Raw genomic sequence first — 902663 nt, forward strand, 5'->3', positions numbered from 1 at the left:
GGGCATCGGCTTCATCATCTGAACGCCCTGCGCCTCGTCCTCCAGCCCCTTGTCGATCTTCAGGAACGGCACCACTCCCCGGTCATTCCACAAAAGATCGGCAACCGGCGTGCCATTGATCGTATCGTTCATCGTCCGCTCGAACAGGATCGCACCGATCACCTTGTCGCGGGTGAAATCACGCGCCAGGATGATCCGCGCCCGCATGTCGTGCATCGCCTGAAACATCTCCGCCTCGCCGGAATAATCCGACGGCTCGACGCCATAAAGGCTGAGCGCCTTGGGAGTGGATCCGCCCGACTGATCCAGCGCGGCGATAAACCCTTCACCCGTTTCCATCTGAGTGCGCTGCGCGTCCGAATTGGCCATTGGTGGCTCTCCCTGCTGGTGATTCCGCTGTCGTTGCCGTGTCTAGATCATAAGGCACGTCATTGGTACATGTTAGCGGCGAACAATGCGCAGCCAGATGCCCCTGTCGGAGCGCACGGTCAGATGTGCCACCGGAACCGGATCCCGGCCCGCGACCCGCTCCACCCGGAAATCGCGCAGCAACCGCGATAGCAGCAGCGGCCCTTCGATCATCGCGAACCCCGCACCGGGACAGACCCGTGCCCCCGCGCTGAAGGGAACAAAGGCGTTGCGCGCGCAGGCCTGGCCGTTTTCGGTCTGCCAGCGCCCCGGATCGAAGGCGTCAGGATCGTCCCAAAGGCGCTCGTGCCTGTGAAGATGCCACGGGCTCAGCACGACCTGCGCGCCGGGCCGCACATCGCGGTCGCGAAACCGCTCGGGGCAGGTCGTCTCGCGCACCATCATCGGCACCGGCGGATAGAGCCGGAGCGTTTCGCGAAACACGTCCCGCGACAGCCGCAGTTTCGACATCACCGCAAAGTCGCAGGACTCCAGCACCTGCGCCTCCGCCGCCAGTCGGTCTTGCCACGCGGGATAGAGCGCCATGAGGTACAACGCCCAAGCCAGCGCAGAGGCGCTGGTCTCATGCCCCGCAAGAAAGAAGATTGCGACCTGATCGATCATCTCCCGGGTCGAAAAACGGTCGCCGGTGATCGGATCGGCGGTGGTCATGATCTTGGTGGCCAGGTCGTCGGGCGCGGTTCCCGCCTCGATCCGGGCCATGCGCATTTCGGTCAGTTGCCCGATCAGCGCCCTGATCCGCGCCGCGCTGGCGCGCGTGTCGCGGCGATGCAGTCGTGGCATCCAGCGCGGCAGCGGCAACAGTGCCGCGAGATTCAGAATGGGCTGGCTGCGCTGATAGGTCTTGAATTCATCAAACACGGCGCGGGCCACGTCATCCTCGATCGGGATGGAAAAAAGCGTCCGGAAAATCACGTCTGCGGCGGCATGGCTGGTCTCCGCCTCGATCTCCACCTCCTGCCCCGTCAACGCCTCAAGCCGGTCCGACGCCGCCTCCGCCGCCTCCCACATGGCGGGAAAGGTCTCGCGCAGGCGCCCGCCTTCGAAGGCGGGGTCGATGATGCGGCGCTGGCGCTTCCAGGTGTCGCCATTGGTCAGAAAGACGGAATTGCCCAGAAGCGGGCGCAGCCCTTCGCCCACGCGGGCTGATTTGGGAAAATCGTCGGGCCGGTCCCTGAGGACCGTCGCCACCAGGTCGGGTTGGTTCATCACGTAGCTGCGGAAGAACGGCGTGCGGAATTCGGCCATCCACGCCCGGTAAAGCCGCGCCGGCTGCGCCGACAAGATGTCCTGACGAAAAAGCCGCGCATAGCGCCAGAGCGATACGCGATCCGGGCGGCTGGGGGGTTTGGGCGGCCGCGTCATGCGGCGCGGCGGCGAGAGGTGTATTTCGACACTGCCGCCTCTATGCGCGATTGCGACGGCGCGCGCCCGGCATAGCGCGCGGCCAATGTCCTTGGCCCGGCGGTGATCTGGAAATAATCGTAGTCGCGCGGCGCGTCAAAGGCGCAGAGGTACTGGAAATGCAGCCGAAAGAACCGCCACCGCAACGCCTTCCAGCGCGCCGGGCTCAGGCTTTGGGTGAAGGCGGCGGAAAACACCAGCGGCCAGCGTTTGTTCGCCGGCGCCACGCCCGACACCGCCACCGGATCACACAGCGCAAAGGCGCAGCCATCGCCCGGAGCGGTGACATCGACCCAGGTCAGCGCGTCGCAGCCGGCCAGAAAATGCAGATCCTCGCGCAGCCTGTCGGCCGCGGGCAGAAACGACACCATCGGCACAACCTGCCCCAGCGACAAGAAGCCAAGCGCAGGCGAATCCGCAGGCATGCCACCGCCCCGGATCAGATCGGCCAGCACCGACACTCCCAGATGCGCGCCCGACGAATGACCGACGACCAGCACCTCGTCGACATCGCTGCCAAGCGCCGTTTCGATCGCATGCCGAAAGTCGATCATGCGCGCTTCGAGCGCGGGCGGGTTGGCCCCCTGCGTCGCGGCGGAGAACGCGTAATCATGCATCAGGTAATAGGCAAAGACCTTGTTGTCGCGCGCCTTGAACCAGCGCAGCAGCGCCACCGCACCGGCCCCGCCCGCCAGGAGACCGGCGCCAAGCCCCAGGCCCCAAAGCTGCGGCGCGCCCTGCGCCACCGCCCAAAGCGACAGCCGCACACAGGCCCACAGCACCAAGAGCGCAAGCCCCAGTTGCGCCAGCAGCATTCCCACGGGATAAAGCGCCGCGATCACCGGCCCCTTACGCAATCGCATCAGCCGCCAGAGCGCGCCCGACGCGATATAGACCCAAGCCGTACGCACCAGTTGCACATAGGTGGCGGGGATCGAGGTGCTCATGCTGTCGAGCACGATGTCGGACCAGACCAGCACGTCGACCTCGGCCCGGACATCATGGCCGTCCACCCGCGCTTCGACCTGCCAGCCATAGGTCTGACCGCCCGCGCGCGGCTTCAGCGCGATATCATAGCCCGAAATCCTTGCCTGCGCCGTACCCTCCTTGCGATACAGTTCGCGGTAGCGGCGCGGATGGATCGGGTCATAGCCGGGGATATAGAACACCCTGCGGCGCGTGACGGGGAATGAAGGATCGCTGTGCATGCTCTGCCCGGTAAGGTTCGGCCAAAGCTTAGCCGCGTTTTTCGGCAAGAGTAAGGCGTTTAACCCAAGGTGGCGAGCGCGGGGAACGTCTCGAGCAGCCACCACGACAGGGTGGTGAACGCGCCGGTCAACAACGCGAGGCCCACGATCACCAACAGCCCGCCCATGATCCGTTCGATCAGCGCCATATGCGGCTTGACGCGGTTCATCACCCCCATCGCGCGCGTGATGAACATCGCCGCCAGCAAAAAGGGAACGCCGAGCCCCGCCGCATAGATCCCCAATAGCAGCGTGCCGCGCGTCACGCTTGCCTCGGACGCGGCAAGTGACAGGATCGCACCCAGTTGCGGGCCGATGCACGGTGTCCAGCCAAAGGCGAAGGCCAGCCCGAGCACATAGGCGCCAAAGCTCGATCCGCCCTTGTCTCCCGCATCCATCCGCGCCTCCTGGTCAAGGAAAGGGATACGGAACACGCCAAGGAAATGCAGGCCGAAGACGATGACCACGAGGCCGGAAATGCGGCTCAGAAGAACCTGGTTCTGCAGGAAAAACGCCCCGAACGCCGACGCGGTGAAGCCAAGGAACAGGAACACCGTCGAAAGCCCCAGCACGAAGAACAGGGCGGCGATGGTGGCGCGGCGCCGGGCGGCGGCGACATCGGACATATCGCTGATCGACACGCCGCTCATGTAGGCCAGGTAGGGCGGCACGATGGGCAGCACGCAGGGCGACAGAAAGCTGATGAACCCCGCGACCAGCGCAACGATCATGGCCGGCAGCAGGCTGGCGTCGATGATGTCAATTCCGAACATGTCCCTGCACATAGGCCATCGCGCGGACCGCGTCACGCGCCCTATGGTCACAACCTTGTGGACAGGCTGAAATATCGCGCCTATCTGGTGGGACATGACCGATACACCCAATCATCTCGACGCCACCGGGCTGCTGTGCCCCCTGCCCGTGCTCAAGGCCCGCAAGCGGTTGCAGGCGCTGGCCACGGGCGATGCGCTGACCGTGCTGGCCGACGATCCGGCGGCCATCGTCGATGTGCCGCATTTCTGCGCCGAGGCGGGGCATGCGCTGATCTCCAGCGATCTTGACGGACCTTTGCAGACCTACGTGATCCGCAAGGGCGGCTGACCGGTTTGCGCCCGAGCATCCTGATCTGAAACGAAAAAGGCAGGCCCGAAAGCCTGCCTTTTGTCGTCAATAGGGCAATCTTGCCAGTCAGCCGCCCAACGACCACCAGCCCTTGCGCTTGGACTTCGACTTGACGGGTTTTTCCTCTGCGACCGGTTCCGGCTCGGGTGCCGTTTCGGGCTCCGGTGCGGTGTCGGCAACAGGCTGCGGTTCGGGGGCCGTTTCGGGCTCCGGCTCGGTGTCGGCAACAGGCTGCGGCTCGGTGTCGGCAACAGGCTGCGGCTCGGGGGCCACTTCGGGCGTAGGTGCGGCTTCCGGTTCCGCTGGCGCAGGTGTGTCCTCCTCCGCCTTCGGTTTCGCCCGGCTTGCACGGACCCGCTTGGGCTTGGGCGCTTCCGCCTCTGCCTCGGCTTGCTGAGCCTGAGCGGCGGGCGCGTCTTCCGCTGCCGTCTTGGCGTCCTCGGATTGCACCGCTTCGGCCTCTGACTCCGCCTTGGGCTTGCTGCGCGAGCGGCTGCGCGTCTTTCGCTTGGGCTTTTCCTCGGTCTCGGCCTCTGCCTCGCCCTGCGGTGCCTTGGCGGTCTCGGTGGTGCTCACGGCGTCGCTCTCGCCCGACGTGTCCTGATCGCCCGAGGTCTCTTCCCCGCCGTTCTGATCCTCGCCAGCGCCAGACTTGCCGCGGCCGCGCCGACGCCGACGCCGACGGCGCTTGGGCTTGCCCTCGCCATCGTCGTCATCCTGTCCGGCATCCTTGCCCCGGTCGCCGCCGCGGTCGCTGCGGGCCGAACGGTCGGTCTCCTCCGTCCCCTGCGGTTCCGGCGCCTCGTCGGCCTCGGTGTCCTCGTCGGCCTCGTCCTCATCGACCTGATCCATCAGCGACGTATCGACCGATACCACGTGGGCCGACGCGACCGGCACGGTGCGTGTTGCGGTCTTGAACTTTTCAAGGCTGAAATCCGGGCTGACCAGCGTCGGATCGCCTTCGATCCGCACCGACAGGCCGTACCGGCCTTCGATCTGCGCGATATGTTCGCGTTTCTGGTTCATCAGGAAGTTCGAAATGCCCACCGGCGCGCGCACCAGAACCTCGCGCGAGCGTTTGCGGGTGCCTTCTTCCTCGATCTGGCGCAAGATCGACAGCGCGAGGTTGTCGTCGCTGCGGATCAGGCCGGTGCCGTGGCATGCCTGACAGGGCTGGGTGGTGGCCTCGATCATGCCGGGGCGCAGACGCTGGCGCGACATCTCCATCAGGCCGAAACCCGAAATGCGGCCCACCTGGATGCGCGCGCGATCGGTCTTGAGCTTGTCCTTCATCATCTTTTCGACGGCGGCGTTGTTCTTGCGCTCATCCATGTCGATGAAGTCGATGACGATCAGGCCCGCGAGGTCGCGCAGACGCAGCTGACGCGCCACTTCGGCGGCTGCCTCGAGGTTGGTCTTGGTCGCGGTCTGCTCGATCGAGCCTTCCTTGGTCGCGCGGCCCGAGTTCACGTCGATCGCCACGAGCGCCTCGGTCACGCCGATCACGATATAGCCGCCCGAGGGCAGCTGGACGGTCGGGTTGAACATGCCAGCCAGATACGATTCCACCTGATAGCGCGCGAAGAGCGGCAGGCTTTCGTTGTAGAACTTCACGTTCTTGGCGTGGGACGGCATGATCATCTTCATGAAGTCCTTGGCGATGCGGTAGCCGCGCTCGCCCTCCACGAACACCTCGTCGATGTCGCGGTTGTAAAGATCGCGGATCGACCGTTTGATCAGGTCGCCTTCCTCGTAGATCTTCGCGGGGGCGATCGACTTCAGCGTCAGTTCGCGGATCTGTTCCCACAAACGTTGCAGGTATTCGTAATCGCGCTTGATCTCGGCCTTGGTGCGCTTGGCGCCGGCAGTCCGCACGATCAGGCCCGCGCCTTTCGGCACCTCGATCTCGTTTGCGATCTCTTTCAGCTTCTTGCGGTCCACGGCGTTGGTGATCTTGCGGCTGATGCCGCCACCGCGCGCGGTATTGGGCATCAGAACGCAGTAACGGCCTGCGAGGCTGAGATAGGTGGTCAGGGCCGCACCCTTGTTGCCGCGCTCTTCCTTGACGACCTGCACCAGCAGGATCTGGCGGACCTTGACGACTTCCTGGATCTTGTAGCGCTTGGGCCGTGGCTTGCGCGCGGGGCGGATGTCTTCGACGTCGTCGTCGTCGGCCACGGATTCGATGCTGTCGTCCTTGGACGCGGCGTCGGATTTGCGCGGGCGGTCATCGTCGATGTCATCGTCGGCGTGACCGGCGTCGATGTCGTCCTCCGGCTCTTCGACCGGCGTTTCGGCGACCCGCTCCATCGGCGAGGAGCCTTCCTCGTCATCGCTCAGATCGACGGTTTCCATTCCGGAAATCTGGTCTTCCTCGATCTCGGCAGAGGTTTGCGCGTCATCGCTGACGGTGTCCTCGGCCCGCGCCTTGGTCCGGCTGCGCGACCGCGAACGGCCGGAGCGTTTGGGTTTCTCGTCTTCCTCGTCCTTGGCGCGCTGCGCCTCGGCATAGGCGCGCTCTTCCTCCATCAGGGCCTGACGGTCGGCGACGGGGATCTGGTAGTAATCGGGGTGAATTTCCGAAAACGCAAGGAACCCATGGCGGTTTCCGCCATAGTCCACAAAGGCCGCCTGAAGCGACGGCTCCACCCGCGTGACCTTGGCCAGATAGATGTTGCCAGCTAGCTGGCGTTTGTTCTCGGATTCAAAATCGAACTCCTCGACCTTGTTTCCGTCCACGACCACGACACGCGTTTCTTCCGCGTGGGTGGCATCGATAAGCATTTTCTTAGGCATGAATCCATTTTGCACAGCCGCGAAAGCGCCCGCCCCGGTGGGGCCTCGCCTTGCGGGATATGTCTTGTCAGGGCGATAGGTGACACGGCGCGCGCAGGGCCCGGCGGGCCGTCTGCTGATCTGCTTGTCGCAACTGCGCGTGTCATCGCGGTTCTTCTCCGATACGGGGCGCGCACCAATGGGGCGGCAGCGTATCCATTTCAGTACTGTGTGAGGCCGGGCTGTCGGCCCTGCGCCACATCAGCGGTTCTTTGGCCGTTTCCGGCCCAATCGGTCTGTTCGCGTCCTGGGACAATGTCGCCCTGTGGGACACGAACAGCGAAACTCGTAAAGGGAGGCACCAGATGCGGTTTGGCGTCAGACCCCTATCCGCCCTAGATAATGCCATGAGCGTGTAAAACACAATGCCAATCTTGCCTTATCGCACGATCCATGGCGCGCAGGCGCGGGCGCACTCACGGAGTGCGGGCTGCTGCCTGCTTGACAATGCCGCGCCGCACGGGGTCATTTGGGCGCACCCTTTCAGGGAACCGCCCGCCTGCGCCGCGATGATCGCCGGCGCGCACTCCGACACCAGACCCGTCCCAAAGGATTATCCATGCATCCGACCCTGCGTTCCGTCCCTGCATTCGCCGCAGCCGTCCTTGTCCTGTCGGCCTGCGCCGAACTGGCGACAACAGATCCGGTCGAACGCGCCCGGATCCGATCAGAGCGCAGTTGCGTCGCCGCCGTCGAACAGCACACCGGGGTCAAGGGCGCAGCCATCAACACGACCCTGCCGGTGGTCGAACTGAACCGCTATATCGTCGATACGCCTGCCACCGAAAAGCCGTGGCTCTGCGCCACCAACGACGAAGGCAGCGCGATCGAGATCATCGAGATCCGCGGCTGACCCCGGCGGCAACTGGCCGGATCAAAGGTAATCCGACCGCTGCAAACCGTATTTCGCCATCTTTTCGTTCAACGTGCGGCGCGGCAGGCACAGCTCGTCCATCACGCTGGCGATGGACCCCTTGTGGCGGCGCATGGTGTTGTCGATCAGCATCCGCTCGAACGCCTCGACATATTCCTTGAGAGGCTTGCCTTCGGTCGTCATCACCGGCTGCATGTCCTCATGGTCGGACATCAGCAGCGACGCGATGGTCCCCGACCCGCGCCGCGACTGCAGCACCGCGCGTTCGGCCACGTTGATCAACTGGCGCACGTTGCCGGGCCAGGGCGCCTGCAGCAGTTGCGCCGCTTCCTGGGCACTGACCTGCGGCGCCTCGCAGCCATATTCATCGGCAAACTGCTCTGACAGCCGGGTGAACAGCGTCAGGATATCCTCGCCGCGCTGGCGCAGGGGCGGCACGGTGATGCGCAGGGCGGCCAGCCGATAGAACAGATCCGAGCGCAGCGCGTCCTCCGACGTGCGGCCCGCCTCCTGCAGATTGGAAATCGCCACGATGCGCGTCTCGGCGGGCGTGCCCTGTTCGTTGATCGCACTCAGCAACCGCGCCTGCAGCGTTTCGCTCAGCGCCTCGATGTCCTCCAGCACGAGCGTGCCGCCGCGGGCCTCCTCGATGGCGGGCAGTTGCGCATCCTCGGGCATCATCGGACCGAACAGCCGCTTGGTCAGCGCGTCTTCCTCGAAGGCGCCACAACTGACCAGCACGAATTTCTTGCCCGCACGGCTGCCCACCGCGTGCAGCGCATGCGCCACCAGCGTCTTGCCGGTGCCCGTCTCTCCGTCGATCAACACATGACCGTCGGCCTGACCCAGGTCGAGGATGTCCTCGCGCAGCCGTTCCATCACCGGGCTTTGCCCGATCAGCTTTTTCATCAGTTGGCCGCCATCGGACAATTCCCGGCGCAGCGCCCGGTTGTCCATCACCAGCCGCCGCGCGCCGGTGGCTTTCTTCGCAAGCTCGCTCATCCGGTCGGGGTTGAAGGGCTTTTCCAGGAAATCGAACGCGCCCACGCGCATCGCCTCCACCGCCATGGGCACATCGCCGTGACCGGTGATCATGATCACCGGCAGCGCGCTGTCGTTGCCCATCAGCTTTTTCAGGAACTGCATCCCGTCCATGCCGGGCATCTTGATGTCGGAAATGACGATACCCGGATAGTCGGGCCCCAGAACCTTGAGCGCGTCTTCCGCGCTCGAGAAGGTCTCGGTGTCATATCCCGACAGCGCCAGCCATTGGCTGATCGATTGCCGCATATCCTGTTCGTCGTCCACGATCGCGATTTTCATGGCCTGTGTCATGGCTTACTCCGCCGCCTGTGTGGTTTGGTCGCCCTCTAGAATGGGCAGTTGCATTTCAAAGACCGCGCCGCCGGTCTGGCCGTTGCGCGCCGTCAGGCGCCCCCCGAGGTCGTTCACGATCCCCGACGAGATGGCAAGCCCCAGCCCGACGCCGTCGCCCGGCTGCTTGGTGGTGTAGAAGGGTTCGAAAAGCGCATCCAGATCCTCGATCCCGGGGCCGTTGTCGCGCACCGTCAGGGTGGCCGTCTCGCCCGCCGACAGGATGATATCCACCTTCGGGCTTCTTTCTGATTTGGTGGCGTCGAGCGCATTGCGCAAGAGGTTCACCATCACCTGTTCGATCCGCATCCGGTCACCCATCACCCGCACCGGATCGTCGGGCAGAATCCGCGTGATCTGCACCTGCCGCTGGCGCAGCTGCGGCTCCATCATCGACAGGCTCGATGCCAGCGCTTCGCCCATATCCACAGGAGAAAGCACCTCCTGGCCCTTGCGGGCATAGGACTTCAGCTGCCGGGTGATCGCGCCCATCCGCTCGATCAGATCGTCGATGCGCCCGAACGACGACAGCGCCTCCTCCTGGCGGTTGCGCCGCAGCAACAGCCGCGCACCCGCAAGATAGGTTTTCATCGCCGCCAGCGGTTGATTGAGCTCGTGGCTGACCGCCGCCGACATCTCTCCCAAGGCGGCCAGTTTGCTTGACTGCTCCAGCGTCTGCTCGGCGACGGCAAGCGTCTCCTGCACGCGCTTGCGCTCGGCGATTTCCCGCTGCAGGGCCACGTTCAATGCGCGAAGCTCTGCCGACTCGCGCTGAAACAGCGCCATGCGCAACGCGGTACGACGGCTCAGCGCGTAAAAGCTCAGCGCCAGCAGGATCGCAAACCCCATGATCTCCAGCGCCAGGACGCCGTTCACACGCTCGCGTACGCTCTCGTAGGTCGTGAACGACGCCATCCGCCAGCCGCGAAACGGAATTCGCGTTTCCAGCCGCATCACCGCTTCGCCCTGCAGGTAGGCATCGGGCGGCAACGCGGTCCAGTCGGCGGTGGCCTGGATGGCCCGCTGGATGGCGCTTTGCGGGGTCTGCTGGTCCAGCGCCTGCGCCTCCGTGCGCCCGCGCCAGCGCGGCTCGGTCGTCAGGATGATGGCGCCGGTGCTGTCGGTCACGATCACCGCGTCCGAAATCCCCGCCCAGGCGCGCTCGAACTTCTGCAAATCGACCTCGACCGCGATCACGCCCAGCACATCCGAACCCGCCTGCACCCGCCGCGAGTAGAAAAAACCGAAACCGCCGCTTTCACGTTCCATCACGGTAAAGACGGTTGCGTTGGACCGAATCGCATCGACGAAATACGCATCCGACCGATGCGACGCGCCCAGCCGGTTGCGATCCGTGGCCGCCACCGTGCGCCCGTCGATATCCAACAGCATCAGCGACGCCGCCCCGATCTCCTCGACAAATGAAATCAGCCGCCGCGTCGAGGCGGTGTAATCCGCCGAATTCAACGCACCGATCAGCGACGCATCCCGCGCCAAAAGCTGCGGCACGATGGCGTTTTGACGCAATTCCGACAACAGGTTCCCGCTATAGAGCGCCAACCGCAGTTCGGCCCGGTTTCGCGTGCTTTCGGTAAAGCGGTCCGTCAGCAGTCGGTTCGTGGTCCAGATCGTCGCCACGGCCAGCACAAGCAAGGCAAGCAGGGCGATACGCACGCGCCAGCTTATCGTCAGGGGCTGACGCTGAGGTTGGGTCGATTGCTGGTCCATCGCTGCAATCTACGCAGGTCGCGGCCCGCGCTCAAGTCATGCCGACGCGAGCATGCCCGACAATGCGCGGAAGAGCGCCTGCCCGTCGGTGCCGCCATGGCCGGGGTCCGCCGCCCGCTCCGGATGCGGCATCATCCCCAGGACCCGGCGGTTCTCGGACAGGATCCCCGCGATGTCGGCGCGCGCGCCGTTGGGGTTCCGGGTATAGGTGAACGCGATGCGGTCCTCGCCCCGCAGACGCGCGATCGTGTCGTCGTCTGCAAAATAATTCCCATCGTGATGCGCGATCGGAATATGGATCACCTGGCCCTCGGCGTAGCCTTGGGTATAGGCCGAATCCGAGGTCTCGACCCTCAGGCCGACCGTCTTGCAGATGTACTTCAGCCCGGCATTGCGCAACAGCGCGCCCGGCAGCAGCCCGGTTTCGGTCAGAACCTGAAAGCCGTTGCAGATCCCCAGGGCATAGCCGCCGCGCCCCGCATGATCCGCCACCGACCGGCAGATCGGCGACTGCGCCGCGATCGCCCCGCACCGCAGGTAATCCCCATAGGAAAAGCCACCGGGAATGCCAACGATATCAACCCCCTCCGGCAGGGTGCTTTCCTTGTGCCAGACCATCGAGACCTTCATGCCGGCCGCTTGGAACGCGACCGCCAGATCGCGGTCGCAGTTCGATCCGGGGAACACCACCACGGCGGCATGCATCAGGCTGTCTCCCTTGACTGCATCTCGATGCTGTAGGATTCGATCACCGTGTTGGCGAGCAGTTTTTCACACATGGCCTTGACCTCCGCCTCGCCGGTGCCGTCCGCAAGGTCCAGTTCGATCACCTTGCCCTGGCGCACGCCGTTCACACCGTCGAACCCCATGGCGCCCAGAGCGTGCCGCACGGCCTCGCCCTGCGGGTCCAGAACGCCCGCCTTCAACATCACATGCACCCGTGCCTTCATCGCACATCCCCTGCTTCTTTAGGTCTCAAATACTCAAAATCCGACGCCAGGGATCAGTTGATCAGCGTGGGTTTGGTGATCGGCGTCGACGTTTTGGGCATGACGCCCAGCCGCCGGGCCACTTCGGTATAGGCGTCCGTGAGCGAGCCCAGATCGCGGCGGAACACGTCCTTGTCCAGCTTCTGACCCGTCTCGATATCCCACAGCCGGCAACTGTCGGGGCTGATCTCGTCCGCGATGATCAGCCGCTGGAAATCGCCGTCATAGACGCGACCGACCTCGATCTTGAAGTCCACAAGCCGGATGCCGACGGCCATCATCACCCCAGACAGGAAATCGTTCACCCGCAGCGCAAGGCTCAGGATGTCGTCCATGTCCTGCTGGCTGGCCCACCCGAAGGCGGCGATATGCTCCTCGGTGACAAGCGGATCGCCCAGCTTGTCGTCCTTGTAGCAGTATTCGACGATGGGGCGCGGCAATTGCATGCCTTCCTCGATCCCAAGCCGTTTGGCCATCGATCCGGCGGCATAGTTGCGCACGATCACTTCCAGCGGAATGATCTCGACCTGGCGCACCAGTTGCTCGCGCATGTTCAGACGCTTGATGAAATGCGTCGGCACGCCGATCTGATTCAGACCGGTCATAAAGAACTCCGACAACCGGTTGTTCAGAACGCCCTTGCCTTCGATCACGGCCTTCTTCTCGGCGTTGAAGGCGGTGGCATCGTCCTTGAAATACTGCACGATCGTGCCCGGTTCGGGGCCTTCATACAGAATTTTCGCCTTGCCTTCGTAGATTTTCTTGCGCCGGGCCATGGGCGTCCTTTCCGTATGGGGCCGCAGGATCGTCCCGCCCCTTTGGCGCGTACATAGTGCAAGCCATGAAATGCTGCAAGCAAGGCTGGCACTTGTGTTGTCCGCGTCGCGGTCTCATATTCCAGCTATCGCATTGTCCCAAGCCCGGAGACCGACCATGACCACATTCGACGACCGCGAAAACGCCTTTGAATCGAAATTCGCGCATGACAACGAAATGCAGTTCAAGGCCGAGGCGCGCCGCAACAAGCTGCTTGGGCTCTGGGCGGCAGAACTGATGGGCAAGACCGGCGAAGACGCCGATGCCTATGCCCGCGAGGTCATCAAGGCCGATTTCGAAGAGGCCGGCGACGAGGATGTGTACCGCAAGGTGGCGGCGGACCTTGGCGATAAGGTCGACGAGAAAACCCTGCGTACGACCATGATCAACCTGATGGCAGAGGCCAAGGCCCAGCTGATGACGGAAATCGACTGACCGACGACGCCGCATTCCGGACCCGTCGCCCCTTGCGGCGGGTCCGCTGTCGTTTCGCGCGCTTGGGCCAAGCGGCGCCTCAGGCCGGCGGGATCAGGACGATCTTGCCGACATGCCGTTTCGCCTGAAAATCACGCTGCGCCTCGACGATCCGGTCCAGCGGATAGGTCCGGTCCAGAAGCGGCCTGATCTCGTCCGTCTCGATATAGGACACGAGGCTTGGAAAGACCGGCGCGTCCCAGCCGGTGCAGCCGATCAGCGTCAGATCCTTGAGGTACATGGTCCGCAGGTCCAGCGTCACCAAGGGCCCCGCGATCGCGCCCGAGGACACGTATGTCCCCCTGCGCCGAAGCACGTCCAGCCGCGCGCCGAACCCCGCCCCGCCGACAGTGTCGATCACCACATCGATGCTCTCCTGCCCCAGCGCGGCGACCGGATCGGCGTCGCGGTCGATCAGGTGATCGGCGCCGATGGACCTTACGACATCGTGCTTTGCAGGGCTCGCGACCGCGATCACCTGCGCCCCGCGCCGCTTGACCAGTTGCACGGCCGCAGACCCCACGCCACCCGACGCGCCGGCGATCAGAACCCGGTTCCCTGCCGCGATCCCGGCGCGCTGGATCATGTTTTCCGCCGTACCATAGGCGCAGGGAATGGTCGCAAGCTCCGCATCGCTCCAGTCACAGGTGACGGCAAAGGCCTCGGTCGCGGGCACGGTGCAGAACTGCGCAAAGGCACCGTCGAAATCCGACCCAAGCCACAGCGTGTCGGGCGCGTCGAAACCGTGGGGGCGCATGCACGCCCGCACCAGCACCCGCGATCCGATCCGCGCGGCATCGACGCCCTGCCCCACCGCCACGATTTCACCGCAGCAATCCGTGCCCTGGATCAAGGGAAAGGGCGTGGCGGCGTTCCATCCGCCATCTTCGCGCAGGTCCGCCCCCGCGTCTGCGGCGCCTTGCGTGCCGGTCGTCACCGAGGCTGAATACCACCCCAGACGCGTGTTGATTTCGGTGTTGTTCACCCCCGCCGCCAGAACCCGCAGCAAGACCTCTCCCGCCGCGGGGCGCGGCACGGGCACCCGGTCGATGCGCAGCGTGTCATAGCCGCCGGTGCCGGTTGTCACCACCGCCATCATCGTGGCGGCCTCTGGATCGGGTGGCGGCATGGTCTGGCTCTCCTGTCGTGGTGCAGGCGCAGCTTGGCGGTTTTGCCCGCCGACACAAGCAGGGAGTCGCGCGCGCCGCCTCCTTGGCGCGCTGTCTTTCAGGGCCCGCCGCGTCGATTTCCTCCCGCCGCTCTTAACCTTTGGCTCATGCCGATGGCGTATGGCAGCAGTCCAAGGTCGGGAGCGCAGCCAATGGATCACCGCCAACCATCCGATTTGCGCGCGGTCCTTCCGGCGCGCCAGGGGCTGCGGCTGGCAATCGCCATCGGGATCCTCGCCCTGTGTCTCTGGGCGGTATCGCGGCGCATCGGGTCGCTCGATCCGGCGGCCCTCGGCGCGGGGCTGGCGAGCTTCGCACCGCGCGACTGGGCGCTGGCGGCCGGGCTGGCCACGATCAGCTTCTGGGCGGTCGGGCGCTACGATGCGGTGGCCCATCGGCACCTGCGCACGGGCGTCTGCGGCCCGCAGGCCCAGGTGTCGGGCACGGTGGCGATCGCGCTCTCGCAAACCCTGGGGCTGGGGATCGTGACCGGTGCGCTGGCCCGCTGGCGGATGCTGCCGGGGCTCGGCGCGCCACGGGCCGTGATGCTGTCCACCTTCGTGGCGGTGTCCTTTCTCGCGGGATGGCTGGTGGTCACGGCCGTGACTTGCCTTGTCCTGCCCGCGCCGCGCTGGACGCTGTTGCCCGCGCTTGCGGTGATCGCGACGCTGCCGGTCCTGCTCTGGGCGGTGCTGGCGATGCCAGGCACGCGACGGCCCATGCGCCTGCCGACCCTGCGGGCGAGCGGCGCCATCGTTTTCTGGACGGCGGTCGATACGCTGGCGGCTGCGGGCGTTCTATACGTGCTGTTGCCCGCCGGGGCGGCGCCGTCTTTCGCAGTGCTCTATCCGGTTTTTCTGCTGGCGCTCGGCGCGGCGTTGATCAGCGGTGCACCGGGCGGTGTCGGCCCGTTCGAATTGGTACTGCTGGCGCTCTTGCCATCGGGCGATGCGCTTGGCCTCCTGACCGGAGTGGTCGGGTTTCGCCTGGTCTATTTCGCTGCGCCCGCCTGTCTGGCGCTGCTGGCGCTGCTGCGGCCCTGCCGCATGCCCCCGCCCGTGCCATTTGCCCGGCCACCGCGCGACCTGACAGCGGCGGCGCGCGCCGAAGCGGGTGTGATCCGCCAGAACGGCGGCCGGGTGCTGGATTGCGGCGCCTCCGCCATCGCCGTCTGGCCCACGCGCCAGACCCTGACCGCGCTGTTCGACCCGCTGGAGGGGCCCCTCGCCACCGCCCTGCCGCATCTGGTGAAGGCGGCGGCGGATGACAACCGGATCGCCTGCCTCTACAAGACGTCGGGCCGCGGCGCGGTGGCGGCCCGCCGCGCGGGCTGGACGGTCGTGCATCTTGCCGATGAGGCCGTCGTGACCCCGGCGACATTCGACCCCGGCACGCCCGCCCGCCGCACCCTGCGCCGCAAGCTGCGCGCGGCAAAGGGCGCGGGCGTCGCCACGCGCACGGCCGCCGACCTGCCATTGGCCGCGATGGCCGATGTCGATGCGAGATGGCGCGCGACGCGGGGTCCGGCACGGGCGGGCACCATGGGCCGGTTCGATCCCGGGTATGTCGCGCGACAGCACGTCGTTCTGGCCTGGCATCACGGGCGGCTGTGCGGGTTCGCCAGCTTTCACACCAGCCGGCAGGAATGGTGTCTTGACCTGATGCGCACCCGCGCCGACGCGCCCGACGGCACGATGCACGCGATCATCCACCACGCCATCGGCGACGCGCGCGCGGCACGCATCCCGCGGCTTTCGCTGGCTGCTGTCCCCGCCTGCGCCGATCCGCACAGTGCCCTGCACCGCTGGGCCGCGCGCCAAGTGGTGGCCCGCGCGGGCGGGCCGGGTCTGCGCCAGTTCAAATCGGCCTTCGGTCCCGACTGGCGGCCGCGCTATGTCGCCGCCCCCGGCGGGCTGTCGCTGGCGATTGCGCTGGCGGATATTGCCCGCCATGTCACCTGCCCGGCCCCGATGGTCACATCGCGGCCTGTCGCGCCCCCTCATAATCAAGATGAAGATTATGAAATTGCCACGCGGCACGCGTCGTGACATCACCATGCGACCGAGACCCCGAGCGGAGCACATCCCATGTCCAACCCCCTGACCGATCTTCTGGCCGCGCGCGGCTATCTGCTGGCCGATGGCGCCACGGGCACCAACCTGTTCAACATGGGGTTGATGTCGGGCGATGCGCCCGAGATGTGGAACACCGAAGAGCCGAAAAACATCATCGCGCTGTACAAGGGCGCGGTCGATGCGGGCAGCGACCTGTTCCTGACCAACTCCTTCGGGGCCAACGCCTCGCGGCTGAAGCTGCACGGCGCGGAAAGGCGCGCGCATGAGCTGAGCCGCGTTTCAGCGGAACTGGCGCGCGAGGTTGCCGACACCGCCGGGCGCAAGGTCATCGTCGCAGGCTCGGTCGGACCAACCGGCGAGATCATGGAGCCGGTGGGCACGCTGTCGCATGCGCTGGCCGTCGAGATGTTTCACGAGACCGCGGATGGCCTCAAGGCGGGCGGCGTCGATGTCGGCTGGCTGGAGACGATCTCCGCCCCCGAGGAATACCGCGCCGCCGCCGAGGGTTTCGCGCTGGCGGGGCTGGAGTGGTGCGGCACCATGAGCTTTGACACCGCCGGGCGGACCATGATGGGCGTGACCAGCGCCGACATGGTCAAGATGGTCGAGGATCTGGACACCCCGCCGATGGCCTTTGGCGCCAACTGCGGCACAGGCGCGTCGGATGTGTTGCGCACCGTACTGGGCTTCGTGGCGCAAAGCGCCGAGACCGGCACCCACCGGCCCATCATCGCCAAGGGCAACGCAGGCATCCCGAAATATCACGACGGCCACATCCACTATGACGGCACGCCCGAACTGATGGCAGATTATGCCGTGATGGCACGGGCCTGCGGCGCCAGCATCATCGGTGGCTGCTGCGGCACGATGCCCGAGCATCTGCGCCATATGCGCGACGCGCTTGACACCAGAACGATGGAGAGCGCGCCCAGCCTGGAGGAGATCGTAGCGGCGCTCGGGGCCTTCACCTCGGAAGGTGACGGCACCGGCGACGACACCCCCGCCCCCCGCCGCACATCGCGCCGCCGCCGCGCCGGCGCCTAGAACAGCGAAAGCTGCGCCGCGTCCCGGCCCGGCGGCGCGAACAGGTCGCAGCGCATCGGCGGCGCGGCGGTCTTCAGGCCCAACCGTCTGACCGCCAGATCGAACCGCTGCGCGATGACGTCGGCATAGGGCCCCTCGCCGCGCATCCGTCTGTGCCAGGTCGCGTCATAGTCCTTGCCGCCGTGCATTTCGCGCAAGCGCGCCATGATCCGCCCGGCCCGGTCGGGGAAATGCCGCGCCAGCCAGTCCCGCACCAGCGGCGATACCTCGCGCGGCAGGCGCAGCATGATCCAGCCGGCATGCTCCGCCCCGGCCCCGGCCCCTGCCGCCAGAATCGCCTCGAGCTCCGGATCGGTCAGCGCGGGGATGAGCGGCGAGGCCATCACGCGCACCGGTATACCCGCCTGCGTCAACCGCGCGATCATCGCCAGCCGCCGCCGGGGTGACGGCGCGCGCGGCTCCATCAGCCGAGACAGCCGCATGTCGAGCGTCGTGACCGAAATTCCAACCCGCACAAGGCCCCGCCGCGCCATGTCCGACAGAATATCCAGATCCCGCTCGATCAACGCGCCCTTGGTGACGATGGCGACCGGATGACCTGCTTCCGACAGAACCCCGAGAAGGGCGCGCATGATCCGGTGCTCCTTCTCGATCGGCTGATAGGGGTCGGTGTTGGTGCCGATCGCGATCGGCGCCACACTGTACCGCCGCGCCGCCAGTTCCCGGCGCAACACCGCTGGGGCATCGGGCCGCGCGACAAGCCGCGTTTCGAAATCCAGCCCCGGCGACAGCCCCAGATAGGCATGACTGGGCCGCGCGAAACAATAGATGCAGCCATGCTCGCACCCCCGGTAGGGATTGATCGAGCGGTCAAACGGCAGGTCCGGCGACCGGTTGTAGGTGATCACGCGGCGCGGCACCTCGACGCTGGTCCGGGTGCGCAAAACCGGCAGCGGATCGTCTTGTGCCGCCCATCCATCGTCCACCGCTTCGCATTGATGCGCCTCGAAGCGGCCCGCGTGATTGCTGGCGGCGGCACGCCCTTTCAGGCTGTGATGACGGTCGGGGCGATCCATGCCGAAACTCTAGAACAAATAACGAACATCCGCAAGAAACCTTGCTGAAATGCCCGCAAAACCTTGTGGCCCGCATCATGAAAAGGGTAGTTTTCGCCAGACCACGTCGCGCATCACGCGGCCTGTGTCGTATTTCGGAAAGTCCGGGTGCGACAATCTGACAAAAGAGTGCAAACGCAAGTCCCCTTGCGGCCCGCGTCAACAAAGGAATTCCCATGTCTGAAGAAGACGACATCATTCTGGCGGAACTGGACGACGAAGAGCTTGTCCAACAGATGTTCGACGACCTCTACGACGGTCTCAAGGAAGAGATCGAAGAGGCCGTCACGATCCTGCTGGATCGCGGCTGGGCGCCCTACGACATCCTGACAAAGGCCCTTGTGGGCGGCATGACGATCGTCGGCGCCGATTTCCGCGATGGCATCCTGTTCGTGCCCGAAGTGCTGCTGGCCGCCAACGCGATGAAGGGCGGCATGGCCATCCTCAAGCCGCTGCTGGCAGAAACCGGCGCGCCGCGCGTCGGCAAGATGGTGATCGGCACCGTCAAGGGCGACATCCACGACATCGGCAAGAACCTCGTATCGATGATGATGGAAGGCGCGGGCTTCGAGGTCGTCGACCTGGGGATCAACAACCCGGTGGAAAACTACCTCAACGCGCTGGAAACCGAAGGGCCTGACATCCTTGGCATGTCCGCGCTGCTGACCACCACGATGCCCTACATGAAGGTCGTGATCGACACGATGGTCGAACAGGGGATCCGCGACGACTATATCGTGCTGGTGGGCGGTGCGCCCCTGAACGAAGAATTCAGCCGGGCCATCGGCGCGGACGCCTATTGCCGCGACGCCGCTGTTGCGGTCGAAACCGCCAAGGACTGGGTCGGACGCAAGCACAACAGCCAGAAATCCGCCTGACCCGGCTGCCCGGCACAGATTGCGCGGCCTGCCTCTCGACCCAGGCGGGCCGTTTTACGCGGGAGATCCAGGATGCCCCGACCGACCGACAGCCAACTGACCGAAGACGGGCTGCCTCTGGCGCGCACGGGTGGACAGGTGCTGCTCATCGCCTGCGGGGCGCTGGCACGGGAAATCCTCGATCTCAAACGGCTCAACGGCTGGACCCATCTTGACCTGACCTGCCTGCCGGCCAAGCTGCACCTTTACCCTGAAAAAATCACCCGGGCCGTGCGCGACACCGTCGCCCGGCACCGCGACGCCTACGACACGATCTTTGTCGTCTATGCGGATTGCGGCACCGGCGGCCTTTTGCAGGCCGCCTGCGCCGAGATGGGCGTCGACATGGTCGAAGGCCCACATTGCTACAGCTTTTTCGAAGGTAATCAAGAGTTTGAACGCCATAGTGAAAGTGAAATCACGACCTTCTACCTGACCGATTTTCTCGTGCGGCAGTTCGATGCCTTCATCGTCAAACCGATGGGCCTCGACCGTCATCCGGGCCTGCGCGACATGTATTTCGGCAATTACGAAAAGCTGGTCTACCAGGCACAGACCGACGATCCCGAGCTGACCAAAAAGGCCCGCGCCTGTGCCGAACGGCTCGGGCTGAGCTTCGAGCGGCGCTTCACCGGCTACGGCGACCTCGCGGGAACACTCGCCCGCCTCTAACGGCCTGCGAACTTCTCTTGTTCGGAAATATCCCCGCCGGAGGCCCCCAAAGGCCGGAGGCCTTTGGCAATATCGTGTGGCGCGGAACGCGCCGCGATCAGGTCACGCGCGCCAGGTCACGCCGGGGCCGAGGCCGCGACCGACCGGACCCGTTCGATCATTGCGCGCAGCCCGTTGGACCGTTGCGCCGACAAATGATCGTTCAGCCCAAGCCGCCCCATTTCCGTGCGCGCGTCGATCCGCGCGACGTCCCCCACCGACACGCCGTTGTAAAGCTTGCGCAGCACCGCGATCAGGCCGTTGACGATCATCGCATCGCTTTCGCCGTCGAAATGCAGCACGCCGCCGTCGGTCTTGACGTGCAGCCAGACCTGGCTCGCGCAGCCGTCCACCTTGGTCGCCGGCACCTTCAGCGCAGGCTCCAACGGCGCCATCGCCTTGCCTTCCTCGATGACAAAGCGATAACGGTCTTCCCACTCGTCCAGGAACTCGAAATCCTCGACCAGTTCTTCGAATGCGGGCGTTGCCATGGTCTCTCCTGTGTCGCGTCCTGACAGAGGTATGATCTGACCTGCCAAAGGTCCACCCCCGCCTTGGCGCTTTTCAAGCCTGCGCGAATGCGGTAGGTCAGTCTGACACAAAACAGCGACGGCAGGCCCCATGCGCAAGACCCTAACCGCTCTCATGCTCTCCACTCTGGTCGTGTCAGGCTGCGGCGCGATCCGTGACAGCCGCGCCAATCCTTTCAACTGGTTCGGGCGCGGCGAACCCACCGCGACGGCGCCGGTCAACGCCACTGCCGCCAACCCGCTGATCCCGCAACGCTCCGGGCTGTTTGCCTCGGCGCGGAACCGGGCGGCGATCTACACCGGGCAGCCCATTGACACCGTCACCGACCTGACCATCGAACGCATCCCCGGCGGAGCGATCATCCGCGCGACGGGTGTGCCCGCCAGGCAGGGCGTTTCCTCGGTCAGGCTGACGCCAGCCACGGCGGAGGATGTGCCCGTCAACGGCGTTCTCACCTATCGCTTGGACGCTGTCCCCGCGCCCGGCCCGCAACCGGTCGGCAGCGTCGCCTCGCGGCAGGTCGTGGTGGCGCGCAAGGTCACGGATCAGGATTTGCGCGGCGTGCGCAGCATCCGGGTCGAAGCCGCGCGCAACGCGCTCGAGTCGCGCCGCTGACGCAAAGATCGCATCAAGGTCGAACCACAAGGCCTTGATCTGGAAACGCTTTCGGAAAGCGGTCAATCCAGATCGACAATCCTCACGTCCGAGCCTTTGGCGGCCAAGGCAATCTTGCCCTCGCAAAGCCGTTCCGCATCGGCGCCGAACACCTCGCGCCGCCATCCGCTGAGTGCGGGCACATCGCGCAGACCTGCGGCAATCCCGTCAAGGTCGGCGGCCGGCGCGATCAGCTTGGCCGCGACGCCTGCGCTTTCGGTCTTGGCCTTCAGCAGAACCCGCAACAGGTCTGCCAGCGCCGGGTTCACCTGCAGCTTCTCGCGGGATCGGTCGGGCTGCGGCAGATCCTCGGGCGGGCACGCGCTTCCGGCTTTCACCGCCTTGAGGATCCCGTCGGCAATATCGCCGCGGCGCGCCTCGCGCAACAGCAACCGCGACCGGCCGAGTTCTTCGATCGTCTTGGGTTTGTTCGATGCCAGTTCGACCAGCGCGTCATCCTTGTAGACCCGGTTGCGCGGAATGTTCCGCGCCTGCGCATAGTCCTCACGAAAGGCGGCCAGTTCCCGCACGATGGCGAGGAACTTGGGCGAATTGGTCCGCGTCTTGACCCGCTTCCACGCCTCGCGCGGCGGTGTGACATAGGTCTCGGGGCTGGTCAGCACCTTCAGTTCTTCATGCACCCAGCGGCTGCGCCCGGTCTCCTCCAGCTTGGCTGCCAGGAATTCGTAGATCCGTCGCAGATGGGTCACATCGGCCAGCGCATAGGTTTTCTGCGCATCCGTCAACGGGCGGCGCGACCAATCGGTAAACCGCGACGTCTTGTCGAGCGCCTCCTTGGCGATCTTTCGCACCAGCGTCTCGTATCCCACCTGTTCGCCAAAGCCGCAGACCATCGCGGCGACCTGGGTGTCGAACAGGGGTTCGGGAAACACCTGCGCATCGACATAGAAGATCTCGAGATCCTGCCGCGCGGCGTGGAACACCTTGACCACCGATGTGTCGCGAAACAGATCGTAGAGCGGCTCCAACGACAGCCCCTCGGCCAGCGGGTCGACCAGGACGCCGGTGCTGTCATCCGGGCCGGGCATGGCCAACTGCACAAGGCAGAGTTGCGAATAATACGTCCGCTCGCGCAGAAATTCGGTGTCTACGGTGACATAATCATGTTCGGCCGCCGCGGTACAAAAGGCGGCCAGATCTTCGGTGGATGTGATGATTTTCATTCAGGAAACTTCACTGTGTCAGGGTCTTGCGTGCGACGCGTCCGGTCGTGGTACACGAGGCCGTGCAGTTTGACCAGATCGCACACTCATTCCGAGAGACAGACAGGCGTGTGATCCCCGGCCGCAAAGCGGCGCAGGACCGCGGGATACAGTTGATGCTCAAGCTTGAGCACCCGCGCGGCCAGCGTCTCGGGCGTGTCGCAAGGTGCAATCCGCAGGCTGGCCTGCCCCAGGATCGGCCCGTCGTCCAGCGCCGCGGTCACCTCGTGCACGGTGCAGCCATGCATCTCGTCGCCGGCCTCCAGCGCGCGGGCATGGGTGTGCAGCCCCCTGTACTTGGGCAGGAGCGAGGGGTGGATGTTCAGCATCCGGCCCTTCCACGGCGCCACGAATTCGCCGGTCAGCTTGCGCATGAATCCGGCCAGGCAGATGATGTCGGGCGCGTGTTCGGCCATCGCCCCCGTGATCGCCGCCTCGAAAGCGTGGCGGTCGCCGTGAAACGGCTGATGGCGGATCACCTCGGTCGGCACGCCGCGCGCCTCGGCCAGGTCAAGCCCGCCGGCGGTCGGATCATTGGACAGCACCAGACAGGGCCGCGCCGGGTGATCGCCCGTCATGCTGTCCAGAAGCCTGGCCATGTTTGACCCGCCGCCCGAGATGAAGATGGCGACGCGCTTGGTCACAGCAGGCGGCCCGTATAGGCCATGCCCGGCGTGTCGGTGACAGCACCCAGGCGCACCACGGTTTCGCCTTCGGCGCGCAACAGCTCCGTCAGGGCGTCGGCGCGCGCGGCGTCGACGCTCAGGATCATGCCGATGCCGCAGTTGAAGGTCTTGAGCATTTCCGCCTCGGCCATGTCGCCGGTCGCGGCCATCCACCTGAACACACCCGGCAGATCCCATGTTCCCAGATCGATCTCGGCGCCCGTGCCCTCGGGCAGCACACGCGGCAGGTTTTCCGTCAGCCCGCCGCCGGTGATATGCGCGAGCGCGTGAACGCCCCCCGCCCGCACCGCCGCCAGCGCCGGTTTGACATAAAGCCGCGTGGGCGTCAGCAGCACCTCGCCCAGGGCGCCTTCGGTCCAGGGGCAGTCGGCCTCCCAGCCCAGGCCCGACATCTCGACCAGCTTGCGCACCAGGCTGTAGCCGTTGGAGTGAACCCCGTCGCTGGCCAGACCCAGAAGCACATCGCCGGGGGCCACGCCGGCGGGCAGGTCCTGCCCCCGCTCCATCGCGCCCACGGCAAAACCGGCAAGGTCGAAATCGCCCGCCGGGTACATGCCGGGCATTTCAGCCGTCTCACCGCCGATCAGCGCGCAGCCCGACCCCTCGCAGCCCGACGCGATGCCTTCGATGATGCGCGCGGCGACATCGGTCTCGAGCTTGCCCGTGGCGAAATAATCAAGGAAAAACAGCGGCTCGGCCCCTTGGCAGACCAGGTCGTTGACGCACATCGCCACCAGGTCGATGCCCACCCGGTCGACGTGGCCCGTGTCGATGGCGATGCGCAGCTTGGTGCCGACGCCATCCGTCGCGGCCACGAGGATCGGGTCTTTGTATCCTGCCCCCTTGAGGTCAAAGAGGGCGCCAAAGCCGCCCAGACCCGACATCACGCCGGGGCGGTTGGTGCGCTTGGCCGCGGGTTTGATCCGGTCCACCAGCGCGTTGCCCGCGTCGATATCCACACCGGCATCGGCATATGTGATCCCGTTTTCGCCCTTGGTCATGATCCGGCCCCTTTGCGCCCCGTCTGTCGTTGCTCGCGCAGTTAGAGCATTGCAGGCATCCTTGCAACGGCAACCCTTGACGAAAGCCCCCGCCGCGCATACCCAAAGCGACATGGCGGGCCTGTAGCTCAATTGGTTAGAGCAGAGCGCTCATAACGCTTTGGTTGCAGGTTCGAGTCCTGCCGGGCCTACCATTCATTCCCCTGTCACCGCCAGCCGCCGATCGCGGCGATCAAGCGACCGCGCGCAGGGTGCTGCGGCGCAGGGTCAGAGTGAAGCTGCTGCCTTTGCCGACCTGGCTTTCGGCGGACAGGCTTCCCGACTGCGCCATCGCCAGTTCGCGCGAAATCGCAAGCCCGAGCCCGGTGCCACCGGACCGCCGCGTGGCGGTTGAATCGACTTGGTAGAACGGATCGAAGACGCCGCCGATCACATCCTCGGGGATGCCGACGCCGGTGTCGGTCACGGTAAACACCACCTGGTCCTGCGATGGCGCGACGCTCAAGGCTACGCTGCCGCTGTCGGTGAACTTGACCGCGTTGCTGACCAGATTGAGCAGGATCTGGCGGGCGCGGACCGGGTCGGCCAGCACCGCGAGGGTCGGGGAGACGTCGTCGATCTGCACCTCCAGCCCCTTCTGACCGGCCAGAACCCGCGCCTGCTCCGCCACCGGCTCCAGAATCGAGCTTACGTCGCACGCCGAACAGTCGACGGAAAGATGCCCCGCCTCGATCTTGGCGAAATCCAGCATATCGTTGATCAGGTGCAGCAGATGGCTGCCCGACCGTTCCATCCGGGCGATGATCTCGGTCAGTTGGCGATACATGTCATCGACCCGCGCGGCGATGTCGCCCTGTGTGGTTTCGGGATCCTCCAGCGCCGCTTTCAGCGCCTTGGAGGTTTCCAGCAGACGCGCGTTCGACACCAGCCGCGCCACCCCCAGGATGACGGTCAACGGCGTGCGCAATTCATGGCTCAGCACGCCCATGAAATCGGTCTTGGCCTTGCTGGCCGCTTCGGCCGCGGTGCGCGCGCGGGTCAGTTCGGAGATGTCGACCCGCAGGCCGACGTAACTGCCGTCGCGCATCCGGCGGTCCGACACCTTGATGACACGCCCGTTCAACAGGTGCTGTTCGATGTCGATCGCTTCGGAGTCGCGGCGGGCGGCCGCCCGCTCGGCCGGTGTGATGGCCTGCGCCCCGTTCGTGCCGTCTATGAATTCACGTTTCATGCCATGGCTGACAATATCCTCGAAGCGGGTTCCGGGCTTCACCAGATCGGCACTGAAATCATAGATTTCGCGGTACTTGGCGTTGCAGGCGACCAGCCTGTCGTCTGCGTCGAACATCACGAAACCGTCGTCCAGCGCATCGATCCCGTTCGACAGCCGCCGCTGCGCCAGCTTGCGCGCCTCCGACAGCCACAAGACATAGGACAAGAGCCCCATCAGCAACGCCGCAACCGCCGCCATGATCAGCCGTTCGCGCGTCTGCGTCGGCGACGCGGCGGGCCAACCGCCGTCCGTCGTGGTCAGCAATTGCCAATTGCCGAAGGGAAAGTTGAAGTCCAACCGCACGGGATCGTTCTGCGTCAGCGCGGGCGATCCGAAAAACACCCGGTGCTGCCCGGCCTGCGACGCTTCGCGGATCAGGATGTCATAGCCGTCTTCGATGTCGTTCAATCCGACCCTGTCGATGAATCCCTCGTAATCAATGACGATGGAGACCACCCCCCACGGCACCGGCGCACGCGAGACCGTGGAATTCGACGGCCGGTAAACCGCCTCGCGGACGATGATGCCGCGGCCGCCCTGCACCAGGTTGACGGGCGCGGCTATGGCGCTGACCCCGGTTCGCATGACCTGTTCCACCAGCGGCAGTTGTTCGGGGCTGTCGCGGTAATCAAACCCCAGGACATTCGCATTTCCCGCACGCGGATACACCAGCGAAACCTTCAGGTCCTCGGCCGCCGCGATATTGATCACCAGGTCGTCACGCCCCCGAATCTGCGAGGCGGCGATGGCGAATTGGGACTGGGTCATATCCGGATTTTGCCCGATGATGGCGGCCAGTTCGCGCACCATCAAAAGCTTGTCGAAGATCTCGGCCTCGAAATCCTCGCGCAGATCCATCATGGCCATCGTCGTGTCGGATTTCATCCGCTGAAGATAGGTGACATAGGACAACCGATCGAGACGGTAAGCCACAAGCGCCATCGAGGCGACCGCCAGAGCGAAGGTCAGCCACAACCACGTTGAGCCGGCCATCGACTTCAGTTGCGTCATCGGGGGCATTTTGCTGAACATCGGGTGCGCTTTCGTCTTGCGGCTCGGTCGGACCACTCGGGGTCCGGCATGTCATTGCTGTAAACGGCGGCAAGAGAACGTGCGTCGCCTGCACACCTGCACCCTGCCCGCTTCTCACACGTTCAGCTTGCAGGGTCGGCCTGCGCAGTCAACAAAACATTGTATCGCGCCGCCCAAGGTGCACCAATTCAGCAACGCTTCCCTAGCGGAAACACGATTTCCACGTGCTTTTGTCACGAAAAAGGCACAAAAAAAACGTGCAATCAGCGCGCGATCACGATGTCCGCGCGCAAACCGCCCAGGCGTTCGGAATCGCCCAGCCGCAGCACCCCGCCGTGCGCCCGCGCGATGTCCGTCGCAATGGCGAGGCCCAGCCCGACGCTGCCCCCCTTGTCTTGGTTGCGCGCCGCATCCAGCCGGGTAAAGGGACGCGTCGCCTCGGCGCGGCGATCCTGCGGAATGCCGGGGCCGTCGTCCTCGACCCGGATGCGCAGGGTCTTGTCGGTCAGCAACAAGGAGACTTCGGCACGCGCGCCATATCGCACCGCGTTGCTGATCAGGTTGTCGATCGCGCGGCGGATCGCCTGTTCGCGCAGCGTCACGGTGCCCGCGCCTTCACCCTCGATCGGCAGCAGCGTCACGTCGCGGCCCGCCCGCTGCGCCTCCTCGACGACGCGGCTGACCAAATCCCGCGGGTCGACTGGCTCCGGCTCCCCTTCCGAGGCCCCCTTGGCGAAATCCAGAAAGGCATCGAGCATGCCCTGCATGTCATCGACATCCCGTTCCAGCGGTGCGCGTTCGTCATCCTCCAGCATCGACAGGCTCAGACGCATCCGCGTCAGCGGCGTGCGCAGGTCATGGCTGACCCCCGAGAGCATCAGAGTGCGCTGTTCGATCTGCCGCTCGATCCGGTTGCGCATATCGACAAAGGCGCTGCCGGCGGCGCGCACTTCGGTCGCACCGGCGGGCGTATAGGGCACGTGACGCCCGCGGCCGAATGCCTCCGCCGCGCGGGCCAGACGTTTGATCGGGCGCAACTGGTTGCGCAGGTACAAGAATGCGATCACCGTCACCAGACCGCCGAAAAACACCATGTTCACGATCAGCTGGTGCGGATTGGACGCCGAAATGCGGCGCCGGTCAAAGCCGATGCGCGCCGGCCCGTGCTCTGTCTGGACGTACAGATCGACGCGCCCGCCGTCAGACAGGTCGATCCGCGCGATCTCCGGAATGAGCCGGGGCAGATCATCGAAGATCACTAGACCCGAAAAATCGTACCAGCGGCGCAGGTTCTCCGGCGGGATGTCCGCCGCCATGATCGGCTGAAACGCGACATCCAGCACATCGAGTTTCGCCGCAACCGCGTTGGACATCGCGGTGGCACCGGCGGCCGCGTTCGCCGTGTCCAGGACCAGCCGCACCTCGCGCGCGACGGTCTGCGTCATCTGCAGCGTGACATCGGTGAAATGCCGCTGCGTGAACAGAACGGTCACGACCAGTTGCACCACGACCACCGGCAGCAGCAGGATCAACGCGGCCCGCCCATAGAGACCGCGCGGCAGATAGTGTTTGAGCCACTCAAAGAACATGGCTAAACCCTAGCGACCGTGCGCCCCATGTAAAAGACGCGAAAGACACAGACCGCCATGCCGATGACACCGCCAGACGATTTTGCCCCCGACGTGGGCGTCGCCCAGACGCTCGAGCCGGGGTTGCGCAGGCTCGTGGCCCCCAACCCGTCGCCCATGACCTATCGTGGCACCAATACCTATCTGGTGGGCACGCGTGGTATCGCGGTGGTCGATCCCGGCCCCGACGATCCGGTCCATCTGAATGCGATCCTCGCGGCGCTGACCCCCGGCCAGGAGATCACGCACATCATCGTGACGCACACCCATGTCGATCATTCCCCGCTGGCGCATCCGCTGGCCCTGCGCTGCGGTGCCCCGGTCCTGGCCTTCGGCAACGCCACCGCGGGCCGGTCCGCCGTGATGCAGTCGCTCGCCGACGAAGGACTGGTGGGCGGCGGCGAAGGCATCGACCAAGGGTTCGAGCCGCACGAGACGCTGCCCGACGGCGCGGTGGTGAACGGCGACGATTGGCGACTGGAGGCGATCCACACCCCCGGTCACATCGGCAATCACCTGTGCCTGGCTTGGGGCGACGCCTGCCTGACCGCGGATCACGTCATGGGATGGGCCAGTTCGCTGGTATCGCCGCCCGACGGGGACCTGACGGATTTCATGACCTCCTGCGCCCGGCTGCAACGCCGCGACTGGCGGGTATTCTACCCCGGCCACGGCGCGGCCATCGAGGCCCCGGCCGCCCGTCTGGACTGGCTCGTGCAACATCGCTTGACCCGCGAGGCGGCCATTCTCGACGCGCTGACCCAAGGCCCCGCCGACGCCGCGACGCTGGCGCGCAAGATCTACACCGATACCCCGTCCGCCTTGCTGGGCGCGGCGACCCGCAACGTCCTTGCGCATCTGGTTGATCTGGCAGGAAAATCCCGAGTGGCGCCCAAGGGCCGCCTAAGCGCCGCGGCCGAATTTCACCGGGCATGAGAACAGCGGTCAGAAATTCGGGATTTTCCGTCAAAACCCTCTGGACCTCCCAAAACGCCACTGCTATATCGCCCGAACCGTTCCGGCGTAGCTCAGCGGTAGAGCAGTTGACTGTTAATCAATTGGTCGTAGGTTCGATCCCTACCGCCGGAGCCATAATATCCCAACAAGATCAGAGACATAAAGGCCGCTCTGACGAGCGGCCTTTGTCGTTTTTCGAAGCTCTGCAACAACTCTACAACAATCGCCGCTTTGCAATGAAAACGGGCAGCACCAAAGCACCGCCCGAATTGGATCACAGATCAGGTGAAGCCCACCACCGCCCTTCCATGAAGATGTAAGTCCGACCGTAGAGAGTAAGTCGAACATGACAGTTGCGGTCGAGACCACGGCTGATTGTGCGCAGCCGTTCGCGAACACTCTGGCTCATGCTGCCGCCTCCTCTGAGAACGCTGCAAGCGAATGGATCGGGAAACGCGCGATTGCAGAGCCGTCCATCTGCACAAGTAGGTTGCCCGCGTTAGCGCAGTTGTAGCCAAACAGGATGGCATCCACCATGGCATCCTGCTCGTCGATGGCCGCGATTCCCTGAATAAGATCAGGGTCGCCGACGACTTCTGCTGCTCTCCTTAACTGCGGCACGACAGATGGATCGTGATAGCCGCAGTCTCGCAGGCCGATGCAGGTGTCAATCAGATCATCCGCGGCCCGTACTTCGGCCAAACGTGCCAGATGGCACTCATGCTCAGCGAGTGACCCGAAGTAGTCGTAATCATCATCTGCGTTGAGCATCTCAGTCACGCCGGGACTTGCGGCATGAGCAATAAGGTAGTCGAGATCACACCGGGCGACGTTGAACCGGTTAGCGGCGGCTTCGATCAGGGTTCTAATGGGCATTTGGTAGTCCTTTCGGATGGATTGGGTTACGCCTTGTTGGCACGTCCTTTGTCACCGAAAGCGAGTTCCGTGGAAAAACAGCCAGTTCAAACTGAGTGTTTCGAGGAGGTCTTTCTCGACTACCTGCGCCTGCGCTTCGAGTGTGAGCCGCTGCCTCACTACGTCATGGCGGCGATGCACGTCTGCGACGAGAAAGGCCGGGACTATCCTGAGTTCGTGCGCGGATTCATGTATTGGTTCGCGGATAAGTTCTTGTTCGACACCGAAGGCACCTTTCCAGCTCAAAGCCACAACGCTGATCCTGCCGATGCCCGTTGGCGCCGATACAGTGATTGCCATACACTGTTGGAAGGTTTCTATGCGAACGATCTGGCGGGGCCGCTAGAGGCTCAGGAGGAACGCTGGGAGCTTATTGAGCGCGTGGCTAAACTACGATCTGAGCCGCGCGAAGACCCGACTGGCAAGGCTGGACGAAGACGGAATAAGACGACCAAGACTGATGAGGAAGTGTTCGCGGAGTTAGAAGAATGGTTCGCCGTTCGCGACTACACATTGAAACGGCAGCACAAGAAGCTGACAGTCCATCACCTATATATGTCGGGCACGTTTCCGGTCGCCCTTGTCCGTTCAGGCGACGGGTATAAGGTCAAGTGCATTCAGGTTGATCACCCAGACGCGATCCGACTGCCTGAGGGCAAGAGGCTGCGGTAGGTGCTAGGGTGCGACAAATTAGGCCTAAACAGCAGCCGCGCCCGCCTTCAACGAAAGCTCGATGAGGTAGACCTTTGTGTCGTGCGCGTCTCTTGCTGCCTTGAGCTTATCGTCAATCTTTGTAGCAACGATAATGCCATGAGTCGGTTTTCCAGATTTGGCTAAATTCTTGCGGACCCAGCCCATGTATCGAGAGCACTGTCCATAGACACGGTCAGCACTCCGTCCTTTTTTAAGTTCTATTACATAGTACTCGCCGGTAGCATTGCTCTTTGCCAGCAAGTCAATGGGCCCTACCGTTGTCGAGTACTGCCGCCCAACAAGTTTCAATTTCACTCCGATTTGCTTTTCTATTAGGCTGAGATCATGCTCAAGGTGATCTTCAATCGTCTTTTCTGCAACAACCATATCCTTAAAGCTCTTGAGTTCTTTCGGAGAAGTCTCCGTCTTCTTCTTCAAGCGAATTGCCGCTTCTATGTCACCTTTGTCTAGATAGTAGTCTAGAGCGACATCACTGGTCGCCATTGAGCCTGGAGCGCCATAAAAGGCGATCCAATCCTTTTGGTCGGCAAAGTGAATAAACTCGCCATCCTTATTGTAGCGATTCAACAGTTTCCGAGTGTCGATAAGCTTACCTCGAACAAGACTTAAATTTCCAGCCGCATCAATTTCAAAATTCTCAGAAAGGCTATAGAACTTAAGGGCGTACGAGGCATTCAGACGAATTGTATTCAGTATTGAGTCCCGCCGCATCCCCGCCAACTTATACTTGCTACATTGGCTAATGAGTTCTGCTTTGACTTCGCTGTCGAGGTCCCTGTAGCGGTGAATAGAGTCTATTACCCTATCAATTTCGTCGTATCGCTTTGCTCTAGATACGAACAGTACGTACTCGTCCCTCGAAATGTATTGGCCATCAACCGTTCGCAGAACCTCTAACAGGAAGGGGACAGGATGAAGGCTCATCCCATTATGGTCTTTCGCGCGCACAGTGGGATTCGTGAACTGGAATCTACTAACCTGATCCGATAGTACACCATCCGGATCAGTTCCATCCAAAAACTCGTTTCCTACGTCTGTAATTTCAACAAACTCATCGTTTTCCACCCAAGCAAGGCCGAGCATCACAAAAACCTGCTTAAGCATCCGCGCAAGCGGTGCTCCACCCTCGCTCCACTTCGCTTTAGCGCCAGATATCCCTCTGGTAACGAGCTCGTTAATGTAGTCCTCTTGGCAATCTCTCCATTCTCGAGTGTGTCCTTCGAAACCTCTGAGCACCAAAAGCCTGTCCCGCAGCGCTTCTGGTGTCACTGCTAGGCCTTTCGGAATATACCAATAAGACAGATCAGAGCCGTATGCGTTTACGAACTTCTTCCATTCTCTCGGAAGAGAGACTTTCTTTTTTGCCACGGAAACACCTGCAACATCATCGCGCTACAGGAAGGTTAACTGATCCTCATCGCCGCTGGCAACACTTCGTCCATAGGTCTGACGCTTGTGTTTCTTTTCAGCATCCTTGCCAGCCGAGCCAGCTTCAGCAGCCGCAAGTTCAATCAACTCATCTTTGCTAGGATACTTAGGTCTTCCAACCAACATCAATGGCTGATACGGCGCAGTCCGCTCAATTCGACGCTGTGCGAACTCGATGTACTCGCGGTTCAGGTCGATGCCAATGTACTGACGTCCCATTGCCTTTGCCGCTACGCAGGTCGTTCCAAGGCCCACAAACGGATCAAGTACAGTTTCGCCCTGAAATGCTTCGTACGCGCCGTAAGTGTAAAGCATTAGCAGACGTGCAGGGAGTTTGATTGGGAATGGGGCTGGGTGACCTGACTCCCGCTTGACATCTTCAGGATACATGAACCAAACCTGCTGCGTAAGGTCCAACCACTCTGTTCTCGACAGTCTGTTCGCCTCTTTAAGTTCTGGGTCGAACTTCGGTGGCTTCCCTCCCTTCACATAAACGTTAATAAACTCAATCGTGTTGTTCTCGAGAATGTTCCCCGGGTACGGATAGCTACCAAACATCATTTTCGATGTTTGTTTTTGCCAAACAAACAAACTGAAACGCTCGAAGCTGGTCTCCGACAATATCAAGTGTTCGAGGTCGAAAGCTATGTTCTTGATATGACGAGTGTGCTGACTGATGACATTCTTCGGGATGGGCATTATTGGTGTGTTAATGCACATTTTCCCATTGGGCCTCAAAACACGATAGCACTGCTTCCAAACGCGCATCATGTCGTTGAGGTAATCTTCGTATGTCCCCCACGGTGCGCGCCCATGCGCGTACTCCACAGCGTCCCAGTAAGGAGGCGAGGTGACGACAAGATCAACGCTATCATCAGGCAATCTTTCGATCACCTCGGCAGCATCGCCAACGATCAAGCGGTTCGCGGTGGTGCTGCTGTCGAGCATTTGCCTGCCTTCGTAGAATCTTACTGCTGAGTTCCCACCATAGTGGAGTCTACACAGGCTAAACGCAAGATGTAGCTGCCGAAAGGGTGCTCTACCAGTAGCCTTTGAGCGGGGCCTCCCCGATGTGAGCGCAGATACTGCGATGATCCGACAGCCACAGGGCGAGCGAAGCGGACACGGCGAGGTCTGCGTGGCCGAACTTCGTGCCGCCTTCGATCCGCACGCGCCCGGTCGATCCCACGTCAGCCTCGAAGCTCTCAAGCTCTTGGCGCATGAGGTCGCGGGCCTCGAAGTTGCCGATGGACAGGTCGCCCGTGTGGATGGCCGAGTTCAGTGCCGACAGGAGCCGGGTGCGGCCCACGTTGTTGAAGGTGCGCCCGCGCTCCTTCGTTTCCGTCTCGTTGTCACCGGCCACCATCTGAACGCGGGTGTGCTGGACCGACTTCGTATCGAGCAGATCGCAGAACGCACGGCCCACCCCGGAGGAATCCACGACAAGGTAGGCGCGGCTTGCGATTGCCGGGTCCATCATCAGGTTCCGGGTCACGATGGCGAGGTCTGCATAGGACATGGCGGGCAGATGATCCGCCCGCACGATCTCGCGGCGGCGCTTGGTCAGTTCCTGTCGCCCGTTGTCGTCATAGAACGGCACCCGCTCGTCGAGCAGTATCGAATAGGCGTTGCGGTCCTGAGCCTGTGCAATATCGAGGCCCACGAGGAAGCGGCGATAGCCCTTGACGATCTCGACCGCCGGGTCCGCGTTTGGCAGGATCAAGTCCTCGCCCTTTTCAACCAAGCCCTGCATAGAGGTCTCCTAATCTGAGTTGGGGTGTGTCGGTGAACGCGGCAGCAATTGCTGCCGAGTCGAAGAACTGTTGCCCCCGACCCATCCAGTTGAGGCCGTGCTCCACGCCGAACTCGAACTTCGACAGGACCTTTCGCTGACTCGCGACCAACTTCGCCATGCGCGGCAGATCGAGGGAGCAGGCGCGGATGCGTTCGACTTCGGGATACATCTCCCAGTCGCTCCACATCTCATAGGCCTTGCCCGATTTGCCGCCCGGTGTGGTGATCAAGATCGTCTTCGCGTTGTCCTCGGCAATCGAAAGCGTTGAGCCGAAAACATCATCCGGGATGAACGCAGCCTCGTCATAGATCAGCAGGCCATTTTTGACGCCGTAGCCACGGGCCTGTTCACCGTTTTGACCCGCCGGAACGCAGACCACTGACGAGCCGTTTTTCAGGTGCAATTCGGTCATGGTGCGCCGCTTGGCTTCGATAGGCAGCCCCATCTTTTCCCAAGTGAACGCGATCTTGGCGAACAGCAGTTGGGACTGCGGCAGCGTCTTTGAAAGGATGATCACCTGATGGTCAGGCTTGGACAGTTCCTGGCCTGCCATGACGCCCACGGTTGTCGATTTGCCGATCCGCCGCGACGCCAGCACAATGATGATGTCCGACGCGGAATTCATCAGCTTGCGCTGCCAATCGTCGGGCGGACCTGCGACGACCCGCTCAAGAAGCAGCTCCGGCTTTATCCGCTCGTTGAGCGTGCGGAGGAAAAGGCCAAGGTCATTCGACATTGAGCGGAATCCGCCGGTCTGTCACGGCCTGCCGAAAGGTCTCGAATGCCTCCGGGTGGGCGTGAAACACGACCCACAGAACGTCCATCAGCTTTTGAACGTCGGGATGCTCGTTCAGGCCTAGAACGATTGTCGTCTTGTCGCGCAGGTTGGAATAGACCTTGAGCAGGTTCTCATAGGATTTGTTCTGATCCCGGAGCAACTGCATCATCGGGGCCAGAACGTCGAAAAGGTTGTCGCCACCTTCTGCCACCATGCCGTTGAGGGTGCGATACAGGCGCTTCTGCTCCTTGAGAATGCCCTCAATCCCGCCTTCGATCTTGCCTTGGGCGCTGTTCACTTCCTGATCGAGCGAGGTGGCATCCAGCTTGTTCGCCTCGACGAGAACGATCTTTTCGACCTCTGCCGTGATGAACCGCTTGCGGAACCGCGTCAGGCTTTCAAGATCGACGCAGCACCTTTGCGCAATCTCCTTGAATTGGCGGCGGCGCAGCACACAGTCGAGAACAACCTCAACCACGTCCGACCGGGCGCGGATCGTGGAGCGGCGACCGTTGCCCGATTCCACGGGCAACGCGTCCTTGATGCGATCATAGTTGATGGTCATGCCGCGGCCGGCCAGCCCGACAGGGTGCGCCCCGCAAGATCGACCATATGCGGAGCCATCTGGCCAATGACGCGCCGCGCATCTGCTGCATATAGCGGATGGTCGCCAACGTCGCGGATGAAGTTGGGTTCTTCCGCGCAGAACAGGCAATCGAGAATGGCGTTCCGCGCGAGGGTCACATCGAACTCCTTCACGGTGCGATAGATGCCCGACAGGAACTCGCGGGCGGTCGCGTCTGCGGCCTTGTCGAGATCAGTCATCGGACACGATCTCCAAGGTGGTTCCCGTCTTCTCGGCCTGCGCCTTTGCGCGGCGATAGAGGGCTGCGTCACGGGCCTGCACGCGGGTCAGCCGGATCGGTTCCGGGTTGAGGGCATCCTTGATCGACGCCGGGTCGCCTTTGCGCTCGAGCAGAGTTTTGAATTGACCGGCTTCGGCCTGCTCCTTCGCTGCCACCTCGGCTGCTGCCCGCTTCTGATCCTTGATCTCGTCGAGCATCTTCTCGGCATTGGTTTTCAGACCGCCGATCTGGTCTTCGATCTGCTTCGAGACCTGTTCGGTCAGGGCTTCGAGCAGCTTGGGTGTCGCCTTCGCGATGAATTGCTCCATCAGCTTGTCATTGTTGTCCTCAGACATGTGTGCACTCCTTCACGTTCGCACAAAAAGAAAGGCAGACCCGGAAGCCCGCCTTTCTCCTGAACGTGAAGATCTGCGCGACGCCCGGTCTGCACGATCACAATAAGTGCCTGCTATTGCTCAATAAAGATCAGTATCAGGTGCTATGGGAGAAAGACCTAAAGTAGGTCAAGCAGCCGCCAGAACGTAGGTGTGGTTTTCGCCGTTTCTGACGATCTCGCCCTTGTTGATTGCGTTGGCGAGAACCTTGCGGATTGCACCATCGCCGAATTCACCATCGGTGGCGTGGATCAAATCTCGGAACTGGCGCGGCTCCGATAGCAGAGGCAAGACGGCTGAACGGATTGTGGAATAACTCGCTTTTACCCGGCGAGGGCGCGCTATCTGTTTGTCAGCCTGCCGCTTGATCCTTCGCTCCTGAGCCTTTGCGGGTGCCGACTGCTCCGCTGCCCACAACGCACGGGCCGCGTCGATGCCCCCGAAGGTACTGCGATGATCTGCACCGACGATCTCGCGCCCAGCCAGCACACGCAGAATATTCGACCGCAGGTCGTCTGCATTAAGGCCAGCGGCGTCGCAAAGATTGCGACGGGACTCCGCCCACGCCCCGCCTTCCCGTGTCAGGAAGTATAGCGCCTCGCGCCGTGCAAACTGGGCCTCGTCCTGTTCGGACGCCGGGATGACCTTACCAAACAGATCGAGGACCGTCCGGGCTATCACAGCCCGGTAGAGAGCCTGCGCGCCGTCAGGCCGCGAGGCGTGAAGGCCATAGTCCGTGTCTATCAGCATCAGACATCCCGCGTGCCGATGATGGAGGATATGTCGCCCCCGTCCTCGTCGATCATGTCCTTTTCATCTTCCCACGAGCGATCCGCGCGCACGATCTCGCCCTTTTGCAGGTTCTCGTGCAGCGAGGCACGGCTGATCACACCGGACAGATAGAGCTTCATCTGCTGTTCGATCATCTTCGGCTCCATCGCGCTTTCGATGAAGTCGCGGGACAATGACACCGACGCTCCGTCAGGATCATCGCCAACCCATTTAGCCGCGAGGCGCAGAAGGCGGTTCAGGCCAGCCTCGACGGACACGACGACACCGTGCAGTAGCGCAAGCTCTGACCGCGTGCGCTGCGTCGCTGTGCCAAGCGTTTCATTGCGGTTGACGGTCGAAGACAGCATCCGCGCGCCAAGCGAGATCATCGTTTCGGATTTCTCCTCCATGATCTCCTTCATCGCGGCCACGCCTGCGCCCGTGAACTCAAGCATCCCCACTTCCGTGCCTTCGGGCAGTGTCCAGACAGCCCCAGCACCGATCTGTGTCGGCACCTTGTCCGCCGGGATGGACCCGGCCACCCAAGGCGTCGGGCTGGCCGTCAGGAAGATGGCGTGTTCCCGGTCGGCGCTGTTCTTGAAGTGCGAGATCGCGACCTTGCAGAGCGACAAGAACGGCGGGCTGACATGCTCCGGGCGTAGGCCTTCATGGCTGACCATCAGGAACGGGATATAGTCCAGCGGCTTGCCGTTGATCGTCGGGATATGGTTCTCGCCCACATCAACGCGGGTCTTGTGCTGATCCCGAATGAAGCGGCGGAACTGATAGACGCCCGCCTCAAGGATCAATTCATAGGTAACATCTGAATCCTCCCACTGCTCGTCCGAGGCCAGATGCACGCGGGTCAGCACCTTCCGCCCGTCAACAAAGCCCGTGGAGAAGTCTTCGATGGTTTCGGCTTGGAAGGTCGAGATATGCGGCACGGCGTTCGCGCTTGCGCCGTCAGCCGGAAAGTCGAGCAGGATGCCGAAACGGCCCATCGTCGCGACCTCGCGCACCATATCCTCGACGAGCACCTGCATCGGCGCGTTCTCGTAGGTCGCGTTTAAACGCATCGGTTCGAGGCGCGGCGGCAGCTTCACCACGGGGTCTTTGCGCAGCGCCAGCCCGACTAAGGCGCGGAGTGTCATTTCCGGTGCGCCGTAGAAGCAGGCCCGGTCGAGATAGTGGGTGTAGTTCTGAGCCGACATGCCCTCAGGCTTCGGGACATACAGTTGCCCCTGATCCTTCACGGCGTCTTCGCCGTCGAGGCAGTCGCGGATAAGGTGATAATGCGCTTGCAGCCGGTCCCAGTGCTTGCTCATGCCGCGGCCTCAAGCACGAGGGCAAGCAGGTGCCGATAAGGCAGTTCGAAACGACCGGTGCCTGCATGGATGCGAAGACCGTCGCGGCTCCGGTCGATCATGACGGCATCGACCATCACGTCGCGCTGTTCCGGGTTGAGCAGCAGTTCGCGGAGGCCGGATTGCAGCGCTGGTTTTGAAATCGGGATCGAGAAGGCAGTCGAAGATGAGTTGGAGGTCTGGGCGAGCGTGCAGGCCTCGTCACCGTCTGCGGTGAAAGTGATTTGCATGGGTTGATGCTTTCATTGTGGGTGAACGGCCATCCGAAAGGAACGTCGCGCGAAAGATGGCCGTTCAGGAGAGCCAAGCCGCGCAGATCAAATGTGGACGGACGCCGCCGGGGCGCTCAACTCGTGTTTAAGGTGTTGCTGGGGTGCTTTGGTGGTTAAATCAGGTGTAGAGTAGCTGCCAACGCCCGTGCGTTGGCAGTCAAGTGATCCCAGAAAGAGCATCCATGAAAACTAAGGCATTCCAGAGATTTACGCAGAGGATTGGATACTATGATAGCGACATCGAATTGTGCGACTTACTGGTAAAGGCATACAGAACAAAACCAAACTCAGACGACAACATCGCTGTCGATTTGGGCGCTACAGATGTCTCTCACCCTGTACTAGCCGCTCGGCCAAATACGCGTGCATCTCGGAACACCACAGGCAATCATCTCCGAAGCACGGTCGCCGCTGCCTATATCAAAGACCTCTATGAAGATTTTTCTGAATACATCTCTGAGGTGATGGCAAAGGCAGCAGTGAAGGGCATCAATCCCAATCAGTTTGTTGGCGATGTGAAACTCGAGATTCAGGTCAGGGATATTCTGGCCGCTGGTAGTTGGGACAATGTCGTAAGCACAATTTCGGCCGGGATTTTCCGCAAGCTCGAAAACGAGAGGAACACTCGTGAGCTAATCAGGAAAGCCAGTGTTCGCCTTGGCTTGAACGTCGACAACGCGCTGCTGAATGCAGCGATGCCTTATCTTGATGCTCGGCACATCCTCGTCCATCGCGATGGCAAAACTGATCAGAAGTACCGAGACACATATGCTACGGTTCGCTTGCGATCAGAAAAAATCGTGACTGATTTGGCGTTTGCAAAAGATGCGAAAGTCGCGGTCAAAGGTCTCGCTGCGGATATTGACACAAAGATCATCGCGGCTGATCTAGTTCGGCAGCAAGACCTGAGCGGGAACGCCGCTGAATAATCGAACGATATTTTCATTCGGGCGGTCGCAGATTTTTGCTCAGATGTTTCCGAGTGTGGGGCCGGGTTTCCACGTCAGCAGCAGGGGGTTCCAATAGGTGCCGGTGTGTATCTGCGACTTGGTCGCAACTGGATGTTGCAGTGTTGTTGCAGAGCCTGCCCAACCGCTTGATGCGCCACGGCAATTCACTGGTGGATTTGATCGGTGATCAATTGGTCAGGCGCAAAGTATGTCAGCATTGTTGACGTTCCACGGATAGACCGCTCCGAGTGACAGTCGCGGGATCGCACCGGGCGCTGCGCCACGCGGCACCAGTAAGCGACAGCTTCTCTACTATAGTACTACATAAGAGAACATGTCGCTTACTCTGCTCAAACCGCTTCCCACCACACCGCGCCAAGCTCGGCCATGCACTGATCCACATCCGCGTCGGCCGCTATCGCGCACAGATACGGCTTCGGCTGTGCAGCCTTATCCTTCATGCGATACTTATGCGTTGCCGTAACGCGCTTCGCGACCTCCCGCGTGTTGCGCCCGCCGACACCGAATACGCGATCCACCTCGTTTGCGCTCAACAATGTCACATCGCCTGCGCGGCGCATGACCTCCTCAGCAGACACACATTCGTCCACCTCAATGTCGAGCCGCATGGAGTGCATAACGAATACCCGGCCCATCTTCTCACGGCGCACAGACCGCATCCGCCCGACAGCCTGCATCAGGCTATCAACGGCGACGTTCTTCAACACTGCATCGACACGCGGATCGTCATGGCGCAACCGATACCCAGCGACACCGCCCCCAAGCTCCCAGTTCTCGGTGCGATACCAACCCATCTTCTTCACGGCGTCCTCGTCCGCGTGGTGCCGTCGCGCAATCGCTTCAAGTTCATGTGGCCGAGGGGCATTCCGTCCGAGAACAACCAAGTTATCGACGTCCACACCATGCAGGCGCTTGCCATCCGGGAAGTCCCAGACATCCTTGCCCTCGACAGCACCGTGATGCGCGAAGGTAACGCGCTTGAACCGATGCTCGCGCTCGATGGCCTCACGGTGATCCTTCTTTGTGACGACGACCGTGTAACCTGGCTGGGCGCGAAGCCAATCTGCTAGCCTTTGCCGTGCCTTCTTGACGCGCGCCTCCTCGGCTTTGAACTTCGGGTCTGTCTTCGGCAGATCATTGATCAATTGGGACCGCTTGCCGATAGCATCCGTGACCTGCACCACCCGGGTATTCAATTTAGGTGCTTCGACCTCGAATACCTCGATCTCAGGCCAGTGCGCCCGCAAGGCTACCTCATTCGGCGTTGCGTCAAACAGCAGCACAGTGTCAGCCTTCTTGAGCAGGCGCGCTTCTTGCCGCCACGCCACATCAACCCACCAGCGTGTGAACTCCTCGCCGTTGTCATCTTTCTTGGTTTCAGAAAAGACATGCAGATGGTTCTCGCCGCCCTCTAGCCGGGCACTCATCGCTCGCCAGATCGACACACAGCCAGCCCGATACGACCCGAGATCACAATTCGCGATGATCTGCTCATCCGACATGTCAGGCTCTACATGTGGCGACGGCTTTGCCTCATACTCGAGTTCGAGGGCTTCTTGGACCTCCTCGAAGGTCAGCGTTTGGGTATCCTCCAAAAGATCGCTATGTGCCTTCCGGGACAGTTCGCCCAGACGACCGGGACGCGGAGCAAGTAGCTCCTCAAGGGGAACGATCTTGTTCCCGGCAAGGTGCTCGACACAGCCCTCGTCGATGATCACAACATCGGCGTCCGAAGCGATCCGCGACAGGTGCGAGATCATCGCGACCGGCGCAACCCAGTTGTGCCGCCAGAAGTTCATGACCTGATCCGCGTAGGCGCAGGAAGCAAAGCGTGGGCACCTTTTTACATCCTCGGCCTCGTCCAGTGTCGGGAAGCCGCAGATGTGCTTGTGAACGGAAACACCAGCCCGGAATGCCGCGTTCACGGCATCAAGCCGGGAGCACATGTTCTCGGCAGACCGCCCGCGCCACGATGCCCAAGGCCTCTCGAGCCAGCGATCTTCGATTTCTTCAAACTGTTCGACCTGATTGAAGGCATCATATAGCCGCTTTTCACGCGCATCCTCCAGCCGCGATACAATCTCGGCACACCGTTCGTGGTTGGGAGCGAGGATCAAGGCTTTCACATCCCGCGATGTGACAAGTTCGACGATCTCATGGGTCTTGCCGACGCCAAGTGTAACCTTGTTCAGGAATACACCTTCCCGGTCGATCTGATCCCGCACAGCACGGCTCAGCGCCTCAGAGGCCGCGGTCAGCGTTGTTTCAGGTTCACGGTAGGCAGGTTCACCGTAGACTAAGGTTTCGCCCGCACGCATGTCGCGGTACATCCGCCGTGCTTCGCCCAAGGCGGGATCAGTCATGCCATCCGGGCGCTTGATCACCTTTCGCATCCGACGCCATGTTGCGGATGGAGCTTCGAGGCGGGTCAGTTCTTCATGCAGTGCGGCAATGGCTTCATCTTCGGTCCTGCCAGATCTTTTGCACGACAGAATGAAGTTCCAACATTCCTCCGACACGCCGCCTTCTCCCGCGTGAATAGGAGCCGTGTTCATCTTGTAGATGCTGTGTTTGCCCCGGCTGAATTGCCGCTTGAGCTCGACAAGCCCCTCGGTTGAGCGAACGACCCCTGACAAGTCGATGACCATGCCTTCGCCCTTGAACTCGAAGACGCGGACAGGGAACGGATCACTTTCAATTTCAGGCGGTGCCGCGAAGAGCACCCGGCCAGCTTGGAATATTCCGGCGTCCAGCCACGACACATCCTGCTTCTTGTGCAGCGCCGCAACTTCCTTGGCCTCACAGGAAGGCGTGATGCCAACCCAAACGTGGGCGCGGAAGTCGCCCGTGAACCCAGCACGCGATGAGAGCGCCACCACTATGTAAAGCTGATCGACTTCCTCGGACCCGAACATTTGGCAAAGCTGCGTTCGAATGGTGCCCTCTGGATCGGATCGCAAGGACTCGTCAGAATAGCCATCGACATATGGCATCCCGTCAATGTCGAGGACCATCAGATCGGTTGGTGGAAGACGAAAATCGGTGCGCCGAAGTCGAGTGACGTTCTGACTGTCTGATGCGCCGCCAAGAACAATGCACTCGTGAGGCTGAATTTCATCATATAGCGCAGCGACGCTATCAATCGTCACGTCGCGGGTCGTCCCATACCAATGCGTCGGCCATTCTATTGGCGAGACTTCGGAGCCATCAGGCAAACACTTCTTTACCTCCGTGCCATCTGGCCGAAGGACTTTCCGAATACTCGGCTTTGAAATTCCATAAACGCGCGAAATCCGCATCTGCTATATCCTCAATGCAGACGCTACTACCTTGTTTTTCAGTCGGATTCCACCAAAGCGTGTCTTATAAGCGAGTTGTTGATGCGATGGGTTCGCTTGCTTTGATGGCAATGACTGAGGGACGAGGTGTAGCGGCTTCGTCCCTCTTTTTCAGTTCACGCGGTGAGAACGCGCCCATGCGAGAACGTCCTCCCGATCATACAGGATTGTCCGGCTGGAAATATGCAGGAACGGCGGGCCGCTTTCGGCACCTGCGTTGCGCTCCTTCCGCCAGAGGTAAAGCACCTCCTCGGAGCGGTTCAGGTATTCCGCACACTGCGTAGGCGTCATGAGATCAGGCAGCTTCTGCTTGACCTGCAAGCCGCGCAGTTCGTCGCGCAGCGCACGGATTTCTCGTGTGAGTTCGTCCATCGACAGGTTCCTTCACGTTCAGATTAGACGCAGGCCTGTTGATGTGCTGGCGGATGCCTTCATACGATCCGCCACCAGCCCCTGATGGATCGAATATGGTCACGCCGGTTTGTTCAGCCGCACAGCGACACCGACGCGCCCTGACATTAGCGCCTGCCTCCGATCTGGACAACATTCGAAGAAGGTACTGACCCGCATTCCACCTCAATCTGTTTTGCGATGGCGTTCGCGTCAGCGTGGCTCATGGAGCCTTGATCATAGATGTCCTGCACGCCCTTCTCCACATCGCCGCGCAACTGGTCGATGATGTAGGATGGCAGGCGCAGGCGACGGGCGGCAGTCGTGAACAAACGGCGGGTATCGTGCGGCGTCATGCGGACGCCTCCACCTTTCAACTGCTGCGGGTGGTAAATGTGCTTCGCGGTGTCGTGCTGTGGGAAGACCCATTGGCTGTGCCGAGGCAACGCCCGCAGAGCTTCGACAACGCGGTCAGCGATGGGGAATGCCCCTTCTGTCCCGTTTTTCAATTCAGCGACGCGGAGACGGGCGCTGTCGAGGTCAATGTCCTCCCAGCGGAGTTCGGTTACGTTCTTCGCGCGGAGGCCTGTGAACAGCATTACCTCCCAAGCTATGCCAATGATCAGGTTGTGGGCCTTCTTGGCTTCGATCAGATCGAGCGCGGGCCAAGCCTCGTCCACGTCGAATTTCACCTTGTTGTTCCGCGCCCGGTATTTCACCTTCTTGAGTGCATCGGCCACGTTCGGGATACGGCGGACAACCGACGCCCGTTTAAACGCCGTGCCGATGATCTGGCGCAGGTGCTGCTGTGTCGAGGTCGGTTTGCCGTTTGCGTCCACAAAGGGCGCAAGGGCGCGTTCGAGATCGGGCAGCGTCAGTTCGTCGATGGGCCGGTCGAATAGCTTGGCAAGGTGACGGTCGATTTGCTCCCGGTAGTAGGTCTTCGTCTGCTCAGATGCGTCTGACTGTTCGATGTGGGATTCCATCGCGTCGCGCAGTGTGTGAATGCCTGTTGAGCGGTCATCTGTTCGGGCTGTGATCGCCTCCATCTTTTCCTTCGCCACATCGCGGGCGGCGAAGACGGTGGGCAGGTCGGGCCATGCGCCCAGCGTGACGGAGCGCACTTTGCCGTCGATGCGCTTCGATAGCACCCACGTCTTCTTGGTGGCTCCGACAGCGAGGCGGATGCCGCGCGCGTCGGGATCGGGTTTCACCGATGGGTCGGAATACATGATGGTGTTGCCCGGTGCGTGCTTGATCTTCGCAATGGCGGGCCGTGTGGTCAGGTTGTGGTTAGGCATCTCTGCAACATCCTCTGCAACATTCAATGAGGACATGTTCGGTTCTCTACCGGTGGTTGCACAACTTGTTTTTCGTTGCAGAACAGTGCTTTACCTTATTTTACTGATCAAATACGGCGAATCACACTTGGCGAGTCGTTCCCTGTTAATCAATTGGTCGTAGGTTCGATCCCTACCGCCGGAGCCAATTCCCCAATACCATTGTGAAATCACTGTATTTCCGCCGTCCGGCGTCGATGCTCGCCGACGAGCTGCACATCTGGGTGCAACTGGCAGTGCGCAGAAACCCTTTTCCACGGCCCGGAGCGCACCTCCCGCCCCCATCTCGAACACCGCGCCGGCTTCTACTGGCGGCGCAGACTGCCGTTTCGGACCCAGCCGTAACTTATTAACAACAATGTTTTCCGCTTCTGATCGCTCCGGACCATGTCATTGCGAGACGCGAAGACCATGCCGCAACCCGCCCGAATTCGACCCGCGGCATTGTCGCGGCGCGGGAAGGTGTTCGGGGCCTGTCTGCGACGGTGGAGCACATCACCGAAAGACCCGGAAACCGCCGGCCTTGGGCGACCAGCGTCCCAACGATCGCGCGCCATGCTGCAAATCAGGTCATAGGGCGCGCTCGTCCTTGGACGAGCCCATCACGATGTATGAGGTGATCGCGTTCACGTGGGATTGGGTGCCGAGGATCTCGGTGTGGAACCGCTTGTAACCGGCCAGATCGGCGCTCTCGACACGCAGCATGTATTCGAAGGCTCCGGCGATGTTGTGACATTCGACCACCTCAGGTGCGATCGCCATCGCGCGCTCGAATCCTTCCTGCGCGGCCTTGGTATGAGACGAAAGCCCCACCATGACATAAGCCGCAAGACCACGGCCCATGCGCTCGGGGTCGGTGACGACCCGGTAGCCGCGGATCACGCCGACCCGTTCCAACTCCTGAACCCGGCGCAGGCAGGCCGAGGGCGAGAGGTGGACCCGTTCGGCGAGGGCGACATTGCTGATCCGGCCCTCACGGCCCAGCACTCGCAATATATTCTGGTCAATCGGGTCTATCTTGGTCATTCGTTGCTAATTTTGAGATGTAACATCAATATCAGGCGGCAAATTGCGGTCCCGGCACCGTAACGTTGCGATGGGACATTCGAAAAGGCAAGCCTCATGAGTTTCGCTGTCCTGACTGCTCTTTTGGGCTTTGCGTTCGCCGCCACCGTCACGCCTGGCCCGAACAACATCATGCTGATGACATCCGGCGCGAATTTTGGCTTCCGCCGGACGATGCCGCACATGCTTGGCATCGTCGGGGGCATGTCGCTAATGACCCTTCTTGTCGGTGCGGGCCTCGTCGCGTTGTTCGACGCTGTTCCGGCCCTGAACATCGTCCTCAAGGTCGTGTCAGTGGGCTACCTGCTCTGGCTGGCGGGGAAGATCGCCATGGCAGGCCCGGTCGAGGGCAGCGACAAGGACAGCCGGCCAATGACCGCCTTGCAGGCTGCCGCATTCCAGTGGGTGAACCCCAAAGCCTGGGCCATGTGCCTGTCTGCGGTCACGCTTTACGCCCCCGACCGGTCGCTTTTCTCCGTGGCGATGGTCGCCGGCGCCTTCGCCCTCGTCAGCTTTCCGGCCATTTCGGTCTGGGCCTGGCTTGGGACAGTGGTCCGGCAATGGCTGTCGAACGCGACCCGGCTCAGGGCCTTCAACATCACGATGGCAGCCTTGCTTGTGGCCTCGCTCTATCCTGTTGTGGGGATCGACGGGTAAGCGCGGGCTCGTCCCTCGGCTGCCCAGATCGCGCCGCGACGTATCATTTCGGTGACCTGCGGCACCTTGAGATCTGACAGTTCATGCCCGATCGAGCAGTAGAAAACGCGCCCCTTGTCCCATCTCCGGGTCCACGTGACCGGAATAACCGTGCCTTCGATCCACCACAGGTGATCGCCGGAAAAGGTCGTGGTCGCCAGCACGTTGTTCGACGGGTCCGTCAGCATGTAATATTGCTCGGAGGTGATCCGAAAGCTGCCGATGCCTTCGACCAGGGGATGGTCGGGCCGGCAGATCGTCACGTCGTAATCGATGTAGTCCTCGCGCGGCTGAAGGTTGTCCGGCCAGCCCGGCGGGTGCGCGACGAACTGCCCGCCAATCAGGAAATGATAGGTCGGGCGATCGCGAAAGGCATCGCCCATATGGCCGTGCCACCCCGCCAGCCCGCAACCATCGCCCACCAGCCTAAGCAGCCCGTCTTCCTGCGGTTTGGTCATGTTGCCGAATTCCTCGCGGTGTCCTGACCGCGCCGAAGACCAGATGGGGGTGATCAGATCGACATCCGCCAATCGCTCGGGCCGCTCAAGCGGGGCGAGTGTTTCGTAGATGTCCACATGAAACCCGTTGGCGCGCAAAAGCGCCGCGTACCAATCGGCGAAGGCGGCGGGCGCGTGCCCGTCCCAGCCACCGACGAACAGGGCCGCTTTCATGGTGTTTCCCGTCGCATGAAATCCAGAATGGCGGCCATGTCGCGGGATCCGTACCCCGCCGCTTCGGCCTGCGTCAGCTTGCTGCGCGTGACCTGCGACTGTGGCATCGCAACGCCCAGACGACCGGCAAGCGCGGCGGTGACATCCATATCCTTGCGGGCCAGGGCCACGGTGAACGTCACGTCATGCGCCGCCTCGTCGAGGTAGAGTGGGCGGCGGTATTTCAACATGGGTGCTGCGGCTGCGCTGTTTTCGATGACATCGAAGGCAACGTCGGGCGCGATGCCAGCCGCTTCTGCCAGTGTCATCGCCTCGGCAAGTGTCTGGTTCAAACCATGGATCATCGCGTTCACCACGAGCTTCATCACAGCGCCGGCACCCGTCGTTCCCAGACAGACGGTCGTCCGGCCCATGGCGTCCAGCAGCGGTCGGACCGGAGCGGACGCGGGCTCGGTGCAGCCCGCCAGGATCAGCAGCTTCGCATCGGCGGCGGCCTGCGTCGCGCCCGAGACGGGTGCGTCGATGACCGCGACGCCCTCCGGTGCGGCCCGCGCCAAGTCGGCGATGTGATCCGGCGACATCGTGCCCATCTCAAGAAATATCCGCGCGGCAGGGGCCGCAAACAGGCCCTGCGGCCCCAGGTGCACGTCCTCGGAAGAGCGATCATCCGACAGCATCGTGATGACGACATCCACGCCCGCGGCCAAGTCCGCCGGCGTATCGGCCACGGCGCAGCCGGTCTGTTCGGCCAAGACCCGAGATATGCCGGGCGTGCGGTTCCAGACCGTCAGGTCGTGGCCCGCACCGGCCAGGTTGATCGCCATGCGTTGACCCATTCGGCCCAAACCGGCAAATCCGACCTTCATGTCAGGCCACCTTGTCGCCGTCGATTCCGGATATCGCCTGGATCAGGCTGTCTTCGGTCACTTCGTCCGAGGTGAATTCCCGCATGACGCGGCCCGAATACATGGCGACGATCCGGTCGGAGACGTGCAGCACTTCGGGCATTTCAGAGCTGATGACGATCACGGCATAGCCCTGCGCCGCCAGATCGCGGATCAGGTTGTGGATCTCGGATTTGGAGCCCACGTCGATGCCGCGGGTGGGTTCGTCCACGATCAGCACTTCGGGGCGCATAGACAGCCATTTGCCGATCACGATCTTTTGCTGGTTTCCCCCCGACAGGTTGCCGACGGTCTGCCGCCAGCCGGGTGTGCGAATGTCGAGCTTGTCGCGATACTGGTCGAATATCGCCACCTCGGCCCCCTCGCTGACCAGCGGGCCGGTCCTCAGGTCGTCGATCTGCGGCAGCGTCATGTTATCGCGGCAGTTCATGCCCAGCACCAGGCCCTGCCCCTTGCGGTCTTCGGGCACCAGCGAAATGCCAAGACGGATGGCCTCCATGGGCGAGGAAATCCGCACCTCCTCTCCGTTCAGTAGGATCTGACCGGCGGAGGGATCGCGCAGGCCAAAGAGCGTCTCGGCGATCTCGGTGCGGCCCGCGCCCACCAGGCCGTAGAACCCCAGGACTTCGCCCTGACGCACCGAAAAGCTGACATCGCGGAACAGGTCGCCGCACGACAGGCCCCTCGCCTCCAGCGCGACGGGTCCCATGTCGTGATGACTGACGTTGCGGCTGAGGTCGAGCGCGCGACCGATCATGAGTTGCGTGACCTCGTCCTCATCGGTCTGCGCCGTGATCAGCGTGCCGCGATATGACCCGTCGCGCAGCACGCTGATGCGGTCGGTCATCTTGAAGATCTCTTCCATGCGGTGCGAGATATAGATGATCCCGACGCCGCGCGCCTTGAGATCGGCGATCACGTCGAACAGAACCACCTTTTCCGCATCCGTGAGCGATGCCGTCGGCTCGTCAAAGATGACCGCCCGCGGATCCACCGTCAGGGCGCGCCCGATCTCGACCATCTGCTGGTTCGCGATCGACAGGTCCCCGACCCGCGTCTTGGCATCGAACCCGACATTGAGCGTCTTGAGAATGGCATTGGTATCGGCATAGAGCTTTGCCCAATCCACAAGGCCGAAGGATTTCAACGGCAACTCGCCCAGAAAGATGTTCTCGGCCACCGACAATTCGTCCGCCAGGCTAAGTTCCTGGTGGATGAACACCACTCCCTTGGCCTTGGCGTGCTGGGGCGAGGTCATTTGCGTCGGTTCCTCATCAATGAAGATCTGGCCCTCGTCGGGGGTGTGGATTCCACCCAGAACCTTCATCAGCGTCGATTTTCCAGCGCCGTTTTCCCCCATCAGGGCATGCACTTCGCCGGGCAGGACGGAAAAGGACACACCGTCGAGCGCCCGGACACCGGGGAATGTCTTGACGATGCCTTCCAGGCGCAGAACAGGTGTGGGATCGGTCATATCTTCAACTCCTCTTTGCCCTTGCGGTTCAACTGGCGGTCAAGGAACAGAACCGCGATCAGGATCAGGCCGATGACGAGGTTCACGGTTTCGGTATCCGCCCCGATGTGGCCCAGGCCCTTGCGCAACAACTGAATGGCGATCACGCCGCCCAGGGTCGAGATGATGGAGCCGTATCCCCCGCTCAGCTTGGTGCCGCCCAGAACCACGGCCGTGATCGCCCAAAGCTCGTAGAGCATGCCGTCGTTGGGGTTCACCGATCCGCTTTCGGAATAGAACACCACCGCCGACAAAGCGGCAAGGAACCCGATCAGGATGAAATTCCACAGGAAATGCGGGCCGACCCGGATGCCCGCGTTGACCGCCGCCTCGCGGTTGTTGCCGATGCCGTAGGCGTTGCGGCCATGGACCGTCTTGGTCATCAAAAGCCAGATCAGAAGCGTGACCACCAGCAAGAACCACGTGGCCGTGTGCAACGACAGGACCTGCGCCTCGGCGAAATCCACCAGCGTCCAGTTCAGATTGCTGGTGGGTTGTTCGCCATTGTACATGAACACCAGCCCGCGATAGCCCAACATCGACCCCAGCGTCACGATGAAGGCATCGACGCCCGTCTTCCAGACGATCAGCCCGTTGATCGCCCCCAGAACGCACCCCGTCAGCAGCGCCAGCAGCCAGCTGACCGGGATCACCCAATCCCCCAGCCCCGCGAATACCGGCCAGGTCATGCTGTCGAGCAGCACGATGGCCGACAAGGCAAAGGTCGCACCGACGCTCAGGTCGATATTGCCGTTGATCATGATCACGGTCATGCCCACGGCGATGATCCCGATGGGGGCCGATTGCTTGAGTAACAACAGCATGTTGTCAAAATCCATGAACGCCTTGTCCGATACGGACAGGAATTCGCCGGCGACCGAGAAGAAGACAAGCTCGGCTGCGATGAAGGCCCAGATCGCGCCTTGCTTGAACAGGTCCTTGCGGGTTTGGGATGTCATGTCTTGGCGCTCCTTAAGCGATCGGGGACCACAGGCGTCCACGCTTGGCCGCGATGTCGAGCCAGACGGCAAGGATGATGATCACCCATGTCACGACGTATTGGACGTAGAATTCGAGCCCGACCAGCAGCAGACCGTTCTGGATGAACCCCAGGATCAGCACGCCGATCACGGTCTTGAACACCGTGCCCGACCCGCCTAGCAGGGACGCACCGCCGAGGATCACCGCCGCCAGCACCTCAAGCTCGAGCCCCTGCCCGACGGTGTTCTGGCTGCCCATGCTGCGGCTGGCCTGCATCAGACCGGCGGTGGCCACGCAAAAGGCCGACAGCACATAGGTCATGAAAACGACCCGCGCCCGCGGGATGCCCGAAAACGTCGCCGCCGTGCCGTTGCCGCCCACCGCGTAGACCTTGCGACCAAATGGCGTCTTTGACAAAAGCACGCTCAGCACGACCGCCAGAAGCGCAAAGATCAGGATCGGCATGGGAATGCCCAGCGCCGAGCTTTGCCCGAAGATCGCGAACCAGGTGCCTTCCTTGTCGGCGATATCCATGTTCTTGCCGCCCGACCAGGTCAGCGTGAGGCCATGTATCGCCGACAGCATGCCAAGCGTCACGATCAGAGAATTGAGCTTGAGATACCCCACCAGGAACCCGATGAACGCGCCAAGCGCGAGCGTCATGGCGAACATCAGCGGGATCGCCAGCGCGGGCCCGACCTTGTCATGCAGATCGAGAACCACGATCGTGGAGAAGGACATCATCGACCCGACCGAGAGATCCAGGTTGCCGCCGATCACGACAAAGGTCACACCCAGCGCCATCACGCCCAGAATGGCCGAGGATCGGATTACGCCGAAGACATTGTCGACCGCGATGAACCGCTGGTTCGCCATCGCGAACCCGACCATGAATACCACGAAGGCGATCAGGATGCCCTGGCGTGCCAGGACCCCGCCGATCTTCTGCCTGCTCAATGCCGTCATAACTTCCTCCCCCGTGCGTCGGCGCGGCCCTTGGGCATCACACCAGCGTCATTCCCCCGTCGATCATCACGATCTGCCCGGTCATGTAATCACTGTCCTTCGACGCAAGGAACGTCGTCGTGCCGGTGATGTCCGCCGGCTTCGCCACGCGCCCGCGCAGGATCTCGGCTGAAAACTCCTCCATCGCCTGCCCCGGGCGCTCCGCCGCGCCGATGCTCATCAGGTCCTGGTCGACCTGCTCCCACATTTCGGTATCGACGACACCCGGCGCAAATCCGGTGACCGTGATGTTGTGCTGCGCCAGGTCACGCGCGCCCGACTGGGTCAGCGACACGACGGCCCATTTGCTTGCGCAATACGGGGCGACGTTGCCGAACCCCTGCCGGCTGGCGATGGATGCGGTGTTGACGATCTTGCCGCCATCGCCTTGGGCGATCATCTGGCGCGCGGCTTCCTGCATACCGATCATGCAACCCAAGCCATTGATACCCATTATGAAATTCCAGTTGTCCTCGGTCACGTCGAGAAAATTCATCGGTTTGTTGACACCGGCATTGTTGAACTTGACGTCCAACCGCCCGAAGGTGTCGACCGTGTGGGCGATCATGGCGCGGACCTGCGCGCGGTCCGTCACGTCGACCGCGGCATGCGTCACCTGTCCGCCACCGGACCTTGCGTGCTCTTGCGCGGCATCGGCCACCCCGGCCACCTTGTCGGCGTTGATATCCGCGAAACACACGTTCGCGCCCTCGTGCAAAAGCGCCTCGCCTATGGCGCGCCCGATCCCTTGCGCGCCACCGGTCACGATGCACGAACGTCCTGCGACTCGGCCCATCACGATCACCCTGAGTTTGTCATGTCTGTGTCAAATGCGCGGGGCAGCGCGGTTTGCGCCACGCGTGCCCCGCGCATCCCGGGAGGTGGATCAGAACACCGGCTTGGTGAACTCACCCATGTTGTCCTGGGTAATCTTCGGCGTGTCGAAGTAGTTGAGGAACGGCAGGTCAACGCCGTTCAGCGTGTCGATCGCGGTCTTCAGCGCGGCCTCGGCATCATCGACCGGGGACTGATAGATCGACCCCCAGTAATCGCCCGCCGCCATCGCCTCGTAGCCGACCGCAAAGTTCGTGGCGCCCACGAAGATGATACCGTCGCGGCCCGCCGCCTTGGCCGCGTTCAGCGCGCCGACGCCCATGTTGTCGTCGCCCGCATAGACACCGTCGATGTCGTCGTACTTGACGAGGAAGGCTTCCATCACCTGCTGCGATTTCTCGCGGTTCCAGTCGCCGGGCTGGGTTTCGACAAGCGTCACGTCGGGGCAGACTTCGGGCAGGCGATCCTCGAAGCCCTTGGCGCGCTCGATCGCGGTGGTGTAGCCGGGCTGACCGGAGATCTGGACCACGCGGGCCTCGCTCTCGATGCCCATGTCCTTGAACTTGTCGCACATGATCTCGGCAGAGCGCGACCCTTGGGTGATGTTGTCCGGCCCCGAGAAGGAGGCGACGAATTCAAACCCCTGCTCGGCGATGTTCGAATTGGTGACGATCACCGGAATGTCGGCCTGCGCGGCCTTGCGCACCGCGGGGATCACCGCCTCGCCGTTGGTCGGCCAGATGATAATCGCGTCGACTTCCTGCTGGATCAGGTCTTCCATCTGCGCAATCTGCCGGGCCACGTCACCGCCTGCGTCCAGCACGACCACCTCGACATTCGGGTTTGCCTCGGCGGCGGCGATAAAGGCCTGCTCATAGGTCGTCTGGTAGCTGTCAACGCCCACGTTGTTTTGCGTGATGCCGATGGTCATGGTTTCGGCGGCGGCGGCGGTGCCCAGCATGGCGGTCGTACAGGCAAGCGCGCATTTCATCGTAAATTTCATTGTTGGTTCCTCCCAAGGTTTTCTGTCGCGATTGCGGCACGTCTCCCAGCGCAGGGCTTACCGGACGCAATCCTCCCCCTATGCAGCGCGATTTCGGGCTTCGACAAACTCCCCAATTTAATCCATTTTGGATAATATTTTACCCATTTTGGATATTTTTGGCATACTGGCCGGATATCATAATGAACAAAATCAACGAGGACCCGTCATGAGCGATCCACGGCGACAGCACGACAATTCCAAACGAAGCGGTAACATGCAACTCCACGCTGCCAAAGATATTCAGAATGGACAGGGGTCCCGGCAAACCGCCGCGGATCCGGCAGCACATTCGTCCAGCCCCGAGCTTGAGGGCGTCGTGCGCTTTCTCCAGGAAATCATGGCCGAGATCGACACCGCATTGGATCCGTCCACGCCAAACCCGCATCTCAACATGGTGCTGCACCTGTTGCGCTGCCATCTGGAGGGGCGCTCCGTTTCGCCGTCGTCCATCGTGTCGGCCTCCGGTGTGCCCTATGCCACCGCGACCCGCAAGCTCGCGGACATCCAGGCCGCGGGGCTGGTCGAACAGCGGCCGCGCACCAAGACCGGCAAGACCTATTCCCTGCACCCCAGCCAGAAGCTCATGGACGGTTTCCACCAGATGGCGGACCGCATCGACCGGATCGCGCGCACGACCTTCGCGGGGGCCGACCTGGCGCGGGACGACGCCGATTATTACTTCGGGGGCACCTACCAGCCGGGTCAGGCGATGATCCCCCCGCCGACCGCCCTGCCCCAACCGCTCAAGCTGGCCGGCGGCCTGCGTATCCTCGTGCACGCCGATCCGACCTTCATGATCATGGATTCGCTGAAACGCCAGTTCGAACAGATGGTCGGGACCGACATCCACCAACGCGCCTTTTCCATCGACCGCCTGCACGAGGAGGCGCTTCGCAATGCCGCGCGCAGCAAGAGCCGGTACGACCTGATTGCGGTCGACCTGCCGTGGATCGGGGAATTCGTCGAACGGGGCGTGATCCAGCCGCTGCCCGATGTAATGGACCTGGACCGCCTCGACCCGGCCGACTTTCACACGGCGGGCTGGCGCGCGGCGCATTGGGGCGGCACCCCCTACGGCGTGCCCAGCCAGACGACGCCCGAGTTGATGTTCTACCGCAAGGACTGGTTCAAGGATGCCGGGCTCGAGCCGCCGACGACGACCGCGGCGGTGATCGACGCGGCACGCCATTTCCACGACCCGCAAAAGGGGCGCTACGGTGTGGCCTGGAACGCGGCGCGCGGCACGGCGCTGGGGCATACCTTCATCATGACCTGCGCGGCCTTCGGTCAACCGGTCATAGACATTCCCGAAATCGCCGGCGGTTTCGACGCCGATCACCTGCAGGGCACGTTCCGGGCCACCATCGACACGGACCGGGCGCTTGCCGCGGCGGACTATCTGATGCAGCTGCTGGAATTCTCGCCGCCCGACATCCTGTCGATGTCCTGGTACGAACGGGTAAGGCCCTATGCCGCCGGCCATGTGGCGATGGCCTATGGCTACACTCTTCTGGCCCCCTATTTCGAGCTTGATCCAAGCTGTTCCGCCCACGGCAACACCGGCTATCTGCCGCATCCACACGGGCCGCAGGGCGTGCCGATCGCACCAGTGGGCGGCTACGCCTTCTGCATTCCCAAGAACCTGAGCGAAAACCGGCTGCACGACGCGACCGAAGCGCTCATCGCCTTCACATCGCCCGCCGCGCAAAAGCTCTATGCGCAGAACGGCAGCCGGACCGCGCCGCGCTATTCCGTCGGATCCGATCCGGAGGTGCGGCGCCTGTCCAATATCTTCGAGACGGTCGACCAGATGTCATGGCGCGATGAGCTGCAATTCTGGCCCCGTCCGCCGATCCCGCAGATCTCGGACCTGATCGCGATCTGCGGTTTCGAACTTCACGACATGCTGCGCGGTCTCGTCACCCCGCGCGACGCCTTGGCCCGGGCGCAGGCCCGCGCCGACGAACTCTTACGACAACCGGTCACTTAAGGAGGAAACCATGGACCCCAATCGCCTCAAGGGTAAAAACATTCTGATCACCGGCGCCGCGCGCGGGATGGGCCAGGCCAACGCCGAGAGCTTTGCGGCCCAGGGGGCGAACGTGTGCCTTGGCGATCTGGATCTCGACGAGGCGCAGAAGGCCGCCGACGCGATCAACGCGAATGGCCAGGGCAAGGCGATCGCGGTCAAGATGGACGTGACCAGCCGCGCCGACAACGCCGCCGCCGTCGCCGCCACGGCAGATGCCTTCGGGTCGATCAATGTCGGCCTGTTCAACGCCGGCCTGAACAAGCCCCGGTTCTTCATGGATATCGACGAAGACAACTGGGACATGATCATGAACGTCAACACCAAGGCGATGTGGCTGGGGATGCAGGAGACGGCCCGCCAGATGATCGCCCAGGGCCCGATGGAGGATCACCCCTACAAGCTGATCAACGTCGGGAGCATCGCATCGCGCAAGCCGCTGGTGGACGTGACCGTCTATTGCACTTCGAAATACGGCTGCCTCGCGCTGACCCATTGCGGGGCCGTGGGACTGGCCGAGCACAACATCACCGTCAACGGATACGCGCCCGGCGTCGTCGTGACCCCCTTGTGGGAACAGCTCGACAAGGATCTCGTCGATATCGGCTTCAAGGACCGCGAAGGCCAGGCTTACGACGACATCGTGCGCGACGAGCTCAAGATCAAGCGCGTGTCCTACCCCAAGGACATCGTCGGCACGGCCTCGTTCCTGGCCAGCGACGACAGCGACTACATGACCGGCCAGATGATCCACATCGATGGCGGCTGGTGCATCCAGTAACGCCACCCCCACTCAACCCTTTGCAACAATCGTCGGCTGCGGCCGTCGGAGGAGACCCATATGTCACGCGCCCTAATGCCCAACCTGCTGACCCCGCAGGACCTTGAACCCGACTGGCGCTGGGAAGGCCGCCTGCCCGCCTGGGGCCATACCTCGGTGGATTTCGAACGCCGGATCGACCATGACCGGCTGCGCCGCTACCGGCTTGCCCGCACGCGTCAGGCGCTTCAGGCCTCCAACGCGGGCACGCTGCTGCTGTTTGACGTGAACAACATCCGCTACGTCAGCGCCACCAAGATCGGCGAATGGGAACGCGACAAGATGTGCCGCTTTTGCCTGCTGACCGGCGACGATGCGCCCTATGTCTGGGACTTCGGCTCCGCCGCCATGCACCACAAGAAATTCAGCGACTGGCTTGTGCCCGACCACTGCCGCGCCGGCGTGGTGGGGATGCGCGGCACGATCCCGCCCGAATTCGGCCTGATGCAGAAATACGCCAAGGAAATCGCGGGCCTCATCCGCGACGCGGGCATGGGCGACATGCCGGTGGGCCTCGACTACGCCGAAACCTCGATGTTCCACGCGCTCAAGGCCGAGGGGCTCAATGTGGTCGATGGCCAGCAGATCATGCTGGCGGCGCGCGAGATCAAGAACTGGGACGAGATCCAGCTTCTGACGCAAGCCGCCTCGATGGTCGATGGCGTCTATCACATGATCTACGAAGAGCTGAAGCCGGGCGTGCGCGAGAACGACATCGTGGCACTCAGCAACAAGATGCTCTACGAGATGGGCAGCGACGACGTCGAGGCGATCAACGCCATTTCCGGCGAGCGTTGCAATCCGCATCCGCACAACTTCACCGACCGGTATTTCCGGCCCGGCGACCAGGCGTTCTTCGATATTCTCCAGTCGTACCAGGGCTATCGCACCTGCTATTACCGGACCTTCAACATCGGTCGCGCCACGCCCGCGCAGAACGACGCCTACGTCAAGGCACGCGAATGGATCGACGCGTCGATTTCCATGATCAAACCCGGCGTCAGCACCGACAAGGTGGCCGCAGTCTGGCCCAAGGCGGAGGAGTTCGGTTTCCCGGACGAGGATTCGGCCTTTGGCCTGCAATTCGGGCATGGGTTGGGGCTTGCGCTGCATGAGCGGCCCATCATCAGCCGCGCGGTCAGCCTTGATCACCCGATGGAGATCCAGACGGGGATGGTCTTTGCGCTGGAAACCTACTGCCCCGCGGCCGACGGCTATTCCGCTGCGCGGATCGAGGAGGAGGTCGTCGTCACCGACACCGGCTGCGAGGTCATCTCGCTGTTCCCGGCCGAAGACCTGCCCATCGCCAACCGTTACTGACCTCTCGCACCCGGACCCGGCAAGGGTCCGGGCCGCATTTGCCAAGGACACGCGCCATGAGCCCCGCCAAGACGAAAACCAAGACCAACAACGAAGACTACCTGCGCATGTACCGCCAGATGGTCCGCATCCGCACCTTCGAGGACAACGCCAACCAGCTTTACCTCTCGGCCAAGATGCCCGGCCTCACCCACATGTATTCCGGCGAAGAGGCCGTCGCCGTGGGGATATGCGAAGCGCTGACCGACGATGACCGCATCACCTCGACCCATCGCGGCCACGGCCATTGCGTCGCCAAGGGCGCGGATTTCAAACAGATGTTCTGCGAGTTGCTGGGCAAGGAGGAAGGCTATTGCCGGGGCAAGGGCGGATCGATGCACATCGCCGACCAAAGCCACGGCAACCTTGGCGCGAATGCCATCGTCGGCGGCTCCATGGGAATCGCCACCGGCTCGGCCCTGCGCGCCAAGATGCTGGGCCACGACGACGTGACCGTATGTTTTTTCGGCGACGGGGCGACGGCGCAGGGGCTTTTGTACGAAGTGATGAACATGGCCGCCCTGTGGCACCTGCCCGTCATCTATGCCTGCGAAAACAACGGCTATTCCGAATACACCCGGACCGAGGAGATCGCCGCCGGGTCGATCACCGCCCGTGCCGAGGCCTTCGGGATCGAGGCGCACAAGGTCGATGGCCAGGACGTGCTGGCGGTCAACGACCTGACCCAGAAACTGGTCGCGCGCTGCCGCAAGGGCGAGGGTCCGTTCTTCATCGAACTCGAAACTTACCGCTATCACGGGCACCACGTGGGCGACATCAACCGCGAATACTACCGGTCCAAGGACGAAGAGAAGGATTGGAAGGAAAACCGCGATCCGATCGTGCGGTTCCGGTCCTGGCTGGTCGATCAGGGCATCACGACCGAGGACGAGATCGAGGCGATGAACGCCGAGGTCGCCCAGGATGCTGCCGATGCCGTCGCCTACGCCGAGGCCGCCGCCTACCCCGATGTGTCCGAAGTGGACATGCACGTCTACGCGGACTGAGGAGAGACCGCCATGAGAGAGATCACGCTATCCCAAGCCGTCAACGAAGCGCTTGCCGAGGAAATGCGGCGCGACCCGACCACCTTCGTCATCGGCGAGGACGTGGCCGAGGCGGGCACCCCCTTCAAGGTGCTGTCCGGTCTGGTCGAGGAATTCGGAACCGAGCGCGTCATCGACACCCCCATCGCCGAGCCGGGCTTCATGGGAATGGCGGTGGGTGCCGCAATGACCGGGGCGCGCCCCATCGTCGATCTGATGTTCGGTGATTTCATCTTTCTGATCATGGACCAGCTGTGCAACCAGGCGGCCAAGACCCACTATATGTCGGGCGGCAAGCTGAACGTGCCGCTGGTGTTGCGCACCAATCTCGGGGCCACCCGCCGCTCCGCCGCGCAGCACAGCCAGTCGTTGCAGGCGCTGGTGGCGCATATTCCGGGGCTCAAGGTCGCGATGCCGTCCTCGGCCTACGAGGCCAAGGGCCTGATGAAGACGGCAATCCGCGACAACAACCCCGTGGTCATCTTCGAAGACAAGCTGATGTATCAGGACAAGGCCCCGGTGCCAGAGGAGGAATATCTGATCCCCTTCGGCGTGGCGAACGTCAAACGCGAAGGCACCGACATCACGCTGATCGCCACCTCGTCCATGGTGCAGGTCGCGGAAAAGGCCGCCGAAATCCTGGCCGGTGAGGGCATCAGCGCCGAAGTGATCGACCCGCGCACGATCGTCCCGCTGGACGAGAAGACCTTGCTGGACAGTGTGCGCAAGACCAGCCGCGCCATCGTCATCGACGAAGGCCACCAAAGCTATGGCGTCACCGCCGAAATCGCCAGCCGCCTGAACGAAAAGGCATTCTACCACCTCGACGCGCCGGTGCTGCGCATGGGGGCGATGGACGTGCCGGTGCCGTTTTCGCCCGCGCTCGAAGATGTCACCGTTCCGACACCCGACACGGTTGCGGCCAATGCCCGCAAGCTCTGCGCCGGGGAGATGATCCATGCCGCATGACGTGACCATGCCCCAGCTTGGCATGGCCCAGGACGCCGGCAAGATCGTGTCGTGGTTCAAGTCGGCGGGCGATTCCGTTGCCAAGGGCGACGCCCTTTTCGAGGTCGAGACCGACAAAGCGACGATGGAGGTGGAAGCACAGGCCGACGGCTTCCTGACCAACATCGCGGCGGCCGAGGGCGAGGACGTCCCCGTGGGCGCGGTGATCGCCCGCATATCCGACAGTGCGCAGGACGACGCGCCAGCGCCCGAACGCGCCGCGCCCGCTCCGGCAGCCGCGGCCGATGACGCCTTGCCCGAGGGAACCGCCGTCACCATGCCGCAACTGGGCATGGCGCAGGACACCGGCCTGCTGGTCACGTGGCTGAAAACGCCCGGCGATGCCGTCGCGCGGGGCGATCTGCTGTTCGAGGTGGAAACCGACAAATCCACGATGGAAGTCGAGGCCGACGCCGATGGCTACCTCGCCGCCACCCTCGCCCATGCGGGCGAAGACGTGCCGGTGGGCCAGGCGGTCGCCATCATCAGCAAGGACAAACCCCAAGCGCCCGTTGCGCGCGGTATCGCGGATGGACAGGCGGGCACGGCATCCCCGCCGAGCGCACCGTCGCGCAGCGCACCCGCGCCAAAACCCGCCAAAGCGGTAAGCGACCGCGCCCCCAAGGCGACCACCGCGGCCACTCCCCCCCGCGCGCAGGGGCGCATCCTCGCCTCGCCCAAGGCGCGCCGCATCGCACTGGCCGAAGGGCTCGACCTTGCGCGGCTGGCCGCGGCGGGGCACGCGCAACCCTTTCATGTCGCGGATCTGGACGCGCTGCGCGCCCTGCCCGCCGACACGCCGCCCCAAGCGCAGACGGTCGCCGCCGCACAACGCTTCGTCGCCGAGGTCGCGGAGGATGGCCTGCCCGCCTTTGCGGCATGGGCGGCCAAGGCGCATGACCTGTCCGACGCGGATGCGATCCTCGCGGCACTCGCGGGCGGCAGCCTGCCGGGCGGGCAAAGCTCTGTCATCGCCATCACGCGCCACGGCGTCAGCCGCACCTACGACGTTCCCGCGGGCCGCGCGCTGTCGCAGGTGGTGCCCGGCGACGCGGACCCCGACCTGATCCTGCGCGATCTGCGTGGCACGGCGGTGCAAACCGTCCAGGCCGGGGCGGGCGCGGTGCCCACCCTGACCCTCGCGCCCCGTGGGGCCGGAGTGTCGATCACGCTCGAATGCAGCGCCGCCCAGATGGATGCCGATGCTGCGATCGCGCTTCTTTCCAACTTCGCAGGCCGGGTGGAGCACCCGCTCCGCCACCTGCTCTGACCAATCGAGGACCGACATGGAATTCACTGATCTCTACATCAACGGCGGCTGGCACAAGGGCACGGATCGCTTTGACGTGATCAACCCCGCCACCGAGGAGGTGCTCGCCTCCGTCGCCTCCGCAGGTATCGCCGATGCCGACGCGGCCCTCGACGCGGCGCAGACCGCGATGGCCGACTGGGCCGCGCGCACCCCCCGCGAACGCTCCGAGGTCTTGCGCAAGGCGTGGGAACTGATGACCGCGCGGCTCGATCACTTTGCGCGGCTGATCACGCTGGAGAACGGCAAGGCCCGCGCCGACGCCATGGGCGAAGCGGGATATGCGGCCGAATTCTTTCGCTGGTTCGCCGAAGAGGCGGTACGCGCCGACGGCATGATCACCCATGCTCCCGCCTCTGGCGCGCGCATCATGGTGCAGCACAAGCCCGCCGGGCTGGCGGTGCTGGTCACCCCCTGGAACTACCCCGCCGCCATGGGCACACGCAAGATCGCCCCGGCGCTGGCCGCCGGTTGCGGCGTTATCATCAAGCCCGCATCGGAAACGCCGCTGACCATGCTGGCCCTGATGCCCTTGCTGGAAGAGGCCGGCGTGCCGGCGGGGCTGGTCAACGTGCTGCCGTCCAGGCAGACGGGCGCGCTGGTCGATCACATGCTGCACGACCCGCGGGTCCGCGTCGTCAGCTTCACCGGCTCCACCGGGGTGGGGCGCAAGCTGCTCAAATCCGCCGCCGACCAAGTGCTGAAACCGGCGATGGAGCTGGGTGGCAACGCCCCGGTCGTGGTGCTGGACGACGCCGACATGGACACCGCCATCGAAGGCACCATGCTGGCCAAGATGCGCAACCTGGGCGAGGCATGTACCGCCGCCAACCGGATATATGTCCACGAGGACATCGCGCCCGAATTCACCCGGCGGCTGGCCGACCGGATGTCGGCGCTCAAGGTGGGCGACGGCACGGACGCCAGCGTCGATGTGGGGCCGCTGGTCAATGCCGATACCCGCGACAAGGTGGCGGCCTTCGTGGCCGACGCCGTGGCCAAGGGCGCCAAGGTGGAATGCGGCGGCACGACGCCCGGAGGCGTGGGGTATTACTATCCTCCGACGGTGCTGTCGAACGTGCCCGCCGATGCCGATTGCGTCCATGACGAGATTTTCGGCCCCGTCGCGGCGATCCAGACCTTTCGGGACCTCGACGACGCGATCGCGCGCGCCAATGACACCGAATACGGCCTTGTGGCCTATGTCTTTTCCGGCGATTTCAAACGCGCCTTGCAGGTCTGCGAACGGCTGGATTACGGGATGGTCGGGCTGAACCGCGGGCTGGTCAGCGACCCCGCCGCCCCCTTCGGCGGCACCAAGCAGTCGGGCCTTGGCCGCGAGGGCGGCCACGAGGGCATGCTGGAGTTCATGGAAACACAATACATCTCGGCAAGCTGGTAAGGGAGGCGCATATGTCGGACATCATCGCCAGCCCATCGACCCGCCGCATGGCACGCGAGCGCGGAGTGGACATAGCCGCCCTCGCGCAGCGGCTTGGCCGTCAAACCATCGCCGCCGAGGATATCGACGGCAGTGCGGCGCCCGCGGCGGGCGACACGTCGCTGTGGGATGTGGATCATGCGCAATATGGCCCCGTGACGACGGAACCGATGAGCCGTTTCGCGCAGGTCGCGGCGCGCAATCTGGCCGCGGCGCAGGCGTTGATCCCCGCCGTGACCCACCACGACAGCGCGGATGTGAGCGCGATGGAGGCGTTGCGCAAGGCGTGGCGCCCCGAGGCGGAGGCGCGCGGTATCAAGCTGACCGCGCTGGCGTTTCACGTGGCCGCGCTGGCGCGCGCGCTGCATGAATTTCCCCGCTTCAATGCCTCGCTGACACCGGATGGCGACATGCTCGTCCTCAAGGATTTTGTCCATATCGGCATCGCGGTCGACACGCCGCATGGCTTGATGGTGCCCGTCATCCGCGACGCCGACCGCAAGGGGCTGTGGCAGATCGCTTCGGAGATCATAGACCTGGCGGCCCGCGCGAATGCCCGCAAGATCGGCCCTGACGACATGGGCGGCGCCTCGATGACGATCACCAGCCTCGGCGGGATCGGCGGCCGCGCATTTACCCCGATCGTCAATCCGCCCGAGGTTGCTATTCTCGGCATCACCCGCACCCGCGTCGAAACCTTCTGGGACGGCGACACGCCGCGCCCGGTGCCGATGGTTCCGCTCGATCTGTCCTATGATCACCGCGTGATCAACGGCGCCGATGCCGCGCGTTTCATGGCGCATTACTGCGGCTTGATCGCGGATCCGCGCAACATGCTGATCTGACAGGGGCCGGGGCATGCGCGACAAAACGGATCTTTTGGTCATCGGCGCCGGGCCCGGCGGCTATGCCTGCGCCTTTCGGGCCGCCGACCTTGGCCGCGACGTGACGGTGGTCGATGCACGCGAGACCCTTGGCGGCGTCTGCCTGAACGAAGGCTGCATCCCCTCCAAAGCCCTGCTTCATGCCGCCGAGACCCTTCGTGACGCGGCCCATATGGGCGCGTGGGGGATCACCTTTGGCGCACCCAAGATCGACCTCGACGCGCTGCGCGCCAGAAAGAACGACATCGTCAGTCAACTCACCGGCGGGCTGGGCGGCATCGCCAAACGGCGCAAGGTTCGCCGGGTCCAGGGCACGGCGCGCTTCAGCGGTGCCAACACGGTCGAGATCGACGGAACCGAAATGCGGTTCGACCAGGCCGTGATCGCCGTCGGCTCCGCCCCGATCCGGCTGGCCGGCTGGCCGGAGGATGCGCGCATCTGGGACAGCACCGCAGCGCTGGAGCTGCGCGAGGTGCCGGACACGCTCGCCATCGTGGGGGGCGGCATCATCGGGCTGGAAATGGCGACGATCTATTCCGCGCTCGGGTCGCAGGTCACGGTCGTCGAGCTTGCCGGGCAGATCGCACCCGGCGCTGACGCGCAGGCGGTCGCCATCCTGCACGCCGCCCTGACCGCGCAGGGTGTCACCGTTCACACGGCGACCCGGGTCGACGCGGTCGCGGCCACGGCATCCGGGCTGACCCTGACCTGCTCGGGCCATTTCAAAGGGCGCATCACGGCCGATGCGGTCATTCAATCGGTCGGGCGGCGCGCCAATGGCGACCGCATCAATGCGCAGGCCGCGGGCCTGACCGTGACGGATCGCGGCACCATCGAGGCCGACGCGACGGGCCGTACCCGCCTGCCCCACATCTTTGCGATCGGCGACGTGACGGGCAACCCGATGCTGGCCCACCGCGCCACCCACCAGGGCCATATCGCCGCCGAGGTCGCCACGGGTCACACCGCGGCCCTCGGGACAACGCTTGTTCCTTCGGTCGCCTATACCAGCCCGGAACTGGCCTGGGTCGGACTGACCGAGGCGCAGGCCAAGGCCGATGGACATCCCGCTAAGGCGACCTCGTTTCCCTGGGCCGCCAGTGGCCGCAACCTTGCCTCGGGCGGCGGCGACGGGATGACCAAGTTGATCTATCACCCGCAGACGCACCGCCTGTTGGGCGGCACGATCGTCGGGCGCAACGCGGGCGAATTGCTGGCGGAAATCACGTTGGCCATCGAGATGGGGGCGACGCTCGACGATATCGGCCTGACGGTCCACGCGCATCCGACCCTCTCGGAAACGGTTGCCTTCGCCGCGGAGAAGGCGCTTGGCACCTTGACGGACCTGTGAGCGTGTTGTCGGGACAGACCGCGCTGGTCACAGGCGCCTCTCGCGGCATCGGGCGCGCCATCGCGGAGGCGCTTGATGCGGCGGGCGCGGATGTCATCGGGGTCGGTCGCAGCATCGAGCCCGCCGATCTGCCTGACGGTGCGACCGCCTGTCAGTGCGATCTGGCGGATCGCGATCAGCTCTTTGCGCTTGTCGATACCTTGCGGGACAGGCGCATCGACATTCTGATCAACAATGCCGGCATCATTCGCCGCACACCGATTGCCGCGCACGCAACTGCCGACTGGGACGCGGTGATGGCCGTGAACCTCGATGCCCCTTTCCTGCTGTCGCGGGCACTGGGAACGGCAATGCTAAAGCGCGGCGCGGGCAAGATCGTCAACCTTGCCTCCGTCCTCAGCTTTCAGGGTGGGCTGTTCGTTCCCGGCTACGCCGCCTCCAAGGCTGCAATCGCCAACATGACGCGGTCCTTCGCCAATGAATGGGCGGCTTCGGGCGTCAACGTGAACGCGGTCGCACCGGGCTATGTCGCGACCGAAAACACCGCGCAGATCCAGAACGACCCGGAACGGCAGGATGCGATCCTCTCGCGGGTGCCACTGGGCCGCTGGCTGCAACCCGAAGAGATCGCGGCGCCCGTCGTCTTTCTGGCAAGCCCGGCGGCCTCCGCCATCCACGGGGCCGTTCTTCGCGTCGATGGCGGTTGGACCGGGCGCTGAAGGGTCGGCAAGAGGTCTGCATCGTTTCTGATCTGGGCGGATCCACGCGGGCCGCGCGGGCGTTCGACAGACGACCGCCCAGCGCGTCGTTCGCCGCCGTCCGCGTTTGCCTGCCGCCGGTGGTGCCCGCACGGCCAATCGGGCACGCGGGCACCGTCGCCAGGCAGTTCGCGGCGATGCCCCTTACAGCTTCAGCCCCTTGTAGGGCGTCGAAAGCGCGTCGGAAAACCCCTTGAACACGGCGCGGACTGTATCCTTCCAAAAGGATATCGATGTGAAGATCTGTGACATTTCGGGGGCTCCGTTGTGGCTAGGTGAATACAAGCTCTCGCTTGAAGGGCGAGGAAAGGCACCACGCTGCGATGATGCGGCGCGGTGAGTGTCAGGTAACGATTTTTCTTGGATTTCACAGTTCGAGAACGACGCTTTCCGTCGTTTTGACGGCATACCGCCCTGCGGAGTTATCCCGTTGATTGAATGTGGCAATGTGCGGGTGTGCATCTCTGCCGGTCTGACCCGGACGACCGGTCAAGAATGCGGCCGCCGCACACAGCCACACGGGCCTTGACGTTGATTGGGACGGTTCGCGCGGCACGCCGGATATCGCAGCGCTTGCGGTCGTCGGGGCGTCGGCGCGTTCAGCCGAACGCGCTCATGTAGCGGATCACGATCGGGGCCAGCACCAGCGCGATCAGCGACGGCAACATCAGCGCCGCGAGCACGGCCGACATCTGCACCGGCAGCTTGTTGGCCTTCTCCTGCGCCTTCATTTCCCGCGCGACGCGCATTTCCTCGGCATAGACGGTCAGCGCGTCCGACATCGAGGTGCCAAAGCGCGAGGATTGCATGACCACGTTCACGAAGGAGGTCATCTCGTCTATGGCGGTGCGCCGCGCCATCCGCATCAGCGCGCGGTCGCGGTCGCGCCCGGCCTGGATCTCGCTCAGCAACACGATCATCTCCTCGGCGAGTTCGGGCGCCGCGCTCTGAATTTCAATCGCCACCTTCAGCAGCGCCTGGTCAAAGCCCATGCCGGCCTCGACACCGACCTGCAGAAGGTCGAGCATGTTTGGAAAGGCTTCCTCGATGGCGAGCTTGCGTTTCGCGATCCGCGACTTCAGCCAATAGGCGGGCGCGAAGAATCCGATCCCGGTCAGCACGGCGATATGCTGGGCGATCTGCGGCGCGGAAAGCCCGCCGAGGTAACTGGCGAGGACCTCGGGCGCGTGCGGCGTGCGCGCGAACAAGAGCCCGCCGCACAAGAGCAGCGGCAGGCCCAGCCCGAAGCCAAGGCGGATGATGTAGTATTTCGCAACCGCGTTGTGCCCCAGAAAACCCGCCCGGGCGAGCGCATTGGCCACCTGTCGGCGCTCATCCTCGTTCTGCGGGATCAACGCCGCGGCCAGCCCGCCGGGCGCCGGGCTGTCGCTCTCGACGCTGATCGACGTGACGGACACGCCCCGGCGGCGCGGCTCCATGCGCCGTGCGGCGATGGATTTCTCGGTAAAGGGCTTGAGGGCGCCAAACACCGCCAACAGCGTGCCGATGCCGATCGCGATGATCAGGGCGACCTCGCTCGACAGGGCCGACACGATCGTGTTCACCAGGGACAGGTTCATCGCAGGCTCCTCAGATCCGGAAGTTTACTAGGCGGAACAGGACGATGGCATTCAGGGCGACAGCGGCCCCGATGCAATACATCACCGGCCAGAAATGCGGGTAATCCATGACCTCGCCGTAATAGGTCGGCGTCATGATCGTCATCATCGCGGCGATCGCCAGCGGCAGGGCAGACAGGATATAGGCGGTCAGCCTGCCTTCGGAGGAGATCGCCTTGACCTTGCGGCGCAGCGCCATGCGGGCGCGGATAACCCGCGACAGCGTCGTCAGAACACGCGCCAGATCGCCGCCCGTCCCGGCCTGCATGTTGATCGCGATGGACAGATACTGCACGTCCTCCTCCTCGATCCGGCTGGCCATCTGTCGCATTGCCTCGGTCAGGTCCTCGCCATAGGCGACCTGATCGACCACAAGGCCGAATTCGGTACCCGCCGGGTCGGGCATTTCGTCCGCGACGCTTTGCAAGGTGGTGTTCAGCGGATGCCCGACCCGCAGGCCGCGCGCCATCAGATCCAGCGCATCCGGCAATTGCCGGACCAGACGCGCCATGCGTTTCCTGTAGAGCGTACCAAGACCCACCAGCGGCACGATCAGGAAGAAGACCGCCGCGACGGCAAAGGCTAGCAAGGGCCGCGTCACCTGCGCCCCGGCCGCCGCCGAAATCACGAAGCCCGCGCCGCAGGCGGCGAGGAACAGCTCGGGTGGAATGATGAAGCCCGCCTTGCGCAATGCAAGCGGAAGATCCCCGACAAAGGGCAGATTGCCCATCCACCCCTTCCTCCGCGCCGGTTTCAACAGCGCGAGGATCTCTTCTCCGGATTTGCCCTGCGCGCGCATGTTGATCCGGCGGTTGACCGCCTCGATCCTGTTTTCGTCGCGCGCAAAGAACTGGCGCAGACCTTCGAAAGCCATCAACGCGCCCAGAAACACCACCGCGTACAGCGCAAACCGCCACGATCCCAGTTCCAGTTCAAGGTAACGGCCAAGGTCGGAATCGAAGAGTTGCGCGTTGATCGCGTCGCCGATGGCGTCGAAGACGCGGAACATCACTTGCCCCCTTTGACGAATTGGATGGACGACATATCGACGCCCGCGGCGATCAACGCCTCGGCGGACCTGGGCCGGATGCCTGTGGGCATGAATTCCCCAAGGATGCGTCCGTTTTCGTCCTTGCCTTGGCGCTTGTAGATGAAGATTTCCTGCATCGTGATCACGCCCCCCTCGATCCCGGTGATTTCGGACACCGACATGATGCGGCGGCTGCCATCGGACAGGCGCGACAGTTGCACCACGAAATGCACCGCGGACGCGATGGTGGCGCGGATCGCGGCATGCGGCAGGTCGAGGCCGCCCATCTGAACCATCTGCTCCACCCGCGACAGCGCATCGCGTGGCGAATTCGCGTGCACCGTGGTCATCGATCCGTCGTGCCCGGTGTTCATCGCCTGCAACATGTCAAACGCTTCCGATCCGCGCACCTCGCCCACGATGATCCGGTCGGGGCGCATCCGCAGTGCGTTGCGCACCAGGTCGCGCTGGTGCACGGCGCCGGTTCCGTTTGGGCTCGCGGGGCGGGTTTCCATGCGCAGCACGTGGTCTTGCTGAAGCTGCAGCTCGGCGGCGTCCTCGATGGTGACGATGCGTTCGCGCGGGCTGATATAGGACGACAGCGCGTTCAGCATGGTGGTCTTGCCCGACCCGGTGCCACCGGAAATGAGGATATTCAGCCGGGCATCGACCAGCCCCTTGAGCAAGGTCGCGGCAGACTGGTTGAGCGCACCGCGATCGACAAGGGACGCCATCGTCAGCGGCACCTTTGAGAATTTGCGGATCGACAAGGACGGCCCATCCACCGCGCAGGGCCGCACCAGGGCGTTCACCCGGCTGCCGTCTTCGAGCCGCGCATCCACCCAAGGCTGGCTTTCGTCGATCCGGCGACCGATCCGGGTGACGATCTTGTCGATGATCCGCAACAGATGCCGCTCGTCGCGAAACCGGGTCTCGGCCTTCTCAAGAATGCCTTCGCGTTCGACATAGACCTTGTCATGGCCGTTCACGAGTATGTCGTTGATCGTCGGGTCGGCCAGCAGCGGCTCCAGCGGCCCCAGCCCGAGCACTTCGTGCATCAACTCGCCGACCAGCGTCTTGAGGTCCTCGCTGCGCAGCGCGCGGCCCTCTTCGCGCAGTCCCATCATCACCTGCTTGCCGATCTCGCCGCGCAGGGTCTCGTCCTCGATCTTGTCCAGAACCGCGAGGTTCAGCGAATCCAGCAGACGATTGTGCATCCGCGCCTTGAACTCGATGCGTTCGCTTTGCAGCGCCTGTTCTGCCGCGCGCTGGTCGGGCGTGTCTGCGCGGATGTCCGTGTTGTCCGCCACGAGCTTGATCACCTCGCTTGGCTCAGAGGGTTTGCCGGGGCGGCTTGCGAATTCCCGAAACATAGTTGGAACCTTTCCGTGTTCGTGCCGTTGCGCCGGCATTGCGGCCTGCGCATGAGGAGAGTGACGTTTGCTCAGTGATGCGCCTGGCGCGGTGCCAGGGTCGTCGCGGTGGCGCGGCCGATGCCGCGGATCGCCCGTGCGATCCGGGATCGCGGTGCCACCTCGCCCAGCGGCTTGCCCCGGTCGAGCGCCTCGCGCGCGGCTTTGGGGTCGTCGGGAATCCAGTGGCTGAAGGGCAGCTGCAGCAACTCCGTCGCCGCCCTGTGATGCGACGCCGCGACAAGCGGCTTCTTCTCGTGCGAGGCGACCATTTCGATGCTCAGGCCGGGATGCTCCAGCAGATAGAAATCGATCAGCTTGCGCGCCGCGCGCACCGAAGGCACGGTGACGTCGGTGGCCAGAAGCAGCTTGTCGGCGCGCGACAACACCGGCTCTATCCATTCCACCAGCGCGCGCGGCAGATCGACCACCACGTAGTCATGGGTCTTTCGAAGTTCGTCCAGAACCGCGCCGATCTGCTTGCTGGTCAGCGCATTCAGCGGGCCAAAGCGCGAGGGTGCGGTCAGCACCGACAGCCCGCCGGAGGTCTTCACGATCGCCTGTTCGATAAAGGCCGCGTCGGGGACAGTGCCCTCCATCGCCATCCGCCACATCGCGTCGGATTCCTCGACGTCCACCAGCGCCGCGATGGATCCGAACTGAAAATCAAGATCGACCAGCGCGACATCGTTGGTGACCTTCCGTTTCAGCAGGCCGCGGTCGCCCTGCAGCACATCCGCAAGGTTGACGGCGAGAGTGGAGGACCCGACCCCGCCGCGCGCCTGCGCCACGGCGATCACCTTGCCCAGCGTCGCCTGACCGGCCCAGACCGCCGGCAGCTTGGCCGACTGGCGCAGGCGCCAGCTTTCGATCTGGGGAATGATCTCGTCTGTCAGCGAGTCGCGCGGCAGCACGTCGTCGACCCCCGCCCGGCTGATCTGGCGCGCCTTGAACAGCGGCAGGTCCTGCCCCGCCAGCGCGATCAGCATGGATCCCGCGGCGCGCGCATCGCACATCTCGCGCGCAGCCGACAGCGACGCGGGATCGTCCTGATCCCAATCGAACAGGATGATGTCGTGATGAGACGCCAGCCGGGCCGCCGATCCGTTCAGGCCCACGACGCTGCTGCGTTCAGAGGTGACGCTGTAATCGGCCTGCGGCAGCGCGCTGCCCAGTGCCGTGTGAAAGCTTTCGTCTTTCGAGATCAAAAGCAGTGAGGTCAGCTTGGCACTCATGTGTTGGTACTCCTAGTTCGGAAGGCCCGCCGCCAGGTCTTCACCCGGCAGCGAAACGCTCATTGCAGGAAGGGCAATACTGTTGGGCGACGTCGTGGCGAGTGTGTCGTCATTCGCCGCCATCGCCGCCAGACCGCCCAGTGGTGTGGCGAACTGAAACGCCAGATCGACAAGTTCGGCCGTGACCATCGGGCTGTACGGGCCACCCAGAAACCCGATGCGTTCATCGAAGGAATAGCGCAGCCGCACATTGGCCGCGGTGGCCCCCGGCGGCATCAGCGGCGCGATCCGGTCCCAGATCTCCGCGCCGGCGGCGGTGGCGGTGTCGAGCAGGCAGCTCTGTTCGCCCGCGTCGGCACAGACGCCCCCGGTACGGCACAGCGTGCCGAATTTCGGCGCGACCTCGCCCGGGTTGGTGGACGACACTGAGATGACGGTCGGCACACCCGCACAGACAGGCGGACGCACCGCGGCGGTGCGCGCCGCGATCGCGGTGGCCTTCTGGGCCATCGCCTCGATCCAGAACAGGCGGCCGTAATCCAGCAGCCCGAAGATCAGCAAAAGCAACAGCGGCATCACCATCGCCATCTCGAGCAGGGTCGCCCCTTGCGTGTCATGCGCGAAACGCGCCAGCCTGTCCACGCGGCGGGTCATCGTCCGAACACCCTGCTTTGATCGAACACTTCGGTATCGAGCGGCCCCAGCGCGGTTCCGAACAGTCCTGTGACCCCGCCCCAGAGATAGTCGATCCTGATCTGCGCCCGCACTTCGACAACGGCCGCCGGATCCACCCGGTATCCAGTCAGGCAGCGGTAGGAGGGCACGACATCGACAATGGTCGCGCCGGTTGGAAAGATCGAATTCCCCGTGATGCTTTGCGTGACGATATCCGTCACCAGCGTATCGAAGCCCGCGACGCTGCCGCCCGGGCACAGATCGTCGGGCGCGATGCGCGCGACCATGCGGGCGGCATCGCGCACGCCGGCGGCGGCCGATTGATAGGTCCACGCGATGCGTCCACCGTCGATCACCACCGCAAAGATCAACAGCAGCACCGGCGCGACCATTCCGAATTCCGCCAACGCGGCGCCATCGCCCCCCCGGACGAAGCGCCGCGCCAGGTCAAGGCCGCGCCGGATCATCGCACCAGCTCCACGACATCGTGAAACAGGCCGCCCAGCGTCGAGCCTCCCGCTCCGGAACCGCCGGCGCTGCCGATCACCTCGACCCACAGGTCAAAGACCGGGGGCGAGCTGGTGGAGTTGCCGACCGGGCTCAGAAGAAAGATCTTGAAGAATTCCTTGACCGGAACGTTGGTGGCCGCGCCGTTGATCGGGTTCGCCGAGCAATCGATACCGGCCGCGATAAAGACGCGGCGGTCGGGGTCGGCCACGGTGGTCGAGGCGCATTGGCGGCGTCCGGTTTCGGATTTGCCGGCCAGGATCGGGGTGGCCGATCCTGCCCCGCCCGCAAGCGCGATTTCGCGCAGGTAGAGGGCGTAGCGGGTGCGCGCCGTGGTGTCGGGATCGGTCCCGTCGTGGTTCATCGCGACATAGGCGGCGCGCCCGGCGGTCCAGTTGCCGTCGCCCACGCGCCCGCCACCGAGGCTGCACCCGCTGGAAAAACAGTCGTCGGGGGGAAAGGGCATGGTATCTGGCGATGCCACCGCGTTCTGGCCAAGGCACAGATTGCCTCCGCCGCCGTTGCCGCCGTTGCCTCCGCCGCCGCCACCGCCCGGGTTCAGCCCGGCAACGACATGCGGCCCCGGGCCGTATTCGGGCTGGTTGCGCTTGCCGTTCATGATACCCGAGAAGATGTCGAACCGCGTGTTGAAGATCGCGTTCTCGATCCCGACCTTCTGCCCCGGTTCGATATCGACGCCGCGTTGCGCAAAGCATTGGCTGATGTTGCCCGCCGCCGCGATCAGGCAGGCATCGAGGTTCACGCCGTTCAGCCCGCCGCAGGGACCATTCGGATCGACCTTGAGCTTGGACGGATCGAGAAAGCCGAAGTCGCCGGGCCCCCAGGCCGCGCCCGCCCCGCCAGAGCGCAGCAGGATCGTGTCGCCCGCGTTGGCGTCGGCGGTGTAGTTGCTGCTGGGCAGGCAGAACATCAGCGGGGTGATGTCGCAGGCATATTGCGTGAAGCCGGCGATCGCGACCGCCCCCACCTGTTCGTTCGGCAATGCCGAGCCCAGCAGCCGCGACATCGCGCGCGCGAAGGGCAAAAAGACGGTGCGCGGTGTCGCCGTCACCTCGACGAGGCCCGCATCCGCGGGGATCGTGGTGACGAACCCGGACACGTCGGCGGTGTCGTCATTCGGCAGACCGTCGAGAAACCGCAGCGAATAATCGGTGGAGGCACCAAGATCCTGTCCGCCGTCGGCAAAGGTCTGGCGGTCGCGGATCATCGCCGCCGCCGCAGCCGTGGCCCGGGTGATCGCATCGTCCGCGCCGTCAAGCTCTCCGGCCGAGGCCAGCGCCACGTGATCGGCGTAAGATTGCAGATCGCCCTGGGTGGCGGCCAGCCGGCCCAGATCGAAGGTGATCGCGGCCATCGCGAAAATGATCGCAAGACAGATCGAGACAAAAACCAGGATCCCGCCCTGCTCTTGCGTCTTGAACCGTTTGATCATCCCGCACATTTCATTGCTCCTGTCCCTGCGGCGCGCTCAGCGAACCTGGACTTCCTCTACACTGGTTGCCGCGCGCCGGACCCGGATCACCGGGCGCGGCGTGTCATCGGGCACGGGCGAGCGTTCGACCATGATGTCGGTCAGGCGCACGGCGGCCAATGGCTTGTCCTCCAGGGTGTCGAGCGAGCGCAGCGACAGGCTGAGCTTGCCGGCCTGTTGCGCCAGCGCCAGTTTCTGTCCCTGCTCGGGCGTCACCTCGACCGTCACGGTGCGCGCAATGCCAGGTTGGTCGACCTGTTCGTCCGAGGTCTGATCGACACCGACGATACGAATATTTTGCAGCACGGTGACCGCGCTGAGGTTTTCGCCGCGACCCTGTGTCAGCAGCACATCCACGAAATCGCCCGGTGTCACGAAGCCGCCAACGCCGCTTCCCGCATCCACGTTGATCGCCATGGCGCGGTTGTTTTCGCCCAGCGTTTGAACGATGGTCACCTTCTCGCCATATCCCGACACTTTCGACACAAGCAAAAGCTCGCCCTGCGCCAGCGCCCGCTTGGCCCGGCGCGGCTCTCCTCCGGCGCGCGGCAGCAGGGTCTCGAATTCCGTGAAGACCCCCTTGGGGACCGACTCCGACGGCCATCTGATCGACGTCAGCATGTGACTTTCGATGGCCGATCCAAAGGGAATGTCCTCGGCCGCGGCGACGACTTCGACGATTCCCGACGTGGTCGCGTCTGAGGTGGTCTCAAGCTGTGTGCGCGCGATGAACACGGCGCCACCCGCCACACCAAGGCCGACCAACGTCATCAAAAGGGATCCTACTCGCATCGTCCATCCTTCCGTGAAATCCCCCAAAGGATCGCCCCGCACCATCGCGGCCGGTCCTTTGGAGGGGTATGACGCCGCGCCGGCGATGCGGCATGGCGTGGTGTCCTGGCTCTGTGCGCGTGAGGCATGGCACGGCCATGTCCCTGCGCGGCACGCCGGGCGCGTTTTAGCGCGTGGCCGCTGTGTTGGCGTCCGTGAAGTTGGTGTTCGTGGTGCCCGCGAGGCCGGTCAGAAGCGCACCGCCCACGGTGATCGCCACGAAAAGGGCGATGCCGTATTCGACCAGCGTCGCGCCGCTTTCGGATTTGCGGAAGTGAATGAAAAATTTCCGGATAACCTTGGTCATGTGTTTGTCTCCATACGTTTGGGATCAAGTGTGAGACCACTCGTCAAACCTGAGCGGTGTTGCCGCCGAAAGGACCCCCCTCCGACGTCATCCACGATAAGGAAGAGGTCAGCAGCGCGCGTCACCTCAAACGCCCGAGAACTCGCCCAGGGCTTGATCTGGCCGGCATTATTTATCGCATTAAGAGAATTTTAACGGATTTTCAGGAAGTGTAATTTGTCGGTTTCAACCGCGTTCAGACCCGATTCGGCGCCGCATCCTGTCCCGGCACTGGCCCCGTACTCCGCGATCCCGCGGGTCAGGGCATGATCTGCCCCGCCCGGCCGCGCGCTGTCGCGGGCGGGGCACACAACAAGCGCGCACTTGGCCCGACCGGCGCGCCAATCCTGTCTGTTCCGATCAAGGGGCCAGAGAATCTTGCCTGTGATTCTGTGGATAACTTTGCGTCGAATCGCCTGGTTCCAGCGAATCTTCGCCTACCCTGTGCGGGAATTTCGCGCCCAAAACGACGAGATTTACCCCCTGAGGTTGTCTTATTCGGCGGTCTGACACATTTTTGACGTTTTTCGCTTTGAGCATCATGTTTTTCCGATAGCATCCTAAGTCCAAATACTTTTTCGACTTTCAATTGTTTCCGAGGCGACCCCGAGCAGTAAACAATCCGCAACTTAAGCGAGAATTCGATTTGTCGGGGGGCAAAAAATGAAATTGAGTGAAAAAAGCGTTTCCGGACGCTGTGTTACCGATGTGGATATGATTGCCGCGATTGCGCGATGGTGTGAGTGTCTTCAGGGTCTGAACGATCTGTCATCTGCTTTGAAATTGATTTCCGAAGGCCTCGGAGCCGAAGCCGCGGCACTCTCCCGGGTCTTGCGCGAGGATACCGGATCCTCGAAATCCATCCTGTTCGACAGGCCCGGCCTGCGCAGCGCGCAAAGCCCGCTGGAGCGATCCTATGGCGGGGCGTTGCTGGGCGAGTTTCTGACATCGGCAAAGATCGGTTCGATCTGGTTCAAGACACAGGTCGATGCGGAGATCGACGTGGCGCTGGCCGAATTTCACCGTCGGCGCAACCTTCGCGAGATGGTCGTGATTCCGCTCGAGGCGCAGGACAGAACGGTGGATGTTCTGGAACTGCATTTCGAACATGACATGACGCCCAGCCAGGTCGATATCGTGACGATGCTGGCCGCGACGCTGACGGGCACCTGGAAGAACAGGTCGCTGGGGCTGATGGCCGGTGCTGTGGTGCTGCACCGGGCACGGGCGGCGCATGCCACGCTCGACGCCCCCATTCTCAGCCACCAGAATCCCGCGGGCCTCAGCCGGGCGGAGTATCGCGTCTGCGTGTTGATGAGCCGTGGACTGTCGGTCAAAAGCGTGCGCCGCGAGCTGTCGATCAGTCCTTCGACCCTGCGCACACACCTGCGGCACATCTACCTCAAGACCAGCCTGTCGGGCCAGACCGAACTTGCGCATCACCTTTTGACAAAGCGTCCTGTCGTGTCCATCGACGCGCAGTTGCGCAGCGCCTGAACCACGCATCCCCGGCGCGCCGCGTCCGGATTGCTGTACCATGGTCGCGCATGCGATTTCAGGCCCCTGATGATGCTTGGCGCGCCTCGCATCACCCTGTGGTGCACGGTGTGGTGCGATACCCGCCGACCGCGCCGCCTTCTCGCCGCTTCAGGGCAGCGGCCCTTGACTGCCCGTCGTGCGGGCGGCGACACTTTATTAAATCACTCTTGTTTACGAATTGACCCGGCATCCGGAATCAACCAGTTTGACCGGATGGGTGCCAATGGCTTTCAGGGAACGATGCAACAGGCGTTTGACGGGCAAAAGCCCGCAACGGTCCGCGATGCAACCGAGCGGTCGGCGCGCCGGGGGCTTGCCCCGTGGGTTGGTCCGGCCCACCCCGGTCCAGCGGAATGTATCCTGAAAGGCCCTGCCAGATGATCCTGTGCTGCGGAGAAGCGCTTATCGACATGATCCCGACGCCGACCGTATCGGGGCGCGACGGGTTTGTTCCCCACGCAGGCGGGGCGGTGTTCAACACCGCCGTGGCGCTTGGGCGGCTTGGGGTGCGAACCGGGATGCTGACCGGCCTGTCCAGCGATATGTTCGGGCGACAGTTGGCGGATGCCCTGAAGGCCAGCCATGTGGACACATCGCATGTCATCACCTCGGATCGCCCGACCACCCTGGCCTTCGTGCGCCTTCAGGACGGGCATGCGACGTATTCCTTCTATGATGAAAACACCGCCGGGCGGATGCTGACCCCCGATGATCTGCCCGAGCTCTCGGCGCAGGTCTCCTCCTTGTATTTCGGCGGGATCAGCCTGGCCTGTGAACCGGGTGCACGGACCTATGCGACCCTGCTCGCGCGTGAGGCCAAGGACCGCGCGGTCATGCTGGACCCGAACATTCGCCCCCGCTTCATTCAGGACGCCGCAGGCTACCGCGCCCGGCTGGACCGGATGATGGCGCTGGCCGACATCGTCAAGGTCTCGGACGAAGACCTGCATTGGATCGTGCCCGCGCCGCTGTCCTTGAACGAGAAGGTCGCAGTCGTGCTGGACAAGGGGCCGGGCGTGGTCATCGTGACCTGCGGCGGCGATGGGGCCACCGGGTTCATGGCGGATGGCACCGAAGTGACCGTTCCGGCGACACGGGTTGAAATCGTCGATACCGTCGGCGCGGGCGACACGTTCAATGCCGGTGTTCTGGCCAAGCTTCACGATCTGGGCGCGTTGCGGAAAACAAAGCTCGGGACGTTGCCGGCGGAGGCCCTGAATCAGGCGCTCGCGCATGGCGCGCGGGTCGCGGCGGTGACCGTTTCGCGGGCCGGCGCCAACCCGCCCTGGGCAGACGAGCTTTGACATGACGATCGGACCCTGCGACTGATGTCGCATGCGTCCTCACCGCCGCCGAGGCCGCCTGCGGCGGGCCCGATCCACGCTGCACGATGCGGGGAAACCACCGCAGCGCCCAAGGTTTCGGCACGTCACCGGATATGAAGGTCACGATGCGCCGCGATCGACATCTGCCCTTGACGTTCTGGTGACCGCGCTCTTATTTTACATAAAGCTTCCGCGCGTCGCGTTCAAAAGTATCAGGTGCAAATTATGGGTCAGCCAAAAATTCGCAACATGGAAGAATTCGCAGCGATCAGCGGCATTTCCCGACCGACGGTCTCCAAGTACTTCAACGATCCGGACAGCGTGCGTTCTTCGACGCGCAAAAAGATCGAAACGGCGCTGAAGAAGCACGATTACCAGCCGAACGTGTTCGCGATGAACCAGAACCGGCGCAAGACCAAGAACATCGGTATCGTCGTGCCGAACCTCGCCGACCCCTTCTTTGCAGAGATCGCCAGACGGGTGGAACTGGCCTGCATCGAAGCCGGATACAGCCCCATCCTGCTCAGCTCCCACGGCAGCCCGGCGATGGAACGCGACAACCTCAATTCGCTCAGGGCGCTGAAACCCGCCGGAGTTCTGCTGGCCCCCTTCGGGCGCATGTCGGACACCGACGCGATCAAGGCATTCGATGCCGATTTTCCACTCGTGCTCTTTGATGCCAACATGGCCGGCATCGGTCAGGCCTTCGTTGGAACGAACAACTTTCAAAGCATCGATCTGATGGTCGAATACCTGTGCCGCAGCGGAGAACCACCCTGTTTTTTTGAAATGAAATTCCCCTCCAACCCGAATGCCAACAAACGCAGGCAAGCCTATCTCGAAAGCATGGCACGGCACAGACAGACGCCCCGCATCTTTCAGGCCGATGGCGAAGGGTGGAACTTCGAGGAGATCGGCAGCACCGAAGGCGGGCGGCTTCTGGCTGAAAACGCCTTTGGCACCAATACCGTCCTGTGCAGCAACGACCGGCTGGCCATAGGCATGTTGTCGGCGGCCTATGGCCTTGACCTGCGCGTCGGCCACGGTGCGGAGTGTCACCTTCGCATCGCGGGGCATGACGACCACCCCTTTTCGCGGTTCACCTGCCCGCCCCTGACCACGATCGCGCAGGATTATGACGGCATCGCGAATCGCGCGGTCAGCGGGTTGTTCCGGATGCTCGAGGCCGAAGAACGTCTGCCCAGCCGCGAAGAGACCCTTTTCGAAGGGCGCCTGATCATGCGGGACTCGGCCTAAGCGATTGATCTGCATGACTCGGGCCCAATTAATTTACGCGCGTTAATTTTTATTTGACTTCGCGTCATCACGACACCTACAGTTCCTTATCATCCAGCGAGGAGGACCATTCAGGATGTCATTCAGAAAAGCATCATTCGCAGCAACCGCCATGACCCTTGTCACAGCAGGCGGCGCGCTTGCCGAGACGTTGACCATCGCCACCGTGAACAATGGCGACATGATCCGCATGCAGGGATTGACCCAGGACTTCACCGACCGGACGGGCCATACCGTCGAATGGGTCACTCTGGAGGAAAACGTCCTGCGCCAGCGCGTGACGACGGATATCGCCGCCAAGGGCGGCTCTTTCGACATCATGACCATCGGCATGTACGAAACACCGATCTGGGCCGCGAACGGGTGGCTCGTGCCGCTCGACGATCTGTCCGCGGAGTATGACGCGGACGACATCCTGCCCGCGATGGCCAACGGCCTGAGCCATGAAGGCACGCTTTATGCGGCGCCGTTCTATGGCGAAAGCTCCATGCTCATGTACCGCACCGACCTGATGGAGAAGGCCGGTCTGGAAATGCCCAAGGCACCGACGTGGCAATTCGTCAAGGAAGCGGCCGCGGCGATGACGGACCGCGATAACGACATCAACGGCATCTGCCTGCGCGGCAAGGCCGGTTGGGGCGAAGGCGGCGCCTTCATCACGGCGATGTCCAACTCCTTCGGCGCGCGCTGGTTCGACGAAGACTGGAACGCCCAGTTCGATACGCAGGCATGGGCCGACACCCTGAACTTCTATGTCGATATGATGACCGAATCCGGCCCCGCCGGGTATGCGACGAACGGGTTCAACGAAAACCTGTCGCTGTTCCAGCAGGGCAAGTGCGGCATGTGGATCGATGCGACCGTCGCGGCATCCTTCGTGACCAACCCCAACGAATCGACGGTCGCCGACAAGGTCGGTTTCGCGCTCGCGCCCGACAACGGGCTCGGCAAGCGGTCAAACTGGCTCTGGGCCTGGGCGCTGGCCATTCCGGCAGGCACGCAAAAGGAGGCCGCGGCGAAGGAGTTCATCGAATGGGCGACCTCGAAAAGCTACATCGAACTGGTCGCCGCGAAAGAAGGCTGGGCCAACGTGCCTCCGGGCACGCGCACGTCGCTTTATGAAAACCCCGAGTACCAGTCTGTGCCCTTCGCGCAGATGACGCTGGATTCGATCCTGTCGGCGGACCCGAAGAACCCGACCGTCGATCCGGTTCCCTACGTCGGTATCCAGTTCGCGGCGATCCCCGAGTTCGCAGGCATCGCGACCGAAGTGAGCCAGGAATTCTCGGCGGTCTATGCCGGTCAGCAGACCGTGGAAGAGGCGCTGGCCAAGGCGCAGGCCCTGACCAACGACGCGATGGAGGCCGCCGGCTACCGCTAGGCGCCGCTTTGGGCCCGGGGGCGCGTCATGCGTGTTATCTCCCGGGCTCCCTTGCCCACCCGCTGTCACGGCTTCGCGCGACACGGCCGCTTGGCGATCAAATGAGGAGGTATGCCCGATGGCAACCAGACAATCCCGCTCAGCGGCGCGCCTCATGATGGCGCCGGCGGTCATCTTGCTCCTCGGGTGGATGCTTGTGCCGCTGATCATGACCCTGCTGTTTTCGTTCAAGAAATACCTGCCGCTGCGCGGTGGCGACCTGGGGTGGGTCGGGTTCGACAACTACATTCGGTTCGTGAGTTCAAGCGCCTTCTGGCCGTCGATCTACGCCACGCTGGTGGTCGTGGGCGGTGTTCTGATCATCACCGTCGGCTTCGGCATCCTGCTGGCGATCCTCCTGAACCAACCGATGTGGGGTCAGGGGATCGTCAGGATCCTGGTGATCGCCCCCTTCTTCGTCATGCCGACCGTATCGGCGCTGGTATGGAAGAACATGTTCATGGATCCCGTGAACGGTTTGCTCGCCCATCTGTGGAAATTCTTCGGCGCCACCCCGATCGAATGGCTCAGCCAGGCGTCGCTTCAATCCATCGTGATGATCGTGTCATGGCAGTGGCTGCCCTTTGCAACGCTGATCCTGCTGACCGCGATCCAGTCCCTGGACAGCGAACAGCTGGAAGCTGCCGAAATGGATGGCGCCCCACCCCTCAAGCGCTTTGGCTATATCACCCTGCCGCATCTGGGCCGTGCGATCACCGTCGTGGTGCTGATCCAGACCATTTTCCTGCTGTCGGTCTTCGCCGAGATCTTCGTGACCACGGGCGGCGCATTCGGAACCAGGACGCTGACTTACCTGATCTATCAGCGGGTCCTCGAAAGCCAGAACGTCGGCCTTGGATCGGCCGGTGGCGTCTATGCAATCATTCTTGCCAATATCGTCGCCATCTTCCTGATGCGCGCGGTCGGCAAGAACCTGGACGCGTAAGGAGAACGCCATGGCCCGCGCCGTCACCCGGAACCGCAAGATCGTCAACACCGCCCTGGCCTGGGGCATCGGGCTACTGATCTTCTTTCCCATCCTCTGGACGATCCTGACCAGCTTCAAGACCGAGGCGCAGGCGATCTCGGATCCGCCGGTCTTTCTCGCCTTCGACTGGACGCTGGAGAACTACGGCATCGTGCTGGAGCGCTCGAACTACATGCGGTTCTTGTGGAACTCGGTGATCATCGCCGGCGGCTCCACGGTTCTGGGCATCATCGTCGCGGTGCCTGCCGCCTGGTCCATGGCCTTCGTGCCGTCCAGGCGCACCAAGGACATCCTGCTCTGGATGCTCTCGACCAAGATGCTTCCGGCGGTGGGCGTGCTCTACCCGATCTATCTGATCTTCATCAGGCTGGGCATCCTCGATTCGCGCACGGGGCTGGTCATCGTGTTGATGCTGATGAACCTTCCGATCATCGTCTGGATGCTTTACACTTATTTCCGCGAAATTCCCGGCGAGATCCTCGAGGCCGCGCGCATGGATGGCGCATCGTTGAAGAACGAGATCGTCCACGTCCTCATGCCGATGGCGGTGCCCGGCATCGCCTCTACGCTGCTGCTGAACTTCATCCTCGCCTGGAACGAAGCCTTCTGGACGCTCAATCTGACGGCGGCCAATGCCGCCCCGCTGACCGCCTTCATTGCCAGCTACTCAAGCCCGGAGGGGCTGTTCTTCGCCAAGCTCAGCGCCGCCTCGACGATGGCCATCGCGCCGATCCTCATTCTCGGCTGGTTCAGCCAGAAACAACTTGTCAGCGGCCTGACCTTCGGCGCCGTCAAATAGGAAAGATCAGACCCATGGGACACATCAGACTCAACCAGGTCTCCAAGAGCTTCGGCGATGTCCAGGTCATTCCCCCCCTCGACCTCACCATCGAAGACGGCGAATTCACGGTGTTCGTCGGGCCATCGGGCTGCGGGAAATCGACGCTGCTGCGCCTGATCGCCGGGCTGGAGGACATCACGTCGGGCCATATCGACATCGACGGTGCGGACGCGACCAACGTGCCCCCCGCGAAACGCGGCCTTGCCATGGTGTTCCAAAGCTATGCTCTTTATCCGCATATGTCGGTGCGCAAGAACATCGCGTTTCCGATGAAGATGGCCGGGCTGCCGGAGGCGGAGCAGACCCGCCGGATCGACAACGCGGCCAGCGCGCTCAACCTGACCGACTATCTGGATCGCCGTCCGGGCCAGTTGTCGGGCGGACAGCGTCAGCGGGTCGCGATCGGCCGCGCGATCGTGCGCGAACCGGCGGCCTTTCTGTTCGACGAACCGCTGTCCAACCTTGATGCGGCTCTGCGGGTCGGCATGCGCCTGGAAATCAGCGAACTGCACAAACGCCTCAAGACCACGATGGTCTACGTGACCCACGACCAGGTCGAAGCCATGACGATGGCCGACAGGATCGTCGTGCTCAGGGCGGGCATGATCGAGCAGGTAGGCTCGCCGCTGGAGTTGTATCACACCCCGCGCAACGCCTTCGTCGCCGGCTTCATCGGCTCGCCCAAGATGAACCTGATCGAGGGGCCCGAAGCGCAAAAACACGGCGCCGCCATCATTGGCATCCGCCCCGAACACACCGACGTCAGCAAGACCGAAGGACTGTGGAAAGGGGTCGTCGGCGTGGCCGAACATCTTGGATCGGACACGTTCATCCATGTCCATGACACCGGCCTTGCCGATACGTTCACCGTCCGGATCACCGGCGACATCCAGGTCAGACACGGCGACACGATCCACCTGTCGCCGCAGATGGACAAGCTGCACAGGTTCGATGCCCGGGGCCTGAGGATCGACTGATGCGGCTGGCGGGCAAATCGGCCATGATCACCGGGGCCGCGCGCGGCATCGGGCGCGCCTTCGCCGAGGCCTACATCAAGCAGGGCGCGAGGGTGGCGATTGCCGACATCGATATCGACGGCGCGCGCGACGCCGCCGCCGCCCTGGGCCCGAACGCCGTCGCGATTGCGCTCGATGTCACCGATCAGGCCAGCATCGACAGCGCGGTCGCCGAAACCCTGGCCCAGTTGGGCCAGATCGACATTCTGATCAACAACGCCGCGCTGTTCACCGCCGCACCGATCGTCGGGATCGAGCGTGCCGATTACCGGCGCGTCTTCGATGTCAACGTGGGCGGCACGCTGTTCACGATGCAGGCCGTTGCCCGTCACATGATCGAGCGCGGGCAAGGCGGAAAGATCATCAACATGGCAAGTCAGGCCGGGCGGCGCGGCGAGCCGCTGGTCGCGGTCTACTGCGCGACAAAGGCGGCGGTCATCAGCCTGACCCAGTCGGCCGGGCTGGACCTGATCAAGCACGGGATCAACGTCAATGCAATCTCTCCGGGGGTGGTGGACGGCGCGCATTGGGACGGGGTCGATGCGTTCTTTGTCAGATACGAGAACAAGGCCCCCGGACAAAAGAAACAAGAAGTCGGAAACGCGGTGCCCTACGGGCGCATGGGCACGGCGCAGGATCTGACCGGCATGGCCGTTTTCCTGGCCAGCCATGACGCCGATTATGTCGTCGCGCAGACCTACAACGTGGACGGTGGACAATGGATGAGCTGACGGCCCTATCGGATGCGACCCTCGACAGGCTCACGGTCGAACGACCGCGCTATGACCGGCAGGCGCTGACACCCGGTATCGTGCATATCGGCGTCGGCAATTTCCACCGCGCCCATCAGGCCTGGTATCTGCACCGGCTCATGCAATCGGGCGAAGCGCTCGACTGGGCGATCGTCGGTGCCGGTGTGCGCCCCTTTGATGCCGCGATGCGCGAAAAGCTGCTGGCGCAAGACTGCCTGACCACGCTGATCCAGCTCGATCCGGCGCAGGTGTCGGCCGAGGTGATCGGCCCCATGATCGACTACCTGCCGATCGAAGATGGGAATGCGCCCCTGATCGCGGCGATGGCCGATCCGGCCATAAGGATCGTGACCATGACCATCACCGAAAGCGGCTATTTCATCGACCCCGTCGACAAGGGCTTCGACGCGGGCCATCCCGACATTCTTCACGATGCCGAACATCCCCGGACGCCCCGCACGGTGTTTGGCGCGATGGTCGCGGCGCTGCGTCTGCGCCGTGACGCCGGACATGGCCCCTTTACCGGCATGAGCTGCGACAACCTGCAGGGAAACGGTGCGATCCTGCGGCAGGCGGTGGTTTCTCTGGCACGCATGACAGATCCCGATCTGGCCGGATGGATCGACGCCAACGCGACATTCCCCAATTCCATGGTGGATTGCATCGCACCCGCGACCGGCCCAAGGGAGCTGGCCCTCGCCGAGGCATTCGGCATCAAGGATGCAGCGGTCGTCACCCACGAAGCCTACCGCCAATGGGTCATCGAAGACGCGTTTTGCGCAGGCCGCCCGAAGTGGGACAAGGTCGGAGCGGTCTTTTCGGATGACGTGCACGCCTATGAAACGATGAAAATCCGCATCCTCAACGCCGGTCATCAGGTCCTGTCCAATGTCGGCGAGGTACTTGGCCGGCACACCATCGCCGACTGCATGGCCGATCCGCTGATTTCGGCCCTCTTTTCCAAGGTCCAGACCGAAGAAATCGCACCCGCCGTCGCCCCGGTGCCGGGCATGACACCCATGGAATATGTCTCACTGATCGAACGGCGGTTCTCGAACCCGCGGATCGTGGACACGACCCGCCGCGTGGCCTTCGATGGCTCGGCGCGCCACACCGGTTTCGTGCTGCCCATCGTCAGGGACCGGCTTGCGGCGGGCGGGCCGGTCGAGGGGCTTGCCCTGGTCGAGGCGCTCTGGGCGCGCATGTGCGAAGGCACGCGCGAAGACGGCACGGACATCGCGGCCAACGATCCCCTTTGGGAGGATCTGACGGCGGTCGCGCGGACCGCGAAGACGACCCCGGCCGCGTGGCTCGGGCAGCGCCGCATTTACGGCGATCTGGCCGAGGCGCAACCCTTTGCAGATGCGTTTTGTCGCTGGCTCGCCCTGATCTGGGAACAGGGCTGCGCGGCGGCCCTGACCACCTATGCGGGCCCGTCGCGCCAAACCGGTCGGACCTGACAGGGACCCGCCCGGGCCGCTCCCCCCATGCCGGTGCGCCCGCCCGCTGTCGCCATTCACTCCGGGTTCGGGGCCTGGCGGGGGCTGCCCGCCGCGATGTTGGCAAAACTGCAACTATCGCGCGATATGCTGCACCGCAGTGCTTCAATCCGTGCGATCTGTGGTACGCTTTTCTTAATATCTCCGCAAAACCCGTCACCTCGACGCTCGAAATGAGAGATTTTTTGATGAAGGCACTTCGACGCAGGCGCGCCCTTTGGGTGGGCGCTGGTATGGTATTTGTTTCCGGCTGCGCAGTCGGCCCCGAGTTTTCAGCCCCCGACATATCCTTGCCGCAGCAGTTTTCGACCAAGACCGCGCAGGCCCAACCGGCGATGGAAGGCTGGTGGCGCAGGTTCCAGGACCCGGCGCTGGACCAGCTCGTGGACCGGGCGCTGCGCGACAACCTGACCCTGGCGCAGGCGCAGGCCCGCGTCGCCGCGGCACAGGCGCAGGCGACTGCGGTGGATCCCTACCTTGATGTGACCGGTCGCGTTGCGGCCCAAACCTCCGACGGGGTCAACAGCGCCGGGTCGTCCTCGCAATCCGTTCTGGGCACGCTCAGCTTTACCGGCGCCCGCGCGCGCCGGATCGAGAGCGCCAATGCGGCGCTGTCGGCCGCGCGCAACGACGCGGACGCCGCGCGGCTGACGGTCCTGTCGAATGTCATCATCGCGGTGATCGACCTGCGCTTTATCAGCGCCAGCCTTGCGCTGCGCCAGCAGGATCAGGCCCGCCAGCAGCGCAGCCTGCGCGATATCCAGGTACTGCGCGACAATGGTGCGGCCACGGTGACCGAAGTCACCCAGGCCGAGGCGCTGATTGCCGAGACGCAGATCGACATCGCCAACCAGACGGGCGAACTGGCGCGGCAGGCGAACCGCGTGTCGACCTTGCTGGGTCTGCCTGCCGGATTGGGGGCTGTGCGCCCGTCCACCGGCGCGCGCCAACCGCTGCCGCAGGGCGGTGCGCCGCAGGGCATTCCCGCAGATCTGATCCGCAACCGTCCCGATATCCGGGCCGCCGAAGACCGTTACCGCGCCGCGGTCGCGGACATCGGTGTCGCCGAAGCCGCCCGCTATCCGTCGTTGTCGCTTACCGGGTCGATCACCGCGCGCAGCGGCGCAACGGATGCCCCCGCCGGAATTCTGGGCGCGGCGATCAACATTCCGGTGTTCGATCAGGGCGCGCGCCGTGCCGAAGTCAACCGCCGCGAGGCCGTGGCCTTCGGGGCGCTGCTGGACTGGCGGGCGCGGGTCCTGCTGGCGGTGGAGGACGTTGAAACCGCGCTGGCGACGCTCGATGCGTCGTCCCGTGCGCTGCGGGCCGCGAACCGTCTGACCAGTCTGCGGCAGACCGCGCTCGATCAATCCCGCGACCTGCTTGGCAACCAGGCCATCACCATCAGCGACTTTCTGGATCGCGAAGTCGCGCTGTCACAGGCGCGGGCGGCCCGGGCAAGGGCGCGGCGCGATCTGGCGGTCAACTACGTGCTGTTGCAGATCGCCCAGGGCGCCCAGCGCCCCGCGGCTGCCGGCACCGCACCAAGCTGATCGCGGTGCTCCGCCGCAAGGCGGATCACACCATCCGGATCACAAGACCCGACGACATCGCGAAAAAAGGCCCCGCATCCCATGGGATGTCGGGGCCCGCACGCGATACCAGAACTATCTCCGGTAACACTTTGATTTCGAACCAAAACCGCTGGGCGAGCACACATAGGTTCCGCGACCCGTCGACACCACTTGCAACCGCTCCGATACGGGGCGTTTCACGCGCGGATTGGGTTTCGGCACGACGGTTACCACCGATTTCGTCGTCGTGTTGGAGGCCGCGGCCCCCTGAACGCTGATCGCAACAAGGCCAACACTGGCCGCAATAGTCAACATGGTACCGAGACGGCCGAAAGGCCGTTTAATGAATGAGAGCACTGCTAAGCTCCTGCCTGTTGAAAGCGGGTCTTCGTTAGTGAAAACCCTTGTGCCGTATGGGCGGATAGTATGGCCAAAGCCTTAACAGTCAACCTGAGGGCAGGTGCAATACCGGTCGCTGTGGCGCGAATGCGTCTGTTGCCCGCAAGCCAAGCCCAGGCCCGCGGGTACACAGAGTTTTGATTTCCTGTCCGTTTTTCTGGATCGTCCACGGCCACAAGCGCGCAGGCGGTTTCCCGCCTGCACGCTTGTTCCTCGTCAATAAACCGGCGCGCCGCAATGGCGAATCCGCGGTCAGTTGCTCAGGACATCCTCCTGGCGGCTGCGCCAGTTGGGTTTGCCGTAGCCATCGGGCCAGGGATAGACCTCGGTCTGGCTGAAATAGACCACGGCTTCGAGTTCGGGAAATTTCTCGGCGGTCTCGGCGCTGCGCACCTCGCTTTCCCACATCCCGACATATCCCGGATCGCCGGCGAACCCCAGTTCGGCCACCATGATCGGCTTGTCGTATTCCAGCGCACGCTCGTAGCGCGGGCCAAGAATGTCGGCAAAGGTCTGCTGCTGTCCCAGGATGTCCTCCTCCCACGATTGCAGGCCAAAGACCGACAGCCCGACCACATCGACGTAGTCATCGCCGGGGTAATAGTCGTCCATGTTCTCATAGCCCAGCGGCGACCACATGAACTTGGCCTCTGGGGCTTCTTCGCGGCAGATGTCGGTCATGCGGTGATAGGCGTCGATATAGGTCTGCGGCTGCCATCCGGCCCAGATGAACTGCCCGCTGGAATCGTCCATCTCCTGCGCCCATCGGATCGTCATGTCGCTGTCAAGCTGGCCCAGCGCGTTGCACACCGTGCGCATCGTCTGATCGTATCCGCCCGACGCGATCCCCTCCTGCAACACCCTTGGAGAGTTGCGCTCGTCGCGGGTCCAGGTCCATGGCTCGATCGTCACCAGCAGCGTGCGGTCACGCTCCTTGGCATAGGTGTCGGCCTCTTGCAGGCTGGGCAGAAACACGTCCTCCCATGGCAGGAACAGATGCTCGATCTGGATCGCCGTCGTATCGGAATAGTCGCCATACGGGTCATAGACGCCATAGGGCACGGGCCCCGTCGGAACCGATTGCGCAACCGCCGCCGTGGCAACAAGGCACGCGGCCCCGGCCAGGGCGACGGGCCGGCGGAATTTGGGTCTGGTAAATATATCTGTCATTGTTCTAATCCCTCTGAGACTGACGGACGGCTGCGATGATCTTGCGCCAATCCGATGAGAATGTTGACTTGACCGTGCCGGGCGGTCCCTGCCCCGCCCCCGAGACCATGTACCGGGTCTCCACCATCTGCGTGGGTCCGGTGGTCGTGGCCAGCGCGATAAAGCCGTCCGCGCCACGTTCCATCATCGACGTCACGATCAGCCCCCCCAGCAGCATTACGCAGGCGATCTGGCCGCGCGCGCTGGCCTGCGCCCCCCGGAGTGGAATACCATTTTCGCGCAGGTGATTCATGACGATGATCAACAACAGGCTGGTGTAGATCGCCGCGTTGACGCAGGCAAAGATATAAAAACCCGCCGCCTCGCCCGGGTCATCGACCAACAGCACCGGCAGCACCGCCCCCAGCGCCAGACCCAGATACGGCAGCAGAACGCTCCAGGGCAGCGGATCGGCGGCCCGCCGTCCCTTGGGCGTCACGCGGAAATCCACGAACCGCCCGGTGATCCGGTCCCGCAGCGCCATCACGCAGCCCCAGAGCACCCAAGGCCATTGCGCCGCCGCGAAAAACGCCTTTTCCCATCCCAGCACCTTGGCGTCGCGCGGACGAAACAACCCGTCCGCGCGGATCATGTAGGCCAGCACGACCAGCGTGATCAGCGCGGGCAGCACATGACCCAGAAAGCCAAGGTAGCTGACATCGGCAAACCGCGTGTCAAAGGCAAGCGCCACGATGGGCAGCGCGTACATCAACGCCATGAACAGCGCGAACAGCGGATACCACAACTGCGAAAACACGAACTGGAACTTCTGCCGCGCGGGCAAGGCCGCGAAATAGCGCGGCGTATATTGCAGCAAGAGCGTCAGCAGGCTGCGCGACCACTGAAATTCCTGCGTCACCATGTCGGTGATGCTGGCCGGCCCGTCGCCGCGCGCGATCGCGTCGATGGCATGAACCCCGCGCCAGCCCCCCGCATTGAGGATCATCGACGTCGAATGATCCTCCGCCAGTTCCGGCCCCAGCCCGCCGACCGCCTTCAACGCCCGGGTGCGGACCGCGTAATGCGATCCGATGCACATCGGCGCCCAGCCATTGGAATACCCCGCCTGCAAGACGCCGTGGAACATTGCCTCGGCGTGCAGGCGGGTGCGTGCGGCCCAGCTTTGATGCGCGTTGCGCGAACAGATGCTGGGCGCGCTGACGTAGCCCACGGACGGATCGGCAAAGGGCCGCAGAATTTCACGCAGGTATCCCGGCTGCGGAACGTGATCGGCGTCAAGTTGCGAAACGATGTCATAGCGGTCATAGCCGTAGTGATCGTAGAAATAGGCCAGGTTGCCCTCCTTGCAGCGGGTGCGGCGGGGCCAGACAGGGCGGTGATAGGCCTCGATGCCCTGCCGGGTCGAAATCCGCACGCCGTGCCCGGCGCACCAGGCGCGGGTGAAATCGTCCGGCGCCTCGTCCGCCAGCCAGGTGTCATGCGGCACATCCTGCGCCAGCATCGCCTGCAGCGTTTCGCGCAGGATCGAAAACGGCTCTCCGGGAGTTTTCGTGACCACCATCGCAACCCGGCACGGCCCGAGGTCGTCAAGGCTGGCGGCGGGCTGGCGCGCGCGCAGGAACATCGCGATGAAATACGCCTGCAGGAAGAAGATCCAGACCAGGCAAGCGGTAACCAGCGCGAACCGCCCCCAGCCGATCACGTGGCCCGGCTGCAGCCACCACGCCCAGAACCATATCGCCAGCGCCCCCCACAGCCCCACAAGCAGGGCATAGCGCAATCGCATCGCCCCCTGGAGCATGGGCCGCAGGTAGCCCGCCGGCGCGGTGTCACGAACTGTGCGCATGGGCGCGCTCCAATCCGAAACTTCGGGCCGCGTCGCCCACGATCGTCGCCAGATCGGAGCGCCGCGGTGCAAACCCCAGGATCGCCCGCGCCAGCCCGGCATCGGCCACCAGAACGGGCGGATCGCCCCGGCGGCGCGGCATCATGCGCGTGGGCACCGGGCGACCGGTCGCGCGGGACACGGCCCTGAGGACTTCGAGGTTGGAATATCCCTGCCCGCTTCCAAGGTTGACCGCCAGCGGCGCGCCGCCCTGATCGAGATACGACAGCGCCTGCAGATGACCTTGGGCCAGATCGCTGACGTGGATGTAATCGCGGATGCAGGTGCCGTCGGGCGTGTCGTAGTCATTGCCGAATATCTGCATCTCGCCGCGCTGTCCGGCGGCGGTCATCAGCGCCAGCGGGATCAGGTGGGTCTCCGGGGTGTGGCGCTCGCGAAGCTGGCCGTCGGGGTCGGCGCCGGCCACGTTGAAATAGCGCAGCATCGCAAAGCCGAAGCCGTATTGACCGGCCATGTCGGTCAGGATGTCTTCGCACATCAGCTTGCTGCGGCCATAGGGGTTGATGGGCCGTTGCACGCTGTCTTCGGTCACGGGGCACTGGTCGGGGATGCCGTAGGTGGCGCAGCTGCTGGAAAAGATCACTTGCCGCACGCCCGTCATCCCGCAGGCCCGCAACAGCGCGATCATGCCGCCGACGTTGTTGTCATAGTACTTGCCCGGGTCGGTGACGCTTTCGCCGACATAGGCCGAGGCCGCGAAATGCAGCACCGTGGTGATCTGATGCGCGCGCAGGGTCCGCGCGACCGCGGTTCCATCGCGCAGATCGACCTGCGCCAGCGGTCCCCAAGAGACATTCTGCCGCGTGCCGGTGGACAGGTTGTCGAGCGTCAAGGGCACATGCCCGCGCGCCGACAGCGCCTTGCAGACGTGGCTGCCGATATATCCGGCCCCACCCGTGACGCAGATGCGCGGCACGCCCACGGTGATCGCGGTGCGGGTCATTGCGCCGCGGTCAGCGCCGCGCGCTGGCCAACAAGGTCGGCAAAATACGGAATCGTGCGCGACAGCCCCTGCTCGAGCGTGATGCGCGGCTGCCATCGCAGCAGGGTCATGGCACGGGTGATATCCGGCTTGCGCTGCCTGGGATCATCGACCGGCATGACGCAATGCACGATCCGCGACCGCGATCCGGTCTGCCGCAGCACCTGCCGGGCCAATTCGCTCACGGTGAATTCGCACGGATTTCCGATGTTCACCGGCGATGCCACGAGGTCAGGCGCGGCCATCAGCGCCATCAAGCCCGTAATCATGTCGCTGACATAGCAAAACGACCGCGTCTGCCGACCGTGCCCATAGATCGTGATGTCCTCGCCGCGCAGCGCCTGCACGATGAAATTCGATACCACGCGCCCGTCCGTGGGGCTCATCTGCGGGCCGTAGGTGTTGAAGATACGCGCGATCCGCGTGTCGACGCCGTGGCATTGCGAATAGTCGTGACACAGCGTTTCCGCCGCGCGCTTGCCCTCGTCGTAGCATGATCGTGGCCCGACGGTGTTGACGTTGCCATGATAGTTTTCGGCCTGCGGGCTGATGGCCGGATCGCCATAGACCTCGGAGGTCGAGGATTGCAGGAACCGCGCACGATGCGCCCGCGCCAGATCCAGCAGCGCCATCACCCCCAGCACCGACGTCTTGAAGGTGTGGATCGGGTCGCGCTGGTACTTGGGCGGCGATGCGGCGCAGGCCATGTTGTAGATCTGGTCGAGCCGCGGCATCTCGGGCAGCGGATCCAGGATGTCGCCCTGGATAAAGGCGAACTTTGGATGGCTTTGCAGTCCGGCGATGTTGTCGAGCGATCCGGTCAGCAGATTGTCGAGGCAAATCACTTCATCTCCCTGGCGCAGCAACGCGGCACACAGGGTCGATCCTAAAAATCCCGCCCCACCGGCAACCAGAATACGCTGCGGCATCGGCTTGTTGAAATTCTGCACAGGATATGGCGCGAGAAATTCTCGCCCAGATACATAAGTCCCCATTGCGCACCCCCCCAGGTGCGATCGGAACAATCAGGTTAGGTCTCGCTGCTGCTCGTTTCGACGCGCCAGCTTTGGCTGGTCGTATTACCCTCCAGCGGATGGCTCTTTATTGTTCTTACCCCCACACCAATCGTTACGATCGAAAGTTTCTAAAACAACACCACTCAGGATAAAAAGGCCGCACCACACTGTGAAGCTAGACATAGGATTAGGAAATGCCGGAAAACCCTTGTGGAATTCGGCGGTTTCTACACTGGATAATCGAACTTCCGGATCAGTCCCCAGATATCGAGGTTGATTTTCTGCAACTCGCTGATGGCGTCCTCCACGTCGCCGGCGGCGGCATCGTTCAATTCGTTGACCTGCCCCATGCGCAGGGTTTCCTTGCGGTCGGCGATGCGCATCAGCACGGTGCGCGGATTGCCGCCCTCGGCATCGAAGGCATAGATGCAGTGATTGTAGCGATTGCGCAGCGCCGACAGCTTCTGCATCCGGCCTGTGACACCCAGGATCGCATCGCGCTGCGCCGTCGGCGTCGTCTCCAGCTTGGACAACCGGTTTACCAGATCGATGCGCGCCCGCGTCGTGTTGAGCGTCAGGAAAATGACCACGGCGGGATCCTTGTCGATCCTGCACAGCCCCGCGATCAGATGAATGAGCAGGCTTTCGGTATTGGTCCATGAATAATTGAGCTTGCCGATCAGCAGCAGGAACGCTTCGAAATCGACCTGTCCATCGGGCCGGGTCATGGCCCCTTGTCGCCCGACTGCTGCATCATGGCGGAGTAGCGCAGCGCAGCCTCGGTGCGGTTGTGAACCCCCAGTTTGGTGATCAGGTGATGGATATGCAGCTTGACCGTGTGAACAGACAGGTTGAGATCCTCTGCGATGATCTTGTTCTGCTTGCCCTCGGCCACCAGCGTCAGAACCTCGCGTTCGCGCGCTGTCAGATCGACATCGCTCATGCCCGACGGATCGGCAGAGACCGCGGCCGGCATGTTATCCGCGTGCGCGATGAGCGACGCGCTCAGCAACTCGTAGGGCAAGAACCCATCCCCCGAGAGTACCAGCCGAAACACCGACAACCAGCGGTCGAACTGAATGTTCATCGGCAAAAAGCGCAGATCCGCAATGCTGTCCGCGTTGTCGGCCTGGCCCAGCAATTTGCGCGCAAGGCACAGGTTGCGATAGGCCAGCGCGACGGTGAAGGGCCCGTGCTTTTCACGGTAGCGGCCAATCGCGCCGTGCAACTCCTCGATCTTGGTCTCGTCGATGATGACCGCCAGCGGAGTTTCCGGCGCGAACAGGTTCGGCGCCTCGACCTCCTTGAAGGACGACATGCGCAGGAAACTGATTTCCGGAAACTCCGCGTGCAGAATACGCACCAGGGTCTCGGGAAAACTCAAGGTGCTGCCGACCAGAAATACAGTCGCACGACCACTGCCATCGGTTGTATTGTTGCCTCGCACAATGAAATCTTTCTTTAAACTGTTGTCCCATCCTTCCCCGGTAATTGGGGCGTATTCACAGGGCTTAGCCGGTGTGTAGGTTAGAAATTTATTGAAAGTCGTATTTGACAAAACGCAATGTGCACTTCGAACCATTAACATCTTACCATAAACCGATCGGTGAAAAAACTATCCGAACGATTGGTCACAACTTAATCCTTTGGCTAGCCATGCGACGAAGAATTCTTGAACAATATCAGAAAAGCGGCTCGAAACCAATCCTTTACGAAGATACGTTCGTGGTCCGGCCGCGATAGCCCCGGACGGTGCGCGTTGGGATCCGACCTGACCACAGGTCTAGATTCTGACGCGGTGCCACCCTGACCGCATTAACCCTTGCGACTAGTGGTTGTACTTTTTCGGCCACAATTCAGCGCCTTGAGCATAGCCCTCCACTACGCCCTTCTTCCATCTATTCCCGCAGGACGTGTTGGTGAGAAGATCATCAAGCCGCGTCATTTTCGCGTGGCCTGCGACGGACCGCCCGCATTTGGGCACCGGGGGATTTGAAGGCGAACCAGACGTGCTTTGGCATGTGGTTTCGCGTCTCGCATTCCCAGGATGTCGCAGCGCAAAGCAACGATCCTGGGGGGGATTCATTACGAAAAGCGCAAGCATCCCGACGGATTCGCCCGATCAGAGATATTCGTGACGGCGCATCAAGACAATCACACGACAACCAACCAGCGCCCGGCGCATGATCGCTTTTGAAATGAGTGGCGATCCGGCAGGCGCATGACCGGAGGAAGACACATGGGACAAAATCGCAACTGGCAGATGTGGGACTGGAACAAGGACCACCAGGACCAGGAACAGGACCAGCACCAGCTTCAGGCCCAGGCCGAGCTGCAAGCCCAGCTACAGGCCCAAGGACAGGGCCAGCTTCAGGGTCAGCACCAGAAATCCGAAAATGAAAACGACAATCATAACGGAAACGGTAACGGCAACCTGAACGGCAACGGCAACCTGAACGGGAACGGAAACCTGAACGGGAATGGCAATGGCAACCTGAACGGCAACGCCAACGGCAACGGTAACCTGAACGGCAACGCCAATGGCAATGCCAACGGGAACGCCAACGGCAACGCCAACGGCAACCTGAACGCCAACTACAATGCCAACAAGTCCGACGTCGACGTGGATGTGAAGGTGAAGCTCGATCTTGATGGGTACGAACCCAGCGACGACGATTTCGCCGATGTGGACCTGAGCCACTCGATCACCGGTGACATCATCATGGCCAAGGGGAACATCGACTATGACCCCGGCAATGACTTGAACTTGGAAAACATCCTCAACAACAGCCTGAATGGTCCCGGCAACGATGTCGGCACCGTGAACGCGATGTCCAACAACCTGCAGGACAACGACGAACTGCATCACGCGACCGTCGGCGGCAACCTGCAGCAAAAGAACATCTCGCACGGTGGCACGGCCAAGGCCGAAGAAGGCATTGACGCCGACGCCGATGGCGGCCACGGCGGCGATAACGCGGATGCCAACGGCGGGTTCTCGCTGGGTGCCGTGTCGGTCGGCGGCTTTGCGGCCGCAGCCGGTGGCGAAAGCGGCGACATCAAGGACGTCGAGGCCAAAGGCGACGACGGCGGCGACGGTGGCCACAGCGCGGCGCTTGGCTTTGGCCTTGCGGGCAGCAAAACCGAAGCCGAGAACAAGGCAGAGGGCGGCAATTCCGGTCCTGCCGGATCGGCGGCGGGTGCCCTTGGCGTAGGCCTGGCCGGATCGAAAGCTGAATCCGAAGGCGGCGACGGCGGCGACAACAACACCGGCGGGAACGGCGGAAACGGCAACGCGGGGGCACTCGGCCTCGGACTTGCCGGATCGAATGCCGAATCCGAAGGTGGCGACGGCGGCGAAAACGCGGATGGCGGGGCCGGTGGCTCTGGTGACGCGGGCGCAATCGGCGTCGGTCTTGGTCTGCTGGGTCTTGGCCTTGCAGGCGCTGACGGCGACGGCGGCGACGGCGGCGACGCGGATGCCGACGGCGGCAACGGCGACGAAGCGGACGCCGGCGCACTTGGCGCGGGCTTTGCCGGTGCCCAAGGCGGCGGTGGCAACGGCGGCGGCGTCGATGGCCAAGGTGGCAACGGCGACGAAGCGGATTCCGCAGCGCTTGGCGCAGGCCTTGGCAGCGCACAGTCCGGTGACGCAGAAAGCGAAACCGAGCTTGATGCGATGCAGGGCGCCATGGCGGGCTCGCAGACCGGCGGCTACGGTCTGGGCAGCTCCGAAGGCGGTGCCGGCGGCGCGGGCGGCTCGGCCTATGCCTACGGCGGCGAGACCGGCAATGCCTTTGGCGGTCATGCCTGGGGTGGCAATGCCATGTCGAACGGTCGTTCAACCGCCGACGGCGGCAACGCGATCAACGGCGACGGCGGCCACGGCAATGCCGGCATGTGGGGCTCCAACAACGGTGACGACGGCTTTGTCACCGGCGAAAGCTTCGCATCGGCAGCCTCTGCCATCGACACCACGGCCTTCAACCAAAGCATCGTGATGGGTGCCAACGTGCTGGGCAACACCGTCGACATGAACGTCGTGGGCGGGTCGATGACCTCGACCTACATCGGCGACGACAGCGAAGGCGTCTAAGGCGCAGACCTTTCGGGCTCCGGCATCGCGCCGGGGCCCGATCATTTGTTACATGATTTTTCCAACACCGAATTTCCAAAAACAAAAAGACCGCCCTGAGGCCAGAGCGCAACCGTTCCATTGGGAAAGAGAGTTGCTATGATTATGGATAAAGTGACCGAGTTCGTCGCGCATTTCATCGGCGTCCTGCACATCGCATCCGAGGAAGAGCGCCTGCGCGACGCCTTTGAGAAATTCAAGGCCCTGCGCGCGATGGATCCCGAGGCGGGCGCGCTGCTCAATGTCACCGTTGTCGTCTCGAGCCCCTATGCGTTGGAGGGGTTCACACCCGGCATAGACTACGAGCCGCCGGCCCCCCTCCCCGCCGAGGGCGTCGCCGTCGCCTACTATCCCTTTCCGCTCATGGTCGATCTGCCATTCTTCTCGTTTTCGGACCCGCTGGACCAGCCGATGAACGTGCCGGTCAAGTTTCAGATCGGCCCCGGCGCTCCGGACCCGGTTCTGACGCTCGACGTGCCAAGCTCGGCCATCACGGTCACCTACCAGACCGCGTCGCTGTCGGATAACGACATCCTGCGCCTGGGCGACAGCGTCGAATTCATCTCCTCCGATGTCCTTCTTGCCACGCTGAACCAGTGGGCCTTGATCGCCGACGTGATCAACGGCCCGGGCATTGGCGTTTTCACGCTGCAGGACGGCGGGGCGCACGGCTATGCACTGGCCTTGATGCAAGAGGCCGCCGCCACCGACGGCAGCAGCCTGAGCGGGGTCAGCGTGTCGGTGGCGCATGGCACCGACGTGATCGGCCATCATGAAAACGGCGAAAGCGTCGATGCGCCTGTCGCGTTGGACGATGTGATGCCCATGCACCTACGTCCCGAAGACCCGGCCGAAGACGGCGACCAGACTGCCGAACAGGCGTTTCTGCCCAAGGATCCGAGCCTGGAGTTCTACAACGTCGATCCCGGCCATAACGTCGTCAGCGGTGGCAACACCGCCGTGAACGAGGCCTTCGTGACCACCGCCTGGCTGGACGCCCCGGTGATTGCCGTCATGGGCGACGCGATCAGCCTCGACATCATCGTGCAGACCAATGTTCTGATCGAACACGACAGCCTGTCGGGCACCGGATCGGCGGCGGTTGCATTGGGCAACGGCACGTCATCGGCCTATAACTCGGCAAGCTTCCTCTACGCCTCATCCAGGCCGGACGCCGCCCAGGACACCGCCGGCGCGGACGACGCGGAGACACAGGGCGCGATGGACACCCAAAGCGACGGCGCGACCGACCTTGACCCTGAAACCGGCCTGCCAAGCTCTTGGGTGGTGGCGCGGCTCGAGGCGGATCTGACGCTGGTGAACTGGGTTCACCAATACACCTTCGCAACAGATACCGATCAGGCCGAAGTCGTCTTTTCGGGGTGGGAGACCTTCATCGGCCTTGGCGAAAACCTGATCGTGAACGCGGCCAGCCTGCTGGAAATCGGCTATGGCTACGACCTGATCATCGTCGGGGGCCACATGATTTCGGTCAACATGATCACCCAGACGAACGTGCTGCTCGACAGCGACATGGTAACCTACGACGGAGCCTGGCCGGTCTACACCTCGGGCGCGGACAACCTGCTCTACAACAGCGCCACGATCAGTTCGGTCGGTTTGGACCAGCACGGCGCAATGACCGGCAATTTCGCCGCCGCCGGAGAGGAACTGGCCAACGGTGCGACCACGATCAGCCGGGATGCCGCGCAGGATCCGATTTTCGAGGGCACCAGCCTGCTCAAGGTGCTCTACATCGACGGCGATTTCACGACGCTCAACCTGGTCGAGCAAACCAATATTTTCGGTGACGACGATCAGGTGCACATGGCGCTGAAGGACTTCCAGAATGTGACCGGCGGTGATGTCACGCTGACCACGGGGTCAAACGCTTTGATCAACACCGCCTCGATCAGCGATTTTGGCGTCGATTCCAACATTCTCGTGGCGGGCGAGGTTTACGAGGACGCCCTGCTCTACCAGGCGGAGCTGATCGACACGGATGCCAATCCGTTGGGCGTCGGCGTGTCCGACCTTGTCAACGAAGCGGTCGTTTATCTGGCCGACAACATGCTGGTGGATGAAACCCCCGACAGCGAAATCGCGGCCCCCGTCATCGAGGACGGGTCAACATCGCCGGACGTCATGCAGACGATGCTGGCCTGATAGTTTTACGAAATTGACCGGAGAGCAGATGTGAAAGATTACCAGAACGAGTATGGTCCCGCGACGGCTGGTCAGGACGACGGGGCAGGCACTGCTTCCGATCCGATGCTGCTGACCCCGGACATGAAGCGCAAAGTGAAAAAGGCGACCGCTATAGCGCCGGACGGGGCCGGATCGGACGCGAGCCCCGCGACCGAACCGGACGGGTCCGACCCGGTTTTCGTCAGCCTGCGGGCCAACCCCGGCGCCCAGGCGGACACGGTCGACGCAGGCGCCAAGCCCGAAGCAGGCCCCAAGTCCGACGCAGGCGCCAAGCCCGACACCGCCCGCAAGGACGATTCCGTTCGCAAAGCGCGCCGCACGCCGCAAAGCCCGACCGGCAGCCCCCTTGGCGGGGAGCAGATCGAGGGCGAAACCGGCCCCATTCGCGCCAAGACGCCGCCCACCTCGACGGGCGGCGGCGGCGGTAAATCCACCGGCGGCGGCGGCGGAGGGGGCAGTGGTGGTGGCGGTGCCACGCCCAAGTTTCACGAAAGGCTGGGCCCCGATCAATTCGCCATCAATCTGCGTCATGGCAAGCAGGCGGTGCGCCGCAACCTCGGCTTTGTCATGGTGCTGACCTGCGCCACAAACCTACTGATACTTGCGATCCCGGTGTATCTCTTCCAGATTTCCGACCGGGTGCTGACCAGCCGGTCGATCGACACGCTGATCATGCTGACAGTGGTGATCGCCGGCGCGGTGATCCTGCAGGCGGTCTTTGACGCCGTGCGCCGCTTTGTGCTGATGCGCACCGCGGTCGAGGTGGCGGTGCGCCTTGGCGCTCCGGTGCTAAGTGCCGCCGCGCTGGCCTCCCTGCACGGCAACGGGCGCGAATACCAGACCCTGGGCGACTTGCAGCAGTTGCGCGGTTTCCTGACCTCGGGCACGCTGCTGTCGTTCCTCGACGTGCCCTTCGCGCCGCTGTTCATCCTCGCCATTTTCCTTGTGCACCCGCACCTGGGGCTGATCGTCGTGGTCACGGCGCTGACACTGCTGGTGATCGCGCTGGTCAACCAGAAGATCACCGCCCGCCCCTTTGCCGAGGCGAATTTCGCGCAGAGCAAGGCGAACATGCACCTCGATTCCATGTCCCGCAACAGCCAGATCATCAATGCGCTGGCGATGGTCCCCGAAGCGGTGGCCATCTGGGGCCGCGACACCGCCGACAGCCTCAAGGCGCAGGTGATCGCACAGGACAGAAATATCATCTCTGCCGCCATTTCACGTGGCGTACGTCTTTTGACCCAGATCGGCATGTTGGGCTGGGGGGCCTATCTTGCCATCGACGGTCAGATCACCGGCGGGATGGTGATCGCCTCCTCGATCATCGCGGGCCGCGCGCTTGCACCGATCGAAGGGGCGATCGAAGGTTGGAACGGGTTCCTGCTGTCGCGTTCGGCATACGGGCGGATCACTCAGCTGATGAACCACACCAAGCAGAAGTTCGAAAAACTGCGCCTGCCCCGCCCCGAAGGCCGGCTTGATGTCGAACGGCTTTTGTTTGTGCCGCAAGGTACCAAGCAGGTGATCCTCAACGGCCTCAGCTTCAGCCTCAACCCCGGTGAATCGCTGGCGGTGATCGGCAATTCGGGCGCGGGCAAGACCACGCTGGGCAAGATGCTGGTGGGGTCGGTCCTGCCCACGTCGGGCAACGTGCGGCTGGACCTGATGGATTTGCGCAACTGGGACGAACGCCAGCTTGGCGAAAACATCGGCTACCTGCCCCAGGACGTGCAGCTCTTTCCCGGATCCATCAAGAACAACATCGGCCGGATGCGCGCAGGCGCCACCGACGAGGATATCCACCGCGCCGCGGTCCTGGCCGACGTGCACCAGATGATCGCCTCCCTGCCCCAGGGTTATGAGACGATGGTCGCCTCGGACGGCTCGCCCTTGTCGGGCGGCCAGAAACAGCGCATCGCGCTGGCGCGCGCCTTTTTCGGCAACCCGCGCCTGCTGGTGCTGGACGAGCCGAACTCGAACCTCGACACCGCGGGCGACCGGGCGCTGGCCAATGCCATCAAACACGCCAAGGAAAGCGGCATCACGGTCGTGGTCATCACCCAAAAACCGTCTTTGCTGGGCGTTGTAGACAAGATCCTGCTGCTCGCGGACGGCAACGTCGCGCTCTTTGGCCACCGCCAGCAAGTGCTCCAGCAGCTGGCGCAGCGCAGCACGAACACAGCGAACGAGCAAAAGAACATCGGCCCGGGCGGCCCGGCCAAAGGAGGTTTGAGCAATGGCTAACCTGCCCGTTCCGACGACGGTTCCGGCCGAATGGTATGCCGATGTGCCACGTTCGGTGACACGCCACGTGACATTCGGGCTGGTGCTGATCCTGGTGGCGTTCGGCGGCTTCGGGCTCTGGGCGTTCAAGGCGCCGCTGGCGGCTGCCGTGATCACGCCGGGCAGCTTCGTGGCGACCGGCAAGAACAAGGTCGTCCAACACCTGGAGGGCGGGATCATCAAGGAGATCCTCGTCTCCGAAGGCGACAAGGTCAGCGCCGGTCAGCCGATCGTGCTGCTCGACGAGACCTCCGCCATGGCCAACGAGCGCGAGTTGTTCCTGCGGCAGGTCCGGCTCGAGGCGATAGAGGCGCGGCTGCTGGCGCAGTACGAACGCAAGCCCCGCCCCGACTTTCCGCGCCACCTTCTGGATCTGCGGTCGGACTTCGAGGTCGCGGCGATCCTGGATGGCCAGACGGTCGCCTTCAATTCCGACCGCCAGGGGCTGGAGAATGACACCGCCCTGATCTTGCAAAACATCGAGGCGCTCAAGGTGCGGTCCATCGGATACGACCGGCAGTTGAGCGCGGTCCAGATGCAAAACGAAATCCTCAAGGAGGACATGGCAAGCAAGCAGACCCTGCTGGACAAAGGGCTGGTGCGCCGCACCGAGGTCAACGCCCTGCGCCGCGCACTGGCCGAGACCGAAGGCCAGATGGGCCGGATCGACGCGGAAATGCGCGAAATCGAAGAGATCAGCAAGAAATACACCGCCCAGATCGAACAGACCAACAGCGAATACCGCAACGCCGCGCTGGACGAATTGCAGGTCGTTCAGGCGGAACTTGACGGGATTCGAGAACAGATGCGCAAGGCCCACAACATCCTGCAACGGGTCGAGGTTCTGGCGCCGGTGTCGGGAACGGTGGTGCGATTGTACTACCACACCTCGGGCGGCGTGATCGAAAGCGGCAAGGCCATCGCCGAGATCCTGCCCGCCGACGAGCCGCTTATCATCGAGGTGCAGGTGCCGCGCAACGAGATCGACAGCGTGCAGCAGGGCCTGCCCGCGACCGTGCGCCTGATCGCGCTGAACCAGCGCACCACGCCCGTTTTGCAGGGCCAGGTCTTTTATGTCTCCGCCGATGCCATCGTGGACAGTTCCCAGGACCGACCGCAGGAGATCTACATCGCCCGCATATCGGTCGCCCCGGACGAGATGGGCCGCGTGCGCGGTTTCTCACCGACCCCCGGCATGCCGGTCGAGATCATGATCCAGACCGAGGAGCGGACCTTTTTCCAGTATCTCACCAAGCCAATCACGGACAGCATGACAAGAGCCTTCCGAGAACAATGATCCACTCTTATTTTTCCGTTCATTATCAGCCTTCTGGTAGGCATTTTTCACTCACTGCATCAAGACCGGTCACACCGCCGCGGCAATGATCGAAACCACGATGATCGTTGCGCGGCGGCGTGGTGCGGCTATACCGTCCGGCTATGGCGCCGCGTCCCCACCCATCGTATATCGTCCTGACCTCGGATGCGCTCGAGGCGTGGATATATCCGCGCGGCGCGACCCTCGCGGCGCTGTACTGGCATGATCTGCCGCACAGCGTGGTCCTTGGCTTTGCCGATCCCGCGCGGCTTGCCCGCCATGCCATCTATGCCGGCGCCATCGTCGGGCCCGTCGCCAACCGGGTGGCGGGTGGAAAAGTGCGGATTGACGGTCGCACCTGGCAGATGGACCGCAATGAAGGGCGCAATACCCTGCATTCGGCCCGGACGGGCCTGCACGCCCGCGACTGGACCGTCACCCGGCAGTCGCGCGATGCCGTCACGCTCGAGATCGCGCTGGCCCACGGTGAAGGCGGCCTGCCGGGCGCGCGCAGGATCGAAGCCCGCTATGCGCTGGGGCCGCACGGCACGCTCGATCTGCGGATCGACGCGCAAACCGACCGCCCCACCGTGATGGCGCCCGCGCATCACCCCTATTGGGCGCTGGACGGCGCGCCGACCGTCGCGGATCACAGGCTCGAGGTTTTCGCCGACACCTGGCTGCCCACCGATGCCGCGATGCTGCCCACCGGCCGGATCGCCCCGGTGGCCGGCAGCAACTATGATTTCCGCGCGCCACGGCCAGTTCCCACCGATCGCGTTCTTGACGCGAACCTGTGCCTGTTCACCGCCCGGCGCACCCCCGCGCGCCCGGCAGCAACCCTGGTCGGCGGCACCGGTCTGAGGCTGCGGATCGACACCACCGAACCGGGCCTGCAGGTCTATAACGGTGCCGGGTTGCCGCCTGCGGCGGAGACCCTGCTCAGCGGTCAACGCCTTGGCCCGTTTGCCGCAATAGCGCTGGAGCCGCAGCATTGGCCCGACGCGTCACATCACGCGGGCTTTCCCTGCATCGCGCTGACCCCGGACGCGCCCTATCACCAACACACGCTCTACCGTCTGTCGCGTTAGACGGCGGCGGCCTGTCACGGATATGTCACGATCCCGCCCCGCTGTCGGCATCATGGCCTGCCACGCTCTGACCCGAGGCCCCCGAGCGGCCCCGATGTGAACAGGAGCGCTAAAATGCCCAACGACCCATCGCCCGAACCGTCGAAAGAGGCGCCCATGCCTCAATCGAACGCCCAACAGCCCGCCCGCTCCGCACCGGAGGCCGAGCGACCGACGCCCAGGATCACGGATTACGCCAGTCTCTGATCCCGAAAACGGAACCATCGGCCGTCCTTCGACGTTTGCATCATGATCGCAAACAACACCGAAGGGCCTGCCCCACATGGACTTGATCCGCATCATCGTCGCCATCATCCTGCCGCCCCTCGGCGTCTTCCTTCAGGTCGGGCTGGGCAAGCATTTCTGGCTCAATATCCTGCTGACCCTTCTGGGATACATCCCCGGCATCGTGCATGCCGTCTGGATCATCGCGAAAACAGGGCCGCAGAACGTTGCACGATAAGCTGGAGCATCTGACCACGCTCGCGCACCGGATGGACCGCGCCTTTCGCGTGCCCATCCTCGGGATGCGCGTCGGATGGGACAGCGTGCTGGGTGTCATTCCGGGCGTCGGCGATGTCGTCACCCTGATCCCGGCCGGCTACATCATCCTGCAAGCCCGCCAGATGGGCGCCCCGCCCAAGCTGTTGGCGCGAATGGTTGCAAACGTCGGCATAGATACCGCGATCGGCCTTGTTCCCTTCGTGGGCGACGTGTTCGACATCGCGTGGAAGGCCAACTCCCGCAATGTCCTCCTCCTGCACCGGCACCTGGCGCAGACGGTGCCCGAAGGCGCATAGGCGAACGCGACGCCTGGCGCGCAGGGCAACTACGCCGATGGAAAAAGGGCCGAACGCTTGCGCGCCGGCCCTTTCCTGCATGTCGACCGTCGGAACGGGGGTCTTAGCCGACCAGCTCCAGTCCGGAGAAGAAATACGCGATCTCGACCGCTGCGGTTTCCGGCGCGTCCGAGCCGTGGACCGAGTTTTCACCGACGGATTCGGCAAATTCGGCACGGATCGTGCCCGGCGCGGCATCGGCGGGGTTCGTCGCGCCCATCACTTCGCGATTCTTGGCAATGGCACCTTCGCCTTCCAGAACCTGCACGACGACCGGCTCGGACGCCATGAATTCGCACAGCTCGTCATAGAACGGGCGCTCTGCGTGCACGGCATAAAACACGCCGGCCTGCTGCTTGGTCATGTGAATGCGCTTTTGCGCCACGATGCGCAGGCCGGCGTCCTCGAACTTGGCATTGATCTTGCCAGTCAGGTTGCGGCGGGTCGCGTCGGGTTTGATGATCGAGAATGTACGCTCGAGGGCCATGGGGGTCGCTCCTGTTGAATGAACTCCGGGGGAATACCCGGGGCTTGAATTTCGCCGCCCCGATAACACGGGGTTTGCAGTATGAAAAGGCGCGATTGACACCGGCATTGGGCTGGTTCACACCGCGCCCATGTTGCGCATTTCAGATATCAGCTATTCCGTCGAGGGCCGCCCCCTGTTCGAAGGGGCCAGCGCCGTCATTCCCGATGGCCACAAGGTCGGGCTTGTGGGGCGCAACGGCGCCGGCAAGACGACGCTGTTCAAGATCATCCGCGGCGAGCTGGGCCTCGACGGCGGTCAGATCTCGCTGCCCAGCCGTGCCCGCATCGGCGGCGTGGCCCAGGAGGTTCCGTCGTCTTCCACCTCGCTGATCGATACAGTGCTTGAGGCCGACACCGAGCGCGCGGCGCTGCTGCGCGAGGCCGAAACCGCGTCCGACCCGAACCGCATCGCCGAAGTGCAGACCCGGCTTGCCGATATCGACGCCTGGTCGGCAGAGGCGCGCGCGGCCAGCATCCTCAAGGGCCTGGGCTTCGACGCCGAAGAGCAGCTCATGCCCTGCTCGGATTTCTCGGGCGGCTGGCGGATGCGCGTGGCCCTCGCCGCGGTCCTGTTCGCTCAGCCCGATCTGCTGCTTCTCGACGAGCCCACGAACTACCTCGACCTCGAAGGGGCGCTCTGGCTCGAAGCCTATCTGGCGAAATACCCTCACACGGTCATCATCATCAGCCACGACCGCGGACTGCTCAACCGGGCCGTGGGGGCGATCCTGCACCTCGAGGACCGCAAGCTGACCTTCTATCAGGGCCCCTATGACCAATTCGCCCGCCAACGCGCCGAACAGCGTGCCGTGCAGGCCGCCATGGCCAAGAAACAGCAGGCCCGCCGCGACCACATGCAAAGCTTCGTCGATCGCTTCAAGGCCAAGGCAAGCAAGGCCAAGCAGGCGCAGTCGCGCCTCAAGATGATCGAGAAGATGGACATGATCGCCAGCCCCGAACAGGTGGCCAAGCGCGTCTTCACCTTCCCCGAACCCGACGAGCTGTCGCCTCCCATCATCAGCATCGAGGGCGGCTCGGTTGGTTACACCGACGAGCCCGTGTTGTCGCGCCTGAACCTGCGCATCGATCAGGACGACCGCATCGCCCTGCTCGGCAAGAACGGCCAGGGCAAATCGACCCTGTCGAAACTGCTCAGCAACCGGCTGGTTCTGATGAACGGCAAATCGGTACAGTCCAACAAGCTGCGCGTCGGCTTCTTCGCGCAGCACCAGGTGGACGAGCTTCATATCGACGAAACGCCCCTGCAACACATGATCACCGCCCGTCCCGGCGTGATGCAGTCGAAACTGCGCGCACAACTCGCCGGCTTCGGCCTTGGTCCCGACCAGGCCGAAACCGAGGTGGGGCGCCTGTCGGGCGGTCAAAAGGCGCGGCTGTCGCTGCTGCTGGCCACGCTCGACGCGCCGCACCTGCTCATCCTCGACGAGCCGACAAACCACCTCGACATCGAATCCCGCGAGGCGCTTGTCGAGGCGCTGACGCAATATTCCGGCGCCGTGATCCTCGTCAGTCACGACATGCACCTGCTGTCGATGGTGGCCGACCGGCTGTGGCTGGTCTCGGATGGAACGGTCAAGCCCTTCGACGACGACCTCGAAGCCTATCGCAAGATGCTGCTCACCCCCGACAAGCCGCAAGGCAAGAACAGCCGCAAACAGCCCGCCGAAGCCCCCAGGCCCAAACGCGCCAGCCGCGACGAGGTGCTTGGCCTGCGCTCGGAGGCGCGCAAGGCCGAAGCCCGCGTCGAAAAGCTCAACGAGATGCGCGACAAGCTGGCGAAAAAGCTGGCCGATCCCGCCCTCTACGAGGATAGCAAGGTGGGCGAGCTCACGGTCTGGAACAAGAAATACGCCGAAGTGATGGAGGCGCTGGACCGCGCCGAGACCCTCTGGATGACCGCATTGCAGAAACTCGAAACCGCCGAAGCCTGACACCGCGCCCTGCTTCTTTTGTTCCATAAATATCCCGGGGTTTGGGGCAGCGCCCCAATCCGGCCTCTCCCCCCTGAACGGACAGTCGCCCCATGCCCATCGACACCGCCTTCCTGATCACCTCCTTCGTCACGATGTTCGTGATCATCGATCCCATCGGCCTCGCCCCCTTGTTCGTGGCCATGACCACCGGCATGTCGGACGCCGCGCGCCGCCGGATCGCACTGCGTGCCTGCCTCGTGGGCAGCTGTCTCCTGTTGGTCTTTGCACTCTTCGGCGAGGCGGTTCTCGGCTTCGTTGGCATTTCCATGCCCGCCTTCCGCGTCGCGGGCGGCATCTTGCTGTTCATCACGGCACTCGACATGCTGTTCGAACGCCGCACCAAGCGCCGCGAGGACCAGTCTGAAGAAGATCATTCCAACGACCCCTCGGTGTTCCCGCTGGCCATCCCCCTGATCGCCGGGCCCGGCGCCATCGCCTCCGTCATCCTGTTGACCGGCCAGCGCCCCGGCGCCGAAGGGCTGATCGCGGTGCTGGGCGTCACGGCGGCGGTGCTGGTCATCGTGCTGGGGTTTTTCCTGGTCAGCGGTCCGATCGAACGCGCACTTGGCAAGATCGGCGTCACCGTGGTCACCCGGCTCTTGGGGATGCTGCTGGCGGCCTTGTCCGTGCAATTCGTGCTCGACGGGCTCAGGGCCTTCGGGTTTGCACCGGCCGCGGGCTGACTTTACCGCCGGCCACCCCTATATCTGTCGGGCGCGGACAAGGGCACAGGCATGAACAGCTACGACACCGGCCATCTGATTTACCTGATCCTGCTGGGGCTCATGGTGCTGGGCGCCTATCTGGCGCACAACCGGCTGTCGGTGAACCGCATGCTGCAACAGGCCACCGTCTGGGCGCTGATCTTTTTCGGCGTGGTGGCCGCCATCGGGCTTTGGGATGACATCAGCCGCACCGCGATCCCGCGCCAGGTCAATGTCGCCGGAGAGAACCGCATCATCGTCCCTCGCAGCCCGGATGGGCACTATTACCTGATGGCACAGGTTAACGGCGCACCCCTGCGCTTCGTGGTCGATACCGGAGCCAGCGACATGGTGCTGACCCGGCGCGACGCGCAGGCCGCCGGTCTCGCGCCCGAGACGCTCAACTTCATGGGCCGCGCAATGACCGCGAATGGCGAGGTCCGCACCGCCCCGGTACGGCTGGACAACATCACGCTGGGGTCCGTCACGGACAGCAACGTGCCTGCCACGGTCAACGGCGGCGAAATGACCAATTCGCTGCTGGGGATGAGCTATCTGCAACGCTGGGGCCGGATCGAGATCACGCAGGGCGAACTGATCCTGACACGTTGAGGCATCGCATCAACTACAGACTGCAAAATACTGATTTATAACAGCAAACCAAGATACGGCGCCCGCAGGCTTCAGGTCTCCGACTTCTTCTCCCAGCGGCCGCTGTCCTCGGACCAGTATTGCGCCGGCATGCGCGCATCCTTCATTGCCTTCCACTGGCGGCGCGCAACGTCCAGCGCTTCTGCGTCGTTGCCATCGAACAGGACGCAGACCCGCTCCAGGTCCGCGACCTCGGATGGCTCTACCGGTGCGCCATCCACCGCCATCAGGCAGGAGGCCCCGTTCGGCGCCTCCCGGCCCGTGGTCAGCAGCACCGGCTGCAACGCGTCGTGCGGCCCACCGGCCAGCCCGTGCGGCACAAACGCGTCCTCCGCCCCCAGCCACAACCGCTCATCCAGCCAGGTCATACGGCCCGCGTCGGTGCCGCGCACCGCAACGCGCCATCCCGCCCCCCGCGCCTTGCCCAGGAGCATGGCCAGCGTCTCTTCCATCGGGCGCTGGGTCAGGTGGTAGAACATCGCGGTGCCCATGCGTCCGCTCAGCCTTCGTAGCGATCGGCGATCAGCCGGTTGAGCGCCATCACCCCCCAGCCCGTCGCGCCCTTGGGCGCCAGCGGGCTTTCGGATTTGAGCGACGCGACCCCCGCGATGTCGAGGTGTACCCAAGGCGTGCCGTCCTTGACGAAGCGGTGCAGGAACTGCGCCGCCGTGATCGACCCCGCGGGCCGCCCGCCGATGTTCTTCATGTCCGCGATGGGCGATTTCAACATATCGTCATAGGCCTTGCCCAGCGGCATCCGCCACGCGCCCTCGCCCTCGTCCCTGGCCGCCTTGAGGAAATTGTCGCACAACGTGTCGTTGTTCGAAAACACGCCGGCGTTCTCATGGCCCAGACCGATGATGATAGCGCCCGTCAGGGTCGCGAGGTCGATCATCGCCGCGGGTTCGAACCGGTCCTGCGCGTACCACATCACATCGCACAGCACGAGCCGGCCTTCGGCGTCGGTATTGAGGATCTCGACCGTGTCGCCCTTCATCGAGCGGACGACATCGCCGGGCCGGATCGCAGTGCCCGAGGGCATGTTCTCGACCAGCCCCACAAGGCCCACGACATTGGCGCGGGCCTTGCGCCGCGCCAGCGCGCTCATCACGCCCGCGACGGTGCCGGCGCCGCCCATGTCCATCGTCATGTCTTCCATGCCGGTCGATGGCTTGAGGCTGATGCCGCCGGTGTCGAACACCACGCCCTTGCCGACCAGCGCCACCGGCGCGTCGCCCTTGGCGCCGCCGTTCCACTGCATGACGACCACCTTGGACGGGCTGGCCGATCCTTGACCCACGGCCAGCAGCGTGCGCATGCCCAGGGCCTCCAGCTGGTCCTCGTCCAGCACCTCGACGCTCAGGCCCAGATCCTCCATCGCCTTGAGGCGGTTGGCAAATTCGGTGGTGGTCAGCACATTCGCGGGCTCGTTGACCAGATCGCGGGTCAGGAACACGCCGGCGGCCACGGCCAGCAGGTCGCGGGCTTCGGTCTCGACCGCGTCGGGCTTGGCGCACATCACCTGCACAGAGCCCTTTGGCGGCTTGGCGTCGGTCTTGTGATCGGTGAACCGATAGTCGCGCAGCACCGCGCCTTGCACGATGTCGGCGCCGCGTTTTGCATTGCCGATGGCAAGCAGCAGGTCGTCGCGCCCGCGCAGCTTGCCAAGGGCCGCGCCGCCGCGCCGCGCCTCTTGCACGCTTGCGCCCTTGGGCAGGCGCAGAATGTCGATCGCGCGCGCGGCCATGCCGCCCGGATAGGCCAGCGTCATCACCTGCCCCGGTTTCAGATCGCCAAAGGCGTCGCTGTCCACCGTGCGTTTCACCGCACCGCGCGTCAGCCGGTCCAGCCGGCGCACGACCTTGCCCAGCGCGGCGTCGGGATCGACCAGAACCGCGATGCGGCCCGCGTGATCGGCAAGCGTATCGATGTCGGTCTCACCAAAGGAGACATCTGTGGGATGGGTCATGCGGGAACCTTTCGGAGTAAGAACTGCGTTGCACACAGACCTAGCTTGGGATCACCGCAATGGCCAGATAGCAGTTTTCCTGCCCCGCGCTTTGGTCTAGGATCGCCGGCAAAACAAACCGTCAGGCACCAAGGGGAACGCAGTGACCAAATTCGACAGGTATCTGCTGTCGCAGCTTCTGGTTCTGTTCGGCTTTTTCGCGCTGGTGCTGGTGTCGCTGTTCTGGATCAACCGCGCCGTGCTGCTGTTCGACCGTCTGATCGGCGACGGGCAATCGGCACTGGTGTTCCTGGAATTCACCGCCCTCGGCCTGCCCAAGCTGATCACCACGGTCCTTCCCATCGCGACCTTCGCCGCCAGCGTCTATGTCATCAACCGGCTGGGCAACGAAAGCGAACTGACGGTGATGCAGGCAACCGGAACGGGGCCCTGGCGGCTGGCGCGGCCGGTTCTGGCGTTCGGGCTGATCGTCGCGGCGATGCTGTCGGTGCTGACGCATGTGCTGGATCCGCTGGCGCAACGGCAGCTGAGCGAGCGCGAAGCCGAGATTTCGCAAAACCTGTCCGCGCGACTGCTGAGCGAGGGCGCGTTCTTGCACCCTGCCGACGGCGTGACGTTCTACACCCGCGAGATCAGCAAGGACGGCGTCCTGCGCGATGTCTTCCTGTCGGACCGACGCGACCCGGCGCAGGGCGTGATCTATACCGCGGCCGAGGCCTATCTGGTGCGCACCGGCGCGGGCACGACACTGATCATGGTCGATGGTCTGGCGCAGCGCCTGACAACCGTCGACGCGCGGCTTGCCACCGCGAAATTTCGCGATTTCTCGTTCGACATATCGGCCTTGGTGCGCCGCGACGCGGGCCCCGCGATGTCGGTAGGTCATCTGACGACGCCCGAAATGATGATCCCGTGGGATACTCTGGCGCGCCGCACCCAACAAAGCCGGGGCGATATCGCCGAGGAATTTCACGCCCGCTTCGCGCAGCCGATCTTTACGGTCGTCGCGGCGATGATCGGTTTTTCGACCTTGATCATCGGCAGTTTCTCCCGCTTCGGGGTCTGGCGCGAGGTCGTGATCGCCTTCGGGCTGCTGATCGCCATCGACGGTCTGCGCAGCGGTCTTGTGGGGGTCGTGCGCGCCGACGCGGCGATGTGGCCGCTCTTGTATCTGCCCGGCGCGATCGGCGCGGTGCTGATCTGCGCCATGCTGGCGCATGCCGCCAACCCGGCCTGGTTCCGCCGCCGCCCGCAGGTGGCTGTCGCATGATCCTGCATCTTTACTTCGCGCGCCGATTTGCCATGAGCTTTCTGGCGCTGACAGGGGTGCTGTTCGCGCTGGTTGTGCTCGTCAACCTCGTCGAGGAAACCCGCCGCGCGGGCGGGCTGGACATCAGCCTGGGCCAGATCATGGGGCTGACGCTGCTCAATGCGCCGGCCACGATCAACCTCATCCTTCCGCTGATCATGATCCTCGCCACGGTCGCCCTCTTCGTCAGCCTCGCGCGCTCGTCCGAACTGGTGGTGACGCGCGCGGCCGGGCGCTCGGCGATCCGCGCGCTGATCGCTCCGGTGGTGGTCGCGCTGATCATCGGCGGGCTTGCGGTCACGATGCTCAACCCCATCGTGGCGGCCACGTCCAAGCGGTATCTGCAACTCTCCGAAGGTTACAGGACGGGCGGTGCGGCGGCGCTGTCGATCTCGCGCGAGGGGCTGTGGCTGCGGCAGGGGGGCGCGCAGGGGCAGACGGTGATCCGCGCGTTGCGCGCCAATGCCGATGCCTCCGTGCTGTTCGACGTGACCTTTCTGACCTATGCACCGGGCGGCGGGCCGGTGCGCCGGATCCAGGCCGACAGCGCCGCATTGCAGAACGGCGAATGGCAGTTGCGGCGGGCCAAGTCCTGGCCCCTGTCCCAGGGGCTGAATTCCGAAGCCAACGCCGTGCTGCACGACCGGCTGTCGATCCCGTCGACGCTGACGCTCGAACGGATCCGCGAAACCTTCGGCAGTCCCGACGCGGTGTCGATCTGGGACTTGCCGCAGTTCATCACCCAGCTTGAACAAGCCGGCTTTTCCGCGCGGCGGCACAAGGTCTGGCTGCAATCGGAACTGGCCCGCCCGCTGTTTCTGATGGCGATGGTTCTTGTTGCGAGCGCCTTTACCATGCGCCATACCCGGTTCGGCGGGACCGGCGTTGCGGTTCTGACGGCGGTTCTTTTGGGGTTCGGATTGTATTTCATTCGCAGCTTTGCACAGATCCTTGGCGAAAACGGCCAGATCCCCATCGCGCTCGCCGCCTGGGCACCGCCGGTGGCCTCGATCCTGTTGGCGATGGGCCTCCTGCTGCACGCAGAGGATGGGTAGCCCGTGATGCTGCGCACCGTGATCATCTGCCTGAGCCTGTGCCTCGGCACCCCCGGCGTCGGGCAGGCGCAGGTGCAGGCCCGCGACACCGCACCGCCCGCCGTTCTGGTGGCCGACGACCTGTATATCACATCCGACCGCGTTCTGGTGGCCAGCGGCAACGTCGAGGCGTTCCAGGGCACGACCCGGATCAGCGCCCGCGCCATCCGCTACGATCAGCGGACCGGCAAGCTGATCATCGACGGCCCGATCACGCTGCGCGATGGCGACGAGGTCGTGATCCTCGCCTCGGCCGCCGAACTCGATCCAGGCCTGCAATCGGGGCTGCTGCGCGGTGCGCGGCTGGTCCTGAACCGGCAGTTGCAACTGGCCGCGGTGCAGATCAACCGCGTCGAGGGGCGCTACAGCCAGCTCTACAAGACCGCAGTGACCTCCTGCCGGGTCTGCGACGATGGCCGACCGCCGCTGTGGCAGATCCGCGCCAAGCGCGTGGTTCACGACCAGGAGGCGCGCCAGCTTTACTTCGATCAGGCGCAGTTCCGCATCGGGCGGGTGCCGGTGTTCTATATTCCGCGCCTGCGCCTGCCCGATCCGACGCTCAAGCGCGCCACAGGGGTGCTGATCCCGTCGCTGCGCACCACCTCGCAACTGGGCACCGGTCTCAAGCTGCCGTATTTCATCAAGCTGGGCGATCACCGCGACCTGACGCTCACGCCCTATCTGTCGGGCAAGACCCGGACGCTGGAATTTCGCTATCGGCAGGCCTTTGTCCGTGGCGATATCCGGATCCTGGGCGCCGTCACCCGCGACGACCTGCGCCCCGACGGGGTGCGCGGCTATGTCTTTGCCGAAGGGCGGTTCGACCTGCCGCGCGATTTCAAGCTGACGTTCGATCTGGAAACCGTCAGCGACGATGCGTATCTGACCACCTACAGCTATTCCGAAAAGGACCGGCTCGACAGCGAACTGCGGCTCAGCCGGACGCGCCGCGACGAATACATGCGCGCCAGCCTGATCAACTACACCTCCCTGCGGCCCGACGAGGTCAACGCCGAACAGCCGACGATCATCGCCGATGGCGTGTACGAGGCGCGCTATTTCCCGGCGCGCATCGGAGGCGAACTGCGGCTGGCCGTGCTGGCACACAGCCACTACCGCTATTCCGATGCCGATATCGCGGGCCGCGATGTCAACCGCATGAACGTGGAACTGGATTGGCTGCGCGCGATGACCCTTCCGGGCGGTCTGCGGGCCGAGGCGACGCTGGGCGGTTCGTTCGATCTTTTCAACGTCTCGCAAGACAGCAGCTTTCCCGAAACCCACACGCAGGTGTCGCCGGACTCGGCCGTCGCGCTGCGTTATCCGCTGGTGCGACACGGGGCGGACGGCGTCAGCCAGATGATCGAACCGGTCGTGCAACTGGGCTGGACCGACAACGGCCGCGCCGACATTCCCAACGAGGAAAGCACCCGCGTCGAATTCGACGAGGGCAACCTGCTGAGCCTCTCGCGCTTTCCGCGGCCCGATCGCCGCGAGCGCGGCGCGGTCGTGGCCTACGGCGTGAACTGGTCGCGCTTTGACCCGACCGGATGGGACGCGCACCTGACCATCGGACAGGTGTTCCGCCGCAGCGCCGACACCAGCTTCACCACCACGTCGGGCCTGTCGGGCACCACGTCGGACGTGCTTGTCGCCGGCCAGGTCAAGACCGGCAACGGCTGGGCGCTGACCGCGCGCACCACCTTCAACGAGGGGTTCGACTTTTCCAAGGCCGAGGTGCGCGGCGGCTGGATCGGACCGCGCGCGCAGGTGTCGGGAAGCTACCTTTGGCTGACCGAGGATCTGGCCGAGGACCGCGCGAAGTCGATATCCGAAATCACCCTCGACGGCGCCTTCAAGGTCAACCGTTTCTGGACCGCGCGGGCGGACTGGCGGTTCGACCTTGCCGACAACCGGGCCGCGACGGCGGGGATCGGCCTTGAATATGTGAATGAATGCGTGACGGTCGATCTTTCGGTGGACCGGCGCTATACCTCCTCGACAAGTGTTGAGCCCTCGACCAATCTGGGCTTTACCATCGGGTTGCGTGGCTTCTCTGCGCGCAACGGAACAGAAAGTTACACAAGATCATGCGGGAAATGACCACGATGAACAGCATAGGATGGATCAGGGGGCTGGCCATGGCCGCCAGCGTGGCGATCGCGGCGGTGCAGGCACACCCCCTTGCCGCGCAGTCGCTGTTCGATCCGGTGGTCAAGGTCAATGACGACGTGATCACCGAATACGAACTGCAACAGCGCGAGCGGTTTCTGAAACTGCTCAACGCTCCGGGTGCCAACCGCGCCGCCGCCCGCGAAGCCCTGATCGAGGATCGCCTGCGGGCCCAGGCGACCGAGGCCGCAGGGCTGGAGCTGACGGCGGAAGGGATCGAGGCGGGCATGACGGAATTCGCCGCCCGCGCGAACCTATCCAAGGAGGAGTTCATCCGCGCATTGGCCCAGGGCGGCGTCTCCGAGGAAAGTTTTCGCGATTTCGTAAGCGTCGGCACGGCATGGCGTGAACTCATCCGCGCGCGCTATGGCAACCGCGTGCAGATCTCCGAAGCCGAGATCGACCGCGCGCTGGCCGCCACCTCGGGCGCTAGCGGCATCCGGGTTCTGGTGTCTGAAATCATCATCCCCGCCCCGCCGCCACGCGCCGCCGAAGCGCAGGCGATCGCGGAACGGATCGCTGCCACCACCAGCGAAGCCCAGTTTTCCGCCTTCGCCCGCGAATACTCCGCCACCGCCTCGCGCGACCGTGGCGGCCGGCTGGATTGGCAACAGCTGACCAACCTGCCCCCGGTTCTGCGCCCGCTCTTGCTTGAACTGGCGCCGGGCGAAGTCACGCAGCCGATTTCGATCCCCAACGCGGTTGCCCTGTTCCAGCTGCGCGGAATCGAGGAAACCAGCGCCCCGACGGCGGAGTATGCCGCGATCGAATATGCGACGCTGGCCATCGCCGGCGGCCGCAGCGCCGCCGCCCTGTCGCAGGCCGCATCGGTCGCGGCGCGCGTCGATGTCTGCGATGATCTCTACGGCGTGGCGAAAGGCCAGCCGCCCGAGGTGTTGACCCGCACCAGTCAGGCCCCGGGCGACATTCCGCAGGACATCGCGATGGAGCTGTCCAAACTGGACGCAGGCGAGATTTCAACCGTCCTGACGCGCGGCGCGGGCGAGACCCTACTGCTGGTGATGCTCTGCGGGCGCACCGCCGCCATCAACCAGGAGGCCAGCCGCGAGGACATCGCCGGCAACCTGCGCCAAAGCCGCCTTGCGGCCTTTGCCGACAGCCTGATCGCGCAGTTGCGCGCGGACGCCCGTATCGTCGATCAATGAGCCGACGGATCGCGCCCATCGCCATCAGTTGCGGCGAACCCGCGGGCATCGGACCAGAGGTTGCAGCCGGCGCATGGGCGGCGCTTGAGGGTGCCGTGCCGCTGTTCTGGATCGGCGATCCGCGCGTCCTGCCTTCGACCCTACCGGTCGAAGTGATCACCGACCCATCCGCCGCGGCGGATGTCGTGCACCGCGCCCTGCCGGTTCTGGCGCTGCCCTTTGCCGGTGCGCCGCGACCGGGCCTGCCCGATCCGCGCACCGCGAAAGGCGTCATCGACGCCATCGCGCGGGGGGTTGACCTGGTGCGCAGCGGCGCCGCGTCGGCGCTCTGTACCGCGCCGATCCACAAGAAGGCGCTGATCGACGGTGCGGGTTTTGCCTATCCCGGCCATACCGAATACCTCTCCGCCCTCGCGGGGGGCGCGCGGGCGGTGATGATGCTGGCCTCCGACCAGTTGCGCGTGGTGCCCGCGACGATCCACATCCCGCTTCAGGACGTGCCGCAGGCGCTAACGCCGACCGTCCTGCGCGAAACGATAGAGATCACCGCGCGCGGACTGCGCGACCAATTCGCGATCAAAGCCCCACGCATCGCGGTCGCCGGCCTGAACCCCCACGCTGGCGAAGGCGGCAAGATGGGCCGGCAGGAGGTGGAATGGATCGCGCCGCTGGTGGCGGAGCTGGCGGCCACGGGAATGGACATCGTCGGGCCGCTGCCGGCCGACACGATGTTTCACGCCGCCGCCCGCGCCCGCTATGACGCGGCGATCGCCATGTACCACGATCAGGCGCTGATCCCGATCAAGACGCTGGATTTCGACCGCGGCGTGAACGTGACGCTCGGCCTGCCCTTCATTCGCACCTCGCCCGATCATGGAACCGCTTTCGATATCGCGGGCAAGGGCATCGCCAACCCCAGCAGCATGATCGAAGCCATCCGCCTGGCCGCCCGCATGGCCGGGATGCGCTGAGCCTGTGCTTCTCTTGTTCGGAAATATCCCCGCCGGAGGCAAGACTCTCTTGCGGCGCACCCTTGATTGTCTTGCCTCCGGCGGAGGTATCTGGAGCCGAAAGAAACCATGAGCGTCATCGACGATCTGCCCCCCCTGCGCGCCGTGATCCAGTCGCACGACCTGAGCGCGCGCAAGTCGCTGGGGCAGAATTTCCTGCTGGATCTGAACCTGACCGCCAAGATCGCGCGGCAGGCGGGCGATCTATCGGACTGCGACGTGCTGGAAATCGGGCCCGGTCCCGGCGGGCTCACGCGCGGCTTGCTGGCCGAAGGCGCGCGGCACGTGCTGGCCATCGAAAAGGACCGCCGCTGCCTGCCTGCCCTTGCCGAGATCGCGGCGGCCTACCCGGGACGGTTGACTGTCATCGAAGGCGACGCGCTGGAGATCGATCCGCTCGCGCATCTGACCCCGCCGATCCGCGTGGCGGCCAACCTGCCCTACAACGTCGGCACCGAATTGCTGGTGCGCTGGCTGACACCGCCGGATTGGCCGCCCTTCTGGCAAAGCCTGACCCTGATGTTCCAGCGCGAGGTCGCGGAGCGGATCGTGGCCGGACCGGGCTCCAAGGCCTACGGCAGGCTTGCGATCCTTGCGCAGTGGCGCAGCGACGCGCGGATCGCGATGCAGTTGCCGCCCGAAGCCTTTACCCCGCCGCCCAAGGTGTCGAGCAGTGTCGTTCATCTGACCGCGCTGGCCAGGCCCCGGTTCGACGCGGATGCCGCCGTGCTCAGCCGCGTCGTGGCCGCCGCCTTCAACCAGCGCCGCAAGATGTTGCGCGCCGCCCTCAAGGGGGTGGCCCCCGATATCGAGGACCGCCTGCGTGCCGCGGGCATCGCCCCGACGGAACGGGCCGAGCAGGTATCACTTGAGGGATTTTGCGCTTTGGCACGGGCGGTGGCGGCGCCCTGACAGACCAAGGGCCCCGCGCTGGCGGGGCCCTTGATCACATCACACTGGTGACGCCGGTCGGCGCCGGTCTATTCCGCGGCCTTTGGTGTATCGCCACCGTCGCCACCACTTCCATCCGCCGAGGACGTCTCGGGGCTGGGGCGCGGTTTACGCCGTGGTGCGCGGGGCTTTTTCGGTTTGCTTTCAGGCGTTTCAACCAGGTTGCTGTCGCCGTCCATCGTGTCCTGCTGGTGCTTGACGTCGGGTTGGTCGCCGCTTCCGCGGGGCTGCTGATCGCCGCCATCGCCCCGGCGGCTCTTGCGCTCGCCCTTGGGTTTGTCGCCGGCGCTTTGATCGCCGCCGCCATTGCCGCCATGATGGACCTGGGCGGCCTCGCGTTCCTGGCGCTCGGCGCGCTCGCGGTCACGCTCGGCCTGACGCTCGCGGTTCTGGCGTTCCTGCTCTTCCCGGCGGCTGTCGATCTCGCGCTGCGCCTCGCTCAGCATACGGGTGTAATGCTCTGCGTGCTGCTGGAAATTCTCGGCCGCCACGCGGTCATTGCTCAACTGGGCATCGCGCGCCAGCTGATTGTATTTTTCGATGATCTGCTGCGGGGTGCCGCGCACCTTGCCCTCGGGGCCGGAGCTGTCGAAGACGCGGTTGACGACATTGCCACCGCTTTGCTGAGGTCTGTTGCGGCTGCCCTTTGAACGGGACCGGGATCTCGATGATTTCATGAAAACTGATCAGCCTTGTGCTGTTGGATCGTAACACCGGATGCGCTTTTCGAGCGCTGAACAGGACCGGATTTGCGACATGTTGGGCTTGACGCCGCGCGGGACCACCCCGAGGGATCCACCGCTGCAACATCTTTGAATAAACACGCTCGGACATGCAGGGCAAGGGGAAATCCGGTCATATCCCCAGATTCTTTGTGGTTTTCACACCAAATACATTGAATTAGGCGGGTTTACGCGCGGATACGACACGATCCTGACCGCCAAGGTCCGGCAGGATCGTGACCTCCGCCCACCCATGGGCGATGAAAATATCGCGCACCTCGACACCCTGCCGGTATCCGGTTTCGACCAGAACGCGGCCCCGCGGGGTCAGATACCCCTGCGCCAGCCCGGCAATGATCCGGTAGGCGCTTGTCCCGTCGCCCTCGTCCGTCAGCGCCATGCGCGGCTCGTGGTCGCGCAATTCGGGCTGCACGTCGTTCATCTCTTCGGCCGACAGGTACGGCGGGTTCGACACGATCAGGTCGAACCGCCCGTCCACGTGCGCAAACCAGTCGGACGCGCGGATATCGGCGCGCTGATCGACCCGGTGCAGCACCGCGTTGGCGCTGGCCTGCAGACAGGCGGCCTCGCTCAGGTCGATGCCAAGCCCGGTGGCGTCGCCCCGCTCGGCCAGCAGCGTCACCAGCAGGCACCCCGATCCGGTGCCCAGGTCCAGCACACGGTCGAACGGTTCGGCCAGCGCGGCTTCGATCAGCGCTTCGGTCTCGGGGCGCGGATCGAGCACGTCGGCGCTGACCTTGAACCGCCTGCCGTAGAACGCACGCTCGCCGATCAGATGCGACACCGGCACACGCACCGCACGCAGCGCGATCAACCGCTCGTAGCGTTCGGCGATGTCGGGGGCGATGTCCTCGGGCGCAATCAGGGTCACGCGCGCGGCATCGACCTGGGCCGCATGCGCCAGCAGCACACGGGCGTCGCGCGCCGGGTCCGGCACGCCCGCCGCGCGCAGCCGGGCGGTGGCCGCGACCATCGCCTGCGCCGCCGTCACTGCCCCATCTCCGCCATCTGGCGCGCCTGCGCGTCGGCGGTCAGCGCGTCGATGATCTCGTCCAGGTCGCCGGCCATCACCGCCTCCAGCCGGTACAGCGTCAGGTTGATGCGATGGTCGGTCAGCCGCCCCTGGGGAAAGTTGTAGGTGCGGATCCGCTCCGACCGGTCGCCGCTGCCCACCTGCGCCAGACGGTCGGCGGAGCGTTCGCTGTCCATCCGGCTGCGCTCCATGTCGTACAGCCGCGCCTTGAGCACCTGCATCGCCTTGTCGCGATTACGGTGCTGCGACTTCTCGGAGCTGGTGACGACGATACCGGTCGGGATATGGGTGATGCGCACCGCGGAATCGGTGGTGTTGACGTGCTGGCCACCTGCCCCGCTGGATCGCATCGTGTCGATCCGCAGATCATTCGCATCGATCTTGATATCCACGTCCTCGGCCTCGGGCAGCACCGCCACCGTCGCCGCCGAGGTGTGAATCCGACCGCCGCTTTCGGTGCTTGGCACGCGCTGCACCCGGTGCACGCCGCTCTCGTATTTCAGCCGGGCAAAGACGTTCTGCCCCTTGATATGCGCCACGACCTCCTTGATCCCGCCCAGTTCGGTTTCCTGCAACTCGATGATGTCGATGGTCCAGCCGCGCGCCTCGGCGTAGCGCTGGTACATCCGCAACAGATCGCCCGCGAAAAGCGCCGCCTCGTCGCCGCCGGTGCCGGGTCGAATCTCGAGCATCGCAGGCCGCGCATCGGCGGCGTCGCGCGGCAGCAGCGCGCGTTGCAGCGCCGCCTCGGCGCGGGGCAGTTCGGCGCGCAGGCGCGGCAATTCGTCCTCGGCCAGTTCCGCCATATCCGGATCGCCCAGCATTTCTTTCGCGTCTGCGATGTCGCGCTGCAGCTGGCGATAGGTCTGGATCTGCTCGACCACGGGGCGCAGGTCGGAATACTCCTTGCCCAACGCCGCGATGTCGGCCTTGGGGTCGCCCGCGGACATGGCCGCCTCCAGGTACTGGAAGCGTTGCAGGATCTGTTCAAGTCGGTCGGTCGGGATCATGGGCACCCTTTCGGGCATTGAAAGGTTTTGGTCAAGGTCGGGACACGTGGTATCATACAAGCATGTTACGCATCGTTCTTCTTGTGTTTTGCGCGGCCTGCCCCGCGATGGCGGATGTCACCACGCCCAGCGGCAAGACCATCGACTGTTATTGCACCGACCGCACGGGCGGACGTGTCGAATTGGGCGAAACGATCTGCCTGCAGGTCGACGGCCGGATGTTCATGGCGCAATGCCAGATGTCGCTCAATGTGCCGATGTGGCGCGAGGTGCAGCAAGGGTGCCTGTCGTCACGGCTGCGCGGCCTTGACCAGCCGCTCCAGTCGCGCGGCGTTGACGCCCATATCTGACCGCCCGAAGCGCAGGCGCGCGTATAATTTGACCGTATCGCCCTGCTGCTCCACGGTCGTATAATCGGGAAACCCCATCAGCCTTGAGCGGGTGACATAGGTCACGCGCCCTTCGGCGACGCTGCCGGCGAGCACCTGCGTGCGCGGCAGGTCGGTGGCGGCCTCGTTCACCCGTGTCAGCGTATCGGGCCTCGCATCGATGACGCGGATCGCGCCCCCCTCGAAAGTCTTGCTTTCGCGCGCCTCGATCGGCCGGTGCCAGCGGTCGACGTCGCTGGGCGCCAGACGGATATAGGTCAAAATCGCCACGACAGCGGCCAGAAGAATCCATGCTATCATAGCCTTACGCTCCATCGTTCAAGTGATCAAAGCCGCACCGCCCCATCAGCGGTACGCCACGCCGGGCAGGACGCACAGCAGTTCGTAAAGGATATTCGCTCCGGTCAGCGCGGTGTTGCCGCTGGTGTCGTAAGGGGGCGAGACCTCCACCAGGTCGCAGCCGACGATGTTTAGCCCCTTGAGGGCGCGGATCAGTTCGAGCGCCTGCGGCGTGGTCAGCCCGCCGATTTCGGGCGTGCCGGTGCCGGGTGCATAGGCCGGATCCAGGCTGTCGATGTCGTAGGTGACATAGACCGGCATCTCTGTCCCGATGTCACGGCGAATTTCCGCGCCAAGCGCCGCAAGGCTGCGGCCCCAAAGCTCATGCGCCGGAAACTGCTGAAAGCCCCAATCCTGCGCCTCGGTGAAGTCGGTCGCGGCATATCCGGTGCCCCGCAGGCCGACCTGGTATGTTTTCGAAGGGTTTATCAGCCCTTCCTCATGCGCGCGGCGGAATACGGTGCCGTGAGTTTCACGCATCCCGAACATCTCGTCGTTGACATCCGCATGGGCATCGACATGCACCAGCGCCACGGGGCCATGCCGCGCGTGGATCGCCCGCAGGATCGGCAGGGTGATGGAATGATCCCCCCCCATGGCGACCGGCACCACGTTATGCTTGAGGATGGTGCCGTAGCTTTCGGCGACGATGCGCAGACTGTCGGACAACGAGAATGTGTTGATCGCCAGATCGCCGATATCGGCCACTTGCAGGCTGTCGAACGGGGCGGCCCCCGTGGCAAGGTTGTAGGGCCGGATCATCGCGCTTTCGGCGCGGATCTGCTTGGGGCCGAAACGGGTGCCCGACCGCCACGACGTGCCGATGTCCATCGGCACGCCAAGCACCGCGACGTCTAGCCCGACCAGATCGCTCGCCGATGGCAGCCGCATGAAGGTATTGGGCCCGGAGAACCGCGCAAGGTCGTTGCCGCTGACGGGCTGGTTCTTGTCGGTCATGCCGTGCCCCCGCGCATGCGTGCGCCCAGCAGGCAAAGGATTTCGGTCGCCACATGCGCGCCCGCGATCGCCGTGACCCCGGTGGTGTCGAAGGGGGGCGACACTTCGACCACGTCGCCGCCCCGGATGTTGATCCCCGCCAAGCCGCGCAGCATCGCGGCACACTGCGCCGAGGTCAGCCCGCCCCAGACCGGAGTTCCGGTGCCGGGGGCATAGGCCGGGTCGAGCGCGTCGATATCGAAGGTCAGGTAGGTTGGCGCGTCGCCCAGAACCGATTTTATTTTCTCGACCGTGGCCTGCGCGCCGTCGGCATGCACCTCTGCCGCGTCGATCACGGTCACGCCCAGCGTGTCGGGGTTGGTGGTGCGGATCCCCACCTGCACCGACCGCGCGGGATCGACGATCCCCGATTTCACCGCCTTGTAGAACATCGTCCCATGGTCGATCCGCGACAGGTCGTCGTCCTGCCAGGTATCTGAATGAGCATCGAACTGTAACAGACTGATGGGCCCGTATTTTTCGGCATAAGCCTTGAGGATCGGAAAGCTGATGTAGTGATCGCCGCCCAGCGTGACGCTGGCCGCGCCCGCCTGCAGGATGCCACGGATATGCGCGGTCAGCGCATCGGGGAATTGCGCCACATGGCCATAGTCGAACGCCAGGTCGCCATAGTCGATGATGGCGCGTTCGCTCAGCACGTCAAAGGGCCAGCCATAGGGCGGATCGAACGCTTGCAGGGCGCTGGCCTCGCGGATGGCACGCGGGCCCAGGCGGGTGCCCGGCCGGTTCGTCACCGCCTGGTCGAACGGCACCCCAGTCACCGCGATATCGACGCCCGTCAGATCCTTGGTATAGCGCCGCCGCAGAAAGGACGTGGCACCGCCAAAGGCGTTCTCAAAGCTGGGGCCTTTCGGATCCTCGCGGGTAAAGGCCTGATCGACCTGGTGTTTGGCGTCTTCCAAGGCCATGGATCACGCTCCATCGACGGGCTGTGCCCGCTCCACCAGACGCGCGAAGAACGACGCGCCCATGGGCGCGATGTCGTCGTTGAAATTGTACAAGGGGTGATGCACGCCAGCCCCGTCACCCTGCCCCAGCATCAGATAGGCACCCGGTCGCGCCTCCAGCATATAGGAGAAATCCTCGGCCCCCATTACGGGTTCAAAGGCTGCATCGACCTGTGCCGCGCCGGCGATTTCGGATGCGACCTCGGCCGCGAAGCCGGCCTTGGCCGCGTCGTTGACCGTGGGCGGATAGCCGTATTCGAACTCGAGCTCGGCGCGCAGGCCAAAGCTTGCGGCATGACCCGACACGATCTCTTCCATGCGGCGCACGACCATCGCCTGCACCTCTTTGTCAAAGGTCCGCACGGTGCCGTTGATATAGGCGGTTTCCGGGATCACGTTGTCGGTGGTGCCGGTGTGGATCTGCGTCACCGACACCACCAGCGATCCGGCGGTGTCGTGGTTACGGCTCGAAATGCTTTGCAGCGCCTGCACGATGGCACAGGAGGCGACCACCGGATCGACGCAGTCATGCGGGCGCGCGGCATGACCTCCCTTGCCCGTGACGCGGATGTGAAAGGTGTCGGCGGCGGCCATGATCGGCCCCGGATTGGTAAAGAAGTGGCCCAGCGCCTTGCCCGGCGCATTGTGGATGGCATAGACCTCGGAAATGTCGAACCGGTCCATCACGCCTTCGCGGACCATGACCTCGCCGCCGCCGCCGTCTTCTTCGGCGGGTTGAAAGATCAGCGCGACGCGGCCCTTGAAATTGCGCGTCTCGGCCAGGTATTTCGCCGCCCCCAGCAACATCGCGGTGTGCCCGTCATGGCCGCAGGCGTGCATCTTGCCAGGATGCGTCGACGCATACTCCACCCCGGTTTCCTCGCTGATGGGCAACGCGTCCATATCCGCCCGCAGGCCCATCGTGGGCCCGTTTCCCTGCCCGTTGATGATGGCCACGACGCCGGTTCTGGCGATGCCCTCGTGCAGTTCGTCCACACCGAATTCGCGCAGGCGCTCGGCCACGAACGCGGCGGTCAGGTGACATTCCAGCCCCAGTTCGGGAATAGTATGCAGATGCCGCCGCCACGCCGTCATGTCGGCACTGTAATCTGCAATCCGGTTTACCACGGGCATGGGGTGGACTCCTTGAAGAATTGTTTGTTGGGTGCATGTGACACGACAGATAGGCGCGCTGCAATGGCTGACGATTCAATCCCGGAAAAGCCCGACAACCTGGTCCATGACCCGGACGGCGGCATCGACCGCCTGCTTGAGATCATGCGCCGCCTGCGCGATCCCGACAGCGGCTGCCCGTGGGATATCGAGCAGGATTTCGACAGCATAGCCCCCTACACGATCGAGGAAGCCTACGAGGTGGCCGACGCCATCGCGCGCCGTGACTGGGCCGAGCTTGAGGGCGAGTTGGGCGATCTGCTGTTGCAGACCGTCTATCACGCGGCGATGGGCCAGGAGGCGGGGCATTTCACCTTTCAGTCGGTGGTGCGCGCCATATCCGACAAGATGGTGGCGCGGCATCCGCATGTCTTCGGCGATGAGCCGCGCGACAAATCCGCCGACCAGCAGACCCGCGACTGGGAAAGGATGAAGGCGGCGGAACGGGCCGGCAAGGCCCAGCGCGGTACGCTCGATGGCGTGGCCATCGGCCTTCCGGCCCTGCTGCGCGCCGTCAAGCTGCAAAACCGTGCCGCGCGCGTCGGGTTCGACTGGCCCGAAACGGTGCAGGTGCTCGACAAGATCCGCGAAGAGGCGGCCGAACTGGTGGAGGCGCGCGCGCACCTGAGCGAGGCGGAGGTGGAGGAGGAATTCGGCGATCTGATGTTCGTCATGGCCAATCTGGGCCGGCATCTGGGCGTCGATCCCGAAGCCGCCCTGCGCGCCGCCAACGCCAAGTTCACTCGCCGCTTCGAAGGCATCGAGGCGCGGCTGGCCGACCGCGGCAAGACGCCCAAGGACAGCGATCTGGCGGAAATGGATGCCCTGTGGAACGCGGTGAAAATATCAGAACGATCAACCGGTTAGACCCGGTCCTTCATCCCCTCCGGCACCAGAACATAGCGCGGATCCTTGTTGATCGGAGCGGAATCCACCACCGTTTTGCGCCCCTGCGACACCACCGCCGCACGCAAGATGTCGGCACATTCGCCAAAGCCTTCCGCGACCTCCACCGGCCTTGCCCGCGACAGGATCTCGATTTCCTTGTTGCGGATCATGTCGGGCTTGGACCAGTTGATCCAGAACCGTCCCGGCACCTTTTGCGGGTCGTCCGCCGCGTCGTTGGCGGCCTTGGCGTCGCGCACGATATCCTGCCGCGCGGCCATCCGTTCGGTATAGTCGGGGGTCACGTAGTGCAGGTGGAACAACAGGATCTCGGGGTCGATCTCGAACCGGCCGCGGATCAACCCATGCCCACCGATGGTGTATTTCACCTCTGACCGGGCGATGCAGGGTTTGGTGTATTTCGGACTGACGAGCGCATGGCGATGGCGCGCCAGCACGGGCAAGGTCATGTCGGCGTCGTCATGTTCGGTCGGGATCAGGTTCAGCCCGACAGGCGACAGCGCGTCACCTTCGGACAGCTTTGCCTCGAGATGCGCCAACAGCCCAGATTTTTCGCCGCAATAGACCAGGAACTCATCGACGTCCGTACAGATCACCCGATCGTGGAACGCCAGCAGCCCATTGGTGATCTGGCCCAGCAGCGTCCAGCGGCGGCGCGTCAGATCAACGGTCACCTCGTCGCGCGGCACGTGGATCAGATTGCAGCCCTGCGCGATCCGGTCCACTTCGGGATCGCCGCCGTGGTTGATCACATATAGGCTGCGTTTGGGGACGATGCGGCTGTTGTGGGCGACCCATTTCTCGAGCAGCCAGTAATCCCGCCAGACCATCGTCAGAAATGCCAGCTTCATGATCCCTGCCCGCCCTGCGTGGCGCGGCGCGTCCGGTCGGGCATCTTACGACCGTTCAAAAAGGCTGTTGTTGTCGAAACTGCCCACCGCGGTATAGCCACGCTCTTCCAGCATCTCCAGCAGCGGCATGGACCATGTTCCGTCATGGGCCACCTCGAAATAGATCATCCGCGGCCACAGCGCCTCGTCACCCTCAAGCAGCGGGCAGATCACCCGATCCTCAAGCCCTTCGACATCGACCTTGAGGAAATCGACAGTCTTGATACGGGCCTGTTTCAGGCAATCGGCCAGCGGGCGCACCGCCACGTCGATTGCCGTATCTGCATTGCCATCGGTGTATTCCAGATCAACCCGGCCCTGCCCCAGATTGCCGTTGCGCGGGAAATGCAGCCGCGTGCTGGCCTCCTCCGCCCCCACGGCACAGTCAAATACGCGCACGCCGGTCAGCTTGTTGAGCTTGACGTTCACCGCCAGCCGGTCGCGCATCACCGGGTTCGGTTCGAACGCGATGGCGCGGGCCTTTTTGCCTGCCCGCTGCATGATCGGCAAAAAGAACGCTCCGGCGTTTGCCCCGACATCGACGATCACCGCATCCTGCCCCGCCAGCACCCCCGCGATGTGCAGCGTCGCGGCATGTTCGGGCGGCAACCCGGTTTCCCAGATCTTGAATTCGGTGAAATTGTCACGCGGGTGAACGATGAATTCGCATCCCATCGATGTGATCCGCGTCGGCGGCAGCGTATCGCGCAATATCTTGCGCACCCAGGGTTTCTGAAACCTGCTCCAGATTTCGCGGACCTTGGCATCCAGCGCAGAACCGGTATCTGCCTCGATGTCGGTCTGAAGTGTCATAATGTGCCACCCTGTCATGGTCGCCCGCCACCCTGCGCAAGGCGCGTGATCGGGGTCGGGGCAAATTATTCCGTGCGTGCCGGCGGTCGGTTCTGCGCCAATTCCTGCCGGTGCGCCACATGCTCTGCCGTTGATGCCATTGGCAAATCCGGCTAAGCGATTTATGCCCCAACCTTGCAATCCATGCAAGCGCGTTCGCCGAAAGGGCCGATTGACCATGACCCCTCGCAAGATCATCATCGACACGGACCCCGGCCAGGACGACGCCGTTGCCATCCTGCTGGCGCTGGCCAGCCCCGAGGACATCGACGTTCTGGGGCTGACGGCGGTGGCGGGCAATGTGCCGCTGGAGCTGACGGCAAGGAACGCGCGGATCGTGTGCGAACTGGCGCGCAAGACCGATGTCCCGGTGCACGCGGGCTGCGACCGGCCGCTCGGGCGTGATCTGGTCACGGCAGAGCATGTGCATGGCAAGTCGGGCCTCGATGGGCCCGACCTCCCCGATCCGCAGATGCCGCTGGCCGAAGGGCATAGCGTCGATTTCATCATCGACACCCTTCGCACCCACGAGGCCGGCACGGTGACACTGTGCCCGCTTGGGCCGCTGACCAATATCGCCACCGCCCTGCAAAAGGCGCCCGACATCGCCGGGCGCATTCAGGAGATCGTCTTGATGGGCGGTGCCTATTTCGAGGTGGGCAACATCACGCCAACCGCCGAATTCAACATTTACGTCGATCCGGAAGCCGCTGATATCGTGTTCAAATCCGGCGTTCACATCGTTGTCATGCCACTGGATGTGACGCATAAGGCGCTGGTCACCAAGGCCCGCAACGACGCGTTTCGCGCCATCGGAACGCCCGTGGGAGTAGCGGTCGCGCAGATGACGGACTTCTTCGAACGCTTCGACAAGGAAAAATACGGCTCGGCGGGCGCGCCCCTGCATGATCCCTGCGTGACGGCCTACCTGATCCGGCCAGACCTCTTTACCGGGCGCCATGTCAACGTCGAGATCGAGACGGCCTCGCCGCTGACGATGGGTATGACAGTTGCCGATTGGTGGGGCGTGACCGACCGGGCGCCCAACGCGCTGTTTGTCGGCGATCTCGATGCGGAAGGGTTCTTTGCCCTGCTGACGGATCGGCTGGCCCGGCTATGAGTGCCGCTCTGACCCTGGCCGCGCCCGATCACCTCGACCGGCTCGACGCTCTGGTCGCGGCCTTTCACGCCGAGGCCGGTATCGCCCTGCCGGCGGAGCAGCGCCGCGCCGGGCTTGCGCCGCTGCTCGACGGCATCCCGCATGGCGCCGCCTACCTGATCGGTCCGCCGCGCGCGCCCATCGGCTATGTCATCGTGACCTTCGGCTGGTCGGTGGAGTTTGGCGGCATGGACGGGTTCATCGACGAGATCTTCGTGCGGCCCGGCGTGCGCGGGCGCGGCATCGCGTCAGAGGCGCTGCTGTCCCTGCCGCGCGCCTTGGCCGCCGCGGGCATCAAGGCCCTGCATCTGGAGGTCGCGCGCGACAACGCGACAGCGCAACGGCTGTATGCCCGCGCGGGGTTCAGACCCCGCGAGAACGCGTTCCTGATGACCCGCAAGTTCTGATCACAGCGACCGGACAACGACGATCATCGCCAGCGAATAAAGCATGATGCCCCCGCCGATCAGCCAGATGGCATAGTTCTTGCCGACGCTGGCCTTGGCCATTTCCTTGGCCTGGTAAATCAGGTCGGGCCAAGTGTAGCTGACGAAATCACCCTGTGTGAACACCGCCTTTATCCGGCCTTCGTCATCGACCACCGGCAGGCGGCGGAACCGCTCGTTCGACATGATGCGCAGCCAATCGACCACGTCGTCGGTCTCTCGCGCCAGGCGCGGCTCGCGAGTCATCACATCGGCCAGCTTGGTGGTGCCGGGGTCCAGGTCGCCGTTGACGACCTTGCGCATCACGTCCCGTTCGGTCATCACGCCGATCACCTTGCGATCGTCGTCGATCACGATCACCGATCCGAAATTCTTCTCGCTCATCGCGGCGACCGCCTCTTTCACGGTGGCGGTTTCGGGAAAGGTCAGCGGCTTTGGCTTGCTGTTGAATTCAGGGCGATCGCGCAGTTGCATTCCGACATGGGTGCTTGCGGCCATGATGTGGCTCTCCTTCGTTTCAAATTCGTCTTCTCCACAGCTAGGGCGAATTCGCAAAGGACAAGTGGACTGGCATCGGCGCTGCCCCTTGCCTATATCTGCGTCATGGATATGACATCGCTCTTCGACAACAGCTACGCCCGCCTGCCCGGCGCCTTTTTCACCCGCCAGCAACCGACACCGGTCGCCGCGCCCCGACTGGTCGCCTACAACGAGGATCTGGGCCGGCTTCTGGGCCTGCCCAAGATGTCGGATACCGACCGCGCGGTGCTGTTTTCGGGCAATGAAACCCCGCTTGGCGCAGAACCGCTGGCACAGCTTTACGCCGGGCATCAGTTCGGCAACTGGAACCCGCAACTGGGCGATGGCCGCGCGATCCTGCTGGGCGAGGTGCTGGGCACCGACGGGCAACGCCGTGACATTCAGTTGAAGGGCTCCGGCCCCACGCCCTACAGCCGGATGGGCGACGGTCGCGCGTGGCTGGGGCCGGTCCTGCGCGAATACGTGGTCTCCGAGGCGATGCACGCCCTCGGCATTCCCACCACCCGCGCCCTGGCCGCGACCCTGACGGGCGAGGATATCTTTCGCGAGGGCCGCCTCCCCGGTGCGGTGCTGACACGCGTCGCCGCAAGCCACCTGCGCGTGGGCACCTTCCAGGTCTTTGCCCACCGCGGAGAGACAGATCACCTCAAGGCGCTGACCGACTATGCGATTGCGCGCCACTACCCCGATGCGGTCGGGCCGATGGGTCTCTTGCGGGCCGTCTGCGCGGCGCAGGCGCGCCTGATCGCGCGGTGGATGGCCGCGGGCTTTATCCACGGGGTGATGAATACCGACAACTGCGCCATATCGGGCGAGACGATCGACTATGGTCCCTGCGCCTTCATGGACAGCTACGACGCGAACCGCGTGTACAGCTCGATCGACGCGCAAGGGCGGTATGCCTATGGCAACCAGCCGCGCATCGCGGTCTGGAACATGGCGCAATTCGCCACCGCCCTCATTCAGCAGATGGACGAAACCGACGCCGCGATCGCCGAGGCGACCGAAATCGTCCACGCCATGCCCGCCCAGATCGAAACGGCATGGCGCGCCGCCTTCGGGGCCAAGATCGGCCTGGCCGACGCCCGCGCCGACGATGACGCATTGATCGAACGGCTGCTGGCGCTGATGCAGGCGGATGCTGCCGATTTCACCAATACCTTCGATGCGCTGGCGCGCGGCGATGCGCGCGATCAGATCATCGATCGCGCCGCCTTCGAAGCCTGGCACGCGGACTGGCAGTCGCGCACAGCGACCGAGAAAGACCCCCGTGCCGTCATGCAGGCCGCCAATCCGCGCATCATTCCGCGCAACCACCGGATGGAAGAGATGATCGCCGCCGCCGTCGCCGGTGATTTCGCCCCCTTCCACCGCCTGAACGCGGCGCTGGCGCAGCCCTTTGACACCGATGACACCGACCTGATGCGCCCGCCCACACGGGATCAGGAGGTGCCGGCGACCTTCTGCGGCACCTGAGGCTTCTTCGGGTCGAAAATACTCAAATCCGAACCGCCGCCACCCGCGGGCGGCGGTTGATCAGGTAGATGCCGGCCGCCACGAGCCCCAGCGCGCCCCAGACACGAAAGCCGACATCCTCGCCCAACACCGCCCAGCCCAGAATCACCGCAAAGACAGGCGACAGGAAGCTGAAGGAGGCGACCGACGACGCCGGATAGATCGACATCAGCCAGAACCACGCGAGAAACCCAAGACTTGCCACCAGCACGATCTGGAACAGCATCCCGGCGACATGGATCGGCTGAACATCGCGGATGAAGTCGCCGAAAAACAGCGAGGCCAGCAACAACAGCGGCGCCGAGATCAGCACCTGGAACATGAGCTGCTGCGCCGGGGGGACCTCGCTCAGCGGTGTGATCTTGACGCAGAGCGCGATCCCCGCCCAGCACAGCGCCGCCACCAGCGCCAGAAGATCGCCCAACAGCCCCGCACCGACATCAACGCGCCCCAAAAGCGCCAGCGCCACGCCGCCCATGGCCAAAAGCAGCCCCACGGCGCGCACCGGCGTCAGCGCTTCGCCCGGGATCAGGACGGCGCTGGCGATCGCCAGCCAGACCGGCATGGAATAGAGGATCACCGACGCGCGGCTGACGGTGGTCAAGTCAAGCGCCGAGAACAGGCACATGAATTCAAGCGCAAAGAGACCGCCCGAGATCAAGCCCGGCAGCATCGCCCGGCGCGGCACCTGAAAGCCGATCCCGCGCAGGCGCATCCAGAGCAACAGAACGGCAACCGCCCCCAGGGATCGAAGCCCCGCCGCGAAGACCGGCGCAAAGCCGCCATTGGTGACCTTGATGACGACCTGGTTGAACCCCAGGTGCAGGGCGAAAACGACCAGCGCCACGGCGCCGAAGGTGTCGATATGGGATTTGCGTTGCATGCCGCCCAAGAAGCGGGCTGGCACGGCGTTTGTCAATTGCGCATTGCCGAAGGCGCGCCCGCGCCGCGGTCGTTGCCCCGCAAGAGTTTCATGCCTCCGGCGGCGGTATTTTCATCCATTTGGAATGGTCAGGCGCGCGGCGTGAGGAGGAAGGCCAGCGCGAGAAGGATCGCCGCCCCCAGAAGCGGCAGCGCCCAGAGCGCCATGGCCTCGGGCGTGAACCAGTTCTGTGGCACGCCCGCGCGCAGGATGCCGATGGGCGGCAGGGCCACGAGGACCGCCACCGCCGCATAGAGCACATTTTGGAGACCGCGGATCACGCGGCGCGTTGCCCGCCGCCACCGCCGCCGCCGGGCTTGCGACGCCGGCGAGGTCGCTGGCCCGCGGGCTTGCCGCCGGCCGGTGCGCCGGCATTGACGCCGCCGCCCTGTCCGCCACCGCCCCGGTTGCCGCCGCGACCGCGGCCGCGGCCCTTGGGCTTGGCGGGTTCGTCCATCGCTTCCCACGGACGGCCGGAGCCCACGGGGATCGCCACACCCATGGTTTTCTGGATCGCCTTCAGTTCGCCCATCTCGTCGGGGGCGCAGAACGCGATCGCGGCGCCGTCCTTGCCGGCGCGTGCCGTGCGCCCGATGCGGTGGACGTAATTGTCGGGCACATTGGGCAGGTCATAGTTGTAGACATGCTTGACATCCGGAATGTCGAGCCCGCGCGCCGCCACATCGGTGGCCACCAGGACGCGGATCTCACCGGATTTGAAGGCGGCGATGGCGCGGTCGCGCTGGCCCTGGCTTTTGTTGCCGTGGATCGACCCCGCGGCATAGCCTGCCTTGACCAGCGTCTTCATCAGCTTTTCCGAACCGTGTTTCGTCCGGCCAAAGACCAGGGCCAGTTCATCGCGGTGCTTGTCCAGCATCTCGATCAACAGGTTCGGCTTTTCGGATTTGGCGATGAAATGCACCTCTTGCGTGACCTTGTCGGCGGCCTTGCCGGGGGGCGAGACCTCGACCCGGATCGGGCTGCGCAGGAAACTTTGGGCCAGTTCGTTCATCAGCTTGGGCATGGTGGCCGAAAACAGCATTGTCTGGCGATCCTCGGGGATCACCTTGGCGATCTTGCGCAGATCGTGGATGAAGCCCATGTCGAGCATCTGATCCGCCTCGTCGAGCACGAGAAAGGTCGCATCCTCGAGCCGCACGGCGCGGCGGTCCATCAGGTCGAGCAGGCGGCCCGGGGTCGCCACCAGAAGGTCCACGCCCCGCTCGAGCCGCTTGATCTGGGTGTTGATCGACTGGCCGCCCACGACCATCGCCACCTTGAGCGGCGTGTTTTCGCAAAAGCTTCGCAGGTTCTGCGAGATCTGGTTGGCCAATTCGCGCGTCGGCGCCAGCACCAGACCGCGCACCGATTTGGGCGCCGGGCGCCCCGGCATGTCGAGCATCTGGGCCACGAGCGGCACGCCGAAGGCAGCCGTCTTGCCGGTGCCGGTCTGCGCCAGCCCCATCACGTCGCGCCCGTTCAGGGCATGGGGAATCGCCTGTCTCTGGATCGGGGTCGGGTCCTTGAGGCCCATGGATTGAAGCCGCTCCACCAGTTTAGGAGGAAGCTCCATCATATCGAAATCGCTCATAATTCTCTTTCCGGCCATCAGCGCATGCAGCGCCGGGCCATAGCATCGTGCCGCGCCCCTCTTTGCCGGGCGCCGCTTGGGACACGCGAGGTCAGATCGCAGCCTCGACCAAATGCCAAAGACTGTCTGTCGCGCTTGGCCCCACGCGTGATTTTGGGAACATCGGCGGGCCTAGGGGTCAGCACGGAGCGGGTCCACCGGACCCGGGTCGCTGAAACTGCTCACGCGGCAGAAGGCATCGCTTGACCCCCATGTGGGCCAAGCGGCGCCATAAGTCAACCGGTGACGCCACTGGCGGGGTTGCCCCACCCCGTCAAAGGTCGCTACACCATGAGACCACCCCAACGGCGAAATGCCCCCGATGCCGAAAAGCGCAGACATGACCAAACCCATCATTGCCCGCTGCGAGGCCAAGGGCCTGCGCATGACAGGTCAGCGTCGCACCATCGCGCAGGTCCTGCAGGACAGCGACGACCATCCGGACGTCGAAGAACTCTATGCCCGCGCCAGCGCCATCGACGCCGGCATTTCCATCGCGACCGTGTACCGCACCGTCAAACTGTTCGAAGAGGCGGGGATTCTGGACAAGCTGGAATTCGGCGACGGCCGCGCCCGCTACGAGGACGCCGAGCGCGACCACCACGACCATCTGATCGACATGCAGTCGGGCGAGGTGATCGAATTCGTCGATGCCGAGATCGAAGCGCTGCAGGACCGCATCGCGCGCAAACTGGGCTACGAACTGCGCGGCCACCGGCTTGAGCTCTATGGCGTTCCGCTGAAAAAAACCGACTGATTTCAAATTCCAAGGAGCCTGACTGTGGCTGAACGTGACCGCCCCCTGCTTGCCGTGCTGATCGACGCCGACAACGTCCCCGCGAAATTCGCCTCCGCGATCCTGCGCGAGGTCGCCACCATCGGCGAGCCGGCGCTGCGCCGGGTCTATGGCGACTGGTCGAGCGGGCGGCTCAAGAACTGGTCGGATCAGATCCTGGGGCTTGGGCTGGTCGCGCACCAGGAAACCGCCAATACCCAGGGCAAGAACGCCTCCGACATCGGGCTGGTGATCGACGCGATGGACATTTTGCATGGCGGACGGTTCGACGGCTTTGTCCTGGTGTCGTCGGACAGCGACTTTACCGCGCTGGCCAACCGCCTGCGCGAAGACGGCCTGCTGGTCGTGGGCATCGGCGAGAAGAAGGCGCCAGAGGCGTTGCGCAATGTCTGCAACCGCTTCATATTCATCGAAAACCTGTTGGAAGAGGTTCGCGGCACTGCGCAGAAAGCCGACACCGAGACGTTGAACGACGCCTTTCAACTGATTGCGAACGCAATGGAAAAGATCGATCAGGAAGGTGACTGGTTCGACCTTGGCCCCATCGGCAAGACGATTCTGTCGCTGCATCCCGATTTCGACACCCGCAGCTATGGCCACAGCAAGCTGAGCGCACTGGTCAAGGCGATTCCGCGGCTCGAGACCAAGCGCGAAGGGGCGCAGCTGATGGTCCGGCGGCGCGACTGACGCACCGGCGGCCGCCCCGGACCAGACAGGCCATCCCGGCCCTGTCCGGCGGGTCGCGGCGGCCCCTGACACGGACGCATGGCAGCCATGCAGGCGCGCGGCACGGAAAAGCCCCCGCGCCAGATTGACCTTGGTCCGCAATTCTGTGACCTCTGCCGCAGACGCAGGATTGGCCTGCCCCAAATTTCAAAAGGCATCGTCATGGATAACCTGCGCGGCGCGCTCATCATGGTGTTGGCGATGCTCGGCTTCGCCATCGAGGACATGTTCATAAAGCTACTGGCCGATGCGCTGCCGGTGGGGCAGATCATCGGGCTTCTGGGGCTGGGCGGTGCGATCATCTTTGCCGCGATCCTGGTGATGCAACGCCAGCCGCTTTTCACCCGCGCGATGCTGTCAGGGCCGGTCTTGCTGCGCAGCCTGGGCGAACTGGTGGGCACGCTGGGCTTTGTCACCGCGATCGCGCTCACCCCGATCTCCTCCGCCTCGGCGATCTTGCAGGCGACACCGCTGATGGTGACGCTCGGGGCGGCTGTGTTCCTGCGCGAGCCCGTGGGCTGGCGGCGGTGGTCGGCGATCCTGGTGGGGTTTTGCGGTGTGCTGCTGATCATCCGGCCCGGCATGGAAGGCTTCGACTGGTTGTCGCTGTTCGCCGTGCAGGGGGTTGTCGGGCTTGCGATCCGCGACCTGGCGACACGGCGCGTGCCCAGCGCCACCACGTCGATGCAACTGAGCTTTCTCGCGTTCCTGACGCTGGTGCCCGCCGCCGCGATCCTGCTGGCGATCACCGGCACGCCGCTGGTGTCCGCGACGCTGCCGCAGTGGGGGCTGATGACGGGGGCATTGGTGATCGGGGTCATCGCCTATTACGGCATCGTCGCCGCGATGCGCGTGGGCGAGGTCAGCTTTGTCACCCCGTTCCGCTACAGCCGCATGATCTTTGCGCTGGTGGTGGGCGTCGTCGTCTTTGGCGAACGGCCAGACGCCTGGGTGCTTATCGGGTCGGCGATCATCGTGGCGTCCGGCATCTATACCGTCTGGCGTGAGCGCAAACAGCGCCCCTCCGGCGCGCGCAAGCCTTCCCCTTCTGCCGCAGCCCGGCTATGACCGGGGCAAATCTGATTTCAGGAGCCTTTCATGAGCACCATCATCGACATCCACGCCCGCGAAATCCTTGACAGCCGGGGCAATCCCACGGTCGAGGTCGACGTCATCCTGGAAGACGGCACAATGGGCCGCGCGGCGGTGCCGTCCGGGGCCTCCACCGGGGCCTACGAGGCGGTCGAGCGCCGCGACGGCGACAAGAGCCGCTACATGGGCAAGGGCGTGCGCGACGCCTGCGCGGCCGTCAACGGCGAGATCGCCGAGACGTTGGTGGGGTTCGACGCCACCGAACAGGTCGAGATCGACGAGGCGATGATCGAGCTTGACGGCACCGACAACAAATCCCGCCTTGGCGCCAATGCCATTCTCGGCGTGTCGCTCGCCACGGCCAAGGCGGCGGCGGATTTCTGCACGCAGCCCCTGTTCCGCTATGTCGGCGGCACATCGGCACGGGTGCTGCCGGTGCCGATGATGAACATCATCAACGGCGGCGAACATGCCGACAACCCGATCGACATCCAGGAATTCATGATCATGCCGGTGGCCGCCGACAACATTGCCGAGGCGGTGCGCATGGGGGCCGAGGTGTTCCACACCCTCAAGACAGAGCTGTCGGCGGCGGGCCTTGCCACCGGCGTCGGTGACGAAGGCGGTTTTGCGCCCAACATCAGCTCCACCCGTGATGCGCTTGATTTCATTTTGAAATCCATTGAAAAGGCCGGTTACACTCCGGGCGAGGAAATTCATCTTGCCCTTGATTGCGCAGCCACGGAATACTTCAAGGATGGCCAGTATGTTCTGTCTGGCGAAGGGAAAACCCTGTCGCCCGACGAAAACGCCGACTACCTTGCCGCACTGGTAAGGGATTACCCCATCATCTCGATCGAGGATGGCATGTCGGAGGATGACTGGGAGGGCTGGCGCGCCCTGACCGAGGCGCTCGGCGACAAGGTGCAACTGGTGGGTGACGATCTGTTCGTGACCAATCCCGCGCGCCTGGCGGATGGCATCGCGCGCGGCTGCGCCAATTCGATGCTGGTCAAGGTGAACCAGATCGGAACGCTGACCGAAACCCTGCAGGCGGTCGATATGGCGCATCGCGCGGGTTACACCAACGTGATGTCGCACCGCTCGGGCGAGACGGAGGACGCCACGATTGCCGATCTCGCCGTCGCCACCAACTGCGGCCAGATCAAGACCGGCAGCCTTGCGCGCTCGGACCGGCTGGCCAAGTACAACCAGCTGATCCGCATCGAGGAAGCGCTTGGCGAAAGCGCGCGCTTCGCGGGCCGGTCGATCCTGAAATGATCCGCCGGGCGCAGGGGGCCGCGACGCCGACTTGCGCCCGTGCGGCACCGCGCCCGGCACCGGATCGTCGATGACACGGCCCGCCCCGCCCGCATTTCGCGTCCGTGCGCCCGCGACCCGCGCCGACATGGAGGCGGTCCGCAGCTTGTGCTGGGAATACCGCGACTTTCTGCTTGGTTTTGATGCGGATGTGGCGCGCATGACGCACAGATTCTATCCCGAACCGCTGTATCGCGACCTGATGGCGCGGCTGGAGCAGGAACATGCCCGCCCTTGGGGTGCGATCCTGTCGATCGAAGCGGCGGGCCGCATCGGCGGGTGCGGCATGATCAAACCGGTCTTTCCCGGCAAAGCCGAGATCAAGCGGGTGTTCCTCCGTCCCGCCTTGCGCGGCTCCGGCGCGGGGCGCGCTTTGTGCCGCGCGCTGATCGACCGGGCGCGCGCGGATGGCTACACGACGATCTACCTCGATACCGCGCGCGCATTCACACCCGCGCGGCGGCTGTATGAACGCCTCGGCTTCACCGAACGCGGCCCCTATGCGCAGGTCCCGCCCGAAACCCTGCCCCTGCTGAGCTTTTACGAACTGACGCTTTGAAACCGCGCCGGGCGGTAGGGCGCGATCAGCGCCGTCTGCGCGTTGCTCGGCGCCCGGTCCATCACTTCGGAGGCGGATATCTCGGCCACCAGCGGGGCCAGTGTCGCGCCGGAATGCATCGTGGAGACAAAAAGCCCCGCCGGACCGCAACCGCCCACCACCGGCAGACCGTCGCCCGGCACCGGGCGCAGGGCCAGCGTCACCTCGGCCCAACCCGGCTCCGGCAGGCCCAAAAGCGATCTGATCCGCGCCATCGCCCGGTCCGCCAGCACGTCGGGGCTGTCGGTCACCTGCTCGGCGGTATCGCCCTGATGCGCCGCCGCCGTGGGCGCGATGATCCGCCCGGCGTCGTCCTGCCGCAGCTCCTGCGCGGGGCTGACCAGAACATGCCGGATTTTGGTCGCCACCGGACGGCTCCTCAACAAGAGACCGGGGCGACGCAGCATCGGCAGGGCCACGCCGACGGTGTCCAGCAAGGCGGTCGTGCCGGTGCCGCCCGCGATCACCACCCGGTCCGCGGCGATCCGGCCCTGTGCCATCATGACACCGCGCACCGCGCCCTGCGCTTCGATCAGACCCGTCACCGCGACCCCTGTGATCAACCGCGCGCCCCGGTCCGCGGCGGCGGCCAGCGCATCGCGGGTCAGGTGCCCCAGATCGACGACGCCCTCGCCGCCAAAGACCAACGCCTGATCCGGCGGCTGCGCCACGGCCGGCTCCATCCGCGCGAATTCCGCCCGGCCGATCTGCCGCGCGTCATATCCAAGCTCCAGCAGGCTGCGCAGTTGCGCGTCCTGCGCCGCGCCCTGCACCTCCCAGCACAGGCACCCCGGCCAGCGGATCGCATCGGTGCCCAGATCGGCCTGCGCGCGCCTATGGGCGGCCATCGCGGCATGGCGCAGACGAAAATGGTCGGCGTCGGCGTGGAAACTGGCATTGATCCAGCCGAAGGATGCGCCCGAAGCGGCCCCGGCGGGCAGGCCCGCATCGATCAGCGTCACGCGCGCGCCCGCGCAGGCCAGCCGCCACGCGATCAACGCGCCGATCACCCCCGCGCCCACGATCACCGCTTTCATACCGCTCTCCTTGCGTGTCTGGTGGCGGGCAGATTACCCTGCCCGCATGACACCACAAGAGATCATTGCCCAACTGAACCTGGCCCCGCATCCCGAGGGCGGCCATTACCGCCAGACCTGGGCGGGCAACGGACCGGGACGGCCCTCTGGCACCTGCATCTATTTCTTGCTGCAGGCAGGCGAGGCGAGCCATTGGCACCGGGTCGATGCCACGGAAATATGGCTGTATCATGCGGGCGCGCCGCTGGTCCTGTCGCTGAGCGCGACGGAGGCCGGCCCCGCCACCGATCATCTGCTGAGCCCGGATCTGAGCGCCGGCGCACCGCAATTGATCGTGCCGCGGGACCACTGGCAGATGGCGCGCAGCACCGGTGATTTCACGTTGGTCAGCTGCACCGTCAGCCCCGGCTTTCAGTTCGAGGGCTTCACCCTCGCGCCGCCCGGTTTCGACATCCCGCGCTAACGTCTAGGCAAGGCTGTGCGCGGGGTCCGGTCGGCTGATCGTCCCGCCCGCGACGGCGGCGCGCACGCCCGTGGTGCCGGGGCAGGACGTCGGCAATCCGCGCGCCACCCGTACCGCCAGATAGGCAAAGGCCTGCGCCTCCAGCATATCGCCGTCGAGGCCGACGTCCTCCACCGGGGCAACGGGACAATCCAGAGACACTTCGAGCATGCGCATCAGCACCGGGTTGTGCCGCCCGCCGCCGGTGACCAGAACGCGGGCCGGCGGGCGCGGGCAATGCTGCAGCCCCTCGGCCACACCGGCGGCGCACATCGCCGTCAGGGTCGCAGCGGCATCGGCATCCGAAAGCTCGCCCACCAGCGCGACCATTTCCGAAAAATCATTACGGTCCAATGATTTGGGAGGTATTCTTGCAAAATACGGTTCCGCCAGGAACAGCTCGAGCGCGCCCTGCTCCACCCGCCCCTGCGCGGCGATCCTGCCACCCTCGTCCCACGGCTGCCCCAATCGCGCCTGCATCAGATCATTGAGCGGTGCATTGGCGGGGCCGGTGTCGAAGGCCAGCAGCGCGCCATCCTCCTGCGGTGCGGCGCGCGCGGGATCCACCCAGGTCAGGTTGCCCACCCCGCCGAGGTTCAGGAAGGCCACCGGCGTTTCGGCGCCGATGTAGCGCGCGCAGGCGAAATGGAAGAACGGCGCCAGCGGCGCCCCCTCGCCCCCCAGTTCGACATCCGCGCTGCGGAAATCCCACACGACCGGCACGCCCAGATGCCGCGCCAGCGCCGCGCCGTCGCCCACTTGCAGCGTTCCGCGCGTGCGCGGCGCATGGGCCAGCGTCTGACCGTGAAACCCCACCAGGTCGATCCCCGAAAACCGCGCCAAGAGGTCGCGGTGCGCGGCATCGACAACCTGCGTCGCGGCCTCCACCTCCGGCCCGGCCCATTTGCCCAGGGCGGCCGCCAGCGTCGCGCGCTCGGCCGCCGTGTAGCGCCGGTAATCGCTGGCGCCAAAGCTGTAAATCTCGTGTCCGTCGGTGGTGATCACCGCCCCGTCCACCCCATCGAGCGACGTGCCGCTCATCGCGCCCAGGGCGCTCACGGGACCGGTTTTCGCGCCTGCCTTGCCACTAGCCCTATTCATGGCCTTTTCCTTTGCCTGTTCGACGCCTATAGATTGCCCCGCATTCAAACCCGAGGGCAAGCACCATGACCTACCATCCCAAATCGGATTTCATCTCTGTGATGATGGAGCGCGGCTTTATCGCCGATTGCACCGATTATCAGGGGCTGGACGATGCGCTTCTGGCGGGTGCGCAGCCCGGCTACATCGGCTTTGACGCGACCGCGAAATCGCTGCATGTCGGATCGCTGATCCAGATCATGATGCTGCGCTGGCTGCAAAAGACCGGGCACAAGCCGATCACCCTGATGGGCGGCGGCACGACCAAGGTGGGCGACCCCAGCTTTCGGGCCGATGAACGCCCGCTGCTGACGCCTGCGGCGATCGACGACAACATCGCGGGCATCCGCCAGGTGTTCAGCGCCTACCTTGAGTATGGCGACGCGCCCACCGACGCGCTGATGATCAACAACGCCGAATGGCTCGACGACCTCAACTACCTCGATTTCCTGCGCGACATCGGGCGGCATTTCTCGATCAACCGGATGCTGAGCTTTGACTCGGTCAAGTCGCGGCTGGACCGTGAACAATCGCTGTCGTTCCTCGAATTCAACTACATGATCCTGCAAGCCTATGATTTTCTTGAGCTGAACCGCCGGTATGGCTGCATCCTGCAGATGGGCGGATCGGATCAATGGGGCAATATCGTCAACGGTGTGGACCTGACCCGCCGCGTGTTGGGCAGGGACGTCTACGGCCTCACTTCGCCGCTGCTCACGACCAGCGACGGCAAGAAGATGGGCAAATCGCAATCCGGCGCTGTCTGGCTGAACGCCGAGATGCTCAGCCCCTATGAATTCTGGCAATTCTGGCGCAACACCACGGATGCCGACGTTGGCCGGTTTCTCAAGCTCTATACCGAACTGCCGGTTGACGAATGCGACCGCCTGGGCGCGCTGGAGGGGTCGGAAATCAACGAGGGCAAGATCCGGCTGGCGGATGAGGTGACGACCCTGCTGCATGGCGCCGAGGCCGCGGCATCCGCGCAAGCCACCGCGCGCGAGGTGTTCGAGAAGGGTGGCGTCGGGGGCGACCTGCCCACGCTGACGTTGAGCGCCGAAGAGCTTGGCGATGGCATTTCCATCGTGCAGCTGATCGTGAAATCGGGCCTTGCGGGATCGGGCAAGGAGGCCAAGCGCCTGATTGCCGAGCATGGCGCGCGCATGGACGACGCGCCGCTGACCGACGCGGGCCTGATGATCGACGCGGCCGCGCTGTCCTCGCCCATCAAGCTGAGCGCGGGCAAGAAGCGGCACGCGCTGGTGCAACTGGGATAAGGCGCCGAAATCGCCCTGCTGGCGGCCACTGCGCAGCGGGACGGGGCCGACATCGGTATTCGGGGCCGAAGGAAACACGCGGGCACATCGTTTCCTTCGGCCCTGAACGCCTGGTTGCAATCGTTGCAGGTCAGCGGTTGGCCCGCAGGTCGCGCACCACCCCAAAGCTGCGTCTTGCCCGCCCGCCGCGGGCGTGATCAAATGAACACCTGTTCATAAACGGGAGGATCACCCATGCAGCTTAGCACAACAGCCACCATCGTCACCGGCGGCGCATCCGGCCTTGGCGAGGCGACGGCCCGCCATTTCGCCGCCCAGGGCGCGCAGGTCACTCTGCTGGACCGAGACGCGGATCGCGGCGAGGCCGTGGCACAGGACATCGGCGGGCATTTCGTGTCCACCGATGTGACGGACGAGGCGTCGGTGCAGGCCGCGATCGACACCGCGCTGGACAGGATGGGCAAGATCACCGCCGCGGTGAATTGCGCGGGGATCGCCTATGCGATCAAGACGATGGGGCGCGACGGGCCGCACCCGCTGGACGCATTTCAGCGCACCATCGACGTGAACCTCGTGGGCAGCTTCAATGTCGCCCGCCTGGCCGCTGTCGCCATTGCGAAAAACGAGCCCGAGGCCGACGGCGCGCGGGGCGTGATCGTCAACACCGCCTCCGTCGCAGCCTTCGACGGGCAAAAGGGTCAGGCCGCCTATGCCGCGTCCAAGGGCGGTGTGGTCGGCATGACACTGCCGATGGCGCGCGATCTGGCGTCCTCGGGCATCCGCGTGATGACCATTGCGCCCGGCATCTTCATGACGCCGATGCTGGCAGGACTTGGCGAAGAGGTGCAGGCGCAACTGGCCGCCGATGTCCCCTGTCCGCCACGTCTTGGCGACCCATCGGAATACGCGCGGCTGGCGGGCTTCATCGTCGAGGCGGGGTATCTGAACGGCGAGGTGATCCGCATCGACGGCGCCCTGCGCATGCGCTGATCCGGCCTGCCGGGCGGCGGCCCGCGCCGCCGTCCGGCGCGCCGCCTTGTCTCAGGCGCTCGCCTTTTCCTCCAGCAGCAGCCACTCTTCCTCGGCCTCCTGCAGCTTTTCGTTGCGCGCCACCAGCGCATCGGTCGCCTTCTGGAACTTGACCGGGTTGGCGGTGAAAAGCTCCGGATCGCTCATCAATTCCTCAAGCTTGGCAATCTCCGCCTCAAGCCGCGCGATCTCGTCCGGCAAGACCTCGAGCCGATGTTTCTCGGTAAAGCTCAACCCCGTCCTGGGGGCCGATTTCGGCTTGTCCTTCGGGTCGGACCCCTTTGATTTCACTACGCTTTGCGCAAAATCATCCTGTCCGCGCTGCCGAATGTAATCGCTCCATCCACCGGCATAGACGGTGGCATGGCCGTCGCCTTCCATCGCGATGGTCGTGGCCGCCACGCGGTCCAGGAAATCGCGGTCGTGGCTGACCAGCAGCACGGTGCCGTCGTAGTTGCCCAGCAGTTCCTGCATCAGGTCCAGCGTTTCAACATCCAGATCGTTGGTGGGTTCGTCCAGCACCAGCAGGTTGCTTTCACGCGCCATGATCTTGGCCAGCAACAGCCGCGCCTTCTCGCCTCCCGACAGCGCCCGGACCGGCGCGCGCGCCTGGGCCTCGTCGAACAGAAATTCCTTGAGATAGCCCACGACGTGCTTGGGCGCGCCGCGCACCATCACCTGATCGGCCTTGCCTGATACGCGCATGTCCGGATCGCCCGTCAGGCTGTCCCACAACGACATCTCCGGGTCCAGTTGCGCGCGCGCCTGATCGAACAGCGCCAGTTCCAGGTTCGTGCCCAGCTTGATCGTGCCGGTATCCGGCGTTTCCTTGCCGATCAGCATATTGAGCAGGGTCGTCTTGCCCACTCCGTTCGGCCCCACCAATGCGATCCGGTCCCCCCGCTGCACGGTCAACGAAAATGGGCGCAGGATGACCTTGTCGCCGTAAGCCTTTGTGACTCCGTCAACTTCCACAACCTTGCGGCCCGATTTGCGCCCGGCGTCCAGCGCCATCGCCGCGGTTCCCTGGCGGGAAATCTGCGAGGCGCGTTCGGCCCGCAGATCCTGCAGCGCGCGGACCCGCCCCTGGTTGCGTTTGCGCCGTGCGGAGATCCCCTCGACAGCCCAGCGCGCCTCGGCCTTGATCTTGCGATTGAGCTTGTGGCGCTGCATGTCCTCTTCGTCCCAGACCGCATCGCGCCACTCCTCGAAATCGGCAAAGCCTTTTTCCTGCCGCCGCACCTGCCCGCGATCCACCCAGAGCGTGGCACGCGTCAGCGCCCGCAGAAACGCGCGGTCGTGGCTGATGATGATGAACCCCTTGCGGCTCTGCTTGAGCTCCGCCTCGAGCCAGGCGATCGCCTCGATATCGAGGTGGTTGGTGGGCTCGTCCAGAAGCATGAGGTCAGGCTCGCCCGCCATCAGCCGCGCCAGCGCCGCACGCCGCCGTTCGCCGCCGCTGGCCGTGGCCACGGGGCGCGCGGGATCGAACTTCAGGCCCTCGCCCGCGCGCTCGACCTTGTACATCTCGGAGGCCTCGAGCCCGTGCGAGGCGAAATCGCCCAGCGTTTCGAACCCGGCCAGATCCGGGTCCTGCTCCATGTAGCCGACCGACACGCCCGGCCCCGGTATCACTTCGCCGCTGTCGGGCTCAACCAGCCCGGCCATCACCTTCATCAGGGTGGATTTGCCTGATCCGTTGCGCCCCACGAGCGCCACGCGGTCGCCGGGTTGCGCCACGAGGTCGAGCCCGGAAAACACCGGATCCCCCCCGAAGGTCAGAGAGATGTCATTGAGTTGCAAAAGAGGAATACGTGCCATTCCTGCCAGCTATGCCGGGCCATGGCCCGCGTCAACGCCCCAGGCTTGATATGTTCGAAAATATCGCCGCCGCAGTCTCCGACCCCGGTCAGGCCAGCGCCCTGAGCAGGCGTTTGCGCGCCGCCGGGATCGCCGCGATCTCCACCCCGGTGAAGACGTGCAGCGTTCGCATCGCGCGATCCACGACCGCGTGATCGCTGACCCAGCCGCCCATCGCCAGGTAGCTTCGCAACAGCGGCGGCATCTGCATCATCGCAAGTTTGGGCGCGTGCGGCGGATGCGTCTCTTCGCAATAGCGCACCACCTCGGCAGCGGCGATGCCCGGCGCCCAGCGGTCCGGGGCCCTGTGGCGCGCCGCCAGCGCCGCAAAGGCCGCACGATAGGGCGCAGGGTCGATGCCCGAAAAGCTGGAGCAGCCAAACAGCAGCGTCACACCCCCGGCATCGACGAGCCGCGTGATCGCCGCCCAGGCCGCGCGCAGGATATCGGGGCTGCGGCCTTCGGGCGCGACGCAAAAGCGCCCCAGCTCGATCATCGGACCGTCGAAGTGCCGCAAGGCGGAGAGGTCGTAGAATTGCGCGGCATAGCTCTGCGCCAGGTCGGCCCCGGTCAGCGACAACACCCTGCAACAGCCCGCCACGCCGCCGCTGCGCATGTCCTCGATCAGCAGATGGTCGCACCGTGCATCGAACCGGTCCACATCCGCCGACGGCGCCAGGCCGAAGCACCGCGCCCGCAACGCCTGGGCCGCGGCGATATCCGTCTCTGTCCGGGTAAGACGCGCGATGAAACGCGGCGAGCCGTCCAGATGCCCGACGCCATCCTGCCGCGTCCGCGGCGCCACATCGTCAGGCGGATCGAGTACGCTCATGCCCCGTTCCGGCGGCCCGCATCACCCGCCAAGCCCCGCAGGGCTGAACCGGCCAATGTTGCCCAGCAACTGGCGCACGAAGGTCTTGTCGGTCACGCCCGAACTGGTGACACGGCGCGCCAGCGGCACGACCCGCCCCTGTTCCAGACCAAAGCTTTCGACGTTCTGAACGACGCCCGCGGCGTCAAAACTGATCGCCACGACTTCGCGCTCGACCACCTTCGGTTCAAGAATGGCGAACTGCCGCACGCGGCTGCGCACATAGTAATAGCTGCTGTCGTCCAACAGCCCGCCGGACGCGGGCGGCCCCAGCGCATCCTCGACGCTGGCGCGCGTATCGACACCCAGCGCCAATTGATCAAGGTCGTCCCTGGGCGGGACATAGCCGTGAGTGCGGTAACTGGGTGAACAGGCCCCGAGGCCCAGCAGAACGGCGGCGACCAGCCCGAACCGGGCCGCAGATCTGACGTTGATCGTGATACGCATCTTTCGCGTCCCTCTTGCCCTTGGGGTTCATGGCTTTTATCTCGCTTACACCAAGGACAGGCCCCGGTTCAAGAAACGAAAGCAATAGATCATGTCTCGCAACGCCCCATCGCCCACAGCATATCGCGTGGCGGACCTTTCACAAAACACCAAAACCGAATTCGCGCTGCGCCCCGGCGCGGGTGACCTGGAGCGTATCGCCGCCGAATTGGACCTTCTGGGTCTGCGCAAGCTGTCGTTTTCCGGTCATCTGCGCGGCGAGGGGCGCACCGACTGGCGGCTGGATGCCACGCTGGGCGCGACCGTGATACAGCCCTGCGGTATCACGCTTCAGCCCGTCACGACCCGCATCGACGTGCCCGTGACACGGCTTTTCCAGGCCGACTATACCGAAATCGACGCGCCCGAGGCGGAAATGCCCGACGATGACACGACAGAGCCGCTGACCGCGTGGATCGACCCCGCCGAGATCATGGTGGAGGCGCTGGTGCTGGCGCTGCCGCTCTATCCGCGCAGTCCGGGCGCCGAACTGGGCGAGGCCGTCTATACCGCCCCGGGCGCCGCGCCCATGCGCGACGAGGACGCGCGACCCTTTGCGGGGCTGGCCGGCCTCAAGGACCAGTTGCGCGATCCCGACGGCAACGACGGCGACACCGGCGACGCCTGACGCGACCCGCGCGCGGGCGGTGTACGGGCGGGCGGGAACAGCGGCAGACGCGGCTTGGCCGCACGCTGGTTTTCGATGCAGCCGCCGGGTGGCAAAGGCGTCGCAAGACGGTTAAGACGGTGCCCGATGACGGCGCCCAAGAATCGACTTGCGCCGCGCGGCAATCGCAGTATTTTGCCGCCCTCGCTGCAATTAAGGTTGGACTTCGTTCAGGCCACGGCCTAAATGCACGTCACGCCACGCTACGACGATATGAAACACGGCCCCGCGCAGGACAGATGCAGCGCATGCATCGCGCCCGGCCCCGAATGACAAAAGGCCCAAGACATGGCTGTTCAGCAGAATAAAGTTTCCAAATCGCGCCGCAACAACCGCCGCGCGCACGATTCGCTGGTTGCTGCAAACCCCAACGAATGCTCCAACTGCGGTGAACTGAAGCGCCCGCACCACATCTGTGCCTCCTGCGGTCACTATGACGACAAGGAAGTCGTCGCCCTGACCGAAGAGATCGATCTGGAAGACGACGCGGCCTGAAGTCCTGTCTGACCGCTTGGGACAGACATATTTGAGGACAGTCGCACCATGACGGCACAGACCGATCACACGACAGGCACACCCGGACGCACCATTTTGTCGGTTGACGCGATGGGCGGCGATCAGGGTCCTGCCGTGGTTGTGGCCGGCTGCGACCTCTCGGCGCGCAAGAACCCCGACATCCGGTTCATCCTGCACGGCCCCAAGGCCGAGCTTGAGGCCCTTGTGGCGCGCCGCAAGACGTTGCAGGGCCGCTGCGAGATCCGCGATGCCACCGGCGTGGTGACGATGGATGACAAGCCAAGCCACGTGGTGCGCAACGGCAAGGACACCTCGATGTGGTCCGCCATCGAAAGCGTGCGCAACGGCGAAGCCACCGTGGCCGTGTCCTGCGGCAATACGGGCGCGTTGATGGCGCTGTCGATGATCCGCCTGCGCAAGCTGCCGGGCGTGAACAGGCCGGCGATTGCCGTGCTTTACCCCTCGATCAACCCGCAGGGCTTCAACGTGATGCTGGATGTCGGCGCGGACGTGCGTGCCGACGCCGACGATCTGGTCCGCTTTGCGCTGATGGGCATGTCCTACGCCCGCAACGCCATCGACCTGCCCCGCCCGCGTGTCGGCCTGCTGAATGTCGGGACCGAGGAGCACAAAGGCCGGACCGAGCTGAAAGAGGCCTACGACCTGATTCGCGATCAACAGGATGCGGCGGGCTTTGAATTCGTCGGTTTTGTCGAAGGCGGCGATATTTCGGGCGACCGTGCCGATGTGATCGTGACCGACGGGTTCACCGGCAACGTCGCGATCAAGACCGGCGAAGGCACGGCCAGCCTGGTGGGCACGCGGCTGCGCGAAGCGTTCAGGTTTTCGCCCCTGTCCCGGCTGGCGTCCGTGCTGGCCTACCCGTCGCTGCGCCGCCTGAGCAAGAGGGTGGACCCGCGCCGCGTGAATGGCGGCGTGTTCCTGGGCCTCAACGGCACCGTCGTCAAATCGCACGGCTCCGCCGACGCCACCGGCGTATCGGCCGCGATCAAACTGGCCGCGCGATTGAGCGAAATTCAATTCACCGACAAGCTGGCCGCCCGCGTGGCCGCCGTCGCCCCGACAGAAGGACCGACCGAATGACCCTGCGTGCTGTTGTCAAAGGGGTCGGTCACTACCTGCCGGAACGCGTCGTTCCGAATTCGGAGTTCGAAAAGACGCTCGACACCACCGACGAATGGATCCGCTCGCGATCCGGGATCGAGCGCCGTCACTTCGCAGGCGAACACGAAACCACGGCAAGCATGGCGACCGCCGCCGCCACCGCCGCCCTGGAACAGGCCGGTGTGGCGGTGGACGATGTCGATGCGATCATCCTGGCCACGTCGACCGCCGATTTCACCTTTCCCTCGGCCGCGACGATGGTTCAGGCGCAGCTTGGCATGACGCGTGGCTTTGCGTTTGACGTGCAGGCCGTCTGCGCGGGCTTCATCTATGCGCTGTCCAACGCCAACGCGCTGATTCTGTCCGGACAGGCGCGCCGCGTTCTGGTGATCGGCGCGGAAACCTTCAGCCGCATCATGGACTGGACCGACCGATCGACCTGCGTGCTGTTCGGGGATGGCGCCGGCGCCGTCCTGCTCGAGGCCGAGCAGGGCGAAGGCACGCCGCAGGACCGTGGGGTCCTGTCGGTCGATCTGCACTCGGACGGGCGGCACCGCGACTTGCTGTATGTCGATGGTGGCGCCAGCACGGGCACCACGGGATACCTGCGGATGCAAGGCAACCAGGTGTTCCGCCATGCCGTCGAAAAGCTTGCCAGCACCGCCACCACCGCGATGGAACAGGCCGGCGTGAGCGCCGGTGACGTCGATTGGATCGTGCCGCACCAGGCCAATATCCGCATCATCCAGGGCACCGCGAAAAAGATGAACATCCCGATGGATCGTGTCGTGGTGACGGTTCAGGATCACGGCAATACCTCGGCGGCGTCGATCCCTCTGGCCCTGTCGGTCGGGGTCGCGCGCGGCCAGATCAAGCCCGGCGACCTGATCGTGACCGAAGCGATCGGCGGCGGCCTGGCCTGGGGTGCGGTCGTGCTGCGCTGGTAGCTGGCGAAAACCCACGCAAACAGCGCCCCACAAGTCATTGAGATTGACTCGGAAATTGCTAAACCCCTATGGTTCTTGAAAACATAGGGGATGGTCATGGCGGATAAGACGTTGACACGCATGGATCTGAGCGAAGCCGTGTTTCGCGAGGTCGGTCTGTCGCGCAACGAGAGCGCGCAACTCGTGGAGTCGGTGCTCGAGCATATGTCGGATGCGCTGGTGAATGGCGAGCAGGTCAAGATTTCATCCTTCGGAACGTTTTCGGTGCGCGACAAATCGGCCCGCGTGGGCCGCAATCCCAAGACCGGCGAAGAGGTTCCGATCAATCCGCGCCGGGTTCTCACGTTCCGGCCCTCGCACCTGATGAAGGACCGCGTGGCAAGCGGGAACAAGTCCTGATCTGATGCCCAAAAGCCCCGACGCCTTTCGGACCATTTCAGAAGTCGCTGACTGGCTGGGCGTGCAGGCGCATGTGCTGCGCTTTTGGGAAAGCAAGTTCACCCAGATCAAACCGATCAAGCGCGCCGGCGGGCGACGCTACTATCGCCCGTCGGATATGCTGCTGCTGGGCGGGATCAAGAAGCTGCTGCACGACGACGGCCTGACCATCAAGGGCGTGCAGAAACTCTTGCGCGAACACGGCATGAGCCACGTGGCCGACCTGTCGCAACCGCTCGACGATCACACGCTTGCCGATCTTGACGGCACCCTCGCGCCCGTGGCGGCGGCGCCGTCGCCCGTCGCGCTGCCTGACGCCGCGCCGGAAAAAGGCGTTGTCCTGCCATTCGACGCGCCCCCAACGGCGGACGCGGATGCGCAGGAGGCACGGACCGCCGACACCGGGGCAGAGACGCCGGCGAGCGCCGAGGAGCCGCGCGAAGACGCGCCCGCGGCCCAAGGCACCCTGCCCGCTTTCTTGCGCGAGCCGCTGACCGAACCCCAGCCAGAGCCGAGTGACAACCTGCAGCCCGCAGAGCCGCAGGAGACCGCCGGCGCGCCCGAACCGGAGGACAAGGCGCAGCCGGACGCGGTGGCGCAACCGCCAGACAGCCCGGCGGCAGAGCAGCAGGCCGAGGCCGAACCCGAAGCCGCGTCGGAACCGCGGGGCACCGCGCAACCGGAGCCAGAGCCAGAGCCAGAGCCGGAGCCCCAAACCGCAGAGCCGCCCCAGGATGCTGCGCCCGCGCCGCGCGGGCCCGCGCGCATCACGGTGCCGCCCGTTCCGGACGAGGCCGACATCGTGGTCTCGCCGGGCGCGCTCAGCTCGGTTGTGCGGATCAAGGCGCTCAGCTCGGATCAGGCGCGCGACCTGCGTCCGCTGGCGATGCAACTGACAGCGCTGCGGGATCGCATGACCCGTCCGCGCAAAGATGCCCGCAAAGACTGAAAAGGTGGCAATTCCCCCTTGCCCCTGCCCGCAGATCGGGTATGACACCCCTCATGTCGGGCTATGGCGCAGCCTGGTAGCGCGTCCGTCTGGGGGACGGAAGGTCGCAGGTTCGAGTCCTGCTAGCCCGACCACTATCCGACATGCACAAATCGCCCGCACCGCAAGGTTGCGGGCGATTGTGCTTGAGAAAGGCATACCATGACCGGCGTCATTCCAAATCAGCAGATCGCCCGCATGGTCGAAACCGGCCAGATTGCCGCCACGCCGGCCGTCACCCCCGCGCAGGTGCAACCCGCGAGCCTCGATCTGCGGCTGGGCCATACGGCCTACCGGGTGCGCGCCTCGTTCCTGGCGGGTCACGGCGCAAAGGTCGCCGATCGCCTGACCGAATTCGAAATGCACCGCGTGGACCTGAGCCAGGGGGCCGTGTTGGAAAAGGGCTGCGTCTATGTCGTGCCCCTGATGGAGCATCTGGACCTGCCCGGCGACGTGCAGGCGGTCGCAAACGCCAAATCCTCGACCGGCCGGCTGGACCTGCTGACGCGCACGATCACCGATGGCGGAACCGAATTCGATCGTGTCGCCGCCGGATATTCCGGCCCGCTCTATGCCGAAATCTGCCCGCGGTCGTTTTCGGTTCTGGTGCGGCCCGGCATGCGGTTGAACCAGATCCGGTTCAGCCGGGGGCACGCGGTGCTGGACGACGCGGCCCTGACCGCGCTGCACGCGCAGACGCCGCTGGTCGACGGGCCGGCGGTGATCGACGACGGTCTTGGCTTTTCGGTCGATCTGCGCCTGCCCGATACGACGCTGGTGGGTTACCGCGCCAAACCGCATACCGGGGTGATCGACCTCGACAACCTCGATCACTACGACCCCGCCGAATACTGGGAGCAGGTGCACACCCGGACCGGCCAGATCATCCTCGATCCCGGTGCCTTCTACATTCTCGTCAGCCGCGAGGCGGTGACGATCCCCCCCCAATACGCCGCCGAAATGGCGCCCTATCTGGCGATGGTCGGTGAATTCCGGGTGCATTACGCCGGGTTCTTCGATCCCGGATTCGGCCATGACGCGGCCGGCGGTGCCGGATCGCGCGGCGTACTGGAAGTGCGCTGCCACGAGGCGCCCTTCGTGTTGGAGCATGGACAGGTCGTGGGCCGCCTGGTCTATGAACGCATGGCCGATGTGCCCACCCAACTGTATGGAGCGGGCATCGCATCGAACTATCAGGGACAGGGCCTGAAGCTGTCAAAGCACTTCAAGGTCCCTGTCTAAGATACTGATTTCAATATTTACCCGCGCATGCTGCGGCGCATGACCTTGGCCGCCTGCCTGGTCTGCCGGGCCATCTTGCGGGCCTGCTTTTGCTGGCGCATCTGTTCGGCTGTCGGTGCCGGGGCATCCGCCTCCACCGGGGTGCCATCGTCATCGGTCAGCTGCGGGGCCTGACGTTTGCGCCCCAGGCTGGACGCCTTGTTGATGCCCGCGTTGACGCCCTTGTTGACCAGCTTGCGGGTCAATTGACGGATAATCATGTTGATAATCTTGTTCATAGTTCGATGCCTTTTGCATGTGCTGTGGCTTTTCGCCTTATATCACGGGGATTGAGGCGATTTTGTGGACAATCGCGGCTCAATCCTCAAAAAGCTCGCTTTGCCCTTCGTCGGATTCGTCCTCGGGCGCATCCTCGACCAGCCGCGGCATGGATCCGGGCGGCGGACGGTTCTCCAAAAGCCCCGCCGATCGCAGTTCCTTCAGCCCCGGCAGATCGCGTGCGCTTTCCAACCCGAAATGGTCCAGAAACCCTTGCGTCACGACAAAGGTCACCGGCCGACCGGGTGTCATCTTGCGGCGGCCAAACCGGATCCACTCCATCTCGAGCAACTGGTCCACGGTCCCGCGCGACACGGCAACGCCGCGGATTTCCTCGATCTCGGCGCGGGTGACGGGCTGGTGATAGGCAATGATCGCCAGCGTTTCGATCGCGGCCCGGCTCAGCTTGCGTGTCTCGACGGTTTCGCGGTGCATCAGGAACCCCAGGTCAGGCGCGGTGCGCAGCGCCCATGCATCGCCCACCTTCATCACCTGTACGCCGCGCCCGTCGTAGCGGCGCCGCAGATGCGCCAGCGCCTCGCCGGGATCGCAGCCATGCGGCAGCCGCGCTTCCAGTTCGCGCAGGGTTATCGGCTCGGCGGTGGCGAAGAGGATCGCCTCGATCATGCGTTCCTGTTCCGCCATGGGGGGCGCATCGAACAGGCTTTCCGTCTGTGGATCGATGGGGTCAGTCACGCTTTTGATCCCTCTTGCGCAATTCGATGGGGGCGAAATTCTCGGCCTGCCGGATCTCCAGCCGGCCTTCCTTGACCAGTTCCAGAGAGGCCGCGAAGGTCGATGCCGTCGCCGAGCGCCGCCGCACCGGGTCGCCGCTCCAGCCCTCGGGAAGGTAGGTCGATATGTCGGTCCAGCCGCCCGAATAGCCGATCAGCCCGCGCATCCGCTCCAGCGCCTGTTCCATCGTGAACACCGCGTCGCGATCCATCACGAAAGGGCGGAAATCGTCGCGCGTGCGGATCCGGGCATAGCCTTGCATCAGATCCAGCAGCGTCGCGGAATAGCGCAGCCGGCGGACGCGCGTGACCTCGTGGGTCTGACCGCGGGCAAAGAAATCGCGCCCCAGCCGGTCGCGCCCCATCAGCCGGGCCGCGGCATCGCGCATCGCCTGCAACCGCTCGAGCTGAAATGCCAGATGCGCGGCCAGCTCCTCGCCCGAGGGGCCGTCCTCGGTCGGATCGGGCGGCAGCAACAGCCGCGACTTCAGGAACGCCAGCCAGGCCGCCATCACAAGGTAATCCGCCGCCAGTTCCAGCCTGAGCGCCTTGGCGCGTTCGACAAAGGCGAGGTATTGCCGCGCCAGCGCCAGCACCGAGATCTTGCGCAGGTCCACCTTTTGCGTCCGGCTGAGCGTCAGCAACAGGTCCAGCGGCCCCTCGAACCCATCCACATCGACGATCAGCGCCTCGGCGGCGAGGCGGTCCGCGACGGTCTGACTGTCTTCCTGAAACAAGTTGTCAGCCATGCCCCTGCCCGATATCGCCGCCCCCGCTCAGGAGCCCGCCAAGCTTGGCCTCCAGTGCGGAAATGTCAATATCGTCGGGCGCGCGGCGATGGTTGAGGGCCCGCAGCGCGCGGGTTTGCGCCGCATAGCTCATCTCGCCAGCCGCCTCCGCCACGCTGCGCCGCGCCTCCAGCGTGCCGTTGCAATGCAGGACCACGTCGCAGCCCGCCGCCAGCGCATCGCGGGTCAGCTCCGACACCGACCCGCTCAATGCCTTCATCGAGATGTCATCGGTCATGATCAGATTGTCAAAGCCGATATCCTCGCGGATCACCCGCATCATCGCGGGCGACAGGGTCGCGGGCCGGTCATCGATGGCGTCATAGACCAGATGCGCGGTCATTCCCATCGGCAGGTCGTTCAGCGCCTTGAAAGGGGCGAAATCACGGGTGTCCAGCTCTGTGCGGGGGGCGGACACATGCGGCAGGTCGAAATGGCTGTCCATCGTGGCGCGGCCATGCCCGGGAATATGCTTGAGCACCGGCAGCACGCCGCCCGCCAGCATCCCGTCGGCAACCGCGCGCCCCAGCGCCGCCACCGCCGCGGGATCGGTGCCGTAGCAGCGGTTCGTCAGAAAGGGGTGCGTGTCGGCACCGGCCACATCGACCATCGGCGCGCAATTGCTGTCGATGCCAAGGTCGTGCAATTCATGCGCGATCAGACGGTAGCGGATATACATCGCCTCGACCGCGTGATCGCCGCTGCGCGCGACCTGTTCCATCGGCGGCAGCCATTCGCGCCAGATCGGCCCGCGCAGGCGCTGCACGCGCCCGCCTTCCTGATCGATTGTGATCGGCGCGTCGCGGCCAACGCAGTCGCGGAATTCGGCACAAAGGCCGCGCACCTGATCGGGGGTGTCGATGTTGCGCGCAAACAGGATGAACCCAAAGGGATTGGCATCGCGGAAAAACGCCTTTTCCTCCGGCGAAAGCCGCAATCCGTCGGCATCCAGGATGGTTGCGCCGAACCTCACCGCGTGACCAGCGGGATGCAGTCGGCGTTTTCCGCGACCAGCGCCGAACAGAACCGCCGCGCATCGCTCAGGTCGTCGAACCCCATCGCGCGCAGGCGAAAGAAAACCCGCCCGCCCGAATTGGCCCGCTGCACGATGCGCGCCTTGCCTTCGAAATAGGGGCCGAACCGGGCATTGATCTTGTCCCATTGCTCGCGCGCCACCTCGGGGCTGTCATAGGCCCCCAACTGCACCAGACGGGTGCCCGCCGCGACGCTGGCGGGGTCGACCTCTGTCACGGGCGCCGCGGCGGAGGACAGGGGCAATGACGCCTTGACCACGACGGCGGGCGCATCGGCGGGCCGCAGGCGCGGGCGCTTGGACTGGCGCACACCCGGCGCATCCAGCGCGGCGATGACGCTGCCCTCTTCGGGCGCGGGGTCCAGTGGCTGCGCGGTGGGCCCGGATGGGCCGGCGGACGTGTCATCGCCCGTGTCGATCGGGGCCACACCTGCCGTCAATTCCGCCACCAGCGCCTCGATCGATGCCGCCTGCGGGGTGGCCGTTGCGGTTTCAGAGCCTGCCGGGTCTGGCGCCTCAACCGCCTGCGCGGCAGGGACAAGCGCGTCGGGCTGTTGCACGGGCGCCACCGAAACCGGCTGATCCTCCTCTGTCAGGTCAAGCGCACGGGGCGCCAGCACGAGACGATCGGCAGGTTTCTCGGCCATCCCGTCGGCGGCCACCGCGTTCACGGCCAGCCCCTGATGGCGCGCCAGTTGCCCGCCGGGATCATCGGGGCGGACCCGCATGTCGCCTGCCGCCGCACGCACCACGGGGATGCCGCTGACGTCGCGCACCAGCAGCTTGTATCCCCATATGCCGATCCCGGCGATCAATCCGATCGAGATCACGGCCCCGGCCACGTTGGTGAGCGTTGTCAGCCCGTTACGTGGCGCAGTTGAAGCGCCCTGTGGGTCTTGTTGAGTCTGGTACGACTCCCAATTCCGGGAGAATTGCACATCTGCCATCTCTGCCTCGCTGCCCGTTGGTGGTACATTGCCACCGGGGTCTGTCCGTCACTTTGCCTGTGCAGCGCGGTGCGATTTCTATCGCATTTCCTGCGCCGGTGTGACCCCGAGAATACCAAGACCCGCCGCGATTACAACGGCAACGGCCCGCGCAAGGGCGATTTTCGCCTGACTGGCCGCGACATCGTCTTCCTGCAGGAACCGCAAGCCCGGCACGTCGTTGCCCTTGTTCCAAAGCCCGTGGAAATCGCCGGCCAGTTCATACAGGTAAAACGCCACGCGATGTGGCTCGTTGCTGCGGGCCGCCGTCTCGACCAGGCGCGGCCATTCGGCCAGCTTGCGGGCCATCGCGATCTCGGCCTCGTGGTCCAGCAGCGCCAGATCCGCCCCGGTCAGCGTCGCATCGTCCACCGCGATGCCCGCCTCGGCGGCCTTGCGCATCACAGAGGCGACGCGCGCATGGGCGTATTGCACGTAGAACACCGGGTTTTCGCGGCTCTGCTCGAGCACCTTGTCGAAATCGAAATCCAGCATCGCGTCGTTCTTGCGCGTGAGCATCACGAAGCGGGTCACATCGGGACCCACCTGGTCCACGACATCGCGCAGGGTGACAAAGGTGCCCGCGCGTTTGGACATCTTGAACGGCTCGCCGTTCTTGAACAGCTTCACAAGCTGGGTGAGCTTGATGTCCAGCGGCACGCGGCCATCCGACAACGCGCTGACCGCCGCCTTCATGCGTTTGACGTATCCGCCGTGATCCGCGCCGAACACGTCGATCAGCATGTCGAATCCGCGCTGCACCTTGTCATAGTGATAGGCGATGTCGGGGGCGAAATAGGTCCATGAGCCATCCGATTTCATCACCGGGCGGTCCACGTCGTCGCCATGCGCGGTGGATTTGAACAGCGTCTGCTGGCGCGGCTCCCAGTCCTCGGGGGTCTTGCCCTTGGGCGGCTCCAGCACGCCTTCGTAGATCAGCCCCTTGGATTTCAGATCCTCCAGCGCCGCCTCGATCTTGCCGGTGCCGTAAAGCGATTTCTCGGAATAGAACACATCCATCTCGACGCCCAGCGCCTTGAGGTCGGCGCGGATCAGATCCATCATCGCCTCGGTGGCGAAATCGCGCACTTCCGCCAGCCAGACGCCCTCGTCCTCATCGACATAGCGCTCGCCCACGGCGCGCATCAGCGCCTCTCCGACCTCGATCAGGTAATCGCCGGGATAGGTGCCGTCGGGAAAGGCCACGACCTGTCCGTGCGCCTCGAGATAGCGCAGGTACACAGACCGGGCCAGCACATCGACCTGCGCGCCACCATCGTTGATGTAGTATTCGCGTGTCACCTCGTAGCCCGCGAAATCCAGCAGGCTGGCCAGGGCGTCGCCAAAGACCGCGCCGCGCGTGTGGCCCACATGCAGCGGCCCGGTCGGGTTGGCGGACACGTATTCGACGTTCACACGCCGCCCCTGCCCCAGCGTGCCGCGCCCGAAATCGGTGCCTTCGGACAGGACGGCCCCGACGACGCCCTGCCACAGGGCATCCGACAGGCGCAGGTTCAAGAAACCCGGTCCGGCCACGTCCACGGCGGTGATCCGGTCATCCTGCGCCAGCGCCCCCGCCAGCGCCTCGGCGATGTCGCGCGGCTTGCGGCCCGCGGGCTTGGCCAGCACCATCGCGGCATTGGTCGCCATGTCGCCATGCGCGGGATCGCGCGGCGGCTCCACCGTGACATTGTCAAAGTTCAGCCCGCCGGGCAGGTCGCCCGCCTGCGTCATCGCAGTCAGAGTGTCGATCACTAGCGCACGGATATCGGCAAAAAGGTTCATGTCTGGTCCTGTCTGGGTCTGGCGCGGTTTAGCATCTTGCCCGCCTACGTCAATTGCCCGCGACCGACAGCTTGCCGTCGCACAGCCGTGCATGTTCCTGCAAGGCAAACCTGTCGGTCATGCCCGCGATGTAATCCAGCACCATCCGCGCAAGCTCGGTCTCGCCCGCGATCTCCTCGACCTCCTTGCGCCACTGCTTGGGCAGTTGGTCGGGATGGGCCATGAAATAGGGAAACAGCTCCTCGATCGCCTGTGTCACCTCGGCGCGCATCCGCACCACGCTGGGCGCGCGGTACATGCGATCGAAGAGAAACTGCCGGATTACCGTCAGATCCTGGAACACCCGGTCGGAAAACCGGATCACGGTGCGCCCTGCCATGCGGATGTCGTTCACCGATTTCGGGTCCAGTTCGGCGAGCCGCTGCTGGGCAAAGACGATGACGTCCTCGACCAGCACCCCGAAAAAGCGGCGCAAGGCCTCGTGCCGGCGGCGGTAGTAGTTCAGGCCGGGGTATTTCCGGTCCACCGCGCCGAAGCAATCCTTGAGGATCGGCAGCTCCGCCAGTTCATCGGTCGAGAAAAGCTCGGCCCGCAGACCGTCATGCAGGTCGTGATGGTTATAGGCCACGTCATCGGCGATCGCCGCCACCTGCGCTTCGCCGCTGGCGTAGGTGTGCAATTCCAGATCGTGGCGCGCGTTGTAGTCCGCCAGCGCCCAGGGCAATTCGCCCGTGACCGGACCATTGTGCTTGGCCAGCCCCTCCAGCGTGTCCCAGGTTAGGTTCAGACCGTCGAATTCGGCGTAGTGCCGCTCCAGGTGGGTGACGATGCGAATGGCCTGCGCGTTGTGATCGAACCCGCCATAGGGCGCCATCAGCACATGCAGCGCGTCTTCTCCGGTGTGGCCAAAGGGCGGATGGCCCAGATCATGCGCCAGCGCCACCGCCTCGGTCAGTTCGGCATTCAGGCCCAGCGCGCCGGCGATGGTGCGCGCCACCTGCGCCACCTCGATCGAATGGGTCAGCCGTGTGCGGTAATAATCGCCTTCGTGTTCGATGAACACCTGCGTCTTGTGCTTCAGCCGCCGAAAGGCCGATGCATGGATGATCCGGTCGCGGTCGCGCTGATAGCATGACCGAAACGTACTTTCCTCCTCCGGCACGAGCCGTCCCCGGGCGCGCGCAGGATCGGAGGCATAGGGTGCCGTCATATCTGGCTGGTCCTTGTGGCCTGTCCTGGGACTTTCTATATTGAAGCGGAGAGCCAATTGAAACCGTCACCCGGAGCACAGCGATGCAATTGCCGCCCAAAGTCACCTTACGTGCCTTCAACCGTCTTGCCGAAATCGGCGCCGCGGGCGAGGGAAAAGCCCTGCGCGTCGCGGTGGAAGGCGGCGGATGTTCGGGGTTTCAGTATGAAATCGCGCTCGACGATCCCCGCGACGACGATCTGGTGCTGGAAGGCGAAGGCCAGAAGGTCGTCGTCGATGCCGTGTCGCTGCCTTTCCTGCAGAACGCCACGATCGACTTCACCGAGGAACTGATCGGCGCGCGTTTCGTGATCGAGAACCCCAACGCCACAAGCGCCTGTGGCTGCGGCACATCCTTTTCGATGTAACCCGCACCTTGCCCCCGCCTCTCAGGTGCGCGATAGCTGGCGCGCATCAAAGCGGAGGGCCCGGACATGAAAATCGCCACCTTCAACATCAACGGCATCAAGGCCCGCGCCGCCGCCCTGCCCAACTGGCTGGACGAGGCGCAGCCCGATGTCGTGCTCTTGCAGGAGATCAAGTCGGTCGATGACGCCTTTCCGCGCGATCTGTTCGAGGACCGCGGCTATAACGTGGAAACCCACGGGCAGAAATCCTTCAACGGCGTGGCGATCCTGTCGAAACTCCCGCTCGAGGACGTGACCCGCGGCCTGCCCGGCGACGACGATGACGACCAGGCCCGCTATATCGAGGCGACGGTGGTGGGCGATCACGCGGCGCTGCGCCTGTGCGGGCTGTACCTGCCCAACGGCAACCCGGCGCCGGGGCCGAAATACGATTACAAACTGGCCTGGATGGAGCGCCTGCGCGCGCGCGCCGCGGCGTTGCTGGCCGAAGAGACACCCTTTGTGATGGCGGGCGATTACAACATCATTCCGCAGGCCGAAGACGCCGCGACCCCCGATGCCTGGCGCGACGATGCGCTGTTCATGCTGCCCAGCCGCGAGGCGTTCCGCAAGATCGTGAACCTTGGCCTGACCGACGCCTTTCGCGCGCGTCAGCAAGGGCCGGGCCACTACAGTTTCTGGGACTACCAGGCAGGCGCCTGGAACCGCAACAACGGTATCCGCATCGACCACCTGCTGCTGAGCCCGGCAGCCGCCGACATGCTGACCGATTGCCAGATCGACCGCGAGATACGCGGCCGCGACAAGCCGTCCGACCACGTCCCAGTCTGGGTGGACCTGGCGGTCTGACCCCTAAAGGACGGTATAGACCGCCTCGTTGCGCACCTGCCATCCACCCGACGTGCCCATCATCGGGTTCGCCTTGATGTTCTTCGACACGCCAAGGCTGCTCTTGGACACAAAGTAATGATCCACCTCGCTTGAGGTCGCGACGCAAAACAGCAGGGTCGATCCGTCCACGCCGGGATAGCTCGTCAGCTTGCCGGTCGTATCGTAGTCCGCCACAAGCTCGTTCCCGCTCGCGCTCATCAAGGCCGCGTAGGCCTCTCGTTGCGAGGTGTCTGTATTGGTGTCCACGTGACCGGCCGTCAGGGCGCCATCCTTCTTGAACAGCGTCATGACGCAGCCGGTGAATTCGCCGCTGATGGCTTCCTGCCCGCCAAGCGTCACCTGATTGATCATGCCGGACCGATACGGCAGGATCCGCACCTTTTTCATCGTGCCCAAGTCCTGCCGCGTCGCGGCGTCGAAAAATTCGATCACCATCGACCCGCCGACCGGCAGCACGCGGTAGCACCCGTCAAACGCGGGCCGGCCGGAATTCACCAGTTCCGCTAGCCCCATCATCTTGGCGCCCTTGCTAAGATATTTTTTCAACATTTCAGACCCAATCCCTCTTGTTCAAATAATCCGGAGCCGCCCGGCAGCGCCGTTACTATGCGTGGCGCGGGCCAATGGGGCAAGGATCGCGTGACCTGGCAGGCAAGCGGGCCTTGCACCGACGGCCCGAACGGGCGGCCATGCGCGCCGCGCCGTCCCGAACAGGGGGCAAAAGAGGCGCCGCACTGCGTTCCCCGGCGGCGAGGCACCCCATGCGCGGTTCGCGCCGGGGGCTGCCTCCTGCCCCTCCTATCTTTTGTGGCTTGTTTACAACAGATTAGCGATACTTATTTGGCCACCGGAGCGTGAAACAATCGCCTCATTTCCGCCTAGATTGCTCACTATCTGAACGTTAACGGACAAGAGCAACACGTCCGGCAGGCAGAAAAGGAAGCCCCCCATGCGAACATACCCGGTCCCCTTCAACGAAGACGCGCGCGTGATGGCGGTTCAACAGGTCCCCGGGTTGACGCGCGACAACGACGTTCTGTTCGATACCATCTGCACCGCTGCCGCGACGCTGCTCGACTGCCCGATCGCACATATCAGCGTGGTCGAGGAAAACACCCAATGGTACAAATCGGTCGTCGGGATCGACTTGGGCGAAATGCCCAAGAACAACTCGTTCTGCACGCATACGATCATGGCGGGCACGCCCATGGTCGTCCCCGACCTGAGCAAGGATCCGAAATTCATGGAACACCCGATGGTTGCCGAAGGCGGACCGCAGGCGCGTTTCTATGCCGGCGTGCCGCTGATCCTGTCCTCCGGGTTCCGGTTCGGCAGCCTGTGCGTGCTGGATCTGGCCCCGCACGACATGCCATCTGCCAAGGACCTCGCCACGCTCGAGGAGCTGGGCCGCACCGTTGTCGCCGCCCTTGAAAAAGCGCCTGCCAAGCCCGCAAGCGCGGTGGATGCATCGTGTCAGGATACGTTCCTCACGCTGGTGGGCCATGAGTTGCGCACGCCGCTGACCATCGTGCACGGGGCGCTCAGGCTGCTGGATGCGCGGCTTCAGGATCCGCTCGACAAGAAGCTGGCCAGCAGTTCCGCCAAGGCAAGCGAACACCTGTCCAAGCTGATCGCCTCGATCCTGAAATTCAGCGATACGCGCACCGGCGAGTTGAAGCTCAACGAAGACGCCACCGACCTTGGCGCGCTGATCGCCGATCTGCATCTCGATCACACCGCCGCCCTCACAGAGGCCGGAAAAACCCTGACCGCACCGGTTTGCACCGTGCCCCAGCAGCTTGTCCTCGACCGCGAGCACATCAAGATCTGCATCACCTCGCTGCTGCTGAACGCGGTGCTTCACGGCGGGCAGACCATCGACATCGCCTTAACCTACGACAAGGACGGCAACGTCGAGATCGCGATCTCGGACGATGGCAACCTGGAAGACAGCGTTGAACTGGCAGAGCTTTACAAGCCCTTTACCGTCGGCGGCGACCTGTCGAAACGCGGCACGAGCGGCGGGCTTGGTCTGGGTCTGCCGTTGACGCGCAGGCTGATCGAGCTTCATGGCGGCGAATTCGAGGTCATAACCGGCCGCGCGCGCACGACCGCGCTGATGCGCTTGCCGAAATGGCGGCTCGTGAACTGACAGGCGCTCACGCCTCCAATTCGGCATCCCAGTACAAGAAATCCATCCAGCTTTCGTGCAGGTGCCCCGGCGGGAACTTGCGGCCCATGTTGCGCAACTCCTCCGCCCCCGGCTGGCGCGGCGGCTTGCGCAGGTTCATCCCCGTGCGGTGCAGCGGCTTGGCCCCCTTGCGCAGGTTGCACGGGCTGCAGGCCGCAACCACGTTCTGCCAGCTTGTCACCCCGCCACTGGCGCGCGGCACCACATGGTCGAACGTCAGATCGCCCCGGCTGCCGCAATACTGACAGCGGAATTCGTCCCTCAGAAATAAATTAAAGCGCGTGAAGGCCACGCGCTTTTGAGGTTTTACATAGTCTTTGAGGACAACGACCGACGGGATCCTGATCTCGGTACTGGGCGACCTGACGACCTCGTCGTATTCCGCGACGATGTCCACCCGGTCGAGCCACTTGGCCTTGACCGCCTCCTGCCAGGGCCACAGCGACAGCGGATAATAGGACAAGGGCCGGTAATCCGCGTTGAGCACCAGCGCGGGCCTGTGCCGCAAGCTGCCGGGGTTGCGTGTGAAATCCGTTCTGAAATCGCCGTCCATGTCTGCGGTCACCCTCTGCCCACCCGAGCCGAACATGCCCCCGAGGCCCACCATCTGGACCGGTCAGGGATGATTGGACTATATCTCGTGGTTTCGCTCTGGCAAGCCTTTGCGCACGACGACTTGTCGCAGGGTATATAAGCACATGATGCAGCGATCGAAAGACAGCCAACCTGTCCGCAACGCGCGGTCGCGCCCGGTCTTAGCTGCCGACCCGGGGCAGACCCATCTCGGCCTGCTTGCGGCGATAGAGGCGCATGACCCTGTTGCCCTCCACGATCTGGCTTTGGTCAAGCCGATACCAGCGTTCGTCCTTGGGATCGAATTGCCAGATCTGCCCGTTCTCCGCGCGGGCGTGTTGCCAGCACGTCTTGACGGGCGTCGTCACGGCGCCCTCCGCGCCGGGTGACATCCAATCCGCCCAAAAACACAGCGATGCATCGTCGGTGACGTACCACACGCCATCCGCGAGCCCCTCGTCCGTGGCGGCCACCACGTTTCCGTGCAATCCCCAATAGGCCCCACCCCGGCCCCAGGTCCAGGTGTTGCCACGATAGATGTCGCGGATCGTTTCGGGGTTCACGGACCGTTTCAGACGGATTTCCCTGTCGGCCCAGCCCGCTGCGGGACAGACCGACAGGGCCAGAACAAAGGCTGTCGTCAGGCGCAGGGCGGCCATGCTTTTTCCAAGGTACATCTATAAATCCTCCGGTATGACACTGCCGAAATTCTACACGAACCACGGGCTACGTCATGCTAATCAAAGGATAATCAACCCCAGGTGGCGGCCAGGCTACAGCCCCAACTTGTCGCGCATGAACGCCAGAGCGACCGACAGGCCATCGGGGGCGATCCCGTGACCGGTGCCTTTCATGATATGCGCGAACACATCCTGCCAGCCCGCCTCCTGCAGGGCCTGGGCGGCCTGCGGCAGGGACTGTGGCGGCACCACGTCGTCGGCATCGCCGTGCACCAGCAGCACCGGCGGGCGCACGACCGCGTCGTCGGCCAGCGTTTCGGGCGACAACAGGCGGCCCGAAAACGCCACCACGCCCGCCACGGCATCCTCGCGCCGGGGCGCGACGTGCAGCGCCATCATCGTTCCCTGTGAAAAGCCGAACAGCACAACCTGTTCGGGCAGCACGTCCTCGTCCACCATCAGTGCATCGAGAAACGCGTTCAGGTCGTCGGCGGCCTGCATCAACCCGCGCTCGGCCTCCTCCTCGGAGGAATTGTCGATCCACGGGATCGGGAACCACTGGAACCCGAAGGGCGCGCCGGCGCAGGCCTCGGGCGCGTCGGGGGCCACGAACAGGGTGTCGGGCAAATGTTCGCTCAAGGGATCGGCCAACCCCAGAAGGTCGGCCCCGTTGGCCCCGTAGCCATGCAGGAAGACGACGACCGACCGTGTCTCGCCCGATTCAGCCTCGCGCCGTTCGGCGTTCAAAACCCGTGTCATAAGATACCTTCCCTGTTCTTGGTCACGCGGTAGTACGAAAAGAGCGCCCGCGCCGCAACCGACCGCCACGGCGACCAGTCTTCGGCCATCGCGCGCAGCGCGCCTTCGCCGGGGCGCGCGGGCAGATCGAAGAGCACGCGCGCGGCCTCTCGCAGGGCCAGATCGCCGGGCGCAAAGACATCCGCGCGCCCAAGCGCGAACATGGCATAGACCTCGGCCGTCCAGACACCGATGCCGGGCACCTTGGTCAGCGTGGCGACAACCTCGCCGTCGGGGGCGTGACGCAGTGCCGGATAGTCGATCCCCGCCGCGGCCAGCGCATGCGCGTAGCGCGCCTTGGACCGGCTGAGGCCAAGAGCGCGCAGGTCGTCGGTGCCGGCGGCCGCGACGGCCTGCGGCGTGGTCATGCCCGCGCCCTCGATCCGGGTCCAGATCGCGGCGGCGGCGGCGGTGCTGACCTGCTGGCTGACGATCTTGGCCAGCAGCGCCGCAAAGCCGTCGGGCCCACGCCGCAGCGGCCAGGGCCCGGTGGCTTGCAGTGCATGGGCAAAGCGGGGCTCGTGCCGGACCAGCCAGGCGGTGCCTTCGCGCAGGTCGGCTTCGGTTTCGATAATCCGGCCCGGGGTCATTCGGTGGCCCAGGCGATGGCATCGCGGGCCGTCGCGAAACAGGGCGCCCCCCGCGGCGGGGCGGGCCGTTGGATCATCAGCACATCGATGCCCAGCGCGCGCGCCGCGTCCACCTTGGCCCGGCTGGCCGCGCCGCCGACGTTGCGACAGATCAGCGTGTCGATCCGCAGTTCGCGAAACAGCGCCTCTTCGTCGGCCTGCACGAAGGGCGGCGTGCCCGCGACATAGCGCATGAAGGCGTAGGGCGGCGCATCGCCCCCCGGATCGACGCGGCGCAGGAATACCACCGCACCGGCGAAATCGGCGTATTGTGCAACCGATCCGCGCCCGGTGTTGGAAAAGACGCGCGCGCCCGCGGGCACCCTGCGGGCGGCCTCGGCCACATCGTCCGCGGCTGTCCACTGGTCGTCCGCCCCGGGCTGCCAGGCCGGGCGCAGCACGCGGGCATAGGGAATGCCGTGATCCGCACAGACCTGCGCCGCACGACCGCTCAGCGCCGCGTCAAATGCGTGGCTTGCGTCGATGACGCGTGTGATCCCCTGCCCCTTGAGAAACGCGAGGACAGCAGCTTCATCGCCGAAATCGCCGGGATAATCGGGCACCCGCAACGGGCTCATGCCGCGCTCGGGTTCGGGCAGGGTCGCGACCACGTCGAGCCCCTTGGCCGACAGGCTTTCCGAGATTTCATGCGCTTCGCGCGCACCCGCCATGACAAGAAGTCTGTGTTTCACATTCATCATCGCGACCTTAATGCGCATCGTCCGGTGCGCAAGGGCGCGATCGCCGGGATCAAAAAATGTGTGGATACAATCATGGGTCTTGCCCCTGCGCGCGCCGCGCCTTACCCCCACGTCATGGACATGCATGACGATAGCCGCGCCAAGCGCAACGTAATGGTTCTGGTACTGGCGCAGGCCATTCTGGGATCGCAGATGCCGATGATTTTCGTCATCGGAGGGCTGGCGGGGCAATCGCTGGCCACCAACGTCTGCTTCGCCACGCTGCCGATTTCGCTGATCGTCCTGGGGTCGATGCTGTCGGCGACGCCGATCTCGGCGATCATGCAGCGCTATGGCCGTCGCACCGGGTTCCTGGTGGGCACGATGGGTGGCGCGCTTGGCGGCGCGATCGGGGCCTACGGGCTTTACCTCGCGTCCTTTCCGATGTTCCTCGCGGGGAGCTTCCTGACCGGCATCTACATGTCGGCGCAAGGCTTCTACCGCTTTGCCGCCGCCGATACCGCGTCGGAAGACTACCGCCCCAAGGCGATTTCCTATGTCATGGCCGGCGGGCTGGTGTCGGCCATCATCGGCCCGCAGGTCGTCAAGCTGACCAGCGACGCCTACGTGGTACCCTTCCTTGGCACCTATCTCGCGGTGATCGGCGTCAACCTGATCGGGTCGCTGCTGTTTTTCTTCATCGACATTCCGAAACCGCCGGTGCCCGCCCATGACGCGCCCCGCGGCCGCACCCGGTGGGAGCTTTTGACCACCCCGCGCATCGCCGTCGCGGTGATCTGCGGCATGGTCTCCTACGCGCTGATGAACCTCGTGATGACATCGACGCCGCTGGCCGTGGTCGGCTGCGGCTATGACAAGGCGAACGCGGCGGACGTGGTCACCGGGCACGTGCTGGCGATGTTCGCGCCGTCGTTCTTTACCGGGCACCTGATCGCGCGCTTTGGAGTGGAGCGGATCATGGGGCTGGGGCTGCTGATCCTCGCGGGCGCGGGCGCGGTGGCGCTCAGCGGTGTCGATCTGGGGCATTTCTTCGTGGCGCTGATCCTGCTGGGGCTGGGCTGGAATTTCGGCTTCATCGGCGCGACGACGATGCTGGCGGGTGCGCATGCTCCGCACGAGCGGGGCCGGATGCAGGGTTTGAACGATTTGCTGGTGTTCGGCGGGGTCACGCTGGCCTCGCTCGCCTCGGGCGGGTTGATGAACTGCTCTGGCGGCAGCGCGCAGGCGGGTTGGGCCGCGGTCAATATCGCGATGGTGCCCTTCCTCGTTCTGGCGGGGGGCGCGTTGATCTGGCTGGTCTTGCGCCCGCGCGGCATCCAGGAGGCCTGACCCGCCGCGATCCCTCGACCCGATTCAGGTCGCAAGTCCGCTTCGGGCCAAGCCTACCACCGACCCGTCAGCGCCGACCACGCAAGGCCGGGGCCACCCGCGGAGGGCTGCGGCAGGGCGCCCGACGCCACGCGGCGCGGATCGGCGATCGCGGCCCTGAGCACGGCATCCGCATGACCGACAGCCAGCAGCGCGGGCCGGGCGGACCTGGACACGGCAGCACGGTTGCCCCGCGCACGGGTCAGACGGTCCAGCGCGGCGCGCGCCAGCGATCTCACGCCCTCGGTTGTGCCATCGACCAGCGGAACGCGGCCGCGCGCCTCAAGCTCGGGAACGGCCAGAAGCCAGTTCGCCACGCCCGCACCATAGCCCGCGTCGCGCACCACGCGTTCTTCGGCGGGGCCCAACGCGCCGGCCGCGACCCACATCAGGCCGCCTGCGGTCTCGTCGATGTAGCGGTCGAAATGGGCCTGGTCCTCGAAGGCATCTTTGTAGATATCCCAACGCCTTGCCGCCACCAGCGTATCCAGCACCTGAGCTTGCGCGCCGGTGATCGCGCGGGCCAGCGGGGTCGCAACCTCGTGGCGGCGCACCGGGCCACCGGCCGTGATTTCCTCGCAGACATCGCGCCACCATTGCAGGCGCATCTCGGCGATCATCGGCTCCTGCGTGACCCAGGGCGCGCGCGCCGCCTCGATGTTGAAGGCATAGAGCGGAAACAGCACCGCACGCGCGGCGACGGGCGCGGCCATGACACTGCGGAACCGGGGCGGATCCGCCTTTTCGACCATGGCCGCACAAGCGATCAGATCGTCGTCGAACTGCATCAGGCGGACGCTCCGTCGCGCACCAGTTTCCAGCGGATCGCGTCGAGCAGCGCCTCGAACGACGCATCCACGATATTGGCGCTGACGCCGACGGTGGACCAGCGGCGCCCCTCGCCGTCTTCTGAATCGATGATGACGCGCGTCACGGCCTCGGTCCCGCCCTGCGTGATGCGGACCTTGAAATCGACCAGCCGCATGTCGTCGATCACCGCCTGATAGCGGCCCAGATCCTTGGCCAGAGCCTTGCTCAGCGCGTTGACGGGGCCACGATCACTGCCGGTCTCGTCCATGCTCTCGCTTACCGACAGCTTCTTCTCGCCATCGACCTTCACCACCACGACGGCCTCGGACAGGCTGACCATCCTGTTGTATTTGTTCTTGCGCCGCTCGACGGTCACGCGGTAGCGCTTCACCTCGAAAAACGTCGGCAACTGCCCCAGCGCCTCGCGCGCCAAAAGCTCGAAGCTGGCCTGCGCGGTGTCATAGGCGTAGCCTTCGGCCTCGCGCGCCTTGATCCGTTCAAGGATCACGCCCAGCGTCGGGTCCTTGGGATCGACGGTCAGGCCCGCGCGCTCCAACCGCTCGCGCAGGTTCGACTGCCCCGCCTGGTTGGACATCGGGATGATCCGCGCGTTGCCCACCGACGCAGGGTCGATATGCTCGTAGGTGGTGGGGTCCTTGGCGATGGCGCTGGCGTGCAGCCCGGCCTTGTGCGCAAAGGCCGACGCCCCGACAAAGGCTGCCTGTTTCATCGGCACCCGGTTCAGGATCTCGTCCAGCATCCTGCTGATCCGGGTCAGGCCGCGCAGGGCGTCGCGGCTGATCCCAGTGGTGAGCGTGCCGGCATAGGGCTCTTTCAGCAGCAGGATCGGGATCAGCGCGGTCAGGTTGGCGTTGCCGCACCGCTCGCCCAGACCGTTGAGCGTGCCCTGCACCTGACGCGCGCCGGCATCGACGGCGGCCAGCGTGCAGGCCACAGCGTTTTCGGTGTCGTTGTGGGTGTGGATGCCGATGCGGTCGCCGGGGATGCCCGCCGCGATGACCTCGGCCGTGATCCGCCCCACTTCGGCGGGCATGGTGCCGCCGTTGGTGTCGCACAGCACGATCCAGCGCGCGCCCGCCGCATAGGCGGCCTTGACCGCCTCAAGCGCGTAGTCCGGGTTGGCGCGGTAACCGTCAAAGAAGTGCTCGGCGTCGAACAGGGCCTCGCGCCCCTGGGCCACGACATGCGCGACGGAACGGGCGATGTTGTCGGTATTCTCTGCCAGCCCGATGCCAAGGGCGGTCGCGACGTGGAAATCATGCGTCTTGCCCACCAGGCAGACGGCCCGCGTGCCCGCGTTCAGCACCGCCGCCAGAACGTCGTCGTTCTCCGCCGACAGTCCGGCGCGTTTCGTCATGCCAAAGGCGGTGATCGTGGCGCGGGTGTCAGGCGCGGCATCGAAGAACGCGCTGTCGGTCGGGTTGGCGCCGGGCCAGCCGCCTTCGATATAGTCGACGCCCAGCGCGTCGAGCGCAGTGGCGATGGCCTGTTTCTCGGCGGTGGAGAACTGCACGCCCTGCGTCTGCTGCCCGTCGCGCAGCGTGGTGTCATAAAGGTACAGGCGGTCAGTCACGGGCGGCCCTCCGCAACGCGGGTTGATCCGACGATGACTGCGACACCGCGCGGCACGGACCCAAGGCCCGGACTTGCCCCGGACAGTCCCGACCGATCTCGTGGGTGCTGCCCTGTGTGCGATGAGGGGCGATCATTTCAGGGCGTCCAGTTTTTCAAGATCGACAGCATCTCCCAATTGCCAGGTTGAGCCGTCTTTCGTATCGACAATCAAAATTCCGGCCTTTGAAAAGACATCACGGATCCTGTCCGCCTCTGCGAAATCCTTTTTCCTCTTCGCTTCGGCCCTCCGCTCCGCCCATGCATCGATCTTACTGGCGACAATCGGATCAATACCAATTGCCAGCGAGCCACTGTTTACCGTTCTCGACAAGGCCCAGTCCGGAATACTTTCGCCCATCAGCCCAAGAAACTTGAGGCCGCTTCGAAGCGCATTGGTCTCTGCTTTCGATGCGAAGCCATGCAGCTCGGTTAAGACACCAGAAGTGTTAAGGTCTTCCGACAAAAGAGCAATAATGCTGTCAGGTAGCTGCGTATCTGAAGCATGTTCAGCAATTTCATACCACTTGCGCAGCGTGCGCTCCGCCTCCGCCCGCTTTCGTTCGGTCCAATCCATCGGTTTGCGGTAATGCGTCGACAGCATCACAAAGCGGATCACCTCGCCCGGCACGCCCTGGTCCAGAAGATCGCGCACGGTAAAGAAGTTGCCCAGCGACTTCGACATCTTCTTGCCCTCGACCTGCAACATCTCGTTGTGCATCCAGACGTTGGCAAACCCCGCGCCCGGATGCGCACAGCAGCTTTGCGCGATCTCGTTTTCGTGGTGTGGAAACATCAGGTCGTTGCCGCCGCCGTGAATGTCGAATTCCGCGCCCAAGAGCTCATGGGCCATGGCCGAACATTCGATATGCCAGCCGGGCCGCCCCCGTCCCCAAGGGCTGTCCCAACCGGGCGTATCCGCGTCCGATGGCTTCCACAGCACGAAATCCATCGGGTTGCGCTTGTAGGGCGCGACCTCGACCCGCGCGCCCGCGATCATGTCGTCGATGGACCGGCCCGACAGCCTGCCGTAATCGGCATAACTCTCGACCGCAAAGAGCACATGGCCCTCGGCCTCGTAGGCGTGGCCCTTTGCGATCAGATCCTCGATCATCGCCACCATCTGCGGGATATACTGCGTCGCGCGCGGCATGTGCGTGGGCTCAAGCGCGCCGACGGCGGCCATATCGTCCAGAAACCACTGCGTCGTCTCGGCGGTGATGTCGGCAATGTCACGCCCGCTGGCGGCGGCGCGCGCGTTGATCTTGTCGTCCACATCCGTGAAGTTGCGCACATAGGTCACGTGATCCGCCCCGTAGGTCTGCCGCAGCAGGCGGTAGAGCACATCGAACACGATCACGGGCCGGGCGTTGCCCAGATGCGCCCGGTCATAGACCGTGGGCCCGCAGACATACATGCGCACGTTTCCCGGATCGATCGGCGCGAACGCCTCCTTCCGGCGGGTGCGGGTGTTGTACAGCGTGATCTGGGGCGTCGTCATGGATAGGCGTCCTCGCGCGAAGGGTCTGGCGCGGGCATAGCAATCTCAGGTCAGAATGGAAACGACGCAAAGGACCGGCCCGCTGGGGTGGATCAGCAGGGAATGCAGCAGCAAATGAGGGGCGTGTACGTCATGGCCGCGACTTTGCCCTCAGCCGCGGGCCGAGGTCAAGCATGATTGACGAATCGCGGCCGCTCTGCGCCCCTGCGCGCCTGACCCGGAAAGGAGACCGCGCCATGCATCTGTCCAAACGTATCACGACCCTGACCGGTGGCGGATCGGACGGCTGGGATGTGTTCAACCGCGCCCGCGCGATGATCGCTGCGGGCACGGCCGTGACCGAGCTGACAATCGGCGAACACGACATCCGCACCGCCGCGCCGATTCTGCAGGACATGCACGCCAGCGCCATGGGCGGTCACACCGGCTATGCCTCGGTTCCGGGCACCGCCGCGTTGCGCGACACGGTGGCCCGGCGGATCGCGGCGCGGACCGGCGTGCCCACGACACGCGACAACGTGATGATCACACCGGGCGGACAGGCGGCGCTGTTCGCGGCCCACGCCGCCGTCTGCGATCCGGGCGATACCGCGCTCTACCTCGATCCGTATTATGCCACCTATCCCGGCACGATCCGGGGGGTCAGCGCGCTGCCCCGCGCGGTGCGGACCCGGGCCGAGGATGCCTTTCAGCCCCGCGCCGGCGATATCGCGGAACACGCACCCGGCGCGCGGTCGCTGCTGATCAATTCACCCAACAATCCCACCGGTGTCGTCTATTCGCGCGCCACGCTGGAGGGAATCGCGCGGGTCTGCGCCGATCACGACCTCTGGCTGATCTCGGACGAGGTCTATGACACCCAAGTCTGGGAGGGCGAACACATCAGCCCGCGCGCCCTGCCCGGCATGGCCGAGCGGACGCTGGTGGTCGGATCCATGTCGAAAAGCCACGCCATGACCGGGTCGCGCTGCGGCTGGATCGTCGGTCCGGCGGAGGTCGTCGCGCACCTGATCAATCTTGCGACCCATACCACCTACGGCGTGCCCGGTTTCATCCAGGATGCCAGCCGCGACGCGCTTGCGCGCGGTCCCGCCTTCGAAGAGGAGATCGCCGCGCCCTTCCGGCGCCGTCGCGCGCTGGCGCGCAGGCTGCTGGCGGGGCAGAACGCCGTGCGGCTCGTGCCCGCACAGGGGGCGATGTATTTGATGCTGGATATCCGCGCGACCGGGCTGAGCGGCGATGGGTTCGCCAATGCCTTGCTCGATGCGCACCACATTGCCGTTATGCCGGGAGAAAGCTTTGGCCAGGCGGCGGCGGGCCATATCCGTGTTGCCATGACCATCGAGGATACCGCGTTCCAGTCGGCCCTGCGGACGGTCATCGAATTCGCCCAGAGACACGCCAAAGCGGCCTGACCCGCTGACCGGCTGACCGGCTGACCGGCGCAGATGATGCATCGCATGAAAAAGGGCGCGGATTTCTCCGCGCCCTTTGAATTTTGCGTAACGTGACGTCTTAGAAGCGGAAAGACGCGCGCACGGTGAAGGTGTCTGCATCGGCGTCGAAGCCGGCGTTGTCACCCAGGTCGCTGAATTCGTGGTGCAGGTATTCGCCGGTCATCACGAACTGGTCGGTCAACTGGTAAGAATAGCCCAGACCGAGGAAGGCGCCCGTGTCGTCACCGACGGTGGTATTGACGCGTGCGGCACCTGCCGTCGCATAGACCATCGAGCGGCCAAGGTCGTAGCCGGCCTTCAGCTTGAGGCGGGTCACATCATCCACGGTCTGACCGATGGGCGCGCCGCCGGCTTCCAGATCGACGTCCAGCTTGTCGTAGTCGAGTTCGCCGCCAACAACCCACTGACCGAAGTCGTAGTTGTAACCAAGGTGCAGACCGTATGTGCCGTTGTCACCCTCGACGCCGTCCAGGGCGTCATCGCCGCTGACGTCCGCATAGCCAAGCTGCAGACCGCCGTAAAAGCCGCCCCACTCGCCGCCGACGTTCTGCACCACGACGGGTGCCGGGGGCGGTGCGTCCACGATTGGCTCGGCCAATGTGCCCGCGAATGCCGGGACCGACGTTGTTGCTGCGACTGCAGCGGCTGCTGCGTATGTCCATGTCTTTTTCATGTTTTAATCCTCAAAGTTAGCAGTTTGCGCGGGGAATGCCGCACGTGCATAATTGCCTAACTACTCTCGGTGGCATTTGGTTCAATTGATATTCGTCATCCGAGGCGTCAATAAGCCAAACTCTGCCGACCTGCGGCGGAATCGCGCTGACATAATTCCATAAACTCCCGCCACATGGCTACCATTTGCCGCGATCGGCCAGTCGATCGGCAAAATGCCGCTGACTGTTGCAATAGCGCAGCGTTCTTTCAAAAGCGACATCGGTCGCAAACAGGCAAGACAGGCCTCCGGCGACGGGACAGCGTGGAAAAAACGCATGGGACCGTTTATGCAGGCTGTTTCGTCCAAGATCGCATTGGTGACCCGCACCATCGGGGCGGACAGGGGGCGTGCGGCCCGTGGCAGGCCGCAATCGCGCAAGTCAGAATTTTGCCTTTTGCCCTAGCCATTCATCGACGGACCCACATCATGACAGACCAGACCAAGATCCGCAGCGGTGGCCGCGCCGCGCGCCGTGCCGCCCGGGCCGCCCCCCTGCCCGATCACATGCGCCCCGTGCGGGCCGGATTGACCGGGGGCGCCTACAGACCGCTGACCGCCGACGGAATGGACAGGATCCACGCCGCGGTGCTGGACGCGCTGGAACAGATCGGGCTTGCCGACGCGCCGCCCTCCGGCGTGGCCTACCTGACGGGGGCCGGCGCGAGCCTTGGCACCGACGGTCGCCTGCGCTTTCCCCGCACCCTGATCGAGGACACGATCGCGCGCGCCAACCGGTCCATCACCCTGATGGGCCGCGATCCGGCGCATGACATGGAATTGTCGGGCGCACGCGTGCATTACGGCACCGCCGGGGCCGCCGTGCATCTGGTCGAGGTCGATGGCCGCACCTACCGCGAATGCGGGGTGCAGGACCTGCACGATGCGGCCCGCATCGCCGATACGCTCGACAACATCCACTTTCTGCAGCGTCCGATGGTCTGCCGCGATATTTCCGACAACCTCGAGATGGACCTGAACACGATCTACGCCTGCTGTTCGGGCACCACCAAACACGTCGGTGTTTCCTTTACCGATCCGTCCTATGTGGCGCAGGCGGCCGAGATGCTGCACATGATCGCGGGCGGAGAGGACAAATGGCGCGCGCGGCCCTTCATCAGCAATTCCAACTGCTTTGTCGTGCCGCCGATGAAATTCGCCACCGAATCCTGCCTGGTGATGGAGGAATGCATCCGCCACGGCATCCCGGTGCTCTTGTTGTCGGCGGGCATGGCCGGGGCCACCGCGCCCTCCACCGTGGCGGGCGCGATCGTGCAGGCGCTGGCCGAATGCCTGGCGGGGCTGGTCTATGTCAACGCGGTGCAACCCGGCCATCCTGCGATCTTCGGAACATGGCCCTTCGGACTGGACCTGCGGTCGGGGGCGATGACCGGCGGATCCGGCGAACAGGCGTTGCTGACCGCGGGCTGCGCGCAGATGCACAAGTATTACGACCTGCCGGGCGGCGCCGCCGCCGGCATAGCCGATTCCAAGCTGCCCGACATGCAGGCCGGATGGGAGCAGATGTGCTCGAACGTGACGGCCGGGCTCTCGGGGCTCAATATGGTCTACGAAGCCGCGGGCATGCATGCATCCCTGCTGGGCTTTTGCCACGAATCCCTCATCCTCGGCGACGACCTGATCGGCCAGGCGCTGCGCTGCGTGCGCGGGATCGAGGTGACGGAGGAGACGCTGGCGCTCGATCAGATGCGCGCGGTCTGCATGGGCGGTCCGGGGCACTATCTGGGCACCGAACAGACGCTGGGCCGGATGGAGACGGATCACGTCTATCCCCGGCTGGGCGACCGCACGTCGCCCAAGGAATGGAGCGAACTGGGCAAACCCGACCTTCTGGCCAAGGCGACTGCCCGCAAGGCAGAGATCCTGAGCCGGCGCAGCGCGGCGGCCTTCGATCCTGCGTTGGACAAGGCGCTGCGCGAGCGCTTCGTCATCCATCTGCCGCGATAGGCGTGCTGCGCAAAATGGTGCCCGACGCTTGGGCGACGCCGGGCACCATCCTGCGCGCCCCGGCGCGCCAGCCTCGTTCGGAGCGGGCTGACGCGTGGCCGGGGCGGCTTGTGGGTCTGCCTTAGCCTTCGGTCGGCGTGGGCATCGTGCCTGCGTCCTGCGCGGCGGCGATCTCTTCCTCGTCCAGCGCGCCGTCGGCGTTCAGATCCATGCTCGAAAAGCTCTCGGGCGTGACCTCGGGATAGGTGGCCTGCACCTCGTCGATGGTCAGCACGCCGTCGCCATTGGTATCCATCTCGGCGGCCCCTTCGCCCATGGCAAAGGCGGTTGTGGCGGCGGCACTGAGAAGAAGGGCGAATGTTGTCAGCTTGGTCATGTGGTTTTCCTTGTTCAGGTTGGTGATACGGAGCCGGGATTTGCCCCGGCCCTCACACAGACAGATGCATCGGGAGCGGTTTGCGTCCCTGCGCGGGGCCCGGAAGGGTCGGACCCGCCAAACCCCGCCGATTGCCGCCAGTGGCATGGGCAACGGCCCGCCCAAAAAGCCCCGGATCAGCCAATAGGCGGAAAAGCCCCGTCTTTTTCAGCCCGCCGCTTTGGCGCAGGATCAGGGCCACCAGCCATGAGGAGCCTGCACCGATGCACCTGTGTCCCGACATTCCCGACCCGCTGCTGCGCCTGATCCCGCGGATCCGGGCCCGTGCCGCCCGCCTGACGTCTTCATCCGCCGACGCCGACGATCTGGCGCAGGATGCTTTGATCAAACTGTGGCAGATCACCCGCCGCGGCCAGCGGATCGAGGCGCTGGACCGCTATGCGATGACCGTTCTGCACAACCTTGCCCGGCAGCGCTGGCGGCAGGCCCGCCAGATGGAGGAACTGGGCGAGGATGACGCAACCTGCGCGCCCGATGCCCCCGTGCGCATGGCCTGCGCCGACCTGGCCGCCGCCATCGACCGGCTGCCGCGCGATCAAGCGCGCCTGATGCATTGCGTCGCCGCCGGAGAAACCAGCCCCGCCGCCCTGGCCCGCGCCACCGGGGTGCCGCCCGGAACGGTCATGTCGCGCTTGTCGCGCGCCCGCACCGCCCTGCGCGCCGATCTGGGGCTGGGCCGGGGCGCACCGGTGTCGGATCTGTTCTGAGGGGAGCGGGGCACGCGGCAGGCCGCGCCGTCGCGACCCGTCTGCGTTCGACCGAAAAGATGAAAATGGTCGGAGCGAGAGGATTCGAACCTCCGACCCCCTGTACCCAAAACAGGTGCGCTACCAGGCTGCGCCACGCTCCGACTTGCGCCTCTTTAGACGGCGCATTGCGGATTGAAAAGCCCTAACAGGGCCAGGCGGCCAGCCTATCCGAAAAAGCCGGGTGCCGAAGCTGCGTGCCTGCGGTGATGCCCATGCGCCTGGCCAGTCCGCCGTTGATCTCGAGCACCGCGATCAGATCGGGCCCGCCCACGATCGGGGTCTCGTCGAGCGGTGTAGCCATGTGATGTATCCGCTGTACCGTGCCCGTGGCATCGATGAACAGCATATCGAGAGGGATGAGCGTATTGCGCATCCAGAACGACAACAGTTGCGGACGCGGGTAGACAAACAGCATGCCTGCCGATGTCGGCAATACGCTGCGATGCATCAGACCGCGCGCCCGTTCGGCATCGTCATCGGCGATCTCCACCGAGAAGCGTGCCTGCCCCCAGTCGCCGCGCAGATATACCGTCTCCTCGCGGCACGCCTGCCCGGCGGCCAGCGCAGCACCGCCCATGGCCGCTAACACCAGGCCCAGCAGCATCCGAAGGATCATTCCGCGTCTTCCTTGTGCAAGGCCGCTTCCCAGGCAAACACCTCGGCAGCCATCTTGCCACGCTTGCCATCGACGACCCGCAGCGCCAGCGCCTCGCCCGGTTGCAGATCGGACAGCCCGGACCGGCGCAGCACCTCGACATGCAAGAACACGTCGGCCGACCGCCCGAACACGTTGGCAAACCCGAAACCCTTGCCCTTGTCGAACCATTTCACGCGCGCGGGCTCGAGCGGGGCACTGGCCACCACAGAAGCGTCCATCGTCGCGAAATCCTCAAGCGCGGCGCCCTGCGGCGTCTCGGGCGGGCGGATCGACAAGACCTCGGTCGCCTGCACACCGCGATCCGTCGTCTGCACGGCCAGATCAATATGCGCGCCATCCGCGACCGAACTCTGCCCGTAATTGCGCAACACATTGACATGCAGCAGAATGTCGGGGCCGCCGACGTCCGCGACGACGAAACCAAAACCCTTGACCGGATCGAACCATTTCACGATCCCGGACACACGAGATGTTATGTTATCGGCTTCGGTCACGCCTCGCCTTTCCGTTCTGATGGTGAATTTGCAGCAGTCAATTTGCTTATCATATCACATAATTGGATTGATGAGCAGTTTATCGTTGAAAAATGGGCGCTTGTGACAAGAAATTCAACTTGACGTTACCAAAAAACAGACGTTCGACCTCACGGATTCAGTCGTGTCACGCTCCAGTCCGACCCTGGTGCCTCGCGCCGCCAGACGAACCTGTCGTGCAACCGATAGGCTCCGTCCGCCCAGAATTCGATCTCGACCGGCACAATCCGGTAGCCGCCCCAGAACGGCGGGCGCTTGGGGTTTGCGCCGTGGGTCGCGGTGACCTTGGCCACCTCGGCCATCAGCGCGGCGCGACTGCGCAACGGGCGCGACTGCCGCGATGCCCAGGCGCCCAGCCTGCTTTTCAGCGACCGCGAGGCGAAATAGGCATCGGCTTCGGCCCCGTCCTCCCGGTCGACGAGACCGCGAACGCGCAGTTGGCGGCGCAGCGATTTCCAGTGCATCACGAAGGCCGCCTTGCCGGCGCTGTCCAATTCCGCCGCCTTGGCGCTTTCGTAATTGGTATAGAAGACAAAGGCATCGTCCTCGATCCCCTTGAGCAACACCATCCGCGCATTGGGCAGGCCGCTTGCATCCACCGTCGACAGCGCGATCGCGTTGGGATCGTTGATCTCGGTCCGTTCCGCTTCGCACAGCCAGCGGCGCGCGATCTCGAACGGGTCATCGCCTGCGAAATGGTCTGTCCTGTCGGTCATCGGTTCTGCCCCATGCTGCCGGTTTCGTCGCTACTCCAACCGCGCGCGCGCCACAAGCCAAACCTCGGGACGGCATTGCGGGGCATTTGGTCGCGCGGGGCGGCGGGCGAGTGGCGCGCGCGTCATGCGCGGCATGAGTGTTCACGGCGCTCGTCTCTTGATGGGCTGCGCGCAATCGCCTAAAGGTCACGCTTGACGACAAAAAACAATTAGACCGTCACAACGCGCGAGGGACACGGATGGGAAACGATCTACTGGCTGGAAAACGCGGCCTGATCATGGGCTTGGCCAATGACAAATCCATCGCCTGGGGAATTGCGCGCGCCTGCGCCGACGCCGGCGCGGAACTGGCGTTCTCCTATCAGGGCGACGCGCTGAAAAAGCGCGTGGACCCATTGGCCGCGCACCTGGGCAGCACGCTGGTCCTGCCCTGTGACGTGGGCGACGAGGCGTCGATGGACGCGCTCTTCGCCAGCCTCAAGGACGCCTGGGGCAGCCTGGATTTCATCGTCCACGCCATTGGCTTTTCGGACAAGAACGAACTGCGCGGCCGCTACGTCGATACCAGCCGCGCCAATTTCACCATGTCGATGGACATTTCGGTCTATTCCTTCACCGCCGTGGTCCAGCGTGCCGAGAAGATGATGAACCCCGGCGGATCGTGCCTGACGCTGACCTATTACGGCGCGGAAAAGGTGATGCCGCACTATAACGTGATGGGCGTCGCCAAGGCCGCGCTGGAGGCGAGCGTGAAATACCTGGCGGAAGACCTGGGCAAGGACGGTATCCGCGTCAACGCGATCAGCGCCGGCCCGATCAAGACGCTTGCGGCCTCCGGCATCGGCGATTTCCGCTACATCATGAAGTGGAACGAGTATAATTCGCCCCTGCGCCGCAATGTGACCACCGAAGACGTTGGCAAGGCCGCCCTGTTCCTGCTCAGCGATCTGGGCTCCGGCACGACCGGCGAGAACCTGCATGTCGATGCGGGCTATCACGTGGTCGGCATGAAGGCGGTCGATGCACCCGACATGAGCAAGGACTGAGCCCGGGCATGCCGCGCCGCGAAAGGTCAGAGCCCGCATGACGCAAGAGCATCTCATGGCCTTCAACCTCGTCCTGATGGCCGCCATCGCAAGTCCGGGGGCCGCCTTGCTGGTCGCGGTGCGCACGACGGTCGCCTCGGGGCGCGCGGCGGGCATGGCCACGGGGGCCGGTCTGGCGCTCATGGCCTCCGGCTGGACACTGGCGGCGCTTTTGGGGCTCGACGCCGTGTTCGCGCTTTTCCCATGGCTCTACGGTGCGCTCAAGACCGGCGGCGCGCTCTATCTCCTCTATCTCGCGCTGCGCCTGTGGCGCGGCGCGCGCAGCCCGCTGGGCGAGGCGCCGACGCCACGCGGGCGCGCCTTTCTGCGCGGGCTGCTGGTGAACCTCGGCAATCCCAAATCCATGCTCTTTGCCGCCGCGGTGATCGTGGTGGTCTTTCCCCGGGGCCTGGGCGCCGGCGAAATTGCGTTCATCACCGCCAACCACCTGGTACTTGAACTGGCCTTCTACACACTGTTCGCCACCGCGCTGTCCAGCGCCCCGGCGCGGGCGCGCTACCTTCGCGCGAAACCCTTCATCGACCGGATCGCCGCCCTGCTGCTGGCAGGTCTCGGTCTGAAACTGCTGCTGCAAAGGACACTGCCATGACTGCGACGCCCCCGGCCAAAGACCCTTCCCGCCTGCCCCATGAAAAAGGCTTTCACATCAGCTGGGATCAGATCCACCGCGACAGCCGCGCGCTGGCCTGGCGGCTGGACGGGCATGGGCCCGACGATGGCGCATGGCGCGCGGTGGTCGCCATCACGCGGGGCGGCATGGCGCCCGCGATGATCGTCGCGCGTGAACTCGACATCCGCACCGTCGACACGATCTCGATCAAATCCTACGACCACCAGGAACAATCCGAAGCGAAGGTCCTCAAGGCGCCGGATCCTGAATTGATGGGCGATGGCACCGGCATCCTGATCGTCGACGATCTGGTGGACAGCGGCAAGACCCTCGAAGTGGTGCGCATGCTGTATCCATCGGCGCATTTCGCCACGGTCTACGCCAAGCCCAAGGGCCGCCCGCAAGTCGATACCTTCATCACCGAAGTGAGCCAGGACACCTGGATCTTCTTTCCGTGGGACATGGCCCTGCAATACGTGGAACCGTATCGCGGCCGCGATTGACCTCGCGCCGCAAGAACTTTCCAGCCTCCGGCGGGGATATTTAGGAACAAGAGAAGGGATAAGCCCCCTGCTTCTTTTGTTCTTAAATATCCCCGCCGGAGGCTCCCGCCCTTTCCGCCGCGCCCACAGACGAGGTTTCGACATGCCCCCACCCCGCACCGCCGCCACCTTTGCCCCGCCCGTGATGGAGGCGCGCCGCTGGCTCGACGGGGTCAGCTTTGCGCCCGAGCGTCCGCTGATCAACGTGAGCCAGGCCGCGCCGGTCGACCCGCCGCCGCATGCGCTGCGGCAGGTGATGGCCGAGGTGGCGCTGACCCGCGATGACGCGCATCTCTACGGCCCCGTGCTGGGCCTGCCGGAGCTGCGCGCGGAACTGGCCGACCAGTGGAGCGACGGCTATGGCGGCGCCATCAGGCCGGATCAGGTGGGTATCACATCGGGCTGCAATCAGGCCTTTGCCGCCGCGATTGCCACGCTGTGCGCAGAGGGTGACGAGGTCATCGTTCCGACCCCGTGGTACTTCAACCACAAGATGTGGCTGGACATGTCGGGCGTGTCCGCCGTGCCGCTGACCACCGGCGCCGACATGCGCCCGGACGCCGATCAGGCCGCGGCGCTGATCACGCCGCGCACGCGGGCGATCGCGCTGGTCTCGCCCAACAACCCGGCGGGGGTGGAGTATCCGCCCGCGTTGCTGCGCGCCTTTATGGAACTGGCCCGCAGCCGCGGCATCGCGCTGATCCTGGATGAGACATACCGAGATTTCCACGCGCAATCGGGTGCGCCGCACGACCTGTTCACCGATCCGCAATGGCACGACACGCTGATCCACCTGTATTCGTTTTCCAAGGCCTATCGCCTGACCGGCCACCGCGTCGGCGCCATTGTCTGCGCTCAGGACCGCCTGGCCGAGGTGGAGAAATTCCTCGATACCGTTGCGATCTGCCCGGCCCAGCTGGGCCAACACGCGGCGCTTTGGGGGATGCGCAACCTCAAGCAGTGGCTGGCCGGCGAACGTGACGAGATCCTGTCGCGCCGCGCCGCGATCGAAGCGGGGTTTCCCGATCTGGCGGAGCGAGGCTGGCGCCTGCTGGGCGTCGGCGCCTATTTCGCCTATCTGGCGCATCCCTTCTCGCTCAGCTCGGCTGATCTGGCCCCGCGGCTGGTGCGCGAGGCGGGCGTTCTCTGCCTGCCGGGCACGATGTTCTGCCCCCCTGACGATCCCAGCGGGCGCGGTCAGCTGCGCATCGCCTTTGCCAACCTCGACCGGGATGGCATCGGCACGCTCTTTGAACGGCTGAAGGGCTTTGCCGGGTAATCCCGGCGCCCCCCTTGCCCCAGTGCCGTCCGCCGCGTAGAGAAGTGCGCAACTGAACCACAGACAGCGCGCGCGCAGAGGGTAGAATGGCCAAAGGCTCAAGCATTTCGAAAACCGCAGTCTGGATCCTGATGGGCCTGCTGATCCTGGGTCTGGGCGGCTTTGGCGCCACCAACCTGAGCGGGACGATCCGCACCATCGGCACGGTCGGTGAGATGCCCGTTTCGGTGGATCGCTACGCCACGCAATTGCAGCAGGAAATCCGCGCCTACGAGGCACAGACCGGCAGCCCGGTCACTTTTGCCGAAGCTCAAAGGCTGGGCATCGACCGCGCCGTTCTGCAGCGGCTGGTGCGCATCCGCGCGCTGGATCACGAGGCCGCCGAACTGGGCCTTTCGATCGGCGACGCATCGCTGCGCGACCGCATTCTCGACATTCCGGCCTTTCAGGGTGTCGATGGCAGTTTCGACCGCGAGGGCTACCGCTTTGCGCTGGAGCAGGCCGGTGTGTCGGAGGCCCAATTCGAGACGCAGCTGCGCGAAGAGGCGGCGCGCACCCTGTTGCAGGGCGCAATCGTCAGCGGCGTGAAGATGCCTGGGACCTACGCCGACACCATCGTCGATTTCGTCGGCGAGGCCCGCAGCATGACGCTGGCGACGCTGGGCGAAGAGGCCCTCGAGCAACCCGTGCCGACACCGACGGACGCTCAGGTCCAGGCGTATTACGACGCCAACATCGACGCCTTCACCCTGCCCGAGACCAAGGTGCTGACCTATGCCATGCTCAGCCCGGACATGCTGGTCGATGAGGTCGAGGTGGATGAAACCGCGCTGCGCGAGGCCTATGACGCCCGCGCCGATACCTTCAACCAGCCCGAGCGCCGCCTTGTCGAGCGTCTTGTCTATCTGGATCAAGCCGCCGCCGACCGCGCGGCCGCCGCGCTGGAGGTCGAAGGCACCACCTTCGAGCAGCTTGTCGAGGAGCGCGGGCTGGAGCTTGGCGATATCGATCTGGGCGACGTGAGCAGGCTTGAACTGGATGCCGCCGGCGAAGCGGTGTTCGCCGCCGAGGTGGGCGACGTGGTGGGCCCCCTGCCAAGCGCGCTCGGGCCGGCGCTGTTTCGTGTGAACGGCATCCTGCCGGCGCAGTCCGTCCCCTTCGAGGAGGCGCGCGAGGCGTTGCGGCCCGAGCTGGCCACCGACCGGGCGCAACGGCTGATCGAAGCGCAGGTGCAGACCCTTGACGATCTGCTGGCCGGCGGCGCCACGCTGGAAGAGCTTGCCGCCGAAAGCGACATGACCCTCGGCACCCTCGACTGGACGGTCGACACCACAGAGGGCATCGCCGCTTATGACGGGTTCCGCGATGCCGCAGATGCGGTCACCGTGACCGATTTCCCGCAGATCATGCAGTTGGACGACGGCAGCATCTTTGCCATCCGCCTGAACGAGGTGCTGCCACCGCGCCCCGAGCCGCTGGACCGGGCGCGCGCGGCGGTCGTGGCCGCATGGCAGGCCGAAGAGACGCGCAAACTCGCCCGCGCGCAGGCCGAGGCCCTTGTGCCGCAACTGCGCGAGGGGGCGGATTTCGCGGCACTCGGCCTTGAGCCGCGCACGGAGGCCGGCGTGACGCGCGGTGGTTTTGTCGAAGGCACGCCGCCCGATTTCCTGGACCAGGTGTTCGAGATGAGCCCCGGCGAGGTGCGCGCGATCGACAGCGACGGGGCCGTGATCCTCGTGCGGCTCGATGCCGTGGCCCCTGCATCGGACAACCCGCAGGCACAGGCCCTGGCGCGGCAACTGGGCACCCAGGTCGATCAGGCGCTGGCGCAAAGCCTGTTTGACATCTACGCCGCCGACGTGACCCGCCGCGCCGGGCCGCAGATCGACCAACGGTCGGTCAACGCCGTGCACGTCAACTTTCCCTGAGCGGCAAAGATGGCCCTGACCCCCGCCTTTGACGATTTCGCCGCCGCCTATGACGCGGGCGAGAACCAGATCGTCTATACCCGCCTGGCCGCCGATCTGGACACGCCGGTGTCGCTGATGCTCAAGCTCACGGGCGCGGCGGAGAACGCCTTTGTGCTGGAATCAGTCACCGGCGGCGAGGTGCGCGGGCGCTACTCCATCATCGGGATGAAGCCCGACCTGATCTGGCGCTGCCGGGGCGAGACCAGCGCGATCAACCGCGCCGCGCGCTATGACGCCGATGCCTTCGAGCCGCAGCAAGGCAACCCGCTCGACACCCTGCGCGCGCTGATCGCCGAAAGCCGCATCGCCCTGCCCGAGGACATGCCGCAAGCGGCGGCCGGGCTGTTCGGGTATCTGGGCTATGACATGATCCGGCTGGTCGAACACCTGCCCGATGTGAACCCCGACCCGCTGGGCCTGCCCGATGCGGTGATGTTGCGCCCTTCGGTGATCGCCGTTCTCGATGGCGTCAAGGGCGAGGTCACGGTCGTGTCGCCGGCATGGGTCAGCGATGGACAGACGGCGCGCGCCGCCTACGCACAGGCGGCCGAGCGGGTGATGGACGCGGTGCGCGACCTCGAACGCGCGATGCCCACGCAGGCCCGCGACCTGGGAGAGGCGGCCCCCGCCCCGGAGCCGGTCAGCAACTTTGCCAAGGCAGATTACCTTGCCGCCGTGGAAACCGCGCGCGATTACATCAAGGCGGGCGATATCTTTCAGGTGGTGCCGTCGCAGCGCTGGACGCAGGCGTTCACGCAGCCGCCCTTTGCGCTTTATCGCAGCCTGCGGCGCACCAACCCCTCGCCCTTCATGTTCTATTTCAACTTCGGCGGATTTCAGGTGGTGGGCGCCAGCCCCGAAATCCTGGTGCGCGTCTTTGGCGGCGAGGTCACGATCCGCCCGATCGCCGGCACCCGCCCGCGCGGCGCCACGCCCGAGGAAGACCGCGCGCTGGAGGCCGATCTGCTGGCCGACGAAAAGGAACTGGCCGAACACCTGATGCTGCTGGACCTGGGCCGCAACGACGTGGGCCGGGTGGCAAAGATCGGCACCGTGCGCCCGACCGAGGAATTCATCGTCGAGCGCTACTCCCACGTCATGCACATCGTCAGCAACGTGGTGGGCGAATTGCGCGAGGGCTGCGATGCGCTCGATGCGTTCTTTGCCGGGATGCCCGCGGGCACCGTGTCGGGCGCGCCCAAGGTCCGCGCGATGCAGATCATCGACGAACTGGAACCCGAAAAGCGCGGCGTCTATGGCGGCGGCGTGGGATATTTCAGCGCGGGCGGCGACATGGATATGTGCATCGCGCTGCGCACCGCCGTGGTGCAGGATCAAAAGCTGTATATCCAGGCCGGCGGCGGCGTGGTCTATGACAGCGACCCGGAGGCGGAATACATGGAAACCGTGCATAAATCCGGCGCGATCCGGCGCGCGGCCTCGGATGCGGCACGCTTTGGCAGCCAGGGCAACGGCTGAGCATGCCGCACCGCGCGCCATTCGACATCGCCCAACGCCAGTTCGCGCCCGGAACCAGCGGCACCGCGCACCTGCCGGTGTCGATCCTGCCCGATCACACGCCGGTCAACCTGTCGGTCGAAGTGCACCACGGGCGCCGCGACGGCCCCACGATGTTCGTCAGCGCCGCCGTCCACGGCGACGAGGTGATCGGGGTGGAAATCGTGCGCCGCCTGCTGCGCGCGCCGCAACTGGCGTCATTGCGCGGCACGCTGCTGGTGGTGCCGGTGGTCAACAGCTTCGGCTTTCTGTCGCGCTCGCGCTACCTGCCGGACCGGCGCGACCTGAACCGCTGCTTTCCGGGGCACCTGTCGGGCAGCCTTGGCGCGCGGCTGGCGCATATCTTTCTGCATGACGTCGTGCTGCGCTGCGATTTCGGCATCGACCTGCATTCGGCGGCGATCCACCGCACCAACCTGCCCCAGATCCGGGTGTCGCCGCGCGATACCACGACGCACCGGATGGCCACCGCCTTTGGTGCGCCCGTCATCCTGACGTCGCCGCTGCGCGACGGATCGTTGCGCGCCGAGGCGGCCGAACGCGGCACGCCCGTGGTGCTGTACGAGGCGGGCGAAGGGCTGCGCTTTGACGAAATGGCGGTGCGCGCGGGGCTGGCCGGCATCCTGCGGGTCATGCACGCCCAGGGGATGCTGCCCGCCAAGGGCATCGCGCCCGCGCGCATGCAGCCCTATATCTGCAAATCCTCCACCTGGTTGCGCGCACCGGCCGGCGGCTTGCTGCGCACCTTTCGCGGCGAAGGCGAGACGGTCGAGGCGGGCGATCTGCTGGCCACCGTGTCCGACCCCTTCGGCAAGGTCGAAACCGATCTGCTGGCCCCCGCCGCCGGGCTTTTGATCGGTCGCGCGATCCTGCCCGTGGTGAACGAGGGCGACGCGGTCTTTCACCTTGCACGGATCAGCCCCAAGGTGTCGGAGGACACCGTGGAAAATCTGGCCAACCAGCTAGAGACCGATCCGCTGTTCGACGAGGACGAGATCATTTAGGTCAGACATCCGCGCCTAGTTCCACACAGGATGTGCACTATATCGCCCAGTGATGCGGGAAATTGCGCGCCTCGCCGCGCATGATCGCGAAAACTCTTGCCCTGCCGCGTCTTGGGCGATGTATTCGAACTATCGCATACAACTATATGACGCCTCAGGCGCTGATCGCCCGACGCGAGGACTTGAGGGTGGAGGTGACACGCAGATGGACACCCAAACGCTGACCGAAACGCTTGAGATCACCGATATCGCGCAGTGGCGCGGCTGGCTGCTTGCACATCACGCCAGCCCTGACGGCATCTGGGTGATCACCTACAGGAAACGGGCTGGCGGGACGCATGTGTCGCGCGGTGCGGTGCTGGACGAGGCGCTGTGCTTTGGCTGGATTGATGGACCCCGGCGCGGCATGGATGACGGCCGACGCACCATGCAGTTGCTGTCGCCGCGCCGGATCGAACATTGGGCGCAATCCTACAAGGACAGGATATCGCGGCTGACCAGGGAGGGCCGGATGCATGCGGCCGGCCTCGCGCGCGTCGCCGCGGCCAAACGCGACGGATCCTGGAGCTTCATGGATGACGTCGAGGCGCTCATGGTGCCCGGTGACCTGGTCGCGGCACTGGCCCAACGCCCCGAGGCGACAGGCCGTTTCGGATCCTTTTCGCCCGGGTCGGTGCGCAAGGTGCTGCGCTGGATAAAGTTGGCGGACACGCCCGAGGCCCGCGCAAAGCGGATCGCGCAGACCGCCGAACTGGTCGCGCACACCCAGGGCCCGCCGCAGATGTAGCGCGGTGTTCGACGCCGTTCCGGGGCTTGCGCCCGCCCCCGATCGGCCAGTCGCGCCGCTGGCGTTATCGCCCTGTCAGAACCGCCGACACAGGCGCAAGCGCCACCTGCTCGGCCCGGTCCTGCAACCCCCACAACAGCAGCGCCGAAATCGTATCGGGCCGGACCCGCCCCAGCATGATCACGCCGCCATCCTGACTGGCGCGAAACGCCGCCTGATCGAGAAAACGGCGGATGACCGTGGGCGTCTGGCCCTTGGAATCGAAATCGCGGAACACGACGGCAGACGGCACGCCCGCCTTCGCGGCCAGCTTTTGCACCGTGTTCAGACCTTCGTTCTGCGTGACAAAGCCATGCCCCGTCTCGGACAGGATCGCAGTGACCTGATTGGCAGCCTCGCGGGTGGTCTGCAGCCCGGTGTCGACGCCTTCGATCACCGCCACCGCTTCGGGCACCGCGTTGAGGGCGACGGCAAGCGACACTTCGGCGTCCGTGGCGGTGGCGCCCTGCGGCAGATCGACGAGGGCCAGCACTTCGAAGCCTTCCGCGCGGTAGTCCGCCATGCGCCGTGCGGCATCCGGCAGGCTGGTATCGATGGCAAAGCTGATCGGGTAGGGAAAGCTGCGCAGCGCCGCAACGCCGACTGACCCGCCGGAAAGATCCTGCCCGCTGTCGATCAGCACGATCGCCATCAGCGGCTTGCCCTCCGGGTTCTCGAACGGAGCCGCAAAGCGCGAGATCGGCCGCATGTCGCCGGTGGCCTCGACCGGAGCCGCGTCATCGGTCGCGTCATTGGCGTCGGTGTCCGCCGGGCCTGAGGCTGTCCCGAGGTTGGGCAACCGGTTGACGGTCACGCCCTGGCCCAGATTGTCCAGCGCCCCGGCAGGGGAGCCGATGGCGGGGCCGGTCGTGGCGGGTGCCTCCGGGGCGGCCATCGCGGTCTCGTTCGGCTGCGCGTCCGGCTCTTGCGGCGTCGCTGGCTCTGGCTGAGCGGGGGCGGCCGTGTCCAGGTCGGGCCCCGGCTCCGGGGTGTCCGCGGCAGCGGGCGGTGCGGGCTGCCGCGCATCGGCGACGGGCGTGTCGGCATCGGGCGCAGGCAGGTCGCCCACGCGGCCCGACGCATCCTGATCGGGGTCCGGCGCGACAAAGGCTTCGGTCTCGACCGGGGCGGGCGCGGGCGGCTGCGCCGGATCGGTCGAGATCGACAGGTCCGTCTCGGCGCCCGGGACCTGCGGGGCCATCGCCTGTGGATTGGGCAGCACCGGCGACAGGTCTTCGACCGATACCCCGCTTTGCTCGGTCATCTCACCGGGCGCGGCCAACTGCTCTGCGCCGCCGGTTTCCGGCAGGGCCGCCGGATCGGTCGCCGCCGGGTCCATCGTGGTGATGGTGTCGGGGCTTGGTGCGGGGGCGGTGGACGCATCGGGCGATACGGGCCGTGCCGCATCGGGCACGCGCGGCGCCGTCTTGACCTGGGCGCCGACCTCTGGCACCGCGTCGGCGCGTGGCGCGGTATCCCCGACGCTGGGTGGAACCGGCGGCGGCGCGACGACAGAAGCGACCCCCACCGCAACGAGGCAGATCGCGCTGCCCCAGATAAATCCGCTTAATACGCCTTTTGCCACGGTTCGTGCCACCCTTTGCCTCTGCGCTTCGGGGATGGCGCGCTGCCCTCCGGCCGCGTCCCCCCTGCCTGCCCCAATTGCGCCGATTTCAACCTGTTTACGCAGTATATCGGCTTCAATTTTGCCATCTCCGGCCCCTTGACGATAGGCGCCAAGCCTGAACATGGTGCCGCCTGTATACCGTGCGATGGCCCCGCGTCTCCACCCCTATTGCAAAGTTTTGACCATGCTGCTGCTGATCGACAACTATGACAGTTTCACCTACAACCTCATGCACTATCTGGGGGAGTTGGGGGCCGATGTCGTGATCCGCCGCAATGACGCGCTGAGCGTGGCCGAGGCGATGGCGATGCGGCCCGAGGCGATCCTGCTGTCGCCGGGGCCCTGCGACCCGGATCAGGCGGGAATCTGCCTTGCGCTGACCGCCGCCGCGGCAGAGGCGCGGCTGCCGCTTTTGGGCGTGTGCCTTGGCCATCAGACCATCGGACAGGCCTTTGGCGGCAAGGTGGTGCGCGCGCCCGACATCGTGCACGGCAAGCTGGGCCAGATGCATCACGGCTGCACCGGCGTCTTTGCCGGGCTGCCCTCGCCCTTCGGCGCCACGCGCTATCACTCGCTGATCGTGGAGCGTGCCACCCTGCCCGATGCGCTGCGGATCACGGCGGAGCTTGAGGATGGCACGATCATGGGCCTGCAACACCGCGACCTGCCGATCCACGGGGTGCAGTTTCACCCCGAATCCATCCGCTCCGAGCATGGCCACCAGATGCTGAAAAGCTTTCTCGACACTGTGGAGGTGCCCGCATGACCGATCCGATGAAAGCCCTGATCGACGCCGCCGCCAACGGCCCCCTGAGCCGGGATCAGGCATCGCAGGCCTTTACCCTTCTGATGGAAGGCGAAGCGACCCCCAGCCAGATCGGCGGATTCCTGATGGCGCTGCGCACGCGGGGCGAGACGGTGGACGAATACGCCGCCGCCGCCGCGGTGATGCGCGCCAAGTGCAACGCCGTGCGCGCGCCCGAAGGGGCGATGGACATCGTCGGCACCGGCGGCGACGGCAAGGGGACGCTCAACATCTCGACCGCGACGGCCTTCGTGGTGGCGGGCGCGGGCGTGGTGGTGGCCAAGCACGGCAACCGCAACCTCAGTTCCAAATCCGGCGCGGCAGATGCGCTGACGCAGATGGGGCTGAACGTGATGGTCGGCGCAGCCGTGGTCGAACAGGCGCTGGCCGAGGCCGGCATCGGCTTCATGATGGCGCCGATGCACCACCCCGCGATCGCCCATGTCATGCCCACCCGCTCCGAGTTGGGCACCCGCACCATCTTCAACATTCTCGGGCCGCTGACCAACCCTGCGGGCGTCAAGCGCCAGTTGACCGGTGCGTTTTCGCGCGATCTGATCCGCCCGATGGCCGAAACGCTGGGCCGGCTGGGGTCGGACAAGGCCTGGCTGGTGCACGGGTCGGATGGCACAGACGAGCTGACGATCACCGGCGTCAGCTGGGTTTCGGCCCTCGACCCCGACGGCGCGGTGCGCGATTTCGAACTTCATCCCGAGGACGCGGGCCTGCCGTTGCATGCCTTCGACGACATCCTCGGCGGCACGCCCGAAGAGAACGCACAGGCGTTTCACGCGCTGCTCGACGGCGTGGCGTCGGCGTACCGCGATGCGGTGCTGCTCAACTCCGCGGCGGCACTGGTCGTGGCCGATGCCGCGACCGATTTGAAACAGGGCGTCGAGATGGCCGCGGCCAGCCTCGACAGCGGCGCGGCGCGCGCCAAGCTGACCGCCGTTGCCCGGATCACGAAGGACGCAAAATGACCGATACGATCCTCGACAAGATCAAGACCTACAAGCTGGAGGAAGTCGCCGCCGACAAGGCCGCCAAGCCGCTGGAAGCGGTTGAGGCCGAGGCCGGAGCCGCCCCGCCCGTGCGCGCCTTTGCCGAAAGCCTGCACAAGGCGTCGATCAGCGGCTATGGCCTGATCGCGGAGATCAAGAAAGCCAGCCCGTCCAAAGGGTTGATCCGGGCCGATTTCGACCCCGCCACGCTTGCCCAGGCCTATGCCGAGGGCGGCGCCACCTGCCTGTCGGTGCTGACCGACACGCCCAGCTTCCAGGGCGCCAAGGACTACCTTGTGGCGGCGCGCGCGGCCTGCGACCTGCCGGTGCTGCGCAAGGATTTCATGTACGACCCCTACCAGGTGATCGAGGCGCGCGGCCTTGGCGCCGATTGCATTCTGATCATCATGGCCTCGGTCAGCGATGCGCAGGCGGCAGAGCTGGAGGATGCGGCGACGCAGTGGGGCATGGACACGCTGATCGAAGTGCATGACGCGGCCGAGCTGGAGCGCGCGGCCATGCTGAAAAGCCGCCTTGTGGGCATCAACAACCGCAACCTAAAGACCTTCGAGACAACGCTCGATACCACCCGCACCCTGTCCAAGCGGGTGCCCGAGGACCGTCTGATCGTCAGCGAGAGCGGCCTGGCCACGCCGAAGAACCTGTCGGATATGGCGATGTACGGCGCGCGGATTTTCCTGATCGGCGAGGCGCTGATGCGGCACGAGGACGTGGCGCTGGCCACCCGGAACCTGCTGGCCGACCCGGTACAGCCAGGGGGGATGTAGCCGATGCCGCTGACGCATTTCGACGACAAGGGCGGCGCGCATATGGTGGACGTGGGCGACAAGGCCGTCACCGCGCGTGTCGCCGTCGCGGCCAGCTACATCAAGATGAAGCGTGAAACCTTTGATATCATTACCGAAGGCCGTGCCAAGAAAGGGGATGTCCTGGCCGTGGCGCAGCTTGCCGGGATCATGGCTGCCAAGCGCACGGCGGACCTTATTCCGTTGTGTCATCCCTTGCCCATCACCAAGGTCGCGGTCGAACTGACCCCCGACCCCGACCTGCCCGGCATCCGCATCGAGGCGACGGTCAAGACCACCGGCCAGACCGGTGTCGAGATGGAGGCGCTGACCGCCGCCAGCACCGCCGCGCTGACGGTCTATGACATGGCCAAGGCCGTCGACAAGGGAATGGAGATCGGCGGCGTGCACGTGGTGCTCAAGGATGGCGGCAAATCCGGCCGTTACGAGGCCTCATGAGCAAGGCGTCCGACGCTCCCGCCGGGTCCGGTTATTTCGAAAGGACCGGACCGGGAAATTCGAGTTTTCCGGGCATCCGACCGCGCGGTCCGCGCCCGTGATCACCGTGGACGACGCCCTTGCGGAGCTTTTCGCCCTGGTCGCCCCGCTCGCGTCCGAAGAGGTGCCCCTGCGCGCCGCAGTGGGCCGCGTTCTGGCGCGCCAGGTGACCGCGCGGCGCACCCAGCCGGCGTTCGATGCCTCCTCGATGGATGGCTACGCCGTGCGAGCGGCCGAGGTCGAGCCCGACGCCATGTTCAAGATCATCGGCGAAGCCGCTGCGGGCCATGCATTTTCCGGGCGCGTGGGGCCGGGCCAGGCAGTGCGCATCTTTACCGGCGCGCCGGTGCCCGAAGGCGCCGATTTCGTTGTCATTCAAGAAGATACGACACGGCGTGGATCCTTGATCACGCTGGGCCACGACATCGGCGCCAAGGACAACATCCGCCGCGCGGGCAGCGATTTTTCCCAAGGCGATCCTATGTCCGCGCCGCGCCGCCTGTCCCCCTCCGACATTGCCCTCCTGGCGGCAATGAACCACGCGACGGTACCGGTCGCGCGTCGGCCCACGGTCGCGATCCTTGCCACCGGCGACGAGCTTGTGATGCCCGGAGAGACACCGGGGCCCGATCAGATCGTTGCCTCGAACACCTTCGGGCTGGCGGCACAGCTCGAGCTGTTGGGCGCGCAGCCACGGCTCTTGCCGATCGCGCGCGACACCGAGAGCGCTCTCGCCGGCGCCCTGCGCATGGCCGCCTCTGCCGATCTGATCCTGACGATTGGCGGCGCATCGGTGGGCGATCACGATCTGGTGGGGCCCGTCGCCGCATCCCTGGGGATGGGCCAGGCGTTCTACAAGGTCGCGATGCGCCCCGGCAAACCGCTGATGGCCGGGCGATTGCTGAATGTCCCGATGATCGGCCTGCCGGGCAACCCGGTGTCCGCGATGGTTTGCGGCACGGTGTTCGTGGCACCGGTGGTGCGCGTGATGCTGGGCCTGCCCGCGGCCCCCGCCGCGCGCCTTTCGGCGCCGCTCGCCGTTGACCTTCCGGCGAACGGTCCGCGCGAACATTACATGCGCGCGGTGCTGGACACGGACGGCCTGCGCGTTGCCGCCAGCCAAGACAGCGCGCTGCTTGCCACGTTGGCGCAATCGAACGCGCTTTTGGTGCGCCCGCCGAACGACCCGGCCCGCGCGGCGGGCGAGATCGTCGACTATATCCCGATCTGATCGTCGCTCCGCATTCCCCTGCCCTGCTGTCGCGCGCGGCGGTTGACACAAAACGGGAACATGACTAGAACAAATGCAAACCTGAACAATGGCCGATGCGGCGGGGGATGCGGATGCTGACGAAAAAGCAATTGGATTTGTTGGAGTTCATCCACAAGCGGGTGCAGCGCGATGGCGTCCCGCCAAGCTTTGACGAAATGAAAGAAGCGCTCGACCTGCGGTCGAAATCCGGCATCCACCGGCTGATCACGGCGCTTGAGGAACGCGGCTTCATCCGCCGTCTCGCCCACCGGGCCCGCGCCATCGAAATTCTGAAACTGCCCGAAAGCCTTGGCGGCGCGGCGCAGCCGGGGTTCGCGCCCCGCGTCATCGAAGGTGACCGGCCCGACCGCCCGGCGCCCTCTGATGCGCGGCAGGTGTCGCTCGCCTATGCGACCGAACTGCCTGTCATGGGCAGGATCGCCGCCGGCGTCCCGATAGAGGCGATCAGCCAGCAGTCTCATACCGTCGCCGTGCCGGGCCAGATGCTGTCGGGGTCGGGTGAACACTATGCGCTGGAGGTCAAGGGCGATTCCATGATCGAGGCCGGGATCAACGATGGCGATGTCGTCGTGATTCGCGAAACCTCGGTGGCCAACAACGGCGACATCGTCGTGGCCCTGATCGACGATCAGGAAGCGACGCTGAAACGCTACATGAAACGCGGCAACAGCATTGCGCTGGAGGCCGCGAACCCGGCCTACGAACCGCGAATTTTTACCGAAGACAAGGTGCGCATCCAGGGTCGGCTGGTCGGCTTGATCCGCAGCTACTGATCCCGTCCGCCGGGCCTGAATTGCGGATCAGTTCGGCCAGGCGGTCCAGATCCTGTTTCCCGTCACCTCGCGCGCGGTGCGCAATGCCAGCTTTCCGTCATTCACGTAGATCGCGACGGACCCGGTGCGGCGCAGGGCGTCGGGGTCCAGCACGCGGCAAGCGCTGTCCGCGGGCGCAAAGGCGACACTGGCCACCACGATCTGACCCGCGGTGCATCCGGCATGCGCCGCGACCCCCCGCTTGCCCACCAGGTGCACCACCTGCCCCGGCCCGATCCGGCCGGTCCAGCGGGCGGCGGCCGCATCCTGCGGCGTTGGATCGCCATCGTTCTCGAGCCAGTTGCGCGCGACGAATCCCGCGCCTTTGGGCTTGCTGATCGCGCGGCCGGCGGGCGTCATCACCCCGACCAGCGATCCGTTGTCCGCAATCAGCCCGAGAGGCCGTTCGGACTTTGCCCACAGCGCGAATGCAAGTGCCATCGCGGCGATTCCGCCCCAGCGCGCGCGGCCCTGCCACAGCAGCAGCCACAAGAACCCCAGCGCCAGAAGCGGCAGCACCCCGGCGCCGGGTCCGGGCACATGGGTCCGCGCCCCCTCGAGCCCCGCGACCCAGTCCGATACGCCCAGGATCCAACGCAGCCCCAGCCCCATGATCCAAAGCCCCATCGCTTCGGCCCCGAAAGGCGCCAGGCAAAGGGCAAGCACCGCCGCCGGCACCACCAGCGCGCCCATCAGCGGGACGCTCGCCAGATTGGCCAGCAGACCGTATTGCGCCACGGCATTGAAATGCGCGGCCCCGATGGGCGCCGTCGCCAGCCCGGCCACCGCCGAGGAAATCACCACCGCGACCGCCGGCTGGATCCAGCGCGGGCCCAGCTTCAGGTCCCGGTCGCGCAGCCATCCGAACACCGCGACAAGTGCGGTGGTGGCGGCGAACGACATCTGGAACCCCGGCCCCATCAACGCCTCGGGGCGCAGCACCAGCACGATCGTGGCGGCGATGGCCACCGCCCGAAGGCTGATGGCGCGGCGGTTGACCATGATCGCCAGCAGCGCCACCGCGACCATGACATAGGCCCGTTCGGTTGCCACGTTCCCGCCCGACAGCGCAAGGTATCCCGTTGCCGCGAGCAGCGCCACGCCCGCCGCGATCTTGCGCGTGGGCCAGCGCAGCGCGACATAGGGCACCGCGGCCAGAACCAAACGCAACAGCGCAAAGACGAACCCGCTGAGCAAGCCCATGTGCAGGCCGGATATCGCCAGAAGATGCGCAAGGTTGCTGGCCCGCAGATCGTCCAGCGTCGCCTGGCTGATCGCGCTGCGATCCCCGGTCGTGACCGCTGCCGCGACGCCGCCTATGTCGCCCGGCAGTACCGCGCGGATCCGCGCAGAGGCCGCCATGCGGATCCGGAACAGGGCGAGACCGGCGTGTCCCTCGGCTGCGGGCGCGATGCCCAACAGCGGCACGCGGGTGTATCCCACCGCGCCCAGTCGTGCAAACCACGCATGGCGCTGGAAATCGAAGCCGCCCGGCTCGACCGGGCCGCTGGGCGGCGACAGATGCCCGGTTGTCATCACCCGCAGGCCCGGTTCGGACGGGATGCCGACGCCAGTCGCCGCCGCGTGCAGCGACACCCGCACCCGCACGGGCGTGCGCGACGGCGGCACCCGGTTCAGCACGACCTGATCCAGCGTCAGCCGCAACGCGTCCGAGGCGCTGCGGTCCATCGCCACGATCCGCCCTTCGATCGGGCCGTAATACCGCCAGCCCAGCACGGGACCGGCCACGTCATGCGCCCTGATCCCGGCCAGGCCGACCCCCAGCGCCACGAGCACCAGCGCAAGCCCGATGGGGCCAAACGCTTCTCCGCCCCGATGCCACAGCACGAGCGACACGACACCTATGGCGCCGAGGGCGATGTAATGCACGCCCGTCGGTTCGAACCGCACAGAGAAATATAATCCGATCCCGATCGCCAGGCAGACCGGCACCCAGCCGATCAGATGCCCGCGCTGGGCCAGCAATATCGCATGGGTCCGCGCCAGGCCGCGCATGCTTGCCCCCGTTCCCCGCACTGGATAGACAGACGCAAACCCTAGCCGCCATATGGTTACTGAAAGGTAAACGCCTCCTATGTCCTCCCCTGTCGTCACCCGTTTTGCCCCATCGCCCACGGGCTTTCTGCACATTGGCGGGGCGCGCACGGCGCTGTTCAACTGGCTGTATGCCCGTGGCCGCGGGGGCAGGTTCCTGCTGAGGATCGAGGACACCGATCGCGCCAGATCGACCCCGGAGGCGACGGCCGCGATCCTGCGAGGGATGGAATGGCTGGGCCTTGAACACGATGGCGAGATCGTCAGCCAGTATGAAAACGCCCCCCGTCACGCCGACGTGGCCCGCGATCTGCTGGCACGGGGCAAGGCGTATAAATGTTTTGCCAGCCAGGAGGAAATCGCCGCCTTTCGCGAAACGGCCAAGGCCGAGGGGCGCAGCACGTTGTACCGCAGCCCGTGGCGCGACGCCGACCCCGCCAGCCACCCCGACGCGCCCTTCGCGATCCGCATCAAGGCGCCGCTGGAGGGGACGACGGTAATTCGCGACCGCGTGCAGGGCGACGTGACGATCGGCAACGATCAACTCGACGACATGATCCTGCTGCGATCCGATGGCAGCCCCGTCTACATGCTGGCGGTTGTCGTGGATGATCATGACATGGGCATCACCCACGTGATCCGGGGCGATGACCACCTCAACAACACCGCACGCCAGATGATGGTCTATCAGGCGATGGGCTGGGACATTCCGGTCTGGGCACATATTCCGCTGATCCACGGTCCGGATGGCAAGAAACTGAGCAAGCGGCATGGCGCGCTGGGGGCGCAGGAATATCAGGCGATGGGCTATCCTGCGGCGGGGATGCGCAACTATCTTGCCCGGCTGGGGTGGAGCCACGGTGACGATGAGTTCTTTACCGATGCACAGGCGCTGGACTGGTTCGATCTGGACGGCATCGGCAAGAGCCCCGCACGCTTCGACCTCAAGAAGCTGGAAAACCTGAGCGGTCAGCATATCGCGGTGGCGCAGGATGCTGCGCTGCGGCGCGAGATCGAGGCTTATCTGGCCGCTGCGCAACTTCCCGCCCTGACGCCAAGTCAGGCCGACGGGCTTGAGCGGGCGATGTATTGCGTCAAGGATCGCGCTAAGACATTTCCGGAACTGCTTGAAAAAGCTGAATTTGTCTTGACGTCGCGACCGATCGTGCCGGATGACAAGGCCGCCAAGCACCTGGATACGGTATCCCGCGGTATGCTGAGAGAATTGACGCCGCAGTTGCAAACTGATAGCTGGGATCGAGACAGCCTTGAAGATATCTTGAACCGTTTTGCCGAAGCGCAAGGCACCAAGTTCGGCAAGCTGGCAGGCCCCTTGCGGGCCGCCCTGTCGGGTCGGGCGGTGACGCCTTCGGTTTTCGACATGATGCTGGTCCTTGGCCGCGAAGAAACGCTGGCGCGGCTGAACGATGCCGCAGCCGGCTGATCCGACGGTAACCGGGCGGTAAGCATGGCGCCTGTATCACGACGCGGTCGCGCAGGGTTTGCGCCACCGCATTGGCGAGCCTTCTCGCCCCATAATTCCGGCGGGTGCACCGCCCAAAACAAGCTGCGGGCAATCCCGCATCGGACGAACAGGAAGGGACACGAATGGCCAAGTCGACCAAATCCGCGACGCTCACGATTGACGGAAACAGCTACGAACTGCCGATTTACTCGCCCACGGCGGGACCGGATGTGCTGGATATCCGCAAACTCTATGCCCAGGCGGGGGTGTTCACCTATGACCCCGGCTTTACCTCGACCGCAAGTTGCGACAGCACGATCACCTTCATCGATGGCGACAAGGGCGAGCTTTTGCATCGCGGCTATCCCATCGACCAACTGGCGAGCAAATCGCATTATCTCGAGGTCTGCTACGTGTTGCTCTACGGTGAGCTTCCCTCGCCGGCGGAGCTTGAGGATTTCGAGAACCGTGTGACCAACCACACGATGATCCACGAGCAGATGATCAACTTCTTCCGCGGCTTCCGGCGCGACGCGCATCCGATGGCCGTCATGGTCGGCGTGGTGGGCGCGATGTCGGCGTTTTATCACGACAGCACCGACATCAACGATCCCTGGCAGCGCGAAGTGGCGTCGATCCGCCTGATCGCCAAGATGCCGACGATTGCGGCGATGGCCTACAAGTACACGGTCGGGCAACCCTTCGTGTATCCGCGCAACGATCTTGATTACGCGTCCAACTTCCTGCGCATGTGCTTTGCCGTCCCGGCAGAGGACTACGTGGTGAACCCGATCCTGAGCCGCGCGATGGACCGGATCTTTACCCTGCACGCCGACCACGAGCAGAACGCCTCCACCTCGACGGTGCGTCTGGCGTCCTCCTCCGGCGCGAACCCCTTTGCCTGCGTTGCCGCCGGTATCGCCTGCCTGTGGGGGCCCGCGCATGGTGGTGCGAACCAGGCCTGCCTCGAGATGCTCAAGGAAATCGGCACGCCCGACCGCATTCCCGAATTCATCGCCCGCGCCAAGGACAAGAACGACCCCTTCCGCCTGATGGGCTTTGGGCATCGCGTCTACAAGAATTTCGACCCGCGCGCGACCGTGATGAAGGAAAGCGCGGACGAGGTGCTGGACCTGTTGGGCGTGGACAACAATCCGATCCTTCAGGTCGCCAAGGAGCTGGAGAAGCAGGCACTCGAAGATCCGTATTTCGCGGAGAAGAAGCTGTTTCCCAACGTGGATTTCTATTCCGGCATCATTCTCGAGGCGATGGGCTTTCCGACGTCGATGTTCACGCCGATCTTTGCGGTGGCCCGCACTGTCGGCTGGATTTCCCAGTGGAAGGAGCAGATCAGCGATCCGCAGCTCAAGATCGGTCGCCCGCGCCAACTGTACCTGGGTGCGACGACTCGCGACTACGTCGATATCGAAAACCGCTGAACGCGTTTCCAATGACGCCCTACCGCCGTCCCTTGTCTTTGCAGGGGGCGGCGGTCTGCTTTTGGGGCGTGGGCTGCGACAGCGTCAACAGTCGCGCGGCGGGATGACGCAAGACCGCGAATCAACCACCCCTGCGTGCGTCGCCGACATGCGCCGCCAGCATGATCAATCGCCGCCAGGGTGGCATACTGTTGGCGGCACTGTTGCCGAAGCCCCTTGGGAATAATGTCACGATTGTGTCATTGTTTCAGGTGGGTGGACAATGACCCCTGACAGCTTGACCGATGTCGCAAACTGCCGCTAACCTCTACCTTAAGGGGTATTTTTGTATCCGGTGTAGTTTTCAGTGACGATGTTCGTACCCTCCTTTGATCAGTGCCGTGCCCGGCGCATGCATCAAAGCGCGTAAATCTGACTGTCCGCTTGCGCCGTGCAACCAATACCGTCTGACATGACAGAAGGCGCCGCTATGACCACCGCATCCAGTTGCCCCCATGAATGGGATCGTGCGACCCTGATGATGCCACTGGGCGCGCCGCGCGAACCGGGGCCACAGGGGGCGCTTATTCCCGATGTCGCGGACAAGTCGGATCAGATCGCCGTGGTGTACAACAAGGGCGAAACACCGCCCCGGATCACCATCACCAACGTGTCACGCACGGTGCAGGCCGTGATGGCCGATGGTGTCGCCGTGGCGGTGGTGGCGCGGGCCGATGGCCCGGCGCTGTCGGTAGAGGATATCCTGCTGGTGGAGCGGACGGACGGCAAGGCCAGCAAGCGGCGCTGACGCCCGCCGCTGTCGCTCAGCGCCCTTCGAACTTGGCCGGGCGCTTTTCCATGAAGGCGATGACGCCTTCCTTGAAATCCCGCGATTTGCCGCATTTGCCCTGCTCATGCGCCTCCAGCGCAAGCTGATCCTCGAACGTATTGGTCCAGGAACCGCGGATCGCCGACTTGACCGACCCATAAGCGGCAGTCGGCCCAGACGCCAGATGCGCCGCACGGGCTTTCCAATGCGCGTCGAACCCCTCGTCGGCGACGGCCTCCCAGATCATGCCCCAGTCGTCGGCCTGCTGCGCGCTGATCTTATCCGCAAAGAGCGCGGCCCCCATCGCCTTGGCCATGCCCATCTGGCGCGGCAGCACATAGGTGCCGCCCGCGTCCGGGATCAGGCCGATGCGTGTGAACGCCTGCAGGAAATACGCGCTTTGCGTCGCAATCACCACGTCCGCCGCGAGCGCCAGATTGGCACCGGCCCCGGCCGCGGCACCGTTGACCGCGGCGATGGTGGGCACCGGACAGTCGACGATGGCACGCAGCATGGGCGCATATTCGTCGCGCAGCGTCCGTTCCAGATCGAGGCTGGCCGCCCCGGCCCGGTCGCCCAGGTCCTGACCGGAGCAGAACGCACGCCCCGCACCGGTCAGCACGACGACGCGCGCCGTCTTGCCCGCCTCGGTGACCGCATAGGTGATCTCGGCGCGCATCTGCGATGTCAGCGCGTTCATGACATCAGGCCGGTTCAGCGTGATCAACGCGACCCCGTCTTCCAGGGTGTAGGTCAGCGTCTGATATTCCATGGCAGGCGTCCTTTGCGGCTATTGCTGCCCCAAGACATATCAAACCCTCCTGCCACGAAAAGCGAAACCGGGCGTCAGTCCTTGAGAATTTCGCTCAGACGGGCCTGTTCGTCTTCGGTCAGACCGGCCTCCTGCGATGCCGCTGCGCGGCTGCGGCCCCGGATGTAGACAAGTCCGACCCCGGCCGCGATCAGCAGCATGATCGGTCCCGCCGCCCACAGGATCCAGTTCGAACCCGTCGCTGTCGGGCGCAGCAGCACGTATTCGCCATAGCGCGCGACGATGAAATCAATCACCTCGGCATCGCTGTCGCCCGCAAGCAGACGGTCGCGCACCAGAATCCGCAGATCGCGCGCCAGCGCGGCGTTGCTCTCGTCGATGCTTTCGTTGCGGCACACAAGGCAGCGCAGGCCCTTGGACAGTTCGCGCGCGCGCTCCTCCAACACCGGGTTTTGCAGCACTTCGTCCGGCTGGACCGCCCAGACCGGCGCGGCCAGCAGCATCGCGATAAAGATCAGCCGTTTCATTCCGCGGCCACCGGCTGTGCCTTGGGTTTGCGGGCGCCTGCCGCGACGCGGAACCGCCGGTCCGACAGGCTCAGCAGGCCGCCCAGCGCCATCAGCGCGCAGCCGATCCAGATCCAGTTGGTCAGCGGCTTGATGTAGGTCCGGATCGCCCAGCCGCCATTGTCCTGCGGATCGCCGATCACGACATAGACATCGCGCGCCAGGTCATAGTCGATCGCCGCCTCGGTGGTGGGCATCTGCGCCACCGGGTAGATCCGCTTTTCGGGCCGCAGTTGCGCAATCTCGCGTCCTGCCCGCTCCAGCGTGACGAACCCTGTCGTCGACAAATAATTCGGCCCCTCGGCGCGGCGCACGTCATCCAGCGTGAGGGTATAGCCCCCGACCTCGAAGGGCGCGTCAAGCTGCGCCACGCGAATGTCCTCCACGCTCCACGCTGTCAGGCCCGCAATCCCCATCATGGTGATCCCAAGCCCCCCATGCGCCAGCAGCTTGCCCCAGTCGGCGCGCGGCAGGCGCATCAGGCGGCCCAGACGGTTGCCGCCCCGGCCGGTGCGCTGCGCGATATCGATCAGCGCCCCCATCACGATCCAGGCGGCCAGGAACATCCCCACCGGGCCGACCAACCCGCGCCCCGTCTGCATCGCGAAAACCAGCCCGCCGATCGCCAGCGCCAGCACGAAGACATAGCGCAGCGGCCAGATCGCCCGCGCCAGCGACGCGCGTTTCCACGGCATCGCCGACCCGACGGGCAGGATCAGGCCCAGCGCCACCATGAACGGCGTGAAGGCGAGGTCGAAGAACGGCGGTCCGACGCTGAGCTTGCGATCAAAGAACATCTCAGCCACCAGCGGCCACATCGTGCCAACGAAAACCACGAAACACGACACCGCCAACAGCAGGTTGTTCACGACCAGCGCGCTTTCACGGCTGACGAGGCCAAAGATGCCCTTGGCCTCCATCACATGGGCCCGCGCGGCAAAAAGCATCAGCGCTCCGCCGGTGAAGACGCCCAGGATCATCAGGATGAACACACCCCGTTCGGGATCGTTGGCAAAGGCGTGAACGCTGGTCAGCAACCCCGAGCGCACGATGAACGTGCCGATGAGCGAGAACCCGAACGCCAGGATCGCCAGCAGGATGGTCCAGCTTTTCAGCGCCTCGCGCTTTTCCACGACGATGGCGGAATGAAGCAGCGCCGCGGCGAGAAGCCAGGGCATGAAGCTCGCGTTTTCCACCGGGTCCCAGAACCAAAAGCCGCCCCAGCCAAGCTCGTAATAGGCCCACCACGACCCCAGCGCGATCCCGATGGTCAGAAAAACCCAGGCCGCCAAGGTCCAGGGGCGCACCCAGCGTGCCCAGGCCGCGTCGATCCGCCCTTCGATGAGCGCGGCGACGGCAAAGCTGAACGACATGCTCAGCCCGACGTAGCCGAGATACAAGAACGGCGGGTGAAACGCCAATCCCGGGTCCTGCAGCAGCGGATTCAGATCCTGCCCGTCGAAGGGCGGCACCGCCAGCCGTACGAACGGGTTGGAGGTGAAGAGGATGAAGGCCAGGAACGCCACCGCGATCGCCGACTGCACCGACAGCACCCGCGCCCGCAGCCCCGGCGGAAGGCTTCCTCCGAACCAGGCGGCGGTGGCCCCGAACAGCGTCACGATCAGCACCCAAAGCAGCATCGATCCTTCGTGATTGCCCCATGTGCCGCTGATCTTGTAGAGCATCGGCTTGGCGGAATGGCTGTTGTCCACCACGATCTTGAGGCTGAAATCGGAGGTGATGAAAGCATGCATCAAAGCGCCGAAGGAAAAGGCCACCAGCAGGAATTGCGCGGTCGCCGCGGGCTCGGCCAGGGCCATCCATCCGGGCCGCCGCAGATGCGCCCCGATCAAGGGAACGACGGCCTGCACGATGGCGACCATGAAGGCAAGAATGAGGGCGAAGTGACCGAGCTCTGTAATCATGGCGCAAATATACGCAGTCTGCCCCCAGAGACCAATCCCAATTGCGCGAGGCCTAGCCGTTCATAGTGTCGCGGTTCTCGACAAGGCGCCAATGGTCCAGCGCCGCATTTTCACCGGGCGTGGCGGCGGACAGCGAAAGCCGCGCATCGGGGCCGGTATCGGCGACGCCCGGCGTGCCCGCCCGCAGATGGCGCAGCATCGCGACCGTGTCCGCCACCTGCGGCACCCGCGACATCGTCTCGACCATACCGCGTTGAAAGGCTTGGGTTTTGACCTGATGCCGCGCGCCGAAATAGAACGAGACGATCACCCCCAATAGCCACCACAGCGGTTCCGGCACCAGCGCCACACCTTGCATCCGGGCGGCAAACCACAGCGGATCCACCATCGCCGCCACAAACAGGCCCAGCGTCCCCAGCGCCAGCGCCGGTCGCGGCACGCGATTGACGCCGTCCATGAAGCGATCGAACGCCCCTGCCCGCTGCTTGGTGAACTCCGCGCCGAACTGCGTCAGCGTCTGCAGGTGCACCTCGTGGCCGCGCGCGGCCCCGGCTTCACTGTTTTCGCGAAACACCTCCACGGTGTCGCGGACCATGTTGCGCCCGGGTCCGAAGAGCACATTCATCACTCCCTCGATCACACCCATTGTGCCACCCGCCGTTCAAATTCGGCCTGTGTCATGTGATAGCGCGGTGCGATGAAGGCTTCGGCGCGTTTGATCCAGCCGCCCTTGCCGCCTGCCCGGTTGCGCGCGTATTTGCGGCTGGCCGGCCTGCGGTCTGCGAGGCGGAAATAGTAATTCCGCCGGGCGATGCCATAAGCGTCCACCAGATGTCCGGGGGCGGCGTGAAATGCCGCATGCGCGGCGGCAATGCTTTGCGGTCCCAGCGCGCCATCCACGGCGACACTGTGGCCCATATCGCCCAGCAACCGTTGCAGAATACGCACCGCGTTGGCGCCTGCGTTCACGTACATATCGAACACGCTGGCCTGCAAAGGCTGCGGCAGCTCCGCGATCAGCGGCTTCTCGAAATAGTGCCGCTCAAAAATCTCGACGGCCTGTGCGCGGGTCAGGGCGCGCACATCGTCCGCATCCACCACCCCGTCATGGTCCAGGTCGAGCCCAAGCCGGCGCATCGTGTGGATTGTGACGCCAAAGTTGGTCGCCCCGCCGGGATCGTCCGGGTCATTCACGAAGCCGCCCTCGCGGGTCACGATTTCATTCGCGATTTGTCTGACTGTCTGCATCTGCCGCATCCTTTTGCACCCGGACCTCGGGGCAAAAACTGGTCACAGCAGGGTTAACGCCGTCTCACCTGATCGTACGCCGATCAACCTTCGGGGGCCTGGTACACGCCCTGTGCCTTGAGCGCGTCGACGACTTCCTTTGGCATGTAGGTTTCGTCATGTTTGGCAAGTATTTCAGTTGCTTCAAAGACACCGTTGATGTAGCGCCCCGTGCCGACCATGCCCTGGTTCTCTTCAAACAGATCGGGCAGCAGACCGCTGTAGACGACGGGCACGGTGGCCCCGCCATCGGTCACCGAAAAGCGGATCGTCTCTCCCTGGCCGCGCTGCAGGCTGCCTTCGGCCACCAGTCCGCCGATGCGGAACACCTCTGTCGGGCCCGGCGGTTCGGCCATCACCTGGCTTGGCGCGCGGAAAAAGTTGATGCCGTCGCGCATCGCGTAGCCAATCAGCGCCGTGGACAGGGCAAGCGCCACGACAGCCACTGCAATCACCTGGATACGACGCTGTTTTTTCAGGCTTTTCATATCGGCCTCACGGGAAAAGCGGGGCCATCATAAGGCCCTCGGTCTCTTCGATATCTAGCATCAGGTTGGCATTTTGCAACGCTTGGCCCGACGATCCCTTGGTCAGGTTGTCAAGCGCGGCAATCACGATCGCGCGGCCTTCGATCCGGTCGGCGACCACACCGATATGGCAGAAATTCGATCCCCGGATATGCCGCGTGCTGGGCGCCTCGCCCATCGGCAGCACTTCGATGAACGGCTCATCCGCATAGGCCGCCACAAGCGTATCGTGGATCGCACCGGCGGCCCCTTTGACATATGTCGTGGCCAGGATACCGCGGTTCGCCGGGATCAGATGCGGCGTGAACTGAACCCGCACGGGCTGCCCGGCAAGGGCCGAGAACTCCTGGTCGAATTCGCCCAGGTGCCGATGCGCGCCGCCGACCGAATAGGCGTGATACCCCTCCGACAGCTCCGCATGCAGCAGATTTTCCTTGAGCGACCGGCCCGCACCCGACACCGCGCATTTCAGGTCGAGGATGATCTCGTCCAGGTCGATCACGCCTGCGGAAATCAGCGGGCGCAGCACATATTGCCCGGTCGCCGCGTTGCAGCCCGTGCCCGCCACCAGCCGAGCGGCGCGGATCTCTTCGCGGTAGAATTCGGTCAGGCCGTAGACCGCCTCGGCCTGCTGCTCCAACGCGGCATGGGGGTTGCCGTACCATTTTTCGTATTCCGCCGGATCGCGCAGCCGGAAATCCGCCGACAGATCGACAATCTTCAGGTCGCGTGGCAGGGCCGCGATGACCTCCTGGCTGGTCTTGTGCGGCAACGCGCAGAAACACAGGTCGATCCGGGAAAAATCGATCTCGTCCACGGTGACAAGCGGCGGCAGGTCAAGATGGCGCAGATGCGGAAAGGCCTGTGCAATGGTTTGCCCGGCTTTCGAATTGGCGCCCAGGGCCTCGATCCGCATCGAGGAGTGACCGGAAATGAGGCGGATAAGCTCCGCCCCGGTGTAGCCGCTGGCGCCGAGGATTGCGATGGAATGGGTCATGTCGGACCTCTGTCATTGGGTGTGGGATGGGTAATGCGGTGCGGCTCAGGCCGCTGTAAAGGAGATCGGTCGTCGCAGAAATTGCGTCGCGCGGTCGCTGACCCGCCTCGGATCGCCCGTGGTCAGGAAGGCGCGCGCACCGGTGCCGATCATGTCGGGATGGCGGACCAGGTAATCGGCCAGGCTTTCGGCCACCAGATTGGCCTGACTGAACACCTGAACATGCGCGCCAAGCGCGTCCTGAAAGGTCTCTTGCATCAACGGATAGTGCGTACAGCCAAGGATCGCGGCCTGCGGCTGCGGCATCTTGCGCCTGAGAGCATCCACATGGCTGCGCACCAGCGCTTCGGCGAGGATCATGTCGCCGTCCTCGATCGCGTCGACCACACCGCCGCAGGCCTGCGCCTCCACGTCGACACCGATCGCGCGGAACGCCAGTTCGCGCTGAAACGCGCGGCTGGCGACGGTCGCGGGTGTCGCAAACAGCGCCACGTGCTTGAGCATCACTTCGCGCGGCGCCGAATTATCGCCCCAGTGCCGCTCTGTCAGGGCTTCGATCAGCGGCACGAACACGCCCAGCACCCGCTTGCCCGGCGGGATCCAGCTTTCCTGCATCCGGCGCAGGGCCGCGGCTGAGGCGGTGTTGCACGCAAGGATCACAAGATCGCAGCCCGCATCGAAGAGCCGTTGCACCGCCGAGCATGTCAGTTCGAAAATATCGTCCGCGGTCCGCACGCCATAGGGCGCATGGGCGCTGTCGGCGAGATAGACGAACTCCACCTCCGGCAGCCGCGTCTCCACCGCACTCAGAACGGTCAACCCGCCCAAACCACTGTCAAAAATGCCGACCGCCATCTTGCCCTCATGCAGCCCCGACAGGGGCAGACCCGGCGGCCTGCGCGTCACGCGCGACGCCGCTCCTCGAACTCATAGCCCAGATCAAATGTTTTCACGAGGCCTGGCGACAGCTCATACGTGGCTTTGCGCAGGAAATCCATCATCGCTTTGGACTGGCCCGCCAGCGGATCCAGAACATCACGGCCGATCGGGTCGCCCACGACCACGCGCACCGGCGTATCCACCCGCTGGCGGAATTCCTTGATCAAAAGCCCCATGCGCAGGGTCTGGTGCATGTGGCTGGCGATCTGGAACAGGCGGCTGGTGTGCCCGTCGAAGTACAGCGGCACCACGGGGGCATCGGACTTGGCGATCATGCGCGCAGTGAAGCCGCGCCACCCAGGATCCATCGGCTTGGCGAAGGGGCTGGCCCCCGTGCTGACCGTGCCGCCGGGAAAGATGCCGATCGCCCCGCCGTCGCCCAGATACCGCAGCGACAGCCGCCGCGTGTCGATATTCCGCGCCAAGGCCGCTTTGTCCGCGCCGAAATCAATCGGCAGAATCACGTCGTCCAGATCCTGCGCCTTGCGAAACACATGGTTGGCGAGAATTTTGAAATCGCCACGGGTCTGACGCAGGATATGGCCCATCATCAGACCGTCGAGAATGCCATAGGGGTGATTTGCGATCACGATCACCGGGCCGTCGCGCGGGATATTGGCAAGCGACCCGCCGATCACATCCAGCGTCAGACCGTAACGCTCGGTCATCACCTCGAAGAAATCGCGCCCCTGCGCCACGTCCGCCTCGTAGCCCTGCGCGCGCTTGATCAGCCGCAGCCGCCCCGTGGTGTTCTCCATCAGGCGGATCATCGCCCGCCCGCCCCGGGTCTGGGCGGAATAGGCATAGCTGATGTCGCGGGCGGCATTGCGGGTAAGCCGGTGCATGGGTCTGCTCCTTTCAGGCGATCGCGACCTGACTATCCTTGGCACAGACCCATGCACAGCGATGTTAACACAGGTATGACAGTTTATTCCGCAGCCCTTGCAACCGCGCCACCCCCCGCATTGATCACCGCAAGCAGCTCTTCGCGCCGCTTGGCGGCTTTTTGTTCGTTCGCCATCTTCACTGGACCGAAGCCCTTGATCTGCATCGGCAATTCGGCCAGCGCGGCGATCGCGTCGCGCGTCGCGTCGGTCAGCTTGGGCAGAACGGCGGCCATGTCGGCCTCGTATTGCCGGATCAGCGAACGCTCCATTTTCCGCTCGGCGGTATAGCCGAACACGTCCAGCGGCGTGCCGCGCAGCCGCTTCAGGCCCGCCAGAACGCGCATGGGCCGCTCCAGCCAGGGGCCGAATTCACGCTTCATCGGGCGCCCGTCGGGCCCCTCTTTCGACAGCATCGGCGGGGCGAGGTGAAAGCTCATCCTGAACTCGCCCTCGAACTCGGCGCGCGCCTTGTCACGGCTCGACAGCAACAAGCGGGCCACCTCGTATTCGTCCTTGTAGGACAGCAGCTTGTGATACCCGTTGGCCGCGGCCGCCTTGACGCGCGTGTCGTCGATCTTGGCAAGAAAGGCCTCGTACCGACGCGCCAACCGCTTGCCCTGGTATTCGGTCAGATGCGCCGCGCGGTAGGCGATCTTGTCGTCCAGCGATTTCGGCAGTTCGATCACCTTGGGGGACAGAACGGCCTGCGCATCCTTCGGATACAGCACCGCCCAGCGCCCGATCTCAAAGGCCCGCAGGTTGCGATCCACCGCCGCACCGTTCAGACGAATGGCCTCTTCGATCGCCGCAAGGCTCAGCGGGATAAGCCCGCGCTGCCATGCGCCGCCGAGGATCATCATGTTGGAGAAAATCGAATCCCCCAAAACCGCCTTGGCCAGGTCGGACGCATCGAACAAATCGACCCGGTCCTTCAGCCGCGCCTCGAGCGCCAGGGCCAGCCGGTCGTAGGGCAGTTGAAATTCGGTGTCGCGGGTGAAATCGCCGGTAATGATCTGATGGCTGTTGACCACCGCACCGGTTTTGCCCCGCCGCGTAAGGCCAAGGGTCTTGGCCCCGGCGCTGACCACCAGATCCCCGCCGATCAACGCGTCGGCCTCGCCGGTGGCGACACGGATTGCACTGATATCGGCGGGCTTTTCGGCCAGACGGCAGTGGATGTGCACCGCGCCGCCCTTTTGGGCCAGGCCCGCCATTTCCATCATGCCCGCGCCCTTGCCGTCAATCTGCGCGGCCTGTGCCATCACCGCGCCGATGGTCACGACGCCGGTGCCGCCCACGCCGGTGATCACGACGTTCCACGTGCCATCGATGGCCGGCAGATCGGGTTGCGGCAGGTCCGGAATCTCGACCTTGGTGGTCGGGTCCTTGCGGATCTTCGCGCCCTCCAACGTCACGAACGACGGGCAGAAACCCTTGACGCAGGAAAAATCCTTGTTGCACGACGACTGGTCGATGGCGCGCTTGCGGCCCAGTTCGGTTTCCACCGGGACGATGGACACGCAATTCGACTGTACGCCGCAATCGCCGCAACCCTCGCAGATGTCGGTGTTGATGAACACGCGCTTGTCCGGGTCGGGAAACAGCCCGCGCTTGCGGCGGCGGCGCTTTTCGGCGGCGCAGGTCTGGACATAGACGATGGCGCTGACGCCCGGTGTCTCCGCGAATTTCCGCTGCACCTCGTCCAGGTGGGCGCGTTCCTTGACCTCGACCCCGGAAAAGGCGTTCAGGTCCACGTCTTCTTTCTCGTCATAGACCACGGCGATATGCGGCACGCCCATCGCCTGCAACTCGCGCACGATCCGCGGCGCATCGAGATCGCCCTCGTTGTGCTGACCGCCGGTCATCGCAACCGCATCGTTGTAGAGGATCTTGTAGGTGATATTGGTCTTGGCGGCCAAGGCGGCGCGGATCGCCTGCACGCCCGAATGGTTATAGGTGCCGTCGCCGATATTCTGGAAAACATGGCTGCGCTTGGAAAACGGCGCCTCGCCGATCCAGTTGGCCCCCTCGCCGCCCATATGGGTAAAGCCGGTTGTCTCGCGGTCCATCCACTGCACCATGTAGTGGCATCCGATGCCCGCATAGGCGCGGGAGCCGTCGGGCACCTTGGTCGATGTGTTGTGCGGGCAACCCGAACAGAAATACGGCAGCCGTGCCGCGATGTCCTCGGCGTTGTCGTTGCGCCGCGCATCCTGCAGCATCGTCAGCCCCGCCTTGATTCCGTCGGTCTCGCGGCCCTCTTCGATCAGGATGCCTCCCAGTTTTTCTGCGATCATGATGGGGTCGAGCGCGCCGCGCGTCGGGAAAAGCTCCTCGCCGTGCTCCAGCCCCGCACCGCCGCCCTTGTACCAGCCATAGACCCGGCGGTGCTGGTCGGAAAACAGCGCCTCCTTGATCTGCACTTCGATCAGCTTGCGCTTTTCCTCGACAACCACGATCAGGTCCAGCCCTTCGGCCCAGTCGTGAAACCCGTGCATGTCCAGCGGAAAGGTCTGGCCGATCTTGTAGGTCGTGATTCCAAGCCGCTCGGCCTCGGCCTCATTGATGTTGAGAAGGCTCAGCGCATGCACCAGATCGAGCCAGTTCTTGCCCGCCGCGACAAACCCGATCTTGGCGCCACGCTTGCCCCAGACGCGCTTGTCCATCTTGTTGGCGTGGCTGAAGGCTTCGGCCGCAAAGCGTTTGTAGTCGATCATCCGCGCTTCCTGCGCGTGGGGCGTGTCGATCAGGCGGATGTTCAGCCCGCCCTCCGGGAAATCGAACTCCGGCGTCACGAACGACAGCCGATGCGGATCGCCCGACACCACGCTGGTCGCCTCGACCGTGTCCTTCATCGTCTTGAGGCCGACCCATAGCCCCGAGAACCGGCTGAGCGCATAGCCGTAAAGCCCGTAGTCCAGGATTTCCTGCACGCCTGCGGGGCTGACCACGGGCATGTAGGCATCGACCATCGCCCATTCCGACTGGTGCAGCACGGTCGAGGATTCGCCGGTGTGGTCGTCGCCCATCGCCATCAGCACGCCGCCGTTGGTCGACGATCCGGCCATGTTGGCATGGCGCATCACGTCGCCCGAGCGGTCGACGCCGGGGCCCTTGCCATACCACAGGCCGAACACGCCGTCGTATTTCCCCTCGCCGCGCAATTCCGCCTGCTGGCTGCCCCAAAGGGCCGTTGCGGCAAGATCCTCGTTCAATCCCGGTTGAAACGTCACATCCTGCGCCGCGAGGAATTTCGCCGCCCGCTCCATCTGCAGATCGACCGCCCCCAGGGGGCTGCCGCGATAGCCGGTCACCAGACCCGCGGTATTCAACCCGGCGGCGCGGTCGCGCTCCTTTTGCATCAGCATCAGACGCACCAGCGCCTGCGTGCCGTTCAGCAAGACGGTGTCTTTTTCCAGGTCGAACCGATCGTTCAGTGAAATCTTTTGCGTGCTCATCTCTCGCCTCCCCAGCGGTCGCGTACAGTATCGCATACTTCACGCATAGATATAGGTCACAAAAGCTGACCTGTATAGGGATAATTTCGCGCCACCCCTTCGGTGCGGTGCTCAAGACCCCTATATTTCGGGCGCAGATATCGGTAACACACACGTCACACAGGCCAAGAGACGCATAATGGATTGGGACAAGCTCAGGATTTTCCACGCAGTTGCCGACGCCGGCAGCCTGACCCATGCGGGCGACAAGCTGAACCTGTCGCAATCCGCGGTCAGCCGCCAGGTGCGCGGGCTTGAGGAAGCGCTGAACGCCACGCTGTTTCACCGTCACGCGCGCGGGCTGATCCTGACCGAACAGGGCGAGCTTCTGTTCGACGCCACCACGGCCATGTCCAAGCGGCTCGACACCGCCTCGGCACGGATCCGCGACAGCGAGGAGGAAGTGTTCGGCGAATTGCGCGTGACCACGACCACGGGCTTTGGAACGTTGTGGCTGGCGCCGCGCCTGCCCAAGCTCTACGAGCAATATCCGGACCTCAAGGTCGATCTGATGCTCGAGGAACGCGTGCTGGACCTGCCCATGCGCGAGGCGGATGTCGCCATCCGCATGAAGGAACCCAGCCAAGCCGATCTGATCCGCAAGAAACTGATGACGGTGCGCATGTGTCTCTACGCAACGCCCGACTACCTGGCCGGCAGCGGCACGCCGCAAGAGCTTGAGGACCTGCGCGACCACCGCCTGATTTGCCAGAACACAGGCAGCGATCAGGTCGGCGCCGGGATGAGCCTGGTGCAGCACCTGATGACCTACGAGGTGCGGTCGCTTTTGACGGTCAACAATTATTTCGGCGTCCTGCAGGGGGTTCTGCACGACCTGGGGATCGGCGTTCTGCCCGACTATGTGCAACAGGAATTTCCCGATCTGGTGCAGGTCCTGCCTGAAACCGAATCCGCCGATGTGCCGGTGTTCCTGGCCTATCCGGCAGAATTGCGCCATTCCAAACGCATCGCGGCCTTCCGCGATTTCGTGCAGGAAGAGATCGTTATGTACCGCAAGCAATTGCGCGCCAAGCAAAACCCCTGACCGGTCCGTCGCCGGACGCCCGCAAGCCATGCAGAAAATGCATAGCGGACATGCTGGCGAAGGTTCAGAAACTGCCTTGATCCACGGCACGACGCCACCTATTTCACCTATCGAAGGCGCAGGTCACCTCGGGTGGCGCGCCTTCAACCTCCCTGTTGGACTTGGCCGGGCCTTTGCGCCCGGTCTTTTTTTGCCCGCACCCCGTCACGCGAAGAGCGAGGCCAGGGCGCGCCCTTGCCTGGGTCGGGTCCAAATTGCCGAAAGTTCGGAACCAGCAGCGCAACCGGTCCGTTAAGTTCCCAGATCCCTGACGGGAGAAAGGTACAAGACATGACAGGTTTGAATTTCCTCAAGACCAGCGCCATCGTCGCGCTGATGGCCACCCCCGCCGCCGCAAGCGACAGCGCGACCGACGTGGTCGGCAACTCGCCCAGCGTGACGGAAGGCGGCAACATGAATGTTGCGGCGTCTGACCGTGGCTACACATACGACACCAATTCGCCGCAGATCACCGACGGCCGGGCCGAGGCGGACGACACCATGATCAACATGTCCCGCGACAAGTTCATGATGCTGACCAACGCCAAGGGCGATCCGGTCGTGCTGGCCGACGGCACGACTGTCGGCACCGTGCAATCGGTCGGCATCGACGCCGAGGGCAACAGTGAGATCGTCGTCGCCCTGTCCGACACCACAAAGATCGGCGCGGACGAACTGGTCGTGACCGCCACGCCGGACAACATCAACTTCCGCGATGGGTCGATGTATCTGATGGTCACCGAAGATTCGCTTTACAACCGCACGCGCTCCGACCTGGTGCGCAGCGGCAAGGGACGCACATCGGTATACCTCGACTGAAGATTGCGTTTTTGCCCGGCGCCGTCTGGCCCCGGGCAAAACCATGCGGCGGGTCGCGTTTCCTTACCTCGGGCGCGGCCCGTTTGCATGTCTGGCCCTGCGCATCGCACCGCTTTGCCCCTTTCAGTCGCATCCGGCATGTTCTACATAACCCCCATCATTCGCCAGGGGGGACAATCGGTCCATGCAAGAGCCAGCCATCACACCGGATCTGATCGCCAGCCACGGGCTCAGCGATGCCGAGTACCAGCGCATTCTCGAGATCGTCGGCCGCACGCCCACCTTCACCGAGCTGGGTATCTTTTCGGCCATGTGGAACGAGCATTGTTCCTACAAATCCTCGAAAAAGTGGCTGCGCACCCTGCCCACCGACGGGCCACAGGTGATCTGCGGCCCGGGCGAGAACGCGGGCGTCGTCGACATCGGCGACGGGCAGGCCGTCGTGTTCAAGATGGAAAGCCACAACCACCCGTCCTACATCGAGCCCTACCAAGGCGCGGCCACGGGCGTGGGCGGCATCCTGCGGGACGTCTTCACCATGGGCGCACGCCCCATCGCGGCGATGAATTCGCTTAGCTTCGGCGATCCGTCGCATCCCAAGACACGACGGCTGGTAAATGGCGTCGTCGAGGGGATCGGCGGTTACGGCAACTGCTTTGGCGTGCCCACGGTCGGCGGCGAAGTGCGGTTCGATCCCGCCTACAACGGCAACTGCCTCGTGAACGCCTTTGCCGCCGGTCTGGCGGACGCGGACAAGATCTTCTACTCTGCCGCCTCGGGCGTCGGAATGCCGGTCGTCTACCTCGGGGCCAAGACCGGCCGCGACGGCGTCGGCGGCGCCACGATGGCCAGCGCCGAATTCGACGACACGATCGAAGAAAAACGCCCCACAGTGCAGGTCGGCGACCCCTTCACCGAAAAGCGGCTGATGGAGGCCACGCTGGAGCTTATGCGCACCGGGGCCGTCATCTCCATCCAGGACATGGGAGCCGCCGGCCTGACCTGTTCGGCGGTGGAAATGGGGGACAAGGGCAATCTTGGCGTTCGGCTCGACCTCGAAAACGTTCCCGTACGCGAAGAGAACATGACCGCCTACGAGATGATGCTGTCGGAAAGCCAGGAACGCATGCTGATGGTGCTGCGCCCCGAACTGGAGGCCGAAGCCAAGGCGGTGTTCGACAAATGGGACCTTGATTTCGCCATCGTCGGCGAAACCATCGCCGAAGATCGGTTCCTGATCGTCCACAACGGCGAGATCAAGGCGGATCTGCCGCTCAAGACCCTGGCCGGGACGGCCCCCGAATACGACCGCCCCTGGACCGAAACGCCGCCCGCAAAGCCGTTGGTCGCCGTAGACGACGTGAACCCCGTCGACGGGTTGCGCGCGCTGATTTCCAGCCCGAACTACGCGGGCAAGCAATGGGTGTACGAACAATACGACACCATGGTGATGGGCGACACCGCGCGCACGCCCGGCCTTGGCGCGGGCATCGTGCGCGTGCATGGCACCGACAAGGCGCTGGCCTTCACGTCAGACGTGACACCGCGCTACGTCAAGGCGAACCCGATCGAGGGCGGCAAGCAGGCCGTGGCCGAAGCCTATCGCAACCTGTGTGCCGTGGGCGCGCGACCGCTGGCCACCACCGACAACCTCAACTTCGGCAACCCCGAAAAGCCCGAGATCATGGGCCAGTTCGTCGGCGCGATCCAGGGCATCGGTATGGCCGTGTCGGTGCTGGACATGCCGATCGTGTCCGGCAACGTATCGCTGTATAACGAAACCGACGGTACGGCGATCCTGCCGACGCCGACCATCGGCGCGGTCGGCCTGCTGGATGACGTCGCACAGATCATCGGCTGTGACGTGCGCGATGGCCATGTGGCGCTGGTGCTGGGCGACACCAAGGGGCACCTTGGCCAATCCGCCCTGCTGGCGCTGGTCCATGGCCGGGCAGAGGGTGACGCGCCTCCCGTCGATCTGGCCGCCGAACTGGCGCATGGCGAATTCGTCCGCGCCAACCGCGATCTGATCCGGGCATGTACGGACCTCAGCGATGGCGGCCTGGCGTTGGCGGCTTTCGAGATGGCAGAGCGCGCGGGCGTCGGCATTCAGATCGACACCGACCTCACGCCGGACCTGTTCGGCGAGGACCAGGCGCGCTACCTGATCGCCTGCAACTTCGACCAGGCCGAGGCGCTGATGAGTGCCGCCTCGAAGGCGGGCGTGCCGTTGACATATGTCGGCAAATTCGGCGGCGACGCAGTGCGCTTTGGCGCCTTCGACGCGCCGCTGGCGGATCTGGCGGCGGTCTATCGCGGCAGTTTCGCCGCCGCCGTCGCCTGAGAACAGGGTCCCCGCGGCACTGCGGGGATCAACCTGTCATGCTGCGCAGCAAGCGGTCTTTCTCGCCCTGGTCGTCGCGCTTTGAAATCACCCGCGCCAGATCTTCGAGCGAGGCGATGGAATGGCCGGCGCGGAAACTGTCCACATGCGGCAGCATCGCGGCGATGCCCCGCGCCTTGGGGGCGAAGCCATCCCAGCGCAACAGCGGGTTGAGCCAGATCAGCCGCCGCGACGACAGGTGCAGCCGCTCCATCTGATGCGCCAGTTCATCGGGTGCATCCCGGTCCAGACCGTCGGTGATCAGCAAGACGACCGCGCCCTGCCCCATGACGCGCCGCGACCAGTCGCGGTTGAAGGTGGCAAGGCACGATCCGATTCGCGTGCCGCCTTCCCAATCCTGCGCCTCCGCCCCGGCGGCGGCCAGCGCCGCATCCACGTCGCGCTGCGCCAGGTGGCGGGTGATGTTCGTCAGCCGGGTGCCGAAGGTAAAGGCGTGAACCTTGGCCCAGCCCGCGCCCTTGGCATTGCTGACCGCATGCAGGAAATGCAGCACCACGCGGGAATACTGGCTCATCGATCCGGAGATGTCGCACAGCACCACCAGGTTGGGCCAGCGCGGGCGCGCCTGCTTGAGCTTGATCTGGTGCATCTCGCCGCCCTGCCGCATCGCCGCGCGCAGGGTGCGCGCCGTATCGACCCGGTGGCCCGCGTGGCTGGCCACCGTGCGGCGCGAGGCGATCGGCTCCACCGGAAGGCGCATCCGCGCGAGCATCCGCTTGGCGGCCGCCATCTCCGCCGTGCTCATCTGTTCGAAATCGAGGCTGCGCAGACGCTCCTCGCCCGACATCGTCAGACTGGCATCCACGACGATCTCGGTCTCCTCCTCGCGGGGCTCCGGCTCTTCGACCTGCGGCGGCGCCTCCGCCCCGTCGAGCAGCGCCTCGGCCGCGCGTTTCTGGCCCGCCTCCGCCGCGCGTTCCTCCTGAACGCCGCGCACCGCCGGCAGCATCGCGGCCATCATATGTTCGAGATAGCGGGGATCGCGCCAATAGAGGCGAAAGATCTGCCCAAAGACCTGCCGGTGTTCGGGCCGGTTCACGAAACAGGCATGCAACGTCCAGTAGAAATCGCGCTTGTCGGTAAAACCGGCCGCCTGCACCGCGCGGATGGCGTCGATCACCCGCCCCGGCCCGATGGGCAGGCCCGCACGGCGCAGCGCCCGCGCGAAATGCGTGATGTTCCCCGCAAGCTTGGGGTTTTCGGGCAGATCCAGAGGAGCGTATTCTACCACCTGTCGCACCCTGGGGGTTTTGCACCCCCAGACCCCCGCAGGATATTTCCGAACACAAGAAGCATCAGGCCGCGTCCAGCGTCGCGCGCGCCTGATCGAGGATGCGCTTGGCCTCGGTGCCATGCAGGCGGGCGATGTCGTCCTGGTATTTCAGGATCGCGCCCAGCGTATCGGCGATGACCTCGGGCGAGAGGGTGATCACATCGAGCGCGAGCAGGCATTTGGCCCAGTCGATCGTCTCGGCCACACCGGGTTTCTTGAACAGATCCTCGGTGCGCAGATGCTGGACGAAGGCCACGACCTCGCGGCTCAGCGCTTCTGCCGCCTGTGGCGCGCGCGCGGTCAGGATCTCCATCTCGCGGTCGAAATCCGGGTAATCCACCCAGTGATAGAGGCAGCGGCGCTTGAGCGCGTCGTGCACCTCGCGGGTGCGGTTGGAGGTGACGATGACGATGGGCGGCTCGGGCGCCTTGATCGTGCCAAGCTCGGGGATGGTGACCTGGAAATCGCTGAGCGCCTCGAGCAGGAAGGCCTCGAACGGCTCGTCCGTGCGGTCCAGCTCGTCGATCAACAGCACGGGCGCGCCATGTTCGTCGGGGCGCATGGCCTGCAGCAAGGGCCGCTCTATCAGGTACTTGTCGCTGAAAAGCTCGTCCTGCAGGGCATCGCGGCTGGCGTCGCCCGCCGCTTCGGCGGTGCGGATGGCGACCATCTGCGCCGGAAAGTTCCATTCGTAGACGGCCGTGGAGGCATCCAGCCCCTCGTAGCATTGCAACCGGATCAGCCGCCGGCCCAGTCCCGCCGCCAGCGCCTTGGCGATCTCGGTCTTGCCGACGCCGGCCTCGCCTTCCAAAAACAGCGGACGGCCCAGCCTGAGCGCCAGAAACACCACCGTGCCCAGCGCCCGCCCACAGATATAGCCCTGATCGCCAAGCATCTTTTGCACGGCGTCGATGTTCGAGATATCGGTCATACGGCAGCTTTCCCCCTGCGGTCAAAGGTGCATCCCTGACGGGGCGCGTCAAGGGCGCACCGCCCGGGATACGACCTTTGGCCTATCCGCCGCGCGTCGCCACCCGGTCCGCGGCGAGATTGACGCGATTCGCCAAAACTGCCATGGTCCGGTGCAGATAAAAGAGGTCGTGGGGCATCGGTGGCACTCAAGGCTCGTAGGCGGGATTGAACAATGAAGCAGCATGCCAACTGCGCAGACGGGCGACGCGGGCAATGCGCATAACCGCCGTGACATGTGTCAAGAACGAAGGGCCTTTCCTGCTTGAATGGATCGCGTTTCATCGCCTGATCGGCGTCACGGATTTCCTTTTCTATTCAAACGATTGCACCGATGGCACGGACCGCCTGCTGGACAACCTGGCGGCGCTTGGCATCGTGCGGCACCTGCCCAACCCGGCCGAGGGGCGCAATTACCAGATGGAGGCGCTGAAAGACGCGCGCCGCCACAGCGTGGTGCTGGACGCGGACTGGGTCTGGATCGCGGATGTGGACGAATTCCTCAATATCCACGTGGGCGATCACACAATTCCCGCCCTGATCGACGCCTGTGGCGATCCGCAGGCGATCAGCGTGAATTTCCAGTTCTTTGCCAATGACGATGTCGAGCTGTTCGAGGACCGCCCCGTGATCGAGCAGTTCACCCGCAGTCACAATCCCGACCTGTGGTGCGGCGAGGCGGCGATCGAGGTCAAATCGCTAGTGCGGCAGGATTTTCCGCTGAAGTACTATGGCGCGCATCGCCCATTCTTTCGCGCGAAACTGCCGCCGCGCAAACGCCCAAGCTGGACCGACGCGTCAGGGCGCGCGGTGCCGCACCGGTTTCTGGTGGCGGCGAACCCGCGCCGCATCCGCCGCTTTCCCGCGGCAGGGGCACGCGATCATGCCACCCTCAATCACTATGCCCTGCGCAGTCTGGACAGCTACCTGGTCAAGAACGACCGGGGCGACGTGAACCGCGAAAACCGCGATTTCGACGACACCTACTGGCGCGAACGTAATGATCCCGCGTGGCAGGACACCAGCATTTCACGCTATCTGCCCGCCTTGAGACCACAGATCGAGGCATTGAAGGACCTTGACGGCATCGGCGGCCTGCACGCGGAATGCGTGCGCCTGCACCGTGCCAAATGCGCCGAGTTGTCAGCGCGGGCCGAGTATGTCGCGATGCGCGACCAGCTGCGCGCGGCCCCCAAGCTGCCGCCGCAGGAAGAGGCGATGCTGCGCGCGTTGGGAATAGCGCCGTGAGCCGGTTGCGCGTCGTGAACCTTGGCCTGCCGAAAACCGGCACGACGACACTGGCACGGGCGCTCAAGATGGCCGGACTGCGGGTGGCCGATCACCGCATCCGCCCCCGGCAGATCGACGATGCCGCGCTGCACAACCGGTTCGTGGCCGACCTGGTTTATCGCGGCTATTTCGAGACCGGCGATCCCGGCGCGCGCCTGCCCGGCTTTGACGCCATCACCGAACTCAGCCTGCTGCGCGAGGGCCGGTCGATGTGGCCGCAGATGGATTTCGCCCTGATCGACGCGATCCGCAGACATCATCCGGGGGTCAAGCTGCTGGGATCGCGCCGCGACAGCTGGGAGGTCTCGCAAAGCATGCTGGCCTGGTCCGATCTCGGGGTCGCCCGCCTGCCCGCCAGCGACATTCCCGGCCTGCCCGCCGGGTTCGGCGAAACCAGCAAGGAGCGGATGGCCTGGATCGACGGGCACTACGCGCATCTGGCGCGGATCTTTGCCGGGGATCCCGATTACCTTGAATACGACGTGTCGGATCCGGGCGCGCGCGACGCCATCGCGGCGCATACCGGGATCGACCTGCCGTGGTGGGGCCGTGCGAACACAAACCGCGAGGCGGTATAGATGCGCATCGATTTGCACATCGGGCTGGACCATGCGGGCGCGGACCGCCTGCAATCGGTGCTGGCCGAGAAGCGTGACCAGTTGATCGGCAAGGGCGTTCTGTATGCCCGCAGCCCCGGCAACAAGAACCACACCCGGCTGTTCATGTCGGTGACGGATGTCGATCACGTCGATCCGCTGCGGTTCAATCGCGGGTATATCACCGCCGACAAACAACAGGTCCTGCGCGACACGGTCCTGGCCGATCTGACGCGCGAAGTCGCGCAGCATCGCCCCGACGTTTTGATCCTGTCGTGTGCCCAACTGGCAACGTCGCTCTGGCGGGTCTCCGAACTGGAGCGGTTGCGCGATCTTCTGGCACCATTGAGCAGCGATATCCGCATCATCGCCCACCTGGACGAGCCCGCCGCCCTGCTGATCCGCCATTATGCCGAGCAGATCAACGAAGGCCGCGGCGAGCCCCTGGACCGCGAAGTGGCACTGTGCGCGCAAGACGACTGGTGGGCGGCGGCGGTGGCCGGCATGCCCCGGATCGACCCGCCCGCCGGGGTTTTCGAGGAAAACCAGGGCGCGCCCTTCTGGCTGGATTACCCAGGGCTCGCGGCGCATTGGGAAAGCGTCTTCGGGGAGGGGCGCGTTCACCTGCGCGGCTATGACGCCGACTTTTTCGGCAGCGCCGAGGTGACCGGTGAAATCCGCGCGGCCTTCGACATCGGGGACACGATCGGCAAGGCCAGTCCGGCCCCCGCTCCGCCACCTGCCTCCGCCGCCGCCCTCGCGCGCGGACGCCGGCTCAACGCGCTGATCCTCAAGGTGCTTGCCAATGGGCAACGCATTCTCCCCCGCCAGATCTGGCGTAGTTTCATCAATGAAATCAAGATCGAAGGTGACGCGATTGACGCCGCTTCCCTGTCGGTGATCTCCGAAAGGTTCGCGGCCCCGAACGCCGCTCTGGCCGCACGACATCCCGGCCTCGCAGCCGCCACGTTCACGGTTCCGCGTGCCGGGGGTGTCTGGGCCGAAGCGGATCCGAAATTCGGGTTCCGCGCCTCGCAGTATCTGTTGGGCTTCATGTGGCGCATCAACCAGGCCACGGCGGAAGAGATGAAAACCAAGTCGCAGGACCTTTCGCAACTGGAGGGCGCGATCCCCGGCGCGCGCCCCGACACACCGCCCAAAGCGGCGGTAACAAACGGCCTGAGCGAAGCCGCCCGCGCAATCATGCCGCCGCTGGCGGTCCAGAATTTCGAGAAACTGCGCAACTCCTCCTTTGCGCCGCACAACAAACTGGGCGCGGTGGACGAAGAACAGCTTGCCGCCGCCTACACACCCGCCGCCCCGCGCAGCCTCGCGGATGGCTCCACCGGCAACGTGATTGTCGGCTGCATGAAGAACGAAGCGCCCTATATCGTCGAATGGATCGCCTATCACCGGGCCATCGGGGTCGACAGCTTCCTGATCTACACCAACGGCTGCGAGGACGGCACGTCGGAACTGCTTGACCGGCTGCAGGAGATGGGGGTGCTGCAACATCGCAACAACGACGGCTGGAAAGGAAATTCCCCCCAGCAATACGCGCTGAACCAGTCGCTGAAGGAACCGGTGATCAAGAACGCCGACTGGATCATCCATATCGACGTGGATGAGTTCATGAACATTCGCACCGGCAACGGCACGCTGGACGATTTCTTTGCCGCCTGCCCCGATGCCACCAATGTCGCGATGACCTGGCGGTTGTTCGGGCACAACGGCGTGACCGACCTGAAGGACGATCTGGTGATCGACCAGTTTGACGCCTGCGCCCCGAAATACTGCCCCAAGCCGCACACGGTCTGGGGCTTCAAGACCATGTTCAAGAACATCGGCGCCTACGAAAAGATCAGCTGTCACCGACCCAACAAGCTGGACGAAGCCTTGCGGGACCGGGTCAAATGGGTCAACGGATCGGGCCAGGACATGACCCGCGAAGCCGCCGAGAAAGGCTGGCGAAGTTCGAAAAAATCCATCGGCTACGATCTGTTGCAGCTCAATCATTATGCCCTGCGTTCGGCCGAGAGTTTTCTGATCAAGCGGCAACGGGGCCGGGCGCTGCATGTCGACCGGTCCATCGGGATCAATTACTGGATCCGCATGGATTGGTCCGATTTCCGCGACATCACGATCAAGCGCAACATCCCGCGCGTGCGCGCCGAGTACGACCGGCTGATGCGCGACGAGACGCTACGCCAGTGGCACGACACCGGCTTGGCATGGCACAAGGCCAAAGCGCTGGAGTTGCACGCCAATCCCGAATTTAAGGACCTCTACGATCAGGCCCTCAAGGTCAAACTGACCGAGACCGAGCGCGTCGCCTATGCGCTGGCGCTCGACATGGAAAGCTGACCGATGCCCTGCACACTCCTCCCTTCGCTCAGGCCAAACCGTTGAAGTTCCTCGCCGTTCTTTGCGTCCGCAACGAGGCCGCCTTTCTGCTGGATTGGCTCGCGCACCACCGGGCGGTGGGGTTCGACCACGTGCTGGTCTATTCCAACGACTGCGACGACGGCACCGACGCCATGCTCGACCGGCTGGCCGAGATGGGGCACGTCACACACATCCGCAACGATGGCCCCTATGCCAAGGGCGGGATCCAGTTCACCGCGTTGAAACGCGCGGGCACATTGGACGTCGTCCGGCAGGCCGAGTGGCTCTTGCCCTTGGACGTGGATGAATTCGTCAATATCCACGTGGGCGACCACACCCTGGCCGCGCTGCTGAATGCGCTGCCGCAGGCGACGGCGATCACCCTGACATGGCGGCTGTTCGGCAATGCGGGCCAGGTCCGCTATCAGGACGCACCCGTCACGCGGACGTTCACCCGCTGTGCGCCCGCCGTAATGTACTGGCCCTGGCGCGCCTCGATGTTCAAGACGCTCTACCGCAATGATGGCACTTATGGGCAGATGGGCGTGCACCGTCCGCGCAAACCCGATGACGCCCGCCTGAAGGACGCGAAATGGTTCGACGGCGAGGGCCGCACGCTGGACCGCCAATTCAAACGCCGCCGCATTTTCTCCAACTTCGGGCAGTCGAATACCGCGCTTGTGCAACTCAACCACTACCCGCTGGGCGCGATGGAAAGCTATGTGCTCAAGGCCGACCGGGGCCGCGCGGTGCACTCCGACGATCTGCTGGGGCTGGATTATTGGGTCGAACGGAATTTCAATACCGACGAGGACACGTCGGTGCAATCACTCGCGCCCGCCGCGGACGCGATCGCGCAAGAGCTGAAATCCGACCCCGAACTGGCCCGCCTGCACGCCGCCGCCGTGGCCTGGCGGCACGCGCGCTTCGACGCGCTGATGCGGCACGAACCCTATCGCGCGCTGTTTGGCCGGCTGTTGATGGCCGCACCCTCCCGGCCGGTTCCGCGCAAGGCCGCGCATTTCATGGCCGCCCATGCAACGGCGGCCCGCGACGGCCCGCGCGATTCGTGATGGCCGTGCCCCGCGCCGGGCGACAAATATTCGCGCAGCTTTTTGCTTATTTCTGCCGCAATACCTAAGTACCTCATGGTGCAATACCGCCCGCTCGAGGTGGTGAGGGACGCGAGGACGCAGGCCATGCAGGACACGACAGAGGATCTCGACATATCCCTCGCGGATCTGTCCAAGGACGATTGGCAGCGCGCCATCGCCCGGGTCGCTGACGATCTTGGCGCCTTTCAGCCGCTCGGCGACGCCCATTTCGCCACCTTCATCGACGACGACACCACGCTTCTTGTCACCTTCGAGACAGTGCAGGGCATCCGCAGCCTTTCGAAAATGGCACAGCCCTTCGGCTGGGACCTGGTCAAGGCAAACGGCTGGTCGCATCTTTGCGTGATCAGCGATGGCGACACGTGGTTTCGCGATCCCGCCGTCGTGGGTTATTTCGACCGCCTGGTGGACGATGGGTTTTTCGACGAGTTCGAGCGCGTCGTATTCTACGGCGCGGGCCCGTGCGGCTATGCCGCCGCGGCCTTTTCGGTGGCGGCACCGGGGGCCACCGTCGTCGCCATCCAGCCGCAAGCCACGCTCGACCCCTGCATCGCCGAATGGGATGACCGGTTCATCGGCATGCGCCGCACCGATTTCACGTCGCGGTACGGCTACGCCCCCGACATGCTGGACGCCGCCGACGACGCCTTCGTGCTATACGATCCGTCGCAGACGCTCGACGCGATGCACGCAGCGCTCTTTACCCGGCCCAATGTGACCAAACTGCGGCTGCGCCACCTTGGCGGAACGATCCAGACCGACCTGATGGACATGGACATCCTGTTCGACCTGATCAGCGAGGCCGGCGACGGCACGCTGGACGCACAGGGCTTTGCCCGGCTCTATCGCGCGCGCCGCACCTATCCGCCCTACCTGCGCAGCGTCATGGCGGTATTGGACCGTCAGGGCCGCGCCGCCCTTCTTGAGGCGCTCTGCGTCAACGTCACCACCCGGATGAATGCGCCGCGCTTTGCCCGCAGGCTCAAGTCCCTTCTGGCGGCAAAAAGCTAGCGCCGGACGGCGCACCGTGCTAGCCCGGCGGCCATGACACAGACCCTCACGCTCCGCCGTCCCGACGACTGGCACCTGCACCTGCGCGACGGCGCGATGCTGCGCGCCGTGCTGCCCCAGTCCGCCGCCCATTTCGGCCGCGCGATCATCATGCCCAACCTCGTGCCGCCGGTCGTGACCGGCGCACAGGCCGCCGCCTACCGCGACCGGATCCTTGCCGCCCTGCCCGAAGGGTCCGAATTCACCCCCCTGATGACCCTCTACCTAACGGAGGACACCGACGCGGAGGACGTCGCCGCGGCGCATGCGTCTGGCCTCGTGCACGCGGTCAAGCTGTACCCCGCCGGCGCGACCACCAACTCCGCCAGCGGCGTGGCCGATTTCGACCGCGTCCGCCCGGTGCTGGACCGGATGGCCCGGATCGGCCTGCCGCTCTGTGTCCACGGCGAGGTCACCGATCCGGATATCGACATCTTCGACCGCGAGGCGGTGTTCATCGACCGCGTCCTCGACCCGATCCGCCGCGCGACACCGGGACTGCGCGTGGTGATGGAGCATATCACCACCCGCGACGCGGTGGACTATGCGCGCGCCCAAGGCCCCGACCTGGGCGCCACGATCACCACGCACCACCTTGTCATCAACCGCAATCATATCCTCGCCGGCGGAATCCGCCCGCATTACTACTGCCTGCCGGTTGCCAAACGCGAGGAACACCGCCTGGCGCTGCGCGCGGCGGCGACCGGCGGCGAGCCACGGTTTTTCCTCGGCACGGATTCCGCGCCGCACACGGATGCGGGCAAATTGCAGGCCTGCGGATGCGCGGGCTGCTTCACCGCGCCCAACACGCTGTCGATCCTCGCGCAGGTCTTCGAACAGGACGGCGCGCTGGACCGTCTCGAAGGCTTCGCCTCGCTCAACGGTCCCGCCTTTTATGGCCTGCCGCCCAATGACGCCACGATCACCCTGCACCGCGAGGCCCCGGACTACCCCGCCCGGATCACCACCCCCGATGGCCCCGTGACGGTCTTCGACCCGGGCTTCGATCTGGAATGGCGGGTCGCGTGATCTTCCAAATGGATGAAAATACCGCCGCCGGAGGCATGAAATCCCTTCCGGTGCTCCATAGACTTGATGCCTCCGGCGGAGGTATTTATCGCCAGACGAAACCAAGGATGCGCCCATGATCCCGACCAGCTACCCCGATGCGAATGAAATGGCCCGCCTGACCGCGCGCATGCTGCTCGAAATCAAGGCCGTTCATTTCAACGCGGCAGAGCCCTTTACGCTGGCCTCCGGCCTCCCCAGCCCGACGTATATCGATTGCCGCAAGCTGATCAGCTATCCGCGGATCCGCGCCACCTTGATGGATTTCCTGACCGTCACCGTCATGCGCAACGTCGGCTTCGAGGCCTTTGACAATATCGCCGGCGGCGAGACGGCGGGCATTCCCTTTGCGGCGCTGGTGGCCGAGCGCATGGCGCTGCCCATGACCTACGTGCGCAAAAAACCCAAGGGCTATGGCCGCAATGCCCGGATCGAAGGGGAAATGTCCGAGGGTCAGCGGGTGCTGCTGGTCGAGGATCTGACGACCGACGGCGGCTCCAAGCTGAGTTTCGTCGATGCGATCCGCGATACCGGTGCGACCTGCGCGCATACCGCCGTGATCTTTTACTACGGCATCTTTCCGGAAACGGAAAAGACCCTCGGAACCCATGGCGTCAACCTGCATGCGCTTTGCACCTGGTGGGATGTTCTGGCCGAAGCCAAGGTCGAGGGCGCGTTTGACGAGGCCACGTTGACCGAGGTCGAGACCTTTCTGAACAATCCGCGCAAGTGGCAGCAGGCGCGAAAAAAATAAACTGTGCAAAACCTGCGGATGATCTGTGGGTAAGATCGGCACAGAATCGCAAAGCGATACTACAGTTTGCGGTGCGCCGGATTTCTGCTACAAGATGGGCGATAAATCCGGCGCGGCGAACTTGTCCACATCCTTTTGCATGGGCTTGTCCACAGAGATTTCCAGATAGGGAAACCGGGCGATACTGGGTAGGACGTCGTTGACCGGCATCAGATCGGTCCGGATCGCCCCCACCCGGGGCCGCGCACCGCAAAGAGCAGTCAGTCACAGGCAGGAACAGTCATGAACGAGATCACGACATTCAATCCGACCGGCGTCGATGTGCAGTCGCCCGAGACGATGCCGCATTCGATCGAGGCCGAGCAGCAGCTTCTGGGCGCGATCCTGACCAACAACGATATCTACGACCGGGTGGCCAGCATCATCGGCCCCAAGCATTTCTACGACCCCGTGCACGCCCGCATCTACGAAATCGCCGCCGCGCGCATCGCCAAGAACAACCTCGCCAGCCCCGTGACGCTCAAGGCGTTCATGGAAGATGACGACGGTCTCAAGGAATTGGGCGGTCCTGCCTATCTGGCGCGTCTTGCCGGCGCCGCGATCAGCGCCTTTGCCGTGCGCGATTACGCGCAGATGATCTATGATCTGGCGGTGCGCCGGGATCTGATCCTGCTGGGGCGCGATATTTCGGCCAAGGCGGCGCAGGTCAACGTCGCCTCCGAACCGCGCGAGCAGATCGTCGAGGCCGAACAGCAGCTCTACAAGCTTGCCGAGCAGGGTCAGGTCGAAAGCGGGTTCCAAAGCTTTCTCAAGGCGGTCACCGACGCGGTCAACGTGGCCAACGCGGCCTACCAGCGCGATGGCGGGCTGGCGGGTGTCTCGACCGGGCTGATCGACCTGGACAAGAAACTGGGTGGCCTGCACCGCTCCGACCTTCTGATCCTGGCGGGCCGCCCGTCGATGGGCAAGACATCGCTTGCCACCAACATCGCCTTCAACGTCGCCAAGGCCTACAAGCGCGGGCAGTTGCACGACGGGACAGAGGGCGCGATCGACGGCGGTGTCGTGGGGTTCTATTCCCTTGAAATGAGCGCCGAGCAGCTGGCCGCCCGGATCTTGTCGGAAGCGGCCGAAGTGCCGAGCGAACAGATTCGGCGCGGCGACATGACCGAGGGGGAATTTCGCCGCTTCGTCGATGCCGCCAAGGCGCTTGAGGCCTGCCCGCTCTACATCGACGACACGCCTGCCCTGCCGATCAGCCAACTGGCCGCGCGCGCACGGCGGCTCAAGCGGACGCATGGCCTGGACGTGCTGATCGTGGACTACCTGCAGCTTGTGCGCGGCACGGGCAAATCGGAAAACCGCGTGAACGAGATTTCCGAGATCACGATGGGTCTCAAGGCGATCGCCAAGGAGCTGGACATTCCCGTGATCGCGTTGTCGCAGCTGAGCCGCCAGGTCGAGAACCGCGAAGACAAGCGCCCGCAGTTGAGCGATCTGCGCGAATCCGGTTCGATCGAGCAGGACGCCGACGTGGTGATGTTCGTGTTCCGCGAGGAATACTACAAGGAACGCGAAAAACCCGGCGATCACGAGCTGGAAAAGATGGCCGCCTGGCAAGAAGAGATGGAGCGCCTGCACGGTCGCGCCGAAGTGGTGATCGGCAAGCAGCGTCACGGCCCCATCGGATCGGTGGATCTGAGCTTCGAAGGCCGCTTTACCCGCTTTGGCAACCTTGCCAAGACCTGGCAGGGCAATGGCGATCAGGAATTTTGATCAGTAAATGTGATTGGACAGCCACGGCGTTTTCTGGCGCATTGAACACATGCGCCTGTTCTGTCTCATTTTTCTGTGGCTTGGGTGGCCCGCCGCATTGATCGCGCAACCGGTCGAAGTGGACGTAGAGCTTTTTCTGGCGGTCGATGTGTCACGGTCGATGTCACCGTCCGAGCTGGAAATCCAGCGGCGCGGCTATGCCGAGGCGCTGACGGATCCGGATGTGATTGCCGCCATTCGCGGCGGGCTTTTGGGCCGGGTGGCGCTGACCTATGTCGAATGGGCCGGCGATGTGTCGCAGCGGGTCGTGGTGCCCTGGACCCTGATCGAAACTGCCGCCGATGCCGCCACCGTGGCCGAAGCGATCACCGCGCATTTCGACGACGGGTTGCGGCGCACGTCGATTTCCGGAGCGTTGATGTATGCGCTGCACGATTTCGACGGCAACGGCTTCGAGGGATTGCGGCGGGTGGTCGATGTCTCGGGCGACGGTCCCAACAACCAGGGCCGCCCGGTGACGCGCGCGCGCGACGCGGTGCTGGCCGAGGGCATTGTGATCAATGGTCTGCCGCTGATGACCCAGGACGCGTTGAGCCAGCGCTGGGGTATTCCGGATCTGGATGTCTATTACCTGCGCTGCGTGATCGGAGGACCGGGGTCGTTCGTCATTCCGGTCTATGATTGGGATCAGTTCGCCGGCGCGATCACGCGCAAGCTGATCCTCGAGATCGCACAGCGCCCGACACGGCTATGGCAGGCACAGATGCAGGCGTTGCCGCCCTACGATTGCCTTGTCGGGGAAAAGATCTGGCAACAGAACCGCTACTATTTCGACACCCCGTGATCCGGCGCCGACCGGTCGCCGCGCACTTCCCGGGCGGGACAACGCCCCTGATACCCTCTTGACCTTGTGGCGCATCCTGTCACAACCGCGCGCATGGCCACCGCGACCCTCACAATCGACCTGTCCGCCATTGCCGCCAACTGGCGTGCGCTTGATGCCATGACGGAGGTGGAAACCGCCGCCGTGGTCAAGGCCGATGCCTACGGGCTGGGTGCGGCACGGGTGGCGCAGACGCTTGCGGACGCGGGCGCGCGGCAATTCTTCGTCGCCATCGCCGAGGAAGGCGCCGCCGTGCGCGCGGCGCTTGGGCCCGGTGTTCCGATCTACGTGTTCTCGGGTCATATGGCGGGCGATACCGCCTTGATCCGGCAGGCCGATCTGACACCGTTGATCAATTCCGTGGACCAGATGCTGCGCCATGTCGAAGCGCTGCCCGGCCATCCCTTTGGCCTGCAGCTTGACAGCGGAATGAACCGGCTTGGCATGGAACCGGCCGAGTGGTCCGCGCTGCGCGACATCGCACTGGCGCAGCGGCCCGTGCTGATCCTGTCGCATCTGGCCTGCTCGGACGAGCCTGGCGACCCGATGAACGCGCTGCAGCTTGCGACCTTTGCAGAGATGACGCAGGGCATCGATGTGCCGTTGTCGCTGGCGGCCACCGGGGGGATGTTGCTGGGGCCGGAATATCATTTCGATCTGACCCGCCCCGGTATCGGGCTCTATGGCGGCCTGCCCTTTGCCGATGCCACGCCCGTGGTCACGCTGGACGCGCCGGTGGTCCAGGTTCGCGATGTCGCGGTCGGCGAAAGCGTTGGCTATGCCGCCAGTTGGGTGGCCAGTCGCCCCTCTCGAATTGCAACGATTTCCGCGGGTTACGCTGACGGATTGATCCGTGCCATGGGTGCCGCGGCGCGATTTTACGACCATGGGCAGGCCGTGCCCGTCGTGGGCCGGGTGTCGATGGATTTGATCGGGGTGGATATCACCGATCTGCCTGCCGCGCCCAAATCGCTCCAGATTCTGGGGCGCGATCAGGGCATCGACAATCTGGCGCAGGCCGCAGGCACCATCGGCTACGAGATCCTGACGTCGATGGGGCACCGGTATCACCGGGTCTATACCGGATGACCGCGCTGGCGACACTCGGGCGTGCCGTTCTGGGAGTGCTGGCCGCGATCGGGCGCGTCGCCATCTTTGCGCTGCGGACCATCACGTTTTTCGTCCGTCCGCCGTTCTACATTCGCGAATTCTCTCACGCCTTGCTGCACATCGGCTGGCTGTCGCTGCCGGTTGTCGGGCTGACCGCCATCTTTACCGGTGCCGCGCTCGCCCTGCAGATCTATGCCGGTGGCGCGCGCTTCAACGCCGAAGCCGTGGTGCCGCAGATCGTCGCCATCGGAATGGTGCGCGAATTGGGGCCGGTGCTGGTCGGTCTGATGATCGCGGCGCGGGTCACCTCCTCGATCGCGGCGGAAATCGCCACGATGAAGGTCACCGAACAGATCGACGCCCTGATCACGCTGTCCACCCATCCGATGAAATACCTGACCGTGCCGCGGGTTCTGGCCGCGCTGATCGCCGTGCCGTTCCTTGTGGGCGTGGGCGATGTCATCGGAATCTTCGGCGGCTATGCCGTCGCCACCGGGACGCTGGGCTTCAACGCGGCCGCCTATATCAAGAACACGGTCGATTTTCTTGAGCCGCTCGACGTCGTCTCGTCGCTGACCAAGGGTGCGGTGTTCGGCTTTTTCGCCGCCCTGATGGGGTGCTATTACGGCATGACCTCCGGGCGCGGTGCGATGGGCGTCGGCGCCGCGACCAAGGGTTCGGTCGAAGCGGCGGCAGTTTTGATCCTCGCGGCGAACTTCGTTCTGACGGGGGTGTTTTTCTCGCTATGATCCGCATGGAAGGCGTCAGAAAATCCTTTGGGTCCAACCACGTGTTGCGCGGTCTTGACCTTGATGTGCCCAAGGGCACGTCGATGGTGATCATCGGTGGGTCGGGAACGGGCAAATCCGTCGCGCTGAAATGCATCCTCGGGCTGGTCACGCCGGATGCGGGCCGTATCCTGGTCGATGGCCAGGACGCCGCCGCCGGCGACCACGACGCGTTCCTGGCGCGCTTTGGCATGCTGTTTCAGGGCGGCGCCCTCTTTGACAGCCTGCCGGTCTGGCAGAATGTCGCCTTTCGCCTGCTGCGCGGATCGCTGAAACGCCCCCGCGAAGAGGCCCGCGCCATCGCCGTCGAAAAACTGCGGCGCGTCGGACTCAAGGCAGATGTGGCCGACCGTCTGCCCGCGGAACTGTCGGGCGGCATGCAAAAACGTGTAGGCCTTGCACGGGCCATCGCGGCAGAGCCCGAGATCATCTTTTTCGACGAACCGACCACCGGGCTCGACCCGATCATGTCCGGCGTGATCAATGACCTCATCCGCGAGATCGTGGTCGAAATGGGCGCGACCGCGATCACCATCACCCACGACATGACCAGCGTGCGCGCCATCGCCGATACCGTGGCGATGTTGCATGACGGGGTGATCCAGTGGACCGGTCCGGTCAGCCAGATGGACGGGTCCGGCGATCCTTATCTGGATCAGTTCATCCACGGCCGCGCAGAAGGCCCGATCGAGGCGGTCCGGTGACACCGGCGCAGCGGATTTTGCGAAAATTCCGGTCCGATTCTTCCGAACAAACCGGGTTGGCGCGGTCATGAAGTACCTCAATCTCGTCCTGTTGGCGCTCTATCCCGTCGCATGGGCCGCGCCGCTGTTGCGGGCGGGTCTGCTGCCGCTGTTTTCGCTGTCGGAAATCTCGATCCTCACAGGGCTGCAGGCGTTGTGGAAGACAGATATCGCCCTGGCGCTTGTCGTCACCGTCTTTGCGCTCTTTGCACCTTACGCGAAAACCATTGGGCTGGCGCTCGTTCACTTCGATCTGATGTCGCGCAGGACCCTTCCGGCGCTTCAGGCGCTGGGAAAGTTGGCGATGGCCGATGTCTTTCTGGTTGCGCTTTACGTGGTGGTCGCCAAGGGCATCGGCATTGGCCGGGTCGAGGTCGCCTGGGGGCTTTACCTTTTTACCGCGCTGGTTCTCACCTCGCTCTGGATCGGGTGGCGCAGCGGAATCGAGGACAGTCACCCGGTGTAAAGCGGGATTGACAGCAAAACCGAAACGACCGACCAAGATATTATGTTGTGTTTTAATGCTTTTTTGAGAAATTCGCGAATACGGCGGAACTTTGACGTGAAAATTTGAGTTAATCGGCGTAAACTTGCCGATGTGGTTAGTCCCGGGGGGAACTGTCAATGACCCAGATTTACGCCATAGGGCGACTTGTCCAATATCTGATGCAACGGCTGGCCTTGACGGTGTTCGCGCTGTCGGCTGCAACGTTTCTGGCGGCCTCGGTGATGGCGGGACTGGGCCAGTGGCCCTGGATCGATCTTGACCTCTACCTTGGCGGCGCGCGCATCGAAAACGCAGGCATGTTGGCCCAGACGGGGCTGACCGTGCTCGCTGTATCGCTTTGCTTTTTCCTGCCCTCCAACCGGCGTATTCTGCAGCTTGAGAATTCTCACCGATCCTTCAGCATCGGGATGCAGGACGTCGCGCGCGCCTATGCCGCCGTGCATGCGGCCGACCGGACCAGGCATTTTCAGCTCAGTTCCGAATTCGACGCGGTGCGCGAACGGCTCGCGTATCTGCGCGATCATCCCGACCTGTCCAATCTCGAGCCGCAATTGCTGGAGATCGCGGCCCAGATGAGCCACATATCGCGCGAGCTGGCCGAGGTCTATTCCGACGACAAGATCGCCCGCGCGCGGAGCTTTTTGCAGCAGCGCCAGCAGGAGGTCGAGCAATTCAACGGTCGGCTGGACCGTGCGAAGGGTATCACCACCGAACTCAAACACTGGCTCCACGAAGTCGAGCTCGAGGAAAGCGTGGCCGCCGCGCAACTGAATCGCCTGCGCGAGGAATTGCGCGAAATCCTGCCCGAGGCCGGCATCGAAACCATTGTCCGCAGCGACGATACGGTGGTCGAATTGCCCCCCAAGGCCGCCGAATAGCGGCGCAGGACGACCGGATCATTCCAGCGCCGGAGATAGGGGGGTCCGGGCAAGTTCAAGGCGCGTCGGCGTTTCCCTTTGACGGCGCGCGGCGCCTGGGTCAAAAGAGCCGCATGGCAAAATCTCCGTCTTTTTCCTGCGCCTCCTGCGGGGCCGTCTATACCAAGTGGTCCGGTCGCTGCGAGGCCTGCGGCGAATGGAACACCATCCAGCAGGATGCAGGCATCTCGCAGGGGCCCGCGAAATCGCTGGGCGGCAAACGCGGGGCGACCGTTCAACTGACGGACCTGGCGGCACAAGAAGCGCCGCCGCCGCGCACCACCTCCGGCATCACCGAACTCGACCGCGTCCTGGGCGGCGGGCTGGTGCCCTCCTCCGCGATTCTGGTGGGCGGCGATCCGGGCATCGGAAAATCGACCCTGCTGTTGCAGGCAGCAGCGCAATTCGCCCGCTCGGGTCTGAAAACCATCTACGTGACCGGCGAGGAAGCCAGCGCGCAGGTGCGGATGCGCGCACAGCGCCTGGATCTGGCCGATGCGCCCGTCAAACTGGCCGCCGAGACGAACCTGCGCGACATCCTGACCACGCTGGAGGCGGAGAGACCGCAACTTGCCATCATCGATTCAATCCAGACGATGTGGGCCGACAACGTCGAAAGCGCGCCGGGGTCGGTCAGCCAGGTGCGCGCCGCCGCCCACGAGCTGACCAGTTTCGCCAAGCGCAAAGGCGTGTCCGTCATCCTGGTGGGTCACGTAACGAAGGACGGCCAGATCGCCGGGCCGCGCGTGGTCGAGCACATGGTCGATACAGTGCTGTATTTCGAAGGCGAACGCGGCCACCAGTTCCGCATCCTGCGCAGCGTCAAGAACCGCTTTGGCGCCGCCGACGAGATCGGCGTCTTCGAGATGACGGGAGCCGGTCTGGCCGAGGTCACCAACCCATCCGCCCTGTTTCTGAGCGAGCGCGGGCAGCCCAGCCCCGGATCGGTCGTGTTCGCCGGGGTCGAAGGCACCCGCCCGGTGCTGGTTGAATTGCAGGCGCTGGTCGCCCCCTCGCCCCACAGCCAACCCCGGCGGACCGTGGTGGGATGGGATGGCGGACGGCTGGCGATGATCCTTGCGGTTCTCGAGGCGCGCTGCGGCATCCCCTTCACCGGGCTCGACGTTTATCTGAACGTCGCCGGCGGCATGAAAATCTCGGAGCCAGCCGCCGATCTGGCCGTCGCCGCCGCCTTGCTCAGCGCCCGCGAGGACGCGGCCCTGCCGGCCGATACGGTGGTTTTTGGCGAAATCAGCCTGTCCGGCGCGCTGAGACCCGCCAACCAGACCGAAAACAGGTTGAAAGAAGCGCAAAAACTTGGTTTCACAAACGCTATCGCTCCGGCGGGTGGCAAATCCGTGGGCGTATCGGGTATCAGCCTCAAGACCATGGCCGATCTGACCGGATTCGTGGGCGAGGTATTTGGCGCAGGCTAGCGCCACGAACAAAGGGCAGGATGACCATGGAAGGTTTTACCATTATTGACGGCGTCGTGGCCGTGGTCATCGTGCTGTCGGCGCTTCTGGCCTACGGTCGCGGACTGGTGCGCGAACTGATGGCGATCGTCGGCTGGATCGCCGCTGCCGTCTTGGCGTTCCTGTTCGCGCCGCAGGTCGAACCGCTGGTCCGCGAACTTCCCGTTGTGGGCGAATTCCTCGCCGATAGCTGCGAATTGTCGATCATCGGGGCCTTTGCGCTGGTCTTTGCGGGGGCGCTGATCGTCGTCTCGCTGTTCACGCCGCTGTTTTCCTCTTTGGTCCAACGGTCGGTTCTGGGCGGCGTGGATCAGGGAATTGGCTTTGTCTTCGGTGTGTTGCGCGGCATTCTTCTGGTTGCGATCGCCTTCTTCGTCTATGACACGGTGATCACCGGCCAATCCTTTACGATGGTTGACGAAAGCCGGTCGGCACAGGTGTTCGGACAGTTCACCGACAGGATCGAAAACAGCGAACCGGAGCAGGCACTGGGCTGGATCACGAACCGCTACGAAACGCTCGTCGGAAATTGTGGCGCATAAGCGCTGCCGCGCCTGACCCGAAGTTCGAAAATTAACCCGGTCTTAAGACTGCCCGCGCTACGCCTGACGGACCAGTCAGGGGTATTTCGATGCATGATCAGATGACAGAGCTACTCAACCATGTCGCCGCGCCGGTGTTCGTGCTGGACGTGACTGCGGATGGCACGCCGGTCTACAGCGTGTTCAACGACTACGCGATGAAAACCGCCGCGATGACGGCCGAGACCATCTTGGGGCGTACGGCCAAGGAAATCTACGGCGGGCGTTTCGGTGAAATGGCTTACCAACGCCATCTTGAGGTGATCGCGAGCGGCAAGACATCGACCTACGAGCTGGAACTTCCCCTGCGCGGTATCCCGTGCTGGGTGCGCACCACCCTCAAACCGGTGACCGACGCTCAAGGCCGGGTCGTTCAACTGATCGGCACCAGCATCGATATCACCGCGGAACAACAGGCCCGCGAGATGCAGGCCAGTTTCCGCACCATCACCGGTGAGATGGAGCAGTTCGTCTCATTGGCGGCCCACGACCTGCGAGCGCCGATGCGCAATGTAAAGTTCCTCGCCGAGATGCTGCGCGAGGATTTCCTTGACCAGGGCGACGGCAAAGTGGAACTGATCGACCTTCTCGAAGATGTCGCAACAAAGTCCGCCGTGTTGATTTCCGACGTTCTGTCGCATGCGCAGTCCGACACATCCTCCGCCGCCGAAGTCGTGCCGTTTGACTTCGGTGCATTGTGCCAAAGCATCTCGAACGTGCTGGACCCGCGCAATCACCACCGGATCACGTGGTTTTCGGCGCTGATGCAGGGCGAAAAAACCGCTTTCCAGATCGTTCTTCGCAACCTGGTCGAGAATGCGATCAAACATGCCCGTCACAACAACCTTCAGCTTGAGATCGCGTTGGTGCACCACACCGCCGACATGATCGAAATCGAGGTCCGCGACGACGGCAAGGGGTTTGACAATCCCGCGCTGGCCTTTCTCGGCTCGGGGCAATTGCGCAGCGAAAGCGGCTATGGCTTGTTTGGTGTCCGGCGCCTGATCGCGGCGCGTGGCGGAACGATCTCGGTCAAGAATGGCGTGAACCGGAGCGGATCGATCGTGCGGTTTTCGCTGCCCGGAACGCTGGTGCGTGTCATTCCCGCGCCCGTGACTGCGCAACCCCTGCCGGTTTCGCTGCGATAGATCGCGATCATCAAAGGCAATGTCCACAAGGAGAAATGCGACAATTTCGGATAGGTCCGTGACACTGGCCGCATCAGCGCCTACATATGGCCCAGTCCCAAAACTCGGATTCGGAGCCCCCCGTTGTCCACCTTGATGCCCCCCGCCCATCCCTTTGACGATGACAAACTGCGCGAGGAATGCGGTGTTTTCGGCGTGATCGGCGTCGCCGATGCCTCGAACTTCGTGGCACTCGGGCTCCATGCCCTGCAACATCGCGGACAGGAGGCGGGCGGAATCGTCAGCTATGACGCCGACGCCGGTTTCCAATCCGCCCGACGATTCGGCTATGTCCGCGACAACTTTACCTCGCAAAAGATCATGGAAACCCTGCCCGGTCCCTTGGCCATCGGGCATGTGCGCTATTCGACCTCGGGCACAAAGGGGCCGACCGCGATCCGCGATGTGCAGCCCTTCTTTGGTGAATTCGCGATGGGCGGCGCCGCGATCGCGCACAACGGCAACATCACCAATGCCAACGCCCTGCGCCGCGAACTGATCGAACGCGGGTCGATCTTTCAGTCGTCGTCGGACAGCGAATGCATCATCCACCTGATGGCCCGCAGCCTGCAACGCAACATCCCCGAACGCATGGAAGACGCGCTGCGCCGGGTCGAAGGCGCATTTTCGGTCGTTGCCATGACCCGCACCAAACTCATCGGTGTGCGCGACCCCCTGGGCGTGCGCCCGCTGGTTCTGGGCCGGGTCGGCGACGGATGGGCGCTCAGCTCGGAAACCTGCGCGTTGGATATCATCGGCGCGGAATTCGTGCGCGAAATCGCCCCCGGAGAAATGGTCGTGATCACCGACAAGGGGGTCGAATCACACTTCCCCTTCCGCCGCGTGGCGCCGCGCTTTTGCATCTTCGAGCATGTGTATTTCTCGCGCCCCGATAGCATTCTGGGCGGTCGGTCCGTCTATGAAACCCGCGAGGCGATCGGCCGCGAACTGGCCAAGGAAGCGCCGGTGGAGGCCGATCTGGTCTGTCCCGTGCCCGACAGCGGCACGCCCGCGGCGATCGGCTTCAGCCTGCAATCGGGCATTCCTTACGCGATGGGCATCATCCGCAACCAATACATGGGCCGCACCTTCATCGAGCCTACAGAGCAGATCCGCAACATGGGTGTGCGGCTCAAGCTCAACGTGAACCGTGCCCTGATCAAGGGAAAGCGCGTCATTCTTGTCGATGACAGCGTGGTGCGCGGCACCACCAGCCGCAAGATCAAGGAGATGATCCTTGATGCCGGCGCGGCGGAGGTGCATTTCCGCATTGCGTCGCCGCCCACCGCTTGGCCGTGTTTTTACGGCGTGGACACGCCCCAGCGCGAAAAGCTGCTGGCCGCCACCATGTCCGAAGACGAAATGCGCGATCATCTGGGCGTTGATTCGCTCAAGTTCATCTCGCTTGACGGGCTTTACCGCGCCGTCGGCGAGGCGAAAGGCCGCAACCCGGACCAGCCGCAATATTGCGATGCCTGTTTCTCCGGCGAATACCCCGTCAAACCCGCCGATCAGATCGACGCCGGGTTTGAAATGAAGCCGGCAGCGGAATAACGCCCGCCGCTTTGGGGCACATCGGCAGATCGCCGCTGCTGTCCGGGCGGGGATTTGCCGGGTGACGGGCTGCGCGCGCGACAGTCCGGTTTCAGCCGGCTGCGCGCTCTGTTAGCTACTGCGGCACTGAACCATAACAAAGATGCCGCGCCCTGATCTGGGCCCGCATCGGGATACAAGACATGACATCGCTTACCTTGGCGAAGCCGACCTCCGCCAACGTTGCCAATTTGGCCACGCAATCTGTCTCGCTGGACCGAACCGCCCTTTTGGGCATCTTCGGACAGAACGGAAATCTGCACGCTTTATTGCGCGTCAACGCCCGGCAGATCCTGCGTGTGTCGGTCGGCGACCGGTTCGGCAACACAACCGTGACGGCCATCGGCGAGGACGCGATCGCTTTGCGCAAGGGCAGCCGCGATACGGTCCTGCGCATGCCGCAAAGCTAGGCGCGGGCCCCGCGCACCACATTCGCTTGACGCCGCGGTCCGCCGGGTGCACACCCTGCGCCATGACAAAAACCGCCCTTATCACCGGTGCCTCGCGCGGCCTTGGCGCCGCCCTCGCCGAAGCGCTTGCACCCACGCATCACATCATCGCGGTGGCGCGCACCACAGGTGCCCTCGAAGAGCTCGACGACCGGATCAAGGCGCGGGGCGGCAGCGCGACGCTTGCGCCCATGGACATCACGACCGAAGCGGCGATGGCAACGCTGTGCCGTGGGATCTATGACCGCTGGGGGCAACTGGACCTTTGGGTGCATGCCGCCATACACGCCGCGCCGCTGGCCCCCGCCGATCATATCGATGGCCGCGATTTCGCGAAATCGCTGGCCTGCAACCTGGCCGCGACGGCAACGCTCATCCCGTTTGTCGCCCCCTTGCTGGGTGCGGCGGGCCAGGCGGTGTTTTTCGACGATCCGCGCGCGGGCGACAAATTCTTCGGCAGCTACGGTGCAACCAAATCGGCACAGATCGCACTGGCCCGGAGCTGGCAGGCCGAAACGCAAAAGACCGGTCCGCGCGTTCATATCGTCACGCCCGACCCGATGCCGACCGCCACGCGCGCCCGGTTTTTCCCCGGCGAAGACCGCGCCGCGCTGTCGTCGGTGACGGCACAGGCGGATGTCATCGTGGCACAGCTTGGTCTGACCCCCGACTGAGACCATCATGACGCAGCGCGACGCCCGCGCCGCAACCTGCGCCATTCCCGCCTTGCCGCGCGTCCGACCCTCGCCTATCAAGGCGAAAAGGGGCCAATCATGCGTATTCTCATCACAAATGACGACGGTATCAACGCACCCGGGCTGAAGGTTCTGCATGCGATCGCGACCGAACTGGCCGGACCCTCGGGCGAGGTGTGGACAGTGGCGCCCGCGTTCGAACAATCCGGCGTTGCCCACTGCATCAGCTATACGCATCCGATGATGATCTCGGAACTGGCGCCGCGCCAGTTCGCCGCCGAAGGGTCGCCCGCCGACTGCGTTCTGGCAGGCCTGCACGACGTGTTGAACGACGACGCGCCGGACCTGGTGCTATCGGGCGTCAACCGGGGCAACAACTCGGCTGAGAACTCGCTGTACTCCGGCACCCTCGGCGGCGCGATGGAAGCCGCCCTGCAAGGCATTCCCGCGATTGCCCTGTCACAATATTATGGCCCCGACAACGCGCTGTCGGACAATCCGTTCGAGGCGGCGGCCCGTCACGGCGTCGATGTGATCCGCCGCATACTCAAACATACGCCCGCTGAAAACGGTGGCTACCGCCTGTTTTTCAACGTGAATTTCCCGCCTGTCAGCGCAGCGAGGGTCAAGGGCATCCGCGTCGCACCGCAGGGGCTGCGCCCCGGTCTCGGCTTTTCGACAGAGCCGCACAATGCGCCTTCGGGGCGGCGGTTCCTGTGGATCAAGGGCGGCGACCAGCACCGCCAGACGGCCCCCGGATCAGACGCGGCGGTCAACCTCGATGGCTACGTGTCGGTGACGCCGATGCGCGCCGACCTGACGGCACATGACATCATCGGCGACCTTGGCGGCATCGATTCATGAACGCCGATGCGGAACGCAAGATGCAATTCCTGTTTGCTCTGCGCTCCAAGGGCGTGACGGATGCCCGCGTGCTCTCCGCGATGGAGGAGATCGACCGCGGGCCGTTCATTCGCGGCCTGTTTGCCGGGCGCGCCTACGAAGACATGCCCCTGCCCATCGCGTGCGGCCAGACGATCAGCCAGCCCTCGGTAGTGGGTCTGATGACGCAGGCGTTGCAGATCAGCGCGCGCGACAAGGTGCTGGAGGTCGGCACCGGGTCGGGATACCAGGCCGCGATCCTCAGCAAGCTGGCGCGCAGGGTTTACACCGTTGACCGCCACGCCCGGCTGGTGCGCGAAGCCCGTGATATCTTCGATGCGTTGAACCTGACGAATATCACCGCCATCACCGGCGACGGCAGCTTTGGCCTGCCCGATCAGGCGCCGTTCGACCGGATCCTGGTGACGGCCGCCGCCGAAGACCCGCCCGGCCCCCTCTTGGCCCAACTCAAGATCGGCGGTATCATGGTGGTGCCGGTCGGTCAGTCGGACGCCGTGCAAAGCCTTATTCGCGTGCGAAAGCATGAAACCGGGCTTGAATATGACGAAATGCGCCCGGTGCGCTTTGTCCCTCTTGTTGAAGGATTGGGCAAGGACGCGTAAAGACAGGTATCGCACAAAGCCCCGGATCACATGGGGCGCAGGATCGAGGACAAGCAGATGAACCATGAGACACATCCCCATGGATCCGCGCATGCGCAGACGCGGCGGCGCGGCACCCTGCCATGGGCCGGCGGCGCGCTGATGCTGCTGGGGGCCTGCGGTCAGCCGCTCGATGTCGATCTGCGCGGGCTGAACGGCGGGTTTTCGACCGCCCAGGCATCGCAGGTGCGCACCGCGGAGCGCCCCGCCCCCGACAGCCGCGGGGTCATCACCTATCCCAATTACCAGGTCGCCGTGGCGCGGCAGGATGACACGGTGAACACGATCGCCGCGCGCGTCGGCACGGATGCGGCGGCGCTTGCACGCTATAACGGGATCCAGTCGAATGCCCCCCTGCGCAAGGGCGAAGTGCTGGCCCTGCCCACCCGTGTCGCCAGCGCGACCGCGCCGGTGCCCGCATCTGCCGCCAATTCCGGCGGCGTCGATATATCGACACTGGCCGGCAATGCGATCAACCGGTCCCCGGCAAGCCCGACGGTCCAGACCGCCGCCCTGCCCCCGGCGTCGGCCGCACCCGCCGCCGCGCCCCAGGCCCCCGCGCCAAACGCCCCCGCCGCGGCGGAACCGATCCGCCACCGGGTCGAGCGGGGCGAAACCGCCTATACCATTTCGCGGCTCTATCAGGTTCCCGTCAAATCGCTTGCCGAATGGAATGGGCTGGGCCCGGAATTCTCGATCCGCGAGGGGCAGTATCTCTTGATCCCCGTGGCGCGCCAGGCGGCCCCGCGCAGCAGCGCCGCACCCTCCGCGGTGGTGACCGCGCCCGGCGTCGGATCGCCCACACCGACGCCCCCCAGCGCCACGAAACCCCTGCCCAAGAACGAACCGCCCGCGCCCGTTGCCGCGCCCAAACCCGCCGCGCCCGTCGCCGACGTGGGCGCCGCCACCACATCGAGCGCAAGCAGCGCGCGTATGGTCTATCCGGTGACGGGCAGCATCGTACGCGAATACGCCAAGGGCAAGAACGAGGGTATCAACATCCAATCCGCCCCGGGCACGCCGGTCAAGGCCGCCGATGCGGGCACCGTCGCGGCCATCACCCAAAGCGCGGACGGTGTGCCAATCGTCGTGGTGCGCCACGACGCCAGCCTGCTGACCGTCTATGCCAACGTCACGGACGTCTCGGTGAAAAAGGGCGATCGCGTGCAACGTGGTCAGGCGTTGGCAAAACTGCGCGGCGGGTCCGATTCCTATGTGCATTTCGAGGTGCGCAATGGCTTTGACAGCGTCGATCCCGTTCCCTACCTCAAGTAGGGTTTAGGGTTTCGGGGCAAACGCCGCGCTCGATTGCGGCCTCAGCGGGTCGAAATACCTACAATTCGCCGCGAATTTGCCTCAAACCCAAGCCTTTCGCCAAAACTCCGCCTAGTTGCCAAAATAGAAACAGTCCAAATGTATCTTGAACGATTGGACGGGCCATGGCGGTCTACTACGGCTACACCAACGCGATCTTCGGAACGCAGACGACGGATGCCAACGGCAACCCGATCGATTACAATTTCGCGCCCGGCAGCACCTGGCAGTACACCGGCACCGACACCTATTTCGTCGTCGAGGAAAACGACGGCGCGACGGTCTTCAACGGCGACGCCACCAACGAACAGGTCTCGCCAAACGAACGCTTCGGCGGGGCCTGGGAACAGACTGCGGATATCGACGGCACCCAGCGTCAGCTGATCTGGGACTACACCTTTACCGTCACCGATGGCACGACGACATGGCGCGTCGGCGTCATCGACGTCGACCTGAACAACGACAACGACCTTCAGGACGCGGGCGAAGATGGATATTTCCTGATCTTCCCGGATGGAATGCCCCCCGCAAACACGGTTCTGACCACCAGCGGCATCGTCGACAACGGCGATTTCACCCCGCATACGACGATGGGCGCCACCGTGGTGTGCTTTGCCGCGGGTACGATGATCGTCACACCCTACGGTCCGCGCGCCGTGGAGACGCTCGATGCCGGCGATCTGGTGCTGACGCGGGATGGCGGCGCGCAACCGCTGCGCTGGTCCGGGGCCACGCGTGTGCCCGCGATCGGCGATCTGGCCCCCATCGTCATCACCAAGGGCAGCTTTGGCAACGACGTCGATCTGGTGGTTTCGCCGCAGCATGCCGTCTTGCTGGACGACTGGCGCGCCGAGCTGTTGTTCGGACAAGCCGAAGTGCTGGTGCGGGCCGTCGATCTGCTGGGCCATGACGGCGTGTATCGCCGCCCCGGCGGCTTCGTCACCTACTGCCATATCCTGCTGGATGCGCATCACGTGGTCGAGGCCGCTGGCATTTGGTCCGAAAGCCTGTATCCGGGCGACATGACGCTGCAGACCGTGAACACCGACGCGCGGGATGCAATCCTGCGGATCGTGCCGGATCTTGGCGCATATGGACCCAAGGCGGCCCCCTGCCTGCGCGGCTTCGAAGCGTCGGCCCTGCGCGCGGCCTAAACGCCCAGTGCTACGCCCTTGCGCCCGGCCAGATCGGTGAAATACTGCCATGCGACACGACCGGACCGCGACCCGCGCGTCGCCTGCCATTCGATCGCCTCGGCCCGAAGGGATCGATCATCGATCGCGATCCCGTAAGCATCGCAATAGCCGCGAATCATGGCCAGGTACTGATCCTGATCGCAGGCGTGAAAACCAAGCCACAGCCCGAAGCGGTCCGACAGCGATACCTTTTCCTCGACCGCCTCGCTGGGGTTGATCGCCGAACCGCGCTCGTTCTCGATCATGTCGCGCGGCATCAAATGGCGACGGTTCGACGTGGCATAAAGCACCACGTTCTCCGGACGCCCCTCGATCCCGCCATCCAGGACCGCCTTCAGGCTTTTGTAATGCGCGTCGTCGTGGCCAAAGCTCAGATCGTCGCAAAACAGGATGAAGCGGTAAGGCGCACCCCGCAGCAGGTTCAGCAGACGCCCCACCGAGGGCAGATCATCGCGCTGCAACTCGACGATGCGCAGACTGTCATGCACTGCATGAACCGCGCCGTGCACCGCCTTGACAAGACTTGATTTTCCCATGCCCCGCGCGCCCCAGAGCAGCGCATTGTTGGCGGGCAGCCCGGCGGCGAACTGGCGCGTGTTGGCCAGCAGCGTCTCGCGCGACCGGTCCACTCCCACCAGCAGGTCCAGGGCGACCCGCGACACCGATGTGACCGGCTCCAGCCGGTCCGGGCCGACGTGCCACACGAATGCGGGCGCGGCGCTGAACTCCGGCGCACCCAGCGGCGCGGGGGCCATCCGCTCCAACGCGGCGGCGATACGGTCCATCGGATCGTCGATCACAGATCTTCGTCCTCGTCCCAAAGCCCCTCGGCACGCAGCTTGGCCTCACGCTGGCCCTCGACCCGGCGCACGAGGAAAATCGACACCTCGTACAGCCCGTAGACCACCACGAACAGAATCACCTGCGTGATGACGTCCGGCGGCGTGACCAGCGCAGCCAGCACCAGGATCGCCACGACCGCGTATTTGCGCACGTTGCCCAGGCCTTCGGAGCTGACCAGCCCGGCCTTGCCCATCAGGGTCAGAAGCACCGGCAACTGAAAACACATCCCGAAGGCCACGATGAACTTGATCGTCAGGTTCAGATACTCTTGCGCCGACCCCTGAAAGACCACGCTCAGCCCCGACGGCACGCCCGGATCGGCAGGCAACGCCTGCCCGTCGTTGCCGAATTGCTGAAACCCCAGAAAGAAGTCATAGGCCAGCGGCGTGACGACATAGAAGGCAAAGCTCGCGCCAAGCAGAAACATCAGCGGAGAGCTGATCAGGAACGGCAGGAACGCCCCCTTTTCGTTCTTGTAGAGCCCGGGCGCCACGAACCGCCACATCTGGTGGGCGATCACCGGAAACGACAGCATCAGACCACCCAGCAACGACACCTTGATCGCGACAAAGAAGCCTTCCTGCGGGCTGATGAAGATCAGATCGCAATCCTGCCCCCGCTCGCTGAGCACCTGACACAGCGGCGCGGTGAGAAAGTTGAAGATCGGCGTGGCGACGGTAAAGCAGATGATCATGCCGATCAGAAAGGCGATCACCGATCGGATCAGCCGGGTGCGCAACTCCGCAAGATGCTCGATCAGCGGCGCTGCACTGTCGTCAAGCTCGTCAGACTGGCTCATGTGTCACTCTTCTTGGCCGCTTTGGGCTTTGCTGCTTTGGCCGGGGCCGCCTTTTTCGGTGCCGCGGGCTTTTTTTTCGCGACAGTTTTGGGTGCGGGCTTGGGAGCTGCCGGTGCCTTGTCCGGCTCGGGCGCGGTGTCGCGCCGCAACGAGGCTTCGGCCTCGTCCGCCTTGGCCAACGCTTCCTGGGCCTCGCGGGCCTTGCGATCTGCCGCCGCCCGCGCGGTCGAGGCCTGGATCTTCTTGGCCTGCTCGGCGCGTTCCGCCTTGAGCTTGCCGGTGGCACTGTCGGGATCGATGTCCGTCAGGCTCGAGGCCGCGGATTTCACCCCGTCCATCGCGCTTCCGATCGGGTTGGTCGCGGTCTTCAAAGACTTGTTCAGCCCCGAGGCCACGTCACGCATCCCGCTTTCGTCCGCCGCGTCGTTCATCGCGCGGCTGAATTCGCGCGCCATGCCCTTGGCCTTGCCCACGAACTGCCCCAGCGTGCGGAACAGCACGGGCAGATCCTTGGGGCCCACCACGATCAGCGCCACGATCCCGATGAGCAATAGCTCGGTCCAGCCCAGATCGAACATGGTGGATTACACCCGGTCTTTGTCGGTCTTGAGGTCGGTCTTTGGGTTCGTGCCCATATCCGTCCCCTCCGGCGGGGTCACGTCGCGCGCATCGACGGATTTCGCGTCCTGCTCTTCCTGACCTTCGCTGATGCCCTTCTTGAACGACGTGATGCCCTTGCCGACCTCGCCCATCAGGCTCGAGATCTTGCCGCGCCCGAAAAGGACAAGCACGACAACCGCGATCAGCAGAAGGCCGGGAAGGCCGATATTGTTCAACATGATGAAACTCCTGGAATTGCGTCTGAGGGGCCGGCGCGCGGCGCGGCCAATGATCCAAGGGTGTGATATGCCGTGCCGCGCCGATGCTAAAGCCCCGACAGGCCCGGATTGCAGGGCGCAGCCCGTTTTTTGCCTCGGGCGAGCAGCAGCTCTCACACAACTGACATGTTTTTGTCAGTTTCTCTGGACCGGACCGGCCGACGCATGGCATAGATCGCCAATGTCTCGCTCCGACCGCCTTCTCATGCTGATCGATGCGCTGCGCGACGGCGCGCTGCACCGCGCGGGCGATCTTGCCGCCCGTCTCGGGGTGTCGCAGCGAACGCTGTATCGCGACATCGACCGGTTGGTGGCCGCTGGCGTGCCGGTCACGGGCACGCGCGGGCTGGGCTACCGCCTCTCCGACGCGATCAGCCTGCCACCGCTCACACTGACCCTCGCCGAGGTCGAAGCCCTGCAACTGGGAATCGCCATCGTGTCCGAAGCAACCGACGACGCCCTGAAATCAGCCGCCCTCGGGTTGGCCGACAAAATCGACGCGGCGCTGCCGGACCGCACCGTGCCACAGGGCGCGGCCTGGGCCCCGGCCCTGTCGCCTTTTGCCAACTCGGCCCGCGGGATTTCCCATATGCCAACGCTCCGCGCCGCCATCCGCGCCCGGCAAAAACTGCGCGTCGTTCACACCGACGCGCAGGGCCGCGTCACGACCCAGACCCTCCGCCCCCTGAGGCTCGAACACTGGGGCCGCATCTGGACGTTGACCGCATGGTCGGACACCCAGCAGGGCTTCGTCATCCTGCGCACCGATCTGATCGATACCGCCGACGCCCTGCCCGAGTTGTTCGTCGACGAACCGGGCAAGACACTGGCCGATGCGCCCGCCTAATCCTTCTCTTGTTCTGAAATATCCCCGCCGGAGGCATCGACCTCTTTCGGGTGCCAGCCCGTCAGCCGCCAGCCCGTCTGCGGCGGCAAGAACGCCTCGACGCTGGCCTGCGCGATCACGATGGTGTCGCCACCGGGGTTTTCCACGTTCAACCCGCCCTTGACGCCGCGCACCTGCGCACGTCCGCGCGGCAGCCCCGCGCGCAACGCCTCAAGATCCAGCGCATCCGGATCCTGCACGCCCACCGTCACGGCCACGCGCATCGCGTCATGCGGTAATTCCAGCGCGCCAAACAGCGGCAGCGACGAATGGCGCAGCGCATCCTCGATCGCGCGGGCGGCGGCCTTGGTGTAATCCATGCCGTGCAGGTCGTTGCCCATGCCCATCTCGATGATCACACGTTGCTCAGCCATCTGTCCGCTCCGCGTCGCGTTCCATGTCAAAGGCCACCGACAGCGCCGCGTTGCACATGATCGTGGGCGCGCCGTCGCCGTCGGGCCGCGCGACATCCAGCCCGCCATGATGCACCCGAATGTCCGGCGTGCCATAGGGAAAGACCGCGCGCACCGCGTCGACATCGACCTGGTCGGGCGCCTGCACGCCCAGATCGACGGTGATGCGCATCGCGGACTTGTCGAATCCGAACAGCTCCGCAAGGTTGATCGAATTATGCCACAGCGCATCGCGCACCGCGCGCACCGCCGCCTGCGTATAGTCGCCGCGCCGCAGCGATGTTCCCATTCCGAATTCCGTCAGCAATCGCATGGTGCTACACCTCGTTCTTCACGTTTCAGTGCGGGTCCTTGGCGGTAAACACAAAACACTTGTCGCGCCGGATGGTCAGCCACATCACCGTTCCCGATTTGGGCAGGAACACGTTGGGCACGGTCACCTTCAACGTCGATCCGTCATAGTCCATGACGAACTCCACAAGGCTTTCGTTGCCCATGAAGCGCGCCCGCTGCACCACGCCGCGCGCCGCCGTGCCATCGCTGGCGGTCGGTTTGGGCCCCGCGCCGGCCCGGTCGAAATCGATCCGGACATGCTGTGGGCGAAACACGATATCGACCTGCGTGCCATCGGGCACGCCGGGCGCCAGGAACCGGCCAAAAGGGGTCTGCGCCAGCGCGCCGGTCACGGTGGCGCGCAGCACGTTGGCGTCGGAAAAGAACGCCACCGCCGCGCGGTCCACGGGGCGGGTATAGACGTTGTAGGGCGCACCCTGTTGCACGATCTTGCCGTCGCGCATCAGCGCGATCTCATCGGCCATGCGCATCGCCTCGTCGGGCTCGTGGGTGACCAGCAGAACAGCGGTATCCTCGTCCTTGAGGATATTGAGCGTCTCGTCGCGGATGCCGTCGCGCAAGCGGTTGTCAAGGCCCGAGAACGGCTCGTCCATCAGCATGATCCGCGGCCGCGGGGCCAATGCGCGCGCCAGCGCCACGCGCTGCTGTTCGCCCCCCGACAACTGGTGCGGATAGCCATCGATGAACCGCAACAGGTCCACCCGCTCCAGCAGTTCGGTGACGCGCGCGCGTTTGTCCGCACGGCTCATGCCCTTGAGGCCGAAGGCAACGTTGTCGGCGACGCTCAGATGCGGAAACAACGCAAAGTCCTGGAACATGAGCCCGATTTCGCGCCGCTCCGGCGGGATGCGGAACACGGTGTCGCAAATCAGCCTGCCATCGACCCAGATCTCGCCGCTGTCCTGCATTTCGACGCCCGCGATCATGCGCAGGGTCGTGGACTTGCCGCAGCCCGACGGCCCCAGCAGGCAGGTCACCTGCCCCGGCATGATGCGCAGGCTGACGTCATCGACCACCGCACGCCCGTTGAAGCTGCGGCGCAGATGCTTGATCTCAAGGCGCGGCGTCTGGTCTTGCACGCGGGCGGCCCCCTCTTGCGGTATCCGATTAATTCACTCGGGAAACGGGCTATCAGCCCTTCCGCGCGCCCGCAAGCACCGCCGCGAAGCCAAGCCCCAGCACCACCAGGCAGATCGCCAGCAATTGCTCGTACTTGTGCCCCTCCGGCAGGATCGCGGCGACACTGGCCCAGCCGCGCGCGAAATAGGCGAAGGCCCCGACCATCGCCGCACCGAAGGCGCACAGATAGGCCCACAGCGCCACGCGCCGTCCCATCACCAGCCCCACGATCAGGACGGGAGTGAGAAACATCGACGCCGTCCCCGACACCGCCACCGCGTCAAAGAGCGTGGCATTGCCCCACAGGGTCAGCAACGTCCCCAGCCCCATGAACGCCACCATCACCATCCGCCCGCCCGCCAACGACCGCGTGGCAAGGCCCAGTTCCTCGACCACCAGCCGCGCCGAGGACGCCAGCGCCGAATCCAGCGTGCTGAGTGCCGACACCAGCAGCGACACCATCAGCGCCACGAAGACCCAGGTCGGGAACATCACGGCCCATGTGCCGATCAGTTCACCTTCGTAGGTGGCGCCCATCAGGCTGGCGTGAATGCCGAAAAAGCCGAAGGCGACGATACACAGCGTCGAGATCCAGAAGGCATGCAGGAACGACCGGCGCGTGGTGTCGGCATCGGCCAGAAACCCGCGGTCCATCATCACCGGGTCATGCGCGGGATAGGAAAACACCTGGAGAAACGCGACCACCAGGAGCACCCAGCCATTGTAGGCCCCCGACACCCCCGGCGCGGTGATCACAGCCCCCAGAGAAAACCCGGGGCTGGCCACCAGCGCGACAAAGGCGATTGCGAAAACCACCAGAAACACCAACATCTGCACCACGTCCGTGCGCAGCGCGGCACTCAGCCCGCCCCATGCGGAATAGCCCAGCCCCAGCAGGGCCACGACCACGATTGCCGTCGTGCCGCTGCCTGCCAGCACGGCGTTAAAGATCAGCCCCACCACCAGAAGGTTGGCGAAGACCTCCGACAAGAGCCGCAGCGCGATCACCAGGTTGTAGCATCCCGTCCCGACCCCGCCAAAGCGCGCACCGAGCCAATCCTGCACTGACATCGCTCCGCCTTGGCGCAGGCGACCGACGATGAAACCGCCGGTCAGGAACGACCCGTAATAGGCCGCGTAGGCCAATGTGCCCGCGATACCGTAGTAATAGCCCAGGATCGCCGCGTTCATCAGCGATCGGGCGAAAATCCACGTCGTCACCTGGCTCAGGACCAGCATCCACAGGCCCGGCGCGCGCCCGGCCAAGCCGCGCCCGCCAAAGAAACCATCGATCGTCGCGCGGCGCGGGGCGGCCAGCAGACTGGCCAGGATGATGGCGCCGAAAAGGCCGATCAGGATCGTTGGGGTCATGCGCAATGGGTCCTTTGGCTGTGGCCGATGTCGCGGGACGCTACCCGCCCCTCTTCGCCCCCGCCATATCCAATGCGCATGTCTTACGACAATGTGATGCGCGCTAGCGGTGCGGCGCGGTGTCCGCAGCCTGCACATCGAAGGTGGCTGTCGCCCGGTCCGCGCCGTTGACCTGCAGCGTCAGGCAATGCGGACCGGGGTGCAGGCGGACCGGGGTGCAGGCGGAACGTGGTCGCATCGCCGCGCATCCGGTGGCGTTTGGTCACGATCAGGGGGGCGCCGGGCCCCGCACTGCCTTGCCGCAGCTTGAACACCTTTTGCACCGGCCCCTTGCCGGGCCGGTGAAAGCCGATGCGGTAATCCACCAGAACCGGGGTCCGGTCGGGCGCGTCGATCCGGACCTCGAAGTCCAGCATCTCGCCGATCACGACCCGAGGCGTGCGCAGCGCAAGCGTCACCGCGAGCTTTGCGTCGCGGCGAAAGCCCAGATACGCCAGCGCCGCCCGGTCGCCTCGCCGGATCAGCGTGCGAAGCGCATGGCGTTCGATCCAGCCCAGCTCGTCCGCGTCCTGCACCGCCCGCTCGCGCCACTGCGCAAGCCGTGCCAGAACAAGATCAGGCCGGGTTTTCGAAATATCGTTCAGATGGTTGGCGACCGACCGTGTGACCGCGCGCGACCGATCGGCATGCAGCCTGTCCAGCAGCGGCAGCGTCTGCCCGGGCGCAAGATCAAGCGCCGCGGCCCATGGCAACCGCGGACGCGTGCCTTCGCTGACCAGGCGGCGGACGTGATAGTTGTCATCCTCGGCCCAGCAGGCCAGCCGGGCGAAACTCTGCCGGGGACAGTGTTGCAGGAACGGCCGGATATAAAATTCCATCGAAAAGCGCTTGGTCGCGGCATGGATCAGGTCGAGCGCGCGCGCGCAATGGCCGTCCAATCCGTAGCGCACCGCCAGAACGCCGGGAACCGCGTGAATGAACTGTCCGAAATCGTCATCCGTGCGCGCAGGGTCGAGCATGGGTGGCATCGCCGCCTCAAGCTGATCGGCCATCGTGGGGAAATCGCGCGCCAGATAAGGCTCAAGACAGTCGGCAAGCCAATCGATGCACGCCAGCAAGGACCGTTCGTCCAGCCCCGCCAATGCCCTGCGCTGAAACGCCGCCGCGTCGAACCTGGGCAGGACGGCGGCATATTCCCCTGCCAACTGCGCCACGCTTTGTGCGTTGAACAGCCGGGTCTTGAGCGAATACCCCCCTGCCACGGCCTAGATCGTCATATTCGTGGCCCCACCGTCGAGCAGAAGGTTCTGCCCGACGATGAACCCCGCATGGACAGAGCACAGGAACGCGCAGGCGGCGCCGAATTCTTCGCGCGTGCCATACCGCCCGGCAGGGATCGTGGCCGCACGGTCGGCGCGGGCCTGCTCCAGCGTGATGCCCTTGGCCTTGACCACCCCGCCATCCAACGCATCGGCGCGGTCGGTCGCGTGAATTCCGGGCAGCAGGTTGTTGATCGTGACCCCCTTGCCCGCCACCTGGCGGCTGGTGCCCGCGACATAGCCGGTCAGCCCGGCGCGCGCCGAATTGCTGAGCCCCAGAACCCCGATCGGGGCCTTGACCGATTGCGAGGTGATGTTGACCACACGGCCCCAGCCGCGGTCCATCATCCCCGGCACCAGCGCCTTGATCAGCGCGATCGGCGTCAGCATGTTTGCATCCAGCGCCTTGATGAAATCCTCGCGCTCCCAATCGTGCCACATTCCGGGCGGCGGGCCGCCGGCGTTGTTGACCAGAATATCGACCGCGCCCGCGGCCTCCAGCACCAATTGCCGCCCCTCGGGCGTTGTGATGTCGGCGGCGACGGTCGTGACCTCGACGCCATGCGCGTCGCGAATGGCCTGTGCCGAAGCGTCCAGCGCCTCTGCTCCGCGGGCATTCATCACCAGATCGACACCCGCCGCCGCCAATGCCTCCGCACAGCCAAGGCCCAGCCCCTTGGATGAGGCGCACAGCAGCGCCCGTTTTCCCTTGATCCCCAGATCCATCGCCACGTCTCCCTTTATGCGTCGTGCCAAGGCTTAGCATCCGGCGCGATGGATTTGCCAGCAAAACACCCGATGATTGACCGCAAATCGCCACAGTCTTACCGTAAATTACCAGTGTTCGTTCTCTCGTTTCCAAGGTCAGGCCACCAGCATGTCACATCCCCGTTCCCATCGACCGGCACCCGCGCAAAGCGTGCCGGTCTATTCCGCGGCAGACGTGACGGCGCTTTTCGGCGCGAACATGGGCGATCCGCTCGGCTTCGCATCGGAGTTGGTTCTTGACGACATCTACACGCTCGCGCCCGGCGCCTCCCCCAGGCGCCTGTCGATCCAGGCCCGCAGCGACGGCGCGTTCAACGTGGCTCCGGACACCGAAACCGGGCATCCGGGCGCCATCGTGCATCTGGATTGCGCGATTACGCTGATGCCCACCGATGGACAGGTGTCCGATGCGCTGGTGCTGGTCGAAGTCGATGCGCAGGGTGATGTGCTGCAGGTCTATCTGCTGCCGCTCGTGCCGCTCTACCCGCGCATCGAATACCGGCTTGTGGGCATCGATACCGAGGGCGCGCGGCGCACCTTCGGGCAGGTCGCCTGCGTCTCGTTTACCCGCGGCACGCACATCACGCTGGGCTCGGGCGAACAGCGCCGGATCGAGGATCTGACACCGGGGGACCGGATCCTGACCCGTGACGACGGCGTTCAGCACCTGCGCTGGATCGGTCAGTCGACCGTGCGCGCGGTGGGCGAATTTGCCCCGATCCGCATCCGCGCGGGCACGCTCAACAATGACCGCGACCTGATCGTCAGCCCCGACCACCGCCTGTTCATCTATCAACGGCAGGACCGCCTTGGCGCGGGCCGGTCCGAACTGCTGGTCAAGGCGCGGCATCTGGTGAACGGCTCTTCCGTCACCGTGCAGGACGGCGGCTTCGTCGACTATTTCCAGCTTTTGTTCGACGGGCACCAGATGATCTATGCCGAAGGCATCGCCGCGGAATCCATGCTGATCGACACGCGCACGAAATCCGTTCTGCCCGACACCATGTCGCGGGCGCTTGGCGATGTGATTCCCGGTCACTCGGATCTGCCGCATGCGGGGCTGGACGTGCAAAAACGTCTGCTGGACCGGCCCGACGCCGCCGAACTGCTGCGCCGGGCCTCGTCGCGCTAGCGCCGGATCAGTAAAAGAACTCCTCGCGCACGATCTTGCCGTCGCGGACGTGGTACACGCCGACTTCTTTCATGTCGAACGCCCTGCCGCTGGCTTTTTCGGTGCCCTGCGCCTCGAAGATGATGGCGAACCGGTCGTCGCCGTGCAGCATCGGGTCGCTGACGCTGCTGCCCGTGACCTCCATCGCGCTGTCCCACCAATCGTGTTTGCCCTTGATGGCTTCCAATCCCTTGGTCTCGCGGCCCTGACCCTGCATGTCCTGCGCCTCGACCGATACGGCGTCCGGCGCATAAAGATGGTCCAGGTTTTCCTTGGCGCGGCCTTCGCGGCACCCTTCGACCAACGCGTCTGCGATCTGTTTGATATCCATCAACATTCCCTCATAGGTTGTTCACCCTCTGTTCCATCCTACCCCAAACCCGCGAGTCGCAAAAGCCGCAGCCTGGCGCGGCTTGCGCCCGAAGGTCTGCGTGGATATATGCCAAACATGCTAGACACCGCCCCAAACCGCCCCGCATTGCCCCCCGAGATTGCCCGTCGCAGGACCTTTGCGATCATCAGTCACCCGGACGCGGGCAAGACCACGCTGACGGAAAAATTCCTCCTGTTCGGGGGCGCCATCCAGATGGCCGGACAGGTGCGCGCCAAGGGCGAGGCACGGCGCACGCGGTCGGATTTCATGGCGATGGAAAAGGATCGCGGCATTTCGGTCTCGGCCTCGGCAATGTCGTTCGATTACAAGACGTTCCGCTTCAACCTGGTGGACACGCCCGGCCACTCCGACTTTTCCGAAGACACCTACCGCACGCTGACGGCGGTGGATGCCGCGGTGATGGTGATCGACGGCGCCAAGGGCGTGGAAAGCCAGACCCAAAAACTGTTCGAGGTCTGCCGGATGCGCGACCTGCCGATCCTGACCTTTTGCAACAAGATGGACCGCGAAAGCCGCGACGTGTTCGAGATCATCGACGAAATCCAGCAGAACCTGGCCATCGACGTGACACCGGCCAGCTGGCCCATCGGCGTGGGCCGCGATTTCGTCGGCTGCTACGACATCCTGCGCGACCGGCTGGAGCTGATGGACCGCGCGGACCGCAACAAGGTGGCGGCCTCGATCGAGATCGACGGCCTCGACGATCCCAAGCTGGCCGAGCACGTGCCCGCAGCCCTGCTCGACAAGCTGCGCGAAGACCTCGAAATGGTGCGCGAACTCATGCCGCCCCTCGACGCCGCGCTGATGGCCGAAGGATCGTTGACGCCGATCTGGTTCGGCTCGGCCATCAACTCGTTCGGGGTCAAGGAGCTGATGGAAGGCATCGCCAAATTCGGGCCCGAGCCACAGATTCAATCGGCCGAGCCGCGCCAGATTCTGCCCGAGGAAACAAAGGTGTCCGGCTTTGTCTTCAAGGTGCAGGCCAACATGGACCCCAAGCACCGCGACCGGGTCGCCTTTGTCCGCCTCGCCTCGGGCCATTTTCAGCGCGGCATGAAGCTGACGCATGTGCGGTCGAAAAAACCCATGAGCATCACCAACCCGGTGATGTTCCTCGCCTCCGACCGCGAACTGGCCGAGGAAGCCTGGGCCGGCGACATCATCGGCATTCCCAACCACGGACAATTGCGCATCGGCGACACCCTGACCGAAGGCGAGGCGATTCGCGTGACCGGCATCCCGTCCTTTGCGCCGGAATTGCTGCAAGGGGTGCGGGCGGGCGATCCGATGAAATCCAAGCACCTTGAAAAGGCGCTGATGCAATTCGCCGAGGAAGGCGCGGCCAAGGTGTTCAAGCCCTCCATCGGGTCGGGCTTTGTCGTGGGCGTCGTGGGGCAGTTGCAGTTCGAGGTTCTGGCGTCGCGTATCGAATTGGAATACGGCCTGCCCGTGCGGTTCGAGGCGTCGCAGTTCACCTCTGCCCGCTGGGTGAACGGCGACCGGCAAGCCGTTGACAGATTTATGAATTCCAACAAGCAACACATCGCGCACGATCATGACGGCGACATCGTTTACCTGACGCGCCTGCAATGGGATATCGACCGGGTGGACCGCGATTATCCCGAGATCCGCCTGACCGCGACCAAGGAAATGATGGTGTGATCCGCTGGGGGCTGAGCGCCACCATCCTCGCGCCCGCCGAGGAGATCCTGCGTTTTGCCGCCTACCACATCGACGCCGGGGCACACCGGCTCTACATCTTTCTCGACGACGCCAATCCGCAGGCCTACGCCGCGCTGAAAGCACACCCCAAGGTCCGCGTCACCACCTGCGACGCGGCGTGGTGGGCCAAACGCGGCGGGCGCCCCGCCAAGCATCAGGTGCGCCAAAGCGTCAACGCCACCCATGCCTACAACCGCAAGGCCGAGGTCGACTGGCTCATTCACATGGATGCGGACGAATTCCTCGTCTCCGACACCCCGGTCGATGCCATCCTGGACGATCTGCCGGCGGAGGTGCGCACCGCCCGTACGCGCCCGATCGAAGCGCTGGCGGGCGACGGCACCGTGTTCAAGGGGTTCATCCCGAATACGCCCGCGCGCGACGACATCGTTCAGGCGCTCTATCCGGTCTACGGCGCCTATCTCAAGGGCGGGTTTCTGAGCCATGTCGCGGGAAAACTGTTCGTGCGCACCGGGATGGAGGATATCAGCATCCGGATCCACAATGCCTTTCAAGGCGAGGCGATGAACCCCGGCCAGGTCGAACTGCCGCGGATCGACCTGGCCCACATGCACGCCAGATCCTGGCCCGACTGGATCGCATCCTACCGCTACCGCTTGCGGCAGGGCTCCTACCGGGCCGAACTGGCCCCGGCGCGGGCGCGCGAAACGGGGGGGCGCACGCTTCATGAGCTGTTCCGGGGCATCGAGGCCGAAGCCGGCGAGACGGGGCTTCGCGCATTCTACGACGAGGTCTGCGCCGATACGCCGCAGTTGCGCGACCGGCTGTCCCACCGGGGATTGTTGCGACAGGTCGTGCTGGATTTGGATGCAAAACGGGCACGCCACTTTCCCGCCGCAACCGCCTGATACCACATCCGTTTGACGCTGCCTGTGCACTTTGCTATGGGGGCGCATCATGTCGCGGTCCCTGGGACCGCCGCTTGGGCCATGCGGGCCGACATGGACTGCTGCCGCGGGCCAACAAGCGTCCGCTATAATCGGACACACATGACCAAATTCTCTGAACTGAACCTGAATCCCAAGGTACTCAAGGCGATCGAAGAAGCCGGGTACGAAACGCCCACCCCCATTCAGGCCGGGGCCATTCCCCCCGCCCTCGAGGGGCGCGACGTGCTGGGCATCGCCCAGACCGGCACGGGCAAGACCGCCAGCTTCGTGCTGCCGATGATCACCGCCCTGGCCAGGGGCCGCGCCCGCGCCCGGATGCCACGCAGCCTTGTGCTGTGCCCTACGCGGGAGCTGGCCGCACAGGTGGCCGAAAACTTCGACACCTACACCAAGCACCTCAAGCTGACCAAGGCGCTGCTCATCGGCGGTGTGTCGTTCAAGGAACAGGACAAGCTGATCGACAAGGGCGTCGATGTCCTGATCGCGACGCCCGGCCGTCTGATCGACCATTTCGAACGCGGCAAGCTGATCTTGTCGGACGTGAAGATCATGGTGGTCGACGAAGCGGACCGGATGCTCGACATGGGGTTCATCCCCGATATCGAGCGTATCTTCCAGATGACGCCCTTCACCCGCCAGACGCTGTTCTTTTCGGCCACCATGGCGCCGGAAATCGAACGGATCACCAACACGTTCCTAAGCGCGCCCGCGCGTATCGAGGTCGCCCGTCAGGCCACTACGGGCGAGAACATCAAGCAGGGCGTGGTGATGTTCAAAGCCTCGCGCAAGGACCGCGAAGCGACCGAAAAGCGAAAGCTGCTGCGTGCGCTGATCGACCGCGAAGGCGACAAATGCACCAACGCGATCATTTTCTGCAACCGCAAGATGGACGTGGATACCGTTGCCAAGTCGCTCAAGAAATACGGCTACGACGCGGCCCCCATCCACGGCGATCTTGACCAGAGTCAGCGGACAAGAACGCTGGACGGCTTCCGCGATGGCACCCTTCGGTTCTTGGTGGCCTCCGACGTGGCCGCGCGCGGGCTCGATGTGCCCAGCGTCAGCCACGTGTTCAACTTCGACGTGCCCAGCCACGCCGAGGATTACGTGCACCGCATCGGCCGCACCGGACGCGCCGGGCGCGATGGCACCGCGATCATGATCTGTGTGCCGCGCGACGAACGCAACCTTGCGGATGTCGAACACCTGGTGCAGCGCGAAATCCCACGGCTCGACAGCCCGCTGGGCGGTGATGCCACCCCGGCGGATGCGCAACAGGCCGACGCCCCCAAGGCAGCGCCCGCGCGCGACGAGGGCGAAAAGCCCAAGCGCAGCCGGTCGCGGAGCCGCAAGAAGGACGACGCGCCCAAGCCGCAGGAACAAGCGGCAGATGCCCCCAAGCCCAACGCGCCCGAAGTTGCTGAGGCCGCCAAGCCCGACGCACGCCCGGAGCCCGAGCATCAGGCGGGTCGCCCCCCCAAGCCCGATCAGCCCAAGCCCAACCAGCCCAAGCCCAACCAGCCCAAGAACGACCAGCCCAAGGACGACCGCCAGGAAGCCGACGCGCAGGACACGCAAAAGCAATCCTCGGGCCGCAATGACAGGGGCGGACGCGGCGGCAGGGACCGCAGCCGCAATGATCGCGGCAACGCCTCCGAACGGGGCGGCAACAAGGTCGTGGGCCTTGGCGATCACACGCCAACCTTCATCGAGTTGAGCTTCAAGGATCGCAGCGACAGCTGATCTCCGCTTCGACGTGAACACATCCAACGCCCCGGTGCATCCGCCGGGGCGTTTTTCGTATCGGCGGACGCCCACCGATGGCCAAAGACATACGCGCGCTCCCCTGTGAATCACGCTAGATCAGCAGCATGATTTCACCACAATCCGCGAGTCGCCCCATGATGTTTCAATCGTCCCTGCAAGCCGCAGCGCGCTGCGCCATCTGCAGTGTCGGCCTGACCATCGCCACCACCGCCGATGCCGCGCAGTGCCGCGCCGCGGTCAACGGCGGCGACGTGGTGATCGAGGCGGATAATTTCGCCACCTTCGCGGAAGATGTGAAGACCCGCGAAAAGCTGCTGAACTGGCCCACCCGTACCTGGAACCGTGCCTGGGGCGCGCCGGAGCCTTGCGACAGCGGCGTGCTGTTCGATTATCTGGCCACAACCGTCCCCGACGCGGACATCGACGGCTATTGCCTGACCCGGAGTGACGAAAACGGCTATTTCCTCATCCCCGGCGACCGGAATTTCCAGGGCCTGTGCAAAAAGACATTCTGCGAACGGGTCAACACCACCAAGCAGGAAGGACGTGACGTGGCCGCCTCCATCGCGGGGTCTGTCGCGGCAAACGCCCGCGAAGCCGGGATCAGCGCGATCAGGCACGGATCCGGTGCCATGATCCTGTCGGGCAGCGCGTCCTCGGTCACCGCCAGCCTTGGCACGGCCGGCAGCACAGCATTGGCCGCGTTGTCGACGCCCGCGGTTCTGGCCGCCGCGGGGGTCAGCGTGGTCGCCGTCGGCGGTGCGGTCTATGTGTGCCGCGGCGGCGCGGCAGATGGCACGGCGGTGCAGCCGGCGCCCGTGGCGCCCGATGCGACCCAGAGCCCGGCCCCCGACGACGAATAGCGGGGCGCGGCCCGACCCGACGGCCACCGCAACCGCGATTTCGCGCGGCGGATCAGCACCTGCCGATCCGCCGCGCAAGAAGCCTCGTCAGCTCAGCCGGCTGACGACGATCGTCGCTTCGGGCTTCTTGCCGATCTCGTCCTGCGCCGATTGGCGCACGGTCCGCTTCAAGCCGTCGTTGAGCTTGTCATCGTCCTGCAGCGTGGCGGGCTTGGCCCGGCCAAGCCACTGGCTCAGATCGGCCTCCAGCACATCGACCAGCGGCGCCTTGCTGCGGCCCTGCTCGGGCAGGCCCATCACCTCGCACCACGGATCGCCCAGCGGTTCGTCGTTCTCGTCGAGGATCACGGTGACGACGACATGCCCGTTCAGCGCCATGCGGATCCGGTCGCGCACCACGCCATCCAGCGCGCCGATCTGCACCGATCCGTCGATATAGGTGCGGCCCGTCTCGACGTATTCGGCAACCTTTGGGGTGTTGCCGCTGAGGTCGATCATCATGCCGTTGACCGCCAGAACGCCCTTGATGCCCTTGCCATCGGCGATCTTGACGTGTTCGCGCAGGTGGCGGTGCTCGCCGTGCATCGGGATCAGGATCTGCGGTTTGACGATGTCATGCAGCGTTTCCAGGTCGGGGCGGTTGGCGTGGCCCGAGACGTGGTAATCGCCATTGCTGTCATCGACCACGTCCACACCCATTTCGGAAAACGCGTTGATGATGCGGATCACTCCGCGCTCGTTGCCCGGGATGGTCTTGGACGAGAACAAGAACGTATCGCCCTCCTTCATCTCCATGCCCTGATACTTGCCACGCGCCAGTTGCGCGCTGGCCGCGCGCCGCTCGCCCTGGCTGCCGGTCACCAGCAGCATCAGGTTTTCGCGCGGGATCGCGCGCGCGTTCTCGGGGCTGACCGTTGTCGGAAAATCGCGCAGCACGCCCGTTTCCACCGACGCCTCGACCATGCGGCGCATCGCGCGGCCCAGCAGGACGATGGACCGCCCCGACCGCGCGCCCGCATCCGCCAGCGTCTTGACGCGCGCCACGTTGGACGCGAACGTGGTGGCCACGACCATTCCGGTGGCCTCGCTCACCAGCTTTTCGATAGCGGGGCCCACGGTCGCCTCTGACCGGCCGGCATGCGGCGAAAACACGTTCGTGCTGTCGCAGATCAGCGCCTTAACGCCGTCCTTGCACACCTCGGTCCACAGCGCTGGGTCGAATGCCTCGCCGACGACGGGCGTGACATCGAGCTTGAAGTCGCCCGAATGGATCACCCGGCCCTCCGGACTGTCGATGACCAAAGCGCTGCTTTCGGGAATGGAATGCGAGATCGGCAGGAAACCCACGGTGAACGGCCCCGCCGTCACCTGCTCGGGCCAGGCCGAAACGGTCGTGATCGCATCTTCGGGATGGCCGTATTCGTCCATCTTGCGCCGCGCGATATTGGACGTGAACGACCGCGCATAGATCGGCGCCTTGAGCTGGTCGTAGGTGTGCGCGACGGCGCCCACGTGGTCCTCGTGCGCGTGCGTGACGAACACCGCCTCGATCTGGTTGCGGCGTTCCTTCAGCCAGGTGATGTCGGGCAGGATCAGGTCCACGCCGGGGCTGCTGTCCATATCGGGAAAGGCCACGCCCAGATCGACGACGATCAGCCGTTCCTTGCCGGGTTTTCCGTAGCCGTAAACATAGGCGTTCATGCCAATTTCGCCCGCCCCACCGAGGGGCAGGTAGATCAATCTTTCGCTGCTCATATTATTAAGCGTTGTCCTTGTTGTATTTGTGAATCACGGTCAGGCCGTGCATTGTCAGATCATCCTGGTAGGCGTCGAATAACGCCTCGGTTTGCTGGAACAGGGGGGCCAGGCCACCCGTGGAAATCACCCGCATTTCGCGGTCCCGTTCCGCCTTGATCCGAGCACATATCTCACGAACGAGGCCGACATAACCCCAAAAGACGCCCGATTGCATGCATGCGACGGTATTGGTGCCGATCACATGCTGTGGCTTGGTGATGTCGATATGCGGCAAGGCGGCGGCGGCCTGGTGCAGCGCCTCGAGGCTCAGGTTGACGCCCGGCGCGATCACGCCGCCGACATAGGCCCCATCGGTATCCACCACGTCAAAGGTGGTGGCGGTGCCGAAATCGACCATGATCAGGTCACCGCCGAACAGGTCGAATCCCGCCACGGTGTTGACCAGCCGGTCCGGCCCCACCGCAGTGCCCTGATCGACCCGCACCTCCACGGGCAGCAGGCACTCGGGCTTGCCCACCACCAGGGGACGGGTGTTGAAATACCGGTCCGCCAGCACCCGCAGGTTCCACACCACGCGCGGCACGGTGGAACTGACGATGACGTCGGTGATGTCGGCCTCGATCTTCTTGAGCTTCATCAGGGTGCTCAGCCAGACGTAATACTGGTCCGCCGTGCGCTGCCATTCCGTCGAGGTGCGCCAGGTCGCGATGAAACGCGCCCCGTCCCAGATCGAAAAGACGGTGTTGGTATTGCCGCAGTCGATGGCCAAAAGCATGAATCACGCCCCCATGAGGATCAGAAAAACACATCCGCCGCCGCAATCGCGCGCCGGCCGTCAGAGGTATCAAGGATCAGATTGCCGGTCTCGTCCACATCGACAAACGTGCCGACGTCTTCGCGCGTGCCGGTGCGCGCCGTGATGACCTCGCCCAGCCGGGCGGCATGCGCCAGCCATTCTGCCCGGATCGCGGAAAAACCGTAGGTTGTGAACTGCTGCTCAAGCACGGCGTACTCGGACGCCAGCACATCCAGAAACGCCTCGGGCGTGATCACGACCCCGGTTTCCGACGACAGCGACACGGGCCGCAGCGCGCCGGGTTCGACCGCGTCCGCCCCTGGGGCGGCCACCAGGTTGACGCCGATGCCGATGGCCAGATGGCTGATCCCGCGCCCCTGCCCCACGCTTTCCAGCAGGATCCCGGCGATCTTGCCACCGCGCAGCAAGACATCGTTGGGCCATTTCAGGGCAAACGCATCCTCGCGCCCGGTCACCGCCACGAACGCCCGGTAGAGCGCGAGCGAGGCCACGAACGACCGCACGGCCGCCACGCCGGGCGGCTCGGACGGGTGCAACACCAGCGTCGCCGCGAAATTGCCCGGCGGCATTGCCCACGGTCGCCCGCGCCGCCCGCGGGCCGCTGTCTGTTCAAGCGCGAGGATCCACTCGGGACCGGTCAGTTCCGGCGCGATCCGGGCTGCCTCGCTCAGCGTCGACGAGACCGATGGCAGCACGCGTCGGCCGTATCCATCGGGCCACGCGCTCATGGCGTTTCTTGGTCAGACATGCTTTGGCCGACGGCCCCGGCGCCGATCCCGGACTGCCCCGCGTCAGTTGACAAGCGTCGCCGCCGCGGCCGCCGCGGCGCCCTCGACCCCGAACATGTTGACGATGCCCAGAACCATCACCACCGCACTGGCCATCAGAAAGCCCCACAGGATGCCGGGTTTGCCCCTGTCCAGTGCCTCGCCGCTGTCATCGCCGAAATACATGTAGAACACGATCCGCAGGTAGTAGAATGCGCCGATCACCGATGCCACCACGCCGGCCACCGCCAGCCAGGCCAGCCCGCCTTCGTAGGCGGCGCGCAGCACGTAGAATTTGCCGAAGAACCCCAGCATCGGCGGCACGCCCGCAAGGCTGAACAACAGAACCAGCATCGCCAGCGCCCGCCCCGGTTCGCGTTTGGCGAACATGTTGAGCGACGCGATATCCGTCACCGGCTGGCCGTCTTTCTGCATCGTCAGGATAAAGGCGAATGTGCCGACGTTCATGGTGACGTAGATCGCCATGTAGACCAGCATCGCCTGCACGCCCAACACGGTGCCGGCGGCCAGACCCATCAGCGCATAGCCCATGTGCGCGATTGACGAAAACGCCATCAGCCGCTTGATGTTTGTCTGCCCGATCGCCGCGACCGCACCGAGAAACATGGACAGCAGCGACAGCAGCGCGATGATCTGGCTCCAGTCGCTGACGGCATTGCCGAAGGCGTCATGCAGCACCCGCGCGAACAGCCCCATCGCCGCCACCTTGGGTGTCGTGGCGAAAAACGCGGTCACCGGCGTGGGCGAGCCCTCGTAGACATCGGGCGTCCACATGTGGAACGGCACCGCCGACACCTTGAACGCCATGCCCGAGATCAGGAACACAAGACCAAAGAGCAGCCCCAGCGACACCTCGCCGCCCTGCGCGGTCTGGATGATGCCCGAAAACAGCGTGGTGCCGGAATAGCCATAGACCAGCGACGCGCCATAAAGCAGCAGGCCCGAGCTGAGCGCGCCGAGCACGAAATACTTCAGGCCCGCCTCGGTTGATTTCACGCTGTCGCGGCGCAGCGACGCAACCACGTAAAGCGCCAGCGATTGCAGTTCCAGCCCCATGTAGAGCGACATCAGATCGCCCGCCGAGACCATCATCATCATGCCCACGGCGCTGAGCGCCACCAGCGGCGGGTATTCGAACCGCAGCAGGTCGCGGTGCTTCATGTAGCCCTCGCTCATCACCAGAACGGCAGCCGCCGACAGCAGGATCGTGACCTTGGCAAAGCGCGCAAAGCCGTCTTCGATGAACAGCCCGCCAAAGCCGGTCTGCGCCCCCGCGCCCCAAAGACCGATCCAGCCCGCCAGAACCGCCATCAGCCCTGCGGTCAGCCAAAGCAGAAGGCTCGCCGCCCCGTCCTTGATGGTATAGACCGCGCCCACCAGCATCAGCATGGCAAAGACGGCCAGCACGATCTCCGGCAGGATGAGTATCAGATCTGCGGAAAGCATCACGCGCCCCTTTAATTTGCGGCCATCTGCGACGCGGCATCCGCCGCGGCGAGCGCCGTATCGTAATTATCAACAAGTGCGGCCACCGACGGCCCGATCACGTCCAGCACCAGCGCCGGATAGACGCCCAACAGGATCGTCATCGCCACCAGCGGCGCAAAGATCCACCGCTCGCGCGCGGTCATGTCAGTGATGCTGCGCAGGCTTTCCTTGATCAGGTCGCCCATCACCACCCGGCGATAGAGCCACAGCGCATAGCCCGCCGAAAAGATCACCCCGGTCGTGGCCACCGCCGCCACCCAGGTATTGACCTGGAACACGCCCATCAGCGTCAGGAATTCGCCCACGAACCCGGATGTCCCCGGAAGGCCCACGTTCGCCATCGTGAACAGCATGAACACCAGCGCATAGGCGGGCATCCGGTTCACCAGCCCGCCGTAGGCGTCGATCTCGCGGGTGTGCATCCGATCATAGATCACACCGACGCACAGGAACAGGGCGCCGGAGATGAAGCCGTGGCTGATCATCTGGAATATCGCGCCGTCCACGCCCTGCTGGTTGGCGGCGAAGATCCCCATCGTGACAAAGCCCATATGCGCCACGGAACTGTAGGCGATCAGCTTTTTCATGTCCTCCTGCACCAGTGCGACAAGGCTGGTATAGACGATCGCGATCGCGCTCATCCACAAGACCAGCGGCGTCAGCACCTCTGCCCCGACCGGGAACATCGGCAACGAGAACCGCAAGAACCCGTAACCGCCCATTTTCAGCAGGATCGCGGCCAGAACGACCGACCCGGCGGTCGGCGCCTGCACGTGCGCGTCAGGCAGCCAGGTATGCACCGGCCACATCGGCATCTTGACCGCAAAGCTGGCAAAGAACGCCAGGAACAGCAGCGTCTGCAAACCGCCCACGATCTGCACGCCCAGGATGCTGAACGTCTCGAAGGCGAATTCGTGGGTCAGCAGGGTCTCGATGTCGGTGGTGCCCGCATCGGCGAACATGCCCACCATCGCCACCAGCATCAGAACCGACCCAAGGAAGGTATAGAGAAAGAACTTGAAGCTCGCGTAGATGCGGTTGGCCCCGCCCCAGATCCCGATGATCAGGAACATCGGGATCAGCCCTGCCTCGAAGAACAGGTAGAACAGCACCAGATCCAGCGCCATGAACACGCCCAGCATCAGCGTTTCAAGCATCAGAAAGGCGATCATGTATTCCTTGACGCGCGTCTCGACGTTCCACGAGGCGGCGATGACCAGCGGCATCATGAAGGTCGTGAGCATGACGAACAGCACCGAAATGCCATCGACGCCCATCTTGTACTTGAGCCCGATCAGCCATTCGGCCTCCTCGACCATCTGGAAACCGGTGTCATTCGCGTCGAACCCGGCGAGGATGAACAGCGACACCAGGAAGGTGGCCGCTGTCGCGATCAGCGCAAGCCAGCGCGCGTTGCGTCTGGCCGCCTCGTCGTCGCCGCGCAGGAACACCGCCAGGATGGCCGCCGCCAGCGCCGGGATGAAGGTGACGATTGAAAGCAGATTGTCCATCAGTTCGCCCCTCCGGTCATCGTCATCCATGTGACCAGAACCGCGATCCCGATCACCATCGCGAAGGCATAGGTGAAGATGTAGCCGGACTGCGCCCGCCCCGCGAGCCGGGTGAAGAACGGGATGATCCCCATTGCCACACCGTTGAGCGACCCATCGATGACGTTGCCGTCGCCGCGTTTCCACAACAGACGCCCCAGGCCCTTTGCCGACTGCACGAAGACGACGTCATAAAGCTCGTCGAAATACCATTTGTTCTTGAGAAAGAGATACAGCGGCCGCTGGCTCTCCGCCAGGCGCCCCGGCAGGCTGGGGTTCAGGATATAGAACCATACCGCCATTCCAAGACCGGCCAGCATCGCGATGAACGGGCTGAGTTTGACCCAGGTGGGCACGGCGTGGGCATCATCCAGCACGGTGTTGTCCGGCCCCATGTAGATCGCGCCCTCGCCCGGTGCGCCGGTGAACACGTAGTGATGCTCGCCCGCGCCACCGTGGTCGCCGGTGGCGGCACCGTGGTCTTCCTCCGCGCCTTCGGCATGGGTGTCGCCCGCTGCCGCGGCCTCGGCGTAGGGGATGCCGTAGAACTCCGCCACCTCGTCGGCGTGGCCGAAGAAACTGCCGTACCAGACCATGCCGGCCAGAACCGCGCCCGCGCTCAGCACACCGAGCGGCACCAGCATCGTCATCGGGCTTTCGTGCGCGTGGTCATGCGTGTGCTTGTCGCCGCGCGGCGCACCGAAGAACGTCAGGAACATCAGTCGCCAGCTGTAGAAGCTGGTCATCGCCGCCGCCACGACCAGCAGCCAGAAGGCATAGCCGGTTCCGCCCGCAAAGGCGCTTTCGATGATCGCGTCCTTGCTGAGAAAGCCGGCAAAACCGATATGGGTCAGCGGGATACCCACCCCGGTGATGGCCAGCGTGCCGATCAGCATGCCGTAGAAGGTATAGGGGATCTTTTTGCGCAACCCGCCATAGTTGGTCATGTCCTGCTCGTGGTGCATCGCATGGATCACCGACCCCGCCCCAAGGAACAACAGCGCCTTGAAGAAGGCGTGCGTCAGCAAATGGAACATCGCCGCCGAATACATCCCCACGCCCGCCGCCACGAACATGTAGCCAAGCTGGCTGCAGGTCGAATAGGCGATCACCCGCTTGATGTCGGTCTGCACCAGGCCCACGGTCGCGGCGAAAAACGCGGTGGTGGCGCCCAGGAAGGTCACGAACATCATCGCCTCGGGCGCGAATTCCATCAGCGGCGACATGCGGCACACCAGGAACACGCCCGCCGTCACCATCGTGGCCGCGTGGATCAGCGCGGACACCGGCGTCGGGCCTTCCATGGCGTCGGGCAGCCACGTGTGCAGGAACAGCTGCGCCGATTTGCCCATCGCCCCGATGAACAGCAGAACCGCGATCAGGTTGGCGGCGTTCCATTCGCCCCACAGAAACGTCAGCTGCGTCTCGGCGATGTCGGGTGCCGCCGCAAAGACATCGTCAAAACGAATGCTGTCGGTCAGGAAGAACAGCCCGAAGATCCCCAGCGCAAAACCGAAATCGCCGACGCGGTTGACGACGAAGGCCTTGATCGCGGCTGCATTGGCGCTCGGCTTGCGGTAGTAAAAGCCGATCAGCAGGTACGATGCCACGCCGACCCCTTCCCAGCCAAAGAACATCTGCACCAGGTTGTCGGCGGTCACCAGCATCAGCATCGCGAAGGTGAAGAACGACAGGTAGGCGAAAAAGCGCGGTTTGTAGGTTTCGCCCTCTTTCCACTGCGGATCGTGGTCCATGTAGCCAAAGGAATAGAGGTGAACGAGGCTCGACACCGTTGTGATCACGATCAGCATGATCGCCGTCAGGCGGTCCATGCGGATGGCCCAGTCGGTCGACAGTGTGCCGCTTTCGATCCAGCGCAGGATCTGGATCTGCTCAGTCACGCCATCGAAGCTGAGGAAGACGATCCAGGACAACAGCGCGGACAGGAACAATAGGCCGGTCGCGATCCACATGGCCGCAACCTCGCCCATGACCTTCCAGCCGAAACCGCACAGGATCGCGCCCACCAGCGGGGCAAAGAGGATGATGGTTTCCATGATCTCAGCCCTTCATCACGTTGACGTCTTCGACCGCGATGGTGCCGCGGTTGCGGAAGAAGCACACCAGGATCGCAAGGCCGATTGCCGCTTCGGCGGCGGCCACGGTCAGCACGAACAGCGTGAACACCTGCCCCACCAGATCGCCCAGGAAACTGGAGAACGCCACGAGGTTGATATTCACCGCAAGCAGCATCAATTCGATGCTCATCAGCAGGATGATCACGTTCTTCCGGTTCAGAAAGAGCCCGAAGATGCCGATGACAAAAAGCGTCGCCGCCACTGTCAGGTAATGTTCAAGTCCGATCATAATGTCCCATACTTTCCGTCCCGTAGCCGTTTTCTGTGACAGAAAACGGACCGGATTTTTTTGAAGATTCCGCGCCTACAACCCCTGCCCGGATTTCACGTCTTTCAACTGCATCGCCTTTTTGGGGTCGCGCATCATCTGCGCCACCACGTCCTGCCGCTTGACGTCGCCGCGGTGGCGCAGCGTCAGAACGATCGCACCGACCATCGCCACCAGCAGGATCAGCCCCGCCAGCTGGAACAGCAGGAAATACTGATCATAGAGGATCAGGCCAAGCGCTTCGGTGTTGTGCCGGTCCAGCGGCATCGGCTGCGCGCGCAGACCTTCGGCCGCGCCGTTCGCCTCCCAGGCGCCGAAGGCCATCACGAACTGCATCAGGATGACCAGACCGATCAGCAGCGCCAGCGGCATATACTTCGCCATCTCGGCCTTCAATTCGGCGAAATCGACATCCAGCATCATCACGACGAACAAGAACAACACCGCCACCGCGCCCACGTAGACGATGATCAGAAGCATCGCCACGAATTCGGCGCCCAGCAGCACGAACAAGCCGGCCGCACTCAGAAACGCGAGGATCAGCCAGAGCACGGAATGCACCGGGTTGCGGCTGACGACGGTGAACAGGCCGCCCGAGATCACGCTGACCGCAAAGAGGTAGAAGGCAAAAACACTCATGTCTCGGGGTCCTCATGTTCGTCCAGCACCTGCTGGGCCAGTTCCAGCGCGCGGGTCATCGCGGGGATGCCGGCGAACACCGACATCTGGCCGATCGTCTCGACGATGTGCTGCTTGGTGCCGCCCGCCTCCAGGACGTGGCGCACGGTCTGGCGCAGGGCCACGTCGTTTTGCGCGCCCTGCATCGTCAGCCCCGCCAGCGTCAGCAAAAGCCGCGTCCGCGCGTCCAGCCCGCCTTCGTTCAGCGTATTGCCGAACATCATTTCCATCATGTCCTTGGGCATCGTGCCCATCATCTTCTCAAAGCCCTTGGGCGTGAACGCCTCCATTGCTGGAAAGGCCTTCGCCATGTCCTGGGCCTGCTGCATCATCACTTCAAAGGGGGATTTTGCATCGCTCATCGGTAGGGCGCGTCCATTTCGAGATTGCGCGCAATCTCGGCTTCCCAGCGATCGCCGTTTTCAAGCAGCTTGTCCTTGTCGTAATACAGCTCTTCGCGCGTCTCGGTCGAGAACTCGAAATTCGGGCCTTCGACGATGGCATCCACCGGGCAGGCTTCCTGACAGAAACCGCAATAGATGCATTTGGTCATGTCGATGTCGTAGCGCGTCGTCCGGCGGCTGCCGTCATCCCGCGGTTCGGCATCGATGGTGATCGCCTGCGCGGGGCAGATGGCCTCGCACAGCTTGCACGCGATGCAGCGTTCCTCGCCGTTGGGATACCGGCGCAGGGCGTGTTCCCCCCGGAACCGGGGGGACAGCGGACCCTTTTCATGCGGATAGTTCAACGTCGCCTTGGGCGCGAAGAAATACTTCAGCCCCAGCTTCATGCCGACCCAGAAATCCTGCAACAACCAGTATTTCGCGGCGCGGGTATAGTCGATGTTTGCCATGTCAGCCTCCCATGCCCCAGCGGGCGTATGCCCCCCAGAACCAGTCGAATTTCGCCGCGAAGGCCACGAAGACCACCCAGACAAGGCTGAACGGCAGGAACACCTTCCAGCCCAGGCGCATCAGTTGATCGTAGCGGTAGCGCGGGGTGATGGCCTTGACCATCGCGAAAAGGAAGAAAAAGAACGCCATCTTGCCCACCATCCACAGCACGCCATCGGGCAGGCCGGGAATGGGCGACAGCCAGCCACCGAAGAACAGCAGCGAGGTCAGCGCGCACATCAGGAAGATGGCGATGTATTCGCCCGCCATGAACAGCAGGAAGGGCGTCGAGGAATATTCCACCTGGTATCCCGCGACCAATTCCGATTCCGCTTCCGGAAGGTCGAAGGGCGGGCGGTTGGTTTCGGCAAGGCACGAGATGAAGAACAGGAACACCATCGGGAAATGCGGCAGCCAGTACCACGAGAAGAACCCGTAGGAGCCGTTCTGCGCCGCGACGATGCCGGAAAAGTTCATCGACCCGGTCGAGATGATGACCCCGATGATGATCAGACCCAGCGACACTTCGTAGGAGATCATCTGCGCCGCCGACCGCAGCGACCCGAGGAACGGGTACTTGGAGTTCGACGCCCAGCCGCCCATGATCACGCCATACACCTCGAGCGAGGAGATCGCGAGGACGAACAGGATCGCCACGTTGATATCGGACAGCACCCAACCGTCGTTGAACGGGATCACCGCCCAGGCCAGCATCGCCAGAACGAAGGACGTCAGCGGCGCCAGCAGAAACACGGTGCGGTCGGCGCCCGCAGGGATCACGACCTCCTTGACGACGTATTTCAACGCATCCGCCACCGTCTGCAGCAGACCGAAGGCGCCCACGACGTTGGGCCCGCGCCGCATCTGCACCGCCGCCCAGACCTTGCGGTCGCCATAGACCAGAAACAGCAGCGAGATCATGACAAAGCCGACGACCGCAAGCACCTGCGCCAGGATCAGTACGGCGATGCCGCCAGGGGTGGTAAAGAAATCAGCCATAGGTCCTCACACCGTCGGTATTCCAGTTTCCGCGCAGTCCGCAGCCACGACTTCGGCGTCGAGCGTGCGCGATCCGCGCGGCAGGGTTGGCGAGATGGTGTAAACAGCATCTGCGGACCAGACGCCACCCTCTTCGCTTACATTTGTGCGCAGGTGACGCGCGAATCCGTAGCCCCGGATCAGCGTATATTGCGCCGCGGCACATTCCGCATACCGCTCCACGTCCACCGCCGATTGCGCCTTGGTCATCGACACGTTGAACTGCACCAGATCGCCGTCGAGAAGCTGCGTCTCGACGCCCCTGTAGTCGGGAATGAAATCCTCGGCCGTGGGCACGCCGGGCCCGCAGGCCGCCAGCACCAGGGGCGATATCAGCACCGCGCGTTTCATTCCGCGGCCAATGCCTCGCTGCGGCGGGCCTTGGCGTTGGCCGACAGTTCCGCCATCAACTGGCTGGCGCGCGCGATCGGATTGGTCAGGTAGAAATCCGTGATCGCCGGCCGGAACGACGCCGTGCCAAGCTGGCCTTGCTCCAGCGGTTGCAACGCGTTCTCGGGCACCTCGTCCACCTGCCCAAGATGCGGCACCTTCTTGATCAGCGCGCGGCGCAGTTGCGCAATGCTGTCATAGGGCAGTTGCGCATCCGCCTCGGCGCTCAGAGCGCGCAGGATGGCCCAGTTTTCCTTGGCCTCGCCGGGGGCAAAGCTGGCGCGCAGGGCCAACTGCGGACGGCCTTCGGTGTTGACGAAAAGCCCCGGCTCCTCGGTATAGGCCGCGCCGGGCAGGATGATGTCGGCACGGTGCGCGCCCCGGTCGCCGTGGCTGCCCTGGTAGATCACAAAAGGGCCGTCGGCGATGTCGATCTCGTCCGCGCCGAGGTTGTAGATCACGTCGGCCTTGGCCACCGCATCGACGCCGCCATCGTTGACCGCGCCGATATCCATGGCGCCCACGCGGCCCGCCGCGGTGTGCAGCACCAGCATCCGGCCCGTCAGCGCCTGCGCCGCGGCCAGCACGGCCGCGCCATCCGCCTCGCGCAGGGCGCCCTGCCCGACGACCACGATGGCATCGTCGGACGGCTTGAGCCCCGACAACGCCGCGCGGTCGGTGCCGGCGTGGGTGTAGTCATAGGTCAGATCGCAGGCCGCGCCCACCAGCGTCACATTGGCGCCCCGGGTCCATGCCTTGCGGATCCGCGCATTCAGGACCGGCGCCTCGATCGCCGGATTGGTCCCGATCAGGATCACCTCCCGCGCGGTGTCCAGGTCCTCGATGGCGACGGTGCCGACATAGCCGCTGCGGTTGCCCGCGGGCAGCTTGGCCCCGTCCGTGCGGCATTCGACGACCCCGCCGCGCCCCTCGATCAACTGCTTCAACGCATAGGCGGCCTCGACCGGGGCAAGGTCGCCGATCAGCCCGCTGACCGACTTGCCTTCCATCGCCTTGGCAGCAGCCTGCAGCGCCTCGGGCCAGCTTGCTTTGCGCAGCTTGCCGTTTTCACGAATATAGGGCGTATCGAGCCGCTGGCGGCGCAGACCGTCCCAGACAAAGCGTGTCTTGTCGGAAATCCACTCCTCGTTCACGCCGTCATGGTTGCGTGGCAGAAACCGCATGACTTCGCGGCCCTTCGTATCGACCCGGATGTTGGAACCAAGCGCATCCATCACGTCGATGCTCTCGGTCTTGGTCAACTCCCAGGGCCGCGCGGTAAAGGCGTAGGGTTTCGACACCAGCGCCCCCACCGGGCACAGGTCGATGATGTTGCCCTGCAGATTGCTGTCCAGCGTCTCGCCCAGGTAGCTGGTGATCTCGGCATCCTCGCCCCGGCCGGTCTGACCCATCTGGCTGATGCCCGCCACCTCGGTGGTAAAGCGCACGCAGCGGGTGCACGAAATGCAGCGCGTCATATGCGTCTCGACCAGGGGGCCGAGATCAAGGTCCTCGGTCGCGCGCTTTGGCTCGCGGTAGCGGCTGAAATCGACACCGTAGGCCATCGCCTGATCCTGCAGGTCGCATTCGCCGCCCTGGTCGCAGATCGGGCAATCCAGCGGGTGGTTGATCAACAGGAACTCCATCACCCCCTCGCGCGCCTTCTTGACCATCGGCGAGTTGGTTTTCACCACCGGCGGCTGGCCTTCGGGACCGGGACGCAGATCGCGGACCTGCATCGCACAGCTTGCGGCGGGCTTGGGCGGGCCGCCGACGACCTCGACCAGACACATCCGGCAGTTGCCCGCGATTGACAGCCGCTCGTGATAGCAAAAGCGTGGAATTTCCACGCCCGCCTCTTCACAGGCCTGAATGAGCGTCATCGCGCCCTCGACCTCAACTTCCTTGCCGTCGATAATGATCTTGCGAATATCGCTCATGTCTCTCACTTCGCCTTGAGTAACGCGCCGATCTGGCTCGATTTCTGAATTTCCGCGCGCCCGAGCGCGCACATGCCTTGCGGGTCGCCGCGACTGACCCCGTTGGCCTTGAAATAGGCCGCGCCACGCGCCTTCATGCGCGCCTTTTCCGCATCCGAATCCAGATGCGCCTCTATCTCCGCGTCCGTGTATCCCATCGCTTTGGCCTTGGCTTCAAGCGATTGGGCAAAACGCCACGCCGTGAACATCCGGGCCGAGATATCGGGGCAGGTCTTGCGGATCTCGTTGGCCACCGCCACCGCGAACAACCCGTTGTCCACCTGCGGCACATCGCGCAACGGCGGTTTGGCCGCCGCAAGCGCGGGCAGCGTCGCGCAGGCCAGGATGGCGGCGGCGTGTTGTAGCTTACGCATGATCAGTCTCCCATGATATGTCACACGCGCAGGGGACCCCCCGCGCCTGTCACACAGATGGGGACGGAGAGTGCAGTTATCCAATAACACAACCTGCCCGTCCGACGACCGCGCGCGATATGTCGCCGCGCCCCTCACTGCGGGCAGGCGCCCTGCAGCGTCAGCGTGTCGTCGCGCACGACCAGTCGGCTGGCCTCGGCATCGGGGCTGATGACCCATGCAATGTCGGAACTGCCGTATTCGGTGACGCAATAGCTGACCGCCTCATAGCGGGCGGCCTCGCGCGCGCCCTGTAAAGACGCCGACACGGGCCGCGCCGTCACCTGAAACACATGCCGCTGGCCATCCACCTTGGTCAGCTTGGTGCGGTAATATTGCCCGTCGAACGCGATGCGGTCATCGCGCGACGTGCATCCGGTCACGGTCAGCGCCGCGAGGGCCGCCATCAGGATCATCTTCATACTCTCAACTCCGCACCCTCAGACCCGCAGACACCGTCCCGCCAGCCTGTCACGATCTTCAAATGCGACCACCCAAAGGCGTGATCGCTGTCCCCGTTGGCCTTCAGATGCTCCAGCCGTGCCAGCCCCTCGTCCAGGGTCGGCTGATGACCGGCGGGCACCCACCACATCACGAAATGCATCCCGCCCAGAACCTCGAACCACTCCTGCCGGCGGGCATAGAACTGCTTGTGGACCGTGCCCCACACGAAGGTATCCAGGGCCGCGGCGCTGTCCCAGACGGTCAGATTGCTGACATACTGCGGATCGCCGTCGATCTTGGCCTCGGTGTTGCCGGTTCCGGGCTCACCCGAGCCTTCCATCATCCACACGAAACCGGGCATCCGCTTGCCCAGTCCGTTGATCCGGTCGAGGTTGGCCATGAAATCGGCCACGCGCGGATCGTCCGTCGGCGCGACAAGCCGCCCGACGTTCAGTTCCGCCAGATGATGCCCCCGCGGCTGCATCACAACACCGCCGCGATGGCCATCACCACCAGGCCGAGCACGCAGAGCATGCCCACCGACCAGATGGCCGAGCGCAGAGACTGAATCGTCGTTCCGATATGCACGAAGGCCACCGCGATCCGGGACACGATGAACACCGACGCCAACAAATTGACCCAGGTCGGCGAGGCCCCCGCCAGAATCGCAGCCAGCGTCGCGGCGACAAAGGGCCCCGACGTTTCCACCGCGTTCATGAACGCGCGCTCGCTGCGATACCACTGATCGGCATAGTCGCGCTTGGGCTTGCCGCAGTCGCAGCGTTTCTCGGCCGTGCGCCCGCGCGTCGACAGCCCGGACAGCACCGAAACGATCAGCGCCCAAAGGGCGAGCGAGGCGATCGCGTGGCCATACTCTGCGAAAGGTTCCATCCGATTACTCCGCCGCCATCGTCGTTTGACGCGGCCCGCGCTTGTGCTTGATGCGGTCCTCGATCTCGTCGCGGAAATGCCGGATCAGGCCCTGGATGGGCCAGGCCGCCGCATCGCCCAGCGCGCAGATCGTGTGGCCCTCGACCTGCTTGGTCACGTCCAGAAGCATGTCGATCTCTTCGGGCTCCGCCTCGCCGGTGACCAGGCGGTCCATCACCCGCATCATCCAGCCGGTGCCTTCGCGGCAGGGCGTGCATTGCCCGCAGCTCTCGTGCTTGTAGAATTTCGACAGCCGCCAGATCGCCTTGATGACGTCGGTTGAATTGTCCATCACGATCACCGCAGCCGTGCCCAGACCCGACCGCTGCTCGCGCAGGTAGTCGAAATCCATGATCGCGTCCTTCATCTGCTTGCCGGGGATCATCGGCACCGAACTGCCGCCCGGGATGACCGCCTTGAGGTTGTCCCAGCCGCCCCGGATACCGCCGCAATGCTTCTCGATCAGCTCCTCGAAGGGGATGCTCATCGCTTCCTCGACGACGCAGGGGTTGTTGACGTGCCCCGAGATCGCGAACAGCTTGGTGCCGGCGTTATTGGCGCGTCCGAAGCCCGCGAACCATTCCGGGCCGCGGCGCAGGATGGTGGGCACCACGGCGATGGATTCGACATTGTTGACGGTGGTCGGGCAACCATAAAGCCCCGCCCCCGCCGGGAAGGGCGGCTTCATGCGCGGCATCCCCTTCTTGCCCTCGAGGCTTTCCAGCAGCGCGGTTTCCTCGCCACAGATGTACGCGCCCGCGCCATGCACGAGATACAGATCGAAATCCCAGCCCGACTTGCAGGCGTTCTTGCCCAGAAGCCCGGCGTCATAGGCCTCGTCGATCGCGTTTTGCAGGGCTTCTTTTTCGCGGATGTATTCGCCGCGGATGTAGATGTAGCACGCATGCGCCTGCATCGCGAAGCTGGCGATCAGGCACCCTTCGATCAGCGTATGCGGATCGTGGCGCATGATCTCGCGGTCCTTGCAGGTGCCGGGCTCGCTCTCGTCGGCGTTGACCACCAGATAGCTCGGACGCCCGTCGCTTTCCTTGGGCATGAACGACCACTTGAGACCGGTGGGAAAGCCCGCACCGCCGCGCCCGCGCAGGCCCGAGGTCTTCATCTGGTCGATGATCCAGTCGCGCCCCTTCTTGATGATGCCCGCGGTGCCATCCCAATGGCCGCGCGCCTGCGCACCGCGCAGGCTGCGGTCGTGCATCCCGTAGATGTTGGTAAAGATCCGGTCTTTGTCAGCAAGCATCGCTACTACCTTTGTTCTGCTGCGCGCCCCTGTCTCCGGGGCTGCGCGTTATGTCTTTGACCGCAGCGCCTTGCGCGCCCGCCGTATCTGAAACGACACCACGAGCGCCCAGAAGAGCGCGGCGAGCGCCGCGAAGTCGAACAGCAGCGCATAGCGCCCCGGCAATCCCAGTTGGGGTGCTACGACCTGCAGGACCAACCACAGGATCATCGTGCCCGCGATCACCAGGCTGACCATGCGGCTGCGGGCCGCCAGTTGCCTGTCCTGTTCTTCATCGGTCATGGGCTGCCGCTCTCCTCAGCTTTTCTTCTTGCGCTTGGAAACCTCGGTCTCCCCGCCCTTGGCGAGCGTTTTCGCCTGCGCGATCCAGCCATCGCGTTCGATGCGCCCCTTGAACCGAAGCTGTTCATCGACCCAGGCGATTTCCTTTTTGCGCCAGCTTGCCACCTGGTCGTAATGATAGACACCAAGCGCGTTCAGGGTCTGCTCGATCTTGGGCCCGACACCGCTGATCCGCTTGAGGTCGTCGGCACCGCCGGCGCGCGGCGCCTCCAGCATTTCCGGCTTGCCATCCGCCGCGACGGGCGCGCGCGCGGGGGTGTCGGCCTGGGCCGCAGGCTTGGCCGGCTCTTGCGTCGCCGCCGCGGGTTTGGCCGCACCCTGTCCTTCGTATTTCCAGCTGCCCTTGCGCGCGGCAAGATCCTCTTGCCCCTTCAGCGGCGCAGAGGGCTTGATTGCCGAGGTCCGCGCCGAAACCGGGCTGGATGCCGGGGCGTCGACCGCAGCGGGCTTGGCGGCGGCGGGCTTGGCCGCGGCGGGCTTGGTGTCTTCGCCCAGTATGGGCGTCTCAAGCTTGACTTCGTTGGGTCCGGGCAAGGGCTTGCACAGGATCAGGCTGACCACCAGACCTGACGCCACGGCGACGACGATGCCCCCGAATGCCCCCTGCATGAAGCTCCAGTCGCCCAGAACCCACAGCAGGACCGCCGTCAGAACCCCGACGGCCGCAGCCACCATCCAGCAGCCCAAAGCGCAGCCGATCATTCCCTGATTGTTATTCATCGTTTTCCCTCTCCCGGTAATCTATGAACCTGTGTCGTATGAATACCGTCTTTTTTCGCCAATTGGGAAAATTATGTCGTCCGGTCATTTGCCAGTGACCCGGCCTGATCGACCCAGTTGTCACGGCTGACCCGGCCCTTGAATCCTTCGAGATTGTCATCGACCCATGCGACCTCGGCCTCGGTCCATTTCGCGATCTGGTCGAAGTGATAGAACCCCATGTTGTTGAGCATCATCTCCAGCTTGGGCCCCACGCCCTTGATCAGCTTGAGATCGTCGGCCCCCGCCTTGCGCGGCGTCTTCATCGTGCGGGGCTTCTTGCCTTGCGGCGCTGCGGCTTCGGCCGCTTTCGCAGGGGCGTTGTGCGGCGGTACCGCCTTGTTGGTCGCTTCCGCGTTGGATTTCGTCGCCTCGTTCTGCGCGCGCCGGCCCGTGCCCTCGCCCGGTGTCACGGCCTTGCCCGGTTTGATGTCGGCATTGGCGGGTTTGCCTTGCCACGGCGTGACCAGCGGCACCTCGGTCCCGTCGATCCGCTTGACCGTGTCACCGATGTCCACCGCCAGTTGAACGCTGGCGTTATACTGCGTGCGCCCGCTTTCATGCTCGGTCAGGCTGGTCAGCCCGGCCAGCGGCTCGGACGCATAGCGCCCGTTCTGCGGGCCCGGCACCGGCACGTTGCCTGCCGACAGTTCGTCGATGATCTCGGCCATGCGGCCGGTCGTGAGGTCCTCGTAGTAATCCTTGCCGATCTGGGCCATCGGCGCGTTGGAACACGACCCGAGACACTCGACCTCCTCCCACGAAAACTTGCCATCCGCGCTCAGCTCGTGCGGCTTGGGCGCAATCTTGTCGCGGCAGACCTGCACCAGGTCCTCTGCCCCGCAGATCATGCAGGACGTCGTGCCGCAGACCTGGATATGTGCAACGCTGCCAACCGGTTGCAGTTGGAACATGAAGTAGAACGTCGCCACCTCGAGCGCCCGGATATAGCTCAGCCCCAGCATTTCGGCGACATGCTCTATCGCGGGCCGCGTCAGCCAGCCTTCCTGCTCCTGCGCGCGCCACAGGATCGGAATGATGGCGCTTGCCTGGCGCCCCTCGGGATACTTGGTCATCTGCGCCTCGGCCCATTTCTGGTTGTCGGGCGTAAAGGCAAAGCTTTCGGGTTGGTCGTGGTGCAAACGGCGCAGCATCAGGTCAGACTTTCGCTCGAGTGGCCGGCGGCGGAACCTCCGGCGGGAGTTTTCTTGGCAAGGTGAAAGGCAGGGCGCGGCATCAGCGGTCGATCTCTCCGAACACGACGTCGAGCGTACCGATGATGGCCGCCACATCCGCAAGCTGGTGTCCCCGGCTCATGTGGTCGATCGCCTGCAGATGCAGAAAACCGGGTGCCCTCAGCTTGGCGCGGTAGGGTTTGTTGGTGCCGTCCGCCACGAGGTAGACGCCGAATTCGCCCTTGGGCGCCTCGACGGCGCAATACACTTCCCCCTCCGGGACGTGGAACCCTTCCGTATACAACTTGAAGTGGTGGATGAGCGCTTCCATCGAGGTCTTCATGTCCGACCGGCTGGGCGGAGTGATCTTGCCGCGGGCCAGCACGTCGCCCTTGCCCTCGGGCTCGCGCAGCTTGGCGACCGCCTGCAAAATGATCGAAACGGACTGGCGCATCTCCTCCATCCGGACAAGGTAGCGGTCAAAACAATCGCCGTTCTTGCCGACGGGGATCTGGAATTCGAATTCGTCGTAGCATTCATAGGGCTGCGCGCGCCGCAGATCCCAGGCAAAGCCCGATCCCCGCACCATCACACCCGAAAATCCGTAATTGAGGATATCTTCCTCGGTCACGACGCCAATGTCGGCATTGCGCTGCTTGAAGATGCGGTTTTCGGTCAGCAACCCGTCGATGTCGGCCATCACCTTGGGAAATTCCTGCGCCCAGGTCTCGATGTCGTCGATCAGATCGTCCGAAATGTCCTGGTGCACACCGCCGGGCCGGAAATACGCCGCGTGCAGACGCGCGCCGCAGGCACGCTCGTAGAACACCATCAGCTTTTCGCGTTCCTCGAAGCCCCAGAGCGGCGGGGTCAGCGCACCGACATCCATCGCTTGCGTGGTGACGTTCAGCAGATGCGACAGGATCCGCCCGATCTCGGAATACAGGACCCGGATCAGCGAGGCGCGGCGCGGCACTTCGACCCCGGTCAGCTTTTCGATCGCCAGACACCAGGCATGTTCCTGGTTCATCGGGGCGACGTAATCAAGCCGGTCGAAATACGGCAGGTTCTGCAGATACGTCCGGCTTTCCATCAGCTTTTCGGTGCCCCGGTGCAGCAGTCCGATATGCGGGTCGCACCGCTCCACGATTTCGCCGTCCAGTTCAAGCACAAGACGCAGAACACCATGCGCGGCAGGGTGCTGCGGGCCGAAGTTGATGTTGAAGTTGCGGATCTTCTGCTCGCCCGTCAGGGCATCTTCGAAGCCTTTTGTGCCGTCCATCATGTCAGCGTCGCTCCAACTCTTGCAATTTGAGGCTCATCCACCAGATCAGCGCCAGCGCGCCCAGGGGGATGGCAGCCGCGAGGGCCCAGTATTTGTTGATGCCGAAATGCGGCAACAGCTTCAGCATCGGGATGACGGTCAGAACCGAAATCAGCAGCCAAAACGCCGTACCCATCACTTCGCCTCCGGCTTTTTCTCGTCGCCGGGCAAGATGTAATCGGCCCCTTCCCAAGGCGACATGAAATCGAACTGGCGATACTCCTGCACCAGCGACACCGGCTCGTAGACCACGCGCTTTTGCGCCTCGTCATAGCGGACTTCGGTATAGCCGGTGGTCGGGAAATCCTTGCGCAGCGGATGGCCGCGAAAGCCATAGTCGGTCAGGATGCGCCGCAGGTCCGGGTGGCCGGTGAACAGGATGCCGAACATGTCGAAGACCTCGCGCTCGAACCAGTCGGCAGAGGGGTGCACATCGACGATCGAAGGCAGCATTTCGTCCTCGCGGACCGACACGCGCAGGCGGATCCGGTGGTTCTGAAACATCGACAGCAGATGATAGACCACGTCGAACCGCTTGGCCCGCCCCGGATAATCGACCGCGGTGATATCCACCAGCGTGGAAAACCGGCAGGTCGGATCGGTGCGCAGGAAATCGACGAAGCCCTTGATGTTGCTGGGCGCCACATCGACGTTCAATTCGCCATGCGCGATGTCCCACCCCAGCACGCAATCGGCGCGCTTGGCCTCGACATAGTCGCCAACTTCTTTCAGTGCATCAGACATGGGCGCTCCTTAGCGGACAATGGTGCCGGTGCGGCGGATTTTGCGTTGCAACTGCAGGATGCCATACAACAGGGCCTCTGCCGTGGGCGGGCAGCCGGGCACATAGACATCCACCGGAACGATCCGGTCGCAGCCGCGCACCACAGAATAGCTGTAGTGGTAATAGCCCCCGCCATTGGCGCAGGACCCCATGGAAATCACGTAACGCGGCTCGGGCATCTGGTCGTAGACCTTGCGCAGCGCCGGCGCCATCTTGTTGGTCAGCGTGCCGGCGACGATCATCAGGTCCGACTGGCGCGGGCTGGCGCGCGGCGCGGTGCCGAACCGTTCCATGTCATAGCGCGGCATGGCGGTATGCATCATCTCGACGGCGCAACAGGCCAGGCCGAAGGTCATCCAGTGCAGGGAGCCGGTGCGCGCCCAGTTGATGATATCCTCGGTCGAGGTCAGCAGGAATCCCTTGTCCTGCAACTCGCGGTTCAGATCCTGCGTTGCGACCTCGCGGTCGGCGCCCGCAACGGCGGCGCCAGCGGCGGCTACTGCCATTCCAGTGCTCCCTTCTTCCATTCATAGGCAAACCCGGCCGTCAGAACGGCCAGAAACACCATCATCGACCAAAAACCCGCCATGCTCACGTCCTTGAAGGCCACGGCCCAGGGAAAGAGAAAGGCGATTTCCAGGTCGAAGATGATGAACAGGATCGAGACGAGGTAGAACCGCACGTCGAATTTCATCCGCGCGTCATCGAAGGCGTTGAACCCGCATTCGTAGGCGGACACTTTTTCCGGGTCGGGGTTGCGCACCGCCAGGACCGCGGCGGCCAGCATCAGAACCAGGCCCAGACCGATGGCCACGGCCAGAAAAACTAGGATGGGAAGGTATTCCCGCAGCATCTCGTCCACAAGGAGGCTCCTTTGAGTCTGCGGGGCGGCAGCGCCCCGGCAGCCAACCTGCTCGGTTGACTAGAGTTGGGTTTACTCTTGCGACCGGGCAGGGTCAACCGACGCGGTCGCTGAAAGGCATGGCAGAATCGACGCATGCCGCATCGGAACGCACGCACCCGCCGCAAGGGCGCCGCGGGTCAGTCGCCGCTCCAATCCAGTCTTTTCAGGCGCTGGCTGAGCGCACTGCCGGCGGGTTCGATGGCCTCGATGATCTCGGTGCGAAACCTGTTGGTGTCGGGCGACCATTTCATCATGTACCGCCCGCTTTGCCGCAGCACCATGTCCGGTCCATCGCCGAAGAACGACCATGTCGCCTCGACCCGGTAGCGACCGTGGCCGCTGGCATCGACGCGGCTGACCTCGAAGGTCACGTCGCGTGAATGTGTTTCGATGCAGACCTCGTAGATCGCGTTGAAATAGTCGATCATCTGCCGATCGGTTTCAGGCAGCAGGATTGTCCCGTCGACATAAATGGCAAGCGGTCGCGCGTAGTGGGTCAGCAGCGTCGAAATATCCCGTGCCAGGATCGCATCGCGCTTGCTTTCGAAATGCGCTTGCAAAGATTGCGCCAGAAGCTGCGGCTTTTGGGCCGTTCCCGACGCAAAATTCAACCCTTGGCGTTTCAATGCAAGATCCTTCCCTCAATAATTGAATGCATATCAAAGAAAAGAAAATCGAGCCAGACCTATCAGATCGTCGTTCAGTGGCGCGTGTCTTGACACGGACCGGACCGATAAAGATGCCGGTCAGGCGGGTCTTACCGCGTGTTCCACCGCGGCTTGCGCTTGTCGAAAAACGCGCCGATGCCCTCTGCGGCTTCCTCTGTCTCCCACCGGGCGGACAGGGCGGCGATGGTGCGGGCGATCACCGCATCGTCGATCACCGGCCCCAGATCGCGCGCCAGCGCCTTGGCCGCCGCGACCGCCCCCGGCGCACAGGCCAGATAGGGGGTGACTTCGGCTTCGATGGCCGCATCCAGATCGCCGGGCGGCACATTGCGCGCCAACAGGCCCAGGTCCACCGCCTCGACCGCATCGAAAAGCCGCGCGGACATGAACACGCGCCGCGCGCGCCCCTCGCCCATGCGCGCAAGGACATATGGCCCGATGGTGGCCGGGATGATCCCCAGCCGCGTCTCGGTGAAGCCCATTTTGAGCGTTTCGACCCCGATCGCCACGTCGCAGACCGACGCCAGGCCGACGCCGCCACCAAAAGCGTTGCCCTGCAGCTTGCCGATCAGCGGCTTGGGCAAGGTGTTGAGCGCGCCCAGCATCGTCGCAAGCTTGCCCGCCTCGCGCCCGCGCGTCGCCGCGTCCATCTCGCGCTGCGCCTGCATCCATGCCAGATCGCCACCGGCGCAGAACGATGCGCCCGCCCCGGTCAGAACCACGACACGCACCGCGTCATCAGCGCCCAGATCGGTCGCCGCCTGCGTCAGGTCGGCCAGCATCTGTGCCGACATCGCGTTGTGCTTGTCGGGCCGGTTCAGCATCAGCGTCGCGACACCGCGCGCATCGGTTGTCACGTCAAGTGTGTCGTACATCCTTGTCCCCAATCGAATTTTTCGAAAAATTCGGTCCGGAAAGCTCGAATTTTCCGGTCACCATTGCATCAGGCGCGCATCGCACGGGCCATCTTCGCGGCCTCGCGAACGACCTCGAGGTCCAGCCCGGTCTCGTAGCCCAGCGCGGCCAGATGCTCGGCCACGGCCTCGGTCGCGACATTGCCCGCCGCTCCGGGGGCGAAAGGGCAGCCGCCCAGGCCCCCGACGGCGGCGTCGAACACCCGCACTCCCATGCTCAGCGACGCGTCGATGTTCGCCATCGCCCGCCCCTTGGTGTCGTGGTAGTGCCCGGCCAGACGGCCGACCGGCACGACGTCGCGCACCTTGAGCAGCATCCGCGCGATGGTGTCGGGCGTGCCCGCGCCGATGGTATCGCCCAGGCTCACCTCGTAGCAGCCCATCGAAAACAGCCTGTCCGCAACCTCTGCCACCGCCGCGGGCGGCACCGGCCCGTCATAGGGGCACTCCACCACGCACGACACGTAGCCGCGCACCGGCAGATCGATATGCCGCGCCTCTTCGATGATCGGCGCAAAGCGTTCGAAGCTCTCGGCGATGGTGGCGTTGATATTGGCCTTGGAAAACCCTTCGGAAGCCGAGGCGAACACCGCGATCTCGTCCGCGCCGGCGGCGCGCGCATCCTCGAAGCCCCGCATGTTCGGGGTCAGCGCCGCATACCGCACGCCGGGCGCACGCGCGATCCCCGCCAGCACCTCGGCCGATCCGGCCATCTGCGGCACCCACTTGGGGCTGACAAAGCTCGCCACCTCGATCCGCGAGAACCCCGCCCGGCTCAGACAATCGACCAGCGCGACCTTCTCGGCCACGGGAATCTCGCGCGCCTCGTTCTGCAACCCGTCGCGCGGGCCGACTTCGAAAATCTCCACTGGTCCCAAACTCATATCGGTCTCCTCCGGGGCTGCTCCCGTTCACACCCGAACCCCTCCACCAGAGCGGTCCCACGACGGCGCCGACCTTCGAGCCTTTCGGTCCGCGCCAAACTAATCCCCACACTCTCCCCGGCTTCAGGTCGTCAAATCAATCAAAATTCGATCGACACCGTCATTCCATCGGCCAGGGCGGATAGAATTCACGGTCGTAGATCCCCGTTCCAGGCTCCGGCAGCGATGGCGCAAAGCTGTCGCGCCCGGTGATCCGCGCGTACCAGTCCGCAACCGCCGGATGCCGGTCCAGCGTTACGAAATGCCGCGCCATATAGACCGCCTGCCCGACCGAGATGTCGGCGGCGGTGAACCCGCTGGTAAGCAGGTAATCGCGGTTCTCCACCGGTGTGCTCAGCCGCGCCTCGATCGCGTCATAGCATTTGCCAACCCGCGCGGCCTCAAGCTTCATCACGATGGGGCTGCGCATTGCGTCCTCGCGCAGGGCGACGTGCTGCTGGGTCAAGGCGGCGGTGTGCTGGCTCAGCGTTTCGGCAAAATGCACCCACACCAACCAGGCCATGCGATCGGGCGTGCCGGGCATCCGGCCCAGACGCTCGGGGCTGAACCGCTCGCAGAGATATTCGGTGATCGCCCCGGTCTCGAACATCCGCTCGCCCTCGATCTCCAGTGCGGGCACGCGTCCGGCCGGCGACAGCGACAGGTATTCGGGATCGCGCAGCGACCGGTCAAAGGCATGGACGCGCACCCGGAACTCGATCTCAAGCTCGTTGAGCAGCCACAGCGTGCGCATCGACCGGGTTTGCGGACAGTGGTGCAGGGTGATCATTGCGCCGCCTCCGCCGCGTCGGCCCCGGCGGGCTCCAGCCGGACCAGCGCGGCGCCTGCCTCCACCTGATCGCCCGGCGCGGCAAGAATCTCGGCCACCACGCCGTCCCGCGCGGCCAGCAGCGCATGTTCCATCTTCATCGCCTCCAGCACGGCCAGCCTGTCGCCCGCCTTGACCGCCTGCCCCGCTTGCGTGTGCACCGATTTGACCAGGCCCGGCATCGGCGCCTCGATCAGGTTGCCATCGCCCGACGCGCCGCCCGCACGGTCCAGCGGGTCGATCACGTCGAAGACAAGGCCATAGGCATCGAACACCGTGATCACCAACCCCGCTACGGCCACCGGCGGCGCCGCCTGCCCGTCCAGGTGCCACACTTCGCCGACACGGTGCGCGACAACGGTGTCTTCGCCGATCTGCCAATGCTGGCGATCTGGCCCCTCGACCATCACATGGGCGACCACCTCCTCGCCCTGCCACAGCATCGCGACCTGCCGCCTGAGCGGCTGCCACAGCGTGAAACCGGTCTCGGCCTGCGCATCACACAGACCCAGCGCCGCCATGCCGGCCGCCGCCACATGCCGCGGCCCGGCCACGGGCGCCACCGTCAGCGCATCGATATCGCGCGCGATCAGGCCGGTATCGACCTCGCCGCGCCCGAACCCGTCATGCCCCGCCAGCGCCCCCAGAAACCCAAGGTTGGTCACGGTTCCGGCCACCTGCGTTCCCGCCAGTGCCGAACGCAGCCGCGACAAGGCCACCGCGCGATTGGGGCCATGCACGATCAGTTTGGCGATCATCGGATCATAGAACGGGCTGATCGTATCTCCCGCCCGCACCCCGCTGTCGGCACGCGCGCCGCGCGCAAACGTCAGATGGGTCAGCGTACCGGTCGCCGGCAGGAAGCCCTTGGGCACATCCTCGGCATACAGCCGCGCCTCAAAGGCATGACCGGTGATCTTCAAGTCGTCCTGCCCGGCGGGCAACGGCTCCCCGGACGCGACCCGCAGTTGCCATTCCACGAGGTCGACGCCCGTGATCAACTCAGTCACCGGATGTTCGACCTGCAGCCGCGTGTTCATCTCCATGAAAAAGAACCCGTCCGGGCGCAGCCCGCCGGAGCCGTCCACGATGAATTCCACCGTGCCCGCACCGGCATAGCCGATCGCCTCCGCCGCGCGCACCGCCGCCTGACCCATCGCCTCGCGCATCCGTGGTGTCATCCCCGGCGCGGGCGCCTCCTCGATCACCTTTTGATGGCGGCGCTGCAACGAACAGTCACGCTCGAACAGATGGACCGCGCGGGTGCGGTCGCCGAACACCTGCACCTCGATGTGGCGCGGCTGGGTGACGAATTTCTCGACCAGCACATCGGCGTTGCCAAACGCCTTGCGCGCCTCGGACCGTGCGCTTTCCAGGGCGTCGGAAAAATCGCGCGAATGCTCGACCAGCCGCATCCCCTTGCCGCCGCCGCCCGCAACGGCCTTGATCATCACCGGGTAACCGATCTTGTCCGCCTCGTCCGCCAGACGGGCGTCGTCCTGGTCTGCGCCATGATAGCCCGGCACAACCGGCACACCCGCCTCGACCATCAGCGCCTTGGCCGCGTCCTTGAGGCCCATCGCCCGAATGGCCCTGGCCGAGGGCCCGATGAACGTCAGCCCCGCCGCCTCCACCGCCTCCACGAAGGCGGGGTTTTCGGACAGGAAGCCGTAGCCGGGATGAACCGCCTGCGCGCCGGTATCCAGCGCGGCCTGAATGATGGCGTCGCCCCTGAGGTAGCTGTCCGCCGGGAGCGAGCCGCCGACGTGCACCGCAAGATCGGCCATCGCCACGTGTTTCGCGCCCGCATCGGCGTCGGAATAGACCGCCACACAGCGCACCCCCAGTGCCTGCGCCGTTTCCATGACCCGGCAGGCGATCTCGCCCCGGTTGGCAATCAGGATCGTATCAAACATCGCTCACGCCCTTTTCTGTCGTCGTCATCATAACTTCTTTTGGCCCGAAATGCCTCGGGGGTGCGGGGGCCGGCCGCCGCCCCCGACACGCGTCATCGTCACATCCGGAACACGCCAAAGCGCGTCTCCTCGATCGGCGCACACAGGCTGGCCGACAGCGACAGGCTCAGCACGTCGCGGCTCTGGCGCGGGTCGATGACCCCGTCATCCCAAAGCCGCGCACTGGCATAAAGCGGATGCGACTGTTCCTCGAACATATCGATCGTGGGTTGCTTGAAGGCGGCTTCCTCCTGCGCCGACCACGTCTCGCCCGCGCGCTCGATCGCGTCGCGTTTCACCGTGGCTAGAACCCCCGCCGCCTGCGGGCCGCCCATCACGCTGATCCGGCTATTTGGCCAGGTCCACATGAAGCGCGGGCTATAAGCCCTTCCGGCCATGCCATAATTTCCGGCACCGAACGATCCGCCGACCAGCATGGTAATCTTGGGCACATTGGTGCTGGCCACTGCCGTCACCATCTTGGCGCCGTGGCGGGCAATCCCCTCGTTCTCGTATTTGCGCCCGACCATGAAGCCGGTGATGTTTTGCAGGAACACCAGCGGTATCGCGCGCTGGCTGCACAGTTCGACGAAATGCGCGCCCTTTTGCGCGGCTTCGGAAAACAACACGCCATTGTTGGCCACGATCCCCACGGGGCAGCCTTTGACATGGGCGAAACCGGTCACCAGCGTCTCGCCGAAGCGCGGCTTGAACTCGTCAAAGCGCGACCCGTCCACCAGTCGCATGATGACCTCGCGGATGTCATAGGGCGTGCGCAGATCGGCGGGAACGACACCCAGGATCTCGGCCGGGTCATAGGCTGGTTCCTCGGGGGTTTCCCACTGTACCGTCGCGGGCTTGGCACGGTTCAGCGATCCCACCGCGCGCCGCGCGAGCGCCAGCGCATGGGCGTCGTCCTCGGCCAGGTAATCCGCCACGCCCGACAACCGCGTGTGCACATCGCCGCCGCCCAGGTCCTCGGCGCTCACGACCTCGCCGGTCGCCGCCTTGACCAGCGGCGGCCCGGCCAAAAAGATCGTCCCCTGATCGCGCACGATGATGGTCACGTCCGACATCGCGGGCACATAGGCCCCGCCGGCGGTGCACGACCCCATGACGACCGCAATCTGCGGAATGCCGAGGCTGCTCATCCGGGCCTGGTTATAGAAGATGCGGCCAAAGTGGTCGCGATCGGGAAAGACCTCGTCCTGATTGGGCAGGTTCGCGCCGCCGCTGTCGACCAGGTAGATGCAGGGCAGACGGTTTTCCTGCGCGATCTCCTGCGCACGCAGATGCTTCTTGACCGTCATCGGGTAATAGGTGCCGCCCTTCACCGTGGCGTCGTTGCAGATCACCATGACTTCGAGGCCCTGCACCCGTCCGATGCCCGCGATCACGCCGGCACAGGGCGCGGCGCCGCCGTAAAGCCCATGCGCCGCCGTCGCGCCGATTTCAAGAAAGGGCGCACCAGGATCCAGCAGGTTGGCCACCCGGTCCCGCGGCAGCATCTTGCCCCGGCTCTCATGGCGGGCACGCGATTTCTCTCCGCCGCCTGCCGCGGCCTGCTCGGCCGCCGCGCGGACCGTGCCCAACGCATCGAGATGCGCCGCGTGGTTGGCCTTGAACGCGTCCGAAGACGGCAGCGCCTGCGATGTCAGTTTCATAGGCTGTCCTTCACTTTTCTGTCTTGCGCCCCGGTCGTTTCCGCTTCGGCCCGCGCGCGCAGATCCTTGCGGATCACTTTGCCTGTCACGGTCATGGGCAATTCGGTCACGAAATCGATTTCCCTTGGATAAGAATAGCTTGCAAGGCGATCTTTCACCCAGTCCCGAAGCGCGGCCGCAGGTACGTCCTGCCCCTGCTTCAGAACCACGTAGGCCTTGACGATCTGCCCGCGCAGCGCGTCGGGCTTGCCCACCACACCCACGGTAGCCACGCCTGGATGCGTCAGCAGGCAATCCTCGATCTCCGCCGGGCCGATGCGATACCCGGCCGAACTGATGACGTCGTCCTCGCGCCCCACGAAACGCAGGAAATCGCCTTGCCAAATGCCCCGGTCACCGGTCAGCATCCAGTCGTCGCGGAACTTCTCCGCCGTGGCGGCGGGGCGGTTCCAGTAGCCCAGCATCATCGCCGCCGACCCGCGCCGCACGGCGATGTCACCCTCCGCGCGCGTGATCTGACCGGCGCCGTCCAGCACCGCGACCTCGTGCCCCGGCACCGGCTTGCCGATGCAGCCGGGGGTCGCGGTAAACGCGGCGGCGCAACTGCTGACCGTCATGTTGCATTCGGTCTGGCCGTAGAATTCGTTGATCTGCAGCCCAAACGCCTGCCGCCCCCAGGTCAGCATCTCGGCCCCCAACGGTTCGCCCCCGCTGGCGACCGAGCGCAGGCCCGGAATTGCCTGATCCTCGGCTTTGAGCATCCGCAGCGCGGTGGGCGGGAAAAAGACGTTGCGCACGCCGGCCTGTTCGATGATCTGCGCCGCGCCCTGCGCGGTGAACTTGGGCATCCGCGCGGCGACCACCGGCACACCCATCGCCAGCCCCGGCATCGCAACGTCGAACAGCCCCCCGATCCAGGCCCAGTCGGCAGGCGTCCAGAGGCAATCGCCGGGCCGGCCCAGGTGATCGTGGCTCAGGCTCACGCCCGGCAAGTGACCGGTCAGGATACGGTGCCCATGCAGCGCCCCCTTGGGCGCGCCCGTCGTGCCGGAGGTATAGATCAGCACGGCGGGATCGTCCGGCGCCGTGTCGGCGAAACCGACGGGATCGCCCGGCACGCCCGCGGTCTCGGCCAGCCACGGCTCGGCCAGATCGCCCACCAACTCGGCGCCCTGGGCGTCCGTCAGGACAAGATCGCAGCCCGCGTCGCCCAGCCGAGACGCCAGCGCGTCGTGCTTGAAGAGTTTGAACAAAGGCACTGAAATCGCGCCGATTTTCCAGATTGCAAGATGGGCCGCGGCGCACCACGGCGACTGGCTGAGCAGAACCCCAACCCTGTCGCCCGCGCGCACGCGCCCAAGCAGCGCGCGTGCCAGAGCGTCGGCCATGTCCGCCAGCGCACCAAAGCTCACGTCACGCCGCGCCGCGCCCGTCAGGTCGATGATCGCCAGCGCCGCGCGCGGATGATCCAGCACCTGCGCCGCCATGTTGAGCCGCGCCGGCATGTCCCAGCGGCCCGCGCGATCCAGCCCCGGCAAGGTCATGACCCGACGCTGTTCTGTGTCAAAGCGGTGGAACGCGCGTCAATACTCATGTGCTGGGCTCCGTCCCCTGTGCAATCAATTGGCCGTCATGTCCGACCTTATAGCGCGAAATGCGTGCGGCAGTGCCACAATTCACGACCAGCCAGACGTCGGGCTCATCGCCCGGCACCGCCACGCAATCGGTACGCGCACCGCCGGTTTCCCGAACATAGCGGCCGACGACGGCCTCGATCACATCGCTTTCGTCCAGCCGCGCGTGTTGCAGCCCGAAATAAAGCCCGGCCCCGGCGGCCAGCACGACAAGGCACAGCACAAGGGTCAGAACGGACCGCGGCATAGCTCAGCTCATCGCTTCCATCATCTCGCGGCCCACCAGCATCCGCCGGATTTCCGACGTGCCTGCGCCGATCTCCATCAGCTTGGCATCCCTGAACAGCCGGCTGACGGGGCTGTCGGCCAAAAATCCCGCGCCACCCATCGCCTGCACGGCCTGATGCGCCTGTTTCATCGCCTCTTCGGAGGCGTAAAGACAGCATGCCGCAGCGTCCTGCCGGGTCACGGTGCCCCGGTCACAGGCCTTGGCGACCTCGTAGACATAGGCGCGGGCGGAATTCATCGCCGTGTACATATCCGCGATCTTGCCCTGCATCAGCTGGAAATTCCCGATCGGCTGGCCGAATTGGCGGCGCTCCGCCAGGTAGGGCATGATTTCATCGAGGCACGCCGCCATGATCCCGGTGCCGATCCCCGCCAGAACGACACGCTCGTAATCGAGCCCGGACATCAGAACGCGCACGCCCTTGCCCTCTTCGCCCAGAATGTTCTCGAACGGCACCTCGACGTCTTCAAAGATCAGCTCGGCCGTATTCGACCCGCGCATCCCGAGCTTGTCGAAATGCGGGCTGGTGGAAAAACCGGTCATCGATTTTTCGATGATGAAGGCGGTCAGACCGCGCGATCCGGCCTCGGGGTCGGTTTTGGCATAGACCACCAGCGTGGTGGCGTCGGGGCCATTGGTGATCCAGTACTTGTTCCCGTTGAGCCTGAAATGATCGTTGCGCTTCTCCGCGCGCAGCTTCATCGACACGACGTCCGATCCCGCCCCCGCCTCCGACATCGCCAGCGCGCCGACATGCTCGCCCGAAATCAGCCCGGGCAGATATTTCATCTTTTGGGCGTCGGTGCCGTTCAGCTTGATCTGGTTGACGCACAGGTTGGAATGGGCGCCGTAGGACAACGACACCGATGCACTGGCGCGGGCGATCTCCTCGACTGCGACGGTATGGGCAAGATACGACATGCCCGCGCCGCCGAATTCCTCCGGAACGGTGATGCCCAGCAGGCCAAGTTTGCCCATCTCAGGCCACAGCGCGGGCGGAAACTCGTTCGAGCGGTCGATCTCTGCGGCCATCGGCTTGACGCGCTCCTGCGCCCAGCGGTGCACCATCTCGCGCAGGGAATTCACGTCCTCGCCGAGATCGAAAGTCATGGTGGCGTTGAACATGCGCGGCCTCCCCTCCACAGATTATTGAACACTTGTTCATATCCTAGCGACCGGTCCGAAACCGGTCAAGCACGATAAACGGTCAGGCGTCGGTTTACGGCGCGGGAACGAAGCGGCGGTCCGCGCGTTTGTGTGCTGACACAAACACGAAACAGCGATCAGGAGCCTGCGCATGTCGGATACATTGAAAGACACATTCTGGAGCAGGATAGACGCGGTGCGCGCCGGCATGCTGGAAAGCAACGGCGCCCCCGCCCGGCCGATGGCGCATTATGCCGACAAGGACGCCAAGGCGCTGTGGTTCATCACCGCCAGGCAGACCGACATCGCCAATGCTGCGCGCGCGGGCGCGCCCGCGACCTATGTGATCGCCAGCACCGACGCGCAGCTGTACGGCACGCTGCGTGGCACACTGCATCACGTCCCCGACCAGACCAAGCTGGATGCGCTCTGGGGTCCGATGGCCGAGGCGTGGTTTGACGGCGGCAAGGATGATCCGGATGTCTTTCTGGCGCGCATGGATCTGGCCGAGGCAGAGCTCTGGGCGACCGATGGCGCGGCCAAATTCCTGTATGAGACGGCAAAGGCAAACCTGACCGAAACCACGCCGGATGTCGGCGACCACGGCAAGGTGACATTTTGACCGTTCGGTCGGCCTGCATCGTCCTCGCCGCCACCATCGCGACGGCAGCCCCGTCCCCGGCGGCGCGCGCTGAACAGGTGGGCGAAATCGGCGTGGACTGGGCCGGCAACGACATCGTGATCGAAGCGGTGCGCGACCCGGAGGTGCAGGGCGTGACCTGCCACATCGCCTATTTCGACCGCAGCCTGATCGACCGTCTGGCCAATGGCAATTGGTTCGAGGATCCGTCCAACTCTTCCATTGCCTGTCGCCAGACCGGGCCGATCACGATCGGTGATATCGACCGCAGCGAAGACGGCGAGGACGTGTTTCGCACTTCCCGGTCGATCATCCTCAAGACCCTTCGGATCAAGCGGATCTTCGACGAGCCGAACCAGACGTTGATTTATGTCGCGCATGCACGCGAACTGACACAGGGATCGGCGAAGGTTTCAATGTCAACCGTGCCGCTTTACGCGCCCGTGCCCGCCGCCGACTGAGCCTGCCACACCGCGCCGACCTCGGCGCGGATGATGCGGGCGATCAGCGCGCAGTCCTCGATCGAAAACGTCAGCGGCACGCGCATGTCCACGATCCCCGCCAGGATGCGGTCAGTGGCGGGCATCGCGGGCGTGTCCACATAGCGCCAACTGTCATAGCGGCTGGTGAAGCCCACCGGCTCCGACGCGCCGAACCACTTCAGCTCGACCCCCCGCGCGGCGCAGCGCGCCACGACCTGCCGCACGGCCGCATCCGCCCAGTCAAGAAGCAGGAACTGAAAGGACGATCCGACGATCCGCTCCTGCTCGGGCCGGTCGATCAGGGTCAGGCCGGGAACGCCCGTCAACCCGTCGCACAGGGCGCCGTGCCGGTCGTTCCAGCGGGTGCATTGCGTCTCCAGATCGCGCAACTGCGGGCGCAGGATGGCGGCGCGCAGGTTGTCCATTCGCCCCGAGATGTTGGGCGTCTCGTATTTGACCCGCTCGAACGCCGCAGGCGGCGGGCTGGCGAGGTGACGGTCATAAAGCATGTAGGACCCCGACAGCATGATCGCCCGCGCGGCGATATCCGGATCGCTTGCGATCAGCAACCCGCCCTCGCCTGAATTCACGTGCTTGTAGGTCTGGCAGGAAAAGCAGCCCACCGCACCATATGTGCCCGACGCGCGGCCCGCCCAGGCCGCGCCCATCGTGTGCGCGCAATCCTCGATCACGGTGACCCCGGCGGCGTCGCACATCGCCATCAGCCGCTCCATGTCGCAGATGTGCCCGCGCATGTGACTGAGCAGCAGGACCCGCGCCAGCGGCAACTTGGCCGCCAGATCGTCGAGATCGATGGTCAGGCCCTCGGTGACGCCGACGAACACCGGCACCGCCCCCACCGCCGCGATGGCGCCCGGCACCGGGGCCAGCGTAAAGGCGTTGGACAGAACCGGATCGCCATGCCCCACGCCCACCGCCCGAAGCGCGGTCGCCATCGCATATCCCCCCGAGGCCACGGCCAGGCAGTAGGGGACCCCCATCAGGGCCGCGAACTCCTGCTCCAGCAGGGCGGTTTCGCTGATCTCGCCCGGTGCGGTGTTGTAGCGGTGCAACCTGCCGTGCCGCAAAACCGCCAGCGCGGCGTCGATGCCCGCCTGCGGAATCTGTTCTTGCTGGGTGAAACTGCCGGTAAAGCGCTCTGTCATGCCTTATGTTGTGCGGCGCGCCGTGGCACGGGTCAAGATGGCGCGCGCGCCATGCGTCACCTTATCCCAAAAGCCGATCGATGATCGCCGGAAGATCGGCGTACCGCTCCAGCAGGGCCTCGGGTTCGAGCGCGGCCATATCGCCGCCGCCGGGGCCGAATGTCACCAGCACGCAAGGCACCCCGGCCGCACGCGCGGTCTTGCGGTCGGTATCGGTATCACCGATCAGCGCGCAGCGCGCCGGATCGCCACCCGCGCGGCGCGCCGCCTCATAAAGATGCTCGGGGTCGGGCTTGCGCACCGCGAGCGTATCGGCCCCCACCATCGACCCGAAGGCGTCGCGCACCCCCAGCGAGGTCAGCAGCCTCTGGGCCAGCCCCTCGGGCTTGTTGGTGGCGATGCCAACGCCGTAGCCACCCGATTTCAGTTGCTCCACCGCGTCCATCGCGCCGGGGTACATCACCGTGTGAGTGTGGATATCGGCGGCATATGCCTCGAGCAGAATGGGATAGTACCGGTCGATCGTCGCGGTGTCGCTGGCGCGGCCGAGCCGGTCCATGCCGAGGGTCAGCATCGCCCGCCCGCCGCGCAGCGCGGTGCCCGCATCCGTTTTCGCATCCAGCACGTCACCCGCGCCCATGTCGCGAAAGCATGTATTCGCCGCCGCGATCAGATCGCCGCTGGTGTCGGCCAGCGTGCCGTCCAGATCGAAAATCACCGTTTTGCCGCGCATCCCTCGCCCCCGCCCTCGGCGGACCTCCGCCGTCTGTTGTTGCAAGCCGCAACCTTGTTTGATCCCCGGCCGCCTTGCGCCCCGGTGCCAACCGGATAAACAGGGCGCGAACAGAACACAAAGAGTTATTCCATGGACATTGCATTGGTCGTTCTTGCCGCGGGCAAGGGCACCCGGATGAATTCGGACCGCCCCAAGGTGCTGCACGAGGTGGCGCAGGCCCCGATGCTGGTGCATGCGCTGCGCGCCGGTGCGGCGCTGGACCCGGTGCGCACGGTCGTCGTCGCCGGGCACGAGGCGGACCGGGTCCGGGCCGCCGCGCTGGCCTTTGACGACACCATCGCGGTGGTCGAACAGCCCGAGCAGCTGGGCACGGCACATGCCGTCAGCCAGGCCCGCCCCGCGCTCGAAGACTTTGCCGGGCGCGTGATCGTGCTCTATGGCGATACGCCCTTCATTGCGCCCGACACCCTGCGCGACCTGGCGCAGGCCGCGGCGGATGTCGTGGTCCTGGGGTTCAATGCCGCCGATCCCGGTCGCTATGGCCGCCTTGTCATGCAGGGTGACACGCTCGAGCGGATCGTGGAATTCAAGGACGCGACCGACGCCGAGCGCGAGATCGGCCTGTGCAATTCCGGCGTGATCGCCTGCGATGCGGCGCTTTTGTTCGATCTGATCGACGCGGTGGGCAACGACAACGCGGCGGGCGAATATTACCTGACCGACATCGTGGCGCTGGCCCGGGCCCGGGGTCTGACGGCCACGACCGTCACCTGCGACGAGGCGGAAACGCTGGGCATCAATTCGCGCGCCCAACTGGCCCAGGCCGACGCCGCGTTCCAGGATCGCGCCCGCGCGGCGGCGATGGAGGATGGCGTGACGCTGCATGCGCCCGGCACCGTCTATTTCGCCTTTGACACGGTGATCGGCCGCGACAGCGTGATCGAACCCAATGTCGTCTTCGGCCCCGGCGTGACGGTGGAATCAGGCGCACGCATCCGCTCGTTTTCGCACCTCGAGGGGTGCCACGTGGCCCGCGGCGGGGTGATCGGCCCCTATGCCCGCCTGCGCCCGGGCGCTGAGTTGTCCGAAAATGTGCGCATCGGCAACTTTGTCGAGATCAAGAACGCGCAGGTCGGCGAGGGCACCAAGATCAACCACCTCAGCTATATCGGCGATGCGACCATCGGCGCGGCCAGCAACATCGGCGCGGGCACGGTCACGTGCAACTACGATGGCGTGCTGAAACACCACACCCACATCGGCGCGCGTACCTTTATCGGGTCCAATACGATGCTGGTGGCGCCCGTGCATATCGGCGACGGGGCGATGACAGGATCGGGATCGGTCATCACCTCCGATGTCGAGCCGGACGCGCTGGCGCTGTCGCGCAGTCCGCAGGTTGAAAAACCCGGCATGGCGCGCAAACTGATGGCAATACTCAAGGCCAAGAAGGCCCAACAGACCAGAGGCAGTTGACATGTGTGGAATTGTGGGAGTTTTGGGCAATCACGAAGCGGCGCCCATCCTGGTGGAGGCGCTCAAGCGTCTGGAATATCGCGGCTATGACAGCGCGGGCATCGCGACTGTCAATCATGGCACGCTGGACCGGCGCCGGGCCGTCGGCAAGCTGGTCAACCTCAGCGATCTGCTGGTGCACGAGCCGCTGCGCGGCAAATCGGGTATCGGGCACACCCGCTGGGCCACGCACGGCGCGCCCACCGTGTCCAACGCGCATCCGCACCAGGCCGGACCCGTCGCCGTGGTGCACAACGGCATCATCGAAAACTTCCGCGACCTGCGCGCCGAACTGGCCCAGCATGGCGTGTCCTTCACCACCCAGACCGACACCGAAACCGTCGCCTTGCTGACCCAGTACCACATGGAGCAGGGCAACGACCCGGTCACGGCCGCGAACCTGACGCTGGACCGCCTGCAGGGCGCCTTTGCGCTGGCGTTTCTGTTTTCGGGGCATGACGATCTGATGATCGCCGCGCGCAAGGGGTCGCCGCTGGCCATCGGGCATGGCAACGGCGAGATGTTCGTCGGCTCCGATGCGATCGCGCTGGCGCCGCTGACGGACCGGATCACCTATCTTGAGGAAGGCGACCGCGCGGTCCTGACCCGCACCTCGCTCGAGATCCGCGACGCCAATGGAGCGCTGGCCAACCGCGCCATCCGAACCATCCAGATCGACAGCACCCGCATCGACAAGGCCGGGCACAAACATTTCATGGCCAAGGAAATCGCCGAGCAGCCCGGCGTGATCAGTCAGGCCCTCGATCATTACCTCAGCGCCGACGGGCAGGTCGAACTGCCTGAACCGGGCATCGATTTCACGCAGATCGACCGGCTGACGATGGTGGCCTGCGGAACGGCCTATTACGCCTGTCTCACCGCGAAATACTGGTTCGAGCAGATCGCGCGCCTGCCCGTGGATGTCGATGTCGCCTCGGAATTCCGCTACCGCGAGCCGCCCGTTTCCGACCGCACGGCGGCGCTGTTCGTCAGCCAGTCCGGCGAGACCGCCGATACGCTCGCCGCGCTGCGCTACTGCGAGGGGAAGGCCAGCCGCATCCTGTCGGTGATCAATGTCACCGAATCCTCCATCGCGCGCGAAAGCGACCTGGCCTTGCCGATCTACGCCGGCGTCGAGGTCGGCGTGGCTTCGACCAAGGCGTTCACCTGCCAGTTGAGCGTACTGTTCCTGCTGGTGCTGAAAGCGGCCAGCGACCGTGGCGTGATCGACGCCGACACGATGGCCGACCACGTGTCGGCGCTGCGCGGATTGCCCTCTGCGATGGGGGCCGCGATTGAAATGAACGACACCATGCGCCGCGCCGCCCTCAGACTGGCCGAGGCCCGCGACGTGCTGTTCCTGGGGCGTGGCGTGATGTACCCCATCGCGCTGGAAGGCGCGCTGAAGCTCAAGGAAATCAGCTATATCCACGCCGAGGGATATGCGTCGGGCGAGTTGAAGCACGGCCCCATCGCCCTGGTGGACAAGACCGTGCCGGTGGTGGTGATGGCCCCGCGCGACGCGCTGTTCGACAAGACGGTCAGCAACATGCAGGAGGTCATGGCCCGCAAGGGAAAGGTGATCCTGATCTCGGACCGTGACGGGCTCGACGAAGCGAGCGAGGGGGTCTTCGCCTCGATCGAAATGCCGCGCGTCAGCGATGCGGTCGCGCCGATCCTCTATGCGATCCCGGCGCAAATGCTGGCGTATCACACAGCCGTCGCCAAGGGCACGGACGTGGACCAGCCGCGCAACCTTGCCAAGTCGGTGACGGTCGAATGACAACGGATTCCGACACCACCCCCGCCGAAACCGATGCGTCCGTCGTCGATCCACTTGCCGGGCATGGCGCCGCGCAGCCCTACATCGACCAGCTGATCGCACTGTCCAACCCCGAAAAGGCCGCGCAGATGCGCGCCTATCACAAGGTGGACCGGCCCTATCTGGGGCTTTCCAACCCGGAGGTGAACGATCTGGTCAAGACATGGCGCACAGCACGCGACCTGCCGGATCGGGTGGCGCTGGCGCGCGCGCTTTGGACCAGCGATATTTTCGAGGCGCGGCTGGCCGCGGCCAAGCTGCTGACGCAGGCCCGGATCGCCGGCGACGCCGAGGTCTGGGACCTGATCGTGTCGTGGGTGCCCGATTTCGACAGCTGGGCCATCGCCGACCACGCCTGCATGGCCGGGCAAAAGCGGCTGGTCGCCGATCCGTCGCGGTTGGACCAGGTCGAAGGCTGGACCACGTCCGACCATATGTGGACCCGGCGCGCGGCGCTGGTCATCACCCTGCCCTGGACCAAGCAGAACCACCCCAAGGCGGACGAATCGGCGATCCGCGAGCGCGTTCTGGGCTGGGCCGCGCAATACGTGCCCGATCGCGCCTGGTTCATTCAGAAAGCCGTCGCATGGTGGCTGCGCGACCTGAGCAAGCATGACGCGGACCGGGTGCGCGCGTTTCTGGCCGAACATGGCGCGGCGATGAAACCCTTTGCCGCCAAGGAGGCGGCCAAGTACCTGAAATAAATCGCGTGCCTTAGCCGGTCACGCTGACTTCGACCGGGGTCAGCGCGCCCAGTTGCGCCCCGATCAACCGCAAGGCGGGCAAGGACATGCGGCTGCCCGCCGTGGGGGGCCCTGGAATCGGAATGAGCGTCACGGCGGCGGATTTGCCCGTCGCCGGGTTGGTCACACGGCCCGGCGTCTCGGTCGTGACAAGCGGCGTCTTGAGCCAAAACCCCGGTTCCGTTGGCGACCCGAGCGACGCGATGGTCGTGCCCAGCACACGCGCGCCGTCGGGCCTGACCGCTGCCGCCTCCGCGCGCTGTGCGGCGGTCGTGGTGTCGAACTGCTCTGGCGTGGTGGCGCCGGGGGGCGGCGGCGCGGGCCGCCGGGTCTGTGCGGGCGCCGCGTCGGTCGCGGGCCCGGGCGCGGGCCGCGTGGCAAGATCGCCGCAGCCGCCAAGGACCGCGACCACGATGAAGGCTGTGCACATTCTGGTCATGGTTGCAGTCTAAACCATACCTCATGCACTCGGGCAATCGCACTTCTCCCCTTGTCGCCGCGTCGGCGCACCTTTACCTATCAAGGTATGAAAACACCTTTGATCGACCCTTTCGCACGCGCCATCACCTACCTGCGCGTGTCCGTCACCGACCGGTGCGATTTCCGCTGCGTCTATTGCATGTCGGAAAACATGACCTTTCTGCCCAAAAAAGAGCTTCTGACGCTGGAGGAGCTGGACCGCCTGTGCTCCACCTTCGTGGGGCTGGGCGTGGAAAAGCTGCGCATCACCGGGGGCGAGCCGCTCGTGCGCAAGGGAATCATGCAGTTTTTCCAGAACATGTCGCGCCATCTGGACGCGGGCACGCTCAAGGAACTGACTCTGACCACCAACGGCAGCCAGCTCGAGCGCTATGCCGCCGATCTGTATTCCGCGGGCGTGCGCCGGGTCAACGTGTCGCTGGACACGTTGGACGAGGGCAAATTCGCCGACATCACGCGCTGGGGCCGCCTGCCCCAGGTGCTGCGCGGGATCGACGCAGCCCAGGCTGCGGGCCTGCGGGTCAAGATCAACGCCGTGGCGCTCAAGGGTTTCAACGAGGACGAATTGCCCGCGATCACCGCATGGTGCGCCAGCCGCGATATCGACCTGACGTGGATCGAGGTGATGCCGATGGGCGACATCGGCAACGAGGACCGGCTGGGCCAGTACTGGTCCCTGAAGGACGTGCGCGCCAAATATGCCGAGCATTACACCGTTACCGATCTGGCCGAGCGCACGGGCGGGCCCGCCCGCTATGTCCGGCTGGAGGAGACGGGCCAGAAGATCGGCTTCATCACGCCGCTGAGCCATAATTTCTGCGAAAGCTGCAACCGCGTCCGCGTGACGTGCACCGGCGAAATCTACCTCTGCCTGGGGCAGGAGGACAACGCAGACCTGCGCGCCCCGCTGCGCGCCCACCCGGATGACGATCGCCCGCTCGAAGACGCCATTCGCGCCGCGATCGACCTCAAGCCCAAGGGCCATGATTTCGACTATTCCCGCCAAACCCTGGATGGGCAGATGCCGCGCCACATGAGCCACACCGGCGGCTGAGCGGGTCGGGCATGGGCGCGCCATTCCTCTACCGGGCCTATGTCGCGGCCACCACCGCGCTGGTCCCTTTGGCGGCCTATCTGGAGACGACCAAGCTGCGCCGCGCCGGCCTGCCCGCGCACCGCGCGCATGAAAAGCTGGGCCATGCCACCGAGGACCGCCGCGGCACGGGGCCGCTCGTGTGGTTCCACGCCGCCTCCGTGGGGGAAAGCCTGTCGGTCCTGGCGCTGATTTCGCGGATGGGCGTGGCGCTGCCGCAGGCGCGGTTTCTGATCACCTCGGGCACCGCGACCTCGGCGCAGCTGATCGCGGCGCGGATGCCACCCAACTGCGTGCACCAGTTTGCGCCGCTCGATGCCGCGGGGCCGGTCACGCGATTTCTCGATCACTGGCGCCCCGATGCCGCGGTGTTCGTCGAAAGCGAGCTTTGGCCGCAGATGCTGGTGCGCACCCGCGCGCGCGGCGCGCATCTGGCACTGGTCAACGCGCGGCTCTCCGCGAAATCGCGGGCGGCCTGGGCCAAGCGCCCCAGGACGGCCGCCTATGTCCTCGGGGTCTTCGACCTGATCCTGACGCAAAACGATGCGATGGCGCAGGCGATGGTCGATCTGAATGCCCCTGCCGACCGGGTGGCGCGTGGCTTCAACCTCAAGTCATTGTCGGACCCCCTGCCCGTTGATCCCGACGCGGTGGCCAAGTCGCGCAAGACCCTGGGCCACCGCCCGGTCTGGGTCGCGTCGTCCACTCATCCGGGCGAGGAGAAGGACGTGCTGGAAGCGCACAGGAGCCTGCTTGGCACCCATCCCGATCTATGCCTGATCCTTGCCCCCAGGCACCCCGAGCGCGGCGACGAGGTCGAAGCGCTGATTGCGCAGAGCGGCCTGAGTCATACCCGCCGCAGCACGGGCGGCGCGCCCACGCAAGCGGTGTACCTTGCCGATACGCTGGGCGAACTGGGCCTTTGGTACGCGCTGGCGCCCTTCGTGTTCCTGGGCGGATCGCTGCGGCCCATCGGCGGGCACAACCCGTTCGAGGTCACGCAATCGGGCGCTGCGGTACTGTCGGGCACGCATGTGACGAATTTCGCGGAAACCTTTGCCGCGATGGAAGAGGCCGGGGCGGCGCGGATGGTCGCCGACGGGCCCGACCTGGCGCGATTGGCTACGGCCTGGCTGACCGACGATGCCGCGCTGGCCCGCGCCCGTCGCGCCGCGCGGGATTTCACCCGCGCCCGGACCGGCCAGTTGGATGGCATCGCCGCACGTCTGATCAAGGCGCTGGATCTGGAGCAGGCCGCATGACCGCCCGGACGCCTGGTGGAATCGAGGTCATCGCACCGAATTTCAAACGTCGCCTGTCGGGCGTCACCGCCACGGTGGTGCGCCTTGTGCCGTTGCAGGCGCGCGAGATCGGCATCGTGGCCACCGGCCCGGTGATCCCGCCGCATGTGCCGCAAATTCCGTTGTCGCACCTGCTGACCCTGCCGCGGCGGGGCCCCGCCCCCGGCGGCTGGCGGGTCTGGCACGCGCGCCGCAACGTCGAGATGATCGGCGGGCTGGCGCTGCGCTATCTGCTGGGCAAACGGCTGAAACTGCTCTTCACCTCCGCTTCGCAGCGCGCGCAGACCGGTCTGACGCGCTGGCTGATCCGGCGCATGGACGCGGTTGTGGCCACCTCGGACAAGACGGCGGCCTATCTTGAGGTGCCCGCCCGCGTGATCATGCACGGCATCGATACCGAAGGGTTCTCGCCCAGCCCCGATCGGGCGGGCCTGCGCGACGCGCTGGGGCTGCCCGCGCAGGGGGCGATCCTGGGCTGCTACGGGCGGCTGCGCCCGTCGAAGGGCACCGATCTCTATGTCGAGGCGATGATCGAGGTGCTGCGCGCCCATCCGCAGGCGACGGCCCTTGTCATGGGGCGCGCGGTCGAAAAATTCCAGGATTTCGAGGCGGAGCTGCGCAAGACCGTGGCGCAGGCCGGGATGCAGGACCGCATCCGCTTTTTGCCCGAGGTGCCGACGCAGGACATGGCGGATTGGTACAGGGTGCTGGACCTTTACGTGGCGCCGCAACGCTGGGAGGGCTTCGGCCTGACCCCGATCGAGGCGATGGCCTGCGGCGTGCCGGTGATCGCCACCCGCGTCGGCGCGTTCGATGCGCTGGTATCCGACGGCGAGACGGGGCGTCTGGTCGATCCGGGCGATGCGGCGGCCCTGGCCGGGGCAACGGCAGAGGCGCTGGCTGATCCCGCGAGGCTGTCGGCGTGGTCGGCCGCCGCACGTCGTCGCGCGACGGACAGCTTTTCGATCGAAGGGGAAGCGGCGGCGCTGGTGACGCTCTACCGCGAGCTTCTGGCGTGAAAGATCCGGGCGGGGACCTGTCCCGCCCGGATCCAAACATCACGCCGCCGGCATACGTTGTTCGACGATTTCGGCCCACCAGCTGCATCCCGCCGGGATCGCATCGTCGTTGAAGTTGTACATCGGGTGATGCACCATCGCCGTGTCGCCGTTGCCCACCAGGATATAGGCGCCGGGGCGTTCCTCGAGCATGAAGGCGAAGTCTTCTCCGCCCATCACCAGGGGCGCCTCGTCGCACTGACCGGTCACGCTGGTCGCCACCTTGGCGGCGAATTCCGTCTGCTCGTCATGGTTGACCATCACAGGATAGTTGCGGTGATACACCAGCTTGATCCTGGCGCCAAAGGTCGCCGCAATACCGTCACAGATCTCGTTCAGGCGCTTTTCCGCCAGATCGCGCATCTCGGCGGACATGGTGCGCACGGTGCCCATCAGCGACACGCGCTGCGGGATGACGTTGAAGGCCTTGGACGAGGTCTCGAACGAGGTGATCGACACCACGATCTGCTCCACCGGATCGGCGTTCCGACTGGCGATGGTCTGGGCCGCCAGAACAAGCTGGCTGGCGACCACGGTGCTGTCGATGGTCTCATGCGGCTTTGCGGCATGCCCGCCAAGGCCTTCGACCTCGATTTCCAGCAGGTCGGTGGCGGCAAAGAACGCGCCGGGACGGATGGCAAAGCTGCCCGTGGGGCGGCCCGGCCAGTTGTGCATGCCGTACACCTCCTGGATGCCCCAGCGCTCCATCATGCCGTCGTTGCACATCTCGCGGCCACCACCGCCGCCCTCTTCGGCGGGTTGAAAGATCACCACAACGGTGCCGTCGAAATTGCGCGTCTCGGCCAGGTATTTCGCCGCGCCCAGCAGCATTGCGGTATGCCCGTCATGGCCGCAGGCATGCATCGCGCCATCGGTTTTCGATGCGTATTCCACCCCGGTCTGCTCGTGAATCGGCAGCGCATCCATATCCGCGCGCAGGCCGATCACCTTGCCCGACGCGTCGGACTTGCCCTTGATCACCCCCACGACGCCGGTGCGTCCGATGCCCTCGACCACCTCTTCGCAGCCGAATTCCCGCAGCTTGTCGGCCACCATCGCCGATGTGCGGTGCGTCTCGAACAGGATTTCGGGGTTTTCATGGATGTCGCGGCGCCATGCGGTGATTTCGTCGTGCAGTTCGGCAAATCGATTTTTGACGGGCATTTCAGTCTCCTTCGTGGGTCATTCCGGGCCATTCAGGCCACGGGCATGCGGCTCTCTACCATCTCGGCGAACCAACTGCACCCCGCCGGGATGGATGCGTCGTCAAATACGTACTCCGGATGGTGCACGGTGGGCCCGTCGCCGTTGCCCAGCATGATATAGGCGCCGGGCCGCGCGTTGAGCATGAAGGCGAAATCCTCGGCCGCCATGATGGGGGGCGTATCGGTGATGACGCTGCCCGCCACGCGTGCGGCGGCCGCGGCGGCGTAGTCGGTATGCTCGGCGTGATTGACGGTCACCGGATAACCAAGCTGATAATCGATCCGCGCCGTGCAGCCATGCGCCTGCGCGGTGGCGGTGACGATCTCCTCCAGCCGCGTCCGGACAAAGCTGCGCACCTCGGGGTCGAGGGTGCGCACGGTGCCGCGCATCCGGCACGTCTGCGGAATGACGTTATGCGCCTCGGTGTCCGAATGCAGCGCACAGACCGACACCACAACGTTCTTGAGCGGATCGACCCAGCGGCTGGCGATGGATTGCAGCCCGATCAGCACATGCGCGGCGGCAAGGTTGGGATCCACGGCCTCGTGCGGGGCGGCGGCGTGACCGCCCTTGCCTGTCACCGTGATCTCGAACTCGTCCGCGCTGGCCAGCAGGGCGCCGGGGCGGATCGCGAATTCCCCCGGTGTCAGCCCGGGCATGTTGTGCATGCCGTAAACCTCCTGCACGCCCCAGCGGTCCATCACGCCTTCCTGGACCATCACGCGGCCGCCGCCGCCGCCCTCTTCGGCGGGTTGGAACAGCAGCACGACGGTGCCGTCGAAATTGCGCGTCTCCGCCAGGTACTGCGCCGCGCCCAGCAGGATGGCGGTGTGCCCGTCATGGCCGCAGGCGTGCATCTTGCCCGGATGGACGGAGGCATAGTCGAGCCCGGTCGCCTCGGCGATGGGCAGCGCGTCCATATCCGCGCGCAGGCCGATCACACGGCCCTTGGTGTCGGTCCGGCCCTTGATGACGGCGACGATCCCCGTTTCGGCCACGCCGGTGGTGATCTCGTCCACGCCGAACTCCGCCAGCCGCTCGGCGACAAAGGCGGCGGTCTGCGGCAGGTCGAACTGCAATTCGGGAATGGTGTGAAGGTGATGCCGCCATGCGGTGATCTGGGCGTGGGTTTCGGCAAAGCGGTTCTTGACGGGCATGAGAATCTCCTTGGGATACGGGATCAGACGGATGGACCGATCCGCATGGGGCTGCCATCGGCAAAACGCGACAGGCGGAACCGCGTCAGATCATGGCCCACATCGCCGCCCGTGGCCAGCGCCGCCAGCACCCGCCCCATGCCGGGGCCAATGCCGAACCCGTGGCCGCTCATTCCGGTGCCGACCGTCAGGCCCGGCAGATCGGCGACGCGGTCAACCACCGGCACCACGTCGGGCATGGTGTCGATCATCCCCGCCCATGCGGATTTCAGCCGCACCTCGCCCAACTGCGGGAACAGCGCCGCGAACTCCCGCACCAGCGCGCGCAGCTTGGCGGCGTTGGGTTTCGGGTCGAGCACGCGCATCGCCTCGAAGGGGCTTGGTGCGTCGGCGGACCACCGGCGCGGGGTGGACCACGCGTCGGGAAACCCCTTGGGGGCAAACGGCAGAAACCGGGTGCCAAGGGGGTCGGCCCGCATCTGGGCCAGGAATTTCGGCAAGGAACGAAACGCATCGGGGCCGACAAACAATTCGTGAAATCCCCCGGCCGCCAGCGAATAGCCGCCATCGGTGCGGGGGCGAAAGGCGATGCGGTGATCCGTGGCGCCACCGGGATAGACCACCGGCAAGGGATCGGTCGCCGCCACCGTGGCGCGCACCGACAGTTGCGGCAGCGCGACGCCGTGATTGCGCAGGAACAGCGCCGACCACGCGCCACCCGCCAGCACCACCTCGGGCGCCGCGATCCGGCCCGCTTCGGTGATCACGCCCGCAACGCGGCCCGCATGCAAGTCAAGACAGCGCACCGCGCAGTGCTCGACGATCTGCACGCCCTCGCGCGCGGCGATCCCCGCCAGCGCCGGCACCGCGACCCATGGCTCGGCCCGCATGTCCGAGGCGGTATAGAGCGCACCCTTGTAGCGGCGCGCCATTCCGGGGATCAGATCGGCGGTCTGCGCGGGGCTCAGGATCCGGCTGTCCACCTCGTTGGCGCGCGCATGAGGCAGCCATGCCTCGTAGCCCGCCAGATCCTTGTCGGTGTCCGCAAGATAGGTGACGCCCCCCTGCGTGAGACCGATATCGACGTTGGTCGCACCCGCCAGATCGCGCCACAGGCGGTTCGCCTCGGCCATGATGGGCAATTCGTCGGGGTCGCGACCCTGCTGGCGGATCCAGCCCCAGTTGCGGCTGGATTGTTCACCCGCGATGCGGCCCTTTTCCAGCAGCACGACCCGGTGCCCTGCCCGCGCCGCGTAGATGGCGGTGCAGACGCCGATCACCCCGCCGCCGATGACCACGAGATCGGCCGCGCGCCGTGGCGGCCCCGGATAGGTCACCGGGCCGGCGGCGGAAATCGGAAACTGCGTCATCGCCGGCGCAGGCGTCGTGCGGGGGCGCGGCGGGCCGGCATCAGCCCTGCAACCGCTCGATCAGCCGCCGCATGAAGGCGTGCCCCGCCTCGAATTCGGACTTGTCGATATACTCGTTCGGCTGATGCGCCTGCTCGATGCTGCCCGGGCCGCAGATCACGGCGGAATAGCCCGCCTCCTGGAACTGACCCGCCTCGGTGCCGTAGCTGACCACGTGGCCCGCGTTGTCGCCCGTCAGCATCCTGACCATTGTTTCCGCCTCGCCCTCCGCCTCGGGTTTGAGGCCCGGCACGTCGAAGCGGCGCGTGACCTCGATCGAGGTCTCGGGCACCACGGCTTGCATCAGCGCCTCGATCTCGGCCGCCTTTGCACGATAGGCGGCTTCCCACTGCGCCTTGTCCTCGCCGGGCACGACCCGGAAATCCATCGCAAAGCGGCAATCCTTGGCGGTGATGTTATGCGCTGTGCCGCCGTCGATCATGCCGACGTGGCAGGTGGTGAAGGGCGGGACGAACATCGCGGCCGTGTCGCTGGGCGTGGCGGCCATGTTGGCGGCGTTCATGTCGTTGGCCCAGTCGATCAGCTTGGCGCCATACATGATCGCGTTGACGCCGGTATGCAAAAGCGAGGAATGGACCTCGAAGCCCTTGATATGCGTGTTGAACCCGGTGCCGCCCTTGTGCCCCGTCACCGCCTTCATCAGCGACGGCTCGCCCACGATGACCATCGAGCCCTTGGGCAAGACGGGCTGCATCGCCTCGATCATCGGCGGCGCCCCGGTGCAGCCGACCTCCTCGTCGAAACTCAGCGCGATCTGCAAGGGGCGCCTGATCCCTGCGTGATGCGCCTCGACCAGTGCCCAGATCGCCAGCGCGTCGAACCCCTTCATGTCGCAGGTGCCGCGCCCGAAATACCTGCCGTCGCGCTCGACCACCTCGAAAGGGTCGGTATCCCATGGCTGGCCATCGACCGGCACCACATCCGTGTGCCCAGACAGCACCACGGCCCCTTTCTCCCACGGGCCGACGTGGGCAAACAGTGCATGTTTGGGCTGCTCGGGGTCGATGTAGCGGTGGCTTTCGATGCCGTGGCCCGCCAGATAATCCGCCACCCAGTCGATCAACGGGATGTTGGTATCGCGGCTAACAGTGGGAAAGCCGACCAGCTTGGTCATAAGCTCCAGCGGCGTCATGCGGTCGGTCATAATCTGTATCCTCCTGATACGGTCAGCACTTCGCCGGTCACACAGGCGGACTGTTCGCCCGCCAGATAGCGCACTGCGGCGGCAATGTCATCGGGGGTCGCAAGACGCCCCAGCGCGGTCAGATCGACAAAGGCCTGCGTCAGCGCCGCATCGCGGGGGTCTTCGGGTCTGTTGACCGCACCGGGGGCCACGGCATTCACGCGGATGCCGCGCGGGCCTAGCTCCTTGGCCATGGCGCGGGTCCACAGGTCGAGCGCGGCCTTGCTGGCCCCGTACATCGCCGCCCCCTTGGGCGGCAGAACGGCGTTGACCGACGAGATGCACACGATCGCGGCCCCTGCGCCCAGATACGGCAGGGCAGCGGACAAAAGGCCGTGCGGCGCGATCACGTTCACGTCGAAAATCGCACGATACGCATCCTGGTCGAAGGCATCGACCGGCGATGGCTCCAGCACGCCCGCGTTGTTCACGATCACATCCAGTCTTCCGAACCGGTCGATCACCGCGGCCATGACCGCTGCCGGGCTGGCCGGATCGCGCAGATCGGCGCGGATGGCCAGGGCACCGTCCGGCAGCCCCTCGGGCGCGCTGTCGAAACAGGTGATCGCGACGGCGTGGTCGCGCGCGAGGTCGGCCGCAATGGCCCGCCCGATCCCGCGCGCGCCGCCGGTGATCAGGGCAACCCTGCGCGATGCGGTCGGTGTCATCGGGCCCTTAATATCCGCTGTCGGTTTCGAGCACGAAATGACCCGGCTCGACCTCGGCATAGCGCGACGGTTCGGCCGCGTAGGTCGTCGGATGGATGGGCGACGGAATCGGTTTGAAGTTGAGGTCCTTCTCGTCCTTGCGCTTGCGCGGATCGGCGATCGGCACCGCCTTCATCAGGGCCTGCGTATAGGGATGCTGCGGGTTTTCGAACACCCGGCGGCGCGGGCCAAGCTCCACGATGCGCCCCAGGTACATCACCCCGACATGGTGGCTGACCCGTTCGACAACGGCCATGTCGTGACTGATGAACAGATAGGATATGCCCAGTTCGGCCTGCAGTTCCATCATCAGGTTCAGCACCTGCGCCTGCACCGACACATCAAGCGCGCTCACCGCCTCGTCGGCGATGATCAGCTTGGGGTTCAGCGCCAGCGCGCGGGCAATGGCGACGCGTTGCCGCTGCCCGCCGGACAGTTCGTGCGGATAGCGGCGCATGAAGCTGCGCGGCAACTCGACACGGTCGAACAGCATCTTGACCCGGTCGATCACGTCGCCGCCCTTGAGCGTGGCGAAATTGTGGATCGGCTCGGCCACCTGGTCGGACAGCTGCATCTGCGGGTTAAGCGACGCAAACGGATCCTGGAAGATCATCTGCATGTCGAGCCGCGCCGTCCGCAAAGCCTTGGTATCCAGCGCCATGATGTCGGTATCGCCCAGCATCACATGGCCCGAATTCGGCTCGACCAGCCGCAGGATCGACCGTCCGGCGGTGGATTTGCCGCAACCCGATTCCCCGACAAGGCTCAGCGTCTGACCCTTGTTGATGGTGAACGACACGTCCTCGACCGCGTGCACGTTGGCGACGGTGCGGCGGAAAAAGCCCCCCTTCACCGGGAACCGCGTGGTCAGGTTCTCCACCCTCAACAGCACCTCGTCGGTGCCCGCGATGGGCTTGATCTCGTCGCCCGCCGTTCCCAGCAGCTTCATCGGCTCGGGCAGGTCCTTGCCGGTCATCTCGCCCAGTTTCGGCACGGCCGCCAGCAGCGCCTTGGTATAGGGGTGCTGGGGGGCCTCGAAAATCTGCTCGACGGGGCCTTCCTCGACCTTGTTGCCGCGGAACATCACGACCACGCGGTCGGCCATCTGCGCCACCACCGCCATGTCATGCGTGATGAACATCACCGCCGTGCCCGTTTCACGCTTGAGCCGGTCGATCAGCGCGAGGATTTCCGCCTGGATCGTCACGTCGAGCGCGGTCGTGGGTTCGTCCGCGATCAAAAGACGCGGCGAGCAGGCCAGCGCAATGGCGATGACCACACGCTGCCGCATCCCGCCCGACAATTCGTGCGGGTATTGCCGCAGGCGGCGCTCAGGCTCCGGAATGCGCACCTCGCGCAACAGCTCCAGCGCGCGCGCCTCGGCCTGCGACTTGCTCATGTTCTTGTGCAGCCGCAGGCCTTCGGTCAACTGCCGGCCCACCGTGAACACCGGGTTCAGCGCGGTCATCGGCTCCTGAAAGATCATCCCGATCTCGTTGCCGCGAATGCCGCGCATCTTGTCCTGATCGGTTTCGGCCAGATCGATCCGATCGCCGTTGCGGCGGTCGAACAGCAGCTTGCCGCCCGCGATCTCTCCGCCGCCGAATTCCACCAGCCGCATAAGCGACAGCGACGACACCGATTTGCCCGACCCCGATTCTCCCACGACACAGACCGTCTCGCCCGCCGCGATCTCGAACGACACGTCCTCGACGCCGACCACGGGCCCATCCTTGGTCTGAAACTCGACCCTCAGCCCCTGGATCTGCGCAATGGGTTCGGCGGTGTGCTGATCGAGCATGAGATGTCCTATCCGGTGGGCTTGGGCGGTGCGATGCGCGACGCTAAGGCCAAGTCTTGGGCACTGTCAAACCCCGCGGACGGTTTCCCGAGGGCAAGCGATCACAAGGGTTGCAATTTTTGGAAAAACTGCTTCGATATGCGGCATGCGTCTTGGGGGCGGGCCAAATTACGTCGATTTTTCGATGTGTTATGTGGCAAAGTTCCAGTTCCCCCAATACGTTAACAAACAGTGCCCGACCGTAAATGCGGCACGTCACGTGACATTCAGATGTCCAACATGGAGTATGACATGAAACTCAAGACCCTACTGATGGGGGCGATCGCGACAACCGCACTCGTCCCCGCCGCCTTTGCCGCCGGGCACGAAGGCGAGCGTGGCCGCGACGGCCAGGTCAATATCATTTATTGGCAGGCGCCTTCGATCCTGAACCCGTACCTGTCGGGCGGTACAAAGGACATCGAATCCGCATCGCTGGTGATCGAACCGCTGGGCCGCTACGACGAAAACGGCGCGCTGGTGCCCTATCTGGCCGCTGAAATCCCCACCGTCGAAAACGGCGGCGTGAGCGAAGACCTGACATCGATCACCTGGAAGCTGAAAGAGGGCCTCGTGTGGTCCGACGGCACGCCGGTCACATCGGCGGACGTGAAATTCACCGCCGACTACTGCATGCACCCTGAAGGCGGCTGTGCGCAGGGCGCGAAATTCGATGGCGTTACCAACGTCGAGGCGATTGACGATCTGACCATCAAGGTCACGTTCAGCCAGCCTCAGCCGAACCCCTACGGCCCCTTCATGGGCGGCCAGTCGCCCATCATCCAGGCCGCGCAGTTCGCCGATTGCCTTGGTGCCAAGGCGCCCGAGTGCACCGAGGCCAACTTCAACCCCATCGGCACCGGTCCCTTCGTGGTCACGGATTTCCGTCCCAACGACGTGATCCAGATGGAAGCCAACCCCAACTTCCGCGAAGAGGGCAAGCCGGCCTTCGCCTCGCTCACCTTCAAAGGTGGCGGCGATGCGACGGCGGCGGGCCGCGCGGTGATGGAGACAGGCGAATTCGACTACGCCTGGAACATGCAGCTTGCGCCCGACGTTCTTGCCAAGATGGCCGAGGGCGGCAAAGGCACGCCGATCGCGGCCTTCGGTACGCTGGTCGAGCGGATTGAAATGAACCTGACGAACCCGTCGCCCGACCTGCCGCCGGAAACCCGCGCCACCGTGGCGGAGCCGCACCCGATCCTGTCGGACGAGCGTGTCCGCCGTGCGCTGTCGATGGCCATCGACCGTGAACTGCTGGTCGAAGTGGGCTATGGTCAGGCCGGTCGCCCGACCTGTAACCTCGTTCCCGCGCCCGCGCTCTACGCCTCCGACAACACGGAGTGCCTGACGCAGGATCTGGACGGCGCCCGCGCGCTGCTGGACGAGGCCGGCTGGACCGACAGCGATGGCGACGGTGTGCGCGACAAGGACGGCATGAAGCTGTCGCTGCTCTACCAGACATCGACCAACGCCGTACGCCAGGACTTCCAGGCCCTGATCAAGGATTGGTGGAGCCAGATCGGCGTCGAAACCGAGCTGCGCAACCTCGATGCGTCGGTGTTCTTCGGGGGTGACCCCGGATCGCCCGACACGTTCCAGAAGTTCTATGCGGACGTGGAAATGTACGCCAACAACTTCGACGGCACCGATCCGCAGGCCTATCTGTCGGCCTATCGCTGCGGCAACGAGCCCAAGCCCTCGAGCCAGTGGCAGGGTGAGAACATCAACCGCTTCTGCGACCCCGAGTACGACGCGCTGCTGGACGAACTGGCCCGCACCGGTGAACTCGACAAGCGCGGCGAGATCGCCAAGAAGCTCAACGACATGCTGACCAAGGACAGCATGACGATCGTTCCGCTGGTCGACCGTGGCCGCGTGTCGGCGGCCTCCAACACGCTGGGCGGCGTGATCCTGAACACCTGGGATTCCGAGCTTTGGAACGTGGCGGACTGGTATCGCATCAAGGAATAAGGGACCGACCCCGGGGGGCCGCGTGTTGCCACGCGGTCCCCTGCCTTCTTCCATGGGCAAGGCGCATCGGTTCTTCGCGGTGCCTTGCCTGACCTGTTTTCCCAAGACTGACGTACAAAGGCGTAGTAGATGCTGACCTTCACGATACGACGACTGGTCCTGTCGATCCCGACGCTTTTGTTCATCAGCCTGGTCATTTTCATGCTGCTGCAACTGGCCCCCGGCGACCCGATGGCGCAGGTGCCGCTGACCGTTCCGCCCGAAGTGAAACAGAAGATGCGCGAGGCGCTTGGCCTGGGGGCACCGGTGCATGTCCAGTACTGGAAATGGCTGGTGCAGTTCTTCTGGATCGAACCGCAGGTGCTGATCGACCACTGGTTCGGCACCGCCCTGTCCGAAGGCAAGCTGCGCGTCATCAGCTGGCAGACCCGCAGCCCGGTGATGGACATCGTGATGCAGCGGATGCCGCAGACGCTGTGGGTCGTGGGAATGTCCTATGTCGTCGGCATCCTGATCGCCCTGCCGATCGGCATCTATTCGGCCTACCGGCAATATTCAGTCTTTGACCAGGTCGGCACCTTCGTGTCGATGATCGGCTTTTCGGTGCCGCCGTTTTTTTCAGGCGTCGTGGTCATCGTCCTGTTTTCGGTGCAGCTTGGCTGGTTCCCGTCGATCTACGACACCACCCATGTCGTTACCGACTGGGACAGCTTCGTGATCCAGTTCAAGCAGATGATCATGCCCGTGATGGTGCTGGCGTTGCAGACCACGGCCCAGATCAGCCGCTTCATGCGCGCCTCGATGCTCGACAACCTCAACCAGGATTACGTGCGCACCGCCCGCGCCAAGGGCCTGCGCGAAAGCGCGGTGGTGCTGGTGCATGTTTTGCGCAATTCGATGATCCCGGTGATCACGGTCATCGCCTTGGGCATTCCGGGGATCTTCGGCGGCGCGATCATCACCGAGACACTCTTCAAGGTGAACGGCATCGGCCAGCTTTTGTTGACCGCGCTCTTTGCCAACGACCTGCCGATGGTCATGACCCTGACCTTCATCTTCGCCATCCTGATCGTGCTGTTCAACCTGATCGCGGATGTGCTTTACGGCGTGCTTGACCCAAGGATCCGCTATGACTGATCAATCCGTAAACGCCGCCGCCACCGAGATGGAGCTCTACGGCGCGCTCAAGGACAAGGAACCGCCCAAGGAGCCGCGCAGCCAGTGGCGCGACGTCTGGGACCAGTTCAAGAAGCACAAGGGCGCGCTGATCGGCGGGGGGTTCTTGCTGTTCATCACGCTGTTCGTGCTGGTCGGGCCCTACATCTGGCAGATCGACCCGAAAAAGCTCGATATCCGCAACAAGGATCTGCGCCCGATCTACACCTTGCTGTGGGATGGCGACGCGCGCACCCTGTGGTCGCGTCCCTTTGGCACCGACAACCTGGGCCGCGACATCATGGCGACGCTGATCGCCGGCGGCCGCGCGTCAATGGCCGTGGGCTGGATGGCGATGGTCCTGTCGCTGGTCATCGGAACGGCCGTCGGCGTGTTCGCGGGCTATTTCAAGCGGCTGGACGGCATCCTGATGCGTCTGACGGACCTGTTCCTGTCGCTGCCCATCCTGCCGCTGCTGCTGGTCGCGGTCACGCTCTTTCGCCAACCGCTGCGCGCGGCACTGGGCCCCGAGGGCGGCATGTTCATCCTGATCGTCGGTGTCATCGGCCTGACCTCGTGGATGCCCACCGCGCGGATCGTGCGGGGCGAGATCCTGGCGCTCAAGGAACGCGAATTCATCCTCGCCGCCCGCTCCATCGGCACCACGTCCTCGGCGATCATTCGACGGCACCTGTTGCCCAACGTGGTGTCGCCCATCATGGTCTCGGCGACGCTGGGCCTCGCCGTGGCGATCATCACCGAAAGCGCGCTGTCGTTCCTGGGCGTCGGTTTCCCGTCGGACTTTCCCACCTGGGGCAAGCTTCTGTCGGACGCGGTGCCGCGCATGACCGAGTTTCCCGAACGCGTGATGCTGCCCGGCATCCTGATCTCGCTGACGGTTCTGAGCGTGAACTACCTGGGCGACGGTCTGCGCGACGCGCTGGATCCGCGTATTCGCGGACGCTGAAACCCCGCCTGCCCGCCGTGCGCGCCCGACACCGGGGCGCGGCGGGCGCGCATCGCGCTATTCGACCGAAGCGCGCAGTCGCCGGATCATCCACCACACCAGCAAGACCACAGGCAGGGTGACAAGCGCTGTCAGCATCCCTTTGCTGACCCCCACCGCGTCGGTCAGCGGATAGAGCAGATACCCCGCCAGCGACACCGCGTAATAGCTGATCGCCACCACCGACAGCCCTTCGACCGTGCGCTGCAGACGCAGTTGCAGGTCAGAGCGCTTGTCCATGCTCTCCAGCAGCGCCTGGTTCTGCGCCGAGCGTTCCACATCGACCCGCGTGCGCAACAGGTTCGAGGCGCGGATCGACCGGTTGGACATCGCGGCCAGCCGACCTTCGGCGGATTTGACGGTGCGCATCGCCGGCTCGTAGCGGCGCATCATGAATTCGCCAAAGCTTTGCCGGCCTTGGAAACGCGCCTCGCGCAGGGCCTCGATCCGCTGGTTCACGATCGCCTCGTAGGCGCCCGTCGCGCCAAAACGGAACGACGACTTGGCCGACAGCGTCTCAAGCTCCGCCGAGATCGTCAGCAAATCGTGCAGGGTCCGTTCCGCAGGGGCGCTTTCGTCGGTCATGGCGCTCATCAGACCGGTAAGCCGCGTATCGAGCGTGTTCAGCTTGGGCTGCAGGGATCGCACACGCGCAAAGCCGAGCATCGACATGCTTTTGTAGGTCTCGATCTCGCACAGGCGTTGAACGATGCGCCCGGTTCGCCGGGCGCCGGTGCCGGGGCTGACAAACACCGCAAAACGCATGTGCCCCGAGGTATCGATGCGGAAATCGCCCGCCACGATGGCGTGATCGTCCAGAACGCAGGACACCGCGAGGCTCTCCGAGACGAACCAGTCCTCCAACCGCTCCGTCACCTCGGCGTCGGCAGCGGGACGTTCGACCACCTGCATCACCACCGATGTGATCCGCTGACCCGGCGCATCGTCAAGCCACTCGGAGGGAAAGATGTCGAACACCGAGGGGTCGAACACACGTTCCCCGTTTGCGGTTGAAAACGCCGTATAGGTCACGAATTCAGTGTGTTGTTCCCATTTCAGCCAATGCTTGCCGATCTGCCCGTACCAATGCGTCGCCCCCGGCTGCGGATGCGATGCGCCATGCCGGTCCAACAACCGCGTCAGATGCGCCAGGTCGACGCTCCGGTCGCGGCTGACGGCATCGTTGGGTTGCTTGAACGCCAGATACGCGGCGGCACAGGGCGCCGTCATCGACGGAAAAGGGCGCGCATGCAGTTCGTTTGCCAGTTTGTACCGCAGGGGATGATCGGTGATGGGCGACATTCTCAAGCTCCGTTGTTGCAGTCAGACTTAGCCGGCTGCGCCCGCAAGTCAACAAATTTAACATTCTTTATCAATGCGTTATGTGAATGCAATGGTATACCGCGCCGATCGTGCCGCAGAATCCGGCCCTGAAAGGCCGCGCGCCGCCACACCGGCGCAGGGCCGCGGTGCGATGGCGGGCTGGGCGATGGGGGTCGGCGCGCTATATCGTGCGCGTGGCCATGGCAGGCCGCTGACCCCACGCAAAGGCGGACCAATGGCTGACAAGACATCCCAAGACCTGACCACCGGCCCGGTGTGGCGCGCGCTGGCCACCATGTCCGCCCCGATGAGCTTTGGCATCTTCGCGGTACTCAGTGTCGGTCTGGCCGATGCCTATTTTCTCGGTCAGGTGGGCGGCGCGGCGCTGGCGGCGGTCGGCTTCATCTATCCGGTCACGACCGCGGTCACCTCGCTGTCCATCGGGCTGAGCGCCGGGGCGAATGCCGCCCTCAGCCAGGGCGTGGGCCGCGGCGACAGCGACGACGACACCCGGCGGCTGGGACTTCATGCCATCGGCCTCGGCCTGATCCTGTCGGGCCTCGTGGCGCTGGGTGTCTGGGCGGTCTATCCCCTTTTGTTCGGCGCGATGGGGGCCAGCGGCAACGTGATGCCGCAGATCGCCGGGTACATCCCGGTCTGGGCGGTCAGCTTTCCGTTTCTGGTGGTGATGATGATCACCAATTCGGTATTTCGCAGCCATGGCGACAGCCTGACGGCGGCCTGGATCATGGTGCTGGCGGCGGTGGTGAACGTCGGTCTCGATCCGCTGCTGATCTTTGGACTGTGGGGCCTGCCCGAAATGGGCACCCAAGGGGCCGCCACGGCCACCCTGATCGGGCGCGTGATCGCCGTGGTGCTGGCGCTGTTCATCGCGTGGCGGCGCGGTTTGCTGGGGGTCTGCGGCAACGTGCTTGACGGCGCGCTGGCCTCGGCGCGCAAGATCCTGAGCGTCGGCCTGCCGGCGTCCTTTTCCAACGCGATCAACCCGGCCGGCATGGCACTGGTCACGGCAGCTGTGGCGACGGTGGGCGAAACGGCGGTAGCCGGGTTCGGCGCGGCCACGCGGGTGCAGTCGATGGCGCTGGTGCCGCTGCTGGCGCTGTCCGCGGGGATCGGCCCGGTGGTGGGCCAGAACTGGGGCGCCGAGGCCCGGAGCCGGGCGCAGGACGCCACGCAACTGGCGTTCTGGATCTGCCTGGGCTACGGCGCGCTGGTCGCGCTGGTGCTGGGTGTCTTTGCCGGACCCATCGCCGGGCTGCTGGCCTCGGGCCCCGAGGATGCCGCCTTTGCCGCGACCTACCTGCGCTGGGTCGGGGCGACGCTGTTCGGCTACGGAATCATCGTGGTGGCCAACGCGGCGATGAACGCGCGCGACAAGGCGCTGTGGTCCATGTCGCTGAGCCTGGGGCGGATCTTCGTGATCTACCTGCCGCTGGCCTGGATCGGGGCGCTGACGCTGGGCTATCCTGGCATCATCGCCGCCGCGGTGCTGGCCAATGTGCTGGCCGCCTGGGGCGGAGTGGTGGCCGCCAAGGCGACAGGGCTGGTGCGACTGGAAATCGCGCTGGTGGACGGACCGCGAAAGCTGGTCCAGCCAGAGTGATTGAGCCACCGGGTCAGCGCGTGCCCGCAAAGCGGGACGCCTGAGCGTCGATCGGCGCAGGACCGTCCCCGCGCTAGGCGTCTCTGGCCGCCTGATCCTGCAACACGGTCAGGATTTGCAATGCCCGGTCGTGCATCTTTGTCGGCACGAACAGGTGGTCGTGGTGAAATGCCGCGACCATGTTGCAGGGAATGGCGTTATCCCCCAGCGCCGTTGACACCGCCGACGTGAGCCCGACCCCATCCAGCGAGGAATACACGTTGAGCGTGATGCAGCGCATCGGCTGATCGACGCTCAAGCTGGCTCCCCGGGCTGTCTCGACCGGAATGATCAACGACATCCCTTCGTCTTCCTTGAAGAATGAAATCGCCTCGGAGGACAGTGACGCGGCAAGAGCGGGGTCAGCGACGGTCACAAAAACAAATTCGCCCGACCGCACCGTCGGCGTCATCCCGGAGACCATCTCCTGCGCCGTTCGAGAGATTTCAGGCATTCGCATGATCCGCTTTTGTGTGACGCCCAAGCATCGCAGCGTTTCCGGGTGCCCGCAACGCCCAGCACGGTCGCTGCGGTCGCAAAACTCCCCCGGCCACCCGCGCACGAAAAAGCCCCGCACGGGTGGTGTGGGGCTTTTCCATATCTGCCTGTCGGGCCGCTTAGTCGATCAGCGGCAGCAGCTTGTTCAGGCTGTCCTTGGCATCGCCATAGAACATGCGCGTGTTCTCCTTGAAGAACAGCGGGTTCTCGATACCCGAATACCCCGTGCCCTGACCCCGCTTGGAGACGAACACCGTCTTGGCCTTCCAGCATTCCAGCACCGGCATCCCGGCGATGGGGCTGTTGGGGTCGTCCTGTGCGGCGGGGTTCACGATGTCGTTCGACCCGATCACGATGGCGACGTCCGTGTTGGGGAAGTCCTCGTTGATCTCGTCCATCTCCAGCACGATGTCATAGGGCACCTTGGCCTCGGCCAGCAGCACGTTCATGTGGCCCGGCAGACGCCCCGCCACGGGGTGAATGGCAAAGCGCACGTTCTTGCCCTTGGCGCGCAACTTCTTGACCAGTTCGCTGACCGCCTGCTGCGCCTGTGCCACCGCCATGCCGTAGCCGGGGATGATGATGACGCTGTCGGCCTCGTTGAGGGCCTGGGCAACGCCGTCGGCCTCGATCGCGACCTGCTCGCCCTCGACCTCCATCTGCGGGCCCGAGGTGCCGCCAAAGCCGCCAAGGATCACGCTGACGAACTTGCGGTTCATCGCCTTGCACATGATGTAGCTCAGGATCGCACCGGAGGAGCCCACGAGCGCGCCCGTGACGATCAGCAGATCGTTGCCCAGCGTGAAGCCGATGGCCGCCGCCGCCCAGCCCGAGTAGCTGTTGAGCATTGACACCACGACCGGCATGTCCGCGCCGCCGATGCCCATGATCAGGTGCCAGCCGATAAAGCCCGCGATCAGCGTGACCAGCACCATCGTCCAGATGCCCGCCCCGTTGAAATACAGCAGGCCAAGCAGGATCGACGCCGCCAGCGCGGTCGCGTTCAGCATGTGGCCGCCCGGCAGCTTGCTGGGCTTGCCGTCGACCTTGCCCGCCAGTTTGCCGAAGGCGATGACCGATCCGGTAAAGGTCACCGCACCGATGAAGATGCCCAGGAACACCTCGACCTTGAGGATCGCGATTTCCACCGCATCCTTTTTCCAGAGCTGTTCGCCGAACCCCGTCAGGTCCGCATCGGCGATGTTCACGCCGCTGTCGCGCAGCGCCACGACCGAACTGAGCATCATGTCGGCATTCAGCCCGATAAAGACCGCTGCCAGACCGACGAAGCTGTGCAGCGCCGCCACAAGCTGCGGCATTTCGGTCATCTGGACCTTGCCCGCCACGTAGTAGCCCGCGAACCCGCCCGCCGCGATGGCGATCAGGATCAGCAGCACGTTGCTGACACCGGGGCCAAAGACGGTGGCAAAGACCGCCACCCCCATGCCCACGATGCCGTACCAGACCGCGCGCTTGGCGCTTTCCTGGTTGTTCAGCCCGCCAAGGCTGAGGATGAAGAGAACCGACGCCGCGATGTAGGCGGCAGACGTCAAACCAATCGAAAACATCAAGACGTCTCCCTTACGACTTCTGGAACATGGCGAGCATCCGCCGCGTCACGAGAAAGCCCCCCACGATATTGATGGAGGCAATCAGCACCGAGATGAAGGCGAGCAGAACCACCAGCAGGTTGCCTGAGCCGACCTGTAGCAGTGCGCCGAGAATCACGATGCCGGAGATGGCGTTGGTCACGGCCATCAGCGGCGTGTGCAGGCTGTGCGCCACGCCCCAGATCACCTGGAAGCCCACGAAACACGCCAGCGCGAAGACGATGAAGTGCTGCATGAAGCTGGCGGGTGCAAAGGCCCCGATCAGTAGCATCACCGCACCGCCGATGGCAAGCAATGTGACCTGGCTCTTGGTCTGTGCCTTGAAGGCGGCCACTTCGGCGGCGCGCTTTTCCTGCGGGCTCAGTTCCTTGGCCTTTTCCTTTTTGGGGGCCGCCGCGATCGCGGCCACCTTGGGCGGCGGCGGCGGGAATGTCACCTCGTGGTCATGGGTGATCGTCGCGCCGCGGATCACGTCGTCTTCCATGTCGTGATCGATCTTACCGTCCTTGCCGGGCGTCAGATCGGTCAGCATGTGACGGATGTTGGTTGCATAAAGCGTGGAGGCCTGCGTCGCCATCCGGCTGGGGAAATCGGTGTAGCCGATGATCGTCACGCCGTTCTCGGTCACGACCTTCTCGTCCATCCTGGTCAGCTTGCAGTTGCCGCCCTTCTCCGCCGCCAGATCGACGATGACCGATCCCGCCTTCATCGACGCGACCATATCCTCGGTCCAAAGCTCGGGCGCTTCGCGGTTGGGGATCAGCGCGGTGGTGATCACCACGTCCATGTCAGGCGCCAGTTCGCGGAACTTGGCCAGTTGCGCCTCGCGGAATTCCGGCGAGGACACGGAGGCATAGCCGCCCGATGCCGACCCGTCCTGCTGCTCTTCCTCAAAGTCGAGGAACACGAACTCGGCGCCCATGCTCTCGACCTGCTCGGCCACTTCGGGGCGCACGTCAAAGGCATAGGTGATCGCGCCGAGGCTGGTGGCCGTGCCGATCGCGGCAAGCCCCGCAACACCCGCGCCCACGACCAGAACCTTGGCCGGGGGCACCTTGCCCGCCGCCGTGATCTGACCGGTAAAGAAGCGGCCGAAGTTGTTGGCGGCCTCGACCACCGCGCGGTAACCCGCGATATTGGCCATCGACGACAGCGCGTCCATCTTCTGGGCACGCGATATGCGCGGCACCATGTCCATCGCGACGACGGTCGCGCCCTTCTTGGCGGCGGCCTCCATCAGATCGGTGTTGCCGGCGGGATTGAACATCGAAATCAGGGTCTGACCCTCGCGCAGGCGCTTGACCTCGGTGTCGCTGGGGGCGCGCACCTTGGTCACGACGTCGGCGGCCTTCCAGAGCGCGGCGGCCGTCTTGGCGATTTCGACACCGGCCTCCTTGTAATCCTCGTCGGAAAAGCCGGCATCCGCTCCGGCGCCCGTCTCGATGATGCACTCATGCCCGAGTTTTTGCAGCATCCGGGCGCTGTCGGGCGTCATCGCAACGCGACGCTCGCCCTCGATTGTTTCTTTTGGTGTCCCGATCTTCACGTCGATCCCCCCAGTTATGGTCAATATGGGCGCTAGATGGTGCGCGGTGCAGGACTGTCCACTACCCGCTGAGGGGGTCGGACACAAGCACCACGACCCCTTCGCCACGCAATTTCTGGAAAGGTTCAAGGCCCGGATGCGCAGTTTTTGTGCGATTTGGAAAGAACTGTGGCCGACATGCCGCGCTGCAGATCTTTGTGTGCATGGATGCGCAAATCACCAGGCGCCTTGAGGTCGCGTCGGACCGAACAGCGCGTTGACCGGCGCGGCGCCGATGATCCGGGCGCCGACCCGTCCCGCCTGCCCGGTCACGCCACCGAACCGGCCCGCGCCGCCACGGCAGCGCTTGCGCCTGCCGCCGTGCCGCCTAAGCTGCCGCCAGCAAACAGGGAGAGACGGACATGACACTGACAGGAAAACACGCGCTGGTCACCGGCGGCGGCACCGGTATCGGGCTCGCCATCGCACGCGATCTGGCGGCCAAGGGGGCGCAGGTCACCATCACCGGCCGTCGCCAAGAAGTGCTGGACGCGGTCGCGGGCGACGGACTCTTCGGCTTGGCGATGGACGTGCGCGACGAGGACGACGTCGTATCCAAGATCGCCGCGGCGGTCGAGGCGCGCGGCCCGATCCAGATCTGCGTCGCAAACGCCGGCATCGCCGAAGGCAAATCCCTGCTCAAGACCGACATGGCGTTCTGGCGCAACATGATGGCCACGAACCTCGACGGCGCCTTTCTGACAATCCGGGAATCGCTCAAGTCGATGTGCGAAACGGACTGGGGTCGGGTCATCGCGGTGTCCTCGATGGCGGGCATCCGCGGGCTGCCGGGGGCCGCGTGCTATACCGCCTCGAAACACGGGCTGGTCGGCCTGATCCGCGCGCTGAGCGAGGATTACATCGCCAAGCCCTACACCTTCAACGCGCTCTGCCCCGCCTATGTCGACACCCCCATCGTGACGCGCAACACCGTCTCGATCTCGCAGCGCGCCGGGCTGTCCGAGGACAAGGCCCGCGACGTGATGGTCAACGCCAACCGCCACAAGCGCCTGATCACACCCGAAGAGGTCGCGGCGGCGGCAAGCTGGCTGGTCTCGCCCGGATCGGAGAGCGTGAACGGTCAGACCATAGAAATCGCCGGCGGCCAGATGTAGCGAGCGATCCGGGGGGGGGGGCGGCGACCAGCGGCGGGTCGCCCCCATCCTCCCCCCCGCGCCCCGGCCCGCAGAGTCATCAGTCGATCCCGCCGACGCTGGCGGCCGTTGCGGCATTTACCATCCGTTAACCAAGGCGCGGCTAGGCTGGCCACCATGTCCGATGTCATTCCCCCCAAGGCCCGCGGCGCGGCGCATTTCTTCACCGTCCGCCTCAGGGACCCCTCCAGCGATCTTCTGGTGCGCGAGGTCGCCCGCCTGCGGCAAGCCACGCGCATGACCCGCGCGCGCTATCCCTTCGACATCGACGCGATCGTCGTTCTTCCGGGCACCGTGCACACGCTGTGGTCCGTGCCCGCCGACGACAATGACATTTCGCACCGCTGGACCCTGCTGAAATCGCTGTTCTCGCGCGGTCTGCGCGGCGCGGCGAATCGCACGCCCGCCCAGGCGCTGCGCGGCGACAAGGCGATCTGGCAGCGCCGCATCTGGCACCACGTGATCCGCGACAGCGACGATCTTGAACGACACCGCAGGATGATCCACGCAGCCCCGGTTCAGGCCGGATTGGTCGCGCGCCCGCAGGACTGGCTGTTCACCTCCCTGCACCGCGACCTAGCCCTCCGGCACCGGGAGGACACCCCTGCCGCGCCACCGCCGTTCAGCCGGATGCGCAATAAGACGGTCGCATCGCGCCCTGCGGCCACGTCACCCGCGCAGTGACCCTCAGACGACCGCCGCCGGCACCGCGCCCTGCCCCTTGGCCCAGGCCCGGACGGCATCCCCGAACGCGGTGAACAACGGGCGCGAAACCGGGTCGTTGGCCGCATCCCATTCCGGATGCCACTGCACCGCCAGGGTGAACCCCGGCGCATCCTTGACGTAAATCGCCTCCGGCGTGCCATCCGGAGCATGCCCGTCCACCACGACGCCGGCGCCCGGCGTCTTGATGCCCTGACCGTGCAGGGTGTTGGTCAATACCTCCGGCGCGCCCATCAGCCGGTGAAACACCCCGCCGTCGCAAAACCGGACCGTGTGGCGCAACTCGAACTTCTCCTCCAGTGTGCCGTCGGGCGGCATACGGTGGTTCATACGCCCCGGCAAATCGCGGATTTCGGGATAAAGCGTCCCGCCCATGGCCACGTTCACCTCCTGAAAGCCCCGGCAGATGCCCAGGATCGGCTGCCCCCGCGCCACACAGGCACGGATCAGCGGCAGCGCGATGGCATCACGGTCGCGATCGAACGCGCCATGCGCCTCCGTCTCGGCCTCGCCGTATTCCGCCGGATGAACGTTGGGCCGCCCGCCGGTGAACAAAAACCCGTCGCAGCGCGCCAACAGATCCTCGACCGAGACATATCGCGGATCGGTGGGGATCAGCAGCGGCAGACACTGCGCGACCTGCGCCACCGCCTCCGAATTCATCGTCCCACCCGTATGGACAGGATACTGATCGTTCATCAGATAGCGGTTGCCGATGATTCCAACAATGGGACGTGCCATGACAGGGGGGCCTTCAGTTGTGCGTTCGCGCCACTATACAGAGGCCGAAAACCGGTGAACAGCCTCTTGCCGCACAGCACCCCCTGCACCCGCGCCCACCTCCGGCGCGCGGCGCTGGCCTCAGATCTCGCCCTGAAGCCCTGCCGCCTCGATCCCCGCCACTGCCGCCAGCACATCGTTGTCGGACGTGTCGCCGGTCACGCCGACCGCGCCGATCACCGCGCCCTTCTTGTCGCGCAGCAGCACACCGCCCGGCACCGGCACGACCTGCCCGCCATAGACACCGTTGACCGCCGCCATGAAATAGGCCTGCGCCTCGGCCCGCGCCATCTGCGCCGTGCCCGCCATTCCCAGCATGACCGCGCCATAGGCCTTGCCCTGCGCGATCGCAAAGCGCCCCGGCGCCGCGCCGTCCTCCCGCTCGAAGGCCTGCACATGGCCGCCCGCGTCCAAAACAACCACCGACAGCGGCTTCAGCTCCAGCTCGCGGCCCTTCTCCAGCGCCTTGCGAATGATCGTGCGTGCTTTTCTCAACGATATGGTCATCTTGGTCGTCCCCTTGCTTCTTTGGGTCTAAAATACTCTAGGGGGAGTGTGAGGGGGCAGACGGCCCCCTCACCCCCGCAACCGGCGCTCAGCCCGCCGCCTTCAGTTCCAGCCGACGCGCATGCAGCACCGGTTCGGTATAGCCCGACGGCTGTTCGCGTCCCTTGAACACCAGATCGCAGGCCGCCTTGAACGCGATCCCGTCGTATCCCGGCGCCATCGCGCGATAGGCGGCATCGCCCGCATTCTGCCGGTCCACGACCTCCGCCATTTTTTTCATCGCGTCCATCACGCGGTCCTCGCTCACCACGCCGTGGTGCAGCCAGTTCGCCAGGGCCTGCGCCGAGATCCGGCAGGTCGCGCGGTCTTCCATCAGGCCGACGTCGTGGATATCGGGCACCTTGGAACAGCCCACACCCTGATCGACCCAGCGCACCACGTAGCCAAGGATGCCCTGCGCGTTGTTCTCGATCTCCTGCACGATCTGGTCGTCGCTCAGGTTCTGCCCCGCCATCACCGGAATGGTCAGCAGGTCGTCCAGCGTGCCGCGCGCGCCGCCGGCCTTGATGTCCGCCTGACGCGCAAGCACGTCGACCTGGTGATAGTGCATCGCATGCAATGTGGCCGCCGTGGGCGACGGCACCCATGCGCAGTTGGCGCCCGCCTTGGGGTGGCCGATCTTCTGCTCCAGCATGTCGGCCATCCGGTCGGGCATCGCCCACATCCCCTTGCCGATCTGCGCGCGGCCCTGCAACCCGCAGGCAAGGCCGATATCGACATTCCGGTCCTCGTAGGCGGCGATCCAGGGCGTCGATTTCATCTCGCCCTTGGGCACCATCGGCCCAGCCTCCATCGAGGTGTGGATCTCGTCGCCGGTACGGTCCAGAAAGCCGGTGTTGATAAAGGCCACCCGCGATTTCGCCGCGCGGATACATTCCTTGAGATTGACCGAAGTGCGCCGCTCCTCATCCATGATACCCAGCTTCACGCTGTTGACCGGCAGCCGCAGCACGGTCTCAACGCGGGTAAAGATCTCGTCGGCAAAGGCCACTTCCTCGGGGCCGTGCATCTTGGGCTTGACCACATAGACCGATCCGGCAACGGAATTGCGCATCCCGCCTTCCTTGCGCAGGTCGTGCATCGCGATCAGCGTGGTGATCATCGCATCCATCAGGCCTTCGCCCACCTCCTGGCCGTCGCGGTCGCGCACGGCGGGATTGGTCATCAGGTGGCCGACGTTGCGGATCAGCATCAGCGCGCGGCCCTTGACGCTGACCTCGCCGCCCTGCGGCGCGGTATAGCGGCGATCGGGGTGCATGGTGCGCGTCATGCTCTGGCCGCCCTTCTCAAAAGTCTCGCTCAGGTCGCCGCGCATCAGGCCCAGCCAGTTCGAATAGGCCACCACCTTGTCCTCGGCATCCACCGCGGCGACGCTGTCCTCGCAATCCATGATCGTCGACAGCGCCGATTCCAGCCAGACATCGGCGACATGCGCCGGATCGTTCTGCCCGATGGGATGCGTGTCATCCACACGAATCTCGACATGCAGGCCATTGTTGCGCAACAGGATCTTGCTGGGCGCCTCGGGCGGTCCCTCGTAGCCCACGAACTGTTCCGGATCGGCGAGGGAAATGCCGTGATGCACGTCCGGCGTGCTGCCCGAGGGGCGATCGCTTTGCGATTTGCGGGTCGCATCCGCGGCACGCCAGTCCTCGGAATTCAGGATGATCCCCTCAAGCCCCTGTTCGGTCACGCGGTAGCCCACAAGCTGGGCATGGCTGCCCGACACCAGCGGCGCCGCCTCGTCGAGGAACGCCTTGGCGCGGGCCACGACCCGCGCGCCGCGGTCGCTGTCATAGCCCTTGCCCCCAGGCAGATCGCCCAGCGCGTCGGTGCCGTAGAACGCATCGTAAAGCGACCCCCAGCGCGCGTTGGCGGCATTCAGGGCAAAGCGCGCATTGGTGATCGGCACGACAAGTTGCGGACCCGGCACTTGCGCGATCTCAGGATCGACATGGGTTGTCGTGATCTCGAAATCGGGGCCTTCCTCGACCAGATAGCCGATTTCGCGCAGGAACGCCGTGTAGGCCTGCGCGTCATGCGGTTGGCCGCGGTGGTCGATATGCCACTGGTCGATCTTGGACTGGATGTCCTCCCGCTTGGCCAGAAGCGCGCGGTTGCGCGGGCCGAACCCATGCACCAGGTCCGAAAACCCCGACCAGAAGCGATCCGCCTCGACGCCGGTGCCCGGCAGGGCATGGTCCTCGATGAAGCTGGCAAGCTGCGGGTCCACCTCCAGGTCGCTTCGTTTCACAAAATCGGTCATGGCTGGCCGTCTCCCTCTGGTCCGGTCTGAATGTTGCGGGCAGATGTAGGACGTTTGTTTCCGATAGGCAACAAATTTTGGTAAGAAGATATTACCAATCCGTACATCAGGACGATTTAGGCCGCGCACGGCGGCACCGGTCAGAGCAATAGCGCACCTCGTCCCAGACCTTTTCCCACTTCTTGCGCCAGGTGAACGGGCGGCCGCAAGTGGCGCAGAGTTTGCTGGGCAAGTCGGATTTCCGGGTCATGCGCGGCATCAGAAATCGAACCCCTGCTGGCGCGGATCCGCCGTGCCGGAGGACGGCGCGGCGCGTTTGCGCTGCTTCTGTGCGCGGTCGTCGACGAAATGGCCCGCGCTGTCCTTGCGGCTGGCGTGCGCGTGCACGATGCGTCCGGCTTCGCTGCGAAACCCCGGTGCCTTGCGCAGCGCCCAGACCCTGTCACGCGCCGCGCGGGCCGCGTCGGCGACATCCACGATCGGCTCCGGATAGGACCGGCCCAGCAGCCTGCCGGCGCCGTCCCACCGCCAAGGCCGGTGAAGATGTCGGTCCGGCACCTCGGCCAGTTCGGGCAGCCAGCGCCGGGTGAACGCGCCGTCGGGGTCCTGGTCCTGCCCCTGTTTGACTGGATTGTAGATGCGCGGTGTGTTGATGCCGGTGGTGCCCGCCTGCATCTGCATCTGCGGCCAGTGGATACCGGGGTCGTAATCGGTGAACAGCCGCGCCAGATGCGGCCCGGTGCTGCGCCAGTCCAGCCACAGGTGATAGGACGCGACCGACACCAGCATCGCGCGCATCCTGAAATTCAGCCACCCGGTGCCGCGCAGCGACCGCATGCAGGCGTCCAGAAACGGCAGACCCGTCTCGCCCCTCTCCCATGCCGCCAGCCGCGCGGCATCGGGCACGCGCGGGCGCATCTCTTCATAGGCAGAGTGCAGGCACTGCGTCTCGATCCGCGGCGCGTCCTCCAGCTTTTGCGTGAAATGATCCCGCCACGCTAGGCGCGCCTCGAAGCTCTTGATCGATCCGCTCCAGCCCGACCGCGTGCCTTTGACCTGTGCCGCGCGGGCGCGGGCCGCCTGCGCCGCCTCGCGCACGGACAGCGTGCCAAGGGCCAGATGCGGCGACAGGCGCGAACAGGCATCCCACCCGGTCAGCGGCGACGACATGGCGCGGCGGTAGTCGCGTCCCCGCACGGACAGGAAACTGCTCAGGCAGGCTTCGGCGGCGCGCCGCCCGCCGGACTGGCGCTGCGGACACGGGTCAGGGGCACAGAGATCGGGAATGTCGTCCGAGCGCAGCGGTGCCGCCGCCTCGATCCGGATCGGTTGGGTTTGGGGCTGCGCGACAAAGGCATTGCGCCGCGCCGCCCAACCGTCGCGCCCGTTCAGCCGGCGCACCACGCCGGACTGGGCGAATTCCTCCCATGCTACGCCATTCGCCCGCGCCCACAGGGCGACGCGGCGGTCACGCGCATAGGACCATCCGTTGCCGGTTTCCTCGTGGCTGACCATGCGCCGCGCGCCGGTTTCCTGTCGCAGGCGCTCCAGCACCTCGACCGCATCGCCGACGCGCAGGCAAAGCGTTGCGCCCAATTGGTGCAGGTGTTGGCGCAGATCGCCCAGGCTCTCGCGCAGAAACGCGAAATGACGGCCGGAGCTGTCGCTCTGCCGCCACGCGTCGGGCTCGATGATATAGACCGGACAAACCGCCCCCTGCCGCGCCGCGGATGCAAGCGCAGGATGATCGCTTACCCGCAAATCCCGTTTGAACCAGACCAGTGTCGTCATGGATCACAAGGATAGGCCGCGCGGCGCGCGCGGCCAGCGCAATCACTCCGTCGCGGTGGTCGCGGCGGGGGCGTCCGCGCCATTGGCGTTCGTCACCGCATCGGCGTCGTCTTCGTCGGCATTGCCCAGCACATAGGCGATCAGGGCGACAATCATAATGCCACCAAACACGACGGCGGCACCGACACCCAGAAGCGACGGCGCGTGGCGGGATTTCTGTTTCTCGATATTGGTGTTCGGGGCTGACATGAGCATCTCCTTGTCGTCGTCATTTTGTCGTCGTCATCGCGTGATCCGCCTGCCCTGCGGGCAAGCGTCGCGACCCGCTTGCGGGTTGGCTGTCGTGGGCTTAACGTCCGCGACGATCCATCGGTTCCATCAGACAGCGAGAAGTCATGCCATGCGCGACGCGACCCCCCAGACGATCCACCTGAGCGATTACACCCCGTTCGGGTTCGATGTGACCTCGGTCGATCTGACATTCGACCTTGCACCTCGCGCGACGCGGGTGCGCAGCAAGATCACGTTCGCCCCCCGCGCGGGCGCCGCCGACACGCGGTTCTTTCTGCACGGCGAAAACCTCAAGCTGATCGGCGCCAGCATCGACGGCACGCCCGTCACCCCGCAGGTCACGCCCGAGGGGCTGACCTGCGACGTGCCCGACCGGCCCTTTGTCTGGGAGGCCGAGGTCGAGATCGATCCGCAGGGCAATACCGCGCTCGAGGGGCTTTACATGTCCAACGGCATGTATTGCACGCAATGCGAGGCCGAGGGCTTTCGCAAGATCACCTACTACCCCGACCGCCCCGACGTGATGAGCGTGTTCACCGTGCGGATCAACGGCCCGCATCCCGTGCTGCTGAGCAACGGCAACCCCGTGACGCGCACCCAAGGCTCCGCTGAATGGCACGATCCCTGGCCGAAACCCGCGTATCTCTTTGCGCTGGTGGCGGGCGAACTGGTCAATCATCCCGGCCGGTTCACCACGAAATCGGGCCGCGACGTCGAGCTGAACCTCTGGGTCCGGCCCGGCGACGAGGGCAAATGCGCCTTTGGCATGCAGGCGCTCAAGGACAGCATGACATGGGACGAGCAGGTCTATGGCCGGGAATACGATCTCGATGTGTTCAACATTGTCGCGGTCGATGATTTCAACATGGGGGCGATGGAGAACAAAGGCCTCAACATCTTCAACTCCTCCGCCGTGCTGGCCAGCCCCGAAACCTCGACCGACACGAACTTCGAACGGATCGAGGCGATCATCGCGCATGAATATTTCCACAACTGGACCGGCAACCGCATCACCTGCCGCGACTGGTTCCAGTTGTGCCTCAAGGAGGGGCTGACAGTCTACCGCGACAGCCAGTTCACCTCCGACATGCGCTCGGCGCCGGTCAAGCGGATCGGCGATGTCATCGACCTGCGCGCGCGGCAATTCCCCGAGGATCAGGGCCCGCTGGCGCATCCCGTCCGGCCCGAAAGCTTTCAGGAGATCAACAACTTCTATACCGCCACCGTGTACGAGAAAGGCGCGGAGGTCATCGGAATGCTGCGCACCCTGGTCGGGCCGGAGGCCTATTCGAAGGCGCTCGATCTCTATTTCGAGCGGCACGACGGGCAGGCCTGCACGATCGAGGATTGGCTCAGGGTCTTCGAGGACACCACGGGCCGCGATCTGGCGCAGTTCAAGCGGTGGTACAGCCAGGCGGGCACACCGCATGTGAAAGTGACCGAGCACTGGGACGACGCGGGCACCTATACACTGACCTTTGCGCAATCCACGCCACCCAGCGCCGCCAGCCCCGACCCGCAGCCGCTTGTCATTCCCATCGCCGTGGGCCTGCTGTCGCCCAACGGCGACGAAGTCCGCGCGACACAGGTGCTGGAGGTGACGCAGGCCAGGCAGACATTCACCTTCGAAGGGCTGGCATCAAGGCCCGTGCCGTCGCTGCTGCGCGGATTTTCCGCGCCCATCGTGCTGGAGCGTGACGTACCGCCCGGCCAGACGGCGTTCCTGCTGGCGCATGACACCGACCCCGTCACCCGATGGGAGGCCGGGCGCACATTGGCGCGCGACAGCCTGCTGGCGATGATCCGCGATGGCGTCCGACCGGATGCCGATTACCTTGACGGTCTGCGCAGGCTGGTCGCGGACGACACGCTGGACCCCGCGTACCGCGCCCTGATGCTGGGCCTGCCCAGCCAGTCCGACCTGGCCGCCCGCCTGTCGGAGGCCGGAACGACCCCCGACCCGGACGCGATCTATGCCGCGAGCGAGGCGATGCGCGACGCGCAGGCAGAGCACCTGTCGGATCTGCTTGCGGGGCTTTACGCCGATCACCAGGTCGATGGCCCTTATGCGCCCGATGCCCATCAGGCGGGCAAGCGATCGCTGGCGGGCGCCGCCCTGTCGCTGCTGACCCGGACCGACGGCGGCACGCAGGCGATGGCGCAATTCGCGGCCGCCGACAACATGACGCAGCAACTTTCGGCCCTGGCCAACCTCATTCGTGCGGGGAAAGGCAAGACCGCGCTCGACGCGTTCGAAACGCAGTGGCACGCCGACAGGCTGGTGATGGACAAGTGGTTCGGCCTTCAGGTCATCGAGGCCAAGCCGGAAGACGCCGTCGCCACCGCCGCCCGCCTGACCGAACACCCCGATTTCAACTGGAAGAACCCCAATCGCTTCCGGTCGGTGCTGGGCGCGCTGACGCAGCACCACGCGGGGTTTCACGCGGCCGACGGATCGGGCTACAGCCTGCTGGCGGACTGGTTGATCAAGCTCGATCCGGTCAATCCGCAGACCACGGCGCGCATGTGTTCGGCGTTCCAGACCTGGCGGCGCTATGACGCGGACCGCCAAGACGGAATCCGCGCCGAGCTGGACCGAATTCTGGCCACGCCCGAGCTGTCGCGCGACACCACCGAAATGCTCAGCCGCATCCGGGGGGTCTGACCGGTGCGCCCCGTTGTGTTGATCACCGGCGCATCGGCGGGCATCGGCGCGGCCTGTGCGCGGCTGGCGGCGGCGCGCGGCCATGACATCGCGTTGAACTACCGGCAGGACGCTCAGGGCGCGCAAGACGTGGCACAGGCGGCGCACTCCTGTGGCGCGCGCGTGCTGCTCTGCCCCGCCGATGTGGCCGATCCGCAGGCGATCGCGGCGATGTTTTCCCAGATCGACGCGGAGTTCGGCCGCATCGATGCGCTGATCAACAACGCGGGCATCGTGGACCAGCCGACCACGGTGGCCGAGATGACCCACGCCCGCCTGCGCCGGATGTTCGACGTCAACGTGATCGGCGCGATGCTGGTGGCCAAGGAGACCGTAGCCCGCATGCTGGCGCAGGGCGACGGCGGCGCCATCGTCAACATCTCTTCGGTCGCGGCGCGGCTGGGGTCGGCCAACGAATACGTCGATTACGCCGCCAGCAAGGCCGCCATCGACACCTTTACCAAGGGCCTGTCGGACGAGGTGGCGGCCAGCGGCATCCGCGTCACGTCGCTGCGCCCCGGCCTGATCGACACCGGCATCCACGCCAAGGGCGGCACCCCCGGTCGCGCGCAGCGGCTTGCGCCCAACATTCCCATGAAACGCCCAGGCACGGCGGACGAAATCGCGCAGGCAGCGCTTTGGCTGCTGTCGCAGGACGCAAGCTATGTCACCGGCGGGGTGCTGGATGTCTCGGGCGGGCGCTGAGCCGTTTCGGTATCGCAGCCGGGGCCGCAACCGAACCACGGCCATTGCGGTCGCGGCCTACTACGGTGTCCTCGTGCTGGCCATCGTGGCGGTCGAGGCCTCCGTGATCCTGATGGCGGTGCTGGCGCTTTTCGCCCTGCCCGCAACGATCGATCTGTGGCGCGATCCGCGCGCGGGGCTCGATCTCGACGACGAGGGCCTGCGCTGGTTCAGCGGCACGCGCCACGCCGAGGTGGCCTGGGGCGAGGTCGGTCACGTCCGCCTCGATACCCGGCTGGATTTCTCTGTCCGCGCCAGCGTCGTGCTGGCCGATGGCGGGCGCAAGATCCGCCTGCCTTACGAATCGACACCGCCGCACAAGGCCCTTGAGGCCGCGTTGCTGGCGCGCGGCATCGCGGTGCAGCGGCACCACTTTTCACTGATCGGATGACGCCGTGCGTTCCGCCGTGACGGGCCGCAACCGCGGCCGGGTCGCGTCCAGCGGCGCGCAGTAGGGTTGCCGTCGCAACCATCCCGCCATGTCGCCGCGCTTGGCCGCGCTGCGCATCGGGCCCCAGTCTGCGGAAACGCCGCGCCACCGGCTGTCGCGGGCATGCACCACACCGTCGCGCGGCACCGTGGTGGCCATGATCCGCACCGCGCAACTCAGGTTCGCGGCCCCGTTTTTCAACGACTCGCCATCGCCCACGTTGCATTTGTATCCGCGCGCCGTGGCCGGCAGAATCTGAAGCAGCCCGTACCAGCGCCCTCCACCGCCCACCGCCCACGGTTTGTAGGTGCTTTCGTGCTTGGCCAGCGCCGACATGAAGCCGACCCAGAACGCCCGGCGCCCCGCCTCGTCCGCGTCGGGATAGCGCGGACACCACGTGGCGATATCGGCGGGCACCATATCCGTGAGCGGCTTGCCATGCGCCTTGAGCGCCGACAGGGCCGCACGGTTCCATAGAACGTGCCCGCGCATGTGACGCCAGCGCGTGCGCGGCACGTTTCCGTCGCGCGCCGGCGGGCGCAGGGTAACCCCCTGCACCGACGACAGCATGGCGGGCGGCTGGGCCTGGGCCAGGGCGGGCCGCTCTGCCAGCGCGGGCGGCGCGCCAAGCATCAGCATCAAGAGGGCGATGGTCCGTAACATGGCACACAGTATGTGGCGGGCGCCGCGCCCCTGACAAGCGCGCAAAACCGCCGATGGGCGGCATTGCGCGCATCCCGCGCAACAATCCCGCCATCCCGCGCCGCACCGTCCCGCGGTGGGCAACAAAATCAAGGCAGACAGGTGTTTGCGGCCCTGTCAGCCCCTTTCGCGTCGGCGAAAAAGCCCGAGAACTCCCCGCCCGCGCCATCATTCGGCCCGAAAGCGCCGACAGGATGTGACAACAACAAAAACACTCGGGACCCCGTAATGATCCTTTCGCTTTCCAAGGCGCTCGCCAGCCGCTTATCGCCCCTGACACCCCGGATCTTGCGGGGGCGCACACCGCGCTGGCCTCTGGCCGTGGATCCGTCCGATTCGGGCACCGGGTCCTTGCTGCGGCCCCGGTTTCGCGCGTCCGGTCGCGGGTCCGCGGTCGCGCCGGAAAAGGCACTGTCGATCCCCTGCCCCGACATCACCGCCGAAGACGAGCATCGCGACCGCAACCAGATGAAGGGCCAGTTTCTGGCCCGCCAGGAACGCTGGGACGAATTGGCCATCGCCATCGAGGCCGCCGATCAGGACCGTGCCGCCACCCCCGGCGGGATGCCGGTCGCCGATCTGCTGGCCTATGGCGCGCGCGCCGATGTGGTGATGGCGGTCGAACACGCGTTGCTGGATGGCACGCCGGCGCGCGATGCGCCGTTGATGGCAGGGATCGAGGCGCTGGAATCGATCCTGATCGAGCATGAGGACAGCTATCCCATCGCGGTGATCGTGGCGCTTGCGCATATGGATCTGGGATGGGCCTGGCGTGGCAACGGCTGGGACGCCGATGTTCCCCGGCGCAACCGCGCGGCCTTTGACGCGCATTTCGAACGCGCGACAGATATCCTCGACCGGTTTTGCGGCGTCGAAAGCAATTCGCCCCTGCTGGCGGCGGCCCGCTGCATGTTGCTGGGCGGGGCGGCGAACGCCCATGACCGCGTGGCCGACGATTACGAAGACCTGATCGACCTGAACCCGCTCAACCCCGGGCCGATGCGCGCGATGGGCAACTACCTGCTGCCGCGCTGGTTCGGCAGCTATGACCAGCTCGAGCTGGAGGCCCGCCGCACGGCGGCCCGCACGCAGGACGTGTGGGGCGCGGGTGGCTATACCTGGGTGATGTTCGATGCCATTTCCGGCGATGATACCGCCTGCGCCCGTCTGGACCTGCCGTTCTTCATCGAAGGGTTGCACGATATCCTGGCGCGCGCGCCGCACCAGCATACGGTCAACCTGCTGGCGGCCTATTGCGCCAAGACCATCGGCATCGCGCCGTCGACGCATGACGCGGCCGGCCACGTCCGCAGCAGCATCGCCAACTGCGCCGACTGGATCATCCGCTCGCACCTCAAGGAATTGCACCCGATGATCTGGGCCCATGCCGCGCAGGGCTTCGACAACACGCTGCGGGTACGCTCGCCCCGCGCCTTTGCCGCCTCGGGACAGGAGGACGCCTTGCGGATCATCGCGGGACTGTTTCGTCGTGAGATCGCGGCAGGCCACAAGATCGTGTTCACCAACACCGGCCCCGTGACACAGCCCGGATAAGTGCCCTGCCGCGCCCGGTCTTGCGCCGGCGCAGGCGCTCTCAGCCCGGGGCGTTGATCCGGCGCGCGGCAGAGGCCAGCAGCGCGCGCGAATAGATCCGGTGTGGCGCAAGAAGCAGGGCCAGCACGCGCGATCTTTGCGGACTGCGCGCCAAAGCGGTGGGCGTGCCGATACCCGCCCCCGGCGGCACCACCGCCGACCCGAACCAAAGCTGCGTCGCGCCGTCCCGCGGCACCACCATGAACCACGACCGCGTCCGCCCCGAAAGATCGCACAGCAAAAGCTGGTCGGCGGTGCGCGCCTCCATCCACCAGACGGCGAAACTGTCGGCGTCGCCCGCCCCAAGCGCATGCGCCTGCCGGTCGGTGGACCGCCGCGCCAGAAGCACGCGCAGCACGCCCCGCTCCAGCCGGAACAGGGGGGTCGTGTAAAAGGCGGCGACGAACCGCGCCAGGCTGATATCGCCCCGGACCCGGCACATGAAAGCATCGGTATAGCAGCCCGGCCTTTGCACATAGCGTGCCAGCAGGGCGGTGTGCGGAACCTCCTTGGCCTCGATCCCCATCATTGCGCCGGTCCTTTTTGCTGACTGCTGCGCCCGTGCCGCCATCCTACACCATTTCGCGCGAAACCCGAATGCGGGCGATGCGCACGCCAAGCGGGGCCTTGCAGCACTTGACGCCCTGAATTATGACCGGATTGACGCGCGACCAACCCGCCGAGAGCCCAAGGGATACCCATGCTTGATCTGACCTACGACACACCGAAACCCCGCGTTATCGCAGGGGCGCAGCACGACTGGGAACTGGTCATCGGGATGGAGGTCCACGCGCAGGTCACCTCCAAGGCCAAGCTGTTCTCCGGCGCCTCCACCAAATTCGGAGCCGAGCCCAACTCCAACGTGTCCTTCGTCGATGCGGCGATGCCCGGCATGCTGCCCACGATCAACGAATACTGCGTCGAACAGGCGGTCCGCACCGGGCTGGGCCTCAAGGCGCATATCCACCTGGAAAGCGCGTTCGACCGCAAGAACTATTTTTATCCCGATCTGCCGCAGGGCTATCAGATCAGTCAGCTTTACCACCCGATCGTGGGCGAGGGCGAAGTGCTGGTGGAGTTGGGCGACGGCACCGCGCGCACCGTCCGTATCGAACGGATCCACCTTGAGCAGGACGCGGGCAAGTCGATCCACGACATGGACCCGACGATGTCCTTCGTGGACCTGAACCGCACGGGCGTGGCGCTGATGGAAATCGTCAGCCGCCCCGACATCCGCGGCCCCGAGGAAGCGGCGGCCTACCTGACCAAGCTGCGCCAGATCCTGCGCTACCTGGGCACCTGCGATGGCAACATGCAGTCGGGGTCGATGCGCGCGGATGTGAACGTGTCGATCTGCCGCCCCGGCCAGTACGAGAAATACCAGGCGACGCAGGATTTCAGCCATCTGGGCACCCGTTGCGAGATCAAGAACATGAACTCCATGCGGTTCATCCAGCAGGCGATCGAGGTCGAGGCCAAGCGCCAGATCGCCATCGTGGAGGGCGGTGGCAAGGTGGTGCAGGAAACCCGGCTGTTCGATCCGGACCGCGGCGAAACCCGGTCCATGCGCTCCAAGGAAGAGGCGCATGATTACCGCTACTTCCCCGACCCCGACCTGCTGCCGCTGGTGCTCGAGCAAGAATGGGTCGATCACATCGGCGCCACCCTGCCCGAATTGCCCGACGCCAAGAAGGCGCGGTTCATCGGCGATTTCGGCCTGAGCGATTACGACGCATCGGTGCTGACCGCCGACCTGGATTCGGCCGGGTACTTCGAGGCCGTGGCCCAGGGCCGCGACGGCAAGATCGCCGCGAACTGGGTCATCAACGAATTGTTCGGCCGCCTGAAAAAGGACGACAAGACGATCACCGACAGCCCCGTCAGCCCCGCGCAACTGGGCGGTGTGATCGACCTGATCGCCAGCGACGCGATTTCCGGCAAGATCGCCAAGGATGTGTTCGAGATCGTCTATTCCGAAGGCGGCGACCCCGCGCAGATCGTCGAAGAGCGCGGCATGAAACAGGTCACCGACACCGGCGCCATCGAAGCGGCGGTGGACGAGATCATCGCCGCCAACCCCGCGCAGGTCGAAAAGGCCCGCGAGAACCCCAAGCTGGCAGGCTGGTTCGTGGGTCAGGTGATGAAGGCCACGGGCGGCAAGGCCAACCCCAAGGCCGTGAACGAACTGGTCGCGAAAAAGCTGAACGGCTAGGCCGCCGGGCCCGGGCCGTTCAGTCGGGATAGTCGAAGTCCACGCGCATCGTTATCGTCTCGCGAAAGCTGTTCTTGATAGGGCAGCTTTCGGCGGCTCTTTGCAGTTTCCTGCGCTGAAGATCGGTCAGCCCGGGCGGCATCCGGACCCGCACCGTGATGGCGCGATAGGCGATACGGGGCGGCGGCGCGCTGTCAACCACGACCGATACCGTCACGTCTCGCAGATCGACGCCTTCGCGCGCCGCCGTGGGGCCCATCGCAATCAGCATGCAGCCCGCCAGCGCCGCCTGGAGCAGGTCGCCGGGCGACAGTTCCTCTCCCTTGCCGGTATAGGGGCAATCCATCGCGACGGACCTGTTCTTGGCCGGGTCCGTGGCCGTGCAATGCTGGTCGCCGTCATAGGTGATCGTGAGCGTTCCCATCGCCGTCTCCTGTCTTGCCCTGTGCCGGGGCCCGCACCACCACACATCGCTGGCTGGCGGTTGCGCGGGCCGTGGTCACTGATCTGTACCAGCCCGCCGCGCGCGGCACACCCCGGTGCCCTGCGAAATCGAAACAACCGGCAATCGGTCCGCACACAATCGCTTTGCGCTTGGCCGCGTCGCTCGGTAGCCTGCCGCAAATGCCGCCACGCAAAGGGACCACATGACCCAGCCTGCCCCCTTCCGATCCTCGGTGATGCACGTCAAGCCGGAATGGATCGATTTCAACGGCCATCTGAACATGGCCTATTACAACGTGCTGTTCGATCACTGCGCGGACGAGATCTATGCCGATCTGGGCTTTGGCCCCGACTACCAGAAAACCGGCTGCACCACCTACACGGCGGAATTTCACCTGTGCTATGTGCGCGAATTGCACGAAGGCGACGCGGTGACCGTGACGCTGCACCTGCTGGATCACGACGAAAAGCGGTTTCACACCTTTCAGGAAATCTGGCACGAGGACGGCTGGCTGGCCGCCACGGGCGAAGCGATGGCGCTGCACATCGACCAGTCGGGCCCGCGCGTCGCCCCCATGCCCGCCGAAATCAAGGCCCGGCTGGAGGCGCTTCAGGCCGCGCACGACGCCCTGCCCCGGCCCGATCGCGCAGGCCGCAAGATCGGCATCACCCGCCGCTGACTGACCGGGCGGCAACCGTCCGGACCACACCGAGAGCGGCGCGGAATACTCTGCGGATCGCGCCACCTTCCCCCTTGGCCTTGGTCCGGCACGTTGCTAAACAGCAGGCTCTTCCCAGCCAGAGGACAGCCCATGCCCCGCTATGAATACCGTGTCGTGCCCGCCCCCAATCGCGGTGTCAAAGCCCGTGGCGTCAAAGGTGCAGAAGCGCGTTTTTCTTATGCTTTGCAAGAGCTTATGAATCAGATGGGGCACAACGGATGGGAATATCAGCGTGCCGAAACCCTGCCCAGCATCGAGCGGTCGGGCCTGACCTCGACCACCACGGAATGGCGCAATGTGCTGGTTTTCCGCCGCGCGATCACCACCGATCTGGACGCATTTCAGCCCGAATTGCTGCCCGCCCCGAACAGCAGGCCAGAGCCGGCGATCGCCGACGGCCCGCCCGCACAGGTCAGCGCTGACGCGGCGCAGAGCGAGGCCGAAACGCCGGAAGCGGATGAGCCTGTCGGCGACATCGCGAAAGAGGCGGCCATGACAGCCACGCCGACGCCCGAGGAGGCCGACGCGAAAGCGCCTTCTGACGGTGCGGCGGACACCGGGGACGACGACGACGGCGAGGGCCAGCACCCCGGCGCGCGGGATGCGTCACGGTCGGTCGGCGCGACGCAAATGCTGCGCGACAACGGGGTGGAAGACATCAGCGATGTCTCGGGGATGACGAATTCGCTGCGCCGTCTTGTCGCAACCCGTAAACCCAAGCCGCCGAGCTCCTGATCGAAACCCTGCCGCCCGCCCCGCCCGCACCGCGTGATCTATGCGTCGATATCCAGCGCCAGCGCATGGATGCGGCCGATCAGGTCCGGACCAAGCGCCGCATGCACGGCGCGGTGACGGGCCAGACGGGTCATGCCCTTGAACGCCGCAGCGCGGATCGCCACATTGAAATGGCTCTCCCCGCCCTCCTGAAACCCCGCGTGGCCCCGATGGCTTTCGCTGTCGTCCACCACCTCAAGGTGGGTCGGCGCAAAGGCCGCGCGCAAATGCTCCTCGATCTCCCGAGTGACGGATCCCTGCATCGCCGTTCCTTGTGTGACTGACATTTTTTTACCGCGCCCCCTTCAATCTTTGTGCAGGCAGTCTAAACTCAACCGCCCGAGTCGAATAGGTTACTAACACATGCCAAAACCAGATCCCTTCGGATTCGACATGTCCGTGTCGTCCTCGAAAAAGAAAAACCCCCGCGGTCGCCGTGGCATGTCAGGCGCGTCCGAGACATCGACCCGCGTATGCGATCACGAGGGCTGCGAAGAGGCGGGCAAGTACCGCGCACCCAAGGCGCCCGACGTGCTGGACGACTACTTCTGGTTCTGCCAGCAGCACGTCCGGGAATATAACCTCAAGTGGAACTTCTTCGATGGCACCACCGAGGCGGAACTGAACGCGCAGATGTCCAAGGACAAGGTCTGGGAACGCACGACCAAGCCGCTGGGCGATCCGGAGGCGCGCGCATGGGCCCGCCTGGGCATCGAGGACCCGCATCAGGTGCTGGGCGCCAATTCGACGCAGAACCCCGGACGCGGGCCGCAGGCCGGTCGCCGCCTGCCGCCGACCGAGCGCCGCGCGATCGAGATCCTCGACGCCAAGGACACCTGGTCCAAGCCCGAGGTGCGCAAGGCCTACAAGGCGCTGATCAAGGTGCTGCACCCCGACATGAACGGCGGCGACCGCAGCCAGGAAGAGCAGCTGCAAGAGGTCGTCTGGGCCTGGGACCAGATCAAGGGCAGCCGCAACTTCCGCGACTGACGCGCCGCGGCGATCCGGGCTTTTGCCCTTTCCCTTGCAGCCCGCCACGATATGTTGCACCACGAGCAGCAACCGCAGACATCTCTGCTACACGACCGCTAACACGAAGGGTAGAACCGCAATGGCCGACGGCGCACTGGATATCGACACGAAACCCACCGAAGAGATTTCCGTTCGCGACGTCTTTGGCATCGACACCGATATGGTCGTCAAAGGCTTTGCCGAGCGCACCGAACGCGTGCCTGAACGCGACAGCACCTACAAGTTCGACCCCGACACCACGCTGGCCATCCTCGCGGGGTTCACCCACAATCGCCGCGTCATGATCCAGGGCTATCACGGCACCGGCAAGTCGACCCACATCGAACAGGTCGCCAGCATGCTCAACTGGCCCACCGTGCGCGTGAACCTCGACAGTCACATCAGCCGGATCGACCTGATCGGCAAGGACGCGATCAAGCTCAAGGACGGCAAGCAGGTCACCGATTTCCAGGAGGGAATCCTGCCTTGGGCCCTGCGCAATCCGACCGCGATCGTGTTCGATGAATACGACGCCGGCCGCGCCGACGTGATGTTCGTCATCCAGCGGGTGCTGGAAACGGACGGCAAGCTGACACTGCTGGACCAGAACAAGGTGCTGACGCCGCACCCCTATTTCCGCATCTTCGCCACCGCCAACACCGTGGGCCTGGGCGACACGACCGGCCTTTACCACGGCACCCAGCAGATCAACCAGGGCCAGATGGACCGCTGGTCGCTGGTGGCGACGCTGAACTACCTCAGCATCGATGCGGAAACCGCGATCGTGCTGTCGAAGAACCCGCATTACAATACCGACAAGGGCCGCAAGACCGTCAAGCAGATGGTGACGGTGGCGGACCTCACGCGCACCGCCTTCATGAACGGCGATCTGTCCACGGTCATGTCGCCGCGCACCGTGATCGCATGGGCCCAGAACGCCGAGATTTTCCGCAATGTGGGCTATGCCTTCCGGCTGTCGTTCCTCAACAAATGCGACGAGCTTGAGCGTCAGACCGTGGCGGAGTTCTACCAGCGTCTCTTTGACGAAGAGTTGCCCGAAAGCGCCGCCAGCCTGAGCCTGGGGTAATCCCGAAGATGGCGGGGGGCATATCATGCATATTGGCCTGATCGGCGGCATCGGCCCTGCGGCGACCATCGTCTATTACCAACGGCTGACACGCGCGATGCGACAGCGTGGGGCGCGGCTTGACCTGACGATCGTGCAGGCCGATATCGACGATCTGATCCGCACCAACCTTGCCGATCTGCGCGATGAACAGGCCCGGACCTATGCCGGGTTGATCGACCGGCTCAGGGCCGCGGGGGCCGAGTGCGCCGCGATCACGTCGCTGGGCGGACATTTCTGTTTCGCCGAAACGCAGGCGATGGCATCGCTGCCGCTTGTCAGCGCGGTCGACCCGCTGGACGCGTATTTCGCGCGAAAGGGTTTCGGAACGGTCGGATTGCTGGGAACGGACGTGGTCATGCGCACCAAGCTGTACGGGCAGTTGCACAAGACCGGCGCGGTCAGCCCGGACGGAAACCTGGAGCAGGTCGGCGACGCCTATCGCGACCTTGCGTTGCGCGGCACCGCCACCGCCGAGGATCGCGCATTGTTCTTTGCCGCCGGGCAGGAGATGATGGAGCGGCAGGGCGCGGATGCCATCGTGCTGGCCGGCACCGACCTGAACCTCGCCTTTGACGGGCAGGACCCGGGGTATCCGGTGATCGACGCGCTGGACGCACATGTGGCACTGCTGGCCGATCTCGCTTCGGGCGAGGGCGATCTGCCGACCGCGACGAAGGAATGGACCAGATGACCAAGCAATCCGACAACCCCGCCGATCCGTTCAAGAAGGCATTGGCCGAGGCGACCAAGGTCATGGCGCATGACCGCGATCTGACGGTCAGCTATTCGGTCGATCCGTCGGGCGTGTCGGGCGATGCGATGCGCCTGCCGCAGGTCAGCCGCCGCATGACCCGCGACGAGGTGCTGCTGGCGCGCGGCACGGCGGATGCGCTGGCGTTGCACCGCCGCTATCACAACGGCCAGACCCACGCGCGCTATCAGCCGCAGGGCGAGATGGCGCGCGATCTGTACGAGGCGATGGAAACCGCGCGCTGCGAGGCGATGGGCGCGCGCGACATGCCCGGCACCGCGGGCAACATCGACGCCAAGATCGCCCATGACGCGATGCGCAAGGGGTATGATCAGGTCAAGCAGCCCGCCGACGTGCCGCTGGCCACCGCCGCGGGCTACCTCATCCGGCATCTGGCCACGGGGCGCCCCCTGCCCAGCGGGGCCAACAACGTGATGGAGCTGTGGCGCGGCTTCATCGAGGACCAGGCCGGCGAGACGCTGGACAACCTCGATGCCACGCTGAGCGATCAATCCGCCTTTGCCAGGTTCGCGCGCAAGATCATCAGCGATCTGGGCTATGGCGATCAGTTGGGCGACGACCCTGACCAGATCGACGAGGATCAGGAGGACGAAGCCGAAGAGACATCGGACGAGGAGCAGGAGCCCGACAGCACCGGTCAGGATGATCAGGACGACGAGGACGCCGAAGCCAGCCCCGAGCAGAGCCAGGAAGATCAGGACGATGCCGCCCAGGCGCAAGTCAGCATGGACGACATGGCCGATCAGGAGATGGGCGAGGAGGCCGAAATGCCCGAGGGCGAGGCCCCGCTCGAGCCGCCCGCCCCGCAGCCTGCGTCGGATGCCGACCCCAACTACCTGGTCTACCTGGGCACCCACGACGAGGAGATCGGCGCCGAGGAACTGGCCGAGCCGATCGAGCTCGAGCGCCTGCGCGCCTACCTGGACCAGCAGCTTGAACCGCTCAAGGGCGCGGTCAGCCGTCTGGCCAACAAGCTGCAGCGCCGCCTTCAGGCGCAGCAGAACCGCAGCTGGGAATTCGACCTCGAGGAAGGCATGCTGGACGCGGGGCGCCTTGCGCGGGTCGTGGCCAACCCCACGACGCCGCTCAGCTTCAAGGTCGAAAAGGACACCGAGTTTCGCGACACGGTCGTGACGCTCCTGCTCGACAACTCCGGTTCGATGCGCGGGCGGCCGATTTCCATCGCCGCCATCTGCGCCGACGTTCTGGCCCGGACGCTGGAGCGGTGCAACGTCAAGGTCGAGATCCTTGGCTTTACCACCCGCGCCTGGAAGGGCGGACAGGCCCGCGAGGCCTGGTTGAACGATGGCCGCCCACAGCAGCCCGGTCGCCTGAACGACCTGCGCCATATCATCTATAAATCCGCCGACGCGCCCTGGCGGCGGACGCACCGCAACCTTGGCCTGATGATGAAGGAAGGGCTGCTGAAGGAGAACATCGACGGCGAGGCGCTGGAATGGGCGCACCGCCGGATGCTGGGCCGTCACGAGGCGCGCAAGATCCTGATGGTGATTTCGGACGGCGCGCCGGTCGATGACAGCACCCTGTCGGTGAACCCCGCGAATTACCTAGAAAAACACCTGCGCGACGTGATCGCGATGGTCGAAAGACGCCGCGCGGTGGAGCTGCTGGCGATCGGCATCGGGCATGACGTGACCCGCTACTACGATCGCGCCGTCACGATCACCGACGTGGACCAGTTGGCGGGGGCGATGACCGAACAGCTCGCGGCGCTGTTCGACAGCGATCCACGGGCGCGGGCGCGCGTGATGGGCATCAAAAAGGCCGGTTAGACCGGCCTTGCCTTCGGCGAGAGTATTTTTGACCCAAAGAAGACGAGAGCGAGGAGAGACGGTTGTTCCAGTCATTCGAGGTATCCGCGCGGCCCGAGCAGGGACCGCCCCGGTTGAAGGCGCTGCGTACGGAGATGGCGGGCGAAGGGCTGGACGGTTTTCTTGTACCGCGCGCCGATGCGCATCAGGGCGAATACGTGGCCCCGCATGACGAACGGCTGGCCTGGCTGACCGGGTTCACCGGGTCGGCGGGATTTTGCGCCGCGCTGCGCGATGTGGCGGGGGTCTTTATCGATGGCCGTTACCGCACGCAGGTCAAGGCGCAGGTGGCCTCCGACTTCACGCCGGTGCCCTGGCCCGAGGTCTCGCTGGGCCAGTGGCTCAAGGAGCAGTTGCCGGAGGGCGGGACCGTCGGGTTCGACCCGTGGCTGCATGTTCCCGGCCAGATCGAAGAGCTGGAAAAGACGCTCGATGGCTCGGGTGTTTCGCTCAGGGCGAGCGATAATCTGGTGGACCGCATCTGGGCCGATCAGCCCGCGCCGCCAAGGGCGCCCGCCAAGGCACACCCCATCGAGTTCGCGGGAGAAAGCCACGCCGACAAGCGTGCAAGACTGGGGCAGGCCCTGCGCGACAAGGGCGAGGTCGCGGCGGTGATCACCCTGCCGGATTCGCTGTGCTGGCTGTTGAACATCCGCGGCTCGGACATTCCGCGCAATCCCATCGCGCAGGGCTTTGCCGTGCTGCATGGCAGCGCCGTCGTCGATCTGTTCATGGACCCCGCCAAGCTGGAGGGGCTGGAGGAGCACCTGGGCGACAAGGTCTCCATACGCCCGCCCGACACGCTGCTGGCCTATCTGCAGGCGCAGCCCGGTCCGGTCCGGCTCGAGAAATCATCGGTTCCGGTGATCGTGGCCGAGGCCGTGGGCGACAAGGTCGTCTGGGGCGACGACCCCTGCGCGCTGCCCAAGGCCTGCAAGAACGCCGCCGAGATCGAAGGCGCGGCACAGGCGCATCTGCGCGACGGGGCGGCGGTGGTCGAACTGCTGGCCTGGCTGGATGCGCAGGCGCCCGGCACGGTGACCGAAACGCAGGTTGTCAGCCGATTAGAGGCGCAGCGGCGCACCGACAACGCGTTGCAGGACATCAGTTTCGAAACCATCGCGGGCACCGGCCCCAATGGCGCGATCATGCACTACCGCGTGACCGAGAACACCGACAGCGTGTTGGAGAGCGGCCACCTGATCGTCATCGACAGCGGCGGGCAGTACCTTGACGGCACCACCGACATCACCCGCACCGTGCCCATCGGCCCCCCGCCGCAGGAGGCGTGCGAGGCGTTCACCCGCGTCCTTCTGGGGATGATCGCGATGAGCCGCCTGCGCTGGCCCCGCGGCCTGGCCGGGCGCGACATCGAAGCGGTGGGACGCTTGCCGCTGTGGCTGGCGGGCCAGGATTTCGATCACGGGCTGGGGCATGGCGTCGGCGCATACCTGAGCGTGCACGAAGGGCCGCAACGGCTGAGCAAGACCAGCCATGTGCCGTTTCAACCCGGGATGATCCTGTCCAACGAGCCGGGGTATTACCGCGAAGGCGCGTTCGGCATCCGTCTGGAAAACCTGCTGGTGGTGCAGGACGCGCCCGATCTGCCCGGTGGCGACCACCACCGCAAGATGCTGGACTGGCGCACCTTGACCTTTGCGCCGATCGACCGGCGGCTTGTAGTGGTGGACATGCTGGATCGGCCCAGCCGCGACTGGTTGAATACCTACCACGGTCAGGTTGCGGAAAAGATCGGCCCCCGGCTATCGCCCGAGGCAAAAACATGGTTGGATGCGGCCACCGCACCGATCTGACCCCCGTGCCCGTCACGATACTGTCAAGGCGCGCGCAACGACCTATATCACCGACCACAAGGGGGAGAGATCGAATGGCCGACCATATCAAGATCCGCAAGGCAGACGGCACGTGGAGCGTGCGCGCCGGCGGGGCCGTGCTGGGCGAAAGCAGTGCGGCGCTGGAGCTGATCGAGGGCGATTACCCCCCCGTCATCTATTTCCCGCGCGGCGACATCGCGATGGCGTTTCTGGACAGGACCGACAAGACCAGCCATTGCCCGCACAAGGGCGATGCGAGCTATTTCTCGGTCGTGACCAAAAGCAAGACGCTGCAGGATGTCGTGTGGAGCTATGAGACCCCCAACGAGGCGGTGGCGCGGATCAAGGACCACCTGGCCTTTTACACGAACGGCGAAGTAACGGTTGAGCAGATCTGATCGCGCCTTCCGCCGGCCCGCAAGTGCCGTTCAGGAATGTTCTTCGGCGGCGGTGGCGGCCAGCGCGCGGTTATAGGCCTTGAGCGCATCGACGTGAAACAGCGCCCCCACAAGGACCGGGGGCGCGCCGTCCTGCCCCTCGCGCACGACCGGGACGAAGGATAACATGGTCTTGTCGAACACCGGCAGCGCGGCTTCGAGTGTGGCGTTGGCATCGATATAAACACCGGAGTCGACCAATTCGGCGCAGGTCTCTGCATTGCCCTCGCGCAGATCGCCCGCCCGGCGCATCACCGCCGACACGCGGAACATCGCCAACAGATACGCCTGCGGCCCGGCGGCAAGGTGGATACCCCGGCGTTCGAGTTGCGTCAGGAAAAAGCTGCGGTCCACCAGGCGCGACGCCAGCGCGGTGGACATCGACACCGCCACCATCACCGCAAGGCCGGTCTGCCAGTCGCCCGTCAGTTCGAACACGATCAGGGTCGTCGAAATCGGGGCGCCCAGCACCGCCGCCGCCACCGCCCCCATTCCCGCCAGCGCATACAGCGTGACGGATCCCGACACGTCCGGAAAAATCCCGGTGGCGATCAGGCCAAAGGCAAGCCCCGTCAGCGCACCCACCATCAGCGAGGGCGAGAATATGCCGCCCCCCATGCGCCCGGCCATCGTGATGGCCACGGCCACACATTTGAGCACCGCGAACACGATCGCCTCGTTCAGCGCCAGTTGCCCGGTCAGGGCGAGCGACGTCGTCTCGTAGCCGACGCCGATGATATGCGGATACCAGATCGCCATCCCGCCCAGAAGCGCGCCCGCACAGGCCGGACGCAGCCAGCGCGGCAGATGTATCCTGGTCTGGACGCGGGTGCCCACATCGTCGGCCCAGAAGATCGCCCGCATCAACAGGACCGAGACCAGCCCGGCCATGAGCCCGAGCAACAGGAAGGCGGGCAATTCCTGGTAGAACTGGACATCGCCCGTGGTGGGCAGGACAAATTCGGTAACGCCGCCGAATTCAAGCCGGTTGATCACCGTGCCGGCCACGCTCGCGATCACGATGGGCGCAAAGGCATGGACCGCGAAATGGCGCAGCACGACCTCCAGCGCGAAAAGCGCCCCCGCGATCGGCGCATTGAAACTGGCGGACACAGCCGCGGCCACGGCACAGCCGAGCAGGTCACGCCCGGTGATGCCATCGGCGTGGATGCGGCGGCTGACCCAGGTGGCGATGACGCCTGCCATGTGAACCACCGGTCCTTCGCGACCCGACGACCCGCCGCTGCTGAGCGTGATCAGCGACGCCAGCGCCGACGCGAGCCCCGCGCGCGTCTCGACCTGCCCATCGCGCATGGCGGCGCCCTGGATCACATCCGCCACGCCGCGCGCCCGCCCGTCGCGGGTAAAGACATGCAAGATCAGCCCGACCGCCAGCCCCCCGGCAATGGGAATGAGCAGGATCAGATACCACGGCAGCGACGACGCGAAGCTGTGCAGGAACTGCACGTCATCTGTGCCGTAAAGCGCCGCTTGCAGGGCGTTGATGCCCTTGCGGAAAAACAGCGCCGCGAATCCGGCGCCGATGCCGATGGCCAGGGCGATGAACCAGAACTGCACCTGGCTGGGCCCGCGATGCCGCAGGATATGCAGCCCGTCCCGACAGGAGGTCAGGGCAAGCGTCATCTGCTGGGACAGGAAGGAGCGGCGGGGCTCTGTCATTGGTTACGCATTCTCTGTGTGCCCCTTGTCTAGGGCAAGGTGCGAGCGGATAAAACCCCGTTTGCGCCGTGGCTTAGCGCCGATCAACCGGCCAAGAGCGCCCGCGCGGCGCCCCGTGCCTCGTCGGTGATGGTATCGCCCGCCAGCATACGCGCGATTTCATCCACCCGGTCGCTGCTGGGCAGCGGCACCACGGTCGAGGTCGTCATCCCGTCGGTCACGCGTTTCTCGACCCGCCAGTGATGCGCGCCAAGGGCGGCCACCTGCGGCGAATGGGTCACGACCAGCACCTGGCCGCCCTGTGCGATCGCGGCCAGGCGGCGCCCCACGGCGTCCGCCGTCGCGCCGCCGACGCCTCGGTCGATCTCGTCGAAAATCATGGTCAGACCCACCTGCCCGCGCGTGAGGCACACCTTGAGCGCCAGAAGAAAGCGGCTCAGCTCGCCCCCGCTGGCGATCTTGTTCAGCGGCCCGGCCGGCGCACCGGGATTGGTGGCCACGGAAAAGGCCACCGTGTCGCGGCCTTCGGGGCCGGGCGTTTCGGGCGTGATCTGGGTCTCGAACACTGCCCGGTCCATTTTCAGCGGCGCAAGCTCCGCAGTGACCGCCGTATCGAGGCGTCGTGCGGCCTCCTTCCGGGCTTCCGTGAGGGCGGTGGCGGCCGCGTCATAGGCAGCTTCGGCCTCGGCCACGGAACGTTTCAGTTCGGCCAGATCGGCATCGCCCGCATCCAGTGCCGCCAGCTTGGCGCGCAGGTCATCCGCAAATCCCGAGAGATCATCCGGGGCGACGTCATGCTTGCGCGCCAACCCGCGAATGGCAAACAGGCGCTCTTCGGTCTCCTCAAGCTCGGCGGGGTTGAACGACAGCGCGTCGATGGCGCTCACGATCCCCTCCATCGCATCGTCAAGTTCCACCATCGCGCGGCCCAGGGCGGCCATCGGCGCCTCGAGCCGCCCATCGGCGCGGTCCGCAGCGGCATCGAGCCAGCGCATCGCGTTCGTCATGCTGGCCTCTGCCCCGTCGTGGCCCAGCCCTTCGTAGGCGCGCACCACGTCGCCGCGGATTTTTTCGGCGCCCTGCATGTGGCGGCGCTGCTGGTCCAACTCTGCATCCTCGCCCGACCTGGGGGCCAGCGCGTCCAATTCCGCCACCGCGTGACGCAAGTAATCTTCCTCGGCGCGGATGGCCTCCATCGCCTGTTGCGCGGCATCATGCGCCTTTCGGGCGTGGCCCATCGCGGACCATGCCGCGCGGGCCGCGGCGCGGGCATCGTCCAGCCCGGCGAAGTCGTCCAGAATGGTGCGGTGGCCGCGTGGGTTCAGCAGGCCGTGATCGTCATGCTGACCATGCAGTTCCACCAGCGTTTCCGACAGGCTGCGCAGCATTTCACCCGAACAGCGGCGGTCGTTGACCCAGGCCGTCTTGCGCCCGTCGGATGTGTTCACCCGCCGCAGGATCAACTCGTCACTGACCGGCAGCCCCGCTTCCTCGAGCACCGCGCGCGCGGGATGACCCTCGGGTATGTCGAACCACGCCGTGACCTCGCCCTGCGCTGCGCCTTGCCGCACGAGATCGGCGCGCCCCCGCCATCCCAGCACGAAACCCAGCGAATCCAGCAAGATCGACTTGCCCGCGCCGGTCTCTCCGGTCAGCACGTTCAGCCCCGGCTGAAACCCAAGTTCCAGCCGGTCGATGATCAGCATGTCCGATATTTCAAGACCGCGCAGCATCTGGATTATTCCGTCGGGTGGGGGCGTGCGGGCACGGCTAGAGCCATTGCCCCTTGATCGTCTGGCGATAGATCTGCTGCAACCATCCGTCGCCCGCCGCCTCGAGCTTGAGGCCCTGACCGGTCAGCAGTTTGTAGCTGTCCTCGTACCAGTCGCTCGAGCGGTAGTTGTAGCCCAGGATGGCGCCGGCGGTCTGCGCCTCGTTGACCAGCCCAAGCGACAGATACGCCTCGACCAGACGGTGCAGCGCCTCGGCGGTGTGGCTGGTGGTCTGGAAATCCTCCACCACGACGCGGAAACGGTTGATCGCGGCAGTGTAATGATCGCGGCGCAGGTAGTAGCGCCCGATTTCCATTTCCTTGCCCGCCAGATGATCAAAGGCCAGATCGAACTTGAGGATCGCCGCGCGCGCGTATTCGCTGTCGGGATACCGTTCGATCACTTCGCGCAGGCTTTGCAACGCCTGGAACGTCAGGCCCTGGTCACGGCCCACTTCGTCGATCTGATCGTAATAGCTCAGCGCCAGCAGGTATTGGGCATAAGCCGCATCGTCATCGTCGGGATAGAAATCGATGAAGCGTTGCGCGGCGGACCGGCTGTTGGGGTAATCCTGATCCTGATGATAGGCAAAGGCCTGCATGATCAGCGCGCGCTTGGCCCAGTCGGAATAGGGATAGAGCCGCTCGATCTCCGCGAAATAGAACGCCGCTTCGGACGGGCGCTTGCGGTTCAGTTCGAACTCCCCACGCTCGAAAATCTGCTCGGCGGTGTAGGTTTCAAGCGGAATTTCCTGCGGATTGAAGAAACTGCCATCGGTTCGACCGGCATCGCTGCCACATGCCGCCAGCGTCGCTGCAAAAAGCACCGCACCGATCACCCGTGTTCGGGACCCGCCGCCTGTCATGCCTTGCTACCCTCGTCTTACCTGATCAGGGCCCGTTCGGGCCGCTATTGCATTGGTCCTAGCACAGAATTTTCCGGTGCAAAACGCCCATTGCGACTTTCGCGAGGTCCAAGATCGGGAAAATCACCGCAACCCCGGACCGGAAAAATGCGAATGTGCCGGCGGATCGGCTCCCCCCGCCGGGTTGGCGCGCGGTCCGGCGCGGTTCAGGCGACCTGCGGAATTTCGTCCCAGACAAGGCCGGCACCGGGCAGACGCGCCGTCATGTCGCGGTCGCAGATCACCATGCGCACCGCGCCCGGCGTCGCGAAAAGCTTGCGCAGCAGCGTGTTGGTCATCGAATGACCCGCGCGCACACCGGTGTAATGGCCGATCAGCGGGCCACCCGCCAGCGCCAGGTCGCCCAGCGCATCCAGCATCTTGTGGCGGACCGGTTCGTCCGCATGGCGCAGACCACCGGGGCTGAGCACGCGGTCGCCGTCAAACACCACCGCGTTTTCCCCCGGATTGCCGCCCAGCGCCAGGCCATTTGCCTGCATCGCGTCCACATCCGCCTGACGGCAGAAGGTGCGGCTGTCACACAATTCGCGGGCGAAGCTGCCGTTGTTCATCACCAGCGACCGTTGCTGGTGGCCGATTGCGGCATCGGTGAAATCGATCTCGAAGTCGATCCGAAGCGTGTCGGCGGGGGCCAGCGTGGCACTGGCCGCCCCATCGGTCACGGTAACGGTCTGCAGCACCTGGAATGCCCGGACAGGCGCGTTCAGCTGACGCAATCCGCGCTGCATGATGCCGCGCACAAAGGGCGCCGCCGATCCGTCCAGGATGGGCACTTCGGGTCCGTCGATTTCGACCAGCGCATTGTGCACGCCGCACCCCGCAAGCGCCGCCATCAAATGCTCCACCGTCGATACGGTAAGGCCCGAGGCGTTTTCGATCTTGGTGCACAGCGGCGAGCGGTTGACCACATCCCAGCGCGCCGGAATCAGCCTGTCGCCCACGGCGACGTCGGTGCGCGAGAACCAGATGCCATGCTCCGCCATCGCCGGACGCAGGGTCAGCGTGGCAGGCTGGCCTGAATGCAGACCAGTGCCGGTGAACCGGATCGGTGATTTCAAGGTTGTCTGCACGAGAGCCTCCATAGGGCAACTGTGAACATTCGTTCTTGTGCAGCGAGAGTTAGGGTGCCGCCCCAAAAGCCTCAACTCAATCTTTGCAACGGACTGAAACACAACCGTTACAATTGGGCGCGAACCCGCCCAGGAGCATGTAACTCCCTGTTTTTCATAAAAAAAGGGCCGCCCTTGGGCGACCCTTTTCGATGCATTCGTGAACCGGTCAGTTCGCTTGACGGCGCAGGAAGGCCGGGATTTCGATGCGTTCCTGCTCGGGATCCGCCTCTTCCTGGGGCTGGCGCACCGGCGCTGCGGCGCGGGCCTGAACCGGTGGCTGCTGGCGTGCGGGCTGTTGCTGGGGGCGCTGTTCGGCAGCGCCGCCATCGGAATGGCCGGTCATGCGGTTGATCAGCGAATTGATGCCAAAGCGAGGGCGCTCGCCCGCCGCCGGGGCTTGCGCCTGCTGCGGCATACGCGCGCCGGGGGCTGCAGGCGGTGCCTTCTGGGCCGCGGCGCGCAGACGGGCCATCGCCTCGGGCGACGGTGTGCCGGGGGTCGGGGCACGCGGCGCGACAAAGCTTTCGGCCTCGGCCTCGATCTCGTTGCGCCGCGGCTCGAACGTATCGCGGCGCGGCTGATAGGCCGGCGGCGGCAGATCGTCCGTCTCTTCCTCCATCACCTCGTCCGCAAAGATATCCTCGGCCATGTCCCGGGCCGCGGCCTCGTGCACGTCGATCTCCTCGTCGAACAGGGTCGGCTCATCGCCTTGACGGGTGCGCGCGGCGTCGGCGGCGACCGGTTCAGGCTGCGGCGCGGGTTCGACCGCGGGCTCTTCGACCTGCACGCTCTGCTTGAGCGGCGCGGACATGGAACGGCGCGGCACGGGCATTTCGGTGTTCACGTCCATCGCGTCGATGCCGGTGGCGACAACACTGACGCGCATCATGCCTTCCATCGCGGTATCCAGCGTGGAACCGACGATGATGTTCGCCTCGGGGTCCACTTCCTCGCGGATGCGGTTGGCGGCTTCGTCCAGTTCGAACAGCGTCAGGTCGTGGCTGCCGGTGATGTTGATCAGCACGCCCTTGGCGCCGCGCAGCGAAATTTCGTCGAGCAGCGGGTTGGCGATGGCCTTCTCGGCGGCCTGGATCGCGCGGTCTTCGCCCTCGGCCTCTCCGGTGCCCATCATCGCCTTGCCCATCTCGTCCATCACCGCGCGCACGTCGGCAAAGTCGAGGTTGATCAGGCCGGGGCGCACCATCAGGTCGGTCACGCCCTTGACGCCCTGATAGAGCACGTCGTCGGCCATGCTGAAAGCTTCGGTGAAGGTGGTCTTTTCATTGGCCAGGCGGAACAGGTTCTGGTTGGGAATGATGATCAGCGTATCGACGACCTTTTGCAGCGCCTCGACGCCATCCTCGGCCTGGCGCATCCGCTTGGCGCCCTCGAACTGGAACGGCTTGGTCACGACGCCGACGGTCAGCACGCCCAATTCGCGCGCGGCCTGTGCGATGATCGGGGCCGCGCCCGTGCCCGTGCCGCCGCCCATGCCGGCGGTGATAAAGCACATGTGCGCGCCGGCCAGATGATCGACGATCTGTTCGATCGACTCTTCGGCGGCGGCAGCCCCGACAGAGGCGCGCGCCCCCGCGCCCAGACCTTCGGTCACCTTGATGCCAAGCTGCACCTTGTTTTCGGCCTTGGCCTGCTGAAGCGCCTGCGCGTCGGTGTTGGCGACGACAAAGTCCACACCGTCGAGCTGCTTTTCGATCATGTTGTTGACGGCATTCCCACCTGCTCCGCCGACACCGAACACGGTGATACGAGGTTTCAGATCGTCCTGTCCGGGCATCGAGAGGTTAAGGGTCATGTCAGTGTCCGCCTGTTCTGCTTGGCCGCGTTCGCGGGTGATTTTTTGCCTGTGTCGCGCCAATCCTACCGATCCAGCGCCTCAACGTCACCTAAAAAACGTAAATTCGCCCCAAAATATGGGCAATTTCTCGCTGATTCTCGCTGCATTTCGGGCTCTGCACCCGATATTGCGATCACCAGTTGTCACGGAACCATTTAACCGCCCGTTTCAGTGACCGCGACGGATACCTGTCCGCCGGGATATCGAAGTCCCACCACTCGTCCTGCGGGTGCGCCGCAAAGAGCGAGAGGCCGACCGCGCTGGCAAATCCGGGGCCTGTCGCCGCCTGCGGCAAGCCGTGAACCCGAAGCGGGCGGCCCAGCCGGACCTGCTGGCCCAGGATCTTGCTTGCCAGCCCGTCGAGACCGGGGATCTGGCTGCCGCCGCCCGTCAGAACGATCTGCTGGCTGGGCAGGTGGTCGAACCCGGCCGCATCCAGACGCGCGCGGACCTCTTCCAGGATTTCCTCGACCCTGGGGCGCATGATCCCGATCAGCTCGGCACGGCTGGCGGTGCGGCGGTCATGTTCGAAATCGCCGGTATCGCCGCCGATCTCGATCATCTCGCGGTCATCCATGCCGGTGGCGTGCACCCCGCCGTAAAAGGTCTTTATCCGCTCGGCGTTGGCCATCGGCACCTGCAACCCCATCGAGATATCGGAGGTGACGTGATCTCCGCCCATGCGCACCGCATCGCCGTAGATCATGTGCTTCTTGATGAAGATCGACACACCGGTCGATCCGCCGCCCATGTCGATGCAGGCGGCCCCCAGTTCCTGTTCGTCCTCGACCAGTGCGGCAATGCCCGACACATAGGCCGACGACGCGACCCCCGCGAGTTCGAGATCGCAGCGTTTGATGCAATGCGCCAGATGCTGGATCGCGTCGGCATCGACCGTCAGCATGTGCATGTCCACCGACAGCGTATTTCCCAGCTGCCCACGCGGATCGCTGAGCCCCGAGCGATGGTCGAGCGCGAAATTCACCGGCTGTGCATGCAGAACCTCGCGCCCTTCGCCGTAGTCTGGCACGTCGCAATGCGACAACACCCGCGCGACATCCTGTTCGCTGACCACCCGGCCCTCAAGCTCGACCTGAGCATCGAGACCGTAGCTGCGCGGCTCGGCGCCTGAAAAACACGCGATCACGTGATCGACGCGGATGCCCGCCATCTTTTGCGCCGCCTGAAGCGCGGTGCGGATGGCGCGTTCGGTTTCCTGCATGGCGCAGATTTCGCCAAAGCGGACACCGCGCGACCGGGTCGTGGCCGCACCGATGACGCGAAAGCCGGACTGCCCCGCAAGCGATCCGATCTCGCCTTCCTCGCTCAGCGGGCCAGTGCCGTCAAACCGCAGCACGAGGCAGGCGATCTTGGAACTGCCCACGTCCAGAATGGCCACGACGCCACGTTGCATCGCCAGCTTTCGCATGTTTCGCATACTGCGCTGGCCGTCATAAAGATCGCTCATATCACTGTCCCGACATCTGCCTGATGTGCCACCATTCGCGGGTGGCCTCTTTTTTCATTTGCACGGTGGGCCGCCGGCCCAGCCGCATGTCCACGCGCGCCACATCGCGCGACAGCACGTCCTGCGCGGTCTCGAGCGCGATCACCCGCTCCAGCGCCTGAAGCGCGCCCGTCTCGGGCAGCAAGATGCGCTGCTCGCGGTCAAGAACGACATCCCATCGCCGCTCGCCCATGCGCACGATACCGCGCAGCCGCCCCCCCAGCGGCGCCGCCGCCCGGTACAGATCGAGCGCTTCCTTGATGTGGTCCTGCGCCCCCGGCCCCGCGATCAGCGGCAGATCGGGGCGCGCGTCGCGCCGCTCCAGCGTGGCGACCTGCATGCCCGACACATCCACCGTGGTCAGCCCGTCGCGGTTGCGCCAGATCGCGACGGGCGTGCGTGGCGTCACGTCGATCTGCAAGACGCCACCGGGGCGGATGCGCACGCTGACCGCCTTGACGGGGTCCAGTTCGACGATCGCCTGGCGGACCTGCTCCACGTCGACATCGAACGAACTGGTGGGAAAGCTGATCGGCACAATCTCGCGGATTTCGCGCGACACGCGCGGGCTGGCGCCGTCGATCGCCATCAGCTTGACCATGAACTCCGGCCGGCTCTCAAAGCTTTCGCGGGCTTCGGCCACGGCGGTCTGGATCGCCAAGCGGCGGGCGTCATTGCCCAGCCAGATCGCCCCGGCGGCAAAGGTCAGCGCAAAGGGAACCCCGACCCGCAGACCGAAGCGGAACGCGGGCGTCAGCATCAGCCGCTGCATCCGCCAGGCCCAGCGCGACGGCGCGGGATCGGCACGCGACAGTCGCGGGCGGCGGGCGACAAGGCGCTTCAGCGGTTGCATGAGGCATCCTCCACCATCCAGGCACAGAGATCGGGAAACGAGATGCCGCAGGCTTCGGCCTGTTCGGGCGACAGCGAGGTCGCCGTCATGCCGGGCTGGGTATTGGTCTCGAGCAGGATCAGCCCCTCGGCGCCGCGCGCCTCGTCCCAGCGAAAGTCGGTCCGGCTGACACCCCGACACCCCAGCGCGCGATGCGCCCTGAGTGCGTAGTCAAGGCACAGATCGAAGATGTCGGACGGGATATCGGCGGGCACCACGTGGGTCGATCCGCCGGGCGTATACTTGGCGTCGTAGTCGTACCAGCCGGTCGTGATGATGTCGGTCACGGTCAGCGCCCGGTCGTCCATCACGGTCGTGGTCAGCTCGCGCCCCGGCGCGAAGGCCTCGACCATCACGGTGTCGGGCATCGTCTTGGCCAGTTGCGGCGGCGTGTTGGCGCCCTCCTCGACGATGTAGATCCCCACCGAGGAGCCTTCGTTGTTGGGCTTGACGACATAGGGTGGCGGCAGGATATGGCCCGCCATCGCGGCCTCGCGGCTGACGATGCGGCTTTCGACCACCGGCAGACCCGCGGCCCGGAAAAGGTCCTTGCTGCGCTGCTTGTCCATCGCCAGTGCCGAGGACAGGACCCCGGAATGGCTGTAGGGCAGCCGCATCCATTCCAGCAGTCCCTGCACGCAGCCGTCCTCGCCCCAGCGGCCATGCAGGCAATTCAGAACGGCGTCGGGCCCAAGATCGGTCAGCACCGCACAAAGATCGGGGCCGGCGTCGACCTCGATCACGTTGTAATCCCGTTCCCGCAAGGCGGCGGCGCAGGCGCGCCCAGTCGACAGCGACACTTCGCGCTCTGCCGAAGGCCCGCCCATCAATACCGCCACTTTCGGGGGTGTCCTGCTCGACTGACCCACCAGAGTGCCTCTTGTACCGGGCCTTTTTCGGCCCTTGTTTTTTGTTTGGTTTGCCGATTTCCGGCTTATGTTTCTGCGGTCGGTTCGCCGATCCGCATAATTTCCCATTCTAGCGTGATACCACTGGAATCGTAAACCTTTTTTCGCACTTCTTCGCCCAAACCTTCAAGATCGGCGGCGGTGGCGCCGCCGGTGTTGACCAGAAAGTTGGAATGCTTGGGGCTCATCTGGGCGCCACCACGGGTTGCACCGCGCAGACCGGCCTCGTCGATCACCTTCCACGCCTTCAGGTCATGCACATCATCCGCCGCCCCGGTGCTGGAAAACCCCGCCGGGTTGCGAAAGGTCGATCCGGCGCTGCGGTCGCGCGTGGGCTGGGTGGCGTCACGCTTGGCCAGTTGCTCCTCCATCCGCGCATGAAGCGCCTGCGGATCACCCGGCGGCCCTTCAAACGTCACCTGCGTCAACACCCAGCCCTCGGGCAAGTCACTGTGGCGATAGCCGAAGTTCAGATCTTCGGCGGTCAGCGTCACGATCTGCCCGTTGCGGGTGACCGCCTGCGCGCTGACGAAGACATCGGCCGTGTAGCGCCCGTAGCACCCCGCGTTCATCCGCACCGCGCCGCCGATGCTGCCGGGAATGGTGCGCAGGAATGCAAGATCCACCCCCGCATCCGCCGCGCGTCGCGCCACATGCGCGTCCAGCGCCGCGACACCCGCGGTGACCCGCGTGCCGTCGATGGCGATTTCGTTGAATCCGCGCCCCATGCGGATCACCACCGCGCGCACGCCGCCATCGCGCACGATCAGGTTCGACCCCACACCCATCGGGAACACCGGCACCGCCGGATCGAGCGCGGCGAGAAAGCTGCTCAGGTCATCGCGATCGGCAGGCTGGAACAGGTAATCGGCGGGCCCGCCCACGCGCAGCCAGGTCAGATCGCTCAAGGATCGCTGCGGCGTGATCCGGCCACGCACAGGGGGAAGAACAAGATCGGTCATGGGCGGCTCTGTAACCGGGTGCGGCGGCGGGCGCCAGTCGTGTGCGTGGCGATCATTCCACCCGACCGGCGCGAAACTGCTGAACCATGCGCCCGATCAGCCACCCCGACGCAAAGGCGCAGACCGCATAAAGACAAGCGGCAAGCTGTGCGATGACAAAGGACGGATTGACCGGAGACGCCCCGAGCCCGACCATCAGCCACACGGTGTTGGCCGTCAGACCGGCCAACAGCGCGATGACGAATCCGCGCACCGAGGCGGCGTAGCCGCAGACCCCCACCACCAGCATCCAAAGCGCCAGAACGGCGATCAGCACGGTTGCCATGTCATCCCCCCAATGTCCGTCGGCGCAGCCACCGGGCCAGGTAGATCACCGGCCAGCGCAGCACAGACATGCCCCCCGCCAGCACCAGCAAACCAAGCCAGGGACCGTGTTGCCAAGTGACAAGCCCGATCATCGGAATTCCGATGGCGATCAGCACATAGGCATTGCGCCAGTGATGGTCCCGGCTGGGCGTCATGGCCAGCACGTTGGCGGTCACGGCCCAAAGGCAGACAAGGATCAGCGACAGGCTCATTTCGGCAGCTCGGGGTGCTGGCCCCGCGCCCGCGCCCAGAAATAGCGCAGCGGATTGCGGAACATCGACACGAAGGCGGCCAGCGCCAGCAGTCCGGGAATCCAGCCGACCTGAGCCCCGATGAAGTAGATCAGCACCGGCGCCGCCACCAAGAGAGCCACACCGGGCACATATTGATGACGCATCGGCAGCATCGCCACCCCGGCGGATGCCAGAACCCACAGAACGGAGGCCCAGAGCAGCATCATGCCCGCCGCTCCGCGCGGCCCTTGGCCGGTTGCGCGATCACGCGGCCGCCCCCTTGAGCGCCTCGAGCTTTTCAGGCAACGCATTTGCCCACGCGCTGATCGTGCCGGCGCCGAGACAGACCACCATATCGCCCGGCCGCGCCTGTTCGCGCACCAGCCGGATCAGATCGTCTTCGGAGGTGACGGCGCGCGCATGACGGTGGCCGTGACGAATGAGCCCCGCCACCAAATCGTCGCGGCTTGCGCCCGGAATGGGGTCTTCGCCCGCGGCATAGATATCCGCGATTCCCACCACGTCGGCATCGTTGAAACAGGCGCAGAAATCGTCGAACAAGGTCGACAGACGGCTGTAGCGGTGCGGCTGGTGCACCGCGATCACCCGGCCCTCCGTCGCCTGCCGCGCAGCCTTGAGCACGGCGGTGATCTCGACCGGGTGGTGGCCGTAGTCATCGATGATCGTGACGCCATCGACTTCGCCCACGCGGGTGAACCGGCGGTTCACGCCGCCGAAACCGGCGAGCGCGGCGCGGATTTCCTCGCGCTTCATGCCCAGGTGCCGCGCCACGGCCACTGCCGACAGCGCGTTGGAGACATTGTGATCCCCCGGCATCGGCAGGCTGCAGCCTTCGATCACCGTGCCCTCGGCCTGCAGCGCCACATCGAAATGCGCCACGCCGGCCTTGTAATGCAAATTGACCGCCCGCACATCCGCCTGCGCGTTGAAGCCATAGGTCATCACGCGGCGATCGGTGATCTTGCCGACAAGGCTTTGCACCTCGGGGTGGTCGGTGCAGCAGACCGCCAGCCCGTAAAAGGGGATGTTGCTGACGAAGTCCATGAAGCCTTGCCGCAACCGGTCGAAATCGCCCCAATGCTCCATATGCTCGGGGTCGATGTTGGTCACGATGGCGATGGTCGCGGGAAGCCGGTTGAAGGTGCCGTCGCTCTCGTCGGCCTCCACCACCATCCATTCGCCTTCGCCAACCCGCGCGTTCGATCCGTAGGCATGGATGATCCCGCCGTTCACCACCGTGGGATCGTAATCACCATGATCCAGAAGCGCCGCGACCATCGTCGTCGTCGTGGTCTTGCCATGCGTGCCCGCCACCGCGATGTTGGACTTGAGCCGCATCAGTTCGGCCAGCATCTCGGCGCGGCGCACGATGGGCAGCCCGCGCAACCGCGCGGCGTCCAGTTCGGGATTTCCGGGTTTGATCGCGCTCGAGATCACCACGACCTCGGCGTCCTCGATGTTTTCGGCCCGCTGGCCTTCGAAGATATGCGCGCCCAATTCGACCAGGCGGTCGGTGATCTTGGAGGTCTTGAGATCGGACCCCTGCACCGTGTAGCCGTGGTTCAAAAGCACTTCGGCGATGCCGGACATGCCGATCCCGCCAATGCCCACAAAGTGAATGGGCCCCACGTCGCCCGGCAGTTTCGTCGCTGCGTTCATTCGATCTGACCTTTCTGCGCGAGGTATTCAACCATCTCGACCAGGGTGTCGGTGGCATCCGGCGTGCCGACGCCAAGCGCCGCGTTGGCCATTTGCAGCGCACCGTCCGGATTGTCCAGCACATTGACGATCTGCTCGGCCAGCGCCTCGGGCGTCAGGTGCCGTTCCGGGATCAGGATAGCGCCGCCCGCATCGACCAGCGCGCGCGCATTGGCCGTCTGGTGATCGCCCGTGGCGGCGGCAAAGGGTATCAGGATCGATGGCCGCCCGATGATCGTGAGGTCCGCGATGGTCGACGCGCCCGCGCGGCTGATGACAAGCTGCGCCTCGGTCATGCGGCGCGGTATATCGTGAAAGAACGGCTGCACATCCGCATCGATGCCCAGTTGGGCGTAATACTCGGTGACGCGCGCGTGGTCTTCGTCGCGCGCCTGATGGCTGACGCGGATATTGCGCAGCATCGCCATCGGCAACGCGCCGATCGCCGGCGGCACCACATCGCTCAAGACGCGCGCGCCCTGGCTGCCGCCCATCACCAGAATCTCCATCGGGTAATCGCCCGGCACGATATAGCCCGCGCGCGCCCGGTCCAGCACCGCAGCGCGCACCGGGTTGCCGACGTGATGCCCATCGACGCCATCGGGCAGGTTGGTGGGCCATGTCCCGCAGGCCACCAGATCGACGCGCCTGGCAAAGACGGAATTCACCCGCCCCAGAACACCGTTTTGTTCATGGATCATCCGCGGACGGCGCAGACCGTAGGCCGCCGCCATCGCCGGGATCGTCGGATAGCCGCCAAAGCCCACGACCACGTCAGGCATGTCGCGCCACATGCGCCAAATCGCGCCCAAAATGCCCACGCCGATCTTGAAGGGGGCGGTCAGCTTGGCCAGCGTCCCGCCGCGCGCGGTCGTGGCGCTGCCGACCTGTTCGATTTCCGTCGAATGCGGAAAGCCGCCGGTGTACCGCGCGCCGCGCACGTCGGTGGACAGCTTGACGCGCCAGCCACGCCTGAGCATCGCTTCCGCCAGCGCCTGGGCGGGGAACATATGCCCCCCCGTGCCGCCCGCGGCGATGACGAGAAGCGGCGCGTCGGTCATCGGCTGCGGCCCCGCGACAGCAGATCGCTGATCTCGCCCTGCGGGCGTGTGCGGGTAAAGGCCAGCAACATGCCCACGGCGATGCCGCTGGCGATGACCGAACTGCCGCCATAGCTGACGAACGGCAGGGTCATGCCCTTGGCGGGCAGCAAACGCACCGCCACGCCCATGTTGATCATCGCCTGCACCCCGAACATGCAGGCAAGGCCCGTGCCCGCCAGCCGGATGAACGGATCGCGTTCGCGCACCAGCCGCACCAGCGACCGCACCACCACGCCAGTATAAAGCGCGATGATCACCAGCACCAGGATCAGGCCGTATTCCTCTGCCGCCACGGCGATGATGAAATCGGTATGCGCATCGGGCAGCGACCATTTCACCTGCCCCTCGCCCACGCCGACACCGAACAGCCCGCCCTCGCGGATCGCGTTGGTGGCATAGCCAAGCTGCGTCGTCGGGTCCACGTCAGGCGACAGAAAACCGTCGATCCGTCGCGCGAAATGCTCCGAGTTGGAATAGGCGAAACTGCCCGCCAGCACCACGCAGGCCGCCATGCCCACCAGCAGCAGCATCGGCGCACCGGCCACGAAATACATCACGCCCCAGCCAAACAGCACCAGGCAGGCCTGTCCGAAATCGGGCTGCATCGCCAGCATCAGCACGATGGCGATGCACAGCGCAAAGGACCACAACCGCCCCGGCGGTCCATTCAGCTCGAGCGAGGCCGCCATCATCCATGCCGCCGCGACCACGAATCCGGGCTTGAGGAACTCCGACGGCTGGATGCTGGCAAAGCCAAGGCTGTACCAGCGCATCGCCCCCTTGCCGAAATCGGTCCCGAAAAACGGCAAGAACACCAGCGCCACGAACGACACCAGGAACCCCAGCACCGCCAGCCGCCGCACCACCGTGGGCGACATCATCGACGTCAACAGCATCGCGATCAGCGCCAGGCCACCGAAAAACGCCTGCCTCTGGACATAGTGAAACGGCTCGAACCCGTTTTTGGCGGCCAAGGGCGGCGACGCCGCAAGCCCCAGCAAAAGCCCGACGGCAAACAGCATCAGAACACACGACATCGCCCATTTGTCGATCGTGCGCCACCATTTCGGCAGGATCGGCTCGCCATCACGAACCGGAACTGCGCCATAGACCATCTCTGTCATGGGGTACTCGCTTTACACTGCCTCGCTTGCGCCCCTTTTCGGGGTCTCAGGTGGCACAGTAACCCGGAATTTCCGATCACGCTACCCTTCTTGGGCGCGCCGGGCCTTGTCATTTGGGCGAAATCACGCCACTTCGCGCCCATGCACTTCGACACCGTGATCATAGGCGCAGGCGCCGCCGGCATGATGTGCGCGGCCCATGCCGGCGGTCGCGTGCTGCTGGTCGATCATGCCCGCGCTCCGGGCGAGAAAATCCGCATCTCGGGCGGCGGGCGGTGCAACTTCACCAACCTGCATTGCGATCCCCGGGCATTCCTGTCGCAGAACCCGCATTTCGCGAAATCCGCGCTGGCCCGTTACACCCAGTGGGATTTCATCGATCTGGTGAACCGCAGCGGCATCGCATGGCACGAAAAAACGCTCGGTCAACTGTTTTGCGACCACTCCGCCAAGGACATCGTCGCGATGCTGCGCCGGCTGATGCAGGACGCGGGCGTGGATCTGCATTTGCAAACCAGTGTGACGCAGTTTGCAAAATTGCCGCAGGGCTTCGCACTCACCCTCTCGCGCGACGGCAAGGAAACCGACGTTACCGCCCGCAACGCCGTATTGGCCACCGGCGGCAAGTCCATCCCCAAGATGGGCGCCACCGGCTACGCTTATGACATCGCGGCGAAATTCGACATCCCCGTGACCGACACACGCCCCGCGCTGGTGCCCTTCACCTTCGCCGAAGGCCGCTTTGCCCCCCTCGCCGGCGTCGCGGCCCCCGCCCGCGTCACCGCCAACGCCACCAGCTTCAAAGAGGCACTCCTCTTCACCCATCGCGGCCTCTCGGGGCCTGCGGTCCTGCAGGCCTCTTCCTACTGGCGCGAAGGCCAGCCGGTGACCGTCGATCTGTCACCCGACGCCGACCTTTTCGACACCCTGCGCCTCCGCCGCCAGCAGCGGGGCAGGCGCAACCTCACGACCGAACTCTCCACCCTGCTTCCCGCCCGCCTCGTCGAACATCTGGCCACGTCGATGGACCTGTCGGGAAATCTTGGCGATCGCTCCGATGCAAGCCTTCGACAGCTCGCCGAAGCCCTGCAAGGCTGGCAACTGCACCCCTCCGGCACCGAAGGCTACCGCACCGCAGAGGTCACGCTGGGCGGTATCGACACCGATGCGCTCAACTCCGCCACCATGGCGGTCAAATCCGTGCCGGGCCTCTACATCATCGGTGAAGCGGTCGACGTCACCGGCTGGCTCGGCGGCTACAACTTCCAGTGGGCGTGGTCCTCCGGCATGGCCGCGGCGCGCGCGCTCTCGGCCTGACGCCCTCCTGCCCTTCCAAATGGCGCGAAATACCGCGGGGGTTCGGGGGCAGTGCCCCCGCCTCGGCGCGGCCATCAAAGATGGCGCGCCACCTCCGCCACGAAATCATCGCCACGCTGCTCGAAATTGTCGTATTGGTCGAAACTTGCCGCCGCCGGCGCCAGCAGCACCACATCGCCGGGCTCCGCGTCCTCGACCGCGCGCGCCACCGCCACCGCCATCGTGCCGCAGACCTCCGCCTCGACCTCCAACTGCAGGGCGAACCCCGCCGCCTCACGTCCGATGACATAGGCCTTGCGCACGCTGGCGGACAGATCGCCCAGGCCCGCCAGGCCACCGTCCTTCTCCAGCCCTCCGCAAATCCAGCGGATGTTGCGGAACGCGGCAAGCGCCTTGGCCGCGCTGTCCACGTTGGTGGCCTTGCTGTCGTTGACAAACCGCACGCCGCGCGCCTCGCCCACGGTCTGGCTGCGGTGCGGCAGACCCGCAAAGCTGTGGAACGCCGCCTCGATCCCTTTCGGCGCCAGACCCAGGCCACGGCACGCGGCATAGGCGGCACAGGCATTCTGGTGATTGTGCGCCCCCGGCAACCCCTCGATGCCGCGCAGGTCGATGGACCCGACCTGGCGCCCCTTGCGATACTCCGACAAGAACCCCTTGCGCGCAAAGACCTGCCAGCCCGGTCCGGTCAGCTTGCGGGTGACGGACACACGGATCACGCGGTCGTCGCCGCGCCCCTCCGCCATCTGCCCGGCCAGAAACCGCCCCTCCGCCTCGTCCACTCCGATCACCGCCCGGTCGGGCCCGCCTTCGGCGAACAGCCGCCGCTTGGCCGCGAAATAGCCGCCCATGCCGGCGTGCCGATCCAGGTGATCGGGGCTCAGGTTGGTGAACACCGCCACATCGGGTGTCAGGCTGCGCGCCAGCTCCGTCTGGTAGCTCGACAACTCGAGCACCACCACCTCGCCGTCCTGCGGCGGCTCGATGTCCAGCACCCCGCGCCCGATGTTGCCCGCAAGCTGGCTGGGCCGTCCCGCCGAAGTCAGGACATGATGGATCAACGCCGAGGTCGTGGATTTCCCGTTCGATCCGGTCACCGCGATCACCCGTGGCGGCGTGTCGAACGCGGCCCAGTCGCCGGTAGCGAAAGACTGGAAAAACAGGCCGATGTCGTTGTCCACCGGCACACCCGCCTCCAACGCGGCGGCAACGACCGTATTGGGCGCCGGATAAAGATGCGGGATCCCCGGGCTGACCACCAGGCGGGCGATCTCGTCGAAATCCTCGATCCGGCTCAGCGGACGGCAGGCTAAACCCTCCGCCTCGGCCCGCGCCCGCGCCGCCGGGTTGTCGTCCCAGCACAGCGGTGTCGCACCGCCCGCCGCCAGCGCCCGCGCCGCGCTCAGACCCGAACGCCCGAGCCCCAGAACCGCCACAACCGCCCCCGCAAGGCCCTGAACTGGTATCATGCCATCGTTCCTGTTATCCGCACCACGTTTCGGGCATCCTGCCCCTGCTCCACAAACCACCGCGGCGCAGCAGACGCAAGAGAGGCGCCCATGACAGACCTGCAATCCATCCTGACCCGGCTCAGCGACGACATGCATTCGGATGGCGACTGGGGCGACGTTGCGGCCTATATCCCGGAACTCGCAGGGGTGGACCCCGCGCAGTTCGGCATTGCCGCCGTCCTCGCCGATGGCACCACCTTCACCGCAGGCGATACCGATGTGCCGTTCTCGGCGCAAAGCATCACCAAGGTGTTCACGCTGGCAATCGCCCTCGGTCGCTCCGGCGATCAGTTGTGGACCCGCGTGGGCCGCGAACCCTCGGGCCGGGCCTTCAACTCCATCGTCCAGCTCGAGCAGGAACAGGGCCGCCCCCGCAACCCTTTCATCAACGCCGGCGCCATCGCGGTCACCGACGAAATCCTCGCCGGGCGCGCGCCCCGCGACACGCTGGCCGAAATCGTGCAGTTCATCCGCGCCGCCGCCGATGATCGCGACATTCACATCAACGACGCCGTGGCGCGCTCCGAATTCGCGCATGGCCACCGCAACTTCGCGCTGGCGCATTTCATGGCCTCCTGCGGCAATCTGAAAAACACGCCCGAACGGACGCTTGGCACCTATTTCCACCACTGCGCGATTGAAATGAGCGTACTGCAACTGGCCCGCGCCGGCCTCTTCCTCGTCGAGGCCGCCGAGGCGCCGCGGCTCATCTCCGCCGGACGGATGCGCCGCCTCAACGCGCTGATGATGACCTGCGGGCACTACGACGGCTCGGGCGATTTCGCCTACCGCGTGGGCCTGCCCGCCAAATCGGGCGTCGGCGGCGGCATCCTCGCGATCGTGCCCGGCCGGGCCAGCGTGGCGGTCTGGTCGCCGGGCCTCAACCGCTACGGCAACTCCCTCAAGGGCACCGAGGCCATGGCCCGCCTTGCCCGCGAAATGGACTGGTCGGTGTTCTGACCGCGTCCCGCCCTTCTTTGGGTCGGAAATACTCCGGGGGTATGGGGGCTGGCCCCCATGCACGCCCGCCGCAGGCGCAGGCCCGGCCTCAGCGCACCTTCAGCGTCGCCAGCCCGATCATCGCCAGGATCAGCGAGATGATCCAGAACCGGATCACGATGGTCGGCTCCGCCCAGCCCTTCTTCTCGTAATGGTGATGAATGGGCGCCATCAGGAACACGCGCTTGCCGGTGCGCTTGAAATACAACACCTGGATGATCACGCTCAGCGCCTCGACCACGAACAATCCGCCCACGATCGCCAGCACCAGTTCGTGCTTGGTGGATACCGCGATCGCCCCCAGGGCCCCGCCCAGCGCCAGCGACCCGGTATCGCCCATGAACACCGCCGCCGGTGGCGCGTTGTACCACAAAAAGCCCAGCCCCCCGCCGAACAGCCCGGCGGAAAAGATCAGGATCTCGCCGGTGCCCGGCACGTAGTGCACATCCAGATACTCGGTGAAATCGACGCGGCCCACCGCATAGGCGATCACCCCCAGCGTTCCGGCGGCGATCATCACCGGCATGATCGCCAACCCGTCGAGCCCGTCGGTCAGGTTCACGGCGTTGGCCGATCCCACGATCACGATGATGGAAAACGGAATGAACAGATACCCCAGGTTGATCAGGGTGTCCTTGAACACCGGCAGCGCCAACTGGTTCTGCAAGGCCTCGGGATGCGCCTGCGCCGCCAGGTAGGCCGCCACACCGGCGATCAGAAACCCCAGCAAAAGCCGCAGCTTGCCCGGCACCCCGGCCGAGGATTGCTTGCTGACCTTGGCGTAGTCGTCGGCAAACCCGATGGCGGCAAAGGATACGGTGACGAACAGCACGATCCACACGAACGCATTGTCCAGCCGCGCCCAGAGCAGCGTCGACGTCAGCAACGCCCCCACGATCAGCAGCCCGCCCATCGTCGGCGTGCCCGCCTTGGCGAAATGCCCCTCCGGGCCGTCGCCGCGAATGGGCTGACCCTTGCCCTGGCGGCGGCGCAGCACCGAGATCAGCGGCTTGCCGAAGATGAACCCGAACACGAGCGCCGTCAGAAAAGCCCCCCCCGCGCGAAAGGTGATGTAGCGAAACAGATTAAAGACGTCGCCGCCATCCGACAGAAGGGTCAACCAGTAAAGCATGTCGTGCAGTCCTTATGTCAGCGCGTCCGGATCGGTCGCGTCCGCGGCGGGATGGCCCATTTTGCGGATCGCGTCAACGATCCGTGCAAGACCCATCGACAATGACCCCTTGGCCAGCACCACGTCGCCACTGTCAAGCTTGTGGCGCAGGCCCTCGGCCATCTCGGCAGAGGTTTCGGTCCAGCTGCCGCGCTGGTGCTCGGGCAGGATATCGAACAGCGCCCGCATCAGCGGCCCGATGCAATGCACCACGTCCAGGGTTTTCGTCGCCTCCAGATGCGCCAGACCCGCATGCAGGGCCACCGCGTCCGGTCCCAGTTCCTTCATGTCACCCAGAAACGCGATGCGCCGGCCCTTGGACACGCGCCCGATGTCATGGGTGACCGCACTGCCCGCCAGCACCTCCAGCGCGGCGGCCATCGAGGTGGGATTGGCGTTATAGCTGTCGTCGATCAGCTCCAGCGTCAGATGCGTCTCGACGGGATCCAGCAGGATCGTCTCGCGCACGCCCCTGCCGGCATAGGGCGTCCAGCGGCCAAGGCTCGCGGCGGCCAGCGCCAGATCGGCGCCCAGCGCCTGCGCGGCGGCCAGCGCCCCCAGGCCGTTGAGGGCGAAATGCCGCCCCGGCGTGCCGATCTTGTAGAGCAGCGGCGCGCCCTGCGCCTCGGCCTGCACCACGGTCGTATCGCCCTGAACATCCGCCTTCAGCAGCTTGAAATCGAAACCATATTCTCCGAACCCGATATCGCGCACCCTGCAATCGATGGCCTTGGCCGCCAGGATCGCCGCGGTTTCGACATCGTTATTGAGCACGGCAATCCCGCCCGGCTCCAAACCCTCGATGATCGACGCCTTTTCGACGGCGATCTGGGCCACGTTCTCGAAGGCTTCGAGATGCGCGGCCGCCACCGTGGTGACCAGCACCACATTCGGCCGCGCCAGACGTGCCAGCGGCGCGATTTCGCCGGGGTGGTTCATGCCGATCTCGATCACCGCGAATTCGGTATCCGCGGGCATCCGCGCCAGTGTCAGCGGAACGCCCCAGTGGTTGTTGTAGCTGGCCACGGAGGCATGCGCCCGCCCCTGATCCGACAGGATCGAAAGCAGCATTTCCTTGGTCGAGGTCTTGCCGACGCTGCCCGTCACGGCCACCACGCGCGCATCCGTCCTGCGGCGCCCCGCGCGGCCCAGATCCCGAAGCCCTTCGAGCACGTCATCGACGATCAGCAACGGCGCGTCCGCGGCCACGCCCTCGGGCACATGGGTCACCATCGCGGCCCCCGCCCCGGAGTTCAGCGCCCGCGCGACGAAATCATGCCCGTCGCGGGCCGCCGTCAGGGCAACGAAAAGATCGCCCGGCTGCAGGGTCCGCGTATCGATCGACACCCCGTCGCAGGACCAGTTTCCCTGCGCGCGGCCGCCGGTGGCTTTCGCGGCCTCCTCGCTCGTCCAAAGGCTCATGCCAGTCTCCCGTCCAGGGCCGCGACCGCAACGCTCGCCTGCTCCACATCGTCAAAGGGCAGAACGTCGTCGCCCACGGTCTGGCCGGTCTCGTGCCCCTTGCCCGCGATCAGCAGCGCATCCCCCGGCCCCAGCGCGTCGATACCGCGCAGGATCGCTTCGGCGCGGTCGCCCACTTCGAAAGCCCCCGGCGCCCCTTGCAGAACGGCGGCGCGGATCGCTGCGGGGTCTTCGGAACGGGGGTTGTCGTCGGTCACGATGACGAGGTCGGCGTGATCCGCGGCCGCCTGTCCCATCAGCGGGCGCTTGGCCCGGTCGCGATCGCCGCCCGCGCCCACGATCGCCACCAGGCGACCCATCACATGCGGGCGCATCGCGGCCAGCGCGGTCGCGATGGCGTCGGGCGTATGGGCGTAATCGACGAACACCGCCGCGCCGTTGTCGCGGGTTGCGGCCAGTTGCATCCGGCCCCGCACAGTTTTCAGATGCACCAATGTCTCGAACACGCGCGCGGGCTCACCGCCGCAGGCGATCACCAGGCCCGCCGCCAGCATCACGTTATCTGCCTGAAACCCACCGATCAGGTTGAGCCGCGTCTGGTAAGTCTTGCCGCGATAGGAAAACCGCACGTCCTGCCCGGTCGCATCCATGCGCTGCGCATCGAGATGCAGATCGCCGCCATCGCGCCCAACGGTCAGCACCGCACAGCCGCGCGCCTTGGCAATCGCGGCCATGTCGATGCCGCGCGGATCGTCGATATTGATCACCGCCACGCCGTCTTCGGGCAGGACCCGCGCGAACAGCCCCGCCTTGGCGTCGAAATAGGCGTCGAAACTGGCGTGGTAATCCAGATGGTCCTGCGTGAAATTGGTAAACCCCGCCGCGGTCAGCGTCACGCCATCCAGCCGCCGCTGGTCAAGCCCGTGGCTTGACGCCTCCATCGCGGCGTGGGTGATGCCTTCGGCAAAGGCCGCGGCCAGCGTACGGTGCAGGGTAATGGGCTCGGGCGTGGTATGCGCGAGCGGCGCGGTCCATGCCCCCTCGACCCCGGTGGTGCCGAGATTGACCGCCGGCAGGTCCATTTCCATCCAGATCTGGCGCACGAAGGTGCTGACCGAGGTCTTGCCGTTGGTGCCGGTGACGGCGACCATGGTCGCGGGCTGCGCGCCGAACCAGATCGCCGCCGTCCGCGCCAGCGCCTCGCGCGGGGCGTCGGTCACGACCAGCGCCGCATCTGACGCCGCGAGCGCCGCCGCCGCGATGCGCGCGCCGGCCGGATCGGTCAGAATCGCCGCGGCCCCCATCTCGAGTGCGTATTGGATGAACGTCGCGCCATGCACCCGGCTGCCGGGCATGGCCGCGAACAGAAATCCGTTGCGGATCTGGCGGTTGTCCACGGCGATGCCGGTAATCCGGGGATTGGCCCCGGACCGCGCCGTGAGCCCGAGGGAGGATAGAGAAACGGCGCGCTCGCCCATAAACCTGTGCCTTTGCGGCTTAGTTGCTGGTGAGCGTTATACCTGACAGATCGACCGGTTCAACGGTTGGTCGCAATCCAAGAAGCGGTGCGACGCGACGGATCATTTCGGCGGCCACCGGAACGGCCGTCCAGCCCGCCGTGCGGCGCGGCTTGTCGCCCGAGGTCTCGACCGGTTCGTCCAGCGTCACGATCAGCACATAGCGCGGGTCGTTAGCCGGGAACATCGCGGCAAAGGTCGCGATCACCTTGTCGGTGTAATAGCCCCCCTGTGGACGCGGCTTGTCTGCGGTTCCGGTCTTGCCGCCCACGGCATAGCCTTCGACCTCGCCAAAGCTGGCGGTGCCGCTGGTCACGACCTTGCGCAGCATCGCCCGCGCATCGCGTGCGGCCTCCTCCGACATCACGCGCGGGCCCATCCTCGGGCCCCTTTGCTTGAGGATCGTCGGTTCGACCTTGCGGCCGCCGTTGGCGATGGCCGAATACCCGGCCGCCAGGTGCATCGCGCTGCTCGACATGCCGTGCCCGTAGGAAATCGTCACGCTGCTCAGGTCGGTCCAGCGCGACGGCAGCAAGGGTTTTCCACCCGAGGCCTCGACGATCTCGAAGGGGGTCGCCTCGAAAAAGCCGAGGCTTTCGAGAAATGCCTTCTGCCGTTCGGCGCCGATCTGCAGCGCCAGCCGACCGGTGCCGCGGTTGGAGCTGTGCACGATCACATCCGCCACGCTGATCGTGCCATAGTTCTTGCCGCGGAATTCACCGATGGAATGGCCGCCGACGCGCATCGGTCCGGCGGTTTCGATCATCGTCTCGGCGTTGACCAGCCCCAGGTCGATCGCCTGCGCCGCCGTGAAGATCTTGAAGGTCGAGCCAAGCTCGTACACGCCCTGCACCGACCGGTTGAACAGTGGGCTGTCCGAGGCATCGCCCTTGGTCGCCGGGCGCGGCCGGTCGTTGGGATCAAAGCTGGGCAGGGACACGACGCTGACCACCTCGCCGGTATAGACATCCATCAGGATCGAGGTCGCGCCCTTGGCGTTCATCAGCTTCATGCCGCCGTACAGCACCCGCTCGGAGGCGGCCTGCACCGTCAGGTCAAGCGACAGCTCGAGCGGGGTATTGCCGTTGGCGGGATCGCGCAGGTAATCGTCGAAATACTTCTCGACACCCGCCACGCCGATCACTTCCGCCGCGCTGACCCCTTCCTTGCCATAGCTCGCGCCGCCCAGAACATGCGCCGCCAGCGTGCCGTTGGGGTATAGGCGCATGTCGCGCGGGCCGAACAGCAGGCCGGGATCGCCGATTTCATGCACCGCCTGCATCTGCTCGGGGCTGATCTTGCGCTTGATCCACAGGAACTTGCGTTTGCCGGTGAACCGCTTGAGCAGCGCCGCTTCGTCAAGATCGGTGAATATCCGCGCCAGTTCGCGCGCGGAATGCGCCGGGTCGATCATCGCGGGGGGCTGCGCATAAAGCGCGTGGGTCTCGAAATTCGTGGCCAGCAGACTGCCGTGGCGGTCCACGATATCGGCGCGGCTGGCGCTGATGATGGACCCGGGCGCCTCGGCGCGCGGCTCCGACGGCTCCGACGTGGCCAAAAGGCCCATGCGGCCGCCCACCACCGCAAAGGCACAAAGGAAAAACACCCCCAGCACCAAAAGCCGCCCCTCGGCGCGCTGGCGCGACTGGTCGCGCATCTGTTCGTGCCGGATGCGGATGTTTTCACGCTCGATCGCTTCCGGGTTCTCGCCGCGCGACCGGGCATCGAGGATGCGCGCCAAGGGGCGCAGGGGCGTGCGGATCATGGCTGATCCCCCGTGGCGGCGGTCATGTTGGACACATCGACCGGGTTCGTGATCGGCAGCAGCGGATCGGGCGGATAGGCGACCTCGTCCACGCGGCCGAACTGATCGGGGTGCAGCGGCAAAAGCCCAAGACGGTCGAAGTTCAACTCGGCCAGATCGCGCAGCCTGTCGGGCCGGTTCAGATACGCCCACTCGGCCCGCAGCACCGCCAGCCGCGCATGCGAGGCGCGGATCGTGCGGCGCAGTTCCTGCGTGTCCGACAGCGCCTTTTGCGTGGCATAGTTTTCGCGGTAGGCCCAGAAGGCCAGCCCGATGACCGACAGCGTTGTCAGGATGAACAGGATTGTCCGCATTCAGAAGTCTCCCTTGACCATCGGCATTCCGAGGCTTTTCGCATCCACGGCGCCCGCTGGCGCATCCGTCCGGATGCCGACCCGCAACTTGGCCGACCGCGCGCGCGGGTTCTCCGCCAGTTCCTGCGCATCCGGGCCGATAGCCTTGCGGGATTTCAGCGTGAAGCGGGGCGCGTCCTCCTCGATCTGGGGGGCAAAGCGGTTGGCCTTTCCGCCAGCGTTCGACCGCGCGGTCAGGAACCGCTTGACCATCCGGTCCTCGACCGAATGAAAGGTCACGACCGCAAGCTTGCCGCCCGGTTTGAGCGCCCGTTCAGCCGCCATGAGCCCGCGGAACAATTCGCCGTATTCATCGTTCACCGCAATCCTGAGCGCCTGGAAGCTGCGCGTGGCGGGGTGCGACTGTCCGGGTTTCTGACGCGGCAGGCACCCCTCGACCAGATGCGCCAGTTGCAGCGTGGTGGTGATCGGCGCCTCGCTGCGGGCGCGCACGATGGCCTTCGCGATCCTGCGGCTGGCGCGTTCCTCGCCGTACTGGAACAGGATATTGGCGATCACCTCTTCCTCGGCCGTGTTCACGATGTCGGCGGCCGACGGGCCCTCCTGGCTCATCCGCATGTCCAGCGGGCCGTCCCGCATGAACGAAAACCCGCGCTCCGCCTGGTCGAGCTGCATCGAGGACACGCCCAGATCCAGCACGACGCCATCCAGATCGGTGGCGTAATCGTCCATCTTTGAAAACACGCCCTGCTGCATCACGATCCGGTCGCCGTATCGGTCGGACCACGATCTGGCCATTTCAAAGGCCACCGGGTCACGGTCCACCGCGATCACGCGCGCGGCGCCGGCCTCCAGCAATCCGCGGGTATAGCCGCCCGCGCCGAACGTGCCGTCCAGCCATGTTCCCGTGACCGGTGCCACCGCCGCCAGAAGCGGGCGCAGCAGGACAGGAACATGAGGGGCGGAGGACGCGGAGGAAGGAGCCGCCATATCGTCAGGCCCCCGGCGCGCCATCCAGGAATTCCAGCGGATCGAAATTCTCCGGAAGGTCGTCCAGCCAGTCTTCGGTGCGGGCCAGTTCCTCGGCCTCGTAAGTCTCGGGCTTCCATATCTGGAAGGTATCGCCGGCGGCAATGAAGAACGCCTCGCCGTCGAGCTCGATCTTGTTGCGCAGCTTGGCGGGCAGCACCAGGCGGCCCGTGTCATCGATCGAGGTCGGAAAGCTTTGACCGTGAAACAGCCGTTGCAGCATCTTGCGCTGCATCGATCCGCGCGGCAGCGCGTCGATCTTGGCATCGACCTCCTCAATGGCCTCCATCGTGTAACATTCGAGGAAATTCCGGCGGTGATCGCCATAGACGATGACCAGTTCCGGCGGGTTGCCCGGGGTCCAGTTGGGGTCGGCGGCCTCGATCACACGGCGAAAGAAGGCCGGGATGGACACCCGCCCCTTGCTGTCGACCTTATGTTGGCCTTCGCCTCTGAACCTACGGCTCACTTTGTCGTACCCTGCCTGCGCTGTCGCGCCCCTTGAAATGGAAACGGCGGGTTGATCTGCTGCCACTGATCAACCCGCCGCCTGTGTCCCGCGTTGCGGGGAAGTCCGACTGCGCGCGCCACCTGGGGGGATGTCTGCTCGCCCGCGCGCCGGATCTCTTGGTCGTTGGAAAACGAGGTGCCTGTATGAAACCTGCTAGAGTTTTTTTGTCTTGCTTGGGGTCGTTTGGTGCCCCGTCTCGCTCTCTTCCGATGAACAATGAATGACATGGGAATTCATGGGAGGCAACGATTTTCTACGGCTCCAATCCCGGAATACAGTTTTGCACAGTCGAAAAAATCGCCCTGCCAGACCAGGTCTTGGGGCGTTTTTAGCCTAATTAGTTCAATATTGAACTTTGCACACTATATATGGTGAGTCTAAGCGCTGACCACTCTGTCCCATAAATTCCCGAGTTTTTTCACACACAGACTTATCCACAAGCAATGTTTTTGCTTTGTTCCACATTGGCGCAACACGGACAAACAAGAAATGCGCAGATTCACCGCGTTTTTCCAGGAATTGATTCGGAATGAACGGAAATCCGCCGAAATCCGCCGGGACGCCAGGCCGCCGGGTGGGATGAAATCCCATGCCGGCCATAAATGCCCATCCCGGACCATGAAAGCCGCCGGTCCGATGGCACGATGCACCGGACCGTCAGCGGATCAGGCCATGCCGCCCTTGATCAGACCCTGCGCCAGCCGCGCATAGGCGTCGGCCATCGCCCCCTCGCCCGCGGCCACGGGCGTGCCGCTGTCTCCCGCCAACCTGGTCTCCAGGTCGATGGGCAGCGTCCCCAGCAAGGGCACGCCGAGCGCCTCCGCCTCACGGGCGACGCCGCCATGACCGAAGATCTGGTGTTCCGACCCGCAGGTCGGACAGACGAAGAGGCTCATGTTCTCGATCAGGCCCAGAACCGGGGTCTTCAGCGTTCCGAACATGTTGATCGCCTTGCGCGCATCGATCAGCGCCACATCCTGCGGCGTGCTGACGACAATCGCGCCGGTCAGTTCGGTCTTGGTACACAGCGTAAGCTGCACGTCGCCGGTGCCGGGCGGCAGATCCACCAGCAGCACGTCAAGCTCGCCCCATTCCACCTGGCCCATCATCTGCTGCAAGGCCCCCATCAACATCGGCCCGCGCCATACGACCGCCTTGCCCTCTTCGACCATGAACCCGATAGACATCAGCGTGACGCCGTGGGCGTGCAGCGGGATGATGCGCTTGCCGTCGGGCGACGCGGGGCGTTTGTTCACGCCCATCATGCGCGGTTGGCTGGGACCGTATATATCGGCATCCAACAGCCCTACCTTGCGCCCCGCACGCGCCAGCGCCACCGCGAGGTTCGAGCTGACGGTGGATTTGCCCACTCCACCCTTGCCCGACCCGATCGCAATGATGCGCTTGACGCCCGAAGGTTTGGTCGGCCCCTCCTGCGGCTTGGGGTGGCCGCCGATCTTGAGGCTGGGCGCCGCGGGTTTCGCCGCGGGGCCATGCGCCGTCAGCGCGACAGCGGCGGAAACGACCCCCGGCAGGTCGCGCACCAGCTTTTCGGCGGCATCGCGGATGGGCCCCATCTGGCGGGCCACCTCCGGGCTCGGCGCTTCGATGACAAAACGCACCACGCCCTCCTCGACGCTCAGCGCGCGAATCAAATCATGCGCGATCAGGCTGCGCCCATCGGGAAGCTGGATCCGCGCGAGGGCGGCTTCGATTTCGGCTTTCGTTACGGACATGCTCAATTTCTCCTCATCTGCGCCCGTTGAAATGGCAGCTTTGCAGCAAAGCACAAGTCGATCGGCGGAATTGCCTAAGCCATTAGCAGACCGCACAAATTTACGCTACGTCCCCTATGCAAATGCTGCATGGCAGCATTGTTTAGGTATCCATTGTGCAGGTGCAGCATTGGCTTAAGTATGGTCCACAAGCAACGCAGATACAGCAAGCGAGACGCCACATGGCTTATTACAACGAAACAACTTCCGCAGGTTCCACCCTGGTCGAGCGCGCCCTCGGGTATGCCGCGCACCTTTTGGAAACCGCCGCGACACGGCACGCGCAACGCCGCGTGTACAACCAGACACTGACCGAACTGGGGGCATTGTCCAACCGCGATCTGGCCGATCTTGGCCTGCATCGCTCGGAACTGCCCCGCGTGGCATGGGACGCGTCGCAAGACGCGACCCGCAGCTAAGGTCCAACCGGATCAGGCACGTCTCTCCTCCTCCCTGACGTGTCTGTAAAGCGGCGGCGGCATCTTCCTCCTCCCTGATGTCGCCGCTCTCAACCATCCGCATCCTTCGGGATGCACGTCGATACGCGGCAAGGGTCCTCCTCCTCCCTGACCCTTGACGCGGAAGATGCGGCGGCTCCCATCCTCCCGGGAGCCGCCGTTTTTTCTTGCCATCGGGCGATTTGCCCTGGGCGGCGCTGCCCGTGTGGCGCACGTCTTGCGGTCAGGGGCCGGTGCACCCTGCCGCGCGCACCATCAATGCAACCGAAGCCGCCGACCTGCCGCACCGCCGCGCCTGAATGGCGGCGTCTGGGGCTGGGCCGCCTGGCGCAGAAAGCCCACAAAGGCCCTGGCCGCGGGTTCCAGCGTCATATCCTGCGGCACCCGGTCCAGCGCGTCGCGCGCCGCCGGATGCGGGCAACCGTCGAGCGAAAAAACCCACTCCAAAAATCCTTGCCGCGCCGCCTGATCGGCCTGCGCGCCCGTCGCATCCAGAGCCTGCAACCCGGCGAGAATCTGCGAAAAAACCATGTTCTTGTCTCCGACCACCGCCCGTGGCCCTTGGGACGGGCGCAGCATCGGGGGCCGTCGCGGCCAGGGATGGCCCGCATGCGTCCCCGACCGCCACCCGCGATCAACGTCAATCCAAGGCTGGTTTCCGGGCTCGGGGTTAAACGGGCGGGCCGTGAGGGCCCAAGGTCCGGCACCTTCCCAAGACGCTTGCGCGCCTCAGTGGTCCTGCCGATCCACCCACCCTTACCGTTGCGGGGGCAGCGCCGGGGTCTCACCGGCTTCCCAATTCTCCCGACCCCGTTACAGGGCAAGGCACCTCGGATCCCGACGCTACGCCGCGCGGAGTGAGTCTCGCAAGACCTGATTTGGCGGCGCGTCCCGGTCGGGCCCGCAGGTGGCCTGCCACCGGCAGGGCACCTCATCATGGTGCGCGCGCGCCAGCGCGCTCCGCGGGATCACGGACACTTAAAAGGGAATGTCGTCGCAGCCGGTGATGAACTTGGCCACCACCTTCTTCACCCCGGCCTTCTCGAACGCGATCTCAAGCTTGTCGCCCTCGATCCCCGTCACTTCGCCATAGCCGAATTTCTGGTGGAACACCCGCTCACCCATGGTGAAACTCGACAGCGCGTTCATGTCGATCACGGTGTTGCGGGTCTCGCGCGGCTGGCTCATCGGCCGCTCGGCGCTGCGTGACTGCAGGCGTCGCCAGCCGGGCGAGTTGTAGACATTCGCTTCGGCCGCCGCATCGTGCAGCCTTGACGCCGGCATCGCCGCGGCCCCGTATCCGCCGCCATAAAGCCCCGGCGGCGTCAGCACCTCGACGTGCTCATCCGGCAGTTCGTCGATGAACCGCGACGGCATGGAGGATTGCCATTGCCCGAACACCCGTCGATTGGCGGCAAAGGAGATGGTGCAGACCTCTTCGGCCCGCGTGATGCCGACATAGGCCAGCCGCCGCTCCTCCTCCAGCCCCTTCAGCCCGCTTTCGTCCATCGACCGCTGCGAGGGGAACAACCCATCTTCCCATCCGGGCAGAAACACCACCGGAAATTCCAGCCCCTTGGCGGCGTGCAGGGTCATGACAGAGATTTTCTCTCCCCCGTCGTCGGTTTCGTTGTCCATGATCAGGCTGACGTGTTCCAGAAACCCCTGCAGGTTCTCGAACTGCTCCAGCGCCTTGACCAGTTCCTTGAGGTTTTCCAACCGGCCCGGCGCCTCGGGGGTCTTGTCGTTCTGCCAGAACCCGGTGTAGCCGCTTTCGTCGAGGATGATCTCGGCCAATTCCATGTGGGATACATCCGCGTCGCCTGCCATGCGGCCCCAGCGGGCGATCCCCTCCATCAGCCGGGCCAGTTCCGCCCCGCCCTTGCCGCCGATCGCCTTGGTCTCGACCACCAGCCGCGCGCCCTCGACAAGGCTGAGACCGTTGTCGCGGGCATGGCGCTGGATCGTCTGCTGCGCCTTGTCGCCAAGGCCGCGTTTGGGCGTGTTGACGATCCGCTCGAAGGCCAGATCGTCGTCAGGCGACGTGACGACGCGGAAATAGGCCATGGCGTCGCGGATCTCCATCCGCTCGTAGAAGCGTGGCCCGCCGATCACCCGGTACGGCAGCCCGATGGTCAGGAACCGGTCCTCGAAGGCGCGCATCTGGTGGCTGGCGCGCACCAGGATCGCCATGTCGTCCAGACCGAACCTGTCCATCCCGCGCGTGCCGCGCTGCGCCGCCTCGATCTCCTCGCCGATCCAGCGCGCCTCCTCCTCGCCGTCCCAATGGCCGATCAGGCGAACCTTCTCGCCCTCCTGCGCCTCGGTCCAGAGCGTCTTGCCCAGCCGGCCTTCATTGCCTTCGATCACACCCGAGGCCGCAGCCAGAATATGCGGGGTGGACCGGTAGTTCTGTTCCAACCGGACCACATGCGCGCCGGGAAAGTCCTTTTCGAACCGCAGGATATTGCCCACCTCGGCCCCGCGCCAGCCATAGATCGACTGGTCGTCGTCACCGACGCAGCAGATGTTCTTGTGCGCCCCCGCCAGCAGCCGCAGCCACAGGTACTGCGCCACGTTCGTGTCCTGGTATTCGTCCACAAGGATGTATTTGAACCAGCGCTGGTATTGCTCCAGCACATCGGGGTGGGCCTGAAAGATCGTGACCATATGCAGCAGCAGATCGCCGAAATCGGTGGCGTTCAGCTCGCGCAGGCGGGTCTGGTACTGCGCATAGATTTCGGTGCCGCGGTGGTTGTAGGCCCCTGCATCCGCGGCTGGCACCTTCTCGGGCGTCAACGCGCGGTTCTTCCAGCCGTCGATGATGCCAAGCAGCATCCGCGCGGGCCAGCGCTTGTCGTCGATGCCCTCGGTCGCGACCAGTTGCTTGAGCAGTCGCAACTGATCGTCGGTGTCCAGGATGGTGAAGTTCGATTTCAGCCCCGCCAATTCCGCGTGCCGCCGCAAAAGCTTGACGCAGATGGCGTGGAAGGTGCCCAGCCAAGGCATCCCTTCGATCGGCTGGCCCAGCATCTGGCCTACGCGGTTCTTCATCTCGCGCGCGGCCTTGTTGGTAAAGGTCACGGCAAGGATTTCATTGGGCCGTGCACGCCCGGTGTTCATCAGGTGCACGATCCGCGCGGTCAGGGCGCGCGTCTTGCCCGTGCCCGCCCCCGCCAGCATCAGCACGGGCCCGTCCATCTGCTCTACCGCGGCACGTTGTGCGGGGTTCAACCCGTCCAGATAGGGCTGCGGCCGCGCGGCCATCGCGCGCGCCGACAGCGATGCGCCGTCAAAGGCGTCCATTTCATCGAAACTGCTCATGGCGAACAACCTAGCGCCAGATGACCGATAGATAAAGGTTCGTTCACACTTCGTTCCGCAGGTTTTTGCGCCACCTCTGGACAATCGCGCGGCGGCGGCGGCAAATGGCGCATATGGACCTGCACAACACCTATCCCGCGTTGTCCGATCTGCGCCGCCGCGCGCAGCGGCGACTCCCGAAATTCGTCTGGGAATACCTGGATTCGGCCACCGGGACCGAAGCCACCAAACATCACAACCGCCGCAGGCTGGACCGTGTCGGGCTGATGCCCTCGGTGCTGCACGGCGAATTCGAACCCGACCTGGGCGTCGATGTCCTGGGCGCGCGCCTGCCCTTGCCGTTCGGCATCGCACCGGTCGGCATGTCGGGCCTGATCTGGCCCGATGCCGAAGGCCACCTGGCACGGGCGGCGGCGCGCGCCGGAATTCCTTATGGGCTGTCCACCGTCGCAAGCCAGTCACCCGAGGATCTGGCCCCGCACCTGGGCGCGCATGGCTGGTTTCAGATGTATCCGCCCCGCGACCCCGACATCCGCGCCGACATGCTGGCGCGCGCGCGCGGCGCCGGGTTCGGCACGCTGATCCTGACGCTGGATGTCCCCGTGGCATCGCGCCGCGAACGCCAGACCCGGTCGGGCCTGACACAGCCGCCGCGCCTGACCCCCCGCCTGCTGGCGCAGGTGGCCCTGCGTCCCGCCTGGGCCTTGGGGATGGCGCAGCGGGGCATGCCCCGGATGCGGATGCTGGAGAAATACAGCACCGCGACGGCGACAACCCTGTCGTCCACCGCGCATGTCGGATACCTGCTGCGCACGACGCTGGATTGGGACTATGTCCATCGCCTGCGCGAGGCCTGGGACGGGCCGTTCATCGTCAAGGGCGTGCTTCGCCCCGAGGATGCGGCCCCCCTGGCGGCGGCGGGGATCGATGCGATCTGGGTGTCGAACCACGCCGGCCGCCAGTTCGACGCGGCCCCCGCCAGCATCGACGCGCTGCCGGGCATCCGCGCCGCGACGGATCTGCCGCTGATTTTCGACAGCGGGATCGAAGGCGGGCTGGATATCCTGCGCGCCTTTGCCCTTGGTGCGGACTTCGTGATGCTGGGCCGCGCCTTTCATTTCGCGCTGGCCGCCCTGGGCCCGCGCGGAATAGACCACCTGATCGACATTCTGGCCAAGGATCTGATCGCCAACATGGGGCAACTGGGCGCGCGCGACCTGCGCAGTCTGCCTGCGGCCTTTGCCCTGCCGTGACTGCCGCCACAGATATCCGCTTGCAAATGCCGCGCCGCAGCACTTTGATGGCGCACAGATCGGGCCGCTACCCAGTTCTACGAGTTTACCCCTTTGGGTTTTCTTCCTAAACAGGCCCGACGCCCGCAACCTGACAGAGGCCAAGCATGACCGAGTTCCGCAAGATACTGATCGCCAACCGGGGCGAAATCGCCATTCGCATCATGCGCGCCGCGAACGAGATGGGCAAGAAGACCGTCGCCATCTATGCCGAAGAGGACAAGCTGGGCCTGCACCGTTTCAAGGCAGACGAGGCCTACCGCATCGGCGAGGGGCTGGGCCCGGTGGCCGCGTATCTGAGCATCGACGAAATCATTCGCGTGGCCAAGGCCAGCGGCTCCGACGCGGTGCACCCCGGCTATGGCCTGCTGTCGGAAAACCCCGACCTGGTGGACGCCTGCGAACAAAACGGCATCACCTTCATCGGTCCGCGCGCAGAGACGATGCGCAAGCTGGGCGACAAGGCCAGCGCGCGACGCGTCGCGATCGAGTCGGGCGTGCCGGTAATCCCCGCGACCGAGGTGCTGGGCACCGACATGGACGCCATTCGCAAGGAAGCGGCTGCGGTCGGCTATCCCCTGATGCTCAAGGCGTCCTGGGGCGGCGGCGGGCGTGGCATGCGCCCGATCCTCAGCGAGGATGAACTGGAGGAAAAGGTTCTCGAAGGCCGCCGCGAAGCCGAGGCCGCCTTTGGCAACGGCGAGGGCTATCTGGAAAAGATGATCCAGCGCGCCCGCCATGTCGAAGTGCAGATCCTTGGCGATACCCATGGCAACATCTACCACCTCTATGAGCGTGACTGCTCGGTGCAGCGCCGCAACCAGAAGGTGGTGGAGCGCGCGCCCGCACCCTACCTCTCGGAGGCGCAGCGCGCCGAGTTGTGCGAGCTGGGCCGCAAGATCTGCGCCCATGTGAATTACGAATGCGCGGGCACGGTCGAATTCCTGATGGATATGGACGACGAGCAGTTCTACTTCATCGAGGTGAACCCCCGCGTGCAGGTCGAACACACCGTCACCGAGGAAGTGACCGGCATCGACATCGTGCGCGCGCAGATCCTGATCGCCGAGGGCAAGACCATTGCCGAGGCGACCGGCAAGGCGCGCCAGGAGGATATCACCCTCACCGGGCACGCATTGCAGACGCGGATCACCACCGAGGATCCGCAGAACAACTTCATTCCCGATTATGGCCGCATCACCGCCTATCGTTCGGCCACGGGCATGGGTATCCGGCTGGATGGCGGAACGGCCTATGCGGGGGGCGTGATCACGCGCTATTACGACAGCCTGCTGACCAAGGTGACGGCCAAGGCGCCGACGCCCGAAATGGCGATTGCCCGGATGGACCGGGCGTTGCGCGAATTCCGCATCCGCGGCGTCAGCACCAACATCGCCTTCGTCGAAAACCTGCTCAAGCATCCGACGTTTCTCAACAACGAATACACCACCAGGTTCATCGACGAGACGCCCGAGCTGTTTCAGTTCAAGCAGCGGCGCGACCGTGGCACCAAGGTGCTGACCTATATCGCGGACATCACCGTCAACGGCCACCCCGAGACCAAGACCCACCCCCGCCCGGCGGCCCATGTGCGCGACCCCAGGCCGCCGCGGCTGCGGGCCGAGCCGACGATGGGCACCCGCAACCTGCTGGAACAGAAGGGCCCGCAGGCCGTCGCCGACTGGATGGGGCAGCAGCGGCAACTTCTGGTGACCGATACCACCATGCGCGACGGGCACCAAAGCCTGCTGGCCACGCGGATGCGCAGCCACGACATGATCAAGGTGGCGCCGGCCTATTCCGCCAACCTGCCGCAGCTTTTCTCGGTCGAATGCTGGGGCGGAGCGACCTTCGACGTGGCCTATCGCTTCTTGCAGGAATGCCCCTGGCAGCGGCTGCGCGACCTGCGCGCGGCCATGCCCAACGTGATGACCCAGATGCTGCTGCGCGGATCGAACGGGGTTGGCTATACCAATTACCCCGACAACGTGGTGCAGGAATTCGTGCGTGTCGCGGCGGGCACCGGCGTCGACGTGTTCCGCGTGTTCGACAGCCTCAACTGGGTGGAGAACATGCGCGTCGCGATGGATGCGGTGATCGACAGCGGCAAGATCTGCGAAGGGGCGGTCTGCTATACCGGCGACATCCTCGATCCCGACCGCGCCAAGTACGACCTGAAATACTATGTCAAGATGGGCAAGGACCTGCGCGATGCGGGTGCGCATATTCTCGGCCTCAAGGACATGGCGGGCCTGTTGAAGCCCGCGGCCGCGCGGCAACTGATCCGCGCGCTCAAGACCGAAGTCGGCCTGCCCATCCATTTCCACACCCACGACACCGCCGGGGTGGCCTGCGCGACGATCCTCGCCGCATCCGAAGCGGGCGTGGACGCGGTCGATTGCGCGATGGACGCCTTCAGCGGCAACACCAGCCAGGCAACCTTCGGGTCGGTGGTCGAAGCGCTGCGCCACACCGACCGGGACACCGGCTTCGACATCGGCGCGGTGCGCGACATCTCGAACTACTGGGAAGAGGTGCGCGGCCATTACGCCGCCTTCGAAAGCGGCATGCAGGCGCCCTCCTCCGAGGTCTACCTGCACGAGATGCCCGGCGGGCAGTTCACCAACCTCAAGGCGCAGGCCGCGTCGCTGGGCCTGGCGGACCGCTGGCCCGAGGTGGCGCACACCTATGCGGATGTGAACCAGATGTTCGGCGATATCGTCAAGGTCACGCCCAGCTCGAAGGTGGTGGGCGACATGGCGCTGATGATGGTGAGCCAGGGCCTGACCCGGGCCGAGGTCGAGGACCCCGGGACCGAAGTGTCCTTTCCCGACAGCGTGATCGACATGATGCGCGGCAACCTGGGCCAGCCCCCCGGCGGGTTCCCCGACGGCATCGTGAAAAAGGTGCTGAAGGACGAGGCCCCCAATACCGAACGCCCCGGCAAGCACCTGCCCCCCGCCGATCTTGAGGCGCTGCGCGCCGAAGCCAGCGCGGCGATGGACGGCAAGCCCGTCGATGACGAGGACCTGTCGGGATACCTGATGTATCCCAAGGTGTTCCTCGACTACATGGGCCGCCATCGCACCTATGGCCCGGTGCGCGTGCTGCCCACCAAGACATTCTTTTACGGTATGGAACCGGGCGAGGAAATCAGCGCCGAGATCGACCCCGGCAAGACGCTCGAAATCCGCCTGCAGGCCGTGGGCGAGACCAACGAGGACGGCGAGGTCAAGGTGTTCTTTGAACTGAACGGCCAGCCGCGCGTGATCCGGGTGAGCAACCGCCTTGTCAAATCCACGACCGTTCAGCGCCCCAAGGCCGAAGCTGGCAACCCCGACCATATCGGCGCACCGATGCCCGGCGTCGTGGCCAGCGTCGCCGCCAAGGAAGGGGCGCGGGTCAAGGCCGGCGACCTGCTGCTGACGATCGAGGCCATGAAGATGGAAACCGGCATCCACGCAGAGCGCGATGCCGTGGTCAAGGCCATGCATGTCCAACCCGGCAGCCAGATCGACGCCAAGGACCTGCTGGTCGAATTGGAGTGATCCATTCCCCGCGCCGTAGAAGGCGCGGGGAAAGGACCGTGTGGTTCAGTCCTGAACTTCGGCGGTTTCCGACAGGCCCAGAAGATCGTTGAGTTCCGCCAGAGCCTCGGGCGACAGGTCGGACGCGCCCGGCAATGCATCAAAGCTGGACTGCGTGATGTCCTCGGCCTCGGACACTTTGTCAGCGGCGAGCGCGGCGGTCGCCTCTGCTTCGGTCACGTCCTCTTCGGCTTCGGAGACCCGCGTCCCGGCCAGCGTGACGTCCTCCTCGGCCGCGCGCTGCGCCTCCTTGGCTTCGGCCAATTCGGCCTCCGTCGCCGTGGAGGATGCCTCGACCTCGGCCAGGGTCGCCTCGGCCTTGTCCAGCATGTCCTGCGCTTCGCTGAGCGCTGCGATCGCTGCGGTTTCCTCCGCGATCGCCTCTTCGACGCCAAGCAGCGCGCCTGCCAATGCGTCCTCGGCCTCGACCTCGGCGATCGTCGCCTCGCGGTAGGTATTGAGCATCCCCGGCATGCTGTTCGGGGCGGCGTTCTGCAGTCCGTTCAGGCTTGCGTGGGCCGCGTTCAGACCCTTGAGCTCGGACGCGATGGCGCCCCGGCTCGAGCGCGCGTTCGGCCGGGCAGAGACGCGCGCGGCCTGAACGCTCGGGCCTTTGGCGCCCTTCGCCTTGCCCTTGGTGCCGGGCGTGGCATTTGCACTGCGTTCCTTGCCTGCGGATTTCCCGGCCCCCGAGCCATGGCTGGCCGCGTCGCGGCCCTTGCCCTGACCAAGCGACTTGCCGCCACCCGATGACCCGCCCCAGGCCGATCCGCCGGCGTTGCCGTTCGCGCCGCCATTTCCATTGCCGCCGCCGTTTCCGTTGCCGCCGCCGTTTCCACCACCGTTGCCGCCGCCGTTTCCATTGCCGCCGCCGTTTCCACCACCATTGCCGCCGCCATTGCCGCCACCATTGCCGCCGCCATTGCCCTTGGCAAAGGCCGGCTCAGCGACGAATGTCGCCGTCACGACGCCCAAGGCCCCCGAAAGCGCCAGAACCAGGCCGAAGGCGCCTAAACAAGTCTTTCGTCTCATGCCAATTCTCTTTCTTTCTCGTTGTCCAAATGCCTGTCGGCGATCACGCCACACTGCCGTCACCAAAGGCGATCTGTATATAGTACCGCGTCTTTATGGCGATTCTGCGCCAAAACACGCCGAATGCGCGATCTGGAGCCGCCACCCGGATCCGCGCCTTGGTCCGCCCCCGGAACCATCTTCGCCAATCCGATTTTTTTTGCCGGTTTGCCTGATTTTCCTCTTGCAGGTGCCCGCATGTCTGGGTATTTCCGCCTCACACGAAGGAAGCGGGCGTAGCTCAGGGGTAGAGCATAACCTTGCCAAGGTTAGGGTCGGGCGTTCGAATCGCCTCGCCCGCTCCAACGTGGACCGCACCCCACGGTCGAACATAAAAGGCCGCCTTAGGGCGGCCTTTTGTTCTTTCATTTATTATTTTTTTCCAGTGACTTGGCGGGCGATCTTGACGCCTATCGCAGGGCCGTGCCCTGGGCCTTCGACGCGGCGCGGGTCAGCAGCACGCGGCGCAGGAACGCGGCGATGAAGATCGCCGTCAGGACCAGCACGATGGTCGGCGCAGGCGCGCTGTCGATGAAAAAGCTGAGGTAGGCACCGGTCACCATCGCGCCCAGACAGACCCCAACCGACACCACCAGCATCCAGCCGAAACTGCGCACGGTCAGAAAGGCGACCGCACCCGGCGTCACCAAAAGCGCCACCGCAAGGATCAGCCCCACCGACGACAACGTGGCCACGATGGTCAGCGACAGTATCGTCAACAGCCCGTAATGCAGCACAGCGACCGGCAGACCGCTGGCCTGCGCCTGTGCCGGATCAAAGGCATGCAACAGGAAATCCCGCCATTTCAGCAGCAAGACCGCCGTCGTGAGCAGCGCGATGCCCCCCGCGGTCAGCAGGTCCTGCGCGCCGATGCCCAGCATGTTGCCGAACAGGATATGATCCAGATGCGCATCGCTCGGGAAGGCGGTGAACAGGATCAGCCCCACGGCGAACATGCCCGAGAAAACGACCCCCATCACCGTGTCTTCCTTGACCCTGCTGTTGGCGGCCAGATAGCCGGTCATCAGCGCGCAGGTCATGCCCGCGACAAAGGCCCCGAGGATCAGCGGCAGGTTCAGCAGATAGGCCAGAACGACACCCGGCAGGATCGCATGGCTGACCGCATCGCCCATCAGCGCCCAGCCCTTGAGCACCAGAAAACACGACAGCAACGCCGTGGGCGGCGCCACGATCAGCGCGATCAGGAACGCATTTTGCATGAATGGAAACTGGAACGGCAGCAGCAGCGTCTCGATGCTCATGGCATGGCCTTTCCGGGGACGGGTGCGCGCAGGGCCTGCGCCGCGCGGCGGCGCGCGGCCAGCAGCCCATGCTTGGGCGCCAGCACAAAGGCCACCAGGAAGATCAGCGTTTGCAGGGTCACGATGATCCCACCCGTCGCACCATCAAGGAAATAGCTGGCGTAGGCGCCGGTAAAACTGGTGATGGATCCGATCAGCACCGACACGACCAGCAACCGGTCGAACCGGTCGCACAGCAGATAGGCCGTGGCCCCCGGCGTCACCACCATCGCGATGACCAGGAACGCCCCCACCGTCTGCATCGCCGCCACGACCGAGGCCGACAGCAGCACGAAGAACATCGCCTTGAGCAGATCGGGCCGCAACCCGATGGAGCGCGCGTGGTTTTCATCGAAGAAGGTGACCAGAAGATCCTTCCACTTGGCCAGCAGCACCGCCAGCGACACGAAGCCGATGATCGCCAGTTGCAGCGTATCCTGCGGCGTGATGGCAAGGATGTTGCCCATCGTGATGGTCTGCACGCTGATCGCCATCGGACTGAGCGACACCATGAACAGGCCCAGCCCGAAGAAGGATGTGAAGATGATCCCGATGATGACGTCGATCTTGAGACCGGAGCGCCCCGACAGGAACAGCATCGCCCCCGCCGCCAGCCCGCCCGCGATGAAGGCGCCCAGGGCAAAGGGCAGGCCCAGCAGGTAGGCCCCTGCGACACCCGGCACGACCGAATGGCTGAGCGCATCACCGATCAGCGACCAGCCCTTGAGCATCAGGTACGCCGACAGGAAGGCGCAGACACCTCCCACCAGCGCCGAGACCCACATCGCGTTGGTCATGTAGCCATACCCGAAGGGTTCCAGCAGAAGGTCCATCAGCCCTTGTCCTCGTCCCCGGAGGCGCGTTCGCCGTAGTGCACGAAGGGGCGTTCGTCGTCGGTGATGATCCGGATTTCGCGCGGGTCGTCGTCGTCATGCAGGTCCGCCCCGCCCAGGGTGAAGTGCCGCAGCACGCCGCCGAACGCGGTTTCGAGGTTTTCGCGGGTGAACACCTCGTCCGTCGGGCCGAAGGCCGTGACCGTGCCCTTGACCAGGATCGTGCGGTCGCAGAATTCCGGCACCGATCCAAGGTTGTGGGTCGAGACCAGCATCACCCGCCCCTCGTCGCGCAGGGCCCGCAACAGCGCGACGATCTGTTCCTCGGTCTTGACGTCGACGCCGGTGAACGGCTCGTCGAGCAGGATCACCTGCCCCTCCTGCGCCAGGGCGCGGGCCAGGAACACGCGCTTGCGCTGGCCGCCGGACAGTTCGCCGATCTGGCGGTGGCGGTAGGCGGACATGCCGACCCGCTCCAGCGCTTCGCTGACCTTCTTGCGGTCGGTGTCAGAGGGGCGGCGCAGGAAGCCCATGTGTCCGTAGCGCCCCATCATCACCACGTCCTCGACCAGCACGGGAAAGGCCCAGTCGACTTCCTCCGCCTGCGGCACATAGGCCACCAGGTTTTCGCGCAGGGCATCCTTGACGCTGCGGCCAAGCACCGCGATATCGCCCCGGGCCATCGGCACGAAGCCCATGATCGCCTTGAACAAGGTGGATTTGCCGGCGCCATTCACGCCCACGAGCGCCGTCACCGTGCCGCGCGGGATCTCGAAGCTGGCGTCGCGCAGCGCGGTATGGCCATTGCGGTAGGTCACCGTGACATCGCGCGCACGGATGCCGGCGCCAGCGGTGTCCTGCGCCGGCCCCGCCCCCGGCCCCGGCTTGAGTTTCATCGCCTTGTCCAGCACAAGTGTCCGTCCTTTCATGCCCGCGCGCCCGTCCTTGGGCCTCGCGTGGATCAGTTTGTAGCGCCCGTCAGGCCGTTTGCGACGGTTTCGGTCGTCACGCGCAGCAGATCCAGATACGTCGGCACCGGACCGTCGTGTTCGCTCAGGCTATCGACGTAGAGCACGCCGCCATAGGCCGCGCCGGTTTCACGCGCGACCTGCCGGGCGGGTGCGGTGTTGACGGTGCTTTCGCAAAAGACCACGGGAATGTCATTGGCCCGCACCCCGTCGATGACCGCGCGCACCTGCTGCGGCGTGCCGACCTGATCGGCGTTCATGGGCCAAAGATACAACTCTTTCATGCCGAAATCCCGCGCGAAATAGCTGAACGCCCCTTCGCAGGTCGCAAGCCACCGATCCTGCGGCGGGATCGTCTCGATCCGGGCGCGCAGGGGGGCGATGGTGTCGCGCACCTGAGCCTTGTAGCGTTCGGCGTTGGCGGCATAGGTCGCGGCGTTGTCGGGGTCGTGCTGCGACAGGGCGTCGCGGATATTGTCGATATAGATCATCGCGGCGTCCACGCCCATCCAGGCATGCGGATTCGCCTTGCCCTCATAGCTGCCCTCGGTGATCGAGATCGGCTCGATCCCGTCCGACAAGGTCGCCGACGGCACATCGCCGAGATTGCTGAGGAACTGTTCGAACCACAGTTCGAGGTTCAGACCGTTCCACAGGATAAGGTCCGCACCGCTGGCGCGCACGATGTCGCCCGGCGTTGGCGAATACCCGTGGATTTCGGCGCCCGGCCGGGTCACCGACACGACCTCGGCGGCGTCGCCCGCCACGTTCTGCGCCATATCGGCCAGCACGGTAAAGGTCGTCACCACCTTGAGCTTGTCACCCGCCGCAGCGACGGGCCCCGATAGCGAGGCAAGAACGCCGGCCGCCAGAATGGCCAGCCGAAAAGCATGGGAACGCAGCATGATGGAAATCTCCTTGGGGTCAGGCGTGGCAATCGGCCCGCGTCGTCCGGGCCGCATGCCTTAATTGCGAACCATTCGCAAGAAGTCAAGAAGAATGAGAATAATTCGCAAGTCGGAGGCGCAGCCATTCCTCCGGCGCAGGGCCGATCGCCATCGGGTCCGGTGATTATTGCGCCGCCATCCGCAAGCTGGCCAGCAGGTGATGGAACTTCTCGCCCTGAACGGCAACATGCAGCCGCAGGGCCGTCGCCGCCTGCTCAGGCTCCGCCGCCCGCAAGGCGACGACGATCGCCTCATGCTCGGCCATCGATTGCACCATGCGGCCCCGAAGGCGGAGCTGCAAACGGCGGTAGGGCTTGAGCCGCCGGTGCAGGCGCAGCGCCTCGTGCTCAAGAAAGCTGTTGCCGGATTGCGCGTAGATCGTGTTGTGGAACCGCTCGTTCTCGCGGTAATAGCCGTCCGCGTCATCCGCCGCGATCGCAGCCTGGCAGCGCGCGTTCGCTTCCTCCAGCACGGCCAGGGCGTCTTCGGAAATGCGCGACGCGGCCAGACGTCCGCAGACGCCTTCGATTTCGGCCATCGTCTCGAACATCTCCATCAATTCGACGGGACCGGGCTGGCGGACAAAGACCCCTCGCCGGGGCAGTTGCTCGGCCAGGCCCGAAGACACAAGCCGTTGCAAAGCCTCGCGAATCGGGGTGCGCGACACGCCGAACATCTTGGCCAGCCGAATTTCGTCCAGCCGGTCGCCATCGGTGAAATCACCGGCGAAAACCCGTTCTTCCAGGGCGTCGGCGATCATGTCTGCGCGACGTGTTTCCATGCCAAACCCTTAGCTATTCAGGCGTTTGTGCGCAAGATGCAATTTATTGTATACAATCTGGTTGACACAGGTTGCCCCAGCGGAAACACTGACCCTCAGGCCCGGATTCGTCTTAACCGGGCACAATGGGAGGATACCATGAAGACCAATCTGCTTTCCGCCGCGGCTGCCGCGGCCCTGCTGGTTCTGGGCACGGCCGCCAGCGCCACCGAATTGCGCCTGTCGCATCAGTGGTCCAACAACGACGTGCGCCACAAGGTCGCCCAGATCGTCGCGGACGAAGCCGCAGCGGCGAATGTCGATCTCGAGATCAAGATCTTCGGCGGCAAGTCGCTGTTCAAGCCGCGCGAGCAGTACAACCCGCTCAGCCGCGGACAGCTTGACATGACCGTCCTGCCGCTCAGCTATGCCGGTGGCCAGCAGCCCGCCTACAACCTGACGCTGATGCCCGGCCTGGTGAAGAACCACGATCATGCGGCGCGTCTGGTCAAGTCGCCCTTTATGGCCGAACTGGAAAAGAAGATGGCCGAAGACGACGTGATGGTGCTGGTGCATGGCTACCTCGCGGGCGGATTTGCCGGCAAGGACGGCTGCATCACCTCGATCGACGACATGCCCGGCAAGCAGACCCGCGCCGCCGGCAAGGCGTTCGAGCAGATGTTGGCAGGCGCCGGCGCGTCGATCGCCTCGATGGCCAGCTCCGAAATCTACAACGCCATGCAGACAGGCGTTCTGGACGCGGCCAACACCTCGTCCTCGTCTTTCGTCAGCTACCGCATCTACGAGCAGGTCGCCTGCTACACGCCTCCGGGCGATTTCGCACTTTGGTTCATGTATCAGCCGCTTCTGGTGAACAAGAGCACCTTTGAAGCCCTGACACCCGAGCAGCAGGCCGCCCTGCGCGCAGGTGCCGAAAAGGCGCAGGCCTTCTATCTGGAAGAGGCCAAGAAGGAAGACGCCGAAAGCCGCCGCGTCTTTTCCGAAGCCGGCGTCGAGATCGACGACATGACCGCCGAGGAATTCGAAGCCTGGCGCGAATTGGCGGCCAGGACCTCCTACAAGGCGTTCGTCGAAGAGACGCCGGACGGTCAGATGCTGCTGGACCTGGCGCTCGCCGTCGAGTGATCCGGCCCCTGGGGTGGCGCCGTCCCGGCGCTGCCCCTGCCCCTGTTCTTCCCCTACCCAAAGGACCACGCCATGTCTGGTCAGACCACGGTCGCCGTGGCCCCCGTCGGGAACAACCCGTTCCTGCGCGCGGTGGCCGCACTATCCACACTTGCCGGCTGGTGCTCTGCCGCGATGATCGTCATTGCCGTGGGCATCACCTGCCAGATGATCTTCATCCGCTTCGTCCTCAACGGCTCGACCGTGTGGCAGACCGAGGCGGTGATCTACCTGATGATCGCGGCCACGCTTGTGGGCCTGCCCTATGTGCAGCGGTTGCGCGGGCATGTGAACGTCGATCTCATTCCGCTGGCACTGCCGATGGGCGCGCGTCGCGCACTGGCGATCCTGACGCTGACGGTGTCGTCGGCCATTGTCGCGATGATGCTGTGGTACGGCTATGAATACTGGCATTTCGCGTGGGATCGCGGCTGGCGGTCCGATACCGTCTGGGGCGTGCGGCTTTGGATACCCTACCTCGCGCTGCCTGTTGGGTTTGGCCTGCTGCTGTTGCAACTGCTGGCCGATCTGTTGGCCGTCATCCTGAAAATCGACCGCCCCTTCGGTCTGGAGGAGCACTGAATGGATCCGCTGCTGTTGGGCGCTTTGGTCGCCATCTTTACCATCCTGGTCCTGTTTTCCGGCGTGTCCGTCGCCATCGGCCTGTTGATCGTCTCGGCCGGATTCCTCATGGTCTTCGATGGGATGCGCTCGCTCGAACTCATGCCCGAAATCTTCTTCGGCAAGCTCGACAATTTCGCACTTCTGTCAATCCCGATGTTCATCATCATGGGCTCTTCCATCGCCTCGACCCGCGCCAGCGCGGATCTTTACGAGGCGCTGGAGCGCTGGCTCACGCGCGTGCCGGGCGGGCTTGTCATCTCCAACCTCGGGGCCTGCGCGCTGTTTGCCGCGATGTCCGGTTCCAGCCCGGCGACCTGTGCCGCCATCGGCAAGATGGGCATCCCCGAAATGCGCAAGCGCGGCTATCCCGACGGCGTCGCCGCGGGTTCCATCGCGGCGGGCGGCACACTGGGCATCCTGATCCCGCCCTCGGTCACGATGATCGTCTATGGCATCGCGACCGAAACTTCGATCGGGCGGCTTTTCCTGGCCGGCGTCATTCCCGGTCTGATGCTGGTCGGCCTGTTCATGGCCTGGTCGATGTATTCGACCTGGCGGTCGGGCAACCTCGCCGTGATCAGCGCGCGCACCTACAGCTGGACCGAAAAATTCGAGGTCCTGCCCCGCGTATTGCCGTTCCTCGCCATCATCGTCGGGGTGCTTTACGCGCTCTACGGCGGGATCGCCACGCCGTCGGAAACGGCGGCCATCGGCGCGCTGCTGTGCCTGCTGATCGCGATGATCATCTACAAGTTGTGGAACCCGCGCGACCTTTGGGTGGTCCTGCGCGACAGCACGCGGGAATCGGTGATGATCCTGTTCATCATCGCCGCCGCCGGTGTGTTCTCCTACATGCTCAGCAGCCTGTTCATCACGCAGGCGATCGCCGAATGGATCGGCACGCTGGATGTGAACCGCTGGGTGCTGATGGCCTGTGTGAACGTGTTCCTGCTGATCGCCGGGTTCTTCCTGCCACCCGTGGCGGTGATCCTGATGGCGGCGCCGATCCTGCTGCCGATCATCACCACCGCGGGCTTCGATCCGATCTGGTTCGCCGTGGTGCTGACGATCAACATGGAAATCGGCCTGATCTCACCGCCCGTGGGCCTTAACCTCTACGTAATCAACGGCATCGCGCCCGACATCTCGCTCAAGACCATCCTCTACGGCTCATTGCCCTTCGTGGCCTGCATGGTGCTTGCCATCGTGCTATTGTGCCTCTTCCCGGGGCTCGCGACGTGGTTGCCTGACGCAGTGATGGGACCCGGGTTTTGAGCTTTCTCGCCGATCTTCTCTCAACCGTCTTTGAACGACGCTATCGCGGGGCGCGCGAACCCGATGCCAAGGGCCGCAGCATCAAGGAGCTTTGCCACGATCTGCTGGGCAGTTCGGGCGAAGTGTCGGGCACCATTCTGGCGCGGCTGATCCTGGATCAATACGCCGGGATGGACGACGCCGCCAAGATCGAGTTCTTCACCTTTCTGGTGCGCGATCTCGGGATCGACCCGCCACGCATCCGCGACGCGCTGGACGGCTTCGAGGCGGTGCCCGACAAGGCCAGTTACCGCAGGTTCCTCGCGGTGGCCGAACCCGCGCGACAGGAACTGGCGCGGCGGCTCAACCAGGTGCCGGGCGCGACCGGGCGGCTGGTGGGCATGCGGCGCGATCTGCTCAGGCTGGCGCGCGATCATCCCGATTTCGCCGTGGTCGATCTGGATTTCCGGCATCTCTTCTCCTCGTGGTTCAATCGCGGCTTTCTGGTGCTGCGCCCGATCAACTGGGACAGCCCCGCGGGTATTCTGGAAAAGATCATCGCCTACGAGGCGGTGCACGCCATCGACAGCTGGGACGACCTGCGCCGTCGTCTCGCCCCCGAGGACCGCCGCTGCTTTGCGTTCTTTCACCCCTCCATGCCGAACGAGCCGCTGATTTTCGTCGAGGTGGCGCTGACACGCGGAATTCCCGGATCGGTGCAGGGGTTGCTGGCCGACGCGCGCGAGGTGATCGCGGCGCGCGACGCCGATACCGCCGTGTTCTACTCGATTTCGAACTGCCAGGCGGGGCTTGCCGGCATTTCCTTCGGCAACTCGCTGATCAAGCAGGTGGTCGCCGATCTCAGCCGCGAACTGCCGAAGCTGTCGACCTTTGTCACCCTGTCGCCGATCCCCGGCCTTGCCCGCTGGACCGGCGAGGATGGCGCGACGCTGGCCGCGATGAAGCCCGATCTGTTGCGCCAACTGGCCGCGCATTACCTGCTGGAGGCCAAGCGCCCCGATGGCACGCCATTCGATCCGGTGGCGCGATTCCATCTGGGCAACGGTGCCCTGGTGCACGCCGTGCACGCCGATGCCGACGTGTCGCCCAACGGGATCGCACAATCGGGGGGGGCGATGGTCAATTACCTTTACGACACCGCCCTGATTTCGCAAAACCACGAAGGATTCGCCGCAGCGCACAGCATCGCCGCCTCGCCCGAGGTGACGGCGCTTGCCTCTGCCGCGAAACCGAAACCCGCCTGAAAAGGAGCCGCGCGATGGCCAACCCGCTTTATGACACCCTGTTTGGACGCCACGCGGGCCAGGACACCCCCTTCCTGCACCTGCCCGATGGCACCACGCTGAGCCATGATGCCTTTTTGCAGACCGCCGCGCGTTATGCCCATACCCTGACCGACCTGGGGCTTGTCCCCGGCGACCGGCTGGCGGTGCAAATCGAAAAATCGCCCGAAGCGCTGGCGGTCTATGCCGCCTGCGCGCAGACCGGCGTGGTCTTCCTGCCGCTCAATACCGCCTATACCGCCGACGAAGTCGCCTATTTCGTCGACAACAGCGGCGCCAAGCTGCTGCTCTGCGACCCGTCCAGGCAACAGGCGCTCGTGCCCATCGCCAAATCCTGCGCGGCGCGGCTGGAAACGCTCGACAGCGATGGCGCTGGCACGTTCGCGGGGCTGGCGACGGACCACCCGACGCAATTCGACACATCGGATCGCGGCGCCGACGATCTGGCGGCCTTCCTGTACACCTCGGGCACCACGGGCCGGTCCAAGGGCGCGATGCTGAGCCAGGCCAACCTGCTGTCCAACGCCGAGACCCTGACCGATTACTGGCGGTTCACGGCCGATGACGTGTTGCTGCACGCGCTGCCGATCTTTCACACGCACGGGCTGTTCGTGGCCACCAACGTCACGCTGATGGCCGGAGGATCGATGATCTTTCTGCCGAAATTCGATCTGGACGAGATGATCGCGCAGATGCCCCGCGCCACCGCCATGATGGGTGTGCCCACCTTCTACACGCGGCTTCTGGGCGACGACCGCTTTGACAGCGGCCTGACACAGCACATGCGGCTGTTCATCTCGGGCTCGGCGCCTCTGCTGGCCGAGACGCATGTCGAATTCGAGGCCCGGACCGGCCACCGCATTCTCGAGCGCTACGGGATGACGGAAACCAACATGAACACATCCAACCCCTATGACGGCGAACGGCGCGCGGGCACCGTGGGCTTTGCCCTGCCCGGCGTCGAGCTGAAGATCACCGACCCCGCCACCGGCGACAGCCTGCCGCAGGGCGAGATCGGCCAGATCGAAGTGCGCGGCCCCAACGTGTTCCAGGGCTATTGGCAAATGCCCGAAAAGACGGCCGAGGAACTGCGCGAGGACGGGTTTTTCATCACCGGCGACCTGGGTCAGATCGACGCCGACGGGTACGTCAGCATCGTCGGCCGCAACAAGGATCTGATCATTTCGGGCGGATACAATATCTACCCCAAGGAAATCGAGCTTCTGCTCGATGAGCAGCCCGGTGTGCAGGAATCGGCCGTCATCGGCGTGCCGCATCCGGATTTCGGGGAAACCGTGGTCGGCGTTCTGGTGCCGCAGTCCGGCAAGACGCCCGACCTTGACGCAATCGCCCGCGACATCGGCACCTCGCTGGCGCGCTTCAAGCAGCCACGCAAGCTGGTGGTCGTGCCGGAACTGCCGCGCAATACGATGGGCAAGGTGCAAAAGAACCTGCTGCGCGACGACTACGGCGACCTGTTCACCGCATGAGCAGGGGTCAGTTGATCGGAAACTGCACGAGGCACTGCGCCGCGTAGCGCTCGAAATCCGCGAACGTCTGTTCCAGATCGCGGCGGTCGCGCACGATCTTGAGGGCCGCTTTCTTCTGCGGCCACGTCCCGCTGACGTGCCGTTCGAGGATCAGCACGGTGATGGCCAGCATGATCTCCTTGTCCACCGGGCGCATCCGGCCCGCCGCCTCCAGCGCCGAGGCGGTATAGGCCAGCGTGTTGGCGCAGCGCAGCGCCGCCGCCTCGGACCCGGTATAGGTCCGCGCCTCCAGCGCCGCGGCGGGGCCGGCCCCTGCCCCCAGCGCACAGGCCAGCGCAAGGGCGAGCCGTCTCAAAAGACCTTGAACGTCATGGTGGTAAGCGATCGCTCTATCCCCTTGATGTCGAGCAGATGATCGTTGATGTATTTGCCGACATCCGCCTCCTTTGGAATATAGAGCTTCATCAGCAGGTCATAATCTCCGCTGGTGGAATAAAGCTCCGAATGTATCTCGCGCAAGGCGATCTCCTCGGCCACCTCGTAGGTGGTGCCGGGGCGGCAGCGGATCTGGATGAAGACGCAGGTGCTCATGGGGAAGTCCTTGAAAAGGCGCGTGTGTGTCCGGACCCAAGCTGGCATATCCGGCACCGGGGCCGCAATCCCTGATCGCAGACGCTTGGCGCGGGCCGCATGACTGCTATAAGGGCGCGAAAGACACCAAGGGGCCGCGCATGCGACAGCACACAATCACCCGCACCACCGCCGAGACCGACATCACCGTGACCGTCGATCTCGATGGCACCGGCGCCTATGACAACCAGACCGGCGTGGGGTTCTTCGATCACATGCTCGACCAGCTTGCGCGCCACTCGCTGATCGACATGACCGTGCGCGCCAAGGGCGACCTGCACATTGACGACCACCACACGGTCGAGGACGTGGGCATCGCGCTGGGTCAGGCGCTGAGCGGGGCGCTGGGCGACAAGCGCGGCATCCGCCGCTATGGCGCGTGCCTGCTGCCGATGGACGATGCGCTGGTGCGCGCGGCGCTGGACCTCTCCGCCCGGCCCTTCTTGGTGTGGAACGTGACCCTGCCGACACCCAGGATCGGCACCTTTGACACCGAATTGGTGCGCGAATTCTTCCAGGCGCTCAGCACCCATGGCGGCATCACCCTTCATGTCGACATGCTGCACGGGCTCAACAGCCATCACATCGCCGAGGCGGCGTTCAAATCCGTGGCCCGCGCCCTGCGCGACGCGGTAGAGGTCGATCCGCGCAAGGCGGCTGACATCCCCTCGACCAAGGGCGCGCTGTAAGCCATGCTGACGGCGATCATCGACTACGAGAGCGGCAACCTGCATTCGGCGCACAAGGCGTTCGAGCGGATGGCGCGCGAGGGCGACGCGGGCAAAGTCGTGGTGACGTCGGACGCCGATGTGGTGGCGCGCGCCGACCGGATCGTGCTGCCCGGCGACGGCGCCTTTCCTGCCTGCATGCGTGCGTTGAAGGGCCGGTCCGGCCTTTATTCGGCGATGGTCGAAGCCGTGGAGGACCGCGGCCGCCCGTTTCTCGGCATCTGCGTCGGTATGCAGCTCATGGCGACGTGGGGCCGCGAATACGACGACACCCCCGGCCTTGACTGGATCGGTGGCGAGGTGACGCGCATCACGCCCGCCGATCCCGCGCTGAAGGTGCCGCACATGGGCTGGAACGACCTGGTGATCGACCACCCGCACCCGGTGTTCGACGGCATCGCGACCGGCGATCACACCTATTTCGTTCATTCCTACCACATGGCGGTCGCGGACCCCGCGCAACGCCTTGCGCATGTGGACTACGCGGGCGATGTCACGGCTGTCGTGGGGCGCGGCACGATGCTGGGGTTTCAGTTCCACCCCGAGAAAAGCCAGACCACCGGCCTGCGGCTGATCGCCAACTTCCTGGCCTGGAGCCCCTGAACCGGTCATCTGATCCGGGTCCAGATCTGCCCTTGGCAGACCCCCGCCTTGCACGCCCGCACCGCCAGGCGGTCGCCGGCCAATGTCATGCTGGCAAGCGCCATCACGTTCAGCAGCGGCACATGCACCGTGCCGTTGCCATAGCGGCCGCCGCCCAGTGTCTCCAAATTCCAAAAAAGGTCGCGCCCGATGTTGCGGGTGCGCACCTCGCGGCCCTGACGGTCGAACGCGGCCTTGACCGTGCCGCAGAATTTGGCGGCGCAGGACCGGATCTCGATATGCGAGGTCAGTTTCTTGCGGTCCGGCTCGGTCTGCCAAAGCCCTTCCAGCGGATCGCGGGCCTCGGCCCGGTCCGCGCAGGCGATGACCAGCATCAGCGATACGACGATGGCGATAAGGATCTTGGTGACGACCTGCGACATTGCGATGCTCCGGCGGTGCGGCGAACCCTACGCTACCCCGACCGGCGCGGTCCGCCTTGCGGCACATCAAGACCTGGACGCCGAAACACGAAAAAGGGCAGGCTGCGATTGCACCCTGCCCGTCCGGTCGCGAAACCCTCGGCTTCGGTTTACTTGAGCCGCGTCCAGGTCTGCTTGGAGCAGATCAACCCGCCCGCGACACAGCCAGACAGTTTCACGCTGTCGCCCGCAAGGGCCATCTTGCCGATGTAGATCTTGTCATTGGACGGGCGCCAGACCTTGCCCTTGTAGTTGCCACCGCCGGAATTCGCCATGTCGATGACCAATGTCTTGCCGATGTTGGGCGACTGGTATTCGCCGCTGGCGTTGAAGGTCTTGGCGATCTTGCCGCAGTAATTCGGCCCGCAGGGTGCAATGACGACATGCGCAAAGGCACCATCGTCCGCTTCGGTCTTCCAGGTGCCTTCCAGCGGATCGGCCAGCGCGGCCCCCGCACAGGCAACGGCCAGCGCCGTCAATGCGATCAGTTTTTTCATCTTTGTCCTCCCGTTACCCGCGCACCATGACGGTGCCGCCACGATTCTCGCAAGATTGACCTTGGGTCGCACGCCATGCGAACGCTGCGTTGCAAATCGCCCCACCGCAGGGCAAAAGGCCAGTCAGGCAACGGCAAAGGCAGACCTCAGATGATCCTCTTCCCCGCGATCGACCTCAAGGACGGACAGGCCGTGCGCCTCGTCCACGGCGACATGGAACGCTCGACGGTCTTCAATGACGATCCGGCCGCGCAGGCCATGGAGTTCGTGAGCGCGGGCTGCGAGTGGCTGCACCTTGTCGATCTGAACGGCGCCTTCGCGGGCCAGCCCGTCAACGCCGCCCCGGTCGAGGCGATCCTCAAGGCCTGCAAGGTGCCCGCGCAACTGGGTGGCGGCATCCGCGACATGGCCACGATCGAAGCCTGGCTCGACAAGGGGCTGGCGCGGGTGATCCTCGGCACCGTCGCGGTCGAAGACCCCGGACTGGTGCGCGACGCCGCCCGCGCGTTCCCCGGCCAGGTCGCGGTGGGCATCGATGCGCGCGGCGGCAAGGTCGCCACCAAGGGCTGGGCGACGGAAACGGACGTGAACGCGACCGACCTTGCGAAATCCTTCGAAGACGCGGGCGTCGCGGCGATCATCTATACCGACATCAACCGCGACGGCGCCATGGGCGGCCCCAACATCGAGGCGACCGACGCGCTTGCCCGCGCCGTGTCGATCCCGGTCATCGCCTCCGGCGGGGTCTCGTCGCTGGACGATCTTCTGGCGCTGAAGCGCACCGGGGTCATCTCTGGCGCCATATCGGGCCGCGCGCTCTATGACGGGGCCATCGACCTTGAAACCGCCCTTGCCGCCCTGCGGTCGTGACGCCTCTTTTTCCGTGATGCCCTCGAAGGGGGAGCTTTCCGGGCCGCCGCCCCCCCCTCACTGCAACCCTTGCCGCCCTGCGCCGTGACCGCTAAACCACCCCCATGCTCAAGACCCGCATCATTCCCTGTCTCGATGTCGCCGACGGCCGCGTGGTCAAGGGCGTCAATTTCGTCGGCCTGCGCGACGCGGGCGATCCGGTGGATGCCGCGATCGCCTATGACGCCGCCGGTGCGGACGAATTGTGCTTTCTCGACATCCACGCCACGCATGAAAATCGCGGCACGATGTTCGACGTGGTGTCGCGCACGGCCGAGCATTGCTACATTCCCTTGACCGTCGGCGGTGGCGTGCGCAGCCCCGCGGACGTGCGCGCCCTGCTGCTCGCGGGCGCGGACAAGGTCAGCTTCAACTCCGCCGCGGTGGCCGACCCCGACGTGGTCGCGCGCTCTGCCGATCAATTCGGCAGCCAGTGCATCGTCGTGGCCATCGACGCGAAAACCGTCCGCCCGGGAAAATGGGAAATCTTCACGCATGGCGGTCGCAAACCCACCGGTATCGATGCCGTCGACTTCGCCCGCACCGTCACCGCGAAAGGCGCGGGCGAAATCCTTCTCACCTCGATGGATCGCGACGGCACGCGCGCGGGCTTCAACCTGCCCCTGACCCGCGCCATCGCGGATGCGGTAAATGTGCCCGTCATCGCCTCGGGGGGCGTCGGCACCCTCGATCACCTCGTCGAAGGCGTGCTCCAAGGCCACGCCTCCGCGGTGCTCGCCGCCTCGATCTTTCACTTCGGCGACTATTCCATCGCGCAGGCCAAGCGCCACATGGCCGAGGCCGGCATCCCGATGAGGCTGGCATGACCCTCGAGGATCTCTTCGCCATCATTCAGACCCGAAAGGCTGCCGACCCGCACAGCAGCTGGACCGCACAATTGCTGGCCAAGGGCCCCGAGAAATGCGCCGAGAAATTCGGCGAGGAAGCCATCGAGGCGATCATCGAAGCGGTCAAGGGCGACCGTGCCGCCTTGACCTCGGAGGCCGCGGACGTGCTCTATCACCTGCTGGTGATGCTGGCGGCCCGCGACGTCGATTTCGCCGACGTCCTGACCGAACTCGAGCGCCGGCAATCGCAATCCGGCCTCGCGGAAAAAGCGAACCGCCCCTAGCTTCTGTTGGCCCGAAATACCTTCGGGGGAATGGCGCATCGCGCCGTGGGGGTGGCAGACAGCCCCCCATGCCCGGTCGGGAAACGCCCGCGACCCGACTAAAGCTTGCTGGAAATGATCCCGGTCGCAAAACCGCCCATCCGCAATTCGCCGAACAGGCGCTGGTATTCGATCTTGGGGCACCGGTTCTGGATCACCGTCACCCCCCGCGCCTCCGCCTTGGCCGCGGCGGCCGGATGTTCCACGCCGATCTGCATCCAGATCGTCTGCAGGTCCGGGAAAGCGTCCAGCGCTTCGTCCACGATGGGCGGCACCGCCTCGGAGCGGCGAAAGATGTCGACCATGTCGACCGGTCCCTCTATCTCGCGCAGGCTGGCGCGCACGGTCTGCCCGAACAGGATCTCTCCTGCGTGCCCGGGGTTCACCGGCACCACCTCGAACCCCTTGAGGGACAGGTAGCGCGCCACGTAATAACTGGGCCGCACAGAGTTCATCGACACGCCCACCACGGCCACGCGGCGCGTTCGTGTCAGAATCGATTTCAGCAGGTCATCGGAATATGTCATGCCGACGACCCTAGACGGTTCGGACGGCAAAAAAAAGCGCCCCGGCAGCCAGTGCTTGGGGCGCATAGGTACGGAACGAGGGACAGTGAAGAGCATCAGGCGTTCCGTGCCTGCGCTCCTTTCGAAGATGGGTATTTCAACCCGATCCGAAAAGACCTTGTCGCGAAACTGTGAACAGCAGGTGAATTCTTCGCAAGACCGCCCGTTTAATCGAAAATATCCTCGACCGCGTCGAACGCCTCCTCCACCAGGTAGGCCAGGAACCCTTTGCGTTTCTTTTTTGGACGGCGCCACCCGCGCCGCAGGGCCAGTTTGGCCTCGCCGCCCAAGGGGAACCGCTTTTGCACGGGCGCGGGTCTGGACCGGTCCGGCGCGGGCCCGGAGCGGCACTGCGGCCTGGCGTCTGGCTGCACTGGAAGCGCCTTGAGATCGCGCAACGGCGCGCCGCACCGCGAGCAGGCCAGTTCGTGCCGGGTCTCGCCGCGCAGCACCAGCGCGGCGCGGGTGCCGCAATAACAGCAGGTCGCGATCTTCGTGGGAGTGCCCAAGCGTCCCTCCTATCCGTGGTCCTTGCTGGCATATAGGGCAATCGCAGCGGCGTTTGAGACGTTGAGCGACCCGAAAGCGCCGTCTGCGTCAATCCGCACCAGCGCATCGACGGTCGCCTTCGTCTTGTCGCGCAGACCCGGCCCCTCGGCACCCAGCACCAACGCGACTGCGCGGTCGCGCTTGCCGGCCACGGCCGCCTCGACGGTCTGCTCGGCTTCCCCGTCCAGACCGAGCACGAGGTATCCCATGCCCTGCAGCGCCTTGATCGTATCGCTGAGGTTGCGCACCCGCAGATAGGGCTGACGCTCCAGCGCGCCGCTCGCCGTCTTGGCCAAGGCACCTGTTTCCGGGGCGGAATGATGGCGTGTGCCGATCACCGCAGAGGCGCCCAGCACCTCGGCGGAGCGCAGAATCGCGCCCACGTTGTGCGGATCGGTCACCCGGTCCAGCAAGATCACGCGCGGCGCCGCGGGTCCGATGCACACGTCCTCCAGCCGCCCCCAGCTCAGCGGCTTGACCTCGAGCGCCGCGCCCTGGTGAACCGATCCGGGATCGAGCGGCGCGTTGAACTTGCGCGGATCCACGATTTCGGGCTCGATCGCGGCCTGCGCGATCGCATCTTCCAGCTTGTTGTGGGCATTCAGCGTGACGATAAGCTTTAATTTTTCGCGCGCGGGGTTCATCAGCGCGTCGCGCACCGCGTGCAGACCGAACAGCCACAGCGTCTCGCGCGCCTCTGCCTTCCTGTCCTGCTCTTTCGCCACGACCCACTTGGGCTTTTTCATCTCGCGCACCCCATGATTTTGGCGCAAAAAAGGTCGAGTTTTCGCCTTGACGCCTATCTGCCCCGCTTGTAATCACGCCTTCACGTTCAGCGCAATGCGCAGGGCACGTTCAGCGCACTGCGCAGGACAAAGTGGGCGACAGGCCGCAAGGTGTGGCAGGGGACTGTAACTCCCTCGCGGAGACGCACGCCTGGTTCGATTCCAGGGTCGCCCACCACTTTCCCCACCCGCCGATCCCCTGGTTCGCCGCCCGCGCAGTGGTCAAATCGCTTTAGTCGGCGCGCGCTTGCGCCTATAGTCCGGCCAAACCCCGAAGGGCGCAGGCAAGAGCATGGAACAACAGGCGAAATCCCCCCGGCAGTTCAATGTCGTTGTGGTCGGCCAACATGGGCGGTTGGCCTACGAGGCACTGATCTTCGCCGCCTCGCTCCGCCACCACAGCCGCGGCTTCACAGGCCGGCTCTTGATCGCCGAACCGCAGCCCGGCCCTCTCTGGCCACGCGATCCGCGCATCGGCAGCCCTGAGCTGCGCGCCGAACTCGAGGCCCTGGGCGCCGAGATCGTTCCCTTCGAGAGCCGACATTTCGGCAAGCAATATCCCTACGGCAACAAGATCGAGATGCTGACCGCCCTGCCGCGCGACGAGCCGTTCGTCTTTTTCGACACCGACACGCTGATCACCGGCGATCTGGGCAGCGTGCCGTTCGATTTCGACCGGCCCAGCGCGTCCCTGCGCCGCGAAGGCACCTGGCCCGTGCCCGAGCTGTACGGGCCCGGTTATACCGGGCTCTGGAAATCGCTTTATGACAAGTTCGGCCTCGATTTCGAGAGCTCTCTGGACCTGAGCCAGCCCGACGAATTCTGGCAGCGATACCTGTATTTCAACGCAGGCTTTTTCTACTACCGTTGCCCGCATGCGTTTGGTGAGAAATTCCTCGATTACGCCCGGGCCATCCGTGACGATCCCCCGGTCGCGCTTTGCGCGCAGGAATTGGACCCTTGGCTCGACCAGGCTGCGCTGCCTTTGGTGATCCATGCGCTCGGCGGCGGCAGGGACACGCTGCCGCAGGGGCTTCTGGACGGCAGCGTCAGTTGCCACTACCGCATGTTTCCGATGCTCTATGCCCGCGAGGCCGATCATGTGGTCAGAACCCTCGAGACCGTGACGGCCCCCAACCGGATCAAGAAGATCCTCAAGGAATACAACCCGATCAAGCGGATGGTCTATCAGGGCCGCGGCGCCAAGGTCCGCGCGCTTTTCGATCGCGACCACCTGCCGCGGCGCGAACAGGTCATCCGCAACCGCATCAAATCCAACGGCTTCTGGATGCGGTGAGCGCGCCGCCGCCCTTGTGTGGCGCAGGCGCGTAGCCTAACGATTGACCCAAGCCATCACTTCAAGGAGACGCCCAAATGACCGACGGCCCCACTTACGGTTTCGACACGCTGCAAATTCACGCGGGCGCCAAGCCTGATCCCGCGACCGGCGCACGCCAGACGCCGATCTACCAGACCACGGCCTATGTGTTCCGCGATGCCGACCACGCCGCGGCGCTGTTCAACCTGCAGGAAGTGGGCTTTATCTATTCGCGGCTGACCAACCCCACGGTCGCCGTGCTGCAAGAACGCATCGCGACGCTCGAAGGCGGCGTGGGCGCGGTGTGCTGCTCGTCGGGGCATGCGGCCCAGATCATGGCACTGTTTCCGCTGATGCAGCCCGGTATGAACATCGTCGCCTCCACCCGCCTGTACGGCGGCACGGTCACGCAGTTCACCCACACGATCAAGCGGTTCGGCTGGTCCTGCACCTTTGTCGATTTCGACGATCTGGATGCGGTGAAGGCCGCGATCGACGACAACACCCGCGCGGTGTTCTGCGAGGCGATCGCCAATCCCGGCGGCTATATCACCGATCTCGATGCGATCTCGAAAATCTCGGACGCGGCGGGCATTCCGCTGATCGTCGACAACACGTCGGCCACGCCCTACCTGTGCCGCCCGATCGAGCATGGCGCGACGCTGGTGGTCCATTCGACGACCAAGTACCTGACCGGCAATGGCACCGTCACGGGTGGCGCGATCGTGGATTCGGGCAAGTTCGACTGGTCCGCGAACGACAAGTTCCCCTCGCTCAGCCAGCCTGAACCGGCCTATCACGGCCTCAAGTTCCACGAGACCTTCGGCCCGCTGGCCTTTACCTTTCACGGCATCGCCATCGGTCTGCGCGATCTGGGGATGACGATGAACCCGCAGGCCGCGCATTACACGCTGATGGGCACCGAAACCCTGTCGCTGCGCATGGACCGCCACGTCGAGAACGCCGAGAAGATCGCCACCTGGCTGGAAAAAGACGAGCGCGTCGACTACGTGACCTACGCCGGCCTGAAGTCCTCTCCCTACAACAAACGCATGGACAAAATCTGCCCGCGCGGCGCCGGCGGGCTGTTCACCTTCGCGGTCAAGGGCGGCTATGACGCCTGCGTCAAGCTGGTGAACGCGCTGGAAATCTTCAGCCATGTGGCGAACCTGGGCGATACGCGGTCGCTGATCATCCACTCCGCCTCGACCACGCACCGACAGTTGACGGCAGAGCAGCAAGAAGCCGCCGGAGCGGGCGCGGGCGTGGTCCGTGTCTCCATCGGGACCGAGGACGCCGACGATCTGATCGCCGATCTGGATCAGGCCCTGGCCAAGGCCACCAGCTAAGCCACCGGCCAAGGCCGCGCGCGCATGGCGGATATGTCCGCCGGGCGCGCGCCCATGCCGTCCGCCTAGTCCGCGATGGCGAAAACCATCGACACCTGCGCGTCAATGCTCAGCTCGCCCGGCGCCACCGGCACATCGCCCATCGACCGCGACGCCGCCGACATTTCCATCATCACCGGGCCACGCCCCTGACCCTGCTGCGAAATCGATTGCACCGGGCCCAGCGTCACGCCCGCGGCCTGCGCCAACTGCGCGGCGCGCGCCATCGCGTCCCTGACGGCGGCGGCGCGGGCCTCGGCCTCGACCGGGTCTGGCGCTTGAAGACCGAACTGCAAGCCGTTGAAAGTATTCGCGCCATCCTGCACCACCATATCCAGGATCCCGCCCAGGCCGGTCAGGTCGCGGACCCGTACGGTGACGCCGTTGCGCGCAACAAAGCCCGCGATCCTGGGTGGCGCATCGCTGCTGGATACGCGGTTTTCCCACAAGGGCTGCAACGACAGGCCACTGGTCTGCATGTCGCGCGCCGCGATGCCCGCCCCGGTCAGCCGGTCGATCACCGCGCGCACCGCCGCCGACGTCAGCGCCATCGCCGCATCTGCCTGGGCCGCCTCATGCGTCACCCCAAGGCTGATCGTGGCCATATCCGGCACCGCTTCGATCCTGCCCTCGCCGGTGACGGTAATGACCCGCGTCTCCTGCGCCCAGGCCGTTCCGGCCAAACAGGCCCAGATCACAATCGCCCCTATCGTCTTGCGCATGGCGCATCCTTTCCACGTTTCTCGATCTCTCGCATCGTCCCGTGCCACCTGAGCCCGCGACGCAAAAAAGGGCAAGCCAAGGCTTGGGCTTTCGCTTTCCCTCGGCAAACTCCTGCTCTATTCTCGGGCTATCCGCACGGTGCGCTTTCACCGTGTCCGCCCCACTGGTAAAGGCGAGGAATGAAGCCAGAATTCGCGCTGTCCCTGTCGTTCGATCATATCCGCCTGCTGCACCGCGCCGCCGGGGGATGGCGCGCGGTGGGCACCGTCGAGGCCGGCAGCGACGCCATGTCCGGCGAACTGGAGGTGCTGCGCAAGACCGCCGCATCGCTTGAGCCCGGCGGCGTGCGGTCCAAACTGCTGATCCCCGATGCGCAGATCAAGTACCTGACGCTCGACACCGCCGGGATGGACGACGCCGCGCGCCGCGATGCCGCCCGGCTGGCGCTGGACGGAGCGACGCCCTATGCGGTCAGGGACCTGGTGTTCGACATCAGCCCCGACGGTGCGCGCACCCATGTCGCGGCCGTCGCGCGCGATACCCTGGACGAGGCCGAGGCCTTTGCCAGCGCGCACCGGTTTGGCCCTGTAAGCTTTGTCGCGGCACCGCAGGACGACGGTTTCCTGGGCGAGCCGTTCTTTGGCCCGACCAAGGCCGCCGCATCGCTGCTGGCCAAGGGCGAAACGGTCGAACCGGACGGAGTTGCCGTGGTCGAAATCGGCGCCGTCGACATCCCCGAGGGCCCCGTCGCGATGGACGCCGCCGCGCCGGACCCGCAAGAGGTGCCCGAGCCTGCCCCGCAGGAGACGCCGCCACCCGCGCCCGAACCCACGCCCGAACCCGAACCCGTTCCGGTGCCGCAGCCCGGCCCCGATACCGACCCCGCGCCCAAGCCCGATACGATTCCCCCGCCTGCGCCGGAAACACCGCCGGAACCGGAAACCGAGCCGGGGCCGGAGCCCGAAGTCGTGCCTCCCGCGCCGGCGCCGACACCCGAGGAAATTCCGCCCGCCACGCCCAACGAAACACCGCCGCCGGTGCCGCAGGAAACTCCGCCCTCCGAACCGGAAGAGACGCCCCCATCGATGCCCGATGAAGCGCCGCCGTTGCCGCCCACCGAAATCCCGATGCCGCCGCCGGGCGGTGGGGGGCAACCCACCGCATCGCAGGCGGCGCCGGGCAGCAACGCACCGCAGATCGCCACAGGCTTTGCCAGCCGCCGCGGTGCGTCCGCCGGCCCGTCGCTGGGCGGCGCAAACCGGTCCGATCCGGACAGCGCGCCCGAGCCAAAGCCCATAGCACCGCCCACCAAGCCGATCGCCGCCGCGGAGCCATCCGAACGGCTTGGCTTTCTGAGCCGCCGCAAGCCCGGACCGACGCCACCGGCACGCGGCACGGTGTCAAAACCGGTCGCGGCGGCCCCACGGGCGGTCAAGCCCGCCACCGCGACCCCCACGGCCCCTACCGAAGAAGCGCAGCGCATGACCGTTTTCGGCGCACGCAAATCGCAGGAAGTCGGCGGCAAGCCACGCTATCTGGGCCTGATCCTGACGGCTGCCTTGCTGGTGTTTCTGGCCGGGGTCGCGGCCTGGGCTTCGGTGTTTCTGGACGAGGGGATCGCGCGGCTGTTCGGCACGGAGCGCGCCACCGTCACGACCCAGGACACCGCGCCCCCCGCCCCGCAAAGCTTTGCCGAAGCCGCGGAGATGGACGACGCGAGCGAGACAGATGCCGCCGCGTCGGACGACGCGGAGTACAGCGCCGAACCGGAAGAGACCGCGTCGCTCGATCCCGGCCTGACCGACGAGGATACCGCCGTTCTGGATGCGCTGCGCGCCGTGCCCGACGCGCCCGCACCCCAGCCCGAAGCGCCGGATGCGGCATTGGCGACCGATCCGATGGACGAGAACGCGCTACAGGCGCAATACGCGGTCACCGGCATCTGGCCGATGGCCCCGCAGGTGCCGGATGCGCCCGCGCAGATGTCGTTGGACGATCTGTACCTGACCAGCATCGACCCGATCAGCCCGGCGCAGGATGCAGTCGCCCTGCCCGATGTGCGCACCCAAGGCACCGACGACGCCCCGGCCAGCATCAGCTCGCCCTCGCCTGCCGGCACGCAATTCACGCTGCGGCCGGACGGGCTGGTCGTTGCCAGTGCCGCGGGCGCGCTGTCGCCCGATGGCTACACCGTTTTCGCCGGTCCGCCGCCCCGTGTGCCGCCGCCCACGCCCACCCGGTTCGAAACCTCGCCCGAGCAGGCCGTGATCGACAGCGCGATGACCTCGGCCCTGGCGCAATTGCGCCCCCGGACACGGCCGGATGAGTTGATGGAAAACAACGAACGCGCCACGCTTGACGGGCTGACGCGCAGTGAACTGGCGGGCCTGCGGCCCCGCCTGCGCCCCGAGACCGCCAAGCAGGCGACCGAGGACGCAGACGACGCCCCCACAGCGGCCGCGACGGCCACTTCGCGCCTGCCCAACAGCCGCCCCGGTAATTTTTCCCAGATCGTGCAGAGCGCCACCCAGCAGCCCGCCGCCAGCGCATCGGCGGCATCGACCGCGACAGTGGCCAGCGTTGCGCCGCGCACGGTCACGCCGTCCATCCCCTCCAGCGCCTCGGTGGCGCGCGAGGCGACGTTGAAAAATGCGTTGAACCTGCGCCGCATCAACCTGATCGGGGTCTACGGCAAACCCTCTGCCCGGCGCGCGTTGGTGCGGCTGTCGAACGGCCGCTATCAGAAGCTGGAGGTCGGCGACCGGATCGACGGGGGCCGCGTGTCAGCCATCGGCGACAGCGAGTTGCGCTATCAAAAAGGTGGCCGCAACGTTGTTCTAACCATGCCAAACGGCTAGACGGCAAGGATCAACTGCGCCGCGCAAGCGATTGTTTCACAATGGTTTCTCTCGAAGGCTGATGCCCGTCGAACAGGTTTCCGCACCTTTCGGTGATCCGAACGCACGAGCGGTCGAAATCTGCCGACCGCCCGCGCGGACCCCTTGGCAAGACCGTCTTACGACGCCTTCAATTCGCCGCTGTCGATCTGCTCCTGCTCGATGCTCTCGAACAGTGCCTTGAAGTTCCCCTCGCCAAAGCCGTCGTCGCCCTTGCGCTGGATGAACTCGAAAAAGATCGGCCCGATCACCGTCTTCGAAAAGATCTGCAACAGGATCTTGGTTTCGCCGCCGTCCACGACGCCTTCGCCGTCGATCAGGATGCCATGCTTCTTCATCCGCTCGATCGGCTCCTCGTGGCCCGCGACGCGCGTCTTGCTCAGGTCGTAATAGGTTTCGGGCGGCGCGGGCATGAAGCGGATCCCGCGCTTTGCGATCTCGTCCGTGGCGTCGTAGATGTCGCGCGCGCCCACGGCGATATGCTGAATCCCCTCGCCCTTGTATTTCTTGAGATAGGACACGATCTGCCCGGTCTCGCCCCGGTCCTCGTTGATCGGGATGCGGATGCGCCCGCAGGGCGAGGTCAGCGCGCGGCTGTGCAGCCCGGTAAACTTGCCTTCGATGTCAAAGAACCGGATTTCACGGAAATTGAACAGGTCGCCGTAGAACTTGAACCATGTGTCCATGTTGCCCCGGTGCACATTGTGCGTGAGGTGATCGAGGTAGTAAAAGCCCACGCCCTCCGGCTTGGATTGCGCCACCCAATCGTATTCCTCGTTATAGGGCGAGGTGTCATAGTACTGATCGACAAAATACAGGAGCGAACCGCCGATACCGACAATCGCGGGCACGTCCAGCACCTTTCCGTCGCCCTCGTAGGGTTCGGCCCCCTTGGCCACGGCATGATCGAAGGCCTTTTGCGCATCGACCACGCGCCACCCCATCGACGGCGCGCAGGGGCCGTGTTCCGCGACAAAGCGGGCGGCAAAACTGTCGGGGTCATGGTTCAGGACATAGGTGATGTCGCCCTGCTGCCACAGTTCGATCTTTTGCGTTTTGTGACGCGCGACGCGCGCATAGCCCATGCGGGTGAACAGGTCGCGCAATTCCTGCGGCTCTGGCGACGCGAATTCGACGAACTCGAAGCCATCCGTGCCTGCGGGGTTGTCCTTGGTAATGACTGATTTCGGTGCATCGTGCGGGAAAGGGCCCATGATGTGCCTCCTTTGAGCGTGAAACAGCCGAATAAACCGGCTTTGAGCGCATATTAGGCGCTTTGCCATGCGCAATTTGCGCGAACTTGCGCCACCTCACCCGGTATTTCGCGAGAAAGCCGCACATCCAGCGATAAATGTGTTAAAATCGCGCATCATTCCCGAAGCATGCAGGAGGCTTGTCACATCATGCTCGATCAGATCGACACGCGGCTGCTGGCGGCCCTGCAAAAGAACGCCCACCTGACGGCGCAGGATCTTGGCGAGCTGCTGCATCTCTCCCCAAGTCAGGCCGGACGACGGCGCCAGCGGCTTGAAACGGCCGGGTTCATCGAAGGCTATACCGCCCGGCTCAATCCTGCGCAGCTTGGGCTGAATGTGCAGGGGTTCGTGCAGGTTCATCTGGGCACCCATGGGCCGGATCATTCACGCAGTTTCGCGCGGCTTCTGGATACGCGCCCCGAGATAACGAGCGCATGGACAATGACCGGCGATGCGGATTATCTGTTGCGGGTCTATTGCGCCGACCTGCCCGCATTGAATTCCCTCATTCACGAGGTTCTGCTTCCGCATCCGGCGGTGGCGCGGGTGCACAGCCAGATCGTGATGGACCAGTTGAAGCGCGATGGACCGTTGCCGACGTAGCCCCGTTTCGAGTTCCGCATACCCGCCGACCCCGTCGCCGCCAGACCATTTCGACTGCTGACATTTCAATCACAAGGATCCCCTTTCATGGAAGGATTTCTATTCCAAGCGTCCATCTACCTTGCCGCCGCGGTCATCGCGGTGCCCATCGCCGCGCGCCTTGGACTGGGGTCGGTGCTGGGGTATTTGGCGGCCGGTATCCTGATCGGCCCGGTATTCGGGCTTGTCGGGTCGTCCGAGACGCAGGATTTGCAGCATTTCGCGGAATTTGGCGTCGTTATGATGCTGTTTCTCATCGGGCTCGAGCTTGAACCCCGCGCGCTTTGGAACATGCGCCATCGCCTGATCGGGCTAGGTGGATTGCAGGTGGTGCTGAGCACGCTGGCGCTGATGGCGGTTGCCATCGGCTATGGCCAGCCGTGGGGAATCGCACTTGCCATCGGTCTCACGCTGTCGCTCAGTTCGACCGCGATCGTCCTGCAGACCCTGTCGGAAAAGGGGCTGATGCAGACCAACGGCGGACGGTCGGCATTTTCGGTGTTGCTGACGCAGGATATCGCGGTGATCCCGATCCTGGCGTTTCTGCCGCTTCTCGCAGCCACCCTACCCTCCACGATCGCGGACGACGGATCGATCCAGCGTGGCGGCGAGGCAACACATGGCGCCGAACACAGCCTGTCCCTGGTCGAAGGATTGCCCGGCTGGGGCGTGACCCTCGTCACCATCGGGGCCGTGGCCGCCGTGATCCTCGCCGGTATTTTCCTGACCCGTCCGGTGTTTCGCTATATCCACGCCGCGCGCCTGCGCGAGATGTACACGGCGCTGGCGCTGCTGATCGTCGTGGGCATTTCCTTTCTGATGATGCTGGTCGGCCTGTCCCCCGCACTTGGCGCATTCCTCGCGGGCGTGGTTCTGGCCAACAGCGAATTCCGCCACGAACTTGAAACCGACCTCGAACCCTTCAAGGGGCTCTTGTTGGGTCTGTTTTTCATCACGGTGGGCGCCGGGATCAACTTTCGCCTGCTCTTTGCCGAGGCCCCGGCCATCGTGTCGATGGCGTTTTTGGTCATCGTCATCAAAGGGCTGATCCTTTGGGTTCTGGGCCGGGCATTCCGGCTCAAGGGGCTGGATCAATGGCTGTTCGCGCTTGGCCTCGCCCAAGCCGGCGAATTCGGCTTTGTGCTGGTGTCGTTCTCGACCCAACAGGGTGTCATTCCCGGCGACATCGGCGAAACGCTTTTGCTGGTCATCGCCATGTCGATGCTGATCACGCCGCTGTTGTTCATCGTCTATGACCTGCTGACCCGCCGTCAAAAGGTGGCGCCCGAACGGCCCATCGATGACGAGATCGAAGCACAGGGGCCGATCATCATCGCGGGCATCGGGCGCTTTGGCCAGATCGTCAACCGGCTGGTGCAGGCCAACGGCTTCAACACCGTCGTGCTGGACCATGACATGGAAACCATCGCCGTGATGCGGCGGTTCGGCTTCAAGGGGTTTCTGGGCGACCCCACACGGCCCGACATCCTGCGGGCGGCGGGGCTTGCCGATGCGCGCGTGCTGGTCGTGGCGCTGGACGACCCAGAGGCCGCGATCAAACTGGTGAAATACGCCCGCCGCGAACGCCCTGACCTGCATATCGTGGCGCGCGCGCATGACAGGACGCATGTGTACCGCCTTTATCAGGCGGGCGCCAACGACATCGTGCGCGAAATGTTCGACAGCAGCCTGCGGGCAGGCCGGTACGTGCTGGAAAACATGGGGCTCTCCGAATACGAGGCCGCCGAGGCAGAGCGCATTTTCTACAGCCATGACCGCAAATCGGTGCGGCAGTTGGCAGAACTTTGGAACCCCGACATCCCCGCGAGCCAGAACGCCGCCTATGTCGAACGCGCCAAGGAGCTGCAAAAGGAGCTGGAAACAGCGTTCCTGAGCCGGGACGACAGCAAGAAACGCGCCTGACGCCCGCCCCTTGAGGTGATTGGCCCACCGTCGGCGGTGCGGTCACCTTCCATGGTCCTCGACCCGGTTCGCGCGCGCCTGTCAGGCATGAAAAAACCGCGCGTCCAGTCACGGGAGCGCGGTTTTTTGCTAGGTACGTTGCGCGTGGATCACGCGGCGACGCGGCTTTCCAGCACATCGCCGACCTGCTTGGCGGCGGCCAGTTCGTCACCGCCACCCACTGCGGCGACTTCGCGTGTCAAACGCTCCAGCGCCGCCTCGTAGAGTTGACGCTCGGAATAGCTTTGCTCGCGCTGGTCATCGGTGCGGTGCAGGTCGCGCACGACCTCCGCGATCGCGATCAGGTCACCGGAGTTGATCTTCTGTTCATATTCCTGCGCCCGGCGCGACCACATCGCACGCTTGACCTTGGCCTTGCCCTTGAGGGTCTTCATCGCATGCGTGATGACATCCGGCGTGCTGAGCGCACGCATTCCGATTTCCGTCGCCTTGTGCGTCGGAACCCGCAATGTCATCTTGTCCTTCTCGAACGAGATCACGAACAGCTCAAGCGAGATACCTGCCACTTCCTGTTGCTCGATCGACAAGATTTGGCCCACGCCATGCGCCGGATAGACGACGAACTCGTTCGGGCGGAAGTCGAGCTTTTTTGATTTGGTCATTCGGTTTTCCTTGCGTTCAAACCCACCAAACCCGGTACTTTCGAACAAACGGAATCTCTACGGCGCGATGACGCGCACGTCCAACCATGTCTGTTCAGGAAGTCTGACCTGATTGTAACAGCACAACCAGGTGGGGGGCAGATCCATCATTGATTTATGTCATGACATTATCACAAAAATGGGTCTAGAGAAAGCGCGCACAAGTGCCGCACCCACAAATAACCCCTGAAATCATGGTCGATAGGCCCGAAAACGCCGGTTTTTCGGGTTCCAAAGTCATGCAATGGGTGATTCGGCCTAGCCGCCCTCACCCGGCGCTTCAGAGAAATACTTCTCCAGCTTGCCGGTTTCGCCATCACGCGCCTCTGCATCGGGCAGCGGATCCTTCTTGGTGATGATGACGGGCCACATCTCGGAATACTTGCGATTGAATTCCACCCATTTTTCCATGTCCGGTTCGGTATCCGGGCGGATCGCGTCGGCGGGGCATTCCGGTTCGCACACGCCGCAGTCGATGCATTCGTCGGGGTGGATGACCAGCATGTTCTCGCCTTCGTAAAAGCAATCCACCGGGCACACTTCGACGCAGTCGGTGTATTTGCAGGCGATGCAGGCGTCGTTCACGATATAGGTCATTGGGTCAACTTCTTGAGCACTGGTTGACCGTTAGCTAGATCAGCACCCGCCATCATTCAAGGTGGCGCGCCTTAGAAAGATCAAGGGTGCGACGATCGCGCTTTGTCGGGCGCCCTTTTCCCTCGTACGCCGGATTTTCGGGTGGTTTGTCCTCGGCCTTGGGCGCGGGCGTCGTGAGGTCGGTATAGAGCGTCTGCGCCTCGCTTGCGGGGCCGCGCCGTTGGCCTATCGCCTCGACCCGGATCACGCGGATCACCCGCCCCTGGGCAAAGGTCAGCACGTCGCCCGCGGCAACGGCCGTGGCGCGCTTTTGCACGCGGTCGCCGTTGACGCGGATATCACCGGCCACCACGCGCGCCGCGGCCAGTGACCGTGTCTTGAAAAACCGCGCGTGCCACAACCACTTGTCGAGCCGCAGCTTGGCCGCAGGGTCCCCCACCGCGCTACTTATTGTCCTTGAGCCCCATCAGGGCCGCGGCGAACGGGTTGTCGGGGTCGATCTTTTTCTCGGGCTTGGGCGGCCGGGCCGAGAATTTCTGCCCGCCCGGTTCACGGTCCTTGCCGCGTGCGGCGCCCTTCTTGCCCTTGGGGCCCCCTCCCTTGCCCTTGCCAGGGGCGCGGTCGCCGGTGCCGCGACGGTTGCCCTGCTGGCCGCCGCGCGCGGGCCGCGCCCAGGTAAAGGTAAAGAAGGTCTCCATCTCGGCGCCGGCCACGGCCGCGTCGGGCGCCGTCCCCACCGGGACCTCTTCGGCGACCTGATCGGGGATATGATCGGACACGGAGTGCGCTTCTGCGGGCGCTTCGGCCACCGGGGCCACACCGTCATCGACGATGTTCGCCACGGGCTCGCTCACGTCCGCCGGGGCGGGGGCTTCGGGCGTCTCTATGATGCCGCCTTCGGGGGCCTCCTGCGCCACGTCCATCACGGGTGTGTCCGGGCTGTCGTCCGGCGCTGTGTCGGCGGCGGCGGCCTCGTTTGTTTCTGGGACGGTTGTATCGGCGCTCGGCGCCAAGGCCGCATCACCCGCCTTGGGCACCACGGCATCGACGGGTTTGACCTTGGTGCGCTCGCCCTGCTCGGCCTTGTAACCAAGACCCTGCATGAGATCGGCGAACTGCTCAAGCGTCATGCCGGTGATCGACAGCATGTCGGCCTTGGCCTCGAAACCGCCGCGCGAATCTTCGGCCCGCAGCATGTCAGCGAGCCGTTCCAGCATATCGATGCGAATGGCGCGCTGACCGGCGATCCGGTAGCCCGACATCGTATCGGCCCCCTCCGGCGCGCCCGCGTCGGTCGGGATCGTCACCAGACCGGGCGGCGGCGCCTCGGGAAACTCGCCCAGTCCCTTGCCCAGCGACCACAGAACGAGCCGCAAGCGCGTCGGCGCGGGTTTCAGCAGCAAGGGCATGAAGATGGTGAACTGACCGAACCGGATACCGTGCTTGCGCAGCGCGCCGCGCGCATCCTGATCCAGCGCCTTGACCTCGTCGGCGACCTGCGCCCGCGGCAGGATGCCGAAATTCTCGACCATGCGGAAGGCAAAGCCGCGCGCCAGCCCGGTCAGCGCCTCGTCCCGGCTCAGCATCATCAGCGGCTCGAACAGCGCCGCAATCTTGCGGTCGATGAAATGCTGCAACCGGCGCTGCACCTTCTGCGCGATCTCCGGGCCCGCGACATCGTCGACGAACACCTCGACCTGCGGCTTCAGCGGGTCCGCTCCGGCCACCAGCTTGCCCACGGCGGACTTGCCCCAGATCAGACCACCCTGTTCGGTAAAGTCGATCTCGGTGTCCGGCGCGTTGTAAAAGCGATCCGCGCGCAGGTGGAACTGCGGCTGCAAAGCCTGGAGCGCCGCCGACTTTATCGTCTTGGCCTCGGCCCCCGCCGCCCCGCCGGACACGTTCTTGTCCTGACTGAAGCGGAACCCCTCCAGCTTGCCTACATATTCGCCTTCAACGGTCACTTCACCGGTCTCTGATACATCCGCCACCATGGCTTCCTTCTGGCCTAGCCGGCGCAAAAGCACGGATGTGCGCCGGTCTACAAATCTCTGGGTCAGACGCTCGTGCAGCGCATCCGACAGTCTGTCTTCTACAGAACGCGCGGCACCGCGCCAATGGCTTTCGTCATCGGTCCAGCCTTTGCGCTGCGCCACGTAGGTCCACGTCCGAATGAACGCCAACCGTTTGGATAACGCATCAATGTCGCCATCGGTTCGATCTATGCGCTTGATTTGTCGCGCCAGCCAATCGTTGGGGATCTGGCCGCGCTGGTGCAGGTCGTTGAAGATCACCTCCAGCAGGCTGGCGTGCTCAGCATGGCTGATACCGCGAAAATCGGGAATGCGGCAGACATCCCACAGCAGCCGGACCGAGGGGCCGTCGGTGGCGCGCGCCGCGACCTCCGCCACCTGGCTCAGCGCCTTGAGCGCGCCCAGATCGTCGGCTTCGCGCGCCCGCACCAGCATCTCGTGGTCGGGGGCGGCCTCCAGCGTGCTGATAAGGCGGTCCACCGATCCGAACTGCAATGCGTGATTGCGCCAGTTCAGCTTGCGCTGCGGCGTGAACTGATGGTCCATGATCGCACGGGCCACCCCGTCGTCCAGGGGCGCCGCTTCGCCCGTCACGCCGAAGGTGCCGCTTTTCATGCCGCGCCCGGCGCGCCCGGCGATCTGCGCCAGCTCGTTGGGCGCCAGGGGGCGCATGCGCCGCCCGTCGAATTTGGACAGCGCCGAGAACGCGACATGATCGACGTCAAGGTTCAGCCCCATGCCGATGGCATCCGTGGCGACGAGGTAATCCACCTCGCCATTTTGGTACATGTCCACCTGCGCGTTGCGCGTGCGTGGGCTCAGCGCGCCCATGACCACGGCGGCACCGCCCTTCTGGCGACGGATCAGCTCGGCAATCGCATATACATTTTCAACTGAAAATCCGACTATTGCACTGCGCGGCCGCATGCGGCTTATCTTTTTCGCGCCAATATACGTCAATTCCGACATTCTTTCCCGGCGCAGGAACTGCACTCCGGGCACCAGTTCGGCAATGGCCCCTCGCATCGTGTCGGCGCCCAGAAACAGCGTCTCGTGCAGTCCGCGCGCGCGCAACAGGCGGTCGGTGAACACGTGACCGCGTTCGGGATCGGCGCAGAGCTGGATCTCGTCCACGGCCAGAAAATCGCATCCCATGCCCTCGGGCATCGCCTCCACGGTGCAGACCCAGTATTGCGTGCGCGGCGGCACGATCCGCTCCTCGCCGGTGACCAGCGCCACGACGGACGGGCCGCGCGCCGCCACGATGCGGTCGTAGACCTCGCGCGCCAGCAACCGAAGCGGCAGGCCGATGACCCCGGTGCGATGCGCCAGCATCCGCTCGATCGCATATGTGGTCTTGCCCGTGTTGGTCGGGCCCAGAACGGCCACGACCCGTGATGCATCTGCCACCGCTTGCCCCTACTTTCCGCGCGCTTTTACAGCGTGCGCCCGATGCCGCTGCGCTTGAGCTGCTCCAGCGCGCTTTTCGCGTTCTCGTGATGTGGATGCAAGGCCAGAACCGCACGAAAGGCCTGCGCCGCGCGGGACAGATCGTCGAACTCCTGGAACATCACGCCAAGCCCGAAGATGGCGTTGAAATTATCCGGGTTAAGCGCGAGCGCGCGTTGCAGATCGTCCAGCGCCGGACCATAGAGGCCCGAACGGAAGTAGGCCGTGGCGCGCATGTGCCAGCCTTCGGCGAAATCCGGCGCATGATCGGTGAGCGCGGTAAAATGCTCGATCGCGGCCTGCGTGTCGTCCTTGGCCAGCGCGTCGCGCCCACGCTTGAGCAGCAGATCCATCGCCGGCGATCCCGATTTGGACCACTCGTTCGACAATTGCCGCTCGATCCCCGCGGCTTCCGCCTCGGGCGCCGTTTTGAGCTTCTCCAGCAACACCTGCGGGCTGTCTTGGGCCGCGACGGGCAGGGAAAACGTGACTATCGCGGCAAATGCCGTAACGATAAGTTTGAGATTGAAGAGTTTGATGCCCATAACAGGTTTCAATGTAACAGGGTGCGGCGGCAATTCCAGATGCTGACGCGCCATTCTTGTAAAAAGGGCATGACCATGAGCGATATTGTGAACGAAGCTGTCGTGGTGCTGAACGAAAAACTGGCAAGCGCAGATTTCGACGGCACCGCGAAATTCGACATCGAAGGCGAGGGCGCGGTGATGATGGACGCGGCGGGCGCACGCGCAGCCGACGAGGCCGCCGATGTCACCCTCTCGGCTGACGCGGAGACCTTCAAGTCGATCCTCGACGGCGACACCAACCCGACAAGCGCCTTCATGACCGGCAAGCTCAAGATCGATGGCGACATGGGAATGGCCATGAAACTGGCTGCCGTGCTCGCCTGATGGAGCTGGCCCAGGCCCCGTTTTTCACCGATGTGCAGCCCGGCCCCGAAGGCGGTGCCGCACATTGGATGGACACCTCGGATGGCAAGCGCATCCGCGTGGGGCACTGGGCCGCGCCGAACGCCAAGGGAACGGTTCTGCTGTTTCCCGGGCGCACCGAATACATCGAGAAATATGGCCTGACCGCCGCCGAACTGGGCCGTCGCGGGCTGGCCACCATGGCGATCGACTGGCGCGGGCAGGGTCTGGCGGACCGTTTGTTGAACGATGTGCGCGTGGGCCATGTCGACGTCTTTTCCGACTACCAGAAGGACGTCGCCGCCATGGTGCGCGCCGCGCGTGGTCTTGGCCTGCCGCGCCCTTTCTACCTGTTGGCGCATTCCATGGGCGGCTGCATCGGCCTGCGCGCCGTGATGGAAGGGCTGAACGTGCAGGCGGCGGCCTTTACCGGCCCGATGTGGGGCATCCGCATCGCCAGGCACATGTTGCCGGCCGCGCATATTCTGGGGCGGATCATGCCGCTGATCGGGCGGGGCCACCTGCTGCCGCCGGGCACCAAGCTGGACCCCTACGTTCTGGCCGATCCCTTCGACGGCAACATGCTGACCACCCATCAGCCGATGTTCGAGATGATGCGAGAGCAGTTGCTGGCGCATCCCGACCTGTCATTGGGCGGTCCCAGCATCATCTGGCTGCGCGAGGCGCTGGCGGAAACCGCGCATCTGGCCGGTCGCCCATCGCCCAACCTGCCCTGCCTGGCGTTTCTGGGCAGCAACGAACGCATCGTCCATATCCCCCGCATTCATCAGCGGATGGCGACCTGGAAACAGGGCCGGCTCGAGATCGTTTCGGGCGGCGAACACGAGGTGCTGATGGAAGGGCCGGAGATCACGACCCCCATCTATGACGCCATCGCAACGCTTTTTCTGGGTACGGCGGACCGCTGACCCCTGTTCCCGCGATGCGCAGCGCCTAGGTTAAGCGGCATGAGCGATGGCCCCATACTGACATTCACCGACCGTGGCATTTACTGTGCCGCCGGCGATTTCCACATTGATCCGTGGCGCCCGGTGGCACGCGCGCTGATCACGCACGGCCATGCCGATCACGCGCGGTCCGGGCACGAAAGCTACCTTGCCACCCACGCCGCCCTGCCCGTGATGCGCCACCGCCTTGGCGATATCAACGCCGAGGGCATCGCCTATGGCGAGGCGCGCCAGATCGGCGGCGCGCGGGTGTCGTTCCATCCCGCGGGCCACGTGCCGGGGTCGGCGCAGATCCGGGTCGAGGTCGGCGGCGAGGTCTGGGTCGCTTCGGGCGACTACAAGGTTGAAAACGATGGCCTGTCAGAGCCGTTCGCGCCAATAGCCTGCCACCATTTCATCACCGAAAGCACCTTTGGGCTGCCGGTGTTCCGCTGGCGGCCGCAGGCCGATGTGGCCCGCGACCTGAACGCGTGGTGGGCAGGATGTGCCGCGTCGGGAAAAACCGCTTTTCTGGGGGCCTATGCCCTGGGCAAGGCGCAGCGGTTGATGACGATGCTGGACCCGGCCATCGGACCCATTCTGACCCATGGCGCGGTCGAGGCGACAAACCGCGTGCTGCGCACCCAGGGCATCCCCCTGCCCGACACCGTCGCCGCCACGGCGGTCATCCGGCCCAAGGACTTTCCCGGAGCACTGGTGCTCACGCCCCCTTCGGCCCTGGGCAGCAAATGGGCGCGCAGGTTCGGGGCGCAGGAAAGCGCCTTTGCCAGCGGCTGGATGGCGCTGCGCGGGGTCCGCAGGCGACGCGCGGGCGACCGTGGGTTTGTCATATCGGATCATGCCGACTGGACCGGACTGCTGTCCGCGATCAAGGACACCGGCGCGGAAAACATATATGTCACGCATGGTTACACGGATATCTTCGCGCGATACCTGACCGAACAGGGATTGAACGCGCAGGTGGTCCCGACCCAGTTCGAGGGCGAGATGGCGGACCGCGAGGACGCGGAATGAACCGTTTCGCCGATCTCTTCACCGCCATCGACCAGTCGACCAAGACCACGGTCAAGGTCGCCGCCCTCGCCGCATATTTCAAAGAGGCGCCCGAAGAGGACCGCATCTGGACCATTGCGCTTTTTTCGGGCCGCAGGCCCAAGCGCGCCGTCACGACCACCCGCCTGCGCGAATGGGCGGCCGAGGCGGCGGGCATCCCCTTGTGGCTGTTCGAGGAAAGCTATCCGATTGTCGGCGACCTGGCCGAAACCATCGCGCTGGTCCTGCCGCCCGGCACACGCGCCAACGACAAGCCGCTGCACCATTGGATCGCCGAGTTGCGGGCCCTTGGGCCGCTGGACGACGCCGCGCGAAAGGACTTCGTGCTCGGGGCCTGGGCGCAGCTTGGCGGCACCCAGCGGTTTGTGTTCAACAAGCTGATCACCGGCGGGTTCCGGGTCGGCGTCAGCCAGAAGCTGATGACCCGCGCGCTGGCCCGCGCCACGGACCGCGACGAGGCGGAACTGGCGCATCGGCTGATGGGCAACTGGCACCCCGACGACACCACTTGGCACGCGCTGATCGAGGCCGACGACGCCAGCGCCGACGCCTCGCGGCCCTATCCGTTTTACCTGGCCCATGCGCTGGATGACGGGCCGGAGCCGCTTGGCCCCCCGTCGGATTGGCGCGCGGAATGGAAGTGGGACGGGATTCGCGGCCAGTTGATCCTGCGCGGGGGCGCTCATTTCGTCTGGTCGCGCGGCGAAGAGTTGATGACCGACCGCTTTCCCGAACTGGCCCGCGCGGTGGATTTCCTGCCGGACGGCACGGTGCTGGACGGCGAATTGCTGGTCTGGCGCGCGGGCGATGACGATCCGCAAAGCTTTAACGCGCTGCAAAAGCGGATCGGGCGCAAGACGGTGCCGAAGAAGCTGCTCGCGGATGCGCCGGTGGTGCTGCATGCCTACGACCTGCTGGAATGGCGCGGCGAGGACATGCGCGCCACACCCTTTTCGGACCGTCGCGCGCTGCTCGAGCACGCCTGCGCCGACCTGCCGCCGGACGCGCCCCTGCGATTGTCGCCGCAACTGGATTTCGCAGATTGGGACGCGCTGGCGCAACACCGCGCCGATGCCCGCGACGTGCAGGCCGAAGGCGTCATGCTCAAACGCGCCGCGAGCCCCTATCTGTCAGGCCGCAAAAAGGGCGACTGGTGGAAGTGGAAGCTGGACCCGCTGACCATCGACGCGGTGATGATCTATGCGCAGGCCGGGCATGGACGGCGGGCCAACCTGTTTACCGATTTCACCTTTGCGGTCTGGAACGGCCCCGACCTGGTGCCCTTTACAAAAGCCTATTCAGGGCTGACGGACGATGAATTCCGCCAGATCACCGCCTGGGTGCGCAAGAATACGCTGCAACGCTTTGGCCCGGTGCGACAGGTGACGCCGCATCATGTGTTCGAGATCGCCTTCGAGGGCATTCAGGCCAGTCCGCGTCACAAGTCCGGCGTCGCGTTGCGGTTTCCGCGCATGTCGCGCTGGCGGCAGGACAAACCGCTGGCCGAGGCGAACACGCTCGACGATCTGAACGATATGTTGCGGATTTACGGCTGATTCGGGGGCAGTCCTTGCTTGTTACCCATCCCTTGGCACCCTACCTATGTCGCGACACCGACACCAAAGAGGTACACAGATGATCCAGCTTCCCTTCCCCGTCCAAGACGCGAACCCCGGCAGCGGGGACAGCCCCTTTGGCGATCTGCCGAAATGGAACCTCGATGATCTCTACACCGGAGAGGACGCGCCGGAACTCAAGCGCGATCTGGACTGGCTTGAGCAGGCCTGCTCAAGCTTTGCCGAGGATTACGAGGGCAAGCTCAAGGATCTGGACGCGGCGGGGTTTCTTGATTGCGTGCTGCGCAACGAGAAGATCAACCAGGTCGCCGGGCGGATCATGTCCTTTGCCGGGCTGCGTTATTACCAGCAGACCACGGATGCCGGCCGCACGAAATTCATGTCCGACACCCAGGAAAAGATCACCAACTTCACCACGCCGCTGGTGTTCTTCACGCTGGAAATCAACCGCCTGGACGATGACCACCTCGAGACGCTCTATGCGCAGAACGCCGATCTGGCGCGCTACAAGCCGGTGTTCGACCGGATCCGCGCGATGAAGCCCTACCAGCTTTCCGATGAGATGGAGAAATTCCTGCACGATCTGGGCGTGGTCGGCGATGCGTGGGAGCGGCTCTTTGACGAAACGATCGCTGGACTGGAATTCGAGGTCGAAGGCGAGACGCTCAATATCGAAGGCACGCTGAATCTGCTGACCGATCCCGACCGCGCCAGGCGCGAGGCCGGCGCGCGCGAGCTTGCCGCCGTGTTCACCGGCAATGTCCGCACCTTTGCCCGCGTTCACAACACGCAGGCCAAGGAAAAGGAAATCGTCGATCGCTGGCGCGGGATGGAAACGCCGCAGACGGGCCGCCACCTCAGCAACCAGGTCGAGCCCGAAGTCGTCGAGGCCCTTCGCAACGCGGTGGTGGCCGCCTATCCAAAGCTCAGCCACCGGTATTACGAGCTTAAGCGCAAATGGCTTGGCCTTGACGTGATGCAGGTCTGGGACCGCAACGCGCCGCTGCCGATGGAAGATCCCAAATCGGTGCATTGGGGGCAGGCCGAAAAGCTGGTGATGGACGCCTATTCGGCCTTTGATCCCCGCATGGGCGAGATTGCCGCGCCGTTTTTCACCAAGGGCTGGATCGACGCGGGCGTGAAGCCGGGCAAGGCGCCGGGGGCTTTCGCGCATCCCACCGTGACAAACGTGCATCCTTATGTGATGCTCAATTACCTCGGCAAACCGCGCGACGTGATGACGCTGGCGCATGAACTGGGCCACGGCGTGCATCAGGTGCTGGCCGCGGGTCAGGGCGAAATGCTGTCCTCCACCCCGCTGACACTGGCCGAAACCGCCAGCGTGTTCGGCGAAATGCTGACCTTTCGCAAGATGCTGGATCAGGCCGGGTCAACGACCGAACGCAAGGTGCTGCTGGCCGGCAAGGTCGAGGACATGATCAATACCGTCGTGCGCCAGATCGCCTTTTACGATTTCGAATGCAAGCTGCACGACGCCCGGCGCGGCGGCGAATTGACGCCCGACGACATCAATGCCCTGTGGATGAGCGTTCAGGCCGAAAGCCTGGGGCCGGCCTTTGAATACATGGAGGGCTACGAGACCTTCTGGGCCTATATCCCGCATTTCGTGCATTCGCCCTTCTACGTCTATGCCTATGCCTTCGGCGATGGCTTGGTGAACGCACTTTATGCCGTCTATGCCGAAGGCGACGAGGGGTTCGAGGACAAGTATTTCGACATGCTCAAGGCCGGCGGGTCCAAGCACCACAAGGAACTTCTGGCGCCCTTCGGGCTCGATGCCTCCGATCCCGCGTTCTGGGACAAGGGCCTGTCGATGATCTCGGGCATGATCGACGAATTGGAAGCGATGGAGGAGTGACCCCGATCGCCCTCCCCTGATGGAGCGCCACGGATGACCGGCCCCCCCGACCAGCAGCACAAGTCGAGGACGTTTCGACAGCACACGCGCCGTTTTCTGGCATGGGTCCGGTCGCACGTGCCGCCCGGCGCTCGGCTTGTGCTGGGCATCGTGTTGATCCTGATGGGGCTGGTGGGGTTTCTGCCGGTGGTCGGGTTCTGGATGATCCCGCTGGGCGTGGCCGTGGCGGCGCTGGATGTCAAACCGCTGCTGCGCCGCTGGCGGAAATCACGCCATCACGACTAGGTTCGGCACGGGCCTGACCGGGATGACCGGACGGTCGCGCGCCCGGCGCCGCATCACTCAGTTTTCCTGCGCCGCACCGCCCCGCGCCACGCGCGCCAGGAACCGTTGGGTCAGATCGGGGTCCGTCGTGCTGAGGCACTGCTGCGCGAAATACCAGTGGATGAACTTGTCATAGGCCCGCCTGCGCGGCGGCGCCGCCAGCAGACGGCGCAGGTCATGCGCGCTGCGGGCGACATCCGCAATATGGTGAAAATCGGATTGCCCGCACAGGATGACGGGCTTTCGGTGCAGATAGGCCTCGATCCCGACGGCGGAATTGATCGTGACCACGCGCGCCGCCACGGATAACAGGTCGTGAATGTTGCAAAGTGAGACCGACAGGTTTGCATATTTCCTTTGCAGGCCCTCGAGCCGCCCCCCGGTATCAGGGTCCAGATCGCGGGGATGTGGTTTTACGACGACCGGCAAGACGCTGTTTTGCAATATGTTTTCCAACATATCCCAACGGTCCAGATAGCAGGTCTCGCCGACGGTGCGGTGGGCCTCGCTTTGCAGGAAAACCGCGATGCAGTTCTCCGGCAGCGCGGCCCGGTCGGAGGGCTGGGCATAGCGCGACGCACGCGCGCCCACCAGACGCTGGCGCAGCTTGCGGAAAAACGGCCGCGCCTGATCCGCGTCGATCTGCGAAGGGTCAAAGCGCGCCGCGCCGATCGAGGAAAACGCCCGGATGCCCAGCGGGTCCATGTTCCAGAAGGGATAGATATAGGCGATGCCGCAGTTCAGAACACGCGGATGCGCCATGCGCCCATGATTGACGATGTGAAACGCATCATCCGCCGCGACCTGCGCCGCAAGGGCCGCCCGGTCCAGTGGCACAAGCCGAAGCGGATGCCCCGCCGCCGACACCCCGGTCGTCAGGTGGTCATAGAACGGCAGCAGGCCGCTGCCCGCCGGGCCCAGCCATGACGCCGGTAGGTGAAAGACGATCTCGCGCAGTGTGCCCCGCCCCAAAGAAAAAGCCCCGCCCGTGGGGCACGGGGCGAGGCTAGAGATTTTTGCGCAGTGGCGAAAGGGATCAGGCGGTCGCCATCATGCCTTTTTCCTTTGCCAGATCGCGCATCTTCTTTTGCAGCTTCTCAAAGGCGCGCACTTCGATCTGGCGGATGCGTTCGCGGCTGACGTCGTATTCGCCACTCAGATCCTCCAACGTGACGGATTTTTCCGACAGGCGGCGCTGCGTCAGGATGTCCTTTTCCCGTTCGTTGAGCACACCCAACGCTTCGCTTAGCAATTCGCGTCGCATTTCAAGCTCGTTGCGCTCCTCGTAGTCGGTTGCCTGATCGGCGTCTTCGTCCTCAAGCCAGTCCTGCCATTGCATCGTGCCTTCGCCTTCGGACCCGACCGTGGCGTTCAGCGACGCATCCCCGCCCGACATACGCCGGTTCATCGAGATCACCTCTGCCTCTGTCACACCCAGATCGGTCGCGATCCGCTTGACGTTTTCGGGGCGCAGATCGCCTTCTTCCAGCGCGCCGATCTTGTTCTTGGCTTTGCGCAGGTTGAAAAACAGCTTTTTCTGGCCCGACGTGGTGCCCAATTTGACAAGGCTCCACGAGCGCAGGATATATTCCTGGATGCTGGCACGGATCCACCACATCGCGTAGGTGGCGAGGCGGAAGCCTTTTTCAGGATCGAAGCGTTTGACCGCCTGCATCAGGCCGACGTTCGCCTCCGAAATCACCTCGGCCTGCGGCAGACCGTAGCCGCGATAGCCCATGGCGATCTTCGCGGCCAGCCGCAAATGCGACGTGACCATACGATGCGCGGCCTCGGTATCTTGTTCCTCGACCCAGCGCTTGGCCAGCATATATTCCTCTTCCGGTTCCAGCAGGGGAAACTTGCGAATCTCCTGCATGTACCGATTCAGACCGCCTTCCGGCGTCGGGGCCGGCAGATTTGCATAGTTTGCCATTGGTGGGCCTCCTGATGTTTAAGGGCTTAACATACCATGTAGGGACTAAACCGATCGGTTCAAGTGCTGGTACGCGCCAATCGTTAAGGAAATACTGACACATCGGACCGCCTTTCGCAGCCCATTGTCACACCCCTCACAGGCTTGTGCGATCACGTCACCGCAACGCGCAACGCATCCAGAAGATCCGCCATATCCCTCGGCAACGGCGCTTCAAAGCGCACCGGGTCGCCCGTGACGGGGTGATCGAAGCCCAGAACGGCGGCATGCAACGCCTGGCGGGGGAAGGCGCGTACGGCCTCGGCCGACACTTCCGGCAATGCCTTGGCGGCCAGCTTGCGTTTGCCGCCATAGACCGGATCGCCCACCAGCCCGTGCCCCGCGTGGGCCATATGCACCCGGATCTGGTGCGTGCGCCCTGTCTCAAGCCAGCATTCCATCAGCGCCAGCACGGCGGGTGTGCCGAACCGTTCGATGGTGCGGGCCCGCGTGATCGCATGGCGCCCACCCTGGAACAGCACCGCCTGGCGCTGCCGGTCGGTCTTGTGCCGGGCGAGGTGAGTCGTCAGCTTGAGGATATTGCCCGGCTCGAAACTTGTCCCCCGGATGCCGCGCAGGCGCGGGTCGTTGGCATCCGGCACGCCATAGACCAGCGCCTGGTAGTATCGCTCGACGCTGTGCGCCTCGAACTGGCTGGCCAGCCCGTGGTGCGCCGCATCCGATTTCGCCACCACCAGCAGGCCCGAGGTGTCCTTGTCGATGCGGTGCACGATGCCGGGGCGTTTCATGCCGCCCACGCCCGACAGGTCGTCGCCGCAATGCGCCAGCAAGGCGTTGACCAGCGTGCCGTCGGGCGTGCCCGGCGCGGGATGCACGACCATGCCCGCAGGTTTGTTGACCACGATCAGGTCAAGATCCTCGAACACCACCTCAAGCGGTATGTCCTGCGGCAGGATATGGCTGTCCTGCGCCTCTTCGACCGTCACGTCGATCCGCGCCCCGGGCTCGACCCGCGCCTTTGCGTCTTGCACGACCACACCGTCCACAGCGACAGCGCCGTCGGCAATGAGGCGGCCCAGCCGCGTCCGCGACAATGCCGCGCTCTCTGGCACATCGCGGGCAAGCGCCTTATCAAGGCGTGGCGGCGGTGCGTCGGCAATTTCGAATGTGATACGGCGGTGAGACATGCAAGATCCTATTGAACCGGCCAACCTGCGGTTTTTGCGGCGTTTGGTGACGGTGTTGACAGCCACAATGATTGGCGGACTTCTAGTCATCATCGCACTGATTGTCATCCGCTTCTCTGACAGGGCGCCGCAACTGCCCCAAAGCATCGCCCTGCCCGACGGCGCCACGCCCGCGGCCTTTACCCAAGGGGCAGACTGGTACGCGGTGGTGACGACCGGCGACACGATCCTGATCTATGACCGCGCCACGGGCCGTTTGCGGCAAAGCATCGCCATCGAGTGATGGACGCCCGCGACGGACACCGCCGTGATGGACGCCCGCGACGGACACCATGCACCCGCCTGATCGGGCGCGATGCCCATAACGCCAATCCGCCAAAGGAGGGGTGGTACCACCTCCCCGGCTTGAACGGGGGACCTCCTGATCCACAATCAGGCGCTCTAACCAACTGAGCTAAGGCGGCACTGGAGCGGATTTAGCGCGCAGGATTTCGGATTGCAAGGGGCCAATCCCGCCAATCCATCGCACAAACCGCTATGGTTTCGATGATATTACCATCCTTTCGCATATTCGTCAGCCGTGATCGGGTGGTTGATCGGGCCTGCGCCGGCCCTTTACAGGCGAACGGTCCATTCCTGTTCGATCAAATCCTGTCCAAAGGAGGTCACCGCCGTTTCACGGTCCAGCGACCAGCCCGCGGCCTTGTAAAGCGCTCCCGCGGCCTCGTGGCTCCGGTGTGTCCAAAGCTGCATGTCGGTGTACCCGCGGTCCCGCGCGAACCCCATGCAGGTGGCCAGCATCCGTTTGCCCAGTCCCTTGCCCCGCGCCTCGGGGACCAGCAGGAACAGGCGCAGCTTGGCGGTCGAGGGCGTCAGCGCCACGCAAAAGATCGAGCCCAGCCGTGTCGCGCCCTGTTGTGCGATCCAGCCGGTTTCGCGGCTGGGGTCGTGTGCGGCGATGTAATCGTCCAGGATCGTCGCCACCAGCGGCCCGAACGTGCCGTCGAATCCTTCGTCGCTGGCGTAAAGCCGGCCGTGTTGATCGACCAGCCAATCGCGATCGGCGGGGGTGAAACTGCGCAGTGTGATCTCGGCCATGGGCGCATCACAACACCAACCCGGCTTGCCTTTCAAGGGCGCGCGCGCTAATCGCGGTCACACCACTGAGGAGACCGGACATGGGTATCGACACCGAACGCGACATCGAAGCCAACCTGCAGATCGGACCCACCGACAAGGGCATGGTCCGGATTTTCGTCGAAGCCGACGGCATGGAGATCCCGATGGATTTCACCCCCGACGAGGCACGCGAGATCGCCGAGGAAATCATGGCCGCCGCAGGCGCCGCAAGTGGCGGGCGCGGCAAGCGGCGCTAAACTTCAGCCCCAGTGATCCAGCATGTCGGGATCGCGCAGCATCTGCAGCCTGCGCGCGGCCTGCGTGGCGAATTTCTGCACCATGACCTTGCGCCGCGCAGGTGCAAGACGGGTCTCGGGGCCCATGCGCAATATCTCGGCGTCATAGGCATCGGCCATGATCAACCCGGTGTCATCGGGCAAAAGCTCGGTCGGGAAGCGATCGTCGACGGCCCAGAAGAACCTGTCGCACCACTCAAGATAGCCCTGCCATTTCTGGTCTGTCTGGAAATCCGCCCGGCTTGACTTGCACTCCACCACCCAGATTTCGCCCTTGGGGCCCAGCCCCATCACATCGACCCGCAGACCGCGCGCGGGCACCAGCTCCTCCACGCTGACAAAGCCGTGGGCGGCCAGGTGGCGCGCCACGCCGCGCGCCAAAAGCTGGCCGGGTTGCATCGGTCGAAGGTCATCATGCGCCATGCCGCAAATTATGAACATTTCATGAACACTGTGCAAGCCCTCCAGGTCACATTGGTATTTCGCCCCGCGCGGCCCTATCTTGGAAAGCGGGCATGCATGGGGACAGCAACATGGCGGACACATCCAACCTGACCGAGGCCGAAGCGCGCGGCGTGCGGTATGCGCGCGAGCTTGAGGGCCATCTTGGCTGGCTCGATACCTTCTCCGGTACGGCGCTCGGGGTGCTGGCCACGGCCTCGGGCATCTACACCTACCTTGGCGTGTCGTCGCTGCTGGATGACAACGGCGCGATGTCCGCCTTTGCGGCCATTGCCTATTCGGTGGCGGTTTCCGTCGGCATCTTTGTCTTCTGGTCCTACATGCTGCGGCTGTTTCCCGCGGTGCGCGGGGCGCGGGCGCGGATCGGGCTGCTGGGCGCGATGGGCCTGGGCTCGCTCGCGATCATCGCAATGTCGAGTTGGCTCAACGCGGCGGCCCTGGCCGGGTCGGCGGCGGTCGAACAGCACCTGGCCGAAACCGTGCAGGACTACCAGGGATCGCTGGAACGCGCGCACGAAATCGCTTTGTCGGCACAGGGGCTTGAACGCGATGTCGCCCGCGTGCGCCAAAGCTTCGAGGATCTGAGCGAGCAGGAGGCCACCGGCAACCTGTCGGGACTGGCCGGGCGCGGCGCCGTGTTCAAGGTGCTGCGTCAAAAGGCGTCCGAACTGGCCGGGCTGGAGGCGCAGATCGCCACCCAGACCCCGCTGGTGGACGGCGCCTTTGTCGAGGGCAACGCGGCCCTGAGCCGGATGCGCGCGCTGACAGTCGAGCCGGGCCCGGTCGAGGCGCGGTCGGTCGAGTTTTCCGAACAGGCCGTGCGGCTGGCCGGGATCATCACGCAGTTGCGTCAACTGTCGGTCGCGGCACTGGTCGAACGCGCGGCACAGGATCTGTCGGCCTCGGTCGTGCTGCCCGAACTTGATGGCCGCAGCGAGGCCACGCGCGGCGATCAGGCAGCCACCATCACATCGGTTCTGGAGGTGCTGGCGCAGCGCGCCACCACGCTGGAGCGCGCGGCACAGGCGGTGGCGGCCATGACCCCGCCTGCCGACACGACCTATACGCCGATCAGCGCGGCGGATGCCGTGATCCTGTATGCCCGGAATTTCGTGCCGTCCTGGGCCGGGGCCATCGCGATCGACCTGCTGCCCGCGGTGCTGGTGTTCATCCTCGCCATCACCCAGGGCGCCATCCGCACCGGCCGCGAAGGCGCGGCCGTCGAAGACACCCTGACCATCGCGGAACTGCGCGCGGCCTTGCAGGCCATGCGCGAGATGGAAGCGACCATGACGGCCGCGCCACCTGCCGCAGCGCGCAAGACCGACCCCGAAGACACGCCGCAGGTCACCGCATTCAAGGCCCCCTGATGGTGGTGAAAGCGCGAAAACCGCGGTCTCCGATGACCATCCGCCGCGCGCTGAACGGCGTGCTGATCTTTCAGCTTGGACTGGGCGGGCTGTTGGTTCTAGGCGATATGCAAGGGATGCGCCTGCCGCGCTTTGGCCCTGATGCGCCATCGCTGACCGACCCCGTGCGCCCCGGCGACCAGACCCGCCGTTACCGCCCCGACCGCGAACGCCCCGGCGGGCGGCCCATGCCCGCCACGCCGCTGCCCGATCGCCTGACGCTTGGCCCGCTGAGCCAGGACGGCACCATCAGGGTGCAGGGCACCATCGCGCCCGGTGACGCGCCCCGCATCGGCACCCAGCTGGAGCGCATGGACCCGGCGCCGAAAACACTGGTGCTGAACTCGCCCGGCGGGTCGGTGCAGGATGCGCTGGCCCTGGGGCGTGCGGTCCGCGCCGCAGGCTACGCCACGGCGATGGATCCCGGCGACATCTGCTATTCCGCCTGCCCCTACCTGTTGGCCGGCGGCACGGCGCGCGACATTCCGGATGACGCGTCCGTCGGGGTGCATCAGCACTATTTCGGCGAAAGCACGATCCTGCCCGCCTTTGTCGCCGTCGAAGACATCCAACGCGGTCAGGGCGACGTCATGGGCTATCTGGACGAGATGGGCATCGACCCGCTGGTCATGCGACATGCGCTGACCACACCGCCCGACGAGATCTACCTGCTGCTGCCGGAAGAGTTGGTCCGCTACGGGTTTTCGCCGATGCCGACGCAATAGCGATTGCCCCCTTGTCGCGGGGGCATGGCGGGCCTAGATACGATACTGACGGTTCTGCCCCTCTCGTGACTGGTTACATTCCAGTGGCCTTAAGCAATTCCGAGGGAGCTGGCTCTGCATGGATCCTGGTTCATGTACCTGGCGCCCACCTGTACATACAGGTCCTCGGGAATATACAACTAAAACGGTTGTGGTGGTTCCGTCGCTTTCCCAAGCATCTCGAATGACGAAACAGCGGCGCTGACGCGCTGGCCCATGGCCTGCACGGCGGCGCACAAAAAAAGAGCCGCAACAGTGCGGCCCTCGGTCACATCAGGTCAGTCCATGTGACCCGACAATTCATCTTTGTCAGCTTGCCCTTGTGCAAGGCGCCGATTTTCGCGTCAACGGCGGTGCACCGGCATCCGGCGCTGCGGCTCTGCCTTGACGGGGATGGGCAGATACTCTTCACGCGGGGCCGAAAGGCCGGACAGCGCGGTGCGAATGAAGCGTGCGATGAAATCAAGCATGAGGTGTCTCCTTCTCGGCTATAAGATGGCGACGAAAACCGCAAAGTCCACCCCTACCCAAGCATGATGTGGCGCTTTGCCGCTTATTGGTCGGCGCATCGCGACCGATCCTCCGAAAATAGGGAAATTGGGCCCGCCCTGTGAACACACCGTAGCCCTTTCGCTTCAACAGGCTATCGGATGCAGCGCCCGGACGGCAGCGCCCGGCACGCGAAACGCGGTCAGACGGAAAAAACTATCGACATTTTTAGCTTTCGGATACGCAGTCGGCTCAAAACGCGTCCGGACGCGCCTCTCGCGCCATGTGATCCAGAACCGCGTTGACGAATTTCGACTCCTTGCCCTCGGGGAAAAAGGCGCGGGCGACATCGACATATTCGCTGATCACGACCTTGGGCGGGGTGCCCGTATCGCGCAATTCGGCGCCTGCGGCCCGGAACAGCGCGCGCAAGGTCGGATCGATGCGCCCCAGCGGCCATTTCGCCACCAACGCCCGGTCGGTCTGCTGGTCGATGCTGGCCTGATAATTCACCGCCGTCTCGATCACGGTGGTGAAATGCGTGATGTCGCCATCCAGCATTTCATCGCCGTCGTAGGTTTCGCCGAACCTGTGGTTCAGAAATTCCATTCGAACGGAATCGACCGTCAGCGACGAATGTTCCATCTGAAACAGCGCCTGCACGGCATAGAGCCTCGAGGCCGATTTCATCTTGCGGCGCTGGTTGCCCGACAGGTTGCTGTGAAGCTCGCTCATGCGTGGTTGGATCCGTCTGTGTCACCGGCCATCAGCGTGTCCTGCCCCTTCGGCTTGAACCCGATGCCCTTGGATTGCTGCGCCCACTTACGGGCGAGCGCGACCAGATGCAAGGCCGCCGCCGCGGCACCGCCGCCCTTGTTCTGGTCGTCCGGATCGGCGCGGACCTCGGCCTGCGCACGCGTCTCGACGGTCAGGATGCCGTTGCCGATGCACAGCCCCTGCAGCCCCAGCAGTTGCAGCGCACGGCTGCTGTCGTTGCACACTGTCTCGTAATGTGTCGTCTCGCCCCGGATCACGCAGCCCAGCGCCACGTAACCGTCGAAATTGCTGCGCCGGTCGGAAATTCCGATCGCCGTGGGGATCTCCAGCGCGCCGGGCATCTCGACCAGGTCCCAGGTGGCGCCCGCCGCCTCGATCTCGGCCTTGGCGCCGTTGATCAGGTTGTCGGCGATATCGCGGTAATAGGGCGACACCACGATCAGGATCTTCACCGGCTTGTCGAAACTGGGGCGCGGCAGGATGTAATGCTGTTCGGCTGTGGCCATGGGATCAGTCCTTGGTGATGGGCCGGGTGCCCACGATTTCGAGGTGGTAGGCGTCAAGGCCCACGTATTTCGTCTGCGGGCTGTCGGTCAGCAGCACCAGCTTGTGCAGGCCCAGCGTCGACATAATCTGCGCGCCCACGCCTGTCCGCTTGATGGTGCGCGGCGCGTCGTCCTCGTCGCCGTCCAGCCGCAGCTTGGGGTGCGGCTCGCGAAACAGCAGCACGGCGCCGCGGCCTTCCTCGGCGATGATCCGCATCGCGCGCGGCAATTCGTCGGCCGGGCTGGGGCCAAGGCCCAGAACATCCTCCAATGCATTGAGCGCATGGGTCCGCACCAGCACCGGCTCCGGCGTGGTGATGTCGCCCTTGCTCAGAACGACGTGATCGGTGCCGGTGATCTCGTCTGCAAAGACGCGCATGTGCCATTCGCCGCCATAGGCCGAAGTCACCAGGCGGCTGTCGCGCTCTCGCAGCAGGTTGTCGTGCTTGTGGCGGTAGGCGATCAGGTCGCTGATCGTCCCGATCTTGAGCCCGTGTTCGCGGCCGAATTCCACCAGGTCAGGCAGCCGCGCCATCGTGCCGTCGTCCCTCATGATCTCGCAGATCACGGCCGAGGGGTGCAACCCCGCCAGCCGGCTGATATCCACCGACGCCTCGGTATGGCCCGCGCGCACCAAAACGCCACCATTGCGCGCGCGCAGCGGGAAAACATGGCCGGGCGTGGCGATGTCGGCGGCGCCCGCCTGTTCGCTGATCGCCACGGCAACGGTCAGCGCGCGGTCGGCGGCTGAAATCCCGGTGCTCACGCCCTCGCGCGCCTCGATGCTGACGGTGAACGCGGTCTCGTGGCGCGACGAATTGTTCACGGCCATCATCGGCAGGCCCAGCGTTTCGATCCGCTCGGCGGTCATCGGCAGACAGATCAGACCCCGCCCATGGGTGGCCATGAAATTGATCGCCTGCGCGTCGGCAAACTGCGCCGGGATCACCAGATCGCCCTCGTTCTCGCGGTCCTCGTGATCCACCAGGATATACATGCGGCCCTGCCGCGCCTCTTCGATGATGTCCTCGATGGGGGCAATCGCCGCGCGCAGATCGGCCTCCACAGGTCCGGGGGTCTCGAATTTCATCGCTCACGCCTTTTCAAAACACTTTGCCCGCACATAGCCCAGCGTCGCGCGCTTTGCCAGTGCGCCACGCCCCTGCATCAGCGCAGGTCTGGCGTCGTCCGGCTGAACAGACCTCGAACCGCGCGTCTTGCCCGCAGGGCAAGGCGGGCGCACCCGGCTGCCCCCTTCGGGCAGACGGGGACATGTCGTGGCGCGGCACGCGCCTCCGTCAGGTCACCCGGCCTCGGCCAATCGCGCCACATACCGTGCCAGCGTGTCGATCTCGAGGTTCACGGCATCGCCCACCGCGACGTCGCCCCAGGTGGTCACGGTCTTGGTGTGCGGAATGAAATTGATGCCGAACTCTGCGCCATCGACCTCGTTCACGGTCAGCGACGTGCCGTTCAGCGCAACCGATCCCTTGGGTGCGATGAACCGCGCGAGAGCCGCGGGCGCGCGCAGGCGCACGCGCGTGCTGTCGCCCTCCTCCGTCAGCGACACGACCTCGGCCACGCCATCGACATGTCCCGACACGATGTGCCCGCCCAATTCGTCGCCCACCTTCAGCGCCCGTTCAAGGTTGACCCGCCTGCCCACGCGCCACCCGCTCAGGTTGGTCTTGCTCACGGTCTCGGCGCTGATCTGCACGTCATACCAATCCGGCCCAAGATCGACGACCGTCAGGCACACGCCGTCCGATGCGATCGACGCGCCCATGTCGATGCGCGCCGTGTCGTATCCGGTCTGGATGCGCGCGCGCAGATCGCCCGCCTGCTCAAGCGCGACGATGGTCCCGACGTCGGTGATGATCCCTGTGAACATGGTACGGCCCCTTATACGATCTGCCTTTCACGTAGCGATGCCACCGGCCCAAGGCAAGGGGACGGGCCTTGTCGCATTGCCACGCCCCTGCCATAGTTTTGCCCGGATCAGGCGCCAAATTGGGTGAGTTCATTAATGACGTTCAGAGTACCCATGCCCAACCTAGATCCCCGCACGCGCACCTTCCTGTTTCTACAGGGGCCGCACGGACCTTTCTTCCACAAATTGGGAAAGATGCTGCGCCTCGCGGGCGCGCAGGTCTGGCGCGTGGGGTTCAATGCGGGCGACCGGGCCTTCTGGTTCCATCCGTCCAGCTATATCCCCTATCGCGGCGCGGCCGCCGAGTGGCCTGACCGCTTCGACGCGCTGGTGGACGAAAAGAACGTCACCGATATCGTGCTGTACGGCGACACGCGCCCGGTTCACGCCGAAGCGGTGGCGCGCGCCCGCGCCCGCGGCCTGACCGTGCATGTCTTCGAGGAAGGCTACATGCGGCCCTACTGGATCACCTACGAACGCGGCGGCACCAACGGCAATTCGCGCCTGATGACCATGAGCATCGCGCGGATGCAAAAGGCGCTGGCCCAATCGGACATGGAGGCCCCCCTGCCCCCCGGCCACTGGGGCGACATGCGCCAGCATGTGTTCTACGGCGCGCTTTATCATTGGTTCGTCATGTTCCGAAACGGTCACTACCGCAACTTTCAACCCCACCGCGCGGTAAGCGTGGCCAAGGAATTCCGCCTCTACCTCAAGCGGCTGATGCTGATGCCCTTTCACGGCATCGACCGGCGCGTCGCCACTTTCCGCATCCGGCACGGCGGCTTTCCCTACCACCTGGCGCTGCTGCAACTCGAACACGACAGCTCGTTTCAGCAACACTCCCCCTTCAACACGATGACCGATTTTCTGGCCCTGGTGATCAAGGGCTTTGCCGACGGCGCCCATGCGCATCACCACCTGGTGTTCAAGGCGCATCCGCTGGAGGATGGCCGCGTGCCGCTGCGCCGCGAAATCCGCCGCCTGGCGCACGACCTGGGTGTTTCAGACCGGGTGCACTATGTCCGCGGCGGCAAGCTGGCAAGTCTTCTCAACGACGCGCGCAGCGCCGTCACGGTCAATTCCACCGCCGGCCAGCAGGTGCTGTGGCGCGGCATACCGCTCAAGGTCTTTGGCCGCGCGGTCTATGCCAAGCCCGACTTCGTGTCCGATCAGGCCCTGCCGGATTTCTTTCAGGGCGCCACCCGCCCCGACAACCGCGCCTACAAAGACTACCGCCGCTATCTGCTGGAAACCAGCCAGTTGCCCGGTGGCTATTATTCCGCACGCGGACGGCGGCAGCTGCTGCGCCAGGTCGTGGACATGATGCTGTCGAGCGAAGACCCCTATGACGCGCTGCGTTCGGGCACCGCGGCACCACGGCAACAGTTGCGTCTGGTGACCTGACGGCCACCACCCCTAGCGGTAGCTTTTTGAATTCGATTCCGGTAGTTTAGAAAAAATACGTCGAAGCAATCGGCGATTTCGAGGCAGAACAAGAACAGGTCGAGGAGACCGAGCAGTGACAATCTCCGGTTTTCGGTGGGCACGCCCCATCGCAATGTTGGCGGCCGTGGCCGTCGTGGCGTCCTGCGGCTTGCCGCAGGTCGGCCCGAACAAGCGCCAGATCTATGCGGGATCGGTCCAGAAACAGGGCGATGCTTTCATCGTCGAGGTCAATGACCGCGTGACACGCACCACCGCAGTGGTGCCCGCGCTTGGATTTTCCGAAGCCTTCAAGAACGCGGCCACACTGGGGTCCGACACGATCCGCCCCGGCGACGTGCTGGGCCTGACCGTCTGGGAAAACGTCGATGACGGCCTCTTGGCGGGCGAGGCGCAGAACTCCACCATCCTCGAGGAAGTGCAGGTCGACGGCGCGGGCTTCATATTCGTTCCCTACGCCGGCCGCATCCGCGCGGCGGGCAACACCCCCGAAGCGATCCGCCGGATCATCACCGCCAAGCTTGAAGAACAGACCCCCGACCCGCAGGTGCAGGTGCGGCGCGTGGCGGGTGACGGTGCAACCGTGTCGCTGATCGGTTCGATCGGCGGCCAGGGCGTCTATCCCATCGAACGCCCCACCCGGACGCTGGCCACCATGCTGGCGCAGGCCGGCGGCGTCACCATCGAGCCCGAGATCGCGCAGGTCACCGTGACCCGCGCCGGCGAAAGCAGCACCATCTGGTTCCAGGATCTCTACGATCATCCCGAACTGGATATCGCCCTGCGCGCGGGCGACCGGATCCTGGTCGAGGAGGATACCCGATCCTTCACCTCGCTCGGGGCCACGGGCAGCCAGTCGCGCGTGCCCTTCGAAAGCCAGAACCTGTCGGCGCTCGAAGCGATCGCGCAGGTGGGCGGGCTGGTGTCCACCTCGTCCGACCCGACAGGCGTGTTCATCTTTCGCAACGAGGTCGCCGAGATCGCCAACGCAGTTCTGGGCCGCGACGACCTGCAGGGCGCGCAGCGTCTGATCTATGTGATGAACCTCACCAAACCCAACGGCATGTTTCAGGCCCGCGATTTCGTGATCCGCGACGGCGACACGCTTTATGTGACAGAGGCGCCGTTCACCCAGTGGAACAAGACGATTTCCGCCCTGACCGGGTCGCTGACCCCCGTCGGCACACTGTCGAGCATAGCCGGCGGCTGACCTTTGGCCACAGACCCCAAGCATCCCTCCGCCGCCGGACGCGAAAGCGCCCGGCGGCTTGTGGTTTACAACGGCGGTTTCCTGACCCAGCGCCGCGTGCGCCGGATCCTTGCCCTGGCGGGGTATTCGGTGGCGCTGGGGTGGCCGCGCGCGGATGACCTGGTGGGCGTCTGGGGCCACAGCCCCACGGCGCATCGCGGCGAACGCGCGGCCGCGCGCCGGGGCGCGCCATTGGTGCGGATCGAGGACGCGCTGCTTCGGTCGCTTCGCCCCGGGCGGGCGCGCGGCGAACCGCCGCTTGGCCTGCTGATCGATCACAAGGGAATGCATTTCGATCCCGCGAAACCGTCCGATCTGGAAGACCTGCTGGCCACGCATCCGCTTGATGATACGGCGCTTTTGAACCGCGCGCGGGGCGCAATGGCGCGCATGGCCGAGGCGCATCTGACGAAATATACCGCCTTTGACCCCGGCGCGCCGACACCCGCACCGGGATATGTGCTGATCATCGACCAGACCCGCGGCGATGCCTCGGTCACCGCCTGCGGCGCGGATCGCAACCGGTTTCTGGAAATGCTGTTCGTCGCACAGGACGAACACCCCGGCGCACCGATCGTCATCAAGGCCCACCCCGAAACCGCGCAGGGCCTGCGCGCGGGGTATTACACGGATGACGACGCGGGCGGCCGCATCACCCTGCTGACCGATCCGGTCAGCCCCTGGGCGCTGTTCGAGGGCGCGATCGGGGTCTATACCGTGTCCTCGCAACTGGGCTTCGAAGCGATTTTCGCCGGCCACCGCCCGCGCGTCTTTGGCCAGCCCTTTTACGCGGGCTGGGGGCTGACACGCGATGAATTCCCGGTGCAACGTCGCCAGCGTCACCTGACCCGCGCGCAGCTTTTCGCCGCCGCGATGATCCTCTATCCGACGTGGTACGATCCCTGCCGCGACCGGCTGTGCGAGCTTGAGGACGCGATCGAGGCACTCGCCGCACAGACCCGCGCGTGGCGCGAGGATCACCGCGGCTGGGTCGGGTCGGAGATGCGGCTTTGGAAACGCGGCAGCCTGCAAAAGGTCTTTGGCCATGACCGCGCGATGGTCTTCGAGAACGACCCGGCCCGCGCCCGCAAGACCGGCAGGCCCTGGATGGTCTGGGCCAGCAAGGCGGCGGTGGGCCACCACGATGCCTGGCGGCTTGAGGACGGGTTCCTGCGCTCGCGCGGGCTTGGCGCCGACCTGATCCCGCCCCTGTCGCTGGTGCTGGACGATCTGGGGATCTACTACGATCCCGCGCGGCCCAGCCGGTTGGAACGCTGGATCGCCACGCGTGCGCACCTGCGCCCCGATCAGGCGACCCGGGCGCGGGCGTTGATCGCATCGCTGACCAAAGCGGGGCTGAGCAAGTACAACCTGGGCGGCACACTGCCCGATCTGCCGAAAGGACACCGGATCCTGGTGCCGGGACAGGTCGAGAACGACGCGTCGATCCTGAGCGGGACGCGGCAGGTACGCAGCAATCTGGACCTACTGCGCGCCGTGCGGGCCGCGCACCCCGATGCCGTGGTGATCTACAAACCGCACCCCGATGTCGAAGCGGGTCTGCGCCCCGGCGCGGTGGAGGCGGAGGGACTGGCCGATGTGGTCGCGACACGCGCCGATCCCGTGGCCCTGCTGGCGGCGGTCGATGCCGTCTGGACAATGACCTCTCTTCTGGGCTTCGAGGCCTTGCTGCGCGGCGTTCGCGTCACCACGCTGGGCGCGCCGTTCTACGCCGGTTGGGGCCTCACGGACGATCGGGGCGAGGTGCCCGAACGGCGCCGCGCGCAGCCCACGCTGGAGGGATTGGTGCACGCCACGCTGATCGACTACCCACGCTATTTCGACCCGGTGAGCGGCCTGCCCTGCCCGGTCGAAGTCGTGGTCGAACGGCTGGCGCAGGGGCGGCTGCCGCATCCGGGGTGGGCCAACAGGTTGCTGGCCAAGGCGCAGGGCGCGCTGGCCAGCCGGGCGCATCTGTGGCGCTAGCGCCGCGCCAATCCGATGCCTTGCCTTGCCTTCGGCGAGGATATTTTCGAACAAAAGAAAAGGAAGCAGCGTCAGCGGGTCGGGCGCGCCCAGATATGGAGCATATCGCCACCCACGGCCTGGGTGCTGCGCAGGGTGTAGCGCGGCGCCTGCGACAGCCGGCTGAGGCCCATCGCTCCGATCGCCGGCAGACCTTCGGCACCGATGACCACACCGGCGGTAAAGCCGACCAGCCGGTCCACCAGATCGGCCTCGATCAAGGACGCCGCCAGGGCGCTGCCGCCTTCGCAGAAGATGCGGGTCAGGCCATGATCGCCCAGTTGGCGCAGCACATCCGCCGGATCGAGTTGACCGCCGCGCGTCCCGCAGGCCAGCAACGTGGCGCCCAGATCGGCCCAGGTCCGCACCAGCGCGGGATCGGCATCGCTGCCGTGGCACAGGATCAGCGGCGGATCGCCCGCCGTGCGCGCCAGCCCGCCCATCAACGGCAGATCCAGACGGCGGCTGACCACGACGCGGGCGGGTTGATGCGCAACGCCCAGATCGCGCACGGTCAGCGAAGGGTCATCTTTGCGCGCCGTACCGCCGCCCACCATCACCGCGTCGTGGCGATAGCGCATCGCGTGCACCGCGCGCCGCGCCGCCGCGCCCGTGATCCACTGACTTTCGCCGGTGCCGGTGGCGATGCGCCCGTCAAAGCTGCCGGCGAGCTTCAGGGTGACCAGGGGCCGGCCCAAATCGATCCGCATCAAGAAGCCCGCGTGATCGTCCTCGGCCTCGCGTTGCATCAGGCCGGTCTGCACCTCGATGCCCGCAGCGCGCAGCATGGCGATCCCCTGTCCGGCCACCCGCGGATCCAGATCGTCGGCGGCGACGATGACGCGCGCCACGCCCGCATCGATCAGCGCCTGCGCGCAGGGCGGGGTCTGGCCGTGATGCGCGCAAGGCTCAAGCGTGACGTAGACATCCGCGCCGCGCGCCCGCGCGCCCGCCTGCGTCAAAGCCTGGGTTTCACCGTGGGGGCGCCCGCCCGGCTGGGTCCAGCCGCGCCCGATGATCCGGCCCCCCGCCACGATGACGCAGCCCACCGCCGGATTGGGCCAGGTCAACCCCTGCCCGCGCCGCCCCAAGGACAGCGCCAGCGCCATGTAGCGCGGATCGGCGATCACTCTTCGGACGGCATGTCGGGCCGCAGCTCGCTTACGAATTTGTCAAAGTCATCCGCCGCCTGGAAGTTCTTGTAAACGCTGGCAAACCGCACATAGGCCACGGTGTCGATCCGGGCCAGTGCCTCCATCACGATCTCGCCGATCTGTTTCGAGGGGATATCGGTTTCGCCCATGCTTTCCAGCCGGCGCACGATCCCCGAAATCATCTGGTCGATGCGCTCGGGATCGATGGGGCGTTTTTGCATGGAAATGCGGATCGACCGCTCGAGCTTGTCGCGATCGAAATCCTCGCGCTTGCCAGAGCTTTTGATGACCACCAGATCGCGCAATTGTACCCGTTCGTAGGTTGTGAACCGCCCGCCGCAGGCCGGACAAAAACGGCGTCTGCGGATCGAAACGTGATCCTCCGCCGGTCGGCTGTCTTTTACCTGAGTGTCAATATTTCCGCAAAACGGGCAGCGCATCGGCCGTCCCCCTTCAATGTATTTCCGCCTCATTGTGGGATCACTGCCCCACTTATCCACACTTATAGGCGACCAACTACAGTTTGGGTAGAGGGGAAATGCCGCGCCACATCTTGTGTATGGACCCAAAGCCGGTCGGCATGCGTTGGGTCCCGACACCGATTTGATCCACGAAAGGACACAGCATGGCCAAGACACTTTTCATCACCGGCGCCTCCAGCGGGATTGGCGCGGCGACGGCGCGCGCGGCGGTCAGGGACGGCTGGAACGTCGGCCTGTTCGCCCGCAGCGAGGACAAGCTGAGCGCGCTTGCCGACGAGTTGGGCAAACAGGCGATGGTGCTGACGGGCGACGCCACCAGCGAAGCGGATCAGGATGCGGCGATGACCAAGCTGGTGAGCCATTTCGGCACGCTTGACGCGGCCTTTGCCAATGCCGGGCGCGGCACCTCGCAGGGCGGCACCGGAGGCGGCGACCCGGAGGATTGGAAGGCGATGGTGGACCTCAACATCATGGGCGCGCTCTATACCGCGCATGCAGCCATTCCGCACCTGAAAAAGACCAGGGGGCAGTTCGTCGTCACCGGCTCCGCCGCCGGACGGGGCCACATAAAGGGCTCAATCTATGGGGCGACCAAATGGTTCATCCATGGATGGGCCGGCAACCTGTCAGAGGAGATGCGCGACTGGGGCGGGCGGTGCATGGTCGTCGCACCCGGAATGGTCAACACCGCGTTCTTCGACGAGGAAAAGCCCGACAAGCTTCAGCCCGAGGACGTGGCCGATGCGGTGATGCATGCACTGAACGCGCCCGCGCACGCGTCGATCCGTGAAATCTTCCTCATGCCGAACAGCTGAGGAAAGCGGCCGCGATCCGGCGCGTGTGCGGCGCGCGCCGGTGCTCGACCAGATAGATCCCCTGCCACATACCCAAGTGCATCTTTCCCGACGCCACCGGGATAGACAGGCTGACCGGCATCATCGCCGCCTTGATATGCGCGGGCATGTCGTCCGGCCCCTCGGAGCGGTGGCGCAGGAATCGCATCTGCGGGTCGTCGGCATCCGGTACGAGCCTTTCGAAAAACGCGCGAAGATCCCGTTGAACATCGGGGTCCGCGTTTTCCTGTATCAGCAGCGACGCCGAGGTGTGACGCACCATGAGGGTAACCACCCCGTCATCTTGTCCGTGCAGCCATTGCGCGACAGTCCCCGTCACCTCGTAGAGTGCAGGGCCGTCGGTCTGAATGGTGAACTCCGTCAGCATCACGACCAGACTGGCGCGGCCCCGCGTGCCGCGCAAGCCCTACTTTGTCGACCGGGTAAAGGCATCGCGACAGTAGCGACGCGCCTGGTACGACTTGAACATCAGTCCGGGCTGATCGACCTCGACGGTGCGCAGGGACGGCTCGGGCGGCAAGCCGTCGTTCGACAGCGTGAACAACACGCCCAGCTTTCCCGGCGCGGTCTGACTGGGGCCCAAGGGCCGCTTTATGTAGATCGGCAGCAGCTCCGACCGGTTCGCGCGCGCCTCGTTGAAGCTGGCGGCTGCGCACCAGAATTCGTGCGGCCCCATGCCGATCTGCTTGACCACCTCGAAATCGGTGGCGTTGACCGGGTTGATGACAAGAGACAACTCCTCGCTGCGCGTATCGGCGAGGACGGGCGTCGAAAGCAACGCAATCAGGCAAGATGAGATCAGGGTTTTCATGTTACATGCTCCTCCTGACGGAAGAGATAGCGCACCAGCAAAGCTTGAACGCACCCTGAGACAATTCGTCACCGATTGCTCAACCTGGAATCCGCGCAAAAGCTGTAAGCGTGATCCACCGACAGGTTGGACCCCGGGCGCCGGGTGGAGCTGCCGGTGATCGTGACGGGCACCGGATCAAGCCCTGTCGGATCGAGCGTAAAGACAGCCCCCTTGCGCCCCGGCACCGTCTGGCTTGGACCGCGCGCCCGCTTGACGTAGACGCGGGCAGTGCCACGGGCGCCAAGCACGTCGCGGGCATAATCCGCCGCGGCACACCACATGCCGCGCGCGCCATATCCGCCGCCTTCGATCACTTCGAAGCTGCCGCCCGGCAAAGGATTGACCGTGACCCGGTTTTCGGCGCGGTAGCCCTGCGCGGCCAATGGCGCAGCCAGCCCCACGCCCGCCAGCACGAGGCCGAAGATGAGTGCGTTATGATGTGTCCGTGGCATGGGATCCTCCTGTCTTTGCCTGAGGGGCGCTAGAACCGATCTCCGAATGGGCCTTCTCTAAGTTCGAGGATGTAGTCGTCGCAAAAGATATGAGCATGGTTGACCGACAGGTTTTCGCCGACCCGGCGCACCGACACGGACAAGGACCGCGGCGTGGCCTGCAACTGCGCATCCGGGCGCAGGGTGAACACCACGCCTTTGCGGCCCGGAACGGTCACCGAAGGGCCGCGTGCGCGCTGCACGTAGATGCGACCATCGGCGGACCGCAAACCGTTGCGGCGCACATAGTTGGCCGCCGCGCACCAGATGCCGCGCGCGCCCTCGCCACGGGCCTCGATGACTTCGAAAGTGGTGCGGTCGATCGGCACGACCAACAGCCGGTTGATCGCCTCATACGCCTGGGCCTGGGCCATCGCCGGCCACAGGACAAGTGCCAGAATTGCAATCGCAGGTTTCATCGACGAGCTCCTGACCCAAAGGTGCCATACCCGGGTAGCCGCAAACTGACCTACGTCAAAATCACGCTTGCGTCACCGCTCCGCTTGGCCGGCGGCAGGTGGCAGCGTGCCAAGGCCGGGATCACGCGCGCGCGCCACGGGCAACGCCCAGAGCTTGCGCCCCAGCAGCCGGGTCGAAATCGCCAGACGCCGAAGCTTGCACCGGAGCCAACCGAGCCGCGACACATATCCCGGCTTTTCCGCGCCCGACACAAAGGACGCCGCAAGCGATGCGATTTCGGTCTGTGCGCCGGGCAGATGCATCGCCTGAACCGCACAGGCCGGAACCAATTGATGCCGTGAAACCCCCGGCACCAGGTTCGTCGCCGCATCGGCTGGCGGCAGAACCGACTGTGTGGACCGCAATAGCGCCCGCGCCGCCGAGGGCCATACAACATAGGCGGCCGCGCCCCCCCGATCGTTGTAAAGCCGCACGAGGTCGGATCGGGACCCGGCCACCATCCGCGACGCGCGACCCAGCAGCTTGGGCTTGCGAAACGTCTCGAGATTGACAAAGCAGCAGCCGGTCATCGCATCCAGCCCCGCCAGCACCGAGGTTGTTTCATCCGTCAGGACCGCATCGTCTTCGAGGATGAGATGAGGGCTGTCGGTGTCTACGACATGTTGCCACGCCTTGCGGTGGCTTTCGGTCAGCGCCAATTCGACATCGCGCATCGGACGCGCCCAGGCATGGCGCAAGCGATCAAGATCGTGATTGACCATGTCGCCCGGCGTTACCGCGTCAAGGAACACGTGGTTGAGCCCAAGCCGCGCCATCTGCGCGGCCTGGAACCCGCGCCGGTGGTGCGGCCCGGCCAGGGTAATGATCAGGGTGCCAATCATCACGCTGCGGCGCAGCAGTCCTTATTGGTCGAGAAAGCTGCGCAGCTTGCGTGAGCGGCTGGGATGCTTGAGCTTCCTGAGCGCCTTGGCCTCGATCTGGCGAATACGTTCGCGCGTCACGCTGAACTGCTGGCCCACTTCTTCAAGGGTGTGGTCGGTGTTCATGCCGATGCCGAAGCGCATGCGCAGCACGCGTTCCTCGCGCGGCGTCAGGCTGGCCAGAACCCGCGTCGTGGTTTCCTTGAGGTTTTCCTGAATCGCACTGTCCAGGGGCAGAACGGCGTTCTTGTCCTCGATAAAATCGCCAAGCTGGCTGTCTTCCTCGTCGCCGATGGGCGTTTCGAGGCTGATCGGCTCTTTGGCGATCTTCATCACCTTGCGGACTTTCTCGAGCGGCATCTGAAGCTTTTCGGCCAACTCTTCCGGCGTCGGCTCGCGGCCGATCTCGTGCAGCATCTGTCGGCCCGTGCGCACAAGCTTGTTGATCGTCTCGATCATGTGCACCGGGATACGGATCGTGCGCGCCTGATCGGCGATGCTGCGGGTGATCGCCTGGCGAATCCACCATGTCGCATAGGTCGAGAACTTGTAGCCCCGGCGATATTCGAACTTGTCCACCGCCTTCATCAGGCCGATGTTGCCTTCCTGAATGAGATCAAGGAATTGCAGGCCGCGGTTGGTGTATTTCTTGGCGATCGAAATGACCAGGCGCAGGTTCGCCTCGACCATTTCCTTCTTGGCCGAACGCGCCTCTTTCTCGCCCTTCTGGACTTGCTGCACGATGCGGCGGAACTCGGAAATATCAAGACCGACATACTGGCCGACCTGCGCCATGTCCGCGCGCAGTTCCTCGACCTTGTCGGACGAGCGTTCGATGAACATCTGCCAGCCGCGGCCGGATTTCTCGGCCATCCGCTCCATCCAGTTGGGGTCAAGCTCGTAGCCGCGATATTCGTCGACGAATTCCTTGCGGTTGATCCGCGCCTGGTCGGCCAGCTTCACCATCGCGCTGTCGATCTGCATGATGCGGCGGTTGATGCCGTACAACTGGTCGATCAGCGCCTCGATGCGGTTGTTGTGCAGGTGCAGTTCGTTGACCAGCAGCACGATTTCGGACCGCAGCTTCTGATACAACGCCTCGTCGGCGTCGGAAAACGATCCGTCCTCGTTCAGGGTGGCCGAAATGCGGCTGTCCTGCATCTCGCTCAGCTTGACGTAGTCGTCGGCGATGATGTCGAGCGCCTCGAGCACCTGCGGCTTGAGCGCAGCCTCCATCGCGGCGAGCGACATGTTGGCCTGCTCGTCCTCGTCGTCGTCGTCGTCCTTGGCGATCGGGTTGCCATCGGCGTCAAGCTCGGGGCTGTCGTCCTCTTCCTTCTTGGCGCTGCCGGCCTCGCCGGCGACCACCGGTTCATCGACCCCGCCCTCTTCGTCAAGCTGGTTGCCGAAGGTCGCCTCCAGGTCGATCACATCGCGCAGCAGGATGTCTTCGCTGAGAAGTTCGTCGCGCCAGATGGTGATCGCCTGAAACGTGAGCGGGCTTTCGCAAAGCCCGGCGATCATCGTGTTGCGTCCCGCTTCGATCCGCTTGGCGATCGCGATCTCGCCCTCGCGGCTCAGCAACTCGACGCTGCCCATCTCGCGCAGGTACATCCGCACCGGGTCATCGGTCCGGTCCAGCTTCTCGGAGGTGCCGCTCGACAGGGTGATGTCGCGCGCGCCCTCGGTCGTGGTCAGGTCGGTGGAGCCCTTGGCGTCTTCCTCTTCGGCCTCTTCGTCCTCGATGACGTTGATGCCCATTTCCGACAGCATCGACATCACGTCCTCGATCTGCTCCGAACTCACCTGGTCGGGGGGCAGAACGGTGTTCAGCTGATCGTATGTGATGTAGCCCTTTTCACGCGCCTCGCCGATCATCTTCTTGACGGCGGCCTGGCTCATATCAAGCGAATGGCCTGTCTCCTGATCGTCGGTCTTGGCGTCTTCGTTGGTATCCTTGGCGGCCATAGGATGCTCCTTCGGGGCTGTCGAACGAATCACTCAGGTGATTCGCTAAAGTAAATCATGCGGTGTCACGGGTGATTCGGAAACCCGGTCATCCTGTTTTTTCTCTAGGTATCTCGTTCAGATAGGGTTAACCACCCGGTTTGGAATACCTGATCGTCTGCAACAAGGCGTCCAATGCGCTCCGCTCATCGCGGCTGATTCGCGCACCGTTGTCACCCAACTCGTACTCGACGGTATCTTCCTGTCCGCTGCGGCGCGCCCGGTCGGCGGCGCGCGCGGCTTCGGACAGCCGCCATGTCACCCCCTCGTCCGCCGTTCCGCTCAGATCTTCGGTGGCATCCGCGATCTCTGCACTCAGGCCGCGGGCCGCGTCGAGCTTGGCCAGTTCCTCGGCCACCGTCATGCGGGCCATGTCCGCGTCGCCGGGATGGCGGATGCAGGGGATGATTGCCACATGGTTGGACGACAGCAGGTTTTCAAGGACCTGCGGGCCCATCGCCTCGTCCATCCTGTCGCGCAGGGTGTCGGGCGTGGTGCCGATCTGGCGCAGCAGCAGATCGCGCATGTCCGCATGGTCGGGATTCGCGCAGGTCATTGTCTCCAGACCGCCCTCGAACTCCTCGATGATCTGCGGGCAGGTGATCAGCGCCGCAAGGATCACGGCTTCGCGCAGGTGTTCTGTTGCGATGTCGTTCTGCGCCACCGCAAGGGCGGATGATTTCGCCGTCGGCGTCGCAGGTGCGGGTGGCGCGGACCAGCGCCCTCCCGCCGCGCCTTGGGCACGGGGCGTGAAGGGCCGTTTGGTGCTGGCCGGCCGAAACAACTGCCAGCGCAGGTCCTTGATTTCCTGCCCGTAATGGCTGCGGATCGACGGGTCGCGGATCAGCATGATCTTGTCGCGCAATGCCTTGTCGAGCGCGGCCTTGCGCTCCGGGCTGTCGAACACCCGGCCCTGGGTTTCGCGCTGCCACAACAGCCGCACCATCGGCATCGCGTCATCCAGCAGCTTTTGCAGCGCGGGCGCGCCGGACGCGCGCAGCAGATCGTCGGGGTCCTGTCCCTGCGGCATTAGCGCAAAGCGCAGGCTTTGCCCCGCCTCGAGCTGCGGCAGCGCCAGATCGATCAACCGCATCGCCGCGCGCAGACCGGCGGTATCGCCATCCAGCGCGATAATCGGCTCGGGCGCGATGCGCCACAGCATCTGCAACTGGTGCTCGGTGATGGCGGTGCCAAGGGGGGCCACGGCGGCCGTGAACCCCGCCTGCACCAGCGCGATCACGTCCATGTAGCCTTCGGCGACGATCAGCGGCTGGCCCTTTCCGGCGGCGGTGCGCGCGTCGCGCATGTTGTAAAGGCTGCGCCCCTTGTCGAACAACTCCGTCTCGGGGGAGTTCAGATACTTGGCATTGTCGTTCGGATCCATCGCGCGACCGCCAAAGGCGATGGCGCGGCCGCGCGCATCGCGGATCGGATACATGATCCGACCCCGGAAGGTGTCATAGGGTTTGCCGCCCTTGGACGACGGTTTGGCCAGCCCCGCGCCAAGGATCAGATCGTCGGCCACGTTCTTGGATTTCAGGTGATCCCACAGCCCCTGCCATGCATCGGCCGCAAAGCCGATTTCCCAATGCTCCAGCGCCGCCGCATCCAATCCGCGCCGGTCGAGGTAATCGCGGGCCGCCGCCGCGGCCCCTGTCCGAAGCTGCAGCCGAAAGAACTGCACGGCCAGTTCCATCACCTCGGCCAATTGCGTCCGGCGGTCCGCCTTTTCCTGCGCGCGCGGGTCCTGCCTGGGGACCGGCATTCCGGCCTCGCGGGCCAGGATTTCCACAGCTTCCATGAAGCTCACGTTTTCGGTTTCGCGCACGAAGGAAATCGCGTCGCCCTTGGCGTGGCAGCCGAAGCAGTAGTAGAATCCCTTGCGGTCATCGACATGAAAGCTGGCGGATTTTTCCTGGTGAAAGGGGCATGGCGCCCACATGTCGCCCTTGCCCTGATTGGATTTGCGCATGTCCCACATGACCTTGCGCCCGATCACCTGGCTCAGGCTGGACCGGGTGCGCAATTCGTCGAGGAATCCAGGTGGAAGGCTCATGCGTTACTTTATCCGTCTGGGGCGTGTCAGAGTCCAGTGGTCCGATTGCGCGGCTGCGCCGCCAGGCACGTCCCGGCAAGATGGCGCCGCCATATTCTGGGCCGTTGCCTCCGGCTGAGGTATTTCGGCCAAAAGAAAGCGACGGGATTCGGGTTACCGCGCGAGGCAGAGCTCTTTCCAGGCGGCGGCAAGATCCTGCTTGATCACATCACGACGGCGCATGTCATAGATCCAGGGCGTGACCAGCGGAATTGCCGCATTGTAGCTTTCGGGCCAGGTCGCGCCCGCGGCGCGCACGCTGTCGCCCACATCGCGTTCCTTGACCCGGTCGATCCGGGCCTGCCGCACCGCCTCGACGACCTGCGCCTGATAGGTGCAGTCCAGGTCCTTGTCCGATTGGGCAAAACCCGGTGCCGCAAGAAGGGCGCAGACCGTGATGAGGGCGATACGGGTCATGTTGCGTGTGTCCTTTCCAACCGGGCGTTCGCGCGGACCCTATCGCCGCGCGGCCACGGCTTCCAGCGCCGTTTTGAGATCATGGACCAATGTGCCCGCCATCGACCGGAACACCAGGATCAGGAACCGGTCCGGCCCGAGCCGCGTGATCGATGCAGTCATGTGGCCAATCAGGGTGCGCGCCGTATGCCCCACGGCGAAATGCGCCGCACGCAGATCGATGGGCACCAGTCGCGCCAGGACCTGTTCGGCGTCGTCACCCGCCAGGTCGACCGCGGCCCAGGCATCGGACTGGTCGGTCAGCGCCGCGTGCTCGGCCAATCCCGGTGCGGGCGCGGGTCCGGCAAGCAAAGCCATGTCGCGACCGAACCAGATCAGACGCGCCGCGCCCTTGACCGACATGCGGTTGGGTGCGGGCCAGTCCAGACCATGCGCCGACACGAGCGCACGGCCCAGCGCCTCTGCGCCCCCCCTGTAGGGCGCGACCGAGGTCAAGCGCCCCGGATCCGCCTCAACAAGCGTCACCGCGCCGATCTCGAGCGGCAGCAGCCCGTCGCAGGGGGTCTTTCCGGTCAACTCAGCCACGCGTTCTGCCTCCTTCCGGGTCCACGAACACCGGCGCGCAAATCTCGATCTCGGCTTCGATCCCGCGCATCCGGTCCACCATCCGCATCACCTCGCCATGGCGCGCGCGGCCCCGTTTCACGAAGCCCAGCCCGATGAAATGTCCAAGGGTCGGCGAAAACGCGACCGAGGTGACATAGCCTTGGTCGTTGACGCGCGTGGCCTCGGCGCCCTGTTCGAAAACATGCGCACCGGCGGTCAGTTGCCTGACGGCGCCCACGGGCCGGAAGCCCACCAATTGCTCGCGCTCCTCGTCCAACAGCCCCTCGCGAGCCGCCATGACCTTGCCGATGCAATCCTTGCCCGCCGATATCATGCGCGCGAAACCGATGTCGAAGGCGGTCGTGCGCCCGTGGATTTCGGCATGGGTGATATGCCCCTTCTCGATACGCAGCACATTGAGCGCCTCCATACCGTAGGCGCCGCCGCCCAGAGCCTGCGCCCGCGCGACCAACAGCTTGAACAGGCTTTCGCCATAGCGCGACGGCACCGCGACCTCATAGGCATGCTCGCCCGAGAAGGAGATACGGAACAATCGCCCCGCCACGCCCGCGACCGTCACCGGGCCGCAGGCCATGAACGGAAACGTCCCGTCGTCGATCGGCGCATCCAGCAATCCGTTCAGCAGCTCGCGGGAATTCGGCCCGGCCACGGCAAATTGCGCCCAGTGTTCGGTGACGGAGGTAAACCGCAAGTCAAGCTTTGGCGCGACACACTGGCTTACGAAGTCCAGATGCCGCATCACGTTGCCCGCCGCCGCGGTGGTCGTGGTCATCACATAGTGGTGCGGGCCCAGCCGCGCGGTGGTGCCATCGTCCATCACATGCCCGTCCTCTCGCAGCATCAGGCCGTAACGGACCCGTCCCTCGGCCAAGCTTGAGAACGTGTTGCAATAGACCAGGTCCAGAAACGCGCCGGCATCCGCGCCCTGGATGTCGATCTTGCCCAGCGTGGAGACGTCGCAGACGCCCACGGCGTCGCGCACCATGCCGACCTCGCGGTCGCACGACTGCCGCCATGTCGTCTCGCCCGCGCGTGGGAAATAGCTGGGGCGATACCACAAGCCCGCCTCGATCATCGGCGCGCCCTCGGCGACGCTTGTCGCGTGACTCGTCGTCAGGCGGCGTGGCGCGAACCCCATCCCCTGTGCACCGGCCCCCATCGCGGCGATGCTGACGGGGCTGTAGGGCGGACGGAAGGTCGTCGTCCCGGTCTGCGCGATCCCCTGCCCGGTTGCATCGGCCAGCACCGCGAGGGCCGCCATATTGGAATTCTTGCCCTGATCGGTGGCCATGCCCTGCGTGGTATAGCGCTTCATATGCTCGACAGAGCGGAAGTTTTCGACCGCCGCCTGCTTGACGTCCTTCACGGTCACGTCGTTCTGGAAATCCAGCCAGGCGCGCCCCTTGCCGGGCACGGCCCACAGCGGTTGGAGCCGATAGGCCGTGTCGTCAGCATCCGGCACGCCGCCACCTCGCCGGGGACGCAGACCAAGCGCCTTCAGCGCGGTCCTGGCGGCGTCCGCCCCGTCTTTCAGGCAGCCCGCCGTGCTGAAAACGCCGTTGCAGGCCCCAGCGGCCGTCATGCCGGGAACAGCGCCCGGCGTCGGCACAAAGCTCTGGATTTCGTCCGACCAGGTCGGGCGCCGGTTCAGGTGACAGGTTAGATGGACGGTGGGGTTCCAGCCGCCCGACATGGCAAGGCAATCCGCCTCGACCTGGAATTCGCGGCCGGCGCGCCGCACGGTGATCCGCCTGAGACCCTGGCGCCCGCTGCTGCCGCAGACATGCGCGCCCGCGTAGGTCTTGTAATCGCCGCTTTGCGCCACGTCCTCCCGGCTGTCGATCAGGGCCGCGACCTCGACGCCCGCTTCGATCAGATCCTGCGCGGTGCGATGGGCATCGTCGTTGTTGCCAAAGACCGCCACGCGCGCGCCCGGGCTGACGCCCCATCGGTTGAGGTAGGCGCGCACCGCCCCGGCGGTCATGATGCCGGGACGATCGTTGTCCCTGAAGGCCACGGGCCGCTCCAGCGCGCCGGCGGCCAGAACCGACTGCCGGGCGACGATGCGCCAGAAACACTCCAGCACCGCGCCGCCGCCCCGTCGCCCCGTATGATGATTGACCCGCTCCAGTGCGCCAAAGGTGCCCTGGTCATAGGCACCGGTAACCGTGGTGCGCGGCATCAGCCGCACATTGGGCAGTCCGGCCAGTTCCGCGACGGCCTCCGCGGCCCAATCCGGCCCGGCTTGCCCGTCCACGCGGTAGGTTTCGGCATTGAGCCGTCCGCCCATCAGGCTGTCCTCGTCGGCCAATATCACGTCCGCCCCCGCCCGCGCCGCCGTCAACGCCGCCATCAGACCCGCGGGCCCCGCACCGATCACCAGCAGATCGCAAAAGGCAAAGGCCTTCTCGTAGGCATCCGGATTGTGCCGCCCGCTCAGGCCACCCAACCCGGCCGCGCGGCGAATGACCGGCTCATAGACGCGCTCCCAAAAGGCGCGTGGCCACATGAACGTCTTGTAGTAAAAGCCGGCTCCCAGAAACGGCCAGGCGAAATCGTTGACCTCCATCGCATCCAGCCGCAGCGACGGCCAGGCATTCTGGCTGCGCACCGCAAGGCCGCGATAAATCTCCTGCACCGTGGCGCGCACATTGGGATCCTGTGCCGCGCCCTGACCGACCGTGACCAGGGCGTTTGGCTCTTCGCTGCCCGCGGTCAGCACACCGCGCGGACGATGGTACTTGAACGACCGCCCCATCAGACGCACGCCGTTGGCCAGCAGGGCAGAGGCGACGGTATCGCCCGCGAAGCCGGTATAATACCTGTCGTTGAACCGGAACGACACGGCGCGATCGCGGTCGATCAATCCCTTGCCATCGACCCTCACGCGCCCGCCTCCCCGACCGACATCGCCAGCTCGACGCCGAACACCTCATGGCTGACGGTATCGCGCAACACGACGATCCACGCCCCGCAACCCGCTTCGTGCTGCCACAGATCGCGTGTCCGCCCCGCCGGGTTGTCGCGCAGATGCACGTAGCCGTCCCAGGTCTCGGCCCCCGCGCCCCCATCGGGCCGGTCCAAGGCAACGGCATCGCCCTGGTAATAGAACTCGCGGCGATCGCGGTCGCCACAGATCGGACAGGTCAGCCTCATGCCACGCCCCCCGGCTTCTTTGGGTCAAAAATACTCCTGCCGGAGGCATCCATCATTCCGCCCCCCTCAATGCAGGTTGTGCTGAGAGCCGGTGCCCTCTTCATCCATGAGACCGCGGCCCGTGCGGAACCGATCCAGCCGGAACTTCGCAGCCGGCGCGTGGTGCTGCCCCGTCGCCATCAGATGCGCAAGGCTGAACCCCGAGCCAGGCACGGCCTTGAACCCGCCGTAGCACCAGCCGCAATCGATGAACAAACCCCCCGTATCGGTCTTGTCGATGATCGGGCTGCCGTCGGGGGTCATGTCCATGATCCCGCCCCAACTGCGCAAGACCTTGGCCTTGCCGATCATCGGCATCAGCGTCATGCCCGCCTCCATCACGTGCTCCGCCATCGGCAGGTTGCCGCGCTGCGCATAGGACGCATAGAAATCCAGATCGCCGCCGAACACCAATCCGCCCTTGTCGGATTGCGACATATAGAAATGCCCCATGCCGAAACTGACCACATGGTCGATACAGGGCTTCAACCCCTCCGTGACAAAGGCCTGCAGCACGTGGCTCTCGATCGGCAGACGCATGCCCGCCATCGCCGCAACCTGCCCCGACCGGCCGGCCACGACGATGCCCACCTTCCGCGCCCGGATTGCCCCGCGCGTGGTCTGCACGCCGCGCACGGCGCCGTTCTCGATGTCGATGCCGGTCACTTCGCAGTTCTGCAACAGGTCGACGCCCCGGCGGTCGGCCCCGCGCGCATAGCCCCAGGCGACGGCATCGTGCCGCGCGGTGCCGCCGCGCGGATGCAGCAGACCGCCGTAAACCGGAAAGCGGATGTTGTCGAAATCCAGATAGGGCAGATGCCTGGCCACGCCCGCACGGTCCAGCAGCACGGCATCGTCGCCCTGCACCGCCATGGCATTGCCGCGCCGCACAAAGGCGTCGCGCTGCCCGTCGCTGTGAAACAGGTTGATCAACCCGCGCTGGCTGTGCATCACGTTGTAGTTCAGATCCTCCTCCAACCCCTCCCATAGCTTGAGGGAATGCGAGTAGAACTCCGAATTGCCCTGCAGGAAATAATTGGCGCGCACGATCGTGGTGTTGCGGCCGACGTTGCCGCCCCCGATATATCCCTTTTCGAGCACCGCGATATTCGTCATTCCGTGGGTCTTGGCCAGGTAATAGGCCGTCGACAGACCGTGACCGCCCCCGCCGATGATGACCGCGTCATACTCGGCCTTGGGCTCGGGGTCGCGCCAATGGGGTTGCCAGCCTTTGTTGCCGGTCAATCCCTCGCGCAAGACGCGCAGCCCCGAAAACCGCATGATCCACCCCCGTCCACGACACGACCGAACGCTAGCCGCACCTGTCCGTGGTATCAATCCTGCGCACCGTGGTTTGGCCCGAAACCGTCGCACGAGCGTCGTTTTTGCGGATACCGCGGTGCATTGCAGTGCCTCGCCAGCCGCCCTGGCCGGAATCTTCGGGAATTCCAGGCCGTTATCCGGGTAGGAAACGCGCCCCCACGGCGTGGTGAAGTGTTTACTCAACCATCCTGAAATAGCTGGCGCGAAAGGCGTTCTCCATGCCGTTGTACTGGCAGAACCCCATGTTCATGTTGCTCGTACCGTCGATCCGGCCGTTGGAGACGAAGGACGCCCCCTGGATGCCGTCGGCATTGGCCGCAAACTCGATGTCGCCCAGCGCCAGAATCTGACCGCCAAAGACATTCAGGCTTGCCGCCGCGTTGAACCCGCCCAGTGTCAGCAGCGTGGCCCCACCACCCGTGGCGCAATTGTCATCGCGCCCGATGCTCAGCCCCGACGGCGAATTCAGCGATGTCGCGCTCGTGCTCGTGGTCGCGACGATCACATCCTCCAACTGCACGCCACTGGAGAATTTCACCTCGCAGTTGGTGACGAACACCATGTCTTCATACAGTCCCGCCTCCAACGTCAGCTTTCCACCGGCGTTGCACAGATAGGTATTGACCTGCCCGATGACGAAATGCAGCGGCGTCACCTTGCCGGCGGTGATCGGCTCCGCCCCCAGGCCCGACAGCGAATGGATCGCATTTCCATAAAGGAACTTCGGCAGATAGAGCGGGTCGCCGGTCCGCAGCCCCTCGATGATCAGCGGCAGCTTGTTGAGAATACGCAGCCGGTATTCGCCCATCCGCAACGCAGTGGCGAGGCCCTCGTTCTTCTCGAACCCCGACTTGGGAATGTCCAGATCGTCGAGGTTGGGCATCGACACCACGGTGCCCGGCTCGAAATAGTTGTTCGAATTCAGGCTCACGTAGTTGTTCGAGTGCAGGCAGAAACCGTCGGTAAAAGCGTTGTTGCTCTGAATGTCGACGACATCCTCGGCGACGAACCCTTCGGTGAAACAGGGGGGATAATAGGTCGAATAGACCGACGCGCTGACGACATCGAAACTGTCCACGCCGATGATGTTGAGCAGCAGATTGCGCGAGGCATTGCCCCGCGTCTCGTTCATCGCCACCTTGACCTCGACCGCGCTGCGCGAATTGGCGTCGGCGACAAAACTGTCGGTCAGGAAACTCCAGGTGCCGAACTGGATATCCTCCGCCCTGAGGCTGCCGGCGTACTGCCGCGGGGCCGTCATCGTCGTGGCCACCCGCAGCGCCTCGTCCACGGCCTCGCTTTCGCTCTTGGTTTCGCGGGCGTAGAGGGCGGAATGCGCGGCCGTATCTGCGATGATCTGCAGCTGTGTTCGGTCCGACATGACCTTGTTGAAATCGATGGCCAGCCCGCCCAGCACGATAAAGATCAGGCAGAAGAACAACATCAGGATGGTCGCCGACCCCTCCTCCGACTGGCGAAAGGCAGTGCTGCGGCGGGGGGCGGATGTTTGGGCGTGCATGATCAGAACTCGATGATGTGTTGCGCCGTGACATTCACATCCACACCCTCGAACGCGCTGGTGAAAAAGCTCAGCGGCATGAGATCGGACGCGGCGATGCTGACGTTGGAGAGAATGGTGCCGCCCTGCAGCACCGACGTCACCGTGAGTTGCGCCTTGAGATACGCCAGGTTGGCACGGATGTAATCCTCGGTCTCGGTGGTGGTGTCGTGCCGGCCCAGCGAAAATGCGCGGTTCGCGTCCTGCACCACCCGCAGCATGTGCGATTCACTGGCGAACACGATCGACACGTTCGTGATCACGGCCAAAATCAACGCAAAGATCGGCATCCAGATCACCGCCTCGATGGAATAACTGCCGTCCTCGCACCGCCAGAAGCGCGCCATGCGGCGCGACACCTTGCGAGACCGCAGGCCGGATCGAGTGTTTACAGGTGTCATGGCAACCTCCTTGAGAGCGGGACGTCCCGCAACCTTAGGCAGCATTTCGGGCGATCAAATGGCGCTGAAGGTGTTGGATCGCGATATTTCCCAAAAGTTTTCATCGCCTGAGACTCAAATCAAACAGGCCCAAAAAACAGAGGCAATAAATTGTTTTTACAGGGTTTTCTTGAAGTGCGGCAACAAGGTGCCGCCGGGTCAGATGACAGGGCCGGAGAAAATACCCCGAAATGGTACGAAACTCCGCCCTTTTTTGCCGTGATCTCGGCACCTGCTTGGAGACTCAAAAGGGCGCGGCGTCCTTGCGGCACCGCGCCCTGCGCATGATTCTCCTGTGTCGGCTGTCAGAGGCCCTTGGCTCTGTAGGAGGCCGCGACCTTTGCGATGGCCACCAGATAGGCCGCGGTGCGCAGATCATCGACATCGTCGCGGCTGTGCCAGACGTCGGCCATCGACTGGTAGGCGATGCGCATCGTGTCATCGAGACCCGAGCGCACCAACTCAAGCTCGTCCGCGCCGCGCAGATACTTTTCCTTGAAATCGGGCTTCAGCTCCCAGTCGAGCCCCTTGTCGCGGCTCAGTCGCTCCAGTTCGTTGATCAACAGCTGGTGGCGCGATTCCTCCTGCCGCCGCTGCATCCGGCCAAAGCGGATATGGCTCAGGTTTTTCACCCATTCGAAATAGCTGACGGTGACACCGCCTGCGTTGGCATACATGTCGGGAATGATGACCGTGCCCTTTTCGCGCAACACCTCGTCCGCGCCCGCCGTCACCGGCCCGTTCGCCGCCTCGATGATCAGGGGCGCCTTGATGCGGTTTGCATTGCCCAGGTTGATCACGCCCTCAAGCGCCGCGGGGATCAGGATGTCGCAGGGCTCCTCCATCACCTTGGCGCCGTCGGGAACGTGGTGGCGGTCGGAATAGCCCGCGATGCCGCCGTGCTTGGTGATCCAGGCGCGGATCTTCTCCACGTTGAGCCCATCCTCGCTGTAGAGCGCGCCATCGTGTTCGACGATTCCGACGATCCGGCAGCCGTCTTCCTCGCTCAGGAACTTGGCGGCATGATAACCGACGTTGCCCAGACCCTGGACAATGACCGTCTTGCCGTCCAGATCGCCCTCCATCCCGGCTTTCTTGACGCCCTCCCGGTCGCGAAAGAACGCGCGCAGGGCAAATTGCACGCCCCGGCCCGTGGCCTCGACCCGGCCCGCGATACCGCCCGCGTTCAGCGGCTTGCCGGTGACACAGGCGCGGCTGTTGATGTCGGTGGTGTTCATCCGCGCGTATTGGTCCGCCATCCAGGCCATTTCGCGTTCGCTTGTGCCCATGTCGGGCGCCGGCACGTTCTGGCTGGGATTGATCAGGTCGCGCTTGATCAGCTCGTAGGCGAACCGCCGGGTGATCAGCTCGAGTTCGTGTTCGTCGTATTCGCGCGGGTCGATGCACAGCCCCCCCTTGGATCCGCCAAAGGGCGCCTCCACCAGCGCGCATTTGTACGTCATCAGCGCCGCCAGCGCCTCGACCTCGTTCTGGTTCACGCCCAGCGAATAGCGGATGCCGCCCTTGACCGGCTCCATGTGTTCGGAATGAACGCTGCGATAACCGGTAAATGTGTGGATCTTGCCGCGCAGGCGCACACCGAACCGCACCGTATAGGTGGCATTGCAGACACGGATCTTCTCCTCGAGCCCGGGCGACAAGTCCATCAGCCCAACCGCGCGGTTGAACATCATGTCGACGCTGTCTCTGAAACTGGGTTCGTGAGGATTGCTCATGCTCTGTCTCCTTCTGGGGCGGTCCGACTCGGCCGCCCGCGTTCCTGTGTGGCCGCAGCCTATGACCAATGGGTAAAGAAGTGCGAATTTTTTGTGCAAATTGTGAACGCCTTGGGATGACGCGCCTTTTCCGCGTTTTTCGAATCGTTCGCGCTCGATTGGTGCCGCTTTGGAAACACTCGGCATTAACCATGCGAATTGATGCCAAGCCCCCCGGAAACACTCCTGTTTTCGCCTGTAACACGCCTCATTTAAGCCACGTTCCAATGGGAAAACGGCAAGGACGCAAACCGCGCCAAGAGACATGGGAAATCTGCTTTTCCCCTGTTGGAAAGGTTAAGACCGATGACACATTTTCTGGACCGCCTGCGGGCTGGCATCCGACCCGACGCGACACTTCGCACCGCCGCCCGCCAATTTTCACGGGACGAGGACGGGGTCGCCACGATTTTCGCGATCTTCATGCTGATGATGATGCTCCTGGTGGGCGGCCTCGGGGTCGACCTCATGCGCAACGAGATGGAGCGCGTGCGCCTGCAAAACACGGTGGACCGCGCCGTTCTCGCCGCCGCCGACCTGGATCAGACCCTCGACCCCAAGGCGGTGGTCGAAGACTACTTCGCCAAGGTCGGGATGAGCAATTACCTGACCAGCGTGCAGGTCAGCGAGGGGCTCAACTTTCGCAAGGTCACCGCGACCGCGAAAACCATGACGCCGACGCAGTTCATGAGCATGGTCGGCGTTGACGAACTGCCCGTTCCCGCCATCAGCGCCGCGGAAGAGCGTGTGCCCAAGGTGGAGATCTCGCTCGTGCTCGATATCTCGGGCTCGATGAAAGACAACTCCAAACTGCTCAACATGCAGAATGCCTCCAAAGCGTTCCTTGACGAGGTTCTGACCCCCTCGACCAAGAACAACATCTCCGTGTCGCTCGTGCCCTACTCCGAACAGGTGAACGTGGGACCGGATATCTTTGACGCGCTGTGGGTCGATACGCGCCACCAGTTCTCGCATTGCATCGATTTCCCGGACGGGCATTTCGTACAGACCCAGATGACGCCGGGGTTTCCCTGGGACCAGACCCAGCACTTCCAGTGGAACTACTACTCCATCGAGTCGGGCAATCAGCTCAACACCATGTATGACACGGTCTGCCCGCGAAACGCCTTTGAACGCGTGATCCCGATCAGCCAGAACAAGACCCAGCTCAAGGCGCAGATCGACCAGCTTCAGCCGCGCTCGGGCACCGCGATCTACGCGGGCATGAAATGGGCCACGGCGCTTCTGGATCCCAGCTTTCGGGAGGTGACCAACGAACTGGTCGGCAAAGCCAAGATGGAAGGCGTGTTCGGCAACCGGCCCGTCAATTACAGCGATGACCAGACCCTGAAGACGATCGTGCTGATGACCGACGGCCAGAACAGCGACTCGTCGCGCATTTCCAACTGGGCCTACAACACCGAAAGCGAATACGCGCACTGGGCCAAGTACAACTTCAGCTACTACCTCTACCACTACGTCAACAGCAAGGACCGCCACAAATACCACTACCAGGCCTACACAGCCGAAAAGGGCGATACCCTGCTCGACAAGATCTGCGACGCCGCCAAAACCGAAGGCATCGTGATCTGGAGCGTCGGCTTTGAGACGACGGATCACGGGGCCAACACGCTGCGCAGCTGCGCGACCTCGCCCAGTCACTTCTTCCGGGTATCGGGCACCGAACTCACGACGACGTTCAAGGCGATCGCCCGCCAGATCAACCAATTGAGGCTGACACAATGAAACGCATTCTGACTCCGCTTCTGCGGCGGTTCCGAAAGGACGAGGACGGCCAGATGCTGGTTGAATTCGCCCTCCTGATCCCGCTGATCTTCACGCTCTTCATGACGTCGATCGAGATGAGCATCTATGCGATGAACCAGATGTTCCTGGATCGCGGTCTCGACATGGCGGTGCGAAACGTACGGTTGAACACGGCCAACCCGCCGCAGCACGACGACCTCAAGAACCTGATCTGCAAATACTCGGGCTTCCTGGAGGATTGTCAGACCACGCTGCGGCTGGAAATGCGTCCGGTCGATCCGCGCAACTTCACCAACCTGCCCAACCAGGCCGACTGCGTGGATGTGTCCGAGCCCGTGATGCCCGAGCGGGCCTATTTCACCGGTCAGGACCACCAGCTGATGCTGCTGCGCGCCTGCGTCAAGTTCGACCCCGTCTTTCCGACCAGCGGACTGGGCTATTCGATGAGCAAGGACGGCGCCGGCCAGTCGCAGATGATCGCCGTCGCCGCCTTCGTACAGGAGCCGCAATAATGGACCGTCTTGCATATATCCGCGCCCGTCTGTCGGGATTTTCCCGCCGCGAGGATGGCAGCATCGCCATCGAAGCGGTGATCATCCTGCCGCTGCTGTTCTGGGCCTTCCTGTCGATGTTCTCTATCTTCGACGCCTTTCGGCAATACAGCGTCAACCAGAAGGTGGCCTATACCATCGGCGACCTGATGTCGCGCCAGACCGATCCGATCGATATCAAGTTCCTCGAAGGTGCGCAGGACATGTTCGACTACATGACCTATACCGGCGGCGCGTCGTCGCTGCGGCTGTCGGTTCTGGCGTGGAACGAGGCGGACAACGTGTTCACAACCGACTGGTCCAAGGCCCAGGGCACCAAAGGGCCGCTGACGGACGCGGATGTGGCCGGCTGGGCCGACCGCCTGCCGGTGATGCCCGACAACGAACGCATCGTGGTCGTGGAAACCTGGAAAGACTACACCGCGCCCTTCGCCACCGGGCTTGAGAAGAAGACCATCGAGAATTTCATCTTCACCCGCCCGCGATACGCGCCGCAAGTGCTTTGGGAAGACACGCCGGAGCCGACCAGCGGCGTCTAATCGTCGCGCTGCGCCATCATCGCGGCCAGCACTTCCGACATGAACTTGGTCTGCGATCCGGGCGTCATGCCGCCCACGCCGATCCGGCGCCCCATGCGCCACCACAGCCCCGGCCGCCAGACGCGCGTGCCGGGGCTGCGCGTTTTCAGCAAGAAACCGTTGGATGGCTTGAAAGCGAAAAAGCCGCGATCCATGCTTTCTATATCCGCGACGCGGGCCAGGATTTCGCCCGAGCTGTCGCGCAGTTCCGTTTCGGTCAGCTCGATCACATGCGCCGTTCCGCGCCGCATGGCATCGGCCATCCAGATGGCCGCGCCACCCAGCGCAAGCAAGAACACCTGCCAGCCCAGATCGGGCGGGGTGGCCAGCGCCACGTAGATCACCATGCCGCCCAGCACCGCCAGCGACGTGATCCCCAGCAATCGCCGCCCCATCGATGCACCCACGGTTGCCAGAACCTCGCTGTCGCTGTCGATCTTCATGCTCCGGCTCCTCCGCATCTGGCCCGCAGGCCTCCTACCGCGAGCCGTGGCCCCCTCACAAGAGGCAATGCCGGGCCGCCGCCGCCGCTCATCGGTTCGGCACGACCTCCGCCCCCGGCGCTTCGGGTTCGTCATCGACCATCACGGCCGGAAATCCCGGTGCCGTGACATCCAGCCCCGTCGCCTGTTCCAGTCGCTTGATGATGTTGGGCGACAACTCGCGCGGCCCGAACCGTGCGATCCCGTCATTGAAGATCGAAATCAGCAAGGGGTTCAGTTCCAGCGGCACACCGGCGCGGTCGGCCACGGCCTGGAACAGGCCGATGTCCTTGGCCACCAGATCCATCGTGAACGAAATGTCGCGGCTGCCGTTCAGGATGACCTGGCTTTCGGTTTCATGCACGAAGGACGTGCCGCTGCTGATCTTCATCGCCTCATAGGCAACGCCCAGATCCATTCCCGCCCCCTTGGCCACGCACAGCGCCTCGGCGCAGCTGACCAGATTTGCGGTGGCCAGAAAGTTGGTCAGCACCTTGAGGATCGACGCCGAGCCAAGATCGCCGGTGTGCAGCACCCGCCGCCCCATGATCGTCAACAGCGGCAGAATACGCTCGAAGGTGGTGCGGTCGCAGCCCGCGAAGATGCTGATGTTGCCGGTGTCCGCCCGATGACAGCCGCCCGACACCGGACAATCGACAGCGGCAGCGCCCGCCGCCTGCACCAGTGCGCCGATGCGCTTCACCTCCGCCTCGTCGGTGGTCGACATTTCCATCCAGATCTTGCCTGGCCCCATCTGCGGCAGCATCTTCTCGAGCACGCTGGCGCTGGCCGCAGGGCTGGGCAGGCAGGTGATCACCGCATCGCAGGCCTGCATCATCTGTGCCGGGCTGATCCCGTCCTGCGCCCCGTCCGCCATCTTGGCCGCGACCAGATCGGCATCCAGATCATGTACCATCAACGCGATTTCGTTGCGCAAAAGCGACCCCGACAGCTTGCCGCCCACATTGCCCAACCCGATAAACCCGACCTTCATACCATTCGCCCTTTCGTGATATCCGGCCCCAGCCTTTGCCCCCGGTCCGGGGTCCGTCGCGCCTGTTTGCGACCCTTTGCGATTGACCGACGCGGGGGGACGGGCAAGGCTGGCCGCATGACCGCATCGCGCCACAGCAAACCTACCGACCCTGCCGCCGGCTTCGACGTGACCGACGAGTTTGAGCGGTTCTCGCAGCGCAACGACATTTTCAGCCGCGCCTTTTGGGACGTTACGGTGCGCACGGCACAAACCGATGCGTTCTTTGCCTCATACCGGATGGAGGCGGCACCGCGCCGCGGCGAGGGATTCACCCAGCGCGATTTCGCCCTGCGCAACGCATCCTGGCTGATGTCCGACATCATCACCGACCGTCACGCGGCTCAGGGCCGGCGCGAGGGCTTCCAGGCCGCGATCAGCGATGACACCCCCGTGGCGCCCCGGCAGATCACGGTGGACGACCCCGCCGCGATGCGCGCGGAAATCAAGCGCGTCGCGGCGTTTTTCGGCGCCGACCTGTGCGGCGTGACGCAGGTGGACGAACGTTGGCATTATGCCGACCGCGTCGATACCCGCGACTTGAGCGCCGCGCCGAACGACCTTCCGCCGGGCATGACGTCGGTGATCGTGATGGGACATGAAATGGACCGCGGGCTGGTGGACACCTATCCATCAGCGCTCGCGGGGGCGGCGACAGGGCGCGAATACAGCCATGAGGCGGCGGTCGTCATGCAACTGGCCGCCTACATCCGCAACCTGGGCTACCGCGCCACCGCCTCGATGAACGACACCGCGCTGGTGATCCCCTACGCGGTGCAGGCGGGGCTGGGCGAATACGCGCGAAACCAGTTGGTGATTACCCCCGAATTCGGGCCACGGCTGCGGTTCTCCAAGGTGTTCACCGATCTGCCGCTGGCCCATGATTCCCCCCGCCCCCGCGGCGTGCGCGCGTTTTGCGACATTTGCACCAAATGCGCCGACGCCTGCCCGGTCAAGGCCCTGCCTCACGGCCCGCCAGCGGTCAGCGCCGGCGCGCCGTCGGCCCTCAAGGGTGTGCGAAAATGGACATCGGATGCGCAAAAATGCTTTGGCTTCTGGGCCAAGCTCAGCTCCGATTGCGCCATCTGCATGCGGGTTTGCCCCTTCAACAGGGACTTTTCACGCCGGATTCACCGGATCTGGCTCAGACTTGCGCTGTCGCGGTTCCGGTGGCTTGCCCTGCACCTGGATGCAGGACGCGGAAAACGCACCAAGCCCGGCAAATGGTGGGCGCGGCGGATTTGATCTGCGCGAACGCCGGACTACCTCCATCCAACACGATTTCTTAACCGGAGGTTGATACAGATGACCCAGACCCGACGCCAGTTCATGGCCCTTTCCGCCGCTGCCGCAGGCACGGTGACGTTCCTGCCCTATGCTGCGCGTGCCGCGGCCCACGCCAGCGACGTGTTCGCCACGCCCGCGGGCGACATCACCGTGCACCCGGTAAGCCACGCATCCTTCGTGATGGAAACCCCCATCGGCGTGATCTACTCCGACCCGGTCGGCGATCCGGCGTCCTATGCCGATTTCCCGGCGCCGGATCTGATCCTGGTGACGCACGAGCACGGCGATCACTACAATGCCGAAACGCTGACGGCGATTGCCGGCGACACGACGCCGATCATCACCAATCCCGCCGTCTTCGACATGATGCCCGACGCGCTCAAGGCCAAATCCACCCCGATGGCCAACGGCGACCAGGGCGAGGTATTGGGCCTGACGATCGACGCGATCGCCGCCTACAACCTGACCGAAGAGCGCAAGAACTTCCACCCGATGGGCCGCGACAACGGGTATGTCCTGAGCTTTGACGGCTTCCGGGTCTACATCTCGGGCGACACCGAGGACGTGCCGGAAATGCGCGCGCTCGAGAACATCGACCTGGCGTTCGTGTGCATGAACCTGCCCTTCACGATGGATGCCGAAGCGGCGGCATCGGCGGTGGCGGAATTCGCGCCGACCTTCGTCTATCCCTATCATTACCGTGGTCGCGATGGCGGCACGCAGGATCCGGCGGAATTCGCCAAGATGGTCGGCGACGCGGTCGAGGTGAAAATGGGCAACTGGTACGCCTGACGCTCGATGACCTGTCCGGCTGCGCGCGCTTCATCGCCGCGCAGCCGGAATATCAAAAAATTCCGGCCTGCGTTCTGCGTCAGAAACTGGCCAACCTGCGCAAGGATGCACAACGGCGGTTCGCGCCCTCCCATTGCGCTTGCGCCGCGTCCCTCTATCTGTTGATCACACGCAGTTAAGGAGGCTTGCCCATGTCCCTAAGACCCACCCTCGAGACCCGCCGCGCCGTCCCAACGATGGAAGGCGCCGGGGTCAAGCTTCACCGCGCATTCGGCTTTCAGGACCCAAGTGAACTGGACCCGTTCCTGCTGTTCGACGACTTTCGCAATGAACGCCCCGAAGATTTCATCAAAGGGTTTCCGTGGCACCCGCACCGCGGCATCGAGACGATCACCTACGTCCTGTCGGGCACCGTCGATCACGGCGATTCGCTGGGGAACACCGGCACCCTGGGCGCGGGCGACGTGCAGTGGATGACCGCGGGATCGGGCATTTTGCATCAGGAAATGCCGCACGGAAACGCGCAGGGGCAGATGCATGGTTTTCAGCTTTGGGGGAACCTGCCCAGCAGTCAAAAGATGACCGCACCGCGCTATCAGGATGTCACGGCCAAGGATATTCCGGTCGTCACCGACGACGATGGCACGGTGGTCAAGGTCATCACCGGCCAATTCTGGGGCAAGACCGGCCCGGTCGACGGCATCGCCGCCGATCCGCAGTACCTGGACGTCTTCGTGCCCGCGGGGCGCAAGAAGACATTCAAGATCGACACCTACCGCCGCGCCTTTGCCTATGTGTTCGAAGGCGCCGGCGCCTTTGCGGATGCATCCAGCCCCTCGGGTGTCTTGCTGGAAAAGGAAGTCGCGGGACAAGAGCTCAACATCCGCGACATGTCGGGCGACCGCACGCTGGTGCGCTTTGGCACCGGCGACGAGGTGACCGTGCAGGCCGGACCGGAGGGTGTGCGCTTTCTGCTCATCTCGGGCGCGCCCATCGACGAGCCGGTGGCCTGGCACGGGCCCATCGTGATGAACACCCGCGCCGAGCTGATGCAGGCCATGCAGGACCTCAACAACGGCACCTTCATCAAGCCCACGCACTGAGGTTGAACCCTCCGGTCGGGCGGGCCGCTCAGCCCGCCTGACCGCCGCCGACCGCCCGGACGACCATATCGAGGTACTGCGCCTGCACCTGCGCGAGGGTTAGCCGCCCGCCGGTGCGGAACCACGTGTTGACACCGGTCAGCATCGCAATGACAGCAAGGGTCGCGATCTTGGTGTCCGCCACGTCGAACGCGCCCGCCGCGACGCCGTCACACAGGATTGCCTCCAGCTTGTCCTCATAGCGCCGCCGCAAGGCTTCGATCTGCGTGAAGTTGTTCGGCGTCAGGTTGCGCAGTTCCATGTAGGCGATGAACACGGCATCCGGCCGTTCGTGATGAAACCCGATGTGAAAGCGCACGAAATGGGCCAGCCGCGCACGCGGGTCGTCCTTAGGGTCATCGACCCAGGCCTCCAGCAGATCGCACATATGCGCCGCCATCAGATCGAACAGCAGACTTTGCTTGTCGGGCGTGTAGTTGTACAGCGCCCCCGCCTGCACACCGACATCCGCCGCGATCTGGCGCATCGAGACAGCCGCATAGCCATGCCGCGCAAACAATCGCAGCGCCGCGTCGCGGACCTTGGGGCCGGTGATATCCGAATGTGAACCTGCTGTGCGCGCCATGGTTACAAGGTGAACTGAACGCTCGTTCAAAACAATCCCTCACTTGCGCCTTTTTACGCAGTGGGGCATGACTGGCCCAGCGACCGGAGCCGTCATCATGCGCGCCTTGCCCCTTCTTATTGTATTTGCCGCCTGTGCGGCCTGTACCCAGTTCCCGGAACTGGACAGGACCGTCTCGCCCGACGCCGAGGCTGCGGATTACCCCGCGCTGGTGCCGATCGAGCCGCTTCTTGCGCAGGCCGACGCCGCCCAGATCGATGCCCCCGCCACGACCCAGGCGCTGAGCGCGCGGGTTGCGGGGCTGCGCGCGCGGGCCGCGGCCCTGCGCGGCGCGGTGGTCGGCGATGCCGATCGCGCACGTCTTGGGTCCGCCGTGCAATAAGCACACTCTGCCGCGTTGCACCGGGGCGCCGAACCCGCTACATCGCGGCCAATCGAAGGAGCCGCGCCACAGCGGCTCTTTTCCCTAGGTAACAAGGATCATCGTCATGTCGCAGCCGCTTCGTCTTGGTATCGCAGGTCTGGGCACGGTCGGTGTCGGCGTGGTCAAGATCGTGCGCAAGCACGCGGCCTTGCTGCACGCGCGCACCGGGCGCGACGTGGTGATCTCCGCCGTCAGCGCCCGCAGCCGAGACAAGGATCGGGGCGTGTCGCTCAAGTCCTATGCCTGGGAGGACGACCCTGTGGCCTTGGCGACGCGCGACGATGTCGATGTGTTCGTGGAACTTATCGGCGGCGAAGACGGCCCCGCCCGGGACGCGGTCGCGGCGGCATTGGCCGCAGGCAAGGACGTGGTCACCGCCAACAAGGCCATGCTGGCCCTTCACGGTCAGGAGCTGGCCCTGGCCGCCGAAGCCGCGGACCGCACGATCAAGTTCGAAGCGGCGGTGGCGGGCGGTATTCCGGTCATCAAGACGCTGATGGAGGCGCTCGCCGGAAACGAGATCACGCGCGTGATGGGCGTGATGAACGGGTCGTGCAACTACATGCTGACCCGTATGGAAAGCGCGGGCCTGACCTATGACCAGGTCTTTGCCGAAGCCGACGGGCTTGGATATCTCGAAGCCGATCCCGCGCTCGACGTGGGCGGCATCGACGCCGCGCACAAGCTGGCGATCCTGTCCTCCATCGCCTTCGGCACCAAGGTGGATTTCGCCGGAATCGAACTGGAAGGGATCGAACGGGTCAGCATCGAGGACATCCATGCCGCCGCCGACATGGGATACAAGATCAAGTTGCTGGGCGTGGCGCAGATCACCGGGCGCGGTCTCGAGCAGCGCATGCAGCCCTGCCTGGTGCCCGATACCTCGCCGCTGGGCCAGCTTGAGGGCGGCACCAACATGGTGGTGATCGAAGGCGACAGCATCGGTCAGGTGGTGTTGCGCGGTCCGGGCGCCGGCGAAGGTCCGACCGCCAGCGCGGTGATGTCGGATGTGCTGGACCTGGCGCGCGGCGGCGCGCGCGGCCCCGTCTTTGGCCAGCCGGCAAAGGATCTGCGCACCAGCACGCCCGCGACCTCGCAACTGCCCGCGCCCTATTACCTGCGGATGTCGCTTGACGACAAACCCGGCGCACTGGCGAAAATCGCCAAGGTGCTGGGCGAGGCCGGCGTCAGCATCGACCGGATGCGGCAGTACGGCCACCGCGAAACCGTGGCCCCGGTCCTGATCGTGACGCACAAGACAACGCCCGCTGCCCTGGGTCAGGCGCTGTCCGCCATGGCCGAAAGCGGCGTGATGGCCACCAGCCCCGTCGCCCTGCGCATCGAGGAAGTGTAACGCCGTGCCGCACCATCGGCCCGCGCCCTGTGCGGCGCGGCGCCAGCCCGGCCTTGTGCGGCGCGCGGCGCACCGCTACACCCGGACAACCGAATGAAAGCCCTGCCAAAAGGACGACCTCCATGCCCTCTTCCGCCCAATTCCAAGACCGTATGCTGTCGCTGGGCCTTGCCCGCGTGTCGGAGGCCGCGGCGCTGGCCTCGGCCCGGCTGATCGGTCACGGCGACGAAAAAGCCGCCGATCAGGCGGCGGTCAACGCCATGCGCGAACAGCTGAACCTGCTGGACATCGCCGGTGTGGTGGTCATCGGCGAGGGCGAGCGCGACGAGGCGCCGATGCTGTATATCGGCGAGGAAGTAGGCACCGGCAACGGCCCCGGCGTCGATATCGCCCTTGATCCGCTTGAGGGCACGACACTTACCGCCAAGGACATGCCCAACGCGCTGACGGTCATCGCGATGGGGCCGCGCGGATCCATGTTGCACGCGCCGGATGTCTATATGGACAAGCTTGCCATCGGTCCCGGCTTTGCCAGGGACGTGGTCACGCTGGATATGAGCCACGCCGAGCGCGTCGAGGCGCTGGCCCGCGCCAAGGGGTGCGAGACCTCCGACATCACTGTCTGCATCCTCGAACGCCCGCGACATGACGAAATGATCGCCGCCGTTCGCAGCACCGGCGCCGCGATCCGGCTGATCACCGATGGCGATGTCGCGGGGGTCATGCACTGTGCCGATCCGATGACCGGGATCGACATGTACATGGGTGCGGGCGGTGCACCCGAGGGCGTGCTGGCCGCCGCCGCGCTGAAATGCATGGGCGGCCAGATGTACGGCCGCCTGCTGTTTCGCAACGATGACGAACGCGGCCGCGCCAGCAAGGCCGGGATCACCGATTTCGACCGCATCTATTCGCGCGACGAGATGGTGACGCAGGACGTGATCTTTGCCGCCACCGGCGTCACCGGCGGCAACATCCTGCCAGGTGTGCGGCGCGAGGTCGGCTGGATGACCACCGAGACGCTGATCATGCGGTCCAAGACCGGATCGGTGCGGCGGATCAATTACCGCACGCCCGTCGAAAAGACCTGAGAGCCGCCCCTGTGGCAGGCGTCGGACCCGCGTACGGGAAATTTTGGCAGGTTGAGGCAGGGGTGTGGTGATGTCGTTTCTGGGCGTTGAGGCATCCCTGACCGGGCGGCGCTGGATCGGTCCGGATATCGAGGTCGCGCGCGCGGCGGAGGCCTTGGCGCAGCAGTCGCAATTGCCTGCCGCCGTGTGCCAGGTGCTGGCACGGCGCGGTGTGGCGGCAGAGGATGCGGAGGCGTTTCTGGCGCCCTCCCTGCGCGACCTGTTGCCCGACCCGCGATCCCTGCGCGACATGGAAAAGGCGGCGACCCGGTTTCTGACCGCCGTGACCCGGCGCCAGAAGATCGCGGTCTTTGCCGATTACGACGTGGATGGCGGCAGTTCGGCGGCGTTGTTGCTGGTGTGGCTGCGCCACATGGGACACCGCGCGACCTTGTACATTCCCGACCGGATCGACGAGGGCTATGGCCCCAACGACGCGGCGATGGCGGCGCTGGCGCGCGATCACGACCTGATCGTCTGCGTCGATTGCGGTACGCTGTCGCACGGCCCCGTGGCAGCGGCGGTGGGCGCGGACGTGATCGTCCTGGACCACCACCTGGGGGCGGAAACCCTGCCGCCCGCGCTGGCCGTGGTGAATCCCAACCGCCAGGACGAGGATGGCGCGCTGGCGCATTTATGCGCGGCGGGGGTGGTTTTTCTGATGCTGGTCGAAGTCGGCAGGCAACTGCGCGAGACCGGCGCCAAGGGACCCGACCTCATGGCGTTGCTGGATCTCGTGGCGCTGGCCACGGTCGCGGATGTCGCGCCGCTGGTCGGTGTGAACCGCGCCTTTGTGCGGCAGGGCCTGCGCGTGATGGCGCGCCGCGACCGGCCCGGATTGGCCGCGCTGGCGGATGTGGCGCGGATGGACACCGCCCCCGCCGCCTATCACCTGGGCTTTCTGCTGGGTCCGCGCGTCAATGCGGGCGGGCGTATCGGCGCGGCGGATCTGGGCGCGCGCCTGCTGGCCTGCGACAGCCCGCACGAGGCCGCCGCGCTGGCCGAGCGTCTGGATCACCTCAATACCGAACGGCGCGAGATCGAGGCCGCAGTGCGCGCCGCCGCGATGGAGCAGGCCGAAGCCCGTGGCTTTGACGCGCCACTGGTCTGGGCCGCCGGCGCGGGCTGGCACCCCGGTGTCGTCGGCATCGTCGCCTCGCGGCTCAAGGAAGCGTCCAATCGCCCGGCCATCGTGATCGGGCTGGAGGACGGCATCGGCAAGGGATCGGGCCGGTCCATCTCCGGCATCGACCTGGGCGCCCCGATCCAGCGGCTGGCCGCCGAAGGTCTGCTGCAAAAAGGCGGTGGTCACAAGATGGCCGCCGGGCTGACGGTGGCCGAGGACAAGCTGGAGGCGGCGATGGAACGGCTGGCTGAGTTGCTGGCCCGGCAAGGGGCGCATCTGACCGGCGCCGCCGACCTGCGGCTGGACGGCACGCTGATGCCGGGTGCCGCCACGGTCGACCTGACCGAAATGGTCGAACAGGCCGGTCCCTTTGGGGCAGGCGCCCCTGCCCCGCGCTATGGCTTTGCCGACATGCGCATCAAGTTCGCCAAGCGCGTCGGCGACAGCCACCTCAAGCTGAGCTTCGACGACGGGATGGGCACGGCGATGGAAGCGATCTGCTTTGGCGCCTACGACGGCCCGCTTGGCCCGACGCTCGAGGCGCACGGCGGCGCGCGGTTCCACCTTGCCGGGCGCCTCGACATCAACAGCTTTCGCGGCCGGCAGACCGTGCAACTGCGGCTTGAGGATGCGGCGCGCGCCTGACTCATTGCCGTGCGGATATTTCTGCCAATGCCCTGAAATTTCCGCTTGCGCCGCTGGCCGGGATTGCCTAATCACCCCTCACGACAAGAGTGGCCCGTTCGTCTATCGGTTAGGACGCCAGGTTTTCAACCTGGAAAGAGGGGTTCGATTCCCCTACGGGCTGCCACTTCTCCCCACAAAATACTGATATCTCTCTGCTTTCCATTTGGAAGTGTCCCATGATTTGCAGGCCGTGGGACACTTAGCTCTCAATCTTGCGTCGCACGACGGGCAGCCGCTTGTTTTGCCAGCCCAGCTCGGCGGAATTTTTTAGTGTAGATTTCAGCAGTTCTCACATCGCTATGTGACAAGACTGACATCACCTCGTAAACTGACCCACCTTGCTCAGCGATCTCTTCTGCGCGGGCTTTCCGGATGCCGTGCTGCGATCGTGTCGCCTTGATGGCATTCTTACCGTTGTCATCAACTTCAGCAGCGCAGAGCCCCGCTGCGATGATCCACTTCCTGACGCGATTGTCGAGGCTGCCGGACGAAGCAAACTGCTTCCCGTGTTCAGTGAGAAGGTAAGCAGGGGCATCTTCAGGAAGGCCCGCAAGCTCCATCATGAGTTCAACGCTCATTGGAACTTCCACTGGCTGGGATCCCTTTTTGCTTGGTTGCCAAGAAAGCACCTGATGGTCGCCGCGGAAGACCTCGTGCTCGGGGCCAAGAAGGTGGGTATCGCCGATCCGACCAGCAGTATCGTTGGCCAGAAGGAACCATCTGCGCGCCATGGTTCCAGGACCGTGGAAGGCGAGGAATTTTGCCTTGTCTTCTTTGCTCCATGGAACAGCTCCCCCTTTCGATACATGAGGGTTGGACACTTGGAATACCGGGCTGTCCACCGGAAATCCGCACTCCTCCCCCCAACGGTAGGCTGCACGGAGAGCCTTCAGACAAGTCGCCGCTGCTCCGGTTTTCGATCCAAATGAATTCCTGATATGAGCGAATGCGGTTTTTGGCATTGAGGCTTTGACACCACCCATACGAGCTTTGCCATTCGGCGTCCGACAATCACATGCCTGCCTTAATCCACGCTCGCGGCTCTCCAGCGTTTTCTTGCTGAGGTTTCCCGCCTGCACCTGCACTTTCATCCAGTCTACATACTGCTCACGCAACTCATCCAATGATCCTTTATTCGGCGTATCTGAAAGACTTTTGATCAGCTTTTGATCAAAGCGAGCCGCCTCGTAATGCGCGTGGAAATCAGGATGGGATGGACCAACTGGGATCGTGATTTTCTTTTCTCTCTTGCCTTCAACCCGAACGCGCCAACGCAACTTTCCCGCTGGCGTCTCCTCCTTGCACAAACCGGGAAAATCAAATCCGACCTTCATGCCACTTCCTCCCAGCACAGCGCATCATTGTTGGCAGCGGAGAGACCTACCGTCGGATCCTTACCTTCCGGAGCAAAAGCAATATCCACGCGAATTCCTCCATTCGGTTCGACGTGGATTGCCGCCGGAGTGAGGCCGGCAGCGCGGATTGCTTGGATAAGGTTGCCGACGGAAGCTTTTGTCAGTTTTGGTGCGGGCATTCTGTTTGCCTCTTTCATGCTTTCTTCGCGATTTCGCGAGCGGTTGCGTTGCTTGCGAACAGCCTCAGGCCCTCGCAAACAGAAATTCGGCTCACATGGAGAAAAAAGAATTCACGGGTTTGATCCCCCCGGCAGCGAGAAATGGGAACAAGTCCATCATCTCCCGCCGGAGGGTTTATGTCCACGTTATCATGTCGTTACGGGAATGAATCGAAAGTCAGAGATGGCAAGCTATTTCTTCAACTCTCGGGCAAGCTCCTCAGCATTCTGAAGTTTCACAACGTCAGAGAGGCGATCTGCGAGGTTTTTGAATGACGATCGCAGCCAAATCAGAGCATCTCCCTGTTCAGTCGTCGCGGATTCCTCATGGCCGCCAGACATGTCGCACTCGTCGTGAACGAACCATGTCTGGGTCTCGCCCAGGATAGCTGGTTCGAGACTACTGGCGAGGTCCCGCAATGTTGCGATCCAATCTCGTGAGAAGTTCTCCGCTGAGAGCTCGCCACGACGGAGGTTGCTGAGGTGTTCGAACTGTTCTTCGTTCAGCACCCCCGCTCGCTCCGCATTGGCAAATGCGGCTACGACACCTTCAGCTGCCGTTAATGCGTTAACGATCCCGCGCGTGATCGGCTCAGAGTTCTTCCGTGAGTCAGTCATGAACGGCTCCCTCACGCTCAACCTCGAAATTGAAGCAACCATCGGCTTTCGGTCTTGAAAGCGAGTTGGTGAGAGAGTTCCGCAGCAGCTTAATCTCATTGATGTGGATCGAAACGGTCTCGCAGACGCTGAGATGATAGCCCCCCAAAAGTTCCAGCGATGCGAGAGCCCTACAAAGGGCGCGGCGGGCTATCCCGCCTGAGAGGGGCAGCTCCTCAGGCAGTTTCTGGGCTGTCCGCAGCTCCCTGCGCCCACACAGCAGAAATACTACATTCTGGAGGGCTTCTTGATGGACTTCTGCAAAGCGGTGCAGTCCGGTGGTCGTCTTTGGAATATCGAACATGATGTTCTCCATTCGGTGCCCACGGCGGTATGCCATGGGTTACAAGATCGGCGTCCTCTCCCTTCTCAGTTGCCGTAGGCGAAGCCATCAGGCTTCCAATCGGATTCCGGTCGATGTGGGCTTGGTTTCCCGCTGCCTTCGCCAAAAGGGCGGCGAGAAACCCAGCCTGCATCGCGCCATCCAAGAATGAACTTTCCACATCATCACTGGGCCTCTTCACGTCTTGTGGTCCAACCTGCATGCCGCTTATCCGAGAGCCTTCTATGATCTTGTCGCTGGCCACAGCTTGCTTGCCTGACGCTCCTCCCCTTTTCCCCGTCCCGGCTTCTTCGCCTTTTTGTTCGCGATCTGGGCACAGAGGTGGGGTATCAGACCCAGTCCTCCGCTCTTCCTCGGGACCTCGGATCTGGCTACGCCCCTGTAGTGGACACGGACCTGTCCACGGGCGACGCGACCCCATATTATCAAGCAAGCCGGCCTTTTTTTGCGCGTAATACTTGCTTCTGCTAATGCTGAGAGCGCGCCAAGGTTCAGTCCGTGTAGCGTTGTTCTTACTGAGAAACTCTTCCCTGGAAACGGCACCTTTTTCGGCGCGTCTCTGCCTTTCTCGCGCGGCATTGCGGCGCTTCTTTTCCTCTTCAGGCATGATCTGCTTCAGATTGAGATCACGAGCCATTTCTGCTGGAACATCAAGTTTCTCTGCGATGGTCGCCCCTGAGTAGTAGTATCTTCCTTCGCTTCCGGGAGCGCCCGCAGAAGCTGGATGTTTTGTCTTCTCGATGGCCTGATGTGCGACCGCGGTCACTTCAGAAGGCTCAAGCCCTGGGGTGGCGATGCTTGCCATCGCCTCCACTTCCCTCTCGATGTTGCCGACGTCATGCAGGTGGGTCAAGCAGGTGGCGTAAAGATGCAGCCATGTGTTTCGGGAGCCTTCTTGGATGCGGCCGCCATGGGCGATCCTGACCGTCTCGAGGTCTTCCAAGATGAGCTTGAAGCGTCGCGATTGCGTCAATCCCTCTGGCACTTTTTGCGGCGCCGTTTTTAGGCCCCTTCTGGTTCTCTTCCTCTGCTCAAACAGAGTCCGGCGCGGCTTCCCGACAGAACTGAAGATCTGATCCGCAAGCCAATCAAAACTGTGGCGAAGGCCGGTCCCGCCACTTACACGGACCTCCTTTCCCACCTTTTCATTGATGGTTCCGGGGATGCGGAACACACGCGAGCTATCTTTGCAGCTTTTATCCACTCCGAACGACGCCGAGATCTCGATAAGTGCTTTCATGGCAGCCTGCCATCGTGGCCGCGCCGCGACTGGTATTTCTCGGATTAGCCAGATAGCCGCGAGACCACGACCTGACTGAGAAATAATCGAAGGCTGCGGAACATTTGAGCTCAGAAGCTTTGCAGCATATGCCGCCTGCACTTCATCAGGAGTTTTCCCCCGCCATTGCGGCGAGTTGAAGTAGTCCAGATCGACGTAGAGAGCGTTGAACGCGGCGAGGAACTTGCCTCGGCGTCCAAACCAAAATCTGTTGAGCGTCAGGTAGCTGGTCTGATCGAGGAACGAGGGCATATGTGCCAAAAGTGTTTCGCGTTCGAGCGATCGGGTTTCGACACGATCATTGTCGAATTTGATGAAGACTGCTGCGCGCCCGCGGCCTCCTTTTGGATGTAGAAAATCGCAATATTCCTCAGCAGTTAGGCTTGAGATATTGTCGGCCGGGACGAATTCATCGAGGGATACATGTTGCATCCCGAGGAATTACGCCCGGCAGGCAGTTTGAGAAAAAAATGCATGGAAAAATCTTAGGCTGTTAAGGCCCCGCATGTCTCGATGAGGTCGACTATCTTCAGACCTGACCTTCGAACCTACCGACTTTCAAGCTTACCGACCGACTTTCGTCGAACAAACTTACGAACTTACTGACATTCGAACTAACCTACCGAACTTACCGACCTCAGAAAAAAGTTGGTGAGTTTGTTTTCGGCTTTCCGATTTTGGACCCAGTTCCCTCCTGCATTCGACAAACACAGGAGAGAAACGATGCGCAAACCCATTCATACCGACCAAGAGATTATCCAGGCGGGCGAGAGCCTCATGTCGAAGTTTGACCGGGAGGTGTCGGCAACCGATATCCATAAAGCTCTTGGCGGCAAAGGGAAGTATTCCCGCATCCGTGCCCTCTGGGACGCCCACAAGGAGAGCCGAGAGGAAGAGCAGGAGGCTGACATCCCCTTGCCCGAGGAATGTCAGGACCGGATCGCCGAGGCGGCGTCGTCACTTCAAGCTTCGATGGAAAGTCTCGTCCGGAGCTTGATCGTCCGAATGACAGAACAGAACGTCCGACAGTCCGCGTTGCGGGAGCGTGACTTTGCACTTCTGGAGGCTGAGCACGCCAAACACGTGCAAATTCTGGAGGAAGAAATCACCTACCTGACAGATTGCCTCGATGAGATCGAAGCACAGAGCGATGATGAGACGCCCATCAACGAGACCGCTGACCCCGAACCCTCCGCACCTTCACTTCCAGCACCGGCCTCGGCTGCGGTGGCCCAGGCGGCGCCTCGTAAGTCTCCAAATCGACCGGTGAAGAAAACTCGTCCGGCGGCTCGGAAGGCAGTTCGTTCTTCGCCTGCAAAGCCCAAGAAATCGCCTGGGCAAGCTCAGACCCCGTCTTGAGGCTGTCGAACTGGGTCGCATTACCCAGGACTTCCCCTGCATCCTCTGCCGATTGGGAGCTCTGAAGCCGATGCCGTTCAGCATCGGCTTCTTTCTTGCGCGCGGCTTCGCGATCGCGCGCAATCGCTTCGGCCTCCCGTCGGGATTTTTCGCGCTCCAATGCCCGCAAGACCATCCAGGATTGCCATGTGAATTCATTGAACGCTCTGACCGCTTGGCGGCGCTTACCTGCCCTGCTGGTGTCTTCACCCTGTGCTTGCAGCCGGCGCGACCGGGCGGCTCTGCGCGGCCCCAGATGGTCTTGGGCGATGAGCCCCTCCGGCGCATCCCCCTCCCGCGTCATGGTCTTGTAGGAACGCAGATCGACCTTCGCATTCGATCCGACGCGCTTCAGAGCGGCGTTGGTTCTTTTCTCCCACTCCTGCCTCAATCGCATGATTTCGTGGGGGCCCGCTTTTCGATCATCAAGTATTCGAGTTTTTGCACCGAAGTTACCATGGATCGGGCACACCTCCCTGGTGGTCATTAGGATGTGCGCGTGGAAATTGCGGTTGGTAAGATCAGGATCATAGAGAGCCTCGAGATATTTCTCGCGAGGCATATCGAGCTTCCCGGTCTGGTGAAGACGTTCTTCGACGCGATCAAGAAAACGCGGCGCATGAATATCGGCTTGCACTGCGACGCCATATTCATCTCGCAGCCAGAGACCGAACCCCCGAACAAGTCTTATCTGCTCGGCCAGCGGTAGCTCGGCCGGCAGGCTGGGACGTAGTTCCCTAATGACCCGCGCGTTGCTGCGGGTCTCCACCTGCTCTGCACGGTTCCAGAGAGCCTCTGCATCGCCCTTCCAGTTGATGAGTTCGTGGGACAGGAGACCACCAGTTCTGCCCGCTCGGAACCGCATGCCGACCCGATCGTCACGGTAGGATGCGCGGGCGCAATAGGCAGCGGATTTGACGGCGTTTCGGCCGTCGGCTCTGGAATGGATCACGACCTCAAGTCGGCTGGCAGGATGTATCATGACAGGAATATCAGGCCTGGGCCCGAGATCCGCTCCTTCAGCCCCGCCGGCGAGGCGCGCAGGCAAACTTCAGTTTGCGTAACTGCGCGCTTGCCTGCGGCAGGCGGGAACGACAGTCTCCGCCGAATTTATTGGAGCGGACCGTCGACGCAAGGTCCATTTCCTTGTCAGACAGATCAAGGAGAACATCCCATGAAGGATTTGGATGCACAAATTCAACAGGTGCAAGCCAGGCTGAAAGACCTAAGAGCAATTGCACGGAAACACGAGCGTCGGAACGAAACGAGGCGCAAGATCATTTACGGAGCAGCGATCTTGCATTTGCTTGACGATGTGAGCGGCGAGAAGGCGGAGAAGCTGCAGCATTTGCTGGATGAAAGGATCCGGCGCGAAAGCGATCGCAAATTTCTTGGATTGCTTACCGCTGCCACGCGGCCCGAAAGCGACGACTGAGGCCAATTCAGTTCAGGACATAGGAGCTTTAATCGTTTGGCCAAGTTCCACCCGCCACAGATGCCCTCACGCGCACCTTGCGCCGTAAGAGCGCCCCTTCTGGAACGGGCGCGGGTCATCTTGCCTCCCCACTTGGCCGAATTTAATTGAGCTCTGAGCAGGGTCGAAGTCGGCCCCGCTCGGTATTTTTATCTTACCTATCGACATGGGTTGATGGCAGACAAATCGAACAAAATCAGGGAAGGAAAAGGAAAGTTTGCCAATCCTGAGATCGGCAAACTTGCGGGGTATATATCCCACGATATGAAACGGCTCCTCGTTAAGGGGGCTTTTCTTACTCGTCGTCATCGGATGAAAGAACTCGGTCGTCCGCGAACCCGAGAGCGCCTCGGTAAAGGTAGCGGTCCATGACGGCCAATCGGTATCTCATAGCGATGCCGTCATTTGGGGATTGGGAAAACCGGTCGAACTCGAGAAGCTCGTATTCGGCGTTGGAAATTTCCTCCTCTGCGACCCGCCTATTCTCGGCACGACGTTCTTCGAAATCGACAAACTCACGCCGGACAAGTATGTCTGCCTTCTTACCTTCGACCGCCCTCTCGAACAGCATGAAATAGATGCTGATCATGCCGACGGAACGGAGCAACCCATCACTCGCGGTGAAGGTTCTCGACATGCAGTCCAACACGTTCTCGACCTCGGATTTGAGATGTTCGACGTCCTTCCGCTCCGAGCGAGCATGTGTCTCGAAGAACTTGTCAATATAGGCTTTCTTCGTGTCCGCTACGGTCTCACGACTGGCTATCAGCAACATCTTGGCGATGATGTCGTAATGTCGGTATCTGGAATTTCCGAACGGCACCCGGTCGGTGAAGAAGCGGTGCCGGGATATCTCACGGACAAGCTGCGGCAGAGGTCCGGGTTTAGCATTCCTCTTCTCGGCAGCATTAAGCGGCATTGCCTCGTTCAATCGTGAAAATAGATCCTCTATCAACTCGATGTCGTCAGTATCGATCGTGACGACAGTCAAATTGAAAGAGTCAAAATCCTGCTTGATTTCCGGGTGCTCGGCGCCGAGTTCCCGGTAAGTCATGTCACTGATGTCGACACCGTCGTCACCGATGTATCGAAACCCGGAATCGAGGGGGAACCTATTTTCGATAAAATCGAACATGGCTTCCGCACGCTGCTTCCCATCGATCATGGCGTAATCATAGGAGTTATCGCCTTCGACCAGTGGGGTGGGAAACTTGTGTAGATATAGCTTGGGGACATCGAACCCGTTGATCATCGTGTCGATCAAGAGTTGCCGCTTTTCCCTGGTCCAGATGTCACCCTGGCGTTGGTAGTCGGGATCCATTTTGATCCGCTCTTTCATCCGATACAGATACCAGGCTGATGATTTTTGCAGGCTTCCGATTTCGAAACGGCTCATTGCAAGAGCTCCTTAGTATGTAGAGCAAGTGTCTCAAGATCTGGGAACAGCATGAACTCGTTGAAACCGAGCAGTTTCAGTTCTTCCCGAAGATCGGCCTTGTTTCCCGCTGGGATCTTGAGCCGCCACACTTGATTTTTTGTCCCAAACTCTTCGATCGGTATACGATCGGAAGAGATGATTGTGAAAGTGCCCGATTGCGCGATCATCCTGGCGGAGTTCCGAGGACCTATCGCAGCAACTGGAGGGACAACTGCGCCACGCCCAGATAGCCTGTCAGGTCGATAGTTGTCCAATACCTCATCCACTCCGAACGCGAGGACATCGCGATCGTTTACCCGCCGATGCCCAACCTGCGCATTCAAATCAATAGGATCAAGACACCACACCGCTCCATCTTTTTCTTCGCTACATTCCGCGAGAGCGAAATACAGCGCGACCAAAGGGCTCTCCGTCCAATCGAGAAGTCTGGTCAGCCCACGGTGATGTTGCATCAGGAAGATCCATTCCCATTCGTCTTGGGGAAGACGAGATAGGAAAGCACCGGCGTTTTGCTTGAACCTCTTTATTGCCGGCAGCTCCTGATTGAGGAGTCCTTCCGGGGCGTTTTCCGTCGGACGTGCGATATTTGGCAGCAATTGCCAGTCCTCGCACTTCTGCCCCCGAAACCAGACCACACCGTCGCGCGTGGTGTCCCGCAAGGCGGCGATATATTCACCTACTGATCGAATCGATCGATCCTGATATCTCATAATGTCCCTCGGTTCGTTGCCGGATTCGTCAGTCAGCACTTCCGGTTGTGCATACTTTCCTCTCAGCACGCAATGGAGGAGAATACACTGACGCACAGGCCGCCCCATCGTTTCGACGAAGACTAGAACGAGAACGGTCAAGCGAACCTGGAGGCCTTCCCCTTTGCTTCACACAAGCGCCGGCAAGAGGAGCAAGGGTAAGACACAGATTGCCACCGGTGAATACAGTGTCCGTGCCCACCCTGGGAAGATTGCCTATTGCAGAGTTACGCTAAATCTCTCGAGGAACGAGCCAGACAAACAGGGGAGCGGGCCTTAGCCAGAGATTTCCTTCGGCGTTTTCATTGCACAGATCGTGCAATCACTATCCACCTCCCCTACCTTCTCACCATGACAAACAGGACACGCCCAATAACACGATCCGAACTGATGTCCCGGATCCGCAGCAAAGACACAAAGCCTGAGCTCGTCATCAGGCGCGGTCTTCACGCTCGCGGGCTCCGCTTTCGACTACATCGCCGAGACCTGCCGGGGACGCCGGACCTGGTGCTCCGGCGGTCTGGCGTCGTCGTCGAAGTGCGTGGATGCTTCTGGCACGGGCATGAGAACTGTGCTCGCCAACCGAAATCACGTCAAGAGTTCTGGGGCCCGAAGCTCGCCCGGAACCGCGAGCGTGACGCCCAGAACCTGCAGTCTCTGCACGACCTGGGATGGCGCGTTGTCATAGTCTGGGAGTGCACTATGGTCGGCTGCGGCCGATGGGATCGCGAAGAGCTTCTTGGCGAAGTCGAGACTTTTATTCATTCCACGGAGCGATTTCGCGAGATCGCCGGCCACTAAATTTCAGCGTGTTGTCTATGTGTTTGCTGGTTCTTCCGGAAAGAGGTTCGGAGAAGTGTAGTCAGTCCGCCGGATGCCTACAAGCCGCACTAATTATAGGGGTGGGCAGTTACGCTTTCACACAGATGTTGTCAATCTGTTCTTGATAGTCGACTTGGAGTTTGGTCTAAGTCGGAAAAAATCCCTGCAGGAGGACGGCATGTTGGGAGACCAGCCTATCAAGCCCAAAACATGGAAATCGGTGGAGCTCTTTGCAGGCGCGGGCGGCCTTGGCATTGGCCTGGCCGACGCAGGATTCATCCCACAGATGGTCGTGGAATATAATCGTTGGTGCTGCGACACACTTCGCGCCAACCACCGGATTCTCGACAAGGACGAGAGCGACGAGGACGAGCAACGCCCTTGGCGTGTCGTTGAGGGCGATGTCCGGAAGGTCGGGTTCAGGGACTTTGAGGGTAAGATCGACCTGATCAGCGGTGGGCCGCCATGCCAGCCGTTTTCTCTTGGCGGAAGGCATCGTGCATACGACGACGCCCGGGACATGTTTCCCCAGGCGGTGCGTGCAATTAGGGAAGCCCGGCCTCGAGCTTTCATTTTTGAGAATGTGAAGGGCCTGACTCGAGCTTCATTCCTCCCGTATTTCGAATACGTGAAGCTGCAAATGGAACACCCCGAAATGACCGCTCGTGACGGCGAAGCATGGGAAGATCATCTCAAGCGCCTCGAGCAGCACCACACATCGACCAACCGGCCGGATCTGCACTACCAGGTAGTCACAAAGCTCCTCAACTCAGCTAACTACGGCGTGCCCCAACGGAGGGAACGTGTCTTATTCGTCGGCTTCCGCGACGACGTTGATGCTCGATGGTCATTCAACAAAGGCGAGTTCACCCAAGATGCCCTCGTTTGGGACCAGCTCTACGGCGACTATTGGGATCGCCATTCCATCGCGAAGAAGTGGCGGAAACTGGAAGGTCGTGCACTCCAGATGTCAAAGCGGCTCTCGAAGGAGGATAAGCCCGTGGGATTGCCGTGGCGCACGACGCGGGACGCGATCGGAGATCTTCCGGACCCCGAGAAATCTCATCGCTCGAACTCGGTCGCAGATCACCGTTTTCAGCCCAATGCCCGGACATATCCCGGCCATACTGGCAGCTATCTCGATGAGCCGAGTAAGACCCTCAAGGCTGGTGTCCACGGCGTTCCTGGCGGCGAGAACATGCTGCGTCGAGCCGATGGATCCGTGAGGTATTTCACGGTGCGAGAAGCGGCCCGCCTTCAGACGTTCCCGGACGGATACAAATTTCATGGCGCCTGGACCGAGTGCATGCGTCAGCTCGGGAATGCTGTGCCGGCCGAACTGGCGCGGGTGGTGGGTGAGAGCGTCGCAGAACGCTTGGCCGAACCTGAGGCTGCATAGTGGCACGCAGACCGGAACTCCTAACGGCGCACGAAACCACTGCCCAGCTGGACCAATTTGCCCATGTGATACGCAGTGCGGAGATGACCGGCCCCTCGAGAAAAGGCGTGCTCAACGCCATCGCAGGTATGAAGGAGAGGCTCGAGCAACTTGAACAGGATGTCGATCCTGTGCGACTGCCAGACGCGTTCTTCGACCCGGCTGAGCCGAGACTGATTGGCCATTTCGTGGCCTTGGCTCTTATTTCCCAAGACCGTGTTCGGCTGGACGCGATCCAGCCTTTTTACGGAGCGGGTGTCTACGCGATCTACTATACAGGCCCAGAGAATATCTACGGTCCAATCTCCGGCACGGAGACCCCCATATACGTTGGCAAAGCGGATCCTCCAGTTGGCGCCACCTCGGTTGTCCAACAGGAGACGAAGCTTTACGTGCGGCTGAACGAGCACCGGAGAAACATCGACAAGGTGGCTGGCATTGACCTCGCCGATTTCGAATGCCGTGCCTTGGCGGTGCAGAGCGGCTATCAGGCGGCGGCCGAGAGCCATCTTATCAACTTGTTCTGGCCAATCTGGAACAACGAGACGAAGATCCTGTTTGGCCTCGGAAAGCACGGTGACAGCGCTAAAACGCGGTCGAACAACAAATCACCATGGGACACGATCCACCCAGGTCGCACGTGGGCTGAAGGTAATCCAGAAGCGAAGTCTGCAGAGGATATCTTAGCCGATGTTGCGAGGCACTTCGGACGGACCAGGATATTCGGGACAAACGAGGACGTATTCGCGGCGTTCGCGGAGGGCATCCGTCGGGCCGATCGGATCGACGCCTCTGATGAAGACGAGCCAGATGCGGAGCCGCCTGAAGTGGAATAGAATTTTTCCATAGCAGCCACTTCAATAGCCATCCGAGGCACGAACGTCTATTTGCCTGCGGTCGCGGCGTTCGACAGGATCGTCATGCTTGAGACGTGGCCGGCCGCGCGAACGCTTGACGATATGGCCGGCAACGGACCACTGCGCTGAAACGATTTACCTAATTCTTCGTTGGAACGGGCCTCCCGTGGTCCACCTCCATCATAATCCGTTGATTTCTATAGCTCCTATCGGCGACTTACGTGGTCCACAATGATCTTTATTTTATTGAGGTTCCGTCGGTTTCTGGGATTCCCCTACGGGCTGCCACTTATCCTTGCAAGTTATTGATGTTGAGCCAGCAATCCAGAAGGCTGGATTTCTATAAACTCTCTAATGCAAGCGCATAGGCTGCCCGAAAGCCCCGTGAACGCTCACGAAGACGTGACCGCATGTCGCACCCTTCTGTGTTCGCTGTCCAGTCGAACGACTTGGGTTCGGCCCGAAAACGCTTCCCAACCGTGCCGTCGAAATGCTTAGATCACTGTGGCTAGAAGTGCGGGTAGTATTCAATGTTCGGGTTCCTGAAAAAGAAGACAGAGAACCCGTTGCGAGAAATACTCAACGGCGGCAACGCTGACTACGCGAACTTCGTCAAAGAACTCTTTGATGGTTTGGACAACGCGACCAAAGCGCATGTGCTTGTTGCGTATCAAAACCTAATTCCGATTGTCGGCGCAATGCACAACGTCGCAAAGCAGCAGGGTTCGGCGTTCTCGATAGATGACTTCATCATTGAATGCGCTGAAAAGCAGGCTGCCGCTAAAGATGAGATCAACACGCGTCGGTTCGCTTGGTTCATGTGGGCGGCGATGGTTTATCGACTTGTCACAATGTCCAGTAGAGACGTCGGTTTGAGGGACACGCTTGCCGAAGTTTGGTGCGACATTGCAAGGTGCGCGCCTTTCCTTAAAGCATTGCTGCCCGACAACAAAGCATTGCTGCCCGACAACGTGGTCTGGAAGCCCGATGAAAAGGTTTGGTTTGACCTGATGATAAATGACCCAAAGCCGGGAATGGTTGCTTGGGCTATCAACCACGGCGGGCCGAAAGTGATTTGGAAGTCTAGTGCTATCAAAAAGCTTGCCGACGAATTTGGGCTTTTCTACTTTGAAGGCGCTGAGACAATGGGGCCAGTTTCGTATATCCCGCCGCGTCCTGCGCCTGACGAATGAAAAAAACCCCGGCTGCGTCGTTGGGCGCGAACCGTGGCCAGTTGCCCTTGGCACTTAAGGGAACTTGCGTCAGGCGGTGACGGCGTAAGTGCTGCGGCAAACTTCAAGGGTGCGGGCACGATCCGACGCGGTGACGGTGTAGAGCGGCACGGCAAGCAAGGCGGTTTCGGACAGGTCTACGGCCAAGCCTTCGGCGGCTAGGGCTGCGTTGATCGTGGTGGCCGGGCTGGCAATGCCCACAGCCAAGCCCCCCGGCACGTCCCATCGGCTTTCCGGCACATGGTGCAGGACGTGGTGCAGCCGTTCGGAGACCGCTGGCAGAGCTTCACAGGACCAGCCTAGGCGCTGACCTTATGTGACGACGGGCAGAGGTGGGCCGCCTCTTGCCTCACAGATCGCCCATGGCGTTCGGTAAAGATGTTTTCGGGGTATCGACCCCGTCCATCCATCGCAATGCGCACACCGGCGTCGGGCATCGTGGCGATCCTGGATGCGCCGGTAAACCGGCTGCCTTGAGCCGTGTCGATGATTTCAGGCGCGCCATGTGTGGCGAGCGCATCGTTCAGCGCCCCGACGCAGACGCCCGCATGCTTCTTATTTGACAGCCGCAAGCTGGGCACCTTACGCGGTGCGCAATCGATGATTGCCATCCGAGAACACTTCCGCCATCTCGTCGATAGCCTGCCCATTCCACGACCTGATCTGGTGCGGGTGAAGCCGGTGCAACGCCGCGACCTCCGGCACGGTCGTGTCGCCGCGCGATGCGTCCAATGCTTCGTTGGCCCTAGACTGATGTGCAGAGGTCCGGCGCATTGCCACATTCGCATCCCGCCAAAGGTTTGGGATACACCTGGGCAGGCTGTCCGTTCTTCTGGGGTCACGTCGCGCGCTTGTGGCACCACTCCACCTCAAGCAAAGGCGGGTGCCTGGTTTTGCCACAGGGCTTGGGCGGCGATGGTGCGAACACTTCGCCCCACAGTTCATTTTGTTCCGAGCAGCCGTGACTTTTCCAAAGTCGCTGCGACGGCTGGGGACCTTGATCTTGGAGGCTGTCCGCAAATCGTGCCGGTCCGCTGACAAATCATTGGCTGCGATTGCACCAATCTGACTTTCGCAATCGACCCGACATCGCATATTGATGCCGAATTTCGTGTCGGCTTAGAATAATCTTGTTGGAATGACCAAATTGGCGCAAGGAGACACCAAGCATGATTGCCTACGTCACAGTCGGTGCCGATGACATCGCGCGCGCAAAACGGTTCTATTCCGCGTTCCTGCCAGCACTTGGTTACGACCTTGACGAGGGGCCCGCGGGACTGAGTTACGCATTGCCCGTAAAATCCGGTCAGTCTCCGGTTCTGCCCGACTTCTACGTCAAACCGCCCTTCGATGGGCGCCCCGCGTCGGCTGGCAACGGATCCATGGTCGCATTCGAGGCGCGCACGCAAAAGCAGGTTCGTGGCCTTCACGCCGCCGCGCTCTCGGCAGGCGGTTCCGACGAGGGCCAGCCGGGCTTTCGTGCCTCCTACGGACCTCAATTCTATGTTGGGTATCTTCTCGATCCTCAAGGCAACAAGATCGCACTTTTCTCTAGCGATCCGAACGAACCGGGACGAGACGGATAGCGCGGGCGGCAATAGCCATGCGCCGCATCGCGATAAATCGGTGCACAGGGCCCGCCGCAGATTTGCAGCGCCGCGGCACGCGGCGCGCAAGTTCACCTTCTGGATAAGATGGCGGCCCCTGGCGACGCGCGTGGCGGCATGGCCCGGTTCGGCAGATCGACGAAGGGCCGGACCCGCGCGCGCACTCCATTGCGGGTCTCCCTTCGATCGGCCACATCGGCTTCAGGCCAGCCTGGATACGGTCGCCGGATCCGGGAATGGCGCGACGCGGACGTCGGCGGCATCGCGCAACTCGGGGCGAAAGAACGTCTGGCGCGCGCGGCCTGCATGTTTGGAGGCATAAAGCGCGATATCCGCATCGGCGAGAATCTGGTCCGCGTCCGGTTCCTCATAGGTGTGCGACAGCACCGTGCCGATGCTTCCCGCGATGACGCAGGTCTGATCCCGATACGCGATCGGCTGTTGCAGGCGGTCGATGATGCGGCGGCCAATGCGCTCCACCGTCGCCCGGTCTTGGATTGCTTCCAGCAAGATCACGAATTCATCCCCCCCCACCCGCGCGACGGTATCGTGTCCGCGTGTTTCCTCGACCATGATCCGCGCCACGGTTTGCAGCACGTGATCCCCCGCCGCGTGGCCCAAGGTGTCATTCACCGCCTTGAAGAAATCCAGATCGATCTGCATGAGAGCGAATTGCGCGCGCGATGCGATCAGCCCTGACAACACGTGATTCACCGCGCGCCGGTTCTTGACCCCGGTCAGCGTGTCGGTGAACGCCTGCTCTTCTGCCGCCACCCTGGCGATCTGCAGCCTTTTGTTCAGGTTGCGCGACGCCTCCATCGCGGCGGATTTCGCTTCGACCAGATACAGCATTTCGATGGTCAGATCCGTGGCGGCGAAATCCGCGGCACTCAAGGCATAATCGCGCACACCGTCGAGAATGGAGATCCCGAAGGACAGGTTCACGATGGTCTGCGCCCTGCCGGGGCCGGGCACCAGCACCCCCTTGAGTTCGGTCTGCGGGGAATCACGAAAGTTCACGTGCAACTTTGCGCCAGCGACGGCGCAAAGCTCGGCCACCGATCCGATGGCGCGGGGGCGCTTAACCGCGAAGATGTCCAGAAACCCGCGATCGACCAGCGCCTGCTCAGGCCTCAATTTCCTGAGGGTCGGCCCGACGTGCACAACCCGCCCGGCGTCCGACAGGACCAGATGCATCGGGCACAGAACGTCCAGCATGTCGAAAGAAGTGGGCTCCATCATCCTGCACGCACTCCCAGGCTGAATTCACGGCCCTCGGCGAACTCCGCTTCCAACAGCGATACCGCCAGTTTTTCGACGCCCGCGTCATGGCCGATGAATTCCAGAAACACCAGCGCGCCATAGTCATCCGCCATCGCCCGCAAAACCCCCATCATCACACTGCCGTAGCCCGGCACCGTATCGAAGCACGTGACCGTGAACTGGTTCGCGCTCTGCTCGTGCACTTCGGTGCGGGGCAGGTGCAAATCGGACACCGCCAGCCGCGCACGATCGGGCAAATCGTCAAGCGATTGAAGAAACTCCTCGTAACTGTCACCGCTGAAGCGCATCAATCGCCGCAGGGCTTCGGTCTTCGGATGTGACACTAGGTAGGCGCCGATGTCCTCCAGCACTTCCTTGGCGGGGCGTGACAAGACCTCGGCGACGGCGGTGACCGTCTTGATCGTGATGGCGTCATCATAGCTCAGCATCGCTTCGAAATGGCTGTCCTCAAGCCTGGCGCGCCGAACGACCTCAAGCCATTTCTCCTCGCCGTAGCTGTCACAAACGAAACCCTCGACCGCGCGGTTTACCAACCCATGCATACCTGTTCACTCCCAAACCCCCGGTGGGAACCATGCACCCGCAGCAGTTAATAATGTCTCAATGACCGCCGGAAATCCCTGCCGCGCGGCGGGTCAGAAATCGGTCGGCGCGCCACCTTGCGCCTTGCGGCGGGCCACGAAATCGGCCAGCTCCTCGCGGATCGCCGGGTCCATCGGCGGCTCCTCGAATTGGGCGACGATATCCTTGAACATCAGATGCGCCCGCTCCGGCGTCCAAAGACCGCCCGCAACCGCCCATCCCTCGTAGTTCTTCCAGTCCGACAGGAACGGTTGGTAGAACGCGGTGGTATAGCGGTCCTGCGTGTGCTCGATGCCAAAGAAGTGGCCCGAGTTGCCCACCGACCTGATCGCATCCAGCGCGATTTCGTCGGGACCCGTGGCCGTTATGACCGGATCCATGTAGCGTTGGATCTGTTGCAGGACTTCGCAATCCATGATGAACTTCTCGGGGCTCGCGATCAATCCGCCCTCAAGCCATCCGGCCGCGTGATACACCATGTTCGTGCCCGACTGCACAGCCGCCCAAAGGCTGTTTGACGTCTCCCACATCGCCTGACCGTCCGGCACGTTCGCCGCACAGACGCCAGACGACCGCAACGGCAGCTTGTAATGGCGCGCCAGCTGCCCGGTCATCTGCGTGGCGCGCATGTATTCGGGCGTGCCGAACGCAGGCGCGCCCGATTTCATGTCGACATTCGACGTGAAGGTTCCGATGGCACAGGGGCAGCCCGGATTGATGATCTGCGCCAGGACCACCGCACAGAGGGCTTCCGCCAGCGACTGCGCCACCGCGCCCGCCATCGTCACCGGCGCCATCGCCCCCGCCAGCGTGAACGGCGTCACCACCAGCCCCTGCCCCCGCCGCGCCAGCCGCATCCAGCCGTCCAGCATCGGAATGTCGTGTTTCAACGGCGAGGTGGAGTTGATGTTGGTGTACATGCGCGGCGTCGCCTCGAATTCCTCGTGGCTCAGACCGCCCGCGATGCGCACCATCTCCATCACGTCCTCGACGCGCTCCTTTCCAAGGCTGTAGGCGTGCATCACCTTGTCGGTCAGCGTCAGCTTGTCATACAGCACGTCCAGATGCCGCACCGAGGCATGCACATCCACCGGCTCCACCGGATAGCCGCCCGCGAAATGGATACAGTTGAAATACTGCGTGAGCTTGAGAAGGTCGCGGCACATATCGCGGGTGCCGGGAACCTTGGTGCCCAGGTTCATGTCCCAGTAATTCGGGGGCGACGACACGTTGCCGAACACCAGGTTCTTGCCGCCGATGGTGATCTTGCGCTCCGGGTTGCGCGGCGTCAGCGTGAAGGTCTCGGGCGCATGAGCGATCCACTCCATCACGAAGTCGCGGCCCATGCGGACGTTGGTGCCGTTCACCGTGCACCCCGCGCGGCGCAGGATCCCGGCGGCCTCGGCGTTCAGGAACTCGATGCCGATCTCTTCCAGAATCCGCATCGCGCCATCATGGATGGCCTCCACGCCTTCGGGGGTCAAAGGCTCGGTCGGGCGGTCGATGTTGACCGGCGGGTTCCACGGCATCTGCTCGATCACTGACGTGCCGCGCCGGATCTGTGCACCCGCCCGCCCGCCGCTGCGTGATTTGCGTCTCGCACTCTGTGTCATCGCCGGTCCCTCCGTCTGCGGGGATGTACCCCGCCACCAGAAGGCCTCAGCCCCGCGTGCGCAGCCGTCCCGTTCGCGACCGGAAATGTCGTTTTCTCCATCAGTCGTTCATCGTGACGGGCCAAGCCGGCAGCGGCCTGGCCGTCGGGCGGATCAGCCCTGCGCGGCCAGCCAGTCGGGCAGATGACCGATGTCGTCCAGCACCGCATCGGCCAGCGGCGCCAGATCGGCGCGCGTGGCCAGTCCGGTCAGCACGGCCACAGGGGTCATCCCCGCGGCGCGCCCGGCCACCAGATCGTGACGGCTGTCGCCAACCATGACCACATCGCGCGCGGCCAGCCCCGTGGCGGCGGCAAAGGCATGCATCTGGCCCGGCTGCGGTTTGCCGCCGTGGCCGCTGTCGAACCCGGCAATGAAGTCGAACAGATCGGTGATGCCCGCGGAGTTCAGATGCGCCCGCGCGGGCGCCTCGGCGTCGTTCGTCGCAACCCCGAGCCGCAGCCCGCGCGCGCGCAGCCCCTCGAGAAACGGGCGCAGCGGGACCGTCTCGGCCTGCGGTGCGGCCTCCGCCTCGGCGTTCAGCACATCCAGAAGCGCCTCGTATCCCAGTCCGGGCAGATGCGGCAGCAAGGCTTCGGCGACCTCTCCGGCGGTCCCTGCGATCACGATGCTGTCATGCGAAAACCGTTGCGCGGCCAGGTCAAAGCCGATCTGCGCGCCGATCTGTTGCGCGCGGGCGCGATCCTGCCCCGTAATCCGCAGCAGGAATGCCCCGGCCCAGGCCTCCCAGGTGGCGGCGAAATCGAACAATGTGCCGTCCTTGTCGAACAACACACCCCGGTAGCGGCTCATGTCCAGTTCACCTGCGCGCCGCCCGGCAAGGCCTGCCGCGCCTCCATCAGACGCTCGTAGGGCAAGGCATGGGCGTCGCAGAACGCCATCACCCATGCGTCATCCATCATCAGGAAATCCAGCACCGCCCCCAGGAACACCGGATCCGACGCGCTGGCCCGAAGGTCGGCCTCGGAAGCGCCCGAAGCTCCCAGAAAGACCGGCAACAGGTCATCATTGGCCGCCAGCCAGGCCAAAGCCTGCAAGGCGACGGTCTCGGCGTGATCTTGCGTATAGCTCATGCGCCCTCGATTTTAAGAAAGATCGAAACCCTTTGTTAACCAATCGGGCGCAATTGTCGATGACCGACCGAACGTGCGGGTCGGCGGATCAATGTTGGAAAGGATAAGGACACGTGCAAGGCAAGATCCTTATCGTGGATGCGATATCCACCAACCGAATCATCCTCAAGGTCAAGCTGGCGGCCTCCTATTGCGACATCCTGCAGGCAGCCAGCCTGTCCGATGCGCTTGCGGCCGCCCGAACCCACGCCCCCGACCTGATCATCTGCGCCATGACCCTGCCCGACGGCGATGCCGCCAGCTTCTGCACCGCGCTGCGCAGCGATGCCGCGACCCGCGCGATCCCGGTTCTGGCGCTGGGACGCACCTCAACTCCGAAGGCGCGGCTTGCCCTGCTCGAAGCGGGCGGTCAGGACGTCATGATGCATCCATTCGACGACGCGCTGCTGCTGGCGCGCGTGCGCAGCCTGATCCGGGCGTTCGGCGCGGTGGCCGAATGGCAAATGCGCGATGACACGTCACACGCGCTCGGCTTTGCCGACAACAAGACGGATTTCGTGCCCTCCGGTCATACCGCGCTCATCTGCTCCGACGCGGCGCGCGCCCAGGTCTGGCAGGCGCGCCTCAAGCCGTTGCTGGGGTCGTCGCTGCGTCACGCACCGCCCGAATTGGCGCTGCGTGATCTGGCGCCCGCACAGACGCCGGATGTCTTTGTGCTCTGCATCGGCACCCACGAGAGCGACAGCGCCACGGTCCTGCATCTGCTGGCCGCGATCCGCGCCAACGCCGGCACCCGCCACGCCGGGATCCTCGTGGTTCAGTCGGGGGGCAATCCGCGGCTGGGCGCCGATGCGCTCGATCTCGGTGCCGACGATCTGATGACCACCGGCTTCAACGCCGCCGAACTCGCGTTGCGCGTGACCGCCCTGATGGGGCGCAAGCGGATCGCGGATCGGTTGCGCGCCACGCTGCGCACCGGGTTGCAGGCGGCGGTCTGCGACCCGCTGACCGGGCTGCACAATCGCCGCTATGCCATGCCGCACCTCACACGGATGGCCGAACACGCCGTCGGGACCGGCCGGTCCTTTGCTGTCATGCTGGCGGACATGGATCATTTCAAACGGATCAATGACGACTTCGGCCATGCCTCGGGCGATGCCGTCCTGATCGAAGCCGCGCACCGCCTGCGCAGCAGTCTCCGGTCGGTGGACCTTCTGGCCCGCATCGGCGGAGAGGAGTTTCTGATCGTGATGCCCGCCACACCGCTTGCAGATGCCCGCCGCGCGGCCCTGCGGCTGTGTCAGGCCATATCCGACAGGCCCTTCGACGTGCCCGGCAGCGCGACGCCCATTCCCGTCACCATCAGCATCGGCCTTGCCCTAGGCGGCACCGCCACGAGCGGTGCGGCAAACGCCGAGGCGCTGCTGGATGCCGCTGACAAGGCGCTCTACGGTGCAAAGATGCAGGGACGCAATCAGGTCACACTCAGCCGACCGGCGGCGTGACGTGGCATGACATCGCGCGGCCGGATGCCGCCGCGAAGGTGGGTCATCTGGTTGGTCGCATTGACAGTCGCGTGACCCCGCGCCACGCAGATCGCACCCGCGCGGCAGGGTCAAGTCACCGCAACGCGCCGGGCGCGATACCTGCCGCGGCACGCGCGATCCGGACAAATCCAGGCGGCGCAGGCGACCCCAGCGACAGGCGCTGCGACCGGGCCGGTCAATTCCTTCTCTCCAGCGCGCCAAAGCCGATCCGCGCGCCATGATCGCCGCCACGGGCCAGCGCGGCCCCCGCGCCCATGCCCATCGCGGCACGATGACGGCGGCCAGGACATCGAAATGTGTCATACGGCTCGCTCCTGCTGTGATGTCATTCGCCGCCGACTCGTCATAGGGGCGCAAAGATCATCAAATGGCGCACACCGGCGGTTCCGTCGAAAAAACGCAGGGCCGAATAAACCTGCCAGGCCAGACCCCTGCGACCGCGCAACGCGACATCCCGCCGCAAGGACATTGCGTCACCTTTCTATTGGGGTCAAAACGGCCCATCTAGAGACATCGCGCAAACACAAGGCCATCTCATGTTCGACAGCTCACGGTCCGATAGCCAGCACCACGCCGACACGCCCCCAGACGAGCGGACGCGCAGCACCAAGCGCGCCTTGTGGCTGGGATGGCGGCGCAAGTGCCCGAACTGCGGCAGCGGCCCGCTGCTGAAAAGCTACCTCAAGGTCCATGACACCTGTGCCGTCTGCCGGCAGGAACTGTGGCACCACCGCGCCGATGACGGCCCCGCCTACCTGACAATCCTGCTGGTCGGTCACCTGATGGCGCCGTTGTTGCATTTCACCTTCGTGACATGGCGGCCCGAACCTTTGACGCTGTTCACGATCTTTGCGGTTGGATGTGTCGGCTTGTCGCTTTACCTTCTGCCAAGACTGAAGGGGGCCATCGTCGGTCTCCAGTGGGCGCGGCAGATGGGAGGCTTTGGCACCCCCGACTGACGCCGCGCCCGTCCCAGACAGCGCGAAAGGCCGCAGGCTATGACCAGACCGACCGAGGTAGACAAAAGCGCCGTGCGCAATGCCGCGACCGTCATCGTGCTGCGTGACCGCTATGACACCCCCCGCATCCTGATGGGTCAGCGCGGCGCAAAGGCGGCGTTCATGCCCAACAAGTTCGTCTTTCCCGGCGGCGCGGTCGATGCGGGCGATGCGCAGGTTCCGCTGGCCGCCCCCCTCAGCGATCTGTGCGCGACGCGGCTGACCGAAGATGCCGATCCGGCCTTGGCCCATGCCATCGCCGTCGCCGCCATTCGCGAGCTCTGGGAGGAAACGGGCCTTGTTCTTGGCACGCCCGGCGCATGGACCGGCGACGTTCCGGCCGATTGGACCACCTTCGCCGGCACCGATCACCTGCCCAACGCCGCCCCCCTGCAATTCGTCTTTCGCGCGCTGACCCCACCGGGCCGCCCACGCCGCTTCGACGCTCGGTTTTTCCTTGTCGACGCCGACGATCTGTCCAGCGACCCCGATGATTTCTCCGCGGCCTCGGACGAGTTGTCGCATCTGCAATGGGTCGCGCTCAGCGATGCGCGCTCCTTTGACATGCCCTTCATCACCGAGGTGGTGATGAGCGAGGTCCAGGCCCGCGCGCGCGACACCGCTCCGCCCGACAGCGTGCCCTATTTCAAGAACAATGACGAAGAAAGCCTGTTCAAGCGCCTGCGCGGCCGGCCGATGGGCGGCTGAGCCGTCAGATCACCAGCACGAGCATGATGATCGACGCGCCGATGAACGCCATGCCCGCCCATTCGCGCCACGCGATCCGTTCGCGGAAAAACAGTGTGCTGGCCATCACGCTCAGGATCAGTTCGGCCTGCCCGACGGCTTTGACGTAGGCCGCGTTTTGCAGCGTGAAGGCGGTAAACCAGCACATCGACCCGCCCATCGACATCAGCCCGATTTAGGCCGCCACACGCCGCGCGCGCCACACCGCCCGCAACTGCCCCGCTTCGCGCAGCCGCAGCCACAGCGCCATGCACAGCATCTGCATCGACGTCACGGCGGCCAGCGTGACACCGGCGCGCAACAGCGGATCCTGCGACGCGATTTCCAGCGAGGCACCGCGGTAGCACACGCCTGAAATCGCGAACAACACGCCCGAGCCAAGCCCAAGCGCTACCGCCCGGTTGCCCATCTGTCGCCAATGCCAACGCACCTCGCCCGGTGGCGCGGACAACAGCAGCACCCCCATCAGGCCCAGCGCCACCGCGCCGAACCCCAACAGCGTCACACCCTCGCCCAGCACGATCCAGCCCACCAGCACGGTCTGCATCACTTCGGTTTTCTTCAGCGTGATCCCCACCGCGAAATTTCGGCTTTTGAACAGCAGCACGACACAGACTGTGGCCAGGATCTGCGCCAGCCCGCCCATCGCGCCAAAACCCCAGAACGCAGTGCTCAGGCCCGGCAGCGGCGTGCCCGATTGCGCCAGGTAGATCGCCAACAGAACCACCACCAGGGGCGCGGAATAGAAAAACCGCGAAAACGTGGCCCCCGCCGCCGACAGCGTGACCGCCGCCAGATGCTTTTGCAGCATGAAGCGCAGCGTCTGGAACGTGGCGGCGGCCAGCGTGACGAGGATCCACAGATCTGGAAGGGCGGTGTTCATACCCCCCGTGATGGTCCAGTTTTACCGACGCGGCCAGAGCGGATGCGCCACCGGGTCCTTGGTCCGCCAGAAGTGTGTCGCAAAAACCTGCGCGTAGGACCGGTAAAGATAGCCATCGTTGCGCCGCAGGTAATGCGACCGGCGCGCGCGGTACAGCGCGGGCAAACGATACCAGGCGACCTTTGGGTGCATGTGATGCACCACGTGCAGGTTGTTGTTCAGAAACAGGAACGCCAGCGGCCCGCGATCTTCGACGATGACCGTGCGGCCGCGCGCCTGCGCATGGGCGCGGTGTTCCAGAAAGGTGCGGATGCGCAAAATCGACAGCGCGGCATAGATCGCCGCCGCATAGGCCCAAAGCGGCATTGCCGCCTGCCAGACAACGGCCAGCACCCCGACCACGCCCGGCAGGTGCCACAGCCACCCGCGCAGCACCGCGCGGTCGCCCCGGCGACCGGCGGTGATGTCATCCGACACGAACCGCCATTGCGACAGGACCGGCCCCAGCACCATACGCCCCGCCAGCGTGTTGTTGGCCTGCAGGATCACGCGTCGCCAATGCGGCAATCGGGCCCAGACATCCGGGTCGAGGTAATTGCTTTCGGGATCGTCATAGGGGTCGGTCAGCGCCGCATCGCGGTGATGCGCCAGATGCAGATCGCGAAACCGCAGGTACGGAACGACCAGTCCCGGCTGCACGATCCCCAGCGCGGTGTTCGCCCGCCGCGATCGAAATGGATGGTCATGCAAAATCTCGTGGCTGAGCGACGCATGCAGGACCAGGGCCACGGCGACCACGGCAATTCCCAACGGCAGCGACACCGCGCTGAACCACTCAAGCCCCGCGGCCCAGAGCACACCGTTGCCGACAAATAGCGCCAGAGTGGGAATTTCCCAACTCGCCGGCAGCGCAAGCGGCACCCGGCGGCGGACAGGCAGTGGCGCCGACGGATCGGGCAGCAGGGTCATGGCGGTAGGTACTTCTTTTTTAATGATTTTCCCGAGGATAGGCCAAAATCTGTCCTGCCGGCAGTATGTGAATTGTTAACACACCCATCAAACTGTGATATTTATAAACATATGGTGGATAAATTGAACAAACTTGCGCGAGCTCAGGCTTTCCGGATTCGTCTTGCCCGCGCCATGCAGGATGCCGGAACCAACCAGAGCGCGCTGGCGCGTCGCATCGGTGCGGACCGCTCGACCGTGTCCCAGGCCCTGACCGGCGATGGCGCGCGGCTTCCGGGGGCGCATGTGGTCGGTGCCTGTGCCGCCGCCCTCGGGGTGTCGTCCGATTGGCTTCTGGGGCTGTCGGACCGGCCGGAAAACGCCGCCGACCTGATGTCTGCCAGCCTGTCGATGAGCCAGGCACCGCGCGCGCTGATCGACGAACGGATCTTTGCCTGGCACCAGGAGGCCGCGGGCTACAAGATCCGCCACGTGCCCGCCGCCCTGCCCGACATGCTCAAGACGCAAGCGGTGCTGGAGTGGGAATACGGGCCGCACCTTGGCCGGACCACGACGCAGGCGATCAATTCATCGCGCGACCGGCTCGACTGGATGCGCCGCGCGCAGTCGGACTATGAAATCGCCATGCCGCTCTACGAAGTGCAGAGTTTCGCCGCCGGGACCAGCTACTACGCGGGCCTGTCCGGCGCGGTGCGGCGCGCGCAGATCGACCACCTGATCGGCCTCACCCGGCAGCTTTATCCCCGCCTGCGGATCTATCTCTTCGATGCGCGTCGGCTGTATTCCGCGCCGGTCACGATCTTTGGTCCGCTGCTGGCGGTGTTCTTTACCGGCGGGCATTACATGGCCTTTCGCGACCGTGACCGGATCGAGACCTTTACCGACGACTTCGATCTACTGATCCGCGAGGCGCAGATCACCGCCCGGCAATTTCCCGATCACCTGGAAGAATTACGCCACCTGACGGCCTGACCGCTCATGGCCTTGGATCGGGATTTTCCGTGTGCCCATCCACCGCGATCACCTGCCCCGACACACGCCGCGCGGCGTCAGAGCCCAGAAACACCGCCATGTCCGCCACGTCGCGCGCCTCGACAAAGCTGCGCATGGACGTACCCGCGGCATACCCCCGATAGACCTGATCGCGCGTCATGCTCTTGGCCGCCGCTTCGCGCGCCAGCACGCCTTCCATGCGCGGCCCCTCGACCGCGCCGGGACAGATCGCGTTGGCGCGGATCCCGAAGGGCCCCAGTTCCATCGCCAGCGTTTTCATCAACCCGATCACCGCCCACTTCGCCGCCGCATAGGGCGCGCGATTGGGATAGCCATGGATCCCGGCGGTCGATGACGTGAGGATCATCGCCCCGCGCCCCGCCGCCTTCATGAGGGGGGTGGCGTGCTTGGCCGCCAGGAATGCTCCTTCGAGGTTCACGGACACGCAGGCGCGCCAGTCGTCCAGCGCCACGTCCTCCACCCGCGCGGTCGGCCCCGCGACGCCCGCGTTGGCACACAGCACGTCGATCCCGCCCATCGCCGCGATCACCCGGGCCGTCGCATCCTCGTCGGTGGCGCTGGCGGCGTGGCATGTCCAACCCGCCGGGCAGTCCGCCAGCGCCGCGTCGTCCACATCCGTCACCCAGACCTCGAAACCCGCCGCATCGAACGCCCCGCCCATCGCCCGCCCGATGCCCGAGGCCCCGGCGGTGATCAGAACCCGGCTCATCGCGGCGCACCGATGGCGCGCCCCAACCCCTCGGGCCGGGGCAGCGCCGCGTGGCCTTGGGCAAAGCGCGTCAGCGCCGCCTCGATCCCGTCACTCGGCGCGCAGGGCTTGCGGGTTTCAAGACTGACATGCAAAAGGAAATGCTCTCCCGTCGCCAAAAGCCGGTCGCCCGCACGCATCTCGTGGAACAGATGCATCTTCTTGCCCGCCCCTTCGATCACCTGCGTCGCGATGTCGATCACCGTGCCGGCGTGCACCTCGTCGAGATGCCGGATATGGGTCTCGGCGGTGAAATAGCTGCCACCCGAGGCGATGTAGTCGGCATCGCAGCCGATGATCTGCATGAAACGGTCGGTTGCATCCGCAAAGGCCTGCAAATACCGCGATTCCGTCATGTGGCCGTTGTAGTCGGTCCAATCCAGCGGCACGGTGCGATGCGCGGTCGGCACTGGCGCATCCGCCGGGAAATCCGCCGCGACAGCGCCGTGCACCGACCCGGCGCGGATCTGGCGCTCGTGCGCATTCAGCAGCGCGCCCGCGCCCCAATCCTGCGCCTTGAGGCCCCGCATCATCGTGACCAGGTTGCCGTCGCGCGCCCGCTCGAGTTCGCGAATGCTCAGGTGACCCGACTGCGCGTCAGACTGCCCCGCGATCAGGTCCACCAGATCGTCGTTGAACTCCGGCACATCCATCAGCTTGGTCCACGGCCATTGCAGCGCGGGGCCGAACTGCGCCATGAAATGCTTCATGCCCGCCTCGCCGCCCGCCACGCGGTAGGTCTCGAACAGCCCCATCTGCGCCCAGCGGATGCCAAAGCCGTAGCGGATCGCGTTGTCGATCTCCTCGGTGGTGGCGATGCCGTCCTTGACCAGCCACAGCGCCTCGCGCCACACCGCCTCGAGAAACCGATCCGCCACATGCGCGTCGATCTCTTTTTTCAGGTGCAGCGGATACATCCCGAGCGAGGTCAGCGCCGCCTGGGCGGCCTTGATCCGGTCCGCGTCGTTCGCGGGCGTGCTGACCAGTTCGACCAGTGGCAGCAGATACACCGGGTTGAACGGATGCGCGACCATGATCTGGCCGGGCGCCGCTGCGCCCTGCTGCAATTCGCTGGGCTTGAAGCCAGAGGTCGAGGACCCGATCACCGCACCCGGATCGCAGGCGGCCTGAACCTCGGCAAAGGTGGCGTGCTTGATATCCAGCCGCTCCGGTACGCTTTCCTGGATCCACTCCGCGCCGGCTACGGCCTGCGCGATTTCGGGGTGAAAGCTGATCGTGCCCTCATCGGGCAACGCGACGTCCAAAAGCCCCGGCAGGGACCGGCGCGCGTTGGCCATGACCTCGCCGATCTTGCGCTTGGCCTCGGGGTCAGGATCGAACACCCGAACATTCCATCCGTTCAGGGCAAAGCGCGCGGCCCAACCGCCCCCGATCACGCCGCCGCCGATCACTGCTGCCGTTCTGGTCATTGCGGTCTCCTGTTCAGTCGCCGGGTGTCCCAGCCGTAGAAATCCAATATCTCGGTCGCCGCTGCGAGGCGGTCTTCGCGGGGAAAACCGCTCCGGTCCAGCACCGCGCCCCGGCTGCCCGATGCGGTGCCGATGGCGGCGGTGCGCTGACCCTCGTCCAGCCACATGACCACCAGTTTGGCGGGTTCCGGCGGATCGATCTGGTCCATCACGCCGCTGGCCGCCACCCGGTACATCCGCCTCGGGCCGTTGCCGGTCTCCGTCATAACGCCGGTCGCCGGGTCATAGGCATAGCGGCGGATCGTCTCTTCGGGCGCGCCGAACTGTGCGATCACCTCCCAGTCTCCGGCAAAGCGGACAGGGTCGAACCGCGACGTGCTGCCGATGGCCGAGGTCGGATTGCGGAACGGGATCGGACCCGCCGGTTCAGGCGGCGTCGCCGCGCAGCCCGCCAGTGCCATAGATGCCCCGATCACGGCGCCGATGCGAAGCCGCCGTGACACCGGCGCAGTCCTGTCGCCGGGCCTCACGCCTTCGGCGCCCGTTTGACCAGCCCCAGCTTCTCGCGCACCTCGGCCGGGCCGATGACCCGCGCGCCCATGTTCTCGATGATGCTGCCCGCGCGTTCGACCAACTGCCAGTTTTCGGCCAGCACCCCCTTGTCGAGCCACAGGTTGTCTTCCAGACCGACGCGCACGTGCCCCCCCGCCAGGACCGACGCCGCGACATAGGCCATCTGGTTGCGGCCCAGTCCGAAGGCGGAAAAGGTCCAGTCGTCGGGCACGTTGTTGACCATCGCCATGAAGGTATTCAGATCGTCCGGCGCGCCCCACGGCACCCCCATGCACAGTTGCACCAGCGCGGGAGCCTCGAGCACGCCATCCTTAACCAATTGTTTCGCATACCATAAATGACCGGTGTCAAAGGCCTCTATCTCGGGCTTGACGCCAAGCTGGGTCATCATGCGGCCCATCGCCTGCAACATGCCGGGCGTGTTGGTCATCACGTAATCGGCCTCGGCAAAATTCATCGTGCCGCAATCGAGCGTACAGATCTCGGGCAGGCATTCGGCCACGTGCTGCACCCGCTCCGCCGCGCCGATCATGTCGGTCCCCGCGTCCTGCAGCGGCAGCGGGCGCTCCGTCGGGCCAAAGATCATGTCGCCGCCCATGCCGGCCGTGAGGTTCAGCACCACATCGACCTCCGCCTCGCGGATCCGTTCCGTCACCTCGCGGTAATAGGCGAGATTTCGGCTCGGCGCGCCGGTCTCTGGGTCGCGAACATGGCAGTGCACCACCGCCGCCCCTGCCTTGGCCGCGGCAATCGCGGACATCGCGATCTGTTCGGGGCTGCGCGGGACATGGTGGCTGCGGTCCTGCGTACCGCCCGATCCGGTCACGGCACAGGTGATGAAAACGTCGCGGTTCATGGTCAATGGCATCTGTGGCCCTCCGATCGGATGAATTGGCCGCAGTCTGCCGCAGATGGACAGGCGTCACTTTATGCAATACGAAAATGACTTTATGAAATCCGTAGAAATCACGCGCACCACCGTTCTGGTTCTCGATGCCTGTAACACGCTGAGTTTCGCCGCCGCCGTGGACCCGATGCGTGCGGCCAACCGGCAGGCGGGGCGGATGCTTTTCGACTGGCGCTTTGCCACGCCCGACGACCGGCCCGTGCGTTTGACCAGCGGGCTCGAAGTGCCTGCCGCCCCCCTCAACCGGGTAGAGCGGTGCGACCTTCTGCTGATCGTGGCGGGTTTCGATCTGGACCGGCAATCGACGCCTGCGCTCAACGCCAGCCTGCGGCGGCTGGCCGGATCACGGACCACGGTGGCCGGCATCGACGGCGGCCCGTGGGTGATGGCGCGCGCCGGGTTGCTGGACGGGCACGGCGCCACCACCCATTGGGAGGATCTGGATCGCTTTGCGCAATGTTTTCCCCAGGTTGACCTGGTCAATGCGCGCTATCACGTCTCGGGCGACCGGATCACCAGCGGTGGCGCCGCGCCCGCGATCGAAATGATGCTGCACCTCATCGGCGCGCGGCACGGGGCGGCGCTCGCGGCAAAGATTGCGGGCAGTTTCATCTACGATGCCACCGCCGCCGCCACCCGGCCGCAAACCCGCCGGGGCGCCGGCCCGCGCCATTCGCCCCTGACGGCGCGCGCGCAGGCGATCATGGAACGCGCGCTGGACGATCCGAAACCGATTGCCGCGATCGCCCGCGACCTCGGTCAAAGCCCGCGGGCGCTGCAACTGCTGTTCCGCGCGCGGCTTGGCACGACGCCGCAGGGGCATTACCTGTCGCTCCGCCTGGCCGAGGCGCAGCGGCTGGTCACGCAGACCGACAGGCCCCTGCAAGAGGTCGCACTGGCCACGGGCTTTGCATCGCAATCCAGTTTCGCCCGCGCCTACCGTCACGCCTTTGGCGGATCCGCCCGGCAGGCGCGCCGCGGTCAGTAAGGCATGGGATGCGCACGGTGCGCGGTGTCGATCTCGGCCATGACCTCTTCCGAGAGGGTCACATCGACCGCCCCCAGAGCCACCTCAAGTTGGTCCATCGTGGTCGATCCGAAGATCACCGAGGTCATGAAGAGCCGCGTCAGGCACCACGCCAGCGCCATCTGCGACGGGTCGAGCCCATGCCGCCGCGCGATGTCGAGATAGGCATCGACCGCCGCAAAGGCGCGGTCGGTCTTGCGCCCGCCCAGATCGCCGTTGAGCGACATGCGCGAGCCATCCGGGATCGCGCCACCCTGGTACTTGCCCGTCAGCAGGCCCGCCGCCAGCGGCGAAAACGACAAAAGCCCGACATCCTCGTTCACGCAGGTTTCGGCGAGATCGGTATCGGCCATCCGGCACATCAGCGAATACTCGTTCTGGATCGACGCGACGCGCGGCCCGCCCGCCCGCGCGGCGGCCTCGACCCACTGGGTCGTGCCCCAGGCGCTTTCGTTGGACAGACCGAAGGCCCGGATCGTGCCCCGCTCCACCTCGCGCTGCAGCGCGCCCAGCGCGTCCTCCATGTGGGCAATCGTGTCGGCCCGGTTCTGGCCGGAGGGATCGAATGTCCAGTTCTTGCGAAACATGTAGCTGCCGCGATTGGGCCAGTGAAACTGATACAGATCGATGTAATCTGTCTTGAGCCGCCGCAGCGACCCTTCGATCGCCTCCGGGATCGTCTGTGACGTGATCGGCGCACCGTCGCGGACCGCCGCCAGCCCTTCACCCGAATGTTTGGTCGCCAGCACGACATCGCCGCGCCGGCCGTCCCGTTCGAACCACAGGCCGATGATCCGCTCTGTCCGACCGATGGTTTCTGCGCTGACCGGGTTCACCGGGTACATTTCTGCGGTATCGATAAAATTGATGCCCGCCATCAGCGCGCGGTCGATCTGGTCGTGGCCCTCCTCGGCGGTGTTCTGCGTGCCCCAGGTCATCGACCCCAGACACAGTTCGGACACCTCGATACCGGTACGGCCCAGCGGGTTCATCTTCATGGTGTTTTCCTTTGGCAATTCGCGCGCCACCCTAGTGCGCCCACCGCCTGTGGCAAGCGGGTTTCCCGAGCAGACCACGATTCCAGACTTGAGAACATTTGCGGAACATCGTAGAATTTTCACATGACGATCCCTGCCTCCCTCCTCACCCGCAGGCCCGCGCGGCAAGGCCCTGCCGTCTCGCTCCTGCCGGATGAGGCAGAGCTGTCGCTGGTCCTGTCGCGCGTCCACGAAGCCTGCGGGCCCGCGCGCCGCACGCTTGCGCTGTGGCTCGCGGCGCGGACCACGGGGCCGGTGATCTGGATCGCGCCGGAGTGGGGCCCCGACCGGCTGCATGCCGACGGGGTGATGCGGCTCATCGATCCTGCACGCCTGATCTTCGTGCACCCCAAACGCCCCGAGGACCTGTTGTGGAGCATGGAGGAGGTGCTGCGCGCGGGCGCCGTGGCACTGGCGGTGGCCGACCTGCCGGGCCTGCCCGGCCTGACGCCGGTGCGGCGCATGCACCTGGCCGCCGAAACCGGCACGCAGGAAGGCCAGCACGCGCCACTGGGTCTGTTGCTGACCCCCGGCACGGGCGGCGCGCAGGGGGTCGAGACACGTTGGCACCTGGCCGGGGCGCATCAGGGCAAGGCGCCCGGCTGGCGGCTGGAGCGGCTGCGCGCCCGCACCGCCCCGCGCAAAAGCTGGACGCTGGCGCAGGGCGGCGCGCAAGGGCAATTGCACATCGCGCAGGCGTGACACCTGTTGCCGCGCCGTTTTCGCGCTATATTGGCAGGAACACCCGGAAAGATCCGCCCATGCGCGCCCTCATGCCTCGTCGTGCGTTCCTGCTCTGCGCACTGGCAGCGGCCAGCCCCGTGCAGGCCGCGCCGCGCGATTACGTTCTCTCGCCGCAAGCCTCGCAGATATCGTTTGTCTTCACGCTCAACGGCAGTCCGCAAGTCGGAACCGCGCCGGTCGCCAGCGCCGATCTGCGCGTCGACCCCGCCAACCTTGCCGCCTCCACCGCCGATGTGCGGGCCGACATCAGCCGCGCGAGAACCGGCCTGGTCTTTGCCACGCAGGCGCTCAAGAGCCGCGACGTGCTGGATGCGGCCAGATACCCGATCGTGCGCTTCGTCTCGACCAGCATCCAACTGGGCCGCAAGGGGCGTATTTCCGGCGGAGCGACCATCACCGGCCGACTGACCCTGCGCGGCGTCACCCGGCCCCTGCGCCTGAACGCGACGCTGACGCGCCCGGCAGGCACCGCGCCGGACGATCTGTCAATACTCAACATCCACCTCACCGGCGCGCTCAGCCGCAGCGCCTATGGGGCCAGCGGCTTTGCCGATCTGGTGGCCGACCGCGTCGATCTGGACATTCGCGCCCAGATCCGCGCGCGGGGCTGAATCAGAAGGCTGAAAAGCGACGCGATTTGTCGATTAACCGCTTGGTCCGCACACCAATTCCGGACAGAGTGGCCGGGATATGCGCCTGCTCATTTCCTTTGCCGCCTTGTTCTTGTCTGCGATCCTGTTGCAGCTGTCCTCGGGCGGCGTGGGGCCACTGGATGCCTTGTCAGGCCTTGTCCTCGATTTCTCGCGGCAAGAGATCGGGATGTTGGGTTCGGCGCATTTCCTGGGTTTTTTCATCGGTTGCTGGTGGGCGCCGCGCCTGATGGGCAGCGTCGGCCACAGCCGCGCATTCGCCACCTTCACCGCCGCCGGATCGATCGGGCTTATGTCGCACATGCTGGTGGTCGACCCCTACGCCTGGGCGCTGATGCGCGTGGGCTCGGGCCTGTGCGTGGCGGGGTGCTACACGGTGATCGAGGCCTGGCTGCAAGCCAAGGTCACGAACAAGACGCGCGGTCGCACGATGGGCGTCTACCGGGTGGTAGACATGAGCGGATCGCTGGCGGCGCAGATGATCATCAGCGTGCTCGCCCCGGCGTCCTACGTCTCTTACAATCTGCTGGCCATCATATGCTGCGCGGCGCTTTTGCCGCTGACGCTGACCACGGTCCAGCAACCCGAAACCCCCGCATCGCCACGCCTGCGGCCCCGTCTTGCCGTCGATCGCTCGCCTCTTGCCGCCGCCGGCGTGGTCGTCGCCGCCCTGTCGAGCGCGTCATTTCGCATGGTCGGTCCGGTCTATGGGCAGGAGGTCGGCCTGAGCACGGACCAGATCGCCTGGTTCCTGTCGGCCTTCGTGCTGGGCGGCGCGCTGGCGCAATACCCGGTGGGGTGGCTGGCGGACAAGTTCGACCGGCGCTGGGTTCTGATCTGGCTCTCGGTGGCGGCTATCGCATCCAGCGGCGTCACGATTTCCGCCTCGGGCCTTGGCACGGAGGGCATCATGCTGTCGGCCGGGCTGTTCGGCCTGACGACCTTTCCGATCTACTCGGTCGCCGCCGCGCACGCCCATGATTTCGCCAGCGCGGACGAACGGGTCGAGTTGTCGGCGGCACTGATGTTCTTTTTCGCCGTGGGCGCCATCGCGGCCCCTTTCATCGCCTCGGTGCTGATCGAAAATTTCGGGCCCGGCGCGCTGTTCACGATGATTGGTGCGGGGCATGCGGTGCTGGTGGTCTTTGGCCTGACACGCATGCGCGCGCGCCCCACCCCGCGCGAACGGACCCGCTATATCTACGCCCCGCGCACCAGCTTCCTGATCGGGCGGCTCACGCAACGCATCCGCAACCGCAGCGACGACTGAACGGCTGGCCCCCGGCCCGCGCCCCTGCTAAAGCAGCGAGACCCGCAGACCAAAGGCCACAGCATGACCCGTCATTTGATCACCTCCGCCATTCCCTACATCAACGGGATCAAACACCTCGGCAACCTTATAGGCAGCCAGCTGCCCGCCGATCTGTATGCCCGCTATCAGCGCGCGCGCGGCAACGAGGTGCTGTTTTTGTGCGCCACCGACGAACATGGCACGCCGGCGGAACTGGCGGCGGCCAGGGCCGGCAAGCCGGTCGCGCAATACTGCGCCGAGATGCATGCCGTACAGGCCGAGATCGCGCGCGGCTTCAGGCTCTCCTTTGACCATTTCGGGCGGTCGTCCAGCCCCCAGAACCACGCGCTGACCCAGCATTTCGCGGGCAAGCTGGCGGAAAACGGGCTGATCGCGGAAGTCACCGAAAGCCAGGTCTATTCCAAGGCCGACGGCCGGTTTCTTCCCGATCGCTATATCGAGGGCACCTGCCCCAACTGCGGCTATGATCGCGCGCGCGGCGACCAGTGCGAAAACTGCACCAAGCAGCTTGATCCAACCGACCTGATCGACCCGCGCAGCGCGATTTCCGGCTCCACCGACCTTGAAGTGCGCGAAACCAAGCACCTGTATCTGCGCCAATCCAAGCTGAAGGACGAACTGGACGCCTGGATCGACAGCAAGACCGACTGGCCGGTGCTGACCACGTCCATCGCCAAGAAATGGCTGCATGACGGCGAAGGCCTGCGCGACCGCGGCATCACCCGCGATCTGGATTGGGGCATTCCGGTCCGGAAAGGCACCGAGGAGTGGCCCGGCATGGAGGGCAAGGTGTTCTATGTCTGGTTCGACGCGCCCATCGAATACATCGCCTGCGCCGCCGAATGGGCAGAGGCCGGGGGCCTGCCGGAGGCCGACTGGCAACGTTGGTGGCGCACCGACAAGGGCGCGGATGACGTGCGTTACACGCAATTCATGGGCAAGGACAACGTGCCCTTTCACACGCTCAGCTTTCCGGCCACGATCATCGGCTCGGGCGAGCCGTGGAAGCTGGTCGATCACTTGAAGTCGTTCAACTACCTCAACTACGACGGCGGCCAGTTCTCGACCTCACAGGGGCGCGGTATCTTCATGGATCAGGCGCTCGACATCCTGCCGCCGGATTATTGGCGCTGGTGGCTGCTAAGCCACGCCCCCGAAAGTTCGGACGCCGAATTCACCTGGGAGAATTTCCAGGCGTCGGTGAACAAGGACCTCGCGGATGTGCTGGGCAATTTCGTCAGCCGGATCACGAAATTCTGCCGGTCCAAGTTTGGCGAAACCGTGCCCGACGGCGGAACGTTCGGCCCCGAGGAAGAGGCGCTCATCGCCGATCTGACAACCCGCACCGCCCGCTATGCCGAGATGATGGAGGCGATGGAGGTCCGCAAGTCGGCGCAGGAACTGCGCGCGATCTGGGCGGCCGGCAACGAATACCTGCAGACGGTCGCACCGTGGTCCACGTTCAAGACCGATCCGCAGGCCGCCGCCGCGCAGACCCGGCTTGCCCTGAACCTCGTGCGATTTTACGCGGTTCTCTCCGCGCCATTCGTGCCGGATGCCGCCGCGGCAATGCTGGCGGGGATGAAATCGGAAGACGCAAGCTGGCCCGATGATGTGCCCGCAGCGCTCGCGGCGCTGCCGCCCGGCCATGGTTTCGAGGTCCCCGAGGTTCTCTTTGCCAAGATCACGGATGAAAACCGCGAAGCCTGGGCCGAACGGTTTTCCGGCCATCGCGACTGATCCGCGACGCCCGCAGGCAGCGCCGAGGCCGCGCGCCCCATGAGCGCGGGCACTGTGTCTCCGGGCCCTTGCGACCGTGGCGGCACCGCCTAGAACTCCTCCCATCCGGCGTCGATGTCGGACGCGGGCTCTTCTTTGCGTGCCGCGTTGCCATGCGCAACCGGCACGGCGGCGGCAGTGCGCCTGGGCGCGGGGGCAGCCGACCGTATCGGTGTGACCGTGCCGCGTCCGTGCGTGCCGTCGGAGGGATCAAGTCTGAACCGCGCCACAGCCGCGGCAAGCGCATCCGCCTCGGCGGTCAATGCGTGGCTCGCGGCGGTCGTTTCCTCGAACATCGCGGCGTTTTGCTGGGTCACGTGATCCAGTTCGTTCACCGCCGTATTGATCTCGTTCAGGCCGCCGGATTGTTCGCGCGCCGATGTCGCGATCCCCGAAACCCGCTTCGAAATTTCCGACACCGAGGTCACGATGGACGCCAGCGCGGCACCGGTGCGATCGACAAGGTCGACACCCTGCTGGACCTGATCGCCCGAGCTCGAGATCAGCGCGTTGATCTCACGCGCGGCGTCGGAGGAACGTTGCGCCAGCGCACGCACTTCCGTAGCCACGACCGCAAATCCGCGTCCGGCTTCGCCTGCGCGGGCCGCCTCCACCCCCGCGTTGAGCGCCAGCAAGTTGGTTTGAAACGCGATATCGTCGATGACCGAAGTGATCTTTGAGATTTCCTGCGACGAGCTTTTGATACCGTCCATCGCCTCGATGGCGCGGCGCGCCACGTCGCCGCCCTGTTCCGCGTTCTGTTGCGCCTCCGCGGACATCTTGCTCGCGTCGTCGGCCCCCTCGGCGGCAGACCGGACCGACGTCGTCAACTCGTCCAGCGCCGCCGCGGTCTCCTCCAGCGTCGCGGCCTGCTTTTCGGTGCGGCGCGACAGATCGTCTGCCGCACTGGTGATCTCGCTCGTCTCGTTGCGGATCGAATCGGCGTTTTGCATCACGGTCCCCACCGCATCGCGCAGCGACATCACGGCGGCGTTGAAATCCTGTCGCAGCTTTTCGTACTCCGGCGGGAACTGCGCCATGATATCGGTGGTCAGATCTCCTTCAGACAGGTTGGTCAGGGCCACGCCCAGGGCCGATACAACCTGCTTTTGTTCATCCGCGACGCGCGCCTGATCCTTTTCGGCCTTGCGGATCGCCTCTTCATTGGCCGTGACGTCGGTGCCGAGGAAAATACACCGTTCCGCACGCCCCTCTGCCGTCACCACCGAGGTGAAGCTGCCTTCCACCGTCAGCGGCCCAGGCCCCTCGTCGCGCAACATTTCGAACCGGCCATGCAACGGCGTTCCAGACAGCACTGCGGCCTGCAGTGAGTGCGCCGTCTTCTGGCCGCTGCGATCGGCCGAGATGACAGCGCCAAAAGCGCGCGTCAGGAGCAATTGCCGCGACGCGCCAATCAATTTGATCACATTGTCATTGGCATCACACAGCTGACCATTTGTATCGAATTCGACGCGCAGTTGATTGGCGTCGATGGTATCCAGCAACGCCGCATTGCGCTGCGCCTCGGTGCGGTCGCTCCATTCGATGACGGCGCCCATCATCTGCCCGGTCTCGTCCAGCGCCGCGTTCATCTTGATCCGAAGCCGCGCGTCGCCCACCGGCAGGTTGACAGTCAGCGGCAGCGCCGCCTCGCCCTCCGATTTCACGCGCGCAAGCGCCGCGTTCAGACCGCCGATCGCATCCAGGCTCGCACCGACCAGACGCTGCGGCGACACCCCCTGCCACTGCTGCGACAAGTCCGGCATCAGACTGTCCAGCAATTCCTCGCAAGCCGGGTTGACGAAAATGACGGAGAATCTTTCATCGACCATCATCATCGGCGCCGTTGATCCGCCGAAAGCGGCGCTTTTGAACGCACTCTCGCGCGCGGCATCCTTGGCGGTCGACAACGCGTCGCGAAACATCGACAACCGCTTGGCGATACGGCCGATCTCATCCTTGCGACCGACATAAGGCACTTCGACGCCATAGTTTTCCTGCGACACTTCGCTCATGACCGCTTCAAGCCGCAACAACGGGTTGGACATGTAGCGCCGCAAGAAGGTCGCAGCGATCACCAGGGCCGCCATCATGACACCGAACCCCATGAGAAGCGTGTTCATCCGGTTCGCCCTGAGTTGCGCCATCTGGAAATCCGGGCTCCAGCTGCTGACCACGACACCGGCAAGGGCCTTGTCGGCGCCGAAAAAGGCGGGCATCGCAACGGTCAGACCATCGGAGGATACGGCGCCTGCGCCACTGGCAAGCGCTTGGCGCGCCAGATCTTCGGAGGCAGCCGTATCGAATGCGTCCTGTGCGGTGGAGTAGAGAACCTCGCCCGCGCTGTTGAACACAAGCGCGCCCGCCGCATCGGGGGCCGCGGCGTCGATCACGCCGTCCACGACTTCGGTCAGCGCGGCCACGTTCGAGAACTTGATCGCACCGCCCAGTTGCATGGCAAGCAATTCCGACACTTCGCTGGCGCGCTTGCCCAGTGCATCATGTGTCATCTGGCTCTTGGCGTTGGTTTCAAGCGCCTCGATCGTGGCCACGACAACCAGGACACAGGCCGCCACGACAAACGTGCACTTGAAAAAAAGACTGTTGAACGGATTTGCCCGTGTCTTGAGCTTTGCAGTCAGCGTCATGCCGGTTCCCCTTGCGCATATGTTCGCATCGGGGACGCATCGCACCCGTCCCCTCATCTGGTACACCTCTACAGCACGATGTCTTACGGTCGCCTTAATGACCTCTCATGCCCTGTCGCGGTGACTGGCCTGTCGGTCCTGGCGGCGGCAAAAGCAATCGGCCCACCACGAACGCGCCACAGCGCCACCCCTGACCGGGTAAGAATTCTCTTATTCAGATCAAATTGATGCGGTGAGGACGAAGGGACGAAGCCGAGATCAAAACGGCCTTGAGCAGCCAACGTCGGCAGGTCAATGGGAAATGGTGCGGGCGGTGGGACTCGAACCCACACGGGGCTACGCCCCAACAGATTTTAAGTCTGGTATGTCTACCATTCCATCACGCCCGCATCCGGCGCCGGCTTCTGGCCCCAGGGTTCCGGGTTTCAGCCCGGCCTGGACACCATCGCCTTGTCACGATGCCTTGTGTCGTATGCAGATACCGACAGCGTGACAAGGGCTTCGAGCGTTTTCTTCCCGGCCAGCGATGCGGCTCCGCGAAGGCGCGCAGGACCGCATCGGACGGGCACGGCGGCCGATAGCCGGCTCAGAGCTCCTCGCCGACCGGCGCAAGCGGACCGCCATCGGCCAGCAGGAACCGTTCGGACAGCCACGGATTGTTGGCAAGCGCTTCGAGCAATTGGGTTCGCGCCTCGGGAATGCGGCCCAGTTGCATCAACGTCAGCGCCCGGCCCGATTGGGCCGCGACATGGGTGGGAGACAACCCAAGGGCGATATCCAGATCCACAAGCGCCTTGTCGTAATCCTCGCGCAGGTAGTGGATATAGGCGCGCTGGTTGAAGCCCTCGGCATAATCGGGGCAGTACTCGGCCAGCCGGTCGAAATCCTCGTACGCGCCGACGAAATCATAGCTATCGCGCCGGCGCATCCCCCGGTCCAGCACCTCCTGCGCGGCCTCGTCAGGGGCGCGCAGCCAGACGCGCCACATGCGATCAGAGACCTCGCGGCCAGCCCGGTCATTCGGCGCGCGGCGGGCAAGATCGAACAGGTCAGTCAGCTCACTGGCATGATCCGCGGGCGGTGGGCACCCGTCGGCATGTGCCACGGACCCGAAAGACCCGGCGGCGACAAGCGAAACGGCAAGTGAAAGGAGAATACGTTTCATGTGGTCGATGATGGCGCGGCCATTCCTTTGGTCAAGCGTTATCTGCCAGCATCGTTTCCTTCACCGCTTCCATCGCGACATAGGTCGATGTTCCCGCGACATTGGGCAGAGCCGAGATCGTTTCCCCCAGGAACCGCCGATAGATCGCCATGTCGCGCGTGCGCACCTTGAGCAGGTAATCGAAATTTCCTGCAATCATGTGCGCCTGTTCGATTTCGGGGATCTTGATCACGGCGGCGTTGAAGGCCCGTAATGCCGCCTCTCGCGTGTCGCTGAGCCGCACCTCGACGAATGCGACATGATCGAGGCCCAGCAGGATCGGATCCAGAAGCGCCCGGTAGCCGATGATCACGCCGCTGTCTTCCAGCCGGCGCAGACGCGCTTGTGTGGGCGATTTGGACAAACCGATCCGTTTGGCCAGATCGGTGATGCTGATGCGCCCGTCCTCAGCCAGAACAGTCAGGATCGAGCGGTCGAATCGGTCGAGGTCCAATTGGTCGTTTTGCGTGTTTTTCTCTGAATTATGCGTCATTTCGCCCGTCTAACCGGCTATCTTCAGGTATCATGCCCGGCGCATAGGCGTTAGACTAGGACAAATTGAATTCGGAGGGCCCTATGCCACGAGATACGACACAATCCATCCGCCATCAGATCGATGCCCACACCTATGACGACCCGCGGGACGTTCTGGCATCTTTGATCGCGGACGCCGATATCAGCTCGATCGACCGGGCGCAGATCTCGACCAATGCGACCCAGCTTGTCCGCGACATCCGCGGCAGTTCCTCGCCGGGCATGATGGAAGTCTTCCTTGCGGAATACGGTCTTTCGACCGACGAAGGCGTGGCCTTGATGTGCCTGGCCGAGGCGCTGCTGCGGGTGCCGGACGCGGAAACCATCGACGCGCTGATCGAGGACAAGATCGCCCCTTCGGACTGGGGCCGCCACATGGGCCACTCGACATCGAGCCTGGTGAACGCGTCAACATGGGCGCTGATGCTGACGGGCCGGGTTCTCGACGATCACCAGCCGGGTCCGGTGCGCCATCTGCGCGCTGCGATCAAGCGCCTGGGCGAGCCTGTCATCCGCACCGCTGTCAGCCGCGCAATGAAGGAGATGGGCCGCCAGTTCGTTCTGGGCGAGACCATCAACAGCGCGATGGACCGCGCACAAAAGCGTGAAAAGCAGGGGTATACCTATTCCTACGACATGCTGGGCGAAGCCGCCCGCACCGAAGCGGACGCCAAGCGCTATCACCTGAGCTACAGCCGCGCGATCTCCGCGATCGCCAACGCCTGCACCTCCGATGACATCCGTATGAACCCCGGCATCTCGGTCAAGCTGTCGGCCCTGCATCCCCGCTACGAGATCGCACAGGAAGACGCCGTACTGCGCGACCTGGTGCCGCGCGTGCGGGCCCTGGCGCTGCTGGCGAAATCGGCGAACATGGGCCTGAACATCGATGCCGAGGAAGCCGACCGCCTTGGGATTTCGATGGAGGTGATCGACCGCGTCATGGGCGAACCGGCGCTGGCCGGCTGGGACGGCTTCGGCGTCGTGGTGCAAGCCTACGGCCTGCGGGCCGCGACGGTGCTCGACAAGCTTTACGAGATGGCCGAGCGCCACGACCGCAAGATCATGGTGCGCCTGGTGAAAGGCGCCTATTGGGACACCGAGATCAAGCGCGCGCAGGTCGAGGGCATCGACGGCTTCCCGCTGTTCACGCAAAAGGCCGTGACGGACGTGTCCTACATCTGTTGCGCGCAGCGCCTGCTGCGCATGACCGACCGGATCTATCCGCAGTTCGCGACCCACAACGCGCATACGGTCGCCGCGATCCTGCATCTGGCCGATGATCCCGAAAAGTACGAATTCCAGCGCCTGCACGGCATGGGGGAAACCCTGCACACGCTGGTGATGGACCAGAACAACACGCGCTGCCGCATCTATGCGCCCGTTGGCGCACACCGCGACCTGCTGGCCTATCTGGTGCGCCGTCTTCTGGAAAACGGCGCCAATTCCAGCTTCGTGAACCAGATCGTCGATGAAAACGTTCCGCCGGAAGTGGTCGCCGCCGATCCCTTCGACACCATCGACATCCCCGCGACCCACATCCCGCGCGGGCCGGAACTGTTCATGCCCGTGCGCCCCAATTCACGCGGCTTCGACCTGACGCACAGCCAGACGCTCGACGACATCGACGCGGTACGCGACCCGTGGAAAACCCACACCTGGAAAGCCGGCGCGCTGCTGGCGGGCAAGGCCGACGCCTCTGGCAAGGAGAGCAAGGTCATCAACCCCGCCAATCCCTCGGACAGCCCCGGAACGGTCGTCAACGCCACTCCGGCCGACGTGGATACCGCGTTGAAACTGGCGCGCCCGTGGTCCGACCCGCTGGAGGATCGCCGCGCCGTGCTCAACCGCGCCGCCGACCTGCTCGAGGAAAACTATGGCGAGATTTTCGCCATGTTGACGCGTGAGGCCGGCAAGGGCTTGCCCGACGGTGTGGCCGAATTGCGTGAAGCTGTTGATTTTCTGCGTTATTATTCGGTTCAATCCACCGACACGCCGCCCGCGGGCATCTTTACATGCATCTCGCCGTGGAACTTCCCACTGGCCATCTTCTGCGGTCAGATCAGTGCGGCCCTGGCCGCTGGCAACGCCGTGCTGGCGAAACCCGCTGAACAGACGCCGCTGATCGCGCATCTGGCGGTCAAGCTGATGCACGAAGCAGGCGTGCCCAAGGAAGCGCTGCAACTGCTGCCGGGCGGCGGTGACGTCGGTGCGGCGCTGACCTCGGATGTGCGGATCAACGGTGTGGCCTTCACCGGCTCCACCCAGACGGCACAGCGCATCCGCAAGGCGATGAGCGAGCATTGCGCGCCCGGCACCCCGCTGATTGCGGAGACCGGCGGACTGAACGCCATGATCGTGGACAGCACCGCCCTGCCCGAACAGGCCGTTCAGGCGATCATCGAAAGCGCCTTCCAATCCGCGGGTCAGCGGTGCTCGGCGCTGCGTTGCCTCTACGTTCAGGAGGACATCGCCAAGGATTTCACCGAAATGCTGATCGGGGCGATGAAATGCCTCAACATGGGTGATCCCTGGAACCTGTCGACCGATGTCGGCCCGGTCATCGACGAGGCCGCGCGCAAGACGATCGCCGATCACGTCCGCATCGCCCGCGAGGAGGGCCGCGTTCTGGCGGAACTCGCGTGTCCCTCGAACGGCACCTACGTCGCCCCCACCGTGATCAAGGTCGCGGGCATCGGCGATCTGGACCGCGAAATCTTTGGCCCGGTGCTGCATCTCGCGACGTTCAAGGCCGACAAGCTCGATAAGGTCATCGACGACATCAATGCCACCGGGTACGGGCTGACCTTTGGCTTGCAGACACGCATCGACGACCGCGTGCAGCACGTGTCGGAACGGATCGCGGCGGGCAACATCTATATCAACCGCAACCAAATCGGCGCGATTGTCGGCAGCCAACCCTTTGGCGGCGAAGGGCTTTCAGGCACCGGCCCCAAGGCGGGCGGCCCGAACTACCTGCCCCGCTTCTCCGAGCCCGATGTACAGACCAGCAGCCAAAGCTGGGACAGCGCGCAGACCACCCTGCCGCCCTTGCCGGACCAGGGCGAGCATATGCCCCTCAGCGCGCAAAGCCTTCCGGGGCCGACGGGCGAATCGAACCGGCTCAGCACCCTGCCGCGTCATGCGCTGTTGTGCATGGGTCCGGGTGCCGACACGGCCGCGGCCCAGGCCCGTGCCGTCACGGCACTGGGCGGTGTCGCGGTCGAGGCCACGGGCATGATCGATCCCGCGGCCCTGATCGAGGGACCGGGCTATGGCGGCGTGATGTGGTGGGGCGACGAAGACACCGGTCGCGCCATAGAACAGGCGCTGGCCGCGCGCAGCGGGCCGATCATTCCGCTGATCCCGGGTTTGCCAGACGCAGCCCGCGTCCGCGCGGAACGCCACGTCTGCGTCGATACCACCGCCTCGGGCGGCAATGCCGAGCTTTTGGGCACCGCCACCTGACCGCGATCCGATCCCGGATCCGACAGTGCAACCTCGGGACCCCGCCGCCACGTGCCGCGGGGTCCCTTGACCCCACCCGAGATTGGCTTCAGCGTAACAGCATGTTTCCAATTCGCGACCATAATCCGTCGGGCCGCACGCCCTTTGTCACCTACGCGCTGATTGCCGCGAACGTCGGCCTGTTTCTAAGCCAGCTAGGGCTGATGCACGATGCGCGTGCGCTCAACGGTCTCTACATCGACTGGGCGCTGATCCCCGCGCGGATCAGCAGCGGGGATGGCTTTTACACGCTTCTCACTTCGATGTTCCTGCATGGCGGGCTGATGCACCTTGCCGGCAACATGCTGTTCTTATGGATATTCGGCGACAACGTCGAAGACGAGATGGGCCATTTGCCGTTTCTGGGGTTCTATCTCGGCGCGGGCCTTATCGGCGGTGTCCTGCACTATGTGTCCGCCCCGATGTCGGGCGTGCCGACAATTGGCGCCTCGGGCGCGATCGCGGGCGTGATGGGGGGCTACCTTCTGCTGTTTCCGCGCGCCAGGGTCGATATCCTGTTCATCTTCATCGTCTTTTTCCGCATCTTCCCGATCCCCGCCTGGATCATGCTGGCGGTCTGGTTCGGCATGCAGTTCATCGGCGGCATCGGTGCGGATCCCAGCATGGGCGGCGTCGCCTACTGGGCCCATGCGGGCGGTTTTCTCGCCGGGCTGGTGCTGACGGTGCCCGTCTGGCTGCGCCGCGGCGGCCCTGCGTTCTGGCGCCGCACGCACGGCCATCCGCCTCACCCCGAAACGCGCTATCCGCTACAGGCCAGCCGCATCCCAAAGATCCCGCGCAGATGACGGCGCGGTCGCATGACACGGGCGAAACCCGCCGCGCCTCGTGCCATTGCGGCACCGTCGTGCTCGAGGCCTACCTGCCGCAGGGCCTCGGGTCCGCGCAACGCTGCAACTGCTCGTTCTGTCGCCGCCGGGGCGCGGCCGCCGTCACCGCGCGCACCGACCGGGTCAGGGTGATCCAGGGCGCCGGGGCCTTGACACTCTACACCTGGGGTACGCACACCGCGCAGCACTACTTCTGCCGGATCTGCGGCATCTACACCCATCACCGACGCCGCAAGGACCCCGCCGAAACCGGCATCAACCTGGGCTGCATCGATAACGTCCTTCCGCAGGACCTCGAGCCGATTCCCACCGCCGACGGGCGCACCAACCCCTTGGCCTGAGCGCCGCCCGTCTTCTTCTTTTGTTCATAAATATCCCCGCCGGAGGCATCCCCCCGGCCACGGGCGCTAGCCCCGGATCACCTTGGCGAAAGGCGTGTAGATCGCCTCGTTGGCACAGACGACCGTGCCGCTTTCGACGATGTCCGCCTGCGGATCGATCGCCTCAGCCAGACCGCCGGCTTCGCGCACGATGATGATACCGGCCGCCAGATCCCAAGGGTTCAGACGCCGTTCCCAGAACCCGTCGTACCGCCCCGCCGCGACATAGGCCATGTCCAGCGCCGCCGACCCCCAGCGCCGCACACCGGCGCAGCCGGGCAGCAGCCGGCCCAGATCCTTGAGCGTGTCGGGCAGATCGGCGCGCCCGCCAAAGGGCAGACCGGTGGCGAAAATGCTTTCGATCATCTTGTGGCGGCCCGATACACGCAGACGGCTTTCGTTCATCCACGCACCGGCGCCCTTCTCGGCAAAGAACATCTCGTCCTTGGCGGGGTCAAAGACCACCCCCGCCACCATCTGGCCCTTGTGCTCAAGGCCGATCGAGATCGCCCAATGCGGCAGACCGTGCAGAAAATTCGTGGTGCCGTCCAACGGGTCCACGATCCAGCGGCGGGTGGGGTCTTCGCCTTCCGCGCCGCCGCCTTCCTCGGCCAGCCAGCCATAGGTCGGGCGGGCGCCGCGGAGCTCCTCTTTCAGGATCTTTTCGGCGTTGATATCGGCGCGGCTGACGAAATCTCCGGCGCCCTTCATCGACACCTGAAGGTTCTCGACCTCGCGGAAGTCCTTGACCAGCGACCGGCCCGCCTTGCGCGCCGCCTTGATCATGATGTTAAGATTTGCACTGCCAATCATAGTTCCGGGCTCCCGATGGATCAGGCCGGGTCATACGCGGCCCGTCGCGCCTTGCCAAGGGGGTGCGGCAAAGGCCCCTTGCCAGCCCCGCCGCAACCCGTCACCGTGACGCGAACCCGACTGAAAGGAACCCGACCCCATGTCCGACGAAATGAGCCGTATCGTTCTGGCCAGCCGCCCCGACGGCGCGCCCACCCCTGACAATTTCCGCCTCGAGACCGCGCCGGTCCCGACCCCGGGCGACGGCGAGGTGATGGTGCGTGTGCATTACATGTCGCTCGATCCCTATATGCGCGGCCGCATGGACGACGCGAAATCCTATGCCGCATCCGTGCCCGTCGGCGGGCTGATGGAAGGCGGATCGGTGGGCGAGGTCATCGCCTCGAACAGCCCCGCCTTCACGCCCGGCGACATCGCGTTCGGGCCCTTCGGCTGGGCCACGCACGGCGTTGCCCCGGCCAAGCAATGTCGCAAGGTCGACCCGGATCAGGCCCCGATCACCACCTCGCTGGGCGCGCTCGGCATGCCCGGTTTCACCGGCTGGTTCGCCCTGCACGAACATGGCCGCCCCAAAGAGGGCGAAACGCTGGTGGTCGCCGCGGCGACCGGGCCGGTCGGATCGATGGTGGGCCAGATCGCCAAGGCGCGCGGCCTGCGCGCAGTTGGCATCGCGGGCGGGGCGGACAAATGCGCGCTGGCCACCGATCACTTCGGTTTCGACGTCTGCATCGACCACCGCGCCCACGCCACCGCCAAGGACCTGCGCGCCGCGCTGCGGGAGGCCTGTCCCGATGGTATCGACATCTATTTCGAGAATGTCGGCGGCAAGGTGCTCGACGCGGTTCTGCCGCTGATGAACGCGCACGGGCGCATCCCGCTTTGCGGCATGATCGCCTGGTACAATGCCGGCGGCCTTGGCAACGACGCCGCCGAGGAAGGGCTGAGCGCGCCGCGACTGTGGCGGACCATCCTGGTCAGTCACCTGAGCGTGAACGGCTTCATCATCTCGAACCACTGGGACCGCTTTCCCGAATTCATCAGCGAAGTCGGGCCGCTTGTGGGCAACGGCACGATCAAGGTGCAAGAGGACATCACCGAAGGGCTGGAAAACGCGCCGCAGGCCTTTATCGACATGCTCACGGGCGGCAACACCGGCAAGGCGATGGTCAAGGTGGTCTGACGACGCGCCTGCCCGCGCCTGCCCGAATGAGCGGAAATGTGATACACTTCTTCCCATCGCCTGGGAGGGAGTGTCATGTGGAACCTCGATCACTTCGTGGCCGATTGCCGTGCCACCATCGGAAAACCCGATCAGCAAAGGCGCATCGGCGCGCTGATGGACGAAGCCCTGCACGATCCGGGCGCCGTCGCCCGCGCCTTCGGCCCACCGGAGGGGCCCGGCATCACCCCGGTCTATGTCTCGGATGACCTGACCATTCTCAACGTGGTGTGGAAACCGTCGATGACGGTGCAGCCGCACAACCACGAGATGTGGGCCACGATAGGTATCTACGACGGCCGCGAGGACAACATATTCTGGCGCCGGATCAAGGACGATCCGCACCACCGGGTCGAAGCCGCAGGCGCGCGCAACCTGGGCACCGGGGACTGGACGCCGCTGGGCCGCGACATTATTCATTCGGTGACCAACCCGATTGCGCGCCTCACCGGCGCCCTGCATATCTACGGCGGCAATTTCTTCGAAGCTGACCGCAGCGAATGGGATCCCGGCACGTTGCACGAACACGCGCTGGACATCGCGCGGATCAAGGCGATGTTCAGCGACACCTGAGACGCCGGCGTCAGACGGCCTGCAACTTGCGCGCCTCCTCGCCCGCAAGGCCAAGCAGTTTTTGCATGAAGGGTTTGCCCAGATCGTCGCTGCGCACCGCCGCGTAGAGGCGGCGTTTCAGGCCCTTTGCCGTCAAGGGCCGCGTGACATAGTCGGAACTGTATTTCACCTCGCGCACGACCCAGTCCGGCAGGACCGACACGCCCCTGTTGCTGGCCACCAGCAGCAGGATCACCGCCGTCAGTTCCACCTGCCGGATCGCCGCCGGTTCGACCTTGGCGGGGATCAAAAGCTGGCTGAACACATCGAGCCGCGATCGCTCGACCGGATAGGTGATCAGCGTCTCGCCGCGAAAATCATTCGCCTCGACAAAGGACTTTTGCGCCAGCGGGTGCAGGCTGGATGCGACGAACACCGGCGCATAGTCAAAGAGTTCCACGAACTCCACGCCCGGCAGGTCCTCCGGGTCCGAGGACACCACCAGATCGACCTCCTCCTTCAGCAGAGCGGGCAACGCGTCAAAGGCGAGGCCGGGGCGAATGTCCACATCCACGTCGGGCCAGGTCTTGCGAAATTGCTCAAGAACCGGGAACAGCCATTCGAAACAGGCGTGACATTCGATGGCGATGTGCATCCGCCCCGTGCTGCCCGCGCGCAGGCCGGTGAATTCCTCTTGCAGGGCCTCTATCTGCGGAAGCACCTGCTGTGCCAGCTTCAGCAACCGCATCCCAGCGGGCGACAACTTCAACGGCTTGGAGCGGCGCACGAACAACTCCACGCCCGCCTGATCCTCCAACCCCTTGACCTGATGGCTCAGGGCGGATTGCGTGATGTGCATCTGTTCGGCGGCCCGCGCCAGCCCGCCGGCCTCGTGGATGGCCTGTATCGTGCGCAGATGCCGGAACTCGATGTGCATATGAGGCACTCCTCATGTTCAAGATGAAAGTTATGAATTTGTCTCACTTTGATATTCGTGTCACAAGAGACAAAATCAAGAGGATCATCCCATGACCACGCCCGCTGTTTCCTTCGAAGTCTTTCCGCCGCAGTCGATCAACGCCTCCTTCAAGCTGTGGGAGACGGCACAGGCGCTGGCGCCGCTGGCGCCGCGGTTCTTTTCGGTGACATACGGCGCGGGCGGCAGCACGCGAGACCTCACGCATGACGCGGCCTATACGCTGCACCAGTCGTCGGGCCTTCCGGTCGCGGCGCATCTGACCTGCGTCGGCGCCTCGCGGGCCGAGACGCTGGCCACCGCGCAACGCTTTGCCAAGGCTGGCGTGACCGACATCGTGGCCTTGCGCGGTGACCCAGCCAAGGGCGCCGACAGCTTTCAACCCCATCCCGACGGGTTTGCCAATTCCTGCGACCTGATCGAGGCATTGGCGCGCACCGGGCAATTCACGCTGCGTGTCGGCGCCTATCCCGACAAGCACCCCGAGGCGGCAACCCAGGCGGACAACATCGACTGGCTCAAGCGCAAGATCGATGCCGGCGCGGACGAGGCGATCACCCAGTTTTTCTTCGAGGCGGAAACATTCCTGCGGTTCCGGGACGCCTGTGCCGATGCGGGCATCTCCGCCCCGATCACCCCCGGCATCCTGCCGATCACCAACTGGACAAGCGCCCGCAAATTCGCGGTGAAATGCGGCACCGACGTTCCGCTCTGGCTGGACCAGGCGTTCGACGCGGCCATCCGCGACGATCGCCACGATCTTCTGGCGCGGGCGCTTTGTGCCGAATTGTGCTCCGATCTGGTGGATGAAGGCGTGGAGAACCTGCACTTCTACACACTCAACCGCCCCGACCTCACGCGCGAGATCTGCCATGCTCTTGGCGTGACGCCGCAGACCGCGCGGATCCAGAACGTTGCGTAAGGCTTGAACAGACGGCGCCCCGCGCCCTAGCGTCTGCGGACAGACCCATTTCCGGAGACGCGCCCATGCCCATCGCCCAATCCCCCGCCGATCTGCTGACCCAGGCTGATGTCCTGTCGATGTCGGGATTGGAATTCATGCAAGGTATCCTGGCGGGTCACCACCCCGGTCCGCCCATCGGTCAAACGATGGGTTACACCCTGCACGCCGTGTCGGACGGGCGCGCCGTGTTTCGCGGCACGCCGGAATTCAACGTGACCAACCCGATGGGCACCGTGCACGGCGGCTGGTACGGTACGCTTCTCGATAGCGCGATGGCTTGCGCGGTGATGACCAAGGTGCCGCGCGGGTCGGTCTATACGACCTTGGAATTCAAGATAAACATCGTACGCGCCATTCCATTGGGCATGACCATCGACTGCATCGGCGAGGTGGATCATTCCGGTCGTTCGACCGGTGTGGCGCATGGCGAAATCCGGGGTGTCGAGGATGGCAAGCTTTATGCCACCGGCTCCACCACCTGTATCATCATGAAAATCGCCTGAACGCGTCAGACCGGGCGGCGCAGGCGCAGAAAGGGGTGCGATTGCGGCATCGCGTTCGCGCGCTCGGCAACGCTGTCGTGCATCCGTTCGGACGGGTCGGCCCCGACCACGCGGGCGCGGCGGGTGATGAAGGTCTTGCCATACCCCCGGAAGGTGCCCAGCGACGGCGCCAAGGCATCCTGCGGGAAACGCGCCGCCCAGCCATAAGGCAAAGGCAGCCCACAGCCTTCGGCCTGCCGCAAAAGCCAGACCAGAGGAATATTCGCCAGCGGGCGCGCCACGTCGTAGCCGCCCAGTTGCCCCCCAACGTCCCCATGCGTGCCGGGAAACCACACCTGCTCCAGCCGGCCCGGCCAATCCTCATCGGTTGTCCAGAGCACCGGACCATAGGCGACGCGGTTCTCGTTCAACGCCAGCGCCTGGAACCCATTGCGCACCGACGGCCCGAGTGCGTGATTGTGAAACGCGTGATGCGGCACGCTGAGCCGCCAGAGCACCGGCGCGTTCAGGCCAAGCGATTTCACGGTGTCCCAGACGCCGATCATCTCGATCGCGACGGTCTCGTGGCAATGGTGGCGGCGGAACGCGGTGGCGCTGTCGGTCGTCGCGTTCATCTCGTAATGGCGATAGACTTGGCGCACGTTGCGTTCGGTCGCGTGTTCCGCGCGCAGCAATCCCGCACGGTCGATCACACCGGCCAGCGACCGCACCGCATAGGCGCCGCGCGAATAGCCCATCATGTAGATCTTGTCGCCGGGCCGGTAGCGCGAGGCAAGATAGCCGTAAGCGCGGCGGATCTGGCGGTTGATGCCGCGCCCGATGATCACATCGCGCGCCGATCGCCAGTCGCGCCATTGCAGGCCCGGCTCGTAATAGATCGATAGCGCGCTGCCCATTTCCTGGCACAGGCGATAGGCGATGCCGGCGTTGGTCTCTTGCCCCGGTTCCAGCGTCGACATCGTCCCGTCGAGAATGATCACATGCGTCACGGCCCCCCGTCTGGGGCCAAAGTCGGTGGACGGGCGGCGCCACAGTTTCCCGCGCAGCCACCCGATCAAACCCTTATTCCGCCGCGATTGCGTCATCCTTCAAAAGTTCCCAAACCTTGTGCGGTGTGAACGGCATGTCGGCCTGCCGCACGCCGCGATCCCATACTGCGTCCTGAACCGCGTTGGCCACGGCTGCCAGCGCTCCCACCGTGCCTGCCTCGCCACAGCCCTTCATGCCCATCAGATTGGCGGTGGAGGGCACGGGCTCGGACGTGAACCCGATATAGGGAACGTCCTCCGCGCGCGGCAAGGCGTAGTCCATGAACGATGCCGTGAGCAGTTGGCCATCCTCGTCGTAGACCACGTGTTCGGTGATTGCCTGGCCGATCCCCTGCACCACCCCGCCGTGTACCTGACCTTCGGCCAACATCGGATTGATGAGATTGCCGAAATCATCGACCACGACATATCGGTCCACTGTCACGACACCGGTTTCCGGGTCGATCACGACCTCTGACACATGGCATCCGTTGGGAAAGCTGCGCCCGGGCAGCGTGGCGCGTTCCTCGTGCACCAGAAGATCGTCGCGGCCCTTCTCACGGGCCAGCTCGGCCACCTCCAGCATGGTGGGTGTCATGTTGGACCCGTCCGCGCGGAACCGCTCGTCGTCGAACGTGATCTCGGACGCGGGCACGCCCATTTCGTCCGACAGAAAATCGGTGAACGCCTGCGTCATCGCGGCCACGGTGGCCAACGTGGCCGTGCTTTGCGTGGTGACAGACCGCGACCCCCCGGTGCCGCCGCCCTTGGCGATCAGATCGCTGTCGCCCTGAATCACATGGATCATATCCGCGGGAATCCCGGTCTGATCGCTCAGGAACTGGGCATAGACGGTCTCATGCCCTTGCCCGTTCGACTGTGTGCCCACATAGATCGCCACGCTGCCGTCCTCGTTGAAAGTTACTTTTGCGCCCTCGGAAGGATCGCCCAAAATACTTTCGATATAGTAACACAGCCCACGGCCCCGCAGCAGACCGCGTTTCGCGTCGGCCGCACGGCGCGCGTCGAAGCCCGCGATGTCCGCCTCTGCCGCGGCCCGGTCCAGCACCCGCGCGAATTCGCCGACGTCATAGGTTTCGCCCGTGGCGGCCTTGTACGGGAACTGGTCGGGCGCGATGAAGTTGATCCGCCGCAACTCCAGCGGATCGACGCCAAGCTCACGCGCGGCCCGGTCCATCACCCGCTCCAGCACATAGATCGCCTCGGGACGGCCCGCGCCGCGGTAGGCGTCCACCTGAACGGTGTTGGTGTAATACCCTTCGACCTGCAACCACGTCGTCTGGATGTCGTACACGCCCGTCAGCACCCGGCTGAACAATTGCGTCTGGATCATCTGGCCAAAGGTGCCGTTATATGCGCCAAGATTGCACTTGGTGTTCACCCGGTAGGCCGTGATCTTGTTGTTTTCGTCAAAGGCCAGCTCGGCCAGGCTGGTCAGGTCGCGCCCGCCATTGTCGGTCAGCATCGCCTCGCCCCGCTCGGACATCCAACGCACTGGGCGGCCCAATGCGCGGGCCGCTTGTGCCACGCTGAAATATTCGGGATAGGCAAACCCCTTCATCCCGAACCCGCCGCCCACGTCGGGGTTGGTGACCCGCACCTTGTCGCGCTCCAGGTGCAGCGCCGCCGAAAGCTGGTCCTTGTGCGCCCAGACGCCCTGCCCGCCCAGCGACACATGCAAGCGCGTGCCGTCCCATTCCGCGAAACAGCCTCTCGGCTCCATCGAATTGACGATGACGCGATTGTCGCCCACGTCGAGCGATACGGTACGGGCCGCTGATCTGAACGCGGCCTCCGTCGCCTCGCGGTCGCCCATGCCCCAATCGAATGCGCAGTTGTCCGGCACGTCGTCATGCACCGGTGCGCCGCCGGGGGCGATGTCCATCTTGGCGGGCAGATCATCGTAATCGAGTTCGATCAGCTCGGCCGCGTCACGCGCCTGATCCAGCGTTTCGGCGACCACCAGCGCCACCGCCTCGCCGACATAGCGCAGCTTGTCCTTGGCCAGCATCGGACGAAACGGCTTGGCCGCGTCCGACCCGTCCAGTTTTTTCACCGTCACGGAATGCATGTCGATCGTCATGCCCGCATCTTCGAGGTCCTGCGCCGTCAGCACCAGGTGCACCCCTTGAGCGGCGCGCGCGCCCGATACGTCCAGCCCGGTGATCGTCGCGTGGGCCACGGGCGAACGGAAATAAAAGGCGCGCAATGCTCCGTCGGGGGTAATGTCATCCACGTACCGACCATGCCCGGTCAGGAAACGCACATCCTCAACGCGTTTCACCGGCTGGCTTTTTCCGAATTTGTCCATACTGAAGGCCCCTCGTTCATGAAAGATCGTGTTTCAACCGGACAGTAACGGCGCGCGCGAGGTTGTCCAGACTGCACGCCCTTCGCACCGGGAGTCACGATGTCACATTTCGGCAAGCCACCCGTTGCGGCGGCTCAATCGCCGAGGGATTTGTTCGGATTTACGCCATTTTTACCGCTGCGGCCTAAGGCATTCACACCGAGGTCTGATATCGTCTGGAGGAAAATGTGGACTTCATTCGCACCTTTATAGTTTTTGATGGCAGGTCTGCGCCGCTGGCCGATGGCATCGCACCCAACCTGCCTGTGCTTTATATCAACGTCTTCGCCGACCTTCTGATCGCGGTCAGCCTGTTCGCGGTGCCCGCGATCACGCTCGTGTTCCTGCGCCGCCGCAAGATCGACGCGCTCTATACGCCCTTGCTGCTGCTGGTGGTGTTCATCTTTGCCAGCGGCGTGATCCACCTGATGAGCGTCGCCGCGGTGTTCCTGCCCATATATGGCCTTCAGGGGGTGATGAAGCTGATCACCGGTGTCATTTCCTTCGTCACGGTGATCGCACTTTGGAAAATGCTGCCACAGGCGCTGAAAATCCCGTCGCCCGCCTCGCTGCTCGCAGCGCTTGCGGAGAAAGAGGCCGAAATCGCCGATCGCAAGACGGCCGAAGCGACGTTGCGCACACGCAACATGCAACTGGACGGAAAGATCGCCGAGGTCGTGGCGGCGAACGAGGAATTGCGCGAATTTTCCTATGCCGCCTCTCATGACATGAAATCACCGGCCAATACGCTGTGCCTCTGGCTGGAAGATTTCCAGACCGAATACAGCGATGATTTGCCGCCGCATGCCCATGAATCGCTTCGCGACGCCGCAGAGATCATAGCCCGGATGCGCACCCTCGTCGAAGATATCCTGAGCTATTCAAGGGTGGTCAACCGCCAGACCGACGGCCCCGCGACGGTGGATTGCAACGCCATCGTCGCCACCACGGTTCACGATCTCGGGCCGGCGCTCGCCAAGGCGGGCACGCAGTTGGACGTGTCCCGGATGCCCACCTTCGAAGGGTATCCACCGCTTGTGTCGATCCTGATCCATAACCTGCTGTCCAACGCGATCAAATTCCGCGCCCCGGACCGCCCCAACCGAATCACCATCTCCGGCGAAACAACATCGGGCGACGCGCCGGCCTTCGTGCTTCGGGTGCGTGACAACGGCATCGGCATCGACCCGGCGCATGGCCAGCGGATCTTTCGCCTGTTCCGCCGGCTCCACAACGCCGAAACCTACGACGGCACCGGCCTGGGCCTCGCGCTTTGCCGCCGGGTCGCGGTGATCCATGGCGGCACGATCACCGTCCAGTCGCAAGAAAACGAAGGCGCCGAATTCATCGTCACGTTCCCGCAGGAGACCGAACATGTCACTCAAGCCGCTTGAAACCGTCCTGCTGGTGGATGACAGCACACTCGACAACAAACTGCACGCGCGGGTCATCAACCGCACGGGTCTTGCCAAGACGGTGCTGACCTTTTCCATGGCCGAAGACGCCTTGGCATATCTGCGTGAACCCGGCGCGATCCCGGTGGATCTGATCCTGCTCGACATCAACATGCCGCGCATGGACGGGTTCGAGATGCTCGAGGCGACGGTCCGCGAATTCGGCGATGCGTTCGACCCCTCCGTCGTGGTCATGTTGACCACCTCGCTCGACCCGCGCGATCAGGAGCGCGCCAGGTCATTCTCCGCCATCAAGGACTATTTCCAAAAGCCGCTGACAACCGACCGGTTCACCGAATTGGTCGAGGCCCTCAACGGGTGATCGCACCGCCTGTGCGCCCCAGCGCCGGGCGCAGCGGCGGCAGTTTTCGGTCCCTGTGTCTTTCCCTTGGCGCCAACCTCGGCTAGATCACCGTCCAAGACCAAACCGATAGGACGGATCGCATGGCGCTGGACAAGACATTTGATGCAAAACAGGCCGAAACCCGGCTTTATGCCGCGTGGGAAAAGGCCGGAGCCTTCAAGGCCGGCGCCAATGCGTCGCGCGACGAGACATACTGCATCATGCTGCCTCCGCCAAACGTGACGGGCACCCTGCACATGGGCCATGCGTTCAACCACACCCTGATGGACATCCTGATCCGCTGGCACCGGATGCGCGGGTTCGACACGCTGTGGCAGCCCGGTCTCGACCACGCGGGCATCGCCACGCAGATGGTCGTTGAACGGCAACTGGCCAAGGAAGGCCTGCCTGGCCGCCGCGAGATGGGGCGCGAGGCCTTTATCGCCAAGGTCTGGGAATGGAAGGAAAAGTCCGGTGGCACGATCATCGAGCAGGACAAGCGCCTCGGCGCGTCGATGGACTGGTCGCGCGAAGCCTTCACCATGGACCCCAATTTCCACGAGGCGGTGATCAAGGTCTTCGTGGACATGTACGGCAAAGGCCTGATCTATCGCGGTAAGCGGCTGGTCAACTGGGATCCGCATTTCGAGACGGCGATCTCGGACCTCGAAGTCGAGAACGTCGAAGTCGACGGCCACATGTGGCACTTCAAATATCCCCTCGCAGGCGGCGAAACCTACACCTACGTTGAAAAGGACGAGGACGGAAACGTGGTGCTCGAGGAGCAGCGCGACTATATCTCCATCGCCACAACGCGCCCCGAAACCATGTTGGGCGACGGCGCGGTCGCGGTGCACCCCACGGATGAACGCTACGCGCCAATCATCGGAAAGCTTTGTGAAATTCCCGTCGGCCCCAAGGAACAGCGGCGCCTGATCCCGATCATCACCGACGACTACCCCGACAAGGATTTCGGATCGGGCGCCGTCAAGATCACCGGCGCGCATGACTTCAACGACTACGGCGTCGCGCAGCGCAACGATATCCCGCTTTATGCGCTGATGGATACCAAGGCCGCGATGCGCACGGACGGCCTGCCCTACGACGAGGCGGCGGCCCGTGCCCAGGCGATCGCCCGCGGTGACGACCCCGCGCCCAGGGACGCCACCGAAATCAACCTCGTGCCTGACGCATACCGCGGCCTTGACCGGTTCGAGGCACGCGCCCGCGTCGTCGAGGACATCACCGCCGAAGGTCTGGCCGTGATGGTGCCCGCGACCGACCCGCGGCTTGGCAAACCCGCCACACCCACGGCCCCCGAGGAAGGCGGCGAGGCGCGCGACGCGACGCTCGTGCCGCTGGTCGAGCCGAAAAAGATCATGCAGCCTTTTGGCGATCGCTCCAAGGTGGTGATCGAACCGATGCTGACGGATCAATGGTTCGTGGCAACCGACAAGATCGTCCAGCCCGCCATCGACGCTGTGCGCTCGGGCGAGGTCACGATCCTGCCCGAGCAGGATCGCAAGGTGTATTTCAACTGGCTCGAGAACATCGAGCCGTGGTGCATCTCGCGCCAACTCTGGTGGGGGCACCAGATCCCGGTGTGGTTCGACGAGGACGGACGGGAGTATTGCGCCGCCAGCGAAGCCGAGGCGCAGGCGATGGCGCCGGGCAAGACATTGACCCGAGATCCCGATGTACTCGACACGTGGTTCTCCTCCGGCCTCTGGCCCATCGGCACGCTGGGCTGGCCGAACCAGACGCCGGAACTGGAAAAATACTTTCCCACGAATGTCCTGATCACCGGCTTCGACATCATCTTCTTCTGGGTCGCCCGGATGATGATGATGCAATACGCCGTCGTGGGCCAACGCCCCTTCGACACCGTCTATGTCCACGCGCTGGTGCGCGACGAAAGCGGCAAGAAGATGTCGAAATCCTTGGGCAACGTGCTTGATCCCATCGACTTGATTGACGAATACGGTGCCGATGCGGTGCGCTTCACCCTGACGGCAATGGCCGCCATGGGTCGGGATCTGAAACTCTCGACCCAGCGCATCGCCGGTTATCGCAACTTCGGCACAAAGCTGTGGAACGCCTGCCGCTTCGCCGAAATGAACGGCGTCTTCGACAGCGGCACACCCGCCACCCTGCCCCGACCGCGGGCCGCGGTGAACAAGTGGATTATCGGCGAAACCGCCCGTGTCCGCGAAGACGTCGATCAGGCTTTGGAAAACTTCCGCTTCAACGATGCCGCAGGCGCGCTTTATGCCTTTGTCTGGGGCAAGGTCTGCGACTGGTATGTCGAACTTTCCAAACCCCTTCTGCAGGACGAAGCCAACGCCGACCTGGCCCCCGAAACCCGCGAGACGATGGCCTGGGTGCTCGATCAATGCCTGATCCTGCTGCATCCGATCATGCCCTACATCTCTGAAGAGCTTTGGGGCACGACCGCCACCCGCGAAACGATGCTGGTCCATGCGGATTGGCCCAACTACACGACGGGCGACCTGCTGGACAAGGACGCCGACGCCGAACTCAACTGGGTCATTTCCCTGATCGAAGCGGTCCGATCCGCGCGCGCGCAGATGCATGTGCCCGCAGGTCTTCACATCCCGATGATCGTGACCGAGCTTGACAGCGCGGGCCAGGCCGCCTGGGATCGCAACGAAGCCATGATCAAACGCCTTGCGCGCATCGACAGCCTGTCGCGGGCCGATGCCTTCCCCAAAGGCACCGTATCCATTGCGGTGCCCGGCGGTAACTTTGGACTGCCGCTGGCCGATATCATCGATATCGCAGAGGAAAAGGCACGGCTGCAAAAGACGATGGACAAACTCGGAAAGGAATTGGGCGGCCTGCGCGGCCGCCTGAACAACCCCAAGTTCGCGGCCTCCGCCCCCGCGGACGTCGTGGCGGAAACCCGCGCCAATCTGGCCCTGCGAGAGGAAGAGGAAACCAAGTTGCGGGACGCCCTCGCAAGACTGGCCGAACTGGGCTGATCGCCTGGTTCCAAATGGATCGAAATACCGCCGCCGGAGGCATCAAATCTCTTTGTCGCGACCGAAGAGATTCTAGCCTCCGGCGGCGGTATTTTTAACCATTTGGAAACCAAGAAGATGTTTCATCACAACTGCGGGCACAGGCTGCGGAGCCGATGGCCCGTCCATTTGGAAGGCCCTGCGCGTGTAAGTGCGCAGGGCTGACCAGTCTCGCGAACATCTGAAACCCGCACCAATCCGATGCGCGCATCGCGCATCTGCATCGTGTGGCGCGGAACGCGCCTCCTTTATGGTCCTTGCGACCCTACTTGAACACCGGCGCGCGTTTTCCGAACTCGGCGGCGATGACCTCCATCTGATGGGGTCGGCCCATCAAAGCGGCCTGTTCGCGCGACTCGCCCAGCAGTACCTCGTTTTCGCTATCAGTCTCGGCCAGGGCGATCAGGCGTTTGGCGGCGCGGATCGCACTAGGGCTCTTCAGTGCGATCACGCCCGCCAGTTCCATCGCCGCGGCCAGCGGATCGTCCGACACTTCCGTCACAAGCCCCCAGCGTTCGGCGCGGTCGGCGTCGATCGGGGTCGCCGTATAGGTCAGCTTGCGCAACACATCGGACCGCACCAGCCGGGGCAGCAGAACCATGCCCCCCATGTCGGGAACGATGCCCCACTTCATCTCCATCACGGCAAAACGTGCATCTGGCGCGGCGATCCGGATATCGGCACCCAGCGCAAGCTGCATCCCCGCCCCATAGACCACACCGTGCACCGCCGCGATCACCGGCACCGGACAGCGGGCCCAGATCATCGCGACCTCCTGCCATTGGTTCGTCGTTCCATCGCCATGCGTCCGCGGCATCAACAGGTCGACCGGATCCTTGCCGATCATCGCACTCAGGCCGGACACGTCGATGCCGGCGCAGAACGCCTTGCCTTCGCCCGAAAGCACGACAACGCGCGCGTCCGAGGCGGCAACTTCCTCGCCCGCCGCGATGATGGCGTCGATCATTTCCTGATCGACGGCATTCATCTTGTCGGGCCGGGTCATGCAGACGTGGGCGATATGGTCGGCATAGGTCACTGTAACGCGGGGCATTTGCGGTCTCCTCTGTGCCGTCTCATCACACACCAGCGCCCCCCACAAATCCAGCAGGACGTTGGGGCACGAAGGCGCGCGCACCCTTCGGCCCTTGCCCTTTGTGCCTGCTTGGCCTTATCTGCGGGACATGACCGATCCTCGCCTGACACGGCTTGCCCGTTCACTTCCCGCCTCTGTCCCCTTTGTCGGGCCGGAAACACAGGAACGCGCACGCGGCGGCCCCTTTGCCGCGCGGCTGGGCGCGAACGAAAGCGTCTTCGGCCCCTCGCCACATGCGGTCGCGGCGATGGCACAGGCGCAGCAGTGGATGTACGGCGATCCCGAAAACCACGATCTGCGCATGGCTTTGGCCGCGCATCACGGCGTCACGCCGGACAACATCATCGTGGGCGAAGGGATCGACGGTCTGCTGGGGTATCTGGCGCGGCTCTTCGTGGCAGAGGGCGATCCGGTCGTGACCTCGGACGGGGCCTATCCGACGTTCAATTACCATGTCGCGGGCTATGGCGGGGTGCTGCACAAAGTGCCCTACCGCGACGACGCCGAAGACCCCGCAGCGCTGTTCGCCAAGGCCGCGGAGGTGGATGCGAAGCTGGTGTACCTGGCCAACCCCGACAACCCGATGGGCAGCGCGCACAGGGGCGCCGACATTGTCGCGGCGCTGGCGGATCTGCCCCGGGGCACGCTGCTGATCCTCGACGAGGCCTATGTCGACTGCGCCCCCGACGGCACCGCCGCCCCGGTAGCGGCAGACGACCCGCGCGTCATCCGGATGCGGACGTTCTCCAAAGTTTACGGCCTTGCAGGGGCGCGCGTCGGGTATGCCATCGGCGTGCCCGATCTGATCACGGCCTTTCACAAGGTGCGCAATCACTTCGGCATGAACCGCGCCGCGCAGGCGGGCGCGCTGGCCGCGTTGGCCGATCAGGACTGGCTGGCGCATGTGAAGACGCAGATCGCCCTGTCTCGCGACCGGATCGCCCGGATCGCCCGCGATCACGGTCTGACGCCGCTGCCATCCGCGACCAATTTCGTGGCGATCGATTGCGGGCGTGATGCGGGCTTTGCCAAGGCGGTTCTGGACGGGCTTGTCGCGCGCGGCATCTTTGTGCGCATGCCCTTCGCCGCGCCGCAAAACCGCTGCATCCGCGTCAGCTGCGGCACGGCGCAGGATCTGGATGCCTTTGCCGCGGCCTTGCCCGGCGCGTTGCGGGATGCAGAAAAAAGCTGACGCGGACGCCATTGCCGCCTAGACTGCTGCGCATCAGCCCAGCCCCAGAGCCCGCGATGGACAACCGACCGACAGGACGCGCCCCCAACTACACCACCGCCTGCGTGGTGATGTTCGGTGTCAACCTCAGTTGGATCCTGATCCTCGTCTGGGCGCAGTACGGCCTGTCCGCCGTGGTGTTGCTGGGCCTTGGGCTGCATTACGCCATCGACTGGCTGGAGGTGCAACGACGCGCCCATGCGATCCGGTCGATTCAGCGGGGCAATCGCGGACAGCGGGGCCGCGGCTAGCGCCCCGAGATCACCGCGGCCGCGGCCTCGAGCGCGCCCGACCCGATCCTGACGTCCAGCCCGCGCAGACCGGCTTCGATCCCGCCGAGCATCCCCATGACCATATGCCCGTTGACGTGCCCCATATGACCCAGCCGGAAATACCCGTGCCAGGCCGGATCGCCCGGCGCCGCCATGCCAAGCCCGATACCCAGCGTCAGGCCGAGGTTGCCTTGCACCCAGTCGCGCAGCGCGGTGGCCTGCGGCGCCTCGAGCCGGAGCGACGTCACCGCATGGCTGCGGTGCGCGCGGTCCGCGATGTTCAGCGCGAGGCTGCCCCCCTCCTGCCCCCACGCCTCGCAGGCGGCCCAGATCGCGCGGGCCAGAACCTGGTGGCGGGCCCAGACGGCCTCGATCCCTTCGGCATGGATCATGTCGAGCGCACAGCGCAGGCCGTAGACGTGATGCGTGGGCGCGGTGCCGCACCAGTACTGATAGAATTCCTCCGGGTTGGCGCGCGGCGCCCAATCCCAATACCGGCTGACGCGCGGCATCGCGGCGCGCAGGCGCGCGGCCTTGTCGTTGAAGAACACGAAACTCATGCCAGGCGGCACCATGAGCCCCTTCTGACAGCCCGCGACCATCACGTCGACGCCCCAGGCGTCCATTTCGAATACATCGCAGCCAAGCGAGGCAATGCAATCGGCCATCAGCAACGCAGGATGTCCGACCGCGTCAAGGACGTCGCGCAAGCCTTTGATATCGTTTCGAACAGAGCTTGAGGTATCCACATGGACCGCCAGCAACGCCTTGATCCGGTGGCCGGTGTCCGCGCGCAGGGTCTGCGCGATTCGGTCAAGGTCCATCGGGCTGCTCTTGCCGAAGTCGATCACGTCGACCTCGGCGCCCAGGTCGGTCGCCATCTCGCCCCAGCCAATGCCGAAACGGCCCGTGGCGGGCACAAGGACCCGGTCGCCGGGGCCGATGACATTGGCCAGTGCGGCCTCCCACGCGGCGTGGCCGTTGCCGATGTAGATCGCGACGTGACGGTCGGTGCGCGCCACGCGGCGCAGATCGGCCATGATCCCCGGCATCATGTCGGGCAATTCACCCGCATAGATGTTGGGCGCAGCCCGGTGCATCGCGTTCAGGACCGCCTCGGGCATGACCGACGGCCCGGGAATGGCAAGATAGGATCGCCCGTGCGACAGGTTGGGGGATTGCGGCATAGCTTCTGTCCTTTTTACGGTTGGCCAGACAGTAGCCGCACCGCGCCCGGCGTCAATCATTCGCGTGATGCTTGCCCCGGACGCGCAGGGCCAGTACACCGGGTCCTTGACCGTCCCTGTCGCGGGGCGCGCCCTGATCAAAGGCAAGACCTGCATGAGCGATAGCAGCTATTCATCCGGCCATCTGTTTCGATGGGTCTGGACGAACTACCTCAGACAGCACACCGGCACGATGGCGATCGCGCTGTTGTTCATGGTGCTGGAAGGGTCGATGCTGGGTGCGCTGGCCTATCTGATGCAGCCGATGTTCGACCAGGTCTTTGTCGAGGGGCAGGCCGACATGCTCTGGATCGTCGGGATCGTCCTGATCGGCATCTTCCTGGTGCGGGCGGTGTCGGGCGTGGCGCAAAAGGTGCTGCTGACGCGCGTGGCGCAAAAGACCGCGGCGCATCTGCGCACCGATCTGCTGGACCACATGATGAAGCAGGATGGCGGCTTTCACCAATCGCATCCGCCCGGCTATCTGATCCAGCGGGTGCAATCGGATGTCGCGGCCGTGGGCGACGTTTGGCGCGCGGTCATCACCGGTGCGGGGCGCGATGCCATCGGGCTGGTGGTGCTGATGGGCGTGGCGATCAATGTCGATCCGCTGTGGGCGCTGCTGGCCTGCGTCGGCATTCCGCTGCTGGTGCTGCCCGCTGCCGTGGCGCAACGCTTCGTTCGCGACCGGGCGCGGGAATCGCGCGATCTGGGCGCCACTCTGTCCACCCGTCTTGACGAAGTGTTCCACGGCATAGTCCAGATCAAGCTGAACGCGCTGGAGGCCTACCAGTCGCGCCAGTACCGCGACCTGACCAAGCGTTTCGTCAACACCGAGGTGCGCACCGCCTTTGGCGGCGCCGCGATCCCGGCGATGGTCGACATCATGTCGGGTGTCGGCTTCATGGCCGTGATCCTCTATGGCGGATCCGAGATCATCGCCGGCGAAAAGACCATCGGCCAGTTCATGTCGTTCTTTACCGCGATGGGCTTCGCCTTTGACCCGCTGCGTCGGCTCGGCGCGATGAGCGGTCTGTGGCAGGTCGCGGCGTCGTCCATCGAACGCCTGAAGGAGCTGATGGACGCGCCACTGCTGCTGAAATCCCCTGACAACCCGATTGCGGCACCCGCCGAGACGCCCGATATCGCGCTCAGCAACGTGTCGTTGTCTTATGGCGATGCCCAGGTGCTGACCGATCTTTCGCTGACCGCCGCGGCGGGCCAGACGACCGCCCTGGTCGGCGCATCCGGTGCGGGAAAATCGACGATCTTCAACCTGCTGACGCGGCTGGTCGATCCCAACAGCGGAGAGGTCACGATCGGCGGCATCAAGACCACGGCGATGGCGATGGAAGACCTGCGCCAGATGTTTTCGGTGGTCACCCAAGAGGCGCTGCTGTTCGATGAGACCCTGCGGGAGAACATCGTGCTGGGCCGCACGGATGTGAGCGATGCGCGCCTGCGCGAGGTGATGGAGGCCGCGCATGTCGCGGACTTCGTCGATAACCTGCCCGAAGGGCTGGAGACGCGGGTCGGCCCGCGCGGGTCGGCGCTTTCGGGGGGACAACGACAGCGCGTGGTGATCGCGCGCGCGCTTCTGCGCGACACGCCGATCCTGCTGCTGGACGAGGCGACGAGCGCGCTCGACGCGCAGTCCGAACAGGTGGTGCAGGACGCGCTGGACCGTTTGGCGACGGGTCGGACGACAATCGTGATCGCGCACCGTCTGTCCACCATTCGCGGCGCCGACAAGATCGTGGTGATGGACCGCGGCCGCGCGATGGACGAAGGCACCCACGAGGAGCTTCTGGAGCGCGGCGGCATCTACGCCGATCTCTACCGGCTGCAGTTCCAGGACGGCAAGACCGTGTCGGACACGCGCCCGATGGGCCCCAAGGGCCGCGCCCTTCTGGCGAACACACCCAGCGAGCCGAACCTGTTCCAGCGGCTTGGTCAGGCGCTTTTCGGCTAGGTCAGGCCAAGCGCGTCCGGCGGACCCGGGGCGCTGCCCCGGACCCCGAGGTATTTCCCGCCAAAAGAAACCGAAAAGCGGGCGCGTTCAGCGGTGGTAGCTGCGCGACAGGTCCTCGGGCGAGGTACCGGCGGCGTAGCGCAGCAGCGTCCAGAGGTTGCGCGCCCCCCGGCGCAGCCAGCCTTGGCGTCGGTATTTCGCGGCGGAGGTCTGTGCGATTGCATCGATGCCCGTCAAGTGCCCCCTGAGGGCGCGAGCCATCGCCACATCCTCCATCAGGGGCTGATCGCGGTATCCGCCGACGTCACGGTAGAGCCGCGTCGGCACCAACAGGCCCTGATCGCCATAAGGCAGGCCGAGCCGCGCCCGCAGGTTGGCCCACCCCGCGACGATACGCCCCGCCGTGCCGCCCTGAAGGAACATCAGCCGGAACCATCCGGCGCGGCTGGTCGCAAGATGCGCGATGACCGGGCCGACCCAGCCGGGCGCGAGGACAGTATCGGCATGCAGCACAAGCAGCCAGTCGCCCTTGGCTGCCTTGCAGCCGCGCCGCAACTGGCCACCGCGCGAGGGCGCGCCGGTGATCACCTCGGCGCCCCAGGCGCGGGCGATCTCGACGGTGCTGTCGCTCGACCCGCCATCGGTGACGATCAATTCGCGCAAAAGCCCCGCCTCCAGCCCCGGCATCAGCGCCTGCAGGCAGGCGCCGAGATGCGCCTCGGCATCGAGCGTGGGCAGTATGACGGTGATCGGAGCGCGCATGCGGGTCCTCTTTCGGTTGGCAGCACCGGGTCTATATGACATTCAATCCTGACAAAAGGAGTCTCCGATGACCAAACGCCGCATTCTGCGTCTGACCGGCGCCGACACCACCGATTTTCTGCAGGGCCTGATCACCAACGACATCCGCCGCCTCGATCAGGGGCTGGTCTATGCCGCGATGCTGACGCCGCAGGGCAAGTACCTGGCGGATTTCTTCCTGCTGCGCGATGCGAATGGCGTCTTGCTGGATGTGGCCGAGGATCAGGCGGACATGCTGGTGCAACGCCTGTCGATGTACAAACTGCGCGCCGATGTGGCGATCGGGGGTACGGACCTGCATCTGCACCGGGGTCTGGGCGATACGCCTGCCGACGGCCATGCCGATCCGCGTCATCCCGCGATGGGCTGGCGCGCGTATCGCGACACGGCACCCGCGGCGGACAGCATCGACTGGACCGCGCGGCGGGTCGAATATCTGATCCCGCAGGCCGGTGCCGAGCTGACACCCGACAGCTTTATCCTCGAAATGGGGTTCGAACGGCTGGGCGGGGTCGATTTCCGCAAGGGCTGCTATGTCGGGCAGGAAGTGACCGCGCGCATGAAGCACAAGACGGAGTTGCGCAAGGGACTGGCGCAGGTGCGGGTCGAGGGCCCGGCCGAGCCCGGCGCGGATATCCTCGCAGAGGGCAAACCGGCGGGTACGCTGCTGAGCCGCTCGGGCGACCGGGCGCTGGCCTATCTGCGGTTCGACCGGGCCTCGGGGCCGATGCGGGCGGGCGATGCGACAGTGATCTGGGACCCTGCGGAGGCCAACGGTTAATCGCCAGACCACCAGTCGGAAATCTCACCGACGGTCACGGCTTGCGCAAGCCCGATGCCCACAAGCCGGGTGTCGCGCGCGCCCTCGAGCGGCTTGACGCTGACAGCCGCGCCAACCACGTGGACCTCCCAGGATGCAGTGTCGTCGCGTCCCACGAACCCCTTGAGGCGAAACAGCCCGGCGGGCCGCGCACCAAGCTTGGCGGTCAGACCCATGCGCTCGAACCGATCCTGCCCCGAAACCTGCCAGGCGACATATGCGGGATGCACCGGCCCGTCCGTCCGGGGCGCTGAACGCGGCGGACGACTGCCCAGAAGCACCGGGGCGAGCATGTCCAGATCGCGCAGATCGACCACCTCCGTCCCGCTCAGGGCGGCGAGCCGCAGGCGCAGCGCCGGATCGTCGCGAGCGGTCTTGGACAGGCACACCAGATCGGCGGCACGCACCTGCCCCTGAACCTGCGGGCCGATGCGGTCGTCACGCGCCAGTGCGTCATAGCCGTGGGCATCGACGACGGTCACGATACCGCCATAGGCCAGATCCGGTTCCGCCTGCGCAACCTGCGCGATGCGTGCGGGGTCGGCGATGCCCGAGGCTTCGATGATCAGGTGGTCGGGGCGCCGATCCCGGTCCAGAACATCGCCAACCGCCTGAAACAGATCCGCGCCCATGGTGCAGCACACGCAGCCATTGGTCAGTGTCAGGGTGTCCTCCCCCGCTTCGGACAGGAGGGCCGCGTCGATATTGATCGCGCCGAAATCATTGACCATGACCAGCAGGCGCAGACCGTGATCTTCGGCCAGCAACCGGTTGATCAACGTGGTTTTGCCCGCGCCCAGGTAGCCGGAAATCACCGTCAGCGGCAGCCGCACCGTCACAGCAGATGCACCTGCCCGCCCGACACGGTGCCCAGCACCGGCACGTCCTTGAGCGCCATCGGGTCGACCGCCAGCGGATCGTCACCCAGCACCGCGAAATCCGCGATTTTGCCGGTTTCGATGCTGCCGATCTCGGAATCGAGCTTGAGGGTATAGGCCGCCCCCATCGTGATGGCGAACAGCGCCTCCTGGACGTCGATGCATTGCGCGGCGCCCAAGGTCCGCCCGGTCATCGTCTGACGATTGACGGCACACCATGCGGTGAACAGCGGCCCAAGCGGCGTCACGGGGGCATCGGAATGGATCGCGATATGCACGCCCGCGTCGATTGCGGTGCGGCAGGCATCCATCCGCTCCGCCCGGTCGTCACCGATGGTCAGCGCGGCGTGCTGGTCTCCGAAGTACCAGATATGATTTGCGAAAATATTCGTGCATACGCCCATGTCTGCCGCGCGGGCGTACAGGTCTCGGCCCATCATCTGACAGTGTTGCAGCACATGGCGGCGCCCGGTCCAGGGATGCGCGCGCAACGCCGTCTCGATTGCATCCAGCGATACCTCTGCCGCCTCGTCGCCGTTGACGTGGATATGCATCTGCACGCCGCGTCTCTGCATCTCCAGCGCCAGTGCGTGAATTTCATCCGGGCTCGTGTTCCAGATGCCGTTGGGCTGCCCGCCGACATAGCCGGGCCATTTGACCCGCGCGGTCCACCCCTGGATCGATCCGTCGGTCATGAGTTTGACCGCGCCGAGCCGCAGCTTGTCGGTCGATTGCGCCGCCAGCCGCAGCGCCCGGTCGGCCAGCGCCACCGGGTCGCCCGCCGCCGCCAGCGCGGGCACGATCCGCAGCGCAAAGCCATCAGCGCCGGTCACACGCAGCATCGTCGCCAGATCCTCGTCCTCCATCTCCGAATACAGGTCGGTGATCGTGGTCACGCCACAGCGTTTGGCCACATCGGCGTAGGTTGTGATCGACGCCTCCTGTTGCGACAATCCGCGGAAATCGATGCCAAGGCGTCGCATCACCGGGAACATCGCCGCCATTTCCTGCAATTCGCCGGTTGGCTGGCCATCGGGCCCTTTGACCACCCCTTCCGCAGTGGTGTCCTCGTCGTATCCCGCCAGCGCCAGCGCCGCGGAATTCACGCACATCAGGTGAAAGTTGGAAAATATGATCGCGATGGGGCGCGTCGGGCTGATCTGGTCCAAATGCGCGCGGCTCAACCGGTCGGAGTTGAGGAAGATCGGGTCGAAGCCCCAGCCCACCAGCGCCTCATCCTCAGCCAATGTGGCGGCATAGCTGCGCAAACCGCCAATCACGGCGTCAAGGTCGCGCAATCCCGGCCAAAGGGTCCCGGCGGGGTCGATCCGGTCGTGAAACCCGGCATAGGCATAGCGCCACATCGCGCCGGCCATCATATGCGCGTGCCCTTCGACGAAACCGGGGCACAGCACCGCATCCGCCAGCCGGTCGTCATGGCGCACCGGCCCCCATGCATCAGCACATTGCGCGTCCCCCACGGCCAAGATCTTGCCCTCGCGCACCGCGACATGCGTCGCGCTGGGTCGGTTCAGATCCATCGTGATGATCTTTCTGGCCGCAAAAACTGTGATGTCCGACATGATCCGCTCCCTGTGACTGGCATAGGGGTAACGCAGCTTGGTCCATCGGCAAAACAGAATTAGGCGCGTGCAAGTGCCGGAGGCATCGGCGACGCCGATGGGCGCCATGCCCATGCGTCACGCTGTGTCGATCCGCACGTTTGCGCCACCTGGCCCAGAGCGGGCCTGTCCTGTCCGGGGGCGGCAAACCGATCGCCGGGTCGTCTGGCCCCGTTCAGAGCGGAGGCCCGTCCGACCGCGCAATGGCCGGACAGCGCGAGCGCTCAGGCGCGCTCGGCGTATTCCATCGTTTCGGTATTGACGACGATGTCCTCGTCCTGCCCCACGAAGGGCGGGACCATGACCTTGATCCCATTGTCCAGAATAGCGGGTTTGAACGAATTGGCGGCGGTCTGGCCTTTGACCACTGGCTCTGTTTCGACGATCTTGCAGGTGACCTTTTGCGGCAGGGATGCGTTCAGCGCCTCGTCCTCGTGATATTCGACCACGATCATCATGCCGTCTTGCAGAAACGGGCGGCGCTCGCCCAGAAGCTCGGAGGGCAACTGCACCTGGTCGTATGTTTCCGTGTCCATCAGAACCAGCATGCCGTTGTCTTCATAAAGGAACTGCTGATCCTTTTGTTCAAGCCGGACTTTCTCCACCTTGTCGGCACTGCGAAACCGCTCGTTCAGCTTGGATCCGTTGCGCAGATTGCGCAGCTCGACCTGCGCAAAAGCGCCGCCTTTTCCCGGCTTTACGTGATCGACCTTGACCGCCGCCCAAAGCCCGCCGTTGTGTTCCAGCACGTTTCCGGGGCGAATTTCGTTTCCGTTGATTTTAGGCATGTGTCAAAACCATGGCAAAAGGTTGATGAAGATAAGGCGCACCCTATATCTTGGTGTATGACGCCTGACAAGACTACGATATCTCGTGTTGCACCCGCAGCGAGCCATGCACTGAGTGCATGGGCGTCATGCGGAATATGGGTATCCGAATCGATACAGATCAGTCATAAGGAACCCCACGCCGAAAACACAAGAGCAAGAATAATCGAAAGGACGACGAGATGAAAGATTTCGTTGACGGCACCGCCTTTAACAACGAGCAAGGCAACCGTGCACGTAAACTTTTCGCAGCCGTTGTACTGGCTGCGTTGGACGACGCAATTGCGGACGACAAGAAATATGGCAACGGTCCGGAGCAGATCGCCCGTTGGGCACGGTCGCGCGACGGTCGCGAAGTGCTGAGCTGCGCGGGCATCGACCCCAACGAACGGGTCGTATCCGGGCTGATGGATTTTGTCGGCAAGGGTGTACGCACCTCTGTCGCGTTGTCGCGCGAAGAAAGCGAGCGCCGCAATGCTGCACAGCAGGCCGAAGCCGCCTGATAACCAGTTGAAATGTTAAGCGAAAAACGCGCCCCAGCGGGGCGCGTTTTCTCGTTTTTCGGGGCACTTGTTGACGCTGGGGCAAGTTAGTCGGCATCGCGACAGATTTGCGATCGCTGCGGCGGCAAACGGTTGTTCGGTGCGCACCAGCTTTCAAACACATACGCCAAACGGCGATACCGCACGGCCCTGCCTGCAAGAAACAAGCGGGCGGCAGCAGAGTTGCAAGCCCCGATTTCCATGCACCTCGCCGAACCGTACGCCGCTTGGTTCAAGCGTCTTGTTCCAAAATGACAAAGGGTGTCACGGGACCGGACCGGCGCCGAACTTCGCGTGGCGCATTTGCAACAAAAGGGCAGCTTCGGCGTATCCTGCGGCCTGCCCGACAACACATTCGCGCCACCGCGAAAGACCCGACCACCCTATGCGTCACCGCGGTGCAAAGATACGCCGCCCGCACACCGTGCACAGCTATTCTGGCCATCGACCATTTGCGGCCCAGGGCAGTACGCAATGCGCCGGGATCAATCGAGCTCTTGCGCCGCCAGCGCGCGATGGATTTCGCGGCGCACGAGTTTGCGCACATTTCGGGTGATCCGCTCGCCCAGCGCGCCCTGAAGTTCGGAGCGCACGATTTCACCCACCAGATCGCGCAGCGCCTCTTCGTCGATCAACTGCTCATCCGCGGCCAGGCCGCTGTCCAACGCTTCGGCTTGCTGCGGCGGCGGTGTGTCCGTTGTCGCGTCGTCCCGAGCCGCATCCTGCGCCGCAGTGGGAACCGCGCGGCGCACGGGTGCGCCTTTGGCGTCGAACTCAAGGTGGTCTTCCCAATCCAGGGTCGGCGCGTCGGTGCCGGAATAGTCATCCGTGCCGGTGTCGTCCGGCTCCCATTCGCCGGGTATCCGGCCGATCGCCGTTTCCAGCGCGGCGATCTTCGCGCTCAGCGTGGCGGCGGCGTCGCTCTGCCTGTCGTCCCCCTCGGCGCTCAAAGCTTGCGATCCATCGGTGTCACCGTCATCGTCGCTGGCGTCATGCGCAGCGTCGGCGCTCCCCTCGTCCGGTGCGGGATCGCTTGCGGCTTCGGCGGCCTGCGAATGCCCACCGGCATCGAGCGCCGCGCTTTCCGCTGGTCCGGGGTTTTGGTGCCCGTCGTCGTTCAGAGCGTCCCGATCATGGTCCGGAACCGTCCAATCGGGGTCGTCTGACCCAGCAAGGGCGCCCTCCGACCGATCGTCCGGCCACGCTTCATCATCGTCCTGCTTGGCTGTTACGGCGTCGACACGCATCTCGTGCACGGTGGCTGAGGGTTGTTCCCAGCTATCATCGTCGTCATCGAAATCGGTGGCGGTAAAGGGCGCCGCGCCCTCGTCGTGTCGCTCAGCAGCCTCTTGCGCGGACTCCGCGGGCGGCTGCTCTTCGACGGGCGGCACATCCTCGGCCACGCGCAACGCCGGCGTCAGGACCAAACGGTCGCTGACAGCCTTTGTCGTTTCCTGGCGCGCAGGGCGTTTATCTTCGGATACCAATCGACGGATCGAAGACAAGACATCTTCCACCTCGGCGTTTGTTACGGGATCTGACATTTTTTAATTACCACTCTGGCCTCGGCGAACAGTCTAGCGCGAGGGAGGGATTCTCACAATGGCTGCGTAAAATTGTCAGTCCTTTTGAAGCGCCCGCAACACACGGTCCAGCTTCTGACCCTGCTTGGACCGCCCGGTCGGTGCGCTCTTGACGATGTTGTAATAGGCCGCCGGATCGTATTGCTGCACACCCAGCGCAAGGTTCTGTGTGGTCAGCAAGCCCATCGAGGACAGGATGGAATAGGCCGCGACATAAAGATCGGCCTGCGCGGAAATGCGCGCCGCTTCGGCATCCAGCAGTTCCTGTTCGGCATCCAGCACATCCAGCGTGGTGCGCGCGCCCAGCGTCGCTTCCTCGCGGATGCCCCGAAAAGCGATGCGCGCGGCGCGGATACGTTCGTCACTGGCCGACAGGCTGGCGCGCACTGCGTCCAGTTGCGCAAATGAATTTCCGACGTTCTGTTCGATCGTGTTGCGCACCAGGTAAAGGTTGGCGCGCTGTGCATCGCGCTGTGCCATCTGGCGGCGCACGCCCGACGACAACGCGCCGCCCTGATAGATCGGCCCCGACACTTCCAGCCCGATGGTGCCGCTGCGGGTATAGGCGTCCGAGTTGAAACTTTCCGTCACGCCAAGCGAACCGGTCGCACGCAGCACCGGCTTGGTCTGCGCCTTGGCACGCAGGATGGCCAGTTCGGAGGCCGCAACCTGATGCTGCGCCGCGCGCAGGTCGGGATGGGTGCGAACGGCCAGCGCCTTGGCGGTGTTCACGTTGCGCTCCACCCGCGGCAGCGACGGCGGCGGAACCAGACGACCGGGGCGGCGGCCGACGACGTTCTTGTATTCTTCCTGGGCCTGCAACAGGTTGCCGCGCGCGGTGGCCAGACCGCTGCGCGCTTCGGCTTGACGGGCTTCGGCCAGCGCCACGTCGGTTCGCGTCACCTCGCCCACCTCGAACCGGTCGCGCGCGGCGCGCAGCTCTTCGGTCAGAAGTCGCAGGTTGTTCTGCCGCAGGGCCACGAATTCGCTTGCGCTGCGCACCGACATGAAGGCCGACACCGCGCGCAACAGAACCTGCTGCTCAATGCTGATCAAGGTCTGGCGCGTCGCCAGAACGCTTTCCTTGGCCACGCCGATCCCGAGAGAGGCCGCGCCGCTGTCCCACAGCAAAAGTTGCGCCAGAAGACCCGCCGACACCGAGGTGTTGCCGATGCTGCGCTTTGCTCCGAAGGTGTTGGACCCCAGCGAGTTGCCAAAGGTCCGGGTCACGTCGCCCGACCAGCTCAGAATGGGGCGCAGGGCGGACACGGCGGTCGCCACATCCTCATCCGCAGCCCGCAGCAACGCGCGATTCTGATCCAGAAGCCCGCTGGTGGTGTAGGCGCCCACCAGCGCATCGGCCAGCGTTTCGGCGCCTGACTTGTGCGGCGTGCCCGCGATCAGACCCGCGACCGCCACGACCGCCACCAGTTTCCATCCCGTCTTGAGCCCTGCGATCATTGCCGTGTCCCCCTGCTGTGCCGGCTTGCATGCCCAAGGGCCGCGGACCGGTGATAAAATCCTAAAGCTGAAATGCCTTCTGTTTTTCAAAACCCTTCAACACCGGCGCCCCCGCGTTGAACGAAAACCGCCACGACACGTGGCCATCATCCTTGTAACCGATGCGTACGGCACCAAGCGCGCCTTCCATGAACAGGCAGGCCATGCGCCCCCCGTCCTTGAGCTGGTCAATCAGGGCATCGGGCACCTGCTGAACGCCGCCTTCGACGATTATCACGTCATAGGGGCCATGCTGGTCGGCACCCTCGGTCAGCGGGCCGACATGCACCACGACATTGTCGATCCCCGCCCCCGTCAACGCCTCCTGCGCCTCCTTGGCCATCGCCTCGTCGTCCTCGACGGCGACCACGGCCTCGGCCATGTGAGCGATCACCGCGGAAGAATAGCCCATCGCCGCCCCGACATCGAGAACCAGTTCGCTGTTTGTGATCGCCAGTGCATCCAGCATCTTGGACAGCGTGCGCGGCTCCAGCAACACGCGCCCGCCCCCCAGATCGAGGTTTTCGCCCATGTAGGCCGCCTCGCGCTTGGCCGCGGGCACAAAGTCCTCTCGCGGAACGGAAAGCATCGCGTCGATGATCGGGAACTTGGTCACATCCGACGGGCGGACCTGCGTATCGACCATCATGGTCCGGCGGGCGGCGAAGTCTGTCATGGGCTAAACTCGTTCGTTCAGGGTCTGTCGCGCCTGCTGTGCCATATCTTGGCGCGCGCAGCAACGGCAAGGGCGGGCCGCGTCAGGGTAAGTCTACCCGCAGGTGCAAAACTGCACAAGATCAAGCGAAGGCAAGTTTTTTTCGCCAGATTGCCGCGCGCGGCGATCCGCACAGCTTGCGATGGGCTGTCAGGCTGCGCGCGGAAGGACGCTGGCAGCGCGCGCCAGGGCGGTTATCCGGTCCCAGTCGCCGGTCTTGACAAGGTCGTCTGGGGCCACCCAGCTGCCGCCCGCGCAGGCCACGTTGGGCAACGACAGATAGCTCCCGGCATTGTCGGGGTTCACTCCGCCCGTGGGGCAAAACCGGATCTGCGGCAGGGGCGCGGCGAGCGATTTCAGCGCCGGCGCCCCGCCAGAGGCTTCGGCAGGGAAGAACTTGAGCATGTCGTACCCCCGCGCCAGCAGGCGCATCGCCTCGGTGGCGGTGGCGGCGCCCGGCAGCATCGGCAAACCGGCAGCTTCGGCCGCGTCCAGCAGCGCATCGGTCGACCCCGGCGACACGCCGAAGCGCGCACCCGCCGCCATCGCGCGGCTCACATCCTGCGGCGTGATCAACGTTCCCGCCCCGACGATGCCGCCTTCGACCTGCGCCATCTCGGCGATCGCCTCAAGCGCGGCGGGCGTGCGCAGCGTCACCTCGAGCACCGGCAAGCCGCCTTTGATCAGTGCCTCCGCCAAGGGGCGGGCATGGGCCACGTCATGCACGACCAGCACGGGGATGATGGGCGCGCGGGCGCATATCTCGCGCGTCTCGGCGCTGCGTTTTTTTATCGGCATCGTAAATTCCTTTTGAAACAGTGCTCTACAGGCTGCTGGCCCCGGTTTCCGCCGACCCCACCCGCGCGCGGAAAGTGGCGAACAACTCGCGGCCCAATCCGGCTTCGTTCCCGCTCAGATCGGCCTCGACCACGGGGCGGTCCAACACGCCTTGGGTCACGATCTGCAACACGCCCTGCGTGGCATCGACCCGCAGCACGTCGCCATCGGCCACCTTTGCGATCGGGCCGCCATCGACAGCTTCAGGGCAGACGTGGATCGCCGACAGGACCTTGCCCGACGCGCCGGACATGCGCCCATCGGTCACCAGCGCCACCTTGTGACCGCGCGCCTGCAGGTTCGCCAGCACTGGCGTCAGGCTGTGCAATTCGGGCATACCGTTGGCCTTGGGCCCCTGGAACCGCACCACGACCACCGTATCCTGGTTCAGCTCGCCCGCGTGATAGGCGGCCTTCACCGCCTCCTGATCATGAAAGACGCGCGCGGGCGCTTCGACCACGTGGTGTTCCGGCTTCACGGCCGAGATTTTCGTGACCGCCGTGCCCAGCGATCCGGTCAGCCGCTTGAGCCCCCCGGTCGGCTGGAACGGATCGCTCGCGGGGCGCAGGATCTTGTCGTTGAGCGTTTCGCCCGACCCGTTCTCCCAGGTCAGCGCACCGTCTTTGAGCTTGGGCTCCTGCGTATAGCGCTCCAGCCCCTGCCCGGCGATGGTGGTCACGTCGGGATGCAGCAGCCCGGCGCCCAGCAATTCACCGATCATATAGCCCAGCCCCCCCGCCGCATGGAAATGGTTCACATCCGCCAGACCGTTGGGATAGACCCGCGCCAGCAGCGGCGTGACCTCTGCCAGATCGGAAAAGTCGTGCCAATCCAACACGATCCCCCCGGCCCGCGCCATCGCCACCAGATGGATGAGCAGGTTCGTGGAGCCGCCGGTGGCATGCAGTCCGACGATCCCGTTGGCAAAGGCACGCTCGTCCAGCACATCGCAGACGGGGGTGTAATTGTTGCCCAGATGGCTCAGCGACAGCGCCCGCTGCGCCCCTTCGCGGGTCAGCGCCTCGCGCAGGGGCGTGTTGGGATTGACGAAGCTCGACCCCGGCAGGTGCAGGCCCATGAATTCCATCAGCATCTGGTTGGTGTTGGCCGTGCCGTAAAAGGTGCAGGTGCCGGGCCCGTGATAGGCGGCCATCTCGGCCTTCATCAGCGCATCGCGCCCCACCTCGCCGGCGGCGAACTGCTGGCGCACCTTCGCCTTTTCGTCGTTGGACAGACCGCTGGTCATCGGCCCCGCAGGCAGGAACACCGCCGGGATGTGGCCGAATGCCTGCGCCGCGATCACCAGCCCCGGAACGATCTTGTCGCAGACGCCGAGGAAAACCACCGCGTCGAACGTGTTGTGCGACAGAGCAACGGCAGACGCCATCGCGATCACGTCGCGCGAAAACAGGCTTAGCTCCATGCCCGCTGTGCCCTGGGTGACACCGTCGCACATCGCGGGCACGCCGCCTGCGACCTGCGCCGTGCCGCCGACCGCGCGCGCCGCATCGCGGATCAGGCCGGGGAACCCTTCAAAGGGCTGATGCGCCGACAGCATGTCGTTGTAGGCGGTCACGATGCCAAGGTTGCCCGCGTCGCGGGTCGCCAGCGCGTCCTGGTCGGGGCCGGCGGCGGCATAGGCATGCGCCTGACCGCTGCACGACAGATGCGCGCGCGCCGGACCGTCCTGCGCGGCGGCGCGCATCCGGTCAAGGTATGCGCGGCGCGTGTCCTCGCTTCGGGCGATGATGCGGTCGGTGACGCGGTCAAGCGTGTCATTCAGCATTCGATTGTCCTCTCGGCTATCGGCGCGGCGGGTCAGATGCGCCATCAGAAAAGTTAGCGCTAACATATCATCTGCGGGCACGGCTGGCAATCATTTGCACCACCACTTCGGGTGACAGGCGGCGGACCTGTGCACCGGGTCGGGCGGTCGCCCTGCTTGCCCCGGACCCTTTCACGGAAAACCACTTCGGGCAAAACCATTCTGTCTGGATGCATGCCCCGCACCGCCCCGATTCACGCGCCGATCCGCCGAGGTTATTGTACGCCGCCCCGGGATAGACGCCTTGATTGACCTGTCGATATGCTTACCTCATCCCTTACCGCCACCCGAGGACGCCTGATGAGCAAAGCATTCACCAAGGAAGACGACAGCCCCGAAGCCGACCGCCTGCCCGATCTGCCGCAAAGCCCGCATCCCAATTACGTCACCCGGCAGGGTCTTGTCGCGTTGCACGACCGTCTGGAGCGGGCCCGGGCGGATCTGGCCGCGATGCAGCGCGAAGACGACACGATCGCCAGCCGCCAGGCGATGGCGGTGGCCAAGCGCGATATCCGGTTCTTGGAAGAGCGCATCAACCGCGCCGTGCCGGTCGATCCTGCGCAGCAACCGCCGGGCATCGTCGCCTTCGGCGCAGTCGTGGATGTGGCTGACGCACAGGACACCAGGCACCGATACCAGATCGTTGGCGAGGATGAAGCCGATCCGGCGACAGGGCGGATCGCGCCATTTTCACCCTTGGCGCGCGCGCTTTTGGGCGCGCAGGTCGGGGATTGCGTCGATTGGGCGAAACCCAGCGGCACGGTGAGCCTCGAGGTCATGGACATCCGTTTTCCCGACGCCTGACGCCTCTGCGGGCATCCGCAAGAACGCCTGTCTTGCGACACTCACCGTGTGCGCGGCACAGCCCGCAGCCAGCCCATCGGATGGGCCGTTCGGGCCCGGACGCGAAAGCCGCGCGCCCCTCCATCCCGAGCGTCTCTCGCGCCGAGGCAAAGTTTGCAAAGGCGCGCCGATAATCGCTTGACGATACTCGGACCGGATCGTAAGCACACGATGGCTTCGGCGAGTTGGCGGAGTGGTTACGCAGCGGATTGCAAATCCGTGTACACCGGTTCGATTCCGGTACTCGCCTCCATTTAACTTCAACCACTTAGCAGGTCGAAGGCTAGAGATCGGTTTGAAGTCTAAACAAGCGCCTAAACATTCCGTTTTTGTTCCGTTCTCTTTTGCTGCGCCTCAATGGCCCTGATTTTCTGCCTCACCTTCTTGGTGTAGTGCAGGACCATCGCGGGGCTCTGTCCCGTCACAGCCGCTATCAGATCGTCGCTGCACCCCGCCTCAAGAAGCTCACAGGCCGCATTGTAGCGCCAGCTATGAATGTCGTAGGTAACCGCCCCAATCTTCTCTCTGATATTTCGTACCGCCTGGGATGCCCCGCGATAAGACCAACGGTTTGTACCTCTCTCGTTTGTCAGAATGAAAACCGAGTGACGGCTAGCAGCATTCAACGCTGCGCTTAGTTCTGCAAGAATTGGAACCCATAGCTCCTTGCCCGTTTTTTTCTGGCGAATGACGAAAGCATCCTCCTGAATGTCAGACCAACTCATTTCCAGAACGTCACCCATACAGCTTGTGCAGTTGAATGCGCGGGAACGTCGTGAAAGTATCTGGCCTTACACGGCTTAACAAATGGAACGGATTCGATGAGTACACTGGAAGAAATTCATCAGATAGCAGAAGAACACCGAGTGAAAATGGAAAAAATAGTGTTTGTAGACGATGGGTACATAGTGATTGATCTAAACGAACTTTGTGATGCACCCACGACCTATGACATACCTCTTGAAGAGTGCGAAACAGCGGAGCAAATTCTTGGATGGGTTTGGCAGTTGTCCGAAAAGACATGGCTGACGACCGAGGTTCTTAGGCGGTTTGTCGCCATTGCCACGGAGCAGGCAGGCGTGGACCTCCACCCGATCGGCTCCTGATTGGTCACTTTTTTCTAGACCACGAACCACAATAATAACTCACTCGCGTGATACGGTCCGACAACCTGATGCCGTCGTCAGGAGAAGATCCTTCTCAATGGCGGCGACGTGCCGCTCTTTTGGAATTTCACGTTTCAGCATCCCACGAAAAAAAAGCCGGCGGCCATTGCTATTATTTCTGTCATTGGATTAATGCAAAGTGCACGAACGGCGGGTTTGACAAGCCGCGCCGCAGCATTGCGGTCTATAGTTGGAGGGCCGCTTTGGGCCGTTAGTTCCGCCGACTTTTGTTAAGTTCGAATTTTTCCCAGACGTGCATCCGTCCCTTCTGACGCGCATCTGCTAGCCACAGTTTCTTGCGCAGATCAGGCATTTCCAAGCTGCTGTAGATACCACCGGAGAACTTGGGCCAATCAATTGCAAGTCCTTGCTTCACCATCTCGGCAGAAAGGTCGCGGCCATCTTGCAAATAGCACCGCGCAACGGTGCGACCGTGCGTATCAGTGTCGGTTATTTCCGCTCGCACGGTTTGGCCTTTGCATAGCCTCACCATCGCCCATTTGGCTTTTTGACCATATGGGTGGCCCAATTCGGGTGCATCTACACCGAACAAGCGGATCTGCGTTTTTTTGATTACAATGGTATCACCGTCCGTTACATAGGCAGAACCTTGAATGACGCGCCCTTTCTGAGCAGGTGCCGCGTTTTCTGCATCGAACGTCGCTGACCGTTGACCTCCAGCCTTCTGTTGAGGCTCTGGAGAAGGTACCAGCGTCAAATGTTTCTCAGTACCTTGTGATCGATTACTTTCTTCTGTGGCTTTAACTTTTCTTTCAGAAACTTGGCGCGAAGCACTGAAGAGTGCGCGAAACAAAAATCGCAGCATAAATTCATCCAAATAATGTCAATTGAAACTGACGGTAGCAACAACCTTGGAGTGTGTCGCGCGTCTTCTCAGAAAACAAACAGTTTCCGCTCCCTCCCAACGTCTAAACATTCCCGCTATGTTCCGCCGAAACACTTTATTCGTCTAAACAAAAAAACTATATTTTTCAGCCACAATCCTAGTCTTGCAAATCCGTGTACACCGGTTCGATTCCGGTACTCGCCTCCATTTCATTCTGTTCAAAAAAGCAGCGGCTGAACGGTCAGGTGTGACACAACGCGGGACACACCCCGTGGTGTTCTCGTCCGATCCAACCCGTTCCAGACATAGCGTTTTTTGTTTCAGCGGGCCCATCCCTCCGGCTCGAGAAGAAAACCTCGCCACCGCTTGCGTCTCTTCGCGCTTGGGTCTGTCCGCATCGACGTCGTGGTCCGTGGCTGCGGTATCCCAAAAAATATCCCACCCCGTCTCTTCGAATAGGTGTCGAGGGGCTGCGCATCGAACACCGGCCGGGCAGAGGGGACAAGCGAGGGCCTGTCGGGTGTCAAAAAAACTGACGCAGAGGGTGACTGATAAAGTCGGATCGACCTCGATCGCCGGCGAAGGCTCTCCCTTCTGGATCCGTTCTTCCGCCAAGCAGATCATAAAGCCGCCTGCTTGCTGTTCCCCGACACGCTTGACCCGAGCCTGGCATTGGGAAAGGGTTCATCGCAGGAAAGGCCGTCAGGGCGATGTCTCGCCAAAAGGATCCGCTCCATGCCAAATGACGCCACCCCCGCCCGCATACGGGACCTGCCCATCATCCAGCCGCGCGTGGACCAGATCGATGACCACGCCTTTCTTGCGGCGCAGTGGGCCAGGGGACCGCTGGCGCGCGACAGCATCGGGATGGTCTATTCCTTCCCCTACGGTCACTGGGCCGTCCTGTTCGACGACCGCTACACCCGTCAGATCGAAACCGAGGGCATTCGCCTGCGTGGCATCACCGAAGGCCCGATCTTTGATTTCTTCGCCAATTCACTGCTCACGTCCAACGCCGAGAGACACCGTGCCCGCCGGACCCCTCTGGCCCGCACCTTCGCCTTTCCGATGATGAAAGCTCTCAGACCCGCGGTCGCCGCAACCGCCCAAGCCTTGATCGAACCGCGCGCCGCATCCACCCATGTTGACCTGCTTGAGGAGATCGCGGGACCGATGCCCGCCCTGATCATTGCCCGCGTGCTCGGGGTGCCGGAAACCGACGTTCCGCGCTTCACGCGACTGGTCTATTCCGCAATCCGTGCGCTTGCCGTCCGTTCCGACGACGTGATCCGGGAGGCCGAGGCCGACATGGGCATGTTGACGGAGTATGTCTCAGAACTGCTTGCGACACGGCGCGCCAATCCCTTGGGCGATTTTCTAAGCGAATTCCTCGCCTCCGTCGAAGAGGGAGCGCTGAGCGAAAACGAGATCCGCATCACCATCGTCACACTGATCCTCGGGGGGTCGGATACGACACGCGCCAGCATGGCGATGACCCTGGCGCGTCTGTTGCAGCACCCCCGGCAATGGGCCCTTCTGAAATCCGACCCGGATCGCTGGAAAGGACCGGCTGTGCAGGAGGGGCTGCGGTTCGATCCCGTTGTCGGCAGCCTGGGGCGCATCGCCGTCACCGAGTTCGAACTGGCGGGCACCCGCATCGTGCCGGGAACGATATTCAGTCCCGTTGTGCTGACGGCGCTGCGCGACCCGGCTGTCTATGCCGATCCCGAGCGTTTCGATATCACGCGTGAGGATCACCCCCGGTATTCGCCCGGCTTCGGAAGCGGCGCGCACCGCTGCCTGGGCGAGGCATTGGCGCGGATCGAATTGGAAGAAGCATTGGCCGCGTTTGCCCGGTATTGGCCGGATGCTCAGCTCTCGGGCCCTGAACCGCGGATGCGCGGGGTATCCGGCACACGTGGAATTTCAGGCATGTCGGTATCGCCCGCGGGCTGAACCTCATCCGTCATCTCAAATCGCCGATGCCGATGCCGATGCCGGAGCATGGCCCCAATGTCACGGGTCAGGCCGCGTTCTTTAGGCCGCGATCGCGGCTGGTGCGCCACAATCTCTCACACCCGCCACAGATGCGCGTCGTGAACGCCTGCCCTTTCAAGCTCCGTCCCGGTGTTTGGCCGATTTTCGGCCATCGTCCCCATGCGGCCGACAGCGCGGGTCACGACATCGGCGCGGTCCTCCGTCTGCGGCACGGGCCTGCCGCGCGAAACCGGTATCGACGGTGAAACGCATCGCCAGGACCGTGCCGCTTGCGGTCTTGGCGTCATTGCCTGTGTCCATGCGCAGGGGGGCGACGTTGCCATCCATTTGCGGACTACCGGTTTCGAAACCGCGAAAAAGCCAATCCAGGATGACATCCGCATTGCCCGGGCCATGACAAACCCAGCCCTGGGGCCAAGCGGGTCAGGTCCTTGTTACAGTCATCACGAAACCGTCGAAGACCTTTGCCGAAATCGCCGGAAAAGAGTACAATACAAACGACTACCGCCGTCGTGCTGGTATGTTCGATGGCGATAGCGTGAACCTTGGAGAAAGGAAGGCGCTCCCATGAAACACCTATCAAAGACTGTAATTATTGGGACCTGTATGCTTCTCACCTCGGCTTCCGCCGCGTGGGCGGAAGATGTCACCGCAGAGGGCCTGATGGAGCGACTTGAAGGCGTCGCACCCGCAGCTGTGCTTGAAGATGCAACGCTTCTGCACTTTCCCGCCGAAGGCGAGATGATGACCCTCCGCGAGGGCGGCAACGGCTGGACCTGCATGTATCCCGGCACCGACCCGATGTGCGCCGATGCGGCGGCGATGTCGTTCCTTGACGCATGGATGAAGAAGGAAGACCCGCCGGAGACACTGGGCTTTGTCTACATGTTGCTTGGCGACGAGGGCGCGAGCAATACGGACCCCTATGCCACCGAAGAGACGGCGGACAACCAGTGGGTCGTCGCGGGACCGCACGTGATGGTTGTGGGCCCCGAAGCGAAACCGATGCTCGACAGTTATCCTCAAGAGGTTCCGGAGGGGGCCAGCCAACCGTGGGTCATGTGGCCGGGAACGCCCTATGCTCACCTGATGATCCCGATCGAGTGAAGCCCTTTTGCGGGCCTGGAACTGGCGCGGACCAACAAGTATGACACCGCCCACGATTGGTTCAGGCCCGCAATCCGCACTGTGAATGAAGGGCGTCTGCGCCTTGCCGGGTCGGTCCCATGCCTGCCGGAGCGACGGCAGACATGTGCCGGAACCGCCGTCCCGGTGGGATCGTGGCAGGCGCGAGCGGCCACCCCCCTGCCCCCGGTCGTCGTCGCAGCGGGCGGTCGTCGATCGTCCACTCCATCAAGATCAAGCAGTCCCCACATCAGGTTTGGATGTTTCGCGGCAGGCCGCCGCCGACCTTGAGGCGAAGTATCTGAAGCTCTGCGACAGCGGCACAACCAGGGCAAACAAAGCCATGGCCAGCAACATCGGCCCCTGCTCTTGCCCGGTGAGGTCCAGGATGGCGCCCGCGACAGGCGGCGCTGCCATCATGATCGCAAAGTAGATCGTAAAGAAGATGCCCATGCCAAAAGCGCGCACTTGCGGGCGCAGGGCCTGGCCCGCCATCGCCATGATCACGCCCGCCGGAGCCATGCCAACCAAACCGAACACCAGGCTGGCGGCGAATCCCGCCCGCGGTACACCGAGCAGCATCAAAGCCGCGATCGCGCCGCCCATGCACACGGTCAGGATCACGTCGCGGCGACCGAACCGATCCGCAATTTGCCCGCACACCGCGCCAGACACTATCATCACCCAGCTTCCGATACTGATGATACCGGCCGCGGCCAGGGCCGATTGGCCAAAGCCTTCCAGCACCTTCGGCCCGAACGACAGGTAGGTGACATAGCCCGCGTTGAACACAGCCCACGCGCCCGCCGCGCAGATGATAAGCTGCCATTCGAGGGGCGTCATGCGTGCGGCCCCGGCGGTGTCGGCCGCGGGCAGATCATGCGGCGCTTGGTAAAGCACATGGACGCCAAGGGCTGCGATCAGGCAATAGGCAGACGCGGCCTGAAAGGGAACCTGCCAACCATAGGTCTGCTGCAGCCAGGCATGGCCAACCTGCCCCATAGCGATCCCGAAGGGCCAGCTCATGACCAGGATGCTCATCGCGGTCGCGATTTCGCGGCCTTCGAACCAATCAGCGACCATTTTCGTGAAATAAAGCGTGGCCGACAGGAACCCGGCACCGGCGATCAGGCGACCGACACCGATCATCGCGCTGTCCGCCGCAATCGAAGAGACCAGGCCCCCAAGAGCCAAGGCCCCAAGTCCAGTCACGACCATCTGCCGGTCCGTCGCGAACCGGCCCAGATAGCCCGCCGGAAGCGCAAGAAACAGCCCGGGAAGCATGAACAGCCCGATAAGCAGACCGACGCCCGCATAATCCAGCCCGAAGTCGGATGTCAGGCTGTCACCAACCGAGGCCAGAGTTTGAAACTGAAGTCCCAGCCCGATACGGGCCAAGAACAGCAGAGCAAGGATCCGCCAGCGCATCACGCCCACCCAAGCCCCCGCAGGGCATGCAGGTCATTCCAGATTTTCGTCATATGGCTGATCTTGTCGCCATCGAATTCCAGGACATAGGCATAATCCGATACGACCCTTTTTCCGGTGGGCGGAACCGGTCCACCCTCACCCGTATGCGAGCCATGAAACGCGGCGGCGGCCACGGCCGTTCCCCGCTCGGTGTCCATCGCGAAGGATGTGAGCACGTAATGCCCATCGGGAATTGGCGTCAGGAGGTTCTTCATCCAGTCGCAATAATCCGACAGGACCGCCGTATCCGACAGCGCATCGGCCTGGCAGGAAAAACTGGCGTCGCCAGTGCACCACGTTCGGCAGGCGGCCCAGCCTTTGCCGGTTTCACATGCCTCGAAAAAAGCCTTTGCAGTTTCAAGATCCGGCATCGCCCACTCCTTTGTGTTTCGGTTGTGGACTGAACGCTACACCAGTGTATTTTGGCTGCGTATCGGGCAAATGCGGTAAAACGGCCTCCGGGCCTGCAGTATTCGCCTACTGCATCTGCAGGATTGCGCGATTTGCGTGTTTTGTTCACACTCGCCGCGATCCACCAGCAGAATGAGAGCGATGCGAGATCAGGCCCAGTTGAGCGATAGGGAGCAGGAAATCGCGCAGCGTTATGCGGCAGGTTCCAGCTATCAGGAGATTGCCGCAAGCCTTTGCATCGCACCGTCAACCGTTCGCACGCATCTGGCCACGATCTACCGCAAACTGGAGGTGTCTTCGAAGGTCGAGCTGGCGAACCGGCTTGGCGGAGCTGACATCGAACCCCGAAGCCACGCGGAACTACGCGCCGTTGTCTCAGAACTTGCGCTCAGCCTCGAAGAGGCGCTGAGCCGCGAAAAGGCGCTGAGCGAGGTCTTGCGGATAATCAGCGCGTCGCATGGTGATCTGGACCTGGTCATGCCCTCCATTCTCGGCTACGCGCTGGAGCTCTGCGACGCCGAATTCGGGATCTTGTTCGAGTACCGCCAGAACCAACGGTTTCTCGCCAGCTTCACGCAAGGCATTCCACAGGCCTTTCAGGATTGGCTCGACGACAGCGGCACGTTCTGCGCAAGCCGGCAGACCGGCCTTGGCCGGATGAGCAAGCAGCGCGAGGTCATCAACATCATCGATGTCAAGTCCGAAGCGATCTATCGCACCGACGACCCATTGCGCTTTGCCACCGCAGACCTTGGCGGCGCGCGATCTTTTGCGGCTATCCCGATGCTGGCCGCGGACAAGCTCGTGGGGGCCTTCACGATCTATCGTCAAACGGTCCGTCCCTTTTCGGACGACACGCTGCGCCTTGCGCAGATGTTTGCGGCGCAAAGCGTCATCGCCCTGGAGAACGCGCGCCTCATAAGTGCAGCCCGCCGATGACCGAGCACGTCGGTATTGCAGCAAATTGGTGGATGAACCCACGGTTCGGCATGGGCAACTCCGCCAAGTGAAGCCAATCGCCGGGTGCCGGCAAACCCAACACGCCTGCGCGCACCCCGTGGTCAGCTTATAGATCGAAATCCGGGGCTTCGGCAGATGGCGCCGCGGTCGTGGCCTGATCCTTGCGATCCGCCGCGACCCTGGCCATGGCCGCAGGATTCGAAATCACCTGGCGAAACTCGCGGACCCGCGCGTCCGGACCATACTCCAGAACCAGGATCATGACCTCGCGATCCGGGCAGGTCTCCCGACTGCCGAAGACCGCCGGCAAGGGCATTGGAGCGGCAACACGCGGCACGATCGCATTGCCGTCTTGAGCAAACCACGCGGCACGGTTGTCGATCGGGCGCAGATAATCGTTGGCGCGCGCCTGCGCGTCGAGAGCAAAGGCAGTCGCGATACCGCTGATGCTGCCCGCAATCGAGCGTTTGCACGCGCTTTCGCCCGCATCGACCGGCTGACCGGCGATCTGCGGGGGCATGTCCCACAGGATCATCATGCGTGGCTCGTCGCCCCCTGCGAGGTCTTCGGGCGTGAGCACATCATAGGTCTTAAGGAGTTGGTCGCGCAGTTGGGGCCAACTGGGCCCCCTGCCATCCGGAAAGAGACGCGTTCTTGAAATGCCCGTCACGACACCCCCGAGCAACGGTGGTTCGTGATAGATGGCGATCATATCCTGTCTTTCTGATGATTCCAGCAACGTGGCGTTGTGATAGGGCTCATACGCGGAAATCTCGACTGCACCGTCGCGCGCGGCAAACGCCTGCCGGTCCTCGACGGTTGCGCGATACCGTGCATCGGCACCGATCCGCTCGGCCAGAACCTCGGCCGCGGCGTCGTAGGCATCACCCAGTGACACGCCCAGGACGGAGAATGAACCGGCTTCGATCCGCAAGGGCTCTGGCGTTCCGAGTGGCGGGCTTTGCGTTTCGGATCGCGACGCATCGCCGGTATCCGGCCCCTCAAACCGATGTCGAAGCAGCACCTTTGTTTCATCAATGACGGTCTGCCCCTCTCCGGCGTCGAAAAAGATGATCTCGGACGGTCGGTAGAGCAGATTGATGCCGCGACCGAAGTCGGACCCATAGGTCGAATCGACGCCAGTGACATCGAATGCAATCAGCGCATCGAGGTCCGGAAAGGTCTTGGCAGCAGCTTGCAGGCCCTGTGCAATGTCTGCCAACGCCGGAACGAACAGCCTGTGGTCTTCGGTGTCAGAGATCAGTGTGACACGCAGCGCCCGGTCCGCCTCGGGCGTCTCCTCGCTCAGCGCCGGGGACAGGCTTCCAATCCGCCAGCCTTCCCGCTCGAAATCATAGGGGTCCAATTTTACCCGGGCCCGCATCCAATGCGTATCGATATCCGCATCGCGTCTGCGCGCGGCCTCAAGCAGTTCCGCCGCCGCCGCACGTTTGGCAAAAGCGTCCGATCCGCCAAAGCGGCTGTTGTCGAGCTGCCGTTGAAAGATGTCGGATGCCGTCGATCCAGCAGCCTCAGCCGCATCGAAAATCAGATCGGAACGCCATGCCAGTTCAACCGTCCGGTAATCTGCCTGCTTCGCCTTCGAGAACGCAATCTGTGCAATTTCCGGAGCGTCCTGCCACTTGACCCTGGTGTTTGAGCGCCGAACGACAAGCCTGTCAGGGTAGCCCGCCAGGACCAGCCGCTCGGAGCCATCCGGCATCGTCACGATCCTTTCGGCGGTGACGGTCAATTCGACAGTCGAAAACGGCCAACCGCCATCGCGCTTCTCATAGGCGGGCAGGTCCTGGTCCACGCCATAAGCGCTGGTGGGCTGCGGAAGGAGCAGGATCACGCGATCGAATGCCGACCGCGCGACAACGCTGGCCAACGGCACCTCCACGATCGCATCGATTGGCACGCCGAGCATGTTTGCCAGGGTCGTCAGGTGGCTGTTCCGGCTCCTGATGAAATCCGAAAGCCTGCGGCTGCCCTGAACCAGATGTTCGGCATAGTCGGTCCGGAACGCGAATTTCAGGCCGGTCTCGGTCGCAAACAGGTCATCCGTATCGAGGCGGTGCATCGCTATCCGCTCGGCGCGTGCCGCGACCACATTGACTTCGTCCGGGGTATCGAGCCACCAGACACGGTCGAAGTCTTTCAGTCTGCGTGTATGGGGCGTATCGGCCACATCCCTGAGCTCGGCGTCCGAGAACCGGTAGAGCACCTCGGACAACTCGTTCGCCCGCCGGACTTCGATGGGGCCGGTCACGCTGGCGACAAATCTCAATGACGCACGCTTCTGGTCTTGTGCCATGACGTACCCGCGCAGCGTCACGGGTACGGCCAAAGCAAATCTCGGGCCGCCCGACCGCTCGACGATCTCCTCGGCACGCCGCTCGTCGACAGGCAAGGCATCCGGCCGAACGTCGGTTTCGATCGGGATCTGAACCTTCATGCCCATGACCGTACCGATCGCGTTTGGCTCGCCGTCAAAGCATCGGGCAACGTCGTCTTGATCGAATGGAAACCGGCGACTGTCGAAATCGTAGCCTTCCGCGTCCAATACGCAGATCAACGTCACGTTTTTGGATGGGCTGGCGGACCTGGCGACCGCCGCCGTCGCCTTGTCGCGCAGTGCGGATTCCAGACGACGCTGTTCGAATTGGTTCAGGTCCAACCGGACGACTTCAAACAGGTCGGACATCGTCTTGATCCGGCCCTTTTTCAACAGCAGGTCAACCTGTCTCGAAACGCCCACATCCGCGATGCGCATGGCCTCTGTGATGTCCCGTTCAGTCAACCTTTGGAAATCGAGGAGCGTGTCTTTTTGAGGGGTCTCAAGTAACGAGGCCGCAACGAGACTGGCCAACAGATCTCTTTGCGCCTCGATGACGCTTTGTGCGTTCCATTTTTTGTCGATATATCCACCCGGACCGAAACGGCTGATGAATATCTCTTCGTTTGCTGCGGCGTCCAATGGGCCTTGCGCGAATGACGGGCCAGCGGCGCCATAGGTCTCGCCATCCGGTTCGTGCGCCTCTGCCGTGTCCTGACCGTATCCACTCGACGCGATGGCGGCCAGGCCCTGGGCGCGGGTGGCCATCGAGATCGCGAGACATTGAACATCGCCACCGCATCTGTCCCTGCTGTCCAACCAGGCCTTTTGAGAATTGCGAATTGCCGCGCCTGTTGTCGCGTCGGCACTCTCGAGAGCGAATGCGTAGTTGCGTGTGATGGCCTGATCCAGTTCGGCAAGGTCCGTCGACCCACAGATCGCGAATTCGGTCGGTGTAGACGCACGCGCGCAGTCAAAGCTTGGGCGGACGGCCCCCGTGGCGGGGCGCTCCGGGATTGCGATCCGGGCAACGGCGCGCCTCAGGTCCGCTTGCAGCTGACGGCTTGGGCGACCGGTGACGGATAACCCGTTGTCGCGTTCGAATGCGCGGATCGCAGTGCGTGTCTTCTGCCCCATGAGGCCGTCGATGGGCCCGGGATCATACCCGCTTTGCGCCAACAGAGACTGGATTTCGCGGATATCGCTGCGGGCCATGGATGGCTGGGCCGCGCCGCTCTGTGATGGGGGTTGCGCCCTGTCGATCTGGCGCGGGGGCGGCGCAGGGGCTTGCTGCTGGCGCAGGATGTTCTCCGTCTCGCCGATGATCTTGAGACCTTGCAGCACGTCGTTCAGGCTCTGTGCACTTGCGAGCTTTGGAACGGCGCTTGCCGTGATGAACAGGCATACCAAAAACACTTTGAGCATATCCCCACCCCTTCAAAATTTTTCCTGAAATACCGCCAATCTTATAATAAAATTGCGCAACAATCAATTTCTTGGCAATCTTATGCTGCCACCGGTTTGCGGCGTTCCTCTTTCTCTTTGTCTTGTTAGGTCTTGGGCGCCGGGCTGTGCGTCGATGGGGTGCGTGGATCACGCAGGCAGCCGTATCGACAGAGCCCCCCCGCGCCCCGAACACCGCCGCGCCGATGTCGGCGCGATCGTTGAAAAAGTCCAGAATGTCCGACCTGCGCCGCACCCGACACGGCCGCCGCGGGCAATCCGCCCGAGTCACCAGACAGGTCGCGGGCCAACCGGACCCCTGAAAATTGGTGTCATTTTGGAAACGGTCTTGGATTTCAAGCCGGAGTTTGCACGATACCGCCTCAATTTGGACATATTGGCGGGCGACGACTGGGGGGACGGAAACGACGCCTGAAAGAGACACACAATGCAGGATCGGGAATGGATGGCGCCACTGGGCCAGGTGTGGGATCTAACCCTCGGGGTGTTGTTCGATCCCGGGCATTTCCTGAGCATTCTGCCCCTCTTCGTGGCCTTTGCCATCGCCTTTGCCGTGGTCGTGATCCGGCGGGCGAAAAAGGTCGGGCTGGCATCGCTCAAACCCCGGCACATCGTGGCGCTTTTGCTGCCGCGCCGGATCTTTCTGCACAGTTCGGCAAAGCTGGACTATGCCGTCTTCTTCATCAATCAGCTCGTGCTGTTCTTCATCACGATCTCGGCACTGCTCAGCCCGGCCCTTGTCTCTGAATTCATCGTCTCGACCGGCAGCGTCATGGGGCTCGAAACGCGCCAGGCCGAGGTCTCGTTGACGCAGCGCGTGATCTATTCGGTGTTCCTGACCCTGTTGTGGGATTTCAGCGCGACCTATGCCCATTACCTCAAGCACAAGGTGCCGATCCTGTGGGAACTGCACAAGGTGCACCATTCCGCCGAGGTAATGACCCCCGTCACCGCGCTGCGCCGTCATCCGCTCGAGGCGCTGTTCAGTTCCGCCATTTCCGCCCTCGTGATCGGTCTGGGCGTCGGGATCTGGGTGCTTGTCTTCGGGCAGGACATCATGCCTTACAACCTGTTCGGCACGCTTGTGGGAATCTGGCTGTGGCGGCTGGCCGGCTACAACCTGCGTCATAGCCACATCTGGATTTCCTACGGGGATTTCTGGAACAGGGTCTTCATCTCGCCCGCACAGCACCAGGTGCACCACAGCAAATCGCCTGCGCATTACGACACCAACTTCGGGCATATCTTTGCGTTCTGGGACAAGCTGTTCGGCACGCTCTACCTGCCCCGGTTCGACGAGCGGATGGAATTCGGGATCGACGACGACGAAATGCCGGAATACCGGTCGCTGTTCGGTCTGTACGTGACGCCCTGCATCAAGATCTGGCACCGCCTCAAGCCCAAGCGCGACACGCATCGGGCTCCGGCTGAATAGCCTTGCGCACATGCTGTTTGCTTCCCTCACCTTTCTGATCGGCTTTCTGCCTGTCGCGCTGGCCGGTGCGATGCTGTCGGCCCGGTTTTTCGGCACCCGCGGCGCGGTCGGCTTTCTGTCGGCGGCGTCGTTTGTGTTCTACGGCTGGCACTACCCGCCCTATGTCGTGCTGCTGGCGGGGGCGATCGGGGTCAACTACCTGCTGGCCCGCCGCATCCACCGGCGCAAGAGCAAGGGCATGGCCACGATCGCGGTCGCGGTGAACCTGGGGCTTTTGGGTTGGTTCAAATACGCGGGCTTCATGGCCGAGATGGTGACGGCGATCAGCGGCGCGAATGTCGGCCTGCCCGCCATCGTGCTGCCGCTGGGCATCTCGTTCTTCACGTTCCAGCAGATCGCCTATCTTGTCGATATCTACCAGGGCAAGGCGCGGCCCGGCGCGCTGATGAACTATGTCTTCCTGATCAGCTTTTTCCCGCAGCTGATCGCCGGCCCCATCGTGCACCACCGCGAGGTCATCCCGCAACTGTCGCAGGACCGCTTTGCCCGGTTCCACGCCGAGGACGTGGCGGCGGGGCTTTTGTTGTTCTGCATCGGCCTGGCCAAGAAGGTGTTGCTGGCCGACAGCCTGGCGCAGGGCGCGGACGGGCTTTTCGCGGCGCAGGCGCTCGGCGTCGGGATCAGCGCCCTGGAAAGCTGGCTCGGGATGATCTGCTATACCTTCCAGATCTACTTCGACTTCTCGGGCTATTCGGACATGGCCCTGGGGCTCGGGCTGATCTTCGGGCTGAAGCTGCCCGAGAATTTTCGCTCGCCCTACAAGTCGCTCAACATCATTGATTTCTGGCGGCGTTGGAACATCACCCTGTCCACCTTTCTGCGCGACTACCTGTACCTTCCGCTGGGCGGTAACCAAAAGGGGCCGGTCCGGCGCTATGTGAACCTCTGGATCGTGATGCTGCTGGGCGGGTTGTGGCACGGCGCGGGGCTGCAATTCGTGGTCTGGGGCGCGCTGCACGGATTTTACCTGACGGTCAACCACATCTGGGTCCGCCATTCCGGCGTGGCTCTGCCTCGGGCGGCGGGCCTTGGGCTGACCTTTGTCTGCGTGGTGGTCGCCTGGGTGTTTTTCCGCGCCGGCGATTTTGCGCAGGCCTTCGCGATCCTGCGCGCGATGACCGGCGGATCCGCCCCTCCGCTTTTCGCGCTGGAGATATTCGCGGCGGCGGACCTGTTGATTGCCATCGTCCTGCTGTCCAGCCTGATCGTGTGGTTCGCGCCCAACTCCTATGACCTCGTCGACCGTTTCAACCGCGGCGCGCTGCCCCCGAGCAGAGCGACGGCCCTTGTCCAGACGGCGGGCGTGCTGGCTGCGGCGGCCATGTTCAAACTCTATGCGAGCGGCAGTTATGCTTTCATCTACTTCCAGTTTTGAGGCCGCCCGCAAAGGGCGTGGCGCCACGGCCATCGCAAGGCTCTTGCGGACATCGGTCATCGTGCTGCTGCTGCTCGGGCTGGCGTCGGAATGGCTGCTGCGCACGCAGGTCGATCCGCAAGACACGCTGCAAAGCCACCTGGCCCTGCTGGACCGCACCCAAAGCGACCGTGCCGCCTTTGGCGACAGTCACGTGGCCCGCGGGTTCGATGCGCAGCAAGGTTTCGTGAACCTCGCCTACCCCTCCGAGAATATCGAGGACATGATCGCCAAGGTGAACATGCTTCACCAGAGCCGCAGCTTTTCCCGCGTCATCGTGCAGGCCGATCCGCACCTCTTTGCCCCCTATCGCCTGAACGCCCAGACGAAAACCTACGCCACGAACGCCGGATCGCCCCACGGGCTGCGGATCATGATCCCCCGCTACCGCGCGCAGCTGGTCGCCTATTGGCAGGCCTTCATCGCGGGTGGCGGACAGCTTGAATCGCAGGTGCGGATGACCCAGGCCGGGTCGCTTTTGTCAGGCGGCGACCTGTCGCAAGACGGCCTCCGCCAGCGGCAGATGGACGCGCGCGCGCGGATGATCACCCATCGCCCGGCCGATCCGCCCCGGATCGCGGCGGCACAGCAGCGCTATTCCGATCTGCTGAACACCCTCATCGCCAGGGGCACGCGCGTCTGCCTGGTGTCCTTTCCGGTGTCGCAGGCCTATCGCACGGCCGCGTCTGCGGGCGGCGGACCGGGCGGTGACGCCCTGCATGCGGCGCTGATCCGTTATTTCGCGGCCGAAGCCAACCGAACCGGCGCACGCTATGTCGATGCGCGCGGGATGGTCACGCGCACCGCCCTTTTCCGGGATGTCGACCACCTGAACGCCGACGGCGCGGCGGCGTTTTCCCCGGCTCTTTTGCAACGGTGCTTTGGTGACACCCAAGGCTGACCCAAGGACCGCGACCTACCTCAGCCGTGGGTGCGCAGCCATTCCATCACAGCCGGGCGCACCGACATCTCGCCCCGGTCGCGCGCGTCGTTGATGACGTTGCGCACATCCTTGAGGTTGGACCGCCGCAGAAGGCTTTTTACCGGTCCGATGGACGCCGGGCGCATCGACAGCGACCGCAGACCGATCGCGGCAAGGCACAGCGCCTCGACCGGACGCCCCGCGTCCTCGCCGCAAAACGACAGCGGCGTCGCGGTCTGCGCGCAGCGCGCCACGATCTGCTCCAGAAAGCTCAGGAAACTGACGTTGAGCGTATCGTAGCGCCGCCGCACGCGCTCGTTTTCCCGGTCCGCGGCAAAGAAGAACTGCTTGAGGTCATTGCCCCCGATGGACAGGAATTCGACCTCTTCAAAAAATTTCTGCGGCGCATAGGCCAGGCTCGGCGTCTCGAGCATGGCGCCGACCTCGATCCGGGCGGGCAACACGTGGCCCAGACGGGCCTCGCGGGCCACGGTCTTGTCCACCTCGGCGCGCGCCTGCCGGTATTCCTCGAACTGGGCGACAAAGGGAAACATCACCGTCAGCGGACGCCCGTTCGCCGCGCGCATCAGCGCCTGCAACTGCATCCGCATCACGCCGGGCTTGTCCAATCCCACCCGGATCGCCCGCCAGCCCAGCGCCGGGTTCGGCTCGTCGTTGGGCTTCATGTAGGGCAACACCTTGTCCGATCCGATATCCAGCGTCCGGAACACCACCCGCTTGTCCTGTGCCGCATCCAGAACCCGCGCGTAAAGCGCCGCCAGTTCCGTTCGGCTTGGCATCTTGTTGCGCACAAGGAACTGCAGTTCGGTCCGGAACAGCCCCACACCTTCGGCCCCCGACCCCGCAAGCGACGGCAGGTCCGCCATCAGGCCGGCATTCATCTGCAGGCTGATCACCGATCCGCACAGGGTCTTGGCCGGCTTGTCGCGGATCGACGTGTAACGCTCCTGCGCGGCGGCCAGCATCGCGATCTTGTCGCGGAATGCGCTGCTTACGGTATCGTCGGGGCGCAGGTGCACAAGGCCCTGTTCACCATCGACCATGATATAATCGCCGTTGAGCGCTTCGTTCGTGATCCGGCCGGCATGCACCACCAGTGGAATGGCAAGCGCCCGCGCGACGATGGCCGCATGGCTGCCCACCGACCCTTCCTCGAGCACGATGCCGCGCAGGCTGCGGCCATATTCCAGCAGTTCGGCAGGCCCGATGTTGCGCGCCACGAGGATCGGATCGGGCGGCATTTCGGCGCCTGTATCGGCACCCTGCCCCGTCAGAATACGCAGCAGCCTGTTGCTGAGATCGTCCAGATCGCTCAGCCGTTCGCGCAGATAGCTGTCGCTGACCTGGCCCATCCGGGCGCGCGCCAGAGATTGTTCCTTCTCGACCGCCGCCTCGGCGCTGAGGCCGCGGCTGATGTCCTCCTCCATCCGGCGCATCCAGCCCTTGGAGTTCGCGAACATCCGGTACGCTTCGAGCACCTGCGTCTGTTCCTTGTCGGTACTGCCGGCCAGTTCCAGCATCTTGTCCACGCCCACACGCAATTGGTCGACCGCCTCGGTCAGGCGCTCCATCTCGCGGTTTGGATCGTCGGCAATGGGGTTGGTCACGACCACGCGCGGCTCATGCAGCCACACATGGCCTTCGGCGGCGCCTTCCTGCCCGACGGTGCCACGGATCAGGACGGGCTGCGAATGGCGCGCCGACATCGCCGCACCTTCGCCCACAAACGCGCCCAGTTCCGTCATCTCGGCCAGCACCATCGCCACAACCTCGAGCGCATAGACCTCGTCGGCGGAAAATTCGCGCGCCTGCTTCGACTGCACGACCAGAACGCCCAGCGCCTCGCCCAGCCGTTGCACCGGAACGCCCAGAAAGCTCGAGAATATTTCCTCGCCGGTTTCGGGCATGAACCGGAAACCGCGGGCCGAGGGCGCATCGGGCGTGTTGACCACGCGCCGCCACTTGGCCACGCGCCCCACGAGCCCCTCGCCCAGTTTCATGCGGGTCTGGTGCACCGCGTCGGGCTTGAGGCCTTCGGTCGCACAGAGTTCAAGCGTGTCGTCGTCGCGAAACAGATAGATCGAGCAGACCTCGCACCCCATGCTGTCGGCAATCAGGTGGGTGATCTTGTCCAGACGCGCCTGTCCCGCCAGGTCACTGGCCATGGCGTCGCGCAAACGCACCAGCAATTTGCGGGATTCGGTTTCAACTCGGTCTGCCATCGCCCGCCGGCTCCCCCCGTCAGCATGCGCAGGACCCTGATCGAAGGGTCTTAAGCGGCTTTTTCCAGCTCGAAGGCATCATGCAGGGCCTGCACGGCAAGTTCCATGTATTTCCGGTCTATCAGCACGGAAATCTTGATCTCCGATGTCGTAATGACCTTGATGTTGATGCCTTCACCCGACAACACCCGGAACATCTTGGCCGCGACACCGGTGTGGCTGCGCATCCCGATTCCCACGACGCTGACCTTGGCCACGTCCTTGTCGGCGATCAGGTCATGATAGTTGATCACGCCCTCGGCTTTCGACGCCTCCATCGCCTTTTGCGCGCGCAGCACCTGATCCACAGGGCACGACCACGTCATGTCGGTGCGGCCCTCTTCGGCGATGTTCTGCACGATCATATCGACGTTCACGCCCGCCTCGCTCAGCGCGGTAAAGATCGTCGCGGCGATGCCGGGGCGATCCGCGACCGATACCAGCGTCATCTTGGCCTCGTCGCGCGAAAACGCCACGCCGGCAACAACATTGCTTTCCATGATTTCCTCCTCGTCGCAAACCAGCGTCCCCGCCGTGTCGCTCTGTTCCTCGAAACTCGATAGCACCCGCAGCTTGACCTTGTAGCGCATCGCCAGCTCGACCGACCGCGTCTGCAGGACCTTGGCGCCCAGGCTCGCCAGTTCCAGCATCTCCTCGAATGCGATCCGATCCAGCTTGCGTGCCTTGGACGTGATCCGCGGATCGGTGGTATAGACCCCGTCCACATCCGTATAGATGTCGCACCGCTCCGCCTCGAAGGCGGCGGCAAATGCCACCGCGGTGGTATCGCTGCCGCCACGGCCCAGGGTGGTGATCCGCCCCTCCGGGCTGACGCCCTGAAAGCCCGCGACAACCGCAACCTGCATGCCTTGCGCGAACTTGGCGCGAATGTTTTCGGGCGGGATGTCTTCGATCCGGGCCGATGAATGTGCGCTCGTGGTCTTTACCGGCACCTGCCAGCCCTGCCAGCTTCGGGCCGGGATATCCATGCTCTGCAACGTCAGCGCCATCAGCCCGGCGGTCACGTTCTCGCCCGAGGACACCACGGCGTCATATTCACGCGCGTCATACATCGGCGACGTCTCGTCGACCCAGCCCACCAGCTCGTTGGTCTTGCCCGCCATCGCGCTGACGATGACGATGACATCATAGCCCTTGGACACCTCGACGCCCACGCGCTTGGCCGCGCGGCGAATACGGTCCGGCGTGGCCACCGACGTGCCACCGAATTTCATTACCAAAACAGGCATATCGCGCCCCTTGCGTTAATCGGGGCGGGTGTACGCGCTGCGCGGCACGCAGGCAAGACGCAGTTTCAGCCGGTCGGGTGCAAAGATACCCGCCCAAGCGCGGGTAGGCGCAAACGCCGGAGGCGATTGCAAAACATCGCGTGGCGGCCCCGGCCGCCTCCAGCCGTGAAAGCGCGCCTCAGAACGGATGCGCGCGCCCGTCCCAGGTTTCGAAGCACCCGGTCGATCCCAGGTCCAGCGCGTCGAACCGCGCCACGAGGCCCGCAACCGATTGGTCCACCGTGATGTCCGCCGCGCCGCCGCCCATGTCCGTCTGCACCCAGCCGGGGTGGTAAATGCCCACCGCGATTCCCTCGGGCTCGAGATCCATCGCCAGATTGCGCCCCAGGTTGATCGCCGCCGCCTTGCTCGCGCGGTAGACATAGCTGCCGCCCGGCGCGCGCTGCGACGATCCCATCTGCGAGGCGATGATCGCGATCCGCGCGCCATTGGCCCGCCGCAGGTGCGGCAGCAGCGCCTGCACCGCCAGGAAAACGCCCGTGACATTGGTGGCGAATCCCTGCGCCCACATATCCGCGCCATAGCCGCTCTCCACCGTCTGGCCCTTGTCGGCATAGACGCCGGCGTTGCAGATCAGCAGATCCACCGCTCGATCGCCCAGCGTCTCGGCGAGGGCTGCATGATCGGCCGGATGCGTGACGTCCATCTGCACCCCGACAGACGGTGACCGGCTGGTGCCCACCACATCCTGCCCGCGGTCGCGATACGCCCGGGCAAGCCCCGCGCCGATGCCGCGGCTGGCGCCGGTGATAACGATTGTCATGGGTCAGTTCGCCTTTCGATTGGGTAGAAACGGAAGCGGCGCGACAGGAATCCCCTCCTCCACCAGCGCCTTTGCCTCGGCCAGGTTCGCCTCGCCATAGATGGGCCGCTCGGGCGCCGTGCCCAGATGCATCGCACGGGCCTCGCGCGCGAAATCGCCACCGACGTAGTCCGAATTCGCCTCGACCTGGCGTCGCAGGGCGGCCAGCGCCTTCTGGCGCGCGTCGGGTTTGCCGCGCAGCGGTCCATCGGCCTGTGCGGTGCCCTGACGGTCCGGTTCGGCGGCCCGCGGCGCGGCGCGCGCGCCATCCGCGTGCGGCCGCGCCGCGGCCACACGCGGCGCCATCACCGCCTTGCTGACCTGTGTGCTGCCGCATTCCACACAGGCGACATGCCCCGCGCCCGACAGCGCATCGTACGCCGCCGCCGACTGGAACCAGCTTTCAAAGCTGTGGCCTTCCTTGCATTTCAACGCATAGTGGATCATGGCGGACTTGATACCTGATGCTGTGGTCTGTCTGTCCTGAGATGGGATGCGCCGAGGGTCGCGTCAAGCGCGATCATGCGCGAACGCGCGGATCGAAGTCGCGCAGGATGCGGGACAGTTCTGGCTCGTCCACCAGCTTTGCCGCGCGCTTGCGCGACATCCACTTGCGCTTGCGCTGGGACTTTTCGGGGTAATTGCGCGCCAGGTCGCGCACCTCGACCGGATAGACCATCGCAAGGCAGGGCAGCGCCGCCAGACCGTCGATCTGCTTGCTGTAGGAATACACCCCAAGGCAGCGCCCGTCGCACCGCCCCCTGACACCGCCCTCCTCCCAGGCTTCGATCTCGGCCATCGCGGCGGGGGTCTTGCCATGCATCGGCCAGCCCTTGGGCACGATCCAGCGCCCCGCCCCGCGTGACGTGACCAGCAGCACCTGTACCTTGCCGTTGCGCACCCGGTAGCATAAGGCGGCGATCTGCGTGCGCACATCGCCCTTTTGCGCCGCGGGCAGGGTCACGGGAAGTTGCTTGATCATCGGCGCGGCCACTTTGCTTGATCCATCCGTCATTGGGTCATTTAGGCCCAGCCGAGGCCGGAATCATAGCGATTTCGTCCGCCGTCCGCTTGTCGCTTGCGCTGTGTTGCGGCCTGTCGGATAGTGCGCGCGATGCGCGTCTTGTCTTGTCTCCGGGCCATTTTGGTCAGCCTTGCCGCGGTGTGCGCCACACCGGTGCCTGCGCGCGCACAGGCACAGGATCCCGTCACGGTCTTTGCCGCCGCCAGCCTGCGCGGCGCGCTGGATGACATCGCCAGAACCTACCCCGCACCGGTCGTCGTGTCCTATGGCGGATCGGGCACGATGGCGCGACAGATCGCCCTGGGTGCCCCTGCGGATCTGGTGATCCTGGCCAGCCCCGACTGGATGGACTGGCTGCGCGATCAGGGCGCGTTGGCGGATCGCAAGCGGGTGGACCTGCTGCGCAACCGGCTTGTGCTGATCGGCCCCGCAGGCGCGCGCCCGCTGCCCAACCCCGATGCCGCCGCCCTGCTTGATGCCTTGCAGGGGGGCCGGTTGGCGATGGGTCAGCGCGCCGCCGTGCCCGCGGGCATCTACGCCCGCGCCTGGCTTGCGGGTATCGGCGCATGGGACGCGCTGGCGCCACATCTTGCGGAAACCGACAACGTGCGCGCGGCGCTGGCGCTTGTCGCGCGGGGCGAGGCCACCCTGGGCGTGGTCTATGCCACCGACGCCGCCGCCGACACCTCCGTGGATGTGCTTTGGACGGTGCCCGAGGACCGGCATCCGCCCATCGTCTATCCCGCCGCCGCGCTGAGCGATGCCGGGGATGCCTTCCTGCGCCATCTTGGCATGACGGATGCGCGCGATACCTTCGAACAGCATGGGTTCCTGCCGATCGAGCCCGCGCGATGACACTGGACGCGGCAAGCTGGGATGCGCTGACGCTGTCGCTTTGGGTGTCGGTCTGGGCGACGGTCCTGGCGGTGCCGCTGGCGCTCTGGATCGCGTGGCTGCTGGCGCGGCGCGACTTCTGGGGCAAATCGGCGCTCAATGCCCTTGTCCATCTGCCGCTGGTGCTGCCGCCGGTTGTCACCGGCTATCTGCTGCTGCTGAGCTTTGGGCGCACCGGCCCGATCGGCAGGCTGCTGGAACAGACCTTCGGCCTCGTGCTGTCGTTTCGCTGGACCGGGGCGGTGCTGGCGGCGCTTGTCATGGGCTTTCCGCTGATGGTCCGCGCCATGCGGCTGGCCATCGAAGCGGTGGACCCCAGGCTTGAGGATGCCGCCGCCACGCTGGGCGCGCCCCGCTGGGCGGTCTTTGCCCGCGTGACACTGCCGCTGATCGCCCCCGGCGTGCTGGCCGGGGCGGTCATGGGTTTTGCCAAGGCGATGGGGGAATTCGGCGCGACCATCACCTTTGTCGCCAATATCCCCGGCCAGACCCAGACCCTGCCCAGTGCGATCTATACCTTCCTGCAAATCCCCGGCGGCGAGGCGCAGGCGATCGCGCTGGTGCTTTGGGCCTGTGTCGTGGCCCTTGGCGCGGTCGTCATGTCCGAATGGCTGGCAAGGCGGGTCGCACGGCGGATCGCCGGATCATGACGCTGTCTGTCCACCTGCGCCACCGCCATGGCGATTTCACGCTGGACGTCGCGTTTGACAGCGGGCCGGGGATAACCGCGCTCTTTGGCCGCTCGGGCGCGGGAAAGACAAGTGTCATCAATGCCGTGTCAGGGCTTCTTCACCCCGACGAAGGCCGGGTCGCCGTGGATGGCGACACGCTTTTGGATACGGCCCGCGGCATCGACCTGCCGCCGCACCGGCGCCGCCTGGGCTATGTGTTTCAGGACGCGCGGCTGTTTCCGCATCTCGACGTCGCACGGAACCTCGACTTCGGTGCGCGCTATGCCCCGCCTGGGGCCAAGGGGCCCGCGCGCGGCGACGTGATCGACCTTCTGGGCCTATCCGGCCTGATGGCGCGCGCGCCCGCAACCCTGTCGGGGGGCGAAAAGCAGCGGGTCGCGATCGGTCGCGCGCTGCTCAGCCGTCCGGCGATGTTGCTGATGGACGAGCCGCTGGCGAGCCTGGATGCGCCGCGCAAGCAAGACATCCTGCCGTATCTCGAACGGCTGCGCGACGGGCCGCTTGGCCTGCCGATCCTTTATGTCAGCCATGCGCTGGACGAGGTCGCGCGCCTGGCCGATCACCTCGTGGTGATCCAAGAGGGCCGGATGCGGATGCAAGGCCTGCTCTACGATGTGCTGAGCGACCCGGCCGCGGTGCCCTTGCTGGGCGTGCGCGAAGCCGGTGCCGTGATTGCCGCCACCGTCGTCGCCCATGCGGACGACGGCCTCAGCACGCTGTCGATCAGTGCCGGACACCTGGAACTGCCCGGTGTGCAGGCAGCACCGGGCACGCGGCTGCGGCTACGGATCCTGGCGCAGGATGTGATCCTTTCGCGCGACCGGCCGGCGGGGCTGTCGTCGCGCAACATCCTGCCGGTCGCCATCGCCGCGATCCACTCCGGCGATGGCCCCGGGGCCGCGATCGCGCTGCGCGCCGGATCGGACCGGTTGCTGGCGCGGGTCACGTCGCGCGCGGTGACGGACCTGGGGCTGCGCGTCGGGATGGAGTGTTTCGCGATCTTCAAGGCAACCACCGTCGCGCCCGGCAGCATCGGGCGCTAGACCAGCGCCCCGCTGCGCGGCAGGCGCAACCGCAGCCGTGCGATCAGGTCCTCGACCGGCACATCGGCATCGATTGCCAGCTTGCGCAACCCGAAATGGACATGCGCCATGTCCTGATAATAGCTGGTATAGGCGTAATTCGTGGCCGCCCCCGCAACCGCACCCAGGACCGGAATGGTCTGAGTGGCGAGCTTCTGGCCCAGCACGGTCGCCAGCCGGGGGGCCACGCGCGCGATAATCCCGTGCACCGCCCGACCGCTCAGCGCCATGCGGGCCGACAGGAACCCCAGGTCGGCACCATCGTCCGACGACAGCGGCCCGGCGGCGGAAAACACCTGCACGCAGTCGAACTGCACGTTCTGCGCGGAAGGGTCGAAGCCATGCTCGACCGCGACGCCCTGAATGATCCTGAGCAACAGCGTCGTGGTCACGGGCAATTCCGCCAAAGCGGTCGGCAAGCCCCCCATGCCGCCCGCCGCGCCCATCGCGGTGCCAACGGCGGTGTTGAGCCAGCTTTTCTGATCCGGCACCACGGACCGGCTGGAATGCGCCGCGCGCATCGCCTGGCCCAGCGCCTTGACGGTCGCGTCCTGCAGGCCGTCGCGCACGCGGGTCGGCAACCGGTCGATCAGGCTGTCGGCGCGTCCGCCGATCAGGTTCAAAAGGTCGATCCCGACCCCGCCCGCCTGTGCGTAGCGCGCCGCGATATCATCCAGTGTGGCGTCCACGTCCACGGGTGTCGCGATCTCAAGCTCGTGCATGTCGTTCCCCTTGCCGGCGCTGCTGCATTAAGTGGGCACAGCACGACGGAAATCAATGCGCCGGCGTGCCGTCCGGCAAGGCGGCGGCGGACCAGCGCGTGACCGCGCCGCGCACCCCGTCCCAGCCGCCGGGCACCAGCGGCTGCCCCAAGACCCTGTCGGGATTTGTCGGCGGCGGCATCTCGATCTCGTTCAGGCGCACAAATCCAAAGCGCGCATAGTAAGGCGCATCGCCCACCAGCATGACCCGGTGCCAGCCCCGCTGCCCGGCGATCCGCAACGACTCGCGGATCAGCGTGGCGGCCAGCCCTTCACCCTGCCGCGTAGGGTGCACCGCCACCGGACCGAGCAGCAGCACGGCATGTCCGTCCACCTCCACCGGCCAATAGCGGATGGCCCCGGCCAGAATTCCCGCGGGATCGCGGGCGACAAGGCTCAGCGCGGCCACCGGGCGGATCCCCTCGCGCAGCCGGTAGGACGACAGCGCCTCGCGACCGGGCGCAAAGCACAGATCATAGAGCGCCTCGACCTCCCAATGGTCGGCCTGCGTTTCCGTGATAACATCGTACATTCTGGAATTCTAATCCGGATCAAGGCGGCCGGTCGCTGGGGCAATCGGGGTTTCGGGTGGCAATGCGCCTAGCATGACGCTACATCCGGAGCAATTCAACAGGAGCCCACACGCATATGTTCTATCGCCCCGAAGACGGCCATGGCCTGCCCCACAACCCTTTCAACGCCATCGTGACGCCCCGCCCCATCGGCTGGATTTCATCGCGCGACGCGCAGGGCCGCAACAATCTGGCCCCGTATTCGTTCTTCAATGGCGTGGCCTATACGCCGCCGCAGGTCATGTTTGCCTCGACCGGGGTCAAGGGCGATCAGGACAACACCAAGGACAGCGTCGCCAACATCCGCGAAACCGGCGTGTTCTGCGTCAACATCGTGGAATATGCCGCACGCGATGCGATGAATGCCTCCTCTGCCACGTTGCCCAAGGATGTGGATGAATTCGCCCACGCGGGTCTGACCCCGGCGGAATGCGAAGCGATCGATTGCGCGCGCATCGACGGCGCGCCCGCATCGCTGGAATGCAGGATGACCCAGATCGTCAAGATCGAAGGCGACAGCAACTTCGTCGTCTTCGGCGAGGTGGTGGGCGTGCACATGCGCGACGACACGATCGTGGACGGGCGCTTTGACATTCGCACGTTCAAGCCCCTGTCGCGGCTTGGCTACCGGGACTACACCCATGTGACCGAGTTGTTCGAACTGATCCGCCCCGACGACTGACGCGATGATGCGCGCGCAGGCGTCGCGCCCGCGTTCGCGTTTGCGTTTGATCCCGGTCAAGGCGGTCGGCGCGCGTGCCTGCCAGCGTGGTCGGCATGAAACCAATAGGTCTGTTCCTTGGTTATCTGGCCGTCGTGGCGGCTCCGCTGGCGCTGGCCTGGGCGTCAGGCACGCCCGCGCGCGGCTTTCGCGACGAAGTGGCCAGCGGTCTGGGGCTGCTGGCCTTTGCCATGATCCTTGCCGAATTCGTGCTGTCGGGGCGTTTCAGGTCGGTGTCGGGCGGCATCGGGCTGGATGCGACAATCCGCTTTCACCAGCTGATGGCGCGCGCGGCGCTGGCGGCGGCGCTGCTGCATCCGTTTGCCTACGGCGCGCCCTATGCCCCCGCGATCGCAGGGGATATCACCCGCCAGCACACGCTGACCGCCGATTTCAGCCTGCTTGCCACCGGGGTCGTCGCGTTCCTGCTGCTGCCCACCTTCGTGCTGGGGGCCATCGTGCATCGCCACCTGCCCTATACCTACGAGGCCTGGCGGTGGATGCATGGACTGGGTGCGCTGCTGATCGCGGGGCTGCTGCTGCATCACAGCGTCTATGCGGGGCGCTATAGCGGACAACCGGCGCTGATGGGCCTATGGGTCGCGCTTGTCGCCGTCGCGGGCGCATCGCTGGCCGTGGTCTATATCGTCAAGCCACTGGCGCAGTTGCGCCGACCGTGGCGCGTGACCGAAATCAATGCCGAAACGCCCAGCCAATGGCGCGTGCGCATCGCACCCGACGGACATGATGGCCTGCGCTACCGCGCAGGGCAGTTCGTCTGGCTCAACCTCGGCCACTCGCCGTTTTCCTTGGCCGAACATCCCTTTTCCATCAGTTCGGCCCCGAATGGCGGCAGCCCCGAGCTTGAATTCCTGATCAAGGAGCTGGGTGATTTCACCTCGCGCATCGGCAGCGTCCCGGTGGGCGCGCGGGCCTATCTGGACGGTCCGCACGGAACCCTGACGCTGGACCGGGGCGTGGGCGTCGGGCTGATCGCGGGCGGCGTGGGGATTGCACCGCTGATGGGCATTCTGCGCGACCTGCACGCGCGCGACGATCCGCGTCCCGTGACCTTGATCTATGGCAACCGCACCACCGAAAAGATCGCGTACAGGCAGGAATTGGACAGGCTGGCCGCGGCCGGGCACGTCACCGTCCTGCATGTCCTGTCAGAGCCACCCCCGCGCTGGGATGGCGCGACGGGATTGGTCGACGCGGCGCTGCTCAGGCAGGCCTTCGATCCCGCTGCGCTTGCCACGTGGGATTTCGTGATCTGCGGCCCGCCCCCCATGATGACGGGCGTGCAACACGCCCTGATGGCGCGCGGCGTCACGTCAGACCGAATCAGATGCGAAAGGTTCCAATATGACTGACCCCTTTGCGCGCATGACAAAAGGCGAGAGAGTGCGCGCCGCGGCCTGGTCCGCGGGCCTTCTGCTCACCCTTTGCGTGATCGCATTCGCGCTGCGCTGAGGGGGCCTAGTGCCCGCCGCCCAGCACCCCGGTGCGCACCTGGTAGTTGACCGCCAGCGCGTAATCGGGGTCATCGTCGCTGTCGACCATGAGGTGCCCCGCCTTGGTCAGCAGGCGGTGGCAGTCGCGGCTCAGGTGGCGCAACTGGATCCGCTTGCCCAGGTCCTCGTACTTGCCCGCCACCGTCTCGATCGCCTGGAGCGCGGATTGGTCAACCACCCGGCTGTCGGCGAAATCGACGATCACCTCGCTGGGGTCGCCCGCCACGTCGAACATCTCGAGGAAGCCGTCACTGGAGCCGAAGAACAGCGGCCCCTGAACCTGGTAGACGCGCGCGCCCTCGGGCGTGATGTAGGTCTTGGCGTGGATCCGGCGCGCGTTGTTCCACGCATAGGCCAGCGCGCTGACGATCACACCGACGACCACGGCCATCGCCAGATCGGCATAGACGGTCACGACCGTGACCAGAAGGATCACGAAGGCATCCGTCAGCGGCACCTTGCGCAGGATCGTCAGGCTGTTCCACGCGAAGGTGCCGATCACGACCATGAACATCACCCCTACCAACGCCGCCAGCGGGATGAGTTCGATGATGCCCGAGGCGAACAGGATGAACAGCAGCAGGAACACCGCCGCCGCGATGCCCGCCACCCGCGTGCGCCCGCCCGATTTCACGTTGATCATCGACTGTCCGATCATCGCGCAGCCACCCATGCCGCCGAAAAAGCCGGTGACGGTGTTGGCGACGCCCTGCGCGATGCATTCCTGGCTGGCGCCGCCGCGCTTGCCGGTGATGTCGCCCACAAGGCTCAGTGTCAGCAGGCTTTCGATCAGGCCGATCGCGGCGAGGATGATGGAATAGGGCAGGATGATCTGGAATGTCTCCCAGGTCAGGGGCACCATGGGGATGTGCCAGTCGGGCAGACCGCCCTTGATCGACGCCAGATCGCCCACGCGCGGCACATCGAGCCCGAAGACGATCACGATCGCCGCCACGATGCCGATGCCCGCCAACGGCGCGGGCACGATGCGCGTGATCCGCGGCGTGACCCAGATGATCGCCATCGTCAGCGCCACCAGCGCCAGCATCAACGCCAGCGGCCCGCCGGACAGCCATTCACCGCCGCCCATGCCGTGCCCGGTATTCTGGATCGTGCCGGGCACCTTGAACTGGCTCATCTGCGCCAGGAAAATCACGATGGCCAGACCGTTGACAAAACCCAGCATCACCGGATGCGGCACCAGCCGCATGAACTTGCCCCACTGCATGACGCCCGCGAAGATCTGCAACAGCCCCATCAGAACAACCGTGGCGAACAGATATTCCACGCCGTGTTCCGCCACCAGCGCCACCATCACGACCGCCAGCGCGCCCGTCGCGCCCGAAATCATGCCGGGCCGCCCGCCAATGAGCGCAGTGATCAACCCCACGATGAAGGCCGCATAAAGCCCCACCAGCGGATTCACCCCCGCGACAAAGGCAAAGGCCACGGCCTCGGGCACCAGCGCCAGCGCGACCGTGAGGCCCGACAAAAGCTCGATCCGCATGCGCGCCAGGCTGAATCCGTCGTCTTGCAGCCAGCGCAGATCGGTGACGTTCAGATTTTTGGTGAAGCTGGTGAAGCTGGTGCGAAGCATATCTTGTCCCGATCGATCAGATGAGAAACCGGCACGCGCGGTCGCGGGTCGGTCGGTTGTCGCGTCCCTAGACCGTTTTTGCCCCAAGCGAAACCCGCCTGCGGTCTTTTGACCGATACCGCGACCGTCCGGCGGGCTGTCGGGCAAGATCCTGTCGCGAAAGTCCGGTCCATGCTACCATCGGTTGATCACGGAGACTGCGATGCCTATCATCACGCGCTGGCAGGATATCGAGAGCTTGGGCGGCTCTGCCTGGCTCACCGGAGCCGAAGCCGCCCTGCTGGCCGACTGTCAGGCCGGTCGGGAATGTGTCCTGCCGTATTTGCAGCCTATGTTCATGGGACCGCCCGCGCCGGACCAGGCGATCCGGGCCGAGGTTTTGCGTTACGCCATTGCAGGCGGATGCGACCGGTGCAGGGTTCAGGCGCGGGGGGTCGCCGTGAGGGGCGCGCGCGTGCTGGGAGACCTGGACCTCGGCTTTCTGACCGGACATGGCGCGACCGTCTTGCGGAAATGCGTCTTCGACGGCCCCTTTGTCGCGACCCGCGCGCAATTCAAGACGCTTGTCGTCGATGCCAGCCGCTTCCGAAGCCTCGACCTCGAAGGCGCGACGATCAGGGGCGACGGGATGTTCCGCAAGATCGAATGCACCGGGATCGCGACGCTGTCCGGGGCCGTGATCGACGGAGAGTTCGACTGCTTTGCCGCCAGGTTCATGCGGGACGCGGGCCATGCCTTGAACGCCAGCCGCATCACCGTCGGCGACAGCGTGACGCTCGCGAACCTGGAGGCACGTGCCTGCGTTTCGTTTCTCGGTGCTGAGATCGGTGGAAATCTCGATTGCCGCGGTGCGCAATTCAAAGCGCGCGGACAGGATCAAAAGGCCTTCGACGCATACAGGGTCCACGTGGCGCATGCCTTATTGTGGGGAGACATCGATCCGCCGTCCGCCCAGGTCGATCTGCGGTCCGCCCATGTCGGAGACCTGTCCGACGACCTGAAAAGCTGGCCGTCCGGCGGCGGCCTGTTTCTCGACGGCTTCACATACCAGCGCATCAGCGCCGCACCCACCGATGCCAGATCCCGGATCGACTGGCTTGGGCGGGGATGCACCTTCGAGGGGGTCTTCTGTCCGCAGCCCTTCACCTATCTGGCCACCGTTCTGCGCGAGATGGGTCACGACGCCGATGCGCGCGCCGTTCTGTCAAAACGCGAATTCCTGCTGAAACAGGCCTATCGGCGAAAGATCATGACCGCCGATGGCCGCTCGGGCCGCAACTACGGCGTCTGGATTGGCGCGGACATCCTGGCTTTCGTGCACTGGGTCTTTGCCGATCTTCTGCTGCGCTGGGTCGTCGGATACGGACACCATCCGTTCCGCAGCCTCATCGTTTTGGTTTTGCTGATCATGGCGGCCACGATCCCTGCGCATTATGCCTACGAAGAAGGCTCCTTTGCCCCCAATTCCGGCCCGATCCTCGCTTCGGCGGACTGGCAGGACCATGCCGGCCGGTCCGGCAACCCGGCCGCGCAGTGGTCATCGCCCGGTGCACCGGGACAGGATTGGGAGAGCTTCAACCGCTATGCCTATGCCGCCGATCTGGTGATCCCGATCGTCGATCTGGGACAGACCGCCGCCTGGGCGCCCTCGACCTCGCGGGGGCCCTGGGGGTGGCATCTTTGGTGGCTGCGCTGGGTCTTTGTCGGCATGGGCTGGGTCGTGACCGCGCTCGGGGCGGCGGCGATCACCGGAATCATCCGGCGCGACTGACCGTCACGCTCACCGCGCGTCTTGACTTGCGCTTCGCCGCCGATCCCGCCACGATCCGGCAAAATCGGAACAGGCGCGCGACCACGGGGCAAGACATTCATGACACACACCAAGATAGCGATCATCGGCGGATCGGGCATTTATGACATCGACGGGCTTCAGGGCGCGGAATGGACCACGGTGGACAGCCCCTGGGGCGCGCCCTCGGACGCGATCCTGTCCGGCACGCTGGGCGGGGTCGAGATGGCCTTTCTGCCGCGTCACGGGCGCGGCCACGTGCACAGCCCCTCCACCGTGCCCTACCGCGCCAACATCGACGCGCTCAAGCGGCTGGGCGTGACCGACGTGATTTCCGTCTCGGCCTGCGGATCGTTCCGCGAGGCGATGGCGCCAGGCGATTTCGTCATCGTGGACCAGTTCATCGACCGCACCATCGCACGCGAGAAATCGTTTTTCGGCAGTGGCTGCGTGGCACATGTGTCGGTGGCGCACCCGACCTGCCCGCGCCTTGGCGACGCCTGCGAGGCTGCGGCGCGGGACGCGGGGATCACCGTGCACCGCGGCGGCACCTACCTCGCGATGGAGGGTCCGCAGTTCAGCACGCTGGCGGAATCCAGGATGTACCGGGAAAGCTGGGGCGCGGATGTGATCGGCATGACAAACATGCCCGAGGCCAAGCTCGCCCGCGAGGCGGAGCTCTGCTATGCCTCCGTCGCGATGATCACCGATTACGACAGCTGGCACCCCGATCACGGCGAGGTGGACGTGAGCGAGATCATCAAGACCCTGATGGGCAACGCCGACAAGGGCCGCGATCTGGTCAAACGCCTGCCCGCGCTGCTGGGCGCGGATCGCGCGCCCTGCCCGCATGGCTGCGACCGGGCGCTGGAATACGCGATCCTGACCCGGCCAGAGGCCCGCGATCCGGAATTGATGGCAAAGCTGGACGCCGTGGCGGGGCGGCTGCTGTGATCCGCGCGGGCCACCGGGTTGCCGCCCCTCACGCCCGCGCGGTGCACCATGCCGATTGACCTTTGGCTGACTTTCGTGGCGGCCACTGCGGCGCTGCTGCTGATCCCCGGCCCCACCGTGCTGCTGGTACTCGGCTATGCGCTCTCCAAAGGGCGGTCGGTGGCGCTCGCCTCGGCCGCCGGGGTCGCCCTGGGCGATCTGATCGCGATGACGGCGTCGCTGGCGGGACTGGGCGCGCTGGTGCTGGCATCGGCCACGCTCTTTACCGCGCTGAAGTGGATCGGGGCGGCCTATCTCGTCTGGCTCGGGGTCAGACTCATGCGCTCCGCGCCCGCCGCGGACGGGCCGGCCGTTGCCGTGGCGGAGATCTCGCCGCGCGGGGTCTTTGCCCACGCCACCGCCGTGACGGCGCTCAATCCCAAATCCATCGCGTTCTTCATCGCCTTTGTGCCGCAATTCGTGCGCCCCGACGCGGCGCTGTTGCCGCAGTTCGCCATCCTGATCGCCACCTTCGTGGGCCTTGCGGCGCTCAACGCGCTGGCCTATGCCCTTTTGGCCGACCGCCTGCGCCGGATCATCGCCCGGCCCGGCATCATCACATGGATCACCCGCGCCGGCGGGGCCGCCCTTGTGGCAATGGGGCTTGCTACTGCCACACTGCGCCGCACAACCGCTTGAGGACAGGCATGAAAACCGTTCAGGACTATATCCGCACCATCGTCGATTTCCCCCACGAAGGGATCATGTTTCGCGATGTGACCACGCTCTTTGCCGATCCGCGCGGGTTCCGCATGGCCATCGACCAGATGCTGCATCCCTATGCGGGCCTGCGCATTGACAAGGTGGTGGGGCTCGAGGCGCGCGGCTTCATCCTTGGCGGGGCGATCGCGCATCAGCTCAGCGTCGGCTTCGTGCCGATCCGCAAGAAGGGCAAGCTGCCCGGGCGCACGATCAGCCAAGACTACAAACTGGAATACGGCGAGGCGATCGTCGAGGTGCACGACGACGCGATCAAGCCCGGCGAAAAGATCCTGGTGGTCGATGACCTGCTGGCCACCGGTGGCACCGCCGAGGCCGGTATCAAGCTGATCGAACGGCTGGGCGGTGAAATCGTGTCGTGTTCGTTCATCATCGACCTGCCCGATCTGGGCGGGCGCAAGCGGCTGGAAGCGCTCGGGATGGATGTGCAGGCCCTCTGCGCCTTCGAGGGCGAATGACCCGCTGGCCCCGCTGCCCCCCGCCGCGCGGTGTCAGGGCGCGCGCAGGATCGCGCCGGGGTTCATGATGCCCTTCGGATCGAGCGCCGCCTTGATCGCGCGCATCGCCGACAGCTTGGCCGGGTCGCCGTAGCGTTCCAGATCATCCACCTTGAGTCGCCCGATGCCGTGCTCCGCGCTGACCGATCCGTCCATCCGGTGGACCAGATCGTGCACCACGCGCTTGATCCGCTCGCGGTCGCCCTCGTGATCCGCGCGTGACGCTCCCGGCGCGGGAAAGACGTTATAGTGCAGGTTGCCGTCGCCGACATGCCCGAAGCAGTTGATCCGGAACGCTCCCACCTGCGCGATCTGCTGGCGCGCCTGTTCGATGAACTCCGGCAAGGCGCCCAGCGGCAGCGAGATATCGTGGCTTGAGATCGACCCGATCTTGCGGTTCGCCTCCGGGATCTGTTCGCGGATGGCCCAGAAATCGCGGCTCTGGCCTTCGTTCTGCGCGATCAGCCCGTCGCTGACCAGGCCCGCATCCGCCGCGGCCACGAACAGCGCCTCGAGCGCGTCCTGCGGGACCATGCCGCGCGCAAGGCCCAGCTGCACCAGCACGGACCATTCCGGCGGGCTGTCGAACGGCTGCCGGACATCGGGCAATTTCTCGGCCAGAAACGCATAGCCCTGGGCATGCATCAACTCGAAGGCGCTGACCATGTCGCCCAGCTGATCGCGCGCCAGCGACAACAGCGACAGCGCGGCCCGGGGCGATTGCACGACGAACAGCCCCGTCCCCATGGCGGCGGGCCGCGGGCTGAGCTTGAGGGACGCGGCGGTGATGATGCCCAGCGTGCCTTCGGCACCGATCAGCAGGTGGCGCAGATCGTAGCCGGTGTTGTCCTTGCGCAGACGCTTGAGCCCGTGCCAGATCTGCCCGTCGGGCAGCACCGCCTCGAGCCCCAGACACAGATCGCGTGCGTTGCCATAGCGCAGGACACCGGTGCCGCCCGCGTTGGTGGCAAGGTTGCCGCCGATCCGCGCGGAGCCTTCGGCCGCCAGCGACAGGGGGAACAGGCGGCCTGCTTCCTCGGCCGCCGCCTGGATATCGGCAAGGATCACGCCCGCCTCGGCAATCAGAACATTCTCGTCCGGATAGACGGCGCGCACGGCGGTCATCCGCTCCAGCGACACGATCAGCGGCACCGCGCCGGCCGGCGCCACCTGCCCGCCCACCAGACCGGTGCCGCCCCCGTAGGGCAGAAGTCCGACCGCATGTCGCGATGCATGGCGCACAATCGCCGCGACCTCCCCGGCGCTGCGCGGCAGGGCGACCATGGTCTGTTGCCCGGTCCACTGGCCGCGCGGTTCGTGCAAGTAGCGGGGATCGGCCGGGCGCAACGCGCCTTCGGGCAGATCGGCGCCGAGGGCCGCCATGAAGTCGGGGGAAACGGAATTGAGGCTCATGCGACCTTGATCCGCCAAAACCCGGACCAAACGCAAGCGGCTATTGCGGCGCGCTGAGCCAGGCCGGCTCCAGCACCATGATCGTGGGGCGCGAGGGCAGACGATCGAGCGAGATCTCGAGCGCGGGGCCCCCCACCTCGACCACGGCGAAATCATCCGCCATGCCGGTGAGAAAATCCTGCAACGCATAACGCGAGAACCAGTGCATGGGGATCACCACCGACGATTTCAGCCGCTTGAGCACCCGCGTCATGGTCGGCAGGTCAAGTGTGTATCCGCCATCCACCGGCGCCATGACCACGTCGAGCCGCCCCAGCGCCGCGTATTGGCTGGCGTCAGGTTCGTGGTGCAGATGCCCCAGGTGGCCGATGCAAAGCCCTGCCAGTTCGAACACGAAGATGGAATTTCCCTTCTCCTCGATGCCGGAGAATTGCGACCGGATATCGGTGGAGACATTGCGCACCAGCACCTCGCCCAGATCGAGGCGGTGATCGATCCCTTCGCCGAAGGGGCCCCAGCCCGGCAGCGCATGCGGGATCGCGGGATCGGGCGAGGCCGTCCAGTGGGTATCATGCGCGTGGTTCATCGTGACGACATCGGGGATAAGTGGCAGGCTGCCGGTAAACCCGGTGAAATCGGTGACCATGTTCAGCCCGCCGTGGCTCCGGATCAGGAAACTGGCATGCGCGATGTAGTGAAGGAGAACGGTATCGCGCGCCACCTCCGGCAGGCTGGCGGGTACGAGGTATTCAAGCCCCGGCGCGCTGTTGGCGAGCGCGATGCAATGGCTGGGCTGGCGCTGCTGTGCCGTGACGGGCGCGGCCAGCATGGCAAGGACAAGGCAGAGACGAATGAGCATGGATGCAACCTCCCGTCATGAGAGCGTAGCGCGGGGATCGCGGTAAATCAGCCATTTTTGCCGGTCTTGCCGGTTCACATTTTCGCGGGTGACGCAAAAATGACCGGACGCCGCGGCGCTGCCCCGGACCCCGAGGTATTTTCAGCCAAAGAAAGCAGTCAGGGACGCCCGCGGTCTGCCGGGATCAGCCAGACGCCGTCTTGCCCCGCCGGTCGTTGCGCAGGCTGGCATAGAGCACATGGGTGCGCCAGCGGCCGTCGATCTGCAGATAGCTTTGCGCGACGCCTTCGTATTTGAAGCCCGAGGTTTCCAGCAGGCCGCGCGATGCCTTGTTTTCCGGCAGGCAGGCCGCTTCGAGGCGGCTGAGGTCGAGCCGGGTGAAGGCGTGATGCGACACCGCCTGAATGGCCTCCCGCATGAAGCCGTGGCGCGCGAAGGCCTGTCCCGTCCAATACCCCAATGTGCCCGCCTGCGCGGGGCCGCGGCGAATGTTGTCGAGCGTGATCGCGCCCAAGAGGGCCGCATCGCTGCGTCGGATCAGGAACAGTGGCAGCGCGGTGCCGGACGCCACCGAGCGCTGTGCCCAATAGACCCTGTTGGTGAAGGCCTTGCGGCTGAGGTGGTCGTCGGCCCAACTCGGCTCCCAGGGGGTCAGGAACTCCTGCGAATGGGCGCGCAGGCTGGTCCAGGCGCGGAAATCCGAATGGATCGGCGGGCGCAGGGTCATGCGCTCTGTCTCGATCCGGATCTTACGCCGTGTGAGCAGCATCAGGCGGCCCGGCGGGCCTGAAGCGTCTCGAGGGTGGGAGCCCCGTCGACCGGACCGTAGAGCGCCAGCGCCGCCGGCGCCGTCGCGGCCATGTGTTCGGCGAATTCGCGCACGTCGCCGGTGGTCACCGCGTCGATCAGCGCTACGGTTTCCTCCAGCGGCGGAACCCGGTCCCAGATCTGCACCAGCCGTGCCAGGCGTTCGGCGCGGTTGGACGGGCTTTCCAGCCCCATCAGCAGCCCGGCCTTCATCTGGGCGCGGGCGCGAGCGACTTCGGCGGGGCTCATGTCGGTGGCCGCGCGCTTCATCTCGTCGATGGTGATTTCGGCCAGTTCGCCCAATTGCGCGGCCGATGTCCCGGCGTAGATCGTGGTCATGCCGGTATCGTCATAGGCCCCCGCCTGCGCAAAGATCGAATAGCACAGCCCGCGGTTTTCGCGCACCTCCTGGAACAGTCGGCTCGACATGCCGCCCCCCAGCGCGCTTGCGTAGATCTGCGCGGTATAGATCGCATCGTCGCGGTAGCCCGGACTTTCGAAGGCCAGCGCGAAATGGGCCTGCTCCAGCGGTTTGACCTGACGCATCTCGCCGCCCGAAAAGCGGGCCGCATCGACGCTGAAGGCCGGGCGCGCCTGAAGCCCCCCGAACAGATCCTCGGCCAGTGCGACGATGGCATCGTGATCCACCGCCCCCGCCGCCGACAGAATCATCCTGTCCGGCCCGTAATGCTGGCCGATGAACCCCGCCAGATCGGCGCGGGTAAAGCCCGACACCCGTTCGGTGGGGCCGAGGATCGTGCGCCCCATCGGTTGATCGGGATAGGCCTGATCCTGCAACCAGTCAAAGATCACGTCGTCGGGCGTATCGAGGGCCTGGCCGATTTCCTGCAGGATGACGCCGCGCTCCACCTCGATCTCGTTTTGCTCCAGCGTCGGGTTGAGCAGAATGTCGGCGATCACGTCCATCGCCAGCGGCACATCGTTTTGCAGCACCCGTGCGTAATAGGCCGTCACCTCGCGCGAGGTATAGGCGTTGATGTAGCCGCCCACGTCCTCGATCGATTCGGCGATCTGCAGCGCAGACCGGCGCGCGGTGCCCTTGAACGCCATGTGTTCCAGAAAATGCGCGATCCCGTTCTGGGCGGGGGTTTCATGCCGCGCGCCCGCGCCGACCCACACGCCCACGGAGGCCGAAGCCAGCCCCGGCATGTGTTCGGTCACGATACGAAAGCCGTTGGAAAGGCGGTGCTGTTGCAGTGTCACGTGAGCCTGTGCCCTTTGATATGATCCATGAGCGCCCCCAGATCGTTGGGCACCCGCGTTACGCGTTCGGGCCTGTCATACAGGTCCGCCATCCGGGGGGGAAGAGGCGGGTGAACGCCGGTCGCCGCCGCGACGGCATCGGGGAATTTCGCGGGATGCGCGGTCGCCAGCGTGATCATCGGCGTCCCCGCCACGCGCCGGTCGCCGGCAACCTTTACGCCCACGGCGGAATGCGGGCACAGCAGTTCGCCCGTGGTATCGAGCAGCGTCTTGATCGTGGCCGATGTCTCGTCTTCGGACACGGCGCCGGAGCTGTAGTGCGATTGCAGCACCTGCATCGCGCCCTGGCTGACCTCGAAGCCGCCCGCCTTCAATTCCTCCATCAGTTGCGCCACGGCCTTGCCATCGCGGTCGTAGGCGTCAAAGAGCGCACGTTCGAAGTTGGAACTGACCTGGATGTCCATCGAGGGCGATATCGAGGGCTGCGTCGCCCCCTTGTGATACCCCTGCCCCGACAGGCAACGGTGCAGGATGTCGTTCTGGTTGGTCGCCACCACCAGCCGGTCGATGGGCAAGCCCATCCGCTTGGCGATGTAGCCCGCGAAAATATCGCCGAAATTGCCGGTGGGCACGGTAAAGCTGACCTTGCGGTGCGGCGCGCCCAGGGCCACGGCAGAGGTAAAGAAATACACCACCTGCGCCAGCACCCGGCCCCAGTTGATCGAATTGACGCCGGCCAGACCGACCCCGTCGCGGAAGTCGAAATCGTTGAACATGTCCTTGAGCCGCGCCTGGCAGTCGTCGAAATCGCCATCCATTGCCAGCGCGTGAACGTTGGATTCGGTCGGCGTGGTCATCTGTCGGCGCTGCACTTCGGAAATGCGGCCATGCGGGTACAGGATGAACACATCGACGTTGTCGAGCCCGCGAAACGCCTCGATCGCCGCCGACCCGGTATCGCCCGAGGTCGCCCCGACGATCGTCACCCTGTCGCCCCGCCGCCCCAGCGCGGTCTGAAACATCTGGCCGATCAGCTGCATGGCGAAATCCTTGAACGCCAGCGTCGGCCCGTGGAACAGTTCCAGCAGGAAATGCCCCTGATCCAGTTGCACGAGCGGTGCGCGGGCGGCATGGCCAAACCCCGCGTAAGCCCGGTCGATGATCTCGCGGAATTCGGTATCGCCAAAACTGTCGCCGACAAAGGGACGCATCACGCGATAGGCGACCTCTTCGTAGGGCTGCCCCTCGAAGGCGGCGATCTCTGCGGGGGACAGTTGCGGAATGATTTCGGGCACGTAAAGCCCGCCGTCGCGCGCAAGGCCCGTCAGCATCGCCTCTTCGAAGGTCAGAAGCGGTGCCGCACCGCGGGTCGAGATATAGTGCATGTCAGTCAGCCTTGGGTCGGGCGCGCCGTGGGGCGCCGGAGGAAAAAGACGGTCATGGCCATCCAGATGGCGGCCAGCGAAAACCATGTGATCGCGTATTGCAGGTGATCGTTCGGAATGGCGGCGGTGTCCACCGGCAAGGGGGTGATCGCGCCCGGGGTTTCGGGGGCCTCGCGCTGCACCACCAGGATCGGGCGGGTGCCCAGCGCGTCGGCCATCGCGGGCACGTCGCGGGCGAACCAGATATTTTCCGCCAGATCGGGCGCGGGCGTGAAACTGTCGGTTTCCTGCGGCCACTGCAGGTTGCCGACCACTGTCAGTTCGGCGTCGGGCGTCATGGCGTCGATGGTCGCGTCCGCGGGAAGAAAGCCCTGATCCAGCAGCACCGATCCACCGTCGGTCCGCAAGGCGCGGATGATACGGTATCCCGCGCCGATCTGTTTTTGCGACACCAGCACCCTGAGGTAAGCGTCGCCGGGCGTGCCGGTCGCGGTCACAGGCAGATAAGCGTCGCGGACAGGGTCAGGGTCGGCCGGCAGCGGCACCGGGTCGGCGGCGATGCGCGCGTCGATATCCGCGATCACGCCTTCCTTCCAGGCCAGCCGCTGGATCTGCCAGACGCCCAGCGAGATGAGGATCGCAGCCCCGCCCAGACCGAAGATCAGGAAAAACGCAGTGCGGCGCATTGCAGCCTCGTAAAACGGATCAAAGACAAGGGCGTGCAGAGTTGCCCCTGCACGCCCGGTTGCTTGTAGATGTCAGGCCGCGGGATGCAAGCCCGGATGGGGATCAGGCCGGTGCGCCCCACATGTAGACGGCGAAGAACAGGAACAGCCACACCACGTCCACGAAATGCCAGTACCATGCGGCCGCCTCGAAGCCGACGTGACGTTCCGGGGTGAAATGCCCCTTCATCGCGCGGATCAGGCACACGGCCAGGAACAGCGTGCCGATGATCACGTGAAAGCCGTGAAAGCCGGTGGCCATGAAGAAGTTCGAGTAAAACTTGTCACCGCCGAACTGCCAGCCCTCGTGGAGCAGATGCGCGTATTCGTAGGCCTGAAGTGCCGTGAACGCGACGCCCAGCACGATGGAAAGCGCCAGGCCGTTGATCAGGTCGCGGCGGTTGTTCTCGTGCACAAGCGCGTGGTGCGCCCAGGTCACGGCACAGCCCGACAGCAACAGGATCAGCGTGTTGATCAGCGGCAGGTGCAACGCATCGACCGGAACGATTTCCGGCGGCACGTATTGCGATCCGGCATATTCGTTCATCGGGTACAGCGCGTGCTTGAAGAACGACCAGAACCAAGCGGCAAAGAACATCACTTCGGACATGATGAACAGGATGAAGCCATAGCGCAGGCCGATCCGCACAACCGGTGTATGATCGCCGATCTGGCTTTCGTTCACCACTTCGGACCACCACGCGAACATGACGTAGAGCACAAGCGCCAGACCGCCCCAGAACACGAAGGGCGTCACGCCGTGCAGCCACAGCACGGCCCCGAACAGCATCACGAAGCCGCCGACCGCGCCAAGCAGCGGCCAGATCGAGGGGTTCAGAATATGGTAGTCATGATTTTTTGCATGGGCCATGCGGTGGTTCCCTCACTTCTGGGGTTAGTTCAGTGTTGTTGTTGCGGCGGCGTCCTGCGCGGCGGCGGCATGGCCTTCGGGCAGATCGATTTCGTAGAATGTATAGCTAAGCGTGATGCTATGTACATATTTCGCGTCGCGGTCGTTGACGATTTCCGGATCGACATAGAACGTCACCGGCATCTGCACCCGCTCGCCTGGGGCCAGCACCTGCTCTTCAAAGCAGAAACACTGGATCTTGTTGAAAAATCCACCCGCCTGATAGGGATAGACGTTATAGCTTGCCGATCCCGCGACGGGCCGGTCGGTGGGGTTGTACGCCTCGTAGAAGGCCAGACCGGTCTCGCCGATCTTGATCTCCATCTCGCGCTCCACGGGCTTGAATTCCCACGGCATTCCGGCATTGAGCGATCCGTCGAAGCGCACCTTTATGGTTTGATCCAGCACCTCGTCGGGGGCGACCTGCGAAATGCCCGTCACGCCACCAAAGCCGGTGACGCGGCAGAACCAGTCGTAGAACGGCACGGAGGCCCAGGCCAGTCCGCCCATCAGAACCACGACACCCACGGTCTGCGCGACTGTTTTCTGCGGTCCGCTCAGCGCCATCAGTTCTTCACCTCGTTTGCCGCGGCGGGAATCTGGAAATCGCCGCCGGTGATCTTGGTAAAGGTCAGTGCCAGCACCAGCACCACAAAGCCTGCGAGCATCAGGCCAACGCCGACGTTGCGGCCTTTGCGGCGGGTGTGAATTTCATGCTCAGTCCGAAAAGCCATTTACCAGCCTCCCAATCCATAGGGGCGCAACACGGCTTCCAGAAGGATGGCGCCGAAATGCGCGAAAAGATACCAAAGCGACAGGCGGAAGACTTTCTTTTCCACCCGGTAGTCATCGGCCTCTGCCTGTGTCTCGTCCCGGCGCCAGATGTCGAACGCCCCCTTGAGAAACAGTGCGTTGAGCACGACCGCGACGGTCAGGTACACCGGCCCGCCGATCGCGGTGAACCCGGTGCCGACGGCCAGCACGGCCAGCGGCACGGTATATCCGATGATATGGGCACGGGTCTTGCGGCGGCCATGCGTCACGGTCAGCATCGGCACGCCCGCGTCCTCGTAGTCGGATTTCATGAACAGCGCCAGCGCCCAGAAATGCGGCGGCGTCCACATGAAGATCAGCGCGAACATCAGCCACGCCTCGATCGAGACACTGCCCGTCGCGATGGCCCAGCCGATCACCGGCGGAAAGGCCCCGGCGGCGCCGCCGATCACGATGTTCTGCGGCGTCGCCCGCTTGAGCCACATCGAATAGATGACCGCGTAGAAAAAGATGGTGAAGGCCAGCAGCGCCGCCGACAGCAGGTTGGCCGCCAGCCCCAGCATCATCACCGACATGCCCGACAGCGCGAGCCCGAGGCTCAGCGCCTCGCCCGGCTGCACCCGCCCCGACGGGATCGGGCGCTTGGCGGTGCGGCGCATCACACCGTCGATATCCGCGTCCCACCACATGTTCAGCGCACCAGAGGCCCCCGCCCCGACGGCGACGAACAGGATGGACGAGAACGCGATCACGGGATGCACCGAAACGGGCGCCGCCAGCAGACCGACAAGGGCGGTAAACACGACGAGCGACATCACGCGCGGTTTGAGCAGCGCGAAATAATCGCCCAGTTGGGCATCATACTCACCAGTGGGTGTATTCAGGCTGACATCAGTCATTTCAGGTCCTCGACAGGATCGAAGGGAAGCTGCGGCAGGGCGGGGACATCCCCGCCCGGCGCACTCAGTTGCTCATCGCGGCTGCCAGTTCGACAAAGCCGCCGTCTTCGCTGGCTGCGGCGATCCAGGCGTCGTATACCTCCTGGCTGACCACCTTGACGGTGATCGGCATGTAGGCGTGGTTCAGACCGCAAAGCTCGGAACACTGACCGAAGTAGATGCCTTCGCGCTCGGCCTTGAACCACAGCTCTGCCAGACGTCCGGGCACCGCATCCTGCTTCACGCCAAAGGCGGGGATGGTCCACGAGTGGATCACGTCACCACCAGTGACCTGCATGACCACGGTTTTGTCCACGGGTACGACGACATAGGTGTCGGTCGCCAGCAGGAATTCGTCCTCGGAGTATCCGGCGGCCTCAAGCTGCGCGATGACCTCGGGCGATTTCATGTTGCTGCCGCCGGTCGCCGGTGCGCCGATCATATAGCTGGAGAATTCGACACCGTCATCGACATACTCGTAATCCCAGTACCACTGGTAGCCGGTGACCTTGATCGTCAGATCCGCTTCGGGGATTTCCTGCTGCTTGAACAGAATCGGCAGCGAAAACGCACCGATGAAGACCAGAATGACGATCGGCCCCACGGTCCAGGCGATCTCGACCGGGGTGTTGTGCGTGAAATTGGCTGCCTTCGGGTTCCGCTTGGCCGCGTAGCGGTAGCAGACCCACAGGATCAGCCCGGTGACGAACAGGGTGATCAGCGTCATGATCACCAGCATCATGTCATCGAGCCACTGAAGGTCGCGCGCCAGTTCGGTCACGGCCGTCTGGAAGCCCATTTCGCCGTCCGTCGGACGACCGATGATTTCAAGATTGTCCTGAGCAAACGCCGAAGTGGCGGCAAACATTGCCCCGAGGCCCGAAAGAGAGAAAAGAGTTTTCATGTGTCGTCCTGATCTTGTGATCACTGTTGCGCAAGGGAACAGAGCCGCCTCACGGGGCGCTGCCGTTGTAATCTGCGAGCTTACAATCATATTCTAAGCCCAAGATAAAGGCTTCAGCTTGCGTCAAACGGACGCTTGTACCGTTTTCCCCGCCTTTGGCCCCGCAAAAAACGAGGACACGATCAATGACCGACGCCCCCTTTTCGCCCCTGGGCGATACGCTCGACCGCGACGCGACCCTGACGCTCCTGCGCGCGGCCACCGATGGTGCCGACGACGGGGAGCTGTTTTTCGAACGCCGCCGCTCGGAGGGGCTGATGTTCGACGACGGCCGCCTGAAGACAGCGAGCTATGACGCCTCGGAGGGATTCGGCCTGCGCGCCGTGCGGGGCGAGGTCACGGGCTATGCCCATGCGACCGAGTTATCCCATGCCGCCTTGACGCGCGCCGCCGAAACCGCCCGGCTGGCCGTGGGCGACGGCGGCGGCACATGGAGCGATGCGCCCGCTCGGACCAATACCCGGCTCTACACCGACGTGGACCCGATCGCCGGCGCGCCCTTTCCCGTCAAGGTCGAGACATTGCGCGAGATCGACGCCTTCGCGCGCGGCCTCGATTCCCGCGTGGTGCAGGTGTCGGCCTCGATTGCCGCATCGGTGCAGGAGATCGAGATTCTGCGCCCCGACGGGATGGTGGTGCGCGATGTGCGCCCGATGACCCGCGTCAACGTGTCCGTCATCGTCGACCAGGGCGGTCGGCGCGAAAGCGGATCGGCCGGCGGCGGCGGGCGCGTGGGCCTCGACGGGCTTCTGGATCCCGCCAACTGGCAGGCCAAGACGCGCGAAGCGCTGCGAATCGCCGTCGTGAACCTTGACGCCGTGGCCGCGCCCGCCGGCGTGATGGACGTGGTGCTTGGCCCCGGCTGGCCCGGCATCCTGCTGCACGAGGCGATCGGCCACGGGCTGGAGGGCGATTTCAACCGCAAGGGCAGCTCCGCCTTTGCCGGACTCATGGGCCAGCGGATCGCGTCATCCGGGGTGACGGTGCTTGACGATGGCACGATCCCCGACCGGCGCGGATCGATCACCATCGACGACGAAGGCACGCCCTCGGGCAAGAACACCCTGATCGAGGACGGGATCCTCGTGGGGTACATGCAGGACCGCCAGAATGCGCGGCTGATGGGTGTGGCGCCCACCGGCAACGGACGGCGGCAAAGCTATGCCCATGCGCCGATGCCGCGCATGACCAACACCTACATGCTGGGCGGTGACGTGGCGCCCGGAGATATCGTGGCCGATCTGCGGGACGGCATCTATGCCGTGGGCTTTGGCGGCGGTCAGGTCGATATCACCAATGGCAAGTTCGTGTTCTCGTGCACCGAGGCGTACCGCGTGCAGGACGGCGTCGTGGGGGCTCCGGTCAAGGGCGCCACGCTGATCGGCGACGGCGCCACCGCGCTGCAGAAAATCCGCGCCATCGGTAACGATATGGCGCTTGATCCCGGCATGGGAAATTGCGGCAAGGCGGGCCAGTGGGTGCCTGTGGGCGTGGGCCAGCCGACGCTGCTGATCGGCGGGCTGACCGTTGGCGGATCGGCGGCCTGAAGTTAACGTCACCGCGCGGATTTAGGCGAAATCCGCGCGGAACGATTCATCTGTTGTTAACCAGGCTGGCCTATACCTGATTCTGCAACGGACGGAGTATCGGGATGACTGACAGGGACCTACATCCTTCTTCCACTCACCCCCCACTCCCACCCACCCCGGAAGATGACCAGTTCGCCCGGCTCCGTCTTTTGCGATCGCGCCGCGTCGGCGTCACCACCTACCACCGGCTGCTGGCCGAACATGGCACCGCGCAAAACGCGTTGGCCGCGCTGCCCGATGTTGCGCGGGCCGCCGGGGTGGAAACCTATGAAATTTGCCCCGAAGCCGTGGTTCAGGCGGAACTGAATGCCGCCCGCGCCGCCGGGGCGCGCCTGGTCATGCAGGGCACAGCGGCCTACCCCGCCCCGCTGAATGATCTGCCCGATGCGCCGCCCTTCCTCTGGGTGTTGGGCGATCCGGGGCTGTTGTCCCGGCCGATGATTTCGCTGGTGGGCGCGCGCAACGCATCGTCGCTCGGCACCCGCATGGCCAAGGGGCTGGCGCGCGATCTCGGCGCCGCGGGGTATGTCGTGGTGTCGGGCCTGGCGCGCGGGATCGATGCCGCCGCGCACCTGGCCGCGCTGCCCACCGGCACCATCGCGGTGCAGGCCGGCGGCGTCGATATAATGTATCCCGCAGAAAACACCGAGCTCGCCGCGAATATCGCAAAAACCGGCCTTCGCCTGTCGGAACAGCCGATGGGCGTGCAACCGATGGCGCGGCATTTTCCCAGCCGCAATCGCATCATTTCGGGCCTTGGCCGTGCCACCATCGTGGTCGAGGCCGCGGCGAAATCCGGCAGTCTGATCACCGCACGCGATGCGCTCGACCAGGGCCGGGACGTCATGGCGGTGCCGGGCCATCCTTTCGATGCGCGCGCGTCGGGATGCAACATGCTGATCCGCGACGGCGCCGTGCTGGTCCGCTCGGCGCAGGACGTTCTGGATGCGCTGGCCCCCCTGTCCGACCCGGCGGCCAAGGCCGACGCCCAACCGCTTTTGCCCCTGCCCGAGGCAAAGCCGCGCTCCGCGCGTGGCCTGCGCGATATCGCCGCCCTTCACCGGCAGATCCTGTCGCGGCTCGGCCCCTCTCCGGTCGCGGAGGATCAGTTGATCCGCGATCTGGCCGTGGCCCCCGCCGATGTGGCGCCGGCGCTCGTCGATCTTGAACTCGACGGTCGGATCACACGCCGTTCGGGCGGGTTGCTGGCGCGGGCCGACTGACCCCCCGCACGGCCCCGATCCGACGTGACCAAAGGACCTGCATTGACAATTTTCCCTTGCACCCCACATGAGGCACCGCCATAGACGCAAGACATTTTACACCCAGAGGTGCCCGCATTTATGCCCGTCGTAGTTGTCGAATCCCCCGCCAAAGCCAAGACGATCAACAGCTATCTCGGTGACAATTACACGGTTCTCGCCTCTTATGGCCATGTGCGCGACCTGCCTCCGAAGGACGGATCGGTCGACCCCGAGCATGACTTCGACATGCTTTGGGAAGTGGGCAGCGACAGCAAGAAACACGTCAAGGCAATCGCCGACGCGCTGAAGAACGACAATGAACTGATCCTCGCGACCGACCCCGACCGCGAGGGCGAGGCGATCAGCTGGCACCTTCAGCAGGCGCTGACCAAGCGCAAGTCGATCAACAAGGACACGCCCGTCAGCCGGGTCGTGTTCAACGCGATCACCAAGACCGCCGTCACCGAAGCGATGAAAAACCCCAGGCAGGTCGACATGCCGCTGGTCGAGGCCTACCTGGCCCGGCGCGCGCTGGATTACCTGGTGGGCTTCAACCTGTCGCCGGTCTTGTGGCGCAAGCTGCCCGGCGCCAAATCGGCGGGCCGCGTGCAATCGGTGACCCTGCGCCTGATTGTCGAGCGCGAGATGGAAATCGAGGCGTTTCGCCCGCGCGAATACTGGACCGTCAAGGCGCTGCTGGCCACGCCGCGGGGACAGGAATTCGAGGCGCGCCTGACCATGCTGGCAGGCAAGAAGCTCGACCGGTTCGACATCGAGAACGGCACGCAGGCCGAAATAGCCGTGCAGGCCATCACCAGCCGCGACCTGAGCGTGGTGTCGGTCGAGGCCAAGCCCGCCAACCGCAACCCCTCCGCCCCCTTCATGACCTCGACCCTGCAACAGGAGGCGAGCCGCAAGTTCGGCATGGGCGCGCGCCAGGCCATGAGCACCGCGCAGCGCCTGTATGAAGCGGGCCACATCACCTACATGCGGACAGACGGCATCGACATGGCCCCCGAAGCGGTCACGGCGGCGCGCGACGCGATCAAGACGCTTTATGGCGACGATTACGTTCCCTCCAGCCCGCGGATCTACAAGAACAAGGCCAAGAACGCGCAGGAAGCGCACGAATGTATCCGCCCGACGGAAATGATGCTCAAACCCGAGGACCTAAAGACCTCCGACGCGGATCAGCGCAAGCTGTACGATCTGATCTGGAAACGCACCCTGGCCTGCCAGATGGAATCGGCCCGGATGGAGCGGACCACCGTCGATATCGGCTCGAGGGACGAGCAGGTGCAGTTGCGCGCCACCGGCCAGGTCGTGTTGTTCGACGGGTTCCTCAAGGTCTACGAGGAAGGCCGCGACGATGTCGTGGTCGATGACGACGACAAGCGCCTGCCGCAGGTCGATCAGGGCGACAAGATGGACAAGCGCGCCGTCACGCCGGAACAGCATTTCACCCAGCCGCCGCCGCGCTATACGGAAGCGACGCTGGTCAAGCGGATGGAAGAGCTTGGCATCGGCCGCCCCTCCACCTATGCCAGCATCGTCACCACGATCCAGGACCGCGAATACGTCCGCAAGGACAAGAATCGGCTGATCCCCGAGGACAAGGGCCGGTTGGTCACCGCCTTTCTCGAAAATTATTTCCGCAAATACGTGGGCTATGATTTCACCGCCGACCTGGAGGATCAGCTTGACCGCGTCAGCGCGGGCGATGCCGATTACAAGGAAGTGCTGCGGCGCTTCTGGCGCGACTTTTCGGCGGCCATCGCGGAAACCTCTGAACTGCGCATCACCGAGGTTCTGGAAAAGATCAACGACGTGCTCGAATCGCACCTGTTTCCGCCCACGGAGGATGGCAGCGACCCGCGGCTTTGCCCCAATTGCGGTGCCGGGCGGCTGTCGATGCGCACGGCGCGGTCGGGCGGCGCGTTCATCGGCTGTTCAAACTATCCCGAGTGCCGTTATACCCGGCCCTTCGGCCCGCCGGACCCCGAGGCCGAGGCCAGCGCGATCCCGCCGGAAGGCAAGCTTCTGGGCGAGGATCAGGGCGACGAGATTCGCGTTTTCAAGGGCCGCTTCGGCCCTTATGTGCAGCGCGGCGAAGTGACCGAAGAGACCAAGAAGCCGCCGCGTCAGTCGATCCCCAAGGATTGGCCGGCCGAGGAGTTGGACCTCGAGCGCGCCGTCATGCTGCTGTCGCTGCCGCGTCCCATCGGGCCGCATCCGGAGGACGGCGTGATGGTCTGGGCCAACATCGGGCGCTACGGACCCTATATCAAACACGCGGAATCGACCTCTGAACGGGGCGGCACCAATGCCAACCTCGAAAACATCGACGAGGTGTTCACCGTCGGCATGAACCGCGCGGTGCAGTTGCTGGCGGAAAAAGTGGCCAGCCGGGGCGGACGCGGCAAGGCCGCCAAGCCCATCCGCGAAATGGGCGAGCATCCCGACGAAGGGGGCGCGGTGAACATCATGGAGGGCAAATACGGGCCTTACGTCAAGTGGGACAAGGTCAATGCGACCCTGCCCAAGGAGACCGACCCCGCCGCCGTGACGATGGAACAGGCGATCGAGTTGATAAACGAGAAGGCCGCCAAGAAGGGCAATCGCAAGAAGCCCGCGGCCAAGAAAGCGGCGCCGAAGAAAGCGACGACCAAGAAGGCGGCGGCCAAGAAAAAGCCGGCCGCCAAGAAAGCCGGCTGACGGCAACGTCCGCCAAGGGGCTTTGCCAGCGGGCCTCGCGGGCGGCTTTGCCCGCGCGGCGCTTGTGGCGCGGCGTCGCATGCCGCCAATCTACGGTTTGATTTGCTGCAACGCCGTTTTATATACAACGGCATACACCTGCTTGCGGGGCCCGGGGCGCGATTGACAGCTTCCCCTGCCGTGGGCAAAGTTGCGCCAGTCAACCGGGGGATTAGGGACATCATGAAGAAAGTTTTCGGATCAGCGCAGGACGCGCTCGATGGGCTGTTGCACGACGGCATGTTGATCGCAGCGGGCGGATTCGGCCTGTGCGGCATCCCCGAGCTTCTGCTGCAGGCGATAAAGGAGGCCGGGACCAAGGACCTGACCTTTGCATCGAACAACGCGGGCGTGGATGATTTTGGTATCGGCATCCTGTTGCAGACCAAGCAGGTCCGCAAGATGATCAGCTCCTACGTCGGCGAAAACAAGGAGTTCATGCGCCAGTATCTCGGTGGCGAACTTGAGCTTGAGTTCAATCCGCAGGGCACCCTGGCCGAACGGATGCGCGCGGGCGGATCGGGTATTCCGGGCTTTTACACCAAGACCGGCGTCGGCACCCAGATCGCCGAGGGCAAGGAGCACAAGGATTTCGACGGCGAGACCTATATCATGGAGCGCGGCATCGTGGCCGACCTGGCGATCGTCAAAGCCTGGAAGGCCGATGCCACCGGCAACCTGGTGTTTCGCAAGACGGCGCGCAATTTCAACCCGCCCGCCGCGATGTGCGGCAAGGTCTGCGTGGCGGAGGTCGAGGAAATCGTGCCCACGGGCAGCCTTGATCCCGACAGCATCCACCTGCCCGGCATCTATGTCCATCGCCTGATCCAGGGCGAACACGAAAAACGCATCGAACAGCGCACGATTCGCGCCGCCTGAGGGCACCGGCCATGGCAGACACACTGGAAGCTCCTTACGTAGACGACTCGTCGTTTGACGGGTTTGCACGCGCGCAGGTGGCCATGGTCGTGACGAACCCAAACCTGGACGACAATCCGATCGTCTACGTCAACCAGGCGTTCACACGCTCCACCGGCTATGCGCGCAGCGCGGTGATCGGCCACAACTGCCGGATGCTTCAGGGCGACGACACCGACAAGGCCGCCGTGGACCGACTGCGGCAGGGTATAGAGGCGCGACAGACCGTATCGGTCGATATCCTCAACTACCGTGCCAATGGTCAGGCTTTCATGAACCGGCTGGTGGTGGCCCCCCTGTTCGACACCAAAGGCGACGTTCAGTATTACGTCGGCATCCAGAAGGAACTGGGACACGACGAACAAGACGCCTCTGTCGATGAAATAAACACGCAGCTTCTGGAAATCCAGGATCGGGTGCACAGCGATCTGGCGATGGTGATCGGCATGATCCGCCGCCAAACCACCGCGACCTCGGTGCCCGAGGAATTCGCGGCGCTGACCCGGCGGATCGAAACGCTCCAGTTGCTCTACGAGGAAATGAAGCTGTCGGATTCGCAATCCAACCGGGACGTGATCCACATGGGCAGCTTCGTGTCGCGGCTGGCCTGTGCCATCGGCCATACCTGCGGGCGGTCGGGTATCCGGCTCAACATGCAGATCGAACCGCTCGATGTCCCGATCGAAACCGCGACCCGCGTCGGGCTCGTGGTCTCCGAATTGCTGACAAATGCGTTTCAGCACGCATTTGATCGCATCGACACTGGCCTTGTCGAAGTGCGCCTGTCACAACTGAGCGCAGGCGGTCTGAGACTGATCGTGTCCGATGACGGAATAGGAATTCCGTCGCGCATGGCCTGGCCCGACCCCGCAACCGTGGGCGGCCGCATTGTCACCGGCCTGATCGAAGGGCTGGAAGGCACGCTGCAACTGGGCCGAGGGGCGGCTGGCAGCTTTGTAACCATCGACGTGCCTGCGGGCGCCTCCATCACCGAATAGGAAGTTTGAATATGCCTTGGGATCGCAACCAGATGGCGGCGCGTGCCGCGCAGGAATTGCAGGACGGTTGGTACGTCAACCTCGGGATCGGCATTCCGACGCTCGTCAGCAATCACATCCCCGAAGGAATCGAAGTCACGCTGCAATCGGAAAACGGCATGCTGGGCATGGGCCCCTTCCCGACCGAGGACGAGATCGACCCCGATCTGATCAACGCGGGCAAGCAGACGATCACCGAATTGCCCCACACCGCCTATTTCGATTCCGCGCAGTCGTTCGGCATGATCCGCGGCGGCAAGATCGCGATGGCGATCCTCGGTGCGATGGAAGTGGCCGAGAACGGCGATCTGGCGAACTGGATGATTCCCGGCAAACTGGTCAAGGGCATGGGCGGCGCGATGGACCTTGTGGCCGGCGTGGGGCGCGTGGTCGTGGTGATGGACCACACCAACAAGCACGGCGACAGCAAGGTGCTGCGCGAATGTTCGCTGCCGCTGACCGGGACGGGTGTGGTCGACCGGATCATCACGAACCTCGGCGTGCTGGATGTCGTCGAAGGGGGGCTGAGGATCGTCGAGACCGCCGATGGCGTGACAGAAGACGACCTGCGCGCCGCGACACAAGCCACAATTGTCTGACGACGCGATCACGCGCGACGTCGAGGGAAGCCGGGGCCGCTACGTGCTCGACCGGGGCGGCCACCTGGCCAGTCTGACCTACTCCATCCTGTCGTCGCAGACGGTGATCGCCGATCACACGGACGTGCCCGAGGCCCTGCGCGGCAGCGGGGCCGGCCTGGCCTTGGTCGAGCGGCTGGTCTCGGACGCGCGTGCCGAAGGCTTCCGTATCGTTCCCCTGTGTCCCTTCGTCAACGCCGAGCGCCGAAAACACCCTGAATGGGCGGATGCGTTCAACGTCTGAAACCTGATCGGTTTCCTTCCGGGAAAACGGTTCGAAGTTTGCGACAATCGCGCCGCTGCCGGTCTCAGTTCATGGCCGCAAAGACGCATCCGTCCGAGATCAACTCGGGCGGTGTCAGGCACAGCCCCCGCGCCACCTGGAATGCGGCCAGCACTTTTGGCACATAGTCGCGCGTTTCGGCAAAGGGCGGCACGCCGCCATGCTTGCGCAGCGATCCTTCGCCGGCATTGTACCCCGCAAGTACCAGTATCGGATCGCGGTCGAACTCCTGCATCAGCCAATGCAGGTATTTGACACCCCCCGCGATGTTGTCCGGCGCGACCATGCTGTCCTTGACGCCAAACCGCGCGGCCGTGTCGGGCATCAGTTGCATCAGCCCCCGCGCCCCCGCTCCGCTGACCGCCGCCGGGTTGCCCGACGATTCCACCGAGATCACCGCCAGCACCAGCGCGGGCGACACCTCTGTGCCGATGGTGGATTTCAGGATATGGATGCCGTTCGCCTTGGCGATCGCCTGCATCTGCTGCATTCGGGGGGCGGCCACCCGGCCCGACGTTCCCGCCAGCGCCGTCATTGCCGCCTGCAACCGCCCCGGCCCCGCCTTGTCCGCCTGTGGCGAAACCTTGTCCCAGAACCAGCCGTATTGCCCCACGGCTCCGGGCGGCAGCGCGGGGCCTTCGGCTGGCGCGGCGGCACGCGGCGGCGGCGCTGCCTGCACGGTCGGGTCGATCTGCACGGTGATCCGCTTGCCGACGCCACCTTTGGGCACCTTGATACGCTTCGCTTCGAATTCGGGGAAAGGTTTCGGGGTGTCGGGCCAGACCGGTGCGGCCAAAAGCCCGCCCGCAATCAGGGACAGAACCATCACAATACGCATTATGCCTGCTCGCACGTTGTTTTTTATCTTTGATCTTGCGCATAGCACAGTTGGCGGCCGCTCCGAACCCTCAAATCGGGGTCCCGATCAAGGCGCTTTCGCCACAATTGGCCCCGCGCCACCGCGCCGAATACGGGCATACATGTTTTATTAATTATTTTTCCATTACAAAACATAGGCTTAACAAAAAACCTCACATATTCCCTCTGCGGCCCAACATTCTCACATTTGTCGCCAAATTCACGCCCCAATCGGACGGCTATATAGCGTCATACCAAGTCGAACAGGCCTAAACGAGAGAAACGGTCATCAAGGACGGCAGGGTACGAAAATGAAGCAATCACTGATCCTTTGGAGGGACACACTATGACAAAATTCATCAAAAACTTCCGCCGCGACGAAGACGGTGCCGTGACTGTTGACTGGGTTGTGCTGACAGCCGCCGTTGTCGGCCTGGCCGTTGCCGCCTACTCCTCGATCGAGACCGGCGCATCCAACCTGACATCCAACACCTCGACCTTCCTCGACGGTCGTAACCCCAACGGCACAACCGAATAAGATCGGTTGAACCAAGCCGAGTGACAAAGGGTCGCGTCCGCACCGCCGGACGCGGCCCTTTTCGATACAGATACAACATTTGATCTGCTCGACCGAAATCGGGCCCGCATCGAAAGCGACACGGTATGAAGAAGGTGTTCTGCAGACTTCTTGAAGACGACCGCGGTGCCGTGACCGTTGATTGGGTCGTTCTGTGCGCAGGCGTCGTTCTTATGGCAGTGGTGATCTTTGACGCGATGCAGTCCGGATCGCTTGGCCTGGCCGATAGCATCACGGCTTACATGGACGGCTGGGATTTCTAACACGGACCGACGCGCACATGATCATCACGACGCATGACGCGGGGCCCTGCCCTGCGTATCGAGCGTTCTGGATCAGGATCCTCGCGCGACGCGACCGCCCTGCATGCACCGGGTGCCGCAGACAAACCCCCGACACTCCCTTTTGTTGCCACAATCGAATGCGATTGTTTCCATAGATGACAGGCCTGGCAGTTGAACAGGCGACACGCGATCATGAGGTGAAAAAATGCGAATGCTATTCGGACTGGTGCTTTTGGTGGGTGTGGCACTCGCTGGTGGCGCCGTATACATGGCCAAGAATTACATCGGCGCCTACCAGCAAGAGCTGGCGCGCGAACGCGCCGCCCGAGAGGACGTCGTGCCGACAACCCCCGTTTTTGTTGCCGATCGCGCGCTGAAATACGGTGAGATCCTGAAAAAGGAAGACGTCCGCATGGTGAAATGGCCCGTCAATGCCATTCCCGAAGGCGTCTACACCGACGAAGCCGCTCTTTTCCCCGACAACACCACCGAAGTTCGGCTGGTTCTGCGCGCGATGGAAAAGGACGAGGCGGTCCTGGCGGTGAAAGTGACCGAGCCGGGCGAGGACGCGGGCCTGACATCGCGGCTTGAGCGTGGTATGCGCGCCTTCGCGATCAAGGTGGACGTCGCCAGCGGCGTGTCCGGCTTTCTGCGCCCGGGCGACAAGGTCGACGTCTACTGGACCGGCCAGATCAGCCAGGGCAACACCCGCAGCGGCGTGACCAAGCTGATCCAGGCCAACATCAAGCTGATCGCGGTGGACCAGACATCCGGCGGCCAGTTCGACGAGGCCAACATCGCGCGCACCGTCACCGTCGCCGTCGCCCCGCACCAGGTCGCGGCCCTGGCGCAGGCGCAATCGACCGGCAATCTGTCGCTCGCCCTCGTGGGGACGAATGACGACACCGTGGTCGGCTCGATCGAGGTCGATCAACGGTCGCTGCTGGGAATTGTGGACGAGGAACAGGTCGTCGAGGTGCAGAAAGAGAAAGTCTGCACCATCCGAACACGCCGTGGCGCGGAAGTGGTGGAAATCCCGATCCCCTGCACAAACTGATCAAAAACAACACCTTACCAAGGCGTCGCATCCATTGCGGCGCCTTGATTGCATTCGGTCTGTTGCGCAATGCCCACAGGGTCACCCACGGCGAAGCCATTGATTCTTGCAATAAATCTGAAACTGACGCAGAGTGATGGTACATGGGCGATAAGACCCGTACCCGAGGCGTGATCAAAAAGGCAGGTCACATGAAAATTGATAGACTTATGAAGGCAGCCCTATTTGGGCTGACACTCACCGTGAGCCCGATCGCCCTGCTCGCGCCGAATGTGGCGCAGGCAGAAACATTGCGCGTGGTGAAAAAGGGTACGGACACGATCTTGAACGTGCCGATGAACCGGGCCGTCGTGGTTGAAAGCGACATTCCGTTCTCGGAGCTCAGTATCGCCAATCCCGGTATCGCTGATATTTCGTCGCTGTCGGACAGGACAATCTATGTTCTGGGCAAATCGCCCGGTCTGACGACGCTGACACTGCTCGACGCAACCGGGCAGTTGATCACGAACGTCGATGTCCGCGTCGCAGCCGACATTTCGGAATTCAAGGAACGCCTGCGGCAGATCCTGCCCGGCGAAAAGATCGAAGTGCGCACCGCCAATGACGGCATCGTGCTTTCGGGCATCGTGTCCAGCTCTTCGCGGTTGCAGCGCGCGCTTGATCTGGCCGAACGGTATGCCCCCGAACGCGTCTCGAACCTGATGAGCGTGGGTGGCATCCAGCAGGTCATGCTCAAGGTCCGGTTCGCGGAAATGCAGCGTAACGTATCGAAATCGCTCAGCTCTTCTCTCGCGCTCAACGGGTCCATCTTTGGCGGCGACCTCGGCCTGAACGGCGGCACCGGTACATTGAACACATCGGGCGGTGTCTCCACCGCTCTGGGCGGTGCGGTTCCGGGATCGAACGCGAACGCGGGCGCCGTGGTCTTTGGCTTCAACGCGGGCTCGACGCAGGTCGGCATCCTGATCGAGGCGCTGGAGCAAAAGGGCGTGGTACGCACATTGGCGGAACCCAACCTCGTGGCCCTGTCCGGCCAAGAGGCGAAATTCCTTGCCGGCGGCGAATACCCCGTCCCTGTCGCACAGGAAAACGGCACCATTTCGGTGCAGTTCAAACCCTTCGGGATCGAGCTGAACTTCGTTCCGCGGGTCGTGGACAAGGATCTGATCAACCTGGAACTCGAGGCCGCCGTGTCGGCCATCGACCCCACCAACGGCGTGACGTTGGACGCGGGCTTTGAAATCGCGGCCTTCAGCCGGCGTGAAACCTCGACCACGGTCGAGATGAGGGACGGCGAAAGCTTTGCCATCGCGGGGTTGCTGCAGGACGATTTCACCGACAGCAATTCGCAACTGCCCTGGCTCGGCGATGTGCCGGTTCTGGGCGCTCTGTTCCGCAGCGCAAGCTATCAGCGAAACCAGACCGAACTGGTGATCATCATCACCGCGCATCTGGTCACGCCGACGCGTGGCGAGGCGCTGGCCCTTCCAACCGATCGGATCCGCCCGCCGACCGAAAAGGATCTCTTCCTCTTTGGGCGCACCAGCCAGGATGTCGCGACGCCCACGCGTGGCGCAGCCGGCGAAGTGGCCAAGCAGGATTTCAGCGGCTCTTACGGCTATGTGATGGATTGATCGGATGCAAAAACGCACACCTCTGGGAACTCTCACGCTGGCGGGCCTTGTGGCCAGTCTGGCCGCATGCACCACAAGCAACGACCCGGTGCTGACCCAATTCCACCGCGAAGCAGGCGCGCTGACCGACGGCGGATCGTTTGGCGCGGCGAGCATGAACAACATGGTCGCCATGACAAACCCGCAACAATTCCGGCTGGATCTGGCCAAGCGGTTCGCCGCGGAAGTCGATTCGACGGTGACATTCGCCTTTAACAGCGCACAGCTTGAACCCGCCGCGCGCGCCGCCCTGACCCAGCAGGCTCAGTGGATCCGCCAGTTCCCCGAAATCCGGTTCCGCGTCTATGGGCATACCGACGCCGTCGGCTCTGCCGAATATAACAAGGCGCTTGGACTGCGACGTGCCGTTGCGGCCGTCAACTTCTTGAAATCTCAAGGGATCAACGGCGCCCGGCTCGAGGCGCTCGCGTCTTTCGGCGAAACGCGCCCGGTGGTCCCCACCCCGGGACGCGAGCGACTCAACCGCCGCACCGTGACCGAGGTCAGCGGCTTCGTCGGCTCCCACCCCGCGGTTCTGGATGGAAAATACGCCCAGATCGTGTACCGCGAATACGTCGCCAGCGCGATCCCCAAGTCGCAGTTGACCGGCACGGACGCCAGCGACCTGACCACTGGACAATAATGCGTCTCGCGGCGTGATCGTCGCGAGATACCAAACAATTGGGCTGATTAAGCCCTAATCTCGCCCAGATTGACTGCAAGATTGCCTGCAATAGGATCACTATGTCCGGAGAAGCCGGATATGGGCCCACGCAGAGCATGATGTAGAGGCACCAACACCAAGCCCCCGCACTGGTCTGCCAAGCCCTGGTTAACAGAGGATGACTTGGCCATGAGCAGCATGATGCCGCAACCCGATACCGCACCGATCGTCGCCTGCACGGTCAGCCGCGACGTCCAGAACTTCGATCTTCTGATCGAGGACATGGAACAGGCCCTTGGCGAAAGCTGGGGGGATCTCGGATTTGCCGAAGCCCTGGCGTTCTTTGGCCAGCCAGAGGCGCAAAGCCTTGAATTCATTGCCCTTGCGATGGACGATGCGGATGAGGACAACCTGGTTCTGATGGGCGAAATCATCACGCAGGCCAAAAGCCGTGACATCAAGGTCATCCTGATCGCCGAAGACATGACGCCCGCATCGCTGCATTCGCTGCTGCGCCAGGGCGCGGACGAATTCGTGCCCTACCCCCTGCCCGAAGGCGAACTGGGTCAGGCGATCGACCGCGTTCGGGCGGCCGAGGAGGTCGCCTCCGTCGCCGCGCAGGCTCCGGTCCTCAAGGCTGGCAGCCAGAAGGAAGGCGCGGTCATCGTGGTGCACGGCCTGGCGGGCGGCACGGGCGCGACCACGCTCGCCGTGAACCTTGCGTGGGAACTGGCCACGGCGGAAAAGGAAGGCAACCCAAGCGTTTGCCTGCTGGATCTCGATTTCCAGTATGGCTCGGTCTCGACCTTCCTCGATCTTCCGCGACGCGAAGCGATCTACGAGATGCTGTCGGATACCGAGAACATGGACGACGAGATTTTCGGCCAGTCCCTGCTGACCTACCAGGACAAGCTGCAGGTTCTGACCGCCCCCGCCGACATGCTGCCGCTCGATATCATTTCGTCCGAGGACATTGCGCGCGTTCTCGAGATGGCGCGCGGGCATTTCGACTACGTCGTGGTCGATATGCCATCCACGCTCGTGCAATGGTCCGAAACCGTGCTGAACGCCGCGCATATCTATTTCACGACAATCGAGCTCGACATGCGGTCGGCGCAGAACACGCTGCGCTTCAAAAGGGCGCTCCAATCCGAAGAGCTTCCGGTTGAAAAACTGCGCTATGTCATCAACCGCGCCCCCAAGTTCACCGACCTGAGCGGCAAGAGCCGGGTCAAGCGGATGTCGGAATCGCTGAGCATTTCGATCGATGTGCATCTGCCCGACGGCGGCAAGCAAATCACCCAAAGCAACGACCACGGGATGCCGCTGGCGCTCTCGGCGGCCAAGAATCCGCTGCGCCGCGAAATCGCGAAACTTGCCCATTCCATCCATGATCTCAACAACGACGAAGCCAAAGCGGCCTGATCGGTTAAGGAAATCTAGCAGATGTTTTCGAAGTACAAAAAACCGGCGCCCAGCGCAGCCCCCAAACCCGACGCGGCGCCCAAGCCCGCCCCGGTGACCGAAATCGCTGCGGCCAAACCTGGTGTGACCCGCAAGGCGTCGGTTGTCTCGGCGGTGGTGGCCCCGCAGGACAAGGAGCGCAAGCGCAAGGAACGCATGGGCGAGCTCAAGCTCGAACTGCACCGCGCCCTGCTGGACAACCTCAACCTGGCCGCGCTTGAAAACGCGACCGAAGCCGACCTACGGGCCGAGATCAACTCCATTTCCGCCGAGGTTCTGGAAGAAAAGGCCATCGTTCTCAACCGCGAAGATCGCATGACGCTGAATTCGGAGCTGTATGACGAGGTGACGGGCCTTGGTCCGCTCGAGACGCTGCTGAAGGACGATACCGTCAACGACATCCTGGTCAACGGCCCGCAACAGATCTTTGTGGAACGTTCGGGCAAGCTGGAATTGACCGACATCACGTTCAAGGACGAACGTCACCTGCTGCGGATCATCGACAAGATCGTGTCGGCGGTCGGCCGCCGCGTCGACGAAAGCAACCCATATGTGGACGCCCGTCTCAAGGACGGGTCGCGTTTCAACGCGATGGTGCCGCCGGTTGCCGTCGATGGCTCTCTCGTGTCGATCCGTAAGTTCAAGAAGGACAAGCTAGGCATCGACGACCTGGTGCAATTCGGCGCCTTCACCGAAGAAATGGCCGCCTACCTGCAGGCCGCCGTGGCAACGCGCCTCAATATCATCGTGTCAGGCGGTACGGGCTCGGGCAAGACGACCACGCTCAATGCCCTGTCGTCCTTCATCGACAACTCGGAACGGATCCTGACGATCGAAGACACCGCGGAACTGCAACTGCAACAGATCCACGTGGGCCGGATGGAAAGCCGCCCGCCCAACGTCGAGGGCAAGGGCGAAGTGTCGCCCCGCGACTGCCTGAAGAACGCGCTGCGGATGCGCCCGGACCGGATCATCGTGGGCGAAACCCGCGGCGAGGAAGTCATCGACATGCTGCAGGCCATGAACACCGGCCACGACGGGTCGATGACGACGATCCACGCCAACTCCGCCCGTGACGGCGTGTCGCGTCTGGAAAACATGATCGCGATGGCCGGCATCGAAATGCCGCTCAAGGCGGTGCGCAGCCAGATTTCCTCGGCTGTGAACCTGATCGTGCAGGCCAGCCGCCTGCAGGACGGATCGCGCCGCATGACCTCGATCACCGAAGTGACGGGCATGGAAGGCGAAGTGATCTCCATGCAGGAGATCTTTCGCTATCAGCGGGTCGGCCTGACACCCGAGAACAAGATTATCGGCCATTTCACGGCCACAGGCGTGCGCAGCCACTACGCAGAACGTTTTCGGATGTGGGGCTACGATCTGCCCGCCGCCATCTACGAGCCCATCGCGGCCGAGTAAGGAACAGGAAAATGAGCGCAGAACCAATTATCTATGGTTTGATTTTCGTCGGCGTGCTGGTGCTGGTCGAGGGCCTGTACCTGGTCGCCTTCGGCAAGTCCATCAGCCTCAACAGCCGCGTCAACCGCCGGCTGGAAATGCTCGACAAGACCGGCAACCGCGAAGAGGTGCTGGAAAAGCTGCGCAAGGAAATGCAGCAGCACATGAAATCGCGGTCGATTCCGCTGTATTCGCTGCTGTCGGAAAAGGCACAGAAAGCCGCGATCGCCTTTAGCCCCAAGCAGCTTATCATGTTGATGGCGGGCCTGGCCGTGATCGCCTTTCTGGGTCTGACCATCGGCACCGAAACAGAGCCGCCCGTGCGTGCCCTGCTCAGCCTCGGCATCGGGATCGGCGCGGTCTATTTCTGGGTCTCGTCCAAGGCGAACAAGCGCATGAGCATGATCGAGGAGCAATTGCCCGACGCGGTGGAGCTTATGGTGCGGTCCCTGCGCGTGGGCCATCCGTTTTCATCCGCCGTGCAGATCGTCGCCCGCGAGGTGCAGGATCCGCTGGCCACCGAATTCGGCATGATCGCGGACGAAAGCGCCTATGGCCGCGACGTCGGCGAGGCGCTCAAGGAAATGGCGGAACGTCTGGATATGCAGGATTTACGCTTTCTGGCCGTCGCCGTGACCATTCAGCAGCAATCGGGCGGCAACCTCGCCGAGATCCTGGCCGGACTGGCCAAGGTGATCCGCGCGCGCTTTCGCCTGTTTCGTCGGGTCAAGGCGATCACGGCAGAGGCGAAATGGTCAGGCAAGTTCCTGTCCGCCTTTCCGATCATGGCCCTGATCGTGATCAACGTCGGTGATCCGAATTATTACGACGAAGTGCGCGATCACGCGATGTTCATTCCCGCCTGCTTCGCCGTCGGCATCTTTCTCTCGGTCAACCTGCTGGTGATGCGCGTTCTCACCGACATCAAGGTATAAGGATCCACGAACATGGATTTTCTCAATTCAATCAGCACCATGGTGACCGATCTTCTGGGTCCGCTCGGGCCTATCATCCTGTTGGGTGTCCTGGGTCTGATCCTGGTCGTCATCACCGTTTCGTTGATGCTGAACCAGCCCGAAGACCCGATGGCCAAGCTCAAGAAATCGACGCAGAAACCCACCGGCAAGGAACCGTCCCAGCGGCTTCGCCAGGGCGAGCGCAATGAAAAACTCGAACGCTTCGCCAGCTTTCTCGAACCCCAGGACGTGGCCGCGCTCAGCAAGAAGGCGCTCGAACTGCGTCAGGCGGGTTACCAGAGCAAGGACGCGGTGCGATTTTTCCACTTCGCGCAAATGGCCCTCGGCCTGCTGGGTCTGCTGGCCGGTCTGGTCTACGTCAACCTGCTGGGCGGTGGCGAAGGTCTCAGCACGCAAAAGACCATGATTTATACCATCGTGCCGGGCGGCATCGGCTACTATCTGCCGATCTATTGGGTGACCCGACGTGTCGCCGCCCGGAAGGAAGAGATCACACGCGGCTTCCCGGATTCGCTGGATATGATGCTGGTCTGCGTCGAAGCCGGTCAATCGCTTGACCAGTGCATCGTGCGCGTGGCCAAGGAACTCCATGCCTCCTATCCCGCGTTGGCGCAAGAATTCGATGTCGTCGCTTATGAAATGAAGGCCGGCAAGGACCGGGTGACCGTTCTGAACGACATGGGCGAACGCTGCGGCGTGCAGGACGTATCGTCCTTTGTGACCGTTCTCGTGCAATCGGCCAGTTTCGGCACCTCGATCGCCGAAGCCCTGCGCGTGTATGCCGGGGAAATGCGTGACAAGCGCGTGATGCGCGCCGAAGAGGCCGCAAACAAGTTGCCAACCAAGATGACCCTAGCCACAATGATGCTGACGGTGCCGCCGCTGCTGATCATCCTCGTGGGTCCTTCGGTGCACGGTATCACGCAACTGGGCAACATGGGCGCTGTAGGCCAATAACCATATGACACAACGCCACCGCCTCCGGCCCGTCCGGAGCGCCATACTGGGTCTGACCCTCGGTCTTGCCGCCTGTTCCACGGGCGGCTTTTCCGCATCCGGCGACGGCACGTTCGCGCCCGGCGTCGATCGCGGCGCAACGGCGGTCAGCGGTGTCGATGTGGGCCACCGCCTGCTGGCGGCCGGGGAATACGAACTGGCGATCCGCGCCTTTAACCGGGCGGCGCTGGCGCAGGGCCTGGATGCGGAAATCCTGTCAGGGCTGGGCAGCGCCAACCTGGGCCTCGGGCGTCTGGGTCAGGCCGAGAAACTTTTGCGTCGCGCGATCGACGCCGACGACACCCAGCCGGAAGTCTGGAACAACCTCGGGGTCGTGCTGATGGAGGCCGGAAAGACCGGCGAGGCCGAGCAGGTTTTTCGAAAGGCCTACGCGATGGACAACGCCGAAAGCGAGCAAATCCGCGACAACCTGCGCTTGGCCCTCGCAAAATCCGATAATTCTGTTATTAATGACACAGATACCAACAATTATAAGTTGGTCCGGCGCGGAACGAGTGACTATTTAATCCGACCCGCGTCTAATTGAGCGTGAGAGCAGTAAAAGGACGCAAAACATGCGCCATCCCATCCTTATGACCGCCTGTCTGGCGGGTGCGGTTCTTGTTTCGGGCTGCGCCGACAAGGACGGCGACGCCACGGTCGAACGCGCCTTTCAGGACGTGAACGTGGTCGACGAGACCAATCTCAACGACGTGATGCTGACGGTGGCCGACCCCAACGAAGCGGTCGATTACTTCGCGCGCTCCGCCTCCAAATCGCCGGAGCGCATCGATTTCCAGCGCGGCCTCGCGGTCTCGCTGGTGCGGGCCAAACGCTATACCGAGGCGGCCGCCGCATTCGGCAAGCTGACGCGCATGCCCGAGGCCACTGCCGACGACCGGGTCGATTATGCTGACGCGCTGCTGCGGTCCGGCAACTGGGCACAGGCGGAACAGGAACTGGATGCGATCCCCCCCACGCATGAGACCTTCAACCGCTACCGGCTCGAGGCGATGCTGGCCGACAGCAACAAGGAATGGACCAAGGCCGACAGTTTTTATGAAATCGCAGTCGGTCTGACCACGCGCCCGGCGGGCGTGATGAACAACTGGGGCTATTCGAAACTGACGCGCGGCGATTACCAGGCCGCCGAGCGGCTCTTCGGCGAAGCGATCCGGCAGGATGACACGCTGTTCACCGCCAAGAACAACATGGTCCTGGCACGCGGCGCGCAGCGCAACTATTCCCTGCCCGTCATCGCGATGGACCAGTCCGAGCGCGCGCAATTGCTGCACACCATGGCGCTGTCCGCGATCAAGCAGGGCGACGTGGAAACCGGCAAGAGCCTGCTGCGTGACGCGATCGATACCCACCCCCAGCACTTTGAGGCTGCGGTCCGCAGCCTGCGCGCCCTCGAAGCCAACGTGTCCAACGGGTAACGCGGGGCTATGGCGATCACGGCCCTTTCCGCGTGGTGGTTCCTGCCCTTCGTTCTGCCGCTGTGCCTTTACGTGACCTTCACCGATCTGGCGCGAATGAAGATCACCAACCAGGCGGTGATCGCCCTGGCCGTTGTGTTCGCGGTTGTCGGGCTGGTCGCGTTGCCGTTCGACCTTTATCTGTGGCGCCTGGCGCAGCTGGCGATCATGCTGGTGCTGGGCATCGTCCTGAACGCGGCGGGCACGATGGGCGCGGGCGACGCCAAGTTCATCGCCGCGGGCGCGCCCTATGTCGCCCTCGCCGATCTGCGGCTGGTCCTGTCGCTTCTGGCCGCGTCGCTGCTCGCGGCCGTCATCACCCACCGCATCGCCAAGCACACGCCCCTGCGCCGGGTCGCACCGCATTGGCGCAGCTGGGATCAGGGCAAGAAATTCCCGATGGGGCTCGCATTGGGGGCGACGCTGTCGATCTACCTGGGCTTGGGGGCCATATTCGGAGCATGAGTAACACGATCTTTAAATCCCTGAGCGCATTTTTCGCCACACGACCGCCACGCCAATGCACCAAAGCCGAGGTACTCACATGAATATGCAAACCTCCACCGTCGTAGCTCCTCCCGCGCCCCGCCGCCTAGAAGACATGCGTCTTCCGGTGGTGATGATGCGCGATATCATCCTCAAGACGCTGTTTCGCAAGAACCTCGATCTGGTCAGCGAACTGGCACGCGCGGTCTGCCTGCCGATTCCCGTCACCCAGGAACTGATCGACATGGGCCGCGAACAAAAGCTGATCGAGGCGACGGGCACGCTCAACGCCAACAACGGCAACGAAATGGGCTACCAGCTGACCGATAACGGCAAAGCGCGCGCGTTGGACGCGCTGGCGCAGTCGGAATATTTCGGCGCCATGCCGGTGCCGCTCGATGTCTACCGCGAACAGGTCAAGCGCCAATCCGTGCGCAACCTGCAGATCACACGCGATCAGCTGACCAATGCCATGGGCCACCTGGTGCTGCCCGACAGCCTGCTGGACCACCTCGGCCCCGCCGTCAGCGCCGGTCGCTCGATCCTGATGTACGGTCCACCCGGAAACGGAAAATCAAGTATCTCCAACGGCATACGTGACGCCCTGGGGGATCGTGTCTATGTGCCGCGGGCCATCGAATACGCGGGCCAGGTGATCACCGTCTACGACCCGATCGTGCACTCCGCCGCCGAGGAACAGGCCGACGACCCCAATTCGCTGCGCCGCACCACGCGCCACGACATGCGCTATGTCTGCTGCGAACGTCCCACGGTGATCACCGGGGGCGAATTGTCGCTGTCGATGCTGGATCTGGTCTACAATCCGACCGCGCGCACCTATCAAGCCCCTCTGCAGCTCAAATCCACCGGCGGCATCTTTATCGTCGACGACCTTGGCCGCCAGGCCGAACCCCCCCAAAGCCTCGTCAACCGCTGGATCGTGCCGCTCGAGGAATCCAAGGATATCCTCGCCCTGCAATCGGGCGAGAAATTCGAAGTGCCGTTCGACACGCTGGTGATCTTCTCCACCAACTTCCACCCCAACGAGATCTTCGACCAGGCCGCGCTGCGCCGGATCTTCTTCAAGATCAAGATCGACGGCCCCAACCAGGAAAACTTCCTCAAGATCTTTGCGATGGTCGCGCGCAAGCGCAACATGCCGCTGGACGAGGCGACGCTGGTGCACCTGCTCAAGGTGAAATACCCCGAGATCGACAACATCTACGCCAATTATCAGCCGATTTTCCTGATCGACCAGATGATCGCGATCTGCGATTTCGAAGGCATCCCCTACCAGATGAGCCCCGAACTCATCGACAGGGCCTGGGCCAACATGTTCGTCAAGGACGAAGTGATCGTGAAATGATCGGTGTCGCGGGATGCGGCCGCATGGGGGCGCCCATGTTGGCCGCCCTGCATGCCGCCGGGTTTGACGCGCAGGGGTTCGACATCGCCGCAGCGCCGGAACATCGTGGCGTCACCGACGATGTGGCCGCCTTCGCAACCGACGTCGAAACCCTCATCACGGTCGTCCGCGACATCCCCCAGACCGACGAGGTGCTCTTTGGCGCGCAGGGCTTCGTCACTGCGCCCAAACTGGCACGCATCATCCTGTGCTCCACCCTGTCGCCGCGCTACACGGTGTCCCTGCGCGACCGCATCCCCAATCATATCACCCTGATCGACGCGCCCATGTCCGGCGCACAGATCGCCGCCCGCGAGGCCCGGTTGACCTTCATGCTGGGCGGGGCGGATGCCGATCTGGATGCCGCGCAACCGCTCTTTGCCGCGATGGGCAAGCATTTCCACCGCATGGGAAAATTCGGCAACGGGATGCAGGCCAAGGTGCTCAACAACCTGCTCGCCGCCTCGCATACGGCAATGACCCGGCTGGTGCTCGACTGGGCCTGCGCCGCGGGCCTTGACGAGGATGGCCTGCTCGACCTCATTCACACCTCCTCCGGACAGAACTGGTTCGCCTCGCACTTCGATCAGATCGAATTCGCCCGCGACGGCCACTCCGACGACAACTCGATCGGCATCCTGGTCAAAGACGTGTCCTCCGCGCTCGACGCCGCCCCGACCGATGCCGACCTCCGGCTGCCGCTCGCCGTTCAGACCCGCATCGCGACCCTCAAACCCAGGCCCTGACGTCTTTGGGTCGAAAATACTCCGGGGGTGTGGGGGCTGGCCCCCACCTATCCTGCACGCGGGGGCTGGCCCCCGCCTATCCTGTGCGCGGGGGCTGGCCCCCGCGGGTCGGCGTGATACATATCCTCCATGCGCGCCCTTCCCCCCGACTTCACCGACTGGTTCACCACCAAGGGTTGGTCCATCCACCCCCACCAGCAAGCCATGCTCGACCGCGCGGACGCCCCTGCCCTGCTGCTGATCGCACCCACCGGCGGCGGCAAGACGCTGGCAGGGTTCCTGCCCACGCTGGTGGACCTTGCGCAGGGCGATCACGACGGGCTGCACACGCTCTACATCTCTCCGCTCAAGGCGCTCGCCGCCGATATCAAGCGCAACCTGACCACCCCGGTCACAGAGATGGGCCTGCCCATCCGGATCGAGGACCGCACCGGCGACACGCCCGCCAGCCGCAAGCGCCGCCAGCGCGCCGATCCGCCGCATATCCTTCTCACAACCCCCGAAAGCCTCGCCCTGCTGACATCCTACGAGGATGCGCCGCGCATGTTTTCCGGTCTCAAACGCGTGGTGGTCGATGAAATCCACGCCCTCGCCGAGAGCAAACGCGGCGACCAGCTGATGCTGGCGCTGTCGCGGCTTCAGGCCATGTGCCCCGACCTCAAACGTGTCGGCCTGTCGGCCACGGTCGAAGACCCGCAGGCCATCGCGCGGCAGCTCGCCCGCCACCCCGATCCCTGCGAGATTCTGCTGGCCGACCCCGGCCCCGCGCCCGATATATCGATGCTTACCACCGAAGAGGCCCCGCCGTGGTCGGGCGGCGGCGCCGCCTATGCCATCCCCGCCGTTCTGGCGGAGGTCAGGAAACACAAGACCACGCTGATTTTTCACAACACCCGCGCACAGGCCGAAATCTTCTTTCACAATCTTTGGCTTGCCAATGACGACGCGCTGCCCATCGGCATCCACCACGGCTCGCTCGACCGGGTGCAGCGTGAACGGGTCGAAGGCGCGATGGTGCGCGGCGACTTGCGCGCCATCGTCTGCACCGGCAGCCTGGATCTGGGCATCGACTGGGGCGATGTCGATCTGGTGATCCAGATCGGCGCGCCCAAGAACGTCAAGCGGCTGGTGCAGCGGATCGGACGCGCCAATCACCGCTACAACGCCCCCTCCAAGGCGCTTTTGGTGCCTGCCAACCGGTTCGAGGTGGTGGAATGCGTGGCCGCGCTGGATGCCGTTCTGGCGGGCGAGCTTGATGGCGACCCGCGCGGCCCGGGCCCCCGCGACGTGCTGTGCCAGCATATTCTGATCGCCGCCGCGGCCGGCCCCTTCGATGCCGATGCGCTCTATGGGCAGGTGACGACGGTGGGCGCCTATGCCGCGCTTTCGCGCGCGCAATTCGATGCCTGTCTCGATTTCTGCGCCACCGGCGGCTACGCCCTGCGCGCCTATGACAAATGGAAGCGCCTGGTCCTGCGCCCCGATGGCCAGTGGCAGTTGCGCGACCCGCGCAGCGCCCGCGACATCCGCATGAACATCGGCACGATCCAGGACACCGATACGCTCAAGGTGCGGCTGAAACGCAATCGCGGCGGCAAACCCCTGGGCGAGATCGAGGAAGGCTTTGCCGCCACGCTCACCCCCGGCGACACCTTCCTGATCGGTGGCCAGATCGTCCGCTACGAGGGCCTGCGCGAAATGACCGTCGAAGTCAGTCGAAACGCCGCGAAGAAGCCCAAGATCGCCACCTTCATGGGCACGAAATTCGCCACCTCGACCCAGCTGTCCGCCCGCGTCGTCGAGATGTTCCAGCAAGACAGCTGGCCCGACCTGCCGCCCCACACCTCCGACTGGCTGGGCCTGCAACGCAAATACAGCCAATTGCCCAGGCCGGGCCGGCTGCTGATCGAAAGTTTTCCCCACGATGGTCGCGAACAGACGGTGGTCTACGGCTTTGCGGGGCGCAACGGCCAGCAGACGCTGGGCCTTCTGCTCACCAAACGGATGGAGGAGATGGGCCTCGACCCGCTCGGGTTTGTCGCCACGGATTACGCGACACTGATCTGGGGCCTCGATGCGGTGCAAGACCCCGCGCCGCTGTTTGATCTCGATGCACTCAAAGACGGGCTCGACACCTGGCTTGCGGGCAACGCTGTGATGAAGCGGACCTTTCGCGCCTCGGCCACCATCGCGGGGCTGATCCAGCGCAACACGCCCTCGGCGCGCAAGACAGGGCGGCAGGCGACGTTCAGTTCCGACATCCTCTATGACACGCTGCAAAAATACGATCCCGACCACCTGATGCTGGATATCACCCGGCAGGAAGCGTTGCGCGGACTGGTCGATTTCGGCCGGATCGAGGAAATGGCCCGCCGCGTCAAGGGCCGCATCGACCACCTGCGCTTGCGCCGCGTCAGCCCGCTTTCGGCGCCGATGTTTCTGGAAATGGGCCGCGTGCCGGTCAAGGGCGCCGCCGAAGAACGCCTGCTCGCCGAGGAAGCCGCCCGCCTGATGGAGCAATCGGGCCTGTCGCAGATCACGCCTGCCGCCTCCGGCACACCCCGCTGGCGCGCGGGTCATTAGACCTTGCGCCGCCCCGCCAAAATGCGTCAAGACCAAAGCATGAACGAACACCCCTTCATGCTCGCGGGCGCTCAACTCTCCGCGCTTGGATCGGGCGCGCTGTGGTGGCGCGACCAGTCGCTATTGTGTGTCTCCGACCTGCACTTGGGGAAATCAGAACGCATCGCCCGGCGTGGCGGCGGACAGGTGCCGCCCTATGACACGCGCGACACGCTGACCCGTCTGGGCGCGGACATCGCCCTGACGAACGCGCGCACGGTGATCTGTCTGGGCGACAGCTTCGATGACCTGGCCGCCGCCCGCGCCCTGCCCGAGGAAGAACGCCTGTGGATCGCGCAATTGCAGGCCGGGCGGCGCTGGGTCTGGATCGAGGGCAACCACGACCCCGGCCCGATCGATCTGGGCGGCACGCATATCGCAGAACTTCCCATCGCACCGCTGACCTTTCGCCATATCGCCCAGCGAAAGACCAGCGGCGAGGTGTCGGGCCATTATCACCCCAAGGCGCGGCTGTCCCTGCGCGGGCGCAGCATTTCGCGACCGGCGTTTCTATATGATATCGACAGGGTCATCCTGCCCGCCTATGGCACCTATACGGGCGGGCTGCGCAGCCACGATGCCGCGCTCGACACACTGATGCGGCCAGAGGCACATGCGATCCTGACCGGCGCCGTGCCCACCTGCATCCCCATGCCGCGATAGGGGTTGCGCGCCACGGGCATATGCGCTCCCTTGGGCGCGCACCAATAGGAGCGAGACAATGGACCCACAGGCGATCGTGCGTATCCACGACAGCTTTGCCAGCCAGACGATGATGCAGACGCTGGGTGCCGAGGTGATCCACATAGGCTCCGGCGAAGTGCGTATCAGCGCCCCCATCCTGCCCGGCACCCGCCAGCAGCAGGGTTTTGGCCACGCCGGGCTGACCTTCTCCATCGGCGACAGCGCGGCGGGGTACGCGGCCCTGTCCGTTCTGCCGCTGGAGCAGGACGTGCTGACCGCCGAGATCAAGATAAACCTGCTGGCGCCTGCGCGCGGTGACAGGCTGGTGGCCACGGGTCGCGTGATCAAACCCGGCCGCCGCCTGATCGTGGTCAGCGCCGAAGTCCACGCCGAGGCAGACGGCGCATCGACGCTGATCGCGCTTTTGCAGGGCACGATGGTGCCCGTTCCGACCTGATCGCCCTAGCCCATGCCCGCATCCTGACCTCGCCGGCGAAAGTCGCGGCGCACCAAGTCCGGCGCGGCGCGGACCGGCGCGTGGCAACAGGGGCGCGCCACGGATGCCATTGGCGGGTGCGTTCCGCGCTGGTCGCGGTCGGCGCGGCCGATCTGCCTGTGACCGACATGGGGGCCCTTCGGCGCGCCGGTCGAGGCCGGACAAGTCACCTTGCCCCCGGCCCCGATCCTGCCCCCTCGCCGTGGTGGGTCGTCAGGCCGTCAGGCCCTCCGGCTCCGCCAGCCCATTGGCGCGGCAACAGGCGGTGACGGTATTCGCCAGCAGGCAGGCAATCGTCATCGGCCCGACGCCGCCGGGCACGGGCGTGATGGCGCCCGCCACTTGCACGCAACTGTCGAAATCGACATCGCCCACCAGACGGGTCTTGCCCTCGCCCTTTTCGGGCGCGTCCATCCGGTTGATACCCACGTCGATCACCGTGGCGCCCGGCTTGATCCAGTCCCCGGGAACCATCTGCGGGCGCCCCACGGCGGCCACGACGATATCGGCGCGTCGCACCACCTCGGGCAAATTCCTTGTCCGGCTGTGCGCGATCGTCACGGTGCAACTGTCGCCCAGCAAAAGCTGCGCCATCGGCTTGCCGACGATGTTGCTGCGGCCGATCACCACCGCATCCATCCCCGTCAGATCGCCATGATAATCGCGCAGCATCATCAAGCAGCCCAGCGGCGTGCAGGGCACCATGCTTTTTTGCCCCGTGCCCAGCAACCCGACATTCGAGATATGAAACCCGTCCACATCCTTGGCCGGATCGATCGCATCGATCACAAGATCCTCGTCCAGATGATCCGGCAGTGGCAATTGCACAAGGATACCGTGCACCGCCGGATCGGAATTCAGCCTGTGGATCAGTGCCAGCAGATCGGCCTGTGCGGCACTCGCGGCCAGCTTGTGCTCGACGCTGACCATGCCGACCTCGACCGTCATCTTCCCCTTGGACCGCACATAGACTTCGCTGGCCGGGTCCTCGCCCACCAGCACGACGGCCAGCCCCGGCGTGATCCCATGGTCCGCCTTGAGGCGCGCCACATGCTCGGCCACCTGCCCCCGCACCCGCGCCGCAAACGCCTTGCCGTCCAGTATTCTCGCCGTCATCCGCCCTGCACCCTGTTTCTTCTCTTGTTCAAAAATATCCCCGCCGGAGGCCCCGGCGCGGGCGGGGTTCGATGCCCCGCCCGCGCCGCACCGCTGGCTCAGAACAACCCTTCGACATCCCCGTCCACATTGAGCTTGATGCTCTCGGCAGAGGGCACACGCGGCAACCCGGGCATCGTCATGATCTCGCCGCAGATCGCCACGACAAAGCCCGCCCCCGCACTCAACCGCACCTCGCGTACCGGAACGCTGAACCCGGTGGGGGCCCCGCGCCGTTCGGGATCGGTGGTGAAACTGTATTGCGTCTTTGCCATACAGACCGGCAGGTGGCCATACCCCTGCGCTTCCCATTCCTTGAGTTGGTTGCGGATCTTGCTGTCCGCCAGCACCTCGTCAGCGCGGTAGATGCGCTTGGCGATGGTATCGATCTTATCGAACAACTTCATCTCGTCGGGATAGATCGGCGCGAAATTGGCCATGTCGGCATCGGCGATCTCGGCCACGCGGGTCGCCAGATCGGCGGATCCTTCCGACCCAAGCTCCCAGTGGCGCGACAGGATCGCCTCGGATCCCTGCGCCGCCACATAGTCCTTGACCGCCTGGACCTCGGCTTCGGTGTCGGTGACGAAATGGTTGACCGCCACGACCACCGGCACACCAAAGGATTTCACGTTTTCGATGTGCCGCCCGAGGTTCGGGCATCCCTTTTTCACCGCCTCCACGTTCTCGGCCCCCAGGTCCGCCTTGGCCACGCCGCCGTTCATCTTCATCGCGCGGACGGTGGCCACGACGACCACGCAGGCGGGCGAAAGCCCTGCCTTGCGGCACTTGATGTTCATGAACTTCTCGGCGCCCAGGTCGGCGCCAAAGCCGGCCTCCGTCACCACGTAATCGGCCAGTTTCAGCGCCGTCGTCGTCGCGATGACCGAATTGCAGCCATGCGCGATATTGGCAAAGGGTCCGCCGTGCACGAAGGCGGGGTTGTTCTCCAGCGTCTGCACCAGGTTCGGCTGCATCGCGTCCTTCAGCAGAACGGTCATCGCGCCGTCGGCCTTGATGTCGCGGGCAAACACCGGGGATTTGTCGCGGCGGTAGGCCACGATCATGTCGCCCAGGCGCTGCTGCAGGTCCTTCAGGTCACGTGCCAGGCACAGGATCGCCATGACTTCGGACGCCACGGTGATATCGAACCCGGTCTCGCGCGGGAAACCGTTGGCCACGCCGCCCAGGCTTGCCGTGATCTGGCGCAGCGCACGGTCGTTCATGTCGAGCACACGCCGCCAGACGACCCGGCGGATGTCGATCTCAAGGTCGTTGCCCCAGTAGATATGGTTGTCGATCATCGCCGCCAGCAGGTTGTGCGCCGAAGTGATGGCATGAAAATCGCCGGTGAAGTGCAGGTTCATCTCTTCCATCGGCACGATTTGGGCATAGCCGCCGCCGGCCGCGCCACCCTTCATCCCGAAGTTCGGCCCCAACGACGCTTCGCGAATACAGACCGCCGCCTTCTTGCCGATGCGGTTGAGCCCGTCCCCCAGACCGACGGTGGTCGTGGTCTTGCCCTCCCCCGCAGGCGTCGGGTTGATCGCGGTCACGAGGATCAGCTTGCCGGTGGCGCGATCCTGTACCGAGTTGATGAACGACTGGCTGATCTTGGCCTTGTCGTGGCCATAAGGCAGCAGATCGGCCTCGGGAATCCCAAGCTTTTCACCGATCATCTGGATCGGCTTCTTCTGCGCTTCCCGCGCAATCTGGATATCTGTCTTGAACGCCATGAGAATCCCTCGTGTTGCCGCTGCGCGGCTTGGTTGACACCCCTCCATATCGCTCAATAGCTGCGGGCGCAGGGCGCAAATCCGACATTTCCCCACTCTGTTGCGGCCCTGTCGCGGGAAAGGGTTTCAGATCGGAAACCGCCACCCGGACGCCCGGGGATCGGAACATTCCGCAAAACGCCGCGTTGGGTGCCCATGATCCACCCAGTGCCTAGGGAGACCCAGATGACCGAATTCACCCGCATCACCGCCGCCGTCCTGGCCGGTTTCAGCCTGTCGGGCGCCCTGCAGGCCGCATCGCATGACGCCGCCGCGATGGGCAACGTCTGCGAGGACGGCTATTCCGTCACCGATGTCAACGGCGACGGATATGTCAGCCCGATCGAACTGAACGCCTATTCCGAACGCCAGGTGGTCCAGATGGATGCCGACCAAAGCGGCAGCGTGTCGCGCGACGAATACATCAACTGCAACATGGCCGGGCGCAGCGCCGGGTCGCTGGACCGCTCGACCAATACCGTGGAAATGTCGGCGATCGACGCGGACGGCAATGGCGTGATCTCGATCTCGGAATTCATGACGGCGGGAACCGAATCCGCTATCGCCGCCGCCGAAGGCGATAGCGACGCCGAAACGGAGGCCCGCGCGCTGGTCCATGTCCCGCGCGGCGACCCGGACGCGCCCCTGCCCGAATTGAGCCGCGAACAGGCCGCCGCCGGCGCGGCGAAGATGTTCGTGGCGCTCGACACCGATCAAAGCAAGGACCTCAGCGAAGCCGAATGGCTTGCACCGATAATACCGCAGGTCGATATCAGCGATATCCTGACGCGCGAATTCGACATGGCCGACGCGGACGGATCCGGCGACTTGACGCAAAGCGAACTGATCGCCGCCAACGAAAAACGCGCGGCGGCGGCGCGGGCCGCAGCCGAGGAAAACGGCGAAGAGCCCTCGCCCGATGCGCCGGTGGTCTATTTCCGCTATCCCCATGTGATGTGACGCGCATGGGTGCCTGCGCGCGGCCTTACGCTGGCCACCGGATCGCGACGTCGTGTCAGGCGGCACCGCTGCGGGCGGCATCCAGATGCGCCCAGGCACGTTGATCGGGTACATGCAGCGTCACCCGGTCACCCAGCGCCACAGGGCCTTCACGCTCGACCCAAGCCGTAACGCCGCGCAGGCCCTTAGCCGCCGCCTTGAAGGCAGCGCCGTGGCCGGGCGCGTCGTGGTCGATCACGGGCGCGGGCAACACGCAGGGCCGGTTTTCCATATCCACGGTCAGGCTGGCCCCCGAGGGCATCAACAGCCGCGATGAGGGCGGCAGATGGGTGAAATCCGGGATGCCCTTAATCACCATCGACACTCCCAGCCACGCGGGATCAAGCGCCGCCACACCCATTCCCGCGGCGATCTCGGTCATTTCCTCGGCGCTCAGCAACGAAAGCTGCCGGGTGTTCCTGATCTGCGTGCCGCGCGGGTACTGCGATGAAACCCGGCTGCACGACGCACGCGTCAGGCCGCCGTGACTTTCGCCCGCGATCCCGGCAAAGCCGAGATCCGCACGCGGCAGCGCCTCGGCCCTCAGGCTGGCATCACGGTCGGTGACACGACCCAGCCAGATCACGGTCCCGGTAAACCGGGTGGGCTTGAGTGCGGGCATATGCGGTTTCCTCGCGATGGGGGGCGGTGTTGCGCACACCATGCAAAGGGTGCGCGCAAAAGAAAAGGCCCCGCTCGCGCAGGGCCTTTCAATGTCTCGTCATGTGCCAATCAGGTCGAGGGTTCCGGCTCCAGCCCACCATCGGCGGGGGGCGACTTCTTGCCCTTCGCCTTCGGGATCGCCGTCACGCTGGGCGCGCTGCCCTGATCGGGCTTGTCGTCCTCGTCCGGGCCCGCGGTGGGCGGCTCGCCGTTCATCACCCGCTTGATCTCGTCGCCGGTCAGGGTCTCGTATTCCAGCAGGCCTTGCGCCAGCCGCTCGAACTCCGTCTCGTGCTCCTTGATGATGCTCACCGCGCGGTCATAGCCTTCCTGAATGAAACGGCGCACTTCTTCCTCGACCAGTTCCTTGGTGTTGGCCGACACCGAAAACCCTGCCGTATTGCCCGAATAGCCTTCGGCGGCTTCGGCATAATCGATGTTGCCGACCTTGTCGGACATGCCCCAGCGCAACACCATCGCCCGCGCCAGCGCGGAGGCTTGCTGAATATCGCCGGCCGGGCCGTTCGACACGCGGTCGGCGCCATACTTGTGGATCTCAGCCGCCTTGCCCGCCATGGTCATTGCCAGACGCTGATGACATTCGTCCTTGAACATGTTGAGCCGGTCCATTTCCGGCAGGCTCATCACCATGCCCAATGCGCCACCCCGCGGAATGATCGTCGCCTTGTAGACCGGATCGCATTTCGGCAGCATCATCCCCACCAATGCGTGACCGCTTTCGTGGTAGGCGGTCATTTCCTTCTGTTCGGGCGTCATCACCATCGACCGGCGCTCCGCGCCCATCATGATCTTGTCCTTGGCCTGTTCGAAATCGATCATCGCGACGAACCGGCGGCCCACGCGCGCAGCCCCCAGCGCCGCCTCGTTCACGAGGTTGGCAAGGTCCGCACCCGAAAAGCCCGGCGTGCCGCGCGCGATGATGCGCAGATCGACGTCAGGGCCAAGCGGCGTCTTGCGCGCGTGCACGCCCAGGATCTTTTCACGGCCCTTGATGTCGGGGTTACCGACCGTGACCTGGCGGTCAAAGCGGCCAGGGCGCAGCAACGCGGGGTCAAGCACGTCCTTGCGGTTCGTGGCCGCGATGATGATCACGCCCTCGTTGGCCTCGAAGCCGTCCATTTCGACCAGAAGCTGGTTCAGCGTCTGCTCGCGTTCGTCATTGCCGCCGCCATAGCCCGCGCCACGCGACCGGCCCACGGCGTCGATTTCGTCGATGAACACGATGCAGGGCGCGTTTTTCTTGGCCTGCTCGAACATGTCGCGCACACGGCTTGCGCCGACACCCACGAACATCTCGACAAAGTCCGAACCCGAGATGGTGAAGAACGGCACGCCCGCCTCACCCGCGATGGCGCGCGCCAGCAGCGTCTTACCGGTGCCCGGAGGACCCTCGAGAAGCGCACCCTTGGGGATCTTGCCGCCCAGCCGCGAGAATTTCTGCGGGTTGCGCAGGAATTCGACGATCTCCTCAAGCTCTTCCTTGGCCTCGTCGATGCCCGCCACGTCGTCGAACGTGACGCGACCGTGCTTTTCGGTCAGCATCTTGGCCTTGGATTTGCCAAAGCCCATCGCCCCACCTTTGCCGCCGCCCTGCATCCGGTTCATGAAATAGACCCAGACACCGATCAGCAGCAGGAACGGCAGCAGCGACATCAAGAAGGTCTGGAAGCCCGATTGCTGTTGCTGCTCCGCGCGGACAGGGATGTCGTTGTCTATCAAAAGCGACGTGATTTCAGCATCTTCCGGCTTGATCGCGACATAATCCGTACCATCCGAGCGGCGAAAGCGCACCTGCTCGCCATCCAGCGTGACATTGCTCACCTCGCCGGCTTCCACCGCGTTGACGAATTCCGAATAGCTGATCTCGCGGCTTTGCATCGTGCCGCCCGACCCGCTGAACAGGTTGAACAAGGCCAGGATCAGCAAAAACAGAACGACCCAGAAGGCTATGTTGCGTGCGTTGCCCAAGGAAACTCTCCTAATTACGGGAGGCCGGCACCAGTAGAGTGCGGCGTCTGTGCTAAGATAGACATGATCGTCGCAGGTTCAATGCGATAATAGTGCGGCAAAGAAGGCATCATCGCCGGGATCAAGCTCGGCGCGCCAGGCCGCGGGGTGGTTGGCAAGGGGGGCCGCGATCACGCGGTCGCCCTCCCAGACCGCGGGCGTGCTGCGCAAGACCACATGCGGTCGCCCCGATGCGCGCCAGTCCGGGCATTGCGCCAACCCCTCATCGCCCAACGCCCTGACGTGGATGGCGGCGTTGTCTGGCCGTCCGGCCTCGGCAGACAGACGCCACCGCGCATCCCAAAGCTCATCCGGCGCGGCCGTCTCATCCTTGACAGCGTTCAATTCGCGAAAGATCCAGATCCGGCCGCCCACGGCGTCGGCGTGACACCCGTCGACGGTGGCCCCTCGCCCGGCCTTCAACGCCTCGATCATGCCCCGCACCGGCTCGCGGCGCGGCGGATAAGCGGCACCGCCGATCCAGCCCAGGGCCTGCACGATCAATCGCCGCGCGATTTCATCGGGCAGCGTGCGATATTTCTTGGCGTCGATCGACACGGCACCGGCATCGACGGTGATCATCTTGCGCGCCGCCAGAAAGCTGTGCCACCCCAGCGCCTTGCGCGCATCCGCCATATTCTGCGCCACCTGCGCCAATGCCTCAGGGGTAATCCCCAAAGGCTCCAGCAGCGCAAGCGCCTTGCGCGCCTTGACGCGGTCGAATTGCGGGTCTTCGTTGCTGGGATCGTCGATCCAGTCGATGTCTCGCGCGCGCAGATAGGCGCGCAATTCGGCCCGCCCGACATCCAGCATGGGCCGCATCCATGTGATCGTGTTGCGCAGCCGCCGGGGGGTCATCGCGGCCAGGCCATCCACGCCCGCGCCCCGCGCCAGCCGCATCAGCACGGTTTCCGCCTGATCGTCGCGCGTATGGCCCATCGCCACATGGGCGATGCCGTTCGCGTTGGCCCATTCACCGATCAGCCGGTAGCGCGCGGTGCGCGCGGCGTCCTGCAGATTGCCGCGCCCCGACCAGTCGGTCCACCTTGCGACGGTGTGCGGAATGCCGCGTGCGTCGCAATACGCGGCGACCCGCGCGGCTTCGGCCTGCGAGGCCGGTCGCAGCCCGTGGTCCACCGTGATCGCGGAAACGGCCATGCCGTGCTGGCTGCGCGTGCTGTGAACAATATCCAGCAATGCCATCGAATCCCCACCTCCCGACACCGCAACGCCAATCGCCTGCGGCGGATTTGGCAGAATGTGCCGCAGAACGCGCTGCGTCGGGGAAGACATCATCGGGCTACGAACATCCCAGGCTGCGCATACGGTCTGCCGCCTCCGTCGCGGAGGGCGCGGCGGGAAAGCGAACCGCCACTTCGCCCAGTGTCACGCAGGCCTCGCCGGTCTGGCCCAGGGCACCCAGCGCCGACCCGAGCTGATAAAGCGCCTGCGGCGCGAGTGCGCCCTCGGGTGCGGCGCTGAAGCTGGCCAGATAGGCGCGGGCCGCCTCGCGGGTATCGCCAAGACTGCTGAGCGCCTCTCCGCGCCGCAGATAGGCCTCGGCGGCTAGCGGTCCGCCCGGGTAGGTCTGATTGAAGGTCTCAAACTGCGCAGCGGCGCCTCGAAAGTCACCCGAGGCGAGCGCCTCCTGCGCCCGCTCGAAGTCGGCCTGTTCGCCAATCGCCATCTGCGTCCCGCCGGTGGATGGGGCCGGTGCGGGGGGCGGGGCGCCGGTCTGACCGCCGCCGCCCAGCGTCGTCGTCTCGCCCAGCGCACCGATATCGCCGCCCTCCAGTTCGACCAGCCGGAACTCGAGGTCCGCGATCCGGCGAGTGCCGTCGTCGACGATCCGATTAATCCGGTTTTCCATCTCCTCGGTCTTCGAGGTGAGGCGCTGCAATTCGCTTTCCATTGCGTTCACGCGGTCCAGAACGCTGCCGGCCCCGGTTGTGGTGGTGGGCGCGCCGGTCGTCGACATCTCGCGTTTGAGGCGCTGAACCTCGACGAACAGCACGTTCAGTTCCTGCCGGATATCGGCCAGCGTCTGATCGTCCTGCGCCGCCACCGCACCGGGCAGCAGCAGGGACAGGACAATCGCGAAAACCGGAAGACGAAGAGACATGACATGCACCTTAGCTTGACAGACCACCGGCCAGCACGGTCACCGCGCGGCGGTTCTTGGCATAGCAGGCCTCGACGCTGCAAACTTCGATCGGGCGCTCCTTGCCATAGCTGATGGTTCTGAGCCGCGCCCCCGACACGCCCTTGGACACAAGGTATTCGCGCGCCGAATTCGCGCGCCGCTCGCCCAGCGCGATGTTGTATTCGCGGGTGCCCTGCTCGTCGGCGTGGCCTTCGATGATGGCGGTGAAATCGGCGTTCTGCATCAGCCAGGCCGCCTGGTTGTCCAGCGTGGCGCGGCCCTCGGGCGTCAGGTTCGACTGATCGACGGGAAACAGCACCCGGTCGCCCACGGCCTGCTGGAAATAGGCCACCGACCGCGGGTCGGATGCGCTGCCGGGTGCAAAGGCGCCGGCCCCCGCGCCCGCGCCCGCGGTGCCCGCCAGCGCATCGTCGCCCGGCCCGAAGCGGTTGGGGTTGGTACAGGCGGCCAGCGCGAGCCCCGCCACCAGGAATAGAACACTGCGCGTCACTGTCATGGTCATGTCGATAAGCCTCTTACTGCGCTGCAAAGCGTATTGTTTTGAAGGGTTTTACCACAGGTATGCGGCCTTGTGAACGCATCCCGAACGGTCATTTCTGCAAGGGCGACCACGACGGGTCCGATGCGCCGTCCGGCGTCGGCACCGGTCGCAGGTTGCGCCCCGAAATATCCACCGAATAAAGCGCCGATTGCCCTCCGGCGCCTTGGGTTTCACGGGTGAACATGATGACCCGGCCATTGGGCGCCCAGGTGGGCCCCTCATCCAGGAACGACGCGGTCAGCAAACGCTCCTCGGACCCATCGGTGCGCATGACGCCGATGTGAAAGCGGCCGTTGTTTTGCTTGGTGAATGCGATCAGATCGCCGCGCGGCGACCACACCGGCGTGCCATAGCGCCCCTCGCCGAAGGAAATCCGGCGCGCTTCGCCACCGCTGGCGGGCATCACGTAAAGCTGCTGCGAGCCGGACCGGTCGCTCTCGAACACGATCTGGGTGCCGTCGGGCGAATAGCTGGGCGCGGTTTCGATCGACGGCGCCGAGGTCAACCGCACCGCCTGCTGGCTGTTGACATCCATGGCAAAGATGTCGGTGTTGCCGCCCTGCGAGATCGAATAGACCACCGTCTGCCCGTTGGGCGCAAAGCGTGGCGCAAAGCTCATGGTCCCGTCCTGACTGTCGAGCGCGCGGCGTTGCACCGATCCCACATCGAGCAGGTAGATCCGCGGGAAACCGCTTTCGTAGCTGGTGTAAAGCACACGGTCGCCGCTGGGCGAAAACCGGGGCGCCAAAACGATGGACCGGCTGTCGGTCAGGTACTGCACGCCCGCGCCATCGTAATCCATGATCGCCAGCCGCTTTTGCCGCGCGTCCTTTGGGCCGGTCTCCGACACGAACACCACGCGACTGTCGAAATAGCCGCCCTCCCCGGTGATCCGGCTATAGACCGCGTCGGACACCTTGTGCGCCATGCGCCGCCAGCCATCCACGGTGCCCGAAAACTGCAGGCCGGAGCCAAGCTCCGATCCGGCGAACACGTCGTAGAGCCGGAATTTCACGTTGAGCGTGTTGCCCTGGACGTTGACCGCCCCGGTGATGAGCGCCTGCGCGTTGATCGCCTTCCAGTCGGCGTATTGGACCGGTGCGCCAAAGCTGCCGACGGTGCTGATGAAAGCCGTGGCCGGCAGTTCCCGAAACAGCCCGGTTCCGGACAGATCCGCCGCGACCACCCGCGAGATCTGGGCCGCCATCTCCGCCGAGCCGGCGGTTTCCGCCTCGAACTGGGGCACGGCAAAGGGCAAGGGTTCGATCACACCCTCGGTGATTTCGATCCTGAGCGGTCCCTGGCTTTGCGCGCTGGCAAATCCGGCGCCCGTGGCCGCCATCGCCATCGCAAGGCACAGTGTCAAAGCACGTTGTATCATTTGTTCCGCATCCTTTCGGGATTGAACGTAATCTCAATGTCCTGCCATTGGCCAAACTTTTCCTGCGGCAGATCAAAGCCTTTCGACCCGCACAGAATGATCGCCCGGCGGGCGGCCTCGAAGGCCTGCCGCGCCGCCCCCTCCGATCCGCCGGAGCTGGACGCAAGGCGGATGGACGCATTGATGGGTTTGCCATCGGGCTGCATGCCGACGCTGACGACCACGATCGTGCGCAGCGCCTCGGACGACAGCGACCCCACATTCCAGCAACTGGAGACCGCAACCCGCAGCGCCTCGCGCTCTCCCGAGGTCAGCGGCGGGCCTTGCGGTGCCGCGGGCGCCGGGGCGGATGGCGTGGCGGCGCCCAGCGCTTCGGCCAGCGCATCGTTGATTGCGCTTTTGTCCGCCTGCGCGGCGGGCGCGGCGGCGGGTTCGGGCGCGGCGGCGGTCGGTTGCGCCGGCGTCGTGTCCTCGACCCGTGCCGTTTCCGGCAGGGGATCGGGCCGGCGGCTTGGCGGACGCGACGACTGCCTGGGGGCAGCGGCGGGCTTTTCCGCTTCGGTCACGATCTCGGTCGCGGCGGCCTCGGGGGCCGTCGCCTCGCGTGGCTCCTCCACCGCCTCGCCCTCGGTCGAGGGCGCAATCGCCTCCTGCGCGACCTCGTCCGGGGTGGCTTCGGGCTCGGGCTGGGCCACCGGCTCGGGCGCGACGCGTTCGCTGGCGCGCGGCACCGGCCGGTCGCTCACGTCCGGCACCAGAACGGCAACCTCCGACGGCGGTTCTGGCAATACCGGTGCGGTGTCGCTGACATCGGCGCGCGGCGGCTGCGGCGGCGCGGGCTCGGCCGCTTGCGGCGGAACCTCGGCCGGGGGCGTGGGGGATTGCGCGGGCGCTGTCTGCGCGGTGGCCTGATCCGTGGCGGGGCTCACGTCCGGTGCCTGCGGTGCCTCCTGCGGCGCAGCGGGTTGGGCGACCTCGGTCACCGATTGCGGCCCCGTCTGTGCGGCCATCATCGCCTCGTATTCGGCCTGCGAAATCACCGACACCGGGGTCATGTCGATCGGCAAAGGCTCGGCCGCGAACACATCGCCCAGCAAAAGCCACCCGATGAGCGCCAGATGGCCCACCCCCGATATGTAATGACCGGCGTGCACCCTGTCCTACCTGTCGCCGGCGCCGCCGCCATCCAGCGACGGGCCGCCAATGTCCGTGACCAGACCGATGTTGGAAAACCCGCCCGCGTTCAGCGCGCCCATCACCTGCATCACCTGCAGGTACGGCACCGCGCCATCCGCGCGCAGGAACACGCGGTCGCTGGTCCGCTCCGCGGCAATGGCGCGCAGTTTCGGGATCAGGTCGTCGCGGGCTGTCTCTGTCGTCTGGATCTGCACGCCGCCATCCGCCGTGATGGTGACGGTCAGCGGTTCTTCCTGATCGGCGGGCAGCGCGCCGGCGGCTGTTTTCGGCAGCTCCACCGGCACACCCACCGTCAGCAGCGGGGCCGCCACCATGAAGATGATCAGCAACACCAGCATCACGTCCACGAAGGGCGTCACGTTGATCTCCGCCATCGGCAGCGCGCGCGCCCGTCCCCGACGCCTGCGCCGGGTGCCGCCACCCTCAGCCTTCGGGAGCCCCGCCGCACCCATCGCTCAACTGTCCAACTGGCGGCTGAGGATCGTCGCGAATTCGTCGGCAAACGCCTCGTATCCGGCAAGGATACGGTCGCAATCGCTGCTCAGCTTGTTGTAGAAAATGACCGCGGGGATCGCGGCCAGCAGGCCCAGACCGGTGGCCAAGAGCGCCTCGGCGATGCCGGGGGCCACGACGGCCAGGTTGGTATTCTGCTGCTCGGCGATCTCGATAAAGGCGTTCATGATGCCGACCACGGTGCCGAACAGACCGATGAACGGCGCGGTCGATCCCACCGTTGCCAGCACCGGCAGCCCCCGGCGCAGATCGTCGGCCTCCTTGTTGATCGCCACGTCCATGCTGCGGTCGATGCGCGCGGTGGCCCCGGCGATCAGCCCGCCGTCGTCGCGGTGCGACCGGCGCCATTCCATCATTCCCGCGGCAAAGATTTTCTCCGACCGGCCATCCGGCGCGCTGCCAAGGGTGTCGAACAACCCGTCCAGCGGCTCGCCCGACCAGAACGCACCATCAAAGGCACCGGCCTCGGCGCGGGCGCGCCGGAAGGTCATCAGCTTCATCACGATGATCGACCACGACCAGAACGAGGCGACGATCAACATGATCATCACCAGTTTCACAACGATTGTCGCACGGGCGAACAGCCCCCACATCGAAAAATCGACATGCTGCGCGACGGCCAGCGTTTCTGCTTCCATGGACCTGCTCTTTGCTCAATTCCGGATGGGGCTGCTTGTGTGCCCTCGTTTGAGCGTCAAGCTAACGCAGGGCAACGCCTATTGCTATCACTTAGGCGTTATTGCGCCGCATCCCCGCTCATTGAGCGAAGTTTCGCTGGCAGACGCGCGGCCCGGCCGCTGGCGCCGATGCACACGATCGTCACATCGGCCCGAAACAGCACCGTTTCGTCGCGGCAGACCTCCTGCCCCATGATCATGCGCGCCGAGCCGACCGATTGCAGCCATGTGCGCACCTCGAGCGCGTCGTCAAATCGCGCGGGCGCAATGTAATCCGCCTCCACCCGGCGCACGGCGAACACCACGCCTTCGGCTTTCATCGCAAGCTGGTCGATACCCAGACCGCGCACCCAATCGCTGCGCCCCCTCTCGATATAACGCAGGTAATTCGCGTAATAGACGATGCCGGCCATGTCGGTGTCTTCGTAATAGACCCGGATCGGCAGGCGGTGCACCTGCCCCCCGGCCGCGCCGCTCATTGCACCGCTCCGATCCGCGCCGCCAGACGTAGCGCATGGCTCGGGTCCTGCGCCGCTGCGGGCAGCACCGGATCATAGGCCGCGCGCACCAACCCGGCGATGTCGGGCCGCAGGATCGTGCGGTCGCCCGCAACCGCCAGCGGCGAGCGGTCGCGGAACGCGGTGTCCGACCACAGCAGGATGGACTGCACGATCTGGCTCAGCGCCAGCGTCTCCGCCGGCACCGCGCTCAAGTGCGCGTCCATGCGCAGGAACACGAAGCACGCCTTGATCGCGCCCTGCGCATCGAACCGGAAAATCCGGTACTGGTTGGCCTCCGCCTCCCGCAACCGCGCGACAAGCGGCTCCAGGTCGGGAATCAGCCGGTCCAGCCCCTTCACCTCCGGCAATTCCGACCAGTCCTGAAAGAAAAACACCATAAGGTTGCTGCCCAGTTCCGGGTCCGTTTCGGCCATCTCGTGCCGGGCGAGCGTCACGACGGCCTCAAGCGCGCCCTTGACCACCGAAAGCGTCTCGTCCTGGACGCCAAAGACCACCGGTGCGATGGGCCGCCCCCAACGCGCACAGGCAAAGCTGCCGTCGGACCGTGTGAACAGGGCTTCGATGTCGTCTGCTGTCATCTTGTCTTCCAAATGGAAAGAAATACCGCCGCCGGAGGCATAGAATCTCTCTCCCGCCGCTTCAACCAAAGAGATCGCTCCGAGGCTTGGGCGGCGCCATTCCAAGGTGGGACCACGCCTTCTGGGCCAGCATCCGCCCCCGCGGCGTCCGCTGGATCAGCCCCTGCTGCAACAGATACGGCTCGATCACCTCTTCCAGCGCGTCGCGCGCCTCCGACAGGGCCGCGCTCAGCGTTTCGATTCCGACCGGGCCGCCCTGGTAATTCTCCGCGATCAACCGCAGATACCGCCGGTCGGCCCCATCGAGGCCCAGGTGATCGACCCCCAGCCGCGTCAGCGCCATGTCCGCCAGCGCCTGCGTCACCCGCCCGTCGCCTTCGACCACCGCGAAATCCACCACGCGGCGCAGCAGTCGCCCCGCGATGCGCGGTGTGCCGCGCGCACGCCGCGCGATCTCGCGCGCGCCGCCCTCATCGGCGGGCGCGCCCAGCTTGCGGGCATTTCTGTCCACGATGATGAAAAGCTCGTCCTCGGTGTAGAACTGCAACCGCGTGGGAATGCCGAAGCGGTCGCGCAGCGGCGTGGTCAGCAAGCCCATGCGCGTCGTCGCCCCCACCAGCGTGAAGGGTTGCAATTCGATCCGCACGGTGCGCGCGGCCGGTCCCTCGCCGATCACCAGATCCAGCTCGAAATCCTCCAGAGCGGGATAAAGCACCTCCTCCACCGCCGGGTTGAGGCGATGGATCTCGTCGATGAACAGCACATCGCGCGAGTCCAGGTTGGTCAGGATCGCCGCCAGGTCGCCGGCCTTGGCCAGCACCGGGCCCGACGTCATGCGGAAATTCACGCCCAGTTCGCGTGCCATGATCTGCGCCAGCGTCGTCTTGCCCAATCCGGGCGGGCCATGGAACAGCGTGTGATCCATCGCCTCCCCGCGCTGGCGGGCGGACTGGATGAACACCTTGAGGTTCGCCCGTGCCTCGGCCTGGCCGACGAATTCGTCGAGCATCTGCGGACGCAGCGCACGGTCGTTGTCCTCGGGCAAGGGTGCGGCGCGCAGGGTGGGATCAGCTTCGGTCATCATGGCTCCTCGCGCCGTGGGTCGCCCCCGACCTTATCCTTTCGGCGCCAGCAGTTTCAACGCCGCGCGGATCAGTGTCGGGGTGTCGGCGTCCGGCGCGTCGCCCGCGGCCTGCGCCACCGCGCCCGCGGCGTCGCCGGGGCCGTAGCCCAGGTTCGACAAGGCCGACAGCGCCTCCGACTGGGCCGAGGCGTTGGGACTGGCGGATGCGGCGGGGGTGGCCGTGGGCATCTCGATCACCTCGTTCGCCGCCTCGGCCAGCGCATCGCCGCCGGCCTGTGCGAGCGTTCCGCCCATCGCCATCACGCCCGGCGCCTTGTCCTTGAGGTCGAGCACGACGCGCTGCGCGATCTTGGGGCCGACGCCCTTGGCCGCCTTGACCGCGTTCCAGTCGCCCAGCGCTATCGCGCGGCTGACGCCATCGGGGCCCAGCGCCCCCAGAATGGCCAGCGATGCCTTGGCGCCTATGCCCTGAACGCTTGTCAGCAGGCGGTGCCATTCCTTTTCCGCCAGCGTGAGAAAGCCGAAAAGCTGCATCAGATCCTCGCGCACCACCAGGTCGGTGTAGAGCGCCGTCACCTCGCCCACGCCGGGCAACGCGGCCAGCGTGCGGTCCGAGCAATAGACCAGGTATCCGACACCGCGCACGTCGATCAGCACGTGATCGGGCGCGCGGTACTCGATCCGCCCTGTAATCTTGCCGATCATGCGCGCGCACGCTCGACCGCGGCGGCGAAACTGCTCGCCCCGCCGTGATGGGCGTGGCAGATCGCGATGGCCAGCGCGTCGGCGGCATCCGGACCGTTCAGCTCAACTCCCGGCAATTGCAGGCGCACCATGTACTGCACCTGCACCTTGTCGGCGTGGCCCGCGCCCACGACGGTCTTTTTCACCGTGTTGGGAGAATATTCGCCCACCGGCAGCCCGGCCTGCGCCGGGACCAGCATCGCGATGCCGCGCGCCTGCCCAAGCTTCAGCGTGCCCGCCCCGTCCTTGTTGACAAAGGTCTGTTCGACGGCCGCGGCCTGCGGGCGGTAGCGCGCGATCACCGCGCTCAATTGGCTGTGCAGCGACAAGAGCCGCATCGCGAGGTCCGAGCCGTCGGACACGCAGGTGCCGTTGGCGACATGGCTGAGCTTGCTGCCCGCAACGTCGATCACGCCCCAGCCCGTGTTCTTGAGCCCCGGATCAATGCCTATCACCCGTATCATCCGCCCCCGCCCTTCATGTTTCTTGTCATCTTTTGGATGCACTAGCACGAAAGGCGAACATCCGCCAAGCGTTTGTCGTCCGGCCCTTTATGCCGCGATGCAGCATAAGCGTTGGAAAATACGACTGAAAACGCCATTTCAACGTCTGTTTCCGACAATGTGTGGGCGGATTTATCGTTTCTTAACGGTGCGTTAAGCAATCCGCGGACCTATGCAGGACAAGCATGGCAAACATGCAGTAATGGACATTGTGCGGCGCAGGTTTCCTGCCTATCTGCCTGCAACAAGACACCGGCCAAGCCGGTCAACCCCTATGAGAAGGACGGCTTTCATGGCTGCTTTTGACACAACCCGCACCACGTATGCTTCCGCCGGCATCGCAAACCGCATCACAAGCCTCGTTTCAGCCAGCGTTGCCGCTCTCGTCGCATGGAATGACGCACGCGTCACCCGCAACGCCCTGTCGGCGCTGAGCGACCGCGAACTTGAAGACATCGGCCTGTGCCGTGGCGACATCGATTCCGTTGCCGAAGGGTCGATGCTGTCCTGAACCTTGCAGGACCGCTTTTGGCGCGTCCGGGGCCCTGACAGCACCGGACATCAAAAAAGCCGCGTATCCCCTGTGGGAAACGCGGCTTTTTTCCATTCCAGGTGCCGGTCTGACCGGTGACGTGCCCGCCAGTGACCAAACGACCGGGCGCGTTCGCCCTGTGGCCGACGGCAATCAGCGCAGCACAGCATGGCAATTAGCACGGCATGGGGATCAGCGCAGGATGGGGCCGATGAATTCGGCCATGCCCTTGGTGATTGCATCGATCTGCATGATCCATGCTCCGCCCTGTTCAACGACAGTGCCTTTCTCGAGCGTCGCCAGGCGGTGGTTGTAGGTCACCGGCCCCATCGACGCGAGCATGAAGCCCTTGAACATGAAAAAGCCGACGAACAGCATGATGACCGTGCGCGCCGGAAAGTGAAACCGGAGCCGCCGCGGCTCTACCACGATCAGGCCGTCGCCACGGATGCGTGTGGAGTACCCGCGCGACATGGCCCGGTGCTTGCGGCCCAGGGTTCTCAGGCGGCGATCGAATTGGAGATGCGTCTCAACCATGGAAACCTCCGAATGAATCTGGCCCCCACCAGTTCGGACAACAATATCCGTTCAGATTGTGGCAAAATCTGGGCAACTGCCTCAAATACCGCTAAAACACCGCTAAATTACGGCTTTTTCTGCAAGGTCAGCGTGGTCCAGTCAACAATCTCCTCGCGGTGCACCAGACTGATGCCGGAGCGTGCATAAACCGCGATCACCTCGTCCGCCTGTTCGTTCAAGATGCCGGAAAGAATCGCATGACCTCCCGGTTGCAGATTCGCCGCCATGTCGGGGGCCAGCGCCACAAGCGGCCCTTTCAGGATGTTGGCAAAGATCAGATCGAAGGGCGCCGCCGCGGCCAGGTCGGGATGGTCAAAGCCCGCCGCCTCGACGCAGGCAACCCGGCCCTCGAGGTCGTTCGCGGTCACGTTGGCGCGGGCCACGTCCACCGCGACCTCGTCGATATCGCTGGCCAGCACCCTGTCGGGCCAGAGTCGCGCCGCCGCCATCGCCAGAACGGCCGTGCCGCAGCCGATGTCGACCACGCGGCGCCCCGTGACCCCCGCCGTCGCCAGCCGGTCCAGCGCGCGCAGACAGCCCAGCGTGGTGCCGTGGTGGCCCGTGCCAAAGGCCATCTGGGCTTCGATCAGCAGCGGCTCGGCCCCGGCAGGCACCCTGTCGGCATCATGGCTGCCATAGACAAAGAAGCGCCCCGCAGCGACGGGTGACAATTCGCGCCGCACATGCGCGACCCAATCCGTTTCCGGCAATTCCGACACGGTGAAAGGCTTCGCGCCAAAGGCCGCCGCCAGCAGGCTCAGCGCCGCCTGATCGGGCGTTTCGGTGAAATAGCCCCCCACTTCCCAAAGGCCCGATCCGTCCTCGACCTCGAACACGCCGATGCCGGTCGGTTCCGGCTCAAGGCGCTCCATGGCCTCGCCCAGCGCCTCGGCTTGGGATTTTCCGGGCAGGGTGGTGAGGGCGGTAAATGTGGGCATCATCGTCTCCGGTATCTGTCTGGGTTCGGGTATGGGGCGCTTGGACGCACGTCAAGGGGCGCGGGCACCGTGCGACCGACCGCGCCGACAAAGCGCCAGCCCCAAAGCGCCGCCAGCGCGCCGACGATCACGCCCGCCAGCGCCTGCCCATAGATCACGCCCGGCGCCCCGAACAGCCCGGCCAGCGCAAGCGCCGCGGGCCAGCTGACCACGCCGTCCTTGACCCAGTTGACGAGCGTCGACCGCCCCGGCCGCCCAAGATTGTTGAACGCCGCGTTCGACACGAAAAGCGCGCCCACGCAGACAAAACCGCCGACCCCCACATGGGTGAACGCGCGCAGCACCTCCGCCCCCTGCCCCGTCATGCCGAAGACCCGGATCACGAAGGGCGTCGCCGCCACCAGCAGCACCCATGTCACCAGCGTATAGACCGCGCAAAACAGCAGCGCGTCGCGGTAGGTGCTGCGCAGCCGGTCGTACTGCCGCGCGCCGAAATTCTGACCGAAGATGCCGCCGATCGCCCCCGAAAGCGCGAAAATTCCACCGAAGGCGACCACGGTCAGACGCCCCACCACGGCCCAAGCCGCGACGGCATCGTCGCCGAACGGCGCCATCACGACCGTCAGCAGGTAGTTGCCCGCGGGCGTCGCCATCTGTGTCGAAATCGCGGGCACGGCCACCGCCATGTATGGCCGCCAGACGACACGCAGTTGCGGCCATGCGGGCCGTGCGATCAACCCGTGCTGATGCCCCGCGAACAGCAGCGCAAGCGCCATCAGCATGACGCGAAACACCACCAGCCCGATCGCCGCCCCATCCAGCCCCCATCCCATCCAGACGATCAGCACCGGGTCCAGCACCATCAGCACAACGCCGGAGATCAGGGTGACATACATTGCCTTGGCGCCCAGCCCCTCGGCCCTGAGCGCACCCGACGCCACCAGCGCCACCGCCATCACCACCAGTGACGGCATCGTCAGCAGCAGATACCGCGCGGCCAGCGCCGCCGCGTCGCCCGTGGCCCCGGCGATCCCGACCAACTCGTGCCGCCACAGCACGACAAGCGCCGCCACGACCGCCTGGATGGCGGCGGCGATCACGATCCCCGCTCCCGCCTGGTGGCGCGCCGCCTCACGGTCGCCCGCGCCGATACTGCGCGACACCATCGCGGTCGCGGCGATCATCAGCCCGACGCCGATGGACACCGAAAAGAACTGGATCGCAAAGGCAAAGCCGACGGCCGCCACCAGCGTCGGATCGCCCAGCTGCGAAATCCACAGCAACCCCGCCGCATCAACCAGAAAGACAAAGGTGATCCCCATCGCCCCCGTGGCGGTCATTCGCACCACATGCCCCATCGTAGACCCGGTCAGAAAGCGGCCGGCGCTCACCGCGCTATTCCGCCGGCGCGGCGCGCAGGGTGGCGAATATCGTCTCGTTGCCCGGTTCGGGATGACGCGGGATCATCATCGACAGCATCAGCGACACCGCCGCCATGCCCGCCGCCAGAAAGAACACCGCCGCAGGTGACGCCAGCCACAACAGCCCCAGCAGCACCGGCAGGAAGACCGCAGCGATATGATTGATGGTAAAGGCGACGGCGGCCGTGGGGGCGATATCGCCCGGGTCGGCGATCTTCTGGAAATAGGTCTTGAGCGCGAGCGCCAGCGCGAAAAAGATGTGATCGATCACGTAGAGCGTCGCCGCCACGACGACGCCCCAGCCAAGGTAATAGACGCCGCCGTAACTCAGGAACACGATGATCAGCCCGACATATTCGACCCCAAGCGCGCGGCGTTCGCCAAAGACCCCCACCAGGCGCCCCAAAAGCGGTGCCAGAACCATGTTGGCGATCAGGTTGATCAGGTACAAAAGCGTGATCTCATGCACCTCGAAGCCGAAGCGCTCCACCATCATGAACCCCGCGAACACCACGAAGATCTGCCGCCGCGCGCCGGACATGAATTGCAACGCGTAATACAGCCAGTAGCGGCGGCGCAGGATCATCTTCTTGATCTGCGGATTGGGGGCCTCGAACTGCGGATAGGCCAGCATCGCAAACAGCGCGATCGCCACGGTGATCCCGCCGCCCGCCATGTAGACGGTGTTGTAGGACAGACCCAGGGTCTCCCACAGCGCCATGATCGCCAGGTAGGCCACCAGCGTCGCCCCCGACCCCGCCGCCAGCAGCCAGCCCAGCATCTGCGGCGCCTCGGCCTTGGTCAGCCACTGCAACTGCAACGACTGGTTGACCGTCTCGTAATAATGAAACCCGATGGAACTCAGCATGGTGATGGTCAGGATGCCGGCCATCGACGGAAACCACGCGGTGACCGCCGTCGCCGCCCCCAGCAACACCAGCGACACCAGCCCCAGCACCTGTTCGCGCACGACCATGATGATCGCGATCACGCCGACGGCCAGGAACCCCGGAATTTCGCGCACCGTATGCAGCAGCCCGATATCCGACCCGTCGAACTGCGCCGCGTCGATCACGAAATTATTCAGCAACGCCGACCAGGTGTTGAAGGCAATCGGCATCCCCAGGGCCATCAGGAACAAAAGCGCCACGGGCCGCCGCCAGAACGGCAGCGTCTTGGCGGCGGCAAGGGGGACGAGGGCAACCATGCAAAAGCCTTAGGCCGAAACCGACGCCTTGGCGAGCCGCAAAAAACGCAATCCAGCCCTGCGGTCGTGCACCGACGTCCCGCGTCTTTGGGTCGGAAATACTCCCGCCGGAGGCACGGCCTCGCCCTCGGGCGAGGCAAACACATGTCGCTAATAGAAACTTTGCGGATCGATATCCACCGCCAGCCGCAGATCGCCCTTCACCCGAACCTGGCCGATCCAGCGCGCCAGCGCGTCCTGCAGGGGCGCGGCCTTGTCCGCCTTGACAAGCAGCCGCACCCGGTGACGGCCGCGCACCCGCGCGATCGGCGCCGGTGCGGGGCCGAACACCTGTGCCCCGATGGCGCGCAACGGGCCGTCCTGCCGCGCCAGCATATTGCCGGTATCGAACGCCAGCGCCGCGTCCGGCGCGCTCAGGATGATGCCGGCCATGCGGCCATAGGGCGGCACGCCCGCCTGGCTGCGCTCCTTGGCCTCGGCGCTCCAGAACCCCTCCTCGTCACCCGCCAGGATCGACCGGATCACCGGATGATCGGGCTGGTAGGTCTGCAACAGGGCCGTGCCGGGCTTGTCGGCGCGGCCCGCCCGCCCCGCCACCTGCCGCATCAGCTGGAACGTCCGTTCGGCGGCGCGCAGGTCGGAGCCCTGCAACCCCAGATCGGCGTCGATCACGCCCACAAGTGTCAGCTTGGGAAAATTGTGCCCCTTGGCCACAAGCTGGGTGCCGATGATGATGTCGGCGGCGCCCTGCGCGATGCCCTCGATCTCGGCCTTCAGCGCGCGGGCCGACCCGTACAAATCCGAACTCAGCGTGGCGATGCGCGCCTGCGGGAACAGCCGCGCCGCCTCTTCTCCCAGCCGCTCGACCCCCGGCCCCACCGGCGCCAGCTTGCCCTCGGCGGCGCAGGACGGGCAGGCCTCGGGCATGGGTTTGCTTTCGCCGCACTGGTGGCAGACAAGCCGCTTGAGAAAGCGATGCTCGACCATCCGCGCGTCGCAGTGATCGCAGCCGATCTGGTGCCCACAGGCCCGGCACAGCGTGATCGGCGCATAGCCGCGCCGGTTGATGAACAGCATCGACTGCTCGCCCAGTTCCAGCCGCCGGTCGACCTCGGCCTTCAGCGTCGGCGACACCCAGGCATCGCTGGGCAGGCCTTCGGTCCGCATGTCGATGGCGCGCATCTGGGGCATCACCGCCGGGCCAAAGCGCGACGTCAGCTCGAGCCGGGTGTATTTGCCGGCCTGCGCATTGGCCCAGCTTTCCAGGCTGGGTGTGGCGCTGGCCAGCACCACGTGGCTGCCCGCGATCGACGCGCGCAGCACCGCCATGTCACGCGCATTGTAAAGCACCCCCTCCTCCTGCTTGTAGGACGTGTCATGTTCCTCATCCACCACGATCAGCCCGAGGTTCTGGAACGGCAGAAACAGCGCCGAGCGCGCGCCGATGACCAGTTGCGCCTGCCCCTGGCCCACCATGCGCCAGATGCGGCGGCGTTCGGTCATCGTTGCGCCGGAATGCCATTCGGCGGGCTTGGCGCCGAACCGCTCCACCACCCGCGTCAGGAATTCCGCCGTCAGCGCGATCTCGGGCAGCAGCACAAGCGCCTGCCGCCCCGCCGCCAGCGCCGCCGCCACGGCCTCGAGGTACACTTCGGTCTTGCCCGATCCGGTCACCCCGCGCAGCAGGGTCGTGCCATAGCTCTGCGTGCCCACCGCCGCCGCCAGTTGCGCCGCCCCCGCCGCCTGATCCGGCGTCAGGTCCTTGCCTGGCAACGACGGATCCAGCCGCGCGAAAGGCAGATCGCGCGGGCTGTCCTCCTCGGCCACCGCGCCCTGCTCCACCAGCCCCTTGACGACCGACGGCGTCACCCCCGCCATCTCGGCCAGTTCCCTGAGCGTGAACGACAGATCGCCGTAACCCGCCAGCGTCTCCAACACCCGCGCGCGGGCATCGGTCAGGCGGCGTGGCTCACCCGTGCCCCGGCGGTAGATCTTGCGCATGGACGGCGGATCGCCCAGCCCCGGCGCGCGGGTGGCCAGACGCAGCATCGCGGGCATCGGCGTCAGGGTGTAATCCGCCGCGCGGCGCAGGAAATCGCGCAGTTCCTCGCGCATCGGGGCCGCATCCAGAACCCGGATCACGCTGCGGATCCTGGCGCGGTCATAGTCGCCCTTGCCGGGCCCCCAGACCACGCCCAGCACCTTGCGCGGACCCAGCGGCACCTCGACGAAGGCACCCAGATGACAGCCGCCTTCGGGTGCCTTGTAATCCAGCGCCCGGTCCAGCGGTTGCGTGGTCAGCACGGCGACCAGATCGCCCTCATCGTAAAACTGCGGGGTGCTCACCAAATGCTCCGGTGTCTGTCTTGGGTTTTCTAGGCTTTCAGCATCGCAGATCATGCGCTAAAGCCAAGCACAAGGCCAGACGATCCGGCCACGTCATCCACGCGCTGCTGCGGCGCGTCCAACCCCAAGAGGACTGCCCCATGAAATTCTTTGTCGATACCGCCGAGATTGATGCGATTGCCGAACTGAACGACCTTGGGATGGTTGATGGGGTCACCACCAACCCCTCGCTGATCCTCAAGTCGGGGCGTGACATCGTCGAGGTGACAAAGGAGATCTGCGAGCTGGTCACAGGCCCCGTAAGCGCCGAAGTGGTCGCGCTCGACGCCGAGGCGATGATCGCCGAGGGCCGCCGCCTGGCAGAGATCGCCGAGAATATCGCCGTCAAGCTGCCGCTGACCTGGGACGGGCTCAAGGCCTGCAAGGTGCTGTCGGAAGAAGGCAAGATGGTCAACGTGACGCTGTGCTTTTCGGCCAATCAGGCGCTTTTGGCGGCCAAGGCCGGGGCCACCTTCATCAGCCCCTTCATCGGGCGTCTCGATGACATCAACCTTGATGGCATGGAGTTGATCGAAGATATCCGCACCATCTACGACAACTACGGCTTCGACACGCAGATCCTTGCCGCATCGATCCGCAGCGTGAACCACGTGACCGACGCCGCCCGCGTGGGCGCCGACGTGATGACCGCCCCGCCGGAGGTCATCAAGAAGCTGGCCAGCCACCCGCTGACCGACAAGGGGCTTGAGCAGTTCATGGCCGATTGGGCCAAGACCGGCCAGCAGATCATCTGACCGCGGCCAATTCCGTCAGGACCCGGCCGCGCCGGTCCTGACGCAGCCGCGCAACAGGACGCGGATCGCTACGATTTTAGCGAAATACAGGGCAGATTTGGCGGCGACCGCATGCTATACACCCCAAAATAAACATGAGACCGGCATGAGCAGCAATCCCAAGATCGAAGATACCCTGCGCGAAGCGATCATTTCGCAGCCGGACGTCATTCTGGACGACAAGGATGTGATGCGCGCCCTGATCGCCGCCAATGAAAAGGCGATGGGTGGCAATATCGTCGATCTGCGCGGCATCGCGATGGAACGGCTGGAGACGCGGCTGGACCGGCTGGAGGATACGCACCGCAGCGTGATCGCGGCCGCCTATGAGAACCTTGCCGGGACCAACCAGATCCACCGCGCCATCCTGCGCATGCTCGACCCGGTCGAGTTCGAGACCTTCCTGCGTGACCTGGGCGGCGAAGTCGCGGACATCCTGCGGGTCGACGCGGTCAAGCTGGTGCTGGAATCGGTGCAGAACGACAACGATCCGGCGGTACAGCGGCTGGGCGATGTCTTGTCGGTGGCCGAGCCGGGGTTCATCAACGACTACCTGACACAGGGTCGCGGCGGCACCGTGCGCCAGGTCACCCTGCGGCAAGTGCAAGACGGGGCGGAGGCGATCTATGGCGGGTCCGCCGACTGGGTCCGCTCGGAGGCCTGCCTGAAGCTCGATTTCGGGCCAAAGCGCCTGCCCGGCCTGCTGGTCATGGGCGCCGAGGACCCACATATGTTCAGCCCGCAACAGGGCACCGACCTTCTGACCTTTTTCACCGGCGTGTTCGAGCGCGTGATGCGCCGCTGGCTGTCGTGACCCTGATCAGCCCTGCGGCACGCGATGCGCTGCAAGGCTGGCTGGCGTATCAGCGCGCGCTCAAGGGGGCGGCCGAAAACACGCTGACCGCCTACCAGGGCGATGTCGTCGAATTTCTGAGCTTCATCACCGGCCACAAGGGCGCGCCGCAAGGGCTGGGCGCGCTGGAGCAGATCAGCGTCACGGATATGCGCGCGTGGATGGCGCAGGCGCGGGCGGGCGGTATCGGCGCGCGGTCGCTGGCGCGCAAGCTGTCGGCGGTCAAGGCGTTCTATCGCTGGCTGTCGGACCGGCAGGGGTTCGAGCCGACTGCCGTGCTGTCCACCCGCAGCCCAAAATTCCAGCGCAAGCTGCCGCGTCCGCTGGCCGTCGATGCCGCCCGCGACATGATCGATACCGTCGAACTGCAATCGCAAAGCCCCTGGGTCGCTGCCCGCGATGCCGCTGTGCTGACCCTGCTGTGGGGCTGCGGGCTGCGCATCTCGGAGGCCTTGGCGCTCAAGGGTGCGGATGCACCATTGCCGGACACGCTGCGGATCACCGGCAAGGGCGGCAAGCAGCGCATCGTGCCGGTTCTGGCGGCCGCGCGCGATGCGGTGGCGCGCTATCTGCACCTCTGCCCGCACCCCGGCGCCCCCGCCGCGCCGCTGTTTCGCGGTGTGCGCGGCGGCGCGCTGTCGCCCCGCGCGATTCAGGCGGTGATGGCGCGCGCGCGGCTGCAACTGGGCCTGCCGGCCAGCGCCACGCCGCATGCCATGCGCCACAGCTTTGCCACGCATCTGCTGAACGCGGGCGGCGACCTGCGCGCCATCCAGGAGCTTTTGGGCCACGCGTCGCTGTCCACGACGCAGGCCTATACCGCCGTCGATACCGCGCGCCTTCTCGAAGTGTATACCCGCGCCCACCCCAAAGCGTGATGGCATCGCGCCACACCTCGCCCCCGACATCCCATGCCCGGCGATTTCTTTTTGCATCCCGTGCAAAGCTGCGCCATGAAGCGCCCATGACCATTCAGATGCGCGCCTTGCTCGTTCACCTTCTTACCGCCACCGGCGCCGTTTTTGCCATGCTGGCGATGCTGGCGGCGGTCGATGCCGAATGGGATCTGATGTTCCTGTGGCTCATGGTGGCCTTTGCCGTCGATGGCGTCGATGGGCCGCTGGCGCGCAAATACGACGTCGGAGCCAACGCGCCCGAATTCGATGGCGTGTTGCTGGACCTGATCATCGACTACCTGACCTATGTCTTCATCCCCGCCTTTGCCCTGTTCAAATCCGGCCTGATGGATGGCTGGACCGGCTGGTTCGCGATCATCGTCATCACCTTTGCCAGCGCGATGTATTTCGCCGACACCCGGATGAAGACCAAGGACAACTCCTTTTCCGGCTTTCCGGGCTGCTGGAACATGGTCGTGCTGGTGATCTTCGCGCTCGAACCGAACTTCTGGGTCAGCCTCGCACTCGTCACCGCCTTGGCCGTGGCAATGTTTCTGCCGCTGAAATTCGTGCATCCCGTGCGCACCGAACGCTGGCGCGCGGTGACCCTGCCCGCCGCCCTTGCCTGGACGATCTTTGCGGGCTGGGCCGCCTGGGGCAACTTCCACCCCGACAGCTGGGCGCATATGGGGCTGATCGTGACCTCGGTCTACCTGGTTTTTGCCGGTGTCGCGCAGCAGATCATTCCCATCCGCGGCGGCTAGATCCGGGTCAGGACGACGCCTCCCACGATCAATACCGCGGCTGCGCCCTTGACCGCGTCCATCCGTTCGCCGAAGGCCAGCCAGCCGATCGTCACGGCAAACAGGATCGACGTCTCGCGCAATGCCGCGACCAGCGCGATGGGCGCCTGCGTCATCGCCCAGACCGCGATGGCATAGGCCCCGTAGGACGCCGCCGCCGCAAGACCGCCATAGCACCAGTCGCGCAGGCTTGCCCCGGTCAGCGCGCGCCCCTTGAGCGCAATGGCGATCGGCGTGAAAAGCACCGCATCGAAGACGAAAAGCCACGCCACATAGGCCGTCGCATTGCCCGACACCCGCGCGCCCATCCCATCGACCAGCGAATACCCCGCCGTCATCGCGGCCGAGCCCAGCGCCAGCGGAATGAGGCGCCGATCCTCGCGGCGGGCCAGTGCGCCGGCGGCCATCATCGCGATGCCCACGCCCAAAAGCAGGACGCCGAGGTATTCAAAGGTTGTGATCTGGTCCGCCAGGATCACCGCCCCCACGCCCAGAACCAGCATCGGCGCCGCCCCCCGCGCGATGGGATAGACCCGGCTCAGATCGCCATTCTCGTAGGCGAAGGCGAGAAACAGCTTGTAGCCCGAGTGGAACACGCCCGAGGCCAGCAGCCAGAGCCAGACTTCGCCTTCGGGCAAGGGCTGCGTGCAGAGGATCAGACCGCCCACTCCGCCTTGCACCAGCGTCATGATCAGCATGCCGCGCATCTTGGCGACCCCGCTCTTGATCACGGCATTCCACATCGCGTGCAGCAAGGCGGCGCCCAAGACGGAGAAAAAGACGAAAAGGCTCATGCGTCTGGGTGACGCAGATGGCCGCAGCGGTCAATCGCATGGCGGGTCAGATCAGCAAACCCGCCGCCCCTTCGTGGCGCAAAAGCGCCACTTTGGTTTCGATCCCGCCCGCGCCGGAAAACCCGGTCAGCCCCTTGGCGCCCATCACGCGGTGACAGGGGATCACGATCGGGATGGGGTTGCCGCCGCAGGCCTGCCCGACCGCCTGTGCGGGCACGCCCAGATCGCGCGCGATGTCGCCATAGGTCCGGGTATGGCCAAAGGGGATCGCCAGGATCGCGGCACAGACATCGCGTTGCAGCGCGCTGCCCGCGACACGCAGCGGCAGGTCGAATTTTATGCGCACGCCCGCGTCGTATTCCGCCAGTTGAAGGGCCGCGCGGGCCAGCAGTGGCGTGTCATCCTGCTGTGCAGCCCTGCCCCAACGCAACGCGGTGATCGCGCCGTCTTCTTCGGTCAGGGTCAGATCGCCAAATCGCGTTGAAACGCTACACTGTGCCATAAGGCGATATTTGCAGGCAAAGCGCCCGCCGCGCAATCCGATTGCTGCGCAATGGGCCGCGGCCAGGGCGGGGCGCGGGCGCCCCGCCTTTATCGTTGGCGATCACGACATCGCGCTGTCGCAGCGCCCGCAGACGCCCGGGTGCGCATGAGTGCCCACATCGGGCAGCACCTTCCAGCAGCGCGCGCATTTCTCGCCGCTCGCCTTGGCGAACACCACCGCCACGCCCGGTGTCTCCGGCAGGCGGTAGGCCTCCGGGGGCGCGGGCGCATCGCTCACCGTGATCTGCGAGGTGATGCAGATATCCTCGAACGGCAGCGCCATGAGCGCCGCGCGCAGGTCCGCATCCTCCACATGGACAACCGGGGCCGCCTCCAGCGAAGCACCGATGACCTTGTCGACCCGCGCCACCTCGAGCGCCGCGGTCACCACGCGCCGCGCCGCCCGCACGCCGGCCCATTTCGCCGCCAGATCGGGCGCGCGCCAGGCCTCGGGGGTCTCGGGGATATCCACCAGATGCACCGAGCTGTCCTCGCCCGGGAACCGCTCCAGCCAGACTTCCTCCATCGTGAAGGTCAGCACCGGCGCCAGCCAGGTCGTCAGCCGGTGGAACAGCAGGTCCAGCACCGTACGCGCCGCGCGGCGTTGCACCGTATCGCCATCGCAATACAGCGCATCCTTGCGCACGTCGAAGTAGAACGCGCTCAGATCGACGGTGGCAAAGGTAAAGACCGCCTGGAACACGCCCTGGAAATCGTATCTGGCATAGCCCTCGCGCACGGTGCGATCCAACTCCGCCAGCCGGTGCAGGACCCAGCGCTCAAGCTCCGGCATATCGGCAGGGTCCATGCGGTCCGCCTCGCTGAAATCATTCAGCGACCCCAGCATGTAGCGCATCGTGTTGCGCAAACGGCGATAGCCGTCGGCCACACCCTTGAGGATCTCCGGCCCGATCCGCTGGTCGATGGTGAAATCGGTCTGCGCCACCCAAAGCCGCAGGATGTCGGCACCGTATTGCTGCACGATCTTGTCCGGCGCGATGATGTTGCCGACGGATTTGGACATCTTCATGCCCTTCTCGTCCAGCGTGAAACCATGCGTCAGAACCCCCCTGTAGGGCGCATGACCGATCGTGCCGCACGCTTGCAGCATCGACGAATGAAACCAGCCGCGATGCTGGTCCGTACCCTCCAGGTACAGATCCGCCATGCCGTCCTCGGATCCGTCCTCGCGGTCGCGCAGGGTAAAGGCGTGGGTCGAACCGCTGTCGAACCACACATCGAGGATGTCCATCACCTGGTCATAGGCGTCCACATCGACGATCCCGCTCAGGAACCGCTCCTTCGCGCCATCCTTGTACCACGCATCCGCGCCCTCGGCCTCGAACACCTCGACGATGCGGGCGTTGACCTCGGCGTTGCGCAGCAGGAAATCGTCGTCCGACGGCTTGGCGCCCACCTTGGTAAAGCAGGTCAGCGGCACGCCCCAGGCACGCTGGCGCGACAACACCCAGTCGGGCCGCGCCTCGATCATCGAATACAGCCGGTTGCGCCCGGTGCGCGGGGTCCACGTGACCAACTCGTCGATCGACCGCAGCGCGCGCTCGCGGATCGTGGTGCCATAGTCGTCCTGACCGTCGCCCACGGGCCGGTCGATGGCGGCGAACCACTGGGGCCGGTTCAGGCGGATCACCGGTGCCTTCGACCGCCAGCTATGCGCGTCCGAGATGGTGATGCGCTTCATCGCGATCAGCGCGTCCAACGCCTTCAGCTTTTCGATCACGGCCTTGCTGGCGCCGCCGGGCTTGCCGTTTTCCTTGATCACCCGCTCACCGCCAAAGAACGGCAAATCGTCGCGAAAGGAACTGTCGTCGAGAATGTTGAACGTCATCTCGAGCCCATGCTTGAGCCCGATCTGGTAGTCGTCGTCGCCATGACTGGGCGCCGTGTGCACAAAGCCCGTGCCCGCGTCGTCGGTGACGTGATCGCCGGGGAACAGGCGCACGGCGAAATCCCATTCGCCATCCGCGCCCTCGGCCCCGGCAAGCGGATGCGCGCAGGTCACGCCCGCCAATTCCTCCGCACTCACGTCGCGCAATCGGCTCACGCCCGCCATCCCGACGCGCGCCTGATCGAAGACACCCTCGGCCAGCGCATCGGCAACCAGCAGTGTTTCACCGACCTTGGCCCAGCATTCATCAGGCGTCTTCTGCACCTCAAAAAGACCATAAGAGATCCCCGGCCCAAAGCAGATCGCGCGGTTCTGCGGGATCGTCCAGGGCGTCGTCGTCCAGATCAGCACAGTAGCATCCGCCAGATCGCCAGCCGCCTCGCGCACCGGAAACCGCACCCAGATCGCATCGGTCTGGCGATCGTGATACTCCACCTCCGCCTCGGCCAGTGCGGTCTTTTCCACCGGCGACCACATCACCGGCTTGGATCCCTGGTACAGCACCCCGTTCATCAGGAACTTCTGGAACTCCTCGGCGATCACCCGCTCGGCGTGGAAATCCATCGTCAGATACGGCCGGTCCCAGCAGCCGGTGATCCCCAGCCGCTTGAATTCCTCGCGCTGGATATCGACCCAGCCTTCGGCGAACTTGCGGCATTCCTGCCGGAAATCGACAATGCTGACCGCGTCCTTGTCCTGCCCCTTGGCACGGTATTGCTCCTCGATCTTCCATTCGATCGGCAAACCGTGACAATCCCAGCCGGGGATATAGCGCGCGTCGCGGCCCATCATCTGGTGGCTGCGCACCACCATGTCCTTGAGGATCTTGTTCAGCGCGTGCCCGATGTGCAGATGTCCGTTGGCGTAGGGCGGGCCGTCATGCAGGGTAAAGGGCGTGCGCCCCTCTTTCTCGCGCAGCCGCTCGTAAACGCCGATCCGCTCCCACCGCGCCAGCCACTCGGGCTCGCGCTTGGGCAGGCCCGCGCGCATCGGAAAATCGGTCTTTGGCAGGTTCAGCGTGGATTTGTAATCAAGCGTCTGGCTCGTATCGGTCGTATCGGCGCACATGCGGGGCGTCCTTCGGATGGGGTCGTATGAAAGGGAAATGCGGTCGGTGCGAGCGGCTCAAACACCTTGGCCCGGCGTCTGGTGGTCAGAGCGCCGGGGATATAATTCGAATGATGATCGCGACTGCGCGTGTCATGCCAGCGCTTATAAGCACGCCCCCCCGACACGGCAAGACCCCGTTCCGCTTCCAAATGGACGAAAATACCGCGGGGGGTCTGGGGGGCTGGCCCCCCATTCCGCCCGGCCCGGCAGGCGATGCACCGCCGCGGTGATATCCGCCCCGCGGCGCTCGCCTGCACCGTCGTTGTCAGGGTTTCGACCCGCCGAACAGCCCGGTCAGGCTGCGCTTGATGATGTCGCGCACCTTCGGTCGCGCGGCGCGCACAAATGGCAGCGGGCGGCACACCTCGATCGCGGCCACGCCCACGCGCGCCGTCAGCGCCCCATTGACCAGCCCCTCGCCGAAACGGCGGCTCAACTTGCCGATGATCGACCCGCCAAGGATCGGCTCGAGCATGTCGTCACCCACGGCCACCGCGCCGGTCGCGACAAGATGCGACAGCACCGCGCGGGTCAGCCGCCAACTGCCGAAAAAACCGGACCGGCCGCCATAGACCTCCGCGATGCGCCGGATCATCCGCAAATTCGCGGTCAGCGCCGCGGCCACATCCGCCAGCGCCAGCGGCACCAGCGCCGTCACCGTGGCCACCTGACGGGCCGCCGCCTCGACCTCGCGGCGCGCGGCCTGGTCCAGCGGGCCCAGAACCTCGACCTCCGCCAATCCCAGCAGACCCGAGGCGTCCAGCTGATCGCCCCGCAGATCGGCCAGCCGGTCGCGGCCCCAGCGGGTGTCCTCGCGCCCCTTGTAAAGCGCGACCAGACGGTCCGTCACCGCACGCGCGGCCCCCAGGTCATCGCGCGCCAGTGCATCGCCCGCATCATGGCGCAGCCCGTCCAGACGCCCAAGCCGGCCAAAGGCCGCCAATTCGCGCAGTCCAAGCGCCGCGAGCAGCAGCAGAACCGCCGCGATCAACCCCGTCACAACGGCGCCCAGCAGCGGATTGCGCGCCAAAAGCCCGGTCACGAAATCCCAGGCCGCAATCGCCACAACCGCGCCCACCAGCGCCGTCAGCGCCGCCCAGAACCACCGGACCAGCGGCGAGGCACGGCGCGCGGCCAGCGTTGCGGCCACCTGCATCGCCTGGCCGCGCGGCACGGTCCCGTCCGAATCGGGCACCGGCGGCGCCTCGGCCACGGTCTGACGCTGCGGCGCCGTGTCATCGAGATCGATCAAAACCGGGCCCTTGGCCATCAGATGTCCTTTCGCGCCCATTCAAAGCGGATGTCGGGCAGGCGCGCGTCGTTGCCCGCCCCATCGGTGCGCGCGACCTCGGCAAACCCGGCGCGGGCGTAGAACCGCGCGGCCCGGGCGTTGGCCTGGTAACTCCACAGGCCCAGCCGGTCGCAGGCGGTCTTGGCCTGCGACAACAACGCGCGCCCGATGCCCAGCCCCTGCGCGCCCGGGGCAAGGTACAGGGCATGGATTTCGGTGCGGGCCCGCGCCATGAAGCCTACGATCTCGGGGCCTTGCCGCGCGACATGGACCCATCCGGCGTCGATCATGTCCCCCGCGAACATCACCTCTTCGGCGCGGCTGTGTATCCGCGGCAGCCATGGCAACGCGTCATTGGCACAAGACAGCACATCGCCCACGGCCCCCGCGTCAAGAGGTCGCGCAGGCAAGATCCGGACCCCCGCGGCGACGCCCGTCACAACCGATCCCCCAGCAAGAACTGCGCGGCCTTGTCCAGCCGGATGTGCGGTGGCCCGTCGCCGGGCCGCAGCGTCAGCGGCGCAGGCGCAAACCGCATGACGCTGAAATCCGCGTCAAGCCATTCCGCCGCGCCCGCCCGCGCCGGAGACAACAGATGCGACGGGTCCTCGGGCAGCGCGCCGGGATAGAACGCCGCCTGCTTGCCGGTCTCGAGCAGCGTGCCGCGCACGACCTCCAGCGTCTCGCCGTCATGGGTCAGCGTGTCTTCGGTGGTGGCGCGCAGCGATGCGATGGACATGGCGGCCGTTTCTGCCCCGGCAAACCGCGCCCGGTCCTCGGCGCCGCGCACCAGGGCCTGCATGATGGCGGTCAACTGGCGGTGCTGGCTGTGATGCAGGTGATCGGCCTTGGTCGCGGCAAACAGGATCCGTTCCACACGCCGCCCCTGGAAAAGCTGCGTCAGGAACGCGTTGCGACCGGGCCGGAACGCCGCGAGAAGATCGGCCATCGCGCCTCGCATGTCCTCGACCGCGCGGGGGCCCTTGTGGATGGCGCCCAATGCATCGACCAGCACGACCTGGCGGTCGATCCGGGCGAAATGTTCGCGAAAGAACGGTTTGACCACCTCGCGCTTGTAGGCCTCGAACCGGCGCGCCATTTCGCGGCGGAGCGACTTGCGCGGGCCATCGCCCTGCCCCGGCAGCGGCGCAAAGGTCAACACCGGCGACCCTGCCAGATCGCCGGGCAGCAAAAACCGCCCCGGCGTGCAATCGTAATAGCCCGCGTCGCGCGCCGCCGTCAGGTAAGCGGTGAACCCCGCCGCCAGCGCCTTGGCCTGCGGCTCCTCCAGCGGGGCGGCCGGATCGGTTCGTTCCACCAACGCGCGGTAAGCATCGGCCTCCGCGCGTGCGGCGATCCGCTCCAGCACCTCGGCCGACCAGTCGTCATAGCCTTTGTCCAGCAGCGCCAGATCCAGCAGCCATTCGCCGGGATAGTCCACGATGTCGAGATGCACCGTGCGCGGCCCCTGCAGCCCGGCCAGAAGCCCGCCGCGCCGAACCCGCAGCGACAGGCGCAGTTCCGACACCGCGCGGGTGCTCTCGGGCCAACTCGGGGTGCGTGCGGTCAGCGTGGCCAGATGATGCTCATAGTCAAAGCGCGGGATCGTGTCGTCGGGCTGCGGTTGCAGGAACGCCGCCTCGATCCGGCCTTCGGACGCGGCCAGCAGGTGCGGCATCCGACCCCGGTCCAGCAGATTCGCCACGAGCGAGGTGATGAACACCGTCTTGCCCGACCGTGCCAGCCCCGTCACGCCCAGGCGGATCACCTGCTCAAACAGGGTCTCGGACACCGTGTCCTGCACATTTTCAATCTGCCGCAGAACCGTGTCCGCGAGGGCTGAAATCACCAAAGCTGGCCCGCCTTATCCTTGCAATGACTGCCTACATAAGCCGCCCCGCAGCGCCATGCCAGTGCCGGCGCCGAATTGGCCCGCGGGTATTGCGCGATGCCACACCGCAGGTTAGGGCCTGCGGCATGCCACGATACGCCCTGAAAATCGAATACCACGGCGCGCCATTCGCCGGATGGCAACGCCAGAAGGACCAGACCACCGTGCAGGGCGCGATCGAGGACGCGCTGGCCCGGCTGGAGCCCCGCGCCCACACCATCGCCGCCGCCGGGCGCACCGATGCGGGTGTCCACGCGCTGGCGCAGGTCGCGCATTGCGACATGCAGGGCGACTGGACGCCCTTCCGGCTGTCCGAGGCGCTGAACTATCACCTGAAACCCGCGCCGGTGGCCATCGTCGCCTGCGCGCCCGTGGCCGGGGATTGGCACGCGCGGTTTTCCGCCCGCCAGCGGCGGTATCTGTTTCGCATCCTGACCCGCCGCGCGCCCGCGACGCTTGACGCCGGGCGCGTCTGGCAGGTCAAGCAACCGCTGGACGTGGCCGCCATGCAAAAGGCCGCTGCCCTGTTGGTCGGCAAGCACGATTTCACCACCTTCCGCTCCACCATCTGCCAGGCCGACAGCCCGGTCAAAACGTTGGACCGGCTGGATGTGACGGCGGTCGAGACCCCGCATGGCACCGAGGTGCATTTCGACGTGCGCGCGCGATCGTTCCTGCACAATCAGGTCCGCAGCTTCGTGGGCACGCTGGAGCGCGTGGGTGCGGGGTCGTGGTCGGTGTCGGATGTCGGCCGGGCCCTGGCGGCGCGCGCCCGTCCGGCCTGCGGCCCGGTGTGCCCGCCGGAGGGCCTGTATCTTGCCGGTGTGGACTATGACGACGATCCTTTTACCCCATCCTTTTGACGCTGTTCCGCGGCCCTAGTCGCTGTCGGTCAGCCCCGCGCCCGCGCCGCGCTGCCGCGAAGCGTCGGTTTCCGGCACGAATGTGCGCTCCGCCAATGCCTCCATCCGCTTGACCAATGCGGGCGGCGGGGTCAGGCGCGCCGGGGTCGCGCGCGGCGCAGGCGTGCCGGTGTCGAGGGCAAAGCAAAGCGTCCCGCCCTCCGCCCTCAGGACCGTGACCCGCCACGGCAGGCCCTCAACATAGCTTTGAGCCAGCGCCGGACCGTCCGGGGCGGCCAGGGTGGTCTGTAGTCCGGTCCCGGCATCGACCTGCGCCGCGATCAGGGCCGGCGGCAGCGACAGGATCGGCCCGCCCGGCAGGGCGCCAAGGGCGCGCGCCAGATCCTCGGCCGCGCGGCCCTGCGCCAGGTGTTGCGCCGCCGCGCGGCCAAAGGCCTGCGCCTGCGCCGGCGGGGCGCCCGCACCGCGCGCCGCCTTGGCCGCCAGCGCCGCCCATTCGGTCATCGACCAGCTCATCCGCCATAGACCGGCAGCCACCAGTCATCGGCGCGCGTGGCCAGCTCGTCCGCCAGCGGCGCGCCCTGACACAGCGTGATCCGCGTCCAGCGGTCGGATTTGGGATCGAACTTGGACGCGCCGAAAAACGACAGTTTGCAGCGCAGCATGTCGATCGGCAGACAGTCCGCCGCGATCAGGTTGTCACGGATCTCGGCATAGGGATAGCGCGCGGCCATCAGCACCCGCTCAACCGCCAGCGCATGGTCGGGCACGCGCGCCAAAAGCTCCGGCAAGGGCTCGTCTCCCGCGTCAAGGTCGCCGTGCAAGGCCTTGATCCGGCGCGCAATATCCAGGGGGCTCTCACGCTCCGCGCCCGGCTCCTCGAAGCGATCGCCAAGCCGTGGCTCCTGCTTGGCCGCGCTGACGTACCAGAACTGCCGCGCGTGTTCGGCGCGCTCGTAATCGGTGTCCAACGCCCATGCGAACTCCGCCTCGATCCGCCGGCGGAGCGTCGCGGCATCCTGCACCGGCAAGACCATCGGCCCGAAGGGATCGGCCATGCACTCGGCCAGCCCGTCCACCAGATCACCGAAGGGTTCGATCACCAGCGCGACCATCAGCTCCTGCACGTCGAGGCTGCTCTGCGCCGTGCCCCGGATCGCCGCGTCGAGGGGGTGATCGCCCCGCAGGTGCGCGGGATCGAGCCAGGCGCGGGCCTGTTCCCAGTCGCGGCGCAGCGCGTCGATGCGCGCCTGGTGCGCCGCGTCGGGCACGATCCATTCCGCCAGGTGCGTCGCCGCGCGCTGCGCCAGTCCGTGCAGCCTGCGTGCCTCGTCCACGGTCAGACGCGGCAGCGCGCGCACGCGGGCCAGCGCCGTTTCGCGCGCCATCATCCAGTTGTTGAGCAACACCGGGTGCGTCACCAGGAACGGCGCCATACCCAACCCGGTGGAGTTGCCGATCCCGAGGTGACGCTTGATCCGCCGGTCCAGCGGCCCGCGCCCCACGTGTTCGGCCAGCGCATGGGTGAAATGCCGGATAAGCCAGACGGTCAGCATCTCGGCCATGAACGGCCCTTCGAGCCCGGGGCGCGTGTCGATGCAGGCCCGGTCCGCGATCCCGAACTTGCCATTGCCGTAGACCGCCGTCGTGCGCATCAGGTATCCGATATCGCGCACCAGCGCCTCGTCCGGTTGAACACCGGCGCGCAAGCTGTTGGTCACATGCGAAAAAAGCCGAACGGATTTATTCGCCCGGCTGAGCACCAAATCGCGTTCGGTAAAGCGCGCGGCCTCTTGCAGCGGAGCGGCGGCACAGATCCGCGCGACCTCCTTTTCGCAGGGAACGCCGTCATACAGTACATAGGCCGTGTCCCAGGCGGTTGCGATCACGCGGTCGGTCCGCGCCTCCGGCGGAAGATCGGAGGACACGGCAACCAGCGAATAGACATGGCCGCCAAGATCGACGCGGAACACGGCGTGGCCAAAGCCTTCGGGGCACATCTGCCATCGGTGGCAGGTGACCTGGGCCCGCTCGGCGCCAAGCCGGCGCATCAGGGTGCGCAGGAACGAAATTCGCGTCGGAAACATCGACCCCATCCGCGCCAGTCGCATCACCTGTCCGGGCGGACGCAAGGGCATCTGCCCCGGTGTCGCCGCGTCCTTCATGCCGGGCCGAAACTTTCTGCGTAGAAGCGGTGCCAGTTGCCGCCCATGATCCCATCCACGTCCGCCACGCTCAGCGCGGCATCCAGCAGGCCGGCGCGCACCGTGCCGAAATCGCGGTTGTCGCGAAACCACTCCGGCATAGGCGGAAAACCGGCCTGTGCCGCCGATCCCTCGCCATAGTCGATGACTTTGGACCAGCGCCCGACGCGCATCCATTCCACCACGCTGTCGGGCTGATCCTGGCACAAGTCGCTGCCCAGACCGAGGTGCCGTGCGCCATAGCGGTCCGCGGCCTGCGCGACCATCTGGCAGAAATCGTCGAGCGTGCAGGCGCTGCCGCCGGCAAGATGATGCGGATAGAGCGAAAACCCAAGCATCCCGCCCCGATCGGTCAGCGCGCGCAGCACCGCGTCGGATTTGTTGCGCAGCGCGGCATGCCACCAATGCGGATTGGCATGGGTGATGGCGATCGGGCGCGCGGACAGATCTATCGCCTCGCGCGTCGACCGTTCGGCCGAATGGGACATGTCGATCACCATGCCGACACGGTTCATCTCGGCCACCACCTGCTTGCCCATCCGCGTCAGGCCGGGGTCCTCGTCTTCGTAGCATCCCGTCGCCAGCAGCGATTGGTTGTTATAGCTCAGTTGCATGAAACGCACGCCAAGCTGGTGGCAGATCTCGACCAGACCGATATCGTCGCCGATGGGGTTGGGTGTCTGGAATCCGAAAAAGATCGCCGTGCGCTCGGTGGCCTGCGCGCGCACGACATCCTCGCCGGTCAGCCCGCGAAAGATCAGGTCCGGATACCGTTCGAACCAGCGGTTCCACTGTTCGAGGTTCAGCACCATTTCACGAAAGCTTTCGTGATAAGCGATCGTGACATGCACCGCATCCACCCCGCCCGCGCGCATCTGTTCAAAGATCGCGGGCGAAAAGTTTGCGTATTGCAGATTGTCGATCAAGGGTGCGGTCATCTGACCGACTGTGGAACGCGAGATGCGGCTGCGCAACGCAAAATGCGACGCTATTCCCACTGGCACGACACGCCGGGGGATCACCCGGACGCAGGCGGATCCTTGGGGTGTCTGATACTTTCATGCGCGGACAGACATAAAAGCCCCCCGGATATGGCCCAATTCTTGACAAATATCGACATCTGCCATGGATCAGAAGGGATAAAGTGGAACAGGCTTGTCACCATGCAATAAATCGCCAGCGCCAGTGCGACGGGCGACAACCACAGACCAAAAAGCAGGGCCACCGCCCCGGCGGCGTTGGCCACAGCCGCCGGCCAGACCAGCCACGCGGGCAAGGACCAGGCGACCAACAACCCGCCCGCAGCGGAAGGATCGACCATTTTCTGCACCGCGCCCGCCGCGAACAGCATCGCAAGGCAGGCCCGACCGATCCACATGAGCAAGTCTGCGGGAAACTGCATGCGAGTACCACCTGTCGAAAACGGCCAAGACGGGGATGGCAACAGCCAGGTCGCCCGCCCGGCGCGGGGCCTGGGTCGAACAGCCGACCAAGGTCGGGAAAACAGAATACTCGTTACCAAACTCGGGACCAGGGCTTCGGAAGATCGAGCACCTGAAACGCGGTGGGCCGACGCACGAACACGCTCCGGCCCACCGGTCACTCATTACCCGGACGGGGGATACCCCCATCCGCGCACTCGTTATTTCGGGACAAGGACGCCATCCACTACGTGGATGACACCGTTGGATTGGTCGACATCCGCGATCGTCACGCGGGCGGCGTTGCCGCTTTCGTCATAGATATAGACGTTGCGCCCCTTGACCTGGGCCGAGAGCGCATCGCCGGACACGGCCTTGAAATGGTAGAACCCGTCGGGCGAGGCATTCGCCTTGGCCGCGATGGTGGCCGCCGACCAGTCGCCCGGCACCACGTGCGCGGTCAGCACCTTGACCAGAAGATCCTTGTTTTCGGGCTTGAGCAGTGTCTCGACCGTGCCATCGGGCAATGCTGCAAAGGCCGCGTTGACCGGCGCGAACACGGTAAAGGGACCGGGACCTGCCAGCGTGTCAACAAGGCCAGCGGCCTTGACCGCGGCAACCAGCGTCGTGTGATCGGCGGAGTTCACCGCGTTCTCGACAATGTTCTTTTCCTCGAACATCGCGGCGCCGCCGACCATCGGATTGGCGGCCATCGCGGTCGTGCCCAATGCCGTGGACAAAACCAGGGCGGTGAAACTGCGGAATACTGTCATGTCGTCCTCCAATTGGATGTCCCTCCCTTTGCGGGTGGGTCTGAGGAAGACACGGGCGTCGGCGGATCAGAGTTTCAGCATTTCCAAAAAATTATCGGAAACTTTTTTCCTAAGGCTTTCAGCGTGTTACAGTTCGGTAACAGGTGACGCGGCCAGAACATCGCCGGTGGGCGCACCGGTTGTCGATCCGCCCGGCGGCTCGTCGCTGATGGCAAGCGTCAGCTGCCCGGCGATCGCCGCCAGCGCCGATGGCAGAACCACCCGCGTGGTGGCGGCGTCAGGCAGCACGCCCAACGACACGGGCGCTTGGTCGGGTGCAATCGCCCAAAGCTCGAGCGCGCGGCCCGGACGCGCGGCGCCCGATGTACGGCTGAGCGCAAGATCGCCGCGCGTGGGATCATAGACGGCCAGCACCTGCAACGCACCATCCGCACCGGTCAGTTGGGTGGCATAGACCGGCGCGCGCACCGCGTCGGGTGTCGGTGCCTGGGTCAGTTGCCCATAGCCCAGCACAGCCGCCAGCGCGATCGCGGCGATGCTGATGCCCTGCCACAGCCAGACGCGCTGCAGCAATGGCACGCGCGCGGGCCGGAACAGCCGCCCGAACACGTCGCGTTTGACGCGGGCGGGTGGCGTGACCGGCGCGATGTCATCGGTCATGGCCACCAGCCGTTCGTGCCACATCGCCACATGCGCGGCAAACGCAGGATCGGTGGCGGCACGACGCCGCGTATCGACGAATTCCGCCGCAGGCGTCAGGCCCAGCGCGTATTCCGCGGCCAATGCATTGTCGTCCTCGCGGGGAGTGGATGTATCGCTCATTGGGCCATGCACTCCCGCAGGGCCATCAACCCACGGCGCAGCCAGGTGCGCATGGTGTTGAGCGGAACGTTGAAGCGTTCCGCCAGATCGGCATAGCTTTGACCGTCGAGATAGGCACCGCGAATGGCGGAGCCGCGATCTTGCGGCAATTCATCGAGGCAATTGACCAGCCGTCCCGCCTCGGACCGGGCGATGCTGGCCTGTTCGGGCGTCGGACCGGAGGCCACCAGTTCCGTCTGGACACTGTCAAGATCGGTATTGCCGGACTTGCGCGCACGCAGCCTGTCGATCGAGGTATTGCGCGCGATCGTGATCAGCCATGTCATCGGGCTCAGCCCATTGGCCGAGTAACGCTCTGCGTTGTTCCAGATTTTGACAAACGTATCCTGCATTGCGTCCTCTGCTGCGGCTCGATTGGTCAAGACACGCAGGCAGACGCCAAAAAGTTTCGCGGAAACCGCATCATAAAGTTGATCGAACGCCGCGCGGTCATTCAAGGCCACCCGCGCAATCAGCGTTTCAATCCGGTCGCGATCCATATCACCCTCTTAGCACTCGTCGAAAACCCGCACCGACCGCATCACTAAATGACGCGCCGGCAATGTTTGTCAAATGGGCTGTTGCGTGTGTTTGCGCAGCTCTGCACGGGCGACCTGGCGGCGGTGCACGGCGTCCGGACCATCCGCCAGCCGCAGCGTGCGCTGGTGGGTCCAGGCGATAGCCAGCGGCGTATCCTGCGAAATCCCCTGCCCGCCGTGCATCTGCACCGCTTCGTCGATCACCTTCAGCGCGACGCGCGGCGCGACCACCTTGACCTGGCTGATCCACGGCGCGGCGGCCCGTGCATCGCCCTGATCCATGTACCACGCGGCCTTGAGGCACAGGAGCCGCGCCATTTCGATCTCCATCCGGCATTCCGCGATGATGTCGAAGTTCGCGCCAAGCTGCGCCAGCGGCTTGCCGAAGGCTTCGCGTTCGAGGCTGCGCTTGCACATCAGCGCCAGCGCGCTTTCCGCCTGTCCGATCGCGCGCATGCAGTGGTGGATGCGGCCGGGCCCAAGCCGGCCCTGGCTGATCTCGAAACCGCGCCCCTCGCCCAGCAAAAGGTTGTCCGCCGGCACCCGCACATCCGTGAACCGGATATGCATGTGCCCGTGCGGCGCGTCGTCGTGGCCATAGACCTGCATCGGGCGCAGCACCTCGATGCCTTCGCTGCCCGCAGGCACAACGATCATCGACTGGCGCTTGTGCTTGGGCTGGTCATCGCCCCCGGTCTTGACCATGACGATATAGACCTTGCACCGCGGATCGCCCGCGCCCGACGCCCACCACTTTTCCCCGTTGAGCACATAGTCGTCGCCGTCGCGCACGCAGGACATGCGGATATTGGTCGCGTCGGAAGAGGCCACGTCCGGTTCCGTCATCAGATAGGCGGACCGGATTTCACCCTGCAAAAGGCGCGCCAGCCAGGTGTCCTTCATCTCGTCGGTGCCGTAGCGCTCGAACACCTCCATGTTGCCGGTGTCGGGGGCCGAACAGTTGAATACCTCCGCGCCAAGCGGCGTCTTGCCCATCTCCTCGGCGAAATAAGCGTATTCGACCGTGCTGAGGCCAAAGCCCTTGTCGCTGTCGGTCAGCCAGAAGTTCCAGAGCCCCTCGGCCCTGGCCTTGGCCTTCAGTGTTTCGAGGATTTCGGTCTGCCGCTCGGTAAAGGTCCAGCGATCGCCGGTGTTGACCTCGGCCTGATACTCCGCCTCCATCGGCATGATCTCGTCGCGGACCATCGCGGCCACCCGGTCCAGCAGCTTGCGGTTCTCGTCGCGCATTCCGAAATTCATGTCCATATCGGCCTCTCCCTCTGTACGGTCCATGGGCCGCGCCGGGCCCTTTGCGCGCAGGGTGGCGGCAACGCGCGGGCTTGTCCATCGCTTTCCGCCGGGGCGCGCCGGCGGGTCGCAGGATAGCCATTGACAGCCCCCGCGCCGCGCCACAGCGTGCCTGCATGAAAACCATCGAATATTTCTATTCCGCCCATTCCGCCTATGCCTATCTGGGGGCATGGCGGCTGGCCGGTGTCGCGACAGAGGCGGGCGCAAGGGTCGTCCACCGCCCGTTTGATTTTCTGCCGGTCCTGCGGGCGGCGGGCGCACCGCCATTCGATGCCCGCAGCCAGGCGCACATCGACCATTTCTTTGGCCGCGAGCTCGTCCGATGGGCCGAATATCGCGGCCTGCCGATCCTGCGGCACCGCCCCACCCATCACGACAACCCGCTGGCGCTGGCCAACGGGCTGATCATCGCGGCGCAGGATGCCGGCGCGGATGCCTGCGCGCTCAGCCGGGCGATCCTGCAGGCGCATTGGCGCGACGACGCGGACATCGCCGATGCCGGAACCTTGCTGCCACTGGCCCATGTCACTTGCGGCGACGCCGATGCGCTGTTGCGGGCGGCAACGTCCGGCGCGGTGCAGGCGCGCCATGCCGCGAACACGGACAAGGCGATCGCGCTCAACGTCTTCGGCTCGCCCACCTATATCGTGGATGGCGATATGTTCTATGGTCAGGACCGGCTCGATCTGGTGGCCCGCGCGCTGGCGCGGCCCTTTGCTCCGTGACCGTGACGCTCAAGCAGGTCGAAGCCTTCGTGCGGGTCGCCGATCTGGGCAGCTTTCGCCGCGCGGCGGATCAGCTCAACACGACGCAGCCCAACATCTCCGCCCGGATCGCCGCGCTGGAATCCGCGTTGGGTGCCGTCTTGATGACGCGCGACGCCGGATCGGTCCGGCTGACGGCCAAGGGCCGGGCGCTGCTCGGTCCGGCACGCCATGTTCTGCGCGGCGTGGAGGACATGGTCGGCGCACTGGGCGACACCGCTCTGGTGCAGGGGGTTCTGCGGCTCGGGGTGACGGAAATGATCGTGCACACCTGGCTGGGCGATTTCCTCAAGGCGCTCAAGCGGCGTTACCCGCAGGTGCTGGTGGAACTGACCGTGGATCTGTCGGCGAACCTCAGCACCGCGCTGTTTGACCGCCACCTTGACCTTGCCTTTCAAAGCGGGCCGTTTTCGCGCGCGATCGGTGGCATGGTCGATCTGGGGGCCTATCCGATGGTCTGGGTGGCGGGCGTGCAAATCCCGCTGACGCCGGGTGTTCCGCTGAGCATGTCAGAATTGCTGGCCCATCCCATCCTGACGCACGCGCGCGGCACCCTGCCCTATGACCAGTTGGCCGCCCATGTCGCCGCCGCCCGCCACCCCGGCGCACGGCTGGTGCCATCCAGCAACCTCGCCGCGTGCCTTCAGATGGTGCAGGATGGCTTTGGCGTTGCGTGCCTGCCGCGCGCGATGGTCGCGGATGCGGTGTCCGCCGGGCGGCTGGTCCCGTTGTCCTATGACTGGAGCCCGGCGCCCCTGCGCTTTGCCGCGCGCTATGACGCGGAGCGCGCGGCCGCCTTCGTGGCCGAAGCGGCCACCGTGGCGGCGCAGTCGGCGGGCCGCTACGGCACGTCGCAAGATAACAAATCCTGATCCTCCGGATCGAAGAAAGCGATTAGACGTGATGCTGTGGCCCGCGCTAGGCTGCCTGGAGACAGCAAGGATCGCGACATCATGGGCAAGGCAGACATCAGGTTGGGCGTGGACATCGGCGGCACGTTCACCGACGTGGTGCTTGAGACGGGCGGCGCGCAGACATCGACCAAGGTGCTGACCACCTATGCCGCGCCGGAGGACGCGATCCTCGTCGGTATCGCACAGGTCTGCGCGCGGGCGGGGATCGACGCGGGCGACATCGGCCAGATCATCCACGGCACCACGCTGGCCACCAACGCGCTGATCGAACGGCGCGGCGCCAAGACGGCTTTGATCACCACGCAGGGCTTTCGCGACGTGATCGAGATGCGCACCGAATCCCGCTTCGAGCAATACGATCTGAACCTCGAGTTGCCCGAGCCGCTGCTGCCGCGCCAGCGCCGCTATACCCTGCCCGAACGGATCGGGGCACAGGGCGAGGTTCTCATTGCGCTGGCGCGCACGGAGGTGGAGGCGCTGGCCGACGATCTGGCGCAGGCGGAATATGAGAGCATCGCGGTGGGCTTCCTGCACAGCTACCTCAACGACAGTCACGAACGCATGGTCCGCGACGTGCTGGAAGAACGCCTGCCCGGCGTCATGGTCTCGCTCAGTTCCGAAGTCAGCCCGCAGATGCGCGAATACGAACGCTTCAACACGACGGTGGCCAACGCCTACATCAAACCGTTGATGAAATCCTACCTCGGGCGGTTGGACGGGCGACTGCGGGCGGCGGGCGTGACCTGTCCGATCTTTCTGATGCACTCGGGCGGCGGCATCATTTCCATCGAAAGCGCGGCCGACTTTCCCGTGCGGCTGGTGGAATCGGGGCCGGCGGGCGGCGCCGTCTTTGCCGCGCATATCGCCGCGCGCTACGGGCTGGACAAGGTGCTGAGTTTCGACATGGGCGGCACCACGGCCAAGATCTGCCTGATCAAGGGCCAGACCCCCAAGACCAGCAGGGTGTTCGAGGTCGCGCGCACCTACCGGTTCAAGAAGGGCTCCGGCATGCCGATCTCGATCCCGGTGATCGACATGGTGGAGATCGGCGCGGGCGGCGGATCGCTGGCGCATGTGGATGCGATGCGCCAGATCCGCGTCGGCCCCGAAAGCGCCGGATCGGAGCCGGGCCCCGCCTGCTATGGCCGGGGCGGCACGCGCCCGGCGGTGACGGATGCCGATCTGGTACTGGGCAAACTGGACCCAGATGGATTTGCCGGTGGGTCCATCCAGCTGTATCCGGACCGGTCAGAGGCGGCGTTGATGGCAGACTTGGGCAGCCTGCTGGACATGGACGCCCGGACAGCCGCCTACGGCCTGGCGGAGGTGGTGGATGAAAACATGGCCAATGCCGCGCGTGTGCACGCGGTCGAGAATGGCGAGGATCTGGCCGATTACACGATGATCGCCTTTGGTGGTGCCGCGCCGCTGCATGCCGCGCGGCTGTGCGAAAAGCTGGGTGTGGCGCGGTGCCTGGTGCCGCAGGGCGCGGGCGTCGGATCCGCCATCGGGTTCCTGCGCGCGCCCTTCAGTTTCGAGGCCAACCGCAGCGTCTACATGCGGCTCTCCGACTTCGACGCTCCGGCCGTGGGGCGGCTGCTGAAGGAACTGGCCGACCAGGCCACCGGCTTTGTGCGGTCATGCGACGCGGACGCGCCGATCACCGCGGATTACAAGGTTTACATGCGCTATACCGGGCAAGGCTGGGAAATACCGATCGTGCTGCCCGCGCAGGACGCCGCCCAACCCGATGCCGCGCGGTTCCAGGCCTTGTTCGAGACGGAATATGCCAAGCTGTTCGGCCGGGTGGTCGATGGCATGGACGTCGAGATCACCGTCTGGGCGGTCAACGCCTCGACGCCGCACAGCATGGCCGCGCCGGTGCCCGCCCAAACCCCGACCGAGGCCGCCGGCACGCGCGGCACGCGCGCCCTGTTCGACCCCGCACGCGGCCAGAGCAGCCAGGCCAGCGTGGTCGCGCGGACCGATCTGACGCCCGGAGAATGGCTGCAGGGCCCCGGCATCATAACCGAAGACGAAACCACCGTCATCGTCCCCGCCAGCCGCCGCGCGATGGCGCAGCCCGACGGAACACTGGACATAACGCTCAGCCCGGAGGGCACGCCATGACCAGCACCCAGGTCTCTCATCAGGTCATGTGGAACCGCCTGATCTCGGTCGTGGAGGAACAGGCACAGGCGTTGGTGCGCACCGCCTTCTCCACATCGGTCCGCGAGGCGGGCGACCTCTCGGCCGGCGTCTATGACGCCGAAGGCCGGATGCTGGCGCAGGCCGTCACCGGCACCCCCGGTCACGTCAACGCGATGGCCGACGCGGTGGGGCATTTCATCGCCCGGATCGGGCGCGGCAACATTCACGCGGGCGATGTCTATATCACCAACGATCCGTGGGAGGGCACGGGCCACCTGCATGACATCACCGTCGTCAGCCCGTCGTTCCACAAGGGCGCGTTCGTGGGGTTCTTTGCCTGCACCGCGCATGTGGTCGACATCGGCGGGCGCGGCTTTGGCGCCGATGCCAATTCGGTCTACGAGGAAGGGATATACATCCCGATCATGAAATTCGCCGACCGCGGCACCGTGGACCGCACGCTGATCCATATCCTGCGCGGCAATGTGCGCGAACCCGATCAGCTTGTCGGCGATATCCACGCGCTCGCCACCTGCAACGAGATCGGCCAGCGCCGCCTGTCGGACATGATGGGCGAATTCGGCCTGACGGACCTAATTGGCATCGCGGCCTACATCCTCGACAATTCGCGTCGCGCCACATTGGAGCGGATCGCCGCCCTGCCCCGCGCCGAAGCCCGCGCGGAGATGCGGATCGACGGGTATTCCAGCCCTATCGACCTGCGCGTGCATGTCCGTGTGCACGAGGACCACATCGCCTGCGATTTCGCGGGCACCTCCGGTCCGGACCCCAAGGGCATCAACGTGCCGATGGTCTATACCAAGGCCTACGCCTGTTATGCGTTGAAATGCGCTATCGCGGGCGACATTCCCAACAATGCCGCCTCGCTCGAACCGTTTCGCATCACCGCGCCCCAGGGCACCATCGTCAACGCGCTGCATCCCGCCCCGGTGGCCCTGCGCCATATCATCGGGCACATGATCCCCGACGTGGTTTTTGGCGCACTGGACCAGATCCTGCCGGGCACGGTGCCGGCCGAGGGGGCCGGATGCCTGTGCAATTTCCAGGTGTCGCTGCGGCCCGGCCCGAACGCCCCGCAGGGCGCGCGCCGGGCCGAGGTGCTGACCTTCAATTCGGGCGGGGGGGGCGCGCGACCGGATCACGACGGGCTGAATGCGACCGCCTTTCCCTCGGGCGTGATGACCATGCCGGTGGAGGCGACGGAGCATACCGGCCCGGTGATCATCTGGCGCAAGGAATTGCGCCCCGACAGCGGCGGCACCGGGCAACGCCGCGGCGGCCTGGGGCAATACATGGAAGTCGGAGCCCGCGCGGGCCACGAATTCGACATCTCGGCGATGTTCGACCGGCTGCATCATCCCGCGCGCGGACGCCAGGGCGGCGGCGACGGGGCACCGACCACCGTCACCCGCGAGGACGGCACCGCGATGCGTGGCAAGGGCCGCCAGTTCGTGCCGGCGGGCGGGCGTGTGCACCTGGCCTTTCCCGGCGGCGGCGGCTATGGCCCGGCCAGCGCCCGCGCCCCCGCGCTGGTGGAGCAGGACCTTGCGCGCGGCTACGTCACCCCCGAGGCGGCGATGCGCGACTACGGCCTTGACGCGGCGCAGGTCGCGCGCATTCTGGACGCAGTGAAAAAGGGCACCGCATGACCCAGATCCCGGCCCACAGCAGCTATGACGTGGTGATCGTCGGCGGCGCGATCTACGGATCCAGCGTGGCGTGGTGGCTGACGCGCATGCCCGGTTTTCAGGGCCGCGTCCTGGTGGTGGAGCGTGACCCGAGCTACGAATTCGCCTCCACCAGCCACACGAACAGTTGCATCCGTCAGCAATTCACCAACGAAACCAACATCCGCATTTCGCAATTCGGCGCAGAGTTCATCAAGGGCTTTCGCGATTTCATGGGCGGCGACCCGCAGGTGCCGCACCTGACGCTGCAAAGCTTTGGCTACATGTACCTGGCCGACACGCCCGCCTTTGCCCAAAGCCTAAAAGCGGCGCAGGCCGTCCAGGCCAGTCTTGGAGCAAGCACCCGGCACATGACCCCCGGGGAAATCGCGGCGGACTATCCGTTCTACAACCTGGGCGACATCGTTGCCGCCAATCACAACCGCGTGGACGAAGGCTATTTCGACGGCGGCACCATGTTTGACTGGTTCAAACGCATGGCACGGCGCGGCGGTGTCGAGTATATCGCCAACGAGGTCACCGGCATGACGCTGAACGCGGCCCGAACGGCGGTCGAAAGCGTCACGCTGGCGTCGAGCCACGAAGTGTCTTGTGGCACGGTCGTCAACGCATCCGGGCCGCGCGCGGTGCTGACGGCGCGCATGGCGGGCCTCGATATTCCCGTGGAGCCGCGAAAACGCTACACCTACATCTTTGATGCCAAGCATCCGCTGGATCGCGATCTGCCGCTGACCATCGACCCCTCCGGCGTGCACATGCGCACCGATGGGCGCTATTATATGGCGGGCGGCCCGCCCGACGACGACCCGCCGGTGGATGTCGATGATTTCGCTGCCGATCACGGGCTGTGGGAATCCAAGATTTGGCCCGCCGTCGCCACCCGCATCCCCCAGTTCGAGGAAATCCGGCTGGTCAATATGTGGGTGGGCCATTACGCCTATAACACGCTCGATCAGAATGCGATCGTGGGGCCGGATCCGCAGGTCGGCAATTTTGTGTTCGTGAACGGGTTTTCGGGCCACGGGTTGCAACAATCCCCCGCCATCGGGCGCGGGGTGGCCGAATTGATCGCCTACGGCGCATACCGCAGCCTCGATCTTGGTGCCTTTGGTGTCGAGCGGGTGCTGACCGGCAAGGTTTTCCTGGAACAGGCCGTCATCTGACGGTGCCTGCTCCAGCCATCAGAAAGTGAGGACAAGATGAAGAAACTGGTTTTGACTGGCGCCGCCGGGCGCCTTGGCTCGTACCTGCGCGAACCGCTGAGCGAAATGGCCGACGAATTGATCAGCACCGATATCGTGGAGGATATCGGCATGACCTACCCGTCCGAGCGTTACATCGCCGCCGACTTGGCGAACTACGAAGAGATCGCCGCCGTGCTGGAGGGGGCCGACATGGTGGTGCATTTCGGCGCCATCGGCGACGAACGCACCTTCGAAGAGCTTTTGGGTCCCAACTTTATCGGGGCCTACAACATCTGGGAAGCCGCCTACCGCCATGGCGTGAAGCGCGTGGTCTATGCCTCGTCGATCCATGCGGTGGGCATGCACAAGAAATCGGATTTCATCGGCATCGACGCGCCGCACCGGCCCGACACCTTCTACGGCCTCGCCAAGTGCTTTGCCGAAGACCTCGCATCGATGTATTGGGACAAGCGCCAGATCGAGGCCGTGTGCCTGCGCATCCTGAGTTGCGCGCAGGTGACGAATGCCCGCGCGCTGGGGTCATGGCTGTCCTACGACGACCTTGTCCAGCTTGTCACCCGCGCCATCGACACCCCCTCGGTCGGGTTTTCGGTGGTCTATGGCGTATCGAACAACGATCGCGTGCCGGTGGACAATTCCAAGGCGTCCTTTCTGGGCTACCGCCCCAAGGACAACGCGGAATTCATGGCCGAAAAGATCCTGGCGGACGCGCCGCCCGTGGATGTCACCGACCCCGGCCAGATGTGCCACGGCGGGCCGTTTGCCAGCGTCGAGCTGGGTCAATCGGGCCTCGCCACCATGAACATCATCGACGACAAGAAAACCACCTGACCGATCGGGCGGCCCCCCAAGGCCGGCGCGTCGCGCTGACCTTTGCCGTGGCGCTGGCAGGCGCGCTGGCGTTCCGCGCGCTCGGGCTGCCGCTGCCCTGGCTGCTGGGGCCGATGGCGGGCTGTCTGGTCGCGTCGCTGTCCGGCGCCCGGCTGCACGGGATCAGGCCGCTCAACGACGCGATGCGCGCCATTCTGGGCGTCGCGGTGGGGGCCAGCTTTACGCCCGCGCTGCTGGGCGACCTGGCGGGCATGTGGCCGACCCTGGCGCTGATGCCGGTGATGATCGTGGTCATCGGCGCGCTGGGCGTGCCCTACTTCCAGCGGCTTTGGGGATATGATTTCGCCACCAGCTACTACGCCGCTATGCCCGGCGGGTTGCAGGACATGCTGCTTTTCGGACACGAGGCCGGCGGCAATCTGCGCGCGCTCTCGCTCATTCACGCGACCCGCGTGCTGGTGATCGTGGTGGCGCTGCCGGTGCTGCTGGTGCAGGTCTGGGACGCGAGCCTCGACGCGGCGCCCGGCGCCCCCATCCGCGGGATGGACCCCGGCCAGATCGCGCTGATGGCGCTGTGCGGTGTCGTGGGCTGGCGGGTGGCCAGACGTGCGGGCCTGTTCGGCGCGTCCATCCTGGGGCCGATGATCGCCACCGGCGCGCTTGCACTGGCGGGTATCCTGACCACGCCGCCCCCGGCAGAGGCGATTTTCCTTGCGCAGTTCTTTATCGGCATGGCGGTGGGCCAGGCCTATTCCGGCATCACTTGGGTCGAAGTGCGCCGCGACCTGATCGCTGGAGCGGGGTTTTGCATCGTGCTGATCGCGCTGACCCTCGCCGTGGTCGAGGTCATATGGGTCATGGATCTTGCCCCGCCACGCGAGGCGGTTCTGGCCTTTGCCCCCGGCGGGCAGGCCGAACTGGCGGTTCTGGCGCTGATCGTGGGGGCGGATATCGGCTTTGTCATCGCCCACCACGTGCTGCGCATGGTGGTCGTGATCCTCGGTGCGCCGCTTGTGGCGCGCCTGCTCGGCCCTCGCGGTCGGCGCGATGAACGGGGATGAAACCCCTGCACGCACGGCGCGCACCGGGTGACCCTCGACCACCGGGTCGCGGGCCAGCGCAATTGCGGAACAACATTCCGACACGCGGTATTGGCAGCGCGGCGTTTCGCCACTAACGTCACGACCAGGGAGAGTCGCGCAAACCCCATTCGGGGGCGCAGGCGCGGCGGAGGCGTCGGAGGAGGACCGTTCGCATGGGCACGAAAACGGCAAGGCACCTGCGCGCGGCGCGTGGGGCGAGTTGATGGCGGGACTGACCCACGAGGCCGCCGCGGCCCATGTCACAGCCACCAATCCTACCTTCAAGGTGGGCACCGCCGACATCCGCGGCGTGACCTACAAGGTGTTTGAAAACATCCCCGCCAGTGTGCCCGCCCTCTTGCCCGCAAGCCGCGCGGGCCAGGGCGACGGCGCGTGGGATTACCTGGTGTACCGGGACGAGCGCTGGACCTATGACGCCTTTTGCAATGACGTGAACCGAATGGCCCATGCGCTGATGCGTGACCTGGGCGTGACGCGCGGCCAGCCCGTCGCGATCGCCATGCGCAACTGCCCTGAACTTTTGATCCTGACGATGGCGATCGCATCGACGGGCGCGGTGGTGGTCTTCGTCAACGCGTGGTGGACCACCCAGGAGCTTGACTATGCGCTGCGCGACAGCGGGGCCAAGGTGGTCTTTGCCGATGGCGACCGGATCGCGCGGCTGGCCCCTTTGAAAACCGCGATGGACCTGCGCCTGATCGGCGTACGCGACGGCATCGGCATGGGCGACGACAGCTATGGCGCGCTTTACGCGGGCAGCACGGACACCACGTGGCCCGAGGTTCCGATCGCGCCGGAGAATGATTTCGCGGTGATGTATTCTTCGGGCACGACGGGGCACCCCAAGGGCGTGGTGCAGACCCATCGCGGGGCGGTGAACGCGGTCTTTACCTGGCTGATGCAGGCGGTGATGGCGCCGCTGATCACCCCGCCCGAGGACGGCGCGCCGCCCGCCCCGCGTCCATCGGTCCTGGTCGTCACGCCGCTGTTTCACGTCACGGCCACGCATCCGATGTTCCTGCTGAGCCTGCCCGCGGGCGCCAAGATCGCGTTGCTGCACAAATGGGATGCGTCCGAAGCCGTGCGCGTGATCCGCGACGAGGGCATCACCCGTTTTTTGGGCGTGCCGACCCAATCGGCGGACCTGATGGAGGCCGCAAGGCGGATGGGCGAGCCGTTGCCCACCCTCGACTTCATCGGTTCGGGTGGCGCCAAACGTCCGGCGGCGCAGGTCGCACAACTGGCCGAGGTCTTTCCGCGCGCGCAGGTCGCGACCGGCTGGGGCATGACCGAAACCAACGCCAACGGCATCGGCATGGCGGGCCCCGACTACATCGAACGCCCCGGCAGCGCCGGACGCCTGTATCCGCCGGTTCAGGAGCTGAAGTTCCTCGATGACCGGGGCCGGGAGGTCGCCCCCGGCGCGGTGGGCGAGATCACCGTCAAAAGCCCCTGCAACATGCGCTGCTATCTCAACAAGCCCGACGCCACGGCGGAGGTCCTGCACGAGGGATGGCTGCGCACCGGCGATCTGGGTTTCATCGACGAAGACGGCTTTGTCACCATCGTGGACCGCAAGAAGAACATCATCATCCGCGGCGGCGAAAACATCGCCTGCCTTGATGTCGAGGGCGCGCTGCACCGTCACCCTGCCGTGGCGGAGGCCTGCGCCTTTTCGGTCCCGCACGAGAGGCTGGGCGAGGTCGTGGGCGCCAGCGTGCAACTGCGCGGCGGCATGACCGTGACCCTCGACGACCTGACGGCGTTTCTGCGTGATCACATCGCCAGCTTCAAGATCCCCGCACATATCTGGTTCCGCGACACCCCCCTGCCCCGCGGCGCCACCGACAAGATAGATCGCCGCGCGCTGCGCGCGGAGTGCCTTGCCACGCTTGACGCCTGACATTCCCGAAAGGACCATTATGACCTCGCCGACAGACGCAGAGATTTCCGACCATATCGCCAAGGCGGGCCGCCGCGCATGGGAGGTGCCGGGGCTTGACCCCGCCACCCCCCGCCGCGAGGTCCGCACCGTCGGCATCATCGGCGCCGGGACAATGGGCGGCGGTATCGCGATGAATTTCGCCACCGCCGGTATCGACGTCCGCATCGTCGAGACGCAACAGGAGGCGCTGGACCGCGGCCTGGCGGTGGTGCGCGGCAATTATCAGCGCAGCGCCGACAAGGGGCGTTTTGCGCAGGACGAGGTCGAGGCGCGCATGGCGCGGTTCGACGGGCGGCTGGCGATTGCCGATCTGGCCGACTGCGACCTGGTGATCGAGGCGGTGTTCGAGGACATGGACCTCAAGAAGAAGATATTCACCGAATTGGGCCAGGTGATGAAGCCCGGTGCGATCCTGGCCACCAACACATCGGCACTCGATATCGACGAGATCGCCAGCGTCACGGGCCGGGCCGGCGACGTGATCGGGCTGCACTTCTTTTCGCCCGCCAACGTGATGAAGCTGCTTGAGATCGTGCGGGCGGGCGAAACGGCCGACGACGTTGTCGCCACCTGCATGGACCTGGCAAAGACCATCAACAAGATCGCCGTCCTGGTGGGCGTCTGCCCCGGGTTCGTGGGCAACCGGATCCTGTTCGCGCGGCAGAAACAGGCCAACAAACTGCTGTATCAGGGTGTCTTGCCCTGGGATGTGGACGCGGCGCTCAACGCCTTCGGCTTTCGCATGGGCCCGTTCCAGATGTCGGACCTTGCCGGGCTTGATATCGGCTGGTCCAAGGGCGCCAGGACAGACAACCCCATTCGCGACGCGTTGTGCGAACTGGACCGCCGCGGACAAAAGACCAAGGCGGGGTTTTACGACTACGACGAGGCGCGCACGCCGCATCCCTCGAGCGTGACGGCGGACATCATCCGCGACATCACGGGCGCCGCCCCCGCAACCATGCCGCAGGACCGGATCATCGACACCTGCATCCACCCGATGATCAACGAGGCGGTCAAGATCCTCGAAGAGAACAAGGCGCAGCGGCCCGGCGATATCGACGTTGTCTGGCTCAACGGGTACGGCTGGCCCGCCGACAAGGGCGGGCCGATGTTTTACGGCGACATGGTCGGGGCCAAGGCCGTGCTGGCCACGATGGAGCGTCTGGGCGCCGAAGACCCCGAATTCGCGCCTGCGCGGACCCTGCGCAGATTGGCCGCGGACGGCGGTAAATTCACCGAGATCGACACCGGAGGTTTAAAGGTCTGAGCCATGGCATATGAATTCATCACCACCGAAACACGCGGTCATGTCCTGATCGTGACCATGAACCGCCCCGAGGTGTACAACGCGGTTCACGCCCCCATGCACAACGAGATGGCGCAGATGTGGGACGATTTCGCCGCCGATCCCGATCTGTGGGTCGCGGTGCTGACCGGGGCGGGCGATCGGGCGTTTTCGGCCGGGAACGACCTGAAATACACCGCGTCGGGCAAGGGCGGCAGCCTGCCCGCGTCGGGGTTTGCCGGGCTGTCGAACCGGTTCGATCTGGAAAAGCCGATCATCGCGGCCGTCAACGGCTTTGCCATGGGCGGCGGCTTTGAAACCGCGCTGTCATGCGACATCATCCTGTCCGCCAATACCGCGACCTTTGCCCTGCCCGAGGTCAAAGTCGGCTTTTTCGCCGCCGCCAGCGGCGTGCAGCGCGTCAGCCGCTACATCGGCAGGCTGGCCGCACAGGAGTTGCTGTTCACCGGTCGGCACGTCAAGGCGGACGAGGCGCTGTCGCTGGGGCTGGTCAACGCGGTCTATCCGCCACAGGACCTGATGGGCGCCGCGCTCGACAAGGCAGAGGAGATCGCCTCGGTCTCGCCCTCTGCGGTGAAGGCCACGAAACGGGTTCTGAACCGCATGGCCGAACTCGAACAGTTGCCGCAAAGCCTCGAGCATAGCCGCGAGGTGATCGCCGACCTGTCGAAAACAGAGGATTTCCGCGAGGGCGTCAACGCCTTCGTCGAGAAGCGCACGCCCAACTGGGTCAACCGATAAGCCGCAATATCAAGGGGAGCACCCACATGGGACACAACCAGACGCCGTTCGAGATGAACAACCTAGAGATGTCCGACAAGGCCAAGCCGCTGCTGGCCGAGGTCATCCGCCATATCCACGATCACGTCGATCCGATCACCGAGGAATTCTACCGCCTGGGCGAAGGCCGCGCCGACCGCTGGTCCTATGCGCCGGGTCAGCTTGAGCTGCTCGACGGCGCCAAGCAAAAGGCGCGCGACGCGGGGCTTTGGAATTTTTTCCTGCCGAACGCCGAGACCGGCGAAGGCCTTGCGAACCTGGACTATGCCTATATCGCCGCCGAACTGGGCAAGAGCCCCCTGGCCTCCGAGACGTTGAACTGCTCGGCCCCTGATACCGGCAACATGGAGGTGCTGGAACGCGTCGGCACGCCCGAGCAGAAGGAGCGTTGGCTCAAACCGCTGCTGGCGGGTGAAATCCGGTCGTGCTTTGCCATGACGGAGCCGGACGTGGCCTCGTCGGATGCCAAGAACATTGCCACACGCGCGGTTCTCGATGGTGACGAATGGGTCATCAACGGCGAGAAGTTCTATATTTCCGGCGCGGGCGATCCACGCTGCAAGATCATGATCTGCATGGTCAAGACCTCGCCCGAGGCGGATGCCTTCCGCCAGCAAAGTCAGATCCTGGTGCCGATGGATACGCCGGGGGTCGAGATCCTCGGGCCGATGCATGTCTTTGGTCACGATGACGCGCCGCACGGGCACATGCATATCCGGTTGAAAGACGTGCGCGTCCCCGCCGCCAACATGCTCTGGGGCGAGGGACGCGGGTTCGAGATCAGCCAGGTCCGGCTTGGGCCGGGGCGCATCCACCATTGCATGCGGTCCATCGGGCAAGGCGAAAAGGCGCTGGACCTGTTGATGGAACGCGCGCTGGGGCGCGAGGCCTTCGGCAAGCGGATCATCGACCTGGGCAAGAACATGGAAACCATTTCCCGCGCCCGGATCGAAATCGAGGCGATGCGTCTGATGGTGCTGAAAGCGGCCAAGGCGATGGACACGCTGGGCAACAAGGAGGCGCGGATCTGGGTCAGCATGATCAAGGCGATGGTGCCCGAAAAGGTGTGCCAGATCATCGACCAGTCGATGCAGGTGCATGGCGCCACGGGCATTTCGCAGTGGTCGCCGCTCAGCCATATGTATGCAGGCCAGCGCACGCTGCGCTATGCCGACGGGCCGGACGAGGTGCATCACCACGTCGTCGCACGGGCGGAAATCCAGTCCTTCCAGTCCTCCAACACGCGAAAGGCCGCTGAATGAGCATGTTTGACCTGACCGGCAAGGTGGCCTTGTTGACCGGCGCGTCCAAGGGCATGGGGCTGGCGATGGCCACGGGGCTGGCGCAGCATGGCGCGACGGTCGTCATCTCGGCCCGCAAGCAAGACCAGCTGGACGCGGCGGCGGCGGGCATCGACCAGGCCGTGGGCGCCACACGCGCGCATGGCGTGGCCTGCAACGTCGGCTACAAGGACCAGTTGCAGGCGCTGGTGGACCGCACGCACGATATTGCCGGGCCTATCGACATCGTGGTGGGCAACGCCGGCGTGAACCCCTATTACGGCCCGACCTCGGAAATTCCCGACGACGCCTATGAAAAGACGATGGCTGCCAATGTGCAGTCGAACTTGTGGCTGGCGCAGATGGTGGCGCCGGACATGGTGACCAAGGGGGCGGGGTCGATGATGTTCACCTCGTCGATCGGGGCATTCAAGCCCTCGGTCATGCTGGGCACCTACGGCATGTCAAAGCTGGCGCTGATCGGGTTGGTGCGCAACCTGGCAGCGGAATTCGGGCCGAAGGGGATCCGGTTCAACGCGATCTGCCCCGGTCTGGTGAAAACCGACTTCGCCCGCGAGCTTTGGGACAACCCCGACGTCGCCAAACGGATCGAAAACGACATCCCCCTGCGCCGCCTGGGCGAACCCGACGACTTTGCCGGGCTTGCCGTGTACCTTGGATCGGACGCCAGCCGCTACATGACGGGTCAGGCGCTGACCGTCTGCGGCGGCTCTAACATGTGGACATAAGCCATGGATTTGAAAGATAAAATAATCGTCGTCACCGGCGCGGCGAGCGGTATCGGCCGCGCGCTGTGCCACCGCTTTGCCCAAGAGGGCGCGCGCCATGTCATCTGCGTGGACCGCGACGCCACCGGGGTCGCGCAGACCGCGGCGGACATGGGCGGCACCGCGATCACCGTCGACGTCAGCCGCGAGGCCGAGATCACGGCGATGATCGACCGGGTCGAGGCCGAGCTGGGCCCCATCGACCTGTTCTGCTCGAACGCCGGGATCTCGATCGCGGGGGGCGTCGAAGTGCCCAACGACGACTGGCAGCGGATCTGGGACATCAACGTGATGAGTCACGTCTGGGCCGCGCGCAAGCTGGTGCCGCTGATGACCGCGCGCGGCGGGGGATATCTGCTGAATACCGCGTCGGCGGCGGGCCTGCTAAACCAGGTGGGGTCGGCCCCTTACGGCGTGACCAAACATGCCGCCGTGGGGTTGGCCGAGTGGCTCGCGATGACCTATGGCGACCAGGGGATCAAGGTATCCGTTCTGTGCCCGCAGGCCGTCCGCACCGAGATGACCCGCGGGCACGAGGACCACGTCGCCGCCATCGATGGCATGATGGAGCCGGAGCCGGTGGCGGAGGCCTGCGTGCAGACCATCCGGGACGAGACGTTCCTTGTCCTGCCGCACAAGGAGGTGCTGGGCTACATGCGCCACAAGACGGCGGATTACGACCGCTGGATCGGCGGGATGCGCAAACTGAACCGGCGGTTCGGAGGATTTGAGTGAAGAACCGGGGCGCTGCCCCGGACCCCGGGATATTTGGAAACAAAAGAAGTCAAAGACGGTAGGTGGCGCGGGCGGTGCCAGAAAACATCATCGCCTGCGCTGCCTGGTCGTATTGCGCAGCCATGCGTTTGAAGGCGTTCCACAGCACCGGATAGCCGAGCGCCGTGCGGTCCACCGGGAAATTGCTTTCGAACATGCACCGCGCGGGGCCGAAGTGGTCGATCATGTGGTGAAACCATGGGGCGAAGGCCTGGGCGATTTCCTCGGAGCCCGGTGGCGCGGCGCGCAGGTGCCAGCCCCAGCCATTGTCGGGCATCGCAAGCCCGCCCAGTTTGGCCACCACGTTGGGGCATTTGGCAAGCGCGGCCATGTCGCGCCGCCACGTGTCGAAGATCGCGTCGCGCCGTCCGGCGAAACGGCCCACGCCCAGCGGCGTGGAAAGGTGATCGAGGACCAGCACCGTGTCGGGCACCGCCTGCGCGAGGGCAAGAAACTCGGCGGTCTGGGTGTGATAGTGCCAAGTGTCGTAGCTGAGCCCGCGCGCGCCCAGCCGGGCGACCCCGCGCCGGAAATCTGGATCGGCGTACAGGCCGGGCGTACCGCGGGCCGGCACGATCAACCCCGCCGGGTCGGGATCGTAGGCGCCGGAGTGTCGGATGCCCTTGAACAGCGGACCGCCCGCCGCGCGATGTGCGTCGAGCACCGCGTCGAGGTTGGGGTCGCGCAGGTCGGCATGGGCCACGATACCGGCAATCTGCGCGCGGTCGGGATGCTGGGCCATACCCGCCGCCAGACGCGCGACATGCGCCGTTTCGCCCACCGGCTGCAACGACGGCGAAGCGCCGCGACCATAGAAGGAGCGGCATTCAACATAGACCGTTTGCACCACGTTGTGCCCCGCACCGGTGTCGGACCAAAGCGCCGCCAGATCGTAGACGGTATCGCCGTGCACCCACAGGTGATGGTGAGGATCGACGATGTCGCGCCGTGGATCGAGGATGGGTTCAGTGGTTTGCGCGAGCCAGTCGTCGCGCCGCTCCATCCCCGGGGTCCAAGTCATTTCTTTCGTTTGATGGGGCGCATCAGCCCTTCCTGCGCGGTGCTGGCGACGAGAACCCCGTTGCGGTTGAAGATCGAACCGCGGTTGAAGCCGCGCGCGTGCCCGGTGAAGGGCGCATCCATCGAATAGAGGTGCCAGTCGTCGAACTGGACCGGCGCGTGAAACCACATCGCGTGGTCAAGGCTGGCCGTCATCACCTCGCCCTTGAACCACGTCAGCCCATGCGGGCGCAGCGACGATCCCAGAAGGTTCATGTCGGAGGCGTAAGCCAACAGGCAATGTTGCATCATTGCGGGCTGGCCCCTGGCCGCCTCCATCCGGAACCACAGGTGGTTGCGGTCGTCTGCCGGTTCGGGTTGAATTATGTCGCGCGGTGCGACCTCGCGCAGTTCGATCGGGCGCTGGCGCAGGAAATCCTTGCGGAATTTTTCCGGGATCTGGTCGACGTCGCGGTCGCGCAGTTCCTCGCGGTTCAGCAGACCGTCGGGGCCATCGACCTGCGGCATCCTGTGCTGATAGTCCCAGCCGTCCTCGTCGATGTGGAACGACGCGGACATGTTCAGGATCTGCTTGCCATGCTGGATCGCCACCACGCGGCGGGTGGTGAAACTGCCGCCGTCGCGGGCGCGGTCGACCTGGTAGATCACCGGGATCGCCGGATCGCCGGGGCGGATGAAATACGCGTGCAGCGAATGACAGGTGCGGTCGGGCACCGTGCGGTAGGCGGCCATCAGCGCCTGCGCGATCACGTGGCCGCCAAAGATCCGGGTGCTCGTCTCGCCACCCGATCCGATGCCGCGAAACAGATCGACCTCAAGCTGTTCGATGTCCAGAAGATCAAGCAATTCTTGCGCCACGGCGTCGGTCATTTGGGGTCGTCCTTTTGGCTGCGGGCGGCGGCATAGGCGATGAACGTGTCAAAGCTGTCGGGGTTGGCCATGCTGTCACGGTTGACGATCCGGTCCGGATCGCCGCCCAGAAGCAGCTTCTTTACAGGCACTTCCAGCTTTTTGCCAGAGAGCGTGCGCGGCACCTCCGGCACCTCGACGATCTCGTTGGGAACAAAGCGCGCCGACACGTTCGCGCGGATCGCGGCGTTGATCTTGGCCTTGAGTGCGTCATCGACGGCCACGCCAGGGCGCGGCACCACGAAAAGCGGCATGAAGCTGTCGCGGCCCAGGAACTCAAGATCGACGACCAGTGAATCCTGGATTTCCTCCAGCCCCTCGACGGCCTGGTAAATCTCGGCGCTGCCCAGGCGCAGCCCGCGCCGGTTGATCGTGGCGTCCGAGCGACCGTAGATCACCGATCCGCCCCTCTCGTTGATCTCGATCCAGTCGCCGTGCCGCCAGATGCCGGGATAGGTGTCGAAATAGCTGTCGTGCAGGCGGCTGCCGTCCGTGTCGCCCCAGAAATAGAGCGGCATCGACGGCAGGGGTTCGGTGCAGACCAATTCGCCCACCTGGCCGATCAATTCGCGGCCCTCCTCGTCAAAGGCGCGCACGGCATTGCCCAGTGCGCGGCACTGCATCTCGCCGGCGCGCACGGGCATCATCGGGTGGCCCAGCACGAAGGCCCCCGCCAGATCCGTGCCGCCCGAGATCGGCGCCAGCCACACGTCCGGCTTCACATCGCGGTAGATCCAGTCGTAGGCATCCGATGACAGCGGCGATCCGGTAGACCCGAGCGAGCGCAGATACGACAGGTCCACGTCCTCTCGCGGGGTGACGCCGGCCTTCATGCAGCCGGAAAAGAACGCGGCCCCGGCACCGAAAAACGTCAGCCGCTCTTGCGCGACAAAGCGCCAGACGACGCCCATGTCGGGATGGTTCGGCGCCCCGTCGAAAAGGGCGACCGTCGCCCCCTGCCCCAGCGCCATCCACTGGGCGTTCCACATGATCCAGCCCGAGGACGTCATCCAGCAAAAGCGGTCGCGCGGCGTCAGGTCGTGATGCAGCGACTGCTTGGCCGCCTCCAGCACGATACCGCCATGGCCATGCACGATGGGTTTGGGGTTGCCCGTGGTGCCCGAGGAATAGACGATCCAGAGCGGATGATCGAAGGGCACGGGCGTCGGCGTGAAATCCGCCGCGCGCTGGATCAGGTCGGCCCAGGCAACGCGCCCCGGCGCAAGGTCGCGAATGACCGGCACCATGACGACCTGGCCGAGGCTTGGCAGGTTGCCGACGATATCCTCGATCACGTCGCTGCGGTCGATGGTCTTGCCCGCATGGACATAGCCGTCTTGTGCGATCAGCACCTTGGGGTCGATCTGGCGGAACCGGTCGAGAATGGCGACGTGGCCCATGTCGGGCGCGCAGATCGACCAGACGGCGCCGATGCTGGCGCTGGCCAGAAACGCCACCAGCGCGACCTCGGTATTGGGCAGGATCGCGACGACCCGGTCGCCCTGCCCCACGCCCATGTCGCGCAGATGCGCGGCGACACCGGCCACCTGCGCGCGCAAGTCCCGCCACGTCAGTTCGGACCGGCCAAAAGTTTCCGACTGGACCACAAGCGCCGCCGCGTCCGGACTGTCATCGGCATGGCGCAGGATCTGGTCGGTGTAGTTCAGCATCGCACCCGGGCACCATTCGGCACCGGGCATCTGGCGCTTGGCGATGAACCGCGTGCAGGGCACGCTGGCGCGGATGTCGAAGAAGTCCCAGATCGCGGACCAGAAGGCATCGAGATCCGTGATGCTCCAGGTCCACATCGCGTTGTAGTGGTCGAACGTCAGGCCACGATGGTCTTTCAGCCAGCGCATGAACTGCGCCATCGTGGAGGCCTCGGCGCGCTCGGTCGTCGGCTGCCACAGGATGTCGCCCTGCGCGCTCATCCGACCAGCGCCCCATGCACCAGCGCCTTGAGCTGCGGGCGCGCGGGATAGCTGCTGGACGGCGAAAGCTGGGTGAAAAAGACGACCGACAGGTCCAGCACCGGATCGACCCAGAAAAACGTCGAGGCCATGCCGCCCCAACTGAAATCGCCGATGCTGCCGGGGACGCGGGCGCGCGCAGGGTCCAGAACCACGGCCCCGCCAAGACCGAAGCCCATTCCCTCCATCGGCTGTTCGGCAAAGCTGGCCACGCCCATCGACGCGATATCGCCGGGCAGGTGATTGCGCATCATGAAACCCAGCGTGCGCGGCGACAAAATCCGCGTCTCGCCGTTGGTGCCGCCCCTTCGGAGCATCTCGCAAAAGGCCATGTAGTCGTCGATGGTGCCAACAAGCCCGCCGCCGCCCGACTGCATCGTCGCCGCCTCGAACGGCGACCGGCCCGCCACGTCCACAAGCCGCAGCGGATCGTCGCCTTTCCGCGCCGCGTTCAGCGCCATCGCGCCCCCCGCCAGCGGCGTGTAAAGCGATGCGAAACGATCGCCGGTGCCTTCGGGCACGGAAAACCGGGTCTGATCCATGCCCAGCGGCGTCAGGATCTCGGCCTCGAAAAACTCCGCCAGCGATTGCCCCGACACCACCTCGACCACGCGGCCCAGCACGTCGATGGCGACCGAATATTCCCAGCGGCTTCCGGGCTTGAAGGCCAGGGGCAGCGCGGCCAGCCGCTCTGTCATCGCGGCCAGCGATCCCTGATCGGGGCGGAACAGGATGTCCTCCTCCTCCATGGCCTGGGGCAGCACGCCGGGATTGAACGGATAGCTCAGGCCGGCGGTATGCGTCAGAAGCTGGTGGAGTGTGGGCGTCGCGCAGGGCTCGGTCTGGTCGATGCGGGTGGCACCGGGGATCAGCGCGCGCATGTCGCGAAACGCCGGGATGAACTCTCCGAGCGGGGCATCGAGGTGCAACAGCCCGTGTTCGGCCAGCATCATCAGCGCGACGGAGGTCACCGGCTTGGTCATCGAGTAGATGCGGGCCACGGTATCGCGCTCGAACGGCAGATCCGCCGCGATGTTGCGCTGCCCGGCGGCGTGAAAAAATACCTCCTGTCCCCCCTGGGCGATCAGGACCGACGCGCCCGCGAATTTCCGGCTATCGACATAAGACTGCATCCAGGTGGCGATCCGGTCCAGCCGGTCGGTGTCAAAGCGCGGATGCGCGGGGCGGCTCATGTCCATGGTCGGTGCCTTTCGTCGGTGATGCGTCTAGCCGATCATGCGGCGCATGGCGGCGGTTGTCTCGTCGGTGAACCAGCCGTCCTCGGGCGCATTTGCCCCGGCGGCGATGGCGGCCTCGATCCGGGCGATTGTGTCGCCGCGGATCTGGCGTTTGACCGCAGCATAGGCGCGCGGCGGATGACCCGCCAGACCGTGCGCCGTGGACAGCGCGGTTTCCATCAGCTCGCCTTCCTCGGCCAGCGTGTCGACGATGCCGGCGCGCGCCGCCGTCTCCGCCCCGATGGGCTGCCCCGACAGCATCAGGCGGCGCAGCATTTCGGGGGACAGCGTTGCACGGGCGATCTCCATCGGACCGACGGGAAAATCGACGCCGACGCGCACTTCGGCCAGCCCAAGCTGCGCACGCGGGGTCGCCACGCGCATGTCGCTGGCCAATCCGAAGAACAGCCCGCCGGCGATCGCCGCTCCGCCCAGGGCGGCGACCGTCGGCTTGGGACAGGCGAAAAGCCGCAGGAACCCGGTATTGAGCCCCTCGACAACCGCCTGTTGCGCAGCCAGGTCGAAGCCTTGCGCCTCTTTCAGGTCAAGCCCCGCGGAAAACACCTTGAACGCGGACCTGATCACCACCGCGCGTACAGCGTCGTCGGCGGCCAGTTGATCCATCAGCGCGCCAAACTCCATCAGCAGTGCCGGCGACAGCGCGTTCACCGGTGCGCGGTTCAGCGTGACGATGGCAATGCCCCCCGGCTTGTCCTCGCGCAAAAGCAGATCGGTATCGCTCATTGTCTCCCCCTCGGTCCGCATGTTGGCGTTGACAGGGTTTCCCATGCAAACATAACGTTTTCAAATGTTTTCGCCGCCCTGCCGCGCGGCCCCAGGACGACCGGAGACCGCCGATGAAACTGTATTTCGCCCCTCACACCCGCGCCCTTCGCATCGCCTGGCTGCTCGAGGAACTCGGCCTGCCGTACACGCTTGAGCGTTTCGCCCTCGGCGACCCGGCGATGCGCGACCCGCGCTACCGGGCGGTGCATCCGATGGGCCGGGTGCCCGCGCTTGAGGATGGCGACGTCACCCTGTTCGAGAGCGGCGCCATCGTTCAATACCTGCTGGCCCGACATGGCAACGGGCGGCTGCACCCGGCGGCGGATGCGCCGGAATTCCCCGCCTACCTGCAATGGCTGCACTATGCCGAAGGGATGATCATGCCGCATGTGAACATCGTCACGGTCGAGACGATCCTGCTGCCGCCCGACCGCCGCAACGAGGTGAACGTGAAACGCGCGCGCAAGCTGCTGACGCAGATGCTGGGCGCGGTGAACGACCGGCTGACGGATCACGACTATCTTGCGGGTGACTTCACCGCCGCCGATATCATGACCGGCCATGCGGTGATCGGGGCGGTGCGGTCGGGTGCCGATGTATCGGACCTGCCGCACATCCAGCCCTATATCGACCGCCTGACGGCGCGACCTGCCTTGGAACGGGCGCTGGCGCTGTAGTCGCAGAACCGGCCGGAGCCTCACACTTCCAGCCACTCCTTGCGCACGTCGTCGCGCTGGCGCAGTTCCTCTGGCGTGCCTTCGAACACCACCTGCCCGTGGCCCATGACATAGACCCGGTGCGCGATATCCATCGCAATGGCCAGCTTTTGCTCGACCAGCAGGGTGGCGATGCCGCGCCTGGCGATCTCTTGCAACAAGTCGGCCACACGCTGCACCATCTGCGGGCTCAGGCCTTCGGTCGGCTCGTCGATCATCACCAGGTCGGGGTCGCCCATCAGCGTGCGGCACATGGTCAGCATCTGTTGCTCGCCCCCCGACAACACCGACGCCTCGACATCCGCGCGTTCGTCGAGGTTGGAGAACAGGTTGAACATATCCTGCATCGACCACCGGCCCGCGCCGTCCTTCTGCCCGGGCTTGAGGCCCAGCGTCAGGTTCTGCCGCGTCGTCAAGCCCGGAAAGATGTCGCGGTTTTCCGGTACGTAGCCGATGCCGAGGTTGGCGATCTCGAAGGCCTTGCGGCCCGCGATTTCCTGCCCCTTGAACCGGACCGATCCACGCGGAGTGACCTCGCCCATGATGGCCTTGCAGGTGGTCGAGCGACCCACGCCGTTGCGGCCCAGCAGGGCCACGATCTCGCCCTCCTGGATGTTCATCGTCACACCCTGCAGGATGTGCGACTTGCCGTAAAAGGCATGCATGTCTTGAATTTCGAGCATCAGTGTTCGGCCTCCAGCGCGGCGCCAAGGTAGGCTTCCTGAACCTTGGGATTGCCGCGCACCTCTTCGGGTTTTCCGGTTGCGATGATTTCGCCGTAGACCAGCACCGAAATGCGGTCGGCAAGGCCAAAGACCACGCCCATGTCATGCTCCACCATCACCAGCGTCTTGTTCACGGTGACCTTGCGAATGAGGTCCACGATGTAATCCGTCTCCGAATGGCTCATGCCCGCCGTCGGCTCGTCCAGCATGATGACATCGGCGCCCCCCGCGATGGTGATCCCGATCTCCAGCGCACGCTGCTCGGCATAGCTCAGCACGCCTGCAGGCAGATCGCGGCGGTTGGTCAGGTTGATCTGCTCGAGGATCGCATCCGCCGCCTCGGTCAGATCGCGCGACCGCGCCACCATGTGCCAGAACGAATACTTGTACCCCTTGGACCACAAAAGCGAACAGCGCACGTTTTCGAACACCGTCATCGCGGGAAAGATGTTGGTGATCTGGAAACTGCGCGACAGGCCCATGCGGTTGATCTGGAACGGCGCCAGCCCCGCGAGGTCCTGACCATGCAGGCTGACGGTGCCGGAGGTGGGCGGAAACCTTGCCGTGATCAGGTTGAACAGCGTGGATTTTCCGGCACCGTTCGGCCCGATCACCGCATGGCGTTCGCCTTTTTCGATCGACAGGTCGATGCCGCGGATGATCTCGGCCTTGCCGAAACTTTTCTTCAGCCCCGATATATCGAGCGCGGGCGCGGGCGCCGAAGAACGGTTCATCGCGTTCATGCGCTCTCCTCCTCAAGTGAATTGGCGCGGTGCCAGGCCGCGCGCAGGGTGGGCATGTTGCGGCGCATGATGGCAAATGCAACGACCGTGATGACCAGCGCCATCAGCCACGGCACGACGGCATGGCTGTCGAATGTGGTCCAGAACAGCGTCATCTCGCTTTCGCCCAAGGGCGCGTGGCGCAGATGAAAGATCATCTCGATCAGCGCACACAGGCCGAAAATGCCGATGATCGCGGGGATCAGCGTGATGATATAGGGCACCACCAGATGTCCCGCGCGGCCCAGCCGGAAGGCCGGAACATGCATCATCAGAACCCCCGCCAGGCCGCCGGGAAAATACATCACCGTCGCCACGAACAAGGCCCCGACATAGAGCTGCCAAAGCTCGGTCTGAAGGCTGAGCACGGTTTGCAGCAGCGTGAACACGATGGCACCGATGATGGGCCCGAAGAAGAACCCGATACCGCCAAGGAACGTGATCAGCAAAATCGCCCCCGATTGGGTCAGGTTCAGGTTTTCCTCGGTCAGGATCTCGTAGTTGATGGCGAAAAGCCCCCCCGCGATCCCGGCGAAGAACCCGGAGGCGCAAAAGGAATAGAACCGCACCCAGCGCGCGGAATAGCCGAGGAACTCGGCCCGTTCGGGATTGTCGCGGACCGCATTGGCCATGCGCCCCACCGGCGTGCGCGAGAAGAGATACATCAGCAGCGCCGACACGATCAGCCAGAACACGATCAGGTAATAGACTTCGATCTGTTGCAGGAATTCGACGCCAAAGAACGGCAGGCCATAGGTGCGGTCGCCGCTCACGCCTTCCTCTCCGCCGAAGAACGCCACGATGATGATCGAACAGGCCGCGATCAATTCACCCACGCCAAGCGAGATCATGGCAAAGACCGTCCCGGCCTTGCGCGTCGAAAACGACCCCACGATGGTGGCCAGCCCCAGCCCGAACAGCCCGCCGAAGATCGGCAGCAAGGGCAACGGCAGCGGCAGGCTCATGTCCTCAACCATGTTCATGATGTGGACGCAGAAGAACCCGCCCACGCCCATATAGACCGCGTGGCCGAACGACAGCATCCCGCCCTGCCCCAACAGCATGTTGTAGCTGAGCGCGAAGATGATCGTGATTGCCATCTGGTTCATGATCGTGATGGCGGAGTTGGATTGAAAGATGAAGGGCATCGCCAGCAGGAACAGCGTGGCAATGACCCAGGGCGCGGCGCTCAGCGTGCTGATGCGGCCGGCGCGCAGGTTGGTCGGTGTGGTGGCTTGCTCGGTCATGCGTCACGCTTTCCAAACAGGCCCTGCGGGCGCAGCACCAGGATCAGCACCATCAGAAGATAGGGCAGGATCGGGCCGATCTGCGGCAAGGTCAGTGTCCAAAGATCGCGCAGCGCGCTGTCGTCCAGGTCTTCGGGCATGGTGAACCCGATGGCCATCAGGATATCGGCGAACGCGATATTGTAGGCGGCGGCGAAGGTGGTGATCCAGCCGATCAGCAGCGATGCGACCAACGCGCCCCAAAGCGACCCCAACCCGCCGATCACGATGGTCACGAACACGATGGAGCCCAGCAGGAACGCCATGCCGGGGAACGTGCCAAGCACCGGCCCCGCGATCACGCCCGCCACGCCGGCCAGCGCGGTGCCCACGCCAAAGACGCCCATGAACACCAAAGGCACGTTGTGGCCCAGCGCCTCGACCGTGCGCGGATAGCTGAGCGCAGCCTGGATGATCATGCCGACGCGGGTGCGCGTGAGGATATACAGCAGCGCGATGAAGATGCCCACGGACACGAAGATCATGAAGATCTTGTACGCCGGGATCGAGTTGCCCGCGATCGCAAAGGCGGTGAATTGCAGGACCTCGGGGATGTCGTAGGGCATCTGGTTCTTGCCCCACAGAAACTGCACCAGCTCTTCGATCAAGAGCGCCAGGCCGAAGGTAAATATAAGTTCGGGCACATGCCCGTATTGGTGGACCCGCCGCAGCCCGTACCTCTCGACCCCCGCGCCCAACACGCCCACGATCAGCGGCGCGATCAGCAATCCCATCCAGAAGCCGAAGAACAGGCTGATCTGGAAGGCGAAATAGGCACCCAGCATGTAGAAACTGGCATGGGCAAAGTTCAGCACACCCATCATCGAGAAAATGAGGGTCAGGCCGGCCGACAACATGAACAACAAGAGTCCAGTCACCAGCCCGTCGATCAGATTGACGAGTATGAGGTCCATAGCCCCTCCGGTCGGGTCAGATTACAAGGGTCGCGGCGTGTGCGGCCCCCTGCCCCGGACGAACCGGGACAGGAGGCCAGAAGCGCGGATCAGGGGCGCTTCATGTCGCAGGTGCTGGGGCTGTCCATCGCCGCCATTTTCACGGTTTCCTCCGTGACAAGCCCGAAGCCGGAGTTGTCGTAGTCAAAGGTCACACCTTCGTCGGTATGGGCGTGAATATGCATGTCCTGAATGGCCTGATGGTCATTGGGGCGCATGAATACCTTGCCGCCCCACATGCTGTCGTATTCCATGCCTTCCAGCGCGGTGGCGACGGCGACCACATCATCGGCGGTTCCGGCATCTTCGATCGCCAGCTTGAGCATGTCGATCACGTTGAAGATGCGGGACTGGTCGATGTTGCCGTCCGGGTACTTGGCCTTGTAGGCGGTGTACATGTCCGCCGCTTCCTGTGTCGCGGGGGGGTTGATCTCGCCCTGCGCGATCAGGCGGATGGTGCCCTTGCCCTGCTCGCCGAAGGCCGCCGTGATGCCGGATCCGGCGGCATAGTAGGTATAGATCGGCCCGGTATACCCGTTCTCGATCACCGACTTGCCAAGACCCAGCATGTCAGAGCCCCAGTTGCCGGTGATGACCGCATCCGCACCCGATGCCACGATCTTGCGCGCGTAGGGCGTGAAATCCTTGACCTTGCCGATGGGGTGCAATTCGTTGCCGACGATTTCCACGTCGGGGCGTTTCGCGCCCAGATTGGCCACCGCCGCATCGGCCACCGCCTTGCCGAACGAATAGTCCTGCCCGATGATATAGACCTTCTTGATGCTGTCGTCCTTTGCCATCACATCGGTCAGCGCATCCATCTTGATGTCGGCGTTGGCGTCGAAACGGAAGTGCCAGAAGTTGCACTTGTCGTTGGTCAGCGCCGGATCGACGGCGGCATAGTTGAGAAACAGGACCCGGCTGTCGGGGTTGCGCTTGTTGTGCTTTTCAACCGCTTCGGTCAGCGCGTTGGCCACGCCCGAGCTGTTGCCCTGCGCGATAAAGCGGATGCCCTGATCGATCGCGACCTGAAGCTGGATCAGCGATTCCTTGGGGCTGATCTTGTTGTCGAAGGCGACGATTTCGAACATCTCGCCACCCAGCACACCGCCCTTTTCGTTCACCAGCTTTTCAGCCGCGAATTCGAACTGGTGCAGACCGTTCGTGCCGGTGCTGGCAAAGGGCCCCGAAAGCGGGTCGATGAACGCGATCTTGATCGTATCTGCGAAAGATGCACTTGCACCCATCACCAAGGCCAGCGCGGTTGTCACGCCAAGCGTGGTCGTTTTCTTGAGCATTTGGTTTCCTCCCTAGGACGGCCCCAACATGTTTGAATGCATCTCATGTGCGTCGGGTCCTTGCGAAAGCCTTGCACAACGGGGACCAAAGTCAAGCTTTTGGCGCACCCCGAAATGAATCTCGTCCGGGCCGGTTTCTACCCGTTGTGAAATGCTGCGCTGCACTATCCGCGACGGCCGCGTCAAACCACGTTCGGCGGGTCCGCAAACACCCACTTGAACGACAGGACATCATCGCGCATCGCATTGTTATAATTAAATTATTCACAACAACACCTTGGCCGGGAATCCATCGAGGGCAGCGACGCGACCAGGCGGGCACGCGGACCATCCGCGCGCGTATCTCGCACTTGCAGCAATATTCAGGGGCGATAACCGCCGCGCCGAACCGGGAAATACTGTGGCGGCAAGGCGGATCGACGCCGCACGTTTGGCGCGAATTATTCCGCTCTGCGGAACTACCTTCCGCCCGGTTGAATCACTTCGTCACCAGCGCGCGGCCCAGACCTCAGCCCCGGATGCTCAGCGCTTCGGCGGCCTGGATCAGACGCTTGGCATAAACGCTTTCCAGTTGGCGCTTCTTGACGTGAAACGACGGGCCGCCAACGTTCAGCCCATAGACCCGCGACCCGCCCAGCGAATACACCGGCACGGCGATGCCATTCACATCCGCCCGCCACTCGCCGTAGCCGCTGCAATAGCCGACATCGCCGTATTCTTCCTGGGCACGGGCAAAGCTTGACAGGCGTTCGGCCTGCGTGTCCGGTTCCGTCCGGGCGGCGTAGTCGAAGATCTCCGCGCGCTCGTCCTCGCGCATCCCCACCAGGATCGCCCGGCCGATGGCCGAGAAAAACAGCGGCAGGCGAGAGCCCACACGCATCGACAGCGACACATCCTCGCGCGAGGGCTGGACCGCGACATAGACCACATCGAGCCGGTGGCGTTCACCCAAGGCCACCGTGATATAAGAGTTCGGGCCGTTGCGCAGGGCGGTCATCTCTTCCTCCGCCCGCTCGCCGATATCGAGGCCCGCCATCACGCCAAAGCCAAGTTGCAGCACCCCCGCGCCAAGCCGGTACGTGCCGGTGCGCGCATCGGCAACAAGGTAGTCGAGCGCACAGAGCGTATGCGTCAGCCGCGAGATCGTCGCCTTGGGCAGCCCGGTGCGATCGGCGAAATCCGCATTGGTCAGCGTGATCTCTCCGGGTTGGTAGCAGCGCAGGATATCCAGCCCCCGCGCCAGCGCGGTGACGAAATTGCGGTCTTTCGCCTCGGCCGGGTCGGTGGTGAATTCCGATTGCGCCATCCTCAACCCTCGTTCAGCGCCCTGAGACCGTTTTCCGCAAAGACCGGCACATATTGCCCTACCTTCAGGGCGCGCTCGGGGTTCGAGGCATTGCCATCCAACGCGCGTTTCAGCACGCCCTGAATGATCGCCGACATCCGGAAAAAGCAGAACGCGAGGTAGTACCCGAAGTTGTCCACCCCCGGCAGCCCGCGCCGTTCGCAGTAGCGCGCGATGAATTCGGCATCCGTGGGCAGGCCAAGCGCCGCGCGGTCGATCCCCGCCAGCCCGCGCCCTTCGGTGCCCGCGGGCATCTGCCATTGCATGATGACCGACGCCAGGTCGGCGTAGGGATGTCCGATGGTCGACAGCTCCCAATCCAGCACGGCCAGGCACCTGGTCCCCTCCGCCTCGAAGATCATGTTGTCGATGCGGTAATCGCCATGCACCAGTGTCCGTTGGCCGTCGTCTTTGGGCATCCGGGCGGCAAGGTCGTCCATCAGCTTGTCCATCGCGGGGATCGTTTCGGTCTCAGACGCCCGGTACTGCTTGGACCAGCGGCCCAGTTGCCGCTCGAAATAATTGCCGGGGGGGCCATAGTCGGACAGGCCGACCGCATCGACATCGACCTCGTGCAGGGCGGCCAGCACGCGGTTCATGTCGTCGATCACCGCGCCGCGTTCGGCGTTGGACAACCCCTCCATCCGCGGATCGGTAAAGTTGCGGCCCGCGACGTGATCCATGATGTAGAAGGCCGATCCGATGACGTCGTCATCGTCGCACAGCAGATGCATCCGGGCGACCGGAACGTCGGTGCCGGCCAGCGCCTTTTGCACGCGGAATTCACGGTCCACCGCATGCGCCGACTTGAGCAGCACGCCCGGTGGCTTGCGGCGCAGGACATAGGAATGACCGGGCGTTTTCAGCAAGAAGGTCGGGTTGGATTGCCCGCCTTGGAATTTGCGTGCCTCGATCGGCCCCTCGAACCCCGGCAGATGCGCTTTCAGGTAGGTTTCGACCGCCGCGATATCCAGCGTTTGCGTGTCCATGATCGGGTCCTCAGCTATAGGTCAGAAGCGGCGCGGTTTCGGCGCTGTCAAGATGCGGGGTCGCGTTGAACTGGTGCAGGAAAACGCGCCCTCTGGAAAAGACGAACTTGGTCATCGAGGTGTTCTTTACCTGCAGGTTCAGGTTCATCATCTGTGCCGGCGGTGCGCCCAGCGTGCTGGCCGTCAACTGCCCGATGGGCCCGCCGGAGGACACGACAAGCACTCTCTCCGCTTTGTCCTGCGTGGCAAAGACCAGGGCCTCCGCGACACGGGCGGCAAAGCCCAGCCATGTTTCGCGGGCGCCCACCAGGCCACCGGCCTGCCACTCCAGAATGGTCTCGCGCAGGGTGCGAAAATGCGTCTTGCGATCCGCCTTGACCATGTCCGGAACCTTGCCACCGAATTTGACGTGCAGCAGATCGTGAAAGTCGTATTCGTTGAAGCCCGCGTGCTGTTCCGGCGCGGCGTCGAACCCCATCGACCGCAGTGTTTCGGCCTGCCGCGTCAAGGTGCCGGTGAGCAGCCGGTCGGGCACCCAGCCGTTCGCGCGCAGCGCGTCGCCCGCCAGTTCGGATTGCCGGTGCCCCAGATCGGACAGGCGGTCGTAATTGTCCTGTCCAAAGGACGCCTGCGCGTGGCGGATGACCAGAAGCTCGGCCATGTCAGTCCGCGAACTCCGCCGCCAGCCGTTTTCCGGCGGCGATGTATTCGCGCTCCACCCGGTCCACCAGCGTCGGCACATCCGTGACGGCCTGAACCGCGCCGATGCCCTGACCCGCGCCCCAGATCTCCTTCCAGGCCTTCGGTTTGGACGATCCCGACGAGAAATTCATCGACGACGCGTCCGCATCGGGCAGGTTGTCGGCATCCATCCCGGCGGCGGTGATCGACGGCTTGAGGTAATTGCCCGACACGCCGGTGAACAACGACGAGGTCACGATATCCTCGGCCCCGGAACTGGCGATCATGTCCTTGTACCCTTGCTGCGCGTTGGCTTCCCTGGTGGCGATAAAGGGCGACCCCATATAGCCCAGATCGGCCCCGAGTGCGCGCGCCGCCAAGAGCGCCTCGCCCGTGGCGATGGCACCCGACAAGAGCAGCGGGCCGTCGAACCAGCTACGGATTTCGCGGATCAGCGCAAAGGGCGATTGCTGCCCGGCGTGCCCGCCCGCGCCCGCGGCCACGGCAATCAGCCCGTCGGCGCCTTTTTCGATCGCCTTGCGGGCAAAGGTGTTGTTGATGATGTCATGCAGCACGATCCCGCCACAACTGTGCGCGGCCTCGTTGACCTCGACCCGCGCGCCCAGCGACGTGATCCAGATCGGCACCTTGTGGCGGGTGCAGATTTCGAGATCGCGGTCCAGCCGGGTGTTCGAACGGTGCACGATCTGGTTGACCGCAAAGGGTGCCGCGGGGCGGTCGGGGTTGGCCTGGTTGTGGCGGTCCAGCTCTTCGGTGATTTGCGTCAGCCACGCCTCCAGCAGCGGCGGCTCCCCCTCGGCCTCGCGGGCGTTGAGCGCGGGAAACGATCCCACGATCCCCGCCTTGCACTGTGCGATCACCAGGTCCGGCACCGAGATGATGAACAGCGGCGAGGCCACCATCGGGATGCGCAGCCCCTGCAACGCTTTTGGCAAATGGGAATCGTCTCTCTTGGTCATTGTCGGTCTTTCTGGCTTTGAGGTCGCCCGGCGCATCATCTGTGCCGGGCGGTTTGTGTCTGGCGGCGGCGGGGGGCGTCAGAGAACTTCGAAGAGGCCCGCAGCGCCCATGCCGCCGCCCACGCACATGGTGCAGACGACATATTTCACGCCCCGGCGCTTGCCTTCGATCAACGCGTGGCCGACCATCCGCGCGCCGGACATGCCATAGGGGTGGCCCACGGAAATCGCACCGCCGTCCACGTTCAGCAGATCGTCGGGGATGCCCAGCTTGTCGCGCGAATAGATCACCTGGCAGGCGAAGGCCTCGTTCAGTTCCCACAGGCCGATGTCGTCCATGGTCAGCCCATGCGCCTTGAGCAGTTTCGGTACGGCAAAGACCGGGCCGATGCCCATTTCGTCGGGCTCGCAGCCCGCGGCCATCACGCCCACGTAGCGGCCCAGCGGTTGCAGGCCCTTTTGCTCGGCGACCTTCGCCTCCATCACCACGGCGGCAGAGGCGCCATCGCTCAACTGGCTGGCGTTGCCGGCGGTGATGTACTTGCCTTCCTTGATGTGGATCCCGTCCTTGAACACCGGCTTGAGGCCCGCGACGTTGTCATAGCTGGTGCCGGGGCGGTTGCCCTCGTCCTTTTCCAGTGTCACGTCGCGATTGCTGATCTCCTTGGTCTCCTTGTCCTGCACCATCATCGTGGTGCTCATGGCGACGATCTCGTCGTCAAAGCGCCCGGCCTCCTGCGCCGCTGCGGTCCGCGCCTGGCTGCGCACGGCGTATTCGTCCTGCGCCTCGCGGCTGATGCCATAGCGTTCCGCCACGGTCTCGGCGGTTTCCAGCATGGACATGTAGATCTCCGGCTTGTGCTCCTTCAGCCAGCCATCGGCCTTGACGCGCATCTCGGGGGTTTGCACCATCGAGATGCTGTCCACGCCGCCGCCCACGACCACGTCCATGCCGTCGGTGATGACCTGCTTGGCCGCCGTGGCGATTGCCATCATGCCAGAGGCGCACTGACGGTCGAGCGACATGCCCGCCACCGTAACCGGCAGGCCCGCGCGGATCGCGGCCTGGCGGGCGATGTTGCCGGCGGAATGACCCTGCTGCAGGGCCGAGCCGATCACGCAATCCGCGATTTCGGATCCATCGATTCCTGCGCGTTTCACCGCGTTCTCGATGGCATGTGCGGCCAGCGCCTGTGGCGTGGTGGCGTTGAATGCCCCCCTGTAGGCCTTGCCGATGGGGGTGCGGGCGGTAGAGACGATAACGGCGTCACGCATGGGTGAATTCCTTTTTCTGGGGTGGGGTCAGTCGCCCCAGGGCAGCGTCAGGCCACGGGCCTCGGCCGCCTTGCGGGCGTATTTTCGGGTTTGGGTGAAAGCATCGCCAAGCTCTTGCTGGCCGTGCGGGTCGGTGATCCGGTCAAAGGCGGCGGCGACGGCTTCGGGCGTGTTGTCGCCATCCAGAAGCGTCACGCCTTCGGTCTCGTAGATGCGGGTCTGCGCGAAGCTGCCGGCGCCCGCCCCCAAGATGACGCGCGACGGCGCGTCGTCACTGACCAGATACAGCAGGCCCGGTGTGATCGTCTCGGGCGCCAACAGGTCCAGCGCCTCGGGCGGGAGCAGGTTTTCGGTCATGCGCGTGGCGGCCGTGGGGGCCAGCGTGTTGACGCGGATGTCGTCGCGCGCGCCCTCGATATGCAGCACGTTCATCAGCCCCACCATCGCCGCCTTGGCCGCGCCATAGTTCGACTGGCCGAAGTTGCCGTAAAGCCCGGACCCCGAGGCCGTCAGCACGATGCGGCCGTATTTCTGCGCTCGCATGATCGGCCAGACGGCGTGACAGCACGTCGCGCTGCCCATCAGATGCACGTCCACGACCTTGCGGAAATCATCCAGCGTCATCTTGGCAAAGGTCTTGTCGCGCAGGATGCCCGCGTTGTTCACAAGGATGTCGATGCGGCCCCAGGCCTCCATCGCGCGCGCCACCATATCGGCCACGCCCGCCTCGTCGGACACGTCGGCGCCATGCGCCATCGCCACGCCGCCCGATGCGCGGATCTCCTCCACCACCGATCCGGCGGCCTCGGACGATTGTCCCTGGCCGTCCGTGCTGACGCCCAGATCGTTCACCACTACCCTGGCCCCGCGCGCGGCAAGACCCAGCGCATGACTGCGGCCCAGGCCCGTGCCCGCCCCGGTGACGATGGCCACGCGGCCGTCAAAGTCGATCGTCATGGCACGCCTCCCTCAGCTTAGCGCCGCGTCAAAGATGTTGGGCCCGCACATCACGTTTATCCCTCCCGATACGGGGATCACCGCCCCGGTGACATAGGCCCCGCCCATGCCGCACAGAAACAGCATGCAACCGGCGATATCCTCTGCCCGGCCCACCCGGCGCAGCGGCACGTCCTGGCCCACCTTGTCGCGCATGTCGTCGTCGGCGGTGGCAAAGGCGGTCATGCCCGACACGAACGGCCCCGGCGCCAGCGCGTTGACCGTGACGGCATGCCCCGCCAACTCCTTACCCAGGATGCGCGTCAGGTGATGCACCGCCGCCTTGGACGCCGAATAGCTGTAGGCGCCGTCGCCCATCTCGCGTTCGCCCATAACAGAGCCCACGTTGACCACCCGCGACGGGTCGTCGCGCGTGCCGGATGCGACCAGCATCGGCAGCAGTTTCTGCGTCAGGTCGAACAGCCCGGCCACATTGACCGACATCACCTTGTCCCAGGCGCCAAACGGAAACTGGCCCATTGGCGCGCCCCATGTCTTGCCCGCGTTGTTCATCAGGATATCAAGGCTCTCGCTGCGCTTTTGCACCTCGGCCACCAGCGCGTCGACACCCGCCTCCGTGCCGACGTCGCCCGCGAAGCCCTCGGCCTTGCCATGCGCGCCCAGCGCATTCAGATCCCCGGCCACTTCGGCGCAGGCGTGGCCCTTGCGGCTGGCGATCAGCACATGCGCGCCGGCGCGCACCAGCGCCTCGGCGGCCATGCGGCCGATTCCGGTGGCGCCGCCGGTGACAAGGGCCGTCTTGCCGGTCAGGTCAAAAAGTTTTTGCGGTGTCATGTCAGTCCCCTCAGAACCCGCGCAGGCCGGCGACCACCTCGGCGTGGTGGCCATAGTCGCCCAGCCATTCGGCCGCGACGCGCGCGCGTTTCATGTAAAATCCCATGTCGTAGGCGTCGGTCATGCCGATGCCGCCGTGCATCTGCACCCCTTCCATCACCGCCAGCTGCGCGGTCGCGGTTGCGCGCGCCTTGGCCAGCGATACCGCGAGCGTGGCATTTGCCGCGTCCTCGTCCAGGGCCCGCCCCGCGTGCAGGATGGCCGATGCGGTCACTTCGGTCTCGCACCACAGGTGTGCGGCGCGATGCTGCAACGCCTGAAAGCTGCCGATGGGCACGCCGAACTGCTTGCGTTCCTTGAGATACGCAACCGTCATGCCGAAAGCCCCCGCCGCCAACCCCGACATTTCGGCGGCCAGGGCGGCCTGCCCCGCCTCCAGCGCGGGGCGCAGGACGGTCATCGCGTCATCGACGGCGCCCAGCACGTCGTCGCCTGTCGCGGCCACATCGTCAAAGCGGATGCGCGCGCTGTCGCGGGAGTCGATCATGTGCTGCGCATCGCGGGTGATGCCCTCGCGGTCGGCGGGAATGTCAAAGAGCGTGAGGCCGCCGCCGGTTCGCGCCAGCACCAGCAACCGATCCGCCAGCGCGCCGTCCACGACAAAGGTCTTGGCGCCGGACAGGCGAAACCCGTTGCCATCCGCCTTGGCCTCCATCTCCGTCGCGTCGGGGGCGAACTTGCGGCCCTCGTCCACCGCCAGCGCATAGGTCGCCTCGCCCGCCGCGATGGATTTCAGCGCCGCGATGCCGCGCGCGTCGCCCACCTGCTTCAGCGCGGTCGCGGCGATCACGGCCGTGGACAGGAATGGGCTGGTGACCAGTGTCTTGCCCATTTCAGCCGCCAGGACACCGGCGGCGGCATGGCCCATGTCCGACCCGCCCGCATCCTCGGGGATCAGGATTCCGGCCCAGCCCATCTGCGCCATGTCGCGCCATAGCCTGGCGTCGTGGGTCTTGCCCGCGTCGCGCAGGCCGCGCAGGTGCGACACCGGGGCCGCGCCATCCAGAAATCCGCGGGCGCTGTCGGCCAGCATGGTTTCTTCTTCGGTATGGATCAGTTTGGTCATGGTTTACCCCGGCAATCCCAGAACGCGCCGCGACACGATGCTCAGCATCACCTCGGATGTGCCGCCCTCGATCGAATTGGCCTTGGTGCGCAGCCAGTCGCCCGCGCGGTTGCCCAGCGGACCGTCCCATTCCAGCGCGTCGCTGCCGCCCGCGGACATCAGCAGTTCATGCCGCTGCTTGTTCAACTCCGTGCCCATGTATTTCAGCATGGCCGAGGCATCGCCGACCCCGCCGCCGGCCTCTGCCTTGTCCTTGTACCGCTCCAGCGTGAGGCCAATGGCCAGCGCGTCCACCTCGCAGCGCATCGCGGCGGCGCGCAGGGTGGCGTCGGTCAGGCCGTGCCCGCCCGCATCCTCGGCCAGAACGGCCCCGAGGGGGCGCCCCCCCTGCAATCCCTGGCCCCCGCCCGAGATCATCTCGCGCTCGTGGGTCAGCAGGTATTTCGCCACGTCCCAACCGCGGTTTTCCTCGCCCACGATCTGCGATTTCGGCACCTTCACATCGTCAAAGAAGGTCTCGCAAAACGGTGATGCGCCGGAAATCAACTTGATCGGCCGGGTCGAGACGCCATCGCTTTGCATGTCGATCAGCAGAAAGGAAATGCCCTTGTGCTTGGGCGCCTCGCGGTCGGTGCGCACCAGCGCGAAAATCCAGTCCGCCTTGTCCGCGTAAGAGGTCCAGACCTTTTGCCCGTTGACCAGCCAGTGATCGCCCCTGTCTTCGCCGCGCGTCTGCACGCTGGCCAGATCGGAGCCGGCGCCGGGTTCGGAATAGCCCTGGCACCAACGTATGTCGCCGCGCGCGATGGGCGGCAGATATTGCAGTTTCTGCTCGTGCGTACCGAAATGCAAAAGCGCGGGCCCCAGCATCCAGATGCCGAAACTTTGCAATGGCGGGCGCGCGTTGATGCGGCCCATTTCGGCGTGAAAGATTTTTTCCTGGTCCCGGGTCAGCCCGGCACCGCCGTAGTCGCGCGGCCATGTGGGCACGGTGTAGCCCTTGGCGGCACAACGCTCGAGCCAGTCCTTCTGCGCGTCCGACTGGAACCTGAACTGCTTGCCACCCCAGCAGATGTCATCCTCGCTCGCGGCCCCGTCGCGCATCTCGGGCGGGCAGTTCTGCTCAAGCCAGGCGCGCAGATCGGCGCGAAATTCCTGTAGGTCCGTGCTCTCCGGCATCCCGTTTCCTCCCCCGTGATGCTGCGGCCGGCGTGGCGGCGCCGACCATTCCGCTGTGCAGAATTGCATTTCGAATTTCAATTGACAAGACGGTTCTGCCCCGTCCCTACTGCCCGCAAATCATACGACATCCGACCACAGGGAGACACGAAATGAAAGCCATGCTGAGCACCGAACCCGGTGGCCCCGAAACGCTGAAGCTGACCGAGATGCAGACGCCCGAGCCGAAAAAAGGCGAGGTGCGGCTGCGCGTACATGCGGCGGGGGTGAACTTTCCCGACACGCTGATCATTCGCGATCTCTACCAGATGAAACCGCCGCGCCCCTTTGCGCCGGGCGGCGAGATCGCGGGCGTCGTCGAGGCCGTGGGCGAGGGTGTGACGGCGTTGAAATCCGGCGACAGGGTGCTGGCGCTGACGGGCAGCGGCGGGTTTGTCACGCATATCTGCATCCCCGCCGCAACCGCGATCAAGATCCCCGACGACATGCCGTTCGAAGATGCCGCCTGCTTCATCTTCACCTACGGCACGTCGCATCACGCGCTCAAGGATCGCGCCAAGCTGCAAAAGGGCGAGACGGTCCTGATCCTGGGGGCGGCGGGCGGTGTCGGCAGTGCCGCGATCGAATTGGCCAAGGCGGCGGGCGCGCGGGTGATCGCCGCCGTATCGTCACAGGACAAGGCGGATTTCTGCCGCGATCTGGGCGCGGATGAAACACTGGTCTATCCACGCGAGCTTGACCGTGACGCGCAAAAGGAATTGTCGGGCCAGATCAAGAAACTGGCCGGGTCGGACGGCGTGAACGTGGTCTATGACGCGGTGGGCGGCGACTACGCCGAACCCGCCCTGCGCGCACTGGCATGGGAGGGGCGCTTTCTGGTGGTGGGCTTTCCGGCGGGCATCCCCAGGATCCCGCTGAACCTGACGCTTCTGAAGGGCAGCCAGATCGTCGGCGTGTTCTGGGGCGCGGCCGTGCGGATGGACCCCGAAGGCCACGCCGAAAACATGCGCGAGCTGTTTTCGATGTATTCGAGGGGACAGGTCAAACCACGCATCAGCGCCACCTTTCCGCTGCAGGATGCACCCAAGGCGCTGGAGCTGATGCAGGACCGCAAGGTGCTGGGCAAAGTCGTGCTCAAGATCGACTGACCGCTAGTCCAGATGCGCCACGTCGTTGAACCCCCGCACGAACATCTGCTCGCCCAGCACAACAAGACGGCTGATCGAGCCGTTGGCGGCGCCGTTGAAGGCAAAGGGTTCCGCCCCGCTGGCCACCGCCATCGCGGCCCCGATGACACCGCCGTGCACCACCACGGCAATCTGTGCGTCGGCGTGGCGCGCCGCGATGCGCAACAGCGCCGCGCGGACGCGCCTGTGCAGCGCGGCGGTGGTTTCCGCGCCCGGCAGTTCGCCCCATTCCTGGCGCGCGCGGGCGCGTTCGAACTCGGGCGCGCCCTCGGCCGCCTTGATGCGGTAAAGCCCGCCGTCCCAGTCGCCCAGGTGCACCTCGCGCAGATCAGGCTCTATCACCGGGTCGATCCCCAGATGCCGGGCCAGCGGCGCGGCGGTCTGATGGGTGCGGCGCAGCGTGGTCACGTAGATCGCCGCCAGCGGCGCCGATTTCAGCCGCTCGCCCACGCGGCGCGCCTGCGCCTCGCCATCGGGATGCAGGGCCGGGTCGCCATGCCCGTCCTTCATCGCAAAGGTTGCCCCCGGGCGCGCGGGCTCGCTTTCGCCATGCCGGATCAGCAGCATGTCGCAGGCCCCGGCAGGCGGGCGATAGACGTGTTGGCGGTATTCCGTGGTCATTGGCGCTCTCTCTTCCTTGCGGTTCCTTGCGTGATAGCGGCCCCTGCCCCCGCATGGCAACCGACCCGCCCCGTCCTCTCTCGATCCCAACGAAAGACATGCCAATGAACACCTACCAGATCATCGTCGCCGAATTGCCCGAGGGCACACTGACGTCCGGCCACTTCAAGATGCGCGAGGTCGCGATGCCGAAACCGGCGGAAGGCGAGGTGCTGTTGCGCACCATCCTGATGTCGATCGACGCCGCGAACCGGTCGTGGATGCAGGGCGCCACCTATCGCGAAGCCGTCAAGGCGGGCGACGCGATGGCGACCTATGCGATCTGCGAAGTGATCGAGAGCCGCAGCGACCGTCTGGCCCCGGGCGATATCGTCGCGGCCGAAAGCACCTGGTCGGAGCATGTCGCCCTGCCCGCCAACAAGGTGCAAAAGCTGCCCGATGTGCGCCCCCTGTCGAACCTGTTGTCGGTTTACGGCATCGCGGGCAAGACGGCCTATCACGGGCTGATCGGCGTGGGCCGCGCGATGGCGGGCGAAACGGTGCTGGTGTCTGCCGCCGCCGGGTCGGTGGGCGGCTACGTCGGGCAGATCGCCAAGGCGATGGGATGCCGCGTGGTGGGCATCGCGGGCGGCGAGGAAAAATGCAGATGGGTGCGCGACACATTGGGTTTTGACGACTGCGTGGACTACCGGGACAAATCGTTTTTCAAGGCCCTGCGCGCCGTCTGCCCCGAGGGCGTGGATGTCTATTTCGACAACGTCGGCGGCAGCGTTCTGGAATCTGCGTTGTTCATGATGAACGAACGCGGGCGCGTCGTATGTTGCGGCGCGATCAGTCAATATGACAGCACCAAGCCGACGGGCCCGCGAAACCTGCCGGGGCTCGTCGTCGTCAAACGCCTGCGTATGGAAGGATTCATCGTGATGGATTTCGCCCGCGACGATGCCCGCGCCCTGCGCGCGCTGCGCACATGGGTCGACGCGGGCCGGATCAAGGTGACCGAGGACATCACCGACGGGCTGGCCAGTGCCCCCGGCGCGCTGATCGGTTTGCTGGCCGGCGACAACAAGGGCAAACGCATGGTGCGCGTCGCACCGGACCCGAAATAAGGAGAGACCCCGATGACCCCATTGCAAGCCGCCGTGGCCGAAGCCGAAACCCAGATCGGCACCGAGGTCGGCGTGTCGAATTGGATCACCGTCGATCAGAAGATGATCGACGAGTTTGCCAAGACCACATTTGACGAACAGTGGATTCACGTCGATCCCGTCCGCGCCGCCGCCGAGACGCCCTTTGGCGGCAGCATCGCGCACGGGTTCCTGACGTTATCGCTTGCCAGCAGGTTCGCTTATGACTGTTTCGGAATGCTGCCGAGGCAGGTCATGGGCATCAACTATGGCTTCAACAAACTGCGCTTTCTCACGCCCGTGCGCGCGGGGGCCCGGCTGCGCGGTCGGTTCACACTGCAAAACGTCTCTGCCCGGTCAGAGACGGACATGCTGCGCGAAAACCTGTTGACCATCGACATCGAAGGGCACGACAGGCCCGCCTTGATTGCCGAATGGTTGGGCCTGGCCGTTTTTGCCCCGAAGTGACGCAAGGTAAGCTTCTGACGCAAATTGTGTCAGGCAGCTAAAATTCGTGAATTTCCCGTTATTTTATGCTATGCAGGTTGTATGAAGCGAGTCTGATACGCCTCAAGACTAGGATAACCCTGAAGCCAGAGCGTAATTGAGATGCTTCTTGAAACCGCCGCGCTGCCCGCGGCGGTTTTTCACGCGGGATACCCCCTGCGATGCCGCGCGATGCATTCGATTATTTCTGCACGCTGCGCAAAAATTCCAGAATATCGGCGATCGGGGCACTGGTCATCACCGGCTGGCCGCTGGGCGTCTTGAACGTCACATCACTGCCCTCAAAGAACCATCCATAGACGGGCATGTCGCTGCCGTGGCTCACCAGCGGATCGCGCCCGTCGATGCGTGTCACGATACGCTCTACCGGAAATCTGCCGTCATTGCGCTGCGTCAGCGTCGTCAGGTTCGACGGCTGAACCAGCAAGGCCGAGGCCATCGGCCCGTCGCCTTCGGCGGCACCGCCGTGGCAGGCCGCGCAATATTCGAGGAACAAGTCCGCGCCCGCGACCACGTCCTGTGCCGCAAGCGGCCCGGCCGCAGACGCGATCAGAAACGGCGCAAGAACACAGGTCGCCAGACCGGTTGCGATACGCATGAAACACCCTCCGAAATGCCTGTCGGTATCGGTGTAGCCGGACCCGTGCGGCGCGACGTTGATCCACGTCAAACCGTGGAACGCCCCGGGCAGGGGTCACAAATCAGAGCGGCCTGGGCTGTCCGGCCCCCCGCCGAGGCATCGCAACAGACCCGTCCCATCCCCTGCAGCGGTTGTTCCGGCAGGCGGATCGAGACATTGTCGCCCCGAAGGACCTTGGTCTTGCGCGGGCCGGACAGTCCCGGTGTCTCAAACGCTGTCCGGCCCGCGCGAAGAGGCCGCGCGGGGATGTGGCCCCCGCGGCCCGTCGGGGTCACAGGATGAAATCATCCGCGCCGATGGTGGGGGCGCCGCTCAGTTCCAGCACCCAATCGGCGGATCCGTTGCCATCGGCGTCGCCGATCAGCAGCCCGCCCCCGGCGAAGTAGTAGAACGACGACGTGCCGCCCCCGCTCAGCCCCGCGGCGCCGTTGAACTGGGTCTCGAGCGCGGAGAGGTCGATCTTGTCGGTGCCGCTGGTGAAATCGGTGATCACATCGCGCGCCGCCCCGACGCCGATCTGCGCGGCCGAGTTGAACACGAAGGTATCGACCCCGGGCCCGCCGGTGACGACATCGCGTCCGGCGCCCGCGACGAAGGTGTCGTTGCCCGTGCCGCCATAGACCCGGTTGCCCCCCGCGCCGCCATAGATCACGTCGTTACCCCCGCCGCCGCCGACATTGTTGTTGCCGACGCCGCCAAAGATCGTGTCCGCACCGGCATTGCCGCGGATGATGTCGTTGCCGGCCCCGCCGCCCACGAAATCGCCGCCACCCCCGGTAAAGATCAGATCGTCGCCATCGTTGCCGAAGAGCCGGTTCCGATCGGTATCGCCGCCGCCGTAGATCGTATCGTTGCCGCTGCAGCCCTGGACGGTGTCATTGCCGAACGACCCGAAGATCGAATTGGCCCCGGCGCCGCCATAGATCACGTCATTGCCCGCACCGCCACCGCCGGTGTCATTGCCCAACCCCAGATAGATCACGTCGTTGCCGGCTTCGCCCACCACGAAATCGTTGCCCGCGCCACCGGCCAGGAGATCGTTCCCCAGACCGTCGCCGCCGTAGATCGTGTCGTTGCCGTTGTCGCCAAGAACAGTATCGTTGCCGACGCCGCCCGCCAGGTAGTCGTCGCCATCGCGGCCCGAGATATTGTCGTCGCCGCCATCGCCGCGCAGATCGTCGTTGGTGACATGCCCCAGCATCCTGTCGTTGAACGCGGTGCCGATGATGCGCTCGATGTTCGACAGGACCAGAGCATCCGCCCCGACCGTGGTCGGAGTGTCGCCGGAGAGATCCAGATCAAGCAGATATGGCGCGGTCCGGCCCGGCACATCGGGCAGAGCGCTGAAATTCAGGATGTCGAAGCCCGCGCCGCCATCTACCGTGTCCGACCCGCCACCGGTCGTGATGATGTCATCGCCGCCGAGTGCGAGGATGATCTCGGTCGCGGTTGTGCCATTCAGGGTATTCGCGCCTTCGGTGCCCCGGATCGTCGTCGGAACGAAGATCGCCAGGTCCGCGACCTGACCATAACTCAGCGTTCCATCCGTGAATTCGAAGCTCTCGACATCGTTTGCGTAGAAATCGACACCCATGGAGGAGGTCAGGGTCAATCCGCCCGCCACTTCGGCCACGGTGATGCCGGCCTGGCTGACGCCGACCCTTGCAACGTCGATACCGTCGCCACCGCGCAGCGTGTCATCGCCTGCCCCACCTTCCAGAGTGTCCGCACCGATCCCCCCGATCAACTGGTCGTCACCGCCCAGGCCGTTGATCAGGTCATTTCCGGCCAGCCCGTCGATGGTTTCGTTGCCCGCCGTCCCGGTCAGGATGTCATTGCCTGCCGTGGCCGTATTGTTGAGCTGCGAAACGACCTCGGCATAGGTTCTGGTGACATCGGTGAACTGGAACAGTTCGACATCGTTGTCCACGACGTCTGTGCCCTCCGCCGAGGACGTCAGTTGAAGCGCACTGGCAAGCACCTACCCCGTGATATCGGTGCTGGCCACGTTGAACACCGCGGTGTCGATGCCGCTGCCGCCATGCAGCGTGTCGTTGCCGGTGCCGCCGTTCAGCGTGTCGTTGCCCGTGCCGCCACCCCACAATTCGTCGTTGCCGCTGCCGCCGATCAGCAGGTCGTTGCCGGTGCCGCCGTCAAGGCGGTCGTTGCCCGCTTCGCCGTCGAGGACGTCGTCGCCATCATCCACGAAGAAGGACGTGTTGCTGACCGTTTCGCCGGGATTGCGCAGCGTCGAGGGGGTCGGATCGGGATAGGGCGTGACGGAAACGTTGTAGTTTTTCTTGTCGCCCTTGCCGTCAAACAGCACATCGTCGCCCGCATAGCCGACCAGCCTATCGTTCTGGTAAGACCCCGTCATCGTGTCGTTGCCGTTGAAGATGTTGGTCTCGTAGAAGGCCCAGGTTGCCGTCTGCATCGTTGCAAGGTTTTGCGAGAATCCCTGAATGCCGAAACGCGCCGTATTGCCGCCCAGCGGGTCCACCGTGACGCTGTTGACCGTACCGGTCGAGGGGTTCAGAAAACCGTTGCCCTGGAAATAGGCCAATCCGCCGGCCACCGGCGTGAAATGAAATTCGTTGCCGGGGTTCGACTGCTGCGAAGCAGACCCGCCCACAAGGAATTGCGTGCCGCCGCCTTCGCGCGACAAATCAATTGCCGCCCCCGTAAAATAGTCGCCTGCAAAACCGTAGCCATAAAAATAATCCGCCAACTGCATTAAGAAAATTCCCTGCAAAAAAGCTCACAAGAAACGATGACCGTAATTTTCGGTGCTAATATCGTTGACGGTATTATTTGGATGTCGCAGGACGCACGTAAAACGATAGTTCGCAGCGACTGAGTGTGTCGCTTCAGAAAACAAAAATACAATTTACCGAAAATAACGGGCAAGAAAATGACAGGAACAGCGCCTGACGCGGCGCTTCGATGGTTTAATCAAATCTGTGTGTCTATGAAAAAGGACCACTGGCAAAGCAGCTTGGCGTGGACGGAACCGCCCGAAGGCATCGCGTCAGCCTTCAAAATAGTGTGTCTTATGACATAACTCTGACTCTCAAGAGGCTGACATTTATTTTCAAGGCGGGACCGCAAAACCACCCTAGATTGAACGCCATGCGACTCATAGGTCAACGCCGAAGGCCCTCAAGTTGTGGACGGAATTTAATTACTCGGAATTGGATAAGGCATATGCCATTCCGAATTCACCTTCATTCCTGCAATGTCCGGCGTCATGAATGGACCCCCTGGCAGGACCGAAAATACGGTATCTGGCGTCGATCACATGATTTGAACACAGGCGCATTACCACGCATCGGGGCCGAAAGAATAAGATCGGCACAGTCGAATTGAAATGCAATCGCCCAAGTCGGATTTGACAAAAGGCGCATTCGGGCCGCCTGCCGCGCCAAGATATGCGTTCGGGCAATCCGTCCCGCCCAACCCCGTGACATCCGCACCTTTCAAGGGTTTGCCAGTCCTGCTACCCTGTGCCGATGTTCAGGCAACTTCTTCCGATCAGTGCGCTTCTGTTGGGTTCGGCCCTGCTGCTTTTCGCCGGGGGCGTTCATAGCCTCATCCTGCCTGTGCGCGGGTCTGCGGAAGGGTTCACGGCAAGCTCGCTTGGCCTGCTGGGCACGGGCTGGGCGATCGGATACGTGCTTGGGTGCCTGACCGCGCCGCGACTTGTCGGTGCCGTCGGGCATACGCGCACCTTCGGTGTGATGTGCGCATTCGCCGCCGTATCGGTTCTGTTGCAGGCGATCGTCGTCGCGCCCTGGGCCTGGATCCCGGTTCGGGCGGTTTCGGGCTTTTGCTTTGCCGGCGCCGCGATGATCGTCGAATCCTGGCTGAACGACCGGGCGCAGCCCAGCACCAGGGGCAAGATCTTTGGCATTTACACGATGGTGAACCTTGCGGCCGTCACCGGGGGCCAAATGGTGATTTCCGCAGGCGACGCCACTGGCTTTCTCTTTTTCGCGGTTGCGGCGATCGTGTATTGCCTTGCCTTGATTCCAACGGCCCTGTCCACATCGGAGTCGCCCACCCCGCTCACGTCCGTGCGTCTGAACCTGCCTGCGCTTTGGCGCAACTCTCCGGTGGCTGTCGCCGCGGTGTTCCTCGTCGGCATCTCGAATGCTGCGTTCGGAACGCTTGCGGCCGTCTATGCCGACCGTGTCGGGCTTGCGCTGACGTCGATCGCCCTCTTTGCGAGCATCCCGGTTTTGGCGGGGGCGCTGTCGCAAGTGCCGATCGGGTTTGCCAGCGACCGCATGGATCGCCGGGTGGTTCTGCTTGCGGCCGCCGTTGTCGCGCTGGCGGCGGACCTCGCCTTTGTCCTGCTCGCTCCGGAAGGCCGCACGATGAATCTTTTCCTTGTCGGCGTATTCGGTGCGGCGATATTCGCCATGTATCCCGTCATCGTGGCACATGCGAATGACCACGCCCCTCCCGGCACGTCGATCCAGGTCTCTGGCGGTCTTCTGATGGTCTTCGGGTTGGGGTCGATCGTCGGGCCGCTGCTTGCCGGTGTCCTGATGTCCGAGGTCGGACCGCGGGGCCTGTTCCTGACGACGGTCGTCGCGCATGTGGTGATGATCGGTTTCACCCTCTGGCGGATTGCCCGCAGCCCTGCCGTCGCCCTCGCCGAAAAAGGCACGTTCAAGGTCAGCGGACCCGCCCGCGCCGCGACACCGGAGACGGCCGCGCTTGCCGAAGGGCAGATGGAAGCGATGCCGTTCGCACAGCCGACCGATCCGCCCGACAACCCTGCACAGGATCTGCCGCCAGCGAAAGAAGCTCCTCAGCACTAGAGCGCGCCGGCCAAGGGGTGGGACGCGTCGGTGACCAGGGCAAAGGCGAGATGCGCCGCGATGACGCCGACACCCACAAAAGACCCGTTGCGGGCGGATTGATCCAACGCGCGTCCCCGCCCGAATCCTCCGGTGCAACCAACTGTGCCATGCAAACCGCAAAACATGCTACACTGGTCCTCGGCTGCCGCGCCTCGGTCGATCCCGGGGCGGACAAGCCCGTTAGTCAGTGGGGGCCGCGCCCGGCTCCAACACGTTTGGAGGACCTGAGTTGGAAGTCATCAGCCTGACCCTGCCGATGTCCGTCGTTCTGGGGTTGCTGCTGTTCACGGTTGTCCTGTTCGTGTCGGAAGTGGTTCGGATAGACTTCGCCGCAATTCTCGTGATGGTTTTGCTCGGCCTGCTCAGTCAGCTTCCCGGGCTGCACGCGCTGGCGGATGTCACGCGCCTCTTTGACGGGCTGGCCTCCAATGCCGTCGTCTCGATCATCGCGGTCATGATCATCGGCGCGGGTCTGGACAAGACCGGGATGATGAACAGTGTCGCAGCGCTGATCCTCAGACGCGGCGGCAAGACCGAGGCGCGCGTCGTTCCGATCATCTCCGGCACCGTCGGTTTCATTTCCTCGTTCATGCAGAACGTGGGCGCGGCCGCGCTGTTCCTGCCGGTGGTCAGCCGCATTTCGGTCCGGACCGAAATTCCGCTCGGGCGCCTTCTGATGCCGATGGGCTTTTGCGCCATCCTCGGCGGCACGATGACGATGGTCGGCTCCTCGCCGCTGATCTTGCTGAACGATCTTTTGATCAACACCAATCTGACACTGCCCGAAGCGCAGCATGTCTCCACCTTCGGGCTCTTCTCCGTGACGCCGATCGGCCTGGCGCTGGTGGCCACCGGGATGCTGTATTTCATGCTGCTCGGGCGCTGGATCCTGCCCGGCGAACAGAAAAACGGCGACGCGGCGAGCGGGCGTTCGGTCAAGGAATACCTCAAGTCGATCTACGGCCTGAAGACCGACATCTTCGAGATCTCCATTCCGGCCGACCATCCTTGCGTCGGTCAGACGTTCGACGACCTCATGAAGCGCTATCACGTCTATATCATCGCAAGCGCCTATCAGGGCAGCACCTGGTTCGCGCCGGTCATCCAGACCAAGATCACGGCACCCTGCCGGCTGGCGTTGCTGGGGCGCGAAGAGAACATCAGACACATGGTCGAGGAGCAGGGCTTTGAATTGCACGACGATCTGGATGTCTTTGCCGAGATGTGCGCGCCGACCAAATCCGGCATCGCCGAGATGGTCATACCGCCGGGGTCGGCGGTGATCGGCAAATGCGCTCACGACCTCGTCTTTCGAAAGACCTACGGCGCAAGCCTTTTGGCGATCCATCGGGGCGAGGAGACGATGAGCCTTGTCGCGACGGAAGATCACGCGCCGACGCAGGTCGGGGAGGTGCCGTTCCTTGCGGGCGATACGCTGGTGATCCACAGCACATGGGAGGCCCTGACCCGCCTGACCCGCGACCGCAACTTCGTCGTCGTGACATCGGAATTCCCGCGAGAAGAGCTGCGTCCCACCAAGGTCGGATGGGCGCTGTTTTTCTTCGCGGTGGCGCTTGCGCTGATCCTGCTGACCGATCTGCGCCTGTCGCTTTGCCTGCTGACGGGCGCTGCGGGGATGATCCTGACCGGGGTCATCGACATCGACGAGGCCTACAAGGCCGTCAGCTGGAGCACCGTGTTCCTTCTGGCCAGCCTCATTCCGCTGGGACAGGCGGTTCAGTCCACTGGCACCGCCGCGTGGATCGCTCAGGAGATTCTGCAACTGCTCGACGGCTGGCCGATTTGGTCGTTGCAAGCCGGCGTGGCCGTCCTCGCGACGGTCTTTACCCTTATCATGTCAAACGTCGGGGCCACGGTTCTGCTGGTGCCATTGGCCATCTCGATAGCGCTTGCCGCCGGCGGCGATCCCGCGATCTTTGCCCTGACGGTGGCGATTTCGACCTCGAATTCCTTTCTGATCCCGACCCACCAGGTCAATGCGCTGATCATGGGGCCCGCCGGCTACAAGGTGACCGACTTCATCAAGAGCGGCGGCATCATGACCCTGCTGTTCCTCGTCGTGTCGCTTCTGATGCTGAACATCCTCTTTTGATGTTGAAAGCCCCACGGCTGTGCCCTGGCGGACGTCGCGCAGGGCGACTGGGGCTAAATCATTGATCGGCGCAGAAAGTCATGAAAAAACCGGGGTAAGCAGTGGCACTTCCGTCAATGCCGACATCGTAGCGCATTGATTTCGCATGCCGCAAACCTGTCCCGGCGCTGGATGCAAAGCGCGCGAAGCTTTTGGCTTCGGCGACAAACCACAAATCGGGATGGGTGGCGGAGACGAAGGGATTCGAACCCTCGAGACCCTTCCGGGCCTACTCCCTTAGCAGGGGAGCGCCTTCGACCACTCGGCCACGTCTCCGCCGACGGGTATAGCCAAGCAAGTGCAGGTGATACAAGGCGAAATCACCCTTGCTTTGAAATTTGTCGGCAAGCCCCCGAACCCCCTGAAAAAGCTCAGGAAACGTTTTATTGGCCAAGACCGGCAAGATCCGGACAGTTTGATCCTACCGCTTTTGGGCAGCCGTGTCCGACAGTGGAACAAGCCCTCGCGGCCCTGGGAATGACGCCACGCGACACTTGCGCCCCCCCCTCGACACGCGACGCTTTAGGGGACGCGACCAGGGGATTGATCGCATCCAGACCTCTGAAACACTGACGGCGCGCGGCCGCCCGATGCAAACCAAAGCCGCAAGCCCTCCCTTCGGCAATCACTCTCGACCGACTGGTGACCATCTGGTGATCAGCCCGCGACCACGACCCTTCGGCTTTCCGGCTGAGGCTGCGAGGCTCCCAATCATGCACAAAGACCATAACGAACCGCGCGGATGCGCGTTCTCTCACACGGCGGTGAGCAACTGTGCTTTGAAAACCACGGATCGGTTGCACACCTAATTACCAGACGGCGCGGACGTGCCGCTGCTCTTTGCTGCGCTGCCCGCCTCAGCCCAAAGGAGACAGGACATGAAACTGATCGCAATACCACTTGCCGCGGCTTTGCTGGCGACAGCCGCCCATGCCGACACGTCGGACCGCTATCGCGACATGCGCCTCGATACGTCGCGGACCGGTGCCGCCGATGCGGACAACGCCGCGGACAAGAACCGGCGCGGGGCCTCGCCCCGCCGAGCCGATCCGCGCCCGGCACCGGGGCAGGCGGACCGCACGGATACCTCGGACCGCGCAATCACCGCAGGGCCCAGTTATGCCTATGCGTCCCCCTTCGGCGTGGGGCCCGACAACGACAGCCGCTGATCTTTCGAACGCCCGTCCGATCACCCGGCAACGCGGGTCCGACATAAGCACGTTCAAGGCTCAGACAGGATCGCGCGCCAATGCACAAACCTGTGATGGCCATGTGATACTGGCATCAAAAATACAATCAATACACTGTTTTTAAACAAATTTAACCATCCGCATTTCCGCACCAAATCGGCAAAAATGGTGGAAAACTCGAAAACACTCGCTCTTGGGACGGAACGAACCCACTCCAGGCGGTGTTGAGACCCCAGAACGCAGGACGATGCTTCGAACAGTGCTTCGAACAGCGCCTTGCAAACAGAACTGAAGGAAGAATTGACATGAAACTGATCACAACAACAATCGCCGCCACACTCCTGAGCACCGCAGCATTTGCCGACAACTCCGACCGCTACAACGACTTGCGCCTGGACACATCCAATGCCGCGACGGTCTATGCAGACGGTGAACAGCCCAAGGCAGACGCCGATGCCTCCACCTTCTACAACGACCTGCGGCTGAACACCTCGGACGCCGAGACGTCCGAAGACGGCGTGACCTTCTCCACGCGCAGCGACGCCTCGGCGCGCACATCCGGCGAAGGCTACATCTACGGCGGATTCGGCGACGGCAACGACAGCCGCTAAACCCGCCCGATAAAACGATCAAAGGCTCCCGGTTGGGAGCCTTTTTTCATGGCGTGAGACGGCTTTGGGCCAAGCCCGTGGTCAGGTGTTGAACAAAAAGTGCAGGACATCGCCGTCCTTGACGGTATAGGCCTTGCCCTCCGCCCGCATCTTGCCCGCTTCCTTTGCCGGCCCCTCGCCGCCCAGCGCCACGAAATCGGCATAGGCAATCGTTTCGGCGCGGATGAACCCCTTTTCGAAATCGCCGTGAATGACACCCGCCGCCTTGGGCGCAGAAGTGCCGTGGCGGATCGTCCATGCGCGGGCTTCCTTGGGGCCCACGGTGAAATACGTCTCGAGATGCAAAAGCTCGTAACCCGCCCGGATCAGACGATCGAGCCCCGCTTCGTTCAATCCCATCTCCTCAAGAAACATGGTCGCCTCGTCCGGCTCGAGTTGGCTGATCTCTTCCTCGATCTGGGCCGAGATCACGACATGCAGATTACCCTGCGCCGCTGCCATTTCAGCGACTTTCCGCGACTGGTCATTTCCCTCCGCCGCTTCGGCCTCGCCCACGTTGCAGACATAGAGCACCGGCTTGGTCGTCAGAAGTTGCAGCATCCGCCAGGCCTTGCGGTCGTCTTCGTCCACCTCGACGACTCGGGCGGGCTGGCCCTGCTCCAACACCTCCAGCGCGCGCCGCATGAGCCGCTCCTGCTGAACCGCCTCCTTGTCACCGCCACGCACCTTGCGCACGATGTTCTGCAGACGCTTTTCGATGCTCTCGATGTCGGCCAGCATCAATTCGGTCTCGATCGTCTCGGCGTCGGCAACCGGATCGACCCGACCCTCGACGTGGGTCACGTCGCCGTCCTCGAAACAGCGCAGGACATGGGCAATGGCGTCCACCTCGCGGATGTTGGCCAGGAACTGGTTGCCAAGGCCCTCGCCCTTGCTTGCGCCTTTGACGAGGCCGGCGATGTCCACGAATGTCATGCGCGTCGGAATGATCTGCTTGGACCCCGCAATCGCCGCCAGCTTGTCCAGCCGCGCGTCGGGCACCGCGACCTCGCCGACATTGGGTTCGATCGTGCAGAAGGGAAAGTTGGCGGCCTGAGCGGCAGCCGTTTTCGTCAGCGCGTTGAACAGCGTGGATTTACCCACGTTGGGCAGCCCCACGATTCCCATTTTGAAACCCATACCATCTCTCCTGACATCCGGTTTGCGCGCTTCTACGGCGCGTGAGGCCTGCGTGCAAGCGCCGCCCCGACGCGCGACGCACCGAAAAACTCGAACTTGCCGGCCCGGATTTTTCAAACAATCCGCACTCCGCGGCCCGTGTTGTGCATTGATCTTTGCGACCCGTTTGGGCACACCGCTTGCAGACACCACCAAAAGGCCATCCCATGACCCGTATCGACGCCAAATTCGCAGAGCTCAAAGCCGCCGGGAAAAAGGCGTTCGTGTCTTATGTGATGGCGGGCGATCCCGACTACCAGACCTCGCTCGACATCGTGCGCGGCCTGCCAAGCGCGGGCGTTGACATCATCGAACTGGGCCTGCCCTTCACCGACCCCATGGCCGATGGCCCGACGATCCAGCTGGCCGGGCAACGCGCGCTCGACGGCGGGATGACCTTGCAGAAAACGCTCGATCTGGCGCGGGAATTCCGCAAGGGCGACACCACGACCCCGATCGTTCTGATGGGCTATTACAACCCGATCTACAGCCGCGGCGTGGACAAGTTTCTGGTCGATGCCAAGGACGCCGGCATAGACGGGTTGATCGTCGTCGATCTGCCGCCCGAAGAGGACGCAGAGCTTTGCATCCCCGCACAGGCGGCGGGGCTGAACTTCATCCGGCTCGCGACCCCCACCACCGACGACAAGCGCCTGCCCCGTGTGATGCAGAACACCTCGGGCTTTGTCTATTACGTGTCCATCACCGGAATCACCGGCGCGGCCGAGGCTGAAGCCGCCGATGTCGCCCCCGAAGTGGCGCGCATCCAGAAAGCCGGCGGCCTGCCGGTGATCGTGGGCTTCGGCGTCAACACCCCCGACAAGGCCCGCAGCATTGCAAGCGTCGCCGACGGCACCGTGGTCGGGTCCGCCATCGTGTCCAGGATCGCGGCGGGTGACAGCGTGCCCGATGTGCTCGCATTCGTGAAAACCCTGTCGGACGGCGCGCACTCCGCCTGATCCGGGGCGCGCCTGGTTCTGTGGTGCCCGCCCCCCCCGACGTCGCGCCGCATTTGGACATACGCGCGGCGCGGTCGCGCCCAAGGCAAGGTGCCGCAGGGCTGGTCGACGATGCCGGCGCGACCGAACATCGCGAACAAACCAGGCGCTGCCATCGGCCACTCCCTGCCCGGTGCGGGGCTAAGCCTTGCGATATGCCATGTCCAAATCAGTCGCCCCCATCTGGCGTGAAAAGTTGCAGCGCCGAAGAATGCTCCGGCGCCGTCGGTTTGGATTGATCTGCCGCCCCGTGATTGGTAATGAAAACTGACCAAAGCGCCGAGGTATGCAATGCCCGTCATCACCAACATCGAAGACCTGAAACGGATCCACGAACGCCGCGTTCCGCGCATGTTCTACGATTATGCCGAAAGCGGAAGCTGGACCGAGCAGACCTTTCGCGACAACAGCACCGATTTTGACCAGATCCGTCTGCGCCAGCGGGTGGCCGTTGACATGTCGGGCCGCAGCACCGCCAGCCAGATGATCGGACAGGACGTATCGATGCCCGTGGCGCTTGCGCCCGTGGGCCTGACGGGGATGCAGCACGCCGACGGCGAAATGAAAGCCGCCCGCGCCGCCGAGCGGTTCGGCGTGCCCTTCACATTGTCCACCATGTCCATCAACTCGATCGAGGACGTGGCGGGCCACACCAATGCGCCCTTCTGGTTCCAGCTTTACACGATGAAGGACACCGATTACGTCAGCCGCCTGATCCAGCGCGCCAAGGATGCCAAATGCTCCGCTCTGGTCATCACGCTCGACCTTCAGATCCTCGGCCAGCGGCACAAGGATCTCAAGAACGGCCTGTCCGCCCCGCCCAAGCTCACCGCGAAAACCATCGGCAACCTGATGACGAAATGGGCCTGGGGCATTGAGATGCTCAGTGCCAAGCGGCGCGAATTCGGCAATATCGTGGGACACGTCGAAGGCATCTCCGACGCCTCCTCTCTGAGCGCCTGGGCAGCGGAACAGTTCGATCCCTCGCTCGACTGGAGCAAGATCGCGAAGATCAAGGAGCAATGGGACGGCAAGGTCATCCTCAAGGGCATCCTCGACGCCGAGGACGCCAAGATGGCGCTCAAGGTCGGTGCGGACGCGATCATCGTCAGCAATCACGGCGGACGACAGCTCGACGGCGCGATCAGTTCGATCCGCGCCCTGCCCTCGATCCTCGACGCGGTGGGCGATCAGGTCGAAGTCCACCTCGACAGCGGCATCCGCTCGGGACAGGACGTGCTCAAGGCGCTGGCGATGGGGGCGAAAGGCACCTATATCGGGCGCGCCTTCATCTACGGGCTGGGCGCGATGGGCCAAAAAGGCGTGACCACCGCGCTGGAGGTCATCCACCGCGAGCTTGACACCACGATGGCGCTTTGCGGGGAAACTTCGGTCCAGAACTTGGGGCGTCACAACCTGTTGGTCCCCGAAGGCTTCTCCGGCCGGTGGGAAGCCTGATCGGCGCGTAGGGGGACCGACCCATGCTGGTGTTTCTCAAGGCAAATCTCGCCTTTCTGGCGGTGCCTAAAACCGGAACCACCGCCGTGGAAATGGCGTTGAAACCGCGCGCCGACGTCATCTTTGCGCGTGGGCGCAAGCACACGACGGCGGCCCGCTACCACAACAAGGTCGCCCCCTTCCTTCATGACACCTTCGGCACCCGGCCCGAGGCGGTTGCCGTGTTGCGCGACCCGGTGGAGCAGATCCGCAGTTGGTACAGATACCGCTCCGGCCCGCGCCAGACCGGCACGAAGGTCAGCACGCGCGGGTGTAGCTTCGATGACTTCGTGCTGGCCGTGATCGCCGACGACCCGCCCGATTTCGCCGGTATCGGCAGCCAGCACAGCTTCCTGACGTCCGGCTCCGGCACCTTGCTGGTGACGCATCTCTTCGCCTACGAGGCACAGCCCGCGTTTCGCGGCTTCCTGTCCGACCGGCTCGACACGCCGGTAAACCTGAAACCCAAGAATGTCTCGCCTGCCGCCGCCGCCCCCCTGTCGCCCCGCGTCGAACAGGCCCTGCGCGCCGCGCGCGCGGCGGACTTCGCGCTGCATGACCGGCTTGTGGCCACCGGGGGGTACATCCATACCGAAATCGGGACAGGGTGATCGACCTGCGCCATGCCTCCGGCGGGGATATTTGAAGAACACAAGAAGAGAGAAGCTGCCATCTTCTTGTGTTCTTCAAATATCCCGGGGTGCGGGGCAGCGCCCCGCGGCGCAGACGTCGGGTGCCAAAAACCCTCTTTCCATGCCGGTCGATCCGGTCTATACGCGCGGCTTCACGTGGACATACAGCCTTGGAGGATGTCCGCCCTAATTATTGGAGACTACAACAATGGCCGGAGAGATCCCTGATCTTGAAGCCCAGGAACGTACGGGGACAGGCAAGGGCGCCGCTCGTGCCGCACGCCGTGCCGACATGGTTCCTGGTATCGTTTTTGGTGGTGACGTTGACCCGTTGCCGATCAACATTCCCTTCAACGTGCTGATCAAGAAGTTGCGCGACGGGCGGTTCAAATCGACCCTGTTCAACATGAAGGTCGAAGGCCACGACGACGTCCGCGTCATCTGCCGCGACGTTCAGCGTCACGTTGTCAAGGACCTGCCGACGCACGTCGATTTCATGCGCCTGCGCCGCACCACCAAGATCAACCTCTTCATTCCGGTCGAAGTCGTCGGCGAAGAAGAAAGCCCCGGCCTGAAGGCGGGTGGCGTTCTGACGCTCATTCGTCCCGAGGTGGAACTTGTCGTGACAGCGGGCGATATCCCCGATCACGTCACCATCGACGTGTCCGCGCTCGAGATCGGCGAGAATGTCTCGATCTCTTCGGTCACGCTGCCCGAGGGCGCGAAACCGACGATCGACCGTGATTTCGTGATTGCCAACCTGTCGGCCCCCTCCGGTCTTGCCTCGCAAAAGGATGAGGACGAGGAAGAGGTCGAAGCGGACGAAGTGCCCACCACCGAGCAGGGCGACGGCGAAGCCAGCGAAGAATAGGACGCACCACGGTGACGTCACAGGATACGGGGTCGCTTGCGGCCCCGTATTTCGTTTGTCCGCCGCACTTGGTATGGTGCGGCGACAAAGAGCATCGCAGCCGGGAGACAGGCAATGAAACTGATCGTGGGGCTGGGCAATCCGGGCGCCAAATACGCCCGTCACCGGCATAACATCGGCTTTATGGCGCTTGACCGCATCGCACAGGATCACGGCTTTCCGCCCTGGAAGGCCAAACATCAGGGCAGCGTGAGCGAAGGGCGTTTCGGCACTGACCGCGCGGTCCTGCTCAAGCCCGAAACCTTCATGAACAATTCCGGCCAGTCGGTGCAGGCCGCCATGCGATTCTACAAGCTGGAGCCTGCGGACGTGATCGTACTGCACGACGAGATCGACCTGGCCCCCGGCAAGGTCAAGTGCAAACAGGGCGGCGGCCACGCGGGCCACAACGGCCTGCGGTCCATTCACGCCCATATCGGCCCCGATTATGCCCGGGTGCGGCTGGGCGTCGGTCATCCCGGCCACAAGGATCGCGTGCCGGGCTACGTGCTGCATGATTTCGCCAAGGCAGACGAGGCGTGGCTCGACGATGTGTTGCGCGGTGTCAGCGACGGCGCACCGATGCTGGCGACCGGCGACATGCCGAAATTTCTCAATGCCGTGGCCATGCGTGTCGCCCCCCCGCGTTCGGGCACCGGCCAAAAGGACCCGCGCGGCGCCAAACCGCCGGCAGACAGCACGCCGGGCCGCCCCGCGCAGGCGCGCCCGCCGGTCGATCCCGCGCCGTCCGGCACGGACAGCCACGCGGCTGAAGCGGCGCCCCAGAGCCCGCTGCAAAAGCTGATGCAGAAGTTCCGCTAGACATCACATGCAGGGTCGCGCGCGGGGCCGCCTGTCCGGGACTGGCGCAGCCGTGTCCGGTGTGAAACTGTGATGGACGACGATCAAAGGAAAACACACATGCGGACATTTGCGACATGGATACTGCGCGCGGCCTTGGCGCTGGCGCTGGCGGCTTTGGTGATAGGGCTTTGGAAACGCGAGGAAATCACACGCCTTCTGGCGGTCAACAGCCTGTTTGCCGAGGACAGGATCGTCCGGAATTTCAGCAACATGGACGCCGCTTTCCTGACGGCCCCCCTGCCGCGGGGTGACGGCCCGGTGTCCGCCCTGCCGCAAGGCGACCGGATCAGCCTTCCGCCCGGGGTCGCGGAGTGGAAAGCGGCGCGCAGCGTCACATCGCTTCTGGTGCTCAAGGATGGCCAGATCGTGCACGAGGATTACGCCCTTGGCACCACGTCGCAGGACAGGCGGATCAGCTGGTCCGTGGCCAAAAGCTTTCTGTCCGCCCTGACCGGCGTGCTGTTGGACGAAGGTGCGATTGCCTCGCTCGACGATCCGGTCACGAAATACGCGCCGATGCTCGCGGGCGGCGCCTATGACCGGGCCAGCATCCGCCATGTCCTGAACATGGCCAGCGGCGTCAGCTTTGACGAAGACTACCTTGATTTCTACAGCGACATCAATCGTATGGGGCGTGTTCTGGCGATGGGCGGCGCAATGGATGTCTTTGCCGCAAGCCTGGTCGACACCTTTGCGGACCCTGGCACCGACTGGCAATATGTGTCGATCGACACCCATGTGATCGGCATGGTGATCCGCGGCGCGACAGGGCGCAGCGTGTCAGACCTGCTGGCGGAAAAGATCATCGCACCGCTCGGTCTCGAACAGCAGCCCTACTATCTGACCGATGGCGAGGGCGTCGCCTTTGTGCTGGGCGGTCTGAACATGACCACCCGCGACTATGCACGATTTGGCCAGATGATCGCGCAAGGGGGCCGCTGGCAGGGTCGGCAGATCGTGCCGGAGCATTGGATCGACGCCTCGACCAAACCGACGGCGCCGACCGGCCCGGATGAATTCGGATATGGCTACCAATGGTGGATTCCGCACAATAGCCGGCCCGGCGAATACATGGGGCGTGGCATTTACGGCCAATACATCTACATTGACGAACAGTCGGGCGTGGTCATCGCCACCACCGCCGCCGACCGGAAGTTCCGCGCCCCCGGCGTCAACGCGCAGAACGTCGAGATTTTTCGCCGGATCGCCCGCAGCCTGTAAAGGAAAACATCTATGGAACCCGATGACAGCATCAATGTGCTGGACGAACCGCTGGCGCAGTGCGGGATGGACCCGGTCACGGGCTTCTTTCGGGATGGGCACTGCAACACCTGCGCCGCCGACCAGGGCAGCCACACCGTCTGCGCCGTAATGACCGCCGAATTTCTGGCGTTCTCGAAATACGTTGGCAACGATCTGAGCACCCCGCGCCCCGAATTCGGCTTTGCGGGGCTCGCTCCTGGCGATCCGTGGTGCCTGTGCGCCGCGCGGTTCCTGCAAGCGCACGACGAAGGCTGCGCACCGCGTGTGAACCTTGACGCGACCCATCGGCGTGCGCTCGACATCGTGCCGCTGGACGTGCTCAAACGCTACGGCTGACCGGTTGGCGGCGATCCTGCGGACCGCCGGTTTCCTGCGGTCGGTGCGACCGGCAAGGCCCAAGCTGGTCGGTCAGCCGACGCCGTCCCCGCCCCGACAGCAGCCGCAGCGGTGCCCTGTCAGGCGAAGTCGCCCATCTCGAACTCAAGCGCCTTGGCCACGGTAAAGATGTCCTTGTCGCCGCGTCCGCACATGTTCATGCAGATGATGTGATCCGCCGGAAGCTCCGGCGCGATCTTCATCACGTGTGCCAATGCGTGCGACGGCTCCAGCGCGGGGATGATCCCTTCAAGCGTGCAGCAAATCTGAAACGCCGCCAGCGCTTCCTTGTCGGTGATCGACACGTATTGCGCGCGCCCGATGTCATGCAGCCACGAATGCTCCGGACCGATACCCGGATAATCGAGACCCGCCGAAATCGAATACCCTTCGAGGATCTGGCCGTCATCGTCCTGCAACAGGTAGGTGCGGTTGCCGTGCAGAACGCCGGGGCGCCCACCGGTCAGCGAGGCGCAATGCTCCATCTTGGCGTTGACGCCCTTGCCGCCCGCCTCCACGCCGATGATGCCAACCTCCTTGTCGTCGAGAAACGGATAGAACAGACCCATCGCATTCGATCCGCCCCCGATGGCGGCGATCACCGTATCGGGCAGACGCCCTTCGGCCTCGTCCATCTGCTCGCGGACCTCCTTGCCGATGATGCTTTGGAAATCGCGCACCATCGCGGGATAGGGATGCGGGCCCGCCACGGTGCCGATGCAATAGAACGTGTCGCGCACGTTGGTGACCCAATCGCGCAGCGCATCGTTCATTGCGTCCTTGAGCGTCCCGCGGCCCGAGGTGACCGGGATCACCTCGGCGCCCAGCAGCTTCATCCGGAACACGTTCGGGGCCTGGCGTTCGACGTCATGCGCCCCCATGTACACCACGCACTGCAACCCGAACTTGGCACAGACCGTGGCGGTGGCGACACCGTGCTGGCCCGCGCCGGTTTCCGCGATGATGCGCTTCTTGCCCATGCGGCGGGCCAGGATGATCTGGCCCAGCACATTGTTGATCTTGTGCGCGCCGGTATGGTTCAGCTCGTCGCGCTTCATGTAGACCTTGGCACCACCCAGATGTTCGGTCATCCGTTCCGCGAAATACAAGGGGCTGGGGCGGCCGACATAATGCTTCCACAGGTAGTCCATCTCCGCCCAGAAACTGTCGTCGGTCTTGGCCCTCTCGTACTGCTCTTCCAATTCGAGGATCAGCGGCATCAGCGTTTCCGAGACGAAGCGCCCTCCGAAATCGCCAAAGCGCCCGTTCTCATCCGGGCCGGTCATGAAGCTGTTGAACAGATCGTTTGCCATTGGTCACTCCTCGTGTGCTGCGCTCAGCCTTAGCCTGCCGCCCCAGCGTCGTAAAGGCAGCGCTGGCGCGCGCGTTGCCGCAGACGGAAAATTTGAAATTTTCCAGTCTGGGTTTTTGGAATAATCCGGTCAGACGTCGCGCGCCGCCTCCTTCTCTCGCCAATATGCGAGGGCTTGGCTCATCCGTGGCGGCTCCTCGCTTTGGAAGTGGTGAAAGCGAAACCACGCCACCAGCCAGCGTGACGCGCGCAGCGCCTGCGCATGAGCGCCGCTTGCCGCGTACCGCTTCATGTCGCCGGGGCTTTCCCAGACCGACACCGACAGGTAACACCCGTCCGCCGCGATCAGCCCGGCCTTGACGCAGCCCTTGGCCCGGCGCGCCTGGCGCAGCGCACGGCGCGTGTAGAAATAGAACGGCAGCAAATGCCACATCCGCTTGGGCTGCCCGCCCCCGACCGCAACCAGATACATGCCTTCGTCCTTCCTTGTCAGCCGACGCCGCCGCAGTCGAACCGGACCACGAAGGCCACCGTCAGAGCGTCGGGACCCGGTCTTGCGCCGCTGCGACGAACTGTGCGATCAGCGCCGCGTCCTTGGTCCCCGGCGCGGATTCCACGCCCGAAGACACATCGACCTGCCGCGCGCCGGTCATCGCGACCGCCTGCGCCACGGTATCGGGCGTCAGCCCGCCGGCCAGCATCCACGGCACGGGCCAGCGCCGCCCGGCGATCAGACGCCAGTCAAAGGCCAGCCCGTTGCCGCCGGGCAGGTCCGCGCCTTTGGGTGGCTTGGCATCGACCAGGATTTGGTCCGCAACGGCCATGTAGCTGTCAAGCTTCGGCAGGTCGTCCGCGTCGCCGACGCCCACCGCCTTCATCACCGGCAGGCCATAGCGCGCCTTGACCTGCGCCACGCGCGCGGGTGGCTCGCTCCCGTGCAGTTGCAGCATGTCGAGCGGCACCCGCGCCACCAGCGCATCGAGGAACGCATCGTCGGCATTCACCGTCAGCGCGACCTTGGCAAGGCCCAATGGCGCCTCGGCCGCCAGCGCCGCCGCGGCCTCCAGCGTCAGGTTGCGCGGGGACCTGGCGAAGAAGACGAAGCCGCCATAAGCCGCACCGGCGCGCGCCGCCGCAGCCACGTCCGAGGCGTGCGTCAAACCGCAGATCTTGACTGATACCGGGGTGTTGTTCATGCCTGCCTTTGACCACGCACGGTCCCGTTCGGCAAGAGCGGGCCTCAGCCTGCTTCGTCGAGCAGCGCCAGAACCTCGTCCTTGTCCTTGTGCTTCTCGCCCTTCAACCGGGCGATCTCACGCTCCAGCCGGCGCATTTCGCGGGCCTGGCGCGCGGCTTCGGCCCGTTCGCCGTATTCGCGGATCCATTCCCAGACGAAGCCGACCAGCAGACCCACCAGGATACCCCCCAGAATGACCAGAAACAGCGGCAACTGGATCGACGGATTCACGGCGAAAAAGCCCGCGACCTCGTTGGGCAGAACCTTGAGCATGACCATGTCACGATTGGCCAGGGCCACCGCGATCAATGCGATGGCGAAAATTGCAATGCAGGCATAGCGGATGTAACGCATCAGGATTTCCCGTTCAGGCGGTCACGCAACAGTTTTCCGGTCTTGAAGAACGGCACGTATTTCTCTTCGACATGAACGGTTTCACCCGTCCTTGGGTTCCGACCGACCCGCGCATCGCGCTTCTTGACCGAAAACGCGCCAAAGCCGCGCAGCTCGACCCGGTCGCCCCGCGCCATGGCACCCGTCACTTCTTCGAAGATGGTATTCACGATACGCTCGACATCCCGCTGATAAAGGTGTGGATTTTCATCCGCGATCTTCTGGATCAGTTCGGACCGTATCATGGCAGTGACTCCCCCGGGGTTGGCGCATGGTTTTCCCATCGTGTCTTTCCAAACTATAGAAAGAAACCGGTTACGGGAATAGAAGCCTTGCGCCCCGGTGCGTTTTTTGGCCGGGGAAGGGTCTGTTTTTGAGGGATTTTTTGCCAAACCCCGCATCCAAACCCGGCGCACAGCGGCACGCAGGTCGGGGCGATAACCCCGCGCGGGCCCGATTCGCACCAACGAAAAAGGCCCTGCACGTTGCGTGCAGGGCCCCATTCAGTGTGTGTCGTCACGACGCAAGGCCGTGGATCAGTCGTCGTCGCCCTTGAGTGCCGCACCCAGGATGTCGCCCAGGGATGCGCCGCTGTCGGAAGAGCCATACTGCTGCACGGCCTCTTTCTCTTCGGCGATTTCACGCGCCTTGATCGACACGCCCAGACGGTGCGCCTTGGCATCGACGTTGGTGATGCGCACGTCGACCTTGTCACCGACGCTGAACCGCTCGGGGCGCTGCTCGGCACGGTCACGGCTCAGGTCGGAGCGGCGGATGAAGGACTTCATGCCCTCGTATTCCACTTCGATCCCGCCATCCTCGATCGCGGTCACGGTCACCGTCACGATGGAGCCGCGCTTCACGCCGCCAACCGCTTCGGCGAACTTGTCGCCACCGACGTTCTTGATCGACAGGCTGATGCGCTCTTTCTCGACGTCAACCTCGGACACGACCGCCTGGACGGTATCGCCCTTGCGGTAGTTCTGGATCGCGTCCTCGCCACGCTCGTCCCAGGACAGGTCGGACAGGTGAACCATGCCGTCGATGTCGCCCGGCAGGCCAACGAACAGACCGAATTCGGTGATGTTCTTGACTTCGCCTTCGACCTCGGTGCCCTCGGGGTGCGTTTCTGCAAACACTTCCCACGGGTTGCGCATGGTCTGCTTGAGACCAAGCGAAACGCGACGCTTGGCCGCGTCGATTTCCAGAACCATGACTTCGACTTCCTGAGAGGTCGACACGATCTTGCCGGGGTGGACGTTCTTCTTGGTCCAGGACATTTCGCTGACGTGAACCAGGCCTTCGACACCCGGCTCAAGCTCGACGAATGCGCCGTAGTCGGTGATGTTCGTCACACGGCCGGTGTGCACCGAATCCAGCGGATACTTGGCGCCGACCAGATCCCAGGGATCTTCCTGCAGCTGCTTCATGCCCAGGCTGATACGGTGGGTTTCCTTGTTGATCTTGATGACCTGCACCTTGATCGTCTCGCCGATCGACAGGATCTCGGACGGGTGGTTGACCCGGCGCCATGCCATGTCGGTGACGTGCAGCAGGCCGTCGACGCCGCCCAGATCCACGAACGCACCGTATTCGGTGATGTTCTTGACCACACCGTCGACGGTCTGGCCTTCGGTCAGGTTGCCGATGACTTCCGCGCGCTGCTCGGCACGCGATTCCTCGAGGATCGCACGGCGCGACACCACGATGTTGCCCCGGCGGCGATCCATTTTCAGAATCTGGAAGGGCTGCTTGAGACCCATCAGCGGGCCTGCGTCGCGCACGGGGCGCACATCGACCTGGCTGCCGGGCAGAAACGCCACTGCGCCGCCCAGATCGACGGTGAAGCCACCCTTGACGCGGCCAAAGATTGCGCCTTCGACGCGCTCTTCGTCGGCATAGGCCTTCTCAAGCCGGTCCCAGGCTTCTTCGCGGCGGGCCATCTCGCGCGAAATCACGGCTTCGCCGCGCGCGTTCTCGACCTGACGCAGGAAGACTTCGACTTCGTCGCCCACTGCGATCTTCGGGCTTTCGCCCGGATCTGCGAATTCTTTCAGCTCGACGCGGCCTTCCATCTTGTAGCCGACGTCGATGATGGCCTGGCCCGCTTCAATTGCGATCACCTTGCCTTTGACGACACTGCCCTCTTCGGGCGTGTCCATTTCAAAGCTTTCTTCCAACAGTGCTTCGAAGTCTTCCATTGAGTTTGATTGAGCCATGTAGCTTACGTTTTCCTTTTGCGTGTCAGTTTTCTGGCCGCGCGGTTGTCTCCGCCGGTCTGTGGATGTCAATTTGGACGAAGGTGGACGCAAACAAGAAAGGGCCGGTTGGAACCGACCCTGCCCGCAGATGTACGCCCGAGGCTGTGACCGCCCCTTCGACAGACGCTCCTATAGGCCAGTTGCCCCCTGTGCGCAAGGGGCTGGCGGGCGTTTCGGGCAAATCCGGCGCAGTGTTCCGCCCGGCCCGCGCCGCGTGCTGGAACCCGGTGGTCAGCCGCGTGCCGCCTCGACCGCGGCGATGGCGGCGGCGACGGCCTCGTCGATGGACATCTCGGAGGTGTCGATCACAACCGCATCCGACGCGGGCTTGAGCGGCGCCTCGGCGCGCTGCATGTCGCGGGCGTCGCGGTCCTTCACATCGGCCAGCACCTGTTCGAATGACGTCTCGACGCCGCTGTCGCGCAATTCGGCAAAGCGGCGCTGCGCCCGGACCTCGGCGCTGGCGGTCACGAACAGCTTGGCATCGGCATCGGGGCAAATGACCGTGCCGATGTCGCGTCCGTCCAGAACCGCGCCGCCGTCACGCCGGGCGAATTCGTGCTGAAATTCGCGCAAGGCGGCGCGGACATCCGGAATCACGGCCACCCGGCTGGCCGATTGCGCCACTTCGGGGCTGCGCAGGTCGGGCGCGTCCAGATCGCCGGGCACCAGCGCGCGCGCCGCCGCCTCGGGCGTCATGCCCAGCAGCACCTTGGCCCCGACCGCGCGATACAACAGGCCGGTATCCAGATGCGCCGCCCCGAAGTGCGCCGCCACCGCGCGCGAAATCGTGCCCTTGCCCGCCGCCGCGGGGCCGTCGATGGCAATGGTGAAAGCCCCCTTCACGGCATGTCCTTTCGCGGTGCGGCCCCGGTTGGCGCCAAAAGCCATGCGCCCAGCGCCACCCCCCCCGCCAGCCCGAACAGCGCCCATTTCACCACCGTGAACTGGCTTGCCCGCAGGATGGCCGTTCCTGTGGCGTCCGCACCGCTCAGCAGCAGCTCGGCCACCAGCGCGTTTTCCGCCAGATCCATCAGCAGATACCCCGCCGGGGCCAACAGGGCGATCAGCCGCACCCATTGGCGCAGCCCCCGCGCCTGCACCCAGGTGACACCGCCCAGCGTAAAGGCCGCCAGCACCGGAAAGACCGTATCCCAAAGCCGGAACGTGCCCAGATAGATCAGCGTCGCATGCGGCGATATGGCCGCCAGATAATCCCGCGCCTGCGCCATCGTGTAGCCGGTCAGATGCGCGTCGAAGGGCGCAAGCCCGGGCGCCGGCGTCAGCACCGTCCGCGACAGCCAGGCCAGATAGGCAAAACACAGCACGGCCATGATGCCCGTGGCCCACAAGAGACGCGTGGCGCGGGTCATCCGCCTGTCCGCTCGACCTGCGCGCCAAGGGTCTTCATCAACGGCTCGAAGATCGGGAAGGATGTCGCGATCGGGCCGCCGTCATCGACGCTGACGGGGTTTTGCGACGCCATGCCGAGAATCAGGAACGACATCGCGATACGGTGGTCCAGGTGGCTGGCGCAGGTGGCCCCCCCCGGCACGTTGCCGTGGCCCAGCCCGGTGACGGTCCACCAGTCGGGGCCGTCCTCGACGGTGACGCCATTGGCGCGCAGGCCCGTGGCCATCGCGTCGATCCGGTCGCTTTCCTTGACGCGCAATTCCTTGACACCCCGCATCACGGTATCGCCCGTGGCAAAGGCGGCCACGACCGACAGCACCGGGTATTCGTCGATCATCGACGCCGCGCGCGCGGGTGGCACCTCGATTCCCTTCAGGTCGGGCGAAAACCGCGCCCGCAGGTCCGCCACCGGCTCGCCGCCCTCGACCCGCTCGTTTTCAAAGGTCAGATCCGCGCCCATCTCGCGCAGCGTGGTGAACAGCCCCGCCCGCGTCGGGTTCAACCCGATCCCCGGCACCAGCACGTCCGACCCCGGCACGATCAGTGCCGCGCAAACCGGAAAGGCGGCCGAGCTCGGATCGCGCGGCACATCGATCCTTTGCGGTGTCAGTTCCGGCTGCCCGGTAAGCGTGATGACGCGCGCCTCCTCGGTGTCCTCCACCGTGATCTGCGCGCCAAAGCCCGCCAGCATCCGCTCGGTATGGTCGCGCGTCGCCTCTGCCTCGATCACGACGGTCTGGCCCGGAGCGTTCAGCCCGGCCAGCAGCACCGCCGATTTCACCTGCGCCGAAGGCACCGGCACGACATAGCGCACCGGCACGGGATCCGCCGCGCCGACCAGCGTCATCGGCAACCGTCCGCCCGCGCGTCCCACCGCCTGCGCGCCGAAGTCCGCCAACGGGTCCGTGACCCGCGCCATCGGACGCTTGTTCAGGCTTGCGTCGCCGGTGAACGTCGCCGTGATCGGCGAGGTCGCCATCGCGCCCATGATCAGCCGAACGCCCGTGCCGGAGTTGCCGCAGTCGATCACGCCGTCAGGTTCGGCAAACCCGCCCACACCAACGCCCTGCACCGACCAGTTACCGCCGCCAAGGTCGGTCACTTCGGCACCGAACGCGCGCATGGCCTTTGCCGTATCCAGCACGTCCTGCCCTTCCAGCAGGCCGCTGATCGTCGTCTCGCCGACGCAGAGCGCACCCAGGATCAGCGCGCGATGTGAAATGGATTTGTCGCCCGGCACCTCCGCGCGGCCCGCAAGGGGGCCGCAGGCACTGGAGGTCATCGGGATCGGGGCGCCGTGGCTGGACATATCGAACTACTCGTCTGACTGCTTCGGCACCGTCTTAGACCAGCCGGGGGGGCGGCGTCCATCGCACGGCGGCGCCGGATCACGTTTTGCGAAAGGTCAGGTAGTGCGGAGTCCGTCCCTCGCGCAGCGCCTTCTGCTCGTAGCGGGTCGAAATCCAGTCATCCCAAGGCGTGCGCCAGTCATCGGGCCCTTCGGCCAGCCACTCGAACCCGTGCCGCGGCACCTGCTCGAGCGTCTGGCGCACGTAATCCTCGATGTCGGTGGCCACGCGGAACATCGCCCCCGGCCTGAGCACCCGCCCCAGCGGCTCAAGGTGTTCGGGCGTGACGAACCGGCGGCGGTGGTGGCGCGCCTTTGGCCAGGGATCGGGATACAGCAGGAACGCCCGGTCGATCGATCCATCCGGCAGAACGTCGAACATGTCGCGCACGTCGCCGGGGTGAACGGCAAGGTTGTCCACGCCTGCGCGTCGGATCTTGCCCAACAGCATGGCAACGCCGTTGATATAGGGTTCGCACCCGATGATGCCGACCTGCGGGTTGGTGGCGGCCTGATGCACCATGTGCTCGCCACCGCCAAAGCCGATTTCCAGCCACACCGGCTTGCCGTCGAACAGCGTCTTCAGGTCCAGCGGTGTGCGTTCCGGGTTTGCATCCCAAGCCACGGCGCCGGGCGACAGCGCGTCGAGGTCTTCGTCGATGTAGCCCTTCTGCGACGGCTTGAGCGATTTGCCCTTGAGGCGGCCATAGAAGTTGCGGCGGGGGCGGGTTGGATGTGTCATGGCGCGCGGTTTAGCCGGGCCGCGCGCGGGGCGCAACGGGGGCGGTGCACCGCCGCGCCGCAGCCCGAGGCAAAACCGCCGCACCCCATGCATCTGACGCGCATTGGCTACAGCGCATGACGTAGCGCGCGCTCTGTTGAACTCGCGGGGCAGTCTGGTAACTTAAGTGTCGCTCGTGCTCCGACAGGTTCACCCCCCAGGCGGAGCACGAGTGATTTTGTGCGCATTCCAAGGAGATCAGCGTGAACGTCGAAGGCGGCCGAGAAAGCTGGAACAACCGCGAGGATCTGGCGATGGCGCAGGCATTGCGTCACACGCGCCTGCCGCTGTGTTTTACCGATCCCACCCTGCCCGACAATCCGATCATATACGCCAACTCGGCCTTCTGCGAATTGACCGGCTACCCGCTGGATGAAATCCTGGGGCGCAACTGCCGGTTTCTGCAGGGTGACGCCACCACCACGGACAGCATCGACAACATCCGGCGGATCATCGAAAAGCAGGAGGTCGCGACCGTCGAAATCCTGAACTACCGCAAGGACGGCACCCCGTTCGTGAACGCCCTCCAGATCGGGCCGATCATGGACGATGACGGAAAGATCGCCTTTTACTTCGGATCGCAACTCGACATCACGGCCGAACACGAGCGTCAAAAGACCGCAAGGAAGCTCGCGAATGACGAATTGCTGCACCGCCTGCGCAATATCGTGAATGTCATGTCGGTCACGGTCAAGATGACCGCACGGTCCGAACGCGACCCGGTCGATATGGGCCACAAGATCAACGCCCGCCTGCATGCGCTGAGCGATGCACATTTCAGCACATTCGGCGAATCGATGAACAACAGCATCGAGGTCTCAACGCTGGCCAGTTCGATCCTGACCGCCTATGCCCCGCTCGGCCAGGCGCAGTTCGAGCTCTTGGGCCCGAATTTCCTGCTGCCCGGCGGGTTGACCTCTCCGGTGACGCTGCTGATGCACGAACTTGCGACAAATGCGGTCAAGCACGGCGCATTGAGCGTCGAGACCGGGCATGTCGCCTTTCACTGGTCGCTGTCCGAAACGGCGAACGACCGGACGCTGATCTGCCATTGGCGCGAAACCGACGGCCCCGAGGTCAAGGTGCCCGAACGCGCCAGCGGATCGCAGATCGTTCAGGCGCTGGTCGCGGCGGCGGGCGGCACCCTGTCCTTCGATTGGCGCCCCGAGGGGCTGGTGGTCGAGGCGAGCCTGCCGGTCGGCAACTGATCACCGGCATCGCTGCCAACGCGGCTTGCGCGGTCTCGCATTCGTGGCACAGTGGGCGGCGATCGTCCCGTCCACAGCCCCGGAGCCGCGCCCATGTCCAACGATCCGCTGTTGCAGCCCTACCGGTTGAAGCACCTGACGCTGAAGAACCGGATCATGACCACCGCGCATGAACCGGCCTATCCCGAAGACGGGATGCCCACCGACCGCTACCGCGCCTATCACGAAGCGCGCGCGCGCGGGGGTGTGGGCCTGACGATGACCGCCGGATCGGCTGTGGTGTCGCGCGACAGCCCGGCGGCGTTCAACAATATCCTCGCCTACCGCGACGAGGTCGTGCCGTGGATCCGGCGGCTGACCGACGCCTGCCATGCGCATGGCTGCGCGGTGATGATCCAACTGACGCACCTGGGCCGCCGCACCGGCTGGGACAAGGGCGACTGGCTGCCATCGGTGTCGCCCGGCCCCGACCGCGAACCCGCGCATCGCGCCTTTCCCAAGCTGATCGAGGCCTGGGACATCGCGCGGATCACTTCGGATTACGCCGACGCCGCCGAACGGATGCAGGCGGGCGGCATGGACGGGATCGAGCTTGAAGCCTACGGGCACCTGATGGACCAGTTCTGGTCGCCGCTCACCAACCGGCTGGAGGGCGCCTATGGCGCGCAGAGCCGTGACACTCGCCTGCGCTTTGCGCTCGAGGTGCTGGAGGCCATCCGCGCCCGCGTCGGCCCCGATTTCATCGTCGGCCTGCGCTTCATCGCGGACGAGGACGCGCCCGGCGGCATCGACGCCGACGAAGGACTGGCCATAGCCCATGCGCTGAAAGCCACCGGGCATGTCGATTTCCTGAACGTCATCCGCGGGCGCATCCATACTGACGCGGCCCTGACCAAGGTCATTCCGCTGCAAGGGATGCGCAGCGCGCCGCACCTGGATTTCGCGGGCCGCGTGCGGGCCGAGGTGGGCCTGCCCACATTCCACGCCGCGCGCATTCCCGATGTGGCCACCGCGCGGCACGCGGTGCAGGCGGGGCTGCTGGATCTGGTGGGCATGACACGCGCCCATATCGCCGACCCGCAGATCGTGCAAAAGATCATGACCGGGCGCGAACACGACATCCGCCCCTGCGTCGGCGCGACCTACTGTCTGGACCGGATCTACCAGGGCGGCGAGGCGCTGTGTATCCACAATGCGGCAACGGGCCGGGAACTGACCATGTCACACGACATATCGCCCGCCGCGGCAAAGCGCCGGATCGTCATCGTCGGCGCAGGCCCCGGCGGGCTGGAAGCGGCCCGCGTCGCGGCAGAACGCGGCCACCACGTGACCGTGTTCGAGGCCGCGGGCGACCCCGGCGGCCAGATCCGCCTGACCGCGCGCAGCCCCCGCCGCCGCGAGATGATCGGCATCATCGACTGGCGCATGGCCCAATGCGCCGCACGCGACGTGGTATTCCGCTTCAACACCTATGCCGAAGCCGACGACGTGCTGAACGAGGCCCCCGACGTGGTGATCGTCGCCACCGGCGGGCTGCCCAACCTCACCCTGTTCGAAACCCGCGCCGAGGCCGCGCATATCCTCAGCACCTGGGATCTGATCTCGGGCGATGTCAAAGCGGCCGGGCGGGTCCTGGTCTATGACGAAAGCGGCGACACGCCGGGGTTGCAGGCCGCCGAAGTCGCGGCAGAGGCGGGCGCGGAGGTCGAGGTGATGACCCCCGACCGGACCGTGGCCACGGACATCATGGGGATGAACGTGACGCCCTACATGACGGCGCTCCAGGCCCGCGACGTGACCTTTACCGTCGCCCGTCGTCTGCTCGACGTCGCGCGCGACGGCAACCGCCTGCGCGCGACCATCGGCACCGACTACGGCGACCGGCGCTGGCAACAAAGCTACGATCAGATCGTGGTGAACTACGGCACCCGCCCTCTGGACGACCTGTATCATGCGCTCAGACCCTTGTCCGGAAACGGCGGCGCGGTCGATTACGATGCGTTGATCGCGGGACGTCCCCAGCCGCACGCCGGCGACGGGTTTCAAGTGTTCCGCATCGGCGACGCCGTGTCGCCACGCAACACCCATGCGGCAATCTACGATGCGCTGCGGCTGGTCAAGGATCTGTGAAAGAGGTCGCGACCAAAGCCGCGCCCTGGCCGGTCCCGCCCCCCGTGGTATCCGCAAGGCAGCGACGTTGGGCAGGCGTTCCATCCACCTTTGACGTGCCGTAAGGGAATGGTCCGACCGCGTCGGCGGCGCGGATGAGACCCGCCCGAACCTTGCGACGAGTTCAGGAACGGGCGCTTTTTCGTCCACGGCACCGGACAGGGCGCAAGGCCCGGACGGGTCAATCGCGCTCACACCCATGGCCGGACTCCGTCGCATCTGGGCCCGGAGCGTGACCGCCGCCGTCTGTGACGGCCGCGATCGTGCGCAAGGCGCGCCTCCCGTGCAGCAATGGTACGCCTGCGGGCGCCTAGATCGCCGCCTTCAGCCTTTCGGCCAGATCGGTCCGCTCCCACGAAAATCCGCCATCGGCCTCTGGCGCGCGGCCGAAATGCCCATAGGCCGCCGTGCGCGTGTAGATCGGCTTGTTGAGTTGCAGATGTTCGCGAATGCCGCGGGGGGTCAGATCCATGATCTTGCGGATGGCCTTTTCGATGGCGCTGTCGTGTATGTCGCCATCCCCCGTGCCGTAGGTATCGCAGTAGATCGACAGGGGTTGGCTGACCCCGATGGCATAGCTGAGCTGGATGGTGCATTTGTCGGCCATGCCCGCCGCCACGACATTCTTGGCCAGATAGCGCGCGACATAGGCCGCCGAGCGGTCCACCTTGGTCGGGTCCTTGCCCGAGAATGCGCCGCCGCCATGCGGCGCGGCGCCGCCATAGGTATCCACGATGATCTTGCGGCCCGTCAGGCCCGCATCGCCATCCGGCCCGCCGATCACGAAGGTTCCGGTCGGATTGACGTGCCACACGGTATCGGCGTCGATCCATCCCTCGGGCAGCACCTCGCGGATGTAGGGTTCCACGATGTCGCGGATATCGGCGCTGGTCTGATGCGCATGCGCGTGCTGGGTGGACAGCACGATTGAGCTGACGCCGACCGGCTTGCCATCGACATAGCGCACCGAAAGCTGGCTTTTGGCATCGGGGCGCAGGGTGGGTTCGCTGCCGTCCTTGCGGGCCTCGGCCAGACGCCGCAGGATCGCGTGGGAATAATGGATCGGGGCCGGCATCAGCTCGGGCGTCTCGGTTGTGGCAAAGCCGAACATGATCCCCTGGTCGCCGGCGCCTTCGTCCTTGTTGCCCTTGGCATCGACGCCCTGGGCGATATGGGCGGACTGCTCGTGCAGCAGGTTGGTGACCTCGCAGGTCGCATGGTGGAACTTGTCCTGCTCGTACCCGATGTCCTTGATGCAGGCGCGCGCGATGCCGTCGATGCGGGCCATGTACTCGGTCAGCTTGGCCTTGTCCGACAGCCCCACTTCGCCGCCGATCACCACGCGATTTGTGGTGGCGAATGTCTCGCAGGCGACTCGCGCCTCGGGCTCTTCGGTCAGGAATGCGTCGAGCACCGCATCCGAAATCCGGTCACAGACCTTGTCGGGATGCCCTTCGGAAACGGATTCCGAGGTGAAGATATAGTTTTTGCGGGACATGTCGTGCTCCAGTAAAAAGATCAAGTGCCACGTCAGGAAGCCGTTGTGACACGATTACGAGGGCTTACGTGGCCGCCAGTGCAGCGTCAATCATAAACTGCTGCGGCGTTTTCGACCTTTGCCCGCGGCCCTGCGGCGGGGGGGCCGTATCGTGCGCCTGCGCCGGTTGCGGCCTGCCCGCAGGGCTGCGGCGGAGAGCACGATGGTCAGGAAAATCACCAGCGGCGTATCGCCGGTGCGGCTGTAGAGCGTCGGCGGCAACGCCGCGGGCAGCGCCGCATCGACATAGCCCGCCTGCCCCAGCGCAAGGCTTTGGACGATGCGGCCACGCGGGTCGATCATCGCGGATATGCCGGTGTTGGCCGCGCGCATCATCGGCAGCCCCTGCTCGATCGCGCGCATCCGCGCCTGCGCAAGGTGCTGCTGCGGGCCGGAGGTCTGCCCGAACCAGGCATCGTTGGTGATCTGGATCAGCATCCCCGGTCGCGACGGCGCGGCATTCACATCATGCGCAAAGACCGCTTCGTAGCAGATCAGCGGCAGCGCGGTGCCCAGTGCCCCCAGGTCCAGAAGCCGCGCGCCCGGGCCGCGCCCGTAGCCGTTGCCATCCGCCGCCGCCAGACCGCGCAGGCCGAAGCGGCCCAGCAAATTGCCGAAGGGCAGGTATTCGCCGAAAGGGACGATATGGTGCTTGTCATAGGTCTGTGCGACGCCGCCCTGCCCGTCCAGCAGCACCAGCGAATTGTAAAGCGTGCCCGCCTCGCGCCGTTGCACGCCAAGGATCACCGGTGTCCCGCCCGCGGCCTCGGCGATCTGTTCCAGCGCGGGGGGCGCCGCCTCCAACAGCCACGGGATCGCGGTTTCGGACCAGACCACCAGGTCGGGCGCGCGGGCGGCGGGCGCGGGCGGCGCCGCCGTCAGCGCAAGCTGGCGTTCATAGAACATCCGGATCTTGTCGGGTTGCCATTTTTCCTTTTGCGGCGCGTTGGGCTGGATCAGGCGGACCCATGTCTCCGTCAGCGCCGAGGGCGCGCGCGCAGGGGGCAACATCACCAGCGTCACCGTCGCGATCAGCAAGAGCGTCTGGCCCAGGCGCAGGGCCGTGCCGCCGCGATACACGGCCGGGTAGGACAGGGCCCAGGCCATCAGGCACATCCACAACATCGCACCATGCGGACCCACCCATGCGAGGCTTTGTCCCGCCAGCGCCGACACAAGCACCTGCGGCGGGGAGGCCCAGGGAAACCCGGTGAAGAGATAGGCGCGCAACAGCTCGGCCGCCGTCCAGGTCAGCACCAGCGGAAACGCCCGCCGCGACAGCCGCCGCGCGGCCCAGAACGCCAGCCCCCAAAACAACGCCAGCCCCCCCGCCAGCAGCGCCAGCGCAAAGGGGGCCATCCAGCCATAGCGCGCGGCATCGATCTGGAACGGCTCGACAATCCAGAGGAGCGACACCGCAAAATAACCCGCCCCGAGCGCCCAGCCGGTCAGCGCCGCGCGCCCCGCGTGGGTCTGGCGGCGCAGCATCACGAAGGCCATCACCATGACCAGGGGCAGCACCAGCGCGAAATTATGGGGCTCCTGCCCCAACGCGCCCACGGCCCCAAGGGCCGCGGCCACCAAAAGCTGGCTCCAGATCGGGAGCTTCGGGAACCAGCCCCAGACCTTGGGCAGGCGCCGTGGCTCCAGCGTGCTCACCCGGCGCCGCCGACGCGCACGCGCAACCGCTTGATCCGGCGCGGATCGGCGTCGATCACCTCGAATTCGATGCCGTCGGGGTGGATCACGACCTCGCCGCGCGCGGGCACACGGCCCGACAGCATGAACACCAGACCGCCCAGCGTGTCGATCTCTTCCTCGTCCACTTCGTCGTGGTCGGTCAGGGACTTGCCGATTTCGGCCTCGAATTCCTCCAGCGGCGTCTTGGCCAGCGCGAGGTAGCAGCCGGGCTTTTCCTCGGTCCAGTTGAGACCCTCGTCGACATCGTGTTCGTCCTCGATCTGCCCGATGACCTGTTCGATCAGGTCCTCGATGGTCACCAGCCCGTCCACGCCGCCGTACTCGTCGATCACCAGCGCCATGTGGCGGCGTTCGGCCTGCATCTTGGTCAGCAGCACGCCGATGGTCATCGACGGCGGCACGAACAGCAGCGGACGCAGCATGGCGCGCAGATCGAAACCGGTCGCGTCGCCGTTGAAGCCGTGGGTCAGCGCCAGATCCTTGAGATGCGCGAGCCCAACGGGCGTATCGAGCGTGCCGTCGTAGACCGGCAGGCGCGTCATCCCGCTTTCCTTGAACACCGCGACCAGTTCATCGAGGGTCGAGGTGACCGGCACGGCGACGATTTCGGCCTTGGGGATGGCCACGTCATCGACCCGCATCCGGCGCAGGTTGATCATGCCGTGCGTGGTGGGGCGTTCGGGTGCCTGCGGCTCCGGCGCGTCCTCGGTTTCGCCCTCGTAAGGGCTGAGCGCGCCGATCACGCGCGACAGAAAACTGCCAGATTTTCCAGTGGGTTCATCGTCGGTAGAAGGGTCAACATCCGACTGCGCGCCAAGCGCTGCGTCAGACGATCCGTCGGTGTCGGGCATGTGGTCCTGTCCAGGGCAATTACGGCGGTCTTCGCCTATCCAACCCTATATGGGTCATCAAGACCCAATTTGCCAAGTATTTCAGTCTCGATGCGCTCCATCAGCGTGGCATCCGGGTCACGAACATGATCGTAGCCCAACAGGTGCAGGATACCGTGCACGATGAGGTGGGTCACATGGGCCGATACCGGCTTGCCCGCGGCCTGCGCTTCGGCGGCGCAGGTGTCATAGGCGATGGCGATATCGCCCAGCTCAAAGGCGCCGCCCGGATCGGGCGCGGGCGGGTCCGGCCGCCGCCCCGGTTCGTCGGCGGCCAGCTCCTCGGCGGGCCAGCTCAGTACATTCGTGGCGGTGGGCTTGTCGCGGAACTCGGCGTTCAGAACGGCGATGCGCGCATCGTCGCAGGCCAGGAGCGCGATTTCGACGGCGCCGGGGTCGATCCCCTGATGTTCAAGGGTCGCGGTGGCGGCGGCCTGTGCCAGCGCATCGAGGTCCAGCGCCTGCCAGCGGGGATCCTCGCAGACCAGATCGACGGGGCCCATGTCAGGCCTGCGTGGGGGCCAGCCCCCACACCCCCGGGATATTTGGAAACACGAGAAGCATGAAGGGCACCATCAGACCAGACCGGTATCGGCCTCGTAGGCTTCGATGATGGCGGCGACGAGCGGGTGGCGCACCACGTCCTTGGAGGTGAAATAGTTGAAGCTGATCTTGGGGATCGTCTTGAGCAGACGCTCGGCGTCAGCGAGGCCCGACGGGACACCGCGCGGCAGGTCGATCTGGGTGCGGTCTCCGGTGATGACCATGCGCGACCCCTCGCCCAGACGGGTGAGGAACATCTTCATCTGCATCGAGGTGGCGTTCTGCGCCTCGTCCAGCACCACAAAGGCATTGCTGAGCGTGCGCCCCCGCATGAAGGCAAGCGGGGCGATTTCGATCTTTTTCTCCTCGACCAGCTTGGCCAGCTGCTTGCCCGGCAGAAAGTCGTTCAGCGCGTCATAGAGCGGCTGCATGTAGGGATCGACCTTGTCCTTCATGTCGCCGGGCAGAAAGCCGAGGCGTTCGCCCGCCTCCACGGCCGGACGGCTGAGGATGATCTTGTCCACGTGGCCGCCGATGAACATCGACACGCCCACGGCCACGGCGAGATAGGTCTTGCCGGTGCCCGCGGGGCCGATGCCGAACGCCAGTTCGTTGTCGAACAGGGACTGGACATAGGTCTTTTGCGCCTCGGTGCGCGGTTCCACCCGTTTCTTGCGGGTCTGGATTTCGATCCGCGCGCCCATCGGCATTTCCAGCTGGTCGCCGTTCTCGACATCCACGGGGTCCTCGAACGGGCCCATGCGCAATTCGCGATCCACATCCGCAGGCTCCACGCTGCGCCCCCCTTCGAGGCGGGCGTAAAGCGCGTGCAGGACCCGCAGCGCGTCGGTCTGCGCCTCGGCGGCGCCCATCACGGAAAGCTGGTTGCCCCGGCGCACGATCTGCACGTCGAGCGCGGTTTCAATCGCGGCAAGATGCGCGTCGTAGGGGCCACAAAGATCGATGAGAAGGCGGTTGTCGGGAAACTCGACCGTGCCACGGGGTATGTCGCGCACGGGAGGAGGCGGAGTTGAGATGCTGGAAGGCAATACCTGCTCCTTGCGGGTAAGAGTCGCTGTGAGGGTGCCAACTTCGGGCACCATGCGCAAGCGCGCGCGGACGTATTTCGCCGCTTTGGATCAAAAAAGCCGTGGTGCGTTGCGGCAACCTGCCGCATCGGCGGGCAGCGGCGCTGCGGCAGGCCAAGGCATCGCGGCGCAGGCGTCGATGCAGATGACCGAGGCCGATCTGCGCGCGCCGGGTGTCCCGGTGCCGGTGCCGCCCCCGCTGGCCGCGCGGCGCGCACATTGGACATCGCGCAAGGCCCGAGAGGATCGCGGCCCCGTCGAGGTGGGGCAGACCGAAAAAGGCCGGGATGCGATTGCGCCCCGGCCAAAATCTTTACGATGCCCCCTATGGGATCAGTTGGGATCGCGGATGCTTGATCCGGCCTTGAAATCGCCCACTGTCTGCGTCGGTGCGGCCACGCCCGAACAGACCGGTTTGCCATATTTGTCGAGCCGCGCGGACAGATATCCTTCGACGCCATCGTCGATGATCCAGTGATCGCAGCCGTTGGGATCGACCCAGATACCGGCCTTGAGCTGGCTCAGGTCCTTGCCATCGACGCCGCGGTCGACCGTCTTGTCAGCCGGATAGCCGTTGCCGAAACCGGCTTCGTAATCACCGCAGGCCGATAGGCCAGTGGCGGCAGAGAGGACCAGTATGAGTTTGAATGATGTCACTGTCTTGTCCCCTTAGCGGATGCAGATGATTTCGACGCGACGGTTCTTGGCCATCCCGGCAACGCTGTTATTGGGCGCCGCGGGCAGCCGTTCGCCGTAGCCGCGCACATCGGAAATACGCGCGCCGGCCGCTTTGGCCACGCGCGCCACCGAATTGGCCCGGTTCAGCGACAGGCGCATGTTGTAGGCGTCGGACGCCCGGCTATCGGTGTGGCCGGTGATGATATAGGCGGTGGCGTTGGCGTCCTGGAAGAACTTGCGCAGGGCTTCCTGGCCGGGTTTGTGGATGCGGTAGCTGTCGGTCGCGAAATACTGGTCGGTGTTCATCACGCCGCACACATCGCCACGCCGGCACACCGGGATCCCCTGACGGGTGGTGTGCGGGGTCATGTATCCCTCGGCGCCATCATCCATGACCCAATGTTCGCATCCGTCGGGATCGACCCAGATCGTCGGGATGTACTGGCCCTTGTCGCGGCCCTGCTGCGATTTGGTCTGTGCCTGCGCCTGGGCGCCGTGCAGCGCCACGGCCGCGGCAATCGCCAGTGCGGCGCACCCGCGCATTGCCTTGATGATGGAAGATCCCACAGCCTTGTCCCTCACTCTTGTTCCTCATGAAAAAACGGCCATGGCGAACAGAGCGGCCACGCCTCGCGGAATGTGGAAAGACTATGTAATATTTATGGCGCTGTGAAGATGATTAAACCACATATTGTGTCTAATTTGGCACCACTCCCCAATGGAGAGGCGCATTATCCACAATCACAAGGCAATGGCGGCGCGTCGCACAGGGTCAGATCGGGCGACCGGCGAGCGAATTTGCCTTGGCCTGCACGATTCTGACGGGGACGATATCACCCACCTTGGCCTGCCCGCCATCGATGTGCACGGCGTGCAGATACTCGGATTTTCCGACCATCTGCCCCGGCAGGCGGCCGGGTTTTTCCACCAGCACACGCACCTCGCAACCGACCATGTCGGTCTGGATCTGCTGCTGGTGCCGGGTGATCAGGGCCTGGATGCGCTGCAGGCGGTCGTCCGCGGCGGCGGGGTCGATCTGGCCGCGCTCGGCGGCGGGGGTACCGGGGCGCGTCGAATATTTGAACGAATAGGCATAGCCGTATTTCACCTCTTCGATCAGGTCCAGCGTGGCCTGGAAATGCGCTTCCGTCTCTTCGGGGAAGCCGACGATGAAGTCGCCCGACAAGACGATATCGGGGCGCGCGGCGCGGATGCGGTCGATCACCCGCAAATAGCTTTCGGCGGTGTGGCTGCGGTTCATCCGTTTGAGGATGTAATCGCTGCCCGACTGCACCGGCAGGTGCAGGTATGGCATCAGCTTGGCGCAGTTGGCATGCGCCTCCAGCAGATCGTCGGTCATGTCGTTGGGGTGGCTGGTGGTAAAGCGGATCCGCTCCAGCCCGTCGATCTCGGCCAGCGCCCAGATCAGCGCGGCAAGCGAATAATCCCGCCCTGCCGGCCCTTCGCCATGGTAGGCATTGACGTTCTGGCCCAGCAGGGTGATCTCGCGCACGCCACGCTCCACCAGGTCCCTTGCCTCGTCCAGGATACGGTTCACCGGGCGGCTGACCTCGGCGCCGCGGGTGTAGGGCACCACGCAAAAGGCGCAGAACTTGTCGCAGCCTTCCTGCACCGTCAGGAACGCGGCGGGCGCGCGCGCGGCCTTGGGGCGGGCGGCAAGGTGGTCGAACTTGTCCTCCGCCGGGAAATCGGTGTCGAGCGCGCTGCGCCCCGCGCGGACCTCGGCCTCCATTTGGCCAAGACGGTGATAGGATTGCGGACCGACCACCAGATCGACGGCCGGCTGGCGGCGCATGATTTCCGCGCCCTCCGCCTGCGCCACGCAGCCCGCCACGCCGATCTTGAGATCGGGATTGGCGGCCTTCAGCGGCTTGAGACGACCGAGTTCGGAATAGACTTTTTCGGCGGCCTTTTCCCGGATGTGGCAGGTGTTGAGCAGGATCATGTCCGCATCGTCGGCCCGGTCCGTCGCCACATACCCCTGCGCGCCCAGCGTTTCGGCCATGCGTTCGCTGTCGTAGACGTTCATCTGGCAGCCGTAGGTCTTGATAAACAGCTTTTTCGGCGCGGACATGGGGCGGCTCCGGTAAGAATGTGCGAATGGCCGGGTCACTAGCAGTCGCAGCGCAGGCTTGCAATGCACAGTGATTTAACCGATTCTGCCACACAGTCCCGCAGTCGAGGTTCCATGCGCTATTCCAGCTTAAGCCAATTCCTGAAAGACGGCAAAGCGGCACTTGCCAAGGGGCCGGTCGCCATCGTGATGGTCGAGGATGACGTGGAGATCGACACCACCCTGCGCCACCACCAGCAGGCGGGCTTTGCCAGCGTGATCGCCCTGATGCCGCCCATGTTCGACCTGCCGCGCGATCTGACGGAAACCGTGTCGCGCATCGACCATGACATCAGCACCGAGGGCGCTGTCGAAGACGCGCTCAACCGGATCATTGCGGTCGCCCCACCGGTCTGGATGTATTACGGCTTCAACGCCGAATACCTGTTCTACCCGTTTTGCGAGACCCGGTCGGTGGGCGAAATGCTGGCCTTTCAGACCGAAGAGCGGCGCGATGCGGTGCTGACCTATGTGGTCGATCTGTATGCCGAGGATCTCGGGCGATTTCCCGACGCGGTTTCGCTCGATCATGCGCATCTGGACCGATCGGGGTATTACGCGCTGGCGCGCAGCGATCCGGCCAACCACAACCACCCCAAGGAACGGCAGCTCGACTTTTTCGGCGGGCTGCGCTGGCGGTTCGAGGAACACGTGCCAAGCGCCCGGCGCAAGATCGACCGCATCGCGCTGTTCCGGGCCAAACCGGGGCTGAGGCTGCGTGCCGACCACACGTTCAACGACGAGGAATACAACACCTACGCCTGCCCCTGGCACCACAACATCACCGCGGCGGTCTGTTCGTTCCGCACTGCCAAGGCGCTCAAGCGCAATCCCGGCAGCACCTACGACATCGAGACGTTCAAATGGCACAATTCCGCGCCGTTCGAATGGCATTCGCGGCAGTTGCTGGATCTGGGCCTGATGGAGCCGGGCCAGTGGTTCTGACCGGCTGAGCGGCGACCGGCAGCCGCGGCGGCGGTCGGCTTCAGATGGTTTGAGCCATAAGAAACCCGCGGCTACCGCACCGGATCAGCGGTATCGCGGCGATAGATGGTCGGAAACCAGTCATCGCGCAGCCGCTGGCCCTGCACCATGTCATGCCCCGGAAAGGGCGGCGATGTGGGGCCGGGCCGCCGGGTATACCGCGCATCATCCCCCACCATGCGGACCGAAAACGCGCGCCGCCGCGCCGCGGTGGCATTGCCCCGCGCGCCATGCAGCACCGCAAAGTGAAAGGCCACCGCATCGCCCGGCTGCATCGCCCATTCCAGCACGCGCAGGCCTTCCGCGTCGGGGTCCGGCACGGGAATATAGGCGTCCGTCTCGGGATAGAAGCTGGTCTGCGACAGCCAGCGGGTCGGCAGCACGGGGCGCGGCCAGAGGTGAGAACCCGCCACGCAGCGCAGCGATGCGTCCGTCACCGGGTCGAGCGGCGACCAGAAGCTGACGGTCTGTCGCCCCTCGACGAAATAATAGGGGCCGTCCTGATGCCAGGGCGTCGGCTTGGCGGTGCCCGGTTCCTTGACCAATACGTGATCGTGGAACAGCTGCGTCGTCTCGCTTTGCATGAGATCGGCGGCCACCTCGGCCGCCGGGCTGGTGCGGATCGCCTGTTCGAACGCGGGGATGCGCTGCCAGTTGCAGTAATCGTCAAAAAACCGCCCCGCCGCGCCCGGCTCGAGGTTTTCGGCCGCATAGGGGCCGGGCGACGCCATGTTCTGCGCCACCCCGTCGCGCAGGCTGTCGACGTGATCGGCGAACAGCCCCTTGACCAGGACTGCACCGTCACGGGCGAAGTCATCGATATGGCGTTGGGTGATCAGGGGGTGCGGCATGGGCGCAATGTCCGGTTCGGGCCGCCGCCGTCAGGGCGTCGGACAGGGATCAGGAGCGGCGGCGCAGGCGGATCACCACATCGACCGACGCGATCTGCGCGCCGTCCGGGGCATCGGGCAGTTGCGAAATCACAAGCTGGTCCGAAGGCGCATCGGTCAGGCGACCGTCGTCTTCCCAGAAGAAATGCGGGTGGTCGTGCGTATTGGTGTCGAAATAGCTCTTGGAGCCGTCCACCGTGACTTCCTGCATCAGGCCCGCCTCGCAGAACGCGCGCAGCGTGTTGTAGACCGTGGCCAGCGACACCGCCTCGCCCTGCGCCTTGGCCGCGTCGAAAAGGCTTTCGGCGGTGACATGGCGGTTCTGGCCGTCGCCCACCAGCAAGGTGGCAAGCGTCACCCGTTGCCGCGTGGGCCGCAGCCCCGCCTGCGCGAGCCAGTCTGTCCCGATGTCATGTTGCGTGCGCACGATAGCAGCCCCTTTGAACCTTGCGCACTATATAAGGCGTCTTGGCGGGAGTTTTCAAATGAAAATCCGGTGACGGCCGCAGGACCGTCCGGCGCCGACGCATCCCCCGCGCCCGATCCCCGGCGGGGCCTGCCCGCGTGCGCCGGGTCGTGGCGCACGACGCGGCACTCTTGCAGGATCGTCCAAGGCGGTGCTAGACCGGGTGAAATATTCAAGCGACACCGAGCAGGAGACGTGCGCACCGATGGCCGATTACCCCACGAGCTTTGACAAGGACGACCTATTGAAATGCGCCCGTGGGGAGTTGTTTGGCCCCGGCAACGCGCAACTGCCCGAACCGCCGATGCTGATGATGGACCGGATCACCGACATCTCCGGCGACGGCGGCCCGCACGGCAAGGGCCACGTGGTCGCGGAATTCGATATCACCCCCGACCTGTGGTTCTTTGAATGCCACTTTCCCGGCAATCCGATCATGCCCGGCTGCCTGGGCCTCGACGGGCTGTGGCAACTGACCGGTTTCAATCTTGGCTGGCGCGGATGGCAGGGGCGTGGCTACGCACTGGGCGTGGGCGAGGTCAAGCTGACCGGCATGGTGCGCCCCGACCGCAAGATGCTGACCTATCATGTCGATTTCACCAAGGCGATCCAGACCCGCCGCCTGACGATGGGTGTCGCCAACGGACGGGTGGAAGCGGATGGCGAAACCATCTATCAGGTCACCGACATGAAAGTCGCGCTGTCGGAAAACTAAGCCGGCGCGCCAATTTGCCGGAACAAAGGAGTGCGCCATGCGCCGTGTGGTCGTGACAGGGATGGGCATCGTCTCATCCATCGGAAACAACGTCGAGGAGGTTCTGGCCTCGCTCAAGGCGGGCACCTGCGGGATCGTGGCCAGCCCCGAGATGGCCGAGCACGGCTTTCGCAGCCGGATCGCCGGCACCCTCAAGATCGACGTGGCCGAGCATGTGGACAAGCGCACGCTGCGCTTCATGGGCCCTGGTGCGGCCTATGCGCATATCGCGATGGGTCAGGCGATCGCCGACGCGGGCCTTGACGAAGATGTCATCTCCAACCCGCGCACCGGGCTCGTGGCCGGCTCCGGCGGGCCATCGACCAGCGCGATGTTCACCGCGCACAACGTGGTAAAGGACACCGGCGCGACCAAGCGGATCGGGCCGTTTTCGGTGCCGAAATGCATGTCCTCCACGGTCAGCGCGAACCTGTCGACGGCCTACAAGATCAAGGGCATCAACTATTCCATCACCTCGGCCTGCTCCACGTCGCTGCATTGCATCGGCAACGCGGCCGAACAGATCATGATGGGCAAGCAGGACGTGATGTTCGCCGGTGGCGGCGAAGAACTGGACTGGACCCTGTCGTGCCTGTTCGACGCCATGGGCGCGATGAGCAGCAAGTACAACGACGCCCCCGAAACCGCGAGCCGCGCCTTTGACGCGGACCGCGACGGGTTCGTGATCTCGGGCGGCGGCGGCATGTTGGTGCTCGAGGAGCTGGAGCACGCGAAAGCGCGCGGCGCAAAGATCTATGCCGAAGTCACCGGCTATGCCGCGACCAGCGACGGCCACGACATGGTGGCCCCGTCGGGCGAAGGCGGCGAGCGCGCGATGCGTCTGGCACTGGGCACCCTGCCCGAGGGGCGCAAGGTCGGGTACATCAACGCGCATGGCACCTCCACCCCCGTCGGCGACGTGGGCGAGATCGAAGCCGTGCGCCGCGTCTTCGGGCAAGGCAACACGCCGCCCGTCAGTTCGACCAAGTCGATGACCGGCCACGCCCAGGGCGCCGCCGGCGCGCTCGAGGCGATCTTCAGCCTCTTGATGCTCGAGCATGATTTCATCGCCCGGTCGATCAACGTGCAAAACCTGGACCCCAGGCTCGATCCCTCCGAAATCGCGCTTGAGCGGGTGGACAATGCCGGTCTTGACAGCGTGATGACCAACAGCTTCGGCTTCGGCGGCACCAACGGGTCGATGATCCTTTCGAAATTTCTGGGATAAGAAATCATTATGTCTGATCTGCTCAAGGGAAAACGCGGCCTGATCATGGGGGTCGCGAACGACCGCTCCATCGCATGGGGCATTGCCAGGGCGATGGCCGGGGCGGGCGCCGAACTGGCCTTTACCTACCAGGGCGAAGCCTTCGGCAAACGCCTCGAGCCGCTGGCGGCCTCGATCGGGTCGGATTTCATGGTGGACGTCGATGTGACCGACGATGCCTCGCTCGATGCCGCCTTCGGGCAGTTGGGCGCGCGCTGGCCCACGATCGATTTCGTGGTGCATGCCATCGCCTTTTCCGACAAATCCGAACTGACGGGGCGGTTTCTCAACACCAGCCGCGCCAATTTCAAGAATTCGATGGATATCAGCGCCTATTCCTTCATCGAGGTGGCGCGCCGCGCGCATCCCCTGATGGTCGAGAACGGCGGCACCCTGCTCACGCTCACCTACCAGGGCAGCAACCGCGTCGTGCCCAACTACAACGTCATGGGCGTGGCCAAAGCGGCCCTGGAAAGCGCCACGCGCTATCTGGCCAACGATCTGGGCCCCGAGGGCATCCGCGTCAACGCCATCTCTCCGGGTCCGATGAAGACACTGGCGGGGGCGGCCATCGGCGGTGCGCGCCGCACCTACAAGCACACCGACATGAACGCACCCCTGCGCGCCAACGCCACGCTTGAGGCAGTCGGCGGCACGGCGGTCTATCTGGCATCCGACGCCGGCGCCTGCACCACGGGCGAGATCATCCGCGTCGATGGCGGGTTCCACATCCTTGGAATGCCGCAGGCCGAAAACCTGTAGCATCGCAAGGCGGGGCCGCTGATCGGGCGGGCACGACCCCACCCAAAACTTGATCAAGATCAACACCCCGCCGGCGAATGCAGCCAGACTGCGCGCAAGCGGGAGTGATACTCATGCGATTTCTGACAAAATTCAACGGCGGCGGTCATGCGTGACAAGCCAAACCTGGCGTCCCTGCCCGGATTGGCGTTCACCACCGACCGTGACGGCATCATCGTGGATATCGGCGCCGCGAACTGGAAKCGCTTTGCCGCGCGCAACGACGCGCCCGAACTCACATCCGACGCGGTGCTGGGCCAAAGCCTTTTCGACTTTGTCGCGGGCGCGCAGGTCCAGGACCATCTGCACGACACGCTGGAGCGCCTGTCCACTGACCCGAGCCTGTCGTGGGTGTTGCCGTTTCGCTGCGATGCACCGGATGTCAGGCGCACCATGCGCCAGTTCCTGCGGCCGATGTTCTGCGGCGCGGCCTGCTCGGGGTTCATCTTTCACACCGTCGAGATCTACGAACTCAAACGTCGCCCGGTGGGCATGTTCCAGTTCAAGCGGCTGCGCAAGCTGACACGCGAAAGCGGCGCACTGCTGCCGCCGATGACCATGTGCAGCTGGTGCCAGCGCGTGCGCGGCGACGCGACCGGCGGAAAGTGGGTAGAGGCGGACGCCTTCGAGGCCGCAGGCGGCAGCGCCGATGTGGTGCTGAGCCACGGGATCTGCGGGGACTGCCTGGAACTGGCGGCCGATCTTTTCCTGTGGAGCTGACCGCCGCGCACGGCGCGATCGCCAAGTTCCCGTCACAATGCCCGCCCGCCGCGCGCCGGAACCCAATGGGAATTGACTGGAAATCGAATTATTAAAATCGCCGACGGTCCTAAGGGTGCCATATTTCCATGGCTCCATCGGATCATGGATTTCACAGACGCCCCCGCCCGCCGCCAACTCCGTTACCGCGCCCGCGCGCGCCGTGCCAGATGGGCCGCGCGCCTGATGGTGCCGGTCTGCGCCCTGACGGTCTCTGCCGCCCTCTGGACCGAACCGCAGATCGCGGTCGAGTTGAAACGCGGGCTTGAGACATTGCAGCCTCTGCTCGAGGGCCGGACCGCGGCGGCTGAACGCGAGCCTGCGGGCGATGCGGTCATGGCCGCGGCCGACCAGACCGCATCACTGGGAAATGGCCTGCCGCCCTCCGCGGTTCAGGTGCGCCGCGCGGGCGCCATCGCCATCGATTGATCCGACATGAAAAAGGCGGCCCCCCGAGGGACCGCCTTCTGTCTTGCTCCATCCGCATGACCGCCGAACGCGGTGCCGCGTGTCTGGCCCCGTTCAGGCGACCTTGACCAGTTCGATGTCGAACTTCAGGTCCTTGCCCGCCAGCGGGTGATTGGCGTCCAGCGTCACGGTCGCCTCGTCCACCTCGACCACCGTCACCGGCATCGCCTGGCCATCGGGGGTCTGCATCTGCAACTGCGTGCCGATGTCCAGCGGGATCTCGGCGGGGATGCCTTCGCGCGGAACCGCCTGGCGCATCTCGGGGTTCAGCGGGCCATAGGCCTCGTCCGAGGGAACCTGAACCGTTTTCTTGTCGCCGACTTCCATGCCGGGCAGCGCCGTATCCAGACCGGGAATGATCTGGCCCGAACCCACGGTGAACTCAAGCGGGTCGCGGCCCTGGGAACTGTCGAAGGTGGTGCCGTCCAGCAATGTGCCGGTATAGTGAATTTGTACGGTGTCGCCCGATTTGACCTGGGTCATCTGAATCTCCAATCATGTAAGGGAAAAGGGTGCGGGAGGCCGCGTATCTGCGCGGGTGCTCCTGAGATACGCCCTATGTGGGCATCCTTGGGCGCAGAGTAAACCCCGCAGCGGCGGGTTTTCGCCCTTTTCCACGGCGCGGACCCGTGACACTCTGACCCGGATCGACGAAAATTCAGCGCCAAGGACCATTTCCCATGCCCATCACAACCTGCATCTTCGACGCCTACGGCACCCTGTTCGATGTCGCCGCCGCCGCGCGGCAGGCCGCGGCGGAGCCGGGGTTCGAAAAGCTGGCCGAGCGGTGGCCCGCACTGGCCGATCACTGGCGTCTCAAGCAGTTGCAATACACCTGGCTGCGGGCCGTGGCGCAGGCGCACACCGATTTCTGGACCGTCACGCAGGAAGGGCTCGACTGGGCGCTGGAAAAGACGGACCTGGCGGGCGACGACGCGCTGCGCGAACGCCTGCTCGCGCTCTATTGGGAGCTCGAGGCCTATCCGGAGGTGCCGATGATGCTCGCCGCGCTGAAAGAGGCGGGGTTGAACACCGCGATCCTGTCCAACGGATCGCCGGAAATGCTGGCGGGTGCCGTCGATTCCGCGGGCATCGGCGACGTGCTCGACGACAGCCTGTCGGTAGAGAGTGTCGGCGTGTTCAAACCCGATGCACGGGTGTACGACCTTGTGGGCCAGCGCTTTGGCTGCGCCACGGACGAGGTGCTGTTCGTGTCCTCCAACGGCTGGGATGCGGGATGCGCCACCGGGTACGGGTTTCAAACCGCCTGGGTCAACCGGGCGGGCGACCCGGTGGACCGCCTGCCCTGGACACCGGCGCATACGCTGGCGGATCTGGGTGGCATCCCCGCGCTGGCGGGGATCTGATGGCGCGGTTCACCACCTCTGACGGGCTCTCGCTGCATTACGAGGACGACGGCACCGGCCTGCCCATCCTGTGCCTGGCGGGTCTGACGCGCACCGCCCGCGATTTCGACTACGTCGCGCCGCATCTGGCGGATCACCGGCTGATCCGCATGGATTACCGCGGCCGCGGCCAGTCCGACCGCGATCCCGAGTGGCGCAATTACACCCTGCCGGTCGAAATTCGCGATGTGCTGGAACTGCTGGCGCATCTGGAGCTTGAGAAGGTCGCGGTCCTCGGCACCTCGCGCGGCGGGCTCAACGCGATGGGGCTGGCGATGGCGGCGCGGGACAGGTTGCTTGGCGTGGCGCTCAATGACGTGGGGCCCGTGATCGACCCCGCGGGCATCGCCGTCATCATGACCTACCTGGGGCGCAACCCCGCGGCCAGGACCCATGCCGAACTTGCGAAGGCGCTTGCGCATGTCATGATCGGGTTCGAGAACGTGCCCGCAAGCCGCTGGCTGGAAGAGGCCCGAACCCATTACACGCAGACCGACGGCGGATTGCAGATCACCTATGACCCCAAACTGCGCGATGCGGTCGCGGCGGGCGACACCGCGCCTGACCTCTGGCCGTTTTTCGACGCCTTGCAGGGGCTGCCGCTGGCCTGCATCCGCGGCGCCAATTCCAACCTTCTGTCACCCAAGACCCTGGCCGAAATGCGCCGCCGCCGCCCCGACATGATCGTGGCCGAGGTGCCGGGCCGCGGCCATGTGCCGTTTCTGGATGAACCGGAGGCCATCGCCGCCCTGCACAAATGGATCGAGGCCATGACATGAACACCGCCGCCCAGACACCCGTCACCATCGACATGATCCGCGCCGCCGCCAAACGGCTTGACCGGCATGCCCGTCGCACGCCGCTGCTGTCCTCGCCCTTTCTGGACGAGATCGCGGGCCGCCGGGTCTGGGTCAAGGCCGAATGCCTGCAACATACGGGCAGTTTCAAGTTTCGCGGCGCGTGGGCGGTGGTGTCCGGGCTGGATCCCGCCACGCGCGCCAAAGGCGTGATTGCCTTCTCCAGCGGCAATCACGCGCAGGGCGTGGCGATGGCCGCCCGCCAGCACCAGGTGCCTGCCGTCATCATCATGCCGCGCGACGCGCCCCGCCTGAAGATCGAAAACACCCGCGCGCTGGGTGCTGAGGTCGTGCTGTACGATCGCGCGACCGAGGACCGCGACGCCATCGGCGCCGCCATGGCGGCAGAGCGGGGCCTGACCCTGATCAAGCCCTACGACGACCCGCGGGTGATCGCCGGGCAAGGCACCACCGGGCTGGAAATCGCGGCGCAGGCGGCATCGGCCGGCGTGACGCAGGCCGATGTGATCGTCTGCTGTGGCGGCGGGGGGCTGTCCGGCGGCATCGGCCTTGCGCTCGAGGCCGAGGCGCCGGGCCTGCGCCTGCGCACGGCGGAACCGCAGGGCTTCGACGATGTGGCGCGGTCGCTGCGCAGTGGCCGGATCGAGCGGAACGCGGCGCTGACCGGCTCCATCTGCGATGCGATCATCACGCCGCAACCGGGCGACATCACCTTTCCCATTCTCAAGCGGCTGGCGGGTCCCGGCCTCGCGGTCAGCGACGACGAGGCGCTTGAGGCGATGGCGCAGGCCTTTACGCGGCTCAAGGTCGTGGCCGAACCGGGCGGCGCCGTGGCGCTGGCCGCCGCCCTCTATCGTGCCGACCAGATCGAAGGAACCGATGTGATCGTGACCATTTCAGGCGGCAACGTCGATGCCGATGTCTTTATCGATGCGCTGCGCCGCTTCGGCGCCTGACCCGCGCGCGGGATGCACCAAGGGAGAAAACATATGAAACTGGCCGACGTGGGCGACGTGCGCCTTCACTACCGGATCGACGGGCCGGACGATGGCGCGCCCGTGGTCTTTGCCAATTCGCTGGGCACCGATATGCGGCTGTGGGATCCGATCCTGCCGCTGCTGCCGCCGGGCTACAAATATATCCGCTTTGACAAGCGCGGGCACGGGTTGTCCACCTGCCCACCCAGCCCCTACACGATGGGCGCGCTGATCACCGACACCGAGCGCCTGCTCGATCACCTTGGCGTCAGGGATTGCGTGTTCGTCGGCCTGTCGATCGGCGGCATGATCGCACAGGGCCTCGCGGTCAAGCGGCTGGACCTGGTGCGTGCCATGGTTCTGTCGAACACCGGCGCAAAGATCGGCACGCCCGCCATGTGGGATGACCGGATCGCCGATGTGGCCAAGGGCGGGATAGAGGCACTGGCAGACGCGGTGATGGAGCGATGGTTTTCCAGCGAATTCCGCGCCACGCCCGAGCTTGAACTGTGGCGCAACATGCTGGTGCGGCAGGAGGACCAGGGGTACATGGGCTGCTCCGCCGCAATCTCGGGCACCGATTTCTATACGCCCACGAGCGGCCTGCGCCTGCCCACGCTGGGCATCGCAGGGGCGCAGGACGGGTCGACGCCGCCCGATCTGGTGCGCGAAACCGTGGACCTCATTCCCGGCAGCCAGTTTCACCTCATTCGAAAGGCGGGCCACCTGCCCTGTGTCGAACAGCCCGAAGACTATGCCGAGGTGCTGACGAAATTCCTTCGCGAGGTCGGACATGGCTGACATCCTTCTGATCCACGGATCGGCGCATGGCGCATGGTGCTGGCGCGATACGATCCCGGCCCTGCAGGCCCTTGGCCACAGCGCGCGCGCCATTGACCTGCCCGGCCACGGCGACGACCCGACGCCGGTCAACGAGGTCACGCTCGACGCCTATGCCGATGCCGTGGTCGCGGCCTCCACCCCCCGGACGGTCGTGCTGGGGCACTCGATGGGCGGCTACGTCATCACCGCCGCCGCCGAACGCGCGCCCGAGCAAATGTCGCGGCTGATCTACCTGTGCGCCTATGTCCCGATGTCGGGCAAGACCCTGTCGGACATGCGCATGATGGCCCCGCGCCAACCGCTGCTGCCCGCTCTGCGGATGGCCCCGGACCGGCGCAGCTTTACCATCGATCCGGCCATGACCGGCGAGGTGTTCTACCAGGATTGTCCGCCGGGCACGGTGGACTATGCCAATGCGCATCTTTGCGCGCAGGCGGTGGCGCCCAACAACACCCCCCTTGACGTGACGGACCGGTCGCGCAGCCTGCGGCGCGATTATATCCGCTGTCTCCACGATCAGACGATTCCGCCGGAATTTCAGGTGACGATGACCGAGGACTGGCCCGACGGCACCGTGACCGAGATGGCGACGGGGCATTCTCCCTTTTTCGCCGATCCCGTGGGGCTTGCCGCGCGGATCGACCAGATCCTACAGACCTGAGCGAGGACACAGATGGCCGCCAGCCCGTTCGACAGTCCGCTTTACGCGCAGCTTTTCCCGACCGGAGAGGCCGGGCGCCTGTTTTCCGACAGCGCGGCGTTGCGCGCCATGCTGCTGGTCGAAGGGGCGCTGGCAAAGGTGCAGGGCAGCCTTGGCGTGATCCCCGATCTCAGCGCCGCCGCGATCCACCGCGCCAGCCTCGAAATCCAGATCGATCCGGGTGCCGTGGCGCGGGCCGCGGGTGAAAACGGGGTGCCCGTGCCGGGCATCGTCGCGGCCTTCCGGCATGAGATGCAGGCGCCCGAGCATGCGCAGTTCGTGCATTGGGGCGCCACCAGCCAGGACGTGATGGATACGGCCCTGATGCTGCGCCTGCGCCAGTGCCTGGCGCTGGCCGAGGCGGACCTGCGCGCCCTGCTGGGCACCCTTGCCGATCAGGCCGACGCCCATGCCGAAACGCCGATGCCCGCGCGCACCTATGGCCAGCATGCCACGCCGACAAGCTGGGGCGCGGTGATCGCCACGTGGGGGATGCCGCTTGCGGATGCAGTGGACGCGCTCGACGCCCTGCGGCACGGCGCGCTCTGGGTGTCGCTGTCGGGGGCGGCGGGCACGGCGTCGGCGCTGGGGCCGCAGGCCGCGGCGACCCGCAAGGGCCTGGCCGAGGCCCTGGGGCTTGGCGATCCGGGACGCGGCTGGCACACCGACCGCGGGCCGGTGCTGCGGATCGCCGATTGGATGGCCCGGATCACCGCGACGCTGGGTGCGATGGGCAGCACCCTCATTTCGCTCAGTTCCAGCGACTGCGGCGAAGTCGGTCTCGGGGCGGCGGGCGCGTCCTCGACCATGCCGCAGAAACAGAACCCTGTGGGCCCGTCGGTTCTGGTGTCGCTGGCCAATCAGACGGCAGCCCTGCGCGCGGGCCTGCAAACCGCGGCCACGCATCAACACCAGCGCGATGCAGCCGCGTGGTTCACCGAATGGGCGCTTCTGCCGCAGATCTGCCTTGCCACCGCGACCGGCCTGCAACAGGCCCGCGCGGCGGCGGCAGGCCTGTCGCCCGACACGCACCGGATGGCGGCCAACCTCGACAGCGGTCTTGGCCTGATCCACGCCGAGGCGCTGAGCTTTGCGCTCGCCGAGATGATGCCTCGCCCGCAGGCGCAGGCCGCGGCCAAGGCCCTGTGCCAAAAGGCGGTGGCGACGCAAACACCCCTGCCCGCGCTGGCGCATGCCGCCTATGCCGATCTGCCCGCGACGCTGTTCGATGCGCGCCATCAACTGGGAACGGCGCCCGCCGATGCCCGCGCCTTCGTGGCGCGCATCAAGGCGATCTGAATGACGCTGCGCCCGGCGGTCGTCTTCATCCTGCTGACGGTGATGATCGACAGCATGGGCATCGGCCTGATCATCCCTGTCATGCCCGACCTCATCCGCGAGGTGCAGGGCGGCGATCTGTCCACCGCGGCGCTGTGGGGGGGTGTGCTGTCCACCACCTTCGCGGTGATGCAATTCCTGTTCGGCCCCGTGATCGGCGGGCTGTCCGACCGCTTCGGACGGCGGCCCGTGCTGCTGATCTCGCTTTTGGTGATGGCGGCGGATTACCTCGTCATGGCCGTGGCGGGCAGCATCTGGCTGCTGCTGGCGGGGCGCGTGGTGGGCGGCATCACGGCGGCCACCGGATCGACCGCCAATGCCTACATGGCGGATATTTCGCAGCAAAAGGACCGCGCCGCGAATTTCGGCCTGATCGGCGCGGCCTTCGGCATCGGCTTCGTGCTGGGTCCGCTGGTTGGCGGTCTGCTGGCCGAATACGGCACCCGCGCCCCCTTTTACGCCGCCGCCGCGCTGGCCGCGCTGAACGTGATCTTCGGCTATTTCGTCCTCAGCGAAACGCTCGGTCAGGCGGTCCGCCGCCCGTTTTCGCTGAGGCGCGCGAACCCGCTGGGCGTGGTCCGGCAGTTGAACCGATTGCCGGGGATCGGCGCGTTGCTGGCGGTCTATTTCCTCTACCAGGTGGCGTTCATGGTCTATCCGGCGGTGTGGTCCTTCTTCGGGCAGGCGCGGTTCGGCTGGGGCCCGTCGACCATCGGGCTGAGCCTTGCGCTGTTCGGGATCATGATGGCGGTCGTGCAGGGCGGGCTGATCCGGCAGGTGCTGCGCCTGTTGGGCGAACGGGGCACGGTGATCTACGGGCATCTCTTTGACATCGCGGCGTTTCTGGCGCTGGGCTTCGTGACCAGCGGAACGCTGGCGTTGATCCTGACCCCGCTGGCCGCCTTTGCCGCGGTGATCACCCCGGCGTTGCAGGGCATCATGTCGCGCAGCGTCGCCGCCGATCAGCAGGGCGAACTGCAGGGCGCGCTGACGTCGGTCGCGGCGCTGGCCATGATCGTGTCGCCGCTTGTCATGACGGGGGTCTTCGCCGCGTTCACGGCGCCCGGTGCGCCGCTGTATCTGCCCGGAATGCCGTTCTTGCTGTCCGCGGTGCTGATCGCCCTTGGGCTGGGCGTTTTCATCGCGCGCGGGCCGCGCCTGGCCACCGCGCCCGACCTGTCGTAGCCGGGCGCGTTCGCGTCGCCTTGGCCCTTGCAACGCGGCCCGCTTTCGGGCCACGCTGCGGCGGAAACGCAATGCCTGATCCGCCCCCGCGCGGCCACCGAAAGACACCCCGATGCAGACAATCAAAGCCGCCGTATGCCATGCCTTCGGCGATCCGCTGGTGATCGAGGAGATCCGGATCCGCGCGCCGGAAATGGGCGAGGTCGAAGTGACGCTGGACGCCGTGGCGATCTGTCATTCGGACATCTCGTATGCCGAGGGCGCCTGGGGCGGGTCGCTGCCGGCGGTCTATGGCCACGAGGCGGCGGGCATCGTGACCGCCGTGGGCGCAGGTGTGCGCGGACTGGCGCAGGGCGACAGCGTCGTCGTCACCCTGATCCGCACCTGCGGCAGTTGCCCCTCCTGCGCGGGCGGCCAGCCGACGCAGTGCGAAACGCCCTATGATGGCGACGCCGGACCGATCAAGACGGCCGATGGCGGCAAGCTGCATCAGGCGATGGCGTCGGGTGCCTTTGCAGAAAAGGTCGTGGTGGACCAAAGCCAGGTGGTCAGGATCAGCGCCGACATTCCCAAGGCATCCGCCAGCCTGATCGCCTGCGGCGTGATCACCGGAGTGGGGGCGGTGGTCAACGCGGCCAAGCTCAGGGCGGGGCAGGACGTGGTCGTGATCGGCGCAGGCGGTGTCGGACTGAACGCGATCCAGGGCGCGCGGATCGCCGGCGCGCGCCGCATCGTGGCCGTGGACATGAGCGAGGACAAGCTGGAGGTCGCCCGCGAGTTCGGCGCGACCCACGGCGTTCTGGCCACGCACCAGAAGCCCTGGCGCGCGGCGATGAAGGCCCTGGGCGGGCGCGGAGCGGATGCGGTGATCGTCACCGTGGGCGCGATTGCGGCCTATGAGCAGGCGCCCCGATATCTTGGCAGGGGCGGCAAGGTGATCATGGTCGGCATGCCGCATTCCGGTGCGATGGCAAGCTACGAGCCCGTGGTTCTGGCCGCAGTGGGCCAGGGCATGGTCGGATCGAAGATGGGCGACGTGGTCATTCAGCGCGATATCCCGTGGATGGTGGATCTCTATAGCCAGGGGCGGCTGAAGCTCGATGAGCTGATTTCGGGGCGGTGGAGCCTTGGGCAGATCAACGAGGCGATCGCCGACACCAAGGGCGGTGCCGCGCGGCGCAACGTGATCGTGTTCGACCGGTGAGCACCGCGGGGGCCAGCCCCCGCACCCCCGGAGTATTTCTGACCCAAAGAAGACAGGAGCAGCGCCATGAAGCTGATGGACCTCGATGTGATCGTCACGGCGCCCCCGGCACCGGGATGGGGCGGCAGATACTGGATGCTGGTCAAGGTCACGACCGATACCGGGATCGTCGGTTGGGGCGAATGTTATGCCGCATCCGTCGGACCGCGGGCGATGACGGCGGTGATCGAGGACGTGTTCGCGCGGCACATGCAGGGCGAAAACCCCGAGAATATCGAATTGATGTTTCGCCGCGCCTATTCGAGCGGTTTCACCCAACGCCCCGATCTGACGGTGATCGGCGCGTTTTCGGGGTTGGAGATCGCCTGTTGGGATATCCTCGGCAAGGCGCGCGAGCGCCCTGTGCATGCCCTTTTGGGGGGGCGGATGAACGACCGCGTGCGGGCCTATACGTATCTTTATCCGCTGCCGGCGCATGATCCGGCGCAGTTCTGGACCTCACCCGAGATGGCGGCGCAGGCGGCGGCGGACTGCGTCGCGCGGGGGTATACGGCGGTGAAGTTCGATCCGGCGGGCCCCTACACGATGCGCGGGGGGCATATGCCGGGGATGCGCGACATTTCGCAATCCGTTGCCTTTTGCAAGGCGATCCGCGCGGCGGTCGGCGACCGGGCGGACCTGTTGTTTGGCACGCATGGCCAGTTTTCGAGCGCGGGCGCGATCCGGCTTGGCCAGGCGTTGGAGCCTTATGCGCCGCTGTGGTTCGAGGAGCCCATTCCGCCCGATGCCGTCGAGGAGATGGCCAAGGTGGCGCGTGCGGTCCGGATCCCGATCGCCACCGGCGAACGGCTGACCACCAAGGCCGAATTCGCCCCCGTGCTGCGCAGCGGGGCGGCGACGATCCTGCAGCCGGCGCTGGGGCGGTCCGGGGGCATATGGGAGACCAAGAAAATCGCGGCCATGGCCGAAGTCTACAACGCGCAGATGGCGCCGCATCTTTATGCCGGTCCGATCGAATGGGCCGCGAATATCCAGTTCGCCGCCTCTATCCCCAACCTGCTGATGGCCGAGACGATCGAAACGCCGTTCCATGACGCGTTGATCAAGGGAACGATCCGGGTCGAGGAAGGCTATGTCACGCCGCCGCAGACGCCCGGCCTTGGCATCGAGGTCGACGAGGAATTGGCGCGCGCCAACCCCTATACGGGCGACGGTTTGCATCTGCAGATGCAGGATGCGCCCTGCGACTACACCCATGGCAATGCCTTCGAAGGGGGCGCGCCGGCCCCGCGCGACTGACGTCCTGCGGGGGGCTCTGTCAGTCGTCGGCGCGTGCGACCTGCCGCTGGCGGCCCAGCCCCTCGATACCGACTTCCATCACGTCGCCGGGCTTGAGAAACCGCTGTGGGGTCATTCCCATGCCGACGCCCGGCGGGGTGCCGGTCGCGATGACGTCGCCGGGGTGCAGGGTGAACAGCGTGCTGAGATGCGCGATGATCTGCGCCACCGTAAAGATCATCGTCGCCGTTGTCCCGTCCTGCAGCCGCTCGCCGTTCACATCCGCCGTCAAACGCAGCGCCTGCGGGTCAGGGACCGCATCCGCGCTGACCAGCCAGGGGCCGAGCGGCCCGAAACTGTCGCAGGATTTGCCCTTGGTCCACTGGCCGGAAAGCTTCAGCTGCCGGTCGCGTTCGGACACGTCATTGCAGACGCAATACCCCGCCACATGGCCCATCGCCTCGGCTTCGGTCACATATTTCGCGGGCTTGCCGATCACGACGCCCAGCTCGACCTCCCAGTCGACCTTGTCGGCGCCGCGCGGTATCAGCACATCGTCATTCGGGCCGCAGATGGCCGAGCTCGCCTTCATGAACAGGATCGGATGCTCGGGGATCGCCATGCCCGCCTCTTCGGCGTGGTCGCGGTAGTTGAGGCCGATGCACATGTACTTGCCGACCCCGCCCACGCAGGGGCCGATCCGTGGATCGCCCTCGATCAGCGGCAGGCTGGCGGGGTCCAACGCGGCGATGCGCGCCATTGCCTGCGGCAGCAACGCGGCGCCCGACAGATCGCCCAGATGCCCCGAAAGATCACGCAGACCGCCATCGGCGTCCAGCAGGCCGGGGCGTTCTTGCCCCGGAGGGCCATAGCGGAGCAGTTTCATCGTGGGGATCCTTTCGTGTGAGCGGTCAGCGCCGTAGCTTGCCCCGGCATGTCTGGCAGAGCTTGGTCCCTACCGCAACGCCTTGATCGCGGCGGCGCGACCCACCTGCCCGTCCCAAAACCTCCGGACCGACTTTGACGCAAAAAGCCGGCGCACCGTCATCCAGACGGCCGCCGGCTCAAAAGTCGTCATGCCTCGGGCGGGGCTGTTTTCAGCCAGAAGAAAGCCAGATCGCCCGATCGTTTCATTTGGCGCGAAACACCTTCGGGGAAGGCCGGAGGGCAGACAGCCCCCAGCCCCGCCAGGGATCAGTAGAACGCCTGAATGCCGGTGATCGCCCGCCCCAGGATCAGGGCGTGCACGTCATGGGTTCCCTCGTAGGTGTTCACCGTCTCGAGGTTCATCATGTGACGGATCACCTGGAATTCGCCGGAGATACCGTTACCGCCGTGCATGTCGCGCGCCATCCGCGCCACATCCAGCGCCTTGCCGCAATTGTTGCGCTTGACGATGCTGACCATTTCAGGGGCCGCCTTGGCCTCGTCCATCAGACGGCCGACCTGCAGGCTGCCTTGCAGGCCCAGCGAGATTTCGGTCATCATGTCGGCCAGCTTTTTCTGGAAGAGTTGCGTGCCCGCCAGCGGCTTGCCGAACTGGTGACGGTCCAGACCGTATTGACGCGCGGCATGCCAGCAGAATTCGGCGGCGCCCAGAGCACCCCAGCTGATGCCGTAACGTGCGCGGTTCAGACATCCGAACGGCCCCTTGAGGCCCTGGACGTGGGGCAGCAGCGCGTCCTCGCCCACCTCGACGTTGTCCATCACGATTTCGCCGGTGATCGACGCACGCAGGCTCAGCTTGTTACCGACCTTCGGCGCGCTCAGGCCCTTCATGCCCTTCTCCAGAACGAAGCCGCGGATTTTTCCGCCGTGTTCCTCGGACTTGGCCCAGACCACGAAGACATCCGCGATCGGCGCGTTTGAAATCCACATCTTGGAGCCGGTGATCTTGTAGCCGTTCGCCGTCTTGACCGCCCGGGTCTTCATCCCCGCCGGGTCGGAGCCCGCATCGGGTTCGGTCAGGCCGAAACATCCGATCCATTCGCCGCTGGCAAGCTTGGGAAGGTATTTCTTGCGCTGCGCTTCGGACCCATAGGCATAGATCGGGTACATCACCAGGCTCGACTGGACCGACATCATCGACCGGTAACCCGAATCCACCCGCTCGACTTCGCGCGCGACCAGACCGTAGGAGACATAGTTGCCGCCCAAGCCGCCGTATTCCTCGGGCAGCGTGACGCCCAACAGCCCCATGTCGCCCATCTCCTTGAAGATGCCGGCATCGGTTTCTTCGTTCTCATAGGCCTTGATGACGCGCGGCTGCAGCTTTTCCTGCGCATAGGCGCGGGCGCTGTCCTGAATCATCCGCTCCTCTTCGGTCAACTGCTCGGCAAGACGGAAGGGATCGGACCATTCGAACTGCCCCAGGTCGGGGGCGTCTTTGGCTTTGAGAATCGGCGCTTCGGCATTCATGACATATCCTTTCGAAATCGGCGGGCAGATCCGCCAGTTGCCGACAGTATTGCAAAGATCGCCGCGGATTTCTATGAATGCTTTATCCTGTAATCCATGAGAAAAAGTCATAATGATCGCGCCACGCCGATATCTGCCCTCCATCAATGCGCTTTTGGCCTTCGAGGCCGTGGCACGGCTTGGCAGCGCCACGCAGGCGGCCGGCGAGCTGTCGCTGACCCAAAGCGCGATCAGCCGCCAGCTCAAGACGCTGGAAGAGCAGCTTGGCGTCGATTTGCTGACGCGGCAGGGGCGGCGGCTGTTTCTGACGCCTGCGGGCCAGAATTACGTGACCCCCGTGCGCGAGGTGCTGCAACGATTGGCGCAGGCCTCGATCGCGGCGCGCGCGAATCCGGCAGGCGGCACGCTGAACCTCGCGATCCTGCCCGCGTTCGGGATGCATTGGCTGGCCCCGCGGCTGCGCGATTTCGCGCGGCTGCATCCGGAGGTGACGGTGAACCTCTCGACCCGGTTGCGGCCCTTCGATTTCCGCGCTTCGGCCTTTGACGCCGCAATCCACTTTGGCCGCGAGGACTGGACCGGCGTGCGCTACCTGCCGTTGATGCCGGAAATCGTGGTGCCGGTCTGCGCGCCGGGCTTGATCGCCAGCCCGCTCACCGATCCCAGCGACATGCTCGGCTTTGACCTTCTGCACCTCGAGACACGACCGCGCGGGTGGGCGCGGTGGCTGTCGGCACTCGGCGTGACCGACGATCTGCCGCCGGGCATGATGTTCGACCAGTTTTCGACAATGGCGCAGGCGGCGATCCACGGGCTGGGCGTGGCCTTGCTGCCAACCTTCTTTGCCGACCCCTACCTGTCAGACGGGCAATTGGTGCTGGCCTCGGAACGGGCCAGCGAAAGCATCGGCAGCTATTACCTGGTCTGGCCCGAGGATCGCCCCGACACCGCGCCGCTACAGTCGTTTCGCGGTTGGGTGGCGGATCAGGCCGCCCGGCAGGATGGCAGCGACTGAGCGCAATTCGCCTGCGGCGCAAGCGGGCGCATCCCGCCCCGACGACCGCCCGCGAAGCGCGCCCTGCCCGAACCGCGCCCATCTGTCGCCGCAATTCCGCCGCAATCGCATTGTAGTTAATGATTTGTGATTTCCGGGTGGGGCCGAATCTAAGGAACGTTAAAATGCTGCTCAACTTCAAAACAGGCGCGATTGCGACGGTTCTGGGCGTAGCAACTCTTGCCGGATCAGTCGCCCACGCCGAAGAACATATCGTGATGGTTCTTGGCTCCTCGTACTTCCCGGCGATCGCCTATGTCGATCCCGGCGATACCGTGCGCTTTGTCAATGCCAGCGAAACGCTGCATATCGTGTCGGGGTCCGATGGTGACTGGACCACCGGGATCATGCAGTCCTACGAAGAAGTCGTCATCCCGGTCGTGGCCGATATGACCCTGACCTACTTCGGCGACGAGGCAAAGACGATCGAAGGCAAGCTGGATTTCGGCAACGCGCCGATCAACTGACCTTTGCGTCGGCGGCCCCGTCCGCTCCCGCGCCCCTCTTCGACAGTCATGGCGCCTCCGCGGTTCTGCGGGGGTCTTGCCGTGTCTGGCGGCGCTTTTGACGATGCTCAAAGGGGCTCTATCAAGTGCGACCCCGATGCGCGGTTTGAATTGACCTGCGTGCCGACCCGATGCCAGGTCAGTGCGTCTTCGGGCGCGGGCCGCATCAGCGGGGCGGCTCCATGCCCCGCCTCGCCCAGCCACAGCGGCCAGTCGGGCTGCGCCACGACAACCGGCATCCTTGTGTGGAGGGCCGACATGGCCTGGCTGGCGGTGGTGGTGACGATGGCACAGGTGCGCAGGCGCGTGTCCTCAGGGCCCGTCCAGTCCTGCCAGATTGCGGCCATCACCACGGGATCGCCATCCCGCCGCGTGATATACCACGGCAGGCGTTCACCCTCGGGCGTTTTCGTCCATTCGTAGAACCCGCTGGCCACCACCAACCCCCGCCGGTCGCGCGCCGCTTTTCGAAAAGCGGGCTTTTCGGCAATGGATTCGCCGCGCGCGTTGATCAGCAGCGGCCCGTCGGTCGGCGTCTTGTACCAGCTTGGCACGAACCCCCAGCGCATCGCGCCCAGCAGGCGCGGCTCATCGCCCGCGCCCGCCGTGACCACGTGAATGTCATTCGTCGGGCAGACGTTGTAATTCGGCACGTGGGGCAGATCGTTGGCCGGCCGCGCCGCGAAAAGCTGCGCCATCGCATCGCTTGGCAGTGTGATGGCAAACCGTCCGCACATATCCTGATCCTTCGGTCCGCCCCGTCCTTGCGGGGCCTGCGCGGTCACAGCATCCCGCCCCTGCCTCGAAAAGAAAAGCCCACCTGCCCGAAATTCGCAATCGGTCGAGTGCCACCCCGCGCGCCTCGGCCTGACCGCGACGCGCCCTGCCCGCCAGCCGGCCCGTTGGACCAGAAAAAACCCTCGCACCGCCAGCGGCACGAGGGTCGATTTCGACGTGTCGGCGATGCAAGCGGTTACTTCACCGTGATCCGCCCATCGACGAAGGGCGCATAGGGCGCGTTCTGCGCCAGGTACTCCGCCGTGACATCCGCCAGATCCGGCCCGAAATCATAGGCGTTTTCCGCCGTCTTGAACATCGCGTAGCCGTCGCCGCCGTTGCGCACGTAGTTGTTGGAGACGACACCGTAGATCGCCGCCATGTCGATGGGCGCGCCGCCCACCATGACGTCGCTGACCCGACTGCCGACGGGCTGTGCCGCATCAAAGGCATAGCTCATGCCGGCGACCTGCGGAAAGCGGCCCGCGCCCTCTTCGATCTGGCTCACGCCGTTCTCCAGCGCTTCGACCAGCGTCGCACCGCTGACCTGAAACGTGCTGAGCGTGTTCTGGAAGGGCAGAACCGTCAGCACCTCGCCCATCGTCACTTCGCCCGCGTCGATCGACGCGCGGATGCCGCCGCCGTTCTGGATCGCGACCTGAATCCCCTGATCGGCGACCCGCGCCAGCATGGCGTCGGCAATCAGAATACCCATCTCGCAGGCCTGCGCACGGCAGACCGCCCGGTCGCCGCCGATGGGCTGCTCGGTCTGGGCAACGACCTTGTTGCGGATCTCGTCCAGTGGCACGGCCGCCTCGGCGATCCGCTCCACGGTGCCCGCGTCCTCGGTCACGGCGGCATCCATGATCAGCGGCTCACCCACCGCTTCGGTCACGTTGCCATCGTCGTCGAATGTCACGTTCAGCTCGCCCAGGAACTTGCCGTAGGCATAGGCCTGCACGATGGCCGTGGCGCCGACCATCGTCGGATATGGGCCCGCGGCGCGGTCATTGGTGTTGCTTAGCAGCGTGTTGGAGTGGCCGCCCACGATCACGTCGACGCCGGTGGTCTGTGCCGCGACACGCTGGTCGACGGCATAGCCCGAATGGCTCAGCACGATGATCTTGTTCACACCCTGCCCGGTCAGCACATCGACCTCGGCCTGCACCGCGGCCACCGGATCGGTAAAGACGATGTTCTCGCCCGGGCTGGCCAATTCGTCGGTGTCCTGCGGCGTCAGACCGATCAGGCCCAGCTCTTCGCCACCCCGTTCGATCACCGTGGATTTCGCCAGCTTGCCCGCCAGCAGCGGCTCGCCGCTCACGTCCGCGTTCGACATCAGGATCGGAAAATGCGCCGCCGCCATGAAGCCGGCCAGAACCTCGGGCCCATCGTCGAATTCGTGGTTGCCCACGGTCATCGCGTCATAGCCCATCTTGTTCATCATCTCGGCCGCCAGCGCGCCCTTGTAATAAGTATAGAACAGCGTGCCCTGAAACTGGTCGCCGCCATCCACCAGGATCGAATTGTTGGTGCGCCCGCGCGCCGCCTCGATCGCCGTGGCCAGACGCGCCGACCCGCCAAAGCACTCGCCCGCCGTGTTGTCCTCCGCCGAGCAGGGGCCGTCGTATTTGCTGATCGGCTCGAACCGGGCGTGGAAATCGTTGGTGTGCAAAATGGTCAGGCTGTAATCCGCCGCGGCCATGCCACCGGTCAGGGCAAGCGCCGCCGTGGCAGTCAGGAATCGTTTCATGTCTGGTGTCCCCTCAGGAATGTGATGACCGCATCGTGGCGGGCCCCGCGCGACCTGTCAAAGCCTCTGTGCGGCGTCCGCCCCCCTGCCCCGGCGTCACCGCCGAAAACCTGTGCGGCCTCCGCGGTCTTGACCCGACCTGCCCACCGGGGCATGACGCTTTGCATGATCATTTACAAAATATTCCGGGCCGACGAATGGGCCCATCTCCGCACCCAAGGCGAGACCCTGGGCGCTCCCGTCGATCTGGCCGACGGCTACGTGCATTTCTCGACCGCCGGGCAGGCCGAAGACACCGCCGCCAAGCATTTCGCGGGGCACGACGACCTGATGCTGGTTGCGGTGGACACCGACCGCCTCGGCGATGACCTCAAGTGGGAGGTCTCGCGCGGCGACGCGCTGTTTCCGCATCTCTACCGGGCGCTCCGGCTCGGCGATGTCGTCTGGGCGCAACCGCTTCCGCTGAAGGATGGCACGCACCGGTTCCCCGCTGGCTATGCAGAGGCCGAGGGATGATCAATCATGTCGATCCCACCCGCGCGCAGTTCGACGCCTTCAAGGCGCTGGACCGCGATTGCCCGATCGACATGCTCAACCTCGTGGCGCTGAACCCCACCGCCGCCTATCCCGGCGATCATCCCTTGGCGGACCAGGGGCTGACCGGGGCGCAGGCCTATGCCAACTATGGCCGCGACAGCGCCCCGGTCCTGGCCGAGGTCGGCGGCAAGATCGTCTGGCGCGCAACCTTTGACGCCATGCTCATCGGTCCGGCGGACGAGGCATGGGACATCATGTTCATCGCCCGCTATCCCACCGCGCATGCCTTTCTGGCAATGATCAGCCACCCCGCGTATCGCGCCGCCGTGATCCACCGGCAGGCCGCGGTCGCCACCTCGCGGCTGATCCGCTCCGCCGCGCGCGACACCGATGGCAGGTTCGGATGAGCAGCACGATCGAACGGCTCGGCCTTGCGGCGCTGCGCCGACTTGATCCCGAAACCGCGCATGCACTGGCGCTCAGAGGGCTGCGCGCGGGGCTCGTGCCGCTGCCGGGGGTCATGACCTCCGATCGGCTGCGCAGCACGCTTGCGGGTCTCGACCTGCCCAACCCGCTCGGCCTCGCCGCCGGTTTCGACAAGAACGCAGAGGTCATCGGCCCCCTGTCGCGCGCAGGCTTCGGATTTCTGGAGGTCGGCGCGGCCACGCCGCTGCCCCAACCCGGCAACCCGCGCCCGCGTCTCTTTCGCCTCGCCGCTGACGCGGCCGTGATCAACCGCTTCGGCTTCAACAACCAGGGGATGGAGGCGATCACGCCGCGCCTCGCCGCCCGCCGGCCCGGCATCCCCGTGGGCCTCAACCTCGGCGCCAACAAGACCAGCCCCGACCGCGCCGCCGACTTTGCCACCGTGATGGCGCATGTGCGCGACCATGTTGATTTCGCCACCGTCAACGTCTCCTCGCCCAACACCGAAAAATTGCGCGACCTGCAGGGTCCTGCCGCATTGGCCGCCCTTCTCGACGGCGTCATGCAGGTGCGCGGCACCACGCCGGTCTTCCTCAAGATTGCCCCCGACCTGACTGACAGCGAAATCGCCGACATCGCGACCGTGGCCCGCGACGCCCGAGTCGACGCCATCATCGCCACGAACACGACGCTGGTCCGCGACGGGGTGCACGACCCGCAGCGCGACCAGGCGGGCGGCCTCTCCGGCCAGCCTCTCTTTGACCGCTCGACCCGCGTGCTGGCCCGGCTCGCCGGTCTCACCGACATCCCGCTCATCGGCGTGGGCGGCGTCGGCTCCGCCGATCAGGCCTATGCCAAGATCCGCGCCGGGGCGTCTGCGGTGCAACTCTATACCGCGCTGGTCTACGGCGGCCTGTCCCTTGTGGCCGACATCCTGCAAGGCCTCGACGCCCTGCTCGCGCGCGACGGCTTCTCGAACGTCGCCGAAGCCGTGGGCACACACCGGAACGACTGGACGTGATCACCCTCTGGCACAACCCGCGCTGCTCCAAATCCCGCGCCGCCCTCGCCCTGATCGACGCCTCGGGCCACCCGGTCACGATCCGCCTCTACCTCAAGGACACCCCCGGTCTCGCCGAACTCGACGCCGCCCGCACGGCTCTGGGCGTCGCGGCCATCGACATGATGCGAACCGGCGAACAGACCTTCAAAAACCTCGGGCTATCCACCGCAAGCCCCGACGAGACGCTGCTGCGGGCCATGGCCGACCATCCCATCCTGATCGAACGCCCCATCGCCTTCGCCGGATCCCGCGCCGCCATCGGCCGCCCGCCAGAGGCGATCGCGGACCTTCTGTGACCCCGGCTTCTTTGGGTGGAAAATACTCCGGGGTCTGGGGCAGCGCCCCAGCCAGCGCTCTCAGCCTTCGCCCCGGTCCGCCGCCCGCTCCAGCGCCGGATAGCGCAGCCCAAGGGTCACGCCCCGCGCGACAAAGGACACCAGCAGCGCCAGCCAGAGACCGTGATTGCCCATCACCGGCATCAGCACCAGCAGCGCAGCCGCGTAGACGACGAACGACACCGCCATCATGTTGCGCATGTCCCGCGACCGGGTGGCGCCGATGAATATCCCGTCGAGCATGAAGGCCCCCACCCCCAACAGCGGCGCGGCCATCATGTAGGGCAGATAGGTCCGCGCCACGTCGCGCACCGGCGCCGCCGTGGTCATCAGGTCGATGATCACGCCCCCCGACGCGGCAAAGGCGATGGCCAGGGTCAAGGAACTCGCGGCGCCCCAACCGCCCGTCAGCAGCGCGGCACGGCGCAGCGCGCGCCGATCCCGCGCGCCCATCGCCCGGCCGACCAGCGCCTCTGCGGCAAATGCGAAACCGTCCAACGCATAGGAGGTGATCATCAGGAACTGCATCAGCACCTGATTGGCCGCCAGCGTCACATCCCCCAGCCCGGAGCCGAAGAACAGGAACGACACGAACATCGCCTGAAGCAGAAGCGACCGGATCAGGATGTCGGTATTCACCGCCGCCATGATCCGCAGCTTCGCCATGTCGAACACCGCCGCCCAGTCGCGCCACGCCGGCACCGCGAAGGCGGCACGGCAAAACCACAGGCCCAGTGCCAGTCCCGACCATTCCGCGATCACCGTGGCCAGCGCGACCCCGCTCACGCCCCAGCCCAGCGCCAGCACGAACCACAGGTCGAGGCCGATATTCAGCCCGTTTATCCAGAGTTGCAGCACCAGCACCGCGCGCGTCCGCTCTGCCGCGATCAGCCAGCCGGTGATTCCATAGATCGCGATTGCCGCCGGCGCCGACCAGATCCGCACCGACATGTAGTCGCGTGCCAGCCCCTCGACCTGCGCGCTGGCAGGCGCCAGGGCAAAGGCCCCGGCAAAGATCGCCGCCTGCAACGCGATCAGCACCGCCCCCGCGCCCAGCCCGATCGCCAGAACCCGCGTCAGCAGGGCCGCCACCTCGGCCCGGTCGCCGCGCCCTTCGGCCTGCGCGGCCAGCCCCACGGTGCCCATGCGCAGAAAGCCGAAAATCCAGTAGACCGCGCTCAGGATGATGGCGCCCAGCCCCACGGCCCCGATCGGCGCGGCCAGACCCATCTGGCCCACCACGCCGGTATCGACCGCGCCCAGGATCGGCACCGTCGCATTGGACACGACGATGGGCAGCGCGATCTTCAACACCCGCCGGTGGGTGACGGTGGCACCCGACCCGACGGAGGACGCCGCCGCCGCCGCCGCGCTGTCAGTCACGCGGCTGCGGCATCAGGAAATGACCGGTCGCTTGCGCAAAGAGCCGCGTGCGGTTGTCCTGCCAGCCCTCGACATGCACCGATGCATACCGCCGCCCCGACCGGTTGATCCGCGCCCGCGCATAGGCATCGCGCGGCAGCCCCGAGCGCAGGTAATCGGTCGAGAAATCGATCGTCTTGGGCAGGCGCGGCAGCCCTCCGGCCTCGAGGCTGGCGGTGTCGATGGTGCCCGATTCGATGTCTTCCCAAAGATACGTCCAACTGAGCGTGATGATCGCCGTCACCTCGAGAAACGCCGCCGTCACGCCGCCGTGGATCGCCGGCAGCATCGGATTGCCGATCAGTTTCTGATCGAACGGCAGGATTCCGGTCAACTCGTCCCCGCGCCGTTCGAACTGGATCCCCAGGTAGCGGATGTATGGAACGCCTTCGACCAGCGCGCGCAGGGTCGCATCGCGGCGCTTCTTGACGACCTGAACGGGTTCGGGCGTGCGGCGGGCGGTCATGTGCGGCCCTCGACGGTAAAGGCGCCACTGGCGGTGGCCACCGGGGTGCCGCCGCTTTCATCCGTCGCGGTGGCGCGCACGAAAGCCACCGACCGCGTGACATGATAGCACTCGGCGCGCGTCGTGATCGCCTGCCCCGGCACGGCCGCGCGCATGTAGTCGATCCGCAGGTCGATCGTCGCGGTTCCGCCCAGGTTGGAGGGGTGGCACATCGCCGCCGCGCCGCAGGTGGTGTCCATCAACGCCGAAACCGCGCCGCCATGCAGCACGCCGGTTTCGGGATCGCCCACCAGGTTGTCGGCATAGGGCATCTCGATGACGGCCACGCCGCCCTCCATCTCGACCAGCCGCATGCTCAGCGCGCGGCTGTGCGGGATCGCCTCGATAAATTGCCGCGCCAGTGTGATCTTGTCCGTCATGCGGTCCTGTTCCTGCCTGTGATAGCGCCCTTTATCATCGCAGCGGGACCAAAAGGGCAAGGGCACCTGTTGCCCTTGCGGCGGCTTGGCCCTAGCTTTGCTGCAAGGGAGTACCGTGCCATGCCAGACAAGCGTCTGTCGTTCAAAGAGATGTGTGCAGAATTCGACGTCACGCCACGGACGCTGCGCTATTACGAATACATCGAACTTCTGCATCCCGACCGCGAAGGCCGGTCGCGCTATTACGGCCCGCGCGAACGCGCCCGGATGAAGCTGATCCTGCGCGGCCGCAAATTCGGCTTCCAGCTCGAGGACATCCGCCAATGGCTGATGATCTACGAGAACGAAGGCACCGAGGCGCAGATGCAGGCCTGGGTCAAGATGGCCGACACCCAGCTGGAAGAGCTTGCCGATCAGCGCGTGCAACTCGACGAGGCGATCACCGAATTGAAGGCCCTGCGCGACAACGTCGCCTCCGAACTGGGCAAGGGCTGACGCGGCCGCCCGTCTGATCCGCCGCGGCCGATCGGGGCACCTTTTCCCAAGACCCAAGATTCGCCCCTGACGTGCACGGGGCACCGCCGGCATGCGACATGCACCGCCCGAGACTGCGCCGTTTTCCGCATGATTTCGGCGAAAAACTGCTGATGTCGCGTGAAAACCTCGCTCCCGCCCCGGTTGACCTGCCAAAACACAACGTCACGCGCCAAAGTGACGTGACGTTCAACTTACGTCAACGTCAACTGATGTTGTATCACGTCCATCACACGCCCATTTGGACGGTAACCTGATCCGAAAAAGAGCATGACATGACCGAACCGACCCTGACGATCCGAGAGATGTGCGACGCCTATGACGTCACCCCCCGGACCCTGCGATTCTACGAAGCCAAGGAACTGCTGTTCCCGATCCGCGAAGGGCAGAAACGCCTGTTCACCAAGCGCGACCGCGCGCGGCTGAAACTGATCCTGCGCGGCAAGCGCTTCGGCTTCAGCCTCGAGGAAATCCGCCAGCTTCTCGATCTGTATCACATGGGCGACCAGCAACAGACCCAGCTTGCGCGCACCTACGAGATCGCCCGCGACCGCCTGTCCGACATGGAAAGCCAGCGCGACGCCCTGAACGAGGCCATCGACGATCTGAAGTCCCAGTTGAAATGGGGTGAAAAGATGATCGCCTCGATGAACCAGTCGCGCAGCGCCGCGGAATAACCGCGCCACCGCCCCTGCCCATTCCTCACCGTTGATTACCTCTTAGGGAGAGAGCCCGATGCCCAGCTACACAGCCCCCACCAAAGACATGCAATTCGTCCTGCATGACGTTCTGAACGTCACCGGCAGCACGATCCCCGGTTACGATGAACTCGAGGCTGATTTCACCTCCGCCATCCTCGAGGAAGCGGGCAAGATCAGTTCCGAAGTGCTTGCCCCGCTGAACCCCGTCGGCGATCGCGAGGGCTGCACGCTTGAGAACGGTGTCGTGCGCACGCCCACCGGGTTCAAGGCAGCCTTCGAAAAGGTCAAGGAAGGCGGCTGGCCGGGTCTCGACATGCCCGAACAATACGGCGGTCAGGGCATGCCCTATGTCATCGGCACCGCCGTGGGCGAGATGTTCTCGGCCTCCAACCAGGCCTTCACGATGTACCAGGGCCTGACCCACGGTGCGGCCTCGGCGATTCTGGCACATGGCACCGAGCAGCAGAAAGACACGTATCTGCCCAAGATGGTCAGCTGCGAATGGACCGGCACGATGAACCTGACCGAGCCGCATTGCGGCACCGATCTGGGCCTGATGCGCACCAAGGCCGTTCCGCAGGACGATGGCAGCTACAAGATCACCGGCCAGAAGATCTTCATCTCGTCGGGCGAGCATGACATGGCCGACAACATCATCCACCTCGTGCTGGCCAAGATCCAGGGCGGCCCCGAGGGTATCAAGGGTGTGTCCCTGTTCATCGTGCCCAAGTTCCACGTCAAGGACGACGGCACCCTGGGCGCACGCAACGGCGTCGCCTGCGGCAAGATCGAAGAAAAGATGGGCATTCACGGCAACTCCACCTGCGTGATGAACTACGATGACGCGACCGGCTATCTTTTGGGCGAAGAGCACAAGGGCATGCGCGCCATGTTCACCATGATGAACGAGGCACGCATCGGTGTGGGCATGCAGGGTCTGGCGCAGGCCGACATCGCCTATCAGAACGCGCTGTTCTACGCCAAGGACCGCCTGCAGGGGCGCGACGTCACCGGCGCAAAGAACCCCGACGGCCCCGCCGATCCGCTGATCGTGCACCCCGACATCCGGCGCAGCCTGATGGATCAGAAATCCTTTGCCGAGGGCGCGCGCGCCTTCATCCTGTGGGCCGCCACGATGATCGACGCGGCACACCGCTCGGACGACAAGGATGCCGATGGCCTCGTGTCGCTGATGACCCCCGTCATCAAGGGCTTCCTGACCGATCAGGGCTACGACATGACCATCAAGGCGCAGCAGGTCTACGGCGGCCACGGCTATATCGAGGAATGGGGCATGTCGCAGTACACCCGCGACGCCCGCATCGCGATGATCTACGAAGGCGCCAACGGCGTTCAGGCGCTGGACCTAGTGGGCCGCAAGCTGGCGCAGGACGGCGGCAAGCACGTGATGGCTTTCTTCGACCTGGTGAAGACCGTCATCAAGGACAACGCCGGTCAGGATGCCGAATTCGACAAGGCCTTCCTCGATCCGCTCAAAGCGGCCTCCAAGGATCTGCAACAGGCGGGCATGTACTTCATGCAAAACGGCATGAAGAATCCAAACAACGCGCTCTCGGGGTCGTATGACTTCATGCATATGTTCGGCCATGTCTGCCTTGGCCTGATGTGGGCGCGGATGGGTCTGGCGGCCAAGAAGGCCCTGGCCGGCGACACCTCCGACACCGCCTTCTACGAGACCAAGCTGGCGACCGGCCGCTATTACATGGCGCGCCAATTGCCGGCCACGGCGCTTCACCTGTCGCGCATCCAGAGCGGTGCCGATCCAGTGATGGCGCTGGACGCGGCGAACTTCTAAGATCCGGCGGGTGGGGGTACTATCCCCCACCCTGTCCCACGCCGAGGAACGTTCCGCCCATGCCCAAACGCTTTCGCCTGACCCGCCGGTTTCCTGTCGCCATGACCGAAGACGGCTACAGACGGCTCAAGAAGTTCGCCAAGGAGGCCGGGTTGGACGAGGGCGAGGCACTGTCCTTTCTGTTCGAGAATTTCGACAGCGTCCTGAACGAGGAGACCTTCGGCCACCGCCTGCGGCTCTTCAATGCCGAACTGGACGACAGAAAACGCTGACCACACCGGCCGGGGGAGGGCCGCGCGATGAAAGACACCGGCACCGAGACAGCCACCTGGATGACCGACGAGCACCGCATGCTCGCCGACATGACCGCGCAGTTTATCGGCACCGAATGGGCGCCCCGGTTCGACGCATGGCGCAAGCAGGGCCAGATGGACCGCGACTGCTGGCAGGACGCCGGCGCATTGGGGCTTCTGTGCCCTTCGATCCCCGAGGAATATGGCGGACCGGGTGGCGATTTCGGTCACGAGGCCGCCATCCTGATCGAAGCGAGCCGCGCTAATCTCGCAAGCTGGGGCGTGGGCATCCATTCCGGCATCGTGGCGCATTACGTGCTGGCCTACGGCACGCAAGAGCAGAAGAAACGCTGGCTGCCCAGGATGGTGACCGGCGAATTGGTCGGCGCATTGGCGATGACCGAACCCTCCACCGGATCGGACGTGCAGGCGATCAAAACGCGCGCGCTGCGCGACGGGAATGCCTATCGGCTGTCGGGGCAAAAGACATTCATCAGCAACGGCCAGCACGCCAACCTGATCCTCGTGGCGGCGAAAACCGACCCGGCGCTGGGGTCGAAAGGCATCTCGCTGGTCGCGGTGGAAACCGACGACGCCCCCGGTTTCGCGCGGGGGCGTAACCTCGAAAAGGTGGGGCTGCACGCCGCCGATACCTCCGAGCTTTTCTTCGACAACGTCGAAATCGCACCCGAAAACATCCTCGGCGGCACCGAGGGCCAGGGCTTCTACCAGATGATGAACCAACTGCCGCAGGAACGCCTGATCATCGGTTGCGGTGCCGTGGGCGCGATGGAAGGCGCGGTCGAGCGCACGATCCGCTACTGCAAGGAACGCGAAGCGTTCGGCGGGCCACTCACACAATTCCAGAACACGCGCTTCAAACTGGCCGAATGCCAGACGCGCACAACCGTCGCCCGCACGTTCCTCGACGCCTGCATCGCAGAGCATCTCCAAGGGCGCCTGACGGTGGAAAAGGCCGCGATGGCGAAATACTGGCTCACCGACACCCAGGGCGAGGTTCTGGACGACTGCGTCCAGCTTCATGGCGGCTACGGTTTCATGCAGGAATACGCGGTTGCCGAAATGTGGACCGATGCGCGCGTGCAGCGGATCTACGGCGGCACGAACGAAATCATGAAAGAACTGATTGCGAGGTCCCTGTGATCTGCGGACACTCTCGAAATCCGGTCCCGACCAAAGCCTCCGGCGGGAGTATTTCGGACCCAAAGAAGACGGGGCGCTGTCCACCCTGCCATCCGGCACCGCAAGACCGGGCGGGACGGCAGGGCTTCTTCGGGTGCGGCCATCGGCTCTCCAGCCTGTTCCGCACCCCCGATCAGACACCTTCGAAATTAACAATTTGTTACCCAAGGAAGAAATTCACCTCTTCTTTGGGTCAGAAACACTCCACGGGGGCGTGGGGGTGTGAAACCCCCACTCCGACATATGCAAAAGACGCCTTGGGAGGGGCTACCTCGATATGACGATCAGACTTTACTGTTTTGGGGAAAGCGGAAACGCCTACAAGGCGGCCCTGGCGTTGGAATTGTCCGGCCTCGACTGGGAACCCGTCAAGGTCGATTTCTTCGGCGGCGAGACACGCAGCCCCGACTACCGCGCGCGGATCAACCCGATGGGCGAGGCGCCCGTGATGATCGACGGCGACCTGCGGCTCACCCAGTCCGGTGTCATCCAGGACTACGTGTCAGAGAAATCCGGCAAGTTCGGCGGCCGTGATGCGACCGAGCGCCGTGAGATCTTGCGCTGGGTGCTGTGGGATAACCACAAGCTCTCCAGCATGGCGGGCATGACCCGGTTCCTGATGAATTTCCTGCCCGAAGACAAGCGGCCGAAGGAGGTCATCACCTTCAACCAGGGCCGCCTGCAGGCCGCCTATGGCGTTCTGAACGACCACCTCGAGGGCCGCGACTGGATCGTCGGGGATGCGATCACCAACGCGGACCTTTCGTGCTGTGGCTACCTTTATTACCCCGAACCCTTCGGTTTCGACCGCAGCGCGTGGCCCAACATCGACGCGTGGCTCACGCGTCTCAGCGACACACCGGGCTGGAAAGCCCCCTATGACCTCATGCCCGGCAGCCCTGCTGACCGCGCCTAAAGGAGACCACAATGACCGAAGCTTATATCTACGACGCGATCCGCACGCCGCGCGGCAAGGGCCGCACCGACGGTAGCCTGCACGAGGTGACATCGCTGCGCCTGAGCGCGCAGACGCTGAACGCCCTGAAAGAGCGCAACAACCTCGAGGGTCATGCCGTCGAGGACGTCATCTGGGGCAACGTCACGCAGGTGATGGAACAGGGCGGCTGCCTCGCGCGCTCGGCCGTGCTGGCCTCGGACCTTGACGAGCGGATCCCGGGCCTTGCCATCAACCGTTTCTGCGCGTCGGGCATGGAGGCCGTGAACCTTGCCGCCAACCAGGTGCGCGGCGGGGCCGGCATGGCCTATATCGCGGGCGGGGTCGAAATGATGGGTCGCGTGGCGATGGGCAGCGATGGCGCGGCAATTGCCGTCGATCCGACCCTGGCGATGGAGAAGTACTTCGTGCCGCAGGGCATTTCCGCCGATATCATCGCCACCGAATACGGCTTTACCCGTGACGAGGCCGACCAGCTGGCCGTGGAATCGCAGCGCCGCGCCAAGCAGGCCTGGGACGAGAAGCGGTTCGCCAAATCCGTTATCACGATCCGCGATCAGAACGGCCTCGAGATCCTGAGCCATGACGAATACATGCGTCCGCAGACCGACATGCAGAGCCTTGGGTCGCTCAACCCCGCGTTTCAGGCGATGGGCGAACAGATGCCCGGCTTCGACAAGATCGCGCTGATGAAATATCCGCACCTCGAGCGGATCAACCACATCCACCACGCGGGCAATTCCAGCGGCATCGTCGACGGCGCCGCCGCCGTTCTGATCGGCAACAAGGAATTCGGCGAGGCGCATGGCCTCAAGCCGCGCGCGCGCATCCGCGCCACCGCCAAGATCGGCACCGACCCCACCATCATGCTGACCGGGCCCGTGCCCGTGACCGAAAAGATCCTCAGGGACAACGGCATGGACATCAAGGATATCGACCTGTTCGAGGTGAACGAGGCCTTCGCCGCCGTGGTCATGCGCTTCATGCAGGCCTTCGACGTCGAGGACAGCCGCGTCAACGTCAACGGCGGTTCCATCGCGATGGGTCACCCGCTGGGCGCCACCGGGGCCATGATCATCGGCACGCTGCTGGACGAGCTTGAGCGCGCGGACAAGGAAGTCGGTCTTGCCACGCTTTGCATCGCATCCGGAATGGGTGCGGCCACCATCATCGAACGCGTGTAAGCACCCGGTCAGGAGACAGAGACATGACAGATTTCACACTGAAAACAGACGCCGACGGCGTCGCCATCATCACCTGGGACGTGCCGGGAAAATCCATGAACGTGATGTCCTTCGAGGGTTTGCAGACGCTGGGCGACCTGGTCGATCAGGCGCTGGCGGATGACGCGGTCAAGGGCGTTGTCATCACCTCCGGCAAGGACGGATCCTTTGCCGGCGGCATGGACCTGAACCTGCTGGCCAAGATGAAGGAAGACGCGGGCGACGACCCGGCCAAGGGCCTGTTCGAGGGCACGATGAAGATGCACGCCCTGCTGCGCCGCATCGAACGTGCCGGCATGGACCCCAAGACCCTGAAGGGCGGCAAGCCCATCGCATCGGCCCTGCCCGGCACCGCCGCGGGGATCGGGCTTGAACTGCCGCTGGCCACGCATCGCATCTTCGTGGCCGACAACCCCAAGGCACGCATCGGCCTGCCGGAGATCCAGGTCGGTATCTTCCCCGGCGCGGGCGGCACCACCCGGCTTGCCCGCAAACTGGGCGCGATGGCGGCCTCGCCCTTCCTGCTGGAAGGCAAGATGGTGGCCCCCGCAGCCGCAAAATCCGCCGGCCTGATCGACGAGGTCGTGGCCGACCCGGTCGCCGCCGCCAAGGAGTGGGTGCTGAACGCCAAGGACGCCGATCTGGTCAAGCCGTGGGATGCAAAGGGCTACAAGATGCCCGGCGGCGCGCCCTATCACCCGGCGGGTTTCATGACCTTCGTGGGCGCCAACGCGATGGTCAACGGCAAGACGCAAGGCGTCTATCCGGCGGCCAAGGCCCTGCTGAGCGCGGTCTACGAAGGCGCACTCGTGCCCTTCGACACCGCGCTGAAGATCGAGGCACGCTGGTTCACGTCCGTGTTGCTGAACCCGTCGTCGGGCGCGATGATCCGGTCGCTGTTCCTGAACAAGGAAGCGCTGGAGAAGGGCGCCGTGCGCCCCGAAGGCATCCCCGATCAGCGGGTGAAAAAGCTGGGCGTGCTGGGCGCCGGCCTGATGGGCGCGGGCATCGCACTGGTGTCGGCGCAGGCGGGGATCGAGGTCGTTCTGATCGACCGCGACCAGGCCGCCGCCGACAGGGGCAAGGCCTATACAGCCAACTTCATGGACAAGGGCATCGCCCGCAAGAAGGCGACACCGGAAAAGAAAGAGGCGCTTTTGAATCTCATCACCGCGACGCCGGATCTGGACGCGCTGCAAGGCTGCGACCTGATCATCGAGGCGGTGTTCGAGGATCCCAAGGTCAAGGCCGAGATCACGGCCAGGGTCGAGGCGGTGATCCCCGAGGATTGCATCTTTGCCTCCAACACCTCGACCCTGCCGATCAGCGACCTGGCCAAGGCCAGCAAGAACCAGGAGCAGTTCATCGGCATCCACTTCTTTTCACCCGTCGAAAAGATGCTGCTGGTCGAGATCATCAAGGGCCGCGAAACCGGCGGCCGGGCCGTGGCCAAGGCGCTGGATTACGTGCGCCAGATCCGCAAGACGCCGATCGTGGTCAACGACGCGCGGTTCTTCTACGCCAACCGCTGCATCATTCCCTACATCAACGAAGGCACGCGCATGGTGACCGAAGGGGTTGAACCCGCGCTCATCGAAAACGCGGCCAAGCTGGTGGGGATGCCGCTGGGCCCGCTGCAACTGACCGACGAGACGGCGATCGACCTTGGCGCCAAGATCGCGCGCGCGACCAAGGCTGCCATGGGCGATGCCTATCCCGACAGCCCCTCGGACGACCTGATCTTCTGGCTGGAGGCGGAGGGCCGTCTGGGCCGCAAGGCCAATGCGGGCTTCTACAGCTACGATGAAAAGGGCAAGCGTCAGGGCCTTTGGGAGGGTCTGAAGCAGAAGTATCAGACGGCGGACGAACAACCGGACGTGACCGAAGTCCAGCACCGCCTGCTGTTCGCCCAAGTGCTCGAAGCTGTGCGCGCGCTGGAGGAAGGCGTGCTGGAGGATATCCGCGAAGGCGACGTCGGCGCGATCCTCGGTTGGGGCTTTGCGCCCTGGTCCGGTGGACCTTTCAGCTGGCTCGACATCATCGGCGCGCCCTACGCCGCCGAGCGCTGCGACCAGCTTGAGGCGAAGTTCGGCGAGCGGTTCAAATGCCCTGCCCTGCTGCGCGAGATGGCCGACAAGAACCAGACGTTCTATGGCCGGTTCGGCCCCAAGGACACTGCCGCGGCCGCTTGAACCAAGTCGCTGAAAAACCCCGAAACAGCCGCCGAACCGTCGGCGGCTGTTTCATTCGTACCAGCGGTCAAGGCACCCGGAGAACAGCCCCGCCAAGGTCCGGGCTCTGGCACAAGACGGTGGCGCCGCCCCCCAGCGGATGACCGCCCCCACCTGCAACGATCGCTCAGATCAGCATTTCGGCCAACGCGATAAAAAGCGGTATGCTCAGTATCGCGACCGGAGTGCCCAAGCCGGTTGACGTCCCCACATAAGCCGACGAATTCGCCTCGGGCAACGCGCCGCGCAGCGTGGGAGGACCCGAGATGTCCGAGCTTGATGCGGCCATCACCGCCAGCAGAATGACACCCCCTGCGGAAAAGCCGGTCAGTTCATGTGCGACAAGTCCGACGGCAAACCCGATGAGGCCGTGAATGATCGGCGCCGTGATCCCGTAGAGAATGTAGGCATGCGCCACCTTGCGAAGCTCCGAAAGCCGCGTCCACGCCTCCATGCCCATGATCAGCATCAGGATCGACAGCAGCCCCCGGAACAGCGGCTCGTAAAAGCTTTTGTAGACCGTGTCGGGTTGCGTGAACATCCCCAGGGCAAGACCGGCCAGCAAGGCGGAAATGGCCGGGCTGCGGAAGGTATCGACGAGAATTCCCCGCACCAGCATCGGGTCGCCCTCGGTGGATGGCAGGGTGGCCGCCCTCGTCTGTCCGGGGGCCGCCAAAGTCCCGTCGCCGGAGGCATAGGCCGACCGCGCCGTGCGCCGTGCTTGACCGGCCTTGGCCATCACGATGGCCGTCACCAGGGCCGCAATGTCCATGAAGGGGTACAACGCACCGATAAAGCCTTCGTAGGCGATTGCGCTGTCGTCGAGTATCGCCATGCCCGCGGCCAGTGTCGACGCAGAGACCGCCCCGAACAGACCTGCGGTGGCCAGACCGTCCACCGGCGATACGCCCCGCCAGCGGGCAAGTGTCCGACTGCCCAGCAAAACGATTGCGATGCCGACAATCGCGGCACCGAGCGCTGGCACCATGAGCGACGCGAGATCCGCTTCACGGATCGAAAGGCCGGCCCCGATCCCGACTTTCAGCAGCAGCAAGATGACGATGAACTTGTAGACCGGATCGGGAACCTCGAACTTGCTGCCAAGCGCCGCAAGCATCAATCCGGCGATCAGAAAGGCGAGAGTTGGTTTTTGCAACTGTTCGATCACAGTGCCGAAAATCGTCACGACAAGATCCATGGCGGGCTCCTTTTGGATATGTCCCGAACAGCTACGCCGCCACATCAGAGAATAAAAATATATCTTTCATGCCTTTTCGTTCTATAAAACAGAATGAACTCCCGTCTCAATTACCATCACCTGCGCTACTTTCGCGAAGTTGCCATCGAAGGGCATCTGGGGCGCGCCGCCGACCGCCTGAATGTCTCGCAATCCGCCTTGTCCGTTCAGATCCGCCACCTCGAAGACCGCCTTGGCTTCGATCTGTTCGAACGTGTCGGGCGCACGCTGGTCCTGACCGAAGCGGGGCGCATCGCGCTCGATCATGCGGATCGGATATTCGGTGCGGGCGATGAATTGCTGGCAACCTTGCAACACAGCGGCACCCTTCGCTCGCCCCTGCGCATCGGCGCGCTGTCCACGCTGTCACGCAACTTCCAATTGCAGTTCCTGCGCCCGCTTCTGACGGACGGCGCCAGCACCATCACCCTGAGATCCGGCAACACCAAGACGCTGTTGGAAGACCTCGAAGCGCTTGCGCTCGATGTCGTTCTGACCACCGAAGTCCCACATGGCGGATTGACCGCCCGTTTCGCCGCGCAGCGGATCGCCGAACAACCCGTCCTTGTTCACGGCAAACCGCAATACCTGCGCCATGACACCCTTGCCGGGCTTCTCGAACATGAGCCTTTGATCCTGCCGACCGAAAGCGTGATCCGCGCAGGGTTCGAAAATCTGATCGCCGCCATGGGGATCGAACCGCGCATCGTGGCGAATGTCGACGATATGGCGATGGTCCGGCTGCTGGCCAGAGAAGGCGCTGGCCTTGCGATCGCGCCGACGGTGGTGGTTGCCGACGAAATCGCCAGCGGCAGCCTGGCAACCGCGCCGTTCGATCTGGGTCTGACCGAACCGTTCTTCGCGGTCACCCTGCCGCGAAAATTCCCGCATCCTGCCCTTGCGGACCTGCTGCAACGGCAGGCGGCCTGAGCACCGGTCGGACACGCAGTCGGGTCATGGCCCGCGCGACCGGTCCGCCGTCAGTCCGCGTGCGTCACAAGCTTCGCCACGTCGACCAGGGCCGTATGCGCGCTGCACCCCTGCCCAAGCCGCGACGTACCGACATCGAGGGTCAGCACATTGGGATTGCCATGCGGGTCGATGTTGCTTCCCGGGTCGCCGAACCAGGCGCCGGTCGGCAGGGCCACGACGCCGGGGGTTATGTCATCCGACACCAGGGCACGCGCCCGACAGGCGCCACGGCTGTTGAAGACCCGAAGCAGATCGCCGGTGCCGATGCCGCGCGCCGCCGCATCCACGGGATGAAGGACCAGGGTCTCGGGGCGCGCGCCCTCAACATCGGCAAGGGCGCTTTCCAGCTGACTGTGAAGCTTGTCGCCGGGTTGCGGCGACACAAGGTGCAGCGGCGCGGCCCCTGTCGCTGTCCCAAGCCACTCCGAAGGCGGCAGCCAGACCGGATGACCGGGGCAATCGTCATAGCCAAAGCCATCCACCGTTTCCGAGAAAATCTCGATCCGGCCCGACGGTGTCCCCAGTGGAAAGGCCTCCGGATCCTCGCGGAAGGGGGCAAAGAACGTGCGGTTCGGACCCTTTGCCTGGATCGGCAGGCGCATCCAGTTGCGGTCTTTCAGCGTGTCGAGATCGGGCACCTCGACCCCGGCGTCCGCGGCCAGGTCGCGGTATTCGCCGTAAAGCTGCGCAATCCACGCCTCGGCGCTTTTGCCTTCGGTAAATTGCTCGCCAGCGCCAAGCCGCTCTGCAAGGTCGGCAAAGATCGCGTAGTCGTCGCGCGCCTCGCCCTGCGGCGGGATCAGCCGCGGCATGTGGAACAGATAATCGTCAAGGTTGGTCCGGCCGATGTCCTCGCGCTCGAAGGGGGTCGTCGCCGGGAACACGATATCGGCGCGCTTGGCCGTGGCTGTCCACCACGGTTCGTTCACGATGATGGTCTCGGGCTTTTGCCAGGCCTCGTGCAGGGCATTCAGATCCTGATGGTGGTGAAACGGGTTGCCCCCCGCCCAGTAAATCAGCCGGATATCGGGATAGGGCGTGCGCCGCCCGTTGAAATCATACGCTTCGCCCGGCTTGCGCAGCATGTCGGCAATCCGCGCCACCGGAATGGTCGCCTCGACCGGGTTCGTCAGCTGGGGAAACGTCATGCCGCGCAGGCCGATCAGCGACTTGCCGACACCGCCGATCGCGCCGTAGCCATAGCCGACACCGCCGCCGGGGCAGCCGATCTGACCAAGCATCGCGGCAAGCACGGCCGACATCCAGTAGGGCTGCTCGCCATGTTCGGCGCGTTGCAGGGACCACGCGACGGTGATCAGCGTGCGGGTCGAGGCCATTCGCCGCGCCAGATCGCGGATCGCACCGGCCTCGACGCCACAAAGCGGCGCCGCCCACTCCGGGCTTTTCGCAATGCCATCCGTCTCGCCCATGAGGTAGGGCCGAAAGCGCGCGAAGCCCGTGGTGTGGCGGGCAAGAAAGGTGCGATCCGTCAGGTCCTCGTGTTCCAGCACATGCGCCAGCGCCAGCATCAGGGCGGTATCGGACCCGGGCCGCACCGGCAGCCATTCGCATCCCCCGGGGGCATCCGTGCGCTGCGGGCCGATATTGATGCAGCGCATGTTCTTGGCGGCGAAGCGATCGAACCAGTTGGCCGTCTCGTGCTCGGTGATCCCGCCCATGCTGACCTGAGAGTTCTTGGGGTTTATCCCCCCGAACATCACCAGGGTTTTGGTGTGGTCATGAATCGTCTGCCATCCGTCCTGATGCTCGTAGAGCAGCGACAGGAAATTCACGCCAAAGACATGCGGCATGATCGACTGCGCGCAGCCGGTCGAATAGCTGCCGAATGACGCGACATAGCCGCCGATACTGTTGAGGAACCTGTGCACCTGGCTTTGGGCATGGTGGAACCGCCCTGCTGACCCCCAGCCGTAGGAGCCGCCGAAAATCGCGCCGTTGCCGTGATCACGGCGCACGCGGTCGATCTCCTGGGCCGCGATATCAAGCGCTTCATCCCAGCCAAGTTCAACGAATGTGTCGCTGCCCCGCCCCTCGCGGTGGCGTCCATGCAGCCAGCCGCGCCGGATGGCGGGTCGGGTCACGCGGGTATGGTGGTGCACCGCCGCGGGCAGAATGGCGGAAATGCGCGGCGGGTTGGGATCTTGGGAAAAGGGACGGGTTGCGACAATCCGGTCGTTTTCGACATCGACCTCGAAAGCGCCCCAATGGCTCGAGGTGACCTTGGTCGACTTCGAAGACACATCGGCCATTTGCCCTTCCTCCCTGTCCGGCGCGGCGGCACCCTGCGGTGCCTGTGTCGCTACCACGGCCTGCACACAAAGTCACGCAATCGGGCGACGCGTCAAGCCGTGCCGAAGGCGCATTGCGTACATGGCCAAGCCGATCGCGGGCCAACCGCCGGTGCGGCCCATCTCGGCCGGCGTGGGGGCCGGATGACCTTTCGGGGCACCGCGTCGGTCGCCGGACCCGGCAATCATGCCTCGCAGGCGTGGCACTCCTGGGTCCCGCGCGCGCCCTCCTGCGCTCAGCAGGCCGCGTTGGCCTGCGCCGCCTGATACCCGCCCGAGGCCACGATTTGCGCCTCCATGTCCAGACAGTCGACCAGGAACGCGGCATCGCGCCCGGTCAGCACGTCATAGACCGGGGTCGCCGGCGCAAGCATGTCGTCCAGCGACACGAAGGTCCGTGGGCAATGCACCAGCAACCCGCCTTCGGCATAGATCACTTCCTCGCTCTCGAAGAAAAGCGTGATCAGTTCCACCGGCGTCTCGACCGGCTGGCGGTGGATCCCGTGCAAGCCCTCCAAGGCCTGCGCGGGAACCACCGCGAACGGGTCGCCCTGCATGTCCTGCGCGGCATCGCAGTCGACCATGACGCCCTGATCGGGCAGCAGCGTGATCTCGCAACGATTGCCCATCGCCCCCTGCGGCACCACGACGGGCCACAACTGCGCGGGCGTGGCGCGGGCCTGCGGCCAGATCACGCTGCGGTGCACTTCGGCCACGCGCTGCATCGCGTTGTCAAAGGTCAGAACCTCGTCACCCACCGCGATCTTGTCCACCGCGCGCCAGCCCAGGTTCGAGGCGACCCGCGTGCCCGCAAGCAGCCCGTGTGTCTGGGCGATCAATCCGCCATCCACCGCTGCGGAAACTTCCGGTGCCCGTCGCGTCATTCCGGCGACTTTCGAGGTCCAGTTCATCAGCATTTGTCCATCCCCATGGTGCAAGCCCGTGGCAGCGGGCGGTTGAGCTGTCTGTTTCTGATTCTGCGATTCGCGTGACGCACCTTGGTCGGAAAAGGGGCGAAAATCGGGCACTGTTGCGGCCAGAGGGCACAATGACCGGGGACACACCGGAATTTAGGCAAATTTGGCGACAACCCTGTGCGGTATCCTCATCCCCGGCTGAGACATGCGCCCGCCGGGGTCAGTCGAACCGATACCCGAACCGCGCGATGTCTTCGGCGCAGGTCTCGGCCACGATCTGACGCAGCGACGGGTCGTAATAACCGCGATAGTCCGCCACGCGGTCCGACGCGTTTTCGCGCCCCGGTGTCAGGTCGAACCCCAGATGATCGAACAGCGCACGCGCATCTCGGGCGAACGCCTCGATCCGGACATAGGCCGCCGCCCGGTCAACGCCCCCCGCGTCACGCATGTAGGATGCGGCGGGCGCGGCGCGCAGGCTGGCTTGCGTCTGCGGATCGCGCAGGAACCCATCGAACGGCAGCGCCCGCGCCAGGGTGACCGCCGGGTGGTCGAAACGCTGATCGCGCAGCCAGTGATAATAGCTGACCACCCGGTCCCAGGGATTGCGCACCAGCGTAAAGCAGAACATTCCAGCCATGTCCTCGGGGCTGACCAGCCCGTCGATATCGGCAAGGGTGGAGTGCTTCCAGAGCCGGCCCGCCGCCGTGACCCCCCGAACCCGGCCACGCCGCCGCCTCGCCTTGGGCGTATCGCCCACAAGGATGTCATCCTTCATCGCCCGCCCTTCAAGCGCCCGCGCCAGCGATGTGCCGCCAGTCTTGGGGATATGGACAAAGATATAGCGGCGGCCGGGGCTGATGATCATGGCGCCACTAAAGCGCGGCGCGGGTCCCTTGCCAAGCAAAGCCCGTCGCACGCTGGTTTTTCTTTTCATTCCGCCCCCATCTGCCCTAGCCTTTCGATGCGGAAGGTGACACCGACCGCGCGGCGACGACACCCCGAGCGGAGGACGGCTGATGGGCTGGATGCAGGATGAAACCGGACTGGAGATGTGCAAGGCCAACTATGTGCCCCTGACCCCGCTGTCGCATCTGCGACGCGCCGCGACCGTGTTCGCCGGGCGCACGGCCGTCGTCTATGGCGACCATCGTGTCACCTATGCGCAGTATCACGACCGCTGCACCCGGCTGGCCTCCGGTCTGGCCCAGCTTGGCGTGACCCCCGGCGACGTCGTGGCCACCATCCTTCCGAACCTTCCCGCACAGGCCGAAGCGCATTTCGGCGTGCCGGCCTGCGGCGCCGTCCTGAATACCATCAATACCCGGCTTGATGCCGGTACGGTCGCCTATATCCTTGAACACGGCGCAGCCAAGGTGCTGCTGGTCGATCCGCAGTTCACGGACATGGCCGAGGACGCGGTCGCCCGCATCGACGGCCCGAAACCCGCTATCATCGAAGTCGCGGACCCGCACGGCGGTTTTCCCGCCACGGGCCGCCATACCATCTACGAAGACCTGCTTGCCGGGGCGGATCCCGCGTTCGACTGGATCATGCCGGAGGACGAATGGGAAAGCCTGTCGCTCAATTACACGTCCGGCACGACGGGGCGCCCCAAGGGCGTGGTCTGCCACCACCGCGGCGCCTACCTGATGACGATGGGCACCGTGATAAGCTGGCGCATGGTGCTTTATCCGGTGTACCTGACCATCGTGCCGCTGTTTCACTGCAACGGCTGGAACCACACATGGCTGATGCCGGTGCTGGGCGGCACGCTGGTGTGCTGCCGCGACATCACGGCCCCCGCGATCTATGACGCCATCGCCGACGAAGGCGTGACGCATTTCGGCGGCGCCCCCATCGTGCTCAACATGCTGGTCAACGCCAAGCCCGACCAACGCCGCGCGTTCGACCACACGGTCGAGGTCTTTACCGCCGGCGCGCCGCCCGCGCCCGCCACCCTGACCAAGATCGAGGCGCTGGGGTTCAACGTCACCCACGTCTATGGCCTGACCGAAACCTACGGCCATGTTACCGAATGCGTCTGGCGCGAGGACGACTGGGGCGAATTGGACAATGCCGGCCGCGCGGCGGTCAAGGCGCAACAGGGCGTGGCGATGCCGATGATGGAACATATCACGGTGATGGATGCCGACATGGCGCAGGTCCCGATGGACGGCAAGACCCAGGGCGAGATCATGATCCGCGGCAATGCGGTGATGAAGGGCTACTACAAGAACCCCGAAGCCACCCGCGCGGCCTTCGAAGGGGGCTATTTCCATTCCGGCGACATCGCGGTCCAGCACCCGGACACCTACATTCAGATCGCCGACCGCGCCAAGGACATCATCATTTCAGGCGGCGAGAACATCTCCTCCGTCGAGGTCGAGGGCGTGCTGATGGGCCACCCGGACGTGATGCTGGCCGCGGTGGTCGCCAAGCCGGATGACACGTGGGGCGAAGTGCCCTGCGCCTTTGTCGAACTCAAGGACGGGGCCAGCCCGGACGAGGCCGCGCTGATCGCCTATTGCCGCGAGACGCTGGCGGGCTTCAAGACGCCCAAACGCGTGGTGTTCCAGGAATTGCCCAAGACATCGACCGGGAAAATCCAGAAATTCGAACTGCGGAAGATCGCCGCCACCCTCGGCTAGCCCGGAGCTGGCACACCTGACGGACCGCGCGGCGTATCATGTGGCGCACCGCGCGGCACTGCCGGTGCCAAGGGGCGGGGTGCGACCGCCCCGCGGCGCGGGAATCGCCCGCATGCGGCTGAACCGAAACCCTGTGCGCGTCGCCCATTGCCGCACCCACAGCACATGCTAAGGTGCCGCCACGCATTGAAAAGAGCAGCACACCCGCCCCATGACGGCCCTGACCAAATATGATCGCCTCGAAGCGAGCGCGCTGTGGCGTGCCACGCCTGACGACCAACGCCGCGAGGTCGTCGTCTCGATCGGCGATGCGACCCTGATGATCAGCGATTTCAAGGAACAGGCGATCACCCATTGGTCGCTGGCGGCGGTGGAACGCGCCAATCCGGGCGAACGCCCGGCGATCTTCTATCCCGATGGCGATACCGGCGAAACGCTGGAACTGGCCGAAGACGAGGCCCAGATGATCGACGCCATCGAGACCCTGCGCCGCGCCGTCAACCGCGCGCGCCCCCGTCCGGGGCGATTGCGCTGGGTCGGCGCGTTGGTATCGGTCACCGCGGTCGCGGCGCTGGCGGTGTTCTGGCTGCCCGGCGCGCTTATCGAACATTCCGTAACGGTCGTGCCGCAGGTCAAACGCGTGGCGATTTCCGACGCACTTCTGGCACGTATCGAACGGCTGTCGGGCCCCGCCTGCGCCGATCCCGCGGGCCAGCGGGCCCTGGCGAACCTGTCACGGCGGCTTGGGACCGGCACGATTCAGATCCTTCCGGGCGGCGTCACCACCAGCCTTCATCTTCCCGACCGGCGGATCATCCTGAACCGCGCGCTGGTCGAAGACTACGAGGAACCCGACGTCGCCGCCGGCTATGCGCTGGCAGAGGCGACGCTGGCGCAAGGCGATGATCCATTGCGCGCGATGCTGCGGCACATGGGGCTTTTCGCCAGCTTCCGCCTACTCACCACCGGCGATCTGCCGCAGCCGACGCTGGACGCCTATGCCGAAGACCTGCTGAAAGCGCCGCGCCCTGACCCCGAGGCCGAACCCATGCTGGCCAATTTCGCCGCCGCAAAGCTGCGCGCGCGCCCCTATGCCGACGCGCGCGACATCACCGGCGAAACCGTTCTGCCCCTGATCGAAGGCGACCCGATGGCGGGACAACAGCCCGATCCCCTGCTCACCGACGGCAACTGGCTCCGGCTGCAATCCATCTGCGGCGGGTGATCCGGGCGCATCCGACCCGCAAACGCGGGCGGGGACGTCCCATGCCGGGGGTCAGACATCGCGGCGACGGTGCGCGACATCACCGTGGCTGCGGGCGCCCCGGCGCCGCGCAACCCAAGCAACATACGGTTTGAAACCTGCGCCGCCTAGCGGCGCACGAACGCATCCCCGAAACCCGCACCACGGACCCGTCCCAGCGCGGTCCGGATATCGCCGTCGGTGGCAAAGGGCCCGGCCAGCACGATGCGATAGCTTTTGCCCGACCTGGTGTATTGCCCCATCCGCACCGGAAGCCCCAGCGCCTGCATCCGGCGCGCCGTGGCCTGTGCGTTCGCCGCCTGGCCGAATGTGCCGACCTGCACGAAGCGCCCCGCGCCCGCCGCGACGGCCTGCCCCGCGGGGCGCACCTCGGCGCGGGCTTTGGCGGCAGGCGGGTTCGGCGCGGTGGCGGAACGGCTGGAATACACCGGCGCCCGCGATCCGGGATTGCGGACGATCCGCTTGACCAACCGGCCATCCCGCCGACCCAGCGTCACCTCGCCCAACTCACGCCTTTGCGTCATCACATCGGTATAGGGATAGACCAGCGGCACCTGCGCCGTCACGTCGCGCCCGTTCGTCCCGTTGATCAAGCGGCGCGGCACCGTCTCGGTCCAGACAAGCTGCGATCTGAAATGGCCCGTCAGGGTTTGCTCGGCCCGTCTGGGATTGAGCCGATCATCCTCCCAGGCGGGTTGATAGCCCTTGGGGATCGGCCCGTTCCGGGTGTTGATGCGGTTCTGATAGACATGCTTGGGCACGATCCGTGTGCCGGATTTCATGCCGCCCGTCACCGCCACAAACCCGTCGACCGGCGCCGTATCGGCGATCACGATACCGCCGGGCATCACACGGCCACCCGTCGTCGCCGTGCGCGCTGACGACCCTGTCGCCGGTGCCCCCGGTGCCGCCGCAGTGCGCGCGCCGATGATCGACGCGTCCTGCGGGCCGCACCGCACGGGATGCTCCCGACCGCTGTTGATATAGCGCTGGCTCAGCGGCGACGCGGCGGGACACGCGGACCGGCGCGCCGGCGCGGCCGCAATCACCGGCGGCGCGGGGGCCACTGCCGGCTTCGGCACGGGCGTCCGGGCGCGAACCGGTGCAGGGCTCGCGACTTTCCGCTTGACCGGCTTGGGGGCCGCGACGCGTGCCGGCGTGGCCGCGGGCTTGGCAGCCGGGGCCGGTGTGATCTGTTTCGGCGGCGTCTCCGGGGCCGGCGTCAGCTCGGCCTCGGCAACTTGCGTGCCGCCCAACGTCGGCTGAAAGCCGCAGACCATCTTGCGGTCCCGCGCGACGCGCGGCACCCAGGTCACGTTGCCATCGATGCCGGCGCGGATGAACACGCACCCGCGGCTGTCGACATATTGTTTGCCCTTGTAGCTGCTGGGGGGAAATTCCGCCGGAGCCTCGACACGGCTCAACTGTTGCGCCTGACCCATGCCCGACCCGACGCCGAAGGACGCGGCGATCACGGCGATGGCGATAATTCTGGTAAGTTTCATCACTGCCCCCACAAGATATGGGGGCAACGATGCCTCAAACCGCTAGGCGAGTAAAGCGCAACACCGCCCCGAACCCACAAAAAACACGGGCTTTACTTGGTCCCGAACATCCGGTCCCCGGCATCGCCGAGCCCGGGCACGATATAGCCGTCGTCGTTCAGACACTTATCCACGGCCGCCGTCACGATGGGCACATCGGGGTGCGCCTCTTTCATGCGCGCAACGCCCTCCGGCGCCGCCAGCAGACACAAAAAGCGGATGTTGTTCGCCCCCGCCCGTTTCAGCAGATCAATCGCCGCCACCGACGAATTGCCCGTCGCCAGCATCGGATCCACCGCGATCACCAGCCGATCCTCCAGCGCTTCGGGCACCTTGAAGTAATACTGCACCGGCTGCAGCGTCTTTTCGTCCCGGTAAAGCCCGACGAACCCGACCCGCGCCGAGGGGATCAACTCCAGCACACCGTCCAAAAGCCCGTTGCCCGCCCGCAGGATCGAGATCAGCGCCAGCTTCTTGCCCGCAAGCACCGGCGCGTCCATCTCCTCCATCGGGGTTTCGATCACCTTGCTGGTCATCGGCAGACCGCGCGTCACCTCATAGGCCAGCAACTGGCTGATCTCGCGCAACAGCTGCCGGAACACGGCGGTCGACGTCTCGCGCTCGCGCATGAGGGTCAGTTTATGCTGCACCAGCGGGTGATCGACGACGGTCAGATGATCGGACATGGGCCAGGGCCTCCCTCGGAAAGATGTGCGTCGGGTTTAGCCGCGTTCCGCGTCCCACCGCAACCCGACCTCCCGCTTCTTTTGTTCGGAAATATCCCGGGGGAGGCACCCGCAGGGGGGCCGGGGGCAGCGCCCCCTCTTTGCGCGCCGCAGGCGTCAGTCCTCCGCCGCGGCGCCCGGCACCGCAACCCCCAGATGCGCGGCCACGATCCGCGCCACATCGACGAACCCGATCAGCCCAAGCGCCTCCTCGCCCCGCCCCGCGATCAGCACCGGCACCCGTTCGCGGGTATGATCCGTGCCGCGCCAGGTGGGGTCGTTGCCATGATCGGCCGTCAATACCAGCATGTCGTCCGGGCGCAGTCGGGCGATGATCCCGCCGATCCGGGCATCGAACCACTCAAGCTGCCGGGCATAACCCGACACGTCACGGCGGTGACCATAGAGGCTGTCGAACTCCACGAAATTGGCAAAGGTCAGACTGCCGTCCCCGGCACTGTCCACCAGGTCGTCCAGATGCTCCATCAACTGCGCGTCCGGCCCCTTGCGCAGATCGTCGATGCCCTGCATCGAAAAGATGTCGCCGATCTTGCCCACCGCATGGACATGGCCCCCGCTGTCGTGAACCCAGTTGGTCAGTACCGGCGCGGGCGGCACAATAGCATAGTCGCGGCGGTTGGCGGTGCGGGTGAACCCGGTCGCGGCCTCGCCGACGAAGGGGCGCGCGATCACCCGGCCCACCTTCATCGCGTGCAGATAGGGCGCGATGGCCTCGCACAGGGCCAGCAACCGGTCGAGGCCAAAGCTGTCTTCATGCGCCGCGATCTGGAACACGCTGTCGGCGGAAGTGTAGCAAATCGGCCAGCCGGTGCGCTGATGCTCCGCCCCCAGACGGTCGATGATCGCCGTGCCGGGCGCATGGCAATTGCCCAGAATACCCTCGGTTCCGGCCGCGGCGCAGACATGCGCCACCAGGTCGTCGGGAAAGGCCGGCGTCTCGTCGGGGAAATAATGCCACTCCCACGGCACCGGCAGCCCGGCCAGTTCCCAATGCCCGGACGGGGTGTCCTTGCCCTGCGACACTTCGGTGGCGGCCCCCCATGTGCCCCGCGGCGTGGCCCCGAGGCCCGGCGCCTGCGATCCGCTGGCCAGCGCGATCGCCGCTCCCAGGCCCAGCGCATCCAGATGCGGCAAATGCAGCGGGCCCTTGCGCCCCTCGTCCGCAGCGCCGCGCGCGCAGACCTGCGCGATATGCGCCACCGTATTGGCGCCGCTGTCGGGCAGGTCGCCGTTGAAATACCTGTCCGCGTCGGGCGCACCGCCGATGCCCACACTGTCCATCACCACCAGAAACGCACGCGCCATCAGCCCATCCTCTCGTGCACCAGAGCGGGCACCTGCACCGCTTCCGCGCCCTGGGTCATCGCGGCGCGCACTGCCGCCACGGCATGGTCCGCCGCATCGGGACGGCTGGCATGGACCACTGCCAGCGGCTGCCCCTTGTCCACCCAGGCGCCCAACCGGGCCACCTGCGCCAGCCCCACGGCGGGGTCGATCTCGGCCCCCTCGACCTCGCGTCCGCCGCCCAGCGACACGACCCCAAGGCCCAGCGCCTCGCCGTCGATGGCGTTGACATATCCCGCCCGTGGCGCGGCCACTTCGCGGATCACCGTCGCTTCGGGCAGAAAACGCGACCAGTCGTCCACGAATTTCACCGGCCCGCCCATCGCGGCCACCATGCGGCCGAACCGCTCCGCGGCGCCCCCCCCGGCCACGGCCGCCCGGATCGCGGCCTCTCCGGCGGTCGCGTCCTGCGCCAGTCCCGCGTCGGCCAGCAACACGCCGCCCAAGACCGCCGACATCTCCAACAGCGGGCCGTCAGCGGCACCGGTCAGCACGCGCATCGCCTCCGCCACCTCCAGCGCATTGCCAAGGCTCGGGGCCAGCGGCTGGTTCATGTCGCTGATCACCGCACGGGTCCGGCAGCCCGCGGCATTGGCCGTCTGCACCAGCGCTTGCGCCAGATCGCGCGCCGCCGCCATGTCCTTCATGAACGCGCCCGAGCCGACCTTGACGTCCAGCACCAGCCCGTCCAACCCGGCGGCCAGCTTCTTCGACAGGATCGACGCCGTGATCAGATCGAGGCTTTCGACCGTCGCCGTCACGTCGCGCACCGCGTACAGACGGCGATCGGCGGGGGCGATATCGCCCGTGGCACTCACGATGGCGCACCCGACGCGCCCGACCACATCGCGAAACCGCGCCTCGTCCAATTGCGTGGCCAGCCCCGGAATCGCCTCCAGCTTGTCGAGCGTCCCGCCGGTATGGCCCAACCCCCGGCCCGAGATCATCGGCACATACGCGCCACAGGCCGCAAGCGCCGGCGCCAGCACGAGGCTCACGCAATCGCCCACGCCCCCGGTCGAATGCTTGTCGAGCACCGGACCATCCAGATCCCAATGCAGGACATCGCCGCTGTCGCGCATCGCCAGCGTCAGCGCCACGCGACCCGCATCGCCCAGGCCCCCCATGCAGACAGCCATCGCAAAGGCCCCGGCCTGGGCGTCGCTGACGCTCAGATCGGCAAGCCCCCGCGCCATCCAAGCAAGGTCTTCTTCGCGCAGGGGCTGGTGCCGGCGCAGCCGGGCCAGAATGGATCGGGCGGTCATCTCGCTCATTTGGCCATGTGGTCCGTGCCGAACGCGCCGGGCAGCAATTCGTCCAGCGTCGCGCGCTCCTCGACGCCGCCGGTGGTGGCCATCGTCACGACCACGTCGCCCGCGCCGAATTCGGCCAGTTTCTGGCGGCAGCCGCCGCAGGGCGACACCGGCATCGGGCTGCCCGCGATCACATAGACTTCGGTCAGCGCCGTCTCGCCGGCCGCGACCATCGCGGCAATCGCGCCCGCCTCGGCGCAGGTGCCTTCGGGATAGGCCACGTTTTCGACGTTGCACCCGGCATAGACCGCCCCCGACGCCCCGCGCAACGCGGCCCCCACCTTGAACCCCGAATACCGGGCATAAGCATTTTCGCGCACGGCAGTGGCCGCTTCCTTCAGTGACATGTGATCCGCCCTTTCGTTTCCATGAGGCCGTCAGTTTTGGCGACCCGGCACACCCATTGCAAGCCATTGGCCTGCCTGCCGCACCGTCAGCCGCATCGCGCGGGGCCTAGCCGACGCGCGTCTCGAAAACCCCCGGCAGCGACACTTCCAGCAGTTCCAGATCGTCGCTGGCCTGCGCATAGCGGGTGCGCATACCCGGCGGAATGACAAAGGCATCGCCCGGCGCCAGCGCATGCGGATCGCGGCCCTCGCCCTCCAGCACGAGGGTGCCGTCCATCACGAAGGTGAACAGGATGTCGCCGTCATGCGCGGTCCAATCGGTCGGGGCATCGGCGCGGCGCACCACATGCACACCCGCGACATTCCGCGTATGCTCCGCGATGGTGGTGTCGCGGCTTTGAAACCCCGGCACCCGGAACGGCGCCCATGTGGCGGTGTCGGCCTTGTGATGCACGAACCGCTGACCCTGGAACACGCGGTCGGGATTGGCCGGGCCGTTGGGCAGCGCCATCTCGTGGTCGATCGTGGTCACATGCTCGGCCGGAACGCCGATCTCGATCACCTCGATATTGTCTGAGGCATAAAGCACCCTGTGCCGGATCTCGGGCGGCTGGATCACGCAGTTGCCCGCGTGCAGGCGGAACGGCTCGCCCTGGTCCTCGTAGACCAGATCGACCCAGCCCCGATAGCAAAAGATCAACTGAAACCCGACGGTGTGATAATGCACCATGTCGGGCACCGGTCCGCCGTCGGGGATGCGGATATGGCTGGCGATGATCGACCCGCCCAGCCGGTCGGGGATCAGGTCGCGGTAATGCATCCCCGCGCGCCCGATGATCCAGGGCGCCTGGTCGGCGAGCCGCCGCACGACGAAACTGTGCACCGTCCGGGGCATGACGACGGGCGCGTGCAGGGGCTCGATTTCGATGCGGGTGCCGTTGGGCGCGGTCAAGGCGCGCCGCCCTTCGGCAAAGCTGTCGGGGTCCTCCACGAGAACGCGCAGCGTACCCGGTGCCTCGGTCGCGCCCTTTTCGATCCGAAGACGCAGCCCGTGACCGGAAAACACCGCGACCGTGGGGTCGTCGGCCGGATAGATGCTGTCCATCCGCATCCCCAACACCTTGGTGTAGAACGGAATATCGTCGCGCAGCTCTTGCGTCGGCAGGCGCATTTCCATCTGTGTCTCGGCCAAACTCGGGCCCTCCCCCCGTCATTGCACCGCATAGTGTTCTGTTGCGCGCCCCGGCGCAAGACGCGCCTGGCAAAGTCGCGGACCGCGCCGGAATGGCATTTGACGCCGCGTCCGATCCTCGGGATAGTGACCGACAGACCGGGGAACAAAAGACACGCCGCATGAAACTTCTATCGCGCCTCCAGGCCAGGATCGGGCGATCCTGGCGCCACGCCCGCGCCCGTGCCAGTTTCCGGCATATCGCAGGGCCGCGCCGCTTCGATCTGGCGGATGATGACGCGGTGGTGGTGGTGGTCGTCAAGGACGGTGCGTATCACCTGCCCTATTTCCTCGACTGGCACCGCGGCCTGGGGTTCAATAAGTTCGTGATCGTCGACAACCTGTCGCGCGACACCACGCTCGACATCGCCAAGGCGTCGCCCGACACAATCGTGGCGTCCTGCTCGGCCGATTTTTCCAGGCTGGAGCCCTGCATCCGCTACTACGCCAACACGCTTTATACGCGCGGTGGCTGGAACCTGATGGTGGATGTGGACGAATTGTTCGAATACCCCCGCGCCGCCACCGTCCCGCTGCGCATGTTCCTGCGCAACCTGAATGCGCAGGGCGCCACCGGCGTGATCGCGCAGATGCTCGATTTCTTTCCCCGCCGTTTCGCCGATCTGCCGCCCGGGATCGATTTCAAGGCGGCGGTCGACCGGATGGACCGGTTCGATCTGGCGTCCATCGTCCACAAGGAATACGACGATCCCGACATCGGCTTCAGCTATTTCATGGCGCAAAACACACGCGCCAGCCGCCGGACCAATTTCATGTTCGGCGGCATCCGCGCGGCCGTGTTCGGCGAAACCTGCTGCCTGACAAAGCACCCGCTGTTTCGCCACACCGCCGATGTCATCCCCGGCGAGCATCCCCACGTCAGCCGCCCCCTGCATTGCGCCGATTTCACCTGCCTGCTGCGGCACTATAAATTCACCGGAGATTACGTGGCCCGCGATCTGCACCGGGCGGATCACGACAGGTTCGACACCGACGAATATGCCCTGCGCGCCGCGCGGTTCCGCGATCGGGGGGTGATCGAATTTCACCGTGAAACCAGTGTCCGCTACCAGGGCTTCGACGATCTGATCGCGCGCGGCTTCCTCGTCGCGCCCCCGCCCGACAGCGCGCCGGCGCCATCGTCCGACACACCCTATTCCACGGACTGAAAAAATAGTTTAGCACTAAACTACCTTCGGGAGGAGAACCACATGACCGACCAACCCACCCAGCGTCAGGCGGCGCTAGACTATCACGAGTTCCCCAAGCCCGGAAAACTGGAAATCCGCGCGACCAAGCCGCTGGCCAATGGCCGCGATCTGGCGCGCGCGTATTCGCCGGGCGTGGCCGAGGCCTGCCTCGAGATCAAGCAAGACCCCGCCACCGCCTCGCGCTATACCAGCCGCGGCAACCTGGTGGGCGTCGTGACCAATGGCAGCGCGGTGCTGGGCCTCGGCAATATCGGGGCGCTTGCATCCAAACCGGTGATGGAAGGCAAGGCCGTCCTGTTCAAGAAATTCGCCGGCATCGACTGCTTCGACATCGAGCTGGACCAATCCGACCCCGAAAAGCTGGCCGAGCTTGTCTGCGCGCTTGAACCGACCTTCGGTGCGATCAACCTCGAGGACATCAAGGCGCCCGACTGTTTTACCGTGGAACGTATCTGCCGCGAGCGCATGAACATTCCCGTGTTCCACGACGATCAGCACGGCACCGCCATCGTGGTGGGCGCGGCGGTCAAGAACGCGCTCTTCGTGGCGAACAAATCCTTCGAGGACATCAAGATCGTCTCGACCGGGGGCGGCGCCGCAGGCATCGCCTGTCTCAACATGCTGCTCAAGATGGGCGTGCGGCGCGAAAACGTCTGGCTGTGCGACATCAACGGGCTGGTCCACGAGGGCCGCGAAATCGACATGAACCCGATCAAATCGGAGTTCGCGCAAAAGACGGATCTGCGCACGCTGGACGACGTGATCGACGACGCGGATCTGTTTCTGGGCCTGTCGGGCCCCGGCGTGCTCAAGCCCGAGATGGTCAAGCGGATGGCCAAGCGCCCGATCATCTTTGCGCTGGCGAACCCGACGCCCGAGATCCTGCCCGATCTCGCGCGCGAGGTGGCCCCCGACGCGATCATCGCCACCGGGCGCAGCGATTTTCCCAATCAGGTCAACAATGTCCTGTGCTTTCCCTTCATCTTTCGCGGCGCGCTCGACGTCGGGGCCACCACCATCAACGACGAGATGGAGCTGGCCTGCATCGACGGTATCGCGGCGCTGGCGCGCGCCACCACCAGCGCCGAGGCGGCAGCCGCCTACCAGGGCGAACAGTTGACCTTCGGCGCCGACTACCTGATCCCCAAGCCCTTCGATCCCCGGCTGGTGGGCGTCGTCAGCTCCGCCGTGGCGAAGGCGGCGATGGAGACCGGCGTGGCGACACGGCCCATCGACGATCTCGATGCCTACCGCCACAAGCTTGACGGTTCGGTGTTCAAATCGGCCTTGCTGATGCGCCCGGTGTTCCAGGCCGCGCGCACCGCGCCGCGCCGCCTTGTCTTTGCCGAGGGCGAGGACGAGCGCGTGCTGCGCGCGGCGCAGGCGGTCCTCGAGGAGACCACCGAACGGCCCATCCTGATCGGTCGCCCCGACGTGATCGAACGGCGGATCGAGCGGGCGGGCCTGACCATCCGCCTGGGCCGCGACGTCGATCTGGTGAACCCCGAAAACGACCCACGTTACCGCGACTACTGGGAAACCTATCACGAACTGATGGCCCGGCGCGGCGTGTCGCCCGACATCGCCCGCGCGATCATGCGGACCAACACAACCGCCATCGGCGCGGTCATGGTCCACCGCGAGGAAGCCGACAGCCTGATTTGCGGCACCTTCGGCGAATACCGCTGGCACCTGAACTATATCCAGCAGGTGCTGGGCACCAAGGCGCTGCATCCGGTCGGATCGATGTCACTGATGATCCTCGAAGACGGGCCGCTGTTCATTGCCGACACGCATGTCCATTCACGCCCGTCGCCCGCGCAACTGGCCGAAATCGCGGTGGGCGCCGCACGCCATGTGCGCCGGTTCGGGATCGAGCCCAAGATCGCGCTGTGCAGCCAAAGCCAGTTCGGCAACCAGTCCGGCGGATCGGGCGAACGCCTGCGCGAGGCACTGGCGATTCTGGACGAGCAGGGCCACGGTTTCTGCTACGAGGGCGAGATGAACATCGACGCGGCCCTCGACCCGGAACTGCGCGGCCGTCTTCTGCCCGGCAACCGGATGGAGGGGGCCGCGAACGTTCTGGTCTTTGCCCATGCGGATGCCGCAAGCGGCGTGCGCAATATCCTGAAGATGAAGGGCGGCGGGCTCGAGGTCGGGCCGATCCTGATGGGCATGGGCAACCGCGCGCATATCGTCACCCCGTCGATTACCGCGCGCGGATTGCTGAACATGAGCGCCATCGCCGGCACCCCCGTCGCCGATTACGGCTAGGGCGCGGAGACGGGGTCCGGGGGCTGACGCCAAGCGCGCGCGCACACTTGCCCAACAGGGCGGCTTGGGCGTATCAAAACGACATCACGAGGGAGGAGCGCCGCCATGGGGTATTCGGAAATTTACAAGGCCAGCCTGTCGGATCCCGAAGGGTTCTGGCGTGAGGCCGCGCAGGCAATCGACTGGGACCGCGCACCGACCCGCGCGCTCAGCCACGATGGCGCGGGGCATTACGAGTGGTACGCCGATGCGATGGTCAACGGCTGCTACAATGCCGTGGACCGGCATGTGGCGGCAGGCCACGGCGACCGCACCGCCATCATCCATGACAGCCCGATCACCGGAACCCAGTCCAAGCTGAGCTATGCCGAGCTGCAAACCCGCGTCGCGTCGCTTGCCGGGGCACTGGTCGCGCAGGGCATCACCAAGGGCGATCGCGTGATCATCTACATGCCGATGGTGCCCGAGGCGCTGGAAGCGATGCTGGCCTGCGCGCGGATCGGCGCGGTGCATTCGGTCGTCTTCGGCGGTTTTGCCGCCAACGAGCTTGCCGTGCGGATCAACGACTGCACGCCCAAGGCGATCCTCGCCGCGTCATGCGGGCTGGAGCCGGGGCGCGTCGTCGCCTACAAGCCGCTTCTGGATGCCGCCATCGAGATGGCCGCGCACAAACCCGATGTCTGCCTGATCCTGCAACGCGCGCAGCTCGAGGCCGACCTTATCCCCGGTCGCGATCACGACTGGCACGCCGCGCAGGACGGCGTCGCCCCGGCGGAATGCGTACCCGTCGAAGGGATGCACCCGGCCTATATCCTTTACACCTCCGGCACCACGGGCGCGCCCAAGGGCGTCGTGCGCGCCACCGCCGGACACCTTGTCGCGCTGAACTGGACGATGAAGAACATCTACGACGTCGATCCCGGCGATGTGTTCTGGGCCGCGTCCGACGTCGGCTGGGTCGTGGGGCACAGCTATATCTGCTATGGCCCGCTGGTGCACGGCAACACCACCATCGTATTCGAGGGCAAGCCCGTCGGCACACCCGATGCGGGCACGTTCTGGCGGGTGATCGCCGAGCATAACGTGCGCAGCTTCTTCACCGCGCCGACCGCCATCCGCGCGGTCAAGCGCGAGGACCCCAAGGGCGAGGAGATCGCCAAATACGACTTATCGTGCCTGCGCGCGCTGTATCTTGCCGGTGAACGCGCCGATCCCGACACGATCGAATGGGCGCAAAAGGTGCTGGGCGTGCCAGTCTACGATCACTGGTGGCAGACCGAAACCGGCTGGACCATCGCGGGCAATCCCGCCGGCCTCGAGGCGCTGCCGGTCAAGATCGGGTCGCCCACGGTCGCGATGCCCGGCTACGACGTGCAGATCCTCGACGAGGCGGGCCATCCGCAAAAGCCGGGCGAACTGGGCGCGATCGCGATCAAGCTTCCCCTGCCGCCGGGCACCCTGCCGACGCTGTGGAACGCCGACGACCGGTTCCGCAAAAGCTATCTCACGACCTTTCCGGGCTATTACGAAACCGGCGATGCGGGCATGATCGACGCCGACGGCTACCTTTATATCATGGCGCGCACCGATGACGTGATCAACGTAGCGGGCCACCGCCTGTCCACCGGCGCCATGGAAGAAGTGCTGGCCGGCCATCCGGACGTGGCCGAATGCGCGGTGGTCGGCGTATCGGATGCGCTCAAGGGGCAGGCTCCGGTCGGTTTTGTCTGCCTGACCAAGGGCGTGAACCGCCCGCATGACGACATCACCGCGGAATGCGTCAAGCTGGTGCGCGACAAGATCGGGCCCGTCGCCGCCTTCAAGCTGGCGCTGGTCGTGGACCGGTTGCCGAAAACCCGGTCGGGAAAGATCCTGCGCGCGACGATGGTCAAGATCGCCGACGGCGAGGATTTCAAACTGCCCGCCACGATCGACGACCCCGCCATTCTGGATGAAATCCGCGACGCGCTGCAAGCAATCGGATACGCCAGGGCCTGACCTCGAACACGCACCGCCGCACGCAAGGGAATCACAGTGACACATCCCCCGACGCAGGCTCCACCCGACACCCAAGGCGGCCTGGCCGATTGGGTGATCCAGCAGGGTCTGGATGGCACCGAGGTGGCCGATCTGCTGGAGGGGTATTGCGAACGGCTGATCGGGCTCGGCGTGCCGCTCTTTCGGCTGCATATTGCCTTGCGGGCCTATCATCCGGAAATCGGCGGCCTCGGGTTCAACTGGGTACGGGACGCCAGCGTCGGGCGCGATCAATTCGCCCATACCGCGACACCGGTCGCCCAATGGGTGCAAAGCCCGCTCTATCACCTGCTAGAAAGCGACTGCGCCGAACTGCGCGAACGCCTGTGCGATCACCCCGCACCCAGCCGCTTTCCCTTTCTCGAAGACCTGCGCGCGCGCGGCGCGACCGATTACCTCGCCGCCAAGATCACCTTCACCAAGCGCACCGGTTCGCTGGCCGTGGATCCCAACGATCCGCCCGAAGGGTTCTTGATTTCATGGGCCACCGATGCGCCGGCCGGCTTCAGCGACGCGGATCTCGCCGTGCTGCGCGATGCGACGCCGCCCCTGGCGCTGGCGCTCAAGACCTCTTCGTCGCGGCAAATGGCGCACGACCTTCTGGCGACCTATCTTGGGCAGGACGTCGGCAACAGGGTGCTGTCGGGCGACATCCGGCGCGGCTCCTGCGAGGTCATCAACGCCGTCATCTGCTGCTTTGACCTGCAGGGCTTTACCAAGCTGGCAGAGCGGTTGCCGGGGCCACAGATCATCGACCTTCTGAACGATTATTTCGACGTCGCCGTGTCGGTGATCGAAGCGCACGGCGGACAGGTCCTCAAGTTCATGGGGGACGGGCTTCTCGCGATTTTCAATCTGGATGCGGACAAGGACGCCGCGGCCAAGGCCGTGGCTGCCGCCGCTCGGCTGCGCGACGACATCAGCGCACTTAGCGCCGCGCGCACCGCCAGGGGGGCGGCGACAACCGGGTTTCACCTCGGGCTGCACGCGGGCGATGTGCTGTATGGCAACGTCGGCGGGCCGAACCGGCTGGACTTCACCGTCATCGGCCCCGCGGTCAACACCGCGGCGCGGATCACGGCGATGAGCAACATGGTGGACGAGCACATGGTCTTATCGGCCCCCGTGGCCGATGCCGTTCGGCCCCTGCGCGACGATATCGTGTCGCTGGGGCAGTACAAGCTGCGCGGCGTCGCGGCGCGCCAGGAACTCTTCACGCTCGTGCAGGATCGCGACACGTAGCAATATCCCCCCGACGGCGGAGCCGTTCCGGGATGCCGGACACGCGCGGTACGATTTCCCGCCGCCCGTTGCTCGTTCGGGGATACCTGCATTTCGTCTCGGTGAGCTTCGCCCTACAAGCGGACAATCAGTTTTTGGCGGTCAATCCAGCGCGTTCCAATGTCCGGTTCGAGCCCGGAGTGACGGATGCTGCGCTTGTGCGCGAACGTCAGGTTTGGATTGCCCGCTATAATTTGCGTATGCTCACGGTTGCGTCTTCTTCAGTCTGGTGGATGAACACTTCTAGGTCAGATTTGCCATCGGTGTACGCTATGAAGCCATTGTCGAGCGCACCAACCGGAGAAAATCCGGACTCAAGTAGATTTTCTGCAATTTTTGACCGAAGATTGTCACCTTCTAGATCTCTGACGCTGATATTCAGTCCGGCGCGGCGTTCGAACAAATCGTCTTTTGGAGAAAACTCGACGACAATTTGATCGAGAAAGCTCTTTCCTCCGTATTGGCGAAGATAAAATGGTGTCCTGAAAGATGGTTTCTGCCGATGGTATTTTGCCTCAGATAGGACGTCGTCTGAAACCTCACCACCTGAGATGTACAGCAATGACTGTTTGATCAGCAGTGCAATCTCCTTTTCCCAAAGATGGGGTCTCCTCCTGCTGTTGTGCTTTGCCATGTTGGGGACCACTCTCACATTTCAATTAAAGCAGAATTTGCAAAATAGGTGGTAACGAGATCGACCGTCAAATCATAATCAAAGCAGCCATTGGCGCAAACGCGGCGAAAGCTCACTTCGTCCTGCACACAAGACTTTTGCGCTCTGCGTACCGGAGGCTCGGTTCCAGCCCCTTGCGGCGGAAACCGCTAACGGCCCAGAGCCGACCTTCAGGCAACGTGCAGCGAAGGTCGGGATCGAGCCCAAGCTACCGAATGCTGCGCCGTGCATGAATGTCCGGATCCTCGGCGACCGCGGTCTTATGTATCAAACGCACCAAGATTTACTCAACAATATCAGCTAGATTCCACGCATGGAACATACAATATTCGGACTGATCAAGAAACGCGGTGAGATAGCAGGCCAGCACAAGGTTGCGCTCAAGGCCGCTGACGCACTCAAGGCCGATCTGGAGGCCATAGACCGCGCCCTGGTGCTGTGCGGCTATGAGGACGACCCCAAGGCGATACCAGCGCGCGGCAAGTACAAGCAGCTATTCGGGCGCAATGAGTTGAAGCTGACCATCATCAATGCGCTACGGATTGCCCCGGCGGATGATGAGGCGATAGCCGCGCAGATCATGGCGGCTAAGGGCTGGGACGATGATATCCACGCCGATGTGCTAAAGCGGGTGCGTGACGCGATCCAGAGGGCGCAGAAAGATGGGCATGTAGTGCAGGACTTTGGGCCAGATGGATGTTTGTGGCAACTTGCAGCTTAAGCCTCCCGCTGCCAGTACCCCTTCCAGTCGCGCGAAACAGGCGCTTCCATCGCGTTAGACACAACGATCTGCGCCAGCGTGCCGTTGTCGGTGCGGCGGTTGTCTTCCAACCATGCGGAGTGGTTCGCATACTGGTGCAGGTACTTGGGGATACGCCGTGGTGCTGACCTTGGATCATGTTGCGCAGACGAGAGAAGAAGCTTTCCACCATGTTGGTGTGCTTGCCGTGGTCGCTGTAAATCTCTGAGTGGTTCACGCGGTCAACGTGGTAGCCCATGTGCAGCACGTCCCAATGGCTTGCTTCATCCGCTGACATGGTTGCCATGCGAGATACATTCTCGTTTGCCAGTGCTACGCCTTCGCCTTCATTCAGGGCAACGAAGGGCAGTGTGCGGCCCTTACGCTCACGCATGGCGATCACAACGCGGCGTGTGCCTGTCTGGTGCTCTTTCAGGCGGCGATCAACGCGCTTGGCCTTCTGGTTGTGCGGGCGGATGTGGCCCCCAAAATAAGCGCCGTCAATCTCAACATGGCCTTCCAGCACTTCGCCCGTCTGGACCTCACTCGCAATCGCCTCACGCAGCTTGTGGGCCAGCACGAAGGCTGTCTTGTACTGGCAGTCGATATCGCGGGAAAGCTGCACCATGCTCATGCCCTTGGATGCGTTCACAATCAGGCAGATCGCGGCCAGCAGATCAACGAAGTCCATCTTGCGTGATGCAAAGATTGTACCGGACGTGACGCTAAACTGGTGGTGGCAGTTCTTGCACTTGAACTTGCGGCGCGTGGTGATCTTGTACGTCTCATGGCTGGAGCATACGGGGCAAACCGCTTCGCCGTCTGTCTCAGGCCAGCGCATCTTGCAGAACGTCTCATGCGCCGCCGCTTCGCCTGCTTTGTAGATGCTGCGAAGGCTGAGGGTGCGTGATGCCGCTGAAAGAAGAAAGTGCTGTGCCATGTTATAATCATATCCTGTGCTTGTGCACCATATATGATGATATTGACGCATCAAGTCAAGTGCTATAGCACGTTAAATGATGATATTAGCAATTTAGGACGTGATATGCCCGAAAGAACAGACTGGGAAGAACGCGCAAAGGGTATCCTGCGCGCAGAGATGGCGCGCAAAGGAACCACCTATGCGCAGCTTATCGAACTGCTTGCGGAGAAAGGAATCGAAGACAATGAACGGAACCTGCGCAATAAGGTAAGCCGAGGCAAATTTACCGCAGGATTTTTATTACAATGTCTTTCCGCACTTGGCTGTACGTCTTTGCATTTGGAATAGCGTTAGCCGCATCAGTTGCCGCGCAGGAGGTTGATCCCGCCCTCAAACAACAGCCAGTGACTGAATCCGGGCAAGGCGATGCCACCAATGACAGCAATGAAGCTGCCCAACCCAATGTAGCAAATAGCCCCGAAATATTGGCGGCTATCAAAGGGATCGAAGCCGCGATACGCGACCTGATAGCCGAAGAAGACCAAATAGAGACTGAACGCCAAAGAAAAAACGAAAGCAGGGATCTCAATGCGCAAGAGGCGATGGCTAAGTGGGCGCGTTGGATGTTCTGGGCAACTATTGGCACAGCCTTTGTAACTCTCGTCGGCTTGATCCTGATCGGCTTTACTCTCCGATACACGCGCAAAGCTGCCGAACATACTGAGGGAATGCTCATTGAGGCAAAGGCCACGACCCTCGCTGCGAAAGAATCCGTAACCGTTACAAGAAAAATAGGAATGTCTCAGGTCAGACCATGGATCAAGTGTACTATCGAAATGAATGCCGGTCTGATGGCTAACAAGGGCAGCTTGCCATTCAGTTTGAACGTCAGCGTTCAGAATGTGGGTAATGGGCCTGCAACAGATACCCTCTACGATGTCTTTCTCTTCGAAAGCTTCGGTCATTCTGACGAAGACGCTGTTGCTAAGTTGAGAGATAAAATGATATCTCGCGTTGAGACTGGCCACAATCGGCCCAGCATTATCTTCCCTGCTGAATCTGTGAGCATAAGCCGAGCTGAGAACTTGATCATAGACGGAAGCTCCATAAAGAGCGATGCCATGGGTGTGGTCCCTGCCGCTTGCGCTGTTGCAGTTTATCGTATCGACGGCGAGAAAGAGTGGCGATGTACAGCGTCCATCTTCGATATATTCGTCAGGGGTGACGTTGGTCTCGGTCACGCATTCCCTATGGACGGAAAAGCTATTTCCGCCGAAGGGCTGAATGTCGTCCATCGCCGCAATGCCATCGGCACCTGACAAGTGAAATAAAGACAGTAAAATGGCTATGAACACAGCGCACCTCCTCTGAACAGAATAGGCGCAAACCTGTTCTGTTGCGTCTTGTGCCATATGAGCGCGCGCATGGTTAAGGAACTACTCACCCCGCTTGGTGCGTTTGATACATAAGGCCGGGCGACCGCCATAAGCGTAAAAAAGTTCATCTCTGTCAACGCATTGATCGCACGGGGCAGGCGACGTGCCTACTAAGACTTTCTAACGCTCCATGTAGGCCCTGAAATTTTCTAAGATCGCCTGCCAGCCGTCGCGCTGCATCTCGACTGGATTTTCAGCTTCCGCATCAAAAGTCGTCGTCACCTTTGTCTTTCCATCCAGCGGTACAAAGATCGTGCGCGCCCTGCGACCGTCTGCCATGGCAAGGGTAAGCGCCTTGTGCAAGTTCAGTTCTTCGTAGACGGCCTCGAAATCAAAACCGAAACTGCCGTCCTTCGCCTCCATTCGCGCCTTGTAGCTGCCCCCGACCCGCAGATCGGCTTCGGCGCTGGGGCAGCACCAATCGTCCGATGCAAAGTTCCACCGGGCGATGTGGTCTGGTGTCGTGAAACCCTCCCAGACGCGCTCGACCGGGCTGCCGATTGTCGTCTGGACGGTGATCTGCCGCGATGCCATGTCGCCCCCTACTATGCGGTCACTTCGCCACCGAGATCGACCAGAGGCACGAACCCGCCATAGATCAGCCGCATCCCGTCAAAGGGCATCGGATTCTTCTTGGGATCCATGCGGGGATCGGCCCCCTCGGGGTTCTCCATCCAGTCCGTCATCTTTGCCATCGCTGCATCACGCGTGACCTTGTCCGGCCATTCGACCCACGAGAATGCGACCGTCTCATCAGCCTTGGCCTGCACGGCCTTGCGAAAGTCCGTGACCTTTCCGTCCGGCACATCATCGCCCCAGCATTCGACGACACGGGTCGCTCCGAGGTCCATGAATACGCCGTCACCCTTTTTCGCATGGTCGATGAATTTCTTTCGGTTCTCGGTCGGCACTGCGATCACGAAACCGTCCACGTATCTCATAGCCTTTCCTCCCTTAGCGGTCTGCGACAGCTGCTTCCAGCGCCGCGATGTTGATCTTGCCCATGTCCATCATCGCCTCGAAGACGCGTTTCGCCTTGTCCCTGTCCGAACCCGTCATCAGGTCCAGTAGCAGCCGCGGCGTGATCTGCCAGGAATGCCCCCAGAGGTCCTTGTACCAGCCGCAGGCGCTTTCCTGCCCGCCATTGGCGGTGATCGCGTCCCAGTATCGGTCGGTTTCCTCCTGGGTCTCCGTGATGACCATGAACGAAACTGCCTCGTTAGGGGTGAAATTCGGACCGCCGTTCTCGCCGACGAACATGCTGCCGAGCACGGTGAACTCCACGGTCAACTCGTCGCCTTCCTTCCCGCCGGGATAGTCGGCGGCGGCCTTGTTCACGCGGTCCAAGCGGCTGTCGGGAAAGGTTGCGGCATAGAACTCTGCCGCCTTCCTCGCTTCGCCGTGGTCATACCACAGACAGGTGACAAGGTCGGTCATGCCGGTGCTCCATCTGACCTGTTACCCTCATAATTCAGCATCCACGGGGTGCCGTATCGGTCGATGAACGTGGCGAAGCGTTCAGCCCAGAAGGTTTCGGCTGGGGCCATTTCGACGTGTTCGGCATTCTTGGCGAGGACTTCGAAGATGCGGTCGAAGTCCTCAAGCGAACGCGGCGCGATGGACACTCGAAAACCCTGCGTTTTCTCGTACATCGACTCCGCATTGTTGGATGCCATGACCGTCGCGCTGCCCAGTGTCATCATCATGTTCACGACCAGATCGTCGCCGCCGGGCATCCGGCTTTCCGCGTCCGGCACGTCCTCGTTCCGGAAGACTCCCGATATCTTGCCGTTCAGCACCTCGGCATAGTGGCACATTGCCCCAAGGCATTTCCCCTTGAAAAAGAGGTAGATCGTCGGTTCCATGTTTCACCCGATAGAGACCCGGTCTGGTGCTGCCAATGAAGGCGGAATCAGTCCATAGTAATTATTCTCTACCTAATCCGTACCACTATCAATCGTCGGTTTCAGGCAGGAAGCGGAGAGACCAGCGGAAGTACGTGATTTGTTGCGATCCTCACTTTTGCATCGCGATAGCCCGCGCCAGGACGCGCCGCGAAACCCCGCCCTAGACATCTATGAGCGGACCTTCCGTTTGCAAAGGCGGACGGCAGCAAAGTCCGCACAGCGGACTAACACAATATCCGGACACCCCCAGAGTGTTCATGGCGCAGGAAACCGCTGCTCGCGGGACGTTCGCGCCTCACGTAAAATTGGTCTTAAAATCAAAGATGTCGTCGAAATTCGGCTGTTGACGCATAAGGCTGCCAACAGTCCCGCTGACAGGCTTTCGAGGCCCCTAATTCACACCGAAAGGGCGGCCCAGACGGGACCGCCCCTTTACATCGTGTCGCGGTGAACGACCCTCAGCCCTGCTTGGCCAAGAACTCGTCGATCTGCCGTTCGGCTTCTTCCTTGGCCACGCCATAGCGTTCCTGGATCATGCCCGACAGTTTTTCTCGGTTGCCCTCGGCCTGGGCCACCTCGTCGTTGGTAAGCTCGCCCCATTTGCTTTGGATCGAGCCTTTCATCTGGTCCCAATTGCCTTTGATCTGGTCCCAATTCATAGCGATCTCCTTTGCGTTGTGTCTGGTGCAGCGCGGGCTGTTGCCCCGCTGATGTCTGATATTCAAACGCAGCGCACGCGCGAATTGTTCCACAAACGTGATCGGCCGCGACCGCCAAAGCCGTTGATCGGATTCGAACCCGCCACTACCATTTTCCAATCTTATCTTTTTCAGAACGGGATTTCGCCATGCGCCAATTACTTTCCTTGCTGTCCTGTTGCCTGGCGCTGCCCGCGCTGGCGTCCGAGGGCACCCGCATTCAGGTCACCGGTGAAATCATCGACACCTGGTGCTATTATTCCGGCGTCATGGGGCCACCGGACGCGGTGCGCGGGTCGGGCCATCATACCTGTGCCTTGTGGTGTTCGGCGGGCGGCATCCCCGTCGGTCTGCTGGCCGAGGATGGAACGGTCTACATGGTGTTGAAAATCGGGCAGGACGCGCAGTCCGCCGGCGGCGACACGCAACTGACACTGGCCGCGCATACCGTCACCGCCGATGGCATGCTGTATGAACGCGACGGGCAGAATTACATCATCGTCAACGACGTCGTCGAGGATGCCGATATCACCCTGCGCACCCACGAGGACTATGGCGTCGTGCCGCCCTTCGCCGTTCCGGAGGACGCGCGATGACCCGGATCGCCGCCACAGCCCTCGCCCTGCTTGCCACACCCCTGGCCGCACAGGATTTCTCCCAAGGGTCGGAGGCGAGGTCCTGGAACCTCTACGCAGAGGTTCCGGCCCGGTTCGAAGCGCGGGTGGTCGATGTGCTGTGCGAACTGACCGGCGAATGCGCCGCGGACTGCGGCGCGGGCGGGCACCAGATGGGGCTGGTGCGCACCGCCGACGGTGTTCTGGTGATGCCGCTCAAGAACAATCAGCCGGTGTTTTCGGGCGCGGCGGCCGACCTCGCCCCCTATTGCAACCAGACGGTCGAAGTCGATGGGCTGATGATCGAGGACGAGGATCTGAACGTGCGCTATGTCTATCAGGTCCAGCGGATCAAGCCACAGGACGGCGAATGGACCAAGGCCAACCGTTTCACGCAGGTCTGGGCGCAGTCGCATCCCGACGCCGCCGGCGACGGGCCATGGTTCCGGCGCGATCCGCGCGTGAACGAGGTCATCGATCGCGAAGGCTATCTGGGCCTCGGTCCCGAGGAGGACGCCGCCTTTATCGAGGAAAACGATTGAGGATGCTCAGGCCGATCGCGGCGGGCCTGCTGGCCTGCGCGAGCGTCGCGCAGGCGGACAGCCCGCGCCCCGCCACCCTGCCCTTTGCGCTTGGCGGTGCGTACAGCCTGACCGATCAGCACGGCGCGCACCGCTCGCAGGCCGACCCCCAAAACCATGCGCAACTGCTGTTTTTCGGCTATGCCAACTGCCCCGGCATCTGCAGCGCCGCGATGCCACTGATGGCCGATGTGACCGATGCGCTGGCGGCGCGGGACATGGCCGTGACACCCGTGATGATCACCATCGACCCCGCGCGCGATACCGTCGATACGATGGCCGCCCCGCTTGCCGACCTGCACCCCGCCTTCGTGGGCCTGACCGGCGACACGGCTGCGTTGCAGGCCGCGTGGCGCGCGTTTTCGGTCGAACACAACCTGGCCTATGTCGATCCCGAACATGGGCCGGTCTATTCTCACGGCAGCCTGATCTACCTCCTGGATGGCGCGGGCGTCGTGCAGACGATCATTCCACCGGTCCTGGATGCCGCCGCGGCCGCACAAATCGTGCTGACCTATACCGCCCCCAATGGCTGACGCGCTAGGGCGGGCCGTCGCGCAGCTCCGTTTCGGTCGGGGCAAGGTCATAGGGCGCGGCCAGATCCCAGACATGGCGCGGCACCATGTGCTTCATCCGGCGCGGTTCCTCGCGGCGCAGGTGCAGCACGGTTTCCGCCGCTTTCATCTCGACGCGCGCCCGCGCGAACTCAAGGCCTCTCGGCCCGATCCGCGGCATCAGGAAACTGACGATGGGGCGCATCCAGCCGGGCATCCGGCGCAGCGGCAGGCCGCCGGCGGCGCGTGCGGTATTGGCGATGAACCCCCGGACCGCCCCGGCCCGCCGGCCCGCCGATCCCGGCGCGCCCAGCACCACGGCGTCGCCCAGATCTTCCAGCATCTCGGCCCCGCGGTCGTTGCGCACGACCAGCCACTGATCGCCCTGCCCGCCCATGTAGCCCACCGTGATATCGGCCAGCACATTGGTGTAATCCACACAGGTCCGACAGGTCAGCGGAAAGAAATCACGCGGCAGATCGGAAATCGGCAATTGCAAAAATGGAACCAAACGGACCGATTTATCCACATATCGCAGCTCGACCTTATAGTCAGCACGGAATTCCAGGTAAGTTATGCTATCCGGGTCCACATCCAGAAGCGACAGGAAGCGGTGGAAGTTCTCGGTGGTCGTATTGTCGGAACAGGGCGTGCCGATGACATAGATCCGCGCGAACCCAAGCTCGGCCTCGAGGCTGCGCAGCGCGTAGATCTGGCAGGGAATGCCGATCACACCCAGCCGGGTGATCCCGCGGGCGCGCGCCACCTCGAGCAGCGCCAGCAGCGGCGCATAGCCCATGCGCATTCCGCGCGCGCGCGCCATGTCGGCGGGATCGGTGATCAGCGCGGGCACCGGCCGCCAGCGATCCGCCGGGTCGGGCACCATCGTCAGCACCGCCTCCACCGCGCCCCGTTCCAGCAGGCGCGCCGCCAGCGTCGTGGTGATCCCGGTCCACTGCGCCCCCGGCTTTGGCCGTGCCAGCCGCGCACGGTACATCGCCTGGTACGGGCCAAAGAACCGCTCGTCGCCGCCGCCGCGCGCCCGGCCCTGAACCCGGCGTTCAAGCGTCGGATAGTCGGGCGCGATGAACTGGCATGCCCGCCCGCAGGCCTTTGGGTCCGCGCTGCGCGATATGCCGCAATCGGTACACAGCGCACGCGGCGCGGCGGGGCCGACCTCGGGGGTCAGTGTCACGTGAACTGCTCGCTGATCAGCCGCTCCTCGAGCCCGTGACCGGGATCGAACAGGATCCGGTGCACCACCGATGGCTCCGACGTGATCTCGACGGTGACCACATCGCGCACCGATTTCGAATCCGCCTCGGCCATCACCGGCCGCTTTTCCGGCTCCAGCACGTCGAAGCGCACCTGTGCCATCTTGGGCAGAAGCGCCCCGCGCCAGCGGCGGGGGCGAAAGGCGCTCATCGCGGTCAATGCCAGCACGTCCGACCCGATGGGCAGGATCGGCCCGTGCGCGGAATAATTGTATGCCGTCGATCCGGCGGGCGTTGCCACAAGCGCGCCGTCACAGACCAGTTCCTGCATCCTCAGCCGCCCATCCACGGTGATCTGCAACTTGGCGGCCTGCGCGCCCGCCCGCAACAGCGACACCTCGTTGATCGCCAGCGCGCGGTGCACGGTGCCGTCGATCTGCGTCGCGGTCATCGACAGCGGGTTGATCTCCGCCTCCTCGGCGGCGGCCAGCCGGTCGCGCAGATCCGCCTCGGAATACTCGTTCATCAAGAACCCGATGGTGCCCCGGTTCATCCCATAGACCGGCGCGGGCAGGTGTTGCGTCGCGTGCAGCGTGTGCAGCATGAAGCCGTCGCCGCCCAGCGCCACGATCACGTCCGCCTCCTCCATCGCGACATCGCCATAGCGCGCCACCAGCGCCGCCCGGGCCGTCTGTGCCACCGGCGCATTGCTGGCGGTAAAGGCAATTTTCAGCGGCATCTGGTCAACGACAGATGCGGCATGGGGGCGGGGATGTTTCCGATCGGGCACAGCATGAGCCGAAACAAGCACATAATTTCCCCCTGCACCAGCATTGCCGCACAAAGCGCGACGCGCGTCGCATTACCGCCTTTTCGATATTCGCGGTTTCCGATAGGAAAGCGCAGACTTCAACGCAGCGACTGCCTGTCCCCTGAACGGACCCGCACCTTGAAAGGAGCCTCGCCCATGAACGCACCGCACCGCGCCCCCGGATTTTTCACCGACAGCCTCGCCAAAAGCGACCCCGAGCTGTTCGCCTCCATCACCGACGAGCTGGGCCGCCAGCGCGACGAGATCGAGCTGATCGCCTCCGAAAACATCGTCTCCAACGCCGTGCTCGAGGCGCAGGGCTCGATCATGACCAACAAATACGCCGAAGGCTATCCGGGCCGCCGCTATTACGGCGGGTGCCAATTCGTCGACGTGGCCGAGAACCTTGCCATCGAACGCGCCTGCAAGCTGTTCGGCTGCGATTTCGCCAACGTGCAGCCGAACTCCGGCAGCCAGGCCAACCAGGGCGTGTTCACCGCCCTGCTGCAGCCCGGCGACACGATCCTCGGCATGTCGCTGGACGCGGGCGGCCACCTGACGCACGGCGCGCCGCCCAACCAGTCGGGCAAATGGTTCAACGCCGTGCAATACGGTGTGCGCCGCGAGGACAACCTGCTAGATTACGACCAGGTCGAGGCGCTGGCCAAAGAGCACAAGCCCAAGATGATCATCGCCGGTGGCTCCGCCGTGCCGCGCCAGATCGATTTCAAGCGCATGCGAGAGATCGCCGATATGGTCGGCGCCTGGCTGCATGTGGACATGGCGCATTTCGCGGGCCTCGTGGCGGCGGGCGAACACCCCTCGCCGTTCCCGCACGCGCATGTCGCGACGACGACCACCCACAAGACCCTGCGCGGTCCGCGCGGCGGCATGATCCTGACCAATGACGCGGCGCTGTCCAAGAAATTCAACTCGGCGATCTTTCCCGGCATTCAGGGCGGGCCGCTGATGCATGTGATCGCGGCCAAGGCCGTCGCCTTCGGCGAGGCGCTGGACCCGTCGTTCAAAACCTACATCCAGCAGGTGATCAAGAACGCGCAGGCGCTGAGCGATCAACTGATCCAGGGCGGGCTTGACACGATCACCCACGGCACCGACACGCATCTGCTGCTGGTCGATCTGCGGCCCAAGGGGGTCAAGGGCAACGCCACGGAAAAGGCGCTGGAGCGCGCACATATCACCTGCAACAAGAACGGCGTGCCCTTCGACCCCGAAAAGCCGACGGTCACCAGCGGCATCCGTCTGGGCACACCGGCGGGCACCACGCGCGGCTTCGGCGAGCCGGAATTCCGCCAGATCGCCGACTGGATCATCGAGGTCGTGGATGGGCTGGCCGCCAATGGCGAAGACGGCAACACCGCGGTCGAGGCCAAGGTGAAAGCCGAAGTCGCGGAGCTTTGTGCGCGCTTCCCGCTCTATCCCAACCTCTGACCCCCCTGCGCGGGCCCGCGCGCCCGCACCCCCGACGCCCCGGTAAAACCTTGCCGGGGCGTTCGCGCTCCGACAGGCACATTCCGGCGCCGCGTTGATACCGGTCAAGACCGATTCGCGGCACCCGTCCAAGACTGCCGGCCATGACCAAGGCCCAGATCCAGACCGCCGCCGCCCCGGACCTGCGGATCGACACCGACCGCGCGATCCGGCGCATCTGCGACGATCTGCAACGGCGCGTCGCGCGCGACGCGTCCAACGGCGTGATCCTCGGGCTGAGCGGCGGGCTGGATTCCTCGGTTCTCGCCGCACTTGCCGTGCGCGCGCTCGGGACGGACGCGGTGGCGGCCCTCTATCTTTATGACCGCGACAGCGCGCCCCTGATCGCCACGCATGCCCGCGAGATGGCCGACCGTCTGGGCCTCAGGCTCGAACAGATCGACATCACCGGCGACATGGCCCGGCTCGGCATCTACGCGCCGCTTTTCATCAAGGCGCTGCGCCTGTCGCCGCGGGTTGCCCGGATCAGCGCAGGCGCCTACCGCAGGATCTGCGGCGAGACACCTTTTGCCTCGACCCTGCGTGCGGGTGGCGGCGAGGTGCTGACGCCCTGGCACAAGCGGTTCTTGTACGATCACACCATGCGGCACGTCGATCACGGCTTTGCGCAGCGCCACGTGTTCCGCCGGCAGGTTCTGGAACGGCTGGCCCGCAGGCGCAGGTTGACGGTGATCGGCGCCGCCAACCGCTCGGAGGTCGAAGTCGGCTGGTTTGTCAAGGACGGCATCGACGATCTGCCGGTGCAGCCGATGACGGGACTGTTCAAGACGCAGGTGCGCCAACTGGCCCGCGCGCTGGACCTGCCCGACCGCGTGCGCGACCAAAGCCCCTCGCCGGACATGGCGCGCGGCGTGACGGACGAATTCGGCATCGCCCACACCTACCGGATCGTGGATATCGTGATCGACGGGCTGGACCGGGGCCTCGGGGATGCGGCGATCGCGGACCTTGGCGTGCCCCGAGCCGAAATCGCGGACATCCGCAGGCTCATGCACCTGTCCGCGTGGAAACGCACCTCCCCGCACGAGCCGCCTCCGGTCAGCGGTGCCGCGGGGTCGGATCTGCGGATCGCCGTCGGCGCTGCCTGTGCGGCGGGCGGCCCGTCAGCTATGCCCTCTGGATAAGCCGGTCAGCAACCGCAGCGGCCTGCCGGATCGTGTCGATGTTCTCTTGTGTCCAGCGCCGCTGCCGCACTTCCAGCGCACAGATCGCACCGGTCGCCTTGCCCCGACGGTCATGCACCGGCGCGCCCAGATAGGCCGCGACCCGCAGATCCGAGAACGCCGAATTGCCCTGCAACAGCGGGTGCGTGATCGTGTCGTCGATCGCCAGCGGAAAATCCATCGCCACCGCATGCTGACAGATCGAATGGCTCAGCGGTTGCCAGCTTGCGAGCGTCGCAGGCAGCGCGATACCGCTGTTGGCCAGAACGATCTGGCGGGTGTTCGTGACCCGCGTCACCAATACGCCGACGGCGCCCAGGACATCGTTGGTTGCCTTTACCAGTCGCTCCAGGGTCGGGGCGGTTTCTATTCTGTCGGCAACATTGATCACGGGGGCACGCTCTTTGCTTCTGGTGGCCGATCTTACCCGAAAACGGCGGCAAGGGACAGACCGCAGGTAACGCAGGGTAAACCACCGGCGACAAGGTGCTGAAATCCGCGCTCAGACATAGCCGCGCCAGCGCAGCCAGATCACGAACAGCGCAAAGATCACGACCAGGTTGAACGCGATGACCGCCAAGATCCCGATCAGCCGCGCCCGGCGCAGATCGGCACGGTCCACCTGTGCCAGATACCGGTCAACCGCGTCAAAGGCCGCCGCGAGACGGGTCGCATCCAGCCTGCGTTCCAGTTTCGGATTGCCGCCAAACCGTTCGGCGCGCGCAATCATCTGCGCCTGCGCCCGCACCCGGCGCGGCAGGCGGCGGCCCGCCCGGCGCAGCGCATGGTCCAGATCGCGGCCGCGCACGCCCAGATGCGCCTCTATCGCACGCCGCAGGTGATCTGCCTTGCCGGTGATATCGATGCCCTGCGCCATGCCGCGCATCCTATCCGCAGCGCGCGTCCGGGCGCAATGCCCGCCACATCGACGGCGGATCGGTGGGGGGGGCCAGTCGCCCGGCACGCGCGGCCATCGATGACACGCTCCCAACCCCTCCCATCTCTCCTCCATCACCCTGAAAGGGCGGAAATCCTCTGGCCTTGATCCGCTTGGGCCGTTAACCCTGATACCATGCTGAACCTGACCGATTACCCCGCCCGGACCGAGACCGGCACCGATGCCCCACCGCTGCTGATCGCACATGGCTTGTACGGATCGGGCCGCAACTGGGGCGTGATCGCAAAACGCCTGTCGGACACCCGCCGCGTGATCACCGTGGACATGCGCAACCACGGCGACAGCCCATGGTCCGACAGCCACAGCTACACCGACATGGCGGGCGATCTGGCACAGGTCATCGACCACCTTGGCGCGCCGATGGATGTCGTCGGCCATTCGATGGGGGGCAAGGCCGCGATGACGCTGGCGCTGCTGCACCCCGACCACGTGGACCGCCTTGTCGTCGGCGACATCGCACCGGTCACCTATGGCCACAGCCAGATGCAGTTCATCGAAGCGATGCGCGGTGTGGATCTGTCGCGCGTGACCCGCCGCTCCGACGCCGAGGCGCAGCTTGACGCGCTGGGGGTCGAGCCCGCGCTGCGCAGCTTCTTCACGCAGTCCCTGGATGTGGCGGACCGGCGCTGGCGGCTGAACCTCGACACGCTCGAGGCGCAGATGCCGCAAATCCTGTCCTTTCCCGATCTGGCGGGCCGCTTCGATCGCCCGGTCCTGTTCCTGGCGGGGGGGCAATCCGACTATGTGCAGCGCGCGCATCGCGACATCATCAAACCGCTTTTCCCCGCCGCGCGCTTTGCCAAGCTGCCCGGCGCGGGCCACTGGCTGCACGCCGAAAAGCCCCGCGAATTCGAAGCGGCGGTGCGCGCCTTTCTCAGCCGCGGCTGACCGCAGGCGCGCCACCGCCGGTCACGGACAAGTGCTTTTCAGAACAGGGAAAATGTGTTAATTTACACGACCTGATCCAACCGATGACCAAGTGAGAAGACCATGTGGGAGCGTCTGTTTGACCGCTTTGCCCGCGGTCTGTTTCAGACCGGGCAACTGGATGTCACTTTCCCCGGCGGGCACACGCGCCGCTACGGGCCGGGGTCGGGCGGGCCCCATGTCGCGGTCACGATCCACGACGACGCAACGCTGCGGGCGCTGTGCCTCAATCCCGACCTGGGCCTTGGCGAAGGGTACATGAACGGCACCGTCACCATGGCCCCCGACGCGCTCGAGCCGCTGTTGAAACTGGCGGTCCGCAATCGCGAAACCGGCGGTCGCATGCCGGGCTGGATGGTCGCCGCCGACGCGATGCGCTACGGGCTGCGCCGCTGGATCCAGCGCAACGCGCCCGAACGCGCCCGCTCCAACGTGGCGCATCACTACGACCTCAACGATGACCTCTACCGCCTGTTCCTGGACCGCGACATGCAGTATTCCTGCGCGTATTTCACCGACCCCGACATGTCGCTGGATGCCGCGCAAGAGGCCAAGAAGGCGCATATCGCGGCCAAGCTGTGCCTGACGCCCGAATGTCACGTGCTCGATATCGGCTGCGGCTGGGGTGGCATGGCGCTGACACTGGCGCGCGATCACGGCGTGCGCGTGACCGGTGTGACCCTGTCGGAAAACCAGCTTGAGACCGCCCGCGCCCGCGCCCGCGACGCCGGGTTGCAGGACCGCGTCACCTTTCGCCTCGAGGATTACCGCGACACCGGCGGCCAATTCGACCGCATCGTCAGCGTCGGCATGCTCGAGCACGTGGGCGTGCCCAACTACGATGACTACTTTGACCGCGTGGCGCGGCTGCTGACCGACGATGGCATCGCGCTGATCCACACCATCGGGCGGTCCGCGCCGCCCACGGCGCACAGCCCGTGGATCAACAAGTACATCTTTCCGGGCGGCTATGTCCCGTCGCTGTCCGAATTGTCACCGGCGATGGAACGCTCCGGCCTGTGGCAATCGGACATCGAGATCTGGCGCCTGCATTACGCCTATACCCTGCGCCACTGGCGCGACCGGTTCGAGGCCAATACCGGCAGGCTCGGCATCCTCGAGGACGAGCGGTTCATCCGCATGTGGCGATACTACCTGACCGCCTGCATCGTCAGCTTCGAGGACCAGCGGCAGGCGGTCTATCACCTGCAACTGGCCAAACGCCGCGCCACCGTGCCGATCACGCGCGACTACCTCTACCGCGGCCCCGGTCGGACGGCGACAGCCCCGCGCATCGCCGCCGCGACGGCCCGGCCACGGACCGGCAGCAGGCCGCAGCCGGTCTCAGTCGTCCCGCGCGCGCAAGAGCGCGGGGGATAGCTCCTCCAACACCGTGGCGGCGTCGGGAAACGCGTCGTCATCCAGGCCCGAACGGGGGTAGACCAGCGTTCTGATGCCCGCCGCGATGGCCGCCTCGGCGTGTTCGGGCGTGTCCTCGATGGCCAATGCGGCATCGGCCGTCACATCCATGCTGCGCAGCGCATCATTATAAATATCCTGCGCGGGCTTGGGCCGGGCGGCTTTCGTTCCATTGCCGATATAGTCGAAGACCGACAGGTCCAGATCGCGGCCCAGCGCGGACAGCACCAGCTTGACCAGGCGCGGCGGCGCATCGCTGACAAGTCCCAGCTTGAGATCCTGCGCGCGCGCCTCCGCGATCACGTCGGCGACCCCATCGCGCAGGCTCAGCCCCTCCGCCGCGGCAAGGGTTTCAAGCTGCGTCATCACGCTGTCCGCGATCGCCCCTGCATCGATCTCCTGGCCGGCCGTTGCGGCATAGCTGGCGATCCGCTCCTCGTCATCCGGCGCCCCGCCCGGATCGCCCAGCGTTTCGGCGTCCCAGGTCCAGCCGAGCTCCGCTTCGGCAAAGGCGGCGTTGAACGCGCGGGCACGCATGTCGGCGGTCTCCGCAAGAACCCCGACAGATCCCAAGAGCAGGGCGGAATAGGTCATGCTGGCGGTCCTCGGCTCAATTGGTCTTGGTTCAATCTGCGACATGCGCCGCGGGTCAGCTTATTCAATACACCGCAAACGGCTTTTTTCGCCGCGCCGTCGATGCCACGGCGGGCAGTTTGGACAAAACCGCATCTTCCGCCCCTTCACCGGGCGCAAACCGCGAAGGGGCTCTTGCGCCCCGCCCCCCTATACCATTAAACGCAGGACAATTTGGGCGCAGGGGGCGTCCGGTTGCCATGAGGGTCCGAACATGCCGAAAAGAACCGACATCAAATCAATCATGATCATCGGTGCGGGTCCTATCGTCATCGGACAGGCCTGCGAATTCGACTACTCCGGCGCGCAGGCCTGCAAGGCCCTCAAGGAGGAGGGCTACCGCGTCATCCTGGTAAATTCCAACCCCGCGACGATCATGACCGATCCGGGCCTGGCCGACGCCACCTACATCGAACCCATCACCCCTGAAATGGTCGCCAAGATCATCGAAAAGGAACGCCCCGACGCGCTGTTGCCGACGATGGGCGGGCAGACCGGGCTCAACACCTCGCTCGCACTCGAGGAAATGGGCGTGCTGGACAAGTTCAACGTCGAAATGATCGGCGCCAAGCGCGCCGCCATCGAGATGGCAGAGGATCGCAAACTGTTCCGCGAGGCGATGGACCGCTTGGGCATCGAAAACCCCAAGGCGACCATCTGCACCGCTCCCAAGGACGCCAAGGGCAAGAAAGACCTTGCCGCCGGTGTCGCCATAGCGCTCGAGGCGCTGGAGGAGGTCGGCCTGCCGGCCATCATACGCCCCGCGTTCACCATGGGCGGATCGGGCGGCGGCGTGGCCTACAACCGCGACGATTACGAATTCTTCTGCCGCTCCGGCATGGACGCGTCGCCGGTGGGCCAGATCCTGATCGACGAATCGCTGCTGGGCTGGAAGGAATTCGAGATGGAGGTGGTGCGCGACACCGCCGACAACGCGATCATCGTCTGTTCGATCGAAAACGTCGATCCGATGGGTGTGCACACCGGCGACAGCATCACGGTGGCGCCCGCGCTGACGCTGACGGACAAGGAATACCAGATCATGCGCAACGGCTCCATCGCCGTGCTGCGCGAGATCGGGGTCGAAACCGGCGGATCGAACGTGCAATGGGCCATCAACCCCGCCGATGGCCGCATGGTGGTGATCGAAATGAACCCGCGCGTCAGCCGGTCGTCCGCGCTGGCCTCAAAGGCGACGGGGTTTCCCATCGCCAAGATCGCGGCGAAACTGGCCGTCGGCTACACGCTTGACGAGCTGGACAACGACATCACCAAGGTGACCCCCGCCAGTTTCGAACCGACGATCGACTATGTCGTGACCAAGATCCCGAAATTCGCCTTCGAAAAGTTCCCCGGATCGGAGCCGAACCTGACCACCGCGATGAAATCGGTGGGCGAGGCGATGGCCATCGGCCGGACCATCCACGAAAGCCTGCAAAAGGCGCTTGCCTCGATGGAAAGCGGGCTGACCGGCTTTGACGAGATCGCGATCCCCGGCGCACCCGACCGCGCCGCCGTGATCAAGGCGATCAGCCGCCAGACCCCCGACCGCATGCGCACCATCGCACAGGCCATGCGCCACGGCCTGTCGGATGACGACATCCACGGTGTCACCATGTTCGACCCTTGGTTCCTGGCCCGCATCCGCGAAATCGTCGAGACCGAAGACACCGTGCGCGCGCATGGCCTGCCCCAGGATCAGGCCGGGCTGCGCCGGCTCAAGATGATGGGCTTTACCGACGCACGGCTGGCCCATCTGACCGGCCAGCACGAACGCGACGTCCGGCGGGCGCGCATCGCCCAGGGCGTCACCGCCGTGTTCAAGCGGATCGACACCTGCGCCGCCGAATTCGAGGCGCAGACGCCCTACATGTACTCCACCTACGAATCGCCCGTCCTGGGCGACGTCGAATGCGAGGCACGGCCCTCGGACCGCAAGAAGGTGGTGATCCTCGGCGGCGGCCCCAACCGCATCGGCCAGGGCATCGAATTCGACTACTGCTGCTGCCACGCCTGCTATGCGCTGACCGACGCGGGCTACGAGACGATCATGGTCAACTGCAACCCCGAAACCGTCTCGACCGACTACGACACCTCCGACCGCCTCTACTTCGAGCCGCTGACCTTCGAGCACGTGATGGAAATCCTGCGGGTGGAGCAGGACAACGGCACCCTGCACGGCGTGATCGTGCAGTTCGGCGGCCAGACCCCTCTCAAGATCGCGCAGGCGCTGCACGACGAAGGCATCCCGATCCTTGGCACCACGCCCGACGCCATCGACCTGGCCGAGGACCGCGAGCGGTTCCAGCGCCTGGTGCAGGACCTTGGCCTGAAGCAGCCGCACAACGGCATCGCCCATTCCGACGCCGAAGCCTTCGAGATCGCCAAGGGCATCGGTTTCCCGCTGGTCATCCGTCCGTCCTACGTGCTGGGGGGCCGCGCGATGGAAATCGTCCGCGATCAGCCCGGGCTCGAACGCTACATCTCGGACGCCGTGGTCGTGTCGGGCGACAGCCCGGTGCTGCTCGACAGTTACCTGTCGGGTGCGGTCGAACTGGACGTGGACGCGCTCTGCGACGGCAAGGACGTGCATGTCGCGGGCATCATGCAGCACATCGAGGAAGCCGGCGTGCACTCCGGCGACAGTGCCTGTTCGCTGCCGCCCTACTCCCTGCCCAAGTCCATCATCGACGAGGTCAACGTCCAGACCCGCAAGCTGGCGCTGGCGCTCAATGTCGTCGGCCTGATGAACATTCAGTTCGCCGTGAAAGACGGCGAGATCTACCTGATCGAGGTCAACCCCCGCGCCTCGCGCACGGTGCCCTTCGTGGCCAAGGCGACCGACAGCGCCATCGCGTCGATCGCCGCGCGGATCATGGCGGGCGAGCCGTTGTCGAATTTCCCGCTGCGCCCGCCCTATGACGCCGATGCCGCCTATGACGACGTGCTGCCGCTGGGCGACCCGATGACGCTGGCCGATCCGAACATGCCGTGGTTTTCGGTGAAAGAGGCGGTGCTGCCCTTCGCCCGCTTTCCGGGTGTCGATACGCTGCTCGGTCCCGAAATGCGCTCCACCGGCGAGGTCATGGGCTGGGACCGCGATTTCCCGCGCGCCTTTCTCAAGGCCCAGATGGGCGCGGGCATGGTGCTGCCCACCTCGGGCTGCGCCTTTGTGTCAATCAAGGACATGGACAAGACCGACGACATGCTGACGGCCACACGCATCCTCATCGATCAGGGCTTTACCCTTGTCGCCACGCGCGGCACGGCCGCATGGCTGACGGATCACGGCGTCGACAGCACCGTCGTCAACAAGGTCTACGAAGGCCGCCCCGACATCGTCGACATGATGAAGGACGAAGCCGTGCACCTGGTGATGAACACCACGGAAGGCGCGCAGGCGGTCGAAGACAGCAAGTCCATCCGCTCGGTCGCGCTGTTTGACAAGATCCCGTACTTCACCACCGCCGCCGGGGCCTATGCCGCCGCACTGGCGATCCGCGCGCAGGCCGATGGCGACGTGGGCGTAAAGGCGCTGCAGGGCTAGGCCCGATGTGACCCCGCGCGATCCAGCCGCCGCGCCGGTCCGCCCTGCGCGCGGACCGGCGCGGCGTCCGCGCGGCACCGCCACTCCGTCATGCGCAGCAGGACTTGCCTTGCTGGATCGGTGGGCAGGGCACCGTCGCGTAAGAGCAATAGACGCAACAGTCGCCTTCGAGCGGCTTCAACACCCGGTGGCATGACTTGCACTCATAAAACCATTGGCAGGCATCGGTCGGCATGGTTTCAGTTTCGACGTGTCCGCATGACGGACAGGTCAGGGTGGACTGCAATGTCACCTCTGGGTCTTTTGCCGCCATAGCGCGTACCCCGTCAGCATGAGAAAACCAGCCAGAACCGGCAGCAGAACAGCATCGGTGTAGATGATGCCGATCAGACCGGTCAGGCCAAGCGCCGTCAGCACGATCGGCAACAGCGGCGTGAAACAACACAGGGCCGCCAGCAGCGAACCGCCGAGCCCAAGCGCCAATAGTCTATTCTTCATCTTGTCGATCTCCGTAGATCCCACGCCAAGGGCCGTGGCCGGCCGGCGCCAATCGATGACACAGGCAAACCGCGACAGGCCTCGCAGGCCGCGCCGCGAAACCGGGTTCGAAAGGCCTGTCTCGCGTTGCGTTCCTATCCATCTTGCCTATCTAATTCCTGTAGCCACTACAGGAGCAAGCCAAATGTTCGCCATCGGACAGGCGTCGCGGCAAAGCGGGGTCAACATCGAAACCATCCGCTATTATGAACGCGAGGGCATCGTTCCCGCGCCGGGACGGTCTGCCGCAGGCCGACGGCTCTATTCCACGGAAGAGATCGCAATGCTGCGGTTCGTAAGGCGCTGCCGGGATTTGGGATTCCCGATTTCAGTCATAAAGACCTTCTTGTCGCTGTCCGGCCAAGACGACCGGCGGTGCGCAGAGGTCAAAATTCTGGCGGACGATCACCTGTCCCAGATCAGCGCCAAGATCGAAACCCTGACCCGCTTGCAAGACGCGCTGGCCAACCTGTCGCGGAACTGCGACGCGGGAACGGCAGCCTGCCCCATGCTCGAGGCGCTGATGCAGGATGGCTTTGGCGCGGATGAGGCTGGGTGACCGGGGCTAGGGATGCGACGCCCAGTGCCACGGAAGAGTTGCGCGAACAGGCCATGGCGGACCCTGGCACGCCCCGCGCCGGCGGGCCATATCCGTGTCGCGCGCGCCCGAAAATCAGGGCCGCGCAAGCGACTGCAATCGGACCCGCACATCGGACACATGCGTCACGCAGGCACGCCAGGCCGGGCGCGGCCCTCGCGGTTACGGCGCGGCGGCGCGTCCGTGCCGCACCATGGCCATCCGCATGTCCTCCCCCCCCCACCCGAGCGTCTCTTCGCTCAATGGTCGCCGCGCCATTGCACCCCCGCTCCGATCCCCTACGGTGAACTCATCCGCCCCTTTCGAAAGACCTGCCCATGCGCGCTCTGCTCCTTCTCGCCCTTATCACCCTCGCCGCCTGCGACGTGCCCTTCGTGCCGCTGATCTGACGGTCGCAGGGGCCGACAAATCCGCCCCCGGCGGGGCGCGGCGCAATTCCTGTGCATATTCGGCCGTAAACTGTACGGATGCGGGCCCGGTCGGGTTTTCGGCACCGCGAAATCCGTACACATACCGCCCCGAAACCGTACGGATCCGCCGCTTGCGCCCCCCGTGCCGCCCCTGTAGCCTTTCCAAAACTGTCCCAGCAAAGGCCGGCTCGTGACCCATATTCCCGCCATCACCGGAACCGGTGTCTTCACCCCCTCGCAGACCATCACCAACGCCGAGTTGGTCGAGGCGTTCAACGCCTACGCGGATCTCTTCAATGCCGAACACGCGGATGAAATCGCCGCCGGAACGCTGGTGGCCAAACCCTATTCGTCAGAAGAATTCATCGTCAAGGCCAGCGGCATCGAGCAACGCTATGTCATTGACAAGACGGGTATTCTTGACCCCCGCGTGATGCACCCCCTGCTGCGGCAACGCAGCGACGACGAACCCTCGCTGATGGCGGAAATGGCGCTGGATGCCGCGCAAAAGGCGCTGGCGCAGGCGGGCAAGACGGCGGCGGATGTCGATGCCGTGATCTGCGCCGCATCGAACCTCGAACGCGCCTATCCGGCCGTCGCGATCGAGATCCAGCAACTGCTTGGCATCAAGGGGTTTGCCTTCGACATGAACGTCGCCTGTTCGTCCGCCACTTTCGGAATCCAGGCCGCCGCCGACATGGTCCGCTCCGGCTCAATCCGCGCCGCTCTGGTTGTGAACCCCGAAATCTGCTCTGCCCACCTGGAATGGCGCGACCGCGACTGTCACTTCATCTTTGGCGATGTGGCCACAGCCACCCTGATCGAACGCGCCGAAGACGCCAACGGCCCGTATTTCGAAATTAAATCAACCCGTTGCGCCACAGATTTTTCCAACAACATCCGGAACAACAACGGCTTTCTGCGCCGCTCGCGGCCCGATGGCGTGGCCGACCGGCGCGACATGCAGTTCATGCAGAACGGTCGCAAGGTATTCAAGGAAGTGCTGCCCATGGTGGCCGATCACATCGGTGGACACATGGCAGACGAAGGCGTCGAGGCGGCGGATCTGAAACGGCTATGGCTGCATCAGGCCAACAAGTCGATGAACGATTTTATCGGCCGCAAGGTACTGGGCCGGGTGCCTGAGGCGGGCGAGCAGCCCAATATCCTGCAGGATTACGCCAACACGTCCTCCGCCGGGTCGATCATTGCGTTTTCCAAGTATTCCAATGACCTGAGCGATGGCGACACCGGGCTGATCTGTTCCTTTGGCGCAGGCTATTCGGTCGGATCAGTGCTGGTGCAGCGTCACGCGCGATGACCAGTGGCCCCCGCCCGGCCCCCCTCTGCACTTTCCGCCTGCCCGACGCTTGAAGGGCACCCCCCCGCATCGTAACACCGCGCCATGGCCAAGCTTTACTTTCATTACTCCACCATGAACGCGGGCAAGTCGACCGTGCTGCTGCAAGCCGCGCACAACTACCGCGAACGCGGCATGGTGCCCTATCTGATGACCGCGCAGTTCGATCACCGCGCGGGCGACGGGCGCATCGCGTCGCGTATCGGCATCGGCGTCACCGCCGACACCTTCTCAACCGGCGAGGATCTTTTTGCCAAGATCGACGCGCGCAAGGCACAGGGCCCGGTCGCCTGCATCTTCATCGACGAGGCGCAGTTCCTGTCGGAGGATCAGGTCTGGCAACTGGCGCGCGCGGTCGATGACCTGAAGGTGCCGATCATGTGCTACGGCTTGCGGGTGGATTTCCGCGGAAAGCTGTTTCCCGGCTCTGCCACCTTGCTGGCGCTGGCCGATGAAATGCGCGAGGTCCGCACGATCTGCCACTGTGGAAAGAAGGCGACCATGGTGGTGCGGCAGGACGCCGATGGCCGCGCGATGCGTGACGGCGCGCAGGTTCAGATCGGCGGCAACGAGACATATGTCTCGCTCTGCCGCCGCCATTGGCGCAAGGCCATGCAAGGCTGATCACACCGGGTTCGGCGGCGCCTTGCCTTCGAAAAACGCGGTCAGGTTCTCCACTGCCATCAGCCCCATGGATGTCCGCACCTCAAGCGCCGCGGTGCCCAGATGCGGCAACAGGACGACATTGTCGAGCGCGCGCAGGGCCTGTGGCACATGCGGTTCGTGTTCGTACACGTCCAGCCCCGCACCGCCGATGGTCTTCTGTTCGAGCGCGCGGATCAGCGCCGTCTCGTCCACCACGTCGCCGCGCGAGATGTTGATCAGGTGGGCGTGATCCTGCATCGCGTCCAGCACGTCGGCGTCGATCAGGTGATGCGTTTCCGCCCCGCCCGGCACCGCGATGACCAGCACGTCGACGACCTGCGCCAGTGCCTTGAGGCTTTGCACCGGCGTCGCCTCGTACTTCAGCGATTTGGGCGAACGGCTGTGATAGCAGACCTGCATGTCAAAGCCGAAGTGACAGCGCCGCGCGATGGCCTGCCCGATGCGGCCCATGCCGACGATGCCCACGATCTTGCCCGTCAGGTGCAGGCCCAGCATCTGCGTCGGGTGCCAGCCCGGCCAGTTGCCGGCGCGCACCATCCGCTCGCCTTCGCCGGCGCGGCGCGTGCTCATCAGCATCAGCGTCATGGCGATATCGGCGGTGGCATCGGTCACGGCGCCGGGCGTGTTGGTGACCATAACGCCGACCGCCTGCGCCGCGTCCACGTCGATGTGGTTGTACCCCACCCCGAAATTGGCCAGGATCCGGCACCGCGGGTCCGGCACGTCGTCAAAGACTTCGCGTGAAAACGCATCGCCCAAGGTCGGCAGCACCCCGTCGAAATCGCGCAGCGCCGCGCGCAGTTCCGCGTCGCTCAGCGGGTCGGTGCCGGGGCGCACCGTCACGTCGAAGGCCCCCCGCGCCGCGTCTTGCACCGCATCCGGCAAGGGCCGTGTCATCAGGATCTTTTTCAATGCATCCGCCCCCCTGTCGGCACGTCGCGGTCCGGGCTGACCAGCACGATCGCGCCATTTTCATCCGGCACGCCCAGCACCAGAACCTCGGACCGCACCGGGCCGATCTGGCGCGGCGGAAAGTTCACCACCGCCATGACCCGTTTGCCGATCAGGCTTTCGGGTGTGTAATGCACCGTGACCTGCGCCGAGGTCTTGCGTTCTCCGATCTCGGGGCCAAAGTCGATCCACATCTTGATCGCGGGCTTGCGCGCCTCGGGAAAGGGCTCCGCACGGGTCACGACGCCCGTGCGGATATCGACATTCAGGAAGTCGTCGAAGGAGATGTCATCCATCCGACAACTCGCGCGAGCGGGCCGCGGCGGCCCCCACCGTGCGGCGGATCAGCGGCGGCAGGCCGTCGTCCTCGTTCATCAGCACGTCAAGACCCGCCTGCGTGGTGCCATTGGGGCTGGTCACATTGATGCGCAGTTGCGTCGGCGTCTCGTCCGACTGATCGACCAGCGCCCCTGCCCCGGCGACCGTGGCGGTGGCCAGTTGCAGCGCCAGTTCGGGCGCAAGCCCCTCGGCCTCGCCCGCGGCGGCCATCGCCTCGATCATGTGAAACACATAGGCCGGGCCGGATCCGCTGACGCCGGTCACGGCGTCGATCTGGCTTTCGTCCTCCAGGCGCACGACCTGCCCCACGGCCCTGAGCAGGTCTTCGGCCTCGTCCAACGCCTTGGCGCCCGCCGCGTCATTGCCGACGATGGCGGTAATGCCCCGGCTGATCGCCGCGGGTGTGTTCGGCATCGCGCGCACGATGGGCGTCTTTGCGCCCAGCACCCGTTCGAAATATGCAATCGGCGTTCCGGCGGCGACGCTCACGAAAACCGTCTCGCCTTCGCCCATCGCCTGCAACGTCGGCAGCGCATCGGCCATCATCTGCGGCTTGACCGCCACCAGAACGACCGCGGGCGCGGGGGGCAGATCCTCGTTGAGGTGAACGCCGGTGCCTTTCAGCCAGTCGGAGGGATACGGGTCTGTCACCCAGACCGATGATGCGGGCAGCCCACGGTCCAGCCACCCGGCCAACATCGCCGATCCCATCTTGCCACAGCCCAACAACACAAGGCCATCTGCCGCGATACGGCTCTTTTCCATGATATATCTCCCGAATTTTTAGGTTCGGGGGCGTTGTTACGCGCGTCCGTAGGCCTCTGCAATGGCGACCTGCAACGCATCCTTTGGCGTCCGATCCCCCCAGGCCAGCAATTGCAGCGCCGGGTAGTATCGCTCCGCGCTCATCACGGCGGCGCCGATCATGGTGTCGATCTGATCGGGACCGGCCACTTCGCCGCCCGCCAGAACCAGCCCGTAGCGATAGACCATCAGCTTCTGCTCGGCCCAGTAGGTGAACGACCCCGCCCAGCATTGGTCGTTAATATGATTGAGCAATTCAAAGATGCCGCCAATCTTGTCCTCTGGCGGCTCCATCTCGAACGTACAGATCAGGCGCAGCGTCTCGTCGTAGGCCGACCAGGCCAGCGTCAGCGAATAGGTGCGCCACTGACCCTCGACCGCCATGGCGATCTGTTCGTCGGAAATGCGGTCGAAATCCCATTCGTGGTGAGCCGCCAGATTTTCCACGATGTCGATGGGGTGAATGTCGTCTTCAAGATACTGCTCGGACAGTGCCATGGTGCCACCTCTTTTTACCGCTCTAGCGATGGGAGCATGGGTTACCCCCAACCCTAGGTGCCTGTGCCACAGGCCGGGGCGATCCCCCGTGCCTATACCAGATATGGTGCTGTGTGGGCGGCTGTCTGGCAACCCCTATTCTTGGGGATAACCTCAATAAGTTGTGGATGAATGTGAAATCGCCCCAAAATAGCGCAATTGGCAACCGGCCATCCCGCCGCAACAGGTCACGGCCCTGCGGCACGGCACTCCATACCGCGCCTAGCGGAGATTGCGCGCGGGGGAAAGCGCCAAGCGCCCCGGCCGGGGGCACGCGCGACGCCGCGAGGTAAAAACCGTGACATCGGGTCTGGCGAACCGCGAAAAGACACGGTTATAACGGCACAAATTACAATAAAGTCAGCTGCAAAGGTAAAACGGGGGCTGGTCCAACGCATCGGTCTCCGTAATAGTCGCGCCATGTCATTGTTTATCATCGTCGCCCTCCCGTTCCTCGGTGCCCTGCTGCCCGGCCTCATGATCCAGGCCGGCAGACGGGCGTGTTTCATGGCAACCTTTCTGGTCACGGCGCTTGCCTCGATCGGTCTGGCCACCCACGCCCCTGCCGTTCTGCGCGGCGAGGTGGTGACGGCGCGGTTGAACTGGCTGCCCGATCTGGGCCTGAACGTGAACCTGTTCCTCGATCCCCTGGGCCTGATGTTCGCGGCGCTGATCCTCGGCATCGGGCTGCTGATCATCGCCTACGCGCGGTATTACCTGTCGCGCGACGACAACATGGGCGAATTCTACAGCTACCTGTTGCTGTTCCAGGGGGCGATGGTGGGTATCGTCCTGAGCGACAACATCCTGATGTTGCTGATCTTCTGGGAGCTGACGTCGCTGTCTTCCTTCCTGCTGATCGGGTTCTGGAAACACCTGCCCGAAGGCCGCCAGGGCGCGCGGATGGCGCTGGCCGTGACCGGCATGGGCGGTCTTGCGATGATCGGCGGCATGCTGCTGCTGGGGCAGATCGTGGGCAGCTATGACCTCACGGTGATCCTGTCGCAGCGCGACCTGATCCAGCAGTCGCCGCTGTACATGCCCGCGCTGATCCTGATCTTGCTGGGCTGTTTCACCAAATCGGCACAGTTCCCGTTCCATTTCTGGCTGCCGCACGCGATGGCGGCCCCCACGCCCGTCTCGGCCTATCTGCACAGCGCCACGATGGTGAAGGCCGGCCTTTTCCTGCTGGCGCGCATGTGGCCGGTTCTGTCGGGCACCGACGCCTGGGTGCTGATCGTGTGCACCGCCGGGCTGGTGACGATGGTGCTGGGCGCGGTGATCGCGTTTTTCAAGGACGACCTCAAGGCGCTGCTGGCCTTCTCCACGGTGTCGCACCTGGGGTTGATCACGTTCCTTCTGGGCACAGGCACGCCGTTCGGCGCGATGGCGGCGGTGTTCCACATTCTCAACCACGCCAGTTTCAAGGCCGCACTTTTCATGTCGGCGGGCATCGTCGATCATGCCGTGCATACCCGCGACCTCAAGCGGCTGGGCGGGCTGCGCCACGCGATGCCGATCACCTTTGCCATTGCCACGCTGGCCGCGTTGTCGATGGCGGGTATTCCGCTGCTCAACGGGTTCCTGTCCAAGGAAATGATGCTGGAGGAGGCGTATCACACGACGCTCTACGGATCGCCGCTGCTGGTGGCCGCCGTCGCTACGCTGGGGGCGCTGTTCTCTGCCGCCTATTCCTTTCGCTATATCAGCCACGCCTTTCTGGGCGCGGAGCGGCACGACTATCCGGCGCATCCGCATGATCCGAAATGGGGTCTGTGGCTGCCGCCCGCGCTTTTGATCGTGCCGGTCGTCGTCATCGGTCTGGCCCCGTTTCTGGCCGAACCCTTTGTCCGGGCGGTGACGAAAGCCGTGATCGGCGGCACCGCCGAGATGCCGGGCGGCTATCTGAAAATCTGGCACGGTCTGACCCCCGCGCTGGGGATGTCGGCCATCGCGGTGCTGGGCGGCGCGGTGGTTCTGGCGGCCTATCGTCCGCTGGCGCGCGGCTGGGCGGCGGCCCCCCGCCCCGAGGCAAAGGCGATCTTTGACGCCCTGATCGCCGGATGCGTCGCCCTTGCCCGCGGCTTTTCCCAACGGCTGCACGACGGGGCGTTCACCCGCTATGCGGCGATCATGGTGCTGACCGTCGTGGCCATCGGCGCGCATGCCTGGCTGACCGGCAGCAGCGCCGGCCCCACGCGCGCGATGATGCCCGTGACCCCCATTGCGCTGGCCGCCTGGACGATGCTGATCGCGGCCGCCTGTTTCCTCGTGACCGTGCACCACAACCGGCTCGCCGTGCTGATCCTGATGGGCATCATCGGGCTCATGGTCTCGGTCGGGTTCAACTTCTTCTCGGCCCCCGATCTTGCACTGACCCAGATCTCGGTCGAGGTGGTGACAATCATTTTGCTGCTGCTGGCGCTGAACTTTCTGCCCAACCGCAGCCCGGTGGAATCCACCCTTGCCCGGCGGATGCGCGACGGCACGATCGCCATCGCCGGCGGCGTGGCCGCGGCCGCGTTGATCTATACCATTTTGATGTCCGATTTTCCGCAGGCGCCGATTTCCGAATACCACCTCGCCAATTCCTACAAGGGCGGCGGCGGCGACAACGTGGTCAACGTGATCCTTGTCGATTTCCGGGGCTTCGACACCTTCGGCGAAATCATCGTCCTGGGGATCGCGGCGCTGGTGATCTACGCCCTGACCGAAACGCTCCTGTCGGGTCCGGTGCGCGCGCGCCTGCTCAACCGCGGCTACGAGGAAGAGCGTGCCGGCGATGCACACCCGCTGATGATGGTCGTCCTGACCCGCGTGATGATGCCGATCGTTCTGATGGTCGGCGTCTACATCTTCCTGCGTGGCCACAACGAACCGGGCGGCGGCTTTGTCTCGGGGCTTGTGGTGGCGATTGCCGTTCTCATGCAATACATGGCCAGCGGATTTGCCTGGGCCGCGAACCGCCAGCGCTTTCCGTATCACGGGATCATCGGATCGGGCGTTCTGGTGGCCGGGCTGACGGGCATCGGCGCTTGGTTCGCGGGGGCACCGTTCCTGTCGTCGGCCTTTGGGTATTTCCGCATCCCCCCGATGGAGGAATTCGAACTGGCGACCGCGATGGGCTTTGATCTGGGCGTGTTCCTCGCGGTGGTGGGCGCGGTCATGCTGTCGCTGGAAAGCTTTTCGCGACTGGGGCGGCGCGCCGGTACGGAGGTCAGCGAACACCCGATGGATATCGACCCCTCGCGCAATCCCGACGGGATGGACGCGGCCACCTACGTCGAAGAGGAGAGCTGAGATGGAACTACTGATTGCCTCGGCCATTGGGGTCCTGACGGCGGCGGGCATCTACATGGTGCTGCGCTTTCGCACCTTTCCGGTCATCATCGGCACCTCGCTGCTGAGCTATGCGGTCAACGTCTTTCTGTTCGCCTCCGGGCGGCTGGCGGTGAACGCACCGCCGGTGCTGCGCGACGGTGTCGAGGTGTATACCGATCCGCTGCCTCAGGCCCTTGTGCTGACCGCTATCGTGATCTCCTTCGGGATGACGGCGGTCGTGGTGATCATTGCCCTCGGGTCATGGCTCAGTTCCGACGACGACCTTGTCGATGTGCCCGCGGTCCCGGCCGCGGCAGGGGGCGCCGATCCCGCGCCCCGGGGCGAGGCCGCACAATGACGCATTGGATCATCCTTCCCGTTCTGATGCCCGCGATGCTGGCGGCGGTGCTGGTGCTGACCGCGCGGCATCACCTGATGTTGCAGCGTATCTTTTCGATGTCCGGCGCGCTGGCGTTGTTTGGCGTGGCGGCGGGCCTCTTCTGGCAGGCCTCCGACGATACGATCACGCTGTATCAACTGGGCAACTGGCCCGCGCCGTTTGGCATCGTGCTGGTGGCGGACCGTCTGTCGACGCTGATGGTGCTGCTGACAGCCACCCTCGCCCCACTTGTGCTGCTTTATGCGATGGGCTCCGGCTGGGATCAGCGCGGACGCCATTTCCATCCGCTGTTCCAGTTTCAGTTGATGGGCATCATGGGCGCGTTTCTCACAGGCGACGCGTTTAACCTTTTCGTCTTTTTCGAAGTCCTGCTGATTGCGTCCTACGGGCTGATGATCCATGCGGGCGGCGCCGAACGCCTGCGGGCGGGCACGCAATATGTGCTCTACAACCTTCTTGGATCGACCCTGTTCCTGTTCGCGCTCGGTGCGCTTTATGCGCAGACCGGTACGCTGAACCTGGCCGATCTTGCCCTGCGGGTGGCCTCGCTCGACCTGGCCGACAGCGCCGGGATCCGCGTAGCTGCCGTGCTGCTTTTGATGGTCTTTGCGATCAAGGCGGCGGTGCTGCCGCTGCATTTCTGGCTGCCCGCCAGCTATTCCGAAGCGCCGGCACCGGTGGCAGCGCTTTTTGCCATCATGACCAAGGTCGGCGCCTACGGGATCATCCGGGTCTACACGCTGGTGTTTCCGCCTGACCTGGCGATCACGCAGGGACTGTTCGATACCTGGCTGATGCCGGCCGCGCTGCTGACGCTGGCGCTGGGGATGATCGGGGTGCTGGGCGCCAGCCGGGTGGACCGGCTGGTGGCGTTTTCGGTCATCGGGTCGATGGGCATGCTGCTGAGCGCGGTGGCGGTGTTCACGCCGGCGGGCATCACGGCGGCCCTGTATTACGCCATCCATTCGACCTTTGCCGCGGCGGCCCTGTTTTTGCTGGTCGACGTGATGCGCGAGCGGCGCGGCGGCATCGGCACGCAGCTGGCCGATGCCGCACCCATGGCCGGTGGCGCGCTGGTAGCGGGCATGTTCTTTCTCGCGGCGATCGCGATGACGGGCCTGCCGCCGCTGTCGGGGTTCCTGGGCAAGCTTCTGATCATGGACGCCGCTTGGGGCACGCCCCTGGTCTGGTGGATCTGGGGTGTCATCCTCAGCGGATCGCTGGTCGCGGTCGTCGGTTTTTCGCGCGCCGGGTCGCAGGTGTTCTGGAAAGCGCACCAAGCCGCCGATCCGCAGCCGGACGAAACCGATGCGGAGGCGGACGACACCGCGCGCGTCGATGTGTCCCTGCCCGCATCGCCCCTGCCGATGATCGCGATCGGCGGGCTGGTGGCGCTGCTGGTCGCGCTGACGGCGGCGGCCGGCCCCGTGAACCGCACCCTGGCCGCCACTGCGGCACAGCTTTTCGCACCGGCCCCCTATATCGACATCGTGATGACCACGCCCGGCAAGGTCATCGGCAAGGGCGGTCACGGCGATGACGCCTATGCCAAGGACGGCCAGGGCGATGACGCCAAGCCCGACACCGGACAGAAGGATCACTGACATGCTGACGCGTCTGAACGCGCTGTTGTTTCCCCACCCGCTGCTGACCGCGCTGCTGGTCATCGTGTGGTGCCTCTTGATCAACGGCCTGAGCCTTGGGACGGTCGTGTTTGGCGTGATCCTCGGGATCCTGATCCCGATCGCGACCTCGGTCTACTGGCCCGATCGGCCACGTGTGCCGCGCCCCTCGCGGTTGCTCGCCTACGCGGTGATCGTGATCTGGGATATCATCTTGGCGAATGTGCAGGTCGCCATGATCGTCCTGTTCAAACCCAACAGCAAGATGTCGCCGAACTGGGTTCCGGTTCCGCTTGACCTGCGCACGCCAGAGGCGATCACGATGCTGGCGGGCACCATCACCCTGACCCCCGGAACGGTCAGTGCCGACCTGTGCGACGACGGCAGCGCGCTGCTGGTCCATGCACTGGACGCGCCCGATCCCGACGCCGTGCGCGACGAGATCAAGCATCGCTACGAGCGACGACTGAAGGAGATTTTCGAATGATCGACATCGCACTCTATTTGGCTCTCGGGGCGGTCGGTCTGTCGCAGATATTGGCGATGGTCCGCCTTGTGATGGGTCCCCACATCGGCGATCGGATCCTGGCGCTGGATACGATGGTGATCAACGCCATCGGGCTGATCGTGCTGCTGGGGATCGCGCTGGGCACGCAGATCTATTTTGAAAGCGCCATGATCATCGCCATGCTCGGCTTCGTTTCGACCGTGGCCCTCGCGCGCTTCGTGCTGCGCGGCGACATCATCGAGTGAGGACGCATCATGCTGGCTGATATCCTGATCTCCGCCTGCCTGCTGATCGGCGGCTTTTTCACGCTGGTGGGCTCTTACGGCCTGATCAAACTGCGCGGTTCGATGTCCCGTCTGCACGCGCCGACCAAATCATCGACGCTTGGCGTCGGGTCGCTGCTGTCGGCGTCGATGATCCATTCGTTCGCCTATGGCGAGGGGTCGTTGCATGAGTTGCTGATCATGGCGTTTCTGTTCGCCACCGCCCCCATCGCGGGCAATTTCATCGCCAAGGTCCACCTGCACCGCCAGCGCGGCAAACCCGATCTGCCACCGCCGCCCGACGACTACGCCTGGAGCACTTACGTCAAGAAGTAGGACCGGGCGACACCGTCAATCGCGGTCACGGCAGGGCATTCGCATAGTCGCTGACCAAAAGATGCAGGGGCGCGGTGTCCTCTTCGATGGCGGGGAATCGGCCGATGGGATCGCGGAACACATTGTCGTGCGCGTCATCGTTCACGGTGCTGACCTCGCCGATCAGCACGTCGCCCCCATCGCCCCAGAAGGCATGCCAGTCGCCGGGGCGCAGGGTCACGCTTTCGCCCGGGTGCAGCGTCAGCCTTTCGCCCGGATCGTAGTCGCGCACGATACCGTCGCACATGACCTGTCCGCCGCGATCCCCGGCAAAGGCTCCGGCATCGTCCGAGCCGTAGAGTTCGACCACCAGCGTCGCGCCGCCCCGGTTTATGATGTCCTCGACCTTGATGACATGCGTATGCATCGGCGACACCTGGTCGCGCCGCGCAATCAGCAGCTTTTCGGCATAGCACATTCCCCGCCCGGCGGTCAGATCCCCCGGCAGGCCGTTGCGCAGGGTGAACAGGACCAATCCCAACGCGTCAAAGCGTCCGGCGCCATAGTCGGTGATATCCCAGCCGCAGCGCGTTTCGATGACATGCTGCGCGCGCGTCGCATTGGCCCTGAACCGGTCCGGCGACCAATAGGCAAAGGGCGGCAGGGCAAATCCGTGTGTCCGGATCATCTCGTCTGCCTCGACGATGATACTGTTGATGCGGGATCGTTTCATGCGCTGTGCGGCCTTCGGTGAACTTGGGGGTGGGGCGTGGGTGGCGCGGCTCAGTCCGGGGGCCCCGGATGCGCCGTCAGGAAATACTGTGCGTAGATCGGGCCGCAGGCCGCCCCGATGGCGCGGGCTTCGCCGCCAATCGCGCCTTCCTCGATCCGGGGCAGGATCAGCCCGCGGCTGTCTTGCTGCGGCAGGCGTGCCCGCACACCCGCGACCAGTCGCGCGCGCACATCGGCGGGACAGGCCCCCGCGATCACGATGGCCTCGAAGTCTATGATCGCACAGGCGGACAGACAGGCCTGCGCCACTTCGTTCGCCGTGGTCTCGATCCAGTCCGACACATGCGGCTCGAATGCGGACCAGTCCTGCGGCTGCGCCCACAACCCGCGCGGATCGTGCCCGGCGCGTTGCAGCGTGGCCTCCAGCACGTGGATGGAGGCCACGTCGATCAACTGGCGGGTGTGCCCGTCACGGTCGCCCACCCGCAGCGATCCAAGCGCCCCGGCATTGCCGCGCGCGCCTTCGTACACCGATTGGTTGATGACGATGCCGCCCCCGATGAAGGTCGAGATAAAGAAATACGCATAGTCGCGAAATTCCTTGCCGCGGCCATGGACGTGCTCTGCCCAGCAGGCGCTGGTGGCGTCGTTGACCATGAAAACGGGGAGGTCGGTGAACCGCGCGACCTCGTCTTCGAACACGATGTCCTTCCAGCGCAGAAATTCCTGCGGCGTATTGCCGTCGGAGGTGCCCCATTTCCAGATCTCGAAGGGCAACGCGATCCCGATTCCGCACAGCTTTTGCGCGGTGACCGGACCGACATGCGATAGCGCGTCCTCAAAGCTGTCCCGCATGAAGGCAAAGATCGCTTCGGGGATGGCGATGTCGTAGGTGATCCGCCGCTCGAACAGGACCTCGCCGCACAGGTTCATCAGGAAAAGCTCGCTGCCGCGCCGACCCAGTTTGAACCCGACCGACAGCGCCCCGCCGGGGTTCAGCGCCATGGGCACCGACGGCTTGCCGATCTTGCCCCTTGTCGGCCTGCCCTTTCTGACCAGATCGTCCTGTTCCAGTTTGCGCAGGATAACCGACACCGTCTGCGCCGACAAATGCGTGCGCCGGGCGATGTCGCTGCCGGACAGGTCGCCGTGGCGTTGCAGCACCGACAGGATCAGGCGTTCGTTGTGGTTGCGCACCCCCTTCTGGTTCACGCCGTTGCTCAGGGCTCTTATGACTGTGGTTTCGTTCATTGCGCTTTCGCTTTTTGCCGTGCTTGCCGAAACACTGGCGGCGCCAAGTTAATAAATCAAGTTTATTTACTAATTGACACAACCGGGGGTGCCCATCGAAACTGGGGCACCGGCGCACGATTCGCTGCGCCGCTTCGATTTCCTGGGAGGATTACATGAAAAGACTTATCGCGGGGACAGCATTGGGCCTGATCGCCATGACGGGCGCCGCATCGGCCGCCGGCCATTCGGTATCGGCCTGCCTGATCACCAAGACCGACACCAACCCCTTTTTCGTCAAGATGCGCGAAGGCGCCGCGGCAAAGGCCGAGGAACTGGGCATCGAGCTCAACTCCTACGCGGGCAAGGTGGACGGCGATCACGAAACCCAGGTGGCGGCCATCGAAACCTGCATTGCCAATGGTGCAAAGGGCATTCTGCTCACGGCTTCCGATACCTCCTCGATCGTGCCCGCCGTCCGGCAGGCGCGCGATGCGGGTATTCTGGTGATTGCGCTCGACACGCCGCTGGATCCGATCGACGCGGCGGACATGACATTCGCCACCGACAATTTCCTGGCCGGCGAATTGATCGGCAAATGGGCCGCGGCCTCGCTGGGCGACGATGCGGCGAACGCCAAGATCGCGATGCTCGATCTGGCCGTCAGCCAGCCGACCGTGGGCGTTCTGCGCGATCAGGGCTTTTTGCAGGGCTTCGGCATCGACATCGGCGATCCCAGCAGATGGGGCGATGAAACCGACCCGCGCATCGTCGGCCATGACGTAACCGCCGGCAACGAGGAAGGCGGTCGCACGGCGATGGAAAACCTGTTGGCCCAGGATCCAGAGATCAACGTCGTCTATACCATCAACGAACCCGCCGCCGCGGGCGCTTACGAAGCGCTGAAATCCATCGGCCGCGAAAACGACGTGCTGGTCGTGTCGGTCGACGGCGGCTGCCCGGGCATCCAGAACATCGCCGACGGCGTCATCGGCGCCACGTCGCAGCAATATCCGCTCTTGATGGCCTCGAAGGGCATCGAGGCGATTGCCGCCTGGGCAGAGGACGGCACCAAGCCCAGCGCGACCGAAGGCAAGGAGTTCTTCGATACCGGCGTTGCCCTGGTGACGGACAAGCCGGTCGATGGCGTGGACAGCATCAGCGTGGCGGAAGGCACCGATCTTTGCTGGGGCTGATCCGAAACGCATTTTTCGTGTAGTGTACAGGTAACGGGGCGGACCGCGGTCCGCCCCGTCGATCCTGCGCTTGCGGGGCGACACAAGGGAGGACATCACCATGTCCGCACAGGACAACTACGAAGCCGCAGCCTCCGGCGCCGCCACCGAGGTCGCTTCTTTCAACGACCTCGATCAGGGCTGGCTGGGGCGCGTTCATCATGCGCTGCACGTCACGCCCGCGCTGGTGCCGCTGATCGTGCTGCTGTCCTCGATCATCATCTTCGGTCTCGTGCTCGGCTCGAAGTTCTTCTCGCCCTTCGCGCTGACGCTGATCCTGCAACAGGTCCAGATCGTCGGCATCGTCGCCGCCGCGCAAAGCCTGGTGATCCTGACCGCCGGCATCGACCTGAGCGTGGGGGCCATCGCCGTGATCTCCTCCGTGGTGATGGGTCAGTTCACCTTTCGCTATGGCCTGCCGGTCGAAGTGGCCGTTGTCTGCGGTTTGCTGTTCGGCACGGCGATCGGCACGCTGAACGGCTGGCTGATCGCGGTGATGAAACTTCCGCCCTTCATCGTGACGCTGGGCATGTGGCAGATCGTACTGGCCGCGAATTTCCTGTACTCGGCGAACGAAACCATTCGCAGCCAGGAGATCGCCGCCGAGGCGCCCCTGCTGCAGCTTCTGGGTTTCAAGTTCAACATCGGCGGCGCTGTCTTCACGCTTGGCGTGGTGTTCATGCTGCTGCTGGTGCTGGTGCTGGCCTACGTGCTCAAGCACACCGCATGGGGCCGTCACGTCTATGCCGTGGGCGACGACCCCGAGGCGGCGGAACTGTCGGGCGTCAATGTCCGGCGCACGTTGATTTCGGTCTACGGGCTTGCCGGGCTGATCTGCGGCTTTGCGGGCTGGGCGCTGATCGGGCGCATCGGATCGGTCTCGCCCACCTCGGGCCAGCTTCTCAATATCGAAAGCATCACCGCGGTGGTGATCGGTGGGATTTCGCTCTTTGGCGGGCGCGGATCGATCCTCGGCACGTTTTTCGGGGCCTTGATCGTCGGGGTCTTCACTCTTGGTCTGCGCCTCATGGGGGCGGATGCGCAGTGGACCTTTCTGCTGATCGGTGTGCTGATCATCGCAGCCGTCGCCGTGGACCAATGGATCAGAAAGGTAGCCGCCTGATGGAACCCATCCTGAAAGCCCGAGGCCTGGTCAAACGCTATGGCCGCGTCACCGCGCTGGATCACTGCGATTTCGACCTGATGCCGGGCGAGGTGCTGGCGGTGATCGGTGACAACGGCGCGGGCAAGAGCTCGCTTATCAAGGCGGTGTCGGGCGCGGTCATCCCCGATGCGGGCACGGTCACGCTTGAAGGGCGCGAGGTACGCTTCGCCTCGCCCATCGACGCGCGCGAGGCGGGCATCGAAACGGTGTACCAGACGCTTGCCATGTCGCCGGCCCTGTCGATTGCCGACAACATGTTCATGGGCCGCGAACTGCGCAAGCCGGGGTTCCGTGGCAAGATCCTGCGCCAGCTCGACCGCAAGAGGATGGAAGACCTGGCCCGCGAGAAGCTCAACGACCTGGGGCTGATGACGATCCAGAACATCAACCAGGCGGTCGAAACCCTGTCGGGCGGACAACGGCAGGGCGTCGCGGTGGCGCGGGCGGCTGCCTTCGGCTCCAAGGTCATCATCCTCGACGAACCCACAGCCGCGCTTGGCGTCAAGGAAAGCCGCCGCGTGCTCGAGCTTATCCAGGACGTGAAAAGCCGCGGCATCCCGATCATCCTGATCAGCCACAACATGCCGCATGTCTTTGAGGTGGCCGACCGCATCCACGTGCACCGTCTGGGCAAACGGCTCTGCGTCATCGACCCCGGGGAATACACGATGTCCGATGCCGTCGCCTTCATGACCGGCGCAAAGGAACCCGACACGGCCGCGGCGGCGTAGGACGGGACGCCAGGTGGATATCGCGGCGCTCGCACGGACGATCAGGGATGTTCCCCTTGCCGGGACGCGCAGGCTGGTGGCGTTGGCGGGGCCGCCTGCCAGCGGCAAGTCCACGCTTGCCCACGATCTAGCCGGGCAGGACAGCGGCTTTCGCGTGGTGCCGATGGACGGCTTTCACCTCGACAATGCCGTCTTGAGGGAGCGCGGCCTGCTGCACCGCAAAGGCGCGCCCGAGACATTCGACGTGCAGGGCTTTGTGCACCTGGTGCGGCGCCTGACCACCGAAGATGAAATCATCTTTCCCAGCTTCGACCGCGTGTCGGACCGCGCCATCGCGGGCACGGGCGTCATTGGCCCAGATACCGATACCGTGATCGTCGAAGGCAATTACCTTTTGCTGGACCGCCCCGCGTGGCGCGATCTTGCGCCGCTCTGGACCTTTGCCATCACCCTGTCCGTGCCGCTGCCGATACTGGAATCCCGCCTGATCCGGCGCTGGGTGGATCATGGTTTTTCCCCCGACGCCGCGCGGCGCAAGGCCGAAGAAAACGATCTGCCCAACGCCCGGCTCGTGGCCGAGGCCTCCCTGCCCGGCGATGTCGTGCTGGGCACGGACAGCCTGGACACCGCGGGCGCGTGAGCCTGTGGCGCGGCAGGCCGCGACCGGACCGGCGCGCCTGCGAAGCCTGGGATCACCGACGGCACGGGCATCGCCATGCGGCGCCGGGCAGACGGCTCAGCCGTCTTTTGGAATGATGGCCTCGAAGCCGCGCAGCACCTCAAGATACTCCGGGTCGTGGTCCCACGCGGGCAACCCTTCCAGCAGCGTTTCCGTCGACAGGCCCGGATGCGCCGCAAGCCATTTCCGGCCCGCCTCGATCGCCCGCTCCCGTTCGCCCATCAGCCAAAGGGTTCCGAACAGCATCCTGTAGGCCCAGTGCGCTTTCGGCGCGGCGCGCAGCCCCTTTTCGATCAGCGCCACCGCCTCTTCGTAGCGCCTCAGCGTCCGCACCGCGGCCGAACGCCCGAAATCCATGTTGAACAGGAACGGATCCAGCGGGCTCAGCTCCTCCGACCTGTCGAAATGGGCGATCCCTTCTTCCGGGCGGCCCAGATAAACCGCAACCCATCCCAATCGAAGCCAACCCCAGGCATTGTTCGGGTCAAGGTCGAGGGCGCGGCGCGCCAGGTCTTCCGACGTTCGGAAATCCTTGAGGGCCAGCGCCGAAGCCGCACTGAGCGCCGTAAGCGTGGCTGGATGATCCTGCGCCCTGGGCAGCGCCCGGTCGAAGGCCGCCCGGCTCGCGGCACGCGCCTTGTCCGGGGGACGCGACCACAGGTAGCAACAGTCATGTGCATGGCACCAGGCCTTCATCGCCAGCGCATACGCCGAATCCGGGTCCTTGGCGACGCCACTGTCCAGAAGCGCCAGCGCCCTGCGGTTCTCTGCCGGGTCATGCACCCAGAAGTGCGGCAGCGCGGTCAGAACAAGGTCATAGGCGCTGCGGATTTCCGGCGGATGCCGTCTGGCACGCAGAATTTCGGCCGCGCGCAGATTGGGCGAAAGCTGGCCCGCCACATGCGCCGCGATACGGTCCTGAAGGTCGAACAGATCGTCCAGACGGTCGTCGAACCGCGCAGACCAACGGGTATGCCCGTCGGCTCCGCTGACAAGCTGAACCGAAATCCGCACACGTTCGCCCACGCGCCGAACCGACCCCTTCAGCAGGTAACTCGCCCCCAACCGCTCGGCGATGTCCGGCACGGACAGCGCGTCGCCCTTCAGCATGAATGCGGATTGCCGCGCGATCACGTCGAAATCCCTGTTCCGGCTCAATGCCCCGGTGATCTCCTCAACGATCCCGTCGGCAAACATATCCGCCTCGCCCACGCCGATTTCCTTGAACGGCAGGACCGCCAGTGCCGGTTGCCCATCGCGCCGCACCCGCATGTCGGGCGTGGGCGCGGTCGTCTCTTGCCGGCGCGCCCTCAACCAATCTTCGAATCCCTCGGACCCAAGATCGAACCCCTCCAGAAACGCCCCCTGCCCTTTTTGGATCTCGACCGCCCCGGCATCGAGCCAGACGCACTGCCGGTCGGCCCCGACCGTTTCCCCGAGCGACTTGCGCAGAACCGAGAGTTCCTGACGCAGGGACGCCCGCGCCTGCGTCTCGCTCCGGTCGGACCACAACAGATCAGCCAGTGCGCCCCGCTCCGCCCGCATCCCCGTCTGGCACGAGAGATACGCCAACAGCGCCTGCGCGCGGCGGCTTAGGCCATCAAGCCTTGCGCCGCCATGCTCGGCGCGGAAGGGACCTGAGAGATGCAAGACAAGATGCGGCATATGGCGTCTGGCGGGCTCGAATTCGCGTTTTTTTGCGCAGTTTGACGACGATTTGACGAAAGTATTGCACGCCTCGGCCCACGGCGCAGCCTGGAATTTACGCTGGCCTGACGCGGCCAGGTGAAACTGGATGCATCGAAACACCTGCCATGGAGACATCCAATGACCCACATCCTCACCCTTTCCCGCCTCGGCCTGACCCGCTCCTTCGCCATGGCCTTGCACGCCCTGCGGGAACGTCGCCGCATGTCGGCAGATGCAAGGCACCTTGACGCTCTGCCGCGGGACCGCCTCGACGATATGGGGATCGCCCCCCGCACCGAGGCCAACCGGCGACATAGCGGGCAGCCCGCCCGCATGCCCCGCCCCCCGATCTGGTAAGGCGGCGCTCACTTGGCACAACGCCAAGCCCCGATCGGGATCCGGACGATCGCGTGCCGCGACCGGCACGCTTGACCCTCGTGCCGCGAGCGCCCGCGATCCGAGGGAACAAACAGAGGCGCAACACGTCCTTGGGGGATGCGACGACTGAAGTAGAACCCCCGTCTTTGACGAAGGTGACCTTGGGTGAAATGGCCTCCGACACGGCCCGCGGCTCCAAGCAGTCGCTAAAGCTGGCGTGAAACCAAGGTGTTACCTGAAGAAGTGGTGCCGCTGAAGGGACTCGAACCCCCGACCCCATCATTACGAATGACGTGCTCTACCAGCTGAGCTACAGCGGCATCCTTCTTTCGCGCGGCTTGGGTCCGGTGCCGCCCATTCCGACGGATCGCCCGCACCCGGCGAAACCCGCCATCCGGTGCAAACTGCCCCCAAGACCCGCGCATCACGCGTTGCATCACAAGGGCCCCAAGGAACGGCACACGAGATTTTCGAAGTCCGCGCGTGCGGCTCAAATATCAATGCGTGGCGGCGATCTCAAGCCCCTTTGAACGCGACTGAGCCTGTCCATTGCCGGTAGCGCAAAGCGCCGTCACGGGGGTAGCACAAGGCTCCCACCCCGCATTTCCGGGTGCACAGTCAATCATGTCGTGGCGCGTCAGCGCCGCTTTTGGATCAGCCCTTGGTGCCAGCCTCAAGCTTGTCCAGCCTGGCTTTCAGCGCCTTGTTCTCTTCGCTGGCTTTCTGAGCCATCGCGCGCACGGCGTCGAACTCCTCGCGGGTGACGAAATCGCGATCTGCCAGCCAGCGGTCCATCAGGCCCTTCATCGCTGTCTCGGCTTCTTCGCGCGCGCCCTGCGCCACGCCCATCGCATTGGTCATGATCTGCGAAAGATCGTCGAAAATCTTGTTGCGGCTTTGCATCTGTCATCTCCGTTTGGGGTCGGGTCTTATATGGGCCGCAAACCGCGCTGCTGCAAGGTTGACTTCCCGCGGCAGGCGGGGTCAATCAGGCGCATGACAGCCATGATCCGCTTCCCCGATATCTCTCCCGACATCTTTTCAATCTCGATCTTCGGGTTCGATATTGCCCTGCGTTGGTATGCGCTGGCCTATATCGTGGGGATCCTGCTGGGCTGGCGGCTGGTGGCGATGGCCGTCAAGACCCCGCGCCTGTGGCGGCACGACGCGCCCGTCATGACCACGCGGCAGCTCGAAGACCTGCTGACATGGGTGATTCTGGGCATCATTCTGGGCGGGCGCCTCGGGTACGTGCTGTTTTACCGGCCCGATTACTTTGCCCAGAATCCCGGCGAAATCCTGATGCTGTGGCAGGGCGGCATGTCGTTTCACGGGGGCCTGCTGGGGGTGATGCTGGCCGCGCTGGTCTTTACGCTGCGCCACCGGATTCCGCGGATCGGGGCGGCGGATGCGCTGGCGCTGGGTGTCCCGCCGGGGTTGCTGCTGGGGCGGATCGCCAATTTCATCAACGCCGAACTGTGGGGGCGGCCCACCGATCTGCCGTGGGGTGTCGCCTTTCCCACGCAGGCGGCGCAGTTCTGTCCCGATGTCGCGGGCATCTGCGCGCGACACCCCTCGCAACTTTACGAGGCCGCGCTCGAAGGGCTGCTGCTGGGCGGTGTCCTGATCTGGCAGGTCTGGCGGCGCGGCGCGTTGAAACGGCCCGGTCTGATCGCGGGGCTGTTTTTTGCCGGCTACGGTCTGGCGCGATTCGTGGTCGAATTCGTGCGCCAGCCCGACGCGCAATTCATCGGCCCCGGCAATCCGCTCGGGCTTGCGTGGCACATCGGCGGCTATGGCCTGACAATGGGTCAGATCCTGTCGCTGCCGATGATCGTGCTGGGGGCCGCCCTGATCGCCTGGGCGCGACGGCGGCGCGTTCGATGACCCTGCGCGCCGAACTTGTGGCGCGCATCTCCGCGCAGGGACCGCTGAGCGTGGCGGACTACATGGCGGACTGCCTGCTGCATCCGATCCACGGCTATTACACCACGCGCGATCCGTTTGGCGCGACCGGCGATTTCATAACCGCGCCGGAAATCAGCCAGATGTTCGGCGAACTGATCGGCCTGTCGCTGGCGCAGGCGTGGATCGACCAGGGTCGTCCGACCCCCTTTACCCTGGCGGAACCGGGCCCCGGCCGCGGAACCCTGATGGCCGACATCCTGCGCGCCACCCAAGCCGTACCCGGCTTTCACGAGGCCGCGCGCCTGCACCTGATAGAGCCGTCCCCGACGCTTGCGGCCCGCCAGCGCGAAACACTGGGCGACACCCGCGCGACCTGGGTCCAGGGCGTGGGCGATTTACCGCATCAGCCGCTGTTTCTGGTCGCGAACGAATTTTTCGACGCCCTGCCCCTGCGCCAGTTCGTGCGCAGCGGCACGCAGTGGCGCGAACGGCAGGTCGGCGTCGCGCAGGGCGAATTGCGGTTCGGGCTTGGCCCCGCTTCGCCCCAGCCTGCCCTGGCGCATCGGCTGGCCGATACCGACGAGGGCGACATCGTCGAATACGCCCCCGCTCTGGCGCCCATCACCGCCGAAATCGGCGACCGGATCGAACGATCGGGCGGTGCTGCACTGATCATCGACTATGGCGACTGGCGCAGCCGGGGCGACACGCTGCAAGCGGTCATGGCACATGAAACCGTCGATCCGCTGGCCACACCCGGCCAGGCCGACCTGACCGCGCATGTCGATTTCGAAGCCCTGACACTGGCCACGCCCAGCGCCTTTAGCAGGGTCACGCCGCAGGGCGTATTTCTGGAACGTCTGGGCATCACCGCGCGCGCGCAAGCCTTGGCAAAACCGCTGACCGGCGAGGCGCTCGCGGCGCATGTCGCCGCACATCGGCGCTTGACGCACCCCGATGAAATGGGGACCCTGTTCAAAGTGCTGGGGCTCTACCCGTCTGCCGCTGCCCCCCCGCCGGGACTTTCTCGATGACGTTGGAAATTTTGACCAGTGACCGACTGCACCCGCTCCGGCACGGGTTTTTCACGCGGCGTGGCGGCGCCTCCTCGGGGGTGTTTTCGGGTCTCAACTGCGGCACGGGCAGCACCGATCTTTCGGAAATCGTGTCGATCAACCGTGCACGGGCGGCCGCGGCGATCGGGATCCCGCCCGACCACCTGATCGGCGTGCACCAGGTTCATTCCGCCGGTGTCATCACCGTGGATGGCCCGCTGGAAGATAGACCGCGCGCCGATGCGATGGTGACCAATACGCCGGGGCTGGCGCTGTCGGTTCTGACCGCCGATTGCCAGCCTGTACTGCTGGCCGACGCGGATGCGGGTGTCATCGGCGCGGCGCATGCGGGATGGCGCGGAACGCTGGACGGGGTGCTGGACGCCACTCTGGACGCGATGGCCGCGCTGGGGGCCGCGCGCGAAAACACCATCGCCGTGATCGGGCCCACGATCAGCCAGGCCACCTACGAGGTCGGACCGGAGTTCTTCGACACCTTCATGGCACAAGACGATGCCTATGCCCGGTTCTTCGCGAACGGAACCGGCGACCGTCTGCATTTCGACCTGCCCGGCTTTGGCCTGTTCCGGCTGCGCGAAGCAGGCGTGGGCCACGCCGAATGGATCCGCCACTGTACCTACAGCGACGCGCAGCGCTTCTTCTCCTACAGGCGCAGCGTGCATTCCAAGGAAGCAGACTACGGTCGCCTGATCTCGGCGATCGTGCTGTAGCGCCGCAGGGGACGCGGCCAAAACCGTCCAATTCGGGCAGGAATTTGGCCAAACCGGCCCCGCGATTGCCCCAATCCACGGAAACAATATTGCTGAATTCGCGGGATTGGCCACGCACCTGCGCTGAAACCCCATAAAAATATGGGCCTGCGTGATTAGGGCCAGGCGACCACAAATGACGCATCGCGCCGCAACACTTTTTTCAGTTTTTTGATCAATCGCCCCAAACCGGCCCGATTGCTCTGTCAGTTTGATCCTCAAGCAAAGGCAAGCGCCCACAGCACAGGATCAGGAGAGCACGCCATGAAAACCAACACACGCTTCATCAAGTCGATCACTGAAACCGCCGCCAAGTCGGACACCGTGATGCCCTGGGCGCGCGGTACGCGCCGCGCCGCATTCATCGCCAAGCGCAAGAGCCTGTCCGAGACCCGCAAGTCGGCCTGACCGCCGCGCCAAGACCCCCCCAGCCGGAATCCCTTCCCGGCCCAAGGTCTGCCAGTCGTTGATTCGACAGGCAGGCCTTTTTTATGCCGCATGATTGTGGCGGCATGCCCGCTTTTGCCGAAACAAATTGTAGAAAAACCGCGTCATTGGTTCGAATGACGCGTCAAACGCGCACGAATCTTTGACAGTGAGGCATCTTTTGGGCGACCGTGGCCACATCCAAGACAGGAAAGAGCGCAAATATGTCCTTTCCGTGTTCGTCGGTGGGGGCCGACACGGGATGTGACCAACCTTGAAAAGGTGATCGCATGACTGCCACGACCACACTCTCCGCCCGGACCCACCCCGCGAACGCACGCCGTCGCATCTCGGCGTCCGACCCCTATCGCAGTGGCGCCATGCGCCCCGCGCAGACGGCCCAGGCCGCGCCGAAGATCGGTGTGCGCAGCTATGAAATCGCGGCCCTGCGCGAGGATGGCAGCCTGTTCATCGGTCAGCAGCGTGCGCCCGCCATGCCTCTGTTCGAATCCGCCTATTCCGCGTTTGCACGCGGATCGGTCATTCAGACCACCCAGGGCCCGGTCGCCATCGAAGACCTGCAACCGGGCGACCGCGTCGCGACCGCCGATGGTCGGGACGCCGATGTGGTCTGGATCGGGTCCAGCACCTTCGTACCCGCCGATGCCGGCAAGCGGACCCCGCTCTACCGGATCATGGCCGACAGTTTTGGCCCGTCGCGCCCGTCGCTGTTTCTGACCGTCGGGCCGGGCGCGCGCATCCTGAAAACGCCACCCCACTTGCGCGCCGAGACCAACGGCGCACCGATGCTGACGCCGGTCCGCGACTTCGTCGATGGTGTGAACGTGATCGAAGTCGTTCCGCCGACGCCCGTCCGCCTGTTCCATCTGTGCCTGTCGCGCCATGCGGCGATCATCGCGGGCGGGCTCGAGATGGAGAGCTTTCACCCCGGCCCCAACGCGACCAAGACGGTCTCGCACGGAATGCGCGATCTGTTTCTGTCGATGTTTCCACAGGTCGCGCACATATCGGACTTCGGCCCGCTGGCCTATCCGCGTGCGCCGGAAAGCGGCGGCGCCGAGGCAAGTGCCGCGTCGATGGCCTGACGACGGTCAGGCGCTCGTCTGCAACCGCGCTTCGAGCACGTCGAACGGCACACCGGGGTCGTCCTTGGCCCCCCGGATGACAAGCGACGTCTTGACGCTGGCCACATTCGGCGTGGTCAGCAAATGACCTGTCAGGAAGCTCTGAAAACTGCTCAGGTCGGGGGCCACGCATTTGAGGATGAAATCGACCTCGCCGTTGAGCATGTGGCATTCACGCACCAGCGGCCAGGCGCGGCATCGCTCCTCGAATGCGCTCAGATCGCTTTCGGCCTGGCTGGCAAGCCCGACCATCGCAAAGACCTGTACCTCGAACCCCAGTTCGCGGGCGTCCACGTCGGCGTGATATCCCTTGATCAGCCCCGCGTCTTCCAACGTGCGCACCCGGCGCAGGCAGGGCGGCGCCGAAATGCCGACACGCTTGGCCAACTCAACGTTGGTCATGCGCCCGTCAGCCTGCAATTCGGCCAGAATTTTGCGATCGATTGGATCCAGTCGTGCACCGGCCATAAATTCCCCCTGAATTTGCGGTTCTTATAGCACCGCCAATGTTGTGCGCAATATTGTTTCACGCTTGCGCAAGATTCTTTCCAACAGATCGGCGCACCTGGTCTGCGCGACCCGGCCACGGCACACCAATGGCATGCACGGCGCGCCGATTTACGGGGTTTAAGCGGGCCGCGCGCATCGTTATATCGGTCGGGCCGCACACCAACACATCGGGGATTTATCATGGCCGAGACACGTCACACAAAGGTTCTGATCATCGGCTCCGGCCCGGCGGGATACACGGCCGGTGTCTATGCCAGCCGCGCCATGCTCGAGCCCATTCTGGTGCAGGGCATCGAACCGGGCGGTCAGCTTACCACGACGACCGAGGTCGAAAACTGGCCCGGCGACAGCGAGGTCCAGGGCCCCGACCTGATGATCCGCATGGAAGCGCACGCGAAAGCGATGGGAACCGAGATCATCGGCGACATCATCACCGATCTGGACCTGTCCAGGCGCCCCTTTACCGCAAAGGGTGACAGCGGCACCACCTATGTCGCCGACGCCGTGATCCTGGCCACCGGGGCACGCGCCAAATGGCTGGGCCTCGAGTCGGAAGAGAAGTTCAAGGGCTTCGGCGTCAGCGCCTGTGCAACCTGCGACGGGTTTTTCTATCGCGGCCAGGAAATCGTCGTGGTGGGCGGCGGCAACACCGCCGTCGAAGAGGCGCTGTTTCTGACCAACTTCGCCTCGAAGGTGACGCTGATCCATCGCCGCGACGAATTGCGCGCCGAAAAGATCCTGATCGACCGCTTGATGAAGAACCCCAAGATCGAACCGCTGTGGTTTCACGAACTGGCCGAAGTCTACGGAACAGACACACCGCCGGGTGTCGAAGGGGTCAAGGTTCGCCACGTCAAGACCGGCGAGATCACCGACATTCCCGCCAAGGGCGTGTTCATCGCCATCGGTCACGCCCCCGCCAACGAACTGGTCAAGGACGTGCTCGAGACGCATATGGGCGGCTACGTTGTCACCAAGCCCGACAGCACCGAAACCTCCATCCCCGGCGTGTTCGCCGCGGGCGATCTGACCGACCACAAGTACCGCCAGGCAGTCACATCCGCCGGCATGGGTTGCATGGCCGCGCTCGAGGCGGAACGGTTTCTGGCCGAAGTGGGCGACGATGCGGGCAAGGACACTTCCCTTCCGCTGGGCTATGGCGCCGAAGTCAGCGAAAGCGCGGCAGAGTAACGGGCAACGCCCCGGTCGCGCGGCAAGCAGATCCGCGGCCGGAACTCTGGAGCGCGGATCGGGGTGATGCGCGGATGCCTGTCCCGTGCGAAGCATTCGTGCCGCAACTCCGTTCCAATCTGCCCTTGCCGGGCACACGGGTGCTTGAAAACGCCCGTTTTTGCGCGTTTAAGGCCAGAAAATCCGACACGGCCGAAATTTGAACAGCGAAAGACCGACATGCAAACGCCAAACCTCGCTCCCATTCCCGAACTCTATGTGTCCTACGATTCGGCGCAGAAGCTGAAAGTCGAAGCGGCCCAATTGATCAGTCACGATCTGACGCCGCGCCAGATCTGCGATCTGGAATTGTTGATGAACGGCGGGTTCAACCCGCTCAAGGGGTTCCTGTCGGAAGAGGATTATAACGGCGTCGTCAACGACATGCGCCTGTCGGATGGCGCGCTCTGGCCGATGCCGATCACACTGGATGTGTCCGAAGATTTTTCCGAAAAGCTCGAGATCGGTCAGGATATCGCCCTGCGCGACCAGGAAGGCGTGATCCTGGCCACCATGACCGTGACCGATCGCTGGACGCCGGACAAGGCGCATGAGGCCAAAATGGTTTTTGGCGCTGACGACGATGCGCACCCGGCGGTCAACTACCTGCACAATCAGGCGGGCAAAGTGTATCTTGGCGGCCCGATCACCGGTATCCAGCAGCCCGTGCACTACGATTTCCGCGCGCGCCGCGACACGCCCAACGAATTGCGCGCGTTCTTCCGCAAGGTGGGCTGGCGGCGCGTGGTGGCTTTCCAGACGCGCAACCCGCTGCATCGCGCGCATCAGGAGCTGACCTTTCGCGCGGCGCGCGAGGCCCAGGCCAACCTGCTCATTCACCCCGTCGTCGGCATGACCAAACCCGGTGACGTCGATCACTTCACCCGCGTGCGCTGCTACGAAGCGGTGCTCGACAAATATCCCGCCGCCACCACGTCGATGTCGCTGCTGAACCTTGCGATGCGCATGGCCGGCCCGCGCGAGGCGGTGTGGCACGGGCTCATTCGCCGCAACCACGGCTGCACCCATTTCATCGTCGGTCGCGATCACGCGGGCCCCGGCAAGAATTCCGCCGGCGAGGATTTCTACGGCCCCTATGACGCGCAGGACCTGTTCCGCGAGCATCAGGCGGAAATGGGCATCGAAATGGTCGATTTCAAACACATGGTCTATGTGCAGGAACGTGCCCAATACGAGCCCAACGACGAGATAGAGGACAAGGACAACGTCACGATCCTCAACATCTCGGGCACCGAATTGCGCCGCCGCCTGCAAGAGGGCCTGGAAATTCCCGAGTGGTTTTCGTTCCCCGAGGTGGTGGCCGAGTTGCGCCGCACCCGCCCGCCGCGCAGCCGCCAGGGCTTTACCGTCTTTTTCACCGGTTTCTCGGGTTCGGGCAAATCCACCATCGCCAACGCGCTGATGGTCAAGCTGATGGAAATGGGCGGTCGTCCCGTGACGCTGCTTGATGGCGACATCGTGCGCAAGAACCTCAGCTCCGAGTTGGGCTTTTCCAAGGAACACCGCGATCTGAACATCCGTCGCATCGGCTATGTCGCCAGCGAGATCACCAAGAACGGCGGCATCGCCATCTGTGCGCCCATTGCGCCCTATGCCACCACGCGCCGTGCGGTCCGCGAGGACGTGGAAAGCTTTGGCGCGTTCGTGGAAATCCATGTGGCGACCAGCATCGAGGAATGCGAACGCCGCGACCGCAAGGGTCTCTACAAGCTGGCGCGCGAGGGCAAGATCAAGGAATTCACGGGCATTTCAGACCCTTATGACGTGCCCAAGGATCCCGAGCTGAGCCTGGACACGGAAAATGTCGATGTCGACAACTGTGCCCACCAAGTCCTGCTCAAACTTGAATCCATGGGCCTGATCAGCGCCAACGTGATCTGAGCGCGGCGCCGCTGGCCCTAAAGGCTGGCGGCAAGCGTTTCCGCCGCGCGGCGGTGCAGGTCGATCCACTGCACCGCCTGCGCCTTGGCCGCCTGCAAGGCACCCTGCCGGGTGTCGTAATCGGCCTGCGATGTCTGCGCGATCGCCGCCAGCACCTCGCTTGCACTGGTGCAGATCATCAACCCGCTGTCCTCCACGAAATCCCCGATATTTGGACAGCCCCAATAGATCGGCACCGTGTCGCACAACAGCGCATCCATCAGCTTTTCGGTGAAATAATTGCGCTCGCGCACGTTCTCGATCACCACCGAATAGCGATAGGGCGCCAACCCGTCGGACTTGTTCGCGAAGGGGGCATAGCCGCGCCCGAGGATATCGACATCGAGTTCCTGCGCTTTGATCCGCTCCACCAGGTCATGGCGCAACACATGCCCCACCTGATCGCGCTTGGCGCTGGCGATCAGCGAGACGCCCTTTGACTTGGTCGTGTCGAGGGTCGCGTGATCCGGCACCCATGTCGTGCCGTAGGGCAGGAAAAGCCCGTTGGGAATATCCGCCAGCAATGCCTCGTTATAGCTCAGCACACGGAAAAACCGCCGATGCGTCCAACGCAACAGTTTGAGGTGGCGACCGTGGATGATCGAAGGTTCGACAAGCATCATGCTGACCCTGGCCGCGATGCCGAAGCGGGGCTGATAATGCATCGCCGTCTTGGGGTACACGATCAGGTGATCCTGCGCCGTCAGATCCGCTACCGTGCCCTGCGCGAGCCGTGCAGGCCGCCCCATCGGCCAGTCCAGATCGTCCAGCGGTCTCGACGCCAGTTTCGGCCCCAGCCGCCCCCCGTAAGGCAGAATAGCGATTGCAGGCTCGGTCATGGCACGCTCCGTGGTTTGAGGGCTGATAGCGCGATCAGCCGGGCATGAAAACCTTGCCCGACATCACCAACGCTCCTTGTCCCGCGACCCTGACACCGGTGATCGCGTCGCGCGGCCCCAGCACTTCGACCTCGGCCCGGCCCGGTCGTCCCATCGCGTGGCCCTGCTCGGCCACGAACCGGGGCGCATCGATCAGGCCCTGGGCCCAGAGGAAGGCCGCCATCGCGCCGGTGGCCGACCCGGTAAAGGGATCCTCGGCCGGGCTCGGCGGCGCCATCAAAAGCCTTGCATAGGTCCGGCCCGTCTGCGTCGCTCCGTCCAGCGTGACCCAGAACGGTTCCATCATGTCATCGGCGGATTGGCCAAGCGCGGCGCAATAGCGGCCCAGCGCATCCAGATCCAGCCGCGCGCGCAGCAGGGCGTCGCGATCGCGCAGCACGGTAATGCAGAACGGCAGCCCCGTGGACACGATCCGGGGCGTGGCAATGATGTCCGCAGGTTCCAGCCCGCCGACGGCGGCGACCAGTTCCTTGGCGACCTCGGAACCGAACACCGGTGCGATCTGGGTCATGGTCACGGACGTGCCCCGCACCTCGGCGGCGATGATCCCGGCCTGCGTCTCTATGCGTAGCGGGCCGTCGGCGATCATGCCGCGGTGGCGCAGCGCGACGATGGTCGCGACCGTTGGGTGCCCCGCAAAGGGGATTTCACGGCTGGCCAGGAAATACCGCACCCGCACATCCGCCACATCGGAGGGGCCGGTAAAGGTGCATTCCACCAGCGCCGTTTCCCGCACGTAGGCCATGCAGGTGTCATCGGGCAATACCGCACCGCCATGCACCACCGCGCAGCCGTTGCCGCCAAAGGCGCTGTCGGTGAAAGCATCCACCCAGTCAAACTCAAAGCTCATCGGTCGGTCCCCACTCCGCGCAGCAAAAAGGCCGCAGAACACTGCGGCCTTGCTCGGAATATCAGCCTAGCGGGTCGCCACCGCGCGTCAATAGCGCCCGGCACAGGGGTGCCTAGTGTACCGGCACCGGCGCATAGTCGTTCTCGATCGCCAGCCGGAATGCGAGCTTGCGATCCGCCACCAGCGCGAGCTGCTGGCCCTCGGCGTCATGCACCGCATAAAGATGATCGAGCCCGTCCGCCTGATCGCGTACTTCGCGCGGCAGGTCGGTCACGTCGATGGTCTTCACGTAAACGATCCGGTTGTCGGTGTCGGGTGTCTGGGAGGATGTCTGCATCGGTTACCCTTTCTTGATGTTGATCGTCTGGACGACAGTCTGCGGCTTGGCGCGTGTCAGATCCACGTGCAGCAGGCCGTTTTCCATCACGGCTTCGCCCACATCGACCCCGTCCGCGAGGACGAAGGATCGCTGAAACTGCCGTGCCGCGATTCCGCGGTGCAGGAACACGCGCGTGTCTGGCGTGTCCGATTGACGGCCACGAATGACCAGTTGTCTGTCCTCAACCGTGATCGACAGGTCTTGTTCCGCAAATCCCGCCACGGCCAGCGTGATGCGGTAGGAGAAATCCGATGTCTGTTCAATGTTGAAAGGCGGATACCCTTCGTTGCCGGTCTTCGCGGTGCGCTCCAGCAACCGCTCCAGTTGTTCGAACCCCAGCATGTGAGGATACGACCCAAGCGTCATTTTCGTCATCAAGCACGTCCTTATCAGTCAAGCGACAGTCCTTTGCGGCCCCGCTTTCGGCAACCGCGTACGGTAAATATGGGGCGCAACCCCGCCTCTCGCAAGGGCTATGCGGAATCAACATGACCGCCTATGTTGCAGTTCAACCTGTCTGACGGAATCATCGCCCCCAATGAACGCCTCTGCCGATCTGTCGATGAAAACGGATGATGTTCTGCGGGTGGAACTCGAAGTGTTCCGCCGCGAACACCGCGATCTCGATGATGCCATTCACGCGCTGGCCGAAAAGGGCACCGCCGATCAGCTTACGATGCAACGCCTGAAGAAACGTAAACTGCGTCTCAAGGACATCATCGCCCGGATCGAAGACCGCCTGACGCCTGATATCATCGCCTAGAAAGCCCGGATCAGACGCTCCATTGCGCCCCCGTCCGCCTTGGCTATAGTGCGCGCTCATTCCACAGGGCGCAAAGGGGCACCTGATGAGCACACCGACCGTTGGCCTGATCATGGGCAGCCAGTCCGACTGGGCGACGATGAAACCCGCCGCCGACATCATGGACGAGCTGGGCATCGCCTTCGAGACGCGAATCGTCTCGGCGCATCGCACTCCAGACCGGCTTTGGGACTATGGCAGGACCGCCGTGGACCGTGGTCTGCGGGTCATCATCGCGGGGGCGGGCGGGGCGGCGCACCTGCCCGGCATGATGGCCTCCAAAACGCGGGTGCCGGTGATCGGCGTGCCGGTGCAGACGCGCGCGCTTTCGGGGGTCGATTCGCTTTATTCGATCCTACAGATGCCGCGCGGATACCCCGTGGCGACAATGGCCATCGGGGCGGCAGGCGCCGCCAACGCAGGGCTGATGGCCGCCGCCATCCTCGCCCTGCACGACACCGGCCTGGCCGGGCGCCTCGATGCGTGGCGCGCGGCCCTCTCCGCCTCCATCCCGCAGGAGCCTGTCGATGACTGATCCCCTGCCCAACGGCGCCACCATCGGCATCCTTGGCGGCGGGCAACTGGGCCGCATGCTGTCGGTTGCCGCCGCACGCCTCGGGTTCCGCTGCCATATCTTCGAGCCGGGCGCGCACCCGCCGGCCGGCGACGTCGCCCATGCCGTGACCACCGCGGCCTATGATGACGCGGGCGCGCTGACCGCCTTCGCACGCAGCGTGGATGTGGTGACCTTCGAGTTTGAAAACATCCCCACCACGGCACTGGACCTGATCGAAGCGAATACCCCCATCCGACCCAACCGCGAGGCGCTTCGGATAAGCCAGGACCGCCTCACCGAAAAGCAGTTCCTGCAAGGTCTGGGCCTCGCGGTCGCACCCTTTGCCGACGTGCCCGACGCCGCCGCGCTCGATGCCGCATTGGCGCAGGTGGGCACGCCGGCGATCCTGAAAACCCGGCGCTTCGGCTATGACGGCAAAGGACAAGCGCGCCTGACGTCGCCGAATGACGCCACGCAGGCGCTGTCCGAGATGAACGCCAATCCCGCCGTGCTCGAGGGCTTCGTCGATTTCACCCGTGAAATCAGCGTGATCGCCGCGCGCGGCGCCGATGGCGGCGTGGCCTGCTTCGATCCTGGCGAAAACATCCACCGGGACGGCATTCTGCACACCACCACCGTGCCCGCGCATATCTCTGCCGCTCAGCGGACAGATGCGGTTTTGCTGGCCGCCAAAATCCTCTCTGCCCTCGACTATGTCGGCGTGATGGGCGTGGAACTCTTCGTGACGCCGCAGGGTCTTGTCGTTAACGAAATCGCCCCCCGTGTGCACAATTCCGGTCACTGGACGCAGAATGGCTGCGCCGTGGACCAGTTCGAACAGCACATCCGCGCGGTCGCAGGCTGGCCCTTGGGCGACGGACAGCGCCATGCCGATGTCGTGATGGAAAATCTGATCGGCGACGACATGTCCCGCGTGCCCGACCTCGCCCGCGCGCCCGACACCGCCCTGCACCTCTATGGCAAGGCCGAAATCAAACCCGGCCGCAAGATGGGCCACGTCAACCGCATCACGCGCTGATCCCTGCTTCTTTGGGTCAAAAATACTCCCGCCGGAGGCGGACTGCCCCCTCAGCCCATGAACCGGTCGGCGACGGCGCCAGAGAGATAGCCAAACCGCCCGCCGCTCATCGTGGCGGCGACGCGCCCGGTGCGCGCCTCCAGAATCACCAGGTCGGCGCGCTTGCCCGGGCTCAATTCGCCCCTGTCGGCAAGCCCCAGCACCCGTGCAGGCCCCGACGAGACAAGCGCCCAGGCCCCGGCCAGGTCAAGCAGGCCACTGCCCTCCAGCAACAGCGCCGCGCGCCGCGGGCTCGGGTAGTGGTAATCGGACGCCAACGCATCGCAGAACCCCATCGCAATCAGGTCCAGCGCACTGGCGTTGCCGTTGTGCGACCCTCCCCGCACCACGTTGGGCGCCCCGAGAACAACGGCGTCCCCCCGGGCGCGCGCCGCCTCCGCGGCGTCCACCGTCTCGGGGAACTCCGCCACGTGCACGCCACGACGGTGCCACTCATCGCGCGTCTCCGGGTGGCGGTCGTCATGGCTGCCCATCGTCACGCCCTGCCCGGCCAGCACCCCGCACAACCGATCCAGCGCGGCCGGCACATCGCCGCTCCGGCCATGCAGCGCAAGCATCTGCGCGAAATGCGCGTCCGGATTGCGCCCCGCCTTCAGCGCCTGCCCAACCAGCCGCGGCGGCCTGCGCCCCTCGGCCAGCCGGTCATGCGGCAGGTGATCGTTGAACACCACGTAAGTCAGGCCCCAATCCGCGATCCGCTGCGGCAGGTCGCCGTAAAGCTCCAGCAGATGCGTCTCGAACCGCAATTGCGCCCGCAGGTCGGTCACCAGATCGGGCGCGGTGTCCCTGATCGCCGACAGCACCTTGTCGCCAAACTCAAGCCCCCGCAGGCCGCCCTCCCAGCTGATGAATTGCGCCAGAACACCCGTCGTGATGCCGTTGGCCGACAGCTCTGCCTCGGCGGCGATCAGCCCTTCCGCGACCTGCTTCATCGCCCCGCGCCGCGGCGCCAGGTGTCGCTCGAACCCGTCGCCATGCAGATCCACGATGCCCGGCAGAACCCGGTAGCCGCGCAAATCGACCGGACGGCCCACCGCGTCTTCGACGACGAGTCCGTCAGCCAGCGACAGGCGCCCGGGGTGCAGACCCTCCGGTCCCAGCACCTCCGCTCCGATCAGGTCAAGGTCGGGCATCGTCCGGCCCCAACCCGGGCACACAGTCCCCGTTGGGACAGCCCAATGTCTCAAGCACCGCGTCCATCCAGCTCATCGAGCGGTCGAAGTTGCCGTGTTTGAGATAATGCACCACCTGCGCGATCACGCGCGGGTTGTTCATCATGAAGGTATGCGTGACCGGGAGCACGATGTGATCCAGCATCCCCTCCACCCTGGTCGAGGCGACGGACACCTTGCCGTCGTCCGGCCCCGGCAGGATCGACGAAAAATAAGGGTTCAGCGACCGGTCCCCCGCAATGATCCCCAGGTCGAAATCAACCGGCGGCAAACGGTTCGGCAGATCCTCGCTGCCGGTGCCAAGCTGCGCGCCCGCCGGGCCGTTGATCCAGTCAAAGACCTCGATATCGTCCAGTGCATCCACGACTTCGCTGCCGTGGTTGGGCGGGGCCAGCATGACCACCCGCCCGATCCGGTCGGGCTTGGTGTCAGCCGCCCATTGCCGCACCAGGATGCCACCCATCGAATGGGTGACGAAATCGACCTTGCCCTTCGACCCGCAGGCCGCCACCGCATCCGGCAGGGTCCGGCGGACAAGCTCCGCCACCGGCGCTTCGGTCGAAGGGTAGCCGGGGCGCACCACGCGGTATCCCTCGGCTTCCAGCGCGGCCTCCATCAGGGCAAAGGACGTCTCTGTGCGCGCCAGACCGTGCAGCAAAACCACACATCCAGCCTCTTGCTTCGCGGCGCTCTGCGCGCGCGGATGGATCACGCCCAAGGCGACGACGAAGCCGGCACAGACCAGCGCAAGGGTAACAATGTGTTTCATCACCCTTGAGATAGGGCCAATTCCCCCGCTACAAAAGCGTTACCTCACATCACATCGGATGAAAGCGGACCCATGCCAGTCAAAAGCCCTCGCATCGCCGTGCGCGCCATCATCGTGCACGAGGAGCGGTTGCTTCTGGTCAATGCCTGGCCCAAGGGGCGCAGCAGTTTGCTTTGCGCGCCGGGTGGCGGTGCGGAGCCGGGAGCGTCACTGCCGCAAAATCTGGCGCGCGAGGTGCACGAGGAAACCGGACTGACGATCAGCGTGGGGCTGCCCTGCCTGATAAACGAATTCCACGATCCACGCTCCGGCTTTCATCAGATCGAGGTCTTCTTTCGCTGTGCGCTGACCGGAAGCGCGACGATATCGCCGGACTGGAAAGATCCCGAACACGTGGTCACCGAGCATCACTGGGTCACGCGGGCGGACATGGCGCGGCTGAATGTCAAACCCGACGCCCTGTCCGACGTTGCCTTCAATCTTGACGCCGCGCTGCGGTACGACCCGCTGGAAGCGGTCGCGCACTGACCGCCCAACCGATGCCGCCCAGCACCAGCACCGCGGCCGCGATCACGATCGCGCCGGGTCTTTCGCCCAGCACAAGCGCGCCGCCCAGGATGGCGAGGATCGGAACGCTGAGCTGCACGATCGCGGCAACGCTCTGTTCAAGGCGCGGCAGGACGGAATACCACAGCGCATACCCCAACCCCGAAGTCAGCCCGCCGCTGACCACGGCCAGCGCCACACCGGTCGGTCGCACCTCGAGCGCGGGACCGATCAGCAGGATCGCCAGAACCGGCAGACACAGGATGAAGTTGGCGGCGGTGGCGGCCGTCGGGTCGGCCGATTGTCGCCCGGCGATCGTATAGGCCGCCCACCCCAGTCCGGCCAGCACCATCAGCCCCGCACCCAGCGGATCGGCCTGACCGCCCGGCCCCGGCCAAAGCGCCAGCAGCAAGCCGCAGAACGCCACCCCCGCGCCCGCGATCTGCCGTGCCGTCGGGCCGGCGCCCGACCATGCCGCATGGGCGAACATCGTCATCTGGACCACTCCGAACAGGATAAGCGCACCCAGACCGGCATCGAGGGTAAGATAGGCCAGCGAGAACCCGATCATATAGGCCGCAAGGCTCAGCGCGCCGGTGATCCGCGCGCGGCGCAACAGCGGCAGTTGCCCGCCCTTGACCGTCATCACCATGCCAAGAACGACGGCGCCTGACAGAACGCGGATCATAGCAAAGCCGGACGGATCGATATGCCCGCCGTCAATCGCCATCCGGGTCAGGACCGAATTCGCCGCAAAGGCGAGCATTGTCACAAAGGTCAAAAGGAAAAGCCGCATGAAATGAGGGCTTAGCGTCATGCGGACCTGTCGCCAAGACCTAGTTGGCAACAACGGCCGACGGATCAGTGAAAGATGAATTCGTCGTCCTGCATCAACATCTCGACCATCAGGCTCAGGTCCTGCGCGTCAGGGCCGGGCAGGCCAAGGATCGGGCTGTTTGCCGTTCCGAACCCCGATTGCGGACCCGCGGCGGCAACACCCGCATTGCGCAGATGCCTCTGCAGAATGCCGACAAGCGTGTCCTGCATCGAAACGTCGCTCAGCGCATGCGCAATGGTTTCGCGGATCTGCGCGTGCTGGGCCGCCTCGGACAATATGTTGCGAGCCTGTATCGACCGCTCCATCGCGTTCAGCATGGCACTGCGCAACAGGTCCACGGTCATCCCGTCCTTGGTCAGGTAGTCATGGCACCCGTTCTTCAACGCGGCGACGGCGGTGTCGACGTTGCCATCGCCGGTGATCATGATGGTTCCGGCGGTTTTGTTGCGCGCCGTATTCTGGATCTTTGACAGCGCCGACAGTCCGTCGCCTTCGGGCAGGCGGTAGTCGATCAGGATCAGGTCGTAGTTTTCCTTCTCAACCGCCTGTTCCATATCCGCAAGGCAGCTGACTTCGTCGAGGTCCAGCGCCAGGTCCGTCTTGCGGCTCAATCGGCGGATACGGTCACGGTCGAATTTGCTGTCATCGAGCAACAGCGCCCGGATCGGCGGCGCAGGTGGCATGATCGGTGTGGTCAGGGTGCTGCAATTCAACTGCATGGCCGGTCCTTACTGATGAGGGTCGTATCTGCCCACAAGGCTAATCGGCGATACCGTACCAAACTGTGAACGCAGCCCTGCAAACCTTTGGAATTCTCCCCTCCATTTATCGCGAAACGTCTGTAAATGCGCCCCGATCAATTGGGTCGTGATCGCGGCAGGCGCACTTCGATCCGGGTGCCGCGCGTGCCGTCGGTGCTGCTGATCCTGGCGCGACCGCGATAGTGCTGTGCGATCTTGCGCGTCAGGGCAAGGCCCATCCCGCTGCCTTCGACCTCGTCGCGCGGGCGCAGCGTCGTCATCGCGCCGAACACCTTTTCATGCGCGCCTTCCGGAATGCCCGGGCCATTGTCCTGCACCGAAAGCACGAGATCGCCGCGATCCTGATAGGTTGCCACGATGATCTTGCCGCTGTCGCGGTCGTGATGCTTGATCGCATTCGTGATCAGCGCGGTCAGCAGAGTCAGGATATCACGATCCCCGATCGACAGCGTCGTGCAATCCAGCGCCCGCACGATCTGGTATCCCGATGGCACGTGAATCTCTTCGAGGACGTGATCGAGCGCCTTTTGCAGATCGACCTCGCGGGTGTCCTGCATCCGGCCCACACGCGAAAACGTCAGCAGATCGACCAGCATCCGGTCCAGACGACAGGTATGACGGTTCATCAGCGAAATGCTGTCCTCGACCGATCCGCTGATCGGCACACCGGCTTCGGCAAGGTCTTCCGTGATCCACTGCGGCAGTTCCAGCAGCGCGCGCACGGAATTGCGCACATCGTGGCTGATCAGATAGATGAAATCCTCGAAATCCTTGGACGAGCCACCGGTTTCAGTGTGCGTTTGTGGCTTGGCCGTCGGTTGCGCGACGCTGGATCGTTTGTGATCGAACCGCATGGTGGACCCCTTCTAGATGCTGTTGACCCAGCCCTAGCAGCAGTCCTTGAAATTTCTCTTAAGATTTGGCCAAGGTCCGCCCGCGCCCCTAGCCCGATGCGTCGAAAGCCGCAGGATACCTTAGCGTGACCGCCGGGGCGTCCTGGCCCGGCCCCGCCAGCAAAAGATGCTCCACCGGATAGGCCGATTGCAGGCGCGCCGCACGGTCGGACGAAAACCCAGCCCCGCCATAGATCGCAGGGTCGCCCAGCACCACGACATAAGTACCGCTGAGCCGGGCCCATTCCGCCAGTTGCGCGACCATGCGCCGCCCGTGGCCAAGCATTTGCGAATCGGGGTGCACCGCCACCGGCGCCAGGCACAGCCACCCTTTTGGCGCGCGCATCCACGACAGCGCGTAATATCCGACGATCGCATCGTCCGCCGCCACCACCATTTCCCCGGCCATGTCGCGTTGCCGGCGCAGCGCCCGCACCAGCGTTGCTTCCTCGGCCCCCCCGAAGGCCGCGCGCAGCACCGCCTCTGCCGCAAGCTCTTCGCCGGGGGCCAGAGGACGGGTGAATTTCGTGGCTTTCAGCACCATCGCGGTACACGCTCCCTTGAGGGCAGACCATTCCACCGCCTGCCGCATAGCACGAAAAAAGGGCCCGCCAAATGGCGGACCCTTCTGTATCTGTCGCATATGGACAGGGTGGCTTACATCATGCCGCCCATGCCGCCCATGCCGCCCATGTCGGGCATGCCGCTGCCGCCGCCGGCACCTTCCTTGGAAGGCTTGTCGGCAACCATGGCTTCGGTGGTGATCAGCAGGCCGGCGATGGAGGCCGCGTCCTGCAGAGCGGTGCGCACGACCTTTGCGGGGTCGATCACGCCGAACTTGAACATGTCGCCATATTCTTCGGTCTGCGCGTTGAAGCCGAACTTCAGATCGTCGCTTTCGCGGATCTTGCCGGCCACGACCGACCCGTCCACGCCTGCGTTTTCCGCGATCTGGCGCAGCGGCGCTTCGAGTGCCTTGCGCACGATCGAGATGCCGACGTTCTGGTCGTTGTTGGCACCGGTCAGACCCTCGAGGGCCTTGCCCGCCTGCACAAGCGCGACACCGCCGCCGACGACGATACCTTCCTGCACGGCCGCACGTGTCGCGTTCAGGGCGTCATCGACGCGGTCCTTGCGCTCTTTCACTTCGACCTCGGTCATGCCGCCGACGCGGATCACGGCAACACCACCGGCCAGCTTGGCCACGCGCTCTTGCAGCTTTTCACGATCGTAGTCGGATGTGGTCTCTTCGATCTGGTTACGGATCTGGGCGACGCGCGCTTCGATCTCGGCCTTCTCGCCCGCACCGTCGACGATTGTGGTCTCGTCCTTGGTGATGGTGACCTTCTTGGCAGAGCCAAGCATGTCCATCGTGACCGACTCAAGCTTCATGCCCAGGTCTTCGGAAATCACCTGGCCACCGGTCAGGATCGCGAGGTCCTGCAGCATCGCCTTGCGACGATCGCCGAAACCGGGTGCCTTGACGGCAGCGATTTTCAGACCGCCACGCAACTTGTTCACGACCAATGTCGCCAGCGCTTCGCCTTCGACATCCTCGGAGATGATCAGCAGCGGCTTTTGCGACTGGATCACCTGCTCGAGCAGCGGCACCATCGGCTGAAGGCTCGACAGTTTCTTTTCGTGCAGCAGGATGATCGCGTCTTCCAGCTCGACAGTCATCTTGTCGGCGTTGGTCACGAAATAAGGGCTCAGGTAGCCGCGGTCGAACTGCATGCCTTCGACGACATCGGTCTCGGTCTCGAGGCCCTTGTTCTCTTCGACGGTGATCACGCCCTCATTGCCGACCTTCTGCATCGCGTCCGCGATCTGACGACCGATTTCAGCTTCGCCGTTGGCGGAAATGGTGCCGACCTGTGCGACTTCGTCGCTGTCGGTCACGTCACGGGCCGCGGCCTTGATCGCGTCAACGACCTTGTGCGTTGCCAGATCGATGCCGCGCTTGAGGTCCATCGGGTTCATGCCGGCGGCAACAGATTTCATGCCTTCCTTGACGATGGCTTGCGCCAGCACGGTGGCGGTTGTCGTACCGTCGCCTGCTTCGTCATTGGTGCGCTGGGCCACTTCCTTGACCATTTGCGCGCCCATGTTCTCGAACTTGTCCTCAAGTTCGATTTCCTTGGCAACCGATACACCGTCCTTGGTGATGCGCGGTGCGCCGAAGGATTTGTCCAGAACCACGTTGCGGCCCTTGGGGCCCAGCGTGACTTTTACCGCGTCGGCAAGGATGTTCACACCCTTGAGCATGCGGTTGCGAGCGTCGGTCGCGAATTTGACGTCCTTAGCAGCCATGTCTTGTTCTCCTAAATCTTGGGTTTGATGTCAGCGTGTCGTGGGGCGCATGCTCCCATGCGCCATCCCCGGGCAATTGCCTCAGGAGATGATCCCCATGATGTCGCTTTCCTTCATCATCAGCAGTTCTTCGCCTTCCAGCGTGACTTCCGTGCCGGACCACTTACCAAACAGGATCTTGTCGCCGGGCTTGACGGCCATCTCGATCAGCTCGCCGCTGTCCTTGCGCGCGCCTTCGCCGCAAGCAACGACTTCACCCTCGGAGGGCTTTTCTTTTGCGCTGTCGGGGATGATCAGACCACCCTTGGTTTTCTCTTCGCTTTCCGTGCGGCGTACCAGCACGCGGTCATGAAGCGGTTTCAATGCCATCTTTGCAGCTCCTTAAGGCTCAAAGTTTCTCCTTATGACGCGGTCCACCTTGCGGATCCGTGCCGTTATCACTCAGCGGACCCGAGTGCTAACGGCGCACAGTTAGGCAATAGAAGGAAGTCTGTCAACCAATCGATTTGGAAAATCGAGCGCAGTCCGGGGACTCCGGAGGGCTCAGGACGAGCCCAGCACGCGATCGCTCTTGCCGATCGCCTCTGCACCCTTGGACGTAAGGCCGTATATTCCTTTTTCAACCCGTTCGAACCAGCCGTAGTGATCGTCGCGCATGATCCGCGTCGCCTGCGGCACGGCGACCTCGCGCGCGACCTCGGCCCCCTTGCTCGCGCCGGCCTCGAACAAGTAGAGCGCACATTTCAGCGCGTCCTGACGATACGCGGTGACCAGCCCCGCCCGTGTCTGTCCTCCATCGTTGGGGTCGCCCTGCCTGCGCGCGAATTCCCGTAGCAACCGCCCTTGACGCAGCCTTGACTTGCGCGGCGTGAACGGCCCCGGATCGCAATGCACCTCGACCAGCGCATCCGACAGCCGCACCGTGACCACCCCCAGCCCCAGACGCCGCGCCAGCGCCACGTTGTCTTTCAACGCCTTTTGAAACCGCTTGCCCGGCTGGCGCGCCACGGCCAGATAGACGTCATCCGTGACCGCCTGACGCGCGATGCACTGGTGCACCAGCGCCAGCGAGAACCCCAGCTTCAGTTCCACCACCACCGGCGGTTCGGCGCCGCGCACCGCCACAACATCCGCCGCGCCGACCTCGGCCTTGACGACATACCCCTGCTCCTCGAGGAAGGCCTTGACGGGCGGGTAAAGATCGGTTTCGCGGGGCGTGGACATGCGCGGCACTCTAGCCGCATTTCAAACGCCGCTCCAACCCGCTAGAATACGCCGCATGACACGCGACGACTTCAACGCCTTCTGCGCCGCCCTGCCCGCCACGACCCATGTCGTGCAATGGGGCAATTCGGACGTGTGGAAGGTCGGCGGCAAGGTCTTTGCCATCTGCGGAACGCCCGACGATCCGCCCGCCTTTACCTTCAAGGTGACCGAACTGGCGTTCGAGGTGCTGGGTGACAGCCCCGGCCTGCGCCCCGCGCCCTACCTTGCGTCCAGGGGCCTCAAATGGATCCAGCAGCATGCGGCACCCGGCCTGTCCGACGCCGAATTGCGCAGCCATCTGCGTGCGTCCTACGACATGATCGCAGCCGCCCTGCCGACGCGCAAACGCGCCGATCTCGGGCTGTGAGACGGGCGCGACGCCGGCTCCGTGCCGCAGCGCAGCATTTCCGGCGGTCAGGAGGTGACAAGCCGGTTCACCGACCCTATAAGGCGCGCAAATCGATCCGCACACAGATAGGACACGCCCCATGACCACGCTTGTATTCGGCCACAAGTCGCCCGACACCGACAGCACCGGATCGCCCATCATCTGGGCGTGGTATCTGAACCGGATCAAGGGCGTGGAGGCCAAGCCGGTGCTTCTGGGCGAACCCAACACCGAGGCCGCCTTTGTGCTGGAGCGCTGGAACCTCGACAAGCCCGAGATCGTGACGGAGGTGCCCGCCGATACGCCCGTGGTCATCGTTGACACCAACAACCCGGCGGAACTGCCCCGCGGCATCAACGACTGCGACATCACGGGCATCATCGACCATCACAAGCTGGTGGGCGGGTTGGAAACACGCGGCCCCATCGAGATCCGCATCGAACCGCTGGCCTGTACCGCGACGATCATGTGGAAGATGATCGGCGACGACATCGCCCAGATGCCGACCGAGATCAAGGGCGCGATGCTGTCGTGCATCCTCAGCGACACGCTGGAATTCCGCAGCCCGACGACAACCCAGGAAGACACCGCGATCGCCTGGGACCTGGCCAAGGACCTGGGCGTCGACATTCCCGCGTATGCCGCCGAGATGTTCGCCGCGAAATCGGATGTCTCCGCCTTTTCCGAAGCCGAATTGCTGCGGATGGACAGCAAGGAATACGAGGTCGGCGGCAAGCAGCTTCGGATCTCCGTGCTCGAAACCACCGCGCCGCACCAGATCCTCGACCGCAAGGAGGCGCTGATCGCGGCAATGCCCGGCGTCGCGGCCGAAGATGGCGCGGATCAGGTGCTGCTGTTCGTCATCGACATCCTGAACGAGGAAGCGACCCTGCTGGTGCCCGACGATCTGGTCAAGCGCATCGCCGAGGCGTCTTTTGGCGTCACGGTCGACGGCGACACCGTCGTGCTGCCCGGCGTGATGAGCCGCAAGAAGCAGATCATCCCCAACCTCAAGGTCTGACGCTCCCCACCCGCTATTGTCCGCAACGGCACCGGACGGTTAGGCTCCCTGAACCAACAGGGAGCCTTTTTCATGTCCACCGTCCTATACGAACGCACCGGCCGCATCGCGCGGCTGACGCTGAACCGCCCGCAGGTGATGAACGCGATCGACGACGACCTGCCGCGCGATCTGGCCGCGGCCGTGGCACGCGCGGACGCCGACCCCGAGGTGCACGTGATGATCCTTGCCGGGGCCGGGCGCGCATTCTGCGCAGGCTACGACCTGGCGCATTATGCCGCCGATCCGAACAACCCGATGACGCAGGACATGCCGTGGGATCCGATGCAGGACTACCAGTTCATGTGGTCCAACACGCAGGCCTTCATGTCGCTGTTTCGCGCGATGAAGCCGGTGATCTGCAAGGTGCACGGTTTTGCCGTCGCGGGCGGCTCCGACATCGCGCTGTGCTGCGATCTGGTGGTGATGGCCGATGACGCGCAGATCGGCTACATGCCCAGCCGGGTCTGGGGCTGTCCCACGACGGCGATGTGGGTGTACCGCCTGGGCCCGGAAAAGGCCAAGCGCATGATGTTCACCGGCGACAAGATCACCGGGATCGAGGCCGCGGACATGGGGCTTGTGCTGAAATCCGTGCCCAAGGCCGATCTGGACGCCGAGGTCGAGGCGCTGGCGGCCCGGATGGCCAGCGTGCCGGTCAACCAGTTGGCAATGCACAAGATGGTCATCAACCAGACGATGGAGGCAACGCTGACCCAGACCCAGCGGCTGGCCACGGTGTTCGACGGAATCACCCGCCATTCGCCCGAAGGGCTGCATTTCAAGGCGCGGGCCGAAGCGGTGGGATGGAAGCAGGCGGTGCAAGAGCGCGACGCGGGCAGCTTTGACTGGACCCGGAACCGGCAAATCCCCGGCAACGCGGACTGACCCGCGGCGGGCGCGCCGGCCGCTCTCTTGAACCGCCGCGCGATCCATGCTCTGACCCGATCGTCCCCGTCACACGAAAGCTGCCCGCCATGACCCAGATCATCACCGCCCTGTCCGAAATCTCCGGCCGCTACGAGGCCTTGTTCGTCGATCTGTGGGGCTGCGTCCACGACGGCGTGCGCGCCCTGCCCGATGCCGTGGCCGCACTGCAGGCCTACCGCAGGACGGGCGGCAAGGTGGTTCTGGTCACGAACTCGCCGCGCCCGCGCGCCGGCGTCGAAAAGCAGCTCGGCCATTTCGGCGTGCCCGACGACGCGTGGGACGCGATCGCCACATCCGGCGACAGCGCCCGCGCGGCGATGTTTCGCGGCGTCGTGGGCGACAAGGTCTGGCACATCGGCCCCGACAGCGACCTCAAGTTCTTCGAACCCCTGCAATTGGTCGATGACCCGCATCCCATCATCCGCGTCGATCTGGACAAGGCCCAGGGCATGGTCTGCACCGGCCCCTTCGACAGCCTCGCCGACCCCGCCGTGATGCGTCCGCAATTCCTGGTGGCCAAGCAACGCGGACTGAAACTGCTCTGCGCCAATCCCGATATCGTGGTCGACCGGGGCGACACGCGCGAATGGTGCGCCGGCGCGCTGGCCAGGCTGTACACCGAGATGGGCGGCGAAAGCCTGTACTTCGGCAAGCCGCATCCGCCGATCTACGACCTCGCACGGCGGCGGCTGGCCGCCCTGGGACAAGAGATCGCCAACGGCGACATCCTGGCCATCGGGGACGGCATCCATACCGACATCAAAGGCGCGATGGGCGAGGACATCGATTCCCTGTTCATCTCGGGCGGGCTGGCGGCATCGGAAACAAAAACCGACGGGCAACCGGACAAGGACGCCCTAAACGCCTATATCGAAAAGGAGATGTCCAATCCGACCTATACAATAGGTCACCTGAGGTGACCCATTTTTCGCTTGATTTTCTGCGCTCGCAAAGTAATTAAGTTACAAGTTGCGCGCTAAAAGCGTTAGAAAATTACCGGAAGGGTCATCATGTTGGACAATCTGCCCCGCGGCACAATCTGCATCGAAGACATCGAAATGGACATGTCGCGCCACCTGCGCAAGGTCGTGACGGACGAGGATATCGAGATGTTCGCGCAGATTTCGACCGACCGGAACCCGGTCCATCTGGATGACGACTATGCCCGCGACACGATCTTCGAGGGGCGAATCGCGCATGGCATGCTGACCGCCGGCTTGATCTCCGCCGTGATCGGAGAGCAGTTGCCGGGGCATGGCACGGTCTACATGGGGCAGTCGCTGAAGTTTCTGGCCCCCGTGCGCCCCGGCGACATGGTCTATACCGAGGTCCGCGTGACCGCGATCGACCATGCCAAGCGCCGCGTGACGCTCGACTGCCACTGTTCGGTCGAGGGCAAGAAGGTGCTGGTGGGCGAGGCGACGGTTCTGGCGCCGTCGCGCAAGTTCGACTGACCAGCGGGCCAGTCCCGTAGCGGTCTGCAAAAGCGTTTCACCCAGGGTTTATTTGCCGTCATGAGGCGCAAGAGCGCCTTGCCTCCACCCCGTGTCGCCGCTACGCAAGGCACATGCGGATCATCCGGGATTACCAGTTCGTGGAAGACATCGATCGCGGCGCCAGCGCCGCGATTGGAAATTTCGACGGCGTGCATCTGGGGCATCGCGCGGTCATCGACATGGCACGTGCCGCAGCGCCCGACGCGCCGCTTGGCGTTCTGACGTTCGAGCCGCACCCGCGCGAATTTTTCGCCCCCCATGCCCCGCCCTTTCGCCTGATGAGCCGCAAGGCGCGCGCGCATCGGCTTGAAAAGTTGGGTGTCGAACGGCTTTACGAATTGAATTTCAACGCGCATCTGGCCTCGCTCAGCCCCGAAGCTTTCGCCCGCGACGTGATCTCGGGGGGATTCGGCCTGACGCATGTGATCGTGGGCGCCGATTTCTGCTTTGGCAAAGGGCGGGCGGGCACCGCCGCGCATCTGCAACAATTCGGCGCCGAGATGGGGTTCGGCGTGACCGTCGCCCCGCTTGTCGAACAGTCCCACCACACCATATCCTCGACCGCGATCCGGGCCGCCCTGACCGAGGGACGCACCCGCGACGCAGCCGCGATGCTGGGCCATTGGCACCGGATCGAAGGCCCGGTGATCGGCGGCGAGCAGCGCGGCCGCGAATTGGGCTACCCGACCGCCAACATGTCCATCGACGGGCTGCACCCGCCCGCGTTCGGGGTCTATGCCGTGCTGGTCGATGTGCTGGAGGGGCCCCACAAGGGTAGCTATCACGGCGTTTCGTCCCTTGGCGTGCGCCCGATGTTCGGGGAAAACCGGCCCAACCTCGAAACGTTTCTGTTCGATTTCAAGGGCGATCTCTATGGCACCGAACTGTCTGTCGCGCTGGTCGAACACCTGCGCGGCGAGGAAAAGTTCGACAGCCTTAAGGCGTTGATCGCGCAGATGGATGCCGACAGCGCCCGCGCCCGCGCCATCCTGGCCGCGCTATGACCGGCGATCCCATCGCACGCAACGGCCTGTCCCCCCGCTTCTGGGAGAAAAAGCCGCTCGCAAAGATGTCCCAGAAGGAATGGGAGGCGCTTTGCGACGGCTGCGGAAAATGCTGCCTCAACAAGCTCGAGGACGAGGACAGCGGCGAGGTCGCGCTGACCCGTGTCGCGTGCCGCCTGCTGGACGACGCCACCTGCCGGTGCGCGCATTACGACACCCGCCATCACTTTGTGCCCGACTGCATCGTGTTGCGGCCCGACAATCTCGACACTCACGCCTACTGGATGCCCGAAACCTGCGCATATCGCCTGCTTTGGCAGGGCAAGCCCCTGCCCGAATGGCATCCGCTGTTGACCGGCACAGCGCAGTCCGTGCACGACGCCGGCATCAGCGTGCAGGGCTGGACGCTGAGCGAATTCGACATTCCCGAGGACGAATGGGAAGAGCATATTATCGAGGAGCCAACCTGATGTTTTTCGCCTCTGACAACGCGGGCCCGGTGCATGTACAAGTCATGGACCGGGTGATCGCAGCCAATGCGGATTACGCCATGCCCTACGGCAACGATCCGATCATGGACGAGGTGCGCCAAAGCATCCGCACCGCATTCGAGGCACCCGATGCGGCGGTCTATCTGGTTGCCACGGGCACGGCGGCCAATGCGCTGGCGCTGGCGTGCTATTGCCAGCCCTGGCAGACGATCTTCTGCAGCCCCGTGGCCCATATCCACGAGGACGAATGCAATGCGCCGGAATTCTACACCGGGGCGGCCAAGCTGACGCTGGTGCCCGGCGGCGACAAGATGACGCCCGACGCGCTGCGCCGCAGCATAGCGGGCGAGGAAGTGCGCGGCGTGCACGGGCCCCAGCGCGGCCCGGTGTCGATCACGCAAGTCACCGAGCGCGGGGGGGTCTATTCGCTGGACGAATTGCGCGCCCTGACCGCCGTGGCCAGGGATCACGGACTGCCCGTGCATCTGGATGGGGCACGGTTTGCCAATGCGCTCGTGGCGCTGGGGTGCAGCCCCGCCGACATGACGTGGAAATCGGGCGTCGATGTGGTCAGCTTTGGCGGCACCAAGAACGGCTGCATGGGGGTCGAGGCGGTCGTGTTCTTTTCGCCCGAAAAGGCGTGGGAGTTCGAACTGCGCCGCAAACGGGGCGCGCATCTGTTCTCCAAGCACCGCTATCTGTCGGCCCAGATGGCCGGCTACCTGCAGGACGACCTGTGGCTGACGACCGCCCGTCAGGCCAACGACAACTGCGCCTATCTGGCGCAGGGGCTGCGCGCTGCCGGGGCCTCGTTCCTGCACACTCCGCAGGCCAACATGATCTTTGCCAGCTTTCCGCGCGCCACGCATCAGCGCCTGCATGACGCCGGTGCGAAATATTACATCTGGGAAGGCACCCTGGAGGGAGACGACCCGTCCGAGATGCTGGCCGCCCGGCTGGTGTGCGACTGGTCGGTCGACCGCGCCGCGATCGACGCGTTCCTAGCTCACTTCCAGTAGCGCGTGAATGGCGGCGCCCACCGCTTCGGGGTGGGTGATGGGGGCCATGTGCCCCGCGCCTTCGATGACCATGCGCCGGGCGTCCGGCAGGCGTCGGGCAAGCGCGCCGTTGATCGCATCCACCACGTCGATCGACGCCTCGCCTTCGATCAGCAGGCTGGGCATCGTCACGCGGTCCAGCGCGCCGGGCACCAGAAGTTTGGCATTGTCGTCGAACAGCATCGGCGTGCCGTCGGGGACGATGCGAATGCGGGCGATCATGTAGTCGCGCACCGATTTCGGTATATCGGCCCATTTCGTGCCATCGCCCCAAACCCGGTTGAAGCCGCGCGCCGCGGATTCCATATCGCCATCGGCCAGGCCCTGTTCATAATCCGCGACCAGATCGTCATGGGCCTGCACGCGCTCCGGTTCATCCGCCAGTGCGGGCGCAAAGAACACCGGCTCGATCATCGTCAGGCTGCGGACATGCGCGGGATTTTCCACCGCAAGCCGCAGCGCCACGGTCGCGCCGAACGAATGACCGACCAGGTCCATCGGCTGCGTCAGCAGGGCCCGCCCCATGTCGGTGCTGACCTGGTGCAGATCGCCCTCGCCTGTCCAGTCGCCGCTTTTGCCGTGGCCCGGCAGATCGTAGGCGGTGAGCGTCAGATGCTCGCCCAGAACCTTGGCCACCCCCGCCCAGGCCCCGGAATGCGCCAAAGTGCAATGGATCGCCAAGGCGGGGCGATCCCCGCTGCCAAAAGTGCGCACATGCGTGGGAAACCCGGCGGCCCCGTTCACAATTTTCCGCCAAGGTGGGCGTCCAGATCTTCCAGACGGTCCTGACCCCAGAACCTGTTGTCGCCGTCGGCGATGTAGAATGGCACACCGAAAACGCCCCGCTCGACCGCTTCCTCGAGGTTCTGGGCATAGGTTTCCGCCCCTTCCAGCAACCCGCTGTCCGCCAGCGCGGGATCAAATCCGGCCTCTTGCAGGCACGCCTTGATCACCGCCTCCTCCGCGATGTCCTTTTCCTCGGCCCAGACGGCGCGGGTGATCGCATGCACCAGTTTGCCCAGATCGCCGCCCCCGGCATTCTGCGCCGCGATAAAGGCATAGGCCGCGGGCGCACCATTGGTCGGCCAATGCGCCGGCTTGAGGTTGAACGGCATGCCCAGCTTTTTCGCCTGGCGCACCAGTTCCTGCGCGCGGTATTCCATGCGCGAGGGGTGGCGGTCCTTGGGCGGCGTGCCGCCGGTTCGGCCAAAGAGCGCGATCACATCCACCGGCTTGTAGGTCACCGATGCTCCATGCTTTTTCGCGATCTCCTCGAACCGGTTCCCGGCGAGGTAGGTGTAGGGAGACAATGTCGCGAAAAAATAATCGATATGGGCCATTTGGTCCCTCCTTGGGGTGTCTGTTGCTTTGCCGGACGGTACTGCCGTGCTAAGCGGTGTCAACATCACGAATCTGTCACATTGCTCTGATGCTGCTGCGGGAATCCCATCACATGCCGAATATCACCGAACCCAAGCTGATCTCTGGGAACGCCAACATGCCACTGGCCCGCGCAATCGCGCGGCGCATGTCGCTGCATCGCGGCAAGAACGTGGGCCTTGTCGATGCCCGGGTCGAGCGGTTCAACGATGGCGAGATTTTCGTCGAAGTGTTCGAGAACGTGCGCGGCGAGGATATGTTCATCATCCAGTCGACGTCGAACCCGGCCAACGACAACCTGATGGAACTGCTGGTCATGGCCGACGCGCTGCGCCGGTCGTCGGCGGCGCGCATCACGGCCGTGCTGCCTTATTTCGGTTACGCCCGGCAAGACCGCCGCACCAAGGCCCGCACGCCCATTACCGCCAAGCTGGTGGCCAACATGCTGGTCGGCACGGGCATCGAACGGGTCCTGACGATGGATCTTCACGCGGCACAGATCCAGGGGTTCTTCGATATTCCGGTGGATAACCTCTACGCCTCGCCGATCTTCGCGCTCGACATCAAGTCGGAGTTCAAGGACCGCATGGACGAACTGATGGTCGTATCGCCGGATGTGGGCGGCGTGGCACGGGCGCGCGAGTTGGCCAAGCGGGTCAATGCGCCGCTGTCGATCGTCGACAAGCGCCGCGAAAAACCCGGCGAGATCGCAGAGATGAAAGTGATCGGCGACGTCACGGGCAAGATCTGCCTGATCGTCGATGACATCTGCGACACCGCGGGCACGCTCTGCAAGGCCGCCGAAGTGCTGATGGAGCATGGCGCCAAGGAGGTCCATTCCTACATCAGCCACGGTGTCATGTCCGGCCCGGCGGTCGAGCGTGTCACGAGTTCGGTGATGAAGTCGCTGGTTCTGACCGACACCATCGCCCCCACGCAAGCGGTGCAAGACGCCGCGAACATCCGCGTCGTGCCGACCGCGCCGATCTTTGCCCAGGCCATCCTGAATATCTGGAACGGAACGTCGGTGTCGTCGCTGTTCGAGGCCGACACGCTCGGGCCGATCTACGATGGCATGTACGCCGCGGAATAGACGCGGGGTCAGTACAGCTCCCATTCATCCTCTTCCGGGTCGCCCAGCTCGCCAAAGGCCAGCCAGGCGATACGTACGCGAGCGACGCGCGTGTCACCCCATGTCCGAAACACCATGTCGAAGCCATCCTTTGTCACGGCCTCGGCGCTCAGGTCCGCGCGCATCACCGTCGCGGCATCCATATCCCACAGCGACAGCGACAGGTGCACGACCGGGGCCGCGGCAAACTTTTCGCTGAACCTGATGCGGCGACGGCGTTCACGCTGGCCCCTGCCGGTCCACATCTCGCCGTTGTCCTCGAAATCCGAAAACAGAACGACATCGTCCTGATCAATCCCGATCCGGTTGCTGCTGAGGTGTTTCATGCTGTCGTTCCCTTGTCGCGCGCAGCCTAGGTCAGTGGAGACCTCAAAGACAGGCCGCAAATACCAAAAGGCCCCGCGTGTTGCAGGGCCTTTTGCTGAAATCTGTATGAACCGGCAGGGTCAGAGGCTGGGCTGCTTGGTGGACAGACCGATGTGATCCCCGATCGCCACCATATCCGCCAGCAGCTTGGCGGCGTCGTCGACGGGGCCCGGCTGGTTCTTGAAGGTCTCGCGCGCCTGTTTGTACGCAGTGTGCGCTTCCTCGATCATCTCGTCCATATGCGCCTGGGTCATGTCGGCGCGGGCCATTGCCCGCTCCGCCAGAACGGTCACGCCACGGCTGCTGAGTTCGGCAAAGCCACCGGTGACCACGTATTCCGATGTGCCGTCGGGCCCTTCGGCCCGCAGCACGCCGGGGCGCAGCGTCGTGATGGTCGGCGCATGATCGGGCATCGCCGTCATGTCGCCATCCGCACCGGGGATCTGCACGGCGGTCACCTGCACCTGGGCCAGGCGCCGCTCCGGCGAAACAAGGTCGAATTGCATCGTGTCTGCCATTGTAGAGGCTCCCTTAAGCGGCGTCGGCCGCCATTTTTTCAGCTTTCGCTTTCACTTCTTCGATGCCACCCACCATGTAGAACGCGCCTTCGGGCAGGTGATCGTATTCACCCGCGACCACGGCCTTGAAGCTTTCGATGGTTTCGGTCAGCGGAACCTGCTTGCCATCCGCGCCGGTGAACACCTTGGCCACGTCGAACGGCTGGCTCAGGAAACGCTGGATTTTCCGGGCACGGGCCACGGTCAGCTTGTCCTCTTCGCTCAGTTCGTCCATGCCGAGGATCGCGATGATGTCCTGAAGCGACTTGTAACGTTGCAGGATCCCCTGGACATCGCGTGCCACCTGGTAGTGTTCCTCGCCCACGATGGACGGGTCCATCAGGCGCGACGTGGAATCGAGCGGGTCCACGGCCGGGTAGATGCCCAGTTCGGAAATCGCACGGTTCAGAACCGTTGTCGCGTCGAGGTGGGCAAAGGTCGTCGCAGGCGCGGGGTCTGTCAGGTCGTCCGCAGGCACATAGACCGCCTGGATCGAGGTGATCGAGCCGGACTTGGTCGAGGTGATGCGTTCCTGCATCGCGCCCATGTCCGTGGCCAGCGTCGGCTGATAGCCCACGGCCGACGGGATACGACCCAGCAGGGCCGACACTTCGGACCCAGCCTGCGTAAAGCGGAAGATGTTGTCCACGAAGAACAGAACGTCGGTCCCGGACTGGTCGCGGAACTGCTCGGCCAGCGTCAGACCGGTCAGCGCCACGCGGGCACGCGCCCCCGGAGGCTCGTTCATCTGGCCGTAGACCAGCGCCACCTGAGAGTCCTCGAGGTTGTCGGGCTTGATCACGTTGGATTCGATCATCTCGTGGTAAAGGTCATTGCCCTCACGGGTCCGCTCGCCCACACCGGCGAACACCGAATAGCCCGAGTGCACCTTGGCGATGTTGTTGATCAGTTCCATGATCAGAACCGTCTTGCCCACACCGGCACCGCCGAAAAGGCCGATCTTGCCGCCCTTGGCGTAGGGGGCCAGCAGGTCGATCACCTTGATGCCTGTCTCAAGCACTTCGGACGCGGTCGACTGCTCGGCGAATTCGGGCGCGGGCTGGTGGATCGCGCGGCGCTCGGTCGCGTTCACGGGGCCCTTTTCGTCGACGGGCTCGCCCACGACGTTCAGGATGCGGCCCAGCGTGGCGTTGCCCACAGGGATCGAGATCGGCGCGCCGGTGTCTTCGACCCTCTGGCCCCGCACGAGGCCTTCGGTCGCGTCCATCGCGATGGTGCGCACGGTGTTTTCGCCAAGGTGCTGCGCCACTTCGAGGACCAGCGTCTTGCCGTTGTTCTCGGTGGTCAGCGCGTTGAGGATCTCCGGCAGGTGATCCTCGAACTGCACGTCGCAAACCGCGCCGATGATTTGGGTAATTTTCCCGACAGCTTGTGCCATGTCGTTTCTCCGATGTGTTCTACAGCGCTTCCGCGCCGGAAATGATTTCAATCAGCTCGTTGGTGATCACGGCCTGACGCGAGCGGTTGTACTCGATGGTCAGGTCTTCGATCATTTCGCCCGCGTTGCGCGTCGCGTTGTCCATCGCGGACATGCGCGCGCCCTGCTCGGACGCCCCGTTTTCCAAAAGCGCGGCAAAGATCTGCGTTGCCACGCCGCGTGGCAGCAGATCGGCGAGGATTTCCTCTTCGCCGGGCTCATAGTCGAACAAAGTCGATGCCTCGTCGCCCTCCTGCGCCTCGTAGGATGCGGGAATGATCTGCTGGGCCGTCGGAACCTGCGTGACCACGTTTACGAACTCTGCGAAAAAGATCGTCGCGACGTCGAATTCGCCTTCGTCAAAGCGCGACAACACGTCCTTGGCGATGCCCTGCGCGTCGGCGTAGCTGACACGCTTGACCTCTGTCAGGTCCACATGACCCACCAGATGCTTGCCGAAATCGCGTTTGATCTGATCGCGGCCCTTCTTGCCCACGGTCAGGATCTTGACGGTTTTGCCCTCGGCCACGAGCTTGCGCGCATGGGTGCGCGCGAGTTTGGTGATGTTGGAGTTGAAGCCACCGCACAGGCCACGTTCGGCAGTCAGCAGTACGAGCAGGTGAACCTGCTCGCTGCCTGTGCCGCTCAGCAGTCTGGGCGCTGTATCGCTGTCGCCAACCGACGCCGCCAGGCCACCCAGAACGGCGTTGAACCGCTCCGCATAGGGGCGCGCCTGCTCCGCGGCGTCCTGCGCACGGCGCAGCTTGGCGGCTGCGACCATTTGCATGGCCTTGGTGATCTTGCGGGTCGATTTGACCGACGCGATCCTGTTCTTAAGGTCCTTGAGGTTAGGCATAGGCCTGTAATCTCCCCCCTTAAATTACGCGAAATCTGCGGCGAATTCGTCCAGCGCGGCGCGAATCTTGTCCTCGGCGTCGCCCTTGATCTTGGGGTCTTCCTTGGTGATCATGTCCAGCAGGTCCTGATGCTTGGACCGCAGGTGCGCCAGCAGACCGGCCTCGAAGCGGCCCACCTGCTTGGTCTCGATCTTGTCGAGATAGCCCTTGGTGCCCGCGAAGATCACGCAGACGATTTCCGCGTTGGTCAGCGGCGAATACTGCGGCTGCTTCATCAACTCGGTCAGACGCGCGCCACGGTTCAGCAGCTGCTGTGTCGCGGCGTCGAGGTCCGAACCGAACTGCGCGAAGGCCGCCATTTCGCGGTACTGCGCCAGCTCGAGCTTGACCGGGCCCGCGACGGATTTCATCGCGTTGGTCTGCGCGGACGAACCCACGCGAGACACCGACAGGCCGGTGTTCACGGCGGGGCGGATGCCCTGGTAGAACAATTCGGTCTCGAGGAAGATCTGACCATCGGTGATCGAGATCACGTTGGTCGGAATAAACGCCGACACGTCGCCACCTTGGGTTTCGATGATCGGCAGCGCCGTCAGCGAGCCGTTGCCGGCATCGTCGCCCAGCTTGGCCGAACGTTCCAGCAGGCGGGAGTGCAGATAGAAAACGTCGCCGGGATAGGCTTCGCGCCCGGGCGGGCGGCGCAGCAGCAGCGACATCTGACGATAAGACACGGCCTGCTTGGACAGATCATCATAGACGATCAGCGCGTGACGACCGTTGTCGCGGAAATGCTCCGCCATCGCGGTGGCAGAATAGGGCGCGAGGAACTGCATCGGCGCAGGCTCGGACGCGGTGGCCGCAACGACGATGGAATAGTCGATGGCGCCGGTTTCTTCGAGCTTCTTGACCAGCTGCGCCACAGTGGAGCGCTTCTGACCGATGGCGACGTACACGCAGTACATCTTCTTGCTCTCGTCGTCGCCGGCGGCCTTGTTGACCGACGCCTGGTTCAGCATCGCGTCGAGCGCGACGGCGGACTTGCCGGTCTGGCGGTCACCGATGATCAGTTCGCGCTGGCCACGGCCGATCGGAATCATCGCGTCCACGGACTTGAGGCCGGTGGCCATCGGCTCGTGCACGGATTTCCGCGGGATGATGCCCGGCGCCTTGACGTCGGCCACGCCGCGCTTGGACGCCTTGATCGGGCCCTTGCCGTCGATCGGGTTGCCAAGGCCGTCCACGACCCGGCCCAGCAGTTCGTCACCGATCGGCACGTCCACGATGGAGTTGGTGCGCTTGACGATGTCGCCTTCCTTGATGTCGCGGTCGGAACCGAAGATCACGACGCCGACATTGTCGGATTCAAGGTTCAGGGCCATGCCCTGAATACCGCCGGGGAATTCGACCATTTCGCCGGCCTGAACGTTGTCCAGACCGTAAACTCGGGCGATACCGTCACCGACGGACAGAACCCGGCCCACTTCGGCCACTTCCGCTTCTTGACCGAAATTCTTGATCTGGTCCTTCAGGATCGCAGAAATTTCTGCTGCTTGGATACCCATTTATCCGACCTCTTTCATTGCATTCTGGAGGGAATTGAGCTTCGAGCGGATCGAGGTGTCGATCATCTTGGAGCCCACTTTGACGACAAGACCGCCGATGAGGGATTCATCAACGGTCGCATTCAGTGTCACGGTCTTGCCCGTGTTTGCCTTGAGTGTCTTGGCCAGCTTGTCGGCCTGCGCCTTGGTCAGCGCCTTGGCGCTTGTCACCTCTGCGGTGACCTCGCCCTTCTCGGTCGCGATGATCTCGCGCAGGGTCGCGATGAGCTGCGGCAGAACGAACAGACGGCGTTTCTCGGCCATCAGCGCCAGCGTGTTGGACAAGATGTCCGACAGCGCCATTTTCTTGGCCAGCGCCACGATGGCGGCGGATTGCTGTTGGCGCGAATAGATCGGCGAATGGATCAGCGCGTTGAAATCGTCGCTGGACGACAGCGCCTCGCTCAGCGCGTCGAGATCGGTTTCAATCGCTTTGACCTTTTTGCCATCTTTGGCCAGGCTATAAACCGCAGAGGCATAGCGCTCCGCGATGCCTGTGGAAATCGAAGCTGGTTCGGACACGTCCACCCTTCCGATGTTCTGGCCCCGACAAACGCGCATTGGACGCGTCACCGGGGGTGTTGGCGCGGCTTGAGGTTTCTCAAGACGTCGAAATCAGGGGCGATGTAGCAGACGGGCCCAGACCCCGCAACACAGTATAGTGATATCTAGTCTAGCGCTAACCCACTTATTTTCAGGGCTTTGCCGCATATGCGACGCTTTGGCAGTGGATAAAATTCAATTTTTTGACGGCTTTACGGCGGTGCCATCCGATTCCCGCGGGGCAACTGCCCAATTTTTCAGCGCTCGCGGACCGCCCGTCGCACTGCGCCTAAATTGGTTTGGCCTGCGGTTTCATCACCCCGACGACGCGGCGCGCGCGCGCGGGCTCGATCTTGCCCTTTGGCGGATAGACCAGTTTCGTGGCCTCCACCATGAAGGCTCCGCCCGCCATCATCGTCGGCATGCGCGCGCCGAACTTCTCGAAGGCCGGGCCGGACTTCATCCAGATCCGCTTGGCCGAGGGGATCTGGTAGAGCGCGCCCAGGTGCCGTTCCGGCAGGAACTGGTGCTTGCGCAACTGCGTCTCGAGCTGGCCCGGCGAATAGGGCCTGCCATAGCCGAACGGCGTGCGGTCGCGCCGCGCCCAAAGCCCCCCGCGGTTCGGCACGATGAACACCGCGCGCCCGCCCGGCCCCAGCACCCGCCAGCATTCCTCCAGCAGATCGCTGACACGCTCGGATGTCTCGAGCCCGTGCAGCAACACCAGCTTATCCACATGCCCCGTCTCCAGCGGCCAGAGGGTTTCTTCGGTCAGCACCGACACGTTGGGCATGGACTGCGGCCAGGGCATCACCCCCTGCGGCCCCGGCATCAGGGCAATCACCCGCCGCGCGTCCTTCAGGTAGGGGCGCAACAGCGGCGCGGCGAACCCATAGCCGACCACGGTCTGCCCCTTTGCTTCGGGCCACAGCTCGTCCATACGCCGGCGTAGCGACGCCTGTGCCGCGCGCCCCAGGGCGTTGCGATAATAGAAATTCCGCAGATCCTGCACATCAAGATGCATTGCAGCCGCCCTCATGATCCGTCACTCTGGCGACAGTCTAGCTGCGCAGAGGAAAATGACCATGCCCGTCGAAATCGTGACCGTCCCCTGCCTGAGCGACAATTACGCCTTTGTCGTTCATGACGACGCGACCGGCGAGACCGCGGTCGTGGACGTGCCCGAAGCGGCCCCCATCGCGGCGATCCTGAAACAGCGCGAATGGACGCTGAGCCAGGTCTGGCTGACGCATCACCACTGGGACCACGTGGACGGGCTGGCCGAGCTGCTGGCCGATCACCCGGCCAGGGTCGTGGGCGCCAAGGCCGACGCGCACCGCCTGCCGCCGCTCGACCACGCGGTCACGCCGGGCGACACCTTCGATTTCGCGGGTCACGCGGTGCATGTGATCGACGTGCCGGGTCATACGGTCGGTCATATCGCCCTTCATCTGCCCGATGCCGACGCGGTCTTTACCGCCGACAGCCTGATGGCGCTTGGCTGCGGGCGGCTGTTCGAGGGCACGGCCGATCAGATGTGGGGATCGATGCAAAGGCTCATGGCGCTGCCACGCGACACTGTCGTCTATTCGGGCCACGAATATACCGCGGCGAACGCGCGCTTCGCGTTGACTATTGATCCTGAGAATTCCGCGCTTATATCGCGTTCGCAGGACATCGAAGCGGCCCGCGCCGCCCAGACCCCCACAGTCCCGTCAACCCTGGCGCTCGAGTTGGAGACCAACCCGTTCCTGCGCGCCGCAGACCCCCATATCCGTGCCCATCTGGGGCTGGCCGATGCGTCCGATGCACAGGTCTTTGCCGAAATCCGCGCCCGCAAGGATGCGTTTTGACGCCCCCAAACAGCCCCTTCGAATGCATTCACACAAATTGTGACAGCGAATTTGAAGAAAAAACTTGAAGCTGGGGCACGATCAACCAAACTCTAATACTATGAGGCCATGGTCTTTGAGGGGCCGACATCACTTGGTTCCCCCATCGACCTCCGATCAGAAGGAGCACGCACCGTGCCTTCATTTTCGAACACACTCGAACAGGCAATTCATTCGGCGCTGGCATTGGCCAATGCGCGCCGCCACGAATTCGCAACGCTGGAACATCTGCTTCTGGCGTTGATCGACGAACCCGACGCCACCCGCGTGATGAAGGCGTGCAGTGTGGACATCGACGAGCTGCGCAGCACGCTTGTCGAATTCGTTGACGAGGACCTCAGCAACCTTGTCACTGATGTCGATGGTTCCGAAGCGGTGCCCACCGCCGCGTTCCAGCGCGTGATCCAGCGCGCCGCGATCCACGTGCAATCCTCTGGCCGCACCGAAGTGACCGGCGCCAACGTGCTGGTCGCCATATTTGCCGAGCGGGAAAGCAATGCCGCCTATTTCCTGCAGGAGCAGGACATGACGCGCTACGATGCGGTGAATTTCATCGCGCATGGCGTCGCCAAGGACCCCGCCTACGGCGAACCGCGCCCCGTGTCCGGCGCGCCCGAGCACGAGGAAGAAGCCCAGGGCGTCACCGATGGCGAGAAAAAGGAATCCGCGCTCGAGAAATACTGCGTCGATCTGAACGCCAAGTCGCGCGAGGGCGATATCGATCCGTTGATCGGTCGCGAGGACGAGGTCGAGCGCTGCATTCAGGTGCTGTGCCGCCGTCGCAAGAACAACCCGCTTCTGGTGGGCGATCCCGGCGTGGGCAAGACCGCCATCGCCGAAGGGCTCGCGCGCAAGATCGTCGCGGGCGAGACGCCGGAGGTTCTCGAGAACACCACCATCTATTCGCTCGACATGGGCGCGTTGCTGGCCGGCACCCGGTATCGCGGCGATTTCGAAGAACGGCTGAAGGCGGTCGTCACCGAACTGGAGCAGCACAGGGATGCCGTTCTGTTCATCGACGAGATTCACACCGTCATCGGTGCGGGCGCCACATCGGGCGGCGCGATGGATGCGTCCAACCTGCTGAAACCCGCTTTGGCGGGCGGCAAGCTGCGCACGATGGGGTCCACCACCTACAAGGAGTTCCGCCAGCACTTCGAGAAAGACCGTGCACTGGCCCGGCGCTTTCAGAAGATCGACGTCAATGAACCCTCCGTCGAGGATGCCGTGAAGATCCTCAAGGGTCTCAAGCCCTATTTCGAGGATCACCACTCGGTCAAATACACTGCGGATGCCGTGAAAACCGCCGTCGAACTGGCGGCGCGCTATATCAACGACCGCAAGCTGCCCGACAGCGCCATCGACGTGATCGACGAGGCGGGTGCCGCGCAGCACCTGATCGCGGCCACCAAGCGGCGCAAGACCATCGGCACCAAGGAGATCGAGAATGTCGTCGCCAAGATCGCGCGCATTCCGCCCAAGAACGTCTCCAAGGACGATGCCGAGGTGCTCAAGGATCTCGAAGGGTCGCTCAAGCGCGTCGTCTTCGGGCAGGACAAGGCGATCGAGGCGCTCAGCTCGGCCATCAAACTGGCGCGCGCCGGTCTGCGCGAACCGGAAAAGCCCATCGGTAACTACCTGTTCGCCGGACCCACGGGCGTCGGCAAGACCGAAGTGGCCAAGCAACTGGCCGATACGCTGGGTGTCGAACTTCTGCGGTTCGATATGTCCGAATACATGGAAAAGCACGCGGTCAGTCGTCTGATCGGTGCGCCTCCGGGCTATGTCGGCTTTGATCAGGGCGGCATGCTGACCGATGGCGTCGATCAGCACCCGCACTGCGTGCTGTTGCTCGACGAGATGGAAAAGGCGCACCCGGATGTCTACAACATCCTGTTGCAGGTCATGGACCACGGCAAATTGACCGATCACAACGGTCGCACAGTCGATTTCCGCAACGTGGTGCTGATCATGACGTCGAACGCGGGCGCGTCCGAACAGGCGAAAGAGGCCATCGGCTTCAACCGTGATCGCCGCACGGGTGAGGATACCGCCGCGATTGAACGGACGTTCACGCCGGAATTCCGCAACCGGCTGGATGCGGTGATTTCCTTTGCGCCGCTGCCCAAGGAGGTCATCCTGCGGGTGGTCGAGAAGTTCGTCCTGCAGCTTGAGGCCCAGTTGATGGACCGCAACGTGACCATCGAACTGACCAAGCCCGCGGCCGAATGGCTGGCCGACAAAGGCTATGATGCGAAAATGGGAGCGCGCCCGCTGGGTCGCGTCATCCAGGAGCACATCAAGAAGCCGCTGGCCGAGGACCTGCTCTTTGGCAAGCTGTCCAAGGGCGGCGTGGTTCGGGTCGGCATCAAGAACGGCGAGATCGATCTCAAGATCGACGGCCCCGACAAGCCGCGCCTGTCAGGCAACAAGCCTCCGCTTCTGACGGCGGAATGATCCTTCGGGCAGCGGTCTGCCTGCTCTTCTCCTCCGCCGTGTCACTCGCGGCGGAGGGTTTCGTTCTGTCCCCTCCCCTTGACTGCGATCTGACCGACGACTGCTATATCCAGCAGTACGTGGACCACGACGACGGCCCCGGCGCGCGCGACTATCGTTGTGCCCCGCTAAGCTATGATGGCCACAAAGGCACCGATTTCGCACTGCCCAGCCTTGCCCGCATGCACGACGGTGTCGATGTGATCGCCGCTGCCCCCGGCGTCGTGCGCGGCACCCGCGACGGCATGGCCGATATCGGCTACAGCGACGCCACGGCAGACAGCATCCAGGACCGCGAATGCGGCAACGGCGTGGTGATCGCCCATCTGGGCGGCTGGGTGACGCAATACTGCCACATGAAACAGGGCTCGATCACCCGCACGCGGGGCGAACACGTCGCTGCCGGCGATGTTCTGGGCCAGGTCGGGCTGAGCGGTCGCACCCAGTTTCCGCATGTTCACCTGAGCGTAAGGCAGGGCGATACCGTCGTTGACCCCTTTGCCCCGGATGCGCCGGCAGGCACTTGCGATCCTTCCGCCGACACCCGGACCAGCCGCGGCACCCTTTGGCAAACACCGCCGCCGTACCGGCCCGGCGGGCTGATCTCGGTCGGTTTCGCCGATGCCATTCCCAGCTTCGACGACGTGAAATCCGGCGCCGCGCAGATCGCCGGGATCGGTGCGGATGCGCCAGCGCTCGTGCTCTATGGCTACGCATTCGGCGGACAGGAAAACGACACGATCACCCTGACCCTGACCGGTCCGGACGGCGTGATCGTAGATCAGACCTTGACGTTGGAAAAGACGCAGGCGCAGGTCTTTCGCGCGGTGGGCAAGAAACGCCGCAGGGATCCGTGGCCCGACGGCGCGTATACCGGCACCGTGACCCTGCTGCGCGACGGCGCCGTGATCGACCGCCGCAGCCGCGACATGACGCTGCCGTAGCGCGCACACACCTGCCGCGACAACTCCGCCGCGCGGCTTATTTCTCGGTGAATTTCAACTCGATGCGCCGGTTTTGCGCCCGCGCGGCCTCGCTGTCGCCCGGCGCCACGGGCTGGTATTGCCCAAAGCCGTTCGCGGCCAGCCGGTCGGGCGGAATACCCAAGGCACCGACCATGTATTTGACCACCGACAAAGCCCGCGCCTGGCTGAGCTCCCAGTTGTCGGCAAATTCGCCGAATCCCGACAGCGGCACATTGTCGGTGTGCCCGTCAACACGGATCACCCAATCGATCTCCTGCGGGATGTCGTCCACCACGCCTTGCAGGATGGCGGCCACCTTGGCGACCTCGCCGCGGCCTTCGTCGGACAGGGTGGCCTGTCCCGGCGCGAACAGCACTTCGGACGAGAACACGAAACGGTCGCCCTCTATGCGCACGCCCGGCTGCTGGCCCAAAACGTCGCGCAGACGTCCGAAAAACTCCGACCGGTAGCGCGCCAGATCCTGCGCCTCGGCCTCCAGCCGCTTGCGCTCTGCTTCCTCCAACGCCGCGCGGCGGCTTTGTTCCGCGGCGACACGCGCCAGCGCGGTGTTCAACTCGGACCCAAGCGATTGCAGTTGCACCTGTGCGGCGGCATCGCGCGCCACGGCGTCATCCAGAAGCGCCTGCAAGTCACCCAGTTGCGCGCGCAGGGCCGCAACCTGCTGGTTCAACAACTCGGTCTGGCGTTGCGCGGCGGCGCTTGTCGCCTCCTCCTCGGCCAGAGCCCGGTTCGCCTCGGCCAACAGTGCCGCGCGACGCTCGGCGGCGGTGCTGGTGTCCTCGGCCAGCGTTTCCGCGGCCAGCTTGGCGGCCAGCGCTTCGGCCAATTGTCTGCGAAGGGCCTCGCGGTCCGATTGCGCCTCGGTCCGAAGCGCGGCCAACTGCGCCTCCGCCTCGGCGAGACGCTCTGCCAAGGTGCTGTTTTCCGCGGCCGCGTCCTCCAGTGCCGTCTGGGCCTCTGCCCCGCGGGCGGCCCGCTGTTGCAGGTCCTCGACGCGCAACAACGCTTGAACCAGTTGGTCGTCCAGCGTGGTTTTCGCGGCCCGCGCCGCCGCCAGCAGGGTCAGGGTATCCTCCGCCTCCTGGCGCTGCGCCTCAAGCGCCAGTGTCATCGCCGTCAGTTCCGCATCCGCGTTCTGCAACCGGTCGCGCAGGGCCTGCGCGGCCGCAGCCTCCGCCAGCCGCGCGGCTTCCTCCTCGCTCAGCGCGGCCTGCGCGGAATCAAGCTGTCCGGTCAGGGTATCGACCTGCTGCTCTGCCTTGGCGTTGCGCGCCCGCAGGTCCGCAACCATCGCATCCAGCGCCTCGCGCCGCGCCGCCGCCAGGCGCGCGATTTCAGCCTGCGCATCGACCTCGCTGCGGGCCTGCGCAAGTGCGGCATTCAGTGCCTCCTGTTCGGTCAGGAGCGCGGCACGATCCGCCTCCAGCCCGGCAACACTGTCCCGTGCATCGTCACGTTCCGCCAGCAGGCTGGCCACCTGCGCCTCGAAGCTGGTGATCCGCGTCTCGGCTGCCGCCAGTGCATCCGCCTGCGAGTCGCGCTGTGCGGTCAGCGACGAAATCAGCGCCGACTGTTCGGCGATTTCATCCTGCGCGCTGTTCAGCGATGTCGTCAGCGCACCCAGACGCGCCTCAAGCTGGCGGCTGGTCCGCTCTTCCAGCCCAAGCGCTTGCGCCAGCGCCGCGACCTCCCCCGCGAGCTGGTCCAGCTCCGTCTCCTGCCCGGTGATTTGTTCGCTCAGCACGAATTGCACCACCATGAAGATCGTCAGCACGAACATCAGCACCAGCAAAAGCCCGGTCATGGCATCCACGAACCCCGGCCAGATCGAGGCCTGAAACCGGGTTCCGGTGCGCCGCGACAGGGCCATGCTCAGCGCTCCCTGCCTGACAGGTCATTGGCGCTGAACGCGCGGCGATCCTGCCCGCGCGGCTGGCTGAGCGCCTTTGCCAGATTGGCGATGTCGACCCGCAGTTCGGCCATGGTTTCCTGCCGTCCGGCCGAAATTTCCTCGAGAATGCGCAACATCTGCACATCGATGGAGCGCAGGCGCATCCGGCTTTCGGCATCCGGGCCCTCGCCTTGCCCTTGGCGCTCCAGCGCGGAGACCACGCGATCCTGACCCGCCGCCATCCGTTCCAGCGCCTTGCGAAGACCGTCGGACCCGTCATTCGGACGGTCCAGGGTATCGGTCATCCGTTCGACCGCACTTGCCAGTTTGTCCAGACGCTCGTCCACCGTGCTGCGGCTTGTCTCGTTGCGCGCGATCAAAAGCTGCAAACTCTCCATCTGCTCGGCCATATGGTCGATGACGCTCGCCAGCACCGCCTGATCGCCGCCGCCCTCCTCGCCGGTGGCAAACCCCACGCGGGTGATCGAACTCAGCCATTCTTCGAGCTCGCGGTAAAACCGGTTCTGGCCATGCCCTGCAAAAAGCTCCAGCAGGCCCACGACCAGCGATCCCGCAAGCCCCAGAAGCGACGAGGCGAAGGCCACGCCCATGCCGCCCAACTGTGCCTCCAGCCCGGTCATCAGGCGGTTGAACACGTCCACCGCGCTTTCACCATCCTGTGGGGCAAGGCTGCGGATGGTATCGACAACCGCCGGAACCGTCGTGGCCAGACCATAGAAGGTGCCAAGAAGACCCAGAAAAATCAGCATGTTGACGATATAGCGCGTGATCTCGCGCACTTCGTCGATGCGGGTCGCGACGGAATCAAGGATCGACCGGGTCGAGGTTGCGCTAACCTGCATCTGCGCACCGCGCGACCGCAGCAGGCTGGCCAGTGGCGCGAGCAGTTGCGGCGGTTTGACCGAACCGTCGATCGAGTCGGATGCAAAGCCCTCGATCCACCGGACAGAACCGATAAGCTGCGTCACCTGATAGAAACAGGCGATGACACCCAGCACGAAAACAAAGCCGATGAAGCCGTTGAGATAGGGGTTGGCCTCGAACACCGGAAGCACCCGCGGCAGGGCCACGAAGGCCCCCAGTCCGGTCAGGATCAGCACCATCACCATCAGGCTGATCTGGCGCACGGGCTGCGAAAACTGTGGTCTTGCCTTATGGTCTGGCTGCGACATGCGCCGTGCTCCTGACCTTGTTGATTGATCTGCTCAGGGCAGAGTTTACACTGATAACCCGGTGAAACGCCAAGGGTTTATACCGCCAGGTCGCGCACGCGCGCGTGCAGCCATTCAAGGTCGGGATCGCGCAGGCCGATTTCAAGCAAATGGGCGACGGTATTGTACAGATATTCCGTATTCGGCCCTCGCCCACCCACGGCGCGCGCGATGATCTGGGCCTGCTCCTCAAGCGGCAGGCCGCCGCAATACTGCACGTGATCGGCGTCGATGACGTAGGTGACGGCCGTGACCTGACGCCCGCCCTGCAGATCGACCGGCAAGGTCTTCTCCACGTAGGCCGAGGAAATCAGTTCGCGCGCGCGCAGGTACTCCAGCGTCGCCTCTTCCTGGCCCTGTGCCACGGCCAGCGCCACGCCGGTGCAGGCGGCATGCGGTTGCGGGTCGAGCGCCAGCACGAGGCCCGGCCGCTCTTGGGTGCCGCGATGATGGATGGAGCGCATGCAGAACGACCGCGCATAGCCCGGCAAGGTCGCCACGGCGCGCTCCGCCACCTCGAAGCCGGGGTTCCACAACAGGCTGCCATAGCCAAATACCCACATCGTCATCGCATCGGTCCTCTTGCTTTGGACATCGGTAAACCTCAAAACGGAGACAATGCAAAGGGGGTCGCGATGCGGCGTGTGATCTTGGGTATGGTGCTGCTGGCGGCGGTCTGGTCGGCTTGGTGGGGCGTGGCCGCCGGCGGATTGCATCAGGGTCTGACCCGCTGGTTCGATGCACGGCGCGCCGAGGGCTGGCAGGCCGATGTCGCGAGCCTGCCGATGCACGGGTATCCTTTCACGCTTGGCGTGACGCTGGTGCGGCCGGTCCTGGCCGACCCGGCCACCGGCGTCGCCATCGAGGCCAGCGGCCTGACGATCCGCGCGCCGGCGTACTGGCCGGGATATGTCACGCTTGAGGTCCCGGATGATCCGATCCTTCTGGCCAGCCCGCAGGGCCGCGCCAGCCTGACCCTGCAAGACGGGCGCGCGGATCTGCGTCTGCACCCCGGCACCGCGCTGGCGCTGGACAGCATGGCCGTCACGACCGGAGCATGGTCGCTCGACGCCCATGGCGACGGCAGCGTGATGAGCGCGCAAACCCTCACGCTGGCCATGACCGAAACCGACGGCCCCGAGGCGGCCTACCGCTTTGACATCGTGGCGGAAGGGTTTCGCCCCGGTGATCTGCCCCGCGCGCGGCTGCGCGTTCCCCGCGATTGGCCGTTGCGGTTCGACAGCCTGAAGGCCCGGATGGACGCGACATTCGATCGGCGCTGGGACCGTCGCGCCATCGAGGACGCGCGCCCGCAGCCGCGCAGTCTGGACCTGAACCTGCTGGAGGCAGTCTGGGGCGATCTGCGGATCAAGGCAGCCGGCACGCTGACCATCGACGCCGAAGGCGTGCCCGATGGCACAGTGTCGGTGCAGGCCGAGAATTGGCGCGACCTGCTGGACCTGGCCGATGCCGCCGGCCTGTTGCCCGGCCCTGTCCGGTCGCAGGTCGAGCGCGCGCTTGGCACGCTGGCGGGTCTGACGGGCAACCCCGACACGCTCGATGTGCAACTGAACGTCAGGAACGGATTTGTCGCGGCGGGGTTCCTTCCGCTGGGTCCGGCGCCACGGCTGATCCTGCGTTAGCGGCAGTAGGACCCGTTGCGATAGCGCGCGGTGTCAAAGTGGAAGTGATCGAGGTGATAGCTGTCCGCCTCTGGGCCCAGAACCGTGCCGAAGGGGCCGCAGGCGCCGCGATGCATCTGCCGCAGGGTGCGCGACGTGCCGCGCGCGGTCCAACCCTTGAGCACCGTCACGGTCGATCCATCCGCAAGCACGAAGCCCGAGATGTCGATGGCGCGCCCCTTGCCATGTTCGGAAATCCTGCCCCCGGCCTTGTTGTTGCGCGTCCGGCAGGAATAATGCGCCGCGACCCGCAAACGGCTCAGCCCGCCGCCCTGTGATCGCAAGGCTGGCTTCGCGGTCGCCTCCAGCCAGGTTTTCAGGGCTTTCGCGGTGGTGCAATCCATCACCGACTTCTGCGTCAGACCAACCCCCGAGACGGAGCGCACGCGCACGGCCTCGTCAATGCCGCACCCGCCCAGGCGGCCCGGCACCGCGCCGACATATTCGCCCTGGATATCCGGGACACCGCAGACGGCGCCGCGCGCGCGTTCCTGCCGACGTGCGATCGCGCGCATTTCCACCGTCGGGCTGCGCAGTGCCGGTCGCAACGACACCCGCAGGCCCTGCCCCCGCTCTGCCACGGCCGCGGCCACCGCCGCCGCAACCGGGTCGCGCGCGGGACGCACGATGGCCCCCGCCGTCGTCATCATCATCGCGGTGGATCCCGCGCGGCCCACGGGGCGTTTGGATGCATCCGGCGCGGGCCCGGCCCCTGCGGCGACCCCGGCGCACAGCGCCAAAAAGATCGCCAGGCGCCTCATGGCTTGCGCTTTCCCCGTCCGAAATCGGGTGCATCCGTATCCTGCCCCGCTTCGATGATGCCGCGCCGGATCGCGCGGGTGCGCGTGAAATAGGCGTGCAGGTGATCGCCATCGCCGGTCCGGATCGCGCGCTGCAATGCAAACAACTCTTCGGTGAAGCGCCCCAGAATCTCCAGCGTCGCTTCCTTGTTGGTCAGGAACACATCGCGCCACATCGTCGGATCGCTGGCCGCGATCCGGGTGAAATCACGAAACCCGGCGGCGGAGTACTTGATGACTTCGCTGTCCGTCACGCGGCGCAGATCGTCGGCCACGCCCACCATCGTATAGGCGATCAGGTGCGGCGCGTGGGATGTGACGGCCAGAACCAGATCGTGATGATCGGGGTCCATTTCCTCGACATTGCTGCCAAGCCCTTCCCAGAACGCGCGCAACTGCGCCACGGCACCGCGGTCCGCGCCCTCGACAGGGACCAGCAGGCACCAGCGGTTGTCGAACAGTTCGGCAAAGCCGGAGGTCGGGCCGGAGTGTTCGGTGCCCGCCAGCGGGTGGCCGGGAATGAAATGCACGTCGCCCGGCAGATGCGGCGCCACCTGCTCGATCACGTCGCGCTTGACCGATCCCACGTCGGTGACGGTCGCGCCGGGCTTCAGCGCGCCTGCGATCTCCTCGGCCACCGCGCCCATGACGCCCACGGGCACGCACAGCACGACCAGGTCCGCGCCCTCGACGGCCTGAATGGCGGTGTCGCAAATGCGGTCGCACAGCCCGATGTCGCGCGCGGTCTGGCGCGTCGCGGCGCTGCGGGCATAGCCCGTAACCTCGCCGGCAAGGCCCGCGCGCTTGATCGCCCAGAACATCGAAGACGCAATCAGCCCGAGACCGATCAGGGCCACGCGGTCATACATCTGCGCCATGCCCTCAGCCTTCCTTGAACTGGCGCACGGCATGGACGATCCGTCGGCAAGCGCTTTCATCCCCCACGGTGATGCGCAGGCAATTGGGCAGCTTGTAGCCGGCCACCATCCGCACGATCAGACCCTGCGACTTCAGGTAGGCGTCACAGGCCTGCGCCTCGTCGGCGCTGGAGAAGCGGGCCAGCACGAAATTGGCAAGGCTGACATCCGACGGCACGCCCAACTCCGCCAGCGCATCGGCCAGCCAGCTGCGCCAGCGCGCATTCTCCGCCCGGCAGTGATCGGCATAGGCGGTATCGCGGATCGCGGCTTCCGCGGCCGCCAGCGCGGCGTTGGACAGGTTGAACGGCCCGCGCACCCGGTTCAGGACGTCGATGACATGCGCCGGGCCATAGCCCCAACCGACGCGCAACCCGCCCAGACCGTACAGCTTGGAAAAGGTCCGTGTCATCACCACGTTCTCTCGGCTCTCGACCAGTGCGACACCGCCGTCGTAGCCTTCGACATATTCGGCATAAGCGCCGTCGAGCACCAGAAGCGCCTGCCGGGGCAGGCCATCGGCAAGCCGCGCCACATCCGCCGCGCCGATCATTGTGCCGGTGGGGTTGTTGGGGTTCGCGATGAACACCAGCCGCGTGGCATCGGTACAGGCGGCCAGGATCGCGTCCACGTCCGTCACACGTTCGCGTTCGCGCACCTCGACCGGTGTGGCCCCCGCCGCCAGCGCGGAGATGCGGTACATGCCAAAGCCGTGTTCGGTGTGAATGACCTCCGACCCCTCGCCCGCATAGGCCTGACACAAAAAGGCGATGACCTCGTCCGAACCGGCGCCGCAGATGATGCGATCGGCGTCGAGCCCGAGCACCTCGGCAATCGCTGTGCGCAGGGCGGAATGGTCCGACGACGGATAGCGGTGCAGGTCGTACGAGGCCCGGCGATACGCCTCGATCGCCGCCTCGCTGGGGCCAAGGGGGTTTTCATTCGAGCTGAGCTTGACGACATTGTCGAGCCCCGCGACATGGCTCGTTCCGCCCTGATAGGGCGCGATGTCCATGATACCGGGCTGCGGACGGATGGCTTTGGTCATGCTGTGCGAACTCCTGCTCGCGGTGTTTTAGCGGCGCAAGCGACCCTGCGCCACCATCATATTGTCACGGGCATAGTGTCACTGCCCTCAGCTTGCCAGCACGTTGCGAAAGAGCCACGGATCGCTTTCGTCGATATCCTCGGGGAAAAGCTCCCAGCGGTCCTGCAACGGAGTCCAGTCGGTATAATGCGCCTCTACGGGTCCAAGATAGGGGCGCTGCACCTCAAGGCACCGCGCGTGGTCCATCTCGTCCGTCTCGACGATGCCGGCTTGCGGATTTTCGAGCGCCCAGACCATTCCGGCCAGCACGGCGGATGTCACCTGCAGGCCGGTCGCGTTCTGATAGGGCGCCAGCGTCACCGCTTCTGCATTGCTGAGCCGCGATCCATACCAGAGCGCGTTCTTCTCATGGCCGTACAACAGCACGCCCAGCTCGTCGATGCCCTCGACGATCTCGTCGGGTTCCAGGATCTGGTGCACCGTCTGCTGGCGACCCGATCCGAACATTTCGTGCAGGCTCAGCACGGCATCGTCGCTGGGGTGGTAAGCGTAGTGGCAGGTCGGGCGGAACTCCGGCGCCGCCGGCTCGCCTAGGGTATAATAGTCGCTGATCGACACCGCTTCGTTATGGGTCACCAGATACCCGAATTGCGGCCCCGGCGTGGGGCACCATGTGTGCACCCGGGTGATGGCGCCCGGACGCTCCAGCCAGATCGCGGCCTGACAGCCCGTGTCATAGCCATGCGCATTTTCCGGGAACCACGTCTCATGCGTGCCCCAGCCCAGTTCCGCCGGCTGGAACCCTTCGGAGATGAAGCCCTCTACCGACCATGTGTTCACGAAGGTCCCGCGGGGCCGCGGTATCGCGCGCGCCTGCGTGTCGCGCTCGGCGATATGCACGCCCTTGACGCCAAGACCCTGCATCAGCCTCGCCCAGCCCTGACGATCACCGGGCGCATCGGCCGGGTTGCCGGTGTCCCTCGCCAGGGTCAGGAGCGCCTCCTTGACGAACCAGCTGACCATGCCGGGGTTCGCGCCGCAGCACGACACCGCCGTGGTCGCGCCGGGGTTGGCGGCCTTGGCGTCGCGCACCTTCTGGCGCAGGGCATAGTTCGTGCGATCCGCATTGTCCGGCGTCTCGAAATAAAAGCCCGCCCAGGGTTCGACCACCGTGTCGATATACAGGACGCCCAACTCGCGGCAGACCTGCATCATGTCGAGCGACGACGTGTCGACGCTGAGGTTCACACAGAACCCCTTGCCGTCGGGAAACAGCCGCTTGAGTTCGGACCGGTAATTGTCGCGCGTGATGGCGATGTTATCGAACCGGATGCCCTGTTGCGCCAAAAAGTCAGCGCCGGTGGGATTAGGATCGACGACGACCAGCTTGTCCGCGTCATAGTCGAAATGGCGTTGAATCAGCGGCAGGGTGCCCTTGCCAATCGAGCCAAAGCCGATGATCGCGATTGTTCCGTCGATCCGGCCATAGTTGGGGTGCGTGTCGCTCATGTTCGGTTCTCCCTCGGGCGTCGAAAAAAGAAAGGGCCGCGCCGGTGTTGTCCAGCGCGGCCCCTCAGGCATGTCAGATGCGAGGAACCTTAGTTCTTCGCATAGAATTCCACGACGAGGTTCGGTTCCATCACGACGGGATACGGCACATCGCCCAGCCCCGGAGTGCGCACGAAGGTCGCTGTCATCTTGGAGTGGTCGACGTCCATGTAGTCGGGCACGTCACGCTCGGGAAGCTGGATGGCTTCCAGAAGGGCGGTCATCTGCTTGGAGCGGTCGCGCACTTCGATCACGTCACCCTCTTTCACGCGGTAGGAGGGAATGTTGACCTTCTTGCCGTTCACGCGCACGTGGCCGTGGTTCACGAACTGGCGCGCGGCGAACACGGTCGCGACGAACTTGGCACGGTACACGACCGCGTCCAGACGGCGCTCCAGCAGGCCGATCAGGTTCTCACCGGTGTCGCCCTTGACGCGCTCGGCTTCGCCGTAGATGCGGCGGAACTGCTTTTCGGTCAGGTCGCCGTAGTAGCCCTTGAGCTTTTGCTTGGCGCGCAGCTGGATCCCGAAGTCGGAGATCTTGCCCTTGCGGCGCTGGCCGTGCTGGCCGGGGCCGTATTCACGACGGTTGACGGGGGATTTCGGACGGCCCCAGATGTTCTCGCCCATCCGGCGGTCGATTTTATGCTTGGCAGACGTGCGTTTTGTCACGGCTGATCTCCTTCTGTGTGCTCGACGCCCGAAACCGGGCGACTGTGAAGGGCGTTGTCCTCTGGCACGTGCCTGACAGGGATCCCCTCGCGGGGTCCACCAACACCAATGAAGCCGCGCTTATACGGGCATGAAGGGCGGAGTCAACGGGTCTTTGCCCTGTCCTGCGCCAAGGCCGCGCAGGGCGCGTGACGGTGGCAGGTGACAAGGTGGTCGTTGACCATGCCCACCGCCTCCATGAAGGCGTAAACGATGGTGGGGCCGCAAAACCGGAACCCCTCGCGCTTGAGGTCCTTGGAGAGCCGGACGCTCAGGGAGGTCTGGGTTGGAACCTGCGATTGGCTCGTCCACCGGTTTTGCAGCGGCACCCCATCGACATATTTCCATAAAAACCGATCGAAACCCTCGCGCGCCTCGATCTCCTGCCAAACGCGCGCGTTGCCGATGGCGGCTTCGATTTTGCCGCGATGGCGGATGATGCCGGGATCGCCCAACAGGCGGTCCACCTCGGGCGCGTCCCATGTGGCAATGACATCGGGCTCGAACCCGGCAAAGGCCGCCCTGAAATTTTCCCGTTTTTTCAAAATGGTAATCCAGCTGAGCCCGGCCTGGAACCCATCGAGGATCAGCTTTTCCCACAACGCCCGACTGTCGTATTCCGGCACGCCCCAATCGGTGTCGTGATAGTCGAGATATATTTGCTCCGGTCCGGCCCAGTCGCATCTTTTCATTGCAGCCATCCTGTTCTGCCCCCGTTGGTATAGCTTTAGTCAAATTAGAACAAAATGCGAAAATTAACTCCCTATTAGACGTTTGGGCGGCATGGTGGCGCGATCACGAATGCAGGGGGATGCAGACAGTGGATCCGAAAAGACGGCAGTTTGCGGACCTGGAACCGGGATCCGAGAGTCCGCTCAGCTTTGCCGTCTCGCGGCGCGATCAGGCCACGCTGGACATGGTGGCCGAGGCGGTCGCGCATAAACAGACCCTGCTGGCCTATCAACCCATCATGCGCAGCGACGCCCCGCACAAGGTCGCCTTTTACGAAGGGCTGATCCGGGTGCTGGACGATACCGGCCGCGTGATTCCCGCCGGCGACTTCATGCCCGCGGTCGAGGCGACGGAATTGGGCCGCAAAATCGATGTGCTCGCCCTCGACATGGGGCTTGAAGCGCTGCACGAAACGCCCTTCCTGCGGTTATCGATCAATATGTCGGCGCGGTCGATCGGCTATTCCGACTGGATGACGACACTCAACAAGTGGCTGGAGCGCGACGATACCATCGCCGAACGCCTGATCATGGAAATCACCGAGTCGTCGGCGATGATGGTGCCGGAGCTTGTCGTCGATTTCATGGATCGGCTGCAAATGCGCGGCATCTGCTTTGCCATGGACGATTTCGGCGCTGGCTACACTGCCATCCGCTACTTCAGGGATTTCTGCTTTGATATCGTCAAGATCGACGGACAGTTCTGCCGCGGGATCGCCACGAATCCCGACAACCAGGCCCTGACCCGCGCGCTGGTGTCCATCGCGCGCCATTTCGACATGCTGACCGTGGCGGAATTTGTCGAAACGCCGTGCGATGCCGAAACGCTGGTCGCGTTGGGCGTGGATTGCCTGCAAGGCTACTATTTTTCCGCCCCCACGACGCGGCCCGACTGGCTGCGCGGCGGATCGGCGCGCTGGGCCTCTGCCTGAGCCCAAGATCGGTTGCTGCTGCACGGGGGATGGGATATGTTTCCTGTCAGAAGGCGGGGGAGGCCGGGAGCAAGCGTCTGTCGCGGACTCCCGAATGCGTGATCCTTTGTCAGAACCGGTAGAGGACATAATCCATGACAAACGTTGTCATCGCATCCGCCGCCCGCACTGCCGTCGGCAGCTTCGGTGGATCTTTCGCAAACACGCCCGCGCACGATCTGGGCGCCGTGGTGCTTGAAGAGATCGTTGCCCGCGCCGGCATCGACAAATCCGAGGTGTCCGAGACGATCCTGGGCCAGGTGCTGACAGCGGCGCAGGGGCAGAACCCCGCGCGGCAGGCGCACATCAACGCCGGTCTGCCCATCGAAAGCGCCGCCTGGGGCATCAACCAGGTCTGCGGCTCCGGCTTGCGCGCCGTGGCATTGGCCGCACAGCATATCCAGTTGGGCGATGCATCCATCGTCGCGGCGGGCGGCCAGGAAAACATGTCGATGTCGCCGCATGCCGCGAACCTGCGCCAGGGCCACAAGATGGGCGACATGAAATACATCGATACGATGATCCGCGATGGCCTGTGGGATGCGTTCAACGGCTATCACATGGGTCAGACGGCGGAAAACGTCGCCGAAAAGTGGCAGATCAGCCGCGATCAGCAGGACGAATTCGCCGTCAGCTCGCAAAACAAGGCCGAAGCGGCGCAGAAGGCGGGCAGGTTCGCCGATGAAATCGTGGCCTTCACGGTCAAGGGCCGCAAGGGCGACACGGTGGTCGACCAGGATGAATACATCCGCCACGGCGCCACGATGGAGGCGATGCAGAAACTGCGCCCCGCCTTCACCAAGGACGGATCGGTCACGGCGGCAAACGCCTCCGGTCTCAATGACGGGGCGGCCGCGGCCCTGATGATGAGCGCGGATGAGGCCGAAAGGCGCGGGATCACCCCGCTTGCGCGGATCGCCAGCTATGCCACTGCGGCGCTGGACCCGTCTATCATGGGCGTGGGTCCGATCTATGCCAGCCGCAAGGCGCTGGAAAAGGCCGGCTGGAAAGCCGAGGACCTGGATCTGGTCGAGGCCAACGAAGCCTTTGCCGCGCAGGCCTGTGCCGTGAACAAGGACATGGGCTGGGACCCGGCGATCGTGAACGTGAACGGCGGCGCCATCGCCATCGGCCACCCGATCGGCGCTTCGGGCGCACGGATCCTCAACACTCTGCTGTTCGAAATGCAGCGCCGCGGCGCGAAAAAGGGTCTGGCGACCCTTTGCATCGGCGGCGGCATGGGCGTTGCCATGTGTCTTGAGCGTCCCTGATGCCACATGCACGGCACGCGGGCGCGTGCCGTGCATCATAGCCGGATGAGCCAGACACAAGACTCAATTCACTATGACCAGATGGTCTGCTCCGGCGGGGGCACACGCTGTTTCTGGCAGGGTGGCTTTCTGGATGTCGTGCGGGACGGGATCGACCTGTCGCCTGTCCGCATCAGCGCGGTCAGCGGCGGCGCCCTGACCGGCGCCGGTTTCATCACGCGCAAGGGCCGTGACGTGCTCGACGCGATGATGGCGGCTTTTGCCCACACCGACGCCAACGTAACCCTGCATGACCTGACGCACGGCACCGGATCGACCCCGCACCAGCGCATCTACCGCGAGGTGGTGGGCGATGTGTTCGACGCAGCCGCCTGCAGGATCGTGGCGAACGGCCCGTCGTTTCAGGTGCTGATCGGCCGCCCGCCACTGGACCGCGCACCAAAGCTCAGCGGCAGCGCCGCCGCGCTGGCCTACGAGGCCGAATTGCATCTGATCGGCAATCCGCATTTCAACTGGGCCGAAAAGATCGGCGTCACCGCCGAACTGGTGGATGCGCGGCAAGCAGCCCGCGACGGGCGGCTTGTCGATCTGATCTGCGCCGCGGCCGTTATTCCGCCGGTCTTCGACCCGCCGCTTTGGGATGGCAGGCCGGTGATCGACGGCGGCATGGCCGATCAGGCCCCCCTGCCCCAGCCCGACGAGGGCAGCACGCTGATCCTGCTGACGCGCGATTACGCCCGCATTCCGCAAATAGAGACCCGCCATTATGTCAGGCCCTCCCACAAGGTCGAGGCCGACAAGATCGATTTCACGGATCCCGACAAGATCGCGCGCACCTGGGCACAGGGCGAGGCGGACGGGCGTGAATTTCTCAAGACCCGCAAGACAACCCAGGAATGAGGAGAAAACCTATGGGACGTACAGCATTGGTGACAGGAGGCAGCCGGGGAATCGGCGCCGCAATTTCAAAGGCGCTCAAGGACGCAGGCTATACCGTGGCCGCGACCTATGCCGGCAACGACGAAGCCGCCGCCAAATTCACCGACGAAACCGGCATCAAGACCTACAAGTGGAACGTGGCCGATTACGACGAATCGACCGCCGGGATCGCAAAGGTCGAAGCCGATCTGGGCCCCATCGAAGTGGTCGTGGCCAATGCCGGCATCACCCGCGACGCACCGTTCCACAAGATGACCCCGGAGCAATGGAAAGAGGTCGTCGACACCAATCTGACCGGCGTCTTCAACACGTTGCATCCGGTCTGGCCGGGCATGCGCGAACGCAAGTTCGGTCGGATCATCGTGATCAGTTCGATCAACGGCCAGAAGGGCCAGTTCGCGCAGACCAACTATGCGGCGACCAAGGCAGGCGATCTGGGCATCGTCAAATCGCTGGCACAGGAAGGCGCGCGCGCCGGGATCACCGCCAACGCGATCTGCCCGGGCTACATTGCGACCGACATGGTCATGGCCGTACCGGAAAAAGTGCGCGACAGCATCATCGCGCAAATCCCCGCCGGGCGTTTGGGCGAGCCCGAGGAAATCGCACGCTGCGTGGTGTTCCTTGCCGCCGACGACGCTGGCTTCATCAACGGTTCGACGATTTCGGCCAATGGCGGTCAGTTCTTCGTCTGATCTCTTGCCGAATCTTCAGAAAAGGGGCCTGTTCATCCGAACCGGCCCCTTTTTCCATGGCGTCACGGGTTGCCTGCGCGCAACTTTGCGGACCGCAGGACCGCAGGACCGCCGCTGACGCTTAGCGGGCGGACCGCGACCAGATCCAGGCCCAGGCGCTGCGCATGGCCTGTGCTCTTTCTTCATGGGCGGCGGCCATTGCGGTGCGGGCGGCGGGGTTTGTGGTTGCTTCGATCATGGGACTATCCTTTGACATGGGAGTGGTTTAATGTTTCTTGCTTGAACCCAATATGGCCCTTTCAAACGAAGCCGACAAACGAGACTTTCAATCGTTTGAGACAAGAAATACTTAACTGAAAATGACTGACCGCCTGCCTCCTCTGACAGCATTGCGCGCCTTTGACGCGGCGGCCCGGCATATGTCGTTCGCGCGCGCGGCCGAGGAATTGAACGTGACGCCCGCGGCCCTCAGCTTTCAGATCAAGTCGCTCGAAGATCATTTGGGCGCGCCCTTGTTCCGGCGCCTCAACCGCGCGGTTGAACTGACAGAGGCCGGGCGCGCGCTTGCCCCCGGCGCCGCCGACGGGTTTCAGACCCTGGCCGCCGCATGGCGCGCGGCGCAGCGATTGCAGGACAATCAGACGCTGACCGTGACGGCGGGCCCGGCGTTTACCGCGAAATGGCTGGCGCCGCGGCTCTATGAATTCGCCCAGTCCCATCCAGAGGTGGAGTTGCGCTTTTCCGCCTCGCTCCGGATGATGGATTTCGGCCGCGATGCGATCGACGTGGCGATCCGTTTTGGCTACGGGCCCGATCCGGGGCTGTATTCCGTTCCGCTGGCCGAGGAATGGGTGACGCCGGTCATGACGCCCGAACTGGCGGCCCGCTATCGCGATGCGCAAAGCCTGACGACCGCACCGCTGATTTTCGACGACTCGATCAGTTTCCTGTCGCCGCCCTGCGACTGGACCGCTTGGTTCCGTGCGATGGGCATCGATTTCACCCCAACTCATGGCCCGAGGTTCAGCCAATCCGATCACGCCGTGGATGCGGCCCTGGCCGGGGTGGGGGTCGTGCTGGGGCGGCGTGCACTGGTGGTCAAGGACATCGCCGAAGAGCGCCTGATCGCGCCCTATGGCGTGGCGCTGTCGACCGGCGCGCGGTTCAGATTTCTGTGCCCCGAAGGCACCGAGACCCGGCCCCAGGTCAAAGCCTTCCGCGACTGGATCCTGTCCGAGATCGACAAGACCGCCGCCATTACCGACGCTCTGACTGTCCTGGCGGTGTCGGAGTATGCCCAATGACCACCGCCCGCGCGACGGCGGTCGGGTTTGTCGCCGTTCTCTTGTGGGCGCTTCTTGCGCTGCTGACCGTGGGGTCCTCGCCGGTGCCGCCCTTGCTGCTGAACACCATCTGCTTTGCCATTGGCGGGGCGATCGGGCTGATCTGGACCGGGCTGACGGACGGCTTTCGGGCGCTGCGGGCGGTTCCTTTGCGGGTCTATGTGGTGGGCACCTTCGGCCTGTTTGGCTATCACGCGCTCTATTTCTCCGCGCTGCGCCTTGCCCCTGCCGCCGAAGCCGGGCTGATCGCCTATCTCTGGCCGTTGCTGATCGTCGTGCTGTCGGGGCTGTTGCCGGGCGAACGTGTCCGCCCGGGGCATCTGCTTGGGGCGGTCGTGGGGTTCATCGGGGCCGTGCTGATCATTTCAGGCGGCAGTACCGGGTTCGACATGGCGGCCCTGCCCGGCTATGCGCTGGCTTTGCTCTGTGCCTTTTTCTGGTCCGGGTATTCCGTCTTGTCGCGCTTTGCCGGGACCGCGCCCACACAGACGGTTGCAGTGTTCTGCATCGCCAGCGCGGCGTTGTCGCTACCGCTTCATCTTGTGTTTGAAACCGCGCAATGGCCCGACACCGGCATTGGCTGGATCTCTGTGATCCTGTTGGGGCTGGGGCCGGTGGGGTTTGCGTTCTACGTCTGGGATATCGGCGTCAAACACGGCGATATTCAGCTTTTGGGAACGGCCTCCTATGGCGCGCCACTGCTGTCCACGCTGGTTCTGGTCGTGGCGGGCGTGACCGTTCCAAGTTGGTCGCTGGCGCTGGCGGCCGTGCTGATCACGGGCGGGGCCTTGATCGCCGCCCGCGCCAGTTTCCGGAGCTAGCGACTAGGGTGTCAGCCGCGCGATTTCCTCTTTCAATCGTAGCTTCTGTTTCTTGAGCTCAGCCACATGAAGATCGTCCACACCCGGCGATCGCTGGGCTTGTTCGACCTTGTCGCTCAGCGACGCATGCTTCTTTTTCAGTTGGTCAAGATGCGCGTTCAGGCTCATTCGGTCCTCCATTTTGAAACAGTTGCACGGCGATCTGACCACAGCTTGCGATTCAAGTCACGCCGCACCCGCAGCATAACCCGCGCAATTCTTAATGACGGCTTAATGCTGCCTGAAATTTCAACCCTGCGCCGTCGCGCAGCACCGCGCGGATCGCGGGGACATAGCTGTCGCCGTCGCGCAGGTGGCGCGGGCCTTCGTGCATCACCAAAGGCGCATACAGCCGAAACGCCGCCCGTCCGGATTTGCGCGCGCGCAGAATGATCAGTTCGGCCCGGCGCCCGACCCGCGGGGCCAGCGGCAGCACTTCGATACTGCCCATGTCGTCGGCAAGCGCACGCATCAGTTCCGGCAGCCGCTCGGCGCGGTGAATGAAATGCGCGTAGCCCTTTGGCGCGAGCCGCTTGCCCGCGACGCGCACCCACTGCGACAAGGGCACGCTTTCGCCCAGCGACGGCTCGCGACGGGCATTGCCCGAAGCGCGGCTGGCGGAGCGGTCGAAATAGGGCGGGTTGGCGATGACGTGATCGAACTGGCGCTGGCGCAGGTCCGGCGGCAGGTCGGTCAGGTCCGCCGTCACGACCTCGAGCCCCGCCTGTGCACCGTTGCGCCGCGCAAGATCCGCATAGGCGGGCTGCAATTCCACGCCTGTCAGCCGCAGGCCCGGCACCCGCGCCCCCAGACACAGGATCGCCGCCCCCGCGCCGCAGCCCAGTTCGAGCACACGCTGCCCCGGCTGCGCATCCACGCTGGCCGCCAGCAACACCGGGTCCACACCTGCGCGGTAACCCGACCGGGGCTGCCACAGGTGCAAAAGGCCGCCCAGAAACGCGTCGTGGGTCAGATCGCTCTGCGAAAACGCCCTGTCTGTCGCCGATCCGCCGGTCATAGCCCAAGCGGAATATCGTTGTCCCGCATCGCGCGCACCGCGGCGGTATGGTCGTCGGGGCGCACCATGATCCGGCGCGGGAAGATCCCGATCCCGCCCTCCAGCACGCTCATGTTTACGTCCATTTCAAAGCAGTCTATACCCTCCCCCCTGAGAAGGGCGGTGGCGAAGGCGATTATGGTCGGGTCTGTGCTGCGCAAAAGTTCCTTCATATCAGTGATGTAGATGAAGTAGGCCCGCCTTGTCGAGCCTGAGCCACGAGACAGTGATGAGCAGTACAGTCAAATCGCACAAACCGCATGACCGGATGGCGGCCTACCTGACCGAGGACATGGGTGCGGTAAACCGTCTCATCGCCGAGCGGATGGCCTCGGAACACGCGCCGCGAATCCCGCAGGTGACCGCCCATCTGGTCGATGCGGGCGGCAAGCGCCTGCGCCCGATGCTGACGCTGGCGGCGGCGCATCTGTGCGGCTACACCGGCGGCTATCACGTGCATCTGGCTGCAACGGTCGAGTTCATCCACACCGCCACGCTGTTGCATGACGACGTGGTGGACGAAAGCGGCCAGCGGCGCGGGCGGCCCACAGCCAACCTGTTGTGGGACAACAAATCCTCCGTTCTGGTGGGCGACTACCTGTTTTCGCGCAGTTTTCAGCTTATGGTGGAAACCGGCAACCTTAGGGTGCTCGATATCCTCGCCAATGCCTCGGCCACCATCGCCGAAGGCGAAGTGCTGCAACTGACCGCCAGCCAGGATCTGGCCACGACCGAAGGCATCTATCTCCAGGTGGTGCGCGGCAAGACGGCGGCGTTGTTTTCGGCGGCGACCCAGGTCGGTGGCGTGATCGCTGGCGCCCCGGACGCGCATGTCCAGGCACTCTACGATTACGGTGACGCGCTTGGCATCGCCTTTCAGATCGTCGATGATCTGCTGGACATGCAGGGCGACGCGGCGGCCACGGGCAAGAACGTCGGCGACGATTTCCGCGAGCGCAAGCTGACCCTGCCGCTGATCAAGGCCGTGGCCCGCGCCGACGCGGAAGAGCGCGCCTTCTGGGTGCGGACCATCGAAAAGGGCAAGCAGGTGGAGGGCGATCTGGATCATGCGCTGGCGTTGCTGCACAAGCACGATGCCCTGATCGACACCAGCACCGATGCCCGCATCTGGGCGGCCCGCGCGGTCGAGGCGCTGCAACCTCTGCCCGATCACCCGGTCAAGACCATGTTGTCGGAACTGGCCGACTACGTGGTCGAGCGCATCACCTGATCAGCCGCGCAAGACAGGCGCATCCGCCACCCACCAATCGGGATGATCCGACGCGATACGCGCCGCCGCATCACGCGCATCCCGCGCCGAGGCGTGTAGCCCGAAACAGGTGGCCCCGGATCCCGACATCCGCGCCAGCATCGCGCCGTCCAGGGCGGCCAGTGCCCGATCTATCTGCGGCAGCAGCGCGCGTGCCGGCGGCTCCAGGTCGTTGCGATGCTCTGCCAACCACGCGGCAAAGGCGGCTGCATCGGGCCAGTCCGGCAAGCGATCCGGCATGGGCGGATTCGATTTCGAGGCAAGCGCGGCAAACACCTGCGGCGTCGGCACCGGCACACCGGGATTGACCAAGACGACCCACATCGGCGGCACGCCGTCCACCGGTGTCAGAACCTCGCCCACCCCGCGCATCCGCTGCGGCGCATCCGACAGGCACACCGGCACATCCGCGCCCAGCCGCGCCACATCCTCGGGCAGCGGTACGCCCCACAGCGCGGACAGCGCCAGCAGCGTCGCCGCCGCATCCGCCGATCCGCCGCCGATCCCGGCGGCATTGGGCAATTCCTTGATCAGGTGCAGCGCCGCACCGCGCCCCGCGCCCGCGTCCACCAGGTAGGCGGCGCGCATCACGAGGTTCTGCGCGCCGGTGGGCACGCCGCCTGCGCGCGGGCCCTCGACCGAAAGGCTCAAGCGATCATCGAGCACCGCCGTCAGAGTATCGCCCACGCCCACGCGCACGACCAGGCTGTCCAGCAGGTGATAGCCGTCGTGGCGCTGCCCTGTGACGTGCAGGCACAGGTTTACCTTGGCATAGGCCGGCCGCACGACATGCGCGCCGCGGTCAGGGATCGTCATTTCTCCTTGGCGGCGACGGCGGTCAGCGGCTTGGCGCCTTCGTCGGCCAGTACCCTGTCCAGGCCGACCTCCAGCTTGGCGCGTATCCGCTCCGGGTCCGCTTCGCTGTCGGGCTCGTCATTGTCCACGAAGGACAGGGCCCGCGCCCATTGAAACTCCGCCTCTCGGGTGCGCCCGACGGCCCACAACACGTCGCCCAGATGATCGTTGACCACCGGATCGACCGGCATCAGTTCCACCGCGCGCTCCATGTGGCCGATCGCCTCTTCGTAGCGGCCCAACCGGTACAGAACCCAGCCAAGGCTGTCGATGATGTAGCCGCTGTCGGGGCTCGCGTCCGCCGCGCGCCTGATCATGTCCAGCGCCTCGTCCAGCTTGACCTGACGCTCCACCAGCGAATACCCGAGGTAATTGAGAACCTGCGGCTGGTCCGGATTAAGCGCGAGCGCGGCACGAAAGTCAGCCTCGGACGCGTCCCAGTTGCCCAGGCGTTCCTGCGCGATGCCGCGGGCATAGAGCAAGAACCACTGCGCCCGCGCGCCGTCCTCGGTCAGCGCAAGCGCGCGGTCATAGGCGGCAACCGCTTCTGCATGGCGGTCCTGCGCACGCAGTGCATCGCCCAGCGACGAATGAACGATCGCCATATCGCCGTGGCTGCGTGCCAGTTGCTCCAGCACTTCGATCGCGGCATCGGGCCGGTCGGCCTGCCGCAGGGCGGCGGCACGGCCAAGCTCCGCCGCGTGATACGCGGGATGGTTCGCGGGCACACGCTTGTATGCCGCGATGGCCAGATCCGACTGGCCCAATGTCTCGAGCAGTTCGGCCGTCAGCAAAAGCGCATCGACATGGGCCGGACGCAGGTAGAGCGCGACCTGGCTGTAGAGCAGCGTATATTCCGGCCCCGCCTCAGAGCGCAGCGCGGCGGCAAGGGAATAGAACACTTCCGCAAACCCGTCGCGCACCGATGCGACATGCCGGAACGGCACGCTTTCGCCCTCTTCAAGCGCTGCGGTCAGCGCGTCCAGTTCGGGGTCGGTCGCTCCGGCGAACGCCTCTCTCAAAAGCGCCAGCGCGTCGTCATTCCGATCGAGCTGCGACAGGATTTCGGCACGCGCCATGGCGCCGCGACGGGTCAAAACCATGACGCCAGCGCCATCGTCGGCGAAAATCGCCTCCGCACCTTCGAAATCGCCGACCAGCGCCAGCGCCATGGCCTTGTGGAACATTGCAAAGCCCTGCAGACCGACTTCGCTTGACACCCGGTCGAACTGCGCCAGCGCCTCCTTTGCCTCGCCCGCGCCCATATAGGCCCAGGCCTTGATCAACCCATCGACCAGCGGTCCGATGCCCTGCGCACCGGTTTCGCGCGCAATCAGGGCAAGGTAATCTTCCTGGTCCAGCAGATCCGCGGTCAGCACCATCTGAGCGACCTGGCTCTCGCGGCCCGATTGCTGCATCGTGCGCGCAATCGGCACGGCGCGGCCGATCTCGCCCAACGACATGAAGGACACGACCGCGTTTTCCATCAGATCCACGTTGGCGGGATCGCGGACAAGCGCCTGCGTGAAATAGGAGGCTGCCGCGCCGTAGTCATTTTGCGCGGCGGCCTGCCGCGCGGCAAGGTACGGCCCCGCAACGGATTGCGCGGCGGCGGCTGCGGCCAACCCCGCACAGAGCGCGACAATCGCGGCGGAGGATGTCAGGAATCGGATCGCACGGGTGCACTGCATCGTCGGGGCCTCATCATTCTGATTTTGGACGAGAGGCTATCAGGTTCGCAGCGCAGCGCAATGGCACGGGATCGTGAGCCGCGCAGGCCCGTGACCGCAACGCCGCACATCTCAGCGAAGTCTTGCCGGTGGCCGCGACGCTGTGCGGGTCGTGGCATCGGGTGGGAAGACGATCCCCACCCGGCCGGGTCACATGTTGGGATAGTTCGGCCCGTCGCCCCCCTGCGGCGTGGTCCAGTTGATGTTCTGGCTCGGGTCCTTGATATCGCAGGTCTTGCAGTGGACGCAGTTCTGGAAGTTGATGACAAAGCGCGTGTCCTTGCCCTCTTCCTCGACGAATTCGTACACACCCGCCGGACAATAGCGCGCCGATGGCCCCGCATATTTTGGCAGGTTCACCTTGACCGGCACATCGGGGTCCTTGAGCTTGAGATGCGCAGGCTGGCTTTCCTCGTGGTTGGTAAAGGAAAAGGCCACGTTGGTCAGGCGGTCAAAGCTGATCTTGCCGTCGGGCTTGGGATAGTCGATGACCTTGTGCTTGGCGGCCTCCTCGGTCGCCTCGGCGTCCGATTTGCCGTGACCCAGCGTGCCCAGCAACGAAAAGCCCAGCGTGTTTGTCCACATGTCGAAGCCGCCCAGCACCAGCGACGCAGTCAGCCCGTACTTGGACCACAGCGGTTTGACATTGCGCACCTTTTTCAGGTCCTTGCCGATTTCGCCGTTGCGCACCTCCGTCTCGTAGTCGGACAGTTCGTCGCCGCTGCGATCCGCCTTGATCGCTGCAATCGCGGCTTCGGCAGCCGCCTTGCCCGACAGCATTGCATTGTGGTTGCCCTTGATCCGCGGCACGTTGACCATGCCCACCGAACATCCCAGCAGCGCCACGCCCGGCGCCACCATCTTGGGCATCGACTGCCAGCCGCCTTCGCTGATCGCGCGGGCGCCATAGGCCACCCGCTTGCCGCCCTCCAGCAACTCCTTGACCATCGGGTGATGCTTGAACTGCTGGAACGACAGGTAGGGGTTCACGTAGGGATTCTTGTAGCCCAGGTGCACGACGAACCCGACATAGACCTGGTTGTTGTCCAGGTGATAGATGAACGACCCGCCGCCCGCGTTGCTGCCCAGCGGCCAGCCCATCGTGTGCGTGACGGTGCCCTCCTTGTGCTTGGCAGGGTCGACCTCCCAGATCTCCTTCATCCCCAGGCCGAATTTCTGCGGCTCGTGGCCCTTGGACAGGTCGTATTTCGCCATGACTTCCTTGGCGAGTGATCCACGCACGCCTTCAGACAGGAACACGTACTTGCCGTGCAGCTCCATCCCCGGCTCGTAGCCGTCGCCCTTGGTGCCGTCGGCATTGATCCCGAACTCGCCCGCGACCACGCCCTTGACTTCGCCCTTGTCGCCGTAAACCAGCTCGGAACAGGCCATGCCGGGGAAAATCTCGACGCCCAGCGCCTCGGCCTGCTCGGCCATCCAGCGGCAGACATTGCCCATCGACACGATGTAATTGCCGTGGTTGTTCATCAGCGGCGGCATCGGGAAGTTCGGCACACGCACACTGCCCGCCTCGCCCAGCATGTAAAAGTTGTCTTCCTTCACCGGAACGGTGATCGGCGCGCCCTTGTCCTTCCAGTCCGGGATCAACGCGTTCAGGCCGACAGGATCCAGAACCGCACCGGACAGGATGTGTGCGCCAACTTCGGAGCCTTTTTCGAGCACAACAACATTGCAGTCGGCATCAAGCTGCTTGAGCCGGATCGCCGCCGACAAGCCCGCGGGGCCCGCTCCGACGATCACCACGTCATATTCCATCGCTTCGCGTTCGATCTCGGCCATTCCTGTCGGCTCCTTTTGCATTTGTGCGGGCTGGCGGGCTGCCCACGAAAGATTGTGTCGCGCTTGGCTAGCCTGTCCGCACGGTCAATGCAATCGCAACGACACGTAAAATGGGGGCGGCAGGCTCCGCTGTCCACTGGGATGTTTCGCCGCGCACCCCTTCCCGGCCCGGGCCGCCACAGTCGGAGTTTTGGAAAATTCCGATCCGTTTTCCGTACAACAGAACGGCCGGCAGCCCACCGGCGCGGCTCCCATCGGGCACCCCGGCCCATGTGCCCGCCCCTTCAGGACCACGCCCTCTCAGGACCACGCCCCCGGACTGCGGTTGCGCTTTCACGACCACCGGCGACACGCAATCCAACGCCGCACGCTCTCCCGGGCAAAACGCCTCGGCGAAGCCCCGCCAAGGGGCCTTGCATTTTCCCCCGCCTTTGGGTCAGGTACGGGCTGACCCCGAAAACGGCGGCCCCGGATCCGACCGGTCGGCCGCCTCAATTGCCTGGACGTACCGCTATGGAAAAAGTTCCCATGACCCGCAAGGGCCACTCCGCCCTGGAAGCCGAACTGAAACATCTCAAGTCCGTGGAGCGCCCGGCGATCATTCAGGCTATTGCGGAGGCCCGCGAACACGGCGATCTGTCCGAAAACGCGGAGTATCACTCGGCCCGCGAAAAGCATTCCTTCATCGAAGGTCGGATCAAGGAACTCGAAGGGGTCTTGAGCCGCGCCGAGGTGATCGACCCGGCCAAAATGTCCGGCACCGTGAAATTCGGCGCGACCGTCACGCTGGTGGACGAGGACACGGACGAGGAAAAGACCTGGCAGATCGTGGGCGAACACGAGGCCAATATCGAGGCCGGGCTTCTCAACATCAAATCCCCCATCGCCCGCGCGCTGATCGGCAAGGACGAAGGCGACAGCGTCGAGGTGCGTACACCAGGGGGCGAGAAGTCTTATGAGGTCCTCAAGATCGTTTATGCCTGACGGGACCCGCTGACATGGCCGACGCCCCGAACCAGCAACAGCCGACCCAAACCGCCGCGCCCAAGACGCGGCCTACGCCGCTGGGCATCTATGACCGCCCGAAATCCGAAGGGATCACCGGGATCGAGATCACGGCCCTGGCGCTCAGCATCAT

At 64.7% G+C, this 902663-nt stretch carries 873 protein-coding genes, 12 tRNA genes, 1 other RNA gene, 3 pseudogenes and 2 riboswitches (2 of these 891 only partly in view); of the genes and pseudogenes, 407 read left to right on the forward strand and 482 right to left on the reverse strand.

Features of this window, described 5'->3' with window-relative positions:
* The 4 genes from FDT80_RS03710 to FDT80_RS03725 form a co-directional block, all read right to left on the reverse strand.
* Positions 1–369 carry the start of a fructose bisphosphate aldolase gene (locus tag FDT80_RS03710; protein ID WP_138660870.1) on the reverse strand. 522 nt of this gene lie to the left of the window's left edge, so only the first 369 of its 891 coding nucleotides appear in the window; its start codon is at positions 367–369; its stop codon lies beyond the left edge, outside the window.
* 72 nt (positions 370–441) lie between these two features.
* Positions 442–1794 carry a cytochrome P450 gene (locus FDT80_RS03715; RefSeq protein WP_138660871.1) on the reverse strand — a complete coding sequence of 451 codons (1353 nt, stop codon included), beginning with the start codon at positions 1792–1794 and terminating at the stop codon, positions 442–444.
* A complete protein-coding gene (locus tag FDT80_RS03720; protein WP_138660872.1) occupies positions 1791–3041 on the reverse strand; it encodes a hypothetical protein in 1251 nt (416 codons plus the stop codon). The genes FDT80_RS03715 and FDT80_RS03720 overlap by 4 nt, the downstream gene beginning before the upstream one ends.
* Before the next feature lie 59 nt (positions 3042–3100).
* Positions 3101–3853, reverse strand: a complete 753-nt coding sequence (locus FDT80_RS03725) for a cytochrome c biogenesis CcdA family protein (RefSeq protein WP_138660873.1) — start codon at positions 3851–3853, stop codon at positions 3101–3103.
* Between the two features lie 94 nt (positions 3854–3947).
* Here FDT80_RS03725 and FDT80_RS03730 point away from each other — a divergent pair, with 94 nt between their 5' ends.
* Positions 3948–4181, forward strand: coding sequence for a sulfurtransferase TusA family protein (locus tag FDT80_RS03730; RefSeq protein WP_138660874.1), 234 nt, complete (start codon positions 3948–3950; stop codon positions 4179–4181).
* 87 nt (positions 4182–4268) lie between these two features.
* On the opposite strand, the gene FDT80_RS03735 is transcribed toward FDT80_RS03730, so the two are convergent.
* On the reverse strand, positions 4269–6998 hold the full coding sequence (locus FDT80_RS03735) for an Rne/Rng family ribonuclease (RefSeq protein WP_138660875.1): 2730 nt from the start codon (positions 6996–6998) through the stop codon (positions 4269–4271).
* A 598-nt stretch (positions 6999–7596) separates the two neighbouring features.
* Here FDT80_RS03735 and FDT80_RS03740 point away from each other — a divergent pair.
* Positions 7597–7890, forward strand: coding sequence for a hypothetical protein (locus tag FDT80_RS03740; protein WP_138660876.1), 294 nt, complete (start codon positions 7597–7599; stop codon positions 7888–7890).
* 21 nt (positions 7891–7911) lie between these two features.
* Here the strand turns inward: FDT80_RS03740 and FDT80_RS03745 are convergent, their stop codons facing one another.
* Genes FDT80_RS03745 through purC form a run of 5 tightly spaced genes read right to left on the reverse strand, consistent with a single transcriptional unit; the run spans position 7912 to position 12778 of the window.
* A complete protein-coding gene (locus FDT80_RS03745) occupies positions 7912–9246 on the reverse strand; it encodes a sigma-54-dependent transcriptional regulator (RefSeq protein WP_138660877.1) in 1335 nt (444 codons plus the stop codon).
* A gap of 3 nt (positions 9247–9249) precedes the next feature.
* Positions 9250–11013, reverse strand: coding sequence for a sensor histidine kinase (locus FDT80_RS03750; protein WP_138660878.1), 1764 nt, complete (start codon positions 11011–11013; stop codon positions 9250–9252).
* Between the two features lie 36 nt (positions 11014–11049).
* Positions 11050–11718, reverse strand: coding sequence for a phosphoribosylformylglycinamidine synthase subunit PurQ (gene purQ / locus FDT80_RS03755; RefSeq protein WP_138660879.1), 669 nt, complete (start codon positions 11716–11718; stop codon positions 11050–11052).
* On the reverse strand, positions 11718–11963 hold the full coding sequence (gene purS / locus FDT80_RS03760) for a phosphoribosylformylglycinamidine synthase subunit PurS (RefSeq protein WP_138660880.1): 246 nt from the start codon (positions 11961–11963) through the stop codon (positions 11718–11720). The genes purQ and purS overlap by 1 nt, the downstream gene beginning before the upstream one ends.
* Before the next feature lie 53 nt (positions 11964–12016).
* The gene (purC, locus tag FDT80_RS03765; protein ID WP_138660881.1) at positions 12017–12778 is read right to left on the reverse strand and encodes a phosphoribosylaminoimidazolesuccinocarboxamide synthase; all 762 of its coding nucleotides are present in this window, start codon (positions 12776–12778) and stop codon (positions 12017–12019) included.
* A gap of 157 nt (positions 12779–12935) precedes the next feature.
* Between purC and FDT80_RS03770 the strand changes: the two genes are divergently transcribed.
* Positions 12936–13253, forward strand: coding sequence for a DUF1476 domain-containing protein (locus FDT80_RS03770; protein WP_138660882.1), 318 nt, complete (start codon positions 12936–12938; stop codon positions 13251–13253).
* A 79-nt stretch (positions 13254–13332) separates the two neighbouring features.
* Here the strand turns inward: FDT80_RS03770 and FDT80_RS03775 are convergent, their stop codons facing one another.
* A complete protein-coding gene (locus FDT80_RS03775; RefSeq protein ID WP_246039836.1) occupies positions 13333–14421 on the reverse strand; it encodes an alcohol dehydrogenase family protein in 1089 nt (362 codons plus the stop codon).
* Between the two features lie 192 nt (positions 14422–14613).
* On the opposite strand from FDT80_RS03775, the gene FDT80_RS03780 reads away from it, so the two are divergent.
* Together FDT80_RS03780 and bmt are read left to right on the forward strand one after the other, a co-directional pair.
* A complete protein-coding gene (locus FDT80_RS03780) occupies positions 14614–16509 on the forward strand; it encodes a phosphatidylglycerol lysyltransferase domain-containing protein (protein WP_138660883.1) in 1896 nt (631 codons plus the stop codon).
* A gap of 39 nt (positions 16510–16548) precedes the next feature.
* Entirely contained in the window at positions 16549–17580 is a 1032-nt protein-coding gene (gene bmt, locus FDT80_RS03785) for a betaine--homocysteine S-methyltransferase (protein WP_138660884.1), read from the forward strand.
* Here bmt and FDT80_RS03790 read toward each other — a convergent pair.
* Positions 17577–18656: a PA0069 family radical SAM protein gene (locus FDT80_RS03790; protein ID WP_138660885.1), complete on the reverse strand. Its 1080-nt coding sequence runs from the start codon at positions 18654–18656 to the stop codon at positions 17577–17579. The two genes, bmt and FDT80_RS03790, sit on opposite strands and share 4 nt — an antisense overlap.
* Positions 18657–18871: 215 nt before the next feature.
* On the opposite strand from FDT80_RS03790, the gene FDT80_RS03795 reads away from it, so the two are divergent.
* Together FDT80_RS03795 and FDT80_RS03800 are read left to right on the forward strand one after the other, a co-directional pair.
* Positions 18872–19573 carry a corrinoid protein gene (locus FDT80_RS03795; protein ID WP_138660886.1) on the forward strand — a complete coding sequence of 234 codons (702 nt, stop codon included), beginning with the start codon at positions 18872–18874 and terminating at the stop codon, positions 19571–19573.
* A 72-nt stretch (positions 19574–19645) separates the two neighbouring features.
* The gene (locus tag FDT80_RS03800) at positions 19646–20284 is read left to right on the forward strand and encodes a DUF1638 domain-containing protein (protein ID WP_138660887.1); all 639 of its coding nucleotides are present in this window, start codon (positions 19646–19648) and stop codon (positions 20282–20284) included.
* Between the two features lie 116 nt (positions 20285–20400).
* Here FDT80_RS03800 and FDT80_RS03805 read toward each other — a convergent pair whose 3' ends face one another.
* The gene (locus FDT80_RS03805; protein WP_138660888.1) at positions 20401–20814 is read right to left on the reverse strand and encodes a SufE family protein; all 414 of its coding nucleotides are present in this window, start codon (positions 20812–20814) and stop codon (positions 20401–20403) included.
* 130 nt (positions 20815–20944) lie between these two features.
* Between FDT80_RS03805 and FDT80_RS03810 the strand changes: the two genes are divergently transcribed.
* Positions 20945–21469, forward strand: coding sequence for a hypothetical protein (locus FDT80_RS03810; protein ID WP_138660889.1), 525 nt, complete (start codon positions 20945–20947; stop codon positions 21467–21469).
* Between the two features lie 62 nt (positions 21470–21531).
* Here the strand turns inward: FDT80_RS03810 and rnd are convergent, their stop codons facing one another.
* From rnd to purM, 3 genes are all read right to left on the reverse strand, one after another.
* Positions 21532–22692 (reverse strand): ribonuclease D, encoded by a 1161-nt coding sequence (gene rnd, locus FDT80_RS03815; protein ID WP_138660890.1) that lies wholly within the window; start codon positions 22690–22692, stop codon positions 21532–21534.
* Positions 22693–22778: 86 nt separating this feature from the next.
* Positions 22779–23375, reverse strand: a complete 597-nt coding sequence (purN, locus tag FDT80_RS03820; RefSeq protein WP_138660891.1) for a phosphoribosylglycinamide formyltransferase — start codon at positions 23373–23375, stop codon at positions 22779–22781.
* A complete protein-coding gene (gene purM / locus FDT80_RS03825; protein ID WP_138660892.1) occupies positions 23372–24418 on the reverse strand; it encodes a phosphoribosylformylglycinamidine cyclo-ligase in 1047 nt (348 codons plus the stop codon). Before purM ends, purN begins: the two co-directional genes overlap by 4 nt.
* A 117-nt stretch (positions 24419–24535) precedes the next feature.
* Here purM and FDT80_RS03830 point away from each other — a divergent pair.
* Positions 24536–24612, forward strand: a tRNA-Ile gene (locus tag FDT80_RS03830).
* Positions 24613–24650: 38 nt separating this feature from the next.
* Here FDT80_RS03830 and FDT80_RS03835 read toward each other — a convergent pair.
* Together FDT80_RS03835 and FDT80_RS03840 are read right to left on the reverse strand one after the other, a co-directional pair.
* The gene (locus tag FDT80_RS03835; protein WP_138660893.1) at positions 24651–26723 is read right to left on the reverse strand and encodes an ATP-binding protein; all 2073 of its coding nucleotides are present in this window, start codon (positions 26721–26723) and stop codon (positions 24651–24653) included.
* A gap of 263 nt (positions 26724–26986) precedes the next feature.
* Positions 26987–28312: an ATP-binding protein gene (locus tag FDT80_RS03840; protein WP_138660894.1), complete on the reverse strand. Its 1326-nt coding sequence runs from the start codon at positions 28310–28312 to the stop codon at positions 26987–26989.
* Between the two features lie 63 nt (positions 28313–28375).
* Here FDT80_RS03840 and FDT80_RS03845 point away from each other — a divergent pair, with 63 nt between their 5' ends.
* Positions 28376–29287: an MBL fold metallo-hydrolase gene (locus FDT80_RS03845; protein WP_138660895.1), complete on the forward strand. Its 912-nt coding sequence runs from the start codon at positions 28376–28378 to the stop codon at positions 29285–29287.
* An 81-nt stretch (positions 29288–29368) separates the two neighbouring features.
* Positions 29369–29443 (forward strand) — tRNA-Asn (locus FDT80_RS03850).
* A gap of 270 nt (positions 29444–29713) precedes the next feature.
* Here FDT80_RS03850 and FDT80_RS03855 read toward each other — a convergent pair.
* A complete protein-coding gene (locus FDT80_RS03855) occupies positions 29714–30184 on the reverse strand; it encodes a hypothetical protein (RefSeq protein WP_138660896.1) in 471 nt (156 codons plus the stop codon).
* A gap of 69 nt (positions 30185–30253) precedes the next feature.
* Between FDT80_RS03855 and FDT80_RS03860 the strand changes: the two genes are divergently transcribed.
* Positions 30254–30895 carry a hypothetical protein gene (locus FDT80_RS03860; RefSeq protein WP_138660897.1) on the forward strand — a complete coding sequence of 214 codons (642 nt, stop codon included), beginning with the start codon at positions 30254–30256 and terminating at the stop codon, positions 30893–30895.
* 24 nt (positions 30896–30919) lie between these two features.
* Here the strand turns inward: FDT80_RS03860 and FDT80_RS03865 are convergent, their stop codons facing one another.
* The 10 genes from FDT80_RS03865 to FDT80_RS03910 form a co-directional block, all read right to left on the reverse strand.
* Positions 30920–32305: an AlwI family type II restriction endonuclease gene (locus tag FDT80_RS03865; RefSeq protein ID WP_138660898.1), complete on the reverse strand. Its 1386-nt coding sequence runs from the start codon at positions 32303–32305 to the stop codon at positions 30920–30922.
* Between the two features lie 24 nt (positions 32306–32329).
* On the reverse strand, positions 32330–33313 hold the full coding sequence (locus FDT80_RS03870) for a DNA-methyltransferase (protein WP_138660899.1): 984 nt from the start codon (positions 33311–33313) through the stop codon (positions 32330–32332).
* 91 nt (positions 33314–33404) lie between these two features.
* The gene (locus FDT80_RS03875; protein ID WP_170311779.1) at positions 33405–34118 is read right to left on the reverse strand and encodes a hypothetical protein; all 714 of its coding nucleotides are present in this window, start codon (positions 34116–34118) and stop codon (positions 33405–33407) included.
* A complete protein-coding gene (locus tag FDT80_RS03880) occupies positions 34102–34896 on the reverse strand; it encodes a terminase large subunit domain-containing protein (RefSeq protein WP_138660900.1) in 795 nt (264 codons plus the stop codon). Before FDT80_RS03880 ends, FDT80_RS03875 begins: the two co-directional genes overlap by 17 nt.
* The gene (locus tag FDT80_RS03885; RefSeq protein WP_138660901.1) at positions 34886–35503 is read right to left on the reverse strand and encodes a hypothetical protein; all 618 of its coding nucleotides are present in this window, start codon (positions 35501–35503) and stop codon (positions 34886–34888) included. The genes FDT80_RS03880 and FDT80_RS03885 overlap by 11 nt, the downstream gene beginning before the upstream one ends.
* On the reverse strand, positions 35500–35763 hold the full coding sequence (locus tag FDT80_RS03890; RefSeq protein ID WP_138660902.1) for a hypothetical protein: 264 nt from the start codon (positions 35761–35763) through the stop codon (positions 35500–35502). The genes FDT80_RS03885 and FDT80_RS03890 overlap by 4 nt, the downstream gene beginning before the upstream one ends.
* Positions 35756–36139 (reverse strand): hypothetical protein, encoded by a 384-nt coding sequence (locus FDT80_RS03895; RefSeq protein WP_138660903.1) that lies wholly within the window; start codon positions 36137–36139, stop codon positions 35756–35758. Before FDT80_RS03895 ends, FDT80_RS03890 begins: the two co-directional genes overlap by 8 nt.
* 168 nt (positions 36140–36307) lie before the next feature.
* A complete protein-coding gene (locus FDT80_RS03900) occupies positions 36308–36928 on the reverse strand; it encodes a hypothetical protein (protein ID WP_138660904.1) in 621 nt (206 codons plus the stop codon).
* Positions 36928–38274 (reverse strand): DUF4055 domain-containing protein, encoded by a 1347-nt coding sequence (locus FDT80_RS03905; RefSeq protein ID WP_138660905.1) that lies wholly within the window; start codon positions 38272–38274, stop codon positions 36928–36930. The genes FDT80_RS03900 and FDT80_RS03905 overlap by 1 nt, the downstream gene beginning before the upstream one ends.
* The gene (locus FDT80_RS03910; RefSeq protein ID WP_138660906.1) at positions 38271–38543 is read right to left on the reverse strand and encodes a hypothetical protein; all 273 of its coding nucleotides are present in this window, start codon (positions 38541–38543) and stop codon (positions 38271–38273) included. Before FDT80_RS03910 ends, FDT80_RS03905 begins: the two co-directional genes overlap by 4 nt.
* 224 nt (positions 38544–38767) lie before the next feature.
* On the opposite strand from FDT80_RS03910, the gene FDT80_RS03915 reads away from it, so the two are divergent.
* Positions 38768–39514 (forward strand): hypothetical protein, encoded by a 747-nt coding sequence (locus FDT80_RS03915; protein ID WP_138660907.1) that lies wholly within the window; start codon positions 38768–38770, stop codon positions 39512–39514.
* A gap of 371 nt (positions 39515–39885) precedes the next feature.
* On the opposite strand, the gene FDT80_RS03920 is transcribed toward FDT80_RS03915, so the two are convergent.
* From FDT80_RS03920 to FDT80_RS03940, 4 genes are all read right to left on the reverse strand, one after another.
* Positions 39886–42855, reverse strand: a complete 2970-nt coding sequence (locus FDT80_RS03920) for a hypothetical protein (protein WP_138660908.1) — start codon at positions 42853–42855, stop codon at positions 39886–39888.
* A 150-nt stretch (positions 42856–43005) separates the two neighbouring features.
* Positions 43006–43266 (reverse strand): helix-turn-helix transcriptional regulator, encoded by a 261-nt coding sequence (locus tag FDT80_RS03925; RefSeq protein WP_138660909.1) that lies wholly within the window; start codon positions 43264–43266, stop codon positions 43006–43008.
* 146 nt (positions 43267–43412) lie between these two features.
* A complete protein-coding gene (locus FDT80_RS03930; RefSeq protein WP_138660910.1) occupies positions 43413–44621 on the reverse strand; it encodes a tyrosine-type recombinase/integrase in 1209 nt (402 codons plus the stop codon).
* A gap of 573 nt (positions 44622–45194) precedes the next feature.
* Positions 45195–45650 carry an Lrp/AsnC family transcriptional regulator gene (locus FDT80_RS03940; RefSeq protein ID WP_138660911.1) on the reverse strand — a complete coding sequence of 152 codons (456 nt, stop codon included), beginning with the start codon at positions 45648–45650 and terminating at the stop codon, positions 45195–45197.
* A gap of 96 nt (positions 45651–45746) precedes the next feature.
* On the opposite strand from FDT80_RS03940, the gene FDT80_RS03945 reads away from it, so the two are divergent.
* Positions 45747–46346: a LysE family translocator gene (locus FDT80_RS03945; RefSeq protein WP_138660912.1), complete on the forward strand. Its 600-nt coding sequence runs from the start codon at positions 45747–45749 to the stop codon at positions 46344–46346.
* Here FDT80_RS03945 and FDT80_RS03950 read toward each other — a convergent pair.
* The 7 genes from FDT80_RS03950 to FDT80_RS03980 all read right to left on the reverse strand — a co-directional run bounded on the left by FDT80_RS03950 (position 46319) and on the right by FDT80_RS03980 (position 53297).
* Positions 46319–47056: a ThuA domain-containing protein gene (locus FDT80_RS03950; protein WP_138660913.1), complete on the reverse strand. Its 738-nt coding sequence runs from the start codon at positions 47054–47056 to the stop codon at positions 46319–46321. The genes FDT80_RS03945 and FDT80_RS03950 overlap by 28 nt on opposite strands.
* Positions 47053–47922, reverse strand: coding sequence for an NAD(P)-dependent oxidoreductase (locus FDT80_RS03955; RefSeq protein ID WP_138660914.1), 870 nt, complete (start codon positions 47920–47922; stop codon positions 47053–47055). Before FDT80_RS03955 ends, FDT80_RS03950 begins: the two co-directional genes overlap by 4 nt.
* Before the next feature lies 1 nt (position 47923).
* Positions 47924–49435 carry a sugar ABC transporter ATP-binding protein gene (locus tag FDT80_RS03960; protein ID WP_138660915.1) on the reverse strand — a complete coding sequence of 504 codons (1512 nt, stop codon included), beginning with the start codon at positions 49433–49435 and terminating at the stop codon, positions 47924–47926.
* Positions 49432–50433 carry an ABC transporter permease gene (locus FDT80_RS03965; RefSeq protein WP_138660916.1) on the reverse strand — a complete coding sequence of 334 codons (1002 nt, stop codon included), beginning with the start codon at positions 50431–50433 and terminating at the stop codon, positions 49432–49434. The genes FDT80_RS03960 and FDT80_RS03965 overlap by 4 nt, the downstream gene beginning before the upstream one ends.
* A gap of 13 nt (positions 50434–50446) precedes the next feature.
* On the reverse strand, positions 50447–51421 hold the full coding sequence (locus tag FDT80_RS03970; protein ID WP_138660917.1) for an ABC transporter permease: 975 nt from the start codon (positions 51419–51421) through the stop codon (positions 50447–50449).
* A gap of 37 nt (positions 51422–51458) precedes the next feature.
* A complete protein-coding gene (locus tag FDT80_RS03975; protein WP_138660918.1) occupies positions 51459–52256 on the reverse strand; it encodes an SDR family NAD(P)-dependent oxidoreductase in 798 nt (265 codons plus the stop codon).
* 90 nt (positions 52257–52346) lie between these two features.
* Complete coding sequence (locus FDT80_RS03980) at positions 52347–53297, reverse strand: sugar ABC transporter substrate-binding protein (RefSeq protein WP_138660919.1); 951 nt, start codon at positions 53295–53297, stop codon at positions 52347–52349.
* 256 nt (positions 53298–53553) lie between these two features.
* Between FDT80_RS03980 and FDT80_RS03985 the strand changes: the two genes are divergently transcribed.
* Genes FDT80_RS03985 through FDT80_RS04030 form a run of 10 tightly spaced genes read left to right on the forward strand, consistent with a single transcriptional unit; the run spans position 53554 to position 65305 of the window.
* Positions 53554–55329: an ABC transporter substrate-binding protein gene (locus FDT80_RS03985; protein ID WP_138660920.1), complete on the forward strand. Its 1776-nt coding sequence runs from the start codon at positions 53554–53556 to the stop codon at positions 55327–55329.
* A 10-nt stretch (positions 55330–55339) separates the two neighbouring features.
* On the forward strand, positions 55340–56149 hold the full coding sequence (locus tag FDT80_RS03990) for an SDR family NAD(P)-dependent oxidoreductase (RefSeq protein ID WP_138660921.1): 810 nt from the start codon (positions 55340–55342) through the stop codon (positions 56147–56149).
* A 60-nt stretch (positions 56150–56209) separates the two neighbouring features.
* Positions 56210–57508 (forward strand): M24 family metallopeptidase, encoded by a 1299-nt coding sequence (locus FDT80_RS03995; protein ID WP_138660922.1) that lies wholly within the window; start codon positions 56210–56212, stop codon positions 57506–57508.
* A 56-nt stretch (positions 57509–57564) separates the two neighbouring features.
* Entirely contained in the window at positions 57565–58554 is a 990-nt protein-coding gene (locus FDT80_RS04000) for a thiamine pyrophosphate-dependent dehydrogenase E1 component subunit alpha (protein ID WP_138660923.1), read from the forward strand.
* Positions 58555–58566: 12 nt separating this feature from the next.
* Positions 58567–59562 carry an alpha-ketoacid dehydrogenase subunit beta gene (locus tag FDT80_RS04005; RefSeq protein WP_138660924.1) on the forward strand — a complete coding sequence of 332 codons (996 nt, stop codon included), beginning with the start codon at positions 58567–58569 and terminating at the stop codon, positions 59560–59562.
* The gene (locus tag FDT80_RS04010) at positions 59552–60871 is read left to right on the forward strand and encodes a biotin/lipoyl-containing protein (protein ID WP_138660925.1); all 1320 of its coding nucleotides are present in this window, start codon (positions 59552–59554) and stop codon (positions 60869–60871) included. The genes FDT80_RS04005 and FDT80_RS04010 overlap by 11 nt, the downstream gene beginning before the upstream one ends.
* 16 nt (positions 60872–60887) lie before the next feature.
* Positions 60888–62312, forward strand: coding sequence for an NAD-dependent succinate-semialdehyde dehydrogenase (locus FDT80_RS04015; protein WP_138660926.1), 1425 nt, complete (start codon positions 60888–60890; stop codon positions 62310–62312).
* An 11-nt stretch (positions 62313–62323) separates the two neighbouring features.
* Positions 62324–63196 carry a 2-oxo acid dehydrogenase subunit E2 gene (locus FDT80_RS04020; protein WP_138660927.1) on the forward strand — a complete coding sequence of 291 codons (873 nt, stop codon included), beginning with the start codon at positions 62324–62326 and terminating at the stop codon, positions 63194–63196.
* 13 nt (positions 63197–63209) lie between these two features.
* Positions 63210–64586 (forward strand): dihydrolipoyl dehydrogenase, encoded by a 1377-nt coding sequence (gene lpdA / locus FDT80_RS04025; RefSeq protein ID WP_138660928.1) that lies wholly within the window; start codon positions 63210–63212, stop codon positions 64584–64586.
* A gap of 2 nt (positions 64587–64588) precedes the next feature.
* Positions 64589–65305 carry an SDR family oxidoreductase gene (locus FDT80_RS04030; protein ID WP_425471960.1) on the forward strand — a complete coding sequence of 239 codons (717 nt, stop codon included), beginning with the start codon at positions 64589–64591 and terminating at the stop codon, positions 65303–65305.
* Between the two features lie 638 nt (positions 65306–65943).
* Here FDT80_RS04030 and FDT80_RS04035 read toward each other — a convergent pair.
* From FDT80_RS04035 to FDT80_RS04075, 9 genes are all read right to left on the reverse strand, one after another.
* A complete protein-coding gene (locus FDT80_RS04035; protein WP_138660930.1) occupies positions 65944–66924 on the reverse strand; it encodes a type II secretion system F family protein in 981 nt (326 codons plus the stop codon).
* A gap of 10 nt (positions 66925–66934) precedes the next feature.
* Positions 66935–67972 carry a type II secretion system F family protein gene (locus FDT80_RS04040; protein ID WP_138660931.1) on the reverse strand — a complete coding sequence of 346 codons (1038 nt, stop codon included), beginning with the start codon at positions 67970–67972 and terminating at the stop codon, positions 66935–66937.
* Positions 67972–69366 carry a TadA family conjugal transfer-associated ATPase gene (locus tag FDT80_RS04045; RefSeq protein WP_138660932.1) on the reverse strand — a complete coding sequence of 465 codons (1395 nt, stop codon included), beginning with the start codon at positions 69364–69366 and terminating at the stop codon, positions 67972–67974. Before FDT80_RS04045 ends, FDT80_RS04040 begins: the two co-directional genes overlap by 1 nt.
* 71 nt (positions 69367–69437) lie before the next feature.
* Positions 69438–70640 carry a CpaE/TadZ family protein gene (locus tag FDT80_RS04050; protein WP_138660933.1) on the reverse strand — a complete coding sequence of 401 codons (1203 nt, stop codon included), beginning with the start codon at positions 70638–70640 and terminating at the stop codon, positions 69438–69440.
* A 12-nt stretch (positions 70641–70652) separates the two neighbouring features.
* Positions 70653–71294 (reverse strand): TadE/TadG family type IV pilus assembly protein, encoded by a 642-nt coding sequence (locus tag FDT80_RS04055; RefSeq protein ID WP_138660934.1) that lies wholly within the window; start codon positions 71292–71294, stop codon positions 70653–70655.
* Positions 71291–71782, reverse strand: coding sequence for a TadE/TadG family type IV pilus assembly protein (locus FDT80_RS04060; RefSeq protein WP_138660935.1), 492 nt, complete (start codon positions 71780–71782; stop codon positions 71291–71293). Before FDT80_RS04060 ends, FDT80_RS04055 begins: the two co-directional genes overlap by 4 nt.
* Positions 71779–73275, reverse strand: coding sequence for a pilus assembly protein TadG-related protein (locus tag FDT80_RS04065; protein ID WP_138660936.1), 1497 nt, complete (start codon positions 73273–73275; stop codon positions 71779–71781). The genes FDT80_RS04060 and FDT80_RS04065 overlap by 4 nt, the downstream gene beginning before the upstream one ends.
* A 36-nt stretch (positions 73276–73311) precedes the next feature.
* On the reverse strand, positions 73312–74106 hold the full coding sequence (cpaB, locus tag FDT80_RS04070) for a Flp pilus assembly protein CpaB (protein ID WP_138660937.1): 795 nt from the start codon (positions 74104–74106) through the stop codon (positions 73312–73314).
* A gap of 166 nt (positions 74107–74272) precedes the next feature.
* A complete protein-coding gene (locus FDT80_RS04075) occupies positions 74273–74452 on the reverse strand; it encodes a Flp family type IVb pilin (RefSeq protein ID WP_138660938.1) in 180 nt (59 codons plus the stop codon).
* An 816-nt stretch (positions 74453–75268) separates the two neighbouring features.
* On the opposite strand from FDT80_RS04075, the gene FDT80_RS04080 reads away from it, so the two are divergent.
* The 10 genes from FDT80_RS04080 to FDT80_RS04125 all read left to right on the forward strand — a co-directional run bounded on the left by FDT80_RS04080 (position 75269) and on the right by FDT80_RS04125 (position 86720).
* Complete coding sequence (locus FDT80_RS04080) at positions 75269–75988, forward strand: helix-turn-helix transcriptional regulator (RefSeq protein ID WP_170311780.1); 720 nt, start codon at positions 75269–75271, stop codon at positions 75986–75988.
* A 419-nt stretch (positions 75989–76407) separates the two neighbouring features.
* A complete protein-coding gene (locus FDT80_RS04085) occupies positions 76408–77334 on the forward strand; it encodes a carbohydrate kinase family protein (RefSeq protein WP_138660940.1) in 927 nt (308 codons plus the stop codon).
* 246 nt (positions 77335–77580) lie between these two features.
* Positions 77581–78612, forward strand: a complete 1032-nt coding sequence (locus FDT80_RS04090) for a LacI family DNA-binding transcriptional regulator (protein ID WP_138660941.1) — start codon at positions 77581–77583, stop codon at positions 78610–78612.
* A gap of 151 nt (positions 78613–78763) precedes the next feature.
* Positions 78764–80032: an ABC transporter substrate-binding protein gene (locus FDT80_RS04095; protein ID WP_425471962.1), complete on the forward strand. Its 1269-nt coding sequence runs from the start codon at positions 78764–78766 to the stop codon at positions 80030–80032.
* 118 nt (positions 80033–80150) lie between these two features.
* A complete protein-coding gene (locus FDT80_RS04100) occupies positions 80151–81017 on the forward strand; it encodes a carbohydrate ABC transporter permease (protein WP_138660943.1) in 867 nt (288 codons plus the stop codon).
* Between the two features lie 10 nt (positions 81018–81027).
* Entirely contained in the window at positions 81028–81858 is an 831-nt protein-coding gene (locus FDT80_RS04105) for a carbohydrate ABC transporter permease (RefSeq protein WP_138660944.1), read from the forward strand.
* A 14-nt stretch (positions 81859–81872) separates the two neighbouring features.
* Entirely contained in the window at positions 81873–82877 is a 1005-nt protein-coding gene (locus FDT80_RS04110) for an ABC transporter ATP-binding protein (protein WP_138660945.1), read from the forward strand.
* Positions 82874–83647, forward strand: coding sequence for an L-iditol 2-dehydrogenase (locus FDT80_RS04115; protein ID WP_281278390.1), 774 nt, complete (start codon positions 82874–82876; stop codon positions 83645–83647). Before FDT80_RS04110 ends, FDT80_RS04115 begins: the two co-directional genes overlap by 4 nt.
* Positions 83635–85128 (forward strand): mannitol dehydrogenase family protein, encoded by a 1494-nt coding sequence (locus tag FDT80_RS04120; protein WP_138660947.1) that lies wholly within the window; start codon positions 83635–83637, stop codon positions 85126–85128. The genes FDT80_RS04115 and FDT80_RS04120 overlap by 13 nt, the downstream gene beginning before the upstream one ends.
* Positions 85129–85400: 272 nt before the next feature.
* Entirely contained in the window at positions 85401–86720 is a 1320-nt protein-coding gene (locus tag FDT80_RS04125; protein ID WP_170311781.1) for an efflux transporter outer membrane subunit, read from the forward strand.
* A 672-nt stretch (positions 86721–87392) separates the two neighbouring features.
* Here the strand turns inward: FDT80_RS04125 and FDT80_RS04130 are convergent.
* The 6 genes from FDT80_RS04130 to FDT80_RS19060 form a co-directional block, all read right to left on the reverse strand.
* Complete coding sequence (locus FDT80_RS04130; protein WP_138660949.1) at positions 87393–88310, reverse strand: glycoside hydrolase family 26 protein; 918 nt, start codon at positions 88308–88310, stop codon at positions 87393–87395.
* A gap of 4 nt (positions 88311–88314) precedes the next feature.
* On the reverse strand, positions 88315–90156 hold the full coding sequence (locus tag FDT80_RS04135; RefSeq protein WP_138660950.1) for a glycosyltransferase family 2 protein: 1842 nt from the start codon (positions 90154–90156) through the stop codon (positions 88315–88317).
* Positions 90140–91159: a UDP-glucose 4-epimerase GalE gene (gene galE / locus FDT80_RS04140; protein ID WP_138660951.1), complete on the reverse strand. Its 1020-nt coding sequence runs from the start codon at positions 91157–91159 to the stop codon at positions 90140–90142. Before galE ends, FDT80_RS04135 begins: the two co-directional genes overlap by 17 nt.
* Entirely contained in the window at positions 91156–92127 is a 972-nt protein-coding gene (locus FDT80_RS04145) for a UDP-glucuronic acid decarboxylase family protein (RefSeq protein WP_246039838.1), read from the reverse strand. Before FDT80_RS04145 ends, galE begins: the two co-directional genes overlap by 4 nt.
* 314 nt (positions 92128–92441) lie before the next feature.
* Positions 92442–92942, reverse strand: coding sequence for a hypothetical protein (locus FDT80_RS04150; RefSeq protein ID WP_138660953.1), 501 nt, complete (start codon positions 92940–92942; stop codon positions 92442–92444).
* Entirely contained in the window at positions 92939–93577 is a 639-nt protein-coding gene (locus FDT80_RS19060) for a helix-turn-helix transcriptional regulator (RefSeq protein WP_246039841.1), read from the reverse strand. Before FDT80_RS19060 ends, FDT80_RS04150 begins: the two co-directional genes overlap by 4 nt.
* Before the next feature lie 876 nt (positions 93578–94453).
* Between FDT80_RS19060 and FDT80_RS18825 the strand changes: the two genes are divergently transcribed.
* The 8 genes from FDT80_RS18825 (at position 94454) to FDT80_RS04185 (ending at position 104091) form a co-directional block, all read left to right on the forward strand.
* Complete coding sequence (locus FDT80_RS18825; RefSeq protein WP_170311782.1) at positions 94454–96310, forward strand: hypothetical protein; 1857 nt, start codon at positions 94454–94456, stop codon at positions 96308–96310.
* 138 nt (positions 96311–96448) lie between these two features.
* Positions 96449–98515, forward strand: a complete 2067-nt coding sequence (locus FDT80_RS04160; RefSeq protein WP_138660954.1) for a type I secretion protein ATPase — start codon at positions 96449–96451, stop codon at positions 98513–98515.
* A 105-nt stretch (positions 98516–98620) separates the two neighbouring features.
* Positions 98621–100804: a type I secretion system permease/ATPase gene (locus tag FDT80_RS04165; protein WP_138661778.1), complete on the forward strand. Its 2184-nt coding sequence runs from the start codon at positions 98621–98623 to the stop codon at positions 100802–100804.
* The gene (locus FDT80_RS04170; RefSeq protein WP_138660955.1) at positions 100797–102140 is read left to right on the forward strand and encodes an HlyD family type I secretion periplasmic adaptor subunit; all 1344 of its coding nucleotides are present in this window, start codon (positions 100797–100799) and stop codon (positions 102138–102140) included. The genes FDT80_RS04165 and FDT80_RS04170 overlap by 8 nt, the downstream gene beginning before the upstream one ends.
* Before the next feature lie 143 nt (positions 102141–102283).
* On the forward strand, positions 102284–103252 hold the full coding sequence (locus FDT80_RS04175; protein ID WP_138660956.1) for an aldose epimerase family protein: 969 nt from the start codon (positions 102284–102286) through the stop codon (positions 103250–103252).
* Between the two features lie 114 nt (positions 103253–103366).
* Entirely contained in the window at positions 103367–103498 is a 132-nt protein-coding gene (locus tag FDT80_RS19175; protein ID WP_281278385.1) for a hypothetical protein, read from the forward strand.
* 76 nt (positions 103499–103574) lie between these two features.
* Positions 103575–103754, forward strand: a complete 180-nt coding sequence (locus tag FDT80_RS04180) for a YqaE/Pmp3 family membrane protein (protein WP_138660957.1) — start codon at positions 103575–103577, stop codon at positions 103752–103754.
* A complete protein-coding gene (locus FDT80_RS04185; RefSeq protein WP_246039845.1) occupies positions 103744–104091 on the forward strand; it encodes a DUF4112 domain-containing protein in 348 nt (115 codons plus the stop codon). The genes FDT80_RS04180 and FDT80_RS04185 overlap by 11 nt, the downstream gene beginning before the upstream one ends.
* 103 nt (positions 104092–104194) lie before the next feature.
* Here FDT80_RS04185 and ndk read toward each other — a convergent pair whose 3' ends face one another.
* A complete protein-coding gene (gene ndk, locus FDT80_RS04190; RefSeq protein WP_138660959.1) occupies positions 104195–104617 on the reverse strand; it encodes a nucleoside-diphosphate kinase in 423 nt (140 codons plus the stop codon).
* A gap of 130 nt (positions 104618–104747) precedes the next feature.
* On the opposite strand from ndk, the gene FDT80_RS04195 reads away from it, so the two are divergent.
* The 3 genes from FDT80_RS04195 (at position 104748) to FDT80_RS04205 (ending at position 107968) form a co-directional block, all read left to right on the forward strand.
* A complete protein-coding gene (locus FDT80_RS04195; protein WP_170311783.1) occupies positions 104748–106610 on the forward strand; it encodes an ABC-F family ATP-binding cassette domain-containing protein in 1863 nt (620 codons plus the stop codon).
* A 92-nt stretch (positions 106611–106702) separates the two neighbouring features.
* Entirely contained in the window at positions 106703–107335 is a 633-nt protein-coding gene (locus FDT80_RS04200; protein ID WP_138660961.1) for a MarC family protein, read from the forward strand.
* 51 nt (positions 107336–107386) lie between these two features.
* Positions 107387–107968 (forward strand): retropepsin-like aspartic protease family protein, encoded by a 582-nt coding sequence (locus FDT80_RS04205; protein WP_138660962.1) that lies wholly within the window; start codon positions 107387–107389, stop codon positions 107966–107968.
* A gap of 71 nt (positions 107969–108039) precedes the next feature.
* Here the strand turns inward: FDT80_RS04205 and FDT80_RS04210 are convergent, their stop codons facing one another.
* Together FDT80_RS04210 and FDT80_RS04215 are read right to left on the reverse strand one after the other, a co-directional pair.
* The gene (locus FDT80_RS04210; RefSeq protein ID WP_138660963.1) at positions 108040–108498 is read right to left on the reverse strand and encodes a DNA polymerase III subunit chi; all 459 of its coding nucleotides are present in this window, start codon (positions 108496–108498) and stop codon (positions 108040–108042) included.
* Positions 108499–108506: 8 nt separating this feature from the next.
* Positions 108507–109976: a leucyl aminopeptidase gene (locus FDT80_RS04215; RefSeq protein ID WP_138660964.1), complete on the reverse strand. Its 1470-nt coding sequence runs from the start codon at positions 109974–109976 to the stop codon at positions 108507–108509.
* A gap of 142 nt (positions 109977–110118) precedes the next feature.
* On the opposite strand from FDT80_RS04215, the gene lptF reads away from it, so the two are divergent.
* From lptF to rsmA, 6 genes are all read left to right on the forward strand, one after another.
* Positions 110119–111246, forward strand: coding sequence for an LPS export ABC transporter permease LptF (gene lptF / locus FDT80_RS04220; protein WP_138660965.1), 1128 nt, complete (start codon positions 110119–110121; stop codon positions 111244–111246).
* A complete protein-coding gene (gene lptG, locus FDT80_RS04225; RefSeq protein ID WP_138660966.1) occupies positions 111243–112340 on the forward strand; it encodes an LPS export ABC transporter permease LptG in 1098 nt (365 codons plus the stop codon). The genes lptF and lptG overlap by 4 nt, the downstream gene beginning before the upstream one ends.
* Before the next feature lie 6 nt (positions 112341–112346).
* Complete coding sequence (locus tag FDT80_RS04230) at positions 112347–114482, forward strand: LPS-assembly protein LptD (protein ID WP_138661779.1); 2136 nt, start codon at positions 112347–112349, stop codon at positions 114480–114482.
* Between the two features lie 5 nt (positions 114483–114487).
* Entirely contained in the window at positions 114488–115717 is a 1230-nt protein-coding gene (locus tag FDT80_RS04235; RefSeq protein WP_246039846.1) for a peptidylprolyl isomerase, read from the forward strand.
* Positions 115714–116688 (forward strand): 4-hydroxythreonine-4-phosphate dehydrogenase PdxA, encoded by a 975-nt coding sequence (gene pdxA, locus FDT80_RS04240; RefSeq protein ID WP_138660968.1) that lies wholly within the window; start codon positions 115714–115716, stop codon positions 116686–116688. The genes FDT80_RS04235 and pdxA overlap by 4 nt, the downstream gene beginning before the upstream one ends.
* Positions 116689–116796: 108 nt before the next feature.
* Complete coding sequence (gene rsmA, locus FDT80_RS04245) at positions 116797–117639, forward strand: 16S rRNA (adenine(1518)-N(6)/adenine(1519)-N(6))-dimethyltransferase RsmA (RefSeq protein ID WP_138660969.1); 843 nt, start codon at positions 116797–116799, stop codon at positions 117637–117639.
* Positions 117640–117707: 68 nt separating this feature from the next.
* On the opposite strand, the gene FDT80_RS04250 is transcribed toward rsmA, so the two are convergent.
* From FDT80_RS04250 to prfA, 3 genes are all read right to left on the reverse strand, one after another.
* The gene (locus FDT80_RS04250; protein WP_138660970.1) at positions 117708–118355 is read right to left on the reverse strand and encodes a DUF4167 domain-containing protein; all 648 of its coding nucleotides are present in this window, start codon (positions 118353–118355) and stop codon (positions 117708–117710) included.
* Positions 118356–118578: 223 nt separating this feature from the next.
* Positions 118579–119394 (reverse strand): peptide chain release factor N(5)-glutamine methyltransferase, encoded by an 816-nt coding sequence (prmC, locus tag FDT80_RS04255; RefSeq protein ID WP_138661780.1) that lies wholly within the window; start codon positions 119392–119394, stop codon positions 118579–118581.
* Between the two features lie 14 nt (positions 119395–119408).
* Entirely contained in the window at positions 119409–120464 is a 1056-nt protein-coding gene (gene prfA / locus FDT80_RS04260; RefSeq protein WP_138660971.1) for a peptide chain release factor 1, read from the reverse strand.
* Between the two features lie 62 nt (positions 120465–120526).
* Here prfA and FDT80_RS04265 point away from each other — a divergent pair, with 62 nt between their 5' ends.
* On the forward strand, positions 120527–120814 hold the full coding sequence (locus FDT80_RS04265) for a hypothetical protein (RefSeq protein WP_138660972.1): 288 nt from the start codon (positions 120527–120529) through the stop codon (positions 120812–120814).
* Here the strand turns inward: FDT80_RS04265 and FDT80_RS04270 are convergent.
* Genes FDT80_RS04270 through FDT80_RS04285 form a run of 4 tightly spaced genes read right to left on the reverse strand, consistent with a single transcriptional unit; the run spans position 120755 to position 124290 of the window.
* The gene (locus FDT80_RS04270; RefSeq protein WP_246039848.1) at positions 120755–121153 is read right to left on the reverse strand and encodes a DUF1499 domain-containing protein; all 399 of its coding nucleotides are present in this window, start codon (positions 121151–121153) and stop codon (positions 120755–120757) included. The two genes, FDT80_RS04265 and FDT80_RS04270, sit on opposite strands and share 60 nt — an antisense overlap.
* Before the next feature lie 45 nt (positions 121154–121198).
* Complete coding sequence (gene speB / locus FDT80_RS04275) at positions 121199–122149, reverse strand: agmatinase (RefSeq protein WP_138660974.1); 951 nt, start codon at positions 122147–122149, stop codon at positions 121199–121201.
* Positions 122146–123117 (reverse strand): agmatinase, encoded by a 972-nt coding sequence (speB, locus tag FDT80_RS04280; protein WP_138660975.1) that lies wholly within the window; start codon positions 123115–123117, stop codon positions 122146–122148. The genes speB (FDT80_RS04275) and speB (FDT80_RS04280) overlap by 4 nt, the downstream gene beginning before the upstream one ends.
* A 3-nt stretch (positions 123118–123120) precedes the next feature.
* Positions 123121–124290 (reverse strand): M20 aminoacylase family protein, encoded by a 1170-nt coding sequence (locus FDT80_RS04285; RefSeq protein WP_138660976.1) that lies wholly within the window; start codon positions 124288–124290, stop codon positions 123121–123123.
* Between the two features lie 63 nt (positions 124291–124353).
* Here FDT80_RS04285 and mazG point away from each other — a divergent pair, with 63 nt between their 5' ends.
* Entirely contained in the window at positions 124354–125196 is an 843-nt protein-coding gene (gene mazG, locus FDT80_RS04290) for a nucleoside triphosphate pyrophosphohydrolase (protein WP_138660977.1), read from the forward strand.
* On the opposite strand, the gene FDT80_RS04295 is transcribed toward mazG, so the two are convergent.
* Complete coding sequence (locus tag FDT80_RS04295; protein ID WP_138660978.1) at positions 125193–126086, reverse strand: hypothetical protein; 894 nt, start codon at positions 126084–126086, stop codon at positions 125193–125195. The two genes, mazG and FDT80_RS04295, sit on opposite strands and share 4 nt — an antisense overlap.
* A gap of 45 nt (positions 126087–126131) precedes the next feature.
* Complete coding sequence (locus FDT80_RS04300; protein ID WP_170311784.1) at positions 126132–126938, reverse strand: FkbM family methyltransferase; 807 nt, start codon at positions 126936–126938, stop codon at positions 126132–126134.
* Positions 126939–127155: 217 nt separating this feature from the next.
* Here FDT80_RS04300 and FDT80_RS04305 point away from each other — a divergent pair, with 217 nt between their 5' ends.
* Both FDT80_RS04305 and FDT80_RS04310 read left to right on the forward strand, forming a co-directional pair.
* Positions 127156–128097, forward strand: a complete 942-nt coding sequence (locus FDT80_RS04305) for a nucleoside hydrolase (RefSeq protein WP_138660980.1) — start codon at positions 127156–127158, stop codon at positions 128095–128097.
* Positions 128094–128543 (forward strand): GNAT family N-acetyltransferase, encoded by a 450-nt coding sequence (locus FDT80_RS04310; protein WP_138660981.1) that lies wholly within the window; start codon positions 128094–128096, stop codon positions 128541–128543. The genes FDT80_RS04305 and FDT80_RS04310 overlap by 4 nt, the downstream gene beginning before the upstream one ends.
* Here the strand turns inward: FDT80_RS04310 and FDT80_RS04315 are convergent, their stop codons facing one another.
* A complete protein-coding gene (locus FDT80_RS04315) occupies positions 128544–129080 on the reverse strand; it encodes a CBS domain-containing protein (protein WP_138660982.1) in 537 nt (178 codons plus the stop codon). It abuts the gene before it with no gap.
* Between the two features lie 105 nt (positions 129081–129185).
* Here FDT80_RS04315 and FDT80_RS04320 point away from each other — a divergent pair, with 105 nt between their 5' ends.
* Entirely contained in the window at positions 129186–130598 is a 1413-nt protein-coding gene (locus FDT80_RS04320; protein WP_138660983.1) for a protein adenylyltransferase SelO, read from the forward strand.
* 22 nt (positions 130599–130620) lie between these two features.
* On the opposite strand, the gene FDT80_RS04325 is transcribed toward FDT80_RS04320, so the two are convergent.
* From FDT80_RS04325 to FDT80_RS04335, 3 genes are all read right to left on the reverse strand, one after another.
* On the reverse strand, positions 130621–131520 hold the full coding sequence (locus tag FDT80_RS04325) for a DMT family transporter (RefSeq protein WP_138660984.1): 900 nt from the start codon (positions 131518–131520) through the stop codon (positions 130621–130623).
* Positions 131521–131648: 128 nt separating this feature from the next.
* The gene (locus FDT80_RS04330) at positions 131649–131840 is read right to left on the reverse strand and encodes a hypothetical protein (protein WP_138660985.1); all 192 of its coding nucleotides are present in this window, start codon (positions 131838–131840) and stop codon (positions 131649–131651) included.
* Complete coding sequence (locus FDT80_RS04335; RefSeq protein WP_138660986.1) at positions 131837–133150, reverse strand: DEAD/DEAH box helicase; 1314 nt, start codon at positions 133148–133150, stop codon at positions 131837–131839. The genes FDT80_RS04330 and FDT80_RS04335 overlap by 4 nt, the downstream gene beginning before the upstream one ends.
* A gap of 379 nt (positions 133151–133529) precedes the next feature.
* Here FDT80_RS04335 and FDT80_RS04340 point away from each other — a divergent pair, with 379 nt between their 5' ends.
* The 5 genes from FDT80_RS04340 (at position 133530) to FDT80_RS04360 (ending at position 137682) form a co-directional block, all read left to right on the forward strand.
* Complete coding sequence (locus tag FDT80_RS04340) at positions 133530–133946, forward strand: Fur family transcriptional regulator (protein WP_138660987.1); 417 nt, start codon at positions 133530–133532, stop codon at positions 133944–133946.
* A gap of 24 nt (positions 133947–133970) precedes the next feature.
* Complete coding sequence (locus tag FDT80_RS04345) at positions 133971–134672, forward strand: NYN domain-containing protein (protein WP_138660988.1); 702 nt, start codon at positions 133971–133973, stop codon at positions 134670–134672.
* Positions 134673–134873: 201 nt separating this feature from the next.
* Positions 134874–135779, forward strand: a complete 906-nt coding sequence (locus FDT80_RS04350; RefSeq protein WP_138660989.1) for a DMT family transporter — start codon at positions 134874–134876, stop codon at positions 135777–135779.
* A 30-nt stretch (positions 135780–135809) separates the two neighbouring features.
* Positions 135810–137084, forward strand: coding sequence for a phosphopyruvate hydratase (gene eno, locus FDT80_RS04355; RefSeq protein ID WP_138660990.1), 1275 nt, complete (start codon positions 135810–135812; stop codon positions 137082–137084).
* A gap of 70 nt (positions 137085–137154) precedes the next feature.
* The gene (locus tag FDT80_RS04360) at positions 137155–137682 is read left to right on the forward strand and encodes a GNAT family N-acetyltransferase (protein ID WP_138660991.1); all 528 of its coding nucleotides are present in this window, start codon (positions 137155–137157) and stop codon (positions 137680–137682) included.
* On the opposite strand, the gene FDT80_RS04365 is transcribed toward FDT80_RS04360, so the two are convergent.
* Positions 137664–138758, reverse strand: coding sequence for an NAD(P)/FAD-dependent oxidoreductase (locus FDT80_RS04365; protein WP_138660992.1), 1095 nt, complete (start codon positions 138756–138758; stop codon positions 137664–137666). The genes FDT80_RS04360 and FDT80_RS04365 overlap by 19 nt on opposite strands.
* Before the next feature lie 46 nt (positions 138759–138804).
* Between FDT80_RS04365 and FDT80_RS04370 the strand changes: the two genes are divergently transcribed.
* Positions 138805–139221, forward strand: coding sequence for a cupin domain-containing protein (locus tag FDT80_RS04370; RefSeq protein WP_138660993.1), 417 nt, complete (start codon positions 138805–138807; stop codon positions 139219–139221).
* A gap of 3 nt (positions 139222–139224) precedes the next feature.
* Here the strand turns inward: FDT80_RS04370 and FDT80_RS04375 are convergent, their stop codons facing one another.
* Complete coding sequence (locus FDT80_RS04375) at positions 139225–140361, reverse strand: anhydro-N-acetylmuramic acid kinase (protein WP_138660994.1); 1137 nt, start codon at positions 140359–140361, stop codon at positions 139225–139227.
* A gap of 65 nt (positions 140362–140426) precedes the next feature.
* Between FDT80_RS04375 and tyrS the strand changes: the two genes are divergently transcribed.
* Complete coding sequence (tyrS, locus tag FDT80_RS04380; RefSeq protein WP_138660995.1) at positions 140427–141677, forward strand: tyrosine--tRNA ligase; 1251 nt, start codon at positions 140427–140429, stop codon at positions 141675–141677.
* A gap of 234 nt (positions 141678–141911) precedes the next feature.
* Positions 141912–142667, forward strand: a complete 756-nt coding sequence (locus tag FDT80_RS04385) for a 3-hydroxyacyl-CoA dehydrogenase (protein ID WP_138660996.1) — start codon at positions 141912–141914, stop codon at positions 142665–142667.
* A 51-nt stretch (positions 142668–142718) separates the two neighbouring features.
* On the opposite strand, the gene FDT80_RS04390 is transcribed toward FDT80_RS04385, so the two are convergent.
* From FDT80_RS04390 to FDT80_RS04400, 3 genes are all read right to left on the reverse strand, one after another.
* A complete protein-coding gene (locus FDT80_RS04390) occupies positions 142719–144527 on the reverse strand; it encodes an ABC-F family ATP-binding cassette domain-containing protein (protein ID WP_138660997.1) in 1809 nt (602 codons plus the stop codon).
* Between the two features lie 88 nt (positions 144528–144615).
* On the reverse strand, positions 144616–145398 hold the full coding sequence (locus FDT80_RS04395; protein ID WP_138660998.1) for a GNAT family N-acetyltransferase: 783 nt from the start codon (positions 145396–145398) through the stop codon (positions 144616–144618).
* A 21-nt stretch (positions 145399–145419) separates the two neighbouring features.
* Positions 145420–145884 (reverse strand): outer membrane protein assembly factor BamE, encoded by a 465-nt coding sequence (locus FDT80_RS04400; protein ID WP_138660999.1) that lies wholly within the window; start codon positions 145882–145884, stop codon positions 145420–145422.
* 91 nt (positions 145885–145975) lie between these two features.
* Here FDT80_RS04400 and FDT80_RS04405 point away from each other — a divergent pair, with 91 nt between their 5' ends.
* The 8 genes from FDT80_RS04405 to FDT80_RS04440 all read left to right on the forward strand — a co-directional run bounded on the left by FDT80_RS04405 (position 145976) and on the right by FDT80_RS04440 (position 151846).
* Positions 145976–146551 carry a YceD family protein gene (locus FDT80_RS04405; protein ID WP_138661000.1) on the forward strand — a complete coding sequence of 192 codons (576 nt, stop codon included), beginning with the start codon at positions 145976–145978 and terminating at the stop codon, positions 146549–146551.
* Between the two features lie 327 nt (positions 146552–146878).
* Positions 146879–147085, forward strand: coding sequence for a 50S ribosomal protein L32 (gene rpmF, locus FDT80_RS04410; protein WP_138661001.1), 207 nt, complete (start codon positions 146879–146881; stop codon positions 147083–147085).
* Positions 147086–147133: 48 nt separating this feature from the next.
* Positions 147134–148210, forward strand: a complete 1077-nt coding sequence (gene plsX / locus FDT80_RS04415) for a phosphate acyltransferase PlsX (protein ID WP_138661002.1) — start codon at positions 147134–147136, stop codon at positions 148208–148210.
* Positions 148207–149178: a beta-ketoacyl-ACP synthase III gene (locus FDT80_RS04420; RefSeq protein ID WP_138661003.1), complete on the forward strand. Its 972-nt coding sequence runs from the start codon at positions 148207–148209 to the stop codon at positions 149176–149178. Before plsX ends, FDT80_RS04420 begins: the two co-directional genes overlap by 4 nt.
* Before the next feature lie 96 nt (positions 149179–149274).
* Positions 149275–149577 carry an integration host factor subunit alpha gene (gene ihfA / locus FDT80_RS04425; protein WP_138661004.1) on the forward strand — a complete coding sequence of 101 codons (303 nt, stop codon included), beginning with the start codon at positions 149275–149277 and terminating at the stop codon, positions 149575–149577.
* A gap of 4 nt (positions 149578–149581) precedes the next feature.
* Positions 149582–150565 (forward strand): MerR family transcriptional regulator, encoded by a 984-nt coding sequence (locus FDT80_RS04430; RefSeq protein WP_138661005.1) that lies wholly within the window; start codon positions 149582–149584, stop codon positions 150563–150565.
* Positions 150566–150622: 57 nt separating this feature from the next.
* Positions 150623–150699, forward strand: a tRNA-Pro gene (locus FDT80_RS04435).
* A gap of 67 nt (positions 150700–150766) precedes the next feature.
* Positions 150767–151846 (forward strand): 2'-deoxycytidine 5'-triphosphate deaminase, encoded by a 1080-nt coding sequence (locus FDT80_RS04440; protein ID WP_138661006.1) that lies wholly within the window; start codon positions 150767–150769, stop codon positions 151844–151846.
* A 17-nt stretch (positions 151847–151863) separates the two neighbouring features.
* On the opposite strand, the gene FDT80_RS04445 is transcribed toward FDT80_RS04440, so the two are convergent.
* The 7 genes from FDT80_RS04445 to FDT80_RS04470 all read right to left on the reverse strand — a co-directional run bounded on the left by FDT80_RS04445 (position 151864) and on the right by FDT80_RS04470 (position 158700).
* Positions 151864–152124: a hypothetical protein gene (locus tag FDT80_RS04445; protein WP_138661007.1), complete on the reverse strand. Its 261-nt coding sequence runs from the start codon at positions 152122–152124 to the stop codon at positions 151864–151866.
* A gap of 79 nt (positions 152125–152203) precedes the next feature.
* A complete protein-coding gene (scpB, locus tag FDT80_RS04450; protein WP_138661781.1) occupies positions 152204–152809 on the reverse strand; it encodes an SMC-Scp complex subunit ScpB in 606 nt (201 codons plus the stop codon).
* Between the two features lie 43 nt (positions 152810–152852).
* Positions 152853–153647 (reverse strand): segregation and condensation protein A, encoded by a 795-nt coding sequence (locus FDT80_RS04455; protein WP_138661008.1) that lies wholly within the window; start codon positions 153645–153647, stop codon positions 152853–152855.
* On the reverse strand, positions 153640–154659 hold the full coding sequence (nagZ, locus tag FDT80_RS04460) for a beta-N-acetylhexosaminidase (RefSeq protein ID WP_246039857.1): 1020 nt from the start codon (positions 154657–154659) through the stop codon (positions 153640–153642). The genes FDT80_RS04455 and nagZ overlap by 8 nt, the downstream gene beginning before the upstream one ends.
* Positions 154656–155561 carry an SPOR domain-containing protein gene (locus FDT80_RS19065; RefSeq protein WP_246039859.1) on the reverse strand — a complete coding sequence of 302 codons (906 nt, stop codon included), beginning with the start codon at positions 155559–155561 and terminating at the stop codon, positions 154656–154658. The genes nagZ and FDT80_RS19065 overlap by 4 nt, the downstream gene beginning before the upstream one ends.
* 183 nt (positions 155562–155744) lie before the next feature.
* On the reverse strand, positions 155745–157490 hold the full coding sequence (gene argS / locus FDT80_RS04465; RefSeq protein WP_138661010.1) for an arginine--tRNA ligase: 1746 nt from the start codon (positions 157488–157490) through the stop codon (positions 155745–155747).
* A 49-nt stretch (positions 157491–157539) separates the two neighbouring features.
* A complete protein-coding gene (locus FDT80_RS04470) occupies positions 157540–158700 on the reverse strand; it encodes a deoxyguanosinetriphosphate triphosphohydrolase (RefSeq protein ID WP_138661011.1) in 1161 nt (386 codons plus the stop codon).
* A gap of 83 nt (positions 158701–158783) precedes the next feature.
* On the opposite strand from FDT80_RS04470, the gene FDT80_RS04475 reads away from it, so the two are divergent.
* Both FDT80_RS04475 and xth read left to right on the forward strand, forming a co-directional pair.
* Positions 158784–159107, forward strand: coding sequence for a HesB/IscA family protein (locus tag FDT80_RS04475; RefSeq protein WP_138661012.1), 324 nt, complete (start codon positions 158784–158786; stop codon positions 159105–159107).
* A 66-nt stretch (positions 159108–159173) separates the two neighbouring features.
* Positions 159174–159956, forward strand: coding sequence for an exodeoxyribonuclease III (gene xth, locus FDT80_RS04480; RefSeq protein ID WP_138661013.1), 783 nt, complete (start codon positions 159174–159176; stop codon positions 159954–159956).
* 3 nt (positions 159957–159959) lie between these two features.
* Here xth and FDT80_RS04485 read toward each other — a convergent pair whose 3' ends face one another.
* A complete protein-coding gene (locus FDT80_RS04485; protein WP_138661014.1) occupies positions 159960–160514 on the reverse strand; it encodes a hypothetical protein in 555 nt (184 codons plus the stop codon).
* Between the two features lie 433 nt (positions 160515–160947).
* Between FDT80_RS04485 and FDT80_RS04490 the strand changes: the two genes are divergently transcribed.
* Positions 160948–162150 (forward strand): GAF domain-containing sensor histidine kinase, encoded by a 1203-nt coding sequence (locus FDT80_RS04490; protein ID WP_138661015.1) that lies wholly within the window; start codon positions 160948–160950, stop codon positions 162148–162150.
* A gap of 7 nt (positions 162151–162157) precedes the next feature.
* Here the strand turns inward: FDT80_RS04490 and FDT80_RS04495 are convergent, their stop codons facing one another.
* From FDT80_RS04495 to FDT80_RS04515, 5 genes are all read right to left on the reverse strand, one after another.
* Positions 162158–162742 (reverse strand): HNH endonuclease, encoded by a 585-nt coding sequence (locus tag FDT80_RS04495; RefSeq protein WP_138661016.1) that lies wholly within the window; start codon positions 162740–162742, stop codon positions 162158–162160.
* Positions 162743–162944: 202 nt separating this feature from the next.
* Positions 162945–163439: a DUF995 domain-containing protein gene (locus tag FDT80_RS04500; RefSeq protein ID WP_138661017.1), complete on the reverse strand. Its 495-nt coding sequence runs from the start codon at positions 163437–163439 to the stop codon at positions 162945–162947.
* Between the two features lie 96 nt (positions 163440–163535).
* Entirely contained in the window at positions 163536–164201 is a 666-nt protein-coding gene (locus FDT80_RS04505; protein WP_138661018.1) for an alpha/beta hydrolase, read from the reverse strand.
* Positions 164198–164830 (reverse strand): DNA-3-methyladenine glycosylase family protein, encoded by a 633-nt coding sequence (locus FDT80_RS04510; RefSeq protein ID WP_138661019.1) that lies wholly within the window; start codon positions 164828–164830, stop codon positions 164198–164200. Before FDT80_RS04510 ends, FDT80_RS04505 begins: the two co-directional genes overlap by 4 nt.
* The gene (locus FDT80_RS04515) at positions 164827–165561 is read right to left on the reverse strand and encodes a precorrin-6A/cobalt-precorrin-6A reductase (RefSeq protein ID WP_170311785.1); all 735 of its coding nucleotides are present in this window, start codon (positions 165559–165561) and stop codon (positions 164827–164829) included. The genes FDT80_RS04510 and FDT80_RS04515 overlap by 4 nt, the downstream gene beginning before the upstream one ends.
* Positions 165562–165690: 129 nt before the next feature.
* Here FDT80_RS04515 and FDT80_RS04520 point away from each other — a divergent pair, with 129 nt between their 5' ends.
* The gene (locus FDT80_RS04520; protein WP_138661021.1) at positions 165691–166899 is read left to right on the forward strand and encodes an MFS transporter; all 1209 of its coding nucleotides are present in this window, start codon (positions 165691–165693) and stop codon (positions 166897–166899) included.
* A 53-nt stretch (positions 166900–166952) separates the two neighbouring features.
* On the opposite strand, the gene FDT80_RS04525 is transcribed toward FDT80_RS04520, so the two are convergent.
* From FDT80_RS04525 to cysS, 3 genes are all read right to left on the reverse strand, one after another.
* On the reverse strand, positions 166953–167726 hold the full coding sequence (locus tag FDT80_RS04525) for a squalene/phytoene synthase family protein (protein ID WP_138661022.1): 774 nt from the start codon (positions 167724–167726) through the stop codon (positions 166953–166955).
* Positions 167726–169342: a citramalate synthase gene (cimA, locus tag FDT80_RS04530; RefSeq protein WP_138661023.1), complete on the reverse strand. Its 1617-nt coding sequence runs from the start codon at positions 169340–169342 to the stop codon at positions 167726–167728. Before cimA ends, FDT80_RS04525 begins: the two co-directional genes overlap by 1 nt.
* Before the next feature lie 132 nt (positions 169343–169474).
* Entirely contained in the window at positions 169475–170881 is a 1407-nt protein-coding gene (gene cysS, locus FDT80_RS04535) for a cysteine--tRNA ligase (protein ID WP_138661024.1), read from the reverse strand.
* A gap of 236 nt (positions 170882–171117) precedes the next feature.
* Here cysS and FDT80_RS04540 point away from each other — a divergent pair, with 236 nt between their 5' ends.
* Positions 171118–172296: a pyridoxal phosphate-dependent aminotransferase gene (locus tag FDT80_RS04540; RefSeq protein ID WP_138661025.1), complete on the forward strand. Its 1179-nt coding sequence runs from the start codon at positions 171118–171120 to the stop codon at positions 172294–172296.
* 100 nt (positions 172297–172396) lie between these two features.
* On the opposite strand, the gene FDT80_RS04545 is transcribed toward FDT80_RS04540, so the two are convergent.
* Complete coding sequence (locus FDT80_RS04545; RefSeq protein ID WP_138661026.1) at positions 172397–173011, reverse strand: outer membrane protein; 615 nt, start codon at positions 173009–173011, stop codon at positions 172397–172399.
* Positions 173012–173479: 468 nt separating this feature from the next.
* Between FDT80_RS04545 and FDT80_RS04555 the strand changes: the two genes are divergently transcribed.
* Positions 173480–175018: a trimethylamine methyltransferase family protein gene (locus tag FDT80_RS04555; protein ID WP_138661028.1), complete on the forward strand. Its 1539-nt coding sequence runs from the start codon at positions 173480–173482 to the stop codon at positions 175016–175018.
* Positions 175019–175139: 121 nt separating this feature from the next.
* On the opposite strand, the gene FDT80_RS04560 is transcribed toward FDT80_RS04555, so the two are convergent.
* Entirely contained in the window at positions 175140–175394 is a 255-nt protein-coding gene (locus FDT80_RS04560) for an EF-hand domain-containing protein (RefSeq protein WP_138661029.1), read from the reverse strand.
* A gap of 263 nt (positions 175395–175657) precedes the next feature.
* Between FDT80_RS04560 and FDT80_RS04565 the strand changes: the two genes are divergently transcribed.
* Entirely contained in the window at positions 175658–176161 is a 504-nt protein-coding gene (locus FDT80_RS04565) for an RNA polymerase sigma factor (protein WP_138661030.1), read from the forward strand.
* 66 nt (positions 176162–176227) lie between these two features.
* Here the strand turns inward: FDT80_RS04565 and FDT80_RS04570 are convergent.
* The 4 genes from FDT80_RS04570 to pdxH form a co-directional block, all read right to left on the reverse strand.
* A tRNA-Pro gene (locus FDT80_RS04570) sits at positions 176228–176304 on the reverse strand.
* 41 nt (positions 176305–176345) lie between these two features.
* A complete protein-coding gene (locus FDT80_RS04575; RefSeq protein ID WP_246039860.1) occupies positions 176346–176819 on the reverse strand; it encodes a DUF192 domain-containing protein in 474 nt (157 codons plus the stop codon).
* Entirely contained in the window at positions 176816–177355 is a 540-nt protein-coding gene (locus tag FDT80_RS04580) for a cold-shock protein (protein WP_138661031.1), read from the reverse strand. Before FDT80_RS04580 ends, FDT80_RS04575 begins: the two co-directional genes overlap by 4 nt.
* 149 nt (positions 177356–177504) lie before the next feature.
* Entirely contained in the window at positions 177505–178110 is a 606-nt protein-coding gene (gene pdxH / locus FDT80_RS04585; RefSeq protein WP_138661032.1) for a pyridoxamine 5'-phosphate oxidase, read from the reverse strand.
* A gap of 239 nt (positions 178111–178349) precedes the next feature.
* On the opposite strand from pdxH, the gene fabI reads away from it, so the two are divergent.
* From fabI to FDT80_RS04625, 8 genes are all read left to right on the forward strand, one after another.
* Positions 178350–179156, forward strand: coding sequence for an enoyl-ACP reductase FabI (gene fabI / locus FDT80_RS04590; protein WP_138661033.1), 807 nt, complete (start codon positions 178350–178352; stop codon positions 179154–179156).
* A gap of 37 nt (positions 179157–179193) precedes the next feature.
* Complete coding sequence (locus FDT80_RS04595) at positions 179194–179805, forward strand: LysE family translocator (protein WP_138661034.1); 612 nt, start codon at positions 179194–179196, stop codon at positions 179803–179805.
* Entirely contained in the window at positions 179802–180329 is a 528-nt protein-coding gene (gene gpt, locus FDT80_RS04600) for a xanthine phosphoribosyltransferase (RefSeq protein ID WP_138661035.1), read from the forward strand. The genes FDT80_RS04595 and gpt overlap by 4 nt, the downstream gene beginning before the upstream one ends.
* A gap of 142 nt (positions 180330–180471) precedes the next feature.
* A complete protein-coding gene (locus tag FDT80_RS04605; protein ID WP_138661036.1) occupies positions 180472–181647 on the forward strand; it encodes an aminotransferase in 1176 nt (391 codons plus the stop codon).
* An 86-nt stretch (positions 181648–181733) separates the two neighbouring features.
* On the forward strand, positions 181734–183575 hold the full coding sequence (locus tag FDT80_RS04610; protein WP_138661037.1) for a peptidyl-prolyl cis-trans isomerase: 1842 nt from the start codon (positions 181734–181736) through the stop codon (positions 183573–183575).
* Between the two features lie 9 nt (positions 183576–183584).
* Positions 183585–185096 carry an anthranilate synthase component I gene (gene trpE, locus FDT80_RS04615; protein ID WP_138661038.1) on the forward strand — a complete coding sequence of 504 codons (1512 nt, stop codon included), beginning with the start codon at positions 183585–183587 and terminating at the stop codon, positions 185094–185096.
* A gap of 2 nt (positions 185097–185098) precedes the next feature.
* Positions 185099–186139 carry a succinylglutamate desuccinylase/aspartoacylase family protein gene (locus FDT80_RS04620; RefSeq protein ID WP_138661039.1) on the forward strand — a complete coding sequence of 347 codons (1041 nt, stop codon included), beginning with the start codon at positions 185099–185101 and terminating at the stop codon, positions 186137–186139.
* A gap of 205 nt (positions 186140–186344) precedes the next feature.
* Positions 186345–186926 carry a YdeI/OmpD-associated family protein gene (locus FDT80_RS04625; protein WP_138661040.1) on the forward strand — a complete coding sequence of 194 codons (582 nt, stop codon included), beginning with the start codon at positions 186345–186347 and terminating at the stop codon, positions 186924–186926.
* A 64-nt stretch (positions 186927–186990) separates the two neighbouring features.
* Here FDT80_RS04625 and FDT80_RS04630 read toward each other — a convergent pair whose 3' ends face one another.
* The gene (locus FDT80_RS04630; protein WP_246039861.1) at positions 186991–188562 is read right to left on the reverse strand and encodes a divergent polysaccharide deacetylase family protein; all 1572 of its coding nucleotides are present in this window, start codon (positions 188560–188562) and stop codon (positions 186991–186993) included.
* Between the two features lie 214 nt (positions 188563–188776).
* On the opposite strand from FDT80_RS04630, the gene FDT80_RS04635 reads away from it, so the two are divergent.
* From FDT80_RS04635 to lexA, 6 genes are all read left to right on the forward strand, one after another.
* A complete protein-coding gene (locus tag FDT80_RS04635; protein WP_138661042.1) occupies positions 188777–189358 on the forward strand; it encodes an anthranilate synthase component II in 582 nt (193 codons plus the stop codon).
* The gene (trpD, locus tag FDT80_RS04640; protein WP_138661043.1) at positions 189355–190377 is read left to right on the forward strand and encodes an anthranilate phosphoribosyltransferase; all 1023 of its coding nucleotides are present in this window, start codon (positions 189355–189357) and stop codon (positions 190375–190377) included. Before FDT80_RS04635 ends, trpD begins: the two co-directional genes overlap by 4 nt.
* The gene (gene trpC, locus FDT80_RS04645; protein ID WP_138661044.1) at positions 190374–191186 is read left to right on the forward strand and encodes an indole-3-glycerol phosphate synthase TrpC; all 813 of its coding nucleotides are present in this window, start codon (positions 190374–190376) and stop codon (positions 191184–191186) included. Before trpD ends, trpC begins: the two co-directional genes overlap by 4 nt.
* Positions 191187–191189: 3 nt before the next feature.
* A complete protein-coding gene (moaC, locus tag FDT80_RS04650) occupies positions 191190–191663 on the forward strand; it encodes a cyclic pyranopterin monophosphate synthase MoaC (protein ID WP_138661045.1) in 474 nt (157 codons plus the stop codon).
* Positions 191664–191760: 97 nt separating this feature from the next.
* Positions 191761–192933, forward strand: coding sequence for a molybdopterin molybdotransferase MoeA (locus FDT80_RS04655; RefSeq protein ID WP_138661046.1), 1173 nt, complete (start codon positions 191761–191763; stop codon positions 192931–192933).
* A gap of 113 nt (positions 192934–193046) precedes the next feature.
* On the forward strand, positions 193047–193748 hold the full coding sequence (lexA, locus tag FDT80_RS04660) for a transcriptional repressor LexA (protein ID WP_138661783.1): 702 nt from the start codon (positions 193047–193049) through the stop codon (positions 193746–193748).
* A 27-nt stretch (positions 193749–193775) separates the two neighbouring features.
* On the opposite strand, the gene FDT80_RS04665 is transcribed toward lexA, so the two are convergent.
* Positions 193776–195803, reverse strand: coding sequence for a ComEC/Rec2 family competence protein (locus FDT80_RS04665; protein WP_138661047.1), 2028 nt, complete (start codon positions 195801–195803; stop codon positions 193776–193778).
* 79 nt (positions 195804–195882) lie between these two features.
* Here FDT80_RS04665 and gltX point away from each other — a divergent pair, with 79 nt between their 5' ends.
* The 3 genes from gltX to FDT80_RS04680 all read left to right on the forward strand — a co-directional run bounded on the left by gltX (position 195883) and on the right by FDT80_RS04680 (position 199533).
* Entirely contained in the window at positions 195883–197286 is a 1404-nt protein-coding gene (gltX, locus tag FDT80_RS04670) for a glutamate--tRNA ligase (protein WP_138661048.1), read from the forward strand.
* 164 nt (positions 197287–197450) lie between these two features.
* Entirely contained in the window at positions 197451–198746 is a 1296-nt protein-coding gene (gltA, locus tag FDT80_RS04675; protein ID WP_138661049.1) for a citrate synthase, read from the forward strand.
* A 469-nt stretch (positions 198747–199215) separates the two neighbouring features.
* The gene (locus tag FDT80_RS04680) at positions 199216–199533 is read left to right on the forward strand and encodes a hypothetical protein (protein WP_212733839.1); all 318 of its coding nucleotides are present in this window, start codon (positions 199216–199218) and stop codon (positions 199531–199533) included.
* A gap of 16 nt (positions 199534–199549) precedes the next feature.
* Here FDT80_RS04680 and FDT80_RS04685 read toward each other — a convergent pair whose 3' ends face one another.
* The 10 genes from FDT80_RS04685 to FDT80_RS04730 form a co-directional block, all read right to left on the reverse strand.
* Positions 199550–200326: an enoyl-CoA hydratase-related protein gene (locus FDT80_RS04685; protein WP_138661050.1), complete on the reverse strand. Its 777-nt coding sequence runs from the start codon at positions 200324–200326 to the stop codon at positions 199550–199552.
* A gap of 74 nt (positions 200327–200400) precedes the next feature.
* Positions 200401–200853: a cytochrome c-type biogenesis protein gene (locus tag FDT80_RS04690; RefSeq protein ID WP_138661051.1), complete on the reverse strand. Its 453-nt coding sequence runs from the start codon at positions 200851–200853 to the stop codon at positions 200401–200403.
* The gene (locus FDT80_RS04695) at positions 200850–202817 is read right to left on the reverse strand and encodes a heme lyase CcmF/NrfE family subunit (RefSeq protein WP_138661052.1); all 1968 of its coding nucleotides are present in this window, start codon (positions 202815–202817) and stop codon (positions 200850–200852) included. The genes FDT80_RS04690 and FDT80_RS04695 overlap by 4 nt, the downstream gene beginning before the upstream one ends.
* Positions 202818–202869: 52 nt before the next feature.
* Complete coding sequence (locus FDT80_RS04700) at positions 202870–203463, reverse strand: holin family protein (RefSeq protein ID WP_138661053.1); 594 nt, start codon at positions 203461–203463, stop codon at positions 202870–202872.
* Positions 203454–204065, reverse strand: coding sequence for a holin-associated N-acetylmuramidase (locus FDT80_RS04705; RefSeq protein WP_138661054.1), 612 nt, complete (start codon positions 204063–204065; stop codon positions 203454–203456). Before FDT80_RS04705 ends, FDT80_RS04700 begins: the two co-directional genes overlap by 10 nt.
* Positions 204066–204148: 83 nt before the next feature.
* Positions 204149–204592 (reverse strand): cytochrome c maturation protein CcmE, encoded by a 444-nt coding sequence (gene ccmE, locus FDT80_RS04710; protein ID WP_138661055.1) that lies wholly within the window; start codon positions 204590–204592, stop codon positions 204149–204151.
* A gap of 7 nt (positions 204593–204599) precedes the next feature.
* Positions 204600–205628, reverse strand: a complete 1029-nt coding sequence (argC, locus tag FDT80_RS04715) for an N-acetyl-gamma-glutamyl-phosphate reductase (RefSeq protein ID WP_138661056.1) — start codon at positions 205626–205628, stop codon at positions 204600–204602.
* Between the two features lie 45 nt (positions 205629–205673).
* Positions 205674–206483 carry a glutamate racemase gene (locus FDT80_RS04720; protein ID WP_138661784.1) on the reverse strand — a complete coding sequence of 270 codons (810 nt, stop codon included), beginning with the start codon at positions 206481–206483 and terminating at the stop codon, positions 205674–205676.
* 47 nt (positions 206484–206530) lie between these two features.
* On the reverse strand, positions 206531–207412 hold the full coding sequence (locus tag FDT80_RS04725) for a lysophospholipid acyltransferase family protein (RefSeq protein ID WP_138661057.1): 882 nt from the start codon (positions 207410–207412) through the stop codon (positions 206531–206533).
* 83 nt (positions 207413–207495) lie between these two features.
* Positions 207496–210912 (reverse strand): indolepyruvate ferredoxin oxidoreductase family protein, encoded by a 3417-nt coding sequence (locus tag FDT80_RS04730; protein ID WP_138661058.1) that lies wholly within the window; start codon positions 210910–210912, stop codon positions 207496–207498.
* 178 nt (positions 210913–211090) lie between these two features.
* Between FDT80_RS04730 and FDT80_RS04735 the strand changes: the two genes are divergently transcribed.
* From FDT80_RS04735 to purL, 3 genes are all read left to right on the forward strand, one after another.
* Entirely contained in the window at positions 211091–211996 is a 906-nt protein-coding gene (locus FDT80_RS04735; protein WP_138661059.1) for a LysR family transcriptional regulator, read from the forward strand.
* 330 nt (positions 211997–212326) lie between these two features.
* Positions 212327–212854 (forward strand): PRC-barrel domain-containing protein, encoded by a 528-nt coding sequence (locus tag FDT80_RS04740; RefSeq protein ID WP_138661060.1) that lies wholly within the window; start codon positions 212327–212329, stop codon positions 212852–212854.
* 184 nt (positions 212855–213038) lie between these two features.
* Positions 213039–215198 carry a phosphoribosylformylglycinamidine synthase subunit PurL gene (purL, locus tag FDT80_RS04745; RefSeq protein ID WP_138661061.1) on the forward strand — a complete coding sequence of 720 codons (2160 nt, stop codon included), beginning with the start codon at positions 213039–213041 and terminating at the stop codon, positions 215196–215198.
* 28 nt (positions 215199–215226) lie between these two features.
* Here purL and FDT80_RS04750 read toward each other — a convergent pair whose 3' ends face one another.
* Positions 215227–216489, reverse strand: a complete 1263-nt coding sequence (locus tag FDT80_RS04750; RefSeq protein WP_170311786.1) for a vWA domain-containing protein — start codon at positions 216487–216489, stop codon at positions 215227–215229.
* A 64-nt stretch (positions 216490–216553) separates the two neighbouring features.
* On the reverse strand, positions 216554–217462 hold the full coding sequence (locus FDT80_RS04755) for an AAA family ATPase (RefSeq protein WP_138661063.1): 909 nt from the start codon (positions 217460–217462) through the stop codon (positions 216554–216556).
* A gap of 254 nt (positions 217463–217716) precedes the next feature.
* Here FDT80_RS04755 and FDT80_RS04760 point away from each other — a divergent pair, with 254 nt between their 5' ends.
* The 24 genes from FDT80_RS04760 to FDT80_RS04875 all read left to right on the forward strand — a co-directional run bounded on the left by FDT80_RS04760 (position 217717) and on the right by FDT80_RS04875 (position 242475).
* Positions 217717–218748 (forward strand): glycosyltransferase family 2 protein, encoded by a 1032-nt coding sequence (locus FDT80_RS04760; protein ID WP_138661064.1) that lies wholly within the window; start codon positions 217717–217719, stop codon positions 218746–218748.
* On the forward strand, positions 218745–219368 hold the full coding sequence (locus FDT80_RS04765) for a sulfotransferase family protein (protein ID WP_246039862.1): 624 nt from the start codon (positions 218745–218747) through the stop codon (positions 219366–219368). The genes FDT80_RS04760 and FDT80_RS04765 overlap by 4 nt, the downstream gene beginning before the upstream one ends.
* Positions 219369–221750 (forward strand): glycosyltransferase family 2 protein, encoded by a 2382-nt coding sequence (locus FDT80_RS04770; protein ID WP_138661065.1) that lies wholly within the window; start codon positions 219369–219371, stop codon positions 221748–221750. It abuts the gene before it with no gap.
* Positions 221751–221791: 41 nt separating this feature from the next.
* Positions 221792–222844 (forward strand): glycosyltransferase family 2 protein, encoded by a 1053-nt coding sequence (locus FDT80_RS04775; protein ID WP_138661066.1) that lies wholly within the window; start codon positions 221792–221794, stop codon positions 222842–222844.
* A gap of 126 nt (positions 222845–222970) precedes the next feature.
* Entirely contained in the window at positions 222971–223897 is a 927-nt protein-coding gene (locus FDT80_RS04780; RefSeq protein WP_138661067.1) for a phosphoadenosine phosphosulfate reductase, read from the forward strand.
* A gap of 33 nt (positions 223898–223930) precedes the next feature.
* The gene (pyrC, locus tag FDT80_RS04785) at positions 223931–224965 is read left to right on the forward strand and encodes a dihydroorotase (protein WP_138661068.1); all 1035 of its coding nucleotides are present in this window, start codon (positions 223931–223933) and stop codon (positions 224963–224965) included.
* Positions 224966–225080: 115 nt separating this feature from the next.
* Positions 225081–225758: an orotate phosphoribosyltransferase gene (locus FDT80_RS04790; protein WP_138661069.1), complete on the forward strand. Its 678-nt coding sequence runs from the start codon at positions 225081–225083 to the stop codon at positions 225756–225758.
* Between the two features lie 282 nt (positions 225759–226040).
* Positions 226041–227534 (forward strand): replicative DNA helicase, encoded by a 1494-nt coding sequence (locus FDT80_RS04795; RefSeq protein WP_138661070.1) that lies wholly within the window; start codon positions 226041–226043, stop codon positions 227532–227534.
* A 49-nt stretch (positions 227535–227583) separates the two neighbouring features.
* Positions 227584–228378: a DUF1194 domain-containing protein gene (locus FDT80_RS04800; RefSeq protein WP_138661071.1), complete on the forward strand. Its 795-nt coding sequence runs from the start codon at positions 227584–227586 to the stop codon at positions 228376–228378.
* A 93-nt stretch (positions 228379–228471) separates the two neighbouring features.
* Positions 228472–229506 carry an alanine racemase gene (gene alr / locus FDT80_RS04805; protein WP_138661072.1) on the forward strand — a complete coding sequence of 345 codons (1035 nt, stop codon included), beginning with the start codon at positions 228472–228474 and terminating at the stop codon, positions 229504–229506.
* Complete coding sequence (locus FDT80_RS04810) at positions 229503–230276, forward strand: MlaE family ABC transporter permease (RefSeq protein ID WP_138661073.1); 774 nt, start codon at positions 229503–229505, stop codon at positions 230274–230276. The genes alr and FDT80_RS04810 overlap by 4 nt, the downstream gene beginning before the upstream one ends.
* Positions 230273–231019 carry an ABC transporter ATP-binding protein gene (locus FDT80_RS04815; RefSeq protein WP_138661074.1) on the forward strand — a complete coding sequence of 249 codons (747 nt, stop codon included), beginning with the start codon at positions 230273–230275 and terminating at the stop codon, positions 231017–231019. The genes FDT80_RS04810 and FDT80_RS04815 overlap by 4 nt, the downstream gene beginning before the upstream one ends.
* 67 nt (positions 231020–231086) lie before the next feature.
* On the forward strand, positions 231087–231524 hold the full coding sequence (locus FDT80_RS04820) for a paraquat-inducible protein A (protein WP_138661075.1): 438 nt from the start codon (positions 231087–231089) through the stop codon (positions 231522–231524).
* Between the two features lie 158 nt (positions 231525–231682).
* Positions 231683–232444: a DNA repair protein gene (locus FDT80_RS04825; RefSeq protein ID WP_246039863.1), complete on the forward strand. Its 762-nt coding sequence runs from the start codon at positions 231683–231685 to the stop codon at positions 232442–232444.
* 113 nt (positions 232445–232557) lie between these two features.
* A complete protein-coding gene (gene radA, locus FDT80_RS04830) occupies positions 232558–233919 on the forward strand; it encodes a DNA repair protein RadA (protein ID WP_138661076.1) in 1362 nt (453 codons plus the stop codon).
* A gap of 26 nt (positions 233920–233945) precedes the next feature.
* On the forward strand, positions 233946–234500 hold the full coding sequence (locus tag FDT80_RS04835; RefSeq protein WP_138661077.1) for a CvpA family protein: 555 nt from the start codon (positions 233946–233948) through the stop codon (positions 234498–234500).
* 101 nt (positions 234501–234601) lie between these two features.
* Positions 234602–235687 carry a PAS domain-containing sensor histidine kinase gene (locus FDT80_RS04840; RefSeq protein WP_170311787.1) on the forward strand — a complete coding sequence of 362 codons (1086 nt, stop codon included), beginning with the start codon at positions 234602–234604 and terminating at the stop codon, positions 235685–235687.
* A 135-nt stretch (positions 235688–235822) separates the two neighbouring features.
* The gene (gene purF / locus FDT80_RS04845; protein ID WP_138661079.1) at positions 235823–237280 is read left to right on the forward strand and encodes an amidophosphoribosyltransferase; all 1458 of its coding nucleotides are present in this window, start codon (positions 235823–235825) and stop codon (positions 237278–237280) included.
* 182 nt (positions 237281–237462) lie between these two features.
* On the forward strand, positions 237463–237729 hold the full coding sequence (locus tag FDT80_RS04850; RefSeq protein ID WP_138661080.1) for a pilus assembly protein PilP: 267 nt from the start codon (positions 237463–237465) through the stop codon (positions 237727–237729).
* A gap of 62 nt (positions 237730–237791) precedes the next feature.
* Positions 237792–238442 (forward strand): SDR family NAD(P)-dependent oxidoreductase, encoded by a 651-nt coding sequence (locus FDT80_RS04855; RefSeq protein ID WP_138661081.1) that lies wholly within the window; start codon positions 237792–237794, stop codon positions 238440–238442.
* A 99-nt stretch (positions 238443–238541) separates the two neighbouring features.
* Positions 238542–239327: a 5'/3'-nucleotidase SurE gene (surE, locus tag FDT80_RS04860; RefSeq protein ID WP_138661082.1), complete on the forward strand. Its 786-nt coding sequence runs from the start codon at positions 238542–238544 to the stop codon at positions 239325–239327.
* Positions 239324–239968, forward strand: a complete 645-nt coding sequence (locus FDT80_RS04865) for a protein-L-isoaspartate(D-aspartate) O-methyltransferase (protein ID WP_138661083.1) — start codon at positions 239324–239326, stop codon at positions 239966–239968. Before surE ends, FDT80_RS04865 begins: the two co-directional genes overlap by 4 nt.
* 57 nt (positions 239969–240025) lie before the next feature.
* Entirely contained in the window at positions 240026–241282 is a 1257-nt protein-coding gene (locus FDT80_RS04870; RefSeq protein WP_138661084.1) for a peptidoglycan DD-metalloendopeptidase family protein, read from the forward strand.
* 164 nt (positions 241283–241446) lie between these two features.
* Complete coding sequence (locus tag FDT80_RS04875) at positions 241447–242475, forward strand: Hint domain-containing protein (protein WP_138661085.1); 1029 nt, start codon at positions 241447–241449, stop codon at positions 242473–242475.
* Here the strand turns inward: FDT80_RS04875 and FDT80_RS04880 are convergent.
* Genes FDT80_RS04880 through FDT80_RS04895 form a run of 4 tightly spaced genes read right to left on the reverse strand, consistent with a single transcriptional unit; the run spans position 242472 to position 244998 of the window.
* Positions 242472–243317, reverse strand: a complete 846-nt coding sequence (locus FDT80_RS04880; RefSeq protein WP_138661086.1) for an ATP-binding protein — start codon at positions 243315–243317, stop codon at positions 242472–242474. The genes FDT80_RS04875 and FDT80_RS04880 overlap by 4 nt on opposite strands.
* Positions 243314–244159 (reverse strand): twin-arginine translocase subunit TatC, encoded by an 846-nt coding sequence (tatC, locus tag FDT80_RS04885; RefSeq protein ID WP_138661087.1) that lies wholly within the window; start codon positions 244157–244159, stop codon positions 243314–243316. The genes FDT80_RS04880 and tatC overlap by 4 nt, the downstream gene beginning before the upstream one ends.
* Entirely contained in the window at positions 244156–244737 is a 582-nt protein-coding gene (gene tatB, locus FDT80_RS04890; protein ID WP_138661088.1) for a Sec-independent protein translocase protein TatB, read from the reverse strand. Before tatB ends, tatC begins: the two co-directional genes overlap by 4 nt.
* Positions 244738–244743: 6 nt before the next feature.
* Positions 244744–244998, reverse strand: coding sequence for a twin-arginine translocase TatA/TatE family subunit (locus tag FDT80_RS04895; protein ID WP_138661089.1), 255 nt, complete (start codon positions 244996–244998; stop codon positions 244744–244746).
* Between the two features lie 220 nt (positions 244999–245218).
* On the opposite strand from FDT80_RS04895, the gene FDT80_RS04900 reads away from it, so the two are divergent.
* Positions 245219–245884: a helix-turn-helix transcriptional regulator gene (locus tag FDT80_RS04900; RefSeq protein ID WP_138661090.1), complete on the forward strand. Its 666-nt coding sequence runs from the start codon at positions 245219–245221 to the stop codon at positions 245882–245884.
* On the opposite strand, the gene FDT80_RS04905 is transcribed toward FDT80_RS04900, so the two are convergent.
* From FDT80_RS04905 to FDT80_RS04930, 6 genes are all read right to left on the reverse strand, one after another.
* Complete coding sequence (locus tag FDT80_RS04905; protein WP_138661091.1) at positions 245881–246297, reverse strand: Lin0512 family protein; 417 nt, start codon at positions 246295–246297, stop codon at positions 245881–245883. The genes FDT80_RS04900 and FDT80_RS04905 overlap by 4 nt on opposite strands.
* The gene (locus FDT80_RS04910; RefSeq protein WP_138661092.1) at positions 246290–246649 is read right to left on the reverse strand and encodes a Lin0512 family protein; all 360 of its coding nucleotides are present in this window, start codon (positions 246647–246649) and stop codon (positions 246290–246292) included. The genes FDT80_RS04905 and FDT80_RS04910 overlap by 8 nt, the downstream gene beginning before the upstream one ends.
* Positions 246650–246674: 25 nt before the next feature.
* Positions 246675–247769, reverse strand: a complete 1095-nt coding sequence (locus FDT80_RS04915; protein WP_138661093.1) for an ABC transporter ATP-binding protein — start codon at positions 247767–247769, stop codon at positions 246675–246677.
* 52 nt (positions 247770–247821) lie between these two features.
* A complete protein-coding gene (locus FDT80_RS04920; RefSeq protein WP_138661094.1) occupies positions 247822–249180 on the reverse strand; it encodes an SLC5/6 family protein in 1359 nt (452 codons plus the stop codon).
* Between the two features lie 83 nt (positions 249181–249263).
* A complete protein-coding gene (locus FDT80_RS04925; RefSeq protein WP_246039864.1) occupies positions 249264–250442 on the reverse strand; it encodes a hypothetical protein in 1179 nt (392 codons plus the stop codon).
* A 3-nt stretch (positions 250443–250445) separates the two neighbouring features.
* Positions 250446–251225, reverse strand: a complete 780-nt coding sequence (locus tag FDT80_RS04930) for an SDR family oxidoreductase (RefSeq protein WP_138661787.1) — start codon at positions 251223–251225, stop codon at positions 250446–250448.
* A 151-nt stretch (positions 251226–251376) separates the two neighbouring features.
* Here FDT80_RS04930 and FDT80_RS04935 point away from each other — a divergent pair, with 151 nt between their 5' ends.
* Complete coding sequence (locus FDT80_RS04935; RefSeq protein WP_138661095.1) at positions 251377–252399, forward strand: Hint domain-containing protein; 1023 nt, start codon at positions 251377–251379, stop codon at positions 252397–252399.
* 7 nt (positions 252400–252406) lie between these two features.
* On the opposite strand, the gene FDT80_RS04940 is transcribed toward FDT80_RS04935, so the two are convergent.
* Positions 252407–252769, reverse strand: coding sequence for a nuclear transport factor 2 family protein (locus FDT80_RS04940; protein WP_138661096.1), 363 nt, complete (start codon positions 252767–252769; stop codon positions 252407–252409).
* Positions 252770–252886: 117 nt separating this feature from the next.
* On the opposite strand from FDT80_RS04940, the gene FDT80_RS04945 reads away from it, so the two are divergent.
* The 4 genes from FDT80_RS04945 (at position 252887) to FDT80_RS04960 (ending at position 258095) form a co-directional block, all read left to right on the forward strand.
* Entirely contained in the window at positions 252887–254494 is a 1608-nt protein-coding gene (locus FDT80_RS04945) for a peptide chain release factor 3 (RefSeq protein ID WP_138661097.1), read from the forward strand.
* On the forward strand, positions 254491–255423 hold the full coding sequence (locus FDT80_RS04950; RefSeq protein WP_246039865.1) for a glycosyltransferase family 2 protein: 933 nt from the start codon (positions 254491–254493) through the stop codon (positions 255421–255423). Before FDT80_RS04945 ends, FDT80_RS04950 begins: the two co-directional genes overlap by 4 nt.
* A gap of 141 nt (positions 255424–255564) precedes the next feature.
* Entirely contained in the window at positions 255565–257208 is a 1644-nt protein-coding gene (locus FDT80_RS04955) for a DEAD/DEAH box helicase (RefSeq protein WP_138661099.1), read from the forward strand.
* 158 nt (positions 257209–257366) lie between these two features.
* Positions 257367–258095 carry a hypothetical protein gene (locus FDT80_RS04960; protein ID WP_138661100.1) on the forward strand — a complete coding sequence of 243 codons (729 nt, stop codon included), beginning with the start codon at positions 257367–257369 and terminating at the stop codon, positions 258093–258095.
* 87 nt (positions 258096–258182) lie between these two features.
* On the opposite strand, the gene FDT80_RS04965 is transcribed toward FDT80_RS04960, so the two are convergent.
* The 35 genes from FDT80_RS04965 to FDT80_RS05130 form a co-directional block, all read right to left on the reverse strand.
* On the reverse strand, positions 258183–259850 hold the full coding sequence (locus FDT80_RS04965) for a ribonuclease J (RefSeq protein WP_138661101.1): 1668 nt from the start codon (positions 259848–259850) through the stop codon (positions 258183–258185).
* 4 nt (positions 259851–259854) lie between these two features.
* Positions 259855–260628 carry a type III pantothenate kinase gene (locus tag FDT80_RS04970; RefSeq protein ID WP_138661102.1) on the reverse strand — a complete coding sequence of 258 codons (774 nt, stop codon included), beginning with the start codon at positions 260626–260628 and terminating at the stop codon, positions 259855–259857.
* 20 nt (positions 260629–260648) lie between these two features.
* On the reverse strand, positions 260649–261398 hold the full coding sequence (locus FDT80_RS04975) for a biotin--[acetyl-CoA-carboxylase] ligase (protein ID WP_138661103.1): 750 nt from the start codon (positions 261396–261398) through the stop codon (positions 260649–260651).
* A gap of 63 nt (positions 261399–261461) precedes the next feature.
* Entirely contained in the window at positions 261462–262904 is a 1443-nt protein-coding gene (gene nuoN / locus FDT80_RS04980; RefSeq protein ID WP_138661104.1) for an NADH-quinone oxidoreductase subunit NuoN, read from the reverse strand.
* A gap of 11 nt (positions 262905–262915) precedes the next feature.
* Positions 262916–264457 (reverse strand): NADH-quinone oxidoreductase subunit M, encoded by a 1542-nt coding sequence (locus tag FDT80_RS04985; protein ID WP_138661105.1) that lies wholly within the window; start codon positions 264455–264457, stop codon positions 262916–262918.
* Positions 264457–266553 (reverse strand): NADH-quinone oxidoreductase subunit L, encoded by a 2097-nt coding sequence (gene nuoL / locus FDT80_RS04990; RefSeq protein ID WP_138661106.1) that lies wholly within the window; start codon positions 266551–266553, stop codon positions 264457–264459. Before nuoL ends, FDT80_RS04985 begins: the two co-directional genes overlap by 1 nt.
* Before the next feature lie 4 nt (positions 266554–266557).
* Positions 266558–266863, reverse strand: coding sequence for an NADH-quinone oxidoreductase subunit NuoK (nuoK, locus tag FDT80_RS04995; protein WP_008553673.1), 306 nt, complete (start codon positions 266861–266863; stop codon positions 266558–266560).
* A 75-nt stretch (positions 266864–266938) separates the two neighbouring features.
* Complete coding sequence (locus FDT80_RS05000; RefSeq protein WP_138661107.1) at positions 266939–267541, reverse strand: NADH-quinone oxidoreductase subunit J; 603 nt, start codon at positions 267539–267541, stop codon at positions 266939–266941.
* Positions 267538–267942, reverse strand: coding sequence for a carboxymuconolactone decarboxylase family protein (locus FDT80_RS05005; protein WP_138661108.1), 405 nt, complete (start codon positions 267940–267942; stop codon positions 267538–267540). Before FDT80_RS05005 ends, FDT80_RS05000 begins: the two co-directional genes overlap by 4 nt.
* Complete coding sequence (gene nuoI / locus FDT80_RS05010) at positions 267939–268433, reverse strand: NADH-quinone oxidoreductase subunit NuoI (protein ID WP_138661109.1); 495 nt, start codon at positions 268431–268433, stop codon at positions 267939–267941. Before nuoI ends, FDT80_RS05005 begins: the two co-directional genes overlap by 4 nt.
* Before the next feature lies 1 nt (position 268434).
* Entirely contained in the window at positions 268435–269472 is a 1038-nt protein-coding gene (gene nuoH, locus FDT80_RS05015; RefSeq protein WP_138661110.1) for an NADH-quinone oxidoreductase subunit NuoH, read from the reverse strand.
* Positions 269473–269478: 6 nt separating this feature from the next.
* Positions 269479–269862 (reverse strand): hypothetical protein, encoded by a 384-nt coding sequence (locus FDT80_RS05020; protein ID WP_138661111.1) that lies wholly within the window; start codon positions 269860–269862, stop codon positions 269479–269481.
* Positions 269859–271841 carry an NADH-quinone oxidoreductase subunit NuoG gene (nuoG, locus tag FDT80_RS05025; RefSeq protein WP_138661112.1) on the reverse strand — a complete coding sequence of 661 codons (1983 nt, stop codon included), beginning with the start codon at positions 271839–271841 and terminating at the stop codon, positions 269859–269861. The genes FDT80_RS05020 and nuoG overlap by 4 nt, the downstream gene beginning before the upstream one ends.
* Positions 271842–271846: 5 nt before the next feature.
* Positions 271847–272254 carry a DUF5333 domain-containing protein gene (locus tag FDT80_RS05030; RefSeq protein ID WP_138661113.1) on the reverse strand — a complete coding sequence of 136 codons (408 nt, stop codon included), beginning with the start codon at positions 272252–272254 and terminating at the stop codon, positions 271847–271849.
* A gap of 134 nt (positions 272255–272388) precedes the next feature.
* Complete coding sequence (locus FDT80_RS05035; protein ID WP_138661114.1) at positions 272389–272715, reverse strand: hypothetical protein; 327 nt, start codon at positions 272713–272715, stop codon at positions 272389–272391.
* Positions 272712–273221 (reverse strand): DUF3291 domain-containing protein, encoded by a 510-nt coding sequence (locus FDT80_RS05040; protein ID WP_138661115.1) that lies wholly within the window; start codon positions 273219–273221, stop codon positions 272712–272714. The genes FDT80_RS05035 and FDT80_RS05040 overlap by 4 nt, the downstream gene beginning before the upstream one ends.
* A complete protein-coding gene (locus FDT80_RS05045; RefSeq protein ID WP_138661116.1) occupies positions 273221–273628 on the reverse strand; it encodes an MAPEG family protein in 408 nt (135 codons plus the stop codon). Before FDT80_RS05045 ends, FDT80_RS05040 begins: the two co-directional genes overlap by 1 nt.
* 4 nt (positions 273629–273632) lie before the next feature.
* A complete protein-coding gene (gene nuoF, locus FDT80_RS05050; protein WP_138661117.1) occupies positions 273633–274928 on the reverse strand; it encodes an NADH-quinone oxidoreductase subunit NuoF in 1296 nt (431 codons plus the stop codon).
* 48 nt (positions 274929–274976) lie between these two features.
* Entirely contained in the window at positions 274977–275210 is a 234-nt protein-coding gene (locus FDT80_RS05055) for a DUF5337 domain-containing protein (protein WP_138661118.1), read from the reverse strand.
* Between the two features lie 15 nt (positions 275211–275225).
* Positions 275226–275990, reverse strand: a complete 765-nt coding sequence (locus tag FDT80_RS05060; protein ID WP_138661119.1) for an NADH-quinone oxidoreductase subunit E — start codon at positions 275988–275990, stop codon at positions 275226–275228.
* A gap of 71 nt (positions 275991–276061) precedes the next feature.
* Complete coding sequence (locus tag FDT80_RS05065) at positions 276062–277183, reverse strand: NADH-quinone oxidoreductase subunit E (protein WP_138661120.1); 1122 nt, start codon at positions 277181–277183, stop codon at positions 276062–276064.
* Positions 277184–277265: 82 nt separating this feature from the next.
* On the reverse strand, positions 277266–278486 hold the full coding sequence (locus FDT80_RS05070) for an NADH-quinone oxidoreductase subunit D (protein WP_138661788.1): 1221 nt from the start codon (positions 278484–278486) through the stop codon (positions 277266–277268).
* 4 nt (positions 278487–278490) lie between these two features.
* Positions 278491–278664: a hypothetical protein gene (locus tag FDT80_RS18830; protein ID WP_170311788.1), complete on the reverse strand. Its 174-nt coding sequence runs from the start codon at positions 278662–278664 to the stop codon at positions 278491–278493.
* Entirely contained in the window at positions 278664–279272 is a 609-nt protein-coding gene (locus FDT80_RS05075; protein ID WP_138661121.1) for an NADH-quinone oxidoreductase subunit C, read from the reverse strand. Before FDT80_RS05075 ends, FDT80_RS18830 begins: the two co-directional genes overlap by 1 nt.
* 9 nt (positions 279273–279281) lie before the next feature.
* Positions 279282–279818, reverse strand: a complete 537-nt coding sequence (locus FDT80_RS05080; protein ID WP_138661122.1) for a NuoB/complex I 20 kDa subunit family protein — start codon at positions 279816–279818, stop codon at positions 279282–279284.
* Positions 279809–280174, reverse strand: coding sequence for an NADH-quinone oxidoreductase subunit A (locus tag FDT80_RS05085; protein ID WP_138661123.1), 366 nt, complete (start codon positions 280172–280174; stop codon positions 279809–279811). The genes FDT80_RS05080 and FDT80_RS05085 overlap by 10 nt, the downstream gene beginning before the upstream one ends.
* A 179-nt stretch (positions 280175–280353) precedes the next feature.
* Positions 280354–280842: a hypothetical protein gene (locus tag FDT80_RS05090; RefSeq protein WP_138661124.1), complete on the reverse strand. Its 489-nt coding sequence runs from the start codon at positions 280840–280842 to the stop codon at positions 280354–280356.
* Between the two features lie 131 nt (positions 280843–280973).
* Positions 280974–281759, reverse strand: a complete 786-nt coding sequence (locus FDT80_RS05095) for a crotonase/enoyl-CoA hydratase family protein (protein WP_138661125.1) — start codon at positions 281757–281759, stop codon at positions 280974–280976.
* A gap of 68 nt (positions 281760–281827) precedes the next feature.
* Complete coding sequence (locus FDT80_RS05100) at positions 281828–282682, reverse strand: hydroxymethylglutaryl-CoA lyase (protein WP_138661126.1); 855 nt, start codon at positions 282680–282682, stop codon at positions 281828–281830.
* A gap of 160 nt (positions 282683–282842) precedes the next feature.
* Positions 282843–283511 (reverse strand): glutathione S-transferase family protein, encoded by a 669-nt coding sequence (locus FDT80_RS05105; RefSeq protein ID WP_138661127.1) that lies wholly within the window; start codon positions 283509–283511, stop codon positions 282843–282845.
* Positions 283508–285466: an acetyl/propionyl/methylcrotonyl-CoA carboxylase subunit alpha gene (locus FDT80_RS05110; RefSeq protein ID WP_138661128.1), complete on the reverse strand. Its 1959-nt coding sequence runs from the start codon at positions 285464–285466 to the stop codon at positions 283508–283510. The genes FDT80_RS05105 and FDT80_RS05110 overlap by 4 nt, the downstream gene beginning before the upstream one ends.
* Positions 285467–285564: 98 nt before the next feature.
* Positions 285565–287169 carry a carboxyl transferase domain-containing protein gene (locus tag FDT80_RS05115; protein WP_138661129.1) on the reverse strand — a complete coding sequence of 535 codons (1605 nt, stop codon included), beginning with the start codon at positions 287167–287169 and terminating at the stop codon, positions 285565–285567.
* Complete coding sequence (locus tag FDT80_RS05120) at positions 287166–288713, reverse strand: AMP-binding protein (protein ID WP_138661130.1); 1548 nt, start codon at positions 288711–288713, stop codon at positions 287166–287168. The genes FDT80_RS05115 and FDT80_RS05120 overlap by 4 nt, the downstream gene beginning before the upstream one ends.
* A gap of 46 nt (positions 288714–288759) precedes the next feature.
* Positions 288760–289050 (reverse strand): hypothetical protein, encoded by a 291-nt coding sequence (locus FDT80_RS05125; RefSeq protein WP_138661131.1) that lies wholly within the window; start codon positions 289048–289050, stop codon positions 288760–288762.
* Positions 289051–289053: 3 nt separating this feature from the next.
* Complete coding sequence (locus FDT80_RS05130; protein ID WP_138661132.1) at positions 289054–290217, reverse strand: isovaleryl-CoA dehydrogenase; 1164 nt, start codon at positions 290215–290217, stop codon at positions 289054–289056.
* A gap of 172 nt (positions 290218–290389) precedes the next feature.
* Here FDT80_RS05130 and FDT80_RS05135 point away from each other — a divergent pair, with 172 nt between their 5' ends.
* Complete coding sequence (locus FDT80_RS05135; RefSeq protein ID WP_138661133.1) at positions 290390–290860, forward strand: pyridoxamine 5'-phosphate oxidase family protein; 471 nt, start codon at positions 290390–290392, stop codon at positions 290858–290860.
* 17 nt (positions 290861–290877) lie between these two features.
* Positions 290878–291339, forward strand: coding sequence for a CreA family protein (locus FDT80_RS05140; protein WP_138661789.1), 462 nt, complete (start codon positions 290878–290880; stop codon positions 291337–291339).
* Here the strand turns inward: FDT80_RS05140 and FDT80_RS05145 are convergent.
* Positions 291312–292526, reverse strand: coding sequence for a DegT/DnrJ/EryC1/StrS family aminotransferase (locus tag FDT80_RS05145; RefSeq protein ID WP_138661134.1), 1215 nt, complete (start codon positions 292524–292526; stop codon positions 291312–291314). The genes FDT80_RS05140 and FDT80_RS05145 overlap by 28 nt on opposite strands.
* Before the next feature lie 61 nt (positions 292527–292587).
* A complete protein-coding gene (locus FDT80_RS05150; RefSeq protein WP_138661135.1) occupies positions 292588–293259 on the reverse strand; it encodes an HAD-IA family hydrolase in 672 nt (223 codons plus the stop codon).
* Positions 293260–293391: 132 nt separating this feature from the next.
* Between FDT80_RS05150 and glmU the strand changes: the two genes are divergently transcribed.
* From glmU to FDT80_RS05165, 3 genes are read left to right on the forward strand one after another with little or no spacing between them, the layout of a single operon-like run.
* Positions 293392–294738 (forward strand): bifunctional UDP-N-acetylglucosamine diphosphorylase/glucosamine-1-phosphate N-acetyltransferase GlmU, encoded by a 1347-nt coding sequence (glmU, locus tag FDT80_RS05155; RefSeq protein WP_138661136.1) that lies wholly within the window; start codon positions 293392–293394, stop codon positions 294736–294738.
* 1 nt (position 294739) lies between these two features.
* Entirely contained in the window at positions 294740–296560 is a 1821-nt protein-coding gene (glmS, locus tag FDT80_RS05160) for a glutamine--fructose-6-phosphate transaminase (isomerizing) (protein ID WP_138661137.1), read from the forward strand.
* Positions 296557–297303, forward strand: coding sequence for a DNA alkylation repair protein (locus tag FDT80_RS05165; protein ID WP_138661138.1), 747 nt, complete (start codon positions 296557–296559; stop codon positions 297301–297303). The genes glmS and FDT80_RS05165 overlap by 4 nt, the downstream gene beginning before the upstream one ends.
* Positions 297304–297313: 10 nt before the next feature.
* On the opposite strand, the gene FDT80_RS05170 is transcribed toward FDT80_RS05165, so the two are convergent.
* The gene (locus FDT80_RS05170; RefSeq protein ID WP_246039866.1) at positions 297314–297781 is read right to left on the reverse strand and encodes a hypothetical protein; all 468 of its coding nucleotides are present in this window, start codon (positions 297779–297781) and stop codon (positions 297314–297316) included.
* Between the two features lie 87 nt (positions 297782–297868).
* Between FDT80_RS05170 and moaA the strand changes: the two genes are divergently transcribed.
* Genes moaA through FDT80_RS05185 form a run of 3 tightly spaced genes read left to right on the forward strand, consistent with a single transcriptional unit; the run spans position 297869 to position 301235 of the window.
* Positions 297869–298876: a GTP 3',8-cyclase MoaA gene (gene moaA, locus FDT80_RS05175; protein ID WP_138661139.1), complete on the forward strand. Its 1008-nt coding sequence runs from the start codon at positions 297869–297871 to the stop codon at positions 298874–298876.
* An 11-nt stretch (positions 298877–298887) separates the two neighbouring features.
* The gene (locus FDT80_RS05180; protein WP_138661140.1) at positions 298888–300177 is read left to right on the forward strand and encodes a 3-deoxy-D-manno-octulosonic acid transferase; all 1290 of its coding nucleotides are present in this window, start codon (positions 298888–298890) and stop codon (positions 300175–300177) included.
* Positions 300174–301235, forward strand: coding sequence for a glycosyltransferase family 4 protein (locus tag FDT80_RS05185; RefSeq protein WP_138661141.1), 1062 nt, complete (start codon positions 300174–300176; stop codon positions 301233–301235). Before FDT80_RS05180 ends, FDT80_RS05185 begins: the two co-directional genes overlap by 4 nt.
* Before the next feature lie 39 nt (positions 301236–301274).
* Here the strand turns inward: FDT80_RS05185 and FDT80_RS05190 are convergent, their stop codons facing one another.
* Genes FDT80_RS05190 through FDT80_RS05215 form a run of 6 tightly spaced genes read right to left on the reverse strand, consistent with a single transcriptional unit; the run spans position 301275 to position 308758 of the window.
* Entirely contained in the window at positions 301275–302438 is a 1164-nt protein-coding gene (locus FDT80_RS05190) for a M20 aminoacylase family protein (protein ID WP_138661142.1), read from the reverse strand.
* 32 nt (positions 302439–302470) lie between these two features.
* Positions 302471–303637 carry a M20 aminoacylase family protein gene (locus FDT80_RS05195; protein WP_138661143.1) on the reverse strand — a complete coding sequence of 389 codons (1167 nt, stop codon included), beginning with the start codon at positions 303635–303637 and terminating at the stop codon, positions 302471–302473.
* A 23-nt stretch (positions 303638–303660) separates the two neighbouring features.
* A complete protein-coding gene (locus tag FDT80_RS05200) occupies positions 303661–305007 on the reverse strand; it encodes an NAD(P)/FAD-dependent oxidoreductase (protein ID WP_138661144.1) in 1347 nt (448 codons plus the stop codon).
* A 40-nt stretch (positions 305008–305047) separates the two neighbouring features.
* Positions 305048–306211 (reverse strand): acetylornithine deacetylase, encoded by a 1164-nt coding sequence (gene argE / locus FDT80_RS05205; protein WP_138661145.1) that lies wholly within the window; start codon positions 306209–306211, stop codon positions 305048–305050.
* Entirely contained in the window at positions 306208–306918 is a 711-nt protein-coding gene (locus FDT80_RS05210; RefSeq protein WP_138661146.1) for an SDR family NAD(P)-dependent oxidoreductase, read from the reverse strand. The genes argE and FDT80_RS05210 overlap by 4 nt, the downstream gene beginning before the upstream one ends.
* A 7-nt stretch (positions 306919–306925) precedes the next feature.
* Positions 306926–308758, reverse strand: a complete 1833-nt coding sequence (locus FDT80_RS05215; RefSeq protein ID WP_138661147.1) for an ABC transporter ATP-binding protein — start codon at positions 308756–308758, stop codon at positions 306926–306928.
* Positions 308759–309049: 291 nt separating this feature from the next.
* On the opposite strand from FDT80_RS05215, the gene FDT80_RS05220 reads away from it, so the two are divergent.
* The 3 genes from FDT80_RS05220 (at position 309050) to FDT80_RS05230 (ending at position 312893) form a co-directional block, all read left to right on the forward strand.
* Positions 309050–310771: a peptide ABC transporter substrate-binding protein gene (locus FDT80_RS05220; protein ID WP_138661148.1), complete on the forward strand. Its 1722-nt coding sequence runs from the start codon at positions 309050–309052 to the stop codon at positions 310769–310771.
* A gap of 129 nt (positions 310772–310900) precedes the next feature.
* The gene (locus FDT80_RS05225) at positions 310901–311908 is read left to right on the forward strand and encodes an ABC transporter permease (RefSeq protein ID WP_138661149.1); all 1008 of its coding nucleotides are present in this window, start codon (positions 310901–310903) and stop codon (positions 311906–311908) included.
* The gene (locus FDT80_RS05230) at positions 311901–312893 is read left to right on the forward strand and encodes an ABC transporter permease (protein WP_138661150.1); all 993 of its coding nucleotides are present in this window, start codon (positions 311901–311903) and stop codon (positions 312891–312893) included. Before FDT80_RS05225 ends, FDT80_RS05230 begins: the two co-directional genes overlap by 8 nt.
* Positions 312894–312950: 57 nt before the next feature.
* Here FDT80_RS05230 and FDT80_RS05235 read toward each other — a convergent pair whose 3' ends face one another.
* Positions 312951–314234 carry a DUF3422 family protein gene (locus tag FDT80_RS05235; RefSeq protein WP_138661151.1) on the reverse strand — a complete coding sequence of 428 codons (1284 nt, stop codon included), beginning with the start codon at positions 314232–314234 and terminating at the stop codon, positions 312951–312953.
* A gap of 256 nt (positions 314235–314490) precedes the next feature.
* Between FDT80_RS05235 and FDT80_RS05240 the strand changes: the two genes are divergently transcribed.
* Complete coding sequence (locus FDT80_RS05240) at positions 314491–315879, forward strand: MATE family efflux transporter (protein WP_138661152.1); 1389 nt, start codon at positions 314491–314493, stop codon at positions 315877–315879.
* A 73-nt stretch (positions 315880–315952) separates the two neighbouring features.
* On the opposite strand, the gene FDT80_RS05245 is transcribed toward FDT80_RS05240, so the two are convergent.
* The 3 genes from FDT80_RS05245 to FDT80_RS05255 form a co-directional block, all read right to left on the reverse strand.
* On the reverse strand, positions 315953–316378 hold the full coding sequence (locus tag FDT80_RS05245) for an ACT domain-containing protein (RefSeq protein WP_342777637.1): 426 nt from the start codon (positions 316376–316378) through the stop codon (positions 315953–315955).
* Positions 316379–316535: 157 nt separating this feature from the next.
* Complete coding sequence (locus FDT80_RS05250; protein WP_138661153.1) at positions 316536–317984, reverse strand: NAD(P)(+) transhydrogenase (Re/Si-specific) subunit beta; 1449 nt, start codon at positions 317982–317984, stop codon at positions 316536–316538.
* A gap of 13 nt (positions 317985–317997) precedes the next feature.
* Complete coding sequence (locus tag FDT80_RS05255; protein WP_138661154.1) at positions 317998–319572, reverse strand: Re/Si-specific NAD(P)(+) transhydrogenase subunit alpha; 1575 nt, start codon at positions 319570–319572, stop codon at positions 317998–318000.
* Between the two features lie 401 nt (positions 319573–319973).
* On the opposite strand from FDT80_RS05255, the gene FDT80_RS05260 reads away from it, so the two are divergent.
* Together FDT80_RS05260 and FDT80_RS05265 are read left to right on the forward strand one after the other, a co-directional pair.
* Complete coding sequence (locus FDT80_RS05260) at positions 319974–320726, forward strand: SDR family NAD(P)-dependent oxidoreductase (protein WP_138661155.1); 753 nt, start codon at positions 319974–319976, stop codon at positions 320724–320726.
* Positions 320727–320882: 156 nt separating this feature from the next.
* Entirely contained in the window at positions 320883–321449 is a 567-nt protein-coding gene (locus FDT80_RS05265; RefSeq protein WP_138661156.1) for an REP-associated tyrosine transposase, read from the forward strand.
* 3 nt (positions 321450–321452) lie between these two features.
* Here the strand turns inward: FDT80_RS05265 and FDT80_RS05270 are convergent, their stop codons facing one another.
* The 6 genes from FDT80_RS05270 to FDT80_RS05295 form a co-directional block, all read right to left on the reverse strand.
* Entirely contained in the window at positions 321453–322229 is a 777-nt protein-coding gene (locus FDT80_RS05270) for a gamma-glutamyl-gamma-aminobutyrate hydrolase family protein (RefSeq protein ID WP_138661157.1), read from the reverse strand.
* A gap of 120 nt (positions 322230–322349) precedes the next feature.
* Positions 322350–322775, reverse strand: a complete 426-nt coding sequence (locus FDT80_RS05275; RefSeq protein ID WP_138661158.1) for a GlcG/HbpS family heme-binding protein — start codon at positions 322773–322775, stop codon at positions 322350–322352.
* An 88-nt stretch (positions 322776–322863) separates the two neighbouring features.
* Positions 322864–325101: a malate synthase G gene (locus tag FDT80_RS05280; RefSeq protein ID WP_138661159.1), complete on the reverse strand. Its 2238-nt coding sequence runs from the start codon at positions 325099–325101 to the stop codon at positions 322864–322866.
* A 106-nt stretch (positions 325102–325207) separates the two neighbouring features.
* A complete protein-coding gene (locus tag FDT80_RS05285; RefSeq protein ID WP_138661160.1) occupies positions 325208–325360 on the reverse strand; it encodes a DUF2256 domain-containing protein in 153 nt (50 codons plus the stop codon).
* Entirely contained in the window at positions 325360–326892 is a 1533-nt protein-coding gene (locus FDT80_RS05290) for an FAD-binding domain-containing protein (protein WP_138661161.1), read from the reverse strand. The genes FDT80_RS05285 and FDT80_RS05290 overlap by 1 nt, the downstream gene beginning before the upstream one ends.
* 42 nt (positions 326893–326934) lie before the next feature.
* A complete protein-coding gene (locus FDT80_RS05295; protein ID WP_138661162.1) occupies positions 326935–327141 on the reverse strand; it encodes a hypothetical protein in 207 nt (68 codons plus the stop codon).
* A 151-nt stretch (positions 327142–327292) separates the two neighbouring features.
* On the opposite strand from FDT80_RS05295, the gene pepN reads away from it, so the two are divergent.
* Genes pepN through FDT80_RS05310 form a run of 3 tightly spaced genes read left to right on the forward strand, consistent with a single transcriptional unit; the run spans position 327293 to position 331022 of the window.
* Complete coding sequence (gene pepN / locus FDT80_RS05300; protein ID WP_138661163.1) at positions 327293–329848, forward strand: aminopeptidase N; 2556 nt, start codon at positions 327293–327295, stop codon at positions 329846–329848.
* A 3-nt stretch (positions 329849–329851) separates the two neighbouring features.
* On the forward strand, positions 329852–330592 hold the full coding sequence (locus FDT80_RS05305) for an SDR family oxidoreductase (protein ID WP_138661164.1): 741 nt from the start codon (positions 329852–329854) through the stop codon (positions 330590–330592).
* Positions 330573–331022, forward strand: a complete 450-nt coding sequence (locus tag FDT80_RS05310) for a hypothetical protein (RefSeq protein ID WP_246039868.1) — start codon at positions 330573–330575, stop codon at positions 331020–331022. The genes FDT80_RS05305 and FDT80_RS05310 overlap by 20 nt, the downstream gene beginning before the upstream one ends.
* Here the strand turns inward: FDT80_RS05310 and FDT80_RS05315 are convergent.
* The gene (locus FDT80_RS05315; RefSeq protein WP_425471966.1) at positions 331008–331724 is read right to left on the reverse strand and encodes a transglycosylase SLT domain-containing protein; all 717 of its coding nucleotides are present in this window, start codon (positions 331722–331724) and stop codon (positions 331008–331010) included. The two genes, FDT80_RS05310 and FDT80_RS05315, sit on opposite strands and share 15 nt — an antisense overlap.
* A 267-nt stretch (positions 331725–331991) precedes the next feature.
* Between FDT80_RS05315 and FDT80_RS05320 the strand changes: the two genes are divergently transcribed.
* Entirely contained in the window at positions 331992–333317 is a 1326-nt protein-coding gene (locus FDT80_RS05320; protein ID WP_246039869.1) for a hypothetical protein, read from the forward strand.
* 40 nt (positions 333318–333357) lie between these two features.
* Here the strand turns inward: FDT80_RS05320 and FDT80_RS05325 are convergent, their stop codons facing one another.
* The gene (locus FDT80_RS05325; protein WP_138661165.1) at positions 333358–333885 is read right to left on the reverse strand and encodes a hypothetical protein; all 528 of its coding nucleotides are present in this window, start codon (positions 333883–333885) and stop codon (positions 333358–333360) included.
* A gap of 171 nt (positions 333886–334056) precedes the next feature.
* On the opposite strand from FDT80_RS05325, the gene gatB reads away from it, so the two are divergent.
* Entirely contained in the window at positions 334057–335568 is a 1512-nt protein-coding gene (gatB, locus tag FDT80_RS05330; RefSeq protein WP_138661166.1) for an Asp-tRNA(Asn)/Glu-tRNA(Gln) amidotransferase subunit GatB, read from the forward strand.
* A 19-nt stretch (positions 335569–335587) separates the two neighbouring features.
* Here gatB and FDT80_RS05335 read toward each other — a convergent pair whose 3' ends face one another.
* A complete protein-coding gene (locus FDT80_RS05335) occupies positions 335588–335992 on the reverse strand; it encodes an OsmC family protein (RefSeq protein WP_138661167.1) in 405 nt (134 codons plus the stop codon).
* Between the two features lie 223 nt (positions 335993–336215).
* On the opposite strand from FDT80_RS05335, the gene FDT80_RS05340 reads away from it, so the two are divergent.
* Both FDT80_RS05340 and FDT80_RS19070 read left to right on the forward strand, forming a co-directional pair.
* A complete protein-coding gene (locus tag FDT80_RS05340) occupies positions 336216–336692 on the forward strand; it encodes a thioesterase family protein (protein WP_138661168.1) in 477 nt (158 codons plus the stop codon).
* Positions 336693–336824: 132 nt separating this feature from the next.
* Positions 336825–337469 (forward strand): hypothetical protein, encoded by a 645-nt coding sequence (locus FDT80_RS19070; RefSeq protein ID WP_246039870.1) that lies wholly within the window; start codon positions 336825–336827, stop codon positions 337467–337469.
* 38 nt (positions 337470–337507) lie between these two features.
* On the opposite strand, the gene FDT80_RS05350 is transcribed toward FDT80_RS19070, so the two are convergent.
* On the reverse strand, positions 337508–337771 hold the full coding sequence (locus FDT80_RS05350; protein WP_138661169.1) for a BolA family protein: 264 nt from the start codon (positions 337769–337771) through the stop codon (positions 337508–337510).
* 100 nt (positions 337772–337871) lie between these two features.
* On the opposite strand from FDT80_RS05350, the gene FDT80_RS05355 reads away from it, so the two are divergent.
* The 6 genes from FDT80_RS05355 (at position 337872) to FDT80_RS05380 (ending at position 344485) form a co-directional block, all read left to right on the forward strand.
* The gene (locus FDT80_RS05355; protein ID WP_138661170.1) at positions 337872–338498 is read left to right on the forward strand and encodes a J domain-containing protein; all 627 of its coding nucleotides are present in this window, start codon (positions 337872–337874) and stop codon (positions 338496–338498) included.
* A gap of 121 nt (positions 338499–338619) precedes the next feature.
* Positions 338620–339606: a cobaltochelatase subunit CobS gene (gene cobS / locus FDT80_RS05360; RefSeq protein ID WP_138661171.1), complete on the forward strand. Its 987-nt coding sequence runs from the start codon at positions 338620–338622 to the stop codon at positions 339604–339606.
* A 25-nt stretch (positions 339607–339631) separates the two neighbouring features.
* Positions 339632–340339 carry an aspartate/glutamate racemase family protein gene (locus FDT80_RS05365; RefSeq protein ID WP_138661172.1) on the forward strand — a complete coding sequence of 236 codons (708 nt, stop codon included), beginning with the start codon at positions 339632–339634 and terminating at the stop codon, positions 340337–340339.
* Positions 340336–342213 (forward strand): cobaltochelatase subunit CobT, encoded by a 1878-nt coding sequence (gene cobT / locus FDT80_RS05370; protein WP_138661173.1) that lies wholly within the window; start codon positions 340336–340338, stop codon positions 342211–342213. The genes FDT80_RS05365 and cobT overlap by 4 nt, the downstream gene beginning before the upstream one ends.
* A 62-nt stretch (positions 342214–342275) precedes the next feature.
* Complete coding sequence (locus FDT80_RS05375) at positions 342276–344066, forward strand: aminopeptidase P family protein (RefSeq protein WP_138661174.1); 1791 nt, start codon at positions 342276–342278, stop codon at positions 344064–344066.
* Between the two features lie 74 nt (positions 344067–344140).
* Positions 344141–344485 carry a DUF427 domain-containing protein gene (locus FDT80_RS05380; RefSeq protein WP_138661175.1) on the forward strand — a complete coding sequence of 115 codons (345 nt, stop codon included), beginning with the start codon at positions 344141–344143 and terminating at the stop codon, positions 344483–344485.
* Between the two features lie 30 nt (positions 344486–344515).
* Here the strand turns inward: FDT80_RS05380 and FDT80_RS05385 are convergent, their stop codons facing one another.
* The 15 genes from FDT80_RS05385 to ftsW form a co-directional block, all read right to left on the reverse strand.
* A complete protein-coding gene (locus FDT80_RS05385) occupies positions 344516–346204 on the reverse strand; it encodes a chloride channel protein (RefSeq protein WP_138661176.1) in 1689 nt (562 codons plus the stop codon).
* Between the two features lie 83 nt (positions 346205–346287).
* Positions 346288–347937, reverse strand: a complete 1650-nt coding sequence (gene recN / locus FDT80_RS05390; protein WP_138661177.1) for a DNA repair protein RecN — start codon at positions 347935–347937, stop codon at positions 346288–346290.
* Between the two features lie 37 nt (positions 347938–347974).
* A complete protein-coding gene (locus FDT80_RS05395) occupies positions 347975–348841 on the reverse strand; it encodes an outer membrane protein assembly factor BamD (protein WP_138661178.1) in 867 nt (288 codons plus the stop codon).
* A 206-nt stretch (positions 348842–349047) separates the two neighbouring features.
* Positions 349048–349983, reverse strand: a complete 936-nt coding sequence (gene lpxC / locus FDT80_RS05400; protein WP_170311790.1) for a UDP-3-O-acyl-N-acetylglucosamine deacetylase — start codon at positions 349981–349983, stop codon at positions 349048–349050.
* Between the two features lie 196 nt (positions 349984–350179).
* Positions 350180–351826, reverse strand: coding sequence for a cell division protein FtsZ (ftsZ, locus tag FDT80_RS05405; protein ID WP_138661180.1), 1647 nt, complete (start codon positions 351824–351826; stop codon positions 350180–350182).
* 175 nt (positions 351827–352001) lie between these two features.
* A complete protein-coding gene (ftsA, locus tag FDT80_RS05410; protein ID WP_138661181.1) occupies positions 352002–353336 on the reverse strand; it encodes a cell division protein FtsA in 1335 nt (444 codons plus the stop codon).
* A gap of 1 nt (position 353337) precedes the next feature.
* Positions 353338–354228, reverse strand: a complete 891-nt coding sequence (locus tag FDT80_RS05415) for a cell division protein FtsQ/DivIB (RefSeq protein ID WP_138661182.1) — start codon at positions 354226–354228, stop codon at positions 353338–353340.
* Positions 354216–355094, reverse strand: coding sequence for a D-alanine--D-alanine ligase (locus FDT80_RS05420; protein WP_246039871.1), 879 nt, complete (start codon positions 355092–355094; stop codon positions 354216–354218). The genes FDT80_RS05415 and FDT80_RS05420 overlap by 13 nt, the downstream gene beginning before the upstream one ends.
* Before the next feature lie 107 nt (positions 355095–355201).
* Positions 355202–356137 carry a UDP-N-acetylmuramate dehydrogenase gene (gene murB / locus FDT80_RS05425; RefSeq protein ID WP_138661184.1) on the reverse strand — a complete coding sequence of 312 codons (936 nt, stop codon included), beginning with the start codon at positions 356135–356137 and terminating at the stop codon, positions 355202–355204.
* Between the two features lie 52 nt (positions 356138–356189).
* The gene (locus FDT80_RS05430; protein WP_138661185.1) at positions 356190–356462 is read right to left on the reverse strand and encodes a hypothetical protein; all 273 of its coding nucleotides are present in this window, start codon (positions 356460–356462) and stop codon (positions 356190–356192) included.
* Between the two features lies 1 nt (position 356463).
* Positions 356464–356715, reverse strand: coding sequence for a DUF2484 family protein (locus FDT80_RS05435; RefSeq protein ID WP_138661186.1), 252 nt, complete (start codon positions 356713–356715; stop codon positions 356464–356466).
* On the reverse strand, positions 356712–356963 hold the full coding sequence (locus FDT80_RS05440) for a DUF2484 family protein (RefSeq protein ID WP_138661187.1): 252 nt from the start codon (positions 356961–356963) through the stop codon (positions 356712–356714). The genes FDT80_RS05435 and FDT80_RS05440 overlap by 4 nt, the downstream gene beginning before the upstream one ends.
* A gap of 37 nt (positions 356964–357000) precedes the next feature.
* A complete protein-coding gene (gene murC, locus FDT80_RS05445; protein WP_138661188.1) occupies positions 357001–358416 on the reverse strand; it encodes a UDP-N-acetylmuramate--L-alanine ligase in 1416 nt (471 codons plus the stop codon).
* Positions 358413–359516, reverse strand: a complete 1104-nt coding sequence (locus tag FDT80_RS05450) for a UDP-N-acetylglucosamine--N-acetylmuramyl-(pentapeptide) pyrophosphoryl-undecaprenol N-acetylglucosamine transferase (protein WP_138661189.1) — start codon at positions 359514–359516, stop codon at positions 358413–358415. Before FDT80_RS05450 ends, murC begins: the two co-directional genes overlap by 4 nt.
* Positions 359513–360682 (reverse strand): putative lipid II flippase FtsW, encoded by a 1170-nt coding sequence (gene ftsW, locus FDT80_RS05455; protein WP_138661190.1) that lies wholly within the window; start codon positions 360680–360682, stop codon positions 359513–359515. Before ftsW ends, FDT80_RS05450 begins: the two co-directional genes overlap by 4 nt.
* Positions 360683–360865: 183 nt before the next feature.
* Between ftsW and FDT80_RS05460 the strand changes: the two genes are divergently transcribed.
* On the forward strand, positions 360866–361999 hold the full coding sequence (locus FDT80_RS05460; protein WP_246039906.1) for a BaiN/RdsA family NAD(P)/FAD-dependent oxidoreductase: 1134 nt from the start codon (positions 360866–360868) through the stop codon (positions 361997–361999).
* A gap of 74 nt (positions 362000–362073) precedes the next feature.
* Here the strand turns inward: FDT80_RS05460 and murD are convergent, their stop codons facing one another.
* A complete protein-coding gene (gene murD, locus FDT80_RS05465) occupies positions 362074–363468 on the reverse strand; it encodes a UDP-N-acetylmuramoyl-L-alanine--D-glutamate ligase (RefSeq protein WP_138661191.1) in 1395 nt (464 codons plus the stop codon).
* A gap of 90 nt (positions 363469–363558) precedes the next feature.
* Here murD and FDT80_RS05470 point away from each other — a divergent pair, with 90 nt between their 5' ends.
* Positions 363559–364470 carry a glutaminase gene (locus FDT80_RS05470; RefSeq protein ID WP_138661192.1) on the forward strand — a complete coding sequence of 304 codons (912 nt, stop codon included), beginning with the start codon at positions 363559–363561 and terminating at the stop codon, positions 364468–364470.
* Positions 364471–364558: 88 nt separating this feature from the next.
* Here the strand turns inward: FDT80_RS05470 and mraY are convergent, their stop codons facing one another.
* The 8 genes from mraY to FDT80_RS05510 form a co-directional block, all read right to left on the reverse strand.
* The gene (gene mraY, locus FDT80_RS05475) at positions 364559–365641 is read right to left on the reverse strand and encodes a phospho-N-acetylmuramoyl-pentapeptide-transferase (protein ID WP_138661193.1); all 1083 of its coding nucleotides are present in this window, start codon (positions 365639–365641) and stop codon (positions 364559–364561) included.
* 12 nt (positions 365642–365653) lie between these two features.
* Positions 365654–367102, reverse strand: a complete 1449-nt coding sequence (locus FDT80_RS05480; RefSeq protein WP_138661194.1) for a UDP-N-acetylmuramoyl-tripeptide--D-alanyl-D-alanine ligase — start codon at positions 367100–367102, stop codon at positions 365654–365656.
* Positions 367099–368580 (reverse strand): UDP-N-acetylmuramoyl-L-alanyl-D-glutamate--2,6-diaminopimelate ligase, encoded by a 1482-nt coding sequence (locus tag FDT80_RS05485; RefSeq protein WP_138661195.1) that lies wholly within the window; start codon positions 368578–368580, stop codon positions 367099–367101. The genes FDT80_RS05480 and FDT80_RS05485 overlap by 4 nt, the downstream gene beginning before the upstream one ends.
* Positions 368581–368599: 19 nt before the next feature.
* The gene (locus tag FDT80_RS05490) at positions 368600–370384 is read right to left on the reverse strand and encodes a peptidoglycan D,D-transpeptidase FtsI family protein (RefSeq protein WP_138661196.1); all 1785 of its coding nucleotides are present in this window, start codon (positions 370382–370384) and stop codon (positions 368600–368602) included.
* Positions 370381–370737 carry a cell division protein FtsL gene (gene ftsL / locus FDT80_RS05495; protein ID WP_138661197.1) on the reverse strand — a complete coding sequence of 119 codons (357 nt, stop codon included), beginning with the start codon at positions 370735–370737 and terminating at the stop codon, positions 370381–370383. Before ftsL ends, FDT80_RS05490 begins: the two co-directional genes overlap by 4 nt.
* Positions 370738–371727 carry a 16S rRNA (cytosine(1402)-N(4))-methyltransferase RsmH gene (gene rsmH / locus FDT80_RS05500; protein WP_138661198.1) on the reverse strand — a complete coding sequence of 330 codons (990 nt, stop codon included), beginning with the start codon at positions 371725–371727 and terminating at the stop codon, positions 370738–370740.
* A 4-nt stretch (positions 371728–371731) separates the two neighbouring features.
* Positions 371732–372235 carry a division/cell wall cluster transcriptional repressor MraZ gene (gene mraZ, locus FDT80_RS05505; RefSeq protein WP_138661199.1) on the reverse strand — a complete coding sequence of 168 codons (504 nt, stop codon included), beginning with the start codon at positions 372233–372235 and terminating at the stop codon, positions 371732–371734.
* A 707-nt stretch (positions 372236–372942) separates the two neighbouring features.
* Positions 372943–374013 carry an Mrp/NBP35 family ATP-binding protein gene (locus FDT80_RS05510; protein WP_138661200.1) on the reverse strand — a complete coding sequence of 357 codons (1071 nt, stop codon included), beginning with the start codon at positions 374011–374013 and terminating at the stop codon, positions 372943–372945.
* A 221-nt stretch (positions 374014–374234) separates the two neighbouring features.
* Here FDT80_RS05510 and FDT80_RS05515 point away from each other — a divergent pair, with 221 nt between their 5' ends.
* Positions 374235–374471 (forward strand): DUF1127 domain-containing protein, encoded by a 237-nt coding sequence (locus tag FDT80_RS05515; protein ID WP_138661201.1) that lies wholly within the window; start codon positions 374235–374237, stop codon positions 374469–374471.
* A 294-nt stretch (positions 374472–374765) separates the two neighbouring features.
* On the opposite strand, the gene FDT80_RS05520 is transcribed toward FDT80_RS05515, so the two are convergent.
* Positions 374766–375041, reverse strand: coding sequence for a hypothetical protein (locus FDT80_RS05520; RefSeq protein ID WP_138661202.1), 276 nt, complete (start codon positions 375039–375041; stop codon positions 374766–374768).
* A 101-nt stretch (positions 375042–375142) separates the two neighbouring features.
* Positions 375143–375358, reverse strand: a riboswitch (cobalamin riboswitch).
* Between the two features lie 130 nt (positions 375359–375488).
* The gene (locus tag FDT80_RS05525; RefSeq protein ID WP_138661203.1) at positions 375489–377834 is read right to left on the reverse strand and encodes an ATP-dependent helicase; all 2346 of its coding nucleotides are present in this window, start codon (positions 377832–377834) and stop codon (positions 375489–375491) included.
* 104 nt (positions 377835–377938) lie between these two features.
* Here FDT80_RS05525 and FDT80_RS05530 point away from each other — a divergent pair, with 104 nt between their 5' ends.
* The gene (locus FDT80_RS05530; protein ID WP_138661204.1) at positions 377939–379087 is read left to right on the forward strand and encodes an alpha-hydroxy acid oxidase; all 1149 of its coding nucleotides are present in this window, start codon (positions 377939–377941) and stop codon (positions 379085–379087) included.
* Positions 379088–379233: 146 nt separating this feature from the next.
* Entirely contained in the window at positions 379234–382674 is a 3441-nt protein-coding gene (locus FDT80_RS05535) for a pyruvate carboxylase (RefSeq protein WP_138661205.1), read from the forward strand.
* Between the two features lie 45 nt (positions 382675–382719).
* On the opposite strand, the gene FDT80_RS18980 is transcribed toward FDT80_RS05535, so the two are convergent.
* A complete protein-coding gene (locus tag FDT80_RS18980) occupies positions 382720–383745 on the reverse strand; it encodes a hypothetical protein (protein WP_212733840.1) in 1026 nt (341 codons plus the stop codon).
* Positions 383746–384014: 269 nt separating this feature from the next.
* On the opposite strand from FDT80_RS18980, the gene FDT80_RS05545 reads away from it, so the two are divergent.
* Positions 384015–384089, forward strand: a tRNA-Gly gene (locus tag FDT80_RS05545).
* 105 nt (positions 384090–384194) lie between these two features.
* Here FDT80_RS05545 and FDT80_RS05550 read toward each other — a convergent pair.
* The 5 genes from FDT80_RS05550 to FDT80_RS05570 all read right to left on the reverse strand — a co-directional run bounded on the left by FDT80_RS05550 (position 384195) and on the right by FDT80_RS05570 (position 388614).
* Positions 384195–385046: a metal ABC transporter permease gene (locus FDT80_RS05550; protein WP_138661206.1), complete on the reverse strand. Its 852-nt coding sequence runs from the start codon at positions 385044–385046 to the stop codon at positions 384195–384197.
* A complete protein-coding gene (locus tag FDT80_RS05555) occupies positions 385043–385918 on the reverse strand; it encodes a metal ABC transporter permease (RefSeq protein ID WP_138661207.1) in 876 nt (291 codons plus the stop codon). The genes FDT80_RS05550 and FDT80_RS05555 overlap by 4 nt, the downstream gene beginning before the upstream one ends.
* Positions 385918–386814, reverse strand: coding sequence for a manganese/iron ABC transporter ATP-binding protein (locus FDT80_RS05560; RefSeq protein ID WP_138661796.1), 897 nt, complete (start codon positions 386812–386814; stop codon positions 385918–385920). Before FDT80_RS05560 ends, FDT80_RS05555 begins: the two co-directional genes overlap by 1 nt.
* Before the next feature lie 65 nt (positions 386815–386879).
* Positions 386880–387791, reverse strand: a complete 912-nt coding sequence (locus FDT80_RS05565) for a metal ABC transporter substrate-binding protein (protein ID WP_138661208.1) — start codon at positions 387789–387791, stop codon at positions 386880–386882.
* Positions 387792–387957: 166 nt separating this feature from the next.
* Complete coding sequence (locus FDT80_RS05570) at positions 387958–388614, reverse strand: GntR family transcriptional regulator (protein WP_138661209.1); 657 nt, start codon at positions 388612–388614, stop codon at positions 387958–387960.
* A 138-nt stretch (positions 388615–388752) separates the two neighbouring features.
* On the opposite strand from FDT80_RS05570, the gene dctP reads away from it, so the two are divergent.
* The 5 genes from dctP (at position 388753) to FDT80_RS05595 (ending at position 394450) form a co-directional block, all read left to right on the forward strand.
* Complete coding sequence (gene dctP / locus FDT80_RS05575; protein WP_138661210.1) at positions 388753–389739, forward strand: TRAP transporter substrate-binding protein DctP; 987 nt, start codon at positions 388753–388755, stop codon at positions 389737–389739.
* Positions 389740–389811: 72 nt separating this feature from the next.
* Positions 389812–390360: a TRAP transporter small permease gene (locus FDT80_RS05580; RefSeq protein WP_138661211.1), complete on the forward strand. Its 549-nt coding sequence runs from the start codon at positions 389812–389814 to the stop codon at positions 390358–390360.
* A complete protein-coding gene (locus FDT80_RS05585; RefSeq protein ID WP_138661212.1) occupies positions 390361–391677 on the forward strand; it encodes a TRAP transporter large permease in 1317 nt (438 codons plus the stop codon). It begins immediately after the preceding gene.
* Positions 391674–392921 carry a malonyl-CoA decarboxylase gene (locus FDT80_RS05590; protein WP_138661213.1) on the forward strand — a complete coding sequence of 416 codons (1248 nt, stop codon included), beginning with the start codon at positions 391674–391676 and terminating at the stop codon, positions 392919–392921. Before FDT80_RS05585 ends, FDT80_RS05590 begins: the two co-directional genes overlap by 4 nt.
* Before the next feature lie 14 nt (positions 392922–392935).
* Positions 392936–394450 carry a malonate--CoA ligase gene (locus tag FDT80_RS05595; RefSeq protein ID WP_138661214.1) on the forward strand — a complete coding sequence of 505 codons (1515 nt, stop codon included), beginning with the start codon at positions 392936–392938 and terminating at the stop codon, positions 394448–394450.
* A gap of 7 nt (positions 394451–394457) precedes the next feature.
* Here FDT80_RS05595 and FDT80_RS05600 read toward each other — a convergent pair whose 3' ends face one another.
* Complete coding sequence (locus tag FDT80_RS05600; protein ID WP_246039872.1) at positions 394458–394805, reverse strand: hypothetical protein; 348 nt, start codon at positions 394803–394805, stop codon at positions 394458–394460.
* Positions 394802–395041: an Lrp/AsnC family transcriptional regulator gene (locus FDT80_RS05605; RefSeq protein WP_138661215.1), complete on the reverse strand. Its 240-nt coding sequence runs from the start codon at positions 395039–395041 to the stop codon at positions 394802–394804. The genes FDT80_RS05600 and FDT80_RS05605 overlap by 4 nt, the downstream gene beginning before the upstream one ends.
* A 140-nt stretch (positions 395042–395181) precedes the next feature.
* Here FDT80_RS05605 and hisB point away from each other — a divergent pair, with 140 nt between their 5' ends.
* Together hisB and hisH are read left to right on the forward strand one after the other, a co-directional pair.
* Positions 395182–395769, forward strand: a complete 588-nt coding sequence (gene hisB, locus FDT80_RS05610; RefSeq protein ID WP_138661216.1) for an imidazoleglycerol-phosphate dehydratase HisB — start codon at positions 395182–395184, stop codon at positions 395767–395769.
* A gap of 3 nt (positions 395770–395772) precedes the next feature.
* Positions 395773–396411 (forward strand): imidazole glycerol phosphate synthase subunit HisH, encoded by a 639-nt coding sequence (gene hisH / locus FDT80_RS05615; RefSeq protein ID WP_138661217.1) that lies wholly within the window; start codon positions 395773–395775, stop codon positions 396409–396411.
* Positions 396412–396416: 5 nt separating this feature from the next.
* Here hisH and FDT80_RS05620 read toward each other — a convergent pair whose 3' ends face one another.
* Positions 396417–396833 (reverse strand): DUF2147 domain-containing protein, encoded by a 417-nt coding sequence (locus FDT80_RS05620; protein ID WP_246039873.1) that lies wholly within the window; start codon positions 396831–396833, stop codon positions 396417–396419.
* A 149-nt stretch (positions 396834–396982) separates the two neighbouring features.
* Positions 396983–397369: a DUF2147 domain-containing protein gene (locus tag FDT80_RS05625; RefSeq protein WP_138661218.1), complete on the reverse strand. Its 387-nt coding sequence runs from the start codon at positions 397367–397369 to the stop codon at positions 396983–396985.
* A gap of 150 nt (positions 397370–397519) precedes the next feature.
* Between FDT80_RS05625 and hisA the strand changes: the two genes are divergently transcribed.
* The 3 genes from hisA (at position 397520) to FDT80_RS05640 (ending at position 399410) form a co-directional block, all read left to right on the forward strand.
* The gene (gene hisA, locus FDT80_RS05630) at positions 397520–398239 is read left to right on the forward strand and encodes a 1-(5-phosphoribosyl)-5-[(5-phosphoribosylamino)methylideneamino]imidazole-4-carboxamide isomerase (protein ID WP_138661219.1); all 720 of its coding nucleotides are present in this window, start codon (positions 397520–397522) and stop codon (positions 398237–398239) included.
* Between the two features lie 104 nt (positions 398240–398343).
* Positions 398344–399105: an imidazole glycerol phosphate synthase subunit HisF gene (hisF, locus tag FDT80_RS05635; RefSeq protein WP_138661220.1), complete on the forward strand. Its 762-nt coding sequence runs from the start codon at positions 398344–398346 to the stop codon at positions 399103–399105.
* Positions 399102–399410 (forward strand): phosphoribosyl-ATP diphosphatase, encoded by a 309-nt coding sequence (locus FDT80_RS05640; protein ID WP_138661221.1) that lies wholly within the window; start codon positions 399102–399104, stop codon positions 399408–399410. Before hisF ends, FDT80_RS05640 begins: the two co-directional genes overlap by 4 nt.
* Positions 399411–399508: 98 nt before the next feature.
* Here FDT80_RS05640 and FDT80_RS05645 read toward each other — a convergent pair whose 3' ends face one another.
* The 3 genes from FDT80_RS05645 to rlmB form a co-directional block, all read right to left on the reverse strand.
* On the reverse strand, positions 399509–399976 hold the full coding sequence (locus tag FDT80_RS05645) for a CoA-binding protein (RefSeq protein ID WP_138661222.1): 468 nt from the start codon (positions 399974–399976) through the stop codon (positions 399509–399511).
* Between the two features lie 206 nt (positions 399977–400182).
* On the reverse strand, positions 400183–400524 hold the full coding sequence (locus FDT80_RS05650) for a hypothetical protein (RefSeq protein ID WP_138661223.1): 342 nt from the start codon (positions 400522–400524) through the stop codon (positions 400183–400185).
* 9 nt (positions 400525–400533) lie between these two features.
* Complete coding sequence (rlmB, locus tag FDT80_RS05655) at positions 400534–401310, reverse strand: 23S rRNA (guanosine(2251)-2'-O)-methyltransferase RlmB (protein WP_138661224.1); 777 nt, start codon at positions 401308–401310, stop codon at positions 400534–400536.
* 133 nt (positions 401311–401443) lie between these two features.
* Between rlmB and FDT80_RS18840 the strand changes: the two genes are divergently transcribed.
* The 3 genes from FDT80_RS18840 (at position 401444) to FDT80_RS05665 (ending at position 404016) form a co-directional block, all read left to right on the forward strand.
* A tRNA-Tyr gene (locus FDT80_RS18840) sits at positions 401444–401527 on the forward strand.
* A 114-nt stretch (positions 401528–401641) separates the two neighbouring features.
* Positions 401642–402646: a hypothetical protein gene (locus tag FDT80_RS05660; protein WP_138661225.1), complete on the forward strand. Its 1005-nt coding sequence runs from the start codon at positions 401642–401644 to the stop codon at positions 402644–402646.
* Between the two features lie 77 nt (positions 402647–402723).
* The gene (locus tag FDT80_RS05665; RefSeq protein WP_138661226.1) at positions 402724–404016 is read left to right on the forward strand and encodes an O-acetylhomoserine aminocarboxypropyltransferase/cysteine synthase family protein; all 1293 of its coding nucleotides are present in this window, start codon (positions 402724–402726) and stop codon (positions 404014–404016) included.
* Positions 404017–404081: 65 nt separating this feature from the next.
* On the opposite strand, the gene FDT80_RS05670 is transcribed toward FDT80_RS05665, so the two are convergent.
* Positions 404082–404777, reverse strand: a complete 696-nt coding sequence (locus FDT80_RS05670; protein WP_138661227.1) for an SIMPL domain-containing protein — start codon at positions 404775–404777, stop codon at positions 404082–404084.
* Between the two features lie 180 nt (positions 404778–404957).
* On the opposite strand from FDT80_RS05670, the gene FDT80_RS05675 reads away from it, so the two are divergent.
* A complete protein-coding gene (locus FDT80_RS05675; protein ID WP_138661228.1) occupies positions 404958–407636 on the forward strand; it encodes a hypothetical protein in 2679 nt (892 codons plus the stop codon).
* A gap of 158 nt (positions 407637–407794) precedes the next feature.
* Here the strand turns inward: FDT80_RS05675 and hppD are convergent, their stop codons facing one another.
* The gene (hppD, locus tag FDT80_RS05680; protein WP_138661229.1) at positions 407795–408889 is read right to left on the reverse strand and encodes a 4-hydroxyphenylpyruvate dioxygenase; all 1095 of its coding nucleotides are present in this window, start codon (positions 408887–408889) and stop codon (positions 407795–407797) included.
* A gap of 189 nt (positions 408890–409078) precedes the next feature.
* Between hppD and FDT80_RS05685 the strand changes: the two genes are divergently transcribed.
* Together FDT80_RS05685 and FDT80_RS05690 are read left to right on the forward strand one after the other, a co-directional pair.
* Positions 409079–409534: an Lrp/AsnC family transcriptional regulator gene (locus tag FDT80_RS05685; RefSeq protein ID WP_138661230.1), complete on the forward strand. Its 456-nt coding sequence runs from the start codon at positions 409079–409081 to the stop codon at positions 409532–409534.
* Positions 409535–409621: 87 nt separating this feature from the next.
* Entirely contained in the window at positions 409622–411496 is a 1875-nt protein-coding gene (locus FDT80_RS05690) for a monovalent cation:proton antiporter-2 (CPA2) family protein (protein ID WP_138661231.1), read from the forward strand.
* 149 nt (positions 411497–411645) lie between these two features.
* Here the strand turns inward: FDT80_RS05690 and FDT80_RS05695 are convergent, their stop codons facing one another.
* The 5 genes from FDT80_RS05695 to FDT80_RS05715 all read right to left on the reverse strand — a co-directional run bounded on the left by FDT80_RS05695 (position 411646) and on the right by FDT80_RS05715 (position 416821).
* Positions 411646–412158 carry a CarD family transcriptional regulator gene (locus FDT80_RS05695; RefSeq protein ID WP_138661232.1) on the reverse strand — a complete coding sequence of 171 codons (513 nt, stop codon included), beginning with the start codon at positions 412156–412158 and terminating at the stop codon, positions 411646–411648.
* A 297-nt stretch (positions 412159–412455) separates the two neighbouring features.
* Positions 412456–412794 (reverse strand): ferredoxin FdxA, encoded by a 339-nt coding sequence (fdxA, locus tag FDT80_RS05700; protein WP_138661233.1) that lies wholly within the window; start codon positions 412792–412794, stop codon positions 412456–412458.
* A gap of 52 nt (positions 412795–412846) precedes the next feature.
* Positions 412847–413233, reverse strand: coding sequence for an RNA-binding S4 domain-containing protein (locus tag FDT80_RS05705; RefSeq protein ID WP_138661234.1), 387 nt, complete (start codon positions 413231–413233; stop codon positions 412847–412849).
* 4 nt (positions 413234–413237) lie between these two features.
* A complete protein-coding gene (locus tag FDT80_RS05710; RefSeq protein ID WP_138661235.1) occupies positions 413238–416237 on the reverse strand; it encodes a helicase-related protein in 3000 nt (999 codons plus the stop codon).
* Positions 416238–416263: 26 nt separating this feature from the next.
* Positions 416264–416821, reverse strand: a complete 558-nt coding sequence (locus FDT80_RS05715) for a tetratricopeptide repeat protein (protein ID WP_138661236.1) — start codon at positions 416819–416821, stop codon at positions 416264–416266.
* A gap of 75 nt (positions 416822–416896) precedes the next feature.
* On the opposite strand from FDT80_RS05715, the gene FDT80_RS05720 reads away from it, so the two are divergent.
* The 6 genes from FDT80_RS05720 (at position 416897) to FDT80_RS05745 (ending at position 422967) form a co-directional block, all read left to right on the forward strand.
* A complete protein-coding gene (locus FDT80_RS05720; protein WP_138661237.1) occupies positions 416897–417187 on the forward strand; it encodes an SCP2 sterol-binding domain-containing protein in 291 nt (96 codons plus the stop codon).
* On the forward strand, positions 417187–418134 hold the full coding sequence (locus FDT80_RS05725) for an alpha/beta fold hydrolase (protein ID WP_138661238.1): 948 nt from the start codon (positions 417187–417189) through the stop codon (positions 418132–418134). Before FDT80_RS05720 ends, FDT80_RS05725 begins: the two co-directional genes overlap by 1 nt.
* 39 nt (positions 418135–418173) lie before the next feature.
* Positions 418174–419187 (forward strand): ligase-associated DNA damage response exonuclease, encoded by a 1014-nt coding sequence (locus FDT80_RS05730; protein ID WP_138661239.1) that lies wholly within the window; start codon positions 418174–418176, stop codon positions 419185–419187.
* Complete coding sequence (locus FDT80_RS05735) at positions 419184–420782, forward strand: ATP-dependent DNA ligase (RefSeq protein WP_138661240.1); 1599 nt, start codon at positions 419184–419186, stop codon at positions 420780–420782. The genes FDT80_RS05730 and FDT80_RS05735 overlap by 4 nt, the downstream gene beginning before the upstream one ends.
* Before the next feature lie 79 nt (positions 420783–420861).
* Positions 420862–422682, forward strand: coding sequence for a M3 family oligoendopeptidase (locus FDT80_RS05740; RefSeq protein WP_138661241.1), 1821 nt, complete (start codon positions 420862–420864; stop codon positions 422680–422682).
* A 33-nt stretch (positions 422683–422715) separates the two neighbouring features.
* Positions 422716–422967, forward strand: a complete 252-nt coding sequence (locus FDT80_RS05745) for a hypothetical protein (protein ID WP_138661242.1) — start codon at positions 422716–422718, stop codon at positions 422965–422967.
* Positions 422968–423024: 57 nt separating this feature from the next.
* Here FDT80_RS05745 and FDT80_RS05750 read toward each other — a convergent pair whose 3' ends face one another.
* The 3 genes from FDT80_RS05750 to FDT80_RS05760 form a co-directional block, all read right to left on the reverse strand.
* A complete protein-coding gene (locus FDT80_RS05750) occupies positions 423025–423978 on the reverse strand; it encodes a capsular polysaccharide export protein, LipB/KpsS family (protein ID WP_138661243.1) in 954 nt (317 codons plus the stop codon).
* A gap of 64 nt (positions 423979–424042) precedes the next feature.
* A complete protein-coding gene (rpoH, locus tag FDT80_RS05755) occupies positions 424043–424939 on the reverse strand; it encodes an RNA polymerase sigma factor RpoH (protein ID WP_138661244.1) in 897 nt (298 codons plus the stop codon).
* A 152-nt stretch (positions 424940–425091) separates the two neighbouring features.
* Positions 425092–426126 (reverse strand): RluA family pseudouridine synthase, encoded by a 1035-nt coding sequence (locus FDT80_RS05760; protein ID WP_138661245.1) that lies wholly within the window; start codon positions 426124–426126, stop codon positions 425092–425094.
* Here FDT80_RS05760 and FDT80_RS05765 point away from each other — a divergent pair.
* A complete protein-coding gene (locus FDT80_RS05765; protein WP_138661246.1) occupies positions 426125–426409 on the forward strand; it encodes a DUF6476 family protein in 285 nt (94 codons plus the stop codon). The two genes, FDT80_RS05760 and FDT80_RS05765, sit on opposite strands and share 2 nt — an antisense overlap.
* A 104-nt stretch (positions 426410–426513) precedes the next feature.
* Here the strand turns inward: FDT80_RS05765 and FDT80_RS05770 are convergent.
* Positions 426514–426590: transfer RNA gene (locus FDT80_RS05770), tRNA-His, on the reverse strand.
* Positions 426591–426741: 151 nt separating this feature from the next.
* Positions 426742–427224 (reverse strand): GNAT family N-acetyltransferase, encoded by a 483-nt coding sequence (locus tag FDT80_RS05775; protein WP_138661247.1) that lies wholly within the window; start codon positions 427222–427224, stop codon positions 426742–426744.
* An 80-nt stretch (positions 427225–427304) separates the two neighbouring features.
* Between FDT80_RS05775 and FDT80_RS05780 the strand changes: the two genes are divergently transcribed.
* Entirely contained in the window at positions 427305–427502 is a 198-nt protein-coding gene (locus FDT80_RS05780; RefSeq protein ID WP_138661248.1) for a DUF6324 family protein, read from the forward strand.
* Between the two features lie 3 nt (positions 427503–427505).
* Here FDT80_RS05780 and FDT80_RS05785 read toward each other — a convergent pair whose 3' ends face one another.
* The gene (locus FDT80_RS05785; RefSeq protein WP_138661249.1) at positions 427506–427964 is read right to left on the reverse strand and encodes an MmcB family DNA repair protein; all 459 of its coding nucleotides are present in this window, start codon (positions 427962–427964) and stop codon (positions 427506–427508) included.
* 110 nt (positions 427965–428074) lie between these two features.
* On the opposite strand from FDT80_RS05785, the gene FDT80_RS05790 reads away from it, so the two are divergent.
* The 3 genes from FDT80_RS05790 to ssrS all read left to right on the forward strand — a co-directional run bounded on the left by FDT80_RS05790 (position 428075) and on the right by ssrS (position 430341).
* Positions 428075–429373, forward strand: coding sequence for a hypothetical protein (locus FDT80_RS05790; RefSeq protein WP_138661250.1), 1299 nt, complete (start codon positions 428075–428077; stop codon positions 429371–429373).
* A gap of 32 nt (positions 429374–429405) precedes the next feature.
* A complete protein-coding gene (locus FDT80_RS05795; RefSeq protein ID WP_138661251.1) occupies positions 429406–430137 on the forward strand; it encodes a COG3904 family protein in 732 nt (243 codons plus the stop codon).
* A 48-nt stretch (positions 430138–430185) separates the two neighbouring features.
* A non-coding RNA gene (ssrS, locus tag FDT80_RS05800) (6S RNA) lies at positions 430186–430341 on the forward strand.
* Between the two features lie 179 nt (positions 430342–430520).
* Here the strand turns inward: ssrS and FDT80_RS19180 are convergent.
* The 5 genes from FDT80_RS19180 to FDT80_RS05820 all read right to left on the reverse strand — a co-directional run bounded on the left by FDT80_RS19180 (position 430521) and on the right by FDT80_RS05820 (position 433878).
* The gene (locus tag FDT80_RS19180) at positions 430521–430646 is read right to left on the reverse strand and encodes a hypothetical protein (protein WP_281278387.1); all 126 of its coding nucleotides are present in this window, start codon (positions 430644–430646) and stop codon (positions 430521–430523) included.
* A gap of 271 nt (positions 430647–430917) precedes the next feature.
* Positions 430918–431400, reverse strand: a complete 483-nt coding sequence (nusB, locus tag FDT80_RS05805) for a transcription antitermination factor NusB (protein ID WP_138661252.1) — start codon at positions 431398–431400, stop codon at positions 430918–430920.
* Positions 431397–431948, reverse strand: coding sequence for a 6,7-dimethyl-8-ribityllumazine synthase (locus FDT80_RS05810; protein WP_138661253.1), 552 nt, complete (start codon positions 431946–431948; stop codon positions 431397–431399). The genes nusB and FDT80_RS05810 overlap by 4 nt, the downstream gene beginning before the upstream one ends.
* Positions 431949–431952: 4 nt before the next feature.
* Positions 431953–433077, reverse strand: a complete 1125-nt coding sequence (gene ribB / locus FDT80_RS05815; RefSeq protein ID WP_138661254.1) for a 3,4-dihydroxy-2-butanone-4-phosphate synthase — start codon at positions 433075–433077, stop codon at positions 431953–431955.
* Positions 433078–433290: 213 nt separating this feature from the next.
* Positions 433291–433878: a riboflavin synthase gene (locus FDT80_RS05820; RefSeq protein WP_138661255.1), complete on the reverse strand. Its 588-nt coding sequence runs from the start codon at positions 433876–433878 to the stop codon at positions 433291–433293.
* 153 nt (positions 433879–434031) lie between these two features.
* Between FDT80_RS05820 and FDT80_RS05825 the strand changes: the two genes are divergently transcribed.
* The 3 genes from FDT80_RS05825 to FDT80_RS05835 all read left to right on the forward strand — a co-directional run bounded on the left by FDT80_RS05825 (position 434032) and on the right by FDT80_RS05835 (position 438598).
* Complete coding sequence (locus tag FDT80_RS05825) at positions 434032–435324, forward strand: capsule biosynthesis protein (protein ID WP_138661256.1); 1293 nt, start codon at positions 434032–434034, stop codon at positions 435322–435324.
* Positions 435325–435478: 154 nt separating this feature from the next.
* Positions 435479–436573 (forward strand): polysaccharide biosynthesis/export family protein, encoded by a 1095-nt coding sequence (locus FDT80_RS05830; RefSeq protein WP_138661799.1) that lies wholly within the window; start codon positions 435479–435481, stop codon positions 436571–436573.
* 3 nt (positions 436574–436576) lie between these two features.
* The gene (locus FDT80_RS05835) at positions 436577–438598 is read left to right on the forward strand and encodes a capsular polysaccharide biosynthesis protein (protein ID WP_246039874.1); all 2022 of its coding nucleotides are present in this window, start codon (positions 436577–436579) and stop codon (positions 438596–438598) included.
* Between the two features lie 71 nt (positions 438599–438669).
* Here FDT80_RS05835 and ribD read toward each other — a convergent pair whose 3' ends face one another.
* Positions 438670–439746 carry a bifunctional diaminohydroxyphosphoribosylaminopyrimidine deaminase/5-amino-6-(5-phosphoribosylamino)uracil reductase RibD gene (gene ribD / locus FDT80_RS05840; protein ID WP_170311823.1) on the reverse strand — a complete coding sequence of 359 codons (1077 nt, stop codon included), beginning with the start codon at positions 439744–439746 and terminating at the stop codon, positions 438670–438672.
* Between the two features lie 17 nt (positions 439747–439763).
* Positions 439764–440231 carry a transcriptional regulator NrdR gene (gene nrdR, locus FDT80_RS05845; protein ID WP_138661258.1) on the reverse strand — a complete coding sequence of 156 codons (468 nt, stop codon included), beginning with the start codon at positions 440229–440231 and terminating at the stop codon, positions 439764–439766.
* 185 nt (positions 440232–440416) lie between these two features.
* Here nrdR and FDT80_RS05850 point away from each other — a divergent pair, with 185 nt between their 5' ends.
* On the forward strand, positions 440417–441088 hold the full coding sequence (locus FDT80_RS05850) for an SDR family oxidoreductase (protein ID WP_138661259.1): 672 nt from the start codon (positions 440417–440419) through the stop codon (positions 441086–441088).
* Here FDT80_RS05850 and FDT80_RS05855 read toward each other — a convergent pair.
* The 15 genes from FDT80_RS05855 to FDT80_RS05925 form a co-directional block, all read right to left on the reverse strand.
* On the reverse strand, positions 441072–441494 hold the full coding sequence (locus tag FDT80_RS05855; protein ID WP_138661260.1) for a secondary thiamine-phosphate synthase enzyme YjbQ: 423 nt from the start codon (positions 441492–441494) through the stop codon (positions 441072–441074). The genes FDT80_RS05850 and FDT80_RS05855 overlap by 17 nt on opposite strands.
* A 39-nt stretch (positions 441495–441533) precedes the next feature.
* A complete protein-coding gene (locus tag FDT80_RS05860) occupies positions 441534–441938 on the reverse strand; it encodes a hypothetical protein (RefSeq protein WP_138661261.1) in 405 nt (134 codons plus the stop codon).
* 68 nt (positions 441939–442006) lie between these two features.
* Entirely contained in the window at positions 442007–442432 is a 426-nt protein-coding gene (locus FDT80_RS05865) for a hypothetical protein (protein ID WP_138661262.1), read from the reverse strand.
* A 29-nt stretch (positions 442433–442461) separates the two neighbouring features.
* Complete coding sequence (locus tag FDT80_RS05870; protein ID WP_138661263.1) at positions 442462–442890, reverse strand: hypothetical protein; 429 nt, start codon at positions 442888–442890, stop codon at positions 442462–442464.
* 72 nt (positions 442891–442962) lie between these two features.
* Entirely contained in the window at positions 442963–443772 is an 810-nt protein-coding gene (locus FDT80_RS05875; RefSeq protein WP_138661264.1) for a glycosyltransferase family 25 protein, read from the reverse strand.
* Positions 443773–443793: 21 nt separating this feature from the next.
* Positions 443794–445779, reverse strand: coding sequence for an RNA polymerase sigma factor RpoD (gene rpoD / locus FDT80_RS05880; RefSeq protein ID WP_138661265.1), 1986 nt, complete (start codon positions 445777–445779; stop codon positions 443794–443796).
* A gap of 127 nt (positions 445780–445906) precedes the next feature.
* A complete protein-coding gene (gene dnaG / locus FDT80_RS05885; protein WP_138661266.1) occupies positions 445907–447874 on the reverse strand; it encodes a DNA primase in 1968 nt (655 codons plus the stop codon).
* A gap of 153 nt (positions 447875–448027) precedes the next feature.
* Positions 448028–448330 (reverse strand): hypothetical protein, encoded by a 303-nt coding sequence (locus FDT80_RS05890; protein ID WP_138661267.1) that lies wholly within the window; start codon positions 448328–448330, stop codon positions 448028–448030.
* 39 nt (positions 448331–448369) lie between these two features.
* The gene (locus tag FDT80_RS05895) at positions 448370–448915 is read right to left on the reverse strand and encodes a sarcosine oxidase subunit gamma (RefSeq protein WP_138661268.1); all 546 of its coding nucleotides are present in this window, start codon (positions 448913–448915) and stop codon (positions 448370–448372) included.
* Complete coding sequence (locus FDT80_RS05900) at positions 448908–451844, reverse strand: sarcosine oxidase subunit alpha family protein (RefSeq protein WP_138661269.1); 2937 nt, start codon at positions 451842–451844, stop codon at positions 448908–448910. Before FDT80_RS05900 ends, FDT80_RS05895 begins: the two co-directional genes overlap by 8 nt.
* Complete coding sequence (locus FDT80_RS05905) at positions 451841–452113, reverse strand: sarcosine oxidase subunit delta (protein ID WP_138661270.1); 273 nt, start codon at positions 452111–452113, stop codon at positions 451841–451843. The genes FDT80_RS05900 and FDT80_RS05905 overlap by 4 nt, the downstream gene beginning before the upstream one ends.
* 66 nt (positions 452114–452179) lie before the next feature.
* A complete protein-coding gene (locus tag FDT80_RS05910) occupies positions 452180–453433 on the reverse strand; it encodes a sarcosine oxidase subunit beta family protein (protein WP_138661271.1) in 1254 nt (417 codons plus the stop codon).
* Positions 453434–453650: 217 nt separating this feature from the next.
* Positions 453651–454994: a TadE/TadG family type IV pilus assembly protein gene (locus FDT80_RS05915; RefSeq protein WP_138661272.1), complete on the reverse strand. Its 1344-nt coding sequence runs from the start codon at positions 454992–454994 to the stop codon at positions 453651–453653.
* A gap of 2 nt (positions 454995–454996) precedes the next feature.
* Positions 454997–455434 (reverse strand): TadE/TadG family type IV pilus assembly protein, encoded by a 438-nt coding sequence (locus FDT80_RS05920; RefSeq protein ID WP_138661273.1) that lies wholly within the window; start codon positions 455432–455434, stop codon positions 454997–454999.
* 344 nt (positions 455435–455778) lie between these two features.
* Positions 455779–457209, reverse strand: a complete 1431-nt coding sequence (locus tag FDT80_RS05925) for a Glu/Leu/Phe/Val family dehydrogenase (RefSeq protein ID WP_138661274.1) — start codon at positions 457207–457209, stop codon at positions 455779–455781.
* A gap of 345 nt (positions 457210–457554) precedes the next feature.
* Here FDT80_RS05925 and FDT80_RS05930 point away from each other — a divergent pair, with 345 nt between their 5' ends.
* The 3 genes from FDT80_RS05930 to FDT80_RS05940 are packed head-to-tail and all read left to right on the forward strand — an operon-like array spanning position 457555 to position 460105.
* Entirely contained in the window at positions 457555–458994 is a 1440-nt protein-coding gene (locus FDT80_RS05930; protein WP_138661275.1) for a TadE/TadG family type IV pilus assembly protein, read from the forward strand.
* Positions 458991–459527, forward strand: coding sequence for a TadE/TadG family type IV pilus assembly protein (locus FDT80_RS05935; protein WP_138661276.1), 537 nt, complete (start codon positions 458991–458993; stop codon positions 459525–459527). Before FDT80_RS05930 ends, FDT80_RS05935 begins: the two co-directional genes overlap by 4 nt.
* Complete coding sequence (locus tag FDT80_RS05940) at positions 459527–460105, forward strand: TadE/TadG family type IV pilus assembly protein (RefSeq protein WP_138661277.1); 579 nt, start codon at positions 459527–459529, stop codon at positions 460103–460105. Before FDT80_RS05935 ends, FDT80_RS05940 begins: the two co-directional genes overlap by 1 nt.
* Here the strand turns inward: FDT80_RS05940 and FDT80_RS05945 are convergent.
* Positions 460102–460587 carry a hypothetical protein gene (locus FDT80_RS05945; RefSeq protein ID WP_138661278.1) on the reverse strand — a complete coding sequence of 162 codons (486 nt, stop codon included), beginning with the start codon at positions 460585–460587 and terminating at the stop codon, positions 460102–460104. The two genes, FDT80_RS05940 and FDT80_RS05945, sit on opposite strands and share 4 nt — an antisense overlap.
* Before the next feature lie 88 nt (positions 460588–460675).
* Positions 460676–461620, reverse strand: a complete 945-nt coding sequence (locus FDT80_RS05950) for an NAD(P)-dependent oxidoreductase (protein ID WP_138661279.1) — start codon at positions 461618–461620, stop codon at positions 460676–460678.
* Positions 461621–461737: 117 nt separating this feature from the next.
* On the opposite strand from FDT80_RS05950, the gene FDT80_RS05955 reads away from it, so the two are divergent.
* The 3 genes from FDT80_RS05955 to FDT80_RS05965 all read left to right on the forward strand — a co-directional run bounded on the left by FDT80_RS05955 (position 461738) and on the right by FDT80_RS05965 (position 464841).
* Positions 461738–462904, forward strand: coding sequence for a reductive dehalogenase (locus FDT80_RS05955; RefSeq protein ID WP_138661280.1), 1167 nt, complete (start codon positions 461738–461740; stop codon positions 462902–462904).
* 60 nt (positions 462905–462964) lie between these two features.
* Positions 462965–463738: an MBL fold metallo-hydrolase gene (locus tag FDT80_RS05960; RefSeq protein ID WP_138661281.1), complete on the forward strand. Its 774-nt coding sequence runs from the start codon at positions 462965–462967 to the stop codon at positions 463736–463738.
* A 191-nt stretch (positions 463739–463929) separates the two neighbouring features.
* Positions 463930–464841 carry a pirin family protein gene (locus tag FDT80_RS05965; RefSeq protein WP_138661282.1) on the forward strand — a complete coding sequence of 304 codons (912 nt, stop codon included), beginning with the start codon at positions 463930–463932 and terminating at the stop codon, positions 464839–464841.
* Between the two features lie 28 nt (positions 464842–464869).
* Here FDT80_RS05965 and FDT80_RS05970 read toward each other — a convergent pair whose 3' ends face one another.
* Entirely contained in the window at positions 464870–465466 is a 597-nt protein-coding gene (locus FDT80_RS05970; protein ID WP_138661283.1) for a TetR/AcrR family transcriptional regulator, read from the reverse strand.
* Positions 465467–465533: 67 nt separating this feature from the next.
* On the opposite strand from FDT80_RS05970, the gene FDT80_RS05975 reads away from it, so the two are divergent.
* From FDT80_RS05975 to FDT80_RS05995, 5 genes are all read left to right on the forward strand, one after another.
* Complete coding sequence (locus FDT80_RS05975; protein ID WP_246039875.1) at positions 465534–465848, forward strand: hypothetical protein; 315 nt, start codon at positions 465534–465536, stop codon at positions 465846–465848.
* A gap of 106 nt (positions 465849–465954) precedes the next feature.
* The gene (locus FDT80_RS05980) at positions 465955–467244 is read left to right on the forward strand and encodes a homoserine dehydrogenase (protein ID WP_138661285.1); all 1290 of its coding nucleotides are present in this window, start codon (positions 465955–465957) and stop codon (positions 467242–467244) included.
* Between the two features lie 122 nt (positions 467245–467366).
* Positions 467367–468335: a class II fructose-bisphosphatase gene (gene glpX / locus FDT80_RS05985; protein ID WP_138661286.1), complete on the forward strand. Its 969-nt coding sequence runs from the start codon at positions 467367–467369 to the stop codon at positions 468333–468335.
* Between the two features lie 70 nt (positions 468336–468405).
* Complete coding sequence (recJ, locus tag FDT80_RS05990) at positions 468406–470145, forward strand: single-stranded-DNA-specific exonuclease RecJ (RefSeq protein ID WP_138661287.1); 1740 nt, start codon at positions 468406–468408, stop codon at positions 470143–470145.
* 91 nt (positions 470146–470236) lie between these two features.
* Positions 470237–470311: transfer RNA gene (locus tag FDT80_RS05995), tRNA-Glu, on the forward strand.
* Positions 470312–470393: 82 nt separating this feature from the next.
* Here the strand turns inward: FDT80_RS05995 and FDT80_RS06000 are convergent.
* From FDT80_RS06000 to FDT80_RS06015, 4 genes are all read right to left on the reverse strand, one after another.
* Positions 470394–471521: a tyrosine-type recombinase/integrase gene (locus FDT80_RS06000; protein WP_138661288.1), complete on the reverse strand. Its 1128-nt coding sequence runs from the start codon at positions 471519–471521 to the stop codon at positions 470394–470396.
* Positions 471518–471721, reverse strand: coding sequence for a hypothetical protein (locus FDT80_RS06005; RefSeq protein WP_170311794.1), 204 nt, complete (start codon positions 471719–471721; stop codon positions 471518–471520). Before FDT80_RS06005 ends, FDT80_RS06000 begins: the two co-directional genes overlap by 4 nt.
* 231 nt (positions 471722–471952) lie before the next feature.
* Entirely contained in the window at positions 471953–472378 is a 426-nt protein-coding gene (locus FDT80_RS06010; protein WP_138661290.1) for a hypothetical protein, read from the reverse strand.
* Positions 472379–472593: 215 nt separating this feature from the next.
* Positions 472594–474471 (reverse strand): hypothetical protein, encoded by a 1878-nt coding sequence (locus FDT80_RS06015; protein WP_138661291.1) that lies wholly within the window; start codon positions 474469–474471, stop codon positions 472594–472596.
* Positions 474472–474762: 291 nt separating this feature from the next.
* Between FDT80_RS06015 and FDT80_RS19215 the strand changes: the two are divergent.
* Positions 474763–475098: pseudogene (locus FDT80_RS19215) on the forward strand (DNA-binding protein); the annotation flags it as partial.
* A 106-nt stretch (positions 475099–475204) separates the two neighbouring features.
* Here FDT80_RS19215 and FDT80_RS06025 read toward each other — a convergent pair.
* Positions 475205–476419 (reverse strand): MobA/MobL family protein, encoded by a 1215-nt coding sequence (locus FDT80_RS06025; protein WP_138661293.1) that lies wholly within the window; start codon positions 476417–476419, stop codon positions 475205–475207.
* 192 nt (positions 476420–476611) lie between these two features.
* On the opposite strand from FDT80_RS06025, the gene FDT80_RS06030 reads away from it, so the two are divergent.
* Positions 476612–476872, forward strand: a complete 261-nt coding sequence (locus FDT80_RS06030; RefSeq protein WP_138661294.1) for a hypothetical protein — start codon at positions 476612–476614, stop codon at positions 476870–476872.
* A gap of 334 nt (positions 476873–477206) precedes the next feature.
* On the opposite strand, the gene FDT80_RS06035 is transcribed toward FDT80_RS06030, so the two are convergent.
* Together FDT80_RS06035 and FDT80_RS06040 are read right to left on the reverse strand one after the other, a co-directional pair.
* On the reverse strand, positions 477207–478307 hold the full coding sequence (locus FDT80_RS06035; RefSeq protein WP_138661295.1) for a DUF262 domain-containing protein: 1101 nt from the start codon (positions 478305–478307) through the stop codon (positions 477207–477209).
* A complete protein-coding gene (locus FDT80_RS06040) occupies positions 478304–479200 on the reverse strand; it encodes an FRG domain-containing protein (RefSeq protein ID WP_138661296.1) in 897 nt (298 codons plus the stop codon). Before FDT80_RS06040 ends, FDT80_RS06035 begins: the two co-directional genes overlap by 4 nt.
* Before the next feature lie 249 nt (positions 479201–479449).
* On the opposite strand from FDT80_RS06040, the gene FDT80_RS06045 reads away from it, so the two are divergent.
* From FDT80_RS06045 to FDT80_RS06060, 4 genes are all read left to right on the forward strand, one after another.
* A complete protein-coding gene (locus FDT80_RS06045; protein WP_138661297.1) occupies positions 479450–479899 on the forward strand; it encodes a very short patch repair endonuclease in 450 nt (149 codons plus the stop codon).
* Positions 479900–480098: 199 nt separating this feature from the next.
* Positions 480099–481319, forward strand: a complete 1221-nt coding sequence (locus FDT80_RS06050; protein ID WP_138661298.1) for a DNA cytosine methyltransferase — start codon at positions 480099–480101, stop codon at positions 481317–481319.
* An 83-nt stretch (positions 481320–481402) separates the two neighbouring features.
* Entirely contained in the window at positions 481403–482194 is a 792-nt protein-coding gene (locus tag FDT80_RS06055; RefSeq protein WP_138661299.1) for an Eco29kI family restriction endonuclease, read from the forward strand.
* A gap of 551 nt (positions 482195–482745) precedes the next feature.
* Positions 482746–483408 (forward strand): hypothetical protein, encoded by a 663-nt coding sequence (locus FDT80_RS06060; RefSeq protein WP_138661300.1) that lies wholly within the window; start codon positions 482746–482748, stop codon positions 483406–483408.
* Between the two features lie 69 nt (positions 483409–483477).
* Here the strand turns inward: FDT80_RS06060 and FDT80_RS18845 are convergent, their stop codons facing one another.
* Complete coding sequence (locus tag FDT80_RS18845; protein ID WP_170311795.1) at positions 483478–483648, reverse strand: hypothetical protein; 171 nt, start codon at positions 483646–483648, stop codon at positions 483478–483480.
* Between the two features lie 98 nt (positions 483649–483746).
* Complete coding sequence (locus FDT80_RS06065; RefSeq protein ID WP_138661301.1) at positions 483747–484058, reverse strand: hypothetical protein; 312 nt, start codon at positions 484056–484058, stop codon at positions 483747–483749.
* Positions 484059–484616: 558 nt separating this feature from the next.
* Between FDT80_RS06065 and FDT80_RS06070 the strand changes: the two genes are divergently transcribed.
* On the forward strand, positions 484617–485033 hold the full coding sequence (locus FDT80_RS06070) for a VOC family protein (protein WP_138661302.1): 417 nt from the start codon (positions 484617–484619) through the stop codon (positions 485031–485033).
* A gap of 222 nt (positions 485034–485255) precedes the next feature.
* Here FDT80_RS06070 and FDT80_RS06075 read toward each other — a convergent pair whose 3' ends face one another.
* From FDT80_RS06075 to FDT80_RS06095, 5 genes are all read right to left on the reverse strand, one after another.
* The gene (locus tag FDT80_RS06075; RefSeq protein WP_342777639.1) at positions 485256–486296 is read right to left on the reverse strand and encodes a diguanylate cyclase domain-containing protein; all 1041 of its coding nucleotides are present in this window, start codon (positions 486294–486296) and stop codon (positions 485256–485258) included.
* Positions 486293–486880 (reverse strand): heme NO-binding domain-containing protein, encoded by a 588-nt coding sequence (locus tag FDT80_RS06080; RefSeq protein WP_138661303.1) that lies wholly within the window; start codon positions 486878–486880, stop codon positions 486293–486295. The genes FDT80_RS06075 and FDT80_RS06080 overlap by 4 nt, the downstream gene beginning before the upstream one ends.
* 93 nt (positions 486881–486973) lie before the next feature.
* Complete coding sequence (locus tag FDT80_RS06085) at positions 486974–488533, reverse strand: trimethylamine methyltransferase family protein (protein ID WP_138661304.1); 1560 nt, start codon at positions 488531–488533, stop codon at positions 486974–486976.
* A gap of 153 nt (positions 488534–488686) precedes the next feature.
* Positions 488687–489385 carry an HAD family hydrolase gene (locus tag FDT80_RS06090; RefSeq protein WP_138661305.1) on the reverse strand — a complete coding sequence of 233 codons (699 nt, stop codon included), beginning with the start codon at positions 489383–489385 and terminating at the stop codon, positions 488687–488689.
* Positions 489382–489666, reverse strand: coding sequence for a DUF3572 domain-containing protein (locus FDT80_RS06095; protein WP_138661306.1), 285 nt, complete (start codon positions 489664–489666; stop codon positions 489382–489384). Before FDT80_RS06095 ends, FDT80_RS06090 begins: the two co-directional genes overlap by 4 nt.
* A 113-nt stretch (positions 489667–489779) precedes the next feature.
* Here FDT80_RS06095 and FDT80_RS06100 point away from each other — a divergent pair, with 113 nt between their 5' ends.
* From FDT80_RS06100 to FDT80_RS06110, 3 genes are all read left to right on the forward strand, one after another.
* A complete protein-coding gene (locus tag FDT80_RS06100) occupies positions 489780–491171 on the forward strand; it encodes a diguanylate cyclase (protein WP_138661307.1) in 1392 nt (463 codons plus the stop codon).
* Positions 491172–491749: 578 nt separating this feature from the next.
* Positions 491750–492172 (forward strand): DUF983 domain-containing protein, encoded by a 423-nt coding sequence (locus FDT80_RS06105; protein WP_138661308.1) that lies wholly within the window; start codon positions 491750–491752, stop codon positions 492170–492172.
* Between the two features lie 39 nt (positions 492173–492211).
* The gene (locus tag FDT80_RS06110; protein WP_138661309.1) at positions 492212–492919 is read left to right on the forward strand and encodes an NUDIX hydrolase; all 708 of its coding nucleotides are present in this window, start codon (positions 492212–492214) and stop codon (positions 492917–492919) included.
* Between the two features lie 4 nt (positions 492920–492923).
* Here FDT80_RS06110 and FDT80_RS06115 read toward each other — a convergent pair.
* Positions 492924–493841, reverse strand: a pseudogene (locus FDT80_RS06115) (EamA family transporter).
* 21 nt (positions 493842–493862) lie between these two features.
* Positions 493863–494810 (reverse strand): fatty acid desaturase, encoded by a 948-nt coding sequence (locus FDT80_RS06120; protein ID WP_138661310.1) that lies wholly within the window; start codon positions 494808–494810, stop codon positions 493863–493865.
* A 111-nt stretch (positions 494811–494921) separates the two neighbouring features.
* Between FDT80_RS06120 and FDT80_RS06125 the strand changes: the two genes are divergently transcribed.
* Entirely contained in the window at positions 494922–495782 is an 861-nt protein-coding gene (locus FDT80_RS06125) for a helix-turn-helix domain-containing protein (protein WP_138661311.1), read from the forward strand.
* A 4-nt stretch (positions 495783–495786) separates the two neighbouring features.
* Here FDT80_RS06125 and FDT80_RS06130 read toward each other — a convergent pair whose 3' ends face one another.
* From FDT80_RS06130 to bcoG, 4 genes are read right to left on the reverse strand one after another with little or no spacing between them, the layout of a single operon-like run.
* A complete protein-coding gene (locus tag FDT80_RS06130) occupies positions 495787–496533 on the reverse strand; it encodes an SDR family oxidoreductase (RefSeq protein WP_138661312.1) in 747 nt (248 codons plus the stop codon).
* Positions 496530–498002, reverse strand: a complete 1473-nt coding sequence (locus tag FDT80_RS06135; RefSeq protein WP_138661313.1) for a carnitine 3-dehydrogenase — start codon at positions 498000–498002, stop codon at positions 496530–496532. Before FDT80_RS06135 ends, FDT80_RS06130 begins: the two co-directional genes overlap by 4 nt.
* Positions 497999–498505 carry a lipocalin/fatty acid-binding family protein gene (locus FDT80_RS06140; protein ID WP_138661314.1) on the reverse strand — a complete coding sequence of 169 codons (507 nt, stop codon included), beginning with the start codon at positions 498503–498505 and terminating at the stop codon, positions 497999–498001. Before FDT80_RS06140 ends, FDT80_RS06135 begins: the two co-directional genes overlap by 4 nt.
* A gap of 23 nt (positions 498506–498528) precedes the next feature.
* The gene (bcoG, locus tag FDT80_RS06145; protein WP_138661315.1) at positions 498529–499443 is read right to left on the reverse strand and encodes a 3-dehydrocarnitine:acetyl-CoA trimethylamine transferase BcoG; all 915 of its coding nucleotides are present in this window, start codon (positions 499441–499443) and stop codon (positions 498529–498531) included.
* An 82-nt stretch (positions 499444–499525) separates the two neighbouring features.
* Between bcoG and FDT80_RS06150 the strand changes: the two genes are divergently transcribed.
* Entirely contained in the window at positions 499526–500470 is a 945-nt protein-coding gene (locus tag FDT80_RS06150) for a GlxA family transcriptional regulator (RefSeq protein WP_246039877.1), read from the forward strand.
* On the opposite strand, the gene FDT80_RS06155 is transcribed toward FDT80_RS06150, so the two are convergent.
* Positions 500464–501507, reverse strand: a complete 1044-nt coding sequence (locus FDT80_RS06155) for an aldo/keto reductase (protein ID WP_138661317.1) — start codon at positions 501505–501507, stop codon at positions 500464–500466. The genes FDT80_RS06150 and FDT80_RS06155 overlap by 7 nt on opposite strands.
* Positions 501508–501630: 123 nt before the next feature.
* Between FDT80_RS06155 and FDT80_RS06160 the strand changes: the two genes are divergently transcribed.
* The 4 genes from FDT80_RS06160 (at position 501631) to metG (ending at position 505992) form a co-directional block, all read left to right on the forward strand.
* Positions 501631–502248 carry an ImuA family protein gene (locus FDT80_RS06160; RefSeq protein ID WP_138661318.1) on the forward strand — a complete coding sequence of 206 codons (618 nt, stop codon included), beginning with the start codon at positions 501631–501633 and terminating at the stop codon, positions 502246–502248.
* Positions 502249–502307: 59 nt separating this feature from the next.
* A complete protein-coding gene (locus tag FDT80_RS06165) occupies positions 502308–502901 on the forward strand; it encodes a YceI family protein (protein WP_138661319.1) in 594 nt (197 codons plus the stop codon).
* Positions 502902–502980: 79 nt separating this feature from the next.
* The gene (locus FDT80_RS06170; RefSeq protein ID WP_138661320.1) at positions 502981–504210 is read left to right on the forward strand and encodes an MFS transporter; all 1230 of its coding nucleotides are present in this window, start codon (positions 502981–502983) and stop codon (positions 504208–504210) included.
* A 63-nt stretch (positions 504211–504273) separates the two neighbouring features.
* Entirely contained in the window at positions 504274–505992 is a 1719-nt protein-coding gene (gene metG, locus FDT80_RS06175; RefSeq protein ID WP_138661321.1) for a methionine--tRNA ligase, read from the forward strand.
* An 89-nt stretch (positions 505993–506081) separates the two neighbouring features.
* Here the strand turns inward: metG and FDT80_RS06180 are convergent, their stop codons facing one another.
* From FDT80_RS06180 to FDT80_RS06195, 4 genes are all read right to left on the reverse strand, one after another.
* Entirely contained in the window at positions 506082–508679 is a 2598-nt protein-coding gene (locus FDT80_RS06180) for a methyl-accepting chemotaxis protein (protein WP_212733841.1), read from the reverse strand.
* 302 nt (positions 508680–508981) lie between these two features.
* A tRNA-Leu gene (locus tag FDT80_RS06185) sits at positions 508982–509068 on the reverse strand.
* Between the two features lie 197 nt (positions 509069–509265).
* Positions 509266–509844, reverse strand: coding sequence for a tetratricopeptide repeat protein (locus FDT80_RS06190; RefSeq protein ID WP_246039878.1), 579 nt, complete (start codon positions 509842–509844; stop codon positions 509266–509268).
* 31 nt (positions 509845–509875) lie between these two features.
* Positions 509876–510376, reverse strand: a complete 501-nt coding sequence (locus tag FDT80_RS06195; RefSeq protein WP_138661322.1) for an Lrp/AsnC ligand binding domain-containing protein — start codon at positions 510374–510376, stop codon at positions 509876–509878.
* An 83-nt stretch (positions 510377–510459) separates the two neighbouring features.
* Here FDT80_RS06195 and putA point away from each other — a divergent pair, with 83 nt between their 5' ends.
* The 3 genes from putA to FDT80_RS06210 all read left to right on the forward strand — a co-directional run bounded on the left by putA (position 510460) and on the right by FDT80_RS06210 (position 515113).
* Positions 510460–513885 carry a bifunctional proline dehydrogenase/L-glutamate gamma-semialdehyde dehydrogenase PutA gene (putA, locus tag FDT80_RS06200; protein ID WP_138661323.1) on the forward strand — a complete coding sequence of 1142 codons (3426 nt, stop codon included), beginning with the start codon at positions 510460–510462 and terminating at the stop codon, positions 513883–513885.
* Positions 513886–513986: 101 nt separating this feature from the next.
* Entirely contained in the window at positions 513987–514730 is a 744-nt protein-coding gene (locus tag FDT80_RS06205) for a rhomboid family intramembrane serine protease (RefSeq protein WP_138661324.1), read from the forward strand.
* Positions 514727–515113 (forward strand): GFA family protein, encoded by a 387-nt coding sequence (locus FDT80_RS06210; protein WP_138661325.1) that lies wholly within the window; start codon positions 514727–514729, stop codon positions 515111–515113. The genes FDT80_RS06205 and FDT80_RS06210 overlap by 4 nt, the downstream gene beginning before the upstream one ends.
* Positions 515114–515179: 66 nt before the next feature.
* Here the strand turns inward: FDT80_RS06210 and FDT80_RS06215 are convergent, their stop codons facing one another.
* Positions 515180–515965 carry an inositol monophosphatase family protein gene (locus FDT80_RS06215; protein ID WP_138661326.1) on the reverse strand — a complete coding sequence of 262 codons (786 nt, stop codon included), beginning with the start codon at positions 515963–515965 and terminating at the stop codon, positions 515180–515182.
* A gap of 139 nt (positions 515966–516104) precedes the next feature.
* Between FDT80_RS06215 and FDT80_RS06220 the strand changes: the two genes are divergently transcribed.
* Both FDT80_RS06220 and FDT80_RS06225 read left to right on the forward strand, forming a co-directional pair.
* Positions 516105–517145 carry an NADP-dependent oxidoreductase gene (locus FDT80_RS06220; RefSeq protein ID WP_138661327.1) on the forward strand — a complete coding sequence of 347 codons (1041 nt, stop codon included), beginning with the start codon at positions 516105–516107 and terminating at the stop codon, positions 517143–517145.
* 75 nt (positions 517146–517220) lie between these two features.
* A complete protein-coding gene (locus tag FDT80_RS06225; RefSeq protein WP_138661328.1) occupies positions 517221–517757 on the forward strand; it encodes a hypothetical protein in 537 nt (178 codons plus the stop codon).
* A gap of 10 nt (positions 517758–517767) precedes the next feature.
* On the opposite strand, the gene FDT80_RS06230 is transcribed toward FDT80_RS06225, so the two are convergent.
* Complete coding sequence (locus FDT80_RS06230; protein ID WP_138661329.1) at positions 517768–518673, reverse strand: LysR family transcriptional regulator; 906 nt, start codon at positions 518671–518673, stop codon at positions 517768–517770.
* 91 nt (positions 518674–518764) lie between these two features.
* Between FDT80_RS06230 and metF the strand changes: the two genes are divergently transcribed.
* Both metF and FDT80_RS06240 read left to right on the forward strand, forming a co-directional pair.
* Positions 518765–519634: a methylenetetrahydrofolate reductase [NAD(P)H] gene (gene metF / locus FDT80_RS06235; RefSeq protein WP_138661330.1), complete on the forward strand. Its 870-nt coding sequence runs from the start codon at positions 518765–518767 to the stop codon at positions 519632–519634.
* Positions 519635–519699: 65 nt separating this feature from the next.
* Positions 519700–520179 carry a PaaI family thioesterase gene (locus FDT80_RS06240; protein WP_138661331.1) on the forward strand — a complete coding sequence of 160 codons (480 nt, stop codon included), beginning with the start codon at positions 519700–519702 and terminating at the stop codon, positions 520177–520179.
* A gap of 5 nt (positions 520180–520184) precedes the next feature.
* Here FDT80_RS06240 and FDT80_RS06245 read toward each other — a convergent pair whose 3' ends face one another.
* On the reverse strand, positions 520185–521264 hold the full coding sequence (locus FDT80_RS06245) for a DUF2235 domain-containing protein (protein WP_138661332.1): 1080 nt from the start codon (positions 521262–521264) through the stop codon (positions 520185–520187).
* Positions 521242–523539, reverse strand: a complete 2298-nt coding sequence (locus FDT80_RS06250; RefSeq protein ID WP_138661333.1) for a xanthine dehydrogenase family protein molybdopterin-binding subunit — start codon at positions 523537–523539, stop codon at positions 521242–521244. Before FDT80_RS06250 ends, FDT80_RS06245 begins: the two co-directional genes overlap by 23 nt.
* A gap of 227 nt (positions 523540–523766) precedes the next feature.
* Between FDT80_RS06250 and FDT80_RS06255 the strand changes: the two genes are divergently transcribed.
* From FDT80_RS06255 to FDT80_RS06265, 3 genes are all read left to right on the forward strand, one after another.
* A complete protein-coding gene (locus FDT80_RS06255; protein ID WP_138661334.1) occupies positions 523767–524972 on the forward strand; it encodes a sensor histidine kinase in 1206 nt (401 codons plus the stop codon).
* Entirely contained in the window at positions 524953–525354 is a 402-nt protein-coding gene (locus tag FDT80_RS06260; RefSeq protein WP_246039879.1) for a response regulator, read from the forward strand. Before FDT80_RS06255 ends, FDT80_RS06260 begins: the two co-directional genes overlap by 20 nt.
* A gap of 122 nt (positions 525355–525476) precedes the next feature.
* Entirely contained in the window at positions 525477–528377 is a 2901-nt protein-coding gene (locus FDT80_RS06265) for a valine--tRNA ligase (protein ID WP_138661335.1), read from the forward strand.
* 304 nt (positions 528378–528681) lie between these two features.
* Here FDT80_RS06265 and FDT80_RS06270 read toward each other — a convergent pair whose 3' ends face one another.
* Positions 528682–529470 carry a crotonase/enoyl-CoA hydratase family protein gene (locus tag FDT80_RS06270; protein WP_138661336.1) on the reverse strand — a complete coding sequence of 263 codons (789 nt, stop codon included), beginning with the start codon at positions 529468–529470 and terminating at the stop codon, positions 528682–528684.
* Positions 529471–529600: 130 nt separating this feature from the next.
* On the opposite strand from FDT80_RS06270, the gene FDT80_RS06275 reads away from it, so the two are divergent.
* The gene (locus FDT80_RS06275) at positions 529601–530704 is read left to right on the forward strand and encodes a pyridoxal phosphate-dependent aminotransferase (RefSeq protein WP_138661337.1); all 1104 of its coding nucleotides are present in this window, start codon (positions 529601–529603) and stop codon (positions 530702–530704) included.
* A gap of 56 nt (positions 530705–530760) precedes the next feature.
* Positions 530761–530994, forward strand: a complete 234-nt coding sequence (locus tag FDT80_RS06280; protein WP_138661338.1) for a hypothetical protein — start codon at positions 530761–530763, stop codon at positions 530992–530994.
* On the opposite strand, the gene FDT80_RS06285 is transcribed toward FDT80_RS06280, so the two are convergent.
* The gene (locus FDT80_RS06285) at positions 530991–532202 is read right to left on the reverse strand and encodes a pyridoxal-phosphate-dependent aminotransferase family protein (RefSeq protein ID WP_138661339.1); all 1212 of its coding nucleotides are present in this window, start codon (positions 532200–532202) and stop codon (positions 530991–530993) included. The two genes, FDT80_RS06280 and FDT80_RS06285, sit on opposite strands and share 4 nt — an antisense overlap.
* 154 nt (positions 532203–532356) lie before the next feature.
* Here FDT80_RS06285 and FDT80_RS06290 point away from each other — a divergent pair, with 154 nt between their 5' ends.
* Positions 532357–534213 (forward strand): ABC transporter ATP-binding protein, encoded by a 1857-nt coding sequence (locus tag FDT80_RS06290; RefSeq protein ID WP_138661805.1) that lies wholly within the window; start codon positions 532357–532359, stop codon positions 534211–534213.
* Positions 534214–534300: 87 nt separating this feature from the next.
* Here the strand turns inward: FDT80_RS06290 and FDT80_RS06295 are convergent, their stop codons facing one another.
* Complete coding sequence (locus tag FDT80_RS06295; RefSeq protein ID WP_138661340.1) at positions 534301–534975, reverse strand: TIGR04283 family arsenosugar biosynthesis glycosyltransferase; 675 nt, start codon at positions 534973–534975, stop codon at positions 534301–534303.
* 67 nt (positions 534976–535042) lie between these two features.
* Between FDT80_RS06295 and ygfZ the strand changes: the two genes are divergently transcribed.
* Complete coding sequence (ygfZ, locus tag FDT80_RS06300; RefSeq protein WP_138661341.1) at positions 535043–535795, forward strand: CAF17-like 4Fe-4S cluster assembly/insertion protein YgfZ; 753 nt, start codon at positions 535043–535045, stop codon at positions 535793–535795.
* Here ygfZ and FDT80_RS06305 read toward each other — a convergent pair.
* From FDT80_RS06305 to efp, 3 genes are all read right to left on the reverse strand, one after another.
* Entirely contained in the window at positions 535792–536673 is an 882-nt protein-coding gene (locus FDT80_RS06305; protein ID WP_138661342.1) for a CobW family GTP-binding protein, read from the reverse strand. The genes ygfZ and FDT80_RS06305 overlap by 4 nt on opposite strands.
* Entirely contained in the window at positions 536670–538295 is a 1626-nt protein-coding gene (locus FDT80_RS06310; protein ID WP_138661343.1) for an amidohydrolase, read from the reverse strand. Before FDT80_RS06310 ends, FDT80_RS06305 begins: the two co-directional genes overlap by 4 nt.
* A 263-nt stretch (positions 538296–538558) precedes the next feature.
* A complete protein-coding gene (gene efp / locus FDT80_RS06315) occupies positions 538559–539122 on the reverse strand; it encodes an elongation factor P (protein WP_138661344.1) in 564 nt (187 codons plus the stop codon).
* Positions 539123–539343: 221 nt separating this feature from the next.
* On the opposite strand from efp, the gene FDT80_RS06320 reads away from it, so the two are divergent.
* Entirely contained in the window at positions 539344–539664 is a 321-nt protein-coding gene (locus FDT80_RS06320; RefSeq protein ID WP_114885126.1) for a DUF6280 family protein, read from the forward strand.
* Positions 539665–540188: 524 nt separating this feature from the next.
* Here FDT80_RS06320 and FDT80_RS06325 read toward each other — a convergent pair.
* From FDT80_RS06325 to edd, 5 genes are all read right to left on the reverse strand, one after another.
* Positions 540189–541130 carry a hypothetical protein gene (locus FDT80_RS06325; RefSeq protein WP_246039880.1) on the reverse strand — a complete coding sequence of 314 codons (942 nt, stop codon included), beginning with the start codon at positions 541128–541130 and terminating at the stop codon, positions 540189–540191.
* 192 nt (positions 541131–541322) lie between these two features.
* Positions 541323–542747: a TolC family outer membrane protein gene (locus FDT80_RS06330; RefSeq protein WP_138661346.1), complete on the reverse strand. Its 1425-nt coding sequence runs from the start codon at positions 542745–542747 to the stop codon at positions 541323–541325.
* Between the two features lie 61 nt (positions 542748–542808).
* Positions 542809–543462, reverse strand: coding sequence for a protein-L-isoaspartate O-methyltransferase family protein (locus tag FDT80_RS06335; RefSeq protein WP_138661347.1), 654 nt, complete (start codon positions 543460–543462; stop codon positions 542809–542811).
* A gap of 189 nt (positions 543463–543651) precedes the next feature.
* A complete protein-coding gene (eda, locus tag FDT80_RS06340; RefSeq protein WP_138661348.1) occupies positions 543652–544299 on the reverse strand; it encodes a bifunctional 4-hydroxy-2-oxoglutarate aldolase/2-dehydro-3-deoxy-phosphogluconate aldolase in 648 nt (215 codons plus the stop codon).
* 25 nt (positions 544300–544324) lie between these two features.
* Positions 544325–546124 carry a phosphogluconate dehydratase gene (edd, locus tag FDT80_RS06345; protein WP_138661349.1) on the reverse strand — a complete coding sequence of 600 codons (1800 nt, stop codon included), beginning with the start codon at positions 546122–546124 and terminating at the stop codon, positions 544325–544327.
* Positions 546125–546463: 339 nt separating this feature from the next.
* Here edd and FDT80_RS06350 point away from each other — a divergent pair, with 339 nt between their 5' ends.
* A complete protein-coding gene (locus FDT80_RS06350; protein WP_138661350.1) occupies positions 546464–546967 on the forward strand; it encodes a GreA/GreB family elongation factor in 504 nt (167 codons plus the stop codon).
* Between the two features lie 218 nt (positions 546968–547185).
* A tRNA-Cys gene (locus tag FDT80_RS06355) sits at positions 547186–547259 on the forward strand.
* A 61-nt stretch (positions 547260–547320) separates the two neighbouring features.
* On the opposite strand, the gene FDT80_RS06360 is transcribed toward FDT80_RS06355, so the two are convergent.
* Positions 547321–547749: a tyrosine-type recombinase/integrase gene (locus FDT80_RS06360; RefSeq protein WP_138661351.1), complete on the reverse strand. Its 429-nt coding sequence runs from the start codon at positions 547747–547749 to the stop codon at positions 547321–547323.
* A 78-nt stretch (positions 547750–547827) separates the two neighbouring features.
* Here FDT80_RS06360 and FDT80_RS06365 point away from each other — a divergent pair, with 78 nt between their 5' ends.
* A complete protein-coding gene (locus FDT80_RS06365; protein WP_138661352.1) occupies positions 547828–548112 on the forward strand; it encodes a hypothetical protein in 285 nt (94 codons plus the stop codon).
* Positions 548113–548383: 271 nt separating this feature from the next.
* Here the strand turns inward: FDT80_RS06365 and FDT80_RS06370 are convergent, their stop codons facing one another.
* Positions 548384–548998: a thermonuclease family protein gene (locus tag FDT80_RS06370; protein ID WP_138661806.1), complete on the reverse strand. Its 615-nt coding sequence runs from the start codon at positions 548996–548998 to the stop codon at positions 548384–548386.
* A gap of 756 nt (positions 548999–549754) precedes the next feature.
* Between FDT80_RS06370 and FDT80_RS06375 the strand changes: the two genes are divergently transcribed.
* Positions 549755–550975 (forward strand): cytochrome P450, encoded by a 1221-nt coding sequence (locus tag FDT80_RS06375; protein ID WP_138661353.1) that lies wholly within the window; start codon positions 549755–549757, stop codon positions 550973–550975.
* A gap of 705 nt (positions 550976–551680) precedes the next feature.
* Entirely contained in the window at positions 551681–552124 is a 444-nt protein-coding gene (locus FDT80_RS06380; protein WP_170311797.1) for a hypothetical protein, read from the forward strand.
* Positions 552125–552376: 252 nt separating this feature from the next.
* On the opposite strand, the gene FDT80_RS06385 is transcribed toward FDT80_RS06380, so the two are convergent.
* Together FDT80_RS06385 and FDT80_RS06390 are read right to left on the reverse strand one after the other, a co-directional pair.
* Positions 552377–553570, reverse strand: coding sequence for an MFS transporter (locus tag FDT80_RS06385; RefSeq protein ID WP_138661355.1), 1194 nt, complete (start codon positions 553568–553570; stop codon positions 552377–552379).
* Positions 553570–553983, reverse strand: a complete 414-nt coding sequence (locus FDT80_RS06390; protein WP_138661356.1) for an ester cyclase — start codon at positions 553981–553983, stop codon at positions 553570–553572. The genes FDT80_RS06385 and FDT80_RS06390 overlap by 1 nt, the downstream gene beginning before the upstream one ends.
* Before the next feature lie 181 nt (positions 553984–554164).
* On the opposite strand from FDT80_RS06390, the gene FDT80_RS06395 reads away from it, so the two are divergent.
* Entirely contained in the window at positions 554165–554962 is a 798-nt protein-coding gene (locus FDT80_RS06395; protein WP_138661357.1) for a LuxR C-terminal-related transcriptional regulator, read from the forward strand.
* Positions 554963–555089: 127 nt separating this feature from the next.
* Here the strand turns inward: FDT80_RS06395 and FDT80_RS06400 are convergent, their stop codons facing one another.
* Entirely contained in the window at positions 555090–558746 is a 3657-nt protein-coding gene (locus FDT80_RS06400) for a peptidoglycan-binding protein (RefSeq protein WP_170311798.1), read from the reverse strand.
* A gap of 466 nt (positions 558747–559212) precedes the next feature.
* Between FDT80_RS06400 and FDT80_RS06405 the strand changes: the two genes are divergently transcribed.
* Genes FDT80_RS06405 through FDT80_RS06415 form a run of 3 tightly spaced genes read left to right on the forward strand, consistent with a single transcriptional unit; the run spans position 559213 to position 562595 of the window.
* Positions 559213–560220 carry a sterol desaturase family protein gene (locus FDT80_RS06405; protein ID WP_138661358.1) on the forward strand — a complete coding sequence of 336 codons (1008 nt, stop codon included), beginning with the start codon at positions 559213–559215 and terminating at the stop codon, positions 560218–560220.
* A 10-nt stretch (positions 560221–560230) separates the two neighbouring features.
* Entirely contained in the window at positions 560231–561655 is a 1425-nt protein-coding gene (locus tag FDT80_RS06410; protein WP_138661359.1) for an MBOAT family O-acyltransferase, read from the forward strand.
* Positions 561630–562595 carry a hypothetical protein gene (locus FDT80_RS06415; protein ID WP_138661360.1) on the forward strand — a complete coding sequence of 322 codons (966 nt, stop codon included), beginning with the start codon at positions 561630–561632 and terminating at the stop codon, positions 562593–562595. The genes FDT80_RS06410 and FDT80_RS06415 overlap by 26 nt, the downstream gene beginning before the upstream one ends.
* 20 nt (positions 562596–562615) lie before the next feature.
* Here the strand turns inward: FDT80_RS06415 and ptsP are convergent, their stop codons facing one another.
* The 5 genes from ptsP to FDT80_RS06440 all read right to left on the reverse strand — a co-directional run bounded on the left by ptsP (position 562616) and on the right by FDT80_RS06440 (position 567992).
* The gene (gene ptsP, locus FDT80_RS06420) at positions 562616–564859 is read right to left on the reverse strand and encodes a phosphoenolpyruvate--protein phosphotransferase (RefSeq protein WP_138661361.1); all 2244 of its coding nucleotides are present in this window, start codon (positions 564857–564859) and stop codon (positions 562616–562618) included.
* A gap of 50 nt (positions 564860–564909) precedes the next feature.
* Positions 564910–566148 (reverse strand): aspartate kinase, encoded by a 1239-nt coding sequence (locus tag FDT80_RS06425; RefSeq protein ID WP_138661362.1) that lies wholly within the window; start codon positions 566146–566148, stop codon positions 564910–564912.
* Between the two features lie 178 nt (positions 566149–566326).
* Positions 566327–566971 carry an SDR family oxidoreductase gene (locus FDT80_RS06430; RefSeq protein ID WP_138661363.1) on the reverse strand — a complete coding sequence of 215 codons (645 nt, stop codon included), beginning with the start codon at positions 566969–566971 and terminating at the stop codon, positions 566327–566329.
* A 3-nt stretch (positions 566972–566974) separates the two neighbouring features.
* Entirely contained in the window at positions 566975–567457 is a 483-nt protein-coding gene (locus FDT80_RS06435; protein ID WP_138661364.1) for a DUF1178 family protein, read from the reverse strand.
* 73 nt (positions 567458–567530) lie between these two features.
* Complete coding sequence (locus FDT80_RS06440; protein ID WP_138661808.1) at positions 567531–567992, reverse strand: NUDIX hydrolase; 462 nt, start codon at positions 567990–567992, stop codon at positions 567531–567533.
* A gap of 132 nt (positions 567993–568124) precedes the next feature.
* On the opposite strand from FDT80_RS06440, the gene modA reads away from it, so the two are divergent.
* Genes modA through modC form a run of 3 tightly spaced genes read left to right on the forward strand, consistent with a single transcriptional unit; the run spans position 568125 to position 570663 of the window.
* The gene (gene modA / locus FDT80_RS06445) at positions 568125–568889 is read left to right on the forward strand and encodes a molybdate ABC transporter substrate-binding protein (protein WP_138661365.1); all 765 of its coding nucleotides are present in this window, start codon (positions 568125–568127) and stop codon (positions 568887–568889) included.
* Positions 568886–569578 (forward strand): molybdate ABC transporter permease subunit, encoded by a 693-nt coding sequence (gene modB, locus FDT80_RS06450; RefSeq protein ID WP_138661366.1) that lies wholly within the window; start codon positions 568886–568888, stop codon positions 569576–569578. The genes modA and modB overlap by 4 nt, the downstream gene beginning before the upstream one ends.
* Positions 569575–570663, forward strand: a complete 1089-nt coding sequence (gene modC / locus FDT80_RS06455; protein ID WP_138661367.1) for a molybdenum ABC transporter ATP-binding protein — start codon at positions 569575–569577, stop codon at positions 570661–570663. The genes modB and modC overlap by 4 nt, the downstream gene beginning before the upstream one ends.
* On the opposite strand, the gene FDT80_RS06460 is transcribed toward modC, so the two are convergent.
* Both FDT80_RS06460 and FDT80_RS06465 read right to left on the reverse strand, forming a co-directional pair.
* Positions 570660–571424: an EcsC family protein gene (locus tag FDT80_RS06460; protein ID WP_138661368.1), complete on the reverse strand. Its 765-nt coding sequence runs from the start codon at positions 571422–571424 to the stop codon at positions 570660–570662. The genes modC and FDT80_RS06460 overlap by 4 nt on opposite strands.
* Positions 571425–571476: 52 nt before the next feature.
* Positions 571477–571995: a GNAT family N-acetyltransferase gene (locus tag FDT80_RS06465; RefSeq protein ID WP_138661369.1), complete on the reverse strand. Its 519-nt coding sequence runs from the start codon at positions 571993–571995 to the stop codon at positions 571477–571479.
* A 116-nt stretch (positions 571996–572111) separates the two neighbouring features.
* Here FDT80_RS06465 and FDT80_RS06470 point away from each other — a divergent pair, with 116 nt between their 5' ends.
* Together FDT80_RS06470 and FDT80_RS06475 are read left to right on the forward strand one after the other, a co-directional pair.
* Positions 572112–572717, forward strand: a complete 606-nt coding sequence (locus FDT80_RS06470) for a flavin reductase family protein (protein ID WP_138661370.1) — start codon at positions 572112–572114, stop codon at positions 572715–572717.
* A 95-nt stretch (positions 572718–572812) separates the two neighbouring features.
* Entirely contained in the window at positions 572813–574129 is a 1317-nt protein-coding gene (locus tag FDT80_RS06475) for a ferredoxin reductase family protein (RefSeq protein ID WP_138661371.1), read from the forward strand.
* 106 nt (positions 574130–574235) lie between these two features.
* Here the strand turns inward: FDT80_RS06475 and FDT80_RS06480 are convergent, their stop codons facing one another.
* Entirely contained in the window at positions 574236–575867 is a 1632-nt protein-coding gene (locus tag FDT80_RS06480; RefSeq protein WP_138661372.1) for a SulP family inorganic anion transporter, read from the reverse strand.
* A 202-nt stretch (positions 575868–576069) separates the two neighbouring features.
* Here FDT80_RS06480 and FDT80_RS06485 point away from each other — a divergent pair, with 202 nt between their 5' ends.
* The 4 genes from FDT80_RS06485 to FDT80_RS06500 all read left to right on the forward strand — a co-directional run bounded on the left by FDT80_RS06485 (position 576070) and on the right by FDT80_RS06500 (position 579827).
* Positions 576070–577638: a hypothetical protein gene (locus FDT80_RS06485; protein ID WP_138661373.1), complete on the forward strand. Its 1569-nt coding sequence runs from the start codon at positions 576070–576072 to the stop codon at positions 577636–577638.
* A gap of 99 nt (positions 577639–577737) precedes the next feature.
* The gene (locus tag FDT80_RS06490) at positions 577738–578610 is read left to right on the forward strand and encodes an S-methyl-5'-thioadenosine phosphorylase (RefSeq protein WP_138661374.1); all 873 of its coding nucleotides are present in this window, start codon (positions 577738–577740) and stop codon (positions 578608–578610) included.
* Positions 578611–578658: 48 nt separating this feature from the next.
* Positions 578659–579288, forward strand: a complete 630-nt coding sequence (locus tag FDT80_RS06495; RefSeq protein ID WP_138661375.1) for a LysE family translocator — start codon at positions 578659–578661, stop codon at positions 579286–579288.
* A gap of 8 nt (positions 579289–579296) precedes the next feature.
* Positions 579297–579827, forward strand: a complete 531-nt coding sequence (locus tag FDT80_RS06500; protein WP_138661376.1) for an adenine phosphoribosyltransferase — start codon at positions 579297–579299, stop codon at positions 579825–579827.
* 33 nt (positions 579828–579860) lie between these two features.
* Here the strand turns inward: FDT80_RS06500 and FDT80_RS06505 are convergent, their stop codons facing one another.
* From FDT80_RS06505 to coxB, 11 genes are all read right to left on the reverse strand, one after another.
* Entirely contained in the window at positions 579861–581279 is a 1419-nt protein-coding gene (locus tag FDT80_RS06505) for an FAD-binding oxidoreductase (protein WP_138661377.1), read from the reverse strand.
* 40 nt (positions 581280–581319) lie between these two features.
* The gene (locus FDT80_RS06510) at positions 581320–582138 is read right to left on the reverse strand and encodes an MBL fold metallo-hydrolase (protein ID WP_138661378.1); all 819 of its coding nucleotides are present in this window, start codon (positions 582136–582138) and stop codon (positions 581320–581322) included.
* 184 nt (positions 582139–582322) lie between these two features.
* On the reverse strand, positions 582323–582907 hold the full coding sequence (locus tag FDT80_RS06515) for a GNAT family N-acetyltransferase (RefSeq protein ID WP_138661379.1): 585 nt from the start codon (positions 582905–582907) through the stop codon (positions 582323–582325).
* The gene (locus FDT80_RS06520; RefSeq protein WP_138661380.1) at positions 582907–584169 is read right to left on the reverse strand and encodes a M16 family metallopeptidase; all 1263 of its coding nucleotides are present in this window, start codon (positions 584167–584169) and stop codon (positions 582907–582909) included. The genes FDT80_RS06515 and FDT80_RS06520 overlap by 1 nt, the downstream gene beginning before the upstream one ends.
* A complete protein-coding gene (gene thrC, locus FDT80_RS06525; protein ID WP_138661381.1) occupies positions 584166–585554 on the reverse strand; it encodes a threonine synthase in 1389 nt (462 codons plus the stop codon). Before thrC ends, FDT80_RS06520 begins: the two co-directional genes overlap by 4 nt.
* A gap of 5 nt (positions 585555–585559) precedes the next feature.
* A complete protein-coding gene (locus tag FDT80_RS06530; protein WP_138661382.1) occupies positions 585560–586240 on the reverse strand; it encodes an SURF1 family protein in 681 nt (226 codons plus the stop codon).
* A gap of 103 nt (positions 586241–586343) precedes the next feature.
* Positions 586344–587150: a cytochrome c oxidase subunit 3 gene (locus FDT80_RS06535; protein ID WP_138661383.1), complete on the reverse strand. Its 807-nt coding sequence runs from the start codon at positions 587148–587150 to the stop codon at positions 586344–586346.
* A gap of 24 nt (positions 587151–587174) precedes the next feature.
* Positions 587175–587756, reverse strand: a complete 582-nt coding sequence (locus tag FDT80_RS06540) for a cytochrome c oxidase assembly protein (protein WP_138661384.1) — start codon at positions 587754–587756, stop codon at positions 587175–587177.
* Positions 587756–587923 carry a cytochrome C oxidase assembly protein gene (locus FDT80_RS06545; RefSeq protein ID WP_138661385.1) on the reverse strand — a complete coding sequence of 56 codons (168 nt, stop codon included), beginning with the start codon at positions 587921–587923 and terminating at the stop codon, positions 587756–587758. Before FDT80_RS06545 ends, FDT80_RS06540 begins: the two co-directional genes overlap by 1 nt.
* Complete coding sequence (cyoE, locus tag FDT80_RS06550; RefSeq protein WP_138661386.1) at positions 587924–588862, reverse strand: heme o synthase; 939 nt, start codon at positions 588860–588862, stop codon at positions 587924–587926.
* A 64-nt stretch (positions 588863–588926) separates the two neighbouring features.
* A complete protein-coding gene (gene coxB / locus FDT80_RS06555) occupies positions 588927–589805 on the reverse strand; it encodes a cytochrome c oxidase subunit II (RefSeq protein ID WP_138661387.1) in 879 nt (292 codons plus the stop codon).
* Between the two features lie 185 nt (positions 589806–589990).
* Between coxB and tldD the strand changes: the two genes are divergently transcribed.
* The 7 genes from tldD to FDT80_RS06590 all read left to right on the forward strand — a co-directional run bounded on the left by tldD (position 589991) and on the right by FDT80_RS06590 (position 598289).
* Positions 589991–591412: a metalloprotease TldD gene (gene tldD / locus FDT80_RS06560; RefSeq protein WP_138661388.1), complete on the forward strand. Its 1422-nt coding sequence runs from the start codon at positions 589991–589993 to the stop codon at positions 591410–591412.
* Between the two features lie 104 nt (positions 591413–591516).
* Positions 591517–592677 (forward strand): DNA-processing protein DprA, encoded by a 1161-nt coding sequence (gene dprA, locus FDT80_RS06565; RefSeq protein ID WP_138661389.1) that lies wholly within the window; start codon positions 591517–591519, stop codon positions 592675–592677.
* A gap of 120 nt (positions 592678–592797) precedes the next feature.
* On the forward strand, positions 592798–595413 hold the full coding sequence (gene topA, locus FDT80_RS06570; RefSeq protein WP_138661390.1) for a type I DNA topoisomerase: 2616 nt from the start codon (positions 592798–592800) through the stop codon (positions 595411–595413).
* Positions 595414–595635: 222 nt separating this feature from the next.
* A complete protein-coding gene (locus FDT80_RS06575; protein ID WP_138661391.1) occupies positions 595636–596331 on the forward strand; it encodes a CoA transferase subunit A in 696 nt (231 codons plus the stop codon).
* An 11-nt stretch (positions 596332–596342) separates the two neighbouring features.
* The gene (locus tag FDT80_RS06580) at positions 596343–597368 is read left to right on the forward strand and encodes a PAS domain-containing protein (protein ID WP_138661392.1); all 1026 of its coding nucleotides are present in this window, start codon (positions 596343–596345) and stop codon (positions 597366–597368) included.
* Between the two features lie 11 nt (positions 597369–597379).
* Positions 597380–598006, forward strand: a complete 627-nt coding sequence (locus tag FDT80_RS06585) for a 3-oxoacid CoA-transferase subunit B (RefSeq protein WP_138661393.1) — start codon at positions 597380–597382, stop codon at positions 598004–598006.
* A complete protein-coding gene (locus FDT80_RS06590; RefSeq protein WP_138661394.1) occupies positions 597999–598289 on the forward strand; it encodes a GNAT family N-acetyltransferase in 291 nt (96 codons plus the stop codon). The genes FDT80_RS06585 and FDT80_RS06590 overlap by 8 nt, the downstream gene beginning before the upstream one ends.
* Positions 598290–598353: 64 nt before the next feature.
* Here the strand turns inward: FDT80_RS06590 and FDT80_RS06595 are convergent, their stop codons facing one another.
* Positions 598354–599154 (reverse strand): lytic transglycosylase domain-containing protein, encoded by an 801-nt coding sequence (locus FDT80_RS06595; RefSeq protein WP_138661809.1) that lies wholly within the window; start codon positions 599152–599154, stop codon positions 598354–598356.
* 378 nt (positions 599155–599532) lie between these two features.
* Between FDT80_RS06595 and FDT80_RS06600 the strand changes: the two genes are divergently transcribed.
* The 17 genes from FDT80_RS06600 to FDT80_RS06675 all read left to right on the forward strand — a co-directional run bounded on the left by FDT80_RS06600 (position 599533) and on the right by FDT80_RS06675 (position 616214).
* Positions 599533–599724 carry a Flp family type IVb pilin gene (locus FDT80_RS06600; RefSeq protein ID WP_138661395.1) on the forward strand — a complete coding sequence of 64 codons (192 nt, stop codon included), beginning with the start codon at positions 599533–599535 and terminating at the stop codon, positions 599722–599724.
* 125 nt (positions 599725–599849) lie between these two features.
* On the forward strand, positions 599850–600026 hold the full coding sequence (locus FDT80_RS18850; RefSeq protein ID WP_170311799.1) for a hypothetical protein: 177 nt from the start codon (positions 599850–599852) through the stop codon (positions 600024–600026).
* Positions 600027–600252: 226 nt separating this feature from the next.
* On the forward strand, positions 600253–601104 hold the full coding sequence (gene cpaB / locus FDT80_RS06605; RefSeq protein ID WP_138661396.1) for a Flp pilus assembly protein CpaB: 852 nt from the start codon (positions 600253–600255) through the stop codon (positions 601102–601104).
* A gap of 191 nt (positions 601105–601295) precedes the next feature.
* Complete coding sequence (locus FDT80_RS06610; RefSeq protein ID WP_138661397.1) at positions 601296–602738, forward strand: type II and III secretion system protein family protein; 1443 nt, start codon at positions 601296–601298, stop codon at positions 602736–602738.
* Between the two features lie 4 nt (positions 602739–602742).
* Entirely contained in the window at positions 602743–603420 is a 678-nt protein-coding gene (locus FDT80_RS06615) for an OmpA family protein (RefSeq protein WP_138661398.1), read from the forward strand.
* A gap of 210 nt (positions 603421–603630) precedes the next feature.
* Complete coding sequence (locus tag FDT80_RS06620) at positions 603631–604866, forward strand: CpaE/TadZ family protein (protein WP_138661399.1); 1236 nt, start codon at positions 603631–603633, stop codon at positions 604864–604866.
* A gap of 21 nt (positions 604867–604887) precedes the next feature.
* Positions 604888–606324, forward strand: a complete 1437-nt coding sequence (locus tag FDT80_RS06625; RefSeq protein ID WP_138661400.1) for a TadA family conjugal transfer-associated ATPase — start codon at positions 604888–604890, stop codon at positions 606322–606324.
* 11 nt (positions 606325–606335) lie between these two features.
* Positions 606336–607298: a type II secretion system F family protein gene (locus FDT80_RS06630; protein WP_138661401.1), complete on the forward strand. Its 963-nt coding sequence runs from the start codon at positions 606336–606338 to the stop codon at positions 607296–607298.
* A 12-nt stretch (positions 607299–607310) separates the two neighbouring features.
* The gene (locus FDT80_RS06635; protein ID WP_138661402.1) at positions 607311–608297 is read left to right on the forward strand and encodes a type II secretion system F family protein; all 987 of its coding nucleotides are present in this window, start codon (positions 607311–607313) and stop codon (positions 608295–608297) included.
* Positions 608298–608301: 4 nt separating this feature from the next.
* A complete protein-coding gene (locus FDT80_RS06640; protein WP_170311800.1) occupies positions 608302–608883 on the forward strand; it encodes a tetratricopeptide repeat protein in 582 nt (193 codons plus the stop codon).
* A gap of 28 nt (positions 608884–608911) precedes the next feature.
* Positions 608912–609775, forward strand: a complete 864-nt coding sequence (locus FDT80_RS06645) for a tetratricopeptide repeat protein (protein WP_138661403.1) — start codon at positions 608912–608914, stop codon at positions 609773–609775.
* A 9-nt stretch (positions 609776–609784) separates the two neighbouring features.
* Positions 609785–610279: a prepilin peptidase gene (locus FDT80_RS06650; RefSeq protein ID WP_138661404.1), complete on the forward strand. Its 495-nt coding sequence runs from the start codon at positions 609785–609787 to the stop codon at positions 610277–610279.
* A 79-nt stretch (positions 610280–610358) separates the two neighbouring features.
* Complete coding sequence (locus FDT80_RS06655) at positions 610359–611666, forward strand: ATPase (protein ID WP_138661405.1); 1308 nt, start codon at positions 610359–610361, stop codon at positions 611664–611666.
* Positions 611663–612451, forward strand: coding sequence for an NAD(P)-dependent oxidoreductase (locus tag FDT80_RS06660; RefSeq protein ID WP_138661406.1), 789 nt, complete (start codon positions 611663–611665; stop codon positions 612449–612451). Before FDT80_RS06655 ends, FDT80_RS06660 begins: the two co-directional genes overlap by 4 nt.
* A gap of 129 nt (positions 612452–612580) precedes the next feature.
* Complete coding sequence (locus tag FDT80_RS06665; protein ID WP_138661407.1) at positions 612581–615034, forward strand: ligase-associated DNA damage response DEXH box helicase; 2454 nt, start codon at positions 612581–612583, stop codon at positions 615032–615034.
* A gap of 39 nt (positions 615035–615073) precedes the next feature.
* A complete protein-coding gene (gene pdeM / locus FDT80_RS06670; RefSeq protein WP_138661408.1) occupies positions 615074–615736 on the forward strand; it encodes a ligase-associated DNA damage response endonuclease PdeM in 663 nt (220 codons plus the stop codon).
* Between the two features lie 58 nt (positions 615737–615794).
* Positions 615795–616214, forward strand: a complete 420-nt coding sequence (locus tag FDT80_RS06675; RefSeq protein WP_138661409.1) for a PaaI family thioesterase — start codon at positions 615795–615797, stop codon at positions 616212–616214.
* A gap of 252 nt (positions 616215–616466) precedes the next feature.
* Here the strand turns inward: FDT80_RS06675 and folD are convergent, their stop codons facing one another.
* Positions 616467–617369 (reverse strand): bifunctional methylenetetrahydrofolate dehydrogenase/methenyltetrahydrofolate cyclohydrolase FolD, encoded by a 903-nt coding sequence (folD, locus tag FDT80_RS06680; protein ID WP_138661410.1) that lies wholly within the window; start codon positions 617367–617369, stop codon positions 616467–616469.
* A 98-nt stretch (positions 617370–617467) separates the two neighbouring features.
* On the reverse strand, positions 617468–619144 hold the full coding sequence (locus FDT80_RS06685; protein ID WP_138661411.1) for a formate--tetrahydrofolate ligase: 1677 nt from the start codon (positions 619142–619144) through the stop codon (positions 617468–617470).
* Positions 619145–619369: 225 nt separating this feature from the next.
* On the opposite strand from FDT80_RS06685, the gene FDT80_RS06690 reads away from it, so the two are divergent.
* The gene (locus tag FDT80_RS06690) at positions 619370–620143 is read left to right on the forward strand and encodes an EF-hand domain-containing protein (protein ID WP_170311801.1); all 774 of its coding nucleotides are present in this window, start codon (positions 619370–619372) and stop codon (positions 620141–620143) included.
* A gap of 55 nt (positions 620144–620198) precedes the next feature.
* On the opposite strand, the gene FDT80_RS06695 is transcribed toward FDT80_RS06690, so the two are convergent.
* From FDT80_RS06695 to ruvC, 14 genes are all read right to left on the reverse strand, one after another.
* A complete protein-coding gene (locus FDT80_RS06695) occupies positions 620199–620804 on the reverse strand; it encodes an MOSC domain-containing protein (RefSeq protein WP_138661413.1) in 606 nt (201 codons plus the stop codon).
* Positions 620805–620914: 110 nt separating this feature from the next.
* On the reverse strand, positions 620915–622834 hold the full coding sequence (gene ftsH, locus FDT80_RS06700) for an ATP-dependent zinc metalloprotease FtsH (RefSeq protein ID WP_138661414.1): 1920 nt from the start codon (positions 622832–622834) through the stop codon (positions 620915–620917).
* Positions 622835–622912: 78 nt separating this feature from the next.
* On the reverse strand, positions 622913–624169 hold the full coding sequence (gene tilS / locus FDT80_RS06705; protein ID WP_138661415.1) for a tRNA lysidine(34) synthetase TilS: 1257 nt from the start codon (positions 624167–624169) through the stop codon (positions 622913–622915).
* Positions 624170–624173: 4 nt separating this feature from the next.
* Complete coding sequence (gene ybgF, locus FDT80_RS06710; RefSeq protein ID WP_138661416.1) at positions 624174–624995, reverse strand: tol-pal system protein YbgF; 822 nt, start codon at positions 624993–624995, stop codon at positions 624174–624176.
* 10 nt (positions 624996–625005) lie between these two features.
* A complete protein-coding gene (pal, locus tag FDT80_RS06715) occupies positions 625006–625533 on the reverse strand; it encodes a peptidoglycan-associated lipoprotein Pal (protein WP_138661811.1) in 528 nt (175 codons plus the stop codon).
* Between the two features lie 94 nt (positions 625534–625627).
* Positions 625628–626959, reverse strand: coding sequence for a Tol-Pal system beta propeller repeat protein TolB (gene tolB, locus FDT80_RS06720; protein WP_138661417.1), 1332 nt, complete (start codon positions 626957–626959; stop codon positions 625628–625630).
* The gene (locus tag FDT80_RS06725) at positions 626956–628113 is read right to left on the reverse strand and encodes an energy transducer TonB (RefSeq protein ID WP_138661418.1); all 1158 of its coding nucleotides are present in this window, start codon (positions 628111–628113) and stop codon (positions 626956–626958) included. Before FDT80_RS06725 ends, tolB begins: the two co-directional genes overlap by 4 nt.
* Positions 628114–628119: 6 nt before the next feature.
* Positions 628120–628608 (reverse strand): protein TolR, encoded by a 489-nt coding sequence (tolR, locus tag FDT80_RS06730; protein ID WP_138661419.1) that lies wholly within the window; start codon positions 628606–628608, stop codon positions 628120–628122.
* A gap of 3 nt (positions 628609–628611) precedes the next feature.
* Positions 628612–629307, reverse strand: a complete 696-nt coding sequence (tolQ, locus tag FDT80_RS06735) for a protein TolQ (RefSeq protein ID WP_138661420.1) — start codon at positions 629305–629307, stop codon at positions 628612–628614.
* 98 nt (positions 629308–629405) lie between these two features.
* Entirely contained in the window at positions 629406–629825 is a 420-nt protein-coding gene (gene ybgC, locus FDT80_RS06740; protein ID WP_138661421.1) for a tol-pal system-associated acyl-CoA thioesterase, read from the reverse strand.
* Positions 629822–630445, reverse strand: a complete 624-nt coding sequence (locus FDT80_RS06745; RefSeq protein ID WP_138661422.1) for a hypothetical protein — start codon at positions 630443–630445, stop codon at positions 629822–629824. Before FDT80_RS06745 ends, ybgC begins: the two co-directional genes overlap by 4 nt.
* A gap of 61 nt (positions 630446–630506) precedes the next feature.
* Positions 630507–631526 carry a Holliday junction branch migration DNA helicase RuvB gene (gene ruvB / locus FDT80_RS06750; RefSeq protein ID WP_138661812.1) on the reverse strand — a complete coding sequence of 340 codons (1020 nt, stop codon included), beginning with the start codon at positions 631524–631526 and terminating at the stop codon, positions 630507–630509.
* A gap of 33 nt (positions 631527–631559) precedes the next feature.
* Positions 631560–632234 carry a Holliday junction branch migration protein RuvA gene (gene ruvA, locus FDT80_RS06755; protein WP_138661423.1) on the reverse strand — a complete coding sequence of 225 codons (675 nt, stop codon included), beginning with the start codon at positions 632232–632234 and terminating at the stop codon, positions 631560–631562.
* On the reverse strand, positions 632231–632737 hold the full coding sequence (gene ruvC / locus FDT80_RS06760) for a crossover junction endodeoxyribonuclease RuvC (protein WP_138661424.1): 507 nt from the start codon (positions 632735–632737) through the stop codon (positions 632231–632233). The genes ruvA and ruvC overlap by 4 nt, the downstream gene beginning before the upstream one ends.
* Positions 632738–633068: 331 nt before the next feature.
* On the opposite strand from ruvC, the gene FDT80_RS06765 reads away from it, so the two are divergent.
* Positions 633069–633287: a DUF1127 domain-containing protein gene (locus tag FDT80_RS06765; protein ID WP_138661425.1), complete on the forward strand. Its 219-nt coding sequence runs from the start codon at positions 633069–633071 to the stop codon at positions 633285–633287.
* Between the two features lie 213 nt (positions 633288–633500).
* Here the strand turns inward: FDT80_RS06765 and FDT80_RS06770 are convergent, their stop codons facing one another.
* The 5 genes from FDT80_RS06770 to FDT80_RS06790 all read right to left on the reverse strand — a co-directional run bounded on the left by FDT80_RS06770 (position 633501) and on the right by FDT80_RS06790 (position 639799).
* Positions 633501–633845, reverse strand: coding sequence for a hypothetical protein (locus tag FDT80_RS06770; protein WP_138661426.1), 345 nt, complete (start codon positions 633843–633845; stop codon positions 633501–633503).
* Positions 633846–633952: 107 nt separating this feature from the next.
* A complete protein-coding gene (locus tag FDT80_RS06775) occupies positions 633953–634825 on the reverse strand; it encodes a 50S ribosomal protein L11 methyltransferase (protein ID WP_138661813.1) in 873 nt (290 codons plus the stop codon).
* The gene (locus FDT80_RS06780; protein WP_246039883.1) at positions 634825–636216 is read right to left on the reverse strand and encodes an MATE family efflux transporter; all 1392 of its coding nucleotides are present in this window, start codon (positions 636214–636216) and stop codon (positions 634825–634827) included. The genes FDT80_RS06775 and FDT80_RS06780 overlap by 1 nt, the downstream gene beginning before the upstream one ends.
* A 4-nt stretch (positions 636217–636220) precedes the next feature.
* Positions 636221–637453 carry an MFS transporter gene (locus FDT80_RS06785; RefSeq protein ID WP_138661427.1) on the reverse strand — a complete coding sequence of 411 codons (1233 nt, stop codon included), beginning with the start codon at positions 637451–637453 and terminating at the stop codon, positions 636221–636223.
* A gap of 150 nt (positions 637454–637603) precedes the next feature.
* Positions 637604–639799, reverse strand: a complete 2196-nt coding sequence (locus FDT80_RS06790; protein WP_138661428.1) for a primosomal protein N' — start codon at positions 639797–639799, stop codon at positions 637604–637606.
* Between the two features lie 140 nt (positions 639800–639939).
* Between FDT80_RS06790 and fsa the strand changes: the two genes are divergently transcribed.
* From fsa to FDT80_RS06810, 4 genes are all read left to right on the forward strand, one after another.
* The gene (gene fsa, locus FDT80_RS06795; RefSeq protein ID WP_138661429.1) at positions 639940–640593 is read left to right on the forward strand and encodes a fructose-6-phosphate aldolase; all 654 of its coding nucleotides are present in this window, start codon (positions 639940–639942) and stop codon (positions 640591–640593) included.
* A gap of 145 nt (positions 640594–640738) precedes the next feature.
* Entirely contained in the window at positions 640739–641446 is a 708-nt protein-coding gene (locus FDT80_RS06800; protein ID WP_138661430.1) for a DUF484 family protein, read from the forward strand.
* A complete protein-coding gene (locus tag FDT80_RS06805; protein ID WP_138661431.1) occupies positions 641443–642363 on the forward strand; it encodes a tyrosine recombinase XerC in 921 nt (306 codons plus the stop codon). Before FDT80_RS06800 ends, FDT80_RS06805 begins: the two co-directional genes overlap by 4 nt.
* Positions 642364–642449: 86 nt before the next feature.
* A complete protein-coding gene (locus FDT80_RS06810) occupies positions 642450–643145 on the forward strand; it encodes a CDP-alcohol phosphatidyltransferase family protein (protein WP_138661432.1) in 696 nt (231 codons plus the stop codon).
* Here the strand turns inward: FDT80_RS06810 and FDT80_RS06815 are convergent.
* From FDT80_RS06815 to FDT80_RS06840, 6 genes are all read right to left on the reverse strand, one after another.
* Entirely contained in the window at positions 643142–643978 is an 837-nt protein-coding gene (locus FDT80_RS06815; RefSeq protein ID WP_138661433.1) for a DMT family transporter, read from the reverse strand. The two genes, FDT80_RS06810 and FDT80_RS06815, sit on opposite strands and share 4 nt — an antisense overlap.
* A 46-nt stretch (positions 643979–644024) precedes the next feature.
* A complete protein-coding gene (locus FDT80_RS06820; RefSeq protein WP_138661434.1) occupies positions 644025–644480 on the reverse strand; it encodes a methylated-DNA--[protein]-cysteine S-methyltransferase in 456 nt (151 codons plus the stop codon).
* Between the two features lie 102 nt (positions 644481–644582).
* The gene (gene ileS / locus FDT80_RS06825) at positions 644583–647498 is read right to left on the reverse strand and encodes an isoleucine--tRNA ligase (protein WP_138661435.1); all 2916 of its coding nucleotides are present in this window, start codon (positions 647496–647498) and stop codon (positions 644583–644585) included.
* 307 nt (positions 647499–647805) lie between these two features.
* Positions 647806–648810, reverse strand: coding sequence for a YcjF family protein (locus FDT80_RS06830; RefSeq protein WP_138661436.1), 1005 nt, complete (start codon positions 648808–648810; stop codon positions 647806–647808).
* Positions 648810–649241: a GNAT family N-acetyltransferase gene (locus FDT80_RS06835; protein WP_425471968.1), complete on the reverse strand. Its 432-nt coding sequence runs from the start codon at positions 649239–649241 to the stop codon at positions 648810–648812. Before FDT80_RS06835 ends, FDT80_RS06830 begins: the two co-directional genes overlap by 1 nt.
* A 26-nt stretch (positions 649242–649267) precedes the next feature.
* Entirely contained in the window at positions 649268–650683 is a 1416-nt protein-coding gene (locus FDT80_RS06840; protein ID WP_170311803.1) for a YcjX family GTP-binding protein, read from the reverse strand.
* A gap of 125 nt (positions 650684–650808) precedes the next feature.
* On the opposite strand from FDT80_RS06840, the gene truA reads away from it, so the two are divergent.
* Positions 650809–651585, forward strand: a complete 777-nt coding sequence (gene truA, locus FDT80_RS06845) for a tRNA pseudouridine(38-40) synthase TruA (RefSeq protein WP_138661438.1) — start codon at positions 650809–650811, stop codon at positions 651583–651585.
* Positions 651586–651600: 15 nt separating this feature from the next.
* Here truA and FDT80_RS06850 read toward each other — a convergent pair whose 3' ends face one another.
* The 8 genes from FDT80_RS06850 to FDT80_RS06885 form a co-directional block, all read right to left on the reverse strand.
* Positions 651601–652101, reverse strand: coding sequence for a hypothetical protein (locus FDT80_RS06850; RefSeq protein WP_138661439.1), 501 nt, complete (start codon positions 652099–652101; stop codon positions 651601–651603).
* Positions 652098–653750 carry a hypothetical protein gene (locus tag FDT80_RS06855; RefSeq protein WP_138661440.1) on the reverse strand — a complete coding sequence of 551 codons (1653 nt, stop codon included), beginning with the start codon at positions 653748–653750 and terminating at the stop codon, positions 652098–652100. Before FDT80_RS06855 ends, FDT80_RS06850 begins: the two co-directional genes overlap by 4 nt.
* Positions 653747–654727 carry a membrane dipeptidase gene (locus tag FDT80_RS06860; RefSeq protein ID WP_138661441.1) on the reverse strand — a complete coding sequence of 327 codons (981 nt, stop codon included), beginning with the start codon at positions 654725–654727 and terminating at the stop codon, positions 653747–653749. The genes FDT80_RS06855 and FDT80_RS06860 overlap by 4 nt, the downstream gene beginning before the upstream one ends.
* 80 nt (positions 654728–654807) lie before the next feature.
* A complete protein-coding gene (locus FDT80_RS06865; protein WP_138661442.1) occupies positions 654808–655191 on the reverse strand; it encodes a DoxX family protein in 384 nt (127 codons plus the stop codon).
* Positions 655192–655431: 240 nt separating this feature from the next.
* Positions 655432–655983, reverse strand: coding sequence for a fasciclin domain-containing protein (locus tag FDT80_RS06870; protein WP_138661443.1), 552 nt, complete (start codon positions 655981–655983; stop codon positions 655432–655434).
* Positions 655984–656109: 126 nt separating this feature from the next.
* Positions 656110–656805, reverse strand: a complete 696-nt coding sequence (locus FDT80_RS06875; protein ID WP_138661444.1) for an anti-sigma factor — start codon at positions 656803–656805, stop codon at positions 656110–656112.
* Positions 656802–657344, reverse strand: coding sequence for a sigma-70 family RNA polymerase sigma factor (locus FDT80_RS06880; protein ID WP_138661445.1), 543 nt, complete (start codon positions 657342–657344; stop codon positions 656802–656804). Before FDT80_RS06880 ends, FDT80_RS06875 begins: the two co-directional genes overlap by 4 nt.
* Before the next feature lie 69 nt (positions 657345–657413).
* Complete coding sequence (locus tag FDT80_RS06885) at positions 657414–658649, reverse strand: acyl-CoA dehydrogenase family protein (RefSeq protein ID WP_138661816.1); 1236 nt, start codon at positions 658647–658649, stop codon at positions 657414–657416.
* Between the two features lie 158 nt (positions 658650–658807).
* Here FDT80_RS06885 and FDT80_RS06890 point away from each other — a divergent pair, with 158 nt between their 5' ends.
* The 13 genes from FDT80_RS06890 (at position 658808) to FDT80_RS06950 (ending at position 674208) form a co-directional block, all read left to right on the forward strand.
* On the forward strand, positions 658808–659419 hold the full coding sequence (locus FDT80_RS06890) for a 2-hydroxychromene-2-carboxylate isomerase (protein WP_138661446.1): 612 nt from the start codon (positions 658808–658810) through the stop codon (positions 659417–659419).
* Positions 659416–660330 carry a LysR family transcriptional regulator gene (locus tag FDT80_RS06895; RefSeq protein ID WP_138661447.1) on the forward strand — a complete coding sequence of 305 codons (915 nt, stop codon included), beginning with the start codon at positions 659416–659418 and terminating at the stop codon, positions 660328–660330. The genes FDT80_RS06890 and FDT80_RS06895 overlap by 4 nt, the downstream gene beginning before the upstream one ends.
* Positions 660331–660411: 81 nt before the next feature.
* Entirely contained in the window at positions 660412–662502 is a 2091-nt protein-coding gene (locus tag FDT80_RS06900; RefSeq protein WP_138661448.1) for a hydantoinase/oxoprolinase family protein, read from the forward strand.
* Complete coding sequence (locus FDT80_RS06905; protein ID WP_138661449.1) at positions 662499–664193, forward strand: hydantoinase B/oxoprolinase family protein; 1695 nt, start codon at positions 662499–662501, stop codon at positions 664191–664193. The genes FDT80_RS06900 and FDT80_RS06905 overlap by 4 nt, the downstream gene beginning before the upstream one ends.
* Positions 664190–665395, forward strand: coding sequence for an NAD(P)/FAD-dependent oxidoreductase (locus tag FDT80_RS06910; RefSeq protein WP_138661450.1), 1206 nt, complete (start codon positions 664190–664192; stop codon positions 665393–665395). Before FDT80_RS06905 ends, FDT80_RS06910 begins: the two co-directional genes overlap by 4 nt.
* Positions 665396–665431: 36 nt before the next feature.
* Positions 665432–666268, forward strand: a complete 837-nt coding sequence (locus FDT80_RS06915; RefSeq protein ID WP_138661451.1) for an NAD-dependent epimerase/dehydratase family protein — start codon at positions 665432–665434, stop codon at positions 666266–666268.
* Positions 666265–667329: an AbrB family transcriptional regulator gene (locus tag FDT80_RS06920; protein ID WP_170311824.1), complete on the forward strand. Its 1065-nt coding sequence runs from the start codon at positions 666265–666267 to the stop codon at positions 667327–667329. Before FDT80_RS06915 ends, FDT80_RS06920 begins: the two co-directional genes overlap by 4 nt.
* A 244-nt stretch (positions 667330–667573) precedes the next feature.
* On the forward strand, positions 667574–669274 hold the full coding sequence (locus FDT80_RS06925) for a class I adenylate-forming enzyme family protein (RefSeq protein WP_138661452.1): 1701 nt from the start codon (positions 667574–667576) through the stop codon (positions 669272–669274).
* A gap of 19 nt (positions 669275–669293) precedes the next feature.
* Positions 669294–670586, forward strand: coding sequence for a 3-hydroxyacyl-CoA dehydrogenase (locus FDT80_RS06930; protein ID WP_138661453.1), 1293 nt, complete (start codon positions 669294–669296; stop codon positions 670584–670586).
* A 3-nt stretch (positions 670587–670589) separates the two neighbouring features.
* On the forward strand, positions 670590–671366 hold the full coding sequence (locus FDT80_RS06935; protein WP_138661454.1) for an enoyl-CoA hydratase-related protein: 777 nt from the start codon (positions 670590–670592) through the stop codon (positions 671364–671366).
* 53 nt (positions 671367–671419) lie between these two features.
* Entirely contained in the window at positions 671420–672667 is a 1248-nt protein-coding gene (locus FDT80_RS06940; protein ID WP_138661818.1) for an acyl-CoA dehydrogenase family protein, read from the forward strand.
* Entirely contained in the window at positions 672664–673434 is a 771-nt protein-coding gene (locus FDT80_RS06945; RefSeq protein ID WP_138661455.1) for an SDR family NAD(P)-dependent oxidoreductase, read from the forward strand. The genes FDT80_RS06940 and FDT80_RS06945 overlap by 4 nt, the downstream gene beginning before the upstream one ends.
* Before the next feature lie 3 nt (positions 673435–673437).
* The gene (locus FDT80_RS06950; RefSeq protein ID WP_138661456.1) at positions 673438–674208 is read left to right on the forward strand and encodes an SDR family oxidoreductase; all 771 of its coding nucleotides are present in this window, start codon (positions 673438–673440) and stop codon (positions 674206–674208) included.
* A 49-nt stretch (positions 674209–674257) separates the two neighbouring features.
* Here FDT80_RS06950 and FDT80_RS06955 read toward each other — a convergent pair whose 3' ends face one another.
* Genes FDT80_RS06955 through FDT80_RS06975 form a run of 5 tightly spaced genes read right to left on the reverse strand, consistent with a single transcriptional unit; the run spans position 674258 to position 680128 of the window.
* Positions 674258–675268 (reverse strand): amidohydrolase family protein, encoded by a 1011-nt coding sequence (locus tag FDT80_RS06955; protein WP_212733842.1) that lies wholly within the window; start codon positions 675266–675268, stop codon positions 674258–674260.
* Positions 675265–676137: an acyl-CoA thioesterase gene (locus tag FDT80_RS06960; RefSeq protein WP_138661457.1), complete on the reverse strand. Its 873-nt coding sequence runs from the start codon at positions 676135–676137 to the stop codon at positions 675265–675267. The genes FDT80_RS06955 and FDT80_RS06960 overlap by 4 nt, the downstream gene beginning before the upstream one ends.
* Positions 676134–678107 (reverse strand): acetoacetate--CoA ligase, encoded by a 1974-nt coding sequence (locus FDT80_RS06965; protein ID WP_138661458.1) that lies wholly within the window; start codon positions 678105–678107, stop codon positions 676134–676136. Before FDT80_RS06965 ends, FDT80_RS06960 begins: the two co-directional genes overlap by 4 nt.
* Complete coding sequence (locus FDT80_RS06970; protein WP_246039909.1) at positions 678104–679339, reverse strand: serine hydrolase domain-containing protein; 1236 nt, start codon at positions 679337–679339, stop codon at positions 678104–678106. Before FDT80_RS06970 ends, FDT80_RS06965 begins: the two co-directional genes overlap by 4 nt.
* A 33-nt stretch (positions 679340–679372) precedes the next feature.
* Positions 679373–680128, reverse strand: coding sequence for an enoyl-CoA hydratase/isomerase family protein (locus tag FDT80_RS06975; RefSeq protein ID WP_138661459.1), 756 nt, complete (start codon positions 680126–680128; stop codon positions 679373–679375).
* Between the two features lie 113 nt (positions 680129–680241).
* On the opposite strand from FDT80_RS06975, the gene FDT80_RS06980 reads away from it, so the two are divergent.
* A complete protein-coding gene (locus FDT80_RS06980; RefSeq protein ID WP_138661460.1) occupies positions 680242–680847 on the forward strand; it encodes a glutathione S-transferase family protein in 606 nt (201 codons plus the stop codon).
* A 20-nt stretch (positions 680848–680867) separates the two neighbouring features.
* Here the strand turns inward: FDT80_RS06980 and FDT80_RS06985 are convergent, their stop codons facing one another.
* The 14 genes from FDT80_RS06985 to FDT80_RS07050 form a co-directional block, all read right to left on the reverse strand.
* Positions 680868–681572 (reverse strand): ABC transporter ATP-binding protein, encoded by a 705-nt coding sequence (locus FDT80_RS06985; protein WP_138661461.1) that lies wholly within the window; start codon positions 681570–681572, stop codon positions 680868–680870.
* Positions 681569–682354, reverse strand: a complete 786-nt coding sequence (locus FDT80_RS06990; protein WP_246039885.1) for an ABC transporter ATP-binding protein — start codon at positions 682352–682354, stop codon at positions 681569–681571. Before FDT80_RS06990 ends, FDT80_RS06985 begins: the two co-directional genes overlap by 4 nt.
* Entirely contained in the window at positions 682351–683640 is a 1290-nt protein-coding gene (locus tag FDT80_RS06995) for a branched-chain amino acid ABC transporter permease (RefSeq protein WP_138661462.1), read from the reverse strand. The genes FDT80_RS06990 and FDT80_RS06995 overlap by 4 nt, the downstream gene beginning before the upstream one ends.
* Entirely contained in the window at positions 683637–684593 is a 957-nt protein-coding gene (locus FDT80_RS07000; protein ID WP_138661463.1) for a branched-chain amino acid ABC transporter permease, read from the reverse strand. Before FDT80_RS07000 ends, FDT80_RS06995 begins: the two co-directional genes overlap by 4 nt.
* 89 nt (positions 684594–684682) lie before the next feature.
* Positions 684683–685930, reverse strand: coding sequence for a branched-chain amino acid ABC transporter substrate-binding protein (locus tag FDT80_RS07005; RefSeq protein WP_138661464.1), 1248 nt, complete (start codon positions 685928–685930; stop codon positions 684683–684685).
* A 508-nt stretch (positions 685931–686438) separates the two neighbouring features.
* Positions 686439–687236: an IclR family transcriptional regulator gene (locus FDT80_RS07010; protein ID WP_138661465.1), complete on the reverse strand. Its 798-nt coding sequence runs from the start codon at positions 687234–687236 to the stop codon at positions 686439–686441.
* A gap of 2 nt (positions 687237–687238) precedes the next feature.
* Complete coding sequence (locus FDT80_RS07015) at positions 687239–688264, reverse strand: phosphotransferase family protein (protein ID WP_138661466.1); 1026 nt, start codon at positions 688262–688264, stop codon at positions 687239–687241.
* 10 nt (positions 688265–688274) lie between these two features.
* Positions 688275–688925 carry a histidine phosphatase family protein gene (locus FDT80_RS07020; RefSeq protein WP_138661467.1) on the reverse strand — a complete coding sequence of 217 codons (651 nt, stop codon included), beginning with the start codon at positions 688923–688925 and terminating at the stop codon, positions 688275–688277.
* A gap of 1 nt (position 688926) precedes the next feature.
* Positions 688927–689925 (reverse strand): NAD(P)H-dependent flavin oxidoreductase, encoded by a 999-nt coding sequence (locus tag FDT80_RS07025; RefSeq protein WP_138661468.1) that lies wholly within the window; start codon positions 689923–689925, stop codon positions 688927–688929.
* Between the two features lie 78 nt (positions 689926–690003).
* Positions 690004–691200, reverse strand: coding sequence for an acetyl-CoA C-acyltransferase (locus tag FDT80_RS07030; protein WP_138661469.1), 1197 nt, complete (start codon positions 691198–691200; stop codon positions 690004–690006).
* 27 nt (positions 691201–691227) lie between these two features.
* Complete coding sequence (locus tag FDT80_RS07035; protein WP_138661470.1) at positions 691228–692157, reverse strand: SDR family NAD(P)-dependent oxidoreductase; 930 nt, start codon at positions 692155–692157, stop codon at positions 691228–691230.
* Positions 692158–692169: 12 nt separating this feature from the next.
* Complete coding sequence (locus FDT80_RS07040; protein ID WP_138661471.1) at positions 692170–692991, reverse strand: SDR family NAD(P)-dependent oxidoreductase; 822 nt, start codon at positions 692989–692991, stop codon at positions 692170–692172.
* A gap of 10 nt (positions 692992–693001) precedes the next feature.
* Positions 693002–694117 (reverse strand): acyl-CoA dehydrogenase family protein, encoded by a 1116-nt coding sequence (locus tag FDT80_RS07045; RefSeq protein WP_170311805.1) that lies wholly within the window; start codon positions 694115–694117, stop codon positions 693002–693004.
* A 3-nt stretch (positions 694118–694120) separates the two neighbouring features.
* Positions 694121–695296, reverse strand: a complete 1176-nt coding sequence (locus tag FDT80_RS07050; protein WP_138661472.1) for an acyl-CoA dehydrogenase family protein — start codon at positions 695294–695296, stop codon at positions 694121–694123.
* A 152-nt stretch (positions 695297–695448) separates the two neighbouring features.
* Here FDT80_RS07050 and FDT80_RS07055 point away from each other — a divergent pair, with 152 nt between their 5' ends.
* Entirely contained in the window at positions 695449–696444 is a 996-nt protein-coding gene (locus FDT80_RS07055; protein ID WP_138661473.1) for an NADPH:quinone oxidoreductase family protein, read from the forward strand.
* 3 nt (positions 696445–696447) lie between these two features.
* Here FDT80_RS07055 and FDT80_RS07060 read toward each other — a convergent pair whose 3' ends face one another.
* Positions 696448–697104 carry a histidine phosphatase family protein gene (locus FDT80_RS07060; RefSeq protein ID WP_138661474.1) on the reverse strand — a complete coding sequence of 219 codons (657 nt, stop codon included), beginning with the start codon at positions 697102–697104 and terminating at the stop codon, positions 696448–696450.
* A 104-nt stretch (positions 697105–697208) separates the two neighbouring features.
* Here FDT80_RS07060 and FDT80_RS07065 point away from each other — a divergent pair, with 104 nt between their 5' ends.
* Together FDT80_RS07065 and FDT80_RS07070 are read left to right on the forward strand one after the other, a co-directional pair.
* On the forward strand, positions 697209–698213 hold the full coding sequence (locus tag FDT80_RS07065; RefSeq protein WP_138661475.1) for an NADP-dependent oxidoreductase: 1005 nt from the start codon (positions 697209–697211) through the stop codon (positions 698211–698213).
* A gap of 12 nt (positions 698214–698225) precedes the next feature.
* Positions 698226–698699, forward strand: coding sequence for a MaoC family dehydratase (locus tag FDT80_RS07070; RefSeq protein WP_138661476.1), 474 nt, complete (start codon positions 698226–698228; stop codon positions 698697–698699).
* A 220-nt stretch (positions 698700–698919) separates the two neighbouring features.
* Here FDT80_RS07070 and FDT80_RS07075 read toward each other — a convergent pair whose 3' ends face one another.
* The 3 genes from FDT80_RS07075 to FDT80_RS07085 form a co-directional block, all read right to left on the reverse strand.
* A complete protein-coding gene (locus FDT80_RS07075) occupies positions 698920–699336 on the reverse strand; it encodes a c-type cytochrome (protein WP_138661477.1) in 417 nt (138 codons plus the stop codon).
* Between the two features lie 313 nt (positions 699337–699649).
* Positions 699650–701308, reverse strand: coding sequence for a calcium-binding protein (locus FDT80_RS19185; RefSeq protein ID WP_281278388.1), 1659 nt, complete (start codon positions 701306–701308; stop codon positions 699650–699652).
* Positions 701309–701359: 51 nt separating this feature from the next.
* Complete coding sequence (locus FDT80_RS07085; RefSeq protein ID WP_138661479.1) at positions 701360–702112, reverse strand: calcium-binding protein; 753 nt, start codon at positions 702110–702112, stop codon at positions 701360–701362.
* Positions 702113–702923: 811 nt separating this feature from the next.
* On the opposite strand from FDT80_RS07085, the gene FDT80_RS07090 reads away from it, so the two are divergent.
* On the forward strand, positions 702924–704204 hold the full coding sequence (locus FDT80_RS07090) for an MFS transporter (protein ID WP_342777642.1): 1281 nt from the start codon (positions 702924–702926) through the stop codon (positions 704202–704204).
* A gap of 271 nt (positions 704205–704475) precedes the next feature.
* Positions 704476–706359 carry an SLC13 family permease gene (locus FDT80_RS07095; protein ID WP_138661481.1) on the forward strand — a complete coding sequence of 628 codons (1884 nt, stop codon included), beginning with the start codon at positions 704476–704478 and terminating at the stop codon, positions 706357–706359.
* Positions 706360–706584: 225 nt separating this feature from the next.
* On the opposite strand, the gene FDT80_RS07100 is transcribed toward FDT80_RS07095, so the two are convergent.
* A tRNA-Ser gene (locus tag FDT80_RS07100) sits at positions 706585–706674 on the reverse strand.
* Between the two features lie 602 nt (positions 706675–707276).
* Between FDT80_RS07100 and FDT80_RS07105 the strand changes: the two genes are divergently transcribed.
* Positions 707277–707567 carry a hypothetical protein gene (locus tag FDT80_RS07105; protein ID WP_138661482.1) on the forward strand — a complete coding sequence of 97 codons (291 nt, stop codon included), beginning with the start codon at positions 707277–707279 and terminating at the stop codon, positions 707565–707567.
* Positions 707568–707893: 326 nt separating this feature from the next.
* Positions 707894–708199 carry a hypothetical protein gene (locus FDT80_RS07110; RefSeq protein WP_138661483.1) on the forward strand — a complete coding sequence of 102 codons (306 nt, stop codon included), beginning with the start codon at positions 707894–707896 and terminating at the stop codon, positions 708197–708199.
* Between the two features lie 81 nt (positions 708200–708280).
* Here the strand turns inward: FDT80_RS07110 and ychF are convergent, their stop codons facing one another.
* The gene (ychF, locus tag FDT80_RS07115) at positions 708281–709378 is read right to left on the reverse strand and encodes a redox-regulated ATPase YchF (RefSeq protein WP_138661484.1); all 1098 of its coding nucleotides are present in this window, start codon (positions 709376–709378) and stop codon (positions 708281–708283) included.
* Between the two features lie 206 nt (positions 709379–709584).
* On the opposite strand from ychF, the gene trpA reads away from it, so the two are divergent.
* The 7 genes from trpA to FDT80_RS07150 all read left to right on the forward strand — a co-directional run bounded on the left by trpA (position 709585) and on the right by FDT80_RS07150 (position 715917).
* On the forward strand, positions 709585–710376 hold the full coding sequence (gene trpA / locus FDT80_RS07120) for a tryptophan synthase subunit alpha (RefSeq protein WP_138661485.1): 792 nt from the start codon (positions 709585–709587) through the stop codon (positions 710374–710376).
* 330 nt (positions 710377–710706) lie between these two features.
* Positions 710707–711873 (forward strand): alpha-hydroxy acid oxidase, encoded by a 1167-nt coding sequence (locus FDT80_RS07125; RefSeq protein ID WP_138661486.1) that lies wholly within the window; start codon positions 710707–710709, stop codon positions 711871–711873.
* Between the two features lie 23 nt (positions 711874–711896).
* On the forward strand, positions 711897–712523 hold the full coding sequence (locus FDT80_RS07130; protein WP_138661487.1) for a hypothetical protein: 627 nt from the start codon (positions 711897–711899) through the stop codon (positions 712521–712523).
* 229 nt (positions 712524–712752) lie between these two features.
* Complete coding sequence (locus FDT80_RS07135; protein WP_138661488.1) at positions 712753–713415, forward strand: 50S ribosomal protein L25/general stress protein Ctc; 663 nt, start codon at positions 712753–712755, stop codon at positions 713413–713415.
* 114 nt (positions 713416–713529) lie between these two features.
* Entirely contained in the window at positions 713530–714276 is a 747-nt protein-coding gene (pth, locus tag FDT80_RS07140; RefSeq protein ID WP_138661489.1) for an aminoacyl-tRNA hydrolase, read from the forward strand.
* Positions 714277–714375: 99 nt separating this feature from the next.
* Positions 714376–715539, forward strand: a complete 1164-nt coding sequence (locus FDT80_RS07145; RefSeq protein ID WP_138661490.1) for a serine hydrolase domain-containing protein — start codon at positions 714376–714378, stop codon at positions 715537–715539.
* A gap of 12 nt (positions 715540–715551) precedes the next feature.
* On the forward strand, positions 715552–715917 hold the full coding sequence (locus tag FDT80_RS07150; protein WP_138661491.1) for a DUF2237 family protein: 366 nt from the start codon (positions 715552–715554) through the stop codon (positions 715915–715917).
* A gap of 119 nt (positions 715918–716036) precedes the next feature.
* Here the strand turns inward: FDT80_RS07150 and trpB are convergent, their stop codons facing one another.
* The 10 genes from trpB to trmB all read right to left on the reverse strand — a co-directional run bounded on the left by trpB (position 716037) and on the right by trmB (position 724662).
* Complete coding sequence (trpB, locus tag FDT80_RS07155) at positions 716037–717269, reverse strand: tryptophan synthase subunit beta (protein ID WP_138661492.1); 1233 nt, start codon at positions 717267–717269, stop codon at positions 716037–716039.
* 129 nt (positions 717270–717398) lie between these two features.
* Positions 717399–717740, reverse strand: a complete 342-nt coding sequence (locus FDT80_RS07160) for an antibiotic biosynthesis monooxygenase family protein (protein WP_138661493.1) — start codon at positions 717738–717740, stop codon at positions 717399–717401.
* Positions 717741–717801: 61 nt separating this feature from the next.
* Entirely contained in the window at positions 717802–718464 is a 663-nt protein-coding gene (locus tag FDT80_RS07165) for a phosphoribosylanthranilate isomerase (RefSeq protein WP_138661494.1), read from the reverse strand.
* A gap of 44 nt (positions 718465–718508) precedes the next feature.
* Positions 718509–718859, reverse strand: a complete 351-nt coding sequence (locus FDT80_RS07170) for a LapA family protein (protein ID WP_138661495.1) — start codon at positions 718857–718859, stop codon at positions 718509–718511.
* Entirely contained in the window at positions 718859–719143 is a 285-nt protein-coding gene (ihfB, locus tag FDT80_RS07175) for an integration host factor subunit beta (protein ID WP_138661496.1), read from the reverse strand. Before ihfB ends, FDT80_RS07170 begins: the two co-directional genes overlap by 1 nt.
* 291 nt (positions 719144–719434) lie before the next feature.
* A complete protein-coding gene (rpsA, locus tag FDT80_RS07180; protein ID WP_342777643.1) occupies positions 719435–721210 on the reverse strand; it encodes a 30S ribosomal protein S1 in 1776 nt (591 codons plus the stop codon).
* A 180-nt stretch (positions 721211–721390) separates the two neighbouring features.
* Positions 721391–722005, reverse strand: coding sequence for a (d)CMP kinase (locus tag FDT80_RS07185; protein WP_246039886.1), 615 nt, complete (start codon positions 722003–722005; stop codon positions 721391–721393).
* Complete coding sequence (locus FDT80_RS07190; RefSeq protein ID WP_138661499.1) at positions 722002–722532, reverse strand: hypothetical protein; 531 nt, start codon at positions 722530–722532, stop codon at positions 722002–722004. Before FDT80_RS07190 ends, FDT80_RS07185 begins: the two co-directional genes overlap by 4 nt.
* Positions 722529–723881 carry a 3-phosphoshikimate 1-carboxyvinyltransferase gene (gene aroA / locus FDT80_RS07195; RefSeq protein ID WP_138661500.1) on the reverse strand — a complete coding sequence of 451 codons (1353 nt, stop codon included), beginning with the start codon at positions 723879–723881 and terminating at the stop codon, positions 722529–722531. Before aroA ends, FDT80_RS07190 begins: the two co-directional genes overlap by 4 nt.
* 79 nt (positions 723882–723960) lie before the next feature.
* Positions 723961–724662 carry a tRNA (guanosine(46)-N7)-methyltransferase TrmB gene (gene trmB / locus FDT80_RS07200; RefSeq protein WP_170311806.1) on the reverse strand — a complete coding sequence of 234 codons (702 nt, stop codon included), beginning with the start codon at positions 724660–724662 and terminating at the stop codon, positions 723961–723963.
* A gap of 242 nt (positions 724663–724904) precedes the next feature.
* Here trmB and FDT80_RS07205 point away from each other — a divergent pair, with 242 nt between their 5' ends.
* A complete protein-coding gene (locus FDT80_RS07205; protein WP_246039887.1) occupies positions 724905–725909 on the forward strand; it encodes a PAS domain-containing protein in 1005 nt (334 codons plus the stop codon).
* A gap of 93 nt (positions 725910–726002) precedes the next feature.
* Complete coding sequence (locus tag FDT80_RS07210) at positions 726003–728039, forward strand: NADH:flavin oxidoreductase (RefSeq protein WP_138661502.1); 2037 nt, start codon at positions 726003–726005, stop codon at positions 728037–728039.
* A gap of 349 nt (positions 728040–728388) precedes the next feature.
* Here the strand turns inward: FDT80_RS07210 and metK are convergent, their stop codons facing one another.
* From metK to miaB, 8 genes are all read right to left on the reverse strand, one after another.
* A complete protein-coding gene (metK, locus tag FDT80_RS07215; RefSeq protein WP_138661503.1) occupies positions 728389–729576 on the reverse strand; it encodes a methionine adenosyltransferase in 1188 nt (395 codons plus the stop codon).
* Between the two features lie 4 nt (positions 729577–729580).
* A riboswitch (SAM-SAH riboswitch) is annotated at positions 729581–729631 on the reverse strand.
* Positions 729632–729666: 35 nt separating this feature from the next.
* Positions 729667–731274, reverse strand: coding sequence for an apolipoprotein N-acyltransferase (gene lnt, locus FDT80_RS07220; RefSeq protein ID WP_246039888.1), 1608 nt, complete (start codon positions 731272–731274; stop codon positions 729667–729669).
* Positions 731271–732167, reverse strand: a complete 897-nt coding sequence (locus tag FDT80_RS07225; protein WP_138661504.1) for a hemolysin family protein — start codon at positions 732165–732167, stop codon at positions 731271–731273. The genes lnt and FDT80_RS07225 overlap by 4 nt, the downstream gene beginning before the upstream one ends.
* 35 nt (positions 732168–732202) lie before the next feature.
* The gene (gene ybeY, locus FDT80_RS07230; RefSeq protein ID WP_138661505.1) at positions 732203–732709 is read right to left on the reverse strand and encodes an rRNA maturation RNase YbeY; all 507 of its coding nucleotides are present in this window, start codon (positions 732707–732709) and stop codon (positions 732203–732205) included.
* A 72-nt stretch (positions 732710–732781) separates the two neighbouring features.
* Positions 732782–733798, reverse strand: a complete 1017-nt coding sequence (locus FDT80_RS07235) for a PhoH family protein (RefSeq protein ID WP_246039889.1) — start codon at positions 733796–733798, stop codon at positions 732782–732784.
* Positions 733799–734170: 372 nt separating this feature from the next.
* Positions 734171–734494, reverse strand: coding sequence for a hypothetical protein (locus FDT80_RS07240; protein WP_138661507.1), 324 nt, complete (start codon positions 734492–734494; stop codon positions 734171–734173).
* A gap of 12 nt (positions 734495–734506) precedes the next feature.
* Positions 734507–735082, reverse strand: coding sequence for an OmpA family protein (locus FDT80_RS07245; protein WP_246039890.1), 576 nt, complete (start codon positions 735080–735082; stop codon positions 734507–734509).
* Positions 735083–735287: 205 nt separating this feature from the next.
* Positions 735288–736610, reverse strand: a complete 1323-nt coding sequence (miaB, locus tag FDT80_RS07250; protein ID WP_138661508.1) for a tRNA (N6-isopentenyl adenosine(37)-C2)-methylthiotransferase MiaB — start codon at positions 736608–736610, stop codon at positions 735288–735290.
* Between the two features lie 114 nt (positions 736611–736724).
* Here miaB and FDT80_RS07255 point away from each other — a divergent pair, with 114 nt between their 5' ends.
* Positions 736725–737594, forward strand: coding sequence for a hypothetical protein (locus tag FDT80_RS07255; protein WP_138661509.1), 870 nt, complete (start codon positions 736725–736727; stop codon positions 737592–737594).
* Between the two features lie 71 nt (positions 737595–737665).
* Here FDT80_RS07255 and FDT80_RS07260 read toward each other — a convergent pair whose 3' ends face one another.
* Positions 737666–738484 (reverse strand): phytanoyl-CoA dioxygenase family protein, encoded by an 819-nt coding sequence (locus FDT80_RS07260; RefSeq protein WP_138661510.1) that lies wholly within the window; start codon positions 738482–738484, stop codon positions 737666–737668.
* A gap of 49 nt (positions 738485–738533) precedes the next feature.
* On the reverse strand, positions 738534–738953 hold the full coding sequence (irrA, locus tag FDT80_RS07265) for an iron response transcriptional regulator IrrA (protein ID WP_138661511.1): 420 nt from the start codon (positions 738951–738953) through the stop codon (positions 738534–738536).
* A 241-nt stretch (positions 738954–739194) separates the two neighbouring features.
* Between irrA and fabA the strand changes: the two genes are divergently transcribed.
* From fabA to FDT80_RS07290, 5 genes are all read left to right on the forward strand, one after another.
* Positions 739195–739704 carry a bifunctional 3-hydroxydecanoyl-ACP dehydratase/trans-2-decenoyl-ACP isomerase gene (gene fabA / locus FDT80_RS07270; protein ID WP_138661512.1) on the forward strand — a complete coding sequence of 170 codons (510 nt, stop codon included), beginning with the start codon at positions 739195–739197 and terminating at the stop codon, positions 739702–739704.
* 37 nt (positions 739705–739741) lie between these two features.
* The gene (fabB, locus tag FDT80_RS07275) at positions 739742–740971 is read left to right on the forward strand and encodes a beta-ketoacyl-ACP synthase I (protein WP_138661513.1); all 1230 of its coding nucleotides are present in this window, start codon (positions 739742–739744) and stop codon (positions 740969–740971) included.
* Positions 740972–740980: 9 nt separating this feature from the next.
* The gene (locus FDT80_RS07280; protein ID WP_138661514.1) at positions 740981–741772 is read left to right on the forward strand and encodes an enoyl-ACP reductase FabI; all 792 of its coding nucleotides are present in this window, start codon (positions 740981–740983) and stop codon (positions 741770–741772) included.
* 147 nt (positions 741773–741919) lie between these two features.
* Entirely contained in the window at positions 741920–742531 is a 612-nt protein-coding gene (locus tag FDT80_RS07285; protein ID WP_138661515.1) for a hypothetical protein, read from the forward strand.
* Positions 742532–742675: 144 nt separating this feature from the next.
* Positions 742676–742999, forward strand: a complete 324-nt coding sequence (locus tag FDT80_RS07290) for a hypothetical protein (RefSeq protein ID WP_138661516.1) — start codon at positions 742676–742678, stop codon at positions 742997–742999.
* 93 nt (positions 743000–743092) lie between these two features.
* Here the strand turns inward: FDT80_RS07290 and FDT80_RS07295 are convergent, their stop codons facing one another.
* Positions 743093–743521 (reverse strand): FKBP-type peptidyl-prolyl cis-trans isomerase, encoded by a 429-nt coding sequence (locus FDT80_RS07295; protein ID WP_138661517.1) that lies wholly within the window; start codon positions 743519–743521, stop codon positions 743093–743095.
* 197 nt (positions 743522–743718) lie between these two features.
* Here FDT80_RS07295 and FDT80_RS07300 point away from each other — a divergent pair, with 197 nt between their 5' ends.
* From FDT80_RS07300 to FDT80_RS07340, 9 genes are all read left to right on the forward strand, one after another.
* Complete coding sequence (locus FDT80_RS07300; protein ID WP_138661518.1) at positions 743719–744405, forward strand: haloacid dehalogenase type II; 687 nt, start codon at positions 743719–743721, stop codon at positions 744403–744405.
* On the forward strand, positions 744405–745223 hold the full coding sequence (locus FDT80_RS07305; RefSeq protein ID WP_138661519.1) for an alpha/beta fold hydrolase: 819 nt from the start codon (positions 744405–744407) through the stop codon (positions 745221–745223). The genes FDT80_RS07300 and FDT80_RS07305 overlap by 1 nt, the downstream gene beginning before the upstream one ends.
* A complete protein-coding gene (locus FDT80_RS07310; protein ID WP_138661520.1) occupies positions 745220–746218 on the forward strand; it encodes a threonine ammonia-lyase in 999 nt (332 codons plus the stop codon). The genes FDT80_RS07305 and FDT80_RS07310 overlap by 4 nt, the downstream gene beginning before the upstream one ends.
* A gap of 33 nt (positions 746219–746251) precedes the next feature.
* Positions 746252–747040 (forward strand): 3-oxoadipate enol-lactonase, encoded by a 789-nt coding sequence (gene pcaD / locus FDT80_RS07315; RefSeq protein ID WP_138661521.1) that lies wholly within the window; start codon positions 746252–746254, stop codon positions 747038–747040.
* Entirely contained in the window at positions 747033–747743 is a 711-nt protein-coding gene (locus FDT80_RS07320; protein WP_138661522.1) for an alpha/beta fold hydrolase, read from the forward strand. The genes pcaD and FDT80_RS07320 overlap by 8 nt, the downstream gene beginning before the upstream one ends.
* 12 nt (positions 747744–747755) lie before the next feature.
* On the forward strand, positions 747756–749081 hold the full coding sequence (locus tag FDT80_RS07325; RefSeq protein ID WP_138661523.1) for a lyase family protein: 1326 nt from the start codon (positions 747756–747758) through the stop codon (positions 749079–749081).
* Positions 749082–749087: 6 nt separating this feature from the next.
* On the forward strand, positions 749088–750305 hold the full coding sequence (locus tag FDT80_RS07330) for a TCR/Tet family MFS transporter (protein WP_138661826.1): 1218 nt from the start codon (positions 749088–749090) through the stop codon (positions 750303–750305).
* Between the two features lie 112 nt (positions 750306–750417).
* A complete protein-coding gene (locus FDT80_RS07335; protein ID WP_138661524.1) occupies positions 750418–751509 on the forward strand; it encodes a Zn-dependent alcohol dehydrogenase in 1092 nt (363 codons plus the stop codon).
* A gap of 66 nt (positions 751510–751575) precedes the next feature.
* Positions 751576–752808 (forward strand): mandelate racemase/muconate lactonizing enzyme family protein, encoded by a 1233-nt coding sequence (locus FDT80_RS07340; RefSeq protein ID WP_138661525.1) that lies wholly within the window; start codon positions 751576–751578, stop codon positions 752806–752808.
* 19 nt (positions 752809–752827) lie between these two features.
* Here the strand turns inward: FDT80_RS07340 and FDT80_RS07345 are convergent, their stop codons facing one another.
* A complete protein-coding gene (locus FDT80_RS07345; protein WP_138661526.1) occupies positions 752828–753673 on the reverse strand; it encodes a fumarylacetoacetate hydrolase family protein in 846 nt (281 codons plus the stop codon).
* Between the two features lie 308 nt (positions 753674–753981).
* The gene (locus FDT80_RS07350) at positions 753982–755205 is read right to left on the reverse strand and encodes an acyl-CoA dehydrogenase (protein WP_138661527.1); all 1224 of its coding nucleotides are present in this window, start codon (positions 755203–755205) and stop codon (positions 753982–753984) included.
* A 112-nt stretch (positions 755206–755317) separates the two neighbouring features.
* Between FDT80_RS07350 and FDT80_RS07355 the strand changes: the two genes are divergently transcribed.
* Positions 755318–756220, forward strand: a complete 903-nt coding sequence (locus tag FDT80_RS07355; protein ID WP_138661528.1) for a LysR substrate-binding domain-containing protein — start codon at positions 755318–755320, stop codon at positions 756218–756220.
* 164 nt (positions 756221–756384) lie between these two features.
* Entirely contained in the window at positions 756385–756726 is a 342-nt protein-coding gene (locus tag FDT80_RS07360; RefSeq protein WP_138661529.1) for a cupredoxin domain-containing protein, read from the forward strand.
* A gap of 107 nt (positions 756727–756833) precedes the next feature.
* Here the strand turns inward: FDT80_RS07360 and FDT80_RS07365 are convergent, their stop codons facing one another.
* Positions 756834–757502 carry an SOS response-associated peptidase gene (locus tag FDT80_RS07365; protein WP_138661530.1) on the reverse strand — a complete coding sequence of 223 codons (669 nt, stop codon included), beginning with the start codon at positions 757500–757502 and terminating at the stop codon, positions 756834–756836.
* Between the two features lie 236 nt (positions 757503–757738).
* Entirely contained in the window at positions 757739–759295 is a 1557-nt protein-coding gene (locus FDT80_RS07370; RefSeq protein ID WP_138661531.1) for a bifunctional metallophosphatase/5'-nucleotidase, read from the reverse strand.
* A gap of 165 nt (positions 759296–759460) precedes the next feature.
* Here FDT80_RS07370 and FDT80_RS07375 point away from each other — a divergent pair, with 165 nt between their 5' ends.
* From FDT80_RS07375 to arsC, 4 genes are read left to right on the forward strand one after another with little or no spacing between them, the layout of a single operon-like run.
* The gene (locus FDT80_RS07375; protein WP_138661532.1) at positions 759461–759811 is read left to right on the forward strand and encodes a DUF952 domain-containing protein; all 351 of its coding nucleotides are present in this window, start codon (positions 759461–759463) and stop codon (positions 759809–759811) included.
* Entirely contained in the window at positions 759808–760239 is a 432-nt protein-coding gene (locus FDT80_RS07380) for a DUF1330 domain-containing protein (RefSeq protein WP_138661533.1), read from the forward strand. Before FDT80_RS07375 ends, FDT80_RS07380 begins: the two co-directional genes overlap by 4 nt.
* The gene (locus tag FDT80_RS07385; protein ID WP_138661534.1) at positions 760236–761279 is read left to right on the forward strand and encodes a quinone-dependent dihydroorotate dehydrogenase; all 1044 of its coding nucleotides are present in this window, start codon (positions 760236–760238) and stop codon (positions 761277–761279) included. Before FDT80_RS07380 ends, FDT80_RS07385 begins: the two co-directional genes overlap by 4 nt.
* Positions 761276–761617, forward strand: a complete 342-nt coding sequence (gene arsC / locus FDT80_RS07390; RefSeq protein ID WP_138661535.1) for an arsenate reductase (glutaredoxin) — start codon at positions 761276–761278, stop codon at positions 761615–761617. The genes FDT80_RS07385 and arsC overlap by 4 nt, the downstream gene beginning before the upstream one ends.
* A gap of 60 nt (positions 761618–761677) precedes the next feature.
* Here the strand turns inward: arsC and FDT80_RS07395 are convergent, their stop codons facing one another.
* Genes FDT80_RS07395 through FDT80_RS07405 form a run of 3 tightly spaced genes read right to left on the reverse strand, consistent with a single transcriptional unit; the run spans position 761678 to position 763963 of the window.
* The gene (locus FDT80_RS07395) at positions 761678–763039 is read right to left on the reverse strand and encodes an MATE family efflux transporter (protein WP_138661536.1); all 1362 of its coding nucleotides are present in this window, start codon (positions 763037–763039) and stop codon (positions 761678–761680) included.
* On the reverse strand, positions 763032–763544 hold the full coding sequence (locus FDT80_RS07400; RefSeq protein ID WP_138661537.1) for a PaaI family thioesterase: 513 nt from the start codon (positions 763542–763544) through the stop codon (positions 763032–763034). The genes FDT80_RS07395 and FDT80_RS07400 overlap by 8 nt, the downstream gene beginning before the upstream one ends.
* The gene (locus FDT80_RS07405; protein WP_138661538.1) at positions 763541–763963 is read right to left on the reverse strand and encodes a PaaI family thioesterase; all 423 of its coding nucleotides are present in this window, start codon (positions 763961–763963) and stop codon (positions 763541–763543) included. Before FDT80_RS07405 ends, FDT80_RS07400 begins: the two co-directional genes overlap by 4 nt.
* 120 nt (positions 763964–764083) lie before the next feature.
* Here FDT80_RS07405 and FDT80_RS07410 point away from each other — a divergent pair, with 120 nt between their 5' ends.
* From FDT80_RS07410 to FDT80_RS07445, 8 genes are all read left to right on the forward strand, one after another.
* Positions 764084–764458, forward strand: coding sequence for a MerR family transcriptional regulator (locus tag FDT80_RS07410; protein WP_138661539.1), 375 nt, complete (start codon positions 764084–764086; stop codon positions 764456–764458).
* 314 nt (positions 764459–764772) lie between these two features.
* Positions 764773–765174, forward strand: a complete 402-nt coding sequence (locus FDT80_RS07415) for a MerR family transcriptional regulator (protein ID WP_138661540.1) — start codon at positions 764773–764775, stop codon at positions 765172–765174.
* Between the two features lie 58 nt (positions 765175–765232).
* On the forward strand, positions 765233–767014 hold the full coding sequence (locus FDT80_RS07420) for an acyl-CoA dehydrogenase C-terminal domain-containing protein (RefSeq protein ID WP_138661541.1): 1782 nt from the start codon (positions 765233–765235) through the stop codon (positions 767012–767014).
* A gap of 59 nt (positions 767015–767073) precedes the next feature.
* Positions 767074–767286, forward strand: a complete 213-nt coding sequence (locus tag FDT80_RS07425) for a hypothetical protein (RefSeq protein ID WP_138661542.1) — start codon at positions 767074–767076, stop codon at positions 767284–767286.
* Positions 767287–767313: 27 nt separating this feature from the next.
* Positions 767314–768471 carry an acyl-CoA dehydrogenase family protein gene (locus tag FDT80_RS07430; protein WP_138661543.1) on the forward strand — a complete coding sequence of 386 codons (1158 nt, stop codon included), beginning with the start codon at positions 767314–767316 and terminating at the stop codon, positions 768469–768471.
* Positions 768472–768787: 316 nt separating this feature from the next.
* Positions 768788–769426 (forward strand): glutathione S-transferase family protein, encoded by a 639-nt coding sequence (locus FDT80_RS07435; protein WP_138661544.1) that lies wholly within the window; start codon positions 768788–768790, stop codon positions 769424–769426.
* An 11-nt stretch (positions 769427–769437) separates the two neighbouring features.
* Positions 769438–770649, forward strand: a complete 1212-nt coding sequence (locus FDT80_RS07440; RefSeq protein ID WP_138661545.1) for an acetyl-CoA C-acetyltransferase — start codon at positions 769438–769440, stop codon at positions 770647–770649.
* 23 nt (positions 770650–770672) lie between these two features.
* On the forward strand, positions 770673–772880 hold the full coding sequence (locus tag FDT80_RS07445; RefSeq protein ID WP_138661546.1) for a 3-hydroxyacyl-CoA dehydrogenase NAD-binding domain-containing protein: 2208 nt from the start codon (positions 770673–770675) through the stop codon (positions 772878–772880).
* Positions 772881–773046: 166 nt separating this feature from the next.
* Here FDT80_RS07445 and FDT80_RS07450 read toward each other — a convergent pair whose 3' ends face one another.
* A complete protein-coding gene (locus FDT80_RS07450) occupies positions 773047–774117 on the reverse strand; it encodes a sodium-dependent bicarbonate transport family permease (RefSeq protein WP_138661547.1) in 1071 nt (356 codons plus the stop codon).
* A gap of 93 nt (positions 774118–774210) precedes the next feature.
* On the opposite strand from FDT80_RS07450, the gene FDT80_RS07455 reads away from it, so the two are divergent.
* On the forward strand, positions 774211–775086 hold the full coding sequence (locus FDT80_RS07455; RefSeq protein WP_138661548.1) for a LysR family transcriptional regulator: 876 nt from the start codon (positions 774211–774213) through the stop codon (positions 775084–775086).
* 50 nt (positions 775087–775136) lie between these two features.
* On the opposite strand, the gene FDT80_RS07460 is transcribed toward FDT80_RS07455, so the two are convergent.
* The 3 genes from FDT80_RS07460 to FDT80_RS07470 all read right to left on the reverse strand — a co-directional run bounded on the left by FDT80_RS07460 (position 775137) and on the right by FDT80_RS07470 (position 779222).
* Positions 775137–777398, reverse strand: coding sequence for a molybdopterin-dependent oxidoreductase (locus FDT80_RS07460; RefSeq protein WP_138661549.1), 2262 nt, complete (start codon positions 777396–777398; stop codon positions 775137–775139).
* Positions 777399–777673: 275 nt separating this feature from the next.
* The gene (locus FDT80_RS07465) at positions 777674–778354 is read right to left on the reverse strand and encodes a Hint domain-containing protein (RefSeq protein WP_138661550.1); all 681 of its coding nucleotides are present in this window, start codon (positions 778352–778354) and stop codon (positions 777674–777676) included.
* A gap of 220 nt (positions 778355–778574) precedes the next feature.
* Positions 778575–779222 carry a sulfotransferase family 2 domain-containing protein gene (locus FDT80_RS07470; RefSeq protein WP_138661551.1) on the reverse strand — a complete coding sequence of 216 codons (648 nt, stop codon included), beginning with the start codon at positions 779220–779222 and terminating at the stop codon, positions 778575–778577.
* A gap of 151 nt (positions 779223–779373) precedes the next feature.
* On the opposite strand from FDT80_RS07470, the gene FDT80_RS07475 reads away from it, so the two are divergent.
* Positions 779374–781005 carry an AMP-binding protein gene (locus tag FDT80_RS07475; protein ID WP_138661552.1) on the forward strand — a complete coding sequence of 544 codons (1632 nt, stop codon included), beginning with the start codon at positions 779374–779376 and terminating at the stop codon, positions 781003–781005.
* Positions 781006–781216: 211 nt separating this feature from the next.
* On the forward strand, positions 781217–782230 hold the full coding sequence (locus tag FDT80_RS07480) for a hypothetical protein (RefSeq protein ID WP_138661553.1): 1014 nt from the start codon (positions 781217–781219) through the stop codon (positions 782228–782230).
* Between the two features lie 146 nt (positions 782231–782376).
* On the opposite strand, the gene FDT80_RS07485 is transcribed toward FDT80_RS07480, so the two are convergent.
* The 6 genes from FDT80_RS07485 to FDT80_RS07510 form a co-directional block, all read right to left on the reverse strand.
* Positions 782377–783774: an SPOR domain-containing protein gene (locus tag FDT80_RS07485; RefSeq protein WP_138661554.1), complete on the reverse strand. Its 1398-nt coding sequence runs from the start codon at positions 783772–783774 to the stop codon at positions 782377–782379.
* Positions 783775–783866: 92 nt separating this feature from the next.
* On the reverse strand, positions 783867–784499 hold the full coding sequence (gene upp / locus FDT80_RS07490; protein ID WP_138661555.1) for a uracil phosphoribosyltransferase: 633 nt from the start codon (positions 784497–784499) through the stop codon (positions 783867–783869).
* Positions 784500–784655: 156 nt separating this feature from the next.
* A complete protein-coding gene (locus FDT80_RS07495) occupies positions 784656–785864 on the reverse strand; it encodes a phosphopentomutase (protein WP_138661556.1) in 1209 nt (402 codons plus the stop codon).
* Positions 785864–787168: a thymidine phosphorylase gene (locus tag FDT80_RS07500; protein WP_138661557.1), complete on the reverse strand. Its 1305-nt coding sequence runs from the start codon at positions 787166–787168 to the stop codon at positions 785864–785866. The genes FDT80_RS07495 and FDT80_RS07500 overlap by 1 nt, the downstream gene beginning before the upstream one ends.
* 5 nt (positions 787169–787173) lie before the next feature.
* Positions 787174–787563, reverse strand: a complete 390-nt coding sequence (locus FDT80_RS07505; RefSeq protein WP_138661558.1) for a cytidine deaminase — start codon at positions 787561–787563, stop codon at positions 787174–787176.
* A 106-nt stretch (positions 787564–787669) separates the two neighbouring features.
* On the reverse strand, positions 787670–788740 hold the full coding sequence (locus tag FDT80_RS07510) for a cupin domain-containing protein (RefSeq protein WP_425471976.1): 1071 nt from the start codon (positions 788738–788740) through the stop codon (positions 787670–787672).
* A 176-nt stretch (positions 788741–788916) separates the two neighbouring features.
* On the opposite strand from FDT80_RS07510, the gene FDT80_RS07515 reads away from it, so the two are divergent.
* The 4 genes from FDT80_RS07515 to FDT80_RS07530 all read left to right on the forward strand — a co-directional run bounded on the left by FDT80_RS07515 (position 788917) and on the right by FDT80_RS07530 (position 795558).
* The gene (locus tag FDT80_RS07515; protein ID WP_170311808.1) at positions 788917–789963 is read left to right on the forward strand and encodes a glycosyltransferase family 2 protein; all 1047 of its coding nucleotides are present in this window, start codon (positions 788917–788919) and stop codon (positions 789961–789963) included.
* Between the two features lie 42 nt (positions 789964–790005).
* Positions 790006–792279, forward strand: a complete 2274-nt coding sequence (locus FDT80_RS07520) for an NADP-dependent malic enzyme (protein ID WP_138661561.1) — start codon at positions 790006–790008, stop codon at positions 792277–792279.
* Positions 792280–792384: 105 nt separating this feature from the next.
* Positions 792385–794277 carry a propionyl-CoA synthetase gene (locus FDT80_RS07525; RefSeq protein ID WP_138661562.1) on the forward strand — a complete coding sequence of 631 codons (1893 nt, stop codon included), beginning with the start codon at positions 792385–792387 and terminating at the stop codon, positions 794275–794277.
* 36 nt (positions 794278–794313) lie between these two features.
* The gene (locus FDT80_RS07530; RefSeq protein ID WP_246039891.1) at positions 794314–795558 is read left to right on the forward strand and encodes an adenylate/guanylate cyclase domain-containing protein; all 1245 of its coding nucleotides are present in this window, start codon (positions 794314–794316) and stop codon (positions 795556–795558) included.
* A gap of 226 nt (positions 795559–795784) precedes the next feature.
* Here FDT80_RS07530 and FDT80_RS07535 read toward each other — a convergent pair whose 3' ends face one another.
* Positions 795785–796231: a hypothetical protein gene (locus FDT80_RS07535; RefSeq protein WP_138661563.1), complete on the reverse strand. Its 447-nt coding sequence runs from the start codon at positions 796229–796231 to the stop codon at positions 795785–795787.
* Between the two features lie 352 nt (positions 796232–796583).
* Between FDT80_RS07535 and FDT80_RS07540 the strand changes: the two genes are divergently transcribed.
* Positions 796584–796991: a hypothetical protein gene (locus FDT80_RS07540; RefSeq protein ID WP_138661564.1), complete on the forward strand. Its 408-nt coding sequence runs from the start codon at positions 796584–796586 to the stop codon at positions 796989–796991.
* On the opposite strand, the pseudogene FDT80_RS07545 reads toward FDT80_RS07540, so the two are convergent.
* Positions 796988–797949: pseudogene (locus FDT80_RS07545) on the reverse strand (IS1595 family transposase). The gene FDT80_RS07540 and the pseudogene FDT80_RS07545 overlap by 4 nt on opposite strands.
* Positions 797950–798054: 105 nt before the next feature.
* On the opposite strand from FDT80_RS07545, the gene FDT80_RS07550 reads away from it, so the two are divergent.
* On the forward strand, positions 798055–798279 hold the full coding sequence (locus FDT80_RS07550; RefSeq protein WP_138661828.1) for a DUF6471 domain-containing protein: 225 nt from the start codon (positions 798055–798057) through the stop codon (positions 798277–798279).
* On the forward strand, positions 798237–799250 hold the full coding sequence (locus tag FDT80_RS07555; RefSeq protein ID WP_138661565.1) for a hypothetical protein: 1014 nt from the start codon (positions 798237–798239) through the stop codon (positions 799248–799250). The genes FDT80_RS07550 and FDT80_RS07555 overlap by 43 nt, the downstream gene beginning before the upstream one ends.
* Positions 799251–799487: 237 nt before the next feature.
* Here FDT80_RS07555 and FDT80_RS07560 read toward each other — a convergent pair whose 3' ends face one another.
* The 5 genes from FDT80_RS07560 to FDT80_RS07580 all read right to left on the reverse strand — a co-directional run bounded on the left by FDT80_RS07560 (position 799488) and on the right by FDT80_RS07580 (position 801933).
* On the reverse strand, positions 799488–799901 hold the full coding sequence (locus tag FDT80_RS07560; RefSeq protein ID WP_138661566.1) for an SRPBCC family protein: 414 nt from the start codon (positions 799899–799901) through the stop codon (positions 799488–799490).
* Between the two features lie 11 nt (positions 799902–799912).
* The gene (locus FDT80_RS07565) at positions 799913–800308 is read right to left on the reverse strand and encodes a DUF1428 domain-containing protein (protein WP_138661567.1); all 396 of its coding nucleotides are present in this window, start codon (positions 800306–800308) and stop codon (positions 799913–799915) included.
* Between the two features lie 13 nt (positions 800309–800321).
* Positions 800322–800804, reverse strand: coding sequence for a VOC family protein (locus tag FDT80_RS07570; RefSeq protein ID WP_138661568.1), 483 nt, complete (start codon positions 800802–800804; stop codon positions 800322–800324).
* Complete coding sequence (locus tag FDT80_RS07575; RefSeq protein WP_138661569.1) at positions 800801–801232, reverse strand: VOC family protein; 432 nt, start codon at positions 801230–801232, stop codon at positions 800801–800803. The genes FDT80_RS07570 and FDT80_RS07575 overlap by 4 nt, the downstream gene beginning before the upstream one ends.
* Positions 801233–801732: 500 nt before the next feature.
* Positions 801733–801933 carry a CsbD family protein gene (locus tag FDT80_RS07580; protein ID WP_138661570.1) on the reverse strand — a complete coding sequence of 67 codons (201 nt, stop codon included), beginning with the start codon at positions 801931–801933 and terminating at the stop codon, positions 801733–801735.
* A 188-nt stretch (positions 801934–802121) separates the two neighbouring features.
* Between FDT80_RS07580 and FDT80_RS07585 the strand changes: the two genes are divergently transcribed.
* Genes FDT80_RS07585 through FDT80_RS07595 form a run of 3 tightly spaced genes read left to right on the forward strand, consistent with a single transcriptional unit; the run spans position 802122 to position 803703 of the window.
* Positions 802122–802568 (forward strand): hypothetical protein, encoded by a 447-nt coding sequence (locus tag FDT80_RS07585; RefSeq protein ID WP_138661571.1) that lies wholly within the window; start codon positions 802122–802124, stop codon positions 802566–802568.
* Positions 802565–803128, forward strand: coding sequence for a hypothetical protein (locus tag FDT80_RS07590; RefSeq protein WP_138661572.1), 564 nt, complete (start codon positions 802565–802567; stop codon positions 803126–803128). The genes FDT80_RS07585 and FDT80_RS07590 overlap by 4 nt, the downstream gene beginning before the upstream one ends.
* A 2-nt stretch (positions 803129–803130) precedes the next feature.
* Positions 803131–803703 carry an SCO family protein gene (locus FDT80_RS07595; protein ID WP_246039892.1) on the forward strand — a complete coding sequence of 191 codons (573 nt, stop codon included), beginning with the start codon at positions 803131–803133 and terminating at the stop codon, positions 803701–803703.
* Positions 803704–803707: 4 nt separating this feature from the next.
* Here FDT80_RS07595 and FDT80_RS07600 read toward each other — a convergent pair whose 3' ends face one another.
* Positions 803708–804916 carry a Coenzyme F420 hydrogenase/dehydrogenase, beta subunit C-terminal domain gene (locus tag FDT80_RS07600; RefSeq protein ID WP_138661574.1) on the reverse strand — a complete coding sequence of 403 codons (1209 nt, stop codon included), beginning with the start codon at positions 804914–804916 and terminating at the stop codon, positions 803708–803710.
* Positions 804913–805674 carry an NAD kinase gene (locus FDT80_RS07605; protein WP_138661575.1) on the reverse strand — a complete coding sequence of 254 codons (762 nt, stop codon included), beginning with the start codon at positions 805672–805674 and terminating at the stop codon, positions 804913–804915. The genes FDT80_RS07600 and FDT80_RS07605 overlap by 4 nt, the downstream gene beginning before the upstream one ends.
* 228 nt (positions 805675–805902) lie before the next feature.
* Here FDT80_RS07605 and glyA point away from each other — a divergent pair, with 228 nt between their 5' ends.
* Positions 805903–807198: a serine hydroxymethyltransferase gene (glyA, locus tag FDT80_RS07610; RefSeq protein WP_138661576.1), complete on the forward strand. Its 1296-nt coding sequence runs from the start codon at positions 805903–805905 to the stop codon at positions 807196–807198.
* 143 nt (positions 807199–807341) lie between these two features.
* Positions 807342–808382: an asparagine synthase-related protein gene (locus tag FDT80_RS07615; RefSeq protein WP_138661577.1), complete on the forward strand. Its 1041-nt coding sequence runs from the start codon at positions 807342–807344 to the stop codon at positions 808380–808382.
* Here FDT80_RS07615 and FDT80_RS07620 read toward each other — a convergent pair.
* Together FDT80_RS07620 and FDT80_RS07625 are read right to left on the reverse strand one after the other, a co-directional pair.
* Positions 808366–808812: a GAF domain-containing protein gene (locus FDT80_RS07620; protein WP_170311809.1), complete on the reverse strand. Its 447-nt coding sequence runs from the start codon at positions 808810–808812 to the stop codon at positions 808366–808368. The two genes, FDT80_RS07615 and FDT80_RS07620, sit on opposite strands and share 17 nt — an antisense overlap.
* Before the next feature lie 111 nt (positions 808813–808923).
* Positions 808924–809298, reverse strand: coding sequence for a hypothetical protein (locus tag FDT80_RS07625; protein ID WP_138661579.1), 375 nt, complete (start codon positions 809296–809298; stop codon positions 808924–808926).
* A 195-nt stretch (positions 809299–809493) separates the two neighbouring features.
* On the opposite strand from FDT80_RS07625, the gene FDT80_RS07630 reads away from it, so the two are divergent.
* Both FDT80_RS07630 and FDT80_RS07635 read left to right on the forward strand, forming a co-directional pair.
* A complete protein-coding gene (locus FDT80_RS07630) occupies positions 809494–810267 on the forward strand; it encodes an alpha/beta fold hydrolase (RefSeq protein ID WP_138661580.1) in 774 nt (257 codons plus the stop codon).
* Positions 810268–810369: 102 nt separating this feature from the next.
* Entirely contained in the window at positions 810370–811686 is a 1317-nt protein-coding gene (locus tag FDT80_RS07635) for an SAM-dependent methyltransferase (RefSeq protein ID WP_138661581.1), read from the forward strand.
* On the opposite strand, the gene FDT80_RS07640 is transcribed toward FDT80_RS07635, so the two are convergent.
* A complete protein-coding gene (locus FDT80_RS07640; RefSeq protein WP_170311810.1) occupies positions 811651–812319 on the reverse strand; it encodes an HAD family hydrolase in 669 nt (222 codons plus the stop codon). The two genes, FDT80_RS07635 and FDT80_RS07640, sit on opposite strands and share 36 nt — an antisense overlap.
* 253 nt (positions 812320–812572) lie before the next feature.
* On the opposite strand from FDT80_RS07640, the gene carB reads away from it, so the two are divergent.
* A complete protein-coding gene (gene carB, locus FDT80_RS07645; RefSeq protein ID WP_138661583.1) occupies positions 812573–815905 on the forward strand; it encodes a carbamoyl-phosphate synthase large subunit in 3333 nt (1110 codons plus the stop codon).
* A gap of 88 nt (positions 815906–815993) precedes the next feature.
* Here carB and FDT80_RS19085 read toward each other — a convergent pair whose 3' ends face one another.
* Positions 815994–816218 (reverse strand): GDCCVxC domain-containing (seleno)protein, encoded by a 225-nt coding sequence (locus tag FDT80_RS19085; protein WP_138661584.1) that lies wholly within the window; start codon positions 816216–816218, stop codon positions 815994–815996.
* Positions 816194–816403: a mercury resistance system transport protein MerF gene (gene merF / locus FDT80_RS07655; protein WP_138661585.1), complete on the reverse strand. Its 210-nt coding sequence runs from the start codon at positions 816401–816403 to the stop codon at positions 816194–816196. The genes FDT80_RS19085 and merF overlap by 25 nt, the downstream gene beginning before the upstream one ends.
* A 184-nt stretch (positions 816404–816587) precedes the next feature.
* Between merF and FDT80_RS07660 the strand changes: the two genes are divergently transcribed.
* The 3 genes from FDT80_RS07660 (at position 816588) to FDT80_RS07670 (ending at position 819434) form a co-directional block, all read left to right on the forward strand.
* Entirely contained in the window at positions 816588–817001 is a 414-nt protein-coding gene (locus tag FDT80_RS07660; protein ID WP_138661586.1) for a MerR family transcriptional regulator, read from the forward strand.
* Between the two features lie 639 nt (positions 817002–817640).
* Positions 817641–818771 (forward strand): beta-ketoacyl-ACP synthase III, encoded by a 1131-nt coding sequence (locus FDT80_RS07665; protein WP_138661587.1) that lies wholly within the window; start codon positions 817641–817643, stop codon positions 818769–818771.
* Positions 818772–818855: 84 nt separating this feature from the next.
* Complete coding sequence (locus FDT80_RS07670; RefSeq protein WP_138661588.1) at positions 818856–819434, forward strand: thymidine kinase; 579 nt, start codon at positions 818856–818858, stop codon at positions 819432–819434.
* Here the strand turns inward: FDT80_RS07670 and FDT80_RS07675 are convergent, their stop codons facing one another.
* The 4 genes from FDT80_RS07675 to FDT80_RS07690 are packed head-to-tail and all read right to left on the reverse strand — an operon-like array spanning position 819435 to position 822068.
* Entirely contained in the window at positions 819435–820373 is a 939-nt protein-coding gene (locus FDT80_RS07675) for a 2-hydroxyacid dehydrogenase (RefSeq protein WP_246039893.1), read from the reverse strand.
* Between the two features lie 11 nt (positions 820374–820384).
* The gene (locus FDT80_RS07680) at positions 820385–820723 is read right to left on the reverse strand and encodes a tRNA-binding protein (protein ID WP_138661590.1); all 339 of its coding nucleotides are present in this window, start codon (positions 820721–820723) and stop codon (positions 820385–820387) included.
* Complete coding sequence (proC, locus tag FDT80_RS07685; RefSeq protein WP_138661591.1) at positions 820716–821531, reverse strand: pyrroline-5-carboxylate reductase; 816 nt, start codon at positions 821529–821531, stop codon at positions 820716–820718. The genes FDT80_RS07680 and proC overlap by 8 nt, the downstream gene beginning before the upstream one ends.
* 36 nt (positions 821532–821567) lie before the next feature.
* Complete coding sequence (locus tag FDT80_RS07690; protein WP_138661592.1) at positions 821568–822068, reverse strand: type III secretion system chaperone family protein; 501 nt, start codon at positions 822066–822068, stop codon at positions 821568–821570.
* 459 nt (positions 822069–822527) lie between these two features.
* Between FDT80_RS07690 and FDT80_RS07695 the strand changes: the two genes are divergently transcribed.
* From FDT80_RS07695 to FDT80_RS07720, 6 genes are read left to right on the forward strand one after another with little or no spacing between them, the layout of a single operon-like run.
* On the forward strand, positions 822528–825407 hold the full coding sequence (locus tag FDT80_RS07695) for a monovalent cation/H+ antiporter subunit A (RefSeq protein ID WP_138661593.1): 2880 nt from the start codon (positions 822528–822530) through the stop codon (positions 825405–825407).
* Between the two features lies 1 nt (position 825408).
* A complete protein-coding gene (locus FDT80_RS07700; RefSeq protein ID WP_138661594.1) occupies positions 825409–825786 on the forward strand; it encodes a Na+/H+ antiporter subunit C in 378 nt (125 codons plus the stop codon).
* A complete protein-coding gene (locus FDT80_RS07705) occupies positions 825783–827432 on the forward strand; it encodes a monovalent cation/H+ antiporter subunit D (protein WP_138661595.1) in 1650 nt (549 codons plus the stop codon). The genes FDT80_RS07700 and FDT80_RS07705 overlap by 4 nt, the downstream gene beginning before the upstream one ends.
* Position 827433: 1 nt before the next feature.
* On the forward strand, positions 827434–827937 hold the full coding sequence (locus tag FDT80_RS07710; RefSeq protein ID WP_138661596.1) for a Na+/H+ antiporter subunit E: 504 nt from the start codon (positions 827434–827436) through the stop codon (positions 827935–827937).
* Positions 827934–828203 (forward strand): K+/H+ antiporter subunit F, encoded by a 270-nt coding sequence (locus tag FDT80_RS07715; RefSeq protein ID WP_138661597.1) that lies wholly within the window; start codon positions 827934–827936, stop codon positions 828201–828203. The genes FDT80_RS07710 and FDT80_RS07715 overlap by 4 nt, the downstream gene beginning before the upstream one ends.
* 9 nt (positions 828204–828212) lie before the next feature.
* On the forward strand, positions 828213–828557 hold the full coding sequence (locus FDT80_RS07720; protein ID WP_138661598.1) for a Na+/H+ antiporter subunit G: 345 nt from the start codon (positions 828213–828215) through the stop codon (positions 828555–828557).
* Positions 828558–828582: 25 nt separating this feature from the next.
* Here FDT80_RS07720 and FDT80_RS07725 read toward each other — a convergent pair whose 3' ends face one another.
* Both FDT80_RS07725 and FDT80_RS07730 read right to left on the reverse strand, forming a co-directional pair.
* Positions 828583–829269: a D-lyxose/D-mannose family sugar isomerase gene (locus FDT80_RS07725; protein ID WP_138661599.1), complete on the reverse strand. Its 687-nt coding sequence runs from the start codon at positions 829267–829269 to the stop codon at positions 828583–828585.
* A gap of 50 nt (positions 829270–829319) precedes the next feature.
* Complete coding sequence (locus tag FDT80_RS07730; protein WP_138661600.1) at positions 829320–830519, reverse strand: ROK family transcriptional regulator; 1200 nt, start codon at positions 830517–830519, stop codon at positions 829320–829322.
* 155 nt (positions 830520–830674) lie between these two features.
* Between FDT80_RS07730 and FDT80_RS07735 the strand changes: the two genes are divergently transcribed.
* The 4 genes from FDT80_RS07735 (at position 830675) to FDT80_RS07750 (ending at position 834269) form a co-directional block, all read left to right on the forward strand.
* Positions 830675–831694 (forward strand): sugar ABC transporter substrate-binding protein, encoded by a 1020-nt coding sequence (locus tag FDT80_RS07735; protein ID WP_138661601.1) that lies wholly within the window; start codon positions 830675–830677, stop codon positions 831692–831694.
* A gap of 100 nt (positions 831695–831794) precedes the next feature.
* On the forward strand, positions 831795–832856 hold the full coding sequence (locus FDT80_RS07740) for an ABC transporter permease (RefSeq protein ID WP_138661602.1): 1062 nt from the start codon (positions 831795–831797) through the stop codon (positions 832854–832856).
* Positions 832856–833629 (forward strand): ATP-binding cassette domain-containing protein, encoded by a 774-nt coding sequence (locus FDT80_RS07745; RefSeq protein WP_138661603.1) that lies wholly within the window; start codon positions 832856–832858, stop codon positions 833627–833629. The genes FDT80_RS07740 and FDT80_RS07745 overlap by 1 nt, the downstream gene beginning before the upstream one ends.
* A 13-nt stretch (positions 833630–833642) precedes the next feature.
* The gene (locus tag FDT80_RS07750) at positions 833643–834269 is read left to right on the forward strand and encodes a nucleoside/nucleotide kinase family protein (RefSeq protein WP_138661604.1); all 627 of its coding nucleotides are present in this window, start codon (positions 833643–833645) and stop codon (positions 834267–834269) included.
* Positions 834270–834365: 96 nt separating this feature from the next.
* On the opposite strand, the gene FDT80_RS07755 is transcribed toward FDT80_RS07750, so the two are convergent.
* The 3 genes from FDT80_RS07755 to FDT80_RS07765 all read right to left on the reverse strand — a co-directional run bounded on the left by FDT80_RS07755 (position 834366) and on the right by FDT80_RS07765 (position 837278).
* Positions 834366–835973 carry a tetratricopeptide repeat protein gene (locus FDT80_RS07755; RefSeq protein WP_170311811.1) on the reverse strand — a complete coding sequence of 536 codons (1608 nt, stop codon included), beginning with the start codon at positions 835971–835973 and terminating at the stop codon, positions 834366–834368.
* A 646-nt stretch (positions 835974–836619) separates the two neighbouring features.
* A tRNA-Thr gene (locus FDT80_RS07760) sits at positions 836620–836695 on the reverse strand.
* Between the two features lie 334 nt (positions 836696–837029).
* A complete protein-coding gene (locus tag FDT80_RS07765) occupies positions 837030–837278 on the reverse strand; it encodes an accessory factor UbiK family protein (RefSeq protein WP_138661606.1) in 249 nt (82 codons plus the stop codon).
* A gap of 93 nt (positions 837279–837371) precedes the next feature.
* Here FDT80_RS07765 and lgt point away from each other — a divergent pair, with 93 nt between their 5' ends.
* The 5 genes from lgt (at position 837372) to FDT80_RS07785 (ending at position 841640) form a co-directional block, all read left to right on the forward strand.
* Positions 837372–838262: a prolipoprotein diacylglyceryl transferase gene (gene lgt, locus FDT80_RS07770; RefSeq protein WP_138661607.1), complete on the forward strand. Its 891-nt coding sequence runs from the start codon at positions 837372–837374 to the stop codon at positions 838260–838262.
* Positions 838259–839317 (forward strand): class I SAM-dependent methyltransferase, encoded by a 1059-nt coding sequence (locus tag FDT80_RS07775; protein WP_138661608.1) that lies wholly within the window; start codon positions 838259–838261, stop codon positions 839315–839317. Before lgt ends, FDT80_RS07775 begins: the two co-directional genes overlap by 4 nt.
* Positions 839314–840069 (forward strand): peptidoglycan editing factor PgeF, encoded by a 756-nt coding sequence (gene pgeF / locus FDT80_RS07780; protein ID WP_138661609.1) that lies wholly within the window; start codon positions 839314–839316, stop codon positions 840067–840069. The genes FDT80_RS07775 and pgeF overlap by 4 nt, the downstream gene beginning before the upstream one ends.
* Before the next feature lie 303 nt (positions 840070–840372).
* Positions 840373–840516 carry a hypothetical protein gene (locus FDT80_RS18855; protein ID WP_170311812.1) on the forward strand — a complete coding sequence of 48 codons (144 nt, stop codon included), beginning with the start codon at positions 840373–840375 and terminating at the stop codon, positions 840514–840516.
* A 308-nt stretch (positions 840517–840824) separates the two neighbouring features.
* Positions 840825–841640: a Hint domain-containing protein gene (locus FDT80_RS07785; protein ID WP_246039894.1), complete on the forward strand. Its 816-nt coding sequence runs from the start codon at positions 840825–840827 to the stop codon at positions 841638–841640.
* A 6-nt stretch (positions 841641–841646) separates the two neighbouring features.
* Here FDT80_RS07785 and FDT80_RS07790 read toward each other — a convergent pair whose 3' ends face one another.
* The gene (locus FDT80_RS07790) at positions 841647–842147 is read right to left on the reverse strand and encodes an Lrp/AsnC family transcriptional regulator (RefSeq protein ID WP_138661610.1); all 501 of its coding nucleotides are present in this window, start codon (positions 842145–842147) and stop codon (positions 841647–841649) included.
* Between the two features lie 222 nt (positions 842148–842369).
* On the opposite strand from FDT80_RS07790, the gene trxB reads away from it, so the two are divergent.
* A complete protein-coding gene (trxB, locus tag FDT80_RS07795) occupies positions 842370–843380 on the forward strand; it encodes a thioredoxin-disulfide reductase (protein WP_138661611.1) in 1011 nt (336 codons plus the stop codon).
* Positions 843381–843599: 219 nt separating this feature from the next.
* Positions 843600–845321 carry a bifunctional sulfate adenylyltransferase/adenylylsulfate kinase gene (locus FDT80_RS07800; protein ID WP_138661612.1) on the forward strand — a complete coding sequence of 574 codons (1722 nt, stop codon included), beginning with the start codon at positions 843600–843602 and terminating at the stop codon, positions 845319–845321.
* 17 nt (positions 845322–845338) lie between these two features.
* Here the strand turns inward: FDT80_RS07800 and FDT80_RS07805 are convergent, their stop codons facing one another.
* The 4 genes from FDT80_RS07805 to FDT80_RS07820 all read right to left on the reverse strand — a co-directional run bounded on the left by FDT80_RS07805 (position 845339) and on the right by FDT80_RS07820 (position 847863).
* The gene (locus tag FDT80_RS07805; RefSeq protein ID WP_138661613.1) at positions 845339–846199 is read right to left on the reverse strand and encodes a glycosyltransferase family 10 domain-containing protein; all 861 of its coding nucleotides are present in this window, start codon (positions 846197–846199) and stop codon (positions 845339–845341) included.
* A gap of 34 nt (positions 846200–846233) precedes the next feature.
* Positions 846234–847109: a PhzF family phenazine biosynthesis protein gene (locus tag FDT80_RS07810; RefSeq protein WP_138661614.1), complete on the reverse strand. Its 876-nt coding sequence runs from the start codon at positions 847107–847109 to the stop codon at positions 846234–846236.
* Positions 847110–847221: 112 nt separating this feature from the next.
* Positions 847222–847446: a DUF1150 family protein gene (locus FDT80_RS07815; protein WP_138661615.1), complete on the reverse strand. Its 225-nt coding sequence runs from the start codon at positions 847444–847446 to the stop codon at positions 847222–847224.
* A gap of 3 nt (positions 847447–847449) precedes the next feature.
* Positions 847450–847863: an Hsp20 family protein gene (locus FDT80_RS07820; protein WP_138661616.1), complete on the reverse strand. Its 414-nt coding sequence runs from the start codon at positions 847861–847863 to the stop codon at positions 847450–847452.
* A 163-nt stretch (positions 847864–848026) separates the two neighbouring features.
* Between FDT80_RS07820 and FDT80_RS07825 the strand changes: the two genes are divergently transcribed.
* The 3 genes from FDT80_RS07825 to FDT80_RS07835 all read left to right on the forward strand — a co-directional run bounded on the left by FDT80_RS07825 (position 848027) and on the right by FDT80_RS07835 (position 849885).
* Positions 848027–848251 (forward strand): YdcH family protein, encoded by a 225-nt coding sequence (locus FDT80_RS07825; protein ID WP_138661617.1) that lies wholly within the window; start codon positions 848027–848029, stop codon positions 848249–848251.
* Positions 848252–848336: 85 nt separating this feature from the next.
* Positions 848337–848825 (forward strand): 5-(carboxyamino)imidazole ribonucleotide mutase, encoded by a 489-nt coding sequence (gene purE, locus FDT80_RS07830; RefSeq protein WP_138661618.1) that lies wholly within the window; start codon positions 848337–848339, stop codon positions 848823–848825.
* Positions 848818–849885 (forward strand): 5-(carboxyamino)imidazole ribonucleotide synthase, encoded by a 1068-nt coding sequence (locus FDT80_RS07835; protein ID WP_138661619.1) that lies wholly within the window; start codon positions 848818–848820, stop codon positions 849883–849885. The genes purE and FDT80_RS07835 overlap by 8 nt, the downstream gene beginning before the upstream one ends.
* A gap of 50 nt (positions 849886–849935) precedes the next feature.
* Here the strand turns inward: FDT80_RS07835 and FDT80_RS07840 are convergent, their stop codons facing one another.
* A complete protein-coding gene (locus FDT80_RS07840) occupies positions 849936–851078 on the reverse strand; it encodes an alpha-D-ribose 1-methylphosphonate 5-triphosphate diphosphatase (RefSeq protein ID WP_138661620.1) in 1143 nt (380 codons plus the stop codon).
* Positions 851065–851886 carry an alpha/beta hydrolase gene (locus tag FDT80_RS07845; RefSeq protein WP_138661621.1) on the reverse strand — a complete coding sequence of 274 codons (822 nt, stop codon included), beginning with the start codon at positions 851884–851886 and terminating at the stop codon, positions 851065–851067. The genes FDT80_RS07840 and FDT80_RS07845 overlap by 14 nt, the downstream gene beginning before the upstream one ends.
* 72 nt (positions 851887–851958) lie before the next feature.
* Here FDT80_RS07845 and FDT80_RS07850 point away from each other — a divergent pair, with 72 nt between their 5' ends.
* Positions 851959–852414 carry an NUDIX domain-containing protein gene (locus tag FDT80_RS07850; protein ID WP_138661622.1) on the forward strand — a complete coding sequence of 152 codons (456 nt, stop codon included), beginning with the start codon at positions 851959–851961 and terminating at the stop codon, positions 852412–852414.
* Here the strand turns inward: FDT80_RS07850 and FDT80_RS07855 are convergent.
* The 7 genes from FDT80_RS07855 to FDT80_RS07885 form a co-directional block, all read right to left on the reverse strand.
* Entirely contained in the window at positions 852362–853228 is an 867-nt protein-coding gene (locus FDT80_RS07855; protein ID WP_138661623.1) for a DMT family transporter, read from the reverse strand. The genes FDT80_RS07850 and FDT80_RS07855 overlap by 53 nt on opposite strands.
* Positions 853229–853293: 65 nt before the next feature.
* Positions 853294–853989: a response regulator gene (locus tag FDT80_RS07860; RefSeq protein ID WP_138661624.1), complete on the reverse strand. Its 696-nt coding sequence runs from the start codon at positions 853987–853989 to the stop codon at positions 853294–853296.
* 137 nt (positions 853990–854126) lie between these two features.
* Entirely contained in the window at positions 854127–854885 is a 759-nt protein-coding gene (locus FDT80_RS07865) for a sensor histidine kinase (protein WP_138661625.1), read from the reverse strand.
* A gap of 88 nt (positions 854886–854973) precedes the next feature.
* Positions 854974–855468 carry a GNAT family N-acetyltransferase gene (locus FDT80_RS07870; protein ID WP_246039895.1) on the reverse strand — a complete coding sequence of 165 codons (495 nt, stop codon included), beginning with the start codon at positions 855466–855468 and terminating at the stop codon, positions 854974–854976.
* A 113-nt stretch (positions 855469–855581) separates the two neighbouring features.
* A complete protein-coding gene (gene groL / locus FDT80_RS07875; RefSeq protein WP_138661626.1) occupies positions 855582–857234 on the reverse strand; it encodes a chaperonin GroEL in 1653 nt (550 codons plus the stop codon).
* An 81-nt stretch (positions 857235–857315) separates the two neighbouring features.
* Entirely contained in the window at positions 857316–857603 is a 288-nt protein-coding gene (locus FDT80_RS07880) for a co-chaperone GroES (RefSeq protein WP_138661627.1), read from the reverse strand.
* Between the two features lie 174 nt (positions 857604–857777).
* Positions 857778–858458: a DUF2161 domain-containing phosphodiesterase gene (locus tag FDT80_RS07885; protein ID WP_138661628.1), complete on the reverse strand. Its 681-nt coding sequence runs from the start codon at positions 858456–858458 to the stop codon at positions 857778–857780.
* A 55-nt stretch (positions 858459–858513) separates the two neighbouring features.
* Between FDT80_RS07885 and FDT80_RS07890 the strand changes: the two genes are divergently transcribed.
* From FDT80_RS07890 to FDT80_RS07925, 8 genes are all read left to right on the forward strand, one after another.
* Entirely contained in the window at positions 858514–858867 is a 354-nt protein-coding gene (locus FDT80_RS07890) for an MmcQ/YjbR family DNA-binding protein (RefSeq protein WP_138661629.1), read from the forward strand.
* A gap of 121 nt (positions 858868–858988) precedes the next feature.
* Positions 858989–859909, forward strand: coding sequence for a manganese-dependent inorganic pyrophosphatase (locus FDT80_RS07895; protein WP_138661630.1), 921 nt, complete (start codon positions 858989–858991; stop codon positions 859907–859909).
* A gap of 72 nt (positions 859910–859981) precedes the next feature.
* Positions 859982–860836 (forward strand): crotonase/enoyl-CoA hydratase family protein, encoded by an 855-nt coding sequence (locus FDT80_RS07900; protein ID WP_138661631.1) that lies wholly within the window; start codon positions 859982–859984, stop codon positions 860834–860836.
* Positions 860837–860925: 89 nt separating this feature from the next.
* The gene (locus FDT80_RS07905; RefSeq protein ID WP_138661632.1) at positions 860926–861798 is read left to right on the forward strand and encodes an HAD family hydrolase; all 873 of its coding nucleotides are present in this window, start codon (positions 860926–860928) and stop codon (positions 861796–861798) included.
* Positions 861799–861888: 90 nt separating this feature from the next.
* Complete coding sequence (locus tag FDT80_RS07910) at positions 861889–862332, forward strand: MaoC family dehydratase (protein ID WP_138661633.1); 444 nt, start codon at positions 861889–861891, stop codon at positions 862330–862332.
* A gap of 113 nt (positions 862333–862445) precedes the next feature.
* A complete protein-coding gene (locus FDT80_RS07915; protein WP_138661634.1) occupies positions 862446–863378 on the forward strand; it encodes a bifunctional riboflavin kinase/FAD synthetase in 933 nt (310 codons plus the stop codon).
* Positions 863375–863848, forward strand: a complete 474-nt coding sequence (locus tag FDT80_RS07920) for a YcgN family cysteine cluster protein (RefSeq protein ID WP_138661635.1) — start codon at positions 863375–863377, stop codon at positions 863846–863848. Before FDT80_RS07915 ends, FDT80_RS07920 begins: the two co-directional genes overlap by 4 nt.
* Positions 863848–864888 (forward strand): threonine aldolase family protein, encoded by a 1041-nt coding sequence (locus FDT80_RS07925; RefSeq protein ID WP_138661636.1) that lies wholly within the window; start codon positions 863848–863850, stop codon positions 864886–864888. Before FDT80_RS07920 ends, FDT80_RS07925 begins: the two co-directional genes overlap by 1 nt.
* On the opposite strand, the gene FDT80_RS07930 is transcribed toward FDT80_RS07925, so the two are convergent.
* Both FDT80_RS07930 and FDT80_RS07935 read right to left on the reverse strand, forming a co-directional pair.
* Positions 864871–865671: an alpha/beta fold hydrolase gene (locus tag FDT80_RS07930; protein ID WP_246039896.1), complete on the reverse strand. Its 801-nt coding sequence runs from the start codon at positions 865669–865671 to the stop codon at positions 864871–864873. The two genes, FDT80_RS07925 and FDT80_RS07930, sit on opposite strands and share 18 nt — an antisense overlap.
* The gene (locus FDT80_RS07935) at positions 865668–866267 is read right to left on the reverse strand and encodes a 2-hydroxychromene-2-carboxylate isomerase (protein WP_138661637.1); all 600 of its coding nucleotides are present in this window, start codon (positions 866265–866267) and stop codon (positions 865668–865670) included. The genes FDT80_RS07930 and FDT80_RS07935 overlap by 4 nt, the downstream gene beginning before the upstream one ends.
* A gap of 113 nt (positions 866268–866380) precedes the next feature.
* Between FDT80_RS07935 and FDT80_RS07940 the strand changes: the two genes are divergently transcribed.
* A complete protein-coding gene (locus FDT80_RS07940) occupies positions 866381–867400 on the forward strand; it encodes a ribose-phosphate pyrophosphokinase (protein WP_138661832.1) in 1020 nt (339 codons plus the stop codon).
* An 8-nt stretch (positions 867401–867408) separates the two neighbouring features.
* Here the strand turns inward: FDT80_RS07940 and FDT80_RS07945 are convergent, their stop codons facing one another.
* The 7 genes from FDT80_RS07945 to FDT80_RS07975 form a co-directional block, all read right to left on the reverse strand.
* Positions 867409–867765 carry an H-type lectin domain-containing protein gene (locus FDT80_RS07945; RefSeq protein WP_138661638.1) on the reverse strand — a complete coding sequence of 119 codons (357 nt, stop codon included), beginning with the start codon at positions 867763–867765 and terminating at the stop codon, positions 867409–867411.
* Positions 867766–867885: 120 nt separating this feature from the next.
* Positions 867886–868323 (reverse strand): F0F1 ATP synthase subunit epsilon, encoded by a 438-nt coding sequence (locus FDT80_RS07950; RefSeq protein WP_138661639.1) that lies wholly within the window; start codon positions 868321–868323, stop codon positions 867886–867888.
* A gap of 13 nt (positions 868324–868336) precedes the next feature.
* Positions 868337–869761, reverse strand: a complete 1425-nt coding sequence (gene atpD, locus FDT80_RS07955) for a F0F1 ATP synthase subunit beta (protein ID WP_138661640.1) — start codon at positions 869759–869761, stop codon at positions 868337–868339.
* A 19-nt stretch (positions 869762–869780) separates the two neighbouring features.
* Positions 869781–870656 (reverse strand): F0F1 ATP synthase subunit gamma, encoded by an 876-nt coding sequence (locus FDT80_RS07960; protein WP_138661641.1) that lies wholly within the window; start codon positions 870654–870656, stop codon positions 869781–869783.
* Between the two features lie 24 nt (positions 870657–870680).
* On the reverse strand, positions 870681–872219 hold the full coding sequence (gene atpA / locus FDT80_RS07965) for a F0F1 ATP synthase subunit alpha (protein WP_138661642.1): 1539 nt from the start codon (positions 872217–872219) through the stop codon (positions 870681–870683).
* Positions 872220–872780 carry a F0F1 ATP synthase subunit delta gene (locus FDT80_RS07970; RefSeq protein ID WP_138661643.1) on the reverse strand — a complete coding sequence of 187 codons (561 nt, stop codon included), beginning with the start codon at positions 872778–872780 and terminating at the stop codon, positions 872220–872222.
* A 310-nt stretch (positions 872781–873090) separates the two neighbouring features.
* Positions 873091–873825: a methyltransferase domain-containing protein gene (locus FDT80_RS07975; protein ID WP_138661644.1), complete on the reverse strand. Its 735-nt coding sequence runs from the start codon at positions 873823–873825 to the stop codon at positions 873091–873093.
* Between the two features lie 61 nt (positions 873826–873886).
* On the opposite strand from FDT80_RS07975, the gene gloB reads away from it, so the two are divergent.
* From gloB to FDT80_RS07990, 3 genes are all read left to right on the forward strand, one after another.
* A complete protein-coding gene (gene gloB, locus FDT80_RS07980) occupies positions 873887–874654 on the forward strand; it encodes a hydroxyacylglutathione hydrolase (protein WP_170311813.1) in 768 nt (255 codons plus the stop codon).
* A 174-nt stretch (positions 874655–874828) separates the two neighbouring features.
* A complete protein-coding gene (gene clpA, locus FDT80_RS07985; protein ID WP_138661645.1) occupies positions 874829–877150 on the forward strand; it encodes an ATP-dependent Clp protease ATP-binding subunit ClpA in 2322 nt (773 codons plus the stop codon).
* Positions 877147–878133, forward strand: a complete 987-nt coding sequence (locus FDT80_RS07990; protein WP_138661646.1) for a M23 family metallopeptidase — start codon at positions 877147–877149, stop codon at positions 878131–878133. Before clpA ends, FDT80_RS07990 begins: the two co-directional genes overlap by 4 nt.
* A gap of 37 nt (positions 878134–878170) precedes the next feature.
* Here FDT80_RS07990 and FDT80_RS07995 read toward each other — a convergent pair whose 3' ends face one another.
* The 3 genes from FDT80_RS07995 to FDT80_RS08005 all read right to left on the reverse strand — a co-directional run bounded on the left by FDT80_RS07995 (position 878171) and on the right by FDT80_RS08005 (position 881867).
* Positions 878171–880045 (reverse strand): peptidoglycan -binding protein, encoded by a 1875-nt coding sequence (locus FDT80_RS07995; RefSeq protein WP_138661647.1) that lies wholly within the window; start codon positions 880043–880045, stop codon positions 878171–878173.
* Between the two features lie 2 nt (positions 880046–880047).
* The gene (locus tag FDT80_RS08000) at positions 880048–881259 is read right to left on the reverse strand and encodes a biopolymer transporter ExbB (protein WP_138661648.1); all 1212 of its coding nucleotides are present in this window, start codon (positions 881257–881259) and stop codon (positions 880048–880050) included.
* Between the two features lie 77 nt (positions 881260–881336).
* The gene (locus FDT80_RS08005; protein ID WP_138661649.1) at positions 881337–881867 is read right to left on the reverse strand and encodes a gamma-glutamylcyclotransferase; all 531 of its coding nucleotides are present in this window, start codon (positions 881865–881867) and stop codon (positions 881337–881339) included.
* Positions 881868–881933: 66 nt separating this feature from the next.
* On the opposite strand from FDT80_RS08005, the gene FDT80_RS08010 reads away from it, so the two are divergent.
* Complete coding sequence (locus FDT80_RS08010; protein WP_138661650.1) at positions 881934–882941, forward strand: DUF2125 domain-containing protein; 1008 nt, start codon at positions 881934–881936, stop codon at positions 882939–882941.
* Here the strand turns inward: FDT80_RS08010 and FDT80_RS08015 are convergent.
* From FDT80_RS08015 to FDT80_RS08040, 6 genes are all read right to left on the reverse strand, one after another.
* Complete coding sequence (locus FDT80_RS08015) at positions 882938–883741, reverse strand: extensin-like domain-containing protein (protein ID WP_138661651.1); 804 nt, start codon at positions 883739–883741, stop codon at positions 882938–882940. The genes FDT80_RS08010 and FDT80_RS08015 overlap by 4 nt on opposite strands.
* Complete coding sequence (locus FDT80_RS08020) at positions 883738–884658, reverse strand: prephenate/arogenate dehydrogenase family protein (protein ID WP_138661652.1); 921 nt, start codon at positions 884656–884658, stop codon at positions 883738–883740. The genes FDT80_RS08015 and FDT80_RS08020 overlap by 4 nt, the downstream gene beginning before the upstream one ends.
* Before the next feature lie 4 nt (positions 884659–884662).
* The gene (hisC, locus tag FDT80_RS08025; RefSeq protein WP_138661653.1) at positions 884663–885745 is read right to left on the reverse strand and encodes a histidinol-phosphate transaminase; all 1083 of its coding nucleotides are present in this window, start codon (positions 885743–885745) and stop codon (positions 884663–884665) included.
* An 87-nt stretch (positions 885746–885832) separates the two neighbouring features.
* The gene (locus FDT80_RS08030) at positions 885833–887254 is read right to left on the reverse strand and encodes a homospermidine synthase (RefSeq protein ID WP_138661654.1); all 1422 of its coding nucleotides are present in this window, start codon (positions 887252–887254) and stop codon (positions 885833–885835) included.
* An 89-nt stretch (positions 887255–887343) separates the two neighbouring features.
* Positions 887344–887964 carry a 30S ribosomal protein S4 gene (rpsD, locus tag FDT80_RS08035; RefSeq protein WP_138661655.1) on the reverse strand — a complete coding sequence of 207 codons (621 nt, stop codon included), beginning with the start codon at positions 887962–887964 and terminating at the stop codon, positions 887344–887346.
* 143 nt (positions 887965–888107) lie between these two features.
* A complete protein-coding gene (locus FDT80_RS08040) occupies positions 888108–888695 on the reverse strand; it encodes a DNA-3-methyladenine glycosylase I (RefSeq protein ID WP_138661656.1) in 588 nt (195 codons plus the stop codon).
* Positions 888696–888814: 119 nt separating this feature from the next.
* Here FDT80_RS08040 and FDT80_RS08045 point away from each other — a divergent pair, with 119 nt between their 5' ends.
* The 6 genes from FDT80_RS08045 to yddG all read left to right on the forward strand — a co-directional run bounded on the left by FDT80_RS08045 (position 888815) and on the right by yddG (position 894774).
* Positions 888815–889666, forward strand: a complete 852-nt coding sequence (locus tag FDT80_RS08045; protein ID WP_138661657.1) for an EAL domain-containing protein — start codon at positions 888815–888817, stop codon at positions 889664–889666.
* Positions 889667–889800: 134 nt separating this feature from the next.
* On the forward strand, positions 889801–890976 hold the full coding sequence (locus tag FDT80_RS08050; protein ID WP_138661658.1) for an acetyl-CoA C-acetyltransferase: 1176 nt from the start codon (positions 889801–889803) through the stop codon (positions 890974–890976).
* A gap of 45 nt (positions 890977–891021) precedes the next feature.
* On the forward strand, positions 891022–891876 hold the full coding sequence (locus FDT80_RS08055) for a patatin-like phospholipase family protein (protein ID WP_138661659.1): 855 nt from the start codon (positions 891022–891024) through the stop codon (positions 891874–891876).
* A gap of 11 nt (positions 891877–891887) precedes the next feature.
* Positions 891888–892610, forward strand: coding sequence for an acetoacetyl-CoA reductase (gene phbB, locus FDT80_RS08060; protein ID WP_138661660.1), 723 nt, complete (start codon positions 891888–891890; stop codon positions 892608–892610).
* A 359-nt stretch (positions 892611–892969) separates the two neighbouring features.
* A complete protein-coding gene (locus FDT80_RS08065) occupies positions 892970–893914 on the forward strand; it encodes a transcriptional regulator GcvA (protein WP_138661661.1) in 945 nt (314 codons plus the stop codon).
* On the forward strand, positions 893911–894774 hold the full coding sequence (gene yddG, locus FDT80_RS08070) for an aromatic amino acid exporter YddG (RefSeq protein ID WP_138661662.1): 864 nt from the start codon (positions 893911–893913) through the stop codon (positions 894772–894774). Before FDT80_RS08065 ends, yddG begins: the two co-directional genes overlap by 4 nt.
* Positions 894775–894777: 3 nt before the next feature.
* On the opposite strand, the gene FDT80_RS08075 is transcribed toward yddG, so the two are convergent.
* From FDT80_RS08075 to FDT80_RS08085, 3 genes are all read right to left on the reverse strand, one after another.
* Positions 894778–894942, reverse strand: coding sequence for a YdcH family protein (locus tag FDT80_RS08075; RefSeq protein WP_138661663.1), 165 nt, complete (start codon positions 894940–894942; stop codon positions 894778–894780).
* Between the two features lie 91 nt (positions 894943–895033).
* A complete protein-coding gene (locus FDT80_RS08080) occupies positions 895034–895831 on the reverse strand; it encodes a tRNA1(Val) (adenine(37)-N6)-methyltransferase (protein WP_138661664.1) in 798 nt (265 codons plus the stop codon).
* Entirely contained in the window at positions 895828–896043 is a 216-nt protein-coding gene (locus FDT80_RS08085) for a putative signal transducing protein (protein ID WP_138661665.1), read from the reverse strand. The genes FDT80_RS08080 and FDT80_RS08085 overlap by 4 nt, the downstream gene beginning before the upstream one ends.
* 56 nt (positions 896044–896099) lie before the next feature.
* On the opposite strand from FDT80_RS08085, the gene FDT80_RS08090 reads away from it, so the two are divergent.
* Positions 896100–897101 (forward strand): polyprenyl synthetase family protein, encoded by a 1002-nt coding sequence (locus FDT80_RS08090; RefSeq protein ID WP_138661666.1) that lies wholly within the window; start codon positions 896100–896102, stop codon positions 897099–897101.
* On the opposite strand, the gene FDT80_RS08095 is transcribed toward FDT80_RS08090, so the two are convergent.
* The 3 genes from FDT80_RS08095 to FDT80_RS08105 form a co-directional block, all read right to left on the reverse strand.
* Positions 897102–897956, reverse strand: a complete 855-nt coding sequence (locus FDT80_RS08095; RefSeq protein WP_138661667.1) for a 4-(cytidine 5'-diphospho)-2-C-methyl-D-erythritol kinase — start codon at positions 897954–897956, stop codon at positions 897102–897104.
* Positions 897953–899686, reverse strand: coding sequence for a tetratricopeptide repeat protein (locus FDT80_RS08100; RefSeq protein ID WP_138661668.1), 1734 nt, complete (start codon positions 899684–899686; stop codon positions 897953–897955). The genes FDT80_RS08095 and FDT80_RS08100 overlap by 4 nt, the downstream gene beginning before the upstream one ends.
* A gap of 189 nt (positions 899687–899875) precedes the next feature.
* Positions 899876–901525 carry an electron transfer flavoprotein-ubiquinone oxidoreductase gene (locus FDT80_RS08105; RefSeq protein ID WP_138661669.1) on the reverse strand — a complete coding sequence of 550 codons (1650 nt, stop codon included), beginning with the start codon at positions 901523–901525 and terminating at the stop codon, positions 899876–899878.
* 513 nt (positions 901526–902038) lie between these two features.
* On the opposite strand from FDT80_RS08105, the gene greA reads away from it, so the two are divergent.
* Positions 902039–902509 (forward strand): transcription elongation factor GreA, encoded by a 471-nt coding sequence (gene greA, locus FDT80_RS08110; protein ID WP_138661670.1) that lies wholly within the window; start codon positions 902039–902041, stop codon positions 902507–902509.
* A gap of 14 nt (positions 902510–902523) precedes the next feature.
* On the forward strand, positions 902524–902663 hold the 5' end (the start) of the coding sequence (locus FDT80_RS08115; RefSeq protein ID WP_138661671.1) for a hypothetical protein. Its footprint extends 913 nt past the window's final position; 140 of the gene's 1053 nt are visible here — the first part of the coding sequence; its start codon is at positions 902524–902526; its stop codon lies beyond the right edge, outside the window.

It is taken from the genome of Sulfitobacter sabulilitoris, from assembly GCF_005887615.1.
Lineage (GTDB): Bacteria > Pseudomonadota > Alphaproteobacteria > Rhodobacterales > Rhodobacteraceae > Sulfitobacter_E > Sulfitobacter_E sabulilitoris.

What these genes read in the sequence shown, in the direction of transcription:
- FDT80_RS03715 (WP_138660871.1), bottom strand. Translation starts at nt 1,794, where the DNA reads ATGACGCGGCCGCCCAAACCCCCCAGCCGCCCGGATCGCGTATCGCTC.
- FDT80_RS03720 (WP_138660872.1), bottom strand. Translation starts at nt 3,041, where the DNA reads ATGCACAGCGATCCTTCATTCCCCGTCACGCGCCGCAGGGTGTTCTAT.
- FDT80_RS03725 (WP_138660873.1), bottom strand. Translation starts at nt 3,853, where the DNA reads ATGTTCGGAATTGACATCATCGACGCCAGCCTGCTGCCGGCCATGATC.
- FDT80_RS03730 (WP_138660874.1), top strand. Translation starts at nt 3,948, where the DNA reads ATGACCGATACACCCAATCATCTCGACGCCACCGGGCTGCTGTGCCCC.
- FDT80_RS03735 (WP_138660875.1), bottom strand. Translation starts at nt 6,998, where the DNA reads ATGCCTAAGAAAATGCTTATCGATGCCACCCACGCGGAAGAAACGCGT.
- FDT80_RS03740 (WP_138660876.1), top strand. Translation starts at nt 7,597, where the DNA reads ATGCATCCGACCCTGCGTTCCGTCCCTGCATTCGCCGCAGCCGTCCTT.
- FDT80_RS03745 (WP_138660877.1), bottom strand. Translation starts at nt 9,246, where the DNA reads ATGACACAGGCCATGAAAATCGCGATCGTGGACGACGAACAGGATATG.
- FDT80_RS03750 (WP_138660878.1), bottom strand. Translation starts at nt 11,013, where the DNA reads ATGGACCAGCAATCGACCCAACCTCAGCGTCAGCCCCTGACGATAAGC.
- purQ (WP_138660879.1), bottom strand. Translation starts at nt 11,718, where the DNA reads ATGCATGCCGCCGTGGTGGTGTTCCCCGGATCGAACTGCGACCGCGAT.
- purS (WP_138660880.1), bottom strand. Translation starts at nt 11,963, where the DNA reads ATGAAGGCACGGGTGCATGTGATGTTGAAGGCGGGCGTTCTGGACCCG.
- purC (WP_138660881.1), bottom strand. Translation starts at nt 12,778, where the DNA reads ATGGCCCGGCGCAAGAAAATCTACGAAGGCAAGGCGAAAATTCTGTAT.
- FDT80_RS03770 (WP_138660882.1), top strand. Translation starts at nt 12,936, where the DNA reads ATGACCACATTCGACGACCGCGAAAACGCCTTTGAATCGAAATTCGCG.
- FDT80_RS03775 (WP_246039836.1), bottom strand. Translation starts at nt 14,421, where the DNA reads ATGCCGCCACCCGATCCAGAGGCCGCCACGATGATGGCGGTGGTGACA.
- FDT80_RS03780 (WP_138660883.1), top strand. Translation starts at nt 14,614, where the DNA reads ATGGATCACCGCCAACCATCCGATTTGCGCGCGGTCCTTCCGGCGCGC.
- bmt (WP_138660884.1), top strand. Translation starts at nt 16,549, where the DNA reads ATGTCCAACCCCCTGACCGATCTTCTGGCCGCGCGCGGCTATCTGCTG.
- FDT80_RS03790 (WP_138660885.1), bottom strand. Translation starts at nt 18,656, where the DNA reads ATGGATCGCCCCGACCGTCATCACAGCCTGAAAGGGCGTGCCGCCGCC.
- FDT80_RS03795 (WP_138660886.1), top strand. Translation starts at nt 18,872, where the DNA reads ATGTCTGAAGAAGACGACATCATTCTGGCGGAACTGGACGACGAAGAG.
- FDT80_RS03800 (WP_138660887.1), top strand. Translation starts at nt 19,646, where the DNA reads ATGCCCCGACCGACCGACAGCCAACTGACCGAAGACGGGCTGCCTCTG.
- FDT80_RS03805 (WP_138660888.1), bottom strand. Translation starts at nt 20,814, where the DNA reads ATGGCAACGCCCGCATTCGAAGAACTGGTCGAGGATTTCGAGTTCCTG.
- FDT80_RS03810 (WP_138660889.1), top strand. Translation starts at nt 20,945, where the DNA reads ATGCGCAAGACCCTAACCGCTCTCATGCTCTCCACTCTGGTCGTGTCA.
- rnd (WP_138660890.1), bottom strand. Translation starts at nt 22,692, where the DNA reads ATGAAAATCATCACATCCACCGAAGATCTGGCCGCCTTTTGTACCGCG.
- purM (WP_138660892.1), bottom strand. Translation starts at nt 24,418, where the DNA reads ATGACCAAGGGCGAAAACGGGATCACATATGCCGATGCCGGTGTGGAT.
- FDT80_RS03835 (WP_138660893.1), bottom strand. Translation starts at nt 26,723, where the DNA reads ATGTTCAGCAAAATGCCCCCGATGACGCAACTGAAGTCGATGGCCGGC.
- FDT80_RS03840 (WP_138660894.1), bottom strand. Translation starts at nt 28,312, where the DNA reads ATGTTCTTTGAGTGGCTCAAACACTATCTGCCGCGCGGTCTCTATGGG.
- FDT80_RS03845 (WP_138660895.1), top strand. Translation starts at nt 28,376, where the DNA reads ATGACACCGCCAGACGATTTTGCCCCCGACGTGGGCGTCGCCCAGACG.
- FDT80_RS03855 (WP_138660896.1), bottom strand. Translation starts at nt 30,184, where the DNA reads ATGCCCATTAGAACCCTGATCGAAGCCGCCGCTAACCGGTTCAACGTC.
- FDT80_RS03870 (WP_138660899.1), bottom strand. Translation starts at nt 33,313, where the DNA reads ATGCTCGACAGCAGCACCACCGCGAACCGCTTGATCGTTGGCGATGCT.
- FDT80_RS03875 (WP_170311779.1), bottom strand. Translation starts at nt 34,118, where the DNA reads ATGCAGGGCTTGGTTGAAAAGGGCGAGGACTTGATCCTGCCAAACGCG.
- FDT80_RS03880 (WP_138660900.1), bottom strand. Translation starts at nt 34,896, where the DNA reads ATGTCGAATGACCTTGGCCTTTTCCTCCGCACGCTCAACGAGCGGATA.
- FDT80_RS03885 (WP_138660901.1), bottom strand. Translation starts at nt 35,503, where the DNA reads ATGACCATCAACTATGATCGCATCAAGGACGCGTTGCCCGTGGAATCG.
- FDT80_RS03890 (WP_138660902.1), bottom strand. Translation starts at nt 35,763, where the DNA reads ATGACTGATCTCGACAAGGCCGCAGACGCGACCGCCCGCGAGTTCCTG.
- FDT80_RS03895 (WP_138660903.1), bottom strand. Translation starts at nt 36,139, where the DNA reads ATGTCTGAGGACAACAATGACAAGCTGATGGAGCAATTCATCGCGAAG.
- FDT80_RS03900 (WP_138660904.1), bottom strand. Translation starts at nt 36,928, where the DNA reads ATGCTGATAGACACGGACTATGGCCTTCACGCCTCGCGGCCTGACGGC.
- FDT80_RS03905 (WP_138660905.1), bottom strand. Translation starts at nt 38,274, where the DNA reads ATGAGCAAGCACTGGGACCGGCTGCAAGCGCATTATCACCTTATCCGC.
- FDT80_RS03910 (WP_138660906.1), bottom strand. Translation starts at nt 38,543, where the DNA reads ATGCAAATCACTTTCACCGCAGACGGTGACGAGGCCTGCACGCTCGCC.
- FDT80_RS03915 (WP_138660907.1), top strand. Translation starts at nt 38,768, where the DNA reads ATGAAAACTAAGGCATTCCAGAGATTTACGCAGAGGATTGGATACTAT.
- FDT80_RS03920 (WP_138660908.1), bottom strand. Translation starts at nt 42,855, where the DNA reads ATGCGGATTTCGCGCGTTTATGGAATTTCAAAGCCGAGTATTCGGAAA.
- FDT80_RS03925 (WP_138660909.1), bottom strand. Translation starts at nt 43,266, where the DNA reads ATGGACGAACTCACACGAGAAATCCGTGCGCTGCGCGACGAACTGCGC.
- FDT80_RS03930 (WP_138660910.1), bottom strand. Translation starts at nt 44,621, where the DNA reads ATGTCCTCATTGAATGTTGCAGAGGATGTTGCAGAGATGCCTAACCAC.
- FDT80_RS03940 (WP_138660911.1), bottom strand. Translation starts at nt 45,650, where the DNA reads ATGACCAAGATAGACCCGATTGACCAGAATATATTGCGAGTGCTGGGC.
- FDT80_RS03945 (WP_138660912.1), top strand. Translation starts at nt 45,747, where the DNA reads ATGAGTTTCGCTGTCCTGACTGCTCTTTTGGGCTTTGCGTTCGCCGCC.
- FDT80_RS03950 (WP_138660913.1), bottom strand. Translation starts at nt 47,056, where the DNA reads ATGAAAGCGGCCCTGTTCGTCGGTGGCTGGGACGGGCACGCGCCCGCC.
- FDT80_RS03955 (WP_138660914.1), bottom strand. Translation starts at nt 47,922, where the DNA reads ATGAAGGTCGGATTTGCCGGTTTGGGCCGAATGGGTCAACGCATGGCG.
- FDT80_RS03960 (WP_138660915.1), bottom strand. Translation starts at nt 49,435, where the DNA reads ATGACCGATCCCACACCTGTTCTGCGCCTGGAAGGCATCGTCAAGACA.
- FDT80_RS03965 (WP_138660916.1), bottom strand. Translation starts at nt 50,433, where the DNA reads ATGACATCCCAAACCCGCAAGGACCTGTTCAAGCAAGGCGCGATCTGG.
- FDT80_RS03970 (WP_138660917.1), bottom strand. Translation starts at nt 51,421, where the DNA reads ATGACGGCATTGAGCAGGCAGAAGATCGGCGGGGTCCTGGCACGCCAG.
- FDT80_RS03975 (WP_138660918.1), bottom strand. Translation starts at nt 52,256, where the DNA reads ATGGGCCGAGTCGCAGGACGTTCGTGCATCGTGACCGGTGGCGCGCAA.
- FDT80_RS03980 (WP_138660919.1), bottom strand. Translation starts at nt 53,297, where the DNA reads ATGAAATTTACGATGAAATGCGCGCTTGCCTGTACGACCGCCATGCTG.
- FDT80_RS03985 (WP_138660920.1), top strand. Translation starts at nt 53,554, where the DNA reads ATGCAACTCCACGCTGCCAAAGATATTCAGAATGGACAGGGGTCCCGG.
- FDT80_RS03990 (WP_138660921.1), top strand. Translation starts at nt 55,340, where the DNA reads ATGGACCCCAATCGCCTCAAGGGTAAAAACATTCTGATCACCGGCGCC.
- FDT80_RS03995 (WP_138660922.1), top strand. Translation starts at nt 56,210, where the DNA reads ATGTCACGCGCCCTAATGCCCAACCTGCTGACCCCGCAGGACCTTGAA.
- FDT80_RS04000 (WP_138660923.1), top strand. Translation starts at nt 57,565, where the DNA reads ATGAGCCCCGCCAAGACGAAAACCAAGACCAACAACGAAGACTACCTG.
- FDT80_RS04005 (WP_138660924.1), top strand. Translation starts at nt 58,567, where the DNA reads ATGAGAGAGATCACGCTATCCCAAGCCGTCAACGAAGCGCTTGCCGAG.
- FDT80_RS04010 (WP_138660925.1), top strand. Translation starts at nt 59,552, where the DNA reads ATGCCGCATGACGTGACCATGCCCCAGCTTGGCATGGCCCAGGACGCC.
- FDT80_RS04015 (WP_138660926.1), top strand. Translation starts at nt 60,888, where the DNA reads ATGGAATTCACTGATCTCTACATCAACGGCGGCTGGCACAAGGGCACG.
- FDT80_RS04020 (WP_138660927.1), top strand. Translation starts at nt 62,324, where the DNA reads ATGTCGGACATCATCGCCAGCCCATCGACCCGCCGCATGGCACGCGAG.
- lpdA (WP_138660928.1), top strand. Translation starts at nt 63,210, where the DNA reads ATGCGCGACAAAACGGATCTTTTGGTCATCGGCGCCGGGCCCGGCGGC.
- FDT80_RS04035 (WP_138660930.1), bottom strand. Translation starts at nt 66,924, where the DNA reads ATGAACCTGTCCCTGGTGAACACGATCGTGTCGGCCCTGTCGAGCGAG.
- FDT80_RS04040 (WP_138660931.1), bottom strand. Translation starts at nt 67,972, where the DNA reads ATGTTCCGCGTCTTCGACGCCATCGGCGACGCGATCAACGCGCAACTC.
- FDT80_RS04045 (WP_138660932.1), bottom strand. Translation starts at nt 69,366, where the DNA reads ATGTTTCGGGAATTCGCAAGCCGCCCCGGCAAACCCTCTGAGCCAAGC.
- FDT80_RS04050 (WP_138660933.1), bottom strand. Translation starts at nt 70,640, where the DNA reads ATGAGTGCCAAGCTGACCTCACTGCTTTTGATCTCGAAAGACGAAAGC.
- FDT80_RS04055 (WP_138660934.1), bottom strand. Translation starts at nt 71,294, where the DNA reads ATGACCCGCCGCGTGGACAGGCTGGCGCGTTTCGCGCATGACACGCAA.
- FDT80_RS04060 (WP_138660935.1), bottom strand. Translation starts at nt 71,782, where the DNA reads ATGATCCGGCGCGGCCTTGACCTGGCGCGGCGCTTCGTCCGGGGGGGC.
- FDT80_RS04065 (WP_138660936.1), bottom strand. Translation starts at nt 73,275, where the DNA reads ATGATCAAACGGTTCAAGACGCAAGAGCAGGGCGGGATCCTGGTTTTT.
- cpaB (WP_138660937.1), bottom strand. Translation starts at nt 74,106, where the DNA reads ATGCGAGTAGGATCCCTTTTGATGACGTTGGTCGGCCTTGGTGTGGCG.
- FDT80_RS04075 (WP_138660938.1), bottom strand. Translation starts at nt 74,452, where the DNA reads ATGACCAAGGTTATCCGGAAATTTTTCATTCACTTCCGCAAATCCGAA.
- FDT80_RS04085 (WP_138660940.1), top strand. Translation starts at nt 76,408, where the DNA reads ATGATCCTGTGCTGCGGAGAAGCGCTTATCGACATGATCCCGACGCCG.
- FDT80_RS04090 (WP_138660941.1), top strand. Translation starts at nt 77,581, where the DNA reads ATGGGTCAGCCAAAAATTCGCAACATGGAAGAATTCGCAGCGATCAGC.
- FDT80_RS04095 (WP_425471962.1), top strand. Translation starts at nt 78,764, where the DNA reads ATGACCCTTGTCACAGCAGGCGGCGCGCTTGCCGAGACGTTGACCATC.
- FDT80_RS04100 (WP_138660943.1), top strand. Translation starts at nt 80,151, where the DNA reads ATGGCAACCAGACAATCCCGCTCAGCGGCGCGCCTCATGATGGCGCCG.
- FDT80_RS04105 (WP_138660944.1), top strand. Translation starts at nt 81,028, where the DNA reads ATGGCCCGCGCCGTCACCCGGAACCGCAAGATCGTCAACACCGCCCTG.
- FDT80_RS04110 (WP_138660945.1), top strand. Translation starts at nt 81,873, where the DNA reads ATGGGACACATCAGACTCAACCAGGTCTCCAAGAGCTTCGGCGATGTC.
- FDT80_RS04120 (WP_138660947.1), top strand. Translation starts at nt 83,635, where the DNA reads ATGGATGAGCTGACGGCCCTATCGGATGCGACCCTCGACAGGCTCACG.
- FDT80_RS04125 (WP_170311781.1), top strand. Translation starts at nt 85,401, where the DNA reads ATGGTATTTGTTTCCGGCTGCGCAGTCGGCCCCGAGTTTTCAGCCCCC.
- FDT80_RS04130 (WP_138660949.1), bottom strand. Translation starts at nt 88,310, where the DNA reads ATGACAGATATATTTACCAGACCCAAATTCCGCCGGCCCGTCGCCCTG.
- FDT80_RS04135 (WP_138660950.1), bottom strand. Translation starts at nt 90,156, where the DNA reads ATGCGCACAGTTCGTGACACCGCGCCGGCGGGCTACCTGCGGCCCATG.
- galE (WP_138660951.1), bottom strand. Translation starts at nt 91,159, where the DNA reads ATGACCCGCACCGCGATCACCGTGGGCGTGCCGCGCATCTGCGTCACG.
- FDT80_RS04145 (WP_246039838.1), bottom strand. Translation starts at nt 92,127, where the DNA reads ATGCCGCAGCGTATTCTGGTTGCCGGTGGGGCGGGATTTTTAGGATCG.
- FDT80_RS04150 (WP_138660953.1), bottom strand. Translation starts at nt 92,942, where the DNA reads ATGACCCGGCCCGATGGACAGGTCGATTTCGAAGCGTTCCTGCTGCTG.
- FDT80_RS18825 (WP_170311782.1), top strand. Translation starts at nt 94,454, where the DNA reads ATGGGACAAAATCGCAACTGGCAGATGTGGGACTGGAACAAGGACCAC.
- FDT80_RS04160 (WP_138660954.1), top strand. Translation starts at nt 96,449, where the DNA reads ATGATTATGGATAAAGTGACCGAGTTCGTCGCGCATTTCATCGGCGTC.
- FDT80_RS04165 (WP_138661778.1), top strand. Translation starts at nt 98,621, where the DNA reads ATGCTGCTGACCCCGGACATGAAGCGCAAAGTGAAAAAGGCGACCGCT.
- FDT80_RS04170 (WP_138660955.1), top strand. Translation starts at nt 100,797, where the DNA reads ATGGCTAACCTGCCCGTTCCGACGACGGTTCCGGCCGAATGGTATGCC.
- FDT80_RS04175 (WP_138660956.1), top strand. Translation starts at nt 102,284, where the DNA reads ATGGCGCCGCGTCCCCACCCATCGTATATCGTCCTGACCTCGGATGCG.
- FDT80_RS19175 (WP_281278385.1), top strand. Translation starts at nt 103,367, where the DNA reads ATGCCCAACGACCCATCGCCCGAACCGTCGAAAGAGGCGCCCATGCCT.
- FDT80_RS04180 (WP_138660957.1), top strand. Translation starts at nt 103,575, where the DNA reads ATGGACTTGATCCGCATCATCGTCGCCATCATCCTGCCGCCCCTCGGC.
- ndk (WP_138660959.1), bottom strand. Translation starts at nt 104,617, where the DNA reads ATGGCCCTCGAGCGTACATTCTCGATCATCAAACCCGACGCGACCCGC.
- FDT80_RS04195 (WP_170311783.1), top strand. Translation starts at nt 104,748, where the DNA reads ATGTTGCGCATTTCAGATATCAGCTATTCCGTCGAGGGCCGCCCCCTG.
- FDT80_RS04200 (WP_138660961.1), top strand. Translation starts at nt 106,703, where the DNA reads ATGCCCATCGACACCGCCTTCCTGATCACCTCCTTCGTCACGATGTTC.
- FDT80_RS04205 (WP_138660962.1), top strand. Translation starts at nt 107,387, where the DNA reads ATGAACAGCTACGACACCGGCCATCTGATTTACCTGATCCTGCTGGGG.
- FDT80_RS04210 (WP_138660963.1), bottom strand. Translation starts at nt 108,498, where the DNA reads ATGGGCACCGCGATGTTCTACCACCTGACCCAGCGCCCGATGGAAGAG.
- FDT80_RS04215 (WP_138660964.1), bottom strand. Translation starts at nt 109,976, where the DNA reads ATGACCCATCCCACAGATGTCTCCTTTGGTGAGACCGACATCGATACG.
- lptG (WP_138660966.1), top strand. Translation starts at nt 111,243, where the DNA reads ATGATCCTGCATCTTTACTTCGCGCGCCGATTTGCCATGAGCTTTCTG.
- FDT80_RS04230 (WP_138661779.1), top strand. Translation starts at nt 112,347, where the DNA reads ATGCTGCGCACCGTGATCATCTGCCTGAGCCTGTGCCTCGGCACCCCC.
- FDT80_RS04235 (WP_246039846.1), top strand. Translation starts at nt 114,488, where the DNA reads ATGAACAGCATAGGATGGATCAGGGGGCTGGCCATGGCCGCCAGCGTG.
- pdxA (WP_138660968.1), top strand. Translation starts at nt 115,714, where the DNA reads ATGAGCCGACGGATCGCGCCCATCGCCATCAGTTGCGGCGAACCCGCG.
- rsmA (WP_138660969.1), top strand. Translation starts at nt 116,797, where the DNA reads ATGAGCGTCATCGACGATCTGCCCCCCCTGCGCGCCGTGATCCAGTCG.
- FDT80_RS04250 (WP_138660970.1), bottom strand. Translation starts at nt 118,355, where the DNA reads ATGAAATCATCGAGATCCCGGTCCCGTTCAAAGGGCAGCCGCAACAGA.
- prmC (WP_138661780.1), bottom strand. Translation starts at nt 119,394, where the DNA reads ATGGTCGCGGCCACCGCCCGGCTGCGCGCGGCGGGCGTGCCGGACCCG.
- prfA (WP_138660971.1), bottom strand. Translation starts at nt 120,464, where the DNA reads ATGATCCCGACCGACCGACTTGAACAGATCCTGCAACGCTTCCAGTAC.
- FDT80_RS04265 (WP_138660972.1), top strand. Translation starts at nt 120,527, where the DNA reads ATGTTACGCATCGTTCTTCTTGTGTTTTGCGCGGCCTGCCCCGCGATG.
- FDT80_RS04270 (WP_246039848.1), bottom strand. Translation starts at nt 121,153, where the DNA reads ATGATAGCATGGATTCTTCTGGCCGCTGTCGTGGCGATTTTGACCTAT.
- speB (WP_138660974.1), bottom strand. Translation starts at nt 122,149, where the DNA reads ATGACCGACAAGAACCAGCCCGTCAGCGGCAACGACCTTGCGCGGTTC.
- speB (WP_138660975.1), bottom strand. Translation starts at nt 123,117, where the DNA reads ATGGCCTTGGAAGACGCCAAACACCAGGTCGATCAGGCCTTTACCCGC.
- FDT80_RS04285 (WP_138660976.1), bottom strand. Translation starts at nt 124,290, where the DNA reads ATGCCCGTGGTAAACCGGATTGCAGATTACAGTGCCGACATGACGGCG.
- mazG (WP_138660977.1), top strand. Translation starts at nt 124,354, where the DNA reads ATGGCTGACGATTCAATCCCGGAAAAGCCCGACAACCTGGTCCATGAC.
- FDT80_RS04295 (WP_138660978.1), bottom strand. Translation starts at nt 126,086, where the DNA reads ATGAAGCTGGCATTTCTGACGATGGTCTGGCGGGATTACTGGCTGCTC.
- FDT80_RS04300 (WP_170311784.1), bottom strand. Translation starts at nt 126,938, where the DNA reads ATGACACTTCAGACCGACATCGAGGCAGATACCGGTTCTGCGCTGGAT.
- FDT80_RS04305 (WP_138660980.1), top strand. Translation starts at nt 127,156, where the DNA reads ATGACCCCTCGCAAGATCATCATCGACACGGACCCCGGCCAGGACGAC.
- FDT80_RS04310 (WP_138660981.1), top strand. Translation starts at nt 128,094, where the DNA reads ATGAGTGCCGCTCTGACCCTGGCCGCGCCCGATCACCTCGACCGGCTC.
- FDT80_RS04315 (WP_138660982.1), bottom strand. Translation starts at nt 129,080, where the DNA reads ATGGCCGCAAGCACCCATGTCGGAATGCAACTGCGCGATCGCCCTGAA.
- FDT80_RS04320 (WP_138660983.1), top strand. Translation starts at nt 129,186, where the DNA reads ATGGATATGACATCGCTCTTCGACAACAGCTACGCCCGCCTGCCCGGC.
- FDT80_RS04325 (WP_138660984.1), bottom strand. Translation starts at nt 131,520, where the DNA reads ATGCAACGCAAATCCCATATCGACACCTTCGGCGCCGTGGCGCTGGTC.
- FDT80_RS04335 (WP_138660986.1), bottom strand. Translation starts at nt 133,150, where the DNA reads ATGAGCGATTTCGATATGATGGAGCTTCCTCCTAAACTGGTGGAGCGG.
- FDT80_RS04340 (WP_138660987.1), top strand. Translation starts at nt 133,530, where the DNA reads ATGACCAAACCCATCATTGCCCGCTGCGAGGCCAAGGGCCTGCGCATG.
- FDT80_RS04350 (WP_138660989.1), top strand. Translation starts at nt 134,874, where the DNA reads ATGGATAACCTGCGCGGCGCGCTCATCATGGTGTTGGCGATGCTCGGC.
- eno (WP_138660990.1), top strand. Translation starts at nt 135,810, where the DNA reads ATGAGCACCATCATCGACATCCACGCCCGCGAAATCCTTGACAGCCGG.
- FDT80_RS04360 (WP_138660991.1), top strand. Translation starts at nt 137,155, where the DNA reads ATGACACGGCCCGCCCCGCCCGCATTTCGCGTCCGTGCGCCCGCGACC.
- FDT80_RS04365 (WP_138660992.1), bottom strand. Translation starts at nt 138,758, where the DNA reads ATGAAAGCGGTGATCGTGGGCGCGGGGGTGATCGGCGCGTTGATCGCG.
- FDT80_RS04370 (WP_138660993.1), top strand. Translation starts at nt 138,805, where the DNA reads ATGACACCACAAGAGATCATTGCCCAACTGAACCTGGCCCCGCATCCC.
- FDT80_RS04375 (WP_138660994.1), bottom strand. Translation starts at nt 140,361, where the DNA reads ATGAATAGGGCTAGTGGCAAGGCAGGCGCGAAAACCGGTCCCGTGAGC.
- tyrS (WP_138660995.1), top strand. Translation starts at nt 140,427, where the DNA reads ATGACCTACCATCCCAAATCGGATTTCATCTCTGTGATGATGGAGCGC.
- FDT80_RS04385 (WP_138660996.1), top strand. Translation starts at nt 141,912, where the DNA reads ATGCAGCTTAGCACAACAGCCACCATCGTCACCGGCGGCGCATCCGGC.
- FDT80_RS04390 (WP_138660997.1), bottom strand. Translation starts at nt 144,527, where the DNA reads ATGGCACGTATTCCTCTTTTGCAACTCAATGACATCTCTCTGACCTTC.
- FDT80_RS04395 (WP_138660998.1), bottom strand. Translation starts at nt 145,398, where the DNA reads ATGAGCGTACTCGATCCGCCTGACGATGTGGCGCCGCGGACGCGGCAG.
- FDT80_RS04400 (WP_138660999.1), bottom strand. Translation starts at nt 145,884, where the DNA reads ATGCGTATCACGATCAACGTCAGATCTGCGGCCCGGTTCGGGCTGGTC.
- FDT80_RS04405 (WP_138661000.1), top strand. Translation starts at nt 145,976, where the DNA reads ATGTCTCGCAACGCCCCATCGCCCACAGCATATCGCGTGGCGGACCTT.
- rpmF (WP_138661001.1), top strand. Translation starts at nt 146,879, where the DNA reads ATGGCTGTTCAGCAGAATAAAGTTTCCAAATCGCGCCGCAACAACCGC.
- plsX (WP_138661002.1), top strand. Translation starts at nt 147,134, where the DNA reads ATGACGGCACAGACCGATCACACGACAGGCACACCCGGACGCACCATT.
- FDT80_RS04420 (WP_138661003.1), top strand. Translation starts at nt 148,207, where the DNA reads ATGACCCTGCGTGCTGTTGTCAAAGGGGTCGGTCACTACCTGCCGGAA.
- ihfA (WP_138661004.1), top strand. Translation starts at nt 149,275, where the DNA reads ATGGCGGATAAGACGTTGACACGCATGGATCTGAGCGAAGCCGTGTTT.
- FDT80_RS04430 (WP_138661005.1), top strand. Translation starts at nt 149,582, where the DNA reads ATGCCCAAAAGCCCCGACGCCTTTCGGACCATTTCAGAAGTCGCTGAC.
- FDT80_RS04440 (WP_138661006.1), top strand. Translation starts at nt 150,767, where the DNA reads ATGACCGGCGTCATTCCAAATCAGCAGATCGCCCGCATGGTCGAAACC.
- FDT80_RS04445 (WP_138661007.1), bottom strand. Translation starts at nt 152,124, where the DNA reads ATGAACAAGATTATCAACATGATTATCCGTCAATTGACCCGCAAGCTG.
- scpB (WP_138661781.1), bottom strand. Translation starts at nt 152,809, where the DNA reads ATGGCGGAACAGGAACGCATGATCGAGGCGATCCTCTTCGCCACCGCC.
- FDT80_RS04455 (WP_138661008.1), bottom strand. Translation starts at nt 153,647, where the DNA reads ATGGCTGACAACTTGTTTCAGGAAGACAGTCAGACCGTCGCGGACCGC.
- argS (WP_138661010.1), bottom strand. Translation starts at nt 157,490, where the DNA reads ATGAACCTTTTTGCCGATATCCGTGCGCTAGTGATCGACACTCTGACT.
- FDT80_RS04470 (WP_138661011.1), bottom strand. Translation starts at nt 158,700, where the DNA reads ATGACGGCACCCTATGCCTCCGATCCTGCGCGCGCCCGGGGACGGCTC.
- FDT80_RS04475 (WP_138661012.1), top strand. Translation starts at nt 158,784, where the DNA reads ATGCAATTGCCGCCCAAAGTCACCTTACGTGCCTTCAACCGTCTTGCC.
- xth (WP_138661013.1), top strand. Translation starts at nt 159,174, where the DNA reads ATGAAAATCGCCACCTTCAACATCAACGGCATCAAGGCCCGCGCCGCC.
- FDT80_RS04485 (WP_138661014.1), bottom strand. Translation starts at nt 160,514, where the DNA reads ATGATGGGGCTAGCGGAACTGGTGAATTCCGGCCGGCCCGCGTTTGAC.
- FDT80_RS04490 (WP_138661015.1), top strand. Translation starts at nt 160,948, where the DNA reads ATGCGAACATACCCGGTCCCCTTCAACGAAGACGCGCGCGTGATGGCG.
- FDT80_RS04495 (WP_138661016.1), bottom strand. Translation starts at nt 162,742, where the DNA reads ATGGACGGCGATTTCAGAACGGATTTCACACGCAACCCCGGCAGCTTG.
- FDT80_RS04500 (WP_138661017.1), bottom strand. Translation starts at nt 163,439, where the DNA reads ATGTACCTTGGAAAAAGCATGGCCGCCCTGCGCCTGACGACAGCCTTT.
- FDT80_RS04505 (WP_138661018.1), bottom strand. Translation starts at nt 164,201, where the DNA reads ATGACACGGGTTTTGAACGCCGAACGGCGCGAGGCTGAATCGGGCGAG.
- FDT80_RS04510 (WP_138661019.1), bottom strand. Translation starts at nt 164,830, where the DNA reads ATGACCCCGGGCCGGATTATCGAAACCGAAGCCGACCTGCGCGAAGGC.
- FDT80_RS04520 (WP_138661021.1), top strand. Translation starts at nt 165,691, where the DNA reads ATGCATGACGATAGCCGCGCCAAGCGCAACGTAATGGTTCTGGTACTG.
- FDT80_RS04525 (WP_138661022.1), bottom strand. Translation starts at nt 167,726, where the DNA reads ATGCAGTTCGACGACGATCTGATCGCTTGTGCGGCCATGGTCGAAAAG.
- cysS (WP_138661024.1), bottom strand. Translation starts at nt 170,881, where the DNA reads ATGACGACGCCCCAGATCACGCTGTACAACACCCGCACCCGCCGGAAG.
- FDT80_RS04540 (WP_138661025.1), top strand. Translation starts at nt 171,118, where the DNA reads ATGCATCTGTCCAAACGTATCACGACCCTGACCGGTGGCGGATCGGAC.
- FDT80_RS04545 (WP_138661026.1), bottom strand. Translation starts at nt 173,011, where the DNA reads ATGAAAAAGACATGGACATACGCAGCAGCCGCTGCAGTCGCAGCAACA.
- FDT80_RS04555 (WP_138661028.1), top strand. Translation starts at nt 173,480, where the DNA reads ATGACAGACCAGACCAAGATCCGCAGCGGTGGCCGCGCCGCGCGCCGT.
- FDT80_RS04560 (WP_138661029.1), bottom strand. Translation starts at nt 175,394, where the DNA reads ATGACCAAGCTGACAACATTCGCCCTTCTTCTCAGTGCCGCCGCCACA.
- FDT80_RS04565 (WP_138661030.1), top strand. Translation starts at nt 175,658, where the DNA reads ATGCACCTGTGTCCCGACATTCCCGACCCGCTGCTGCGCCTGATCCCG.
- FDT80_RS04575 (WP_246039860.1), bottom strand. Translation starts at nt 176,819, where the DNA reads ATGATCCTTCGGATGCTGCTGGGCCTGGTGTTAGCGGCCATGGGCGGT.
- pdxH (WP_138661032.1), bottom strand. Translation starts at nt 178,110, where the DNA reads ATGACCGACAGGACAGACCATTTCGCAGGCGATGACCCGTTCGAGATC.
- fabI (WP_138661033.1), top strand. Translation starts at nt 178,350, where the DNA reads ATGGGAAACGATCTACTGGCTGGAAAACGCGGCCTGATCATGGGCTTG.
- FDT80_RS04595 (WP_138661034.1), top strand. Translation starts at nt 179,194, where the DNA reads ATGACGCAAGAGCATCTCATGGCCTTCAACCTCGTCCTGATGGCCGCC.
- gpt (WP_138661035.1), top strand. Translation starts at nt 179,802, where the DNA reads ATGACTGCGACGCCCCCGGCCAAAGACCCTTCCCGCCTGCCCCATGAA.
- FDT80_RS04605 (WP_138661036.1), top strand. Translation starts at nt 180,472, where the DNA reads ATGCCCCCACCCCGCACCGCCGCCACCTTTGCCCCGCCCGTGATGGAG.
- FDT80_RS04610 (WP_138661037.1), top strand. Translation starts at nt 181,734, where the DNA reads ATGGCCAAAGGCTCAAGCATTTCGAAAACCGCAGTCTGGATCCTGATG.
- trpE (WP_138661038.1), top strand. Translation starts at nt 183,585, where the DNA reads ATGGCCCTGACCCCCGCCTTTGACGATTTCGCCGCCGCCTATGACGCG.
- FDT80_RS04620 (WP_138661039.1), top strand. Translation starts at nt 185,099, where the DNA reads ATGCCGCACCGCGCGCCATTCGACATCGCCCAACGCCAGTTCGCGCCC.
- FDT80_RS04625 (WP_138661040.1), top strand. Translation starts at nt 186,345, where the DNA reads ATGGACACCCAAACGCTGACCGAAACGCTTGAGATCACCGATATCGCG.
- FDT80_RS04635 (WP_138661042.1), top strand. Translation starts at nt 188,777, where the DNA reads ATGCTGCTGCTGATCGACAACTATGACAGTTTCACCTACAACCTCATG.
- trpD (WP_138661043.1), top strand. Translation starts at nt 189,355, where the DNA reads ATGACCGATCCGATGAAAGCCCTGATCGACGCCGCCGCCAACGGCCCC.
- trpC (WP_138661044.1), top strand. Translation starts at nt 190,374, where the DNA reads ATGACCGATACGATCCTCGACAAGATCAAGACCTACAAGCTGGAGGAA.
- moaC (WP_138661045.1), top strand. Translation starts at nt 191,190, where the DNA reads ATGCCGCTGACGCATTTCGACGACAAGGGCGGCGCGCATATGGTGGAC.
- lexA (WP_138661783.1), top strand. Translation starts at nt 193,047, where the DNA reads ATGCTGACGAAAAAGCAATTGGATTTGTTGGAGTTCATCCACAAGCGG.
- FDT80_RS04665 (WP_138661047.1), bottom strand. Translation starts at nt 195,803, where the DNA reads ATGCGCGGCCTGGCGCGGACCCATGCGATATTGCTGGCCCAGCGCGGG.
- gltX (WP_138661048.1), top strand. Translation starts at nt 195,883, where the DNA reads ATGTCCTCCCCTGTCGTCACCCGTTTTGCCCCATCGCCCACGGGCTTT.
- gltA (WP_138661049.1), top strand. Translation starts at nt 197,451, where the DNA reads ATGGCCAAGTCGACCAAATCCGCGACGCTCACGATTGACGGAAACAGC.
- FDT80_RS04680 (WP_212733839.1), top strand. Translation starts at nt 199,216, where the DNA reads ATGACCACCGCATCCAGTTGCCCCCATGAATGGGATCGTGCGACCCTG.
- FDT80_RS04685 (WP_138661050.1), bottom strand. Translation starts at nt 200,326, where the DNA reads ATGGAATATCAGACGCTGACCTACACCCTGGAAGACGGGGTCGCGTTG.
- FDT80_RS04690 (WP_138661051.1), bottom strand. Translation starts at nt 200,853, where the DNA reads ATGAAACGGCTGATCTTTATCGCGATGCTGCTGGCCGCGCCGGTCTGG.
- FDT80_RS04695 (WP_138661052.1), bottom strand. Translation starts at nt 202,817, where the DNA reads ATGATTACAGAGCTCGGTCACTTCGCCCTCATTCTTGCCTTCATGGTC.
- FDT80_RS04700 (WP_138661053.1), bottom strand. Translation starts at nt 203,463, where the DNA reads ATGGGTGTGATCGAGGGAGTGATGAATGTGCTCTTCGGACCCGGGCGC.
- FDT80_RS04705 (WP_138661054.1), bottom strand. Translation starts at nt 204,065, where the DNA reads ATGCAGACAGTCAGACAAATCGCGAATGAAATCGTGACCCGCGAGGGC.
- ccmE (WP_138661055.1), bottom strand. Translation starts at nt 204,592, where the DNA reads ATGAAAAGCCTGAAAAAACAGCGTCGTATCCAGGTGATTGCAGTGGCT.
- argC (WP_138661056.1), bottom strand. Translation starts at nt 205,628, where the DNA reads ATGACCCATTCCATCGCAATCCTCGGCGCCAGCGGCTACACCGGGGCG.
- FDT80_RS04720 (WP_138661784.1), bottom strand. Translation starts at nt 206,483, where the DNA reads ATGGCGGTCGGCATTTTTGACAGTGGTTTGGGCGGGTTGACCGTTCTG.
- FDT80_RS04725 (WP_138661057.1), bottom strand. Translation starts at nt 207,412, where the DNA reads ATGCACCGGCTTACCCGCAATGCCGCCCGCGACATCAGCTATGCCTAT.
- FDT80_RS04730 (WP_138661058.1), bottom strand. Translation starts at nt 210,912, where the DNA reads ATGAGCACGCAAAAGATTTCACTGAACGATCGGTTCGACCTGGAAAAA.
- FDT80_RS04735 (WP_138661059.1), top strand. Translation starts at nt 211,091, where the DNA reads ATGGATTGGGACAAGCTCAGGATTTTCCACGCAGTTGCCGACGCCGGC.
- FDT80_RS04740 (WP_138661060.1), top strand. Translation starts at nt 212,327, where the DNA reads ATGACAGGTTTGAATTTCCTCAAGACCAGCGCCATCGTCGCGCTGATG.
- purL (WP_138661061.1), top strand. Translation starts at nt 213,039, where the DNA reads ATGCAAGAGCCAGCCATCACACCGGATCTGATCGCCAGCCACGGGCTC.
- FDT80_RS04755 (WP_138661063.1), bottom strand. Translation starts at nt 217,462, where the DNA reads ATGACCGATATCTCGAACATCGACGCCGTGCAAAAGATGCTTGGCGAT.
- FDT80_RS04760 (WP_138661064.1), top strand. Translation starts at nt 217,717, where the DNA reads ATGCGCATAACCGCCGTGACATGTGTCAAGAACGAAGGGCCTTTCCTG.
- FDT80_RS04770 (WP_138661065.1), top strand. Translation starts at nt 219,369, where the DNA reads ATGCGCATCGATTTGCACATCGGGCTGGACCATGCGGGCGCGGACCGC.
- FDT80_RS04780 (WP_138661067.1), top strand. Translation starts at nt 222,971, where the DNA reads ATGCAGGACACGACAGAGGATCTCGACATATCCCTCGCGGATCTGTCC.
- pyrC (WP_138661068.1), top strand. Translation starts at nt 223,931, where the DNA reads ATGACACAGACCCTCACGCTCCGCCGTCCCGACGACTGGCACCTGCAC.
- FDT80_RS04790 (WP_138661069.1), top strand. Translation starts at nt 225,081, where the DNA reads ATGATCCCGACCAGCTACCCCGATGCGAATGAAATGGCCCGCCTGACC.
- FDT80_RS04795 (WP_138661070.1), top strand. Translation starts at nt 226,041, where the DNA reads ATGAACGAGATCACGACATTCAATCCGACCGGCGTCGATGTGCAGTCG.
- FDT80_RS04800 (WP_138661071.1), top strand. Translation starts at nt 227,584, where the DNA reads ATGCGCCTGTTCTGTCTCATTTTTCTGTGGCTTGGGTGGCCCGCCGCA.
- alr (WP_138661072.1), top strand. Translation starts at nt 228,472, where the DNA reads ATGGCCACCGCGACCCTCACAATCGACCTGTCCGCCATTGCCGCCAAC.
- FDT80_RS04810 (WP_138661073.1), top strand. Translation starts at nt 229,503, where the DNA reads ATGACCGCGCTGGCGACACTCGGGCGTGCCGTTCTGGGAGTGCTGGCC.
- FDT80_RS04815 (WP_138661074.1), top strand. Translation starts at nt 230,273, where the DNA reads ATGATCCGCATGGAAGGCGTCAGAAAATCCTTTGGGTCCAACCACGTG.
- FDT80_RS04820 (WP_138661075.1), top strand. Translation starts at nt 231,087, where the DNA reads ATGAAGTACCTCAATCTCGTCCTGTTGGCGCTCTATCCCGTCGCATGG.
- FDT80_RS04825 (WP_246039863.1), top strand. Translation starts at nt 231,683, where the DNA reads ATGACCCAGATTTACGCCATAGGGCGACTTGTCCAATATCTGATGCAA.
- radA (WP_138661076.1), top strand. Translation starts at nt 232,558, where the DNA reads ATGGCAAAATCTCCGTCTTTTTCCTGCGCCTCCTGCGGGGCCGTCTAT.
- FDT80_RS04835 (WP_138661077.1), top strand. Translation starts at nt 233,946, where the DNA reads ATGGAAGGTTTTACCATTATTGACGGCGTCGTGGCCGTGGTCATCGTG.
- FDT80_RS04840 (WP_170311787.1), top strand. Translation starts at nt 234,602, where the DNA reads ATGACAGAGCTACTCAACCATGTCGCCGCGCCGGTGTTCGTGCTGGAC.
- purF (WP_138661079.1), top strand. Translation starts at nt 235,823, where the DNA reads ATGCCCCCCGCCCATCCCTTTGACGATGACAAACTGCGCGAGGAATGC.
- FDT80_RS04850 (WP_138661080.1), top strand. Translation starts at nt 237,463, where the DNA reads ATGACATCGCTTACCTTGGCGAAGCCGACCTCCGCCAACGTTGCCAAT.
- FDT80_RS04855 (WP_138661081.1), top strand. Translation starts at nt 237,792, where the DNA reads ATGACAAAAACCGCCCTTATCACCGGTGCCTCGCGCGGCCTTGGCGCC.
- surE (WP_138661082.1), top strand. Translation starts at nt 238,542, where the DNA reads ATGCGTATTCTCATCACAAATGACGACGGTATCAACGCACCCGGGCTG.
- FDT80_RS04865 (WP_138661083.1), top strand. Translation starts at nt 239,324, where the DNA reads ATGAACGCCGATGCGGAACGCAAGATGCAATTCCTGTTTGCTCTGCGC.
- FDT80_RS04870 (WP_138661084.1), top strand. Translation starts at nt 240,026, where the DNA reads ATGAACCATGAGACACATCCCCATGGATCCGCGCATGCGCAGACGCGG.
- FDT80_RS04875 (WP_138661085.1), top strand. Translation starts at nt 241,447, where the DNA reads ATGGCGGTCTACTACGGCTACACCAACGCGATCTTCGGAACGCAGACG.
- tatC (WP_138661087.1), bottom strand. Translation starts at nt 244,159, where the DNA reads ATGAGCCAGTCTGACGAGCTTGACGACAGTGCAGCGCCGCTGATCGAG.
- tatB (WP_138661088.1), bottom strand. Translation starts at nt 244,737, where the DNA reads ATGTTCGATCTGGGCTGGACCGAGCTATTGCTCATCGGGATCGTGGCG.
- FDT80_RS04895 (WP_138661089.1), bottom strand. Translation starts at nt 244,998, where the DNA reads ATGTTGAACAATATCGGCCTTCCCGGCCTTCTGCTGATCGCGGTTGTC.
- FDT80_RS04900 (WP_138661090.1), top strand. Translation starts at nt 245,219, where the DNA reads ATGTCTCGCTCCGACCGCCTTCTCATGCTGATCGATGCGCTGCGCGAC.
- FDT80_RS04905 (WP_138661091.1), bottom strand. Translation starts at nt 246,297, where the DNA reads ATGGCTGAGCAACGTGTGATCATCGAGATGGGCATGGGCAACGACCTG.
- FDT80_RS04910 (WP_138661092.1), bottom strand. Translation starts at nt 246,649, where the DNA reads ATGCGATTGCTGACGGAATTCGGAATGGGAACATCGCTGCGGCGCGGC.
- FDT80_RS04920 (WP_138661094.1), bottom strand. Translation starts at nt 249,180, where the DNA reads ATGACCCCAACGATCCTGATCGGCCTTTTCGGCGCCATCATCCTGGCC.
- FDT80_RS04930 (WP_138661787.1), bottom strand. Translation starts at nt 251,225, where the DNA reads ATGGATCTGGGGATCAAGGGAAAACGGGCGCTGCTGTGCGCCTCATCC.
- FDT80_RS04935 (WP_138661095.1), top strand. Translation starts at nt 251,377, where the DNA reads ATGTCACATCCCCGTTCCCATCGACCGGCACCCGCGCAAAGCGTGCCG.
- FDT80_RS04940 (WP_138661096.1), bottom strand. Translation starts at nt 252,769, where the DNA reads ATGGATATCAAACAGATCGCAGACGCGTTGGTCGAAGGGTGCCGCGAA.
- FDT80_RS04945 (WP_138661097.1), top strand. Translation starts at nt 252,887, where the DNA reads ATGCTAGACACCGCCCCAAACCGCCCCGCATTGCCCCCCGAGATTGCC.
- FDT80_RS04955 (WP_138661099.1), top strand. Translation starts at nt 255,565, where the DNA reads ATGACCAAATTCTCTGAACTGAACCTGAATCCCAAGGTACTCAAGGCG.
- FDT80_RS04960 (WP_138661100.1), top strand. Translation starts at nt 257,367, where the DNA reads ATGATGTTTCAATCGTCCCTGCAAGCCGCAGCGCGCTGCGCCATCTGC.
- FDT80_RS04965 (WP_138661101.1), bottom strand. Translation starts at nt 259,850, where the DNA reads ATGAGCAGCGAAAGATTGATCTACCTGCCCCTCGGTGGGGCGGGCGAA.
- FDT80_RS04970 (WP_138661102.1), bottom strand. Translation starts at nt 260,628, where the DNA reads ATGCTTTTGGCCATCGACTGCGGCAATACCAACACCGTCTTTTCGATC.
- FDT80_RS04975 (WP_138661103.1), bottom strand. Translation starts at nt 261,398, where the DNA reads ATGAGCGCGTGGCCCGATGGATACGGCCGACGCGTGCTGCCATCGGTC.
- nuoN (WP_138661104.1), bottom strand. Translation starts at nt 262,904, where the DNA reads ATGCTTTCCGCAGATCTGATACTCATCCTGCCGGAGATCGTGCTGGCC.
- FDT80_RS04985 (WP_138661105.1), bottom strand. Translation starts at nt 264,457, where the DNA reads ATGGACAATCTGCTTTCAATCGTCACCTTCATCCCGGCGCTGGCGGCG.
- nuoL (WP_138661106.1), bottom strand. Translation starts at nt 266,553, where the DNA reads ATGGAAACCATCATCCTCTTTGCCCCGCTGGTGGGCGCGATCCTGTGC.
- nuoK (WP_008553673.1), bottom strand. Translation starts at nt 266,863, where the DNA reads ATGATCGGACTTGAACATTACCTGACAGTGGCGGCGACGCTTTTTGTC.
- FDT80_RS05000 (WP_138661107.1), bottom strand. Translation starts at nt 267,541, where the DNA reads ATGAGTGTTTTTGCCTTCTACCTCTTTGCGGTCAGCGTGATCTCGGGC.
- FDT80_RS05005 (WP_138661108.1), bottom strand. Translation starts at nt 267,942, where the DNA reads ATGAGCGATGCAAAATCCCCCTTTGAAGTGATGATGCAGCAGGCCCAG.
- nuoI (WP_138661109.1), bottom strand. Translation starts at nt 268,433, where the DNA reads ATGGCAAACATCGACTATACCCGCGCCGCGAAATACTGGTTGTTGCAG.
- nuoH (WP_138661110.1), bottom strand. Translation starts at nt 269,472, where the DNA reads ATGGCTGATTTCTTTACCACCCCTGGCGGCATCGCCGTACTGATCCTG.
- FDT80_RS05020 (WP_138661111.1), bottom strand. Translation starts at nt 269,862, where the DNA reads ATGAAACGCGCGGTGCTGATATCGCCCCTGGTGCTGGCGGCCTGCGGG.
- nuoG (WP_138661112.1), bottom strand. Translation starts at nt 271,841, where the DNA reads ATGAGCGATATTCGCAAGATCATTATCGACGGCAAGGAAGTTGAGGTC.
- FDT80_RS05030 (WP_138661113.1), bottom strand. Translation starts at nt 272,254, where the DNA reads ATGCGTAAGCTACAACACGCCGCCGCCATCCTGGCCTGCGCGACGCTG.
- FDT80_RS05035 (WP_138661114.1), bottom strand. Translation starts at nt 272,715, where the DNA reads ATGAAGATGATCCTGATGGCGGCCCTCGCGGCGCTGACCGTGACCGGA.
- FDT80_RS05040 (WP_138661115.1), bottom strand. Translation starts at nt 273,221, where the DNA reads ATGCAGCCGCGGGGGCATCATCTGGCGGAACTGAACGTCGGGCGGCTT.
- FDT80_RS05045 (WP_138661116.1), bottom strand. Translation starts at nt 273,628, where the DNA reads ATGGAACCTTTCGCAGAGTATGGCCACGCGATCGCCTCGCTCGCCCTT.
- nuoF (WP_138661117.1), bottom strand. Translation starts at nt 274,928, where the DNA reads ATGCTTGCTGACAAAGACCGGATCTTTACCAACATCTACGGGATGCAC.
- FDT80_RS05055 (WP_138661118.1), bottom strand. Translation starts at nt 275,210, where the DNA reads ATGACCGATGAAGAACAGGACAGGCAACTGGCGGCCCGCAGCCGCATG.
- FDT80_RS05060 (WP_138661119.1), bottom strand. Translation starts at nt 275,990, where the DNA reads ATGAATAACAATCAGGGAATGATCGGCTGCGCTTTGGGCTGCTGGATG.
- FDT80_RS05065 (WP_138661120.1), bottom strand. Translation starts at nt 277,183, where the DNA reads ATGCTGCGCCGTTTGCACCACGACCAACCCGAAAGCTTTGCCTTTACG.
- FDT80_RS05070 (WP_138661788.1), bottom strand. Translation starts at nt 278,486, where the DNA reads ATGGACGGCACAAAAGGCTTCGAAGATGCCCTGACGGGCGAGCAGAAG.
- FDT80_RS18830 (WP_170311788.1), bottom strand. Translation starts at nt 278,664, where the DNA reads ATGGGTACGGCGTTTTGGCTGCTGATTTCGGTTCTGACCGTCATCCCG.
- FDT80_RS05075 (WP_138661121.1), bottom strand. Translation starts at nt 279,272, where the DNA reads ATGTCTGATGCACTGAAAGAAGTTGGCGACTATGTCGAGGCCAAGCGC.
- FDT80_RS05080 (WP_138661122.1), bottom strand. Translation starts at nt 279,818, where the DNA reads ATGGCAGTAGCCGCCGCTGGCGCCGCCGTTGCGGGCGCCGACCGCGAG.
- FDT80_RS05095 (WP_138661125.1), bottom strand. Translation starts at nt 281,759, where the DNA reads ATGTACGACACACTTGACGTGACAACCGATGCGCGCGGTGTCGCGACG.
- FDT80_RS05100 (WP_138661126.1), bottom strand. Translation starts at nt 282,682, where the DNA reads ATGAGTTTGGGACCAGTGGAGATTTTCGAAGTCGGCCCGCGCGACGGG.
- FDT80_RS05105 (WP_138661127.1), bottom strand. Translation starts at nt 283,511, where the DNA reads ATGATCACCCTGCACCACTGTCCGCAAACCCGGTCGATGCGCACGCTG.
- FDT80_RS05110 (WP_138661128.1), bottom strand. Translation starts at nt 285,466, where the DNA reads ATGTTTGATACGATCCTGATTGCCAACCGGGGCGAGATCGCCTGCCGG.
- FDT80_RS05115 (WP_138661129.1), bottom strand. Translation starts at nt 287,169, where the DNA reads ATGAAACTGACATCGCAGGCGCTGCCGTCTTCGGACGCGTTCAAGGCC.
- FDT80_RS05120 (WP_138661130.1), bottom strand. Translation starts at nt 288,713, where the DNA reads ATGACCTTGCCGGGGCTGGATCGCGCGGGCCGCTGGGACATGCCGGCG.
- FDT80_RS05125 (WP_138661131.1), bottom strand. Translation starts at nt 289,050, where the DNA reads ATGCCGCGGTCCGTTCTGACCCTTGTGCTGTGCCTTGTCGTGCTGGCC.
- FDT80_RS05130 (WP_138661132.1), bottom strand. Translation starts at nt 290,217, where the DNA reads ATGTTCAACGCCACCATGACTTTCGATCTCGGCGAGGACGTGAATTCC.
- FDT80_RS05135 (WP_138661133.1), top strand. Translation starts at nt 290,390, where the DNA reads ATGTCGGATACATTGAAAGACACATTCTGGAGCAGGATAGACGCGGTG.
- FDT80_RS05145 (WP_138661134.1), bottom strand. Translation starts at nt 292,526, where the DNA reads ATGACAGAGCGCTTTACCGGCAGTTTCACCCAGCAAGAACAGATTCCG.
- FDT80_RS05150 (WP_138661135.1), bottom strand. Translation starts at nt 293,259, where the DNA reads ATGCGCGGCAAAACGGTGATTTTCGATCTGGACGGCACGCTGGCCGAC.
- glmU (WP_138661136.1), top strand. Translation starts at nt 293,392, where the DNA reads ATGGACATTGCATTGGTCGTTCTTGCCGCGGGCAAGGGCACCCGGATG.
- glmS (WP_138661137.1), top strand. Translation starts at nt 294,740, where the DNA reads ATGTGTGGAATTGTGGGAGTTTTGGGCAATCACGAAGCGGCGCCCATC.
- FDT80_RS05165 (WP_138661138.1), top strand. Translation starts at nt 296,557, where the DNA reads ATGACAACGGATTCCGACACCACCCCCGCCGAAACCGATGCGTCCGTC.
- FDT80_RS05170 (WP_246039866.1), bottom strand. Translation starts at nt 297,781, where the DNA reads ATGACCAGAATGTGCACAGCCTTCATCGTGGTCGCGGTCCTTGGCGGC.
- moaA (WP_138661139.1), top strand. Translation starts at nt 297,869, where the DNA reads ATGAAAACACCTTTGATCGACCCTTTCGCACGCGCCATCACCTACCTG.
- FDT80_RS05180 (WP_138661140.1), top strand. Translation starts at nt 298,888, where the DNA reads ATGGGCGCGCCATTCCTCTACCGGGCCTATGTCGCGGCCACCACCGCG.
- FDT80_RS05185 (WP_138661141.1), top strand. Translation starts at nt 300,174, where the DNA reads ATGACCGCCCGGACGCCTGGTGGAATCGAGGTCATCGCACCGAATTTC.
- FDT80_RS05190 (WP_138661142.1), bottom strand. Translation starts at nt 302,438, where the DNA reads ATGCCCGTCAAAAATCGATTTGCCGAACTGCACGACGAAATCACCGCA.
- FDT80_RS05195 (WP_138661143.1), bottom strand. Translation starts at nt 303,637, where the DNA reads ATGCCCGTCAAGAACCGCTTTGCCGAAACCCACGCCCAGATCACCGCA.
- FDT80_RS05200 (WP_138661144.1), bottom strand. Translation starts at nt 305,007, where the DNA reads ATGACGCAGTTTCCGATTTCCGCCGCCGGCCCGGTGACCTATCCGGGG.
- argE (WP_138661145.1), bottom strand. Translation starts at nt 306,211, where the DNA reads ATGACCGACCGCATGACGCCGCTGGAGCTTATGACCAAGCTGGTCGGC.
- FDT80_RS05210 (WP_138661146.1), bottom strand. Translation starts at nt 306,918, where the DNA reads ATGACACCGACCGCATCGCGCAGGGTTGCCCTGATCACCGGCGGCGCG.
- FDT80_RS05215 (WP_138661147.1), bottom strand. Translation starts at nt 308,758, where the DNA reads ATGCTCGATCAGCACACCGCCGAACCCATTGCGCAGATCCAGGGGCTG.
- FDT80_RS05220 (WP_138661148.1), top strand. Translation starts at nt 309,050, where the DNA reads ATGAAACTCAAGACCCTACTGATGGGGGCGATCGCGACAACCGCACTC.
- FDT80_RS05225 (WP_138661149.1), top strand. Translation starts at nt 310,901, where the DNA reads ATGCTGACCTTCACGATACGACGACTGGTCCTGTCGATCCCGACGCTT.
- FDT80_RS05230 (WP_138661150.1), top strand. Translation starts at nt 311,901, where the DNA reads ATGACTGATCAATCCGTAAACGCCGCCGCCACCGAGATGGAGCTCTAC.
- FDT80_RS05235 (WP_138661151.1), bottom strand. Translation starts at nt 314,234, where the DNA reads ATGTCGCCCATCACCGATCATCCCCTGCGGTACAAACTGGCAAACGAA.
- FDT80_RS05240 (WP_138661152.1), top strand. Translation starts at nt 314,491, where the DNA reads ATGGCTGACAAGACATCCCAAGACCTGACCACCGGCCCGGTGTGGCGC.
- FDT80_RS05245 (WP_342777637.1), bottom strand. Translation starts at nt 316,378, where the DNA reads ATGCGAATGCCTGAAATCTCTCGAACGGCGCAGGAGATGGTCTCCGGG.
- FDT80_RS05250 (WP_138661153.1), bottom strand. Translation starts at nt 317,984, where the DNA reads ATGTTTTCGATTGGTTTGACGTCTGCCGCCTACATCGCGGCGTCGGTT.
- FDT80_RS05260 (WP_138661155.1), top strand. Translation starts at nt 319,974, where the DNA reads ATGACACTGACAGGAAAACACGCGCTGGTCACCGGCGGCGGCACCGGT.
- FDT80_RS05265 (WP_138661156.1), top strand. Translation starts at nt 320,883, where the DNA reads ATGTCCGATGTCATTCCCCCCAAGGCCCGCGGCGCGGCGCATTTCTTC.
- FDT80_RS05270 (WP_138661157.1), bottom strand. Translation starts at nt 322,229, where the DNA reads ATGGCACGTCCCATTGTTGGAATCATCGGCAACCGCTATCTGATGAAC.
- FDT80_RS05275 (WP_138661158.1), bottom strand. Translation starts at nt 322,775, where the DNA reads ATGACCATATCGTTGAGAAAAGCACGCACGATCATTCGCAAGGCGCTG.
- FDT80_RS05280 (WP_138661159.1), bottom strand. Translation starts at nt 325,101, where the DNA reads ATGACCGATTTTGTGAAACGAAGCGACCTGGAGGTGGACCCGCAGCTT.
- FDT80_RS05285 (WP_138661160.1), bottom strand. Translation starts at nt 325,360, where the DNA reads ATGCCGCGCATGACCCGGAAATCCGACTTGCCCAGCAAACTCTGCGCC.
- FDT80_RS05290 (WP_138661161.1), bottom strand. Translation starts at nt 326,892, where the DNA reads ATGACGACACTGGTCTGGTTCAAACGGGATTTGCGGGTAAGCGATCAT.
- FDT80_RS05295 (WP_138661162.1), bottom strand. Translation starts at nt 327,141, where the DNA reads ATGTCAGCCCCGAACACCAATATCGAGAAACAGAAATCCCGCCACGCG.
- pepN (WP_138661163.1), top strand. Translation starts at nt 327,293, where the DNA reads ATGCGCGACGCGACCCCCCAGACGATCCACCTGAGCGATTACACCCCG.
- FDT80_RS05310 (WP_246039868.1), top strand. Translation starts at nt 330,573, where the DNA reads ATGTCTCGGGCGGGCGCTGAGCCGTTTCGGTATCGCAGCCGGGGCCGC.
- FDT80_RS05315 (WP_425471966.1), bottom strand. Translation starts at nt 331,724, where the DNA reads ATGTTACGGACCATCGCCCTCTTGATGCTGATGCTTGGCGCGCCGCCC.
- FDT80_RS05320 (WP_246039869.1), top strand. Translation starts at nt 331,992, where the DNA reads ATGATCCTTTCGCTTTCCAAGGCGCTCGCCAGCCGCTTATCGCCCCTG.
- FDT80_RS05325 (WP_138661165.1), bottom strand. Translation starts at nt 333,885, where the DNA reads ATGATGGGGATCGAGGCCAAGGAGGTTCCGCACACCGCCCTGCTGGCA.
- gatB (WP_138661166.1), top strand. Translation starts at nt 334,057, where the DNA reads ATGCTTGATCTGACCTACGACACACCGAAACCCCGCGTTATCGCAGGG.
- FDT80_RS05335 (WP_138661167.1), bottom strand. Translation starts at nt 335,992, where the DNA reads ATGGGAACGCTCACGATCACCTATGACGGCGACCAGCATTGCACGGCC.
- FDT80_RS05340 (WP_138661168.1), top strand. Translation starts at nt 336,216, where the DNA reads ATGACCCAGCCTGCCCCCTTCCGATCCTCGGTGATGCACGTCAAGCCG.
- FDT80_RS19070 (WP_246039870.1), top strand. Translation starts at nt 336,825, where the DNA reads ATGCCCCGCTATGAATACCGTGTCGTGCCCGCCCCCAATCGCGGTGTC.
- FDT80_RS05350 (WP_138661169.1), bottom strand. Translation starts at nt 337,771, where the DNA reads ATGCAGGGATCCGTCACTCGGGAGATCGAGGAGCATTTGCGCGCGGCC.
- FDT80_RS05355 (WP_138661170.1), top strand. Translation starts at nt 337,872, where the DNA reads ATGCCAAAACCAGATCCCTTCGGATTCGACATGTCCGTGTCGTCCTCG.
- cobS (WP_138661171.1), top strand. Translation starts at nt 338,620, where the DNA reads ATGGCCGACGGCGCACTGGATATCGACACGAAACCCACCGAAGAGATT.
- FDT80_RS05365 (WP_138661172.1), top strand. Translation starts at nt 339,632, where the DNA reads ATGCATATTGGCCTGATCGGCGGCATCGGCCCTGCGGCGACCATCGTC.
- cobT (WP_138661173.1), top strand. Translation starts at nt 340,336, where the DNA reads ATGACCAAGCAATCCGACAACCCCGCCGATCCGTTCAAGAAGGCATTG.
- FDT80_RS05380 (WP_138661175.1), top strand. Translation starts at nt 344,141, where the DNA reads ATGGCCGACCATATCAAGATCCGCAAGGCAGACGGCACGTGGAGCGTG.
- FDT80_RS05385 (WP_138661176.1), bottom strand. Translation starts at nt 346,204, where the DNA reads ATGACAGAGCCCCGCCGCTCCTTCCTGTCCCAGCAGATGACGCTTGCC.
- recN (WP_138661177.1), bottom strand. Translation starts at nt 347,937, where the DNA reads ATGCTGCGCGGTCTTGAAATATCGGACATGCTGATCATCGACCGGCTG.
- FDT80_RS05395 (WP_138661178.1), bottom strand. Translation starts at nt 348,841, where the DNA reads ATGACAGGCGGCGGGTCCCGAACACGGGTGATCGGTGCGGTGCTTTTT.
- lpxC (WP_170311790.1), bottom strand. Translation starts at nt 349,983, where the DNA reads ATGGAGGCTCTCGTGCAGACAACCTTGAAATCACCGATCCGGTTCACC.
- ftsZ (WP_138661180.1), bottom strand. Translation starts at nt 351,826, where the DNA reads ATGACCCTTAACCTCTCGATGCCCGGACAGGACGATCTGAAACCTCGT.
- ftsA (WP_138661181.1), bottom strand. Translation starts at nt 353,336, where the DNA reads ATGAGCGATCTTTATGACGGCCAGCGCAGTATGCGAAACATGCGAAAG.
- FDT80_RS05415 (WP_138661182.1), bottom strand. Translation starts at nt 354,228, where the DNA reads ATGCAACCGCTGAAGCGCCTTGTCGCCCGCCGCCCGCGACTGTCGCGT.
- FDT80_RS05420 (WP_246039871.1), bottom strand. Translation starts at nt 355,094, where the DNA reads ATGGGCGGGCCTTCGGCAGAGCGCGAAGTGTCGCTGTCGACTGGGCGC.
- murB (WP_138661184.1), bottom strand. Translation starts at nt 356,137, where the DNA reads ATGACCGATCTTGTTCTTCCCCCTGTGCGTGGCCGGATCACGCCGCAG.
- FDT80_RS05430 (WP_138661185.1), bottom strand. Translation starts at nt 356,462, where the DNA reads ATGGCAACCGTGCTGATCGCCGTTCTGGCGCTTTGGATGCTGGTGGTG.
- FDT80_RS05435 (WP_138661186.1), bottom strand. Translation starts at nt 356,715, where the DNA reads ATGAGCCTGTCGCTGATCCTTGTCTGCCTTTGGGCCGTGACCGCCAAC.
- FDT80_RS05440 (WP_138661187.1), bottom strand. Translation starts at nt 356,963, where the DNA reads ATGATGCTGCTCTGGGCCTCCGTTCTGTGGGTTCTGGCATCCGCCGGG.
- murC (WP_138661188.1), bottom strand. Translation starts at nt 358,416, where the DNA reads ATGAACGCAGCGACGAAACTGCCGGGCGACGTGGGGCCCATTCACTTT.
- FDT80_RS05450 (WP_138661189.1), bottom strand. Translation starts at nt 359,516, where the DNA reads ATGACCGACGCGCCGCTTCTCGTCATCGCCGCGGGCGGCACGGGGGGG.
- ftsW (WP_138661190.1), bottom strand. Translation starts at nt 360,682, where the DNA reads ATGACAGAGATGGTCTATGGCGCAGTTCCGGTTCGTGATGGCGAGCCG.
- FDT80_RS05460 (WP_246039906.1), top strand. Translation starts at nt 360,866, where the DNA reads ATGATGTGCGCGGCCCATGCCGGCGGTCGCGTGCTGCTGGTCGATCAT.
- murD (WP_138661191.1), bottom strand. Translation starts at nt 363,468, where the DNA reads ATGATACCAGTTCAGGGCCTTGCGGGGGCGGTTGTGGCGGTTCTGGGG.
- FDT80_RS05470 (WP_138661192.1), top strand. Translation starts at nt 363,559, where the DNA reads ATGACAGACCTGCAATCCATCCTGACCCGGCTCAGCGACGACATGCAT.
- mraY (WP_138661193.1), bottom strand. Translation starts at nt 365,641, where the DNA reads ATGCTTTACTGGTTGACCCTTCTGTCGGATGGCGGCGACGTCTTTAAT.
- FDT80_RS05480 (WP_138661194.1), bottom strand. Translation starts at nt 367,102, where the DNA reads ATGAGCCTTTGGACGAGCGAGGAGGCCGCGAAAGCCACCGGCGGCCGC.
- FDT80_RS05485 (WP_138661195.1), bottom strand. Translation starts at nt 368,580, where the DNA reads ATGGGCGAGCGCGCCGTTTCTCTATCCTCCCTCGGGCTCACGGCGCGG.
- FDT80_RS05490 (WP_138661196.1), bottom strand. Translation starts at nt 370,384, where the DNA reads ATGATCCGCACGCCCCTGCGCCCCTTGGCGCGCATCCTCGATGCCCGG.
- ftsL (WP_138661197.1), bottom strand. Translation starts at nt 370,737, where the DNA reads ATGCGGACAATCCTGTTCATCCTGACAACGCTGTCGGTCATCGGGCTG.
- rsmH (WP_138661198.1), bottom strand. Translation starts at nt 371,727, where the DNA reads ATGGCGGCTCCTTCCTCCGCGTCCTCCGCCCCTCATGTTCCTGTCCTG.
- FDT80_RS05510 (WP_138661200.1), bottom strand. Translation starts at nt 374,013, where the DNA reads ATGTCCGTAACGAAAGCCGAAATCGAAGCCGCCCTCGCGCGGATCCAG.
- FDT80_RS05515 (WP_138661201.1), top strand. Translation starts at nt 374,235, where the DNA reads ATGGCTTATTACAACGAAACAACTTCCGCAGGTTCCACCCTGGTCGAG.
- FDT80_RS05520 (WP_138661202.1), bottom strand. Translation starts at nt 375,041, where the DNA reads ATGGTTTTTTCGCAGATTCTCGCCGGGTTGCAGGCTCTGGATGCGACG.
- FDT80_RS05525 (WP_138661203.1), bottom strand. Translation starts at nt 377,834, where the DNA reads ATGAGCAGTTTCGATGAAATGGACGCCTTTGACGGCGCATCGCTGTCG.
- FDT80_RS05530 (WP_138661204.1), top strand. Translation starts at nt 377,939, where the DNA reads ATGGCGCATATGGACCTGCACAACACCTATCCCGCGTTGTCCGATCTG.
- FDT80_RS05535 (WP_138661205.1), top strand. Translation starts at nt 379,234, where the DNA reads ATGACCGAGTTCCGCAAGATACTGATCGCCAACCGGGGCGAAATCGCC.
- FDT80_RS18980 (WP_212733840.1), bottom strand. Translation starts at nt 383,745, where the DNA reads ATGAGACGAAAGACTTGTTTAGGCGCCTTCGGCCTGGTTCTGGCGCTT.
- FDT80_RS05550 (WP_138661206.1), bottom strand. Translation starts at nt 385,046, where the DNA reads ATGAGCATCGAGACGCTGCTGCTGCCGTTCCAGTTTCCATTCATGCAA.
- FDT80_RS05555 (WP_138661207.1), bottom strand. Translation starts at nt 385,918, where the DNA reads ATGGACCTTCTGCTGGAACCCTTCGGGTATGGCTACATGACCAACGCG.
- FDT80_RS05560 (WP_138661796.1), bottom strand. Translation starts at nt 386,814, where the DNA reads ATGAAACTCAAGCCGGGGCCGGGGGCGGGGCCGGCGCAGGACACCGCT.
- FDT80_RS05565 (WP_138661208.1), bottom strand. Translation starts at nt 387,791, where the DNA reads ATGCTGCGTTCCCATGCTTTTCGGCTGGCCATTCTGGCGGCCGGCGTT.
- FDT80_RS05570 (WP_138661209.1), bottom strand. Translation starts at nt 388,614, where the DNA reads ATGGAAACACGTCGCGCAGACATGATCGCCGACGCCCTGGAAGAACGG.
- dctP (WP_138661210.1), top strand. Translation starts at nt 388,753, where the DNA reads ATGAAGACCAATCTGCTTTCCGCCGCGGCTGCCGCGGCCCTGCTGGTT.
- FDT80_RS05580 (WP_138661211.1), top strand. Translation starts at nt 389,812, where the DNA reads ATGTCTGGTCAGACCACGGTCGCCGTGGCCCCCGTCGGGAACAACCCG.
- FDT80_RS05585 (WP_138661212.1), top strand. Translation starts at nt 390,361, where the DNA reads ATGGATCCGCTGCTGTTGGGCGCTTTGGTCGCCATCTTTACCATCCTG.
- FDT80_RS05595 (WP_138661214.1), top strand. Translation starts at nt 392,936, where the DNA reads ATGGCCAACCCGCTTTATGACACCCTGTTTGGACGCCACGCGGGCCAG.
- FDT80_RS05605 (WP_138661215.1), bottom strand. Translation starts at nt 395,041, where the DNA reads ATGAGCACCTGCGTCTTCATCCAGATCCGCTGCCGCCCCGGCACCACC.
- hisB (WP_138661216.1), top strand. Translation starts at nt 395,182, where the DNA reads ATGCGACAGCACACAATCACCCGCACCACCGCCGAGACCGACATCACC.
- hisH (WP_138661217.1), top strand. Translation starts at nt 395,773, where the DNA reads ATGCTGACGGCGATCATCGACTACGAGAGCGGCAACCTGCATTCGGCG.
- FDT80_RS05620 (WP_246039873.1), bottom strand. Translation starts at nt 396,833, where the DNA reads ATGTCGCAGGTCGTCACCAAGATCCTTATCGCCATCGTCGTATCGCTG.
- FDT80_RS05625 (WP_138661218.1), bottom strand. Translation starts at nt 397,369, where the DNA reads ATGAAAAAACTGATCGCATTGACGGCGCTGGCCGTTGCCTGTGCGGGG.
- hisA (WP_138661219.1), top strand. Translation starts at nt 397,520, where the DNA reads ATGATCCTCTTCCCCGCGATCGACCTCAAGGACGGACAGGCCGTGCGC.
- hisF (WP_138661220.1), top strand. Translation starts at nt 398,344, where the DNA reads ATGCTCAAGACCCGCATCATTCCCTGTCTCGATGTCGCCGACGGCCGC.
- FDT80_RS05640 (WP_138661221.1), top strand. Translation starts at nt 399,102, where the DNA reads ATGACCCTCGAGGATCTCTTCGCCATCATTCAGACCCGAAAGGCTGCC.
- FDT80_RS05645 (WP_138661222.1), bottom strand. Translation starts at nt 399,976, where the DNA reads ATGACATATTCCGATGACCTGCTGAAATCGATTCTGACACGAACGCGC.
- rlmB (WP_138661224.1), bottom strand. Translation starts at nt 401,310, where the DNA reads ATGAAAAAGCCCAAGTGGGTCGTGGCGAAAGAGCAGGACAGGAAGGCA.
- FDT80_RS05660 (WP_138661225.1), top strand. Translation starts at nt 401,642, where the DNA reads ATGGAACAACAGGCGAAATCCCCCCGGCAGTTCAATGTCGTTGTGGTC.
- FDT80_RS05665 (WP_138661226.1), top strand. Translation starts at nt 402,724, where the DNA reads ATGACCGACGGCCCCACTTACGGTTTCGACACGCTGCAAATTCACGCG.
- FDT80_RS05670 (WP_138661227.1), bottom strand. Translation starts at nt 404,777, where the DNA reads ATGCGCAAGACGATAGGGGCGATTGTGATCTGGGCCTGTTTGGCCGGA.
- FDT80_RS05675 (WP_138661228.1), top strand. Translation starts at nt 404,958, where the DNA reads ATGAAGCCAGAATTCGCGCTGTCCCTGTCGTTCGATCATATCCGCCTG.
- hppD (WP_138661229.1), bottom strand. Translation starts at nt 408,889, where the DNA reads ATGGGCCCTTTCCCGCACGATGCACCGAAATCAGTCATTACCAAGGAC.
- FDT80_RS05685 (WP_138661230.1), top strand. Translation starts at nt 409,079, where the DNA reads ATGCTCGATCAGATCGACACGCGGCTGCTGGCGGCCCTGCAAAAGAAC.
- FDT80_RS05690 (WP_138661231.1), top strand. Translation starts at nt 409,622, where the DNA reads ATGGAAGGATTTCTATTCCAAGCGTCCATCTACCTTGCCGCCGCGGTC.
- FDT80_RS05695 (WP_138661232.1), bottom strand. Translation starts at nt 412,158, where the DNA reads ATGACCAAATCAAAAAAGCTCGACTTCCGCCCGAACGAGTTCGTCGTC.
- fdxA (WP_138661233.1), bottom strand. Translation starts at nt 412,794, where the DNA reads ATGACCTATATCGTGAACGACGCCTGCATCGCCTGCAAATACACCGAC.
- FDT80_RS05715 (WP_138661236.1), bottom strand. Translation starts at nt 416,821, where the DNA reads ATGGGCATCAAACTCTTCAATCTCAAACTTATCGTTACGGCATTTGCC.
- FDT80_RS05720 (WP_138661237.1), top strand. Translation starts at nt 416,897, where the DNA reads ATGAGCGATATTGTGAACGAAGCTGTCGTGGTGCTGAACGAAAAACTG.
- FDT80_RS05725 (WP_138661238.1), top strand. Translation starts at nt 417,187, where the DNA reads ATGGAGCTGGCCCAGGCCCCGTTTTTCACCGATGTGCAGCCCGGCCCC.
- FDT80_RS05730 (WP_138661239.1), top strand. Translation starts at nt 418,174, where the DNA reads ATGAGCGATGGCCCCATACTGACATTCACCGACCGTGGCATTTACTGT.
- FDT80_RS05735 (WP_138661240.1), top strand. Translation starts at nt 419,184, where the DNA reads ATGAACCGTTTCGCCGATCTCTTCACCGCCATCGACCAGTCGACCAAG.
- FDT80_RS05740 (WP_138661241.1), top strand. Translation starts at nt 420,862, where the DNA reads ATGATCCAGCTTCCCTTCCCCGTCCAAGACGCGAACCCCGGCAGCGGG.
- FDT80_RS05745 (WP_138661242.1), top strand. Translation starts at nt 422,716, where the DNA reads ATGACCGGCCCCCCCGACCAGCAGCACAAGTCGAGGACGTTTCGACAG.
- rpoH (WP_138661244.1), bottom strand. Translation starts at nt 424,939, where the DNA reads ATGGCAAACTATGCAAATCTGCCGGCCCCGACGCCGGAAGGCGGTCTG.
- FDT80_RS05765 (WP_138661246.1), top strand. Translation starts at nt 426,125, where the DNA reads ATGCAAGATCCTATTGAACCGGCCAACCTGCGGTTTTTGCGGCGTTTG.
- FDT80_RS05760 (WP_138661245.1), bottom strand. Translation starts at nt 426,126, where the DNA reads ATGTCTCACCGCCGTATCACATTCGAAATTGCCGACGCACCGCCGCCA.
- FDT80_RS05775 (WP_138661247.1), bottom strand. Translation starts at nt 427,224, where the DNA reads ATGGCCGAGATCACACTGCGCAGTTTCACCCCCGCCGATCGCGATTGG.
- FDT80_RS05780 (WP_138661248.1), top strand. Translation starts at nt 427,305, where the DNA reads ATGGGTATCGACACCGAACGCGACATCGAAGCCAACCTGCAGATCGGA.
- FDT80_RS05785 (WP_138661249.1), bottom strand. Translation starts at nt 427,964, where the DNA reads ATGGCGCATGATGACCTTCGACCGATGCAACCCGGCCAGCTTTTGGCG.
- FDT80_RS05790 (WP_138661250.1), top strand. Translation starts at nt 428,075, where the DNA reads ATGGCGGACACATCCAACCTGACCGAGGCCGAAGCGCGCGGCGTGCGG.
- FDT80_RS05795 (WP_138661251.1), top strand. Translation starts at nt 429,406, where the DNA reads ATGACCATCCGCCGCGCGCTGAACGGCGTGCTGATCTTTCAGCTTGGA.
- FDT80_RS19180 (WP_281278387.1), bottom strand. Translation starts at nt 430,646, where the DNA reads ATGCTTGATTTCATCGCACGCTTCATTCGCACCGCGCTGTCCGGCCTT.
- nusB (WP_138661252.1), bottom strand. Translation starts at nt 431,400, where the DNA reads ATGAGCGAGCTTCACAGCAACCTGTCGGGCAACCAGCGCCGCAAGATG.
- FDT80_RS05810 (WP_138661253.1), bottom strand. Translation starts at nt 431,948, where the DNA reads ATGGCCACAGCCGAACAGCATTACATCCTGCCGCGCCCCAGTTTCGAC.
- ribB (WP_138661254.1), bottom strand. Translation starts at nt 433,077, where the DNA reads ATGAAATTCGAGACCCCCGGACCTGTGGAGGCCGATCTGCGCGCGGCG.
- FDT80_RS05820 (WP_138661255.1), bottom strand. Translation starts at nt 433,878, where the DNA reads ATGTTCACAGGGATCATCACCGACGTCGGGACCATCGTCGCGCTTGAG.
- FDT80_RS05825 (WP_138661256.1), top strand. Translation starts at nt 434,032, where the DNA reads ATGCCCAACCTAGATCCCCGCACGCGCACCTTCCTGTTTCTACAGGGG.
- FDT80_RS05830 (WP_138661799.1), top strand. Translation starts at nt 435,479, where the DNA reads ATGTTGGCGGCCGTGGCCGTCGTGGCGTCCTGCGGCTTGCCGCAGGTC.
- ribD (WP_170311823.1), bottom strand. Translation starts at nt 439,746, where the DNA reads ATGGCGCTGGCGCTGTCCTTGGGGCGGCGCGGGCAGGGGTTGACCTGG.
- nrdR (WP_138661258.1), bottom strand. Translation starts at nt 440,231, where the DNA reads ATGCGCTGCCCGTTTTGCGGAAATATTGACACTCAGGTAAAAGACAGC.
- FDT80_RS05850 (WP_138661259.1), top strand. Translation starts at nt 440,417, where the DNA reads ATGGCCAAGACACTTTTCATCACCGGCGCCTCCAGCGGGATTGGCGCG.
- FDT80_RS05855 (WP_138661260.1), bottom strand. Translation starts at nt 441,494, where the DNA reads ATGCTGACGGAGTTCACCATTCAGACCGACGGCCCTGCACTCTACGAG.
- FDT80_RS05860 (WP_138661261.1), bottom strand. Translation starts at nt 441,938, where the DNA reads ATGAAAACCCTGATCTCATCTTGCCTGATTGCGTTGCTTTCGACGCCC.
- FDT80_RS05865 (WP_138661262.1), bottom strand. Translation starts at nt 442,432, where the DNA reads ATGCCACGGACACATCATAACGCACTCATCTTCGGCCTCGTGCTGGCG.
- FDT80_RS05870 (WP_138661263.1), bottom strand. Translation starts at nt 442,890, where the DNA reads ATGAAACCTGCGATTGCAATTCTGGCACTTGTCCTGTGGCCGGCGATG.
- FDT80_RS05875 (WP_138661264.1), bottom strand. Translation starts at nt 443,772, where the DNA reads ATGATTGGCACCCTGATCATTACCCTGGCCGGGCCGCACCACCGGCGC.
- rpoD (WP_138661265.1), bottom strand. Translation starts at nt 445,779, where the DNA reads ATGGCCGCCAAGGATACCAACGAAGACGCCAAGACCGACGATCAGGAG.
- dnaG (WP_138661266.1), bottom strand. Translation starts at nt 447,874, where the DNA reads ATGAGCCTTCCACCTGGATTCCTCGACGAATTGCGCACCCGGTCCAGC.
- FDT80_RS05890 (WP_138661267.1), bottom strand. Translation starts at nt 448,330, where the DNA reads ATGACCCGTATCGCCCTCATCACGGTCTGCGCCCTTCTTGCGGCACCG.
- FDT80_RS05905 (WP_138661270.1), bottom strand. Translation starts at nt 452,113, where the DNA reads ATGAGGCTGACCTGTCCGATCTGTGGCGACCGCGATCGCCGCGAGTTC.
- FDT80_RS05910 (WP_138661271.1), bottom strand. Translation starts at nt 453,433, where the DNA reads ATGCGGTTTTCGGGGCTGCGCGTCTTGCGCGAGGGATTGACCGGCAAC.
- FDT80_RS05915 (WP_138661272.1), bottom strand. Translation starts at nt 454,994, where the DNA reads ATGCACGCCCAAACATCCGCCCCCCGCCGCAGCACTGCCTTTCGCCAG.
- FDT80_RS05920 (WP_138661273.1), bottom strand. Translation starts at nt 455,434, where the DNA reads ATGACACCTGTAAACACTCGATCCGGCCTGCGGTCTCGCAAGGTGTCG.
- FDT80_RS05925 (WP_138661274.1), bottom strand. Translation starts at nt 457,209, where the DNA reads ATGAGCAATCCTCACGAACCCAGTTTCAGAGACAGCGTCGACATGATG.
- FDT80_RS05930 (WP_138661275.1), top strand. Translation starts at nt 457,555, where the DNA reads ATGACACATTTTCTGGACCGCCTGCGGGCTGGCATCCGACCCGACGCG.
- FDT80_RS05935 (WP_138661276.1), top strand. Translation starts at nt 458,991, where the DNA reads ATGAAACGCATTCTGACTCCGCTTCTGCGGCGGTTCCGAAAGGACGAG.
- FDT80_RS05940 (WP_138661277.1), top strand. Translation starts at nt 459,527, where the DNA reads ATGGACCGTCTTGCATATATCCGCGCCCGTCTGTCGGGATTTTCCCGC.
- FDT80_RS05945 (WP_138661278.1), bottom strand. Translation starts at nt 460,587, where the DNA reads ATGAAGATCGACAGCGACAGCGAGGTTCTGGCAACCGTGGGTGCATCG.
- FDT80_RS05950 (WP_138661279.1), bottom strand. Translation starts at nt 461,620, where the DNA reads ATGAAGGTCGGGTTTATCGGGTTGGGCAATGTGGGCGGCAAGCTGTCG.
- FDT80_RS05955 (WP_138661280.1), top strand. Translation starts at nt 461,738, where the DNA reads ATGACCGCATCGCGCCACAGCAAACCTACCGACCCTGCCGCCGGCTTC.
- FDT80_RS05960 (WP_138661281.1), top strand. Translation starts at nt 462,965, where the DNA reads ATGACCCAGACCCGACGCCAGTTCATGGCCCTTTCCGCCGCTGCCGCA.
- FDT80_RS05965 (WP_138661282.1), top strand. Translation starts at nt 463,930, where the DNA reads ATGTCCCTAAGACCCACCCTCGAGACCCGCCGCGCCGTCCCAACGATG.
- FDT80_RS05970 (WP_138661283.1), bottom strand. Translation starts at nt 465,466, where the DNA reads ATGGCGCGCACAGCAGGTTCACATTCGGATATCACCGGCCCCAAGGTC.
- FDT80_RS05975 (WP_246039875.1), top strand. Translation starts at nt 465,534, where the DNA reads ATGACTGGCCCAGCGACCGGAGCCGTCATCATGCGCGCCTTGCCCCTT.
- FDT80_RS05980 (WP_138661285.1), top strand. Translation starts at nt 465,955, where the DNA reads ATGTCGCAGCCGCTTCGTCTTGGTATCGCAGGTCTGGGCACGGTCGGT.
- glpX (WP_138661286.1), top strand. Translation starts at nt 467,367, where the DNA reads ATGCCCTCTTCCGCCCAATTCCAAGACCGTATGCTGTCGCTGGGCCTT.
- recJ (WP_138661287.1), top strand. Translation starts at nt 468,406, where the DNA reads ATGTCGTTTCTGGGCGTTGAGGCATCCCTGACCGGGCGGCGCTGGATC.
- FDT80_RS06000 (WP_138661288.1), bottom strand. Translation starts at nt 471,521, where the DNA reads ATGAAGGTCGGATTTGATTTTCCCGGTTTGTGCAAGGAGGAGACGCCA.
- FDT80_RS06005 (WP_170311794.1), bottom strand. Translation starts at nt 471,721, where the DNA reads ATGCCCGCACCAAAACTGACAAAAGCTTCCGTCGGCAACCTTATCCAA.
- FDT80_RS06010 (WP_138661290.1), bottom strand. Translation starts at nt 472,378, where the DNA reads ATGACTGACTCACGGAAGAACTCTGAGCCGATCACGCGCGGGATCGTT.
- FDT80_RS06015 (WP_138661291.1), bottom strand. Translation starts at nt 474,471, where the DNA reads ATGCAACATGTATCCCTCGATGAATTCGTCCCGGCCGACAATATCTCA.
- FDT80_RS06025 (WP_138661293.1), bottom strand. Translation starts at nt 476,419, where the DNA reads ATGATACATCCTGCCAGCCGACTTGAGGTCGTGATCCATTCCAGAGCC.
- FDT80_RS06030 (WP_138661294.1), top strand. Translation starts at nt 476,612, where the DNA reads ATGAAGGATTTGGATGCACAAATTCAACAGGTGCAAGCCAGGCTGAAA.
- FDT80_RS06035 (WP_138661295.1), bottom strand. Translation starts at nt 478,307, where the DNA reads ATGAGCCGTTTCGAAATCGGAAGCCTGCAAAAATCATCAGCCTGGTAT.
- FDT80_RS06045 (WP_138661297.1), top strand. Translation starts at nt 479,450, where the DNA reads ATGACAAACAGGACACGCCCAATAACACGATCCGAACTGATGTCCCGG.
- FDT80_RS06050 (WP_138661298.1), top strand. Translation starts at nt 480,099, where the DNA reads ATGTTGGGAGACCAGCCTATCAAGCCCAAAACATGGAAATCGGTGGAG.
- FDT80_RS06055 (WP_138661299.1), top strand. Translation starts at nt 481,403, where the DNA reads ATGACCGGCCCCTCGAGAAAAGGCGTGCTCAACGCCATCGCAGGTATG.
- FDT80_RS06060 (WP_138661300.1), top strand. Translation starts at nt 482,746, where the DNA reads ATGTTCGGGTTCCTGAAAAAGAAGACAGAGAACCCGTTGCGAGAAATA.
- FDT80_RS06065 (WP_138661301.1), bottom strand. Translation starts at nt 484,058, where the DNA reads ATGGCAATCATCGATTGCGCACCGCGTAAGGTGCCCAGCTTGCGGCTG.
- FDT80_RS06070 (WP_138661302.1), top strand. Translation starts at nt 484,617, where the DNA reads ATGATTGCCTACGTCACAGTCGGTGCCGATGACATCGCGCGCGCAAAA.
- FDT80_RS06075 (WP_342777639.1), bottom strand. Translation starts at nt 486,296, where the DNA reads ATGATGGAGCCCACTTCTTTCGACATGCTGGACGTTCTGTGCCCGATG.
- FDT80_RS06080 (WP_138661303.1), bottom strand. Translation starts at nt 486,880, where the DNA reads ATGCATGGGTTGGTAAACCGCGCGGTCGAGGGTTTCGTTTGTGACAGC.
- FDT80_RS06085 (WP_138661304.1), bottom strand. Translation starts at nt 488,533, where the DNA reads ATGACACAGAGTGCGAGACGCAAATCACGCAGCGGCGGGCGGGCGGGT.
- FDT80_RS06090 (WP_138661305.1), bottom strand. Translation starts at nt 489,385, where the DNA reads ATGAGCCGCTACCGGGGTGTGTTGTTCGACAAGGACGGCACATTGTTC.
- FDT80_RS06095 (WP_138661306.1), bottom strand. Translation starts at nt 489,666, where the DNA reads ATGAGCTATACGCAAGATCACGCCGAGACCGTCGCCTTGCAGGCTTTG.
- FDT80_RS06105 (WP_138661308.1), top strand. Translation starts at nt 491,750, where the DNA reads ATGTTCGACAGCTCACGGTCCGATAGCCAGCACCACGCCGACACGCCC.
- FDT80_RS06110 (WP_138661309.1), top strand. Translation starts at nt 492,212, where the DNA reads ATGACCAGACCGACCGAGGTAGACAAAAGCGCCGTGCGCAATGCCGCG.
- FDT80_RS06120 (WP_138661310.1), bottom strand. Translation starts at nt 494,810, where the DNA reads ATGACCCTGCTGCCCGATCCGTCGGCGCCACTGCCTGTCCGCCGCCGG.
- FDT80_RS06125 (WP_138661311.1), top strand. Translation starts at nt 494,922, where the DNA reads ATGGTGGATAAATTGAACAAACTTGCGCGAGCTCAGGCTTTCCGGATT.
- FDT80_RS06130 (WP_138661312.1), bottom strand. Translation starts at nt 496,533, where the DNA reads ATGAGCCGGGTTCTGATCACCGCCGGGGCCTCGGGCATCGGGCGGGCG.
- FDT80_RS06135 (WP_138661313.1), bottom strand. Translation starts at nt 498,002, where the DNA reads ATGACCAGAACGGCAGCAGTGATCGGCGGCGGCGTGATCGGGGGCGGT.
- bcoG (WP_138661315.1), bottom strand. Translation starts at nt 499,443, where the DNA reads ATGCCATTGACCATGAACCGCGACGTTTTCATCACCTGTGCCGTGACC.
- FDT80_RS06150 (WP_246039877.1), top strand. Translation starts at nt 499,526, where the DNA reads ATGAAATCCGTAGAAATCACGCGCACCACCGTTCTGGTTCTCGATGCC.
- FDT80_RS06155 (WP_138661317.1), bottom strand. Translation starts at nt 501,507, where the DNA reads ATGAAGATGAACCCGCTGGGCCGTACCGGTATCGAGGTGTCCGAACTG.
- FDT80_RS06160 (WP_138661318.1), top strand. Translation starts at nt 501,631, where the DNA reads ATGACGATCCCTGCCTCCCTCCTCACCCGCAGGCCCGCGCGGCAAGGC.
- FDT80_RS06165 (WP_138661319.1), top strand. Translation starts at nt 502,308, where the DNA reads ATGCGCGCCCTCATGCCTCGTCGTGCGTTCCTGCTCTGCGCACTGGCA.
- FDT80_RS06170 (WP_138661320.1), top strand. Translation starts at nt 502,981, where the DNA reads ATGCGCCTGCTCATTTCCTTTGCCGCCTTGTTCTTGTCTGCGATCCTG.
- metG (WP_138661321.1), top strand. Translation starts at nt 504,274, where the DNA reads ATGACCCGTCATTTGATCACCTCCGCCATTCCCTACATCAACGGGATC.
- FDT80_RS06180 (WP_212733841.1), bottom strand. Translation starts at nt 508,679, where the DNA reads ATGACGCTGACTGCAAAGCTCAAGACACGGGCAAATCCGTTCAACAGT.
- FDT80_RS06190 (WP_246039878.1), bottom strand. Translation starts at nt 509,844, where the DNA reads ATGAAACGTATTCTCCTTTCACTTGCCGTTTCGCTTGTCGCCGCCGGG.
- FDT80_RS06195 (WP_138661322.1), bottom strand. Translation starts at nt 510,376, where the DNA reads ATGACGCATAATTCAGAGAAAAACACGCAAAACGACCAATTGGACCTC.
- putA (WP_138661323.1), top strand. Translation starts at nt 510,460, where the DNA reads ATGCCACGAGATACGACACAATCCATCCGCCATCAGATCGATGCCCAC.
- FDT80_RS06205 (WP_138661324.1), top strand. Translation starts at nt 513,987, where the DNA reads ATGTTTCCAATTCGCGACCATAATCCGTCGGGCCGCACGCCCTTTGTC.
- FDT80_RS06210 (WP_138661325.1), top strand. Translation starts at nt 514,727, where the DNA reads ATGACGGCGCGGTCGCATGACACGGGCGAAACCCGCCGCGCCTCGTGC.
- FDT80_RS06215 (WP_138661326.1), bottom strand. Translation starts at nt 515,965, where the DNA reads ATGATTGGCAGTGCAAATCTTAACATCATGATCAAGGCGGCGCGCAAG.
- FDT80_RS06220 (WP_138661327.1), top strand. Translation starts at nt 516,105, where the DNA reads ATGTCCGACGAAATGAGCCGTATCGTTCTGGCCAGCCGCCCCGACGGC.
- FDT80_RS06225 (WP_138661328.1), top strand. Translation starts at nt 517,221, where the DNA reads ATGTGGAACCTCGATCACTTCGTGGCCGATTGCCGTGCCACCATCGGA.
- FDT80_RS06230 (WP_138661329.1), bottom strand. Translation starts at nt 518,673, where the DNA reads ATGCACATCGAGTTCCGGCATCTGCGCACGATACAGGCCATCCACGAG.
- metF (WP_138661330.1), top strand. Translation starts at nt 518,765, where the DNA reads ATGACCACGCCCGCTGTTTCCTTCGAAGTCTTTCCGCCGCAGTCGATC.
- FDT80_RS06240 (WP_138661331.1), top strand. Translation starts at nt 519,700, where the DNA reads ATGCCCATCGCCCAATCCCCCGCCGATCTGCTGACCCAGGCTGATGTC.
- FDT80_RS06245 (WP_138661332.1), bottom strand. Translation starts at nt 521,264, where the DNA reads ATGACGCAATCGCGGCGGAATAAGGGTTTGATCGGGTGGCTGCGCGGG.
- FDT80_RS06250 (WP_138661333.1), bottom strand. Translation starts at nt 523,539, where the DNA reads ATGGACAAATTCGGAAAAAGCCAGCCGGTGAAACGCGTTGAGGATGTG.
- FDT80_RS06260 (WP_246039879.1), top strand. Translation starts at nt 524,953, where the DNA reads ATGTCACTCAAGCCGCTTGAAACCGTCCTGCTGGTGGATGACAGCACA.
- FDT80_RS06265 (WP_138661335.1), top strand. Translation starts at nt 525,477, where the DNA reads ATGGCGCTGGACAAGACATTTGATGCAAAACAGGCCGAAACCCGGCTT.
- FDT80_RS06270 (WP_138661336.1), bottom strand. Translation starts at nt 529,470, where the DNA reads ATGCCCCGCGTTACAGTGACCTATGCCGACCATATCGCCCACGTCTGC.
- FDT80_RS06275 (WP_138661337.1), top strand. Translation starts at nt 529,601, where the DNA reads ATGACCGATCCTCGCCTGACACGGCTTGCCCGTTCACTTCCCGCCTCT.
- FDT80_RS06280 (WP_138661338.1), top strand. Translation starts at nt 530,761, where the DNA reads ATGGACAACCGACCGACAGGACGCGCCCCCAACTACACCACCGCCTGC.
- FDT80_RS06285 (WP_138661339.1), bottom strand. Translation starts at nt 532,202, where the DNA reads ATGCCGCAATCCCCCAACCTGTCGCACGGGCGATCCTATCTTGCCATT.
- FDT80_RS06290 (WP_138661805.1), top strand. Translation starts at nt 532,357, where the DNA reads ATGAGCGATAGCAGCTATTCATCCGGCCATCTGTTTCGATGGGTCTGG.
- FDT80_RS06295 (WP_138661340.1), bottom strand. Translation starts at nt 534,975, where the DNA reads ATGCGCGCTCCGATCACCGTCATACTGCCCACGCTCGATGCCGAGGCG.
- ygfZ (WP_138661341.1), top strand. Translation starts at nt 535,043, where the DNA reads ATGACCAAACGCCGCATTCTGCGTCTGACCGGCGCCGACACCACCGAT.
- FDT80_RS06310 (WP_138661343.1), bottom strand. Translation starts at nt 538,295, where the DNA reads ATGTCGGACATCACAGTTTTTGCGGCCAGAAAGATCATCACGATGGAT.
- efp (WP_138661344.1), bottom strand. Translation starts at nt 539,122, where the DNA reads ATGCCTAAAATCAACGGAAACGAAATTCGCCCCGGAAACGTGCTGGAA.
- FDT80_RS06320 (WP_114885126.1), top strand. Translation starts at nt 539,344, where the DNA reads ATGAAAGATTTCGTTGACGGCACCGCCTTTAACAACGAGCAAGGCAAC.
- FDT80_RS06330 (WP_138661346.1), bottom strand. Translation starts at nt 542,747, where the DNA reads ATGATCGCAGGGCTCAAGACGGGATGGAAACTGGTGGCGGTCGTGGCG.
- FDT80_RS06335 (WP_138661347.1), bottom strand. Translation starts at nt 543,462, where the DNA reads ATGACAGACTTCGCCGCCCGCCGGACCATGATGGTCGATACGCAGGTC.
- eda (WP_138661348.1), bottom strand. Translation starts at nt 544,299, where the DNA reads ATGCCGATAAAAAAACGCAGCGCCGAGACGCGCGAGATATGCGCCCGC.
- edd (WP_138661349.1), bottom strand. Translation starts at nt 546,124, where the DNA reads ATGCTGAATGACACGCTTGACCGCGTCACCGACCGCATCATCGCCCGA.
- FDT80_RS06350 (WP_138661350.1), top strand. Translation starts at nt 546,464, where the DNA reads ATGAGCAAAGCATTCACCAAGGAAGACGACAGCCCCGAAGCCGACCGC.
- FDT80_RS06360 (WP_138661351.1), bottom strand. Translation starts at nt 547,749, where the DNA reads ATGGGTGACGTTCTGGAAATGAGTTGGTCTGACATTCAGGAGGATGCT.
- FDT80_RS06365 (WP_138661352.1), top strand. Translation starts at nt 547,828, where the DNA reads ATGAGTACACTGGAAGAAATTCATCAGATAGCAGAAGAACACCGAGTG.
- FDT80_RS06370 (WP_138661806.1), bottom strand. Translation starts at nt 548,998, where the DNA reads ATGCTGCGATTTTTGTTTCGCGCACTCTTCAGTGCTTCGCGCCAAGTT.
- FDT80_RS06375 (WP_138661353.1), top strand. Translation starts at nt 549,755, where the DNA reads ATGCCAAATGACGCCACCCCCGCCCGCATACGGGACCTGCCCATCATC.
- FDT80_RS06380 (WP_170311797.1), top strand. Translation starts at nt 551,681, where the DNA reads ATGGAGCGACTTGAAGGCGTCGCACCCGCAGCTGTGCTTGAAGATGCA.
- FDT80_RS06385 (WP_138661355.1), bottom strand. Translation starts at nt 553,570, where the DNA reads ATGCGCTGGCGGATCCTTGCTCTGCTGTTCTTGGCCCGTATCGGGCTG.
- FDT80_RS06390 (WP_138661356.1), bottom strand. Translation starts at nt 553,983, where the DNA reads ATGCCGGATCTTGAAACTGCAAAGGCTTTTTTCGAGGCATGTGAAACC.
- FDT80_RS06395 (WP_138661357.1), top strand. Translation starts at nt 554,165, where the DNA reads ATGCGAGATCAGGCCCAGTTGAGCGATAGGGAGCAGGAAATCGCGCAG.
- FDT80_RS06400 (WP_170311798.1), bottom strand. Translation starts at nt 558,746, where the DNA reads ATGCTCAAAGTGTTTTTGGTATGCCTGTTCATCACGGCAAGCGCCGTT.
- FDT80_RS06405 (WP_138661358.1), top strand. Translation starts at nt 559,213, where the DNA reads ATGCAGGATCGGGAATGGATGGCGCCACTGGGCCAGGTGTGGGATCTA.
- FDT80_RS06410 (WP_138661359.1), top strand. Translation starts at nt 560,231, where the DNA reads ATGCTGTTTGCTTCCCTCACCTTTCTGATCGGCTTTCTGCCTGTCGCG.
- FDT80_RS06415 (WP_138661360.1), top strand. Translation starts at nt 561,630, where the DNA reads ATGCTTTCATCTACTTCCAGTTTTGAGGCCGCCCGCAAAGGGCGTGGC.
- ptsP (WP_138661361.1), bottom strand. Translation starts at nt 564,859, where the DNA reads ATGGCAGACCGAGTTGAAACCGAATCCCGCAAATTGCTGGTGCGTTTG.
- FDT80_RS06425 (WP_138661362.1), bottom strand. Translation starts at nt 566,148, where the DNA reads ATGCCTGTTTTGGTAATGAAATTCGGTGGCACGTCGGTGGCCACGCCG.
- FDT80_RS06430 (WP_138661363.1), bottom strand. Translation starts at nt 566,971, where the DNA reads ATGACAATCGTTATCACCGGCGCCAGCCGCGGCATCGGCGCGGGGCTT.
- FDT80_RS06435 (WP_138661364.1), bottom strand. Translation starts at nt 567,457, where the DNA reads ATGATCCACTATGCGTTGAAATGCAAGGAAGGCCACAGCTTTGAAAGC.
- FDT80_RS06440 (WP_138661808.1), bottom strand. Translation starts at nt 567,992, where the DNA reads ATGATCAAGCAACTTCCCGTGACCCTGCCCGCGGCGCAAAAGGGCGAT.
- modA (WP_138661365.1), top strand. Translation starts at nt 568,125, where the DNA reads ATGCGCGTCTTGTCTTGTCTCCGGGCCATTTTGGTCAGCCTTGCCGCG.
- modB (WP_138661366.1), top strand. Translation starts at nt 568,886, where the DNA reads ATGACACTGGACGCGGCAAGCTGGGATGCGCTGACGCTGTCGCTTTGG.
- modC (WP_138661367.1), top strand. Translation starts at nt 569,575, where the DNA reads ATGACGCTGTCTGTCCACCTGCGCCACCGCCATGGCGATTTCACGCTG.
- FDT80_RS06460 (WP_138661368.1), bottom strand. Translation starts at nt 571,424, where the DNA reads ATGCACGAGCTTGAGATCGCGACACCCGTGGACGTGGACGCCACACTG.
- FDT80_RS06465 (WP_138661369.1), bottom strand. Translation starts at nt 571,995, where the DNA reads ATGTACGATGTTATCACGGAAACGCAGGCCGACCATTGGGAGGTCGAG.
- FDT80_RS06470 (WP_138661370.1), top strand. Translation starts at nt 572,112, where the DNA reads ATGTTCTATCGCCCCGAAGACGGCCATGGCCTGCCCCACAACCCTTTC.
- FDT80_RS06475 (WP_138661371.1), top strand. Translation starts at nt 572,813, where the DNA reads ATGAAACCAATAGGTCTGTTCCTTGGTTATCTGGCCGTCGTGGCGGCT.
- FDT80_RS06480 (WP_138661372.1), bottom strand. Translation starts at nt 575,867, where the DNA reads ATGCTTCGCACCAGCTTCACCAGCTTCACCAAAAATCTGAACGTCACC.
- FDT80_RS06485 (WP_138661373.1), top strand. Translation starts at nt 576,070, where the DNA reads ATGCCTATCATCACGCGCTGGCAGGATATCGAGAGCTTGGGCGGCTCT.
- FDT80_RS06490 (WP_138661374.1), top strand. Translation starts at nt 577,738, where the DNA reads ATGACACACACCAAGATAGCGATCATCGGCGGATCGGGCATTTATGAC.
- FDT80_RS06495 (WP_138661375.1), top strand. Translation starts at nt 578,659, where the DNA reads ATGCCGATTGACCTTTGGCTGACTTTCGTGGCGGCCACTGCGGCGCTG.
- FDT80_RS06500 (WP_138661376.1), top strand. Translation starts at nt 579,297, where the DNA reads ATGAAAACCGTTCAGGACTATATCCGCACCATCGTCGATTTCCCCCAC.
- FDT80_RS06505 (WP_138661377.1), bottom strand. Translation starts at nt 581,279, where the DNA reads ATGAGCCTCAATTCCGTTTCCCCCGACTTCATGGCGGCCCTCGGCGCC.
- FDT80_RS06510 (WP_138661378.1), bottom strand. Translation starts at nt 582,138, where the DNA reads ATGCTCATTCGTCTCTGCCTTGTCCTTGCCATGCTGGCCGCGCCCGTC.
- FDT80_RS06515 (WP_138661379.1), bottom strand. Translation starts at nt 582,907, where the DNA reads ATGCTGCTCACACGGCGTAAGATCCGGATCGAGACAGAGCGCATGACC.
- thrC (WP_138661381.1), bottom strand. Translation starts at nt 585,554, where the DNA reads ATGCACTATATCTCGACCCGCGGTGCGGCACCGCTTCTGACCTTCGAA.
- FDT80_RS06530 (WP_138661382.1), bottom strand. Translation starts at nt 586,240, where the DNA reads ATGCGCCGCACTGCGTTTTTCCTGATCTTCGGTCTGGGCGGGGCTGCG.
- FDT80_RS06535 (WP_138661383.1), bottom strand. Translation starts at nt 587,150, where the DNA reads ATGGCCCATGCAAAAAATCATGACTACCATATTCTGAACCCCTCGATC.
- FDT80_RS06540 (WP_138661384.1), bottom strand. Translation starts at nt 587,756, where the DNA reads ATGGCGCTGAGCGGACCGCAGAAAACAGTCGCGCAGACCGTGGGTGTC.
- FDT80_RS06545 (WP_138661385.1), bottom strand. Translation starts at nt 587,923, where the DNA reads ATGGCTTTTCGGACTGAGCATGAAATTCACACCCGCCGCAAAGGCCGC.
- cyoE (WP_138661386.1), bottom strand. Translation starts at nt 588,862, where the DNA reads ATGACTGATGTCAGCCTGAATACACCCACTGGTGAGTATGATGCCCAA.
- coxB (WP_138661387.1), bottom strand. Translation starts at nt 589,805, where the DNA reads ATGAAAACTCTTTTCTCTCTTTCGGGCCTCGGGGCAATGTTTGCCGCC.
- tldD (WP_138661388.1), top strand. Translation starts at nt 589,991, where the DNA reads ATGACCGACGCCCCCTTTTCGCCCCTGGGCGATACGCTCGACCGCGAC.
- dprA (WP_138661389.1), top strand. Translation starts at nt 591,517, where the DNA reads ATGACTGACAGGGACCTACATCCTTCTTCCACTCACCCCCCACTCCCA.
- topA (WP_138661390.1), top strand. Translation starts at nt 592,798, where the DNA reads ATGCCCGTCGTAGTTGTCGAATCCCCCGCCAAAGCCAAGACGATCAAC.
- FDT80_RS06575 (WP_138661391.1), top strand. Translation starts at nt 595,636, where the DNA reads ATGAAGAAAGTTTTCGGATCAGCGCAGGACGCGCTCGATGGGCTGTTG.
- FDT80_RS06580 (WP_138661392.1), top strand. Translation starts at nt 596,343, where the DNA reads ATGGCAGACACACTGGAAGCTCCTTACGTAGACGACTCGTCGTTTGAC.
- FDT80_RS06585 (WP_138661393.1), top strand. Translation starts at nt 597,380, where the DNA reads ATGCCTTGGGATCGCAACCAGATGGCGGCGCGTGCCGCGCAGGAATTG.
- FDT80_RS06595 (WP_138661809.1), bottom strand. Translation starts at nt 599,154, where the DNA reads ATGGTTCTGTCCCTGATTGCGGGCGGGCTTTTGGCCGCACCGGTCTGG.
- FDT80_RS06600 (WP_138661395.1), top strand. Translation starts at nt 599,533, where the DNA reads ATGACAAAATTCATCAAAAACTTCCGCCGCGACGAAGACGGTGCCGTG.
- FDT80_RS18850 (WP_170311799.1), top strand. Translation starts at nt 599,850, where the DNA reads ATGAAGAAGGTGTTCTGCAGACTTCTTGAAGACGACCGCGGTGCCGTG.
- cpaB (WP_138661396.1), top strand. Translation starts at nt 600,253, where the DNA reads ATGCGAATGCTATTCGGACTGGTGCTTTTGGTGGGTGTGGCACTCGCT.
- FDT80_RS06610 (WP_138661397.1), top strand. Translation starts at nt 601,296, where the DNA reads ATGAAAATTGATAGACTTATGAAGGCAGCCCTATTTGGGCTGACACTC.
- FDT80_RS06615 (WP_138661398.1), top strand. Translation starts at nt 602,743, where the DNA reads ATGCAAAAACGCACACCTCTGGGAACTCTCACGCTGGCGGGCCTTGTG.
- FDT80_RS06620 (WP_138661399.1), top strand. Translation starts at nt 603,631, where the DNA reads ATGAGCAGCATGATGCCGCAACCCGATACCGCACCGATCGTCGCCTGC.
- FDT80_RS06625 (WP_138661400.1), top strand. Translation starts at nt 604,888, where the DNA reads ATGTTTTCGAAGTACAAAAAACCGGCGCCCAGCGCAGCCCCCAAACCC.
- FDT80_RS06630 (WP_138661401.1), top strand. Translation starts at nt 606,336, where the DNA reads ATGAGCGCAGAACCAATTATCTATGGTTTGATTTTCGTCGGCGTGCTG.
- FDT80_RS06635 (WP_138661402.1), top strand. Translation starts at nt 607,311, where the DNA reads ATGGATTTTCTCAATTCAATCAGCACCATGGTGACCGATCTTCTGGGT.
- FDT80_RS06640 (WP_170311800.1), top strand. Translation starts at nt 608,302, where the DNA reads ATGACACAACGCCACCGCCTCCGGCCCGTCCGGAGCGCCATACTGGGT.
- FDT80_RS06645 (WP_138661403.1), top strand. Translation starts at nt 608,912, where the DNA reads ATGCGCCATCCCATCCTTATGACCGCCTGTCTGGCGGGTGCGGTTCTT.
- FDT80_RS06650 (WP_138661404.1), top strand. Translation starts at nt 609,785, where the DNA reads ATGGCGATCACGGCCCTTTCCGCGTGGTGGTTCCTGCCCTTCGTTCTG.
- FDT80_RS06655 (WP_138661405.1), top strand. Translation starts at nt 610,359, where the DNA reads ATGAATATGCAAACCTCCACCGTCGTAGCTCCTCCCGCGCCCCGCCGC.
- FDT80_RS06660 (WP_138661406.1), top strand. Translation starts at nt 611,663, where the DNA reads ATGATCGGTGTCGCGGGATGCGGCCGCATGGGGGCGCCCATGTTGGCC.
- FDT80_RS06665 (WP_138661407.1), top strand. Translation starts at nt 612,581, where the DNA reads ATGCGCGCCCTTCCCCCCGACTTCACCGACTGGTTCACCACCAAGGGT.
- pdeM (WP_138661408.1), top strand. Translation starts at nt 615,074, where the DNA reads ATGAACGAACACCCCTTCATGCTCGCGGGCGCTCAACTCTCCGCGCTT.
- FDT80_RS06675 (WP_138661409.1), top strand. Translation starts at nt 615,795, where the DNA reads ATGGACCCACAGGCGATCGTGCGTATCCACGACAGCTTTGCCAGCCAG.
- folD (WP_138661410.1), bottom strand. Translation starts at nt 617,369, where the DNA reads ATGACGGCGAGAATACTGGACGGCAAGGCGTTTGCGGCGCGGGTGCGG.
- FDT80_RS06685 (WP_138661411.1), bottom strand. Translation starts at nt 619,144, where the DNA reads ATGGCGTTCAAGACAGATATCCAGATTGCGCGGGAAGCGCAGAAGAAG.
- FDT80_RS06690 (WP_170311801.1), top strand. Translation starts at nt 619,370, where the DNA reads ATGACCGAATTCACCCGCATCACCGCCGCCGTCCTGGCCGGTTTCAGC.
- FDT80_RS06695 (WP_138661413.1), bottom strand. Translation starts at nt 620,804, where the DNA reads ATGCCCGCACTCAAGCCCACCCGGTTTACCGGGACCGTGATCTGGCTG.
- tilS (WP_138661415.1), bottom strand. Translation starts at nt 624,169, where the DNA reads ATGATGTCTTCCCCGACGCAGCGCGTTCTGCGGCACATTCTGCCAAAT.
- ybgF (WP_138661416.1), bottom strand. Translation starts at nt 624,995, where the DNA reads ATGTCTCTTCGTCTTCCGGTTTTCGCGATTGTCCTGTCCCTGCTGCTG.
- pal (WP_138661811.1), bottom strand. Translation starts at nt 625,533, where the DNA reads ATGACAGTGACGCGCAGTGTTCTATTCCTGGTGGCGGGGCTCGCGCTG.
- tolB (WP_138661417.1), bottom strand. Translation starts at nt 626,959, where the DNA reads ATGATACAACGTGCTTTGACACTGTGCCTTGCGATGGCGATGGCGGCC.
- tolR (WP_138661419.1), bottom strand. Translation starts at nt 628,608, where the DNA reads ATGGGTGCGGCGGGGCTCCCGAAGGCTGAGGGTGGCGGCACCCGGCGC.
- tolQ (WP_138661420.1), bottom strand. Translation starts at nt 629,307, where the DNA reads ATGGAAGCAGAAACGCTGGCCGTCGCGCAGCATGTCGATTTTTCGATG.
- ybgC (WP_138661421.1), bottom strand. Translation starts at nt 629,825, where the DNA reads ATGAGCGGCGCGGCCGGGGGGCAGGTGCACCGCCTGCCGATCCGGGTC.
- FDT80_RS06745 (WP_138661422.1), bottom strand. Translation starts at nt 630,445, where the DNA reads ATGACAGCAGACGACATCGAAGCCCTGTTCACACGGTCCGACGGCAGC.
- ruvB (WP_138661812.1), bottom strand. Translation starts at nt 631,526, where the DNA reads ATGACCGAAGCTGATCCCACCCTGCGCGCCGCACCCTTGCCCGAGGAC.
- ruvA (WP_138661423.1), bottom strand. Translation starts at nt 632,234, where the DNA reads ATGATCGGCAAGATTACAGGGCGGATCGAGTACCGCGCGCCCGATCAC.
- ruvC (WP_138661424.1), bottom strand. Translation starts at nt 632,737, where the DNA reads ATGATACGGGTGATAGGCATTGATCCGGGGCTCAAGAACACGGGCTGG.
- FDT80_RS06765 (WP_138661425.1), top strand. Translation starts at nt 633,069, where the DNA reads ATGGCTGCTTTTGACACAACCCGCACCACGTATGCTTCCGCCGGCATC.
- FDT80_RS06770 (WP_138661426.1), bottom strand. Translation starts at nt 633,845, where the DNA reads ATGGTTGAGACGCATCTCCAATTCGATCGCCGCCTGAGAACCCTGGGC.
- FDT80_RS06775 (WP_138661813.1), bottom strand. Translation starts at nt 634,825, where the DNA reads ATGCCCACATTTACCGCCCTCACCACCCTGCCCGGAAAATCCCAAGCC.
- FDT80_RS06785 (WP_138661427.1), bottom strand. Translation starts at nt 637,453, where the DNA reads ATGGTTGCCCTCGTCCCCCTTGCCGCCGCCAAGACGCTGCCGTTCTGG.
- fsa (WP_138661429.1), top strand. Translation starts at nt 639,940, where the DNA reads ATGAAATTCTTTGTCGATACCGCCGAGATTGATGCGATTGCCGAACTG.
- FDT80_RS06800 (WP_138661430.1), top strand. Translation starts at nt 640,739, where the DNA reads ATGAGCAGCAATCCCAAGATCGAAGATACCCTGCGCGAAGCGATCATT.
- FDT80_RS06810 (WP_138661432.1), top strand. Translation starts at nt 642,450, where the DNA reads ATGACCATTCAGATGCGCGCCTTGCTCGTTCACCTTCTTACCGCCACC.
- FDT80_RS06815 (WP_138661433.1), bottom strand. Translation starts at nt 643,978, where the DNA reads ATGAGCCTTTTCGTCTTTTTCTCCGTCTTGGGCGCCGCCTTGCTGCAC.
- FDT80_RS06820 (WP_138661434.1), bottom strand. Translation starts at nt 644,480, where the DNA reads ATGGCACAGTGTAGCGTTTCAACGCGATTTGGCGATCTGACCCTGACC.
- ileS (WP_138661435.1), bottom strand. Translation starts at nt 647,498, where the DNA reads ATGTGCGCCGATACGACCGATACGAGCCAGACGCTTGATTACAAATCC.
- FDT80_RS06830 (WP_138661436.1), bottom strand. Translation starts at nt 648,810, where the DNA reads ATGGCCAAGGGCCCGGTTTTGATCGATCTCGATGACACGGCGCCGCAG.
- truA (WP_138661438.1), top strand. Translation starts at nt 650,809, where the DNA reads ATGCCACGATACGCCCTGAAAATCGAATACCACGGCGCGCCATTCGCC.
- FDT80_RS06850 (WP_138661439.1), bottom strand. Translation starts at nt 652,101, where the DNA reads ATGAGCTGGTCGATGACCGAATGGGCGGCGCTGGCGGCCAAGGCGGCG.
- FDT80_RS06855 (WP_138661440.1), bottom strand. Translation starts at nt 653,750, where the DNA reads ATGAAGGACGCGGCGACACCGGGGCAGATGCCCTTGCGTCCGCCCGGA.
- FDT80_RS06860 (WP_138661441.1), bottom strand. Translation starts at nt 654,727, where the DNA reads ATGACCGCACCCTTGATCGACAATCTGCAATACGCAAACTTTTCGCCC.
- FDT80_RS06865 (WP_138661442.1), bottom strand. Translation starts at nt 655,191, where the DNA reads ATGCAGTTTCCCGCAGACTTGCTCATGTGGATCGGTCGGGCCTGCCTT.
- FDT80_RS06870 (WP_138661443.1), bottom strand. Translation starts at nt 655,983, where the DNA reads ATGACAGTATTCCGCAGTTTCACCGCCCTGGTTTTGTCCACGGCATTG.
- FDT80_RS06875 (WP_138661444.1), bottom strand. Translation starts at nt 656,805, where the DNA reads ATGAGCGATACATCCACTCCCCGCGAGGACGACAATGCATTGGCCGCG.
- FDT80_RS06880 (WP_138661445.1), bottom strand. Translation starts at nt 657,344, where the DNA reads ATGGATCGCGACCGGATTGAAACGCTGATTGCGCGGGTGGCCTTGAAT.
- FDT80_RS06885 (WP_138661816.1), bottom strand. Translation starts at nt 658,649, where the DNA reads ATGGACATGAATTTCGGAATGCGCGACGAGAACCGCAAGCTGCTGGAC.
- FDT80_RS06890 (WP_138661446.1), top strand. Translation starts at nt 658,808, where the DNA reads ATGAAAACCATCGAATATTTCTATTCCGCCCATTCCGCCTATGCCTAT.
- FDT80_RS06900 (WP_138661448.1), top strand. Translation starts at nt 660,412, where the DNA reads ATGGGCAAGGCAGACATCAGGTTGGGCGTGGACATCGGCGGCACGTTC.
- FDT80_RS06905 (WP_138661449.1), top strand. Translation starts at nt 662,499, where the DNA reads ATGACCAGCACCCAGGTCTCTCATCAGGTCATGTGGAACCGCCTGATC.
- FDT80_RS06910 (WP_138661450.1), top strand. Translation starts at nt 664,190, where the DNA reads ATGACCCAGATCCCGGCCCACAGCAGCTATGACGTGGTGATCGTCGGC.
- FDT80_RS06915 (WP_138661451.1), top strand. Translation starts at nt 665,432, where the DNA reads ATGAAGAAACTGGTTTTGACTGGCGCCGCCGGGCGCCTTGGCTCGTAC.
- FDT80_RS06925 (WP_138661452.1), top strand. Translation starts at nt 667,574, where the DNA reads ATGGCGGGACTGACCCACGAGGCCGCCGCGGCCCATGTCACAGCCACC.
- FDT80_RS06930 (WP_138661453.1), top strand. Translation starts at nt 669,294, where the DNA reads ATGACCTCGCCGACAGACGCAGAGATTTCCGACCATATCGCCAAGGCG.
- FDT80_RS06935 (WP_138661454.1), top strand. Translation starts at nt 670,590, where the DNA reads ATGGCATATGAATTCATCACCACCGAAACACGCGGTCATGTCCTGATC.
- FDT80_RS06940 (WP_138661818.1), top strand. Translation starts at nt 671,420, where the DNA reads ATGAACAACCTAGAGATGTCCGACAAGGCCAAGCCGCTGCTGGCCGAG.
- FDT80_RS06945 (WP_138661455.1), top strand. Translation starts at nt 672,664, where the DNA reads ATGAGCATGTTTGACCTGACCGGCAAGGTGGCCTTGTTGACCGGCGCG.
- FDT80_RS06950 (WP_138661456.1), top strand. Translation starts at nt 673,438, where the DNA reads ATGGATTTGAAAGATAAAATAATCGTCGTCACCGGCGCGGCGAGCGGT.
- FDT80_RS06955 (WP_212733842.1), bottom strand. Translation starts at nt 675,268, where the DNA reads ATGACTTGGACCCCGGGGATGGAGCGGCGCGACGACTGGCTCGCGCAA.
- FDT80_RS06960 (WP_138661457.1), bottom strand. Translation starts at nt 676,137, where the DNA reads ATGACCGACGCCGTGGCGCAAGAATTGCTTGATCTTCTGGACATCGAA.
- FDT80_RS06965 (WP_138661458.1), bottom strand. Translation starts at nt 678,107, where the DNA reads ATGAGCGCGCAGGGCGACATCCTGTGGCAGCCGACGACCGAGCGCGCC.
- FDT80_RS06970 (WP_246039909.1), bottom strand. Translation starts at nt 679,339, where the DNA reads ATGAGCCGCCCCGCGCATCCGCGCTTTGACACCGACCGGCTGGACCGG.
- FDT80_RS06975 (WP_138661459.1), bottom strand. Translation starts at nt 680,128, where the DNA reads ATGAGCGATACCGATCTGCTTTTGCGCGAGGACAAGCCGGGGGGCATT.
- FDT80_RS06980 (WP_138661460.1), top strand. Translation starts at nt 680,242, where the DNA reads ATGAAACTGTATTTCGCCCCTCACACCCGCGCCCTTCGCATCGCCTGG.
- FDT80_RS06990 (WP_246039885.1), bottom strand. Translation starts at nt 682,354, where the DNA reads ATGAACGCGATGAACCGTTCTTCGGCGCCCGCGCCCGCGCTCGATATA.
- FDT80_RS06995 (WP_138661462.1), bottom strand. Translation starts at nt 683,640, where the DNA reads ATGACCGAGCAAGCCACCACACCGACCAACCTGCGCGCCGGCCGCATC.
- FDT80_RS07000 (WP_138661463.1), bottom strand. Translation starts at nt 684,593, where the DNA reads ATGGACCTCATACTCGTCAATCTGATCGACGGGCTGGTGACTGGACTC.
- FDT80_RS07005 (WP_138661464.1), bottom strand. Translation starts at nt 685,930, where the DNA reads ATGCTCAAGAAAACGACCACGCTTGGCGTGACAACCGCGCTGGCCTTG.
- FDT80_RS07010 (WP_138661465.1), bottom strand. Translation starts at nt 687,236, where the DNA reads ATGGCGCAATCGGAATTCACCACCGACCCGGCCGAGGCGAAAGACCGC.
- FDT80_RS07015 (WP_138661466.1), bottom strand. Translation starts at nt 688,264, where the DNA reads ATGGACACGCAAACGCTGGATATCGCGGCGGTCGAAACCTACCTGAAA.
- FDT80_RS07020 (WP_138661467.1), bottom strand. Translation starts at nt 688,925, where the DNA reads ATGGCCGAGCTTCTGGTCATCCGCCACGCGCAGGCGTCCTTTGGACAG.
- FDT80_RS07025 (WP_138661468.1), bottom strand. Translation starts at nt 689,925, where the DNA reads ATGACCAAGAGAGACGATTCCCATTTGCCAAAAGCGTTGCAGGGGCTG.
- FDT80_RS07030 (WP_138661469.1), bottom strand. Translation starts at nt 691,200, where the DNA reads ATGCGTGACGCCGTTATCGTCTCTACCGCCCGCACCCCCATCGGCAAG.
- FDT80_RS07035 (WP_138661470.1), bottom strand. Translation starts at nt 692,157, where the DNA reads ATGACGATCGACTTTGACGGCCGCGTGGCCATCGTCACCGGGGCGGGC.
- FDT80_RS07040 (WP_138661471.1), bottom strand. Translation starts at nt 692,991, where the DNA reads ATGACACCGCAAAAACTTTTTGACCTGACCGGCAAGACGGCCCTTGTC.
- FDT80_RS07045 (WP_170311805.1), bottom strand. Translation starts at nt 694,117, where the DNA reads ATGACCAAACTGATCCATACCGAAGAAGAAACCATGCTGGCCGACAGC.
- FDT80_RS07050 (WP_138661472.1), bottom strand. Translation starts at nt 695,296, where the DNA reads ATGCCGGAGAGCACGGACCTACAGGAATTTCGCGCCGATCTGCGCGCC.
- FDT80_RS07055 (WP_138661473.1), top strand. Translation starts at nt 695,449, where the DNA reads ATGAAAGCCATGCTGAGCACCGAACCCGGTGGCCCCGAAACGCTGAAG.
- FDT80_RS07060 (WP_138661474.1), bottom strand. Translation starts at nt 697,104, where the DNA reads ATGACCACGGAATACCGCCAACACGTCTATCGCCCGCCTGCCGGGGCC.
- FDT80_RS07065 (WP_138661475.1), top strand. Translation starts at nt 697,209, where the DNA reads ATGAACACCTACCAGATCATCGTCGCCGAATTGCCCGAGGGCACACTG.
- FDT80_RS07070 (WP_138661476.1), top strand. Translation starts at nt 698,226, where the DNA reads ATGACCCCATTGCAAGCCGCCGTGGCCGAAGCCGAAACCCAGATCGGC.
- FDT80_RS07075 (WP_138661477.1), bottom strand. Translation starts at nt 699,336, where the DNA reads ATGCGTATCGCAACCGGTCTGGCGACCTGTGTTCTTGCGCCGTTTCTG.
- FDT80_RS07085 (WP_138661479.1), bottom strand. Translation starts at nt 702,112, where the DNA reads ATGCAGTTGGCGGATTATTTTTATGGCTACGGTTTTGCAGGCGACTAT.
- FDT80_RS07105 (WP_138661482.1), top strand. Translation starts at nt 707,277, where the DNA reads ATGAAACTGATCGCAATACCACTTGCCGCGGCTTTGCTGGCGACAGCC.
- FDT80_RS07110 (WP_138661483.1), top strand. Translation starts at nt 707,894, where the DNA reads ATGAAACTGATCACAACAACAATCGCCGCCACACTCCTGAGCACCGCA.
- ychF (WP_138661484.1), bottom strand. Translation starts at nt 709,378, where the DNA reads ATGGGTTTCAAAATGGGAATCGTGGGGCTGCCCAACGTGGGTAAATCC.
- trpA (WP_138661485.1), top strand. Translation starts at nt 709,585, where the DNA reads ATGACCCGTATCGACGCCAAATTCGCAGAGCTCAAAGCCGCCGGGAAA.
- FDT80_RS07125 (WP_138661486.1), top strand. Translation starts at nt 710,707, where the DNA reads ATGCCCGTCATCACCAACATCGAAGACCTGAAACGGATCCACGAACGC.
- FDT80_RS07130 (WP_138661487.1), top strand. Translation starts at nt 711,897, where the DNA reads ATGCTGGTGTTTCTCAAGGCAAATCTCGCCTTTCTGGCGGTGCCTAAA.
- FDT80_RS07135 (WP_138661488.1), top strand. Translation starts at nt 712,753, where the DNA reads ATGGCCGGAGAGATCCCTGATCTTGAAGCCCAGGAACGTACGGGGACA.
- pth (WP_138661489.1), top strand. Translation starts at nt 713,530, where the DNA reads ATGAAACTGATCGTGGGGCTGGGCAATCCGGGCGCCAAATACGCCCGT.
- FDT80_RS07145 (WP_138661490.1), top strand. Translation starts at nt 714,376, where the DNA reads ATGCGGACATTTGCGACATGGATACTGCGCGCGGCCTTGGCGCTGGCG.
- FDT80_RS07150 (WP_138661491.1), top strand. Translation starts at nt 715,552, where the DNA reads ATGGAACCCGATGACAGCATCAATGTGCTGGACGAACCGCTGGCGCAG.
- trpB (WP_138661492.1), bottom strand. Translation starts at nt 717,269, where the DNA reads ATGGCAAACGATCTGTTCAACAGCTTCATGACCGGCCCGGATGAGAAC.
- FDT80_RS07160 (WP_138661493.1), bottom strand. Translation starts at nt 717,740, where the DNA reads ATGTATCTGGTTGCGGTCGGGGGCGGGCAGCCCAAGCGGATGTGGCAT.
- FDT80_RS07165 (WP_138661494.1), bottom strand. Translation starts at nt 718,464, where the DNA reads ATGAACAACACCCCGGTATCAGTCAAGATCTGCGGTTTGACGCACGCC.
- FDT80_RS07170 (WP_138661495.1), bottom strand. Translation starts at nt 718,859, where the DNA reads ATGCGTTACATCCGCTATGCCTGCATTGCAATTTTCGCCATCGCATTG.
- ihfB (WP_138661496.1), bottom strand. Translation starts at nt 719,143, where the DNA reads ATGATACGGTCCGAACTGATCCAGAAGATCGCGGATGAAAATCCACAC.
- FDT80_RS07190 (WP_138661499.1), bottom strand. Translation starts at nt 722,532, where the DNA reads ATGACCCGCGCCACGCGTCTCTTGTGGGCCACGGGCATCATGGCCGTG.
- aroA (WP_138661500.1), bottom strand. Translation starts at nt 723,881, where the DNA reads ATGTCCAGCCACGGCGCCCCGATCCCGATGACCTCCAGTGCCTGCGGC.
- trmB (WP_170311806.1), bottom strand. Translation starts at nt 724,662, where the DNA reads ATGACACATCCAACCCGCCCCCGCCGCAACTTCTATGGCCGCCTCAAG.
- FDT80_RS07210 (WP_138661502.1), top strand. Translation starts at nt 726,003, where the DNA reads ATGTCCAACGATCCGCTGTTGCAGCCCTACCGGTTGAAGCACCTGACG.
- metK (WP_138661503.1), bottom strand. Translation starts at nt 729,576, where the DNA reads ATGTCCCGCAAAAACTATATCTTCACCTCGGAATCCGTTTCCGAAGGG.
- FDT80_RS07225 (WP_138661504.1), bottom strand. Translation starts at nt 732,167, where the DNA reads ATGCCCGACACCGACGGATCGTCTGACGCAGCGCTTGGCGCGCAGTCG.
- ybeY (WP_138661505.1), bottom strand. Translation starts at nt 732,709, where the DNA reads ATGGGCCCCGTCGATCTGGTCTGCGAGGATCCCCGCTGGCAGGCGCTG.
- miaB (WP_138661508.1), bottom strand. Translation starts at nt 736,610, where the DNA reads ATGTCCGCGCCGAAAAAGCTGTTTATCAAGACCTACGGCTGCCAGATG.
- FDT80_RS07255 (WP_138661509.1), top strand. Translation starts at nt 736,725, where the DNA reads ATGCGCTATTCCAGCTTAAGCCAATTCCTGAAAGACGGCAAAGCGGCA.
- FDT80_RS07260 (WP_138661510.1), bottom strand. Translation starts at nt 738,484, where the DNA reads ATGCCGCACCCCCTGATCACCCAACGCCATATCGATGACTTCGCCCGT.
- fabA (WP_138661512.1), top strand. Translation starts at nt 739,195, where the DNA reads ATGGCCGATTACCCCACGAGCTTTGACAAGGACGACCTATTGAAATGC.
- fabB (WP_138661513.1), top strand. Translation starts at nt 739,742, where the DNA reads ATGCGCCGTGTGGTCGTGACAGGGATGGGCATCGTCTCATCCATCGGA.
- FDT80_RS07280 (WP_138661514.1), top strand. Translation starts at nt 740,981, where the DNA reads ATGTCTGATCTGCTCAAGGGAAAACGCGGCCTGATCATGGGGGTCGCG.
- FDT80_RS07290 (WP_138661516.1), top strand. Translation starts at nt 742,676, where the DNA reads ATGGATTTCACAGACGCCCCCGCCCGCCGCCAACTCCGTTACCGCGCC.
- FDT80_RS07295 (WP_138661517.1), bottom strand. Translation starts at nt 743,521, where the DNA reads ATGACCCAGGTCAAATCGGGCGACACCGTACAAATTCACTATACCGGC.
- FDT80_RS07300 (WP_138661518.1), top strand. Translation starts at nt 743,719, where the DNA reads ATGCCCATCACAACCTGCATCTTCGACGCCTACGGCACCCTGTTCGAT.
- FDT80_RS07305 (WP_138661519.1), top strand. Translation starts at nt 744,405, where the DNA reads ATGGCGCGGTTCACCACCTCTGACGGGCTCTCGCTGCATTACGAGGAC.
- FDT80_RS07310 (WP_138661520.1), top strand. Translation starts at nt 745,220, where the DNA reads ATGAACACCGCCGCCCAGACACCCGTCACCATCGACATGATCCGCGCC.
- pcaD (WP_138661521.1), top strand. Translation starts at nt 746,252, where the DNA reads ATGAAACTGGCCGACGTGGGCGACGTGCGCCTTCACTACCGGATCGAC.
- FDT80_RS07320 (WP_138661522.1), top strand. Translation starts at nt 747,033, where the DNA reads ATGGCTGACATCCTTCTGATCCACGGATCGGCGCATGGCGCATGGTGC.
- FDT80_RS07325 (WP_138661523.1), top strand. Translation starts at nt 747,756, where the DNA reads ATGGCCGCCAGCCCGTTCGACAGTCCGCTTTACGCGCAGCTTTTCCCG.
- FDT80_RS07335 (WP_138661524.1), top strand. Translation starts at nt 750,418, where the DNA reads ATGCAGACAATCAAAGCCGCCGTATGCCATGCCTTCGGCGATCCGCTG.
- FDT80_RS07340 (WP_138661525.1), top strand. Translation starts at nt 751,576, where the DNA reads ATGAAGCTGATGGACCTCGATGTGATCGTCACGGCGCCCCCGGCACCG.
- FDT80_RS07345 (WP_138661526.1), bottom strand. Translation starts at nt 753,673, where the DNA reads ATGAAACTGCTCCGCTATGGCCCTCCGGGGCAAGAACGCCCCGGCCTG.
- FDT80_RS07350 (WP_138661527.1), bottom strand. Translation starts at nt 755,205, where the DNA reads ATGAATGCCGAAGCGCCGATTCTCAAAGCCAAAGACGCCCCCGACCTG.
- FDT80_RS07355 (WP_138661528.1), top strand. Translation starts at nt 755,318, where the DNA reads ATGATCGCGCCACGCCGATATCTGCCCTCCATCAATGCGCTTTTGGCC.
- FDT80_RS07360 (WP_138661529.1), top strand. Translation starts at nt 756,385, where the DNA reads ATGCTGCTCAACTTCAAAACAGGCGCGATTGCGACGGTTCTGGGCGTA.
- FDT80_RS07365 (WP_138661530.1), bottom strand. Translation starts at nt 757,502, where the DNA reads ATGTGCGGACGGTTTGCCATCACACTGCCAAGCGATGCGATGGCGCAG.
- FDT80_RS07370 (WP_138661531.1), bottom strand. Translation starts at nt 759,295, where the DNA reads ATGAAACGATTCCTGACTGCCACGGCGGCGCTTGCCCTGACCGGTGGC.
- FDT80_RS07375 (WP_138661532.1), top strand. Translation starts at nt 759,461, where the DNA reads ATGATCATTTACAAAATATTCCGGGCCGACGAATGGGCCCATCTCCGC.
- FDT80_RS07380 (WP_138661533.1), top strand. Translation starts at nt 759,808, where the DNA reads ATGATCAATCATGTCGATCCCACCCGCGCGCAGTTCGACGCCTTCAAG.
- FDT80_RS07385 (WP_138661534.1), top strand. Translation starts at nt 760,236, where the DNA reads ATGAGCAGCACGATCGAACGGCTCGGCCTTGCGGCGCTGCGCCGACTT.
- FDT80_RS07400 (WP_138661537.1), bottom strand. Translation starts at nt 763,544, where the DNA reads ATGACCGCCCGCCGCACGCCCGAACCCGTTCAGGTCGTCAAGAAGCGC.
- FDT80_RS07405 (WP_138661538.1), bottom strand. Translation starts at nt 763,963, where the DNA reads ATGACGGACAAGATCACACTGGCGCGGCAATTTATCGAGGCGATCCCG.
- FDT80_RS07410 (WP_138661539.1), top strand. Translation starts at nt 764,084, where the DNA reads ATGCCAGACAAGCGTCTGTCGTTCAAAGAGATGTGTGCAGAATTCGAC.
- FDT80_RS07415 (WP_138661540.1), top strand. Translation starts at nt 764,773, where the DNA reads ATGACCGAACCGACCCTGACGATCCGAGAGATGTGCGACGCCTATGAC.
- FDT80_RS07420 (WP_138661541.1), top strand. Translation starts at nt 765,233, where the DNA reads ATGCCCAGCTACACAGCCCCCACCAAAGACATGCAATTCGTCCTGCAT.
- FDT80_RS07425 (WP_138661542.1), top strand. Translation starts at nt 767,074, where the DNA reads ATGCCCAAACGCTTTCGCCTGACCCGCCGGTTTCCTGTCGCCATGACC.
- FDT80_RS07430 (WP_138661543.1), top strand. Translation starts at nt 767,314, where the DNA reads ATGAAAGACACCGGCACCGAGACAGCCACCTGGATGACCGACGAGCAC.
- FDT80_RS07435 (WP_138661544.1), top strand. Translation starts at nt 768,788, where the DNA reads ATGACGATCAGACTTTACTGTTTTGGGGAAAGCGGAAACGCCTACAAG.
- FDT80_RS07440 (WP_138661545.1), top strand. Translation starts at nt 769,438, where the DNA reads ATGACCGAAGCTTATATCTACGACGCGATCCGCACGCCGCGCGGCAAG.
- FDT80_RS07445 (WP_138661546.1), top strand. Translation starts at nt 770,673, where the DNA reads ATGACAGATTTCACACTGAAAACAGACGCCGACGGCGTCGCCATCATC.
- FDT80_RS07450 (WP_138661547.1), bottom strand. Translation starts at nt 774,117, where the DNA reads ATGGATCTTGTCGTGACGATTTTCGGCACTGTGATCGAACAGTTGCAA.
- FDT80_RS07455 (WP_138661548.1), top strand. Translation starts at nt 774,211, where the DNA reads ATGAACTCCCGTCTCAATTACCATCACCTGCGCTACTTTCGCGAAGTT.
- FDT80_RS07460 (WP_138661549.1), bottom strand. Translation starts at nt 777,398, where the DNA reads ATGGCCGATGTGTCTTCGAAGTCGACCAAGGTCACCTCGAGCCATTGG.
- FDT80_RS07465 (WP_138661550.1), bottom strand. Translation starts at nt 778,354, where the DNA reads ATGCTGATGAACTGGACCTCGAAAGTCGCCGGAATGACGCGACGGGCA.
- FDT80_RS07470 (WP_138661551.1), bottom strand. Translation starts at nt 779,222, where the DNA reads ATGATCATCAGCCCCGGCCGCCGCTATATCTTTGTCCATATCCCCAAG.
- FDT80_RS07475 (WP_138661552.1), top strand. Translation starts at nt 779,374, where the DNA reads ATGGGCTGGATGCAGGATGAAACCGGACTGGAGATGTGCAAGGCCAAC.
- FDT80_RS07480 (WP_138661553.1), top strand. Translation starts at nt 781,217, where the DNA reads ATGACGGCCCTGACCAAATATGATCGCCTCGAAGCGAGCGCGCTGTGG.
- FDT80_RS07485 (WP_138661554.1), bottom strand. Translation starts at nt 783,774, where the DNA reads ATGAAACTTACCAGAATTATCGCCATCGCCGTGATCGCCGCGTCCTTC.
- upp (WP_138661555.1), bottom strand. Translation starts at nt 784,499, where the DNA reads ATGTCCGATCATCTGACCGTCGTCGATCACCCGCTGGTGCAGCATAAA.
- FDT80_RS07495 (WP_138661556.1), bottom strand. Translation starts at nt 785,864, where the DNA reads ATGGCGCGTGCGTTTCTGGTGGTGATGGACAGTGTGGGCATCGGCGGT.
- FDT80_RS07500 (WP_138661557.1), bottom strand. Translation starts at nt 787,168, where the DNA reads ATGACCGCCCGATCCATTCTGGCCCGGCTGCGCCGGCACCAGCCCCTG.
- FDT80_RS07505 (WP_138661558.1), bottom strand. Translation starts at nt 787,563, where the DNA reads ATGTCACTGAAGGAAGCGGCCACTGCCGTGCGCGAAAATGCTTATGCC.
- FDT80_RS07510 (WP_425471976.1), bottom strand. Translation starts at nt 788,740, where the DNA reads ATGGAAATGCGCCTGCCGACGCAAGAGCTGCGCGACGATATTCCGTTC.
- FDT80_RS07515 (WP_170311808.1), top strand. Translation starts at nt 788,917, where the DNA reads ATGAAACTTCTATCGCGCCTCCAGGCCAGGATCGGGCGATCCTGGCGC.
- FDT80_RS07520 (WP_138661561.1), top strand. Translation starts at nt 790,006, where the DNA reads ATGACCGACCAACCCACCCAGCGTCAGGCGGCGCTAGACTATCACGAG.
- FDT80_RS07525 (WP_138661562.1), top strand. Translation starts at nt 792,385, where the DNA reads ATGGGGTATTCGGAAATTTACAAGGCCAGCCTGTCGGATCCCGAAGGG.
- FDT80_RS07535 (WP_138661563.1), bottom strand. Translation starts at nt 796,231, where the DNA reads ATGGCAAAGCACAACAGCAGGAGGAGACCCCATCTTTGGGAAAAGGAG.
- FDT80_RS07540 (WP_138661564.1), top strand. Translation starts at nt 796,584, where the DNA reads ATGGAACATACAATATTCGGACTGATCAAGAAACGCGGTGAGATAGCA.
- FDT80_RS07550 (WP_138661828.1), top strand. Translation starts at nt 798,055, where the DNA reads ATGCCCGAAAGAACAGACTGGGAAGAACGCGCAAAGGGTATCCTGCGC.
- FDT80_RS07555 (WP_138661565.1), top strand. Translation starts at nt 798,237, where the DNA reads ATGTCTTTCCGCACTTGGCTGTACGTCTTTGCATTTGGAATAGCGTTA.
- FDT80_RS07560 (WP_138661566.1), bottom strand. Translation starts at nt 799,901, where the DNA reads ATGGCATCGCGGCAGATCACCGTCCAGACGACAATCGGCAGCCCGGTC.
- FDT80_RS07565 (WP_138661567.1), bottom strand. Translation starts at nt 800,308, where the DNA reads ATGAGATACGTGGACGGTTTCGTGATCGCAGTGCCGACCGAGAACCGA.
- FDT80_RS07570 (WP_138661568.1), bottom strand. Translation starts at nt 800,804, where the DNA reads ATGACCGACCTTGTCACCTGTCTGTGGTATGACCACGGCGAAGCGAGG.
- FDT80_RS07575 (WP_138661569.1), bottom strand. Translation starts at nt 801,232, where the DNA reads ATGGAACCGACGATCTACCTCTTTTTCAAGGGGAAATGCCTTGGGGCA.
- FDT80_RS07580 (WP_138661570.1), bottom strand. Translation starts at nt 801,933, where the DNA reads ATGAATTGGGACCAGATCAAAGGCAATTGGGACCAGATGAAAGGCTCG.
- FDT80_RS07585 (WP_138661571.1), top strand. Translation starts at nt 802,122, where the DNA reads ATGCGCCAATTACTTTCCTTGCTGTCCTGTTGCCTGGCGCTGCCCGCG.
- FDT80_RS07590 (WP_138661572.1), top strand. Translation starts at nt 802,565, where the DNA reads ATGACCCGGATCGCCGCCACAGCCCTCGCCCTGCTTGCCACACCCCTG.
- FDT80_RS07595 (WP_246039892.1), top strand. Translation starts at nt 803,131, where the DNA reads ATGCTCAGGCCGATCGCGGCGGGCCTGCTGGCCTGCGCGAGCGTCGCG.
- FDT80_RS07605 (WP_138661575.1), bottom strand. Translation starts at nt 805,674, where the DNA reads ATGCCGCTGAAAATTGCCTTTACCGCCAGCAATGCGCCGGTGGCACAG.
- glyA (WP_138661576.1), top strand. Translation starts at nt 805,903, where the DNA reads ATGAACGCACCGCACCGCGCCCCCGGATTTTTCACCGACAGCCTCGCC.
- FDT80_RS07615 (WP_138661577.1), top strand. Translation starts at nt 807,342, where the DNA reads ATGACCAAGGCCCAGATCCAGACCGCCGCCGCCCCGGACCTGCGGATC.
- FDT80_RS07625 (WP_138661579.1), bottom strand. Translation starts at nt 809,298, where the DNA reads ATGGCGCAGGGCATCGATATCACCGGCAAGGCAGATCACCTGCGGCGT.
- FDT80_RS07630 (WP_138661580.1), top strand. Translation starts at nt 809,494, where the DNA reads ATGCTGAACCTGACCGATTACCCCGCCCGGACCGAGACCGGCACCGAT.
- FDT80_RS07635 (WP_138661581.1), top strand. Translation starts at nt 810,370, where the DNA reads ATGTGGGAGCGTCTGTTTGACCGCTTTGCCCGCGGTCTGTTTCAGACC.
- FDT80_RS07640 (WP_170311810.1), bottom strand. Translation starts at nt 812,319, where the DNA reads ATGACCTATTCCGCCCTGCTCTTGGGATCTGTCGGGGTTCTTGCGGAG.
- carB (WP_138661583.1), top strand. Translation starts at nt 812,573, where the DNA reads ATGCCGAAAAGAACCGACATCAAATCAATCATGATCATCGGTGCGGGT.
- FDT80_RS19085 (WP_138661584.1), bottom strand. Translation starts at nt 816,218, where the DNA reads ATGGCGGCAAAAGACCCAGAGGTGACATTGCAGTCCACCCTGACCTGT.
- merF (WP_138661585.1), bottom strand. Translation starts at nt 816,403, where the DNA reads ATGAAGAATAGACTATTGGCGCTTGGGCTCGGCGGTTCGCTGCTGGCG.
- FDT80_RS07660 (WP_138661586.1), top strand. Translation starts at nt 816,588, where the DNA reads ATGTTCGCCATCGGACAGGCGTCGCGGCAAAGCGGGGTCAACATCGAA.
- FDT80_RS07670 (WP_138661588.1), top strand. Translation starts at nt 818,856, where the DNA reads ATGGCCAAGCTTTACTTTCATTACTCCACCATGAACGCGGGCAAGTCG.
- FDT80_RS07675 (WP_246039893.1), bottom strand. Translation starts at nt 820,373, where the DNA reads ATGACACGGCCCTTGCCGGATGCGGTGCAAGACGCGGCGCGGGGGGCC.
- FDT80_RS07680 (WP_138661590.1), bottom strand. Translation starts at nt 820,723, where the DNA reads ATGGATGACATCTCCTTCGACGACTTCCTGAATGTCGATATCCGCACG.
- proC (WP_138661591.1), bottom strand. Translation starts at nt 821,531, where the DNA reads ATGGAAAAGAGCCGTATCGCGGCAGATGGCCTTGTGTTGTTGGGCTGT.
- FDT80_RS07690 (WP_138661592.1), bottom strand. Translation starts at nt 822,068, where the DNA reads ATGGCACTGTCCGAGCAGTATCTTGAAGACGACATTCACCCCATCGAC.
- FDT80_RS07695 (WP_138661593.1), top strand. Translation starts at nt 822,528, where the DNA reads ATGTCATTGTTTATCATCGTCGCCCTCCCGTTCCTCGGTGCCCTGCTG.
- FDT80_RS07700 (WP_138661594.1), top strand. Translation starts at nt 825,409, where the DNA reads ATGGAACTACTGATTGCCTCGGCCATTGGGGTCCTGACGGCGGCGGGC.
- FDT80_RS07705 (WP_138661595.1), top strand. Translation starts at nt 825,783, where the DNA reads ATGACGCATTGGATCATCCTTCCCGTTCTGATGCCCGCGATGCTGGCG.
- FDT80_RS07710 (WP_138661596.1), top strand. Translation starts at nt 827,434, where the DNA reads ATGCTGACGCGTCTGAACGCGCTGTTGTTTCCCCACCCGCTGCTGACC.
- FDT80_RS07715 (WP_138661597.1), top strand. Translation starts at nt 827,934, where the DNA reads ATGATCGACATCGCACTCTATTTGGCTCTCGGGGCGGTCGGTCTGTCG.
- FDT80_RS07720 (WP_138661598.1), top strand. Translation starts at nt 828,213, where the DNA reads ATGCTGGCTGATATCCTGATCTCCGCCTGCCTGCTGATCGGCGGCTTT.
- FDT80_RS07725 (WP_138661599.1), bottom strand. Translation starts at nt 829,269, where the DNA reads ATGAAACGATCCCGCATCAACAGTATCATCGTCGAGGCAGACGAGATG.
- FDT80_RS07730 (WP_138661600.1), bottom strand. Translation starts at nt 830,519, where the DNA reads ATGAACGAAACCACAGTCATAAGAGCCCTGAGCAACGGCGTGAACCAG.
- FDT80_RS07735 (WP_138661601.1), top strand. Translation starts at nt 830,675, where the DNA reads ATGAAAAGACTTATCGCGGGGACAGCATTGGGCCTGATCGCCATGACG.
- FDT80_RS07740 (WP_138661602.1), top strand. Translation starts at nt 831,795, where the DNA reads ATGTCCGCACAGGACAACTACGAAGCCGCAGCCTCCGGCGCCGCCACC.
- FDT80_RS07745 (WP_138661603.1), top strand. Translation starts at nt 832,856, where the DNA reads ATGGAACCCATCCTGAAAGCCCGAGGCCTGGTCAAACGCTATGGCCGC.
- FDT80_RS07755 (WP_170311811.1), bottom strand. Translation starts at nt 835,973, where the DNA reads ATGCCGCATCTTGTCTTGCATCTCTCAGGTCCCTTCCGCGCCGAGCAT.
- FDT80_RS07765 (WP_138661606.1), bottom strand. Translation starts at nt 837,278, where the DNA reads ATGCAAAGCCGCAACAAGATTTTCGACGATCTTTCGCAGATCATGACC.
- lgt (WP_138661607.1), top strand. Translation starts at nt 837,372, where the DNA reads ATGACAGCCATGATCCGCTTCCCCGATATCTCTCCCGACATCTTTTCA.
- FDT80_RS07775 (WP_138661608.1), top strand. Translation starts at nt 838,259, where the DNA reads ATGACCCTGCGCGCCGAACTTGTGGCGCGCATCTCCGCGCAGGGACCG.
- pgeF (WP_138661609.1), top strand. Translation starts at nt 839,314, where the DNA reads ATGACGTTGGAAATTTTGACCAGTGACCGACTGCACCCGCTCCGGCAC.
- FDT80_RS18855 (WP_170311812.1), top strand. Translation starts at nt 840,373, where the DNA reads ATGAAAACCAACACACGCTTCATCAAGTCGATCACTGAAACCGCCGCC.
- FDT80_RS07785 (WP_246039894.1), top strand. Translation starts at nt 840,825, where the DNA reads ATGACTGCCACGACCACACTCTCCGCCCGGACCCACCCCGCGAACGCA.
- FDT80_RS07790 (WP_138661610.1), bottom strand. Translation starts at nt 842,147, where the DNA reads ATGGCCGGTGCACGACTGGATCCAATCGATCGCAAAATTCTGGCCGAA.
- trxB (WP_138661611.1), top strand. Translation starts at nt 842,370, where the DNA reads ATGGCCGAGACACGTCACACAAAGGTTCTGATCATCGGCTCCGGCCCG.
- FDT80_RS07800 (WP_138661612.1), top strand. Translation starts at nt 843,600, where the DNA reads ATGCAAACGCCAAACCTCGCTCCCATTCCCGAACTCTATGTGTCCTAC.
- FDT80_RS07805 (WP_138661613.1), bottom strand. Translation starts at nt 846,199, where the DNA reads ATGACCGAGCCTGCAATCGCTATTCTGCCTTACGGGGGGCGGCTGGGG.
- FDT80_RS07810 (WP_138661614.1), bottom strand. Translation starts at nt 847,109, where the DNA reads ATGAGCTTTGAGTTTGACTGGGTGGATGCTTTCACCGACAGCGCCTTT.
- FDT80_RS07815 (WP_138661615.1), bottom strand. Translation starts at nt 847,446, where the DNA reads ATGCAGACATCCTCCCAGACACCCGACACCGACAACCGGATCGTTTAC.
- FDT80_RS07820 (WP_138661616.1), bottom strand. Translation starts at nt 847,863, where the DNA reads ATGACGAAAATGACGCTTGGGTCGTATCCTCACATGCTGGGGTTCGAA.
- FDT80_RS07825 (WP_138661617.1), top strand. Translation starts at nt 848,027, where the DNA reads ATGAACGCCTCTGCCGATCTGTCGATGAAAACGGATGATGTTCTGCGG.
- purE (WP_138661618.1), top strand. Translation starts at nt 848,337, where the DNA reads ATGAGCACACCGACCGTTGGCCTGATCATGGGCAGCCAGTCCGACTGG.
- FDT80_RS07835 (WP_138661619.1), top strand. Translation starts at nt 848,818, where the DNA reads ATGACTGATCCCCTGCCCAACGGCGCCACCATCGGCATCCTTGGCGGC.
- FDT80_RS07840 (WP_138661620.1), bottom strand. Translation starts at nt 851,078, where the DNA reads ATGCCCGACCTTGACCTGATCGGAGCGGAGGTGCTGGGACCGGAGGGT.
- FDT80_RS07845 (WP_138661621.1), bottom strand. Translation starts at nt 851,886, where the DNA reads ATGAAACACATTGTTACCCTTGCGCTGGTCTGTGCCGGCTTCGTCGTC.
- FDT80_RS07850 (WP_138661622.1), top strand. Translation starts at nt 851,959, where the DNA reads ATGCCAGTCAAAAGCCCTCGCATCGCCGTGCGCGCCATCATCGTGCAC.
- FDT80_RS07855 (WP_138661623.1), bottom strand. Translation starts at nt 853,228, where the DNA reads ATGCGGCTTTTCCTTTTGACCTTTGTGACAATGCTCGCCTTTGCGGCG.
- FDT80_RS07860 (WP_138661624.1), bottom strand. Translation starts at nt 853,989, where the DNA reads ATGCAGTTGAATTGCAGCACCCTGACCACACCGATCATGCCACCTGCG.
- FDT80_RS07865 (WP_138661625.1), bottom strand. Translation starts at nt 854,885, where the DNA reads ATGCGGTTCGATCACAAACGATCCAGCGTCGCGCAACCGACGGCCAAG.
- FDT80_RS07870 (WP_246039895.1), bottom strand. Translation starts at nt 855,468, where the DNA reads ATGGTGCTGAAAGCCACGAAATTCACCCGTCCTCTGGCCCCCGGCGAA.
- groL (WP_138661626.1), bottom strand. Translation starts at nt 857,234, where the DNA reads ATGGCTGCTAAGGACGTCAAATTCGCGACCGACGCTCGCAACCGCATG.
- FDT80_RS07880 (WP_138661627.1), bottom strand. Translation starts at nt 857,603, where the DNA reads ATGGCATTGAAACCGCTTCATGACCGCGTGCTGGTACGCCGCACGGAA.
- FDT80_RS07885 (WP_138661628.1), bottom strand. Translation starts at nt 858,458, where the DNA reads ATGTCCACGCCCCGCGAAACCGATCTTTACCCGCCCGTCAAGGCCTTC.
- FDT80_RS07890 (WP_138661629.1), top strand. Translation starts at nt 858,514, where the DNA reads ATGACACGCGACGACTTCAACGCCTTCTGCGCCGCCCTGCCCGCCACG.
- FDT80_RS07895 (WP_138661630.1), top strand. Translation starts at nt 858,989, where the DNA reads ATGACCACGCTTGTATTCGGCCACAAGTCGCCCGACACCGACAGCACC.
- FDT80_RS07900 (WP_138661631.1), top strand. Translation starts at nt 859,982, where the DNA reads ATGTCCACCGTCCTATACGAACGCACCGGCCGCATCGCGCGGCTGACG.
- FDT80_RS07905 (WP_138661632.1), top strand. Translation starts at nt 860,926, where the DNA reads ATGACCCAGATCATCACCGCCCTGTCCGAAATCTCCGGCCGCTACGAG.
- FDT80_RS07910 (WP_138661633.1), top strand. Translation starts at nt 861,889, where the DNA reads ATGTTGGACAATCTGCCCCGCGGCACAATCTGCATCGAAGACATCGAA.
- FDT80_RS07915 (WP_138661634.1), top strand. Translation starts at nt 862,446, where the DNA reads ATGCGGATCATCCGGGATTACCAGTTCGTGGAAGACATCGATCGCGGC.
- FDT80_RS07920 (WP_138661635.1), top strand. Translation starts at nt 863,375, where the DNA reads ATGACCGGCGATCCCATCGCACGCAACGGCCTGTCCCCCCGCTTCTGG.
- FDT80_RS07925 (WP_138661636.1), top strand. Translation starts at nt 863,848, where the DNA reads ATGTTTTTCGCCTCTGACAACGCGGGCCCGGTGCATGTACAAGTCATG.
- FDT80_RS07935 (WP_138661637.1), bottom strand. Translation starts at nt 866,267, where the DNA reads ATGGCCCATATCGATTATTTTTTCGCGACATTGTCTCCCTACACCTAC.
- FDT80_RS07940 (WP_138661832.1), top strand. Translation starts at nt 866,381, where the DNA reads ATGCCGAATATCACCGAACCCAAGCTGATCTCTGGGAACGCCAACATG.
- FDT80_RS07945 (WP_138661638.1), bottom strand. Translation starts at nt 867,765, where the DNA reads ATGAAACACCTCAGCAGCAACCGGATCGGGATTGATCAGGACGATGTC.
- FDT80_RS07950 (WP_138661639.1), bottom strand. Translation starts at nt 868,323, where the DNA reads ATGGCAGACACGATGCAATTCGACCTTGTTTCGCCGGAGCGGCGCCTG.
- atpD (WP_138661640.1), bottom strand. Translation starts at nt 869,761, where the DNA reads ATGGCACAAGCTGTCGGGAAAATTACCCAAATCATCGGCGCGGTTTGC.
- FDT80_RS07960 (WP_138661641.1), bottom strand. Translation starts at nt 870,656, where the DNA reads ATGCCTAACCTCAAGGACCTTAAGAACAGGATCGCGTCGGTCAAATCG.
- atpA (WP_138661642.1), bottom strand. Translation starts at nt 872,219, where the DNA reads ATGGGTATCCAAGCAGCAGAAATTTCTGCGATCCTGAAGGACCAGATC.
- FDT80_RS07975 (WP_138661644.1), bottom strand. Translation starts at nt 873,825, where the DNA reads ATGCATCTTGATGTGCAGGATCTGCGGAATTTCTATTATCGCAACGCC.
- gloB (WP_170311813.1), top strand. Translation starts at nt 873,887, where the DNA reads ATGCCCGTCGAAATCGTGACCGTCCCCTGCCTGAGCGACAATTACGCC.
- FDT80_RS07990 (WP_138661646.1), top strand. Translation starts at nt 877,147, where the DNA reads ATGATCCTTCGGGCAGCGGTCTGCCTGCTCTTCTCCTCCGCCGTGTCA.
- FDT80_RS07995 (WP_138661647.1), bottom strand. Translation starts at nt 880,045, where the DNA reads ATGGCCCTGTCGCGGCGCACCGGAACCCGGTTTCAGGCCTCGATCTGG.
- FDT80_RS08000 (WP_138661648.1), bottom strand. Translation starts at nt 881,259, where the DNA reads ATGTCGCAGCCAGACCATAAGGCAAGACCACAGTTTTCGCAGCCCGTG.
- FDT80_RS08005 (WP_138661649.1), bottom strand. Translation starts at nt 881,867, where the DNA reads ATGACGATGTGGGTATTTGGCTATGGCAGCCTGTTGTGGAACCCCGGC.
- FDT80_RS08010 (WP_138661650.1), top strand. Translation starts at nt 881,934, where the DNA reads ATGCGGCGTGTGATCTTGGGTATGGTGCTGCTGGCGGCGGTCTGGTCG.
- FDT80_RS08015 (WP_138661651.1), bottom strand. Translation starts at nt 883,741, where the DNA reads ATGAGGCGCCTGGCGATCTTTTTGGCGCTGTGCGCCGGGGTCGCCGCA.
- FDT80_RS08020 (WP_138661652.1), bottom strand. Translation starts at nt 884,658, where the DNA reads ATGGCGCAGATGTATGACCGCGTGGCCCTGATCGGTCTCGGGCTGATT.
- hisC (WP_138661653.1), bottom strand. Translation starts at nt 885,745, where the DNA reads ATGACCAAAGCCATCCGTCCGCAGCCCGGTATCATGGACATCGCGCCC.
- FDT80_RS08030 (WP_138661654.1), bottom strand. Translation starts at nt 887,254, where the DNA reads ATGAGCGACACGCACCCCAACTATGGCCGGATCGACGGAACAATCGCG.
- FDT80_RS08040 (WP_138661656.1), bottom strand. Translation starts at nt 888,695, where the DNA reads ATGAAAAGATGCGACTGGGCCGGACCGGAGCAAATATATCTCGACTAT.
- FDT80_RS08045 (WP_138661657.1), top strand. Translation starts at nt 888,815, where the DNA reads ATGCAGACAGTGGATCCGAAAAGACGGCAGTTTGCGGACCTGGAACCG.
- FDT80_RS08050 (WP_138661658.1), top strand. Translation starts at nt 889,801, where the DNA reads ATGACAAACGTTGTCATCGCATCCGCCGCCCGCACTGCCGTCGGCAGC.
- FDT80_RS08055 (WP_138661659.1), top strand. Translation starts at nt 891,022, where the DNA reads ATGAGCCAGACACAAGACTCAATTCACTATGACCAGATGGTCTGCTCC.
- phbB (WP_138661660.1), top strand. Translation starts at nt 891,888, where the DNA reads ATGGGACGTACAGCATTGGTGACAGGAGGCAGCCGGGGAATCGGCGCC.
- FDT80_RS08065 (WP_138661661.1), top strand. Translation starts at nt 892,970, where the DNA reads ATGACTGACCGCCTGCCTCCTCTGACAGCATTGCGCGCCTTTGACGCG.
- yddG (WP_138661662.1), top strand. Translation starts at nt 893,911, where the DNA reads ATGACCACCGCCCGCGCGACGGCGGTCGGGTTTGTCGCCGTTCTCTTG.
- FDT80_RS08075 (WP_138661663.1), bottom strand. Translation starts at nt 894,942, where the DNA reads ATGAGCCTGAACGCGCATCTTGACCAACTGAAAAAGAAGCATGCGTCG.
- FDT80_RS08080 (WP_138661664.1), bottom strand. Translation starts at nt 895,831, where the DNA reads ATGACCGGCGGATCGGCGACAGACAGGGCGTTTTCGCAGAGCGATCTG.
- FDT80_RS08085 (WP_138661665.1), bottom strand. Translation starts at nt 896,043, where the DNA reads ATGAAGGAACTTTTGCGCAGCACAGACCCGACCATAATCGCCTTCGCC.
- FDT80_RS08090 (WP_138661666.1), top strand. Translation starts at nt 896,100, where the DNA reads ATGAGCAGTACAGTCAAATCGCACAAACCGCATGACCGGATGGCGGCC.
- FDT80_RS08095 (WP_138661667.1), bottom strand. Translation starts at nt 897,956, where the DNA reads ATGACGATCCCTGACCGCGGCGCGCATGTCGTGCGGCCGGCCTATGCC.
- FDT80_RS08100 (WP_138661668.1), bottom strand. Translation starts at nt 899,686, where the DNA reads ATGCAGTGCACCCGTGCGATCCGATTCCTGACATCCTCCGCCGCGATT.
- FDT80_RS08105 (WP_138661669.1), bottom strand. Translation starts at nt 901,525, where the DNA reads ATGGCCGAGATCGAACGCGAAGCGATGGAATATGACGTGGTGATCGTC.
- greA (WP_138661670.1), top strand. Translation starts at nt 902,039, where the DNA reads ATGGAAAAAGTTCCCATGACCCGCAAGGGCCACTCCGCCCTGGAAGCC.